Raw genomic sequence first — 713,460 nt, forward strand, 5'->3', positions numbered from 1 at the left:
CATGCTTGGCCTCTGCACCTATGGCGACCCGGAGCAATTCTTCTCCTATCGCCGCACCACCCACGCCAGTGAGCCGGACTACGGCCGCCAGATCTCCGCCATCATGCTTCAGGGGCCTCGTGTATGACTTTGCATTTTTCAAACGCCGAATACGCCGCCCGGCTGGACCGCCTGACCAACAGGATGCGCGAACAGAAGCTGGATGCCATGCTGCTGTTTGCCCAGGAAAGTATGTATTGGCTCACCGGCTATGACACGTTCGGCTATTGCTTCTTTCAGACGCTGGTGGTGAAGGCCGATGGCTCTATGACGCTTCTGACCCGTTCGGCGGATCTGCGTCAGGCGCGCCAGACCTCGACCATCGACAATATCCTGATCTGGGTTGACCGTACCAATGCCGATCCGACCAGCGACCTGAAGGATCTGCTCAACGATCTCGACCTGCTCGGCTGCCGGCTGGGCATCGAATATGACACCCATGGCATGACCGGACGGGTCGCTCGGCTGCTCGACAATCAATTGCTGAGCTTTGGTGAATTGATCGACGCCTCGATGCTGGTCAGCGAATTGCGGCTGATCAAGAGCGCGGAAGAGATTGCCTATGTCGAAAAGGCTGCCAGTCTGGCCGATGACGCGCTGGATGCGGCCCTGCCGCTGATTTCAGCCGGGGGCGACGAGGCCGCCATTCTCGCTGCCATGCAGGGTGCTGTTTTTGCTGGCGGCGGCGATTATCCGGCCAATGAATTCATCATCGGCTCCGGTCAGGATGCACTGCTGTGCCGCTACAAGGCAGGCCGCCGCACGTTGTCGGCCAATGACCAGCTGACGCTGGAATGGGCTGGCGCTTCTGCCCATTACCATGTCGCCATGATGCGCACCGTGTTGGTCGGCGAACCCTCGCCCCGCCACCGTGAACTTTACGCCGCCTGCCGCGAGGCGATCCAGGAAATCGAAACCGTGCTGCGGCCCGGCCATACCTTCGGCGATGTATTCGAGACCCATGCCAGGGTACTGGACGAGCGCGGACTGACCCGCCACCGGCTGAACGCCTGCGGCTATTCGCTGGGCGCCCGCTTCTCCCCGTCCTGGATGGAGCACCAGATGTTCCACATCGGCAATCCGCAGCAAATCCTGCCTGATATGTCGCTGTTCATCCACATGATCATCATGGATTCTGAACGCGAAACCGCGATGACGCTCGGCCATACCTATCTGACCACCGAAGGGGCGCCACGCGCGCTGTCGCGTCATCCGCTGGACCTGATCGTCAAGGCGTGAGCATCTTCGATGCCCTGACATCAAAGATGCAATTCTGTCGATAAAAGGCGACATGTAGGTCGCGTTTGAAGCAAAATTTAACGTTTTAGGAAGATAATCGCGGGATTCTCATACGAACGCAGCCGTTAAGGAGGCAGCCAATGAGACGTCCCGCTTCCAGCATCGGCTCCGCGCTCGTTCTGGCCCTTGGTGGTCTGGCCAGCGCTGGCTTGGCCAGTGCCGGTCTGGCCGGTTGCAGCGTCTCCGACACGCTGACACCCCCCCTCGATGTCGGCACCAGCGGCTCGATCAGCAAGCCGCTGACCGGTGAAGACATGCAGACGGCCATGCGCCAGAATGAGGAGGTTCCCCGCCGCCCACATCGCCAGATGCGTGAGCAAGCGCCGGAACAGGCCTACTCCCCCTATCCGCAACAGCAGGCCCAGCCACAAAATTCGCTTGAAGCCCAGGCGCAAGCTCTCCAAAACGGCTATAATCCGGTTGCCTCCGAGCCTCTGGACGGCCAGCCCCGCCGTCAGCAAAGCTGGCAGCAGCCAGAACGGCAGCAGAGCCAGATGCACGCGCAGGCCGAGGCTGGACCAGCGGTCAACCAATCAGAGCCTGAGGAACAGGCCGCTCTCGCTCCGCAAACCGATGATGAGGCAGCGGCTCCTGCCTCGCCCACCCCTTCGCAGCAAGCCTCGCTTGCTCCGGCTGGCGATGCCGGACCAGACTCGATCCGCTTCCTGCCGATCATCGGCGCGCCGGTTGAGGCCGTGACCCCGCTTTCACGCCAGTTGGGGGCCGAGGCCCGCGCCAAAGGCCTGATGATGCGCAGCTCCAGCGGCGAACAGGCCCGCCATATCCTCAAAGGCTATTTCTCCGCCTATGGCGAGGGCGGCAAGATCACCGTCGTCTATGTCTGGGACGTTCTCGACGCCAGCGGCAACCGCCTGCACCGCATCCAGGGCCAGCAGACTGTGCCGGGCAAAGCCCAAGACCCCTGGGCCGCCGTCCCCGCCTCCGTCATGCAGATCATCGCCAACAAGACCCTTGAGGAATATGTTGACTGGCGTGCGAAAAATACGGGGTGACGATGAAGACAGTCGCGGACGTTCTATGAAGAGTCAGGCTATACAGCGCCGTGCGCCATATATGGCACACAAAGAGTCGCTGTAACACTTTATATCTACTGCATAATTTTCTCTGCAATTCGATGCCGATTTACGGAATGATGCATTAACCTCAAATATCAGTTTCGAGTCGCAATCGCGGCTGCGGCCCCACCTAAAGCGACAGCTCCAAGCCGGTTGGCAAGCCTTGTGGCACGAGGCGTTCGTAAGAGAAGCCGCGCCTTGTGGGCGAAGAAGGTCCAAGTCAGATCAATTGCAGCCAGTGTAACCAGTGTGACGATGGCAAGGATCGCCCATTCCCGAACTCCTGTCGCCGAAAGGTCAATCAAGGATGGAAGAAGGGCAAGGTAGAACACCATAATCTTTGGATTGCCCAAGGTAAGGGCCATACCCGCACCGAACATTGACCACTGCGAGCTTCTCCGAGGAAGATTGTCAGCATCGCCACCCATCGGCATGCGCCACATCTTGAAAGCCAGCCAGCAGAGATAGGCAACTCCTAGCCATTTCAAGACATGAAAGCCAAACTGGAAGGTCTGTGCCAACGCTGTCAGGCCAGCCATTGCCATGGTGAGCCAGATCACCTCTCCGATCCACATGGCAGCGACAAAAGGAATAACATCGCGCCAACCGCTGGTGAGCACACGCGAGACCAGCGCGGCAATACTCGGACCAGGAGTGCCCGCATTAAGGAGCAGCGCCCCTGCGAAGATGGCAATCGATAATAAATCCATAGGAACCCTCAGCTAAACGAGCGACTTTGGAACAAATATAGCAAGAATCAGCTCGAATGTTGGTTGTCAAAACTATCTACCCAAGCGGAGAAAGCAGACCATTTCCAAATACAATCAGCCATAAAGGCATATCCGGCTCTATCCGGGTGAGTACCATCTCCCGCTGCAGCACCTTGGGTCCATTGAGGCGCATGTCGTAAGGTGTCGAGCATCGGTATGAAAGGAATATTGTATTGCTCTGCAATGGATTGCAAAGCAGGCTCAAGTTCCTCAATTCTATGATCTGCTGTCGGGTCGTCTAGAATGGGTGGCGGTCCGATCAGAATTGTCGGAGCCAACGCAGCAGATCGCGCAAGGATAGCATGTGTGTTCTTGACCGTTTCGGCGTAAGAGACGCGGCGTATTCCGCTTCCATCGTCAGCACAGTCGTTCGTACCAAAACAAAAGGCGAGACGATGCTGATAGCCCTGCGGGAGGCGCACCAGAGCCTCCATTTCCCAACGATTTGAAATATCAGCGCTGGTGTCGCGCCGGATACCGAGATCATAGGCAGTAAGATTCGGCCGTTCTTTGAGTAGTCTAGCGACGATACGCCCGCGCCACCCCAACCCTTCTTCGTCGCCTACGTCATGCGTGAAGCTGTCACCGAAAAAACAAATCCGCAATATTATCCCCAAATGCCAAGGTGATGTTACTGTCGATTAATCGTGAAAGCTCTGATTAAATCGATAATTGTTTTTCTGGATTTTGCAACCTCACAGAATAGGGAATTTTGTGGCAGCCGCAACGTCCCGCTTCTGGCACTTATTCACCGCACCAATCAAATCCGCTCTTTTGCGCCCCGAATCCAGGCCCATGCGGAACGCTGCGTGCGGGAAAATCACTTCGTTTACGAATTTCCGTGAGAACTGTCGCAAACCACTTGCATTCAGGGGCAAGGGCGCTAAAAAGCCCGCATTGCAGCGCCGCGCATGAAACAAGTGTGCTGGGGTCGGTTGTAACAGTTTTAATCCGAGGCGGGATGCCCAGACGGGGTCGCGTAGCGGGATGCAAACAGGCGGGCACAAATGAAGGTCTTCGCAGGTAATTCGAACCGGCAACTTGCTGAAGCGGTCTGTAAATATCTCAATGTTCCCCTTGGAAAAGCCAGTGTTCGGCGCTTTGCGGACCAGGAAATCTTCGTGGAAATTCAGGAAAACGTGCGTGGCGAGGATATCTTCATCGTCCAGTCGACGTCGTTTCCGACCAATGACCACCTGATGGAACTGCTGATCATGATCGACGCCTTCCGCCGTTCTTCGGCGCGGCGGATCACAGCCGTCATTCCCTATTTCGGCTATGCCCGCCAGGACCGTCGCGCCTCTGGCCGCACACCGATCTCGGCGAAGCTGGTTGCCAACCTGATCACCGAGGCGGGCGCCGACCGTGTTCTGACGCTTGATCTGCATGCCGGCCAGATCCAGGGCTTTTTCGATATCCCGACCGACAACCTTTTTGCAGCACCCGTCCTTGCCCGTGACGTCAAGGAACATTACGACCTTGCCAATCTGATGGTCGTTTCACCTGACGTCGGCGGCGTGGTGCGTGCGCGTGCGCTTGCCAAGCGTCTGGACTGTCTTCTGGCCATCGTCGACAAGCGTCGCGATCGTCCAGGCGAGTCCGAAGTGATGAACATCATCGGCGATGTCGAAGGCAAGGATTGTATTCTGATCGACGATATCGTCGATAGCGGCGGCACGCTCTGCAACGCGGCTGAAGCGATGCTGAACATGGGCGCAGCCAGCGTTACCGCCTATATTACCCATGGGGTGCTATCGGGAGGCGCCGTTACCCGCGTCACCTCCTCCAAACTGCGCGAATTGGTGATCACAGATTCCATCCAGCCGACCGTCGCGGTTCAATCGGCCCATAATATCCGGGTGTTGAGCACCGCCACCCTGCTTGGCGAAGCCATCAACCGCACCAGCGCCGAAGCCTCGGTTTCCAGCCTGTTCGATTAATCGTCGCGGCACGCTTGCGCAAATCCCTGAACCGAAATCGGTTTCAGGGATTACCTGGCAAATTTAACGTGTTACAGCGCCGTTTGCTGCCGTTTGTCTTTTCGGGGAGACGGACCGCGCTTTTCGCATTCCGATGCAAAACGGAAATACCCTATTCGTCGCACATGCTTTTCCGGCTGGCATGACGTCAGCACCGATCCTGTGTAAAAATTTCCACCAAAAATCTATTGAGCATTTCCAAGAAAGGTGGACACCGGTTTTACCAACCGGAAATGCTTAAAAACAAAGAGCGAGAGCGTTGCTGCGATCCACGAAGAGCAGAAACAATCCGGTCAAAACAGAACGGTTGCAGGCCGCTATTCCATTGATGAATGGTTGAGCTTCGGATACCCTTCTATTTGCATTGAAAAACTGGCCCGGAAACCATGACCTGCACGCAAGCTCAAGACGACATTCCAGCGCAGCCAACGAAACACCAGGCCATGCCTTTCACATCCAGCGCCATGCTATCCCATCCGCGGATTCATCCGATCATCCGCGTGCAGGCGGAGGCCTTCTTGAAACGGTTTGAGGAGCATCCTCAGATCGCCAGGGTTTTTGCCAGTCACCAGCGCTGGCTTCTCGGACAGATTGCCTTGATGCAATATTTCGAGGCGGGCCAGATCCTGCCTGCCCGCTATTTCGACTTTGTCGAAGCCACTGGCGTGGCCAGCCGCAATACGGCGGACTCATTTCTGAAAGAAATGGAAACCTATGGCATCGCCCGCGAAACAACCACCACCGACCGGCGCAGCAGACCGCTGGTGCCGAGCGAGGCCAGTCTCGGCAGTGCGGCGGGCTGGATGGAAATCCATCTGCGAAGCCTGGATGGGTTTGACGATGGCGCACGGCTGCAAAACTTTGAGGCCAACGGACGGGACATGAGCAAGCTGCATCCGCTTGTCGCCTCCGCCTTCATGCAGACCCCCGAGCTGCGCGAGCAGCCGAAGATTTTCGATCCCTTTGTCTGGTTGAACAACGGCAATATCATTATCGATTGGCTGATCGCCAAGAGCCAGGATAGCGAGGCCGATGCTGAGCAGATTTTGATCGGCACCGTATCGATCCAGACCATGGCAGAGACATTCCACCTGTCGCGCTCGCATCTCACCCGCAAGTTGCTCGATGCTGCAAACGCTGGGACAATCGGCTGGAAAGGACGGCGCGGACGCTCGGAACTCTGGGTTTCCAACCTCTTCCGACGAGAATATGCAAGGGCGCAAACCGTCAAGCTCGAAATCATCGACGCCGCCTGCGCCAAATGCGGCTTGCTATAGAGCAAGATATCAACGCCTCGGCACAATTGTTAGCGGGCTTAACTGTTAGCGGACAATCGTTACCGGACAGGCAAGGCACAGACCTCACCGCCGAACAGTTTCGAGCGGGTCAAAAAGCGCTTTTCGCGGCCATTATCCAGCGAAAACATGCCCCCTCGCCCCGGCACGACATCGATAATCAACTGGGTATGTTTCCAGACTTCATACTGGCTCTGATGGATATAGAAGGGCACGCCATCGATCTCGCCCAGCTTCACATCGGTATCCCCGACGATATAATCATCCACGGGGTAACACATCGGCGATGACCCATCACAACAGCCCCCGGACTGATGAAACAGGATCTGCGGATGATCCCGGCGGATCTCGCCGATCAAATCGATGGCCGCCTGTGTCGCGACGACCCTTGGTTCACCATCCAAAATCGTGTCCATCACTGCCTCGTTTCAAAATGAAAGAAGTCCGTCTTGGCTTCGCCCCCCCTCATCCGGCTGCCGCCACCTTCTCCCCGCTGGGGAGAAGAATGCAAGAGCAGCAAGCCCTTGCGAATTCCCAAAAACCACGAACTCGACGGCTAAACCCGTCGAGATTCGCGGCTGGAGGTGGCGAAAATGGTTATGTTCGAGAACCGGAGCGGAGCGTACTATAGTACGTGAGCACCGGAAGCGCAGAACATGACCATTTGCAGCCCCTCCAGACGTGAATATCGGCGGGTTTAGAAGAAGCCGAGAGCTTTGGGGCTGTAACTCACCAGCATGTTCTTGGTCTGCTGATAATGATCGAGCATCATCTTGTGGGTCTCGCGGCCAATGCCCGATTGCTTGTAACCACCGAAGGCCGCGTGGGCGGGATAGGCGTGATAGCAATTGGTCCAGACGCGCCCGGCCTGGATATTGCGACCGAAGCGGTAGCATGTATTGGCATCGCGGCTCCAGACGCCCGCACCCAGGCCATAGAGGGTGTCATTGGCGATTTCCAGTGCCTCGGCCTCGTCCTTGAAAGTGGTGACAGAGACGACCGGGCCGAAGATTTCCTCCTGGAACACCCGCATCTTATTATGACCCTTGAACACGGTCGGCTTGACGTAATAGCCGCCCGCGAGATCGCCGGTCAGGGTATTGCGATGGCCGCCGGTCAGGATTTCGGCGCCTTCCTGGCGACCAATATCCATATAGGACAGGATTTTTTCAAGCTGCTCGCTGGAGGCCTGCGCCCCGATCATCGTGCCCATGTCCAGCGGATCGCCTTGAACGATGGCCTCGACGCGCTTGATGGCCTTTTCCATGAAGCGGTCATAGATCTTTTCATGGACGATTGCCCGGCTGGGGCAGGTGCAAACTTCACCCTGGTTGAGGGCAAACATCGCAAAGCCTTCCAGGGCCTTGTCGAGATAATCGTCATCTTCGCGCAGCACATCCTCAAAGAAGATATTCGGCGATTTTCCACCCAGTTCCAGCGTCACCGGAATGAGATTCTGGCTGGCATATTGCATGATCAACCGGCCCGTCGAGGTCTCGCCGGTAAAGGCGATCTTGGCGATGCGCGGGCTGGAGGCCAGGGGCTTGCCAGCTTCCAGGCCAAAGCCGTTGACGATATTGAGCACGCCGGGCGGCAGGATGTCGCCGATCAACTCGGCCCAGACGAGAATCGATGCCGGTGTCTGTTCGGCGGGCTTCAACACCACGCAATTGCCGGCAGCAAGAGCGGGTGCCAGCTTCCAGGCGGCCATCAGGATCGGAAAATTCCAGGGAATGATCTGGCCGACGACTCCAAGCGGCTCGTGGAAATGATAGGCAACCGTATCGTGGTCAATCTCACCAATCGAGCCTTCCTGAGCGCGCACGCAGGCGGCAAAATAGCGGAAATGATCGACGGCCAGCGGAATATCGGCAGCCATGGTTTCACGCAGCGGCTTGCCATTGTCCCAGGTTTCGGCCCGGGCCAGAAGCTCCAGATTGCTTTCCATCCGGTCGGCAATGCGGTTGAGCATATTGGCGCGCTCGGCAACCGGGGTCTTGCCCCATTTGTCCTTGGCGGCATGGGCGGCGTCCAGCGCCAGATTGATGTCGCGCTCGTCGGAGCGGGCGATATCGCACAGCTTGCCACCGGTGACCGGAGTGGTGTTTTCAAAATACCGACCGCCCACCGGCTCACGCCAGTCGCCACCGATGAAATTGCCGTATTTCAGCTTGAACGGGGTGCTTGCCGTGGTTTGAACCTGAATGTTCATCTCTCATCCTCCCTGATGAAGGTTCCTGTGGTGATGTTTGTCTTTAGGGAAAACCGGTCCTCCACTTTTCCCCGACAAACTCCAGAACCGTAGGTGGAAGATGCACCCCGCTAAGGCCGGATACCAGCCACGCTTCGCAATGCCGCAGCGCACAGTGTCGCATCGCTGCGACACTGTTGCGTGCATTAGTGAATATTAAAACGCTTCATCTTGCGATGCAGGGTCGCCCGGCTGATGCCCAGCAATTGCGCTGCCTGGGAGACATTGCCTTTGGTACGAGACAGGACCCGGCGCAGCGCCGCCCGTTCGGCTTCATGCAGATCGTCCCCCTCTTCCCCGCGCTTTTCCTTCAGGGCATCGGCGGCAGGCAGACCGGCGGCGATCGCCTGATCGTCGATCTGCAATGCCAGCCGCGCCGCCCGCGTTGCGCCCAGCACCAGATCGTCACCGTCCACGGCCAGCAGCGCCGTGGGATTGGCAACCGTGGGGATCATGACGATGCGCGCGCCCGCAAACGCCATGCGAAACAGGTTGACCTCGACGCGGAGTGCGGCATCGCGCACCGCCTGGGCGAGAATGGTCATCGACAGATCCGTCACATCATGGCGGCAGGTGGAAATGTCGAGCGCGGCGGCAATCTGGCCACGATGGTCGCGGATCGGCGCCGTGGTGCAGCTCAGTGCGATATTGGCCGAGAGAAAATGCTGGTCGCGGTGGATGATGACCGGGCGCTCATCGGCCAGCGCCGTGCCGATACCATTGGTGCCGACGCTGGCCTCGCTCCATTCCGTCTGCTGCCAAAGGCCAAGCCTGTGAAAATCCCGGTCGTCGCCAGCCGCGCTGCGCCGCTCAAGCACCACGCCATGACTATCGGCCAGCACCAGGCAGCAGCCAGAACGCCCGACCGTCGAAAACAGCCGGTCCAACTCCTCGGCGCTGGCGGCGATCAGGTGGTCCATGCGTTGGCGCGCTTCACGGAAAGCCACCGCATCCAGGGTGCGCGGCATGGCCGCCTGTTCAGGGTCTAGCCCATGGACATCAAGGCAACGCCGCCAGGACGCGGCAATCGGCGAACTGGCCGCCTTAGACCCCTGTAACGCCGTCGAATAGACCGTATCGGCATGTTTATAACCGACGCTCATATGCTCCTCCCAAAGCAAATTCACATCTCTCTGGACTATCATGAACCTTTGCGGGCAGGATGGCAATCGACAGGAATGACGCAAGTTGCAGCCAAAACAGGTGGGACGGCTGCATCCCATGCTCGAAAAAAGCCCGGGATCGCTTGCATCCTTGGCACTTTCATACTATAGCGCCCCCGTCCGCGCAGACACCCTTGGAGGCAATGCGGATGAAATTGTGACGGCTGCTATATGTTTCCTTCAATCCTGAACGGTTGGAGTGAAATGATGCGGCAGATTTAAAAACCGGCACCGTTTCCAGTTTCAATCCGGAATTTCAAAGACAAAACCGGCTGAAACTCTCCAGTAACATCGAAAGGAAATGCCATGAGCCACGCATCTTACGAGCTCAAGGCCGAAACGCGCGAACGGGTTGGTAAGGGGTCCTCCCGTGAACTTCGCCGCAACGGTCTCATTCCCGCTGTCATCTATGGTGACAAGCAGGCTCCCATTGCCATCACCCTGAACACCAATGAAGTCACCAAGCGTATTCACGCTGGCGGTTTCATGACCACGGTGGCGACCATTGAAGTCAACGGCGAAAAGATCCGCGTCCTGCCCAAGGACTACCAGCTGGATCCGGTCCGCGACTTCACCATGCATATCGACTTCCTGCGCGTTTCCGCAAACAGCCAGGTCACGGTTGCCGTGCCTGTGCGTTTCGTCAATGAAGAGAAGTCCGCCATCAAGACCGGCGCTGTCCTCAACATCGTGCGCCACGACGTCGAGTTGCAGGTTCCGGCCAACAACATTCCAGAAGCCATCACCTTCGATCTGGAAGGCCTGAAGATCGGCGACAGCGTGCATATCTCTGCCGTCAAGCTGCCTTCTGGTGTGACCCCTGTCATCACCGACCGCGACTTCACCATCGCAACTCTCGTTGCTCCGGATGTTGACGCTGCCGACGAAGAAGCCACCGAAGAATAATCGACCTACTCGTTTAGAGTGATCGATAAACCCGCCCTTTACCGGGCGGGTTTTTTTGTGCCTTCAGATATCCGGTTCATGATAAAACTTTACGGCAAAAGCTTCGACACTGGCACGGCCAATCGAACCGTGTTCTTTTCGTCCATAGCGGGTAACTTTGCACAAAAGTCGCAAATAACTTTGCGTAAAGTTGCAAATCTCCTTTATGACTTCAGTCATCGTTAACGTATCGCATGGAATCCTGCCCCCAAATAAGAGAAGAACCAGGGGCCGTGGGGTTGTATTGTTTCATCCCTATTCATTTTCCAGCACCGCTCAGCAAATACGATGGAAAAATGTTTAATATTACATCTATTGGTTGCCATTTGAGTTTGCACACCGTCGGATGCGATCGATGACCCGGTCGGTGGAGCAGCGCTTCCTTGCATTGGTGGCCGGAACGGTGTTCGTTTGCGTGGTGCCACTGTTTCTGCTGTTTCTCTGGCTGTCGTCGCAGCGGGCCGAAACCGACCAGCAAAACAGCGCTGCCGTGCTGCTGGCTGCCAATGCCCAGGCACTCGCCAAGCCACTTTGGGATTTCGATGCCGAAAGCGTTCGCCAGATCAGCGCTGCTCTGGTCTCCAGCGGCGAGATCGCGCGGGTTACGGTTTCTGATCTGACCGGCAATATCCGCATCGACATGCCGCAAACACTGGCGCCGGCAAAAACACTTGCCTCCCTGTCCCAAACCATCGTCTACCAGCATCAGGATGGACCGAAAACCGTCGGCACCATTACGCTTTCCTTTCAAAAGCACGGCCTGTTTGCCAGCATTCGCCGCACTGAAGGCGTGTTCATTGCCATCTTCATCCTCTCAATGATTGTGGTCATCCTGGCGGCTATCGTCGGAAACCGGATAATGGTCATGAGACCGCTGATACAACTGACCGCCGCCATCGAAGCCACGCGTAGGCTTGGTTCCCGCCGTTCGGTCGATTGGCATTCCAATGATGAGATGGGACGGCTGGCGCAGAGCTTTAACGCCATGCAATCCAAGCTCCAGCAGGAAGAAATCGACCTGAAACAGGCGCACCGGTTGGCAACCGACATCTACCATGCCACGCCGGCCATGCTGTTTTCCGTCGATGCCGATGACCGCATTACCGGCATCAGCGACTACTGGACATCGGTGACGGGCTATCACCGCGAAGACATCATCGGCCTCAGTTTTGAAAGCCTGATCACAATCGGGGCCCGTCAAGCCTACCGGGAAGTCAAACGGGATAGCGAAATCGGCCTGCAACAGCAATATACTACCAAATTCATCTGCGCCGACGGACGGATCATGGATGTCCTGGTTGTCGAATCCGGCAATGCCACACCGATGGCGCAGTCCAACCTTTCGCTGAGCGTCATGACTGACATCACCGCCCTTAAGCAATCGGAGGCACGCAATCGGCGCCAGGCAATGACCGATCATCTGACCGGACTTCTCAACCGCCAGGGTTTCGAGAACGAACTGGATGTGCAGATCGAGGCAACCGACCGCCAGGGCGGTTCACTTGCCTGCCTGTTCGTCGATCTCGACCGGTTCAAATGGATCAATGACAATCTCGGCCATCATGCCGGCGACACGACCCTGAAAATTCTGGTGGACATGATCGTCCACCTCCTGCCGGAAAACTCGGTGGCCGCCCGCATCGGCGGCGACGAATTCGCCATCCTGCTGCGTGCCGACGATTGCGAGGCCGCTGCCCGCGCCATGGCCAACGATATTTGCGGGATTTTCGAAACCCCCTTCATCGTCAAGGGCACCGCCACAAGACTGAGCGCCAGCATCGGCATCGCGCTTTATCCGCAGCACGCCGAGACAGCGACGGAACTGCTGCAAAAGGCCGACATGGCCATGTATAATCGCAAGCGCGACGGAAAGAACGGCTTCCAGATCTTCGACGACAGCATCGGCAACACCACCCGCCGCCGCGCCGAGATCGAGCAGATGATCGAGCAGGCGTTGAGCAATGACTGGCTCGATGCCTTCTTGCAGCCGATCATTGACCTGCAAAGCGGCAAGACGGTCGGCTACGAGGCCCTGATGCGCCTGCGCCATCCCGTCCATGGCATCATGACACCGACCGAAATCATCAGTCTGGCCGAGGAAACCGGCACCATTCACGATATCGGCAAGCAGGTTTTCGATAAGGCTCTGGATCACTTTACCCGGCTTTCCGCTCTCAGTGGCGACACCACCTCCTACCTGGCGCTGAATGTCTCGCCAACGCAGATCGATGCCAGCCTGCTGGTCTGGCTTGCCAGCGCCGTGCATCTTTTCAACATCGACCCATCGCGGATCATCATCGAGATCACGGAAGCGACGTTGCTCCACGACAGCCCGCATATCCAGACAGTCCTCCAAAAAATCGGTGATTTTGGCTGCCGCATTGCGCTGGACGATTTCGGTACCGGATATTCCTCGCTCAGCTATCTCAGCCGCTTCCCGGTCAATATCATCAAGATCGACCAATCCTTCATCCGCTCCATGACCGGCGACACCCCGGATCTGCGCGAGCGCAGCCGCATGTTGATCGAAGGCATTGCTGCTATCTCACATAAGATGAAATGCACCGTGGTGGCCGAGGGTATCGAGACCAAGGAACAATGGCGAGCACTACAGGCGATCGGTGTGGATTACGGCCAAGGCTATCTGTTCGATCGGCCCTTGTCCTTCGAAGACCTGCAAGCCCGTTTCGGGGCCAATGGCACGACGCCGCCAAAAGCCACGGCCATTGCCAGGATTGGACAGCGGACAACGGGGTAGGACGAGACAGCCCAAGCTGCCATTTCAGCAGGACAAGCACAACCAGTCACAATCTAAAGGAGGCCGAAGATGGGCTGTCGAAGAAGTGCATTCCGCCTTGCCGCCCTGTCCTCCCTGGTGTTTATGACCACCACAGCCATGGCGCAGAACAGTATCGTCTTCACCACGGAAGATTACCCTCCTTACAATTTCAGGGAAAACGACGTGGACAAGGGCGTCGGCTACGAGCAAGTCGTCATGATCATGAAGGATCTGTCGATCCCCTATACAATCGAGATGATGCCCTGGGCCCGCGCCATCGCGATGGCCGAAACCGAGCAGATGACCTGCGTGTTTACCGCAGCCCATATCCCCGAGCGCGATAGCCGCTTCAAGTGGGTCGAGCCGCTGGCCATCGATCGCAATATCATCATGAGCCGCAAGGACTCCGGCATTCGGGTGCGCAATGTCGAAGAGGCCCGTAAGTATATTGTCGGCACCCAGCGCGACGACTACACTCAGGCCCTTCTGGAACGGCATGGTTTTCCCAGAATCGACCTCGCCTCCAACCTCGATCTGACCATTAAGAAACTGGAAAGCGACCGGATCGATCTCATGCCGGTCTCGGAGAAATTCTATCACAAGCTGGTGGCCGAAGGTCATCCTCTGGAACAACAATTCGTACTGACCGAGCAGAAATTCGCCATTGCCTGCAACAAGTCCCTGCCCGATTCCCTGATCGGGCAAATGCAACAAGCGCTTGATCGACTGATTGCCGACGGCACGCAAGCCAGGCTTTCGCGAGAATATGGTCTGTTACAGCCTCAGTAGCCATCGCAATCGGGGTTGACATGTCGGTCATTTCGCTGTCGTGAAGACCAACCGAAATACGTTCGTGGAAAATGCGATGATCGTTCTTGCAGGGCTTGGCAATCCCGGCTCCCAATATGCCGGCAACCGCCACAATATCGGCTTCATGGCGCTCGACGCCATCCACCGCCGTCACGGCTTTTCGCCCTGGTCGAAGAAATTCAAGGCCGAGATTGCCGATGGCACGCTGGCAGGCGAAAAAGTCCTGCTGATCAAGCCGCAGACCTTCATGAACCTGTCGGGCGAATCGGTCGGCGAAGCGCTGCGCTTCTACAAGCTTGGCCCCGAACAGCTGGTGGCGATCTACGATGAGCTGGATCTTCTTCCCGGCAAGGCTCGCATCAAGCTGGGCGGCGGCCATGGTGGTCATAATGGCATCAAGTCGCTGGATGCCCATTGCGGCCTGAACTACCGCCGCCTGCGGCTTGGCATCGGCCATCCCGGCGATAAATCCCGGGTCCAGGCGCATGTGCTGGGCGATTTCGGCAAGCTCGACGCCGAATGGCTCGACCCGCTGCTGGAAACGCTGGCCGAAAACGCCGACATGCTGGTGCGCGGTGAAGACAGCCAGTTGATGAACAAACTGGCGCTCTCCACCGGAGCCAAGCCGGAAGAAGAAAAGCCCAAGCCCGCCAAACCGGCTAAATCCCACATTCATCAGGCCCGCAATGGGGTCCAACCGAAAAAGCTGCCGGAAACCGGGCCGATGGCTGAGATGTTGAAGAAGATGTTTGGGCCGAAGAAGGATTAGGAAATGTCTGTTCAGGAGCAGGTAGAGTGGGGCATTTTCGACACTCTTACCGTCGATTGTCAATTTTTTGAAAAAGACATTGGGTCAGGCTACAAGCTTTATTCGAGAAGTAAAATTAAAATCAGAAAAATATTAATATATTTTTTCTGCTATAGCGCACTGTATTACGTCGCGGGAATTTTGCTCAACGGCGAGCAAAACGATTTCGATTTTGTCAGCTTTATTTTTATAAATCTTGGATTCATCGTTCTTCTCTTATCCATCGTAAGGATGGTAGGTCATCGAAGAGTGAAAGCCTATTTTCGCGCAATGCCCTCTGCCAACCGTCCCGCCAAATTGGGCTGGGACGCGGACGGATTCTACATCGCCACTGCAACGAGTCGGATTTTCTATCCCTGGAGCGATTTCCAGTCTTGGGCCGAAGACAAAACGGTCCTCGCGCTACTGTTTGCGGCGCCAATGATAATCCCGTTGCCGAAACGCGCCCTGACAGACCAGCAACTGGCAGAACTCAAGGCTCATATTCAGGCATCAACCTTGCCGAGAGCCAAACTGTTTCCAATTTGAGATCGAGGGGTATCCGATGTCCAATGCGATTACCGTCCGCCCCGCAACGTTCAATGATCTGGAGGCATTGCTAGCACTTTACAAAGACTTGAGCAGCAACAACAATTTTGACGCCGCTGAACGAGTGCATGACACCTATGCAGCTATTCTCTCCCACCCTGGCCTGACCGTTTTCATGGCTCTCGACCGTGAAAGACCCGTAGCAACGGCAAGTTTGCTGATAACCCCCAACCTGACGCGCGGTTGCCGGCCTTATGCACTGATCGAGAATGTCGTAAGTGCCGAGAGCCATCGAGGCAAGGGCTATGGCCGAGCGGTCGTTCTCCATGCCATCGACGCCGCCTGGAATGCTGACTGCTATAAGGTCATGCTGCTGACAGGCAGCACACGTCCCGAAATCCACCGCTTCTACGAAGCCTGCGGCTTTCTCCAGAACAAGACCGGCTATCAGTTCCGCCGTACGTGATGCCTATTCTTCCGGCTCAATGGTAAACAGCAGCGGAAACCCTGCTTCCTTGGCGAGATCATTGGCCTCAGTGGATTTGGTCTCGGCGATGTCGCGGGTGCAGACCACCACCACCGCCGAGCCAAAACGGTGAGCGGTCATCATCACGCGGTTGCCGGTTTCCTCGCTCATCCGGAACACGGCTTTCAGCACGATGGTCACGAATTCGCGCGGAGTGTAATCATCATTGGTCAGGATGACCTTGTAGAGCCTGGGCTGCTCCAGCTTTGGCCTGGTTTTCACCTTTGGCTGCCCGACAATGACTTTTTGAGGCATTGGCAACTCCCATCGGCACACGCTCGCGTTACCATAATGCGAACTGCTTCCGGCTTCAAGCAATTGGCGCCAAGAAGCGGCAAAGCCTTGACCGGGCCGTTCCATTCCCCCATAGGCAAGGCAACAAAACCTTTACTGAGCACGGAAAACACCCATGGGCTTCAAATGCGGTATCGTGGGACTGCCGAATGTCGGCAAGTCCACCCTTTTCAACGCGCTGACCAGGACGGCGGCAGCCCAGGCGGCCAACTATCCTTTCTGCACCATCGAGCCGAATACCGGCGAAGTGGCCGTGCCCGATCCGCGCATGCAGACGCTGGCAACCGTTGCCGGCTCCAAGGAAATCATCCCGACCCGGATTTCCTTCGTGGATATTGCCGGTCTGGTGCGTGGCGCTTCCAAGGGTGAAGGCCTCGGCAACAAGTTCCTCGCCAATATCCGCGAAGTCGATGCCGTCGTGCATGTACTGCGCTGTTTCGAAGATGACGACATCACCCATGTCGAAGGCCGGATCGATCCGGTGGGCGATGCCGAAACCATCGAAACCGAGCTGATGCTGGCCGATCTGGAAAGCCTGGAGCGCCGCACCGAGCAGACCCGCAAGCGCGCCGCCTCCAAGGACAAGGAATCGATGACGCTGCTGCCTGTCATGGATGGCGCGCTGAAGCTGTTGCAGGAAGGCAAGCCTGCCCGCCTGCTGTTGGCAAGCCTTGATGCCGAGGAACGCGAGGTGCTGAAAAGCCTGAACCTGCTGACCTCCCATCCGGTCCTCTATGTCTGCAATGTCGCCGAAGCCGATGCGGTGGGTGGCAATGCCCATACCAAAGCCGTCGAGGAAATGGCCAAGGCACAAGGGGCGGAAACCGTGATCATTTCGGCGGCCATCGAAGCCGAAGTGGCGCAATTGCCGGACGAGGAAGCTGCCGAATTTCTGTCGGCGCTCGGGCTGGAAGAAGCAGGTCTCGACCGGCTGATCCGCGCTGGCTACCACCTGCTCGACCTGATCACCTATTTCACCGTTGGCCCCAAGGAAACCCGCGCCTGGACCATTCCGCGCGGCACCAAGGCGCCCGCCGCAGCAGGCGTGATCCATACCGATTTCGAACGCGGCTTCATCCGCGCCTTCACCATCGCCTATGACGATTACATCACCTACAAGGGCGAAGTTGGCGCCAAGGAAGCTGGCAAGGGCCGCGACGAAGGTAAGGAATATGTCGTGAATGACGGCGACGTCATCCACTTCCGCTTCAACACCTGATCCATATTTGCGACGGTCGAACTGTCAATCATAAGCGGGATGCTCTTCCAAAAGCATCCCGCTTTTATTTTGCCCTTTAAAACGGTGGCCAACTGGGCAATATCAACCTGTTGGAGCGGTGTGGGTTACCGCCTCCTGAAACGAGGGGAGTAAGCATGCGTTCGATGTCTGTGCCTGTGTTGTTTCTATCCGCTGTCCTGGTGCATGGGCAGGCAAACGCCGCCGATGTTACCCCGAAGGGCGCCAAGGACCTCAAGCAGCAGCTCCTGTCCGCCCTGCCGGACGGCATGGTCAAGGATGCGAGCGCCATGACGGTGCGGGCGCGCAAGAACGCCTATGAGGTCCGGGTCAATACCATTGCGCTCTTCGGACTGGAGGCGATCAAATTCACCAAAGCCGTGGGCATCAGCCCGGTCGTTTCCCTCATTCGTCCGCTGGACGGTGGCCTGTGGCAAATCGACCAGGCAGGCGGGGTCGATGTCAAAGGGCAGACTAAAGAGAAAGGCCCCAAGACCGACTTTCTCTTTTCGGTCGATTCCTACAGCATGACGGGGATCTACGATCCGAGCATCACCTATCTCCAGTCCGGCACCTACAAGGCCGAGGACATGCGGCTGCGATTGCAGACGGGTGACAGCTCGACGGACATACGCCTGGACGCCATCAATTCCACGGTCCAGGGGATGAAGGAAGGTGATAATACGATCACGGTTGCCAGCAGCGGCACCTTCACCAATCTCGTTGAAGACATAAGGGCTTCGAAAGCGGACCCTGCCGGTTTCCGCGCCGGTTCAGGCGAAAGCTCCGTGAAAATCGAGGGCGTTGCCTATCAGCCGCTTCAGAAAATGATCGCGATCCTGGTCAGGAATTGGGACAAGCCGCCGATGGATGAGGCTGAAAAGCGCATATTGATCCAGCTGTTCCGCTCGAATTTCCCGCTTTTCAAGACCATGTCCCAGACCGTTGTCTATCGCGACATGCAGGTCGAGACCCCGCAAGGGCCGTTCACCGCCAAGCGTTTCGGTATAGAGACCATGATCGACGGTATCAGCAATGGCGCCAGATTCGGCTTCGGCCTGGATCTCGTCGAGCCTCAGATGGTGGCAGGTGTTGTGCCGGCGGCCTATACGCCCCTCATTCCGCAGACCGCGACGATCAAGGTGAAGGTGCCCACCGTCAACGCGGCAGATGGCATCAATTACCTGATGGACAATGTCGATTACGATCCCGCCCAGCCGCTGACACCGCCGCAAAAGAGCGAAATCAGCCGCCGCTTCTTTCCTGAGGGCATCGCCACCATTGCCTATGACGGTACCCGTCTGACATCTTCGCTCTATGACGTCACGGTTACCGGCAAAACTACGTTTGCCCTGACCGGCAACGACAAACCGCTGGTCGACGTAACAGTAACAGCACGCGATTTCGACAAGACCATTGCCTATCTCCAGACCAATGCCAAGCAAACGCCAGAGCTTGGTCAGACAGCATTTTTCCTGCTGATGGCGAAAGGCTTTGCCAAGACACAGGATGATGGCCAACTGATTTGGCACGTGGAAACGGATCGCACCGGCCAGATCAAGGTCAACGGCAATGCTTTCAGTATTCCGGGTGCCGCTCCAGACCCCGCTCCAGGCACGCCTCCGGCACCGTAATTGAAATTCTTGTATCTGCGCTATCAGGGCTCGGATACGCCCAGAGAGGATATTATGCAGACAGACAAATTATATTTTGAAGATTTTCCGGTTGGTACACGCCTGCCGCTTGGCCCCGTTACGGTGGATTTAAACGACATTATAGAGTTTGCCACAGAGTTCGATCCGCAGCCGATGCATCTCGATGCGGCAGCCGGTGAGGCCAGCATTCTCGGCGGCTTGGCGGCCTCCGGCTGGCATACCTGCGGGCTTTTAATGCGGATGATGATCGACAGCTATATCCTGCGCTCCTATTCCGAAGGCGCGCCGGGCATCGACTTCGTGCAGTGGAAAACGCCTGTCCTGGCGGGTGATACCCTGAGTGGCTTTTCCCTGGTTGAAGAGGCCCGGCCATTGCGCTCGCGCCCGGGAATCGGTGTCATCACCAGCCGCCATGAACTGGTCAACCAGAAGGGCGAAACCGTCATCGTCGCCCGCAATGCGGCCATGATGCGCCAGCGCCAACCGGCAGGAGATGCGGCATGAGAATGGTTGACCTGTTCCCCTTCGAGCAAAAAGTCGTGCTCGGCACCCGCCATTTCAACGCGGAAGACATTATCCGCTTTGCTACAAAATTCGATCCGCAACCCTTCCATGTCGATGCGGAAGCGGCGAAGTCCTACGTCTTCGGCGGTCTCTGCGCTTCCGGTTGGCACACCTGTTCAGTGTGGATGCGCACCTTTCTCGACTTCATGGGCGAAGCCAACGCCAAAGCCCTTGCCGAAGGCGTGACACCGCCGCGACTTGGCCCCTCGCCCGGCTTTACCGACCTGAAATGGCTGAAACCGGTCTATGCCGGGGACGACATTACCTATAGCCTGACGGCACAAAACAGCCGTGCGCTCAGGTCGCGTCCCGGCTGGCACCTCCACGCCAGCGTTGCCGAGGGTATGAACCAGCAGGGCGAGCCGGTGCTGCGTTTCGTCAGCACCGTGCTCGAACAGGAGAATGACAATGAACGTTCATGACTTTTCAGCCAAGGATATTACCGGTCGGGAGCGCAAGCTTGCCGAATTTGCCGGAAAACTGCTCCTGATCGTCAACACCGCCAGCAAATGCGGCTTCACACCGCAATATGAAGGCCTGGAGACCCTGCAAAAGCGTTTTCAGGACGATCTCGTCATCATCGGCTTTCCCTGCAACCAGTTCGGCGGCCAGGAACCGGGATCGGAAGCCGAAATTGCCAGTTTCTGCGACCTAAATTTCAAGGTCAGCTTCCCGATGTTTGCCAAGATTGATGTCAAAGGCAACGAGGCCCACCCGCTTTACAAATACCTGACCCACGAAGTGCGCGGCATTCTCGGCACCGAAGCGATCAAATGGAATTTCACCAAATTCCTTGTTGGGCGCGACGGCACACCGATTGCCCGCTATGCGCCGATCACCAAACCGGAAGAAATTGCCGATGATATTGCCAAGGCGGTAAAGGGTTAAGGGCGATGGGCCGGATGCAGGACTTTCAGTCATTCCGGCCCAGAGACCCACGGCTTCGCGCCGTTTGCGCCCAAAGTAAACACAGATTTTCTCGACACACCCACGACGAGTTCGGCATCGGGCTGATCGTCAATGGCGGGCAGATATCAGCCTCTGGCCGGGGCCAGGTCACGGCTGAGCCCGGCAACATCATCACCGTCAATCCTGGAGAGGTGCATGATGGCGCGCCACTCGATGACCACGGCCGACATTGGTTGATGCTCTATATGGAGCCGGAGTTTCTCAACGACATGCAGACGGATCTAGGCGAGACCGGACAGGTTGAATTCGAAAGACCGGTCTTCGACAATCCGGATTGGGCGAACCGGTTCTACCGTGCCTTTCAAGCCATGCGCGAAGGCAAAGGGTCAGCGGCAGCCCTGGCCCAAGACGAGACCCTGATTGACCTGCTGGCGCCACTGATCTCTTGGCGAAGCAATGCAGTGCGGCCGAAGAACGATCCGCCCATGGAGCGGGTCAGGCAGATGATCTGTGACGACCCGGCGGCAAATCCATCCCTCCAGGACTTGGCCACTGTCGCAAATGCCAGCCGATTCCAAACGCTGCGGGCTTTCCAGGCCATGACCGGGCTGACGCCCCATGCCTATATTCTGCAGCAGCGCGCCAACCAGGCCCGCCGCCTGATTCTATCGGGTAAGAGCAGCCTTGCCGACATCGCCGCTACCTGCGGCTATGCCGACCAAAGCCATATGACGCGAGAATTCAAACGCCGATATGGCCTCACACCTGCGGCTTTTCGGGCCTGAGAGGAACCTGCAATTCCATTCAAGACCGGACGGGCAAGTGGTGACCAAATGGCGCAAGGATCAACACAGCGCGGTCACTCATCATGCCTCTCGATTTTTACCTGACATCCCTCATCATCGTTGCAACACCCGGAACCGGAGCGCTTTACACTCTGACTGTCGCACTGTCCGGCGGATGGCGAGCCGCAACCATTGCCGCCTTCGGCTGCACGCTGGGCATTCTGCCCCATATGGCAGCAGCCAGTTTTGGCCTGGCAGCGATACTGGCCGCAAATGAAACCCTCTTCCAAGCAGTCAAAATCGCCGGTGTCGTCTATTTGCTCTATATGGCAGCCAGCCTCTGGCGCGGCGGCGAAATCGAGATGAGCCAGGAGCAACCCCAGCCGTACAATGCCTTGCGAATCATCGGCAAAGCCGTGCTGATCAACCTGCTGAACCCGAAACTCTCGCTGTTTTTCCTGGCCTTCCTGCCGCAATTCGTTGATGGCAAGGCCCCGCAGGCCATCAGGCAATTCGTCCTCTGCTCGGGCCTGTTCATGGCGATGACATTCATCGTCTTCGCCCTCTATGGCTGGATGGCAAGCGGATTGCGCAAGCATATCCTCTCAAAGCCAAGAACGGTCAAAACGCTCTACAAAGGATTTTCCGCCGCATTCCTGTTGATGAGCGTCAGACTGGCGCTGGCCGAGCGCTGACGCGAAGCAAATAAACAACGCTGGCTATTCGGCAGCGGCCAGCCTTTCACGGCAAACCATCTCTACAGCCGTCTGCAATCGTGTGACCGCATCGAACAGCCAGTCAAGCTCTTCAGAGGTCACCTTGTATTGGGTGGAATAGCGAGCCTCGACATAAGCGCGATGCAGCCGGTCAAAACAACGACGTGCCAAACGGTTTTTCGGCGGCCAGACGTCTCGAAGACGGGCGTCATAGCTCTCAGCCAGGGGCCTGAGCTTCCGAAGGCTATGAAGCGGTGGGCTATAGAGAGTGAAAACCAGCAGGACGCAGTGATAAAAGCGTTCCGTGGCCTGATGGAGGTTGAAAGCCGCCTGTTTGAGCTGCATGTCCTTGCTGGCATAGCCCGCCAGTGTCACATTATAGACAGCGCTCGGAAACCAGTCATCAAAATAGGCTTGCGCCCGCGCTTGTCTCTCTTCGGCAGTGATCGGCTTCGGTTCAGCAAAGCCATGGCCCGGCACCTCGTAAAGAGGAATGCCATCGCTGATAACATCGACGAAAAACGGCAGTCCCTGGGCCAGCTTGTCGTTCACGTCATGAAGCGAATGGACGATGAAATTTACCGGGGTTTTCAGGCGCTTGGTGACCTGCTCTTCGCGGATGATGCGGTCATGGGCCGTGCGCCAGAATTCATCCTCGTCGGCAAAGGTCTCCGTGTTGACCACGACCAGTATATCGTAATCCGAGTAGTAGCCGCTGGCATGGTCCTCGACCCAGTTGCCACGCGCGTAAGAGCCGAACAGGAGGACCTTGAGAATCTGGCCGCCCTTGTTCTTGGCCGAAAGCCTGCCCTTTTGCGCCTCGTCGAATTCCTCGAAGAGAATTTTCAGAACACGATCCAGCTCCCGCCTTTTGCGCAGCGGCAAATGAGCTAGAAGATCGTGATCCATCGCGGCATCCGTCGTTTCGGTTCAATAAAGATCAATGCCCGGAAAATTCCACCAGCGTGCGCACTTCAACACCTAGAGCTTCCAGCTTCTTGCGGCCGCCGAGATCCGGCAGGTCGATGACGAAGCAGGCGGAGACGACGTCGGCGCCGATCTGACGCAGTAGCTGCACTGCGCCGACGGCGGTGCCGCCAGTGGCGATCAGGTCATCGACCAGAATGACCTTTTCACCGGGCTGCACGGCATCGACATGCATTTCCATCTCGTCCACGCCATATTCCAGGCTATAGGCGATCCGCACCGTCGTGTGCGGCAGCTTGCCCTTCTTGCGGATCGGCACGAAACCGGCAGACAGCTGATGCGCCACCGCCCCGCCCAGAATGAAGCCGCGTGCTTCCATGCCAGCGATCTTGTCGATCTTCAACCCGGCATAGGGTTGCACTAGTTCATCGACGGCGCGGCGAAAAGCGCGTGGATTGCCGAGCAGCGTGGTGATATCGCGAAACACGATGCCGGGCTTGGGATAATCCGGAATGGAGCGGATAGCGGCGGAAAGTTCCTGGGAAATCTGTGTCATGGTCTGCCCGGCTGACGGAATTTCTAGTTGCGCCGGACCCTACTGCATAAAATCTTAAATCGGAATCAATTTAAGGCTCTGTCCAGAGGGAATATGTCCTGCCATCCCACAGCCATCGCCGCGGCGTGTCTTATGGTATTTGGGTGAAACGAAAGACGAAAAAGGCGGCCCGAAAGCCGCCTTTTCGAAATTGCGTCACCCCAAGGGTCAATCAATGCCCCTTGTTGGCATAGACCGATTTTTTGGTCAGGTAGACCAGGCCGGAGAAAATCAGCAAGAAAACCATGACCATGAAGCCAGTGCGCTTGCGTTCTTCCAGATGCGGCTCGGCAGCCCACATCAGGAAGGCCGAGACGTCCTTGGCATATTGATCGACGGTCTGCGGCGCGCCATCGTCATAAGTCACCTGCCCCTCGCTGAGCGGCGGAGCCATGGCAAGGGCCGAGGCGGCAGAGAAATACGGGTTATAATGGGTGCCTTCGGCCACCGTCACGCCAGCCGGCGGGTCCTGATAGCCGGTCAGCAGCGCGTGGATATAATCCGGCCCGCCCTCCTGATATTGCGTGAAGATATCAAAGATGAAGGTCGGGAAACCACGCTCGATGCCGCGTGCCTTGGCCAGCAGCGACATGTCCGGTGGTGCGGCGCCATTATTGGCGGCAGCGGCGGCTTCATGGTTGGGGAAGGGCGACGGGAAATGATCCGAAGGCACGGCCTTGCGGGTATACATTTCGCCGGATGCGTTCGGCCCGTCCTGCACTTCGTATTCGGCGGCAAAGGTCTTCACCTGCGCTTCCGAATAGCCAAGGCCTTCCAGCGTACGGAAGGAAACCAGGTTCATGGAATGGCAGGCGGAACAGACTTCCTTGTAGATCTTCAGTCCGCGCTGCAATTGCCCCTTGTCATATTTGCCGAAAGGCCCGGAAAAACTCCATTCCACCGGGGCTGGCTTATGAATGGGGTAATGGGGCGTTTCGCCTTCCGCATGTTCCTGCGCAAGCGCTGCGGAAAAGCCGAGACCGGTGGCGAATGCCAGCGACAGGAGGCTTGTGGCAAGCTTCTTCATTGAGTTTATCCTCTCCCTGCCTGTCTCAGACATGCGCTTCGGTTTTGCCGGCTTTGGCCAGAACAGCCTCGGTAATGGAGTTCGGCACGCGCCTTGGCGTTTCCAGCAGACCGAGCAGCGGCATGATCACCAGGAAAAAGCCGAAGTAATACAGCGTCCCGAACTGCGCCATGGTGGTGAATGTATCCGTCGGCTGACGTGAACCGAGCCAACCCAGCAGAATGCAATCGGCGACAAAGATCCAGAAGAACAGCTTGTACCAGGGACGGTACACGGCGGAACGCACCTTGGACGTATCCAGCCAGGGCAGGAAGAACAAGACGATGATCGCCCCGAACATCACCAACACGCCGCCCAGCTTGGAATCGATGAACAGCACGTTGAAGGTGATGGCACGCAGCATGGCGTAGAACGGCAGGAAGTACCATTCAGGCACGATATGTGCCGGGGTCTTTAGCGGATCGGCCATGATGTAATTGTCGGGATGGCCGAGGAAGTTCGGCATGTAGAAGATGAACCAGGCATAGGCGATCAGGAAGATCGACACGCCGAAGGCGTCCTTCAGCGTCGCATAGGGCGTAAACGGCACCGTGTCGGTCTTTGACTTCACCTCAACCCCGGTCGGATTGGTCTGCCCGGTGACATGCAGTGCCCAGATATGCAGGATAACCACGCCTGCGATCATGAAGGGCAGCAGGTAATGCAGCGAGAAGAACCGATTCAGCGTTGGCTGATCGACGGCGAAGCCACCAAGCAGGAAGGTCTGGATCCACTCGCCCACATAAGGAAAGGCCGAGAAGAAGCCGGTGATAACAGTCGCACCCCAGAAGGACATCTGGCCCCAGGGCAGAACGTAGCCCATGAAGGCGGTTGCCATCATCAGCAGGAAGATCACCACACCGAGAATCCAGAGGATTTCGCGGGGCGCCTTGTAGGACCCATAGTAAAGACCGCGGGCGATATGCAGGTAGACGGCGATGAAGAAGAAGGACGCGCCATTGGCATGCATATAGCGCAGCAGCCAACCATGGTTGACGTCGCGCATGATCTTTTCGACGGAGTTGAAAGCAACAGTGGTATCAGCGGTATAATGCATGGCCAGCACGACGCCGGTCAGGATCTGCACGATCAGCATCACGGCCAGCATGGCACCGAATGTATAGGCGTAGTTCAGATTGCGCGGTACGGGAAAAGCAATGAAACTATCATAGACCAAGCGCGGCAAGGGTAGCCGCTGATCGATCCACCGTGTCAGCCCGCTCGAAGGCTGGTAACTGGAATGCCCACTCATCAATCTCTCCCCCTCAGCCGATCTTGATCACGGTATTGGATACGAACCCATAATTTGGAATATGCAGGTTTTCCGGCGCCGGGCCTTTGCGGATACGGCCGGCCGTATCGTAGACAGAGCCATGACAGGGACAGAACCACCCGCCATATTCCCCGGCCTGACCAAGCGGTACGCAGCCGAGATGGGTGCAGGAGCCGATCATCACGATCCAGTTTTCCTTGCCCTGCCCCGCCGAGCGGGCAAGATCGGTCGCCTGGGCGTCGTCGCCGGCATTGGCGTTGCGCGCCACCGGGTCCTTCAGCTGGGCAATCGGCACGCCCTTGGCCTCTTCCACTTCCTTGTCGGTGCGGTTGCGGATGAAGACCGGCTTGCCGCGCCATTTGACCGTCAGCGACATGCCCGGCTGAAGAGCCGAGACATCTACCTCGATAGAGGCCAGAGCCAGGGTCGAGGCATCGGGCCGCATCTGGTCGATAAAGGGCCAGGCCACAGCCGCAACGCCAACTGCGCCCGCCATGCCGGTGGCGAGATAAAGGAAGTCGCGGCGCGTCGGCTCGCCCGCGCCCATGCCTCCGCCCGCAGTTTCAGTCTGTGTATTGTGTTCGCTCACGGTCAAACCATCCTCTTCGCATCGCCTGCGACAAACCGTTGGAGCGCCATGGGTCACTCTCACCCGCAAAGGACGCTCGATCACTTTTCATCCGCCGCAATACCCGTTCAACGAGCAGGTCCTACGGCAGCGGTCCCCCTGACGGCATCCATGACGCCACAAAATCGCCATAGATTCTCCGCCTCCAAGTCAATTTCTATGCGCGCTGGTGAAATCTGTCCAGTGTTCAACCGCATCAGAGGCAACATGTCGCGGAAAACTTTAGGAAAACCAGGGATAAAAATTCCCCTGCAATTGCAGGGATTTGCGCTTTATCAAGAGCCAGGACACGAGAAGAGCCCGGTTTTTCACGCTTTTGACTGCAAACCTGATTTGAAAAAAGTCAAGACTTGTGCAATGCGCAAGTGACTGTTGCGCTGCAAAATTTTCGTGATCCGCATGTGTAATCGTTGTGAGTTGACCTCGGGATTTTGGCAGTCTCGTTATGAAGCCCAAAGGTGCAGGCTTGATTGCAGGATATTGTCTTTTCGGAAATCAGGTTCCGTGCCATCTGACAGGCCGTATGCATGGCGATTGAAGCATGGGACGACAACCGGAACCGGCTTGAAGATAAAATCATGCAACAAATAGAAAGTGTTATAGAAGCGCAGTCGACACCCTATAGGCTGCATAACACTGCAATCCCGCAAAAGGCAAGAAGATGAAATCGATGCTGCTGCACATCATGGCAACCCTGCTCGTGCTTGCCCTTGGCGTCTTTGCCCTGCGTTACACGACCAGTTTCTGGGGTGCGGGGGTGATCTATAGCCTTCAGCTGCACGCCGGGCTGGCCATGTTGCTCATGGCGCTGTTCTGCCTGGCGCTGCGCCCCGGCCTGTTCACCATGACCCTTCTGGCCGCCACACTGTTCATCGCCGGTCATGCCGTCTGGATGATCTGGGCCACCCTGCCGCAAACACCCCGGATTGATCTGGCGCGCATGCAGCCGTTCAGGGTCCTGTCCTTCAACGTGCTGGGCGACAACCTGGAAAACGGCGGTGCGATCACCGATTACATTCTCGAATCGGGGGCGGATGTCGCCTATGTGATGGAGGCGGCCCCCGTTTCCCTGCATCTCGACCGGCTGGTGAAGACCTACCCTTATCGGATCGGCTGCGGCGAGCACACGCCGACCTGCGACCTGATGATCCTCTCGAAATATCCGCTTGATATGATCTATGTCGGCAATCTCAGCGATCTCAGGCGCGACCGGTTCGCCATGGCGAAAATCCACGTCGGCGGCACCGCCTTGCATCTGGCAGCCGCCCATTTGAGCAAGCCCTATTTCGACGGCTACCACATGGAGGAACTGGGAGAGCTGGGCGACGTCTTGAGCGGCATCGATGGCCCTCTCCTGCTGGCCGGTGATTTCAATGCCTCGACGCTGGCACCCGACATGCAGAAACTGCTGAAAGTCACCGGCATGACCACGACCGGGTTGGAGCCCGCCACATGGCCAATCATCGGCGGCGCCTTCGGCGTGCCAATCGACCATATTTTCATCCGCAGCCCGCTGATGGCGGCGAAGCTGTCACGCATTCCCTCGAATTTCGGCTCCAACCATTATGGACTGATCACCGATCTGCTGCTGCCGAAGGGGTGATGAAGCTCACGTCCGTCCGCATCCAGATTATCGAAAGGACGACAGCCACAGAAGACATTGCACCCGCACTCTTCCGCATTTATCTTGCACGTCCATAATTTTGCACCCAATGCCCAAAGTCAGACATTTTCAATCCTAATTATCGACATAGAGAATTGGCCGCCGACAAAAAAGGCCTTATCCAAATGGCGCAAATATTTTTCTTTGTAATATTCACTTTGATTGGTGTGTTTGCCACTAGTTGGCAAGCTGAAGCAGAAGACAATCAAGTTTGGCAACCTTCGGGCGGCATTCAGCAAATTCCAATCTGGCCCCATGAAGCGCCAGACATGGAGACTATTTCACTCCCACCAGAGAGTTTGAAACCGGGAAAGCAGACGATCCTTAACGTAACCCATCCAACAATGACTATTTACCCGCCTAAAGGTAAGAACAGCGGCACTGCAATCGTGGTGTTTCCCGGCGGCGGGTTCCGTGTTCTGGCAATGGACCTGGAGGGTACCGAGATCTGCGATTGGATAACAGGCAACGGCATAACCTGTATTCTTCTCAAATATCGAGTGCCAGGAAGTGACGATTATTGGGACCCCGACTGCCATTGCCGGGTTATCCCAAAAATACGCCGAGCCCTTCAAGACGCACAGCGCACGGTTCGCCTCGTCAGAGCGCGCTCGCAGACATTGAATATCGATCCACACAAAGTTGGCGTGATTGGATTTTCATCCGGCGGGTTTTTGGTCGCTGAAATAAGCAATATTTCGAAGCCCAATTACGTGCCCGTGGATGAAGCAGACAAGTTGAGCAGCCACCCGGACTTTGCTATCGCTGCATATCCGGGGCATATGTGTTACGATTCCGGCCAACCTAGGCATTTAAATTTCGCGATCACGAAAGCGGCGCCGCCGACATTTCTCGTTCAAGCAAGCGACGACGACGTCGATAACCCCTGCAATAGCAAGGTTTATGCGGATGGCCTCAAGAAAGCTGGCGTGCCCACCGAACTCCATATTTTTGATAGGGGAGGTCATGCGTTTGCGCTGCGAAAGCCTGATTTACCGGTAGGACAATGGCCTAATCTCGCAATCGTCTGGCTAAAGAAAGTGGGCATGTTGTGATAAGGGAATTGCCACTGGAAGAAGGTCCAGGGGGCGTTAGATAGCGGGTTCGTAATACAAAAATTACCTCGAATGAATCAGGCTGGTCCATGTATGAGATAACGAAAACGAAGGGGTCTTTCACGAAAATGAGGACGCTTCGCTGGAGGCTGGCGATTACCTTTTTAAAGATCGTTTTCCGAAAGGAAGAAAGACTAATCTATTCTCTCAAGGCGCTTGGAATGAGTGATCTCTTCTGCGTGCGGGCTCTCGAATTCGCTTATCATCTGGACAATCACTCAGCGAGCATGCTGATCGGCAAGTTCATTGCTAATCCATTTACTGAACCTAAAATCTGAGCCGTCCTTCCGGGTCGGAGTTCATTATTCCGCTCGCATGCAACGCTTATGATCATTATTCCGCCGCCCGATCCGCCTCCTCACCGCCAATAAATCCCCCCGATTGGCGCGCCCAAAGCTCGGCGTAGAGCCCGCCCCGCTCCACCAGTTCGTCATGGCTGCCCTCTTCGATGATCCGACCCTGGTCGATCACCACGAGGCGGTCGAGGCTGGCGATGGTGGAGAGGCGGTGGGCGATGGCGAGCACGGTTTTGCCGGTCATCAGCTGTTCCAGATTGGACTGGATGGCGGCTTCCACTTCCGAATCGAGCGCCGAGGTCGCCTCGTCCAGCACCAGGATCGGCGCATCCTTCAGCATCACCCGGGCGATGGCGATCCGCTGGCGCTGGCCGCCGGAAAGTTTCACGCCGCGTTCGCCGACATGGACGTCAAAGCCGGTGCGGCCGCGCTGATCGACCAGTTTTTCGATAAAGCCCAGCGCCTCGGCCTGATCGGCGGCGGCGCGCAGTTGCTCTTCGCTCGCCTCATCGCGGCCAAACAGGATGTTGTCACGGATCGAGCGGTGCAGCAGGGCTGTATCCTGGGTCACCATGCCGATCTTGCCCCGCAGGCTTTCCTGCGTCACCGCGCGCAGATCCTGACCATCGATCCGGATCGCGCCGCCCTCGACATCGTAGAACCGCAGCAGAAGGTTGACCAGCGTGGTCTTGCCAGCCCCGGAGCGCCCGACAATGCCGACTTTCTCGCCGGGCTTGATGGTCAGCGACAGATGATCGATGGCCCCCTTCTGCTTGCCATAATGGAAAGACACATCCTCAAAGCGGATTTCCGGACCGGTGACAGCGAGCACTTTGGCATCGGGCCGGTCCTTCAGGCCGATGGGCTGGGAAATCATCTCGGCGGCGTTCTGGATCGTGCCGATATTGCGCATCATACCGTTCAACTGGGTCATCATCCGGTTTAGCAGCATGCTGAGGCGCAGAACGAGGCCAAGGGTAAACGCCATGCCACCCGCCGTCATCGCCCCTGAAAACCACCGGTCGATGCAGACGGCGGCAATCATCAGGATCATACCGCCCGACAGCAGTGCCAGCGAGGCGCGCACCCCGGTGATCAGCCGGGTAAAGGGTGCCTGTGCCGCCTGGAACCGCTCGAACCCGGCGCGGATGTAATGATCGTTCTGCCGTTCGCGGGCAAACAATTTCAGGGTCTGGATATTCGCATAGCTATCCACCAGCCTGCCGGTCAGCGCCGAACCTGCTTCGGCTGTGTCACGGGCATGGCGGCGGATGCGCGGTACGAAATAGCGGGCCAGCACAGCGAAAACCAGCACCCATACGGCGATGATCGCCGCCAGCACCCAGTCCAGTTGCGCCAAAAGCGCCATGGTGGAAATCGTATAGATCACCATGAACCAGGCGACTTGCAACAGCGACGTCAGGAGATCGCCCGTTGCCTGCCCGCCCGCCCAGACCTTGGTGGCAATCCGCCCGGCAAAATCATTATGGAAGAAGTTCAGCGATTGGCGCGCGACATGCACATGGCTTTGCCAGCGCACCAGATTGAGGAAATTCAGCACCACGACCTGTTCTTCGACCAGCGCGCTCAGCGTGATCACCGCAAATCGCACGAAGACGACAACGGCGGCAATGCCCAGCAGTTCAAGCCCATGCGCACCGAGCAGCCCCTGCCAGCCTGCCGCTTTGGGGACGGTATCGATCAGATCCACCAGCCGCCCGACAAACCAGAACATGCTGGCTTCCATGACCGCCACCGCGCCACCAAATATCGCCATGGCAAAAAATGCCCACTTGGCTTGGCGCACGTAAAACCACACGAAAGCCGTGGTGCCGCGCGGTGGGCAAAGATCCGCACGCTCGGTAAAGGGATCGACCCAGCGTTCGAATAGACGGATGACGGCGGCAATCAGCATGGAGCGGGACCTCGATAGAGCCGAACGGGACGAGTCGGTTCTCTCGCAAACTAGGGCTATTGCGGACCGGGACAAAGGTGCTGATGTCGATTGGCCGGTTATATTTGCGTGATCAGGATGGTAACACCCTGGTTGCCGTGACACCTGTACGTCGAGCCGAAATCGCCCTGAAGGGAACCCCAATATGAAGTTGATTGTTGAGATTGGGACGATAAAAGATGTTGAGCCGTGGGCGCAGCTTCGTACCGCGCTCTGGCCGCATCACACACTTGAAGATCATCGCGCTGAATTGGTCCGAACGTTTCTCTCGGAAAATGGAAAAGCCATCGCGTTTATCGCCCGAAACACCGCGAATGAAGCGGTCGGCTTTGCTGAGGCCAGCTTGCGACATGATTATGTGAATGGATGCAGCAGTTCGCCCGTTCTATTCCTCGAAGGAATTTATGTCTGGCCCGCTGACAGGCGACAAGGGATTGCAGGATTGCTTTGCAATGCCGTTGCCGAATGGGGAAAGTCGCTTGGATGTGTTGAATTTGGCTCTGACGCGCCGCTAGACAATTCAGCCAGCCATGCGCTCCATACCGCTTTGGGCTTTGAGGAGACACAGCGCGTCGTCGTCTTCCGAAAGCCGTTATAGGCCCGTATAGCTTTTCAACCAGGATCTGCCGCCAGATCCATGCCATCACCTTCATTCAAGACAGTCAGCCGTATCAGATGCTCGACACAAGGCCGAGCATGACGCCGGAAATGAGAGCGGCTGCCAGCAAACAAAGACGGCGGATCACTCCGCCGCCGTTTCCTGCACCTCGTTGGCCTCGTCGGCCAAAAACCCGCCAGACTGGCGGTTCCATAGATCGGCATAGACGCCGCTCTGGCTGGCGAGCTGGTGATGGGTGCCGGTCTCGATGATCCGGCCCTTGTCCAGCACCACGAGACGGTCCATTTCGGTCAAGGTCGAGAGGCGATGGGCGATGGCGATCACCGTCTTGCCCTCCATCAAGGCAAACAAGCTCTCCTGAATGGCGGCCTCTACCTCAGAGTCAAGCGCAGAGGTCGCCTCGTCCAGCACCAGGATTGGCGCATTTTTCAGGAAGACCCGGGCGATGGCAATCCGCTGGCGCTGACCGCCTGACAGTTTCACGCCCCGCTCACCCACCTGCGCATCCAGACCAACCCGGCCTTGCATATCGACGAGGTTCTCGATGAAGTCCCAGGCATTGGCGCGTTTTGCCGCCTCGACCACTTCGGCATCGCTGGCATCCGGGCGGCCATAGGCGATGTTGTCGCGGATCGAGCGGTGCAGCAGCGAGGTATCCTGCGTGACGACGCCGATCTGGCCGCGCAGGCTATCCTGGGTCACCGACCCGATATCCTGCCCGTCGATGGTGACGTGGCCCTTTTCGACATCGTAGAACCGCAGCAGCAGGTTCATCAGCGTCGTCTTGCCAGCGCCGGAGCGGCCAACCAGCCCGACCTTTTCGCCAGCCTTTATGATCAGCGAGAAATCGTCGATCACGCCGCGCGACTTGCCATAATGGAAGCGAACTTTGTCATAGACGATTTCGCCCTTCGGCACGGTCAGTGGCTTTGCATCGGGCTTGTCGGTAATGTCATGGGGCTTGGTCATCATGTCCATGCCGTCATAGACGGTGCCGATATTTTCAAACAGCGCCGAGACTTCCCACATCACCCATTGCGACATGCTGTTGACCCGCATGGCAAGCCCGATGGCAATGGCGATAGCGCCGACCTGGATGGAGGCCGTCAGCCACAGCCAAACGGAGAGCGTGCCGATCATGAAGATGACCGTGCAATTGTTGAGATAGACCAGAACCTGGAACAGCGTCACCTTGCGCATCTGCGCATGCACGGATTGCAGGAATTCGTCCATCGCACCCTTGGCATAGTCCTCCTCCCGCCTGGTATGGGAGAACAGCTTGACCGTGGCGATATTGGTATAGCTGTCAACGATCCGCCCGGTCATGGTCGAGCGGGTATCGGCCTGGAGTGCGGCAATCTTGCGCAGCCTGGGCACGTAATAGGTGACGATCGAGATATAGATGCCCAGCCAGACCAGCATCGGCACCAGCAGACGCAGGTCGGCGGAGGCAATCACCACCAGCATCGAGATGAAATAGGTGATGACATAGACAAAGACATCCAGCACCTTGACCACGGTTTCGCGCACCGCCAGCGAGGTCTGCATGACCTTGGTCGAGACCCGGCCAGAAAACTCATTGGCGAAAAACGTCATGGAATGGTTAAGCAGAAAGCGATGCATCTGCCAGCGGGCGATCATCGGGAAATTGCCCAGCAGCGTCTGATGCACGATCAGTGAATTGATCGTGGCAATGCCCGGCAGAAACACCAGGACCAAGGCCCCCATGCCCACCAGCCGCCAGCCCTCGGTTTGCAGGAACGTATCGCGGTTGGCATGGGAGAGCCAGGTGACGATATCGCCGAGAAACTGGAAGAGCATCACCTCGCCCACCGCAATCAGCATCACCAGCACGGCCATCAGCGCCAGCCAGCCGGCAGCGGGCCTGGTATAATGCCAGATGAAGCGGAACAGGCCCTTGGGCGGCAGGCTGGGTTGCTCGACCGGATAGGGATTGAGTTGGCGTTCGAACCAGGTAAACATCTTCAGTCTCCATCAGCTTGCCGGACCGATATAGCGCGTATCGCGGCAAAGCAACCGGGATATGGCAAGCTCAATCGGTAAACGGCGGCCAACCGCGAAAGGGCCAGCCGATTGGCGGCATGACCGCCTGACTGCAAAGGTTCAGGCGAAATCAGCCATGGGATTGAGAAAGACATCGCCTCTTGCAAAGATTGCAGATCAGGCAAGAGCGCAGTTCAGGCGATGGCGTTTCGACAGGTTAAGGAAAAGTCGAGAGGGCTCAGCGCTGACGGAGAATTCGTGCAGCGGGGTGGCGCATCCAGTGGATATCGGTCATGCGTGCCTCCCTGTCTCGAGTAAAGATGCACTTTCAATAAAGACGCAGCGGGAAATTGAAAAGTCGCAATCGGAACGGCACCCTGTTTTGCGGTCGCACTGTTGCCCATCGACAACAGACAGGCCGCAGCGAAGCCGATATTCAAACGCCATGACCAATAACATCACCGGCGTCTCCCCCTCCACGCTCCGCATCGCCCTTTACCAGCCGGATATTCCCGGCAATACCGGCACGATCCTGCGGCTCGCCGCCTGCCTGGGCCTGGGTGTCGATATTATCGAGCCTGCCGGTTTCGACCTGTCGGACCGCAATCTGAAGCGGGCGGGAATGGACTATCTTGCCGCCGTCACCCTCACCCGGCATGTCAACTGGGTGCAATTTGAGGACTGGCGCAAGGAGAGCGGGCGGCGGCTGGTTCTGGCCTCCACCAAGGCGGCCATGCCCTATACCGATCTCGCCTTCCAGGCCGACGATATCCTGCTGTTTGGCCGCGAAAGCGCCGGTGTGCCTGACCATGTCCATGACGGCGCCGATGCCCGCATCCTGATCCCGATGGTCGAGAGCCAGCGTTCCATCAATGTCGCCATGTCGGCAGCGATGATTGCCGGTGAGGCGCTGCGCCAGACGCGGCGCTGACCCCAAGAATTTCCTGATTTTCCAAACGTTTTCATCAGGATAAGCGCCAGAGCGCTTCTGCATGGACATTTGGCTTTGCGCAAAGCCAACCGGTTCAGCCTGTGCTATCCTTGAAGCTGGATTTGCAATCATGAGCCAATACAGCTTTTCCGTTAGTGCAAAAAAAATAAAGTAACAGTTGCTAATCGAATTGCGCGCCCATAAGTTGCAACGCAACAAACCACATGGGAGAAGACCAATGTTCGAGACGGCGTTCACCTTTGGCTTGACCCAATTTGCCCGGTCGCTATCGCTGCCGGAAAGGCTGCAAAGGCGGCCCTTGCGCAATGCCGCGCTGGAGCCCTGGCGTTTGCGCAACAGCAGCCTCGACGCGCTCTATTACGACATCCGGGCGCTGACCTCGGACGAGGCCTTCTATATCAGCGACGCATTGGCCGCCGAAGGGCTGATCATGATCGTGCCGCCCACCGGCCAGGGCATGTTGACGCTATGCGAAACGGTGGATGAATATCTGCTGCGCGGTGGCCGCGAGGTCCTGGCCATGGCGGTGGCGGGCATTGGTGGCTCGGCTGCCGGGGCCGCCGCCTTTGCCCGCAATATCGCCGACGCCATCGAGGCACCGGTCTGCGCTGTGGTGTCCGGCTATGGACTTGGCGATGTCGTTGCAGAGGCCCTGGGCGGCGCTTTCTTCTTTGGCCCGCTGGGCTTTCTGCGCCGCAATTTCGAGATGATCGACGATCTGGTCGGACGCCCACAATTCGGTGCCTACCAGCGCCGCCCGAAACCATCGCAACCGCCGCGTCGCACCAGTCTCGATGCCGATACGGTCCAGGCGCTGCTGTGCCACCCGGACCTGCGTTTCAATCTCGTCACCGGCCATTCCAAGGGCAATCAAATTGTCGCTGAAGCGCTGAACGCCATTGAAAAAGAAGCACCCGAGCGGCTTACCATCCTGGCAGAACGATTGCAGATTATCACATTTAGCACCCGCGTCGCGCTGCCCGCGCCATTTTCGCCGCCCTTGGCGATCATCGGTGAACTTGACTGGTACGGCGAATTGAATGCCACCGCGCCGGTGACCAATATTGTTCGCGTCGCACGCGCCGGCCATTCGACCAACGTATCCCTGCCGGGTGCACTGAAGATCACCGATCTTTTGGCGCAGGCGCTTTCCGCGTCACCTGCCAGCGCCTCAGACACGGCTAGAACAGACGAACCGGTGGAAAATGCAATTCCGTCGCTTCTGGCTCTGGTCGTTCCACCTGCGGCGACGCAAGCCAGCGAAACGCCCGCCCAAGCCAGTGCCATGAACGACAATGACAGAAACGATGATGAGAGAGTTATCGTTGAGGAGCCAGTTTCATTGGAACCGGAGCCGGAAATATCTGCCGAACCCGTCGACGCGGTGGCTGCCGACAACACGCACGATGTCATCCCGCAGCAGCCTGCCGATGCGCCGCTCTCCGAGCCGGTCACGCACGAAGACAAGGCCGAAACTGCACAGATACTGGCTCCTGACGAACCGGCGCCCGAAGCGTCTGCCCAAACGATTTCCGAGCCTGTCGCTGTTGCCGATACGCCCTCACCCGTTCAGCAAAGCCCCGTTAAGCAAAGCCCCGTTAATCAAGGCTTCGGCCAACCAGGCAATACCCGCAAGCGCAACAGATCACGCAAGCGGTAAGGCGTGTTTGACGGCGCGACGCCGCCATCACTTGGCACAGCGGTTACATAAACAGCTGTGCCAGGCTCTTCTGCTGGCTGTTGGCAATGCTGAGGCTGGCCGTTTGCAACTGGGATTGGACGCTCTGTGCGGAAAGCTTGGTGGCTTCCTCTTCCATATCGGCATCGGTCAAGCGGCCAATGCTGATCGTGGCGGTATCCTGCAGATCCTTCATCAAATCGGAACTGTTGGAAATCCGATTCTGGGTTGCGCCCACAGCGGCGCTGGCATCGGTCATGCTAGAAAGGATGGATTGGGTGGCGCCGATCATCGCATCGATCTGCGCATTCGACGTATCATCCGAAATGGCGATTTCCGCAGCCGTCGGCGCGGCTGGTGTCTGTGAACCGACATTCATCAGATAATATTCACTGGCGCTGCCATCGGAGCCAATGGTCAGGGTCGAGCGCGTCAAAATGCCGTCGCTCGCATCGTTTTTGCTGGTCAGCACGCTTTGCGCCGTGTCGAAATTGGTGACATTGACCGCCAGATTGCCACTGCCGTCGGTGCCGACCGAGGACACCATCGACGTCACTTTCGGTGACTGGTTGCTATCGAGCGCCAGCCAGTTCTGGCCGTTGAAGCTGGAGGACTGCGTCACGGTCGAAAGCTGGTCCTTGAGTTGGCTGATCTCGTCATTGATCGCACCCTTGTTGGCACCAGCCGCCTTGGAGGCTATCAGCTTGGCCTGGATGTCGGAAACAAGCCCCGTTGCCTGCTCCAGCCCAAGGGCTGCGGTGTCGGAGACGGCAGCCGACAGCGCCGTGGCGTCCTCGGCGCTCGACAGCGACAGGCTGTCGGATTTCATCGTCGTGGCAATCGACCAATAGGCGGCGTTATCAGAGGCGTCATCGACCTTTTTGCCCGTTGCAACCTTGGTCTGGGTCGCTTCAAGCGCCTTCGAAGACCCGCTCAGAAGAGACAGGGCCGATGCAGACGTGGAATTGATCGATACGGAATCCATGCTGCCCCCTTCAACGTGGGCTTTAAAGCGCGTGAATGGCGCTTTGAAGAAAAATACCCCACAATGTAAGGGATTTATAATCTACGAGATATTTCCATCGCCTTTCAGCAAAGGCTGCAATTTTAACGATTAAGAAATATTCAACGCCAAGCTGCTGAGAAGGACGCCGGATCAGGCCAAGCCTCAATCCGCAGACGACAGGCGCCGCATGGTAAACTCGATGGCATCGCCCTCCAATTGCCGCCAGCTTTCCACTTCGGTCCAGTAGGCGGCCTTGGGAAAGGCATCGAACCATTCGCGCGCCTTGGCGCGGGCCTCTTCCCGGTTGAGGCGAAAGGTTTCCCGAATGAAGGGCGAAGTATCCCGTATCCCCTGGCCCCGGTCTGTTGTTTGTCGATCACGGTGGCGGGCAATCTGCCGTTTCAGGCCGTCGAGCGGCGGAAGAGGACGTTTTGCTGTCATGGTGACAATCCTTTCGAGACCCGGCCTTTCGAGACCCGGCCTTTCTAGACCCGGCCTTTCGAGACCCGATGATAAGCCATGCGCGATGGTTTTTCCAGTATCAGGAGGTTTGGCGGCGATGGCACAACCGAGCTGGATCTGATAGTCACCGTGCTTCGATCAACGCGCCGGGATCTGATGAAAGCGGCGACAGGGAGAGCATATGCAACGGCCCATTCTGCCCAAAGGCCTGCCTGAGGATATCGAGGCGAAAAAAGCCACCGCCCGCGCCTGGTTCGAAAGCCTTCGTGACCAGATCTGCCGGTCCTTCGAGGCGCTGGAAGACGAATTGACCGGTCCCTTGAGCGAGCGCGAACCTGGACGCTTTGTCCCAAAGGACTGGCAGCGTGAGGAAGGTTTAGGCGGCGGCGGACGCATGTCTATGATGAATGGCCGGGTGTTTGAGAAGGTCGGCGTTCATACCTCCACAGTGCATGGCGAATTCTCGCCGGAATTTCGCAAGCAGATGCCGGGTGCCGAGGAAGATCCAAGATTCTGGGCCTCGGGCATTTCGCTGATCGCCCATCCCTGCAATCCGCATGTCCCGGCGGTGCATATGAACACCCGCATGGTGGTCACCACCAGCCAGTGGTTCGGTGGCGGGGCAGACCTGACCCCGGTTCTGGATCGCCGCCGTACCCAGGAGGATGCCGACACGGTGGCCTTTCATGCCGCGCTCGAATCCGCCTGTTCGGCCCATCCTGACATTGCCGATTATCCGCATTACAAAGCCTGGTGCGAGGAATATTTCTTTCTGCCGCACCGCCAGGAACCGCGTGGCATCGGCGGAATTTTCTTCGACTGGCTGCATGCTGGGGAAAAATTCGATCTCTGGGCTGCCAATTTCGCCTTCGTGCAGGATGTCGGCCGCAAGTTTGCCTCCGTCTACCCGGATCTGGTTCGTCGCAACTTCAACACGCCATGGACAGATGAAGATCGGGAAGAGCAGTTGGTGCGCCGGGGCCGCTACGTGGAGTTCAATCTGCTCTATGACCGGGGCACGATCTTTGGTCTGAAGACGGGCGGCAATGTCGAATCGATTTTGTCGTCACTCCCGCCCCTCGTCCGCTGGCCTTGAGGCGGAAATCTGCTTCAGAATGGGTCTGATCGCAGCAGAAACCCCATAATTATAGGGGCTTTCGCTGCGATGACGTTCAATTCATATTTTCTTGATTAACAAAAACTGCATTACAGGCCCATTAATCGAAAATTAACATTGGCATGTCGCGTTCCCGTGCTATCCTTCCGCCTATGGAATGAGGAGGAGGATTGCAATGGCTACGCACAGCATGACTATTCCCACGGACATGACGAGTTCCGCAGATCGGGTAAGTCGTGATCGACTGATCGACACAGCGGAACTGATTGATCGCATGGCGCATGACCTGAAAGCGTCCAGCGATGCCAATCTGCCGCATTGCTACTTTGTCGAACAGGCAAAATTGCGGCTTGCCGGCCTGCATGGCCGCGAACATCGCACCAACGACGCCCATAAGATGGTCAGCAAAAACACGGTCAACGGCTCAAGTTCAGTGTTTTACGCCTGGGCCATGCCGGAATAAATAGTCTGGCGAAACAATAGTTTATGAAGGGTCGGAAATGTCACTTCATAACAATTGGAAGAGAGCGACAAGCCGCCAGGTGAAGCGTTTAGCAAGCTCCATGCGAAAATTCTTGAATACAGGAAGCACTGACCTTTGAGGGGTCGTTGCCAACGACACCTCACCGCAGCAATGCTTCGGGAGGAAAGAACCATGAAACAATTCGAATGTGGAAGTCTCGTACCCGGTTGCGAATGGCATACGCGCGCCAATGAAGAAGCCGAGGTGGTGCATCGCGCGGTCGAGCATATGCGGATGGTGCATGGAGAAAGCGTGATCCGCGAACATATGGTGCAGAATGTCCGTGCGCGCATTACCGATGCAGGCGATGGTGACACCGCAGATAACAAACACAGTGCCACCCACAAGCAAAGTGATCAGGCTGCCTGATTGCAATCAACCCGATGGCGTGACCGCCTCTTTAAGCCGGGAGAGAAGCTTTTCCCGGCTGAAGGTAAAATTCGCCTGAACCCAGCTGTCTTCCAGCGTCGTCAGCACCCGGCCAATCTCCGGTCCCGGCGCAAGACCGGCGGCAATGGCGTCACTGCCTGTCACAGGAAAGACGGGCTTTTCGAAAGCCTGCGCCCGTTGCAGCAAGCGAAACCAGCGAGCTGATGCTGCCATGCTGGCCGTATCGCCCTCCGCCTTCGCACGGGCTGCTGCCAAAGACAGTTTCAACTGCGCGACAATGCCCGGCTTGTCTTGCCGATAGAGCAAGCGGTCGAGGGCGAGGTCGGCCATGTCGTCCTTGATCTTCGGCGCGGTGGCAAAGCGCTGCAAAAACTCCGCCTCGGCCCGCGAAAGTTTCAGCCGCTCGGCCAGTCCCTTCATCCGCTCAGGGTTATCAGGCACCATTGCCGCCAGCCGCAAGAGGGGCTCAGGCTGCCAGTTCAGGGCGGTTTGCGTGGCGATCAGGCCTGGAATGGCATCAATCCCCCATTTTTCCGTTTCCGGCAGGATCGCCGTCAACACGCCGGATTGGCGCATCCACAACAGCGCCCGGCCCGGGTCTTGTGCCGAGAGTAGCTTTTTTGTCTCCGACCAGACTCGCTCGGCAGACAGCCGGTGCAATTCGTCACGCGCCGCCGCACAGGCCCGCAGGCCATCGGCATCCGGGCGTCCGCGTCCATACCAGGCAAAAAACCGGAAGAAGCGCAGCACCCGCAGATAATCCTCGGCAATCCGCAGGCGGGCATCGCCAATGAACCGCAGCGTGCCGGTTTGAAGATCCGCCAGCCCGCCGACCGGATCGATCACCTCGCCGGACGCCGTGGCATAGAGCGCATTGATGGTGAAATCCCTTCGCTCGGCATCCACCTGCCAGTCGGTGCCGAACGCGACCTCGGCATGGCGGCCATCGGTTTCCATGTCGCGACGCAGCGTCGTCACTTCAAACGGCTTGCCGCCGATCACCAGCGTCACTGTGCCATGCTCAATGCCTGTTGGCACTGCCTTGATGGCTGCCGCCTCGGCCCGAGCCGTCACTTCGGAGGGAACAAGCGTGGTGGCGAGATCGATATCGCCAACCGGTTCACCCAGCAGGCTATTGCGCACCGCGCCGCCCACCACTCGCACCTCGCCGCCATCGGCGTTCAACAGGGCAAAGACCTTGGCCAGCGCCGCATCCTGAAACCAGGGCCGATCCGCAACCGTCGTCATGCATAAAGCCTTTCATAAAGCGTGCGCAGAATGCCTGCGGTAATGCCCCAGATCTGGCGTTCGCCATAGGGCATCACATAAAAATGCCTGGTCGTTCCATTAAAGACTTTGCTGTCGCGGCGGTGATTGTCCGGGTTCATCAGGAAGGATAGCGGCACTTCGAACACATCGGCCACTTCATCCGGGTTGATGGTCAGTTGAAATCCCGGCTGCACCACCGCCAGCACCGGCGTGATGCGAAAGCCGGTGCCTGCAAGATAATGCGGCAGCCGTCCGACGGTTTCGACAAAGCGCGGATCAAGGCCGATTTCCTCTTCCGCCTCGCGCAGCGCCGCCGCTTCCGGGCTTGCATCGGCATCATCGATACCGCCGCCGGGAAAGGCGATCTGGCCGGAATGCTTGCGCAGCGTTGTGGTGCGCTGGGTCAGGATGATCCGCGTATCATTGCCGTCATCCACCACCGGCACCAGCACGGCGGCATCCTTTAGCCGCAGGCCTTCCAGCTTCAGCAATATCTCGGCATTCAACACATGATCGCCATGGTCGCGCCAAGCGGTTTCCAGTGGCGCACCGCTTTGGCTCTGCGCCCGGCTGCGAAATTCATCGGCGGTGAAGCTTGGCAGGACAAGATCGTTGCGGTCGGTTTCCGTCATGATGCCAATCCATTCAGCTCAGCGGCAGGCATCACGGCAAATGTCTCGCCGCCAGAGCGGATCGCAAACATTGCCTGTCCGTCGATATCCACTACCTCACCCAGCGCCATCAGCTCATAGGTCACGGCACGCGATACCAACGCCTCCAGCCGTCCGCGCACGGCAAGATAGGGTTTCAATTGCTGGTGTTCGCCCTCGATCACAAACCGCAATGGATGCCCAGGCCCAGCCTCGACCAGATCGCCGACATTGGTGCGAAAGGTCAACACAGCTTCGCCATCCCTTGCACTAACCGTCATTTCCACGGCGACGAAATGGGCGTCTGCGACCTTGATTCCTAGTTTTTCCAAAGGCGTGACCAGATAGGTCCGCCCATCCTCGTCCTTGCGCAGCACGGTTGAAAACAACCGCACCAAGGGCGCGCGGCCAATCGGCGTGCCGAGATAGAACCAGCTGCCATCGGCCAGGATTTCCATGTCGATATCGCCGCAAAATGCCGGGTTCCAGCGCTCGACCGGTGGAAGACCGGGCTTGCCCCCTGCCGTCTGGTCGGCCGCACGGGCAATCATTGCAGCCAATCCAGCCGCATCGCCCGCCTCATTGTTTTTATCGCCTGCCATGTTTGCGTCCCGGTTTTAACCTTATTAGATATCGAAGTGAGACATGGGACACGAGATAGTCATTTGAAACCCGCTTGTCAGCCGCCTCACGGGGAATAAGTTAGATAAACTGTGCCGATACACGTAATGATCGATTCTTCTGGCAATCGGCACAGGCCTGCCTTACCTACCAATGACGATATGAGCCAACGGAGACCGCCATGGGCATGATCAACACCACGGACACCGCGCTCGATGAAAAAGCCATCGTCGCCCAGGCCGAACAGGCTCTTGCCGACATTGCCAGCGTGCGCGCTGAGGTCTCAAAGGTTATTTTCGGGCAGGAAAAGGTGGTGGAAAACACCCTGCTCGCCATTCTCTCCGGTGGCCATGCGCTGCTGGTCGGCGTGCCGGGCCTGGCCAAGACCAAGCTGGTGACGACGCTCGGCACCGTGCTGGGGCTGGACGCCAACCGCATCCAGTTCACCCCCGACCTGATGCCGTCAGACATTCTCGGCACCGAGGTGATGGACCAGGACGAGCATGGCCGCCGCTCTTTCCGCTTCGTCAAGGGTCCGGTGTTTGCACAATTGCTGATGGCCGACGAAATCAACCGGGCCAGCCCCCGCACCCAATCCGCCCTGCTACAATCCATGCAGGAATACCACATTACCATTGCCGGTCAGCGCTATGACCTGCCCGCCCCTTTCCATGTGCTGGCCACCCAGAACCCACTGGAACAGGAAGGCACCTATCCGCTGCCGGAAGCCCAGCTTGACCGCTTCCTGTTGCAGGTCGATGTCGGCTATCCGGATCTGGCGGCGGAACGGCAGATCCTGCTCGACACAACCGGTGTCAGTGACAGCCATGCCAGTGCCGTGCTGGACGCGCCGCGCCTGCTCGACATTCAGCGGCTGATCCGCCAGATGCCGGTGCCCGACAGTGTGGTCGATGCCATCCTGTCGCTGGTGCGCGCCGCCCGGCCCGGCCAAGGTCATGGGGAAACCGACAAGCATGTCGCCTGGGGCCCCGGTCCGCGCGCCGGACAGGCCTTGATGCTCTGCGCCCGCGCCCGCGCGCTCTACGAAGGCCGTCTTGCCCCATCGATCGATGATGTGCATGCGCTGGCCGAACCGGTGCTTCAGCACCGCATGGCCTTGACCTTTGCGGCCCGCGCCGAAGGCATGGCGGTGCGTGACGTGATTGCGGGCCTCATCAAGCACAACCCAATCAAGCACAGCAAAGCGTGAGGGAGCGGTAGCGTTTTGGCAGGATTTGCACCAGAAGCGATGAGAGGGGCCGTTGACGGACGGATCGTCGAGAAAACCCCGACCGGGGATGTTCTGGCCCGCGCCCGCCAACGCGCTGCCCTCATTCCCGACTGCATGGTGGAAGCCAAGCGCATCGCCAATACGGTGATTTCCGGCTGGCATGGCCGCAGAAAACGCGGCATTGGCGAAAATTTCTGGCAGTTCCGTCCCTATGCGGAGGGCGAAAGCCTGGCCGGAATCGATTGGCGTCGCTCGGCACGCGACGATCATCTCTACATCCGCGACCGCGAATGGGAAGCGGCCCACACGATCTGGCTCTGGGCCGATCTGTCGCCCTCGATGATGTATAAATCCCGCTTCGGCAGTGTTTCCAAGGAAAGCCGGGCGCTGGTGCTGATGCTGGCGCTGGCCGAAGTGCTGGCGCGCTCCGGCGAGCGCATCGGCTGCCCCGGTGTCATGGAGCCGATGTCCGCCCGCAATGCTTCCGAGCGGCTGGCGGCAGCGCTGATCCATGCGCCGGACCTGAGCGGCCTGCCCAATCAGGGCCTTCCCGATACCGCCATGATCCGCAATGCCAGCGATATCGTGCTGATCGGTGATTTTCTCGACGATCCCGATGCGATTATGGCGGGCATTGCACCGCTGGCCCGGCGCGGGTTGCGCGGCCATGTCATCGAGGTTGCCGATCCGGCGGAAGAACTGTTTCCCTATGCGGGCCGCACCGAATTCACCGACCCGGAAACCGGGGAAAAGCTGGTATCGGGCCGCGCCGAAAGCATCAGGGAAGACTATCGCCGCGCCTATTTCCTGCGCCGTGAAGCCTTGAGCGAGGAATTGCGTCGGCTGGGCTGGAGCTTCACCCCGCATCTCACCGACCGACTGGCCTCCGAAGCGCTGGTCAAGGTGCATATGCATCTGTCGGGCGCGCCGCAGCTTTCGCATCGTGGAGGCGCTTAATGGGTGGCCTTCCGCTTGCCTTTGCCAGTCCTGCCCTGCTCGGCGCACTCGTCGTGCTGCCAGCCATCTGGTTCCTGCTGAAACTGACGCCGCCGCGCCCGCAGATGGAGATCTTTCCACCGCTGCGCATTCTGGCTCGTGTATTGAAGCGGGAGGAAACCCCGGCCCGAAGCCCCTGGTGGCTGACGCTGCTGCGCATGGCGATGGCAACCCTGGTCATTCTGGCCTTGGCTGAACCGGTGCTCAACCCGCGCGGCACATCGGTTGCCGGTGGCGGTCCGCTGGTTCTGGTCATCGATAACAGCTGGGCCAGCGTCACCGATTGGGAGCGCCGCGTCGAGACGGCAAACGGCCTGATCGATGAGGCCGAAAGCAGCAATCTACCGATTTCCCTGGTGCTGACCGCCGACCTGACCCAGGATGCCGTCCCCGTCAATGCCGCCACCGCCCGCGAAAAACTAAGCGCCGCACGGCCAAGGCCTTTGACGCCGGACCGCAACCGCGCCCTCACCGCGCTAACGGCAGCGTTGAAAGAAACCAAGCCCGGCACGCTGGCCTTCCTGAGCGATGGACTCGCGGCCAGCGAAAGCGAACAGATCACCAGCCAGTTCTCTGCCCTTGCCCCTGCCGAATTGCGCGTAATCACCGATGACGGCAAGGCGAGTATCGCCCTGACCGGTGCCACCAATGGCGTCGATCAGCTTGTCGCCAAAGTCACCCGTCTGTCGCCCACCGATCCCCAGCAGGTCATCGTCGATGCGCAGGACCAGCAGGGCCGGCCGATTGCGTCAGGCACAGCCAGTTTTGCCGCCGGGCAAAGCGTCGCCACGGCGGAGATTGCCGCACCTTTTGAGTTGCGTAATGATTTTGCCCGGTTGAGCCTTGCCGGTTATGGCACAGCCGGTGCCGTCCAGCTGCTGGATGACGGCTTTCGCCGCCGCAAGGTGGCGCTGCTGGCCGGTGACGCCAATGACGAATTCCAGCCGCTGCTATCGCCGCTCTATTACATTCAGCGGGCGCTGCAACCCTATGCTGATCTGATCAAATCCAGTGACAAGGATCTGGCCAGGGCCATTCCCGAACTGTTGCAGCAGAACCCCTCGGCCCTGATCATGGCCGATATTGGCCGCCTGCCGCCGGATGTGCAGCAACAGCTGCAACGCTGGCTGCAACGCGGCGGCACGCTGATCCGCTTTGCCGGGCCAAGGCTTGCCGCTGCCCCTGCCGATGATCCGCTGGTGCCGGTAACACTGCGCCAGGGCGAACGCCAATTGGGCGGTGCGCTCTCGTGGTCGGAGCCGCAACCGCTGGCCCCCTTCCCGTCCACCAGCCCGTTTGCCGGGCTTGCGCCACCCGATGGCGTGCTGGTCAAGCGACAGGTTCTGGCTGAACCGACCCCTGATCTTGCCAGCCGCACCTGGGCAAGCCTTGCCGATGGCACGCCACTGGTCACCGCCAGGGATAGCGGTGCCGGGCGCATCGTGCTGTTTCATGTCAGCGCCGAGGCCAGCTGGTCCAACCTGCCAATCTCAGGCGATTTCGTGGAAATGCTGCGCCGGGTCGTGCAGCTAGCCCATGCTAGCGGGGCAAATACCGGTAGTAATGCCAGTGCCGCAGCCGCCAGCCTGCCGCCCTACCGGCTGCTGACCGAGCATGGCGGACTGACGGCAGAGGCCAGCAATGCCAAACCGCTGGAGCTGGGGGCGAAGCGTCCACCTGCCGCCACATTCGATAATCCACCCGGCCTGTACGGCTCCGAAGATGGATTTTCCGCCCTCAACCTTCTGCCAGCAGGTGCCGAGCTGAAACCGATAAACCTTGATGGCATGACGGTTCCGGTGGTGCGCGAGCCGCTGGCCGGGGCAAGTGCCACACCGCTGAAGCCGCCGCTGCTGGGTATCGCATTGGTGCTGTTCATTATCGATAGTCTGGTCGTGCTTCTGATGGGCGGCGCCTTTGCCCGGATGCCGAAAGCCCGGATCGCCAAAAGCGCGGGTGCTCTCGTGGTCCTGGCCACGGCATTGGCCCTGCTGCCTGCGGACCGCAGCTTTGCCAATGACACCAAGCCGGGAGACGACATCCTGCTGCAACGGCTGGATACCACCCATCTGGCCTATGTGAAAACCGGGGAGCAGGACGTCGATAGCATTTCGGAGCGGGGCTTAAGCGGGCTCACCGAATTTCTCACCTATCGCACCACGCTGGAGCCGGGCGCGCCGGTCGGGCTGGACATTACCAAGGACGAGCTATCGCTTTACCCGATCATCTTCTGGCCGATTTCGGCCAGCGCCCCGATGCCAAGCGCCGAGGCGATCAGCCGGATCGACGCCTATATGCGCTCCGGCGGCACCGTGCTGTTCGACACCCGCGACCAATTGGGCAGCATGGGTGGGCAAGGAGATGCCGGGACCAGCGCCAATGGTGAGCGCCTGCGCGAGATTCTTGCCAATATTGATATTCCGCCGCTGGAGCCAGTGCCGAAGGACCATGTGATCAACCGGTCCTTCTATCTGCTGCACACCTATCCGGGCCGCTATACGGGCAGTCCGCTGTGGGTCGAGGCCAGGCAGGAGGCGCGCGCCAGCCAGAACGGCCTGACCTCGGGCGGTGACGGCGTGTCGCCGATCATCATCACCGGCAATGATTTTCTCTCCGCCTGGGCTATCGACGCCAATGGCGTGCCCATGCTGCCGACCGTACCGCCGGATGAAAATCAGCGGGAAATCTCTTACCGCGTCGGGGTCAATATCATGATGTATATGCTGACCGGCAATTACAAAGCCGATCAGGTCCATGTTCCGGCCCTGCTGGAAAGGCTGGGTCAATAAGATGAGCCTGTCCTTCTCCCCCTTCCTGCCTCTCTGGGCGCTGGCCGCGCTGGCCTTACTGGCGCTGGCCGTCGCGGCTATCGGCTTTCGCCGTGGCATACGCGGCGCAACGATCCGGCTGGTCGCCTTTGCCGCATTGATCGCTGCGCTTGCCAATCCGCAGCTTCTGTCTGAGAACCGCGACAAGCTCTCGACCGTCGTGCCTGTGATCGTCGACCGCAGCCAGAGCCAGACCGATATCGCCAGCCGCAAGGCGATGACCGATCAGGCTTTGCAGGGCGTCAAGGACAAGCTGGCCCGCTTCCCCGGCATCGAACCCCGCATTGTTGAGGCCTCGACGCCGGAAAACGCCGACACGCCATCGACCCGGCTGTTCGAAGCCTTGTCCTCGGCTATATCCGACGTGCCTCCAGCGCGGGTTGGTGCGGCGATCTTCATCACCGATGGGCAGGTGCATGATGTGCCGTCCAACCTGAAGACGCTCGGCATGGATGCACCGGTCCACACGCTGTTGACCGGCAAGGCCAATGAATTCGACCGGCGGATCGAAGTGGTGCGCGCGCCCCGCTTCGGCATTGTCGGCCAGAACCAGGACATGTCGCTGCGGGTGATCGATGAAGGGGTGAAGGGCCGCCAGCCCGCCACCGTAACCGTGCGGATCAACGGCCAGGATGGCGGTTCGTTTGCCGCCATTCCGGGGGCGGAAACGCCCTATTCATTTGCTGTGCCGCGCGCCGGTAGCAATGTGCTGGAATTTTCCGTTTCCGGCCTGCCCGGCGAAGTGACGGAAACCAATAACAAGACCGTGCATCTGATTGACGGCATCCGCCAGAACCTGCGGGTGCTGCTGGTGTCAGGCGAACCGCATGCTGGCGAGCGCGCCTGGCGCAACCTGCTGAAATCCGATGCCTCCGTGGATCTCGTGCATTTCACCATTCTGCGGCCCCCGGAAAAGCAGGATGGCACGCCGATCAATGAGTTGTCACTGATCGCCTTTCCGACCCGCGAGCTGTTTGTTGAAAAGATCAGTGATTTCGACCTGATCATCTTCGACCGATACCAGCATCGCGGTGTGCTGCCGATCCTCTATTATGATTATATCGCCGAATATGTCCGCAAGGGCGGCGCGCTGCTGATTGCGGCTGGCCCCGAACATGCCGGTCAAGATTCGATCGCCATGACCCCGCTGGCCACGGTTCTGCCAGCAGCCCCGACCGGCAATATGCAGGAGGGCGGGTTTTATCCGCGCCTTTCGGAGATTGGCAAGAAACACCCCGTGACCCGCGATCTCGATGGCGCCAGCACCGAGCCGCCGCATTGGGGCCGCTGGTTCCGCAGTGTCGAAGTCGATCCGCCGCAAGGCGAAACGGTCATGACCGCCAATGACAAGCCGTTGCTGGTGCTGAACCGCGCCGGACAAGGCCGCGTCGCCATGCTGTTGTCCGATCAGGGCTGGCTCTGGGCGCGCGGCTTTGAAGGCGGCGGCCCGCATGTGGCGCTTTACCGCCGCATCGCCCATTGGCTGATGAAGGAACCGGAACTGGAAGAAGAAGCGCTGACGGCGCGCGCCAGTGGCCGGATGCTGACCATTACCCGCCAGACCATCGGCAATGACCCCGGCCCCGCCACCATCACCAGCCCCTCGGGCAAGGTGCAGGACGTGACCTTGGCCCAGACCGAACCGGGCCGCTTCACGGCGGAGCAGCGAATGGCGGAAACCGGTCTGTTCACCATCACCAATGGCGAATTTTCCACCCTCGTCCATATCGGCGCTGTCGATGCGCCGGAATTCAAGGCGATGATCTCCACCCCTGACATTATGAAACCGGTATCAGACGCTACCCACGGCCTGATCCGGCGGCTGGACAACGGGGCCAGCGGTGTCACGGTTCCCGACATCCTGCCCGTCAGCGGCCCGGTCCGCAGCAGCGACGGCGAACGCATGGCGATCCGCATGACCAGCGAAACCCTGCTGAAAGGCGTGGACACCCTGCCCCTGTTTGCCGGTTTCGGCGGCCTTGCCCTGCTGCTGTTTGCGGTTTCGGCCATGTGGTGGCGCGAGGGACGGTGATGGAGGAGTTCGTGCTTAAGGTTCTGGATGACGTGCCGCCTCACTCGAAAGCCCTGATCTCAGGCTGGCTGACGGCTCATAACGACATGATGTTTGGCAGGACTGGCGGGCATAAGAGCTTGTTTATTCCTATCCAAAGCCAAGAGGGCCAGATCGAGGGTGGATTGATCGGAGGCTCCGCCAGAGGCTGGCTGGATATCGATATCCTCTTCATCCCGGAGCCTCTGCGCGGTAGGGGACTTGCTGGAAAGCTGCTGGCATTGGCCGAAGATGAGGCTAAAAAACGTGGCTGCAAAGGCGCTCATATCCAAACCGCCAATCCCATTGCGACAAAGACCTACCAAAAATGCGGCTACGAAATTTTCGGGACAATCGATCATTTCATCGATGATTTTGCGCTGATGATGTTGGTGAAGCGGTGGTGATTGCAGCTCTGTGGTGACACGAGGGATGGTGATGGACGAGTTGGTTCTTGAGATTTTTGATGACGTGCCGGAAGACGCCGTTGAAACCATTGAAACGGCAATCCTCGATTTTAACAGACAGCATCTCAGTCTAAGACGAAAAGTTTTCATCCCACTTAAAGACGAGTATGGAATCGTTGATGGCGGTTTGATCGGATACACAGGTAGAGCCTGGCTTTATACTGAATTGTTGTTTGTCCCCGAATATCGTCGCGGTCAGGGGCTTGCCGGTCAGTTGCTTTTGCTGGCCGAAGACGAAGGCAGAAGGCGAGGATGCAAAGCTTCTATAGTGGATACCATGAATCCAACTGCCCGGCGGCTCTATGAAAAACTGGGGTATGAAACATTTGGCAGTCTGGCAGACCCGGCAGAGAGGTACAGCGTCACCTGGATGAGAAAACAGCTGTAAGCCGCGATATTCGCTTGTCCCCCCCGTCCAAGGAACTCCCCATGTCCCCCTATCACTTCACACTTGGAGCAGCGCAGATCTTCGCCCTTCAGGATGGCGTTCTGACCGCCGATGTCGGCAAGCTTTATCGCCGCAATGGCGAGCCTGTCGCAGAGGGGTTTGCAGATGCCGCGACCTCGCTGTCCGTCAACTGCTTCCTCATCAAAACCCCTGAACGGACTGTGCTGATCGACACTGGTTCCGGCCAGCTCTTCGGGCCGGATCACGGCAAGCTTTCTGCCGGGCTGGCAGCACTCGGCCTCAACCCCGCCGATATCGACGACATCATTCTCACCCATATTCATGCCGATCACACCGGCGGGCTGGTGCGCGATGGTGCGCCGATTTTCCCCAACGCCATTGTCCACGCCGGACGCACGGAAACAGGTTTCTGGCTATCGCCGGGGGCTGCCGATGCGCCTGATGCGACGGAGCGGGTCAAGGGCCAGATCGGTCGGGCGCATCTTTGCCTCGACCCGTATGAGGCCGAAGGAAGTTTGACGATTTTTGACGATAACGGGCCGATCCTTCCCGGCTTCAGCGCTATGCTTCGAGCCGGTCATACGCCCGGCCATCTGGCGGTCCGGTTTGAGAGCGAGGGGACGGCCATGCTGTTCGTCGGCGATATCGTCCATGGCGAGAACGTGCAGTTCCGCGATCCCGCCATCACCATCGATTTCGATTATGATCAGACCAATGCCGCCAAGGCACGGGCGCAGGTTTTCGAACAGGCGGCAAACGAAGGCTACCTGATTGCCGCCGCGCACCTGCCTTTTCCGGGTGTCGGTTCTATCAGGAAAGAGGGCGCGGCCTATCGGTTTGAAACGCTACAGCAGAAATACGAGACGCCATGAAATCGATTAGAATCCATGACGTGATGAAGAATGGCGTGCTGGCCTTTGATCTGCGCGATCTTCTGCGTCTTTTGGCACCTCGATCGCTGCAAGCAGTCTGGCGGGTTTCAACAGTCAAATCCGGTTTGCCTGAGCTTGAGTGGTTTGACGCCACCGGGGACGGCGGCGAAAAACTGGAATTGCTGGCAAACCGGGACGCCGTGATTACAGGCCAGGAGTTGCTAGCCCTTGCCAAACAAACGACACAGGTCATCTGGGGAGAGTTCACCGGGTATTTTCCAAACGCAACCGATGACAACTGGCTGATGATCCGCGCCATAGACAGCAGCTATTATGAAATCACCACAGCCGATGAAGCCGTGTTGAAAAAACTGAAGGACTCGTTCCAGCATATCGGCCCGGCCGACATTCCTTTCGCACCAAATCCAGCAGATCTTATCCGCTAAGCTTGGCAACAGAGACTGAGCTACTTCAACCGTTAGCGACCAACAGCACCGGTTCGTAATCCGCGTCATCGGCCGCGACGTCGGTGCTCCCGGCCTCATCCTTTCGCCAGCCAATCACACCCTTCAGCCGGGCATGCACATCCTCAACCAGTGGCACGACCAGCACCCGACCGGGATCGACCGGACCGGGGAAGGACAGGGCATTGTAAGCGATTTTTTCAAAGCCGAGCGGCATGTAATAGGGAGGATCGCCGATCAGGATCACCGCTTCGGAACCGTTCCGCCGTGCGGCTTCAATGGCGATGCGCACCAGTTCCCGGCCAATGCCCAGGCATTTATGGGAGGGGCGCACGGCAAGCGGGCCAAGCATATGGCCTTTGACTGTTCCCGCCAGCACCGGTGTCATGCGCACCGAGGCAATGGTTTCGCCCTGATCGGCGCAGACGAAGGACAGCGAGCGATCATGCGGACCTTGTTCCCGGATACGGGCAGCGGCTCGTGTGAACCGGCCAGGGCCGAAAGCTTCCGCGTTGATGAGTTCGATAATGGCGTCGTGAGACGCATCCTCGGTGAGGTAGACGAGATCGTGCTTTTGCATGAAGACCGGAACCGTATAGCGAATTGCGCAGGAGTGTTCACACCATCACAGGGATGGTCGAGAGCATCAGCGTCGTCGCAGGTTCCGGCAGAAGGTCATGGGATCACTGTCCAATTTCGATGGCAATTTGCATAACAACAAATTTTCCGACCGTCTATAGCATCGTGCAGAAAAACGGTTTCCACGTTTCGGTACGATGCTTTATCCCAAAACACACTGTTCATCAGCCAAATCATCGCAATTCCTCGCCAGCATCGCATATAAGAACAACGGAAATTTGAAACAGCGATGGAAGGAAGAGCCGATGGGCATGCTGGTTGATGGCGTCTGGAGCGACATCTGGTACGATACGAAAGCCACCAAAGGGCATTTCCAGCGCTCGGCCAGCCGGTTTCGCAATTGGTTGACCGCCGATGGCGCACCGGGGCCAAGCGGTGATGGCGGTTTCAAGGCTGAGGCCGGGCGCTACCATCTCTATGTGTCGCTGGCCTGCCCCTGGGCGCATCGCACACTGATTTTCCGCACGCTCAAAAAGCTGGAAGAGTTGATTTCGGTTTCCGTCGTCCATCCGCTGATGCTGGAAAACGGCTGGACGTTTCAGCAGGACGGCGCGGCAACCGGCGACCATCTGTTCGGGGCGGATTATCTCTGGCAGGTCTATCTCAAGGCCGATCCGCATTATAGCGGCCGGGTCACGGTGCCTGTCCTCTGGGACAAGCATTTGAATACCGTGGTCTCCAACGAATCCGCCGAGATCATCCGCATGTTCAACTCCGCCTTCAATGCGCTGACAGGGGATATCAAGGATTTCTATCCCGAGCCGCTGCGTGGCGAGATCGATGCGCTGAACGACCGCATCTACGACACCGTCAATAACGGCGTCTACAAGGCCGGTTTCGCCACCACGCAAGACGCGTATGAAGACGCGATTGCCCCACTGTTCGAAACGCTGGATATGCTGGAGGAAAGACTTTCCTCCAGCCAGTTCCTGGTCGGTGATACGCTGACCGAGGCGGACTGGCGGCTGTTTACCACGCTGGTGCGGTTCGATGCGGTTTATGTCGGCCATTTCAAATGCAACATCCGCCGCATTGCCGATTATCCGGCGCTATCGGCCTATCTGTCAGCGCTCTACCACTGGCCGGGCGTGGCGGAGACCGTCAATATCGACCATATCAAACGCCATTACTACGGCAGCCACAAGACCATCAACCCGACGGGAATCATACCGGTCGGCCCGGACCTTCCCTTTCTTCACCAGAAATCGGCGTAAGGCCCATCCGTAACAAGCTCCGCTAGGCGACGCCGGGTGGCGGGGGTGATTCCTTCAGGGAGAGCGTCGAGAGGGAAAAAGCCCGATTCGGCGATTTCCCGGTCCGGCAGGCGCGGCGCGGTCTGGCGCACCAGGGTACGGTAAAACAACACATGATCGCGGCGGCTGGCGGTGCGGTTCAGGTAGGATTGCAACAGAACGGGCGGCGCGGTCATCAGCAGATTGCCCTCTTCCCGCAATTCCTTTTCCAGCGCTTGACTCGCGGTTTCGCCGCGCTCCACCCCGCCGCCGGGCATGTACCAGCCGGGGAGATAGGTGTGCCGCACCAGGAAAATCCGGCCCTGATCATCAAAACAGGCGGCCCGCACCCCAAGCGTCATGCCGCGTGAGATGGCAAAATAAACGTGCAATAGCCGCACCACACATTTTTTCACGGAACTCAACCCGCTGTCATCCGGTTGAGACCCTGATGGATACAGTGTCATCGCGCTTGCCCCGCTGTCCGGAAAGTATAGATAAGGTTCATGTTCAAACTCGCCCATATATCCGATATCCATCTGGGACCTATGCCACATCTCACCTTTCGAGAATTGGCATCGAAGCGCATCACAGGTTATGTCAACTGGCACCGCAACCGGGCAAAACATATGGTCTCCGGCACGCTGGAGGCGTTGGTGGCCGATATTCACGCCAAAGCCCCCGACCATCTGACGGTTACCGGCGATCTCGTCAATCTGGCATCCGGGCTGGAAATCAACAAGGCCGCCGAGTGGCTGCGCATGGTCGGCCCACCGGCCACGACATCGGTCGTGCCGGGCAATCACGATGCCTATGTGCCCGGCGCCCATGAAAAAGCAATGCATGCCTGGTATGATTATGTGCGCGGCGACACGGACCCGGACATCTGGCGCAAAGATTTCAAGCTCTGGCCGACGTTTCGTCGCCGGGGACCGGTCGGGCTGATCGGTTGTTCCACCTCCATTGCCACCCCGCCCTTTTCCGCCAGCGGCTATTTCAGCTCGCGCCAGGCCCGTGAAACCGCCCAATTGCTGCGTCAGGCTGGCGAAGAGGGCCTGTTCCGGGTGGTGCTGATCCACCATCCCCCTGTTCGGGGTGCCGCCTCACAGCACAAGCGGATGATCGGCATCCGCCGCTTTGCCGCAGCGATCTCGCTGGGCGGGGCCGAACTGGTGCTGCACGGCCATACCCATCTCAACACCCTGAACTGGCTGCACAATCGCCATGGCCGCGTACCGGTGGTGGGTATTGCCTCGGCCAGCCAGGGGCCGGGCAGCAAAAAGCCGCAGGCTGCCTATAATCTGTTTTCGATTTCCGGTGCGCCTGGGGCCTGGGTGCTGGACTGGGAGCGCTATGCTTTGACGGGTGATACCAGCGAGGTCTCCCTGACCCATAACCAGAGATTGTCGGGTTGACCCGCCGAGCTCTGCAATCCCAGTTGCCGAACCGAGGCGTTGAAAAATCGATATACAGGATCAACTTCCTGTTCACTGCGTCCACGCTTGCCTTTTTCCGGCATTGTTTTAAGCCTTGATAAGCACTATTTGCATAGGAAGTGGTAAGCGTGCCGTCCGCAGCCTATCGGTCATTATGATGGCCCAGGACACGGTCGGTTCGGGTGAGCAAAACGCAAATGAGGAATTGCCGAATGAACGAAGAAGACGACGACAAGAGCAAGGAACTGCCGCTCGGCAAGGAAACGGAAGCGAATCTTTTCAAGTCGCGTTCGATCTTCATCTATGGCGGAATCACCCAGGAACTGGCGCAGAAGGTCTGCACACAGCTGGTGGCTCTGGCTGCCGCCAGCGACGACGACATCCGCGTCTACGTCAATTCTCCAGGCGGCCATGTCGAATCGGGCGATTCGATCCATGACATGATCAAGTTCATCAAGCCGAAGGTCTGGATCATCGGCACCGGATGGGTCGCCTCCGCTGGCGCGCTGATCTATGTTTCGGTGCCGAAGGAGCAGCGCCTTTGCCTGCCCAATACCCGCTTCCTGCTGCACCAACCCTCGGGCGGCACACGCGGCATGGCCTCGGATATCGAAATCCAGGCCCGCGAAATCATCAAGATGAACGAGCGACTGATCAAGATCTTCTCCAAGGCCACCGGCCAGACGGAAGAAAAGATCGCCAAGGACATCGACCGCGATTACTGGCTCTCGGCTGAACAAGCCAAGGATTACGGCCTGGTTTCGAAGATCGTTGAAAGCCAGTCGGAAATCTGAGTTTACAACCATGAAGATATAACCCCGCCGGAGCAATCCGGCAGGGTTTTGTTTTGTGTGCCTGCCATCGCAAATGTATTTCGATACGTACCCGTTTGCCTCATCTCAGCCTTGCGTGTTTCATTAAAACCTGATGTTCCAGCCGGATCGATACTGTGGCCGGGACCATCCGCATGCTGAAAGAATTCTCGCCGCAAAGCCTGTTTATGGGGCTTCTGGTGGCCTTTGTCGGCTTTGCCAGTTCCTTCGCCGTTATCCTGCAAGGGCTGAAAGGAGTTGGCGCCAGCGATCTGCAAGCGGCCTCCGGCCTGATGGCGCTGTCGGTTGCCATGGGCATTTGCGGTCTTATCGTGTGTCTCAAGACGCGGATGCCGATTTCCATTGCCTGGTCGACGCCGGGTGCTGCCTTGCTGGTGACAGCCGGTGTGCCGCAAGGCGGTTTTTCAGCAGCGGTCGGCGCGTTTCTGGTCTGCGCCGCGCTGATCGTCATTGCCGGGCTGTTCAAGCCGCTTGGCCGGGCCATTGGCACCATCCCCGCCCCGCTTGCCAATGCCATGCTATCAGGGGTGATTGTCGGCCTTTGTTTTGCGCCGTTCAAGGCCATCGAAGAAAGCCCGCTGCTTGGCTTGCCGATCCTGCTGGCCTGGGCGATTGTCGGCACCATCAATCGGCTCTTTGCCGTTCCCGCCGCTCTTGCCGCCTTCGTTCTGGTCCTGGTATTCGCCGTTCCCCTGCCCGACGGCGCATTTGCAGCACTGGGTGCCTCCTTCGTGCCGCCGGTCGCATTCGTGATGCCGACGTTCACATTCGCGTCGATGGTTTCCATCTCATTGCCACTGTTCATCGTCACCATGGCCTCGCAGAACATTCCAGGCATCGCCGTGCTGAAAGTGCATGATTACCATCCAAGGCCGGGTCCGCTTTTCACCATTACCGGCCTGTTCACCGCCCTTGCCGCGCCGTTTGGCGCCCATGCCATTAATCTCGCCGCCGTCACTGCCGCCATGGCGGCGGGCCATGATGCCCATGCCGATCCGCAGCGGCGCTACTGGGCGGCGATGATTGGCAGCGTCGGCTATCTGGTGCTTGGGCTTTTGGCCGGTGTGGTCACCTCCTTCGTAGGCCTGGCACCCGCCATCCTGATCGAATCGGTGGCGGGTCTGGCGCTGATCGGCGCCTTTTCCGGCTCACTCGTCGCGGCCTTCCGCGAACCGACAACCCGCGAGGCCGCCGCCGTCACTTTCCTGGTCACCGCATCGGGCATTTCGCTTCTCGGCATTTCCGCCGCCTTCTGGGGATTGATAGGCGGTCTGGCTATGCTGGGGCTGACGCGGTTCGCTGTCCGGCTGCGGCGCTGACCGTCATCCGCAGCCTTGATGAAAATTGCCCTTGCCAGCCCGGAAACCGCTGATTATAGATTGAAGCATGAAGACATTGGGCCATTCCATGACAAAGACTGCACAGCGAGGCAATTTTAGCCGCGCCGCAGCTTTGCGCGCCCTATCCTCGCTTCTTCTTCTCGACCTTATCCGCGGTTGCCGGGTCCATTGAGGAGCGCCCGGCGGCCGGGTTAGCCGTCGCAGGCGATTGCTCCTCACCACTCCACAATTTTGACTATTGACCCCTGAAGGGGCCGAATTTTGCATTCGCATGCGGCACTCGAACCGCTATAAGCCGGGCATATTCGGGATGAGAAGAGAGCGAACATGTTGAAGACCAATTCCATCAAAAAGGGCATGCCCGACGCGGCAAAGAAATACCAGGCCTATCCGCAGATCGACATTTCCGACCGCACCTGGCCAAGCAAGACCATCACACAGGCGCCGATCTGGTGTTCGGTTGATCTGCGCGACGGCAACCAGTCGCTGGTCAATCCAATGGGCCACGACCGCAAGGCAAGAATGTTCCAACTGCTGCTGGAAATGGGCTTCAAGGAAATCGAGATCGGCTTTCCCTCGGCCTCGCAGACCGATTTCGACTTTGCCCGCTGGTGCGTCGAGCAAGGTAATGTGCCCGATGACGTCTCCCTGCAAGTGCTGGTGCAGTGCCGCCCGGAACTGATCACCCGCACCTTCGAGGCCTTGGAAGGCGCCCATAAGCCAATCATCCACTTCTACAATTCGACTTCGGAATTGCAGCGCCGCGTGGTGTTTGCCAAGGACGTGCCCGGCATCAAGCAGATCGCCGTCGATGCGGCGAAAATGATCATCGACATGGCCACCAAGGCTGGCGGCGGCTACCGGTTTGAATATTCGCCGGAAAGCTTTACCGGCACCGAGTTGGACGTGGCGCTGGAGATCTGCAACGCTGTGATTGCCGAGATCAAGCCGACGCCCGACAACAAGCTGATCCTCAACCTGCCCTCAACCGTGGAAATGGCGACGCCGAACATCTATGCCGACCAGATCGAATGGATGTGCCGCAATATCGACAACCGCGAAAACGTCATCATCTCGCTGCATCCGCACAACGACCGCGGCACCGGCATCGCAGCCACCGAACTGGCCCTGATGGCAGGCGCCGACCGGGTGGAAGGCACGCTGTTTGGCAATGGCGAGCGCACCGGCAATGTCGACGTGGTGACGCTGGCGCTGAACATGTACACCCAGGGCATCGATCCCGAGCTGGACTGCTCGCAGATCGAGCGCATCAAGGATGTCTATGAATATGCCAATGAAATGACCATTCCGGAGCGCCATCCCTATGTTGGCGAACTGGTCTATACCGCCTTTTCCGGCTCGCATCAGGATGCGATCAACAAGGGGATGAAGGCAGTGAAAAAGGCCAATTCCCCGGTCTGGGAAGTGCCCTATCTGCCGATCGACCCGCAGGATGTCGGTCGTTCCTATGAAGCGATCATCCGTATCAATTCCCAATCAGGCAAGGGCGGCATCGCCTATATCCTGCAAGAGGATTACGGCATCAACCTGCCGCGCAACCTGCAAGTCGAGTTCCGCGAGGAGATCCAGCGCATTACCGATGAAGAAGGCGTGGAACTGCCCTCCAAGCGGATCTATGACAGCTTCATCAGCCGCTATATCGACCAGCCCGAAGCCCGGCTGAAATTCGTCGATCACCACACCTATCCCGACACGGCCACAAAGGGCGTGCGGATCGTCGCCGCCGAAATCACCGATGGCGGCGAAGTGAAGCGGATCGAAGGCAAGGGTAACGGCCCGATTGACGGTTTCGTCAACGCGCTCTCCACCTATCTGGGCATCGAGATTTCAGTGCGCGATTATTCCGAACACTCCCTGCAACACGGCTCCAACGCCGCAGCCATCGCCTATGTGGAAATGGACCATCCCGCTGGCCGCCTGTTCGGTGCCGGTATCAACCAGAACATTGTGACGGCCTCGCTGGAAGCCATCGTTTCGGCCGCTAATCGGGTGCTGGAAATGCGGGCGAAGTAACGAAACTCCGCTGTCTGCAAAAACCGAATGACAATTGCAAAACCACTGGCAAAACCATGCTGGTGGTTTTGTATTTTTCGGGGCGGTTGACGACGACCCCAAGCAAGATGTACATATATACGTACAGATTATTGGGGCAGCCACCATGACCAACGTCCGCTTCACAGAATTCCGGCAGAATTTCGCGCACCACTTCGACAAGGTGCTGGAATCGCGCGCACCTTTGCTGGTCACACGCCAGGGCAAGGAAGCGGTGGTCGTGATTGCCGAGGGTGAATACGAGAGCATGCAAGAGACGTTGCATCTGCTGTCAAACCCGGCCAACGCCGAGCGACTGCGAGACAGTATCGAGCAGTTGCGGGGAGGAAACATCCTCGATCGCGACCCAACCGAGCCTGCCGATGGCCAGGACAACTGAGCCATGAAGCTGGGCTGGACGGAAAACGCCTGGGACGATTACGAGTTCTGGCTCCGGACAGACCTGAAAATGGTCACCAAGATCAATGAACTGATCCGCAATGCCAAACGAACGCCCTTTACAGGTCTCGGTAAGCCCGAACCCCTGAAAGGCGACCTCACCGGCTTTTGGTCACGGCGCATCGCTGGTGACCATCGGTTGGTCTACTCCGTCTCCGGCTCTGGCCAGGAGCAGCGGCTGGATATTGTTCAATGCCGCTTCCATTATCGGAAATGATCACCGCGCAATCCGCGTCGACAGAATGATTGACGACAGCGTCCGCTCCACCCCCGACAGCTCGCCGATCCGGTCGATCAGCCGGTCGAGATCCTGGATCGATGGCGCCGCCAGCATCGCGATCAGGTCATAAGGACCATTGACGGAATGCAGGGCGGTGACCTGCGGGATGGCTGCAAGCTCCGCCGTCACCAGCGACAGCGCCTTCGGGGCCATGGTTATCATCACATGGGCGCGGATCAGCCCGCTTTGATAGGCATCAGACAGCCTCAGGCCGTAACCGGCGATCACCCCTTCCCGCTCCAGCCGTTCCAGCCGCGCCTGCACCGTGGTGCGCGACAGGCCGAGGCGTCTCGCCAGCGTGGCCACCGGCATGCGGGCATTTTCACCCAGCAGCGCCAGCAATTCGCGGTCCTTGTCGGAGACCTGCATTCTGTCCAATCCTTTCGGTAAATCGTCCATTATCGTAAGCGAAAACGCTCAATTTGCCACTGTGAATCGACAGGGATCAGCTCCACACTGAAGGCTCGTCAAAAGCATCAAGGGGAACGGTCATGAAAAAAATTTCCATCATTGGCGCAGGCAAGATTGGCGGGGCAATTGCCCATCTTCTGGCCGAAACCGGCGATTACCGGGTGACGGTTGCCGACCGCAGCGCCGAGCAATTGGCGAAACTCGACAAGCATCCCGGCATCGCCACTGCTTTGGTTGATATTGCCGATAAGGCCGCAATCGATGCCCATCTTCACGGTCAGTTCGCAGTGCTCTCTGCCGCACCGTTTCACCTGACCGGGGCCATTGCCGAAAGTGCGGCGCGCAGCGGCTGCCATTACCTCGACCTGACCGAAGACGTGGCGACCACGAAAAAAGTCGAGGCGCTGGCGGAGGGTGCGCGCACCGCCTTCATCCCGCAATGCGGCCTTGCCCCCGGCTTCATTTCCATCGTAGCCCATGATCTGGCGCAGCGCTTCGAGACGCTGGACAGCGTGCGGATGCGGGTCGGTGCGCTGCCGCAATATCCTTCCAATGCGCTGAACTATAACCTCACCTGGAGCACGGACGGGTTGATCAACGAATATATCGAGCCTTGCGAAGCCATTGTCGAGGGACGGCTGATCAGCGTGCCCGCCATGGAGGAGCGCGAGGAATTTTCGCTCGACGGCGTCACCTACGAGGCCTTCAACACGTCAGGCGGCCTCGGCACGCTGGCGAAAACCCTGGAAGGCCGGGTACGGACGATGAATTACCGCACCATCCGCTATCCCGGCCATCAGGCAATCATCAAGGCGCTGCTCAACGACTTCAACCTGAAGAATCGCCGCGACGTGCTGAAGGACCTGTTTGAAAACGCCCTGCCCGCCACCATGCAGGATGTGGTTGTAATTTTCGTGACCGTCTGCGGCTGGCGCGAAGGGCGCTACATGCAAGAAACATATGCCAACAAGGTTTATGCCGGGACCGTGGCGGACAAGAAAATGAGCGCCATCCAGATCACCACCGCCGCTGGCATCTGCGCCGTGCTGGACCTGCTGGCTGAGGGTGCATTGCCGCAATCCGGCTTCGTGCGCCAGGAGGAAATCAGCCTCGACGCCTTTCTCGCCAATCGCTTCGGCCAGCTCTATCAATCGGCAGCCGGACCGATCACCCAAAAGCGCCCCGAATACGCAGCGGCATAAGCGAAGACACGACCTCGCCTCACCCGGACAATCGTTTCAGGGTGAGGCGCATGGCGTGGGCGGTCGCCTTATGCTACGGCAGGTTTTCCGTTTCCAAGCTGCAAAAACCGCTCCATGCTCCTCGACATTTTCCCAGCCTCGGCAGCCCTGCCCGTTCGCACTTGCGGCACCTGCACGCTCTGTTGCCGTCTGCCGGATATCGACGCCTTAGCAAAACCGGCCAATACCTGGTGCCTCCACTGCACAGCCGAGAAAGGCTGCGCGATCTACCCCGACAGACCGCAGCTCTGCCGAGACTTTCTCTGTCTTTGGATGACAAGCGACAGTCTTAGCCCGGAATGGGAACCGGCCACGGCAAAGATGATGGTCTACACTCAAGGCCCGCAAATCACGGTCCTGGTCGACCCGGCCTTTCCGCAGGTGTGGCGTCACGAACCCTATGCCAGCGCGTTGCACCGCTGGGCAGCCGAAGCGGAAACAGCCGGCGGCTATGTCATCGTTTTTATCGGGGAAGACGTCGTCAAGATCAACACTGGCAAGGTGCTGGCCGGTTAGGCTTTGCGCAATTCTGCATCGCCCTTTCCATCCACTGATCAACATTCGCAACCGAAAACACAAACATACCCGGCAATACAACCAAAACCTTGACCTTTTGTAAGACTAGTCTAATTTCGCCATAGGGATGGCGCGTTTGAAATAGTTTTGGCGGGCCATCGATATTGCATTTGATATTTTAAGACGCAATCCCGGGGGCCTTACGATGTTCGACGATATATTGACTGCCGATTTCATTCAGGCCAGCCGCGTTTTAAAGGTCTCCTCTCCGCTGGGTGAGGATCAATTGCTGCCGGAGCGGATGAAGGTGGATGAGGGCGTCAATCGTCTGTTCGAAATCACCCTGCATGTCCGCGCCAAGCGTGAAGCAGTCAAACCGGAAGAGCTTATTGGCAAGCTGGTCGATATTTCCCTGGAAATCCGCCAGGGCGAACTGGGCGAGGATGGCCTGCGCCGCCCATTCAATGGCTTGGTGACCGATCTTGAGGAAGGCCCGCCGGTCACACGTGGGTTACGCTCCTACACGCTCACCATCCGTCCGCAGATGTGGCTACTGTCCCGCCGCTCCGATTGCCGGATCTGGCTGGATATGACATCGATCCAGGTGCTGGAAACGCTGTTTTCCGAACATGGCCTGCCACAGCCGGATATCGGCTTTCTACAGAACAAGCCACCGGCACAAGGCTATTCTGTCCAATGGCAGGAAAATGACCTCGACTACCTGCTTCGTCGACTGGAAGAAGATGGAATCTTCTATTGGTTTCAACATGATAAGGGCATCCATCGCCTGAGAGTAACAGACCACCAGATTGCGTGGTCAAAGGCCTCGGCCAGCGCGGAAGACGATGACACCGTACGCATCGCCCAAGGCTCTTCCGACCGCAACCACATCACCGAATGGATGCGGCGCTTCAGCTATGTTCCCGGCCAACGGGTCGATGCCGACTGGAATTTTGAAACGCCGAACTTCATTCCACGCTCACAGACTCCTTCTCTCGTGGAGTTGCCGGGCAATGCCAAGCGCGAGCTTTACAACTACCCCGCCCGCGCCGCAGATTACACCGAAATGGAGCGCGTCGGCAAATTGCGCGCTCAGGCGACACAGGCGGATCACGAGCGGATCAAAGGCCAGTCGACCGTGCGTGTGCTGGAACCGGGACGACGCTTCAACCCCTATGAAGAACCGCACCCGGAACACAAATACGAAGAGCATGTGATAACCCGCATCACCCATTGGGTGGTGGATCGCTCCTATGAGACCACGGAAAATCAGCCGGAATATATCAACGAATTCGAGGCCATCCCGTCACGCATCCCCTTAACCCCGCATCGTACCACCAAACGCCCGCGCATCGAAGGCGCGCAGGTGGCCATTGTCGCAGGCCCCTCGGGGGAAGAAATTCATCCTGACAAATACGGCCGGATCAAAGCCTGGTTCCCCTGGGACAGACGCGCCAAAAAGGACGGCTCCGACACCTGCTGGATCCGCGTCTCCCAAAGCTGGGCCGGCGGCCTCTGGGGCTCCCAGGTCATCCCCCGCATCGGCATGGAAGTAATGGTCGCCTATATCGACGGCGACCCGGACAGACCGCTGGTGACAGGCGTCGTGCCGAATACGAACAACCCGGTGCCTTATGATTTGCCGGCGAATAAGACCAAGAGCGTCTTTCGGACCAATACGCATAAGGGGAAATCAGCGCAGAAGTTTAATGAGCTGACGTTTGAGGATGAGGCTGGGTTGGAGGAGATATTTGTGCACGCCCAAAAGGATATGACGGTCAAAGTGCTGAACCATGCGACGGAACGTGTTGATGTCAACAAGATTACATCCGTGGGTGGCGCCCATCTTACAGAAGTTCAGTCTAGCCAGATGACTCATGTCGGCCAGAACGTGACGCTTAACGTCGGAACAGGAGTTGGCGGCGGTGTGGTACGTGGCGCGCTTGCCGCCAGTACATTCGGCATTCGTGATGCCGGCTATTTCCTTGCAAAGACAATGTCTTCCATGAGTGGCTTCGGGAATTACACGATTAACGCTTCAGGTGCGATGTCCATAAATGCGCTGGGTGCAGCAACTCTTACGGTCGGAGCCGCAAATATTGTCTCGGTTGGTGGTATACACACTTTGAATGTAGGTGGTGCGATTTATGAAAGTGCCGCTGGCGCTTCAAGCGAAGTGGTCGGGTCAGCCAAGATAATCGATGCCCATGAGGAGATACTGTTTCGCTGCGGAAAGTCGGAAGTCCGTCTGCAGCCAGACGGCACTATCACACTGAAGGGTACCAATCTCATTATCGAAAAGGAAGACAAGATCAAAATGACGGCCTCCAGAATCGACATAAACTGAGGTGCGCGCGTTGAAAATTTCTACGAAACTCAAGATCACGGGATCAATTTTGCTGGCCGTTGCAGCGCTTTATGCTGTTGACCAGAACCAGGCAAAGGAGCCGGAATTGTCGACACGCTTGATCATAACAGTAAACCAGCCAATGTTGGAAACAGGCGGTGCAGTGATTGTCGCCGGACGCTCGATGCCTGAAAATCAGTGGCGTCTCCTCAAGGCAGATGCTGATGGCAGAACGTCACAGGAGAAGGTTTTTCACGCCAGCATTAGCTCACCAGGATCGATCATCGAACTTTTCTACCCTGACACCGGGACATATACGTTCAAATTCGAAGCAGATCCAAAACACCAGGAACGCTCTCTAGTCACCAAGCTTTTGACCATCGGAAGTGGTCAGTCAACTGACCCCGAAACAAAGGAACAGATTTCCTGGGACTCCACCAGCGATATACATGTTGTGGGTGATCAATATGATGAAGGCTGGGCGCGCATATTCCACTCCAGTTTCGGTATTGCTCTAGCAGATGGATCTGCTAGCGATGTGACCGTTGAACGCTTCTCGGCCGGAAGAGTCATCTCCTTGTCAGCTCATGCAATCAATAAATTTGTGAGGGACACCAATTGAGCTATTTCATTTTATATACACGCTCGTTCCATCCTGACCGCAATTTCGGCTTAGGGGGGCTTGGTTTCCATGGTGATGCACGAGGCTTTTCATCTAGTAAGAAAGCTACATCTAGAATTTCTCATCAGGTAAGAATCGACCTTAAATCAGCACAATTTATGGATGCCATCGCGCGCTCAGATCGCTCTTCAAATGCAGTAATCCCAAAGGTATTGGAAGGTCGACCAGAACGTGCAGCGTCAATGATGACCCGCGACGAAATGGCCGATCGTGGTGTGCATATTCCCGAAACTCGCCTTGAGCAAATGGGGGACAAGTTGCCAGAAATGGCTAATGACTACTCCCAGCCTCGAAAAAAACCACGAAGCAATGTGAGTGGACAGATCACGCCATATCGGGAAGACGGCGATCAGAGCGTCAACGGACGACTTTCTTACGCGGGGAAAAATTTTGCATTCTACGGGGCGGACACAGATTTTGGCCATTGGGCCTTGGGGGGCGATATTTCGGATGGCGGCTCGGATACGAACGGCGGCAGCGTTAAGGTATGGGAGCGATGGGGAGGAGCCGTACCTGATCTCGACGTAACACATGAGTTCAGCCTGCGGATAAACAGGACAGCAAAGACTATTCACATATCATCAGCAATCTCCGGTGATGGATTTCCGAACTGTGAAAGCTTTCTAATCGACTCTGCCGACAATGTTCTTTTGCTTGGAACGCATATTCGGATCGGCACCGCAGCAACTCAATTGCCGGGCGGACGCGCCCTGCCAATGACTCGAACTCTGTTATCTGTGGATTGGATACCTGGCGATCTTTTCGGCGAAAACGTAAAAGTCGAAATCGCCAACGATTACACTGGCAACGGATCGCCACAAGAGATTGCTAGATCAGGAACGATGACACGATCCCAGTGGAACGCAGCTCACACAGAGCGAGACGCGAGCGGAGACTGGATCAGAAGCCTTGAGGATCATATTCCATTGCCACGCCAGAGCCTCAGAGGGTTAGGCGAGCAAATTCGTAGTGCATTCTGATATTGGGATCGGAGAAACTCACTCCCACAAACCATAAGAAGATGGCATCACTCGTGTCACTTTAATCCTTTTCCGCCTGGTTTTACTGGCAGGCGGTAGGCAGAGGGTTTAATCCACAAAAATTTCCTGATGCGAGTTAAATAATTCAATTCAACAAAATACTAAACCACTCATAACTCATACGTACCAAAGTAAATTATCGCATAATACATTGATATTAAAAAATAAATAAAATTTAAATTTGGAAAATTGCAATGTGATTGACTGACGCTACAGTTATAGAACAGGAGGACGTTCAAATGCCCGCCATCACCCGCCTCGGCGATATCGGCTCCGGCCATCCCTGCCATTTCCCGCCGACACCCTCCATCGAGGCCAGCGGTAATGTGTTCATCAACGGCCGCGGGGCCGTCCGGGTTGGAGATGCTTATGGGGCGCATGCCTGTTCGTCCTGCCCGGAGCCAAGCCATGGCCGGGCTTTGGCCGCAGGGTCGCCAACGGTCTTCATCAATGGTCAGCCCGCCGGGCGGATTGGCGATGCGATCGATTGCGGCGGGGCGGCAGCGGAAGGATCAGGCGACGTGTTTTTGGATGATGGCGCTTGAGCCGCTTCATAAGCATTCGTTTCTTTAAAGGCCCTCAACAAGCATTGTTTTACCGTCCGTAATATCCGGTTTTATTGCCTACGGTCACCGGCCTGTCACACCTCATTATTATAGGGCTGAGCATCTTCCATGATTGTTCGGTTCTAAAGTCGATGGCGAAATTCCAGTCCTATGTGATCTGCACCTCGCCACGCAGCGGCAGCACTTTGTTGTGCAATATGCTGGCAGCAACCGGAGTGGCGGGTAAGCCGAAATCCTATTTTCATCACGGACCGATTACCGATTGGCTGTCCTATCTCAATCTGGACATCAACCCCTCTTTACCGGAGAGCAATCTTCTGGCGGCGATCTTTGAAGCTGCGGTCGAGACGGGCCGCGATGGCACGGATCTCTTTGGCCTGCGGCTGCAACGGCACAGTTTCGATCTGTTTGTCGAGAAGCTTGCTGTTCTGTACCCAATGCTGGCCAGCGACCGGCAGCGGATTGAGGCTGCGTTTGGCCCCACGCTGTTCATTCACCTGACACGCCTCGATAAGGTGCAACAGGCCGTCTCCTATGTGAAAGCCCAACAAACTGGATTATGGCATCGCGCACCTGATGGTACGGAGCTGGAACGGTTGTCTGCGCCACGCGATCCAATTTACGACGCCGCCGAAATCCGCGCCCGCTATGACGAGTTCAACCGATATGATCGCGCCTGGCAAAGCTGGTTCGAAATGCAAGGCATCCAACCCTTGCCAATCACCTATGAAGCGCTTTGCGCCGACCCCATTGGCAGCCTGAAGGATGTGCTGGGGCAACTGGGATTGGATGGCGAGGCTGCAAGCAGCGTCGTGCCCGGCACCGCCAAGCTGGCAGACGGGATCAACCAAAGCTGGGAGACACGGTTTCGCACGGAGCATTTGCACAGTGATCACCTATGATTGGGGGCTGAAAATCACTCTTGCGCGGCGTGGCGGACCGGGTTATGAATTCCGCCATGAAGATCGTTTTGTCCATGAATGCTTGGTGGTGGGTTCGCTAACGCGGCCTTGACCAGTCATGTCTAAAGACGATTGACCCAAAGCCGCCCGGATTTCCTGAGGCGGCTTTTTTGTGTTCATGGCCCCTCACTGACGGGCTTTACGATGAGGAAGAAGCGCCATGGCAACCATTATTCGCGATGACAATAGCGATGTCTACCAGACCCGGGGCGGGATTACGGTAACGCGCCAGCGTCGTGCCACACCCTATGCCGATGCAGTCTCCAGCTATGTCGAAAAGCTGGATGAGCGGCGCGGCGCGGTGTTTTCCTCCAACTATGAATATCCGGGCCGCTATACCCGCTGGGATACGGCCATTGTCGATCCGCCGCTGGGTATATCCAGCTTTGGCCGCGCCGTGTGGATCGAGGCTTATAATGGCCGGGGCGAAGTGCTGCTGTCGCTGATCGCCGAAAAGCTGAAGACCGTGCCGGAACTGGTGCTGGGCGCGCTGACCGCACAGCGGCTGGACTTGACAGTGAAGACCCCCGACCGGGTATTTACCGAGGAGGAGCGCTCCAAAGCGCCGACGGTGTTTACTGTGCTGCGCGCCATTACCGATCTGTTCTATTCGTCTGCCGATAGCAGCATCGGCCTGTTCGGGGCTTTCGGCTATGATCTTGCCTTTCAGTTCGACGCCATCGATCTGAAACTGAAGCGGCCGGACGATCAGCGCGACATGGTTCTGTTCCTGCCCGATGAAATTCTGGTGGTTGACCACTATTCCGCCAAGGCCTGGATCGACCGCTATGATTTCGAAAAGGACGGCGTGACCACGGCGGGCAAGGCCGAGACCATTGCGCCGGAGCCTTTCCGCCATACCGATACCATTCCGCCACGTGGCGATCACCGGCCCGGCGAGTTTGCTGAACTGGTGGTGAAGGCCAAGGAAAGCTTCCGCAAGGGTGACCTGTTCGAAGTGGTTCCCGGCCAGAAATTCATGGAGCGTTGCGACAGCAAGCCCTCGGATATTTCCAAGCGGTTGAAAGAGATCAACCCGTCGCCCTATTCCTTCTTCATCAATCTCGGCAATCAGGAATATCTGGTCGGCGCTTCGCCGGAAATGTTTGTGCGGGTTAACGGACGGCGCATTGAGACCTGCCCGATTTCTGGCACGATCAAACGCGGCGACGATCCGATTGCCGATAGCGAGCAGATCCTCAAGCTGTTGAATTCCAAGAAGGACGAATCCGAACTGACCATGTGTTCGGATGTCGACCGCAACGACAAAAGCCGGGTCTGCGAGCCAGGCTCCGTCAAGGTGATCGGCCGCCGCCAGATCGAAATGTATTCTCGGTTGATCCACACGGTGGACCATATTGAGGGCCGGTTGCGCGACGATATGGATGCTTTCGACGGCTTCCTCTCCCATGCCTGGGCGGTGACCGTCACCGGCGCACCAAAACTCTGGGCGATGCGTTTTGTCGAAGCCCATGAGAAGAGCGCACGCGCCTGGTATGGCGGCGCGGTCGGCATGGTCGGCTTCAATGGCGACATGAATACCGGGCTGACGCTGCGCACCGTGCGCATCAAGGATGGCATTGCCGAAGTGCGGGCCGGTGCGACGCTGCTGAATGACAGCGATCCGCATGAGGAAGAGGCTGAAACAGAATTGAAGGCATCGGCGATGATTGCTGCAATCCGTGACGCCAAGACCGGCCATAACGCCAAGGCCCAGCGCGGCGTGGCGGCTGTCGGGCACGGCGTGAAAATCCTGTTGGTCGATCATGAGGACTCATTCGTCCACACGCTGGCCAATTACTTCCGCCAGACTGGCGCCACCGTCAGCACGGTGCGTAGCCCGGTGCCGGAAGAGGTGTTTGACCGCCTGAACCCCGATCTCGTCGTTTTGTCGCCTGGACCGGGTTCTCCATCGGATTTCGATTGCACGGCGACGATCAAGAAAGCGCGTGACCGCAACCTGCCGATCTTCGGCGTCTGCCTTGGTCTCCAGGCGCTGACGGAGGCCTATGGCGGCGTGCTGCGGCAGCTGGATGTGCCGATGCATGGCAAGCCATCGCGCATCCGCGTGCTGGAGCCCGGCATCGTGTTTTCCGGGCTGAACAAGGAAGTCACTGTCGGGCGCTACCACTCGATCCATGCCGATCCGGCCAGCTTGCCGAAGGATTTCATCATCACCGCCGAAAGCGAGGATGGGACGATCATGGGTATCGAGCACGCCAAGGAGCCGGTTGCCGCCGTGCAGTTCCACCCGGAATCAATCATGACACTCGGCAACGATGCCGGGATGCGGATGATCGAGAATGTGGTGGAAAAGCTGGCCAAGCGGGCGAAGGTGAAGGCGGCGTGAGTGGTATCATCATTCAGCCGATAGAGGCGAGCAATGTCGAGAGCTTTCATCAGGCTCTCGACTCGGTCGCACGCGAGCGCCGCTATCTGAGCATGCTGGAAGCGCCGCCATTGGACCGTCTGCGAGATTTCGTCACTGGCCTTAAGCAAAGCGACGGTTCGTCGATGTCATCCATATGGCGATCCTACGAGGTTGATGCCTTTTTATCAGAGGCGAGCTCTGGAGATCTTATGAAGCTGGCTTGGGTCGCTGTTATTGCAGTAGTTCATTTGCAGGGCATGACTTTGCCGGTCTCTGCCGACGATCTCTATAGCGCGTCGCCGGACGTGATCTGCAAACGGGAAATGATTTACCTAGACGTCTGGAAGGCACAGTCCGTCATCGTCAATGTGGATTATGACCAAGCCGGGCAAGGGCGCCTGCATGTTAATAATCGATCTTGGCTGAAAATTACCTCAGATCAGCAGCGGGCAATTGCAATTGCTGCTTTTTGCCCGGTCGCGGTTCGTTTCGGCAAAGGAGAACTGATTGTGTCGAGTAATGACGAGACAGTCTGGGGCTCGGTCGTCAATGGGGTCTGGCATAGCCGTCTGGCGCCCTGACGATAGGTTATAAGGTGACTATTTTATTTAGAGATTGCTACTATTTGTTAACGCCGCTTTGGATTATCCATCCTTCGGGTTTGACAGATTAGCAGATATCAAGGATATGAGACCCATCATAAACCGTCCAGCCTTTGCAGGCTTGGGCGGTTTTGCCGTCTTAAGGGCATGAATTTTGCAACTGGTTCGCAAATGCAGGAGTGGGCGTGATGTCCGAGCATAATCCTATCGTCAAGCGTCTGGCCTTCTGGGGCATTCCGCTATCTTTCGGCGTGCTGGGCCTGAAGCTCCTGGCCTGGTGGGTCACGGGGTCGGTGGCGCTGCTGTCGGATGGGTTGGAATCCACCGTCAATGTGGTGGCGGCTTTCATCGCCTATTTCGTGATCGGCTATGCCCAAAAGCCTGCCGACCATGACCACCCCTATGGGCATCACAAGGCGGAATATATTTCAGCAGTTATAGAGGGCGTGCTGATCGTCATTGCCGCGCTGCTGATCATGAAGGAGGCGGTGGCCGCCTTGGAAGCGCCAACCATGCTGGATGCTCCGGCGCTTGGTCTCGCCATCAACTTTGCCGCCGGTGTCGTCAATGCGGTCTGGGCGACAATCCTGATCCGGGTCGGCAAGGCCAACCGCTCCCCTGCCCTGACGGCGGATGGGCAGCATATCATGTCGGATGTGGTGACATCGGTGGGCGTGCTGATCGGCCTTGTTCTGGTGGTGATCACCGGTTATGCCATTCTCGATCCGCTGCTGGCCATTCTGGTCGCCTGCAACATCATCTATCAGGGTTGGAAAGTGATCAGCCACTCCGTCGATGGCTTGATGGACAAGGCGGTCGAACCAGCGGAAGAAGATGCGATCAAGAAGGCGATTGCCGATCACGCCAGCGGCTCGCTCGGGGTGCATTACCTGCGCACCCGCCGGGCTGGGGCCGCGACCTTTGTTGGCTTCGATCTCGTCGTGCCAGCCGTGATGCCGGTGGGCGAGGCCCATGAGATTTGCGACAGGCTGGAAGCGGCGGTGCAATCCGTGCAGCCGGGCGCGCGGGTGACGATCCATGTGGAACCGGAAAGCGAAGAGGCCCATGGCGTCCGTGTTAAAGTTATTGAAGGAGAACATGCATGAGCAAGACCGATGTTTCCGGCCTGTCGCAACTGGGTCGCCAGGTGGATGCGCCGACCAGCCCTGAGGCGGCGGTGCTGGAACGGGTTCCCAATACCAATGCCGGAACCGATTATGTCGTGCGCTTCACCGCGCCGGAATTCACCTCGCTCTGCCCGATGACCGGCCAGCCGGATTTCGCCCATATCGTCATCGACTATATTCCCGGCGATTTCCTGGTGGAATCCAAGTCGCTGAAACTGTTCATGACCTCGTTCCGCAACCACGGCTCCTTCCACGAGGATTGCTCGATCTACATCGCCAAGCGGCTGGTGGAGTTGCTCGATCCGAAATGGCTACGGATCGGTGCCTATTGGTATCCACGCGGCGGCATTCCCATTGATGTATTCTGGCAGACCAGCGAGGTGCCTAAGGGTGTTTGGTTGCCGGATCAGGGCGTGCCGACCTATCGCGGGCGGGGGTGAGTGGAATGGGATGGACTTTGCCTTTGGGCATGGTCCATTGCCCTTGTTTTGGCTGCGCAGCCAGTTTAGCGACATAGGTGCTTTGCCCAAAAAATTCTTGTCGTGTCTACGGTGATTTTTTTCGATATCCCTTGTGGGATCTGACACCAGAGTGAGAGGTCTATGCCAAGGAGAAAGCAGTTCAAGGCGATTGGACACGACATTCTTCGGACCTTCGCCAGCCGATATAATGACCTCAATGGTTACTGGGCCTTGGGCCAATATGTCGCCTTCCTCCATGGTCTCGGCAAGCACCACATCGAATTTGATCTGGAGCGCGGGACAGTCGTTCCTGACAATGCCGATTTCACTTTGTCCGCTCTCTATTATCGGACGGCGATCCATCGCATGATGGCGGCGAATACTATGCCCCGGACGTGGTTGGCTGGCGCGACCATCCGGGTTTCTATCAGTGGTTCAACCACAGCTTCGTGTGAAATTGAAATCGTCTCGGATCTCGGTAAAACCTACCGCAGCAACTATAGCGTAACGGCGCGGCCTCACGATCCGGATAGGGAACATCGACGGATAGATACTTTCGGACCTTCGAACCAACTGGGGCGTTAGCATTCATCGGAAAAAATTGACCTCGCTTCTTCCTTTCGGTCCAATGTGCAGTTCAGTTTGTTTTTAAGCCGCGCGTAATGGCGCGCGGCGTCTGATGACCGCTTGGGTCACGCATTCATGCTGTCATCGCCACCGAAATCACTGTCGTCAAAACTGCTATTGTCATAGCTGTCATTGTCAGTGTCCAGGCTGGCCTGCTGGAAGCCGCTGTCATCATTTTGGGCGGGCGTATCGTCGCGGCCATTCTCGGTGATGTTATAGGTATTGTTGTTGATGATGGTTTCCTCGACCGGTGCCGCGGCCACGCCGCCAAGACCGCCCATGCCGCCAACGCCCAGCATATTGCCGAAACCGCCGCCGTGGCTAGAGAAGATGTCACGCACCGCATCAGCCACCAGCACGCCACCGGCAACGCCTGCCGCCGTGGTCAGGGCACCACGCAGAAAGCCGCCGCCGGCTGGAGCTGCTGCTGGTTGTTGCCCCGGTTGCTGCCATTGGCCGCCTGAAGGCACGCCTCCCCAAGGGCCGGATTGTGGCGGGGCGCTGCGGCTGTAATCGTCATAGCCACGGTTCTGCGCTGGTGCCGCACCCCAGGGCCCTGCGTTGCGGGATGGCGCCGGCGCCGGGCTGCCGCCTCCAAAAATCGAGCTGATACCACCGAGAAAGCCGCCGCCTTGTTGCGGAGCGGGCGGTTGGGCCTGAGCGCGGGACAGTTCATCCTGCAAATGGGCGATCTGGTCTTCAAGATCGCGGATCTTGGCGGTAGCTGCCTCAAGGCCTTTTTCCTGAATAATCACGGCCTGGGCCAGATAATAGGTGGCATAGGGCTGGGTGCGCAATTCGCCTTCGATCAGGCTTTCGGCCTCGCGGTCGCGCGGCGTTGAAGACGCCTGGCGCACGCGGTCAAACAATTGGGTCAGTAACTGGCGCTCTTCCGGTGACATGGATCTCATCTCCGATGACATGACTGACCATGATCTAGGGTGGCAATCATGGCTGTTCCAAGCCCTTGTGAATTACAAATATGTAACCTGTTCTGTTCCACGACGAAAAACGGCGGGATTTCTCCCGCCGTTACTGGTTTGATCTTGAATGAGCTATCAGCCGAGCATCAGGGCCGCACCGCCAAGCGCCGTGGCCACACCGAGCAACCGGGTGATGCGCGGGCCGAAGCGGTTGAGGCCGACGCCAAGGCCAATACCGACCGCATGCAGCGCAGCGGTAGCGATCAGGAAGCCGAGGCCGAATTCCAACGCACCGGCGCCAGCCAGTTCGGTGCCATGCGCATAGCCATGGAACAGCGCGAAAAGAGCGACAACAGCGGAAGCACCAACAGCAGGCAGGCGCACGGCAGTCGCCACCAGCAGGCCGAGACCCATGACAGACGCCAGGATAGCCGGCTCAACGAAAGGAAGATGCACACCTGCCAGCGCCAGAAGAAAGCCGATGGCCATGGTGCCGACGAAAGCGGCGGGTACGGCATACAGCGCCTTGCCACCCTGCTGCGACGCCCAGAGACCGACTGCAACCATCGCCATGATATGGTCAGGTCCGGTCAGCGGATGGGAAATACCGGCAAGCACCGAGCCGTGTTCGGCGGGATTGAGATGGGCGAAGGCCGGAGCGGCGGCGCTTGCGAAAATGGCAGCGGTGAATGAAAAACGTTTGAACATCAACAGTCCCTCTTTTTGGTCAACCTGGCGTCCGGGATTCGGTCCCGCCGGTTTCCTCTTTATGTCAGCGGCGACTGTAACGTAAGCAATTTTCAATTGTCCATGCGCAATTTGCCGGGGATGCGGCTTCGTGACAGGTCTTGCCTTGCACTCCCATGCCGCTGCGCCACATATAAACGAATGAACGTTGCCCGGAGAAATTCAGATGTTTGCCTTTGACAATAGCTACGCCCGTCTGCCGGAGCCGTTTCACGCTGCCGTTCTTCCACAACCGGTGGCGCAGCCAAAGCTGATCCGGTTCAACCATGCGCTTGCGCAAGAACTGGGCCTGCAGATCGAAGGCCAGAGCGATGCGGCGCTGGCGGAAATCTTTTCCGGCAATCGCATTGTTCAGGGCGCCAGCCCGCTGGCCATGGCCTATGCCGGGCATCAATTCGGCAATTTCGTACCGCAACTGGGCGATGGCCGCGCCATTCTGCTCGGCGAGGTGCTGGACCGCCATGGACGACGGCGCGATGTCCAGCTGAAAGGCGCAGGCCCCACCCCCTTTTCCCGCAATGGCGACGGGCGCGCGGCGCTAGGTCCTGTGATCCGCGAATATATCGTCTCGGAAGCCATGCATGCGCTCGGCCTTCCAACCACACGGGCGCTGGCCGCCGTTGCGACCGGCCAGCCGGTCAGACGCGAAGTGGCGCTGCCCGGGGCTGTGCTGACGCGGGTTGCCGCCAGCCATATTCGGGTCGGTACCTTCCAGTTCTTTGCCGCCCGCCAGGATAATGACAGCCTGAAGGCATTGGCCGATCACGTCATCGACCGGCATTATCCCATCCTCAAAGACGCCGACAATCGCTATCTGGCACTGCTGAACGCCATTGCCGACCGGCAGGCGGCGCTGATTGCCCGCTGGCTATCGATCGGCTTCATCCATGGGGTGATGAATACCGACAATGTCGCGGTATCAGGCGAAACCATCGATTTTGGCCCCTGCGCCTTTCTGGATGAGTATAATCCGAAAAAGGTGTTTTCCTCCATCGACCAGCGTGGCCGCTATGCCTATGCCAATCAGCCCGGCATTGGCCAATGGAACATGGCGCGGCTGGCCGAATGCCTGCTGCCGCTGTTTGAAGGAGGCGAAGACAAGGCCGTGGACGATGCCAATGCGGCACTGGCCCGCTTCGGCGAAGTGTTCCAGACCTATTGGCTCGCCGCCTTCCGCGCTAAGCTGGGCGTGACTGGCACTGATGAAGCAGATCTGGCGCTGATCAACGATTTTCTTGGCCTGATGGAGACCCATGAGGCCGATTTCACCCTGACCTTCCGCCAGCTCGGCAGGATCGCGGGGGGCGGTGTGGCACAGGATCTCATGCCCGAAACCGATGCGCTGATCGCCTGGCTGATCCGCTGGCGCGCAAGGCTTGGCACGGAGCGCCCGGCAGAGATGATTGAAGCCGAGATGCAAACCATCAACCCTGCCCTCATCCCCCGCAACCACCGCATCGAAGAGGCAATCTCGGCTGCAGTCTATGACGATTATTCGTTCTTTGAACGGCTGACGCAGGCACTGGAACGGCCATTTGAAGAAACGGAAGCCACTGCGGATCTCAGAGTGCCGCCGAAAGTGGAAGAGCGAGTAGCACGAACCTTTTGCGGGACGTGACACTCTCTCGCTGCACCCAACCCTTTATGCGAGGCAGGCTATCGTCCAGTAGCAATTAGCCATATGCAGCATTGGACTCAAGACACTGAAACCAATTCCAGGCTCAAACGTTCCCTCCAGCGACAAACCTTGGGGGAACGACGTAATGAGATGCAAAACGCTGCTGCTGGCCTTAAGCCTGATATGCCTGAGCGGCGCATCTCTCCCTCCCAAAGACGCCCTCCCCGAGCAGGGGCCCATTCCCGATAGCAAACCGAAAACCGCAACCGATACGCCAGATGCATCCTCCGGCGTTAAAGGCCCCAACACAAAAGCTGATGTCGACAAGCCCGGCGATACATCGGCCTCGGTTCCGGCACCGGACACTGTTCCCGTGCCGACGCCCTCGCCCGCCGCGCCAACCCCAGCTCCTGCCCCTACCCCGGCCTCACCTGCCCCAGCCCCATCAGCAGAGCCGGCTCCGGCCCCAGCTCCAGCTCCGCCTCCACCGCCGCCAATCATGACGGAAGACCCGCAGGCCTATAATCAATGCCTTACGGATCTGAAGGCGGCAGGCGCGCAATTTACCGAACGGCCCCGGATTGATGACGGCGATGGCTGTGGCATCGACAAGCCGCTGGAGGTGACGGAAATCCTTCCTGGCGTCAGCCTGAAGCCCAAGGCGACGCTGCGCTGTGCGGCGGCACTGGAACTGTCGGAATGGATGCGCACTCTGGTTATTCCCGCCGCCGATCAGGCGCTGCCCGACAAGGGGCGGCTGACAGCTGTAGACCAGGCCTCCTCCTATATCTGCCGTAACCGCAATAGCCGCAGCGATGGCAAGATGTCCGAACATGCCAAGGGCAATGCGCTGGATATCGCCGGTTTCGAGTTTGAAAAGGGCGACGTTCCGATGAAGATCGTTCCGGACAGCGAACCAACCCTGCCCGGCGCTTTCCAGCGCACCATCAATTCCTCGGCCTGCCTGTATTTCACCACAGTTCTGGCGCCCGGAGCGGATGAGACCCACAAGGACCATATGCATCTTGACCTGATCAAACGCCGCAACGATTACCGCGTCTGTCAGGAGCCGAATTGACTGAAACCGGATCTCTCAGAACTTCTGAGAGATGGCGATCTTGAAATAACGCCCGGCTTCGGAATAAAGCGCATTGGCATTGGAGACGTCCTTCACCTCAAGCGCGTCGTAATATTGCTTGTCGAACAGATTGTAGACACCGGCCTGAAGGCGCAGGCCCTTGGTCTGTTCCGGCTCCCACCATCCCGTCAGATTGACGACGCCGTATCCGGCTGGCTTGGTGGAGGCGCTGGAGTCATCGGAGACGGCAGCGGCGGCCACCAGGCTGACATCCGCGCCCCAGGTCTGCCGTTCATAGCCGACACCGACAATGGCTTTCAGCGGCGCTACCGTGCTCAACAGCTCGTCGGTATCCAGATCCACGCCACGTGCATAGAACATTGAGCCATGCAGGTTGATGCCGTTGGTGAAGGTCTTGTGGCCCTCAATCTCGACGCCGCTGATGCGGACATTGGCGCGGTTGATATATTCATAGGTCCCAAGCACATAGCCCGTCGTGCGGATAACGTCCGAGGTGTCGATGAAATTCTTGTAGCGGGTGGTAAAGGCGCTGATCCGCCCGCCGAAATCCTCGTTGCCAAGATTGGCACCGACATCGAAGCCCCAGCTGGTTTCCGGCTTAAGGTCGGGATTGCCGATTGAGCGGTAGAACGGCGAATTGTCGTAATCCACATAGAGTTGGTAGGCGTTAGGCGACTTGAAGGCCGTGGAGAACTGGGCGTAAAGCTCGGCATCCGGCGTCACCTGCCAGGCGGCGCGCAGTTTGGGCGAGAGGTGGGCGCCATCCTGCCCCTCAGGCATGGTTCCCTTATAGCTGTCGGTCTCCTGCGGGTCTTCCTTGTACCAATCGAGGCGCAGGCCGGGCGTCAGTGAAACCGGGCTGTTGCCGAGCGAAATCTTGTCCTCGACAAAGGCGCCGAGCTTGTAGGAATTGATATCAGGCGAATAGGACTGGTTGGTGTGGTAATAGGCGCAGCCTGAAACGTAGGTGACTGAGCAGGTATCCTGACCAGCGAGATAATAGCTGCTCTGACTGAAGCGAATATCAGCGCCGAAGGTCAGCTTGTGGTTCAGCGCACCCGTGCTGAAATCGGAATTGGCATAGCCGTTGAAACCGTAATCGCGCTGTTCGCTTTCCATGAACCGCTCGTAAATGCCGATTGGAGCCGTCAGGCGGTAGCTGGTTGTGCCTTCCAGGCGGGTGGCGCGCTGCCAATAGAGGGTGGCGAAGGCGCTGTCGATCCAGCTATCAGCAGAGGTGCTGTTATAGACATAATCGAGCGAAACCCGGTCGCGGCCCTTGTCCTGGATATAATCGTAATCGCCAGCGCGATAGGTCGTGCCGTAACTGGTATTGGACTTGTAATCCTTCTTGGAATTATAGTCGTAATGCTCTGCCGTCAGACCGATCGTATGACCGCCTTCCAGCTCCTGGCGGATCTTGAACAGGAAATTGCGGTCGTTATAGCTCATCGGATCGGCTTCCGTCCGGGTTCCGCGCGTGCCGCCGACGTCACCGGTCGTCTCGGTCTCATGGCCGTATTTGTAGGAAGACTGGAACAGTACCGAGGTATTGCCGAATTTCTTGGCAATGGCCCCGGAGGCGGTGAGCGAGCGGTCCGAGCCGTCATAGCCGAGCTTGGCGATGCCGCCAAAGCTCTTGCCGTCGCCAATCAGGTCTTCCGGCTCATAGGTATGCAGGAGCAACGCACCGCCGAGCGCGCCGGAACCGGCCCGGCTGGAATCGGCGCTGTGCAGCACATCCACAGATGATAGCGAGTTGAAATCATAGGTATCGGCCCCGCCGCCATAGCTATAAACGCTGTCGAAGAAATAAGGCACCGGAATGCCGTCGATGGTGGTCAGTACCCGATCAGCCTCCAGGCCGCGAATGTTGACGCTCTTGGAATTCTTCACATAGGTCACGCTCGGCTCGACCGTATTGCCGAGGTCGTCGACATCATCGATCTGCTTCTTCTGCAATTGCTCAGCCGAGGTATGGGTCGCCACCGGCGTGTCTTCCACGGAACCCTTTACAACCTTCTGGCCCTTGACGGTGATGGTCGAAAGCTCGGTCTGGCTGTTGGAGCCACCGTTTTCCGCCGTTTTTGCCGCTTCCTGCGCGATGACAGGCACGGTCGCATAGAAGGAGCAAAGTGCCGTGCAGGCAAGCAGAACAGGTCGAATTCCCCGAAAAGACATGGTGCAAACTTTCAAAACGGCGCACGAAACCCTTCGACTGCAGGGCAGTGCAGCCGGTTTCGCACGCAATTGGTCGTCCCCGAAACAAAGACGCGTCAGACTTGCGCGCCTTAATTCGGACACTTAGTAAACATGATTTTTTATGTCAAGATTAAAAACATGATTAAATAAATCATGTTATATTTTGCACTTTAGTGATGTAAAACGACGAAACACTATTCTTTAAAACAGGCCTTCGACCAGTCCCTCGTCATCGAGCCGGATGGTTTCGGCGGCCGGCTTTCTCGGCAGGCCGGGCATGGTCATGATATCGCCGGTAATGGCCACCACGAAACCGGCGCCGGCCGATAGCCGCACGTCGCGCACATGCACGTCATGGCCATCGGGAGCACCGAGCAGCGACGGGTCGGTGGAGAAGGAATATTGGGTCTTGGCGATGCAGACCGGCAGGTTGCCATAGCCCATGGCCTCGAACTGAGCGAGTTGGTCGATGACAGCGCGGTCCGCAGTGACACTCCCTGCGCGGTAAATCCGCTTGGCGACCGTCTCTATCTTGGCAAACAGCGGCATGTCGTCTGGGTAAAGAGGCTGGAAATCGGCAACGCCGCTATCGGCCATGGCCGACACTTTCCTCGCCAGTTCCTCAATGCCCGCACCCCCTTCGGCCCAATGGCGGCAGAGTACGGCTTCGACGCCGATACTGGCAGCATAATCCTGAAGGGCGGCGATCTCCGCCGGCGTGTCGGACAGGAAATGGTTGATGGCGACGATAACAGGCACGCCAAAGCCCCGGACATTTTCCACATGCCGCCCAAGGTTGACAGCACCACGGACCAGAGCGCCTACATCCTCGCGGCCAAGCTCCGTTTTGGCGACACCACCATTCATCTTCAGCGCCCGCACCGTGGCGACGATGACGGCCGCTGCCGGGCGAAGACCGGCCTTGCGGCATTTGATATCGAAGAATTTTTCAGCCCCCAGATCGGCGCCAAAGCCCGCTTCCGTCACCACATAATCGGCAAGCTTCAGGGCGGCCCTCGTCGCCACCACCGAATTGCAGCCATGGGCGATATTGGCAAACGGCCCGCCATGCACCAGCGCCGGATTGTTTTCCAGCGTCTGCACCAGATTGGGCTGCATCGCCTCTTTCAACAGCACCGTCATGGCTTGATGGGCATGGATGTCGCGGGCATGCACGGGCGTCTTGTCACGGCGGTAGCCGATGACGATCTGGCCCAACCGCGTTTCCAGATCGGCCAGATCGCGAGCCAGACAGAGAATGGCCATCACTTCGGAAGCAACCGTGATATCGAAGCCGGTTTCGCGCGGAAAGCCGTTGCGCACGCCGCCCAGGGCGCCAACCATCTCCCGTAGCGCCCGGTCGTTCATATCGACAACACGGCGCCAGGCGATGCGGCGAGTATCGAGATCCTGCTCATTGCCCCAATAGATATGGTTATCGATCATCGCCGCCAGCAGGTTATGCGCGGAGGTGATGGCATGGAAATCGCCGGTGAAATGCAGGTTGATGTCTTCCATCGGCACGACTTGAGCCCGACCGCCGCCAGCAGCGCCCCCCTTGACCCCGAAACAGGGACCAAGCGACGGCTCGCGCACGCAGACCATGGCCTTGGCACCGATACGGTTCAGCCCGTCCACCAGACCGACCGTGGTCGTGGTCTTGCCCTCGCCAGCCGGTGTCGGATTGATTGCCGTCACCAGGATGAGCTTGCCATCCTTGCGATCCGCCAGCGAGCGTAGGAAAGAAGCGCTGATCTTAGCCTTGTCATGGCCATAGGGCTGCAAATCACCGGGGCTGATTCCCAGACGCTCGCCAATCTGCGTGATCGCAAGCTTCGATGCTGCACGTGCAATTTCAATATCCGACATCAGCCTCTTAACCCTGTCTCTACACCGTTTCCGGCACATATCTTTCAGGCAGCTCGTGCTACAGCGCCGTGCGTTTTATAAGACGCACGGCGCTGTAGCATTTTAAATCTGCTGCACGTTTACCCTTTATATCAAGTCTTCAAGATGCTCACGCATCCCTGCCGCGAAAGCGTTGAAAATATCGCAAAAGCATCCGGCGCTTGAGATATTTGCAAAGGCAATACGATTGTCCAACTTCCATGGCGCATCGTATTACCGCATAATTCAGCGCGCCCGGTAGAGCGTGACGCAAAATTTCTCGTGCGTGCGGAAACCCTTGAAAAATCCATGAAACGGCCCATCCCGACGAACCCATCGGCAGAGGTAAAAGAACAGCCTAAATCATCACAAAAGCCCTGCGTGACGCATCCCATTGCGAGGTAGGATTTTACGAATAAGAAGTTATGCGGGCATTAAGCGCAGCAAGCTCAACAGAAGGCGCTTATTTTCGCAGGACACGTTATTACCTTGACTTTTAGGGGGACTGGAGCTCATTTAACTCTCGCCACAATACATTTCCGACCGAAGCGGCACAGCGGAAGAATGCAACCGAAAGCAATAATATCTACTGCCAACTCAACTAAAACGAAATATATATATTTTTTCCCTAATGAGTTCACAGAGTTTTGAAAGACATTTTTCGAAATTAATCGATAAGAACTTTCGAAAGCTCTAGGATTTAATATATAAAACCTCCTTGATATAAACCTACTCGCCACACACGCCGCCCCTACCTCAAATTCAGTCGCCCATCATGTTGATTGCCGAGCGCCAAACACTGCTCAGTACAGAAATAACCGCAATGGAAAGCCGTGAGCATTGCACGGAGGTCCTGCGTAACGTTGCTCAGGCGTTTGGACTGTCGCATGGCAGTATCATGCTCGCCCCTTGTGCGACCGATGTGCATCTCATGCCGCTGGTCATGGAAACCACCTTGCCGATTGAATTCGGCCATGAATTCGACCGCCATCAATTCGTAAAATTCTGTCCGGTGGTCAAGAAATTCGCCGGCTCGATCCTGCCGCGAACCTGGGACATGAAATTCAGGGAACCTGATGACATGGCCGAGGAATGGCCAACTGCCATGCGCGACCTGATGCTGCGGTTCAAACTGATCGTCGGCGTTGTCTTCATTTTTCCCTCCCTTGATTCCCGGCTGTATTTCATGCGGTTCGATGGGGACCGGTCGCCTCTCTCCCAATGCGAAGTCAATGAACTGGGCATGCTGGCAATGGCAGTTTTCGACACCTATGACCGCCTCCGCCGCACGGAATTGATGAATGTCGATGTTCTCTCAGTGCGCGAGTTGGAAGTGCTTCGCTGGACGGCGCAGGGCAAAACTTCGGTCGAAATTGGCCAGATCCTCAGCCTCTCTGACCACACCATAAACGCGTATATGACAACAGCTATGAAGAAGCTGGATTGCGTCAACCGGACGCAATTGGTAGCAAAGGCCATTAGGCTGAAGCTCATTCATTAATTCATTTGCTTCAGCCAAGCCAAAAGGGAGGCTTTTCACTTGGCTTGGCGCTCGAACAAACCGCGGCCTTGTCCGCTTCAAGATTTTCATTCAATTGGATTGCAGGACTGTGATGTCGTCAATCTCACCCAGGCCATGAATATCTGTGGCTTCTGGCGACTGGATATAGATCAGGGCCATTTATATGGCACGCCGCATGTGTCGAAGCTCTACGAGCTAGACCATTCTGAAGGTCCATTGAATGTAAAGGATCTTTGCGACCGTATGCACCCGCAGGACGTAGACCAGGTGATGGACAGCTATTATCGCGCCGCCACCAGTCGTGGTGTTTTCCACAGTATTCACCGGATCATCACCACAAGCGGTACTTTGAAATATATTCGTACCGTCGGTCTCTATCATCCCGTGGAAGGAGGATCAGGCGAATATCGCGGCATGCTGCATGAGTTGTTTCAACTGGAGCCCACAGCAAGCTTCATCGAATTATAAGACATGGCCCGGCGGTCTGTCCGCCGGGCCATTAACCGTCAGCGTTGCAGAACGGCTCGCAATTCCACCATATTGGCGCGTACGCGCAACGTGTAGAAGCCCATGGTTGAGAGATGGTTCGGCATGAACAGCCCGTCCTCGCTGCCGTTGGAAACAATCATCGGTTGAACCTTGAGTGCGGCCTCGAACTGCTTTTCCAGCTCCGCCCAGATCGCCGTCAGGTTACGCTCGCGCACCACATCGATGAAATCGGCCTTTGCCGCCTGAAACAGGGCGTATTGTCCATAGAGCTGGCCATAGGCGAACCAGAAACGGTCGTCGGCCCGCGTGTCGAACCAACCACCATTATGCTCTTCCGAGCGGCGGCGCAGAATGTCGGAGGTATTGCCGAGGTCGCTGGCCAATCCATCGAGCAGTTTGACAAGATTGTCAGCCCGGGCATCGAACACCGCCTTGCAGGTTTCCAGATCGGAATTGAACCCACGCCAACTGGTGATTGCGGCGCGATAATAGCTTGGCGTCGGTGTCTTGAACCCGAACGGATTGGAGCCGAAATACCAGGTGCCTTCGTTGAACTGGATATTGCCGCGCGCATCCTGCAAATCGGTATTGATGCCGGACGTGCCCCTCACCCGGCCAAGATCGTCGGCCAGCACGATACCGACCCGGCGCGCCACCTGGTTGATACCGCGCTGGAACGATGCCTTGTTGTCGAAGAACGGTGTATCGTCCCAGCTCATCCCGAACAGGCCGAGCTTGTAGAGCAGCGTCGAGGACACCCAGACATTCTGATTGACATTGGAATCCGTCAGGTCGGCAACCGTGGTGACGATAGCGGAATTCTGGCAGGTGCCGGGCTTGTCGGCGATCTGCTGCCCGGCGGCAACCTTGCGGTCGCCAAAACCATAGGCCTTGGCAAAGGCCGGATCAAAGCCATACCAGACCTGGGTGCGCCACAAAAACTGCCCATAGGCCGCAATCAGCACCAGGACGATCAGGGCGACAGAGCCACGGAAAATATAGGCCCGCTTGCCCGCTTCGCTATGGCGGGCGCGGAAGGGCCAGGCCACCGCCGTGTAGAGAAGATTACCGCTGCGCCGAAGCGCTCCCCAGAGCCCTCGGAAAAACCCCGTTAGCGCATTCAGCATCTGCCCTGTCTCCCGTCCTATGGTCATGGCAACGGCGGACGCGTAGCGTCCGGTCACTGCTCAACAGATATGTCTGCCCATCAACAATAACAACGATAAACCGCGTTTTTAACGACACAAGCTTTTCAGGTGGCGATATTTTTGAAAAACAACCTGTTGGACTTGTCGACTGTCAAATCTCGGCGCCAACGTCAACCCGAGCGTCACCCATTGAACAGTTCATCCCAATGCAGGCGGCAGAAGGACACATATTTCTCGTTGCCGCCGACCTCGATCTGCGCACCCTCGCGCATCACCTGGCCGCTGGCATCGAAGCGAGCATTCATCGTCGCCTTGCGGCCGCAATGGCAGATCGTGCGGATTTCGCGCAATTCATCGGCAATGCCCAACAGCAGCCGGGAGGCGGGAAACAGCTGACCCTGAAAATCCGTGCGCAACCCATAGGCCATGACCGGAATGTGCAGGCGGTCGGCAATCCGCGCCAATTGCCAGACATGGCCCTCACTCAAGAAATTGGCCTCGTCGACAAAAACGCATGCAATCGGCTCCCTTGCATGCATGGCCTCGACCACGGCAAACAAATCGGTTTCCGGCTCGAAGGTTTCGGCCGGGCTGGACAGCCCAATGCGGGAAGCGACGCGGCCACGCCCGGCCCGATCATCCAGTGCGGCGACAAAAATCACCGTGCGCATGCCGCGCTCCTGATAATTGTAAGAGGCCTGCAACAGCATGGTGGATTTACCGGCATTCATGGCGGCATAATTGAAATAGAGCTTGGCCATTGGCACCGTTTCCCTGGGCTTTCGTGTCTCGCGCCGCCATGCAGCACAAAAACAGGGCGGTTTTAACCCGAAAAATCAAAATTCCCCCGGTTTCTGCGCAGAGGAAAGGCAAAATCCTTGCCCGAAATGCACAGTCCCAAAAAAAATTCAAGGCTGGAGACTGCGGTTCGGCGCAGTTCTCGCCACGGGCCTTACCCCTGGATTTGCGGCGATGCAGCACATTTTTAAGGTGTGATGACAAAATGTCGCAAATGGCCCCTATAGACCGGCGCGAACACGCAGGCTTGCCTCGGCTGTTTATGTATTGATAATGCCGGGAACTAAAAAAGGGAGCATAATAATGCCGATTGCCAAGACACTGAAATTTGCACCGACGAAATACGCACTGGCCCTGGCCGGATGCGTCGCAGCATTCAGCTCCGCTGCCTATGCGGCTGAACCTGCCAGTTGCGGCACCGTTCGCATCTCGGATGTAGGCTGGACGGATCTGGCCTCCACCAATGCCTCCTTCGTCACCGTTCTGGAGGCATTGGGTTACAAGGCCGACGTCAAGACGCTCGGCGTGCCCGTGACCTATTCCTCGATGAAGAACAAGGATATCGACGTCTTCCTCGGCAACTGGATGCCAGCTCAGAAGGAAGCCATCCAGCAATATCTCGACGACAAGTCGATCGACAGCGTCGCCGTCAATCTTGAAGGCGCGAAATACACGCTGGCCACCAATGCTGCCGGCGCCAAGCTCGGCATCAAGAGCTTCAAGGATGTCGCTGCTCACAAGGCCGAGCTTGATGGCAAGATCTACGGGATCGAGCCGGGCAATGAAGGCAATGGCATGATCGTGTCGCTGATCGACGGCGACAAGTTCGGCCTCAAGGGCTTTAACGTCGTCGAAAGCTCCGAACAGGGCATGTTGAGCCAGGTGACCCGCGCCGACAAGGAAAACAAGCCGGTGATCTTCCTGGCCTGGGCGCCGCATCCGATGAACACCGCCCACCAGATCACCTATCTCGCCGATGGCGATGACACGGTGTTCGGCCCCAATTACGGTGGCGCGACGGTTTATACGGTGGCGCGCGGCGGCTATGCCAAGGAATGTCCAAATGTTGGCAAGCTGTTGACCAACATGAAGTTTTCGCTCGACATGGAAAATGCCATCATGGGCAAGATCCTCGATGATGGCGAAGATGCCGACAAGGCTGCCAAGACCTGGCTGAAGGCCAACCCGACCGTGATCGAGCCGTGGCTGGCTGGCGTCACCACCAAGGACGGCAAGGACGGGCTGGCGGCTGTCAAGACCAAGCTTGGTCTCTAATCACCACTGGCAGTCTATCCAATAATCGCCGCTGGCCGTCTGCAAATGGCAATTTCTGCACTTGAATGATGCAATCGCATTTCCAAACGAAAAACTGCTTCGCACTTTTCCTGGAATGCTTGTACTCACGTACCTTAAGTACGCTCCGTTCCGGTTCTCGAAATCACCATTTTCGCCTGGCCAGCAGCAATTTTTGAACAGACTGTGAAAGATAGCGTCAGGGGCGAAACATTGCGCCCTGGCATCGCTATTCGTTATTCTCTTTTTTTACGCATTTCCTGCAAATGCTCGAAAGGATGCGTTTCAGTGGATTGGCTGACTGATTTCAAAATTCCCATCGGCCCCACCGCCAAAGTCGTTGTCGACTGGCTGACGGCCAATGGAGCCTGGTTTTTCGACTGGCTCTCCCACCTCATTTCAAGCAGTATCGATGGCGTTCTGTTCGTGCTGCAATATCCCCACCCGCTGGTGACGGCACTTGCCATCAGCATTATCGCCTGGCTGCTACGCCGCTCCCTTCTCGTGGCGATCTTCACCTTTCTCGGCCTGGCGCTGATCATCAACCAGGGCTATTTCAAGGAAACCACCGAGACGCTGGCGCTGGTTCTGGCCTCCACCGCCGTCTGTATGGTGATCGGCGTGCCGCTCGGCATCCTGGCCGCGCGCCGGACATGGATCTACGCGCTGATGCGCCCGGTCCTCGACCTGATGCAGACCATCCCGACCTTCGTCTATCTCATCCCGGCACTGATCCTGTTCGGGCTCGGCATGGTGCCCGGTCTGATCGCCACGGTTATCTTTGCCGTCCCCTCGCCCATCCGCCTCACCCGGCTTGGCATCGTCTCCACCCCTTCCTCCCTGGTGGAAGCGGCGGTTGCCTTCGGTGCCACACCGACCCAGGTGCTGCGTAAGGTGGAACTGCCCTATGCGCTGCCACAGATCATGGCGGGCCTGACCCAGACCATCATGCTGTCGCTGTCCATGGTGGTGATTGCCGCTCTGGTCGGCGCTGCCGGTCTCGGCGTTCCGGTGGTACGGGCGCTGAATACTGTCAATATCGCCAGAGGTTTCGAAGCGGGGCTCTGTATCGTCATCCTGGCAATCATTCTGGATCGGATGTTCCGCATTCCGTCGGCGGGAGATGACCAATGAGCGATGCAGTCATCTTCGGAAATGTCGATATCGTCTTCGGCGATCGGCCCCAAAAGGCGCTTGCCTTGGTCGATCAAGGCCGGACACGCGACGAGATCAACAAGGAAACCGGCCTGATCCTCGGCGTGGCCAATGCTTCGCTGACCTTGAAGGAAGGCGAAATCCTGGTGCTGATGGGCCTGTCCGGCTCTGGGAAATCGACGCTGCTGCGGGCCGTCAACGGGTTGGCGCCTGTGGTGCGCGGCTCGGTGTCGGTCAAGTCGCGCAATGGCTTTGTTGATCCCTACCAGGCCAGCCGCAAGGCGTTGCGCGACCTGCGCATGCACAGCGTCTCGATGGTGTTCCAGCAATTCGGCCTCCTACCCTGGCGCAGCGTTGCCGACAATATCGGCTTCGGGCTGGAATTGGCGGGCGTTGGCGAAAAGGAACGCCGGAAAATCGTTGCCGAGCAATTGGAACTGGTCAACCTGACGCAATGGGCCGACCGCAAGGTGGATGAATTATCCGGCGGCATGCAGCAGAGGGTTGGCCTGGCCCGCGCCTTTGCCACCGGAGCGCCGATTCTGTTGATGGACGAACCGTTCTCCGCGCTCGATCCGCTGATCCGCACACGCTTGCAGGACGAACTGCTGGAATTCCAGCATCGACTGAAAAAGACCATCCTGTTTGTCAGCCACGATCTGGATGAGGCCTTCCGGATTGGCAACCGCATCGCCATCATGGAAAGTGGTAGGATCATCCAATGCGGCACGCCGCAGCAGATCGTCCAGAATCCGGCGGATCAATATGTCGCCGATTTCGTGCGCAACATGAACCCGATCAGCATGCTGACCGCGAGAGATGTCATGACCGCCGGCACCAGTCATACGCCGGGTCTCGGCGTCACCGCCACCGCCGCGCCGGAAACACCACTGATCGATATTCTCGACGCCATGGCCCGCCAGCCAGGGCTCGTCGGCGTGGTCGAGAATGGCACAGTGATCGGCGCGATCGGCGCGCAGGATGTGGTCTCGGCCCTGACCCGGCACCGCCAGACCTGACGTAGAAGGCTGAAAACACAACGTTGTGCGTAGAAGGCGCAGAACGACACCATGAGCCAAGGGCCGCCACTTGCGGCATCATGCGTTTTATCAAACTCGTGATGCCCTGAGCTGCGGCCCTTGACGCTTTCGCGTGAAGGACCACTGGGATATGGTCAAAGCTCCGTCCTGCCCCATAGCCAGCCCTCACCCAGCCGTAATCATGAGACCGCCCGATGATCGACCGTCCCTCTCCCATCCGTCCAACTGACGACGAGGCGCGGCGCCAGGCGCGAACCCTGTTGCGCAGCGCCACCCATGTCCCCTTGGGCGTTCTCGATCCGCAATCCGGCGGGCCTTTCGTCAGCCGCGTTCTGATGGGCACCATGCCGGATGGAACGCTGACTGTTCTGGTCTCGCGCCTCTCGGCTCATACCCGGGCGATGCTGGCCGATCCGCGCGTATCGCTGCTGGCCGGCGAACCCGGCAAGGGTGATCCTCTCGCTTATCCGCGCCTCAGCGTGCAGTGCCTGGCGAGCGCGGTGGACCCCGATAGCGACATCCATCAGGCAATGCGCCGCCGCTTTCTGGCCCGTCATCCCAAGGCCAGGCTCTATATCGATTTTCCGGATTTTTTGTTTTTTCAGCTCATGCCGCAGCGCGCCGCATTGAACGGCGGGTTCGGAAAAGCCTTCCTGCTGGATGGAGAGGATTTGTTGATTCGAACAGAGCTTACGTTCGCCGACGGTAAAACCGAGGCCCAAACCATACAAGATTTAGGGTATAGACTTCTGCAAATCATAAAAAATCCCCCCTATCATACGGGGCAAAAGTCGAAGGGAAAAGTCACAATCTGCGGGTTGGATGCGTCGGGAATCGACTTTTTTTGGGGTAAAACGCTGTTTAGATGCGAATTTGAGCGTGAAATTGTGTCTTTGGACACACACCCTTCACTCCAAACTAATTAAGATGAAACGATACCTTAAATTTAGGCATATACAATCCTCCTCATATTGCTAGACTCAGGGTGTAGGGTTTCTTGTGGGATGCAACAACCAGGGCCTGCCATGTGTGCAGGCCAATCGCTTCAAAGGAAGAATGAGAGATGAAAGCCAATGACTTGTCTGATCACTCGAATGCGGCTGCCGGCCTGCTCACGGCCATGGCCAATCCTAAGCGACTGATGATTCTCTGCAGCCTGGTTCAAGGTGAGGTGCCGGTCGGCGTCCTGGCCTCGCAGGTTGGCTTGAGCCAGTCAGCGCTGTCCCAGCACCTTTCCAAGCTTCGCGCCCAGAAGCTGGTCAAGACCCGCCGCGATGCCCAGACCATCTATTATTCCAGCACGTCGGATGCCGTCATGAAAGTGCTCGGCACGCTCGAGGATATATTCTGCCATCAGGAAAGCAGCAGAAACGCTGCCTGAATGATAACGCTGACATAACAGCTTGATCTGAAATAAAGGCGGCTTGGTGTTAAAACACACCGGCCGCCTAGATCACTACCGCCTGAATTGCGGGAAGCGGGACAGCAGCCAGCGCGAACCTGCATTAATGGCTATTCCTGACAGCAAGCTGAACAGGCAATGCGCTTGATAAAATTTCAGATTTCTAAAATCCGTTGGCGGCCTATATTGTGGCGCTCATCCGATGACGCAAGCAAGCCTGCCCGGCCAGCAGATGACAGACCCCGAACCACCAATGCAGTTCGGAGCCCGCTCTCTTCATAAAAGCGTCTATTCCCACTCCTGTAACCTTCAAATCCCTTGGGATTTAAAGAGTTACGCAACAGTGGCCGCCGGTCGATCGATGCTGTCGAACTGCCCTTCGATCCTGCATCTGATCATGCTGGCATATACCCATGACGAGCTTGCGCCGACCTTGCCCGCTGAACGTGCAACCCTTGATGCATCCGTATATTGCGTTTTCTCAAATGGAGAAAAACGCTGCGCCGTCATCGCGTTTCAACTCCATTCTCTCCTTATGCCCATTCTGGTTTGAGGAGAACATTGTGCATCAGGAGAAACACTGGTTTCGCTGATTATTCCGGATAGCCGCACTCTGGCCGCTTGACGGCACAAGGCCGGCTGCTACTTTGACCGCGCGGTAAATTTATGCGGAGCGGCCAGCCTACAAGGACGGCTGATTTGCCAGTTACAGCGCCATATGTCCATGACACTGCGGCATGATCTTCAATGTGTGAAGACGCGAGCCCGCAGCCGATTGAACGACCGGATATGGCCCCGAAACCACTGACAGGGCCCGAGGAAGGGCCATGGAGAGTATCATGTCCAATCGCACCAATATTCCTAACGACCTGCGCGCCTTCTGGATGCCGTTTACCGCCAACCGCCAATACAAGCAGGAGCCGCGCCTGTTCGTCGGCGCCAAGGACATGTATTACACCACCCATGATGGCCGTCAGGTTCTGGATGGCACGGCGGGCCTGTGGTGCGTCAATGCCGGCCATTGCCGCCCGCTGATCACCGAGGCGATCCGCCAGCAGGCGGGCGAACTGGATTACGCCCCCGCCTTCCAGCTTGGCCATCCCAAGGCCTTTGAGCTGGCCAACCGCCTGGTGGATATCGCCCCTGCCGGCATGGAGCATGTGCTTTACACCAATTCCGGCTCTGAATCGGTCGAGACCGCGCTGAAGGTGGCGCTGGCCTATCACCGCGTCAAAGGCAATGGCTCGCGCTTCCGCCTGATCGGCCGCGAGCGCGGCTATCACGGCGTCAATTTCGGCGGCATTTCGGTCGGCGGCATCGTCTCCAACCGTAAGATGTTTGGCACACTTTTGACCGGCGTCGACCACATGCCCCACACCCATCTGCCGGAAAAGAACGCCTTCACCAAGGGCCAGCCGGAGCATGGCGGCGATCTCGCAGCCGAGCTGGAGCGCATCGTTACCCTGCATGACGCTTCCACGGTCGCTGCCGTCATCGTCGAGCCGGTCGCAGGCTCCACCGGGGTGCTGATCCCGCCGAAGGGCTATCTGCAAAAGCTGCGCGACATCTGCACCAAGCACGGCATTCTGCTGATTTTCGATGAAGTCATCACCGGCTATGGCCGTCTCGGCGCGCCTTTTGCCGCCCAGTATTTCGATGTGACGCCTGACATCATCGTCACCGCCAAGGGCCTGACCAACGGCGTCATCCCGATGGGCGCGGTGTTCGTGACATCAGAAATCCACGATGCCTTCATGTCCGGCCCGGAACACATGATCGAGTTCTTCCACGGCTATACCTATTCCGGCAACCCGATTGCCTCAGCCGCCGCCCTCGGCACGCTCGATACCTACCGGGACGAAGGCCTGCTGACCCGCGCCAGCGAGCTTGCCCCCTATTGGGAAGAGCAGTTGCACAGCCTGGCCGATTGCCCCAATGTCATCGATATCAGAAATATCGGCCTGATCGGCGCCGTGGAGCTGAAACCCATCGACGGCGAACCCACCAAACGCGCCTTCAACGCCTTCCTGAAGGCCTATGAAGACGGATTGCTGATCCGCACCACCGGCGACATCATCGCGCTGTCACCCCCGCTGATCATTTCCAAGGCCGAAATCGACCAGCTGTTTGACAAGCTACGCAAGGTGCTGATGAGCAATATCTGACCATTGATCGTCGTAACACCAAAGCCGCTTCATTGGGCCGCATAACGCGGCCCTTTTTCATGGCCGATTTTTTGATTATGCAGTAGAAACCAGCCGGGGGAAACAGCAACCCAAGATATGCCGCCACAGAACAAGCCATCGCAGAATGGTGCGGCGAAACCCAAGGAGATAACCATGAAACTTCATCTTTTGGCCAGCGCTGCGCTAGCCGCGCTTCTCGCCGCTGCCCCCGCAGCCCATGCCGATATTACCATTGGTCTGATGGCGCCGCTGACCGGGCCGTTGGCGGCCATTGGTGCGCAGATCAAGAACGGCACGGAAACAGCGATTGCCGATATCAATGCCAAGGGTGGCATCAAGGGCGAAAAGCTGGTGCTGAAGACCGCCGACGATGCGGGCGAGCCGAAGCAAGGCGTGTCCGCCGCAAACCAGCTGGTCGGTGAAGGTGTGCGTTTCGTGGTTGGCCCGGTGACGTCAGGCGTCGCCGTTCCGGCCTCCGACGTGCTGGCGGAAAACGGCGCGCTGATGGTCACTCCGACCGCCACGGCCCCAAGCCTGACCAAGCGCGGCTTGCCGACTGTGCTGCGCACCTGCGGTCGTGATGATCAGCAGGCCGATGTGGCGGCCAAATATGTGCTGGCCCATTTCAAGGACAAGAAGATCGCCATCCTCAATGACAAGGGTCAGTATGGCAAGGGTCTGGCGGATGCCTTCAAGGCCGCGCTGAACGCCGATGGTGTCAAGGAAGTGTTCAACGATTCGCTGACCGCAGGCGAAAAAGATTTCAGCGCGCTCGTCACCCGGTTGAAGTCGGCCAATGTCGAAGTGCTGTATTTTGGCGGCTATCATCCCGAAGCAGGCCTACTGGTGCGCCAGATGCAGGATGCCGGGCTGAAAGCCGTGGTGGTGGCGGGCGATGGCCTGTCCAACAGCGAATATACCACTGTCGGCGGTGACGCCGCCAATGGCACGCTGTTCACCAATGCCGCCGACGCGCTGAAAAACCCGGATTCCAAGGTTGCAGCCGATTCGTTGACCGCCAAGGGCATTCCGGCGGAAGCCTTCACGCTCAACGCCTACGCCGCCGTGCAGGTCATTGCCGCTGGCATCGAAAAGGTCGGCAGCGCCGAGGATGCCGAAGCTATCGCCACCGCGATCAAGTCCGGCGAACCGATCCCGACCGCCATCGGCAAGCTGACCTATGGCGAAACCGGCGACCTCACCTCGCAGAGCTTCTCCATGTACAAATGGGAAGGCGGCAAGACCGTCGCCGCTGAGTAATTCAGCCATGACATGAGACGCGGGTGTTATCATCCGCGTCTCATGCCGTTTATGTGCCATGAAGAGCGGGTAAATTTCTCTCCATATTTTCGTTACATGGAGCATCGTATAGAAAGCCGGAAAGAACGCCACGCCCACTTAAGAGAGACACGCCCATGCCCACACTGACTGAGATCGGCAATGACCAGCTTACCGTGCAGATCTCCTCGCTTGGCGCGGAGATGCAGTCCCTTCGCACGCAAGACGGCAAGGCCCTGCTATGGCATGGCGATGCGGCCTATTGGGGCGGGCGTTCGCCCATTCTGTTTCCGATTGTCGGCAAGGCCAAAGACGATACGTTGCTGATCGATGGCAAGCCCTATTCCATGGCTCAGCACGGCATTGCCCGACGCCGCGAGTTTACGCTGCTGGAAGCCGGAGCCGATGTCTGTCGCCACGAACTGACCGCCAATGACGAGACCAAAGCGGCCTATCCCTTCGATTTTTCGCTGGTGCTGGAACACCGGCTGCATGGTGCGGGTCTGACGGTGTCCGCCACGGTTACCAATCGCGGTGATACCCCCATGCCCTATGGCCTCGGCTTCCATCCGGCTTTTCTCTGGCCCTTGCCGGGGGCAGAGGGCAAGCCACACACGATCACGCTGGACAATGGTGCCGAGCCAGCCCTGTTGCGGTTGGGTGGCGGCTTGCTGGCCGAAGAAGCCCGCCCCTCACCCTTCCATGGCGGACGGCTGGTGCTGGACAAGAGCCAGTTCGAGGAAGACGCGATGATCTTTCCCGAAGGTACCGGAACGGGGCTAACCTATCACGCCGAAGATGCGGCCAGCCTGCATTTCCGCTTTGAAAATCTGCCCAATCTGGCACTCTGGCAAAAACCCGGCGCACCCTTCATCTGCATTGAGCCCTGGCACGGCATGGCCGCTCGCCATGGCAAGAGCAGCGAATTGATGGAACGCCCCTATACCGTCACACTCGCCCCCGGCGACAGCACCCGCCACGGCTTTACCGTGACCGTCGAAGCGTGAGGCCGGATACAGAGCGGGAGATCGGCTCTGCGGGACAGATCCTGATCCTGAACGGGGCGCCGCGTTGCGGTAAATCCAGCATCGCAAAGGTGGTGCTGGACAGCTTTCCGGGCCTTTGGGTCAATCTTGGCGTTGATGCACAGATGGCCACGATCAGCGAAAGGCACAGGCCCGGCATCGGCTTGCGGCCCGGCGGCGAGCACCCGGAAAAAGAAGCGGTCGTGCAGCAGCTCTACGGCGCCCTGCATGAAACGATTGCCGCCCATAGCCGGCTGGGGATCAATGTGGTTGTCGATGCGGGCTACCACGAGGCCTATTCGCGGCCACTCCATATTCTCGATGATTGCGCCAGACGGCTGGCTGGTCTGCCGGTGCTGTTCATCGGTGTCCGTTGCTCGCTTTCCACCATCATGGCCCGCCGGGCCGCCTCTCCAACCAATGGCGCGATCGCCTATCTTCAGGGCTCAACAAACGATCCGGTTCCGGAACCTGTACAGCGCTGGCAAATGGCTGTGCATGAACACGGCCCCTATGATCTGGACATCGATACAACCGACAAGACACCGGAAGAGTGTGCTAGAGAGATTCTGACATTGCTGGCTAAGGATCGACCAAGCCCCAGCTTTTTCGAGCGGCGTTTGACGCTCATCCAGACCTGAGACCGAAGGAGCCACATCCATGAGCCCATTGGAACGCCGCATCGACCAGGGCGTCGGCCGAGAAACCGCTGATATCGTGCTGAAAGGCGGCCGTTTTTTTGATCTCGTCACCGGTGATCTGGTGGAAAGCGATATCGCCATCTGCGGCGATACTATTGTCGGCACCTGCGGAGCCTATCAGGGCCGCGAGGAAATCGACATATCCGGCAAGATCGTCGTGCCGGGTTTTATCGATACCCATCTGCATATCGAAAGCTCGCTGGTCACGCCGCATGAGTTCGACCGCTGCGTGCTGCCTTACGGGGTGACGACTGTCATCTGCGATCCCCATGAAATCGCCAATGTACTGGGAACCGAAGGCATCGAATTCTTCCTGGAATCGGCGCTGGAAACCATCATGGATATCCGCGTGCAGCTTTCCTCCTGCGTGCCCGCGACCCATCTGGAAACCTCGGGCGCGGACCTGCCCATCGAGCGGCTTTTGCCATTCCGCGACCACCCGAAGGTGATTGGCCTTGCCGAATTCATGAATTTCCCCGGGGTCATCCACAAGGACCCGATCTGCATGGCCAAGCTGGAAGCCTTTCAGGGTGGCCATATCGATGGTCATGCGCCGCTGCTGCGCGGTAACGATCTGAACGGCTATCTCTCGGCGGGCATCCGCACGGAACATGAATGCACCACGGCGGAAGAAGCCCTGGAGAAAATCCGCAAAGGCATGCATATTCTGGTGCGCGAAGGCTCGGTTTCCAAGGATTTGCACGCCCTGATGCCAATCATAACCGAGAGGCTGTCGCCCTTTCTGGCGCTCTGCACCGATGACCGAAACCCGCTGGATATCGCTGAACAAGGCCATCTGGATTATATGATCCGCACGGCCATCGCCCATGGCGTGGAGCCGCTGGCCATCTACCGCGCCGCCTCCATCTCAGCGGCTCGCGCCTTTGGTCTGCGGGATCGCGGCCTTGTCGCCCCCGGCTGGCGGGCCGATCTGGTGGTGGTGGACAGTCTGGAAAACCGCAAGGCCGAGACGGTGTTTGCGGCCGGTCGCCGTGTCACCGACTCTTTGTTTGCCACCCGCAAGCCGGTGGCCCCGGTTGGCCTCGACAGCGTCAAGGCCCGGATCGTCAAGTCAGCCGATTTTGCCGTGCCGGTCAGTGACGGCGAAGTGCCTGTCATGGGCGTGTTGCCGGGCAAGATCATCACCGAATATCGCCGCTACCGCCTGCCCGCTTCCGGCAACCAGACCAGCGTCGATCTCGACCGCGACATCATCAAGGTCGCTGTCATCGAGCGTCACGGCAAGAACGGCAACCACGCCAATGGCTTCGTGCAGGGCTTCGGGCTGAAAAAGGGTGCCATCGCCTCCACCGTCGGTCATGACAGCCACAATATCTGCGTGGTCGGCGTCTCCGAAGACGACATGACTATGGCCGCCAACCGCCTCTCCGACATCAAGGGCGGCTTCGTGGTGGTGGAAGACGGCAAGGTGACAGGCGAAATCCCCCTGCCCGTCGCGGGCCTGATGAGCCTTGAGCCGTTCGAGAGCGTGCGCGACACGCTGCATGAGCTGCGCCAGGCAGCTTACGCGCTTGGCACCACCTTGCAGGAGCCGTTTTTGCAGGTCGCCTTCCTGCCGCTGCCGGTCATCCCGCATTTGAAGATTTCCGACAAGGGCATGGTGGATGTCGATAAGTTTATGCTGATTGGGTGAGGCTGAAGAAAGATGTGAGACATAACGCCTGTCCTGTTACGCCACGGCCCATACAAATTCTTTTTCTATTCCAACGAAGGCAATCCCCGAGAGCCAATCCACGTCCATGTGCGCAGCGCCCACGGGGAAGCCAAAATCTGGCTGGAACCCACCATCGGACTGTCCGAGAGCTTCGGGTTCAACAGCCGGGAATTATCTGCTATTATCAAGATTGTCATAGACAACCGTGCGGCATTTACGAGGGCTTGGCGTGAATATTTCGGCAACTGATGTCCGCTTCGATGACGACAGCATATGGGTTTCGCTCAGCGATGGCCGGGTGCTGGGCATTCCACTTGCCTGGTTTCCGCGCCTGCTTACGGCCTCGGTGGAGCAACGAAATCAGTTCGAATTGAGCATATCCGGCATTCATTGGGACGATCTGGACGAGGATATTTCCATTGCTGGCCTGATCGAAGGCCGAGGCGACCAGACAAGAAGCCCGGTTGCCGCCGAATAACCTCCGCTTCATCGCGCTCCTCACACCCGCGCGCAAAAACCGTCAAGCGCATCAAGCGTAATCACGCCCTTTTCATAGGTGCTGCGGGAATCTGGCAAAGCGATGATATCCTTCACCGTCATATGCTCCGGCAGGCGAACCTCCTGCGGTCCGCGCCGCATGTTGAAGACAAACAGCAGTCTGTCGCTGTTCTCCCCGCGCAGGAAGGCCAGCACATCCTCGTTGATGTCAAGGAAGGACATGGACCCATCGCGCAGGGCCGGATGGGCTTTGCGCAAGGCCAGCATGTTGCGGTAGTGGTTGAGCACCGAGCTCTTGTCCTTGTCCTGGGCGTCCACCGACAGAGCCTGCTGCTCCGGCTGAACCGGCAGCCATGGTTTGCCGCTGGTAAAACCGGCCTGCGCCTTGGCTTTTTCCCAGACCATCGGTGTGCGGCATCCGTCGCGGCCCTTGAAGGCGGGCCAGAAGCGAATGCCATAGGGATCGCGGAGGTCTTCAAAGGCAAGATCGGCCTCCGGCAGGCCGAGTTCTTCGCCCTGATAAAGGCAGATTGAGCCGCGTAGGCTGGCGAGAATGCTGATGGCAAGCTTGGCCACCTGCGGCATTTCTTCCGGCCCCTGGGCAAAGCGCGAGACATGGCGCACCACGTCATGGTTGGAAAAGGCCCAGCACACCCATCCATCTTTCACCATCGACTGGAAGGAGGTGACACAATCGCGAATATGCGACGGGGTAAAATGTGGCCCCAGCAGATCGAATGTGTAGCACATATGCAGCTTGTCGCCGCCGCTGGTATAGGCGGCCACGGTTTTCAACGACCGTGCGCCATCGCCAACCTCGCCCACCGTGGTGCGGTCTTGATATTCATCCAGCAGCGCCCGCAATTTTTGCAGGAAGCCGATATTTTCCGGCTGGGTCTTGTCGTGCAGATGTTCCTGCATGCCATAGGGATTAACATCCGGCGCATCGAGCCCGGCATCGCCGCTGTCTGGCGCATGGGGCGGGTTGTTGCGCAATTCCTTGTCATGAAAATAATAGTTCACGGTATCCAGCCGGAACCCATCCACGCCGCGCTCCAGCCAAAACCGGGTGGCATCCAGCACTGCCTGCTGCACCTGCGGATTGTGGAAATTCAGATCCGGCTGGGAGCCCAGAAAATTATGCATGTAATATTGCTTGCGCACCCCATCCCATTCCCAGGCCGGGCCGCCGAACACCGATAGCCAATTGCTCGGTGCGGTGCCATCCGGCTTGGCATTGGCCCAGACATACCAGTCAGCCTTGGGATTGTTGCGGCTGGCGCGGCTCTCAATGAACCAGGGGTGCTGGTCGGATGTATGGGAAATTACCTGGTCGATAATCACTTTCAGGCCGAGATCATGCGCCTTGGTCATCATCGCGTCGAAATCGGCAAGTGTGCCGAACATCGGATCGACATCGCAATAGTCCGAGACGTCATAGCCCATGTCAGCCATGGGCGAAGTGAAGAACGGCGACAGCCAGATGGCATCGACGCCAAGCGAGGCTATATAGGGCAAGCGCTGGGTTATGCCCTTGATGTCGCCGATGCCATCACCTGTGGTATCCTGAAACGAGCGTGGATAGACCTGATAAATAACCGCGCCGCGCCACCAGTCGCTCACTGCTTTCCCTGCGGTTTTGCTGGCACGATCAGTCTTGGTCGGCATATGGCCCATCCTCTGCTCAAAAAATTCGGCACTTCAAGACTATAGGGCTCAATGCCGCGATGACCAGTGGCGATGGTCAAGTCCGGCGATCAATCCACCTTCATTCCTTTGTTACAATGCTGGCCCATAAGCCTGACGACAGTGGCGGGGGCTTCTGCGTGATTCCCCGGCGAAACGGCACCCGATAGCAGGCTGCCGTTTCGCCGGGGGAGCATTTCAAGCGGGATGACGCCGCCTATGCGTTGAGCACCGCATCGGATCGAGGAGCACGCGCGATGAGATTGACAATCGTGACCGATGCCTGGCATCCGCAGGTGAATGGCGTGGTGCGCTCCATTGAAAATACCAATGCCGAACTGACCAGGATGGGCGTTACCGTCACCATGGTCACGCCTGCGGACTATCGCAGCCTGCCCATGCCGACCTACCCGGAAATCCGCCTGTCGCTGGCCAGCCCGTGGCGGATTGCCGCCGCCATCAAGCAAAGCCGCCCGGACCTGATCCATATCGCCACCGAAGGGCCACTGGGTCTGTTGGCGCGGCGCTGGTGCCTGAGCCAGGGCCTAGCCTTTTCCACCAGCTATCACACCCGTTTTCCCGAATATGTCGCGGCCCGCCTGCCATTGCCGCTTTCGCTGCTCTATGCCTATGTGCGCTGGTTTCACCGCGCTGGCGGCGCCTGCATGGTGGCGACCGAAAGCCTGAAACGAGAGCTGGAAGACCGCAAGATCGGCAATCTGCGGCTTTGGAGCCGAGGCATCGATACCGAACTGTTCCACCCGCAGCCGCTTGAGGCAAATCCCTTCGACCTGCCCCGCCCGATCTTCATGACGGTTGGCCGGGTCGCGGTGGAAAAAAACCTGCCAGCCTTTCTCGATCTCGACCTGCCGGGTTCGAAAGTGGTGGTGGGCGATGGCCCTGCCCGCGCCGAATTGGCGGAACGCTATCCGGACGTGCTGTTTACCGGCGTCAAATTCGGCGCCGAGCTGGCAAGCGCCTATGCGCAGGCCGATGTTTTCGTGTTTCCTTCGAAAACCGACACGTTTGGCAATACGATTTTGGAAGCGCTGGCCTGCGGCGTACCCGTGGCCGGCTTTCCCGTCACCGGACCGATCGACATCATCTCTGATCCCAAAGCTGGCGCGCTCAATGACGACCTGAAAGCCGCCTGCCTTGAAGCACTGAACTGCTCTCGCAGCCAAGCCAGAGCCTTGGCGGAAACCTATTCCTGGGCCTCCGCCACCCGCCAGTTTCTCGACAATGTCATCGAGGCCAAAACGCAGGGCCGCTGGCGGATGCTGATGCGGCGGAAAAAACCGATCAACCAAGCTTTGGAAAGTTGATCCGTCCGGGAAAATTGAATCAGCGCCTTTTCCGCTTATTCTCAAACGGGTTTTCCGACGCCTTCAAATGAATGCGGATCGGTACGCCGGGCATGTTGAAATCGGCGCGCAAGCCGTTGGTCAGGTAGCGGATATAGCTTTCCGGCACAGAATCAGGCCTGGTGCAGGAAATCATGAAGGCGGGCGGGCGGGCCTTGACCTGCGTCATGTATTTCAGCTTCAACCGGCGACCGGACACCGCCGGTGGCGGATGCTGGGTCTGCACACTGTCCAGCCAGCGATTAAGCTTGGCGGTCGAGATCCGCTTGTTCCACACCATGTCGGTGTCGATGATCGACTGCATCAGCTTTTCAAGGCCGTAGCCGGTCTGGCCTGCCATCGGCACGGCGCGAATGCCGCGCGCCTGTGGCAGGAGCCGTTCGGTCTTTTCACGCAGTTCGGCCAGAACCGCCTGCGGATCTTCCACCAGATCCCATTTGTTGAAGGCGAGAACCGCGGCACGGCCTTCGCGCAGCACCAGATCGACGATCTGGATATCCTGCTTTTCAAACGGAATGGTGGCGTCAAACACGATGACAACGGTTTCGGCAAAGCGGATGGCACGCAATGTATCGGCCACCGACAGCTTTTCCAGCTTCTCGATCACCCGCGCCTTGCGGCGCATGCCCGCCGTGTCGAACATCTTGATGGTGCGGCCACGCCAGTCCCATTCGACCGAAATCGAATCGCGGGTAATGCCGGCCTCCGGGCCGGTCAGCAACCGGTCCTCACCGAGAAAGCGATTGATCAGCGTTGATTTTCCGGCATTCGGGCGTCCGACAATGGCAACGCGCAGCGGCTTGGTATCGTCATAGGCCAGATCTTCCTCTTCATCCTCACCCTCGACGGTGGGCCTGAGGACGATATCGGTCTCGGCCACGTCGTCATCGTCTTCGGGAAAGGCACGTTCCACGCCGATAGCCTCGACAATCGCATCGCGCAGGTCAATCATCCCCTGGCCGTGTTCGGCGGAAATCGGCACCGGTTCGCCAAGGCCAAGCGTGAAGGCGTCGTAGAAGCCTCCATCCGAGCCACGGGCTTCGGACTTGTTGGCCACCAGCACCACCGGCTTGCCGCGCTTGCGCAGCATATCGGCCAGCGCCTTGTCCACATGGGTCAGGCCCATTTTCGCATCGACCACGAACAGCGACAGATCGGCCTCGTCGATGGCGATTTCGGTCTGGGCGCGCATCCGGCCTTCCAGCGTGTCGGCGCCCGCCTCTTCCAGACCGGCGGTATCGACGATGTGGAAGCGCAGGTCCACCAGCTTGGCCTCACCGGGCCGCCGGTCGCGGGTCACGCCCGGCGTGTCATCGACAAGCGCCAGTTTCTTGCCGACCAGACGGTTGAACAAGGTGGATTTGCCGACATTGGGACGTCCGACGATGGCGACGGTAAAGCTCATGATAATTTGGTATCCGGTTATATCCAGCCCGTCTTCAAGCGGACTTTAAAACAGTAGCGCATCGGAGCGAAACCTGTGAAGCGGTTTTCGATCCGATGCGTGAGAGCATATTGGGCGACGGCGCAACAACTGTGCGCCAACAACCCGTTGAAAGTATCAGGACGCCTTGCCAGCGGCAGCGATATTGTCCAGCATGATCTGGGCGCGATTGGCCACGTTGCGCGGTGCTTCGCTATCCTCGGTAATCTGCTGGAACCATTCGCGGGCGCGTTCCATCTGGCCAGCCTTATAGGCGGCAAGACCGAGCGCCTCACGGGCGGAATGGCGCAGGCCCTGGCCGGGAACCGCCAGCGCTTCGACCTCAGTGGACACCTGTTCATAGGTGCCGTTGTCGATCAGCAGCCAGGCGGCGCGGATATGGGCGACATCGCGGATCACTTGCGGAACGCTGTTATCCTTGCCGATGGCGGTAAAGGCATCAATCGCCGCTTTGGCATCGCCCTTCTCCGCCATGAGGGAGGCCGCCCGAAGCTTCGCCAGCACCGGATAGGCGCCGAAGCCGTCTTTTTCCAGGGCTTGCAGATCGCTCAGTGCCTGATCATTCTTGCCATCTGTCGCCAGCTTGGTCGCCGCTAGGAAACGGTCGCCGGACTTGGAGGAACGGTCATCCGTATAATAATCATAAAGCCGGTATCCGGCAGTGCCCACCACGATCAGCACGGCAATGCCAATGAACACTGGCCCCAGACGCCGCCAGAAACGGCGCATCTGTTCGGAGCGAAGCTCGTCATTGACTTCGCGGATAAAGCTGTCGTTCTGATTTGCCATCACATTGTCCGGATATCTGAGCCTGTCGAATACATAACAAGATGCAGGGCCTTCTACCCGATTTTTGCGCCGATGTAAGGGGGAGAAGGGCAAAACACCCATCTCCCCATCAAAAAGCGCGATTACATCGGCAATGGCGAGACGCCGATCAGCACTTCATGCAGCTTGAGAAGGATAGCGACATAGGCGACCAGACCGATGACCACGGCATAGACATCGTATTTGGCCGACACGAACGGCCCGCGCACCAGCAGACCCGCCCGCTCGCGGCGCTTCAAGGAAATCCGCAGAATGACACCCCAAGCCAGCAACCAGCCGAACAGCAGGATCGAGCGCAGGTCGCCGTTGGACAGAAGATGCGCCAGCGCCCAGATCTTCACCGAGAGAACCATGGGATGCTTGGTTTTTGCAGCGATATGGCCAGCCGGGAGAAGGCTGGCCACCAGACAGATCATCGCGATGACCATCAGGGTCAGCGTCAGATGGGTCATGCCAGCGGGTGGAAACCAGACATTGACGATTGGCGCGATACTGTAGCCATAGGCAATAATGGCAATGCCCAGCAGAGACAGGACTGAAAACAGCGACTTCCAGCCGTTCAGGCTGAGGCGGGCCACCATGGAATCGCGAAAGCCCGGCGCAATCGTCCGGGTGAGATGCACCAATGTGAAAAACAACAGACCGAGAATAAGGACAGACATAAAAATCCCCCGCGAATGAAAGACCATAGAGATAGCCGGTCGGCCTGCTCTTGACCAGCCTGCATAATTTGGGGGGAACGACCGTAAACGCCAGACGATTGGGCGAACGATCCAGCCATGACCATCAAAGCTTCGCCGCATTTGCCCGGCAAGCAGCGCAATCGTTCTAGGTTTTTTCGCGTCGTATCGTCCGAAATCCTGTTTCCACTTTTCGGTCCGATACTCTGTTCACAACAAGGTTGTTCGCTTGGCACCGTTTCGCCCGCTTTTCTCCTCATCGCTTCGAACCATCCTGGCCGCGCTCTGCATGCCGGGCATCGCCATTGCCCAGAACGCGGATGAAGTGCCGCAAAAGCCGAAGCAATTGCTGCTGATTTCCTTCGATGGTGCCGCCGATAACCGGCTGTGGGACCGCAGCGGTGAGATCGCCAGCCGGGCCAATGCCCACTTCACCTATTTTCTGTCCTGCACGACGCTGATTGCCCGAGGGCCAGCCTCGAAAGCCTATCAAGCACCAGGCCAAAAGCCCGGCAAGTCCAATGTCGGCTTTGCCCCTGACGAGGCCGATGCCGCGGCAAGGCTTCAGCACATCTGGGCCGCGCATCTCGCCGGGCATGACATTTCCAGCCATGCCTGCGGCCATTTCGACGGCAAGGACTGGAGCAAGGCGGACTGGGTAAGCGAATTTTCGACCTTCAAAACCGTCTTGGCCGGGGCCTGGACTGAGAACGGCGTCGGCGACAAGGAACCGGAGGGCTGGCAGGAGTTCGTCAAGACCGGCATCAAGGGCTTTCGCGCCCCCTACCTCTCGACCAGCAAGGGCATGGCGGAGGCCGAAAAACAGGCTGGTTTTCTCTATGACGCCAGCCTCGTCACCAAAGGTCCACAAGCGCCCGAGCAGGACGGCACTCTCACCCGCTTTGGCCTGCCGCTGATCCCGGAAGGACCGGACAATCGCCCGATCATCGGCATGGATTATAATATGTTCGTGCGCCATTCGGCGGGCTTCGATAACCCGTCGAAAAGCGCCGAATACGAGGAGCGCACCTATCAAGCCTTCAAAACCGCCTTCGAGGCGCAATATAGTGGCGACCGCAAACCTGTACAGTTCGGCTTCCACTTCGTGTTGATGAACGGCGGGGCCTATTGGCGGGCGATGGAGCGGCTGGTGACAGATGTCTGCCACAGAGACGATGTCGCCTGCGTCAGCTATTCGCAAGCGGTGGCGATATTGGAAAAACAGAACGGCCGGAAAAATCCGGCCGGGTCTTCGTTTTAGGTGCCGAGTCTTCGTTTTAGGTGAAAGCCACCCTTGATCAGTAGGGCTTATCAGCCGCAATCTCGCCGTCGGTTTCTTCCCGCGCCAGATAGCGCTGGTCGATGTCAGGCAAAGGCTGATCATCGATAGCCGCCTCGAAGGCTTTCAGGCGTTTGTGTATGGAGAGCAGCTCGATAATCGTGGTCCAATAGCTGACGAGATATTGGAAGGAGTTGCTCACTTCGCCAAAGGCAGTCGATATTTGCTGCCATATGCCAAGGGTGATTTTCCCGGCAACAAAAGTAGGAACTAGAATGAAATTTAGGAACATGACGTCAGCTTGGCCAAAAGAAAAACGTGCTACATTGAAGTATAGATAATGCCAATACATCCTGTAGTAATTGCGACGCACATTTGAATATAGTTCTTTGACGGTAACTGGCTGTGCTCTATCAGAGTGATCTTCCCCGTAAACCAGTTCTTTACGATAGGCAGCCTCCACACGCTGGTTGCGAAAATTCAGCCCCGGCAATTTGATCCCTGCAAAGGCGAGAAGTGCTGTACCGAACAAAGACCAAGCAATAGCCAGCCAGAAAAGAGCATGCGGGATTGCTCCGATAATAGGCAAGCCTTCTACATATTTTGACATGCTAAATAGAAGCGGGAGAAACACGACCAGCGTCATGATCGAGTTTATAAATGTTACGCCAAGCCCTTCGAGGATATTAGCAAAGCGCATTGTGTCCTCCTGGACACGTTGAGATGCACCTTCGATATAACGAAGCTTATTCCACTTCGACATGTAGAAGTCATTCATCGCGGTTCGCCAACGGAAAACATAATGATTTGTGAAAAAAGCAGTGACGACGTTAAGCGTCACGCTAACTGCGCCGATTTCGAAAAACCGCATCTGCAGGCTGTAGAATTGCCCAGCCGTTATTCCAGGCTGCTTTGCAAGCGCATTTTGAAGCAGATCGAAAAAAGGCCCTCGCCAGTTATTGACAGCAACAGATGTCTGAACGGAAAAGTATGTTATGAAAATTATGAAGGCCGAACCCCATATCGACCAGTTTGACCATGGATGATTTCGCTCAATCAGCTTCCAGACGGAACCAAATATAAAAACAAAAATAGTAAAATATAGGTAGAACCACACATTGTCAGGCGTAAAAAAGAAAGCCAAACCAATAGGCGGCTTTTCGCCTTCAGCCAGCGGTGGCATTCCAAGAGCAGCCCCAGCTTGCGGCCCAATGGAATACCAAACCGCTATACAGACCAGGGTCCAAAGCGCAGCGCTAATAAAAAACAATTTCGGCTTGGGGAAGAATGAGTGAAACACGGGGTCTCGCTTTCCTGAAGATATGGTCGTGGCCGTCTTTAGCGCGGCAAACTATGCCAGAAGCCGCAGTGCAGCAATGGTGGGAAGACCACCTTAACGATTTGTAATCGCTGCAAAGGTCTTCAGACCGTCTTTCTCCACAGGCTTGCGGCCAGAATGAGGCTGACCAGCAATACAGCGCCTGCAACAAGGCTTGGCAGCGCGAAGCTGCCGCTGATAGCGGCAAGCCAGCCGGCGACCAGCGGCCCGATCGTCTGCCCGACGCCGAAGGCCGCCGTCATGATCGACAGCGCCTTGCGGGGACTGGCTGGCGCAAGGGTTCTGGCCAGCCGCAGGCCATAGGCGGTGATCGTCATGAAGGTTAAGCCGAGAAGAGCCGCTCCCACCAGCGGGGCAGCCATGCCCGGCAATCCAACCGAGGCAAAAACCCCAATGGCTGCCAGAAGCAGGGCAAGGCTGTAGGCGCCCGCCAGTCCAAGTATGTCCAGCACCGGACGCCAGATGAAAAGCGAGCCAGCCGCCATGATGCCTGCAAGAAACCACGCCAGAAATTCCGCCACCGGCCCGGCATTGGCCATGCGGGCCATGGTGACGATGAAGGTGGCCGTCACCACATAGCCGAAGCCGAACAGGCCATAGGAGGCAAACAACAAAAGAAATGGCCTGCCCCAGGAAAGCGGCGGCTCCTGTTCGGCCCTCACCTCGGTTTTGCGCACCCGTGGCAACAGCAGGCTGACGACAAGGAAGACAACAAAGGTCAGCCCCGCCCCGGCCAACCAGTCCAGCCGCCACCCTGCGGATACGGATGCGCCAAACAGGTGTGGCAATGCATAGACCATCAGGGACGACGCGGCGATCCCCAGGCCTACCCCGCCAAAATGGGTGGATTGCGCATATTCACCAGCATGGATGCTTGCATGAGCGCTGACATGGGCAAGCACGATGGAACTGGTGAAGATCATCGCGAAGGCACTGGCCGCGCCTGACAGAAAGCGAATGAGCATGAACATTCCCACATGCTCCGTCAGCGCCATGGCGGCCAGAAGCAAGCTGGTTGCCAAAAGCGAAGACAACGCAATCAACCTTTCGCGCCCCGCCGCCCAACCCTGACCGGCAAGCACGGCCCCTAAGAGATAGCCGAGGAAATTCGCCGCCGCGATCAGGCCCGCATCGCCGGGCAGAAGATGAAGATCGGTCATCATCCCCGGCAGAATGGGGGTGAAGGAAAACCGGCCAAAACCCATGGCCGCAGCCAAGGCCAGCGCACCGGCAAGAGCGGTGAATGGGAGATTGGCATGTCTAGGGGGCGAGATCGTCATGGGCTGCTTATCGCACCGCCGATTTGGCCCAACAAGCCAAAAATACTGATTGAGCCATCGAAGGAAACAGGGGCTGCCGATTTCTCCGCTATCCCAAAAAAACACCCGATGGCGTTTCAAGCTGACAGTTTATTGGCGCTGAAGCTTGCCGAAACCGCAAAAATCGCTAGTGGAGGAAGAAAATTCCAAGGAGTGCATTATGAGCGACCTCAGCCTGCAACAGGCCATCGACAATATCTACACCTCGATCAACAATGATAACGAAGAAATCGATGTGCATATCGCCGCCCTCAAGGCCGCCATGGCCCGCGAAGGCGCCAAGGAAGCGGTGTTCGAGACCACAAAGCTCGCGCAGCCGAACCGTCAGGGCCGCAAGATCATGCAGGCCTATTTCAAGAAAAAAGGCGTCGCAGTCAGCTTTGCCGGCTGATAGAAATATTGCATCTCCATCCCATACTGAAATTCGAATATATTAAGCCATTGATGGATATCATATATTCGAGTTTCTTTCATGGAACCGAACGAAATAATTCAAAGCATTACAAATTAATAATACCGCCAAACTTCAATACAAAAAGCTTAAAATGAATTCCATTAACCAAATACAAGGCGTCATCATCGAAAAAATAAGCAAAATTTGATTTTTTACTAAAAAATGATAATTTTCAAATGTTCATTTTGGATATTTATCATTATGTATAATTTTCATACGAATACTCAGCAGTGGCTTGATATATCACTTTTGTTTTCATCTTTTTTTACTTTAACAGGAAGCATCTTGACTTTGGTCACCAAAGTCGACGCCTACAAGGTTCGTTGGAAAAGCCAGTACGAATGGGCGCAAATTCTTGTCACAATCGCCTCTACCACTCTGATATGCCTAGGGTTTTCCGAACCTGGCCCCGTTGTTGTCATCGCTTCGGGTACGATGGTCCTCGCCCTTGCCGTGCAGCGTAGCCTTCCCTGGCTCAGTGCTGCGGGGGTGGCCTATGTCGTGGTAGCGCCCATCGGAAGCCTCGCCGGCGGGCTATGGATGATATTCTGGCTCAGGCAACAGTCCTATCCGGAATGGCTATGGATCGGCGCCTCAGTGGCCATGGTGCTTTCGTTCCTGCGCATGATATTGGTTGTGGCCATGCGTGTCGGCACCTTTGCGCTCCTGACCCGCAAGGTCTGGACACGGCCGATCGCCCCCTTGCCGCCTCGTAACGGCCCCGAGGAGGTCCGTGTGTCTCTTCACGTCCCCACCCATTGCGAACCTCCTGATCTCGTTATCAATACCCTCGACCACCTCGCGAGGCTGCACTACGAGAATTATGAGGTTATCATTTGCGATAACAATACCCTGGATGAGCAGCTCTGGCGTCCGGTGGAAGCCCATTGCCGCAGGCTGAATGCCGCCAGCGGCAAGGAACAGTTCCGCTTCCTCCATGTGGAAGGGCTTCAAGGCGCCAAGGCAGGCGCATTGAACCTATGCCTCGACCATACGGATCCGGGCGCCGAACTGGTCGCTGTCGTCGACGCCGACTATCTGGCCGAACCGGACTTCCTTTCTCGTCTGGTTGGCTTCTTTGTCGATCCCCGCTTCGCCTTCGTACAAACCTCGCACGATTATCGCAGCGACGATGCCAGCCTGTTCAAGCGCGCCTGTTACTGGGAATATGTGGCGCCGAATCGCTTGGAATATGCCGGTGCCAGCGAGATGCGGGCTTCCTTCACGGTCGGCACCATGTGCATTTTCCGACGCTCGGCAATCGAGGCGGTCGGGCGCTGGGCGGAATGGTGCCAGACGGAGGATTCCGAAATTGCCATTCGTTTGCGCGCCGCCGGTTATGACGGCGTTTTCCTGCCCTATACATTCGGACGCGGCCTGATTCCCGACAATTATGCCGACTGGAAACGCCAGCGCTTCCGCTGGACATCCGGCCCCATGCAACAGTTTCGTCGTCATTGGCGGCTGTTTCTTCCTTCACGTTTCGGTGGATCGCCGCATTTAAGCCGATGGGGTAAATTGTTCGAAGTGTTCCGCAGCGTTGTGCCTTTGACCATTCCGATGACCATTGCTGGCAATGTCGCCTTTGCCATTTTGCTGCCCATCATGGTCATGCTGGACATCACCCCGCAGCTTTCGGTGCCGCCGGTTGCCGTGCTGGGCCTGTCCGTCGTGATGGCCGCAAGCGTCGTGCGGACCGTTGCCGAATACCGCGTCTGCGGGTGTTGCCGGTTGCGGGATGTGTTAAGCGCAGAATTTGCGGCGCTGGCGCTCAGCCACGTCTGCGGCATGGCCGCAATCACCGCTGCCCTGGGTGGAAAAATCGTCTGGCTGAGAACGCCGAAATTCAACAGCCGGTCGTCCCTTCGCAATGCGCTTGCCAGTGTGCGGGTGGAACTGTCCATTGCCCTTGCACTGGTCGTCATCGCGATCACCATCGCTTTCGCTTTCGAGACCGTCAACCTGCATGGCAAGCTGGTGGCGCTTGGGGCCTTGGTGTATCCGCTGCTCTCATTTGTCGCAGCAGTGGCCATGGCCCTGCTGGCCCTGGCGCGAAGGCCGGACACCGGCACTCAGGCTTTCATCGATAAAAGGGCGATCTCCGATCAAAGGGGTAACACGGGCACGCCCCCCTCCCCTTAAAGTTTGTCAGAAAAAAGCGAAATCGGATTTTCCCGAAAAGACAAACGAAGACAAGAGAGACTACAGCACTCTTTAAGCGCGATACAGGGCTCACGGAGCTGTAACGCGCACGCCCCAAAAGGCTGAAACACCTGATGTGCTGGCGACATCAGGTGTTTGGCTTCAAAAGCAAACCTCATCGCGATGCAGCGAGACGTGAGGTGTTCACTCCACCATTGTCAAAATCAGCGGCCCATTGCGAGTTGCCACCACCGTATGTTCGAATTGCACGGTCGGCGCTTTCGGGTCGCTGTAGAGCGTCCAGGGGTCATCGCCATCCTCGGCCCATTGACCGCCCAGCGACAGGAACGGCTCGATGGTGAAGACCTGGCCTTCCTGCATGATTCTTGTTTCGTCCGGGTCGGCCCAGGTGGAAAGCTCGCGCGGTTCCTCATGCAGCTCGCGGCCAATGCCGTGGCTGGCGAGGTTGGCAATCAGCGTATAGCGGTTCTTGGCGGCAAAAGCGCCGATGGCATTGCCGATACTGGCAAAAGGCGCGCCGGTCTTGACCTGGGTGACACCTAAAAACAGCGCCCGCTTGCCGTCACGCAGCAGTTTTTCGATCTTCGGCTTGCCCGGCGGCACGATGAAGGATGAGCCGGTATCGCCGAAAAACCCGTTTTTGACACCGGAAACGTCGATATTGACCAGATCGCCCCGGGCAATCACCCGGTCACCCGGAATGCCGTGGGCCACTTCCTCGTTGACGCTGATGCAGGTGGCACCGGGAAACTGATAGCAGAATTCCGGTGCCGATTGCGCGTCATTGTCTTCCAGTATCTTGCGGCCGATCAGGTCCAGCTCGCGGGTGGTTATCCCCGGCTCCAGCGCCGCACCCATGGTTTTCACCGCCAGCGCACAGAGAATGCCGATCTCCTTCAGGTGCTGGAGTTCCTCGTCGCTGGAGATGATCATTGTTGGACTTTCATGAGCGTTTGCGGATTTTGCCGCTGCTTACGCCCCCGCCCCGACCTGCGTCAAGTCAGCAGCAAGAGCCTTGCGCACCAATGGCGCAACCTTGGTGCCGTAAAGCTCGATGCCGCGCATGATATCCTTGTGCGGCATCGGGCCGATGGCCATTTGCAGCAGGAAACGGTCGTTTTTAAACAGGGCGTGATGGGCGACGATCTTTTCGGCCACCGCTTCAGGATCACCCACGAACAGCGCCCCATGCGGGCCGCGCATCGCGTCATACTGGGCACGATTGCCCGGCCCCCAGCCGCGCTCGCGGCCAATCCGGTCCATCACTTCGGCCTGCGGTGCGTAGAAAATGTCAGCCGCCGATTGGGTCGTGTCGTGGATGAAACCGTGCACATTGATCGAAGTTTTCAAGGCGGATGGATCGACCCCGGCCTTCGCCCCGCTCTGCCGGTAAAGATCGACCAGCGGTGCAAACCGGCGCGGTTCGCCGCCGATGATGGCAATGGCCAGCGGCAGGCCGAGATAGCCGGCCCGGGCCACCGATTGCGGCGTGCCACCCACGGCGATCCACAGCGGCAGCGGGTCCTGCAAGGGGCGCGGATAGACGCCACGACCTTGGATCGGCTTACGGGTCTCGCCTTCCCAGGTGACGATCTCGTTGTCGCGGATCTCCATCAGCAATTGCAGCTTTTCGGCAAACAAAAGATCATAATCATCAAGATCATAGCCGAACAACGGAAAGCTTTCGATGAAGGAGCCGCGCCCAGCCATCATCTCCACACGCCCGTTCGACAGCAGATCGACGGTGGCAAATTGCTGGAACACCCGCACCGGATCATCGGAACTGAGCACCGATACCGCGCTGGTTAGGCGAATATTTTTGGTCTGCACCGCCGCCGCCGCCAGAATGGTGGCGGGCGAAGACGCCATGTAGTCGGGACGGTGATGTTCGCCAAGACCGAAGACATCCAGCCCCACCTCGTCCGCCAGCCGGATTTCCTCCAGCAGATCATCCACCCGACGCTTGGCCTCCAGCCCCTTGTTGGGTGCCGTGGGGTCCACATCCGCGAAGGTGTAAAGGCCAAGTTCCATGGGTCGCATCCTCAGTTGTTCGCTACAGCGCCGTGCGCCCTATATGGCGCACAAAGGTTCGCTGTAGCTCCTTATATCTGCTGCATAATTTTCTTTTTAAACCGATTCCGGTTTAAAAAATTATGCAGTAGGCAGGTAAGTGCAAATGAGCCGCTTGGCAAACCCTGGGATGAGAACGCAGCGTTCAATGAATGGGAGTTTGAAGCAAGATCAAGCCTCGGAGCAGGCCAAAGCTTCAATAATTATTTATAAATATCAATGGTTTTCCATAGGCTTTTGATTCATTGCGGAATAAACCTGAATCATTTTCTCAACCCGCCGACAGTGTCCGTCTGACTGCATCCCGCCAGCCTCTGAGCTTTTCCGTGCGGGTCTCGGCATCCATGACCGGCTCAAACCGATGGTCGCGCGCCCAGGCGCGAGCAAACGCATCCATGCCGGGCCAAAGACCGACACGGCTGGCCGCGAGGAAGGCAGCACCAAGTGCTGTCGTCTCAATAACAGATGGGCGATCTACCGGCGCGTCCAGCAGATCGGCCAGCCGCTGCATCGTCCAGTCGGAGGCTGCCATGCCGCCATCGACGCGCAGCACCATGTCGTCCTCGCCGTTCTGCCAGTCCTTGTGCATGGCATCCAGCAAGTCGCGGGTCTGGTAGCAGACGGCTTCCAGCGCGGCGCGGGCCAGTTCTGCCGGTCCGGTATTGCGGGTCAGGCCGAACAGCGCGCCACGTGCATCCGGGTCCCACCAGGGCGCGCCAAGACCTGTGAAGGCTGGCACCAGATAGACCGGCTGGCCGGGATCGGCTTCAGCCGCCAGCCGCCCGGTTTCCGCCGCATCGCCAATCACCTTCAATCCATCACGCAGCCATTGCACGGCGGCACCGGCAATGAAGATCGAGCCTTCCAGCGCATAGGTGGTCTTGCCGTCCATCCGGTAGGCGATGGTGGTCAGCAACCGGCTTTTCGAAACCACCCGGTCCGCGCCGGTATTGAGCAGCGCGAAACAGCCGGTGCCATAGGTGGATTTGACCATGCCCGGAGCAAAGCAGGCCTGTCCGATGGTGGCCGCCTGCTGGTCGCCCGCCACACCAAGGATCGGCACCGCCGCGCCGAACACGGCCTTGTCGGTCACACCGAAATCGGCGGCGCAATCCTTCACCTCTGGCAGCATGGCGGCGGGGATGTTCAATAGCGCCAACAATTCCTCGTCCCAGCCATGCTCGGCAATGTTGAAGATCAGCGTGCGCGAGGCATTGGTGGCATCGGTGACGAAGCTTTTGCCGCCTGTCAGCCGCCAGATCAAATAGGTATCGACGGTGCCGAAGCACAGGCCGCCTTGCTCTGCCCTGGCACGGGCGCCCTCGACATGGTCGAGCAGCCAGGACAGTTTGGTGCCGGAGAAATACGGGTCCAGCAGCAGGCCGGTCTTGGTGGTAAACGTTGCCTCCAGCCCATCGCGCTTCAGCGTTTCGCAAAACGCCGATGTGCGGCGATCCTGCCAGACGATGGCGTTGTGGATCGGCTTGCCGGTATCCTTGTCCCAGACCACGACGGTTTCGCGCTGGTTGGTAATACCGATGGCGGCGAGATCACCTGCCGTGATCCGGGCGCGGGCCAGCGCATCGTGGATGGAGCTGACGACACTGTCCCAGATCGCTTCCGGGTCATGCTCCACCCAACCCGATTGCGGGAAGATCTGCGGAAATTCCTTTTGGCCGGTCCCAACGATGCGCATCGCCCCATCAAACACGATGGCACGGCTCGACGTCGTTCCCTGGTCAATCGCCAGCACAAAACCGCCCATGATACTCCTCCCAGAGTTTTCGCTTTCTTTCGCTTATATCAAGATACGAAAGTTTTATGCCAAGTCAAAACCGAAAATGAAAAACAAACGAAGGCGCAAGGACTGTGTTTCCTCATCCCCATCTGTTGTTGGGTTTCATCGCTATGTGATGACACAGGGCAATTGCATAGAACAGGGGTTTGGGCATAGGTTTAACCTTGCTGCGGCGCAACCGACCGCTTCGCTATACGGCCAAACCAGAAAAATCATCGCACAGGGAGTTACGCCATGACCAGGACTGTCGTTATTACCGGTTCCACCAGCGGCATCGGGCTTGGCATTGCCCGCGCCTTTGCGGCAGAAGGCGCCAATGTGCTGATCAACGGTTTCGGCCCGCTCGGTGAAATCGAGTCGATCCGCAAGGAGTTGGAAGCGGGCGGCGGCAAGGCGCTTTACCATCCCGCCGATATGACCAAGCCCAAGGAAATCGCCGAACTGGTGGAAACCGCCATCGCCGAATTCGGTGGTATCGATGTTCTCGTCAACAATGCGGGCATTCAGCACGTCGCCCCCGTCGAGGAGTTTCCCATTGAAAAATGGGACCAGATCATCGCCATCAACATGTCCAGCGCCTTCCACACCATGCGCGCCGCCATTCCGGCAATGAAGGCGCAAAAATACGGGCGGATCATCAATATCGCCTCGGCCCATGGCCTGGTCGCCTCGCCGTTCAAATCCGCCTATGTCACCGCCAAACACGGCATTCTCGGCATGACCAAGTCGGTGGCGCTGGAAGTGGCGCAAAGCGGCATTACGGTCAACGCCATCTGCCCCGGCTATGTGCTGACGCCACTGGTGGAAAAGCAGATCCCCGACACAGCCAAGGCGCGCGGCATTGCCGAGAGCGAGGTCAAGGATGTGATGCTGCATCTCCAGGCCACCAAGGAATTCGTCACCGTCGAGGACATTGCCGCCATGACACTGTATCTTGCCAGCGATGCGGCAAAACAAGTCACCGGCACCAGCCTGTCCATCGACGGCGGCTGGACGGCGCAGTAAACTTTCCACCGCATCGCTCAAAGGGCCATCATGACCAACCGCATCCGCTTTCTGCTCAACGACCAGCCCGTGACGCTTGATAGCGCCGACCCGACCGGCACCCTGCTGGACTATCTGCGTCTGGCAAAGCGGCTGACCGGGAGCAAGGAAGGCTGTGCGGAAGGCGATTGCGGGGCCTGTACGGTATTGGTCGGGCGGCTGGTGAAGGGCGTGCTGCGCTATGAGGCGGTCAATGCCTGCATCCGCTTCATCGGCTCGCTCAACGCCAGCCATGTGGTCACGGTCGAGCATCTGGCCGCCAAGGATGGCACTTTGCATCCGGTGCAGCAGGCCATGGTGGATTGCCATGGCTCGCAATGCGGTTTCTGCACCCCCGGCTTCGTCATGTCGCTCTACGGCCTGTGGCTAGAAAGCGAAGCGCCTAGCCGGGCCGAAATCGAGCGGGCCTTGCAAGGCAATCTCTGTCGTTGCACCGGCTATGAGCCCATCGTCAAAGCCGCCGAACAGATGGGCCAGACAAAGCCGTCGGCGCTGTTCGATCCGCTGGCACGGGAACGGGAGCAGATCATCGCCACGCTGGAGGCCATGACCAGCACCGATACCATCGCCCTGCAAGGCGATGATGGCCGCAGCCTGATCGTCCCCAACAGCGTCGAGGCGCTGGCCAATGTGCTGGCGGCCCACCCCAAGGCGACGATTGTTGCAGGCGCAACCGATGTCGGTCTGTGGGTAACGAAGCAGATGCGGACGTTAAGCCCCGTGGTGTTCATCAACCATCTGGAAGCGTTGCAGGCCATCACCATCGATGACACCGGCATAACCCTTGGTGCCGGGGTCAACTACAGCGCCGCCTTCGACTGTCTTCGGGCAGAAATCCCCGCCTTTGGCCGGTTGATCGAGCGGATCGGCGGCCAGCAGGTGCGCAATATGGGCACGATTGGCGGCAATATCGCCAATGGTTCGCCGATTGGCGATACGCCTCCGGCGCTGATCGCGCTTGGCGCGACGGTGACGCTGCGCTCGGCTTCGGGAACGCGAACCTTGCTGCTGGAAGATTTCTTCATTGAGTATGGCCGCCAAGATCGGCAGTCGGGCGAATTTGTCGAGCGTATTTTTCTGCCCCGCCCCAAGGCCGAAAGCGACTTTGCAATCTACAAGATCTCCAAGCGCCGCGATGAGGATATCTCGGCGCTTTGCGGGGCCTTTTATCTGGAGAAGGATGCCCAAGCCCGCGTCACCACCCTGCGCATCGCCTTTGGCGGCATGGCTGGAACGCCGAAACGGGCGCGGGCGGTGGAAGTGGCTCTGATGGGGAAAGTCTGGAACCAAGAGAGTATCGATGCCGCACGCGCCGCTTTCGATGCCGACTATCAGCCGCTCTCTGACTGGCGGGCCAGCGCCGATTACCGGCAATTGACGGCGAAAAATCTGCTGACACGGTTCTTTCTGGAAACATCTGGCGAGAGACAAGAACTGGAACGCTTTGCGATGGAGAGCGTTTGATGGAGCATAGTGAACGACAAATGAGCTCTGCATGCGGGTTTACCCCCCTCTGTCCTGCCGGACATCTCCCCCTCAAGGGGGGAGATCAGCAAGACAGTATGACTGCGCAAGAACTGCAATGCTATTCTCAGCCTTTGACGATATTTTTGGAAGCGACCAAAGCGGTACCATCCCTGATCTCCCCCCTTGAGGGGGAGATGCCTGGCAAGGCAGAGGGGGGTAAACCGCACAGAAAAACGTTTGTTTTTGGTATCTCAGCGGTGGGGAATGGTTCAGGTAGAGGTCCTTCAACAGAGATTTCAAACAGAGCAATCAGGAACCAACCCCATGGATAAGGCCCTTTTCACCACCGCCGCCACAATCCAGGGTCCGATGCATCAATCGCTGCGCCATGATTCAGCGCATAAACATGTGGCCGGAAGTGCTGAATATATCGACGATATTCCAGAACCCGCCGGGCTGTTGCACGGCGCGCTCGGCATGGCGGATCGCGCCCATGCCGACATTCTCTCCATCGATTTGTCCGATGTTCAGGCCTATCCCGGCGTCGTCGCGGTGCTGATGGCCAGCGACATTCCCGGCACCAACGACGTCTCCTCCGGTGGGCGGCATGATGAACCGTTGATCGCCACCGACCGGGTCGAGTTTCACGGCCAGACCGTTTTTGCTGTGATTGCCGAGACCCGCGACGCGGCCCGCAAGGCGGCAAGGCTTGCCAAAATCGAATACCGCGACCTGCCCTTCTGGACCGATATCGATGCCGCACTGGAAAACGGCGCGCCGCTTGTCACCCCGGGCATGGTGCTGAAGCGCGGCACGCCGGAAAGCGAGCTGGACAAGGCCGAGCACCGGATGCAAGGTTCGATGCGGATCGGCGGACAGGAGCATTTCTATCTGGAAAGCCATATCGCGCTGGCCATTCCCGGCGAAGACGATGATGTCACCGTCTGGTCATCGACCCAGCATCCATCGGAAATCCAGCATATCGTCGGCCATGTGCTGGATATTTCCTCGCATGCGATCACCGTCAATGTGCGGCGCATGGGCGGCGGCTTCGGTGGCAAGGAAACCCAGGGCAATCAATTTGCGGCGCTCGCGGCCTTGGCCGCCAAGAAGCTCAACCGGGCTGTGAAGTTTCGCCCCGACCGCGACGAAGACATGAGCGTTACCGGCAAACGCCATGATTTTAAAATGGATTTCGACGTTGCCTTCGATGGCGATGGCCGTATCCACGCCATAGAGGCAAACTTCGCCGCCCGCTGCGGCTATTCCTCTGATCTTTCCGGCCCCGTCACCGACCGGGCGCTGTTTCACGCCGATAGCAGCTATTTCTACCCGCATGTGAAACTGACCTCGCAACCGCTGAAAACCCACACGGTCTCCAACACCGCCTATCGCGGCTTCGGCGGGCCGCAGGGCATGCTGGGGGCAGAACGGGTGATCGAAGAAATCGCCTACGCCCTGGGCAAAGACCCGCTTGATATCCGCAAGGCCAATTTCTACGGCGAAACCGGCTCTGGCCGCGACCTGACGCCCTATCACCAGCAGGTCACCGACAATATCATTGCCCGCGTGGTAGAGGAGCTGGAAGCCTCCTGCGATTATCAGGCACGGCGCGCGGCGATCCTCGACTTCAACAAGGTGAGCCCGGTGATCAAAAAAGGCATTGCGCTCACCCCGGTCAAGTTCGGCATTTCCTTCACCATGACCGCCTTCAATCAGGCGGGGGCGCTGGTGCATGTCTATCAGGACGGCTCCATCCATCTCAACCATGGCGGCACCGAAATGGGCCAGGGCCTTTATACCAAGGTGGCCCAGGTGATTGCCGATGGCTTCAAGGTCGATATCGACAAGGTAAAAATCACCGCCACCACGACGGGCAAGGTGCCGAATACCTCTGCCACCGCCGCCTCCTCCGGTTCGGACCTGAACGGCATGGCCGCTTATGATGCCGTGCGCCAGATCAAGGAACGACTGGTGGCGTTTGCCGCGGAAAAATGGGGCGTGTCGCAAGCCGAAGTGGTGTTCCTGCCCAACCGTGTCAGGATCGGCGGTGAAGAGATTGCTTTCCCCGAGTTCATCCGCCAGGCCTATTTTGCCCGCGTCCAGCTCTCGGCTGCCGGTTTTTACAAGACACCGAAAATCCACTGGAACCGCGAGACCGGGCGCGGCACGCCGTTCTATTATTATGCCTATGGCGCGTCCTGCACCGAGGTCTCAATCGATACGCTGACCGGCGAATATCTTATCGACCGTACAGATATTCTCCACGATGTCGGCAAATCGCTCAATCCGGCCATCGATATCGGCCAGATCGAAGGCGGGTTCGTGCAGGGCATGGGCTGGCTGACGACGGAGGAATTGTGGTGGGACGGCAAGGGACGGCTGCGCACCCACGCGCCCTCTACCTACAAGATCCCGCTGGCCTCCGACCGACCGAAAATCTTCAACGTCAAGCTCGCGGACTGGGCGGAAAATACCGAACGCACCATTGGCCGTTCCAAGGCGGTTGGCGAGCCGCCCTTCATGCTGGCCAATTCGGTGCTGGAAGCGATTTCCATGGCGGTGGCCAGCGTCGCCGATTACCAGTTCTGCCCGCGCCTCGATACGCCCGCCACGCCGGAGCGGGTATTGATGGCTGTGGAGCGGTTGAAAGAGGCACAGCGCGCGTGACCGATCTTTCCGGCGCAGTGCTTGCCGCCTTCCTCTCGCGCCATGCTGACTGTGTGGCGGTGACTGTCACTGAAGCCAAAGGCTCAACGCCCCGCGAGGCCGGTGCGCTGATGGTGGTGGCACGCCATCAGGTGCTTGGCACTATCGGCGGCGGGCAGCTGGAATATCTGGCGATTGAAAAAGCCCGCGCCATGCTGGATGCCAGCGAAGATCAGGCGGAGATGGCCGTGCCGCTTGGCCCGGCGATTGGCCAATGCTGCGGCGGCTGGGTGAAACTGACGCTCTCTCTCCTGACACCGCAGCGGCGGCAAGAGCTGCTGACCTTGGCGCAACAGGCGTGGCAGGCATTCCCCCAGGTCTTCATTTTTGGCGCTGGCCATGTTGGGCTGGCGCTGGCCGCTGCCCTGGCACCACTGCCGTTTCGCACCCGGTTGATCGATGCGCGCGACGCGATTGATGGCGCGGTGCCAACCGGCATTCCGCTCGACCGCACGGCGATGCCGGAAAGCCATGTGGCGCAAATTGCCCCCGGCGGCGGCGTTGTCATCGTCACCCATGACCATGCGCTGGATTTCCTGATTGCCCGCGAAGCCTTGGCCCGCGATGATCTCGCCTATATCGGCATGATCGGCTCTGTCACCAAACGCGCCAGTTTCGCCCATTGGCTGGAACGCGAGGGCGACAGTCCGGCAAGACTCGACCGCCTGACCCTGCCGATCGGGGCAAGCCCCATCAGGGACAAGCGCCCGCCTGTCATCGCCGCGCTGGTCGCCGCCGAATTGGTCAACCGCCTGCTATAAACCAGCCTCACGCAGGGCTGCTCTGCCATTCAGGTGCGATCATGGCAATGAAAGAACGGACACGATGAGCGCCCTGGAAAAGCTACAGGCCCAGCGCCAGAAACTGGAACCGTTGCTGGCCATGGCGCGCCAGTATAAGCCAGCCGATCTGGCCAAGCTGCCAACAGACGACCGCCGCAAGGCCGAAGATCTGCAACAGATGGCCTGCACAGCGGCGCGCAATCTGGCCGAAATTTCAATCCATCTTGATGACCATGCCGGGGCAACAGAGCTTTTGCAGGCGGCCCTATTGATCCGCGTTGAGCCTTCCACGCATAGCCGGCTTGCCGATCTGGCCCAGATCGACGGGCGCTGGCCGGACGCAATCACCCATTATCAGGCCGCGATAGCAGCGGGCGGCCCGAATGCCGCGCTCTACAGCGCCCTTGCCCATTGCTTCAAACAGGCTGGCCGCCATCTGGAAGCCAATGAGACCTACGATCTTCTCCTCAACCACGACCCCAACCATTTGGTCGCGCTGAATGACAAGAGTTTCCGCAGTCTGATCGCTGGCAATTTCACGCAGGGCCTGGCGCTGGCGGAGCGTGCCGTGAGCGCCCATCCCGGCGATCTTACCGCGCATTTCTATCTGGGCCAGGCGTTGCAGGGCGTCGGGCGGATGGATGAGGCAAAGGCGGCTTATCGCAAGGTGCTGGACCGCGATCCCACCCATGTCGATAGCTATCTGCTGCTGGGCATGTTGAGCCGCGCCCGACCGGACGATCCAGATATCGCCGCCATGCAGGCCCTGCATGCAACGCTGGCAGAGGAGCCTGCTCGGCGACTGAAACTCGGCTTTGCGCTTTACAAAGCGCTGAACGATGTCAGCCGATATGACGACGCCTTCACCTATCTCGAAGACGCCAACCGTGAACGGCGGCGCCAATTCACCTCCTATACGATCGATCAGGATCTTGATCTGATGCAGGCATTGGAAGCCCGGTTCACCGCCGCTTTCATCCGCTCAACGCAGAACAGCATGGCCAAGGCGGGATATGTCCAGCCGGAACGGCCGATCTTCGTGGTTGGCCTGCCGCGCTCCGGCACCAGCCTGACCGAGCAGATCCTTGCCAGCCACGCGGATGTCTATGGCGCCGGTGAGTTGGAAACGCTGAGCTATGCGATTACCGACGCTTTCTTTGAGGCAGACCGCCAGACATTGCGCGACCCCGACAGCCTGACGCCCAAAGCCCTGGACGAAGCCGCCCAGCGCTATATCGATCCGGTCCGCGAAAAAGCTGGAGGTGCCCGTGTCGTCGATAAGATGCCAGTCAATTTCCTCTGGGTCGGCTTTATCAAGCTGATGTTTCCTGACGCCAGGATCGTCATCATGAAGCGCGATTCACTGGCCAGCGGCTTTGCGCTTTATTCCAGCTATTTTCCCAGCGACGGCATGCAATATAGCTACGACCAGGCCGAAACCGCCCGCTATATCGCCGCCCAGCGCCAGCTCTGCGCCCATTGGCAAGCGCTGTTTCCTGATGATGTGCTGGAGCTTGGCTATGAGCAGTTGACGCTCGACCAGGAAGGTGAAACCCGCCGCCTGCTTGCCTTCTGTGACCTGCCCTGGGACGCAAACTGCCTCGACTTCCACAAGGCCGACAGGGCGGTGATGACGCTGAGCAGCGCCCAGGTCCGCCAGGGGCTCTACAGCGGCGTCGATAAAAAGACCGCCCATTACCGTCATCGGCTAGGGCCGATGATTGCGGGGTTGACGCTGGCAGGATTGCTCAACGAAGAACGCCTTGCAGCACATGCCTGAGCCTGCTGGCGGGCGACCAGACGGCATCGGCGACCTGTTCAGGCAGCCTATCATCAAGACCGACATCCTGCCTCAGATCCTCTGGTAGATCCTGACATCGATAACGGTTTTTCCGGCCAGAAAGGCCGATAATCACCTTGCTAAAAAGCCTCGCAACAAGGCACGACAATGCGTTCGCAGAGGGCATAATGCTCCGCACTCCCCAAAATCTATTGATGTGTAAGACCGGGTCGGCAGAGGCGTGAATTCACCACCGGTGCCCGTTTTGATATGAGGATATTGGCGGCAATTGCCTCAACAATCCAATCGGATTACTATGCTCATCCATAAAGAGAGCTTATCCGATGAAATTGTCGAAACAGTTCCCCGTCAATGCCCTGCGGGTGTTCGAGGCCGTCGCCCGCCACAATGGTTTTACCCGTGCCGCTGAAGAGCTTGGCATGACCCAGACGGCGGTGAGCTACCAGATCAAGCTGCTGGAGGACAATCTCGGCACGCTGCTATTCCTACGAACGTCAAGACAGATCAGCCTGACCGAGGCCGGAGAACGGCTGCTGCCGAAGACGCGGGAAGGCTTCGAGTTGCTGCGCGAGGCCGTGGCGCTGGCACGGCATGAGGCGAGCGAGGTTCTGGAAATTCACTCCACACCGACCTTCGCCTCCCACTGGCTGGCGCGCCATCTCGGCAGTTTCCAACTCCAGCATCCTGGTATTGCCGTGCGCCTGCTGCGAAACGATGGGAAGCCGCGGAATTTTGTCCGCGAGAGCGGTGATGTCGGCATTCACATCGGCAAGGAGGCGGTACCCGGATTGATCTGCCATCCGATATTAAAGCTCAGCTACGCCCCCATGCTCAGTCCGGCACTGGCCGCCAGCATTGGCGGTGTGCGTAAACCGGCAGATCTCCTCAAACTGCCTCGAATGAGCAGTGACATGACCTGGTGGGCAGACTGGTTTCGTGCCGCAGGCGTTGTTTCTCCCCTCCCGAGGTCAACAGGCCTGGACGCTCAGGGCGCACTCGACCTTCAGGCTGGTGCGGCAATTGCTGGCCACGCCATGGCCTTTCTCAGCCCCTTTTATGTCAGCGACGATCTGACGGCGGGCCGTCTGATCCAGCCCTTCGACCTGCTGCTGGGTGATGACGAGATCTATTGGCTGGTTTACCCGCCATCGCGCCGGACCATGCCGAAGGTCAAGGCCTTTCACCAATGGCTGATTGCAAGCCTGCCACCACTAGAACTGAACGGCGTCCATACGTCTTGATCCTCGCCCGATCTGCCTAAAACATACGCATGCACATATTTTTGCGCATCTGCGAAAATGTGCCCTTCCCTTGGCCGCCAGTATTTTGCAATGTCACTGGTCGGGAGAGTCAAAGAGGTCAACCATGTATGAATTCGCCATCGCCTGGGAATGGCTGGCTTTTGCGGTCCGCTGGCTGCATGTCGTCACCGCCATCGCCTGGATCGGCTCTTCCTTCTATTTCATCGCGCTGGATCTGGGTCTCGTCAAACGCCCCGGCATGCCGGAGGGCGTCTATGGCGAGGAATGGCAGGTGCATGGCGGCGGGTTTTACCACGTGCAGAAATATCTGGTGGCGCCCGCCTCGATGCCGCAGCATCTGACCTGGTTCAAATGGGAAAGCTATGCCACTTGGCTCTCCGGTTTTGCCATGCTCTGCGTGGTCTATTATGGCGGGGCCGATCTGTTTCTAATCGACCGCAGCGTGCTCGACCTCAGCCAACCGCAGGCCATCGGCCTGTCGATGGCTTCGCTTGCCATTGGCTGGATCTGTTATGACCTGTTGTGCAAATCCCCGATCGGCAAGAATACCTGGGGTCTGATGATCCTGCTCTATATCTTGCTGGTCGCAATGGCCTGGGGCTATACACAGGTGTTTACCGGACGTGCCGCCTTCCTGCATCTGGGCGCGTTTACCGCGACGATCATGACCGCAAATGTGTTCTTCATCATCATGCCAAACCAGCGCGTCGTGGTGGCCGATCTGATTGCCGGGCGTAAACCCGATCCGAAATACGGCATGATCGCCAAGCAACGCTCGCTGCACAACAACTACCTGACGCTGCCAGTCGTGTTTTTCATGCTGTCCAACCATTATCCGCTGGCCTTCGCCACCGCCTATAATTGGATTATCGCAGCTCTCGTCTTCCTGATGGGCGTTACCATTCGCCACTGGTTCAACACCACCCATGCCCGCAAAGGCCGCCCGATCTGGACCTGGATGCTGACCACGGTGATCTTCATTATCATCATGTGGCTTTCCACCGTGCAGAAACCAGGTTCAGGCGAGCATGCCGCACTGTCGCCCATGCAACAGCAGTTCATGGCGGACGCGCATTTTGGCACGGCCCGCGATATTATCCAGGCGCGCTGTTCCATGTGCCATGCGGCGGAACCGGTCTGGGACGGGCTGACATTTGCGCCCAAGAACGTCAAATTCGAAACCGATGCCGAGATTGCGGCGCATGCCCGGGAGATCTATATCCAGGCCGGACGAAGCCACGCCATGCCGCCCGGCAATGTTTCGGAGGTCACGCCTCAGGAACGCGCCCTGCTGGTCGCCTGGTATGAAAGTGCTGTGAAAGGCAAAAGCCCGTAATGACAAAGACCCTGATCCGTGGACGCCTGCTCTCCTTCCGCAGCCAGCCCCGCGACATCACCGATACCGACAGCTATCTTTTTGAAAGCGATGGCGCCGTTCTGGTGGAAAACGGCCTGATCCTCGCCTCCGGCGCCTATGACAGTGTCAAGGCAGAGGCCGACGCCCAGACCGTGGAAATTGACCACCGCCCCCATCTGATTCTGCCCGGTTTTATCGACTGCCATGTGCATTTTCCGCAGATGCAGGTGATCGGCTCCTACGCCGCCAACCTGCTGGAATGGCTGAACACCTATACCTTCCCAGAGGAATGCCGCTTCGTTGAAACTGCGCATGCAGCGCGGATCGCCACGCATTTCTTCGACGAGTTCCTGCGCCAAGGCACGACGACGGCGGTTGCCTATTGCTCGGTGCATAAAACCTCGGCGGATGCCTTCTTTGCCGAAAGCGCCCGTCGCGGCACACGGATGATCGCCGGCAAGGTGATGATGGACCGCAATGCGCCGCAGGGCCTGCTGGACACGCCACAGAGCGGCTATGACGAGACCAAGGAATTGATTGAAAGCTGGCACGGTCGCGGGCGCAACCTCGTCGCCATCACCCCGCGCTTTGCCATCACCTCGACACCGCAGCAGATGGAGCGCACTCAGGCGCTGGCCCATGAATTCCCGGATCTGCATATCCAAACGCATCTCTCTGAGAACCGCGAGGAAATCGAGTTCACCGCCAGCCTTTACCCTGAGTCAACTGACTATACGGATATCTATGCCCGCTACGGCCTGCTCGGGCGTAAAACCCTGTTCGGTCACGCCATCCATCTCTCGGACCGTGAGGCGGACGCTCTCGCAGAGTCAGGCTCGGTCGCTGTGCATTGCCCAACGTCAAACCTCTTCCTCGGCTCCGGCCTCTTCCCGCTGAAAGCCATCCAGCGGCGGAACAAGCCGGTGCGCGTTGCCCTTGCCACCGACATCGGCGGCGGCACCAGCTATTCCATGCTGCGCACTCTGGACGAGGCCTACAAGATCCAGCAATTGCTGGGCGAACGGCTGAACCCGCTCGACAGTTTCTACCATATGACGCTGGGTAATGCTGAGGCCCTGTCACTCTCCGACAAGATCGGCACGCTCGCGTCAGGCACCGAGGCCGATCTGGTGGTGCTCAACGCCCATGCCACCCCGGCCATGGCGCTGAAAATGGAAGCTGTGACCTCGCTGACCGAAGAACTGTTCCTGATGCAGACGCTGGGCGACGACCGGGTGGTGATGGAAACCTATGTGGCGGGCGTGGCGTCGAAACCGCGGATTTAACAATCCGTTGATTTTTTCGCCTCTGAAAGCTGACTGAAAGCTAGCGCTGCTACAAACGCTCCACCATCCCGTGGAGGAGACGCGCCGGGGAGCGCGCCACGGGACTGACCCAGAGGAGGATAATATCCATGCGTTCCACACGCCAATTTTTCCGCGCCCTTTCGCTGTGTGCTGTTGCTGCCGCCAGCCTGACGGCCAGCACCGCGCTGTCGCAAGCCGCCGAAAAGATCACCATCATGGTCGGTGGTTTTGAAAAGCAGATCTATCTGCCCGCCAAGCTGACCGAGAGCCTCGGCTATTTCAAGGAAGAAGGTCTTGATGTCGAGCTGCTGAACGAAGCGGCTGGCGTCGATGCGGAAAACCAGCTTCTGGCCGGCGCTGTGCACGGCGTGGTCGGTTTCTACGACCATTGCGTCGATCTGCAAGCCAAGGGCAAATTCGTCGAATCCGTCGTACAATTCAGCCAGGCACCAGGCGAAGTCCAGCTGGTTTCGACCAAGAACCCCGAAATCAAGAGCTTTGCCGATTTCAAAGGCAAGACGCTGGGTGTGACCGGGCTTGGCTCTTCCACCAATTTCCTCACCCTCTACATGGCCTCCAAGGCAGGCTTGAAGCCGGGCGAGATCGTTACCATTCCGGTCGGCGCGGGCGGCACGTTCATTGCCGCCATGCAGCAGGCCAGCATCCAGGGCGGCATGACAACGGAGCCGACGATTTCGCGCATGGTCAAGACCGGCGAAGCCTCGATTCTCGTGGATCTGCGCACCGTGGACAAGACCCGCGAAGCGCTGGGTGGCACCTATCCGGCCGCCTCGCTCTACATGGAAACCGCCTGGGTCAAGGAACATAAGGAAGACGTGCAGAAGCTTGCCAACGCCTTCGTCAAGACGCTGAAATTCATCAACACCCATTCGGCTGCCGAAATTGCCGATAAGATGCCGAAGGATTTCTACGTTGGCGACAAGGAGGGCTATATCAAGGCTCTCGACGCTGGCAAAGGCATGTTCACCCCCGATGGCGTGATGCCGGAAGATGGCCCGCCGACGGTTCTGGCCGTGCTCTCTGAATTTTCCAAGAACGTCAAGGGCAAGAAGATCGACCTGTCCAAGACCTATACGACCGAATTCGTCAAGAACGCCAAGTTCTGATTTTCAGGGCCGCCAGTCACTTGGCCGGGCGGCCCTCCCCCTCCTTTAACGACCACACTCTGCGGGCCTGACGCTCGCCGGAAGGATGTCCCATGGCCAAAGATCAGAGCCGGACCCCGGCTATCGAACTCATTAATGTGACGCGCCGTTTCGTCTCCCCCACCGGCAAGACGCTGACCGCGCTGAAAGATTTCAACATGGCGGTGGAGCGCGGCGAATTCGTTGCCGTCGTCGGCCCGACCGGCTGCGGCAAATCCACCACGCTCAACCTTGTCACCGGCCTTGCCAAGCCCAGCGCTGGCGAAGTGCGGCTGATGGGCGGCCCGGTCAACGGTATCGACCCGCGCGTCGGCTTCGCCTTCCAGAAGGATGCGCTGTTTCCCTGGAAGAATGTCATCGACAATGTCATGGCTGGCCCGCTGTTTCGTGGCAAATCCAAAACCGAAGCAGAAAAGCTGGCGAAAGACTGGCTGGCCCGCGTCGGCCTTGGCAAGTTCCTGCATCACTATCCCCACCAGCTTTCGGGCGGCATGAGGAAGCGCGTGGCCTTGGCCCAGACCTTCATCAACGAGCCGGAAATCCTGCTGATGGACGAGCCGTTCTCGGCGCTGGACGTCCAGACCCGCACCGTGATGCATGAGGAATTGCTGAAGCTGTGGGCCGAGCGCAAGGCCTCGGTGATTTTCGTCACCCACGATCTGGAAGAAGCCGTGGCGCTGGCTGACAAGGTCTATGTGCTGACCGCCGGTCCGGCCACGGTCAAATCCGTCTACCCCATCGCGCTGCCGCGCCCGCGCGTTGTCTCCGAGATCCGTTACGAGCCGGAATTCGTCGAATATTGCAAGACGATCTGGGAAGACATGCGCCAGGAAGTGGAAACCAGCTACCGCCGCGCCAGCGAAGCCGCCTGAGGAGGATAGAATTATGGCAGACATTAGTATGCAAAGCCCGGCAACTACCTTTCGCGTTGGCACGTCCGACAAGGAAATCGAGGCAGCCGCACTGAAATCCGTCAAACGCCGCAAGCAGATCGTGCTGTTCTGGCAGCTCGCCATTCTGGTTGGCGTGCTGACGCTGTGGCAGGTGGCTTCCGATCAGACCTGGATTGACCCGTTCTTCTATGCCAGCCCCTATGCGGTGGTGGAGCGGATCTATGACTGGGCCGTCAATGGCACCACGGAAGGGTCGCTCTGGTACAATCTCGGTATCACCATGGAAGAGGCGCTGATCGGCTTCTTCTCCGGCTCGATTGCCGGTGTGGTGGTCGGCATCGGCCTTGGCCGTAACAAGCTGCTGTCCGATATTTTCTCCGTCTATATCAAGGCGATCAACTCCATTCCCCGCGTGGTTCTGGCGCCAATCTTCATCATGATCATGGGCCTCGGCCTTGCCTCCAAGGTAGCGCTGGCCTTTATCATGGTGTTCTTCGTGGTGTTCGCCAACGCCTTCCAGGGCGTGCGCGAAGCCGACCAGGACATGATCGCCAATGCCCGCATTCTCGGTGCCAATGACTGGCAGGTGACAAAAGCGGTAATTGTACCCTCGGCGATGAGCTGGATCTTCGCCAGCCTGCACGTCTCCTTCGGCTTTGCGATCATCGGCGCCATCGTCGGCGAATTCGTCGGTGCCCGCTACGGCATCGGCCAGCTGATCTCGATTGCCAAAGGCACCTTCGACGCCGCCGGCATGTTCGCCGCCATCGTCCTCGTCATGATCATCACACTCGCCGCCGAATATGTGATGACCCTGATCGAAAACCGCCTCGCCAAATGGCGCCCACAGCAGAGCCTCGACACGCATTGAGGTGCGCTGACGGAAGCAAATGCTCCTCCCGGCAAGCCGCTCGCAACTGATGTTGCGGGCGGGTTTTGGTCATGTGACTGCGAAACGAGTTGCGCGTTCTGTCTCAATTTTTCGATTTCAAAAATGCAGAAGAGCTTCCTACAAACCGAATATGACATGGTTTGAAACAGCCTACACAGTTCAATCGTACAAATAACGGTGAAGTTTACCGATATGTTTGAAGACGTCGTCGATCAAAGCTTCCGCTTTTTGCGGAATCTCGGACGGCTCGATATGAGAGCGCAACGAAAACGTGACATCGAGCGGCCGCCAGATCGCCCAGTTTCGCCTCAAAACAAAAGTCCCTTTAATATTGCCGAACAATATTGGCAGATCTTCTATATCTTTATCAAATGGGCCAAGCCGGTAGCCTCTTATCGAAAGCGAAGCGTCGGGCTGATAAATGCTAAAGGCTGCTAATTTCACATCAGACAAATCGCGGACATCTGCTAAATCGTAACGGTAACCATGGTCTGATGCCCCGAAATACGAACGTTTATTTGGATGCTGTGACAATCCCCAGCTCATAAAAAGCGGCTCGATCCGATCATAAAATTGCTGATCGACCGCCTTCATCTTACTGAGTTTCTTGACGCTTCGCTGCTTCATGCGGGGTCAGCCATACAGGTAGCGATGAAGTTTGCCGATATGTTTGAAGACATCATCAATCAAGGCCTCCGCTTTTTGCGGAATATCGGACGGCTCGATATGAGAGCGCAACGAAAACGTAACATCGAGCGGCCGCAAAATCGACCAATTCCTTCTTAAAGCAAACAAACCTTTGATATTACCGTGCAAAATAGGCAATTCATCAATATTTTCCTCAAATTCTCCAAGCCGGAAACCCCGGATCCACAGAGAAGCGTTCGGCTGTATAATACCGAAACCTGCGAGTTTGACATCAGAAAGATCTCGCAGATCTGCAAAATCATAGAAAAAACCATGATCGCTCGGCCCGAAACAGGCGCCGGGATTTGGATGTCGCGACAATCCCCAGCTCATAAAAAGCGGCTCGATGCGATCATGAAATTGCTGCTTGACCGCTTTCATCTTGCTTATTTTTTTGACATTCCGCTGCTTCATACTGGGTCAGCCATAAAGGTAGCGATGAAGTTTGCCGACGTTTTTCAGGACGTCGTCGATCAAGGCTTCCGCCCTCTGCGGAATATCGGATGGCTCGATATGAGAGCGCAAGGAAAACGTGACATCGAGCGGTCGCAAAATCGACCAACGTCTTGTTAAAGTAAAAATGCCTTCAATGGTATCATATAAAACAGGAACCTCATCAATACTCGCCTTAAATTCGCCAAGCCAGAAACCCCGGATCCACAGAGAAGCGTCAGGTTGTATGATACCGAAACCTGCGAGTTTGACATCGGAAAGATCCCGCAAATCCGCGAAATCGTAGAAAAATCCATGATCGGTCGGTCCGAAACGAGCGTCAGAATTTGGATGTCGCGACAATCCCCAGCTTGTAAAAAGCGGCTCGATCCGAGCGTGAAATTGCTGATCGACCGCTTTCATCTTACTGATTTTTTTGACATTCCGCTGCTTCATGCGGGGTCAGCCATATAAGTAACGATGAAGTTTGTCGATATTTTTACAAACGTCATCGATCAACGCCTCCGCCTTGCGCGGGATATCCTCTTGCTTGATGTTAAAACCCAATTCAAACTTGATATTCCATGGTCGCCAAATCGACCAGTCTCTCGTCAAAATAAAAATTCCTTTAATGTTGTCGAACAGTATTGGTAGTTCTTCTATATTTTCGTTGAATCGACCAAGTCGGTACCCCCTGATCCACAAGGAACCGTAGGGATGATGGATAGCAAAGCTTGCTAATTTCACATCAGACAAATCGCGAACATCCGCGAAATCGTAACGGTAACCAAAATCTTCTTTGCCGAAATATGAACGTTTATTTGGATGTCGCGACAATCCTCAGTTCATAAAAAGCGGCTCGATTTGCGCGTGAAATTGCTGATCGACCGCCTTCATCTTACTGAGTTTCTTGACGCTTCGCTGCTTCATGCGGGGTCAGCCATACAGGTAGCGATGAAGTTTGCCGATGTTTTTCAGGACGTCGTCGATCAAGGCCTCCGCTTTTTGCGGAATATCCTCTTGCTTTATGTTGGAGCCTAACTCAAATTTGACATAACATGGGCGCCAAATGGACCAATTTCTCGTTAATCTGTAAACATCCTTGGTATAACCATATATGGTGGGTAACTCCCTTAAATTTTTCTCGAAGACACCAAGTCGTAACCCTGGAATCCACAACGAAGCGTTCGGCTGAATAATGCAGAAGCTCACCAACTTCACATCGGTAAAATCGCGTAGATCTGCAAAATCATAAAAAAATCCCTGATCGGTCGGCCCAAAAGACGCGCTAGGATTAGGATGCTGCGATAGTCCCCAGTTCATGAAAAGGGGCTCGATGCGATCATGAAATTGCTGCTTGACCGCTTTCATATTACTGATCTTTTTCCCGGTCTTTTGCTTCATGACTAATCTTGATATTTTTGGCTATCATCGACTTGTGAATGTTCGCCGGCAGCAGCGGCCCCCGCCGCAGTTCCACTTGCAAAACCGGAAACGGAATCCGGCGTCATCCGATTGACCTCAAATTCTGCGCCATTTGCAAGTGCATCTCGCTGATTTTTAGTAAGGCCGGCGGCTTTACCAAATTTCGACTCCACAAGTCTGCTATTTCCGGTAAATATATTTTGGAATTCGTGATCTATTATCGCCCGTCTGTCGAGGCCTGTCGCTGTTTTACCGCCAGAAAGGACAGGCCGATTACCGAGATCAACATTCCCCTTAAATAATTCCTTAAATGTTGTCAGCCCCTCTCCAAGTTTACCCTTTTGTGCAGCCGACAATCCCTGCAAGGAACCACTCACTTTGGAGCCAACGGCTCCTCCAACGACCCCGAATACCGCACCTGACATCGCATCACCAGCGACGCCCGCAACGGTAGGGGCCTGTCCGTTGAATGCCTTTTTGGCCACCCCGGCAGCGACATTGCCCGTCACCCCGGACGCTCCGTAGACGCCGGCACCAAGCCCCGATGCCAGTCCGGCAGTGGCACCAGCAACCGCGCCACCGATTGCGGCTCCTGCATAAACGTTTGCACCACTTATACCAAGTCTCGAAGATGCTGACGCATCCTCGACTTGAAGAATTGAAAATATCTCAAATGCGTCAGAGGCTTGAGATATTTTCAAACGGAATACGAAGAGTCATTTTCAATGAATCTTCGTATTGAGCGACCATTATAAGTATCCATAGCCGCCTGAACGGCCACTCCGATAGCCGCACCCACCACAGCGCCTGCGACGGCAAAATGACCGTTGGCATCGCTATTGTTGATGGGCTCGTTCAAAGCATAGGCGTAACGGTTGGTGTTAACACCCGCCAGCGTCGGATCCATGGGGTCAGGCGATATGAACCGCGCATTCGCCCCGGAACTGTATGACAAAGTCAGAGATCCGGAAATGAGAAAACTAAATAAAACACGACTATAATTTGCACGCAACGAAAGGGCCATAAGCCACCACCCCCCAAATTTTCAATTATAAATTGCATCCCCAGACTTAACAATATCTGATCTTTTTGGGATGTCCAAACCGAAGTTGAGATTGTGAACGCTTAAAAAACGACCCGTGGCAAATAATTATTAAAAACTATATAGTGCACGCCGTCGTGATGTTGGAAGCAACGTCCTTCACACCGCCCTCGGCAGCCGCACCACCACCTTCAACCCTCCCTCCGCAGCACTCCCCAACGTCACCTTGCCGCCTGCGCCTTCCACCACTTCGCGGACGATGGCGAGGCCGAGGCCGCTGCCTTCGGGTTGTGTGCCGATGATGCGATAGAAGCGTTCGAAGACCTGTTCGTGTTCTGCGGGCGCGATGCCGGGGCCGCTGTCTTCGACGGTGAGTTGTACGGTGTCGGCAAGCGTCTCCACTGTTACCGTCACCACGCCGGGGGACGGCGTGTAGCGCAGGGCGTTATCAACCAGGTTGACGGTCATTTCGCGCAGCATGGTGGCGTCGCCGGTGACGGGGGCCGCCCCTTCCGCCTCCAGGCCGAGATCGATGCCGCGCCGCAATGCGTCTTCGGCCTGGGCTTCCAGCACTTGGCGGGCGATATCGGCCATATCGACGTGGTCGGCGCGGGGCGCGCGGCTGCCCGGTTCGGCGCGGGTTAGGGTCAGCAATTGTTCGGCAAGCCGGGTCACTTGCCGGGTGCTTCGGATCAGCGCGTGCAGTGCCTCTTCGCGCCGGGCGGAGTCGGTTTCACGGGCGGCAAAGCTGGCTTGCGTCGAAATCAGCGTCAGTGGTGTACGCAATTGATGGGCGGCATTGGCGACGAAGCGTTTTTGCGCCGCCATCTGGCGCTGCACGCGGTTCATGTAGTCATTCAGCGCCCGCACCAGCGGACGAAGCTCGGTATGGACGATCGCCTCATCAAAAGGCTCCAACTGGTCACGGCGGCGGGCGCGCACCGCATCCCGCAGCCGCAAGACGGGGGCAAGACCGCGCTGGAGCCCCAGCACCGTCACCACCCCAGCGACCAGAACCAGCAGAACCTGCCCGTTAAAATTCGAAAACCACAGATGGGTGCGCATCGCCTGCTGGCTATAGCGCGTCACCGCCACCGTCACCGTGACGCCCGCGCCATCAGTCCCTGCACCAGAATCAAAGCCGACCACCGGATGGTTCAGCATCAAGGCACGGACATTGAGATTACGAAACACCATGTCTTCGCCCTGGTGTTCATGGGCCGGGGTTTGCAGGTCGGCATAGCCGGACAGCAGATTGCCCCAGGCGGTCGTGACCCGGTAATAGACCCGGTCGCCAAAGCCGGTATCGAAGATTTCCAGCGCTGCCGGTGGAATATCCACCTCGACATTGCCGCCCTGATCGACCCGCACCGCCTCGGCAATCATCCGTGCTGAGCCGAGCAGCATATTATCCGTCACCAGATTGGCAGTGCTGCGGGCCATGACCAGCCCGAAATAGAGATTGAAGCCGATCACGCCGACCAGCGTCACCATCACCCAGGCCAGAAGCTGTGCCCGCAGACTGTGGCGCAGCCGCAGCAAGGGCCGGACACGACCAAAATTCATGCCGCGCCCGCCCATATCACGCTCCCCATCTCACGCGGCCCGCAGCATATAGCCGAGGCCACGCAGGGTGGCGATCTGCACCGTCCCGCCTTCCAGCTTTTTGCGCACCCGATGCACGTAAATCTCAATGGCGCTCGGATCGGTCTCGGCATCGAAGCCAAATACGCTTTGCGACAGCGCCGCCTTGGTGACGGTGCTGCCCGCCTTTAGTATCAGATATTCCAGCACCGAATGTTCGCGTGGCGTTAGCGATAAAACCTCACCCTTGAGGGAAAACTGCCGGGTTGCGCTGTTCAACACCAGATCAGCCACGGCAATTTCCGGGCTGGCAAGATCATGCCCGCGCCGGATCAATGCCCGCAGCCGGGCTTCCAGCTCGGCCATTTCGAAAGGCTTGGCGAGATAGTCGTCGGCACCGGAATCCAGCCCCGCCACCCGTCCGTCCAGCGAGGCATTGGCAGTCAGGATAATCACCGGAACCTTACGGCCACTGCGGCGAATGCGCTTCAGCAGGGTCATTCCATCGATCTTCGGCAGGGACAGATCGAGGATCACGGCGGCATAATCGGCGAGGTTCAAAAAATCCTCGGCCTCCTCGCCATCATGGGCGGCATCCACGGTGTAATGCGCCTGGGTCAGGGCCTTGGCCAGCCAATCGGCCAATTCATGATTGTCTTCAACGATCAGCAATCGCATGATGGTTCATTCATCCTCTTCCCGGAGCCATCATACAGCGCCGCTGATCAAAAAGGTCGCGGAAAGAGTTTTGCAACAGATTATTTTTGGCATTGATCGTCAGGCGAGCCAGCCGCTTTCCAGCCCGCTTGCCCAATCGTCCCGACCCCTGTCCGCCGCCAGCCGGGCCATTTCGAGATGACGGTAAGGCACCTGCCGGAACGTCACCGTCCAGCCTGTTTCACCCTTTTCCAGAATGGCGTAGGAAGCGAGCGGCGTTCCGGCTTCCACCCGGTGATAAAACGGCACGTCATCATCATAGGCCGGGCAGCCGACGCTGCCGGGATTGACGATCAGCCGCCCATCGGTAAGCCGCACCGCACGCGGCAGATGCGAATGGGCGCAGAGGATCAGCTCCTGCCCGACGCCCTCGGCCAGTGCTTCAATTTCGGCGCGGGCTTTAAGATGCACCAGGCCTTCGGGGCTGACGCTTTCCAGCCAGTAGAGATCGTCAATGTCAGGCGTGGCATGGCAGAGAAACACCTCCTCGCGCCAAACCGTGGTGACCGGCAGGCGTTGCAGCCATTGCAAATGCCGGGGCGAGAGCTGGTCATAGGCTTGCGCATCGGAAGAATGCATCGCCGCCCTGTCCTGCTCGATCAGATAGCGGTCGTGATTGCCCCTGACGGTGACGAGATCCAGCAACAGCAGCAGGTCGCCGGTGCGCCCCGCCTCCAGCGGCCCGGAAAAACAATCACCGAGATTGACGACATGGTCATAGCCAATGCCCTGAGCGGCAATATCGGCCAGCACCGCTTCCAGAGCCAGACAATTGCCGTGAATATCGGCGATAGCGGCAAACCGCATCTCTCAGCTCCCCCGATAGGTTGAGTAGCCGTAGGGCGAAAGCAGTAGCGGCACATGGTAATGGGCCTGCGGATCGGCAATGCCGAAGCGAATGGGAATGACATCCAGAAACGGCGGATCGGTCAGTTCCGCCCCCTGGGTAAGCAGATAGTCACCGGCATGAAACAGCAATTCATATTGGCCGATGCGAAAGTCCTCGCCAGCCAGGATCGGCCCGCCATCCACCCGGCCATCGGCATTGGTGAACACGGTCTTGATCAGCTCCGCCTCCTCGCCGTTCATCCGCATCAGCTGAATGCGCAGGCCAGACGCCGGGCGGCCCAAGGCGGTATCAAGAACATGGGTGGTCAGGCCGGTCATGGGCGTGGCTCCAGAATCAGGTAGGGCTGGTCGAAGAAGAACTCTTCCAGATTGTTTCCCGGCCCGTCGCGATCCGCAACCAGAAAATCGCTGACCTCACCGATTGCCATCAAAGGATGGTGCCAGACATTGCGGTGGTAGTTCACGCCCTGCTGCGGCTCGGCCAGAAACACCTGCGGCACGCCCGGACGGCCACCCTCGTCCAGCGAAACCGCCAGCAGGAACGGGCGGCCCGACAGCGGCGTAAAGCTTTGGCTGCCAAGCGGATGCCGTTCCATCATGCCAATTTCATAGGGAAAGTGGCGCGGCTGACCGCGAAAGATATTGAGGACCACGCGCGCGCCATCACCCACCACATCGGGGCTGGCCAAAGCATGAAACCGCTCGGTCGTTCCGCCATTGATCAGCCGCATCCGGGCGGGGTCGGCCTCGATGACATCGCCGAATGGAGCGAAGGCTTCAGGCGTTAACGGGCGGATGGAAAGGGGAAGGAATGGCTGGGTCATGACAAGATCCGCAAACGAGGTGGGCCAGCGGTATCGTCGTGATTGGCATTAGAGCCACGGACATATGCCGCTAATCTCGATAGCAGTAACCCATTGGAGCAGATCAGCAAACCTGATTTCGATATTTTACCCGCCCCACGGTAGCGTGGGGCGGGATAATTCAATTGTCGGTGCTAGAACCTGACGGATTAGGCAAACCTCGTCACACGCTCAATCTTGGCCTCGGCCTGGGGCCGGCGCAGGACCAGAAATTCACGTAGCAGCTCGGCCTGAACGACGGCGCTGATATGGGACGCCGGTTCGATATTGAGCATGTCGTGGTGGTTGCAGGTCATATCGCGCAGGTAAACCCTGCCCTCCACATGCGGCAACCAGGTTTCAGCATCGTAGTTGAGGATGGTGTTCAGGGCCTCACTGCCAGCACTTGGTTCGGCGCGGAAGAAATGCACATCGGCATCGATCTTGCCCGGTGTAAAGCGCTGGGCAATTTCCAGATTGTGAAGGATGGTCGCTTTGGCGCGTTCGACGAATTCCGGATCGAACTGGTGAACCTGCTCCAGCAGGACATGGTTGTCCGTATCGAACATTTTCAGCACGAAATCGCCAAGCTCGGCCAGCGATGGCTTGTCGCCCGCCGCCTTTTCGTCAAAGCCAAGGAACCCGAGGGCTGCCCGCGCCAGCGTCGCATCGTCCTGCAATTGAGCGGCAGGCTTGAAATGGTAGCTGTCCATCATGCCCAGGAACGCGATAGCCTGGCCTTCTGCCTGCAATTGCCGGGTCATTTCATGGGCAATCAGCCCGCCCAGCGACCAGCCCAGCAGATGGTATGGCCCGTGCGGCTGGATCTTGCGAATCCTCTGCACATAGAGCGCGGCCATATCCTCGATAGAGCGAGGCAAAGCGGCAAGGTCATGCAACCCGTCCGATTGCAGGGCATAGACCGGCACATCGTCGCTCAAATGCTGCGCGAGCGAGAAGAAGCTCCAGCCCAGGCCCAGCACCGGATGGATGCAGAACAGCGGCGGGCGCTCACCCTTGGCGCGGATGGCCAGCACCGGCTCGATCAGCGGCGAGCCTGCGCTTGCCTCATCCAGATGCACCGCCAAGGCGGCGATGGTTGGCGTTTCGAACACGGCACCGAGCGGGATTTCGCCCTTCAACCGGCTGCGAACGGCGGAAATCATTCCAGCGGCAGCCAGCGAATCGCCGCCGAGCACGAAGAAACTGTCGTGAATGCCGATCTGCTCCAGACCGAGGATCTCGCACCACAAGGCGGCAAGCCGCTTTTCGGCATCGGTCCCCGGCAGGGCAATGCCTTCCGTCACCGTCCATTGTGGCAATGGCAGCGCATGGCGGTCGGTCTTGCCATTCGAGTTCAACGGAATAGCTTCCAGCACCACATAGGCCGCCGGGATCATATGGACGGGAATAACTTTGCCCAACCGCTCCGAAAGATCTGCGGCATCCAGCGTGGCACCCTCGCCTACCGCACCCTCTCTGGGGACAACATAAGCAACCAGTCGCTTTTCGCGGCCCGGATCATCGCGCAGAATAACCACGGCTTCACGCACCTGTGGCAGGGCAGCAAGCGCTGCCTCGATTTCGCCCGGCTCCACCCGGAAGCCGCGGATCTTGATCTGGTGGTCGTTGCGGCCGAGATAGTCCAGCACGCCATCGCGCCGCCAGCGCACCAGGTCACCTGTCCGGTAGATCCGCTCGCCTTCGCCTGCGAAAGGATCAGCCATGAATTTTTCTGCCGTCAGGTCCGGGCGGTTCAGGTAGCCCTTCGCCACGCCCGCACCACCGATATACAGTTCACCGATAAAGCCGGGCGGCACTGGCTGAAGATGCCGGTCGAGGACATAAACGCGGGTATTCCAGATTGGCCTGCCAATTGGCGCGCTGTCGAGATCGCTGCCCAAAAGCGGCATGTTGGTGGACCAGATCGTGGTTTCGGTCGGTCCGTAAACATTGAGAACGGGATGACCGAGCCGTGCCATCTTATGGGCGAGATCGGCAGGAAGCGCCTCGCCACCCACCAGGCTGCGCAAACCCTTCAGGCCCTCATGATGATCGGCCAGCAACGCACGCCACAAAGACGGCGTCGCCTGCATAATGGTAATGCCCGCACTGCGGATCAACCCATGCAGCACTGCCGGGTCGCGCACTTCCGAGCGCAACGCGATCACCGTGCGTGCACCTGCCAGCAGCGGCAGATAAAGCTCAAGGGCTGCAATATCGAAGGAAATCGTCGTGACGGCCAGCAAGCGGTCTTCGCTGTCCAGTTTCAGCAGGTCCTGCATCGACAGGAGGAAGTTCATCAGGCCGCGATGCGGAATTTCCACACCCTTGGGCCGACCGGTCGAACCGGACGTAAAGATGATATAGGCCGTGTCGGTCAGCGACGGCCCCTTCGGCAGGTCACGTCCCTGTCGCTCGAGGGGTTTATCGAGGAAGATCAGGTTGTCGGTGGCATCCGGCAGGTTGCCAGCCACTTCCTCTGTGGTGATGACGCAAGCTGGCTGCGCATCCTCCAGAATCATCGCCACCCGCGAGGCTGGATCAGCCGGATCGAGCGGCAGATAGGCCGCGCCGCTTTTCAGCACCGCCAGCAACGCCACAACCATGTTTTCAGACCGCGGCACAGCCACAGCCACCAGGGCACCGGCTACCGCGCCCTTTTCCATCAGATAGCCAGCCAGATGATCGGAGGCTGCATCCAGTTCGCCATAGGTCATCTGGCGTCCGCCAAAGGATAGCGCGACCGCATCCGGCGTGCGGGCTGCCTGCGCCCGGAACAGTTCCGGCCAAGTCTGATCCGGCAATTTATGGGCCGTATCATTCCAATCTGTCAGGATTTCCTGACGCTCCCACGTTGACAGCAGGCTGACGTCGCGCAGCGGCTTTTCCGGCGCGGCCAGAATCTCTCTCAGCATACGGGTAAACCGTGCCTCGTGATCGGCCAGTTCCTCCAGCGTATAGAGCGCCGGATTGGCATCGAAATCGATGCGCAGGTCGCCATTGTCGCCGCGGTCATAGGCAAAGATGGTGAAATCCGTCATCGTGCCGTTTGACATATTATGCACGGTGGTCGGATGGCCATCAAAGCGCAGATCGTAATCGAAAGGCTCGATATTGACGCCCAGCCAGGCAATCTGCGCATCCTGCCGGACCATGCCGAGATCGCGGCGAATATCCTCATAGCGGTAACGCTGGTAGCGCAGCGCCCGGCTCATCTGCTGGGAAACCTGACCGGTCAATTCGCGCCAGGACAGATCCGGCGTCATTGAAAACCGCAGCGGAACCGCATTGGCGGTCATGCCGGGAATGCGGCGCATCGTCTGGCTGATACGGGCCGTAACCATGGTCACCATGGTCAGCTCTTCGCAATTGGTCGCCTTGGCGTAATAGGCCGCGACCAGAGCAATCAACGCCTGCGGCACGCTGGCGCCAAAGCCTCGGCTGATTTCTGCAAGCCCCTTGACCGTCTGCCGGTCGATGACCGTCGTGTGGCGCAGCAGGCCACCGGAAGGTTCGCCTTTCTTCTTCATCAGGGTCACCGGCTCCGGCAGGCCCTTCATCTGTTCGGACCAATAGGCCTTGTCGCGCTGGAAATGTACCGAATCGCGGTAGGTACGCTCAAGCTCCAGCAATTCCTGCGGAGAGCCGCAATCATAGGGTTCCGGCTGGTTGCCCTGGGCCAGTGCCGAGTAAATATCGACCAGCCGCCGGGCCAGCAGGCCACCGGAGAACCCATCCATGATGATATGATGTGCCCAATGATACCAGACCCATTCCGTCGCTGCGAGCTTCAGAAGCGAAGACCCCCAGAGATTGTCATTGGCAAGATCGAGAGGCTTGCACATATGCTTTTGCATCCACTCCGTCGCACTTGCGCCAGGATTTTCAGCAGTACTGAAATCGATGACGTCAAAGACGCCGCAATAGGCCGCCATGACAACCTGATGCGGCTGTCCTTCGATTTCCTTGATGCGTGACCGTGTGACAGCAAAATCATCTGACAAGCGGCGCAACGCCTGGCAAAACAGACCTGGATGGACAGGCCCATGAATTTCGATGGATTCAGCAAGAACAAAACTCAGATCGGCTGGAGCTACCTTTTGTTTGACCCACAAGCCTGCCTGCGCAAGAGAAACCGGAAAAACCTGTTCATGTCTGCCTACAAAAGACATTGAAAAACCTCACTGAAATATCGGCCAAAACCAGAAAACAATCTAAAAGCAAGCGCAATCAAACGATTGTGCGGCTAGGAAACGCAAAAACTGCCACTCAAAATAAAGCACATCAGCATGTCATGAATTCAACTGCTCAATACAAATTAGAAGTACTTAAATAGAAAACAAAAAACCTATTTGTCGCAAAATGATACAATCACGAATAAAACGAACACAGATTTTGCTATAAATTTCACAAACTATATACAAATCAGGCACACAAGCCTGAAAACGTGAGACAATGAAACCAGCACACGGCACGTTTGTAAAGTGTCAGACTTGCAATAACCCGTAAAAATCAACGAAACAGAACGAGGATGGACTTTGCGCTTAATGCCGAATTAATCGCCCAAAAGTAGAAAATTCAACAAATGCACGTTTAAATTTCTATTTCTGTCCAATTAAGTATACAGATCAAAGATGAAACAATTTTGACACCCTTACGGATCGATATAGTGCACCAAAAAGAGATAAATAATAAAAAATATACATAAAAAAACATAGAGACGATTTAAATGAGTGATTATATAACTCTTTTGACATAAGATAATTTTTATACGCAAAAACCCCTCATATTAAATAGTAAAACAATTGCCTTCGCCAATTTTCATAAAACGGGTGCATCTGTTATTATCATATATCAAATTACGATATTTTAAAATAAAAGCCACGCAGAAAATTCGATCGATATGTCAACAACATAGACAGAATTGATATTATCAACGCACCAACAGAGGCCAAAGACTTAAGAACTGTAGGATTAACTCGAGATTCCAAGACAAAACAATAATGTAAAGTGGATATAGATTGACTTAAATCTGTTCTGGATTGGAGAATGACGCAGTCTTCATTTTAAAATCGCCCGACCGGATTCACTTCAGCGTTGAATACTGATTACAGCACGTAACGGCGCTTTGACCGAATGATCGAGGGTCACAGAAGACCACAGCCGATATTCACCTATACGAAGGCTCGAAGATGCGCACGCATCCTCTCTCTTAGAAAACTTCAAATACATCAACGGCTTGAAATGGTCATACCGTCTTCAGGACAAGGATGCATCTGCATCTGCAATGTCCTGGTACAAGACATCAAGAGCGCTTGCGCCCAGACCCGAGGGTAAGATCCGATGGATCGAGCCAAATTGGATCAGGGCGCAAGCGGAGAGGATCAGGCAGCTTCGGACTTCGCAGCCGGAACTTCTGCAATCGTCTTCAAGACCTGGGAAGCGATCTGGTAAGGGCAGCCCTGCGAATTGGGGCGACGATCTTCCAGGTAGCCACGATAGCCATTGTTGACGAAAGAATGCGGAACGCGGATCGATGCACCACGGTCAGCAACGCCGTAGGAGAACTTGTTCCACGGAGCGGTTTCGTGCTTGCCGGTCAGACGCAGGTGGTTGTCGGGACCGTAAACGTCGATATGCTCTTTCCAGTTCTTGGCGAAAGCCGCCATGAGCGCTTCGAAATAGTCCTTGCCGCCAACTTCGCGCATGAACTTGGTCGAGAAGTTGCAGTGCATGCCGGAACCGTTCCAGTCGGTATCGCCGAGCGGCTTGCAATGGAACTCGACATCGACGCCGTATTTTTCGCACAGACGCAGCAACAGGTAGCGAGCCAGCCAGATTTCGTCGGCGGCCTTCTTGGAGCCCTTGCCGAAAACCTGGAATTCCCACTGGCCCTTGGCCACTTCAGCATTGATGCCTTCGTGGTTGATGCCAGCAGCCAGGCAGAGATCCAGATGCTCTTCAACGATTTCACGCGCGATATCGCCGACATTCTTGAAGCCGACGCCGGTGTAATAAGGACCCTGCGGCGCAGGATAGCCATTTTCCGGGAAGCCGAGCGGACGGCCGTCCTGATAAAGGAAATATTCCTGTTCGAAGCCGAACCATGTGCCTTCGTCTTCCAGAATGGTGGCGCGGCTGTTGGTGCTATGCGGGGTGACGCCATCGGGCATCATCACTTCGCACATCACCAATGCACCATTGGTGCGGGCCGGATCTGGGTAAACAGCAACAGGCTTCAGCACGCAATCCGAGCTATGGCCTTCGGCCTGCTGGGTGGAGCTACCGTCGAAGCCCCAGAGGGGGAGCTGTTCGAGGGTCGGAAATTCAGCGAATTCCTTGATCTGCGTCTTGCCACGCAGGTTCGGGACCGGCGTATAGCCGTCCAACCAGATATACTCGAGCTTGTACTTGGTCATTGTCGATCTCTCATAAGTCCAGCGCCTCGCATCGGGCGCACCCTGGGGGTGATTCTCCGGCGGTCCGGGAGTCGATTAAGAACAAGCAGGAACCATGCCAAACCCGCAAAATTCACTCTGCGACCGACAGAAAAAACACCAGGCATATTCAAAACACCTTAAAAGCCACGGGTTTTTAACAGTTTTGCGTCAGATTGACGGACATGCCACCGCCTTCTCAATGCGCATTTGCAAAATAAAAGGCAGCAATGCCCGGTGGATAGCAGCGATGACGTGAAAAAGCAGCTTGAAATGATTTATTTTTGGGCAAATTGCACTTTCTATGTGCATTTTAGCTGAAAAAATGCTATGAGATTCATCCGGGCGGAGGAGCTCGAGGAACAACGAAGGGCAGTAGCGATGACAACGGGCCTTGGTCGGGAATCGGCAAAAATCTACGAATTCCCAGTACATAATACGCAAAGACTGCGTGAAATGCGTGAGCGCAATCTCCACAAGCAGGTGATCCTCGAAAGCGGAGCCGCAAGCTGGTATCACGAGGCAGCGATCCGCGAGGCTGAAGACGCGCGTAAGCAGTGACGTTTGGCAAGAACGCAATCAGCGGGATCATGCTGCATGACCCCGCTTCGACTGCGCGCTAGAGCATGTCAGGTTCAGAGTGAACCAGACAGACTCTAGCCTTTCTTGTTTTCGTTTGTCTTTCGGGAAAACCGGGTTCCACTTTTCCCTCTTTAAACGCGCGACCCGATCATTCCTGGCTGGTACTCATTCCTGCTCGGCACTTTCGGCTGGCAGCATTGCTTCGAGCCGAAGGCGGGCGATTTTTTCGACTTGAAGGCAGGCGGTTGAGAACTCGGTCTCGACGCTATTGTCGATCCGGGCCTCAAATGCGGCCAGAATGTCGTCTTTCGTCAGGCCCTTTACGGCGATGATGAACGGAAAGCCGAATTTTTCCATATAAGCACTATTGAGCGCTGTAAAACGCTGGTGTTCAGCCTCCGACAGGCGATCGAGCCCGGCGCCCGCCTGTTCGCTGCGGCTTTCCTCTGTCAACTCACCGGCAATAGCCAGTTTTCCCGCCAGATCCGGATGCGCCCGCAGCACATCGAGCCGCTCGGCTTGGGTTGCTGTGCGAAACATCGCGCTCATTCCATCATGAACGCCAAGGGCGGTCAGGGGCTCATCGATAAAACCGGCATCGAAAGCGCGCTCGGCAATAAACGGTGAATGTTCGAATATCCCGCCGAATTGCTCAATGAAATCCTGTCGCTGCATCGGCTCACCCCTGTTTTGATCTGCAATCGATAGCCAATATGCAACGGGTTGGAAAGAGCCGGATTTTCGCAAGGCCGCGCCGAATATTCACGGTAGATGTTGAACGCACCCGCCAGAGACCTATCTAAGAGGCGGGCTGCCGTTCCCAACGGCTTTTCATTGCCCTTCCCAATTACAAAAACTGTTCTCTACACATTCCTCCCCATGACAAAAAAGGAGCGCCGCATGCCAATCGCAAGAGGTTATGCCGCAACCGACGCCAGCAAGCCGCTGGAACCCTTCACTTTTGAACGTCGCGAACCCAATGACGACGACGTGGTGATTTCCATTAAATATTGTGGTGTCTGCCATTCCGACATCCACCAGGCCCGTAACGAATGGGGCAATTCCGCATTCCCCATGGTGCCCGGCCACGAAATTGCCGGTGTCGTCACCGCCGTTGGCGCAAACGTGTCGAAATTCAAGGTCGGCGATCATGTCGGCGTTGGCTGTTTCGTCGATTCCTGCGTTCATTGCCAGGAACGCGATGAGGATATCGAGCAATATCTGCCCGGCCTCGTTCAGACCTATAACGGCGTCGACCGCGACGGTAAGACCGCCACCCAGGGCGGCTATTCCGACACGATCGTCGTCAAGGAAGGCTATGTCCTGTCGATCCCGGACAATCTGCCACTCGACAAGGCGGCCCCGCTGCTTTGCGCCGGTATTACGCTGTATTCGCCGCTCGCTCATTGGAAAGCTGGCCCGGGCAAGAAAGTGGCCATCGTCGGCATGGGCGGTCTCGGCCATATGGGCGTCAAGATCGGCGCGGCCATGGGCGCGGAAATCACCGTGCTCAGCCAGACCCTGTCGAAGAAAGAGGATGGCCTGCGCCTTGGTGCCAGCCATTATTATGCGACCAGCGACGCCAAGACCTTCGAAACGCTGGCCGGGTCCTTCGACCTGATCATCTGCACCGTTAGTGCCGATATCGATTGGAACGCCTATCTCAACCTGCTGAAGGTGGATGGCACCATGGTTCTGCTTGGCGTGCCGGAAAAGCCGGTTCCGGTCCATGCCTTCTCGCTGATCCCTGCCCGCCGTAATCTGGCCGGCTCCATGATCGGGTCGATCAAGGAAACCCAGGACATGCTGGATTTCTGCGGCAAGCACAATATCACCTCGGATATCGAGCTGATCGACATCAAGGATATCAATACGGCCTATGAGCGGGTGTTGAAAAGCGACGTGCGTTACCGTTTCGTCATTGATATGGCGACGCTGGCCGCCTAAAATTTCAATAGAAAAATCCCCCGGTAAAGACCGGGGGATGCACAAATCTCACATCAAATGAAATATCAGATCAACGAGCCGGCTTCAGTTGCAGGCGCGAGATCCCGGCTGCAACGTTCAAGCCCGTTCCAGCCTCGGCGCTGAGCGGCTGCAAGCCAAAATTCTTGTTGCTGCCGCCAACCAGCGCGTTGGCGCCAAGGCCGATGCCCACCGAGGCTCTTGCCGATGCGCCGACATAGGTGCCAGCCAGCGCGCCCTGGCGCGTCGTCGTCGGATTGATGTTATAAACGATCCAGCGGATGTAGCTCTTGCCGGTAATTCCGACATCCAGGCCCAGCTTGCCGATAGAGCCGCTATAGCGCTCAACCTTGCCCGAACGCTGCTGGAAATCGCAGGTCACCGTTCTGCTGGAACCAATCAGCATGCCGATGCCGCCTGCAACCTCACAGGACAATGTTCCCAACCGCTCCTTAGGCTGCGTCGCCGTCATCTGGGAGGCAGGGTGGCGCGTGCTATTGTGATGGGTGTTCGCTGCATTGGCGATCGATGCCGACCCCATCGCCGCTACCGCGACCAGAGCAAAAACTGTTCTCATCGAACATTCCTTTCCGCTGTTGCAGACCGTTTCCGGTCCCCGTCCGCGAGGCATTCATACGCCTCGAATTAATGGTTTTGACCGCCAGCCCCCATTCAGGACTGGCGGTATATCTTAGATACTGTTTCGAGGTCGAGGCAGAACGCAGGGCATTTCCAGCGCCTCAGAGACCTTCACGAAAACGGTATTGGGTTACTTGAAAGCGTCTTTCACCTTGCCGACGGTGGACTGGACCTTGCCAGCAGCCTTATCCATCTTGCCTTCGGCTTCCAGATTCTTGTTACCGGTCACTTTGCCAGCAACTTCCTTGACGCTACCCTTGGCTTGATTAGCGGCACCTTCAATGCGATTCTTGTCCATAGTTTTCGTCCTTCTCTTAATTAAGGAAGACCGTCCTTGGTGTTCCAGCAGAGAAACGTGCAGCCGGAAAAATTGTTCACCAGTCATTAAAAGAAATTGTCACTCCCCAGCTCGCTACAGCAGGGTAAAACATTGCAGGCGCCACCAATGAGTGCAATCAAATCTCTCCATATGAAAGATGAATTCAAAACTAGCCACAAGGAAAGCGGCACTCGCTTACAGAATATATCTTGAGTTTATAAAGAAGGATTGTGGGACGAATCCAAAAATTTGAAGCGATGATTGCGGCCAGACGTAGAATATTCCATCATTTTTTAAGATGATGGCATTTAAGGCAAAAATTATGCTGTCAATGCAATATATTGCATCATGATTCCTGCGTTCTATAAACCACACGGTGCGGTGAGCGCAGGACGTCACACCCGGCAGAATTTGCTTGTGCTCCTATTAAATCTTCTTTTTCAGAGCATTTCCCAAGGGTAAATCTCAAATTTCGATCATTTCATATATTCCTGAAATTTTGACATATTTTTTTAATTATTACCTATTATTACAGTTTTTATCTATGACAAGAGAAAACTACACCATGAATGTCATGTATATCGCATCGAAAAATCCCGCCCAACATCTGGTTATCGCGGGGGGAATTGTGATATTTTTGGCATTGACGATCTGGTCCGAGGTTGCAAACTGGACGGCTCAGGTGTCGCGGATGAATTCTTATCTCGCGCAAACCGCAAGAGCGATTGCCCAGCATACAGACGATGTCATTGAGGTGGCCAAGCAACCTTTGGCTGGGCTGGTCTTAGAGGTGGAAGAAAACAACAATAGAAGCGTTTTGCAGAGCCTTGACCTGGTTCGCAGGATGCGTGAGCTTATCAAGACGTCCCCCTATTTGCGTAGTTTGGCCTATATCGGCCCAGACGGTCGGTTGATTGAGTCGACCTCCGATCCGTTTTCATCGGGTCTCGATCTTTCAAAACGGGCTTATTTCAACATCCATGAAGTCTCTGATGAGCGAAAGCCGCTTGTCGATGGTCCCTATCAAAGCCCGTTAACCAAAGATTGGTTCATCAGCCTGTCCCAGCGAGTGAATGATAATCGGGGACAATTTGCGGGCGTCATGGTGGCAACCATTGATGTCGAAAGCTTCATCCGGTTTTTCCGCAGCTTCAACATGTTGGACAACAGTGCCTTCGCGATGATGGATGGCACCGGCCGGGTTCTGGTGCGTGCGCCACTGGATGCGACAGCGATGGGCACCAGCGTCGCCAATTCGGCTTTGTACCGAAACGCTATTTCGACAAACAACATCGGAAACTTTCAATATACATCTCGCTTTGACGGCATATTGAGAACATCTGGATATTATAGAAGCAGCAATACGCAGATCACCGTGCTTGTCGCTGTCTCCAAAAAAGCGATCCTGTGGTATTGGATAGACATCAGCAAACCCCGATGGATCTGTTTCCTCGTCGCATTGATGGTTGCCTGCGCCTTGGGCATCCGCCTGAGACGGCAATGGGCCGTGAAGCGCCGCGACGAGATGATTATTGCTGCACGGGAAGCGGAATTTCGCCTGATTGCCAATGCCTCATCCGACTTGATCGAAAAGCTGGATGACAACGGTATCCGCGAATATGTTTCGGCAGCCGCCAAATCTGTTCTCGGCGTGGAGGCCGACACGATCGTCGGACGCAGCGTGTTGGACGAACACGACGCCGAGGCCCGGCAATACTGGTCTGAGGCTCTGGTCAACATTGCCGCCGGCTCTTCAATCGAACGACTTGTTTTCCGCCGGACGAAAAAAAACGGCGAGACCGCCTGGCTGGAAACCGTGGTAACGCGGGTACGCAGCTTCGATGTCAGCAGCGGCATGGTTGCCGTGACCAGGGACGTTACAAGTCAAAGGCTTTTGCAGGAAGAGCTGGATCGGCTTGCCAACACGGATGAATTGACACAGCTTTCCAACAAACGTCACTTCAACAGGCAGCTGAAAAGCCTTTCCGCAGAGGCAAGGACAGTGGGCAATCCCCTTTCACTGCTTGTCGTTGATGTCGATAAATTCAAGCTGTTCAACGATACCTATGGTCATCTGCCGGGCGATAATTGCCTGCGGAAAATTTCGACCGAAATCGCCGCTGCAATTCGCCCGGGAACAGATCTTGCCGCGCGCTACGGTGGAGAGGAAATCGTCATCCTGCTGCCAGGAAAAACTGCAAGCCAGGCACACCAAGTGGGCGAGGAGATCCGCCAACGGATCGCCGCCCTGGGGATAATCCACCAGAAAAACCTGCCCTGGGGGCATGTGACCGTCAGCATCGGCGTTGCCGAGCAATCGCCTGAGCATGATGAAACAGGTGAAGCACTGTTTGTGAAAGCCGATAAATGCCTCTACACGGCCAAAAACGCCGGTCGCAATAAAGTTGTCTCTTTAGATGAGAGTTTGTCAGCCGCGGCGGCCTGAGCCGTCGCGACTACTTTTCAATATCTCGGGCCTCTGATGCATCTGAGGTATTCACATCGAGGATGCGTGAGCATCTTCCATGGCTGTTTCTGTTATTGTCCCTGCTACCATTCAGGTTTGTGATGGGCGTGCCAGTGCTTGGCAATATCAAGGCGGGTCGGCGCCCAGACCTTGTCATGGGACAGCACGTAGTCCAGAAAGCGCTTCAGCGCGGCGGCCCGGCCCGGGCGGCCAACCAGCCGGCAATGCAGGCCGACGGACATCATTTTTGGCGCCCCCTCCAGTCCTTCCTGATAGAGCGTGTCGAAGGCATCCTTCAGATAGGTGAAAAACTGGTCACCGGAGTTGAAGCCCTGCGGCGTGGCAAACCGCATGTCGTTGGTTTCCAGCGTATAGGGAATGATCAGAAACGGTTTACCGTTCAAATCCGGCACCCAGAACGGCAGATCGTCCGAATAATTGTCGGAGGAATAGAGAAAGCCGCCCTCCTCCATCACCAGCCGCAGTGTGTTGTCGGAAGGCTTGCCCTGATACATGCCATAGGGGCGCTCCCCCGCCACCTCGCTATGCAGACGAACGGCTTCCAGAATATGCTGACGCTCGACCTCCTCGGGGAAATCCTTATATTCCAGCCAGCGATAGCCATGGCTGGCGATTTCCCAGCCCGCCTCTTTCATCGCCGCCACGGCGTCGGGATTGCGGGCCATGGCAAGCGTAACGCCATACACTGTCACCGGTATATTGAGGGCCGTGAACATCCGGTGCAGACGCCAGAAGCCAGCACGAGACCCGTATTCATAGATGGATTCCATGTTCAGGTTACGCTGGCCGGGCCAGGCAGCGGCACCGACGATTTCCGACAGCAGATTTTCGGAGGCCGGGTCACCGTCAAGAATGCAACTCTCACCACCCTCCTCATAATTGATGACAAACTGCACCGCGACACGCGCCTCTCCCGGCCAGTGGGGATCGGGGGTACGGCGACCATAACCGATGAGATCGCGGGGATAGGTTTCACTCTGCATAGCTGTTACCTTCTGGTCTAGTGACGAGAAACGGTAAGCAACCCTGCCCTTTTTGTCGAGAGGGCATACAGTATCGTGAGATCAGGCGATCTTGCGTGCCGAGATCCGCCCCATCGGATGCAGCGAATGCACCACCAACGGCGCTCCGGGCTCACGCTCGATAAACAGCGCCAGATTGGCAAACACGACAGGATTTTGCAGCAGGGGTGCGAAATATTGTGTCGCCGCCTGATGAATGCGATCGCGGTGGCTGAGCGGCAAAGGGCCGGTCAGGGGCATGTAGAAACGATATTCGTCCAGCACATGCGGATCGCCCCAGCGATAAAGATTGGCAAATTGCGGCGCGCTGAGCCGTTCGGGCGCCATGCGCTCGATTTCGGCATCGCTGAGTGGCGCGCGGAACCGGTCGAAATTCTGCACCACAAGGGAAGCCACCCGGTCCAGCTGGTTGGACGGATAGGTTAAAGTCAGGCCGCAAAAATCACCGAGCTTCGCCACTTCCAGCCCCGGCAATGCGAAAGGTTCGACGATACCGGCAAAATGCATCAGCTCACGCAGCAACTGGGCTTCACTGACCTCTGGATGCAGCGCAAATGGCGCTTTCAGGCAGCCATGGAACCCATTTCGACGCGGCAAGGCCGTATGGAAGGCAATCTCGTGCAGGCCAAGCCCTGCCAGCCCCGGATGTTCGACCGGTTCATCGGAATAGACATTGCGTCCCAGCCAGCTGGCGGCTGCAAGCGACAGCGGATCGCGCGCAGAGGGTGTATAGCAAATCGAATATCGCATGCGGGTGGCCTCCGGCAGCGACGGACGTCCGCAAAGACGCGCCAGGAGCGCTGCAAATCTTCTTCAGTTCTGCATTACGGCATGCTGGACCAAACTGATCCTGTCGCACACACCCTTGGCCCCAATGGATTTGTGGATTTATGCAACACATTCAAATCGATACAACGCCGTGCCTGCATTCTGCCAAACGCATGGCGCTGTCATGCAAAACAATCGAATCGACCATGACCGATAGCTCGCATGAGCAGTCAGATAGGGGATTTGCATGACACTATGACGAAAGTGACCGAGCATCAGGTTCACTTTTTACGCGAGATCACAGGAGGGTGATGAGAAGCGACCTCGCACGACGCAAGGCTCGACGCTTGAAATATTTTTAAAGAGAATATTAAGGCCGGTTTATCAACCGACCGGGTTTTCCAACGGCGGTTCCACGGTTTTATCAGGGACACGGGAGGCGATCTGCAGATGATGGGCAAGCGTAAAACCATCCGGCATATCAAGCTCCGCACCGAAAATCGGCCGTAACGCCTGCTGCGCCAGGCTATGCGCCAGCCCGAAGCTGATCTTGAAGCCGCCGGTCAGCGCAATCAGCCTGGGATGATCGGGATGCGGTCCAACCATGGGATCGCGGTCTATCGACTTGGGCCGCAGCCCGGCCCAGCGCTCCACCACCGGGGCGTCGCCCAGCATCGGCACCAGCCGACGAGCCTTGGCAATCAGGGTTTCCAGCAGGTCATCAGTGGTCAAGGGCGCATCCCAGCGGTTTTCGCTGGTGCTGCCAATCGCCACATGCCCACCCTCATGTGGCACGGCATAAATGCCGTCCAGATAGACCAGCGGCAGCGCAGGATCGACATCGGCCTTTAGCAATGCCGCCTGCCCCTTGACCGCCATGCCGAGCGGCAGCACACCGGTCGGGCTGAAACCATCCAGCAGTGGAAAACTCCCCACACCGGCTGAAACGATCACATGGCCGAAGGCAATCCGGCTTGCATCCGCCAATTCCGCCCATTGCCGTACCGGATCGATCGCCTTGACGGCCGAGCCCTCGATGATCCGGCAGCGCGGCGATGCGACAAGGGCCGCCTTCAGCGCCGCCGTCAAACCGCGCGGCGACACCCGCGCCGCCAGCGTGTCATGCACCAGACCGGCTTGCGTGACAGCACTATCCGGCCAGCCATCACCAGCCGGGGAGTTGTCGATAACCTTCCAGGCAAATTGCCGCTCTGCGGTTTTCCAGGCGGTTTCGGCGTCTTTTTCATGCCGCTTGGCAATCACCCGCAGATGCGGCTTGGGCAAGGGCATGAGCCGCCCGGACCGGCGATAGCCCACACCAATCCCGGTCTCTGCCTCAAGCTGTGCCGCTTCCGTTTCCAGGGCCAGCAGCGCATCGAGCTGGAACTGCTTCTTGCGATCCCATTTGTCCGGCATATAGGGCATCAACGCGCCCAGCAGCCCGCCACTGGCACCACCCGCCACCCGACCGCCATCGACCAGAACCACATCCAGCCCGGCCAGAACTGCAAAACGCGCCGCCCACAGGCCCATGATCCCGCCGCCGACCACAAGCAGATCTGCCGCGAGGCTATGGGTCGCGCCTTTTAAGGACAAGTGTTGACCGGAGACTGAAGCCGTCCTATCGCCTGTCTTCATGACCCACTCCACTTCCAATCCCGATCTGATGCCTGACGCCGAAACGGCACACACCCAGCCTCTCAGCTGGCAGGACGGCGATATGCCCTATTCCACCGCCTTTGGCGACCATTTTTACTGCCAGACCGATGGCCGCCTGGAATGCGGCCATGTTTTCCTCGAAGGCAATGGCTTACCGCAGCGCTGGATCGGCTCATCTTCTTTCCGCATTGGCGAGCTGGGTTTCGGCACCGGGCTGAACGCCATGGAAACCTGGCGCCAGTGGCAGGTGACGCGCATGCCGAGCGGACATCTGACCTTCATATCCTTTGAGCTTTATCCGATGGCGCGCCCCGATATCGACCGCGCCCTGTCACGCTGGCCGCAAATCGATGCAGAGCGGCAACGCTTGCTGGCGCTGTGGCCGGATGAGCCCCAAGGTCAGGTCCAGCTCGACCTCGACGCCCAGACCCGGTTGATCGTGGTTTGCGGCGACGCGCTGGCCTCGCTGCAAGCCTGGAGCGCCCCCTTCGACGCCTGGTATCTCGATGGCTTTGCTCCGTCCCGCAACAGCGCCATGTGGTCGCTGGATCTGATGACCCGGCTCTATCAGCTGACATCATCCGGTGGCCGCTTCGCCACCTATGCCGCTGCCGGTTTCGTACGCCGCAACCTGATCGCGGCGGGCTTTACCGTGGAGCGACGCCCGGGCTTTGCCGGCAAACGGGAAATGCTATGCGGGTCGAAGACCGAGCCGTCATGATTTCAGATACGCTGTCATCGACCGGATCGGTCCCACGGTCACAATGCCGTCTGCCTCGCACCGAGGTCCTCTGCCAGGGCCTGTGGCTGCGTCACCGCTGCGGCACCCCCTAACCAATAGGCAATGCAGTCCTGGAGACGGTCGGGACTGACAGGCTTGAGCACGAGATCATCAAGACCTGCTTTATGGCAGGCCGCCTTGTCATAGGTGGAAAGATCTCCCGCAAGACCGATCAGCACGGTCGGCGCGGTCTGTGGCTGCTGGCTTTCCTCGGCACGGATCTGCCTGACCATATCAAGCACCCGCGCCCGATCATCAACGAGATCGATCAGCATCATGACCGGCTGCCATTGGCGCCAGAGGCTAAGCGCCTCGCTTTCCCCTTCCACGCAGGCATGACCAACCCCCAGTGCCTGCAAGGCTTGATGGAAAAAATGACGCTCCGCTTCACCAGCATCCAGCACCAGCAAATCGATCTGCTCTTGCTGCATCACACCTGACGGCGTCAAGTCCGATTGCTCTTCATCCGAGATCAGGAGCGTCTCAGCCTCCGGTTCCGCCCTGAACCCTGAGACAGCGCCGCGCCGCGTGCCGCGCAACACGTCGATGACAACATTGCGCAGCAGGTTTTCACCCACCGGCTTGGTAAGCTGCGCTTGAATATTCAGCCCATCGGCCATTCTGTCGAGATTGAAGGGGGCATCCGCCGCCAGCAGGATGATCGACAGCGGATCGAACCGTCGGTCACTGCGGATCTTGCGCACCAGATCCAACCCGCCGCCGCTGCGCCGGCAGCAATCGACCACCACAACCTCAATCGGGCTTTTCTGGCTCTCGGCCTGTTCCAGCACGGCCAGCGCCAGCGCCGGATCGTTAACCGCGACGCCATCGAAGCCCCAACGGCAAAGCTGGTCATTAAGAATGCCGCAGCTGATATCATTGCTTTCGAAACCCAGGACCCGGGCACCGCGCAGATGAAAACCGGCGAGACTCGGCAGTTTTTCAGCCGCCATTGCAAAGGGCAGGTTGACAGTCACGGTGGCACCTCTACCGAGTGCGCTTTCCACCCCGATCGTCCCGCCGAACAGATCGACAAGCCCACCGGCAATCGAAAACCCGAGCCCCGCTCCATCCCGATGATGCAAAGCCCCGTCATTCATCTGGGAAAACTTGGTAAAGGCCAGCTGGCATTGCTCCGGCGTCATGCCATGGCCGGTATCCTCGATCCGCAGAACCAGCCATGCACGTCCGCCGGTACTCGCCTCCGTAATGGGGTCTCCACGACTGGGGTCTCTGGGGCTCTGAACCGTGACGTCCACATCCGGCTCTTCCTGGCGCAAACCGAGATCGACAAGCACATGGCCCCTGTCGGTGGCCCGGATTGCTTCCCCCAACAGATTGGTGAGAATCTGGCGAAACCGACCCGCATCGCCCGCCAGCATGTGGGTCAGCCTGCCCTGACCTCGTACCAGGATGTCCACATCCTTTTCCGCGGCACGCCCGGCCATCAAGGTCACCACATCCTCCACCGCCGCCAGTGGATCGAAAGGGGCCGACCGCAAGGACAGGCTCCCGTCATCGATCTTCGAGAAATCGATGATGTCATTGATAATGGTCAGCAATGAGCGCCCGGATTTGACGATCACATCGACAAAGGTCTTTTGCCGCGCATCGAGATTGGACGACAGCAGCAATTCCGTCATGCCCAGCACGCCGCTCATCGGCGTGCGGATTTCATGGCTCATATTGGCCAAAAACCGCGATTTGGCCTTATCCGCCGCCTCGGCCTGGGCCGCAAGCGTGGTCAGTTCCGCCTCACGCTGCTTGGCCTCGCTGGCATCGCTGATCACGAACAGCCAGCGGTCCTCGGCGCTGACAATCGCCTCGATACTGCGCCAGGCACCATCGCGCCGTTGCACCACGACACTGGCGGAAGTGTCAACGGACATCCTTGATCGCATCCGGTCGAGAAACCCTTTTGGGTTGTCGCCGAAATCGCCCCGTTCGGCGCAGTAATCGAAAAGCTGGCGCCAATCCGCCCCCCTGCGCACCAGATGCGGCGAAACGTTCAATATTTCCGCCAATTTATCGTTGCGGTAAAGGATACGGTCCGTCTGGATGACACACAGCCCCTGGGCCATGTGTTGGGTCGCCTCTTCCAGCAGCTTGCCGACATCCTGCAGCCGGGCACGGGCCTCGTCTATCTCGCGCTCGCGCAACCGCTGCTCGGTATAGTCAGAGAAAGTCAGCATGATCTGGCCATCGTCCAGCGGCGATGCCGTCACCACGATATGCCGGCGATCCGAAAGCGTCACCTCGGTTTGCCGCGCCGCCGTCAATGTCCGCAGTTCAAGACTATAGGCGGCGATCCGGCTTTCCGGGTCAATGCTATCAGAGGCGGGACTATCATGGTCGATACTATCAGGGGCGGGGCTATCAGGGGTGGGGCTGGCGTCATCGCCGGTCTTGAGTGGCCAGCCATTGGCATGGGCGTGGCGCAGATAATCCGCGAAACTTGTGCCGGTCATGGCCCTGTCCTCAGGCCAGTTCACCATATTACGAGCCATGAGGTTGGAAAAACTCAAGGTCTGATCCGCATCGAGGATGATTACCCCGACAGGCATGGTGCGCAGGATCGCCTCGATATCGTCATAGAGCTTTTCGGCATGGGCCTTGGCTTCGCGCAATTGTCGTTCGCCAATTTTCAGCAGCGAAACATCCGCCAAGGTCCCGACGATATAAGGCGCGCCATCGTTCGCCTCGATCCGCTTCAGGCTGGTCAGCAAGGGCACGGTGTCGCCGTTGGGCATGATGATCAGCTGTTCGCGCTCCGTCGCGCATCCGGTTTCCAGGATTTCGATATTCTCGTGGCGCAGTGCATCGCCTTCGGCAGGAAACATCTCGTCTTCGCGCAAGCCATAAAAACGGGTCCGGTCGCCCCCCAGCATTTGTTCATAAGCGGCATTGGCAAACACCAGCCGCCGGTCGCCATCGCGCAGAAAAACCGGCTCCGGCACATTTTCCAACGCTGCACGGTAAAGAGTGCTTTCGCGCTCATAGGTCTGCGCCTCCGTGACATCGGTATAAAGCAGCAGAAACTGGCCGTTTTCCAGCCGGTTGCCCCGGGCCGAAATCACCCTTCCGTTTGGCATGGCGATCTGGCATGGCTCAGGTTCGTCAATCGACGCGGCAAGGAATCGCCCGGATATATCCTCACCACTCCCATCGCCGCCCGCACGTCCGATACCCTCGAGAACCGCCTGAAAATTCATACCGATCTTCAGCTCGATTGTTGTCTCACCGAACATCCTGGAAAAACTGGTGTTGAAATAGACAATAGCGAGCTGCGAATCGAGAAGCAGCACGCCAAGCGGAATGAGATCGAGAAGCATGGCATAATCGGCTGGCAGGCAGGCACTAGGCGCCCCATTATCAATGCCAGCGCTCCTACCTTGAGAAGCGACATCCCTGGAGATTTCAGCCATGGCAGAAGGCATCTGGGGGCCGGATGGCTGCGGCTCTTTCTTCCAGCCCCGGCTCTTGACCCGGCCGGGCCGCTCACGAAACACCCCGAACACATAGGGCATTTCATCTTCGGTGATGAAGCGCTCGATCTGCACCCGGCAATGCTGGCGACCGCTGTGATCGAAACACAGGGCCAGATGTTCTTCCGCAAACACCAGCGCCCGGCGCTCGACATCTTCCCAGGCCAGATCTTCAGGGCGGTCCGTCAGCTCCCCTGCCCGCTGTCCGAGAAGGTCTTCGAGATCCACTCCGAAAAATGCGGCAAAGGCAGGATTGACGGCAACGAACCGAAGCTCGCTATCCTTGATGAAAGCGGGCACATCAAGCCTGGCGATTTTCTCGCACGCTATGGTGAGCAATCCGCCTTCTATCGGCAATGGAATCCCCTTTATTGCCCGAGCCGTATGCATGACGGATGAACCTCTCCGTGCCCTTGTCCGTTGTTGAAATAACCCTATCACCAGGCAAAACACAAAACAAAGCGCCTAACCGAAAAATATCCTGTCAATCTCCTGTTTCACAAAGCTTTTTGCCAGCAGGCGGAGCAACCCGCACAAGACAGATCCGAGCGCCCTCTCTTTGTGGCAGAGAGGCGGCGCGCAAACCGGAAGCTTGAGAAAATTATTTTTAATTTCAATTATTTATGCCATTTACCCTTGTGGCACTTATCGTTTTAAATGACGATAATTTAATCTTGGCTCCACAATTCCATCATCAATCTGCCCGTTTTCAGGATCATCTTCATAGCATTCTCTTCGGAGAAAAAGTTCTGAAAGGATCAAGCCATGTCCGTATTTCGCATGAGTATGTCTGCGGGCCTTGTTGCCACTCTGATAGGCGCCTCGCTGATAGCAACGGCCCCTGCCGCCGAGGCACACGACCCCTTCTGGGGTGGCGTCGCAGCCGGTGCCGTTGGTGGCATCGTCGGCAGCGCCATCGTCAACGGAATGGATGGGGGACCGCGTTATTACCGGTCTTACGACCCACCACCACCGCCCCCACCGGTTTATCGGACCTATTATCGTCCGGTCTATGCGGCTCCCTGCCACTTCGAGCGGCGCTATGATGAATGGGGTGACAGCTACCGCGTTCAGGTCTGCCCTCGGTAAGTGATCAGCCGCCAATCACCCAAACGCGGTGGTTCGTATAAATATTCAAGCGCCCGCCCTGTCCATGACGGGCGGGCGCTTGACATTTGGCCGCAAAACGCGCAAAAGCGGCGCAAGCTTTCAGCCTTCCGGCCGCCGCGTGAGCGCGCCACTGCATTCCGGCTTTGCCTATTTTGGCACTGTCATGCAAAAAAGGTATGGGTGCTTCATATATGACCGCATCAGCGGTCAAACGCACCGAAAGTCGTTTCCAACTTACAAGTTCCCAATTCACGCGGGGTTCTTGACGCCAAAGACCGCTATAATCGCAATGAGGCGATCGTGGCTCAGTGTCTTGGCGCCCCGAAAGGTTTATGAATTGACCAGTTTTAACGAACTTGGCCTCTCGCCGACTGTTGTCGCCACGCTGACCCAGCTTGGCTTCGAGACCCCTACCCCTATCCAGGCGCAGGGCATTCCGGTGGTGATGGCCGGTCGCGACCTGATTGGCCTTGCCCAGACCGGCACCGGCAAGACCGCTGCCTTTGGTCTGCCAATCATCGAGTTGCTGATGAAGGACGAACGCCGTCCCGACAATCGCACCACCCGCACGCTGATTCTTGCCCCGACCCGCGAACTCGTCAACCAGATCGGCGACAATCTGCGGTCCTTCATTCGCAAGACCCCGATCAAGATCAACCAGGTGGTTGGTGGCGCATCGATCAACAAGCAGCAGCTTCAACTGGAACGCGGCACCGACATTCTGGTCGCCACGCCGGGCCGGTTGCTGGACCTGATTTCCCGGAATGCAATTTCGCTGCGCGCCGTCACCCATCTGGTGCTGGACGAAGCCGACCAGATGCTCGACCTGGGCTTTATCCACGACCTGCGCAAGATTGCCAAGATGGTTCCGGCCAAGCGCCAGACCCTGCTGTTTTCGGCCACCATGCCGAAGGCAATTGCCGATCTGGCTGGTAGCTTCCTCAACAATCCGGTCACCGTCGAAGTGTCGCCTCCGGGCAAGGCAGCCGACAAGGTCGAACAGTATGTTCACTTCGTCAACGGCCAGAACCACAAGACCGAGCTGCTGAAGAAGACCCTTGCCGATCATCCCGATGGCCGCTCCATCGTTTTCCTGCGCACCAAGCATGGCGCTGAAAAGCTGATGAAACATCTGGAAATCACCGGCTTCTCGGTTGCATCCATTCACGGCAACAAGAGCCAGGGCCAGCGCGAGCGCGCCTTGAAGGGTTTCCGCGATGGGTCTATCCGCACGCTGATCGCCACCGACGTTGCCGCCCGCGGTATCGACATCCCGGCTGTCAGCCATGTGTTCAACTATGACCTGCCGGAAGTGCCGGACGCCTATGTCCACCGCATCGGCCGTACTGCCCGCGCTGGCCGCGACGGCATTGCCATCGCCTTCTGCGGTCCAGACGAAGCCCGCCTGCTGCGCGACATCGAGCGGCTGATGGGTATTGAAATTTCCGTTGCCAGCGGTGAAGCCCCGGCTGACCGTGGCCGCCCTGCCCGTCCGACCCGCCGCGCTGGTGGCGGTGGTGCAGGCGCCGGTGCAGGCAACCGCAACCATGGTAACCCCGCCCGCAAGGATGGTCGTCCGCAAGGCCGTGGCCCGCGCGAAGAAGGCGATGGTGGCGAACAGCGTTCGGCCCGTCCGGCCAACCGCAACAAGCCTGCCAATGGCCGCCCGGCCCGCCGCCCCGACCGTCCGCGTCAGGACGGCCCGGCCCGCGCCGGTGCAGGCGGCCAGCGCCGCGAGCGTTAAGCGTCAGCTATGAATTTGCGAAAGGCCGGTTTTTCCGGCCTTTTCTTTGGCCAGAAGAGATGAAAAACGGCTGAAAATGGCAAAAGGGCCGTGTGTTTCATCAAACACACGGCCCTTTGTTATGTTATCATGATTGCTTGCCCGTCAGCTTTCAATGGTGACGGAGTAGCTCACTGCTGCGTGGTGCCGACGATATTCTCGGTGATTTTCGTCATGCAATATTCGGCCACAGCGGCAATGGTCCAGGCCGGGGTAGCGGCACCGGTGGAGCCGGGAATCAGAGAACCATCAACCACATAGAGGCCTGGTACCGCCTTCTTGACGTCTGGTACCTCCTTCTTAACGTCTGGTACCTCCGTCCCGTCCTCAGCTGCCAAGACCTGGCCGAATTCGTTGCAGGCCTTGCCCAGCACGCAGCCGCCGAGCGGATGGGCCGTGATGCCATAAGCCACTACGAACTCCTCCTGTACGCTGTTGGCGGTCCAGCTTTCCAAGCTTCGTGCGTGATGCAACCGGGTTGATTGCAGCGCTGGCAGCGGGCCGCGATAGGTCAGCGGTCCATTGCGCCGAATCAGGCTCTCGCCCTCCTTGCTGGCATTGACTTCTCCCCATGTGGTCAGCACCGTGGTGAGCGCATTGACCGAATCCAGCACACCGACATTGACGTCGCCAAGCTTTTTAAGCTTAGGCTGCTCTACCGGAGTATTGGGATAATGCAGGCTGTAGACTTTGCGGCCCGAAGACTTCTCCGAAGCCGGATCTACGAGGAATTCGCCCGGCGCCGGCTGGTAGCAGACCGACATATTATAGGTGTTCTGCAGATTGTCGGCTTCGTCAAACCAGGCCGGATAGAGCATGAGGCGAATAAAAGACGCCGATTTGTTGGCCTTCATGTAGTCGATCGACTGATTGAAGGCCGCCTCCAACTCGTCATCCGGAAGGGTGATGCCATTCAAGGTGTCGTCATTAACGAAATAGAAGGAGGCATCGGTCGAGCCGGGACCGCCATCCGAAGGCCGCGTCTTGATGCTCAAGTCCTGGGTGCCGGTGACATCGCCATTCTGGCCCCAGAACTTGCCAACATATTTGCTCAACGCTGGCAGGCCTTTGGTGTCAGGTGCCTCCGGATTGGGATTGTTGGAATATTCCAGCAGCATCGATGCCGTATGCATGGAGCCAGCCGAGAAGATCACGTTCTTCGCCCGGTAGACCAATGGCGCCGTATTGGCGACGTCGGTCGGCGCGATCCGCTCGACCGTGACGACATAGATAGGGCTGCTACCGAAGGAACTCGGGTCCTGATAGACATTGGTGACCTTGCTCAGGCAACGAATGTCAAGCAGGCCGGTGTCGTTGGCCTTTTTCAGGTAGTTCTGGTCCAGCGCCTTCTTGACGCCGAGCAATTCCTGGCCTTCCGACGGCGTCTTCGAGATCGAATAGCTGTTCATCCCATACCACATTTCGCCGATGATGGCGGAGGGCAGCATTTTGACTTCCACTTCCTTGCACACCACGCTCCAGTCGAGCGCCAGCTTTGTATATTCCAGTTGAACCGACTTAATCGGCGTTTCGACTTCACCGAACCTGACAGCATCTTCGATTTTCTTGACCTGCTTCCTGAAGCTGCGAGTGGAAAGATAGGGCGGGCTTCTCTTGAGCGCATAGGTAAAGACCGGTTTCTCTCTAACGGGCACCGTCTCCGTCACCATGTTGTCCTTGTCATCGATGGTTTTAGGCTCCATCATTTTCTCGACGGTGTCGTAATGCTGCGCCAGTTCGCCATAGGACAGCAGTACACTCTCGTAGGAATCCAACTCCTCAGGATCGCGGAAGGCCAGGGTGAAAGCCAGCTGAGACGGCTTCTGGAAGAAGGTATTGTAGACATGCGAGGTGCCGCCGAGCGCCGCGCCGACGATGGTGGTCATGGTTGGTGTCGGGGCGGGAGCGTCCGGCACCGGCACCTTCGGCGGTGGCGGATAGGCAACGATCGTTTCCACCAGGCCGGGATAGACCGGAATTGGACGTTGCGCATAAGTGGTCATCGTATTGAAGTTGCCGGTTGCATCACCCAAATTCTCAGGCTGGCCATAGGTAGCCGGTGGGGATTGCGGCGTGCCGAACGGCTCAAGATTCATCATCCAGCCAGCGCGGCCATCCGGCTGGCGATAGTTGCTAAACGGCGGCGCGGTGGTGGGCTGGCCTGTCAGATTGCCCCACCAGTCCTTGCCGCGCTCCAAAAGCAGCACGGGCTTGCCGGCACCCTTGGGACGATCAACCTTCTGGAAGGCTTCGCACAGCCTGAGGGCGGCGACGCTGCCGCCGAAGCCGGAGCCGATGATGATCGTATCATAGACAGTCTGGCCGACGCTTTCGGGATTGACGATTTTCTCGGCTGGTGCCGAAATGTTTTTCGAAGACACGATAAAGACCCCCTAGAAAATATTGGGTTCGGAAGGAATATGAGGTTCAAAGAGAGCCTGTCCGGTCCGGATTGCACCGGGCAGGCCTGTTAATTCTCTTGGTTTTGCTTGTCTTTTTGGGAAAACTGGCTTCCCCTCCGTTTAACAGGAAGGGAAAATCGAACTCACATGACAATGTGCTGGTGGTTGGTATTCATCTCGACGACTTCACGGCGAAGCGAGGGAATGACATCCTGATTGCTGGAGACAATCTCCGCCATGATTTCAGAAATGCGGATGCAGTCAGCCTCAACATAGCCAAGACGGGTGATTTCCGCCGTGCCGACCCGCATAAAGCCATCCACATGAATGTTATGCTGCTTCAGCTTATCGCGATATCCCTGACCCATCTGCCGGTCGAGCTTGGGCAGAACCTGGTGGCAATAGGATAATTCCGAGAACCTCTTGGTGGACTGGCCCCGCATCTCATAGCCCTTGGCTTGCAGCGTGTTGGCGAAAGCGCGCGAATTCTTCACCACCTGCTCGGCATAACGCTCCCACGGCACTTCATCGATGACGATGCCCAGCGAGGCAATGCGCGCCAGATGTGGATTGCAAATCATCGTCGGCCCGTTCAATGGCGTGAAATTGGAGACGATGTCGATGCGATCGTTCAATTCTTTGCTGTTGGTGACGATAATGCCGCCCTGCGGACCGGGGAATGTCTTGTGGGTCGAACCGAACAGAATATCCGCGCCCTCGTTGAGCGGGTCCTGATACTGCTTGCCAACAATCAGACCAAGGCTGTGCGAGCCATCATAGGCGACGATGCCGCCATAGCTATGCACCAGATCCGCCACTTCGCGCACCGGCATGGGGACGGTAAAGATCGACGCGCCAAGAATGACCAGTTTCGGCTTTTCCCGTTCCAGCAGCTCAAGAGTAGCTTCCAGATCAAGCTGCCACTCTTCATCATCGAACGGAAGCGGCAAGGAAACGCGGTCAAACACTTCGTAATTGAAGGGATAGCCACCACCTGGAAAGAAGGGAGGCACACGTCCGACCTTATCGCCCGGCGAGGTCAGCGCGAACACAACCGCCATCAGGCTCGCACTACCGGAAATCGGGGAAATATTCACATAGTCTGCGTTGAAAAGCTTTTTGGCCTTCTGCTCGGTAATCGCGACGATTTCCTGGGAAATATCGGTACCGGCATAAAATGGCGCCGCATAGCGGGACGCAAGGTCGGAACTCAGCGCGGCCAAAGCGGCCGGAGACATACGGTTTTCACTGACGATCAGGTTAATAGCACCCGTTCTCACATCATTATGCTTGCTAATAAGTTTTACAATTTCATTCATAACTCGCCTCGTTAATCCTGGGAGGTTTAAGGACTGCGCGCGAGAATTAGCAGTCAGTAAATTTTAAAACTACCCTAAATTGTAACTGTAATTTTTGATTGTTTTTTTCAACCCAAAAAAAGTCATTCGGGGCCGTAAGGACAGAGACGCCAGTATTTTGCCGACCGCACGCGGAGCCAGCTTCATGATCTCCAAGAGCTAGCCTTGGTGATACATAAGCAATAACAATATGTTATGTGATTTCTTAGAAGAAGCTGCAACAGCAGGCGGCAAGGCAGCGCGAGGCTCCGCACCGCAATCGACCCGTTTTCGCAATCGGCTTCAGATCCAACCGCGCCCATACCGAGCAGCCCTTGATGAGCGATGGTCCCAGGCTTTTAGCGGCATTTTCAATATGTCATACGGCGCATGAAACCTGGAGAACGGCACCCATCGCTTAATCGATCTATTCGCCAAAAGCTGATGCTTTTTAACGATCACGCCCCAACGATCTGGATTTGCGGATCGTTGCATGATTGGCCTCGGCCCAATTTTTCATCAGATGAAACGGTACCAACAAGGAACGCCCAAGCGGTGTGAGGTCATATTCCACCCGCTGCGGGACAACCGGATAGACCCGGCGTTCGACAAGGCCATCCAGCTCCAATCGCCGGAGCGTCTGCGACAGCATCCGCTGCGAAATATCGGGGATGCATCGCTTCAGCTCTGAAAACCGCAGCGTTCCCCCTTCGAGGTGCAGAGCGATCAGCATGCTCCAGCGGTCGGAGACGCGGTGAAGCACATCGCGTATGGGGCAATTTTCCAGGTTGTTTTCCAGAGTTTCCATCACGTTAAACGATTACCTGGTTACCTCAGGGTTACCAGGTAATTTCTCGCTCCCTTTCTTGCGCCGCTTACCGCCGCGCAATAGCTTGGCGCGACTGGTAACTAGAAGAGAGCAGGTTCAATAATGGATGTAAAGACAAACTCCCGCACAGCGGAACACCCAATCGAAGATTTCTTCGTGGATCGCTGGTCTCCCCGCACCTTCACCGAAGAGACAATTTCCGAACAGGATCTCCTGGGCGTGCTGGAGGCGGCGCGCTGGGCACCCTCCGGCCTGAACGCCCAGCCCTGGCGCTTTATTTACAGCTTTCGCGGAGAACCGCAATTTGATGGGGTCATCGCGGCGCTCTGGGAAGGAAACCGGGTCTGGGCGCAACATGCGGCAGCGCTGATCGTCATCACCACAAAGACAACTATCATTCCACCAGGCAGCGATGCGGAGGTACCCAATCCCGGCCACACCTTCGACGCGGGAACAGCCTGGGGGTATCTGGCTCTCCAGGCCCATCTGAAGGGCTGGTCCACCCATGCCATGGGCGGCATCGACCCGGTAAAAACCGCGGAAGCGGTCAATATGCCCGAGGGATATGCCATGCAGGTGGTCATCGCGATCGGACGACGCGCAAGTGCCGACCAGCTTCCCGAGGCGCTGCGCGGACGCGAGACACCAAGCCCGCGCCGCCCTGTCGACGCCTCCGCCTTCCACGGCACATTTCCCCGTTGAACTGAACAGAGGCAAGAATTATGAGCGACCATAAAAAGGCGATTGTCAGAAAACTCATTGAAGAGGTTCAGGTCGGCGGCAATTACGCCGTCTTCGATGCCTTGATGCATCCAAAATTCATCGACCACACACCCACACCCGGCTTTTCACCCGATCGCGACAGCGTGCGGGCATTCTACCGTGCGTTCCACGCCTCCTTCTCAGAGCCGGTCTGCGAGATCGATTTCCAGACCGCCGAAGGCGACCTCGTCACCACCCGCAAGGTCTATTCCGTTACCCATTCCGGCCCCTTTAACGGTATCCCGCCAACCGGGCGGCGCATAACATTCGACGTTATCGATGTGCTGAAGGTCGAAGGCGAGTTCATTACCGCGCATTGGGGCATTCTGAACCTCATGAAGATCGTCGCGCAGATAAGCTGGTAATCACGCAGCATTTGACAAAGCGCCATACGGGTTTCCACCCTCTCGCCGCCTAGAAAATAGAGTTCAAGCGCAAAACCGATTCGAGAAATGACAAAGCCGTTGTGTGTCAGTTCGACTTTGTCCAATTCATCGGCAATCTCAGGCGTAAGATGTTTTTTGCCCATAATATCAGTGTTTCGACGGCTAAGGTTACAGCGCTGCCGAGGCCCCGTATCCGAATAGGCCATGCTTCGGGAACTTCAATTGCCACGCTATAGCGCCAACGAGAGCAACGAGAAAGAGGCTGCCGGAAGCCTGATTGCGTCACTCATCAAATCGGCGAACCCATTTTTGCGTCTCTTCCAAAGAGTCCAGTGGTCGCGGCGCATCGATAAGAGGTCGTTGATGTTCATCAAAGCGAATAGGCTTAAGAACTCTGGAGACGTTTCGGTAGGCTTCTGGGATCTGACCCTTATTCAAATCACCGAGTTCAGGCCTTTCCCCAGCTTGAACAACGATCCCTCCAGCATATGGATATAAAGCACAAAGATCGCCTACGTCTTTTTCGATCTTAGTCCTGCCGCCAAGTTCGGTTACAAAATCATCATCTATAAATGTGAGCCAATTGACCGTCCTGATTGCTCGCCTGCGCAAACGGTTCATCCGAGCATACCAACGCGATTGCTCGGGCAGGTCCAGTCCTGGAAAGCGCTTCGCTATCGGGAAGGCAAGAAGTCGGTCAGAAAGACCTTGACGTCCTTCATTGAAGAAAATTGACAGGCCAGCGGTGCCATAAGCAGGCTTTAGCTTCTCGCACCACCCTAAAATAAGCGATCGAAAACTCTCATAGCCGACCTGTTCTGGCCAACTTGCAGGAAGGTAAATTCCAATTCGGGAGAACTCGCGCGCCTCTGTATTTCCAATGGCCTCCGCGTAATAAATAGTCGGATTATCAAGATCACCACCTTCTGGATAACCAAACAGAGAAGCTTCAAAACAATCATCTTCCTCGACATTATCGGGCCTTTCTGCCCGCTCCATAATATATCGATTATAATCAATTTCGGTGAGTGGATGAAGGCGGCGGGCACCATCAGGTATATAATGCGTCACCTTGTCAGCGAATATCGATTTATACTCTAAGATGACATCAGCCATCGCCCGCCGTGTCTCAAGGCTCGTCGCCTTTTGCAGCGCAAAATCGATATAAAAGCCGAAGCGCAACATTGGAACACCGCGCTCGGATGCTAAACCAATCTCATCAAGGAAGCTCCAGTCTTTCGCACTATTTGTTAGTTCGTGATTATAGATCATCAAGAATCCTCTAATTCGCTGCAGCCGTGACGAGGGCAGTTCCGCCAAGTAGTGCGGTCACAATTGCTCCCCCGTAATAAATGGCGCCGCCAGTTACCACACCTGCAGCCACCCCTACACCGGCGGCTTTCCAAGGGTTTTCTTTAGCCCATTGCACCGGATCATCCGTCAGAGATGCTGGACTTTTTTCGGATACTTGCGAAGTCTCGGTGACCGGAGCGGGTGCGCTTCCACCACCAGAACAATCACAGTCATCTTTGAAATTAACGTCCTCTCGCGTCATGTCATGCTGTTCAGTGATTTCATCGATGTAGTCGCTTTGGCGACCTCGCATGCGATCTCTAGGTCCTTTGTATTCGGTACCGGCCATGTTATCCAGATCGATAAAGTCGATAGGACGCTTGCCGCCGCCGCGCATAATCGTACCATCTGCACGTCGTCGCATAGACCATTCGCCGTTGTTCAGATCCCATGCAACTTCCGGCTCTATGTTGCGGTTATTTTGCTTTGCCCAATCGCGTATTTTCTCTGCAACACATCGACCATTCATGGTACCTGCGGCTAGACATTCACAAGCTGCTTTACAAATCTGATCAAGAAACTCTCGGTTCTTTTCATCACGCACGGGCCCTGTAAAATACCCACCGGCCGAGATCGTATTGCCCTTGTTGAGCAACATACGATCCGTCAACCGCGTGACATTACGCCCCTCCATAAAAACGTTCGGCGACCAGGAGAGCCATGTTGCCCGGTCCAGGTGCACGCCGGATTTGACGCCGCCGCCGCTGCCGGGTTCATCGCCGAAGGAGCGATAGAATTCAGAGCCCTTGATGCCATTCATGGCACCACCGTGAGAGAATACCGTGGTCGTGCCTTTGGCGAGATCACGGGCATAGGCGGTGTTGGTGTAAGGCACGGGTTTATCCGGGCTTCTGCACACGTCCGGAAGAGTTGAGCGAACCCAGCCATCGGAATGCTTATGGCAGAGTGTCAAACCGTTAATCGAGACAGTTTCCTGCATGGCTCAGTTCTCCCTTCCATAGCGCTCAAGCGCGATGACACAGCGCGGGCCTTCAAAATGCGAAGTCGATAGGATCGAAAGGCTGGGCCGTCGTTCGTGGTCATCGCCTGCGAAAACATCGTGGTCGATCGTGTCCGCAGGCGAGCACAAAGCAAATGCTGTCATCACCAAGCCGTTGGCGGCGCCGCAGTCACCGGTATTCGAGAGAGGTGTTTCAAAGTCCGAGAGCAACTTGTCAGGAATCAGCGCACCCGACAGCGCAAACCCAAGGTCTTCCGAGCGCCAGCGTTCGCCATTCAGATCGACCAGAAACCGATCCGGCTGAAAGGCTTCAAAGGCCTGACGTAGCGGCTTTGCGAGACCCCGACCAATAATACCTTGTGGCGCCGAGAGATTTTCGGTCTCAAAGCCATTGAAGGCCGATCTTACCGTGCCAATAGGAGAGGCATCCGGGAATGCCGCGTTTGAACCGATCATCACAATAACCGCCGCCTCACCGGGGACAAGACCATGCGGCGTACCACGCTTGTAAATACGATCGTTTATCGCGAGTATGTCGAGGAGTTCTGCATCCATATAGCTATCAAGCGCAGCAATGGCCATGGCGGGAACCTCTCCCTCCGCGACCTGCCGCAATCCCTTGACCAGTTCATAGGCCGCCAACGTGTCGCCATCAGCAAGCAGAACCACGTCCGTGAACAGAGTGGGCCAAGTCTCGCCGATCCAGGACATCAAGCTTTGTCCGATTTTATGACTGGCTAGCCAGCGCGGCACAACAATCCGTATCGCAACAGGGCCGGATGTAATGGTGAGCGTTGCACTCATATCGTCCACGGCGCCTGCGAAAAGCCGTTGCAGCCTCAGTTCGAAATTCCGGACGTCTTCAAAAGGCATCACACAGGAAAGCGTGACGGATGCGCCATCCGCACCCACGGGGCCTTTTTCAGACTTCACAAAATTATGCTCATTTTCAGCATAGGCATTGGACGCATCCGCAAGACTTTTGCCCAACGGACAACAAAGCCCAACGCCGTAAACCTGGGCAACAGCGTTCATCGCTCCACCCCAGCCATCTGCTTGATATGAACGCGGCAATGCGAAACCGACATGTCGCCAGTCGGACAAGGCACGCTGGTGTTCCACACCATTTCCAGTGTTTTGTCGGAACCATTCAAAAGCACGGAAATCAATTTTGGTCTTGTTTCAACTTTCTGACCTCTGATCCAGGTACCACAATCCATAATGACTTGAGGCAGACGAAAGCCGTAGTCGCCTTCTTCGTGCATGCCAAAGATGCGGCCTGGCTCGCCACCCCTAAGATCGAATACCTGATCAGCCGGCGCCACTTGATAAAATTGCTCAGAGAAGTCGGATGGCAGCAAGGGCGCTTCATATTTGCGCCAGTCATCGTCATAGGTTCCGGCATGAGATGCCCGTGGTTGCCATGAGGGCTGGATGGCACCAAAGCCGATCGGCGCAGGCAAGGGCCGTGCATCAACGAAGGCTTCCGGGTTCTCGATCAACGGCAAGAAAACTTCAGTCCCGTTCGGAATGTTTGGCCATTTCGATGTCCAACCCATCCCTATCGGATTGTCCTTATTGGGGTCTGCATCGAGGTTGAGAAAGTCCGCACCGCCGAGGCTATGCCTCCAACTCAAAGGACAAGATTTGAACGCTTCATACCCTTCCAGGTCCAGTTTTCCAGCCTTCTGGCGCAACTGTCTTTTGCCGAAAACCATTGCACGTTTGCCACGTCCAGCCAGATCGAATCCGACTTCGACCTTATTAACCTCGTAGCCCGCACGGGAACGCACTTCACCGGTCAAAAGCACGTCAGTCTTTGGCCTGAAAGGGCAGAAATCCCCGTCTGCCTGCAACTCCAGTCCCTCGCTGTCAGCATAATCCGGTTTAATCCGGATTTCACCTTGATCTTCCATCAAGGTGTTCAACTGGCTCGGAAGAATATGAAACCGCGCACGGACTGCGACAGTCCAATACTCCAGACCAGCCCGATCCCGTGCGAAATAGCCGAGCACAGCAAAAGGCGTCTTGTTTTCAACCTGCCACATGAACAGATCGTCAATTTAGATCGATAACGGCCGCGTCGAGAGCAATAGACCGCTCTGCCTGCTGGGTAATCGAAACCCCTTTGACACTGATGCGGCCATCCTTGCGCAGCGTAAGCGAGGATTTTCCATTGGTAATTGTCAGCGCACCGGTCACCTCGTCGATCTCCATCATATCAGCCAATGCCATCAATTTTGACCAGCGATCATCACCAGTCGATATGTCGGGCAGCAAAAACGCAGCCTTGTCCTGAATTGCATTCATGAAAGCACTCCTCGGATATTGGGTTTAAAATGGCTTGCACGTAGCAACAAAACATCATCCGCCAGCAACACTATCTGCATGCCCCAAGAACAAGCTTACAAATCGCACCGCCAAGGAGACTGTTAAAGATTACGAAGCAAGTGACACGTCACTAAAGAAAACAAACGCCATCCCCTCCCATTGATTTAATGTACTCGCTTTAAAATTGACTGCATGACGAGGTCATAGCCCGTTACCCCCCCCAACCGGACGAAGAAGGGCCCTGTCTCATCAACTCCAGGAGCGTAATGGGTGACCATAAGAACGGAGTATCGAACGCCTGCTGATGCAAACAGGCTCAGGCGGACCTGTGCCTGTCCACCACCATCTGCAAGCTTGTCAACGACATAGGCATAGGAGCGCCCCATATCGCCACTGCCAAGGCCTGACAAATCTCCTTTGGTCGCCAGGACGGGATTAGCAAAAAGCTTCGCATTCTGCTCCAGCCAGTTGTGCATCATTCCATCCGCGACAGAGTCAATTGCGTCAGCGCTTGGAGGTGCGGCGCCAGCCGATGCGGCAACCATGATCGCAGAGACGGGATTATCAGCATCCCCTTGTTGCAGATGGAGCGTTCCAGGTAGATCACCGCTAAAATCATTATCAACCACAGAAAATACGGAGGGATAGTCCAAAGTGAGTGAACCCTTCGCACCCAAGGATATCTTCAGATGCTTAATCTGATTGGCGTCAAATCCTTCCTTGACCCCGTCTTCAATTTGCAACGAATCTTTCAGCATACGAGCCTGTTCTTCAAACTCGGAGCTGTGCTCGGCGTCGCCTTGCATGAAAAAACATAGAACTTTGTGCTGTCGCACCTGGCATATGGAACGAGCAAGTTTGGCAACCTTGCGTTCATCTTGTGTTCTGCCTTCGGCGTCGGCGAATGTGAGTGAGATGTGATTTGCCTCGGTAATTCCGAAACCGTTTTCCATCAATAACTGCTCACTTATAGAAGGCGCTTCCGCCGCAAAGCCCGGCTTAAACACAGCCACAGTCACTTCGAACTTATCTCTATTATCGGGCACAAATACCTTCGCTAATTCCCCGCGACCTGGCGCTTCGATCGCTTCCGCCTTGGCGAGTAGAGTTGTCAGCGAATGACCCTTGGCAAAAAAAGAAGCCTTGACGTCATTTCCCAAATTTGAAGATAAACGTTTGTAGCCAAGATCCTTCGCCGCCTGCTCGGTCAATGTCTGCCTCCTCCCTGTTTCTCGTTTTGAAGATGCCGCTTGTCCGACACCCGCATAAGCATAAAGCGATACTGCAGCCACTCCTATAATAATGCATCGCGTGATAATTGGTGCACTCGTCTGTACCATACAAGCGTAGCCTTGCCTTTATCTGCTTTATTCGATCCATTAATTTTGTGTTTTCTGCCGAAAAGTATTGTAAAGGTATTATCTAAATTTCTGGCAGCGATCACGTGATCACAGCGCCACAATCTTTTCACGAAGAGCCATTCAAATGAAGATTCTCTTCAAATAATCGCTGCATCACCAACCGACCATTAATGACCGCTTTGCCCAAGTCATCAACGTTAGCATTTTTTCTGAAGCCAGCTTCCCAAACCCGTTTTGGCATAAGCTGAAACTGAAAAATGATACCGTCACCCAGAGGCTTGATGGCAAAATCACTGACTAATTCCCAGCTGTACCCTTCAGAACTATACTGATACAAGGATACGTTACGGTGCCAACCTCCTTCCTGATTATCTAGTAACCGTTCATCTAACTTCTTTAAATCTTTAACGTCTAAGAATTCCTTTATTATATCCAGACGAAAATGATCGTAATCTGACGTATTGACTGCATTAAACTTTAGATATTCAGCCCAAAATATAGTTAATGCATTATCTGAATCGTTGGCCTCGATCACCCGCCCACAAACACCTTGAGCGTTACCTTGCTTGTAGGAAAGCGTGAAGCTTGGATCATTCTTGACTTCTCGAACTTGGTAAACCTCCACACTTTTACGAGGGCAAATTTCGACCTTTTCTAGTTCAAATCCACGCTCGCGAAACCACAAAAATCTTGTGTTTCCCACAAAAAAGAAACTAGTAAGCCAATAAAAAAATGCCATTAAAAAAAATAAAAAAATAAATTTATTGATTTTATTAAATAAAAAATTACTCATTTGTATTTATCGTAAAAATTATCTAAATTTTTATTATACCAATAAGAAATGAAATCAGTTATTTCTTTCATTTCAGGCTTAATTTCGAAATTTTCCCCGTTTTTTAATTTTACTGATTCATTGCTTTTAAAAATTTTTGGCACAATTGAGTATATAAATAACGTTCCTTCGTTTATATCCAGTAAAGTCGAATTAAATTCGGATACTCTATCGTAATCAGCTCCTTTCAGGCCAATCTCAAATTCATAACTAAAGAAAAAGTTAGATCTTTTTTCATCTAGAAATTTTATATATCTATCCTTGGATTCTGTGTACTCGTTAATTATAAATTCTGCGAAACGTTTACGCTCTGTGACTTTTAGTTTATCCTTTACCAAAAAAACACCAAAATTAGCCAAACCAAAACCATCAGTGGATACGGCTGAAAACGTCCACTGGCAGGCGAATTTATCTTCTTTTTTTACCGGGGAAGCTTCAACATCCTCTTTAGGAACAAATATGTTTACTTGAGCGCACAGTTGTCTCATTTCCAAATTATCGGAAAAGCTTGTTTTTTCATTTTCCGCCATAGTGTTATGCCCTGTGAAAAATATTGAAAGAGATAAGCCGAGTTTTAAAAGTAAATTTCTATTCATTTTACTCTCGCTTAAATTTTTCAACTTGAAGCTCCCCTCCAACTTTTGTTCCGGCACCCAGTTGCGCTCCCACGCTTCCTTTTACATGAAAGCCTGATTTTCCAACCTTAGCCTCCCCTTCTGCCGTGTAGCCAACTCCTACGCTTGCACTTGCCTCCCCTCCAAGGCAAACACCCCAATCATAATCGTCCTGCTCGACAGCCTTGCAAAGCTCTTCAGGAAAAGCCCAGTTCATATTGTTGCTATCGCACGCCCTCTTGATAGGCCTAGCGGGAATAAAGCAACCTTTGACACTCCCTGTCCCCTCGAGAAGGGTCATGTTAGCGGCGAGCTTTCCGCTGGTTGCCGCCTCGCCTTGTTTGAAGTCGATGGTTGCCTTTCCTTCAACTTTTCCCGATATTTCCGCCGCTTTGACACGTATTCCTGCCTCCCGAGGCGCTATGCCGTTCTGCCCACCCTTCCACTTGTTATCCCAATCAAGAAGCCCTGCTTTTCTCCCAACTGATAATTTCGCTCCATACACATCACTGTCTTCAGTTTTAAACCGACCGGCAGTGAATTCCGCTTCAGACTGAGCACCGAATACATTTAGCTCGTATTGATGGATGCCCTCTTCATCTTTTTCTGATTTAACTGCGTATTTTTTATTAAACTCATCTGGTTTGTATTTTATTCCTTGCTCTACCGTTTTATCCTTCTTTAAAGGATCGGAGCCAGGAGCAGCATTCGTTTTAACTTCGTTCTCTTTCTTCGAAAACAAACTCCATTCAGACTCTTTTTTTTCTTCTTTTTTATTGTCTGAAGGCGCTGCTAACGTTTCATTTGCATCTCTTTTACTCGCATACTCGACGAGTTTTTTTAAGTCTTCCCTAGAATTCAGATCGTTATCTGAAAATAATTTGGGCTTCTCCTGAAAAAAGGAACTGTATCTGTCCGTAGATTTTTGATAACCAACATGGCAGCCTGCGGGACAGTTTTCGCCGTGAAGCACAGGCTTCCATGGCGAACTGTCATCTTTCGTTCGACCGCCATCCGAAGACGCCTCACCGGCACCCAAAACATCTTTGTGATGCACATGTTTAAATTCATCTTCTTGCTTCGTGGTTCTGTGCTCGGCATCTGGCAAGGCACCAATCGGGTCGGGCTTTGGGTAAGGCGACGGAGAAAGTGGGACGGGCTTTAAAAGCGTGTCCGACATAGCTTTTCGAAAAGCCACAGGATAATAAGATTCCGGTCTATCAAAAAAGCTTCTCAAGCGATCTGACATGATTTGGCGGCCTATTAGTTCTGATGAATTTCCAGCGCTTTTAGATAGATTTTTCCGTCTTTTACATGGATCGACGCATCTTTTCCGACCTGCAGAAGAAATTCCTCGCCAACATATATACGACGGCTTTTGCCGATATCTTCCTGGTAGTCACCACGAACTATGAGACTTTTCTTCCTGCCAACCGTGGTCTGTTGAACATTCCCCACAATGGTTGACTTAACCACCCCAACAACCTCGGAAGAGCCGCCATTTACAATTTCAGATTTATTTTTCTCAACGAATAGCTGGAAGTTCCCCTTTCCAGGATTAAGCGGATCGGGAATATGGAATTTCTCTAGAAGACCTCCAACGCTTTTAAATAAATTCCCCGTCCGGGATAAGAGGAACTCAGAAAGCTTGTTCCGCCCAACTGCAATCGACATGTTTCCGGCGATTACCTCTTCATGATCTCCGGCAACCTGTATGGTTTTGTCGCGACCAATGAATTCGTGTTGATCGTTTTCTATTCTTTTGGATCTGTCGTTAAGAACGTGAACATTCATATCCTTTTGGGCATGAAGATATATTTCCTCGCGTTCCTTCTCATCTTCGAAGCTCAATTCATTGAAACCTTTACCCTGGTGAGTATTCGTACGGAACACGCTCTTTGTCTTATTCGCAGGTAAGGTATAAGGCACAGCATTCTTCGGGTTCGGCACCACGCCAGTCACCAAAGGCCGATCTGGATCGCCGTCGATAAAGGCAACCATCACCTCCATGCCGATCCGTGGGATGATCTGCCCTCCCCACTGGCCGCCCGCCCAGTTCTGGGCAACCCGCACCCAGCACGTATCACTGCCATCCTTCTTTGCCTTGCGATCCCAGGGATACCAGACCTTGATGCGGCCATACTGGTCGGTGTGGATCTCTTCACCCGATGGTCCGGCGACGATCGCCACCTGCGCTCCCTCAATGCGGGGGCGTTTCGTGTCGCGATGCGGGGTTAGCGGCACGCGTGACGGGATAGCCTCGAACTCATTGCGATATTCTGGTTCGTTCTCCGTCGTTTCATAGGAGCGATCAACGACCCAATGGGTAATCCGGGTCATCACATGCTCTTCGTATTTGTGTTCCGGATGCGGCTCCTCATAGGGCGTGAACCATCGTCCGGCTTCCAGAAAACGCACATTGGATTTGCCCGTCACCCGCTCATGATCGGCTTCTGTTGCTTGCATGCGAAAGGTCTCCGCCTGTTCGGCTTCCTTCCCATCGCTGATGCGGGCCGGATATTCGTAAAGCTCACGCTGCTTGGCGCCGGGCATCTGGATCAGTGACGGCGTGACATTCAGCGGTACAGTGCTGGGCGTCTCGAAATTCCAGTCCGCACCGGCACGCTGGCCGGGGACATAGGAGAATTGCCGCATCCATTCGTTGATATGATTGCGATCAGATGAGCCCTGGGCTAATCTGACTTTATCTTCTCCCTCTGCCGCAGCCGATGGCTTGCTCCAGGCCACCTTGCTGTCGCTGACCTTCAGCCGGTGAACGCCTTTCTCATGTTCAAACCAGTAGAACAACCCGTCCTGCTCGAAGCGGCGCAGCAGGTAATCGAGGTCCGTTTCATTCCATTGGACAGAAAACTCTCGCGATGGCGGTGTCTTGTGCAGAGGGGCATAGGCGGCACTGGGAAGACCGTGTTCAGAGAGCAATGTTTCCATCACCTGGATGGCCGTCATATTCTGCCAGATCCGGCAATCGGAGCGGCGCGACAGCAGCCATAGTTGCGGACGGATGGTCAGGGTATAGGAGCGCAGCCCACGCGTCACCGGCGGTCCCTCGGACAGATTGGTCACCAGTCCATTGAACGGCCGGCGCACGCCGTCACCGTCCAGTTCGCCCTGGCGGATTTCGAGCGATACATCGACCAACTTTCCGATTAACTCATCGGGCTTGACCGCCTCACGCTTGGCGCGCACCGACAAGGTGATCTCGAACAGACGATTGACGCCTTCGTCAACCATCATCCGTTCAGGCAGCAACTGGTCTTCACCCAAGGGTGACGAGACCTTCAGCACACGGCTTGCTTGAATGAAATCGGTCGGCGACAGAATGTCGTCCATGGAATGCCCCCATATAACGTCATCAAAAATCGTCAAAACAGCTCGGTGGCGCGAGCCCACTGTTTCAATCACGCCATCGATGACGAGAATAGGCCAGCCTCCCAAAAGGTCAAGGTCTCGCTTGTGATTTTGATGCACTGTCAATTGAACCCTGGAACGGATAATCCCCCCGCAATTAACGGGCTTCAAAAATAGAAATTTCTCGGCAATATGATCGAGGAGATTTGATGAAGACGAGCAGATCGCTGATATCCTCATAGGGTTGACGCGAGCAAAGAAGAACTGGGGTTTTGGTTTGTGCTTCCTTTCCCTGCGTAACGTCCAGGGCATCGCTGGAACCATAAACAGGGGTTTACCGCATCTACCGCGAGCTGGAATTGAATCTCTGGATCAATCCATGCAAGCGTCTGAAGCGAGATAAGCGCGGCACATCGTATCAAGCGGGAGCTGACCGAAGAAAGAGTGCCCTTCATGCAGGATGCATGCCCGCATTGCTGGATGAGCCTGCCTGTTCCGGATGGCCGCATTTTTATCGGCTTGGATGGCGGCCACATCCGAGACCGCGACAATCGCAAAAAGAAGTTCGAACTAATCGTGGGTCGTTCGATACCTGAAGACCGTGATCCGCGGCATATCCGCTTCGTCGAGGGTCATGCTCGAAAGCCGCAACGACCCATCCTCGACCATCTAAAAAAGCAAGGTGTTCAGGCAAATCAGGATATCAGGCTATTGCCATTGTGCCGTCAAAGCATCTGGTTGTCGTGCAGACTGTCGATCCGGCTCAAAACGCGAAGGGTGTCCGGACGAGCCATTTCGTCAAGCTGTTGCAACAGCTCGCCACCGCTGCGCCGTGACGCGTTGTGATGAGGCGGGCGGGAGCGGAAAATCAGGTAAGCAGGTGGGGCTTTGCTGCATCCGCCTTTCTGCACATCGCCCTTTGCGTCCTCGCATACCTCCTGCCGGTTCCACTACAATTACTGTCCCCGAAAGAGGAAAGCATTGAGGTGGAGATTGTGAATTTTCTGCCGCCAAATTCGGAAGAGAAGCACGAACCCGCCCGCCCGCCGCCTCTTGCAGTGCAGGAGGATGCTGTTCCGGTAGGCAAATCCGAGCAACAGGCAACGCCGACAGTTCTTCAAGAGATCCAGGCACAGGATGACACCTCGGCAATGGTGAAGCCCTCGCGCATGTTGTCGGAGAAGGTTCTTGACGATCCCCGTAGCCGAAAGGCGAGAAAGGAACTGGCAACACTCGCACCCGCCGATCAGGTCGAGCAGCTCTGCGGCCTCGAAGCCATGGCCCAGGTCGGGGCATGGAGTAAGGAGCTTCGGCCTGATCGCGTGGTAGCTTATGCTATGGCAGACCCGAAGATGGTAGGGAGCGCCTTTTCAGCAGATGGCGCAGCGCTTCACAGCAAGAAGGACTGGTACACGCTTAAATTCAAGTGCGAGCTGACCCCGGACCACAAGAAGGTCGCCGCGTTTGAGTTTCTGGTGGGTGACCCCATTCCCAAAAATGAATGGGGCGAGCACAGCTTGCCTGATGAGAGTGGATCGCTCGATTGATCGTTACCCCCTTGTTCGGAAGCACGAGGCCAAGCATGGGAATGGCTTTTGAGCGCCTTACCGGCTGAAATGGCCGCATACCGGCTGTCCAAGGTTTGGTCCCAGAGCAATACGTCTCACCCAGGTCTGATCAAAACCCTTCGCCGTCATCCCCCTTGCGCGCAGGTATCAGTGCCACTCTACAGCAGCACTAAAACCCGGAGCGCTGCCGCAATTTCCCTCTCAGCGGGGAAAATCAAAGCGGGCTACGGAGGACACTTCCGAGCAGCAAAAGGCTTTCGATATATCGAGGGGATAGATCTTCGGTAGCCGAGTGGCGATTATGTTTTCATGTCCAGAAGCTAATGCCAATCTGTCCGAAAGGTCGCGCGGCGCCACAGTAAGGGCAAGGAAAGACTGATAAATCAATTATATCAATAAGTTCGATGGCGCACCCGACAGGATTCGAACCTGTGACCTTTGGAATCGGAATCCAACACTCTATCCAGCTGAGCTACGGGTGCGTTCAGATGAGCACTTGTGGTGCGAAGCGGTACATAGCCTAGTCTGACGGTCGCATCAATGGTGAATTTGTGTTCGATCCACAGAAGCCACCTCACGAGAAGGCATCTCTAAATTAAGAGATTGTGGATATAGAAGTTTTACTTCTATATTGTTTCAGGGGGAAATCATTCAATTGAAGAATTATCTTGTACCCGTATGTTAAGAAGGGTAAAGATAATTTGTCATTAAGAGTCGGAACATGCCTGATTGTGGGATCGGGCATTGGTCACGGGAGGTTTGTAGTCTAGGGGCATGAGCAATCAACATTTTATTGGTGAGGGCACTGGCGTTCGACAAGGGGTTGTCGATTATTCAGGGCTAGCCTATTCACTCGGCTTTCGTGTCAGGCGCGCACAACTGGCTATTTTGCAGGACTTTCAGGATGTTCTCGGTGGTCATGATATCCGGCCAGCTGATTTTTCCGTTCTGTCGATCATTGCCGGTAATTCCGGAATGAAGCAAAGCGACGTTGCCTCGACGCTGGCAATCCAGCGGGCCAATTTCGTGGCAATCGTCGATGGATTGGAAGACAAGGGCCTTATCGAGCGCCGTCGCTCGGATACGGATCGCCGCGTCTATTTTCTTCACCTGACGCCCAAGGGTTCGGCATTTCTCGAAGAGCTTTTGCCGAAGTGGCGCGAGCATGAGGAAAAATTCATCGGTCGGCTTGGCGGATCGGAAAAACGCGATCAACTGATTGAATTGCTGAAGTCGATTTCCGAATAATAATCAATCATACTCAGGCCCGGAGTCATATCCGGACCTGAGTTATCGCATTGAAATCCGGCAAGAAATTACCGCTATCGCCTGCCCTGCCCGACAAACAAGAGCTTTTTCGTGACACCCTGATTTCTAAGATCTTGTCTTCAAAGCCTGATCTATCAATTGATTGGCAATGGTCATCCGGGTATGAGCCGCATCCGCAAATAACGGATGAACCAGGTCGGGGTGATTGAGTTGCGCAAACGCTCTCCGCTTCGCTTTCAAGCTTGAAGCCTCGTCATTATCAGCAATACCCAGATCCTCCGCGACCTCCTCCGGCGCAAGACGCGCGAGGTAAGCAGGCATTTCAGGGGGAGCCACCTCTTCCTTGGCCAATTCTGCCTCGGAAACAGCGTCCTCATCCGGCATCAGCTCGAGATATTGCTCTTGTGCCCACACCGCAGCGGCTTGTGGCACATGGCTGTTTTCCTGAACGAATCCGGTATTCAATCCGGAGACGCGGTAGTGATTGGCCTCACCCTCCAGTTCGGCCTTTTCCGCCTCTTCATTGGAAAGCCGCTCGACGACGGATTGAAAGATCGATTGTCCAAACAACATCGCGCCTGTCCTGATTTGCCAAGAACTCTACAGCACAACGGACAAAACCGGAATTGGTTTCCGACCAATCCCGGTTTGTAGAGTGAATAGGGTTTCCCGACCACACAGGTGCCGCGCAAAACCGCGATATAGATCGCTATCCTGCTTTCACCCCTGGCTCTGCGACTGGCTTTGAACGGTCTCCGCGACGCTGACAGTTACGGACATGTCCTCCCCCGCCAAACCGATGCGCATGCCGGAAACCGGTGCTGCGTCGGCGTAGGACAGGCCAGAGGCAAGCCGCACATAGCGGGCATCCGGGCAGACATTATTAGCGGCATCGAAGCCGACCCAGCCGAGCGATGGCAGGTGGATTTCGGCCCAGGCATGGGTTGCCGTCTGCTGTTCGACACCATCCATCATCAGATAGCCGGAAATATAGCGGGCGGGCAGGTTCATCAGCCGTGCTGCGGAAATCATCACATGGGCGTGGTCCTGGCAAACGCCCGTCCCCGCCTCCAATGCCTGCTCGGCGGTGGTTTCCGTCGTGGTCGCACCAGTCTCATAGCGAACCTGGCTATTCACGCGCGCCATCAGGTCGTGCATCCTGGCCAGTTCATTATCACCTGCAAGGCTTTTCACCAGATCGCGCACCAGCTTTCCGGCCTTAGTGCGCGGCGTATCGCGCAGATAGAGCCAAAGCGGCACATAGCCGGTATGTGCGCCGAACACGCCGGCACGATCCTCGGTCGTGACCTCGCCCGAGGCAACGATGCGCACGGACTTGGCATCCCCTTCAAAGGACACCAGATGGGTGTGATTGCCGAACTGGTCATTGAAGCCGGCCTCGACATTGGCACCATCCACCACGATCGTCCAGGATACGACGTGCAATCCGGGATTTTCGATCGGGGTCAACCTGAGCCGCTGGAGCGAGAACTGCACCGGCTCGTCATAGCTATATTCCGTCACATGATTGATTTTCAGACGCATAAACTTAGCCCCGCTCAACTGTAGAATCGGTAGCCCTCGTTAATCTCATGCCCCAGCCGGTTGTTTTGGGAAATGAAACTATCGAGAAACTCGTGCAGGCCCTGATCCATGATCCGGGTGATATTACTGGAGCGCAGCGACGCACGAATGCTGTCGGCTGTTTCATGGGCAGGCAGCCGCTCGCCATATTCCTTGCCGATATAGCCGAGATTGCTGACGATCTTCTCGTAGCAATAGGCCAGAGACCGCGGCATCTGACCGTTGATGATCAAGAAATCGGCAATATTGGCGGCGAGATAATCGCCATCATAGACCCAGCGATAAGACCGGTGCGCCGAAACCGAGCGCAGGATCGACTCCCACTGGATATTGTCCAGCGACGAACCAACCTGGTTCACCGAGGGCAGCAGCACATAATATTTCACATCGAGAATGCGGCTGGTATTATCGGCCCGCTCGATGAATGTGCCGATCCGCGCAAAATTATAGATCTCGTTGCGCAGCATCGAGCCGTGGAATGCGCCGCGGATCAGGCCTGCCCGCCGCTTCACCGTATCGATGGTTTCCGGCAGGTCGGCGGATTTCAGCCTGCGCGACAGAAGCTGCTTCAGCTCAATCCAGCATTCGTTGGTGGCTTCCCAGGTTTCACGGGTCAGCGCGGTGCGCACCATGCGGGCATTGTTGCGGGCGCTATCGATGCAGGACATCACGCTGGAGGGATTGGCCGTATCACGCAGCAGAAAATCGATGGCGTCGGCCGCCGTTACTTTCGGATGGGCTTCCAGAAAAATATCCAGCACGTCGGCGCTTTGCAGCACGCCGGTCCAGTCGTCGTCGGTGGCACCGGAACGGGTCAGCGAAACCCGCAGGCCCGCATCCACCAGACGCGCAATGTTTTCAGCCCTCTCGATATAGCGGAACATCCAGTAGAGGCCGTTTGCAGTTCTTCCCAGCATGACCATCAATCCTCCAGTACCCATGTATCCTTGGTGCCGCCGCCCTGGCTGGAATTGACCACCAGCGAGCCCTGCTTCAGGGCTACGCGGGTCAAGCCGCCAGGAATAATCTGCACCTTGTCGGAGACAAGCACATAAGGACGAAGATCGACATGCCGGGGAGCAATGCCCTTGTTGACCAGGATCGGCACGGTCGAGAGCGACAGGGTCGGCTGGGCAATGTAGTTGCTGGGGCGGGTCTTCAGCTTTTCGGCAAACAGCGCCCGCTCCTTCTTGCTGGCCGTCGGCCCGACCAGCATGCCGTAGCCACCGGAACCATGCACTTCCTTGACTACCAGTTCTTCCAGATGCTCCAGCACATAGGCGAGGCTATCGGCCTCTGAACAGCGCCAGGTCGGCACGTTTTCCAGGATCGCCTTGCGGCCGGTATAGAACTCAACGATTTCAGGCATGTAGGAATAGATCGCCTTGTCGTCGGAAATGCCGGTGCCGGGCGCATTGGCAATGGTGATATTGCCGGCGCGGTAGACATCCATAATGCCAGGCACGCCCAGCGCCGAATCCGGGCGGAAGGTCAGCGGATCGAGGAAATCGTCATCGACGCGACGGTAAAGCACATCGATCGCCTCATAGCCGCGGGTGGTGCGCATTTTCACCTTGCCGTCGATTACGCGCAGGTCAGAGCCTTCCACCAGTTCGACGCCCATCATGTCGGCCAGGAACGAATGTTCGTAATAGGCGGAATTGTAGATGCCCGGCGTCAGCACGGCCACGCGCGGCTTACCCTTGCAGCCGGGGGGCGCCAGCGAAGCCAGCGACTGGCGCAGAAGATAGGGATAGTCCTCGACCCGTTGCACCTTGTTCAGCTGGAACAGTTCGGGAAACATTTGCATCATGGTTTCGCGGTTTTCCAGCATATAGCTGACACCGGACGGCGTGCGGGCGTTGTCCTCCAGCACGTAAAACTCGCCCTCGCCGGTGCGCACGATGTCGGTGCCGACGATATGGGTATAGACACCGCCGGGTGGACGGAAGCCGATCATTTCCGGCAGGAAGGCGACATTGTTCTCGATCAGCTCGCGGGGGATGCGGCCAGCCTTGATGATCTCCTGCTTATGGTAGATGTCGTCCAGAAAGGCATTGAGCGCCAACACGCGCTGCTCGATACCCTGGGCAAGCTTTCGCCATTCCTGGCCGGAAATGATCCGGGGAATGAGATCGAAGGGGATCAGTTTTTCCGAGGAATCCTCGTGACCATAAACGGCGAATGTAATGCCGGTCTTTCTGAAGATGGTTTCCGCATCGCGCGATTTTGCGATCAGATGCTTGGGGTCCTGGCTCGAATACCAGTCGAAATATTTCTGGTACGGTCCGCGCGGGCTGCCGTCCGCCGTAATCATTTCATCAAATGCCAATGGCGCTATCCCCGTTTGTTTTAGCCATATGAATACAGTGCCTTTTACAATGCAAGAAGCGTGCTCAATTTGAATGAATTATTTCGATCCGCCAAAATCCAGCGAAAACAGCCAAAAATCTGGGCATTCGCCAGCCCCGTCACCAGCTTCAGGCATGGAGGACACCAGGAACGCACAAAAGAAATGCATCTGCATTATTCAGTTGCATTTATCTTTGGTTACAATTTCGCATGCCATGAAATATAAATATTTTCTAAATTAGGGCTTTATTCGTTATTTTCATCTACTTATTCGGGAATGGGTAAGTGGCACTCGGCTCACGCGAAACCGGAGCCGTGGATAAAGGGAGTGTTGAAATGGGCATGGACGGATTTATGGGGTCGAAGTCGACCAGCAAACTATTGGCACTGGATGCACTCAAAGCCAACATCATGGTTGCGGATGCCGGTCTGAATATAACCTACATGAATCCGGCGGTGGTTGACCTTTTGAAGGAAGCGGAAACCGACCTGAAAAAGGAACTGCCACGTTTCAGCGTTTCAACGCTGATCGGCAGCAATATCGACGTGTTTCACAAGAACCCCGCCCATCAGCGCGGCATGCTGGCGGCGCTGAAGGAGCGCCATGCTGCCACAATCCGGGTTGGCGCGCGCATTTTCGACCTGCTGGTCACGCCGCTGAAGAAGGGCGGGAAGGTCTATGGCTTTGTGGTGGAATGGGCCGATGCCAAGGAACGGCTGCTGAATATGGACTATGCCGCCCAGATCGCCGCCATCAGCCGGTCTCAGGCAATCATCGAATTCACGGTGAGTGGTGATATCCTCAACGCCAACGAGAATTTCCTAAAGACCATGGGCTACAGGATGGACGAGATCCGCGGCAAGAACCATAGCATGTTCGTCGACAAGGGCTATGCCGCCTCTTCGGAATATCGTGAATTCTGGAAGGCGCTTTCAGAAGGGAAATTTCAGGCGGCAGAATTCAAGCGCGTTAGCAAGGATGGCCGCACGCTGACTATCGCAGCATCTTACAATCCCATTCTGGACCTGGATGGCAAAGTCGTGAAAGTCGTAAAATTTGCGACCGACGCCACCGCACGGGTACAGACGGTTTCCTCTCTGGGCGACAGCTTGAAGCGCCTGTGTTCCGGTGATTTCGCCTTCCAGCTCGACGAACCCTTTGCCCCGGATTTCGAGTTTTTGCGCCACGATCTCAACCGGTCCGTCTCCCAGCTTGGCGACACGTTCAAGCAGATCGCCGCAAGCACCCGGGTGATCAGCGAAGGCACGCGCGAAATCAGCCAGGGCGTCAACGATCTGTCGCGGCGCACCGAGACCCAGGCCTCCAATCTGGAAGAAACTGCCGCCGCCCTGGACGAGGTGACGGCCAATGTCAATTCGTCTGCCCAGCGCGCCCAGGATGCGCGCAAGGTAGCCGCCACCGCCAAGGCCAATGCCGAAGCCTCTGCAAACGTCGTCGCCCAGGCCGTGGATGCCATGAGCCGGATTGAGGACAGCTCATCGAAGATTTCCAACATCATCGGCGTGATCGACGAAATCGCCTTCCAGACCAATCTTCTCGCCCTCAATGCGGGCGTCGAGGCGGCAAGAGCAGGCGAAGCGGGGCGCGGTTTTGCCGTTGTCGCCCAGGAAGTGCGTGAACTTGCGCAGCGCTCGGCCAAAGCCGCCAAGGAAATCAAGGACCTGATCCAGAATTCCACCACGGAAGTGGAAAGCGGCGTCAAGCTGGTCAGCGATACCGGTGCCGCCCTGACTGATATCAGCACGCTGATCGTCGAGGTCAACGACCATATCGTTGCAATTTCCACGGCGGCTCGCGAGCAGTCGACCGGGCTTGGCGAAGTCAACAGCGCCGTCAACAGCATGGATCAGACCACCCAGCAGAATGCCGCCATGGTGGAGGAAAGCAGCGCCGCGGCATCGACGCTGGCTAGCGAGAGCAACAAGTTGGTGGAGATGATCGGCCAGTTCAAGCTTTCTCATGGCTCTGCCGGACACACAGACCGCAAAACCGACATGGCCCGCGTGGCTTGACGACCTGCGCCTTACCGACCTCTTCCAAATGTCTGTCTGGAAGAGGTCGGACATGCTTCTAAACGTTGCCCTGCGTGACTTTGCTGAAATCGAAATTCAGCGTTCAACAAAATTTGTCTTGGCGCAATAAGCGTATCGCGCCACCATGAATTTGAAGAGAGAGAGATCTTTATTGGTAGCTCTGCGACATTTTATCTGCTGCATAATCTTCGTTTTAATCGATTTCGATTTGAGGATGAATGCGATAGCCTGATGTCAGAAATATTCGAATCACGACATGCCCTTGAGGGCGGAACCGGGACATCGAGCATTAGAAATCATCGCATGGTTGAAAGCGGCAGGGGTAGGAATTGCATGAAGGAATTCGGCACCGGATCGGAAGACGCGCCAACAAGCCAAGCAGCAATGACGCGGCGTATGCTTCTGTCAGGCATGGCAGCCACACTGACCGCACCGTCTTTCGCGCAGGCCTTCGACATTCCAACCGAGCCACGCCTGCTGCACCATGACTATATGAAAATGCGCGAGCGCTTTCGCACCCGGCTGCTGCAAAAAGGCCCCGCCCCCGACAAATATGAGCCCTTGACCGCACCTGCGGGCGCCAACCGGATTTTCTACCGCTCCGGGCGTGGCGGTGAACTGACCCTGGCCGCCTGGGTGTCCACCTATAAACGTGAGCGCAAGCTGAAGCCCGCCGTGCTGTTCCTGCATGGCGGCAATGCCATGGGAGCTGGCCAGTGGGAGCCGCTGAAAGCCTATGCGGACGCTGGCTATGTGGTGATGATGCCCTCCATGCGTGGTGAAAACGGCCAGATGGGCATTTTCTCCGGTTTCTACGATGAAGTGGATGATGTGCTGGCGGCAGCCGACCGGCTCTCCCACCTGCCCGGCGTCGACCGCGAGCGGGTGTTTCTGGCCGGTCACAGCATCGGTGGCACGCTGGCCATGCTGGCCGCGATGAGCACCCACCGCTTCCGCGCCGCCGTGCCAATTTCCGGCAATCCCAACGCCTTCCGGTTTTTCAAGCGCTACCCCGAGGATATTCGCTTCGACGACAGCCGCCCGCATGAATTCGAGGTGCGCAGCGCGGTCTGCTACGCCCATAGCTTCAAATGTCCGATAAAGCTGCTGCATGCCGAAACCGAAACCAGTTTCGAAGACAACGCCGCCCTGCTGCTAAAGCGCGCCCGGGCCGCCAACGCGATCATCTCCTCGCAAGAGGTGGAAGGCAATCACACCAGTGAAATCCCCCATGCGGTGGACGCCAGCATGCAGTTTTTCCATCAAGTCGCGGCATAATCGCTTGAACTTTAGGGAGAGGGACTGACGTCCACTCTCCCTTGACGTCTCAAAGAAACGAACACGCCGAATTTCTCTGCCACACAATACCATGGCAGTTTCGGCCTCGCTTTGAATATTCTCTAAATATTGCGTCAGATCAATCTGCAATAACGATCGCAGAATGGCCGCAGTGTGCCTAAAGGCACAGACACGGCCGACCGAAAAAGTAAGATTCACGATAGCGCCGCGCATTCTATGGACCGCGCAAAACACGCTATAACACTTTAAATATTCTGCACCAATTCTCCGTAATAGATTCCGTTACATGCGGAGACAAACCATCCAAAGGAGAACTTTAATGCCCGTTCTTGAAAATTATCCAGTCTATCAGCAAGCCGAGGCGACATCGTGCTGGGCCTGTGCAGGGCGCTCAATTTCCAACTATCTCGTTGCTCCTGGCGCTCCATTTGCTTCTGACCAAGCCTTTGCAACAGCATGGTTTCAAGTAACGTACGACCCTGTAAACGCTGAGATCTCAACTATGCAGTCTGCAAGTGCGGCTCTCATAGACCTGGGGGTCCCCAATAACACCGATGGAGCACCGCTTCCCACTATTGAGGAGATCGTAGAGCAAATAGAGCGGCAACGCCCAATGTTGACAATTATTGGCGACGACAATCCTGATGGCGAACCCAACATTGAATATCAAGACGGGCATTGGATGGTTATCGTGGGCGCAGACCAAGCCGCCAGCACAATCACTGTGTTCGATCCTGCCACCGGCACCCTCGCAACTGTTGCATACAATGCTTCACGATATCTCGGGTACCAAACGGGTAATTTTTGGCAAAACACATCCTACATCGGCGAGGAATGAGACGCTGTTCGAGATAGCGGTCTTTATCCTTTCCGTTCAATAGCTTTACGCGCGCGACAACAGACCTGGGAACACGATCAATTGACGATCCACCGCTTCTCATGAACATTGCAAGAGAATCGGATTACCAATCCCTGCGCCCCATCGCCACATCCTGCCCTCGCCCGTTGCCTCCCGCCGCCAAACCCGGCAAAAGGAAACAGGACAGTTGAGGGCAGGACGTGAGCGACGAAAAAACCATCACGCTTTATGAAGCGATTGGCGGCGATGCGACGGTGAAGGCGTTGGTGGCGCGGTTTTACCAGTTGATGGACACGCTGCCGGAGGCGGCACGCTGCCGGGCCATTCATCCGGCTGATCTCACCGAAAGCGAAGAGAAGTTTTACGATTACCTCACCGGCTATCTCGGCGGGCCGCCTGTCTATATGCAAAAACGTGGTCATCCCATGCTGCGGCGTCGGCACTTTGTCGCGGAAATCGGACCGTTGGAGCGGGATGAGTGGTTATTGTGTTTTCGCCGCGCCATGGACGAGACCATTGCCCATGAGAAGCTGCGCGAGATCATCTGGGCGCCCATCGAAAAGCTTGCCCATCACATGCAGAACAAGGAATAGCGGCATGAGCCTACGCGCATTGAGACCTCTCCTGCTAATCTTGTCCGGCCTGTTCGGTGCCTGCGGCGTCGGGCTGGCGGCAGCGGCGGCGCATGTGACGGGGGCTGGCAATCTGCTCGGCCCCGCCTCCTCGATTGCGCTCACCCATGCCCCCGCCTTGCTGGGGCTTTATCTGGCCGGTGACAGGATCCGTACCGCCACGCTCTCCGGCCTGGTGATCGGCCTTGGCGTGCTGCTGTTTGCCGGTGATCTCGCGGTCAAGCAATGGACTGGCCAAAGCCTGTTTCCCATGGCCGCCCCAACGGGCGGTATTGCGATGATGGTGGGTTGGACGCTGCTGGCGCTCGGCGCGTTTTTACCGCGCGCCTGATCAGCTGTTGCGGCGCGCCGCGTTGCGGTGCCATTGCGGCGGCGGAAAATCGATGACCTCGGCTGACACCGCGTCGCGCCGCAACCCTTGAGCCAAATGCTGGGTGCGCGAAACGGGTCGTTCATGCAGGCCCGGCAGCCGGATGATCTCTGCCATCGCGGCCTGTCGCTCCCGGCCATCCTGCTGCCGCTCGTAGAGAGCGCCGATCAGTCCCTCCCCCGCCTGGTCGCCAAGCTTGTGCAGCTCAATCATCAGGCTTCCGTCACTGCCGTCATGCATGAAATATGTCCCTCAATTGCTGTCAGAGCGGTCGTTCAACGTCTGAAGCGCCCGTTCCAGGCTGGATTTCGAGCCATTACGCAGCGGAATGAAGGTCTTGCCGAATTTCTTGCAGCCGCTCTTCACCCGCAGACACGCATCATGGCTGATACAGTCGATCGGGCAGAACACGCAGTCCACCGAGGGCAAAACGGTGTCGATGCGCGAAACGGCTTCCCTCAATCCACCATCATGGTGGATCAGTTCAGCGCCGAAATTCGTGGCGATCTGGCGCAGATGCGCAACCTGGCAATCGCGCCCGCCGACATAGAGGAAGCTCTTGATATCTGCCTGGCCGCCTTTGTCATCAACCGGGGCAGCCGTTACAGCCCGCTTATCCGTCTGCTTCTTCTTTTTCGGCGCATTGTGTTTTGCCATGGACCGTCTCCTGTGTATGGCGGCGGCGTCTTGCCATCCTCGTGTGTGTTGCAACCACACTACAAAACATGAGTAAAAGAGTAAAGTATATAGTGGAGAATTTTCATCATGTTTTATCGTTGAGCATGAAGGTCGATACACAGCATCAGAACTCCAGTAAAATCTTTCAATATCAGTGCGTTAAACAATTTGCGGCATTGCGGCATATTCCAATTTTTACCGTTTGATAAATTTTTTATCCTGCGTTACGATTTTCCCAATCGCTTCGAACAAAAAAGAGGGAACTGCGATGCGAAAACTGGAACCGGGCCTGAAGGCCGGGCGGCTTGACGCTGCCGATTATGTGAAAAACTTCTCCGATCTGCATCCGCGCCTGGGCGACCATGAAGCGTTGGTTGCCTCTGACCGCTGCTATTTCTGTTATGACGCGCCCTGCATGACGGCCTGTCCGACTTCAATCGACATTCCGCTGTTCATCCGCCAGATTTCGACCGGCAATCCGACCGGATCGGCCAAGACGATTTTTGACCAGAATATTCTTGGCGGCATGTGCGCCCGCGTCTGTCCCACCGAACAGCTCTGCGAAGAGGCCTGTGTACGCAACACGGCGGAAGAACGCCCGGTGGAAATCGGTCGTTTGCAGCGTTATGCGACAGATCTGGCCATTGAACATGGCCACCAGTTCTACACAGCCGCGGCCTCGACCGGAAAGACCATTGCCGTGGTGGGCGCCGGTCCGGCCGGTCTTGCCTGCGCGCATCGGCTGGCCATGCATGGCCATTCCGTCACCATCTATGACACCCGCCCCAAGGCGGGCGGCCTAAACGAATACGGCATTGCCGCCTACAAGACCACCGATGACTATGCCCAGGCGGAAGTGGATTACATTCTGTCGATCGGCAATATCGATGTGCTGCATGGCCAGATGCTGGGCCGCGACTTCACCCTTGCCGAGTTGAAGGCCAAGTTCGATGCGGTGTTTCTCGGCACCGGCCTTGGCAATGTCAACATGCTGACCATTCCCGGTGCCGACACCAATGGTGTGATGGATGCGGTGGAGTTCATTGCCCATCTGCGCCAGGCAGACGCCAAGAGCGATGTGCCTGTAGGACGCGATGTCGTCGTCATCGGCGGCGGCATGACCGCCATCGATGCGGGTGTGCAGGCCAAGCTGCTGGGTGCGGAAAACGTCACCATCTGCTACCGCCGTGGCAAGGAACATATGAACGCCTCGGATTACGAGCAGGATCTTGCCGCCTCCAAGGGCGTGCAGATCCGCCATTGGCTCCAGCCGAAAGAGGTGGCGCATCACGGCGGCCATGTCGCTTCGATCAGTTTTGAATATACCCATCTGGAAAACGGGTTGATGAAGGGCACCGGCCATACCACCGAAATCAAGGCCGATCAGATCCTCGTCGCCATCGGCCAGAAGCTCGACCCGGAAGGCCAGGACAGCCTTACCATGCAAGGCGGCAAGATCGCTGTGGATGCAGAGGGGCGCACATCGCTTCCCGGCGTCTGGGCGGGCGGTGACTGCGCCTTCGGCGGCCAGGACCTGACGGTCTCTGCCGTTGCCATGGGCCGCGACGCGGCTGAAAGCATCAACCTGACGCTTGCTGCGGACGCCTCCGGCGTCAGCGCCGTCGCCTGAGCCGGAGGGATTGAACCATGGCTGATATCAGAAATAATTTCGTTGGCATCAAATCGCCCAACCCCTTCTGGCTGGCCTCTGCGCCGCCGACCGACAAGGCCTATAATGTCGAGCGCGCCTTCAAGGCGGGCTGGGGCGGCGTGGTGTGGAAAACCCTCGGCTCGGAAGGCCCGCCGGTCGTCAATGTCAATGGTCCGCGCTACGGGGCCATCTGGGGGGCGGACCGCCGCCTGCTGGGTCTCAACAATATCGAACTGATCACCGACCGGCCCTTGCAGGTCAATCTTCAAGAAATGAAGATGGTCAAGATGAACTGGCCGGATCGCGCCCTGATCGCTTCGATCATGGTGCCCTGCGAGGAGGAAGAGTGGAAGGCCATCCTGCCGCTGGTGGAAGAAACCGGGGCAGACGGCATCGAGCTGAATTTCGGCTGTCCGCATGGCATGTCGGAACGCGGCATGGGGGCTGCCGTCGGCCAGGTGCCGGAATATATCGAAATGGTGGTGCGCTGGTGCAAGCAATATAGCCGCATGCCTGTGATCACCAAGCTGACACCGAACATTACCGATATCCGCAAACCCGCCCGCGCTGCCAAGGCTGGCGGCACCGATGCGGTCTCGCTGATCAACACCATCAATTCCATCGTCTCGGTCGATCTCGACAGCTTTGCCCCCAATCCCAGCGTTGGCGGTAAGGGCAGCCATGGCGGCTATTGCGGCCCGGCGGTCAAGCCGATTGCGCTGAACATGGTGGCGGAAATCGCCCGCGATCCGGAAACCTATGGCCTGCCGATCTCAGGCATTGGCGGCATCACCACCTGGCGCGATGCGGCAGAGTTTTTGGCGCTCGGCGCTGGCAATGTGCAGGTCTGCACCGCCGCCATGACCTATGGCTTCAAGATCGTTGAGGAAATGATCACGGGCCTGTCCGACTGGATGGATGCCAAGGGCCATCGGAGCCTGGACGACATCTGCGGTCGCGCCGTGCCTAATGTCACCGACTGGCAATATCTAAACCTCAACTATATCGCCAAGGCGCAGATCGATCAGGATGCCTGCATCAAATGTGGCCGCTGTCACATCGCCTGCGAGGACACGTCCCATCAGGCGATTACCAACATTGTCGATGGTGCCCGCAAGTTCGAGGTGATGGAAGACGAATGCGTTGGCTGCAATCTCTGCGTCAATGTCTGTCCGGTCGAAAACTGCATCACCATGGTCGGGCTGGAGCCCGGCACGCTGGACCAGCGCACCGGCAAGCCGGTCGATCCGAACTACGCCAACTGGACGACCCATCCCAACAATCCGATGGCGGTGCAGGCAGCGGAATAAGTCCAGCCGTCATCGCGGTGACGCCGGACTTCCCTTTTATCAATATATCAAAGCCTTAAATTGGCAGCGAGTGAGAGTCGGTCGGGTTCAGATTGAACCAGCCAGACTGTCACTCGCTTTTTTCGTTTGTCTTTTCGGGTTTCCACGCATTTTAGAACGAAAATGATCAGGAGTGGCCTGAATTGCATTGTATTTTTAAATATTAGAAATATACAAATAAAACAAGGCCGGTGAAACTTGGTGGGAAAATTCAGGAATTCTCAATTCTTTCATGAACTGATGCCGTCGTTATGTCATCGCTTGTCTGACGACAATATCCAAACAGCGCATTGCACCCCTATCGTGGAGCGCGCTTCATCCAGATAACGTGACAAACCACACGTCAACTATAACGCATGAAATCCTGCTTTTATCTATTGATGGTTGAAGAATTTCACTCAAAAAATCCAGAACATTTGAGATAACACTCAATAAAATCATTAATTTAAATTTTTGATGTTTTTCTTTCATCTAAGACATACCGCTAGAGTCGATTGAAGAATGAAGAAATTTTTGTAATGCAATATTTTTTACACCAAGAAGGGAATTTCGGAGAATTACTTTGCAATGAAATGACCGAACCTGCATAAGTATCTCTGCATAAGAAGAGAGATCTATCCAGATCATCCAAAATGGGCGAAGCGATTGGGTTCAATCTTCGAAATGAATACTGCATCCTACGCGCTACCGAGCGCGACAGCATCTGACGGAGAATTTGGATCGATGCTCGGAAAAATCTAAGGCGAAAACAACAGGATCGAAAGTCCGGCAGGTGACATAGGAGCCTGGCAGACTCTAAAGAGCAGGACCGAAACATCGATATATCTGCACGTTGAAGAGTTTGATGATGATCATTTCTGCCTGGGCCGGTAACATTGCGGGAAGTGTCAGGAAGCTCGCCAGCTTCTACTGGCCCGCTCTGATTGTTTGCGCTGCGGTTTTCATCACTATTTTTGCAATCGAAAGCCAGAATCGCAAAGCTTACCTGGAAGACAGGAAGGCCGCGATTTCCGACAAACTCAGCCCCGTGCGCGCCCGGCTGGAAGGCAATATCAAAGCCGACATCAAGATGCTCCAGGGTCTGCTTGCCGTGCTTGAAACCGAACCGGAGATGAGCCAGGCCCGGTTTTCCGCCATTGGCCGGCGATTTTTCTCCAGGCCTGTCCGGCTACGCTCAATCAGTCTTTCCTTCGACATGCGGACAAGGCTGACCTATCCGTTCATTCTCAACCAGCTTGGGCATGACTTCACCGCCAACCCGCAAGAGCAAAAAGCCGCCTTGCAGGCCGAGCACAGCAATATATATGTCATCACAGAACCGATGAACCTGCCGACAACAGGCAATAGTCTCGTTATCTTTTACCCCATCGCGTCGTCGAGCCTGAACGAACCGGCCAGCCCGTTACAGGACTTGCCCGACCAGCCAATGTCGCAGGACAAGCCGCTCACCCGTGGTCTGCTGCGCGGCACCGTCGATGTGGAGCGACTGTTTCGTGAAAGCGGCCTCTATGACCTCGATCTGAATGTCGCGCTTTACGCAGGCTCCGATACGCAAAACGCGGCAAAAACCGCCTTTTTCGGCGATCCCGCACTGATCGACGCCAGCGCGGTGCGCATGGAGGTCAGCATTGGCGTCCAGACCTGGGTGCTGGCGGCAGCGCCCAAGGGCGGGTGGCAACAACCCGCCAACGAAATCTGGTTCCGTCAATTGGTAATGTTCATCCTGGCGCTGGCAATCATCACGCCTTTCCTGTGGGTCGCGCATCTGCTGATGGAACGGCAGGCCAATATTGCCGAGCTCAACGATCAGGAACGCGAACTGCGCACCCTGTCACAACGATTGCAAATCGCGCTCGACGCCTCGCAAATCGGCGTGTGGGAAATGGATATCGGCAGCCTGGCCCTGACCTGGGACAATCGCATGCGCCAGCTCTACGATTGCGACCCCTCCCGTCCGATTGAAACCCGCGAGGACTGGAGCAACTGTCTTCATCCGGAGGACCGGGAAAGCGCCACTCACGCTCTGGCCTCGGCCATCCGCACCGGCTCCACTTACTCGACCGAGTTCCGTATTCTGGATCGCAGCGGCCAGATACGCCATATCCGCTCCTTCGGCTCGATCTATCGCGATGCCGATTTTCGCAAGAAGATCGTCGGCGTGAACTGGAACATCACTGCGGATGTCAAACTGCATGAAGCCCTGCACGATGCCAAAACCGCGCTTGAGGCCCAGAACCACGAACTGGAAAACGCCCGGCAGATCATGGAACATACGTCCCTGCACGATCCCCTGACCGGACTTGCAAACCGACGCTTCCTCGACCGGCATCTAGCCGACATCGAAGACCTCAGGGGTAGCGGCAAATCTGTCGCTTTGCTGCATATCGATCTCGACAGGTTCAAGGAGATCAACGACACGCTGGGCCACGCGGCGGGTGACGCCATGCTGCGCCATGCCGCCAGCCAGATCAATGCCCATATTTCCCCCGGCGATTTTGCCGCGCGCATCGGCGGCGACGAATTCGTGGTGGTCAAGCACAACGAGAGCAGCCAGGCCGCAGCCCGCAGCCTTGGCGAAACCCTGATCGATGCCATCAACCAGCCAATCCATTGGGAGGGCCAGGAATGCCGTGTCAGCGCCAGCATCGGCATCGCCCAATCCTGCAACAGCCACCCGCATCTGGAACAGGCCTTGATCAATGCCGATATCGCGCTTTATGAGGCAAAACGGCGCGGCAAAAACCGGCTGGAATTCTTTTCCGACACGTTGAAGGAAGCGACCCTTTCCACCAAGCGCACCGCCGACGCCATTCTGCGCTCACTGGCCGATCACGATTTTATCCCCTATTTCCAGCCGCAATTTAACGCGCACACCATGCAGATCACCGGTGTCGAGGCGCTGGCGCGCTGGCAACATCCGCAGCTTGGCCTGTTGCCGCCCATCGCCTTCCTCTCAGTGGCCGAAAGCCTGAACGTCGTGGCGGCCATCGACAACAGCATTCTGGAACAATCGCTTGCCGAGGCCCGGCGCTGGCAGGAGCATGGGCTGGACACGCCGCATGTCTCCGTCAATATCTCCGCCCAGAGACTGTTCGACGACGGACTTGTCGCCCATCTGCGCGATACGCCGCTTCCCGCTGGCGGCCTTGCCTTTGAGCTGCTGGAATCGATCTCCTTCGACGACAAGGCCGAGGCGGCGGCCACTGCCATCAGCCAAATCAAGATCCTCGGCATCGATATCGAGATCGATGATTTCGGCACCGGCTATTCCTCGATCCTCAGCCTTTTGAAGCTCTCGCCCCGACGGTTGAAAATCGACAGGCAATTGACCCAGCCGATCATCGAGAGCAAGCAACAGCGACGGCTGATCGGCTCCATCGTCGAAATTGGTCGCTCGCTTGGCATTGAAATCATCGCCGAAGGTGTGGAGACCAAGCAACATGCCGAAATTCTGCGGGATCTCGGCTGTCATACCTTGCAGGGCTACGGCCTGGCCCGCCCCATGAACGGCGACGACCTGTTCGCGCTTTTGAAGCGCCGATCTCTCGACCGCAAACAGGATGCCATCGCGCTCTGATGCTTTTTGAAATGCCTTATTTTTGAACGAAAAAGGGGTCGCCTCGCTTTGCCCTGCATCGTATAGAGAGCCTTGGCGCGACATGCGCGGCCGCCGTTTTGCCTATCATTTCACAAAGACCCAATCCGTGACAGCATCGCCGATTTCCCCCTTGCCTGAAAAAGACAATATAAGAGACAGGCATAACAGCCATGCCCGTGGCCGCGAGAAACTGAAGGCCCATCTGGCCGTTCTGCTGTTTGCCGTGTTGCTCGCCACCTCCTTTTCATTTGGTGGCATGGCGACCCACATGATCGATCCGATTGCGGTCCAGGCTCTGCGCTATATCGTTACCATCATCATCACCGCTTTCCTGTGCTTCCGCATCAAGCGCTATCCGGTGGAGGCGCCGCGTCGCCCGGTCCGCTTCGTGATTATCGGTGCGCTGATGGCTACCTATATGATCAGCATGTTCATTGCCCTGCAATTTACCGCCCCTGTGGCGACCGGGGCGATTTTCACGATGATGCCGCTGATGAGCGCAGGCTTCGCCTGGCTATTGATGCGCCAGAAAACCCGAGGCCGGGTGATGGTCAGCCTAGTGATTGCCGCCATCGGGGCGATCTGGGTGATCTTTCGCGGCGATGTGCAGGCGCTGATCCATTTCGACATCGGCAAGGGCGAGTTGATCTATCTCGTCGGCGTGACCGCGCATGCGATTTACGTGCCGCTGCTGCGCAAATTCAACGAGAACGAACCGGCGCTGATCTTCCTGCTGTGGTCGGCGGTGGGGACGCTCGCCTTCATTCTGGTGCCGGGCCTGCCCCGGCTGATCGCCCTCGATTATGCCTCGATCTCCTGGCTTGGCTGGGGTCTGGTGCTCTATCTGGCTATCGTGACGACGCTGATTACCTTCCTTCTGCTGCAATATGCCTCACAGCGCCTGCCCGCCCCCAAGGTGCTGGCCTATAGCTACCTAACGCCAAGCTTCATCATTCTGCTGGAAGGCGCCATGGGCCATGGCTGGGCGCCGGTGGCCGTATTTGCCGGGGCGCTGATCACAGCCGCCGGACTTCTCGCCATGGCCCTGCTGCCGGATTGATCCGGCCTTGCGTTCACATTCCCGGCTGTAAACCGCGCAGAAAAAGCCCTTCCAGAAACCGCGCGGCATTCTCGAACCGCTCGTCTTCCGCCGTCCCCGCGCCCAGCACGGCACGCACCTGCACGTCGAAATCAGCGTAATGCTGGGTGGTGGACCAGATTGAAAAAATCAGGTGATAGGGGTCGCAGGCGACAAGCTTGCCCGCCATGATCCAGCTGCGAATGACCCCGGCCTTCTCATCGACCAGATCTTTCAACGGCCCTTTCAGCACATCCTCGATAATGGGCGCGCCCTGGAGCACTTCATTGGCAAACAGCCGGCTTTCGCGCGGAAAATCGCGGGCCATTTCCAGTTTGCGGCGGATATAGCTGCGGATTTCCTCCTGCGGATCGCCCTCGGCATCGAAAGCGCGCAACGGCTCCAGCCACGTCTCCAGCAGCCGGTCCATTAAAAGCCGGTGCATCGCCTCCTTGGTGCGGAAATAATAGAGCAGATTGGGTTTCGACATGCCCGCCACCTCGGCGATCTGGTCGATGGTCGAGCCGCGAAAGCCGCGCATGGAAAACACGTCCAGCGCCGCTTGCAAGATGACCTCCTCCTTTTCTTCCTGAATCCGCGTCCGCCTCTGCGTCCTTGATGCCCTGGCAATCGCCATGCTCTCTCCCTGTCTTCCCCATGCCTGCCTGCGCCTTGCTGCTTCCAACCCTGCCCCGGAAGCAACCAGACGCGCCTCAAAAAAATAGGCGAAAGCTTTGACCGAATTTTTCGCGTTTTTCGGCTTGAGTGCTACGCCGGAAGTTGTAATGTTTACCAATCGGTCAAATATCAATCACTGCCCTCAGAAAGGCAATGGTTGAGACCGAAACAAAGGCTCAAAAATAACAAGAGCTAACAATGATGGGAACAGCGGTTTTCGATGGGCATCGAAATCCCTGCACAAATTAGGATTGATAAGATGACGGCTCACCCCGGTGCGAACCTGCGCGTAAATGCTGACCGGCTGTGGGACAGCCTGATGGACATGGCCAAGATTGGCCCCGGCATTGCTGGCGGCAACAACCGCCAGACATTGACCGACGAAGATGCGGAAGGCCGCGCCTTGTTCCAGACATGGTGCGAAGCAGCGGGCATGACCATGGGCGTGGACCAGATGGGTACGATGTTTGCCACCCGCCCCGGCACCGACCCGGATGCCCTGCCCGTTTATGTTGGTTCCCACCTCGACACCCAACCCACCGGCGGCAAATATGATGGCGTGTTGGGCGTGCTGGCAGCGCTGGAAGTGGTGCGCTCAATGAACGATCTTGGCGTCAAGACCAAGCACCCTGTCGTGGTCACCAACTGGGCCAATGAAGAAGGTGCGCGCTTTGCCCCGGCCATGCTGGCGTCTGGCGTGTTTGCTGGCATGCATACGCTGGATTACGCCTATTCGCGCAAAGACCCTGATGGCAAGACCTATGGCGATGAGCTGAAACGCATTGGCTGGCTGGGCGAGGAAGAAGTGGGTGCGCGCAAGATGCACGCCTATTTCGAATACCACATCGAGCAAGGGCCTATACTGGAGGCCGAGAACAAGCAAATCGGCGTTGTCACCCACTGTCAGGGACTGTGGTGGCTGGAATTTACGCTGACAGGCCGCGAGGCGCACACCGGCTCCACTCCTATGAACTTACGCGTCAACGCTGGCCTTGCCATGAGCCGGATCATTGAGATGGTGCAGAATGTGGCGATGAGCGAACAGCCGGGTGCTGTTGGCGGCGTTGGCCAAGTGTTCTTCTCGCCCAACTCGCGCAATGTGCTGCCGGGCAAGGTGGTGTTCACGGTCGATATTCGCACGCCGAGCCAGGAGAAGCTGGACCGGATGCGGGCGAAGATTGAAGCCGAAGCCGCAACAATCTGTGAAGCACTCGGCGTTGGCTGCTCAGTCGAAGCCGTTGGCCATTTCGACCCCGTCACCTTTGACCCCACACTGGTGGGCCGCGTGCGCGATGCCGCCGAGCGGTTGGGCTATAGCCATATGAACATCATTTCCGGTGCTGGCCACGATGCCTGCTGGGCGGCGCGTGTTGCGCCATCGACGATGATTATGTGTCCTTGCGTGGGTGGGCTTTCGCACAACGAGGCGGAAGAGATTTCCAAGGAGTGGGCATCGGCAGGCTGTGATGTGTTGTTGCATGCGGTGTTGGAGACGGCGGAGGTTGTGGGGTGATGGACAGCAGGATCGTTTTGATCTGCCGCCTACCCCCCTCTGCCCTGCCGGGCATCTCCCCCTCAAGGGGGGAGATCGATTCTGGGTTTGCCCCTTACACCTCTTTTTTGTCGCGCATCGGAGATCCCGACGCTTGAAGAAAAACAAGGCGTTTCCTCTATCCAATCTCCCCCCTTGAGGGGGAGATGGCTGGCAAGCCAGAGGGGGGTAAGCGGCAAATTGAAACGCTTGAATGGCAACCAAAACAAACACGGGTGAACACACATGAGCACAGTCATCAAAGGCGGCACCGTCGTCACCGCCGATCTCACCTACAAGGCCGATGTCAAAATCGAAGGTGGGATCATCACCGAAATCGGCCCCGATCTTTCCGCCGATACCGTGCTGGATGCCTCCGGCTGTTACATCATGCCGGGTGGCATTGATCCGCATGTGCATCTGGAAATGCCGTTTATGGGCACCTATTCCGCCGATGATTTTGAAAGCGGCACCCGTGCTGGTCTGGCTGGCGGCACCACTATGGTGGTGGATTTCTGTCTGCCCGATCCCGGCCAATCGCTGCTCGAAGCGCTGACCCGCTGGGACAATAAATCCACCCGCGCCAATTGCGATTATTCCTTCCACATGGCCATCACCTCATGGGATGAGCGCATTTTCAACGAAATGCAGACCATTGTGCAGGACAAGGGCATCAACACGTTCAAACACTTCATGGCCTATAAGGGGGCTTTGATGGTGAATGATGATGAGATGTTCGCCTCCTTCTCGCGCTGCGCCGAGCTGGGCGCGCTGCCGCTGGTGCATGCTGAAAATGGCGATGTCGTCGCCGCCATGTCGGCCAAGCTGTTGGCTGAGGGCAATGACGGGCCGGAAGCCCATGCCTATTCCCGCCCGGCTGAAGTCGAGGGTGAAGCCACCAACCGCGCCATCATGCTGGCCGATATGGCAGGTGTGCCGCTCTATGTGGTGCATACCTCTTGCGAGCAGGCACACGAGGCCATCCGCCGCGCCCGGCAAAAGGGCATGCGGGTCTATGGCGAGCCGCTGATTCAGCATCTGACGCTGGATGAGAGCGAATATTTCGACAAGGATTGGGACCACGCCGCCCGCCGGGTGATGTCGCCGCCGTTCCGCAACAAGCAGCATCAGGATAGCCTCTGGGCTGGCCTGCAATCCGGCTCGCTGTCGTGCGTTGCCACCGACCATTGCGCTTTTACCACCGAGCAGAAGCGGTTTGGCGTCGGCAATTTCACCAAAATCCCCAACGGCACCGGCGGCCTGGAAGATCGCCTGCCGATGCTGTGGACCTATGGCGTGGCCACGGGCCGTCTGACCATGAACGAATTCGTGGCCGTCACCTCCACCAACATCGCCAAAATCCTCAATATCTATCCGAAAAAGGGCGCGATCCTTGTGGGGGCCGATGCCGATATTGTGGTGTGGGACCCAAAACGCTCCAAGACCATCTCGGCCAGCAACCAGCAATCGGCCATTGATTACAATGTGTTCGAGGGCAAAACCGTCACCGGCCTGCCGCGCTTCACGCTGACCCGTGGTGTTGTGGCAATTGAGGAAAGCACCGTGAAAACCCAGGAAGGCCACGGCAAGTTTGTGAAGCGTGAGCCTTATCCGGCGGTGAGCAAGGCGCTGTCTACGTGGAAAGAGCTCGTCTCGCCGCGCAAGGTGGAGCGCACGGGCATTCCGGCGAGCGGGGTATGAGGGTGAACGCGCTCAGGATGGTGAGGGCTTATCTGGGCGCTGTGCTCGCAGGAGTGATCGCGCTCAACCTCACCCTCCTGCTCTTCCTGATCGCGAGAGACCTGGTGACGGCCATCGGCCACATGTCATTGGAAATCCTAAAGTATACATTGATACAGAACGGCATTACAGTCGCCTTTTCATTTGGATATTCTATGCCTATTACGGCCTTAATCGCGGCACCTTTTACGTTGCTATGCATAGTTCTTCTAGGGAAAACATGGGGATCAAGCCATAAGAACGCGATAATGCTAGGTATGTGCTGTCCAATTGTATCGACAACACTTTGCGCCCTCATCATGGGCATGCTGTCGATGGGCTCGAACGGTCCCGAGACAAACCCGTTCATGATCTATCTTTTAACCGCTCTTGCGCTCGGCGCCGCAGCCATCCCAAGCGGTGCCGTCGCCGGATCAGTTTTCTGGCGCCTGGGGTTGAGGCCGAAGGCTTCTTCAATCCAACCCGTTCTTCAAAATCAATGATGAGACATGGACGACCATCATGACAGAATCCCCCTACTCCGTCGTCTCAGCCAAAGACCTCTGTCTCACCTTCCAGACCAATGATGGACCAGTACATGCGCTGTCCAACGTGGATCTGGAGGTAAAAAAGGGTGATTTTGTTTCCTTCATCGGCCCATCCGGCTGCGGCAAGACCACGTTTTTGCGCGTCATTGCCGATCTGGAAAAGCACACATCCGGCACCATCACCGTCAACGGTATGACGCCTGACAATGCCCGCAAGGAACGCTCCTACGGCTATGTGTTTCAGGCGGCAGCGCTTTATCCGTGGCGCACCATTGAGCAAAACATTGCCCTGCCGCTGGAGATCATGGCCTATAGCCCGGATGAGAAGAAAAAGCGGATTGAGCAGACGCTGGAACTGGTCAATCTCGCAGGCTTTGGCAAGAAATTCCCCTGGCAGCTCTCCGGCGGCATGCAGCAGCGCGCTTCGATTGCCCGTGCGCTGGCCTTTGACGCCGACCTGTTGTTGATGGATGAACCATTTGGCGCGCTGGATGAAATTGTCCGCGATCATTTGAACGAGCAATTGCTGAAACTCTGGGATCGCACCAACAAAACCATCTGTTTTGTCACCCACTCGATTCCAGAGGCCGTTTATCTCTCCACTAAAATTGTGGTGATGAGCCCCCGGCCCGGTCGCGTCACCGATGTGATCTCCTCCACCCTGCCACGGGAGAGGCCGCTGGATATCAGAGAAAGCCCGGAGTTTCTGGCCATTGCCCATCGGGTGCGCGAAGGTTTGCGGGCGGGGCATAGTTATGAGGAATAGGCTGCTCCCCATTCTAACCGTCATCCTCGCCATCCTGATCATCTGGCACGTCTTCGTGGTCATCCTCAACGCGCCTTTTGTGCGTGATCAGGCTGCGCGGGCAGGAGAAGAGATCACCACCGCGCAAGTGATCGAGCAGACCTTCAATCAGGAACGCCCGGTCCTCCCCGCCCCACACCAGATTATTGCCGAGCTGTGGGACACCACCATCGCCAAACCAATTACCTCCAAGCGCAGCCTTGTGTATCACGCATGGATCACCCTATCGGCAACGCTTATGGGTTTTGGCATAGGCACAGCGCTCGGCATTCTGCTGGCCATTGCCATTGTCCATAACCGCGCCGTCGATAAATCGCTGATGCCGTGGGTGATTGCCAGCCAGACTATTCCGATAATTGCCGTAGCCCCGATGATTATTGTGGTGCTGAACGCTGTTGGCATTTCAGGCCTAATGCCGAAGGCGCTGATTTCCACCTATCTCTCCTTCTTTCCGGTGGTGGTGGGCATGGTCAAAGGCCTGCGCAGTCCCGATGCCATTCTGATTGATCTGATGCGCACCTATTACGCCAGTAACACCCAGACATTCTGGAAACTGCGCATGCCCGCCGCCATGCCCTATCTGTTTACTTCGCTGAAAGTGGCCATTGCGATTTCATTGGTGGGTGCGATTGTGGGGGAATTGCCGACGGGGGCGGTCGCGGGTCTCGGTGCGCGGCTGTTGTCCGGCTCTTACTATGGCCAAACAGTGCAAATTTGGGCAGCACTTTTCATGGCGGCGGGTTTGGCGGCGCTGTTGGTAGCCATCGTCGGGCTTGCCCACACCGCGGTGTTAAAACGCATGGGAGAGCGGGCATGAGTGGGTATCTGCTGTTTGCGCTGATCTTCTGGCTGGCCGCCTGGGGTGTGAATGAATGGCTGGTGCGCCAACACTTTGCCGCCCTGCCCGCCCAACGCGCTGCCAATATCACTGTTCCGCTGCTGTTTGGCATTACCTTGCTTGTTGTTTGGGAATGCGTGGTGCGCGGCTTTGACATCCCCTCCATTCTGCTGCCCGCCCCCAGCATGATCTGGACCCGGTTGATCCATTCCCTGCCCATCCTCTGGGCCGATTTTCAGCAGACTTTTTTGAAGTCGGTGCTATCAGGCTATATAGCGGGCTGCGGCCTTGGCTTTATCGTCGCCGTGTTGATTGATCGCTCACCGTTTTTGAAACAAGGCCTGTTGCCGATTGGCAATTTCGTCTCCGCCCTGCCCGTAGTGGGCGTAGCTCCGATTATGGTGATGTGGTTTGGGTTTGATTGGCCATCCAAAGTCGCGGTCGTTGTCATCATGACCTTCTTCCCCATGCTGGTAAACACCGTGCAGGGCCTGTCTGCGGCAAGTGCCATGGAGCGCGATTTGATGCGCACCTATGCCGCCAGTTGGTGGCAAACGCTGATCAAGCTCCGGCTTCCCGCCGCATGGCCGTTTATCTTCAATGCCTTGAAAATCAATTCCACGCTGGCGCTGATTGGCGCGATTGTGGCGGAGTTTTTCGGAACCCCCATCGTCGGCATGGGCTTTCGCATTTCCACCGAGGTTGGCCGCAGCAATGTGGATATGGTCTGGGCCGAAATCGCGGTGGCGGCGCTGGCGGGTTCTGTTTTCTATGGTTTGGTGGCGGTGGCCGAAAAAGCTGTCACCTTCTGGCATCCGTCTGTCCGTGGTGGGCAGTCTCGATAACACAAGAGAGGGAACGATAATGAAAAGCAAAATTGCTTCACTATTGATGGCTGGCACCGTGTCATTGCTGGCCGTGCAGGCCCATGCCGCCGATAAGCTGACCCTGCAATTGAAATGGGTGACGCAGGCGCAGTTTGCCGGCTATTACGTGGCCAAAGACAAGGGCTATTACAAGGAAGAAGGCCTTGATGTGGACATCAAGCCCGGCGGCCCAGACATTGCGCCCGCGCAAGTGCTGGCCGGTGGCGGTGCCGATGTGATTGTCGATTGGCTGCCATCCGCCTTGGCCACCCGCGAAAAAGGCGTGCCTCTGGTCAATATCGCCCAGCCGTTCAAACATTCGGGCATGATGCTGACCTGTCTGAAGGAAAGCGGCGTCAAGACGCCTGCCGATTTCAAGGGCAAGACGCTGGGCGTGTGGTTCTTCGGCAATGAATATCCGTTCCTGTCATGGATGGCGCATCTGGGCATCAAAGCCGATGGCAGTGCTGATGGCGTGAAGGTGCTGAAACAGGGTTTTAACGTTGATCCGCTGTTGCAAAAGCAGGCTGCCTGCATTTCCACCATGACCTATAATGAATATTGGCAGGTGATTGATGCGGGCATCAAGCCAGATCAGCTGATCACCTTTCCTTACGAAAAAGAAGGCGTCGCCACGCTGGAAGACGGCCTCTACGTGCTGGAACCCAAGCTGAAAGACCCAGCCTTCAAGGAAAAGATGGTCAAGTTCGTCCGCGCCTCGATGAAGGGCTGGAAATGGGCTGAAAAGAACCCGGACGAGGCAGCTGGTATCGTGCTGGACAACGACGCGTCCGGTGCCCAGACCGAAAAGCATCAGAAGCGGATGATGAGTGAAGTTGCCAAGCTGACGGAAGGTTCAAAGGGCGCGTTGGATGAGGCCGATTACAAGCGCACCGTGGCCACCCTGCTCGGCGGCGGTTCCGATCCTGTCATATCCAAGGAACCCGTGGGTGCTTATACCCATGAAATCACCGATGCCGCGCTGAAATAGTCAGATCAAACTTTCAATTTTATCGTGTATTCGCCGCCAGGGTTCTCATCCCGTTCCCTGGCGGCGGGGTTCCCAGAGGCTGACTGAGCGGCCCCGCTGAGCTTGTTCTAACCCTCTTATTTCATGGGATTTTCATATTGGCACAGGCCCGACTACCGCGTGCGGGCAAAACCGGGTTTACCACACAAGCCGATCCGCAATCAGGTCGAAGCCGCGCGCTTTCCTTTAACTATTATTGCAATGCAACCTCTTCGCTGCACCGGCTCTATCTGCGGCGGGATTGCGCTGCAACCGGCCCTGTCGTAACGTAACCCTATTAAAAACCCGGGTTTTCCGTTGATCGGCAAACCTGACATTGTATTTAAAGCCATTTCGATAATATTAGCGTATTGTGGGTTTTCCATAGATCCCCAGGGATTTGAATAGACATGTTTGAAATCGTATCGTCCCTGGTCACAGCGCGCCCCGGGAAAAAGGCTCGCGCCCACCCCGCCTTCGTCCGCAAGGCCGCGATCCGGCGTGATAAATCAGGCATTCGGAGGAGACCAGGGGTGACAGACAGTCGGGTTGGAACTTTGCGCGTCAGGCCAGTCATGCTCGTTCTGGCGCTGCTGCTATCGGTTAGCCAGGGCGGTTTTATACCTGCCGCGAACGCGCAATCTCCCGCACCCGCAGTCAGCACCGATGCCCAACTCCCGGCCATCGTCGTTGCCAAAGCCAGCACCCAGAGCCTGACCGACAAGGTGATCGGCACCGGAAGCATCAAGGCGGTAGAGGAAATTTACGTCCAGCCTGAAGTGGATGGAATAGCCATTCGCAATCTCCTGGCCGATGTCGGCGACAAGGTGAAGGCGGGTCAGGTCCTGGCAACGCTGGATGGCGACAGCCTGATCCTGCAAAAGGCGCAGTATGCCGCCAACCAGGCCAAGGCCGAGGCCTCTCTTGCCCAGTACAAGATCCAGTTGATCGATGCTCAGGCCAGTGCCGCAGAATCGGAGCGGCAATTGGCGCGAGGCCAGTCACTGGTCTCGGGCGGCACGATTTCTACCGCTCAGGTCCAGCAATATGAGACCTCCGCCATCAATGCCCGCAACAAGGTGGACAGCGCCCGCCAGTCCATCGCCATTGCCGAGGCCGAGTTGAAAGTGGTGATCAGCCAGGTCGCCGATCTCAATCTGAAACTGGCCCGTACCGATATCAAGGCGCCGTTCGGCGGGTTGATCACTGCGCGCAATGCTCGCATCGGCGCCATAGCTGCCGGTTCCGGCCAGCCGCTGTTCACCATTATCCGCGACAGCAAGATCGAGCTGGTGGCCGAAGTGTCCGAAAGCGATATGCAAAAAATGCGGGTCGGCCAACCGGCCGAAATCGCCATTGCCGGACAGGCCACACCGATCAGTGGCCATGTGCGGCTGATCTCTCCCGCCGTCAGCCCCACGACGAGGCTCGGTGAGGTGCATGTTCTGCTTGATGATAGCGATGCGGCCCGTCAGGGCATGTATGCCAGCGCCTTGATCACCATCACCTCCGCCTCGGGCATTGCCCTGCCTTTGTCTGCAATCGACAGCGGCAAGGCCGGGAGCTTTACCCGCGTCGTTGATAATGGCGTGGTCCGGCAGGTGAAAATCGAGACCGGCATTATCGAAAACGGCTTTATCCTGGTGACATCAGGCGTCAAGCCGGGCGATCTGGTGGTGCTGAAAGCTGGGGCTTTCGTGCGCGATGGCGACAAGGTCAGGCCGGTGCTTGAAACCGTGAGCCAGACCGGCGCAATATCCAACTGACGAGGCAAGACGATGAATTTCTCCGCCTGGTCAATCCGCAATCCGATAGCACCCCTGTTGGGCTTCTTCCTGCTGATGGTGCTGGGCATCCAGTCCTTCAACAGCCTGCCCATTACCCGCTTTCCGAATATCGATGTGGCTGTCGTGTCGATCAGCGTCACCCAGAGTGGGGCCTCGCCGTCGGAACTGGAAATGCAGGTAACCAAGGAAATCGAGGATGCCGTTGCCTCGATCAACGGCGTCGACGAGATTTCTTCCAAGGTCAATGACGGCGTGTCGGTCACTTCGGTGGTGTTCCGCATCGAAATTCCCACCCAGCAGGCGGTTCAGGATGTCAAGGACGCGGTGGATCGGATCAGGAATGATCTGCCCGCCGGCGTCGATGAGCCGATCGTCAACAAAGTCGATGTCGAAGGCCAGGCAATCCAGACCTTTGCCGTCTCCGCCCCGAACATGACGCTCGAAGAATTGTCGTGGTTCGTCGATGATACAATCAAACGCGCCCTCCAGGGCCAGAAAGGCATTGGCCGCATCGACCGGATTGGCGGTGCCGACCGAGAGATCCGTATCGAACTGGACCCGGATCGGCTGAACGCGCTGGGAATTACCGCCGCCGACGTCAACAAGCAATTGCGGGGCACCAATGTCGATATCGGCTCGGGTCGGGGTCAGGTGGCTGGTGCCGAACAGGCGATCCGCGTGCTGGGCGATACCCGTAACGTCCCGGCGCTCGCCAACACCACCATTGCCATTTCCTCGGACCGTTTCGTCAAGCTTGCCGATCTTGGCCGGATCATCGACACCTATACGGAGCCGAAAAGTTTTGCCCTGCTCGACAATCAACCGGTGGTGTCCTTCTCGATCTTCCGCTCCAAGGGCGCCTCCGACGTCGCCGTCGCCGAACTGGTGGCCAAGAGCCTCGATGAGGTGCGGGCCAAAAATCCTGATGTTGGCATCAACCTGATCAGCGATTTCGTCTACTTCACCTATGGCAATTACACCGCCGCCATCGATACCCTGCTGGAAGGGGCGATCCTGGCGGTCATCGTGGTGTTCCTGTTTCTGAAAAACTGGCGGGCAACGCTTATTTCGGCCATTGCCCTACCGCTTTCCGCCATACCGACCTTCTGGATTCTCGAGATGATGGGCTTTTCGCTCAATCTCGTCAGCTTCCTCGCCCTGACACTGGCCACCGGCATTCTGGTGGACGACGCCATCGTCGAAATCGAAAACATCGCCCGTCATATCAAGATGGGCAAGACCCCCTATCGGGCTGCCATCGAGGCTGCCGATGAAATCGGTCTTGCGGTGATCGCCACCACCTTCACAATCGTGGCGGTGTTTGTGCCTGTATCCTTCATGGGCGGCATTCCCGGTCAGTATTTCATCCAGTTCGGCCTGACTGTTGCCTTTTCCGTGCTGTTTTCGCTGCTGGTGGCCCGGTTGATCACCCCGATGATGGCCGCCTATCTGATGCGGCCGGAAGACGGCCATGATGAGGATGAAGGACAGGAAGGCCGCTTCATGCGGCTCTACACAAGGCTTGTCAGTGCCACCACCCGCACCTGGCAGCGCCGCTATCTGACGCTGGCGGCTGCCCTTGTCTTCCTCGCGGCCTCCATTGGCCTGCTGATGCAGGTTCCAACCAGCTTCATGCCTCCAGAAGATGCCGGGCGCATTACGCTTTCGGTGGAATTGCCGCCCAATGCCACACTGAATGAGACCGAAAGCCGCGTCCGGCAGATCACCGAGACCTTGAAGCCGCTTGCCGGCGTGCAATCGGTCTTTGTCCAGGGCGGCACCTCGCCCAGTGGCGATCTGGAATTGCGGCGGGCGTCGGTAACCCTGCAATTGTTCCGCATCGAGCATTCGCTGGTCAAAACCGTGGTCAACAAACTGATCGGTGGCCTGCCGCTGATCGGCCCGTACCTACCGAAAATGACCGTTGATGGACGCACGATCCCGCAATGGCAGATCGAAAAACTGGTCTTTGCCAAGCTGCGTGACATTCCCGATATTCGCGTCCAGAAGATGAACGATCGCGGTGCCCGCGACATGGCCTTCTACTTCCTCTCCAAGAACGAAGAGGATCTGACCGAAGCAGTCAGCATACTGGAAGCAAAACTGCGTACCGTACCAGTGCTGGCCAATGTCAGCGCCGATGGCTCACTGCCGCGCCCGGAATTACAGATCCGTCCGAAAACCGATGAAATGGCCAGATTGGGCATTACCGCCCAGCAGGTTTCCGAAACCCTTCGGGTTGCGACCATCGGCGATATCGACGCGCAATTGCCGAAAATCTCGCTGGACGGTCGGTTGATCCCGATCCGGGTCCAGGCGGCCCTTGGCCAGCGTCGCGACCTTGGCGCCATAAGGGCGTTGAAAATCAAGTCTGCTGCCGGTTCCATGGTGCCGCTCTCTACCGTGGTCGATATCGACTACACCCAAGGCATCAGCTCGATCAAACGCAATCACCGCGACCGTGTGGTCTCGATCGGGGCCGACTTGCCGCAAGGCGTGGCGCTCGATACGGCGACGGCGGCCTTCAAGCAGGCCGTTGCCGCCGCCAAGATTCCCGCCAGCGTCTATCTGAAGGAAACCGGCGACACCAAGGTTCAGAAGGAAATGCTGGCGAGCTTCGTCAATGCAATGATCCTTGGTCTGTTGCTGGTGCTGATCGTGCTGATCCTGTTGTTCAAGGACATCATCCAGCCCTTCACCATCCTTCTATCCCTGCCGCTTGCCGTCGGCGGCGTGGCCGTGGCGTTGATCATCACCCATAACGCGCTGTCGATGCCTGTGCTGATCGGTATCCTGATGCTGATGGGGATCGTCACCAAGAACGCCATCCTGCTGATCGATTTTGCCATCGAAATGCGCCGCCACGGCATGGAACGTGTCGAAGCGATGGTCGAGGCGGGCCGCAAACGTGCAAGACCAATCATCATGACCTCCATTGCCATGTCGGCGGGCATGCTGCCTTCGGCGCTCGGGGTTGGCGAAGGCGGCTCTTTCCGCTCGCCCATGGCCATCGCCGTGATCGGCGGTATCATCGTCTCGACGGTAATGAGCCTTGTCGTCGTCCCCTCCTTCTTCCTTGTCATGGACGATCTGTCGCGCCTGCTGAGCGCAATCTTCGGCAGGCTGGTTGGCGCCAAGGAACAGGAACGAGAGCCGCTCGATACCGCCACCCTCACCAATTTACACGACCAGACCTCGGCCCAGATCTCCACGCTCGAAGCCCGCATGGATGACCTGGAAGCCGGTGCTGCCCATCCACCAAGACGCCTCTCAGCGGGACCGTTCGGACGGGATTGAGACGAAAATCCATTGAAAATGACTCGTCGTATTCCTTTTGAAAATATCTCAAGCATTTGAGATATTTTCTATGTCTTCAAGTCGAGGATGCGTGAGCATGTCAGAGACTTGGTATTAATCTGTTGAATGGAGCTGCAATCACGCAAACCTGTGATTGTATTCGGCTATTGATCGAAATCAAACCATCGGCGCGATTTTCCCATTAGATTACCCCCATCGACCAGTGGCGGGGGCCGATGGTGGGAAAAAGGGCGCCGTCTTGCACCAGTGGGAACAGCAATGATGTTCCGGCGCAAGGCAGAGCCGTTGCGACCACCCATTCCCCTTATGAACCATACCGCTATCAGGCGGGCGCTGCTGCGGAAGGGCTGAAGGAAAAGGACGGTCTGGCCGTGAACAAGGTTTTGAATTTGAACAGTCGCGATCGCAATATTCTGGTAAAATCACCCCTGATGGCCACGCTCGGCCCGGGCTCTTTAAACCGGATGCTGGAGCTGGCGACAGTGTTGAGCTTCGAGGCGCGCGATATTCTATTTCGCGAGGGCGACCCTGCCGATTATTTCTATTGCGTGCTGACCGGCTATGTCCGCCTTTATCGCCTGAACAAGGACGGTCGCGAAGCCGACATCCGCATCAGCGGCGGTGGCGATACCTTTGCCGAAAGCCTGTTGGCCATGGGCGATACCTATCACTATAACGCCCAGGCGGCGGAGCATGTGACCGTGGCGCGATTTGACCTTGCCAAAGTACGCCAGCTTGCAGAGCAGGAAAACGACATCGCCCGTTCGGTGATCCGCTGCCTGTCCAATTACCTGCGCAGCACCATGGATTGCATCGCCAATGACCGGCTGCAAACCGCTCCGCAACGCGTGGCACAATATCTGATCGACAATTGCCCCAATGGTGGCGGTGCTGTGTCAATCCGCCTGCCCTTCCAGAAAAGCCTGCTGGCCGGAAAGCTGGGCCTTGCGCCGGAAGCCCTGTCACGCGCCTTTTCCACCCTGCGGCACAGCGGCGTCACCGTGCGCGGCCGGATGGTTCAGATCAACGATGTCAACACACTCCGACAGATTTGACAGGCATCGCATCAGTCAAAGGCCAAAAGATCTGTTCCTGTCGCCTATGCTATATAATACCAAGGCTCGAAGATCGAAAATGGTGAAAGGGACAAGTGAGAAACGGGGTACTTAACCGCTTCATCCCTTTCGCTTTTCCCGCCTTCCTCAAAAATCATACCGTGATGAAACGCCAGCCCTTGTCTGCTTTTTCCACCCGCACGAAACCGGAGACATGGCCGCCTGTGGCAGTCCAGCCCTTTTCGCTTGCATGGGTGAAGATGGTCCGGCGGCTGTTGGCGCCCTGTCGTGCATCCGCATCGTAGATGAAGCAGAAATCGGGATCATCAAGTTGAAGCTTGGGCGCGTGTACCAGATCGCCCCAAAGCACGAGCTTTTCTGCCCCCTCGCCAATCAGATAGCCGGAATGACCAGGCGTGTGGCCGGGCATGGAAACCATCTCTATGCCAGGAAGTACCGGTCCTTCCAGGACAGGTCGCACCCGATCGCCGTAGATTTCCAGCAGGCGGGCAGCAATGTCGAATCCACCGCGCCGATAGATGGGGATGGTCTCCTTCAGCTCGGCTTTCGTAAAGAAAGCCAGATCCGCTTCCGGGACAACGATTTCCGCGTCGGCAAAATATTGTCCGGCGTCGCCAAAAAGACCCAGTGCATGGTCACCATGCAAATGGGTGAGGAGAACCCGACGCACATCAGCAGGGCTTATTCCAGCCCGCTCCAGCGCTGCCCTGCCGAGCCCCAATTCAGGTCCCCAATAGGGTCCTGTTCCTGCATCGACCAGGGTAATTCCGTCAGCGCCCGACAGCACGAAGAAATTGACGTCCATATCAATGGTGGGTGCCGGCCACGCCGCAACCGCCGCATTTCGCACCACTTCGCTGCTGGCGTGATCCAGATGTTCAATCGGCGCCCTAAACACACCATCGACCATGATCGTCACATCATAGTGCCCAAAACGACGTATATCCGTCATGTCAAAGGCCTCCATGGCTCTCAAGGAAGCGGACGATGTCACCAACACCCTCACCACGTTTCATATCCGTGAAGACGACAGGCTTGCTCTCGCGCATGCGCGCCGCATCGCGATCCATCACATCGAGATCCACCTCGACATAGGGCGCCAGGTCTTTCTTGTTGATGACAAGTAGATCCGAGCGGGTAATGCCCGGCCCGCCCTTGCGGGGAATTTCCTCGCCCTGACAGACCGAGATCACGTAGATCGTCACATCGGCCAGATCGGGCGAAAAGGTCGCAGCCAGATTGTCGCCACCGGATTCGATGAAAATCACGTCGAGATCGGGTATGCGCTCATTCAGTCCGGCAATCGCCTGGAGATTGATCGACGCGTCCTCCCGGATCGCCGTATGCGGACAGCCGCCGGTCTCCACCCCCACCACCCGGTCGGAAGACAGCGCTTGCATGCGGATCAAAGCGTCGGCATCCTCGCGGGTGTAGATATCATTGGTGACAACGGCCACCGAATAGCGGTCACGCATCGCCTTGCACAGCTTTTCCGTCAGCGCCGTCTTGCCTGAGCCGACCGGGCCACCAATTCCAACCCGCAACGGACCATTTGCCGATTTCATGCTTTTCCCCTTGTTATTATCCAAGCTTCTTAAGCTGGCGATATCACGACCGGAACAGTCGCACAGATTGACTTTCATGGCGCGCCGAAACGATGTCCGCGGCAATCGTGGCGCTTCCAAGATCGTCCAACTCCGACTGGACGGCCAGGGCAGCCAGTCTTGCCACAGGCGCTTCGAGCCGCGACAGAATGGCGAGGCCTCCAGTCTGGCCGATCAGGCTGAGGCGAATGCCAGCCGAGACCTGCTGCGACAGGGCCGCATGCAAATAGGCGGCAAGCACAGCTTCGCAGCCTATCCCCTGATTGGCACCCACCGCCCCAACCGCCACCGGATAGGCAACTGGGCCGGACGGCTGGGCCGAAAACGGGTCCGCCCAGGAGCGGGCCGCATCGCGAAACGCCGCGCCGAGCGCCGTGGTTTCCTGATAGCGCTCCCGAGAGCCCGCCAGCGCCAGCGCCAGATCCGACACCTCGGTTAGGGACCGCGGCACATTCCAAACCCGCCATGCCTCAGCCAGAAGCACCGCATCGTTCCAAACTGCGCCGTGATCCAGCAGTGATCTCAGCCAGGCCAGCAACGCCTCCTGCCGCCCGGGGGCGGTGCCATCACCATTGATCAACCCATCCTCAACCGCCTTTTCCAACCCGCCGGAATAGGCAAAACCGCCCACGGGAAAGGCCGGCGAGAGCCATGTCATCAGCCGGATCAGGCCGAGCGTGTCGAGAGCAATGGTCATGGTCGATCAGGAATGGGCGTGATGGGCATGCGACCCATGGCTGTGATAAGCGCCACGCACCGGCTGAAACGGCTCCACCACCTCGCTGACCGTCGCGCCCAGACCCTCCAGCATTGCGCGGATCACCGGATCACGACCGATCAGGATGCGATCCGGCTCGATCTGGGCAGGCAGATGGCGGTTGCCAAGATGCCAAGCCAGTTCCAGCAGATGCTGCCCATCACGCGGTTCAATCGCGTAGAGCCGCTCATCGGCGGCCTTCACCGCGATCTGGTCGCCGTTTTCGAGCACCAGGCGGTCGCCATCGGCAAACAGCACCGCTTCCTTCAGGTCGAGCATCACCATCTCGCCATCGGCGAGATGCAGCAGCTTGCGGCGCAAATGGCGCATGTCATGGGCCAGAACAACTGTCGACACCGCTGGATCAAGGGCATCTGAGGCCGGAAGATAAGAGATCACGCGCAGCATCGGCACTCCATGGCAGTGCGGATATCCAGTAGCTCCGCAACGCAGATATCAATTTACGAAACCGGATTTGGTCAACAGCCTTTTAGCGAGGCTACATCCTTGGCAAGTGCCAAGTTTGCGCAAAATAAACGCCGGGCGCAACAGGCAAATGGGCTTGCACCGCTTGTTATCGCAAATATCAAAGCAATGATCGGGTCGTTCAGGAGACCGCCTGGACAGCCTGTTTCAAGGGCTGCGGGCCATGGGTCATTTCATGCACGATACAGTTGCGGCCATTGGCCTTGGCGCGGTAAAGCGCGCGGTCGGCTGCGGCATAGACCACTTCCGGCCGCCTTTCCGGCGAAATTTCCGCAACCCCGATCGAGATCGAGGTCGAGATCAACCGACCATCGAAATGCAGCCGAAGATCGGAAATGCTGCGGCGGATCATGTCGATCCGCTCAAACCGCTGCTGGATCGTGTCGCCATGGATAATCAGACCGAATTCCTCGCCGCCGAGCCTGGCCGTGACATGCGGATCATTGGCGAAATGGCACAAAATCTCTGCCACGGCCCGAATGACGAAATCGCCGGCGCTGTGGCCGTAGGCATCATTGATCGACTTGAACCAATCGAGATCGGCAATGGCCAGCGAAGCGTTCCCGTCCGTCTGGTCCAGCGCTTCCGAAAAGGCACGCCGGTTCAGCAGCCCGGACAGACCGTCAATCCGGCTCAGATGTTCGTATTTCGCCTTAGCGATGGCGAGGCTGCGGATTTCTCGTGCCACGAAAACCCCTGTGATCGTCGCTCCGAAACTGCCCAACAACCAGCTCATCGCCACGCTGAGCTTGACCGCGTCGATAATCGGCATCGGCATCAGACCCAGCGCCCAACAGAACGGCAGGGCGACGATTTGAAAGCCCAGCGCAAGCGAAACGGACGAAAACATCAGATGCATGACGAAGCTGAAAACATTTCCCCGTTGCGAGAGATCTTCAAATCCTCGGCGCAGCGAAAGCCAGTTCAATATTCGAATCAATTGCCGCCCCCCTTCTCTGCTTTTCTCTGGGATAGGCCTGTTTTGTGTGTCGTTTCCTAAATCAATACCTAGAATTTTAACGATTGATTGTATGGGCCATCGCATCATTTCAATACACGAGCAGCCAAAACAGATCATCCGGGCAAAGGCAGGGGCGCGACTGCATAAAGCGGTACAGCGAAGCGTGTTGCACCATGCCGGGTGGGCGGCGCTGCAATGGAAATACCAGCAGCCTGCCCATCCAAGAGACGAAAAAACCCGGCACGCAGCCGGGTTATTCTGGTCTCGCAGAGGGGTTTACCCACGCGTAAGGAGGCTCTTTGAAAATGAGCCTTCGTTACGCCGCCTGCTTTTCCTTCAGTTTTTCCAGGATATTCTGCGGCGAAGACACACCGTAAGGGTCGCTATCGCAATTGTCGGAATAGCCCTCTTCTTCGAACCACTGCTCCACCACGCCATCGTTGATGATAGCCGCATAACGCCAGGAACGCATGCCGAAGCCGAGATTGTCCTTGGACACCAGCATGCCCATCTTGCGGGTGAACTCGCCGGAGCCATCGGGAATGAGCTTGACATTGGCCAGGCCCTGCTGCTTGCCCCAGGCATTCATCACGAAGGCATCATTGACTGAAATGCAGTAAATGTCGTCAATGCCGGCAGCCTGAAACTCGCTATAAAGCTTTTCGAAATCCGGCAGTTGGAAGGTCGAGCAGGTGGGGGTGAAGGCGCCCGGAAGCGAAAAGAGCACGACCTTCTTGCCCTTGAAGTAATCCTCCGAGGTCATGTCTTGCCAACGGAAGGGGTTTGGGCCACCGACCGCTTCATCGCGAACGCGGGTACGAAACGTGACGCTGGGCACTTTTCTGCCAATAAGCATCGCTGATCTCCTTTGATAGACATGATGAAAAGCGGCCTTTTACCAGGCCACCGGGATCAGCCTTTCGATTACCGCATAACCATGTGCGGCGCAGCATAAAACAGCGTGCTGGACGCCACAGCATGCCTGACATGCGCATAGTGCATGGCGGACCCATTCGGCATTGCATAACGATGGCCCGTTTCGCTTTTAACGCGGCAAAACCTCAAATCCGGCACACTGGCCTATTGCGCGCTCTGCTTAAAAGGCAAACGGCGATGCATTGGCGTGTCGCAGCCCCGACAGCAACATATGCAACCGATAACAACTTTAACAAAGCTTCATAATAGCACATTATTGCCCTATTTTAAGATCTATACCTTTAATGGTCGATACAGAGTGCGATTATCACATAAAAAAACAGACAAAACAGAACTTGAAGCATTGCAAAAAACTTTGCTGCGTATTTTAATCCAGAAATATTCGACCTTAACGATTTGTTAAGAATTTGCAAAAAATTCGGCATCGAAACAGGCTTTCGAATGCCAATCGCCGACAGAAGATCTTTTTTGGTACTGGGTAGGGTTGGAGACGGAAACGATGTTGAATGCGAAAAAGCAGCCTATGACCCGGCACGTCTTGCCAGTCGCAGAAGACACCAATGGTCCGGTGAGCAGAGCTAGTGACCGGGACCCCTCCATCAGAAATACCCGTTTGTCGGTGCTGGCACCGACCCGTTACCCCTGGCGCTTCAATTCACCGCGCCACAGCCGGCACATGATCGAAAATCGCAATTTCGTGCCGATGAACTATCTATCGCCGAAGCTGGAAGGCATTACGGTGCTGTCGCCATTTCCGCCGCGCCGGTTCGACCTCATTCATGCGTTCAACCGGATACCGATGAGCGCGACGCCCTTCATGATCTCTTTTGAATCCCATATGCCGCGCGGCTTTGGCATTGAGACATCCGCCCTTTATGCCTTCATGACCCGGCGTCTGATTTCCGACCGCTGTCTGGGCATTGGCGCGATTTCCGAACATGCGCGCCGGATCTTTCAAAAAACCCATAGGAACAACCCTGCCTATGAGACCCTGAACCGCAAACTGTTTGTGCGCTATCCAAATATGGAAATCGAAGAGCGGCCAGATACGTTCAACGAGGAAAACCAGGGGCCGATCCGCGTCGTCTTCGTCGGAAATCACTTTGCTCGCAAGGGCGGCTGCGTTGGCGTGCGCATGGCCGAACTCGCCATGGAGCGCGGCATTCCGCTGGAAGTCGATATCGTCTCCACCGTGGAAGTCGGACCGATGTCCTGGACGGACCCGTTAGTGCCCGGCTACTTCGATCGTTACCGCAAATTGTTGAGCCTGCCGAATGTTCGCCATGTCCAGAACATTCCCAACAGCGAAGTGCTGAAAATCCTGCGAAACGCACATTTCTCGCTGCTGACCACATTTTGCGACACATTCGGCTTCAGCGTGATTGAATCTGAGGCCAATTACGTGCCGGTGATCGCCACGAAACAGGGCGCCTTGCCGGAATTCATCAAGCACCGGCAAAACGGCATCCTGCTCGACATGGAAACCACTGACATTGGCGAGTGGAAACATATTGCCGACGACCGCAGCACGCCGGAATTTGCCGAGATCCATGCCCGCGAGATCGAGCGACTGGCCGAGGAAAGTCTGACCGAAGTCGTCGCCGCCATGGCCGACCAGAATGCCTATAAAGCCATGCGCCAGGCCGCCTATCGCACCGCAAAGACGATGTTTTCGGCAAAGGATGCCAATGAATTCTGGGACGATTTTTACGTCGAGGCCCTGAATGAGTACCGGGCCGGACGCAACTCCTCAGGGCTGATGCAAAAGCCGTTTTCGGGGTGATGGCAACTTTAAGTGGCGATGCTGCCTGCCTTTGAAAGAGGGCGGCAGGAATGGACATTAAAAGCATCGCCGGCTCTTAAAATCCCAATAGATTTAAGGAAAGTGGATAGGGCCTTTCAGCCCACCACATCCATTTTTCCGCCTTCGATAACGATGTGCCGTCCTTCATTCTCCATAAAACGCCAGTCTTCTGCCTGCGAACCATCCGGGAAAATTTGCAGGCGATAGCCACCTGACAATTGAAGATCAGCTCCACAATATCTGTCGCATGTTACGGACTGGACGATGAGATGATCCGTGGCGTTTACAAAGGATTTTGTGGCTTCGTCGTAACCTTGCAGCAAGGCCGCAATCCGGACGAATTGCAACGTACCGAATTGAGGTTCCTCCACGTTTACAGGAGCACCCTCCTCAGGCTCCATGAAACGATCCGAGGACCCCGTCAAAATCCCATTCTCCGTGACAATCCGCCAGGAACATTGAATATGGAGCGCGTGCGATCCCACCGTTCCCGTTCTTCCCCCTGTTGAATGATGGGGGCGAATGGAGCCGAAATGGAAAACTTTCATATCTGCTGCGTTGCGGGCAATGCTGAGAGGCAGACCGACAAGAACTTGCAGACTTTCCTGCAAGAAGGCTTGATTGTCACGTTCAGACATCATCACCAGTGGCAATAGTACCCCTCAAAACAAGAAATACCGCTGCGCCATCGGCAGAACGGTGGCCGGTTCGCAGGTGAGCAATTCGCCATCAGCACGCACTTCATAGGTTTCCGGATCGACCTCGATATGCGGTGTCAGGCTGTTGTGGATCATCGATGCCTTGGAAATACCGCCTCGGGTATTTTTTACCGCCAGCAATTGCTTGGAAACGCCGAGCCGCGCCGCCAGCCCCACATCCAGCGAAGCCTGAGACACGAAGGTGACCGAGGAATTGGTGCGGGCCTTGCCATAGGCGCCGAACATGTGACGGTAATGCACCGGCTGCGGGGTTGGGATCGAGGCGTTGGGATCGCCCATCGGGGCGGCAGCAATCGACCCGCCAAGCAGGACCATATCCGGTTTGACGCCGAAAAACGCCGGGTTCCAGATCACCAGATCGGCGCGCTTGCCCACTTCCACCGAGCCGATTTCATGGGAGAGACCATGGGCAATCGCCGGGTTGATGGTGTATTTGGCGATGTAGCGCTTGACGCGCATATTGTCGTTCTCGCCGGTTTCCGATGGCAACCGTCCGCGCTGCCGCTTCATCTTGTCCGCCGTCTGCCAGGTGCGGATCGCCACTTCGCCGACCCGGCCCATGGCCTGGCTGTCGGAGGAAATGATCGAAAACGCGCCGATATCGTGGAGAATATCTTCCGCCGCGATGGTTTCCTTACGGATACGGCTTTCGGCAAAGGCAATATCTTCCGGGATCGACGGGCTGAGATGGTGGCAGACCATCAGCATGTCCAAATGCTCGGCCAGGGTATTGATTGTATAGGGCCGCGTCGGATTGGTAGAAGATGGGATCACATTCGGCTGGCCGCAGATCTTGATGATATCTGGCGCATGGCCGCCACCTGCCCCTTCGGTATGGAAGGCATGAATGGTACGCCCCTTGATGGCGCTGATAGAATCCTCGACGAAGCCGCTTTCGTTCAGCGTATCGGTATGGATCATCACCTGCACGTCGTAGTCGTCGGCCACTGACAGGCAGCAATCGACGGCACCGGGCGTCGTACCCCAGTCTTCGTGCAGTTTCAGGGCGCATGCGCCGCCCAGCACCATTTCTTCCAACGCACCCGGCAGCGAGGCATTGCCCTTGCCCGCAAAAGCCAGGTTCATCGGAAAGGCATCCGCCGCCTCGATCATCCGGGCAATATGCCAGGGGCCGGGCGTGCAGGTCGTGGCAAGCGTGCCATGCGCCGGTCCGGTGCCGCCGCCCAACATGCAGGTCAGCCCGCTCATCAGCGCTTCCTCGATCTGCTGCGGGCAGATGAAATGGATATGGCTGTCCATGCCGCCCGCCGTGACGATCTTGCCTTCACCGGCAATCGCCTCCGTGCCGGGGCCGACAATGATATTGACGCCGGGCTGGGTATCGGGATTGCCCGCCTTGCCGATTGCAACGATACGTCCGTCCTTCAAGCCAATATCGGCCTTGACGATGCCCCAGTGATCGACGATCAGCGCATTGGTGATGACGGTATCGACTGCACCGTCGACGCGCGTCGCCTGGCTTTGCCCCATGCCATCACGGATCACCTTGCCGCCGCCGAATTTCACTTCGTCGCCATAATGGGTGAAATCCTTTTCCACCTCAATGAACAGCTCGGTATCGGCCAACCGCACTTTATCCCCGGTCGTGGGGCCGAACATGCTGGCATAGGCGGCGCGGGACATTTTGAAAGGCATGGTCAGGCTCCTTGGGACAGGACAGATTGGGGTGAAGGCCCAAGGCGCGTCAGCCGCCCGGCCTCGATATGTGCGTCGATCACTTGCCGTTCCGCTGCGAAAGGATGGCCATCCCAGCCCTTGTGCGAAAAGCCAGCGACAAAAATCCGATCTCCGGCAAAAGCCGGATCGTGAAGAACATGGCTCATCACCACCAGGCCGCTGCTCGGCGTGACATAGAGACCGGGATCGTAGGGGTCCAATGCCGCCACTGCGGCCTCATGGGCCAAGGCAGACAGAACGACGTGATCCTTGCCATTGCTGCGGGCAAATTCGGCAAAATTGTCGGTTTGATCCTCAAACAGATCGTCAAGTTCGGGGAAATTCACCAGAATATCCGGCTTCATCGCCTCGAACTTGGCGGGATCGCGGACCGACCAGATCGCGCCGCTGGTATCAACCGGCGGGCTGTTGCGCCAGGCGCAATCGGCCAGCATGGCCTTGGCGGGTCGTCCGGTATTGCACACCGCCATCACATCGGTGCGGTGTCCGGCCAGACCGAAATTGCGTGCGCCATTGAAGCGAATGACCATATCGGCAGCATCAATGGCGTCCGCAACTTCCTGAGGAACCTCACCATTGCCAATGATCATGATCTTGCGATCCATGCCTGTCCAATCCGGTTATTGGGGTTCAGCCAAGGATTTCAGCTCCTTGGTCCGCGTCTTCGTCATCTCCGCCTTGCAGGCGGCAACCTCCATGGGCTCCATCGTGCCACCTCGGACATAAAATCCCTGGGCCTCACATTGACCGTCACGGTAATCGATCCAGGCACGCTGGGCTTTCAGCAAGGCCTTTTCAGCACCCTTTAGATCATCGTCCAGCGTGGCGTCCTGCTCAACGAAGGCCTTGCGGGTGATTTTCCATTGGGCATTCATGGCCTTGTCCGCCGCGTCGAAATCCCGCACCGCGCAGGCGGTCATATCGCTCTGGGCTTTCGGGTCCTTGCAATCAAGCGCTTGCGCCAGAACACCATGGCCAGACGACATCACCCCAAACCCTGCCAGCATGATCAGCCGCGAAACAGGCGTCATAGCGGCCCCATGACCTTCTGACGAAAGCCATAAACCTCGCGTTTACCGGCCAGCGGGATCAACGTCACTTCCCGGGTCTGGCCCGGTTCGAAACGCACCGCAGTCCCCGCCGGAATGTCCAGCCGCATGCCGCGCACCTTGTCGCGGTCGAAGGATAGGCCCGCATTGGTCTCGAAGAAATGATAATGACTGCCCACCTGAACCGGGCGGTCGCCGGTATTGGACACTTCAATCGTCACGGTCGGCTGACCGGCATTCAGCTCGATCTCGCCGCTTGCGGCAATGATTTCACCCGGTTTCATCACTGTCTCTCCCGTCATACGGTTTCCGGCAGGCCGGAAGACCACATTGTCCATGCATGAAATAATACATCCGGAACGACCGGATGGATCACCGATCAGGCGGCGTGTGAGGGCTTGCAGCCTTCCGCCTTCAGAACCCGCGTCGTGGATGGCGGATTGTTGACGAGCTTGTTTGCCGGGCGGATCGGTCTGCGCACCAGTTCGCCGCCGCAATTGGGGCAGATGCCGGCCAGCACGCTCTCAGCACAGGCGGCGCAATAGGTGCATTCGAAGCTACAGATCAGCGCCTCACGGCTTTCAGGCGGCAGGTCGCGGTCGCAGCATTCACAATTGGGGCGAAGCTCCAGCATGGCGTTAGCGGATCGGTTCGTGGACGGTCACCAGCTTGGTGCCATCGGGAAAGGTCGCTTCGACCTGCACGTCATGGATCATTTCGGCAATGCCCTCCATCACCTGGTCGCGGGTGATCACATGGGCACCCGCCTCCATCAGCTCGGACACGGCACGGCCATCGCGAGCGCCTTCAACGACGAAATCGGAAATCAGCGCAATCGCCTCGGGATAGTTCAGCTTGACGCCGCGCTCCAGCCTGCGCCGGGCGACCATGGCCGCCATGGAAATCAGAAGCTTGTCTTTTTCTCTTGGACTGAGATTCATGGGTGCTCCGAAAATGATGCCGGTTACAAGGTCCAGACTTTCGGCACAGACGCGCCGTCGCGCAAGGCCGAAATCACCGGAACCAATAATTTTCTGAGGGAAAATCCATCGCTGCTGATAAAACGGGCAACCAGCTTGTCATTCCACAGGCTTATGCCGATATCGCCCAGATCAGACGGGCGGTCCGTCAACCGGCGAAGAGCTGCCATGTGCGCCTCCGCATGGCGTCCCGTATACAGCAATGTGGCAAAGGCAACCCTGCCGCCCAGCACCGCTTTTTCGGCGGTGAGATCGGCAATATCGCCTGATAGCGCCAGGTCTTCGGCATGAATGAGCCGCCCTGAGCGGCGGATGCGCCAGCGGTCGCGCACCAGGCCCTGACGCATCGCTTCGCCCATCGCCTTGCGGCCCAGCAGAATGGCCTCGACACTGAGAAACTCCGATGTCTCATGCAGATCCACTTCCAGCCTGCGGGTCAGGGAGGCCTGATCGAACAGGATGGATTCCTGCGGCAGCCAATGGACCGCAGCCCCCTCGCCGACCGTGATGCGGCTGCTGATCGACGCCGTATCGGCGGCAGCCTTGTAGATTTTCTCACAGGCCTGAGTGGTCAGCGTCAGATGAGTGCCATCACCGGCGCAAAACGTCCAATCGAGCTGGTCGCCGCCGGTCAGCCCGCCGGAGGAATTGATCAGCACCGCCTCCATCCGGCCATCGAAACTTTCGGGAATACGGATCTTGGCGCAGCCCTCCTGGAAGAAGGTTTCCAACCGGCTGCGGCCTTGAAACAGCTTGGTGTCCAGCCGACCCCGGCCCTTCGCCCTTTGCGGCTTGATGATCGTGGCGGTCTGTATGGTCATGCCTTCAACGCTTCGATTTCGAGAAGAAATCCCACATCATATCAGTGGCATTCAGGTCAAAGGAAACCTTGCCAATCACCTTCTGGACCTTCAGCGAAGCGGTACTGCCCGGCCATGTATGGCCCGCCCCCGCCAAACGGTAGGAGGCGATGCGCACGCCGTCCGCACATTGGGCATAATCGGTGGTCTCGACCCGGCCCTCGGTTTTGACGGTGGGAGATTTGCACCCATCCAGCTCCGCCCAGCGATGCAGCGCGGCATCCGCGCCGTAGCCCCAATAGGGTAGACCCTGCCCGGCAATCGGGTTGATCTTGTCGTCCAGCCCGGCAAAGGCGATCAGCGACATCGGTTTTGCCGGTTTGCAGGTCGCAGCGTCAGGCACGAAACCATCGCCCTCACGCTTCGGCGTTCCGGCCCGCAGGCCGACCACCAGACCAGCCGCGGCAAAATCGGTGTTTCCATCGCAAAGATATTGCGACACCATCCGCCCGCCGCCGGAATAGCCGGTGGCATAGAAAGACGCCGGATCGACGCAGAAATTGTCTTCGACCGCCTTGATCACATCGCGGATATAGGCCTCTTCATCGGCCTCGCCTTTGGCGACGCCCGGCACGTTCCAGGCGAAATAGCCCGCTCGCTTGGTGGGCATAGACCCTTGCGGCGCGACAGCGATAAAGCCTTCGCGCTCGGACACCCGCTCCCATTCGCTACGGTCCAACTGCTCATTTGCATTGCTATCGGACCCGTGAAAATCAAACACGACCGGCACCTTGTCCTGGCCGCTATAGCTGGAAGGAATGAAATAGGAAAACACCCGCTCATGCCCGCCAGAGGTCAGCGTCATATCATAGCGGCCCACATCCCTGGGCTGACCGCAACCGGCTGCCGATGCGGAGCCGGGCGAGAGCGTCAGAAGGGAAACGACTGCCGCAATCGCCACACCGGACAGAGCGCCAACTCTTCGCAGAACAGGCTTTTCGCATTGATTTTCAATATTTTGCATATAATCCTCCGCAGCGGGGCCACGGTAGCAAAAGACCGATACGATGCAAAACGAAAAAATATGCCATGACCTCGATGCGGAGACGAGTGTCTGTCAGGTTCAGATTGAACCTGACAGACAGAACCTAAGACATCTGTCTGGATCAGAGCACTACAACGCGTCCGCCGACATCGGGCTTTCCACCGCCTGCGGCTTGACCTTGGCCTTCATCGTCACCGAGCAGGCAGGGTTTGCAGAGGCCGTTGCGCCAGCAGCCGGTTTTGCGTCATCGGCACAGGCGTTTTTGGTGATATTGTCGGCGATCAGGCGGCCATCGCCGCTGTCGAAGAAGGCCCACATCCGCTTGGCCGCATAAATATCTTCCTGGCTCTTGCTATCAGCTACCTTTGCCTTGGAGTTGGCGGCAGCCAGCGAGAAACCAACAGTCTGTGCGGGCCAATCATGGGTCTGGTCGGCAATCGTGTAGGAGAGAATGCGGGCACCGCCCTTACAGCGCTCGAATTCCGCCGAGGAAATTTTCGTCCCCTTGACGATCTTGCGCTCGCCCTGGCAGCCATCCAGCTCAGCCCAGCGATTGAGTGCCGCTTCGCCGCCGTATTGCCAATAGGGCCTGCCGCCGCCCACGTAGGGATTGGTATTGTCCTTCAGCCCCCAGAACGCGATGATCGACACCGGACGGCCCGGACGGCAGCTTTGCGGATCGGGCAACCATTTGCCCTGATCGGGGCCAACGCCCTGGCGCGGTGTGCCTGCCCGCAGGCTCATGACGAAACCGGCAGCCGAGAAATCGGTATTGCCGTTGCAGATATATTGCGACAGCATCCGCCCGCCACCCGAATAGCCGGACGCGTAGATCCGGTCAGGATCGACGCAGAACTTGGCCTTGACCAGCGCCACGGTGTCGCTGAGATAAGCGGCATCATCCGGCCCTTTGGCTTCGGTTGCTGTAGAAACAGATGCATTTTGCGAAACAGCCGTACTGGACGCGGTCGAGCTTGTCAGGCTTGCGTTGGTTACGGTCCCATTCGAAATTGTGGCATTTGGCGAAACTGTGGCATTCGGTACAGTCACACCAGGTACGGGGGTTACGCCCGGTACGTTCCAGGCATGGGTACCTTCCGCCTTGCCATTCAGCCCGCCCTGCGGAGCAATAACGATGAAGCCGTTTTCCCGCGCCACGTCGGACCATTGGCTACGACCCAGCTGATCGCGGGGAAAGCTGTTGGAACCGTGCAGGTCGAACACCACAGGCACCTTGGCCTTGCCGGTATAGCCTTGGGGGATGTAGGCCACCGCCGTGCGCTCAACGCCACCAGAGGTGAATGTCAGGTCCTGCAAACCGGCCCGGACGGTCACGCCGCAGCCGCCCGCCGCGTAAGCAAGGCCACCCGGCACCATCATGGAAACGCCGAGTGTGAACAGGCACAACAAAGTCTGAGCAGATGTGCGCGCGAAAAAACCCGGCCGCCGCAGGCCAGTCAGTTCATCGAATGTCATGAGGTCGCCTTGTTATTAGCACTCGGCGGAAAATACCACATGTTCCGCAGGCTTCAACTGAAACCTGATCGCAAATGATCAAGGCTGACATGCGTCAAACACAAAGCGTGAATATACTATGAATATACCCGATAATTTCATAGTAAAAACAAAAGACTACGATCCAAACCCGGACCCATTATCCCATGCCTGAATGCGACATTAGACCGTAAGATGGCGGCGGGCTTCGACCGTATCCAGCGTTTCTGCCCCCCCTTCATGGACAATTTCACCGCGATCCATGATGTAGACATGGTCGGCCAGCTCCCGGCAGAAGTCGAGATATTGCTCGACCAGCAGGATCGCCATGCCGGTTGAATCCCTGAGATAGCGGATCGCCCGACCGATATCCTTGATGATCGATGGCTGGATGCCCTCGGTCGGCTCGTCCAGCACCAGGATTTTCGGGCGGGTCACCATGGCCCGGCCTATCGCCAATTGCTGCTGCTGGCCACCGGACAGGTCACCACCACGCCGCGACAGCATGGTTTGCAAAATCGGAAACAGCGCGAAAATATCGTCTGGGATCGTCCGGTCCTTGCGCTTCAGCGGCGCAAATCCGGTTTCCAGATTTTCCTTGACCGACAGAAGCGGAAAGATCTCACGCCCCTGCGGCACATAGCCGACACCGTGCCGCGCCCGGTTGAACGGCGCCATGCCGTTCAGCACCGTACCTTCAAAGGCAATCGTGCCGCCCGATACCGGATGCTGACCGGTCACGGCGCGCAAAAGCGAGCTTTTGCCCACCCCGTTTCGACCCAGCACACAGGTGATCTTGCCCATCGGTGCAGTAATGTTCACGCCGCGCAGCGCCTGGGCGGCACCATAGTGAAGATTGAGATTTTCAACAGTCAGCATCGATGCACCTTCTAAAAAATTGGGAGCAAGCCGTTCACCCCCCTCTGTCACTTCGTGACATCTCCCCCTCAAGGGGGGAGATAGGAGGAACCCGTCCGCTCCATCGTTGATCTCCCCCCTTGAGGGGGAGATGCCTGGCAAGGCAGAGGGGGGTACTGCGCATTCCAAGGGTACCGTTCTCACCGCCCCAGATAATTCTCGATCACCCGCGGATCGTTCGAGACGAAATCGATCGAGCCTTCGGCCAGCACCGAGCCTTCGGCCAGGCATGTCACCTTGACGCCGAGGTCACGGATAAAGCCCATGTCGTGTTCCACCACCACGACCGAGCGGGTCTTGGAAATTTCGCGCAGCAGGATGGCGGTTTCCGCCGTTTCGGCATCGGTCATGCCCGCCACCGGTTCATCAACCAGCAGCAGTTTCGGCTCCTGCGCCAGCAGCATACCAATTTCCAGCCATTGCTTCTGGCCGTGGGACAGATTGGCGGCGAGGTCATTTTTGCGGGCGGTGAGCCGGACGGTTTCGAGAATGGTGTTGATCCGCTCGCGGTCCTTGGGTGTCAGCCGGTAGAACAGCGTTGAAAACACGCCGCGCGGCTTGTTCAGCGCCAGTTCCAGATTGTCCCAGACCGTATGGCTTTCAAATACCGTCGGCTTCTGGAATTTGCGGCCAATGCCGAGCTGGGCGATTTCGGCCTCGTCGCGCTTGGTGAGATCCACCTTGCCGCCGTCGAAAAACACCTCGCCGCTGTCAGGCCGTGTCTTGCCGGTGATGATATCCATCATCGTCGTCTTGCCCGCGCCATTCGGGCCGATAATGGCGCGCAGCTCGCCCGGCTCGACCACGAAGGACAGGGAGTTCAAGGCCCGGAACCCGTCGAAGGAGACACTGACCCCGTTGAGATAGAGAAGCGAATTGGTGGTTTTATCAGCCATGGTCTCACTCCGCCGCCTGAGGTTTGCGGTTCAATGCCTCGGCCTCCGTCACAGCCTTGTCCTGCCTGCGCCGCAGAAGGCTTTGGGTGACTGTGCCGACAATGCCCTTGGGCAGAAACAGCGTGACAGCCACGAACAGCCCGCCCAGCGCAAACAGCCAGGCATTGGGAAACAGGCCGGTAAACACCGTCTTGCCGCCATTGACCAGCACCGCGCCAATGATCGGGCCGATCAGCGTGGCGCGCCCGCCAACAGCGGTCCAGATCACCACCTCGATGGAATTGGCCGGTGAAAACTCGCCCGGATTGATGATGCCGACCTGCGGCACATAGAGCGCACCCGCCACGCCCGCCATCATCGCCGAGACGACAAAGGCAAACAGCTTCATGTTTTCCACCCGGTAGCCGAGAAAGCGGGTGCGGCTTTCCGCATCGCGGATGCCAACCAACACCTTGCCGTATTTGGAGCGCACGATGGCAGACACCAGCAGCAGCGAGCCCGCCAGAAACAGCGCCGAGAGCGAAAACAGCGCCGCACGGGTGCCATCGGCCTGGATGTTGAAGCCGAGAATATCCTTGAAGTCAGTGAGGCCGTTATTGCCGCCAAAGCCCATGTCATTGCGGAAGAAGGCCAGCAGCAGCGCATAGGTCATCGCCTGGGTGATGATCGACAGATAGACGCCGTTGACACGCGAGCGAAACGCAAACCAGCCGAATACGAAGGCGAGCAAGCCGGGCGCCACCAGCACCATCAGCGCGGCAAACCAGAACATGTCGAAGCCGTGCCAGAACCAGGGCAGTTCCTTCCAGTTCAGAAACACCATGAAGTCGGGCAGGATAGGATCGCCATAGGTGCCGCGCGGGCCGATCTGGCGCATCAGATACATGCCCATCGCATAGCCGCCGAGCGCGAAAAACGCCCCATGGCCAAGCGAAAGAATGCCGCAAAAGCCCCAGACCAGATCGAGCGCCAAGGCCAGCATGGCATAGGTCAGGTATTTACCAAACAGCGCCACCAGATAGGTCGGTATATGCAGCGCGCTGTCGGGCGCGGTGGCAAGGCTGAGGATCGGCACCAGAATGGCGAGCGCGATGAGAATGGCGATGGCGACGAGGATCTTGGCGTCCAGCGAGCGCAGAAGAAATGCCGTGATCATGCTTCCACCGCCCTTCCCTTGAGTGCGAAGAGACCGCGGGGCCGCTTCTGGATGAACAGGATGATGAGAACCAGAACCAGGATCTTGCCCAGCACCGCACCGGCATAGGGCTCAAGGAACTTGTTGACGATCCCGAGCGAAAACGCCCCGACCAGCGTACCCCAGAGATTACCGACCCCGCCGAACACCACGACCATGAAACTGTCGATAATATAGGTCTGGCCGAGATTGGGCGAAACATTGTCGATCTGGGACAGCGCCACGCCCGCCATTCCGGCAATGCCTGAGCCCAAGGCAAATGTGAAGGCATCGACCCAGGGTGTGCGAATGCCCATCGAAGACGCCATGCGGCGGTTTTGGGTGACGGCGCGCATCTGCAAGCCAAAGGCGGAGCGCTTCAACAGCATCAGCAGCGCGAAGAATACCGACAGCGAAAACACCAGAATCCACAGCCGGTTCCAGGTGATGGTCAAGCCGCCAAGCCCGAACGAACCGGACATCCACGACGGATTGGCGACTTCCTGATTGGTCGGGCCAAACAGCGTGCGCACCAACTGCTGCAACATCAGCGAAATGCCCCAGGTGGCCAGCAGCGTTTCCAGCGGACGACCATAGAGAAAGCGGATGACGCAGCGCTCGATCACCAGGCCGAAGATGCCGGTGACGGCGAAGGCGACCGGCAGGGCAATGGCCAGCGACCAGTCAAACAGCTCAGGCGCGTTCGCTCTTATCGCCTGCTGGACGATGAAGGTGGAATAGGCGCCGAGCATGACCATTTCGCCATGCGCCATATTGATGATGCCCATGACGCCAAAGGTGATGGCCAGACCAATGGCCGCCAGCAGCAGCACCGAGCCGAGCGAGATGCCATAGGTGATGTTCTGCGCGGTATTCCACAGCGCCACATCGCTCTGGATCTTGGAAATCGCCGCATCGATATCGCCCTTCAGGGCCGGATCGACTGTCGGCGCGGCATTGCCGAGAATGGAAATCGCATCCTGGCCGCCCACCGCGCGAATAAGCGCAATGGCGGCACGTTTTTCCTCAAGCGAATGGTTGGAGGTGATGACCGAAACGGCGCGGGCCTGAGCCAGCAGCGTTTTCACCGCGCCATCCTGCTCCTTGGCAAGGGCAGTGTCGAGCAATTCGAGATTGTCTTCCGAGGGCGCCTTCAACAGCGCATCGGCAGCGGCAAGCCGCACCGTGCGGTCAGGGCTGAGCAAGGTCAGCCCGCCTTGCGCAGCCCGGATGGCGCGACGCAAACCATTGTTGATCTTGATCTTCACCAGCCCGCCCTTGGCTTCCTTGCCAACTTCGGCACCGCTCAAGGGATCGACCAACGTCAGCTGGCTACCGGCGGGCTTGGCGATGAACACATTGCCATCGGCCTTGCGTAGATAGAGATCACCACCGCTGAGGGCTTCCAGGGCCGGAACCACTTTGAGATCACCCGTGCGTCCGAGATCGCCGACGATCTTTTCGGCATCGGTGAAATTGGCCGTACCCAGCGCCTTGATCAGGCTAGCGGGGTCTTCCTCAGCGCGTGCCGAAAGGGTCAAGGCCACCATCAGCAACAGCCCGGCAGCCAGCACATGCGACAGATGGTTCAAACAGGATCGTATCATACCGGCCCCTCTTGCGATTGCTCCCGACAAGGGAGAAAAAGCTGCGGATGCTTTATGCACCCGCAGCAAGTTTCAGGCTGGGAAGTTTTACGAGCCCTTGCCGCCGCACTTGCCGGACTTGACGTTGAAATTGCCGCAGTTCATCGGCAGGCGCCAATCGGCGATCAGGTCCTTGCTGTCGGGGAGGAAATCCGACCATTCATCGCCCACCACTTCCGGTGTCTGGGAGACGATGTCGAACTGGCCATTTTCCTGGACTTCGCCAATCAATACCGGCTTGGTGATGTAATGGCTCGGCATCATCGTGGCATAGCCGCCGGTGAGGTTCGGTACGGAAACGCCGACCAGCGCGTCGATGACCTTGTCGGGTTCGGCAGAGCCTGCCTTTTCGACGGCCTTCACCCACATGTTGAAGCCGATATAGGCGGCTTCCATCGGGTCGTTGGTCACACGCTTGTCGTTCTTGGTAAAGGCATGCCAGGTCTTGATGAATTCGGCATTGATGGGCGTATCGACGGATTCGAAGTAGTTCCAGGCGGCGAGATGGCCAACCAGCGGCTTGGTGTCGATACCGGCCAGTTCTTCTTCGCCAACCGAGAAGGCCATGACCGGAATGTCTTCCGCCTTGACGCCCTGGTTGCCAAGCTCCTTGTAGAACGGCACGTTGGCATCGCCATTGACGGTCGAGATAACAGCGGCTTTCTTGCCGGCCGAGCCGAATTTCTTGATGGCGGCGACTTCGGTCTGCCAGTCGGAGAAGCCGAAGGGCGTGTAGTTGACCATGATGTCTTCCTTCTTCACGCCCTTGGACAGAAGATAGGCTTCGAGAATCTTGTTGGTCGTGCGCGGATAGACATAGTCGGTGCCCTCAAGCACCCAGCGCTGCACGCCTTCGTTTTCCATCAGGTAATCGACGGCGGGAATGGCCTGCTGGTTGGGCGCAGCACCGGTATAGAATACGTTGCGCTCGCTTTCTTCACCCTCGAACTGCACGGGGTAGAACAGCACCGAATCCAGCTCCTTGAACACGGGCAGAACCGACTTGCGCGACACCGAGGTCCAGCAACCGAACACCGCCGAAACCTTGTCCTTGGAAATCAGCTCGCGGGCCTTTTCAGCAAACAGCGGCCAGTTGGAGGCCGGATCGACCACGACGGGCTCCAGCTTCTTGCCGAGAACACCGCCCTTCTTGTTCTGCTCGTCGATGAGCATCAACATGGCGTCCTTCAGCGTCGTTTCCGAAATCGCCATCGTGCCGGAGAGAGAATGCAGAATGCCGACCTTGATCGTGTCTTCGGCGGCAAACGCACCGTGGAAGGCGGTGGTGGACAGCATGGCACCGACAAGTGCGCTCGCCAGTTTGGACTTGAAGTTCATTTCAGGTTCCCCTCTTTTTGAATTCTGGAGTGAGGGGACTATCGGCTGCTGCGCTGCAAAATCGTATACGTCAATTGACGTAGGTCGCCGGGCAAGGCAGCGCTGTCCCCACAAAAACAGGGGATTGGCCGTCTAAAACTGCCGCCATCGGTTTATTATACTTGATTTTCATAGCATCTGAACCGTATTACCTAACAAGGATCTCATGGAGAGCATCCTCATAAACCGCTCATATAAGCAGATGCATGGTGGAGCGGCGATAATCTATTTCGAAAGTCATTCATGCCTTTTTCACCCCGGCGACGGCTTCTGAAGGAAGCGACCGCCGATGCTCACGCCGAGCTCGATGCGGTCATTGGCGATTTTTCCTCTCCTGCCGCCTACCGCGCCTATTTGCTCGGAATGGCTCGTTTCCGGCTGCCGTTGGAAGAGATGATTGTCCAACAGGCCCCCGAGGCACCCTTTGTCAGCTGGCCAGGCACCTGGAAGCCTGTCATGATCGGCAACGGGCTGCGCGCCGACCTGCAGACGCTTGAGTTGGAGGACGAGCGCTGGCAGGCGACGGTTCCCCAGCCGGAAGAGGCTGAAGACTGGCTTGGCCTGTTCTATGTGCTGGAAGGCTCGGCGCTTGGCGCAAAGCTTCTGGCGAAACGGGCCTCCCTGCTTGGGTACGGCCCCACCCATGGCGGGGCGCATCTTTTTGCCCAGGCCGGGAACTTTTCGAGCTGGCCCACGTTCTTACATCTTATGGAGGAGCTGCGGGATCTCGATGAAGGGAAGCTCGTGGCCTTTGCCAATGCAACCTTCGCTTATGCCTACGCTGCCTTCGAAAGCCCCATGCATGCCTCCGCAGACCGTTGATCTCACCAATTGCGACCGCGAACCTATCCATATTCCCGGCAGCATCCAGCCGCATGGCTGCCTGCTGGCCTGCGACGCGGAAATGGCCAAGGTTCTGCGCCATTCTGCCAATGTAGGTGACATGTTGGGGCTGGAGGGGCCGCTGAACGGCCTGGATGTCCACACGCTTCTGGGCGATGCTGCCACCCACGACCTGCGCAACGCGCTGGCGACGGCGCCTTCGGCCTCCCGGCCGGCGCTCATTCCCAATTTGCGTCTTCGCCCCACTCATGGCCTTGGAAAAGAACAGCTTTTCGACGTCAGCGTGCATCGCCAGCGCGCCACGGTCATCATCGAGTTCGAACCGGCCCATGACGGGCGCGATCCCTTGCAATTGGCCAGAGAAATGATCGGCCGGATCAAGGATGTCGACGACATGGACAAGCTGATCCGCACCTCCGCAAGGCTGGTGCGGGCGGTGCTCGGCTATGACAGGGTAATGATCTACCGCTTTGACAATGACGGCTCCGGCAAGGTGGTGAGCGAGGCCAAGTCGATGGAGCTGGAAAGCTTCCTTGGCCAGTATTTCCCTGCATCCGACATTCCCCAGCAGGCCCGCAAGCTCTATGTGCAAAATTCCATCCGGGTGATTTCCGGTGCAAGCGGCCACAAGGTGGCGATCGAGCCGGAACTGGATGCATCCGGTGAGCCGCTCGACCTGTCCTTTGCGCATTTGCGCAGTGTTTCGCCCATTCATCTGGAATATCTGCGCAATATGGGCGTCGGCGCGTCCATGTCGATCTCGATCCTGTTGAATGGCGAGCTTTGGGGCCTGATCGCCTGTCACCATTACCGCGAAAAGACCCTGTCGATGGCGCAACGGGTCGCCGCTGAATTGTTCGGCGAGTTTTTCTCCCTGACATTGCTTGCCCTTAAACAGAAACATAAGCTTGACCTGGCCACGGGCACACGCCAATCGCTGGACCGCTTCCTGCACCTTGCTTCCCACCACGAAAATCTTGAGGCGCTGTTTGGCGAATGCCTGCCGGAATTCAGCAGCCTCGTGCCCTGCGATGGCGCTGGCCTTTGGATGAACGGGACCTGGACGGCACTTGGCACCTGTCCGCCGCCTACCGAAATCGAACCGCTGATACGCTTCGTCAGCAGCGTTGCAGACGGACAGACCTGGGCCAGCCATGCCTTGTCCCAATTTCTGCCCAGAGCTGAAAGTTATTATAAGACAGTCTCCGGCGTCATGGTCGTGCCGCTCTCGGAAATACCCCGTGATTACCTGGTGTTTTTCCGCAAGGAACGGTTGCAAACGCTCAATTGGGCGGGCAATCCCGATAAATCCTATGAGATCGGACCGCTGGGCGACCGGCTGACGCCACGCAAGAGCTTCGCCATCTGGAAGGAAGCCGTCACAAAGCAATCGGACCATTGGAGCGAAAACGACAGGGAAATTGCGGAAGCCATTCGCGCCGTCACCGTCAAGGTAGTGCTCCGGCACAATGAGTTGATGCAGGAAGAGCGCAACAAGGCCGACATCCGTCAGCGCGTGCTGAATGAAGAATTGAACCACCGGGTCAAGAATATCCTGGCGGTGATCAAGTCGCTGATCGGTGTTCCCACCCGGCCAGAACACCAGTTGAGGGATTATGTCACCTCGCTGAAGGGCCGTGTCCACGCCCTGTCCCATGCCCATGACCAGGTGATCCGCGGCAGCGGCAGCGGCAATCTGAGCGAGTTGCTACAGGCCGAGCTTGGTCCTTACCGCACCGAGGGCACCACACTCTCGCTTGGTGGCCCGATGGTCGTGCTCGATAGCCGCGCCTATGCGGTCACGGCCCTGGTTATCCACGAGCTTGCCACCAATGCGGCGAAATACGGAGCACTTTCGCGCGTCGGTGGCACGCTTGACTTGACTTGGCGCTGGACGGGAGAGGGAGATTGTGAAATTCTCTGGACGGAAAGTGGCGGGCCAACGGTGACCGCGCCGACACGCCGGGGCTTTGGCTCCGCCTTGATAGACCGTAGCATTCCCTATGATCTCGGTGGTAAGAGCACCGTGAATTATAATCCACACGGCCTGAATGCGTATCTTTTGCTTCCTGCCCGTTTCCTGTCCGGTTTCGGACACGAGCCGGAAACCACACATGCCCCGCCCTCCGAGACAGAGACCCGATCCATGGCCAATATCGACAAAACCCTGCCGATCCTGCTGGTTGAAGACCAGATGCTGATTGCGATGGATGCCGAAATGATGCTGGGTGATGCCGGTTTCACCACGGTCATGACAGCAGGCTCCGTGCCGGAAGCCCTGGCGCAAATCAAGGTCACAGCCCCTGCCGTGGCCGTGCTCGACATCAACCTTGGCAATCATACCTCGGTGCCGGTGGCCCAGGAGCTGCACCAGCGGGGCATTCCCTTTCTGTTTGCCACCGGCTATGCCGAGCGGTCGATCATTCCGGAAGCCTTCGGCGACGTCACCATCATCAACAAACCCTATGACGGCGAGGCGCTGGCCGATGCGGTGATGAGCCTGTTGCGCCAACCGGATGCCACCACGGGCTAAATATAGAAAGAAACGATGGCCTGTCTGGTTTAACAACAACCCGACAGGCTTTCGCTGATACACCGAAATATAGTGCGCGTCGAAACGACGCTTGTCAGCCAGCCGTGCTGTTGCGCAGCTTTTCCGCTTCGGCGTAGAACTTCTTTTCCCACTCATTGTGGTTGTCGAGCCCCTCGCGGATGAAGGGCGTGAAGATCGCCATGTTCATCAGCGCCCAATTGACCAGACGGGCCGGGAATTTCAGCGGCTTGGCGAAATCGACGAACAGCACGACGCGGGTCTTGTCGGTATGGTTCCAGGCTTCGTGCTCATAGGCATCGTCGAAGATCAACACTTTGCCCTCTTCCCAGTGGCAGATCTGGTCCTTGACGCGGATGGCGATCTGGTCGCGCGGCTCCGGCACGATCATTCCCAGATGCAGGCGCAGCACGCCGTTATAGGGACCGCGATGGGCGGGCAGATGCTTGCCGGGTTCGAAAATCGAAAACATCACCGTGGTCAGGCCGGGAATGGCCTGCATGGCCTTCCAGGTTTCCGGGCAGGCCTTGATATTGGCCTCGGACTTCACACCGAAACCGAGGAGAAAGAAGGTCTTCCACCGATTGTCCGTGGAAATCGTCTTCACATCGGTGGAAATGTCCTGAAAACTCGGCAGCTCGCTCTGGCGCAGCAGGATCTGGTCCAGCTCGGCGCGAATGGCCGGATAGGCCTTTTCCACCTCTGCCACCCAGGGGAAAGTGGCATTGTCATAAACCGGCGGATTGCCAAGCTTGGCATATTTGTAATTCAGCTTTTCCGCCCAGGCGACGATGCCCATGAAAAACCGGGTAATGCGGCTTGGCCGGTCCATCGGCTGAATGCCTGATGTGCCGAAGGCTTGTTCATGGTCCGCACCGGTCGAAGTCTGAGAGGCTGGCATATCCATCGGTATCACTTTCTGATGCAAAAATTCCGTGCCGCGATGCCGATCACACCGGCGCAGGCGTTGAAAAATCCAAACGCCCGAAAAATGGAAAAATAGAGGCAAACCGGATTTCGTCCAGCCGCCACAACCCTGTCACCCCGCATCTTGTGAAATCACTGTCACAATTCCAGTTTCCAGCGCAATGGAAAAACAGCAGGAAGCGGCGCGAACATCGCCAAGCACCCTTGCAAAACCCCCGGCTTGCCGTGACAGTATCCATCCATCCTGTTTCCCATCAGAAAGCGCCAGAAGACCGGCATGGCCGCACGCCAACGCATCATTCCCGTCCGACGCCAATATAATCGCTGGGTGGCAGACCAGACGCTGGAAGATTATGCGCTGCGCTTCACCGCCAAAAGTGCGCGCCGGTTTTCCTCCAGCCGGATTTCCCAAACCGCCATCGGCGCGATCTCCTTTCTGGCATTGGAGGCGATTGGCGGCACGATCACGCTGTCCTATGGCACCACCAATGCGTTTTTCGCCATTCTGGTCGCTGCCGTCCTGATGCTGCTGGTTGGTCTGCCGATCAGCCGTTATGCGATCCGCGAAGGCGTGGATATCGATCTTCTGACCCGTGGCGCTGGCTTCGGCTATATCGGCTCGACGCTGACCTCGCTGATCTATGCCAGCTTCACCTTCATGCTGTTTGCCATCGAAGCCTCGATCATGACCGGGGCCTTGGCGCTGGCCTTCGGCATTCCCCCCTCGATCGGCTATATTATTTCGGCTGTTGTCGTCATTCCGCTGGTCACCTACGGCATTCAGCTGATTTCGAAATTCCAGCTTCTGACCCAGCCGATCTGGATCGTGCTGAATATCGCGCCCTTCGTGTTCATCGCCTTTCAGGACTGGGAGAAATTCGACCTCTGGCGGGCCTTTGCCGGCATTCACCAGTCCAATGCCGGAACGCAAAATATCGCGCCGTTTCGCCTCGCCGATTTTGGCGCCGCCTCCGCCGTCATCCTGGCGTTGATGCCACAGATTGGCGAGCAGGTGGATTTTCTGCGCTTCCTGCCGCCGGAGGGCGGGCGCAAATTGCACCACCGTTTCATGGTGTTTCTGGCCGGTGCAGGCTGGGTAGTGCTGGGCGTGCCAAAGCTGCTGGCCGGTTCCTTCCTCGCCGTGCTGACGCTCTCGACCGGTGTCAGCCTGAGCGAGGCCGCCGATCCCGCCCATATGTATCTGGCCGCCTTCGGCTATATCCTGCCCAATGAGACGCTGGCCATGCTGCTGATGGTCGCCTTCGTGGTGGTGTCGCAGTTGAAGATCAACGTGATGAACGCCTATGCAGGCTCGCTCGCCTGGTCGAATTTCTTCTCCCGCCTCACCCATAGCCATCCTGGCCGGGTGGTCTGGCTGGTGTTCAATGTCGGCATCGCTCTGCTGTTGATGGAGCTTGGCATCTACCGGCTGCTGGAAGCAACGCTCGGGATCTTCTCGATCATCGCCATGGCCTGGCTTTGCACCATTTCCGCCGATCTGTTCATCAACAAACGGTTGGGCCTTGCACCACCGGGCATCGAGTTCAAGCGCGCCCATCTCTATGACATCAACCCGGTCGGCTGCGGCACGCTGCTGATTTCGGCAGGTCTGGCGCTCACCGCCCATTTCGGCCTGTTCGGGCCGTTGATGGCCTCGCTCTCCACCTTCGTGACGCTGATCGCCTTCCTGATTTCGCCGCTGATCGCCTGGGGCACCAAGGGCAAATTCTATCTGGCCCGCAAGCCGCGCCATGCCTGGAAAAACCTTGGCCATATCACCTGTTCGATCTGCGAACATCCGTTCGAGCCTGAAGACATGGCCTGGTGCCCTGCCTATGCCGCGCCGATCTGTTCGCTGTGCTGCTCGCTGGACAGCCGCTGCCATGACATGTGCAAGCCGAAGGCCCGGCTGAACACGCAGGTCGGCACCGTCGCCCGCACTGTGCTGCCCAGCACGGTGATCGAGAAGCTGACGACCCGGCTTGGTCGCTATGCGATGACCAGTGTCGGGGCGATTTCGCTGGTGGGGGCGATTTTGGCGCTGATTGCCCATCAGGTCTCCGCCGCCTCGCCAGAAACCGAAGTGGTGGTCAATGCGACGATCCTGATCGTGTTCTTCGTGTTTTCGGTGATAGCTGGCATCGCCACCTGGTTCTACGTGCTGGCCCATGACAGCCGATTGGTGGCAGAAGAGGAATCCTATCGCCAGAACAGCCTGCTGTTGAAGGAAATCGCCGCCCACCGCAAAACCGACGCCGCGCTTCAGACCGCCAAGGAAACGGCGGAAGCCGCCAACCGCGCCAAGAGCCGCTACGTGGTTGGCCTCAGCCACGAATTGCGCACCCCGCTCAACGCCGTGATGGGCTATGCGCAATTGCTGGAGCAGGATGAGACCATTCCCGCCCCACGCCAATCCGCCATCCGGGTGATCCGCCGGTCCGCCGACCATCTTTCCGGGCTGATCGACGGGCTGCTGGATATTTCCAAGATCGAGGCGGGACGCTTACAAGTGTTTTCGGCCGAGCTGAACATCCACGATTTCCTCGACCAGATCCTCGACATGCTGCGCCCGCAGGCCGAGGCCAAGGGCCTGACCTTTACCCACACCCGCGCCAAGAACCTGCCGCAATATGTACGCGCCGACGAGAAACGGCTGCGCCAGATCCTCGTCAATCTTCTGTCCAACGCCATCAAATTCACCGATGCGGGCACGGTCAGCTTCGACATCGCCTATCGCAGCCAGGTCGCCAGCTTCACGGTGACCGATACCGGGCGCGGCATTGCGCAGAAAGACCTGAGCCGGATCTACGAACCCTTCCAGCGCGGCGAGGCCGACAATATCCGCCCGATGCCGGGGCTGGGGCTGGGGCTGACCATCACCAAGCTGCTCACCAATACGCTGGGCGGCGAAATTGCCGTGGAGAGCGAGAAGGATAAAGGCACGACCTTCCGGGTGCGGCTGATGCTGTCTTCCGTTGACCGGCCCAGCACGGCACCCAAGGCGGAACGCAAGATCCTCTCCTACGATGGCCCACGCCGCACCATCGTCGTGGTCGACGACAATGAGGATCACCGCGAACTGATGCGCGAGGCGCTGGCGCCCCTGGATTTCATCGTGCTGACCGCCACGGGTGGACCGGATTGTCTGGCGCTGATCGAAGGTGTCAAACCCGATCTTTTCCTGGTCGATATTTCCATGCCGGGCATGAACGGCTGGCAATTGGTCGAGCGGCTGCGCGATGCTGGCCAGAGCGCCCCGATCCTGATGCTGTCGGCCAATATCGGCGACGGCGCGGTGCGCGAGCCCGGCTCCGGCGGCCATAACGACGCCATCCCCAAGCCCGTCGACGTGAAAATGTTGCGCGACAAGCTGGCCCGCCACCTGAAACTGCGCTGGCTCTATGCCGAAGACATGCCCCCGCCCGCCCCCGCCTTGCCCGCAGGCACGCCGCGCGATCCCGGCCTTGCCCATCGCGAGGACCTGCGCAAGCTGGCCGAAATCGGCTATATCAGGGGCTTGGAAAACAAATTGCAGGAATTGGCCAAGACACCGGATATGCTGCCCTTCACCGACGAATTGCGCCCCTTCGTCCAGGCCTTCGACATGGCCGGGCTGATCGCCTGTCTTGATCGCTATCAGGAGGGCAAGGCATGAGCGTGCAGAGGCCATCGCCCAACCGCCAATCCATTGCCGGTCTTGCGCCGAGACATCCCCCAGCCGATCTCCCCACCCGAGGGGGAGATGGCCGGCAGGCCAGAGGGGGGCGACTTGGTGTAAAGGCTTGTTTTACGCAACGCCTCACTCCGTGGTCTGGCTTCGCCCCCCTCATCCGGCTGCCGCCACCTTCTCCCCGCTGGGGAGAAGAGACATGCCGTCCCGCCTGCTTTCCTTTTCTCCGCCCCTTGGACATCACAGACCATGGCTGAAACGACCTCCCCCCGCGATATCATCCTCCTCGTCGATGACAGTCCCGAAGCACTGGGCTTTTTGACCGACGCGCTGGAACAGTCAGGCTTTTCCGTGCTGATCGCCACGTCCGGCCAAGGGGCGCTGGGCATTGTCGAGCGGATCAGCCCCGACCTGATCCTGCTGGATGCTGTGATGCCCGGCATGGACGGGTTCGAGACCTGTCGACAGATCAAGGCCAATCCGGCGGTGGCGCAGGTGCCTGTCATCTTCATGACCGGCCTTAGCGAAACCGAACATGTGGTGCATGCCTTGGAAGTCGGCGGTGTCGATTACCTGACCAAGCCGATCAATATCGATGAGCTACGCGCCCGCATCCGCGTACATCTCGCTAATGCCCGGTCCGCCCAAAGCGCCCGTGTCGCGCTGGACGCCGCAGGCCGCCACCTGCTGGCCTTGCGCGCTGATGGCAGCCTGCTGTGGTCCACGCCGCAGGCCAGCCGCCTGATCACCACCGCCACCGGCCGCGAGGACGGGCTGGACACTGTGATCAAGGCGATTGGCGAATGGATGCAGGCCCGCGCAGCCTCAACACCTGCCGCAAACCCCTCGGCCCCATCCCGCGACGCCGCCCTGACCTTGCCGCTCGAAAACCACCCTGCCCTGCAAATCGCCTATCTCGGCGCCATGGCCGCCGACGAATACCTGTTCCGCCTCAGCGCTGGCGGCCAGCAACGCGAAGACGAACGCCTGCGCCAGGCCTTTGGCCTCACCCAGCGCGAATCCGAAGTCCTGCTGTGGATCGCCCGCGGCAAACCCAACCGCGACATCGGCGAAATCCTCGGCCTCGCCGCCCGCACGGTGAACAAGCATCTGGAACAGATCTATGTGAAGCTTGGCGTGGAAAATCGGGCATCTGCGGCGGTGAAGGCGGCGGCGGTGTTGAGGGTGGAGTGAGGGACGTATGCGTGGAAGCAACAAGCCTTCAGCCGAATACCAAGGCTCAAAGATACTCACGCATCCTCGCCTTGAAGAGATTATAAATATCTCAAATGCTTGTACCGCTTGAGGTAATTTTAAAATGAACAAGAAGAGCCATTTTCAATGAATCCCCCATACAAATCATTGGATCAAAATTTGGAAGCAGTTTTTCCATCCAAAGAAAATAACAAAATCACACTTATATCAAACAACTGCACGACACCATAGACAAAAATAATTGTATTCATATTATTTATTAGAATAATTCAACAACCTCTCACCAAAAGTGGAATCATTATTTGTTTTCACTGAATCCGATATATTATTGAAATAATTTCGACTTGGCTGCTCAATATATTTATTTATAAGAAATGCCATATATATAATCAGAATGAATACGGCAACAACTATAACATTTGAAATAATTGGCAATGAAGGAACCATAATTTTGATTCCATACCCGTGCCATTGATCCGGAAAATGTTCACTCCATCTGAAAAAGAGGCCCTTTTGAGCAAGTATTTGCAAACCTAGTGACACTGAGCTTAAGAAAAATGCATGGGATATATAGATAGTGTAGGAAATATTCCCTAGCAGCTCAAAGGGCTTGGCTTTCAGAAGTAAAGACATCCAACTCTTTTCGAACGAAAAGACGGCAACGACGACCGCGAATATAAAAGGCGCAATATAGGAAAGCGGTGACGCGCCGACCTGATAAATGAAAACAGCGCATGCAATCACCGCAAGAGGCTCCAGAATGGAAAACAACACCTTCCCACTCTCCACCCCAAGCTCTACGCGGCTACGAATTCCAGCCGTTATTGCATAGGTAAACACACCAACGAAAAACCCGAAAAGGCAACGGTAAATGGCGTAATCGAATATAGTATCCATATATCGTGCAGAATAATTAATAAGAATTAATGCACTTGAAATTAGAATAAACAAAGATATAAATGTAACAACGTATTTTTTGTTTCTAAAAGCAAAAATAATAAGCGAAAATAAAATATATACATAGAATTCAGAGCTAATGCTCCACGATGGCGAGTTCCATGTCGGGGTATCGTTAAAGCCCAAAGATTGAAGCAAAAATAGATTTGTTAGAATTGCATAGAACGAGGTTTCTCCCGTAAAAATCCGATCAAAAGATGCAATTCCATATCCATTTGCGAGATATCTGAATATTTCCAAGGCAATCATCAGCACGAGAAACATAAAATGTAGTGGATAAACCCGACCGAACCGTCTCACGATAAACGCAAAAACATCACCTGAATTCCGAATAGATGACAAATAGGCGTGAGATAAAACAAACCCACTCAGAACAAAGAAAAAATCAACAAAAAGAAAACTATGCTCAATAAATTTCAGACCATGGAAAACACCCGCATAGATTTTTCCCATGATTTCGATGTGGAAAAAAACCACCATCAATGCAGAAATTCCACGCAAAGAATCAAGCGCAACAAATCTCATCTTACAAATCCCACCACAAAGGAAAGTATATATAGAGAAATATCGATTTATTCGGAAAAAAATGATATAAGTGAAATTAATTTCACGTCATCAAAGCATCTCATGCATTAACATGCAATGCCTTTTTCCACTCATTTTCAGAACAAGTCACAAAACAGTGCCAATGATAAATCTATAGGCAAATTTGTGAGAAAAAGACCAGCTCAGATTGATGTTCCCTCTGGAGATGGGTTGAGAAAGGGTCACCGCACACAAACAATCGCTCCAGTGGATCAATTGTACAGACGAACGCCCCGATATCATGACTCGAAGGTGTGGACCGCATTCGCGCCTTGACGGCATTACAAATATCTCAAATGCTTGAACCGCTTGAGAAATTTTCAAAAGTAATAGGATGAGCTAGCTTCAATGTCTCTTCGTATTATTCTTGCGCATCCGGATTGGTGCTATGGGCGTTTCGCTGGCTGGCGAGAAACTCTCGCCCGCGCCGAAGGGCAACCCCCGGATCGGATCCACGGTGATATTCCTCAAGGATGATCTGGGTAATCTGTTGGCGCACCTCGCTTCTGCCCAGGTCTGCCCCGTCGGCCACGGAACTCTCTTGCGGATTGAGCAACCGGCGGGCGTCCTCCAGCCGATGTTGAAGATTGGTGGCGGCGTCGAGCAGCATATGGTCCATTTCGTCGCCCGGCTCCGGCATATCCTCCGGTCTCAGTTGGAAGTGCTGCGGTGGCGAAAGATGGTCCCCGGAGGGGACTGGACCGTCTTCCCCCGTCTTCTGCCTGTAGCGCAGCACCAGCGCCAGCACGGTCGCCACGAAAACCGGTGGCACGACGATAACAAGAGCTTTCACCCAATCGGATGTCGATTGCCACGTATAGAAAAGATCAGCCCAGACATTGTAATCCGCCATTGTCCATTCCTCCCACGCTTGAAAACGAGCGATCACCAGAGAACTGTCTCTGGTGATCGGGGAGTTCGTAAGCCGGTAAAAAAACGACCGCCTCGACCTTTAAGCCGAAGCTCTGGACATACGCCGAGGCCTCCCCGACCATAGAGAATGGTAGAGAGCGAACCGTATAGACACAGTTCACCACCTCAGCCACAAACCTATGGCTGAGGGGTGTCATTTTAACGATCGACACTGACCGTTTTTAACCGGGGTTACGACGCCCCAAGACCGGCTCGTTACAACCGATCTCACCCTTGTCTTAGCGCATAACGAGTAGGGAGGAAAAGAGGGGATTGGTGCGATTTTGAACGGGGGAAAATTGTCGGCGTTGTGCGTGGCGTGTACCCCCCTCTGTCCTGCCGGACATCTCCCCCTCAAGGGTGGAGATCGACAAGAGGCAAGCTTCTTGCTTCACATTACTTTTCAGAGGTCGGGGAAGACGCAACTTTATCTGCTGAAACGGGCGATTTCGCCTATCCGATCTCCCCCCTTGAGGGGGAGATGGCTGGCAAGCCAGAGGGGGACACCCCTGCACCAAGGCCAACGTTCCCCAGAACCACAGACTTCTTGGTCAAACGATTGAACTGACCGTGCGAAATAATCAGCACCAAGCATGTTCCCTGTTGTTCGACGCTGGATATGCGAGCAAGCAACACCAACCAGATATCGCCACGCTCCCTTACATCAACTCTTCACCGACAGGCTCACTATGAAGCCATTCCCGACCTTCTTCAGAGACTTCCGCAGACTCATCGCATTTGGACAGCAATTCCTCCAGCGTGTACCGAGGCCGCTCCTGCGGCTCGATCACCAGACAACCATTGTCGAACGTCATAACGACCGTTGCCCCATCAACGAGATCCGGTCATCAACGCAAGTAGATAAAACCTCAGCTTGAAATATAATGATTTCGGTGGCAAGCAGTTAAATATAAGGTATTTTCAAAAGAGCGAATTGGGATTATGTTATGCGCCATAATATATTTTTGCTGATTATATCTTCTGCGTTCGCATTTTTTGCTCAGCATACAGCAAGTGCGCGCTTTATATCTCCAGATAGCTGGGACCCCAATATTTCGGGTGTTGGAACGAACAGGTATTCGTATGCAAGCAATAATCCGGTAAACAAAAGTGACCGCAACGGCCATGCGGATGGCGGTGAGATTCAAATCGATTCTTTCGATCGCCATGAAATAGAAAGAAATGAAACAGCTTCAAGAGAAGCTCAGGACTTAGGCCGCACCTACAGTGTTGAAAGCCAAGCCTCTCTAATGCCAGGCAATGAGGACGAAGAAGGCAGGCAGCGAAACAGAGAATATGTGTCAAAGACTTTTGACGGAATGACACCGACGCTTCAAGAGCGATCGGCCTTAATCAATCATGAGCCAGGACGGTTTTGGGAGTTGCGAAGCCTCCAAAATGATCCAATCGCTGTACATGGTTTAAATTCTCTAAACCCTAAAAATACTATAATGGATTATATTACTGGGGGACATGCAATCAACAATCGCGTCGAGGGAATGTCTTTAAAGTATAATTGGCAGAGCGCAAATATCAGTGCGATCAGAGAACGACTGATGCAAGAGCATTTAAGAGCAGTAGACGCAGATAAAATTGGAAAATTTGGTTTATTAAATCCCGGACAAGTTTACGATTATCACGCAAAAGTCTTCGGGGAATTTGGATTGCCCGCTGGAACATTTGGTGGATCGCCTGCTTTTGGATTTCGCGTTGAATCCTATGTTACAAGCGGCATTTGGTGTTCCTCATGCGACACTCATTAAAAATCATATCGCTGTTTTGTCTGCAATTAATAGCTGTAGGAGCATCAAAAACAGAAAATACAATGGAATATTCTTTCGAATCAAACGACGAAATTACATATAAAACAATAACAATTGGAAATATAGAATTTAAAATACCTGCGTCTTTTGTCATTTCCCAACCCAATGACGCATGGTATTATAAAATACTAGGCCTTGACACGGACAAAAGCGCATCTCTAACCATTCCAGCCAATACAATAATTAAGAAAATTCATAATTATGAAAAAAATACGGAACTATTATCAAGCGATCTATATTTAAGAATAAACCCGTTATCCGATTTTGAATTTTGGGCTTACTCCAAAAATCCTGAAATCATGACATATATTGCAAACCCTCGATACCATGCCACCAAAAGCGAACAAGGATATATTTTAAAAAAACCGCACAGCGACGAATGGTATCTATTTTCTGTTGAACCTGCGGCTATCCAAGACAAAACTGATGTTTTTTCATTCTGGCTTGGCACATGCGCAGACGTTACAACAACTCAGACACAAAGTGGCCACATAACTAGATGCGACAGCTATGCAGCATACGATAAATTAATTATCAATTTCACTGTCTACGGCGAGAATATTTCATTAATACCAGAAATACGCGAATATATAAAAAATCAATTATCTGAATGGAAATTAAAAAAATAATCCAGCAATTAATACCAAGTCTCTGACATGCTGACGCATCCTCGACTTGAAGAAAATGAAAATATCTCAAATGCGTCAGAGGCTTGAGATATTTTCAAGGGGAATACGAAGAGTCATTTTCAATGAATCTTCGTATAAGATCGCCAAAGCACCTAAATTGGGCAATCCGATTTGCGCTGACGACTGGGAAGCCTCACGGCATAACACCCATGCGCGCCTGATCGATGAAATCCGGTAAGGCCTTCCATCACAATTTGATCGACAGCCGCTAGTCCTACCAGCACCATCACAACAAAGCAGCCGCAGAGCTTCCACTCTGCGGCTGAAAAATCTCATATCTGCTTCAGGCAAGCCACACCGGCCAGCCCTCACCCCATCAAGCCGCCAAGGCTTGAGCATCCCGTGGAATTTCCACATCGATCTCCAGGATCGACACGTGCTCATCACGGTCCACCTTGATGCGAACCTTGTCGGCATCGACCTGGACGTGTTTGGAGATGACGGCCAGGATTTCCTCGCGCAGGATGGCGACGAGGTCGGAGCCTTGGGCGGCGCGTTCGTGGGCGAGCAGGACTTGCAGCCGTTCGCGCGCCATCGGCGCCGAGGTTGGCCTGCGGAACAGGTTGAAGATGCTCATGCGGCCCTCCGTGCGAAAATCTTGCCGAACAGGCCACGCTTTTCCTCGGGCATGGAAACCGGAATTTCCTCACCGGCCAGACGGCGGGCAGCTTCGAAATAGGCCTGGGCAGGAAGGCTCTTGGCATCAGCCAGCGTCACCGGCGCGCCGATATTGGAGGCTTTCAGCACGTCCATGCTTTCCGGGATGATGCCAAGCAGCGGGATGGAGAGGATTTCCAGGACGTCCTCGACCTTCAGCATATCGCCGCGCTGGGCGCGGACGGCATCGTAGCGGGTCAGCAGCAGGTGCTTTTCCATCCGCTCGCCGCGCTCGGCCTTCAGGGTCTTTGAATCCAGCAGGCCAATGATCCGGTCCGAATCGCGCACCGAGGACACTTCGGGGTTGGTGACGACCACGGCGACATCGGCGTGGCGCATGGCCAGCGTCGCACCGCGTTCAATCCCGGCCGGGCTATCGCAGATTACCCAGTCGAAATGCTTTTTCAGCTCGGTAATTACCCATTCCACGCCTTCGGGCGTCAGATTGTCCTTGTCGCGGGTCTGCGAAGCAGGCAGCAGGTACAGCGTATCGACCCGCTTGTCGCGGATCAGCGCCTGCGGCAGCTTGGCATCGCCCTGGATGACATTGACGAGATCGTAGACCACCCGGCGCTCGGCGCCCATGACCAGATCGAGATTGCGCAGACCGACATCAAAATCGATGACGACAACCTTGTCGCCGCGCTGGGCAAGTGCCGCACCAAGGGCAGCCGTGGAGGTCGTCTTGCCGACGCCGCCCTTGCCTGATGTCACAACGATGACCTTCCCCATTTCATTCTCCTGTCTTTCGCCGCATGCGGCACAAGCTTCGGGTCGCGCTGGACCAAATTTCCAGCGTATTAAACGTCAACTTTAACCAGCGGAGTCGGCGTCAAGCTGACGTCCGCACGGCACAAACCAGCATCAGGCCATTTTTTCAGCCTTGATGACATCGTCTTCCAGCCAGAGCTGGACCGGTTTGCCCAGTAATTCCGGCGGCATGTCCTCGGCCATCTTGTAGATCCCGTCGATGGCGAGCAGCTCGGCCTCCATCTTGCGGCAGAAAATCCGCGCCGATGCATTGCCGACCGACCCCGCCATCGCCCGGCCCCGCAAGGCGCCGTAGATATGGATCGACCCACCGGCAATGATTTCAGCGCCTGAGGCAACCGAGCCGATCACCGTCACATCGCCTTCGGTGAAAATCACCGACTGGCCAGAGCGCACCGGTTCACGCAGCAGCAGGGATTGCACCACGGAGCGCGCCTGCGGCGCGGTGATCATGGCCTGGGGTGTTTCAGTCTCCCCAATCTCATCAGCCTTGCCGGAGGCTTTGGTGGCTTTACCAGTCTTTTTCTTGTCTTCGGCTGGTGATGATTCAGGGTCAACCTTTGGCACGTCCACATCGGACACCGGACGGCCACCCTTCAGGATCGGCGGCATGCCGCGTTCCACCATCGAGGGACGCGCGCCTTCCAGACCCATGATGCTGACATTGCGGCTGGAAAGCTCGGCGATCAACGCCTTCAACTCATCCCGGCTGATCGCCAGTTCCGCCACATCGAGAACCACCGGGCGGCCAAGGAAAAATCCGGCTGAGCGCGAGGCCAGATCGTCCAGCCTTTCCAGCCAGTTATCGACCGGCAGGTCCGGTGAAAGCACCACCGCCAGAAACGAACGGCCTTTGATGCGGATTGAGCGGGGTTCTGTTAGCACTTCGGTCATCTTTATGAACAAATCGTTGAGATGGTTTACGGCTGATTTGGTTAACAAAAGGTTAACGCGGCCCTTCAATCCGTTAAGACAAACGATATTGATGATGCTAATTGGTTATAATATTCAAATCGTTAGAAAATTAATTTTGCGGTTGCACGCAAGCGTCACACAAGTGTGCGACGCAAAAAGCCCGGCGCAAGGCCGGGCTTTCGTTTCCGCTGGTAAAGTCAGCAGAAATTAGTTTTCGAAGTAGGAATACTTGCCGTCAGGGCCCTTCTTCCAGGTGTACATCACGTAGTCGGGACGGGTGATGTCGCCCTTGGCGTCAAAGCCGATCGAGCCGATAACGGTCGTGAACGGACCCTTGGCCTTCATGGTTTCAGCAACCTTTTCCGCATCGGTGGAACCGGCAGCTTTGGCAGCCTCTGCAATGATCTGCAGGGCAGCGTAGGAATACAGCGTATAGGCTTCGGGCTCGAAGCCAGCATCGCGGAACTTCTTGACCGCGTCCTTGGCGTTCGGGTTGTTACGCGGATCCGGCGGGAAGGTCATCAGCGTGCCATTGACGGCATCGCCAGCAATCGAGGCCAGTTCGTTGGACGTGATACCGTCGCCCGACATCAGGGTCGCCTTGACGCCCTGGTCAGCCATCTGACGCAGGATCAGGCCAGCTTCCGTGTGCAGACCGCCGAAGTAAACCACGCCAACGCCGGCTTCCTTCATCTTGGCGATCAGGGCCGAATAGTCCTTTTCACCGGGAGTGATGCCTTCGTAGATGACTTCCTTGACGCCCAGACCATTCATGGCCTTCTTGGTTTCGTCAGCAAGACCCTGACCGTAAGGGGTCTTGTCATGAATGACGGCAACCTTCACGCCCTTGAACTTTTCAGCAATGTATTTGCCGGCAACCGCGCCCTGCTGGTCATCACGACCGCAGGTGCGGAACGTGTTCCACATGCCGCGCTCGGTGAATTTCGGATTGGTCGAGGCTGGCGTGATCTGCAAAATGCCATTTTCGGCATACACGTCCGAAGCCGGGATCGATACGCCCGAGTTGAAGTGGCCGATCACATATTTGACGCCATCGGCCACGAATTTGTTGGCGACGGAAACGCCCTGCTTGGCATCCGACACGTCGTCGCCGAGCACGATCTTGATCTTTTCGCCATTGATGCCGCCAGCTGCGTTGATATCGGCAGCGGCCTGTTCGGCACCCTTCTGGAGCTGTGCGCCGAAAGCAGCGTTCGGGCCTGTCAGGGGACCGCCGACACCGACGATGATGTCAGCCCAGGCGGTGCCGCTGAAGGCAACCATGGCTGTCAGCGCCACGGCTGAAAGAAGCGACTTCTTCATTCTGATACTCCCAGTTTTTAGGGCGGGCTTATTTCGATCCCCCGCGCAACACCCACCTAGATTGCGCCGGAAAACTCTTCCACTCTTTATTATTGCAATTTCCCCGGCCATCAGAGGCGAGAAAGACGGTGCTGTCAATCTTTCTTCTTCCAGGAAAGTGGGGAAGTTTTTTCATAGAGCCAGTAATAGTTACCGGCCATCTGGCGGGTGCGTCGCTGGCGGAAACCGACCATCGAAAACACCAGCAGAACGACAAAATCCATCGCGTAAAGACCGAGATCCAGCATCGGCCCTTCAAACAAGGCATGGTGGAGAAACCGCATGACCAGCGCCAGCAGCAGCGTGTAGATCACCACCCGGCCATAGCCTTCCCAGTTTTCGGCAACGGCCTTGCCGGTGCGCCATGCGGTCCAGAAACCGAGCAGCACCACGAGAAAACGCAGCACCATCCGCACCTGGTCATCCGTATCGAAAAACAAACCCTGCATGTCTTTTCCCCTCCGGGGTCTTTTTATCCGCAGTTTATCGGCATGGCACGGCGACTAATGCCGTCCGCCTTCGAGATAGGCGGCACGTACCTGAGGGTCGGCCAGCAATTCCCGGCCGGAGCCGCTCATCGTCACCAACCCGTTGACCATGACATAGGCGCGGTCGGACAGTTTCAGCGCGGCAAACGCATTCTGTTCGACCAGGAACACGGTCAGCCCTTCTTCCTGGTTGAGTTTCTTGATCGCCTCGAAAATCCCCTTGACGATCAAGGGCGCCAGCCCCAGCGATGGTTCGTCCAGCAGCAGCAGCTTGGGCCGCGCCATCAGCGCCCGGCCGATGGACAACATCTGCTGCTCACCGCCGGAAAGCGTGCCGCCGCGTTGGGCGTGACGCTCTTTCAGGCGCGGAAACAGGGTGAAGATCTTCTCGACGTCCTCCTGGAAATATTTGAGATTGTCGAGACCAGCACCCATTTGCAGGTTTTCCATCACCGTCATGCGCGGAAAAATCCGCCGCCCTTCCGGTGATTGTGCGATGCGCTGGCGAGCGATCAGGTGGGTGGGCATTTTGGTAATGTCCACACCGTCGAAAATCACCCGGCCGGCGCGCGCCTGCGGGCTGCCGCAAATCGTCATCATCAGCGTCGATTTGCCAGCGCCATTGGCGCCGATCAGGCTGACGATCTCGCCTTTTTTAACCTCGACGCTGACACCGCCAAGCGCGCGGATATTGCCGTAATAGGTCTCGACGGCCTCAACCTTCAAAAGAGCTTCAGCAGTCATCACAATTTGCCTCCGGCCACGGCTTCCACATCGGAAATCGCGTCGTCCAGTTCTTCATCCTCGACACCAAGATAGGCCGCAATGACTCTCGGGTCGTTCTTCACGTGGTCAGGCGTGCCATCGGAAATCTTCTGGCCATATTCCAGCACCACAACGTGGTCGGAGATTTCCATGACCACCGACATATCGTGCTCGATCAGCATGATCGATGTGCCGGTTTCGTCCCTGATGCCATTGAGCAGAGTGTTGAGCGCCAGCGATTCCCGTGGGTTGAGGCCGGCAGCAGGCTCATCCAGGCACAGCAATTCCGGTTCCGTACACATTGCGCGAGCGATTTCGAGACGCCGCTGTGCGCCGTAGGGCAGATCGCCAGCCGGATCGTCGGCCCGCTCGATCAGGTCGGCGCGCTCCAGCCAGAACCTCGCCTTGTCGATCGACAGTGCCGCTGCCTTCTTGTAGGCGGGCAGGCCGAGCAGACCGAGCACCGTATAGCCGGAGGCCTTCATCAGCGCATTGTGCTGGGCAACCAGCAGGTTTTCCAGCACGGTCAGGCCGGAGAACAGCCGGATATTCTGGAAGGTACGCGCCACCTTGGCTTTCTTGGTAATCTCGAAATCCGTCAGGCGTTCCAAAAGGAATTCCTTGCCAGCCTTCTGGCGCAGGGTGACCATCCCCATTGTCGGCTTGTAGAAGCCGGTAATGCAGTTGAACACCGTGGTCTTGCCCGCTCCGTTCGGGCCGATCAGCGCGGTAATTTCACCGCGCCGGGCTTCAAAAGAGAAGTCGTTGATGGCCATCAAGCCGCCGAATTTCATCGACAGGTGCTCGACCGTCAAGATTGGGTCATTGCTCATGGTTTGCGTCCCGGATGTCATCAGCCGTGACCCTCCTTGGTAAAGCTGCCGGAGACAGCCTTGCGTTCCTTCAGGAAGGCCGTCGGCTCTCTGCTGCCGACAAAGCCGCGCGGCTTGAACAGCATGACCACAATCATGGCAAGACCGAATAGCAGCATGCGATACAGTTCAGGAGTAAAATCAGGTCCGAACACGTGCTTCAGGAATTCCATCTCGCGCAGCAGTTCCGTGCCACCGACCATGACGATGGCGGCGACCGCGATACCGGTCAAAGACCCCATGCCACCCAGAACCACGATGGCGAGAATAACCGCCGATTCCAGGAAGACGAAGCTTTCCGGCGACACGAAACCCTGGCGGGCGGCAAAGAACGACCCGGCAAAACCGCCGAACATCGCGCCGATGGCAAAGGCCGTCAGTTTGGTCTTCACCGTGTCGATGCCAAGCGAGCGGCAGGCGATCTCGTCTTCGCGCAGCGCTTCCCAGGCCCGGCCAATCGGCATGCGCCGCAGCCGGATGGTCACATAGGCGGTGAGCATGCACAGCCCCAGCGCCAGATAGAACAGGAAGATCTTGTAATAGGCCGAGGACATCGGCAGGCCGAAGGTCTTGGCAAAACCATGCGCCGAGGCATCGAAGGGAATGCCAAACAGTGTCGCCTTGGGAATGCCCGATACGCCGAACGTGCCCTGGGTGACATCCGTCCAGTTGATCAGCACCAACCGGATGATTTCCCCGAAGGCCAGCGTGACGATGGCGAGGTAGTCTCCCCGCAGGCGCAGCACCGGAAAACCGAGCATGATGCCCCAGAAGGCGGCCAGAATGCCCGATATCGGCAGCAGCAGCCAGAAAGACAGGCCGAAATGCTGCGACAGCAACGCGTAGGAATAGGCACCGACCGCATAGAAGGCGACATAGCCGAGATCCAGCAACCCGGCCAGACCGACGACGATGTTCAATCCCCAGGCGAGCATGACGTAGATCAGGATCTGGATGCCGAAATTATCGACATATTTCAGCGAACCCTGTGTACCGACCAGAAAGAGAATGACCGGCGGATAGAGGATCAGCGCCACAAGCGCAATCTTCAGGAAATGCGTCTTGAAGAACGATGGCCGGGCATCCGTGGTAGCGGCGGGCTTTGCAGCCGCCCGCGCCTTGCGCGCTGCCGACCAGGGCCGCAAGACAGCGACCACGGCAAACCGGCCGATGGCGGCAATCGCCACGAAAATCGACAGAAGACCCCAGCGCGTATACCAGACCAGGGCATTGTTGATGTCCTGGTCGGTCTTGATGCCGATGAACAGCACGAACAGGCCGAGCGCCAGCAAGCCTGCGAACACGGCTTCTTTCAATGCCCGCGCCATCAGGCCGGGCTGCGCCTTGACGGCAGAAATGTCGACATTTGCCATGATCTCAGACCTTCTCGACTTCGGGACGGCCCAGGATGCCGGTCGGTTTGAAAATCAGCACGAAAGCCAGGATGCCGAAGGTGGCGACATCCTTGTAGGCGATGGTGAAATAAGCCGACCACAGGGATTCGATCAGGCCGATCAGCAGGCCGCCAAGGACTGCGCCCGGCAACGAACCGATGCCGCCCAAAACCGCCGCGGTGAAGGCCTTGACGCCGGGAATGAAGCCATCGGTAAAGGAGGCAACCCCGTAATACATCAGATACATGGTACCAGCCACCGCAGCCAGCGCCGCGCCCATCACGAAGGTGACGGAAATGGTCCGGTCGACATCAACGCCCAAAAGGGCCGCCATCTTACGGTCCTGCTCGGTGGCACGCTGAGCACGGCCAAGCGGCGTCTTGTTGACGATATACCAGAAGGCAGCCAGCAGCACCGCCGTTACCGCGACGATGATCATCTGCTTCAGCGACACCGTGATGGCGCCGAAATGATAGACATCATTGACCAATGCCGGAATTGGCTTGTTGCGAGGGCCTTGCGCGACCTGAATAAAATTGGACAGCGCGATCGACATGCCGATCGCCGTGATCAGCGGCGCCAGCCGGAAGGACCCGCGCAAGGGTCGATAGGCGACCCGCTCAATGGTCCAGTTCCACAAGCCGGTCATCAACATCGATACAACCAACATGATCAGCAGCGCCAAAGCCACTGGAATGCCTGCAAAAAATGTCGTGAGAAGCAAAAAGACAATCAAGGCGGCAAAACCGCCGAGCATGAAAATATCGCCATGGGCGAAGTTGATCATGCCGACAATCCCGTAGACCATCGTATAGCCGATCGCCACCAGGCCATAGATCGAGCCAAGCGTCAGCCCGTTGATAAGCTGCTGGATGAAATAATCCATACATTATCCCCCGGATGCCGATCAAACGCAGCATCCATATGTTGTCCCATTCGGGTTCTTCGTGTTGGAGGGATTTGATATCGGTTTCGACAAAAATGTGAAGCCTAAAAGCTTTGCAGCGCGTATTTTTCTGTCAATTGCTCAACATATTGGCAGTTTTTGCACAAATTCGGCATTAAACCTGAAATTGCGCTCAAAAAGCGCGCAGATGACTCCGGACCAACTTACCGAATGAAAAAAACCCGGATGGTTTCGTGGTTTTTTACGATGGCATCAGCAACCGCAACGCCAGATCGACGCGCATGCGGATTTCGCTGTCCAGATCTTCTTCCTGCTTGCCGAACATCAGAACCTTTGTCTGCAACGGCCCCAGAACCGCCCCGACAAATATGTCGGCAATATCGCGGCGATCAACGGCCTCGGATGGGCTGACCGCGACGTGGAAATCCAGCTCCTGCGCCAGAAAGGCTCGAAAATTCTCGACACAATCCTCGTAAAACTGCCGGGTCAGGCCGGGATGCTTGCCCGCTTCGGCAATGATCAGCCGGGTCACCAGAATCTGGCGGGGCGACAAGACGAACCGAGCCAGGGCCTCCAGCGCCAATCGCACTCTCTCACGCGGGTCAGCCGTTTGCCCGCGCTGACCGCCGATTTCGATCTGCAATTGATCATGAGACTGGATCAACGCGGTAAACAAGCAGCGCTTATCGGGAAAGAACCGGTAGACGGTCTTTTTCGCCATGCCAGCCAGACGCGCCACCTCCTCCATGGTCGCATCGCCAAAGCCCATAGTGTCAAACACCACTTCGGCAGCCTTGAGAATACGCTCACGCCGTTCCTCATCCGGCATGACCGGCAGACGCATGACCACTCGCTGCTGTTCGGACATCGGCCTTCTCACACTTTCGACTTGACAAACGGAAACGAAAGCGTTTCCTGATCGTCGGGAGGAAACGACAACGTTTCCATGCTTACCGCATAATTTATCCGACCGAAATGGTAAAAGATCAATTCTGCGGCATTCAAACATCTAGACGACTGCGCAAACAACGAACCAAAGGCGAGCTGCTGCATGATTTTCTGAACCGCATCCGGTTCAGGGTAGAAATCATGCAGCAGCGCACATGCGTCAAGGGAAACGCAGAGTGCTTCATGTGCAGCGCGGTAAAGATGTATGGCTGGCATGGTCAGATTCAGGAATATGAAAATGGACCGAAAAACCCTTGTTCTAGCCATCTCCATCGGCATGATCTGTGCCATCGGGCCGCTTGCAACGGATATGTATCTGGGCGCCATGCCACTGATGGCTACGAGCTTATCGACCACAGCCGCGACGATCCAGCTGTCCGTCATGACATTTTTTTCCGGTTTCACCATCGGGCAAATGTTCTACGGGCCGATTTCCGACAGGACCGGCCGCAAGCCGATAATTTATGTGGCATTGGCTATCTTCTGCCTGTCCTCCCTTGGCTGTCTAACCGCATCGACCGGCGAGCAATTGCTGGTATGGCGCTTCATACAGGGCGTGGGCGGCTCGATCGGCATGGTCATCGGAACAGCCATCATCCGCGACACGCATACCGGCTCGGCAGCCACAAAGCTGATGTCCATGGTGATGCTGGTCATCGGCGTCGCCCCGATCCTCGCACCGTTTGCCGGCAGTCTCATTCTGAAAATAGCCAATTGGCAGATGATTTTCGTATTGCTCGGCTGCTATGCGGCGCTGTGCTTGCTGGTCGTCGCGATCTGGCTTCCCGAAACCCGGTTGCCAGCCGACCGCGCTTCCAGCAAACCCAGCCGTGCCCTCATCACCTATGGCGGATTGTTGATCAGCCGCAATTTCATCCCCTATGCCGGCACCATGGCGCTCGTCCAGGGCGGGTTCTTCGCCTATATCGCCGGGTCGTCTTTCATGCTGATGACGGTCTACGGGCTTTCGGCCATCAGTTACTCGATTATCTTCAGCACCAACGCAATCGGCCTTGGCATCGGCACGCAGATCTGCAACCGGTTTGCCACACGGTTCGGTGTAAAGGCCGCAGTACGCGGCTCCGTGCTGCTCTATACGGTCATCGCCCTGGTACTGGTCGCCACCCAGCTGACCGGCACCGATAGCCTGACGATCACCTGCATCCTGATGTTCATTCTCGTCATGTCGATTGGCGGCATCATGCCGGGTTGCAACGTGCTGGCAATGGAAGCCCATGGCACCATTGCCGGGACTGCCGCCGCCCTGGCGGGAGGCCTTTCCTTTGGCGCAGGCGCCCTGTCCAGCTTTGTCCTCGGCTTGCTGGAAAACGGCACCGCCCTGCCTCTGGTCAGCGTCATGGCCGGTTGCGGTATCCTGGCCGTACTTGTCACCCAGGTATTTTTCGAGGACAGGCAAGAGACAACAGTTCCCGAAAAAGCCTGACGAGGATCGGGAATTCTGCGCGAATACCGGTGCGGTAACCCCTTAGATCTGCGCCATAATTCTCGATTTGAATCGATTCCGCTTTCAGGAATTATGCGGTCAAACGATAGGGCAAGCATTACCGCTTGCCCTTGACAGCTCTGCTTTATTCAATCCTATTGAAAGTTAAAGAGCTGCGCGCAGCCATAGCGATGCTGCGCGCCTTTTGCGGTATCGATCACAGGGTTCTGTGGAAAGAAATACGAGGCGTTTATTGAAAATGACCTTTCGTATTTAGCTTTTGAATACCTCAAGATACGGATAAATTTGAGATATTTGACATTGGTCAAAGCAGGGATACGGTCCACATCTTCCATGCCTTCCTATAAAATGGCAAAAAAAAGGCGTTTTCATTCGTCGATTCAATCTTTATAAAACAAACATATGCAGGCAGACGGCAGACACGGGATGGCCATCGTTTCGAGGGGAAACGTCGAAAGATGATAGCAGCGCATGACACGAGGACACATGATACGAGGACGATCATAACGTCACAGCAAAACATCGTCGTCCAGCAATTGCAGGTCCGCCGTGAGGCACGCGCCGTTATCAAACGCCAGCACCCCCGGGTGATCTGGCTCACCGGCTTGTCTGGCTCGGGAAAATCCACTGTCGCCAACGCGTTGGAAAGCGAACTGCACGGCCAAGGATACCACACCTACATTCTCGACGGCGACAATGTCCGCCACGGACTGAACCGCGATCTGGGCTTTTCTGATACCGACCGGGTGGAAAATATCCGCCGGGTGGCAGAAGTCGCCAAGCTGATGGCGGATGCAGGCCTGATCGTGATCGTCTCCTTCATCTCCCCCTTTCAGGCCGACCGCGACATGGCCCGCGACCTGATGGCAGACGGCGAATTCATTGAAGTTTTCATCGATACCCCCTTGCAGGAATGCATGCGGCGCGATCCAAAGGGCCTTTATCGCCGGGCGTTGATGGGAGAGATCAAGCAGTTTACCGGGGTCAGTTCCAGTTACGAGGCACCGCAAAATCCGGATATTCATTTGAAGACCACACAGGCCAATCCAACAGAAATGGCCAACCAGGTCATTCATTATCTCAAGGAAATCGCGCCAGCCTGATAGAAGATCTGGACAAATAGAGTAGAAAAATTGAACACGTATCGTGTAGCCTGCGTTTTTTGAGGAACATGACGTGATTGATTTGTTTGAAAAGGCGGCAATAGCCGCAGGCCGCGATATTATGGACGTGTTCCACAATGGCCCGACGGTGCGCACCAAGCGCGACGCCTCACCGGTGACCGAGGCCGATGAGCGGGCGGAAGCGATCATTCTTTCCGCCCTGGCGGCACAGTTTCCCGCTATTCCCGTGGTGGCCGAGGAAGCCGTCGCCGCCGGCAATATTCCCCAGACCAGAGGCCAGCCCTTCATTCTGGTCGATCCACTTGACGGCACCAAGGAATTCATTCGCAAAAGCTCCGACTTCACGGTCAATATCGCGCTGATCGAGGCGGGTATTCCCGTCATGGGCATCGTCTATGCTCCGGCGCGTGGCCAAGCCTATATTGGCGACCGCAACGGCGCCCTCAAGATCGAGATCGATGCCAATTTCCACCCGGTTTCGCGCCAGTCCATCAAGGTGCGCACTCCCACAGACGGGATGATCGCAGTGGCCAGCCGCGCACATAGCGGCCCGGAAACTGAAGAATTCCTGGTAAACCACGCCATAACCGATACCCGTTCCGTCGGTTCATCGCTGAAATTCTGCCTGGTGGCGGAAGGGGCGGCCGATGTCTATCCACGGTTCGGCCGAACGATGGAATGGGATACCGCCGCAGGCGACGCCGTGCTGCGGGCCGCGGGTGGCATGACAGTCGGACCAGACGGTGCGCCGCTGCTCTACGGCAAACGCGATCAGCTCCATGATAGCGATTTCGCCAATCCCTCCTTCATCGCCTGGGGTGACAGACAGGCCTGAGCCTTCTGCCTTCCAGCGTGAACATGAAACCGGGAATTGCCTGAAAAATCAAATCTCTCCTGCCGGTCTTATCCACGGTCAAACGCCAGCGCTGATAATGGCGCGAGCGCTGGAGCCTGGCCTGCCGATTTCCTCGGCTCGGCCACGCTCCGGATTTTGACAGGATGCGATCTCCGGGAAGGTCTTGCGTGCCAACCGGATGTCGCTCCACATCGATGGAGATGACCATGGCAGACAATAGCCCACGCCTCGATTTGCCTTATATCCTGCCCTCCCAAGCCCAGAAACATGTCACTCATAACGAGGCGCTGCTGGTTCTGGATGCGGTAACGCAGCTTGTGATTGAAGGCACTTTTACCACGCCTCCCGCCTCCCCTGCCGCCGGCTCCTGTTACTGGGTTGCCGCCACCGCGACGGATGCCTGGACTGGCAAGGAAGCGCATATCGCCGCCTGGCAGGATGACAGCTGGGCTTTCCTGACGCCCGCCGCTGGCTGGCGCGCTTATGTCCGTGCGACGGGCCGATTGCAGACCTATGACGGCACGGCCTGGCAGGATCTCGCCCTGCCCGACACGGCCTCCTTTTCCCGGCTCGGGATCAATGCCACAGCCGATGACACCAACCGGCTGGCCGTGTCGAGCGATGCCGTGCTTCTCAATCACGCCGGTGGCGACAACAGGCTTAAACTCAACAAGGCGGGCGAGAGCAATACGGCAACGCTTCTCTATCAGTCCAACTGGCAAGGCCGCGCCGAAATAGGGCTGGCCGGCTCGGACCAGTTCAGCATCAAAGTCTGCAATGACAGTGGCAGTTGCACCACCGCCCTGCTGATTAGCGGCGACGGCACCGTCACCCAGCCGGCAAGACCCGCCGCTCGGGCAAAACTGACAAGCCCGTCCCTTGTGGTTTCCAGCGGCATGGTTACCGGATTTAACGGACTGGTCATCAGTCAGGGCAATATGCTGCTTGCCACCGCCACGGCAAGCGGCAATGGGCAAAGCCTGAAAGTGCCAGTCGCTGGCCTGTACATGATCTCTCTTACCCTCGCCACCGCCGCTACCGACACCTATACTGCAACCGTGGTGGACAGCGCTCAGACGAGCCTTTTAAAGATGACCATCGGCACGACGGAAACCGCTGCCGAAACCCATAGGACGGCCCTGATCACGCTGGACGCCGGAACGGAAATCAGCCTGTTGCATAATGGCACGGCTACATTTGCCTCCACCGATGCGGGCATTAAATTTTCGATATTTCTAATATAAAGGACACTATCGTCGTCAAACCGGCGTAGCAAAATGGCAACAATGTTCCGATTTGAGAAAATAGACCCAAGAAGAAACATTTACTTCAGAAGGTTAACCATTCGTTAAGTTTGTTCATGACGAGCGCCCTATTTGGGACTACATAAGCCACAAGAACTTTAGTCGGGAACAAATGGCGGTGCCAAAGCGGAGGAAACACACTCTGCCTGCAACCGCACGCAACCAAGAATCTGGAACAGTTGACACCGGCAAAACCGGATCGGCTGTTCCAGGAGGGACGAGGCTGGAATGGGTGTACCGCATGCACAGCAAGGCCTTCAGGCACGTCGCATCAACCGACGACGGACGCGGTTTTCAAGAAATCGGGTTCATCTGATTGCTAAACGAAGCCTCGACATCCTGATCTCGATCAGCGCATTGACGATCTTGCTGCCGTTTCTGCTGTCGGTCGCCGCGCTGATCAAGCTCACCTCCCCCGGCCCGGTGCTGTTTCGGCAGATGCGCTGGGGCCGCGACCAGCAAAAAATCCGCATCTACAAATTCCGCACCATGTATGCTGCGGAATGTGACGATAGCGGCGTGCGGCAAACTACCGAAAACGATCCCCGTATTACTGCCGTCGGCGCAGTCCTGCGGCGAACCAATATCGACGAACTTCCACAATTACTGAATGTGTTGAAGGGTGACATGTCGCTGGTCGGACCGCGCTGCCACGCGATTGGCATGTTGGCCGCCGGCATGCCCTACGAGGATCTGGTTACCGATTATCATCACCGGCATCAGGTCAAGCCCGGTCTGACCGGCCTTGCCCAGATGCGAGGCCTGCGCGGACCGACCGGCTCCGCCGCCAAAGCCCGCGCCCGGATCGCCGCCGACTTGTTTTATGTGGATAATTTTTCGTTCTGGCTCGATATCAAGATCATCCTCGGCACCATCCACTCCGAACTGACCTGCGGCAAAGGCTTTTAAAGAGAAGGATCTCACCTGATCTGGCCGGAATTATCCGGTAAAAACTCTTCCAGCGGTGAGAGTGAATGCAAATTCTTTCCACATTCGACAAATTTGTCTCGAAAAAACGCAAGGTCGCGACGCGCCGCCCAGCGGCCAAGTCCGTTAAAGCGCTCTCTTGGTGCCATTGATTCGCACTGCGCTGAGCCAAAAGCCAAAATCTGTCAAGTCAGAACCTCCGAGTGATCACGAATTATTAAATTCAAACCCTGGGATGTCACCGGGATCAAACTTCACGCAAATTTTCTTGAGTAAAAACCAATTAGGATAGACAGCTTAACGGCAATAAATTTTGTGATAGACGATATATATACATAAAATTGTTGATTTCGAACTTGCGAGTGGCCCGTCAGAGGCTCGTCTTCATCTGAAAACGCCGTTTCTACGTGACATCAGCAGCCTTGGCCAAGTCCCTAAAATTCTTATCAAATTGTTACCCGGTGCTTAGGTAATTTTTAAAGGTGCGGCGTTAGATTTCTGGTCTGTGGTCTTGAGTTTGTATTAGAGAGTCCAATGACCGAAACGATACGCCCGCGAGTTAAATATGTTATCGGCCCTGACGGCAGTCCGTTGACAATTGCCGACCTGCCGCCAGCAAATACCCGTCGCTGGGTCATCCGCCGCAAGGCAGAGGTTGTGGCTGCCGTGCGCGGTGGCCTGTTGAGCCTTGAAGAAGCGTGTGAACGCTACACGCTGACCGTGGAGGAATTCCTGTCATGGCAGGCCTCCATCAATGACCATGGCTTGCAGGGCTTGAGAACGACCCGAATCCAGCAATACCGTCATTAACGCCAGACGGGGATTGGGGCTTGGCCTGAAGACGAAGGCTCGAAGAGGTCGACCACACCTCGCCTCGCCAGATGCCGCCTTGCCAGATCCAGCCTTGCCAGATCCAGCCTTGCCAGATCCAGCCTTGCCAGATCCAGCCTTGCCAGATCCAGCCTTGAAGGAATTGCAAATATCTCAGATGCCTCAGGGTATTTGAGATATTTGCAAAAGCACGACGACCAGCCACGTTCAATATCGCCTTGAATAAGGCCCCAGCGGGGCTACGGCGTTCCTGGGCAAAGTGGCTCTGCCCTCGGAGGGGTTACGCCTCAGTGACACAGCCAGGCAACCGACCAGCACTACGTCCGGCCGATTTTCGTGCGAGATTTGATTTTTTGATTTCCACTCAGCCGAATGTGCCCCGGGCAACTCCCTAGAGCTTTTCCAGCCTCCGGTTAACCCAGACGCCTTCCCTGTCACCCCAGGACGTTGGGATGTGAATGGTTTCCAAGGGAAGCTGCTGTCCCCTCACCTATCACAGATGTCGGCTTCATAGGGGATCGGTCCGGACATTGCACCGAACCGTGGACAGTGTAGGGAACTCGGCTTCAGAGCCGCTGATTATCGCAGTGAGCGGGATACGGTTTTGCACAATGCCGCCGTGGGCACCCTTGATCCGGCAAATAGCTGATAAAATAAATATCATATAGTCGTGGATGAAATGGCCGTTCCATTCCATATGAACGGCCAGGCAATGAAACCATCATCCAGCAGGTCCCATTCCCTGCCTGCCTTTGTCATCTACGATCAGGATCTTCGCCGTTAAGCGCGAACCCGCTGCTGATTGTCGCGCTCTTCCAACGCGGCGGCCTTGGCATGTTCGGCCTCGGCCAGTTCCAATGACAGTTCCGCGGCATCTTGTTGAACCTTCAGCTCGCGAATCGAATCCTGCAGGTTGTCGGCACGCTGGCGGGCGGCCTTTGCAAAAGTCGGATAGGCGAAATGCGAAGCATCAGTGATGCCCGCCTTTTTTTCTTCCAGAGAAATCTGATTCTCCAATTCCTTGGCCATACGTTCAAATTCAGACATCATTAACTGCAATTGTTGCAGCTGCCGACGCTTCTCGGTAACCTGAAATGCCTTCAGGCGAACTAGGCTGTCACGCGACTTCATACGCAATACTCCCGTGATGCGAGACATCCCGCCGTCACTCTGTTTTGACATCGCCCGCTGACATTTAAACGAATCACCGCGAAAAAATCTCACGGCGTTAACAAAAAACTACCTTTGGTAACCTTTCGTTTACGGGCATCGTTAATGATAAGGGAGATCTTTTAAAGGTCGGTAAATGCCCGGGTCCAAAATGCAGGACAATGACAATGATGAGTCAATTGAATCGCTTAAGGGGTTTTCTTCCCTTTTCGATTCATCTGTGGCGATGAGAAAATAACATATGAATCAGGAGGCTAGGCATTATGCTTAATAAATTCGTTACACCTTGCCAGAGTGAATCAGAATTTGTTAACCATTTGGTGGCAGCCTTCAAATCAGGCAACGACTGGATCCGTATCGCGTAGTGGGCCATTCAGACCTTTCGGCGGCGGTAAAGGGGATAATTATGCGGGTTCTACTCATCGAAGACGACAGCGCCACAGCGCAGAGCATCGAACTGATGCTCAAGTCCGAAAGTTTTAACGTCTACACCACCGATCTCGGTGAGGAAGGCGTCGACCTCGGGAAACTATACGACTACGACATCATCCTGCTGGACCTCAATCTTCCCGACATGTCGGGTTACGAGGTCTTGAGAACGCTTCGCCTGTCCAAGGTCAAGACACCGATCCTCATCCTGTCCGGCATGGCCGGCATTGAGGACAAGGTTCGTGGTCTCGGCTTCGGCGCTGACGATTACATGACAAAGCCGTTCCACAAGGACGAGCTTGTTGCCCGCATCCATGCGATCGTTCGTCGTTCCAAGGGCCATGCCCAGTCGATCATCATCACCGGCGAACTGATCGTCAATCTCGACGCCAAGACCGTCGAAGTTGGTGGCCAGCGCGTTCACCTGACCGGCAAGGAATACCAGATGCTGGAGCTGCTTTCGCTCCGCAAGGGTACCACGCTGACAAAGGAAATGTTCCTTAACCATCTCTATGGTGGCATGGACGAGCCGGAATTGAAAATCATCGACGTGTTCATCTGCAAGCTTCGCAAGAAGCTGGCCAATGCCGCCGGTGGTGCAAACTATATCGAAACCGTCTGGGGCCGTGGCTATGTGCTGCGCGAACCTGACAGTGCCGAATATATGGAAACGGCCTGACACCGGTTTGTCGTTACAACGGGGCGTTATTCGTAACGCCTCGCCGTAAATCCCCACCAGTGCCACTCCCGCGCGAGATCGTATGATCTCAGAAAAGTCCCTGCATTGCCGGGACTTTTTTGCGTTGGAGAAAATGGATTGCTGAGACCCGCGACAATCGAGACAGTCCCATGCTGTTAGAGCATCGGGCCGAAAATTAACAACCGGTTTGCGGATAAATCCGCCATGTCTGGAGTGATTCGGGATCAGGCGGCTTCGCGGTCGCTGAACACTTCGGTCAGTGTTTTCCGGTCGAAGGGCTTCAGCAGGAAGTCGCTGGCTCCGGCCCGCTTGCCTTGCATCATGTGTTTCAGGTCGGCTTCGATGACGCAATAGAAAATCCGCACCGTTTTACCCTCCGGCATGGCCCGGATATTGGTGATCAGCCCAAGCGCGCCGTCCAGGCCCGAATCAACGATGATCACATGCGGTAATTGTGCTTCGCAAGCCAGCATCGCCTCACGCGCCGTGGATGCTTCCGTCACTCCAAAACCCAGTTCGGACAGAATTTTACGGCCAACCTTTCGAACGATATCTGACGAGTCAGCAATGATCAGGTTCTTCATGCCGATCCCCTTTCGATGCCCTGGACCTTGCTTAAACATCAAAAAGATTAAGCAATTTTCCAAAACAGCAAGCGGCGCGCCCCGTGCACCGCGTCTTCATCCATTGCCGCCGCAGCCCGCGGTCTGACTTTGCCCATATTCCAAATCCTCAATGGATTTGAGATATCTACGTTGCATCAAAGGTAAATCCAGAAGACTAAGGAAACATTACCTGCATCGGATGGAAACGGAAAACGGCACCTGAAGCCTAAGACAACAGGCGCCGTCGAGCATCTTTATGCCTGATCAGCCAGCAGCAACTGATTCGGCAGTGAAGATAATTTCGCCTTCGCCGATGCTGTATTTCAGCTCCATCGATGATTCGTCGGCCAGCAGCACGGTGTAATAGGGCTGGATCGAATGGGCATCGACAGCTTCTTCCATCTGGCCATTGCAGATTTCGGCGAATTTCGGCGGCACCCGCAGCATGCGGCCCTTGGCGACGATGGTAAATTTCGCGTCATATTCCGGATTTTCCAGCGTCACGTCCAGTGAGCCGCCGCGCGGAATGGCGCCGTAGGCCACCAGCATCAGGTTCATCAGCAATTTGACGCGGTTCTTAGCGATAATGGCGCGCGGACCGTTCCAGGTGATTTCGGTTTTCTTTTCGGCGGCAGCGAAATCCTTGACGGCTTTCTCGGCCTCGCCAGTATCGATCGACGCACCGACCGAGCCGGAGGCCCCAAATGCAAGCCGGGCGAATTTCAGACGAACCGAAGCATTCAGCGCGCTGGTGCGAATCAGGTCCATTGCATCGGCATCCGCCCCGCCTTCATCCAGCAGTTCCAGCCCGTTATTGATGGCGCCTACAGGCGAAATGACATCATGGCAGACGCGGCTGCACAGCAGGGCTGCCAGATCGGGTCCGGCCAGCGTTAGGTTCACGTTCTTGAGCATCGAATTCTCCTCGACGGCAAAGTCTGTTATCGGCTGAGAGGCATGGCTGCCCCATCAAGCCGCATGATGTCGACGCCATAATGACACCATATTTGGTAAACCCATTGTTAATACGAAGTCATCAAGATGGAAGTCCGGTCTCATCAGAGCCGATTCTATTCATATCCGAGGAGGAAGCGATGCGCTTTTCCATCATTCGGGACCTTTTCAGGACCTGGATTGTAACGGCTGGCGTGGTTGCGGCAAGTGTTGTTTCGCAGCCCGCGACTGCAATGGCGCAAGGCGATCAATATACCATGCAGGAAGTGGTCGATGCGGGCCACTCCTTCTTCGGCTCGACCAGCGGCGCGCTGGCCAAGGTGATCGAGAAGGCCTTCGGGCAATATGGCCTGCCCAATGGCTACATTCTCGGCCAGGAAGGCTCCGGTGCATTTATCGCTGGCCTCACCTACGGCGAAGGCACGCTCTATACCAAGAATGCCGGCCAGCATCCGGTATTCTGGCAGGGGCCGTCGCTCGGAATCGATTACGGTGGCAATGGCAGCCGCACGATGATGCTGGTTTATAACCTGCCCGCCGTCGGCAGTCTCTACAGCCGCTATGGCGGCGTGAGCGGCTCGGCCTATGTGGTGGCTGGCGTCGGCATGACGGCACTGAAGAACAATAATATGGTTCTGGTGCCGATCCGCACTGGCGTCGGCGCAAGGCTTGGCGTCAATGTCGGCTATCTGAAGCTGACGCAATCCTCCACCTGGAACCCCTTCTGATCGGCACCGGCTTGGTTGATGTCAAGTCGGTCCATCACTCACACCTGCTGTTGTCGAACATCAACAGGCTAGGATGGAATGGCATAGGGTTTTGGTTTACAGAATGTGCATCTGGACCGTCATCTGACACTTTGGGAACCGCTCTAACGGATATGGCACCGCCGTGATCGAATACGCCCTGCTCTTTGCATTGGGATTTGCCGCCGCAGCCCTTCTGGCGGCGTTGATCAGCCCTGCCATCCATGGCCGCATCGTTGCCTATACCGAACGGCGTCTGCGGGCCACTGCCCCCCTCGGCCCAGAAGAAGTCCGCGCCCAGAAGGACATGGTCCGCGCCGTTTATGCCGCCGAAAATGCGAAACAGTCCTATGACCTTCGGCGCGAGCGGGAGTATTTCGTCGCCGTCAAGGCCGCCGCCGATCAAGCCCAGGCGGAAGCGATCCGCGCACTCGGCGCAGAAGATGCCCTGAAGGAGCAGATCCACGCCATGAGCAATGAGGCCGGCACGCTCCGCGTCGCGTTGCGCCAGAGCCAGGCGCAGACGGAGCAGGTGAAAGCCGCCTTGCTGCGCAATGAGGCCATGGTTGCCAGCCGCGACCTCGACATCGAGACGCTGACCGCCAAGCTGGCCCGCCTGGAGGCGGACCTGGCCGCCCGCAATCGAGAAACCGCAACCCACAAGCACCAGACAGAAGACCTGCAACTGCGCCTCCAGGATTTGCGCACTGAACGCGAGACATTGCGCGACGAGGCCAAGGCCGCCGCCAGCCGCGCCCAGAAAGCGGAACAGCGTCTCCTCCAGGAGGAAGACAAAGTGCTGCGGCTGGAAGAGCGGCTGGAACGCTTGCAAAAGATCGACACCCCTGTGCAACAGGTCGCCAAATGAACGAAAGCCCACCGGACATGCAGCACCCCACGCCCGAGGCAATCGAAACGCTTGCAGACGACTTGCGCCAGCGCAGCGAAGCGCTCAGTTCCCGGCTGCTTGCTGGCAATGGTGTCGAGGAAGACGCGGCTCTGCGTACGCAAATCGCCGAAATCGCCGCTGGGATGATCGTGTTCACCGCCCGCAAGGAAGGCGAACCATCGCCGATCCCGGCCCTGCTGGCAAAACCTGCCCCCAGCGCCGATGCGCCGCAACCGCTGCTGGACCGGATCAGGGCACTGGCACCGGATCTTCTGAACGATTGAGCCCACCGCCTCGGAGGGCAGGACGGCGCAGCCGGATGAGCGGCCCCCTACCCCAATTTTCCCAGCGCCCGCGCCGCGCTGTGCAGGGCGATGCCGCTGGCGGTGCCGAGGTTGAGGCTGTCGAGTTGCGGTGATTGGGCGATCCGCACGGTCATGAACCGGGCAAGCACGTCAGCGGGCAGGCCCTCGCCTTCGGTGCCCACCACCAGCGCCAGCCTTTGCCGATCGCCAAGCCCGGAGGCGATATCACCGATTTCAGTGGTTCCTGATGGTGTCAGCGCCGCCACCAGAAAGCCAGCCGCATCCAGCGCCGACAACAGCGCAAGGGCGCTGTGTTGGCGCGCATAGGGCATGGTCAGCACCGAGCCGACCGAGACCCGCAGCGCCTTGCGATAGAGCGGGTCGCAACTGGTCTCATCCAGCAGCACCGCATCGGCACAGAAGCCGGTGGCATTGCGAAACATGGAACCGACATTGTCATGGTTGGAAATGCCGCAGCCGACCAGAACCAGGGCGTTTTGCGGCAAGCCAGCAATCAGCTGCGTGGCATCGGGCGCGGTCAGCCAGCTGCCCAGCGCCAGCACGCCGCGATGTAGGTGAAAGCCAGCGATTGCATCCAGCACGGCAGCGCTTGCTACATAAACCGGCAGGTCATCCGGCCACTGGTCGAGAAGCGGCTGTAGACCCGCCACCCGGTTTTCCAACAGCAGCAGCGCTTCGGCGCGAATACCACGCCCGGCCAGATGCGCCGCCAGCAACATGCGCAGCACCACGGTACCCTCGGCAATGAACCGGCCCTCGCGCCCCGTCAGGTCGCGCTCACGGATATTGCTAAAGGCAGCGATCCGCGGGTCCTGCGGATCGGAAATGGTAACGAACTGGACCATGCTTTTTACGGCCTATTGCGTGATCGCGACGTCCGCGATCATCCGGCCCACCGACAGGTCAAACACATAGGCCTTGGACTGGCCTTCGGCTGTGGTGCCGTAAAACAGGATCTGCGTGCCTGACAGCGCTGTGGAGGTCACTTTGAAACCGGCGGGCAGACGGGCGGCCAGCGCCAAGGGCTGGTCGGAGGGGATGGTGAGGCCACCGGCCTGCGTCTTTTCCGGCGTAGGCGCGTGTTTGACCTTGTAGACAACGGCGGCCAACACCGCCATAAGGCTGACAAACATGATGGCCGCCGAGACGAGTTGCAAACGCACCATCTTGCGGCGAACTTTTTCGAGCACCGGATCGAGCGGCTTGTCTTTCTGTTCGTCGGTCTCGACTTGGCTCATGAAACTTAAACCTTTCCCTGATGGAGCTGCTCTGCCGCCCATTGGGCCTCGGCCAAAATGGCCGAAAGACAGGATGCGCTATGACAGACCCCTTTAAACAAGCAGGTGAGCCAAGGAAAGAGCTGATTGCCAGTGAGGACGCCGAAGGCCGTCTGGATGCCTGGCTGGCAGCAAGCCTTGGCGGCGACCTGTCGCGCAACCGGGTAAAGGCCCTGATCGAGCAAGGCGCGGTCTTCATCAACGGCGCCGCCGTCACCGAGCCGAAGCGCAAGATCAAGCCCGGCGACCAGGTGGTGATCGCCATGCCGGAGCCGGAAGACCCCGAACCCAAGGGCGAAGACATTCCGCTGACCGTGCTCTACGAGGACAAGGACTTGATCGTGCTGTCAAAGCCCGCCGGTCTGGTGGTGCATCCCGGTGCTGGCAACTGGACCGGAACGCTGGTCAATGCGCTGATCCACCATTGCGGCGACAGCCTCTCCGGCATTGGCGGGGTGAAGCGTCCCGGCATCGTCCACCGGTTGGACAAGGAAACCTCCGGCGTCATGGTCGTTGCCAAGAACGACATTGCCCACCGGCATCTGGCCGACCAGTTTGCCGACCATGGCCGCAGCGGCCCGCTGGAGCGGGCCTATCAAGCGCTCGTCTGGGGCCGCCCGCGGGGGCTGCGCGGCACGATTGACGCCGCCCTTGGCCGGGCCGGCGACCGCACCAAGCGTACCGTGAAGCGCGAGGATACCGATGATGCCCGCGAAGCCATCACCCATTATGAGGTGATGGAGCGTTATGGCGAAAAGCCGGATGCAACCTGCCTCGCCTCGCTGGTGGAATGCCGGCTGGAAACCGGCCGCACCCACCAGATCCGGGTGCATATGGCCCATATCGGCCATCCGCTGATTGGCGATCCAGAGTATGGCGCGGCCTTCAAGACCAAGGCCAACCTGCTGCCGGAGGCGGCAAAGGCCATCGTCAATAATTTCCACCGTCAGGCGCTCCATGCCTATCTCTTGGCGTTCGAACACCCGACCACTGGCGAAGTCATACATTTCGAAGCGCCTATCCCCGACGACATGGAAACAATTATCGAGGCGCTGCGCGATATCGCATGAACCCTTTGCCCCGTTAAACGTTAGCGCAGGTCCGACATGGCTGCGCATCCGTTGCGCGCCGGACAGGCAAACGGGGCAAGGGACGATTATGGATACCAAGCAAGCAGTCGGAACATCGCGCGATCTGCACGATGGCAAGTCTTTCTGGGCTGCGACACCGAATATTGTGGTTGAGAGCCGCGACGCCCCGGCCCGCACCGATTACGATGTCATCATCATCGGCGCCGGGGTTAGCGGCGCCTTGATGGCACAGGCGCTGGCGGCGGATGGCCGCCATATTCTGGTGGTTGATCGTCGCGCGCCGGTCAAGGGCAGCACGCTGGCCAGCACCGCGATGATCCAGCATGAAATCGACATTCCGCTGTCCCAATTGTCCAGAGATATCGGAGCCAAGAAGGCCATGCGCGCCTGGCGGCGCTCGGCAGCCTCCGTCGATAGCCTGGGAGAGCGCATCGCCAGCCTTGGTCTTTCCTGCCAGTTCCAGCAGCGCACCAGCCTTTTCCTGGCAGGCGACGAAATGGGGCACCGCGCTTTGGCCGCTGAAGCGGAACTGCGCCGTGAAGCGCAGTTGGACGCCGAGTATCTGACCGGAGCGCAGGTGAAGGAGCGGTTTGGCATCGATCGCACGGGAGCGATCCTCTCTCCCTGCTCCGCCAGCGCCAATCCGGCCCAGATGACGGCTGGCCTGCTGAAGGCCGCCCAGCAAGGCGGCGTTGAAATTGTCTCACCGCTGGCGATTACCGCCATCCGGGAAACCCGCGACGGGGTGATGGTGGCAACAGCAGATGGCACATTGCTCTGTGCCGCAGACCTTATCGCCTGCACGGGCTATGAATATCTGAAGATGATGGAAAGCCCCCTGCATCAGGTGATTTCCACCTGGGCCATCACCTCCGAGCCAAACGCCGAAAGGCCGGACTGGCTGGATGACCACTTGGTCTGGGAGGCCTCCGAACCCTATCTCTATTTCCGCTCCACACCCGATGGCCGGATTATCGCCGGAGGCGAGGATGAAGACGATCCGCTCGCCCATCAGGACGCAGCCAAGGCGCGGCGCAAATTCGAGACAATCCGGCAAAAGCTGAAGGCTCTGGCCGGAATTGAGATGGACCACATCGCCTATGGTTGGTCGGCGCCGTTCGGCACGACACGGGATGGGCTGCCGATCATCGACCGTGTTCCCGGCACCGACCATGTGCATGTTGTGATGGGATTTGGCGGCAATGGCATCACCTTTTCGACCATCGCGTCGGAGATTGTTTCGGCCCGGATTGCCGGACGCAAGGATGCCGATGAAGATTTGTTCCGATTCCGCTCGTAAATCAATCGTGACCGGCGTGGTGCGCTTGAATCCCGGCCATGCCACACTTATGTGACATAGGATTTCGTGCGGGATGAGGAAATCCGCATGATAGAGCTTGCCCGTTTGGCATTGGGAAGCTCATGGATAAAGGGGGTGCTTTATGGCCCGCAATAGCTTGCCTTCGATTACCGCCGGTGAAGGCGGACTGAACCGATACCTGGATGAGATCCGCAAGTTCCCTATGCTGGAACCCCAGGTGGAATATATGCTTGCCAAGCGCTATGCAGAGCATGGCGACCGCGATGCCGCTCACCGGCTCGTCACCAGCCATCTGCGCCTCGTGGCGAAGATTGCCATGGGTTATCGCGGCTATGGCCTGCCGATTGGCGAAGTCGTCTCCGAGGGCAATGTCGGCCTGATGCAGGCCGTGAAGAAATTCGATCCCGAACGCGGCTTCCGGCTTGCCACCTATGCGATGTGGTGGATCAAGGCCTCGATTCAGGAATATATCCTGCGCTCCTGGTCGCTGGTAAAGATGGGCACGACCGCCAATCAAAAGCGGCTGTTCTTCAACCTGCGCCGCCTGAAGGGCAAGATCCAGGCCATCGAGGAAGGCGACCTGAAGCCGGATCAGGTCACGGAAATCGCCACCAAGCTGAAGGTCAGCGAGGAGGAAGTGATTTCCATGAACCGCCGCCTGTCGGGCGATGCCTCGCTGAACGCGCCGATCCGCGCCAGCGAAGGTGAATCCGGCCAGTGGCAGGATTGGCTGGTGGACGATCATGACAGCCAGGAAGACACGCTGATCGAGCAGGATGAGCTGGAAACCCGGCGCAACATGCTGTCGCGCGCCATGGGCGTGCTGAACGACCGCGAACGCCGGATCTTCGCTGCACGCCGTCTGGCCGAGGAGCCGGTGACCCTGGAAGAACTCTCCTCCGAGTTCGACATCAGCCGCGAACGTGTACGCCAGATCGAAGTACGCGCCTTTGAAAAGGTTCAGGATGCTGTCCAGAAGGACGCACTGGAACAGGCCAAGGCGTTGCGGGTGGTCGAGTCCTGACGTTCAGCCAGGACAATCGCAATGTTTTACAAGCCTCGCAATAATTCTGCGCGGCTTCATCCATTCCGCCTCTCGGGAGAAGTGTGCCGTGACAGAGCAACAGTCCATTCTGGAACCGGTTGCAAAGCAGCTCGACGCCTATAATGCCAAGAATATCGAGGCCTTTATGGAACAGTGGGCGCCGGATTGCCGGATCTATGACTTCCCCGATACTTTGTTGGCGGACGGCACCGCAGAGATCCGCAGCCGCCACATCGAGCGCTTTCGTGAGCCGGACCTGCATGGCAGGCTGATTGCCCGCCACATCACTGGCAATATGGTCACTGATATTGAATGCGTCACCCGCAACTTCCCGGAGGGCAAGGGTGAGATCGACGTGCTCTGCCTTTACGAGATTGAGCGCGGAAAGATCGCCAGGGCCTGGTTCAAAATGGGTGACCGACGCCTGCTGAGTTGAACAAGACCGATAAACAGATCAACGCCGGTTCACATTATACCAAGACTCGAAGATGCTGGCGCTACTCGCCCTGAAGGAGGGTCGATACATCAATCCCATGAGACATTCGAAAAGGCAATAACAAGAGTTACTTCATTTATGTCGCGTCATTGCAAGATATTCAGCAGTCATTGACATTCAGCCACTTTAATTTCTCAAAATTGCAATTATTAGCATCATTATTATTTTAAGCTACCTAGAGAAGAAACACTAATGACCGTATTGGATATCGAGCATTTTCTCGCACGACAGAAAACACCATTTTATATTTACTCCCGAAACAAGATAGACCAAAATATAGATAAATTTAAATCCATAATATATAAAATTAAATTTTGCCAGCATGGCGAATTATAATCCAATTTTTCTAAATATTATAATAACAAATGGATTTGGAATATTTGCAAACTCACAGAAACATATAAATATTGTAAAATCTTCTTTTTTTCAGAGAGAAATATTATTTTCGCAAGCACTGGAATTTCAGAATCCCTAATGACTCGCCTGATTAAATCAGGAATTCATATAAATATTGACTCTATAGAACAACTTGGTTTGCTCATAAGGCTCGGCGGCAAGACGGCAGGATTCGATGGCGCGCCTCATCGGTGAAAACGGAATGTTTGTCACCTGGGGTGGGTCTGCTGGCCCGAAATCGGATGATATGGCCAAAACAATCCACGAAACATTGGCTAAAGCTTTCCCTCATACCGTCGCTTGGATCTGCCATCCGCAAGCCTATGGGACCTCATGGCTGACGTTTGCAGGCTCATTTAGTCCGATAGAGCCGTTGAAACTCACATCTTCAGCAATCGACGCCTATATCGACCGGAATGTGTCGGGGGATCTCAAGCTATACGACGGCATTACCCATATGCATATGTTCAACCTACCGAAAGACGTTCGGCGCAAGCTATAGCCAACATTTTACAAATTAAAATCGCCGAGATATAAACTCATGAATAACTACAACAATAAAAATTTATCAATCGATGAAAATTTTGATGCTGTAAAAATTTTATACGACGATGCTATGGCTCAAAATATAAAAATACATGACATTATATACCCTGTAGTCTTTAGAGCTACAGAATATATTGTTCAGTTCAGCGACAACAGCAAAACGGAACTCAAGAAACTTGGGGACGCATTAGATCTTCCCCCTGGTTCCAGAGTGCTTGATATAGGAAGCGGTCGTGGCAGGGTTGCGGCCTATATGGCTGAACAGTTTACTTGGAACGTCACAGGTGTTGAGATTTCAACCGTTCCAATGGCTGACGCTCGAGACTACGCAGCAACCCTCGAATCTTCTTTAAGAAACCGATTGGCGTTCGTGCAAGCCAATATTTACGAATATAGCGAGGCTCCAGTCTTCGACGGCGTTTATGGGACCGGTGCATTCTGCCATTTCAACGCCACACGGTTGTTTTCCCATCTTGCCACCCTGCTGCGACCGGGGGCCCGTATTGGGGTCATGGAGCGCGTTCGACTTGGGCCAATTCCCGCAGATGACTGGGATCGTTTGACAAGGGAGTGGCAGTGCCCGACGGTCTACACAACCGATGAATATGCCGACGCCCTAAGCCAAGCAGGCTTTGAGAACATACAAACTATTGATTTAAAGCAAACATTTCGCATATGGCAAGAAAAGTCTGTGACCGTCCGCGACGCCATGGCCGACCGAATTACCAGCCTGTCCTCTCGAGACTACCATGAAGCCGCCATTGCCCATGCCGGATATGAAGCGGATGTAACCCGCAAAGGCCTGCTGGGCTACGTGTGCGTGACAGCCACACGTCGTCACGACGTCAGATAGAAGGCTGCGACCATGGAAGGCTGGGTTCAGCAATATCAATCGAAGGACGAGAGCCACGCACACCGCATAAAACGATCGTGGCAAGTGGAAAGACCGCAATCCAGGGCTGGGAAATTGTTGATTTCCATCAATACGGCCTTTCGCTGCTGCTGGATGGATGCATTTAGTCAACCCAGAAAGACGAGGCATTCTACCATGACGCTCTTCATCTGCCTGCCCAGATGGCCTGCATAACAGCACAGACTGTTTTGTTGATAGGGGGAGCCAATGGAGGGTCGCTGCCAAGAGTGTTGCGCTTGCCACATCTGTTAAATGTGACATTGCTGGATATCGACCACGAGCTTCATCAGATCTCACAACGGTTTTTAGGGCATATGCACGGCGAAAGCCTCGCCGACCCGCGCGTCAGAATGGTCTTTGGACCGCCCCATGAGCAATTAAAAGATCTTCTGAAAGAAGGCAGACGTTTCGATATAATTGTCGCTGATACCCCAGATGCGACAGACGACAGCTATTCATCACATCTTTTTTCCAGTGAATACCTAGGGATGCTTTCAGACTTACTCACAGATGATGGTATTTTCGTTACCCAGGCCGGGCAAGCGCATCCGATGAATTGTCGCTTTACCGCAAGGGTCGTCACCACACTTGACAACATCTTCCCCGAAACCGTGCTCTACACCCAGCACGTGCAAAGTTTTGGTGTTCCCTGGTGCTTTGCACTGGCAGGACGCGCCGCAAAAGAAATCGCACTGGCCGATCCGGCTTGGATCGACGCCCGACTAAACCGTCTGAAGGGTTCTGGCGCCGAAACCTACGACGGCACAACCCACCGCCACATGTTTTCACTCCCCAAGCTGCTCAGAACATCTATAGAGCTCGAAAAGCGTTACCTTACTCCAATTACTTTATCACAGATGGAACACGTTCTGGTTACTGAAAACCACTATTCCAAAGAGACATAACATGACAATTACTAAGGCACTAACAATTGGAACATTCGCCAACTTCATCTGGGGTCTAGCATTTATTATACCGTATCTCACAAAGGAAATAGACCCGATCATTATAACAGCAGGACGTTATGTCAGTTACGGGTTTCTATCTCTTCTTCTTGTTCCATTTTTGACAAAAGGACATTTGCAACGCCTCACATTCCACGACTGGAAAGTCGTGTTGGTTTTGTCGTTTACTGGCAATATCGGATATTACGGCCTGCTGGTTGCGGCTATTCACCTTGCAGGGGTTCAGATTGCCGCATTGATTATCGGGACACTGCCCGTCACGATTGCCATTATTGGCAATATTGTCGAGAAGGAATTCGAATTCCGTCGGCTTTTACCGGCTATCCTGATCATATTGGCGGGTCTTTGCATCCTCAACGGTAGCAAGGTCATGTCTACCACGGATCCGATGAATTTAACAAACCTTGCCGGTGGAATTTTTCTGGCGGGATGCGCGCTGGTTTTATGGACCATGTATGGAGTCACAAACGCTCGTTACATGAAGAAAAATCCCCAGATCAGTGCAAATCTTTGGTCAATTGCAATCGGCCTTGCAACGGGATTTCAGGCGCTTGTCATTCTGATTGTTCTTATGGCTACTCATGATCTCGTCATGATCGTGGATTTCTCACCCTTGTATAATCAGCACGTTTTTCTGAAGTTCCTGGCTGGAAGTCTCGTGCTTGGCACAATCGTTTCATGGTACGCTACCGTGCTTTGGAACAATGCGTCCCGTGCGCTTCCTGTTGCCGTGGCAGGGCAACTGGTGGTTTTTGAAACCTTGTCGAGCCTGCTATATGCTTATGTTATCGACAAACGACTTCCGGATATAATGGAGTTATCCAGTGGCTTCCTGATCATCATCGGCGTTGTCATCGGCATTCGCGCTACGATCGCACCTAAACCGGACCTGAAGAGCACAGAACCACAACCATCAAACTGATATCGCCAACAGCGAGAGCACCAGCGCCGGGATCATCACGACAGCACCGATTTTCAAAAATTCCAGCGCGCCCATATGCAGGCCTTCGCGCCTGAGCGCTGACAGCCAAAGAATGGTGGCAAGCGAACCGGTCACAGACAGATTGGGGCCAAGATCGACCCCGATCAACATAGCACCGGAAACAGTGCTACCCACATGGGCGCCTTGCACCGTGGCTCCAGCCACCAGACCGGCTGGAAGATTGTTGACGAGGTTGGAGAGGAAGCCGACCAGCAGGCCTGCCCCCATGGCCGCTACCTTGACATCGGCTGCGGCTGCCTCGGACAAATAACGGGCCAGCAGCACCGTCAGCCCTGTCTTGTCCAGCGCCTCGACCAGCACGAACAGGCCCGCCACCAGCGGCAACACGCTCCAGGACATGCCCTTCAACGTCTCAACGGGTCCCTGCCCGCTCAGGGCCAGCACCAGCACAGTGGTGAGCACCCCGGCAATAAAGGTCGGCAAGCCAAGGTCAAGGCCAAGGGCCGACGCCGCCATCAGCACGGCGGCGGTCAGGATCAGTCCCCAGCCGGCCAGCTTGGCGCTGTGGGAGAGATGCGGCGTCTCAACCTGCCGATCCATCACCTCGGCGTGGATGGCGCGTCTCTGGCTCCAATAGAGCATGGCGAAGGTCACAACGATGGCCACCAGCGATGGCAGTGCAAATGTGGCAAGCCAGGTGGAGAGCGGCGGCATTTCCCCACCGCCGAAAATCACCAGATTGGCCGGATTGGAAATCGGCAGCACGAAGCTTGCCGCATTGGCGATGAAGGCGCAGATCAGCAGATAGGGCATCGGGTTCTTGAGCTTGGCCGCCTTGGTTGCCGCATAGACCGCAGGCGTCAGCACTACCGCTGTTGCATCGTTGGAGAGAAAAGCGGTGACCAATACACCGACGCCATAGAGCAGCACGAACAGCCTGAGCGGCGACCCCTTGGCCCTTTGCGTTGCCAGTGCCGCCAGCCAATCGAACAGACCTTCGCGCCGGGCCAGTTCCGACAACAGCATCATGCCGATCAGGAACAGATAGACATCATAGCCCTTGGCAACGCCTGCCCAGGCATCGTTGATGCCGATCACCCCCAAGCCAATCGCGCCCAGGCCCAGGAGCACGATGGCGCCAAGCACAGCCCAGATCGCCTCCGGCCAGCCAAAGGGCCGGCTGATAACGCCCAGAACGGAGAGGGCGCAAACAGCCCAGGTCAGGTAAGTCGCGGTCATGAAACATCCGAAAAAGACGCGGCCGGAACGAGGGCCAAGGAAAGGACTGGCAGGCAGACGCCGAGAACCGGCGTCAGATCAGATCTCCCATTTAGTCCAGGATACGCAAAGAGCAAGCGGCATGGAACAATTTTGCATTTGGCAAATTAATGAGGCGCCTGCCCATGCCTATTTGACGCTAAACTGCTGATTTTTCAACCTTTCCGAAAGCGCTCCCGTGATCGCACAGTCCAAGATTGTCTCCGCGAGCCGCCGCTCGCTCATTGCCCTTGCTTTCCTCAACTTCTTCCTTGCCGATGCCCGTGACGGGCTCGGCCCCTTCCTTGATGGCTTCCTGGCAACCCATGGATGGTCGCCGATGACACTGGGTATCATCGCCACGATGGGCGGTGTGATCGGCATGGTGGTCACGCCACTGTTTGGCGCGGTTGTCGATGCAAGCCCCTATAAACGGAGCCTGATCATCCTGCCAGTCACACTCGTCACAGCTGCCGCACTTTGGACGCTGGCAAGCCCCGACTATCTGGCGGTGTTCGGCGGACAATCGGCAACGGCCCTGGTGGGCGCGGTGATCGGCCCTGCCCTGATGGGGATGACGCTGGGACTGGTCGGCGAAAGAGCCTTTTCCAACCAGGTCTCCCGCAATGAAGTCTGGAACCATACCGGCAATGTGTTTTCACTGGCGTGTATTTTCGTCCTCACCAGCTATTTCGGCCAGAACGGCGTTGTCTGGCTGATGATCGCCTCTGCCCTTGCCACCATTGCAGCAGTCCTGACGATCCGGCCCCAGGAAATCGACCAGGACGTTGCCCGCGGGCTGAGTCATAAGGACAGATCGGCTGAGGATGCGGGCCACGCGGCAGCCCAGCCCTCGGGCTATTCCATGCTGGTGCATAGTCGCGGGTTGATCGTGCTCGCCCTGATCCTGATGATCTTTCACTTTGGAAACGCGCCGATCAGCCGGTTGATCGCTCAGAATTTCTCTATCCAGCTCGACAGTCCTTTCAAGACCACCGCCATCACCACAGGCGTCTCGCAACTGGCGATGATCGTCGTCGCCTGCGCTGCGCCGTGGATGATTGCAAGGTTTGGTCTGCGGTCGGTGTTTTTTATCGCTTTGATGGCGCTGCCGATCCGGGGCATGATCGCTGGTAGTTTTTCCAGCTTTGCCGCCATCTACCCGGTACAGATCCTCGACGGCATCGGGGCTGGCCTGATCGGCATCGCTACACCAATTGCCGCCGAACGTATTCTGTCCGGCTCCGGCCGCTTTAACGTTGGTCTCGCCGCCGTTATGACCGTCCAGGGCATCGGCGCCTCATCCAGCAATGTCGTCGCCGGCTGGCTAACACAGGAAGGCGGCTATTCGCTCGCCTATTTCGTCCATGGCGGCATTGCTGCCCTGGCGCTGCTGCTGTTCATCGTCAACCATAAGCAGGTGGCGCCGGAACTGCCGGAGCATAGGCGGTAAAGCATCGGACCGAAAGTTAAGAACCGGTTTTCGGATGAATCCGATGCGTAAACAAAAACTTAGAGCATCGTTCCGATGCTCTACTGCATAATTCTTTAAACCGGAATCGGTTTAAAGAATTATGCAGTAGATATAAAGAGCTACAGCGAACCTTTGTGCGCCATATATGGCGCACGGCGCTGTAGGGCGTCTGGACCACTTGAAGTTCATAAAACAAAATAGGGCATGTCAGTGTTTGCACGAAACGCTGACATGCCCTGGTTAAATCTCAGATCAGAAGCGGCTCGGCGCAAGGTCGAGTGCAGGGTGTTGCGACAGGGATCACCCGCCGCTGCGATTGTTTCCGAGTGCTGCCCATTCCTTGATGACACTGTCGAAGATCGGCTTGCCAGCGGCGCCCTTGTCGAGGGTAATCAGCGCACGGCGACCGTTGCGATAGGTAACGGGAATGTCGATCCAGTCACGGCTGCGCAACAGATCGACATTGCGGGCCACCACTTCGGCAAAATCGTTGAAGGCAATCATGAACGTGTCATCGGTGATCTTGGCAGGCACCGCCACGATCGGATCGCCGCGATCCTGCTCGCTTGCCTTCATGGCAACGCGCTGAACGCTGTCTATGCCGCCGCCTTCGAAATTCTGCGGCACCGAAAAGACGATTTCCATCAGGTGGCTGGCGGGAAGCGAACTGTCGGTATTGCGCTTGAAGGTAATCAGCGCTGTCAGCCCCCGCTCAGGGATCGTCAGCTTGCCCTGTATTTCCGGTTCCGGCTTGCCGCTGTCGCCAGTCTCATGCCGGGCTTCCCAGACAATATAGCCCTGCACGGTGGTCGGCGTCGTTTGGCCGAGACGCTCTTCGTAGAGATAGGCCTTCTGGCCATTTTCCGGCACGGTAAACGGCGCACCCTGCACAGGCGTGGTGGTGGCTGGCGCACTGGCCGCACCACCGGACACTGGCGCTGCCGGATTGGCCCCGCCATTCTGCTGGGCCACCGAACGGCCCTCGCCGCTATTGGCGGCAGCGTTCGAGGCGCCCTCATCCACTTCCGTACCGTCAGGCATCAGCTTCTGGGTGAATTTCTGCCCCGCGGCCCCGGCATCGCCGGTTGACGCTGGAACGGTCGCCGGTTTTCCGGCATCCGCGCTGCCCGTCTGCGAAGACGGTGCGGACGCTGGCGAAGAGCCCTTTGAAGCAAACAATCCTGTCACGGTCTGCTTCAAACCGGCAATGGCGCCCGGCAGATTGTCACGATGGGCATAGGCGTAGTAGCCACCGCCGCCGATCAAAAGGATCAGCACGCCTGTGATGATGTAAGGCGCGGTCCGGCGGGATTTCTTGGTGCGCAGTCCAGCCTTCCTGTTGGCCTTTGCCAGCACGGCTGCCATCTCTTCCGAGGAATTGCTTCGGTCCGGCGCGGCGGTGCGCGGTTGCTTTTTAGCTGCCGCCGGTGGCACAGGCTGTGCCGCGACGAAATCATCGAACCAGGCAGGATCTTCGCCTGCCTTGCTCGCGGAAGCTCCGTTGCGAACGGCCCTTTCATCGTTTCCGGATGCCTGATCGGCAGGCGTGCCGAAGCTGGTATTCTGATGCTTGTCGCTCCAGTCCAGAAGATCCTTCGGATCTTCATGACCAGCTTGCGAGAAGGAGCCACCCTGCGCCGCAGGCTGCTTGTTGTCGCGCACGAAAGCATCGAAAGCGCCCAGCGCCTCGCCTTCATCGAACACCGGCTGGCGTGCCGGTGGAATAGCGGGGTAGACTGGGGGCTTTTCTGCCTCTTCCTGACGCGACTGCGGCTGGGCTTCAAAGGAATGGACAGGTGCAAGCGGAGCTGGCGTCGGCTCCAAATGGCTTTCCAGCCATTCATCCATCGAATGCTTCTGTGGCGCCGAAGGCTTTACGGCTGGCGCTGGGGCCGCAGGCGCAGAAGACACTGCTGGCTGGGCAGGCTCTTCAGTCTCCCAAATAGCGGGCGGAATGGCAGCAGGCGGAATGCGCGCCGGTTCTGGCTTATAAGGCTCCGGCTCCGGTTCATACACTGGCTCTGGCGCTGGTTCCGGCTCATAGACAGGTGCTGGGGCAGGCTCAGGAACATAAGCCGGCTCATGAACAGGTTCAGGCTGGTGCACATATTCGGGCTCATGCGCCGGTTCGCCAACAGGCTCCGGTTCATGGTAAACGTGTTCCGGCTCAGGTTCATAGGCCGGCGCTGGGGCCGGTTCATAAACCGGCTCCGGCTCATAGGCCTCCTCTTCCACGGCAGGAAGAGCCTCGGCATAATCTGCCTCGACCTCGGCAATCGCGGCGTCAAGCTTGTCCAGCTGGCGGCGCAGCATGTCTTCCGACGGCTTGGGTGTCATATTGTCCAGCTGCCGCATCACTGCGCCGCGAGCCTTCTCATACACCTTTACGCGCATTTCCGGGGTATTGTTCGACAGGCCATCAACGGCGCGCCGAATAACTGCTACGAAATCTGCCATCCGTACTTTCTCGTGATCACCGGCCCAGGCCGACAAGACAAATTAATTCAACTCTAACCTTAATCCTCAAATGGATCGGTCACAAGTATGGTGTCGTCGCGTTCCGGGCTGGTGGACAACAGCGCGACCGGTGCACCGATCAGCTCTTCCACCTGGCGGACATATTTGATCGCCTGGGCGGGAAGATCGGCCCATTTGCGCGCGCCGACGGTGGATTCCTTCCAGCCTTCCAGCGTCACATAAATCGGCTCGACCCGTGCCTGAGCGGCCTGGGCAGCCGGCAAATGGTCGATTTCCACACCGTCCAGCTTGTAGCCGACACAGATCTTCAGCTCGTCCAAGCCATCGAGAACATCAAGCTTGGTCAGGGCGATGCCGGTAATGCCATTGGTGGCCACCGACTGGCGCACCAGCGCCGCATCAAACCAGCCACAACGGCGTTTACGGCCGGTGACCGTGCCGAATTCGTGACCTTTTTCCCCAAGAAACTGGCCGATCTCGTCGGTCAGCTCGGTCGGGAACGGGCCCTCACCAACGCGGGTCGTATAGGCCTTGGTAATGCCAAGGATATAACCGAGCGAGCCTGGCCCCATGCCGGAGCCTGCCGCGGCCTGGCCGGCGACCGTGTTGGACGAGGTGACGAAGGGATAGGTGCCGTGGTCGATATCGAGCAGCGAGCCTTGCGCGCCTTCAAACAGGATTCGGGCGCCACGACGACGCTCCTTGTCCAGCATCAACCAGACGGTTTCGCGGAAGGGCAGAACCTTGTCGGCCACCGACAGCAGCTCTTCCATGATTGTCGAATGTTCGACCTCCGGCGCACCAAAACCACGGCGAAGCGCGTTGTGATGGGGCAGGATGCGGGCAACCTTCTCGGCCAGACCTTCAGGATCGGCCAGATCCATCACCCGGATGGCACGACGGCCGACCTTGTCTTCATAAGCCGGGCCGATGCCGCGCCGCGTGGTGCCGATCTTGGTGCCGCTATTGGTGGCGGCGTCTTCACGCATGCCGTCCAGTTCGCGGTGCAGCGACAGGATCAGCGTCGCATTGTCGGCAATGCGCAGATTATCAGGGGTTACGGTGACGCCCTGGGCGGCCAGCTTGGCGATTTCGGCGATCAGCGCATGCGGATCGACCACGACGCCATTGCCGATCACCGCCATCTTGCCGGGACGCACGACGCCCGAAGGCAGCAACGATAATTTATAGGAAATGCCGTCGATGACCAGCGTATGACCGGCATTATGACCGCCCTGGAAGCGCACGACCACGTCAGCGCGCTCGGACAGCCAGTCCACGATCTTGCCTTTGCCTTCGTCACCCCATTGGGAGCCAACCACCACGACATTCGTCATTTCAAAATCCTGTCTTTACGCCTCAAGCGTAACCTCGCCTCGCGACAGCGCTGGCGGTTGATAAAGCCGTAAGCCGTCACACGTTCTGTCTGCTGCGCGCCGCCATTTTCCCCTGAAGCAGATTGTCCTGAACAGGTTTCCAGTCAAGGCAGCGCGTTTTCGCGCCTGCGCGTCCCCAAACCCGCGCATCTATACTGTGTTGTTTTGCGGAAAGCGACACGTTTATGCGCGTTAATCCGGCTTTTTGCATGGCAAGGAAAGAGATAACACCAGACATAATTCCTGAAATCGATTCCGATTTCAGAAATTATGCATTACAGCACCGCTCGCCAGTTCATGGCGCGCGAAAGGCGCTGTAACGCTTTTTAGCTGCTGCATAATTTTATCCCGAAATCGATTCCGATTTCGGGAATTATGCAGTAGGCACATTTGCATCGCAAACGAAGACGCGCATAGGTTGAACGATCAGATGCAAATCAAAGCCTACGCCTATCTGGTGCTGACAACCTTGTTCTGGGGTGGCAATGCCGTGGCGGGCAAGCTGGCCGTTGGCCATATCAGCCCGATGATGCTGAATCTTGGTCGCTGGTCGCTGGCCTTGACGCTGCTGCTGGCCGTTTCCTCCCGCCAGATCAAGGCGGATTGGCCGGTGGTGCGCCGTCATATCCCTCTGCTGCTGGCGCTCGGTGCAATCGGCTATACCGGCTTTAACGGTTTTCTCTATTCAGCGCTGAAATACACGTCTGCCGTGAATGGTGCCATCGAACAGGGTGGCATTCCCGTGCTGATCTTCCTTTTGAATTTCCTGCTGTTTCGAATCGCCGCCTCCGCCATCCAGATTGCAGGCTTCGTGATCAGCTTTATCGGCGTGGCGCTGACGGCAGGCCATGGCGACCTGATGGCGCTTTTGTCGCTGCGGCTGAATTTCGGCGACACGCTGATGCTGCTGGCGGTGCTGTGCTATGCGATCTTCACCGTGGCGCTGCGCTGGAAGCCGGAACTGCATTGGAAGACGCTGATGGCAGCCCTCGCCTTCGGCGCTGCGCTGGCCTCCCTGCCGCTCGTCGCCTGGGAAGCCAACAATGGCAGCCTGATTGCACCCGATGCCACCGGCTGGGCGCTGATTCTGTTTTGCGGCCTGCTACCATCGCTGGTGTCGCAGACACTCTATATATCAGGGGTCAACATGATCGGCGCCAACCGGGCCGGTCTGTTCATCAACCTTGTACCGGTGTTCGGCACCATCCTGTCGGTCGCCGTGGTCGGTGAAAAGCTGGAAGGTTTCCACATGCTGGCGCTCAGCCTGGTGATCGGCGGCATCGCGCTGGCCGAATGGGGCAAACCGCAAACCACTGCTCGCTGATAACAGGCTCTAGATCAGGCTGGTATGCCCATCGGCGATCCGCAAGACAGCCAGATGTCCTGATGCATAGGCGCCGGTATCAATGCCGATCCTGTTCTTGCCGAAGGTGACCGTATCGGTCGGGGTGTGTCCATGCACGACCGTATAAGGCAGTTCCGGGCCACGACCGAGAAAGGGTTCGCGGATCCACATCAGGTCTTCATCGGCCTGGGTGTCCAGCGCAACGCCCGGCTTCAAGCCTGCATGCACGAACAGAAATTGCCCGACCTTGAGCATGACCGGCAGGGATTTCAGCCAGGCATAATGGCTTTCAGGGATGGCGCGGGCCAGCTCCGTGGAAAGCCCCTTGAAACTACCGGCCTGGTGCAAGGCGTGGTCGATGTCGATGCCATAGGAATAAAGCGTGGCCGCCGCGCCAAAATCCAGCCAGCGCCGTCCCGCCGAGGGATCGTCGAGAAAATGACAAAACACATCGTCATGATTGCCGCAAAGCGATATCCGCTCGAAACCTGGCGCCAGCGGCGCCATCAGGTGATCGATCACCCGGCGCGAGGACGGCCCGCGATCGACATAGTCACCCAGCATGACAATCAGCTTGGGACCATCGATACTGCCGGCATCGTGCAGGATACGGCATTCCGCCTCCAGCAACTCAGCATAGCAACCATGCACATCCCCCACCGCATAAATCGCGGAAAACGCCTTGGGATCGATATCCACACGACTACGCATGCCAGCCACACCGGTTTCCGATCCGACGTCGAGAAATTTACGCAACAACTTTATCATAATGGTTCCAGCTTCCCGCAACCGTTTTACGCCTGTCGCAATCGCTTCTCAACCACGCGCAGGGCCAATCGTGATAATTACCAACCATTAAGGTTAACAGCGTTTCGAATCGCACGCTTTTCAGCATCGCGGCGCGCGCAAATCGATGCTTTTCCGCGACATGAACAGAGCTTATCCCTAGGACTATGAGAGAAAAGTGGGGCCCGGCTTTCGTAAAAAGACCAGCGATTACAAAAAGATCGAAAGTTCCATCCGATCCAATATCAACTTTGATCGATTTTAGCCAATCAATAGGGAAGCATCATGACCAAGCCATTTTACTGGAATGAACTGAACACCTATGATTTCGCCAGCCTGTCACCTGACAGCACCATCGCTGTTTTGCCGATTGCCTCCACCGAACAGCATGGGCCACATCTGCCCATTGCAACCGATGTGGCGATTGCCGACGGAATGTTGACAGAGCTAAAGCGCCAGCGCCCGGACGACCTGGACTTTCTGGTTCTCCCCACCCAGGAAATCGGCAAGGCCAATGAACATGTCTATGGCCCCGGCACGCTCTCGCTCAGTGCGGATCTGCTGATTGCGGCCTGGACCGCGATCGGCGCCAAGGTGGCGGAAGCGGGCCTGCGCAAGCTGGTCATCGTCAATTCCCATGGCGGCAATGTCGACATCATGAGCATTGTCGGGCGCGAATTGCGCGTCCGTCACAAGATGGCGGTGGTGTCCACCCAATGGAGCCGGTTCGGCAATCCCGAGGGCATGATTTCCGATCATGAAAACCGCTATGGCATTCATGGCGGCGAAGTGGAAACCTCGCTGATGCTGCATTTCCGCCCCGAACTGGTGCGGATGAACAAGGCCGAAAACTTCGTCTCCAAAGCGGAATGGATGAAGGAGCGCTCGGATTTTCTACAGCCCTTGCCGCCCCATTCGTTGGCCTGGATTGCCCATGATCTCAATCCAGCCGGTGTGGTCGGCGATGCCTCGAAAGGCACGGCGCAAAAGGGTGAGGCTATCTGCCGTCACCAGGTATACGGCTTCATCCAGCTCTTGCGTGACGTCAGGGACTATCCGCTGTCAGCGCTTTATTCCCCGGAATAACCACGGTCCGGGGCAAGATACCCCCTGCCCTGCAATTCCTCCACCAGGGCCTGGATTTCCTGAACCAGATATTCAACGAACAGACTGGTCGCCGCATCCAGCGGCGCCCGCGCCCGGGCAAACAGTTTCATCGGCTGGTGACGGCAATGCGGTTCGGCCAGCGGGCGAAAGACCAGTTCGCCCTTGCGGCATTCGACAATCACATCCAGCGGGTTGAGTAGGGTCAGCGCCGTGCCGCATTTAACCAATTGCTTCAACAGTTCGGAGGCATTGGTTTCCAAGAGGGGCTCGACCGGCAGCGGCAGGTTGGCAAGCGCCAGGTTGATGACATTGCGCAGGCTGGTGCCAGGCTCAGCCAGCACCAGTTTTTCCTGCACCACATCGACCAGATCGACCGGACCTTTTTCCCGCGCCAGCGGATGACCGGGCGGTAAAACCGCGCCGACAGGGATATCAAAATTGGCGATGGTCCGAATGCCTGGCGTTGCCGGGATGTTGAAGCCCAGCCCGATATCCACTTCACCTGTCAGTACCGGATTGAGGGTGGTGGAGCCGCTGTCATTGCGCAAATGCACCTTGATGCGCGGATGCGCGTCCAGAAACCGGGCAATGATTTCCGGCAGGGGACCGGCGGCCAACCCCACCGTGGCGACCAGCGATACCTTTCCCACCTGCGGCACTTTCAGGCTGCGGATACGGGCTTCCAGACGTTCATAGCCCTTCAGAACTTCGCGGATATGCTCCACACACAGCTCCCCCGCCGCCGTCAGCCGCAAGCCCCGCGGCAGACGCTCGAACAGGGGAACGCCCAGCTCGTCTTCCAGTGCCAGAATCTGCCGGTTGACAGCGGAAGATGCAACGTTAAGTCTAGCGGCGGCTTTACGAATTGAACCGCAACGGGCAATCTCGTCTATATAAAGCAGCTTACGGGAGTGAAGCATGGCGTAACACACCAGTCCATTTTTTAGGCAGATTGAACGATTCACATACAGAGCGAGCAAGCGATGCCATTAAGGCATCGAAGCGGACGAAATTTGATGCTTTTCAAGCCGCAAGGCAACCGCTCAAATGCATAAAACGCGGCGGGCCATTTCAGTGGAGCCATTTTGAGCGGAGCCATTTCAGCGGCATGGGACATCGGGCGGCAGCACGCGATCCGAGGGATCAGGGGAAAACACACATGACGAAAACCATACTGCACAAGACAATTGTCAACACTTTGGCCGCAACCGCACTGGCCCTTGGCCTTGGCAGCCCAGCCATGGCGCTGGACGAGGTCAGCTACGGCACCAACTGGCTGGCCCAGGCCGAGCATGGTGGATTTTACCAGGCCGTGGCCGATGGCACCTATGAAAAATACGGTTTGAAGGTGAAGATCGTCCAGGGTGGCCCGAATGCGGCCAACCAGGCATTGCTGATCGCCGGCAAGGTCGATTTCTACATGGGCAGCCCGCTTCAACAATTGGATGCCGTCAAGCAGGGCATTCCGTTGATCGACGTCGCGGCCATGTTCCAGAAGGACCCGCAGGTGCTGATTGCCCATCCTGACCAGGGGATCGAGAAATTTGGCGATCTCGCCAAGCTCGACACGATCTTCATGGGCAAGGAAGGCTACACCACCTATTTCGAGTGGATGAAGAAGAACTATCCGGGCTTCAAGGACGAGCAATACAAGCCCTATACGTTCAACCCGGCACCTTTCCTCGCCAACAAGAAATCCGCCCAGCAAGGCTATATCACGTCTGAGCCTTACGAGATCGAAAAGCAGGGCGGCTTCAAGCCGAAACTGTTCCTGCTGGCCGACAATGGCTACACGCCCTATGCGACGATGATTACCACCACCCAGACCATGGTCGATAAGAAGCCTGATGTGGTGCAGCGCTTTATCGATGCCTCCTCCGAGGGCTGGTACAAATATCTCTACGGTGACAACAAAGCGGCCAATGAACTGATCAAAAAGGATAATCCTGAGATCACCGATAGCCAGATCGCCTTTTCCATCGAGAAAATGAAGGAATATGGCATCGTCGATTCCGGCCCGACCCTGGAAAAGGGCATCGGCTGCATGACCGATGAGCATTACAAGAAATTCTTCGATACCATGGTTCAGATCGGCGTTGTCGATGCCAAGCTGGATTACAACAAGGCCTACACAACCAAGTTCGTCTGCAAGGGCGTTGGCCTTAACCTGAAAAAGTAAAGCTGAAGAAGCAAAGACAGGGCGGCGCACCGGATAGAGGCGCCGCCACAGCGTGTGGATAAGGAGGACAGATCCTTCGTCCTTATCCGTGTTTGTCAGGCTCAAATCGAGCCAGACAGACACTCTGTTCTCTTGTTTGCGTTTGTCTTTTCGGGAAACCGGGTCCACTTTTCCCCAAGAGAAGCTCTTTTCCCTGAGACAAAATATAGGCCCTTAACGACAGGCCCCGGAATGACCCCGACTGAACCACTGCAAAAGCCTCGCACTGAAAACCGCCAGCGCGCCCTTGTCATGCTAACAGGCGTGTCCAAAGTGTTTTCCAGCGGCACGGTGGCGCTGTCCAACATGTCACTCACCGTCGAGGCGGGTGAATTCGTCAGCCTGCTGGGCCCTTCCGGCTGCGGCAAATCGACGGCGCTCCGGATTATTGCCGGTCTCGGCGGCATCTCCAGCGGCACGGTCGACTGGCCCAGTTCCCGCATCAATGCCAAGGGCCTGCCGGAAGGTGATATCAGCTTCGTCTTCCAGGAGCCGACCCTGCTGCCCTGGCAGACGGTGTTCGGCAATGTCTATCTGCCACTGCGTCTGCAAGGGATTTCCAAGGCAACTGCAACCTCGACCGTTCTCGAAACCCTTGACACGGTGGGACTGAAGGATTTCGCGGATGCCTATCCGCGCCAGCTTTCCGGTGGCATGAAAATGCGAGTGTCGATTGCCCGCGCCCTGGTGACCAAGCCGAAACTGCTGCTGATGGACGAGCCGTTTGCCGCCCTTGATGAGATCACCCGGCAAAAGCTGAATGACGACGTGCTGCGACTGTGGCGCGAGACCGGTATTACCGTGATCTTCGTTACCCATTCGGTGTTCGAGGCCGCTTATCTTTCCAATCGCATCGTGGTGATGAAGGCACGGCCCGGCCGGGTGCATGCCGATTTCGCTATTTCCACCAGCCTGGAACGCGACGCCCATTACCGAACCTCGGAAGAATACCGGCAGGTCTGCGAAAAGGCCTCGAATGTCCTGTTGGAAGCCATCGGCTTTCCTCTTGACGGCGGCCCATCCAAGGCGGGATTGGAGCATCACGGATGACCCCGGAGATTGAAACACCAGCCGAAGCTGAAAGCCTGGCCATGCCAAAACAAGGCGTGTTTGCCCGCCATGGAGAAACCACTCTTCGGGTACTGATTCCGCTTGCCGTCGTGGCCATACTGATCCTGATCTGGCATGTCAGCGTCATTCTGTCCGAAGTACCCCAATATATCCTGCCCGGACCCTTGGTGGTCGCCAAGGCGCTCTATACAGATTGGGGCATTCTGGGACCGGCGCTCTGGGTGACGACGAAGATCACTCTGATGGCACTGGCTCTGGCACTGGTCGGTGGTGTCGGCATTGCGGTGTTTCTCGTCCAGTCGAAATGGATTGAAACGGCTTTCTACCCAATTGCGGTCATCCTTCAGGTCACGCCTGTCGTCGCCATCTCGCCGCTGATCCTGATCTATGCACCGTCAACCCAGGTGGCGCTGTTGATCTGCGCCTTTCTGGTCGCCTTTTTCCCGATCCTCTCCAACATGGTGCAGGGGTTGAAAAGCGTTGATCATAATCTCCTCAACCTGTTCGATCTCTACGGCGCCTCGCGGCTGCAAACCCTGCTTTATCTGAAGCTGCCAGCCTCGCTGCCCTATTTCATGACCGGTCTGAAGATCGGTGGCGGATTGGCGTTGATTGCCGCCGTGGTGGCGGAGTTTGCGGCGGGTTCGGCGGGCGCCGGTTCCGGGCTTGCCTTCCGGTTGTTGGAATCGCAATTCCGGCTGAACATTCCCCGGCTGTTTGCCGCCCTGTTCCTGCTATCGTGCCTCGGCGTGGTGATCTTCGCGATCACCTCCTTCATCTCATGGCTGGCGCTGCATCGCTGGCATGAAAGCAGCATCAAGCGAGAAAACTGATGACCAGATTGTTTGCCGATCTTCCCAAAGCCGGGCGGTTTGCCCTGACGCGCGCCACCTTACCCGTCGAAGCGGTGGATGACGTTCCCGCTGGACCGGTGCGCGAGGGGCTGGTCAGCGCCGATCTGATTATTAACGATGGCAAGGTTGAAGCCATTGTTAAGGTCGGCACCGCATCTCAGTACAAGACCGGGGCAGACCTGCCGATCATTGATTTGCGCGATGCCATGGTCTGGCCGACCTTTACCGACATGCATACCCATCTCGACAAGGGCCATATCTGGCCGCGAAAGCCCAATCCAACAGGCGATTTCATCGGCGCGCTCGATGCCGTAAAGCAGGACCGCGAGGCAAATTGGTCGGCAGACGATGTGCGGGCGCGGATGGAATTTTCGCTGCGCTGCGCCTATGCCCACGGCACCAGCCTGATCCGTACCCATCTTGACAGCAGCGCCCCCCAGCACCGGATTTCCTTCGAGGTGTTTTCGCAGATACGCAAGGAGTGGGCGGGCCGGATCGACCTTCAGGCCGTCGCCCTTTTCCCTTTTGAGGACATGACCGACACGGCCTTCTTCAATGATCTGCTGGAGGTGCTTGTCGCACACAAGGGCATTCTCGGCGGCGTCACGCAAGTATTGCCGGATCTGGACCACCGGCTGGACCGGCTGTTTCGCGCCGCGAGTGATCACGGCCTCGACATCGACCTGCATGTCGATGAGACGCAGGATGCTTCCGTGCTGACCTTGAAATCGATTGCCGAAGCCAAGCTGCGCAATGGTTTTCAAGGTTCGGTGGTGGTTGGCCATTGCTGTTCACTGACCCAGCAGAGTGACGATATCGCCAAGGCCACCATCGACAAGGTGGCGGAAGCCGGGCTTGCCGTCGTGTCGCTGCCGATGTGCAACATGTATTTGCAGGACCGGCATGCTGGTCGCACACCCCGCCAACGCGGCGTCACCCTGTTTCATGAACTGGCGGCGGCAGGTGTTCAGACGGCAGTTTCCTCCGACAATACCCGCGATCCGTTCTACGCCTATGGCGATCTCGATTGTGTGGAAGTGCTGCGCGAAGCGGTCAGGATCATCCATCTCGATCACCCGCTGGACAGCACCGCCCGGATCGTCACCCGCAGCCCCGCCGATATTCTTGGACGCCCCGACCATGGCCGCATCAAGGTCGGCGCCAAGGCGGATCTGGTGATGTTTTCGGCGAGAAACTGGAGCGAGCTTTTATCGCGTCCGCAGGCTGACCGCATCGTGCTGCGTTCCGGCAAGGCTATCGACGCGCAGCTTCCTGACTACCGCGACCTTGACCATGTGATGGAAGATTGAACCATGCCCGATTACGCAAAAATCAAAGCTGAACTGGCCGGGATCGCCGTCGAGGACAATCCGGCGCTGGTCAAGCAGAAGTCCAGGGATTTCTACTGGTACTCGCCAATCCTGAAGGCCGAGCTGGACCACGTCACGGCGGACCTCGTGGTTTCCCCGGTCAGCGAAGAAGAGGTGATCCGCACGCTGAAAGTCGCCTATGCCCATGGCGTGCCGGTGACGCCACGCGGCGCGGGTACTGGCAATTATGGTCAGGCCATGCCGCTGTCCGGCGGCATCGTGCTGAACCTGATCAACATGAACAAGGTGAAAGAGATTCACCCAGGCCGAGTGATCTGCGAGCCGGGCATCGTTATCGCCGAACTGGATCGCCAGACACGCGCCCATTCCGGCCAGGAATTGCGCTTCCACCCCTCAACCGCCCAGACTGCTTCCATCGGCGGCTTCGTCGCCGGAGGTTCGGGCGGGGTCGGATCGATCACCTGGGGTGGCCTGCGCGATCTCGGTAATATCCTGTCGCTGCGGGTGGTCACCATGGAGGCGGAACCGCGGGTACTGGAACTCTCCGCCTGGGACCTGCAAAAGGTCAGCCACGCCTATGGCACCAATGGCATCATCACCGAAGTGGAAATGCCGCTGGCCCCTGCCTATGACTGGGTAGATGTCATCGTCGGCTATGACGACTACATGGACGCGGTGCGCTTTGCCGATGCGCTCAGCCACCGCAACGGTATTCTGTTGAAGGAAGTGGCGCCCATCGCGGCTCCCGTGCCTTATGAGTATTTCACCCGTCACAAGCCCTGGCTGAAGGATGGCCAGTCCGTGGTGGTGCTGATGGTCGCGCCACATTCCATGGGGCCGTTTCTTGCCTATGCCGAGAAAATGAAGGCCGATCTGCGATTCCGTTCCGACACTGTCGAAAGCATGAAGGGTATTCCCCATGCCTATGAACTGGCCTGGAACCATACGACGCTGCGGGCGCTGAAGGTCGATCCTTCGATCACCTATCTGCAAGTGCAATATCCAGGGCCGGATCATGTCGAAAAGGTCGGGAAGATGACCGAAATTTTTGGTGATGAGGTGATCGGCCACCTGGAATTCATGCGCTTTGATGGCGCCATCCAATGCTCCGGCCTGCCGCTGGTGCGATATACCACCAAGGAACGGCTGGAAGAGATCATCCGCATCCACGAGGACAACGGCTGCCCGATCTTCAACCCGCATCGCTACACGCTGGAAGAAGGCGGCATGAAGCAGACCGATACGGTGCAGCTGGCCTTCAAACAGGAAACCGACCCCAAGGGCCTGCTCAATCCCGGCAAGATGATCGCCTGGGAAAATCCCGATTTCGACTTTTCCGCCGGGCGCAACTATCTGTTTCCCGGATTACAATCGATGGGAGACGATTGAAATCCTTGCACTTTCAACCGGAGATGATTTAGAACGCAAAGGCTTGACGGCATGAGGCCGTCTTCACAGTCCGAAGGTACTCCTGGCGGGGCTTGTCCCTGATCATGCATGAACATGACCTTTCCTCCAGCCAGCAGGCGGAAGAAGGCATCGGGACAAACGACGCGGATGTTTTTGACAGAACCCTCCGGGGAACCGGCGGGTGCAAACCAGGGACTTTTGCATGCGCGTGCTCGTTCTTCACTCTCATCCCTTGGCTGAAAGCTTCAACCGGGCGCTCTACTACAAGACCTGCCAAAGCCTGGAGCAAGCCGGCCATGAGGTTGATGGCTGCAATTTGTATGATGAGGGTTTCGACCCGGTTCTTTCGGCTGAGGAGCGGCGGATCTATCATGATTATCCAGACAATATCCAGCCGGTGAAATCCTATGTCGAGCGGTTGAAGGCAGCAGAAGGCCTTGTTATCGTCACCCCCGTGTGGAATTTCAGCTTTCCCGCCATGCTGAGCGGCTATTTTGACCGTGTCTGGCTGCCGGGGGTCACGTTCGAACTGATCGATGGAAAACTGACGCCAACGCTGCGCCATATCCGCAAACTGGCGGGGGTTCTAACCTATGGCGCAACCCCGTTGCGGGCTTTTCTTGCGGGTAACCCACCAAAGAAATCCGTGAAGCGTGTGCTGCGCGCCCAGATCAAGCTCGGCGCGCCGGTAAAATTTCTTGCCCATTACGATATGAACAATTGCACGCAACAAAGCCGCGCCACCTTTCTGGATAAGGTGGGGGGCGTGATGGAGCGGTTTTAATTTATTAAATTACACCCAAAAATAGTAATACCTCAAAACAAAATCAATTTGAATCACCACTTTTGGTTTTGTATTTACGTGATGCACCAAATGAGGTGTATCACTGGAGGAAATATTTTTATGTCTGATCAACGTATTATTGCAGGTACGGTCAAATCCACAGGTGAAATCATTTCTGGCGAAGGTTTCAGCGTATCCCGCGTTTCCAAAGGACATTACCAGGTTTCATTCCGCCCCGCTTTCAGCAAGATCGGCGGTGCTTCGGTAACGCAGATTTTTCCGAGCGATGGCAGTACGAGGGACAACGCCGTCATCATCAGCCTCGATGTCAACGGCGTTTATCTCAAGACGGGCGGTGACAGCGGTGATGCGAGTGATCGTAACTTCACCTTCGTTGCCGTTGGTAACGGTAGCCAGACGGCAACCGTCTGATATTACCGCGCCGTGCGCTTTATAAAACGCACAAATGACGCTGTAACACTTTAAATCTGCTGCATAATTTTCCCGTTAAATAGATTCCGATTTAAGGAATCATGCAGCAAGCCGAAGAGAAAGGGAGGTATCCGCCTCCCTTTTTGATAGGATTTACTGGAAAAATAAAAACAACCTTTAAGGGCTACTTTGCCGCCTTCAGCGAGGAGATGATCTCCTGCAATTCGGCACCGTGCTTTTCCTGTTTGCCCTTCGTTCCCCAATAGGTAATGACCAGCAGCTTTCCGGGACGGGGTGAGAGCAGCGACAGACCAACATTGACGGCGCCGTCTTCATCGACGCCGGTCCAGTCGAAATTGGTCATGTCCATGCCATTGATGACTTCGTCCGACTGCTTCTGGGTCGAGCCGTCGATCTTGACGCCGTTGTCTTGAAGGAAAGCGATGGCGTCATCGATCACCTTATCCGTGGTCTTGGCGTTGGCAACGTCGATGGCGATATAGATCGCGCCGTCTTCGGAGGTCGCATCGATGCCACTTTCGGTTTCCTTCGGCTCCCAGTCGGCGGGAATAGTGATACGCGCGACCGGATTATCGCTTGGAAACAGCAGCGTATCGGCAAAAGACAGGCTTGGCAGAAAGAAGGTCAGCGCGGCAACGGCGAATAGTCTCTTCACGGATGGTCCCCCTAGAGCATTTCCAGCAAAAGTGCACAGCGGTTTTGCGTCCGGAAATGCGTTAAAACAAAGAGTTAGAGTATCGATCCAACCCGAGGCGTCAGCCGAGTTTGGAAAAATCGATGCGTAAACAAAAACCGAGTGCACGAAAGCATGAACGAAGTGAATGCGTCAGTGCACTTGGATCGATCAGGTGTCGATTGCCGAACTTAGAGATTTCCATCCGTCTGTCGCTGGGAATTGCTGACCAGAGCTGTACTATTTCAGGGTATGTTGTACGTCATGCCAATATAGGCCCTGGACGTTCCGGGCAAAAAAAAGCCCCACTGGCGCAAGGCCGGCGGGGCAAGATGACTGGAGAGTCAAAAAAGGTCGTTACTGAATGATATCAATGACCGTATAGGACTGCGGATCGACGATAACACGCTCGTTGTTGACGATCGCGTAGGCGTAGGTCGGATCTTCCGGGATCGGGGTGATCACAATCTGACGCGGCAAGTGCTGGCCAACCACGATTTCCTGATCGGTCACGTAAGGCTGCGCTGGCATTGGCTGCTGGCGAACATAGGTCACAACACGCGGTGGCGGCGGATCAATGGCCGTTCCGGCAACTGCGCCGACGACGCCGCCAACGGCTGCCCCGACGGGACCACCAACAACAGCACCGGTAACCGCACCACCTGCTGCACCGGTCACAGTGGCATTCTGCGCCATGGCGGAGGTTGCAACAGAGCCGGCAAGAGCGGCAGCGACAATAAGAGCAATCTTGGTTTTCATCAGGATATTCCTTCTTTCCGATTATCTGGGGGCATAACGGAGAAGGAAACTATTTGTTCCGAATATTTTAAATAACATCCGTTGAACACGTCATTCATCTATCGTTCATATTGCATAAATGTTTCAATATGAGATTAGACGGTAGAAACGCTTAGTTTTTGGAATGTAAAGAAATGTTCAGATCTTTTATTTTCGACCTGTAAACATCAAAATATTCCGGCTCGATAAAATCAAGCCGAAAAAAACATCAGACTATTTTAGCCGCCGTCACTTCTACTTCAACCAGAAATTCCGGTCGGGTAAATCCGGTGACGATAAGAAGCGTTGAAACCGGTTTTGGTTCCAACGTATAACGATCACGCACCTGCATATAGGATGCAAAATCCTCTCGGCGGGTGACAAAACCAGAGATGCGGATCACATCCGCATAACTCATGCCCGCCTCGGCCAGAATAGTGCCGATCGCCTCGAAGCACAAAACCGCCTGGCTTTCGAGGTCATCGGGAATACTATCATCGACACCGATCCCGAGCTGGCCGGAGGTGACCAGCAGGCTGGCACCCGGAGGCACCAGCAGGCCGTGGTTGTAATTGCCGAAGGGTCTGCGCACCGATGGCGGGTTGAAGGTCGTCTTCATGCGTCCCAGCCAACGATGCCTTTGATCTCGAGGAAATCGTGGATGGCCCAATCGGCATATTCGCGGCCATTGCCCGACTGTTTGTAGCCGCCGAATGGTGCGAACGTGTCCCAATCCGGGTAGTTGAGATAGACCGACCCGGCCCGCATTTTCTTTGCCACGTCGCGGGCATGCTCAATATCGGTCGATTGCACATAGGCCGCCAGCCCATAGACCGTGTCATTGGCGATCTCGACCGCCTCGCCCTCGTCTTTGTAGGGCAAAATCGACAGGACCGGGCCGAAGATTTCTTCGCGGGCGATGGTCATGTCGTTGGAGACGTTGCCGAAGATGGTCGGGCGAATGTAATAGCCGCGGTTCAGCCCTTCCGGGCGCCCTGGCCCGCCTGTCACCAGCGTCGCACCGTCCTTGATACCCGCCTCGATCAACCCCTGGATCTTGTCATACTGGATCTGGCTGACAACAGGGCCAAGCTTGGTGTCTTCGCTGCGCGGATCGCCGGTCACGAAATTTTCGGCCTCGGACTTCGCATAGGTCAGCGCCTCGTCATGACGGTCGGCGGGTACCAGCATCCGTGTCGGCGCATCGCAGGACTGGCCGGAATTGCCGAAACATCCCTGCACGCCCTTGCGCACTGCCGTTTCGAAATCGGCATTGGGCAGGATGATATTGGCGGATTTGCCACCCAGTTCCTGGGCGACGCGCTTCACCGTTTCCGCTGCCGTCTTGGCAACATTAATCCCGGCCCGGGTCGAGCCGGTAAAGGACACCATATCGACATCGGGGTGACCAGCCATCACTTGGCCGACATCCGGGCCATTGCCGCTGACCATATTGTAGACGCCCTTCGGCGTACCGGCGGCCTCCATCACTTCGGAGAAGATAATGCCGCTGATCGGGGCGATCTCCGACGGCTTCAGCACCACCGTGCAGCCAGCGGCGATGGCGGGCGCGACCTTGCAGACGATCTGGTTCAGCGGCCAGTTCCACGGCGTGATCAGCGCGCAGACGCCAATCGGCTCCTTGACCACCATGGTGCCGCCGCGCTGTTCGGAAAACTTGAACGTCTCCAGCCCGGCAATCGTCGCTTCCATATGGGCGCGTCCGGCCCAGGCCTGGCTTTCCAGGGCAAAGCTGAGCGGCGCGCCCATTTCCTGGCTGACAGCCTGCGCGATATCTTCGTACCGGCGGTTATATTCGTCAAGAATGCGGTTCAAGAGCGCCAGCCGCTCCGCGACCGACCATTGCGAAAAACTAGCAAAGGCGCGTTTCGCCGCTGCCACCGCCTTGTCGACATCAGCCTTTGAGCCGACGGAAATCTGGGTATAGGCCTCTTCCGTCGAGGGATCGATCACGTCGAGCACGGCGGGGTGAACCGGATCGACCCAGGCGCCATCGATGAAGAATTTCAGATGATTGCTCATGAACTGCCTCCGGTGGTTTGTTTGACCGGAGACTACTGCAAAACTCCTCGAATCGGAATGATTTAAGGGTAGAATTATGCAGTGAATTTAACAATAAACGATGTCGATCTAGCCCGTCAGAGGGATAGAGTCGGAAACTACATCAGTGGCGGTGAGGCGTTCAGTATTTACGGCTGATCCCGTGGTACATGCCTTTGTTCTCGCCGCCGTCTGTGGTGCGATACGAACGCATCGAGATGGTCGAAGGTAAAACTATCTTCTTCTTGAATGGTTGCTCTCAGCTTGTCCACGCTTGCACCACATCGCACCTCACTGGCGATATGGAGGGCTCTGATTGCGCGCTTTTTGAATCGACCTTTCCAAGTATGAGCGGAGAGGTTGGCAGTGTCTGCTGACAACCGCCGGGAAAAATCATCGAATTGCTCGTCAGTTGCCTTGATAGCCCAGTCGATCACTTTTAACCGCACGCGAACATCGAAGTCCTGGATGCCTTTCACCAAGCCTTGAGCAGCCGTTTCATCGTACCATCCACTATCTAGGAGATAGCCAACGAACGCCCTCCGACATTCAGGCATTACATCGTCGGCAAGTTTGAGGACGGCGATCTTTAACATATCGCTGGGAGGCGACACCTCAAACAAGAAGTACGCCGCTCTAAGCCGATCATTGGCGTCTTTTGATTCGATAAAATCAACGAGAACCGATAGATCGTCACCATTCTCCCATCTTCGAAAAACAGTCCAAAAAGCCTTGTAGACGAGATCCCGATCATTTTCGACCGCCGCCAATTGCAGCAAGTCTCTCGTAGAATAGCTGGATAAGTCGTTTCGCATTATGCGGCGGATATAGAAATCCGCGAGTCTGGGCATTTAGTATGCCTGTTAGTATTAGATAATCGCCCGACATCTACAACGTCACAGGCGTTATACAGCCACCAAGGAAGCGGCTCCATCACCAACACCCATCTCCTTGGCTTTATCAGACTAACTTGCATGTCTTGATGAGCGAAGCAATGGCTTCGACGTCATTCTGTGGTGACAAATAACGCCGTCCCGCAAGCCGATTCACGCCTGTTCCTGTCCAGGATCGGCTGGAAGCTGCCAGTCGATGGGGACCTCTCCATGCGCCTCCAGATAGGCATTGGCTTTGGAAAACGGCTTTGAGCCAAAAAAGCCGTTATGGGCCGAGAGCGGCGATGGATGTACGGATTTCAGCACCAGATGCCGGGCCGGATCGACGAAAGCCGCCTTTTTCTGCGCATAAGCACCCCAGAGGATGAAGACCACGTGCTCACGTTGCTCGGCCACGGCATGGATGACCCGGTCGGTGAACTTTTCCCAACCCTTGCCCTGGTGCGACCCAGCCCTGCCCTCTTCCACCGTCAACACGCTGTTGAGCAGCAGTACGCCCTGGCTCGCCCAATGTTCCAGAAAGCCATGGCGCACCGGGGCAATGCCGAGATCGGCCTGCAATTCCTTGTAGATATTGACCAGCGACGGCGGAATGCGCACGCCGGGCTGGACAGAAAAGCATAGGCCATGCGCCTGCCCCGCGCCATGATAGGGGTCCTGCCCCAGGATCACCACCCGCACCTTGTCGATGGGGGTCAGATCCAGCGCCCGGAAATACTCTGGCCCTCTGGGGAAAATCGGCTTGCCCTGCTGCTTTTCCTCGACCAGAAACTGCTTGAGGGTCTGCATATAGGGCTTTTCGAATTCCTCGCCGACCATGGCCTTCCAGCTGTCTTCCAGGCGAAGCGTCGATTGCGCCATCAGTCTCTCCTCACTGTCAGGGGTGTCAATAACCGCCAGTCGCCTCTGGTCCTGCCTCGCCTTTGACGCTGCTCAAATGGTTGGCGGCAGCGGCAACCAGCAGGCCGACATCGCTTTGGGTGGCGATGAAGCGCGCCCCGTTGCTGCGGGCAAGATCGATCATCACAGGATCGGTTGACATGATCCCGGCAGGCTTGCCCAGCGCCTTGGCCCGACGCAGAATATCCTCCACCGCCGTGTAAACCTCCGGCACATCGGCGCGGCCCGGAAAACCGAGATCACCGGCCAGATCCGCAGGCCCAATCAGAAAAGCATCGACGCCGTCAGTGGCAAGGATCGCCTCCAGATTGGCCATCGCCAACCGGCTTTCGATCTGCACGATCAGACAAATCTGGTCATTGGCACTTGCCACATAATCGCCGATCCGGCCGAAGTCGGAGGCCCGACCAAGCCCGGCCCCCATGCCGCGAATGCCAAAGGGCGGGTAGCGGCAGGCTTTTGCAGCAGCCAAGGCCTGCTCCGGCGTATCGACCATCGGGATCAGCAGCGTCTGCGCGCCAATATCCAGCGCCTGCTTGATCAGCCAGGCTTCGCCCACGGGCAGACGCACCACCTGATGGGCGGATTGACGGGCGGAGGCGGCAAGCTGGGCGGCAAGCAGCGGAATGTCATTTGGCCCATGCTCGCCATCGATCAGCACCCAGTCATAACCGGCACCGGCACAAAGCTCGGCCCCATGCGCAGAGGCCAGCGCCACCCACAGTCCGTAAAGAACAGCGTCCTGCCGCAGGGCTTGCTTGAAACCATTGACGGGTGCGGGCATCGGCCAATCTCCATTCGCTGTCGTCAGACTTTCATAGCCCTCATTGCAGATGCGGTTCAAGGCCGATCCTGCCGGTATCGGACTGAAACAATTGACAGCCCATCCCCTTTGCCTCTACCTCATCCACCAAGGGAAGAGGTTTTTCGATGGCACGCAAAGTAGGTTCAAACGCCAGGCTGGACGACGCCGCCCGCGCCGGCTGGCTCTATTATGTGGCCGGTCGCACGCAGGACGAGATCGCCGCGGCGATGAATATTTCCCGCCAGAGCGCCCAGCGGCTGGTGTCACTGGCGGTTGCCGAAAAGCTGGTCAAGGTCCGCCTCGACCATCCGATTGCTGTCTGTCTGGAACTGGCCGATGCGGTGAAACAGGCCTATGGCCTGAAGCAGGTCGAGGTCGTGCCGACCGATCCCGGCTCGGACGCCACCGCCACAGGCATTGCCGAGGCAGGCGCTGCCGAACTGGAGCGTTGGCTGAAACGGCCGGACCCGCTGACCATCGCCATGGGTACAGGCCGAACGCTGCGCGCCATGATCGATCAATTGCCGCAGATGGACTGTCCGCAGCACAAGATCGTCTCATTGACCGGCAATATCAGCCCGGATGGATCGGCGGCCTATTTCAACGTGATCTTTTCCATGGCCGATGCGGTGAAAGCCCGGCATTTTCCGATGCCACTACCGGTCATCGTTTCCAGCGCAGAGGAGCGCGACCTTTTGCACCGCCAGCCGCTGGTTGCTCCGACCATCGTGCTTGGCAGCCAATCCGATGTCACCTTCGTCGGCATCGGTGAGATGACGCTGAGCGCGCCCTTGCTTCAGGACGGGTTCCTGAAGGAAGCCGAAATGCGCAATCTTCTGGCCGCTGGTGCCACCGGTGAAATCTGCGGCTGGATTTTCGACGCCAAGGGCAAGCTGTTGGACGACCCGGTCAATAGCCGTGTCGCCAGTATGGCGATCCCGTCACGCCAAACCTCTGTTGTCATCGGCATGGCGCGGGGCAAACGCAAGCACGCCGCCATCCGCGCCGCTGCCCGGGGCGGCCATGTCAACGCGCTGATTATCGATGAAGATGCGGCACGCTTTCTGCTCGGACTGTGACCTCTGGAGACGGTGAAACGGGGTTTCGATAGCGCGCTGATACCAGCAGCAAGGACGCAAGGGCGATCTGCCCGACGACCGGCAAGCAGGCATACTGAAGGACGCTGATTGCGCCGCCCGGCACTCCACCCATGACCAGCCAGACCAAGCCCGTATTGCTCACGACCCAAAGGATCAAAAGCCGCAACCGCATCTGGTGCCAGCCAGCCGGAATAGCAGCCCTGCTGTCATTGACCAATCCCTTGGTGCCCCAACTGACATCGTGGAAATTGGCAAGCGCATAACTCAGCAGATAGAAGCTGGCGACGGGAGCGGACGGAATATAGATCACGAACACTCTCAGCAGATCCGACATCCCGCGGGACGAATGGTGCAAGACCGCCATGCCAAGGATAAGGGCAACCGTCAGGATCACGCCCTGAATGACAGGACCAACCTCAACAAGGCAGATGGCGAACCCCAGGACCGTGCAGGCCAGAAGAATGCCCAGGCCAAGGCCATGCAAGCAGCCATGCAGCCTACGGCTGAAAGATTCCCCCTCCTCCCTCGCCTTCATGCTGACCAGACAATAAAGCCAGAACAGCAACGCACCCGTCGCCATTCCCCATGCCAAACCATTGTCCGCAACGCCATTTCTGGCCTCGCCTTGCCAAAGCCCTGACGTCAGGGAGACAAGCAGGGCGAGTGACGCCGGGATGAACCATTGTTCCAGCAATTGCAGCAGGGTCCAGGCCAGCGCCAGCGCCATCGAACACCAGCGCGCAGGCGTCAGGCGACCATGCCACAGCAGAGCGGCAAGGCTGCCGACGGCTGTCAGGCGCGCCACAAGCGTACTGTTTGTCCAGCGGCGGCGCTGGCGCAGCAATTCGCCAACCGTCGCGCAGCCATCGGTGACAAGATTGGCATCGTGATGATAGCGGATGGTGCAGGCAGGGTGGCTTTTGACGATTTCCGCGCCGATTATCCGATCCTCGGCGAGAAACAGATTGGCCTCCATCAGGCTCTTCGGCCTGGAGAGCCCGCGAAAATAGGCAGCCAGAGGATCGCCGTTTTCACCGCGTCTCAAGGCCGACATTCTGAACAGGCTGGCCTGCCCCGGCACGACTTCGAGATAGCCCAAACCGTTGCCAATCGGCCAATCGGATAGTTTCTGCCAGAGAAAATCCGCCTGTTGCCAGCTTTGCAGCCAATCGGTCAAGGCCGCGTCTTGCATGACGATATTGGTGGCAAGGGCTGCACAGTCCGGCTCGCGTTGCATCTGCGCCAGCAATGCCGGCAGGCAATCGTCAGCAGGCCGGGACCCGGCATCGATCTGCAAGACAAAATCTGGCCGCAGGCGTTCTGCAAGGTCTCGAAAGAAGAAGGCATGGCTGTCCAGCTTGCCCCTGTTGCGGTCCTTCACCGCCAGATGGACGCAGAGAGGGTTTCCGCTGCCCCCCGTCAGCCGATCCACCGGAATATGCCGGGTCTGAACGCGAACCCGCACCTCATCCTCTCCCTGCCGACCGATGCTCGCAGCCTCAGGATCAAAGCCCCAATCGAGATCGAAGCCAAGCCGGTTGAACAGCGCTTCGGTCTCGGGGTGAACGCGGTCGCGGCCATCCAGCACGATGGCCACTTCCAGCCGTTGTATAGGGCCGTTTCGGCTGAGCAGCACAGCCTGATTGGCGGCAAGGCAAGCCAATGTCCCCGCCACCGCCTCGGCAGGCTCGTTGAAAAGTGTGAGGCAGGCAAGAATTTCCGTACCCTCGGACGAGGCCTGATCGAAGGGTTGATCATCAAACCCAAAAGTTCTGAGAGAGCCATCCTGCAGCAAGACAGGCGCACGCAAAGCGGCAGCCTGTCCGGCTGCACCGTCAGGTGCAACTGGAGAGAACAATGTCACAGCAATATCCTTAAATTATTCGGATCAGTCTTTGGAGGCTGTCAGGGTCATACTGAGCCCGACAGCCTCTAGAACAAGGCCAAGGGCGCAAAGCCCTGCGCGGCAATCGGATTGGTTGGGAATCGCCAGAAATTGCCGATCACCGACGCATAGACACTGCGAAAATCGGTGGTGAAAACCGGATTGCCTTCCGCGTCGAGCTTTTCCAGATCACAGCGGCTGCCATAAAGCCCAGGCTTGATCCCGCCCCCCATCATGATAACGGGACTGCAAGAGCCATGGTCTGTCCCGCCAGAGGCATTTTCAGCCGGTCGGCGGCCAAATTCCGAATGGGCGATAACAAGCGTATCGTTCCAGACACCGATCTCCTTCAATCCGCGCCGCAGACCCATCAGCGTGCTCTGAACCTTCGCCAGCAGGCGCTCGTGCTCGCCCCGTAGATTGGAATGCTGATCGAAGCCGCCGATGCTGATCTTGAACAGTGGCGACTTCACATCCTGTTCAACCATCCAGAGCAAAAGAGCTGTCTGGGCATCAATCGGGTCCATGTAATAATCCCGCGTAAACCGTGCCTCGAACCGGTTATCACCCTTCAATCTGGCGGCAACACGCCCGATAACCTCCTGCTGGTCGGCCATAAGGCGGGTCAGATAGGCGAGCGCAGCATGATCGTCCGTCTTGTCGGTTCCTGCCATCGCGCTCGGAGACCCGCCGCGCAATGCATCCTTGTTATCGACCGTCAGGATGCGCATGCCATCGCCCTCAAGCAGGTCCTGATTGCCTGAAAACACCACACCATCTGCATCGAAGGGTCCCGCATCCTTTCGGTTCGCCTGCAAGACCTGGCTGACCCAACCGCCACTGGAAATGCCTTTTCTGGACCCGCCCGCCCAAATTTCCGCCGATTGAAAATGCGAGAGATTGTTATCGGGATAGCCGACATCCTGGATGATGGCGATTTCGCCATTGTGATAAAGATCCGCCATCTGTCGCCAGGCCGCATTGAAGCCCAGCTCCGTATTGAGTGGCAGGATCTCATCCCCTTTCAGGCCGATGGTTGGGCGCAAATGCCGGTAGACCGGGTCTTTGAAAGGCACCAGTGTATTCAGGGCATCGTTGCCACCGAAAAGTTCGAGTAAAATCACCCGGCGGGCAGAACCAGCAGCCCCCGGTCCGGCAGCCGCCAAAGCCTGCCTGGCCCACAAGGGCGCCCACTGGGGGCCCCACACCGGCATTGAGCCCACAGCAAGACACCGACCCATCCATGCTGCAAATTCACGGCGCGACAACCCATGCCTGTTAAACATAGCCATTCATTCCCCCGAATTATAATGGTGAAAAAATTACTTAAGGTTGTATTGCGGATCTGTCGTCATCGACCTGAGAAGATCGATCAGCGCCGCACCTCGTTCAGCAGTGCCGGTATTACCGGCAGGCTGCATCGTCATGGCAATCGGTTGAGCGACAGGCTGGGCAACGGAGGGAACGAGTGCTGGCTTTTCCGCCCGGGCAGACAAGACAGGCCGCCCCAGAAGCCATTGCCCGGCAAGGTTCTCACGGCTGACAGAACCCTCGCCAACACGCGCCATCATCATATCGAATGCCTGCTCAAGAGGCGGCTGGGCATCCTGAACTTCCTCTCGTTGCAGCCGCGCCGTAGTATATTCAATGTGACTGTTATGATCGGCCCGCAGATCATCGATCGTCGCCTGCTGCGTATCGAAAGGCGCTATATCGAACACCAGACCGACATTGCAGTAGAACATGCCGCGCGGCGCACCCGCACAGGGCGCATCCGACGGGCTCCAGCGGCTGAGCTGCGGCGGATAGCGACGCCCCGCAACCTCGACCCAATTGACGAACAGGCGGCTGTCGGGATCGTTGGAAATATGGGTTATCTCGACACTGCGGATATCCGCGGGCAGGTTTTTTGCCGGGATGATTGCGGTTTCCCACATCGGTTTCAAACCGCCATTATCGCCCTGGCTGCGCTGCTTTTGCAGGTCCAGTCCAATGGTTTGCCTGACGGTGGCAACCTCAGCCCCATTGACACGCACGGTAAACACGGTCGGCACCATGATAAATTCCGAGCTGAAACGGACGGCGAGATCGCCTGGCTTGGGGGTGCGGTCGGCAACCCGCAGCGCATCCCAAAGCCTGGAGACCACAAGCCGCCGAAGCACCAAGGTCTTCATGTTCAGCCAGGACGTCCCCTCGCGCCAACCGGCAACGGACGGCGCCATAAACGGTGTCTGCCCAAGCTTGTCGAGATAGGTCACCAAAACCATCGCATCCGGCGGCGTCAGACCGAAGCTGCGGCAGAACCCAACAACGAGATCAATCGGCGACTTGACCAGATCTCCCCTGTTGGCAGGGCTCCAGAACTCAGGGCTGAGCAACAAGGCGCGCAAGAAAGGACGCAGCTCGTAATCATGATCGCGCAAGACACCCGCAAGCCGATTGGTGGCCTCAGGGTTCGGGCGAATGGAGACGAAGGCCGCATAAAATTTACCGGCAATAAACTCGGCTGTTTGCGGTTGCGCCAGAAGAATATCAGTCAGGCGATCAATCTGATCCTGACTGCCCGCCGCAATAGGCTGGCCCAGAACGATCTTTTCCCCGGTGTCCGCCTGATCGACAGCGAAGCGATAGCGCCAGCCACCTTCGAAATCCACGCCATGCCCCGCCAGGACCCGGGAAACTTCACGCACATCACGCTGGTCATAGTGTCCAATGCCAAGCGTGAACAATTCCATCAGCTCGCGCGCCAGGTTTTCATTGGGATGGCTGCTGGTATTCCAGACATTGTCCAGGCTGGTCAGCATCATCGGATCGCGCAGGACATCCCGCAGCAAGACCCGAAAACTACCGCCACCTTCCCGGCGAAACAGCGCGATTTGATCGAAGAGCGGCGCACTAACCCGGCCAGGATCAAAGCGTGATACGAAGTGACCGTGCCAGAACAACGCCAGTCTTTCAGCAAAAGGCGTAGGAGTGGTGATCATATGATTGATCCACACCGCCTGCATCTGATCGCGTTCCGCCACATGCTGCAGGATCATGTCGCGGTTTTCCCAGCCACTCGCCCAGTAATCCGGCCTTGGCCGGGAAACAAACGGCGGCGGCTCCGGAAACTCCGGATGATCAAGACTGTCGAGGAAATGATCGACAGCCTCTTCGCGCGTCAGTTCAACCAAGGCGGCAACTTCAGCAGGACTGGCACCAAAGGCAACCCGCTGCAAAAGATGACGCGCCTCGCCAACATCCATGGCATGCGACGATACAGACAAAAAGACAAGAAAAGCCATCGGCAAAACAAGCCGATTGAAGAAATACCCCACGAAAATCATGCTCATCGCCCCCCAGCGAAAACAACACAATTCGAAAGGGTAATATAATATTATCAAGAGTCAATTTATTTATCAAAAAATAATAATAACAATCGATTGTATATTAACTATTATTGAATTTTGAAAATTATTAAAAAATATTTATTAATATGTTCTATAAAAATACTATGCTAAATTAGATAATTTAAATAAATTTAATTTAATGGAATTTGACCTGTTAAGATGGCTTCACGCTCCGGCCCACGGTATTTTTTGATCGCGACTGTTTATCAACCGGCTGTTACCGACACCAACAGCCAGATGACGCAAATCAATCTCAAGTGGCTGATAAATTTAAAATATTCAAAATCCCTTTAGTTTCCGCCCCCTCAACGGCATTGATCGGTTTACTGCGCGTGGATTCGCAGCTGACTTCGGCAGTGCAGCAACGAATTGCGATTGACATTTCGTGGCATAATGTGAGTATTTGCCCATGAGTAAAGCGAATGCTCATTAGATCGCGAGTAAGATCAAGGTCTATCGGTTGTTTTACCAGTGGCCCGTCGGCAGACCCTCAAGGGGCCTCCGGGTTCCACTTGGTCTTCTGGGAGGAAGAAATGACATTGAAAACCATATTGCTGGGCGCGTGCTCGGTCTTCGCCATGGCTGGCGTGGCCTCTGCTGAAACGCTCACCATCGCCACCGTCAACAACGGCGACATGATCCGTATGCAAAAGCTGACGGATGATTTTACAAGCAAGAACCCCGGCATTGATGTGAAGTGGGTCACGCTCGAAGAAAACGTGCTGCGCCAGAAGGTCACCACCGATGTCGCCACCAAGGGCGGCCAGTATGACGTGATGACGATAGGCATTTACGAAGCCCCCATCTGGGGCAAGCAAGGTTGGCTGGCACCGCTGGACAAGCTGAGTGCCGACAAGGCTTACGATGCCGCCGATCTTCTGCCGCCGGTGCGCTCTGGCCTGACCGTCGATGGCAAGCTTTATGCCGCACCGTTCTATGCCGAAAGCTCGATGGTGATGTATCGCAAGGATCTGTTTGAAAAAGCAGGCCTGAAAATGCCGGAAGCCCCCACCTGGGACTTCATCAAGGAAGCCGCCGACAAGATCACCGATAAATCCAAGGAAGTCTACGGCATCTGCCTGCGCGGCAAGGCTGGCTGGGGTGAAAATATCGCTTTCCTCTCCGCCATGTCCAACTCCTTTGGTGCCCGCTGGTTTGATGAGCAGTGGAAGCCACAGTTTGATCAGCCCGAATGGAAAAAGACCCTTCAGTTCTACGTGGACCTGATGAAGAAGAACGGCCCTCCGGGTGCGTCTTCCAATGGCTTTAATGAAAACCTCGCTTTGTTCCAGACCGGCAAATGCGGCATGTGGATTGATGCCACGGTCGCGGCTTCCTTCGTGACCAACCCGAAGGAATCCAAGGTTGCCGATCAGGTCGGCTTTGCTTTGGCTCCTGATAATGGTCTTGGCAAGCGCGGCAACTGGCTGTGGTCGTGGAACCTTGCCATTCCGGCTGGCTCCAAGAAGGTGGAAGCCGCTGAAAAGTTCATCGCCTGGGCAACCAGCAAGGACTATTTGAAGCTGGTGGCGGAGAAGGATGGCTGGGCCAACGTTCCTCCGGGCACACGCACCTCGCTCTATGCCAATGCTGATTACCAAAAGGCAGCACCTTTTGCCAAAATGACGCTAGACAGCATCAACGCAGCAGACCCCAAGCATCCCACCGTCAAGCCCGTGCCTTATGAGGGCGTGCAATATGTGGCTATCCCAGAGTTTCAGGGCATCGGCACCGCCGTTGGCCAGCAATTCTCGGCGGCTCTTGCCGGTCAGACCACGGTGGATCAGGCGTTGAAGACGGCGCAGACCTTGACCGAGCGTGAGATGAAGAAGGCGGGTTATCCGAAGAAGTAAGGGTTGAGTGCGGGGGTTTACCCCCCTCTGCCCTGCCGGGCATCTCCCCCTCAAGGGGGGGAGATCGACTCAGAGTTTACGTCTCGCTCCTGATTTTCTCGTCAACAGGTCGATAACACAAGCGGTGCTGGAGAAACTGGCAGATGCGTCTATCCGATCTCCGCCCTTGAGGGGGAGATGTCCGGCAGGACAGAGGGGGGTAGGCCACACACTCCAACACGAACATTTCAATGTCCAACACCCCCAAGAGGCGCGGCAGACATGGCGACGACCCATACCCATTCCTCGGCCCGATGGATGATGGCCCCTTCGGTTATCCTGCTGTTTGCATGGATGATTGTGCCGCTGGCCATGACCATCTATTTTTCAACTCTGAACTATAATCTGCTGATGCCCGGCGTGCATGACTTCGTCGGCCTACTGAATTACGAATATTTCCTCACCGATCCGGCGTTTTTTGCAGCCCTCACCAACACTCTGATATTGGTGGGTGGCGTGCTGGCCATTTCCATCATTGGCGGCATTGCGCTGGCACTGCTGCTGGATCAGCCGATGTTTGGCCAAGGCATTGTCCGCATTCTGGTGATTTCACCGTTTTTCATCATGCCAACCGTGGCCGCCCTTGTGTGGAAAAACATGCTGATGAACCCGGTGAACGGCTTGTTTGCCTTTGCCTTCCGCGCCGTTGGGCTGGAGCCGCTGGATTGGCTGGCAACCATTCCGCTGCTCTCCATCATCATCATTGTCGCATGGCAATGGCTGCCGTTTGCCACCCTGATCCTGCTCACCGCCCTGCAATCGCTGGACGAGGAGCAGAAGGAAGCCGCCGAAATGGATGGCGCAGGGCCGATCTCGAAATTCATCTATATCACCCTGCCGCACATGGCCCGCGCCATCACCGTGGTGGTGTTGATTGAGACGATCTTCCTGCTCTCGGTCTTTGCTGAAATTCTCGTGACCACCAATGGCGGACCCGGCACGGACAGCACCAACCTGACCTACCTGATCTACAATCAGGCCCTGCTGCAATTTGACATTGGCGGCGCATCCGCAGGCGGCATTGTGGCTGTGGTACTGGCCAATATCGTTGCCCTTTTCCTGATCCGCCTCATCGGCAAGAACCTGGAGAGCTGATCAATGGCACGCGCAATATCCACCAAGCGTAAGCTGACCTTTACCCTCATGGCATGGGCGATTGGCCTGTTGCTGTTCTTCCCGATTCTGTGGACCTTCCTCACCAGTTTCAAAAGCGAGGGCGATGCCATCGCCTCGCCTCCGGTGTTTTTGTTCTTCCACTGGACCACGGAAAACTATGTCGAGGTGCAGGGACGCTCAGACTATTTTGCCCACTTCATGAACTCGGTGATCATCTCCTTTGGCTCCACGCTTCTGGGCCTAGTCATTGCCATTCCGTCGGCTTGGGCCATGGCGTTTTCGCCCACCAAGCGCACCAAGGATGTGCTGATGTGGATGCTCTCCACCAAAATGATGCCGCCCGTCGGCGCGCTGATACCGATCTATCTGTTGTTTCGTGATGGTGGATTGCTCGATAGCCGCATTGGTCTGGTCGGCGTGCTGACCATGATCAACCTGCCGATCATCATCTGGATGCTCTACACCTATTTCAAGGAAATTCCCGGCGAAATTCTCGAAGCCGCTCGCATGGATGGCGCATCCCTGATCAAGGAAATCATCTATGTGCTGACGCCGATGGCCGTGCCGGGCATTGCCTCGACCATGCTGCTCAACATCATTCTGTCGTGGAACGAGGCGTTTTGGACCCTCAACCTCACCACATCAGTGGCAGCACCGCTGACCACTTTCATCGCCTCCTATTCCAGCCCCGAAGGCCTGTTTTACGCCAAGCTCTCGGCTGCCTCCACCATGGCGATTGCTCCAATCGTTGTGCTCGGATGGTTCAGCCAGAAACAGCTGGTGCGCGGACTGACTTTTGGCGCGGTCAAGTAAAAGGAATTTTTCCATGGGCAGTATTCAGCTTAAAAACGTCTCGAAAGCCTTTGCCGAGCACAAGGTCATTCCCGGCATTGATCTGGAGATCAACAATGGCGAATTTGTTGTGTTTGTTGGTCCCTCCGGCTGCGGCAAATCCACCCTGCTGCGGCTGATTGCCGGACTGGAGGATACATCCGGCGGCAAGATTTTCATTGATGGCACCGACGCCACAGACCGCAAACCGTCTGAGCGTGGCCTTGCCATGGTGTTTCAATCCTATGCGCTTTATCCGCATATGAGCGTGCGCTCCAACATTGGCTTTCCGCTGAAAATGGCGGGCATTGATAAGGGCGAGATTGACAAGAAAGTCACGGATGCGGCCCGCATCCTCAACCTCACCGACTATCTCGACCGCAAACCGCGCCAGCTTTCTGGCGGCCAGCGTCAGCGTGTGGCGATTGGCCGGGCAATTGTGCGCTCGCCCTCGTGCTTTTTGTTTGATGAGCCGCTGTCCAATCTGGATGCGGCCCTGCGCGTCAACATGCGGCTTGAGATCACCGAGTTGCACCAGAAGCTGGGAGCCACCTCGATCTACGTGACCCACGATCAGGTGGAAGCTATGACCATGGCAGATAAGATTGTGGTGCTGAACAAGGGCAATATCGAACAGGTCGGCTCGCCGATGGATCTCTACCACCGACCCGCAAATCTGTTTGTCGCAGGCTTTATTGGCTCTCCGAAAATGAACCTGATTTCCGGCGAGACCGCTGCCAAATATGGAGCCACAACCATCGGCGTGCGCCCGGAACATGTCACACTTTCCACCACCGATGGCGCGTGGAAAGGCAAGGTGACGATTGCCGAACATCTTGGCTCCGACACCCATTTGCATGTCGATGTTGAAGGTCTTGGCCACCTCACCGCCCGCGCGGATGGCGATTTCACTGCCCGCCATGGCGACACGGTGTTCATCACCCCGGATGAGAGCCGCCTGCATCGTTTCAATGAGCAGGGCCTAAATGAGAAGGAGGCGTCAGCATGACTGGCAGGTTAGACGGAAAATCCGCGCTGATTACCGGCTCGGCCCGTGGCATTGGCCGCGCCTTTGCAGAAGCCTATGTGCGTGAAGGTGCCACGGTTGCCATTGCCGACATTAATATGGAACGAGCATTGGAAACCGCCAAAGCCATTGGCGAAAACGCCTATGCCGTGCATCTGGATGTGACCAATCAGGCCTCCATTGATGCCGCCATCAAGGCTGTGGAAGAGAAAACTGGCGGCCTCGACATTCTCATCAACAACGCCGCCCTGTTTGATCTTGCACCCATCGTGGACATCACCCGCGAGAGCTATGATCGGCTGTTTTCCATCAACGTGGCTGGCTCACTCTTCACACTGCAAGCAGCAGCAAAATCCATGATTGCCCATGGCAAGGGTGGCAAAATTATCAATATGGCGAGCCAGGCCGGACGGCGCGGTGAAGCGCTCGTGGCGGTCTATTGTGCAACCAAGGCGGCGATTATTTCGCTCACCCAATCGGCAGGGTTAGACCTGATCAAGCATGGCATCAATGTCAACGCCATTGCCCCCGGCGTGGTCGATGGCGAGCATTGGGATGGTGTCGATGCGCTGTTTGCCAAACACGAGAACCGCGCGCCCGGCGAGAAGAAAAAGCTGGTGGGTGAGGCTGTTCCGTTTGGCCGCATGGGCACGGCGCAGGATCTCACAGGCATGGCGATTTTTCTGGCGTCAAGTGAGGCCGATTATGTGGTGGCCCAGACGTATAACGTGGATGGCGGTAATTGGATGAGCTGAGATGAGTGATGGTGCGAGTGACATAATGTGTCGTGCGTGGGATTCACCCCCCTCTGCCCTGCCGGGCATCTCCCCCTCAAGGGGGGAGATCCACTTGGAGCACGCCCGTCACCCTCATTACAATGCCGCATCGGCTCTAAGCTACAAAATCAAAAATAGGGCTCGGCATGTCCACACATCGATCTCCCCCCTTGAGGGGGAGATGTCCGGCAGGACAGAGGGGGGTACCCCGGCCTAGCCCCCACCCATTTCCCAAAATTCATTCAGGACCTAACCCAATGACCATAAAACTCTCCCTTTCCACCCTGCCCGACGCCGCCGCCAAGGCTGCCATTCCAACCTACGCCCGCGAGGCCCTCACATCAGGCATTGTCCATTTCGGCGTTGGCAATTTCCACCGCGCCCATCAAGCCGTCTACCTGCATGAGCTATTCAACCTCGGCAAAGACCTCGATTTTGCTATCGTTGGCGCAGGCGTGCTTCCCTCCGACGCCACGATGAAAGACAAGCTGGCGGGGCAAGATTACCTGACCACGGTGGTGGAACAGGATGTGGCCAAGAGTGCCGCCACCGTCACCGGGCCGATGGTGGATATGATCGCGGCACCGGATTTTGATGGCATCATTGCCAAGCTTGCAGACCCCGCCATTCGCATTGTCTCCATGACCATCACCGAAGGCGGCTATTTCATCGATCCCGCCACCGGGCATTTTGACCCCAAACACCCGGCCATTATGGCCGATGCACAAAACCCCGATCAGCCCAAAACCGTGTTTGGCCTGATCATCGCAGGCCTCAAGGCCCGCCGCGCCGCCAATATCCCACCCTTCACCGTGATGTGTTGCGACAACATCCCCGGCAATGGCGAGGTGACGGAAGCCACCATCATCGGCCTTGCCAAACTTTCCGATCCCGATTTTGCCGAGTGGATTCACCATCACGTTGCCTTCCCCAATTCCATGGTGGACCGCATCACCCCCGCCACCGGCCCACGCGAAATCGACATCACCCGCGACACCTATGGCATTGATGATGCATGGCCCGTGTTTTGCGAGGAGTTCAAGCAATGGGTGCTTGAGGACAAATTCCCCCTCGGTCGCCCTGCCTTTGAAGAGGTTGGCGTGACCTTCGTGGAAGATGTCGCACCCTATGAGTTGATGAAACTTCGCATTCTCAATGGCGGCCATGCGGCCATTGCCTACCCTGCCGCGCTCATGGACATTCACTTCGTCCACGAAGCCATGGAAAACCCGCTAATCCGCGCCTTCCTTGCCAAGCTGACCCATGATGAAATCATCCCCGTGGTCCCGCCCGTGCCCAACACCAGCTTGCAGGATTACGCAACACTGATCGAGAGCCGCTTCTCCAACCCGAAAATCGGCGATACGATTCCGCGCTTGGCGCAGGATGGCTCCAACCGTCAGCCGAAATTCATTCTGCCCACAACGGCGGATCGTCTCGCCAAGGGGCTGGATGTCACCGGACTGGCCTTGGTGTCTGCCCTGTGGTGTCATTATTTTGAGGGCACATCCGATAGCGGCAAGCCGATTGTGTTCAACGACGCCAGCGCCGAGCGGCTGCAAAAAACCGCCATTGCTTCCCGGCAAGATCCGCTGCTATTCCTTGCACTGGACGATATTTTTGGCATTGTTGGGCAAAATGAAGTGTTTAAACAGCGGTTTGCAAAAGCACTCTCAAGCCTTCGCACCCATGGCACAGCACAGACCCTGCAAAGCTACATCGATGGCACTCTTGCAGCGGCATAAGGAATGAGATGATGCACGACCCGGCCACCAAGCTGGTGATTTTCGATTGCGACGGCGTGCTTGTCGATAGCGAGCCGATCTCGGTCGAGGTCATGGTGGCCGAGTTTGAAAAGGCAGGCGTGGCGATTGATGCGGATTATGTCTATCGCCACTTCCTTGGCCGCAGCATGGCAACGGTGGTGGAAACGGCCCGCGAGGAGTTTTCGTTTGCCATCGGTGACAGTTTTCTAACCAGCCTTCGCACCCATCTCTATGAACGCTTCCGTCAGGATTTAAAGCCAATTTCCGGCCTGCACACCGCCCTCGATGACCTCAGCAAAGCAGGCATCGACTGGTGCGTGGCCTCCTCCAGCCAGCCGGATCGCATTGCGCTATCGCTCAGTGTCACCGGGCTGATCGAGCGCTTTCAGCCACATATTTTCAGCGCCACCATGGTCAAGAACGGCAAGCCCGCACCCGACCTGTTTCTCTATGCCGCCGAGAAAATGGGGGTCGATCCACACCATTGCGTGGTGGTGGAAGATAGCCCCGCCGGTCTCACTGCTGCCCGTGCCGCTGGCATGCGCGCCCTTGCCTTTACCGGAGGCGGCCATGCAACAGGCGAAAGCTATCACGACAGTATTGACGCCCTGAAGCCAGACGCCAAATTTGACGTCATGGCCAATCTGGTTCAGTTTGTTTTATAAGCATTAGGGCGGAAACAAATTCATCATGCGAGATCATCTGATTGCGGTGGATGTCGGCACCGGCAGCGCGCGCGCCGGTGTTGTGACACGCACCGGTCGCTTGCTGGCCCGGCGCGAACACCCGATCCTGCTTTCACGCCCAAGCGATGAGCGTGGCGAACACAATTCTCAGGACATCTGGGAGGCCTGCTGTATCGCGGTCAAGGCAGCCCTTGCCGAGGCTGGTATCGGTCCCGCAGCCATTGCCGGCATCGGTTTCGACGCCACCTGCTCGCTGGTGCTGCGCGACGGCAGCGGCCAGCCGCTTTGCCTGAATGGGGAAGACGGTTTCGACACCATTTCCTGGCTGGATCACCGCGCCACGGCTGAAGCGGAAGAATGCGGAGATCTCGACCATCCGGTGCTGCACCACAATGGCCGGGTGATATCGCCGGAAGCGGAAATCCCCAAGCTGATGTGGCTGAAGCGTCATCGCCCGGATCTCTGGCAAAGGCTCGGCTCCGCCTTCGATCTCGCTGATTTCCTGACCTGGAAGGCGACGGGCAGCACAGCGCGTTCGCTCTGCACCCTGACATCGAAATGGACGTTTTTCGGCCACAGCAAACCTGGCTGGCAGCAGGATTTTCTGGATCGCGTCGGGCTGGATGATCTGGTGGCCCGCGCAGGTTTACCGCAAGAGGCGGTCGCAGTCGGCAAAAGCGTCGGCACGCTCAGCACCGAGGCCGCAGAGGCGCTGGGGCTTATGGCCGGCATTCCCGTTGCCGCTGGTATGGTTGATGCCTATGCAGGCGCGCTCGGCGTGCTGGGATCGACGGATCTCTCCGACCCCAATATCGACCATGTCGCGATGATCGGCGGCACGTCCAGCTGCCTGATTGCGCTCAGGCCCCAGCCCCTTTACGGCTTCAGCCTCTGGGGGCCTTATTTCGGGGCGATCTTTCCCGATCTCTGGCTGATGGAGGCCGGACAATCGGCAACCGGCGCGCTTCTCAACCATATTGTGCGCAGCCATGCGGAAGGCGGCGAGCCGAGCATCGACAATCATCGCCGCATCATTGACCGGATCGCTGTATTGCGCACTGAGGAAGGCGTGTCTTTCGGAGAGAAAATCAACGTCCTGCCGGATTTTCACGGCAACCGTTCGCCCTTTGCCGATCCCAACCTGACAGGAACAATCTCCGGCCTGACGCTGGATGCATCGTTTGACGGCCTCTGCCGCCTCTATTGGCGCGCCTGCGTCGGCATTGTGCTTGGCCTGCGCCAGATCGTCGAGACGCTCGGCAAGGACGGTATAGGCCCGCTGCGCCTGCATTTGACCGGTGGTCACGTCAAAAACCCGCTTCTGGTCGAGCTTTACGCCGATGCAACCGGCTGCGAACTGGTGGTGGCCGACGACACCGATGCAGTGCTGATTGGCACCGCCATCAATGCTGCGGCAGCAAGCGGGCTTTATGCCGACCTGGCCCAGGCCGGCGCCTCCATGGGCACCAAAGGGCGGGCGGTCCGCTCCAATCGCGCGATGAAGCACTGTTATGACCGGGATTATCGCCGTTTTCTGGTGATGCAACGGCATAGAGCAGAGCTGGACAGCCTATAGGCTGGCATCGCACCTATGCTGCCGCCCATTGCGATTGACCGTTGCCATGCACCATACCCTGCCGGTGAAGCTGGAACCGCGAAATCATCTGTTTCAAGTTGGTGCTTTCCCGGGCAAGGCCCACACCGGCGGCTGTCATCTCCTCAACCATGGCCGCATTTTGCTGGGTAGTCTGATCCACGGTATTGATCGATGCATTGATATGCGAAAGACCGCCGGACTGTTCCTGAGCTGCCGAGGCAATCGCGTCCATGTGATTGGCAAAAGCCTGCACCAGTCCACCAATGTCTTTCAGCCCGTCACCCGTTTCACCAACAAGCCGAACGCCATCCTTGACCGCTGCGGCAGAGTTGTGAATGAGCGCGTTGATCTCCTTGGCAGCTTTGGCCGAACGCTGCGCCAGTTCCCGCACTTCCTGCGCAACGACCGCAAAGCCCTTGCCCGCTTCGCCCGCACGCGCCGCCTCGACACCGGCATTCAACGCCAGTAGATTGGTCTGAAACGCAATCTCATCGATCACCACGATAATATTGCCGATCTGGTCGGAGGATTGCTCGATCCGTTGCATGGCGGAAATAGCCTGGTTGACGACAGCTCCTGACTTTTCCGCTCTCAGGCTGGCGTTGCGGGCAATCTCGCGTGCCTCACCGGTGCGTTTCGACGTCGAGGTTACATTGCTGGTGATTTCATCCAGCGCCGCCGCCGTCTCCTCCAGGGAGGCCGCCTGCCGCTCGGTGCGACGGGCGAGATCGGCGGACGCGGCAGAAACCTCCTGGGCACCGTTATCCACGGCAGCGACGGAATGATCGACCTGCAACAAGGTTTCACGCAAGGTCGTGATCGAGACGTTGAAATCGTTCCGCAGTTTTTCAAAGCGCGACGCCAATGGCCGTTCTATTTCACAGGTCATATTGCCGGAGGCAAGGCTTTGCAGCGCCTCCGCCAAGGCGCCGGTCGCCTGAAGCACCAGGCGCTCAGCCTCTTCCTCAGCCTGTCGCTGCATCTCGGCTCGCTCACGCTCGGTCCGCTGGCGGGCCTGCTCGGCCTCGACTTCCAGTTCCCCATTGCGAATGGCAGCCTGGCGGAAGACATCGACAGCCCGCTGCATGTCGCCGATCTCGTCCTTGCGAACCGAGATGGTCGCCTGACCGATCTCGCCTTCGGCAAGCCGGCCCATGCTATCCGTCAGTCCCTTCAAAGGACGCACGACCGTGCCTGCCATGTAAAGGCAAAGGCCGATGACGATCGCCTCGCCGACTATACAGGATAGGGCATCCATGATCAGCGTTGCGCGGGCATGATCCGCCTTTTGGGATGCAAGCGTTGCAATCGTGTTCAGGGCCTCGCCTTGTACATCTTTCATGACATTGATGCGGGCCGTCGCCGCCGCAAACCATGCCTTGGCGTCAAGACCAGACAGGTCGGCGGAAGCGCCGCCGGACAAAAGACGAGCACGCAACGCCAGGACATCCTGAGAGACCGCGGCAAGCTTTTCAGCCGCGGCCTTTGTCTCTTGTGGCTGCAGAAGCGCCAGGAATGCTCTGAGGTAAGCGTCCTGCGCGCCCGCCATGACCACGAAATTCATGAAACGGACCGAGTCCATCTTCCCGGCCGCCACGAAGCCATTGCCCATGCCGCGTTCCTGACCAGCCGATTCCTTGGCCCGCATCAGGAGATCAATCCCGGTCACGCGCCGCAGCAGATCGGCATCCACCCCGTTGAAAGGCAGATCGCGGGCAAGATCGATAACCTCAGCGATTGTAGAGGTATAAAACCCGAACGCATCGGCGCCGGACATCGACAATCCATCAACCTCCTGCCGCGTCGCGCCAATACCCGACAGCTTGAGCTGGATCGTGGAAAACCGCTTTGAAAGATCCTCGCTGCCGCGTTGTGTCCCGTTCGAAAGCGAAGACAAAACGGCGATAGCAGCGTCCGTCGTCGAGCGGGCCTTTTGCAGCTCGGGACCATTCGAGACGCCTTTCGAACCGATAAAGCCCGCCGTCAAACCGCGCTCGACCTGCAAGACATGCGCAGCATCGCCCAAAGCCGCCAGTTCGCTCGTCTGCTCGACCACGTGCCGCATTTGCCGATCGGCCGTCCACATCTTCTTTACGTCCTGAACGACCAGAAAGGTCACTGCCAGCAACGGCAAAGCAAGTGCCATCAAGATTCGCTTATTGATTGAAACGTTTACAAGCCAGGACATGGAGGTTTCCCTGAGAAACATGCAGATTGGACCACAGCTTATGCGGGAAGACATTAAAACATGCTAAATTGCCTATAAATTTACAGGAAATACTTCTATAAGTAGAGTAAAATTTTAAAATCTACTATTTGATGCAATTGGTAAAACACGCATTCTGAAGCCAAGCCGCCCCGGCCTTGCATGTCCCTGCAATCCTTTCTATATCAACAGGTGAAACACCGAGGCCGAAAAGAGCCTGCATCCGCCTTGGGACGATCAAAATTGCGCTCGCCTGCAGGCCTGAAGAGATTTAACTTCGTGAACACGCTGGATTTTGACAAGAGACCGGAAGACACCCGCGTTGTCGTCGCCATGTCAGGCGGCGTCGACAGTTCTGTCGTGGCCGGAGTGTTGAAACGCGAAGGCTATGACGTGTTGGGCATTACGCTCCAGCTTTACGATCATGGTGCCGCCGTGCATCGGGCCGGGTCCTGTTGCGCCGGTCAGGACATCGACGATGCGCGCCGGGTCTGCGAGACGCTGGGCATTCCCCACTATGTGCTGGATTACGAACAGCGCTTTCGCGACACCGTGATCAATCCGTTCATGGACAGCTATATCGCCGGTGAAACGCCGATCCCCTGCGTGGCCTGCAACCAGACGGTCAAATTCGCCGATCTTCTGGCCACCGCCCGCGAGCTTGGGGCCGACGCGCTGGCCACCGGCCACTATATCCGTTCACGCGCCACGCCCCTTCCGAACGATCCGGGCCACCGCGCCCTGTTTCGCCCGATTGATAGCGAACGCGACCAGAGTTACTTCCTGTTTGCCACCACCCAGGAACAGATCGATTATCTGCGCTTTCCGCTGGGCGGCCTCTCCAAGGCCGAGACCCGCAAACTGGCCGAGGACATGGGCCTCGTCGTCGCGCAAAAGGCCGACAGCCAGGATATCTGTTTCGTGCCGCAGGGCAAATATGCCGATATCATCAACAAGCTGAAGCCGAACGCGGCTTTGAGCGGCGATATCGTCCATCTCGATGGCCGGGTTCTGGGCCAGCATGAAGGCATCCTGCATTACACAATCGGCCAGCGCAAAGGCTTGGGCGTTGCCACTGGCGAGCCGCTTTACGTGGTCTATCTGGATGCCCGGTCGCGCCGGGTCATCGTCGGTCCGCGTGAAGCGCTGGAAACCCGCCGCGTCTATTTGCGCGACATCAACTGGCTGGGCGACCGCGCCATCGAGGATGAGGCAAGCGGCGGTTTTGCCTGTTTTGCCAAGGTGCGCTCCACCCGCCCCCCTGCCCCGGCTACCCTGCATGCCGATGAAACCGGCATCTATGTCGATCTCGACATGGGGGAAGCTGGCGTTGCGCCGGGCCAGGCCTGCGTGCTCTATTCGGGCGAAGGTGCCGACGCCCGCGTCTATGGCGGCGGCTTTATCGAACGCTCAGAACGCCAGGCTGAAGCAGAGGCCTTCCTCAAAGCACTTCTGGCGAGTGCACAAGCTGCCTAACTGCTTGTTGTGCCAAAGCAAAATCCACTTATTACCAGAGGACTGCCCCCGGCGGTCCTTTTTTGCATTTTGCCTGCTTGACTTTGCAACGACGCTCGCCTTATAAGCCGCCCATCGCTTCGGACAGCTTTCTCGACAAGCAAAAGTCCTTGAGGTGCGGCGGGATAGCTCAGGTGGTTAGAGCGTGGGATTCATAACCCCAAGGTCGGCGGTTCAAGTCCGCCTCCCGCTACCATTCTTCAAAAAACCAGACCTTTAAATATCAGTCATAGCTGGTTTTACTTTGCCGACTGTGGCGCGGCGCGACCTTCTGGACAAATCCGCAACAGCTTCTGGACAGGAAAACTTAAATTTGTCAGGGCGGCCATGTCGCCGCCCGGTTTGTTTATAGCATCCAGGGTCATCCACGAATGATCCATCCGGCGAAATCAGCGAAGCGGAATATTTCAAGAGCTTCCCCTCCAAGTTCGTGCGGTTCGATGGGGCGCTGAATGCCAGCCAGCCGCATTTCCTTTTCGGCAACCTCCGCGAACGAAACACCAGCCTGAAGCTTGCCGTTCCAGATCATCCGCATCATCACCGTTGCCTCGTAGCCCGTCGCGGCCACGCATCTGTCGAAGATGACAATAGCCCCGCCCGGCTTTAAGCGCGACCGCAAACGCCGCACGAAATCTGATCGCTCGGCCACCGGCATGAACATCAGCGTTAGAAACATCACCGCCACGTCGAACCGCTCGAACTCGTAGGAACTGGCGTCAGCAATCACCAGCTCCCCGGGAGCTTGGTAGGTTTTGGCCATGTCCTCACAATTGTCGATACCGATCAATCGCACCTCACGGCTCTCTATCGTATCGCCAAGAGATCGGCCGACATTGCCGGTCGAGCAGCCAATGTCGTAGATCAGGCCACGGTGCGGGATGTAGTGTTTGGCGATGAGCGCCACCGCATCGGCCGCCACATCGTACCAGGGCAAATGCTGGCGCACATGGGCATCAAACTCTCGCTCAAATCCGTCGAAGGTCCAATCTTTCATAGCGACACCCCCAATCGCTGCGAGAAGATCGAAAGCGCCTTATCCGCAAAGCCCATGCGCCCCTCCGGATAAGGTAAGTCGAACTCGAACTGTAGCGCCTGACGCAATCGGTCGAGATCGAGCGGCCTGGGAACTCGGCAGGTCGCCGTGACATTGTTGATATGCAAACCAATAGAGACCTCTTCGAACAGATCTTCGAAGAGGTCACGGAATTCCGATGGCTGGAAATACCGTTGCACCTTGGGATTGGCGTTAAGCTCGGACACTGACATTCCCGGCTCATCGAGCAGAACGAAACGGGCCGAACGAGCCGCCGTTTTCCCAAGGCCAATACCTTGGGAGGTCTCCACCCAGTTCGGATCGTGCCGCGATCTTGCGGCTGCAAATAGCGTCGTTTCGGGTCCACACAAGGCTGCGCAGATTGTCAGAATATGGCGGCGATCAGCGTCGAAAGGGACGCTGTTGAGAACGCTGGAAAGCAGGATTGACGTGAACTGGTGCCCGTCCTGCACGGCGCGAAGGAAGCCGGAGGCCGAGTAACGGCCCCGCTTGCGCGACGGAACGCCTCCGGTTGACCGGAACGGTTCGAAGGTCGTCACGCCAATGCCGATCTTCCGCAACATGCGCGCCTCGTCACCATGTCCACAACCGAAGTCGAGAACCCGCGCCCCGAAGGTTGCCTTGAGACGATCCGCGTTAGAGCCGATGGAGAAATCCTTACAGCGGCTTTTGCCTCCCTCACTGATGGGAAACAGATATCCGCTGCCTAACGACTTTCGCCGCTGGCGGGCGCGTCGAAAGGCATTGGTCCGCAAGACATCCTTGAAACCGTCATTCAACCGGAAATCCATACTCAGTCCGTTCATGACGGCGCGGATCGCCTCGCCCTTTTTGCGAGAGACGATCACTGCGGCAATCTCTTTTTCCTCGCGCTCGGATGCATATTGAAGCCGTCCGACACCATTCAGAACTATGCCGTCCTCATCAATGATGATCGGCATTCGAATGCCATGTTCGCTGAGTTGACGGGCGGCGTTACAGGCATAGCGATTGAAATAATCGATGTTGGTCGCAAGGAGCGGTGCCACCGTGACCGATTGTGCATTGAGACATGGATAAGGGTCATCGGCATCCGGTAAGCCCTCCAGGATATCCCGCAAAGCCTCTGCATCCATCTGGTCATGGCGAATGTCCTTCAGGGTGAAATCGTTGGTGGCACGATTGAAGGTCAAGTTTAGGCCTGCGGTATCGCGAATATCTTTCGCAACGACATGAACAGGAACAGACCAGCCCAGCCGCGCCGCAGCGTCGGAACGCTGATGACCGGAAAGCAAAAGCCCGTCCTGGCGAGCATAGAGAGGGAACAGGAAACCGAATTTGCGCAGAGACAGAGTTACGAGGTCAAAACGGTCCTCGTCACGCTTTCGGGGATTGATCGGATCGTGGCGGAACCTCTGCGGTGGATAGAGATCGATCACAGGCCCAACCTCCGGCACAGTTCTTCGGCGATTGCGGCCCTGGAAAACCCGACCTGTGCGGTGAGCTTGGCCTCCCACGCTTCAAAGGTTGCGCGTGATACCGGGATTACATGCGGCCCCACGCGCACGGTCGCATCGGGCTGCTTGGTCTTTTCGGGGAAGTCAGCCGGATAATCGGCCTTCTGCTTTTTCATAGTCTGCCGTTTCGTTTGGCCGCTCTTGGCGATCCGGTGCGGGCTCGGCTGGCCTCAAGTGATTGATGGTGCCGCAACGGCGGCACTTGATTTCGATGTCTCCGGCGAATGCCCGCCCTGCCTTGAACAAAAGGGCGGTGCATGTGCCGCAACGGATATTTTTCATTTTCTAACGCTCAAGATTCCGATTATGACCGCGCTCTGCCTTCGGGCAGAACGGGTGGACAGTTGAGCGTGATTTTCTGTCGGACGGGCCGGTCGCCAAACTAGACCCGTCTTCCGGGGCTTTTGCCCCGGCACCCGGCAGCTATGCGAGATCAGAACTGTGCATAGAGATCGATCACGGCCTGAGGGCATTCCGGCCAGCTCGCGTCGGCCAGATAGTTGGCCTCCATATCTTCGGCCAACTCCGCGAACCGACCACGCATGGCCGTCACCCATTCGATGGACTGGCTGGCGGCGGCAACGATGGCCTTTTCTTCTGCGGTTCGATTGGCTTCCGTTTTGGCGCTGATGGCGGCGGTCATCGACGTGACATTCATTTGCGCCTCGGATGAGCCAACCGCATAGATGCGGCGACGGCATTCGGCTTTGACGGCCTCGCGGTGTGCAAGGGCCTGCGCGTCCTTGATAACGGTTTGCGGGACGCCTGCATCGGCCAGAGCTGCGGTGTCAAATCCGGCATAAGTCTGGCCGTTGTAATCAATGGTCAGCGACTGCGCGGGAGCGGCTGGAACAAGTGTAGAGAGATCAGTGGTCATTTAAACCTCACAGTGCTGTCAGATTGGAGCGATAGTTGGCGATGAGGTGGGGATTGGCGTTTGCCGCGACACCCGAAAGGATATGGCCCCTGGCGCTATCAGCGATAGCAACGTTTGAGCACCAAACTTCAAGCGGCGCGGCCCACCACGGCTGGAACAGAACCGCGCTTGTCGTGGCCTTTTCCGCCGACAACGTGCCATAAGCCATGATGAAGGCCATGCCGTAATGCACGCCGAACACGTTGGTGTTGGTCACCGTGCTAGGCGTGTCGGGAATGATCAACGAAACATAATCGAGCCGCAGACCGACGCGGGATTGGAGTTCTACGCCTGCCGGATAGCTGTTGCCGTAGATGTTTGGTGAATTGCTCGCGGTCGGCGAAAAGCTCACGGTCCGCAATACCCTTTTTTGGTCGTTAACGCCGTCCATGCCCCGAATGGTGATGGCGCTGGAAAAGGTCGTATGTTTTTTGCGGATCGTGACATCGCCCAAAAGGCTGATCGTAACCGATGGAACGTGAGGGGTCGCCTCAAAGGCACGATCAATCGTCAAAAACGCTGCGGACGGAGACAAGCCGGTGTTGGCATCATTGCCTTTCACGGGATCGACCCACACTTCGCGATAAAGACTGCCAGCGCCATTGATGGCACTCTGAACAGCGTTGTTGATGGCTGCTTCCTTGGCTTCGAAGGTGGCCAACAGCGTATTCGTGCGGGCGACCAATTGTGCAATGTCTTCCGTCAGGCTCATATCTTAGTCCTCTGTTGATGGGCGTTAGCGCATACGGGCTTCAAGTGATGCGATTTGCTGCCGCAACTCGGCAATCTCTGCGGCTTGCGCCCGATGACGGCTGAAGTTGTCGGTTATGGCCGTGGCGATCCGGGCGAATTCGACGCCGAAGAACAGTGACAGGTCCACACTCCCGGCCTGGACGGTGACGGCACCTTTTGGCAGGGCTTCCAGGGTCAGATCGAAAGCGGTGACGATGGGTACGCCGTCCGTCTTGTAGGCCAGCGGCGTGGCCGGATCGGACCAGACGGCGAGAAGTGTGCCATCGGACAGGATCATGCCGCACTCTTTAATCCAGAAGCTCGGCCCGGCATCGAGCAGGCCGGTCATGTGGACGGTGAAATCACCCACCCAGCTACCGCCTGCAATCGGGATGCGGACCTTTTCGGATTTGAGCGCCGTTTCGTCGCCGGTCGGCGAATAGGCGCTATCGCCAAAGGCGAGATGCGAGACCCTGGCCGACAGGCCGTCGCGGCTGGCGTTAAAGACGGCCCGCATACCAGCGCGGGTTAGGACAGGAATAAGGGCTTTCATGTGCGCGCATCCATGCTGGCGGAAATGAATTGAACGCTGGAACAGCCGACGAAAGCGGCAAGTGCAGCAAGCGGGTGTTGCGAGGTCGCGTTGGCTGAAGGGCGCAACACATGGGCGGCGGCAGCGGTGCTAACCGCGCCGATCCGCGCCTCCGGCATGGCCGTGACCGCCTGCGCGGAAGGCTTGAGAATGGTGGCGGTCTGCACAACACCAACCAGCCCAGCCGAAGCGGCGAAACCGACACCGAGTTTGAAGTTGATCTCCTGCGACCAGCGCTGCACGGCGCGGATCACCCGCAGAACCGCATATTGCGTTTCCGATGTCAGCAAGGCTTCTTGGCCGTCGAACAGGTGGTTGTTGATGTAAGCGACGACCTCATGGGTGTCGTGTTGGCCGGGTGGCTGGTTTTGCCACCATTGAACCCAATCCACGGTGACACCCAAGGCCCCAAGCGCCCGGCGAACACCGGCCACCGTGCCGGTCATGGCGTGGATATCCGGGGCGCGGGCCAGCAATTGCCGGACATGGGTCTCTAACAGGCCGGGCGTCATAAAGTCGCTCATGCCAAGTTCAATGGTCATGATCGGCAGCAGTTTTGCGTCAACTGTCAGCGGGTCTTGGATGAGTAAGGCCGAGGTCTGGAAATTGCCAAGGATGGCCGAAAGCGTGGCGGCAAAGGCGCGGGAACGCTCGTCATTGACGCCGGGTGTGACCAGATCGGCGGGGATTAACTCAGCCATCGGCGCGTACCTGTATGGAGATCGTCAGCGAGGCCAGCGTTGCGAACTGGTGATCAGCGAGATCGGTAAAGGCAAAACCTGATGCCTCCACGTCCGTCACACCGGAGACCGCCTTGACGGCAGAGATAATCACCGAGGGCGCGACCTGGCTGCCGAGTTGCTGCGTGTATGGCGCAAACGCCGCCACGGCTGCGGACCGGCACGCTGCCTCCAGGCCGGTAACAGCCGAGGCGCTGCGGACGGTCAGCAGCGCGTCGAAATCCACCGGCTCCGGCGAAAGAACCGTCACCTCATCGCCCATGGGCCGCAATGTCTCCGGGTCCAGATAGGCCAGCACCGCCGCCTTCAGCTCGGCACTCGGCAGGCCGGTGCGCATCAGCGGATAGATGTTGATTTTGCCCGGCTCCGGGCGCACCACGGCCACGTCGATGATATCGGGATCGACAGCCAGGGCATGTTCGCGGTAGCCATTTTTCGGGCCGGTCTTTGCAACGGTGAAAAGGGCATTGACCACCCGCAGCCGAAACCGCTCGGCGTCCTCGATGTCGGAGCCGCCAGAAACCACCGTGATATTGGCGGCGCTGGTGACATAGGCCACAGGGTCGAGAATGTCTTTGACCGTGCCGACAGCCAGACCGTTCCAGGCAGCCCCGGTGGCCTCAGCGGTAGCGGCCACATCACCGGTCAGTGCGCCAGCCGGAATGATCAGATCGGCGTCTGTGGCAAAGGTCACGGCATTGCCGGAGGCGACCCGCGTACCTTTCGCAATGGCCGTCTCGACATCGCGGACCGCCGAAAGCGTAAAGCGCAATGTTGTACTGGCAGGCTGCGCCAGAAGCCGGAAGGTAGAGACGGACGCGCCGCGATTTTCCAGATGCACACCCTCGGCAAAGACGGCGGTGTTTTGCAGCGTGGCGGTTTGGGCGGCCTCGGCCAGCAGCGAATGGGCGTAGGCCTGCAACTCAATAAGATACATTTCCGTCTGCGCCGGGTAGAGCGTGCGCCCGGTGACCTTCTCGAACTGGGCCTTGTAGGTCGCCTTCAGCACTGACGGGTCACGCTCGAAAAAGTCAGGCGCACCATTGGCGCGGAGATCTTCAATCGTCCGCTTGACGGGATCAGCCATAGGTGACCTCCGTCATCAGCAACTCGTCCATCACGCTTTCAATCGGACGCCATGAGACCTGCGTCTTGAAATGCGAAAAGGCGGTCATCGTCACCGTGACCTTCTGAACCACAATACGCGGCTCCCAGATCGTCAGCGCATCGGTGATCTCGCGGGTCAGGATCGGAATGCCGACATCCGGGTGCTTGTCGATGGCGGAAAGCACATCGCAGCCCTTTTCAGGCTCCGTTGGAACCGACCCCTTGGGCGTCATGATGATATTGGCAATCGACTGGTGAAGGTCGTCCAGCGCCAGAACCACCGCGCCGAAGACATCGACGCTCACGCCCGTTTCCGGGTTGATGCGGCCCACTTGCAGGGACCAATGGCGGTGGGTGATGGTGTCCTTGTCGATCATGCCGACAAGGTAGCGGGGGCCAGAAACGAAAATGACCGGACGTGAGGTCCGGTCAGATAGCTTTGTTTATCAAGTTTTACAGTGCGCGGCCACGTTTGGCAATCAGGGCATGACCAGCACTTTCGAAAACCGAAAGACGAATTCCGGCGACTTCATAGAGCCGTCAAGGGTGATGCTTGATTCCCAGTAACAATCGACGGCGCTGGAGTTTGTCAGGAGGCGACCGGAGAATCTGATGCGGTCGCCTTCCTTGAGGGCAGCGAGTTGCTTGAACAAAGCGGTATCGGGATCGATCATGGTTTTTGCTGACATGTCCGAAAAGGCGTTATTCATGGTCGAGACATAGGCGTCTTCACCGATCTTGATCTTGACGACACCCAGCCCATCGGAATTCGTGGTCAGTTGTTCCAGGGTGCCGGACCAGTCCTCGACCGCTGGTGACTTTTGCGCGGCGCACAAAGCCTTTGCACGGGTGCGGCGGACACCACCTTTTGCAAGGTCATTGTTAGCTGTTTGCATATCTGTCCGGGCCTGATCAATCGCGGAGATGAAGGCGACCTGGGCAGGCGGCGGCGCGTAAAAATTGGCTTCTGCGGTCAAACGAGCATCGGCTGCGATTTCTGCCGATTTCTTCTCCGCAAGACGTTTCGCCGCTTCGGCCTTGTCAGCATCTGCCTTGGCCTGACGTTCCGCCGCCTGCGCCTCGATCTTTGCCTTAGCATCAGCCTCGATCTGGGCGCGGCGGGCCTCGAATTCGGCGGGATCGGTGATCCCGGCCTTATTTGCCAGTTGCATATCTTGAGCAGTTTTAAAGCCAGCCTCTTTCGCCGAATATTCAAGAGAGGTATCGGTTACGAGGGCAAGACCCAGAGAGGCGGCGATAGAGATGAGAAGTCCGCGCCGCCGCCGGTTTTTCCGAAAAATCATTAGGAATAGACCGAACAAGGCGCCTGCGAATGCTACAAGGCCGACGATTAAATACATGGTTTGCATAACGTGCATAGTTTCCATAAATACCCCCATTGGTTAAGTTGCTTAAACCTAAAGCTGCACAACCTGTCAATTGGGGCAATTGGTGGACTAGACCGGTGGGCCAGGAGAGCCAGGCGGCGCGGAAACGTGACCGTGGTCAGACCCGATGTTCTTTCCGTTATGCGTCAAGCTCCCACTCTCAAGCACGATATTCGCGGCCTTAATCGTCACATCGCCCGCCGCCTCGACCGTCACCGCACCGGATGATTTGACGGTCATATTGCCGCTGGCCGTGTCGATCACGATGGAACCACCCGAAAAGGTAATCGCCATCACATCATTGCTGTTTGCGGGCGGCGCATCCTTGGAATTGTAACGGGAGCCGATCAGGCAGCCAGCCTCGCCCTTGGCATCCATGGCGCACCAAGCCTCGTCACCCTGGCCCGGCATCTGGAAGGCGGAAACGCCGGTGGCGGATTTGGCCACAACGTCGATCCATTGCGTCACCACCTCGTCCTCGTCTTTAAATTGGACCTTGACGCGCATGGTTTTAGGGTCTCGGTCTACGACAACGCCGCGCCGTACGGTCGGATTTTGCCGGTACTCATCACTTGCGCGCATCGACCAGCTCCGCATCCGTTGTGTAGCCGCTGCGCGACATGCTGTGGGTGGATCGGTCGATCAGGTAGCGGCCCGAATATTTGCCGAAGTCGGCCATATCGACCACCACGCCCGCCAGCGCCCGCACATCGCCCACCAGCGAGATCGAGCCGGAGCGGCGTTTGCGGTTTTTGAAATGCATCCTGGATCTAGCCATGGCCTTGGCATGGCCAGGATTTTCGACCCGCTCCCCGGTAATATTGAGCGTGTCGCCTGTCTTGACGTTGCTGTCTTCCTCTTCCTCGTCGATCAGTTCCTTGTCCCGGTCATGCATGTGCTTCACCTTGGCCTTGGAATATGTCTCGGCGGTTTGCTCCTTCAGCCGGTAGCGCGTCAGGGTCGTGCCGATCTGCGTGAGGCTGATCGTCAGCGCCGCCGCCCGGCCATCCACGGATTTGATGGAGGTGAAGATCGCCCGCTTTCCCCGTACGGTAAAATAATGGCCGGTATCTTCCGCCAGCCGCGTTAGAAACTCCAGGTCTCGTTCGCGGCGTTGTGTGACCCGTTCAAAGTTCATGCTTTCGATCTCGCCTTCAAGTGTCAGGCCATTTTCCTGAGCGACTTTGGAAACGATGGCGCGCAAGGTCTGCTTTTCAAAGGCGCGGGTTTTGGCGGTGCGCAATGGCTTGGAGATCGGCGCGGCCAGCCCGCGAATGGTCATCTTGTCGCCGCCCCGGTCGCCTTCGGCCTCCGGCTCGTCCATCTCGAAATCACCGCAGGGCAACATGCCGCCCAGGCCGTCAAAGATGGTCAAGGTCATCTTGTCGCCGGGCTCCGGCTTCCATGATCCTTTCCAGCGTCCGTCCTTGTCCTGAACGGCCACATCGATCTCGTCCACCTTGCCGTGGTGATTGTCGGTATAGGTGATCGATGTAGTTTCCGGGTCCAGTTCGGACGATATGTCCACGCCCTGGTAGATCAATGAGAAGTATGGCCGCGACACCATCAGCTTGCTCCATAGGTTGGGTTGGCCGTTTTCCACGGTGGCAGCACATCGGCATTGGTTGCGGTCTCGGCGATGACCGGGATCTTCAGTTTCACGCCTTGGGGCAGGATCGCGGGCGGCACGGTGAGCGTGTCGAGATAAAGGTGGCGATTGGCTTCGATCAGCACGGTTTGCTTATACTGGTCGCCATAATAGCTATAAGCCAGCATGTCCCACCGGTCGCCCGCGACGGTGGTGTATTCGAAATAATCGCCGGTCAGCTCGGTCATTTCTTCACCTCAGGGTTTGAGGAAGCGGACCCGGAAAGGGCTGGCGCACGAGACTTGGCGATAGACGTGATCAGGCTGAACAGGCCACCTGTAACCGGGTCTTCCAAAAGGCCAATCGTTGCCTCGATCCGCACGGGCGAGCCGCTGCGATTGGTCTTGATGATCCGGCCAGAAAGGCTTTCTACAACCCAACGCTTGCCGTCAAACGATCCATTGCCCAGCACAAGCGGCATCGGGGTTTTTAACGCGAAGGCGGCTTCAAGCTTCGCCAGCTCGTCGGCTGGATCGCAGAACTCCTCCGAGAAAAAGAAGGAAAAGTTGCGCGTGTCCAGTTCCTCGCCGATCTCCTGAAGCACCGGCTTGCCCCGTGTCGGGGCATGTTGGGCAAAAGTGTTGGCGAAGGAAAACTCTTGGGCAAGCGGAGCCGTGACCGGATCGATACCGAGCGGGATAGAGCCGAGGAGATAGATCATACATTCCTCCGGGCGCGACGGCGCTGTTCTTCCTCTATGAGGTCTGCGAACTGGCGGGCACTGTCGCGCATCATCTTGTCAAACTCGGCTTTCATGTCGCTGCCCTGGCCAGCCTGCGCGGGCATGGTCAGCGTTGGGCTAAAATGCAGGGTGACCGGTGCAGCGGCACTGGCTGACTGTGGTGCGGCTTGCAACGACATGCGGGCAATCTGCGACCGCGCCACCTCGCTCTGGCTTTGGCTGGATACCGGGCTGGCGGCACTGGCCGAGGCGACCGTTGCGGGCGTGACACTGGGCGCTGCCATAGCAGGCGCGGTTATCGCCGCCGCTCCCATTGTGGCAAACGCTGCCGTCCGCATAGCCTTCACCATCGGCTCGGCGCGGATAGAACCGGCAATTGTCTCGCCAAACTTCAACCGGTGGATATCGGACAGCGGGCCGATCTTGGCGGGAGACGATGGCAGATGATCGCGCATCGTTTGCGCCACCTTGGCAATCTCAGCCACGGCGACGGCAGAGCGGGCGCGAATGCCTGCCGCCATCGTATCCATCAGGGATGCGCCCTGATTGTAGAATGAGACGCCAGCCAGGAAGGCTTCCGTCTGCCGTATCGCGGTGGTGACGGCGGGCAGAATAGCCTTTGCGGCGGCGTCAACAGCCTGAAGCTTTTCCATGGCGGCGCTGGTGTCGATAGTCGCGACAGCCTGCATGTCTGCTTTCAACGCGGCAGTTGCCGCCGCCGTGGCCTGAATGGTGGCCGGATCGGTGACGGCGACCTTGGCTTCCTGATCGCCGAAAGAGAAGGCAGACTTGACCTTGCTCCACGCGCCACCAAGGCGCGATGAAACCGCCTCTATTGCCACCATGGCCTTATCGCCAAAGGCTCCGATCCATCCCGCAACATCTGGCAGCGACGGCAGTTCTAGCATGGGAATGTCAGGCCAGCTGAAGCTTGGCAAATCTGGCCACTTGAACGTTGGCAGGTAATGGGTCCAGTCGAGGCCGACGATGTACTGGCCCCAATCCAGCGCTCCGGTAATAATGCCAGCCCAGGAAAAGCCGGGAATGAAATCCAGCCAGCGCAGGGGCGAAATCCAGCTCAACCAATCAAGCCCGGTTAAAACATCCGCCCAGGTGAGCGAGGTAAGATAGCGTGTCCAATCGAGACTGACGATATAACGGCCCCAATCAAGCGCCCCGGAAATGATGCCAGCCCAGGAGAAACCGGGGATGAAATCCAGCCAGCGCAGCGGGAAAATCCAGCTCAACCAATCCAGCGCGGCGATAACCTCGTCCCAGCTCAGATGCGGGAGTGCATCCCATGCGTTCGAAACCACCGAAGCGAGAGACGACCATGCCGAGGACAAAGCCGCGACGGGATCAAAGCCTAGCCACGTCTTGATCGCGGTCCAAGCGGCGCTGGCACCCGTTGAAATCGAAGACCAGAGGTCCACGAAAAATGCCTTGATCGGCTCCCAATAGACGTAGATTGCCACGGCGGCGGCCACGATGGCGGCAACAATCAAGATGATGGGATTGGACATCAGCGCTATGCCCATAGCCTTAAGCGCGATAGCGAGTTTCGACACGCCCGCCGCTATCCCGAGCAATGTCCCCGTGATGCTCATCCCCGCTAACGCGCTCGTCAGCATCGAGAGCCCGATGGCGATTTGAACAAGACCGGCAGCAGTCGAGATCAAGGCCGGGGCAAAGACCAACGCACCGAGAATGGCGGCAAGGTTTTCCCAGCCTCCCACATAGTCGGAAGCGGCGGTAAGATGGCCACGCAATTTCTCGAAAACCTCATAGGCCCGATTGGCAAAGGCCCAAGCGGTTTCAAGAACTGATACGATATTTTCGGAAATCCTCTTTGCCCAAGCATCAAAGGAGCCGTCCGCCTTCATCTGGTTGATCGTGTCGAGGAGAAACTTCAGTTTGCCTTTCATCCAGTCGAACAGTCCGGCATTCATAATGGCCAGTTGAAACTGGCTCCACAGATCAGCCAGATTAGACACCATCCCGGACCATGTGCCGGAAAGCTTTTCCATCGCGCCGCCGAATTTCTCAGCCCAGATCTGCATGAGCTTAGCTTGAATGGCGACGCGGTCAGACGCCTTAACGGACGCTTTAACCGTTTTTCCGGCAGCGTTGGTGTATTCGTAAGTGATCTTGTTGCCGGTCTTGGAGGCGACGATCCCGAATTCCTTCAGGCGTTCGTTTTCGCCGGTCACCGCGTCGGCAACCGCCTCCACCGCTTGTTTGAGCGGCGTTCCCATGGCGGCAGATGTATCGCCCAAGGTCTTCAAAAGGCCCTTCGTCGGATCAAGGCCACGGGTGCGCAGTTGCACGAATGCCTCGTTGACCTCAGACAGTTCGTAGGGCGTCTTTGCCGCGAATTCCGCCACCCAGGCCATCGCGGTTTTTGCTTTGGCGCTAGAGCCTTCCGTGGTTTCCAAGATCGTCTGGAATTTTTCAAACTGTGCGGCGACATCGACCATGGATGTCGCCGCGACTGCCGCAATGCCGAAAGACGTAACAGCAGCAGCCGCACCAATGCTGCCAGCGAGAGCAATACCCCGGAAGGCTTTTTGCCCACCAGATGCAAGTTGGCTGAAGCCGCCTTTTGCAAGCTGGATCGTTTGGCGATGAAGCGCCTGGACGGCACGGTTCGCCACCTTTGCCCCATTCGATACCGCTCCGAAAGCCGATTGCGCTCCCGACCTGACAGCGGAAAACGCACCGCGTGCCGTATTCCCCATAGTGCGAAATGCTGACGAGGCCTTGCCTGTCGCCGTTGCCTGCTTTTCCGTGGCTTTGGTGGCCGATTCGGCAGCAGTTGCGGATTTCTTGGAATTAGTGGCGCTGGCGGCAGCGGTTGCCTTTTCCGCCGCCATGATCTTGGCCATGACCTTGGTGGCGCGGTCCACGCCCTCGAAAATCATGGCAAAGCGCATAAAAAAACCTCCGGTCAGTTGCCTGCCAGAGGTCGCATTTTCTTCGGGATAAATTGACCGGACATATGGTCCGGTCAGCTTTTAGAGGCATCACGAATGGCGTCTGCCTTCGCCTCTTCCAGCTTGATGGCCTCGTCATACCACCAGCCGAATTCTGATTCCGTCATGCCATTCAGATCGTCATGCGTCCAGCCCTTTTCAATCATGAAGAGGTGCTGGACGGGCAACGACAATATCAGGCCGCTTTCTCCTTTCCCTCATCTTCGTCCTCGCCGAAGACCTCGTTGATCAGCGCCAGCGTGTCACCGGCTGGAACCAGTTCGGCGAGATCCGTGACAGTCAGCTTTTCGCCGTCGAACAGCACCGCCTCACAGATGAAAGCCGCCTGTGCTTTCGAGGTGTCACCCTTGGCGATCCGCTGCGCCCGCATCCACAGGCCGTGATTGATGAAATTGGGGACGCTTGCGGTCACGTCGCATTCCTTCAATGGGAAATCGTAAGAGCCGGATTTCGCGGCTTTGTTGGCCAAAAGCTTGGCGCGGACGCCCTTGAACTCGGTGGTGGTGTCTTTGTCGGTCATGGGATTATTCCTCGGTGTGCGTTAGGAAATTTGAGGCTGAAGGTGGAAAAGGCTGGCCGCTACTTGGGCCAGACGTCCTCGCCGTTGACGCGGTAGATATTGTTCCAGGCGTCGAATTCGATGATCGGCGTTTCGCCGCCATAGACCGACTGCTTGAAGCTGGTGATGGAAATGTCATGCTCCTGGGCAAGGTTCTCGCCCAGCTTGGCGGTGCGTCCACCGGTCTTCATCATCTGAAACCCGATATGGGTGATCAGGGTGTGCGACTGATCGGAGTTGAGGCCGTCCGCGTCGAAAATATCGACATACGAATGAATTTGTATCTTGTGCGTCTTGGTCGGGTTCATGATCGACCTCGACACTTCCTCGTCCAGCCATTCGAAGCTGATCTTGCCTTCAATGGCCTCCACCGGGCGGCCCGGCAGTTTGAGGACGCCGATCTGCCCCAGCGTTTTGTGCTCGATTTCGGTATGGGCGATTTCACCCATATCCAGTTCGGCGACCCGACCGCAAACATCGACCTCGTTGATGTAGCAATCGGCCTGGGTAATCTGTCCGGTTTTACGGGTCATGTGTTATGCTCCTGGTCAGGCCGCCAAGGACAAGGCGTCGGCGATGAACTTGGTATCGACGTAACTATCGACAGTGATCCGCTCCATCACAGAAATCGGATGGCACTCGAATTTGTAGAAGAACCGCCCATCGGCGATCTGGGCTGCCGTGTTCTTCGCGGTATCGAAGCGGAAGCTTGCACCGTAGAAAACGCCATCGCCGATCTTGGAGCGCAGATAGGAGTTGACGCCTTCCTCGACCGCTTCGATGTTGGGGACGGTGCCAATCTTGTCCGCGTAGTTCATGAGGTAGAAAATGATCGACTCATGGCTCATGTCCAGAATGCGGCGGGCATGGATGAAGTTCTCGACATGCGACGATGATGGAAAGGCGGCGGACCGATTGCCGAATGTCCTGAAGCCCGTTGCAAAGGACCGCATCGCAGTGACGATGCCCGCCTCGTTGAGGAAGTTCGTGTCGTTCTGATAATCCGACGGGTAGAAGTTGATGGGCGTTTCCAGATCAACCACGCCCTTGATCTCCCGGTTCGATGGGCTGTGGTGCCAGCCTTCGTCGAGATCCGTCGCGATGATAACGCCCGCCAGCCGCGACGACAGCGGGTCCAGTCGGGTTTCCGCCGCCCCGGTCGTGTCCTCAATCACCACATGCGGATAGGTCAAAACGGTCCGGGCGCTGGACGTGTTGGCAGTGCCGCTGGTTCCTCGCGCTTCGACTGCCTGTTGCTTGGTCAGGCCAAGCGGTAGGTCGGCTATTGCCAGCGCATTGAGGCGGGAGGCCACAACGTCCATTTCGGCGCGGACGACTGCGGAGGGCGAATAGCCAGGCGCAATGATGATTTTCGGGAAATAGCCGAGGCTGTTGTAGCATTCGTATGCGCCGGAAAAGCCCCTGGCGACACCAGCAGCAGAAATACCGCCATTGATCTCCTGAACCGTCACCGCTGCCGGATCGGGCGTCGTGCCTGATTTGTGCGTGTCCGGATCGAAGACATTGTTGACGATGATCGTGCCGCCGTCGCCCTGGTCGAAGATGGCGTCGAGAGCTGCGGGAATGGTATAACCCGCGACATGTTCGCCGAAGGCCGCTGCGGCCTCGGTGCGGGTGCGGATAACAACCCGCTTGTTGATGTATTCGGCGCGCTTTGCCGCCGTGTCATGAATGAGGTGGATTGGGGCCGTACCGTTGACATAGGTGACGGCAGACTTGACGTCGCGGACGACAGATACGCCGTCCTTATGCTCTACGACCTCTGGGCCGTGGTGAAACGTTGCGGCCATGATCAGGCTCCTTCCGAACCGGCATCGGCAACGGCAGGCGCGGCTTCGGCCTTAACGGTCTCGGCCACCAGTAGCTTTCGCTCGATGAGATTGGTGACGATGGGGTGATCTTCCGGCAGGTCGCGGTAGGACGTGCCAGGAAACAGCATCCGGCTCTCGCCCTCGATGTCGAGCGGCGTGACCGGGCCGGAGTAGAGATAGGACTGTCTTGCGGGTGTCTTTGCCATATCCTCGGCTTTCTTCAGGGGGTGGAAATGCCCGGACGCATCAGCGGCGCGGGGGTCTGGTAGTTTCGGGCGACGGCGGGGATCGGCAGCGAGACTCGGATTTCCCAGCGCCAGACGCCGTCTTTTTCCTCGACCAATTCGTCGTGGATAAGCATGGCAGGACCGGCCCCGGCAAAGGCCCGGCCTTGGATGGCAAGGCGAATATCCTCAAGGTGGGCATAAGCACCGCCTTCGCCGCGAAGTGAGCGGACCAGCAGCACCAGGGAAAACTCCATGGCGCGGGCTTGGGTGGTGTTGGCTGGCCCCTTGGCGGGCGCAAACCGTGATCCGGCATAGTGGATGAGCAAAGCGGCGGGCAGTCCACTGAAATCGTAGAGCGCCGGATCGTTCGGGAAGGCCTCGACCTTGCATTGGCCGGAAACGCTAACCTTCAGTTCGCCAAGCAGTGCATCCTCAACCTGCTCAATGACGGTCGCTGGACGGGCCGTAGCCAATGCATCTGTCATGGCCGCCACCCGTAAAGCATCGAGCGAACCGGCGACGGCGGCACAATGGCCTGCGAACTGACGGACCCAGCTTCGCCATTGGTGGGCAGGCCCGCAATCGGCAATTCAAATTTGCCGGTCGCCACGGCCTTGATATTGGCCATGGCGGCGTCGTGCCGATCTCTAACGGTGTCCGCGACTTGGCCTTGGCCGCCCGACTTATCCCGCAGGCGGTAGCGCGCTACATCGGCAATCAGTCCCTTGATGACGGGGGCCGTTACCTCGGGGGTCAGCGTCTCGATAACGGGATAGCGGGCGCGGGCATAACCGACAAAAATATCCTCGGCCCAGATGATGGCGGCTTCAATCTTGGTTATGTCCAGGCTGCGGCCAGCCGGGTCATTGAGGTTCCCGATGCCCGCGATCTGCGAGACTTCGGCAAGGCCGAAAGCGGCGGTAAAGTCATCAACCGTTAGAAATCGCGTCCGCGTCATGGTGAGTGAGATCCAGTTTCGAATAAAATGAGCGGAGCGGCTGGGGCCACCCGCCCCGCTCAAAAGGTCCGGCTTGGGAGATTTAGGCGCGGACCTTATTTCGTGGCCTTGGCAGGCTTGGCGGCGGGCTTGTTCTCCGCGCCTTCGGTGGCGGCATCGGCGGCGGGCGAAGCCTGCGCAGGAGTAAGCAGCTTTTCCAGTTCGGCCACACGGGCGTCTGCCTTGCCCAAACGGGTAATCGCATCCGCCAGATCGGCGGTGAGGTTCTCGGTTTCCTGATCCAGTTCCGCAATCCGGCTTTGGGCGGTGGCAAGTTGACCTTCCAGTTCAGCGGCACGGGTGCGGGCGCTGCTCGCACGGCTTGCCTCATCCACCAGATCGGCAGCAAGGTCTGTGGCGTCACGGTCCAGCTCGGCGATCCGCTCCGCCACGGCGGCATCCACCGCCGCCTGGAAATCCGTTGCAAGCGGTGTGTCCTGCACCGCCTCGGCCAGGGATTTTGCCAATTCCGGATTGATAACGCCGGAGGCGGCAAGCTGGAGGGCAAGTGTGGTGCTAACGGCGACGGTGGCCCCGGCAGGCTTACGTTGCCCGTTGATCTTGGCGGGGCCGGTCAAGGTCACTGATATTAGATCGCTCATTTCGACCCCGCGCCCTGAAAGAGGAAACCGCCTTCGGCTCCGGTCAGAATAGGACGGCGCTCAACCGTGGTCGGATAGACCCACGACTTGATAGGCCGCTCATAATAGGGCTGTTCGACCTGCGGATAACCGGTCAGCTCATAGGTATAAGCAAAGGACGGCACCTGAAAATTGTCGCCCGCTTCCGGCACATAAGCCAGGATCGCATCATCGCCCCAGACGTCATTGGCGAGAGCCGCATCGTCGGCGGTCTCCGGCAGATAGACCGCCGCGCCGATCACCACTTTCTTGACGTCGAAATAGGCGGCCAGCATGTCGGTGGAAATGCTGTCTTTCGAGGTATATTTAAACTGCTCCTTAATCTTGGGATGGCCCTTGAGGGCATTTCCAGCATTGGGACCAAGCGTGAGTGTGTTGGGATAGCGACCAATCGAGCGGCGGATCATCTCCTTGGCTTCATCGAGGTCGGACTTAGGATCACTCTCCGGATCGACCCAGCGATCCTTGCCGGTCAGCGCCACCTTATGGTTGGCGTCATAGTTGGCCGGGTCGCGGGCAATCCGCCCGCTATCGATCTCAAGATTGAGGTCAAGAACATCCAGCACCATATTGACCGCACCCGCGCCGAGATCGATGCCCGGCACTGTCTCGGCTTCCTGTTGGTGTTCGGTCGGCACGATGCCTTCAAGTGAGTCCTGGACCAGCGAGGCCGGGTCCGCCGCATAGCCATATTGCACCCGCTTGGTAGCGGAGCCAGGCGCACGGCGGGTATTCAGCTTGCGAAATGCCTCCTTGCCAAACTTGATGACCAGCATCGACCGGTTGGGGATCGAAACACGCGGAAACAGCGCGCTGGCGATGAAGGTGGAGTTTCGGTAGCCACGGGCATGGGTGGAGAGGATCGGATTGACGACAGCAGCCGTCCGCTGGTTGAGAGCGCGAGTGGTCATGTGCGGTGGTCCTTAACGGATGAGGATGGTGACGAATTCGCCATCGGCGGCGGCGGTCAGCGCCACGGCGAACGGATTGGCGGCATTGGCGGGCGCGGCTTTGACACCACCGGCAGCGGCAGAGATCAGCTTTGCCCCTTTGGTGATGACGCCACGGGCGCGGACCCGGCCTGTGCCGATCAGCATGGCAGCGACATCAAGGCCGATCTCGGTGGCAGGATGATGGGCCATGCCCTTGACCGGCGCGTCGTCGGTCGTCACCTTGCCGTCATCGAAACCGATCAGGTCGTAAGCGTCGAAAAGCGTGGTGGCGGTTACTGTGTCCGAAAGGACCGGCTGAAAAAACTGCATAGCCTCGCCCTCCCTCAACCAACTGCCCGCACGGCGTCCATGTAGGACGTGCCGGGGTGTTGACGCTGATAGGCCATCGCCTTGTTGTGCCGCTCAAGACCGGCCTGATCGACCGGCTTACCGTCAGCCGCAAATGAGGCGGCGCTCTCGTCAACGCCGGTTTCCGGCATATCCATCGCGCCAAAAGATACGATTTTGGGCTGCGCGGCGAGAAGATCCCGCAACGCCTGGGCGACCGGCACGGCGGCTTCGCCAGCCGCAAAGGACACGGTCGTTTCACCGGGAACGGCGTTCAAGACGGCAACGAGCTTGTCTTTCAAGGCAGGCAACAGCTTGCAATCGGTAACGAGACCCTCCGCAAACGAGACGTTTTCTGCATGGGCGATTTTCGCCTCACTCTCTTTCAGCCGCGCCTCACGGGCAGCAAAATCGGCTTCGCGGGCGGCGAAGTCGGCGTTGGTCTGGACCACAACAGGCTCCTTTTTCTCTGGTGGTTGGGGTGCAAGCGGCGCGGCAAAGGCCGGGCGGCTGGCGGGGGGCTGGATTTCGGTTTCAGACAGCCAATCGATCTGGAAACCGGGCAGAGCCTTGTCGGCGTCTTCCATGCCGAATTTCTCGATCACGAATTCACGGATGCTGCGAAACAGGCTGGCAGCCTCTTCAAAGCCGCGCTCGCCAAAATCGGCGCTGACGGTGACGCTGCCTTCAGGGGCGGAAAACTGGACATTCTTCAGGCCAGAGACCGCCGGAGCCGCGCCGCCGAGAAAACCGATATGGCGCGGATACCATGTGCCTGGAACAGGATTGGCCGAGGCTTCAGGCCGGAAGAATGAAAGGCTGACTTTCTTATAGCGCCCGGCTTTTACGGCTTCCGAGAATGCCGGATCGATCTCACCCACCGTCGCATAAAGCCGTTGGCTGCTTGCGTCATAGTCAAAGCTCTGCGCCCAGCCGTAAGCAGGGGCGTCCGTGGCCGGATGACCGACGACGACAGGAACAGGGGCGGTATCAGGATCGTAAGCATCAGCCGCCGCCTTCAGGTCAGCGGCACTATAGGTGATCGACGCGCCTTCCATCGGTGTAAACGTGCCAGGGCGGAAAACTTCGATGCGGGCGGTGGTGCTGGCCGGGGTGTGCGTGGCGGGTGTGGCAGATGCGGTGGTCATATCGGCTCCAGAAATCATCTGAAGCCACCATGCCGCCCTGCCCAAAACAAAAAGACCGGACGTCAGGTCCGGTCAGTTCAATGCGTCTCGCAGGGCCAACATGAGACAGTTGTCGAGGAGTTTCAAGCCCGCATTGCAATTGTGGTGCAAGGATGCGGGCTGGATGGTGCCATAGCCGGTTTCTAACGGGGGTCTAACGGGGGGAGCGAGGAACGCAGATCATTCTCTACGTTTCGGTTGAAAAAGCCTACCAGTGAAGAAAATATGGGACGAACAACACCGACTGGTTGCATGCAGCATTGCTTTATCGCTGAGGACACCTAAAGAATGACATAGTTTAGGTATGATTCGAATTTATGCGCGGGCAGCGAATGGAAATCGCATTTAATAGCCGGGAGCTGCGTGCGCTAGTCGAGTCAGCCAAGGCAATGAGAAAAAAGTTCGGAATTGACGCGGCAAATTCACTTATGACGCTTTTTTCTGATCTTAGAGCTGCGGACAGCATTTACGATATCATAGATCTTGATATGACGCTCCCGCTTGATGGTGCCCGTTCTTTTAAAATTGAGCTTGGAGCAAGCGTTTGCGTGCTAGCAGAGGCTAACAACGGCAAGCTATTAGGCAAAGATGGCTTGGTTGCTTGGGACCGTGTTTACATGATTAAAATTATGGAAATCCAATATGACGGCTAATCTCAGCGCATTTTCTCCAGATTGGACAACTCCACCCGGCAGCACAATCAAGCGGATCATGTCAAAACGGGGACTATCCGTTGATGAGTTGGCTATGGAAATTGAATTCTCTGAGGCTAAGACGCAGGGCCTCATTGATGGTGAAGTATATATCGATGAGGAGCTTGCAAAGCGCTTAAGCTCTGCGCTTGGGGCAAGCCATAATTTTTGGATAAACAGAGAGCGCCAGTATCGTGATGACCTGATGCGATTAAATCCAAATATGCAAAATTTTCAATCATTGGATGCATTTTGGGCGAAAGCCTTCCCATGGAGGGATATGTGCAAACTCGGTTGGTTACCTTCCACAACCACCAAACAAAATTTCATTGAGACTCTTCAAAAGTTCTTCGACGTAAGGACACCCGAAGATTGGGTGAGCCGTTATAAGCCTACGGAGACGCTTGCCGCATTCAGAACATCACCTTCATTTGAATCAAGTCCACCTGCTGTCACGGCTTGGTTGCGATGGGCTGAGATAAAAGCCTCAGAGGTTGAGTGTAATCCTTGGAATCGCGATGCTCTTATCGCTAGCATAGCTGATATGCGTAAGCTGACGCGGCGAAATCACCCGTCAAAATTCATACCTGATCTACGTCGGTTGTGCGCCAGTGCAGGGGTTGCCTTGGTTATTGCACCGGCTCCGGACGGTTGCCGCGCAAGTGGTGCAACCCGTTTTTTAAGCCCGGAAAAAGCCCTTATTGTTTTGAGCCTACGATTTAGGTCTGATGACCATTTTTGGTTTACTTTTTTCCATGAAGTTGGTCATCTAGTGCTTCATAGCAAAGATGATTTATTCCTAGAGGATAACAGCGACGTAAATTCCGTAGAAGAAATTGAAGCAAACGAGTTTTCCGCGAATACTTTGGTCCCGTCTGAATTACGCGACGAGATGCTATCTCTAAAACCTAGATCAGATGCAATTTCTCGCTTCTCAATACACGCGGGCATATCGAGCGGTATCGTTGTGGGGCAATTGCAGCATGTTGGAAGATTGGGACGAAACCAGATGAACCGCCTAAAAAGGCGGTATCAGTGGGACGATTTCAACCTCTAAAGTACTCGTACTGTGTCGGGCTTTTTTGCCAATTACATAAAGAGTCCTCAAGCGCTTGCATGCCGACATTAAGTTTCGAATCAATCTCGATTAGACGCCGATCTAATTCCTTAGCTGAAATGTCTGCGTCGACGTTGCCGCCAAAAAGCAACCTAGCGCCCCGTTGTGGTCCTGTTGCGTTGTGCCACAAATAAGCCGAGCCCGGCTCTATTGGCGCTAGACCAAGTTTACCAAGCATCGTTAAAAAATCAAATCGTCCTAACCTGCCAAAGCGCTTGACGGCACTCATCGAACGATACATGTAGTCAAATACTTCATGAGGATTTTGACCCACCAGTGTATGGATTTGGCGGATCATATCCTTGTGATTTCCATAAGGTTTAATCCAATCTACGTACGATTTAAAAACAGCAGCCGTGCCTGCATTTGAATCTGCACTAATACTTTCATACTTGCGATGATTGCTAAACCGTTCTTTCGTGAACTCGTGCTGATTTGCATTTAGCCAGACTTGGAAATCAGTTGTATTTGAGCTGATAGATAACCAGTCCCATCGTCCAGCACCTCCTAGCTGTCCGTAAATTTTCCCTGCTAGCCGCCAACCATAAGTGGCGTGCTTTCCAAAATGAACAGCCAGGAACACCAACCAAAATGCTTCATCAAGATTGCCGCTGCGGCTATGAAGAACCGCCGCTTTGAGCGGGTCAAAAAGAGCTGAGTTTGGATCCATTCTATTTGAGGAATGCTTAGCATCTCGGATATGGAATATGTATTCAATGCGCCGTCTGCTGTCATAAAGCTGCATCGCTAAACACTTGGTGTGTTCAACCGTCTCTAAACCCGGCAAAATCAAGCCAGTATTAATTAATTCGTTAAACGTCTGAACGTATTTTTCAACGAAACCAATTTCATTTTTCTTCATCAATCCCGCCTTTAAATTCCAGTAAATCCAGGCAAAACAAGCTGAGTCCCCATTGCCTCCTGCAATTCTATCTCACGTCCCCGAATAGAAGCGTCATATACGGGTGAAGACATTTCCCTTTTCTGCATAATTATTCCACGCAAGTCGCGCTGATCGGACATCTTTTTAATTAACAACAAACGAGCCAAATCTATCCAATAAGGCTCTACCCCTTCTGACGAAGGAATTTCATGGCCTCCTTCGCGTATCAGGCGTTCCGCCTCTAACAACCAATCCATCGCTTTACTTGGATCGCCCTTTGGCATTGGCGGCATATCAAGTTTTTCTGGCCAGCCCGCCGCTATATATCTTTTGGCCGCGTCTTCATCCTTGTCATAAAGATGCAAGCTACCCACCGCATGGTTGTATGTGCCAAGCTCGTGGTTTGTGTGTCTAGCAACAAACTCTTGGAGCATGGTAAAGGCAAAAATATCATGAGGTAAGCCTCTGTAAGCATCGTTCGATCGCATTGAAACCAAAACGTGAAGCTTTTTCCCGCGTGCTAAAAATTGAATCGTACATGTGCAGGGAACGTCGTTGTTTCCCATGTCTTCTTTGTCAAATATCTGAATAACGGCTTGGCGTGTATCGTGCCTATCAGGGTTATTGATTAGCGTTATGATATTTTTTAGCTGTCCTTGATCTTTTCCAAAAATTCTAGGTCCATAGGCTCCTTCCGCCGAGATAGCCTCGGCAGACAGTTTGCAAAATTTCCTGTAACTCTTGATGTAATACTCAATTACATCCAAGCGATCCGACCCCGAAAAATACCATAAGGTTTCTCCCAAGCAGCTAAAAAGCGTTGCTCTCTGCTCGGTTCTGCTAAAGCGCGAACGTGGATTTTTCAGTTTTAGTAATACGCCTACCGCCTCTCTGTTGGGGCCTTTTGTAGGGCTGACTCTATTGTTGCTTTTTAGTAGAGCTCGATAAACAGAGCCAAGCAGGTCGTCTAATGTATCTCGTACAAAGTACATGCTAGCCCGCTTGCCCCCGCCGAATCGTCCAATCAACAGAGCTTAAACACAATCCTCAAAAATACTAAAGGTGGAAGTAGTTTACGGCGCAACCATTCAGACAAAATGCTGACTTACTCCACCGCTAACCAGTGTTCCGCAATAGTCACGACCTCATCCTCATCTGCAACAGAAAGCCCGAGATAAGGCCGCGCCGTGAGGGTCACTTTCTTGCCCAGACCAGCGTCACCACCAAACTGGTGGATGGCGGCGTAAATCAAGCTTGAGCCGATCCGCACATCGGTATCGCTGGCTAGCATGTTGATGGAGTTCATTAGATCGCCAGAGGCGCGCAGGATGGTGGTGGTGGCGTTGCCGTGTTTTTTCGAGCGCAGGTTGAGGGTGCTCTGGGATAGGGTTTTCCAGCGGTTGCCATCCGGCGCGCTTTCATTCTCGAAATTGTCCTTGACCGAATTCAGCAGATGTTCGCCGACATTTTTGTAAAAGCCTGCCGGACGCTGCATCTTGCCTATCAGTTCGGTCAGTTTTTCGCGCATGTCGGCGTCGTCAATGGTCGCCTTGTAGCTGATACCGGTCATCTCGACTTTTCCTCGTAGCGGTCATATATTGGTTTTGTCAGCGGACGAGACCGGCGATGGTCACGCCAGTTCGTTGACGCAGAGGCCGGATCGCTCCCGGTCTTTTATTTTTCCGGGCGCTTGTAGATCAGCTTGCCGACGCGCCGCTTTTCCAAAGCCGAGAAATCAGGCTCCCCGCGCTTATCGGTGAAGTCGAAGCTGGTGATGGCCTCCCAGCCTCGTTCGCCAATCTCGAATACGACCTGGATGGCGGTTTTCGGATCGACACGGATGTAACGGCGATCCACCACAAGATCTCCGCTCTCGACTTTGTGCGCCACACCCATCCAGATCTCGTCAGGGTCAATCAACGCTTCGGCCATCATCGACATAACGCGGTGGCGATTGCGTTTCAGCGCCTTGAAAGCACCTTCGCGGTTTCGAAATAGCAGATCGGAAACAGGGATACGATTGCCCGCCGCGTCTTCAAACAGCACGGCTTTGCCAATGTCAGCGCCGAACGGTTCAAGGAAGGCCCGTACATAGTCCTCTGGAGCAAGCCCATCTTCAAGCGTCTTGGCCTTGAATGGCTTTGCCGCCTTTAGCAGCTCGTCCAGCGGTTCGGGGGCGTCGATCTCCACCGCCATGCGCGGATTGTCCAGGACTTCGTGGCCTTGCTCCATCAGATTCGACGGCGTCAAGCCGCGCTCCCAAAGGTCACCGGGCTGATAGTCCCAGCCATAACCGACGCCTTGCGGTTGTTCGATCAGCTGGCCGGTCAGCGGGTCCTTCATCGGTTCCGTTAGAATTTCGGGAGATGGATCGGGGCCGTCTTTGCCCATACGCTTCAGGTCTCGCAGGGAACGCGAGCGCACACCGCAGGAACAATGCCAGTCGTTCGGTGGGAAATGGGTCTGCCAGAACGGATCATCATGCGGATAGCATTTGCCGTGCCACGCCAGATGTTGGGTGCGCGGAATTTTCGGCTTGCGGGTTTCACCGTGGCGATATTCCCAATATGGGCGCAGCTTCAGCACATCCGGGTCGCGCATCTGCTTGAGCCGCCCCGCCATGTGGCTGGTGCGCAGGTTGGTTTCAAAGATCACCCGGCTGCGCCAGCCGCGTTCACCCTTATAAGCCCAGCCGTATTTGGCAACGATCCGGTCAAAGTCCTTTTGGAAATCAGCGAAGGTGGTGCCGCTTTGCATGGCGCTGGCAATGGCGGTCTGAAAATCCGACAGCATGGCGAGATCGGTGGCACCAGCAATAACAAAGGCGCGATCGTGGGTGCCGCGCAAAGCATCGCTCCACGCCTTGGTCGGCTTGCCCCGTTTTTGGGTAAAGAAGTCAATCTGCTCCTTGAACGGCTGGTTGAATACGTCAGCGTCGGCAAAACGGGCGTCATCGTCCTCGCCGTCAGTAAACGCGGCCTCGCGTCCATGAAGGGCTGCCAGCTCCAAGCCATCGCCCAGCAGTTTGCCAAGTGCATCAGGGGTCCACTTTGCACCAAGGGTGAGAATAGCGCGGGCGGCGTCTGGATAATCAGGCGCGGCCTCAATGGCGGTGCGGATGGTGTTGAGGCGGCGGGTGGAGAGGCTGGCGGCTAAGTCTTCGAGCTGATCCGTCAGATCAGTGACCGGATCGGCGTCATCGGCAAAGCTTGCCGTCAGCTGTCGTTTTTTTTTGAGCCGAGCGGCCCGAACAGGCTGGAGAATGCAGGAGCGTTATCGGGCATTTGTTGTGTTGGCCGCTTGCCTTCTATGAACGCAAACCGTGCTTCCACCAGCCGATCAATCGTCTGATCGGAGAGACTATGGGTTAGGTCAAACGAGGTGATGAATTCGCGTGCTGTGTCGTCATCATCAATATTGGCGGCGGTGGCAATGATCTCGACCAGGGCGGCATGTTCGGAGCTTGCGGCCTCAGCCCTGGCCTTGCGCGTTTCGGCCTTGGCCTTCTCGTTAGATGGGCGCACCCGCCAGACACGCGGGACGGCAGCGCCGGGGAAGTTGTACTCGACCAGCCAGCGGATAAGCTGCTCGTTCAATGTGTCCGACAGGTGATCGGCGTCACTGTCCACCAGCAGGTCGAGCATTCCTGCGTGGGTTTCGGCGGCGGCACGGGAGCCGCTAGAGCCGATATCGGTGGTCAGGGTTTCGCCGAGAATACAGATGGATATCTGCTTGTCCCAATATTCGAGCCATTCCTGATAGCTAACGGAGCCGGACCGCGCCGCCTCCAGAAACTTCACATCCGTCCCAACCGGCACCGTGACGGCAGAGCTGGTGCGGATATTGGCAAGATTATGCAGTAGCTTTTGCTGCTCGTCGCTCAACATGCCGTAGGGCGTTTGGGCGATAACGGTCGGCCCCGCGAACTTGTCGAGAAAATGTAGCCAGAAGGCTATGCCTTCGCGTTTAAACAGCACAGCCCAAAACAACTGATAGCCCAGGCCGAGACCATACGGATTGTTGCCGACAACGCCGTGGCGGTGGACGATGAATTTCCGCTCCGGCAGCTCTATCCCGTCATTCATGTTCGTCCAGGTGCGCAGCCGTGGCCGACCGTCCTGGCCGAACGCAAAACGGCGCTGGTCATGGCTGACGATGCGCTGCGGCTTGATCCGGTTGCCGTCTCTCGCCCAAATGCTCTCCGAAACCGCAAACCCCTTCAGGATCGCGCCGCCAGACAAATCTTCACAGACGCCGTCGAAGGGCATGTCCTTCAGCGTGGTGCGTACGAAATCCGCCGCCGCGACATCAAGAGGCTTGTCGGATGCCTGGACCACCTCCCATTCGCGGGCCACCAGATGCTTGTTGCGCTTGGCAAGGCAGGCAGAGGCGTGGGTGTCGCGCTTGATTTCGTCATATATTTTGAGACCCTTGCCGCCACCGCGCTGGAGGAGCGTGTCGTCAGCATGTTGCAGAGCGCCGGTGTAGAACGGGATGGTAATGTCGTTCTTGACATCGGCAATCAGCGTTCCGGCCTCGCTTGGCAGGTTTTTCCGGGTCTCTGCGGGCGTGGTGTCGGCAAAGCTGGCGCGGGTTTTGCGGTTCTTGCGGCTCACAGTCGGTAGTCTCCATAATTGTCAGAGCCAGCAGCGGCAGCAGTCATCACGCCAGCGCTGCCACCTCCGGCCTGCTGACCACCGGCATAAAGCAGCGTGTTTTGCCAAAGCATGTCGAGCGCGTCCGGCCCGTCATCGTGGTCGGCGTTGGGCCATTGTTGCAGCTGGTCAATCAGCGTCTGTTGGGTCTGGTTGAGGCGGATCAGACCCGCCGCAATCGGCGGCTGAAGCCGCTCGATGCGCAGATCCTTGTCGGCATGTGGCGTGATCGGCACGGCAGAAATCCCGACGCCCTGCTTTGCCGCTTCCACCATCAACGTTGTGCGCAAAAACTCTTGAAACTGTACCGCCTCGACAAACCACAGCAGGCAACGATACTCGCGCTGAAGGGCGATAATGTCGGCAATGATCACATCCGGCAGGCGGCGGCGGATCGAGGCTTCCACCACGTCCATCTTACCGGTCAGGCGATCAAAGCCGCCGATCAGGATAGCGGACGGATCGCGGCCATGACCCTTTTTGCCGAGTGACGGATCAAGCGCGCCGAAGAAAATCAGGTCGCTGCGCTTGAGCGCCCAGAAGGTCAGATCCTTAAACGGGCTGCCCTCGCTGATCGGCTTATTCTGGTATTCCGTCTGGAAACTGTCGTGATCGCTAGCGCGCTCCAACATCAGCCAGACAAGCGGCTGCATCGACGGCCAGTTGACCACGGCCCCGGCGTCCATATCCGCCTTATTGCCATCATAGAATGCGCGGGCGGCGTCCTCACCCTCATTGTGATAACGCTCTTCGAAGTGGTCCCAAAGGTCCATCCGATCAGGAAAGCGAATGATCGCCTGGAATTCGGCCACCCGCCAAACCGGCGACTTTGCCGCCCGCACCAGCACGGCGTCATAATGCAAGACGGTGCCAACCCAGACCACATCCATCGAGCCGTCCGGTGGGCCTACCTTCAGGGCGGCGCGTTTGATCCATGTTTCCAGCTTCTTGCGCTGTTCTGGCGAGCGCACCGCCTCATCGTTCTCCAAGTCATCGAAAAACATCAGGTCGGGGCGATAGGGACCATGACGACGGCCACGCAGCTTTTGCAGCGCGCCAAGCCCCTCAACCCGGATATTGTTGGCGGTGACGATTTCGCCCTCGCGCCAGACGCGGCCCTGGCCGGTCGCCTCCGGAAAGTCATGGGCAAGGCGCGGATTGGTGGTCAGCTCGGCCTTGATCGCCTCGATCAGCAAAGCCGCCTGAGCATACACGTCGCAGACTTCGAGAATGTAACGCTTGTATCCCAGACAGAGGCAATAGAGCGCAAAGCCAAGCGACATATGGGTGGATTTGGACGAGCCACGCGGGGCGATGAACAAGTCTCTAACGCCCTTGGAAGACGTTAGAATTTGCGGCACACGCGCAAAAATCTCTTCATGGAAGCGGCTGTGATCACCCTTCACATAGTGCGGAAGATAGGTTTCCAGAAAGAAGCGAAACCCGGTCTCCGGGTGCTTTGCCTTCGCCAGTCGTTCCGCCTTGGCCTTGGGATCGGCGGCAAAGGCGGTGACGGACAGGTCCACCCAGCGGGCCAGTTCGTCGGCCATCCGGGCAAGGTTCTCCCGGAAATCCTTTGCGCTAACTGTAGGGCTAAGTTTTGGGCGCTTCATGGAGCAAAGGCCGTGGCAATCCGGTCGCCGAATGGAATGAGGATTTCCTGCACGACGGAGATATGTTGCGGAAACTGTTCCTGCACAAAGGCAATCAGATGCTGGACAACGTCTTGCGCGACGCCAAGCTGGCTGATCTTCGGAGCCAGCTTGCCAGCCGAGGCTGTCACCTTGACCATGGCGTCGCCCAACGCGACCATGTGCTTGATCTTCTGGTCAAGGGTCAGTTGTTCGGTCTTGACCTCTTCCAGCAGAGCTTGCGCCATCAGCACGAAATCCTCGACCACGGATGAAACTACCGTGTCGATACCTTCGCCCGCGATCACCGACGCTGACCGGGCCATGTCCCAATCATCACCGGCTTCTTTGGCGGCTTTCTTCCAACGTCCAAAGGTGGCGGCGCTGATATTGAGCGTCATGGAAATGGTGGCCGCTGACATGCGCCGATAGACATAATCGGCGCGGGCCTTGCGGCGGGTGTCCTGGTCATTGGCCATTTTTGCCACCACCCTTTCCAAGACCGAGCAAGTCTTTGATCAATTGCGGTGGATTGCTGGACGCCTGCTTGAGCCACAGGATCAGATTACGCCCGGTAATGCCGTAAGCCGCAGCGACCGCAAAGCCCCATGAGCCGGGGTTGTCCGCGACACCCGCCAGATCAAGCGTCAGCTCGGTAGCAATGGTGGCCACAAACACGCCTGCGATAATCGAGCCGATGGCCGTAAACAGGTCATGGGAGCGCCAGTCCAGCGCAACGGACAGCACAGCCGCCACGCCCGACGAGGCAAGCGTGGCGACCTTGAGGCCAAAAATGGTTTCGGGGCCGGTCATGGGTTTCCTTGTTGTTGGATGTTACCGCCGTGCAAATCAGCGCGGCGGGCCGGTCTGGGCTGATCAGGTTTTGGGGATGGATGACCAATGCGCAGCAATCGGCAAGGCGAGGCTGGCGGTGGGCCATTTAGACAGGATGATGTCCTCAAGCGCCTTGTCGTTGACGCCAAGCGTTTCCAGCGTTTGCGGGTTTTTCTCGCGCACATAAAACATGGCGTCGGCCACGACAGCCGCCGCCGTACCTGCAACGGCAGGCAGACCCGCCTTGGTCAGAGCAAAGCGCAAGCCGTTCTCGGCGGCAAAATGCAGGCCGTCCCGCAGCTTGGCTTCGACTTCCAAGCGTTTCGCCGAGTCGGATATACCAATCAGCCGCACAAGCCGGGTGATCAACCAAGTGCCGGCCACGCCCAGCACGGTCGCCACAAGCTCAAGGACGGACGGCGTGAGCGCAGACATAAAGCCGGTCGCTAACGACGGGGCATCGTCGGCAGCGAAAGCCGCGATGGCGAGGCAGAACAGGAAGGCGGCGGCGGTCATCAAGAGATTGCAGACGCGCTGATAGGGCGGACGAAGGGTCATGATCGGCTCCATGTTTGGACTGAAGGGAAGGAGGTATGAGCGGTGCAATCAGGCCGCTTCCGAGACGGATTGCGGCCAGAACGACCCCAGCGCCGACACGGTTTTCTTTCCGGCAAGACCATCCGCCGTTAAACCGGTCGCCTTCTGGAAAGCCCGAAGCGCGCCCTCGGTGCCCGCACCGAAATCGCCATCAATGGTCAGATGATAATGACCGGCCTGCGCCAAGGCCCGTTGCAATTGTTCGACGGCTTCACCGGTCATGCCCCGGCGCAGCACTGCAAAGACCTGATTGCCGGACAGCCGGTCGGCAGCAAGAGCGGCCAGCGCCGTCTTGGCCTTGGCAAGATAGGCGGCACGGTCGGCAAGACCATTGCGACCGCCATTGACGATCTTGGTGACTTTAACCAGATCGTCCGCATCGGCGGCGCGGGTGTTGATGTTGTTGCGCGACCAGAAGAATGCCGCCGCCCAACCGGCCCATGGCCATGTCGCCACCAGTTCCGGCTTGGCCTCGAAATCGGGGCATGTGGGGTCAGTCTTACGCATCCATATCGTAAAGGCGCGGCAGTTGGCGCGGCCCGTGAGCTGGATCGGTCCACGGCCTTTGTAACGGACGCCATCTCCGGGGCGGACATTGCCCAGATCCGCACGGCCCTCATACGCAGCCCCGGAGGCATATTCCTCAAGCGTGCAAAAGCCGTCGCTCTCGTGGGCGACCTGTGCCAAAAAATGCGCAATCCGTAGAGGCGTGGTGCATTCAATCAGCGTGAGCAATTCCGGCAGCATTTCGCCGAATGCGGCGATAATCGCCCGCTGCGCAGCCGCCTTTTTCGAAGGGGGCGTTGGTGCGATAGCTTTCAGGATGGACGCATCAATGCGGGAAACAAGTGTGGGGGACATTCGGCCTCGCGGTGCAATTTGCAGATGCGAGGACTTTGACGCGACTGCGCGTCAGATATGACCGGACCTTAAGTCCGGTCAGGCAAACAGGTCGAATTGATCAGGATTGCCGGGCTTGTTGGCCATCCGGCGCACATGGCGCTGGCTGACGCCGAGGATGCGGGCAATCTCGCCGCGCTCTTTGCCGCTCCGCTCCAGGGCGAGCACATCAAGACGGATTGACCGCCGTGAGCGAGTATGAGGAACATAAATCATTCCACCACTCATGAATTCACATAGCGCATAACCTGCGTCTTTGCCAAGCGCCGCGATAACCGGATGACCGTCGTGCGGGCGCTTTGGAAATTTGATCTCTTGCCCGCCAAAGCTGCCGATCAATTTGAGAGCCACGTCAAGACCCAGAGTTTCCGCGACATCACGTAGCGAGTGCGGCAGATCACTAACGCTTACAGATAAGGTCATGACGCAGCCTTTTCTTTGCCGCGCTCTTCCATCGCCTTCAAGGCATCAATGATCTTGCTTGCTTTTTCGTAGTCCAGCGTATCGGGATCGACGGCCACCTTGTCATTGCCGGGATAAAGGATACCCCGGCAAAATTCACGAAGCGCCGCACGGGAGCCGTTAGAAACCACGCCCAGGCGATGGCAAGAGTTCCAGAGCGCATGGATAAGCCGGATATAGCGTTTGTCGGAAACCGGCAGCTTTTGTCTGGCCGATGGGGTGACTTTAAAGCCCTTCTTTTTGAGTTCATCGACCACAGCCAACTTCTGCCGGTCAGTCATTTTCCGCAATGATTCGGTGCCTGTCACCCGGACAAGCAAAGCACGGTAGGTCACATCGTCGAGGCCGAGTTGGGTTTTGGCGATGTTGATGATGGCGTTGGTGTTCATGCAGCACCGGTCAGCATGTCGGCCACATCATAATCCAATTCATTTGGGTGGCAGTTCGAAACGTGCCGATCACCCTCAAAATGGACCTGGACATAATGCAGGTTACTTCCACCTTCGGGCCTGACAATTCCAAACCGCCCGGTCACGGTGTGCTGAACATATTGGCCGATTGGCACATCAATACCGTAGTAGTTGCGGATGTAATCGTAGGTCATGCTGCATCTGCCTTCTCTTCAGAGGGGATGGTGATGAAGAATTTCGGGGTGAAAATATGGGCGTACACGAATTGCACGGTCATGCCGTCTGCCTGCGCCGCCCGCCAAAATGCATCGCGGTTGTCAGGGTTCTGGAACACCGAGGCGATGGCTTCTGCCTCGGTTGCCCGGTAACTGTGACCGAGCAAGACGCCACCCGCCGTGCAAAGCGCGTAGCCTTGGCTGTAGGAGGACATGACGCGCTCATCCATCCGGCTCACCCCTTCGACGCCGAGGTTTCAAGCTCAAGGGGTTCAATTAGGAAGTCTTCGCCATCGGAGGAAATCGTTACCCCGGAAATTACCCGTGCCTTGTCGGGATCGGCCAACATGGCGTCCTTGTTCAGCTCTTCCTTGGTGCGGATGAAGATGCTGAAGCCGAGCTTTTTGCAGGCCTCAATAACGGCATCGACGCCGCGGACGGAAACCTTGGGTGGGCGGGCACGCCAATTGATCCGGCCTGTGCCGAAATCATGATATTTGACCTTACCGTCATTGGTGAGGGTCAGACGATTGGCTTCGCACCATGTCTGCACGCCCTTTTCGTGTTCAATCAGTTCCGCCGACAGATCAGCGGTATCGCGCTCGAATTTCTCGCCAGCGCGGCGGATGACTTCATCAGAAAGGGCTTTCTGAGCGGCAATTTCCCGGCGCAATGAACCGATGCGACCAACGGCCCATACAGCATCTTCCCGAGACTGTGGAACACGAAGAATGGCTTTGGCTTTGCTTTTCGTGGTGGATTTCATGAGCATTTCCTTTTCTGTCAGATGGTGGAAACTTGGAGGGATGGCGATGCGGGTGAAGCTGCACTGCTGTTCTCGGGGTTCTGTTTGCAGTTGCGGCAAGCAGCCCAATGCTTGAGTTTGCCGGGATCACTGGTGGACATGGGGGCTGCGCAAAATTCGCCGCAGGCCTCTGGTGTGATTGCTTTGCGCAAATGGGGGCACCAGACACGACGGGCATAAAGCGCCATGACGGGACCTGCGATCTTGGCTTGCACCTTGTCGGTTCGGGCGCTGTATTTGCCAGCACATAGCAGCGAGATCGCGGTGCGTGACACGCCAAGTTCTCTGGCAATGTCGGCCTTGGTGCGGTCCGGTTTCGCGGCCTCAATCCGCAACACCTCCATCCATGCAGGATCGGCCAATCCCATCAGCTTCATTTGCTGCATGGCACGTCCTCACGAAGATTGTAGTCGTGGAGCATTTTGGTTTTCGGGCGGTACACAGGCGCTTTTGCCCCGGTATCCTTCACAAGCCGAAATCGCTTATGGCCGCTGGACGTTAGCTTGGTGCCGCGCTGGCGAATGGGTAATTCGACCACGTAACCGGCACTTTTCAGGCGGCGCACATACCACCGGGCATTGTTGTCTGCGTCTTTGTCTTCTGCCGTGGCCGCAACCATCACAATGTCACCGATGGTGAAGTTGCCACCCATGCGAATGGCGGTCCAAACCCGTTGGCGGAATGTGCCGAATACGGGTTTGCGAACACTCGCCGTGTCAGGCCGGATCGGGCCACCTTTCAGGATCTCGCCACGGGCGGCGGCATCCACGCCCGCAGGCGTCAATTGATAGCAGCCCTTTTCAATGCGCTCGACATAGCCGCGCATTATGAGCCTGAAAGCTCCGTCCGAAATCTGCCCCCGGTCCAGCGACAGAGTGGCGTCCAGTTCGTCAATGGTTTTGCATGAACCGTCAGCAAGGCAATGCAGGAGGGTTGTCGGCAATGTGCCGTTTTCAAGCCGCGCCGTCATCACAGCACCTCCGGCACCATGATGGACTGGCCGTTGTGGCGGTCCTTTATGATCGCCATGCCTGCCATGTCGGCCATGCTAACACCTTGATCGCCGGGCTCCATGCGCAAGCCGAACCGTTCGATATTAGCGATGGCTTCCAGCACTTCTCGGTTGTAGCCTTGAGAGACCTTAAATACGAAACCAGCCAGATCGTCGGCAACCTTGACCTCGCAACGCTGGTCGATCAGCGTTTTAACATCGGTAAGGGTTGCCTTTTCGAACCGGACTTTCTGGCTGACACGCGAGGACACCTGCGGAAAGCGGGTCAGGTGATCGTTGACCTTGCCCATGCCGACAAGAATGATCGGCAATTCGATAATGTCGGAAATGTCGCGGACTGTTTCGAGGATAGTTTCCTTCTTGCTGATATGGTCGGCCTCGTCGATGACAAGCGCAAAGTTGCGTCGGGCCATGGCAGCGGCATTGTTGCGCATTGCCAGCTCTTCAATGACCTTCTGGAACTTCTTCTGGAATGAGTGCGGTGGATTGGCGCGAAGCTCTTCCAGCAACTCGTTCATGAACCATGCTGCGGTCCATTCTTTCTTGGCCCGCAGATAAATGGCACCATTATGTGCGACCCAATGCTTGAGCGTGGTGGTTTTGCCCAAGCCGGGCAGGCCATCGACAACAGCAAGGCAGGCCTCCTGCGCACCGCGCTGCTCAAGGGCGGCAAGGGCAGATTGAAACCGTTTCACGTTGCTGGTCTCGACAAAAACATTCTTCATGCGTATTTTCCTTGGTGTTGACGACTGTCAGGCAGCGGCGCGGATGAGGTTTCGAAGCGCGTCCAGGTCGATGCCTGACAGTCGGAGAAGTTCAATTGAGCCGGGGCGTTGAAGCGCCGATCTCAAGACGCGAACGTGGGTACTGGTGACTTGATCGGGATGGTCGAGCGCCCATGCGGCAAGCTCTTCATCCGTTGCAAAGCCCCGCTTGCGAGGTTGGTCACTCGCTACCGGCGGGCTTTGAGAAATTTCCTGACCATTGCTGACAACCAGCGTCGGGCCTGCGGATACAGGCTCTGGTGTCACGTCGATCATCTGAATTGGCTGTTGTGCCGTGGCCTCCAGATAGCGGGCTGGCGACAATTCGGCATCGACCTCGGCAAGGTGGTCGGTAAGACGACGGGCGCGGGATGCAGCCCGCTTCTCGATTGCCGCCCGCTCCATGGTCAGCGGGATGTAACGCTCTTCGTTTCCGGCAAAGACGGCAACGCAGATCAAGCGGCCCATCAGCTCTTCGCCATCGCGGCGCTCGATCTCCCGCACCCAAACCTTGCTGGCATCGTGGATATCGTAACCGACCAGCACGTCATCGCCGTGGAACTCTTCCAATGCCATGTGGAAGTAAGTGTTAGTCAGCCATTCGATCATGGCGCGACGGGTGCGGCGCTTCACGTAAGGCCTGAAAAGGTCGTTCTTTTCATGCTCCAGAACCGGCACGATCTCAAAGCCCGTGGAGACATGATATTCCCACATCTGGTTCGGGGACATCTTGCCCGGCAATGACGAATGCGGCTTGGCATTGTAGGAAGCCACGGCATTGACGCAGGCCGTTAGGAAATCCTGCCAAGTGGGCAAGCGGCTGGATGCGCCGAATTGCTTGATGTCTTTACGGGTGGTTTTGAAAGACTTTTGCCGGGCCTGCCTGTCCATATCCGCGCCGATATAGGTCTCGAATTCCTTCGATAGCGGGTTCCAGACCGAACCATTGAAGCGTTCGATAATGCCTCTGGCTTGCGAGTTTTGTGGCAGCGAGTGAAGCTTGGTGATGCCCAAACGTTCGGTGACACCCGTTAGCTCGTTGTCGAGAACGTCATTTTTAAAGCCCGGTCCACGATCCACGTAAAAGATCGCCGGAATGCCGTTCTGTTCGCAGGCATAGCGGAGCGCATCGACGACGCCGATGGTGTTTTCCGCAAGACCAAAGGAGAATCCAACACATTTCCGGGTCGCAACGTCCACGATGCTGGTGATTTCTGGACGGAATGGCTGACCGTGGATCGGATGGGCAATCTCGGCGTCAAATGTCTTGCCGTCAGCTGTGTAAACGCAACCGGGCAACAGATCAGCGGTGGAGCGCATCGTGAAAGCCATTCGGCTCTTCAGCGTCAAAGATCCCTCGCGGCCACGATGCTTTTCGACATTGCCAAGCCGCGCCATCAACCGGCGAACCTGATCGTAGTTCGGTGGCATGATATGCGATGGCAGCGCCTTACAATAATTTTCTAACGCATCGGTTAGGCAGGGCTTGGTCGGCTGGGCATAAAACCGCAGGAACTGCCAGAACCATGACGGCACTTCCTGCTTTTCCTTAGTGGGCAAAGGGGCAAGAGCGCCAAGGCCGACCGTATCGCGCAGCTTGAACCACTCGTACAAGGTGGCACGGCTGACCACCGCCTTTCCCGAAGTCCGATCATTGGCGGTAATCAGAATGGTTTCCGAAACATCAAGCGCGGCTGGATCGGCGAGAAAAGAATAAATGGCTTGGCGTAGGGACAGACCGGAAATGATCTGATGCATTTCGATTGCCGACAAAATCGCCGAACGGGCATTCATAACATCGCGCTGACGGGCCGATAGGGTGGCTGTGGAGAGTTTTTCTCTGGCGGTCACCTCTTTGGACTTCGTTGCCTGTTGGCTAGCTGTCACCAGTTCACGGACGCGTTCGCCGTGCAAAGCAGCCTGTAATGCTTCGGGTAGAAGCGAGATATGAAATTCAAATCCACCGCCGCCTTCGCGGCCTGCACGCTTGCGGCAAAGATCGTCTGAGAGGCTTTTCCAATCATGACGATCAATATGGTCCTGCACGCCCCGCTTTGTATGCGGCAGCGCCCGAAGCTTTAGGCGTACACCAGCGTCGGCTATTTCTTTAGCTGTTAGGAAGGTCATTTGAGCAACCCTCCTACGCGGCCCCGCAGCGCGGCGCGTTGCCGTTCCAGCTCGGCAAGGCGCTCCTCTGTCTGCCAAAGGCGGATTACCTCCGCATACCTCGAGGGTACCGCAACGAAACCGGCGAAATCGGAGACAAAATTGAGCAACTCATGACAGCCGGTCACGTCGACAAGAGCTATGAAGCGCTCAAGAGTGATCTTTTGATCGCGGCGCGCTGGCGAAGCGTAGCAATCGAGCATGTTTTCGGTCACTTTTTGAGAGAGATAGTCAGACATCTCCGCCGCGATCTCAGCGCGGGTTTTTCCGCTGAGAGTCATGGCCTCAGACAGGACGCGAGAAATCTTCACGTCAAGCGTACCGCCTTTGGACACCTCAGGAGCAAAGACTGGCGCGACTTCCGGTGGCGTGTAATCGCGAAAAAGGTCCAGCGTGTGCGGATCGCTGCGCTTCGTCATGATCAAATGCAGCCCTGACGTCGAGAAGCGCGGGCATAAATGGCTTTGTGCGCCAGCAGCGCAAACTTGGTATGCCGGTTTAGATGGCTCTTTCGATCATCGACGATTTGCTCGTTGATCGGACTGACCGATTCCTGTCTGGAAATCGCGAATGCCAGGGCGGCGGCCCAATCTGCGTCGAGGCTTCGGGCTAGATTGGCAGGAATGTCAATTTCAGAAAGGCACAGGAGGGAGACCGAAGGAATGCTGGAAGCCTCCGGAGCGTTTGCTGCCGTCGCCCACGCTGACGCGGGAGCTGTGGCTATATCGGTTGGACTGGATATTTCTCCAGCCGCATTCTTCATTGCTGACACGCAGGCCGTCATGCCGCCACCCGCTTGTCAACAGCAGCATTAGATTTCTGACTTTCTAACGGCCCATGTTTCTTGCTATCGTACACACGGGTTTTGGTTTTGGGATATCGGTTCGGCCAAAGGGTTTCGACCTTCTGCCCAATGAAGTCAGCGACGATCTGTTCGTTGATGGCGTTGGGACGCTTCCAGACGTGACGGAAGCTGGCGGGGTTGCGACCGTTGCGGAGTGCGAGTTGTTCGAGCGTCATGCCACGCTCTTGGATCTCGCAAAGTATCCGCTTCGGGGTCCAATTGATGGCACCCATAGCTATTACTCCTAGCAAGAGCGGACGCAGCAACGTCCGCTTTTTGTTGGTAGTTTGGTAACATTCGCGGCCTGCCGAAGCGGGCTGCTAAAACTATGGGTAGACCACAATTGCGTAATCATCAATACGCAATTGTGGTTCTAGGTGTGGATATTTGGCGAAAAGCGAGAGCGAGCCGAAAACGGATCTTGGCGCTAGGATTCGGGACGTTCGAAGGAAATTGGGAGACCCTGATCGGTCGGAGTTTGCTGATAGCCTTGGCATCAGCAAGAACACGCTTGCCTATTACGAGCGCGGCGAAAGAACACCTGACGCTTCTACGCTCGCCGTCTACCACGAAAGATTCGGGGTAAATCTCAATTGGCTTACGACAGGCAAGGGCGAGACGTTTACGTTATCGAGCGAAGACTTGAGCGAAAACGACGCTCAACTCTTACGCGACTTCCGCCAGCTGCCTGAAAATCGGCAGCTGGACATAATGGAAATCACACAAATGCATCTCAAGCGGATACAGCGTGGATAAGGAGCGGCATTCTGCGGCTCTCGTTTTCAAAGACATCTATCTGGATGTTTGGGCCGTAAATCTGCTTGACCGATGCCTCTAACTCATCGAGCGCTTTGGACATCCTAGATCGTACTTTAACATCCACTGATCCAACAGCCAAAAGCCCTAAAAATTCACGTCTGTTCATTTCTTGCCCCACACTAAACGCCTATAAAATACAACCACATGCGCTTGTGCAGGCCTATAAATCGCCTTCGGCCTTTGAAGTCAAAAGCTTTTATTTTTCAAACTGATATGCGTATATTCGAACTTAAAATTAGGGCGGAAAATTACCCCCGAATACCGATGGTAAATGGTTGATTTTCACCTACCAAACTTTAAGTTTTTGAGCAGAAAAAAATTACCACTATTACATTAGCTTAATATAAATTACCCCTTGGATTTGCGGGGTAAAAATGGTCAAGCGCAAGCAGCTCTCATCACTGATATCATCGCTCGGCAATGACGAGCTGCAAATCGCCGATCTTATGGTTGGCTGTTATGAGTGTAAGCTGTTTGGCGTCTGCGAGACGCCGTCTTCATTCTTTGCAGCGCCAGATATAATGGCCGGATATCTCGCCCCCCCGCCGCCATCTGGGCAATCGCGCTTAAAATCCGCCCTGTCGTCGCCAAAGCCTCGATCTCGTCTGGAGACATAAGCATGGTTGGCGGATCACTTCGCAAGGCTTCCGGCGTAACGTCGAACACCCGAGCCACGGCATCAAGTGTTGACTGACGGGTAGGCCGTCCTCGCTCCAAGGCTGATATTGTCTGTACGGTTTTCCCGGTCGCCAACGCGAGATCGGCTTGCGTCATCTCAGCCGCCTTACGCCAAGCCCGCACTTTATATCTAAGAATGCCCATTCCGCCGCCCGTCGCGCTACCCATACAGGGATAAGCTATGTGTCGGTACGGCGGCTGAAACCACTGCCGTAGGGTTGCTGTGGTAACCGTTAGACAATCCTCAGGTGGTCAATTTCGTGTTTTTGGCGCTTCCCACCTTTCCTGCTGCATGGGCACGGCGTCCACCCGAAAATTCTCATGATTTTCAAAGGGGTGGCTAAGGTGGGAAGTTTAGGACCGAGGTAGGAAGAGATTTCCCACCTTGGAAATCCCCAGCGCGCCGGGGCATCCCCAAAAGACTGATCCTAAACGCTCCATTTTACGAGATCACGCCATACGCAATCGCGATTTTCCTTTTATCTTCAAAATGTTGTTCTCGTCAGCATGATTGACAGAACAATGCGTGAAGAATGCGCAAATCTGTCCAGAAGATTGCGCGATAATTTGACCTTTAAGCCTGTCCATGTGCATTTCACCGCCCGGACCGTTGGGGCATGCAGCATAAGTTTATCGTTATTTTACGGTAGGTTGGACGGGAGCGCGTTTGGCTGGTTCATGTCCAGAAGGTAATACCCCCCTACACCGACCTTTTTCCATTCCGGCATCTACTTCACTTAGAGTCTGTCTAGTTCAGATTGAACCAGACAGACTCTAGATTTTTTGTTTTCGTTTCTCTTCTCGGGAAAACCAGTGACCATTTTCCCCTGAAAAACTTTAAAAGCTCCATCTTTTAAAGGCATTTTTAAAAGAATAAAACCTTCGTGGATTTGTCAAATTTAAAGTTGACTCCCTTTGTATAGTTCATATTGTCCGCCTGTGACGGAGACGGGATATCTCCTCACGCCGACAGCATGAAGGAAGGCGGAGTATGACGAAAATGACGAAGGGGGCCGGTGGACGCGCGCAGCCTGCGAACCGGACGATGTCCAGACATGGACAATTGCTGCTAGCCAATATTGCTGGACTGGCGTTGATTGCCGCCGCCTCGCAAGCCTGGTCGCAAGAGAAAGATACGGAGCTCTCGACCATTACCGTTCAGGGCAAAGCCTCGGCCACCGGCCCGGATGCCAATATCGTCGCCAAGGAGACGACTGTCGGCAGCAAGACCGATACACCGATCATCGACATTCCCCTGGCTGTCTCCGTTGTCACCATGAAGGAAATGGAAACGCGCGGCGTCAGCGACATGCAGGCCGCCGTCGCCTATACGTCCGGTGTGGTTGTTGATGAATTCGGCTCCGACGATCGCTACGACTATTACCGTATTCGCGGCTTCGACACGACGACACTCGGCATCTATCGCGATGGCCTGAGTGCGCGCATTCCCGCCTGGTTTACCGCAGCCCGCACCGAGCCCTACGGCCTGGAACGGGTGGAAGTGCTGAAAGGCTCGACTTCCACCTTGTTCGGCCTCAACGGTCCGGGCGGGATGATCAATGCCGTCACCAAGCATCCGACCGACACATTCCATGCCGAGGTTTATACCACCTTCGGCGACAACCATATCGAAACAGGCACGGATTTTGGTGGGCCGCTCGACAAGGAAGGTGTCTTTACCTACCGCGTCACCGCCAAATGGCAGAATGCCGACCTGGGCTCGGATTATTCCAACGATGACCGCATCTACGTCGCACCGGCTCTGACCATCAGCCCGGACGAGAGCACCTCGCTGACCTTCCTCACCGACTACAACAAGCGCAACACCACACCGGCCCTGGGCTTCCCTGCTGGTCTTGACGTCGACACGACCCGGTTCTACGGCGAGCCGGACTTCAACAAATTCGACACCATCCAGAAGGATGTCGGCTACGAGTTTCGCCACGAGATCACCGAGGGTCTGACTTTCCGGCAGAATGCCCGTTACTCGCATGTGGACCTGGACTATGAGACAGTCTATGGCGCCAGCACGGATTCGAGCGCCAATCGGACGGCCTATGCCGTGGACGGCGTGGCGGATCGCTTCGCCATCGACAACCAGCTGGAATATGACACCAGCACGGATCGCCTCGACAGCAAGACTTTGCTGGGTGTCGACTATTCCTATGACAGCACCCATGAAGTTATTGGCTATGGCTCGGCCCCAGGCATCGACATGAACGATCCGGTGTTCTGCGGTCGCTCCTGTGTGTCTCTCGATCCCTATCTCGATTGGAAGGTCAAGCAGAAGGCGCTCGGTATCTACGCGCAGGAACAGTTGACGCTGGATGACCGCTGGATCCTGACGCTCGGCGGGCGCTATGACTATGTCAATACTACCGCGGATTACCTAAGCCCCGGCACAAATAGCGACTACTTTTCCAAAGCGGGCTCATCAGATAATAATACCTCAGAAGCCTTCACCAAACGGATTGGCTTGAGCTACAAGATCACGCCGGAACTTGCTGCCTATGCCAATTACTCCACGTCCTTCCAGCCGCTCGTGACACCAACCGCCAATGGCTATTCCGTTAGCGGCTCACTGAAGCCGCAGGAAGGCGAACAGTATGAAATCGGCTTGAAATACAAGCCCGACAGTTTCGACGCCCTGTTTACGGTCGCCCTGTTCGACATAACCCAAACCAATGTTCCCTCCAACGTCACCCCCATACTACAGCGCCAGATCGGCAAGGTCGGGGTGCGCGGCGTGGAAGTGGAGGGCAAGGTGGCGCTCAACGACCGCTGGAACATGACGCTTGCCTATTCCTACTGGGATGCCGAGATCAAGGAAGACGGTACCGGCGGCAATGCAGGCAACCGGCCTGAGCGTGTTCCGAGGAACACCGCCTCGGCCTGGGTCGATTATACCATTCCCGGCGATGGCTGGCGCGGCGACCTGACGCTGGGTGGCGGTGTCCGGTATGTCGGCTCCAGCTACGGCGATTCGGCCAATACCGTGAAGGTCGATGCCTATACGGTGGTCGATGCGATGGCGAGCTACAAGGTGACCGAAAACGTCACCTTCGCCATCAATGCCAAGAACCTGTTCGACAAGAAATACGTCACCACCACCTATTACGGCAGCTCCTACTACGGCGACCGCCGTACAGTGCTGGGGACGCTTAAATATACCTGGTAACGGGTACGCGGTCATCAGAATGCAAATCAACGGAACCGGGGGCTTCGAAAGAAGTCGCCGGTTTTTTGCGCCTGCCGCAAGGCTGATTAGCCATTGGACCGAAAACTAAGGTTCGATTTGAAATTACAGCGCCGTGCGCCATATATGGCGCACGGCGCTGTAATTGGCTTCGCCCCCCTCATCCCCCTGCCGGGGACTTCTCCCCGCAGGGGAGAAAAGGCCAACACGACAGCACTGAGCCTCATCCTAAGGCTGCTGGCAAAGGGGTTTATCGGCTTTTGCCGCGCATATAATACCAAGGCCCGAAGATGCTGACGCATCCTCACCTGATAACATTTTCGAATATCTCAAATGCATCAAAGGCTTGAGATATTCGAAACAGGCATACCAACGGTCATTTTCAATGACTCTTGATATAAGGCACAAGAGGATGCCGCAGGTCTCTTCTCCCCATCGGGGAGAAGGTCCCGGCAGGGGGATGAGGGGGTACGCGGCATATAAAAACGTTTGAGTCGTGTACTGTGAATGCGTATTTTCACCTCGATACTCTATTGCTCGTTCTGCGGCAAACCGTCAGCGATATCGTAATAGTCACCCTTGTCGGCAACGAAGATATGCATTTTGAGCCGCGTCTGCGTGGGTCCACCGAATGCACCCATGGCAACGGCAATCCAATCTCGGTGAAGTGGATCGAAGAACAGCGACCTTCCGCAGACTGAGCAGAAGCCGCGCCTTACCTTTCGGAGGACCGATACCAGCTGATAGTCTCGCTGCCATCGATCTCGATTTTGTTCTTTAAAACATCGATCGACGCAAAATAATTACCAGAATGCTTGCGGCATTTGGAACAATAGTCAGCATCAGGGGGGCAAGCATCGGGCGGCGGTAAATCAACGTTCACCTGAAAGCGAACAGCGCCGCAAGGATATGATCCCTTGTGCATGTGTCTCTCCGTTCCCCGTCATCATCGCAATGAGAAAGTAATGCCTTGAAACGCGAGAGCAGGAAAGTCCTTCATGCCCTCCGGCGCATCAGCAGGATCAGCACCGGCGCGCCGATCAGCGCGGAGACCAGGCCAGCGGCGATTTCGTAAGGGTGAACCAATGTCCGGCCAATCCAGTCGGCCATCATCATCAGCACGCCACCGATCAGCACCGCGCCGTTCAGTTGCGGTCCGGCACGCAGCAATCCGGCCTCGCGGGCCAGATGCGGCGCCATCAGGCCGACGAAACTCAAGGGGCCAACCGTCAGGGTAGCCGCGCCGCTCAAGGCACCTGCCAACAGCAGCAGCAACAGCCGGGCCGATGCGAGCGGCACGCCGAGTGCGCCCGCAGCGGAGGGGCCCAGCGGCAGCAGATCTAGCCAGCGGCGCAGCAGGGCGACAATCACCACCAGAGCCACGGCGATGATCGTCACCGTGATGGCACTCGTCATCGTGACATTATAGGTCGAGCCGCTCATCCAGCGCATCAGGAAGGTGGCGCGGGGATCGCCGCTCGCCGCCAGCACACCGACCACGGCATCGACCATGGCGCTGAGCGCAATACCTGCCAGCAGCACCCGCTCCGGCGCAAAACCAGCCCGAGCGGCAAACAGGAAAATCACCGCCAGCACGGTCAGCGAGCCCGCCGCGGCAAAACCGAGTTGCATGCCAAGACTTGGCGCCGCCAGAAAGAATACCGCTACCGTGACCCCGAAGGTTGCTCCGGCGCTGATGCCCAGCACTTCCGGGCTGGCCATTTCATTGCCGGTCAGCCGTTGCAGGATCAGCCCGGCCACTGCCAGCATGGCGCCAGAGGCAAAGGCAGCCAGCACGCGAGGAAAGCGCACAGGCAGAATTTCGCCGTAGAGCGAGGGGGACAGAAAAGCCCAATCGCCGACGGTACTGCGCCCGAACAGCAGCGCCATGGCAATCAGCATCACACCACCGATCAGCACGACGATCAGGACCGTCCGCGTCGAGGCGAAGTGCCGAGGCTTCGGCACCCGCTCGACCATGATCCGATGCCGGGTTTTCAACAGTGGCAGCAGCACCAGCAGCAGCGGCGAACCGAACAAGGCGGTGACGGCCCCGGTCGGCAGCATATCGCTGAATTGATCGGCAAGCAGCAGCAATGCACTATCGGCAAAGAACAGCAAGGCCGCGCCGATCAATGTGGACCAGACCAAAAGGGCGCCGGAGCGCCGCGCGCCGGTCAGCCGGGCAAGCGTTGGCGCAACGAGACCGATAAAGCCGATGACCCCGACCGCGCTGGTGACGAAGGCCGCCAGCAGCACGGCAAGCGCGATAGCCGCCGCCCTCAGATGACCAGTCTTGACGCCGAGCGCCGTTGCTCCCGCCTCGCCCAGTTCCACCAGCGCCAGCGGCCGCAGCAGCAGCGCGGCGGCGACGGCCACCAGCCCGACCTTGGGCAGAAGCGCGAGCGGCAAGGCCCAGCTTTGCTGGGCCAGCGATCCCGCCCCCCAGATGAACAGGGAGACCAGATAGCGCTCATTGAGCAGCACCAGCACGCTCGACAACGCCCCGCACCACAGGCTGACCACCAGCCCGGACATAACCAGCGAAAACGGTGAAAATCCGCGCCTCAGCCCCATCAGCAGCACGAGGCCCGCAGCAATAGCGCTTCCGGCCAGCGCCACCATGTCACGGCCAAACCCCAGCAGGCCCGGCGACAGCAACAGCGCCAGGACGATGGCGAGATTCGCCCCGGCTGAAACCCCAAGCGTGGTTGGCGAGGCCAGCGGATTGCGCAGCACCTGCTGGAACAGCGCGCCCGACAAGGATAGTGCGCCCCCGCAAATCAACGCCATCGCCATGCGCGGCAGGGTGGCGTTGTAAAGCACGGCATAATCGATGTCGTAACCCGCACTTTCAGGACGCGCCAGTACCGGCGCAATGCCGTGCCAGGCCATCAGGCCGCCAAGACCGGCGAGCAGCAGGGTGACGAGGAGCGGACCTAGATAGGACGGTCTGGAAGAGAACGGAATATTCATGCTTGACTGTCCAGGTAATCGGTTAGCAGGCGAGCGAAGCGCATGGCTTCGACCACCATCCCGAACATCAGGGTCGAGGGCAGGACGGCGAAGCGCTCCGGCTTTGCCATCGGCAAGGCCTGCCAGAGCGGGCTTTTCGCCAAGGTCGGCATGACATCGGCGGGAACAGGCTCGAAAGCGATCAGCCGGGCGCGCGGATCGGTGATTGTCGCCAGGGTCTCGATGCCGATCAGCTCGAAACCCCAGTAATTGCCGGGCTTTGTCCAGGCATTTGTGAGGCCGAGCCGCTGGAGAACATCGTGATAAAGACCAGGCGCCGTATAGACCCGCACATGGCGGGCATCCATGAAATTGACCAGCGCCACCGGCGGTGCATTCAGCCGGGCAAGGCGGGCGCGGCAGGCATCGAAAAACGCATCGGCCTCGGCGAGAAAGGCCTCGGCCCTCGCCTCCAGCCGCATCACCTTGCCGAGATCCCGCGTCGCACTGTAAGAGGCCGTCAGGATATCGGTGGTGTCAGGCGCATAGACGCTGGCGCGAAACAGCGGTGCCAAGGCTTCCAGCCGCGGGTTCAGCGGGTCGTTAAAGGCTGTAGACAGGATCAGGTCGGGCTTCAGGGCGATCAGCAATTCGAAATTGACCTCCCAGGACGAGCCGAGATCGATCACGCCGTCAGGCATGCGCGGTTCTTCCACCCATTTGTCCCAATCGGCCAGAGATGCGACCGCCAGTGGCTTGCCCCCGAAAGCCAGCAGCGTCGAGGCAAGGCCGTAATCCAGGCAGACAACCCGGGCAGGCGTAGCACTCTCAGCCCGGGCAGCAGACGCCATGAACAGGCTCACACCTCCGGCCAAAAGATGGCGGCGGCTGAGCGGCAGGAAAGGATCAGCAGACATAGGCGAGCGGGATCTCCAAACCTGGATGGCGGGTGACGTCCATATCAACGCCGTAAATGGCGTTCAGCGTCTCGCGGGTCATCAGGGCCGTGGGTGAGCCCTCGGCAATCAACTGCCCGGCCTTCAGCGCATAGAGCCGGTCGCAGAAACGGCTGGCCATGTTGATGTCATGCAGGACGATGATGACGCTCAGCCCCTTTTCCTGCGACAAGCGGCGCACCAGCGCCAGCACCTCCATCTGATGGGCGATGTCGAGCGCCGAGGTCGGCTCATCCAGCAGCAGGCATTCGCTATCCTGCGCCACCAGCATGGCGATCCAGGCCCGCTGACGCTCACCGCCCGACAGCGTATCCACCATGCGGTCCGCCATGGGCAGGACATGGGTGAGATCCAGCGCCTCTTCCACCTTGGCCTTATCAACCTCGGTAAACCGGCCAAGCGCGCCATGCCAGGGATAGCGTCCGCAGGCCACCAGTTCGCGCACCGTCATGCCATGGGCCGCCGTGACGTCCTGCGGCAGATAGGCAACCTTGCGGGCAAAATCGCGCGCGCCAAGCGCACCGGCATCCGCCCCGGCAAAATGGATCGTCCCGGATGTCAGGCTTTGCTGGCGGGCGAGAAGCTTGAGCAATGTGGATTTGCCCGAGCCGTTATGGCCGACCAGGCCGGAAATCTCACCCTTGCGAAAACCGATTGACACATCCCGCAACAAGGCCCGGCCATCGACGGTGAAACCAAGCGCCTGCGTTTCGAAAATCATCCCTGCCTTATCAGCAGCCTGGATGTTACGATGTTCGCTCGCCATCAAAGATCCTCTAATACAAGGTGCCACCAAGCTTGAACTGGATGGATAAAACATGATAATAAAAATCAACTATACACAGTCTTGCCGGTTCGCAAGTGTGTTTTCAACACAGTTTTGCCCATCGCCCGCACGTCACTTGTCCCGGATTGGCCAATGTCCTACCTGCCCCGCATGATCAGCAAGATCGACGGACTATCCGTCTCCTCCGGCCTGCACCGGCGTTACTGGAACGGCATGGTCGCCGATCTCTGGTCGGTGGATTGTCAAAGTGATGCGGGCGGCCAGTATGTCAGCAACGATCCGCGCCTGTTCATTCTATTGGACGCCGCAGGCGAGGATGGGGCCGATCTCAGCATGGCTGAAGGCGGTGGCAAGCAGATTTCCGGAGCGATTGCCAGGGCGGCCCATTTCATTCCAGCCGGGCTGGAAATGTCAACCGCGATCACCGGCGTCAAAAGCCTGCGGCATCTGGATCTGCATTTCGATGCCGACATCTTGCTGCGCCGGTTGGGCGAGGATGCCGGGCTGGCGGCTTTGCACCAGCCACGCTACCTCCTTGATGATCCCCGGCTGCTGGCCCTGGCCGAACTGATCGCCGCCGATGTCGCCAATCCGCAGCCCCTGCACGACCTCTATGGCGATGGGCTGGTCAGCGCTCTGCTGATCGACGTGCTGAACATTCGCCCAACCCCTGCGCGCCAACTGCCCCACCGGAAGCGCAGCAAGCTGGCCGCCTGGCAGCTCCGCCGGGTTTGCGATTTCATCGAGGCCCATTGCCTGCGCACCATCAGGCTCGAGGAATTGGCCGGACTGGCGGGCCTGTCACCCACCTATTTCAGCCACGCTTTCAAAGCCTCTACCGGCCTGTCGCCGCATCAATGGCAGATGAAGGCGCGGATCGAAACGGTCAAGCAACGGCTGCGCGACCCCGCCGTGCCGCTGACAGTGATCGCGGCTGAAACCGGCTTTGCCGATGCCGCCCACTTTGCCCGCAGCTTTCGCCGCGCCGTCGGCCTATCCCCGTCCGAGTGGCGACGGGTCCGGCTCAATTGAGTTGGCTGGGGAGTTCACCCTGCCCGGTTCGGCAATCGCTGTGCAATACCCGTTAAAATTCTGTGCGGCGGGACACGGTTTGCCCAAATCCGTTCAAGCCTTCCATGCTTCAGACAAGCACGACAGAAATACATGAATTAATCAGTCATCATTTGAAATTCATGCCCGGCGGGGCATTGGCAATGGGGTGATGACATGGGGACGGCATTGGTTCAGGCACGGAAAACAGATGGGCAAGATCGCTCAAACCGGCATCGCGCCGCCTTGCTGGCAGGGATTGCCCTACAGACGCTATGCCTGCCGGGCCTTGTCCATGCGCAGGACGCCACCACGCAATTGTCGACCATCACCGTCGAAGGCAAGAGCGAAACCGCAACTGGCCCGGTTGATGGCTATGTCGCCAAGCGCACCTCGACGGGCTCCAAATCCGATACGCCGATCACGCAAGTGCCGCAATCGGTCTCGGTGATCGGCACCGCCGAAATGGCCGATCGCGGCGTGACCAACAAGGTCGATGAAGCGCTGCGCTATACATCTGGCGTCTATACCCAGCCATTCGGCGCCGATGGCGACACCAACTGGATGTATATCCGTGGCTTCGAGGCCACCCAGACAGGCAGCTTCCTCGACGGGTTGAACCTGTGGAGCTACGGTTTCGGCGGGTTTCTGGTGGACCCTGTCGTGCTGGAGCGGGTGGAAGTGCTGAAAGGCCCGGCCTCGGTTCTCTATGGCGGCTCCAATCCGGGCGGCATCGTCAACATGGTCGGCAAGCGTCCGACGGGCGAAAAATTTCTCACCACCGAAGTTGGTATCAACAATTATGGCAATGCCTTCCTGACCTTCGACACCGGCGATACGGTCAAGGACAGCGATGTCAGCTACCGGGTCACCGGCAAGATCGCCGGTGGCGACAAGGCTGCCGATTACGCCCATGATTTCCGCGGCGTGGTCATGCCGCAAATTACCTGGGCTCCCGATGACGGCACCAAGCTGAATGTCTATGCCTATTATTCCTATCTCGACCAGACCTCCGGCACCAATGGCTTCCTGCCCTATGTCGGCACGGTGGAGAAAGCCTCCTTCGGGCGGATCGACAGAGATGCCTATTACGGCGAGCCGGGGAGCGACTACAGCTATTCGCGCCAGACCATGGTGGGTACGGATTTCAGCCACGAACTGGAAAACGGCTGGACGTTTTCGCAAACCGCCCGTTATTCCTACCTCAACAAGGCCGAGAACACGCCCTATACCTATGGCTATTACGACCCGGCCACCGGCAGCAATTATCTCTCGGAACCGACAAGCAGCGATGCCTACCTGACACGGCTCGGCTTCAGCCACCATACCGAGGTAAATTCCTTTGCCATCGACAATCACCTGAACGGCGAGGTCGAGACCGGCGCGCTGAAGCATGACGTAACATTGGGTGTGGATTACAAATTCTACCAGCTCGACCAGGTACAGGCCAGCACCACCGATACGCCGATCAGCGCCACCGATCCGGTCTATGGCACCACCCAGCCCGCCAATTCGGTCTATCTCAACCAGATCCTGCGCCAGAACCAGATCGGCGGCTATGTGCAGGATCAGATCCATTTCGGTGGCGGCTTTATCGCCACGCTGAACGGCCGTTACGACTATGTCTATACGACGTCCAACGACCGCACCGCCAGCAATGCCGACTATGACAGCAGTGAGAGTGCGGCAAGCGGTCGGGCGGGCCTCGCCTATCAATTCGACAATGGGTTGACGCCCTATGTCAGCGTCGCCAGCTTCTTCAACCCGCAGATCGGCGTTACCCAGGGCGATCCGCTGAAGGCGGAAAAAGGCGAGCAGTATGAAGCCGGTATCAAATACGAGCCGAGCTTCTTTCCGGGCATGATCACCGCCTCGGTCTTCCAGATTGACAAGAAGAACTGGACCGTGACCGATCCGCTCACCTTTCTCTCCACCCAGATCGGCGAGGTGCGCTCGCGCGGATTCGAACTGGAAGGCAAGGTGGAGCTGAATGCCGATTGGAAGGCGCTGGCCTCCTTCACCTATCAGGATCTGGAAATCCTCGAACATGCCGATACATCGCTGATCGGCAATTCACCCTATCTCGTTCCGAAAATGCTGGCCTCGGCCTGGCTGGATTACGCGATACCCACCACCGTTCTGGCCGGAAAACTCGAGGGCTTCAGCCTGGGCGGTGGCATTCGCTACCAGGGCGAAAGCTGGGCCGATTACGCCAATACCAAAAAAGTGCCTGACGCGGTGCTGTTCGATGCCGCCATCCGCTACAAGAAAGACGACTGGGGTGCAGCGCTCTCCGTCACCAACCTGTTCGACAAGCAATATGTCTCCGGTTGCCAGGGCACGCTGACCTGCGGCTACGGCGAAGGCCGCACCGTAACGTTGAAGATTTCAAAGAGCTGGTAAGGTCAGACATCATGCCAGCGCGTTCGGCAGGCGAAACGTGCTGGCATGGGCGATCATATGCGCGTCTTCGTGCTGACATCCGTCTGCCATGAACACAATCGAATTTCGCTCTATCGGCGAAATTTGGGTCGATTGACTTCTCTCATTGATTGCACAACCAAACCTGAATTATCACTGCTCTCGCAACAGAAAACGTTGCTTTTCAGGGAGGAAATAATGGCAATCACTGTGTTTAACGCATCGAATTTCAAGATCCAGGCTTCTATCAATCATTGGGGGAGTGAAGGCTCAACAAACCCTTATGAAATCTCGCCCGGCAAGACCGATAGCTGGGGACGTTCCGACAAGCGCGGCTTCGTTCTTTTCATCGAGTCAAATGGAAAAACCGGATCATATCTGGTCTGGGCAACCAGCAATGTTGTTGTCGAGAATAACGAAGTGCGTGTGGACGGCATATCACACAAGTTTCCCGGACCACAGCAGCCTTTGGCCGTGGCAGGTGCCGACATTTCGGAAGAACCCGAGAACATGCACTGATCAAGATCAGGCTGCCGCAAGACAACGTTGCGTCTTGCGGCATTTTCGAAGCACTTAATCCAGATTTGTGCCGGGGAGACGGCAATGGCTAAACATTGCCGACCCTCTTATCTCAACAGATCAAGATTGCGGCTGGTGACCGAGCGGATCGCCAGCGTCCGCATCAGATCTGCCAATTGCTCCGGCTTCGCCTTGGCGTCGCAATAGCGAAGCGTCACCCGCACCGGCAGTTCCAGTTCGGATTTATCGGACAGGCTGACCGCAGTCTTGAAGGCGCGCGGGTCTTTCACCGCCTGCCAGGCATAGACGCAGGCGCCGCCGCTCTTGCCGAGCGTGCCGGTGGCAACCCCGAATTGCCCATAGCCGTTCTGATGAATGGCGGTGTCGGTCACCATTTTGACACCGGGAAACAGTTTCTTGATCGACCCGGGCGCTTCATCATTCATCGCCGTCTGGCGAAAACGGTCGCTATCGGCAAGCCCGATTTCGATTGCCAGACTGTTTTCACCAAGCTTGCCGGCGGTGGGGTACAACAGGGTCTGGAAAGCCGAGGCCGGTTCGATGCGATGACGATTGCCCGTGATCGGCGCCGTCAGGCCGGAGAGCTTCAGCATCGCCACTTCGGGCGCGCCCTTTTCCACAGCCTGTGTCTTTGCCACCAGCGGCTTATTCTTGGAAATCGACCCTGTTGAGTTGGGATCGATACCAGCCACGCAGGAAGACGCCGCCAAGGCGATGCCAAACATCGACAAGAGCGTTCCGACACGTCGTAAGTTTGGATTTGCGGCAGGGACGCTACCCTTGCCGGGACATTGGTCATCTGTGGTTTTCATAGCCGTTTACCTCGTCAAACCCATCCTACCGTATCATTTCTTAAATCAGGATTGATTTAGGGCGAAATAATCCGATCAGTCGTTTTGTGCCGCGTCCTCGCATCGTCTGCAAGACGGGCAGCGTGGTTGTTGCCGCAAGCTTTAGTGATCGAAGTATTAACGAAATATTAAGACGAGGAGGCCGACTGTCTCATGCTGCAACAACAAAGGTTGCAGGCCAAAACCCATGACTACCCCCGGTAAATGAAATGAAAACTTTTCGTTAAATTTTAGCGAATACAATGAGGGGTGATAGAAGAGGTATTATTGTAATGCGTAGAATCCTCATCATCGCCCTCTTGCTGGCTTTGGCAAGCTGCGCCCGGCCGCCCAGCCAGATCCGCAACGCCTGCGCGATCTTCGAGCAGAAGGATGGTGCCTTTGAAAACTGGAAACGCGCCGCCCGCTCGGTGGAGCGCGAATACGGCGTTCCGGTACCAATTCTGCTGGCCACCATCTATACCGAATCCAGCTTCCGCGCCCGCGCCCGGCCACCCAGGCGCTACATTCTCGGCTTCATTCCATGGAAGCGGATCTCGACTGCCTATGGCTATTCGCAGGCATTGGACGGCACCTGGGACCGCTATCAGCGTGAAACGGGTCGTTACCTTGCCCGGCGCACCAATTTCGGCGACGCCGTCCGCTTCATCGGCTGGTACCACTACCAGAGCCACCTGCGCAACGGCATCCCCTTCAGCAGTCCCTATAACATCTATCTGGCCTACCATTCCGGCCAGGACGGCTACCGTCGAGGCGCTTACCGCGCCCGGCCCGAGGCCTTGGCCGGTGCCAAACGCTTTGCTGCTATAACAGCCGTTTATGAGCAGCAGCTGCGCCGCTGCCCGTGAGGCTTGGCGTTATACCCGCAAGTGTTCTAGAGAATACGTTCGGGATCGCACTGCGTGTAAAATGGGGGACGGCCAGACGGTTTTATGTGCCGCTTACCCCCCTCTACCCTGCCGGGCATTTCCCCCTCATGGGGGAGATCGGACAGGCGTAGCCATCCGCTTCAACGGACAACATTGCGATTTCCGATATCTTCAAAGCGTGAATGTGACATGACATGCCCATCCCGTCGCCGATCTCCCCCGAGGTGGATCAGGAAGAGGTGGCGCAAACAAACAATTGATTCCATGGAAAGATTGTACTGACGAACGCCCTGTGCCGTGCGCGCGCATACGGGTCCGCTTCAGCCTTTTATATCATCTGCTTAATTCCCAGGAGAATTGATCAGAGAGCAGGACAGTCAAATACCGTGCATGAAAAAGCCCCCGATCTTGCGACCGGAGGCTATTCATCATTCTTGGTTATTGCCGCTTGCTCGTTCGTCTCAAGCCGACTGGATTGCCGAGATGCTCCAGCCCGAACCGGGACGGCGCACGAAGGTCCAGACTTCCACCGACTGCTGCGGATGATCAGGGTCGCCATCCACCACAGCGCCAGTGGCGCGATCGCGCATCACATCGATCGCTTCATAGCGCATGGCAACCGTGGCATAATCGATAGTGCCTTCGCGCCAGGCTTCTGCCAGATCGCCTTGCAGGAGGTGGACATCGCGCACCTCGTTCTTGACACCCTTGGTCGCATGTTCACCAAGCTCTTCGGCAAGATAGGACATGGCTTCCGGCGTGGTGATCCGGCGCAGGGCCGAATAGTCTTCTTCCGCATAGGCCTTCTGCATGTCTTTCAGCAGGCTCTCGAAAATCTCCAGATCCTTGGGGCCGATGCCGACATCATCGCTACCAGCCTTTGAAACGGCCGGGCGCGTGGCACCGAGTGCAGCGCCAGATCCCATTTTCGGAATGGAGAAGCCACCGAAACCGCCAAGCGATCCCCCGGACGAACCTTGAGGAGCATTCCCCGGCTGCGACATATCATTGCGCGAAGCCGGACCGGCATAGGAGGATGCCGTGCGATTGCGGTTGAAGAACCGCATGGCCAGCATAATCAAGCCGCCAATCAGCAGCAGTTGGAACAACATGCCGAACATGCCAGCCGCACCGCCGAAGCCGCCGCCGAGCAACATGCCGAACAGACCGCCCATCAAAAGGCCGCCCATCAAACCACCGGCCATGCCGCCGAACAGGCCACGCGAAGCGGGCTGCTGCATGCCGGGCGTCGTCGCGCCGTTATTCGGCGTCATGCTCCGCTGAATGGGGGCTGCCGTCGTTGGGGCCGTGCTGGTGGCGGGCGGGGCGCTAAAGGTGCGCTCGCCACGGCTGCCAAAACTGCTGGAGCTTCCGGCCCGGCGGGCCTCCGCGAAATCGACTGCTGACAGGGTTACTGCCACTCCGATTGCCACGATGCCGATGATCCTGCCTGCTCTTCCCATGACGTCCTCTCTCCAAACCTGCCCTTTCGGGCTGTTGCGCCCAAATGAGCCTTCCTTGCCCATATGGCGATGGACTTGCTTGATGTTAAGGGCCGGATCGCAAAAAACGGGCTAACCCTATGATTGCATCAGCACCAGCCGGATGGAGGCCGCAACCGCGCCCACCACCGCCACGCCAACAATCCAGAAAATCGCAAACCACAGGATCTTCTGTTTCAGGGATTTCGGTTCTGTCCCAATGTCTTGCGCCATCAATGATACCCTTCTTCCGGATCGATCTTGCCTCTGAAAACCCAATAGGCATAGGTCGTATAGATCAGAATGATCGGCACAAGAATAGCCGCCCCGACCAACAGGAATTTCAGGCTGGTATCGGGCGCCGCCGCTTCCCAGATCGTCACCGAGGTGGGGACGATATAGGGATAGAAACTGATGCCGATGCCAACATAGCCAAGCACGAACAGCGCAAGCGACGCGACGAAGGGCAGCCAGTCCTTACCGTCGCGCAGCCCCTTGAACACCAGATAGAGGCAACCGAGCACCAGAATTGGCACGATGACGGAAAACACCGCCGTCGGAAAGGTGAACCAGCGGTCAAGATAATGCGGCTTCAACCACGGTGTCCACAGGCTGAACACGCCCATGGCCCCCACCGTCAGCACGGCGGCGGCAAGCGCATAGCGTTGTGCCTGGGCGCGCAGTGGCCCAACCGTCTTGAACACCAGCCAGGTGGCGCCCAGCAGCGTATAGCCGAACACCAGGGCGACGCCTGTTGCAATCGAAAACGGTGTCAGCCAGTCCCACCAGCCACCAGCATAGGCGCGGTCAACGACCGGAATGCCCTGCACCAAAGCGCCCAGCGCCACACCTTGCGAAAAGCCAGCCACCAGCGAACCACCTGTAAAGCCGATATCCCAAACGCCTTTCCAGCGCCGTGTACGCCAGCGGTATTCAAAGGCCACGCCGCGAAAGATCAGGCCGAGCAGCATGAGAATGATCGGCATGTAAAGCGCGGGCAGGATGGTGGCATAGGCCAGCGGAAACACCGCCATCAACCCGCCGCCACCCAGCACCAGCCAGGTCTCGTTGCCATCCCAGACAGGCGCCACCGAATTCATCATCTGGTCGCGGTCATGCTCGCTCTTGAAGAACGGAAACAACAGACCGACACCCAGATCGAAACCGTCGAGAATGACATAGGCCAGCACCGCAAAGGCGATGATCGCGGCCCAGAGGAACGCATAATCAAAGGGCATGGGAGCCTCCTTTGCCTTGGGTGTGGTGGGCTGGCCCCGGCGTGATCCCGGCGCTGCGCAGCGGTGCATCGCCGATTTCCGGCGTCGGATCGCGCGGCAGCCGCGCCATCAGCCGAAGAATGTAGAAGGTTCCGGCCCCGAACACGAAGAAATAGACGATGATGAAGGCGATCAGCGATGCCGCAACCGCAGGGGCTGCAATTGGGGAATGGGACTGCGCCGTCAGCAAATGACCGTAGATCGTATAGGGCTGACGACCCACCTCGGTGGTGATCCAGCCGCTCAGCACCGCGATAAAACCGGCAGGTCCCATGGCAAAAGCGGCACGGTGCAGCCAATCACTGCTGTAGAGCGTGCGGCGATAGCGCGCCCAGAGGCTCCATAGACCCAGCCCCAGCATGGCAAAGCCCAGGCCAACCATGACGCGGAACGACCAGAAAATCACCGCGACCGGCGGTTCCAGCTCATCCGGCACCGTATCCAGTCCGGCCATTGGCGCATTGAGGTCGTGCTTGAGGATCAGGCTGGAGAGTTTGGGGACCTCAATGGCATAATCCACCCGCTTTTCGGCGGGATTTGGAATGCCGAACAGAATGAGCGGCGCACCATCGGGATGGCTGTCGTAATGACCTTCCATCGCCATGATCTTCACCGGCTGATGTTCCAGCGTGTTCAGCCCATGGGCATCACCGGCCAGGATCTGGATCGGCGCAACCACGGCGACCATGCCCATCGCCATCGAAAACATCTTGCCAGCGCGGCGCGGCGCGGTCTTGCGCAGCAGATGCCAGGCACCCACCGCCCCCACCACCAGCGCCGTGGTGAGATAGGCAGCCAGCACCATATGCACGAGGCGATAAGGGAAGGATGGATTGAAGATCACCGCCCACCAGTCGAGCGGGATGAACTGGCCTTTATCGTTCATGCCGAAACCAGCAGGCGTTTGCATCCAGGAATTCACAGCGAGAATCCAGGTGGCCGAAATCAGCGTGCCGAAGGCAACCATGCAGGTGGCGAAGAAATGCAGCTTTGGCCCGACCCGGTGCAAGCCGAACAGCATCACACCCAGGAAACCCGCTTCCAGGAAGAAAGCCGTCAACACCTCATAGCCCATCAACGGCCCAATCACCGGTCCGGCCTTGTCAGAGAACACCGACCAGTTGGTGCCGAACTGATAGGACATCACGATGCCCGACACCACGCCCATCCCGAAGGCGACGGCAAAGATCGTCTTCCAGAAATTGAACAGCTCAAAATAGACCTGTTTTTTGGTCCAGAGATACAAGCCATTCAGCACCGCCAGATAGCTGGCCAGCCCGATGGAAAAGGCTGGAAAGATAATGTGGAAGGAAACCGTGAAGGCAAATTGCATACGCGCGAGAAGAACGGCATCGAATTGATCGAACATGACCCCACCTCTTTCCGTCCACAGGCCAAACGGCATTAGGACATCGATAAAAGACTAGGTAGACCGATTGACCACTTTATCAATGCGGCAACACGTCATGCGACAGTTTGACATTCATCAGTTTAAACACAAGCCGGAATGTCCGCTCTCAACCCACCGGCCGAGAGAGGACGACAACCGCTATAAGAAGTTATATTGAATAATACTCGAACTCAGATATTCATCAATAAAATCAATGTAGACGATATTTGGCTTACTCCAGCCAAGGCTAACGATTTGTTTTGAAAGAACGGCAGGCAGATGGCCATTAGCCTCAGCAGCCAGGGATTTAACTGAGACCAATCCACCAGAGGTCAGCGTCCAAGACAACAAAAACAGAAAATTCTGCCCGAGTCCCCCATGAGCACTCCATTTGGCAAGCTGATCCTGTTGCATAGTTTGGTAGTCACTGGTGTTGGCGTAATTATCATAGACCGTCAGATTGGCACCACTGACAGCCGAATTGCCGTCTTCGTAACGGAAACGACCGGTGGCCGGATCGATAAAATCGCCATAGTCAAAAACGGCAATGATTTTGCCACGGACCGCCGCAAGGGTTATATTGACAATATTAATTGTCGCCGCACCATTGCTATATAAAATATCCTGATAGGAATTCAGCAAATCGTTGATACGTTTGCGGGTATCGGCCGGATTATGACCATCATAATCGCGAATATGCGAAAACTTCAAAATAGCAAATTCCGTCGGATGGGCATTTAGAAAGCTCTTAGCTTCATCCAAAACAGATTTCAGTGACTGACCATTGCAGCCCAACGCACCGGACCTGTGATAGGTTACAAGCTCACTGTGATCATAATCGACACGGATATCAAAATAGCGCGAACCGCTGGCAAGCTGCCCACCGACAGAAAGTTCCTGAGTCTTGGTCGGGCCTTCCGCACCGACAAACGGATTGCAATGCGACAACTGGGACATGCCCGCGTCATGGCTTCCCGGCATCACGATCTGTTTCAAGGGGGTGTCCGCAGCAACATACGCCAGCCAATCCTGTGTAGGGATCAGAACGCCGGGCGTAACATCGACACCGCTGACGGAATTGCCACCGCGCAGGAACGTGAATGGAGAATGGATATCGGCAATGCCACTTCCCGAAACATTTACCTGATTATTACCGATAGAGGCCGCTGTTTTACCGCCAAACCACCAGTTGTTCGATGCGCCGCTATGTCCCTGGGCAAGAGCAATGTCGTTAAAGACAAAGCTCTGCTGACGATCCCCAAGCGATCCACTGGTGAGCGTCAGTGTCAACTGGCCCAAAAATGCAAAATTCAGATCGCCTGCCGCATGACCGAACGTCGTTGAGTTGGCTGGAATACGAGAATTAAACCACTTGGCAACGGTTTCCGACCCTTTGCGGCCAACATTGAACGTGAATTTACCATCAGCGCCACACGTCACCAGTAAACCGTTCTGAATATGCTTATCCGGATCCTGGCCATCCGTTATCGAAAACTCATTAATCAGATAGGAACCGCTGATAAGCCGATAGCCTCCGGCAAGCGAAAAGAAGACGTCGTTGTCATGATATTGCATGATAGATCCTTAAGATTGAAAATAAGAAACACTCAAAAACCTCTGATAGTCATCGGAATCTAAAATCTATATTGATTTAAAAGACAACATAAATGTAATCTTAAATTGTAAAAAATGCAAAAACCGGCGAGGATGCCCCTCGCCGGTTTCACTTTTGGAATGTGAAGAAGCTTATTCGACTGCAAACGTCAGAAGCCGAGCCTGCTTGATTGCCGCATTGGCCGTCAGCTGATCGAGAACAGCCTGTTCGACCGGGCCATCGACATACAGCAGCGCAATCGCGTCGCCGGATTCTTTTTCGCGGCCCAGCTGGAAGTTGGCGATATTAACGCCAGCATTGCCGAGCGTGGTGCCCATGAAGCCAATCATGCCGGGAACGTCGGTGTTCGAAATGTAGATCATGTGCGGACCAACATCGGCGTCGAGGTTGATGCCTTTGATCTGGATGAAGCGTGGCTTGCCATCCGAGAACACTGTTCCTGCAATCGAGCGGGTCTGGCGCTCAGTCGTCACCGTCAGCTTGATATAGCCATCGTAAACGCCGGTCTTGTCGCGTTTGACTTCAGACAGGACAATGCCCTTTTCCTTGATCATGATCGGTGCGGACACCATGTTGACATCCGAAACCTGCGCCCGGATCAGCCCGGCCAGCAGCGCAGACGTCAGCGCCTTGGTGTTCATGGTGGCCGTCTGGCCATCATAGAGGATTTCGATTTCCTTGATGGCACCATCGGTGACCTGGCCGACGAAAGCGCCGAGAACATCAGCCAACCGAATGAACGGCTTCAAAAGCGGAGCTTCTTCGGCAGTAATCGAAGGCATGTTGATGGCGTTGGAAACGGCGCCGTTGACCAGATAGTCCGACATCTGCTCGGCCACCTGAAGGGCAACATTTTCCTGCGCTTCCGTGGTGGATGCGCCCAGATGCGGGGTGCAGACGACGTTTGGCAGGCCAAACAGTGGGCTTTCCTTGGCAGGCTCGACTTCGAACACGTCGAAACCGGCACCGGCAACATGGCCAGACTTGATGGCTTCGGCCAAAGCGGCCTCATCCACCAGACCACCACGGGCGCAGTTGATGATGCGAACGCCGGGCTTGGTCTTGGCAAGATTTTCCTTGCCGAGAATGCCGCGAGTCTTATCGGTCATTGGCACGTGCAGGGTGATGAAGTCGGCCTGGGCCAGCAGCTCGTCCAGCTCAACCTTTTTCACGCCCATTTCCTGGGCGCGTTCTGCCGACAGGAAGGGGTCGTAAGCGATGACATGCATGCCTAGGCCGATGGCCTTCTTGCAGACGATACCGCCAATGTTGCCAGCGCCGATCACACCCAGCACCTTGCCGGTGATTTCAACACCCATGAACTTCGACTTTTCCCACTTGCCAGCCTGCGTGGAGGCATCAGCAGCAGGCAGCTGGCGGGCAACGGCGAACATCAGCGCAATGGCGTGTTCAGCCGTGGTGATGGAATTGCCGAAAGGCGTGTTCATCACAATGATACCACGGCGCGAGGCAGCCGGAATATCAACGTTATCGACGCCGATACCGGCGCGGCCGATAACCTTGAGATTAGTGGCAGCAGCAATCAGCTTTTCCGTGGCCTTGGTGGCCGAACGGATGGCCAGACCATCGTAATTGCCGATGATTTCGGCCAATTTGTCTTTATCCTTGCCGAGCTGCGGCTGGAAATCCACTTCAACGCCGCGATCGCGGAAAATCTGGACGGCGGTTTCTGACAATTCATCAGAGACGAGAACGCGAGGTGCCATGACGAGGCCTCCTAAAAGAGTTCGTTTTTAACGAGCATGAATGGGAAGTAGGCCTCGCATCATTGCGAGGCCGATAAGACTTAAGCAGCAGCCTTGGCAAGGGTTGCCTTCTGGGTCTGGTAAGCCCAGGTCAACCACGGCATCAAAGCCTGCATGTCGGCGGTCTCAATGGTTGCACCGGCCCAGATGCGAAGGCCAGCAGGCGCATCGCGGTAAGCACCGATGTCATAGGCGACGCCCTGCTTTTCCAAAAGCGTTGCAATGCCCTTGGCAAACGCGGCCTGCTCTTCAGCGGGCAGCGCCAAAACCTCAGGATCAGCAATGGTCAGGCATACCGAAGTGTTGGAGCGGGTCTCGTCAACCTGCGCAAGGTTGGCGATCCAGTCATTCGCAGCCACGAAATCGAAGATCACCTTGGCATTCGCATCAGCACGGGCAATCAGCGCGTCCAGACCACCGATCGACTTCGCCCAGTTCAGCGCATCCAGATAATCTTCAACGCAGAGCATCGATGGGGTGTTGATGGTTTCGCCCTTGAAGATGCCTTCAATCAGCTTGCCGCCAGAGGTCAGGCGGAAAATCTTTGGCAGTGGCCAAGCCGGTGCGTAAGTCTGAAGACGCTCAACAGCGCGGGGGCTGAGGATCAACATGCCGTGACCGCCCTCGCCGCCCAGAACCTTCTGCCAGGAGAAGGTGACAACGTCGAGCTTGGAGAAATCCATGGCTTGAGCAAACGCAGCAGAGGTCGCATCGCAGATGGTCAGGCCCTTGCGGTCAGCCGGGATGAAATCAGCATTGGGAACGCGAACGCCAGAGGTGGTGCCGTTCCATGTGAAGACCACATCGCGGTCGAAATCGACATCTGCGAGGTTTGGCAACAGGCCGTAATCGGCATTGAACTTGCGAACGTCAGCAAGCTTGAGCTGCTTGACCACATCGGTCACCCAGCCAGCGCCAAAGCTTTCCCAGGACAGCATGTCCACGCCGCGCTCACCCAGCAAGGACCAGAGCGCCATTTCAACAGCGCCGGTGTCGGATGCGGGAACGATACCAATGCGGTAATCGGAGGGAACATTGAGAATTTCACGGGTAAGGTCAATGGCCAGCTTCAGCTTGTCTTTGCCAACCTTGGCGCGGTGCGAACGACCGAGCGGGGCATCGCTGAGTGCATCGAGTGCCCAACCGGGGCGCTTCGAGCATGGGCCAGACGAAAAATTAGCATTTTCCGTACGTACGGCGGGTGCAGTAATATCAACCATAGCAAACTACCCTTCCAGGTATATGGCCTCTCGTTGGGGAGAGGTGTCCCGCCGTCGTTCCTAATCGAGTTCACGATTTTCGTCAAGCAACTTTTATCGGCCCGACAGCGACAATCCGCCGCCCCAAATCCTCCACAAAGCGGGCCCGTCGAAAGGCTGGGTTTCTGCCCGAAAGACGCGCAACAGCCGGTGATCACGCCCGGATTGCGTGAACTTTATTGACCGAGATCAATAGCCGCCAGCCGGACCCATGCAACATCAGCCTATACGCAATATGAAACTATTGAGGTTGGCTATGACAATGGAAACACTGTATTCCACACCCGGCAAATCGGCGAAAACCCGGCTGTTCCTGCCGGTCATGGAAAAATTCTATCAGGGATTTGCCGAACCCCTGGCCTTCACCGCTTTCCGGGTCGCCATCGGCGCCATGCTTGTCATTGAGGGCTATCCGAAAATCATGGCGCCCATGGCACAAATCGGTTTCGTGCAGAATCTCGGATTCTATCCCGGCTGGCTCTGGTCACCGATGTTGGCTGCCATGCAGTTTTTCGGCGGCTTCCTGATCATGATCGGGCTTTTCACACGGCCAGTCGCGCTCGCCAATGGCATCATGCTGGCCATCACCCTGTGGTTTCACATCAAGTTCCCCTACGGGCATGCATTCTTGACGCAAGAGGGCATTGATGCCCTTAAAAGCGGCGCCACGTTGTTCACCCCAGAGGCCGTCAAGCGGCTTGCCGATGGCGGCACCACCTTCCTGGAACAGGTGCAGACCAAAGCCGAACTTGCCTCGCTGTTCTGGACCGGCGGCGCGCTGTTTTATGCAGCCTTTGGTGGCGGGGCGCTGTCGGTGGACAGGGCATTGGTCAAGCGCGAATTCTGAGCAATGACATCGGAGGGTGCGAGCGCGCCCTCCTCGACCGGCCGAGCTCCGAGAATCTGCCGCTGGCCCTTCGCCGTGAAGGGCTGGGCCAATTGGCCGACAAAGCCCTTGGCCACCGTGCCGCTGATGCCGATATTGGTGCTGGGTCCGTGTTCGGGATTGTAATAGGTCCCGAATATCTGATCGAAGAGCACCAGGTTCTCGCCGTAATTGGTATTGCCTTCACGCAAAATCTTCGAATGGTGCCAGCGATGCAGGCGCGGCGTGCTGAACACATAGTCGAGAATGCCGGTACGCACTGCGACATTGCAATGAGTGAGGATGCCGATGAACGCGGTGGCCGCACCGACCCAGAGAAAGACGGCGACGGGCGCCCCGAGCAGGTAGAGCGGCAATTGGCTGAGTGCCACCTTGAACAGTGAATCCATCACATGGAAACGCCCGGTATTGACCACCCAAAGCCTGGCAACGCTGTGGTGAAGCGCATGGAACCGCCAGAAGAACAGTCGTTCATGGGCAATCCTGTGCGCCCAGTAAAGACCGAATTCAGCAACAATAAGCCCCAGAACGACCTGCAAAACCATCGGCAGACCCGTCGGCCAAAGGTGGAATTCCAACGCCGTCAGCGGTTGCAGCACGTGGGCGGCGGCCATCGGGAAAATCACCGTCAGGCCCGATAGAAATTCGACCAGGCCCTTGGTCAACAGTGTATGGGCGACATCGTTGACGGTCTCGCCATCGCCTTCCAGCCAGGTCGGCTCATACGGCAGGAACCGCTCGCTGAGCGCCAGAAGACCGAAAGCACAGAGATAGACGGCAACGAAGCCAAGCAGCGGATGAGAACTGGAAAAAGCGAAATAGGAGCCCGTCAGCCCGAACACAAACACGCCCGGCCATACCAGGAAGGAAGCGAGTATTTTCATTTTGACCGTTCAAAAAGATTGACAGTGGTGATGTAAATCCGGGCAGAAAAGCCCATTGACGGACGAGATCCTTCGCCAAGCAGCCGTTCCTGTGCCGTTAGCTTTATGGGACCTTGTTGGAAATGCAAGGGGGCAGAAGGTTATGGATGACAACAAAAATCCGTGCGTCCTTTCGAACGCACGGCGGCTTTTCAAAATCGAACCGGTCTTCTCCAGACCAGCAGGCATGCGCAGCCGTTAAGCCCGGTCACTTATAGACGAGAGGGGGCGGCTCATAGGCAACCGGCGTCGGGCAGCCGCCGAACTGGTAGCGAGCGCCGACATGCAGATCGTGGCTGTAGAAACCCTTGTCACTGCCAGGACCGCCATTGGCCTTGTAGCCGAACATGCTACCACCCGTCGTCTGGCGGAAGCGATAGCCGATATCGGCCTTCCAGTCGCAGGTGAGATCGATGGAGGTGCCAACCATCAGCTGATAGGCAAAGCGCCAGCTACCCCGGCCCCCATGCTCTTCGCTGCCATCGCAACCACTGCCGTCATCGGCGCAGGAGGTGTTTTTCAGCTTGTCCCATTTGACGTAGGACCCGCCGATACCCGCGCCGACATAGGGCGTGAACGAGGCGTAGGTGCCGAGATCCACATAGGCATTGGCCATCAGCGTATAGGCCTGCAAGGAGGACAGGTCACGCGAGGTACAGGCGCTTGACACACCGCAGGACCCACGGGTCGAGCCGGTGAAATCCGACTTGCCGAGATAGTCGAAGGTCACATCGGTGCGCAGATGACTATTGATCTGGTATCCGACACCGGCGCCCAGCGTGTAGCTGTTATCAAGATCATGCCGGTCGAAATTGGCCTGATTGGCGTTGGAACCCTGGTAGAATTTGGCGCCGCGCAGCTGGTTGAAGGAATAGCCTATATCGCCACGCAGATACCAGCCGGACGTATCGGCAACCCGCACTTCGGGAGCGTCCTGCAGCGGCGGTTCCGGCTGATAGACGTCGGCGGCGCTTACCGGACCGGCCAGAATGCCGGCGGCAAACAATGCCAATAGATGTCTTTTCATGAGAAAGGCCCCAAAATCAAAGGATAACGGGGCCACGCCCCAGGTTTCAACCTTGGATAATGAAGGGCAAAGGTTAAGACCTCATTAAGCCTGTTGCTTAACCATGCCGGGATCGCATTTCGCCGTTTTTCAGCCCGTCACGCCGCCTCGCAGGCCTGACGCTGCAAATCGGCAAACAGCCGAACCGATGTCAACCGTGCCTCGATATCGTGGATTGGCATGGAGACAATCACTTCATCTGCCCCGGTATTTTTCAGGAAGCGGGACAGCTTTTCTGCCGCTGTCGCCGGGCCGCCAACCACGGCATGTTGCAGCGTATGCTCCACGCCGAAGCGTTCCATCTCACTCCACAGCCCTTCCATGGTCTCGACCGGGCGAGGAAACTGGCTGCGCACATTGCGCCGCAGGTTGATGAATTGCTGCTGGGCGGAGGTAAACAGACGCCGCGCCTCCTGATCCGTTTCAGCGACCGCGCCCATCACGCCGACGATCATATAGGGCTTGTCGAGGGTCTCGGATGGCTGGAACCGATCACGGTAGATCGAAATCGCCTCAAACAGTTGATCGGGAGCGAAATGCGACGCAAAGGCATAAGGCAGACCCAGCGCCGCCGCCAGATGGGCACTATAAAGACTGGAGCCAAGCAACCACACCGCCACATCGCTATTCACACCGGGAACCGCCATCAGGCTGCCATCGCCAACCGGCGGTCCCAGCAGCAATTGCAGCTCCTGAATATCCTGGGGGAAGTTATCCACGCCCGCTTCCATATTGCGGCGCAAGGCGCGGGCTGTGCGCATATCGGTGCCGGGCGCCCGTCCGAGACCCAGATCGACCCGGCCCGGAAACAGCGCCGAAAGCGTGCCAAATTGCTCGGCAATCACCATCGGCGAATGATTGGGCAGCATGATGCCGCCGGAGCCGATGCGAATCCGTTTGGTTGCCGCCCCGACATGGGCAATGACAATTGAGGTCGCCGCGCTGGCAATGCCCGGCATGCCGTGATGTTCGGCCAGCCAGAACCGCGTGTAACCATGCTCTTCAGCCGCAACGGCCATGCGCCGCGAGGCCGAAAGCGCATCCGACACGCTCTGCCCTTCTGCGATAGGCGAAAGGTCCAAAATGGAAATTGGCACGGTTTTTCCAGAAGTCATAAAGCGCGCTCCAGATGAGAGGATATGACTTTATTTATGTAGTCCTAATGCCAATACCAGAGGCCTTCACAGGAAAGGTTCGATCACATCTTTGCGGAACAGGCTTTGGGAAGGTGAGCACGCCGACGCCCAATCCACAGCGAATGTTTTTGTTTTGTTCACTTTTTGCTGGCACATCTGGCGCCAAAAGGATTAGGATTTTTCCATGACAAGCGCGATTCGCATTATCGGTATCGATCCTGGCCTGCGCCGCACCGGCTGGGGCGTTATCGAGACATTGGGCAATTCGCTGCGCTTTATCGCATCCGGTACAGTCATGTCCGATGGCGATATGGATCTGGCTTCCAGACTGTGCCAGCTGCATGATGGACTGGCCGATGTGGTGCATCTTCACCAGCCGGATGAAGCAGCGGTGGAACAGACTTTCGTCAATAAGGACGCGGTCGCCACACTGAAGCTTGGCCAGGCGCGTGGAATTGCCATGCTGGTGCCTGCCCGTGCCGGATTGCCGGTGGCGGAATATGCCCCGAATGCAGTGAAAAAAGCGGTGATCGGCGTCGGCCATGGCGATAAGCAGCAGATCCATATGATGCTGAAGATCCTGATGCCGAAGGCCGAATTCAAGGGCAATGATGCAGCCGATGCCTTGGCCATCGCCATCTGTCACGCGCATAATCGCGGTGGTGAACGGATGCGCCGGGCGCTGGCGGGATAATCACTCTTTTCATTGGATATGGCATATGATTGGCAAGCTCAAAGGCACCATTGACGAGATCGGCGACGACCATGTGCTGGTCGATGTGCACGGCGTCTGTTACGTCGCTCATTGTTCGTCACGCACCCTGGCGCGGCTGGGCTCGCCCGGCGAAGCCATCGTGCTGTTCATTGAGACCTATGTGCGCGAGGACCAGCTGAAATTGTTCGGCTTCATGAGCGCGCTGGAGCGGGAATGGTTTAATCTCCTGCAAAGCGTGCAGGGCGTCGGTGCCAAGGTGGCGCTGGCGATTTTGGCCACCCTCACCCCCTCGGAACTGGCCAATGCCATTGCCCTTCAGGACAAACCCGCCATTGCCAGAGCCCCTGGTGTCGGCCCTAAAGTGGCGCTGCGCCTCGTTACCGAATTGAAAAATAAGGCTCCGGCCTTCACTGGGGATGCCGGAAGTGCCATCGGCCTCAAGCAGGAACTGGGCGAAGGCGTTGCCTCCGCCCCGGTTTCCGATGCGGTGTCAGCCCTGACCAATCTTGGCTATTCCCGCGACCAGGCCGCCAATGCCATCGCCGCCGCCTTGAAAAATGGCGGTGAAGGTGCAGACAGTGCCAAGCTGATCCGGCTGGGCTTGAAGGAGCTATCGCGGTGATTTCCTTGCTTTTGGCGGAATTCCTTACTATTGTCAAAAAGTAAGGAAATTTAGACCGGGAGGGTCAGCATGAACGTCTTCTACGCAACCATGACCTCCAAGGGTCAAACCACGGTCCCAGCCGAAATCAGGGAGCTGTTGAAGCTGAAGCCCGGCGACCGGATTCGCTACGTGGTGAAAAACGGTGAGGTCACGCTGAAAGCCAAGAACAAGCGGTTGATCGATCTGGCTGGTATCCTGCATCGTCCAGGCATGCCCACCCTGACGATTGAAGAGATGGATGAGGCGATCGGTGACGCCATCGTGGACCACGTGATGGGCCGAGAATGATCGGCATCGACACCAATATTCTGCTGCGTCTCACCATGCAGGACGATGACATTCAAACCAAACAGGCGCTTGCACTGGCCGACAGCCTGACCCAGGACCAACCCGGCTTCGTCAATAGCGCGGTTTTGCTGGAATTCATCTGGACGGCACGTCGGCAGGTCAAGATGTCAAAAGAAGAATTGAAGATCATCCTATCCGGATTTCTCGATTCTGAAAATCTCGTGCTTGAAGACGAAAATGTCATAGAACTGACATTGGATGAAATGGATCGCAGCAGCGAGGAATTTGCCGATATTTTCATTGCTCTCAAGAACAGGGAGCTTGGGTGCCGGACGACCATGACATTCGACCGGAAAGCCGCACGAACCGTCCCCCATATGGAACTCCTCGCATGAGCGCTCAAAACCCTGTTCTCACCCCGGAAAAGCGCGGCGAAGACGTTGATTCGGCGCTCAGGCCGCAGACGCTGGACGACTTCACCGGCCAGGCGGAGGCCCGTGCCAATCTGAAGATCTTCATCGAAGCCGCCAAGAACCGGGGCGAAGCGCTGGATCATGTGCTGTTCGTCGGCCCGCCCGGCCTCGGCAAGACGACGCTGGCGCAGATCATGGCCAAGGAACTCGGTGTCAATTTCCGTTCGACGTCAGGCCCTGTGATCGCCAAGGCGGGGGATCTCGCCGCCCTCCTCACCAATCTGGAAGAGCGCGACGTGCTGTTTATCGATGAAATCCATCGCCTCAGCCCGGCGGTGGAGGAAATCCTCTATCCGGCCATGGAGGATTTCCAGCTTGACCTGATCATCGGCGAAGGCCCGGCGGCCCGCTCGGTGAAAATCGACCTTTCCAAATTCACCCTGGTCGCCGCCACCACCCGGCTTGGCCTGTTGACCACCCCCTTGCGCGACCGGTTCGGCATTCCGGTGCGGCTGTCCTTCTATACGGTCGAGGAGCTTGAACTGATCGTGCGGCGCGGCGCGCGTCTGATGGGGCTTGGCATGACCGATGACGGAGCGCGCGAAATTGCCCGGCGCGCGCGCGGCACGCCGCGCATTGCCGGGCGGTTGCTGCGCCGGGTTCGCGATTTTGCCGAAGTTGCCCGTGCCCCCGCCGTCACCCGCGAGATCGCCGATGAGGCGCTCACGCGGTTGTTAGTGGATAATATGGGCCTCGATCAGCTCGACACCCGTTATTTGACCATGATTGCCGTCAATTTTGGCGGGGGTCCAGTCGGCATCGAAACCATTGCCGCGGGCCTGTCCGAACCACGCGACGCCATCGAGGATATTATCGAGCCCTATATGATCCAGCAGGGTTTCATCCAGCGCACGCCACGTGGCCGCGTTCTGACAGCGATTGCCTGGAAACATCTGGGCCTGATGCCGCCGAAAGACATGGAGGCCGCGCAGTTCCGCCTGACCCTTGAGGATGACGATTGATAACCAGACGGACGTTTTTCAAGCTGCTGGCAGGCACCGCCGCCGGCATTCTGTCGCTTGGCGGCTATGCCGGGGCGGTGGAGCCGTTGCTGCGGCTGGAAACCACGCGCTATAAACTCTCCCCGCCCGGCTGGCCGAAGGGCCAAAGCCTGCGGATTGTCGCGCTCGCCGATTTCCATGCCTGTGAGCCCTGGATGCCGGCTGAGCGGATCGCCAGGATCTGCGAACATGCCAATACACTGGGCGGCGATGTCATCCTGCTGCTGGGCGATTACATGTCCGGCATGAAACTGGTGACCGGCGTGGTGCCGCCGGAACAATGGTCCAAGGCGCTCTCCGTGCTGAAAGCACCCTATGGCGTGCATGCCGTCTGCGGAAATCATGATTGGTGGCAAGATAGCGAGGCGCAGTTGCAACGCTTGCCAGAAACCATGGCCCATCGGGCGCTGCGGTCCGTCGGAATCAATGCCATGTCCAACAGCGCGGTGCGGCTGGGGTCAGGCGATCAGCCTTTCTGGGTGGCCGGGCTGGAAGACCAATGGGCCTATCTCACCGGCAATCACCGGATGCGCGGTCTCGACGATCTACCCGGCACGCTGGCCAAAGTGACGGACAATGCCCCGGTCATCCTGCTGGCCCATGAACCGGATATTTTTCCAAGCGTGCCGGATCGGGTCTCGCTGACGCTTTCGGGCCATACCCATGGCGGGCAGGTCAATCTGTTCGGCTGGACGCCGGTCGTGCCGTCGCGCTTCGGCTCGCGCTATGTCTATGGCCATCGCGAGGAAAATGGCCGCAATATCATCGTCTCGGGCGGGCTTGGCTGTTCTGTCGCACCGATCCGGTTCGGCTCACCGCCGGAAATATTGGTGATCGATCTTGGCTAAACAACCGGACAACCGCATCCGCATCAAACAGCAGAGCCGCATCTTCCAGATGCGCATTGCGGGCTTGGCTTTTCGCAATGGCCATGTGCTGGTGCATCGCGCCGTGCATGAAAAATTCTGGACCTTTCCCGGAGGACGCGCCGAAATCGGCGAGACCTCGCAGGAAACATTGAAGAGGGAAATGGCCGAGGAACTCGGTGTCGAGGCCAGGATCGACAGGCTGTTGTGGAGCGTCGAAAACTTCTTCCACTACGAAGGCCGCGACTGGCACGAACTGGGCTATTATTATCTGATGCACCTGCCAGACACCGTGCCCTTCCACGAGAAGGACATCATTCACCGCATCCAGGATGGAAAGAACGCGCTGGAATTCAAATGGGCACGCGCCACCAAAGAGGCGTTGACCGCACTGGATATTCCACCCTATTTCATTGCCGACGAGATTGAAAACCTGCCCCGAACCTCACGCCATCTGGCGTGGAACGATAGCAATCTGGACGACAAATGACCGTTGAACGCCACATGATCCGGCTGGATAAAAAGCCGCAATTGTTTACCTTCCGGGTGGCGGGCGTGATCCTGCAAAACGATCATCTGCTGGTGCAAAGAAGCGTCAATGAAAGCTATTGGGCCTTGCCGGGAGGCCGGGCCGAAATTGGTGAAAGCAGCGAGCAGACGATTATCCGCGAAATGCAGGAGGAAATCGACCGCACTGTGCGCGTCGAGCGCCTGCTGTTCACGACTGAGCTTTTCTTTTCTTTTGATGATTACCGCGCCCACGAACTAGGGTTTTACTATCTCCTGGGCATGGATGTGCCCCTGCCCTTCCATCTCGATGATATTGTCCATCGCGTGATGGATGGTCCCACCGAGGTGCTCTTTCGCTGGGTGCCAGCAACGGCAGCGGGTTTTGCAGCTTTTGATATCCGGCCAGCCTTTCTGGGCAATTATATGGGGCAGTTGCCAGAGCGTGCAGAACACTTGATTGTGGATGAGGACAGCAATGACCATTGATCCCTGCCGTATCTTTCGCAAGATGGCCCGCAACAATACCTTGGCCAATGCGAGATTGCTGGGTGCCTGCGCGCAGCTTCAACCGGGTGAGTTTGAAGCGCCGCGCACCAGCTTCTTCCCCTCCATTAAGGCAACCCTCAATCACATTTTGACCGTCGATTGGTTCTATGTGGATGCCTTGGAAGGTGGCACGCTTGGTCCGGCGGCCTTTGACAATGAAGAGCCTTTTGAAACGGTCGACGCCTTGCACAAGGCCCAATCCGCTGTTGATCAGCGTCTTCTAAGTCTATGCGATGCCCTCACCGCTGACGCGCTTGCCAAAGACGTCACAGTACATCGCGAGACGAGGCTGCAAATTGAACGGTGTGACGATCTTCTCTTCCATCTGTTCCACCATCAAACCCATCATCGCGGTCAGGTCCATGCCATGCTGGCTGGAACCAGTGTCAAGCCGCCCCAGCTCGACGAGTTCATAACGGCAACGGATTTCCGCGACCGAGCCGATGATATGCGAAAGCTGGGTTGGACCGAAGCCGATCTCGGTCATTGAAAAGGCAAACTATGACCCATGAATTTTCCATTTCCGGCCAGCTGATCGAAGGCGGCCATCGTCTCGTCCAGAGGGTCTATTATGAGGACACGGATTTTTCCGGTCTGGTCTATCACGCCCGCTATCTGCATTTCCTTGAGCGCGGACGCACCGATTATCTGCGCTGCCTGGGCTGCGAACAGAGCGAGTTGATCAATGCCGACGAGGAAGGGCTGGTTTTCGTTGTGCATCGCATGGAGCTGGATTTCAAAAGCCCGGCGCGAATGGATGATATCCTTGTTATCGAGACCGTCACCGAAAAGGCCGGAGGCGCCAAGATGGTGCTGCGGCAAACCATCAACAGTGGTGACCGCAGGTTGATTGAAGCAAAAGTGGTGATTGCCGTCGTTAACAAATTTGGACGCCCGCGCCGTCTCCCCGAGACGATTGCCGAGAAGTTCCTCGGCTTCACCCCTGGCTGACAGTCCGGTCAAGAATTGCTACTGGCCTGGCGAAAATGGTGATTTCGAGAGCCGAAGCGGTTTTCGTTCTAAAATGTTGACGCATCAGGCAAGCACAGAAATTGCCATTTGCAGGCGGCCAGCGGCGATTATTGGACAGGCTATGATAACCTATCGTTAACAATAATGATGTCTTACTAACCTTGCGGTGCTTTGTGCGCCGCACGCCTTCCTTTGACCAAATTTAGCGGCAAAAAGGCAAGCTGGGTGCTTTGGGGATGGCGGATCGCGTTGATGAAACGCCACCGCGCCTATCGGCACATCAGTCATACAAGTGCATGATCGATCACACTGCCTGGTAGTGCAGATATGATTGCATAGAAAAACGAATTTGTTACAGCGTTGTTTGCGCAAGCCCGCGTGATGCGCAAACAACGCTGTAAATCCGCCCGGTCTCTTTACGTCCGGGCGTCTGGATTTTGGGAACGGTAGCGATGGAACAAGTAGGATTGGCAGCCGCAAGCCACGACGTGAGCCTTTGGGCCCTGTTCATGCAGGCAGGCTGGGTCGTGAAAATCGTGATGATCGGGCTTCTGGGCGCCTCCGTCTGGACCTGGGCAATCGTCATCGACAAATATGTCAGCTTCGCCAAGGCGCGCCGCCAGTTCGACCAGTTCGAACAGGTGTTCTGGTCCGGGCAGTCGCTGGAAGAACTGTATCGCACGCTGGCCGAGCGCAACAATACCGGGCTTGCGGCTATTTTCGTCTCCGCCATGCGGGAGTGGAAGAAGAGCTTTGAGCGCGGCGCGCGTTCGCCCATCGGCTTGCAGATGCGTATCGACCGTTCGATGGATGTCACCATGGCGCGCGAGGCCGAACATTTCGAAGCCCGTCTTGGCTCGCTGGCCACCATCGGTTCGGCTGGTCCCTTCATCGGCCTGTTCGGCACGGTTATCGGTATCATGACTTCGTTCCAGGCGATTGCCGGTTCGAAATCCACCAATCTGGCAGTGGTCGCCCCCGGTATCGCCGAGGCGCTGCTGGCAACGGCCATCGGTCTGGTCGCCGCTATTCCAGCGGTCATCGCCTACAATAAATTTTCCGGCGAAGCGGGCAAGCTGTCCTCGCGCATGGAAGGCTTTGCCGACGAGTTTTCCGCCATACTGTCGCGACAGATCGATGAGAAGCTCCAGCCTCGCCAAGCGGCGGAATAAGGCTCCAGTCTAGAACGACTGGGCAAGGTCGGCGAAAGGAATTGATCAGATGGGCATGTCGGTAGGAGCAAATGGAGGTGGCGGTGGCCGTCGCGGCAGCAGGCGCCGGGGCGGCAAGCGCGGTCCCGTCAGCGAAATCAACGTCACGCCGCTCGTCGACGTCATGCTGGTGCTGTTGATCATCTTCATGGTGGCGGCACCAATGATGACGGTTGGCGTGCCGATTGACCTGCCGGAAACCCAGGCCAGCGCCATGAATTCCGATACGCAGCCAATCACCATTTCGGTCAATCCGGCTGGCGAAATCTATTTGCAGGAAAGCCCGATCCCGCTTGAGGAAATCGTTCCCAAGCTTCAAGCTATTGCCACCACGGGTTACAACGAACGCATTTATGTGCGCGGCGACACGGCTGCTGCCTATGGCACGGTCATGAAGGTCATGGCGCGCATTTCTTCGGCTGGCTACAAGAATATCGGCCTTGTGACCCTGCAAGAACAGGACAAGTGATCTTTCGAAATGAAAGGCAGTCTCGTCACATCTGCGATTTTGCACGCAACGCTGCTGGCCATGGCGCTGGTGACGATCAGCGCGCCTGCGCCCATGCAAGTCGCCGATGTCGAGGCCCTGCCCGTCGATATCGTGCCGATCTCCGAACTGACCCAGATCCAGCAGGGTGATAAAAAAGCGCCGAAGCGTGAAAAATCGGCACCCACCCCGACCAAGAAGCCGAGCACCGTTCAGAACGCGGAAAACATGGGCGACAACGAAGTCGACATGAAGACCCCGCCGACACCGTCGAAAAAGCCGTCGCAGCAGGAAACCGCAGCAGCTCCTGAAAAGGTCGACAAGGTCCTGCCGACGCAGGACAACGAAACTAATGACGTCAAGGAAATTGCCAAGGAAGAAACGGCGGTAGCCCCGTCCAAGGAAGCCGTGCCCCTGCCGAAGGACGTGCCGACCCCGACGCCCGAGCCAAAGCCTGAACCGCCGAAGCCAGAGCCGCCAAAGCCGGAGGCCAAGCCCGAGCCGAAGCCGGAAGCCAAGCCGCAGGAAGTCGCAAAAGCCGAAGACATTCCGCTGCCGACCAGCGTTCCCCTGCCCGCGTCCAAGCCAAAGCCGGAGCCGCCAAAGCCTGCGGAGACCAAGACGCCTGAGCCGAAGCCGACGGAAGCCAAGCCAAAGACCGAGGCCGCCAAGGCGCCTGATGTAAAGAAGGCTGACAAGAACCAGCAGGCGGCCAAGGCGAAATCGTCCAAGGAAAGCGATTTCAACGCCGATGAGATCGCCGCTCTGCTCAACAAAACCGATGCAGCCGGTGGCGGCGCCAAGCGCTCCACCGAACAGGCGGCGCTGGGCGGCAAGAAGACCACGGGCGGCTCGACACTCAGCCAGAGTGAAATGGACGCCCTGCGCGGCGCAATCCAGAACAACTGGTCAGTGCTGTCAGGCATGGGCGATGCCCAGGGCATGGTGATTCGCGCCCATTTCAAACTGGACGAGAGCGGCAATCTGATCGGCGAGCCGGAAGTGACGGCGACCGGTGGATCGCCCAGCGCCCAACAGGTGATGATCTCAAGTGCGCGTCGCGCCATTCTGAAATCCGTGCCGTTCAAGAACCTGCCCGTTGAAAAATACGATGCCTGGTCAGAGGTTGTCGTCAACTTCGATCCAAGCGAATTCATGTAAAAGCGAATTCATGCCCACACGAATTCATGTAGAAGCTGAAAGGCTTGCCCTTATGAAGACATTCTCACTCCTGCGTATCCTGATCGTCCTCGTCGGCATGGCGGGCGCCTTTGCCACGCCGGCCATGGCGCTGGTCGAGATCAACATCAATAAGGGCAATGTCGAGCCGATGCCGATCGCCATTCCCGACTTCCTGTCGGCCAATGGCATCGGCGCGAAGATCTCGGCGGTTGTCGAGGCCGATCTCAAGCGCTCCGGCCTGTTTGCCCCGGTCAATCACGGCGCCTTCATCGACAAGCAGATCAATCCCGATCAGGCCCCCAACATGCAGAACTGGACGGTGCTGAACGCCCAGGCGCTGGTGGTTGGCCGCATCACCCAGGAAGGCGATGGCCGGTTGCGCGCCGAATTCCGCCTGTGGGATACCTATGCAGGCCAGCAGATGAGCGGCCAGCAGTTCTATACCCAGCCTGAAAACTGGCGGCGCGTCGCCCATATCATCGCCGATGCGATCTATGAGCGCATCACCGGTGAAAAGGGCTATTTCGATACCCGCATCGTCTTCGTGGCCGAAAGCGGCACCAAGACCGACCGCAAGCGCCAGCTGGCCATCATGGACCAGGATGGCGAAAACGTCCGCATGCTGACCAACACCGCCAATCTGGTGCTGACACCGCGCTTTTCGCCGAACCGCCAGGAAGTGACCTATATGTCCTTCGAGGGCAACCAGCCACGCGTTTACCTGCTGCAACTGGAAACCGGACAGCGCGAAGTGGTCGGCAATTTCCCCGGGATGACCTTCTCGCCGCGCTTCTCGCCGGATGGTCAGCGGGTGATCATGAGCCTGCAACAGGACGCCAACAGTAACATCTATACGATGGACCTGCGCTCGCGCACCACCACGCGGCTGACCAGCACGGCGGCCATCGATACCTCGCCGTCCTATGCGCCGGACGGACGCCGGATCGTGTTTGAGAGCGACCGTGGCGGACGCCAGCAGCTTTACGTGATGAATTCCGACGGCTCCGGCCAGACCCGCATTTCCTTTGGCGAAGGCTCCTACTCCACCCCGGTCTGGTCGCCCCGCGGAGACTTGATCGCCTTTACCAAGCAATCGGGCGGAAAATTCTCGATCGGCGTGATGAAGCCGGATGGTTCAGGCGAACGGCTTCTGACCACCGGCTTCCATAATGAAGGCCCGACCTGGGCGCCGAACGGTCGCGTGCTGATGTTCTTCCGCCAGGCGGCGGGCTCCGGCGGGCCGCAGCTCTATTCCATCGATCTGACAGGCTATAACGAGCAATTGGTCAAAACACCGAGCTTTGCATCCGACCCAGCCTGGTCGCCGCTTCTCGAATAGCATGGTCATCGCCTTCCGGCTCCTCCCGGAAGGCGATTGCATTTGATGACCGGTCGTGAATTAAGTAAAGATTAACCATGACCGTTTGCTTCTGATTAACCAGGATTGATTAGAGTTCGGCAACCACGATTGACACAAGTGTCAATCGGCACTGCTCACACGGACCGCCCAACCGGCTGCCCACCATCACTGCACAATGACTGCCCCACACTACTTGCAAGGAGATCGGCCATGAGCCGCACTGTAACCCCGGTAATGAGCCGCATGCAAAAGCTTGCCAGCAACCCCGCAATCGTCGCTCTCGCGCTGACGCTGGCGCTGGCTGGCTGCGCTTCCAAGAAGAACATGCCCAACAGCGCGTCCGAGCTTGGCCTTGGCGGCGCAGGTGCTGCAACACCCGGCTCCACCCAGGACTTCACCGTCAATGTCGGCGACCGGATCTTCTTCGATACCGACTCAACCTCGATCCGCGCCGACGCCCAGCAGACGCTGGACCGCCAGGCTCAATGGTTGCAGCGTTATTCGCAGTATCCGATCACAGTCGAAGGCCATGCCGACGAACGCGGCACCCGCGAATACAACCTGGCTCTCGGCGCGCGTCGTGCCGCCTCCACCAAGGCTTATCTCGTGTCGCGCGGCATTCCGGCCAACCGCATCAAGACCATCTCCTACGGCAAGGAACGTCCTGTCGCCACCTGCGACGATATTTCCTGCTGGTCGCAGAACCGCCGTGCCGTTACGGTTCTCGGCGGCGCTGGAATGTAATTCACGAAATCGTGCCTGCATTCATGACAGAAACAGGGCGGTCTTCGGGCCGCCCTTTTGTTTTCTTCACACTTTGGCCGAACTCGGTTGCTTTTTGCAAAGAACAGAGAAAAGCTTTATTGGCAGACATCGCAGGCTTAGGGTCGATATTCGACAGCAAAGCCTGACGGGCACACATCAATCGGGCGATAACACGGAAAACAGGAACCACATCGATGAAGAGACTTGTCGTGGCCGGGATGGTGGGAATGACTGCAATTCTCGCCCCCCCAATCCTCGGAGTCCAAGCGGGCAGCAGTGCCTTGGCCTTTTCGCTTTTCGAACGCCAGCACACGCCGCCAGCGCCAGTCAGCGACATGCCAGTGCAGCAGGTCCAGCAGCAGGGCAGTGACATCGTTCAAGTCCAGCAATTGCAGGACCAGATCCGTCAGTTGAACGGCCGGATCGAGGACATGAGCTACCAGCTGCTGCAAATGCAGGAAACCATCCGCAAGGCGCAGGAAGACAATGAATTCCGATTCCAGGAGCTGGAAAAAAAAAGAAGTGACGCAGGCTCCCCCGGCCAGGCCAGCCCGTCGGTAGCGGCGCGCCAGCCAACTGGAGGCGGTGACGGCGTCGGCCAGATCATCGGCGAAACCGCTGGCAGCCAGGCAACAAACCCGGCTGGCGGCGGTCGCTCCGCGGCCCCCGGTGAAATGACGCTTGGCTCAATCGAAATGGACAACAGCGGCAATCCGGTCGGGGCCAGCGTCAATGGTTCGGCAGGTTCCAACGCCAGCGCCCTGCCGGGTACAGCACCTGCCAGCCAGAGCGGAACCAAAACCGCATCGCTCGGCGGCGAGCAGGATCTCTACCAGATTGCCTATAGCCATGTGCTATCGGGTGACTACAAGGCGGCGGAAGGCGAATTCCGCGATTTCATCAGCCGCTACCCGAAAAGCGGCAAGGCCGCCGACGCCAATTTCTGGCTGGGCGAAGCGCAATATTCTCAGGCCCGCTACAAGGATTCGGCTGAGACCTTCCTCAAAGCCTATCAAGGCTACGGAAAATCACCCAAGGCCCCGGAAATGCTGCTGAAACTCGGCATGTCGCTGGCTGCCCTTGACAACAAGGACACCGCCTGCGCCACCTTGCGCGAGGTGAACAAGCGCTATCCCGACGCCTCCAAGGCCGTCCAGAACAAGGCCGCCAGCGAGCAGAAGCGCCTGGCTTGCTGATGCCGCCCGACACCGGTTTGGACACACAGCTTCCGGGCCACGACCGACTGGGCGATTTCATGACGGACACTCTATCCGCGGTCCCTCCTGACGCCGCCATTGCCGCTTTCCTCGACAGAATAAACCACCCCTTGCGCCTTCTGGTGGCGATTTCCGGCGGCAGCGATTCGACCGGCCTGCTACTTGCGCTGCATGAACAGCTGCACGCCATGCCAGCAAAACCCGTCACCCTTCACGCCGCCACCATCGATCACGGTCTTCGCGATGGCTCCGCCGCAGAAGCCGAAACGGTTGCAGCGCTTTGCGCAAGGCTCGGCATTCCCCATGAGATCCGCCGTTGGGCAGGCGACAAGCCGAAATCAGGGATTTCCGCCGCCGCCCGGGCCGCCCGCTACCAGCTGCTGGCCGGCATCGCCAAGGAGATCGACGCTGCCGCCATCCTGACCGGCCATACCGCCGACGATCAGATCGAGACCATCGCCATGCGCGCGGAACGCAGCCGAAACCCTGAGGCGACCGGCCTTGCGGGCATGGCAGAATCCGTCCTGTTTGAAAATTATATCTGGATCACCCGACCGCTTCTGCGCTCGCGCCGCCAGGCAATCCGTGCATTCTTGCAGTCTCGTCAACTTGGCTGGATCGATGATCCCAGCAATGACAACATCGCCTATGAGCGCGCCCGGATCCGAGCCCACCTCGCAACGGCTCCGCAGATCGGCATGCCACACAACGAGCGCCTGTCTCTGTCGCAACAGGCCGCCACGCTGGTCTCCACCCATGCCACCATGCCTCTGCCGGGGCTCGTTGATATCGACAACGCCCTGTTCGAGGCGCCCCGAGCAATCCTTTGCCATGCCTTGCAGGCGCTGATTGCAACTGTAGGAGGCCAACCGCATGGACCTGGGCAGGACGCGCTTGTGCGGCTTATCGCCCTTTGCCAACAGCCGCCTGGTGCCAGACTGACACTCGGTCGGTGTCTTGCGCATCGTCATCGCCACGGCATCTATCTGGTACGTGAAGGGCGCAATCTGCCGCATGGTCGTGTGAAAGCAGATGAGACCGTGCTGTGGGACGGCCGCTGGAAAATCAGCAATATCGGCCGGATGGAAAGCCCGGTGCAGCCGGGTGGAACCGAAACAGATCAGAAGTCCGTCCCCCTGCCCATCTCGTCCGTGCCCATCTCGTCCGTGCCCGTTTCACTGGCGGCGCTGGCCCGCCAATCTCTCCCCGGAATCGGTCCAAACCTGCGAGCCATACCTATTATTGCGCCCTACCAGGGGTTTCTCCCGGGGTTCGACTGGCCGCTCGCCGTGGCTTTGGCGGGTCTTTTCGACGCACCAGGCTTTTTATCACCCTGTTTTTAAATCTTATTGACGGAAAACGAAGTCGGGGCCGCGCTTTGCCTTGGCAAGGCGCTTCAGGAAACCTATGTTACTGTCCGACGATACGGCGTTTTCATGCGCCGAACATTTTTTCTGGGGAGTTCGATGAACCCAAATTTTAGAAATCTCGCGCTGTGGGCGATCATAGCTTTGCTATTGGTCGCGCTGTTCAGCATGTTCCAGACGTCTCCGTCGCAAACAAGTTCCCGCGAGATTCCCTATTCGCAATTCTTGCGTGAAGTTGATTCGGGCCGCGTTCGCGACGTTACCGTCACCGGCAACCGCATCATTGGCAGCTATGGCGAAAACGGCGCCGCCTTCCAGACCTATGCCCCGGTCGTGGATGACAATCTGCTTGAAAAACTGCAAACCAAGAATGTGATGATCGTTGCTCGTCCCGAGTCCGACGGGTCTTCCGGCTTCCTCAGCTATCTCGGCACGCTGCTGCCCATGCTGCTCATTCTTGGCGTCTGGCTGTTTTTCATGCGTCAGATGCAAGGTGGTTCGCGCGGCGCGATGGGCTTTGGCAAGTCCAAGGCCAAGCTTTTGACCGAAGCGCATGGCCGCGTCACCTTTGAAGACGTGGCTGGTGTGGACGAAGCCAAGCAGGATCTCGAGGAAATCGTAGAATTCCTGCGCGATCCGCAAAAATTCCAGCGTCTGGGCGGCAAAATTCCGCGCGGCGTGCTGCTGGTCGGTCCTCCCGGTACCGGTAAAACCCTGTTGGCCCGTTCGGTCGCAGGCGAGGCCAATGTGCCGTTCTTCACCATTTCCGGTTCGGACTTCGTTGAAATGTTCGTCGGCGTCGGCGCAAGCCGCGTGCGTGACATGTTCGAACAGGCCAAGAAGAATGCACCCTGCATCATCTTCATCGATGAAATCGACGCTGTCGGTCGCCATCGTGGTGCGGGTCTCGGCGGTGGTAATGACGAGCGCGAACAGACGCTGAACCAGCTTCTGGTCGAAATGGACGGCTTTGAGGCCAATGAGGGCATTATCCTGATTGCCGCCACCAACCGTCCAGACGTTCTCGATCCCGCCCTGCTGCGTCCAGGCCGTTTTGACCGCCAGGTCGTGGTGCCAAACCCCGACATCATTGGCCGCGAGCGCATTCTCAAGGTGCATGCCCGCAACGTGCCGCTGGCTCCCAATGTCGATCTCAAGGTTCTGGCTCGTGGTACACCCGGCTTTTCCGGTGCGGATCTGATGAACCTTGTTAACGAAGCCGCTCTGATGGCGGCCCGCCGCAACAAGCGCGTCGTCACCATGGCTGAATTCGAAGACGCCAAGGACAAGATCATGATGGGTGCGGAACGCCGCTCCTCCGCCATGACCGAAGCCGAAAAGAAGCTGACCGCCTATCACGAAGCCGGTCATGCCATCACGGCGCTGAACGTGCCGGTCGCCGACCCGCTGCATAAGGCAACCATCATTCCGCGTGGCCGCGCCCTTGGCATGGTCATGCAATTGCCGGAAGGCGACCGCTACTCCATGAGCTACAAGTGGATGGTGTCGCGTCTGGTGATCATGATGGGTGGCCGTGTTGCCGAAGAAATCACCTTCGGCAAGGAAAACATCACCTCCGGCGCGTCGTCAGACATCGAGCAGGCCACCAAGCTTGCCCGCGCCATGGTGACCCAATGGGGCTTTTCCGATATCCTCGGTCAGGTTGCCTATGGTGAAAACCAGCAGGAAGTGTTCCTCGGCCATTCCGTCTCGCAGAGCAAGAATGTCTCGGAATCAACCGCGCAGAAGATCGACACCGAAGTGCGTCGCCTGATCGACGAGGCCTATACCGAGGCTCGCCGGATCATCACCGAGAAGCACGACGCCTTCGTTATTCTGGCCGAAGGCCTGCTGGAATATGAAACCCTGTCGGGTGAGGAAATCAAGGCGCTGATCCGCGGCGAAAAGCCAACCCGCGACAGTGGCGAAGATGGTCCGACCCGCAGCTCTGCGGTTCCCTCCACCGGCAAAAAGGACGCCCCCAAGCCCGATGGTAACGGTGGCGAACCGGAAGCCGGACTGGAACCCCAGGCGCATTGATCCGCCAAGTCTCGTAAAAAGACCTTGATATTGGTCACAGAACGAAAAGCCGCCCTTTGAACGGGCGGTTTTTTTATGTGGTAACGGGTTATAATCAATGTTGACGGTAATTTAAGTGAATGCGCCGTTAAAACATGCGATGAGCGATGAAAGAACGGCGGACGGCCTGCGCACATAGGTATTGCCGGTCAATGCGATGCGTAAAAACAAAGAAAAGAGCATTTCGCGAGCTAAAGACGGCGAAAAAGCTTTGGACCTCAGGAGACATCATGACACGACGTTATTTCGGAACCGATGGTATTCGCGGACAGTCGAATGTCTTTCCCATGACGCCGGATCTCGCCATGAAGGTCGGAATTGCCGTCGGTACTATCCTCCGACGCGGCCAGCATCGTCACCGCGTGGTGATTGGCAAGGATACCCGCCTCTCCGGTTATATGCTGGAAACGGCACTGGTGGCCGGTTTTACCGCCGCGGGCCTGGACGTGTTTCTGCTCGGCCCGATCCCGACGCCGGCTGTGGCCATGCTGACCCGCTCGCTGCGCGCCGATATCGGTGTCATGGTCTCCGCCTCGCATAATCCCTTTGCCGATAACGGCATCAAATTGTTCGGCCCCGATGGTTACAAGCTGTCCGATGAGCTGGAAGCTGAAATCGAAGCCCTGCTGAACCAGGAAGCACCCCTCCCCTTGGCCAGAGCAGAGGATATCGGTCGGGCCAAGCGCGTCGATGGCGACATCTATCGCTATATCGAATTCGTCAAACGCACATTGCCGCGCGATGTCACGTTGAGCGGGCTTCGGATTGCCATCGATTGCGCCAATGGCGCCGCCTATAAGGTCGCGCCCACGGCCCTTTGGGAATTGGGTGCTGAAGTGGTGACCATCGGCAACGAACCGAATGGCCTCAATATCAATCTGGAATGCGGCTCCACCCATACGGCTGCGTTGCAAAAGAAAGTCCATGAGGTGCGCGCCGATATCGGCATCGCGCTCGATGGCGATGCAGACCGGGTGATCATCATCGATGAAACCGGGGCAATCGTCGATGGCGATCAGTTGATGGCGGTGATTGCCGAAAGCTGGGCCAATGACCAGACCCTGAAAGGCGGCGGCATTGTCGCCACAGTGATGTCCAATCTCGGTCTGGAGCGCTTTCTGGGTGGCAAGGGCCTGACGCTGGCCCGCACCAAGGTCGGCGACCGCCATGTGGTCGAGCATATGCGCCAAAACCATTATAATATTGGTGGCGAACAGTCGGGCCATATCGTGCTGTCGGATTTCGGCACGACCGGCGACGGCCTGGTTGCCGCCCTGCAAATCCTGGCGGCGGTGAAGCGCACCGGCAAAACGGTCAGCCAGATTTGCCACCGTTTCGATCCCGTGCCGCAATTGCTGCGCAATGTCCGCATTTCCGGCGGCAAGCCGTTGGAAGACAGTTTCGTGCGTCAGGCCATTGCCGATGCCGAAAGCGAACTGGCCCGCAACGGCCGTCTTGTCATCCGCCCGTCCGGCACCGAACCGCTGATCCGTGTCATGGCCGAAGGCGACGACCGCAGCCAGATCGAGCGCATCGTCAACGACCTGATCGGCGTGATCGCCAATAGCCGCGAAGCGGCGTAAAACCTCATCATTGCAACGGAAAAAGCCCGGCTAATCCATAGCCGGGCTTTTTGCATTGCGTTCATTGCTCCGCTTTCAGCGGCGCAGCACGAATAGCATCAGGCCGAAAGCCTTGCCATCACCTCTTCCGAGACCTCGAAATTCGAATAGACGTTCTGCACATCGTCATCGTCTTCCAGCGTCTCGATCAACTTCATCAGCGACTGCGCCTTGTCCTCATCGACAGGCACGGTGTTTTGCGGCTTCCAGACGGCCTTAACGGATTCGGCCTCGCCAAGCGTCGCTTCCAGCGCCTTGGAGACGTCGTTCATATCCTCGAAGCCGCAGATGATCGTGTGACCGTCTTCGTCGCTGAGGACATCTTCCGCACCGGCTTCGATGGCAGCTTCCATCACCGCATCGGCATCGCCGACACTGGCCTTGTAGACGATTTCGCCAACCTTATCGAAGGAGAAGGAAACCGAACCGGTTTCGCCCAGCGCCCCACCGGCCTTGGAAAAGGTCGAGCGGACATTGGAGGCTGTGCGGTTGCGGTTATCGGTCAGGGCTTCGACAATGACGGCGACGCCGCCGGGGCCGTAGCCTTCGTAGCGCACTTCGTCATAATTCTCGCCATCGGCACCCGACGCCTTCTTGATGGCGCGCTCGATATTGTCTTTCGGCATCGACTGCGCCTTGGCATTCTGGATGGCCAGGCGCAGGCGGGCATTCATGGTCGGATCGGGCAAGCCAGCCTTGGCCGCCACCGTGATTTCACGGGCAAGCTTGGAGAACATTTTCGATCGCACGGAATCCTGCTTGCCCTTGCGATGCATGATGTTTTTAAACTGTGAATGGCCGGCCATGGCACCCCTGCGACATCTGATTTGTGGCATCCTGCGGCATCAGTCGTGATCCGTCAGGCGCGCTTTAACGCTCTCTCTTTGCTGCATGATTTCGAACCGGATTGAGCTCGCTTGCTCATGCAGCCGCGAATTGGCGCCCTTATAAGGCCCTGTGGCTTGCCATTCAAGGGGGGCGTAGGTGCGAAGAGCCCTTCTGCCCTGGAACAATAAGGCTTTCCTTCCGTTGCCCTGCTGAAGAACACCAGCAAGAAGAGAGGAAAGCCAATGGTCAATCTCACGGAAGCCCGCGAAGAGCCCGCCCGCCAGCTTTGGGAGGAAATCGAAGCCATTCATGCCGGCATGCTGGGCCTGGAAGGCTCCACCCTGCATATGCAGCCGATGGCGCCTTACGGGGATCCGAAAACCAATACAGTGTGGTTTTTCACCCGGACCGATTCAGATTTTGTCCAGAATATCCGCCCCGGCAGCCGGGCGCATTTCTGCGTGGTCGGCAAAAACCACGATTACCACGCCAGCCTATCCGGTGTTATCGATGTGCGCCGCGATCCGGGCAAGATCGATGAATATTGGAGCTCGGTGGTCGAGGCCTGGTATCACAACGGCAAGAAAGACCCTGATCTCACGATGCTCGCCCTGCATATCGACGATGCCGAAGTCTGGGCTTCGACCGGCAATCCGCTGAAATTCGGCTGGGAAATCGCCAAGGCCAACATTGACGGCGAAAAACTACCGGATGTGGGACAGCACCACCATCTGACCTTCGCCTAACGGATATTATTTGCCCTTCAAAAGCCGCTGAGCACCAGGATCAGCGGCTTTTTCGGCAAGCTGCGCATAGACACTGTCACGGCATTGGTCTCGGCAATCCTGACATCAAAACCTGGGCCGAACATTCCAACAAAGTCATTCATAACAGGCCCGCGCCGGTGCATGGGCAGGATCAGCGCCGAGCGCAGCCGTTTGACCATTCGGCTCATGCTGTCGCTGCCCAGCGTCAAACCGCCATCGACCGGCACCATCACCACATCCAACCGGCCAATGGCGGCAAATTGTTTGTCCGTCAATTCATGATGCAGATGGCCGAGATGGCCAATGCACAGCCCGGCGACCTCGAAAATGAAGATGGAATTGCCATTCGGTTCGAAATCTCCGCCCCAGCTGCGGATATCGGTGGCCACGTTGCGGATATAGGCATCGCCGACGACAAGGTTATGGGCAGCAGGCTCCCCCGGCTGCGCATCATTCCAGCCATGCAGAACCTGGGCGATGCCGGGGTTGGGCGTCAGCGTATAATGACTGGAATGGGCCTTGTTCATCGTCACCACATCCGGTGTCCGCGCGGAGCGTAGGTAACCGCTGTAGTCGGTGTCGATTGTCAGGCCCTGCGGCGTTTCAATCTCGAAGGTGGAATGGCCGAGAAAGGTGATGGTGACGTTTTCCGCCAGGGCCGCAAGGCGCAGCGGCCCCTTATCCGTGCCAGCGCTGGCATATTCGACGGAAGAAAACCGAGCCCCGGGAAGCTGGTTGGCCACCAATTGGCATTGACTGACAGGAGGGCGGGCGTCAGAGTTCTTGTCCTCCGCCAGGGCAAGGCCCGGAAGAAGGCTGAGAATACCGAAAATCACCAGCATTCGCGTCATCATGCCCGCCTCAGCTCCTGCCAGCGTTGCATCATGCTTGCAAAGGTAACCGAAGAATGCGCTGCGTCAAAGCACTGGATGGAATTTCCGCAAATATCTGACTGTTTCGAGAGGTGTTATGAGGCCGTCACTTCTGCACAGAGGCGCGCAATTTGTGGCGGAGGCCCGCCAGCCAATGGGCCATGCCGGTCAGGCTCAGGAAGGCGGGCGCGTTGTCGGTTGGCGCGACAGCTTCCATGGAGACGCCGACGGATGAAATATGGCCGGTTTCGCCGATGTCTCGGACAATCAGGATGATATGACCGAGACGGACCCGGTCGGCATATTCGGCCTTGCCGCCGAGCCGCGCTTCCATCAGTTCGCCAACGGTTTTTTGCCGGTCTGCCTCGTTCAAAAGCCCGGGTCCGTAGGCCGCATCCAGTTCGGCGGCGGGACGCGAGGGTGAAATGGTGAAAGTACCGAAGAACTCGCTATCGTCATCATCCACTGGCGCTTTACTGGCAAACAACCGGTCGAGCAGCCGCGGATAGCCGGGCGCGATGAACAGATAGACCTGATCGTTTTCCCGCAGTCGGCCCGCATATTGGTAGCGCATGGATTTACCGTCGCGGATCACTAGTGATGGCATGGCCCAGCGCGGAATGCGCGCGCCACTGAGCACCGGACTACCCGCCACGACGCGGTAGGACAGCAGTTCGTGATGGGCGGCGCCCGGCAGATCCAGTTCCACCTTGTCGATAGCGCCGATGCGCGGCGGGATGATCAGGCCAAGCCGCTTGGCCATCGGCTTGATGGTCCAGCCCTGAAGCAGCAGTGAAATCATCACCACGATGAAGGCGGTGTTGAAATAGACCTCACCACCCTTGAGATCGCCGAGGATCGGCAGAATGCCGAGCAGGATGGACACCGCGCCGCGCAAGCCGACCCAGGAAATGAACCGCTTTTCCTGATGGGTATAATCGAAGGGAATGAGACACAGCCAGACCGCTGCGGGCCGGGCGATAAACACCAGAAACAGGCCCAGAACCACCGCCGGAAACAGGATCTTGATGAAATGCGACGGCGTGGCCAGAAGGCCGAGCACCAGGAACATGATGATCTGCGCCAGCCAGGTCATGCCCTCCTGAAAGCGGGCAATGGAAGCGCTGCCGGGGATCTTGCGGTTACCGGCATAGATGCCCGCGACATAGACGGCCAGAAAGCCGCTACCGCCGATGGCGCCGGTATAGGAAAAGATCACCATCGACATGGCCAGCACGATGATCGGCAACAGGCCGCGATCAATCGGGATCTTCTTGACGATCATCGCCATCATCGCCCCGCCGATCAGCCCGAGCGCCAGGCCCATGCCCATCTGCTCGACGAACATCCGCAGCAGGCTCCAGTCGAGACCGGTGTGATCCTTGCCGGTGGACACCATCTGCACCAGCGCCAGGGTGAGAAAAATCGCCATCGGATCATTGGTGCCGGATTCCACTTCCAGCGAGGAGCGCACCTTGTCGCGGATATTGATGCCGCCAATCCGCAACAGGAAGAACACCGCCGCCGCATCGGTGGAGGCGACGATGGAGCCAAGCAGCATTCCCTCCAGCAACGACAGTTTCAACAGCCAGGTGGCCAGCAGACCAAACAGGCCTGCCGTCAACAAAACCCCGACCGTCGCCAGCATGATCGACGGCGCTGCCGCTTGGCGGAAGGATTGCAACGAGGTTGTATAGCCGGAATCAAACAGGATAACGGCCAGCGCCAGCGAGCCGATGGTATAAGCAACGGAATGATTGTCGAAATGAATGCCGAGACCATCGACCCCGGCCATCAACCCGATGACCAGAAACAGCAGCAGCAGCGGCGCGCCAAAGCGAAAGGCGATCAGGCTGGAAAAAGCCGCAAACAGGATCAGCGCCGTCAGAACCAGCGTGACGATGTAGAAATGTTCCAACCTTTCGCCCCTTTCTTGCGCACGGCGCACCCTGCCATCCCAGCACACCACCAATTCCGGCGCCCAAGACCGCATGATCCGACACTGTGGCATGAAGAAAGACGGCAGAATCGCCTTGAATTCCCTCAGGAATACTATGGCTCAGACTGGGGCGAAATTACAAAACGAATTATGGCGAGAAGGGGGAAAATGGGGGTAGTTAGGCGCAGTGCTTGGCTCGTAAGCCCCGCAGTTCGCGCACGAACCTCCAGCTTATGGAACGACACGAACAAAGCTTCCCGTAAATTGGACGTCGAGATTGACCAGAAGGCATCCAAAGGAGTGGCTACTCGAGCTCTCCGCTGTTGATTTCAGCGATTAAATCATCCGTCAAGTTAAGCAGGGCATTGGCCACAGCCACATGTCCCTTCGCAACGGCTTGTGCCGCAGTTGCGGCCAAGAGCGTTTCTTGGTCCCAATCCTCTTTCAGGTGAAGATAGACAATCTCGACTAATTGACTGATCGCATGATGATAATCTTCGGCATAAACTTTCGGAATTTCTGGTGCTAGGCCTGTCTTGCGGGCGATTTCTATAGCTGTTGGCAATTGGAAAAAAGATGAATTGATTGGCCCTTTCGCTTGGCCGGCGATGCGGATAATGTGAGGGACCGCTACATAGGAGGCGGTGTACACATCGCCCTGATGGCACAGACGTGACCACAGGCTGAACCACAGCTCCGTTTTGTCCGTCATTGTTTCTGTTGAGGAATCCAGCGCCTGAAGCAGTTGTGGTAGGTCAGTGGCGTCGCCATAAGCGTGCCGAAGTTCTTTCCAGCGGGGATCGTTGAGCGGCAACATTTTCCATTTACCTTTCGCAGCCAACAGCACGGAACGTCTTCGCACTGGGCCGCGCCGCCATTCTGCATTCATACCGCTTCAGGCAAGTTGTTGTCACCATAATCTGCCGCCGATTATGACGGTTTAACCACGTCACCACTGCAATTATTCCATCAGACCGAATAAAGCGGCCAGTGTCGACCTTTGAGAGACAACTACATGCGGAAAGAACCGATTACCATCTCGCTAAAACAGAGCCTGTGTTCGACGGCAGTCGAATTCCTATATTTCGGACAGCCGCTTCTCGATGTCGCCAATCGATTAGGGCCGCCGAAGAGCTGGATTGCAAACACCAGTTACCAGCCAGTTCCACTGTACTGGTTCTATCCGGGCGGTTTGGAATTATGCTTTGAACCCGAACAGCCGTACCCATTGGCCTGGTTTAAACTATCAGACGTTGGCCGCCATAAGGGAAGGAGTACTCGCTTCAGTCATGATGTCCACATGCGCAACGACTTTCCGATGGCGGACATGTCGGTGTCAGGCTTTCTGAGAAGCGGCTTATGGGACCTGGATATAGTGAATGTCGGCATCTGTGCGCAGCCGAATTTTCCGACCCTCGATATCTGTATTGGATGCCTTCGGATACCGTTCTTGATGAACGCGGAGAATGAGATGGCGCTGAAAAATCAGCTAAAAGATGCGCCCCTCAGCAGCAGGTTTAAGTTACTCGATTCAAACTGTGACTTCTTCGGAGCTTACTTTTCTCCTGAAGATGCTGCCATTAGTCGCTCCCCTAAAGAGGGATGGACCACGATCAGCGGCAAAGAATACCTTCGAGAGCTTGAACAAGCCAGTTAACCCCTCAATCCCCCAGACCACCATCCCAGCACACCACCCGTTCCGGCGCCCAAGACCGCATGATCCGACATTGTGGCATGAAGAAAGACTGCACAATCGCGCTTAATTCCCTCAGCACCCCTATTGCTCAGACTGGGGCGAAATTACAAAACGAATTATGGCGATACCGGGGAAAATGGCGAGCGGGGTGGTGGACGACACAAGCGTTTTTGCTTGCGCATACCCCCCTCTGTCCTGCCGGACATCTCCCCCTCAAGGAGGGAGATCGGACAGATGTAACCGCCCGTTTCAACGGATAAAGTTGCGATTTCCGATATCTTCGAAGGGTAAATGCGGCGTGGCAAGCCAACTCCTTGCCGATCTCCCTCCTTGAGGGGGAGATGCCTGGCAAGGCAGAGGGGGGTAAGCCACGCATAGAAATCTTTGCGGTTTGTATTGTGCGGGCGGAATGGCAGTGGACGAGATTTTAGCGCGGAGTCCTTGAGCAGGATTTGCCCTGGTGGGGCGAGGATTGGTGGGCTAGTGCGACCAGTATGGTCAGAGGAGCGGCTACTACGCCCTCACTCCAGATATGCTTCCTCGTCGCGCTACTGTGAATCGCTTGCCATGTGCTCACCTCAGTCCCCTGCCACCTTTTTCAAAAGTGGCAAAATCTCGCCAATCTTAAATGGATAGTCCTTCCGCTCAAGCTCTTCCTTTCGATACGGGTTGCGCACGTCGGCTAGAGCCCAGCCGAAAAATTCTTCCTTCTGGCTATCGTCCAGCGTTTTCAGGAATTGATCTTCGTCTGAGACGGCCAGAACATACTCCAAGTCCTCGATGCTGGTGAAAATCACTTCCCGCTTGTCCTCGGGCAGCATATCCGGCTCATCGGCACAAAGCTTCTCGGCCTCTGCCCGCAATGCCTTTAGCGGTGTCTGGTCGAGCTGCCACCAGTTTTCCATGGTCAGGATGACGCCCTTGGCGTTCGGGTCTATCTGCTCCTGTATGTAAATACCTCGCCGCGCTCGGGAGAAGAACTTCCAGAGCTGCGACATGCCCTTGGCGATCTGGTTGTATGCGTTCGGCGCTTCCGCATAAGGGTCGTCGCCGAACTGCGCGTCGAATGTCAGCTTCGTAGCCTTGCACTCGAACACCACCTTGACCACCCCACCATCTTTCAGCAGCAGGTCGGGCGTCCGGTAGGTTTTGGCTTTGCTGACCACAAATTCATGTTCCCGCAACGTCTCGAACCTCGGGCAACGGGCATCCAAAAGCTTCTTGCCGAACTCCTCGAACCGGCTGTTTGCCTCCTCGATGAGGGACTTCGGCCCCTCTTGCAGGTCATAATAGAGGCCGGATGTCATCCGGAAGATGATGAGCTGCGGTAAAGGCGCAATCATTTGTTTCTGGTGTTTTGCCGTCGTGACAATCGGATACTGCCGCAACGAACTAGGTAGATAAGCGATCTTGGCCTTCTCCGGTGATGCTACATTGGTGATGCGCCTGAGCGTTTCGGCCCGCATATCCTGCATTTCCAGCGAAATGATGCCGAGCGTCTTTTCAAACACATCGTTCCGCAAAGGCAGGTCATTAGGAATGATCGGGAGCTTGTGCCACGCGGCGCGTATCGCGAGGGCATGCAGCAAAATGCAGCCCAGCGCAAAGTCATTGATGGTCAGGCTGTATCTCTGCTCGAAGTACTCGGCGCACTTACCCTGCCCATAGACGAAATAGTACCGGTAGAGCCGGGCGGGTTCAAACATGATGCGCTGCCACATGAACTGCTTGTGGGCGAGGCGAGGCACCTCGAACAGGATATTGCTGGGATTCAGCAGCACCCGCTCCTCGGCCAGCTCTGCATTCTTGAGCTGGTTGATAATGCTAGCGGCGGTGTCATAATTTCGGTAGTCCGGCTCCCGTAGAAAGTTGACCTTTTGCTTGGGGGTGGACATCATAAGCAGTAAAGCGTTTTCGATCTCCCACTTGGGTACGAAATGCCGGTCAACAAGCTTCGCACCGGCCGCTTCCTTCGGGTAGCGCAGGTATCGTGTCAAGTCGGGCGCGTTATCGCTTTGCAGGGCGTTAACTGACCACATAAGCTGCATGGTCAGCGCATCGTCCAGGTGCGATAGAGTCGTGAGGAGGGTTTCTCGCGCCTTCACGCGCTTCCTCTTCGCCATGTCGAGCTTCAGTCTACTCACCATACCCTGCCTGTATTGAAACCAGTGCGATAGTATACCAGAGGTAGTTTCCAAAATTCGAGGGCTGCGCCGTCGTTATCCCGTGAAGAATAGCAAGTTCATACTATTAGCCAATGCTCAAACGGGAAGAGGTTGTGAGGTGCTCAAATGGCTTCGCCGTGGAACCGACGAAGCCATCGGCTTATGGATTGGATTGGCCCTGCTGGAATATTCCGGTGAAGATGCCAGCCAGACACACAAAGCCCATCGCGACAGGCGGGAACACCATGCTAGTTCTTTCTGTTCGTTGATATCTACTCGTCCCGAAGAGACAAGTGATAGAGCGACGACTATCACGCCTCTCTCGTCCAAAAGCCGCTAGTCTGCTATCGGCCCCAAAGCCGTCTCTGTCCAGCGCCCCGCCTTTTTTCTAATCAGTCACAAACGTGTCACCAACTCGCTCAATCCCCCTCCTCCCTCAAAAACCGCCGCACCCTGGCCAGCGCATCAGCCGGATCGGATTTGCGGTGGTATTCTTCCAGGATGATTTGCTCGATCTTTTGGCGGGTTTCCAGGTTGCTGCGCGCCGGGTCGTCCGGGGGCATCAGCCTGCGGCGGGCTTCTTCCAGGCGGTGTTGAAGGTCGGTGGTGGCTTCGAGGATGGTGCTGTCGATGCTGGCTGGTGGGTCATCCGGCTGGGGTTCCAGCAGGTCGAAGGCGACCGGGCGTGGCGGGTCTCGCCGCAGCGCCAGCCGGTAGCGTAGCAGCAGGGCCAGCGCGCCCATTGCGAAAACCGGTGGCATGACGATGGCTATCGCCTTCACCCAATCGGCCATGGATTGCCATGTATCGAAAATATCGGCCCAGACATTATAATCGGCCATCGTCCATTCCTCCCGCACTTGTGAGCCAAGCGATCACCGGAGGATTTTGCCCTCTGGTGATCGGGGAGTTCGAAAGCCGCAAACAGACGACTGCCTTGGCCTTTAAGCCGAAGCTCTGGACATGCACCAAGGCCTCCCCGACCATAGAAGGATGGAGAGTGGACCGTATAGACATAGTCCACCGCCTCAGCCACAAACCTATGGCTGAGGGGTGTCATTTAACGACCGACACCGGCCGCTGTTTGAGGAGTTTCGATACTCCAGGACCAGCGCGTTACAACTGGTCCCGCAACTGGTTTAGCGTATAACGGGTGGAGAGGGGAAGCGGATTTTTGGACTCGTATTTCAGGTCCAAATCGAGTCACAGTCAAAACCATTTTAGCTCTGCGTGCTTGGCTCCCCTCACCCCGCCTACGCTATGCTCGGCGGACTGACCGGGGCAGAGCCACCGGTCTCTGCCCGTCCTTCGGACCCCCGCTGGGGCGAGGAGAGAAGCCGACGCTGCGGCTCTTTCCCTCTTCTCCCCCATTCCCTATGTAAAGTGGGGGGAGAAGGTGCCGGCAGGCGGATGAGGGGGTGCGAAGCGGGAGGCTGTTTAGCTTATCGTAAGTGCGTTTATCGCACGGATCACGTCAGCGCCGAGCGTCTGGGTGTTTTTCAGGCCGCCTTTAGAATTCAGCAGATCCACGCCCACCTCTTTTGCAATCGATCTCAACAGGTCTTTAACGACAATTTTTTGAGGGAGACCATCGCGATGAACGCGAATTGCACCGCTTTCATATCTGAGAATTTCTATGTCATTATGAAACGCGCGGTCTGTCACCTCCAACGCCTCGACGGGTCTCTGCTCACGCTGCCGACGAGAAATTGGGTAAACGAGCCTATTTCCGTTAAGTGATGCCAGACTTTCCAACTCCGCTGCCGGACAATCAAGTACTTCTTCGACTGAAACACCTCTTTCATCATCGACATTGATTCGGAAAACCATCACCCTATCAACGTGATGAAAAGTGCTTTTACTGAAATCGACATGACTAGAAGTCGTGGCTGTCTTTACTGATATCCGTTCATTAGAAGCCGATATCACATCATATCCATGCTGGTTGACAGCCAGAGCCATCTGCCCCCGCGTGATCATCGCTGCATAGAGTTCACCAATACGGGCAGTGAGATGCCTGAGTTCACCGGGACTGACGCCCCAGTTGACCTCTTTCTCAAACCACGCCAGAGCTTCAGCAAGGGATTGGATGATTTGAACTTGCGTCAAAGTTGGTCTGTTGGATGTGGTCGTCACCGTCATGCATCCTCATGCGACTTTGGATTATTGGAATACTAGTGAATTATTTTCTTCACCTTCAAACACTCTGAATACAATCAAAACGAGAAAAAATACTGCTTATCATAACAAAAAAGCGGACCGGTTTCCCGATCCGCTTCTATCAAATCATCCAGGCAGCGAAGCTGCTTAGATCAGCTTGCCCATGGCGACGGCGGTGTCGGCCATGCGGTTGGAGAAGCCCCATTCATTGTCGTACCAGGACAGGATGCGCACCAGCTTGCCGCCGTCCATAACCTTGGTCTGGTCGCCGGAGAAGGTCGAGGAATGGCTGTCGTGGTTGAAGTCGATGGAAACCAGCGGCTCTTCGGTATAGCCGAGAATGCCCTTCAACTCGCCTTCCGACGCTGCCTTGATGGCGGCGTTGATTTCTTCCTTGGTGACCGTGCGACCGGGGATGAACTTCAGGTCAACAACCGAGACGTTCGGGGTGGGCACGCGGATGGCCGAACCGTCCAGCTTGCCCTTCAGTTCCGGCAGAACCAGGCCAACGGCCTTGGCGGCACCGGTCGAGGTCGGGATCATCGACAGCGCAGCAGCGCGGGCGCGGTGCAGGTCCTTGTGCATCGTATCCAGCGTCGGCTGGTCGCCGGTGTAGGAATGGATGGTGGTCATGTAGCCGCTTTCGATACCGACGAGCTTTTGCAGCACGTAGGCAACCGGTGCCAGGCAATTGGTGGTGCAGGACGCGTTGGAAACGACCAGGTCGTCCTTGGTCAGCGTGTTGTGGTTGACGCCGAAAACGATGGTCTTGTCGGCACCGTCAGCAGGCGCCGAGACCAGCACGCGCTTGGAGCCATTGGCCAGGTGCAGCGATGCCTTTTCCTTGGCGGTGAAAATGCCGGTGCATTCCAGCGCGATATCGACATTGCTCCAGGGCAGATCCTTGGGATCGCGAACCGCGGTCACCTTGATCGGCGCGCGACCGTCGATGATGATGCTGTCGCCTTCGACCTTGACGGTCGAGGGGAAACGGCCATGGACGCTGTCATAGCGCAGTAGATGCGCATTGGTTTCGACCGGGCCAAGATCGTTGATGGCCACGACCTCAATGTCGGTCCGACCGGATTCGATGATACCGCGCAGCACATTGCGGCCGATACGGCCAAAGCCGTTAATGGCAACTTTCACAGTCATTGCATAACTCCCGCTTGTCGGATGGCTCCGGGCTGCTGGGTCGCCCCCGGAGCGGTGATGGTCTGGAACGGCGCGACGATAGCCAAGTGGTTCTCGCCTTGGGCAGCCCCAGGCATTGGGTAAAGGCACTCATGTGTTAAAGGCGTTCAGACAAGCCCGAAGAGAAGCGGGCCCGCCAGACCCGCTTTTAATGCCTCTTCAGGAAAGCTTGGCTTCAGCCGCTTCGACAATTGCTTCGACGGTGATGCCGAAATGCTTGTACAATTCCTTGTAGGGGCCGGAAGCACCGAAGGACTTCATGCCGATAAAGGTGCCGTGCGAGCCGATGATCTCATCCCAGCCCTGACGGATCGCCGCTTCAACGCCGATCTTGACCGGAGCCGTGCCGATCACCGCGTTGCGGTATTCCTCTGGCTGTTCAAAGAACAGTTCGAAGCACGGCACGGAAACGACGCGAGCGGCAATGCCCTTGGCGGCCAGAGCCTCACGCGCCTGGATCGCCAGCTCGACTTCCGAACCGGTGGCAAAGATCGACACCTTGGCATCGTCAGCGCCGAGCAGCTCATAGCCGCCCTTGGCCGACAGGTTTTCCGCCGAATATTCGGTGCGGGCCGCAATCAGGTTCTGACGGGTCAGCGCAATACCGGACGGACGATCCGTGTGGGTCAAGGCAATCTGCCAGCATTCCGCCACTTCGGTGGCATCGGCCGGGCGGAACATCATCAGGTTGGGGATGGCGCGCAGGGCTGCCATCTGCTCGACCGGCTGGTGGGTCGGGCCATCTTCGCCAAGACCGATGGAATCATGGGTCAGAACGTGAATGACGCGAATACCCATCAAGGAGGCCAGACGGATCGACGGACGGCAATAATCCGAGAAGATCAGGAAGCCGCCGGAATACGGAATGAGACCGCCATGCAGGGCGATGCCGTTCATCGCCGCCGCCATGCCATGCTCGCGAATGCCCCAATGCACGTAACGGCCCGAGAAATCGGTCGGGGTGATCGACGCGGTCTGGCTGGTCTTGGTATTGTTGGAGCCGGTCAGGTCGGCGGAACCGCCAAGCGTCTCGATCACCACGCCATTGATCACCTCCAGCGCATCCTCGGAGGATTTGCGGGTGGCAAGGGTCGGCTTGCTCTCGGCCAGCTTCTTCTTATAGGCGTCGATGGCAGCATCGAAGCCTTCAGGCAGCTTACCAGCGAAGCGGCGGGTGAACTCGGCCTTGTGATCGGAGCCTTCCAGAACCTTTTCCCATTCGGCACGTGTGGAGGCACCACGCGCACCGGCTTCGCGCCAGGCGTCCAGCACATCGGCAGGCACGTGGAAAGGCTCATCGGCCCAGCCCAGCGCCTTGCGGGTGGCGGCGATTTCGTCGGCACCCAGCGGCGAACCATGCACCTTATGGGTGCCGGCCTTGTTGGGAGAACCGAAGCCGATCACCGTCTTGCAGGCGATCATCGTTGGCTTTTCGGACAGCTGGGCGGCGGAAAGTGCTGCCGAAATCGCTTCCGGATCGTGACCGTCAACCGCCATCGTGTTCCAGCCCGAAGCGCGGAACCGGCCATGCTGGTCGGTGCTGTCGGCCAGCGAAATAGCGCCGTCGATGGAAATGCCGTTATCGTCCCAGAGCACGATCAGCTTGTTGAGCTTCAGATGGCCAGCCAGCGAAATCGCTTCCTGGCTGATGCCTTCCATCAGGCAGCCATCGCCGACGATGGCATAGGTGTGGTGATGCATCAGCTCGCTGCCGAATTCGGAAGCCAGCTTCTTTTCAGCAATCGCCATGCCGACGGCATTGGCAACGCCCTGGCCGAGCGGGCCAGTCGTCGTCTCGATGCCCGAGAGATGGCCATATTCCGGGTGACCCGCGGTTTTCGAGCCGAGCTGACGGAAATTTCTGATGTCGTCGATGGAAATGTCTTCGTAGCCGGTCAGATAAAGGACCGAATAGAGCAGCATCGATCCATGACCAGCCGACAGCACGAAACGGTCGCGATTGGCCCATTTGGGCGCCTTGGGATCGAAATTCAAAAAGCGGGTAAACAGCACCGTCGCGACATCGGCCATGCCCATTGGCATGCCAGGATGGCCGGAATTGGCCTTTTCGACCGCATCCATGGACAAAAATCGGATCGCATTGGCCATCCGGTTGTGCTTTTCGGGAGAAATCATGACTGTTCCGCCTGTTCCGGGTCTCGATGGACGAACGCCGTTCGGGCGAACGTCAGAAAGTGGGTGATCCTTAACATCTAGGACGGGCAAGTCAATAAATTGAGGCCGGGTGATTGCGTGGAAGGCATTATTTCAGTTTTTGCCTTAATATTGATCATTGTCTCGTATTGATGCGCGCCATGGACGATGGCCGGTCTACTCGTCCACAAGCATGACACAGTGAAAAGCCGGGGTTTGTTGACGCCAGCTACAGGCAATGACTAATGTCGCATGAGAAGGATGGGGGCCAAAGGGTCGATTCGGCTTGCCTTTTGGAGTTTGTCAGGGAAAAATGAGGCCGGTTTTCCAAAATGACAAAGACGACCGAGATCATCTGGGACGACCAAGAAAATCTGGAGGCTTTCCGGCTCGAACAGAGCCTGAAAACTTCATCAGCCGGGGCAGAGAGACATGGCGACGGATAAAGCGGAAGCCGCGCTCGGCGCATTGAGACAGGCCATTTCCGGCCTGGAAAATGCCATTGACATGCGACTGGAACTGCAACGCGCCAATGGCGAGGTGGAGCAGGAGGTGAAGCGCGTCCATATCGACCGCGCCCGTCTTGCCCAGGAACTTGACCAATCGCAATTCCGGGCCAACCGTCTGGAAGAGGTCAATCGCGAAGTCTCGCGCCGCCTGGTCACCGCAATGGAAACCATCAGGGCCGTACTGGACCGTTAGGCCAGCCTCGCCTCACTCAGGGATCATTCGACAGACATGGCACAAGTCACGGTCACCATCGATGGAAAAGCCTATCGCATGGCCTGCGAGGAAGGACAGGAAAACCACCTGACCGATCTGGCCAGCCAGTTCGACCGTTATGTCAGCCACCTCAAAAGCCAGTTCGGTGAAATCGGCGACCTGCGCGTTACCGTGATGGCGGGCATCATGGTCATGGATGAATTGTCCGAGCTGAAACGCCGGATTGCCTCCGCCGAAGCCACCTCAGCCGGCGCTATCGGCCGTGAGGATGACATCCTCGCTGCCATCACGGAATTGACCGAGCGCCTCAACGGCCTGACCCGCAAACTGACCGAAAAGCCGCAGGCTGCGGCCAGCCCAACTGAAAACCAGCACCACTGAAATAAACATGGCTGCAACCGTCAGCACCACTGGCGCAAGGACCGGAATGCGCCTATATCTGTCATGCGGTCTGCGCCTCTCGACAGGAACACACAATCCCTGGGGCCATACCCGATCTTGAGGGAGCTGTCCCTGTTCGGACCCGTGGGTTCAGACATACGGCGCCCACCTACTTTGTAGGCTCCCAGGATCGCAAAAATCCATCGGTTGCGTGGACCGCACTCATTGATTGTCTTGATGGCCCTTATAGATTGTTTTGATGGGTCTGGTATTTCTCTTGTTGATTTGACGTCGCGATGCATATTTGCACCCGTGTCATCAAGAGAACATCCATAAAGAACAAACCAGTGTATCAAACTCCCCATTTCCGCCAGACTGATCATGATGCGCTTTTCAGCTTCATAGAATCGAACCCGCTTGGCCTGCTGATTACTGCTGGCAGCGGCGGGCTGATCGCCAATCCTCTGCCGTTTTTCCTGCGCCGGGCTGGCAATGCGCAAGGACAAGACTGTCTGATCGCCCATATGGCGCGGGCAAACCCGCAATGGCAGGAGATCGAGGCAGGCGCCGACGTTCTGGTCAGCTTCATGGGGGCCGATCATTACGTGTCACCCAACTGGTATCCGAGCAAGCAGGAGAGCGGCAAAGTCGTGCCGACCTGGAATTACCAGACCGTGCAGGTCCGGGGCTCTATGCGAACCCACCATGATCCGGCCTGGTTGCTGAGCCAGGTGCGACTGCTCACCGACCAGCAGGAAGCATCAGAATTGCACCCCTGGGCCGTCGATGATGCACCGGAAAAATTCGTGGCCGCCCAGATGCGGGGCATCGTTGGCGTGGAACTGGAGATTGCCAGCCTGGAGGGTAAGCTCAAGGCCAGCCAGAACCGAACCGACATCGACCGGCAAGGCGTGCTGGATGGACTTGGCGGGCAACAAACGCCCCAGGCCGACGCCATGGCCGCGCTGATGCGTCGCGCCAAGAGCTAAGTCTAAAGGGAAAGAAATATCGCGGCAGCTTCCATCCTGTCGAAACGATGGAAGCTGCCGCTACTGCTTAAAATTCTTCCCAATTATTACCACCGGAGGCGCTTGAGGCCGCGGTGGCTGAAGAACCGCCGGTGAAGGCGCTGGCCAGCTTGCCCATCATCGAGCGCGCCGGAGAACCGACCGGGCGGGAGGTGGGCTGGGCAGGCTTGATGCGCGATGCGGCCAAAGGCTTGGCGGCAGGTGCCCGTGGTGCAGGTGCTGGCTGTTGGCTTGGCGCCCAGGATGCGGCCTCGCCCGGAACCTTGAACTCGGCAATCAGGCTGACCAATGTGGTGGCGCTTTCAGCGAGCTTGTGGGTGACGGCGGTGGTTTCTTCCACCATGGCGGCGTTTTTCTGGGTGAACTGGTCCATATGGTTGACGGAAGTGTTGATCTCCTGCAAGCCGGTGCTCTGCTCACGCGAAGACGTAGCAATCTCGGCAATCAGACCATTGATCATCGATACCTGTTGGGAAATCGCGCCAAGCGCATCGCCGGTTTCGCGCACCAGCCTGACGCCACCAGCCACTTCCGTGCCGGATTTGCTGATCAACGTCTTGATATCCTTGGCGGCATTGGCGGAGCGCTGGGCCAACTCGCGCACTTCCTGTGCGACAACGGCAAAGCCCTTGCCCGCTTCGCCAGCCCTTGCGGCCTCGACACCGGCATTCAATGCCAGAAGATTGGTCTGGAAAGCGATTTCATCGATCACATTGATGATCTTGGAAATTTCGCTCGAGGCCTGTTCGATCCGGCCCATGGCCGAAACTGCATCGGCCACCACCTGGGAAGAGCCTTCGGTACTGACCTGGGCATCGGCAGCAAGGGCCGCGGCCTGTTGGGCACGGTCGGCGGCGCTGCGCACCGTGCCGGTGACCTGTTCAAGCGCTGCCGAGGTCTCTTCCAGCGAGGCTGCCTGCTGCTCGGTGCGGCTGGCAAGCGCGCCTGCGGCGCTGCGCATTTCATTGCCGCTGGCCTCAACCGACATGGCCTCATTGCGCAAACGCGCGAAGGCCAGGCTGAGATTGTTGACCGAATTGTTGAAATCGACCCGGAGCGGTTCAAGTTCAGGGATAAACGACTGGTCAATCCGCGTCGTCAGGTCGCCGGTGCTCAGGCGGTTCATGGCAACCGCCAGCATATCGGCACAGTTTCGGATATTGGCGGCATCCGCATCCTTTTCAGCCTCACGCTCGGCCCGTTCCAGGTCGTTGCGCGCCCGCGTTTCGTTGGCGTCCTGTTCCAGTTGCAGCTTCTTGAGCGCATCTTCGCGGAAAACTTCCAGCGCCCGGGCCAGAGCGCCAATCTCGTTGCGCAAGCTCTGATGCGGAACTTCAACATCGGTCCGACCATCGGCAAGACTGGATGCCGCCGCTGTCAGCTCCGGAATCGGGCGCATGGTCTTACGGGTGATGAACACCATCAGCAGGAGAGAGACCAGCAAAGCGATACCCGCCGTAATCGCCACGGCCTGCGCCATCTGATCGCTGATACCGGCAATTTCAGCAACACGCACACCGGCATAGAGAATGCCGATGACCGAGCCGGAGGAACTGATGATGGGCTTGTAGATCGTATAGTAATCCGTGCCGAGAATGGCGGCCTGACCACGATACGTCTCACCCTTGATGAGGGCCGAATAGACTGCACCCGTTGGATCGAGTGGCGTGCCGACGGCGCGCTGGCCATCCGGCTTGATGATATTGGTTGTGCGGCGAATGTAACCCTTGGTCGCTTCGTCCAGGGTAAACAATGTCGCCGTCTGGCCTGTCATCCGGCCAATGGAATCGATCGTGTCATGATTGGCAAATTGCGCTGGCAGCGTCTGCGCCGAGATGCGTTCAACATTGCCATCCCTGCCCCAGCTGACCTTGACGCCAGGCACATCGCGCTCCAGCAACGTGGCCGCGACCCGCAGGCTGCTGTTCTGGCTGTCAATGGCCTGCTGCGTCACACGCTCATGAACCTGACGCGAAATCGTCCAGGCAACAGCGCCCAGAGATACAACCAATATCAGGGTCGTCACAACAGTGATCGTCCCGACCAGCCCGAAACGGGATAGAAATTTCATTGCCAAACCCTCAAATATTTGTCGTCCCTTGAGCCCAAAATATTTGATGAGTGTTAAGGCAAGATTGTCACAGACCTTTCTCCATCCCGTCACCCGGAAGACCGTTGCGTTCCACCCAGGGAGAAATGGCCGCAATGTGGGACACTTGCAGCGCCCATCGATTAGTAAAAAAGTGCAATTATATGATTATACAACTAAATAAATCTCATTCTAAATTAGTTTTTACTGAATTAAAAAATGTTCCATCGTGACCTGCTCTTGCAAAACAAAGAGCGGTTATGGTTAAACAACTGCTAACAAAGAGAGAACACATGCCCTCGGACAGTACAAAAAACCATTTGCGCCAACAAAGCCTTGCCCGCAGGGATGCAATTCCTGCGCATATTCGCGCCGATCATTCGACAGCAATTGCCCATCACGGCGCCGGCGCCATCGAGATTGCCCCAGGTATCATGATTTCCGGCTTCCTGCCGATCCGCTCTGAAGTAGACGCGCAACCGTTGATGGAGATGTTGGGCCAGCGCGGTGCCAATCTCTGCCTGCCCGTGGTTCTTGATCGCCAGACGATCTGCTTCCGGCAATGGCGCACGGACGACCCGCTGATCGATACCGGTTTTGGCACGCGCGGTCCTGGCCCCCAGGCAGAGGCGGTCGATCCACAAGTCCTGCTGATTCCGCTGGCCGCTTTCGACCAGCATGGCAACCGGATCGGCTATGGAGCAGGCCATTACGACCGGGCGATTGCTCGTTTGCATCAGAAAGGCCTTAATCCGCTTCTGATCGGCATTGCATTTGACTGTCAGGAAGTGGCAGATGTGCCTTTCGAACCCCATGACGTCGCTTTGCATGCCATTTTGACGGAAAGTGGATACAAGAACTTCAAGACCTGACTGGATTTAAGGAATGCGGCTGCTTTTTCTGGGCGACATGGTTGGCAAGACAGGCCGCACGGCGGTTTGGGAAAAGCTGCCCGGCCTGGTCTCCGACCTGAAACTGGATTTCGTAATCGTTAATGGCGAAAATGCCGCTGGCGGCTTCGGGATTACCGAGGATATTTTCCTCGAAACCATCAATGCTGGCGCCGATGTCGTCACCACCGGCAACCACGTCTGGGACCAGAAGGAAGCGATCACCTTTTCAGGCCGCCACGACCAGTTCCTGCGCCCGGCCAATTATCCGGCAGGAACGCCCGGCAAAGGGTCCGGTCTCTATTATGCCCGCAATGGCGCGCGCGTGCTGGTCGCCAATATCATGGGCCGGGTGTTCATGCATCCCGAGTTGGACGATCCGTTCAAATCGGCGGAAACCATTCTTGCCGCCTGCCCCCTGAAGGAACAGGCCGACGCCATCATCTTCGACTTCCATGCCGAGGCCACCAGCGAAAAACAATGTTTCGGCCATTTCGTTGATGGCCGCGCCAGTTTCGTGGTCGGCACCCATACCCATGTGCCGACCGCCGACCACCAGATTCTCAATGGCGGCACCGCCTATATGTCGGATGCCGGCATGTGCGGCGATTATGATTCGTCGCTCGGCATGGAAAAGGAAGAGCCGCTGAACCGCTTCATTTCAAAAATGCCCAAGGGCCGGTTTGAAGCAGCCCACGGCCCGGCGACGATCTGCGGCGTCGGCGTCGAGATTTCCGACAGTACAGGCCTTGCCGAAAAGATCGCGCCTTTGCGCATCGGCCCGCGACTCACTGAGACCATACCCGCTTTCTGGGCCTGAAGCCGTCGGCTTCATATCCTGATTGCGCCGGGCAACAGCCCGATCAATCTTGCCTCTTGCCGAGACCGGTGTAAGGTCCCGCGCAACACCGTAACGACAGTCAACACGGGAAACTCACCATGCCTGCTTTCAAGACACTTGACGATCTCACCGATATCGCCGGCAAGCGCGTACTGTTGCGCGTCGACCTGAACGTGCCCGTCTCCGGCGGCAAGGTGACGGATGCAACCCGCATCGAGCGCGTCGCCCCGACTATCAAGGAACTGTCGGCCAAGGGCGCCAAGGTTATCCTGCTGGCCCATTTCGGTCGTCCCAAGGGCGAGCCGGTTGCCGATATGTCGCTGTCCCAGATCATTTCCGCCGTCGAGGAAGTGCTGGATCAGGCGGTCGCGTTTGGCGAAGACTGCGTTGGCGAACCGGCCGAAAGGGCCGTTGCCGCCCTGAACAACGGCGATATCCTGCTTCTGGAAAATACCCGCTTCCACAAGGGCGAGGAAAAGAACGACGCCGACTTTACCGCGGAACTCGCCAAGAACGGCGACATCTACGTCAATGACGCCTTTTCCGCTGCCCACCGCGCCCATGCCTCCACGGAAGGGCTTGCCCATATTCTGCCCGCCTATGCAGGGCGTACCATGCAGGCCGAACTGGAAGCGCTGGAAAAGGGCCTCGGCAAGCCGACCCATCCGGTGGTTGCCATTGTCGGCGGCGCCAAGGTTTCCTCCAAGATCGACCTGCTGATGAACCTGGTCAAGAAGGTCGATGCGCTTGTTATCGGCGGCGGCATGGCCAATACATTCATCGCTGCCCAAGGAATCTCTGTCGGCAAATCGCTGTGCGAACACGACCTGGCAGAAACCGCCAAGCAAATCATGATCGAGGCCGAAACCGCTGGCTGCACCATCGTGCTGCCGATCGACGGCGTCGTCGCCCGCGAGTTCAAGGCCAATGCCGCCAATGAAACCGTCAATGTCTCGGCCATTCCCGCTGACGCGATGATGCTCGATGTCGGCCCGCAATCGGTGGCGGTCATCAATGACTGGATCACCAAAGCGGCAACGCTGGTCTGGAACGGCCCGCTCGGCGCCTTTGAAATCCCCCCCTTCGACACCGCCACCGTCTCTGCCGCAAAACATGCCGCAGAGCGCAGCAAGGCTGGCAAGCTGGTCTCGGTAGCTGGTGGCGGCGACACGGTCTCGGCGCTCAACCATGCCGGTGTTGCCGACGACTTTTCCTATGTTTCGACCGCAGGCGGCGCTTTCCTGGAATGGATGGAAGGCAAGGAACTGCCCGGCGTTGCCGTATTGACCCACCCGGCTTAACAACCGACGAAAAAAGTGAGGTGCGGCATGGAACAAATGCCGCACCTGAATTTCTTTTAAAAAACATTGAATTTTAAAACGATTGAAACGATTTCAATCGTTTCAATGACTTAAGGCCCCATTTTCCTCCTGAACAACATCTGTTACGCGATAACCAGTGGTAACGTTTTTGGGAGCATTAGGACATGAGTGAGAGACTTGAAGACATCGCCGTCAAGATGATGGCCGATGGCAAGGGCCTTCTGGCAGCGGACGAGTCCACGTCCACCATCAAGAAGCGTTTCGACACGATTGGCCTCGAATCCACCGAAACCAGCCGCCGCGACTACCGCGAAATGCTGTTTCGCTCCGACGAGGCAATGAAAAAATACATTTCCGGCGTCATTCTCTATGAAGAGACGCTGTACCAGAAGGCTGCCGACGGCACGCCTTTCGTTGACATCATCAAGGCCGCCGGCTCCATCCCAGGTATCAAGGTCGATACCGGCGCCAAGCCAATGGCCGGTTTCCCGGGCGAAACCCTGACGGAAGGCCTGGACGGCCTGCGTGAGCGTCTCGCCAATTACTACAAGGCCGGTGCCCGCTTTGCCAAGTGGCGCGGCGTTATCGCCATTGCCGATGGCCTACCGACCTGGGGTTCGATCAAAGCCAATAGCCAGGCGCTCGCCTATTATGCCGCCCTGTGCCAGGAAGCCGGCATCGTGCCGATCGTTGAGCCGGAAGTGCTGATGGATGGCGCACCGGGTACCCACGACATTGCCAAATGTGCCGAAGTGACGGAATGGGTGCTACGCACCGTGTTCCAGGATCTCTACGACGCCCGCGTCAATCTCGAAGGCATGATCCTGAAGCCCAACATGATCATCGACGGCAAGAATGCCCGCAAGGCCTCTGTCGAAGAAGTTGCAGCTGCGACCGTCAAGGTGCTGAAGGCAACGGTTCCTTCCTCCGTTCCCGGCATCGCCTTCCTGTCCGGCGGCCAGAGCACAGAGGAAGCAACCGCGCATCTCTCCGCGATGAATGCCGGTTACGACATGCCCTGGACCCTGACCTATTCCTATGGCCGCGCCCTTCAGGATAGCGCCATTAAGACTTGGGGTGGCCGCAGCGAAAATGTTGCCGCCGGTCAGCGTGCCTTCACCCACCGCGCCCGCATGAACAGCTTGGCCGCGACTGGCACCTGGAAACAGGACCTGGAAAAGGCCGCTTGAGGTCACGCATCGAACAGATTTGATCCTGCACATTGAAGCCCCACCACAACCGGTGGGGCTTTTTTCTTGTCACCCTGACAGGATTTCATCTTCATTTCGGCAAAGCCGCTGCTATCAAGATCACGGTTGTTCATTACGTATCACCGGCAGCAAGGCCAACCATGATCTCCATTCCTTTCATCACGCTCGACGTCTTTACCGTTGAGCGGTTTCGCGGCAATCCTCTGGCGGTCATTCTCGATGGGCGCGGGCTGTCGGATGCGACGATGCAGGCCATTGCCGCCGAGTTCGGCTATTCTGAAACCACCTTCGTCCTGCCTCCGACAGACGCGGCCAATACCGCGCAGGTGCGAATCTTCACGCCTGTCATGGAAATACCTTTTGCCGGTCATCCCAATGTTGGCACCGCCATCGCCCTTGCGGGCCAATCGACCTTGTTCGGCCAGTCCCTTGGCGACGATCTGCGCTTTGAGGAAAAAGCCGGTCTCGTCACCGTTCAACTGAGCCGCGATGACAATGGTCTGGTGAATGCCCGCATCCGTGCGCCCCAGCCTCTTTTTGTCAGCGGCCCGGTGGCAACGGCCGATCTGGCCGCCGCCATGTGCTTGGCTGAGAGTGACATTCAAACCGCAAACCATGCTCCGGCCTTTATCTCGGTAGGGTTGAAATTCATCGCAGCGGAGTTGACCGATCTCGTCGCCCTTGGCCGCAGCAAGCCTGATCTTGCCGCTCTCGGCCGTCTGGTCGAAATCCATGCCGACCAGGAAACGGATGGCGCAACCTTCCTCTATTGCCGGATGTCGGAAAACCATATCCGCGCCCGGATGTTTTCACCTTTCGACAATGTCGCGGAAGATCCGGCGACCGGCAGCGCCTCGGCGGCACTTGCCGCCTATCTGGCACAGCGGGCACCGGAAGCCGATCTTGACCAGACGCTGGTGATCGAACAGGGTGTTGAAATGGGTCGCCGCAGCCTGATAACAGTCACCGTCCAGAAAGCGGACGGCAACGTCATCCGAACCGAGATTTCAGGCCACGCTGTGACCGTCATGCAGGGCACGCTCAGCATTGATCGTTGATCCACGCCATACAGAAACGGAAAACCAGCAATGCAATCAGCTCTGCGGGACGCATGGAAGCATCTGATCCCGGACGTGGCGCCGATCAGTTCTTCAGAACAGGCCCGCTCCGCCCTTGGCGCGGCGCTGGGCATTCTGGTCACCGGCTTCATCAGTGCCTTTTTGTTGGGATATTTTTGGCCGGAGCAAGCTACAAGCCTGCCGGTGCTGATCGCGCCGATGGGAGCCTCCGCCGTGCTGCTGTTTGCAGTCCCCACCAGTCCGCTTGCCCAACCCTGGTCAATCCTTGGGGGCAATCTTTGCGCCGCATTGATTGGTGTGACCGTAGCACAATGGGTGCCGGATCTGCTGCTTGCCAGCGCGCTCGCCATCGGCGGTGCGATTGCCGCGATGATTGCGTTGCGCTGCCTGCATCCGCCAAGCGGCGCCATCGCGCTGACTGCCGTGCTCGGCGGTCCGGGCATTCATGCGCTCGGCTATGGCTTCGTGCTCTGGCCGGTGGCTGGCAATTCCCTGCTGCTTCTGGCCAGCGCGCTGCTCTATAACCGGCTTGCGGGCCGCCGTTATCCGCATCGCGCCAAGCCTGCTTTGCCGCAAACGCCCGGCATTGCTGATACCGCAGGCTTCCAGCGCCGCGATCTCGATGACGTCCTGAAGGATTACGATGCCTTTCTCGACATCGACCGCGACGACCTAGAGGATATCCTGCGCCGCACGGAGCTGCGCGCCTATCGCCGTCGCAGCAGCCATACGACCTGCGGCGCGGTGATGATTGCGGGCATTGCCGCCCTCTCCCCCGATACCACGCTGAGCGAGGCGCTGCACCGCCTGCGCCAAAGCCGCGTCAAGGCTTTGCCGGTGACCGCCGAAGACGCCACCATTCTCGGCATCGTCACGCAGACCGACCTGATGGACAAGGCAAGCTGGTCACGGGGCAAGCCGGTGATCGGTCTTGGCCGACGGCTGGCGCTGGCCTTGCAAGGCGCCTCTGCGCCAAACGGCACGGTCAAGGACATCATGACCACACCGGTGCGCACCGTCACGCCCGACGCACCGCTGTCCGAAGCAATCGTCACCTTTGCCGAAGCGGCCCTACATCATTTGCCTGTCATCAACGCCCAGGCAAAGCTGATCGGCATGATCGCCCAAACAGATGTATTGATGGCCATGGTGCAGGCCTCAAACCAGAAAGCGAAATAGGAAAAATCATTGAGAATGACCTTTCATATCAGGCCAACAGCAAATTAAGGCCATAAAAAATCGTTTCCATTCGCCTACGGGCGGTCCTGCTTTGGAGGAGAGGCGATGCTTTTTGTGATGGCAATCATGTTGGCTGCGGCACAAACGCCTGATTTCCCTGCCCCACCAACCACCTGCGCGCAAGCCAAGGCGACCGATACCGCGCCAGCAGATCAACTCGAACTGCTGGACCAATTTAGAGCTCATCTTGCCAAGGCAGATCTGGAACGATTGGATCAGGCGCTTCCACGCAGCAGCAATGGTGGGATTGCCAAATGCGATGCTGTCGAGGGCAGTCGCGCATCATGCGAGGTGACGGCCTATATGCCCGCAATTGAAAACACTGGACTTATGGCACAATTTCTCGACTTCATCTGCCCCAAGAAATTCTGAATGCAGTCATCCACCATAGTGGGTACACGGCGGTGTAGGCAGCGCAAAAATCTGCAGCGGTTTTGCGATAAACCACAGACCTCAAGCAAGAAAACAAATGCTGAAAGCTTGCACCATACCTTAGAGCATCGGACCGAAAATAGGAATCGGAACGATGCTCTAAGTTTTTGTTTACGCATCGGATTTATCCGAAAACCGGTTCCCACTTTTCGGTCCGATGCTCTAAGGCCGCACCAGCAGTGTTACAGTCCATATAATAAAGGCCAGCACTGCAAGCTTCCAGAAGTCGCTGCGCTTTCGAAGGAATGGCAAGCCGAGCGGCCGGATCAGTTGCACGGCCATCGCCAGGATCAGAAAGGCGGATATTGCCTTGTTCATGTCTTTGGTCGCTACCTCTACGAAGCCAACGCATTTTAGCAGGAATAAAGCGCTTGTCCTCGGTCATACTGATATCACCGGGCAAAGGGAAGCAGGCTTTGCTTGGCCATCATCTGGTGGTTTGCGCCATACCCATAATACCAAGTCTCGAAGATGCTCACGCATCCTCGTCTTGAAGGCATTGCAAATATCTCAAACGCAGCAGAGGCTTGAGATATTTGCAAAGGGAATACCAAGAGTCATTTTCAATGACCCTTGGTATAGCTCGAAAATCACCTGCTGTAACGTCGCAGTAACGACAGTTTGCCATAATTCATAAATCGACCCCATTCCGGGGAATAATGGCCCCACGCATTCCGCGACCTGCCACGCTTGGCCTTCGCCTCGACCCGTTCCGAAGTGATTTTGCATGACCCGAAACCTGCTTCCTGTTCTCTCCCTCTTGCTTGGCACGCTTTTTCTGTTCCTTGGCAATGGCCTGCACGGGCTGCTTCTGCCGGTGCGTGGGTCCTTTGAAGGCTATTCCAACGAAGTGCTCGGCCTGCTCGGTACGTCCTGGGCGGCGGGCTTTGTGCTTGGCTGTTTCATTGCGCCCAAGCTGGTGATGCGGGTTGGCCATGTCCGGGCCTTTTCCTGCTTCATCGCCATTATCGCCATCATTTCGCTGATCACCGGCCTGGTCGTCGAGCAATATTCATGGGTTGCCCTGCGAACGCTGACCGGCTTTTGCACCGCCGGCACCTCGATGATCATCGAAAGCTGGCTGAACGAGAGGGCCAGCAACGAGAGCCGTGGCTCGATCTTTTCCTTCTACATTTCCGTCACCCTGTTCGGGGTGGTCGGCGGCCAGATGATGGTGGCTTTCGGCAATATTCACACGCCGACGCTGTTCATGATCTGCGGCATTCTCTATTGCCTGGCCATGCTGCCCACCACCATGTCCAACGCCGCCTCGCCGCAGCCGTTGAAATCCGTCAAGCTGGATCTGCCGAAACTCTATCGAAATTCGCCCGTGTCCTTTGTCGGTATTCTGCTGATCGGCATTGCCAACGGCGCTTACGGCACCCTGGTGGCGGTGTTCGGCGCCCGCGTCGGCCTGCCGGATGTGATGATTGCCAGCATGTTGAGCATTACGATCTTTGCCGGTGCGGCCGCCCAGTTTCCGGCTGGCCGCCTGTCAGACCATACGGACCGGCGCTATGTTCTGGCCGGTATTGCCTCGGTCGCCCTGGTGGCCGCCCTTCTGCTTCTGGTGGTACGGCCACAGGCCGCCTTTATCCTGATCCCGCTTGTGGCGCTCTATGGGGCGGCGGCCAATTCGCTCTATCCGATTGCTGTGGCCCATGCCAATGACTTTGCCGACAGCGGCGATTTCGTCAAAGTGTCCGGCGGCCTGCTGCTGCTGTTTGGCATCGGTACGATTATCGGCCCGACCATCGGCGGCCCTGTCATGACATGGTTCGGTCCCTATGCATTGTTTGGGGTCACCGCCACCGCCCATGCTCTGCTGGTTGCCTATGCGATTTTCCGCAGCCGGTTGCGCCCCACCCTCACCTCCGAGGAAAAAGAGAATTTTTCCACAGGCCATGGCCCGGTCTCGACCATGATGGCCACCCCGCAATCGGCAACACTTGACCCAAGAGCTGAACGCATGGACATCAGTGGTGAAGAGCCAGCAAACAAGGAGGCATGAGCCATGATGGAAGACCCAGACCGCCCGCGCAAACCACCGGAACACGAGATCGGCTGCGACCTTTCTCTCCTGTCGGCAAGCGAACTGGAGATGCGAATCACTTTGCTAAAACAGGAAATCGCCCGTCTCGAGACGGAAAAATCCAGCAAGATGGCTGGAAAAGCGGCAGCTGAATCGCTGTTTCGCCCTTTAAAGTAGCAGGGCATGGTTCAAAATATTACAGCTGCGCAATATGGTAAAGTTCGCCCATTGAACCCCCATATGTCACGGCTAGCAACGCCGCTTTGATCTATCCCGATGCAGTATTAACACAATATTAAGCATTTTATGCGAATGTATAACCTGTCCGGTTCTTCTGGATTCAGACGGTTTCACCAAATGGCGATTTGGTCTGATTTTTCTCCCTGTTTTACCTTGAGAGCCGCTTTTGCGGCTCTTTTTTTATGCCTTTCGACTTTACCTAAAACTGTGGGAATTAACCCTTTCTTAAGAAACGACTTGCGCATTTGGGGTATTGGTAGCATCGTTCGCCCATGAAATTGGCGCTGGACTTCGTTAACCGCCGCGCTACGTCAATAAGTGATGCGTAAGACAGGGAAAATGTCGATGTCGGAACTTGGATTGAATACGGTCAGCTTTGCCGGGCGCGCGGCTTCGTCGTCGCAGTTCAAGGCGACCTATGCAGAAGGCATGGGGCTGGTCGAAGAAACCGCCGCATATCTTGACGGCCCCGGCCGTTCTGCTGCGAAGGTTCTGCCCCGCATGGCCTCCGTGCTCTATGCAGCTGAATCCATGCGCCTGACCACGCGCCTGATGCAGATGGCTTCCTGGCTCCTGTTGCAGCGCGCCGTCAATAATGGCGAAATGTCACGCGACCAGGTGATTTCCGAAAAGAGCAAGGTCCGTCTGGATGGCTTCAATGTCGACCGCAACGCGCCAGGCTGGAATGATCTGCCGGAATCCTTCCGCGACCTGATCGAACGCTCGCTGCGCCTGCAGAACCGGATTGCCCTGCTGGACCGCGAAATCTATCGCCCGAATGACACATCCATCGTGCCGGACAATGAGAACAGCGTCCAGGCCCAGTTGAACCTGCTGCGCACGGCCTTCAACGCCAACTGAGCATCTTTGCTTAGACACCATGCAGACGGATGAGTTCTGCGTGGTAATCTCGGATTTTTAAAACCCGGCCTGCCCTGCAGAGCCGGGTTTTTCGTGTTGGTACGCAGGATTGAGGATGCATAATCAGAAAAGGCATTAACGCGCCGTACAAACCAAAAAAGCCCGGTCGAGGGACCGGGCTTTTTTGGAAGACATGCAAACGATGACTTAGAGGCCGAGGCCGCCGAAACGCTTGTTGAACTTGGAGAGACGACCGCCGCGGTCCATGAGCTGCTGGTTGCCGCCGGTCCAGGCCGGATGCGACTTGGAGTCGATGTCGAGGTTCATGACCTGACCTTCGGTGCCCCAGGTCGAAAATGTTTCGTACTCGGTGCCATCGGTCATGACGACCTTGATCTTGTGGTATTCGGGATGAATGTTAGCCTTCATGACGGTCTTCCTGATGTGCCGGGGGGTCTATTTGCCGCAATTGCGTCAGCCGACCCAATTCAATACATGAAGCCGGAGACTGGTAATGTCGCGGGCTTCCCAATTTGATGGGCTGCCTATACATGAAGGTCGCAAGGATAACAAGGCCCCCAGCGCATAAGCTGGGATGGCAGGGGCGGAGTAGGGATCAGTGTCGGAAAACCAAGAACGCCAGGCAAAATCGAGCCGTAGTCTGAAGCCTCTCGCCAGGCTCAACCCTTACCTGATGCGGTATCGCGGCATGGCATTGGCCGCCCTGGTGTTTCTGGCTCTCGCCGCCGTCACCACGCTGGCGCTGCCGCTGGCCGTGCGCCGGATGATCGACCACGGCATGGCCTCTGCCGATGCCGGTTTCATCAACAAGTATTTTGCCATGCTGATCGTTCTGGCGCTGATCATGGCCGCGTCCAGCGCGCTGCGCTATTATTATGTCATCACCATTGGCGAGCGGATCGTCTCGGATATCCGCCGCGAAGTGTTCGATCATGTCAGCCGCCTGTCACCTGCGTTTTTCGACGTCAACCAATCGGGCGAAATCGTCTCGCGGCTGACAGCCGACGCCACCCAGATCAAATCCGCCGTCGGCGCCAGCGCTTCGGTGGCATTGCGCAATATCATCATGTGTTTCGGCGCCATGGGCATGATGATCTATACCAGCCCGAAACTGTCGGTGATGGTGCTTGCTGCCATTCCCGTCATCGTCTTTCCGCTGATTGCCTTTGGCCGCTCGGTGCGCCGCCGCTCCCGCCTTGCCCAGGACAGGCTGGCAGAGGCCGCAGCCTTTGCTGGCGAAAGCATCGGGGCTGCCCGCACGGTCCAGGCCTTCAACGGCGAGGCCGCTGCCAGCGCCCGTTACGGCGCCGCCGTCGAACAGGCTTTCCAGGCCGCCCGCATCGCCACACGCTCGCGCGCCATCCTGACCGGCGTCGCCATCACGCTGGTATTCGGCAGCATTGTCGGCGTGCTCTGGTATGGCGCCCAAAGCGTGTTGGGCGGTACGATGTCGGCGGGAACCCTGGGCCAATTCCTGCTCTATTCCGTCATTGCCGCCTCATCGCTTGGCCAATTGTCCGAGGTCTGGGGCGAATTGATGCAGGCCGGCGGGGCCGCCGAACGGCTGACGGAGCTGCTGGCCGAGGTCTCTGCCGTGCAATCGCCAGACCATCCAAAACCCTTGCCCACCCCTGCGCGCGGCGAAGTGTGGTTTGAGAATGTCGAGTTTTCCTATCCCAGCCGCCCGGGGCGCTCCGCCGTCAAAGGCCTGAGCTTTGCCGTCGATGCCGGGGAAACCGTGGCGATCGTCGGTCCCTCCGGCGCAGGCAAAAGCACGATCTTCTCGCTGATCCTGCGCTTCTACGATCCGACAAGCGGGCGCATCTGTCTTGATGGCAGTGATCTGCGCGACGTGTCAACGGAGGCATTGCGCGGCAGCATTGCCATCGTACCCCAGGATGTGACGATCTTTTCCGGCACGATCCACGATAATATTGCCTTCAGCTGCCCCGATGCCAGCCGCGAGGCGGTAATCGTTGCTGCCCGCGCCGCCCAGGCCACCGAATTCATCGACCGGCTAGACCATGGCTTTGACACGCAGGTCGGTGAGCGTGGCATCACGCTGTCAGGCGGCCAGCGCCAGCGTATCGCCATTGCCCGCGCCATCCTGAAGGATGCGCCGGTCCTGCTGCTGGACGAGGCGACCTCGGCGCTGGATGCCGAAAGCGAGACGCTGGTGCAGAAGGCACTGGACGAGCTGATGAAATCGCGCACCACCATCGTCATTGCCCACAGGCTGGCCACCGTGCTGAAAGCCGACCGGATTCTGGTCATCGATGACGGCAAGGTGGTGGAACAGGGTACCCACCAAAGCCTGATCCAGCAGGGCGGCATCTATGCCCGGCTGGCCCGGCTGCAATTCCAGAGCGGAGCGCAGGATTTCCTGGCAGAAGCGAAGTAACCCATCAGGACGGGCTGGCCGCGAGAACATTGCGGCCCGCCACCCTTCCGGAAAACAGGCAGCCGCCGAGAAATGTGCCTTCCAGCGCGTTATAGCCGTGCATGCCGCCACCGCCGAAGCCTGAGACCTCGCCTGCCGCATAAAGGCCAGGCACCGGCTCGCCGGACATTTCCAGCACCCTGCCCTCAAGGTCGGTCTGCAAACCGCCCAATGTCTTGCGGGTCAAGATATGCAGGCGCACGGCGATTAACGGGCCCTTGGCCGGATCGAGCAGCCGATGCGGTGCAGCAGTCCGCATCAATTTATCGCCAAGATAGCGCCGGGCGCCTCTGATGGCGGTGATCTGCGCATCCTTGCTGAAAGTGTTGGCGATCTCCCGGTCCCGCGCCTCGATCTGGCGGCGGAGATGGGCAGGGTCCAACCGGCTCTCTCCGCTGATCGCGTTCATCTTCGCCACCAGTTCCTCCAGATCCGTGCTGACGGCAAAATCCTCACCCCGCTCCATGAAGGCCAGGACCGGACCGGTCGGGCGCTTGCCGAGCCGCTTCAGCAGGAGGCGGATATTGCGGCCGGTCAGATCCGGGTTTTGCTCCGAGCCTGACAGTGCGAATTCCTTCTTGATGATCGCCTCGGTCAGGATGAACCAGCTATAATCACTGCCCCGCTCACGCAGGATTTTCAGCGTGGCAAGCGTATCAAACCCCGGCATGGCGGGCGATGGCAGCCGATTGCCATCGGCATCGCACCAGAAGGAGGATGGGCCCGGCAGAATACGAATGCCATGATCCGGCCAGATCGGGTCGTGGTTCTTCACACCCTCGGTATAATGCCACATGCGGTCGCGGTTGATGACACTGCCGCCCGCCTGCTCGGTAATGGCGATCATACGCCCATCAACATGGGCAGGCACGCCGCAAACCATGGTGGCAGGTGGCTGACCCAGCCGGTCGACCGGCCAGTTCTGCCGCACCAGTTGATGGTTACCACCAATGCCACCGGACGCAACAATGACCGCCTGCGCGGAATAGGTGAAATTGCCGAAAGGCTGACGGCTGCTCTTTTCGCCCCGTAAAACCGCATCATTGGCCAGCACTGTGCCGGAGACGCCCGTCACCCGCCCGTCCCGGCGCTCCAGCGCATCGACCTGATGGCGAAAGCGGAAGGTGATGCGCCCGGCCTCGGCCAGCGTCTTTGCCAATTTGAGGAACGGTTCCAGCACGCCCGGCCCTGTCCCCCAGGTAACATGGAAGCGCGGCACCGAATTTCCATGGCCATCGGCAAGCTGCCCTCCCCGCTCCGCCCAGCCAACAACCGGGAACCAGCGCATGCCCATCTGATGCAGCCATGCCCGTTTCTCACCCGCGGCAAAGTGCAGATAGGCCTGCGCCCAACGTCGAGGCCAATGATCCTCCGGCCGGTCAAAGCCTGCCGAGCCAAACCAGTCCTGCTCGGCCAGCGCCAGGCTGTCACGCACCCGCATCAAGCGTTGCTCGGGACTGTCGATGAAAAACAAACCGCCCAGCGACCAGAAAGCCTGCCCGCCCAGGTTCTGCTCCCCCTCCTGATCGACGATGCAGACCGTCAAGCCCCGCCCCGCCGCCTCGGTTGCCGCAACCAACCCCGCCAGCCCAGCGCCAACCACGATCACGTCGAACTCGTCCATCACGCCCTCCCAAGCACATTTCGCTGCCATTCTCTCCCTGGCAGAAAAACTTACTTTTACGCGAACGTCAAAATAGAGCAAGCGTAAGACAGGTTGTACTCTTCAAAAGCTCTTGTTTGGCGAGGGGTTTAAAAGCTCCGCTCAGGCGTACAATTCGTATAACTTTGTCGCTCTTTTATTGGACATGGGAGCAGAAAATATCGGCAGGCGGACGAAGGGCAAAGCCAAGAGCCACACCCATTCATCTGCCTGTCTCACCGCTCCGTCAGTTTCAGCTCGATCCGCCGGTTCTGGGCGCGGGCTTCAGGCGTGTCGCCCGGGGCAATCGGTTGGAATTCGCCGAAACCGGCAGCAGCCAGACGGTCGGCGGGGACGCCCTTGGAGATCAGGAACTTGACCACCGAGACGGCGCGGGCAGCCGACAGCGCCCAATTGTCGGGATAGCGGCCATTGCCTGAAAGCTGGACATTGTCCGTATGGCCGTCGACGCGCAGCACCCAGTTGATATCAGGGGGAATTTCCTTGGCAAGGTCGATGAGCGCATTGGCGAGCTTGACCATTTCCTCCTGGCCTTGCGGGTTCATGTCGGCCCCGCCGGAGGGAAACAGCACTTCTGACTGGAACACGAAACGGTCGCCGACGATGCGAATATTCTGACGGTCCGACAGAATTTCGCGCAGACGTCCGAAAAAGTCGGAGCGATAGCGATTGAGTTCCTGCACCTTCTGGGCCAGGGCCACATTCAGCCGCCGTCCGAGATCAGCGATTTTCGCTTGCGAATTCTGGTCCTTGGCCTCCGAGGCCTGCAAGGCCTGTTCGACCGCAGCAATTTGGGCGCGAAGTGCGGCGATCTGCTGGTTCAACAGATCGATCTGGCTCATGGCACGGGCGCTGACCTGCTGCTGCTCATCGAGCTTGCCGCTCAACTCGCCAATCTTCGCCTGGGCCTGGGCCGAATTTCCGGCGCCGGTGTCGAGCAGCGATTGCAAGCGGCTGCGTTCCTTCTCGGACGTATCCAGCGAGGATTGCAGGTTGGCCAGCGCGTCTTCCAGATCCTGCTTGCCGCCTTTTTCCAGCGCCAGCATTTGCGTCAGTTCGGCAATCTGGTTGTTCAGCCGGTTCAACACCTCGTCCTTGCCGGAAATTTCCCGGCTGAGCACGAATTGCGCCACCACGAAAACGGTGAGCAGGAACATTATGGCGATTAGCAGGGTCGATAAGGCATCGACAAAGCCCGGCCAATAATCGGCGCCGCGATCCCGCTTGCGGTTGCGCCCCAGGGCCATGGTCTACTTGCTCCCGAGCTTGTCGTTCAGCCGGTCCAGCGCCTTGCGCATGGCGCGGGTGTCTTCCTGCTGGGCTTCGATCCAGTCGCGCAGCATCTGTTGCTCATTGCGCATGTTCTTGACCAGGCCCTGAATACCGTCTGACAAACCGCTCAGCGCTGCCGCAGAACGATCGGAGCCGGAGGCAGGCTGCTGGGCGATCTTTTTCATCTGCTCCAGCAACCGCTCGATGTCGTGACCGGAAACGCCTGACGGTACAGGTTGATCGGAACCGGTATCGGTGACGGAAGACAGCCAGTTTTCCAGCTCCGTATAGAACCGGTTCTGGGCACGGCCAGCCTGCAAATCGAGAAAACCGAGGATCAGCGAGCCGGACAGACCAAGCAGCGACGAGGAAAACGCCGTACCCATGCCGGCAAGCGGCGCGGAAAGCCCGTTTTTCAGGGTTTGCAGCACATCACTGCCCTGCCCGCCCGAGCCGGCATCCAATGTCTGGATGACATTGCTGATCGAGCTGATCGTGCCGATCAGGCCCCAGAATGTGCCGAGCAGGCCGAGAAACACCAGAAGGCCGATCAGATAGCGCGATGTATCGCGCGCTTCGTCCAGCCTTGTGGCAATCGAATCGAGAATGGAGCGCAACAGCGTTGTCGACAGCCCCGTCGAGCGGCGATTGCCCAGCAGGGAGCGCATCGGCGCCAGCAATTTCGGCTCACGTCCCGACTTATCGGCAGTGCCGGATCGCTGGAAATGATTGAACCAGCGCACTTCCGAAATCAGCCCGACCACATGGGCGAAAATCAGGATGATGCCGACGGCCAATACCCCGAGAATGAGACCATTCAGGCCCGGATTGGTGTAAAATGCCTGTTCGGCCTGCCGAAACAGGATGGCCGCAATGAACCCGATGAGGATCAGAAAGATCAGCATCGTCAGAATAATGGGTGCCGGGCTTGAGAGTTTCGAGCCGTAACGGGCCGGTTCAGCGTCCGGGGCGTCCACATCCACATCCGTCATTGGCAGCACGTCTCCATTACAGGCAAGCGGTCGATCCCTTACGCAAACCAAGGGTCAAGCCTCTGAAAGGCTCGGCCCAGGCAACGTGAAGTGGACGGAGGCTAGTTCAAATTCATGTCGAATTGAAGCGAAAACCGACGCTTTTAGGAAAGCGCCGAAAAAGCGACGCCTCCTCCGAGCTGATCAAGCCTTTGGCAAGGGCCGCTTGACCACTTCCAGCAGCGCCTTCTGGATATATTCATTGCCCGCGACAATGTCGCCCCGGTCAAGACTATCGGTTCCGCCTGCCATATCGCTGACGAAGCCGCCCGCTTCGCGGATCAGCAACAGGCCAGCGGCGATATCCCAGGCATGCAGGCCCGTTTCCCAGAAACCGTCGAACCGGCCGCAGGCGACATAGGCAAGATCCAGAGCGGCTGCCCCCATGCGGCGCACGCCAGCCACTTCGCCCATCACATGGCGCAGTTCCAACAGCGCCTTGCCGTGATTGCCCTTACCCAGATGCGGCATGCCGCAACCAATCACGCAATCCGACAGCGCCTTGCGGGCGCCAACGCGAATGCGGCGATCGTTAAGAAAGGCACCGCCACCCTTTTCGGTGGTGTAAAGCTCGTCGGTAGCAGGGTTGAAGATCACGCCCGCGACGATTTCGCCATTGCGCTCCAGGGCGATGGAGACGGCAAATTGCGGAATGCCGTGCAGGAAGTTGGTGGTGCCATCCAGCGGATCGACGATCCAGCGGTGCGCGCCATCGGTCCCCTTGATCTCTTCGCCCTCCTCCCCGAGGAAACCATAGGTGGGGCGGGCCTTCAGCAGGTCTTCGCGCACCAGTTTTTCAGCCTTCATATCGGCCTGGGACACGAAATCGCCGGGGCCTTTGACCGAAACCTGCAAGTTCTGCACTTCGCCAAAATCGCGCGACAGGGATTTCCCGGCCTTGACGGCGGCCTGGACCATGACATTGAGAAGGGCTGAGCGAGCCATAGCGGTTTCCTTAGACTGAATGATGCAGCAGGCCGTCATACGCCATCACCCGGATGGAGGTCGGGCGCGGCCCTTTTAGCGGCGTGCAAAGATTGAGCGGTTCAAGACCACAAAATCTGGCGCAATTCAAGTCCCTGCGCGATTCAGGGGGCGGCTGGCGGCTGATCCGGCACATCAGTGCCGTCGCCCGGATTTTCATCCTTGTCTGCATCATTTTTGGGGACGCCATTTTGCATCTGCCCCCCGATTGGCGGCACGGAGACACCCGGAAGCCCGGTCGGATCGATGGGCGGTGGCGTCACCGGCTTTGCAGCCTTGCTGATGATGTCGCTAACCTCGTCCCTCGCCCCATTTTTGCCGGGCGTGGAGCCTTGCGCCTTCGATACCGGGCGGCCCAATCTGTGCTGGCCGGTCCGGTATTTGTTGGCCGCTTCGATTGCCTGTTTCTGCTGGCTGTCCGGCAGGCCGAGATAGAAATCCTCAAGCGCCGGATCGGCAAGGCCCGCCCGACGCGACAGCACATACCATTTCGCCGCCTCGACCGGATCGGGCCTCGTGCCGAGCGCCGCCACATAGACATGCGCCAACCGGTTCTGGGCCGCGACATTGCCGCGATTGGCAGCAATCCTCAACCATTTGAAGCCCTGTTCCAGATCCTGCGGCCCGGCAATGCCGTTGATCAACCAGATGCCAATATCAAGCTCGGCGGTATCGAAACCGGCACGCGCCGCCCGCACCAGCCATTCGCGCGCCAGTTGGCGCTTTTCCGCCGGAACGTCTGGCAGGTTGCGATAAATCTGTGCAACGGCATATTGCGCATCGGCGATGCCTTGTTCCGCCGATTGCTCGTAGAAAGGCAGCGCCAGCAGCAATCCCTTCTTGCCGGGATTTTCCGAGACCAGCAATTGCGCCCAGTTGAACTGGGCCGACGCATTGCCCGCTTCCGCTGCCCGGCGCATATAGTCATCGGCCAGCTTGCGATCCGGCGAGACATAGCGCCCTTCGATCAACATCAGCGCATATTTAAACATTGCAGCGGGATCACCACCCTTTGCAGCCTTGGCATACCAGAAGGCCGCTCCCTTCATGTCGCGCTTGACCGCCAGACCACGGGTCATCAGCTCGGCAAGCAATGTCTGCGCGGCGGGGTCGCCCTTTTCGGCGAGCGGCAGGGCGTAATCGAAGGCCGTGGCAAACAGCCCGCGCTGGAACGCACCATAGGCAAGATCGACCTTGCCGGTATAGGGCTTTTCCGGCGGAAGATCCGGTAGCGGAATGCCCATGCGCTCCATCAGCGTAATGCCGCCAGCCGGTCCCGCATCCTTAATACCCGGCCGCTGTACCTTGCCAGCGTCCTCACCCGAGACCGGACCGGAAAGCCCGCTCGGCCTGACAAAACCATTTGTCTCGTCAGAGCCAGAGGTCTTTTCGGGAGCCGTTTTAACGTCAGGAACGACCGGCGCCTCGATTTCGCTCCCCGGCTTTGGGCCTCGCTTTTGCTCCCCAGTCTTTTCCGATGGCGTCTCAGGGGCGGTCTGATTGCCCGCCTCACCTGATTTGCCTTCACCCGTCTTCACGTCAGGCTCAGCCGCCGGGGGCGAGGATGCAGCAGGCGGAACCTGCGCATAAGCACCGATGTCCATGACCGTCGGACATGCCAGCGCCAAAACCAGGCTGGCACAGACGGACCGTCCAGACAGCAACCGGAATTTGGCCAAACGGGTTAGGGCAAGACGGGGCAAGGCAAGGATCATTGAGGCGTTCAATCCTCAAACCGTGGCGCTTTTTCGTCAAGCAAAGCATTTACCTGAGCAACCACGGTGGCGGCTGCCTCTGGATCGTCAAATACCGCCCTGGAGAGGGCCGCAAATTCGGCGCCGGTTTCAGCGACGGCAAGGGCCGATTGCGGATCTGCGCCGCCCATGACGATGCAGGGGATTTCCACCATCGACGACCACCATTCACCCAAGGCCAGGTTTTTCGAATGCGCTTCCGGCTTGATATCGCCGTCCAGCTTGCCGAAAAACATGTAGTCGGGGTCGGCATCGCCAGCCTCCAGCGCATGGTGCCGGTCGCGGGCAGCACCGGAGCCGACAATCATCTTCGGGGTGAATTTTTCCACCGCCTCGGCCAGCGCCTCGACATCGCCGCTGATATGCAGGCCATCGGCCTTGGCGCGACCGGCAACCCGGCTATTGTCGGCGATAATGGCAGCGGCACCCGCCGCCTGCACCAATGGCACGACCGCTTCGGCCTGGGCCTGGAACGTGTCGTCATCGAAATCATATTGCGGGATGATCACCGAGGCGACATCGCCACCCTTCAAGGCATTGCCGACAGTCGTGGCAAGCATCTGCACATCGGCAATCTGCGGCGTGATAAGAACGAGCCGGCAGCGGCGTTGGAACTTGGGCGACTTTGACGACTTGGACATGGCGATTTCCGTCTTCTTCATGGCAAGAGCAAGGGAGGCGATCCGGGCCAAAGCGCCCTGCACCCTTTATATAGGGCATATAAGGTGCTGTAGCACGTCATGCCTGCGGCATGATTTTCTCTTTAAACCGATTGTGATTTAAAGAATGATGCTGAAGCCTCTGTTGCTCTCGTTTTTGTTGGCACTCTCTCTGCGGCGAAAGGATCTCGCCATGTTTGCAGGAAGTCGATAGACCGGACTGACGAAAGGATCAACACCAACTGTCAGAGACAGCCGCCGCCTTCTGGGGAAGATACCCATCCCTAAGGATACCAGCACCCCCAATACACCATCGCGGAAATTCAAACATTCATGCTGCCAGATCTCTCATTCCTGCTTGCCGCTATTCCCGCCGTCGTGCTGGTCGGCCTGTCCAAGGGCGGCCTGGGCGGCGCTTTCAGTCTGCTCGGCGTGCCGATCCTGGCGCTCGTCGTGCCGCCGATGACGGCTGCGGCGATTTTCCTGCCGATCCTGCTGGTCATGGATCTGGTCGCGCTGCACGCCTGGCGCCACCATGGCGACTGGCGCACGTTTTTCCTGCTTCTGCCCGGCGCCATCGCCGGGATCGCCTTTGGCTGGGCGACATCGGCGCTGATCCCCGCCGATGCCATGCGGCTCGTGCTGGGTGCCATTACGGTGGTGTTTGCCGGGCGCTATTTCCAGCGACGATTGCGCGGCGAAGGCCATGATGCAAGACCGGCAAAGCCGCAGCGCGCTGTGGCCGCCACGGGTTGGGGCACGCTGGCCGGTTATGGCAGCTTTGTCGCGCATGCTGGCGGCCCACCGTTTGAAATCTATGCCCTGCCGTTAAAGCTCGATCCAAAGACCTATACCGGCACCAGCGTGCGATTTTTTGCCTGTCTCAATGCCATCAAGGTCATTCCTTATATGGCGCTTGGCCAGCTGGATCTCAGCAATTTCACCTTGTCTCTCAGCCTGCTGCCGGTGGCGCTGCTGTCCACCATGGCCGGAGCCATGGTGGTGCGGCGCATGAAGGCGCAGACCTTCTATCCGCTGATCTATGCCATGACGCTGATCGCCGGATTGAAACTGTTTTGGGACGGTTTGTTTTTCCTGTAATAGGGTGAGCCTTTGAAGATGGGACATCCTATTGCTTTTGCAAGCATCTCGAGACTTGGGATTAGACATTTGCGACAGAAGGCGATTGCAAAATTGACGACAATCAAAATCCCGATAAAATTGCATTTTCGCATCGCACAATTGCGCTTGCCGGATGGCAGGATGTATCATAGCTTGCGCATATGACGACAATCGATCCATTCTCGGCTATTGCCGATCCCAACCGACGCCATTTGCTGGAAGAGTTGCGCCGCGCACCCCGCACGGTGAACGATCTGGCCAAGGGCCTGCCGATCAGCCGGCCGGCCGTCTCACAACATTTGAAGGCGCTGCTGGATTGCAACCTGGTGACAGTCGCCACCCAGGGCACCAAGCGGATCTATTCGGTCAACAATTCCGGCTTCAACCGGCTGAACCTGTGGCTGGACCAGTTCTGGAACTGACGGTGGGACTATTTCTCGCACAGACCGGCATGGCAATATCGTCATGGCAGGCGCGAATATTTCGTTGCAGACAGCGCCTCTGAGCATTCCACATCCGTTTTAGCACCGCGCGTTTTATAAGCCGTACGGTGCGATTCCAGTCCCCAAAACAGCGCAGGGAAAAGGCCCCGAAGGCAATCGGCGCTTCGGAGCCTGGATTCGGTCAAGAGCGGCAATGTTTGGCGCTCCTGGATCATGGAAAGAGTATCAAGACAGCGGCGGTAACGCTGGATCACCGTGCGTTTTGTAAAACGCACAAGTAAATGAGACAAATAATCCGCCACTTGGCGATGCAAAAGGCCTGTTGTTGGCTGTATGAAATCCTTAAATCGGGCCCGATTTAAGGGGGTATCATCCAGTCTTTAATGTCGTGTCGACTTCAGGCGCTCCATTTCATCCTTGAGGCGCAATTTGAGGCGCTTGAGTTCCAGAATTTCCTTGTCGTCGGTCGAGGGAGAGGAAAGGGCGGCATGTAATTTCTCCTCCAAAACTCCATGCTTCTTGGCAAGCGATTCAATATGAGCCTGAATGGTCATTTGATTCTATCCTTCCTTTTCAACCTCCAGCATCCATCGCTGGAGCTTCTTGGTTTGCGACAGCAGTGTGACACGATCGTTGGCCGATGTCTAAGGCGAAAACCTGAATTTATGAGGGCAATTTCATGTTGGCACAGGTGATACTTCCCATATCGGGTCGCCTCCATGCGTTAGGCCTCTCTAAACGCAAGGAAAATTGATCGGTTAAAAGACGCAGCCAATGCCGATGAAATTATGCGAAAGGGCTAACTTCCCGTTACCGACGTTTGGTGATAGGAGCTTGCGCCATTCCACCATGCATCAGAAATAGATGCAGCCAGCGACAAGATGGGGACAGACGGATGCCGGATCAGGACGACGCGGATACAAGGCTTCAACTCGCACGCCTTCGTCAGGAACACGAGGATTATGATGCTGCGATCAACGCCATGGTTCAGGTTGGTTGTGACGCCTTGCGGGTCCAGCGGATGAAGAAGAAAAAGCTTGCCATCAAGGACAGGCTGACCAAACTGGAAGACCAACTCATTCCCGATATCATTGCCTGAGAAAAGGGTGCCGCCGATGCAGGATGAAAGACCGCCCGTCGCCATCATCATGGGAAGCCAGTCCGACTGGGAAACCATGAAAAACGCTGCCGACACTCTGGACGCGCTTGGCGTCAGCTACGAGGCGCGAATCGTCTCGGCCCATCGCACCCCCGACCGCATGGTCGCCTTTTCCAAGGGCGCTCGCGACGAAGGCTTCCAGGTGATTATCGCCGGAGCTGGCGGGGCTGCCCACCTGCCCGGCATGGTCGCCTCGATGACAGCGCTTCCGGTTTTCGGCGTGCCGGTCCAATCAAAAACCATGTCCGGTCTCGACAGTCTCTATTCCATCGTGCAGATGCCGGCTGGTATTCCAGTCGGAACGCTCGCCATCGGCCGGGCTGGCGCCGTCAATGCCGCCCTGCTCGCAGCCAGAGTTCTGGCCTTGCAGGATACCGATCTCGCCGACCGGCTGGATGACTGGACAGACAACCAGACTGCCGCCGTTGCCGACTATCCCACCGATGAAGCTCCCTGAGGCTTATAAACTGTACGGATCACACGCGTGAAGACCATTGGAATTATCGGCGGTGGCCAGCTTGGCCGCATGCTTGCCATGGCCGCAGCAAGGCTGGGGTTGAAGACCATCGTGCTGGAACCGCAGGCCGACTGTCCGGCCGCCCAGGTTGCCAACCGGCAGATCACCGCCGATTACGCCGACGAGGCAGCCCTTGCCGAACTGGCCGCCAGTTGCGACGTGGTCACCTATGAATTTGAAAACGTGCCAGTCACTGCTGCCGAAGCTCTGGCGCGCAGCGTGCCGGTCTATCCCCCAGCCAAGGCACTCGCCGTCTCCCAGGACCGGGTGAGCGAAAAGCGCTTCCTCAACGGCAAAGGAATTGCCACCGCCCCGTTCCGCACCGTCGACAGCCAGGCGGACCTGGAGCAGGCATTGGCCGAATTCGGTGGCGAAGGCGTGCTGAAAACCCGGCGCTTCGGCTATGACGGCAAGGGCCAGCGGGTCTATCGCAAGGGGGACGAGGCCAGCGGCGGCTATCAGGCGCTTGGCGCCGTGCCGCTGATTCTCGAAGGCTTCGTGCCGTTTGCGCGGGAAATCTCGATCATCGCCGCCCGTTCGACATCAGGCGAAATCGCCTGCTACGATCCGGCTGAAAATATTCACCGCGACGGCATTCTGCACACCTCCACCGTGCCTGCGTCGATTTCGCCGCAGACCGCTGCTGCGGCCAAAAGTGCGGCGGAAAAGCTGCTGAGCGGCCTCGACTATGTCGGCGTGGTGGGTCTCGAACTGTTCCTGATGGCCGATGGCAGCCTGATCGCCAATGAAATGGCCCCGCGGGTCCACAATTCCGGTCACTGGACGGAAGCGGCCTGCGTGATCTCGCAATTCGAACAGCATATCCGCGCCGTCGCCGGCTTGCCGCTGGGCAATCCGGCCCGACACGGCGATTGCGTCATGACCAACCTGATCGGCGACGACATTGAGGCTGTTCCAGATTGGCTGGCGAAACCCGGTGTCCTCGTCCATCTCTATGGCAAGGCCGAAGCGCGGCCCGGCCGCAAAATGGGACATGTCACCGAGGTCAGGAACCGGGAATAACCTGCCATCAACGGGCAAAATGCCCGGTTTTCCGGTTGACATGCCGGGTTAAGCCGGGGTATGTGCCACCAACCCTGAAACAGCGCGCCCTGCGGTGCGTTTTTCGTCGATATACATCCCGGTGGAACCATATGGTTCCCTGGCAACCATGCGGATCTAAAAATGAAGATCAAGAATTCGCTGAAAGCGCTTAAGGCACGTCACCGCGACAACCGTCTGGTTCGCCGCAAGGGCCGCGTTTACATCATCAACAAGCAGAACCCGCGTTTCAAGGCCCGTCAGGGCTGATCGAAACCTCTCCTGCGGGAGAGCGGCATCACCTCGCTGTGATGCCTGGACTTCGGTCAATCGCAGAATTCGGTTTGAAACAGAGCGCATGCACGGTAGATTACCTGCATGCGCTCTGTTCGTTTGTTCACTCACCTGATTCTCACGGCCTGTATTCTGGTTGCCAGCGCCCTCGCCGGGCCCGCCGGCAAGACGTTTGCGCAGGACATCACTTTTGCGCAGGACGGGCCAGACGCGGCACCCAGCCAGCCTATGCCGCCTGCCCTGCCCTTCACGCCGGACCTTCTACCTGAGCCGAACCATCCTGAGACGGGTGAGCCGAGAGCGGACAAGGATGGCCAGCCGCCATTATCTCCACAGCAAGACCCATCTCCGCAGCAGGGCGAGGTTGAACGCCTGGAAGACCGCAGCGACACAGCAGCGCTGTCTGGCAAGCCTGCGGACGAATTGCTGACCCAGTTGAAACGCGAACGCCAGCCAGAAGTAGCCAAGGCGATCGCCGCTGCCGTGATGGCGGATTGGTCGAATTCCGGTAGCCCAACCGTCAATCTGCTGATGCAATGGGCCGACAAGGCCATCAAGGACAAGAAGAACGCCGCAGCGCTGGACTTCCTCGATCAGGCGATCGTGTTGGAGCCCGATTATGCCAATGGCTGGGGTCACCGTGCCAGCCTGCATTATAGCCAGGGCAATTACCGCAAGGCGATTTCCGACCTTAATCACGTCTTGGCCATCGAGCCGCGCCATTTCGGCGCGCTGGAAATGCTCGCCAATATTCTGGCCGAGACCGGTAGCGATCAAAAGGCGCTGGAAGCCTGGCAGCGCTACCTCGCCATCTACCCCGCCGACCGCGCCGCCCAGAAGACCGTGACCGAGCTTTCCGAGAAACTGGCAGGCGCCCGGACGTAATCATGACCCATTGCGGATGCTTAATCCCAATTTTGCGGCAATTGACCGGTGGCTTCGAGAAATCTGAAGACTATCTTACCTTTTACGTTCCCCGCGCCCGGTGCCTTGTTATGCGGATGAGAGAGGCCGTCGCTGATTAAATTTTCTGCGTCATTTTATCGGATCGCTAATCCGCTTTACGCAATGACGCAGCAGGAACCCATATGTCATGCCTGCAATTCTGATCCTTGCCATCATTATTACACCTTTGGTTGTATCCTGGGTGTTTTCCACATTCAAAATAAGACAGATCACGGAAGATAATCCGAATATTGGCACGCTCGTCCCGATAAGAGACACCCACCTCAACCTTCTGCATATTCCGGCCTCTGAACACGCGGATCTGCCACCGCTGCTGTTCATTCATGGCGCCAGTGGCAATCTGCGCGATCAGGCCGAGGCCTTTCGCCCGGCACTTGAGGGCCGCGCGGATCTGATCTTCGTGGATCGACCGGGCCATGGATATTCGCCGCGTGGCGGACCCGAAAACGACACGCCCGATGGCCAGGCCAACACCATTGCCGAGGCCATGGACGCCCTTGGCCTATCGCGGGCCATTATCGTCGGCCATTCCTTTGGCGGTGCCATTGCAGCAAGCTTTGCTGTTCTCCATCCAGAAAAGACAGCGGGTTTGCTTTTCCTGGCCCCTGCCACCCATCCATGGCCCGGCGGTGTTGACTGGCATTATCATCTGACGGCAACACCAATCATCGGCGCCCTCTTTGCCCGCACTCTTGCGCCCCTGGCTGGACTTGCCAAAATGGATGGAGCGATCCAGGCAGTCTTTGCTCCCAATCGACGCCCGGATGCTTATATCGCCCGAACCGCCCCTACCTTGGTTCTGCGGCCCAGCACCTTTCGTCACAATGCCATCGACGTTTGCGGCCTGCACACCTATGTCACCCGCATGGCACCTCGATACAGCGAAATACGGGCGCCTACCGTGATCGTCACCGGCGACAGTGATGCCATCGTTCTTGCCGATATTCACTCCACCGGTCTTGCCCGCGACATTGCAGGTGCCGATCTTGTCTGGGTACGACATCTGGGCCACAAACCGGACTATTGCGCCACAGACCTGGCCGTTGCCGCCATTGAAAAAATAGCTGGCCAAAACCGCAATCTTCCATCTTTGGCCCGGAAAATCGGTGACGCTCTTGAAATGTCAACAAACTGATAAAATAGACAGCTACTTAAGAGCTCGATAACCACCGACACTGGCTATCTACAACCAAGGGGATTGTGTTCTTGACATCACAATCGAATTGGCGCAAAACTATAGGCATAGTAACAAAGCAATTTAGAACTGCAATATTATCAAAGACGAATTTATAGTCTATTTATATTTCCGAGTCATTAAATAATTTATAAGTAATAAAGTCGCCTCTCCCAAGGCGGCTTTATTATTTTGCGATATTGATATTACAAGACGAAATTTCAAAATTACTAATATTAGGAAACCCTACATTATTTCACGAATCGAATGAAATTTCACAATGGAATGGTGCAGTAGGCTCAAACCATGACGGCATCAGCCCTGGATTTTAGAAAGCTCAGAACGCGTCATCTGCTGCTGTTCCCATCGGACTTTACCCAGACCGAATCGCAGGTCTCAGCCCGCCAAATCGGCCCTCTGGCAGCACCACGTGACGAAAAACGCCGCCCGTCATCCCTGACAAGCGGCGCTAGAATTTCTCGGATATATGGACGGTCAGAAAGGCCACTGAAGGTGACCTCTCACATTCTCTTTTCAAATACCTCTACGGCATAGGGCCTTCAAGGCGAGAATGCATCAGCATCTGCGCCTTGCAGGCCTTAGCAATGTCAAACGCCGGACAGGCCATCCGGACCGATATAGGCGATGCGCAGCATATTGGTGGCACCTGGCGTTCCCAATGGCACACCAGCGGAAATGATCACCCGGTCGCCCGGCTTGCCAAACTCTTCCGACACCACGATGCGGCAGGCCCTGTTGACCATGTCATCCAGATCGGTTGGCTCCTCCGAAACGACACAATGCAGGCCCCAGACCAGCGACAGGCGGCGGGCCGTCTGAACCACCGGCGACAGCGCCAGGATCGGCACTTCAGGACGCTCACGCGAAGCCCGAAGCCCGGTATTGCCTGACGACGTGTAACAGACGATGGCCGTCAGCTTCAGCGTCTCGGCAATCTGGCGGGCGGCCAGCGAAATCGCGTCGGCACCGGTTGCTTCCGGCTGCGGGCGCTGGGCATAGATAATGCCGGGATAGTGTGGCTCGCGCTCGATGGTGCGGGCAATCGACGCCATGGTCGAGACCGCTTCGACCGGATACTGGCCGGAAGCGGATTCAGCCGACAGCATGATGGCATCGGCGCCTTCGAACACGGCTGTCGCCACGTCGGAAACTTCGGCACGGGTCGGAACCGGAGCCGTGATCATCGATTCCAGCATCTGGGTGGCCACGACCACCGGCTTGCCTTCACGGCGGCAGGCGCGAATCAATTGCTTCTGGATGCCGGGAACGGCCTCCAGCGGCATTTCCACGCCGAGATCGCCGCGCGCCACCATCAGGGCGTCGGACAGTTCGATAATCTCGTCGATCCGTTCCAGCGCTTGCGGCTTTTCGATTTTGGACATCAGCCCGACCCGACCGCGGGCGATCTTGCGTACTTCAGCCAGATCCTCGGGACGCTGGATGAAGGACAGCGCGACCCAGTCAACGTCATTGGTGGCCAGAACCGCATCCAGATCGGCGCGGTCCTTGTCGGTCAGCACGCCGGTGGCAAGGATCGTATCGGGCAGGCTGACGCCCTTGCGGTCGGAAATCTTGGTGCCGGACACCACGCTACAGACAATGGTCTTGCCGTCGCATTTTTCGGCACGCAGATGCAGCTTGCCATCATCGATCAGCAGGCGATGGCCAACCTTGACGGCCTCCAGGATTTCCGGATGCGGCAGATAGACCCGGTTTTCATCGCCAGGAGCCTCGTTGCTGTCGAGGGTGAATGTCTGGCCGGGCTTCAATTCCACCGAGGTATTGGCAAATTTGCCGACCCGCAGCTTGGGGCCTTGCAAATCGGCGAGAATGCCGATCGGGCGCCCGCAAGCAGCTTCGACATTGCGGATGCGCTGGATCAGCGTGCGCATCACATCGTGGCTGGCATGGCTCATGTTAATACGGAAAAGATCGGCGCCAGCCTCATGCAGCTTGCGGATCATGGCTTCATCTTGCGAAGCCGGTCCAAGCGTTGCTAGAATTTTGACTTTGCGGTTACGCTTCATTGCTTCTGGCCTTCCTGCGTGCCGGGCGTGTCGGACAACTGAACCATCCAGCTCCCCTGGCGGCCCGTGTCATATTCCTTGAAACCCATTTGCTGGTAACCGCGCTTGAAACAATCTCCGACACCAACGATCTTGAACTCGTTTTCCGCCACGCACATGTTGACATTGCCGGTCCAGCGGCCACCACGGGCGGCATCCTCTGCATAGAGATAATAGTAGCGCGATTTCAGCTCGCCTTCGATCAGCGTCGCGCAGGTCGAAGCGGGTACCTGCCACCAGCCTTCGCTGATCCAGCCTTCCGCCGCCCGGTAGCCAATGGCCACGCCGACAAGATTGGCCGAACCATTGCAAACGCGAAAATCCGCCTGCGCGGGTGCGGCATAAGCAATCGGTGAAAATACAATGGTCAAAAACAGGCCGAGACGTGCAAGACGCCCGGAACCTGTAACGGAAGAGAGTGTGTTGGAATGAGGCACGGCTTCCGACGGAACTCCATTTTTCTGTGTTGCCTTCTTGCGACTATGGACCAAGAAAGTCAACGCAGCTCTAATCGATTGTAATCCCCACGCGAATGATGAGGGGTGAGTTTGACTGAATGGTGACGCGGCCCGTCCCTTTGCGGATCAGATGCTTCTTTCCCACAGGCTTGAACCGCACTCGTTATCACACGAACGATCATAAGGCGTTAAGCGGCATGAAGTATCCCTTTTAAATCAGCCTGCTGCATAATTCCTTAAATCCAACCCGATTTAAGGAATTATGCAGCAAATTTGAAGTGCGGCGGCATTTTTTATGCGTTTGACCAAACCCATAAATCTCCAGGCTTGAAAAACCGGTGATAATCCTGTTTCTGCGCGGCAGCCGGTCCAAATTCGACCCAAAGGATCCTTAGAATAAGAGGAAATCTCCTAGAATAATCGGTGAAGGATGCTTCACACGCATCCCCCATAATAGACAATCCCATCACATAAATGTGTCAGCCATGAATGACTTCAAACCCTATGAGACGATAGCAGGCGACAACAGCCTGGGCCTCGTGCTGCTTGCCGACCACGCCATGAACCGGCTGCCTGCCGCCTATGGCACGCTTGGCCTGCCAGATAGCGCTTATCTGCGCCATATCGCCTATGATATTGGCGTGGAAAGCCTGACCCGGCAATTGGCGGCGCGGCTCGGCGTGCCGGCGGCGATGTCCTGTTTTTCCCGGCTGCTGATCGACCCAAACCGGGGCGAGGACGACCCGACGCTGGTCATGAAAATTTCCGATGGCGCGATCATTCCGGGCAACCACCCGATCACCACGGAAGAATGGCAGCATCGGGTGGAAAATTTCCATCGGCCTTACCACCGCGCTGTTGAACAGTTGCTGGCCGATGTTGCCTCGGCGAGTGGCAAGGCACCGCTGGTGCTCTCGCTGCATTCCTATACGCCCGCCTGGAAGGGCGTGGCCCGCCCCTGGCATGCCGCCGTGCTCTGGGATAGCGATGAGCGCGCCGTGCGACCGCTGATCGACGCCCTCAGCCTGCCAGGCGACATTCTCGTCGGTGACAATGAACCCTATGACGGCGCCTTGAAGGGCGATACACTCTACCGTCATTGCATGGTGTCAGGCATGCCCCATGCGCTGCTTGAAGTGCGCCAGGACCGGATTGGCGACGAAGCCGGCATCACCGCCTGGGCAGACCGGCTGGAGCCGATTTTCGCCGCATTGAACCGCGAGCCTGCCCTGCACGAATGGCGGCAATTTCCATCCCGCACCGGGCCCTACCCGGCCCTGGATAAATGATCGGACAAAAGATGAGCGAACTGACCACGGAACAGCAAACCGAACTGGAAGCAGCGGCCTTTCGGCGTCTTCTGGCGCATTTGCGTGAACGCAGCGATGTGCAGAATATAGACCTGATGAATCTGGCCGGGTTCTGCCGCAATTGCCTCGCCAATTGGTATCAGGACGCAGCCGACTCCAAGGGGGTCGAGATGACCCGCGACGAGGCGCGCCATCATGTCTATGCAATGCCCTATGAACAATGGAAATTGCGGCATCAGAAACAGGCGAGCGAGGCCCAAAAGGCGGATTTCGAAGCCTCACGCCCGCAGGACTAGCTTCGGGAATGGCACCGGGCACGGATAATTTTGCCGCCCCCTCCCTGAGACTTCATGGGGATATGAAGATATTATCCAATCTGGACAAGGTTTTACCCGATATTCCGCTGACCCATCCGCCAAGGGCCGGGCTTTGCGCCATGCAAAAGAACTTGACGTGGCGCGGAGTTCACGGCACGTCACCCCCACTCAAATGACCATCCCCAGCAAGGAGATCCCCATGTCTGATGCTCATGGCGTCGCCCGTGACCAACTTCGCGCTTTTGTCGAGCGCATCGAACGCCTTGAAGAAGAAAAGAAGACCATCGCCGACGATATCAAGGACGTCTATGGCGAAGCCAAGGGCATGGGCTTCGACACCAAGATCTTGAAAAAGGTCATCGCGCTGCGCAAGAAAGATGAGCAGGAACGCATGGAGGAAGACCTGATCCTCGACACCTATCTTCATGCGCTGGGCATGATCGAAAACCCGCCGGAAGGCTAAAACACCGGATCGAAAGTTAAGAACCGGCCTTCGGAAACCTCCGATCCGCAAACAAAACTGAGAGCATCGTGCTGATTCCTGTTTCTACACGATGCTCTATCCACTCAAGCCAATTCCAACTCTTGCAATCTGGTCATGTCTTGATTGTCGGGCGTGAAAAAGGCCTGCCGATCCTGCTTTGTTGATCGCATCACTTCTCGCATGAAGCCCGATAGCGCCTGGTTTTTGCGGGTATGAAGCGCCTTCATGGCAATTTCGACATCTGAAAGCGGATCGAGACGCTTACCGGCAACCTCGATCAGACTTTGCAGGCCACCCATGGCAACCTGACTTTCGGCAAGGGCTGTCACGCCAAGACCCGCGGCGACGGCAGCGCGCAAATGGCTGTAGCTTTGCCCTTCATAAGCAATCCTGAAAGGGACACCTGCCGATTCCAGCCGTTGAATGACATGGTGACGATAGACGCATCCCTCACGAAACGGCACGAGAGGCAGGGGCTCACGCTGGCGCAAGCGAAAGCCCGGTCCCGCCGCCCATAGCAATAACTCACGACTTAACGTCTTGTGAGCGTTGCTCACCTCCCCCTGCTGCGTCCTGATCAATGTCTTGACAATGGCAACATCGAGTTCGCGTTGCTCAAGCCGCTTCTCAAGCCTTGTGGAAAAATCGGAAATCACCGTCACGTTGCAGTCAGGATGCAGCGCCTTGAAGCGACCAATCAATTCCAGCAGCCAGTTCATGTCAATGTCATCCATGACACCGACCCTGATCGTTCCCTTCAGACCCGGACGCTCCAGACACATCCAGGCATCCTCAAGAACTGCCAGAATTTTAATGGCAAAAGGAAGCAGCTTTTCACCCGCTTCTGTTGGTCCTTCGAAATGCCCACGGCATCGATGAAACAGCTTTTCACCTAGAATATCTTCCGCAGCGCGAATTTGACGGGTAACGGCGGTCTGCGTCCGTGACTGATCTTTCGCCGCATTGGTGAAACTGCCGTGCTCACAAACCGAGACAAATGCCCTGATCTGGTCAAGCGTCAATAACCGCAGACTTTGCTTCATAATGCCTCGCGCGCATTTTCTACCACGATAATTCATTTTGAATCCGATGCAACACATAATAGAACTTCAGGGCAGCGCAGAATAACGCAAAGCATTGAAATAAAATATCATTTTTGCTTCCATCAAGAGGAAAGACCAGAGTATGGTGATGACGTTTCCATCTCACCATACGTCCAGATTGTCCGGTTTTTCCATTGATAGCGGACCGGATGATCCCGCTAGGACCAGGCACGGTGCTCCAAGTGCGTTTGCTCTGTCACACAGCCATCGGGCCGTGTTTTCCCATCGCCCTTTTCAGATCGAGCAAATTTCATGTTACAGGTCGTTATTCCCGTTTTTCTTGTCATTCTGGTTGGTTATGGTTTTGGAAGGAAGCATCAGTTTGCTGCTGAAGCCGAAAAGCTGATCAATGAATATGTTCTGTATATTGCCCTGCCAGCCTTGCTCTTTCTGGCGGTGGCGCGGGCCAACCCGGCGGATCTCGCGCAGTGGCCGTTCATGGCGGCCACTTTGACCGGAATTGCTGCGGCCTACCTTGCCGGTCTGTTTCTGGCCAGAGTGAAAGGGGTTTCGGCACCGCAATCCTCTATCGTCGGCATGGCCGCTTGTTATGGGACAACGTGATATATGGGCATTCCCATCCTGATTGCCGCCTTCGGTCCCAACGCCGCTGTTCCTGCCGCCATTGCAACAATATTGCATAACATTCCAGCGATCATGGCCGTGATCATCACCCATGATCTCACCGGCCAAAAACAGTCCAGCCCCTTGGCCAGCGCCGGACGCGCCTTGGCGACGACCTTGAAAAATCCGCTGACGATGGCCGTTTTAGCCGGAGCGCTTTTTTGCCTGCTGAGAATTCCACTGCCGACCATGCTCACCTCTTTCGCAGGCTTTCTGGCGGCGGCAGCCGGACCAACAGCGCTTTTTGCCCTTGGTCTCGGCCTTGCCAGAATTCCTTTTTCAGCAGCACGGCTCTCCGCCATGGCTGGTTGGATTGCACCGGTCGTCCTGATAAAGATCGTGATACAGCCGCTGGTAACGCTCGGTATGATCGCGATCGCCTTCAAGGCGGATATCGATATCTGGTATGCGACGGCTGTTGTGATGGCAGCACAGCCCATTGGCGCTGGAGCCTATGTTTTTGGCAGGAAATACGGCTATTTCAGTGAAGAAACATCCCTGGCGATTATCGTGTCGCTGCTGATAACGGTCTTGACCCTGACGCTCGTTTTACAGTTCTTTGCCGCATCCATGCCAGGTTAAAAACCAGCACCCATGTTTACAGCGCCGTGCGCCATATATGGCGCACGGCGCTATAACTCTCTATATCTGCTACATAATTTTCTCTTTAAACCGATTCCGGTTTAAAGAATTATGCAGTAGGTCCGATGCCATAGAGCCCTCGTTACCCTCTTTGAGGGCCTGAACATCATCTCCCTCTTGCAAAACCTACGACGGGAAATGCGGGAACCATCCAAGCCCTACCTGCAGATATGAAAAAACCCGCGGTTACGCGGGTTTTTTATGACCAGATATGTAGCCCTGCCCGAAGACGAAGGCTCGGTATACTTACCGAACCGCGCCGAAGCGGCCTGGATCGATGGCCTGGGCCCCGGGAGTAAAGCCGGTCTGCGATGCCTCGACCGGTGCCGTGATGGCCTGGGTCACGACACGACCGCCACGGCCGGCTTTATTGGGGACGGAATTTTCCGAGGGCTCGATCCGGTTCTTGTTCATCGCCCATTGCGAAATCATCGTGCGTGTCAACTCAGTCCCGCCGGTCAGGCCACGGCTGGCCGCATCCGCTTCACTCGGTCCAGGGCGTCCGCCCTTGACGGGAAGCGAAGCTTCACCGGCACGGCTTGCCGATTTGGGCTGGTCAAAAACATCGCCAAACTGACCCGCACTCGGCTTGGCGCGGGAGGGTTGCGCAAGCGAGGCCACCTGTTGCTGCTGTGCCTTAGCTTGAGCTGGCGGCTGGGTCACGCCCTGAGCCGGAAGTGGTCCCTGCGTGAGAACGGCGACGGCTTTCGGCTGCACTGCCGGGGCCGCTACAGGCTGAGGTCTCTCGACGGGAGCCGCAGGCCGAACTTCGGCAACGGTGGGAGCAACAGAAGGCGTTGGCCGGTCACGCGGGATCACCACGGTCTTCAGCGGCGCGCCATCCTGGCTCTGTTGCAGCGCCTCGGCGGCTGCCGGAGAAAGCATGGCTTCTTCGACCGTGGACGGCTCGTCGCTCATCTGTGGACGCTGTTGCGGCAGAGTTGCCGCCATGGCATCGGCAAGCGCCGGACGGCCAGCTGGCACCGGAATATGCTGGGCAATAGGGTTACTATCATCAGGCGATCCAAGCGACGCGGTCATCACAGGCTCGGCGTCACCCTTCATACCACGTGGCCCGAGCAGGGTCGGCACGGGGACCTTGTAGGCGGCCAGATCTTCATAGCCGTTTTGCTGCGCGGAAGCGTCACCCGACGGATTGCCCGCGACTTTCTGCAGAGCATCCTCGGCAGCATTGCGCCCGCCAGGAGAATAAAGCGCCACAGCCAGACTATCGTCACCCTGGCGCAGGGAGGGACGCGATTGCGGAACGGGAGCCGCGATATCAGGCGCTGCGGAGGCCACAGCCACAGGCATCGGACTGGTCGGCGTTGGATTGGTCAGCTCGGCAGGCCTTGGCGTAGCGGCAGGAGCCGATGCCCGCACCGGTGCGGCTGGGGCTGAATCTTCGTCGCCCTCGTCCTCATCACCGCTGCCAAACAGCATGGCCATCAGATTTCGCGGCCTGCCGCGCGGCGAAGATTTATTATCCGCCATCAATATTTGTTCAGACCCCAGGCGTTTCTTATATTCCTCCATCGCTACCTGGTAGCCGGGAAGCGGCTTGCCATCGGCGGGAATATGCAGGGTCTTGCCATCAGGGAACATGCGCACCAGTTCGCTGCGCGGAACGCGCGGCCAGGAGCGGACGCCCGCCACATCCATATGCACGAAAGGCGAGCCGGAATTGGGATAATAGCCCACGCCGCCCGCCTGGAATTTCATGCCGATATCGCGCAGGTTTTTCAGCGGCACGCCAGGGATGAAGAAATCCATGGCAGTGCCATTCATGTGCTGGCTTTCCTTGGCAACGCCGGAAGAGCGCGAACGCAACATGGCATTGGTGGCCGGTGAGCGATAACCGGAAACGACATAGATATAACCGCTGGCGCCCGCCTTTTGATAGACCGACCAGACGAGGTCGAACAGGCGCGGGTCCATCTTGGTCGCTTCGTTGCGACGCCAATCGCGCACAATATTATTGAGCTGCTGCAAGCCCTTGGGATCATAGCGGCCATTGCGCTTGAAGGTGATTTCCTGCTTCTCGCCGGTATGGACAAAGAGAATTTTCAGCGAGCGCGTTTCCGCAGCAGCAGAACCGGTCGTAGCATAGAGGGCGGAAAAGGCGATCGTCATCAGGACCAGAGCCGTCAGAAACAGCTTGGATATGTTCGCCCAAATCATGGCCGAGCGGTCAAGCCGCCCTGGCCCTGAGGGCGATACAAATGCACCAGATATCCGCAAAATCCGTCCCCGTCAGAAAAGTCACATCGCTCGCTTATCACATGACTGTGAAATACGGTATCCACATGGCAATTTTGCCACATCGTTCAAATTGATTCATATATGGTGAACCAATTCATAACAACCCATTGACAACCAGTAATCAATCATCCTTACCCGGGGGTTAACAACTATCGAACCGGCAGGCGTTTCTGCGGAACGCACGATATTGTCATCCCGCACTGCCCAACGCGAAATTCGGCGTCCTTATAGCCCAAAATGACAACGCCGCCCACCCTGTCAGGTGCGCGGCGTGTTCAAATCTTCAGCCGGGCGCTGAAACAAACCCGGATATCAGCTTTTTCAGGCGGCGTGCTTCTGCGGATTATCCGGGTCGATCCCATAATCCTTCAGCTTGCGATAGAGAGTCGAGCGACCGATTCCCAGCTTGCGTGCCACCTGGCTCATCTGGCCCCGGTAGAATTTCAGCGCGAAACGAATCAGTTCTTCCTCGATCTCAGCCAATTGCCGGACATTGCCGCTCTCGTCGATGCTGATGATGACATTGTCCAACGCCACCGGACGTGGGTCCTCGGCGCGGGGGGCCGGGAGCCGATCGATAAAGGCCAGTTCCGGCCGGTCTGCGCCGCGCGGCGCCACCTGTTCCGGCTGGCTTTCAGCCGTGCCCGGTACGCCAGACCAGAATTTGTCCTGCGCCAAACCGCCTGGGATCTGCGCCAGGATCTGCGGGAAATCGCTTTCCGTCAGATCCGTGCCTTCGGCAAGAATCACCGCCCGGTAGATGGCATTTTCCAGCTGGCGGATATTGCCGGGCCAATCGAAGGCCGTCAGCAGTGCAAGCGCACCGGCACCCAGCGACAGGGTACGGGTCAAACGCTGTTCCGCCGAAAACCGCTCGGTAAAGGCGCGCGCCAGGAAGGGAATGTCCTCCTTGCGGCGGCGCAGAGCCGGAATGGTGATGGGGAAGACGTTGAGGCGGTAATAAAGGTCCTCGCGGAACCGGCCAGCCTTGACCTCTTCAATCAGATCCTTGTTGGTGGCCGAGATCAGCCGCACATTGACCTTCTGGGTCTGGCGGGCGCCGATAACCTCGATTTCACCTTCTTGCACAGCCCGAAGCAGCTTGACCTGGGTATCGAGCGGCAATTCGCCGATCTCGTCGAGGAACAGCGTGCCGCCGTCGGCCTCGGCGAACTTGCCAATATGGCGCTCGGTCGCACCGGGGAAAGATCCCTTTTCATGGCCGAACAGAATGCTTTCCACCATATTGGCGGGAATGGCAGCGCAATTGACCGTGACAAACGGCCGCGAGGCGCGGTCGCTGCCCGACTGGATGGCCCGGGCGACCATTTCCTTGCCAACGCCCGATTCGCCTTCCAGCACGACAGGGATATTCGACTGGGCCGCACGGCGCGACAGATCGATGACCCGGGTCATGGCCGGGCTTGCCGAAATAATATCGGAAAAATGCACTGCCCCGGTGCGCGAACGGCGTGCAGGCCGCGTCTTGGCATCGCGCTGATCGACGCGCAGCGCATTGCCGATCGCCGATGCGATCCGCTCCGGCGAGACCGGCTTGACGACGAAATCGAAGGCGCCAGCCCGCATGGCCTGCACCACGGTATCGATGCCGCCCTGACCGGTCTGGACGATGACAGGCACTTCCGCCTCCTGACCACCAATGGCGACCAGGAAATCGAGGCCGGATACGCCCGGCATCATCAAATCCAGCAGGATGACGGAAATCTCCGCCTTGTGCTGACGGAAATAGGCAAGGCCTGCCTCTCCGTCCTCGGCCAGATGGGCAACATGCCCCTGGCTTTCGACAGCGGCCTTCAACAACCGGCGTTGAACCGGATCGTCATCGACAACGAGAATATGAGCGGTCAATTTTAGCTCCCCGAGTCCTTATGGCGTCTGGCGCCGGTTGAAACAATGGACCATGTCCGTAAGCGGCAGAATCAAAAACGCGATCCTGTTCCAAATTCGGCCTTTCCGAATTCGGCCTTTCCGAACCCGGCCACAAACCCTGAAAATGCTGCGCATTTCAGGTTCCCTCCGCAAGCAAAGGCTGTAACCGTCGTCCTTGTCCCGCAAAATGCCATGGAGTTTTGAAAAACAGGTTCCAACATTTGCTAGGATTTTATCTATAGCCCGCCAAACTGTCCGCTTCGATACAATGCCTTAAAAAAAAGACTGCAAAAAGCCATGGAATCCCGGCCTTCGACACAGTCCAATTCCTCCGTGCCGCGATTTTGTCAAATATCGGCACAGACGTCTTTTACCTAAAATGCCAGATCGACGGGTAGAATGGCAAGCGCTGAAATGCACAGACATCTGCCATATGCTGTTGTCGGGTGCCTTTGCCATGCTATGACTGGGGATATCTCATGCCAAACGCATCGGACCGGCGCCTGTTCCATTTTGGTGACGGCACGGCCCGAAAGACCTCAAGGGTGCCATCATGCCTTTCAGCCCCGTTAACCAAACCCGCCTTCCGGCAGCCGAATCCGCAAGCGTATCAGCGCTAAGCCAAGGCCTCGGCACGCTGCCCGAATGGCAGCTCACCGATCTTTATCCAGCCCCCTCGTCGGATCTGTTCAAGGCCGACCTCGCCAAGGCCAGTGAGATGAGCCTGGCCTTCGAGACCAAATGGAAGGGACGGCTGGAAGATGCCGCCACCAAGGATGCAGATCAGGGATTGGGTGCTGCGCTGAAGGAATTCGAAGACCTCGAAGACCTGCTCGGCAAGATCGGCTCCTATGCCGGACTTTATTATTATAGCGAGATGACCAAGCCGGAAAACGGCAAGTTCTTCGGCGACGTGCAGGCCAGGCTGACGGAGCTTGCAGCCCACCTCCTGTTTTTCACGCTGGAGCTGAACCGGCTGGACGATGCAGTGATTGATGCCGCCATTGCCCGTGACCCGGCCACCGCCCATTACAAGCCCTGGCTGATTGATCTCAGGCAAGACAAGCCCTACCAGCTGGATGACAAGCTCGAGCAATTGTTCCTGGAAAAATCCCAGACCGGTTCGGCAGCCTTCAATCGGCTGTTCGACGAGACCCTGGCAAGCCTGCGCTTTGAGATCGACGGCGAACAGCTGACGCTGGAGCCGGTTCTGACCATGTTGCAGGAGGCCGATCCAGCGGTGCGTGAAAAGGCGGCCATGGCGCTGTCCAAGACCTTCAAGGACAATATCCGGATTTTCGTGCTGGTCACCAATACGCTCGCCAAGGACAAGGAAATTTCCGATCGTTGGCGCGGCTTTGCCGACATTGCCGATAGCCGCCATCTGTCCAACCGGGTCGAACGTCCGGTGGTCGATGCGCTGGCGGCTGCCGTGCGCGATGCCTATCCGCGCCTGTCGCACCGCTATTACAAGATGAAAGCCAATTGGCTGGGTATGGAGCAGATGAATTTCTGGGACCGCAACGCCCCCCTGCCCGACAGCATCGACCGGATCATTCCCTGGGACGAAGCCCGCCAGACCGTGCTGTCGGCCTATGGCGGCTTTGCGCCTGAAATGGCGCAGATTGCCGGTCGCTTCTTTGATGGCGGCTGGATCGATGCGCCCGCCCGCCCCGGCAAGGCGCCGGGCGCCTTTGCCCATCCGACCGTGCCGTCTGCCCATCCCTATGTCCTGGTCAACTATCTCGGCAAGCCGCGCGACGTGATGACGCTGGCCCATGAGCTGGGCCACGGCGTGCATCAGGTTCTCGCAGGCGAACAGGGTGCGCTGATGTGCCAGACGCCGCTGACGCTGGCCGAGACCGCCTCGGTATTCGGCGAAATGCTGACCTTCCGGGCGCTTCTGGAAAAGGCCACGGATGCGCGTGAGCGCAAGGCCATGCTGGCCCAGAAGGTCGAGGACATGATCAACACGGTCGTCCGCCAGATTGCTTTCTACGAATTCGAGCGCAAGCTGCACACCGCCCGCAAGGAGGGCGAGCTGACGGCGGAAAAGATTGGCGAACTGTGGCTATCGGTGCAGGAAGAGAGCCTTGGACCGGCCATCAAGGTGTCCGAGGGTTATGAGACCTGGTGGGCCTATATTCCCCATTTCATCCATTCGCCCTTCTATGTCTATGCCTATGCCTTTGGCGATTGCCTGGTCAATTCGCTCTATGCGGTCTACCAGAATGCCGAACAGGGCTTCCAGCAGAAATATTTCGACCTCTTGAAGGCGGGCGGCAGCAAGCATCATTCCGAGCTTCTCGCGCCGTTCGGTCTGGATGCCACCGATCCGTCCTTCTGGGCCAAGGGCCTGTCGATGATCGAAGGGCTGATCGACGAGCTGGAAGCGCTTGACGCCAAAGCCTGAACGGACAGATCGAGCCACGATGGCGAAATCCGAACCGTTTCAACCGTCGATCCTGTTTCGGAATGACAAAAGCGGTGAAACGCTGGTGTTTACCGATCCCGTGGACATCGTCGTCGCTCGGCGGGGCGACGACGTTCTGCCAGCGCTTGCCCAGCTGGAACGCGCCCGCAAGGCGGGCTACTGGCTGGCGGGAGCGCTGGCCTATGAAGCGGGCTTTGTGTTCGAAGACAAGCTGAGGCCGCTGATCCCTGATGGGCGGGACGTACCGCTCCTCCAGTTTGGCATTTTCAACGCGGCAGCCGACGCAGCTCATCCCCTGGGAAACCCACCTCACCCCGAAAGCAACACTCACCTGCTGGGAAGCCCGGTTGCAGCCTGGGATTTCGAAACCTATCGGCAGAAGTTTGAGACCCTGCATCGGCATCTCAGGCAGGGCGATTGCTACCAGGCCAATCTGACCATGCCCATCGAGGCGGCCTATCGGGGCAACCCTCGCGACGTCTTCTGGTCGCTGATCGCCCGTCAGCCGGTCTCATACGGTGCGCTGGTGGACCTCGGCGGTCCGGCCATCGTCTCGCGCTCGCCGGAACTGTTCTTCAAGGTGGATGGCGAAGGGTTTATCGAGACCCATCCGATGAAGGGCACGGCGGCTCGCGGTTCTGATGATGCCGAGGACGAGGCGATCAAGGCGGCAATGCTGACGGACGAAAAGACCCAGGCCGAAAACCGGATGATCGTCGATCTGCTGCGCAACGACATCTCCCGGATCATCGAACCTGACAGCCTGACCGTGCCAAAACTGTTCGACATCGAGACCTATCCGACGCTGCACCAGCTGGTCAGCCATGTGCGCGGCAGGCTTTTGCCTGGAATGGGCCTTGGCGATATTCTCGAAGCGCTTTTTCCCTGTGGCTCGATTACCGGCGCACCGAAGCTGGCCGCCATGCAGATCCTGCACCGGCTAGAGCAAGGACCGCGCGATATTTATTGCGGCGCCATCGGTTTTTGCGATCCGGCAGGCCCGATGCGGTTTTCCGTTGCCATCCGAACCCTGACTTTATTTGATCAACCGGTCGTTTCGGACCATTTCCATGAACAACAGGGGCTTTTCAAAAGCCGCCGGGCGGTTTTCAATGTCGGTGGCGGGATTGTTTTTGATTCGAAGCCTGAACAGGAATATCAGGAATGTCTGCTCAAGGCGCGCTTTGCGGTAGGTGATCAATGGATTTCACGCTGATTGAAACGCTCCGCTGGGAGCCAGGCCAGGGCTTCATCAGGCTCGACCAGCATTTGCGGCGCCTCTCGCGCTCCGCCGATGCGCTGGGCTTTCGCCAGCCGATCAAGCCCGAGGCGGCATTAAAAGAAGTGGTGAGTGGCGATAGCCCACTTCGGGTGCGGCTTGCCATGAATTTTCGCGGCAAGCTGGAAGCAGCGGCAGTTCCCTTCGATCCCATCGGCGAAAACACCATCTGGCGTCTTCGTATTGCGCAAAAGACCCGGCTGAATTCAGAGGACACTCTCTATCGCCACAAGACCTCGCGGCGTGATCCCTATGAGGCTGCCCGCGCCGAGTTTTCCACCGAAGAAGCAGACGAGGTTCTGCTACTGAACGAGCGTGGCGAAATCTGTGAGGGAACGTTCACCAGTGTCTTCGTGCAGGGGCTGGATGGCATGCTGATCACCCCGCCGCTGACCAGCGGGCTCATTCCCGGCATCCTGCGCGCCGAACTGATCCGGGACCGCAAGGCCCGCGCCGATCTGCTGAAACCGGAAAGCCTGAATGGACGAGCGATCTTCGTCGGCAACAGCCTGCGTGGCCTGATCCGCGCCGAGCTGGTAGAAGAACAGCACAAGGCTGTCGCTTAATCCTCATAAACTAAAAAAACAACAGCAACAACATGATCGACCGCCTCATCGAATGGATGATCCTGGTGGTTTTTACGATTTTAATTTTATAATCTAAAATTGAATTGTAAATTTTACTTTGAAAATAAATTCATAATTATTGCAAATAGCATAAGTGAAATTTCTTAAATTGTCATATTAAGAGAATTGATAGATAAAAATACGTATTGATTATTTTAAATAGGTAAATCAATATGAAAAACAATATTTATTACCATAAAATAGGAAATTTAATATGCATTCTATTAGCTTCAATATTTATTATTGGAGTTAGCGCCAACAGTTCTTTTGCTCACATAAAATGGTTTCAATCCTTTAATATTCAAGAGCAACCTATATCACCTGGCCAATTCATGGCGACACCAACATGGTTGCTTGGCCTAGTCCTGAGCCTGCCTGCGCTTTGGGCCTGTGTAGCGCTTGACGCGGCAGGAAAAAACTCTCGGCTTGGCTGGGTTCTGTCCTTGATACGGCAACCCTTTGGCTTCAAGGCCGACGACCTGATCCGTCTCACCGTTGCGTTTTGGCTGTCCTGGCTCTGGATGCTGCCGGAGCCGATCTGGTTGACGCCCGAGCTTAAGGCCGCAGATCCCAGCATACAGTGGATACAACTCGGATTGGCTGCACTTTGCCTCTCGCGCAGGGGAGCTGGTCTGACCGGGCTTGGCTTGATTGGCCTATGGGTTGGCGCGGCGCGGCAATATGGGACCTACCACCTGCTGGATTACCCTCTCTTTCTGGGATTTGCCATCTGCCTGATCTGCATCAGCCTTGACAGGCTTCGGGTTCGGGCTCTGGCCAGCTTCACCGCCCACCGGATCGGGCTTCTCGGCGCAGCAATGTCCTGGACGCTGATGTGGGCTTCTATGGAAAAATGGGCTTTCGCGGATTGGTCGCTGACGCTGCTGTGTGCGCGGCCCTATTTGACGATGGGATTGACGCCAGACGTCTTTCTCAGCCTCTCCGGCTGGTTTGAATTTGGCGCCGCCGCCATGCTGCTGTTGGGCGGCCCCGTTGCCAGCCGGCTATCGGCCTTCGCACTGCTGATGATCTTTGGCTCCGCCGTGCTGGAATTCGGCCGGGTGGATCTGGTTGGACATTTTCCAATCATCGCGGTTCTGGCCATCACCATCTGGAAAGGCAATGGCCAGGTCGGCGCCACCGTCAATCTCAACCATAAACCTGCCCTGAACCGAGCGTTGCTTCTGCCTCTTATCTATCTCGCCGCGCTGTTCGTCACCGGCATCGCTTATATCGGCGGCTGGAATTTCGCCTATGGCGATGGCACCACGCGAGGCTTTTACAGTGATTACGATCTGGCCAGCTTGCTGCTCCTCTGGCTGGTAGCAGCGCTGATCCTCACCATCACCTTTATCTTTGCCGTCGTGCTGGGCCGGCGAGACCGCAAGCGCGCGGCGTCATCGACCTGATCGAATAGCTTCGGGCAAGTCACCATTGCCCGGAGGCAATCTCTCGAAACGCCGTCTTTATTCTGTCGCTGAATTATGCTCTAGGAAGAGAAAGAACCCGGCCATAGCAAGGCCGCGTTCGTCAATCGTGCGCCTATGGCAAACGGCCTTCCAAGGAGAGACTATATGACCACCCAGACCTATCCGGTTTACGGCGAGATCACCGGCCCGATCGTGATGATCGGCTTCGGCTCGATCGGCCGTGGCACGCTGCCGCTGATCGAACGCCATTTCAAGTTCGACAAGAGCCGGATGGTGGTCATCGACCCGCGCAATGACGAAGCTGAATTGCTGGCCAAGCATGGCATCAAGCATATCCAGGCGCATGTCACTAAGGAAAACTACAAGGACCTGCTGAAGCCGCTGCTGACCGAAGGCGAAGGCCAGGGCTTCTGCGTCAACCTGTCGGTCGATACCGGCTCGCTCGACCTGATGAAGCTGTGCCGCAAGCTGGATGTGCTCTATATCGATACCGTTGTCGAGCCTTGGCTGGGCTTCTATTTCGACAAGAACATGAAGAACTCTGAGCGCACTAACTACGCGCTGCGCGAAACCGTTCGCCAGGAAAAGAAAAAGAACCCAGGCGGCACCACCGCCGTTTCCACCTGCGGCGCCAATCCGGGCATGGTCTCCTGGTTCGTCAAGCAGGCGCTGGTCAATATCGCCAACGAGATCGGCCTGAAATTCGAAGAGCCCTCGGTCGATGACCGCGAAGGCTGGGCCAAGCTGATGAAGAAGGTCGGCGTCAAGGGCATTCACATTGCCGAGCGCGACACCCAGCTCGCCAAGACACCGAAGCCGCTCAACGTGTTCTGGAACACATGGTCGGTCGAAGGCTTTATTTCCGAAGGCTTGCAGCCAGCCGAACTTGGCTGGGGTACCCATGAAAACTGGATGCCGAAAAACGCCAAGAAGCACAAGAAGGGCTGCCAGGCGGCGATCTATCTGGAGCAGCCGGGCGCCAATACCCGCGTGCGCACCTGGTGCCCGACGCCCGGCCCGCAATACGGCTTCCTCGTCACCCACAACGAGTCGATCTCGATTGCCGATTACTTCACCGTCGAGAAGGATGGCGAAGTCGCCTATCGCCCGACCTGCCACTACGCCTATCATCCGGCCAATGACGCAGTTCTGTCGCTGCATGAAATGTTCGGCAATGGCGGCACCGCCCAGCCGGTTCTGCATGTTCTCGACGAAAACGAGCTGGTTGACGGCATCGATGAGTTGGGCGTGCTGCTCTATGGCCACGAAAAGAACGCCTACTGGTATGGTTCGCGCCTGTCGCTGGAAGAAACCCGCCGCATCGCCCCTTACCAGAATGCCACTGGCTTGCAGGTAACCTCCGCAGTGCTGGCTGGCATGGTCTGGGCCATCGAGAACCCGAAGGCTGGGATCGTTGAGGCCGACGAAGTCGATTACAAGCGCTGCCTGGAAGTGCAGTCGCCCTATCTCGGCCCGGTCGAAGGCCATTACACCGACTGGACCCCGCTCGACGGTCGTCCCGGCCTGTTCCCGGAAGACCTCGACACCAAGGACGCCTGGCAGTTCAAGAATATCCTGGTGCGCTAAACGCAGCAGAACGGCGGATGGCAATATCCATCTGCCGATTTGAAACACCAGACTGAAGTAATGGTGCCGCGCATCGAAAGACCGCGCGGCCCCAAGCCGACATCAAGACTGCCATGGCACGCCTTTCATGCTCCTGTGGAACATCAATACCAGGATTGTGTTCAAGTGGCCGGGAAGAGGTTGAAAGCCTTGCTTTCGTTCGATCTTCGCGGCATGGTCGCCAGTATGGAACCTGATCGGCCCTCGCGGTATTTCAGGATATCGGTTGTTACCAACCGGGAATATGAAGCGTAAAGGACCTCTCTGGCCGAGGCGGCCGAAAGAGGCCAGAGACATAGGCGGCCATAATGTCCTGCCGGATGGAGACTGTCATGAAGGTCAAAAGCATCGCAATTCTGCTCGTCGCGGCCTTTGCCGTGTCATCCTGCGTGGGCACGCCGCCGCCGCGCCAGGTCGCGTATAATACGCCGCAGCCGCAGGGCGTCGATGGCGCCTGGGTCGATCCGAACGGCATCGTTTCCACCTTCCAGGGCGGCACCTTTGCCACCCGCTCCAGCGATACCAATGCGCTTCTGGCCTCCGGCACCTATACCAATAGCTCGCCGACGCTGGTGGAGATCAACATGACCTCATTGGTGCGCAAGACCCAGTCGCGGGTCAATTGCGCGCTGGTTTCGCCAGAACAGCTGAACTGCACCACGGATGCCGGCTCGAATTTCTCGCTACGCCGCAAAATCTGACGCTTCAACGCATCCACGCTTGGCAAAGCCGGTCCATGGGGCCGGCTTTTTGCTGTTCTGGCGTATTTTCGCTTGCGATAAACCAAGCACGATGGAAACATGCAACCTTCCGCAAAAGCCCGATAAGAACGTCATAAAAGAGGGGTAACCAGAGCGGGTGTTCCATGAAATCAGGAGTTACGGATGTTAAAAAGATTTAAATTTGGCCTATTGAGCGCCTCGGTGCTCATCCTGTCGTCGGGGGCGGCCTTTGCCGATTTCGAACTGAACATCCTGCATATCAACGATTTCCATTCCCGGATCGAATCGATCAACAAATATGATTCGACCTGCTCGGCAGATGAGGAAAGCAAGAACCAGTGCTTCGGTGGCGCCGCTCGCCTGAAGACCGCGTTCGACCAGACCCGCGCGGCGCTGGCCGGCAAGAATGTCCTGTCGCTGAATGCCGGCGACAATTTCCAGGGATCGCTGTTTTACACCACATACAAGGGCACCGCTGAACTGGATGTAATGAACATCCTGAAGTTCGACGCCATGACGCTTGGCAATCACGAATTCGACGATGGGGAGACGGCCATCGGTCCCTTCCTCGACAAGGTGCAGTTTCCGGTCGTCGTCGCCAATCTGGAAGTCAATGCCGAATCGAAGTTGAAGGACAAGTTCAAGCCCTCCACAATCCTGGAGATCGGCGGCCAGAAGATTGGCATTGTCGGCGCCGTTACCCCTGAGACCGTCGAACTCGCCTCGCCGGGACCGAATGTGAAATTCACCGATGATGTTGCTGCCATCACCACAGAAGTGAAGAAACTCAAGGCCGAAGGCGTCAACAAGATCATCGCCCTCACCCATGTCGGCTATCACCGTGACATGGAAATCGCCAAGATCCCTGACGTCGACGTCGTGGTCGGTGGCCATTCCCACACGCTGCTGTCAAACACCGATCCGAAGGCCGAAGGCCCCTATCCGACGCTGGTCGACAATCCCGGCGGCTACAAGGTGCCGGTTGTGACAGCTGCTTCCTACAGCAAATATCTCGGCGATCTGACGGTGGTGTTCGACGATAACGGCGTGGTGAAAAGCGCCAAGGGCGATCCGATCCTGATCGATTCGAAATTCAAGCCTGATGAAGCGATGACCGCCAAGGTCAAGGAACTGGCCGGTCCGATCCAGGAATTGCGCCAGAAGGAAATCGGTGAAAGCGCCGGACCTATCGACGGTGCCTCCACCTCCTGCCGCGCCAAGGAATGCCCCATGGGCAATCTGGTGGCCGAGGCCATGCTGGACCATACCCGCAGCCAGGGCATCAGCATTGCCATCCAGAACGGCGGCGGCCTGCGCGCCTCGATCGGCGGCGGCAAGGTCACTATGGGTTCCGTCATCACGGTCCTGCCCTTCCAGAACACGCTTGCGACCTTCCAGCTCAAGGGCTCCGACGTGATTGCGGCGCTTGAAAACGGCGTGAGCCAGGTGGACGACGGCGCGGGCCGGTTCTCACAGGTTGCCGGTCTGAAATACAGCTTCGACCGTTCCAAGCCGGTCGGCAGCCGGATCGTTGACGTGCAGGTCAAGGACGGCGACGGCTTCGTACCGCTCGATACCAGCAAGCTCTACGGTGTCGTCACCAATAATTACATGCGCACCGGCGGCGACGGCTACAAGATCTTTGCGACAGCCGGGCAGAATGCCTATGATTATGGCCCGGATCTCGCCGATGTGACAGCTGACTTCCTGGCCAAGAATTCGCCCTACAAGCCATTTACCGATGGCCGCGTCAGCGAAGTCACGCCAGCTGGCTATGTCGCACCTGCTGCCCAGCCGAAGACGGCGACGGCGGCCCAAGCCACGGCACCGGCTCCTGCCCCAACAGCGCCTGCCGCACCTGCTCCGGCAACCCCTGCCCCCGCCGCTCCGGCTCCCGTAACTCCAGCCGTTTCCGCACCGCCTGCCGCCGCTCAGCCGACCCAATATACCGTGGTTAAGGGCGACAGCCTGTGGAAAATCGCTGAAACCACCTATGGCAATGGCGAGGACTGGAAGAAGATTGCCGGTGCCAACAAGCTGCGCCATCCCGACCATATCGAGATCGGTGAGGTTCTGACCGTTCCGGCAAAATAACTTTCAGTTGCGGGAGACCCAAACCTCCCGCATGCGACAAAAGGTCCGGCCCGGAGCGATCCGGGCCATTTTTCATTCTGGACAGTGATCTCATCTCGGTCCAAAAGCGTAACAGCAGCATCGAATTCTTGACCAGGGAAGTCCAAATATGAGCGCGATCGTCAACCATCTTCCTGCCGAACATCCAAAGGTCAATTTCGGCAAGGTCGGCGTGCTGCTCGTCAATCTCGGGACGCCCGACGGGACCGATTACACCTCGATGCGCCGCTACCTGAAGGAATTCCTCAGCGACAAGCGGGTTATCGAATGGTCACGACTGTTCTGGTATCCCATCCTCTATGGCATTGTTCTGAACACCCGTCCGGGCAAGGTCGGCAAGGCCTATGCCGAAATCTGGAACAAGGATCTGAACGAGAGCTATCTGCGGACTTACACCCGCAACCAAGCCGAGAAAATGGCGGTCTCGTTTGCCGATCTGCCAAATGTCGTGGTGGATTGGGCGATGCGCTACGGCCAACCGTCTATCAAATCCCGCATCGACGCGCTGCAAAAGGCCGGCTGCGAAAAGATCCTGCTGTTTCCGCTCTATCCACAATATGCCGCCGCCACCACGGCCACGGTCAATGACGAAGCCTTCAAGGCATTGCTCAAGATGCGCTGGCAACCGGCACTGCGCACCGTGCCGCAATATAGCGACGATCCTGTCTATATTGATGCACTGGCCAATTCCATCGAATCCCATCTCGCCAGCCTCGACTGGGAACCGGAACTGGTGCTGACCTCGTTCCACGGCATTCCGAAGTCCTATTTCATGAAGGGCGATCCCTATCATTGCCAGTGCTACAAGACCGCGCGGCTGCTGCGCGACCGGCTGGGCTGGCCGAAGGAAAAGCTGATGGTGACCTTCCAGTCCCGCTTCGGGCCTGAGGAATGGCTACAGCCCTATACCGACAAGACCGTGGAAAAACTGGCCAAGGATGGCGTCAAGCGTATTGCCGTGATCAATCCCGGCTTCGTCTCCGATTGTCTGGAAACGCTGGAGGAAATTGCCGGAGAAGCGGGCGAAATCTTCCACCACGCCGGCGGTGAGAAATTCACCCATATCCCCTGCCTGAACGACAGCCCGGACGGCATGCGCGTACTGGAAAATGTTGTGCGCCGGGAGTTGCAGGGCTGGGTTTGAGACGAAGAGTCATTTTCAATGACTCCTCGTAGAAGTCCTTAAACCAAAATCACGCGGTTTGCAGGTCCGCGGGTCGGATCAATCGGGCGCCAAGCTCGATTCCCGGCTTTTCAATGAAAAGGTAACTGACCAGCGACAGAAGATAAGTCGCGACAAGCGTGAAGATCACAACACAGGCCTGTAGAACCGAGTTCGAAACGCCCAATCCGGTCAGAACGGCGATCGACACATAAAGCGGGATCATGTGAACAAGATAGACCGAATAGGAAATCTGCCCGAGATGGACCGGCATTGCCGACCCCAGAAGCCGCGCCGGCAGGTGCATCAGGTGGTGGACGGGGGCCGCTGCCGAGAGCAGGACACCGGCCCAAAGCATAAGAGGCAGCAATTGTGAAAGCCCTTCGCGGGCAATCGCAATACCGGCAAAGCCCAGAATTGCCAACAGCCATCCCCGCCATTCCTGCCTGCGATCGAAGGCCATATAGCTGCAGATGCCGATGGCAAAGCGGGAAGCCTTATAGCCGACGAACCCGCCGGGAAGCAGATCCGTCGCCAGGATCAGGGAAAGGAAAACCGCAGCTCCCAGCGGCCAGCGCTGCTTTTTGGCCAACACCCACAGGAAAAACGGCGCCAGGAGATAAAACTGCCACTCCATGGAAATGCTCCAGGCCTGGCCGACGATCGTATAAGGGGCGCTATCGAGCACGCGATCCGGCACCAGGCCCTGCAACAACGGAACATGGACGATAAGCTGCTGACCGAGCGATTCCAGGCCCTGTTGAGCCAGGTAAAGCCGGTTGGCATTGGTCGGCGTCGCGAAGGGAATGTCCTGCCAGGCGGAAACCTGCACCGGCAGCAACATTGTCGAAAGGGCCAGAACCACCAGATATAATGGAAACAGCCGGAAGCCACGGCGGGCAATATAAAGTCCCAGCGGCTCAGCATTGCGGTCGATCAGACGGGCGATCACGAAGCCGGACAGGATGATAAACACATCCACTGCCAAGACATTGCGGTCGACAATTGGCAGGCCCCAGCCGAATGTCAAGGAAACATGCCCGAGCACCACCCACCATGCCATGATACCTCGCAGACCTTCAAGTGAAGTTATCCTATGGCTTTGACTGGGCTGCATTTTCATATTCTCAAGACATGTTTCGGGAAAACCAGTTCCCGTTCCCCTTCAGCACCCTGCGTTTTAGCCACCGTGGGATACTGACTCCGCTTAAAATTTCTATTGCATACTTCAAATATACAAATTGCTTTTAAAATGCCGTTCTTGATGAGTCCATATTGAAATGAGCTTCCCCGCCCTTGCCTGTCGCACTGTTCATTCACGGCGATCTTGATTGTAAAATCAAGCTTCCACAATCTAAAGATTGTGTAATCCACAGGTACAAATCAAAGCAATAATTAATTGTTCCACCCTACATTCAACCTATCGAGAGAGATTGCCGCGGCCCAGCGGAGGAGGAATCTATGCGTATTAATGGTAAAATATATCTACTTGTTTTCATTCTCGGCTTTGCCGCGTCCCTGATTGGGGCGATCGGGATCTTCGTGGCATTGCGATATGACAGCAAGACCGCACAGGTCCTCAACCTATCTGAGCGCGCCTTCCAGGGTGAGCGGCTCAACCGCCTGATCACTTCAGTCGTGATGGAATCACGGGGTATCTACGCGGCGAAATCGAAGGAAGATGCCGACAAGTTCGGCAAGGGGCTGACAAAAAGCCTCGATGACATGGATGCCACGCTTCAAACCTGGCGGAAAATGATACCGGAAACCCAGCTGCAGGCCTTCCAAGCCATGGTTGCCAAGGCGGCGGAATTCCGGACATTCCGCACGGAAACAGTCCGTCTGGGCACAGAAGTCAGTCCGCAGGCCGCCAATGAGCAGGGCAATAACGAGGCCAACCGCGCCAACCGCAAAGCCTTCCAGACGGAGGTGGATGCCGTCGTCAGCGCCGACAAGAAAGAACTCCAGGAGGTCACGGCATCGGTCGCCAGCTTCCAGACAGCCATGATGATCCTGATCGTCTCGGTGACGACAGTTTCCATCCTGATCGGCGTCGGCCTCGGGATCTATATCGGCGTCAAGCAGTTGAGCCGCCCGATCGTCCAGCTCACCGCGGCCATCAAGCGTGTCGCCAATGGTGATTTTGAAACCGACGTGCCGGGCGCCACCCGTAAGGATGAAATCGGCGACATGGCCTTGGCGGTGGAAACCTTCAAGCGCAATGGCCAGGAGGTCGCCCGCATGAATGCCCAGGAAACCGCCCTTCGCGCAAAAAGCGATGACCTGCAATCCAGCATGTCCGTTGTCGTCGCAGCAGCCGCCGATGGCGATTTCAGCAAGCGGATCGACAAACATTACGACGACCCAAATCTTGACCGTTTCGCTAACAATATCAATGAGCTGATCGCAAGCGTCGAGCGCGGAGTGACGGAAACCCGTCGGGTGATCGCCAATCTCGCCAGCGGCGATCTGAGCCAGGAAATGCAAGGCCAGTTCAGAGGCGCGTTCGGCGAATTGCAGGCCAATGTCAACACCACCTTTGAGCGCCTGCGCGACACGATTTCCAGTATCCGCCACAAGACGGACACGATCAGCGGCAGCACCGGCCAATTGAGCAATGCCACCAACGAGTTGTCGATGCGCACCGAAAAGCAGGCAGCCGCTCTGGAAGAAACTTCAGCGGCACTTGATGAGATCACAGTCGTGGTGCGCAGTTCGTCGGACCGTGCCCAGGAAGCCAGCCGGATTGTGACGGAAGCCACGGAAAATGCCGCCCAGTCCGCCGTCGTGGTGAGCGAAGCCGTGGACGCCATGGGCCGGATCGAAAATGCTTCCAAGGAAATTTCCACCATCATCAACGTCATCGACGAGATTTCCTTCCAGACCAATCTTCTGGCCCTGAATGCCGGTGTGGAAGCCGCGCGTGCGGGTGAAGCCGGCAAGGGGTTTGCCGTGGTGGCCCAGGAAGTGCGCGAACTGGCGCAACGCTCCGCCAATGCCGCCAAGGACATCAAGGCGCTGATTACCAAATCCGGTCAGGAGGTCGAAGGCGGGGTCAAGCTGGTGCAAAAAACCGGCGAAGCGCTGGCAAAGATCGAAAGCCGGGTGCTGACCATCAATGAGCATATCCATTCCATCGCCAATGCGGCCAAGGAACAGGCAACCGGCCTGCATGAGATCAATGCCGCCATCAACCAGATGGATCAGGTGACCCAGCAGAATGCCGCCATGGTCGAGGAAACCTCGGCGTCTACCCATTCGCTCTCCGACGAGGCGCAGAGCCTGGTCGGGCTGCTCAGCCACTTCAAGATTTCCGGGCAACAAGGCCGCTCGATGCCTGAAACCACGATGTCCGAGCCTCGGCGCAGGGCACCGCAGCCGGTCTCCGCAAATCTGACCGCCCGCAGCCCGGCTCCGTCACCGGCCCGCGAACGGGTCAAGGCCGTTGCCAAGGCCTTTGGCGGGGGCGCAGCTGCCGCTCAATCCCGGGATAACTGGGAGGAGTTTTGATACACTAATCCTCCTCAGATGAGGGCTTTCTCATCAGGACACACAATGCCAACGGTCATTCTTTGAATGATCGTTGGCATTGGTACGCAAAGTGGACACCGGTTTTCGGTCCGATGCTCTCCCGTCACACACCGCGCTTGTTGCCCCAGAGCAGCACATGCAGTTGCGGCAACACACAAGCCGAAAACCAGCGGTCTTCGACCACCCGGTCCACCAGCCAATGCATCCGGGTCATGATGCCATCCATGTCGATGACCGCGTCATCGTCTTCCGGCGGCGGGGGCGTGTGGTTGCCGGGTTGGAGATAGACCGGCAGATGCGGATGCCGGGCGCTGGCGTCGCGGGCATAGGCATAGTCGGCCTCATCGAAGACGATGAACTTCAACACGGTGAGCGGGCTTTTCTGCTGCCCCCGCGCTGCGGCTTTCTCCAGACAGAGCGAAAGCGCATCCCAATCCGTTTCCATGCCGCTCGAAGGTGGTTTGGGCGATAGCACCAGCACATCCAGATCGGCAAACCAGTCGCGGGCAATCGACCCCTGGGTTTCCAGGGCGAAGCGGTAGCCTCGCTCATGACCGTGGGCAATCAGCCCGCCCAGCGGCTGGATCGCCGGATTGCCGCCCGACAGCGACACCATCAATGGTACGCCCCCGGACAGGCTTTCCACCTCGGACCAGATCGCCTCGACGCTCATTGGCAGCCATTCGTGGCGAAAGCGGCTTTCCACCGCATGCAGGCTATCGCACCAGGAACAGCGATAATCGCAGCCGCCCATGCGCACGAACACGGTCGGCTGGCCGATCAACACCCCCTCACCCTGAATGGTCGGTCCGAAGATTTCGCTAACCCTAAGCCCCGCATCGCCCAAAATCTGAGACTGCGTCACGGACGATACTCCGCCCAGGTTTTCTGGGTTTCGCTGACCCGGACCGCAGAGGTCTCGGCAAATCGCTGCTTGCACCAGTCGTAGAAATGCTTGGCCAGACATTCCGCCGTGGTCTTGTCGTGACCCAGGACGTCATTGAGATGGCGATGATCGAAGGCCTCATCGATATAGGTCTTCAGCACCTTCAGCTCATGATAATCGCGCAGGAAGCCATGGTCGTTCAGGTCCTCCCCCGAAAGCTCGACCTCGACAATGTAATTATGCCCATGCAGCCGGGCGCATTGGTGATCGGCGGGAAGGCCTTTCAGCTGGTGCGAGGCGGAAAAATGAAACTCCTTGGTGATCCGGTACATGGTTTCAAACCTCCCTGGCCTGAAAGCTAGAGGTGGCGCTGACCCAGAAATCCGGATCTTCATAGGCAGTTGGATCGGTAACACCGGCCAGATGAAAGGCTTCGCGCCGTTCCACGCAGGTGCCGCACCGGCCGCAGTGGCGCGCACCGCCCTTGTAGCAGGACCATGTCTGGTCAAACGGCGTGCCGTATTTCGCCCCTTCGGTGACGATATCGGCCTTGGAAACCGTGACGAACGGCGCCATCAGCTTGACATCGGCATAGCCTTCCAGCGCATGGGCCTGCATGGTCTGGAATGCATCGATGAAACCGGGTCGGCAATCGGGGTAGATGAAATGGTCGCCGCCATGCACGGCAACGGCCACCGCATCCGCCTTGCGGGCCGCAGCCACGCCGAAGGCAATTGCCAGCATGATGGCATTGCGGTTCGGCACGACAGTGATCTTCATCGTCTCTTCGGCATAATGGCCGTCGGGAACCTCGAGATCATCCGTCAGTGCCGAGCCAGTCAGGCTGGCGCCAATCGCGGTAATGTCGATGATCTGGTGCGGCACGCCCAGCCGTTTGGCCGCGAGCGCTGCAAAATCCAGCTCTTTTTTATGACGCTGGCCGTAATCGAAGGAGATCAGGCCGATCAGCTGATGCTCCGCCGCCATTTTATCGGCAAGCGAAACGGAATCGAGTCCGCCTGAGCAGACGACGAGTATTTTCATGGTTCTAGTCCTTGTTTTTTCCGGGTAGGCTGCGACCGGTGGTGAAAACCGTGGCCCTGATAGCGCAGAAGTGAGGCTTTGCAAACCCGCCCGAACGGGTAATTGCCCCGAGAACGACCCTAGATTGGCCATGCCACTGGTAACGGGGTGGGGCCAAGCTTACATAAGGTTCAACAAAATAGCGGTGGTGAGAAAATATGTCCGGCTTCGATATTCTGGTTATTGCCCTGGTGGGCTTCGTCATCCTGGTGCTGATTGCCGGGATCAAGACCGTGCCGCAGGGCTTTCGCTATACGGTGGAACGCTTCGGGCGCTATACTCGCACGCTGGAACCGGGCCTCAACATCATCACACCCTTCATCGAGACCATCGGTGCCAGGATGAATGTGATGGAACAGGTGCTTGACGTTCCGACCCAGGAAGTCATCACCAAGGACAATGCCAGCGTTTCCGCCGATGCCGTGGCCTTTTATCAGGTGTTGAATGCTGCCGAAGCCGCCTATCAGGTCGCCAATCTGGAAAACGCCATTCTCAACCTGACCATGACCAATATCCGCTCGGTCATGGGCTCGATGGACCTCGACGAACTGCTCTCCAACCGCGAGGTCATCAATGACCGCCTGCTGCGGGTGGTGGATGAAGCCGTGCGCCCTTGGGGCATCAAGGTTACCCGCGTCGAGATCAAGGACATCCAGCCGCCCAAGGATCTGGTCGATGCCATGGGCCGCCAGATGAAGGCCGAGCGTGAAAAGCGCGCCCAGGTGTTGGAAGCCGAAGGCTTCCGCAATGCCCAGATTCTGCGGGCCGAAGGCGCCAAGCAGTCCGCCATCCTCCAGGCCGAAGGCCAGCGCGAAGCTGCCTATCGCGAGGCCGAGGCCCGCGAGCGTCTGGCCGAAGCGGAAGCCAAGGCGACAGCCCTGGTGTCGGCGGCAATTGCCGCCGGTGACGTCCAGGCCATCAACTACTTCGTCGCGCAGAAATATACCGAAGCGATGACCGCTATCGGCACCGCCTCCAACTCGAAAATCGTGCTGATGCCGATGGAAGCCTCATCGCTGATCGGTTCGCTGAGCGGCATTGGCGCCATCGCCCGTGAAGTGTTTGGCGGCGATGCCCCACAGGCGAGTTCCAACCCGGCTCGTGCCTCTGGCACCTCCACCAGAAGCGTTCCGAAAACCACCGCAGTCAGCACCACGCCCGTGATCAATCCCTTCGCCAAGTCGGAGGAATAAACCGCCATGTTCGCCACGCTGGTCGATCAATGGGGACCGTGGAGCTGGCTGGTGCTGGGACTGGCACTGCTGGCCGTCGAACTGGTCATGCCCGGCATGTTCATGATCTGGATCGGGCTGGGCGCCATTGCCACCGGCCTTCTCTCGCTGGCCTTCTGGGGCGATGCCTTCTGGCCCTGGCAGGTTCAAGCGCTGGTGTTCTGCGCTTTTTCAATTGCCGCCATCCTGATCGGGCGTAAATATCTACGCTCCGACGCCAGAAGCAGCGACGAGCCGCTGCTCAACCAGCGCACAGCAAGTCTTGTCGGACGAACCGCCACACTCCAGGAACCGATCCGCGAGGGTCGTGGCCGCATCAGGTTGGATGATACGTTCTGGACTGTGTCAGGACCGGATCTGGAGGCCGGAACCCAGGTCAAGATCATCGCCGCCCATGGCGGCGATTTGACGGTGGATGCGGCATAGGAACGAGGAGGATAGCGAGCGCCGATACGGCGCCGAATTTGTTATAGGGACTTCACAATTTTATCCCAATTGGATCGTTCAGTTGGTCACTATTCACAGGACAGAACGCACGGTAACTGCACGTGGGTGTCGGGAGTGACTTGACGAAACGTGTCTTGCAGTTTGCTGCCGTGTGCTTCAGCGCTGTCGGCTTGACCAACTGTGTATCCATAGACGCAAAATCGCTCCTACCCATGGCCGTCGGAGACAGCGTTGGGAGCCAGTACGGAAACTATGAGATGCAGAAAAGCGAGGAAACCCGCGGGCCGTCCGGAGAAAAATGCGTTGTATTCGCCTGGGACAGGCCGGTCTCGCCAACCATGGCGCTACGCATCAAATCCGCCAGTTGCGACTGTGTCCACCATCCGGGACATGTGGAATGCGTGGAACTGTCTCGAACACTCATTCCGTTGTCTCAAAGCGAGCTAACACGGCACAATAACGGCAATGCCGCCATCACCCTGTAACGTTAAAGAGAACGGCAAACCGCTCTTTCAGGCCACGCCAATCCGCAGCAGGTCATGGAAGTGGATAATACCGCCAGGCACACCGTCTTCATCGGTCACAAACAGCGCCGAAATGTTGTGCTGATTGAGGATTGCCATAGCAGTCGTAGCGAGTGTTTCGGTGTGTACCGTCTTTGGATGACGGGTCATCACCTCTTCCACCATCCGCTCACCGAGATTCCGGTTGAGGTTACGGGCAATATCACCATCGGTGATGATGCCGACCAGGCGGTTGGCGCTGTCGGTCACGCCGACGCAGCCAAAACGCTTCTGCGACAGCATGATGATCGCTTCCGGCACAGAGGTACCCTCCGGCACCAGCGGCACGTCCTCACCGATATGCATCATGTCACCGACATGGGTCAGCATCGCGCCTAGCTTGCCGCCCGGATGGAAGGTCTTGAAATCGTTCGGCCCGAAGCCACGCGCTTCCAGCAGCGCCAGCGCCAGTGCATCGCCCAGCGCCATCTGCATCATGGTGGAGGTGGTAGGCGCCAAGCCATGCGGGCAGGCTTCCTGTACCTTGGGCATCAAAAGCACGATGTCGGCTTCACGCGCCAAAGTGGATTGCTCACCAGCGGTAATGGCGATCAGCGGAATGGAGAACCGGCGGGTAAAGGACAGAATGCCGTTCAGCTCGGTGCTTTCGCCGCCCCAGGACAGGGCAATCACCACGTCGTCACGGGCAATCATGCCGAGGTCGCCGTGATTGGCTTCCGCCGGATGGATGAAGAAAGCCGGTGTGCCTGTCGAGGCAAAGGTCGCCGCGATCTTGCCGCCGATATGGCCGCTCTTGCCGACCCCAGAGACGATCACGCGGCCCGAACTTTTGCCGATAACATCGATTGCGTTGCAAAACGGCCCGGCAAGATATCCTGCCAAAGCCTCTTCCAGGGCCGCCAGCCCGCTTTGTTCGGTAGCGACAACACGCAATGCAGCCTTGATGGCGCTTGCTTCCACGAGTTTTACAGCCAGCTTGTTCATGGCAATGTCCATAGCGCTAATGAACTTAACTGTCCATTCACCCTTGCCTACAGTCTGTAAGAAATGACGACTGGCCGGTGTTTCTGGCAAGCTGACCTGTGCAAATCGTTGATCGCAACGAATAATTAACCATGGGAATTTACCTTTCGGTAATGGCATCACCGCCGAAAGACAGATTTCAACAGGCCGCAATGACGGACAGCCAGACCCATTCCCCTGATCGGCAGCACAGCGCGGGTTTTTGCCCGATGGTGTCCGCTGGCCTGCTGGCAGCCTGCCTGGTCGCGGCTGGGGCGGGTCCTGCCCTCTCCCAGCAGCTGACGTCGGGATCGACTGAGCAAAGCGCGGGCCTTGCGACCCTGCGCGGCTCCACAGCCAGCACCGACGACGCGGCAACAGGCACCGCTACGTCATCGACCACGGCAAAAACCAGGGCTGACGACCGCGAAGACACGCTGGATACCGACAGTTTCCGCCGCATCACCAATGACGCACTGGACGCCAACCGGATCAACCTCAGGGAATCGCCAGTCGATGAACGGCGTCAACTGCGCAAGACCGAGGATGACGGCACCGGCATCCATGTCGGCACGATGATTCTCAGGCCGGAATTGTCGCAAGGCATCAGCACCGAGCGCAAATCAACCGGCAGCGACAAGCAGAATACCACCTATTGGGACAACGGACTGAAAGGCACGCTGACCTCCGACTGGTCACGCCATCAACTGGTCATTACCGGCGACGGGCAATGGCGTCAGCGCATTGCCGGCGACCGCGACAGCGATCCTTCCGGTCGCGTCGATGCAGCATTGAGGCTGGATTTTGCCGATGACATGGCTGCCCGGCTGACGGCGGGCTATGGCTTCAGCCGCGAAAGCACCACCGACCCCAATGCCGTGCGCAATGCCTCGGTGCAATCCGGCGTCAACCAGTTCAGCGCCGGTGCTGTGCTGGAACGGCAGGTTGGTCCCCTGAAAGGCTCGCTCGGACTGGATTTCGAACGCTGGGTCTATACCGATGCCAAGCTTGCCGACGGCAGCATGCTGTCCAATTCCGACCGTAACCGCAATGCCGTCACACTGTCTTCGCGGCTGGGCTATGAAATCTCACCGGCACTAACGCCCTTTATCGAAGTCTCCACCGGCAAGACCCGTTATGACCAGAGCCAGGACAGCGCAGGCTATCGCCGCTCCGGCAATATTTATGGAGCCAAGGCCGGGATCAGCTCGGACATGGGCGAAAAACTCAGTGGCGAAATCGCCCTTGGCTATAAGCAGGCCAGTTTCGATGATACGCGGCTGGACGATCTGGGCGCGATGACTGTTGATGGCAATGTCGCGTGGTCACCGTTGCGCGGCACCAATGTCGATCTGGGTCTTGCCACCTCCATCGAACCATCCACCACCGCGGGCGTCAGCGGCGATGTCGCCTATGCACTGACGGCCGCCGTGACCCATGAATTGCGCGACAACCTGATTGCCAAGCTTTCGGGCGGCACCACCTGGCGCAATTATCGCGGCGGCAACCAGAGCACCGGCATGTATTACACGGCGGGCGGCGGGCTGGTTTACAAGGTCAACCGTTGGCTGGATCTCACTGCCGATCTGACCTGGGAAAAATCCACCAGTGACAGCAGTTCCGACGAAAAGACGCTGACGGCAGGCGTTGGCCTGAAACTGAGGCGGTAAACGAGAAAACGCCGCGCGTTGGACGCACGGCGTTTTAAGTTTCAGTCCGTTCGAAAAACCGCTTACTTCAAAGCGGCCAGCAACGCCTTCATCGGCTCTTCTACCAAGCCACGAAGCTCGGGACGCGACAGAGCGAAGGCGACATTGGCAAGGATAAACCCGTCCTTGGCGCCCGTATCGAAGGTTTCGCCCTTGAAGTGATAGCCGGCGAATTGCTGGATCTTGGCCAGTTTCAACATGCCATCGGTCAACTGGATCTCGTTGCCAGCGCCGCGTTCCTGGGTTTCCAGAATCGAGAAGATTTCCGGTTGCAGGATATAGCGGCCATTGATGAAGAAGTTCGAGGGCGCCGTACCCTTGGCTGGCTTTTCCACCATTTCGGTGATCTTGAAGCCGCCATCCAGCGTCTCACCGACACCGACGATGCCATATTTATGCGCCTGGTCGGGTGCGCATTCCTCGACAGCGAGGATATTGCCGCCAGCCTTGTTGTAGAGATCGACCATGCCCTTCATACAGGCCGTCTCGCCGCGCATGATCATGTCGGGCAGCAGGACAGCGAAAGGCTCGTCGCCAACGATTTCGCGGGCGCTCCAGACGGCATGGCCGAGGCCCAGAGGCTCCTGCTGGCGGGTGAAGCTGGTGGCACCTGCCTTGGGCAGGATTTCAGACAGCAGCGTCAATTCTGCGTTCTTGTTGCGGGACTTCAGTGTCTGTTCAAGCTCGTACTGAATATCGAAATAATCTTCTATCACGCCTTTGCCGCGTCCGGTGACGAACACGAAATGCTCAATCCCGGCTTCAACGGCCTCATCCACCACATATTGGATGACCGGTTTATCGACAACGGTCAGCATTTCCTTCGGCACGGCCTTGGTGGCGGGCAGGAAACGAGTCCCAAGACCGGCAACCGGAAACACGGCTTTACGAATTTTTTTCAGTTGTCCCACGCATCCCTCCTAGAGGATTTTTCACATATGCACGCAATCGCACAAACGCCGATTACTAAAGAATTGCAACGAAATTACAATTCCGTTTGCGATTTTGGTAAATTGGTAAAGAATTTGTTGAGACTATGGTCATAGACTGAGCCAGACCGGTCAGGTCCGTGCAATTCCTGACCGGTATTGCCGCACTGCCACAACCAGATGGCATTGACCAGCATAGACAGATGAGCCAACAGCCAGCTGAACGGACGACGATGCCAATGACCAGAGAACGCGCCTCGCGCCATCTTCGCGCGCTTGCCTTTTCCCTCATGGCGAGCCTTGCGCCGCTTCATGCCCATGCCGATGTCGGCTTCCAGAAATGGATCCGGGATTTCTATCCCACGGCTGCCGCCTCAGGCATCAGCGCGCAAACCTATAACCGCGCCTTTGCCGGGATCAAGGACCCGGACCCCGAAGTGCTGCGCAAGGCCGCCTATCAGCCGGAATTCAAGTCTGACATCTGGGATTACCTCGATAGCCGCGTCAATCCTTATACCGTGAAGATCGGTCGGGAAATGCTGGCCAAGCATGGCCGCACGCTGGCCTCGCTGGAAAAATATTTCGGTGTCGACCGCCATATCCTGCTCGCGATCTGGTCGATGGAAAGCAATTACGGCGCGGTTCTCGCCAAGGACGACCGGCTGCATTACGTGCCGCAGGCGCTGGCCACCCTTGGCTATGCCGATCCCAAGCGCGGCGGCTTTGCCCGCAAACAGCTGATCGCCGCCTTGAAAATCCTGCAAAACGGCGATGTAAGCCCGAAGGAAATGACCGGCTCCTGGGCGGGCGCCATGGGCCACACACAATTCATCCCCACCAGCTACCTGCTGTATGCGGTCGATGCGGATGGCAATGGCCATAAGGATATCTGGAATTCCATTCCCGATGCGCTGGCGACCTCGGCCAATCTTCTGGCCAAGAACGGCTGGGACAGCGGACGGACCTGGGGCTATGAAGCCGTAGTGCCTGCGGGAGCTGGCAAATATGCCGGCAAGACGCTGACGCTGGGCCAGTGGCAGAAGCTGGGCTTCACCCGCCCTGGCGGCAAGGCTTTCCGCAATCCGGGCGAACGGGCGCAGTTGAAGCTGCTGGCCGGTGCCAATGGTCCGGGCTTCCTGATGACATCCAACTTTTTCACCATCAAGAAATACAATGCAGCCGATACCTATGCGCTGGCCGTCGGTCTTCTTGCCGACGAAATCGCCGGCTATGGTGGAATGCAACAGAAATGGCCACGTCCTGACGGTACGCTGGACATCAAGGAAAAATTCGAGTTGCAGACCCGGATGAAGGCCCTGGGCTATTATAATGGCGAAGTGGACGGCAATTTCGGCTCCGGCTCGAAAGCGGCGATTTCCGCCATCCAGCAACGGTTGGGCATGCAGGGCGATGGCGAACCTTCAAAGCCGCTGCTGGAAATGCTCAGACGGCATTGACGGGGAGCGATCGGCCGTTGACGGGCCGCGACGGGATGACTGCTTATGCCTGGTGAAGACATAGACCGGATCGTGCGGCGACATGTGACCTTTGCGCTTGCCATCGCCGTGGCTGCGACAAGCGTCGTTGGCCCGGCCCTGGCACAGGATTATCCTCGCCGCCGCACGCTGCTCGACATGCTGTTCGGTAGCCGCTCGGACGACAGCCGCTATGAACGGCAATATCCCGCCGCGCCGCGTCCGGCAGGGCCGCGCAGCCGCAAGAAACCTGCCGCCACCGCTCCCGCCACACCGGCACGACCGCGTCCCGTCCCGGTTTCGGCCCCGCCACAGGCCGCGGCTCCCGCCAAGATCGACAATGCCCAGAAAATCCTTGTTGTCGGCGATTTCTTTGCCAGCGCCATCGGCGATGGCTTGCAGCAGGCCTTTGCCGATGCGCCCGGCACTATTATCGAAACCCGCAGCAACGGCTCTTCCGGCCTGGTGCGGGATGATTATTTCGACTGGCGGCGGCAATTGCCGAAAATGCTGGAGGAGACGAAACCGGCTTTGGTGATCGTCGAGCTTGGCGCCAATGACCGCCAGCAGATGACACCCGGCGGCGGCGACCAGCGCTTTCCTTCCGAGGCCTGGTTTGCCGAATATCAAAAGCGGATCGACGCCATTGCCAAGCTGGTGACCGCAAAGAAGATCCCACTGATTTGGGTTGGCCTGCCACCGGTTAAATCGCCGGGCATGTCGGCGGACCTGATCAAGTTCAACGCACTCTACCGCAAGGCAGCGGAAGCGGCAGGCGGCGAATTCATCGACATCTGGGACGGCTTCGTCGATGCGGACGGCGGCTTCGTGCTGACCGGCTCTGATATCAACGGCCAACAGGCCCGGTTGCGCGGCCCCGATGGTATCAGCATGACCGATGCCGGCAAGCGCAAGATGGCTTTTTATCTGGAAAAATCCGCCCGCAAATTCCTGGGCGACATGGCAAGCCCCGGCCTTGTGCGGCTCGATGCGACCAGCTTACCCGACCTGACCGGGCCAGAAGAGCTTGACGGCCCCGACCGTATTGCCCCCATGAAAATTTCCGATCCGGCGCTGGATGGCGCAGATCACCTGTTGGGCGGCGCTGAAAAGCCCGCGCCGCAAACGCCCCCCTCGCCCCGTGACCTGCTGGTCTCGACCGGCATCATGCCGGAACCGCCGAAAGGCCGGGTGGACGATTACCGGCTGGTGTCTCCGTCCAATATAAATTTGGTTGTGCCGAAGCAATAATATGAGCGTCCGTCATGTTCAGAGAGAACCTGACAGACGCTCATGCAAACCCTTAGTCCTCTGCGAAAACCAAAGGCGGTTTCACAGGGGCTGACGTAAGATGTATCCGGCTATCCAAAATGGTACCGGCCAAAGACCGTCTCATGCGCCCACCGGTTCTTTTCCAGGAAGACGGAACCTCCGTCTTCCTGGAAAGCTTCTCGTCAAAAATCCTGCCAATCCTTCTCTTTTACCGCAGCCGATCCATGAAAAGCGCCCCGAAGCTTCTCCGTCAATTTCCGGGCAGGCGACGGTGCCGGACGAGACGCGGAAACGTCATTCGTCTGCTCGAACGCGACAACCTTGCCATGATCTTCCAGCTTGAAGCGCGACAGCAGCTCGCTCAAAGTTGCAGCCTCTTTGGCCAGGCTGTGGCTTGCTGCCGTTGTCTGTTCGACCATGGCAGCATTCTGCTGCGTTCCCTGGTCCATGGTATTGACTGCCGTATTGATTTCCTGAAGCCCGACCGATTGCTCGCGTGCGGCCTCGACAATCGCGGTAACATGCCGGTTGATCTCCTGAACCTCACCGACAATGGTTTCGAGCGAAGAGCCGGTCTCAGCCACCAGCTGCACCCCGGCCTGCACCTGCTGGCCTGAAGAGACAATCAGACCCTTGATGTCCTTTGCTGCATTGGCGGAGCGCTGCGCAAGTTCGCGCACCTCTTGTGCCACCACGGCAAAACCCTTGCCAGCTTCACCGGCGCGGGCGGCCTCAACACCGGCATTGAGCGCCAGAAGATTGGTCTGAAAGGCAATTTCATCGATCACCCCGATGATATTGCTGATTTCGCTGGATGACTTTTCAATCTCCTGCATGGCGGCAACCGCCTTGCGCACGACCTCACCAGAGCGTTCGGCACCATCGCGTGTCTTGGTAACCAGCGAACCAGCTTCCTCGGCGCGACGGGTCGAATCCGACACGGTGGTGGTAATCTGCTCCAATGCCGCTGCTGTTTCTTCAACTGAAGCCGCCTGCTGTTCGGTACGGTGCGAAAGATCGTTGGCGGCAGAGCGAATTTCATTAGCGCCAGCGTCGATGCCACGCGCATTCTGCCTGACAGTTACCAACGCCTGTTGCAACGTCTCGACCGACGTGTTGAAATTCAACCGCAACCCGTCGAGCTCGGCGACGAATGGCACCGCAATCCGATAGCTGAGATCGCCATCGGCCAGACGCGTCAGACCCTGCGCCAAAGCCTCTACGGCAAATTTGGTGTCAGCGGCATCCTTGGCCCGTTGCGCGTCACGCTCGGCCCGCTCCTTTTCCGACAAGCCACGGTTAGTCTCGGCCTCGGCCTCGAGGCGCTGTCGGTCCAGCGCATTGTCTCTGAACACTGCTACTGCGGCGGCCATTTGGCCAAGTTCATCGCCGCGTCCTGCGCCATCGACTTCAGCCCTTGTTTCGCCCTTGGCGAGGGAGGTCATTCTTAGCCGCAACCGTTCGATCGGCCGGGTAATGCCATAGGAGATGATCCACAAAGCAACAAAAATCGCGAGAGTGAAAGCTATAAACAGAACGCTAAATGTGCCGATAATGGTATGTTTCGTCTGAGCCGTGATATCGGCGCTGTCTTTCGAAAGTACCTTCATAGCATTTGCAAGCCATGCTCGCAGGTCGACAACCGTATCGTTGATCAGTTTGTCGGCTTTCACCAACTCAGCGCGTGCTTCTGCGGTTTTGCCCTTCTTGTCCAGTTCGACGACATTGGATGTAATGTCCCTGATGGCCACATATCGTGCGCGAAACTCTTCAAGCTTGTAAGTCTTAGACGGACTGAGGGCGATTGCTTCGTCGATCATGGCGATCATTCGCTCACTGCTCTCGTCATAGTCTTTTTTCGCCCTGATCATTTCCGGGCTTGCGTCGTCGTAGTCCAATATCTGGTAAGCATCATAGCCAGCCGACATCAAGCGTTGACTGGACCGCGTCGCCGCCAGAAGTGAGCCCGCCTCCTGATCGATGAAGTGCGAATATTTTTGATCAATTATATTCAACGAATGCGATAGGAATATCGAGGCACCGATGCCCAATACACAGATTGAAACGATGACAGACAAAATCTTCGTTCTTATTGTCAGATTGTCGAGAAATGACATGTGGGCTCTCTTTTCGGCAGGGATCCAAGCATTCGGACAAACTGCTAGAGGGAAAGCGTCTCGTCATGAGCGCCACAATAGGTTGCATCCACGATTTAAAATACAGTAATTTACCAAAAGTAAAAATGAAAAGCAGAATCCAAAATCGCGACAAATACCTGCGCTTTTCTATTGAAATCGCAGTGATATTTTTGAAATTCTTCTCAAAGAAGATATAGATATTTCGGAATAAAATAAAACTCTTAAGTTGTATTTTCTCGCCCATTTATCGACTGACAAACTTCCGAGACAACCGGAAATTTTCCGAGAAAAGGAGGCTTACGCCCCCTTTTCTCGAAATCCTAACGGGTCGATTTCAGCGCGGCAGAACCGTGGTGCCCATCAGCGCTTCATCGATGGCGCGGGCTGCCTGGCGGCCTTCGCGGATCGCCCAGACCACCAGCGACTGGCCACGGCGCACGTCGCCAGCTGCCCAGAATTTATCGACGGAGGTGCGGTAGTCCTTGTCATTAGCGATGACATTGGTCGAGCCGCGCCGGTCGGTATTGAGGTCCAGCTTGCCATCCAATTCCTTGACGACGCTGTCGGTGAAAGGGCCGGAAAAGCCGATGGCGATGAAGGCGAGATCGGCCTTGATGATGAATTCAGAACCGGCAATCGGCTGGCGACGATCATCCACCTGGCAGCATTTGACACCGGTCAGCATGCCGTCTTCGCCAACGAATCCGAGCGTTCCCACCTGGAACTCGCGCACAGCGCCTTCGGCCTGGCTGGAGGAGGTGCGCATCTTGGTGGCCCAGAACGGCCAGACGGCCAGCTTGTCTTCGGTCTGCGGCGGGCGCGGACGGATGTCGAGCTGGGTAACCTTCACAGCGCCCTGGCGGAAAGCCGTGCCGACGCAGTCAGACGCCGTATCGCCGCCGCCGACCACCACGACATGCTTGCCACCGGCAATGATCGGCTCGGAGGGCCAGCCAACGCTGTCGATGTTTTCACGGCCCACCCGGCGGTTCTGCTGAACCAGATAGGGCATGGCATCATAGACGCCGTGCAGGTCGACGCCGGGGATACCGGCTTCACGCGGGGTTTCCGAGCCGCCGCAATAGAGCACGGCATCGTAATCGGCCAACAGCTTTTCCACGGTTACATCGACACCGACATTGACGCCGCAATGGAAGGTGACGCCTTCACCCTTCATCTGCTCGACGCGGCGGTCGATGAAGTTCTTCTCCATCTTGAAATCGGGAATGCCATAGCGCAGCAGACCGCCCGGCTTGGTTTCGCGCTCATAGACATGCACGTCATGCCCGGCGCGGCCAAGCTGTTGGGCGGCTGCCATGCCTGATGGTCCAGACCCAATGACCGCGACTTTCTTGCCGGTATGCACCGTGGCCGGTTGCGGCACGATGAAGCCCAGCTCATAGGCCTTGTCGGCGATTGCCTGCTCAACGGTCTTGATCGAAACCGGCGCATCCTCCAGGTTCAGCGTGCAGGCTTCCTCGCAGGGCGCCGGGCAAACGCGCCCGGTGAATTCAGGGAAGTTGTTGGTGGAATGCAGGTTGCGGATCGCCTCTTCCCACTTGCCGTTATAGACCAGATCGTTCCAGTCGGGGATCTGGTTATGCACCGGACAGCCGGTCGGGCCGTGGCAATAGGGAATGCCGCAATCCATGCAGCGCGCCGCCTGCTTCTGTACTTCCGGTTCCGACATCGGAATGGTGAATTCGCGGAAATGCCGGATGCGGTCGGAGGCCGGCTGATACTTCGCCACCTGCCGGTCGATTTCCATGAAACCTGTAACCTTGCCCATATTCTCGTCCTGCTAACCTGAAACCAAGATCTGCACGGCCATGCCATGCGTGACCGCGATCCCGGCATCCGGGATCGCGCGGTGGCGAATTATTCGGCGGCAACGCCCATGCGCATCCGTTCCATTTCCTCCAGCGCCCGGCGATATTCGACCGGCATGACCTTGCGGAATTTCGGACGGTAATCAGCCCAGTTGTCGAGGATCTGCTTGGCGCGGTTCGAGCCGGTATAATGCAGATGGTTGGAGATCAGCTGATAGAGCCGCTCCTCGTCATGGCGGGTCATGTCTTCCGACACGTCCACCAGACCCTTGTGCATCAAATCGCCGCCATGGTGATGCAGCTTTTCCAGCATGTCATCTTCTTCCGGCACCGGCTCCAGTTCCACCATCGCCATGTTGCAGCGCTTGGCGAAATCGCCCTGTTCATCGAGGACATAGGCGACGCCGCCCGACATGCCGGCTGCAAAGTTGCGGCCGGTTTCGCCCAGCACCACAACCACGCCGCCCGTCATGTATTCGCAGCCGTGATCGCCCACGCCTTCGACAACCGCGATGGCGCCGGAATTGCGCACTGCGAACCGTTCGCCTGCCACGCCGCGGAAATAGCATTCCCCGGCAATGGCGCCGTAGAGCACGGTGTTGCCGACGATGATCGAGTGTTCCGCAACGATCCGCGCATTTTCCGGCGGACGCACGATGATCCGGCCACCGGACAGACCCTTGCCGACATAGTCATTGCCGTCACCGACCAGATCGAAAGTAATGCCGCGCGACAGAAACGCCCCGAAGGACTGGCCCGCCGTGCCGTTCAACGTCACATGGATCGTGTCGTCCTTCAAACCCTTGTGGCCCCAGCGCTTGGCAAGCTCACCCGACAGCATGGCACCGGCTGAGCGGTCGACATTCTTGATATCGACCTCGAACACCACAGGCTGTTTGGATTCCAGCGCGGGCATCGACTTTTCGATCAGCTTGCGGTCCAGCACATCTTCGATCGGATGATGCTGGCGCGCCGTCCAGTAGGTGGCTTCCTTGGGCGCATCGACCTTGTGGAAGATCCGCGAGAAATCGAGACCCTCGGCCTTCCAATGGGCCAGCATGTCGTTCTTTTCCAGAAGTTCCGAGGCGCCTATAATGTCATCTAGCTTGGCAAAGCCCAGCGAGGCGAGAATTTCGCGTACTTCTTCCGCGACAAAGAAGAAGTAGTTGATGACATGCTCCGGCGTACCCTTAAAGCGCTTGCGCAGAACCGGGTCCTGGGTGGCGACGCCAACCGGGCAGGTGTTGAGATGGCACTTGCGCATCATGATGCAGCCAGCCGCAATCAGCGGTGCGGTGGCAAAGCCGAATTCGTCGGCACCGAGCAATGCTCCGATGATGACGTCGCGGCCGGTCTTCAGACCACCATCGACCTGAAGGGCGATGCGCGAGCGCAAGCCGTTCAGCACCAGCGTCTGCTGGGTTTCGGCCAGGCCGATTTCCCACGGCGAACCCGCGTGCTTCAGCGAGGTCAGAGGCGATGCGCCCGTGCCGCCATCAAAGCCGGACACGGTGATATGATCGGCGCGGGCCTTGGCAACACCGGCGGCCACCGTGCCGACACCGACTTCCGACACCAGCTTGACCGAGACATCGGCAGCCGGGTTGACGTTCTTCAGGTCGTAGATCAGCTGTGCCAGATCTTCGATGGAGTAAATGTCGTGATGCGGCGGCGGCGAAATCAGACCGACGCCCGGCGTGGAATGCCGGGTCTTGGCAACCGTCGCGTCCACCTTGTGGCCGGGCAATTGTCCGCCCTCGCCGGGCTTTGCACCCTGCGCCACCTTGATTTGCAGCATATCGGCATTGACAAGATATTCAGTGGTCACACCGAACCGGCCAGAGGCGATCTGCTTGATAGCAGAGCGTTCCGGGTTGGGCGAACCGTTGAACAGGGGCAGGTAGCGGTCGCTCTCTTCGCCGCCCTCACCCGTGTTGGACTTGCCGCCGATGCGGTTCATGGCGATGGCCAGCGTCGTATGCGCTTCACGGCTGATGGAGCCGAACGACATGGCGCCGGTGGAGAAACGCTTGACGATATCAGCCGCTGGTTCGACCTCATCGACCGAAATCGGCTGGCGTCCCTGATCGGCGGCCTTCTTGATCTTGAACAGACCGCGAATGGTGTTCATCCGCAGGGCGCTCTCATTGACCATTTCCGCGAATTCGCGGTAGCGCTCCTGGGAATTGCCACGCACGGCATGTTGCAGCGAAGCAATCGAATCCGGGCTCCAGGCATGGTTTTCACCACGCAGACGGTAGGCATATTCGCCGCCGATATCCAGCGAGGTCGCCAGGATCGGGTCCTTGCCGAAGGCGGAATGATGGCGCGCCACTGTTTCCTGGGCAATCTCGGCAAGGCCGATGCCCTCGATGTTGGAGGCTGTGCCGAAGAAATACTGATCGATCAGCTGGGAATTCAACCCGATGGCATCGAAAATCTGCGCGCCGCAATAGGACTGGTAGGTGGAAATGCCCATCTTGGACATCACCTTGAGAATGCCCTTACCGACCGCCTTGATATAGCGATAGACCACTTCGCTGGCATCGACTTCCTTGGGGAATTCGCCATGCTTGTGCATATCCAGCAGCGTGTCGAAGGCCAGATAGGGGTTGATGGCTTCCGCACCATAGCCCGCCAGACAGCAGAAATGATGCACTTCACGCGGCTCACCCGTTTCCACAACCAGTCCAACCGAGGTGCGCAGGCCCTTGCGGATCAGGTGATGATGCACGGCAGCCGTTGCCAGCAGCGCCGGAATGGCGATACGATCAGGGCCGATCTGCCGGTCCGACAGCACGATGATGTTATAACCGCCACGCACCGCCGCTTCGGCGCGCTCGCAGAGCCGGTCGAGCATTTCGGGCATGCCTTCGGCACCACGATCCACATCATAGGTGAAGTCGAGGGTCTTGGTGTCAAACCGGTCCTCGGTATGGCCAATCGAGCGGATTTTTTCCAGATCGCCATTGGTCAGGATCGGCTGGCGCACTTCCAGCCGCTTGGCGCGGGCCGCCCCCTCATGGTCGAGAATGTTCGGGCGCGGACCGATGAAGGACACCAGGCTCATCACCAGCTCTTCGCGGATCGGATCGATCGGCGGGTTGGTGACCTGGGCGAAGTTCTGCTTGAAATAGGTGTAAAGCAGCTTCGACTTCAACGACATGGCCGAAATCGGCGTGTCGGTTCCCATCGAGCCAATGGCTTCCTGGCCGGTGGTCGCCATTGGCGACATCAGGATGCGGGTGTCTTCGAGCGTGTAGCCGAAGGCCTGCTGGCGGTCGAGCAGCGACACGTCGCGGCGCAGCGCCCGTGGCTCAACCGGCTTCAGGTCCTCAAGGATCAGCTGGGTACGATCCAGCCATTCCCGGTAGGGAAGGCTTCCGGCCAGATCCGACTTAACTTCCTCATCGGAAACGATCCGGCCCTTTTCCATGTCGATCAGCAGCATCTTGCCCGGCTGCAAACGCCACTTCTTGACGATCTTCTCTTCCGGCACCGGCAGCGTACCGGCTTCCGACGCCATGATGATCCGGTCGTCATCGGTCACCAGATAGCGAGCCGGACGCAGACCGTTGCGGTCCAGCGTTGCGCCGATCTGGCGGCCATCGGTGAAGGCCACGGCGGCAGGGCCGTCCCATGGCTCCATCAGCGCGGCGTGGTATTCGTAGAACGCCTTGCGCTCCTTGCTCATCAGCTGGTTACCAGCCCAGGCTTCCGGGATCAGCATCATCACTGCATGGGCCATGGAATAGCCGCCACGGATCAGGAATTCGAGCGCATTGTCAAAACAGGCGGTATCCGACTGGCCCTCATAGGAGATCGGCCAGAGCTTGGAAATATCATCGCCGAACAGTGGCGAGGAGACCGACGCCTGGCGCGCCGCCATCCAGTTGACATTGCCGCGCAGCGTGTTGATTTCGCCGTTATGGGCGACCATCCGGTAAGGATGCGCCAGCTTCCACGATGGGAAGGTGTTGGTGGAAAAACGCTGATGCACTAGGGCCACAGCCGATTCGAAGCGCGGATCGGCGAGATCCTTATAATAAGCAGCCACCTGATAGGCGAGGAACATGCCCTTGTAGACGATGGTCGAAGACGACAGCGACACCGGATAGAAACCGGTTTCCTGGCCGCCGAATTCGTCATAGATCCGGTTGGAAATCACCTTGCGCAGCAGGAACAACCGGCGCTCGAAAGCGTCCTGGCTGGCGGCATCGCGGCCCGCCCCGATGAACACCTGGATATGGCGCGGCTCGGTGGCGGCAATTTCCGGGGCCTTGGACAGCGAGGAATTGTCGACCGGCACGTCGCGGTAGCCAAGCAGGTGCTGGCCTTCGGCCAGACAGATATCGGTGATCACCTTCTTGAAATGGGCAATCTGCTCTTCGTCGGCGGGGAAGAAGAAATGACCGACGGCATATTCGCCAGCCTTGGGCAGAATGACGCCCTGGGCGGCCATTTCCTCACGGAAGAACCGGTCCGGGATCTGCACCAGAATACCAGCGCCGTCGCCCATCAGCGGGTCAGCGCCGACCGCGCCGCGATGGGTGAGGTTTTCAAGGATGAACAGGCCGTCGCGGACGATCTGGTGCGACTTCTCACCCTTCATATGGGCGATGAAGCCGACGCCGCAGGCATCATGCTCGTTGCGCGGATCGTAGAGGCCCTGCTTTTGCGGAAGACCATAACGCTTTACCGTAGCGGCACCGGCGTTCGCCTGCGTCGCATCGGCCGCCACGATTGCTTCGGATGGCATCATCTGCGTCATCGTTTTCCCTCCAGTTGAACCGTCCGGTCGAAACTATCCGATCCGGCACACAGCTATTTGACAAAATCGAATACCGACGGGGGCTTATCGCTGCCCAAACCAGGGGCTGGATTTTAAAGGCGCCCCGCTTGCCGTATGCAAAACAGGTCACAAACCTGACCTTTCTGCACAGCTTCTCTCGACCGCTGCAAAAGCAGATATCCCGGTGAGTATAGCGCAAGAGAGCCAGGACGAAAGGCCTAGAAAACCAAAACCTGCCACTCGATTTCCGAAAATATGTCAGTTTCATTGACCTATTTCTGCAAACTATATGGCAGAAACAAATCAGCTTCGCAAGCCATCGGCTCAAAAAGCCGGGTGGTGCCGCGACAGAATCTGTCTTTTTTAGCGATCTGCCGCATGATTCTTTCGTCCGTTGAGGTGTTTGCGCAGGAAACCAATCTGGAGCGGTGAATACAAAGACAAATGTGCTGGTGATAATCGGTCCGACCTGTGACGGCCTATGGGACCGGATTGAACACGGCGGCAAAATCGTTAGGGTCTCCATCACGCCCATAGACGAGCGTCACAGCCAATCAGGAAGCCATCATGTTCTTTGCATCCGATAATTGGGCCGGAGCCCATCCCGCCATTGCCGAAAGCCTGATGAAGGAAGCGGCGGGCTATGCCAGCGCCTATGGCACCAGCGATCTCGACCGGCGCGTCGAAGCGCATTTCAACGAGATTTTCGAGCGCGACGTCTCGGTGTTCTTCGTTGGCACCGGCACGGCGGCCAATTCGCTGGCATTGGCCAGTGTGGCGCGGGCCGGTGGCGTCACCTTCTGCCATTTCGACGCGCATGTGAACGCCGACGAAGGCGGCGCACCGGAATATCTCAGCCATGCCAGCAGGCTCTATCCGGTTGAGGGCGGCGGCGGCAAGATGAGTGCGGCAGCCCTTCACACCGCCGTTTCACGCTTTGACACGCCTTCCGTCCATCAGGGTCGGCCCATGGCGGTGACGATCACCCAGGCCACAGAGGCCGGCACCATCTATACACTGGACGAGATCTCCGCGATCAGCACCATTGCCCGCGCCAAATCCCTGCCTCTGCACATGGACGGCGCCCGTTTTGCCAATGCGCTTGTGGCACTCGATGCCACGCCCGCCGAAATGACCTGGAAGCGCGGCGTCGATATTCTCTCCTTCGGCGGCACCAAGAATGGCTGCTGGTGCGTGGAGGCCATCGTGTTCTTCAACCCTGACATGGCCGAGGAAATGCCCTATATCCGCAAGCGTTCAGCGCAGTTGTTTTCCAAGACCCGCTTCGTGTCCGCCCAGCTGGAAGCCTATTTCAAGGATGATCTGTGGTTGGATCTGGCCCGCCACGCCAATGCCATGGCCGACCGGATGCGTGCTGGCCTCAGCAAAAACAACAAGGCCCGCCTGGCCTGGAAGACCGAGAGCAATGAGGTCTTCGCGGTGATTGGAAAGGATGCCGCCAAGCAGGCAGAGGCGCGCGGCGCCAAATTCTACGAATGGCTGACGCCCCGTGATGAGCCCGGATTAGTCGGCCAGGACAATGTTTTGATCCGGCTGGTCACCAGCTTTGCCACGACAGAGCAAGACGTCGACCAGTTTCTAGAGATTCTCTGACAGTCTATCCAAGAATCGCCGCTGGCCGTCTGCAAATGGCAATTTCTGCGCTTGCCTACTTCATTCGCATTTCCAAACGGAAAACCGCTTCGCACTTTTCCTGGAATGCTTGTACTCACGTACATTAAGTACGCTCCGTTCCGGTTCTCGAAATCACCATTTTCGCCAGGCCAGCAGCAATTCTTGAACAGACTGCAACCATTTGGGAAATGACGTCTTTCACGAACACCCCAAACGCAAAAGGGCGGCACCAAGCCGCCCTTCTTCATGTCTTCCAGACCCTGATCAGACGACGCGGGACTCGATGGCCTTGGGCGCTTCGACCGGCTCGCTGGCAATCGCGATGCGGCGTGGCTTCATGGCTTCGGGAATATTGCGCAGCAGATCGATATGCAGCAGGCCGTTCTTCAGCGAGGCATTGGTTACCTCGACATGGTCGGCAAGCTGGAAACGACGCTCGAAGCCGCGCTTGGCAATGCCGCGATACAGAAACTCGGTCTGTTCGGCCTGATCGTCCTGGGCCTTTTCACCCTTGACCGCCAGCACATGCGCATGGGCCTCGATGCTGAGTTCGGTTTCATCGAAACCGGCAACGGCCATGGTGATCCGGTAGGTATTGTCGCCCGTCCGCTCGATATTGTAGGGCGGATAGCTCTGGGCCTGATCCGGCTGACCCAGGCTGTCCAACATGGTGAACAGGCGGTCGAAGCCGACAGTGGAGCGATAAAGCGGGGAAAAATCAACGTGACGCATGGAGTCCTCCTGAGAAGCGACGGTTGCGATAATGACAAGACAGATACCCCTGATATGGCGGTGTCTGCCGGATGATGCAGGCCCTTCCGGCGCCTGCAATAAACAGATGGGAAAGGCGATTTGCGAGTTCAAGACCCTTCGCCATGCACGCAACATCACAGCCGATTTTTTTGTGGCTGAATTTTTGATGAATGGCGGGTTTGGCATCGGTTCACCTTGGCCGCACTAGCGTCGCCCGATCAGGAGTGATCCTGGTGGCTGAAGAATATCGTCCCTGCGTCTTCAGTGCCTGCTGCCGCCCATTTGTCTTGAAGCCCAATCGTCTTCAAGCAATGGGCGGCTTTTTTCCCAAGACCCGATTTCGGTCCGCGCAAATATGCGGTATGAACACCCGACGATTGTGCTTGGAAAGGCAAAGCCATGGATAGCGTGCTTCATGCCGTGGACGGCAATCCCATTCCCGACAATCATCACGCCGGTTTCTTCACCAGCTACGACGGCCTTCGCCTGCGCTATGCGATCTTCAAGAGTGATATCAGCCCGGCCAAAGGAACAGTGGTGCTGGTGCATGGCCGCAGCGAATCCATCGAGAAATATTTCGAAACCATCCGCGATCTGACCGCAGCGGGCCTTTGGGTTGCCACTTTCGATCTGCGCGGCCAGGGCCTGTCTGACTGGACACTCCAGCAGAATTCCTTGAAATCCAGAGGGGATAAGGAAAAACGCTGGGGCCATGTGCGGCGCTTTTCCGATTATGAGCAGGATCTGGAGCAGTTCCTGGAACAGGTCGTGCTGCCGGATTGCCGCCTGCCATTCTCGATGATCGCCCATTCCACCGGTGGATTGATCGCCCTTGCCGCAGCGCCACGGCTGTCCGGGCGCATTTCGCGACTGGTCCTGTCGGCGCCCTTTGTCGGTCTGCATGGCGAAGCCCTGTCGGCGGCAAAAGTGTTTGCGCTGGCGCGGCTGGCATCAACGCTCGGGCTCGGCAACCGGCCCTTGTCATCAGCCAGCAAGCCGCACACCTTCGCCACCAATGTTCTGACCTCAGATGCCGCCCGCTTCGACCGCAATATGGCGATTTTTGCCGCCGTGCCGGAACTGTCGATCAATGCGCCGTCGGCCCGCTGGTTGCATGAATGTGCAAAAGCCATCCGGCGGGTCAACGATCCCGCTCACCTGACGGGGATCACCATCCCCACCCTGTTGCTTGCCCCGATGCTGGACGGCGTCGTGCCCTTTAGCGCCCAGGAACATCTGGCCCGGCATTTCCGCGCCGCGCAATTGCTGTCCATCCCTGGCGCCCGTCATGAAGTGTTGCAGGAACAGGACCGCTACCGCGAACAGGCGCTGGCCGCCATCCATGCCTTCATTCCCGGCAGCGACCCGATGCAGATCGAAGGCCACGCAGAACTCGTCGGTCTTTGACACGTCCCCTCCCCTTGGGCGTCCCCCAAACCGCCCTCGATAACACCGCATGGCTTCCCGGGCCTTCTTCCGGCATTCCTTAAGACATTTTTATCGCTGGCGGCCGATCCGAATTGACAGAATTCAGAACGTCAATAATGTACATATTCGTATTGTTTAGCGAAGATGCGTGCTGACCTTCAGCGCCCAATTTGCTTTTTTGGGAGGAGAAAGACGATGAATGCGCCTAAGAAATGGATCCAGAACGAAATCCAATCTCTGGATCCTGAGAAGGACTATGTGCGGATCTGGCGGCTGTCGAGCAGCTACGGTCTCAACGACTTCATGCAGAATTTCATCTACGCACTGACCTTTCCGAACTTTGTCGTCACGGAATGGGGCGCGCAGGTGGTGTGGCGCGAGGATGGCGGCAAGGTGGTGGATCGCTCCACCAGCCGTGTCGAGCAGACAGGTAGCGCCAATGCCCTGTGGTGGTTCTATGGGCCGCATGACGAGCGGACCAAAAAATCCGTCGAGGGCATCAACAACCTGCATGCCTATTGGGCAAAGCAATATCCTGGTGCGTTTTCCTATAATGAAGACTATATCTACACTTGCGCATTCACGGCCATAACCATGCATCGCCTGCGGTTGCGCATGGGTCTGCCAGGGTTTTCGGAAAAGGAACAGATCGCTGCGCATCGGTTCTGGCTGGAAATGTCCAAGCTGTTCGTTGCCGAGAACAATCAGCCGCTGCATGGCTATCCCGAGGATTTCGAGGGGCTGATCGCCTATTGCGAGGCGGTAGAAAAGACGGAAAGGCCTAAGCCCGAGCGCGGCAACCTGATCACGACAGCGATTCACGAACAATTCGTCTTCCGCTTTTTCCCCAAGGAAATGCACTGGCTCGGACACCAGCTGCTCCGCTCCCTGTCGCTGCCCACGACCCTTGAGACCATGCAGATCGAACCTGCCTATCCCATGGCGCAGGAGGTTCTACCCAAATTGATGGGTCTGATTTTCTGGTATCTGGAAACCCAAATGGACGATCCGACAGAAAGCTATATCGAATCACGCGACAAGCTGAACAAGGATGAAAAGGCAGACATCAAAGCCGGCATCCGGGCCCTCGATAAGGCGTTTCCAGAGCATTACGTTTCGCTCTACAAGGACGATCCGAAATTTGCCGGATGTCCGTTCCATGCCAGCCTAAAGATGTCCGAGCAGCAGGGCGACGTTCCCAACGAAATCCAAGCCATCGAAAGCAAAGTCGCAGTGCTTGGCTAAACACAACGACACAATAGAATGCTACCGGTGGCCATGGAAATTCATGGACACCGGTAGCGATCAATCGATCAAAATCGCCCGCGCCTGCTCGTAGACAGCGGCAGAGCTGGCGGCGATGATCTTGCCTCCCGCTTCCGGCCGTCCGCCCTCCCATGTGGTGATAATACCGCCCGCCTGTTCGATGATCGGGATCAGCGCTCCCACATCATAAGGCTTCAGCCCCGTTTCGATCACCAGATCGACAAAACCTGCCGCCAGCAGCGCATAGGCATAGCAATCCACGCCGTAGCGGGTCAGCCGTACCTTGGCCCGCACCGCATCGAAACGCGGGCGCTCGTCTTCCAGAAAAATATCCGGTGAGGTGGTGTAAAGCACCGCATCCGAGAGGCCGGTGCAGGCTCGCGTTGCGATCTGCCGTTGGCCATCCGGCCCGCTGTACCAGGCTTTCTCCCCATCGGCAAAATAACGCTCGCCGGTAAAAGGCTGGTCCATCATGCCCATCACCGCGTGGCCGCTTTGCTGAAAGCCGATCAGCGTTCCCCAGGTTGGCAGACCGGAAATGAACGCCCGCGTTCCATCAATCGGATCGATCACCCAGACGCAATCGCGGCCAAGGCCGATATTGTCATGTTCCTCGCCTAAAATGCCGTGATCAGGAAACTCGGCCTCGATCAACCGACGGATCGCGGTCTCCGCCGCCTTATCGCCTTCGGTGACGGGATCATAACCGCCCGCATCCTTGTTGACGACATCAAGCATTGAGCGAAAGCGGGGCAGTGTCTCGGTCTTGGCGGCCTCGGCGAGGCTGTCGAAAAACGTCTTGTCGGGGCGCATGCGGCTTCCTCGGTCGGTGAACGTGCAGGTTTCTTACGGCATAAAACGCCGGATCGGAATTCGCTCCAGCATAAATTTATCAGGACGTCGGCAGATCACCGAATTGCACGCCATTCGAGCATTTCCGTGATGCAAATGCCTAAATAATAGTCATGATTAAAAAAATGTCAAAATCGACTTGACATTTGTGCAATGCAAAATATTATACGTCTTACAGTCTTTCGACTGTAAATACCCTCCTTGGGTGTTTCCTCCCTAGACTTGCCGCGCCTCGAGCGCGGTTTTTTTTGCCCTATCGCGCCACGCATCGCAGGGTCCAGAACCGGCTTCAACTTTTCAGCCGGCTTCCACTTTTCAGAACAATGCTCTATTCGGCAGCGAGCGCGCCATCTCCAAGGCCGGGCGTGGCAATGCCTTTGGAAAGCTCCGCCATCTGGCCAATGAACCGCGACAGCGTGGCTGCAAGCAAGGCGAAGTCCGGACGTTTTTCCAACGTGGCCTCGTCAACATACAGCGCCCGGTTGATTTCGATCTGCAGAGCATGCAGGCCTCTGGCGGGACGCCCGTAATGTTCGGTGATGAAGCCACCGGCATAGGGTTTGTTGCGCACCGCCGTAAATCCGAAATCGCTGAGCACCTGCATGGCCGCATGGGTCAGTTCAGCCGAAGCACTGGTGCCATATCGGTCGCCAATGATGAAATCCGGACGAATGGCGCTACCGCTCAACCGGATATTGCCCGGCATCGAATGGCAATCGATCAGAATCGCCGCCCCGAAATGGGCATGGGTGCGGGCAATCAACCGGCGCAGGCAGGCGTGATAGGGCTTGTAGATCGTTTCGATCCGGGCAATCCCCTCCTCCACGCTCAACCGCTCCCGGTAGATTTCCATATTTTCGGCCACAATCCGCGCAATCGTGCCGAGACCTCCGGCAACACGCACCGAATGGGCATTGACGTAAGGCGGCAGGGCGCCGGAAAACATCTTCGGATCGAGCTCGTAGGGCTCACGATTGACATCGATATAGGCGCGTGGAAATTTCGCGTAGAGCAAGGGCGCGCCATGGTCGGGTGCCGCCGCAAACAGCTCATCGACGAAGTGATCTTCGGAACGGCGGATGGAAAGCCTGTCCAGGCGCGAACGAGCGAGAAACTCCTGTGGATAATCTCTGCCGCTATGAGGGGAATTGTAAACAAAGGGAATGCTATGCTGTTCGGGTTCGCGCACGTCAAACAGCTCGAAATCGTCGCGTTCCGGCTGCATCTCACCCCTTCTTTACCAAATCAGCAATTCATAATGAAACATATGTTGCCAGTTGCCCACCGCGAAGTCCATACTGCATTAATCTTGAAGCCGGATACGGCATGATAAGAGAATCATGCAGCACTTATGCAGCAGTTATAATGTGCTACAGCGACCTGTCTGCGCCGCCAAAGACGCCGACAGGTCGCTGTAGTGGCGAAAAATCACACCCGGCTTTCCCGTCTTCACCTGCTGTTTACACGGGCTGGAATATCTGGGAAAGCTTAACACCATGATCCCAGTTGAGTAACGGTCCAGCAATGACTCAGAAAATACTTCTTGCCGAAGATGACAACGACATGCGCCGCTTCCTGGTGAAAGCCCTGGAAAAGGCCGGATACAAAGTATCCTCCTATGACAATGGCGCCAGCGCCTATGACAGGCTTCGGGAAGAACCCTTCTCGCTGCTCCTGACCGACATCGTCATGCCGGAAATGGACGGCATCGAGCTGGCCCGCCGCGCCACCGAACTCGACCCGGACCTGAAGGTGATGTTCATCACCGGCTTTGCCGCCGTAGCGCTGAACGCCGATTCCAAGGCTCCCAAGGATGCCAAGGTCCTGTCCAAGCCCTTCCACCTGCGCGACCTGGTAGACGAGGTCAACAAGCTGCTGACCGCCGCCTGAGACCGCCTGGTTCCAAGACCTAAGCCACCCAGATTGGACTCCTCCAATCGGCAGCGATTTGCGACCATCATGCGTCGCATCGCAAGCGGCTCGGTAAATGATGCATGCGCCAAGCCCTGGCGCATGGAAGATCACGACAGTGAAGCGCTTACGCATAAACCCGAAAAAGCTAGCGGATACAACCGCTTGCCGAATTCTTGATCCAAACCGCGCAATAGCTATTGACGGAACCGGCGGTTTCATGGTTTACCCCCGCCATCGGATGGGCGTGTAGCTCAGCGGGAGAGCACTACGTTGACATCGTAGGGGTCACAGGTTCAATCCCTGTCACGCCCACCATCCGATTTTCCTCCCTTTTATAGCGTTGACAAGCCTGGTTCATATCAAGACCCTAGGCCGGTTCATCGTCGCCTAATGCCTCGCTCGCCATCGCCGCGCTGGTCTGTAAGAGCCGTTCCCGGGCATTTTTTTGCCCTTTCCCTATTTTCTATACCGCATTGCACCCTAGATGGGTTTGGATGCAGACTATTTTTGAAACATTGCAACATGCCATCGCATGGATGCCGGATTGGGCTGTTTCGCTTTGTGTCCTGCTTCTTGCTTTTCTGGCGGGCATGTTAATTCAGCGCTTTGGCTTCCGCATCCTGACACGGCTGACGGAAAACCGGGATCTCTTCTGGCGCTCACTGGTGCAGCGCACCCGACGACCCTTGCGGCTCGCCATCCTGACCTGGACGCTCTCCATCGGTGTCACTGTCGCACCTTTGAGCGATGCGGCAGCCAACATCATGCGCCATGCTCTGCTGCTGTGCTTCGTCATCGTTGTCGGATGGATGACCCGCACCGCCCTGCATATCTGGGTCACCGTTTATCTTCGCCGCTTCAAGCTTGATGCCGAAGACAATCTGCTGGCCCGCAAACACGTTACCCAATCCCGAATCATGGAAAGGGTGGCCGCCACCGGCATCGTCGCCCTTACGGCGGCAGCTGTTCTGATGTCTTTTCCGGCGGTGCGCCAATATGGTGTCAGCCTACTGGCCTCGGCGGGTGTCGCGGGTATTGTTCTTGGTCTAGCCTTGCAGCCGATGCTGAAAAATCTGTTTGCCGGGCTGCAATTGGCCATCACCCAGCCAATCCGCATCGATGACGCGCTGATTGTCGAGGGGGAGTTCGGCCATGTCGAGGAAATAACCGCCACCTATGTGGTGGTGAAGCTCTGGGATTGGCGAAGACTGGTCCTGCCGCTCAATTATTTCATCGAAAAACCTTTCCAGAACTGGACCCGCGAAGGGGCGGCATTGATCGGCACGGTCATGCTCTACATGGACTATTCCGTTCCGGTCTCCACCTTGCGCCGAAAAACCGAGGATATCGTCAGGTCAGCGCCGTTGTGGGATGGAAATGTCTTCAACCTCGCCGTCACCGACCTGAAGGATCAGGTGATGGAAATCCGCATTCTTATGTCCGCCGCCAGCGCCGGAAAGGCTTTCGACCTGCGCTGCTATGTGCGCGAAAAACTGATGGACTTCATCCAGAAGGACTATCCCGATGCCTTGCCGCGCCTGCGCATTCACCAGGAAAAGCCAGAGATGTTGAAGGATGGGTCGTTTCCACCAATGCAGCCCGGCGCCACCGCTCGGCCTCAGAAAATCGACGCCTGACATCTGGGCGACCGATAGCCAACGGGAATGAGCGTTGTCCGCGGTAACGGGCCTTTCAAGCCGATTTTTCACTCCCGGCCTGATCGAGATCGCAATCCCCGTCCAATTTAAGGAATTCTGCAATCGCCGCCATTGAAGCGCTTGGATGTTTTGCAGAAAAATGCAACAACCCCTTCACGCCAGACCCGCTATGAGGCCGGAGCGCTTTCATGCCTTTCGCCACCAGATCCTTCCGGATCGCGGCCGCGCGCTTTCTGCAGAAAGGACCGAGAATGACCGATAAAATCGTCCCCGTCATCATGGCAGGCGGCAAAGGCACAAGGTTGTGGCCACTGTCACGGGCCACCGCCGCCAAGCAGTTCCTGAAAGTGGTGGGCGAGGAAACGCTTTTTCAGTCCACATTGCAGCGCGTCAGCGACACCAGTGTCTATGAAGCACCTTTGGTGGTGACCAATGAGGAGTTTCGCTTCCTGGTCGCTGAACAGGCGCGAGAACAGGGCGTGGCGCTGTCGGGCATTCTGCTGGAGCCGGTGGCGCGCAACACAGCCGCCGCCATTGCCGTCGCCGCCCGCGTCGTCGCGGACCGGTTCGGGCCTGATGCAGCCCTGCTCGTGCTGGCGTCCGACCACGCCATCACCGTCGATGCCGTCTATCTCGCCTCAATCACCGCTGCGGCCACCGCCGCACGACGCGGCAAGCTCGTCACTTTCGGCATTAACCCGACGGAGCCTGCCACCGGCTATGGCTATATCGAACTGGGTGCCGATCTCGGTAACGGCGCCCATGCCGTCAGCCGTTTCGTGGAAAAACCGGATGCGCAAAAGGCGCAAGCTCTGATCGATGCCGGAAATTACTACTGGAACTCCGGCATGTTCCTGTTTTGCGCGACAGATATCATCGACGAACTGGAACGCTACGCGCCAGAGGTGATGGCAGCCGCGACAGAGGCCGTTGCCAAGGCCACCAAGGATATCGATTTCATCCGGCTCAATACCGAGGCCTTTACCGCAGCACCGTCGATTTCCCTCGATTATGCGGTGATGGAAAAAACCGCCAATGCTGCCGTCGTCCCCTCCGCCATCCAATGGTCGGATCTCGGCAGCTGGGACGCGGTGTGGAAGATCGGCGAAGCCGATGCCGATGGCAATGTCGTCAAGGGCAATGCCACCGTCCACAACACCCGCAATTCACTGGTGATCTCCCGCAACAGCCATCTGGCCGTACAGGGCATGGACGGCGTGGCGGTGATTGCCAGCGAGGACGCCGTGTTTGTCGGCAGGCTCGACCAGGCCCAGGAAGTCGGCAATCTGGTCAAGCTTCTGGCCGGCAACAAGAAGACGGCGAACCTCACCGAGACCCACCCGACATCACTGCGGCCCTGGGGCGGCTATACCTCGATCCTCAATGGCGACCGGTTCCAGGTGAAGCGGTTGTTCGTCCATCCCGAAAAGAAATTGTCGCTGCAAAAGCACTTCCATCGGTCCGAACACTGGATCTGCGTGCGCGGCACCGCCGAAGTGACGATCAACGAAAAGGTGACGATGCTTTACGAAAACCAGTCGATCTATATTCCCCAGGGCGCGGTGCATCGGCTCGGCAATCCCGGCAAGATAATGCTGGAAATGATCGAAATCCAGACCGGCTCCTATCTGGGTGAGGACGATATCGTCCGGCTGGTCGATGAGTTCGGGCGGACCTGAGGGGTTTAACGAGGTTAGACACGCTAGGCCGCTCGCCCTACCGTCGAACATTCCTCTGCTGAAGACAAATCCTCGGGACAAGCCCGAGGATGAGGCTCTGGAGTCATCTTTAAGCAAAGATGCCAACAACCGTGGCTCGGGCGACGGTTTGCGGCCTCTCAAAACACTGCCTACCAAATTCCCAAGAAGCTGACTTGCTTTATTTCTGTGCATTGCACAAGATCAGGCACAATCAGAATGGCATTAGGTCCGGACCACGGACGAGGGGTTTCATGGCGATCAAGGCAAGCATTTATCATCTCACCCATTATAAATATGACACGCCGATCCGCCTGGGGCCGCAGATCATTCGCCTGAAACCGGCGGCCCATTCCAGAACCAAGGTTCTGAGCCACTCCCTCAAGGTCACCCCCGAAAACCACTTCGTCAATCTCCAGCAGGACCCCTACGGCAATTATCTGGCCCGTTTCGTGTTTCCCGATCCGGTCACCGAGTTTAAGATCGAGGTCGATCTCACCGCCGATATGAGCATCTACAATCCCTTCGATTTCTTCACGGAGGAAGAGGCCGTCACCTGGCCCTTCGAATACCCGGAGGATATCCGCGAGGATCTGGCGATCTACAAGAAACCAGAGCCGGACAGCCCCGCCCTCGACGCCTATCTCAAGACCCTGGACATGACGCCGGGCCAAGGCACGGTCGATATGATCGTCGGGCTCAATGCCCGCCTGCAAAGCGAAATCGGCTATGTGATCCGCCTGGAGCCGGGCGTACAGACACCGGATGAAACGCTGACCTCGGCGCGCGGCTCCTGCCGCGATACCAGCTGGCTGCTGGTGCAGATTCTGCGGCATCTGGGCTTTGCCGCCCGCTTCGTCTCCGGCTACCTGATCCAGCTGAAACCGGATCTGGAAGCGCTGGATGGCCCATCCGGCACCAAGGTGGATTTCACCGACCTGCATGCCTGGGCGGAAGCCTATATTCCCGGCGCTGGCTGGATCGGCCTGGACCCGACCTCCGGCCTGATGACCGGCGAAAGCCATATTCCGCTGGCCGCCACGCCGCATTACAAAAACGCCGCCCCGATTTCCGGCGGCTATTTCGGGCAAGCCAAGACCGATTTCGATTTCGATTTCGACATGAAGGTGACACGGGTTGCCGAGCATCCGCGCATCACCAAGCCATTTTCCGATGAAAGCTGGGAAGCGCTGAACGCGCTTGGCCTGAAGGTCGATGGCGACCTGAAGGCCCATGACGTGCGCCTGACCATGGGCGGCGAGCCGACCTTCGTGTCGATCGACGATTTCCAATCGGCGGAATGGAATACCGATGCGGTTGGCCCGACCAAGCGGGCACTGGCCGATCAGTTGATCCGCAAGCTGCGCACCCGCTTTGCGCCCGGCGGCTTCCTGCATTACGGCCAGGGCAAATGGTATCCGGGGGAAAGCCTGCCGCGCTGGACCTTCTCGCTCTACTGGCGCAAGGACGGCAAGCCGATCTGGCATAATCCTGATCTGATTGCCACCGAAGAGGCCGATACCAATGTGGGCCATGAGCAGGCCGAAGCGCTGATGGCCAGCATTGCCACCGAGCTGGAGATCGAGCCTGACATGATCCTGCCGGCCTATGAAGATCCCGCAGCCTGGATCATCAAGGAAGGTAGCCTGCCGGAAAATGTCGATCCATCCAATTCCAAGCTGGAAAGCCCGGAAGAACGCGCCCGCATCGCCAAGGTGTTTGAGCGCGGTTTGACGATCCCGACCGGCTATATCCTGCCGGTCCAGGCCTGGAACGCCAAGGCCAGCGGGAGGCGCTGGATCAGCGAGAAATGGCGCACCCGGCGCGGCAAGATCTTCCTCATTCCAGGCGACAGTCCCGTCGGCTTTCGCATGCCGCTCGGCACCCTGCCCTATGTGCCGCCCTCGCAATATCCCTATATCCACACGGCTGACCCGTCCATTCCGCGCACGCCCCTGCCGGATTTCGGACCGGATACCCGCGAAGGCCGGGCGCTGTCGGAAGCATCGCGCAAGACCAGCGACAGCCAGCAGGACCGCAACGAACAGAATATTGCCGGATCGGCTGGGGATATCACCGGCGCGGTGCGCACCGCCATGAGCGTCGAGCCACGCGATGGCCGGCTCTGCGTGTTCATGCCGCCGGTGGAGCGGATCGAGGACTATCTGGAACTGGTTGCCGCCGCCGAGACCGCAGCGCGCAATCTCGGCCTGCCGATCCACATCGAAGGCTATGCGCCACCACAGGACGAGCGCATCAATGTCATCCGCGTCGCGCCCGATCCTGGGGTTATCGAGGTGAATATCCACCCCGCCGATAGCTGGCAGGATTGCGTGGCCACCACCGATATCATCTATGAAGAGGCCCGCCAGACCCGGCTTGGCGCCGACAAGTTCATGATCGATGGCCGCCATACCGGCACCGGCGGTGGCAACCATGTGGTGGTCGGCGGCGCCAATCCCGGCGACAGCCCCTTTCTGCGCCGCCCGGATCTGCTGAAAAGCCTGGTCCTGCATTGGCAGCGCCATCCGGCTTTGTCCTATATGTTCTCGGGCATGTTCATTGGCCCGACCAGCCAGGCGCCGCGCTTTGACGAGGCCCGCCATGATACGCTCTATGAGCTGGAAATCGCCCTGGCCCAGATCCCCATGCCTGACAGTGGCGCGGCCCCGCCTTTGCCCTGGCTAGTCGACCGGCTGTTTCGCAACCTGCTGACCGATGTCACCGGCAACACCCATCGCTCGGAAATCTGCATCGACAAGCTGTTTTCGCCTGACGGTCCAACGGGGCGGCTGGGTCTGGTTGAATTCCGTGGCTTTGAAATGCCGCCGAATGCCCGCATGTCGCTGGCCCAGCAATTGCTGGTGCGGGCGCTGATCGCGCGGTTCTGGAAAAACCCTGTTGGCGGAAATTTCGTGCGCTGGGGTACGGCATTGCATGACCGCTTCATGCTGCCGCATTATCTCTGGCAGGATTTCCTCGAAGTTCTGGCCGACCTGCGCGAACACGGCTTCGATTTCAAGCCGGAATGGTTTGCGGCACAGCTCGAATTCCGCTTCCCCTTCGTCGGACAAGTGGAATACCAAGACAGCAAACTGGAGCTGCGTCAGGCGCTGGAGCCCTGGCATGTGATGGGCGAGGAAGGTGCCATCGGCGGCACGGTGCGCTATGTCGATAGTTCGGTCGAGCGTTTGCAGGTCAAGCTGGAGACCGCCAATCCCGACCGGTACACCGTTGCCTGCAATGGCCGCCGCCTGCCCCTGAAGAAAAGTGGCACCAATGGCGTTGCCGTTGCCGGGGTCCGCTACAAGGCCTGGCAACCGGCATCGGGCCTGCATCCGGTCCTGCCTGTAAACACACCGCTAACATTCGACGTTTATGATATATGGACAGGGCGGTCGATTGGCGGTTGTGTGTATCATGTCGCGCATCCCGGTGGTCGTAGTTATGATACTTTCCCTGTGAATGGCAATGAAGCGGAGGCCCGGCGACTTGCGCGGTTCGAACCCTGGGGCCATACAGCCGGTTCTTATTCGCTGTGGCCGGAAACCGTCTCGCCGGAATTTCCGCACACATTGGATTTGCGGCGACCACAGGGGATTTAAGCATGTCGCGTAAAAGTGTGTAGCGGTTTTACGGAGACGACATGCTTCGGCAAGAAAGCATGTCGCGTAAAAGTGTGAAACGGTTTTACGAAGACGACATGCTTGAGCAAGAAAGCATGTCCCGTAAGAATGCCTAGCAGTTTTACGGAGACGACATGCGTCAACAAGAAGCTATGTCGTTCCGGTAAATATGTGAAACCGTTTTGCGAGAATGACATGCTTCGGCAGGAATAGAGATGACCAAGCGTACGGCCATTGAGATGGACAGGCTGGAGAAGGACCCCGGAGCGGCATTTGCCGATGGCTACCGGGCCTTGCCCGGTGCTGCCGATGAAATGCTGGACCGGGATGGCAACATCCGTCCGGTCTGGCAGAATTTCGTCGCCGCCATCAACGGCATGGATGAAGAGCAATTACACGAGCGCTTTGCCCGTGCCGACCGCTATCTGCGCGATGCCGGGGTCTTCTACCGCGCCTATGGGTCTGCCGGTCCCACCGAGCGGGCCTGGCCGTTCTCCCATATTCCGGTGCTGATCGCCGATGCCGAATGGCAGGTTCTGGCGCGCGGGCTGGTGCAGCGGGCCGAATTGCTGGAACAGGTTGTCGCCGATATCTACAGCGATAACAGGCTGGTGCAGGAAGGCTTCATTCCGCCCGCACTGATTGCCGCCAATGGTGAATTTCTGCGGCCGCTGGTCGGGGTAAAGCCTGCGGGCGGCCATTACCTGCATTTCTGTTCCTTCGAGATCGGCCGCGGGCCAGATGGCGCCTGGTGGGTGCTGGCCGACCGCACGCAGGCCCCCTCCGGCGCCGGATTTGCGCTGGAAAACCGGGTAGCCACGGCGCGGGCATTTTCCGATATCTATGCCGAAACCCATGTCCACCGGCTTGCCTCGTTCTTCGGGGCATTTCGTGATGCGCTTCAAGGCCACAAGCAAAGCCCTGATGACCGGATCGCCGTGCTGTCCCCCGGCCCGGCCAATGAAACCTATTTCGAACATGCCTATATTGCCCGCTATCTCGGCATCATGCTGCTGGAGGGCGAGGATCTGACTGTGGTCAACGGCAAGGTGATGGTGCGCACCGTGGCCGGGCTGAAACCGATCGGGGTGCTGTGGCGCCGTCTGGATGCGGCCTTTGCCGATCCGCTGGAACTGAACCAGCTCAGCCATATCGGCACGCCGGGCGTGGTCCAGGCACTGCGCAATCAGGCAGTTACCTTCGTCAATGCGCTCGGTTCCGGCATTCTCGAAACCCGGGCCTTGATGGCTTTTCTGCCGACCATCTGTCGCCATATGCTTGGCGAGGACCTGTTGCTGCCCTCGATTGCCACCTGGTGGTGCGGGCAAAAACAGGAACGCGACCATGTGGCCCGCAATATCGAGAAAATGGTGATCGGCCCGGCCTATTCGCGCCAGCCGTTTTTCGATGACAACAGGCAATCGGTCCTGGGCGCAACCCTGCGGGAAACCGCCCAACAATCGATTGCCAGCTGGCTGGAAACCGACGGTGCCAAGCTGGTCGGCCAGGAAGCCGTGACGCTGTCGACCACTCCCGCCATGGTCGATGGCAGGCTACAGCCGAGACCGATGAGCCTGCGGGTATTTGCGGCCCGCACCAGGGACGGCTGGCAGATCATGCCGGGCGGGTTCGGGCGGATCGGCAGCGGCAGCGATGTGGCGGCGATGGCCATGCAGGCTGGCGGGTCTGCCGCCGATGTGTGGATCGTTTCCGAAAAGCCGGTCGAGCGGATCACGCTGCTGCCAGCCGAAGAACAATTTACCCGCAACATGCCGGGCAGCCTGCCCAGCCGCGCCGCCGACAACCTGTTCTGGCTTGGCCGCTATATCGAACGGGCCGAAGGCGCGCTTAGAATTCTGCGCGCCTGGAATGCCCGCTTTGCCGAAACAGCCGATCCCAAACAGCCGCTTCTGGCCTTTGTCAGCGAATATTTGGAAGCGCTGGACATCAATACCGACCAGGGCGTGCCGGAAAGCCTGCTCGGCAATATCAACAGCGCCGTCTATTCGGCCAGCAATATCCGCGACCGGTTCTCGCCGGATGGCTGGCTGGCGCTGAATGATCTCGCCAAGACCGCACGCCGCTTCCATGAAAAGATCAAGCCGGGCGACGACGCCTCGCATGCCATGACCATCCTGCTGCGCAAGCTGGCGGGTTTTGCCGGTCTGGTGCATGAAAACATGTATCGCTTCACCGGCTGGCGCTTCCTCGCCATCGGCCGCTATCTGGAGCGGGGCATGCACATGACCCGGTTGCTCGGCCATATGGCGGGGCAGGACGCACCAGACGGCGCGCTCGACATGCTGCTGGAGATCGGTGACAATGTCATGACCCATCGGCGGCGCTATAATGTCAACACCGCCCACCTGACCGTGACCGATCTTCTGGCGCTCGACCCGCTCAACCCGCGCTCCATCCTGTTCCAGCTCAACGAGATCCACAACGAAGTGGAGCAATTGCCCAATGCCAAGGTCAACGGCCAGATGTCGCGCTTCCTGCGGGAAACCGTGCGGCTGCATTCGAGCGTGGCGGTGATGACGCCGGAAATGATGACGCCTGAGATCTACAATCATCTGGAAAAAGAACTGGAATTGCTGTCTGATCTTCTGGCGCAAACCTATCTCGGATGAGCAGAGACCTATCGATGCTATACGATCTGACACTGCACATGGGCTATGATTACGACGTGGCGGCGGCTGGCGGACGCCACATCCTGCGCATCATGCCGATCTCGCTGCCGGAGCGGCAAAGGCTGATTGCCGGTTCGATTTCCATCGAGCCGCAGCCGGATGAGCGTACCGGCTTTGCCGATTTTTTCGCGCATCCCACCACGACTTTCGCCTATCGCTCTTCCCATGACAAACTGGATATTCGCCTTCAGGCCCGTATCCAGGTGGATAGCCAGCCATTCACCGCGGATTTTTCGCCACTGCCCGAACGGCTTGCCGTCGAGCTTTTCGAATATTGGTCGCTGGAGCCAGCCTCCCCGCATCATTTCACCGGATCGAGCCCACGGCTGCCTGAAAACCCCGATATTGCCGCCTACGCCCGCTCCGTCGTGAAGCCCGGCATGACGGTGCGCCAGATTGCCGAACAGCTTTGCGCCCGCATCCACAAGGATTTCAAATACGACCCCAAGGCCACCACTGTCGATACCACCCCGAAACAGGCCTTCGCGCTGAAAAAGGGGGTCTGCCAGGATTTTTCCCATATCATGATCGTGGCATTGCGCAGCCTCGGCATTCCCTCGGGCTATGTCAGCGGCTTCCTGCGCACCATTCCGCCACCGGGCAAGGAACGGCTGGCCGGCGCCGACGCCATGCATGCCTGGGTCAGGGTCTGGTGCGGCAAGACCGTCGGCTGGGTCGAGCTTGACCCGACCAATAATATCGCCGCCGGCACCGACCATGTCGTCGTCGCCTATGGCCGAGACTATTCCGATGTCGCCCCTGTCATCGGCATGCTGAAAGGCTATGGCAGCCACACGACCGTCCAGGCGGTGGACCTCATTCCGATTGGCTGACGAGGCGAGTATAACCGCCGTTTCGACCGCACTATTTCAGGAATAGGTTGCATTTGAGCAACCCCATTAAGCCAGTTGCAAGCAGTGTGTCCTATCAATCCATCAGCAGCGATGCGGATCGTCAAGCCACGGTCCTGTTGCAGGAAACACGACCGGTGCTTTCGTTTCGTTGAAGAGATGACAAGTGCCGGATCAACGTCACGGATGGACATGATGGTCATTTCGGCGCTTAGCCCTCGTTTGCGTGCCTGTCGTTTGCTCGCCTCGAAAGCACGGCGATCCGCCGCTTTGGCAATTCCCCTGCTGCGCCATACCGGCGGCAATTTCGGCATGATGACGGCGGTTCTCCTGCCGGTTTCCATCGGCGTGGCAGGTCTCGCGATGGATGCAACGGAGACGGTGCAATCGAGAAGCGCCCTGCAAAACTCGGTGGATGCAGCAGCCCTTGCTGCCGCCTCGGCAATGAGCAACGGCATGAGCGAGGCCGACGCCATTGCCCTTGCCAAGAGCTTCCTTTCCTCGCAGCTGGCCAATACCATGGCCAGAGACGAGAACACCAGTTCGGTGGACCAGATCACACAGCCGGAACCGGATATTTCCGTCAAGACCACCCAGGTCAACAGCTCATCGACCTCCTATGACGTAGAACTGACAGGTAGCTATACCATCACCATGAATGCGCTTTCGAGGGTTCTGGGATGGGAGACCGTGACGCTGAAAGCCTATGGCAAGGCTCAGGCCGCGACCACGGCCTCCGAGAGCCCGCTTTCGATGTATCTGGTGCTCGACCGATCAGGTTCGATGAACGACGAAACGACGACGACCTACACGGGGACCTGCACCACAACCACCACGTCTGGCTCTGGCCGCAACAAGAAAACCACGACGACGAGCTATAGCTGCACGAAAAAATACACGAAGATCGAGTCGCTGAAGCTGGCCGTCGCGGATCTGGCCTCACAGCTCAGCAAGGCCGATCCAAACAGTGAATATGTGCGCACCGGCGCCGATTCCTACAATGCCAGTGCCGATACTGCCCAGGCGATGAGTTGGGGAACCGCCAATGTGGTCACCTATGTCAATGCGTTGAGCGCTACCGGCGGCACCGATGCCAGGGGCGCACTGAGTGCGGCCTATAGCGCGCTGCAAACATCCAACAAGACAGAGATTAACGCTCATAATGTCTCGAGTGTCAGCAAGATTGGCCGTTACATCGTCTTCATGACGGACGGGGAAATGACCGGCAATAGCAGCAGCTGGAACTCCAGCATCGACACCGCCGTGCGCAGCCAATGCACAACCATCAAGGCCGATGGCATCCAGATCTATACGGTTGCCTTCATGGCGCCGACCAATGGCAAGTCGCTGCTCAGTGCCTGCGCCAGCGATGCCTCGCACTATTATGAGGCCACCGATGCGGCAAGCCTTGTCGCCGCCTTCGGGGAAATCGGCAAGAAAGCGACCTCCACCTCGACCCGCCTGATGAATTGATTTTGGCAGGTCAAAACCAAGCCAGGCCAAGATGTCTGGAACTTTCCGCCTCTGGCCAGCCTTTAGCCTCCTTGAAACGCAAGGAGAGAACCATGGAAGATACACCGTCGGTGAAACTGGCAAAGCGCTATCTGGAACTGGGCGGCACCCGGAAACTGAAGATGGATGACAACATTACCGATACCCGCAAATGGGAAGGCGAACCGGCGGAAGCCGCCAAATTCTGGGCGGAACATATCGAGGTGCTGGAAGCGGGCGAGCGCAAACAGGTCGAGGACTTTCTGCCGTCCATGGCCGACAAGTAGCAGGGAAAATAGCTTGCGGGCTGGCCGCATCCTTGCGGCCCATCCCAATATCTCGCGATAATTGCAGGCCCTCTAAGCTTTGGTGGTGGCGCAGAGGGCGAAGTATCGGCACAAAGTGCGGACGCACCAATAATCCCAAGAATAATCCGGGGCTTAACTGAGCCATAAAAACACGAAGCGACGACTGCTCTTCAAAAAATACGTTGTTGCAACTATTCGCCAAGGATGCATACACTGTATGTGCCGGTGGTTGGCAAACCGCATGACCATCGGTCTCGCGCCCTGCCCTTTCCTCCTCACCATGTGGCGAAGTCATGAATGAAACTCATCCAAAGGCCGACCTCCCTCTTCCAAAGCCCCGCGTCTCCAATCCGGAAACGCTTGCCGCCGAAATCATCGAGCGGCTGACCTATGGTATCGGCAAGGACGCGAAGGTTGCCAAGCCTCATGACTGGCTGACCGCCACCATTCTGGTGGTGCGCGACCGCATCATCGACAAGTGGATGGAATCCACCCGCCAGACCTATGCCACCAATGCCAAGCGGGTCTATTATCTGTCGCTGGAGTTTCTGATTGGCCGGTTGATGCGCGATGCGATGACCAATCTCGGCCTGGTCGAGGAAATCAAGGCGGCGCTGGAATCGCTCGGCGTCGATCTTGGCGTCATTGCGGGCCTGGAGCCCGATGCGGCCTTGGGCAATGGCGGGCTTGGCCGTCTGGCCGCCTGTTTCATGGAAAGCATGGCGACGGTGAATATCCCGGCCTATGGCTACGGTATCCGCTACGTCCACGGCCTGTTTCGCCAGCAGATGGCCGATGGCTGGCAGGTGGAACTACCGGAGACGTGGCTGGCCCACGGCAACCCCTGGGAATTCGAGCGGCGCGAAAGCTCCTATGAAGTCGGCTTTGGCGGCGGCGTCGAGACCGCCTCCAACGGCACCAGCGGCGAGGAGATCCGCCATGTCTGGAAGCCGAGCGAGCGGGTGATTGCCACCGCCTATGACACGCCCATCGTCGGCTGGCGCGGCGAACGCATCAATACATTGCGTCTGTGGTCGGCCCAGCCGATTGACCCGATCCTGCTCGACGCCTTCAATGCTGGCGACCATATTGGTGCGTTGCGCGAAAGCAATCGGGCCGAAAGCCTGACCCGGGTGCTGTATCCCGCTGATGCCACTGCGGCTGGCCAGGAACTGCGGTTGCGGCAGGAATATTTCTTCTGCTCGGCCTCGCTTCAGGACATCGTTCGGCGTCATCTCCAGCACGGCAATGCGCTGATCGACCTGCCGAAAAAGGTGGCGATCCAGCTGAACGACACCCATCCTGCCGTCTCTGTCGCTGAACTGATGCGGCAATTGACCGATGTCCATGGCATGGATTTCGATACCGCCTGGGACGTGACCCGCGAAACCTTCTCCTATACCAACCACACGCTTTTGCCCGAAGCGCTGGAAAGCTGGCCGGTGCCGCTGTTCGAGCGGCTGTTGCCGCGCCACATGCAGCTGGTCTACGCGATCAATGCCAAATGCCTGGTGGAAGCGCGCAAGCAGAAGAATTTCACCGACGTGGAAATCACCAGCCTGTCGCTGATCGATGAAAGCGGCGACCGCCGGGTGCGGATGGGCAATCTGGCCTTCATGGGCTCCCATTCGATCAACGGCGTCTCGGCCCTGCATACCGAGCTGATGAAGGAAACGGTGTTCGCCACCCTGCACAAGCTCTACCCGGACCGGATCAACAACAAGACCAATGGCATCACACCGCGCCGCTGGCTGATGCAGTGCAATCCCGGCCTGACCTCGCTGATCCGCGAAGCGATCGGCGACGACTTCCTTGACGACGCCGAAAAGCTGACCGCGCTGGATGCCTTTGCCAAGGACAGCGCCTTCCAGCAGAAATTTGCCGCCGTCAAGCGGGCCAACAAGGAGCAGCTGGCCAATCTGGTCGCCAGCCGCATGGGCATCCGGCTCGATCCCTCGGCGATGTTCGACATCCAGATCAAGCGCATCCACGAATACAAGCGCCAGCTCTTGAACATCATCGAGACCGTGGCGCTCTACGACCAGATCCGCTCGCATCCGGAACGAGACTGGGCGCCCCGCGTCAAGCTGTTCGCTGGCAAGGCCGCACCGAGCTATCACAATGCCAAGCTGATCATCAAACTGGCCAATGACGTGGCACGGGTCATCAACAACGACCCCTCGGTGCGCGGCCTGCTTAAAGTGGTGTTCATTCCCAATTACAATGTGTCGCTGGCCGAGGTCATGGTGCCGGCTGCCGATCTCTCCGAACAAATTTCGACTGCGGGCATGGAAGCATCCGGAACCGGGAACATGAAGTTCGCGTTAAACGGTGCGCTGACCATCGGCACCCTTGATGGGGCCAATGTGGAAATGCGCGATCACGTCGGAGAAGACAATATCTTTATCTTTGGAATGACTGCGGAAGAGGTCGGCAAGGTGCGTGCCGAAGGGCACACCCCGCGCCCGATCATCGAACGGTCGCGCGAACTGTCACAGGCGCTGGCCGCCATTGCGTCCGGCGTGTTCTCGCCTGACGATCGGGACCGGTTCTCCAGCCTGGTGGATGGGCTCTATAACCATGATTGGTTCATGGTGGCTGCCGATTTCGATGCCTATGCCACAGCCCAACGTCAGGTGGACGCGGTCTGGACCGACCAGCCCCTCTGGCAATCCAAAGCCATTCTGAATACGGCCCGCATGGGTTGGTTCTCCTCCGACCGGACGATCAGACAGTATACGGCCGACATCTGGAGAGCCTGATGAAGAAAACAACCAGGCAGACGCAGGCATCAGCCGAGAGCGGAAATCCGCCCTCCGCTGACCGCCTTTCTTCTGCCGAGATCGAAGCCATCGTCGCGGGCCTGCACACCGATCCGTTTTCGGTGCTCGGCGTTCACGCCGGTGCGGATTGTTTTATTGCCCGCTGTTTCGTGCCGGGTGCCGACAGCATTACCGCGCTCACACTTGACGGCAGCCTTGCCGGAGAGCTTGCCTGTCTTGACCCAGCTGGCTTTTTCGCCGGTCCGGTGGCGATCAAGACCCAGCAGCCGCTGCGCTACCGCGCCTGCCGGGGCGATGTGGAATGGTCGCTGACCGATCCCTATAGTTTCGGGCCTGTTCTCGGGCCGATGGACGATTACTTTTTGCGCGAAGGGTCGCATCTGCGGCTGTTCGACAAGATGGGCGCTCATCCGATCAAGCATCAGGGCGTCGATGGCTTTCATTTTGCCGTTTGGGCGCCGAATGCAAGACGGGTCTCGGTGGTCGGCGATTTCAATGAATGGGATGGCCGCCGCCATGTGATGCGATTGCGCCGCGATACCGGCATCTGGGAGATTTTCGCCCCCGATGTCCGGCCCGGTTCGGCCTATAAATACGAGATCATTGGCGTCAATGGCGAGCTTTTGCCGCTGAAGGCAGATCCTTTCGCCCGCCGCAGCGAGTTCCGCCCACAAACCGCTTCCGTCACCGCAGCCGAGCTTTCCCAGGATTGGGAGGATGCGGCGCATCTGGCCCATTGGGGCAGCATCGACAAGCGCCGTCAGCCGATCTCGGTCTACGAGGTTCATGCCGGTTCCTGGCAGAAGCGGCCTGACGGCACCTTTCTCAGCTGGGACGAGCTGGCGGAACGGCTGATCCCCTATTGCACCGAAATGGGCTTTACCCATATCGAATTCCTGCCCATCACCGAACATCCCTATGACCCGTCCTGGGGCTACCAGACGACGGGGCTTTATGCGCCAAGTGCGCGCTTCGGCGAGCCGGAGGGCTTTGCCCGCTTCGTCAACGGCTGTCACAAGGTTGGCCTCAGCGTCATTCTCGACTGGGTTCCGGCCCATTTCCCGACCGATGCTCACGGGTTGCGTTTTTTCGACGGCACTGCTCTTTACGAGCATGAAGACCCGCGCAAGGGCTTCCACCCCGACTGGAACACCGCGATCTACAATTACGGGCGGATCGAGGTTCTGTCCTATCTGGTCAACAATGCGCTCTACTGGGCGGAAAAATTCCACCTGGATGGCGTGCGGGTCGATGCGGTCGCCTCGATGCTCTATCTCGACTATTCCCGCAAGGAAGGCGAGTGGATCCCCAATGAATATGGCGGGCGGGAAAACCTGGAGGCGGTGCGCTTTCTGCAAAAGATGAACGAGCATCTCTACGGCGCCCATCCACAGGTGATGACCATTGCCGAGGAAAGCACCTCCTGGCCGAAAGTGTCCCAGCCGGTCCACGAAGGCGGTCTCGGCTTCGGCTTCAAGTGGAACATGGGCTTCATGCATGACACTTTAAGCTATTTTGCCCGCGACCCCGTGCATCGCAAGCACCACCATCATGAAATCACCTTCGGGCTGATCTATGCCTATAGCGAAAATTTCATGCTGCCGATTTCCCACGATGAAGTGGTGCATGGCAAAGGCTCGATGATTGCCAAAATGCCCGGCGACGACTGGCAGAAATTTGCCAATCTTCGCGCCTATTACGGCTTCATGTGGGGCTATCCCGGCAAGAAACTGCTGTTCATGGGCCAGGAATTTGCCCAGTGGAGCGAATGGAGCGAGGAACGGTCGCTGGACTGGAACCTGCTGCAATATCCGCTGCATGAGGGCATGCGCCGCCTGGTGCGTGATCTGAACTTTACCTATCGCAACAAGCCAGCGCTGCATGCCCGCGACTGCGAGGGCGAAGGCTTCGAATGGCTGATCAGCGAGGATGCTGATCAATCGGTGTTTGCCTGGCTGCGCAAGGCCCCCGGTGAAAAGCCGGTGGCTATTATCGCCAATCTGACGCCGGTCTATTACCAGCGTTACGACGTGCCGCTGCCGGTAGGCGGGCGGTGGCGGGAAATTCTCAATACCGATGCCGAGATCTATGGCGGCAGCGGCAAGGGCAATGGCGGCCGATTGGAGGCCGTACTGGATGCAGCAACCACCTCCGACAAGGCGCCATGGGCGCACGCAACGCTGTCACTGCCGCCGCTGGCAGTGATTATGCTGGAGTTGGAACAGTAAGCATCGGACCGAAAAGTGGGAACCGGTTTTCGGATAAATCCGATGCGTAAACAAAAACTGAGAGCATCGTGCAGATTCCGGTTTTCTGTACGATGCTCTCGGACGAACACGTATTTGAGACATGCGGGAGGAGATTGCATGACGCCGACAAAGAGAATTCAGCCGCTGGCCCGTGATGCCATGGCCTATGTGCTGGCCGGCGGACGCGGCAGCCGCCTTAAGGAACTGACCGACCGGCGGGCAAAACCCGCCGTCTATTTCGGCGGCAAGGCTCGGATCATTGATTTCGCCCTGTCGAATGCGCTGAACTCAGGCATTCGCCGCATTGGCGTCGCCACCCAGTACAAGGCCCATTCGCTGATCCGCCACATGCAGCGTGGCTGGGATTTCCTGCGGCCCGAGCGCAATGAAAGTTTCGACATCCTGCCAGCCAGCCAGCGCGTTTCCGAAACGCAATGGTATGAGGGCACGGCGGATGCCGTTTTCCAGAATATCGACATTATCGAGCCTTATGGCCCGGAATATATGGTGATCCTGGCGGGCGACCACGTCTATAAGATGGACTATGAATTCATGCTCCAGCAACATGTCGACAGTGGTGCCGATGTCACCATTGGCTGCATGGAAGTGCCACGCATGGAAGCCTCGGCGTTCGGTGTCATGCATGTCGACGACAAGGACCAGATCATTGCCTTCGTCGAAAAGCCCGCCGATCCACCGGGCATTCCCGGCAACGAAACCATGGCGCTCGCCTCGATGGGCATCTACGTGTTCCACACCAAATTCCTGATGGATTGCCTGCGCCGCGACGCCGCCGACCCCAATTCCAGCCGGGATTTCGGCAAGGACATCATTCCCTATATCGTCGAACACGGCAAAGCCGTGGCGCATCGCTTTGCCTCCTCCTGCGTGCGCTCGGATTTCGAAAAGACCCCGTATTGGCGCGATGTCGGCACCATCGATGCCTATTGGCAGGCCAATGTCGACCTGACCGACATCCTGCCGGAACTGGATATCTACGATAAATCCTGGCCGATCTGGACCTATGCCGAAATCAATCCGCCGGCAAAATTCGTCCATGACGATGAAGGCCGTCGCGGTTCGGCGATTTCCTCTCTGGTCTCGGGCGATTGCATCATATCCGGCTCGACGCTCTATCGCAGCCTGCTGTTTACCGGTGTTCGCGCCAATTCCTATTCAAGGCTGGAAGGCGCCGTCATTCTGCCCAAGGTCACTATTGGCCGTCATGCCCGCTTGACCAATGTGGTGATCGATCATGGCGTCACCATTCCCGAAGGCCTGATTGTCGGTGAAGACCCGGAAATTGACGCCAAGCGCTTCCGCCGCAGTGAAAACGGCATTTGCCTGATCACCCAGGCTATGCTGGACAAGCTGGAGCAATCAGGCACATGAACATCCTGTCCGTTGCATCGGAAGTCTATCCGCTGATCAAGACCGGCGGTCTCGCCGATGTGGCGGGCGCCCTGCCCCTGGCGCTCGAACCCTTGGGCATAAAAACCAGAACCCTGCTGCCTGGCTATCCGGCAGTTCTCGCCAAGCTTGTTAACACGGATGTGCTCCTGCATATGCCTGACCTTCTGGGCGAGACGGCAACCGTACTTTCGGCCCGGCATGAGGGCCTGGACCTGCTGATCCTCGATGCGCCAGCGCTGTTTAACCGTCCAGGCGGCCCCTATGTGGATAGCAATGGCCGCGACTATGGCGACAACTGGAAACGGTTTGCGGCGCTGTCGCTGGCAGGCGCCCGTATTGCCCAAGGCGCACTCGATGATTGGCGACCGGATCTCGTGCATGTGCACGATTGGCAGGCCGCCCTGGTGCCGGTTTATATGCGCTACGATGAGAAGCCGGAAATTCCAAGCCTCATCACCATTCACAACATCGCCTTTCAGGGGCAATTTTCAGCTGACATCCTTCCGGCTCTCGGTCTGCCAGAGCATGCATTGTGGGAAGCGCTCGAATATTACGGCACGCTGGCTTTTCTGAAAGGCGGCATTGCCACGGCCCACGCCATCAGCACGGTCAGCCCGTCTTATGCCGAGGAAATTCTCGATCCGCATTTCGGCATGGGCATGGAAGGGCTGATCGCCAGCCGTGCCAATGACCTGTTCGGCATCGTCAACGGCATCGATACCGCCGTCTGGAACCCCGATGATGACGGACTGTTAGCCTCGTCTTACAGCACTGCTACCCTGCGCAAGCGGGTCGCCAATCGCGAAGCACTCACCCGGCATTTCGGCCTTGATGACGATGCGGCACCGATTTTCTGTGTAATTTCCCGTCTCACCTGGCAAAAAGGCATGGATGTGCTGGCCGAGGTCGCCGACGATCTGGTCGCAGCCGGCGGCAAGCTGGTCATTCTCGGCTCCGGTGATCCGGCCCTGGAAGAGGCTTTGCAGGCGGCCGCCCACCGTCATCCGGGTCGGATCGGCATGGTGATGGGTTATAACGAACCGCTGTCGCATCTGATGCAGGCGGGTGCCGATGCCATCCTCATTCCGTCAAGATTCGAACCTTGCGGCTTGACCCAGCTTTACGGCCTGCGCTACGGCTGTGTTCCGGTGGTGAGCCGCACCGGTGGTTTGAATGACACGGTCATCGACGCCAATGCGGCGGCACTTGCGGCAAAGGCTGCCACCGGCATACAGTTCGCCCCGGTCACGGTGGCAGGGTTGCGACAGGCGGTACGCCGGGCGATCCGCCTCTTCGACGACAAGAAACTATGGTATCAGATCCAGAAGCAGGGCATGAAAGCAGACGTATCCTGGACAGCAAGCGCCCAGCGCTACGTCGATGTTTATAACCGCCTCCTCGGAAAAGGCTGAAACACGCATGATTATTACGGTTCCAACCAAACCCTATTCGGACCAGAAACCCGGCACGTCGGGTCTGCGCAAGAAGGTGCCCCAATTCCAGCAGGAGCATTACGCCGAAAACTTCATCCAGTCGATTTTCGATTCGCTTGAAGATTTCAAAGGCAAGACGCTGGTGATCGGTGGCGATGGCCGGTTTTACAACCGTGAAGTCATCCAGAAAGCCATCAAGATGGCAGCGGCCAACGGCTTTGGCCGGGTGCTGGTCGGCCAGGGTGGTATCCTGTCGACACCGGCGGCCTCCCACATCATCCGCAAATACAAGGCCTTTGGCGGCATCGTGCTGTCAGCCAGCCACAATCCCGGCGGCCCGACCGAAGATTTCGGCATCAAATACAATATCGGCAATGGTGGGCCAGCGCCCGAAAAGATCACCGACGCGATCTACACCAATACCAAGACCATCACCGCCTATAAGACGGTTGAGGCAGCCGACATCAATCTCGACCGGATCGGCTCGTTCGATCTCGGCGAAATGACTGTCGAGGTCCTCGACCCGGTTGCCGATTATGCCGCGCTGATGGAGACATTGTTCGATTTTGCCGGTATACGCAATCTGTTCAGCCTCGGCTTCCGCATGGTGTTCGACGCGATGAGCGCGGTCACCGGTCCCTATGCCAAGGAAATTCTCGAAAATCGCCTCGGCGCTCCTGATGGCACCGTGCGCAATTTCGTTCCGCTGCCGGATTTTGGCGGCCATCATCCCGACCCGAACCTCGTTCATGCCAAGGAGCTTTATGACGAGATGATGGGGCCGGATGCGCCTGATTTCGGCGCAGCCTCCGACGGCGACGGCGACCGCAACCTGATCATCGGCAAGGGCATTTTCGTCACGCCCTCAGACAGTCTGGCGATTCTGGCCGCCAATGCCAATCTGGCGCCCGGCTATTCCGGCGGCATTGCCGGTATTGCCCGCTCCATGCCGACCAGTGCCGCAGCCGACCGCGTGGCCGAACGGCTGAAGATCGGCATGTACGAGACCCCGACCGGCTGGAAATTCTTCGGCAATCTGCTCGACGCCGGCAAGGTGACGATCTGCGGCGAGGAAAGTGCTGGAACCGGCTCCAGCCATGTGCGCGAAAAAGACGGGCTCTGGGCCGTGCTGCTCTGGCTGAACGTGCTGGCCAGCCGCGGCGAAAGCGTTCAGGACATCGTGCGCCAGCATTGGGCCTCCTATGGCCGCAATTTCTACTCCCGCCATGATTATGAGGAAGTGGATTCGGATGCGGCAAACGGGTTGATGGATGCATTGCGCGCCAAGCTCCCCACCCTGCCCGGCACCATGATCGGCGAACTGAAGGTCGAAAAGGCCGATGACTTCGCCTATCACGATCCGGTCGACCATTCCGAAAGCAAGAAACAGGGCATCAGGGTGATGTTCGAGGGTGGCTCACGGGTGGTCTTCCGCCTATCCGGCACCGGCACGTCGGGCGCAACTTTGCGCGTCTATATCGAGCGCTATGAGCCAAACTCCTCCAATCACGGCATCGAAACCCAGGAGGCACTCGCGGACCTGATTATTGCTGCCGAGGAACTGGCCGGTATCAAGGCCCGCACCGGCCGCGATGCCCCGACCGTGATCACCTGATCGCGGATGGCCCTATGACAGGTGCTGGCGCTCGTCTGACAGTAACAGGCGCGGAATTCGCGGTCTATTCCCGTGATGCCGAGCGTCTGGAACTGTGCCTGTTCGATGAGACCGGAAACATCGAGCTTCGCCGCCTGCCGATGCAGCGCGGCGAAGACGATCTGCACCGGCTGACCGTCGAGGGACTGGTCGCCGGAGCACGATACGGCTACCGCGCCCATGGGCCTTATGATCCCGACCAAGGCCTGTGGTTTGATCCAGCCAAGCTGTTGGTCGATCCCTACGCGCTGGAAATCGACCGTCCCTTTCGTCACGATCCGCGCCTCACCCTCTTTGGCGAGGATACCGCCGATCTGGCGCCCAGGGCCATACTGACCGCGCCCGGACATGCTGTGCTGGAGCCGCCTCGCCTGCCAGATGGCGGCTTTATCTATGAATTGCCAGTGCGTGGCTTCACCATGCTGCATCCTGACGTGCCGGAAAACCTGCGCGGCACGGTCGCGGCCCTTGCCCATCCGTCCGTCATTGCCCATCTACAAGCCATTGGCGTCGATGCGGTGGAGCTTCTGCCGATCACCGCCTGGATCGATGAACGGCACCTGCCGCCACTCGGCCTTTCCAACAGTTGGGGCTATAACCCGATTGCCCTGATGGCGCTCGACCCGCGGCTTTGCCCCGGTGGGGTGATGGAATTGCGCCGCACGGTAGAATGCCTGCATGAGAATGGCATCGGCGTCATCCTCGACCTGGTCTTCAACCATTCCGGCGAAAGCGACCGGTTCGGCGCGACGCTGTCGATGCGCGGCCTTGACAACAGGAGCTATTACCGGCACCTGCCAGACCAGCCGGGCGTGCTGGTCAACGATACCGGCTGCGGCAATACGATTGCCTGCGACAGACCGGTGGTGCGCCAGTTGATCCTCGACACTTTGCGCCATTTCGTCCTGGCGGCGGGCATCGACGGATTTCGTTTCGATCTCGCCCCGGTGCTAGGCCGGACCGCGACAGGCTTTGAGGCGCAAGGCGAAACGCTGACCGCCATGCTCCAGGACCCGATTTTGAAGGACCGGGTGATGATTGCCGAGCCTTGGGATATCGGTCCCGGCGGCTATCAGCTCGGCAATTTCCCATCACCGTTTCTGGAATGGAACGACCGCGCCCGCGACACCATGCGCCGCTTCTGGCGCGGCGATGACGGGCTAACCGGCGAGATGGCGACGGTGCTGGCGGGCTCATCGGATATGTTCTCGCGCAACGGCAACACCCACACCCGCAGCGTTAATTTAATCGCCGCCCATGATGGTTTCACGCTGCACGATCTGGTGTCCTATGCCCATAAGCACAATGAGGCGAATGGCGAGGATAACAGAGACGGCCATAGTGACAATCACAGCTGGAACAATGGCACGGAGGGAGAGACCAACGACACTGATATCCTTGCCGCGCGCAAGCGTGATTGTATCGCTCTGCTCTCCACGCTGTTTGCCTCGAAAGGCTGGGTGATGCTGACGGCTGGCGACGAAGGCGGTCGCAGTCAGCGCGGTAACAACAATGCCTATTGCCAGGACAATGCCATCACCTGGCTGGATTGGGCAGTGCTCGATGCCGATCTCGTCGCCCATACCGGACGGTTGGCCGCCCTGCGCAGGCGATTTCCGGCCCTCACTGATCCGACTTTTTTCACCGGCAATGGCGATGTCAGCTGGATCGATGCATCCGGCCTGCCGATGAGTGTCGAGACCTGGCAAAATCCACAGGCCCGCTTTCTGGGACTGCTGGTGGCCACACCGGACCGAAGCACAGGACACGACACGCGGCTGGCAATCCTGATCAACCGAGGTGAAGCCTGTGCCATCAATCTACCCGCCTCAACGGACGGGGGATGGCGGGAGGTTTTTTCGGATGCAGCTGTTTCAGAACTGGTAATGGAACCACACCATGTGACGTTTCTGGTCGAGGGTTGAAACCGCCAACAGCAGGTGTGCCTTGACCACCAATGCCGGGCCTCAGGGTTTCCACGGGAACCGGACGTAGAAACGACATGATAAGCGCCTACATTCATTGAATGATTTTTATAGAAACCGTCTTTAAACCTTTCCCCAGCATACCTGAATTAACGAATTTCTCATTCTTTTCGCTCGATTCTGAGCATTCAGGACATGGTTTCAAACAATTATCGAGTGCATGATTTTCAGCCGCTACAAATGGCGATAGGGTTCTTTTTGATCTGAACACCCACCAGAGCCCCAACCCAACGAGAGTAGAGTATGCAGCGTCAAATTTCTCTCGCAGACGTCCCCGCCATGGTCGGGGAGGAACTGGGCATATCCAAATGGATCACCGTCGATCAAACCATGATCAATGCCTTCGCCACCGCCACCGGCGATCACCAGTTCATCCATACCGATCCTGAACGCGCCAAGGCGGAAACCCCCTATGGCGGCACCATTGCTCATGGGTTTCTGACGATCTCACTGCTATCGGCGATGAATTACGATTGCCTGCCAGTGATCCGCGAGCAGACCATGGGGATCAATTACGGCTTTGAGAAAATCCGGCTGATGGCACCGGTCCGCTCGGGAAAGCGGGTGCGCGGCCGTTTCGTGTTGGCTGGCGCCCGGTTTCGCGGCGCCGGCATGCTGATGACCACCTATGATGTCAGTGTCGAGATCGAGGAGGAGCGCAAACCGGCACTCACCGCCATCTGGCAGACCATCATCCAGTTCGACCCCGAGGACAGGCCAGAAGGGGTTTGAAATGACGATCGATAGTCTGCGCCACGCCCTCACTGATCAGGCCCGATCCTGCGATATCCTCGGGTCTCCCTTCACCGCAAGGCTGTGCCGCCTCGCCGCCGAGCGGCTGACGCCCGCAAGCGCCATTGGTGCGCGGCTGATCGATTGGCCCGGCGACATCACGTCTGCGGGTGATTCCGTGCCGCTGCGGCTGGCGGGTACGCTGCATGCCCTGGTGTCGAGCAGGCAAAGTCCTGATCTGGCCGCTGTCTATCCGCCTCATGACCCCACCGACGATGCACTCTGGGCCGCAGTAGAGGCTGCCTTCCGCGAGCATCAAGCCTTCATGCAGGAGCGGCTGAATTCTGCGCCGCAGACCAACGAGGTTCGCCGTTCCGCAGCCCTTCTGCCGGGCTTCCTCACCATTGCCTCGCTTTTCGGCCTGCCGTTGCGGTTGTCGGAGGTCGGCGCCAGCGCCGGGCTGAACCTGCAATGGGACCGCTATGCCTATCGGCTGGGCGAAGCGAGCTGGGGCGATGGTTCGCCGGTGCTGCTCGCACCCGACTGGCAAGGCCCAAAGCCACCATCCGCCACGATCACCGTTGCGGAACGGGCCGGTTGCGATCTCAACCCTCTCGATCCCGCCAAGGCTGAGGATTGCAAACGGCTGTTTTCCTATATCTGGGCCGATCAGGCCGACCGGCTTGAGCGCACCCAAGCCGCCCTGACACTGGCACGAAGCAATAATCTTTCCGTGGACCGCATGGATGCGATCGACTGGCTGACGCAAAGGCTGGCTCCGTCCCATCCGGGTCAGATGCACGTCGTCTACCATTCCATCGCCTGGCAATATCTTCCCGACATGCTGAAAACCCAAGGCGAAGCGCTGATTGCGCAAGCCGGGCAACGGGCAACAGCGCAGGCCCCGCTTGCCCGCCTGCAAATGGAGGCCGATGGTCAGCGCGATGGCGCCAGCCTCACTCTGCAAATCTGGCCGGGCGGTGAGCGCCAGGAGATCGGCCGCGCCGATTTCCATGGCCGCTGGGTCAGATGGCAGGGCTGGAAGGCCTGAACCGTCACGCTGCTTTCTTTCGACACGCCACCCGCTGCCTTATTTGAACACCGGCGGCTGGCTGAGATCCATGGCAGGCTTTGCGGCAGGGGCGCTTGCTCCGCCCAGGCCAGGGGGCGTGCCAAAATTCAGGCTGGACCCATCGCCAAGCGAAGGCAGGCTCATGCCACCGCCACCTGCCCCAAAGCCCGGCACTTCGATCTTCACCTTGTCGAGATCGATATCCTTGGCCTTCTCCACCCACATGGTCACCGATTGCGGCCAGAAAATCACCACGCCGACAATAACCAGTTGCATGCAGATCCACGGGATAGAGCCAAGGTAGATCTCGCGGGTCTTGACGCTCTTCGGCGCCACGCTGCGCAGGTAGAACAGTGCAAAGCCAAAAGGCGGATGCATGAAACTGGTCTGCATATTCACGCAGATCAGCACCCCGAACCAGATCAGGTCGATACCCAGATGCTGCGCCACCGGTGCCAACATCGGGATGACGATGAAGGCGATTTCGAAAAAATCGAGGAAAAAGGCGAGGAAGAAAATGAAGAAATTGACGAAGATCAAGAAGCCTAGCTGCCCACCCGGCAGGCCGGACAGCAGATGCTCGATCCAACGGGAACCGTCCATGCCCTGAAACACCAGGCTGAAACAGGTGGAGCCGATCAGGATCATCACCACCATCGAAGTGATGGTCATGGTCGATTCCATCGCCTGACGCACCAGCACCCTGGTCAACCGCCGATGCACCGCCGCCAGCACCAGCGCACCGACGACACCCAGCGCCCCCGCTTCCGTCGGCGTAGCAAGGCCAAGGAAAATCGTACCCAGCACCAGGAAAATCAGCACGATGGACGGCAGCATGCCGGCCAGAACCTTGCCGATCAGCCGGCCATCCAGCTCGCCGCGCACTTCCTTCGGCAACGGTGGCACCAGCGAAGGCCGGAAAATCGAAATCGCCAGGATGAACAGCATGTAGATGGCGATCTGCATGCCAGCCGGGCCGATGGCGCCCATATACATGTCGCCCACCGACTTACCCAACTGGTCGGACAGAATGACCAGCACCAGCGAGGGCGGAATAAGCTGGGCCATCGTCCCCGAAGCTGCGATGACGCCTGTGGCAATCCGCTGATTATAGCCATAGCGTAACATGACCGGCAGTGAGATCATGCCCATGGTGATAACCGAGGCCGCCACCGTGCCGGTAATCGCGCCCAGAATGGCGCCAACGAAAATCACCGCATAGGCAATGCCCCCCGGCACCGCGCCAAACAGCTTGCCCGTTCCTTCCAGAAGATCTTCCGCCAGCCCGCACCGTTCCAGAATGGAGCCCATCATGGTGAAGAAGGGAATGGCCAGCAGCAGATCGTTGGAGACAATACCGAAGAACCGCAACGGCAGGGCCTGGAGAAACATTTCGCTGAAATGGCCGGTGGCGATACCGATCATGCCGAAGAACATGCCGACCGCGCCAAGCGAAAACGCCACCGGGAAACCGAACAGCATGAACAACACCATGCCCAGAAACATCGCGGGTGGAATAATTCCGAAATCAAACATAACACGTCCCCCTCAGGCATGTCCTTCCGCTCTGCTGTCGTCCCCGGACGCCGGAAGGCATCAACGGGACGGGCAGGCAGATATTATTGCAGCGGCTTTTCGTAGCTGACGTCGATATCGATGCGGCCGGTCAGCGCGGCAATGCGCTTGATCAGTTCCGACAGGCCCTGCAAGGTCAAAAGCCCGAAACCCGCCACCAGGATCAGCTTGACCGGCCAGCGGATCAGGCCACCGGCATTGGCCGACATTTCACCCTGCTGATAGGACAGCCAGAAAAATGGCCAGCACAGCCAGGTCAGGAAAATGCAAACCGGTAAAAGAAACAGCACGAGGCCGATCAGGTCGATCCACAGCCGCTTGCGCTCCGACACCGATCCATAAATCAGATCGACCCGGACATGGCCGTTCTTGCGCAAGGTATGTGATGCCCCCAGCACAACAACATAGGCAAACAGATACCACTGTATTTCCAGCCAGCCGTTTGAACTGATATTGAACAGATACCGAATAATCGCGTTACCGGCGCTGATCAGGCAGCACAGCATAACCAGATATTCCGCCACCCGGCCAACGCCTGCGCTTAGCGCATCGATAGCCCGCCCCCATGCCAGCAAAACAGTCATATAAGCCTCCCAACTCCCTTATTTGCTTAGAACAAGGGGCGGGCATGCGCAACAGCGCGGCGACATGCCATGCGGGGATTAGCAAGACTTTGGCCTGGAAAGCCTGTCAAGCTCGCCTAAAGTTCTACGGCATTATCCGTTTCATCACACGAATGATGCTGTAGCATTTTAAATTTGCGGGATAATTTTCTCTTTAAAGCCAGTTTCGGTTTTAAGAATTATGCGGTAGCCTGTGGGCAATACACGCTTTTGGGGAGTAAGAGCATGAGCGAAGACCATTCCGGCCCGGTCGAAACGGGCGCCTCGATGGATTATCCGGCCCACGAACGCACCTATGACGGTTTTATAGCTGCTTCGAAATATGGCACCGTCATTCTTGTGGCGCTGATGATCGCCATGGCCGCTGGATTTTTCACCACAGCCGGATTCCTGGGTGGCATTCTGGTGTTCCTGATCCTTAGCGTCATCGGCGTCTTCATGATGCGGTAAACCGCGATTGCCAATGTCAAGAACTGACCAATCTCCAGAACTGAAAAGGCCGGCAATGCCGGCCTTTTGTATGGAACGGAGTAGAAGCTGCTTCAGCTTGTCGAGCCGCGTGTCCGGGCAAGACCGTCGCGGGCGGGCGTATATTTTCCATCCAGGCTCAAGGCATGCGCATAGGACTTGGCCGCCTTGACCTTGTCACCGCGCCGCTCATAGACCAGCGCCTGATTGGCCCAGGATTCGGCCAGCTTCGGATTCATGTCGATAGCATGGTTGAAATCGGCAAAGGCGTTTTCGTCGTCGTTCAGCGCCAGATAGCTCACACCACGGCCATTATAAGGCTCAGGCGCATTCGGTGACAGCGAGAGCGCCTTGGAAAAATCGTCAATCGCCTTGTCGTGCTGGCCGCGCAGCTGGAAGATCAGGCCGCGATTGTGATAGGCGCGGCCATCGGTGGTATCCAGCTCGATTGCCTTGGAGAAATCCTGAAACGCCTCATCCACCCGGCCCGCCTGGCGGTAGATATTGCCACGGCCGATATAGGCGACATCATAGCTGCTATTGATCTTCAGGGCAGCAGTATAATCATTGGCGGCTTCCACCGGCTTGCCCATGTTGCGATAGACAAGGGCGCGGTTGGCATAGGCCTGGTAGAAATTCGGGTTGAGTTGCAGCGCGGTGTTGAAATCCGCCAGCGCCTTCTGGAATTCACCGGCCCGGCCATAGGCAGAGCCCCGCACATTATAACCGCCTGGATCGCGTGGATTGGCGGCAATGACCGACGACAGCGAGGAAATATTTTCCTTGGAACCCTGATCGCGCTCGATGCTGATCATGTCGCTTGACTGGTTGGTGGATTGGCATCCGGTAAGCGTCAGCATGGCGGTGAGGCCAAGAACCAGCATATGGCAACCTTTGCCGCGCATGTTAGCCCCCAGGCGACTGGCTGTTGGGCCGGTGTTGAAAACCTTATCAACCATTGGCGTCATGCTTTCCGTTCCACCTGTTCAAAACGTCGGACTATGCCGAAACTGGAGAGGAAACGCCGCAGCGTTCCTAAAGTTCTATCCAATCAACAAAACTTTATCCCGAAGATTGGCTTACATCCGAATGCAGCCCGTTTCCACCGCGCAAATGCAAAAACCACATCATTCCAAGAATTTGAAGCCTTTTGCACCCTCTGATCCAAAAAGGGGAAACCGGTTATCGAACTAGGTCGATGCGATAACAAACAAGGCGGAGCGCCGCTCCCAGTGTCCCGCAAGACGGATATAGACCAGCCAAAACGGCAATGTGCAGACAGTCAATCCGCCCGTTATAGAAAAACCAACACGAAAAAGCGGCCGCGAACTGATCGCCGCCGCTCAATCGGATCATGTCGCGCTTTGAAAAAGCGCGGGAAACGTCAATCAGCGGCTGCCAAATGCCGGACGCGCCGGAGCGGCAATCAGGCCTTCGCGCTGCATCTTCTTGCGGGCCAGCTTGCGAACACGGCGAACGGCTTCAGCCTTTTCGCGCGCGCGCTTTTGCGACGGCTTTTCATAATAGTCACGCATTTTCATTTCACGGAAGATGCCTTCGCGCTGCATCTTCTTCTTCAAGGCGCGAAGCGCCTGATCAACGTTGTTATCGCGGACAAGTACCTGCACGTCGAATCCCGTTCCTTTGGTTTGGTGGTCGTTTTCCGCCGGGACACGAATTCTGCCGAACCATGCCTTTCACGGACCAAAAAAGAGTGTTCCGCTGGCCCGCAGGACCAGCGATTAGGGAGCGCCAATAACAGATCGGACTTTCGAAGTCCAGACGGCAAGTGCCGCTGCCCAAAAAAATCCGCAGCCAAGCGGCACCGTCTTGCAAAACGTCACCCCTATGCACTTCTCCATACGCTGCTGCAAGATATTGGCCATGTGTCGAAAGACGGATAGAAGCGTGTCGCAAAGAAAGGGACATCGCGCATATCGATCTGTCACAGCTTTTTAGACCTGCGCTGACGCGCTGGATTGAAAGCAGGTCGGAATTTCTTCCCGTTTCTGACATAAGTCAGGATCTACACCCTGCGATCCGTCGTAGAGCAAGCAGCTAGACCTCGCCTACCAGACCTCGCCTGAAGGAGATGACGCGAATGCGCAAATATTCGGTTTTTGCCGTAGCCCGCGAGGCGCTTCGCGCCCACACTGGTTGGAGCGCGCAATGGACATCACCAGAGCCACACAAATCCTATGACGTGATTATTATTGGCGGCGGTGGCCATGGTCTGGGGGCTGCCTACTATCTGACCAAGGAACATGGCATCACCAATATTGCCGTCATCGAAAAAGGCTGGATTGGCGGCGGCAATACCGGGCGCAACACCACCATTATTCGCTCCAATTATCTCTATGAAGAGAGCATGGACATTTACGAGCATTCTCTCAAACTCTGGGAGGGCTTGAGCCAGGAGCTGAATTACAATGTGATGTATTCGGCCCGTGGCGTGATGATGCTATCGCACAATGTGCATGACAAGCAGAGTTTCAAGCGCCACGTTCATGCCAACACGCTGTATGGCATTGATAATGAGTGGCTGACGCCAGAACAGGCCAAGGCCTTCTGTCCACCGCTGGATATTGCCAAAACCGCCCGCTACCCCATCAATGGTGCCGCCCTGCAACGGCGCGGCGGCACGGCCCGCCATGATGCCGTGGCTTGGGGCTATGCTCGTGCTGCGTCTGATCGCGGTGTGCATATCATTCAAAATTGCGAGGTCACGGGCATTCGCCGTGGTGCGAACGGTGAAGTCACCGGGGTTGAGACTTCCAAAGGTTTTATTGGCGCGAAGAAAATCGGCGTTTCAGCCTCGGGCCATAATTCCATGGTGATGGGCATGGCCGATGTGCGCTTGCCCATTCATTCCACGCCGTTGCAGGCGCTTGTATCAGAACCGCTCAAGCCGATTTTCCCTTGCGTGGTGATGTCCAACACCGTGCATGCCTATATCTCGCAATCGGATAAGGGTGAGCTGGTGATTGGGGCTGGTACCGATCAGTATAATTCCTATTCCCAGACAGGCGGCCTGCAAATCATCACCCACACGCTGGATGCGATTTGCGAACTGTTCCCCATCTTCCGCCGCGTCAAGATGATGCGCCAATGGGGCGGTATTACCGATAACACAGCCGACCGCTCGCCGATCCAGAGTGTGACGCCGGTGCCTAACCTGTTTGTCAATTGCGGTTGGGGCACGGGCGGCTTCAAGGCCACGCCGGGGTCTGCCAATCTGTTTGCCCATCTGATTGCCAAGGGCGAGCCCCATGCACTGGCCAAGGGCCTGACGCTGGATCGGTTCCGCACCGGGCGGTTGATTGATGAAGCGGCTGCGGCTGCGGTTGCGCACTAAAGTGAGATCCGAAAAGTGGGAACCGGTTTTCGGACAAATCGAACGAACAAAAATTGAGCGGGATTGAGAAAAATGCTGTTGATCAAATGTCCCTATTGTCAGGAAGAGCGGTCCGAGCTGGAGTTTCACGGCGCAGGCGAGGCGCATATTGTGCGACCAACCAATATTGCCGAGATTTCCGATGAAGAGTTCGAGGCCTTCTTCTTTATGCGGGATAACCCCAAGGGAATCATCTTTGAGCGCTGGCGGCACCTGCATGGCTGCGGGCGCTTTTTTAATGCGGTGCGCGATACCGTCAGCGACAAATTTCTGCTGACCTATAAAGCAGGCGAAGCCAAGCCGGATGATGCAGCCGTGCAAGCCCTCATCGACAACAAGGGAGCTGCGCAATGAGCGGTGCCAATCGTATTCCCGGCAAGGGCCGTCTGACGCCCGCCAGAACCGCCCGTTTCACCGTCGATGGCCGTATTCTCACCGCCCTTGAGGGCGATAGCGTGGCCTCGGCCTTGCTGGCCAACGGCATTCATCTGGTCGGTCGCTCGTTCAAATATCACCGCCCACGCGGCATTCTTACCGCTGGACCAGAAGAGCCAAACGCGCTGCTCGACATTTCCCGCGACAGTGCGCGGCGTCAGCCTAACGTGCGCGCTCCCGTGCAGGAAGTGTTTGATGGCATGCGGGTGCAGACGCAAAACCGCTGGCCATCGCTGTCGATGGATATTGGCGCGGTCAACGACCTGCTCTCGCCGTTCTTTGCCGCCGGGTTTTACTACAAGACCTTCATGTGGCCGAAGAGCTTTTGGCACAAAATTTATGAGCCGATCATTCGCCGTGCCGCAGGCCTTGGCGTGGCCCCAACCGAAGACGACACCGACCATTACGCCAACCGCTACGCCCATTGCGATGTGATGGTGGTGGGCGGTGGCGTGGCGGGCCTGACAGCAGCGCTTGCGGCGGCAGAAACTGGCCCTTCCGTCATCATCTGCGATGAGCAGCCGGAAATGGGTGGTGCCTTCCATTATGATACGGGTGCCGTGATTGATGGCCAAAATGGCTACGACTGGGCGCAAGCCACCGTGGCAAAGCTAAAGGCGATGGACAATGTGACGGTGCTGACCCGCACCACGGCATTCGGTTATTACAACCACAATTTCCTCGGTCTTGCCGAGCGCATCACCGACCATATCGCCAAGCCCGCCAAAGGCTTGCCCCGCGAACGGCTGTGGCAGGTGCGGGCGAAAAAGGTGGTGTTGGCCACCGGCGCGATTGAGCGCCATATGGTATTTGCCAACAACGACCGCCCCGGCATTATGCTGGCCTCTGCTGCGCGCACCTATCTCAACCATTTTGGCGTGGCTGTGGGCGCGAAAGTGGCGGTCTACACCGCCCATGATTCGGCCTATGAAACCGCAATTGACCTGAAAAAAGCGGGTGTGCAGGTGGTGGCCATCATCGACTGCCGCCGCAATCCGGGGGCAAGCGTCTTGGCTGACGCCAAGGCGGCAGGCATTGAGGTTTTGACCGAACATTGCGTTCTCGATACCGCTGGACGTTTGCGGGTAAAATCCATCACTATCGCTGGCCGGGGCGGTTTTGACCGGCGAAAGCTGGCCGTCGATGCATTGCTAATGAGCGGTGGCTGGACGCCTTCGGTGCATCTGTTCTCACAATCGCGCGGCAAACTGCGATTCGAGGCCGCCACTCAGCGCTTCCTACCAGATATTTACGTGCAAGATAGTATCTGCGTCGGGGCCTGCAACGGCACGGATGATCTGAGCGAACTGCTGGCAGAAGCCTATGCCAGCGGTACAAGGCTGGCAAAAGAAGCCGGAGCGGAAGGCGAGAGCGGAAGCCAGCCAAGCGGTGCCAACGCGTTTGCTTGGACCGGCGGCATGATTGGCGCTGCCGAAGGCGCTGGCCCGGACGATGCCGTGAAAGCCTTTATCGACTTCCAGCACGATGTCTGCGCCAAGGATATTCGCTTGGCCGTGCGCGAGGGCATGCATTCCATCGAACATATCAAGCGCTTTACCACCAATGGCATGGCGTCTGATCAGGGCAAGCTGTCCAACATGCACGGGCTGGCGATTGCAGCCGAAATGTTGGGCAAAGAGATCCCGCAAGTGGGCCTTACCACCTTCCGCGCGCCCTATACGCCTGTGACATTCGGCACGCTGATCAACCATTCGCGCGGCGAATTGTTTGACCCAACGCGTAAGACGCCGATGCATGATCTGGAAACCGCCCTTGGTGCCGATTTTGAAGATGTCGGCAATTGGAAGCGCGCCTGGTACTACCCCAAACCCGGCGAGGATATGCACGCCGCTGTCAACCGCGAGTGCAAAACCGTGCGCGAGGTTGCGGGCGTGTTCAATGCCTCCACGCTTGGCAAGATCGAGGTGGTTGGCCCGGATGCGGCCAAATTCCTCAACCTGATCTATACCAACCCGTGGGATAGCCTCAAACCCGGCAAATGCCGCTACGGCATCATGACCCGCGACGACGGCTTTATCTATGACGACGGCGTGGTCGGACGGTTGGCCGAAGACCGCTTCCACGTTACCACCACCACTGGTGGTGCAGCCCGCGTGCTGAACCATATGGAAGACTATCTGCAAACGGAATTCCCGGAGCTAAAGGTTTGGCTCACGTCCGCGTCTGAGCAATGGGCGGTGATTGCCGTGCAGGGACCAAAGGCCCGCGATATCATCGCACCTTTTGTCGAGGGCATTGATATTTCCAACGAGGCCTTCCCGCATATGAGCGTGGCGGAAGGCAGATTCTGCGGCGTGCCAACCCGGCTGTTCCGCGTATCATTCACGGGCGAAGTGGGCTTTGAAATCAACGTGCCCGCCGATTACGGCGCGTCGGTATTTGAGGCTGTTTGGAAGCGGGCGGAAAGCTTAGGCGCATGCCTCTATGGCACAGAAACCATGCACGTCCTGCGCGCCGAAAAGGGCTATATCATCGTTGGCCAGGACACCGATGGCACGCTGACGCCCGATGATGCCAACTACGGCTGGGCCGTGTCGAAGAAAAAACCCGATTTCGTTGGTATTCGCGGCCTAAAACGCCCGGATCTGGTGAAGGAAGGCCGCAAGCAACTGGTCGGCCTCAAGACCAAAGACCCGAACGAAGTGCTGGAAGAAGGCGCACAGATTGTCGCCAACCCCAACCAGCCCAAGCCAATGACCATGCTGGGCCATGTCACCTCATCCTATTGGTCGGAAAATCTTGGCCAATCGATTGCCATTGCCATGGTGGCCGGTGGCCGGGCGCGGATGGGCGAAACGCTCTATGTGCCGATGCCTGACAAAACAATCGCCGTAGAAGTGACCGACATGGTCTTTTACGACAAGGAAGGAAGCCGCATCCATGGTTGAGCCAATCACCTCCAGCGCGATGTCTGCCACCCGCAAATCGGTTCTTGACGGTGCCTATGGCGGCTCCGCCCATGTGACGCTGACGCCAGCCGCCCCGGCCTCACGCCTCTCGCTGCGGGCCGGAGCGGATGCTGTCCCCGGTCTTTCCTCAGCCCTTGGCCTGACCCTGCCCACGGCGCCGAAAACCTCTGCCCATGCCGGTCCGCGCCTTGCCTTCTGGCTCGGCCCGGACGAATGGCTTGTCATCGACGAAGACGGCGCCGACCTCACCGCCGCCTGCGCCGCCTCCGGCACCATTCACTCCGCCACCGATGTCTCCCACCGCAACACCGCCATCCTGGTCTCCGGCCCCGGCTCCGTTCAAACCCTCAACACCGCCTGCCCGCTCGACCTGTCGCTGAAAACCTTCCCCCTTGGCGCGGTCACCCGCACCGTATTCGGCAAGATCGAAATCGTGCTCTACCGGATGAGCGAGGACGCCTTTCGGGTGGAATGCTGGCGGTCCTTTGCCGAATATGCCTTCGGCATGTTGCAGGAAGGGGCTGCGGACGCGGCGTGAACAGGCTCAGGGAATCAGCTTTTCCCCACGCAATTGCGCAAACAGGCTAAAAAACGCCTCGTCGGTGGGCTGGTAGCGGTCAAAGCCCATTGTCCGGCTCTTGCTCATATCGGTCACCACTTCAATCGGCCGCCCAAGATCGGCGTCGGTATGCCAAGGTGAGGCCAGGCGCGACAGGTCTTTTTCGATCAGGCCGTTGCGCTCGGCAAGCTCCCGCCAGATGGCGGCGTCCTCTGCCATCTGCTGCTCCAGCGGCAGGATTGTGCCGTCGAACGGCGCTGGCTCCAGTCCAAACCAATTGGCAATCCGGCCCCACATCCAACTCCAGCGGAAGATATCGCCATTGACCACATTGAAGGCCTGGTTGCGGCATTGTGGTGTCGTTGCGGCCCAGAGCAATTGCTCGGCCAGAACACCAGCATCGGTCATATCCGTCAGGCCGTTCCATTGAACGGAAGAGCCGGGAAAACGGAAGGGCCGCCCGGTTTCGCGGCAGAGCGTCGCATAGACGGCCAGCGTCGTTCCCATGTTCATGGCATTGCCAACTGCCTTGCCGATCACCGTATGCGGGCGATGCACACTCCAGGAAAATCCGTCGCGCCCGGCTGCGGTAAACACTTCATCTTCCTGCGCGTAGTAAAAATTCTCGACATCAAGCCTGCCCTGATCCTCCCGGAACGGTGTCTGCGGCAGAGTGCCTTTGCCATAGGCCTCGAAGGGGCCGAGATAATGTTTGAGCCCCGTGACCAAGGCGACATGGGTAACCGACCCGGCTGGACGCAGTGCATCCAGCACATTGCGCACCATCGCCGCATTGACCCGGATGTTTTCCGCCTCACTTGACTGGCGCGCCCATGTCGAGATGAACACCACGTCGGGCTTCACGTCGGAAAGAGCCCGCGCCGTCGCCTCACGATCCTGAAGATCGGCCGCCACGGGCTGCATGCCGTCTTTGGCAACCGGCGAGCGGGCCAGTCCATGCACGGCCCATCCCTTCGCCAACAGGAGATCCACCGTCGCGCTGCCAACGATGCCGCTTGCGCCGACAACCAATGCTGATCCAACCATCTTCATGCTCCTTCTATCTGAAGGCAGACATGTAGGCGCCTCTTGCCTTTAAAAAAGACGGCACCATTTACGGGCCTAGACACCAGAAGGTAACCACCATGCAACCAGGAACGCCAGAAACCGAGTGGCGGGAAGATTGCGCGCCGCGCCGCGTACTCGAACTGTTTTCCACCAAATGGACCAGCATGGTGCTGCATACCCTGCATGTGCGCCATGGGGGCGAGGCGCGCACCGGCGTACTGCTGCGCAGCCTGCCCGGTATTTCCAAGAAAATGCTGACCCAGACCCTGCGCGATATGGAAGCTAGCGGCCTGATCTCCCGCCACGTCCAGGCCACCATTCCACCCGCCGTCGAATACCGACTGACCCCGCTCGGCAACCGGTTCATCGAGCCGGTGGAACTGCTCTACGCCTGGGGCCGGGAGAATGCCGACGCGCTGGATGCGCTTGGGGCAAGACCGGGGTCAAGGCGGGAGGGGTAGTGCAGTGGCGTAGACGCCGTCCTCGGGGTTCCATAAGCGTTCAATCTAACCTTGCAGACCGTAACGAAGGCCTCGGGTCCCGCCTCGCCTTCTGGCTTGGCCCGGATGAATTGCTTGTCATCGACGAAGATGACACCGACCTGATGGCCGCCTGCTGCGCCGCATCAGCGATCACCCACCGCAACACTGCCAGTCTCGTCTCCGACCCGGGCGCCGCACGCGCCCTCAACCTCGCCTGCCCGCTCGATTCTTCGCTCAAAATCTTTTGCCATCGGCGCCGTTACCCACACCGTGTTCGGCAAGATTGAGATCTATCGAATGAGCGAAGAGGCTTTTCGCGTGGAATGCTGGCGGTCGTTTGCAGATTACGCGTTTGGGATGTTAGCGGACGGGGGGATATACGGTGAGGCGTAGTCTAATTCTTTTTAATCAGTAACACGTACGGACCTTAGGATCATACCGTCTTTAAAAAGATATGACCATTTGCAGTTTCGATCACCTTCTCCGCACTCGCAGCGACTTTTTTTTGATCTGGTGATCGAAAAGACTTTCGGAAATAGGCAGCACGATCCAGAACAAGTTCGTCTGTATCAAAATCTCGATGTAGAACAGCTCTTTCCGCTTCTATCGTATCCACTGCTGCATTTATCAGCGCCGCCACCAGAGGATCATTGCGACCTAATTCACCAAATTCAGGAAATCGCATTACCACTCTGTTTCCTGAATTTGGGCTAAAACTGCCATTCGTTACAGATAATGAAGCCGATTTATCTTCATCAACGATACCATTCCAAAAAACGCAACGAAATCCAAGCTCGACAATTGGCTGCTTATCATAGTCGCGCCGATTAACGCCATTAAGAACTAGTTCCTTGATAGAATCGATGTTATGTATGTCGATATATGGATTTAAATTTGCCTTTCTTCGAGAAGAAGCAACAAGCTTCCAACGAAATACGCAAGGATTTATATCATGAAGTTTATTCAAAAAATAAAACAAATCTGAACTGCAATCATTAATATCTCTATTTCTAATTGAATTATACGCTCCAAGAAAATATTTCATTATTTAAGAACCGTATTAGAGGTTGAATTCGGAACTTCAGAAGATTTATTCGATTCAACCTCGACAGAAATCCCTTTTATACCTTCTTCTTTGAATAATTTTTCCGTTGCTCGCGCACTTTCCTCATCGCTAAACGACCATTTTATTTTTTTACCTCCAGCAGCTTCAATCTGCCTTTCTGCCTGGTCTATAAGAGCTCTCTGACCACCAAACCATCCATTAAACCGTCCGTCTTTGCCAACAAACTGACTATATCTATCTTTTGCCTCTAGGAGAGTTTGATTAGCACGATCATATCCATCAAATTTAACGCCGTTCACAACAAAACTTTGATTGGCCGACCTTCCTGTTACAGCAGTTTGGTGAGCTGCTGCAGAAGGGCTCATCCACTCTTTTGTCGTGACCCATTTGCCGAGCTGGTTTTCTATTCGCTCTAATCGAGCCGCTCTTACTGTCGCACTAATTGATCGAGCTTCATAAGCTGTCGCATTCAATCCACGACCGACAGGTCCGAATTCCGGATTTCCTGCGCCGTTTAAACCTTCAGCAAGAAACTCTCCCGCTTGAAGGGTGGCCTCCAGCATATTAAGCAGCGCCTCAGGACCATCCGCCGCCTGTGAACCATTTCCTGCTGCCGCCCCCATATGCCCATTGGGGTCGCTTTTATTTATCGGATCATTTCCAGCATAGGCATACCGATTTGTCCCAACCCCAGCAACAGTAGGGTCCCAACCATCAGGGGAGATATAGCGCGCATTCGCAGGGATAGCGCTAGCAAGCCAAAGAAATGCGACAACTATAATTTTTATATTTACAACAGAAGTAAACATCTTGCTTTTTATCATAAAATGACCCTCCCGCAGATTGTTACGAGATACACAGCTCACAAAAAAGTCAATGGAATTTTATGGAAAAATGGCAACTTGAATAACAGAATGTCTTGAATTTCAGACCGAGCAATCATGACTTTCGTGGACACCTCGTATTACGTTTTCTACAGACGTCCAAAATCGAGTGACAGCATCCTTTTGCAAGCATGCTTGCGCTCAGGCTCCAAAGCATCGCAAGGTAATTAAAAATTGTGGCGTACTCATCTCATGAACGGCAACCTGCAGCGAAGTGGTTCCCGCTTATGAAAATGCCGTAATTCAGACGATCGCGGTTCACATTCTCGACAAAAATCCCCCTTCCCCTCCCCACCCGTTATACGCTAAACCATTACCGGGACCAGTTGTAACGGGCTGGTCCTGGAGTGTCGAAGCTCCGCAATAGACGGCCAGTGTCGGTCGTGAAAAGACACCCCTCAGCCATAGGTTTGTGGCTGAGGCGGTGGACCGTGCCTATATGGTCCCCCACACCTTCTTGGCGTCGGGGAGGCCTTGGCGTATGTCCAGAGCTTCGGCTTAAAGGCCAAGGCAGTCGTTCTATTGCGGCTTTCGACCTCCCCGATCACCAGAGGGCAAAAATCCTCCGGTGATCGCTTGTTTCACAAGCGCGGGAGGAATGGCATGGCCGATTACAATCTCTGGGCCGATCTTTTTCATACCTGGCAATCCATGACCGATTGGGTGAAGGTCGTGGCCATTCTCACCCCACCGGGCTTTGCCTTGGGCGCGCTGGCGCTGCTGCTGCGCTACCGGCTGGCGCGGCAGCGGGATTTCCGCCGCACGGTTCCCGCCGAGCTGCTGGAGCCACGACAGGCGGAACCGCCTGACGCGATCGACACCACGATCCTCGACGCCGCCACCGATCTGCAAACCCGGCTGGAGGAGGCCCGCCAAAGGCTGCTGCCGCCGGGCCGGTCTATGTTGGAGAGGGCGGAAATCCGCGACAAGATCGAACAGATCATTCGTGAGGAATACCAAGGCGGCACCGATCCGGTGGAGGCGCTTGCCCGGGTGCGGCGGTTTTTGAGTGAGCAGCGAAGGTCACGGGATCATCGTTCCGAAGCGGAGGATTGAGGACTTGGGAATTTGCCAGATTCAGATTGAATCAGAGTATCAACACAAACATTTTCATCTGCGGTCACCCCCCTCTGCCCTGCCGGGCATCTCCCCCTCAAGGAGGGAGATCGGATAGACGCAGCCGCTCGTTTCAACGGATAAATTTGCAATTTCAGGCGCTCGCAACCGATGATGTTCAGCAACATGGCGGCTCTTTGTCGATCTCCCCCCTTGAGGGGGAGATGCCTGGCAAGGCAGAGGGGGGTAAACCCCACGGAAAGGCGCTAACGTTCACACGATAAGCAAGCGCAACAACCCTACAGCTTGCCCCCGCGCTGCTGGATCATCATGAACGTATCATAGGTATATTCCGCCAGTTGCATCCACAGATAGGCTTCCTTCTTGAAGGCGACCTGGTCTTCGTAGACTTTCTTGAAATCTGGATTCTTGGCGGAGATTTCGGCATAAACTTCCAGAGAGGCCTTGAAGCAGGCGTCGAGGATGTCCTGGCTGAAAGGTTTCAGCGTCGTGCCTTCCGAAACGATCTGCTTGATCGCCACCGGGTTCTTCAGGTCATATTTCGCCATCATATTGGTGTTGGCGAAGGCGCAGGCGTCCTGAAGCACGGTCTGGTAGGATTTCGGTAGTTCGTTCCATTTGGCGAGGTTGACGAAGGCGTGGATGGCCGGGCCACCCTCCCAGAAGGCGGGGTAGTAGTAATATTTGGCCACCTTGTAGAAGCCGAGCTTGTGGTCGTCATAGGGGCCGATCCATTCGGCGGCGTCGATCGTGCCTTTTTCCAGCGCTGGGTAGATGTCGCCGCCAGCAATCTGCTGTGGCACACCGCCCAGCTTTTCGATGACCTTGCCCGCCAGACCGGCAATGCGCATTTTGACGCCCTTGAGGTCATCGACGGTGTTGATTTCGCGGCGGAACCAGCCGCCCATCTGCGCGCCGGTATTGCCAGCCACCATGCCGTAGAGATTGTGCTTGGCGTAGAATTCGTTGAGCAGCGTATTGCCATTGCCCTGATAGAACCAGGCATTGGTGAGCCGCGCATTCAGCCCGAAGGGAATGGCGGTGCCAATCGCAAAGGTCGGGTCCTTGCCGACATAGTAATAGGAGCAGGTGTGGCACATTTCCACCGTGCCAGCGCCAACCGCATCGGCGGCCTGCAAGCCCGGCACCACTTCGCCTGCCGCAAACACCTGGATGGTGAAATTGCCATCGGTTGCCGCCGCCACGCGGGCCGCGATATCCTCAGCGCCGCCATAAATCGTGTCCAGCGATTTGGGGAAGGACGAGGTCAGGCGCCAATTGATTTTCGGTGCCTGCTGGGCAATGGCGGGTGCCGCCAAGGCAATAGCGCCGAGCGAGCCCGCTCCTGCGACCCCGGCCTTCTTCAAAAATCCACGACGATCCATAGAGTCCTCCCGATTGAATGCTGATTCCCCTTACCATTCCCCTCCAGGAAGGCAATTCGAAGGTAATCATGTTGGCAAGGCGGTGGCAAGCGGGCAGCCTTATCAGTTTAGGCTAAAGTTGAAGACAGATGAGGCCAATCGTTGACTTGGGCAGCAAACGGCGCAAAACAGATGCTCAGAACCGCTATTCTGGAGCCATCGATGTCCAAGCCGCTTGTCGCCATACCCGCCGATTTCCGTGCCATTGAAGGGTCCAATTGGCATTGCGTGCTGGACCAATATGTCAAGGCGACGCTGACCGTGGCCGGGGCCATGCCGGTTATTATTCCCGCTCTGGAAACCGGCGCGGATATCGAGGCGGTACTTGACCGGGTAGATGGCGTGGTGATTTCCGGCTCGCCCAGCAATGTCCATCCCTCGCTCTATGGCCGCGACGCCAGGGATAGCGACGGCCCGTTCGATCACGCCCGTGACGCGACCTCGCTGCCGCTGATCCGCCGCGCCATCGAGCGTGGAATTCCGCTGCTGGCCATCTGCCGGGGTATCCAGGAGTTGAACGTGGCGCTGGGCGGCACGCTGGCCTCCGAAATTCAGGACCAGCCCGGCACCTGGGATCATCGCAAGCCGCCGACCGATGACCGCGACCTCGCCTATTCCATCCGCCAGCCGGTGGAGGTGCGCGAAGGCTCCTGCATCGCCCGCTATCTCGGCACAGCAGGGACGATCCAGATCAATTCCCTGCACCGCCAGGCGATTTCCGATCTCGCCCCTCGGCTCCAGGCCGAAGCGCTGGCCGATGACGGCACAATCGAGGCCGTCTCTGTTATCGATGCCAAGGGTTTTGCCGTCGGCGTGCAGTGGCACCCGGAATATTGGGCGGAAACGGATGCCCCGTCCCGCGCGCTGTTTGAAGCATTCGGGGCGGCGGCAAGGGAGTATGCGGCAGTGAAATCCCTCGCCGCCTGAGGTTACTTTTTGACGGGTGTTTCCGGCACCGGTGTCTTGACCGTACCGTTTTCAAACCAGCCGATCAGGTTATCCGCCACCAGATCGGCCATGGCATTGCGGGTCGGCACCGAGGCGGAGGCGACATGCGGCAGCAGCGACACATTGGGCAGATCGAGGAATTCCGCCGGTACTTTCGGCTCCTCGTAGAACACATCCATTCCGGCGGCGGCAATCGTGCCGTCCTTCAAGGCTGTGATCAGCGCCGGTTCATCGACGCTCCAGCCGCGCCCGACGCTGATGAACACGCCGTTCGGCCCCAGCGCCTTCAGCACGTCTGCATTAATCGCCTTATGGGTTTCCGGCGTTTTCGGCACGATGCAGATCAGCGTATCGACGGCCTGGGCCAGATCCGTCAGCGACGCATGGTAATCATAGGACACACCGGGCTTGGGGCTGCGGGTGTGATAGCTGATCTTGACCTTGAACGGCTGTAACCGGCTGGCGATTTCACCGCCGATCCGCCCCAATCCGTAAAGCCCGACATGGCGGCCCCGCAGCGACAGCGGCGACAGCGGGAACGGTCCCTCATTCTGCCAGCGCCCGGCCCGCAGATAGCTTTCCGCCTGATGAAATTGCCTGATTGTGTTGAGCAGCAGCGCAATCGTCGTATCGGCCACTTCATCATCCAGCACGTCAGGCGTGTTGGTAACGATAACATTTTTGGACGCAGCTTTTGCCACATCCACCCCGTCGTACCCGACGCCGAAATTGGCGATGATTTCCAGCTTCGGCAGGCTGTCGATCAAAGCGCCCGGCACGGCACCGGCAATGGCAATGCCGCGCACGCGAGCGGCATCTGCATCGCTTAACGCAACCGGCTGGCCGGGCGGGGTCTGCACCAGTTCAAAACCAGGCTGCAAACGCTCCAGCACGCGCGGATGAATTTTTCCGGGAATGAGAATAACGGGCTTATCGGTCATGGGATCAAAATCTCTATCAGTCTCGATGTTTAATAGGGCCGGTTGATTGGCGGATACGCATTTCAGGCTTAATCAGGTGGATACCATCCGGCTCATGGCTGCCCGCCAGCTTATCCAGAAGCGCGCGCGCTGCAAGCCTGCCGACTTCCGCCTGTCCGTTTGACACCGTGGTCAATGCCGGTGTCGCGATCGATGCTTCCTCCAGGTCGTCGTAACCGGTTACGGATATATCGCGGCCCGGTACCAACCCGGCACGCGAGACACCATTCATCAACCCGATAGCGACCAAATCGTTCCAGCACACCGCCGCCGTCGGCTTTTGCGGCAGCGACAGGAAGTTCACCGCCGCCTCGAAACCGCCCTGCTTGGTGCGCGGTCCGGGAATGCGCAGATTGGGATCAACCGCAATGCCCGCTTTGCGCAAGGCGTTGACATAGCCCTGGTAACGGTCACGCCCGGTCGAGGTCTGGTCGGTGCCGCCAACCATGGCGATAACGCGGTGGCCAAGGCCGATCAGGTGGTTGGTGGCCAGCGAAATGCCATAGGTGTCATCGCCGCGATAGGTCGGCAGCGCCAACCCGTCCATGGAGCGGGCAATCAGAATGGCGGGCATGCCGTTGTCTTCGGCCAGCATGATATCTTCCGGCGGCGAACCGATGGCAGGCGACATGATCACGCCATCGCCGCCCAGTTGCAGCAGCGTTTCGATGAAGGTCCGCTGTTTTTCTACCGAATCGTAGTGGTTGGACAGAATGAACGTCTGGCGGCTGCGGTCCAGCTCGCTTTCAATGGCTTTCAGAATTTCGCCGTAAAACGGGTTCATGATGTCATGAACGACAACACCGATAATGCCGGAGCGCGAGGTGCGCAGGCTGGCGGCGCGACGGTTATAGATATAGCCAAGCAGCCGGGCCTGGTCCTTGATTTTTTCGCGGGTATCTGCCGCCACCAGCGGACTGTCTCGCAAGGCGAGCGATACCGTGGCGGTGGACAGGCCGAGACTTTCGGCAATGGTCGATAGCTTGATCTTTTGCGCCACGGCTCCCCCCTTGGTCGTTCGTATATGCAATCGTCCGGGCTTGATCGTGACCCGGCTTCAAATGCATTTAAACAGTTTAATTAAAACGTTGAACTCCCCGTGGCAAGAGCCAACGCCGCGACGACAGCAGTCAGTCGGTGAAATGCTCTTCGATGAGGTCAGGCCGCGTCACATCCGCAGGTGCAAGCAGATTGGCATCGATGGCGGCAAGCAGTTTCATCAGCACTTTTACGTCCTTGCCGCTCAGGCCACGGGTCGCCTGGCGCTCCACCGTCGCATTGGCATCGGCGATTTTTTCCACCGTGGCACGACCGGTTGGCGTCAGGAAAACCTTTGTCTGGCGGCCATCGGCATCCGAGCCGCGCCGTTCGACAAAGCCCTGCACCTCCATGCGCCCGATGGTGCGGGTCATGGTCGGCGCCTTGACGCCCAGACGCTGCGCCAGAAGGCCGGGCGTCAACCCTTCCTCCTCAGCCAGCAGCAGCACCACGCCCTCCTGCCCGGAATAGAGCCCGCTGCCGGTCAAAAGCCGGGTCTGCACCGTGCGAAAACTGCGTGACGCTTGGGTGATGGCCATGCCAAGTTCACCACTCAAGCCAAGTTTCGCCTGTTTCCCCTCGTCTTTGGACTTGCCGGATTTCTTCTTTTTCTCGGACTTGTCTTTTTTAGCCATGCTACCCCCGCGGTCGAAAGAAAGTGCTGTTGTCACAGGCGCTCATGTCACGCATATGATGCATAGACAAAAACAGGCCAGTAAACCAGATGCCCCATCCAGAACCGCATTTCGAGCGCAACGATCCCACGCTTTCGCCCGCCGACAGGGCAGGTTGGATTGCCGTCCTGCCGCTCGGCGCCCATGAACAGCATGGCCCGCATCTGCCCTTCGAAACCGACACGATCATCGCGCAGGGGGTTGTGGAACGGCTGATCCTAGCATTGCCCGCGACCCTGCCCGTCACCTTCCTGCCCGTCGAGCCGGTCGGCTATTCCGTTGAACACATGGATGTGGCCGGTACGCGCACGCTTACCTTTAACGAGGCCGTGGAGCGTTGGCTCGGCATCGCCGAAAGGCTGAGCCGCCAGGGCATCCGCAAGCTGATGATGCTCAACGCCCATGGCGGCAATTCGCCCTTGATGACCGTGGTCGCCACTGAGGCGCGGGTCCGGTTCAATATGCTGGCTGTCGCCACCAGCTGGACGCGCTTCGGCCAGCCGGAAGGCCTGATCCGCCCGCAAGACAAGGCCATCGACATTCATGGCGGCGATATCGAAACCTCGGTCATGCTGGCATTGCGTCCAGACTTGGTGGCGATGGACAAGGCTCAGAATTTCACGTCCCGGCAAAGCGAGTTTGCTGCCCACTTCACCCATTTGCGCGCCTATGGCCCGCATGCTTTCGGCTGGAAAATGTCGGATCTCAATCCGCTGGGCGTGGCCGGAAATGCCAGTGTGGCCACCGCCGAGAAAGGCGAAAACCTGCTTTCCCATGCCGTTCACGGACTTGTGGAGCTGCTGTCGGATATCCATGACTTTGATATCGAGAAAGCCTTTGAACTGCCACCCCACTCGTCCTATATGGGGTAATATAGTTACAGGGCGGTGTCATGCCGTTGTCCAACCATCGAGGTTCCCATGAGTGAAACAGCCGTAAAACCCACACCCGTTACCGTGCTGACCGGCTATCTCGGCGCGGGCAAGACCACGCTTCTCAACCGGATTCTGTCGGAAAACCACGGCAAGAAATACGCTGTCATCGTCAATGAATTCGGCGAAATCGGCATCGACAATGATTTGATCGTCGAATCGGATGAAGAAATCTATGAGATGAACAATGGCTGCGTCTGCTGCACGGTGCGCGGCGATCTGATCCGGGTCGTTGAAGGCCTGATGCGCCGTCCCGACCGTTTCGACGGTATCATTGTCGAAACCACCGGCCTTGCCGATCCGGTGCCTGTCGCCCAGACCTTCTTCATGGATGACGATGTACGCGCCAAGACGGAACTGGATGCCGTCATTGCCCTGGTTGATGCCAAGCACCTGCCGCTGCGCCTCAAAGACAGCCGCGAAGCCGAAGACCAGATCGCCTTTGCCGATGTCGTTGTTATCAACAAGGCGGATCTCGTCACCCATGAGGAATTGCACCGGATCGAAGATATCGTTCGCGCCATCAATCCCTCGGCCCGGATCTACACCACCACCCGCTCTGGCGTGGACCTGTCGAAAGTGCTGAACCAGGGCGCCTTCAACCTGGAACGGGCGCTGGAAAATGATCCGCACTTCCTCAGCCATGAAGACGACGACCATGTCTGCGGCCCCGATTGCGACCATGACCATGGGCACGATCATCATCATCACGACCACGGGCATGACCACCATCACCACGATCATGGCCATGGTCATCACCACCATGACCATGGCCCCTCGCCTATTCATGATGTGACCGTCACCTCGATATCGCTACGCGGTGGCGAAATGAACCCGGATCGCTTCTTCCCCTGGATCCAGAAGGTCACCCAGACCGATGGTCCGAACATTCTGCGCCTGAAGGGTATCATCGCTTTCAAGGGCGATGCCGAGCGCTATGTGGTGCAGGGCGTTCACATGATTATCGAGGGCGACCACCAGCGGCCATGGAAAGACGGCGAAAAGCATGAAAGCCGCCTGGTATTCATTGGCCGGGAACTGGACCGCGAAAAGCTGGAAAACAGCTTCAAGGCCTGCGAGGCTGCGGCATGAAGCTTATCCCTTCCCTGCTGCCAAACCCTGACAACCATACCGGAAAGACTGCCTGATGCCGACTGTTGCCCCGCTCGATCTGGAAGGCCACGTACTGACCGCGGCCTTCCTTGGAGACATTCCGGTTTTCGTCACGGCGGCCGGCGCCGTTCACCGTCTGGATGGCGGCGAGCAGGTCACCGAAATCGGGTCGGGCCTGCTGACCGCCATCAAGGACGACCATAACCAGACGCTTTTGACCGGCGGCGAGGATGGCAAGGTGCTGCGCATCGCCCATGATGGCACGGTCACGGAACTGGCTAATGCGCCGCGCAAGTGGATTTCCGTTGTCGCAGCCGGACCGCAAGGCGCAGTCGCCTATGGTTATGGCAAATCCGCCTTCGTGCGCTTGGCAAGCGGCGCTGTGCACACCTATGAGGAGGAGCGCTCCGTCGAGGGTCTGGCCTTTGCCCCCAAGGGCTTGCGCATCGCCATTTCCCGCTACAATGGCGTGACGTTGCGCTTTGCGGCAGCCGAGGGCAAGCCGGTCGATCTGGAATGGAAAGGCGCCCATACTGGCGTCAGTTTTTCGCCCGACAACCGTTTCGTCGTCACCACCATGCAGGAAAACGCCTTGCATGGCTGGAAGCTGGATGGTGCCGGCAGCGATACGCGCCATATGCGCATGACCGGCTATCCTGCCAAGGTGAAGTCGATCTCCTGGTCGGCCAAGGGCAAATGGCTCGCCTCTTCCGGCGCGCCCGCTGCCATCGTCTGGCCCTTTGCCTCCAAGGACGGCCCGATGGGCAAGGCCCCGCAGGAGCTGGGCACACGCGCCAATATCATGGTCACCCAGGTCGCCTTCCACCCCGCAGAAGAGGTGCTGGCCATCGGCTATATCGACGGCATGGTGCTGGCGGTGCGCCTGGCCGATGGCAAGGAGGCGCTGCTGCGCCGTCCAGGCAAGGGCGCCATTACCAGCCTAGGCTGGAGCGCCAGCGGCAAGTTGCTGGCCTTCGGGTCTGACGCTGGAGATTGCGGCGTCATAGACATCAGCGGCTGACGCCAAATCAAAAATAAAACCACTCAAAAACCAGGGCTAAAGCTCTGGTTTTTTGCTGTTTAACTTAATTAAATTCGGATTTTAACGATAATATAACTAAGCATAAACTAAAAAAAATATCTCTAACAAAATGCCATTGAAAGTTAGAGGTTATGTTCAATTTCAGTCCATATCCTGAAAAATCAGGTCCAAGATTAAAAGTACCGGCGTATATCCTGCCATAACAAATCCTGCGGACGACGAAAATGAAACTCAGCATATCCTCCACCGTGATCATTTCCGGCGTCATCCTTGCCGTCGGCGTCGTCATCACACTCGCGACAGCCATGCAGACACTCCAGCGGCTGAAGGTCAACGGACCAATCTATCAGCAGATTGTCGACAGCAAGGACCTGATCGCCGATATCCTGCCGCCGCCGCTCTATCTGGTCGAGGCTTATTCCCTGATCAATGAGGCAGCGCTTCAGCCGGATATGGCCGCTACCAATATCGACCACCTGAAACGGCTGAAAAGCCAGTATCAGGAACGCCGGGGCTATTGGAAAGGCACAACCCTTCCCGATGCTCTGCGCAGCAAGTTGCAGCAGGATGTTCTGGTGAAGGGCGATGCCTTTTGGGCGCAAATGGATCAAGCCGTTATCCCGGCCCTGAGCGGTGCCGATCCGGCCGTTTTGAAAGCCGCGCTCAATGAGTTGAAGGAACGGTTTCACACCCATGAGGCCGCCGTCAATCAGTTGGTCGATATGGGCAATACCTATGGTAAGCTGCGGGAAACCGAAGCCGCCACGGAGACCGCATCGCGCGAAACCGTCAGCTATGCACTCGGAAGCGCACTGATCCTGCTTAGCCTCGCCTCGATTGTCATCGTTCAACGCCGCGCCCTATCGCCACTGCGCCATATGACCACGGCGATGACCGCCATGGCCCTTGGCGATCTCGATACCCCTCCTCCCTACGGCACCCGCACCGATGAAATCGGCGAAATCGCCCATGCCCTGTCAATTTTTCGCGATGCCGGTCTGGAAAAGCGCCGCCTGGAGCAGGAAGCCGATGCCAGCCGCGCCAGCACGGAAGAGCAGCGCAGGCAGCGTGAGACTGAGCGCGCCGCCGAGGCGCAAGCCCTGCGCCGCGTGGTCGAAGAGCTTGGCGATGGTCTGCATCGGTTGGCCGAATGCAACATGCGAACCACGCTCGACACGCCATTCGATGCCCATTTCGACGTTCTTCGCCGTGATTTCAACGACTCCATCCTCACGCTTCAGACCACTCTGAAGCAGGTTCTCGACGAGACCGGTTATCTGCAAACCAATAGCCGCGAGATGCGCGGCGCCGCCGACAGCCTGGCCAAGCGCACCGAACAACAGGCCGCCGCATTGGAAGAAACCGCAGCAGCGCTCGAAGAGGTCGCCTCGACAGTGAAGGCCTCGACCACACGGACCCGCGAAACCCGGATGCTTGTGAAAGATGCGCGTGACTGCACCAAGTCCTCCAATGACGTGGTCAACAATGCCATTACCGCCATGCAGCGAATTGAAAGTGTATCCGGTGAGATCGGCACAATCATCGGCGTAATCGACGAGATTGCCTTCCAGACCAATCTCCTGGCGCTGAACGCCGGTGTGGAAGCCGCGCGCGCCGGGGAAGCCGGCAAGGGTTTTGCCGTGGTTGCCCAGGAAGTGCGTGAACTTGCCCAGCGCTCGGCGGGCGCTGCCAAGCAGATCAAATCGCTGGTGGATCGTTCCAGCACGGAAGTGGCAAGCGGCGTGAAGCTGGTGGGAACCGCTGGCGATGCCCTGACCCAGATCGGCGGCTTTGTCACCAAAATCGACGATAACATCGATGCCATCGCCAAGGCGGCGGAAGAACAGGCTATCGGCCTTCAGCAGATCAGCAGTTCGGTCAACAGTCTCGACCAGATGACCCAGCAGAATGCCGCCATGGTCGAAGAAACCAATGCCATCAGTCAGACGCTGGCCGACGGCGCCATCTCTCTCGTAACCCTCGTCAACCGCTTCCAACTGCCGGCCATGCCCGTGGCCCGGGCGGCGTGAGGGCAAAAAACCGCCTTGTTGAGTGAGCGCAGCCAAATGAGAGATCGAAACGGAAAATGGCGGCCATGAGAGCCGCCATTTTCCAGTCTCTTCGCCTGCCGTTCAGAAGCGGTAGGTAACACCAGCGCCGATCAGCCATGGATCGAGCTTGGCAGTGCCCTTGACCTTGGAGCCACCAACGGTCGCTTCAAAATCCGGGCGCAGATAGTATTTCTTGACGTCGAAGTTAACGCCCCACTTGTCGTTGATCATGTAGTCGAAACCGACCTGCACGGCGGCACCGAACGTATTCTTGACATCGAGCTTGGATGCAGAGCCGGACGACGACTGATTGTAGAACATCGTATAGTTGACGCCCGCGCCAATATAGGGCTGGAACTTGCCGAAATCGGTAAAGTGATATTGCAGCGTCACCGTTGGCGGCAGGATCCAGACCTTGCCGAGCTTGCCCAGGCTACCGATCGAGCCCCCGGCATTGACGTTGGCCGACGTCGTGCCGAGAATGAGTTCGGCAGCGATATTGCGATTGAAGAAATAACTGAAGTCGACTTCCGGCGTGACGCTGTTGCTGTAGGACAGATCGGAGCCGCCAATGCCATCCACCGAGCCGCCATCATTCGGCACCACCGCCAGCGCACGGGCGCGGACCTGCCAGGGGCTGTAGGGCGTCAGCAGCGATTCGGCCTGCGGAGCGCTTGCCGCCGGTGTCAGATCCGCCGCAGAGGCCATCGGCGTCGCCAAGGACAGCGATGCGAAAGCAAGGGGCGCAAGCGCTATCAAGCCAAGGGTGCGGTTCGTTGACATGTCGTCTCTCCTTTATCGATTGATCAGCAGGTCCCCCTGCCGCATTGCAACCTGTTATCGGTGACCGGACACCCACGTCCTTGAGACAAATCAAGAAAAGACAACCTTACGAAAGACCGCCGGTATTCAAGGATTGAGTGTGGCTTCCATGCATCATGTTTTTGATTCCTATCAATTTTCCCTAGTGCAAGAGATGCTCCGACCAGACCCAAAAAGGTCGCTCACAGGCTCGCGCGCAACCGAAATTAGGAAGGGTTATTTCTCATCGACGCGTCCTATCACCCACTTGTGAGTGCCTGGACGGCAATTGGAGCGAGCCACGTCATTTTCCGTCACGGAACTGTTAAAAACGCTTCCTATCGTCTTGCCATTCCGCCGATGTCAGCTTCCCCACCGCGGATCCTCGTAAAGGATATGGTCATGCCACTTCACCCTCGGCAGCTAAACATGTGTGCCGGTTCAATTCTCGTGTCTGCCTCTCTCTGTCTCATCCCCACTGCCTCGGCGGCGGCTGAGGTCAATACGGCAACGCCGATCAAGCATCTGGTGGTGATCTTCCAGGAAAACGTCGCCTTCGACCATTATTTCGCGACCTATCCAAAAGCTGCCAATGTCGAGGGTGAGCCTGCCTTTACCGCCGCGCCGCAGACGCCTGCCGATATCGATACGCTGGCCCATGCCGGGTTGCTGGAGGACAATCCGAACAAGACCAATCCGGGCAATGGCCCTGACGCCACCGCCCCGTTCCGTCTCGATCGCACCCAGGCTGCCACCAATTCGCAGAATCATGGCTATACCGCCGAACAGGCCGCCTATGACAATTTCGCCATGGACCTGTTTCCCGCCAATACCGGGCGCGGCACCAAGGGCGCAGCCGGTGCCTTTGGCACCAAAGGCCAGGTCATGGGCTATTATGACGGTAATACCGTTACGGCGCTGTGGAACTACGCTCAGAATTTTGCCCTGAACGACCGGTCTTTCTCCACCAATTTCGGCCCCTCGACCCCAGGCGCCATCAACCTCGTCTCCGGCCAGACCAATGGCATGACCCTGCCACCGGGTTACACGCTGGAAAAGGACGGCACCTACGCCAAGGGCGAAGTCGTGCCTGATGGCAATGGCGGCTGGACGATGATTTCAGACCTCGACCCCACCGGCGACGTCTGCTCGAAAGGCCAGACGGCCCTGATGACCGGACGCAATATCGGCGACCTCCTGAACGACAAAGGTCTGACCTGGGGCTTTTTCGAGGGCGGCTTCGACCTGACGGTCAACAATCCGAATGGCACGACCGGTTGCAAGCGCACGACGACATCGGCAATCACCAAGGTCGATGAAGTCGATTACATTCCCCACCACCAACCCTTCCAATACTATCCTTCAACCGTCAATCCCCAGCATATCCGCCCGAGTTCGGTTGCCGCCATCGGCACCAGCCAGGACGGCGGCGCCAACCACCAGTATGACATCAATGATTTCTACGCCGTGCTGAGCAACGGTACTCTGCCCGCCGTCAGTTTCCTGAAGGCCCCGGCCTTTCAGGATGGCCATGCAGGCTATTCCGATCCGCTCGATGAGCAGGAATTCGTAACCAATGTCGTCAACAAGCTCCAGCAATCGCCGGAGTGGAAGGACACCGCCGTGGTGCTGCTTTATGACGATTCCGACGGCTGGTACGACCACGCCCATAACGTCGTCAATCCCTCCAGCATTCCCGTCAAAGGCTATGATGTGCTGAACGGCGCGGCCTGCGGCACCGGAACGCCCTTGCCCGGCGTCAACGGCCAGCCCGTCCAGGGCCGTTGCGGCTATGGCACCCGGCAGCCATTGCTGGTGATCTCGCCCTATGCCAAGCAAAACTATGTCGACCACACCCTGACCGACCAGACCTCCGTCATGCGGTTTATCGAGGATAACTGGATGGCTGGGCAAAGACTGGGCGGCGGCTCCTTCGATGCCATCGCTGGTTCCCTGAATGGCATGTTCGATTGGTCTCATGCCCGCAGCGATACGCTGATCCTTGATCCGAAGACTGGCCTGAGAGGCTAAGCGGAAAAGCTAGAGTCTGTCAGGTTCAGATTGAACCAGACAGACTCTAGCTACTCTTGTTTTCATTTGTCTTTTCGGGAAAACCGGGTTCCACTTTTCCCTGACAAACTCTAAGAGCGGCAGTTCATGGCAGTGTTTGACGAAAAATCCCGCCTGCCGCTGCTGGCGCTGGCCCTGTTGAGCCTGAGCTTTGCAGGCTTAGGCAGGGCGGCCCAGACATTGGCGGAAAACCCGAAACAGGCCCAAACCGGCGCACCCGACCAGCTCAGTGCCGTCGCACAATTGGGCAAGGCGCTGTTTTTCGACCAAAGCCTGTCGGGCAGCGGCAAGATGTCCTGTGCCACGTGCCATGACCCGGCCCATCATTACGCACCGGCCAATATGCAGGCGGTACAGATGGGCGGACCCGATCTCAACCTTCCGGGCATCCGCCCCGTGCCGAGCCTTGCCTACAAGATCGCCACGCCTGCCTTCTCGGTTGGAGCTGAAAATGCTGCCGAGGAGGCTCAGGAAGCCTCGCCGATGGCTGAAGCCTCCGGCACGGCGCTTGCCGCGCAAACCACGGTGATCGCCGGGCCGGTCGCTGGCCAACCTCTCGTCAAAGCCGTGGCTGCCGCCGACAATGCCGTTCCCCAGGGTGGCATGTTCTGGGATGGACGCGCCGACAGTTTGGAAGACCAGGCGCTGGGGCCGCTTTTATCGCCGTTTGAAATGGCCAATAGCGATGCGCAGGCACTCTATGACAAAATCAAAGCCGGGTATGGCGCCCAGCTCACGGCCCTGTTCGGAAAGCAGGTCGCCGAGGACCAATCCATGGCCTTGTCGGAGATTGGTTTTGCCCTCGCCCGCTATCAGGTGGAAGACCCGTCCTTCCATTCTTATTCCAGCAAATACGATGCCTATCTGCGCGGACAGGCGCAGCTTACTCCGGCTGAGCAGCGTGGGCTCGCCTTGTTCGACGATCCGAAAAAGGGCAATTGCGCCTCCTGCCACCTGGACAAGAGGGGCGGCGATGGACAGATGCCGGCATTTACCGATTACGAATTCGAGGCGCTCGGAGTGCCGCGCAATTCTGATATTCCCGTCAATGCCGACAGGCTCTATTTCGATCTCGGCATTTGCGGGCCGATGCGCCATGACGAATTTTCCGCCCAGCCGCAAAATTGCGGGTTGTTCAAGACCCCGACCCTGCGCAATGTCGCCGAGCGCGGCGTGTATTTCCACAATGGCGTTTATCGCACGCTGGAGGAGGCCACGCGCTTTTATGTGGCCCGGGACACCGATCCGGCCAGCATCTATCCGAAAAAATCGGATGGCAGCATCGACAAGTTCAACGACATGCCAGAAGCCTATCGCGGCAATATCGATGTGATCGATGCGCCCATGGACAGCAAGCCCGGCCAACCGCCCGCATTGAACGAGACGGAAATTAGCGATGTCGTGGCTTTTCTGAAAACACTGACGGATGGATGGGGTGCGCAGCAACACTAGGCCGCCGCTCTATATTGCTGCGCACCATCCTCGGTCTTACAGTCTATCCAATAATCGCCGCTGGCCGGCTGCAAATGGCAATTTCTGCGCTTCCGGTACTCACGTACTTTACGTACGCTCCGTTCCGGTTCTCGAAATCACCATTTTCGCCAGGCCAGCAGCAATTCTTGAACAGACTGGGACCGAGGACGTATTCAAAGACTGCTTATGCCGCCTTGCGACGGGCAGGTGCGGTCAGCTTGCGGCCAGAAGCTGAGATCATGCCGACAGCGCCGTCCAGCCAGCCGTGGATCAGTTCCAGCGCCAGGAAACGGTCGCGGGCAAAGGGGCCCGGCATGACAAGATGCATGGTTTTCGCGGCAAAAAAGCCGAAGCGCTCGTAGTAAGCGGCATCGCCGACCAGCAGCACAGCGCCATGACCACGGGTCTTGGCTTCCATCAGGGCAGCGCGCATCAGTTGCGAGCCAACGCCCTTGCCTTCATGCGCGGCATCGACGGCCAGCGGCCCGAGAAGCAGCGCATCGATAACCTGGCCTTCGGCATTGACGCCAGCCTCAATATTCCACAGGCGCACAGTGCCGATCACATGGCCCTTGCGGTCACGCGCCACCAGCGCCAGCCCTTCGGCAGGCAAACGGCCACGGCGGATCTTTTCAGACGACTTCGTGCGGCGGTCCGGCCCCATGGCACGGTCCAGCAATGCCTCGCGCGCCACGACATCGGCGGGGGTTTCCGCATCGATCTTGAAAGCGGGCTGCGCAAAAAAAGCGCGCACGGTGTTGATAACAGCGGTCATGGCGACCTCCTGTGCAAAGAGCGTAAATGGTGAGAGAGCAATCCTGCCGGGCTATTCTGCCCGGCGGGATAGAGCATTTCCAGCAAAAGCGTGGCGCGGTTTTGCGCCCGGAAATGCGAAAATACTCTTGTTCAGATCACATAGGCTTTCAGCGGTTCGAAACCGTTGAAGGCCACCGCCGAATAGGTGGTGGTATAGGCGCCGGTGCCTTCGATCAACACGTCGTCGCCGATGGTCAGCGACAGCGGCAGCGGATACATGTTCTTCTCGTACATGACATCAGCGCTGTCGCAGGTCGGGCCAGCCAACACGCAAGGCTCCATTTCGTCGCCGTCATGGGCCGTGCGGATCGGGTAACGGATCGCTTCGTCCATGGTTTCCGCCAGGCCGCCGAACTTGCCAATATCAAGGAACACCCAGCGATGGGCGTCATTGTCGGACTTCTTCGAGATCAGCACCACTTCTGCCTTGATCACACCGGCATTGCCCACCATGCCGCGACCCGGCTCAATGATGGTCTGCGGAATGTTGTTGCCGAAGTGCTTCTTCAGCGAGGCGTTGATGGCCTGGCCATAGGCTTCGGCAGACGGAATGTCGCGCAGGTACTTGGTCGGAAAACCACCGCCCATGTTGACCATTTGCAGGTAGATGCCCTGCTTGGCCAGCTGTGCGAAAACCCGCTTGGCATCGCCCAGCGCTGCATCCCAGGCATCGACCTTGGTCATCTGCGATCCGACATGGAAGGACACGCCGAAGCTTTCCAGACCATGCTGGTGGGCATAGACCAGAACGTCGACGGCCATCTGCGGCACGCAGCCGAACTTGCGCGACAAAGGCCATTCGGCACCGTCACCATCGGTCAGGACGCGGCAGAACACCCGGGCGCCGGGGGCGGCACGGGCGATCTTTTCGACTTCCTCATGGCTATCGACGGCAAACAGGTTGATGCCGAGCGCATGCGCCTTGGCAATATCCCGTTCCTTCTTGATGGTGTTGCCAAACGAAATCCGCTGGGCGGTCGCACCGGCAGCCAGCGCCATTTCGATTTCAGCCACGGAGGCGCAATCGAAGTTGGAGCCGAGCGATGCGAGCAGCGACAGGATTGCCGGCTCCGGGTTTGCCTTGACGGCATAATAGATGGCGCTGTCTGGCAGGGCGTGGCGGAATGCGCCATAATTATCGCGCACGACATCAAGGTCCACGACGAGGCAAGGGCCTTCAGGACGCTGGGTGTTGATGAAGTCGAGGATGCGGGCGGTGGTCATGGCGATCCCTTCCATAGTAAAAAGGTTACCGGAACCCAAAAAGTTCCGGATGGACAAAGTGCGCCGAGACCTCGCTCGAAACCAGTCGGTGGAGACACTGGTACCGTACGAACGCTCTAACGCGGGCGATGGATCAACGCCCTCTTGCCTGAGAGCATCAATCCGCTTTGTCTGCCATGGATTGGTTGGGGAACCCGACCGCACTTCCGGCAATGATGGTGTGCCTCTTCAGTGACCCCGGCTGATGGAAAGCCGGCAGAGACTAGAAAGGCCCGCACCGTCGTTGCTTCAAGGTGTCCTCGCATTTCCCGGTTGGCCGGGATAACGACTGGAGGGGTTAATTCCAGGTACCTTACCGATTTCCTCACCACATCGAGGATCGGCGGACACCCACAGGCACGTGCGACTTTGGGCAACACCGAAATAAGAAAACTTGCCGTCATAATCAAGCGGTTTTTGCAAGCCCGCTTCATTTTTTTATATGTTTTATTATTGAACGAAGTGAGACTATTGTTCACCACCTATCCAAACAACCCGAAGAGGCCCTCTTGGACACCCTGACCCGCATCCGCGCCTTCATCGATGTCGTTGAAGCGGAAGGCTTTTCTGCCGCCGCCCGCAAGACCGGGCGCTCCAAGGCGCTGCTGTCAAAATATGTCCGCGAGCTGGAGGACGAGTTGGGGGCGCTGCTTCTCAATCGCACCACACGGCAGTTCTCCATGACCGAGGCCGGTCACACCTATTATCGCAGCGCCGCCGACATCCTGAAAGAGATCGACAATCTGGCCGATCTGGTGCGCGAGAACAATGTCGGCATCAGCGGCAAGATTCGCATCACCGTGCCACGCAGCTTCACAGACGCCGAAGTTGGTCAGTCGCTGATCGATTTTGCCCTGCAACATCCCGATCTTTCCATCGAGATCGTTGCCGAGGACCGATTCGTTGACCTGATCGAGGAAGGCTTCGACTTGGCGATCCGTGTCACCAAGCTGGAGGATTCGGGGATGATTGCCCGCAAGCTGGCAGATTTCAGAAGCTACGCCTGCGCCAGCCCGGTTTTTCTGGAGAAACATGGCCCCCTCACCCATCCGCAGGATCTGTCCAGGGTGCCGGTACTGATCGATACCAATACGCGGGGGCACAACAGCCTGCGCCTGCGCCAGCCGGATGGCGAGGCCTTTACCGTCAACATTTCCGGGCCGCTGGAGGTCAACAGTCCCCAGACCACGCTGCGCGGCGCACTTTCCGGGCTCGGCATCGCCCTGCTGCCGGATTTTGTCGCCCGCAGGCATATCGAAAGCGGCGCATTGATTTCGATATTCGAGGATTACATGCCCTCCGGCAGCGGGATCTATGCGGTCTACCCGCATCGCCGCTACCTGCCCGCCAAGGTGCGCGCCCTGGTGGACTTCATGCACAATTGGTTCAAACGCAATGGCACATGCCAGCCCAAGCAAGCGCCGCCGCCTTCGGAGTGAAGACCGGCAGGTGCCAGTTTCATCAAGCACCGCCCTCTTCACTTTTCCGAGGCAAAAGTCGGCGGCCCTATTTCCGTCCTATTGCTTGGCCACCACAGACCATGAATATAGATGTCATGCGTCCATGCGGCGCTGGCAGCGCAGCGCCTCCTCTCTGTTTCATCATGGCTCGCTGTCGCACTCAATATAGGCAGCGGTTAGGGCGCAGATGAACATAGCAAGACCTCTTCTTCTCGCCGGTTTTCTTGTCGCAGGGTTTCTGGGCCTTTCAGCGCCCTCGGCCTTTGCCCATCCGCATGTGTTCGTCCAGGCCCGACTGGAAGTGGTGGCGGGCGCGGACAATACCATCAAGGAATTGCGCAATACCTGGCGCTTCGACGAGGTGTTTTCCTCCAGCGTCATGCTGGATTTCGACAAGAACGGCGACCTGAAGCTCGACCATAGCGAGTTGCAGGATATCGCCAACACGATCAGAAGCTCGCTTGGCGACTATGGCTATTTCACCTTTATCAGTGCCAGCGGCGCGACCGTCAACGTCGCCAAGCCGCAGGTGTTCAACGCCGATTATAAAGACAATCAATTGCTGGTGTTCTTTATCGTCAAGCCGGACAAGCCCATTCCGATCAAGGGCAATCTCAGCTTCGGCGTCCATGATCCGACCCTTTATACCGCCATCGACTTCAAGCAGGACGGCGACATCGTCGAGACCGGCGACGCGCTGAAGAAATGCAAGCGCACCGTGGTCCGGCCCAATCCCGATGACGTGATCAAGCAAAACCAGGCCAGCCTGACCGAAGCCTTCTTCAACGATCCGACCGGCACCGACATGGGCAAGCTGTTTGCAACGAGGCTGGATCTGGCATGCTGACGCATCGACGGGTTTCAAGGACCGCTCTGCTTGTTGCTGTCGCTCTTGCCGTGGCATTGCCTGCGACATTCTCCGCCACATTGGCCCATGCAGGCTCGCCGCTCGGCATCGGCACCGCCGAACCGTCCTTTCAGATGGACGGGCCGTTGGCCGGGGTGATGCTATGGATCAACACCCATCAACAGGCCTTCTACCGGGCGCTGACCGAGGCGCTGCGCGGCATGCGTGACGATCCCCACCAGCTCTGGGTCTTGATCGGCCTGTCCTTTGCTTACGGCGTGTTTCATGCCGCCGGCCCCGGCCACGGCAAGGCGGTGATCTCGTCCTATATGGTCGCCAATGAGCTGGAGCTGAAGCGCGGCATTGCCATTTCCATCGCCTCTTCGATTTTGCAGGCCATCGTCGCCATCGTCACGGTGGGCGTGATGTTTCTCGTCCTGCGCGGCAGCGGCATTACCCTCACACGGGCAACCGACGCCATGGAAGCCGCCAGTTTCGCGCTGGTCGTCGCCTTCGGGGTCTGGTTGCTGGTCCGCAAGCTGAGCGAGATTTTCCGGCATCGCCAGCCTATGCCGGTCCTTGCCTTTTCCGGCGGGAGTACGGGAGAGATGCCATCGGGCGGCGTAACCGCTGGCCTGTTCGATGCGCCGCAGCCAGTTGGTACAAAATCCGCATCGTCTTCAGCCACCGGCCTGCGCTTCCAGGCCGATGCAGCCGATAGCGACCGATATTTACCGCGTGAGGGCGAAATCTGCGTGGATTGCGGCCGCAGCCATCTGCCGTCGCCAGCCATGGTCGGCGCCGAGCATTTCAGCATCAAGGAAGCCTGGTCGGCCATTGTCGCCGTTGGCCTTCGCCCCTGTTCTGGCGCGCTGCTGGTCATGACCTTCGCCATGCTGAACCAACTTTATTTAGGCGGTATTCTATCGGTCTTCGCCATGGCGGCGGGAACCGCGATCACCGTCTCGGCGCTCGCCATCGCTGCCGTCGGTGCCAAGGGTCTGGCGGTGCGGCTGGCGGGCAATGGCTCCCATACCGCCTACCGCGTCGGCATGGCCATCGAGATCGGCGGCGCGTTGTTCATCATCCTGGTCGGCAGCCTGCTACTGGCCGCCTCCTTGCAAGGCTATCACCTGTCATCCGGGTGACGCCGCTGATAGCGCGCCCGGAGCCAGAAGATCAGGAAAAACGACAGCAGCACCAGAGAGCCGACCGCAGCGGCCAGAAGCGGCGAAAACTGCCCGATCCACAGGACCAGATTGGGCAGGAACACCATGGCCAATCCGAAGCCAAGAATGATCAGGCCAGCGGCAATCGCCGAATTCTTATCGCGCGGGCTCATGTCGCAGACCTCAGAGCGGCGCGAATATCCTCAAGCCGCTGTTTCTGATGGCCGTCAGCACCGAAATTGTCAGGATCAAGCCAAGCCTCGAACCCGGCTTTGACGAGAGGCCAATCGGCATCGATGATCGAGAACCAAGCGGTATCGCGGTTGTTTCCCTTGGAAATCATGTGCTGGCGAAACACGCCCTCGAAGGTGAAGCCATAGCGGCGCGCCGTGATCTTGCTCGGCTCGTTGTCATTATGGCATTTCCACTCGTAGCGCCGATAGCGCAGATCCTCGAACACATGTCTGGCCAGCAGATAATGCGCCTCGCTCGATAGGGCAGAACGTTTCATCGCCGGGCCATGCGCAACCGAGCCGACTTCAATCACGCCGTTTTTAGGATCGGGTCGCATCAGGCTGGCCATGCCGACAATGGACCCATCGGCTTTCGAGCGGAAGATATGGGTGATCAGGCTGCCACTGGCATTGGCGCCCTCCAGCCAGTCGCCGAAAACCTCGATACCGGAAAAATCGTCATTGGGAAAATAGCGCAGCGCCTGATTGACGGCATCGCCACCGCCAAGCCCGGCCCACAGATCCGACAGATGCTGTTCACGGACAAAGGGCTCGACCAGTACATAATGGCCTTCAAGCCGCACTGGCGCTGGTGCCGCAACGCGATAGGTCTTCAGATCCTGCATGATGCCCCCTGTTCGTATCACAGGTCAGGATTATGCCAGCCGTAACGGGAAGGCAACGGCGATTTCCGCCATTGCTTTTGTTGGGCGTCAGTCTCAGCCAGCCGGTGTCTCGACCTTGGCCGCCGCAACCGTCGCCTCGATATGGTCGATCAATCCATCGGCAAGACCGAGGCGTCCGGCCAGCAGGTCGAGATAGCCACGCTCGGCCCTCGTATCGGGATCGATGGTCAAGCGCGAGGCCGTATAGAGTTCGACCTTCTGTTCCTCGGTGCGGGCAGCAGCCACCAGCGCATCGAGATCGGTCGGATTGTCCAGTTCTGCACGAATAAAAGCCTCCGCCTCATCGCCGAGTTCCTCGACATGCAGTTTTTCCATGATATTGGCGCGCTCGCCTGCGTCGATATGGCCATCGGCCTTCGCCGCTGCAATCATCGCCTTGATCAGGGTGAGCGCGAAATCATTGCTGAGCGAGGTTGCCGGATCAAAGCCGGAATTTTCCGGTGGAGCCGGCAGTTCCGGCAGGGCACGCAGCTCTTCCGGGGCCTTGCCGGACTGGTAATTGCGATAGGCGCGGTAGCCGAGACCAGCCACCAGCGCCAGGCCGCCGACTTTCAGCGCGCCTCCGGCCAGCGACCGTCCGGTCTTGGTGCCGAGCAGCACGGACACCAGCGCGCCGGTCTTCCAGGGATTGGACTTGGCATAGCCTGCGGCGTCATCACCCCTCTTGCGAACAGAGCCGCCGATGCCCGGGATCTGCGATCCCAGAAACTGCGTGAGGAGCTTTTTGGCGTCGATCATTCTCTTCTCCCTAATATTTCAGCTAGAAGAGAGATAGGAACGCCCGCGCCCTTTCCCAAGACGCAGACGTCAAATTACGACATTTATGCCGCCGTTCCCAGCTTATAGACGGCTCGAAGATGCTGACGCATCCTCGCCTGATAAGAGTTTCGAATATCTCAAATGCATCAAGGGCATGAGATATTCAAAAGTGGTATACGAAGAGTCATTTTCAATGACTCTTCGTATTAGCCCTTCAGCGCGCAAGCCTCAACGGCCAGCTTGGTAATGCCTGCCCAATCGCCCGCAGCGACCAGCTCTTTCGGTGCCACCCAGGAGCCGCCAACGCAGACCACGTTGGGCAACGACAGATAATCACGGGCATTCTTCAGGGAAATGCCGCCTGTCGGGCAAAACAGCGTGCCCGCCAGCGGCGAAGACAGCGATTTGAGATAGGCCGCTCCACCTGCCTGTTCGGCCGGGAAGAATTTCAACACTTCATAGCCCTTTTCGCGCAGGGTCATCACTTCGCTGGCCGTAGCCGCCCCCGGCAGCAGCGGCACATCGGACCCGGCAGCAGCCGCCAGCAATTCCGGCGTCGTGCCGGGGCTGACGATGAACTGCGACCCGGCTTTCAGCGCGGCTTCGAAATGGGCGGGGTTGAGAATGGTCCCGGCACCGGCCACGGCGCCCTCGACCTCGGCGGCCACCCGGGAAATCGCTTCCAGCGCAGCTGGCGTGCGCATGGTGATTTCGATGGCTTTCAGCCCACCCGCCACCAGCGCCCGCGCCAGCGGCACGGCGGTTTCGACATCGTCGATGATCAGCACGGGAACAACTGGCTGAAGCTTGAGCACCGCCAACAATCTGTCCGTCTTCGCAGTCATGAACATACCTTTCAAACGATTAGATGTTCCTGATTAGCGCGTGAAAACCGCCCTGTCGAGGCAAATGCGCGCAGTAGGAACTGAAGGGTCGATGGAACTATTGTCAAACCGCTGTCATACTATAGAGTGAAATCGATTTTAACGTGACGGAAAGCAGACATGGCAAAGGAAATCGAAAGAAAATTCCTGGTCCGCTCAGACACCTGGCGTCAGCATGTCAGCAAATCCAGCAGTTTTCAGCAGGGTTATATTCTATCGGGAGCAGATCGTTCCGTGCGGATTCGTATACGCGACCGGGCCGATGCGCTTTTGACCATCAAGATCGGTCATGTTGGTCTCAGCCGCGATGAATTCGAATATGAAATCCCGCTCGCCGACGGGCTGGAAATGATCGACAAAGCACAGGGCAACGTCATCGAAAAAACCCGCTATAACGTTGAATATGGCGGCTATCTCTGGGAAGTCGATGTGTTCGCTGGCGCCCATGCCGGGCTCGTGGTGGCCGAGGTCGAACTGGAAAACGACTGTGAAGACCCACCGCTGCCGCCTTGGGTCGGGCGGGAAGTAACCGGCGACGGACGCTATTCCAACCAATGGCTGGCGACCTCCACGCCATCGACGGAAAGGCGCAATGGCCTATCGCTTAAGGCCTGACCTGAAGACAGGCATCGCCATTGCCGAGATGCTGGGGCAACTTTTGCAAGCTGCCGCAAACGACCTTGACGTCGGCTCCGAAACATCTGCCGAGAACCGGGATCGGGCCGTCCATCTTGCGCGCCGCAAATTGAAACGCGCCAGAGCTCTCTACCGACTGGTCGCACCGGCAATTCCCGACCTGCGTCGCCGGGAAAACCGTCGGTTGGGCGATATCGCCCGCAGCCTTTCCCCGCTTCGCGATGCGGCCGCGCTGCTTGAAAGCGTCGAAGCGCTTCAGGAGGCGGCCCTGAGCGATGAAGAAGCCCATGCCCTGCAACAGGCGTGGACAGTCCTGTCCGATCGCCATGAACGGCTGGCGGCCAATCTTGAGGCAGGCCAGAGCGCATTGATGCGCGATGCGGCAGACGGCTGCCGAGAGGCGGCGGATGTCGCCATGGAAATTGCGTTCAACGACCGTCCCGTCAAACTCGCCCGGATGTTTGCCAAGGCCTGGACCAAGACCTTAAAGCGTGCCGAAGCAGCCATCGCCGCCTGCCACGATGCCAGCGAGGCGGAAAGCTACCATGCGCTGCGCAAGGCCACCCAGACCTATTGGATGCATCTGTCCTTGCTGCGTGATCTCTGGCCGAGCGCCATCGAGATGAAACGCGGTGCCGCCAAACAATTGGCCGATCTGCTGGGCCATGAAAACGACCTTTCGGTGCTGACCTCGGTGCTGGATGAAGACTCAAGTCTGTTTGCTGGCGGCGAAACATTGTCCCATCTGCTCGCCATCATCATCCGCCAGCAGCAGGCCCTGCGCCGACAAGCGCTTGAGGCGGCGGATGCATTGTTTGCCGACGGTCCTGACCTGGAACCAGCCGTCATCGAGGCGCTGTGGCTACGAGCCGCAGCGCAATAGGCGACAGTTGATGACCCGGTCCGAGCGTCTTCTTTCCCTGCTGCAAATTCTGCGGCGCTATCGCCGCCCGGTGACCGGACAGGTATTGGCCGAAGAACTGGGCGTCTCCATCCGCACGCTCTACCGCGACATTGCCACGCTCCAGAGCCAGGGCGCCGGTATCGAGGGCGAGGCCGGACTTGGCTATGTGCTGCGTCCGGGCTACATGCTACCGCCGCTGATGTTCAGCCCACAGGAAATCGAAGCGCTGGTGCTTGGCTCCCGCTTTGTTGCACAACGAACCGACCAGCACTTGGGCCTCGCCGCCCGCGACGCGCTTGCAAAAATCATCGCCGTGCTGCCCGACGAACTGCGCCGCAGTCTTGAGGATAATAGTCTGCTGGTCGGGCCAAGCGATAGAGCAGCGGGGCAGCTTCCAGCCGATCTCAGCCCGTTTCGGCAGGCGATCCGCGCTGAACATGTGCTGCATATCGTCTACCGGGATGAAAAAGGGGCGACGAGCAGCCGCGATATCTGGCCCTTCGCCCTGACATTCTTTGAAGGCGCACGGATCTTGCTGGCCTGGTGTACGCTGCGGGAAGATTTCAGACATTTTCGCTGCGACCGCATTGGGGAGTGCAAGACACTCGCTCTGCGCTACCCGATGCGTCGGGCCAGCCTGCTGAAACGATGGCGCGAGCATAACAGCATTCCAGATCGGATTTTTTAGAGCGTCAGACAAAAGAGCAGAGCCGTCAACACTCCTGCCATTTTTTGGCAGCAGGCTGGGTTACAAACCGAGCGTCAACCTGAAGGAGACGCTCCCATGACAACCACCTCAATCCCGAAAATGACCATTCTTTACGTCGATACACCCGAGACAAGCGCCCATTTCTATCAGCAGGTCTTCGGTGTTGCGCCCGTCGAAATATCAGCGACATTTGCCATGTTCGCGCTGCCGGGCGGATTCATTCTCGGCCTCTGGTCCCGCCACACCGTTGAGCCTGCGGCAAGCATTACAGGCGGCGGCTGCGAACTGGCGATCCGGGCCGATACGGCTGCGGATGTCGATGATCTCCACACGCAATGGCAAGCGCTTGGCGTCCCCATGCTGCAAGCACCGACCGATATGGAGTTCGGGCGGACTTTCCTCGCCACCGATCCAGACGGCCATCGGATTCGCGTCTTCAACCCACCGGCATGACTTGACGAAACTCAAAGCGCGGCGCACCTGCTGAAATTCGTTGATTCCCGGCGGCATTGGCAGTATTTCGCAGGCCATGACAGACGATCTTCAAAATCCTCGCCATGAAGAGGGCGGCGCATTCTGTGTGGCCGCGCTCTATCATTTTGCGTCCTTCGCGCGGTTCGAAAGCTTTCGTGAACCGCTCGATACTCTTTGCAAGGCGCAGGGCGTCAAGGGTACTTTGCTTTTGGCCCATGAAGGCATCAATGGCACGATTGCCGGTACGGATGCGGGCATTGCCACGGTGCTGGCCTATTTGCGCGCCCAGCCGGAATTTGCCAGCCTTGAGCACAAGGAAAGCCGGGCGTCGAAAATGCCTTTCGTGCGCATGAAGGTGAAGCTGAAAAAAGAGATCGTCACCATGGGGGTAGAGGATATCGACCCCAACAAGATCGTCGGCACCTATGTCGATCCCAAGGACTGGAACGCGCTGATTTCCGATCCCGATACCATCCTGATTGACACCCGCAACGATTACGAAACCGCCATCGGCATTTTCCGGGGCGCGGTCGATCCCAATACCAAGACTTTCCGCGAATTTCCCGATTGGGTGAAGAACAATCCCGGCCTGCACAACAAGCCGAAAATCGCCATGTATTGCACCGGCGGCATTCGCTGCGAAAAGGCCACGGCCTTCATGAAGCAACAGGGTTTCGAAGAGGTCTACCACCTGAAGGGCGGCATCCTGAAATATCTGGAACACGTGCCGGAAGAAGAAAGCCTGTGGGACGGTGCCTGCTTCGTGTTCGACGAGCGCGTTTCCGTGACCCACGGATTGAAGGAGGGCGACCACCAGTTGTGCCACGCCTGCCGCAATCCGATCACGCCGGAAGAACTGTCTTCGCCCTATTACGAGGCCGGCGTGTCGTGCAGCCATTGCTATGAGACCCGCACAGAAGCCGACCGGGATCGCTACCGTCAGCGCCAGAAGCAGATTGCGCTGGCCAAGCAACGCGGCGAACGGCATATCGGCGGCTGATCCGGGATCTGTGAGGCGGCGTTTGCTGTCATACGTCCAGTCACAAGGACTGTCACGACAAGAGCGCAAGATCCGGTTGATCGAACCGTTCAAACGCTGGGCGGGCAAGAAGATAGCCTTGAACATAGGGTACGCCCATATCCTTCAGCACATCCAGCTCTTCTTGGGTTTCCACCCCTTCGCATAATGGAAGAATGCCGAACTCCGTCAACATCGCCAGCGTATGGCGCAACACGATCCGCTTGGCCCGATCCTGATCGATGCCGCGCACCAGTTCCATGTCCAGCTTGACGATATCGGGCTGAAATTTCGCCAGAAGCGTCAGCCCGGCATGGCCAGCCCCGAAGTCATCAATCGCCGTCTTGAAGCCAATGCTGCGATAGGTTTTCAGAATGTTGAGCAGATGATCGGTATCGATCCGCTCGTTTTCGGTAAATTCAAACAGAATCCGGTCCAGAGGAAAACCGACCCGTTCAGCCGTATTCAGCGTCAGACGAATACAGACGCGCGGCTCATAAACGGCATTGGGCATGAAATTGATGGATAGCTTTGCCGTCGAGGTCTCCGGTAGCAATGCCGCCGCCAGTTCAATGGCCTTAACCCGGCAGCTCTGATCAAAAGCATAGCGATTGTCCGTGTTGATACCAGCCATAACCGTGGCCGCACCGGCGCCGTCCGCGCCACGCACCAGCGCTTCATAACCAAACACAGCACCATCGCGCATATCCACGATAGGCTGAAATGCCATGGAGAAGGGAACACTGAAAGCTGCGCCGTCTCGGCAACCCGCGCATGACGTCATCCAAATCTCCCGTTTAAAATTCGACCCAGTTCTATCCTGAAATTTTAAAAAATTCACTTCAGCTAAAAAACTCGGAAAATACGGCAGGGATGAGGGCGCGGCTATACCAATCGCTATTTCTGATGCTGTTTCTTGATCGTATCGATTTCGTACATCAACGCCCGGAAGGCGATGATCGCCTCGTTATCAGCAAGTTTTTCATCCAGGACCAGCGGTTCCAGCTGTTTGATCACCACGCGAAGAGCGTCCTCAATGCGGCCAAGCTGCTTGCCGTAGCTGGCCACATTCATCAAAATATCCTTCTCCGCCTCGGGATTGGTCGAGGGGCCGACATCGATATTGAACGTGACCAAACTGGCCTGCCCGACCTGGGTCGGACTATAGACCCAGGTCCATGGATTGATCGCCTGCGTGACATTGCCTGAAAGCGGCAGTTGTACCCGTCCCATACATATTCCCCCGATCAAGATCACAACCTGAAAGGGAATAATGATTTATTGCAGCGCAATAAGCAAGACTATGATCACGCAATAACGCGGGAGCCAGCATAGCCTCATTTGGCGATGTGGTTCCCCTTCGGGAATTCCGCAGCCAGCGCGCTATACCATTTGCCGCTGTTTTTCAGCGTGCGAACCTGCGTGTCATAATTGACATGCACGAGGCCGAACCGCATGCGGTAGCCTTCCGCCCATTCATAATTGTCCATCAGGCTCCAGGCGAAATAACCCTTCATGGGGATGCCCTCGGCAATCAGGTCGGCCACCACGCCCAGATGTTCAGCGTAATAATCCAGCCGTGGCTGGTCATCCACCACGCCCTCGGCCACCTCCATATTATAGCAGGCACCGTTTTCGGTGATGTAGCAGACCGGCAGCGTGTAACGGTCGTAAAGCCCTTCCACCAGCGACTTCAGCGCCGGGGCATAGACTTCCCAGCCGATATCGGTCTTGACCGTCGAGACTGGCGGCGCATCCACCGTGGCGGGAAACTCGGCACCCTCAGCCGGATTGTCAGCAACCCGCATCGGCGTGTAGTAATTCAGGCCCCACCAGTCGAGTTTCTGGGAGATGACCTCCAAGTCGCCGTCCTCTATGACAGGCATGCGATTGCCAAGGGAGGCTATGAATTCTGCCGGATATTCGCCCTTGAAGACCGGATCGAAGAAAGCGCCATTGTGAAACTGATGAGCGCGTTCAGCGGCGGCCAGATCAGCCGCACTCTGCGAGCCGGGGATAACCGAATGGGCGTTCAGCACCAGACCCGCAGGCACCTGCGGCGCGACCTGCCGGATGGCATCAATGCCAAGCCCATGGGCGAGATTGGTATAGTGCAAGGCATGCAGCGCCGCATCCATACTCCGCTCGCCCGGCGCATGCACACCGTAGAGATGACTAAGCCAGACCGAACACCACGGCTCATTGAAGGTCGCCACGGCATCCAGCCGATCACCTAGCCGTGCCATCACCAGCTTGGCATAGCGCTGGAAGGCATAGGCCGTGGAGCGCGCCGTCCAGCCGCCATCGCCCATCAGCGCCAATGGCAGATCCCAATGATAAAGCGTCGCATAGGCCTTGATGCCGCGATCCTTCAACCCATCGACCAGCTTGTCGTAAAAATCCAGCCCCGTCTCATTCACGCGGCCCGTGCCATCAGGAATAATGCGCGGCCAGGCAATGGAAAAGCGATAGGCGGAAACGCCCATCTCCTGGATCAGGTCGAGATCCTGTTCCCAGCGATTGTAATGATCGCAGGCCATATCGCCATTATGCCGCTCGAACACCCGCCCCGGCATATTGGCAAACGCATCCCAGATGCAGGGCTTTCGCCCATCCGCCTTGGTGGCACCTTCAATCTGGTAGGCGGCGGTGGCCACGCCAAACAGGAAATCACCGGGGAAGCGGGCAGCAAGGGTTTTTGCGTCGGTCATCGGGAACCTTTCGACACTTAAACTTGAATAAACAGGACGTATTCAGGTCTTAACGCAGTTGCGGCAGGAACGCCACGGACGAAAAACAACACATCGCACCTACTCATTATGTTGTATTTCCAAAGAAGAAATGCTACCTGAAGATGCATTAATCTGGGGGATACATTTATGAAAACAGCTTTTATCCATTTTCTCTGCGCGGCGACAATCAGCATGGCGCTACCCGCCACAGCCAACAGCGCCACTCTCGTCTACACCGAGAATCAAACCACGATAAGCTATAGCGTTAACTGGACATCAGGCATGACCGTTGAACAAGCCATGCAAACGGCTGGTCCCGACTATGTCACTGGATGGTCGCATCAATATAGCGGCAACTCCCTGCTGATGGTTCTCGCCACAGGTACGTTTCCGGCCACGCCGTCAACCACCGATGGGAAGCTGGGCACACCCTACTGGTTGCTCTGCGTCGATAGTAAACCTGCCAGCACGGGCATGACCCAGCAAACGATCCCGAGTTCAACCTCCGAAGTGAAATGGATTTGGACGTCCCAATACAAATGCAAGTAAGCTGACCGGCTTTAGCCGTACTTCTACTGAAAAAATACCAAGGGCCGCTTCCACGGCCCTAGGCATTCGACTTCAAACTCGCACCCAAGCCCCATTCTGCTTCGACGATTCGATACACGCCGTCACAAAAGCCACGCCCTTCACCCCATCATCGACAGTCGGATAAACGACCGCCGGATCAACCGCCGCACCCGTTCGCGCGGCAAGAATAGCCTGGGCGGCTTCGGAATAGATGGTGGCGAAGGCTTCAAGATAGCCTTCCGGATGGCCGCCGGGAATGCGGGTGACGCGGGCGGCTGCCCCACCGGCCCCGGCACCGCCGCGGGTGATCAGTTGCTTTGGTTCGCCGAGCTTGGTGAACCACAGGTAGTTCGGATCGGCTTGCGTCCATTCGATCCCGGCCTTGGTGCCGTAGATGCGCACTTTCAACCCGTTTTCATTGCCGGTTGCCACCTGGCTGCACCATAACAACCCCTTGGCGCCGCCTTGGAAGCGCAGCATCACATGGGCGTTGTCATCCAGCCTGCGGCCTTCAACGAAGGTGTGCACGTCGGCGGCGAGTTCCTCCAGTTCCAATCCGGAAATGAAGCTGCCGAGGTTATAGGCATGGGTGCCGATATCGCCGGTGGAGCCGCCGACACCCGATTGGGCCGGGTCGGTGCGCCATACGGCCTGCTTGGCGCCTGTCTGCTCCACCGGTTCCGCCAGCCAATCCTGCGGATATTCCATCTGTACCAGCCGGATCTCGCCCAGCTCGCCGTTTTGCACCAGTTCCCGCGCATGGCGCACCATGGGATAGCCGGTATAATTGTGGGTGAGGATAAACAGGGCTTTAGCCTTGTCGGCAACCTCTTTCAGTTTTTTGGCATCCTCCAGATTGGAGGTTAGCGGCTTGTCGCAGATCACATGGATGCCGCGCTCCAGAAAGGCTTTTGCCGCCGGGTAATGCATGTGATTGGGCGTGACGATAGACACCGCCTCGATCCCATCCGGGCGCGCCGCTTCGCTCGAAGCCATTTCTTCAAAAGAGCCATAGCAGCGGGTGGGATCGAGCCCCAGATCGCGGCCAGAGGCCAGGGACTTTTCCGGCGTCGAGGACAAAGCCCCCGCCACCAGATCGTAATGGTCGTCGAGCCTTGCCGCCATACGGTGGACCGCGCCAATAAACGCGCCCTGCCCGCCGCCCACCATGCCGAGGCGGATTTTGGGGGCGCGTTGCTGCGATTTGCTTGCTTCGATGGTCATTGGAATTTCCTCCTCAAGATTCGTAGAACGCGGGGTACCCCCCTCTGTCACTCCCGTGACATCTCCCCCTCAAGGGGGGAGATTGGCCGCAAACCTTGCTATTTTAATCATCAAGTCGCCGACATCTCACCACTCGATCTCCCCCCTTGAGGGGGAGATGCCCGGCAGGGCAGAGGGGGGTATCGCCGCAAGCGGAAACGATATTTACAGCCCCAACATCCGCCGATTGGCCGCATCATCGGTGCCGCTGGCGGCGAAATCGTCAAAGGCATGTTCCGTGACCCGGATAATATGCGCCTTGACGAATTCCGCCCCTTCGCGGGCGCCGTCTTCGGGGTGTTTTAGGGCGCATTCCCACTCGACCACGGCCCAGCCTTCGAAATCATTGGCAGCCATTTTCGAGAAGATCGCCCCGAAATCCACCTGTCCGTCGCCCGGTGAGCGGAAGCGCCCGGCGCGGTTGACCCAGGATTGGTAGCCACCGTAAACGCCCTGACGGCCATTCGGATTGAACTCGGCATCCTTGACGTGGAACATCTTGATGCGGTCTTTGTAGATGTCGATATGGTCGAGATAATCGAGGCATTGCAGCACATAATGCGAGGGATCATAGAGCATGTTAGCGCGTGAATGGTTTTTCACCCGCTCCAGAAACATCTCGAATGTCACGCCGTCATGCAGGTCTTCGCCGGGATGGATTTCGTAGCACACATCGACACCCTGCTCGTCGGCATAGTCGAGAATGGGCAGCCAGCGCTTCGCCAGCTCGTCAAACGCGGTTTCCACCAGACCTGCGGGACGCTGCGGCCATGGGTAAATAAACGGCCAGGCCAGCGCGCCCGAAAACGTGGCATGCGCCTTGATGCCCAGATGGCTCGAGGCCTTCAGCGCGTATTTGACCTGTTGCACAGCCCATTCCTGCCGGGCTTTCGGGTTGCCACGCACTTCGGGGGCAGCGAAACCGTCAAACGCTTCGTCATAGGCCGGATGCACCGCCACCAGCTGTCCCTGCAAATGGGTGGAAAGCTCGGTGATCTCGACGCCATTGGCGCGGGCGATACCGGCCAATTCGTCACAATAATCCTTGGACTCGGCGGCCTTTTTCAGGTCGATCAACTGGCTGGCCCAGGTCGGAACCTGCACGCCAAGATAGCCTTTATCGGCAGCCCATTTGGTAATGCTATCCCAGGAATTAAAAGGCGCGGCATCACCGGCAAACTGGCCCAAAAACAAGGCAGGGCCTTTAATCGTCTTCATAAACATCTCCTCCAAAATGATACTGAAACGTTGCAGTTTATCTATCAAAAAAAACTGCCAGGGAAAACCTCCATTTCCCTGGCAGTGCATCAAAGCGATCAAACGTAGCGATTGACGACGTTTTCCAACAATTCCTGCTGACCGGACACCGGCTGCGGATTGATGTTTTCGCCTTCAACCCGGGCAGCAATGCTCTCCAGCGTGCCACTGGCCAGCATGGCCTTGGCGCCGTCGCTGTTCCAGCCTGCGTAGCGGTTGGCGAGGGGCGCCGACAGCGCTTTGTCTTCCACCATTTTCGCAGCAGCCTTCAGGCCGCGAGCGCAGCAATCCATACCGCCGATATGGCCGATCAGCAGATCCGCCGGATCGATGGACTGGCGGCGCAGCTTGCTATCGAAATTGGTGCCGCCAGAGGTAAAGCCGCCCGCCTGCAGAACCTGATAATAGGCCAGCGCCATTTCCGGCACATTGTTGGGGAATTGGTCGGTATCCCAACCGGATTGATAGTCGTTACGGTTCATGTCGATGGAGCCGAAAATGCCCAGCGCGTTGGCCAGTGCCAATTCATGCTCGAAGGTGTGACCAGCCAGGATGGCATGGCCCTGCTCGATATTGACCTTCACTTCCTTCTCCAGACCGTAAGTCTTGAGGAAGCCGTAGACGGTGGCCACATCATAGTCATACTGATGCTTGGAAGGCTCCTGCGGTTTCGGCTCGATCAAGATGGCGCCCTTGAAGCCGATCTTGTGCTTGTATTCCACCACCATGTTGAGGAAACGGCCCATATGGTCGAGTTCCTGCTTCAGGTCGGTGTTGAGCAGGGTTTCATAGCCTTCGCGGCCACCCCACAGCACGTAGTTTTCGCCACCCAGTTTCTGCGTGGCATCCAGGCAGGTTTTCACCGTGGCTGCGGCAAAGGCAAAGACGTCAGGGTCCGGGTTGGTAGCTGCACCCGACATGTAGCGGCGATGCGAGAACATGTTGGCCGTACCCCACAGCAGCTTGACGCCGGTATCGGCCTGCTTCTGGGCAAAATAATCGACAATCTCATTGAGATTTTTGGTGTTTTCGGCAAAGGACGCGCCTTCGGGACGCGCATCCGCATCGTGGAAGCAGTAGTAAGGCGTGCCGAGCAACTGGAAGAATTCAAAGGCCACATCGGCCTTCAGCTTGGCAGCATCCATCGAATCCTTGAACCATGGACGTTCAAACGTATTGCCGCCGAACGGGTCGGTGCCCGGCCAGACAAATGTGTGCCAATAGGCCACGGCAAAGCGCAGATGGTCTTCCATCCGCTTGCCCATTACCACTTCATCGGGGTTATAATGGCGGAAGGCCAGCGGGTTAGTGCTGTCAGGGCCTTCATATTTGATCTTAGTGATGTCGCCAAAAAAGCCTGTGCTCATGGGTTTTCCTCCTGATGTTAAACGTTTTCTGTGGTTTTCATTGAGCCAGCGTGGTGGGACCCAATTGCTTGATGGCCGGATAGAGCGCGCGGTAGCGCTGATAGGCGTCCTCGTAACCGTCGCGCAAAGCCGTCACCGGCTCGATGGTTGCTTCCGTCGGTGGTGCAGAGCAAACGGCAAGCGGATCGGCCCCGGTTGCGGCAATCAACCCCAGACGGGCCGCACCAAAGGCAGCCCCAAAATCACCATCGGCTGGAATATCGACGGGAATGCCAAGCGTTGTGGCAATCGATGCCAGCCAGTAGCGCGAGCGCGAACCACCACCGATCGCCGTGACCCGCGACAGTGACGTTCCCGCCGATTTCAGCGCTTCAAGACTGTCCCTGATGGCGAAGGACACGCCTTCCAGCACGGCCTGGGTCAGAACAGCGCGGCTGGATTCGTGGCCGAGACCAATGAACGCGCCCCGGATTTCAGCATCGTTATGGGGCGTGCGCTCGCCCGAGAGATAAGGCAGGAAGGTCACGCCGGTTGGGGCCTTCAGCTCCTCGCCAAGCTCATGCGTCAGGTCTCCGGCAGGCTTGCCGCTGACACCGGAATACCAATTCAGGGCGTCCGTGGCCGACAGGATCACGCCCATCTGGTGCCAGGTATTGGGAAGCGCGTGGCAAAAGGCATGCACGGCGCTTTCCGGCTTTGGCAGATAGGAGGCATTGGCAGCAAACAACACACCGGACGTGCCAAGCGACACGAAGGCATGCCCTTCCGCCACCGTGCCCATGCCGCAAGCAGACGCCGCATTGTCCCCCGCCCCGCCTGCAATGATGACACCGGCAGCCATGCCCCAATCCGCCGCCAACTCGGCGCGCAACCGGCCCGCCTCGGCAGTGCCTTCGACCAGGCCGGGCATGTGTTGTTCGCCGAGATCGGTGGCGGCGAGAAGCTCGCCCGACCAGGCGCGCTTGCCGGTATCGAGCCAGGAGGTGCCAGCCGAATCCGACATTTCCGATAGATATTCGCCCGTCAGCCAGAGCCGCAGATAATCCTTGGGCAGCAAAACCTTGGCAACCTTGGCGAAAATATCCGGCTCATTCTCCTTCACCCAGGCCAGTTTCGGCGCCGTGAAGCCAGGAAAGACAATATTGCCGGTCAGCGCGCGAAAACGCGGATCGGCATCCAGCGCTGCGGCTTGTTTGAAGGAGCGGGTGTCGTTCCACAGAATGCAGGGCCGCAAGACATCACCTTGGGCATCGATCAGCGTTGCGCCATGCATATGGCCGGAAAGGCCGATGCCTTTGACGGCGGCAAGCTCGCGAGAAAACTGTGCTCTCAGCCCGGCAATGGCCTCCTGCGTCGCCCTGATCCAATCCGCCGGCACCTGTTCCGACCAGCCGGAATGCGGGCGAGAGACGGTCAGCGCGCCATTGGCCGAGCCAATCACCGTCTGGTCCGCGTCGATCAACATCGCCTTGACGCCGGACGTGCCGAGATCCAATCCAAGATACATGAGAAGCCTCCCTATTCTGCCTGTTATCGCTGTTCTTGCTCTGGCAGATTGTCTTTGAGAAATATGTCGAGACGAATGCGTTCCTGCGCCGCCAACACAGCCGCACCATCGGCCTTGGCCTTCAACACCCGGATGGCGCTGCGCACTTCATGTCCGGCGTCCTGGTTCAGCACCGCATCGATCAGTCCAGACATCAGCGCCGCTCTCGTCACCGGCGTCAATTCATGGGCGACCACCAGGGGGCGACGGTCGGCATCCAGCCGCTCCAGTGCCGCGATCAGGCCGCGATTGCCTGCACCCAGGCTGTAGAGGCCTGTTATATAAGGCGATTGCGAAAACAGATCCTGCAGCAGGGTTTCGACACGATGCGGATCGTCACGGCCTTCCAGCACCGGTAGCAAGGTCAATTGCGGAAATTCAGCCGCCATCACAGCGCGAAATCCCTCGAACCGGTCGCGGTGGTCGCGCACCAGCATCGACCCGGCGACAATTGCAATCGTCCCTTGCCGTCCGCCGGTAAACCGGCCAAGCAGGCTGGCTGCCGTGCGCCCGGCGGCACGGTTGTCTATGCCGACAAAATGGTCGCGCTCGGCACCGCTGAGATCGGAGACCAGTGTCACCACCGGTATGCCAGCACCACGCAACCGCGCTACAGCCGCAGCCACGTCCGGCGCATCCACCGCCACCACGGCCACGCCAGCGGGTTGGCGTGCCGCAGCATCGTCCAGGGCCGCGATCAAAGATGCCGCATCGAAAGCCGCAACATCGATAATATCGATGCGGGTTCGCTCCATGCCAGCCCGGCTGGCGGCATCGAGCACTTGCAGGCGCAGACCGTGCATAAAGGAATTGTCATTGGCAGGCAGGATGAAAATGAAAGGATAAATCCGGCCTTTGGCCAGATTGGCCGCTGCCAGATCCCGAACATAGCCAAGCACGCCGACGGCGCTTTCCACGCGGGCGCGGGTCGCAGCACTGACGCCAGTGCGATTGTTCAAAACCCGGTCCACCGTCGCCAAGCTGACGCCCGCCTGTGCCGCAATGTCATGAACCGTCGGTTTCATCACCACATCTCTCTGTCAGGATCTGACCTTTATCCCATGACCCAGCATCCGTAAATGATTTTTTGATGTACGTACATCAGACTTGAACAAAAAAAGGCCGCCAGGTGAGTGGCGGCCAAGTTTCTGCGGTGGATCGCGGGAATTAATGGCTAGGTAAAAACCTCTACCTAACCAGAATGACGGGGGGTCTTTTACCCGACGAAGCCTTGACCTGCCTTCTCTAGCGGAAAGTCAAATCAATTAGTGCGCCGCATCGGCGGGCACGGCACCTTCAGGTTTTTTTATCATCGTTGAAAGTGCCGTTAGCGCAATAAACAAGATTGTGATCCCTAAAAATACATCCATAAATGCCATGATCCAGGCTTGCTGGTTGACCATGCCGGACAGTTTTTTCAAGGCTGCATTATCACCATCAAGACCATGAAACGCGTAATTGGACGAAAGCGTTTCGAGCCAGTTCATCGCCGCTGGCTTGCTCCAGGTCACATGTTCGACCATGCGTGCATAATGCTCGTCCGTGCGCCGGGTCAACAGTGTGTTGATGATCGCCAGCCCGACGGCACCACCGAGATTTCGTGTCAGATTGTAGAGGCCGGACGCATTTTTGATCCGCTCGGGAGGAAGAGTGCCAAGGGCAATATTGTTGATCGGAACCATGCACGTCATCAATGCGCAGCCACGCAAGATTTGCGGCACCAGCAAATCGTAAAAATCCCAATCGGCGGTCATGCCCGTAACCATGTAGGTGCCAAGCGCAAAGCTGGTAAAGCCGCAGGCCATCATCAGCCGCGGGTCCATTTTCGTGGACAATATGCCAGCAAGCGGCGCGGTCAGAAACATCGCAAGACCCGAAACAAACATTGTTTCGCCGATCATCAGACTGTCATAGCCGCGTATCCGTGAAAGATAGAGCGGATAGAGATAGGTCAAGCCATAGAGGCCCATGCCCATGACGAAGGAGAACAGTGATCCGAAGGCAAAATTTCGATTGGAAAAAGCCCTGAGATCGACCACGGGCTGCTCGCAGGTGAAGGCACGGTAGAAGAACACCACCCCACCCAAGGTCATCAGCAGAGCGCCCCAAACGATGCGCTCGTCGTTAAACCAGTCCTTGTTATTGCCCTCTTCCAGAACATATTCCATCGCCCCCAGAAAAAGCGCCATGGAAAACAGGCCCCACCAGTCGAACTTCGCCAGCAAGGATCTGTCGGGCTTGTCGAAGTCCACGAATGTCCAGACCACGAGGGTGACGATAATACCGGGGAACACATTGATCAGAAACAGCCAGTGCCAGGACATGGCATGGCTGATATAGCCGCCAACCGTCGGGCCGATGGTTGGCGCAAGCGTTGCGACCAGGCCGATGATCGGCGAGACGATGCTGCGTTTGGAGGGCGGAAAAATTGTAAACGCCGCAGCAAAAACCGAGGGAATCATGCCGCCGCCGATAAAGCCCTGGATGGCGCGGTAGATGATCATCTGCTCGATATTGGTGGCGGTCGCCGCCATGGCGCTGGCAATGGTGAAACCAGCCGCCGCACAGGAAAACAGCACCCGTGTCGACACGATCCGTGCCAGCATGCCAGACAAGGGGATCATGATCACTTCCGCGATCAGATAGGACGTCTGCACCCACGACACTTCTTCAGAACCGGCCCCAAGACCAGCCTGGATTTCGGAAAGCGATGCCGAGACGATCTGGATGTCGAGGATGGCCATGAACATGCCGAACACCATCGCCAGAAAGCCGATGACATCGCGCCGGCTCAGCGTGTGCGGAACCTCGCCCGGTCCGGCCGTGCTTGCATTTTCCGTCATGATCCTGCCTCGAAATCCGTGCCTTGCGGTGCTTTTTACTTAGCGGCTTGTTACTTCGCGTCAGGTGCCTTGGGCGCGGTGCGGGTGTCGACATCAACCACAACACTTAAGCCTGCCCGCAGATAACCCTTGTCGAGCACGTCCTGCGGAATGGAGATCCGTACCGGAACCCGCTGGATGACCTTGGTGAAATTGCCCGTGGCATTTTCTGCCGGCAGCATCGAGAAGATCGAACCGGAACCTGCGGCAATCGACACCACTGTCCCTTCAACGGCATGCTCGTCATAGGCATCCACATGCACCCGCACCTTGGAACCCGGCACGATACCGGACAGCTGCGTTTCCTTGAAATTGGCATCGATATAGAGCCTGCCAACCGGCACCAGTGAGGCAAGCCGCTTGCTGCTCGACACGAGATCGCCGACCTGAACGGCCAGATTACCGATCACACCGTCATAAGGTGCACGCAGCACGGTGAAATCCAGATCGCGCTGGGCCTTTGCAACGACCGTTTCTTCCGTCAGCACGCCAGCCTGCGCCTCGGCCTTCTGGGCCTTGAGGACGGCAATGCTTGACACCGAGGAGGCAACGGCTGCAACCGCAGCATCCACATTGGCCTGGGCGACAGCGAGCGTCGATGTTGCGGTGTCCAGCTCGGACTGAGACATCACCGACTGGGCCCGCAAATCCGTGACACGCTTGAAGGACAATTGCGCCGTACGCAACGTCGCCTCGGCGGATGCCTGCTGGGCCTTGGATTGCTGAAGAGCCGCTTCGCCGCCCTGCACCTGCGCCTCGATGCGCTCCACCGTCAGCTTCTGCGTGGCGAGCTGGCTCTTGGCCTGATCGAGCGCAATGTGATAATCGCCGCCATCGAGAGTGGCGATCACGTCGCCCTTCTTGACATGATCGTTGTCGGTCACCGAGACCGACTGGACATAGCCGGTCACCTTCGGGGTGATCACCGCGATATCACCGCCAATATAGGCGTCGTCGGTGGAGATCATGAACCGGCCCTCGGTCCAGTAATTGTAGCCGTAATAGCCCGCACCCGCCAGAACGGCCAGCGCGATGATCGGCAGCACGGGGCTGCGGCGCTTCTTCGGAGGGGCCTGTCCTGCGGCAGGCGCTACCGTCGCGGCGGGCGACGCGGCTTCAGCCCGCGCCTTGGCATCACGTGCCGTCGCGTCGCCTGTCACCGGATCGGAACCGACCTCGCCGGTCACGGCTTCATCCAAGGCGGAACGCTCCTGATCGACCGATTGATCCTGTGTATCGACGGCGCGGATCGCGCCCTTTCTGGGAGAAACAGACATAACGTCACCATACAACAAAGGCGGAAACAATCGAACGGAACCGTTCGGTTCGATTTGACATAGGCCAATTCATACCGCATATCAAGAGAACAAATGAGTGCCCGCCATCTAAAGTTAATTTTTGTGTTGCAAATGCCCCATACGAGCGAAGACACCCGAGCATGACAGTCGTCGACGATGAAAAACCCGCCCAGGCCGCGTCAGGACGTTTCGCCGCAGGTGAAGATCCGGCAAAGCGCGACCAGATCCTGGATGGTGCCAAACGCGCCTTCATGAAGCATGGCTTCGATGCGGCCAGCATGAACGATGTCACCCGGGAAGCCGGCGTGTCCAAGGGGACGATCTATGTCTATTTCCAGAGCAAGGAAGATCTGTTTGCCGCGCTGATCAACACTCAGAAGCAGAAATTTGCCGCCGCTCTGCGCGATATTCTGGCGGACGAGATCGACCTGCACGCTGCTCTGCGCCGTTACGCCAGGGCTTTTACCGATTACATCCTCACCAGCGAGATGATTCCGGCCATGCGCATGTTGCTGGCCGTGCAAGACCGCATGCCTCACCTGTGTAAGAGCTTCATGCAATCTGGACCGGAAAACGTCCGCACGGTTCTGGAGGATTATCTGGAGGTCCAGGTCAAGGCCGGGCGTCTCGACATAGCCGATACCGAGCTTGCCGCCCGCCAGTTCATCGAACTGGCCACCGGCTCCTATTTCAAGAAGCGGCTGTTCGGTGAAATCGAAGTGCCGCCGCCGCAGGCGGAAATCGACTACATCATCGACAACGCCCTGCATATTTTCATGCTCGCCTATGATCGCAAGGCCAAAAGCGGCCTTGAGGCGCAAGCGGCCAACTGAGTAATCACCACCACAAGGTTGATGGTCATCTCACTTGACTTGCCGCCCTTGCTGATGCCGCATCGGCTCCCTATTTGTGTCGCAATGCGCTTTTTGCACGGGGGATATCGATTTTATGCAGGACTTTACCTATTTGCTCAGCGATCCGGCGGCCTGGATCGCTCTTGTGACGCTGATCGTCATGGAAGTGGTGCTGGGAATAGACAATCTGGTCTTCATTTCCATTCTCACCAACAAGCTGCCGGAGGGGCAAAGAGATAAGGCCCGCAAGATCGGTATTGGTCTAGCGCTCGTCATGCGCCTCGGCCTGCTCGGCACCGTCGCCTGGATCGTTCAGCTGACCACGCCGGTCTTCACCCTGTTCGGCCACGGCTTCTCCTGGAAGGACATGATCCTGATTGCTGGTGGCCTGTTCCTGGTCTGGAAAGCCACCAAGGAAATCCATCACAGCGTCGATCCGGTCGACAAGGAAGGCGATTTCATCGGCACCGCCACGACGACCATGGGGGCTGCAATCGGCCAGATCCTGCTGCTTGACCTGGTGTTTTCGGTTGACAGCATCATCACCGCCGTTGGCATGACCGAGCATGTGGTTATTATGGTGATTGCCGTGATCTTCGCCGTCACCGTCATGCTGCTGGCGGCCAACCCGCTGGGCCGCTTCATCGAGAAAAACCCGACCGTGGTCATGCTGGCCCTGGGCTTCCTGATGATGATTGGTATGACGCTGATTGCCGATGGCATGGGCTTCCATGTGCCGAAGGGCTATCTCTACGCCGCCATGGCCTTCTCCGCCCTTGTCGAAGGCCTCAATATGATGGCACGGCGCAAGAAGCAGGCGACGAAAGCCGAGGATGCGGCGCGCAAGAAGCTGCATTGACATTGATTGAGAGAGCAAGGGGCTTCCCTTGCTCTCTTAACTCTTGCTCTCTTAACTCTTGCACGGCGGCATTCCGCCTCCCACATCCTCACCGTTCTGATCTGTCATTCTGGTCCTGCCCTGGGAGCTGCCTGTGATCCTTGATGCCGCCATGCTGTCGCTGCGCAATCTGTTTGCGCCGGAAACCCGTTCGGTGTTCTGGAAAGTGCTGGGCTTGACGCTGGCCGCCCTGGCCGGGCTGTGGCTGGCGCTGCGTGAGCTGTTTATCTTCTATCTCTGGCCCTGGTTTGCCGGGTTTTTCCCAGCAACGCCGGATTGGGCCGGCTGGCTGGTGCTGATCCTCGGCATTGTCGCCAGTATTGGCCTGGCATTGGTGCTGGCGCTGCTGTTGGCGCCGGTTACAGCCATCATTGCTGGCCTGTTTCTCGATGATGTCGCCGAAGTCGTGGAAAAGCGGGATTATCCAACCGATACGCCCGGCACAGCCATGCCGCTTGGCGATGCCATCGTCCAATCGCTGCAATTTTTCGGCATCGTCATCCTCGGCAATCTCATCGCCTTCATGCTGCTCTTCGTGCCGGGCATCAACCTGATCGCGTTTTTCCTGGTCAACGGCTACTTGCTGGGCCGGGAGTTTTTCGAATTCGCCGCCATGCGGCTGCGCCCGACCATTGAGGCGCGGCAATTTCGCGCCAAGCATTCCGGCACGATCTTCCTGGCCGGACTGGTGATTGCTGCATTTCTGGCAATCCCGATCCTCAACCTGCTGACGCCGCTGTTTGCCGCAGGGCTGATGGTGCATCTGCACAAGATGCTGTCGGTCAAAGACCCGCAGTTTTCAAAGGATCTGCGGCGGTAGCTCCACCAGCGGTGCTGGCACGTCGCAGGTCTTTTCCGGCGATTTGCACAGATCGGCAATCACGCAGCGTTCGCATTCAGGCTTGCGGGCCTTGCAACAGTAGCGCCCATGCAGGATCAGCCAGTGATGGGCATGGAAAAGATAGTGCGTGGGGATGATCCGCATCAGGATCTCCTCGATCTCATCGGGCGTCTTGCCGGGCGCCAGCCGGATGCGGTTGCCGATCCGCAGGATATGCGTGTCGACAGCCATGGTCGGAATGCCGAAGGCCATGGACATTACCACATTGGCGGTCTTGCGGCCAACGCCGGGCAGCGTCACCAGTTCCTCGCGGGTTTTCGGCACCTCGCTGCCGAAATCGTCGATCAGCTTTTGGCTGAGCGCGATGACATTCTTCGCCTTGTTGCGAAAAAGCCCGATGGTCTTGATATAGTCGCGCACCTTCTCTTCGCCCAGCGCCACCATTTTTTCCGGCGTATCGGCCACGGCAAACAGGGCGCGGGTCGCCTTGTTGACGCCCGCATCGGTCGCCTGCGCCGAAAGGGCTACGGCGACGACAAGGGTAAACGGGTTGACATGCTCCAGCTCGCCCTTCGGCTCCGGGCGCTGCACGGAAAACCGCCGGAAGATTTCCTCCAGCTCGGCCTTGGAATAGGCGCTGCGGACCGCGACTTTTCGTCCCGCTGGCTTGGGCTGCGCTGCGGAAGAAATTGACTTTTTCAAAGTTTGCGTGCTGGATTTCATGGTTCTGTCATAGTCAGGTTGGGCATGATCAGGTTTGGAAAGAAGGATGGCGTCCATGGGCGAGGTTGCCGATCAACCGATTTTCGCTGCCGAACTGGTACCCTATCGGTCGCTGGGCCGAAAGGGGTTTCGCATCATGCTGATGCTGTCCGGCCTCGTCTGTGTCGGCTATGGCGGGTTTTTCCTGACGACGGGCGCCTGGCCAATCGGGTTTTTCTTCGGCCTGGATTTTCTGCTGCTCTACGGTGCCTTCCGGCTGAATTACCGGGCGGCCAAAGCCCGCGAGGAAGTGACCGTATCGCGCACCACTGTGTCGATCCGCAAATTTACCCCCTCGGGGCGGATGACTGAATTTCGCTGGAACCCGTTCTGGGCGCGGTTTTTCGTCCGCCGCCACGAGGAGTTCGGGATCATCTCGATGTCGGTACAGGGGCAAGGCCGGGCCACCGATGTCGGCTCCTTCCTCAATCCCGATGATCGCGAAAGCTTTGCCAAGGCTTTTCGCGGCGCCTTGGCAACGGTGACGCAGCGGATCTGATTTCCGTCACCACATGGCAAGAAACGGGTGGCACGGCACGGCCTGTCATGGTCAAACCCTTTGAGCCAAAGGAAAAGTGCCATGACCACATTTGCCCGCAGTTTTGAAACAGGCGCCAGCGACATCACCCCCGAAGGGAGCGATTACCAGACCGTGCGCCGGGTGATCGAAATGCTGACGCTGGACTATCGGGAGCAACCGGCGCTGGAAACCATCGCCGAGCGGCTTGGCCAATCCCCCACCCAATTGCAGAAAACCTTCACCCGCTGGGCTGGCCTGTCGCCCAAAGCGTTCTTGCAAGCGGTGACGCTGGATCATGCCAAACGGCTGCTGGGCCATGAAGGCCTGCCTTTGCTGGAAACCGCGCTGGAGCTTGGCCTGTCCGGGCCGGGCCGGTTGCATGACCTGTTCGTCAGCCATGAAGCGATGTCGCCGGGCGAATGGAAAGCCAAAGGAGCGGGCCTGACCATCCGCCACAGCTTCCACTCTTCACCGTTCGGCCAGGCGCTGGTGATGGTGACGGATCGCGGCTTGGCAGGCCTCGGCTTTTGCGATCCGGGCGAAGAAGCCGCCTGCTACGCAGACATGGCCGGGCGCTGGCCGCTGGCAAATTTTGTCGAGGACCCAGTGGCCATCGAACCCTATGTGACCAGGATCTTCGACCCCGCCTGCTGGCAGGCGGAACAGCCGCTCCGCGTCGTGCTGATCGGCTCGGATTTCCAGGTCCGGGTCTGGCAAAGCCTACTGCAAATCCCGCTTGGCCGCGCCGTCACCTATTCCGACATCGCCCAGAAAATCGGCCAACCCACCGCCAGCCGCGCCGTGGGGGCAGCAGTGGGACGGAACCCGATTTCCTTCGTGGTGCCGTGTCATAGGGCGCTGGGGAAGAGCGGCGCGTTGACGGGGTATCACTGGGGCTTGACGCGGAAACGGGCGATGCTGGGGTGGGAGGCTGGGCAGGTGGAGTCTTGATGTTCGCGGTTGTCCTATCGCGAACTGTGGTTGCTTCAATACACCGTCCAATATACAACTTGTCCAGCGTCAATAATTCAAAGGTAGCCACGTTGGGCGAACAGTATGATCTGGCAATAATGGAAGCCATTCTAAGCGCGTTAAAAGAGATGGAACGGAATGACGAAATTATATTATTCGGACCAACGCAAAGAAACGCTGCGGTGAAAATTGCCATTTCATTGAAATCGGTAATTCCCCAACCCAGTCTCACGCCCGAAGAGTTTTATGGCGTCAGAGCATTAATTCTTCATGCACTCGAAAGTAAGTCCTTTTTTGACTGGGAGATGCCTACCCTTACAGGGCTTACAGAAGAGAAATTCCGGGAGGTTGCACGAAAACTTCCTCACTAATGATCGCTGCCGACTCTAACGCACCATCGCTTTGTTACTGGTGGCAATTGGCTGGGTACGACTTCTCGCAACGAGTCTGAGATATTTGCATGCTTGCCAATGACAATTAAGGTGATGAGCATATCCCGATCCGCGCTCAAATTTATTCTAAATTAGTAAATATTAATATTACTGGAATTGGCTCATAAGGGATATGTCAAGCGGAAGCCGTTGGGTTCAGTGGCTACCGACGTTATCATCGTTTATAAATCCCCAGCCATCAGCGTGACCATGAAAGCTTCGTGCGAGCTTGCCTAAGTCACTTTCATGCACGGTGATCTCGTTGAGATTGGGCTTTAACCGTAGACTGACAATCACGTCATACTCGCCGCTGTCTATGAGATCAAACTCGGCTACCAGCCCTCGCGCCACAACGGCATCAACAAAGGATTGTGCGGCGGCTTTGTTGTTGAAGACATGAGCAAAGTCTATGATCCTCTCTTTAGAGAGATCGACCCCATTTGCTTTCATATCGGCCAACACCCAAGCATTTTCTTCCAAACGAGCGTGATAGTCTTCGGCCATTGCAGTCCTCTCCTCTATAGTTTTGTTTCCAACAGCGGAAAATAAGCTGGGCATTCGGCAGTATCCGCCATCTTCGTGCTTAAATCTGCGTGGCAGCAGTGGTAATCCACTAACGCCACGGTTCCCTCTACATAATATTCTTCCGTCAAGCAGCTGAAATCACAGAGATCAGATTTGAACTCAGACCCAACGGACACCATAGGCCCGTTGCAGTCATAGTGTACAGAAGCTAACGACATAAAACCATACGCGAAGATGCTTTCGAAAGGTCGGCGAATCAGTGATTAGGTACGAACCCATGGAATTCGATCTCGGGGCGGGAGCGACAGCGGCGGACCTTGCTCGTCTTGAGATGACTTACCACCCTGACTCAGGTGCGAAGGAACTGAGCGCATATTTTCTGTGAGCGGGCAGGACAAGCATCTGAGAGTGTTCTTTCCGCACGTAGACATGTTCCGGGTCATCGATGAGATGCACCGGGCGCTGGAAGAGCAAGGGATGGAAATAGTGGGGCATCTCTCCAACCACTTTGCTTACAAAGTCCAGGGAAGTCACTTCTGGGCAGCGCAACGCGAGGTCTTCGAAGTATTGCTCCCGGAATCTACCCACTACCTTTTTGTCACGGGAGGTGACTGCGTTGACGTGATTACAAGAGAAGAACCTCGCTTCTGCTGGGTCAATTCCAACACCGAATAGGTTGGCTTGACTTGACCTAGTTAGCCGCTTCCGGCCCAAAACGGACAAGGAGCTAAGCTCTTACGAACGACGAAATGATGCTCTCACTATTTCGACAATATCGGTGTGAGAGTTCAACAAAACTTGCTCAAACCACATGCTTCTACCTGGCCATAACTCCAGCCGCTGAGTTCCCTTCTTCGCTGAAGCGACCGTCGACGAGTAGAATTTCTTTAGTCCGGTTGAAGGAGAAATGTGCGCGTCACCACACACAAAGAAGCTTTGATAGGAAACCGTGACACGAAACACCGTGTCGCACAAAACAGACAGCGGGCGCGTCAATATCTTGAGGTGACCAGAACCGGCAAACTGATCGACTATGAAAATCCGTGAACCGTCGGAGTATTCGTGCGGTTTAAAGCTGAAGTTATCGGTCGCAAAAGAAGAATGTTTGATGAAAATCTGCCGAAATTGAAGGTTCAATTGTTTGAGAAAGTCACTGTCTGGCTTTAGTGAGACAGCCAGATCGCCATTTTGAGCAATGATGCACTCTGATAGTTTTGTTTCAATGAAGCGGCCCATTCGGTCGCTAGAAAGAACAAACTCAGTATCAGCCATGATGCGCTGTCCTTGATGGGCTTGGTGCGGGTTTGTAGACTAATGTAGCTCTGACATGTCCGCAAGTGGCGCAAAGCAACCATCCTCCCCTCACCCCTCCAACCCCAACAACTCCCTAGCCGCCGCCTCGTCCGTGATCAGCGTGTTGCACCCAATGCGGCGTATGGTGGCGCGGATGGCGATGGCGCGGTGGGCGCCGCCCGACGCGATGACGATGTGTTTGGCTTTTTTCAGCGTGTCGAGATCAACCGACATCACCCGCTCGTTGATCGGGTGGGAGACCGAGCGGCCCTCGGCATCGAGAAAGTTGAACATGGTGTCGCAGACGCAGCCAGCCTCGATCAGTTCGTTCAGCGTGGCGCGGCTGATGAAGCCTTCCGACAGCGAGGTGGATTGCGGGCGGATGTCGCCGCAGGAGACCACGGCGAGGTCGAGGTTTTCGGCGAGATCATAGAGGGTTTTCAACCCGCAATCCTCGATCAGCGCCCGTTTGGTGGCGACGCTATCGACCAGCAGCGGAGCGAGGAACATATAGCATTCCGCCCCGAGCTGGCTGGCCAGCCGCCATGTATAGTCGATGGGATTGGTCTGGTGAACGGCGACAATGCCGCCCAGCAGCGAGACGACCTTGCAGTTTTCCCGGCGCGGCGGGCGAAAACCGGCAAGCGACGCCGTCATGGTGCGGCCCCAGCCGACGCCGATGGTTGCATTGTCTGTGACCACTTCGGTCAGGAACTGGCCAAGCGCCAGGCCGACGGCGCGGGCGATGCCTTCGGCGTCCTGCCCGGCAGAGGATGGCACGACCACCGCCTCATCCAGGCCGAAGCTTTTCTCCAGCTTCACAGCCAGTTCGACGCAATCATCGATGCCTTCGGCAATCCAGATCTGCACTTCGGAGCGTTTCAACGCCTCATCCAGCAGCCGGATCACCGTTGACCGGCTGATGCCGAGCCGTTCGGCCACATCCTTCTGGGTCAGGCCCTGGTTATAATAGAGCCAGGCAGCGCGAAGCCGCAGAGATGCCGCTTCCGAATAGCTGCTCTGGGTCTCCCGGCGAAGCTTGACCACGATGCAAATTGCCCCCTGTTTTCCGTCTCCTGACTATCGCAAGCCATGCAACATTTGTCAAATCCAACGGACAAATGTCTTGACTTAATGCCCCTCCATAACGATATTCAGATCAAAGGACAGAGGATATGGTCCCAGGTCGCAAAGACGTGTTGGAACGCAAATGCCCGTCCAGTGTTCATTTAATATGTGACATGAAGGAATTGCCTGATGACTTCGAAACTCGAACAGCTTCGCGCCATGACCACGGTTGTCGCCGATACCGGTGACATTGAGGCCGTAACCCGCCTGAAGCCAGTGGATTGCACCACCAACCCGACCATCGTGCTGAAGGCCTTGGGCACCGACATGTTTGCCGATGCCTTTGAAGAGGCGATCAAATGGGGCAAGGCCAAGGGCGGCGCTTCTGATGCCGTGACCGAGGCTATCGCCGATCGGCTGGCAATTTCGGTTGGTGCAGCGCTCGCCAAGATCGTGCCGGGCCGGGTCTCGACCGAAGTGGATGCTGATCTGTCCTTCGATACGCAGGCCTCGCTCAACAAGGCCCGCGCCATCATTGCCCAGTACAAGGAGCGCGGCATCGAGAAGGATCGCATCCTGATCAAGCTCGCCTCCACCTGGGAAGGCATTCGCGCCGCCGAAGTGCTGCAAAAGGAAGGCATCGACTGCAACCTGACCCTGCTATTTTCCCGCGCCCAGGCGATTGCCTGCGCTGAAGCCAAGGTCTTCCTGATTTCGCCTTTCGTCGGTCGCATTCTCGACTGGTACAAGAAATCGACCGGCGAGAACTACACCTCTGAAACCGATCCGGGTGTGGTGTCGGTGCGCCAGATCTATAATTTCTACAAGGTCAATGGCATCGAAACCATCGTGATGGGCGCGTCGTTCCGCAATGCGGGCGAGATTGAAGCGCTGGCCGGTTGCGACCGCTTGACAATCAGCCCGGCGCTGCTGGATGAGCTGGATGCAGCAACCGGCGACCTGCCCCGCGTGCTGTCGCCTGAAAAGACCACGCCCGATCCTCTGGTATCGATGGATGAAAAGGCGTTCCGCTGGGCCTTGAACGAAGATCCGATGGCGACCGAAAAGCTGTCCGAAGGCATCCGTTCGTTCGCCAAGGATCTCGCCACCCTGCGCGGCATGATTGCAAAGAAACTCGAAGCCTGATTTCGATGATCTGTTGAGTTAAAAAGGGCGCGGCAAAGGCTGCGCCCTTTTCTCATTACCGCGAAATCTCACTCGCCGCGGTTGCCGCCTGCCTCGTTGCTATTGCCGCCTGCCCCGCTGCTATTGCCGAACGGGTTGGCATAGCCGCTGCCATTGTTCTGCCAGCCGGAGCCGCCCTGCCCGCCCTGGCCTTTGCCTCCTTGGCCTTTACCCACAGGCAGTTCAATCACCGGATCGACCGGCACACCGCCAATCATCCCCGGCGGTTCACCGCCGGTTTTGACGACATAGCGTCCATCCACCCAGCGGCTGATGCGCGGACGGTCTACCGTGGCAATCCGGCACCAATAACCGCCCCGGCTTTCCATACAATTCTGCATATCAACAGGCGTGCCTTCGGTCAGCGCATGAATGATGCGGAAATTCGGCCCTGCGCCCGACAGAACCGGCAATTGCTGACCGGGCTTGAGGCCGGTGACATGCCAGAGATAGGGATCGGGAAAATCCATTCCGCCTGGTGCGCCATTCCCCTGGCCATTGACAGAAGGTGCCGGGATCACCGTCTGGCTGAGCGCAGGCATGGCGGCAAATACCAGGAAAAACGCCAGCACGCTGCGCCCCGTCATCTGGCGAAAAGGCCTGCGGCTGAGACTGGCTGCTGTAGGCATGGCATTCTCCTGTTGCTGGAAAAGGCCTGCGGGCCTTTCTGTGGGCGGCGGTGCGCTACATTTTTATGGTCACATTGTCTTACCCGACGATCCGTTAAATTCAGGTGGACATTCGGCCCATATGGAGTGACGACCCTGCCCGTCACGATGTTTATGATTGATTCCGACCATAAATAAGCTTGAGGCGTTGTTTTCGTTGCCCGATGATGACAAAGTACGGTCTTCGCGGAACTCGCGTTCTTCCCTTGCTTTCATGGCCTCGGCTCTCTTCGATGGCCCTTTTCTCCGTTTGTTGACATGATGAAATCGACTTCGCTTGGCTATGTCTTTGCCTTTGCCGCCTATACGGTGTTTTCCATGCAGGATGGCATTTCCAAGCATCTGGGCGATAGCTATTCGCCGGTCGTGGTCGCCACCGTGCGCTATTGGGCCTTTGCGATCTTCGCGCTCATTCTGGCCGCCCGCAGCCGCAATGGTCTGGTCGCTGCCGTAAAAACCAAACGGCCTGTCCTGCAAATCCTGCGGGGCTTGTTGCTGGGCGCGCAGATCCTGGTGTCGATTGCTGCCTTTCACTATGTCGGGCTTGCCCAATCGCAGGCGATCTTTGCCGCCGGGCCGATTTTCGTGGCGCTGCTGTCGGTGCCGCTGCTGGGCGAACAGGTGGGCTGGCGGCGCTGGACGGCGATCCTGGTCGGCATGCTCGGCGTGGTGCTGATCCTTTCGCCGGGCTCGGGCAGTTTCAGCCTGATGGTGGCGCTACCACTGTTCTGTGCGCTATCAGGGGCTTTTTACGGCATTCTGACGCGGCTGGTCAGCCGCGACGATCCGCCCGTCACCAGCTTTTTCTATATGTGCATGGTCGGCTTTGTCGGGGCCAATTGCATGGCACCATTTTTCCTGGCCCCAATTGCCAGACAGGATTGGTTCTGGATGCTGGCGCTGTGCTGCACTGGCATTGCCGGGCATCTGTCGCTGATCAAGGCCTATGAGCATTTGAATGCCGTGGTGTTGCAACCGATTGCCTATTACCAGCTGGTCTTGGGCTCGATCATCGCGGTGACGGTGTTTGGCGAAAGCCTGACCCGTAATATGGTGCTGGGCTCGGTTATCGTGGTGGGGGCAGGCCTGTTCACCGTCTGGCGCGAACAGGTGGTGGCACGGCGAAAAGCCCTTGAGGTTCAATCTATTGCAGAACCTGCTTCTTAACTAAACTTCTTACGAGAACTGTTTACGCTCTTATTAACCGTGGTTGAGAATATCCATCGACACAGAAGAAACGAATATGCTCAATTAAGCCTTCAGCAACAAGAAACTCCTAAAACTACTGCATAAATCCTTAAGTCGGCATCGGCTTGAGGTGAAAATTATGCAGCACATTTAAAGAGCTACAGCGAAGCTGAGTGCATCATATCTGGTGCACGGCGCTGTAGCGGGAGTTTTGCGTTTTTGGAGTGGGCCATGGGATATCGTGTGTCGTGAAGCTATTGCCAGGCAAAATCCATTTGTCGCGCAAGCTCCTGCTGATCGTCGGCGGCGTTGCTGTCCTGTGCGGTGCAACGGGTTCGGCTGCCGTCTATATCGGCCGTGATGCGCTGCTCGGGCCATCCTATAGCGAGGTCAACGGCCTGACCTGCATGGAACTGCAATCGGCCACCATCAAGCGCAAGGACCGGCTGTGGGTGCGTAAATATGTCACCACGGACGCAACCGATGGCGTAACCCGCATCAAGACCGCGCTCCGCATCGCCAAATCCGTTGCTGAGACAGAAAAACCAGATCTCGTCCAGGTCGTCGTGCTCGATCAGAAGGGGCCGAAGGACCGGTCCGACATTCGCGGTCGCGCCATTGGCGCCGATGTGATCTATATCGCCAATCCTGCCCACATGGCCGAAACCGCGCAGATGCAGAGCCTGACGGCACGTTATGTCGACAAACCGGCCAATGGCAATGGCGATTTCTACGGCGAGCGGGTGGAAATGCCTCAGGCCGATGCCAGCGCTATGATGGCCAAGCTGACGGACGCGGCTCCTTGCGAAAAGCCCGTACTCGCCACGCCCGAAGGCGAAGGTAAGAAAGAAGGCGGCCACGCCAAAGAAGATGGGCACGCCAAGGAAAAACCCAAGGAAGGGCAGAGCTCGCATGGCGAGGCAGCGCATGGTGAAGCGGCACATGGCGAAGCGGCTCCAGCCGAGGCGCATGGCAGCGAAGCGCCAGCAGAGGAAAAGCCCGGCTTGATCGCCTCGCTTAAAGGCATGATTTTCGGCGCTGAAGAGAAACCGGCAGCACCGGCACATGACGCCGCCCCATCTGCCGATGCAGCCTCTCTTGCCCATGCCCCAGAGGGCAACCATGCAACCTCCGACAATGCGGCCCCTCATCAAGCGTCCACCGACGCGGTGGCCGCTCATCAGGCTGCCCCTGACAAGGCAGCCACTCAACGGCAAGGGGTTGATCAGGTAATTGGCGAAAAGACAGAAGAACCTGCTCCCGCCACAGCATCCCCCGCAGCTGCATCTGCTCCGGCGGCGGCGTCGCCAGTGGCCGCAGCAGATCCGACGCCACAGGCCGTGGAGAGCCAGGTCGAAAATAAGGGGTGGCTGAGTTCGATCAAAGCCATGGTCACAGGCACAGACCAGCCGCCAGCGGCAACCGCATCACAAGCCGAAGTGCAGAATGATGCAAAACCGCTGGTGACCGAGTCAAGCACTACACCCTCGGTTCTGCCGCGCGGTATTTCACTGCGATAGAGGCGCCAGAATTGCCCAGAAATAGCATCGTGCAGAAAACACAATCGGCACGATGCTATAGAACTTTTCAGCCCCGCTGGTTGACTGGCGCTATCAATCGACCTTGGCGCGCCGCGCCGGGAAGAGAATGATGTCACGGATCGACGGCGCATTGGTCAGCAGCATGATCAACCGATCGACGCCGATGCCAAGCCCGCCTGCCGGGGGCATGCCCTGGTCGATGGCGTCGAGGAATTCATCGTCGAGCTGCTTGTCCTTTTCGCCACGGGCATGGGCCTGTTCGAGCTGTTCAACCATGCGTTTGCGCTGTTCTTCCGGGTCGTTCAGCTCGGAAAAGGCATTGCCGATTTCCCAGGCGTTGCAATAGGTCTCAAACCGTTCCACCAGACGCGGCTCGCCCGGCACTTCCTTGGCAAAAGGCGAGATGTCCTTGGGGAAATGCGTCACATGGCTTGGCTGGATCAGCGTGCCCTCGACCTTTTCTTCAAAGATGAAGGACAGACATTCGCCCCAGGTCCAATCCTTTTCGACCGCAAACCCGGCAGCCTTGGCCGCCGCGCGGGCTTCCTCATCGGTCTTGATGGCCAGGAAATCGATGCCCGTGACGTCCTTGACGGCATCCGGCATCGGCACCCGCTTGAACGGACCCTTGAAGGAAATTTCCTTATCGCCAAAGGCAAATTCGGTTGAGCCGTGAATGCGCATGGCAAGGTCGGCAAACAGGCGCTCGACCAGATCCATCACGTCTTCGTAGTCGGCATAGGCCCAGTAGCATTCCATCATGGTGAATTCAGGATTATGCCGGGTGGACACGCCTTCATTGCGGAAGTTGCGGTTGATTTCGAAAATCTTGTCGGCAAGGCCAGACACCAGCGTGCGCTTCAGAAACAGTTCCGGCGCAATGCGCAGATACATATCCTGCTTCAGCGTGTTGTGATGGGTCTTGAACGGATCAGCGGACGCACCGCCATAGACGGATTGCAGCATGGGGGTTTCCACCTCCATGAAGCCATCGTTTTCCATGAAACGACGAATGCCGGAAACGATCTTGGAGCGCTGCTGGAAGCGAAGCTTGGATTCGTCATTGGTCAAAATGTCGAGATGGCGCTTGCGATAGCGGACTTCGATGTCCGTCACGCCGTGATATTTCTCCGGCATCGGCAGCAGCGTCTTGGTCAGCATGGTGATGGTTTCAGCGTTAATGGTCAGCTCACCACGCTTGGTGCGGCGAACCTGGCCGGTAACGCCAACAATATCGCCCAGATCGATCATCGGCAGCATGGCGCGGGCCGCTTCCGGTGTCATGTCCTTATGGCTGAAAATCTGGATTTTGCCCGATGCATCGCGCAGGTCCATGAACATGCCAGAATTGCGCGAGGAATAAATGCGCCCGGCAACCGTGACCGTATCGCCCGATTCCGTGTCTGGCTCCAGCTCCGCATATTTTTCGGCCAGTTCAGCCGTGGTGGCGGTGCGGTGGAAATGGGCCGGATAGACATCGCCGATCTGCTGGCGCAGCAGCGCCAATTTCTGGCGGCGCACCTCGGTGGCGTCTGAGGAAAGGGCGGTTTCGGTGTTTTGTTCGGTCATCGTATGTTCGCCTTACGTGGCTGTTTTCAATTGTCGCCGTTCGTTAAACGCAGGATCTCATCTTCAGCATCGTTCAGTGCGTCCCTCCAAAACCGGAGGTCCTCTTCAGTCGCCAGCTCCGGCAAAGCGTTCGCTGCATAAGCATTCAGTGTTGCTTCTGCAGCTCGTTTGCGCGCGACGGCGACGTCCATCAAGAGCTTCAAAACAAGTGCGTTTTCATCATCGGGCATTTAACTCAACTTCTGCTCTAGTTTCCGCTGCCAGCCATGGAGGTCAACACCTGAATGGCCACCTTGAGGCGCTGGCGCACCACGGAACGGCCCAGCAGTGCCATGCTGTCAAACAGCGGCAGCGACCGCTGGCTGCCGGAAACGGCAACGAACAGCGGTGGGGTCACGACCCGCAGCTTCTTGCCCAACCGGTCGGCAATGGCCCGCAGCTCTTCCTCGATAGTCGCCACGTTCCACTCCAGGATCTTTTCAAGATCGGCCTGAACGGTGGTGACGATCTCAAGCGTTTCCGCCGGGCTGGTCTTCAATCCGCCGAAGGAAGCAGGCGTCAACCCGACATCATTGGCCAGCAGGAAGCCTGCCAGCGGCGGCAATTCGCCAAGCTTGGTGATCCGGCTCTGGGCGAGCTTCAGGCCTTCCGTCAGCCGGTCATTTTCGCTGGCCCAGGTCAGAACGCGGCCCAGGAATTCGTCCGGCGTCAGCTTTTCGCGCAGCCAGCGACCGTTCAGCCAATCGAGCTTCTGGATATCGAAGATCGCGCCCGCCTTGGAGAGATTGTCGGGGTCGAACTTGGCAATCAGCTCTTCCATAGTCAACAGCTCTTCGCCTTCGGCGATCTGCATGAAGAACAGGCCGAGGAAATTCATCAGTGCTTCCGGCAGATAGCCAAGCGCCGAATAATAGGAAATCGAGGTCGGGTTCTTGCGCTTCGACAACTTGGATTTGTCGGCATTGCGCATCAGGCTGAGATGCATGAACACCGGCGGCTCAAGACCGAGATATTTGTAGATCAGGATATGCTTCGGCACCGAGGCCAGCCATTCCTCGCCGCGCGCCACATGGGTGATCTTCATCAGGTGGTCATCAACCACATTGGCCATGTGATAGGTCGGCATGCCATCGGCCTTCAACAGAACCTGCATGTCAACGCTTTCCCACGGGATCGACACGTCGCCATAAACGCCGTCATGGAAATCGCAGGAGCCTTCGGTCGGGATTTTCAGGCGCACGACATGGGGCTCGCCTGCGGCAACACGGGCATCGACTTCTTCCGCCTTCAAATGCAGGCAGAGACCATCATAGCCGGGCGGCTTGCCCGCAGCGCGCTGCGCTTCGCGCATCTGGTCCAGCCGGGCAGGCGTGCAGAAACAGCGGAAGGCATTGCCCTCAGTCACCATCTTGTCCACGAAAGGACGGTAGGTGTCCTTGCGCTCGGACTGGCGGTAGGGACCGTAGGGACCGCCGACGTCAGGGCCTTCGGCCCAGGTCAGGCCGGTCCATTTCAGCGCGTCCAGCACCTTCTGCTCGAATTCAGCCGTCGAGCGGGTCGCATCGGTATCTTCGATGCGCAGAATGAATTCGCCGCCGTGTTTCTTGGCGAACAGATAGTTGAACAGCGCGATATAGGCTGTGCCGACATGCGGTTCACCGGTGGGAGAAGGAGCGATACGGACGCGGACGCCGGAAGTGGTCATGATTTTGCTCGTGGTCATGGAGGCGAGGATCGGACAGAGCCAAGCCATCGCATTTTGATGATCTGGACGCGGTGAAAGCCACGCTCAAGGCAGGCTTCCAGCGATAATCCTTTGGCTGGCCTTAGGCCATATCTAAGGCCAAGCGTCAAGGAAAACCCAAGCATCGGCGGGAACACATGGGTCGGTGACAGGGGATCTTGAAAAAGGATCATGAAAAAATCAAAAAATATCAGATGAGGACGGAACCATTTCTGCCACCGCCCGTTAGGAGTGCAGGAAAGCGGTTGTGAATCCCGCGAACCTAAAACCCCCGTCCCCCGCTTGAAAGCCTGCGTTCCGCCAACGCAGGCTTTCGGCATTTCAGGCCCACTCAACGTTGATCATTTCAACGGCCAGACGACGATCAGCGCGGGGATGGCGACCAGAATGATCAACAGCGACAGCGGCAGGCCAAGGCGTGGATAATCGCTGAACTTATAGCCGCCCGGCCCCATCACCAACGTGTTGCATTGATGACCAATCGGGGTGAGGAAATCACAACCGGCGCCGATTGCTACCGCCATCAGGAAGGCGTCAGGCCGGAAGCCGAGATTATGGGCGAAGCTGGCGGCAATCGGCGCCATGACCAGCACGGTGGCGGCATTGTTGAGAAATGGCGTTACCGCCATGGCGGTCACCAGGATCAGCGCCAGCGCACCGTAAGGCGGCAGCCCATGGGCAACATGGCCAAGCCATCCCGCAATCACATCCGTTCCGCCGGTGCTGCGCAATGTATCGCTAACCGGGATCAACGCCGCCAGCATGACGAGGATCGGACCATCGACGGCTTGATAAAAATCGTTGAGCGGAATGACCCGAAACACCACCATCGCCACAGCCGCGGCAAAGAAGGCAACCGGCACCGGCGCAAGGCCAAGCGCCGTCGATCCCATCGCAGCAATCAGGATCAGCACCGGGATAAGCGCGCTGCGGCTGGTGCCGAGCAGGATTTCGCGCTCAGCCAGCGGCAGGCAATCCAGCGTCTGCAACACGGCCGGCAGGGCGGTGCGTCGGCCCTGAAGCACGACGACATCGCCAGCGCGCAAGGCCACATGCGCCAGCCGCTCCTTCAGCCGCTTGCCGCGACGGCTGACGGCCAGCAGATTGATGCCATAGGTATTGAACAACGACACATCGCGGGCCGTCAGGCCTTCCAGCGGCGAACCCGGCCCGACCACCGCCTCGATGGCGGTGATTTCACCGCCTGAACCGATTTCCCGGCCCGACAGTTTTAGCCCGGATTGGCTGACCAGCCGGTCAAGCGCATCGGACGGTCCCTCGAGCAGCAATGTGTCCTGCTCTTTCAACACCATGTCTGGGAAAGGCGAAATACGGCTGTGGCCGCGCAGGATGGCAGTGGCGATCACCTCGCCGGCGGTGGGTTTCAACAGATCGCGCAGCGGCTTGCCTGACAGCGCCGAGCCTCCGGGCAGGGTCGCCTCGGTGGAGAAATTGGAATTGCCGAGTGCTTCCTGCAAGGTCGGGTTCTGGTTCTGGCGCTTGGGCACCAGCCAATAGAACAACATCAGGAAAATCACCCCGGCAACGGCCAGGATCGCGCCGACAGGGGTGAAATCGAACATGGTGAACGGCGTGCCGGTCAGTTCACCCCGCAGCCTGGATACGACAATATTGGGCGAGGTGCCGATCTGGGTCATCAGCCCGCCCAACAACGCACCAAACGCCATCGGCATCAGGAAGGCGGAGACCGGCGTCCCTGACTTCTTCGAGAACTGGAACGCGACCGGCATCATGATAGCCAATGCGCCGATATTCTTGATGAAGGCCGACAGCACCGTCACCGTCAGCACCAGAAGCAACATCTGGGCGCGGGTCGATGTCAAGTTGGGGAAGAAGCGTTTGATGGCGGCATCGACCAGACCGGACCGCGCCACCCCGGCGCTGACCACCAGGGCACTGCCGACGATGATGACGATATCGTCACTGAACCCGGAAAACGCCTTGTCGGCTGGCACAAGACCAAGAGCGATCGCGGCCAGAAGGGTTAGCCCCGCCACCACATCATAGCGGATACGGTCCCACATGAAAGCCACCATCATCAGGCCGATGACGGCGAAAGCCAAAATCTGTTGAGTCGTCATGAATGTCCGGATCGGTCAGAGTTGGGCTCAAAAGGCTTGAAGTGCCGGTTTGTTCCTTACGGTTACGCCATCGCTCCGGCACCATGCACTCTTTAAGAGTAGCATGCACACGAAACGACGGCATCAACGCGACTGTGACAGTTCATAATTCGGGCATGATGATCAAGTCTACAGCCTTTAGCTTACCTTGACCTTCAGGCCACCTTGGCCAACAGCTTTTCTTCGAGCCGTGCCAAAATATCCTTGCAGACAGCATCTTCCTTTTCGACGCCGTGCATGAGGATTTCACGGGCCGCCTCGACATCCGATGGATCGGCGTAATAGGCGTGGAACTCTCCCAGCACTGCATAGGCCGCCATTTCGCCAGCCTCGACAGCCAGTTCCAGCATGTCTCGCGCGCCGTCGAGATCGACGATGCCACCAATGCCCTTCATGCGGAACCGCCCCAGATTGACCATGGCAAGGGCATGACCGTTTTCAGCTGCCATTTCGAACCAGATCCGCGCCTGGTTGAGATCGCCCTCACCTTCGCCTGCACCGGTCGCGGCAACCACCGCCATCTGGAACTGGGCCGCGACATCGCCTTTCAACGCCGCCTTTTCCAGCCACATCAGCGCTTCCACCGAACTGGCCTTGACGTCGATGCCATGGCGATAGCGTCGCTCCAGGTCACGGCAGGCGCGCCTGTCGCCCATGCGGCCAAGCGCCGTCAGCCAGCGCACACCCCGGGCGCGGTCCCGCTCGGGATAGGCTTCGTGGAGATAATATTTCGCCAGCTCCTCGACAGAGGAGCGGTAGCCCTTGGCGGCAGCGGCGCTGAGCAGGCGCAGTGCCTTCTCCTCATCAGGTGCGGTGCCAAGACCGTTCAGATATTGCATGGCAAGGTAATGGCGCGCCGTACTATTGCCGGCCGCCGCCGCGTATTTGAAATATGGCAGGGCGCGGGCATAATCCACCTCGCCCAAATGCCCACCGGCCAGCAGCGTTCCCATGCCCAGATGCGCCCGCACACTGCCAGCCGTCACCGCTGGCTCGTAGCAGATCAGCGCCGTATGCGGATCGGCCTCGCCGCCAATGCCGGACGCCAGAAGATAACCGGCCAGCGCCGAACCATCGACATTGCCGTGCTCATGGGCGCGAAGCGCATAGTCACGGGCCAGTTCCGGCTCGCAAACCAGTTGCATGACATCGCCATAGAGCCGCACAGCCGCCGGAGACGTCGGCATGTCCTGGCGCGGTGAAATCAGATAGAGCCGGGCCGTCAGGGCCATGGCACCGACATGCCCCGCATCGGCGGCATAGCGCGCCAACCGGCGGGCCTCTGCCAGATCGGAAATCACCCCGCGTCCTGATTCATAAAGCCGCGCCAGTTCATAGGATGCCCCGACATGGCCACCCTTGGCCGCCTTGCGCAGGGCACTCGCGGCCAGCGGCATCCGGCCCGCGCCGAGCTTCTTCATGCCATGGCGATAAGCCTGCCGGATTGCCGCGCCTCGGACAAAAAAGGGCACAAAAGACAGCAATTGCTTCATGGTTCGCGCATTCCCTCGCTCACGACCGGCACAACCCGGTCAAACAGATAGGCCGCCACAGTCTGGTCGCCAACAACCACGTCCGTCACCAGTGTCATCCCGGCAATCAGATTGAAATCGGCCGGATTGCTTTTCAGATGCGGGTCGTCGATGGTGATCTTGGCGATATAGAATGTCCGCTCGGATGCGCCTTGCGTCGCCGCACCGTCGCCGCGTGAGACTTTCAGACTATCGGGGCTGACAGCCCGGACCGTGCCGCGCAAGCCGCCAAAGCGGGCGAAAGGCCAGGCATCGAGCTTGATATCGACCGGCTGGCCAACCTTGATAAAGCCCTGGTCCTGGGTGGAAATTTCCGTTTCTACTTCAAGCCGGGCTGCCTTGGGCACCAGCACGAACATTTTCTGTGCCGTCTGCGCCACCGAACCGATGGAAATTTCGCCGATCTGAAGCACGGTTGCGTCTTCCGGCGCCTTCAGTTCGATCAGGTCGGAACGCTTGTCGGCCTTGTTCAGCTCCTCGATGGCTGCATTCAACGCCACCTGCTGCTTGACCAGTTGGCCCATGGCGTCGGAGCGCCATTGCTGGGCCTGATCTTCCATCTGCGACTGCACCGACTGAATGTCATGGGCGCCGCTTTCCAGCTTGCCCTCGACTTCGCGGATTGTGCCGGTGACTTCCAGCACCCAGTCCTTGGCCTTCAGGCCATCGGCCCGGGAGGCATATTTCTTATCGACCAGCGCGCTTTTCATCGCCTCGCTTTCCTCGCTCAGCGACAGGCGCTGGCGATTGACAGCAAGTTCCTGCTGCAACTGCGCCTGCGTGGTCTCCAGCGAAGAGATCTTGGCCTTGAAGGTCGACATCGAGGCTTCATATTGCGACCGGCGGGCTTCAAAGAACCGGCGCTGCAATTTCCCAAAACTATCGCCGTCGCGCGGCTGGTAATCACGCCCATCGATTTCCGCCTTCAACCGCTCGACTTCGGCTGAAAGGCTGGCCATCTGCCGGCTGGCCGTGGTCTGGTCGGCACGCGAAAAGGTCGGGTCGAGCGTGGCCAGCAATTGCCCCGCCTTCACCTCCTGGCCTTCGCGCACCAGGATTTCCCGAACGATCGAGGTTTCCAGCGGCTGCACCACGGTATTGGGCGCCTCGGACGCCACGCGACCGCGCGCAGTCACCACCCGTTCGACCGGCATGAACACTGACAGCAGGACCGCGCTGGTGATCAGGGCCGCCACCGTGGCAATCGTCATCCGCGCCGATTTGGGAGGGGTCCGATGCAGGATGCTGGCGCTTTCGGACAGGAATTCCGCTGTCGTACGGACCGCGTAACGATGCTCGTCAGGCGACAGCGTCAAGGTTTTCGTCATGATCTTTTCCCGTCGTCAGGTGGCGGTTCTGCTGGTTCCAAAGGTGGCGGTAGTCGCCGGAGCGGCGCAGCAGGTCGTGATGGGTGCCGCTGTCCTTCAGCTGGCCGCGATCCAGAACCAGGATCTGGTCGCAATCGACAAGCGAGGACAGGCGGTGCGAAATCATCAGCACGGTGCGGCCTTCGGCAATGCGCTTCAGGTTGCGCAGGATGATCGCTTCGCTTTCCGGATCGAGCGCGCTGGTGGCCTCATCGAAGATCAGGATCGGCGGGTTGACGATCAGCGCCCGGGCAATTGCCAGCCGCTGCTTCTGACCGCCGGAGAGATTGCTGGCATGTTCTTCCAGCATCGTGTCATAGCCGCGCGGCAGACGTTCGATGAATTCATCGGCCCCGGCCAGTTGCGCCGCCTCGATCATTTCCTCAGGCGAGGCATCCGGCTTGGCGATCAGGATATTGTCACGGATCGTGCCGCGAAACAGGAAGCTTTCCTGAAGCACGACGCCGACATTGGTGCGCAAGTGATAGAGATCGACTTCCTTCAACTCGACGCCATCGAGACGGATCAGCCCGGAATAGCTCTGATGCAGGCCCTGCAACAGCCGCGTCACCGTGGTCTTGCCCGAGCCGCTACGGCCCATCAGCCCGACGATATTGCCCGGTTTGACATGAAAATTGATGGCGTTGAGCGCCGGCAACGAGGTGCCCGCATAGGCAAAGCGCACATCCTCGAAGCTGATCCGGCCGGAAAATTCCGGGCGCACCCCGTGTTCACGGCGCGGTTCGGGTTCGGCATTGATAACAGATGCGACCTGGCGCAGCGCACCGCGGGCCTCTTCCATCTGCTGCATCATGCCGGCCATCTGCACCAGCGGCTGGGTGGCGCGCATCGCAATCATGGTGAAGGCCACCAACGTGCCGGTCATGACCGTATGCTCGTTGACGATGACAAGATAGGCGCCGATCAACAGTGAGCCAGCGTAGATCAGCTTTTCCAGAGGCGCCAGCAAGGTTTGCGGCTGGTTGGCCAGAAACAGCAGATTGGTCTGGTTATTGACCGCTTCGGCGACCCTCTGGTCCCATTCGCGCCGCTTGCGGCCTTCGAGCGCCAGCGATTTCACAGTGCGGATGCCGTTGATCATCTCGATCAGCATGGCGGTGCGGCGATGTTCACTGCCCATCACCTGCGCATAGGCACGGCGGATCGGCTTCATATAGATGAACAGCACCAGGCTCATCACCGCGCCAAGCCCCAGAACCCAGAAGGTCAGGCCGGGGCTGAGCAGGAACATGACAGGAATGAGCACGAACAGTGACAGCATATCCAGCACCGAGCCGAACAATTGACCGGTGACGAAAGCCCTCAGCCGACGAGCTTCTCCCAACCGGTGGACGATACCGCCGGTGGCATTCTGCTCGAAGAATTCGATTGGAAGGCGCGACAGCCGGTCGAAGATCATCAGGTTCAGCCGCACATCGATTTTGGCGGTGACGATGGCGGTCACAGTCCGGCGCATATAGCCGAGCAGCATATCGAACAGCAGCACGACCAGAATGGCGGCGGCCATCAGCGTCAGCGTCGACAAGCGGTGATGCACCATGACCTTGTCGATCACCACCATATAAAATAACGAGGGCACCAGCGCCAGAACGCCAAGCGAAATGGCCGAAATGAACACGTCGCGCACCATGCGGCGGTCCTGCATCACCTGGGCCAGCAGCCAGTGAAAGCCAAACTCCTCGCGCGCGCTTGCCTCGGAAATTTCCCGCTTCATCAGCAGGACGTGGCCGCTCCAGTTTTCCGTCAGCCGCAATTCATCGACCACAAACCGCGTGGCTTTCGAATCGGCAGGATCGCGAAATACCATACGCGGCGTCTGCGGATCATCGACGAAGTTTTCAAAGACAAGAAGCGATCCGTCATTGAGCTGAATGACGGCGGCGACAGCGCCTTCCATCTGGCTCAACAGCTTCCAGTTCATGCGGATCGGCTTGGCCTTTACCCCATGATCGCGGATGATTTCGGCCAGTTGCGGTAGAGAAAAGCATTCCTCATCACCGTAATCGCGGCATAATTGCTCGACCGAGAGGGATAAGCCCAATTTTTGCGTGGCAAGAGCCAATGCAGCAAGAGCGGATCTGGACTGCCCCTCATCCGCCAGATCTCTGTCTTCAGCATTCATCGACACACCTCATCATCCATCGCCGAAAGCACACATGGCGAGTTTTTCGTGAGGATCCGCCCAGCCCCACAAGCCGGGAACGGACCCATTCAACCCGACCGTAGAAGCCGAAGCTTTCGCCATGCTGGATTTTCGTGAATTCGTGTCGCAAACAGAAACAGTTCCTTTACCGTCGTTGATAACGCGACCCACACCGTTCCAGCGGCTTAAAAAGCAGGTTAAGCTTTTGCAACCGGGGCGAATCGCCCTGAAAACCACCAGGCTTGGAGATATGCTGCCGTGACCCAGACGCCCAGACGGCCCGTGATCATCCATTGGGGCATATCCAGCTTTTTCGGCTGGGGCATTTATGGCCTTAACCTGGCGCTCAACTGGTCCAACGATCCGGTTCTGGAGCCGGTGACCTCCTTTCCGCTGCAATCGGACCAGATCGTCGTCGATCCGTTGCGGCAACGCGCACTTGGCGGGTTTTTCCGGGCTAGCGCTGACCTTTCGACCCGCATCGCCGCCCAAAGCGAAAAGTCCCTGACGGTCAATACTCCGCTTCTCGCCGGGCTCGGCAATGATTTCACCATGTCGCCCGGCCCCAAAGGCGTGGCGCTTTCCGGCAGTCCGACGCTGGGCGTGGTGTTCTTCGAACTACCGCAACTGTCGGAGGCCACGAAAGCCAGAGCAAAAGCATTGCCGCTGGTGATTGCCGGATCGAACTGGAACGAAGAGATCATGCGCGCCCATGGCCTCACCAATGTCACCACCGTCATCCAGGGCATCGACCAGACGCTGTTTCACCCCGGCCCGCGCCAAGGCGTTCTGGCCGACCGTTTCCTGGTGTTTTCAGGCGGCAAGCTGGAATTGCGCAAGGGGCAGGATCTGGTCGTTGCCGCGTTTGCCCGGTTTGCCAAACGCCATCCCGAAGCCCTGCTGGTTTCCGCCTGGCATAGTCCCTGGCCGCAATTTGCCCTGACGCTCAACCGGTCCGGCAAGGCAACCGCCATTACCACCAATGACAAGGGCGCCATTGACCAATCCGCCTGGATTGCCGCCAACGATATCGCTGCCCATCAGTTCCTCGATCTCGGCTCTGTGCCCAATGCGCTGATGGCGCCAATCCTGCGCGAGATGGACGTGGCAGTGTTTCCCAACCGTTCCGAAGGCGGCACCAATCTGGTGGCGATGGAATGCATGGCCTGCGGCGTGCCCACCATTCTGTCGGCCAATACCGGTCATCTCGACCTGATCGACGGCGGCAATTGCTATGCGCTGGAACATCAGACCCCTGTTGCTGGCGAAGGCGCTGGCGTCGGCTCCGTGGCCGGGTGGGGAGAAAGCAGCGTCGATGAAATCGAAGACACCCTGGAGCGGGTCTGGCGCGACCGCAACGAGGCCCGCCGCCGTGGCGAGCGCGGCGCGGCCAAGCTTGCTGGCTATACCTGGTCGCGCACAGCGGACGCGATGAAAAAGATCATCAGGACTTATTTGTAATCGCTTCGGCAAGCGACACCGCCTGGGCAATCGGGGCGGTGAAATCCCCCGCCTCGCTTTGGCGGCAAAGCTGGATGGACGGATACCAGGGCGACGTTCTGCCCTCAGTACCCCAGCGCCAATCCGGCACTTTCTTCAAAAGGCCGATGGTCGGCACGCCAAGGCTACCGGCCAGATGCAGCGGCGCGGTGCAGACCGAAACGAAGGCTGAAAGCTGGGTGAGGATGGCGGCTGTGTCGAGAAAGGCATCCGCTCCGGCATCGAAATCCGGGCCTGGATGTTCCAGCGTGAAGGACAGGCCCGCCACTTTATAGCCCGACGGCGTATCGGCAGGTTCCAACGCTGCCTCATCAAGCTTTTGCAGGGCGATCAGCCGTGTACCACCAAGGTTCGCAAAGGGCGATAGCTGTTCGGGACCGGCAAGGCTGCGGCCTTTTTCCGCTGGAGACAGGGGATTGCCGCGCCAGACAAAGCCCAGGGTTTTTTCGCCTTGTTTCAAATCCAGCCGTTCGCGCCATAGCGAAACCCGCTCCGCCCGTGGCTGCAAATGGGCGCGAGCCTTCGGCACGCTGCCCGGCGTCAGTTTCAGCCGATGCGGCAGGCCAAGCAGCGGCACCTGAAAATCGACGCTTCCTGCTGGCGGGTTCTCTGCCTGTACCCGGTCAGCGCCCGGCACATCCGCCAGAAGCCCGACCAGCTTGTTTGGCACTTGCAGGATCACCTCGCCGCCAAGCGATTTGACCAGGGGTAACAGTTTGACGAACTGGATCGTATCGCCAAGGCCCTGTTCCGCATGGACCAGCAGCCGTTTGCCTTGAAAAGGCCGCCCGTTCCAATCGGCAATTTCAGTGTGACGTGCTTCTCCCGGAAAGCCCTCGGCCTGCCAGCGCCATTCATACTCGGCAAAACCAGTGGTATAATCGGAGAGCCGCAGCAGGTTGATGCCGAGATTGTAATGGGCCTCGGCGGATGTCGGATAGATTTCCAGGGCCTTGGATAGCAGCGCCATCGCCGCCTCCGCCTCGCCCAGTTCGGCAAGCGCATTGCCGAGATTGTGGAGCGCTATGCGGTTTTGCGGATCGAGCACCAGAGTTTGACGATAAGCGATAATCGCCGCCGGATAATCGTCGAGATCGGCATGGGTTACGCCGATATTGGCGTAACAGGCGGCATTGTCAGGCGCCAATTGCGCGGCGCGTTGATAGGCTTCCAGCGCATCCGGCTTGCGCCCGGCCTCACCCAGCGCATTGCCGAGATTGTACCAGATATCGCTTTCCTCAGGCGCAAGTCTGAGCGCCCTGGCATAAAGCGACAGCGATTGCGCCAGATCGCCACGCGAGCGTTCCGCCGAGGCCAGCAATCTGAGCGCATCAACCTGGTCGGGCTCTTCCTCCAGAATGGCACGGTAATGGGCAATGGCCTCGTCCAGCATCCCGGCCTTGTGCAGCTGAAAGGCCTGGATCAGCCTTTCGCCCGACGCAGTTTGGTTCGTCATGGCTTACGCTCCACCAGCCGCTTGAGATCTTCTGCCACCGCCTCGGCCACACTTGTCCAATCGCCCGGCTGCGGTTGGCGAAACAGTTTCAGACCCGGATACCAGGGGCTATCGTCACGGCCGGTCATCCAGCGCCAGTCCGCGCTGTATTTCAGCAGCGCAAAGCTTGGCACGCCCAGCGACGCCGCCAGATGCAGCGTGGAGGTGCAGGAGGAAATCACCAGATCAAGCGCAGCAATCGCTGTTGCCGTCTCGCCGAAATCGCCAAGCTCCGCCCCCGGCACCTGCATGACCTTGGCAAAGTCCAGACCTGCCATCTGTTCCAGCCCGTCCTTGAATTGCAGGCTGATGAAATGCGCGCCCTCGACAGCAAACAGCGGCTCCAGCATTTTCAAGGGCGGCGAACGCCCCTTGTCGGCGCGGGCAACCGGATTGCCCTGCCAGATCAACCCAACCCGCAAAGCCTCACGATGCGCAAACCGCGCTTCCCAATCCGCCACCCGGCGGGGATCGGGCCGGAAATTGGCTGGGCCGGCTAGCGTTTCCAGCGTGGTTGCAAAAATCAGCGGTAGGCTCATGATCGGTGCCTCGACATCGGCATCGTCAATGGCATCAACGCCCTGGCGGCGCAGGGTGATGTTGCGTCTCTCCACCACCAGCGTTGAAAACAGGCTGATCAGCGGCTCACGCAATTCCAGAATGACATGACCGACCTTGAGAGCGGCCTGCCGCACGAAACGGGCAAACTGGATCTGGTCACCTAACCCCTGTTCACCGTGAATCAGCAGCACTTTGTCGGGCAGCGCCTCGCCGGTCCAGCGCGGCATAGGCAGCGTGCGTGCCACCATTTCGGCGCCTTGCCAGCGGGCCTCGTAATCGCGAAAGCCTTGCGGCAGATTGCCCGCCATCAGATGCGCATGCGCCCGGTCGATCAGGGTTTCGACATCGCCGGGCAACAGATCCAGCGCCCGGTCCAGACTGGCGATCGCCTCCTCAACCCGGCCCATTTCGCGCAATGCATTGCCAAGCCCGCGATGGGCCTTGGACAGATCCGGGCGCAGTTGGATCGAGGCTCGGTAAGCCTCCAACGCTTGCCCATAGCGGTCCGTATCGCGCAAAAGATTGCCCAGCGTCATATAGGCTTCGGCGCTGGGGCTGGTCTCCAGGCTTTGGCGCAGGCATGCTTCGGCCTCATCCTGCTTGCCGACATGGCGAAGGGCGATGGCATAATTGGTGTGGAAGATCGGTGTTGAAAGCCCCAGTGCCGCCGCTGCCCGCAGCAGGACATAGCCGCGATGGTAATGCAGGCGCTCAACCGCCAACCCGCCCAGCATATGCAGCGCATCGGCCCGTGTTTCGTCCTCATGCAGCAGCGCCGCATAGGTCACCTCGGCGGCAGGGACATTTCCGGCCATATGGGTGCGGATGGCGGCGGCCAGCCGTTGTTGCGGACCCGGCTGGGCCGGAACGGCAACCACCGGCTCGGCGGCCTCATACAGTTGCGCCCTGTCCCCCTCGACCAGCCTGCCAAGTGCCTCGGCCACGCGGGAGACGACACCGGCAAAGGGTTCCGCCTCGACTTCATCGGCCACGCGGCGAAACACCCGGCTTGCCGGATACCAGGGGCTATCGCTGCGACCGCGCAGCCAGCGCCATTCGGCATGAGATTTGAGGATCACCCAGGTCGGGCGGCCAAGCGCGCCAGCCAGATGCGCCACCGCCGTATCGGAGGTGATGACGAGATCGAGATTCATGATCATCGCTGCCGTATCGACAAAGGCATCGGCACCGCTGTCGAAATCCTCCGGCGGGCGCTCGACGGCAAAATCCACTGTATCCAACTGTTCTTCGCCTGCCCCTTTTTGCAAGGCGATCAAGCGCACACCGTCAATGGAAGCAAACGGCGCCAACACCTGCAAGGGAAAGCTGCGGCCCTTATCGACCTGCGGATCGGGATTGCCCTGCCAAACGAGGCCGACACGGAAGCCAGGCTTTGCCGCAAGAAAGCTTGCCCAGCGCCGCACCCGAAGCGGATCGGCAAACAGATAGGCGGGAAAGGCCGGGATCGTCTCGACGACCGTGTTGCAGAGCAGCGGCAGGCTCATCATGAACACGTGGTAATCGAGCGGTGGGACGGGATCGCTTTCGCAGACGACGCCATCAACATCAGGCACGGTTTGCAGCAGCGCGGCAATCTTGCGGCGGCAGCCAATCATCACCTTGGCCGCTCCTCTCGCCTTCAGGAGCGCGACGTAGCGGACGAACTGGAACGCATCGCCAAAGCCCTGTTCCGCCAGGACCAGAATGGACTTGCCCGCCAGATCCTCCCCCTGCCAAACCGGCAGCCGGACACGGGTGCGGTCTATGCCGAGGATTTCCACCAGGAAGCGGCGCTCGTAAAGCGGCAGGCCACGGGCATAATCGCCCTCGTTCAGCAAACACATGCCCAGCGCCATTTCCGCATCGGCATAGCCGGGACGGGCCTCGATCGCCTTGCCAAAGGCCAGTATCGCCTCGTCCTCGCGGCCGGTATCCATCAGGCTGATGCCAAGATTGCTCCAGGATTCGGCATGGCCGGGCTTGGCAAGTGCGCCCTGTCTCTGGATCCAGCAGGCTAGATCGGGATAGCCGTGATTGCGCTCCGCCACCCCCAGATTGCTCCAGGCGTCGGCATTGCCGGGGTCAAGCGTCAAAGCCTTTTCCCAGGCGCGGGCGGCTGCCTGCGGCTGCTTGGCTTTTAGCAGAACAGCACCCAGCTGCACGTGATGCGAGGCCAGTTCCGGCTCGATCCGGCAGGCGCGTCGCAGAGCTTCCTCCGCCACGTTGAACCGGCCAAGCGCCAGCGCCGCCGCCGCATAAACCGACAGGGCGTGGCCTGAGCGCGGCTGGGCTTTCAGCACCTCGCCCGCGCGGCGCAAGGCGGTTTCGGCATCACCCACCGACGTTTCGCGCCGGGCCAGCGCCAAAAGGCACGCTGCGTGACCGGTATCGTAGAGCAGCCCGTGGCGCAGCGCCCGCATCCCATCGGTCACAAGCCCCGCAGCATCGAGCGCAATGGCGAAATTGCTCCAGTGATCGCCAAGCGAGGGGCGGATCGCCACCGCGCGGGCGCAAAAGGGAATGGCCTGCCGCCCTGCCACCGATGAGCGTTCACCGGCCTCCAGGCACGCCATGCCAAGCAGGTTGAGCACCCGCTCTCTTTGAAAATCCTGTGTCAGCACATGACGGTAAAGCTGCACGGCCCGGCCATAATCGCGGCCCTGATGCCGCTTGATCGCCTCGTTCAATCCGTCAGCGGCCTCATCCGGCGCATCATCCGTGGCGCGTCCGGCAAACAGCAGCACTTTCAGCTCATGCGCCACGTCCTGAAGCACTGGCTGCCATTGCCCCGCCTCCATCTGGCGAAACAGCCGCATGGTCGGATACCAATCGGTCAGAATACCGTCCATGCCCCAGCGCCAGTCCGGGGCTTTCTTCAGCAGCAGCCAGACCGGCCTGCCTAATGCGCCCGCAAGATGGGCAAGGGCCGTATCTGAGGTGATGACCAGATCCAGCGACGCCATCAAGGCTGCGGTATCGACAAAGGCATCGGGACCGTCATCCAGCCCCGGAACGGGGTGCAGCAGCAATCCCTCCGGTGCTTGCTGATCGGCTCCCACCCCCTTTTGCAGGGAGATGATGTCAATTTCATCTGAGAATTCAGCAAGCGGCTGGAAGAGTTCCAGGGGCAGTGAGCGGCCCGGCTCACCATAGGCCTTTGGATTGCCCTGCCAGGACAGACCGATGCGAAAACGTGTCTTCTCCTGCTCTTGCTCCTGCCTTGGAGAAAACTCGCCAAGCCAGTCGCGCCAGCGCTCGAAAAGCTGTTTTTCCAGTGTGAGGTAGGGAACGCGCTGGCCTGTCGCCTCTGGCACAAGGTTGATAAGGCCCGGCAGCGACAATAGCGGCACCCAGGCGGCGTAAGCGGGCAGATCCGCACCATCAGGCAAGAGCGTGATGGACGGGGTAGCGAAAAATTCGGAAAGGCTTAGCAGACGGTAGAGTTGCGGTTGGCAGACGAAAACCACATGCCCAACCCGCTCAGCAATGCGCGGTAAAAACCGGATAAACTGGATTGTATCGCCCAATCCCTGCTCATAAAACACCAGCAGCGTCTGGTCTTGCAGCGCTTCGCCCTGCCAGCGCGGCCCCTGCATCAGCAAGGGCGAGGCGGAACTTCCGGTGGCCTGATCGCGCAACTCGTAATCGGTCCAGGCCTCGCTCCACTGGCCTTCCAGCAATTGCAGGCAGGCGCGGTTAAAGCGGTGAACGGGGGCATCGCCGCTGCCGATCAATTGCTTCAGGATCCGGTCCGCACCCTTCAAATTTCCCAGAATGCGCAGGCTTGCCGCCAGGTTATTGGCGGCGCGCCGATGCGAGGGATCAAGCGTCAGCGCCTTTGTATAGCTGTCACAGGCCTCGGGTTCGCGTTGCAATCCATGCAACAGCACGCCGAGATTATAGAAAGCCTCGGCATCCGGCTTCAGCTCCAGCGCCCGGAGCAGATGGGTTTCGGCTCCCGCACTGTCGCCAAGCTCCAGCAGGATGACGCCCATTTGAGCCAGCAGCGACGGTTCATCACCGTCAATCGCCAGACCCTGTTGAGCCGCATTAAGGGCTTCATCCCATCGTTTTGCCGATGTCAGGGCCAGAACCAGATTGGACCAGGCGCCAACGGCTTTACCGTCAAGCGTCACGGCGCGCGCACCCATATCGATGGCGCGCTGATGCTCACCCACTGCAATCAGCGGAAGAATCATGTTTTGCAGCAGGCCGGGTTGGTCTGGCGCAAGTTGCAAAGCATGTTCGAAAGCGGGAACGGCCTCAGGCGAGCGGCCGGAAAGATGAAGGGCGAGCGCATAGTAATGAGCGGTCTCGGCATGTTCAGGATGGGCCTCGAAAAGAGCCGTCAAGCCCTGCAAGGCCTCAGCCACGCGCCCCTGCGCCAACAGCGAACGGCACTGCGAAACCTCATGCGTCGTCATAACGCGCTCTTCTTTCATCCATTGGCCTGATCCAAGACCAGGAACACCGAACCTTCATGGTCCTGTTTACCCAAAATCGGCGCGTCGGCCATTTCATATCAAGGCGAAAACATGCTCATGCATCCTCGCCTAAAGGTCAAAGAGTCCCAAACATGAATCAAAGACCAATGCCAACATCAATCAGGCCGCAGCATAAGGCTTGTAGGACTTTTCCTCGATGATGTCAGAGCCCAGCTCGACATTGATCTGCCGCTTCAACTCGGCACGCCGGTCATTGGTGACATAGACCGAACGGGCGAGAGACACGAAACGCGGACCGAAATCGCCGTCGCGCTCGCAATCGCGGATATCGTCCTCGATCTCCCAGAGCGCCGTATTGACGGACAGAAGATCACGGCTGATGGCGACGACACCCTGATGATCGGCCACCGGCTTCAGCCGTTCATTGAGCAGGGACAACTCGCGCTCGACATTGGTGCGCTTGGCCTCATCCGTGATCCGCTCTGACTTGATCTGGAGAATGGTGATCTTGTCGATCAACTCACCCCAGGACACCGGAACTTCAATCATTGCAGGTCTCCGATTCGTGGAAATGCCACGATACAACACCGAAGCGAACACTGGGAACCGGTTTTCGATGCCGTGCAATGCTCGTACACAGACAGTTGCCCGGCCCAGGTCAAGAAACCCAGGGCCGGGAGCACTGCTTTATCAGCTCCAGCGGAAGTCGCTGCCCGACATGTTGTCGGCGGTCTTGCCGGACAAGGTCATCTGCATATCTACCGTCCCGTCACCATTGGTATCGACAAACAGAGTTGCCGTATCATTGACGAAATAGGCTTCCGAATTGCCGCTGGCCGAAAGGCTAGTTGATGTCCCAAGGTAGGAGAAGGTGCCGGTCAGCCCGCTGATCACCAGCTTGTCCTCACCATTGACGAAGTCGGTGATCTTGTCCGGGTTCGACGTGGTCGACTTGTCCGCGGAGGTGAAGGTGAAGAGGTCGGATCCGGCCCCGCCCGTCACTGTATCGGAGCCGCTGCTCATATAGATCGTGTCATTGCCAGACCCCAAGTCCACCGTCGTATTGGTGCTGCCCGACAGCACGATCAAATCGGCCCCCGTACTACCGGTGATATACTCGATATTGGCCGTGGTCAGCGTCGAGGCGGAACCGAGCGTCAACGTGTCAGATCCCGTGCTCAGATCAATCGTCACGCCGGTATACTGGCCGGAAATGGTGATCGTATCGTCATAGGCAGAACCGACCAGGGTTTCGACACTGGAAACAGTCGCGGTCGCGGCTTTCTCAAAGTTCAGGTAATCCGCGCCTGTACCCAAGAAATACTGGCCGTTGGAGATTTCCGTGTCCCTGATATAGACCACATCGGTATTGCTGCCGCCGGTGACGGATTCGACATTATAGAGGCTGATCATATTGGAATAATTGCCGAGCGTGACCACGTCGTTACCGTCGGCCAGGTTGAGTTCGATGCCCGACACCTGAGCACCCAATGTCACCTTATCGTCGCCGGAACCACCCGTGACCGTTTCAACGCCGACGATTGTCACCGTGCTCGAAGAAGAAGCCAGCTTGACTTCGTCCTTGTCCCCACCCAGTGAAATATAGCCGCTATAGGTCGTGCTGTTGATGGCGATATAGTCAGCCATGGACTGACCGATGATGGTTTCTGCATTCGCCACCGTCACCGTATTGGTTGTGTCGGCCAGCGTGAGCTTGTCGGAACCATCGCCCAGATCGATAAATCCACCGGTCCATTGCGTGGCCAGCGTGATGATGTCGGCATTGGAGCCACCATTGACCGTCTCAACGTTGGAAACCGTTGCCGTCAGGCCCGCGCTCCAGCTCAGGGTATCCTGGCCATCGCCCAGATTTAGAGTTGCCCCGCCGATCGAACCGCTGACAGTCAGCACATCGTCGCCGGTTGACCCGACCACCGTTTCGACATTGGCGATCGTGACGGTTCCGGATTCGCCGAACGTCAGCAGGTCATTGCCGCTGCCCAGATCCAGCGTGCCGCCGGTATAGACGCCAGACAAGGTGATGTCGTCGATCATCGAGCCGCCAGTCACCGTTTCGATATTTTCCACCGTCACCGTATTGTTGGCGGAAGACAGGATCAGGCGGTCACTGCCAGCATTGAGATTGATGAAGCCACCCGTAATCTGTTCGCCAAGGGTGATGACGTCGCTGCCGACATCGCCGAGGATGGATTCTGCGCCGGTGACGGTGACAGTGCCGCCCAGTTCCGACATTTGCAGAACATCGTTGCCGGCCCCAAGCTTGATCGTGGTTGCCGTTATCGCGTCGGAAAACTCGACCGTATCGTCTCCCTCACCACCGGTCACCGTTTCGACACCCGACAGGGTCACCGTGTTGCCGGATGCCGAGAAGATCACGCCATCCTGACCTGCGCCCAGGTTGATATAGCCCGATGCACCTTCGGCAAGCGTGATAAGATCGGCGGCAGCACCACCCGTCACTGTTTCAACGCCTGAAACGGTCGCCGTGCCGCCGACATCACCGATGATGAACTGGTCATTGCCGGCACCAAGCGAAATCGTGCCACCGGTCATATAGGCTGAAAGTGTAATGATGTCGTCGACAGCCGACCCGACAATCGTTTCGATGCTGGAGACCGTCAGCGTACCGCCTTCACCCGCCAGCGTCAGACTGTCAAGACCATTGCCGAGATTGAGGGTCATGCCGGTCGTACTGGAGGCCAGCGTGAACACGTCGCTGTTAGTGCCGCCAGAGATGCTTTCCACATTGGCAAGTATGGCCGTATTGGCATAATTGCCAAAGATGACGGTGTCATTGCCATCGCCGAGGTCGATATTGACGCCAGTGACCGTCGCATTGAACCGGATGACTTCATCGCCGGTCCCGCCGATGATCGTCTCCACATTGGCAGCCGTCAACGATCCGCCATTATCCTGGAATTTCAAGGTATCGATGCCATCGCCCAGATCGATCATGGTCGCGCCGCCGACCGTGCCGATGACGACCGTATCCGAACCGGAACCGCCGGTGATGGTTTCGACATTGGAAATCGTGATGAGGTTCTTCATGGCGGTCGCGTCGGCGTCATCGACATCGGCCATGATGATGGTATCGATGCCGTCGGCAAGATCGATACTGCCCTTGAACCCACTGGCAAGGATGATTTTCTGGGTTCCGGCTCCGCCTACCAGCGTTTCGACATTCTGCACGGTCACAGTCGCACTGCCACCGACCGTCAACGTATCGTCACCAGCACCAAGATCGATCGTGCCAATGGTCACGGTTCCTGAAACCGTCACGACGTCGTCCGCCGCACCGCCGATAATCGTTTCGATATTGACCGCGGTCAGGGTGCCGCCCTCGTCACTCAGCGTCAGCTTGTCGAGGCCCTTACCGAGGTCGATCGTACCGGCAGAAATGTCGGTACCGAGCGTGATGACGTCGCTGGACGTGCCAGCATTGATGGTCTCGACGTTCAAAATCATCGCGGTATTGTTGAAATTGCCGAAGGTGACGCTGTCATTGCCCGCACCCAGGTCGAGATAGACGTCCTGCGCGGCGCGATCAAACTTAACGACGTCGATGCCGTCATCGCCGATGATGCTCTCGATATTGCGAGCGGTGATCGTGCCACCTTTCATGATGGTCACCGTATCGTTGCCGGTACCCAGATCGATCAGCGAGCCGGTAATGGCGCTGGTGATATACACTTGATCGGTCTCGGTGCCGCCGACGATGGTTTCAATCCCGGCAATGGAAACGGTATTATCAAAATCACCCATCGTGAGCTTGTCAGAGCCGGAGCCGAGCGAGATCAGATTGCCGGTCAACAGGGTCTTGTAAAGGATCTGCTCGCTGGCGGAACTGCCCAGAATTGTCTCGACGTTTGAAATGGTCAAGGTTCGTCCAGAACCGGTAAGCGTCAATGTATCATCGCCGCCCTTAAGGTCGATTTCACCACCCGTCGAGGCGACCGAGAAACTGATCGTGTCTTCACCATCGCCGCCGATCAGGGTTTCGACACCGGAAATATTGATCGTGTTGGAACCATCGGCCAGGGTCAGCTTGTCCATGCCGGTGCTGAGATTGATCGTGCCCTTGGTCAGCTCGGTGGTCAGCGTGATGATGTCGCTGGAACTGTCGCCGGTAATGGTTTCGACATTAGCGAAAGTGACAGTGTTATTGTACTTGGCCAGTGTTACTCGGTCGCCATCGTCGTCCAGATCGATCAGGCCGCCGGTTACCTGCGTTTTGAAAATAATATAGTCTTTGGTTTCACTGCCGATGATATTCTCGACATTTTTCAAGGTGGCCGTGCCGCCGTCTTCATTGAAGACCAGGGTATCTTCACCATCTCCGAGATTGATCAGACCACCGGACTTGGCCTCCTGCATATAGATAAAATCGCTGCTAGCGCCACCATAAATCGTCTCGACACCATAGACACTGACGGAATTAACGTAATCTCCCAGAACAAGCGTATCATTGCCGCCATTCAAGGAAACATATCCGCCGGTAAACGCACTCCCGATCGTGACGTGATCGCTTCCGCTCGATCCGACGATGCTTTCGGCACCTGAGATTGTCAGCTTATTGGTATAATTGCTGAGAACGACAGTATCATCGCCTTCACCGGCATCAATATTGAAATTGGAAGCCTTGCTGTTCAGCTGAATGCGGTCGTCGCCGCTGCCAGCCACGATTGTTTCGGTATTGGAGACATAGACCGTGCCGCCGCCATCGCCCAGGCTGACAGAGTCGTTGCCGGAACCGAGATCCACGCGGCGCGTCTGATCGCCACTTTTATTCTCCATAATCACGATATCGGACTTGGTACTGCCGGTAACCGTCTCAACATCGATCAGGGTGAGCGAATTATCGAATTTGCCGAGGATCACCCGGTCCGAACCGGTTCCGAGATCGATATAGGTTCCGAGCGCCTGGGCGCTCATCGTCAAATAGTCATTGCCCTGGCCAGCGACGATCGTTTCCACATTGAGGATGGTTGCGGTGACGCCAAGGTCTGAAAAGGTCAGGCTGTCGATGCCCGCGCCCAGATCGATGTAACCTGAGGTAGCCTTGGTATCGTAGAAAATCGAATCCGCACCGGTACCGCCCAAAACGGATTCGACATTGGACAATGTCACATCATTGTCGAAATTGCCAAGGATCAGCTTGTCGCTGCCACCGCCAAGATCAAGGTAAGCGCCCGAAACCTGATCAGTCAGGAGAATAATGTCCGTTGCACTCGTTCCAGTCAAACCATCAAGACTGCTTACAGTCGTTGTCTTATTAGACGTTGCCACGGCAAATCCCCATTGTGGTAATTGCCGACGCAGGTCAGCAACAAAGCGTTTAGTCGACATACGCTCGACCGGCGATCATGGGGAAAGATAGGAAGCGAAGCTGTCGCGAAACTTGCCATATGGTCGATTAGCAACCCAAAAGCCGTAAAGGAATGGCGAGACACGCCCTGGTAAACGTCACCGCCATTCCGGCAGCGCAGGGCTCAGTCCCAGGCAATTCGGTTTAGCCAAAGGATATGCTGAACAGCAACAAGGCCGCCTTGCCGAGCGCCACAATCACGCCCGCGACAACCACAATCGACAGAAGAAACACTACACTGCCCGCCAGAGCGTAAAGCCCGTCCTTCTCCAGAAGTGCGAAGGCAAACAGCGACAGGGCAATGGCTGGCAGGATATTGCCGAGCGGAATGGGCAATGCGAGAATGATGGCCAGAATGAAGGCCATGATCCCGAGAAGGTTTTCCGCCGGTCCCTTTACCAGCAGGCCAAAGCGCGGCTTCAGCAGCCTCTCGCCCCGGGCAAGCCAGGGCACGATCCTGGCGACGATGGCGGAAAAATCGGCCCGCGCCAGCGAGCGTTTGGTGATCCAGCCCGGCAGCCAGGGCCGCCAGCCCAGCATCAACTGTGCCGCCAGAAAGACCAGAGGCGCGCCTGTTATGGCGGATGTGCCAGGCGGGGTCGGCACGATATTGGGAAGCGCGAAGATCAGGATCAATGCGCCGAAAGCCCGATCGCCGAGCGCTGCAAACAGATCGCCGATTGAGACCCGCGCCCGCGTTTCATCCTCGGCAATCCGAAAAAGGATCTGCGAAAGCGGCAGGGCCTCCGTCTGCTCCGCTTCACCGCCTACTCTCTGATCCATTACCGCTCCTCAAAGGTCGATACGGAACCCGAAAAGCGCTCCGCAGCGAACGGCATATGGAAACTCCCGGACGCCAGCGCAAGGGCAAGACGATGGCGTAAGGACGAGCGGTGCTTACGCCGTTTCCTGTACCAGATGCCCCGCCGAGACTTCCCGGTAATGGCGCGCTGGCGGTTCATAGCCCAGGGGCCGGACAGGGCTCTTGATTTCATCGGTCGACATTTGCCGGGTGATATTGCGACGCGCCGGATCGGGCACCGGCACCGCGGCGATCAGCTTTTTGGTATACGGATGCTGCGGATTATCGAACACCGCCTGGCGCGGTCCGATCTCGACGATTTCACCCAGATACATTACCGCCACCCGGTGGCTGACGCGCTCCACCACCGCCATGTCGTGGGAAATGAACAGATAGGCGAGATTGAAGCTTTCCTGCAAATCGAGCAGGAGATTGCAGACCTGGGCCTTGATCGAGACATCAAGCGCCGACACCGCCTCGTCGGCAACGATGACTTTCGGGTCGAGCATCAGCGAGCGGGCAATGGCGACGCGCTGGCGCTGGCCGCCGGAAAACTCATGCGGATAGCGGCGCATCATATCGGCGCTGAGGCCCACACGCTGCAACAGATCGGCAGCCTTTTCGCGCGCCTGTGCCTTGGTGCCGAGATTATGCTCCAGAAACGGTTCCATCACAGCGGTGCCCACCGACATGCGCGGATCAAGGCTCGCAAAGGGGTCCTGAAACACCATCTGGATGCTGCGGCGCATCTTGCGCAGGGTGCTGCTGTCGAGCGACATGACATTATAACCGTCAAGCGCGATCGTGCCGCTGCTCGGCTCGATCAGCCGGGTGATCGAGCGGCCCGTCGTCGATTTGCCGCAACCGGATTCACCGACCAGCGACAGGGTCTCGCCGGGCCTGAGATCGAAGCTGACATTTTCCACCGCATGCACAGCGCCGGACTTGCGCCCCAGCAGGCCGGAGCGGATAGCAAAGCGGGTCGTCAGGTTTTTCACTTCGAGGATCGGGCGCGGCACCATGTCGAGCGCGCCGACTTCCGCCTCCTCGACCAGGGTGTCACCGGTTTTGATGTCGATCACGGGAAACCGCATCGGCAAGGCATGACCGTGCATCGAACCAAGCTTGGGAACTGCCGACAGCAGGGCCCGCGTATAGGGATGCTGGCCACGGTTGAAAATATCGTCCGTCGTGCCGCCTTCGACCATCTCCCCCCGGAACATCACGATGGTGCGGTCGGACACCTCTGCCACAACTCCCATGTCATGGGTGATGAACAGCACCGACATGCCCTCTTCTTCCTGCAGGACCTTGATCAGATCGAGGATCTGGCCCTGGATGGTGACATCCAGCGCCGTGGTCGGTTCGTCGGCAATCAGCAATTTCGGCTTGGTGGCCAGTGCCATGGCAATCATCACGCGCTGGCGCATGCCGCCGGAAAACTGGTGAGGGAATTCATCAAACCGGCTTTTGGCATTGGGAATGCGGACCTTTTCCAACAGCCGGATCACTTCGGATTTCGCCTCTGCCCTAGAAATATCGCGGTGACACAGGATGGCCTCGGCGATCTGCTTGCCGATCGGGAAGATCGGGTTGAGGCTGGTCATCGGCTCCTGGAAGATCATCGCAATATCATTGCCGCGCACCCGGCGCATCTCTTCCGGCGCCAGCGTCAGCAATTCACGACCGTTCAGCTTGATGCTGCCCTCGATCCGGCTGAAATTCTTCGGCAGCAATTGCATGATCGACAAGGATGTCACACTCTTGCCCGAGCCGGATTCGCCGACAATGGCGACGGTCTCGCGCGGCGCGACATCGAAGCTCATATTGCGCACCACGGAAGACCACTGGTCGCCGATCCGAAACGAAGTGGTCAGATTGCGCACGGACAGAACCGGCTGGACAAGCTCGTTCTGCGTGGTGAGATCTTCAGCCATAGATGTGCTTTCCCCTGTTTTGGCCCCGATTTCACGACCGAGGCACTTTATAATTGATCCACCGCGACAAACACGGGAGACAGCCTGTCAGGCTGCCAAACCGGTTTCGGCCAATTCCACCCAATAGCTGATGCCATAGGGAATGGCCTCGTCATTGAAGTCATAGGCCGGATGGTGAAGATTGGCGGTGTCGCCGACCCCTAGGAAAATGAAGGCGCCCGGACGGCTTTCCAGCATGTAGGAAAAATCCTCGGCGCCCATTTTCGGCGCCATGTCGGTCTTCACCCGGTTTTCGCCGGAGATCCTGGCGGCAACCGAGGCGGCAAACTCCGTCTCTTGCGCGTGGTTGAAAGTGACCGGATAGCCCCGGTGATAATGCACTTCGGCGATAGCGCCATGCGCCATGGCCGTAGCACTTGCCACTTCCTGCACGCGCTTTTCGGCAAAATCACGGATCTGCGGCAGCAGGGTGCGCACAGTTCCGGTCAGGGTCACATCCATCGGAATGACATTATAGGCATCACCGCCATGGGTGGTGGTGACGCTGATAACCAGCGATTCCAGCGGATCGACGCCGCGCGACACGATCGATTGCAAGGCAATGATCACATGCGCCGAAACCAGGACCGGATCGACCGACATATGCGGCTGGGCGGCGTGGCTTCCCTTGCCCTTGATGACGATCTCGAACGTATCGGACGCCGCCATCAGCGACCCCTTGCGAATGGCGAAATCGCCAAGCGGCACGCCCGGCGCATTGTGCATGCCGAACACCTGGGAAATGCCGAACCTGTCCATCATCCCGTCCTGCACCATGGCAAGACCGCCGCCGCCGCCTTCTTCCGCCGGCTGGAAGATCACCGCAACCGAGCCTGCGAAATTACGGGTTTCGGCCAGATGCTTCGCCGCGCCCAGCAACATGGCGGTGTGGCCGTCATGGCCGCAGGCATGCATCTTGCCCGGCACCGTCGAGGCCCATGGCGCACCGGTGATTTCGGTGATCGGCAAGGCATCCATGTCGGCACGCATGCCAATGGTGGTGCCCTCGCCGCGATTGCCCTTGATGATGCCGACGACACCCGTTCTGCCAATGCCTGTTTCCACCACGTCGCAACCGAATTCCTTCAGCTTCTGCGTGACGAAAGCGGCTGTCTGATGCACATCGAACAACAGTTCCGGTGTCTGATGCAAATGGCGCCGCCAGCCTGCGACCTCTTCCTGCAAGGCGCTGGCACGGTTCAAAATGGGCATGAATGACCTCTTTTTGCTGTTCCCATCCGGTTTTCGATGGCATACTGTTCATCAACTTTAGCGTTTTGCAAGTCGCAAATGCAATGAATGAACAAAAAATAGCCTGAAATGGCCACGGCCCAAAACTTAATCAGATCGCCGCTCTCAAGCCACGTTCGGATGCCAAACCGCCCCGTCATCTTGTCTGTTATTTTAGTAGATTAAACCTCTGCGTTCTTGACTCTGGGCGCCGTGCTGCGAAGCAATGCGATCATCTCAACCAAAGCAGGACACGGCAACCATGACATACAACAGGCCCTTAAGGGCACTATCGGCAGCCGCCATTTTCATAGCGACGGGAGCCGCAGCCACGGGAGCCCTTGTCAGCACCCCTGCTCTAGCCGCACGCGGCACGGACGGCGATGTGAAGATCCTGTTCTGGCAGGCCGTTTCCAATCTCAATCCCTATCTGTCGGGCGGCAGCAAGGAAGTCTACGCTGCCTCGATGGTGATCGAGCCGCTGGCGGGCTTTGACGAGCAGGGCAATCTGTTCACCCGACTTGCCGCCGAGATCCCCACCGTCGACAATGGCGGCATCGCCAAGGACATGACCTCCATCACCTGGAAATTGAAACCGGGCCTGACCTGGTCGGACGGCGGCACCGTCAGCGCCGATGACGTGGTGTTCACCTGGAAATACTGCATGGCGCCCGGCGGCGGCTGCGCCCAGGCCGCGAAATTCGACGGGGTGAAATCGGTGGAGGCCATCGACCCTTTGACCGTGAAGGTGACCTTCGATGCCCCCAAACCCTTTCCCTATAGCGCCTTCGTCGGCCAGCTCTCGCCGATCATTCAGCAGTCCCAGTTCAAGGATTGCCTGGGCGAAAAAGCACCGCAATGTACAGAGGCCAATTTCAAGCCGCATGGCACTGGACCCTTCGTCGTCCGGGATTTCAAAGCCAATGACGTCGTGCTGTTTGACGCCAATCCGCGCTACCGCGATCCGGCCAAGCCGGCTTTTGCGAGCATCACCCTGAAAGGTGGCGGCGATGCGATGTCTGCGGCCCGTGCCGTGCTGGAAACCGGCGAATATGATTTTGCCTGGAATACGGTGGTGGAGCCGGAAGTAACGGAATCCATGCTGAAAGCCGGCAAGGGCACCATGACCTCAGCCTTTAGCTCCACGGTCGAGCGCATCCAACTCAACCCCTACGCCGTCGATGCGGCCCTCGGCGCCAAGCGCTCCACCAAGGAGGCCGGCCCCCATCCAGCCCTGTCAGACCCTAGGGTGCGCCGCGCGCTGGCGCTCGCCATCGACCGCGACGTGATCGTTGAAGCAGGCTATGGCGCTGCCGGCCAGCCGACCTGCAACATCATTCCCGCCCCGGATATTTTCGCCTCCAAGGCCAAGACCTGGTGCGGACGCCAAGATCTTGAAGGGGCCAACAGGCTATTGGACGAAGCTGGCTGGAAAAAAGGCCCCGACGGCATCCGTGCAAAAGACGGTCGCAAGCTGTCCTTCCTGTTCCTGACCACCACCAATTCGGTGCGCCAGGGCACACAGGTTCTGGTTAAGGACATGTGGTCGCAGATCGGCGTCGAAACCGAATTGCGCAATGTCTCCGCTTCGGTGTTCTTCGGCGGCGACCCGGCCAGCCCGGATACCTACCAGAAGCTATATGCCGACGTGCAAATGTATGCCAGCGGCTTTGAAAGCACCGATCCTGAGAAGTTCATGGGCGGTTTCACCTGCGAAAAGATCCCCACTCCCGCCAACAACTGGCAGGGGGAAAACATCGCCCGCTACTGCGATCCGGCCTATGACAAGCTGGTAGGAGAGCTGCGCAGGACCTCCGGCACCGAAAAGCGCGCAGAACTGGTCCGCACATTGAATGACATGATCGTCAATGACGGCCTGGTCATTCCGCTGGTCAATCGCGGCGAACCCTCAGCCATCTCGAACACGCTGAAGGGTGCAAAGCTCAATCCGTGGGATTCACAGTTGTGGAATGTTGCGGATTGGACCCGTAGCAAGTAAGATCCATTATAAGAACCGCATATTGATACGCGACATGCTGGCGCCAGTGACGCCAGCATGTCTGAAGCGCCTTGCCGCTGACTAGTACTTTGACCCGCACCCTATCCACAGTTGATGCATGGTCTCGCATTTTCCATCTTGAATGAAAAATGAGCTTGTGATTTTATAGCCCAAAATTTGGGCAAACCAATAATCAGGACAGGCAATCCGACCAGGCCCAGAGGGGATCACAGGGCCATATTCTTTTTAAATTCAGTGCCATCAAGGCAATGGGGAAAATTGGCAGCGTCCTTGCTTGCGCTGCCAGAAGAAAACTCTCGACAACGAGATTAACAAGGGAACAGCAAACCATGCGTAATATCCGGTTGATTCTGGCGGCATCCGTCGCGTCATTGATGATGACGGGCGCGCCAGCCATGGCCCAGCGCGGCAGTGACGGCGACCTGAAACTGCTTTTCTGGCAGGCCGTGTCCACCATGAATGTCTATCTGTCCGGTGGCACCAAGGAGCAATACGCATCCTCGATCGTCATCGAGCCGCTGGCCGGCTTCGATGAAAAGGGGGAACTGGTTCCCAAGCTGGTCGACACCATCCCGACCGTGGAAAACGGCGGCGTCTCCAAGGATCTGACCAGCATCACCTGGAAATTGTCGAACGGCATCAAATGGTCGGATGGCACGCCGGTTACCGCCGATGACGTGATTTTCACCTGGCAATATTGCACGGCAGACGGCGGCGGTTGCGCCCAGAAGCAGAAATATGATGGTGTGAAAAGCGTCGAAGCGCTCGATCCGCAGACCATCAAGGTGACGTTCGCCTCACCAAAGCCCTATCCCTATTCGGCTTTTGTCGGCTCGCAGGCACCGATCATCCAGAAGGCTCAGTTCAAGGATTGCCTTGGCGCCAAGGCGCCGGAATGCACGGCGGCCAACTTTGCCCCTATTGGCACCGGCCCCTTCAAGGTCAAGGAATTCAAGCCGAACGACGTGATCACCTTCACGGCCAATGAAAACTACCGCGATCCGGCCAAGCCCGCCTTTGCAACCGCCACGCTGAAGGGCGGCGGCGATGCGCTGTCAGCGGCCCGCGCCGTGATGGAAACCGGCGAATACGACTATGCCTGGAACATGCAGGTCGAGCCTGAAGTGCTGGCAACCATGGAAGCCGCTGGCAAGGGCAAGATCATCACCGCCTTCGGCAGCCAGGTCGAGCGTATCAACCTCAATTTCACCAATCCCGATCCGGCGCTGGGCGACAAGCGCTCCACCAAAGAAGGTGGACCACATCCCGCCTTGTCCGACCCGGCCGTGCGCAAGGCGTTGTCGATGGCCATCGACCGCGACGTGATCGTTGAGGCTGGCTATGGCCTGGCTGGCAAGCCGACCTGCAACATCGTTCCCGGCCCTGATATCTATGTCTCCACCACCAATGACTGGTGCCTGAAGCAGGATATCGACGGCGCCAACAAGCTGCTGGACGATGCCGGCTGGAAAAAGGGTTCCGACGGCATCCGCGCCAAGAATGGCGTGAAGCTGAACTTCCTCTACCTGACCTCGACCAACTCCGTCCGCCAAGGCACCCAGGCGCTGGTCAAGGATATGTGGTCGCAGATCGGCGTTGGCGCTGAACTGCGCAACGTCTCGGCCTCGGTGTTCTTCGGCGGCGATCCATCCAGCCCGGACACCTACCAGAAATTCTACGCCGACGTTGAAATGTACACCAACAATTTCGACGGCACCGACCCGGAATCCTATATGGCCGAATGGATGTGCGACAAGATCCCAAGCCCGGCAAACGGCTGGCAGGGACAGAACATGCCGCGCTATTGCGATCCTGCCTATGACGCACTCGTCACCAAGCTTTCCCAGACCGCCAAGATCGAAGAGCGCGTCGAGATCGTCAAGAAGCTCAACGACATGCTGACGCAAGCAGGCGCGCATCTGCCGCTCGTCTATCGCGGTCAACCTTCGGCTTTTGCTGCAAGTCTGAAGGGCATGAAGATGACCGGCTGGGACAGCGAGTTGTGGAACATCGCCGACTGGTCGCGCACCAAGTAACAGCGCCTTGCCGGGCCCGCATAACGCGGGTCCGGTGAGCTGGCGGTTGTCGGCTCCCCTTGGGGGCCGAGGCCCGGTTCCAGCTTCATCTCTCCTCCCTGGCGCGCCCGGAGATATAAAATAATGTTTACCTATACGATCCGGCGATTGCTGTTTGCCATCCCGACCCTGCTGATCATCAGCTTCATCATTTTCGCGCTGCTGGCGATGGCCCCCAACAATCCGCTCGGTGATTTGCCGCTGACGATCCCGCCGGAAGTGCGCGAACAAATGCGCGCCGCCCTTGGCCTCGACCAGCCGATGATCGTCCGCTTCTTCCTGTGGCTGAAGCAGTTCTTCATCAATGAGCCGCTGAATATTTTCGAGCAGATCACCGGCCTGACCGTCGGCTCCGGCCAGCGCCTGCGGGTCCTGTCCTGGACCACCCGCAGCCCCGTCGTCGACCTGATCGTCCAGCGCATGCCGCAGACGCTCTGGGTTGTCGGTCTGTCCTATGTGTTCGGCGTGCTGCTGGCCATTCCGCTTGGCGTCATCTCCGCCTACAAGCAATATTCGATCTTCGATCAGATCGGCACCTTCGTTTCCATGGTCGGCTATTCCGTGCCGACCTTCTTTACCGGCGTGCTGCTGATCGTGATCTTCTCCTCGACCCTGCACTGGTTTCCCTCAGTCTACGATACCAATCTGCAAGTGGTTGATTGGACAAGCTTCGTCGCCCAGGTCAAGCAGATGGTGCTGCCGGTCATGGTGCTGACGCTCTACAATACCTCGCAGATCAGCCGGTTCGTGCGCGCTTCCATGCTGGATAATCTGCATCAGGACTATGTCCGCACCGCGCGTGCCAAGGGCGTCAAGGAAAAGACCGTGTTGCTGGTGCATGTGCTGCGCAACAGCCTGATCCCGGTTGTTACCGTGATTGCGCTCGGCGTGCCGACGATCTTTTCCGGTGCGATCATCACCGAGCAGATTTTCCGGGTCAACGGTCTTGGTCAATTGCTGATCACCGCCATCCAGAGCGGCGACCTGCCGCTGGTGCAGACGCTGACCTTCATCTTCGCCGTGCTGATCGTACTCTTCAATCTTATTGCCGACGTGTTGTACGGCATTCTCGATCCGAGGATCCGCTATGACTGATGCGCCCCTCACCACCCAGGCCAAAGGCGACCGCTCCCAATCCTTCAGCGCCCAGCTCTGGGGCCAGTTCCGCCGCCATACAGGCGGGGTCATCGGCCTTGCCGTCTTCGTGCTGATCGTTCTGGCCGTCTATGTCGGACCTTTGATCCACCGTGTCGATCCCAACAAGCTGAATATCCGCGACAAGAACCAGGGACCGTCCTGGATGCATCCGTTCGGCACCGACAATCTTGGTCATGATCTGTTCGCCCAGGTTTTGGCTGGCGGGCAGATCTCACTGGCGGTCGGCATGGTGGCCATGTTGATTTCGCTGTTCGTCGGCACTTTGGTCGGGGTCCTCTCAGGCTATTTCAAGCGGATCGACGGGCCATTGATGCGCATCACCGATCTGTTCCTGGCACTGCCGATCCTGCCGCTGCTCTTGGTCATCACCATGCTGTTTCGTGATGTGCTGCGCGCCGCCTTCGGCCCGGAGGCCGGGATTTTCATCCTGATCGTCTTCGTCATCGGCATTACCAGCTGGATGCACACCGCCCGCATCGTGCGCGGCGATGTGCTGACGGTCAAAAACCAGGAATTCGTGCTGGCAGCCAAGGCGAGCGGCATGCGGGAATACCGGGTGATCCTCAAGCATATTGTTCCCAATGTGCTCAGCTCGGTCATGGTCTCGGCAACGCTCGGCATCGCATCGGCGATCATCACGGAATCGGCCCTGAGCTTCCTTGGCCTCGGCTTCCCCTCCGACTTTCCGACCTGGGGCCGCCTGCTCTATGACGGTGTGAACTTCCTGCAAATCACCCCTGCCCGCGCCATCTGGCCGGGTCTGGCGATTTCACTGACCGTGCTCAGCGTCAACTATATCGGCGATGGTATCCGCGATGCACTCGATCCGCGTTCTATGAAGCGCTGATCTTTTATCCGCTCAAGGACGTTCATTCACTGCTGCGCGGCGATGAACGTCCGGAACCGGCTGAGACTGAACAGGAAAAACACCAGCCCGATGCCAAGCGTCGCCGCAAACTGCGGCCAGACCACCTCGAAGCCCGCGCCGCGATAGAGAATGGCCTGCGAAAAGGCGACGAAATGGGTCGAGGGTGAGACCTGCATGGCGTTTTGCAGCCATTGCGGCTGGCTTTCCAGCGGGGTGAACCCGCCTGACAGGATATTCATCGGCAAAGCGGTGAGAATGAACAGCAGCGCCAATTGCGGCATGCTGCGCGCCAGCGTGCCTAAAAACAGCCCGAACGAGGTGACGAAGAACAGGTAGAGCGCCACGCCAGCCATATACAGCGTCAGCGAACCGGTGATGTGCATGCCGAGCACCTTGACCAACACGGTGATGATGGCAAACAGCGTCATGACCAGAATGACCAGACCATTGGCCGCAAGCTTGCTGACCATGATTTCGACAGGCCTGACCGGCATGACCAGCAAGTGTTCCAGCGTCCCGTGTTCCCGTTCGCGCACCAAAGCGGCGCCTGCCAGCAGGATGGCCAGCATGGTAATATTGTTGATCAGCGCCATCGTGCCGGAAAACCAATCCGAATTCAGCGATTGATTGAAGGCAAGCCGCGTTTCCACCGTCACCGCCTGAGTGCTTGAGACGCCAACGCGCTGGGCATAAAGCCCGACCTGTTGGCTGACGATCTGCTGGATCGTGCTGGAGCCTATTCCTGCCTGCATCAACGCGGTCGCGTCGATCAGCAACTGCACAGAGGGGCTACGCCCCGAGAGAACATCGGCCTCGAACCGTTCGGGAATATCCAGCACAAAGGTGTAGCGCGCCTGATCCATGGCGCGGTCGATATCCTGGGGTGCGATTGCCACCGGTTTTTGAAAGCGCGGCGGCATCAATCCATCGAGAATGGAAGACGACAATTGCGACATGTCCCGGTCCACCACGGCCAGCGTCGCATTGCGCAGATCGTGGGAAAGTCCAGTCGCCTGGGTATAGATCGCCAGGCTGAAGGCATAGATGACCATGGCCATCAGCACCTTGTCGCGCAAAAGCCCGATCAACTCCTTGCGAAACAGGGCAAATACCGTGCGAAGATCCATATCCCTTACCTTTCCTGCTTACGCAGCAGCGACCAGCCAAGCCCGATGGCACCAATCCAGAACAGCGCCAGCGGCCAGACAAAGCCCATCAACTCGGCAAAGCCCAACCCCTTGGTGAAGGCCCCGACGCTGGCGCGCATGAAATAAGTGGTGGGAAACACCAGGCCGATGGCGTGGCCCATGCCGTGCAGCGACGACACTGGCTGCAACAGGCCGGAAAACTGTGTGCCGGGCATCATCGTGCCGATGGCAGTGACGAACAGGGCTGCCACCTGGGTCGAGGTGAAGGTGGAACTTAAGATGCCGATGGAGGTTGTCGCCAGCACATAGACGAAAGCGGCGACCGATAGACCGGCAAGAGAGCCTTTCAACGGCACGCCGAACAGCCAGACGGCCAGCAGGAACATGACCAGGAAGTTGATGAAGCCAATGGCCACATAGGGCAATTGCTTGCCCAGTAGAAATTCCAGCTTGGTGACCGGCGTCACGTAGAGATTGCTGATCGATCCCATTTCCTTTTCCGAGACAACGCCGAGCGCCGTCAGGATCGAGGGAATGAACACCAGCAGCAAGGCGATCACCGCTGGCACCATGGCATTCAGGCTTAGAAAAGCCTGGTTGTAGCGGTAACGCATTTCCACGCCAGCCACCGACTGGATCGTTCCGCCCGATTGACGGACAATCTCCTGCAAGAACCGCTGGTGAGCGCCCGAGACATAGCCGAGCGCCGTCTCAGCCCGGAAGGGCATGGCACCATCCAGCATGGCCAGCACATTTGGCCGCTTGCCAGCCCGCAGGTCGGCGCCGAATTTCTCGGGTATATCAAGTGCCAACATGATGTCATTGGCCTTCAACCGCGACAACATCCCGGCTTCATCGGAGATGGACGGTTGCAAGGTGAAGGCGGAGGACGCCGCATAGGCATCAATATAGGCCCGGCTTTCGGCACTCTGGTCGCGGTCGAGGACAGCAAACCGCAGGTGATCGACATCCAGCGTCAGGCCGTAGCCGAAAATCAGCATCAGCAGCGCCGTACCAGCCAGGGCGAAACCCAGCCGGATCTTGTCGCGCATCAGTTCCATCGCCTCGCGCCGGGCATAGGCCATCAGCCGGGCAGGCGAAAACCCCTTGCGCACCAAGGCTCCGGCAGTGTTCTCCGCCACCGTCGCGGCACCGGCCTGCGGCTGGGTTGCTGCGTCAGTCAGGCTTTCCTGCCGCCCTCCCGCCTTCATGAAGGCGATGAAGGCATCGTCCAGGCTGGCGCTGCCGGTCTGCTCTTTCAGCTCTTGCGGGGTGCCGCAGGCAATCACCTTACCAGCATGCATGAAGGCGATGCGGTCGCAGCGCTCGGCTTCCGCCATGAAATGGGTGGACACGAAAATCGTCACGCCGTTTTGCCGTGATTGTTCCACCAGATCGTTCCAGAATCCGTCACGCGCCAGCGGATCGACGCCGGATGTCGGCTCGTCGAGGATCAGGATATCCGGTTGATGGATCAGCGCCACGGCCAGTTGCAGGCGCTGGCGCACCCCAAGCAGCAGATCGCTCGACAGGAACTGCAAATAGGGCTGAAGGCCGAACTCTTGCGCCAAGGCCTCGATCCGCGTCTTGGCTGCCTCCCCGGTCAGGTCGAAAATCGCCGCATGCAGGTTGAGATTCTGCTGCACCGTCAATTCGCCATAGAGGGAAAAGCCCTGCGACATATAACCAACACGGCGGCGGGCATCGCCAGCACCCTTTTTGGCATCGACCGGCTGGCCGAACAGCTGCGCCTCGCCGCTACTGGCTGGCAAAAGCCCGGTCAGCATTTTCATGGTGGTGGACTTTCCGCAGCCATTCGAACCGAGGAAGCCGAAAATTTCGCCCTTGGGAATGCGGAAGCTGACATGATCGACAGCGGTAAAAGCCCCGAATGACCGGGTCAACTCCTTGGCCTCAAGGGCAACCTCGCCCCGGTCCACGAAGGCAAGCCTGGGCGGCGGATCGCCATAGCCTTGTTTTGCCGCATCCGGCAAAAGCGCAATGAAGGCCTGTTCCAGGGTCTTCTGCCCGGTTTGTTGCAGCAGCGCCTCGCAGGTGCCATCCGCCAGAATACGGCCCTCATGGAGCAGAACCACGCGCTGGAACCGGCTCGCCTCCTCCATATCGGACGTGGCGGTGATAATCGACAGGCCGGGCCGCGAGGCCTGGATACTTTCCACCAGATCCCAGAATTGCCGTCGTGACAAGGGATCGACACCGGTTGTCGGCTCATCGAGCAGCAGGAGATCGGGATCGTGCACCAGGGCGCAGCACAGACCGAGCTTCTGCTTCATGCCACCCGACAGCTTGCCCATCAACCGGTCACCGAACGGATCGAGCCCGGTCGCCTTGAGCAGCCGGTCGATACGCCCGGCTCGTTCCGTCGCGTCCTGCCCGAACAGCCGACCAAAGAAATCGATGTTCTCGCAGACGGTCAGGTTGGGATAAAGATTGCGGCCCAGGCCCTGTGGCATATAGGCAATGCGCGGCTGCACGTCGGTACGCGCACCGGCGCTTGCCATATCCGCTCCAAGTGCCGTGATCCGGCCTTGTTGGATTTTTTTTGCGCCCGCCAGCAGCGCCAGAAGCGTGGATTTTCCCACCCCGTCCGGCCCGACCAGGGCCACCCGCGATCCGGCCGCGATGGCAAGGTCGATGGCGCTCAAGGCCTGGCGCTTGCCGTAGAAATGGGACAAGCCTGCCAGTTCGACAGCGTTTTCCATGGCTGCCCCGCTTACGGCTTATTGGCTGAAGGTTGGGTATTCGAAGCCGAGGGGTCGAGAGGCGCTGTCGTCAGATCGGATTGCAGACGGTCCGGCCAGACCGCGGCCGCATCGGTCTTCACATAGCCGAGACCGGTGATCCCGGTTTTGACCAGCGGCAGATATTGCTTCACCAATTCCTTGGGCGCACTGATCTTGACGCGGAACATCAACCTGTCGCGCTCGCTGCGGATTTCAACCTGTTTCGGCGTATATTGCGCCTGCGGCGAGACGAAGGACACCGTTCCGGGAATGGCCCGGTCCGGCAGAATATCAAGCAGGATACGGCCCTCGGCCCCGATTGCGGTTTTCGCAGCGTCGGCAGACGGAAGATAGATCGTCATATAGACATCCGACAGATCGAGCACCGTCAGCACCTTACCGCCCGCCGCCAGCACCTCGCCCGGCTCCGCCAGCCGGTAAAGCACCCGCCCGTCCTTCGGTGCCGTCAGCGTCGCATCGGCGATGGTCTGGGCAATGCGATCAGCCTCCGCCTTGGCATTGTCGATGGTCGCCTGCACGCTGTTCAACGTGCTCTCCGCCGCCGAGACAGCCGCCTTGGAACTGTCGCGGCTCAACCTCTGGCTATCGACCGCCTGATCGGAGACAAACCCCTTGCCAAGCAGGACCAGCTTGCGCTCCAGATCCTTGTCGGCGAGATCAAACTGGCTCTGCGCCTGGGACAGTTTGAAGGCCGAAGCATCGCGGCTCTGTTCGGCTTCGGCGATCTTGGCCTTTGCGGCACGCAGCTGGCTTTGCAATTCCACCGTATCCATGCGCGCCAGCACCTGACCTTTGGTGACCAGATCGCCCTCGCCGACTTCGACGGACACCAGCCGCCCGGCACTTTTGCTGGCAATATCGACCTCGGTCGCCTCGATCCGGCCATTGCCCGTGACGATGCCTGACGGCAGCGTATCGGCTCGTCCGAATTTCAAATAGGCATAGGTGCCGCCGGATGCGGCAAGCAGAACGATAACGAAGGCTAGGGCGAATTTCTGGGGCTTCTGCATGGACAGCTCAAATCTCGAAAAAGGGGCCGACAGCGCGGGAATCCAACGGTCGATCAAACCGTAAGACACTAAATTCACTGTATAAACTTGTTACGAGCGCTTTCAGGGTATAACGCTTTATGCGTCAAACTTACTGGCCTTTGCCGGTGCGTCCTTGATTGAAATCAAGTCGTCCGCAACACAGTCCAAAGGAGCATCCCGCATGAAGCCCGGCCCTCTCAATCTACTGACGGATGTTGCCGGTCTTTCGGTCGGTCATGCCACCGATCTGGCGCTCGGCTCCGGGGTGACTGTCATCGTCTTCGATCAACCGGCCACCGCATCCGGATCGGTGCTGGGCGGTGCGCCCGGTGGGCGTGAAACGGGTTTGCTCGATCCGTCGCTGTCGCTGGTCACCCAGGTCAATGCGCTGGTCCTATCGGGCGGTTCCGCCTTTGGGCTGGATGCTGCAGGCGGCGTGCAGGCGGGCCTGCGCCAGATTGGCCAAGGGTTTCCGGTCGGTGATATGAACGTCCCCATCGTGCCGCAGGCGATCCTGATGGATCTGCTGAATGGCGGCAACAAGAACTGGGGCCTCCACTCCCCCTATCGCGATATGGGCTATGAGGCTTTCGTGGCCCGCAAACCGGGCAGTTTCCCGTTAGGAACAATCGGGGCTGGAACAGGTGCCACCACTGCCACCGTCAAGGGCGGGCTCGGTTCGGCCAGCGCCGTCTCCGCCAGCGGTCATACCGTGGCGGCCATCGTCGCCGTCAATGCGCTCGGCACGGCGACTATTGGCCGCTCGCGGCATTTCTGGGCCGCTCCTTTCGAGCAAGACGGTGAATTCGGCGGCCTCGGCATGCCCTCCTCCTTCGGCCCTGATGATAGCGCCCTTCGTCTCAAGGGCCGCGACCCGATCGCCACCACCATTGGCGCCATTGTCACCGATGCTGATCTGACCAAGGCGGAATGCCACCGCCTGTCGATCATGGCTCATGACGGGCTGGCGCGGGCGCTGCTGCCTGCTCATCTGCCTGCCGATGGCGATACGGTGTTTGCCGCCGCCACCGGCGCAAAACCGCTGCCGGATCTTGCGACCTTCATGGACCTCTGCCATCTCGCCACCCTCACCATGGCCCGCGCCATCGCCCGTGGCGTTTATGAAGCGCAAGCCCTGCCTTACGACGGTTCACAACCGGCTTGGCGTGATCTTCATGTCTGATTTCCCATCGCTGACATAGAACGGTCATCACAGAGATTTACACCGCGCCTGTTGCGGCACGGCTCGAATCGTCTGAACCATGCTATGTGAGAGAAAAAGCGGAGAGATCGGGATGGACATGAGCGGCAAGACACCTTTGAAACGTCTGGTCCTGACCAATGCCGCCATCGTCCTTGCCGGCCGCATACAGACCGGCACGGTCGAAATTGAAAATGGCCAGATCATCGCCATCGGCCCGATAACCCATGCCAGTGATGCCATCGACCTTGGTGGCGATATGCTGATCCCGGGCCTTGTCGATATCCATACCGACCATTTCGAAAAGCATGTCTTTCCCCGCCACCACGTTCGCTGGAACTATACGACGGCGGCCCTTGCCCATGACGCGCAAATCATCGGCGCCGGCATTACCACCGTGTTCGACAGCCTCTGCGTCGGTGCGGCGGAAGACGGCAGCGAGCGGGCGGAAATTCTCGGACCAATGATCGAGGCGCTGGAAAAGGCGCAAAGCGCTGGCATGCTCAGGGCTGAGCATTTCGTGCATCTGCGCTGCGAAGTGATCGATGAACAAACGCCTGCGCTGATGGAGGCCAATATTGGCCATGCTCTGGTGCGCGTCGTCTCTGTCATGGAGCACCTGCCCGGCATCCGCCAGACGCGGGATCTCGACACCTATCTGGCCAAGGTCGCGAAATTGCGCGGCGAAGCGCTTGCCGTGACCACGGCTCGGGTTGCGGATCTGATCGCCACCAAACAGGCCATCGGCAACCGGATCCGCCCGCAGGTGGTGGATATTGCCAAGCGCCATAACAAGCCGCTGCTCAGCCATGACGATACCGATATCGAGCATGTCGATCTGGCGGCGGACGAGGGCGTATCAATCTCGGAATTTCCCTGCACGATGGAGGCTGCCCGCGAAGCCCGCAAGCGGGGCATGCAGATCGTCGGCGGCGCACCGAATATCGTGCGCGGCGGCTCACAATCCGGCAATATCGCGGTGCGCGATCTGCTGCTCGAAGGCCTTTGCGATATTCTGGCCTCCGATTATGTACCCCGCGCCTTGCTGGACGCGCCCTTCGCCATCGCCGCCGATCCTGATCTCGCCTACGACCTGCCCGCCGCCATCCGCATGGTCACCAAGACCCCGGCAGAAGCCGCTGGCCTCAACGACCGCGGCGAGATCGCACCGGGCAAACGCGCCGACCTCTTGCAGATTGGCCAGCACGGCGGCCATCCGTTCATCAAGCAGATCTGGCGTGGCGGGGTGCGGGTTGGGTGATGGAAAATCACATTCGTCTTGCGGAACAACAAGATGCAGATGCCATTGCTTCGGTCTTTACCCGCTCTCGATCGCTGTTGGGTTTTTTGCCGAAATTGCACACTGCCGAGGAAGATCGGCATTTCATTGAAACCGTCGTTCTTGCTGAAAATTCTGTGCGGGTTGCGATTGAAAACCACAGGATATGCGGCTTTATCGCAGTCAAGGACGGTTGGATCGACCATCTCTACATTGACCCGGACCATCTCGGTAAAGGCATGGGATCACGCTTACTCACCAATACAATGGCGGATGCAACCCATCTGAAGCTCTGGACATTTCAGCAAAACCAGCATGCACGACGCTTTTATGAGTATCACGGCTTCACCCCTGACCTGATGACGGACGGTGATGAGAATGAAGAAAAACAGCCGGACGTGCTCTATGTCTGGTCCCGGACAACATCTTAACGGTCAGCTTTTGCGCCGAAACCCCTCACTCGCCACCATCAATTGCCGTGTATAATCCACCTGCACATCGCGTCTACGTAGCGCCTCGACATCCATGACTTCCACAACCTGCCCGGTGCGCATCACCGCCAGCCGGTCGCACATATGGCTGATAATAGCCAGATCGTGGCTGACCATCAGAAAGGTCAGGCCGCGATCCTTGCGGGCCTGTTCGAGGAGATTGAGGATTTCCGCCTGGATTGAGGCGTCGAGCGCCGAGGTTGGCTCATCCAGCAGCAGGATTTTCGGCTCAACGATCAAGGCGCGGGCAATAGCGATGCGCTGGCGCTGGCCACCGGACAGCTGGTGCGAAAACCGGAAGCGGAAGCCGGAGCCAAGACCAACCTCATCCAGAGCGCGGGCAATGCGGCTATCGACATCGGAAAATCCATGCACGGCCAAAGGCTCCAGTAGCAGCCGGTCCACCGTCTGGCGCGGATGCAGCGAGCCGTAAGGGTCCTGGAACACCATTTGTACGGTGCGATAAAAGGTCTTGTCGCGCTGCCTGCTATCATAGCTCTTGCCATCAACAGTCAGCTTGCCACTCTCAAAGGTATTCAGCCCGGCGATTGCCCGCAGCAGGGTCGATTTTCCCGAGCCGGATTCCCCGACCAGGCCAAAGCTCTCGCCTTGTTCAACGGCAATGCTGACCCCGTCCAACGCCAGAAACTCATCAAAGCGCACCGACATGTCCTGAACGATCAGTGAATCAGTCATTGCGCCCACTCCACCTGACGCTGCAACACCGGCAGCGGATGCTGGTTGCCTTCCAGGCGCGGCAGGCAATTCAGCAGGCCCTGGGTATAGGGATGTTTCGCCTCGGACAGGTTGGCCGCATTCAGTTCCTCGACAACACGGCCCGCATACATCACCAGCACCCGGTCGCAGAAGGACGAGACCAGCCGCAAATCATGGCTGACGAAAATCAGCCCCATGCCGCGCTCACGCACCAGCATGTCGAGAATATCGAGCACTTCCAGCTGCACCGTCACATCCAGCGCCGAGGTCGGTTCATCGGCAATCAGCAGTTCCGGCCCGCAGACCAGCATCATGGCGATCATTACCCGCTGGCCCATGCCGCCGGAAACCTCATGCGGGTAAAGCTTGAACACCCGTTCGGGATCGCGGATCTGCACCGCTTCCAGCATGGCCAGCGCCCTGTGCCTGGCTTGCTTTCCGGTCATCCGTTCATGGGTCAACAAGGTCTCGACGATCTGTTTGCCAATCCGCATAACCGGGTTCAGCGAATACTTGGGGTCCTGAAGGATCATCGCCATCCGCTTGCCGCGCAGCGCCCGGCGCTTCGCAGCCGAAATCGCCAGCAGATCCGTATCGCCGAAATGGAGCCTGTCGGCGGTGATCCGCGCATGGGCGGGGGTCAGACCCATGATCGCCCGTCCGGTTTGGGATTTGCCGGAGCCGGATTCGCCAACGATCCCCAACCGCTCTTTGCCAAGCGTGAAAGACACGCCGCGCACCGCTTCCACCAGACCCGTGCGGGTCGGAAAACTGACCTTGAGATTGTCCACCGTCAGCAGCGCGCTCATTGTCCGGCCTCCTTCGGGTCGAGCGCATCGCGCAGGCCGTCACCCAGCAGGTTGAAGCCGAGACTGACGATCAGGATGGCAAAGCCCGGCATGGCGGCAACCCACCATTGATCGAGAATGAAGCGGCGGCCATCGGCAATCATCGCCCCCCATTCCGGCAGGGGCGGCTGGGCGCCAAGGCCCAGGAAACCGAGACCGGCTGCCGTCAGGATAATACCCGCCATATCCAAGGTGACGCGGACGATCAGCGAAGACAGACAGAGTGGCATGATATGGCGCAGCACGATGCGAAAGGGCGAAGCGCCCATCAGCTTGACGGCAGAGATATAATCGGAGTTGCGAACCGTCAGCGTTTCGGCCCGGGCAATCCGCGCATAAGGCGGCCAGGAGGTGACGGCGATGGCCAGAATGGCGTTTTCGATGCCGGGACCAAGCGCTGCGACCAGCGCCAGAGCCAGAACGAGCTTCGGAAAGGCCAGGAAAATATCGGTCAGCCGCATCAGCACCGCATCGACCCAGCCGCCCGCATAACCGGCCACCGTGCCGACTAGCAGACCGATGGGCGCGGCAATGATGGCCACCAGCACCACCACCATCAATGTCAGCCGCGACCCGTAGATCAGCCGCGAATAGATATCGCGGCCCTGGTCGTCGCTGCCGAGCCAGAAACCGCCGGTGCCGGGTGCCATCAACCTTGCATTGGCAAGATCGCCCTGCACCGGATTATGAGTGGCCAGCAGATCGGCAAAAGCTGCAATCAAAATCAACGCGATAATGATGCCAAGCCCCAGCAGCGCCAGCCGATTGGCCGAAAACTGCCGCCAGATCACATAGGCGCGGCCAAGCCTTGCCTGCCGGCGCGATTGGGGACGGTCCGACAGCAGCCAGTCCTTCAAGGGCGTTTTAGGGACGGACATATTTTGGGAGGGCGTCGTCATCATCGGCTGCGCGTCCTCGGGTCAAGGGTTTTATAGAGGAGATCCGACAGGATGTTGATTGCGATGAACACCGAACCGATAATGATGGTTCCGCCCAGCACCGCATTCATATCGGCATTTTGCAGCGAATTGGTAATGTAGAGGCCGATGCCCGGCCAGGAGAAGATCGTCTCAGTCAGCACCGAGCCTTCCAGCAAGCCTGCATAAGACAGGGCAATCACCGTCAGCAGCGGCACAGCGGCATTGCGCAAGGCGTGGAACCAGATAATCCGGCTTTCGGACAGGCCCTTGGCACGAGCCGCGACGATATATTCCTGCGACAACTCGTTGAGCATGAAAGAACGGGTCATGCGGCTGATATAGGCGAGTGAGAAATAGCCGAGCAGTGCGCCGGGAAGGATAATATGGCGAAACAGATCCCAAAGGATGTCCCATTGGCCCGCCATGGCGGCATCCAACAGGTAAAAGCCGGTGACGGGTATCAGGTCATATTCAAAGACCACGTCCAGCCGTCCCGGATAGGCCACCCATTGCAGCTTGGCATAGAAAAACAGCAGCGCCAAAAGGCCGAGCCAAAAGATTGGCACGGAATAGCCGATCAAACCGATGACCCGGACAATCTGGTCGGCAAGGCTGCCGCGCTTGACAGCGGCCAGAACGCCTAAGGGAAGGCCAATCACGGCGCCGATGATGGTGCCGACCGTGGCAAGTTCAACAGTTGCCGGAAAAAACCGGGCGATATCGGTCATGACAGGATTGGTCGTCAGAACCGACGTGCCGAAATCGCCCGAGAGCACTTGTTTTATATAGACGAAGAACTGGTAATAAAGCGGTTGATCCAACCCCATTGCCCGGCGCGTCTGTTCGACGACCGCCTGCGGCGCACGGTCCCCCAGAACAGCAAGAACTGGATCGATCGGGATCACCCGACCGATGAAGAACGTCACCGCCAGAAGGCCGAGATAGGTCGTGGCAACAGTCACGAAAAATCCCGCAACTGCCTTCAAACGCTTAAACTGCCGGTCGCGCCTGCGACCGGCTGATGCTTGTGTTGTGGTGAGAGCCAAGAGCCCTGCTCCTGATCAATCCTTGGAAATCATGTTCTTGAGGTTGCTGTCGAAGGTCGGGCCAAGCTTATAATTCTGAACATTGGCTCTATAGCCAGCAATTTCCGTTTTTTGATAGATGATCACAAACGGACCGTCGGCCAGAACCTTGCGCTGCAAGTCTTCATACATCGCCTTGCGCTTAGGCGTGTCACGCTCCAGCAGGGCTTCGCTGGTTTCCTTGGTCAATTCAGGCACATCCCAGGCATTGCGCCAGGCGAGTGTCTTGGATTTCGGCGTCTCGGAATTATCAGGATTGCTGGTAAAGGTTTCGGCATTGGAATGCGGGTCCCAATAATCGGCACCCCAATCCCCGATATAGATGTCATGGTTGCGAGCGCGGTACTTGGTCAGCGTCTGCTTACCGTCTCCCTGGATGAGCTCCAGCGTGATGCCCGCCTGGGCGAAGGTTTGCTGCATGGATTGGGCGATGCTGGTCATCGGCTCGATGGAGCGCACATCCATGGTGACTTTGAAGCCATCCTTAAGACCTGCCTTTTCCAACAGTTCCTTGGCCTTCGCAACATTCAGCTTATAGGGTTGGTCATCAATCGAGCCAAGAATGCCCTTGGGCAGGAAGGATTCATGCACAGTGCCGACGCCCTTGATGAGGGTTGCACCGATGGCATCGTAATCGACAAGATATTTGATGGCCTGGCGGACTTCCGGCTTGGAGAGATACTGGTTTTTCTGGTTGAGACCGAGATAGTAGACGGTACCCTTCTGGGCAGAGTCAGTCTTGATATTTTTCGAATTGGCAATCGCGGTAAAGTCCGTGGGCGAAAGGTTACGCGCCACATCGACGTCACCGGATTCCAGCGCCAGACGTTGACCGGAGCTTTCCTTAAGGAAGCGATAGATGACCCGCTTCAGCTTGGCCTTTTCGCCGTAATAATTGTCATTACGCTCCAGCACGACCAATTCATTGGCACGCCATTCGCGCAGTTTGAAAGGACCGGAGCCGGCGTAATTGGTCTTCAACCAGCCATTGCCGAAATCGGAGTCATAGGGATAATCCTTGGAAACGGTCACGGCTGCCGCGTGGCTCTGCACCAGTTTCTTGTCGACGATGGCGCCGACGGTCGCGGTCAGGCAGTTCAGCACGAAGCTGGTCGCATAAGGCTTATCCACCTTGAACTGGAAGGTCGAGGCATCGACTGCCTTGGCATTTTCCGCGACATTGTCCCCACTCAGGCCGAATTGCTGGAGGATGAAGGCCGGGTTCTTGTTGAGCTTGACAGCCCGTTCAAAAGAATAGGCCACGTCTTCCGCAGTGATCGGGTTGCCGGAGGCGAACTTGATGCCGGACTTGATCTTGAATGTATAGGTCAGGCCGTCTTCAGACGCGCTCCAGCTTTCCGCAATGCCGGGCGCTACGGTTGAAGTATCGGCAATATTCAGCTTGACCAGCGTGTCATAGGTATTGCCGGTGACTTCTGCGGCGGAGATTTCGAAAGCCTCGCCCGGGTCCATCGTGATGATGTCGTCAAACGCCCAGGCCTCGACCAGCGTATCTTTCGGCGTGGCAGCAAAAGCGCGCGGCACGCCTGCAACGCCCAATGCCAGAACAGCACTGGCCGTCGTCATCAGCCTGCGGCGCGTCAATGTCATGGTCATGGTCATGGTCATGGTCCCGTCCCCTTTTTTAAAGTCAATGATCGCCGACTAACGCCGGATTTATTCGCCCCAGGCCGTCCCCAGCACCCGCAGCCAGTTTTCACGGGCAATCTTAGCGATATCTGCATCACCGTATCCAGCCGATTGCAACGCTTCAAGCAACCTCTGGTTCCCACTGGCATCGCCGATTGCACCGGGCACCGTACAACCATCGAAATCGGAGCCAAGGCCGACGCAATCAATGCCCATGCGTTCCACCATGTAATCGATATGGCGCACCATATCTGACAGCGGGGTCTCGGCAAAATCGCGGGCGTCGGCGCGCAGCATGGTCACCGCGTAGTTGAGACCGGCAATGCCCTTGCGCTCGCGGATCGCGTCCATCTGCCGGTCGGTCAGGTTGCGGGCCACCGGTGTCAACGCGTGCGCATTGGAATGGCTGGCGATCAATGGCTTGTCCGAGGTTTTCGCCACGTCCCAGAAGCCCTTTTCGGTGATATGGGCAAGGTCAAGGGCAATGCCCAGCCGGTCGCAGGCTTTCACAAGCTCAAAACCGAGTGTCGTCAGGCCCGGCCCGGTATCCGGCGACATTGGAAAGGCGAAGGGAACACCATGGCCAAAAATATTCGGGCGGCTCCAGACCGGGCCGAGCGTGCGCAGGCCCGCCCGGTGAAACACTTCAAGGGCTGCCAGATCGGCATCGATGGCCTCGCAGCCTTCCATATGCAGTACGGCGGCAAACACACCGTCGGCCATGGCAGCGCGAATATCCGCCGTTGAGCGGCATAGCCGCCAGCCGCCAGCCCGCTCGAGCCGCAGCGCAATGGCAGCCATCTGCAAGGCGATGTCGAGTGAGGATGCACGCGCCAGGGGCTTATCAACAGGCGTATTGTAATGGCCCTTGTCATCCGGCTCGGTCAGCACGAACTCACCGTCGGAGGGAATATAAATCGCGCAGAGACCGCCACCAAGCCCGCCACGGCGCGCGCGTGGCGCATCGATATGACCTTCCCGTGTGCCATCGATGAATTGCCGCACCGGATCGACGCCCGCTGCATGAGCCCTCCATAAACGCAGGAGGACATCATTATGCCCGTCGAAAACCAATTGCATGGACACTCACCTTTTGACGCATTGCGACTGGCCAGTCCTTTTTGACAGAAGCCGCAAGCCCATGACAAAAAAGGGAAATATCGCCAATCTCCTATTTTAGGCGCAGAGTAGAATCAAAAGCTGCAAGGGTTCAAGCGAAAATAATTTGCTTCGCAACACAAAGAAGCGAGCATTTTTGCGACATCGGTGTTCGCAAGCGCCTTTTCATAATCTCCACCTATCGACGGATATTTTCAATCTCCACCAGGGCGCCCCGCTTACAAATCACCTGAGCGGAAACGGCAGCCCCCTGCGCCAAGGCCTCAGCCATCGCCACACCCGAAAGGCGGGCCGATAGGAAACCGGCATTGAAACTGTCGCCAGCCGCTGTCGTATCCACGAGATCGGCGACCGGCACGGGATCGAATGTCACCGGCCCTTGCGTGGCGTCAAAGGCATGAACACGGCCAGCGCCATTCTTGACCACCACGGTTGACGCACCGGCATTTCGGTATCGGATAATCGTCGCCTCTGGTGTGCCATCGTTGAAATTCGGCCCATCCTCGTCAAAGGACGGCAGGACGATATCGGCAACCTTGGCCGCCTGCGAAACCGCATCGCACATGCTGTCACGGTCCGGCCAAAGCCGGGCGCGCATATTGGGATCGAAAGCAATCAGGCTGCCGGCATCACGGGCCTGCGCCAAAACCTCCAGCAATTGCTGGCGGCCCGCCGGGGACAGGATGGCGAGGGTAATGCCGGAAAACAGGATGAGATCGCGACCCCGTACGGCCTCTAAAAGAAACTGCCGATCGTCTGCCAGACGCTTGGCGGCGGATTGGCCGCGCCAATAGCTGAAACTGCGCTCGCCATTGGCAAGCTCGATCATATAAAGCCCGACCGTCGCATCCTCCAGATGGCGCAAATGCCCCGTGCCAATTCCCGCCGCCTGCATGAAGGCAAGCATGGCCTGTGAAATACCATCGACGCCGATGGCCGAGCAATAATCCACCACGTCGTCTGCGCCCAGAAGGCGACGCAGATACCAGGCGGTGTTGAATGTATCGCCAGCGAAATTGCGATGATAGGCACCGTCTTCGCGGGGCGCCATTTCCACCATGCATTCGCCGATGGTCAAAATCCGTCTGTTGCTCATCTTATCCTGCCATCCTCATTCGGTCGCGAAATACTGGCCATGGCTTTCCCGGATACGGCTGATGATCGACAGGATGCGCGACAGATGAACACGCATGTTGGCCGCAGCCCGGTCGCCATCACGTGCCTTCAACGCGGCCATGATCTCGATATGGTCGTCAATGGCGCTTTGCGCGCCGAAAGCCAGGCTGAGATAGCGGATTCGGTCCATATGCGCCTTGCTGTCACGGATCAGGGCCCAGGCGAATTCGTGGCCTGACATCTTGCAGATCTGCCGGTGAAATTCGTCGTCCAGCTCGTGAAACAGCATCTTGTCACCAGCGTCCATGGCCTTGATCTGCCGCTGTACCAGTTCGTCGAGCGCCTCGATCTGCTCCTCGCTCAACCGATCGGCGGCGGCCCGCACGGTTTCCATTTCCAGTGCCGTGCGGATGAAGCGGGCCTGCAAAACCCCGCGTTCGGAAATATGCGTCACCACCGTTGCCCGTTGCGGGCGGATCATCAGGAAACCCTGCTGGGACAGGCGATAGAAGGCATCGCGTACCGGTTGGCGAGACACGCCCATCTGCTTGGCAACATCCACTTCCGACAATTTTGCCCCCGGCGGCAGCTCCAGTTCAACCACCTGCCGGTATAAAAGCTCGAAGACCTGCTCGGTGACCGAAGGTTGCCGCTGAACGTCCAGCGTGCGCACATTGACCGTATCAATCATCCCACCCTCCGATTACCACCGCCATTGCCACTCCATTACGTCTTCGCCCAACGACGAACCCGGACCAACCACGTCCCGGGGATCATCCCAGGACCGCATTGACACAATTTGCATACTAACATATTAGATTGGCAGCGGAATGCAATTGCGTTTCGCCACCACCGTCACCACCCAGGCCATCGATCAAAAGACGAAGGCCAATGCAAGGGGCGGCAGTTGTTTTAGGCCATAATACGCCGGACCGAAATCGGCTTGCGATATTATGCAGTGTTAGAATTACGAGGCGCACGCGGAGACCACGGCATTGCTTCATCCAGACAGGCTTTTTCCCCTTGATCCCACAGCACGCACGCTGACGCGCACGCTTTATGACACGGTCCGCGACCTGCCCATCGTCAGTCCGCATGGTCATACCGACCCCCGCTGGTTTGCGGAAAATGAAGCTTTTCCCGATCCGGCCCAGCTTTTCGTGGTGCCGGACCATTATGTGTTTCGCATGCTTTATTCCCAAGGTATCGACCTCACGACGCTTGGCGTGCCCCGTGTCGATGGTGGCATGACGGAAACCGATGGCCGCAAGATCTGGCGGCTGTTTGCCGAAAACTTCCACCTGTTTCGCGCCACGCCCAGCCGCATGTGGCTGGACCATGCCTTCGAAGACGTATTCGGACTGACCACAAGGCTTTCAGCCAAAACGGCGGACGAGACCTATGACCATATCGCCGATTGCCTGACCAAACCGGAATTTCGCCCCCGCGCCCTGTTCGAGCGCTTCAATATCGAAGTGATCGCCACCACGGAAAGCCCGCTGGACGAGTTGAAATGGCATGAGGCGATCCGCGCCTCCGGCTGGAATGGCCGTGTCGTCACCGCCTATCGGCCAGACCCGGTAATCGATCCGCAGTTTGAGGGCTTTGCCACCAATATCGAGCGGTTCGGGCAATTGGCTGATGTCGATGCCACCAACTGGAGCGGTTATCTGGAGGCGCATCGCAACCGCCGCGCCTTCTTCAAATCCTATGGCGCCACCAGTTCCGACCACGGGCACCCCTCGGCCCGCACCGAGGACCTGCCCCAGGATCAGGCCAAGGCGCTATTCGATAAGGCGCTGACCGGGCGGATCACCCCCGATGAGGCCGATGCCTTCCGTGGCCATATGCTGACGGAAATGGCCAGGATGAGTCTGGAAGACGGGCTGGTGCTGCAAATCCATCCCGGTTCCTACCGCAACCATTCCGCCGGCATCATGGCAAAACATGGCCGCGACAAGGGCTTCGATATCCCGACCCGCACCGATTACGTCCGAGCGCTGAAGCCATTGCTCGATTCGGTCGGCATGGAAAAGGATCTGACGGTCATTCTCTTCACGCTGGACGAAACCAGCTATTCGCGCGAACTGGCGCCGTTGGCAGGTGCCTATCCGGCCCTGAAGCTCGGCCCCGCCTGGTGGTTCTTCGATAGCCCTGATGGCATGCGCCGCTTCCGCGAGGCCACCACAGAGACCGCCGGTTTCTACAATACCGTCGGCTTCAACGACGATACCCGCGCCTTCTGCTCCATCCCGGCCCGCCATGATGTGGCCCGGCGGGTGGATTGCGCCTATCTGGCCGAACTGGTGCTGACGGGCCGTCTGGAGGAGGACGAAGCCCACGAGCTGGCTGGCGATCTCGCCTACGGACTGGCGAAGAAAGCCTACCGGCTCTGATGGGGTTATAGTAGCGAGGGGAGGATCAGTGAGCGATGGAAACGCAGTTCGTTAGACCGTTCCCGCCCGTGGATGCGGGCCATGGTGTTACCCGCCAGGTCCTGGCCGACAGCCCTGAGCTTATGGTGGTCAAGTTCAGTTTCAGCGATGGCGCGCAGGGTGCGCGCCATAACCATCCCCATCTGCAATCCACCTTTGTCCAATCCGGCCGGTTCGAATTTTTCATCGGCGACGAGACGTTCACGGTCGGTCCGGGGGACAGTTTCGTTATTCCCTCCCTTGCCTTTCACGGCTGCCGAGCCATCGTATCAGGCGTGCTGATCGACACATTCACGCCCCGGCGTGACGATTTTCTTTGATATTTAAGGAGTTAAACCCATGCTGACCGTTGAAACCCGCCACGCCATCGACCCGCAGACCGCCAAAGGCTTCGACACCACAGCCCTGCGCCAGAATTTCCATGTCGGCGGCATTTTTGCAGATGGCGAAATCAGGCTGATCTATACTCATTACGACCGGATGATCGTCGGTGGCGCCGTACCCGGCGGCGCTTCGCTGGTGCTGGACCATGTGAAGGAATGCGGCACTGCCTCCATTCTCGACCGGCGCGAACTTGTCGTCGTCAACATCGGCGGCACCGGCACGGTCGAGGCGGATGCCACCTATGAAATGGGCAAGGGCGACATGCTCTATCTCGGCATGGGCGCGGGCAAGATCAGTTTTTCAGGCGCTGGCCGGTTCTACATTCTCTCGGCTCCGGCCCATCACACCTATCCGTCACGCCTCATCAAGATTGAGGAAGCCGCCAATGTGACGCTCGGCTCCCAGGCAACCTCCAATGAGCGCACCATCTACCAGTTCGTGCATCCTGATGTGATGAAGGCCTGCCAGCTGGTGGTCGGCATGACCAAGCTTGCCCCCGGCTCCGTCTGGAACACCATGCCTGCCCATGTCCATGACCGGCGCATGGAAGCCTATCTCTATTTCGACCTCCCGGAAGGCCAGCGCGCCTTCCATATGATGGGCGAGCCGGACGAGACCCGGCATCTGGTGTTGAAAAACGAGGAAGGTGCGATCTCGCCGCCCTGGTCGATCCATTCGGGCGCAGGCACCGCCAACTATACCTTCATCTGGGCAATGGCCGGTGACAATGTCGATTACAAGGATGTCGAAGTGGTGTCGATGGAGACGCTGAAGTGAGCGATGTGTTCTCTCTTTCGGGCAAGACGGCGCTGGTGACAGGCGCCAATACCGGCATCGGCCAGGCCATTGCCCTGTCGCTGGCCGGGGCTGGCGCCAGCGTGATTTGCGCGGGCCGTTCGCCGGTGACGGAAACTGTCGAGCAGATTACCAATGCCGGTGGCAAGGCGTCCGGCCTCACCCTCGACCTGTCAGACCCGATGGCCGGGCGCGGCATTTTCGAAGATCTCGGCCCGGTCGATATTCTCGTCAACAATGCCGGTATCATCCGCCGCGCCGATGCGGTGGATTTCACCGAGGCCGATTGGGACGCGGTGATGGATGTCAACCTGAAGGCGGTATTCTTCCTTTGCCAGGCTTTCGCCAAGGCCTTGTTTGCCCGCGAAGCGGGCGGCAAGATCGTCAATATTGCCTCGATGCTGTCCTTCCAGGGCGGTATCCGGGTGCCATCCTATACGGCGTCGAAAAGCGGTGTCGCGGGGCTGACCAAGCTGCTCGCCAATGAATGGGCGGCCAAGGGCATCAATGTCAACGCCATTGCCCCCGGCTATATCGAAACCAACAATACCGAGGCGCTGCGCAATGACGCAGCCCGCAACAAGGCCATTCTGGAGCGCATTCCGGCGGGTCGCTGGGGCGAGGCCGAAGACATTGGCGGCGCTGCGGTTTTTCTTTCCTCAAGGGCTGCCAAATATATCCATGGCGCCATTCTCAATGTCGATGGAGGCTGGCTTGCCCGCTGATATGTCCGCCAATCCGCAACGGCTGCGCCGCCCCGATAGCACCAGACCGCAGACGGGCATCGTCCATCTCGGGCTCGGCGCCTTCTACCGCGCCCATGGGGCGATCTATATCGAACAGGCCATGGAGAAATCCGGTGGGGACTGGGGCATTATCGGCGTCAGCCTGATGCGGCCAGACCAGCGCGATGCGCTCGCCCCCCAGGATTTCGCCTATACCGCCGTCGAGCTTGGGCCGGATGGCGAAACGCCGCATGTGATCGGCGTGATCAACGATGTGCTGGTGGCACGGGAAAACCCGAGCGCCGTGATCGACGCGATGAGCGATCCGGCTGTCAAAATCGTCAGCCTGACGGTAACGGAAAAAGGCTATTGCCACGAACCCTCCACCGGCAGGCTGAACCGTAACCATCCCGACATCCAGCATGATCTGGCCCATCCCGAAGCCCCCCTCTCCGCCCTCGGCTTTCTGGTGCGGGCGCTGGAAAAACGTCATGCGGCGGGCCTGCGTCCCTTCACGGTGCTGTGCTGCGACAACCTGCCGGAAAACGGCAAGGTGGTGCGCGGCGTCGTCCTGGAACTGGCCGGGCTGATCTCATCAGACCTGCAAAGCTGGATTGCCAGTGAAGGCGCTTTTCCCTCGACCATGGTGGACCGGATCGTGCCTGCCACCAAGCCGGAGGATATCGACCGGCTGGCGCAAATCACCGGCGTGCTGGATCTCTCCCCCGTCATGCATGAGCCTTTCCGGCAATGGGTGGTGGAAGACCGTTTCGTCGATGGCGCACGGCCAAATCTCGGAGCCGTCGGGGTCGAGCTGGTCGAGGATGTGACGCCGTTTGAGCATATGAAGCTGCGCTGCCTGAACGGCACCCATTCGTCGCTTGCCTATCTCGGCTATCTCGCCGGTCATGAAACCATTGCCCAGACGGTGGCCGATCCGGTTTTTGCCCGGTTCTGCAAAATGCTGTGGGACACGGAAATCACCCCCGGCCTGAAAGCTCCACCGGGCGTGAGCCTTGGCGATTATACAGCTGCGCTGTTTGACCGTTACGCCAATCCCGCCATCCGCCACCGCACCTGGCAGATTGCCATGGACGGATCGCAGAAGCTGCCGCAGCGGATTCTCGGCACCGTGACTGAGAACCTCGCCGCCAATCGGCCGATCAAGGGACTGGCTTTGGCCGTTGCCGCCTGGATGCGCTATGTTGGTAGCGTGGATGAAAAGGGCGACGCCATCGACGTGCGCGACCCGCTGGCCGGACGATTGAAAAGCTTGAGCGATGGTGCTGCCGAGCCTGCCGACAAAGTGGCGGCGCTGTTGGCCGTGCGCGAGATTTTCCCTGCACCGCTCGCCGATAACCCGACCTTCCGCAATGCGCTGACCACGGCCTATCAAAGCCTTGTTACCAAGGGCGCGCGACAGACGATAGAGGATTTAAACCGATGAAAGAGAGCTGGCGCTGGTACGGCCCGTTCGACCGCATTACCCTGGCCGAGGTCGCCCAGACCGGCGCCTCCGGCATCGTCAACGCGCTGCACGAAATACCCTATGGCGAAGTCTGGGGCAGCGATGCCATTGCGGCCCGCCGCGACGAGATCGCCCATAGCGGGCTTGGCCTGACCTGGAATGTGGTGGAAAGCCTGCCGATCCATGAGGATATCAAGCGCGGCGAAGGCGATCTTGAACGGCTGTTTTCCAATTACCGCCAGTCGATGAAGAACCTCGCCGATGCCGGTATCTATACGATCTGCTATAATTTCATGCCATTGCTCGACTGGACCCGCACCCAGCTGGATGCGCCGGTGGCGCGCGGCGGTACCGCCCTGCGGTTTTCCGAGCCGCATATGGCCGCCTTCGAAATCCATATGCTGGAGCGCGAGGGTGCTGAAAACGACTATTCGCCAGAGGTGCGCGAGGCCGCCAAGGCATGGTTCGACGCCTCCAGCGAAGGCTTGCGGCAGAACCTGTTAAACAGCATTATGTCCGGCCTGCCCGGTGCCTTCGACCGCTATGATATCCGTGGGTTGCGCGAGGCGCTAAAGCGCTATCACGGCATCAGCCGCAATGAGATCCGCGCCAACTATGCCCGCTTCCTGGCCGAAGTCATCCCGACGGCAGAAGAGCTTGGCATGCGGTTTTGCGTACATCCCGACGATCCGCCGCGTGATATTCTCGGCCTGCCGCGCATCGTCTCCTGCGAAGACGACATTGCCTGGATCATGGAACAGCAACCGGCTCTTGCCAACGGCTTGACGCTGTGCGCTGGCTCGCTGGGGGCCAATCCGAAAAACGATGTTCCGGCCATTGCCGCACGCTTTGCCGAGCGCATCCATTTTGCCCATCTTCGCAATGTGGCCAAGGAGAAGGACGGTTCCTTCCAGGAGGCCGCGCATCTGGATGGCGATACCGACATGGTGACGCTGATTGCCGTGCTGATTGCTGAAGAACGCCGCCGCAAGGCAGACGGTCGCGCCGATTTCGACATTCCCTTCCGGCCTGACCACGGCCACGAATTGCTTGACGATGTCAGTCGTGGCACCCATCCCGGCTATCCGCTGGTCGGGCGGCTGCGTGGGCTGGCAGAACTGCGCGGGGTCATTCGCGCCCTCTCTCACGGACATGTGCATTATGGCTGAAGCCCCAGGGACAGTGCTGCTGCACCCGGATGACACCGTCGCCATCCTGACCAATCCCGCCCCGGCAGGCGCGCAGCCGCTTGGGTTTGGCCTGGCCCTTGATCATCCGGTAGCACGTGGCCACAAGATTGCCCGGCAGGATATGGATGCGGGTGGCAATATCATCAAGTTCGGACAGGTGATTGGCTATGCCAGCCGCCCGATCCGGGCCGGTGAGCATGTGCATACCGACAACTGTTCCTTCGGCGCTCACGACCAGCAGTATGATGTGGGGGCCGATTACCAGAAGGCGCTGGCCGCCATTCCCGTTGTGAAACCTGAGACATTCATGGGCTATCGCCGGGCGAATGGACAGGCGGGAACGCGCAATTTCATCGCTATCTGTGCCACGGTCAACTGTTCCGCCACAGTCATCCGGCGGGCTGCCGATGACATCAACCGCTCCGGTATTTTGGCCGACTACCCCAATATCGACGGGGTCGCCGCCTTTGCCCATGGCACCGGCTGCGGCATGGATGCGGGCGGCGAAGGGGCGGATATTCTGCAACGGGTGCTCTGGGGTTACGCCACCCATCCCAATGTCGGCGCTGCGGTTTTTGTCGGTCTGGGTTGCGAAGTCATGCAGCTCGCCCGGATGAAAATGCTCTATGGTGGCAATGACGAAAACCGGTTCTTTGGCCTGACCATTCAGGACAGTGGCGGCACTGCCGCGACCATCGCGCATCTAGTCGAACACATCAAATCCATCCTGCCCGTGGTCAATGCCATCAAGCGCCAGCCGATCCCGGCCTCGGAACTGAAACTGGCACTGCAATGCGGCGGCTCGGACGGGTTTTCCGGCATCACCGCCAATCCGGCACTTGGCATCGCCTCCGATCTGCTGGTCGGCATGGGTGGCACGGTTGTTCTGTCCGAAACGCCCGAGATCTATGGCGCAGAACAATTGCTGCTGCGCCGTGCAGCCTCCCGCGAGATCGGCGAGAAGCTGATCGCCCGCATTCGCTGGTGGGAAGACTATACAAAAATGAACCGTGGCTCGATGGACAACAACCCCAGTCCCGGCAACAAACTGGGCGGGCTGACCACCATTCTCGAAAAATCGCTGGGGGCCTCAGCCAAGGCAGGCAGCACGCCGCTGACCGACGTGCTGAACTACGCAGAACGGATCGAAACCCCCGGCTTCGTCTTCATGGACACCCCCGGCTACGACCCGGTCTCTGCCACCGGCCAAATTGCTGGTGGTGCGCAAATCCTGGTCTTCACCACCGGCCGAGGCTCCGCATTTGGCTCCAAACCCACCCCTACCATCAAACTTGCCACCAACAGCAAACTGTTTGAGGACATGCCCGACGACATGGACCTCAACTGCGGCGACATCATCAGCGCCGGGATTTCGGTGGAGCAGAAAGGGCGGGAGATTCTGGATCTCGTGCTCGCTTCAGCTTCGGGGCAGAAAACGAAATCGGAGATTTTGGGCCTGGGGGATAATGAGTTTGTGCCTTGGCAGGTTGGGGCGGTGATGTGAGATTAAACCTCTGATAAATATAATTGAACCATGCGAACAAGTTCATTCCTGACCTCTATCGTTTGCAAGGTTCCGCGACGTGCTGCGTTATGGATGACGCCGTCAATCGCATCTGACAGGATGATACCCATGGTCTCATTGCGCTTCGTGTTCTGAGGTGAGCAATATTTGGCAACAGCAGCACAATAATATCCAAGATATTCCTTCTCGAAATTGCTGTTCGGGTCTCTGAATATTTCTGAACTTGGAGCTTCATCGAGTAAAACCCTGTGCAGACGCGGATGAACGCTATGGATGCCAATGACGCCATCCACCAGATCCTTCACAAAATCCGACTGAGGCTGGTTGCTCTCCACCACATTTTTCAACACCGTACGGCAATCTTCGAGGTGTCGATTGCGTATGGCGTCGATCAAAGAATGTTTATCAGGGAAATACTGATAATAAGACCCAACGCTTACGCCTGCGACTTCGGCAACCTTGTTGGTGGTAAAACCTGCCCAACCCTCCTCACTCAAAATGCGAGCAGCAGCTTCAATGATCGCGTCCACTGTCGCCTTGGACCGCAGCTGTCTCGGCAATTTGCGCATCGTTGACGTCGATTTTTCGATGCGAGTAGCCAAATGCATCTCTCCAGACAAGAATGCGAATAAATTACTCGTATTTGCAAGAAAGGCAACGGAGGCATTCGATGCACGCTCTATTCAACAGTTTTTTCAACTATCAAGCATGGGCCAATAGCGCATTTTTCGACGCACTTGAAACTCTGGACCGTACACAACATGAAACTGAACATCATCAGGCAATACGCCTGATGAATCATACTCATGTCGTCGCAGAGATATTCGCAGCGCATCTCCTCGGGCGGTCCCATAGTTACACCTCAGACAATACAGCTGACACACCGGAACTGACGGAGTTACGCAGCGCTGTCGCGACATCTGATCAATGGTATCTCGACTATGTACGGAGCATCACACCAGAGCATCGTTGCGAGAAAATCGCGTTTTCCTTCACCGATGGCGACATGGGTTATATGACACGTGAGGAAATGCTTGCACATGTTGTGATGCATGGCGGCTACCATCGAGGTGAGATCGGTCGCATTCTAGCACAGACTTCCGCCCAACTGCCGTGGGATACGTTTGCTGTCTTTCTGCATCAAACTCAACCGAACCGTCGGCGACAGGACAAACTGGAGTTTGCACCTAGCCCATTTTAAGGTGCTAAGAACTAAAGGTGCTAAGAACTAAAGGAAATACCTTAGTTCTCATTAGTCTTTCTTAGTTTTCTACGCGCCTTCCAGACAAGACAACCGAAGAATTCACAACAAAAAGCCGGGCGTCGCCACCCGGCTTTCCATCTCGCAAACCTACCCGATCTTACTTAATCATCGGCAGCAATTCAGTGATCGACTTCTTCGCATCGCCATAGAACATCCGCGTATTTTCCTTATAAAACAGCGGGTTCTCGATGCCGGAATAGCCGGTGCCTTGACCGCGTTTGGAGACGAACACCTGCTTGGCCTTCCACACCTGCAACACAGGCATGCCAGCAATCGGGCTGTTGGGGTCTTCTTCGGCTGCCGGGTTGACGATGTCGTTGGAGCCGATGACGATGACGACGTCGGTGCTCGGAAAATCGTCGTTGATTTCGTCCATTTCCATGACGATGTCATAGGGCACCTTGGCTTCGGCCAGGAGCACGTTCATATGGCCAGGCAAACGGCCAGCAACGGGATGGATGGCAAAGCGAACGTTTTTGCCAGCATCGCGCAGTTTGCGGGTGAGTTCGGACACCGCCTGCTGGGCCTGCGCCACCGCCATGCCGTAGCCGGGGACGATGATCACGCTTTCGGCCTCGTTCAGCGCATTGGCCACACCTTCCGCATCAATAGCGATCTGTTCGCCCTCGATTTCCATGGCCGGACCGGTGGTGGTGCCGAAACCACCGAGAATGACCGAGATGAAGGACCGGTTCATCGCTTTGCACATGATATAAGACAGGATAGCACCGGAAGAGCCGACCAAGGCGCCGGTAACGATCAGCAGGTCATTGCCGAGCGTGAAGCCGATGGCCGCTGCCGCCCAGCCGGAATAGCTGTTGAGCATCGAGACCACCACCGGCATATCGGCACCGCCAATACCCATGATCATGTGATAGCCGATGAAGAAAGCCAGAAGCGTCATCAGCACCAGCGCCCAGGCGCCAGCGCCGTAGAAATAGGCAATCAACAGCAGGAAGGACAAGGCGGCAGCACCGGCATTCAGCATATGCCCGCCGGGCAATTGCTTGGCCTTGCCATCGATCTTGCCTGCCAGCTTGCCGAAGGCAATGACCGAGCCTGTGAAGGTGACCGCACCGATAAAGACGCCGAGAAACACCTCGACCTTCATGATCGACAGTTCCACCGGCAATTTATGGGCGAGAATAGCGGCAAAGCCGGTGAGTGCGGCCCGCGCCGTCTCGTCCAGCCGGGCAACATGGGCTTCTTCCAGATGGGTGTTATAGCCGATAAACACCGCGGCCAGGCCGACAAAGCTATGCAATGCCGCCACAAGCTGTGGCATTTCCGTCATCTGCACGCGGTTTGCCACGTAATAGCCAAGCACAGACCCACCAGCGATCATCAGCACAATGATGAACCAATGGCCGATGCCGGGGCCGAAAATGGTGGCGATGACCGCGAGGCCCATGCCGACAATACCGTACCACACGGCCCGTTTGGCGCTTTCCTGACCCGAAAGGCCACCCAGCGAGAGGATAAACAATACAGCGGCTGCAATATAGGCCGCAGAAACAATACCAATAGCCATAATAACGTCTTCCCCCTCAGGACTTCTGGAACATGGCGAGCATACGCCGTGTCACAAGGAAGCCGCCGACGATATTGATCGTCGCAATCAGCACGGATAGTGCAGCCAGCGTCACCACCAGCCAATTGCCGGAGCCGATCTGCAGCAATGCGCCCAGAATGACGATGCCGGAAATCGCATTGGTCAGGGCCATCAGCGGCGTATGCAGCGAATGGCTGACACCCCAGATCACCTGGAAACCAATGAAGCAGGCCAGAACGAACACAATGAAATGGCTCATGAAGCTGACAGGGGCAAACGCACCCACCAACAGCATCACCGCCGTGCCAATGGCCAGCAGCTTGACCTGATTGGCGGTCTGCGCCTTGAACTCGGCAGCTTCCTTGGCCCGCTTTTCATCGTGGGTCAGTTCCTTGACCTTTTCCTTCGGCTTGGCGGCGGCAATCGCCTGCACCTTGGGCGGCGGTGGCGGATAGGTGATCGCCCCTTCAAACGTCACGGTCGCGCCCCTGATAACGTCGTCTTCCATATTGTGGACGAGCTTGCCATCCTTGGCCGGCGTCAGATCCGTCATCATATGGCGGATATTGGTGGAATAAAGCGTCGAGGATTGCGCCGCCATCCGGCTCGGAAAATCCGTATAACCAATGACAATAACGCCATTGTCGGACACCACCCGCTGGTCGGCCACCGTCAGATCGCAATTACCGCCCCGCTCGGCGGCGAGGTCGATAATGACAGAGCCGGGCTTCATGGAAGCCACCATATCGGCCAGCCACAGCTTTGGCGCATCCCGGCCCGGGATCAGGGCCGTAGTGATGACGATGTCGATATCGGGGGCCAGTTCGCGGAATTTCGCCAATTGCTTTTCGCGGAATTCCGGCGAAGACGGCGCGGCATACCCACCGGTGGCGGCCCCATCCTGGCTGGCTTCGAATTCGAGATAGACGAACTGCGCGCCCATGCTCTCGATCTGCTCGGCCACTTCAGGGCGAACGTCGAACGCATAGACAATCGCGCCCAGTGACGTCGCCGTACCGATGGCGGCAAGACCGGCGACACCGGCACCGATGATCAGCACCTTGGCTGGCGGAACCTTGCCCGCTGCCGTCACCTGCCCGGTGAAGAACCGGCCAAAATTATTGCCCGCCTCGATCACGGCGCGATAACCGGCAATATTGGCCATGGAGGACAAGGCATCCATTTTCTGGGCGCGCGAGATGCGCGGCACCATGTCCATGGCGATCACATTCGCGCCCTTGGCCTTGGCCTCTTCCAGAAGCGCGGCATTCTGCGCGGGATAAAAGAAGGAGATCAGGGTTTTTCCGGGCTGCAACTGGGCAATTTCAGTCGATTCCGGTGGACGAACCTTGGCAATCACATCCGCTTGCGCATAGAGCGCTTGCGCAGTGTCGGCGACCGTAACGCCCGCTTTGCGGTAGGCATCGTCGGAAAAACCAGCAGCCTTGCCGGCGCCTGTTTCGATCAGGCATGCATAGCCAAGTTTCTGCAATTGTTGTGCGCTGTCGGGTGTCATCGCAACGCGCGCTTCGCCAGCATATAATTCTTTTGGTGAGCCTATTGTCAAACTCATAGAAACCTCCTGACCCTCGATACGGGGGAACCGCACCAGCTTATCGCCTCCGCGCGCCCCCGTCCCCGTGACATGATGACCTCATGCCTGCGGCATTTAAGGGAGGTCGCGATTGCAAAACAAGCCTTTGTTAACGCTTTCGGTACGTTCGACTATCGATAAACACGGCTTTGCCGACAAACCGGCAAAACCACCAGTGCCTGACCGCCCTGTGTACAAACGCCACCTCTTGAAATGGTAACAGCTGTTCCAAAACGATCCTGCCACAGACCAACAGAGACCAGAAAAGAACAGATCTCAGCGCGTTGTGAATTCCTGAAGGACCAGATCCTGAAGACGGGCGGCCAGCGTCGACATATGCCGGTTTTTCATGCTGATCATGTGGTACGGCAGGACGATAATCGGCCGCCGGATCTTCAGGCAGCACAGCCCGGCCCCCGTCGTCTGCCGACAGAGCAGGTCGGACACTTCCCGGGACAGCGGCGTGATCGCATTGGATGCGGCAATCATCGCAATCATCACCAGCAGCGAGGTGGTGTTGACAACATCGACCGGCAGCGTTGTTCCCGCGTCGATGAAGGCGTTTTCAACGGCCTGGCGCACCGGCGCGCCCGGCCCCTGCATCACCCAGGGAAAATGCAGCAGGTCAGTCATCCCGAGATCCGTCGAATTGGCCAGGGGATGGCTCTGGTGGACGATCAGATCCACTTCTTCGGTGCGGGCGTGACGAATATGAAATTGGCGTGCATCGACACCAACCGGGATCCGCCCCAGCACAAAATCGAACTGTCCCGAAACGAGATTAGAGATCAGCGTACCGCTCGGGGCCACATCCACATAAATATCGGCAGTGCGGGCTTCTGCCTTCAGCGTGCTGATGGCAGGCACGATATAGCCGAGCGCCCCACCCGTTACCGCACCGACACTGACCGTGCCGGATGCGCCGCGCTTGATTGCGTCCACCTCGCGCATCGCCTCGCGCATTTCCTGAAGCAGGATTTCAGAGCGCCGCACCAGGGCCGCCCCCACTTCTGTCGCCTCCATACCCTTGGGCGTGCGCAGGAATACCGCCGCGCCGACGATCCGCTCGATCTCGGCCAGCATACGCGACGCCGCAGGCTGGGTCATCGAGACCTGGCCTGCCGCCAGGCTCAATTGTCCAAGCTCGCCAATCGCCTTGATGAGCGTGAAATGCTTCGGCTGGAGCCGGTTTGCCAGTGTATTATTCATAAAGCGTATATCAGGATTGATATGGGGAATGTCAAATAAATCATTTGAATGACATACCCGGACAGATAAGAGTCCCGCATGGATCGTGTAGTGCTTATAAAGCCTATCGGATTCTTTGCGGCGAACAGAAGGAGCTGGGGCCGCTTCTGCATGACGCACCAGGCCGGGAACGGTTTGTGGGCCAGATCATGCAGCGGATTTATATGGAAACCAAGGGAGGTTCCTCGTGAAGACACTCGTAAAACTTTTTGCGTCCATCGCTTTGGGCGCAGCTGTCATGTCGTCGTCTGTTTTTGCAGCCGACAAGGGCACTGTTGGCATTGCAATGCCGACCAAGTCTTCGGCCCGCTGGATCGATGACGGCAACAACATCGTCAAGCAGCTCAAGGAAGCCGGCTACACCACCGACCTTCAGTATGCCGACGACGATATCCCGAACCAGCTCTCCCAGATCGAGAACATGGTCACCAAGGGCGCCAAGGTTCTGGTCGTCGCCGCCATCGACGGCACGACACTGTCCGACGTGCTGAAGCAGGCCCATGACGCCGGCATCAAGGTCATTGCCTATGACCGCCTGATCCGCGACAGCGCCAATGTCGATTACTACGCAACCTTCGACAACTTCCAGGTCGGCGTTTTGCAGGCTGGCACGCTGGTTGACGGCCTCGGCCTCAAGGACGGCAAAGGCCCGTTCAACATCGAACTGTTCGGCGGTTCGCCTGACGACAACAACGCCTTCTTTTTCTACAATGGCGCAATGTCGGTTCTCCAGCCTTACATCGACAGCGGCAAGCTGGTCGTGAAGTCCGGCCAGACCGGCATGGACAAGGTCGGTACGCTGCGTTGGGATGGTGCTGTTGCCCAGGCCCGTATGGATAACCTGCTGTCGGCCTATTACACCGACGCCAAGGTCAATGCCGTCCTGTCTCCTTATGACGGCATCTCCATCGGCATCATTTCCTCGCTGAAGGGCGTTGGCTACGGTTCCAAGGACCAGCCGCTGCCGTTCATCTCCGGTCAGGATGCTGAAGTCCCTTCGGTCAAGTCGATCATTGCCGGTGAGCAGTATTCGACGATCTTCAAGGACACCCGCGATCTCGCCAAGGTGACCGTTTCCATGGTCAACGCACTGATGGAAGGCAAGACGCCTGAAGTCAACGACACCAAGACCTACGACAACGGCGTCAAGGTGGTTCCGGCTTACCTGCTGAAGCCCGTTGCCGTTACCAAGGCCAACTACGAAAAGGTCCTGGTTGAAGGCGGCTACTACAAGGCCGACCAACTGAAGTAACAAAAAGCGGCCGGAACTTTTCAAGCAAAAGTTCCGGCTTCCTTTTTATTGTCGCCTGCCTGCGCATTTCCACTATGGAATTGGCCTATTGTGGATTTGGGCGGCCGTGGCTCTGGAACGATATTATGGACAATACCATCCTCGAAATGCGGAACATCACCAAGACGTTCCCGGGCGTGAAAGCGCTTGAGAATGTGAACCTCAAGGTTCGCCGTGGTGAAATCCATGCATTGGTGGGAGAGAACGGGGCCGGAAAATCCACCCTGATGAAAGTTCTCTCCGGCGTTTACCCCGCTGGGACCTATGACGGCGACATCGTCTATGATGGCGAAGTGCGCAATTTCAAGGTGATCAAGAACAGCGAAGAAATCGGCATCATCATCATCCACCAGGAACTGGCTTTGGTTCCGCAGCTGTCGATTGCCGAAAACATCTTCCTTGGCAATGAAATTGCCAGCAATGGCGTCATCAGCTGGGAGGAAACCTTCAGCCGCACCAAGAAGCTCCTCGCCAAGGTTGGCTTGAAGGAGCAACCATCGACGCTGGTGACGGATATCGGCGTCGGCAAGCAGCAGCTGGCGGAAATTGCCAAGGCTTTGTCAAAAAGCGTCAAGCTTTTGATCCTCGATGAGCCGACCGCCTCGCTCAACGAAACCGACAGCGATGCGCTTCTCAATCTGCTGATCGAGTTCCGCGAACAGGGCATCACCTCGATTATCATCACCCATAAGCTGAACGAAGTGCGCAAGGTGGCCGACCAGATCACCGTGCTGCGCGACGGCATGACGGTCAAGACTTTGAACTGTCATGAGGAAGAAGTCAGCGAAGACGTCATCATCCGCAACATGGTCGGCCGCGATCTCGAAGACCGCTACCCGCCCCGTGACGTGCCGATCGGCGAAACCGTTCTTGAGGTCAAGAACTGGAACGCTTTCCACCATCAGCACCGGGAACGTCAGGTTCTTCACGACATCAATGTGTCGGTGAAACGCGGCGAAGTCGTCGGTATTGCCGGGCTGATGGGTGCCGGTCGCACCGAATTCGCCATGAGCGTGTTTGGCAAGTCCTATGGCCACAAGATCAGCGGCGATGTTCTGATCGACGGCAAGCCGGTCGATGTTTCGACCGTGCGCAAGGCCATCGACGCTGGCCTCGCCTATGTCACCGAGGACCGCAAGCATCTGGGCCTGGTTCTGGCCGAAACCATCCTGCACAACACCACGCTTGCCAATCTGCCCGGCGTGTCCAAGGCCACCGTCATCAACGATATCAGGGAAATCAAGGTTGCCACTGATTATCGTTCGAAGCTGCGCATCCGTTCGCACGGGATCTACCAGGAAACCGTCAATTTGTCGGGCGGCAACCAGCAGAAGGTGGTTTTGTCGAAATGGCTGTTTTCCAACCCGGAAGTGCTCATTCTCGATGAGCCGACGCGTGGTATCGACGTTGGCGCGAAATACGAAATCTACAGCATCATCAACCAGCTTGCAGCCGACGGAAAAGGCGTTCTGATGATTTCATCGGAAATGCCCGAACTGCTTGGCACCTGCGATCGCATCTACGTCATGAATGAAGGACGCATGGTGGCCGAGCTCTCGAAAGAAGAGGCAAGCCAGGAAAGCATCATGCGCGCTATCATGCGCTCAGGGGAGAAGAAATAATGAGTTCCGTCAACCCTTCCACGGAAGAACAGAACGTGGTGTCGGTCGCCTCCTATATTCGCGCCAATATCCGCGAATACGGCATGTTGATCGCGCTCGTCGCCATCATGGTGTTTTTCCAGTTCTACACGGGCGGCATTCTCTTCAAGCCGGTCAACCTGACCAATCTGGTTTTGCAGAACTCCTTCATCATCATCATGGCGCTTGGCATGTTGCTGGTGATCGTCGCCGGGCATATCGATCTGTCGGTCGGCTCCATCGTCGGCTTTATCGGCGCCATCGCCGCCATCCTGACCGTGCAATGGGGCCTTGGCTTCCTGCCAACGGTTTTGATCTGTTTGGTGATTGGCGGCGTGATCGGTGCGGCGCAAGGCTATTGGGTCGCCTATCACCGCATTCCGTCCTTCATCGTCACGCTGGCTGGCATGCTGGTGTTTCGTGGCCTGACGCTATTTGTGCTCGGTGGCCGTAACATCGGTCCTTTCCCCAAGGAATTCCAGCTGATCAGCACCGGCTTCCTGCCGGATCTGTTCGACATGGGTGACCTGCATTCGACCTCGATCATCATCACCGTCATTGGTGCCGTCGCGCTGTTCGTGCTTGCCTGGCGTCGCCGGCAAGTCAATGTCGCCCATGGCATCGATGTCGAACCGTTCGGCTTCTTCGTCGCACAGAACCTGATCGTTTCGGGCGCTGTGCTGTTGCTCGGCTACCTGCTTTCAACCTATCGCGGCATGCCGAACGTGCTGGTCGTCATGCTCGTGCTGATCATGCTCTATTCCTTCGTCACCCGCCGCACCACCATCGGTCGCCGGATCTATGCCATGGGCGGCAATGAAAAGGCCACCAAGCTGTCGGGTATCAATACCGAGCGGCTGAGCTTCCTGACTTTCGTCAACATGGGCGTTCTCGCGGGCCTCGCCGGCATGATCGTCGCGGCGCGCCTCAATTCCGCAACGCCGAAAGCGGGTAGCGGCTTCGAGCTTGACGTCATCGCGGCCTGCTTTATCGGCGGCGCATCGGCCTCGGGCGGCGTCGGCAAGATTACCGGCGCGGTCATCGGCGCCTTCATCATGGGCGTGATGAACAACGGCATGTCGATCATCGGTCTCGGCATCGACTTCCAGCAGATGGTCAAGGGCCTGGTGCTGCTCGCCGCCGTGTTCTTCGACGTCTATAACAAGAATAAAGCAGCCTGACACTTTTGGGCCGGAAGCACTCAACCGTTTCCGGCCCAAACCCCATGACGTGCAGCAATCCCGGGAATAATGTGAAGCGGCGTTCCTGCCGATTGCATGAGAGTAAAACCAGAGACCGTTTCAACGCCTCCGTTGCCATATGAAACGCTCCATGAAATGTTCCAAGGACACTGAACAATGTATCTTTCACAGTTGAAGGCTGGCGGAGTGATCTGCCGGCAGGGTGAAACCGCGCGCCTCGTGCCAGGATTTTCCTCCACCTATGATCTCGCCAAGGCGGCAATTGCAGCCAAGGTGTCCATCGCCGACCTCATTGCCAAACAAGGCGCTGGCGACACCGTCGATCTCACCGCCCTTGCCGCCAGTGGCAAGCTGGATTGCCCGGTGCGTCATCCCGATGCCGCCCATATGTTCCTGACCGGCACCGGCCTGACCCATACCGGTTCGGCATCGGCCCGTGACAGCATGCATGCCGACACCGCAGGCATGAGCGATTCGATGAAAATGTTCCGCATGGGCCTTGAAGGCGGCAAGCCCAAGGCTGGTGAGTGGGGCGTTCAGCCGGAATGGTTCTACAAAGGCACCGGCGTCAATGCCATCGCTCCCGGCGACGGCCTGGAATCGCCCTCCTTTGCGCTTGATGGCGGCGAAGAACCCGAAATCGCGGGCTTTTATGTTATCGATAACGATGGCACACCGGTTCGTCTCGGCTTTTCGCTGGCCAACGAATTTTCCGACCATGTGACCGAAAAGATCAACTATCTCTATCTTGCCCATTCCAAACTGCGCCCGGCCTCTTTCGGCCCGGAACTGCTGGTCGGCGACCTTCCGGCCAACGTTACCGGCGCATCGAAGATCTTGCGGGATGGTAAGACGGTCTGGGAAAAGCCGTTCCTGTCGGGTGAGGACAACATGTCCCACACCATCGCCAATCTGGAATATCACCATTTCAAATACGGGTTGTTCTGCCAGCCGGGCGACCTGCATGTGCATATGTTCGGCACAGCGACGCTGTCCTTTGCCGATGGCTTCAAGACTGTTCCCGGCGACGTGTTCGAAGTCAGCGCCAGCCAGTTCGGCCTGCCGCTGCAAAACCCGCTGGTGGTGGCGGCGGAAACGCCCTTTGCCGTCAAGACGCTTTGATGCCGCAATCGGCGGCATCACTACGGCCTGAATAGAAGAGAATGGCGGCGTTCAGCCGCTCAAAGTGAACGAAACACGGGATAGAAACGCCATGAGTGGTTTTACACCAAAAGCTTGGCCTCGCAAACTGAGGTCGCAGGAATGGTACGGCGGCAACTCACGCGATACGATCTACCATCGCGGCTGGATGAAGAACCAGGGGTATCCGCATGACCTGTTCGATGGCCGCCCGGTCATCGGCATTCTCAACACCTGGTCGGACCTCACCCCTTGCAACGGCCATCTGCGCGAGCTGGCTGAAAAGGTGAAGGCCGGCATCTGGGAAGCCGGTGGTTTTCCGGTCGAGGTTCCGGTGTTCTCGGCGTCTGAAAACACCTTTCGCCCGACCGCGATGATGTATCGCAATCTCGCGGCACTCGCCGTCGAGGAAGCCATGCGCGGCCAGCCGATCGATGGCGCCGTGCTGCTGGTCGGCTGTGACAAGACCACGCCGTCGCTGGTGATGGCCGCCGCCTCCACCGACATTCCCTCCATCGTCGTCACGGGCGGGCCGATGCTGAACGGTTATTTCCGGGGTGAGCGCGTCGGCTCCGGCACGCATCTGTGGAAATTCTCGGAAGCCGTCAAGGCAGGCGAGATGACCCAGGAAGAATTCATGGAGGCCGAAGCCTCGATGTCACGCTCCAGCGGCACCTGCAACACCATGGGCACAGCCTCGACCATGGCCTCGATGGTGGAATCGCTCGGCATGGCCTTGTCCGGCAATGCCGCCATTCCAGCTGTCGATAGCCGCCGCCGGGTGATGGCGCAGCTTTCGGGCCGCCGGATCGTGCAAATGGTCAAGGACGACCTGAAACCATCCGACATCATGACCAAGGAAGCCTTTGAAAACGCCATCCGCATCAATGGCGCCATCGGCGGCTCGACCAATGCGGTCGTGCATCTTCTGGCCATGGCTGGCCGCTGTGGGATCGATCTGACACTGGATGACTGGGACCGCTGTGGCCGCGATATCCCGACCATCGTCAACCTGATGCCATCGGGCGAGTATCTGATGGAAGAGTTCTTCTATGCCGGTGGTCTGCCGGTGGTGATCAAGATGTTGGCCGAAGCCGGCAAGCTGCACAAGGACGCGCTGACCGTTTCCGGCGAGACGCTGTGGGACGAAGTCAAGGATGTCCGCAACTGGAACGAAGACGTCATCCGTCCGTTCGACAAGGCGCTGACCCAGCAGGGCGGCATCGCCGTGCTGCGTGGCAATCTCGCCCCGAAGGGCTGCGTGCTGAAGCCATCGGCTGCTTCCGCGCATCTGATGAAGCATCGCGGTCGCGCCGTGGTGTTCGAAGACATCGACGATTACAAGGCCAAGATCAATGACGAGGCCCTCGACATTGACGAAACCTGCGTGATGGTGATGAAGAACTGTGGCCCGCGCGGCTATCCGGGCATGGCCGAGGTTGGCAATATGGGCCTGCCGCCCAAGGTGCTGCGCAAGGGCATTACCGACATGGTGCGCATTTCCGATGCCCGCATGTCCGGCACCGCCTACGGCACCGTGCTGCTGCACACCTCGCCGGAAGCCGCCCGTGGTGGCCCGCTCGCCATCGTCAAGAACGGCGATTTCATCGAAATCGATGTCGAGGCACGCCGGGTGCATCTGGATATTTCCGACGAGGAAATGCAGCGCCGCCTGGCCGATTGGCGCCCGAATGTCGAGCCGCCAGCCAGCGGCTATGCGCGGCTGTTCCACGATCACGTGGAAGGAGCCGATACCGGCGCCGACTTCGACTTCCTCAAGGGCTGCCGCGGCGCTGCCGTCGGCAAGGACGCGCATTGATCCATCCAATCTCCCATCAAGCGCGCCCACCGGCGCGCTTGACACCATTCAATGACGAGACAGGGAACAGGTCATGACCTCTTCTGAAAACACCGGAACCAGGGTTGCCCTGGCACTGGCCGGCGTCGGCAAGATTGCCCGCGACCAGCATATTCCGTCCTGCGAAAACGGCAGTGACTTCGTGATCGCCGCCGCCATCAGCCGCAATGGCAAGATCGACAGCGCCGAGAATTTCGAAAATTTCGACGTGTTTCTGGAGACCCGCCAGGATATCCGCGCCATCGCGCTCTGCACCCCGCCTGACGTACGCTTCGCCATGGCCAAGAAGGCGATTGCCAGCGGCCTCGACGTGCTGATGGAAAAGCCGCCTGCCGCAACAATCGGCGAAGCCCAGGCGCTGGCCGAATTGGCGCGTGACGCGGGCGTCACCCTGTTTGCCACCTGGCATTCCCGCTTTGCCAATGGCGTTGAGCCCGCCCGCCAATGGCTCTTGGACAAAACCATCACCCGCATTGAGATCACCTGGAAGGAAGATGTCCGCCGCTGGCATCCCGGCCAGGCCTGGATCTGGGAGGCCGGTGGTTTCGGCGTGTTCGATCCGGGTATCAATGCCCTGTCGATCCTGACCGCAATCATTCCCGGCCAGACCATCGTTGAAAAGGCAGCCTTGTCCTTCCCCGCCAATCGCCAGCAGCCGATTGCCGCCAGCCTGACGATGCGCAGCGCAGAGGGTGCGCCGATCAAGGCCGAATTCGACTGGCGCCAGGAAGGCCCGCAGACCTGGGATATCGTCGTCGAGACGGATCAAGGCATGCTGAGGCTCGCAAAAGGCGGCGCGGAACTCTATATAAATGAGACACTGACCGTTGAAGGCCCCGACCGGGAATATTCCCGGATCTACACACGCTTTGCCGAACTGGTGCGCAGCCGCGAAAGCGACGTCGATTTACAGCCCTTGCGGCTGGTTGCCGATGCGTTCCTGACGGCGGAGCGTCATCAAGTGGAAGCCTTCATCGAGTAAGACGCATTTTATGGGACGGAACCGGCATTTGTCGATCCCGCCCCGCAAGCCGAATGCACAAGCCAAATGCACAAGCCAAACGGATGCGCCAAACGACTGACGCAATTGCATCCAGGGCAAATAGCAGTGCGCCCGGTTAATCGCCGATCCGCCTGCCGAACGAGATTTTTGAAAGGACTGCTCCATGACGCTGAACCTCACCGGAAAACACCTGATTGCCGGAGAATGGGTTGAAGGCACCGCAACCTTCACCTCCAGCCCCGCTTCGGGCGAGAGCCACACATTCTTCCTCGGCTCCGCTGCCCTGGTCGACCGCGCCATGAAAGCCGCCGAACAGGCCTTCGCCAGCTATGGCTATTCTTCTCGTGAAGAACGCGCCAAGTTTCTGGAAGCCATCGCCGAGGAAATCGATGCACGCGGCGATGAAATTACCAAGATCGGCTCCCAGGAAACCGGCCTGCCGGAAGCACGCCTGGTCGGCGAGCGTGGCCGCACCACCGGCCAGCTGCGGCTGTTTGCCGAGCATATCCGCAAGGGTGATTATCTCGACCGTCGTTATGATGCCGCCCTGCCGGAGCGTCAGCCCCTGCCCCGCCCCGACATTCGCCTGATGCAGCGGCCCATCGGCCCGGTCGGCGTGTTCGGCGCGTCGAATTTCCCGCTGGCCTTCTCCACTGCTGGCGGCGATACCGCCTCGGCGCTGGCCGCCGGTTGCCCTGTTGTCGTCAAGGGTCATGAAGCCCATCCCGGCACGGCGGAAATCGTCGCCCAGGCGATCCACGCCGCCATCAAGAGCACGGGTGTTCATCCCGGCACCTTCTCGCTGGTCCAGGGCGGCAACCGCGAAACCGGCGAAGCCATCTGCCTGCATCCATTGACCCGCGCTGTCGGCTTTACCGGCTCGCTGCGCGGTGGCCGTGCGCTGTTTGATCTCTGCGTGCGCCGTGACGAGCCCATTCCGTTCTTCGGCGAACTGGGATCGGTCAATCCGATGTTCCTGCTGCCTGCCGCCGTCTCCGCCCGTGGCGAGGCGATTGCCAAGGGTTGGGCGGGTTCGCTCACCATGGGCGCTGGCCAGTTCTGCACCAATCCCGGCATTGCCATCATCAAGGCAGGCCCTGAAGCCGACGCCTTCCTGGAAACCGCCAAGACGGCGCTGGCCGCCGCCAATGCCCAGACCATGCTGACCGATGGCATTGCCAATGCCTACCGCGAAGGTGCCAAGCGCATCGAGGAAACCTCGGGCGTCCAGTCCGTGCTGACCTCCACCTGCGACCTGCGCAATGCCAAGCCCTATCTGTTTGCCACAACAGGCGAAAACTGGCTGGCAAACCATGTGCTGAGCGAAGAAGTCTTCGGTCCGCTCGGCGTGTTCGTCACCGTCAAGGACGAAGATGAAATGGTCGGCATTGCCGAAAGCCTGGTTGGACAGCTGACCACCACGCTGCAAATGGACGATGCCGACGCGCAGATCGCCCGCAAGCTGCTGCCAATCCTGGAGCGTAAGTCCGGTCGTGTGCTGGCCAACGGCTTCCCGACCGGCGTCGAGGTTTGCGATGCCATGGTGCATGGCGGGCCTTATCCGGCCACCACCAATTTCGGCGCAACCTCTGTCGGCACGATGGCAATCCGCCGCTTCCTGCGTCCGGTCAGCTATCAGAACATTCCGGTCGCCCTGCTGCCGGAAGATCTGCAATAAGCGCGGTTGAGCGGCATGGCTGACAAAACCGAAACGGGTGCAGAGACCGGCAAGCCCTTCGTTGGGCTTGCCGATTGGGGCACCAGCAATTTCCGCCTCTGGCTGGTGGATGGCGCGGGCAATGTGCTCGGCGAACGCCAGTCTGCCGATGGCATGTCGGCCTGCGCGGCGGACAACCGGTTTGCCGCCGTGTTGGAAGAACATCTGGAGGCGCTGTCAGCGCCTCTGGACCTGCCGGTGGTGATCGCTGGCATGGCAGGCGCGCGCGCCGGTTGGCTGGAAGCGCCCTATGTCGAAACACCTGCCTCGCTGTCCGGTCTTCATCACCATACCGTCAGCCCGAAAGCATCGCGCCCGGTCTATATTCTGCCGGGCCTTTGCCAGAAAGAGACCGGTCCTTTCGATGTGATGCGCGGCGAGGAAACCCAGCTTGCCGGTGTCGTGACGGGCGGCATTGCTTCGGGCGTGATCTGCATGCCCGGCACCCATTGCAAATGGGTGGATCTGGAAAACGGCGAGGTGCAGAGATTTCGCACGGTCATGACCGGCGAACTCTTCGATCTGCTCGCCAAACAGTCGATCCTGCGTCTGTCGATCCAGCAAGCCCCGGCGGAAACCGATCAGACGGTGTTTGCCGATGCGGTTACCGAAGCCCTCAGCGACAATTTCACCCTGACCACCAGCCTGTTTTCAATCCGTGCTGCCGGTCTGCTCTCCTCGCCTGGAGCCAACGAGGCCGCCAGCCGGCTCTCCGGCCTGCTAATCGGCGCCGAAATCAACGGCATGCGCGAGTGGGTCCGTTCCGGCAAGACCGTACATATCGTCGGTTCAAAAGCGCTCTCGGCGCTCTATGCCAAGGCGATCACCCTGGCGGACGGCAAGGCCAGCATTCTTGACGGCAGCGCCCTGGTGCGCGACGGTCTGTTTGCCGCCGCCAAGGCCATTCTTAAAAATTGACGTTAGGACAGATCATGACCACCACCCATACCCCATGGCCGCAGTTGAAGCGCGAACTGGTCGCCATCCTGCGCGGCATCGGCCCTGATGACATCGAAAGTGTTGTCGATGTGCTTTTGGAAGAAGGCTTCGAGGCCATCGAAGTGCCGCTGAATTCACCTGATCCGTTCATCTCGATTGAAAAGGCCCGCAAGCGTGCACCTGATGGCGTGCTGATCGGCGCAGGCACCGTGCTGGATGCCGGTGCGGTCGAGCAATTGCACAGTGTTGGCGGCAACCTTCTGGTAACGCCCAATACCGATCCAGCGGTGATCGGACAGGCCGCCCGGCTGGGCATGGTGTCGATGCCCGGCGCCTTTACCCCGACGGAAGCGCTGGCCGCCATCAAGGCCGGAGCCTCGGCGATCAAGTTCTTCCCTGCCAGCGTGCTGGGACCAAGCGGCATCAACGCCGTCAAGGCCATTCTGCCCGCCAATTTCCCAATTGGCGCCGTGGGCGGCGTCGGCGAAAACAATTTCGGCGACTACCTGAATGCGGGCGTCCGCGCCTTCGGCATCGGCACCAGCCTCTACAAGCCCGGTGACAAGGCCGATGTGGTCAAGCAACGCGCCGCAACGCTGGTCGCGGCCTATGATGCCGCCGTTTCTGCCCATAAGTCATAGTGCTACATCCACTGCCTGCCAGCCGTCATGTAACATGCGCCGGCAGGCAGGAAGACTGAACTGCCCAAACCAACATTTTTCGATATAAAATCCAAGCCAGAGCAGAGCTGAAGACTCCAAACCCCACCGAATCCTGTATCATGAACAGGATCTGGCTTGAGGGGATGGACATGCGGCTGATATTGCTGGGCTTGGGCTGGTTTTTCGTCGGGCTCGGTATTGTCGGTATTTTCGTGCCGGTGCTGCCGACCACGCCGTTCATTATCCTTGCCGCCGCCCTGTTTGCCCGCTCCTCGCCGCGCTTTGAGCAATGGTTGCTTGACCATCCCCGTTTTGGCCAGCCGCTAATGGACTGGCGACGCCAGGGCGCAATCTCACGGCGCGCCAAAGTGGCCGCTGTTCTGGCGATGGGTCTGAGTTTTGTCGTGATGTGGTTCTTCTCGTCGGCACCGCTTTACGTGCGCGTTGGTACCGGGATTATTCTTCTCTGCTCGGCGGCTTTCGTCGTCAGCCGGCCAGAGCCGAAACAATAACTTCTATTCCGGCACCGCCGGCAGCACGCAGTCGGTCTTGTTCAAGTGTCGCTCGCGGAAGAAGATGAACAGGCCGGAGCCAATAATCAGGGCTGCGCCGATTACCATGCCGGTGCGCGGCACGTCGCCAAAGAACAGCCAGCCGAACAGCACAGCCCACAGCAACAGCGTATATTGCAAGGGTGCCACCGCTGCGGCATCGGATATTTTCAGCGCCCGGTTGACCAGCATATGCGCCGCCATGGCGACGATGCCGAGCAGGCCCAGCATGACGATATCGGTGGCGGAGCCGATCTCGACCCAGTCGAAGGGCGCAAAAAACAGTCCGCCGACCAACGCCGCCGTCACCTGGAAAAGCACCAGAAGCTTATCCGGCGTAGCGCGCAGCGAACGACCTGACAGCATCATGAAAGCAAAGGCCGCGCTGCCGATAATGGAAATCAGCGCCGGTGCGGAAAACATCGCCCGCGACGGTTCCAGCGTGATGATCACGCCGATAAAACCGACCACGATGGCGGTGATGCGCCGCCAGCCAAGCTTTTCACCCAGCAGAAAGGGCGCGCAGGCCGCCACATAGATCGGCGCGGCCAGCCAATAGGTCATCACATCGGCCAGCGGCAGATAGCTGACCGCATAATAGAAGCCGATGATTTCCACCGTTGAGCACGTCACCCGCGCCAGCTGCATCCAGGGCCGTTCAACACTGAGGATCGGCGCAAACCCACCGCGCACCAGAAACGGCAAAAGCAGGAGCAAAGCCGCCAGACTGCGCAGCACCACGACCTGACCCAGCCCGTAATGGGCGACAAGCGCCTTGGCCATGGCATCGTTCAGCGCAAACATCAGCATCCCCGCCAGCATGATGGCCGGACCGGTGGCACGAGATGTCTGAAAATTGGCGAGGAGGGAACGGATCACGACTGTAGGCCTTGATTAGGGAAGGAGCGAATTGGCGCGTCCCTATCATGCGCGAAGCGAACCGCCCATATAGATCCGCTGAAATAACTACATTTGACAATTGATAAAGTCATCCGATGACTTTATCAATTGTCAAATGAGACCGTTGCTGAAAACCAATCTGGCCGATGGGGCCGCCGAACGTATTCGAACCGCCCTTGGCCGTGGGACGTGGCGGATCGGCGAAAAATTGCCGAATGAGCAAAGCCTGTCTGAGACGCTGCATGTCAGCCGCGGCACGATCCGCGAAGCCGTGCGGGTGCTGGTGGCGCAGGGCCTGCTGGAAACCCGCCAGGGCTCCGGCACCTATGTCGTGAAGGATCGCATCACCCCGGAACCACTGGATCTCGCCCATCGCACCAGCCTGCGCGACCGGCTGGAGGCCCGGCTGGCACTGGATGTCGAGGGCGCCCGGCTGGCCGCCATTAGGGCGAGACCCGCCACCATCAGGCAATTACACGCCCTGCTGGACCAGCGCGGCCATTCCGGTGCCGATCCTGACCGTAACGCTTTTATCGCTCGCGATCTGGCCTTTCACCGGGCGGTGATCGCCGCATCGGAAAATGCCGCCATGCTGGAGCTTTACGAGTTTTTCACCCGCTCGATTACCCAGACCATCGAGGCAACCACCGGCGGCCTTTTGCCGGAACCGGACCTTGACACCCACCGCGCCATTGTCGATGCCATTGCCAGCGGCGATCCCGGCCAAGCAGACAGTGCGGTGCGCGCCTTCATGCAGCCGATGCTTGTTTTTCTTGATGATATTGCCGCCGATGAAAGCCTTCGCCGATGACGAATGCCCATTCCAAGCTTGATCTTGGCGACGAATTGCTGATTGATGCGCAGGCCGAAGACGCCCCTCTCCCGCCTCAAGCCTCGGGCCGGTCGCCTCTGTCGCGCATCGTGCTGGGCGTCAGTCTGGTGTTGATTGCCTTCAACCTGCGCCCGCTGTTTTCCAGCGCCTCGACACTGCTGCCGGAAATACGCGACCAACTGGGCCTCTCCGTACTGGGTGCCAGCCTGCTGACCACCCTGCCGGTGGTTTGTCTTGGGGTCTTCTCGCCCCTGGCACCCAAACTTGGTGACCGCTACGGCGCGGAAAAAACCCTGTTGGCCGTCATGGCCTTTCTGGCCATCGGCACCGCCCTGCGCGGCTTTTCCAGCCTTCCCGCCCTGTTTTTCGGCACAGCGCTTGCCGGTGCCTGCATCGCGGTTGGAAATGTGCTGCTGCCGGGTCTGGTGAAACGCGATTTTCCTGATCGGGCCGCGTTGATGACCGGGTTTTACACCATGGCGCTCTGTGGTGGCGCGGCGGCTGCCGCCGGGCTGACCCTGCCGATCGAGGCAGCCAGTGGCGGCTCGCTGGCCATCGGCCTTGCCGCCTGGGCGCTTCCGGCTGCCGTGGTGTTCCTGCTGTTTCTGCCACAGGCCTTTTCCAGCCATGCAGCAAGGCCTGGGTTCAAGGCTGAGGTGAAGGGCCTGTGGCGTGACCGGCTGGCCTGGAACGTGACGCTTTACACCGGATTGCAATCGGCACTGGCCTATTGTGTCTTCGGTTGGCTGGTGCCGATCCTGCGCGAACGCGGGCTGGATGGGGTGACGGCAGGGGCGGTCGTCTCGGTCTCGGTCATGGTGCAGGCGGCGGCCTGCATTGTTGCGCCGCAGCTTGCCGTTCGGGGCAAGAACCAAAGCCTTGTCAACGCCACTGTAGCCATTCTCGCTGTCATCGCGCTGATCGGCCTGTTGTTTGCACCGCTTTCCACCCTGTGGATCTGGGCCGTGCTGCAAGGCATCGGCCAAGGCGGCCTGATCGCACTTGCGATGACCGCCATCGTACTGCGCTCTGGCAGCCCGCAGATTGCCGCCCATCTCTCCGGCATGGCGCAATGCGTTGGCTATTGCCTGGCCGCCATTGGCCCGCTGCTGGTCGGGCTTATCCGTGGCGCCACGGGCAGTTTCGCCTGGGCCGCCCTGCTGTTTGTCGCGCTCGGGCTTGGCGCAGCCTGGAATGGCTGGCGGGCAGGCCGCGATCTGCGGGTCGATGTGGTGATCGACGAAAAACCTCATTGACACCAAATGGTTAAATCGGAAGAGTAAAAGAACCCGCCATGGAAAATGGCGGGTCGCATTCCATGCGCGACACCCTCAAGCCTTGGACAGATGTAGGGCCGTCGCAATGATGTCAAAGCGAGAATGTTTGAGCATTTCCGAGCCTTGGGATAAGGGAATGCATGAGAAGTGGGCGGCTCGTCGCGACGCGCCGGTTGATTGACGTAAAGAGGGGCAATTGTCATGGGTCTGCAACGGATTTTAGCCGGGACGGCGCTCGCCCTCCTGAGCTTCATGCTGCCAGCCTCCCTACAAACAGCGATGGCTGCCGAAGCCAACCGCAGCATCGCCCTGACCCAGGATGGCGATTACAGCGGCTTTGATCTGCGCACAGCGCAAAACGTCACTCTTGACCAATGCCAGGCAAGCTGTATCGACGACAAATCCTGCCGCGCTTTCACCTATAATATCAAGGCCCGCTGGTGCTTTCTGAAATCGGATTTCAACCAGGTCAGCCCTTTCGCAGGCGCCGTTGCCGGTAAGATTGTCACCAGTGCCACCGAGCCGGATATCGGCGCGCCTGCAAAGCTCGGCTTCATCTCCGATGGTCTGCGCACACAAGCCAACGCGTTCAAGGCGCGGCTGGCACAGACGGCGGAACAGCCCGAACTCGGTCTCAATGGGCTGATTGGCCGCGCCCATGCCAGCCTGTCGGCGGGCAAGGGCACGGACGCCCTGGCCGGGTTTCTGGCCGCCGCCCAGCTTTCCCCAGAGGATGCCAGCCTGTGGATCAGCGCCGCCCGTGCCGCCAACACCATCAAGGATGATCGCGCTTCTGCCAATCAGGGGCTTTATGCTGCCATTCTCGGCTATGACCTGACCCGCAGCACCAAGGAGCGAGCCGATGCGCTGGCTGTGCTGGCCAAGGCCCTGGAGAAAAACGAGAATTTCCGCGCGGCACTGAACGCCTACAAGGCCAGCCTCGAGCTTGTCGCCGATAAGTCTGTTCGCGCCGCCTATCTGGCGTTGAAAGCCACCAAGGGTTTTCGCATCACCGGCAATAGCGTCGATGCCGAAGGCGCCAGCCCTCGCGCCTGCGTGCAGTTTTCCGATCCGTTGATCAATCGCGGCACCGATTACACCTCCTTCGTCACCGTCAATGGCAAGCCGCCAAAGGTGCTGGAAGCCAAGGACAGCCAGCTTTGCATCGAAGGGCTGGATTATGGCCAGCGCTATACGATTGGACTGCGGGAAGGCCTGCCCTCCTCCGTCGATGAACCGCTGGCGGCAAAGACCGATATCGACGTCTATATCCGCGACCGCAGCTCGACCGTGCGCTTTACCGGCGACCATTTCGTACTGCCATCTGCGGCAAGGCGCGGCATTCCGCTGGTCTCTGTCAACACCGACAAGGCAAATCTGAAGCTCTATCGGATTGGCGAACGGGCGATTGCGCCGCTGATGAGCAATTCGCAATTTCTCTCGCAGCTCAGCGGTTACGGTGCCGACCGGATCGAAAAGGACAATGGCGAACTGGTCTGGCAAGGCTCGATCGACATTGAAAGCAGCCTGAACCGTGAAGTCACCACCAGTTTTCCGGTGGACGAGGCTCTGCCGGAACGCAAGCCCGGCATCTATGTGCTGACGGCGTCCCCCAATGCTGGCAAGAGTGATGAATGGGAAGACCGCGCCACGCAATGGTTCCTGGTGTCCGATATCGGCCTTTCCACCTTTGCCGGTACTGACGGGTTAAATGTGTTTGCCCGCTCGCTGAATTCCGCCAAGCCAATCGCCGGTGTCGAGCTGAAACTGCTGGCCCGCAACAATGAAATCCTCGGCACTGCCACCACCGATGATCAGGGCCGGGCCACCTTTTCGGCTGGCCTGATGCGCTCCGGTGCGGCGCTAGCACCTGCCGTTCTGACCGGCGAGCAGCCAGGCAAGGATTTCGTGTTCCTCGACATGACCAAGGCTGGTTTCGACCTGTCGGACCGGGGCGTCACCGGGCGCACCGCGCCGGGCGCCATCGATATTTTCGCCTGGACGGAACGCGGAATCTACCGCCCCGGCGACATGGTGCATGTTGCAGCCCTTGCCCGCGACATCGGCGCGGAAGCCATCGACGGCCTGCCGCTGACCTTCATTTTCACTCGGCCCGACGGCGTGGAATATCGCCGCATGGTCAGCACTGGTGCCGGTCTTGGCGGCCATGTTGTGGATCTGGCGCTGGATACCTCGGTGATGCGCGGCACCTGGACGCTGGGCATCCATGTCGATCCGAAAAAACCGGCCATTGCCGAAAAAACCTTTCTGGTCGATGATTTCCTGCCCGACCGGATCGAGTTCGACCTAAAACCGGCAGAAAATGTGCTGAAACCGGGTATGCCGCTCGCGGTTGGTGTCGATGGCCGCTATCTCTACGGCGCACCGGCTGCTGGCCTTTCGCTGGAAGGCGACATGGTCATCAAGCCGACCCGCAGCCGCGATGACTTGCCCGGCTTCGTCTTCGGCCTTGCCGATGAAGAGGCCGGAGACAATAGCAGCCTGACGCTGGATGCCCTCCAGCCATTGGATGACAAGGGCCATGGCAGCGTCGATCTTCAGGTCGATGACCTGCCCGCCACCACGCAACTGTTGCAGGCGCAACTATCCGTGCGCCTGAAGGAAGGCGGCGGCCGGGCGGTGGAGCGGCAATTGACCCTGCCAGTCGAGACCGGCCAACCGGCTATCGGCATCAAGCCAGAGTTCTCCGGTGAGCTTTCCGAAAACAGCACCGGACATTTCCAGCTCATCGCGCTCGACGCCGAGGGAAAGCCGCAGGCGCTTCCTGGTGCAAAGTGGAAATTGCTGAAATTGGAGCGCGATTACCAATGGTATCGCGATGGCAGCGCCTGGCGCTTTGAGCCGATCACCAGCACCAAGCTGGCAGCCAGCGGCACGGTCGATATCGGCGCGGAGAAAACCGATCTGCCGATGCCGGTCGGCTGGGGCCGCTACCGGTTGGAAGTCGATGCGCCCACACCGAATGGCGCTGCCTCCAGCATCGAATTCAATGCCGGCTGGTTCGTTGAGGCGGGATCGACCGAAACCCCGGATGCCCTGGAAATCGGCCTCGACAAGCCGGTCTACAAGATCGGTGAAACGGCAAAGCTGAAAATCTCGTCGCGCTATGCCGGTGAGGTTCTGGTGACCATCGGCTCGGAAACCCTTGTCGCGACGGAAACCGCCAGCATCGCTGCCACCGGCGGCGAAATCGATATTCCCGTCACCGACAATTTTGGCGCGGGTACCTATATCACCGCAACCCTCTATCGTCCGGGCGAAAGCCAGGAGACCCGCATGCCGATGCGCGCCATAGGCGTCACCTGGCTCAGCGTCGATCCGGCCAACCGCAAGCTGGCCATCAAGCTCACCCCGCCACAGCAGATCGAGCCGCGCCGCAAGCTGACCGTGCCGATCAGCGTCACCGGTGGCGGCAATGATGCCTATGTCACGGTGGCGGCGGTGGATGTCGGCATTCTCAACCTCACCCGCTTTGAGACGCCGGACCCGGATGGCTGGTATTTTGGCCAGCGCCGTTTGGGCATTGAAATGCGTGATCTCTACGGTCAGCTGATCGACGGATCGCTTGGCGCCATGGGCAAGCTGCGCACCGGCGGCGATGGCGGCATGATGGCCTTGCAGGCCAGTCCGCCCAAGGAAAAACTGGTGGCGCTGTTTTCCGGCCCCGTTCACCTCGACCATACCGGCAAGGCGCAGGTCGAGTTTGACATTCCGCAATTCAACGGCACCGTGCGCCTGATGGCCGTCGCCTGGAACCGCACCGGTATCGGCCATGCGCAAACCGATGTGATCGTTCGCGATCCCGTGGTCATCACCGCCTCGCTGCCGCGCTTCCTCGCCCCCGGCGATCAGGCCCGCCTCCAGCTCGATCTGGCCGCCACCGATGCGCCGGATGGAGATTACCTGTTGTCGCTGAAGGGCAATCCCTCCGTGGAAATCGACCCTGCCAAAGCGCAGATTCCAGTCACGCTAAAGGCAGGGGCGCGGACCAGCCTGTCGATCGGGTTGAAGGGACTTGTGCCCGGCGATGGCACTGTTTCCGTGGCGCTAACCTCTGTTGGAACGGCTTCTGCTGGTGGCGACAATGGTTCAGCAACGCCTGCCACAGGCGCAAATACCGGGGAGGCAAAGAACACTGGGCTGTCACTCACCCGGTCGCTGGATCTGCCGGTGCGCCCAGCCGCACTGCCGGTGACGACGCGGCGCGAATTGCCGCTGGCAGCGGGCAAGAGCCTGACGGTGGACGGCGATCTTCTGGCCGATAGCGTGTTGCAAGGCGCGTCGCTGAGCATCTCGGTGTCACGCGGCGCCAATTTCGACATTGCCGCCCTGCTGACCAGCCTTGACCGCTACCCCTATGGCTGCGCCGAACAGACCACCAGCCGGGCGCTGCCGCTGCTCTATCTCAACGATCTCGCCAATGTGGCCGGTCTGCCCAATGATGCCGATATCAACCGGCGCATTCAGGACGCTATCTACCGGGTGCTGTCCTATCAGGCAGCACAGGGCAGTTTCGGCCTTTGGGCGCCCGGTTCGGAAGACCTGTGGCTGGACGCCTATGTCACTGACTTCCTGACCCGCGCCCGCGAAAAGGGCTTTGATGTGCCCGATGCCGCCCTGGTGCAGGCTTTGGACAATCTGGCCAACAAACTGTCCTATGACACCGATGTCGAAGCGCAGGGCAATGAAATAGCCTATGCACTCTATGTGCTGGCCCGCAATCGCCGCGCCGCGATCAGCGATCTGCGCTATTATGCCGATACGATGCTGGACCGGTTCCCGACGCCACTGTCCAAAGCGCATCTGGCTGCGGCCCTGTCGCTCTATGGCGACCCGGTTAAGGCCGAGGCAATATTCCGCACCGCAAGCGCCCAGTCACAGCAAGGCTCGATCACGCCGGTCAGTCTCGCCCGGTCGGATTACGGCTCGCAACTGCGCGATGGCGCCGCCATCCTGGCGCTGGCCGCCGAGGCCCGACCCGTACCGCCGATCATCCCGGCCCTCAGCAGGTCGGTGATCGAGGACTGGAAGAGCAAGTCCTATACCAGCACCCAGGAGGAAAGCTGGATGCTGCTGGCCGCCCGGGCGCTGGACAAAAGCGACGATGGCCTTGCCGTGACCGTCAATGGCAGCCTGAAAACCGGCGGCTACCGGGCGAGACTCGAGGGCGAGGACCTGATGCATCAGCCGGTGACGCTGGACAATACCAACGCTGATCCGCTGACGGCAACAGTCACCACCGTGGCCGTGCCGAAATATCCGCTGCCGGCGGCCAGCGAAGGCTTCACCATCGAGCGCAGCTATTACACGCTGTCGGGTGAGAAGGTGAATATCAGCGAGGCGGCGCAGAACCAGCGTTATGTCGTGGTATTAAAGGTTGCCCAGACTGCTATGGGAGAACCGAGCCTGCCAACGCAATTGCTGGTGACAGACCTCCTGCCAGCTGGCCTGGAAATCGACAATCCGGCCCTGGTCGGCAGTGCTGATCTCGCCAATTTCGACTGGCTGGGCGAGACCAAAGCCGCCCATCTGGAATTCCGCGACGACCGCTTTGTCGCTGCCCTCGACAGCGCCAGCCAGGACAGTGGCGACATGGTTCTCGCCTATGTGGTGCGCGCCGTGACACCGGGCGTGTTCGACCAACCCGCCGCCAGCGTCGAGGACATGTATCGCCCGCAGCGCTATGCCCGCTCGGCAACGGGACGCATGGAGGTCAAAGCAGAACAGTGATCCGGCGCGGCAAGACATTCGGTTTGGTGCTGCTGACCGGCCTGCTTGTGGGCGGGGCGGTCTGGCATGGGCTGAACCGGCTGGATGCGGCCTTCCCGCCGCCACTTGATGCGATCAGCCCCAATTCAGCAGAACTTCTGGATGCCGATGGGCAATTGCTGCGGGCCTTTACCACGCAAGAGGGTCGCTGGCGGCTGAAAACCGTAGCCGCCGATGTCGATCCTTTGCTGATACGCATGCTGGTCGCCTATGAGGACCGACGTTTCTATCATCATTCCGGCGTCGATGGGTTGGCGCTTGGCCGGGCGGCCCTTCAGCTCATCCGCCATGGCCGGATCGTGTCAGGTGCCTCAACGCTCTCCATGCAGGTGGCACGGCTGATCGAACCTCGAAAATCACGTTCCTTTCTGGCCAAGACCCAGCAAGCGCTGCGCGCCATCCAGATCGAGCATCGGCTGGACAAGGCCGCCATTCTCGATCTTTACCTGACCCATGCCCCCTATGGCGGCAATCTCGAAGGGGTTCGGGCCGCCTCACTTGCTTATTTTGGCAAGGAGCCGAAACATCTGACGCCTGCGCAAGCAGCACTGCTTGTCGCCCTGCCACAATTGCCGGAACGGCGGCGACCCGACCGCTTTGCCGATAACGCCCTTGCCGCCCGCGACCGAGTGCTGGCGCGCATGGAAAAAGCCGGCATTGTTTCTGCGCAGGACCGGCAATTGGCAAGCGCCGTGCCGATCCCAAAGACAAGGCTGGAATTGCCGATGCTCGCCGCCCATGTCGGTGATGCCGAGCGGCGCAAGCGGCCAGAAAGCCTGACCTATCCGACCACACTCAAAAAAGACGTGCAGGCAACGCTGGAAACCGTGGCGAGACAAGCGGCCCAAAGACTTCCGCCAAAAGTATCGGTGGCAATTCTGGCTGCCGACATCCGCACCGGCGAGATTCTCGCCCGGGTCGGTTCCGCCGCCTACCTCGATGCCAGCCGCTCCGGCTGGATCGACATGACGCGCATCAAGCGGTCGCCGGGCTCGACGCTGAAACCGTTGATCTACGGCCTGGCTTTCGAACAGGGATTGATTGCCCAGGATACGGTGATCGAGGATCGCCCCGCCGATTTCGCGGGCTATAGGCCGAAAAATTTCGACATGCATTATCAGGGCGACGTCACCATCCGCGATGCCCTGCAACTGTCGCTCAACGTGCCTGCGGTCCGCTTGCTGGAAGCGGTCGGCCCCTCGCAATTGCTATCCCGGCTGAAAAGATCAGACATCAGGATCGACCTGCCCAAGGCGGAAACCCCGGGACTTGCCATTGCGCTGGGCGGTGCCGGTACGACGTTGAAGGATCTCGTCACGCTTTATGCCGCCCTTGCCCGGCAAGGCAGCGCCATCCGGCTGCGCGACTGCGCCATGCTCGGTAGCGCCCATGCCGAGCCCGGACGCCTGCTGGAACCGGCTGCGGCCTGGAACGTCACCGATATCCTGTCCGGTGTCGCCCCGCCGCTTGGCGCACTGACCGGACGGATCGCTTATAAGACCGGCACCAGCTACGGCTACCGCGATGGTTGGTCGATCGGTTATGATGGCCGCACGGTCATCGGGGTGTGGATCGGCAGGGCGGATAACAGTGCCATTCCCGGTCTGACCGGCTATGGCACCGCGGCCCCTGTTTTGTTTGAGGCTTTTGCCCGGTCCAAATTGCCGCGAGCCCCCCTGCCCCCGCCGCCGGATGGCGCCTTGCGGATCGCCAAGAGCGATCTGACACCCGGCCTCAGGCGTTTTTCGCGCGATGCCAGCGGCCTGATCGCCCTCAATGCCCGCGAAAAACCGCCGATGATCGTCTATCCACCGGAAGGCGCCCATGTGGAACTTGGCCGGACCGCCGACGGCGCGCAGCTGCCGCTGGTGTTGAAACTTCAAGCAGGCCGCGCGCCGTTCCGCTGGCTGGCCAATGGACAGGCCCTGCCGGATCTTGCCCGTACCCGCACCACCCGCTGGACGCCCGATGGCAATGGGTACTCGACACTCACGGTGATCGATGCGAGCGGCCGCAGTGCCAGCGTCGGCATTTTCCTTCAATAACATTGACTTAAACTTATATACAATAAACTTATATACCCTCTATAAAAAGGGGGAAATGCCAAATTTAAGTCGATCTTAACAAACGCCCCCTAATGTCGTTGATTGACGATGATGTCGCTTGACCGCCAGCGCCTGCACAATGACTGTGAGAGGTCTGACACGCTTCTGGACAGCGATGGCAGAGACTTGCCGCTCAAGACATGCCGTCCTTATCCGGAAATCGCTTTGCATTTGCTGCCTCAATCGCTCAGCCAAACGCGCCTAAGACGCGTATCCGGCCAGGCGACATGGCTTTGGAGAAGCTGGTACCCATGTTCATAGATCGCTTGTTGTCGCGTTTCCGCATTCAGACCAAGGTGTTGATTTTCATCCTTCCCTTCGTCGTCACCATCGGCGCGGTCGGCTTTACCGGTCTCTATGCCTCCGGCCTGCTTCAAGGCCGGATGGAGATTTCAAACAGCGTGTTGCAATCTTTGAGCGGGTTTCGCGATGTGTCTATCGCGATGACGGACTTTCTCGACAAGACCACAGAGCAAAGCCGCAATGCGGTTACCGAGAAACTGAAAGAACAGCAGCGGGTGCTCAAGCGCACGCTGGATCAACTCGATACCAATGCCGATGGCCGAAGCGAGCTTGAAAAAGCTTCGACTGCCGTCGATGGCGTCGTCAGCCACATGGGCACGCTCTGGTCGCTGCATGAAACGGAAGCCAACCTGATCAAGGATATGAACCAGGGCACGGCCAATATTGTCGCCGCCCAGAATGACCTCTCCGAGGCCATGAAGAAAGTGACCTTGTCGATCCAGGCTGACGAGACCGCCGCCAAGCAGATGTTGCGCGACGCCGACAAGATAGCGCTGACCAGCGGTTTTCTGACAGATATCAATCGCAAATTCGGCAGCCTGCCGACACCGGAAGAGAAATTCGACTACGTCGCGGCCAATCTCGCCGAAATGAAGACCCGCCAGCCACCCCTGGCCGCTGCCCTGCCGGAAAAGAACAAATCTGCCGCCCGCACCATCGAGACCATCATCAAGGATCTCGGCGACATGGTAACAGCAGGCGACAAATCGCCGGAAGTGGCGGAAGCCATGGCGACCAAACTGCGGAATTTTACCCAGCTTTCCGCCTATCTCGGCCTTGCCGCGCAGCAGAAGATGAAGGATGCCACAGCCCGCTTCGGCGAAATGGACGTGCCTCTGGAAAAGGCGCAGCTGCTTTTGACCGATGGGCGCAGCCTGATCGATGCCGCCTACAGGTTCCAGATCACCACCGCCAGCTTCATGCTGGCGCCGACCGAGCAGAATCTCACCAGCCTGCGCAAGGAATTTGCCGGGTTAAAAACAGCGCTCGCGGCACTCAAGGGCACATCCGGCTCCTTTGGGCTCTATGCGCCGCTTGAAGCCAAGCTGACACCCGCCATCGCCCTGATGGAAAAGGCCAGCACCGAACTGGTCAAGATCAGCCAGGACCGTCAGACCAATTTCCAGACCGCCAGCACCGATCTCGACCGAATCTGGCAACAGCTGACATCTTTTGCCGAAATGCAAAAGGTCAGCGCCGGAGAGGAACGCCGTGACGCCAATTCGATTTCCATTGGTGCCATGACCCTCGGCCTGCTGATTTCGCTTTTTGCCGGTATCGGCCTCGTTCTCACCTTCAAAGGCCCGATTGGCCAGATCACCGCCGCCATGCGCCGCCTGGCCGAGGGCAAGCTGGACACCGGCATCAGCGGGGAAGCCCGGGTCGATGAAATCGGCGAAATGGCCCGCGCGCTCGGCGTGTTCAAGCAGAATGCACTGTCGAAGATCGAGATCGAGCAGCGCAGCGAGGCTGAGCGTAATGAAGCCGAGGAAGAGCGCCGCCGCAACGATGCGGAAAAACAGGCCATCGACCGGCAGATCGAATTTGCCGTCAATGCACTGGCTGGTGGATTGGGGCGGCTGGCCAGCGGTGATATCTCCGTCACCATCGATACGCCTTTTACCGGCCGCCTCGAACAATTGCGCGTCGATTTCAACACCTCGCTGCAAAACCTTCAGGACACGATGCGCCAGATCCGCGCCAATACCTATATGATCCAGCGCAATGCGGGTGAAATGACCGCTGCCGCCGACGACCTGGCCAAACGCACCGAACAACAGGCCGCATCGCTGGAACAGACCGCCGCCGCCGTCGACGAAATCACCGTGACGGTGAAATCCTCGACCGAACAGGCCCAGGCCGCCAACACCATCGTTGCCGAGACCAAAACCGCAGCCGATACCTCCTCCAAGGTCGTCGCCAGCGCCATCGATGCCATGGGCCGGATCGAGAATGCCTCCGGCCAGATTGTCCAGATCATCGATGTTATCGACGAGATCGCCTTCCAGACCAACCTTCTGGCCTTGAACGCCGGTGTCGAAGCCGCCCGTGCCGGAGAAGCGGGTAAGGGCTTTGCCGTGGTTGCCCAGGAAGTGCGCGAACTGGCGCAACGCTCGGCCAATGCCGCCAAGGATATCAAGGCGCTGATCAACACGTCGAGCACGGAAGTCGCCGCCGGTGCAAAGCTGGTACAGCGCACCGGTGAGGTTCTTTCGGAAATTTCGACGAAAATCGTCAGCGTTTCACAGCGCGTCGAAGCGATTGCGCTGGCCAGCCGCGATCAGTCGACAGCCTTGGGCGAAGTCAATTCCGCCGTCAACGGCATGGACCAGATGACCCAGCGCAATGCCGCCATGGTCGAGGAAACCAATGCCGCCACCCGCCAATTGGCTGACGAAGCCGATACGCTGATGGGTCTGGTCGATCAGTTCAAGCTCGGTGCCGACCCAAGAGACCGGGCGCAGACCAGAGCCGCCTGAACAAAATCAAGGCTTTCAACAGATCGAGCCGGTGGGGAAGTCCGCCGGTTCACGCATTTTAAACCCCTGTTTCGGGCTTTTACGACAGCGCCGTGCGCCCTGTTTGGCGCACAAAGGTTCGCTGTAGCTCTTTATATCTACTGCATAATTCCTCTAATCGATTCCGATTTGAGGAATTATGCAGTAGAACTCGCTTGACTTGAACGGGTAGCTGCACCTTAAACACAGCGGCTTCGTCCATCTGGAAAGTGAGTTCTCCCGTGCGCTACTTCATCACCGGCACCGCTGGCTTTATCGGTTTTCATCTGGCCCGTCGTCTGCTTCAGGATGGCCATACCGTCACCGGCTATGACGGCATGACCGCCTATTATAATCTGAAACTGAAAGAAGCCCGCAACGCTGCTCTTGCTCAGTTTCCAAGCTTTACCGGCGTCATTGGCATGCTGGAGGATCGCGCAGCGCTTGAGCGGGCCGTGGATCAGGCCAAGCCCGACGTCATCATCCACCTCGCCGCCCAGGCAGGCGTGCGCTACAGTCTTGAGAACCCGAAAGCCTATCTGGATTCCAACCTGATCGGCTCCTGGAACATTGTCGAAATCGCCAGGCAATTGCAGATCGGGCATTTGATGTTGGCCTCGACCTCATCGATTTACGGTGCCAATCCGCAGGTTCCTTTCCGTGAGACCGACCGCGCCGACGAACCGATGACCTTCTATGCTGCCAGCAAGAAGGGCATGGAATTGATGGCCCACAGCTATGCCCATCTCTACAAAGTGCCGACCACGGCCTTCCGTTTCTTCACCGTCTATGGCCCCTGGGGTCGCCCGGATATGGCACTTTTCAAGTTTATGAAGGCCATGCTGGCTGATGAAGCCATCGAGATCTATGGCGAAGGCAAGATGAGCCGCGATTTCACCTATATCGACGACCTGATCGACAGTGTCATCGCCCTTTCAACCATTGCCCCTGGCGAAGAAAACCGGGTACGTACCCCGGAAAATCTGGATACGCTCTCCCATAACGCGCCGTTCCGCGTCATCAATATCGGCGGTGGCCAGCCAATCGCACTGATGGATTTCATCGAGACCATCGAGACCATCATGGGCCGCCCGACCAAGCGTAAAATGCTGCCGATGCAACAGGGCGACGTGCCACGCACCTTCGCCAGCCCTGATCTGCTGGTGGCGCTCACCGGCCAGAAACCGACAACCACGCTGGACGTCGGCGTCAAGGCGACCATGGACTGGTATTTGGAACATTATCGCCAGCTTGGGCTGTGATGGGCGGAGCAATCATGCTCCGCTTGAAGAGCCAGTAAATACCTCACATCCATCAGAGATGTGAGGCATAGCACCCCTCACCCCGCCTGCCTCTGCTCCACCAAATCCGTAACCAGCCGCGCCGTTTCCGCAGCACCGTTCAGCGAAACAGACAGTTTTTTAGGAAACTTCAATTTCAGCGCCTTGGTGATGGCCTTTGCCATGGCATCGCCATTCAATCCGTCCTCGCCGATAACCACGGCCAGGCCCAGCGCTTGAAGTTTTTCGGCCCGCACCGTCTGCTCGGTTTCGCCGCCTGTCGCAAATGGCACCAGCAGCGCCGGACATCTGGCCCGCAACACATCGCAGACCGTATTATATCCCGCTTGCGAAACGGAGAGCTTGGCCTTGGGCAAAAGGGCCGGAAAATCGGGACGAAAGCGATAGAGTGCGACAGTGCCGGGTGCGCGCAGGGTAAAGCGCTCGTAATCGGCCTCAGGCAAGTTGGGTCCGGTAATCAAGCACCAGCTCAGCTGTTCACCGAGATCACCGCCGAGAATGTCGCGGGCATCCAGCGCCGCTTCGATCAAGGCGGCACCGACCGCCCCTCCCCCCGCCGAGATGACGATATCGAAGACCTCTTCTGCCGGTTCCGGCTCAGGGGCTGCAACCAGGCCGGTATAATGCAGCTTGTCATGAATGGTTTTTGCCAGCGGAAACGTCTCTTGCAGCTCGACGAATTGCGGATCGCCATGCACGAGAACGCCATCGAAATGGTCCTGCACCAGCTTGACGGTTTCCTTGTCGCGGCCGGGCTTGCGATTTTCCTGCAAAATATCGCGCACTGAACTCAGCAGCAATGGCTTGGGATGCGTGGCCTTGATCGCGTCCAGCAGCGGCAAAAGCTCGAAGCGCACCTGCCGGCGACCAAACGGAAAAGCCTCGATGATCACAACATCCGGGCGAACCGCCTCGAAGGCCGCCAACAGCAATGCGGCACGGCTTGTCTCGAAACTGGCATCAACCGGCTTGCCTTCACTATCGACCAGACCGGAAAAGCCTGTGGCTGAGAGAACGGCAGGCAATTGCACATGCTCGATACCCGGTCCCGGAAAGCCCTTGACCGACGTTCCGCCCGTCACCAGCGTTACCGACAATCCGGCCTCCACCATAGCCTCGGCCAATCGGCTGGCTCGGGCCAGATGGCCGATACCGAGCAAATGCTGCACATAAAAGAAAACCCGTTTCGGGCGAAGAGTCATGTACGTTTGCTCCTGGGGACATTTCTGCTTTTCACAGAATGGCGAGACGCAAGGGATGCATCACGCGACGTCAAAGGCATATTTCCTGAAACCAGACCCTATGCAAGTGCTTATTGACGGCCAGAAAACAAGTCCGTCAGGTCGCGGATGCTGTTGCGGTAATCGAAATCCCGCCGCACTTTGCCCTCGGCGGCGGCCCCGAGACGGGCGCGCAAGGCCGGATCGCGCATGGCCTTCTCCAGCGCCAAAGCCAGCGCCTGCGCATCATCAGGCTCCACCAGCAGTCCGTTTTCGCCTGTTATAAACAGTTCGGATATGCCCGAGACCGTGGTGCTGACCGGCATCAACCCCTGACTTGCGGCCTCCACCAGCACATTCGGCAGGCCGTCGCGGTCGCCATCGGCAGTGATCCGGCAGGCGAGCGTAAAAAGATCGCTGTCGCGGTAATGGGTCAGCACATCGCGCTGGTCCATCGCGCCTTTCCAGGTGATGCGACCGGCAATGCCAAGCTGATCCGCCAAGGCCTGCAACCGGACCAGTTCGTCACCGCCGCCGATATGGGTAAAGTGCCAGTTGAGATCGGCTGGAAGTGCGGCGAGCGCCCGCAACAGCACATCATAGCCCTTCTTTTTCACCGCGCGGCCAACCGATAGCAACCGCAGCGGATCACCGGAACCGTCGCGCGCCGGACGCACACCCTCGAAATGCGGAAACCGATCAAGGTCGAGCCCGTGATAGCTCAAATGGACGCTGCCGTGTCCATCGGCCAAAGCGCTCAACCGGTCGAAACCGACTTTCGTGCAGGTCACCACCCAGGCGGCATGGGCCAGCTTGTCGGCCAGATCCCAGCTTGCCGATGTCCAGATATCCTTGGCATGGGCCGAAACGCTGAACCCCCTGCTGCCAAGCAGGCTGGCATAAAAGGCGACCGAGGCGGGCGTGTGGATGAAATGCGCATGCAGCCAATCCGCCTTGCCCGGCCATTCGGCCACCAGCACCATGGCCTGACCCAGACGGCGAAACCGGTTGCGGGAGAAATCGCGCCGCAGATCCTTGAAAAACTGCGTGAGAACCGGACGAAAGCCGGGCAGAAGCCGCACGGCCCATAGGGCTTTGAGCACGCGTCCCGGCTCTTCATGCAGATATTCCGGCAGATAATGCACCGGTGCCTGGATCTCATCATGGACCGGATGCCTCTTCTTGTCGGTCGGGCGGCGCATGGCCACCAGTTCCAGCGCAAAGCCGGCCTGCTCCAGGCCCAGCAATTCCTGGGCGATAAAGGTTTCCGACAGGCGCGGATAGCCTTTCAGTAAAACGACGATCTTTCTTGGTTGCGGCACGATCTTACCCTTGCACCACCGAGAGACGTCCGGCACCGCGCTCCTCCAGACAGTCGGCAACGATGCGGGAAATGGTCGGCAAGCCTTCCAGATGCATGCCCGGCGCACTGACCGAGGGCGGATCGCGTTTCAACACGGCCTTGATCGCCTGGGCAAACGCCATGCTATCGCTGGATTGGTCAGGCAGGACCATGCTGACCAGGCCCAGTTCGCAAGCGCGGGTGGCGCGGATCAACTGTTCCTCGCGCGGCTCGGTGCGCGGCACGATCAGGGCGGGCTTATCGAAGGACAGGATTTCACAATAGGTATTATAGCCGCCCATGGCCACCACCGCCTTGGCACCAGCGATCAGGTCTTCCATGCGGTTGTCGAATTCGATCATCGTCAGCTTTGGATGGCGCGATCCCGCCTCCATGAATTTCTGCCGCAAGTCGGCAGGCATATAAGGTCCCAGCACCACCAGGGCCTGCTGGTCCAGCGTCGGATCGGCCTGATAGGCGGCAATGACATCGCGCACCAGATCGCCACCATCGCCACCACCACCGGTCGTCACCAGCAGATAATCTTCCTGGGGCGAGTGATCGGACCGGGTTCCCGTCAGGGCATTGCGTTGCAGGAAACCGACGAAACGCATTTTCGAACGCAGGGCCGGAGGCGCGTCGATGCCGGTCAGCGGATCGTAGAAATCCGGCGGCCCATAGACCCAGACATCGTCATAGAGCCGGGCGATCTTCGTCAGCACGTCATTGCGCTTCCATTCCGCTTCCAGAAGATGCGGCGCATCCATCACATCGCGCAGACCAAGCACCAGTTTCGTGCCACGGGTCTTCAGATAGGTCAGCGTGTCCTCCACCTCGCCGCGCAGGCCAAGCGGTTCCTTGTCGATGATGAACATGTCCGGCTCGAAACTTTCCGCCGTGTGGCGGATGATCGACTGGCGCATTTTCAACGTTTCATGCAGGTCGATATGGCGGTCCATCGAGGTATATTCGCCATTGCGCAGCTTGATGACGCTGGGAATTTTGACGAAATCCACCCGGGCACGATAATCGAAGGCACCGGCAATCGTCGCGCCTGAAATAATCAGCACTTGCAGACCGCGATAATCCTCCACCAGCGAATGGGCAATGGTGCGGCAGCGGCGCAAATGGCCAAGACCGAACGTGTCATGGCTGTACATGAGGATGCGGGCTTGCCCCAGACGTCTCGACATGTGGTCAGTCTCTCCAAGAAATGTCACTGCATGGATCAGTCAATCCGGACGGACTGAGCAACAGCCATGGGCATGGGTAAAGGTCGCCGTTCCCGTATACAGCGATCACTTATATGGATCTGCCGCATCCCTAAGACCATCCCCTAGAAAATTGAAGGCAAGAATGATCACGATGACGGGAACAACCGGGAACAGCAGCCAAGGATAAAGTGCGATCACATTGACCGAGCGGGCCTCTGTCAGCAACACACCCCAGCTGGTAATTGGTGGACGAAGGCCAAGCCCTAGAAAACTCAGGGTTGTTTCGCCGAGGATCATGCCGGGAATTGTCAGCGTCGCGCTGGCAATCAGATGTGACATGAAGCCGGGAATAAGATGACGACCGATGATGCGGGCGCTGCCCGATCCCATCATCTGGGCGGCCAGCACGTAATCTTCTTCGCGCAGCGCCAGCAGCTTGGAGCGCACCGCCCGCGCCAGCCCCGTCCAGTCCAACAGGCCGAGAATGAAGGTGATGCCGAGATAGACCAGCAGAGGGCTCCAGTCCGGCGGCATGATCGCCGCCAGCGCCAGCCACAGCGGAATGCTGGGAATGGAATGCAGCACTTCGGTAATGCGCTGCACGACCATGTCGAACCAGCCGCCCCAATAGCCAGCCAGCCCGCCGATGACGATGCCAAGCACGAAACTGGTCATCACGCCCAGAAGACCGATGGTCAGCGAAATCCGGGCGCCGTAGAGAATACGCGACAGCACGTCACGCCCCAACCGGTCGGTGCCGAGCAGGAAGAAATTTCCACCTTCCGCCGGGCAGACCAGATGCAGATCGCTGTCCACCAGACCCCAGAAACGATAGCTGTCGCCCCGGCAGAAAAACCGCAGCTTCTGCACTTGTTGCGGATCTTCGGTATAAACCCGTTTCAATGTGTCCATATCCAGCGACATCGTCCGGCCATAGACGAAAGGCCCGACAAAACCGTTTTCATCGAACAGATGCACGGCTTGCGGTGGCGCATAGATCCGGTCGACATTGCGGCTATGGACGTTGTAGGGCGCTAAAAACTCGATGACGACAATCATCAGATAGGCCGTCAACAACAGAATGCCGGAATAATAGGCCAGTTTGTGCCGCTTGAACCGCCACCAGGTCAGGCGGAATTGCGAGGCCTGATCAACCGGAGAACGCCGGGATGTTGCCTCATCCTCAATCGCATAAGGGTCAAACGGAGCTGGCGACACGTAATGCGCCAAGGCGCCAGAGGCAGAGCCGGAGGATGGCATTCGCGGATCGCTCATTTGCTGCGCCCTCCCTGCAAACGGATACGCGGATCAAGCAGCGCCAGCGCAATATCCGAAATCAGCACGCCGATCACCGTCAGCACCGCCAGGAACATCAGGAACGACCCGGCCAGATACATGTCCTGATCCTGAAGCGCCCGGATCAGCATCGGGCCGGTGGTTTCCAGAGACAGCACGACGGCGGTAATTTCAGCCCCGGAAATAATCGTCGGCAGGATCGAGCCGATATCGGAAATGAAGAAATTCAACGACATGCGCAGCGGATATTTGATCAACACTCGAAACGGATGCAGCCCCTTGGCGCGCGCCGTCATCACATATTGCTTGTGCAGCTCATCCAGCAGATTGGCCCTGACACGGCGCACCATGCCAGCGGTGCCCGCCGTGCCAATGATGATCACCGGTATCCATAGATGTTCGAGGATAGACTTGAACTTGTCCCAGCTCATCGCCTGGCCCAGAAAGCGCTGGTCCATCAGATGGCCGATGGAGATGCCGAACCAGATATTGGCGAAATACATCATGACAAGTGCCAGGATGAAGTTTGGCACGGCGATGCCGATCAGGCCCAGCAGGGTCAACCCGTAATCGCCCCAGCTATATTGATGAGTGGCCGAATAAATGCCGATTGGAAAGGCCAGCAGCCAGGTGACCGCGATGGTGACGGTCGAGACCAGGATGGTCAGCCAGACCCGGTCTCCCACCACATCGGCTACCGGCATGCGATATTCGAAGGAATAGCCGAAATCGCCCTGCACGAAGCCAGTGACCCAGTTGAAATAGCGGATCGGCGCGGGCTGGTCGAAACCGTAGCGGGCCTTCAAATCCTCGATTTCCTGCAAATCGGCCTTTTCGCCGATAGCCCGCATTTCCTCGACATAGCTTTCGAAGTAATCGCCGGGCGGCAATTCGATAATGGTGAACACCAGCATGGAAATCATGATCAGCGTCGGGATCATCACGGCAATGCGCCAGAGAATATAGCGGATCATGTCGCATCCTCATCATACCAGAATGTATCCGGCATATAGACGCCGAGTTGGGAGGTCGGGACGAAGCCGAACAGGCCTTTTTCCGGCAGGTTCCTGAGCTTTCGCGATTTCACCACCGGCTGCAAGGCAGAATTGACGATGCCGATGGTAAAGACCTGATCGGTGTAGAGCCGCAGCATGTCATGCCAGATCGCCGTGCGCTCCTCCAGCAGATCGGACTGCCGCCAGGCCCGAAACAGGTCGAGCAACGCCCGCGCCTCGGGAATTTCCGGCGCCCGGCCATCGCCACCGCCCGACAGCGTATGCAGGCCCCAGAGCGGCCATTGCAGCTGGTCGTCGCTGGTCGGCGCCAATTCACGCGGGGACATGTCGGCGGTCGGAACGCCATTGTCCAATCCCTGCCAGACGGCCATCACCGTTTCGCCATTGGTGATGCGGCGGCGAAACAGTTCGCGATGCGAGATATGCACGAACAGGCGGAAGCCGATCTTGCGGAAGTGATCGGTAATCAACTCCAGCACGTCGGAATCAAAGGAGCTTTCCCCGGTGCTCTCGACAATCAGCACCGCCTCACGCCCGTCCGGCAACAGACGAAGGCCATGCCGGTCAGGGCGCTCAAGGCCAGCCTCGTCCAACAGCGCATTGGCCTGATCGGGATCGAAGCCTGCCCAGGCATCGCGGTATTCGGGCTTGAACAGCGGACTTTCGGGCAGGATCGCATTCGCCGAAGCCTGGGCCAGACCGAAAAACACCGCCTTGTTGATTTCTTCGCGGTTGATGGCCAGGGACAGCGCCCGGCGCACCCGGACATCGAGCAGCACCTGACGCCAGACCAGATCCTTGCAATTCAGGTTGGGCATCAGCGCGATGCGCGCCCCTTGGGTGCGCTTCCACAGATCGACCTTGATCGGATAGCGTTTCTCGGCGTTTTTCAGGAAGGTATAATCGGCAAAATCCAGATTGGTGAATTGCAGATCGCTTTCGCCCGTGCCGGTCTTGGCTGATATCAGGTCGCCAGAACCAACGCCCATCACCACTTTGTCGATATAGGGTAGCTGCAAGCCGTTCTCGTCCACCCGGTGGTAGAAGGGATTACGCTCGAAGATGAACTGGCCCGATGGCGGCGCAGTCCGGGGAAGCCAGGCATCCAGCGTCGGCAGGTCAGGATTTTCCGGGCGCACGATGCGCGACATTTTCTGATGCAGCGCCACCCAATCCTGCACGCCGTTTCTTTTCGCCAGTTCCTCCAGCTTTTCCTTGGTCTGGTATTTATGGTGGAACTGCTTGAGATAGGCGCCGGGCATCATCAGACGCGTTGCGGTCGGGGCGGCAAGCTCGGCCAGGAAATCCGGATTAGGATCCTCCCAGGTATAACGAACGGTCAGCGCGTCCAGCACCTCAAAGACCGGTTCCTTGTCATTGACCCGGAAGACCGTGGGAATTCCGCCCTTGTGAAGCTTCTTGTCATGGAACATGTCTTCCCAGACATAGCGGAAATCCTCTGCCGTAAACGGCGACCCGTCCGACCAGCGATGGCCGTCGCGCAGGTGGAAGGTAAAGATCCGCTCCTCGACCACCTCGAACCGTTCCAGCAGATCCGGCTGGAAATTGAAGGCGAGGTCATAGCCGATCAGCCGACAGTAACAATTGATCGGCATATATCTGATATCGCGCTGGCCGCCGATCAACATGCGGATCGTGCCGCCATAGTGCCCCGGAGCCCGCTCAGGCCCTTCAAGGGACACGACGCGCGGTACTTTCGGCAAGCGCTCAGCCATTGGCGGCAGTTGGCCAGCCTCGACCTTGGCTTTCAAAAGTTCCGGTTCACCTAGATGAGACGCCGCCAGAAGCGGACGCGGCAGAAAAGCGGCGGACATCAGCGCAAGCGCCCGACGGCGGGTAAGGTGATGGCTGCTCACGAGCGCAACTCCCTTGCATCCACCTCACGGCGGGCCAAAACCAGATGGCCACCACCCAGATCGGCATGGGCAAGCGTTGCCGGATCACCTTCATCGTGAAAATGCCTGGCCCACCTCTTCTTTGCGGCCAGCGACGGCTCACCGATCAGGTTGAAATCCATCGGATGATCCAGGTTGGGCAGCGGCACCGCCGCCAGCAATTTCTTGGTATAGGGATGGACCGGATCGCGCATGATCACCTCGCAAGGGGCAATCTCGACAATACGGCCCGCATACATCACCGCCACCCGGTCGGCCATGTAATTCACCACGGCCAGATTGTGGGAGATGAACAGATAGGTGAGGCCAAGCTCACTCTTCAAATCCTTCATCAGGTTGAGGATTTGTGCCTGCACCGAGACATCCAGTGCCGAAACCGGCTCATCGCAGATGACAAGATCCGGCCCGAGCGCCAGTGACCGGGCAATGCCGATCCGCTGCCGCTGACCGCCGGAAAAACTATGCGGATAGCGGCCCAGCGCCGTCTCAGGCAGGCCAATCGCATGGATCAGCCGGTTGACCAGATCCAGCCGAGCGGCCCGGTTGCCACGATCATGAATTTCCAAGGGTTCGCTGATGATGCCGCGCACGGTCATGCGCGGAGACAGGGAAGAGACAGGGTCCTGGAACACCATCTGAATGCGAGTGCGCAGGTCTTGCAGCTTTGATCCTTCAGCCTTCAGCATATCCAGCGGACCATCGGTGCCATGATAGACAGCCGTGCCGTGATCAGCCGTGACGCCGCGCATCAAAATCTTGCTGAGCGTGGTCTTGCCGCACCCGCTTTCGCCCACCAGCCCCAAGGTTTCACCGCGAAAAATATCGAAGGAGACATCGTTGACGGCCAAAGTTGGCGAAGACGGGCGCGAGAAAAATCCGTTTGACCCCTTGGACTGGAAGGATTTGAAAATATTGCGCACCGAAAGCAACACGCCGTCGCCGCCGGACGGCACGCGACATTTGTCCATCAACCGGCCGGTATCGACGTGGATTTCGCGAAGTGGTTTCAGGCGCTCATTGCGGTCCATGTCGAAATGCGGCACCGCCTGCATCAGGCCCTTGGTATAGGCATGTTGCGGCGCGCTGAAAATTGCTTCGACCGGACCGGATTCCATTACCTCGCCGCGGTAGATCACCACGACTTCATCGGCAAGACTGGCGACGACACCGAGATCATGGGTGATCAACAGGATCGCCATGCCAAGCTTTTCCTGCAATTCTTTCAGGAGCTTGAGGATCTGTGCCTGGATGGTCACGTCAAGCGCCGTGGTCGGTTCATCGGCAATCAACAGCGCCGGATTGCAGATCAGCGCCATGGCGATCATCGCCCGCTGGCGCATGCCGCCGGACAGTTCGAACGGGTACATGGTCGCCACACGGGCCGGGTCGTTGAACCCGACCAGCCCCAGCATTTCCTCCAGCCGTTCCTGGCGTTCGCGCGGCGAGAACGTGGTGTGGACCCGCAACACTTCCTCGATCTGGTTGCCGACGGTATGGACCGGCGAAAACGAGGTCATCGGCTCCTGGAAGATCATGCCAATCCGGTTGCCGCGAATCTGGCGGATCTGGCGACCATCATAGGGCAAAGACAGCAGATCGACCTGGGCTGCCTTTTGCGGATCATTAAAAACAACCCGGCCATTGATCTGCGCCAAGTTGGATTCGATCCCCATGATCGAGCGTCCAAGCACGGATTTACCCGACCCGGATTCACCGACCAGCGCCGTAACCTTGCCGGGCTGCAGCGTCATGCTGAAAGACTTGACCGCCTGGATGCTTGCGCCCAACAGGGGAAAAGACACACTGATATTATCCACATAAAGCAGATCTGCGCATTCTGCCATGCGTCACTTTTCCCAACCCGTCTTATGACTTTGTAGCCACCGTATCTTAGCAAATCATTGATGTCTATCGCTGACACACATGCTTCAATCGCGACCCGGACATGGCTTTACGGCTTGCACATGTCAGTTTTTTATCGGTAGGTCAGAAGACTGATAAAATGGACCTGTCATCGTGAGCCAAGACTTACCCCCGAGACTGAAAAGTCGCGCCATAATTGCCCAAAGCCTGGAGCTTGCCAAAAAGCGCGAGCTAGAGGCGGCAAAGACTATGCTGGATGCCCTGGCTGGCGACCGTGATTTGCTGGCGCAGGCCGGGCTTGGGCCGGACACCGCGCTTGGTATGCCGCGCAAGCTGCATTCGGCCTATCTGAAGCTTGCCAAGATTGCCGGAGACCGGCTGCGGGTCACCGGGCTGCAATATACACTAGCGCCACCACCGGACCTGCTTTTACCTTTTTCGCGTTTCAGCCGCGATGAGCGGCGGGATATGGCAGCGCTGAACCGCGAGGCAGTACCAAGAGTGCTGCACCAGATCTGGCTCGGAACACTGGCTCTGCCGCCTGCCTGCCAGGCCTGGGCCGCCCACTGCGCCCGCCATGGCTTTGCCTATCGGCTGTGGCGCGAGGCCGACCTTGAAGCACAGGGGTTTGACCAGCATCCAAGCTTTAAGGCCATGCTGGCACGCGGCGACTATCCCGGCGCTGTCGATGTGGCGCGCTATCTGATCCTTCAGCACTTCGGCGGGATTTACCTTGATTGCGACTGGTATCCGGCCCGTGACCATATCAGCTTTGCCGATTGTCTGTCTCTGGTCGGGCTTGCCGCCCTTGCCGAAGACACGCCGCGCCAGACCGGCCTCGGCAGCCTGCTGATGACCAATTCCTTCATCGCCAGCCCGCCCGGCCATCCGGTCTTTGCGCGGATTATCGAGGCCATGCCGCAGGCCATGGCGCTGCTGCCGGATGCCCCCGCCTGGTGGTCGACCGGGCCGCTGCTGATGACCGTGGTGTTTCGAGGCACCAGCTTTACCGTTCCCGATGCGAGCCTCATTGCCGCCAATCTGCAACGCGGCGCGCCGTTTGCCGAGGTGGAGGCGGCACGGGATACAGCCCTGACCACCGATGGCGGCCTGCTGATCGGCTGGAAATCCTGGTAGGTGCTTATGCCTGCCGCTGAAGCAATGTCCGCGCACTTTCCCAGCGGCAGGCTGGATGGGTGGCAGTCAGAGCGAACAGCCGCGTCAGGAAATCCCAGACCGCTTGGTCATGAACCAGATGATGGGTGAGGATGCCGATGGCCTGTAAAGGTTCAGCTTCGGGCTCCAGATAGGCAGCCAGTTCCGCAAACAGGATATCGGCATCCCGCCCACCGCGCGTCCCGTGCCAATCCATCACATCCACATGGGTGTTGAGAAGGGTTAGAGTATCTATGCGCTTCTCCCGGCCAAACACCGACAGCGCCGTAAAACCGAGGCCGGGCAGCGCTGGCAGCAAAGCCTTGTCGATCCGGTTCCAGGGCGGCACCAGCATCGGCAGCAGCTGTTCGCCGTAAAGTCCGCGCAGCTTGGCCAATCCCTGGCGCAGCTCGTCCAGGACGATTGCCGCCGGACGATGCGCCCCTAGTTCCTGGTTTTTTTCACCTGGACCAGCATGGCTCTGGTGGTTCCAACCATGCACGGCGATGGTGGCAAGGGTTTCTGCCTGCAGCAATCCGGCCAGCGCTGCACTGGTCGGCTCGGGAATGACCGCCAGCGTCAGCGGTATCTGGAAGCGGCGGGCAAGTGCCAGCAAAGTCTCCAGCGGCTCGCTGGGCTCGACCGCATCGTCATCGCGCAGCCAGAGTTTGACCGTCTTTCCCTGGGCGGCGAGATCATCGAGGCGCTGCCTCAAGAGAATTTCAGACATTATGACTTTCGCCTTCCGATTCCAGTTTAGCACTATCGCCCAGACACTGTTCCAGCAGGGCGGAAAGCCGGGCGCTGGCCGCCTCAATCGAGCGATCCTGCTCGACCATCTGGCGGGCCGCTTGCGCCATTGTCTGGCGCTTTGACGCATCGGTCAGCAGGGTCGCTATAGCTTTAGCATAGGCAGGCGCATCGCCGGGCGGCGTTAAAAATCCGGTGATATCAGGCGAAACCACTTCCGGCACGCCTGCCACGGCCTCGGCCACAACCGGCAGTCCTGCCGCCTGCGCCTCCAGATAGGCAAGGCCATAGGCCTCGCCATGGCCCGGCCAGACATAGACCGATGCGGTCGATAAGATCTCGGCGACGACTTGCGGCGGTTGCTCGCCCAAGAATTCGACCCTATCAGGCGGAAAGCCGGAAAACAGCGCCCGAACCTCGGCCCCGCAGGGTCCATCCCCAACCACTTTTAGCCGCCAGGCAAGATCGGGCAGCAGCTCCAGCGCTTTGGCCAGCGCGCCATAGCTGCTCATCTTATCGCCGGGGCGCATCATCGCCACGGTTGCCAACACATGCTGCTCTGACTGCTGCGGGCGGGCAAGAAAGGCCTGCGCATCGATAAATGGCGTCAGCCGAGCCAGCCGGGCTTGTGGCACAGCTGCCTGCAAGCCCTGCATATCCCGCGCTGTCAGGCAGAGATTGACAGCGGCACTCCTGATCGTCTCCAGCAACCTGTCCTGAAAACCAGCCCAGACGCCCAGATTGCGCCGCTGCGAATAGGAGGCCTCCGCCGTGACATAGGGGATGGCGAACCGTCGGCAAAGCGGCGGCCCGATCAGGTCCGGCGCCTTGTAATACGGGTGATAGCAAAACCACAGATCCGGCTTGCCCTGGCGCTGATAAAGCCCGGCCAGCCGCTCGATCTCTTCCTCCGCCGCCTGGGCCAGATCCGGCAGAACCGTCTCCGGCGTCGCATGGAAACTGCGCAGATCAGACGCCACGGTGACATCATGGCCCGCCAGCCGCAAGGCCCGCAGCAGGAGGCGCGCCATCAGCCGGTCGCCGGATGGGACCGGGTGGTCGGGGGATTTCAGCGGCGCGTAAAAGCCGATTTTCATGGGCAGCCTCATCGTCATGCAGGGACATGTGCGCAGTCCGCAGGCTGTTGCAAGAGGCAGAGGCAGATTTCTCGTCACCAATCACAGCCGATCAACATTGCCCGACAAGATCATCGCGCACCCTTGACATCCCATCATGCGGACCGCAACTGAAGCCGGTATTGAAATCGCCTGCGGAGCTTTATCCCACCATGTCCCATCATCCCGTTGCCGCCGAATTGCTGTCCGCCATCCAGTCCCGCCGCGCCAAGGCAGCGGTGATCGGCCTCGGCTATGTCGGCCTGCCGTTGGGTATCAGCATTGCCAAGGCCGGATTCACGGTGATGGGCTTTGATATCGACGCCGCCAAGATCGACGCCATCGAAGCCGGGACAAGCTATATCGAGGCCGTGCCAGAACATATTCTGCGCGAAGAATGCGCGGCGGGCCGCTTTTCTGCCACCTCGGACTTTCTGGCGCTTGCCGATTATGACGTGATCGCCATCTGCGTGCCGACGCCACTGACCAAGAACCGTGACCCTGACCTGTCCTATGTGGAAAACACCTGCCGCCAGATTGCCAAGTCGCTCAGGCCCGGACAACTGATCGTGCTGGAATCCACCACCTATCCCGGCACCACGCAGGAAGTAGTGAAGCCGATCCTCGAACATTCGGAACTGCGGGCCGGAGAGCATTTCTTCCTCGGTTTTTCCCCGGAACGGGAAGATCCCGGCAATCGCGAATTTGAAACCTCGACCATTCCGAAGATCATCGCCGGTGATGGTCCCGACGCATCGGCCTTGATGGCGGCCTTTTATGGTGCGGTGGTCAAAACCGTGGTGCCCGTCTCCTCGACGGCGACAGCGGAAGCCGTCAAGCTGACCGAAAACATCTTCCGCGCCGTCAATATCGCCTTGGTCAATGAATTGAAGCTGGTCTATGACGCCATGGGCATCGATGTCTGGGAGGTGATCGACGCCGCCAAGACCAAGCCCTTCGGCTATATGCCGTTTTATCCCGGCCCAGGCCTTGGCGGCCACTGCATTCCCATCGATCCGTTTTACCTGACCTGGAAATCGCGCCAATACGACCAGCCGACCCGGTTCATCGAGCTGGCGGGCGAGATCAACACGTCCATGCCGCATCACGTCGTCTCCAGGCTGGCCGAAGCGCTGGACCGCAAGGCGGGCAAAGCGCTGAGCCGGTCGCGCGTGCTGATCCTGGGTCTGGCCTACAAGAAAAACGTTCCAGATATCAGGGAAAGCCCGTCACTACGGCTGATGGAGCTTATTCTGGAACGCGGCGCCGAGGTCGCCTATTTCGACCCATTCCTGCCCGAAATTCCGAAAACCCGCGAATATAGCCATTTGAAAGGCCGTCGCAGCATCACCTGGAACGAGGAAAGCCTCGCCGCCTTCGATGCGGTGCTGATCGCCACAGACCATGACACTGTCGATTACCAGCAATTGGCCGACTGGTGTCCGCTGATCATCGATACCCGCAACGCCCTTGCCCGCCGCAGCATTGCCGATCAGGCCGCAGGCCACACGATTGTGAAAGCGTGATCCCATGAGCCGTCTCGATAGTTTCATCAACCGTATGAGCGCTCAGCGCGATCTCTTGAACCATATCCGCGACGCCTATCCCCTGCCCGACGGGCCGGTGCTGGAAATCGGCCTTGGCAATGGCCGGACCTTCAGTCATTTGCGGGAGAATTTCACCGGTCGCCGCATCGTCGCCTTCGACCGGCAATTGGGCGCGCATAGCAGCTCGATTCCGCAGGAGGGCGACCTGATCCTGGGGGAAATCGACCAGACCGGTCAGGCCTTCATTGGCTGCGGTGCGGCCTTCGTCCATGCCGATATCGGCACCGGCTATCCCGAGCGGGATGCGGTCACACTCACCTGGCTGCCGGATATGGTGGCGGGGATGTTGCGGCCTGAGGGCTATGCGCTCAGTGGCTTGCCGCTCGAACACGAAGCACTCGAGCCGTTACCGGTCCTCGACCATATCGAGAAAGACCGCTACTTCTTCTATCGCCGACTGCCGTGATTTTTTGCAGAAGCACCGGACTTTCGAGTGCATTTGCCTAAAATCCGCCCGAAATTCCGGCGTTAATAGGAGTAATGAGGGATGGTTTACATCCTAATCGACAAGAGAGAGTTGCCGCAAACGAACAGTGTCGAGTTCGGTTGTCATTGCCCGAAGACGCTCTGCTAGCGCACGGCTGAACTCCATGCTCATGCGTGGGCTGTCAGCCATGACCTTGCCGAGACAATCTTTGGCGATGCGAAGAGTTTCGACTTCTGTCGCAGCGCGTGCGGTCATTCGTCTTGGACCATGGCACAGAAGTGACATTTCGCCGATGATGGATTTGCTGTCTGCTTCACCGATCCTGACTTGGCCTGTGGGCATGTCTGAAAGCAAATCAACCTTGCCAGACAGGATAACATACGCAGCATCACCGCCATCGCCCTGGCGAAACAAAATGTCTCCGGGCTTATAAGTAGCCCTTTGCGAGGCGAAGGCCAGGAGCTTCAGTTTGCACGGATCGACGTGCTTGAAGTATGGAATATTCCGCAATAGCTGCACTTCGTCTCGCAGTAACATGCTTGCCACCAACTTCCCGGTTTTCGGTGGCCTGACCCCTCATGCCACCAATGCCTTGAAAATATCATTTTCATTGCCCAGAGCCTCGAACGTGCCGTCCGCGACCAATGAACCGCTGTCGAGTATCAGAACACGATCAAAGTTTTTTGACAATGATGTGTTCGACAAAACCCAAAGGATAGAGGGATCATTGTCCTGCTCGCGCAGAAATGCAAGCACATCCTTAACAATATCCTCCTGAACACGCGCGTCGAGGCCCGGCAGGGCTTTGTTGAAGATATAATAGTCGCAACGCCGCACCAGCGCGCGGGCAAGGTTGAGCTTGTGGCGCTGAACGATGGTCAGCCTGCGGCCGCCGCTGCCAATGTCGAATTCCAGTCCAAGCGCCAGAAACCGTTCCGTCAGGCCTTTCTTAGTACTCAGTTTCGCCGCCAGCTCGCGGAATTTCGGCTGGGCTTCGGGATTGCGGTTGACGAGCTTGCCGAAAATCACGTTCTCGCGCAACGTCGCCGCCGCCATGTAGCGATGCGGATCGTAGCGCTCGATACTGTGGCGCAGGTCCGGAGACAGGTTATCGTGGAACAGGTCACGGGCGCCGACGATCTTGTCCATCACCTCTTGCGTCAAAACACCCATACGATAGCGCGGCTCGACATAATTGAAGCTGAGCCGGATCATTGCCCGCTGCTCTTCCTCGTTTGGCACCGGCTTGGTCCGGCCTTGAAGGCGTTGCAGGATCTGTTGGTAAAACACCACGTCGTCAGCGGTCAGGACATCGAGCTGCTGGAAGAACGGGTGATCGGCCGGCAGGCCACCGAAGATTTCCACCAGGTTTTCCGCAATCAGGAAACCCATCTCATAAAACAGGCTGAGCAGACCGGCGCGCTCCAGCACATCATAGAAATAATCGCTCTGATGGGCATAGACAGGTCCATTGACAATCGGACGCAGCGTTCCAAACAGCAGGTTTTCTCCCAGTGTCGCCTCGGCATTATAGGCAGTGGGGTCGAAGTGAACCACGAGATTGGCAAGACCCTGCCTCTGCAATTCATCACGCAGCGCCAGACGCAACTCCACCACTTTTTCCGTCAGGTCCGGATAATCAAGCGGATCGACGATGGAATGCAGTGCAAGCTCCATCACGTCGCTGGTCAGTTTCACGGTATCCAGCGCCGTCAAAATTGATTTTTTCAGGTCGCTGGCTTCACCGTGCAGCACGGACGTCGCCCGCCGGTCGATCCAGTCGGCATTGGGATCGAGATCGGAGTTTTCAGACAATTGCGCCTCCTTGATCTCCCAACGACGTTTCATCGCCTCGCGCCCGGTATAGTTCACCGAATTGGTCGGCGCATGTTTCAGGCCGTAAATCAGGTTGTCCTTGAGGCTGCCATGAAAGAAATAACCATCGGCAGATACATAGGAAATTGCCCGACCCGTCACCGATTCCGGCAATTCCAGCAGGTCGGCATCGCCAAGCACGATCTTGCCCGCCACCGGCCAGTTCAACCGGCCAATGGCTTCGGCCATCACTTCCGCCCCCACACCGCGATTGTCGATTGCGGCAATCGTCTCACCCGGGCCGATTTTCAAGGTGAGATTTTCCACCACCTTCGCGCCGCCGCTATCCTGCAAGGTCACATTCTGCAAAGCGAGCGGGCCAGAGCGGGCAGCCATCCCCACAGGCGCCAGCGCCTGTAGCACGGGATCGATCATCTGCGGCGGTTCGAATTGCTCCAGAACCTGTTCATATTTCACCTGCACGTCCTGGCGGGACTGATCCCAGTCGATCAGCTCCTTCAACGGACCGGGAAGATCCTTGTAGGCATTGATGACAGCCACCAGCTGGCCCACGTCCAGGCTGCCCTTCAGCGCGAAATAGCCACCGATGGAGTAGAACAGAAACGGCGTCAGCTGAGACAGGAAATTATTGAAAAATTTGACGAAAAACTTCCAGCGATAGAGATCGTAACGGATCTTGAAGATATCGCCGAGCCGCTTCGAAATATCGGCGCGTTCATAATTCGACGTATCATAGGCGTGGATCGTGCCAACGCCATCAACGATTTCCCCGACCTTGCCCGCCAATTGCCGGGCCTGAAGCTGCCGCTGACGGCCAAGGATGAGCAAGCGGCGGCGCATTTTGGGAATAATGCCGACCTGAAGCGCCACCATTGCGCCTGCAATCGTGCCAAGCCAGAAACTTTGCAGGAAAATGAAGAACAGCGCGGCCAGTGCCTGGCCGCCCAGCATGGTTGGCTGCACAAAGGCATCCCCCGTAAAGCCGCCAAACGGCTCCACCTCATCGCGCACCATGGTCGAGACTTCGGAGGAATGGATCTGCTTGACATAGCTTGGCGGGAACCGCAGCACCCGGTCCACCAGCTCATAGCGGATCCGCCGCAGCAACCGCTCTCCAAGCCTGCCCTTATAGGTATTGATATAGAATTTAAACAACCCGTTGATGATCACCAACAGCAGGAAGACGCCGCTCAGCGCCATGAGGCTCGACATGCGGTCAAGGGAAATGCCGCGAGAATGCAATGACCAATCGGTCAAAGGCACGGTCCAGTCGAAGGCAAACAGCGGCTGTCGCGAATCCGGCGCTTCGAACCCGCTTCCCTGGATCGGCCCATTGATGATGCGCTTGGGCAGGTCGAAGGCCAGAAAATACGGCACCATCGACAGGATAACAATCGTCAGAACCCAGATCTGCTGCTTGCGCGTATGCCGCCATATATAAAGGAGTAGGCTTTTTTCCATCAGCTGGTTATCACGCGGACCACTGTTCGTGCCGAACAACGCCCTTGCGTCGTCCATTCAAGAAGATTGTTTATAAGGACAAGCCAGGCTGCCGGAAAGCCATCCTGCCCAGCAGGATAGCAAAAAAACCAAACCGCTGCACCAAAGTGATCGCAGGTGAATAGCAAAAAGGCAATCCTTATCCGGCTTACCACCATACCAAGGCCTGAAGAGCTGAACACATCCTCGCCTTGCACGCAAAGAGCGCGGGAAAAGCCGTCCTGGCCGGTGTTTCATCTGGAGCCTGCGACGTTATGCCGATAGATAATCCTGACGGACATCGCTTACCGGATCGGACGCCATGAAAATCCTCCACACCGCCGACCTGCATCTGGGCCGCCAGCTGAACGGATTATCGCTGGACGAGGATCAAGCCGTCATTCTCGACCAGATCGTCGATGCCCTCACCACGACCCGTGCCGATATCCTGATCATTGCCGGCGACATTTTCGACCGGGCAGCACCTCCGGCAACAGCGGTGCGCCAGTTCAACGCCTTTCTGTCGCGGGTAGCAATGGAAACCACCGCCGCCGTGGCGATCATTGCCGGCAATCATGATTCCGGCGACCGGATCGGCGCCATGGCAATCATGACCGACAGGCAGCGCGCGCTCATTCAGGGCCCGGTTGCAAGAGAAATGGCCCCCCTTGTCCTGCATGACGCCCACGGACCGGTGGCCTTTTCCGCCCTACCCTTCGCCTATGAATTTGCCGCCCGCGAATGTTTTGCCGACCCGGCCATCGCCACACCGCAGGACGTGTTGGCCGCCCAGATGGCCGACGCGCGCCGCAGCCTGCCGGAGGGTGCGCGCTGGGTGGTGATCGCCCATGCCTTCGTCGCTGGAGGAACAAGCGGCGACACAGAACGTCCACTGGCCCGCGTCGGCGGTATTGAGACCGTGTCACCGGAAATTTTCGAAGGCGCTCATTATGTGGCGCTCGGTCATCTGCACAAGCCACAAAGTGTCTCGGCCCCTCACATTCGCTATTCCGGCTCCCCGCTGGCATTCAGCTTCGGCGAGGCCAGCGAACAGAAATCCATGACCCTGATCGATCTCGACGCCGATGGTAAGGCACGAATCGAAACCATTGATTTCAGACCTCCACGGGCCGTGCGCCTGTTGCGCGGGCTATTGGCTGAACTGCTTCTGGCCCAGCCGTCGCAGGACTTCATCAAGGCGGTGCTCACCGATCCTACCCCACTGATCGATCCGATGAAGCGGTTGCGGGCGGTCTTCCCCAATGCCTGCCAGCTAACCTATGCCCGTGACGAGAGGGCACCGGAGCTGAAATTTGCCGTCAGCATGGCTGCACCGGCTGATCCGCTGGAGGTGATCGCCGATTTCATCGCCCAGGTGCGCGATGAACCGATCTCCGAGCCAGAACGCGCACTGGTCACGGCCATGCTGGACGATCTGGACGCCGAGGAGAATGCCGCATGAGACCTGTCCGCCTGGTAATGCAGGCCTTTGGCCCCTATGCCGGACGCCAATCCATCGATTTTCGCGAAGCGGTCGCCGCAGGCCTGTTCGGTATCTACGGCCAGACGGGATCAGGGAAATCGACGATTTTCAGCGCCATGACCTTTGCCCTGTTCGGTGAAGCGGCGAGAGCCGAGCAGGATACCATCTCGCTACGCTCCGACCATGCTTCGCCTGATCTCGCCACCGAGGTGGAGTTCGTATTCGATCTCGGCGCGCGCCGTTACGTGATCCGCCGTCGCCCTGAACAGATGCGGCCAAAACAACGCGGCGGCGGCGAAACCCGTGATACCCACGAGGCCTGGCTGTTCGACGCCACCGGTCTTGGCGAAAGCGAAATTACCGCCGCCCAGCCCGGCAAGGTGCTGGCCGAGAAAAAGATCGGTCTGGTCCGTGAAAAAATCACCGATCTGCTGGGTTACGGTCCCGAACAGTTCAAGCAGATCGTGCTTCTGCCGCAGGGCCGGTTTGAGGCCTTTCTTTCCGCCAAAACTCAGGAGCGGCAGGATATTCTGAGCGCCCTTTTCGATGTGTCGCTCTATCGCCGGCTGGCGGCAAAACTGAAGAGCGACGCCGAAAGCGCCGAACGGCTGGTGCGCGAGGAGCGCGCCGTCTGCCTTCGCCGCCTCGGTGCCGACGGGTTCGACAGCATGCAGGCATTGGTGGACGGGATTGCCGAGGCGGCATCGTCGCTCAGCGACCATCAGCAGGCAGAGCAGCACAGCCGGATAGAGGCAGACACCGCCCGCGCTGCGCTGCAAGCAGCGAGAGAAACCGATCGCCTGTTCAAGGATGCGGACGCCGCTCGCCAAGCACGGCAGAAAACCATCAATCAGGCCGCAGACATGGCCGCGCTGCAAGCGCAGGTCACAGCCGCCGAACGCGCCCGAACACTGGCCGATGCCGAGAACCGAGTGATCGAGGCACAACGCGATTGCAAGGATGCACAGGCAGCGCTGTCTCTGGCAATGCAGATCCAGGCCTCGACGCAGGCAACCGCGCAACAGGCGCAAGCGGCCTACCAGCAGCAATTACAGAGCAAAAGCGAACTCGAGGCGCTGCGCCGGACAATCGATCAGCTGGAACGCGACCGGAATGTGCTGGAAAAAGCCACCGGCCTCACCGCATCGGTCGAAGCAGCCAAACAGCGTGTGCAGGAGGAACAAGCGGCGTTTCAAACCGCAAAGGCCGGTCTCGATGCGTTGACCAACGAACAGCAGGTCCGGGAACTGGCCTTGAAACAGGCGCGCCTTGCTCATGACCGCAGGCAGTCATTGACCGCAAACCTTACGGCGTTGCAGGCGCAGGTGAAGCAAGCCGAGATCGTGGAACGGGCCGAAAAAGATCTGCAACAGGCGCGCCAACGGTTAAACCATAGCGCAAGCATCCATGCCGAACGGCAGGCTCAAGCTATCAGCGCCGCGGCACTGTTCGATCAGGCCGAACGCCGGCTGGCCTCAGCACAAGCGCTCCATCTGGCAGCAAAACTGGCGCCTGGCCTCGCCTGCCCTGTTTGTGGCGCGACCGACCATCCGGCCCCTGCGATGGGAGACAGCGCCGAGGCCGGGCTGGACAAGGCCTTTCGTGAAGCCAAACAAGCCCTGGAAAAGGCTCGACTGGAAGAGCAGCACAGCGCCAGCGCTCACGCCTCTGCGCAAGCCACGGTCGATGAGCGCCAAGGCAGGCTGGCGGATCTGGAGCGGCCGGAACGTCCTATCCAGGACCTGCGCCAGGACATGGAAGGTATGGAGCACGCCCTTCGCGGACTTGGCCCGGCCATCGATATCGTCGCTGCCGAGACCGCGCTCGAAAACCTTGGAAAAACCATCACCGATGCGCTAGCCCGCCTGGAGCAGCACCGGGACCGGCTGGCCGCACTGACGACAGAGACCAGCAATGGTGAAGCCCGACTTGCCGAAATGCTCTCCGGCATCGCGATGCATCTGCGAGATAAAGCAGCCCTGGAACGCCAGATTCAGCAATCGCAGGCCTTGATGACAAGCCGGGAAACGGCGCTGAAGCGCAGCGAAGAGGCCGCCACGGCGACGCGCGAGGCCGCGTTAAGCGCACAAAAAGACAGCGAGGCCGCCCAAAATATCCTGGACGAACGGCAGGCCCGCCACGAAAAGGAAAATCTTGGCTTCGAGGCCCAACTGCGCGACGCTGGCCTGACGCGGGAGGATCTGCAACGCCTGAAAGCCGCCATCACGACACTTCAGCGTGACAAAACGGCGATAGAAGACCACAAACGCCAATTGCAGCGCGACAATGAAAAGCTCTTGGAATTGGAGACCGCTCTCGCGGGTAAACATCCGCCGGACCTTCTCGCCCATCAAGAGGCGCTTTCGCTGGCTGAAGCCGCTTTCGATACAGCCGTTACACTACGTGCGGCAACGGCAGCCCGGCTCGATCACTTGCAGAAATTGCGCCAAGAGCTTGCCGGCATTGCCCAAAGGCTTGACGAAGCCGAGGCAACATCCGGCCCCCTGCGGGAGTTGGCTGGCCTGTTCGACGCCCAGAACCGGCAAAAGCTGAAACTGGAAACCTTCGCCATCGGCGCAATGTTCGAACAGGTCTTGCAGGCCGCCAACCTGCGGCTGGGGCCGATGACCAATGGTCGCTACAGGCTGGAACGCGACATTGAATCCGGCGGACGAGGCAAGCGCGGTTTGGGCATTCTCGCCTTCGATGTCCATACCGGCAAGGCGAGACCCACAGCAACCCTTTCCGGTGGCGAAACCTTCATCGCCGCCCTGGCGCTTGCCCTGGGCTTGGCCGACGTGGTCGAAAGCGCCAGCGGCAAGGTGCGTTTGGACACGATTTTCCTCGATGAAGGCTTTGGCAGCCTTGATACGGAAAACGGCTCAGGCACACTTGATCTGGTCTTGCAGGCTTTGAATAGTCTGGCCAGCCAGAACCGCACTGTTGGGCTGATATCTCATGTTCCGCTTGTTCAGGAAGCAATCCCGAATGGGTTTTACGTCAGGAAGGATAGCGATGGCAGCCATGTGGAAGCTCGAGGAATGATGTAAAAGCTAATCACGTCTCATTTGCTTTATACGATGAGTCATTGAAAATGACTCATCGTATTCTTTTTGCACATGTCTCAAACACCTGACGCATTTGAGACATTGACAGGCTACTTAACGAGAGGACGCAGGAGCATTTGCGATCTTGGTATTAAGTGGGTTGATGAAAGCGACCATCTTCTGCGTCCGGGCCACCCATGGAAAGATCGAGAGCAAAGCCCTTCGCGCGGGCTTGCTGCGCTGCAACGGATCGGTTTGCCATCGGCTTGCGGACCGGCTGGGCCGATGGCGCTGCCTTGCGAACTGGTGCAACAGACCCCCGCGATTTGCGTGCCTGGGAATCGCCTTGATCTCCGGTCTGGAAGAACGTGAGCGAAGACTGCAATTCCTCTGCCTGAGACGCAAGCTCTTCAGAGGTAGCCGACATTTCCTCCGATGCGCTGGCGTTGTGCTGCGTGACCTTGTCCAATTGCTGAATGGCCTCGTTTATCTGAGACGCTCCCAGATCTTGCTCACGGCAGGAAGCCGAAATTTCCGAGACGAGTTCGGCGGTTTTGCGAATATCGGGAACGAGCCGGTGTAGCATTTCACCAGCTGCGGTCGCTGCCTTGACAGTCTCACCGGACAGACCGCTAATCTCTCCTGCCGCCGCCTGCGAACGTTCGGCAAGTTTGCGCACTTCTGATGCAACAACAGCAAAACCTTTGCCATGCTCGCCTGCGCGCGCCGCTTCAACCGCAGCATTCAACGCCAGAAGATCCGTCTGACGAGCAATTTCCTGAACGATGGAAATCTTTTCGGCAATCGTTCGCATGGCATTGACGGCTTTATCAACCGCCTCGCCGGATAACTCGGCATCTTTCGCAGACTGGCGGGCAATCTTCTCTGTCTGGGAGGCGTTATCGGCGTTTTGTTTGATATTAGCGGCCATTTGCTCCATGGACGCCGAGGCCTCTTCAGCCGCAGAGGCTTGCTCTGTCGCACCCTGCGAAAGCTGCTCGGAGGTGGACGAGAGCGCCTGGCTGCCGCTGGTCACCTGATCAGCCGCAGTGGCGACGCCGGTTGCAAAGCTGGTCAGGTTATCGACCAATGAATTGATCGCGTCTTTCATTTTCTGATGGTCGCCTTCACAAGCGATTTCGACATGTTCTGTCAGATCGCCAATGCTGACGAGATTAAGCACTCTATTGCCCTCACCAATCGGCAACAGAATGGCATCCAGCATGCCATTTATGCCGGAAACCATCTTGGCAAAATCTCCAACAAAGCGAGTAGGGACGCCTCGTTCGCTCAAATTCCCTGCGGTGGACGCGATGGTCAAACGCTGGATTTCGGTAACGATGTCTCGGAAATTGCTCCTCAGCGTTTCTATCGTTTCGTTGATGAACGCCTTCTTTCCTGGAAATTGTTCGAGCGCCGCATCAAAATTGCCTTCGCCGAATTCTTTGATGCAAGCCATTGCCTTTTTCTTCACAACGATATGGCCATTGACCATGTCGTTGACGCCCTTTGCCATCACCGCAAAGTCGCCTTGAAACCGCTCGACAGGCACGAAGACGTCGATATCACCCTTATCGTGCTCAGCGGACATCCGGTTCATCTCGGCGATAAAGCCCTTGAGATTGCCACGCAAAGTTTCCACCGTGTCATTGATGAATGCTTTCTTGCCCGGGAACCGCTCAAGCGTAGCTTCAAAATTCCCTACGCTGAATTCCTGAACGCAGGCAATTGCTTTCTTTTTAACCGATATATGCCCAGCGACCATGTCGTTGATGCCTTTTGCCATGACGGAAAGGTCACCCTTAAAGGCATCGACCGGAAGGACCGCATCAATATCGCCCTTGTCATGGTCCATTGCCATACGAGTGGTGGCATCGCGAAGGTCGGAGACTGGACGCATAGCCGCGTCGAGCAATCTGTTGACCGCGTCCAGCAGCATCTTTGCTTCGCCGGTCGCAATGTCCACCTGCGCGCGACGCGATGTATCGCCATCAGCCATACTGCGCGTCAGATTTTCGATCTCTGTAATTGCTAGCTGTGCTCGGGACGTTTTTTTGAACTGTGTGTATAAGGACATGGTGAGCCATCCAACGCGTTACAATAAGTCTATCAATCTGGATCGAAGGTGAGTGTCATTCGCCAGGCATGACCCGGGCGAATTCGTCAGGCTCCTCAAAAGTCGACAATTCGATTATTGTGAAGAACAATAAAGGATTCGTGAATAGAAGCGGTCGCTTATGAAACGACATCTAATACCTTGGGCTGAATCATGCCTTCAGACGTTGTAAATTGAGCAAATTTGACAGATTTTGGGCGGTAGAGGTGCTCGGATTTCTCAAAAAACTGGCACATTCAAAGTTTGAATTTTCGGCATTAATTTTTGTATTTTATTCTTGTTTCAGCGTAGGTTGGCGGATTCGGCCTCTTTTGGATTGTTTGGGAATTTGAGAAGTTTGTGAGTGTGATTATTAAATTTGCGTGGGGGCTTTGTTAGGTCAAGATACCCTTGGCTTTGTGCAATTGGCCAATATGAAGCCAATAAACGCAAAAAGCCCCGTGATGGGGTTTTGTTGGGATCTCGGGGATTTTTGGTTGCGGGGGCAGGATTTGAACCTGCGGCCTTCAGGTTATGAGCCTGACGAGCTACCGGGCTGCTCCACCCCGCGTTATATATAAGTGTAATTATCAACGTAAGAAGGGTCGCTTTATGCGACCCTTTTTTGTTGTCGGCAGGGCCGAAGATAGTGAGAGAAGAGTGTTTTGATTTTGGATTTTTTAACAACATTGCCATTAGCAGACCTGGCAGCGACCTACTCTCCCGCGTCTTAAGACGAAGTACCATTGGCGCAGGGGCGTTTCACGGCCGTGTTCGGAATGGGAACGGGTGCGGCCGCCCCGCCATGACCACCAGGTCAGCTAAGGGCAATGTTGATGCTTCGCATCAACATTGTTCCCTTTTCTTTGGCAAACCCATCTTCTTCGCTTGCGCTCAGAAGGGTGCCAAAGCGTTAATACGGAACCGTATTGATGCTTTGCATATGTGAGAAGCTGGCGGGCGTTGCCCGTTTTTTTTGTGAACACGTCATTCGTCGACGTTTTGCTTGGCACCTTCGGACGAAGTCCGCAAGCGCAAAGCGCGTCGCCGATCGTTCGGCGCCCTCGCGGAGCATAGGCTCGTATACGAGCCGCTCATGCGTGAGCGCTAAACATATGGCTCATCGACGAAGTCGATGAGCATGGTCAATGAGAACGATTAAGCCAATCGAGCTATTAGTAACGGTAAGCTTCGCAGGTTACCCTGCTTCCACACCCGTCCTATCAACGTGGTCGTCTTCCACGGCTCTGATAGGGAATACTCGTTTTCAGGTTGGTTTCCCGCTTAGATGCCTTCAGCGGTTATCCATTCCATATATAGCTACCCTGCTATGCCGTTGGCACGACAACAGGTCCACCAGAGATATGTCCATCCCGGTCCTCTCGTACTAGGGACAGATCCTGTCAATATTCCTACACCCACGGCAGATAGGGACCGAACTGTCTCACGACGTTCTGAACCCAGCTCACGTACCGCTTTAATTGGCGAACAGCCAAACCCTTGGGACCTGCTCCAGCCCCAGGATGCGATGAGCCGACATCGAGGTGCCAAACAACCCCGTCGATATGGACTCTTGGGGGTCATCAGCCTGTTATCCCCGGCGTACCTTTTATCCGTTGAGCGATGGCCCTTCCACGCGGGACCACCGGATCACTATGACCGACTTTCGTCTCTGCTCGACTTGTCAGTCTCGCAGTCAGGCGGGCTTATGCCATTGCACTCGACGACCGATTTCCGACCGGTCTGAGCCCACCATCGCGCGCCTCCGTTACTCTTTCGGAGGCGACCGCCCCAGTCAAACTACCCACCATACACTGTCCCGGATCCGGATAACGGACCGCGGTTAGACATCCATGACGATAAGGGTGGTATTTCAAGGATGGCTCCACTCGAACTGGCGTCCAAGCTTCAAAGCCTACCACCTATCCTACACATGCCGACACGAATGCCAGTGTAAAGCTATAGTAAAGGTGCACGGGGTCTTTCCGTCTGACCGCAGGAACCCCGCATCTTCACGGGGAATTCAATTTCACTGAGTCTATGTTGGAGACAGCGGGGAAGTCGTTACGCCATTCGTGCAGGTCGGAACTTACCCGACAAGGAATTTCGCTACCTTAGGACCGTTATAGTTACGGCCGCCGTTTACTGGGGCTTCGATTCAAAGCTTGCACCTCTCCTCTTAACCTTCCAGCACCGGGCAGGCGTCAGACCCTATACGTCGTCTTGCGACTTCGCAGAGCCCTGTGTTTTTGATAAACAGTCGCTACCCCCTGGTCTGTGCCACCCCTCTCCACTTGCGTAAAAAGGGGTCACGCTTCTTCCGAAGTTACGCGTGCAATTTGCCGAGTTCCTTCAACATAGTTCTCTCAAGCGCCTTGGTATACTCTACCTGACCACCTGTGTCGGTTTCGGGTACGGTCTATACGGTGGAGCTATTTCCTGGAACCACTCCACTGCACAATCAATCCAATAAGACTGTACAATTTGTGTGATCCGTCACTACCACCAGGCCCACGAATATTAACGTGGTTCCCATCGACTACGCATTTCTGCCTCGCCTTAGGGGCCGGCTAACCCTGCTCAGATTAACTTTAAGCAGGAACCCTTGGTCTTTCGGCGAGGGGGTCTCTCACCCCCTTTATCGTTACTCATGTCAACATTCGCACTTCCGATACCTCCAGGATGTCTCACGACTGTCCCTTCACAGGCTTACGGAACGCTCCGCTACCACGTGCATTACTGCACATCCTCAGCTTCGGTGCATGGCTTTAGCCCCGTTACATTTTCGGCGCAAAGACCCTTATTTAGACCAGTGAGCTGTTACGCTTTCTTTAAATGATGGCTGCTTCTAAGCCAACATCCTGGTTGTTTTGGGATCCTCACATCCTTTCCCACTTAGCCATGACTTGGGGACCTTAGCTGGAGGTCAGGGTTGTTGCCCTCTTCACGACGGACGTTAGCACCCGCCGTGTGTCTGCCGATTAGTACTCTCAGGTATTCGGAGTTTGGTTAGGATCAGTAAGACGGTGAGTCCCCATAGCCCATCCAGTGCTCTACCCCCTGAGGTATTCGATCGACGCACTACCTAAATAGTTTTCGCGGAGAACCAGCTATTTCCGAGTTTGATTGGCCTTTCACCCCTAACCACAAGTCATCCCAATCTATTGCAACAGATGCGGGTTCGGTCCTCCAGTTGGTGTTACCCAACCTTCAACCTGCTCATGGCTAGATCACTCGGTTTCGGGTCTAATGCAACTAACTCAATCGCGCTATTAACACTCGCTTTCGCTGCGCCTACACCTACCGGCTTAAGCTTGCTAGTTACACTAAGTCGTTGACCCATTATACAAAAGGTACGCAGTCAGGCTTTCGCCCTCCTACTGTTTGTAGGCATCCGGTTTCAGGTTCTATTTCACTCCCCTTGTCGGGGTGCTTTTCACCTTTCCCTCACGGTACTTGTTCGCTATCGGTCATGCACGAGTACTTAGGCTTGGAGAGTGGTCTCCCCATGTTCGAACAGGATTTCACGTGTCCCGCCCTACTCTAGGACAATGAGTGTTCTACGCGTACGGGGCTGTCACCCACTATGGCCAAGCTTTCCAACTTGTTCCGCTTTATTCCTCATTGCCACTGGCCTGGTCCGCGTTCGCTCGCCACTACTTGCGGAGTCTCGGTTGATGTCCTTTCCTTCGGGTACTTAGATGTTTCAGTTCCCCGAGTTCGCTTCTTACCCCTATGTATTCAGGATAAGATACCTTATTAACAATGCTTAGAAACCCAAGCCGTCATCACTGACAGTTTGGATTTTCTAAGCATTTAAGGTGGGTTTCCCCATTCGGAAATCCATGGATCAAAGCTTATTCGCAGCTCCCCACGGCTTATCGCAGCGTATCACGTCCTTCATCGCCTGTGCATGCCAAGGCATCCACCAAATGCCCTTACGACACTTAATCGTTCTCATTGCCAATGCTCATCATCTCGCTGTCGCCTCCAAAGGAAACGAGCAACAGGCCGGGTTACCTTTTACAACCCAACCAAACCAATGATGCCATCGACGTGTTCGATAGATCTGCTTTATTGGAGCTACGCCGAGCAGCTCACTTGCAGTCTATCTTAAGACCAGCTTCTCGAGATCAAATCCGGTACCGCGCGGTCAGGCAACGGTAATCCGATCATTCATCAGACATCGTCAAAGACGATGAACAACGAACGACCCAGAGTGACAAGCTTCCTTCCTACCTCCAATCCTTCACCAAATTCCGGTCGGCTAGACCATTATAAGGATCACTAGGAAAGGTTTCGGACATCGCAAGGTTTCCCTCACAACACCTGGAAGCCTCCAGATCAATCTTCTCTTCACAATGTACCAGAACAGACAACACTCATTCGAGCGCTGTAAACTTTATTTTTTCTTCAAAAGATATCGTGATCACAAACACTCAAGTCACTCACCAAACAGGTCCAAAGGAC

General features: G+C 57.7%; 631 protein-coding genes, 4 tRNA genes, 2 rRNA genes, 1 other RNA gene and 5 pseudogenes (1 of these 643 cut by a window edge). 328 read left to right on the top strand and 315 right to left on the bottom strand.

Going from position 1 to position 713,460, the window contains the following annotated elements:
• The 3 genes from pgeF to G6L01_RS10780 all read left to right on the top strand — a co-directional run.
• On the top strand, nt 1-127 hold the 3' portion of the coding sequence (pgeF, locus tag G6L01_RS10770; RefSeq protein WP_070164212.1) for a peptidoglycan editing factor PgeF. It extends 704 nt beyond the left edge of the window; 127 of the gene's 831 nt are visible here — the last part of the coding sequence; its start codon lies beyond the left edge, outside the window; its stop codon occupies nt 125-127.
• Nucleotides 124-1,278 (top strand): M24 family metallopeptidase, encoded by a 1,155-nt coding sequence (locus tag G6L01_RS10775; RefSeq protein WP_070164211.1) that lies wholly within the window; start codon nt 124-126, stop codon nt 1,276-1,278. The genes pgeF and G6L01_RS10775 overlap by 4 nt, the downstream gene beginning before the upstream one ends.
• Nucleotides 1,279-1,418: 140 nt before the next feature.
• On the top strand, nt 1,419-2,351 hold the full coding sequence (locus tag G6L01_RS10780) for a hypothetical protein (RefSeq protein ID WP_174089240.1): 933 nt from the start codon (nt 1,419-1,421) through the stop codon (nt 2,349-2,351).
• A 158-nt stretch (nt 2,352-2,509) separates the two neighbouring features.
• Here the strand turns inward: G6L01_RS10780 and G6L01_RS10785 are convergent, their stop codons facing one another.
• Nucleotides 2,510-3,124, bottom strand: coding sequence for a LysE family translocator (locus tag G6L01_RS10785; protein ID WP_070164210.1), 615 nt, complete (start codon nt 3,122-3,124; stop codon nt 2,510-2,512).
• A 47-nt stretch (nt 3,125-3,171) separates the two neighbouring features.
• On the bottom strand, nt 3,172-3,789 hold the full coding sequence (locus tag G6L01_RS10790; RefSeq protein WP_070164209.1) for a GDSL-type esterase/lipase family protein: 618 nt from the start codon (nt 3,787-3,789) through the stop codon (nt 3,172-3,174).
• A 402-nt stretch (nt 3,790-4,191) separates the two neighbouring features.
• On the opposite strand from G6L01_RS10790, the gene G6L01_RS10795 reads away from it, so the two are divergent.
• Complete coding sequence (locus G6L01_RS10795; protein ID WP_015916696.1) at nt 4,192-5,124, top strand: ribose-phosphate pyrophosphokinase; 933 nt, start codon at nt 4,192-4,194, stop codon at nt 5,122-5,124.
• A 482-nt stretch (nt 5,125-5,606) separates the two neighbouring features.
• On the top strand, nt 5,607-6,440 hold the full coding sequence (locus G6L01_RS10800; RefSeq protein WP_070164263.1) for a hypothetical protein: 834 nt from the start codon (nt 5,607-5,609) through the stop codon (nt 6,438-6,440).
• Nucleotides 6,441-6,499: 59 nt separating this feature from the next.
• Here G6L01_RS10800 and G6L01_RS10805 read toward each other — a convergent pair whose 3' ends face one another.
• The 3 genes from G6L01_RS10805 to G6L01_RS10815 form a co-directional block, all read right to left on the bottom strand.
• A complete protein-coding gene (locus tag G6L01_RS10805; RefSeq protein WP_139190096.1) occupies nt 6,500-6,865 on the bottom strand; it encodes a DUF779 domain-containing protein in 366 nt (121 codons plus the stop codon).
• 290 nt (nt 6,866-7,155) lie between these two features.
• Entirely contained in the window at nt 7,156-8,670 is a 1,515-nt protein-coding gene (gene adh / locus G6L01_RS10810) for an aldehyde dehydrogenase (RefSeq protein ID WP_070164207.1), read from the bottom strand.
• A 185-nt stretch (nt 8,671-8,855) separates the two neighbouring features.
• A complete protein-coding gene (locus G6L01_RS10815; RefSeq protein ID WP_070164206.1) occupies nt 8,856-9,812 on the bottom strand; it encodes a helix-turn-helix domain-containing protein in 957 nt (318 codons plus the stop codon).
• A 366-nt stretch (nt 9,813-10,178) separates the two neighbouring features.
• Between G6L01_RS10815 and G6L01_RS10820 the strand changes: the two genes are divergently transcribed.
• The 6 genes from G6L01_RS10820 (at nt 10,179) to G6L01_RS10845 (ending at nt 16,208) form a co-directional block, all read left to right on the top strand.
• Nucleotides 10,179-10,778 carry a 50S ribosomal protein L25/general stress protein Ctc gene (locus G6L01_RS10820; RefSeq protein WP_156612785.1) on the top strand — a complete coding sequence of 200 codons (600 nt, stop codon included), beginning with the start codon at nt 10,179-10,181 and terminating at the stop codon, nt 10,776-10,778.
• 394 nt (nt 10,779-11,172) lie between these two features.
• Nucleotides 11,173-13,575, top strand: coding sequence for a putative bifunctional diguanylate cyclase/phosphodiesterase (locus tag G6L01_RS10825; RefSeq protein WP_070164195.1), 2,403 nt, complete (start codon nt 11,173-11,175; stop codon nt 13,573-13,575).
• A gap of 69 nt (nt 13,576-13,644) precedes the next feature.
• On the top strand, nt 13,645-14,385 hold the full coding sequence (locus G6L01_RS10830; RefSeq protein WP_070164194.1) for a transporter substrate-binding domain-containing protein: 741 nt from the start codon (nt 13,645-13,647) through the stop codon (nt 14,383-14,385).
• Nucleotides 14,386-14,461: 76 nt separating this feature from the next.
• A complete protein-coding gene (gene pth / locus G6L01_RS10835) occupies nt 14,462-15,175 on the top strand; it encodes an aminoacyl-tRNA hydrolase (RefSeq protein ID WP_070164193.1) in 714 nt (237 codons plus the stop codon).
• A gap of 3 nt (nt 15,176-15,178) precedes the next feature.
• On the top strand, nt 15,179-15,742 hold the full coding sequence (locus G6L01_RS10840) for a YcxB family protein (RefSeq protein ID WP_070164192.1): 564 nt from the start codon (nt 15,179-15,181) through the stop codon (nt 15,740-15,742).
• 16 nt (nt 15,743-15,758) lie between these two features.
• Nucleotides 15,759-16,208 (top strand): GNAT family N-acetyltransferase, encoded by a 450-nt coding sequence (locus tag G6L01_RS10845; RefSeq protein ID WP_070164191.1) that lies wholly within the window; start codon nt 15,759-15,761, stop codon nt 16,206-16,208.
• A 3-nt stretch (nt 16,209-16,211) separates the two neighbouring features.
• Here G6L01_RS10845 and clpS read toward each other — a convergent pair whose 3' ends face one another.
• Nucleotides 16,212-16,523, bottom strand: a complete 312-nt coding sequence (gene clpS / locus G6L01_RS10850) for an ATP-dependent Clp protease adapter ClpS (protein ID WP_015916707.1) — start codon at nt 16,521-16,523, stop codon at nt 16,212-16,214.
• Between the two features lie 154 nt (nt 16,524-16,677).
• Here clpS and ychF point away from each other — a divergent pair, with 154 nt between their 5' ends.
• The 7 genes from ychF (at nt 16,678) to G6L01_RS10885 (ending at nt 22,407) form a co-directional block, all read left to right on the top strand.
• On the top strand, nt 16,678-17,781 hold the full coding sequence (gene ychF / locus G6L01_RS10855) for a redox-regulated ATPase YchF (protein ID WP_070164190.1): 1,104 nt from the start codon (nt 16,678-16,680) through the stop codon (nt 17,779-17,781).
• A 155-nt stretch (nt 17,782-17,936) separates the two neighbouring features.
• The gene (locus G6L01_RS10860) at nt 17,937-19,433 is read left to right on the top strand and encodes a hypothetical protein (RefSeq protein ID WP_070164189.1); all 1,497 of its coding nucleotides are present in this window, start codon (nt 17,937-17,939) and stop codon (nt 19,431-19,433) included.
• 54 nt (nt 19,434-19,487) lie between these two features.
• Complete coding sequence (locus tag G6L01_RS10865; protein WP_070164204.1) at nt 19,488-19,958, top strand: MaoC family dehydratase; 471 nt, start codon at nt 19,488-19,490, stop codon at nt 19,956-19,958.
• A complete protein-coding gene (locus G6L01_RS10870) occupies nt 19,955-20,440 on the top strand; it encodes a MaoC family dehydratase (protein ID WP_070164188.1) in 486 nt (161 codons plus the stop codon). The genes G6L01_RS10865 and G6L01_RS10870 overlap by 4 nt, the downstream gene beginning before the upstream one ends.
• Nucleotides 20,427-20,906: a glutathione peroxidase gene (locus G6L01_RS10875; RefSeq protein ID WP_015916712.1), complete on the top strand. Its 480-nt coding sequence runs from the start codon at nt 20,427-20,429 to the stop codon at nt 20,904-20,906. The genes G6L01_RS10870 and G6L01_RS10875 overlap by 14 nt, the downstream gene beginning before the upstream one ends.
• A 14-nt stretch (nt 20,907-20,920) precedes the next feature.
• Nucleotides 20,921-21,712, top strand: a complete 792-nt coding sequence (locus G6L01_RS10880; RefSeq protein ID WP_081343998.1) for a helix-turn-helix transcriptional regulator — start codon at nt 20,921-20,923, stop codon at nt 21,710-21,712.
• An 83-nt stretch (nt 21,713-21,795) separates the two neighbouring features.
• Nucleotides 21,796-22,407, top strand: a complete 612-nt coding sequence (locus tag G6L01_RS10885; RefSeq protein WP_070164186.1) for a LysE family translocator — start codon at nt 21,796-21,798, stop codon at nt 22,405-22,407.
• 24 nt (nt 22,408-22,431) lie between these two features.
• Here G6L01_RS10885 and G6L01_RS10890 read toward each other — a convergent pair whose 3' ends face one another.
• The 5 genes from G6L01_RS10890 to petA form a co-directional block, all read right to left on the bottom strand.
• On the bottom strand, nt 22,432-23,337 hold the full coding sequence (locus tag G6L01_RS10890) for a HEPN domain-containing protein (RefSeq protein WP_070164185.1): 906 nt from the start codon (nt 23,335-23,337) through the stop codon (nt 22,432-22,434).
• A gap of 31 nt (nt 23,338-23,368) precedes the next feature.
• The gene (locus G6L01_RS10895; RefSeq protein WP_041696913.1) at nt 23,369-23,911 is read right to left on the bottom strand and encodes an adenine phosphoribosyltransferase; all 543 of its coding nucleotides are present in this window, start codon (nt 23,909-23,911) and stop codon (nt 23,369-23,371) included.
• A 211-nt stretch (nt 23,912-24,122) separates the two neighbouring features.
• A complete protein-coding gene (locus G6L01_RS10900) occupies nt 24,123-24,977 on the bottom strand; it encodes a cytochrome c1 (RefSeq protein WP_070164184.1) in 855 nt (284 codons plus the stop codon).
• A 25-nt stretch (nt 24,978-25,002) separates the two neighbouring features.
• Nucleotides 25,003-26,268: a cytochrome b gene (locus G6L01_RS10905; RefSeq protein ID WP_070164183.1), complete on the bottom strand. Its 1,266-nt coding sequence runs from the start codon at nt 26,266-26,268 to the stop codon at nt 25,003-25,005.
• Nucleotides 26,269-26,281: 13 nt separating this feature from the next.
• On the bottom strand, nt 26,282-26,878 hold the full coding sequence (gene petA, locus G6L01_RS10910) for a ubiquinol-cytochrome c reductase iron-sulfur subunit (protein WP_070164203.1): 597 nt from the start codon (nt 26,876-26,878) through the stop codon (nt 26,282-26,284).
• A gap of 150 nt (nt 26,879-27,028) precedes the next feature.
• Here petA and G6L01_RS10915 point away from each other — a divergent pair, with 150 nt between their 5' ends.
• The 3 genes from G6L01_RS10915 to G6L01_RS10925 all read left to right on the top strand — a co-directional run bounded on the left by G6L01_RS10915 (nt 27,029) and on the right by G6L01_RS10925 (nt 29,635).
• Nucleotides 27,029-27,286: a hypothetical protein gene (locus tag G6L01_RS10915; RefSeq protein ID WP_139190226.1), complete on the top strand. Its 258-nt coding sequence runs from the start codon at nt 27,029-27,031 to the stop codon at nt 27,284-27,286.
• Between the two features lie 292 nt (nt 27,287-27,578).
• Complete coding sequence (locus G6L01_RS10920; RefSeq protein ID WP_070164182.1) at nt 27,579-28,520, top strand: endonuclease/exonuclease/phosphatase family protein; 942 nt, start codon at nt 27,579-27,581, stop codon at nt 28,518-28,520.
• A gap of 155 nt (nt 28,521-28,675) precedes the next feature.
• Entirely contained in the window at nt 28,676-29,635 is a 960-nt protein-coding gene (locus G6L01_RS10925; protein WP_197432329.1) for an alpha/beta hydrolase, read from the top strand.
• A gap of 393 nt (nt 29,636-30,028) precedes the next feature.
• Here G6L01_RS10925 and G6L01_RS10930 read toward each other — a convergent pair whose 3' ends face one another.
• Nucleotides 30,029-31,906, bottom strand: a complete 1,878-nt coding sequence (locus tag G6L01_RS10930) for an ABC transporter ATP-binding protein (protein WP_071207117.1) — start codon at nt 31,904-31,906, stop codon at nt 30,029-30,031.
• 184 nt (nt 31,907-32,090) lie between these two features.
• On the opposite strand from G6L01_RS10930, the gene aac(6') reads away from it, so the two are divergent.
• Nucleotides 32,091-32,543: an aminoglycoside 6'-N-acetyltransferase gene (gene aac(6'), locus G6L01_RS10935; RefSeq protein WP_070164179.1), complete on the top strand. Its 453-nt coding sequence runs from the start codon at nt 32,091-32,093 to the stop codon at nt 32,541-32,543.
• Nucleotides 32,544-32,687: 144 nt separating this feature from the next.
• On the opposite strand, the gene G6L01_RS10940 is transcribed toward aac(6'), so the two are convergent.
• Nucleotides 32,688-34,547, bottom strand: coding sequence for an ABC transporter ATP-binding protein (locus G6L01_RS10940; RefSeq protein ID WP_070164178.1), 1,860 nt, complete (start codon nt 34,545-34,547; stop codon nt 32,688-32,690).
• Nucleotides 34,548-35,013: 466 nt separating this feature from the next.
• Here G6L01_RS10940 and G6L01_RS10945 point away from each other — a divergent pair, with 466 nt between their 5' ends.
• Complete coding sequence (locus tag G6L01_RS10945) at nt 35,014-35,499, top strand: tRNA (cytidine(34)-2'-O)-methyltransferase (RefSeq protein ID WP_070164177.1); 486 nt, start codon at nt 35,014-35,016, stop codon at nt 35,497-35,499.
• Nucleotides 35,500-35,737: 238 nt separating this feature from the next.
• The gene (locus G6L01_RS10950; protein WP_174089241.1) at nt 35,738-37,180 is read left to right on the top strand and encodes a cell envelope biogenesis protein OmpA; all 1,443 of its coding nucleotides are present in this window, start codon (nt 35,738-35,740) and stop codon (nt 37,178-37,180) included.
• A gap of 43 nt (nt 37,181-37,223) precedes the next feature.
• Here G6L01_RS10950 and G6L01_RS10955 read toward each other — a convergent pair whose 3' ends face one another.
• On the bottom strand, nt 37,224-38,183 hold the full coding sequence (locus tag G6L01_RS10955; RefSeq protein WP_070164175.1) for a flagellin N-terminal helical domain-containing protein: 960 nt from the start codon (nt 38,181-38,183) through the stop codon (nt 37,224-37,226).
• Nucleotides 38,184-38,366: 183 nt separating this feature from the next.
• On the bottom strand, nt 38,367-38,645 hold the full coding sequence (locus G6L01_RS10960) for a hypothetical protein (RefSeq protein WP_070164174.1): 279 nt from the start codon (nt 38,643-38,645) through the stop codon (nt 38,367-38,369).
• Nucleotides 38,646-38,847: 202 nt separating this feature from the next.
• Here G6L01_RS10960 and hemF point away from each other — a divergent pair, with 202 nt between their 5' ends.
• From hemF to G6L01_RS10975, 3 genes and pseudogenes are all read left to right on the top strand, one after another.
• On the top strand, nt 38,848-39,762 hold the full coding sequence (gene hemF, locus G6L01_RS10965; RefSeq protein WP_060719866.1) for an oxygen-dependent coproporphyrinogen oxidase: 915 nt from the start codon (nt 38,848-38,850) through the stop codon (nt 39,760-39,762).
• A 196-nt stretch (nt 39,763-39,958) separates the two neighbouring features.
• On the top strand, nt 39,959-40,246 hold the full coding sequence (locus G6L01_RS10970; protein ID WP_081343995.1) for a hypothetical protein: 288 nt from the start codon (nt 39,959-39,961) through the stop codon (nt 40,244-40,246).
• A gap of 192 nt (nt 40,247-40,438) precedes the next feature.
• Nucleotides 40,439-40,606: pseudogene (locus G6L01_RS10975) on the top strand (DUF1059 domain-containing protein); the annotation flags it as partial.
• Between the two features lie 75 nt (nt 40,607-40,681).
• On the opposite strand, the gene G6L01_RS10980 reads toward G6L01_RS10975, so the two are convergent.
• From G6L01_RS10980 to G6L01_RS10990, 3 genes are read right to left on the bottom strand one after another with little or no spacing between them, the layout of a single operon-like run.
• On the bottom strand, nt 40,682-41,944 hold the full coding sequence (locus G6L01_RS10980) for a CCA tRNA nucleotidyltransferase (protein WP_070164173.1): 1,263 nt from the start codon (nt 41,942-41,944) through the stop codon (nt 40,682-40,684).
• The gene (locus G6L01_RS10985) at nt 41,941-42,597 is read right to left on the bottom strand and encodes a CoA pyrophosphatase (RefSeq protein ID WP_070164172.1); all 657 of its coding nucleotides are present in this window, start codon (nt 42,595-42,597) and stop codon (nt 41,941-41,943) included. Before G6L01_RS10985 ends, G6L01_RS10980 begins: the two co-directional genes overlap by 4 nt.
• Nucleotides 42,594-43,217, bottom strand: coding sequence for a DUF1285 domain-containing protein (locus tag G6L01_RS10990; RefSeq protein WP_070164171.1), 624 nt, complete (start codon nt 43,215-43,217; stop codon nt 42,594-42,596). Before G6L01_RS10990 ends, G6L01_RS10985 begins: the two co-directional genes overlap by 4 nt.
• 200 nt (nt 43,218-43,417) lie before the next feature.
• Here G6L01_RS10990 and G6L01_RS10995 point away from each other — a divergent pair, with 200 nt between their 5' ends.
• Genes G6L01_RS10995 through G6L01_RS11030 form a run of 8 tightly spaced genes read left to right on the top strand, consistent with a single transcriptional unit; the run spans nt 43,418 to nt 52,535 of the window.
• Nucleotides 43,418-44,446, top strand: coding sequence for an AAA family ATPase (locus tag G6L01_RS10995; protein WP_070164170.1), 1,029 nt, complete (start codon nt 43,418-43,420; stop codon nt 44,444-44,446).
• Nucleotides 44,447-44,485: 39 nt separating this feature from the next.
• Nucleotides 44,486-45,424: a DUF58 domain-containing protein gene (locus G6L01_RS11000; RefSeq protein ID WP_070164169.1), complete on the top strand. Its 939-nt coding sequence runs from the start codon at nt 44,486-44,488 to the stop codon at nt 45,422-45,424.
• Nucleotides 45,424-48,252, top strand: coding sequence for a DUF4159 domain-containing protein (locus G6L01_RS11005; protein ID WP_070164168.1), 2,829 nt, complete (start codon nt 45,424-45,426; stop codon nt 48,250-48,252). Before G6L01_RS11000 ends, G6L01_RS11005 begins: the two co-directional genes overlap by 1 nt.
• A 1-nt stretch (nt 48,253) precedes the next feature.
• Nucleotides 48,254-50,323 carry a hypothetical protein gene (locus G6L01_RS11010; RefSeq protein WP_071207119.1) on the top strand — a complete coding sequence of 690 codons (2,070 nt, stop codon included), beginning with the start codon at nt 48,254-48,256 and terminating at the stop codon, nt 50,321-50,323.
• Nucleotides 50,324-50,334: 11 nt separating this feature from the next.
• Nucleotides 50,335-50,748, top strand: coding sequence for a GNAT family N-acetyltransferase (locus G6L01_RS11015; RefSeq protein ID WP_174089242.1), 414 nt, complete (start codon nt 50,335-50,337; stop codon nt 50,746-50,748).
• Nucleotides 50,749-50,779: 31 nt separating this feature from the next.
• Entirely contained in the window at nt 50,780-51,196 is a 417-nt protein-coding gene (locus G6L01_RS11020) for a GNAT family N-acetyltransferase (RefSeq protein ID WP_070164200.1), read from the top strand.
• A gap of 41 nt (nt 51,197-51,237) precedes the next feature.
• A complete protein-coding gene (locus G6L01_RS11025) occupies nt 51,238-52,089 on the top strand; it encodes an MBL fold metallo-hydrolase (RefSeq protein WP_070164165.1) in 852 nt (283 codons plus the stop codon).
• Between the two features lie 35 nt (nt 52,090-52,124).
• Entirely contained in the window at nt 52,125-52,535 is a 411-nt protein-coding gene (locus tag G6L01_RS11030; protein ID WP_139190225.1) for a hypothetical protein, read from the top strand.
• Between the two features lie 25 nt (nt 52,536-52,560).
• Here G6L01_RS11030 and G6L01_RS11035 read toward each other — a convergent pair whose 3' ends face one another.
• Nucleotides 52,561-53,133 carry a GNAT family N-acetyltransferase gene (locus tag G6L01_RS11035; protein WP_070164163.1) on the bottom strand — a complete coding sequence of 191 codons (573 nt, stop codon included), beginning with the start codon at nt 53,131-53,133 and terminating at the stop codon, nt 52,561-52,563.
• Between the two features lie 304 nt (nt 53,134-53,437).
• Here G6L01_RS11035 and G6L01_RS11040 point away from each other — a divergent pair, with 304 nt between their 5' ends.
• On the top strand, nt 53,438-54,406 hold the full coding sequence (locus G6L01_RS11040; protein WP_070164162.1) for a glutathione S-transferase family protein: 969 nt from the start codon (nt 53,438-53,440) through the stop codon (nt 54,404-54,406).
• Here G6L01_RS11040 and G6L01_RS11045 read toward each other — a convergent pair.
• Nucleotides 54,388-54,891 (bottom strand): NUDIX domain-containing protein, encoded by a 504-nt coding sequence (locus G6L01_RS11045; protein WP_081343993.1) that lies wholly within the window; start codon nt 54,889-54,891, stop codon nt 54,388-54,390. The genes G6L01_RS11040 and G6L01_RS11045 overlap by 19 nt on opposite strands.
• Nucleotides 54,892-54,930: 39 nt before the next feature.
• Here G6L01_RS11045 and G6L01_RS11050 point away from each other — a divergent pair, with 39 nt between their 5' ends.
• The 6 genes from G6L01_RS11050 to G6L01_RS11075 all read left to right on the top strand — a co-directional run bounded on the left by G6L01_RS11050 (nt 54,931) and on the right by G6L01_RS11075 (nt 60,761).
• Nucleotides 54,931-55,839 carry a metallophosphoesterase family protein gene (locus G6L01_RS11050; RefSeq protein ID WP_070164161.1) on the top strand — a complete coding sequence of 303 codons (909 nt, stop codon included), beginning with the start codon at nt 54,931-54,933 and terminating at the stop codon, nt 55,837-55,839.
• Between the two features lie 233 nt (nt 55,840-56,072).
• On the top strand, nt 56,073-56,654 hold the full coding sequence (locus G6L01_RS11055) for an ATP-dependent Clp protease proteolytic subunit (RefSeq protein ID WP_070164160.1): 582 nt from the start codon (nt 56,073-56,075) through the stop codon (nt 56,652-56,654).
• Nucleotides 56,655-56,827: 173 nt separating this feature from the next.
• Entirely contained in the window at nt 56,828-58,012 is a 1,185-nt protein-coding gene (locus G6L01_RS11060) for a benzoate/H(+) symporter BenE family transporter (protein ID WP_070164198.1), read from the top strand.
• Nucleotides 58,013-58,360: 348 nt separating this feature from the next.
• On the top strand, nt 58,361-60,067 hold the full coding sequence (leuA, locus tag G6L01_RS11065) for a 2-isopropylmalate synthase (protein WP_070164159.1): 1,707 nt from the start codon (nt 58,361-58,363) through the stop codon (nt 60,065-60,067).
• Nucleotides 60,068-60,212: 145 nt separating this feature from the next.
• Complete coding sequence (locus tag G6L01_RS11070) at nt 60,213-60,485, top strand: type II toxin-antitoxin system Phd/YefM family antitoxin (protein ID WP_070164197.1); 273 nt, start codon at nt 60,213-60,215, stop codon at nt 60,483-60,485.
• A gap of 3 nt (nt 60,486-60,488) precedes the next feature.
• A complete protein-coding gene (locus G6L01_RS11075; protein WP_070164158.1) occupies nt 60,489-60,761 on the top strand; it encodes a Txe/YoeB family addiction module toxin in 273 nt (90 codons plus the stop codon).
• Here G6L01_RS11075 and G6L01_RS11080 read toward each other — a convergent pair whose 3' ends face one another.
• A complete protein-coding gene (locus G6L01_RS11080) occupies nt 60,762-61,193 on the bottom strand; it encodes an Lrp/AsnC family transcriptional regulator (RefSeq protein WP_070164157.1) in 432 nt (143 codons plus the stop codon).
• Nucleotides 61,194-61,315: 122 nt separating this feature from the next.
• Here G6L01_RS11080 and G6L01_RS11085 point away from each other — a divergent pair, with 122 nt between their 5' ends.
• The 12 genes from G6L01_RS11085 to G6L01_RS11140 all read left to right on the top strand — a co-directional run bounded on the left by G6L01_RS11085 (nt 61,316) and on the right by G6L01_RS11140 (nt 73,735).
• Complete coding sequence (locus G6L01_RS11085) at nt 61,316-62,437, top strand: saccharopine dehydrogenase family protein (RefSeq protein ID WP_070164156.1); 1,122 nt, start codon at nt 61,316-61,318, stop codon at nt 62,435-62,437.
• Nucleotides 62,438-62,551: 114 nt separating this feature from the next.
• On the top strand, nt 62,552-62,992 hold the full coding sequence (locus tag G6L01_RS11090) for a YkgJ family cysteine cluster protein (protein ID WP_070164155.1): 441 nt from the start codon (nt 62,552-62,554) through the stop codon (nt 62,990-62,992).
• A gap of 205 nt (nt 62,993-63,197) precedes the next feature.
• Nucleotides 63,198-65,339, top strand: coding sequence for a type VI secretion system Vgr family protein (locus G6L01_RS11095; protein WP_070164154.1), 2,142 nt, complete (start codon nt 63,198-63,200; stop codon nt 65,337-65,339).
• Nucleotides 65,340-65,349: 10 nt separating this feature from the next.
• Nucleotides 65,350-65,961: a hypothetical protein gene (locus G6L01_RS11100; RefSeq protein ID WP_234889595.1), complete on the top strand. Its 612-nt coding sequence runs from the start codon at nt 65,350-65,352 to the stop codon at nt 65,959-65,961.
• Nucleotides 65,958-67,001: a hypothetical protein gene (locus G6L01_RS11105; protein ID WP_139190224.1), complete on the top strand. Its 1,044-nt coding sequence runs from the start codon at nt 65,958-65,960 to the stop codon at nt 66,999-67,001. The genes G6L01_RS11100 and G6L01_RS11105 overlap by 4 nt, the downstream gene beginning before the upstream one ends.
• A 299-nt stretch (nt 67,002-67,300) precedes the next feature.
• Complete coding sequence (locus G6L01_RS11110; protein ID WP_070164152.1) at nt 67,301-67,606, top strand: PAAR domain-containing protein; 306 nt, start codon at nt 67,301-67,303, stop codon at nt 67,604-67,606.
• 152 nt (nt 67,607-67,758) lie between these two features.
• A complete protein-coding gene (locus G6L01_RS11115) occupies nt 67,759-68,529 on the top strand; it encodes a Stf0 family sulfotransferase (protein WP_071207121.1) in 771 nt (256 codons plus the stop codon).
• Between the two features lie 220 nt (nt 68,530-68,749).
• Nucleotides 68,750-70,939, top strand: coding sequence for an anthranilate synthase (locus G6L01_RS11120; RefSeq protein ID WP_070164150.1), 2,190 nt, complete (start codon nt 68,750-68,752; stop codon nt 70,937-70,939).
• On the top strand, nt 70,936-71,541 hold the full coding sequence (locus tag G6L01_RS11125; protein WP_174089243.1) for a hypothetical protein: 606 nt from the start codon (nt 70,936-70,938) through the stop codon (nt 71,539-71,541). The genes G6L01_RS11120 and G6L01_RS11125 overlap by 4 nt, the downstream gene beginning before the upstream one ends.
• Before the next feature lie 209 nt (nt 71,542-71,750).
• Nucleotides 71,751-72,668 carry a cation diffusion facilitator family transporter gene (locus G6L01_RS11130; protein WP_070164147.1) on the top strand — a complete coding sequence of 306 codons (918 nt, stop codon included), beginning with the start codon at nt 71,751-71,753 and terminating at the stop codon, nt 72,666-72,668.
• Nucleotides 72,665-73,129 (top strand): preQ(1) synthase, encoded by a 465-nt coding sequence (gene queF, locus G6L01_RS11135; protein WP_070164146.1) that lies wholly within the window; start codon nt 72,665-72,667, stop codon nt 73,127-73,129. The genes G6L01_RS11130 and queF overlap by 4 nt, the downstream gene beginning before the upstream one ends.
• 162 nt (nt 73,130-73,291) lie before the next feature.
• Nucleotides 73,292-73,735: a hypothetical protein gene (locus G6L01_RS11140; RefSeq protein WP_070164145.1), complete on the top strand. Its 444-nt coding sequence runs from the start codon at nt 73,292-73,294 to the stop codon at nt 73,733-73,735.
• 107 nt (nt 73,736-73,842) lie between these two features.
• Here the strand turns inward: G6L01_RS11140 and G6L01_RS11145 are convergent, their stop codons facing one another.
• Both G6L01_RS11145 and G6L01_RS11150 read right to left on the bottom strand, forming a co-directional pair.
• Nucleotides 73,843-74,679, bottom strand: a complete 837-nt coding sequence (locus G6L01_RS11145) for a DUF2076 domain-containing protein (RefSeq protein ID WP_070164144.1) — start codon at nt 74,677-74,679, stop codon at nt 73,843-73,845.
• 156 nt (nt 74,680-74,835) lie between these two features.
• Nucleotides 74,836-75,408 carry a HupE/UreJ family protein gene (locus G6L01_RS11150; protein ID WP_070164143.1) on the bottom strand — a complete coding sequence of 191 codons (573 nt, stop codon included), beginning with the start codon at nt 75,406-75,408 and terminating at the stop codon, nt 74,836-74,838.
• Nucleotides 75,409-75,613: 205 nt separating this feature from the next.
• Here G6L01_RS11150 and G6L01_RS11155 point away from each other — a divergent pair, with 205 nt between their 5' ends.
• Complete coding sequence (locus tag G6L01_RS11155) at nt 75,614-77,065, top strand: protein adenylyltransferase SelO (protein ID WP_174089244.1); 1,452 nt, start codon at nt 75,614-75,616, stop codon at nt 77,063-77,065.
• A 145-nt stretch (nt 77,066-77,210) separates the two neighbouring features.
• Complete coding sequence (locus G6L01_RS11160) at nt 77,211-78,143, top strand: extensin family protein (RefSeq protein WP_071206196.1); 933 nt, start codon at nt 77,211-77,213, stop codon at nt 78,141-78,143.
• Between the two features lie 15 nt (nt 78,144-78,158).
• Here G6L01_RS11160 and G6L01_RS11165 read toward each other — a convergent pair whose 3' ends face one another.
• Both G6L01_RS11165 and G6L01_RS11170 read right to left on the bottom strand, forming a co-directional pair.
• Nucleotides 78,159-80,345, bottom strand: coding sequence for a TonB-dependent hemoglobin/transferrin/lactoferrin family receptor (locus G6L01_RS11165; protein WP_070166460.1), 2,187 nt, complete (start codon nt 80,343-80,345; stop codon nt 78,159-78,161).
• A gap of 222 nt (nt 80,346-80,567) precedes the next feature.
• Complete coding sequence (locus G6L01_RS11170; protein WP_070166461.1) at nt 80,568-82,235, bottom strand: formate--tetrahydrofolate ligase; 1,668 nt, start codon at nt 82,233-82,235, stop codon at nt 80,568-80,570.
• A gap of 841 nt (nt 82,236-83,076) precedes the next feature.
• Here G6L01_RS11170 and G6L01_RS11175 point away from each other — a divergent pair.
• Both G6L01_RS11175 and G6L01_RS11180 read left to right on the top strand, forming a co-directional pair.
• On the top strand, nt 83,077-83,754 hold the full coding sequence (locus G6L01_RS11175) for a helix-turn-helix transcriptional regulator (RefSeq protein ID WP_174089245.1): 678 nt from the start codon (nt 83,077-83,079) through the stop codon (nt 83,752-83,754).
• A gap of 39 nt (nt 83,755-83,793) precedes the next feature.
• Nucleotides 83,794-84,243, top strand: a complete 450-nt coding sequence (locus G6L01_RS11180) for a PAS domain-containing protein (protein ID WP_139190223.1) — start codon at nt 83,794-83,796, stop codon at nt 84,241-84,243.
• Between the two features lie 38 nt (nt 84,244-84,281).
• Here G6L01_RS11180 and G6L01_RS11185 read toward each other — a convergent pair whose 3' ends face one another.
• The gene (locus G6L01_RS11185; RefSeq protein ID WP_070166464.1) at nt 84,282-85,391 is read right to left on the bottom strand and encodes a DUF2333 family protein; all 1,110 of its coding nucleotides are present in this window, start codon (nt 85,389-85,391) and stop codon (nt 84,282-84,284) included.
• A 203-nt stretch (nt 85,392-85,594) separates the two neighbouring features.
• Nucleotides 85,595-86,173 (bottom strand): thymidine kinase, encoded by a 579-nt coding sequence (locus G6L01_RS11190; RefSeq protein ID WP_070166465.1) that lies wholly within the window; start codon nt 86,171-86,173, stop codon nt 85,595-85,597.
• On the opposite strand from G6L01_RS11190, the gene G6L01_RS11195 reads away from it, so the two are divergent.
• The 14 genes from G6L01_RS11195 (at nt 86,166) to G6L01_RS11260 (ending at nt 98,443) form a co-directional block, all read left to right on the top strand.
• Complete coding sequence (locus tag G6L01_RS11195; RefSeq protein WP_139190222.1) at nt 86,166-86,408, top strand: hypothetical protein; 243 nt, start codon at nt 86,166-86,168, stop codon at nt 86,406-86,408. The two genes, G6L01_RS11190 and G6L01_RS11195, sit on opposite strands and share 8 nt — an antisense overlap.
• 105 nt (nt 86,409-86,513) lie before the next feature.
• Nucleotides 86,514-87,485, top strand: a complete 972-nt coding sequence (choX, locus tag G6L01_RS11200; RefSeq protein WP_081344158.1) for a choline ABC transporter substrate-binding protein — start codon at nt 86,514-86,516, stop codon at nt 87,483-87,485.
• Nucleotides 87,486-87,791: 306 nt separating this feature from the next.
• Nucleotides 87,792-88,637, top strand: coding sequence for a choline ABC transporter permease subunit (choW, locus tag G6L01_RS11205; RefSeq protein ID WP_060719909.1), 846 nt, complete (start codon nt 87,792-87,794; stop codon nt 88,635-88,637).
• Nucleotides 88,634-89,677, top strand: coding sequence for a choline ABC transporter ATP-binding protein (choV, locus tag G6L01_RS11210; protein ID WP_070166466.1), 1,044 nt, complete (start codon nt 88,634-88,636; stop codon nt 89,675-89,677). The genes choW and choV overlap by 4 nt, the downstream gene beginning before the upstream one ends.
• A gap of 215 nt (nt 89,678-89,892) precedes the next feature.
• Nucleotides 89,893-90,624, top strand: a complete 732-nt coding sequence (locus tag G6L01_RS11215; RefSeq protein ID WP_070166467.1) for a HugZ family pyridoxamine 5'-phosphate oxidase — start codon at nt 89,893-89,895, stop codon at nt 90,622-90,624.
• 137 nt (nt 90,625-90,761) lie between these two features.
• Nucleotides 90,762-91,079: an ArsR/SmtB family transcription factor gene (locus G6L01_RS11220; protein ID WP_015916773.1), complete on the top strand. Its 318-nt coding sequence runs from the start codon at nt 90,762-90,764 to the stop codon at nt 91,077-91,079.
• A 223-nt stretch (nt 91,080-91,302) separates the two neighbouring features.
• The gene (locus G6L01_RS11225) at nt 91,303-91,653 is read left to right on the top strand and encodes a hypothetical protein (protein ID WP_139190221.1); all 351 of its coding nucleotides are present in this window, start codon (nt 91,303-91,305) and stop codon (nt 91,651-91,653) included.
• Nucleotides 91,654-91,939: 286 nt separating this feature from the next.
• Nucleotides 91,940-93,265, top strand: a complete 1,326-nt coding sequence (gene aptA, locus G6L01_RS11230; protein ID WP_070166469.1) for an omega-aminotransferase AptA — start codon at nt 91,940-91,942, stop codon at nt 93,263-93,265.
• A gap of 174 nt (nt 93,266-93,439) precedes the next feature.
• Nucleotides 93,440-94,546, top strand: a complete 1,107-nt coding sequence (locus G6L01_RS11235; RefSeq protein WP_070166953.1) for a branched-chain amino acid ABC transporter substrate-binding protein — start codon at nt 93,440-93,442, stop codon at nt 94,544-94,546.
• A 155-nt stretch (nt 94,547-94,701) separates the two neighbouring features.
• Nucleotides 94,702-95,571 (top strand): aldose 1-epimerase family protein, encoded by an 870-nt coding sequence (locus tag G6L01_RS11240; RefSeq protein ID WP_070166470.1) that lies wholly within the window; start codon nt 94,702-94,704, stop codon nt 95,569-95,571.
• Entirely contained in the window at nt 95,568-96,230 is a 663-nt protein-coding gene (locus G6L01_RS11245) for a chloramphenicol phosphotransferase CPT family protein (protein WP_081344159.1), read from the top strand. The genes G6L01_RS11240 and G6L01_RS11245 overlap by 4 nt, the downstream gene beginning before the upstream one ends.
• A 19-nt stretch (nt 96,231-96,249) precedes the next feature.
• The gene (ade, locus tag G6L01_RS11250) at nt 96,250-97,944 is read left to right on the top strand and encodes an adenine deaminase (protein WP_070166471.1); all 1,695 of its coding nucleotides are present in this window, start codon (nt 96,250-96,252) and stop codon (nt 97,942-97,944) included.
• 108 nt (nt 97,945-98,052) lie between these two features.
• Nucleotides 98,053-98,214 carry a DUF4160 domain-containing protein gene (locus G6L01_RS11255; RefSeq protein WP_427832957.1) on the top strand — a complete coding sequence of 54 codons (162 nt, stop codon included), beginning with the start codon at nt 98,053-98,055 and terminating at the stop codon, nt 98,212-98,214.
• Nucleotides 98,195-98,443: a DUF2442 domain-containing protein gene (locus G6L01_RS11260; protein WP_070166472.1), complete on the top strand. Its 249-nt coding sequence runs from the start codon at nt 98,195-98,197 to the stop codon at nt 98,441-98,443. Before G6L01_RS11255 ends, G6L01_RS11260 begins: the two co-directional genes overlap by 20 nt.
• Before the next feature lie 20 nt (nt 98,444-98,463).
• Here the strand turns inward: G6L01_RS11260 and bglA are convergent, their stop codons facing one another.
• Entirely contained in the window at nt 98,464-100,131 is a 1,668-nt protein-coding gene (gene bglA, locus G6L01_RS11265) for a beta-galactosidase BglA (RefSeq protein WP_070166955.1), read from the bottom strand.
• A 275-nt stretch (nt 100,132-100,406) separates the two neighbouring features.
• On the opposite strand from bglA, the gene G6L01_RS11270 reads away from it, so the two are divergent.
• Nucleotides 100,407-101,474 (top strand): glycosyltransferase family 4 protein, encoded by a 1,068-nt coding sequence (locus G6L01_RS11270; protein ID WP_139190220.1) that lies wholly within the window; start codon nt 100,407-100,409, stop codon nt 101,472-101,474.
• A 19-nt stretch (nt 101,475-101,493) separates the two neighbouring features.
• Here G6L01_RS11270 and der read toward each other — a convergent pair whose 3' ends face one another.
• The 3 genes from der to G6L01_RS11285 form a co-directional block, all read right to left on the bottom strand.
• The gene (gene der, locus G6L01_RS11275; protein WP_071207235.1) at nt 101,494-102,918 is read right to left on the bottom strand and encodes a ribosome biogenesis GTPase Der; all 1,425 of its coding nucleotides are present in this window, start codon (nt 102,916-102,918) and stop codon (nt 101,494-101,496) included.
• 156 nt (nt 102,919-103,074) lie between these two features.
• The gene (locus G6L01_RS11280) at nt 103,075-103,746 is read right to left on the bottom strand and encodes a tetratricopeptide repeat protein (protein WP_070166475.1); all 672 of its coding nucleotides are present in this window, start codon (nt 103,744-103,746) and stop codon (nt 103,075-103,077) included.
• Between the two features lie 122 nt (nt 103,747-103,868).
• A complete protein-coding gene (locus G6L01_RS11285; protein WP_070166956.1) occupies nt 103,869-104,447 on the bottom strand; it encodes an NnrU family protein in 579 nt (192 codons plus the stop codon).
• A 307-nt stretch (nt 104,448-104,754) separates the two neighbouring features.
• On the opposite strand from G6L01_RS11285, the gene G6L01_RS11290 reads away from it, so the two are divergent.
• Entirely contained in the window at nt 104,755-105,726 is a 972-nt protein-coding gene (locus G6L01_RS11290) for a polysaccharide deacetylase family protein (RefSeq protein ID WP_070166957.1), read from the top strand.
• A 37-nt stretch (nt 105,727-105,763) separates the two neighbouring features.
• On the opposite strand, the gene sbmA is transcribed toward G6L01_RS11290, so the two are convergent.
• Complete coding sequence (gene sbmA, locus G6L01_RS11295; RefSeq protein ID WP_070166476.1) at nt 105,764-107,044, bottom strand: peptide antibiotic transporter SbmA; 1,281 nt, start codon at nt 107,042-107,044, stop codon at nt 105,764-105,766.
• A 122-nt stretch (nt 107,045-107,166) separates the two neighbouring features.
• Nucleotides 107,167-108,363, bottom strand: coding sequence for a YbfB/YjiJ family MFS transporter (locus G6L01_RS11300; RefSeq protein WP_070166477.1), 1,197 nt, complete (start codon nt 108,361-108,363; stop codon nt 107,167-107,169).
• Between the two features lie 199 nt (nt 108,364-108,562).
• On the opposite strand from G6L01_RS11300, the gene G6L01_RS11305 reads away from it, so the two are divergent.
• Nucleotides 108,563-108,793, top strand: coding sequence for a hypothetical protein (locus G6L01_RS11305; RefSeq protein WP_070166958.1), 231 nt, complete (start codon nt 108,563-108,565; stop codon nt 108,791-108,793).
• 348 nt (nt 108,794-109,141) lie between these two features.
• On the top strand, nt 109,142-110,998 hold the full coding sequence (locus G6L01_RS11310) for a glycosyltransferase family 2 protein (RefSeq protein ID WP_174089247.1): 1,857 nt from the start codon (nt 109,142-109,144) through the stop codon (nt 110,996-110,998).
• Between the two features lie 204 nt (nt 110,999-111,202).
• On the opposite strand, the gene map is transcribed toward G6L01_RS11310, so the two are convergent.
• The 3 genes from map to glpK all read right to left on the bottom strand — a co-directional run bounded on the left by map (nt 111,203) and on the right by glpK (nt 114,854).
• Nucleotides 111,203-111,952, bottom strand: a complete 750-nt coding sequence (gene map / locus G6L01_RS11315; protein ID WP_070166479.1) for a type I methionyl aminopeptidase — start codon at nt 111,950-111,952, stop codon at nt 111,203-111,205.
• A 39-nt stretch (nt 111,953-111,991) separates the two neighbouring features.
• Nucleotides 111,992-113,050, bottom strand: coding sequence for an LLM class flavin-dependent oxidoreductase (locus G6L01_RS11320; protein ID WP_070166480.1), 1,059 nt, complete (start codon nt 113,048-113,050; stop codon nt 111,992-111,994).
• Between the two features lie 310 nt (nt 113,051-113,360).
• Nucleotides 113,361-114,854, bottom strand: coding sequence for a glycerol kinase GlpK (gene glpK / locus G6L01_RS11325; RefSeq protein ID WP_070166481.1), 1,494 nt, complete (start codon nt 114,852-114,854; stop codon nt 113,361-113,363).
• A gap of 267 nt (nt 114,855-115,121) precedes the next feature.
• Between glpK and G6L01_RS11330 the strand changes: the two genes are divergently transcribed.
• The 11 genes from G6L01_RS11330 (at nt 115,122) to G6L01_RS11380 (ending at nt 129,546) form a co-directional block, all read left to right on the top strand.
• Nucleotides 115,122-115,892 (top strand): 3-hydroxybutyrate dehydrogenase, encoded by a 771-nt coding sequence (locus tag G6L01_RS11330; protein WP_070166482.1) that lies wholly within the window; start codon nt 115,122-115,124, stop codon nt 115,890-115,892.
• A 30-nt stretch (nt 115,893-115,922) separates the two neighbouring features.
• The gene (gene xdhA / locus G6L01_RS11335; protein ID WP_070166483.1) at nt 115,923-117,395 is read left to right on the top strand and encodes a xanthine dehydrogenase small subunit; all 1,473 of its coding nucleotides are present in this window, start codon (nt 115,923-115,925) and stop codon (nt 117,393-117,395) included.
• Nucleotides 117,396-117,722: 327 nt separating this feature from the next.
• On the top strand, nt 117,723-120,068 hold the full coding sequence (gene xdhB / locus G6L01_RS11340) for a xanthine dehydrogenase molybdopterin binding subunit (RefSeq protein WP_174089248.1): 2,346 nt from the start codon (nt 117,723-117,725) through the stop codon (nt 120,066-120,068).
• Entirely contained in the window at nt 120,065-120,868 is an 804-nt protein-coding gene (gene xdhC / locus G6L01_RS11345) for a xanthine dehydrogenase accessory protein XdhC (protein WP_081344162.1), read from the top strand. The genes xdhB and xdhC overlap by 4 nt, the downstream gene beginning before the upstream one ends.
• 64 nt (nt 120,869-120,932) lie before the next feature.
• Complete coding sequence (locus tag G6L01_RS11350; RefSeq protein WP_070166485.1) at nt 120,933-122,669, top strand: tetratricopeptide repeat-containing sulfotransferase family protein; 1,737 nt, start codon at nt 120,933-120,935, stop codon at nt 122,667-122,669.
• Nucleotides 122,670-123,013: 344 nt separating this feature from the next.
• Nucleotides 123,014-123,931: a LysR substrate-binding domain-containing protein gene (locus G6L01_RS11355; RefSeq protein ID WP_070166486.1), complete on the top strand. Its 918-nt coding sequence runs from the start codon at nt 123,014-123,016 to the stop codon at nt 123,929-123,931.
• A gap of 124 nt (nt 123,932-124,055) precedes the next feature.
• The gene (puuD, locus tag G6L01_RS11360) at nt 124,056-125,288 is read left to right on the top strand and encodes a urate hydroxylase PuuD (protein WP_070166487.1); all 1,233 of its coding nucleotides are present in this window, start codon (nt 124,056-124,058) and stop codon (nt 125,286-125,288) included.
• Entirely contained in the window at nt 125,288-126,595 is a 1,308-nt protein-coding gene (gene guaD / locus G6L01_RS11365; RefSeq protein ID WP_070166488.1) for a guanine deaminase, read from the top strand. The genes puuD and guaD overlap by 1 nt, the downstream gene beginning before the upstream one ends.
• 128 nt (nt 126,596-126,723) lie before the next feature.
• Nucleotides 126,724-127,743: an ABC transporter substrate-binding protein gene (locus G6L01_RS11370; RefSeq protein WP_070166489.1), complete on the top strand. Its 1,020-nt coding sequence runs from the start codon at nt 126,724-126,726 to the stop codon at nt 127,741-127,743.
• Between the two features lie 92 nt (nt 127,744-127,835).
• A complete protein-coding gene (locus G6L01_RS11375; protein WP_015916803.1) occupies nt 127,836-128,654 on the top strand; it encodes an ABC transporter ATP-binding protein in 819 nt (272 codons plus the stop codon).
• Nucleotides 128,655-128,667: 13 nt separating this feature from the next.
• A complete protein-coding gene (locus G6L01_RS11380; protein WP_070166490.1) occupies nt 128,668-129,546 on the top strand; it encodes an ABC transporter permease in 879 nt (292 codons plus the stop codon).
• Between the two features lie 180 nt (nt 129,547-129,726).
• Here G6L01_RS11380 and G6L01_RS11385 read toward each other — a convergent pair whose 3' ends face one another.
• The 14 genes from G6L01_RS11385 to G6L01_RS11450 all read right to left on the bottom strand — a co-directional run bounded on the left by G6L01_RS11385 (nt 129,727) and on the right by G6L01_RS11450 (nt 143,567).
• Nucleotides 129,727-130,161 carry a hypothetical protein gene (locus G6L01_RS11385; RefSeq protein ID WP_143116623.1) on the bottom strand — a complete coding sequence of 145 codons (435 nt, stop codon included), beginning with the start codon at nt 130,159-130,161 and terminating at the stop codon, nt 129,727-129,729.
• Between the two features lie 39 nt (nt 130,162-130,200).
• Nucleotides 130,201-130,668: a hypothetical protein gene (locus G6L01_RS11390; RefSeq protein WP_070166492.1), complete on the bottom strand. Its 468-nt coding sequence runs from the start codon at nt 130,666-130,668 to the stop codon at nt 130,201-130,203.
• Nucleotides 130,669-130,674: 6 nt separating this feature from the next.
• Nucleotides 130,675-131,142, bottom strand: a complete 468-nt coding sequence (locus G6L01_RS11395) for a hypothetical protein (protein WP_070166493.1) — start codon at nt 131,140-131,142, stop codon at nt 130,675-130,677.
• 6 nt (nt 131,143-131,148) lie between these two features.
• Entirely contained in the window at nt 131,149-131,523 is a 375-nt protein-coding gene (locus G6L01_RS11400) for a hypothetical protein (protein ID WP_070166494.1), read from the bottom strand.
• A gap of 99 nt (nt 131,524-131,622) precedes the next feature.
• Nucleotides 131,623-132,090: a hypothetical protein gene (locus tag G6L01_RS11405; RefSeq protein ID WP_070166495.1), complete on the bottom strand. Its 468-nt coding sequence runs from the start codon at nt 132,088-132,090 to the stop codon at nt 131,623-131,625.
• Nucleotides 132,091-132,092: 2 nt separating this feature from the next.
• A complete protein-coding gene (locus tag G6L01_RS11410; protein ID WP_139190219.1) occupies nt 132,093-132,620 on the bottom strand; it encodes a hypothetical protein in 528 nt (175 codons plus the stop codon).
• 188 nt (nt 132,621-132,808) lie between these two features.
• Nucleotides 132,809-133,135 (bottom strand): RHS repeat-associated core domain-containing protein, encoded by a 327-nt coding sequence (locus tag G6L01_RS11415; protein WP_174089249.1) that lies wholly within the window; start codon nt 133,133-133,135, stop codon nt 132,809-132,811.
• Between the two features lie 177 nt (nt 133,136-133,312).
• Complete coding sequence (locus G6L01_RS11420) at nt 133,313-134,734, bottom strand: sensor histidine kinase (protein WP_070166498.1); 1,422 nt, start codon at nt 134,732-134,734, stop codon at nt 133,313-133,315.
• A 15-nt stretch (nt 134,735-134,749) separates the two neighbouring features.
• On the bottom strand, nt 134,750-135,415 hold the full coding sequence (locus G6L01_RS11425; RefSeq protein ID WP_070166499.1) for a response regulator: 666 nt from the start codon (nt 135,413-135,415) through the stop codon (nt 134,750-134,752).
• A gap of 99 nt (nt 135,416-135,514) precedes the next feature.
• Nucleotides 135,515-136,261 (bottom strand): metallophosphoesterase family protein, encoded by a 747-nt coding sequence (locus G6L01_RS11430; protein ID WP_070166500.1) that lies wholly within the window; start codon nt 136,259-136,261, stop codon nt 135,515-135,517.
• 3 nt (nt 136,262-136,264) lie between these two features.
• Nucleotides 136,265-136,621 (bottom strand): hydroxyisourate hydrolase, encoded by a 357-nt coding sequence (uraH, locus tag G6L01_RS11435; protein ID WP_070166501.1) that lies wholly within the window; start codon nt 136,619-136,621, stop codon nt 136,265-136,267.
• Nucleotides 136,618-137,127: an ureidoglycolate lyase gene (locus G6L01_RS11440; RefSeq protein WP_070166502.1), complete on the bottom strand. Its 510-nt coding sequence runs from the start codon at nt 137,125-137,127 to the stop codon at nt 136,618-136,620. The genes uraH and G6L01_RS11440 overlap by 4 nt, the downstream gene beginning before the upstream one ends.
• A gap of 188 nt (nt 137,128-137,315) precedes the next feature.
• The gene (locus G6L01_RS11445) at nt 137,316-141,320 is read right to left on the bottom strand and encodes a non-ribosomal peptide synthetase (protein ID WP_070166503.1); all 4,005 of its coding nucleotides are present in this window, start codon (nt 141,318-141,320) and stop codon (nt 137,316-137,318) included.
• 1,212 nt (nt 141,321-142,532) lie between these two features.
• Nucleotides 142,533-143,567, bottom strand: coding sequence for a glutamine synthetase beta-grasp domain-containing protein (locus G6L01_RS11450; RefSeq protein ID WP_070166504.1), 1,035 nt, complete (start codon nt 143,565-143,567; stop codon nt 142,533-142,535).
• Nucleotides 143,568-143,966: 399 nt separating this feature from the next.
• On the opposite strand from G6L01_RS11450, the gene G6L01_RS11455 reads away from it, so the two are divergent.
• Nucleotides 143,967-144,146 (top strand): DUF2735 domain-containing protein, encoded by a 180-nt coding sequence (locus G6L01_RS11455; RefSeq protein WP_070166960.1) that lies wholly within the window; start codon nt 143,967-143,969, stop codon nt 144,144-144,146.
• A gap of 186 nt (nt 144,147-144,332) precedes the next feature.
• Here the strand turns inward: G6L01_RS11455 and uraD are convergent, their stop codons facing one another.
• Nucleotides 144,333-144,842 carry a 2-oxo-4-hydroxy-4-carboxy-5-ureidoimidazoline decarboxylase gene (gene uraD / locus G6L01_RS11460; protein WP_070166505.1) on the bottom strand — a complete coding sequence of 170 codons (510 nt, stop codon included), beginning with the start codon at nt 144,840-144,842 and terminating at the stop codon, nt 144,333-144,335.
• 225 nt (nt 144,843-145,067) lie between these two features.
• Here uraD and G6L01_RS11465 point away from each other — a divergent pair, with 225 nt between their 5' ends.
• Nucleotides 145,068-146,114 carry an NAD(P)-dependent alcohol dehydrogenase gene (locus tag G6L01_RS11465; RefSeq protein WP_070166961.1) on the top strand — a complete coding sequence of 349 codons (1,047 nt, stop codon included), beginning with the start codon at nt 145,068-145,070 and terminating at the stop codon, nt 146,112-146,114.
• 70 nt (nt 146,115-146,184) lie between these two features.
• Here G6L01_RS11465 and G6L01_RS11470 read toward each other — a convergent pair whose 3' ends face one another.
• Together G6L01_RS11470 and G6L01_RS11475 are read right to left on the bottom strand one after the other, a co-directional pair.
• Nucleotides 146,185-146,709: a DUF992 domain-containing protein gene (locus tag G6L01_RS11470; protein ID WP_070166506.1), complete on the bottom strand. Its 525-nt coding sequence runs from the start codon at nt 146,707-146,709 to the stop codon at nt 146,185-146,187.
• A 192-nt stretch (nt 146,710-146,901) separates the two neighbouring features.
• Nucleotides 146,902-147,069, bottom strand: a complete 168-nt coding sequence (locus G6L01_RS11475; protein WP_070166507.1) for a CsbD family protein — start codon at nt 147,067-147,069, stop codon at nt 146,902-146,904.
• Nucleotides 147,070-147,781: 712 nt separating this feature from the next.
• On the opposite strand from G6L01_RS11475, the gene G6L01_RS11480 reads away from it, so the two are divergent.
• Nucleotides 147,782-149,536: a sensor domain-containing diguanylate cyclase gene (locus tag G6L01_RS11480; protein ID WP_174089250.1), complete on the top strand. Its 1,755-nt coding sequence runs from the start codon at nt 147,782-147,784 to the stop codon at nt 149,534-149,536.
• A 104-nt stretch (nt 149,537-149,640) separates the two neighbouring features.
• Here the strand turns inward: G6L01_RS11480 and puuE are convergent, their stop codons facing one another.
• The 3 genes from puuE to G6L01_RS11495 form a co-directional block, all read right to left on the bottom strand.
• Nucleotides 149,641-150,561 carry an allantoinase PuuE gene (gene puuE, locus G6L01_RS11485; protein ID WP_070166509.1) on the bottom strand — a complete coding sequence of 307 codons (921 nt, stop codon included), beginning with the start codon at nt 150,559-150,561 and terminating at the stop codon, nt 149,641-149,643.
• Nucleotides 150,562-150,642: 81 nt separating this feature from the next.
• Nucleotides 150,643-151,350: a DUF1045 domain-containing protein gene (locus G6L01_RS11490; RefSeq protein WP_070166510.1), complete on the bottom strand. Its 708-nt coding sequence runs from the start codon at nt 151,348-151,350 to the stop codon at nt 150,643-150,645.
• 402 nt (nt 151,351-151,752) lie between these two features.
• Complete coding sequence (locus G6L01_RS11495; protein WP_174089251.1) at nt 151,753-153,006, bottom strand: NAD(P)/FAD-dependent oxidoreductase; 1,254 nt, start codon at nt 153,004-153,006, stop codon at nt 151,753-151,755.
• Between G6L01_RS11495 and mnmC2 the strand changes: the two genes are divergently transcribed.
• Nucleotides 153,005-153,748, top strand: a complete 744-nt coding sequence (mnmC2, locus tag G6L01_RS11500; RefSeq protein WP_070166511.1) for a tRNA (5-methylaminomethyl-2-thiouridine)(34)-methyltransferase MnmC2 — start codon at nt 153,005-153,007, stop codon at nt 153,746-153,748. The two genes, G6L01_RS11495 and mnmC2, sit on opposite strands and share 2 nt — an antisense overlap.
• 38 nt (nt 153,749-153,786) lie before the next feature.
• Here mnmC2 and G6L01_RS11505 read toward each other — a convergent pair whose 3' ends face one another.
• The gene (locus tag G6L01_RS11505; RefSeq protein WP_174089252.1) at nt 153,787-157,650 is read right to left on the bottom strand and encodes a PAS-domain containing protein; all 3,864 of its coding nucleotides are present in this window, start codon (nt 157,648-157,650) and stop codon (nt 153,787-153,789) included.
• Nucleotides 157,651-158,058: 408 nt separating this feature from the next.
• On the opposite strand from G6L01_RS11505, the gene G6L01_RS11510 reads away from it, so the two are divergent.
• Nucleotides 158,059-158,382 (top strand): hypothetical protein, encoded by a 324-nt coding sequence (locus G6L01_RS11510; RefSeq protein WP_070166513.1) that lies wholly within the window; start codon nt 158,059-158,061, stop codon nt 158,380-158,382.
• A 310-nt stretch (nt 158,383-158,692) separates the two neighbouring features.
• Nucleotides 158,693-160,147, top strand: a complete 1,455-nt coding sequence (locus G6L01_RS11515) for a DEAD/DEAH box helicase (RefSeq protein WP_015916829.1) — start codon at nt 158,693-158,695, stop codon at nt 160,145-160,147.
• Nucleotides 160,148-160,317: 170 nt separating this feature from the next.
• Here the strand turns inward: G6L01_RS11515 and G6L01_RS11520 are convergent, their stop codons facing one another.
• From G6L01_RS11520 to G6L01_RS11530, 3 genes are all read right to left on the bottom strand, one after another.
• Nucleotides 160,318-162,567 carry a hypothetical protein gene (locus G6L01_RS11520; protein ID WP_070166514.1) on the bottom strand — a complete coding sequence of 750 codons (2,250 nt, stop codon included), beginning with the start codon at nt 162,565-162,567 and terminating at the stop codon, nt 160,318-160,320.
• Nucleotides 162,568-162,731: 164 nt separating this feature from the next.
• Nucleotides 162,732-163,907, bottom strand: coding sequence for an aminotransferase class V-fold PLP-dependent enzyme (locus tag G6L01_RS11525; RefSeq protein WP_081344165.1), 1,176 nt, complete (start codon nt 163,905-163,907; stop codon nt 162,732-162,734).
• Between the two features lie 469 nt (nt 163,908-164,376).
• Complete coding sequence (locus G6L01_RS11530; protein ID WP_041696949.1) at nt 164,377-164,733, bottom strand: winged helix-turn-helix transcriptional regulator; 357 nt, start codon at nt 164,731-164,733, stop codon at nt 164,377-164,379.
• Between the two features lie 123 nt (nt 164,734-164,856).
• Here G6L01_RS11530 and G6L01_RS11535 point away from each other — a divergent pair, with 123 nt between their 5' ends.
• Entirely contained in the window at nt 164,857-165,456 is a 600-nt protein-coding gene (locus G6L01_RS11535; RefSeq protein ID WP_070166516.1) for a nitroreductase family protein, read from the top strand.
• 20 nt (nt 165,457-165,476) lie between these two features.
• Nucleotides 165,477-165,881, top strand: coding sequence for an ester cyclase (locus G6L01_RS11540; protein ID WP_070166517.1), 405 nt, complete (start codon nt 165,477-165,479; stop codon nt 165,879-165,881).
• Nucleotides 165,882-166,184: 303 nt separating this feature from the next.
• Here the strand turns inward: G6L01_RS11540 and G6L01_RS11545 are convergent, their stop codons facing one another.
• The 10 genes from G6L01_RS11545 to tssI all read right to left on the bottom strand — a co-directional run bounded on the left by G6L01_RS11545 (nt 166,185) and on the right by tssI (nt 176,705).
• Nucleotides 166,185-167,174, bottom strand: coding sequence for a type VI immunity family protein (locus tag G6L01_RS11545; RefSeq protein ID WP_070166518.1), 990 nt, complete (start codon nt 167,172-167,174; stop codon nt 166,185-166,187).
• Between the two features lie 10 nt (nt 167,175-167,184).
• Nucleotides 167,185-168,195, bottom strand: a complete 1,011-nt coding sequence (locus G6L01_RS11550; RefSeq protein WP_070166519.1) for a DUF4150 domain-containing protein — start codon at nt 168,193-168,195, stop codon at nt 167,185-167,187.
• A gap of 3 nt (nt 168,196-168,198) precedes the next feature.
• Complete coding sequence (locus G6L01_RS11555) at nt 168,199-169,251, bottom strand: hypothetical protein (RefSeq protein WP_070166520.1); 1,053 nt, start codon at nt 169,249-169,251, stop codon at nt 168,199-168,201.
• Nucleotides 169,248-170,264 carry a DUF2169 family type VI secretion system accessory protein gene (locus G6L01_RS11560; RefSeq protein WP_070166521.1) on the bottom strand — a complete coding sequence of 339 codons (1,017 nt, stop codon included), beginning with the start codon at nt 170,262-170,264 and terminating at the stop codon, nt 169,248-169,250. Before G6L01_RS11560 ends, G6L01_RS11555 begins: the two co-directional genes overlap by 4 nt.
• A gap of 10 nt (nt 170,265-170,274) precedes the next feature.
• Nucleotides 170,275-170,526 (bottom strand): hypothetical protein, encoded by a 252-nt coding sequence (locus G6L01_RS11565; protein ID WP_070166522.1) that lies wholly within the window; start codon nt 170,524-170,526, stop codon nt 170,275-170,277.
• 185 nt (nt 170,527-170,711) lie between these two features.
• Nucleotides 170,712-171,758, bottom strand: coding sequence for a hypothetical protein (locus G6L01_RS11570; protein WP_070166523.1), 1,047 nt, complete (start codon nt 171,756-171,758; stop codon nt 170,712-170,714).
• Nucleotides 171,759-172,014: 256 nt separating this feature from the next.
• Complete coding sequence (locus tag G6L01_RS11575; RefSeq protein ID WP_070166524.1) at nt 172,015-172,701, bottom strand: hypothetical protein; 687 nt, start codon at nt 172,699-172,701, stop codon at nt 172,015-172,017.
• Nucleotides 172,698-173,360, bottom strand: a complete 663-nt coding sequence (locus tag G6L01_RS11580; RefSeq protein ID WP_139190217.1) for a hypothetical protein — start codon at nt 173,358-173,360, stop codon at nt 172,698-172,700. The genes G6L01_RS11575 and G6L01_RS11580 overlap by 4 nt, the downstream gene beginning before the upstream one ends.
• Entirely contained in the window at nt 173,338-174,603 is a 1,266-nt protein-coding gene (locus G6L01_RS11585) for a hypothetical protein (RefSeq protein WP_139190216.1), read from the bottom strand. The genes G6L01_RS11580 and G6L01_RS11585 overlap by 23 nt, the downstream gene beginning before the upstream one ends.
• Nucleotides 174,604-174,617: 14 nt before the next feature.
• Nucleotides 174,618-176,705 (bottom strand): type VI secretion system tip protein TssI/VgrG, encoded by a 2,088-nt coding sequence (tssI, locus tag G6L01_RS11590; protein ID WP_070166963.1) that lies wholly within the window; start codon nt 176,703-176,705, stop codon nt 174,618-174,620.
• A gap of 226 nt (nt 176,706-176,931) precedes the next feature.
• Here tssI and G6L01_RS11595 point away from each other — a divergent pair.
• The 3 genes and pseudogenes from G6L01_RS11595 to G6L01_RS11605 form a co-directional block, all read left to right on the top strand.
• Nucleotides 176,932-177,127, top strand: a pseudogene (locus tag G6L01_RS11595) (IS3 family transposase); the annotation flags it as partial.
• A pseudogene (locus G6L01_RS11600) lies at nt 177,123-177,437 on the top strand (ISKra4 family transposase); the annotation flags it as partial. The pseudogenes G6L01_RS11595 and G6L01_RS11600, both read left to right, overlap by 5 nt.
• Before the next feature lie 272 nt (nt 177,438-177,709).
• Nucleotides 177,710-178,270: a DUF930 domain-containing protein gene (locus tag G6L01_RS11605; protein ID WP_337692734.1), complete on the top strand. Its 561-nt coding sequence runs from the start codon at nt 177,710-177,712 to the stop codon at nt 178,268-178,270.
• Nucleotides 178,271-178,696: 426 nt separating this feature from the next.
• Here G6L01_RS11605 and G6L01_RS11610 read toward each other — a convergent pair.
• Nucleotides 178,697-178,773, bottom strand: a tRNA-Arg gene (locus tag G6L01_RS11610).
• Nucleotides 178,774-179,065: 292 nt separating this feature from the next.
• Here G6L01_RS11610 and G6L01_RS11615 point away from each other — a divergent pair.
• Entirely contained in the window at nt 179,066-179,539 is a 474-nt protein-coding gene (locus G6L01_RS11615; RefSeq protein WP_070166528.1) for a MarR family winged helix-turn-helix transcriptional regulator, read from the top strand.
• Between the two features lie 126 nt (nt 179,540-179,665).
• Here G6L01_RS11615 and G6L01_RS11620 read toward each other — a convergent pair whose 3' ends face one another.
• The 4 genes from G6L01_RS11620 to G6L01_RS11635 form a co-directional block, all read right to left on the bottom strand.
• Nucleotides 179,666-180,133 (bottom strand): hypothetical protein, encoded by a 468-nt coding sequence (locus tag G6L01_RS11620; protein WP_070166529.1) that lies wholly within the window; start codon nt 180,131-180,133, stop codon nt 179,666-179,668.
• Nucleotides 180,134-180,280: 147 nt separating this feature from the next.
• Nucleotides 180,281-181,105: a transglutaminase family protein gene (locus tag G6L01_RS11625; protein WP_070166530.1), complete on the bottom strand. Its 825-nt coding sequence runs from the start codon at nt 181,103-181,105 to the stop codon at nt 180,281-180,283.
• Nucleotides 181,106-181,119: 14 nt separating this feature from the next.
• The gene (locus G6L01_RS11630) at nt 181,120-182,061 is read right to left on the bottom strand and encodes an alpha-E domain-containing protein (protein ID WP_070166965.1); all 942 of its coding nucleotides are present in this window, start codon (nt 182,059-182,061) and stop codon (nt 181,120-181,122) included.
• A 5-nt stretch (nt 182,062-182,066) separates the two neighbouring features.
• Entirely contained in the window at nt 182,067-183,476 is a 1,410-nt protein-coding gene (locus G6L01_RS11635; RefSeq protein ID WP_060718098.1) for a circularly permuted type 2 ATP-grasp protein, read from the bottom strand.
• A 305-nt stretch (nt 183,477-183,781) separates the two neighbouring features.
• Here G6L01_RS11635 and G6L01_RS11640 point away from each other — a divergent pair, with 305 nt between their 5' ends.
• The 5 genes from G6L01_RS11640 to G6L01_RS11660 all read left to right on the top strand — a co-directional run bounded on the left by G6L01_RS11640 (nt 183,782) and on the right by G6L01_RS11660 (nt 188,672).
• Nucleotides 183,782-185,530 carry a methyl-accepting chemotaxis protein gene (locus G6L01_RS11640; protein ID WP_337692735.1) on the top strand — a complete coding sequence of 583 codons (1,749 nt, stop codon included), beginning with the start codon at nt 183,782-183,784 and terminating at the stop codon, nt 185,528-185,530.
• Between the two features lie 354 nt (nt 185,531-185,884).
• Nucleotides 185,885-186,829 (top strand): alpha/beta hydrolase family protein, encoded by a 945-nt coding sequence (locus G6L01_RS11645; protein WP_234891916.1) that lies wholly within the window; start codon nt 185,885-185,887, stop codon nt 186,827-186,829.
• A 340-nt stretch (nt 186,830-187,169) separates the two neighbouring features.
• A complete protein-coding gene (locus G6L01_RS11650; protein WP_174089254.1) occupies nt 187,170-187,688 on the top strand; it encodes a papain-like cysteine protease family protein in 519 nt (172 codons plus the stop codon).
• 221 nt (nt 187,689-187,909) lie between these two features.
• A complete protein-coding gene (locus G6L01_RS11655) occupies nt 187,910-188,302 on the top strand; it encodes a globin domain-containing protein (protein ID WP_070166534.1) in 393 nt (130 codons plus the stop codon).
• 4 nt (nt 188,303-188,306) lie between these two features.
• Nucleotides 188,307-188,672: a DUF423 domain-containing protein gene (locus G6L01_RS11660; protein WP_070166535.1), complete on the top strand. Its 366-nt coding sequence runs from the start codon at nt 188,307-188,309 to the stop codon at nt 188,670-188,672.
• Here G6L01_RS11660 and G6L01_RS11665 read toward each other — a convergent pair whose 3' ends face one another.
• Together G6L01_RS11665 and G6L01_RS11670 are read right to left on the bottom strand one after the other, a co-directional pair.
• Nucleotides 188,673-188,951, bottom strand: a complete 279-nt coding sequence (locus tag G6L01_RS11665; protein ID WP_070166536.1) for a hypothetical protein — start codon at nt 188,949-188,951, stop codon at nt 188,673-188,675. It abuts the gene before it with no gap.
• Between the two features lie 12 nt (nt 188,952-188,963).
• Nucleotides 188,964-189,368: a DUF2325 domain-containing protein gene (locus G6L01_RS11670; RefSeq protein WP_015916881.1), complete on the bottom strand. Its 405-nt coding sequence runs from the start codon at nt 189,366-189,368 to the stop codon at nt 188,964-188,966.
• 289 nt (nt 189,369-189,657) lie between these two features.
• On the opposite strand from G6L01_RS11670, the gene G6L01_RS11675 reads away from it, so the two are divergent.
• The 4 genes from G6L01_RS11675 to G6L01_RS11690 all read left to right on the top strand — a co-directional run bounded on the left by G6L01_RS11675 (nt 189,658) and on the right by G6L01_RS11690 (nt 197,047).
• A complete protein-coding gene (locus tag G6L01_RS11675) occupies nt 189,658-191,019 on the top strand; it encodes an NAD(P)-dependent oxidoreductase (protein ID WP_070166537.1) in 1,362 nt (453 codons plus the stop codon).
• Between the two features lie 17 nt (nt 191,020-191,036).
• A complete protein-coding gene (preA, locus tag G6L01_RS11680) occupies nt 191,037-192,350 on the top strand; it encodes an NAD-dependent dihydropyrimidine dehydrogenase subunit PreA (protein ID WP_070166538.1) in 1,314 nt (437 codons plus the stop codon).
• 883 nt (nt 192,351-193,233) lie between these two features.
• Entirely contained in the window at nt 193,234-195,966 is a 2,733-nt protein-coding gene (locus G6L01_RS11685) for a bifunctional diguanylate cyclase/phosphodiesterase (RefSeq protein ID WP_156584160.1), read from the top strand.
• Between the two features lie 82 nt (nt 195,967-196,048).
• Nucleotides 196,049-197,047, top strand: coding sequence for a DMT family transporter (locus G6L01_RS11690; RefSeq protein ID WP_156584161.1), 999 nt, complete (start codon nt 196,049-196,051; stop codon nt 197,045-197,047).
• 13 nt (nt 197,048-197,060) lie between these two features.
• Here the strand turns inward: G6L01_RS11690 and G6L01_RS11695 are convergent, their stop codons facing one another.
• A complete protein-coding gene (locus G6L01_RS11695) occupies nt 197,061-197,702 on the bottom strand; it encodes a TetR family transcriptional regulator C-terminal domain-containing protein (RefSeq protein WP_070166539.1) in 642 nt (213 codons plus the stop codon).
• Between the two features lie 300 nt (nt 197,703-198,002).
• Between G6L01_RS11695 and G6L01_RS11700 the strand changes: the two genes are divergently transcribed.
• From G6L01_RS11700 to G6L01_RS11745, 10 genes are all read left to right on the top strand, one after another.
• Nucleotides 198,003-199,256, top strand: coding sequence for a Zn-dependent hydrolase (locus tag G6L01_RS11700; RefSeq protein ID WP_070166969.1), 1,254 nt, complete (start codon nt 198,003-198,005; stop codon nt 199,254-199,256).
• A gap of 264 nt (nt 199,257-199,520) precedes the next feature.
• The gene (gene hydA / locus G6L01_RS11705) at nt 199,521-200,975 is read left to right on the top strand and encodes a dihydropyrimidinase (RefSeq protein ID WP_070166540.1); all 1,455 of its coding nucleotides are present in this window, start codon (nt 199,521-199,523) and stop codon (nt 200,973-200,975) included.
• A 2-nt stretch (nt 200,976-200,977) separates the two neighbouring features.
• Nucleotides 200,978-201,496: a hypothetical protein gene (locus tag G6L01_RS11710; protein ID WP_139190214.1), complete on the top strand. Its 519-nt coding sequence runs from the start codon at nt 200,978-200,980 to the stop codon at nt 201,494-201,496.
• 19 nt (nt 201,497-201,515) lie between these two features.
• The gene (locus G6L01_RS11715; protein ID WP_070166542.1) at nt 201,516-202,307 is read left to right on the top strand and encodes an ABC transporter ATP-binding protein; all 792 of its coding nucleotides are present in this window, start codon (nt 201,516-201,518) and stop codon (nt 202,305-202,307) included.
• Nucleotides 202,297-203,163, top strand: a complete 867-nt coding sequence (locus G6L01_RS11720) for an ABC transporter permease (protein ID WP_070166543.1) — start codon at nt 202,297-202,299, stop codon at nt 203,161-203,163. The genes G6L01_RS11715 and G6L01_RS11720 overlap by 11 nt, the downstream gene beginning before the upstream one ends.
• Entirely contained in the window at nt 203,160-204,029 is an 870-nt protein-coding gene (locus G6L01_RS11725; RefSeq protein WP_070166544.1) for an ABC transporter permease, read from the top strand. The genes G6L01_RS11720 and G6L01_RS11725 overlap by 4 nt, the downstream gene beginning before the upstream one ends.
• 19 nt (nt 204,030-204,048) lie before the next feature.
• Nucleotides 204,049-205,041 carry an ABC transporter substrate-binding protein gene (locus G6L01_RS11730; protein WP_070166545.1) on the top strand — a complete coding sequence of 331 codons (993 nt, stop codon included), beginning with the start codon at nt 204,049-204,051 and terminating at the stop codon, nt 205,039-205,041.
• A gap of 593 nt (nt 205,042-205,634) precedes the next feature.
• Nucleotides 205,635-206,825 (top strand): efflux RND transporter periplasmic adaptor subunit, encoded by a 1,191-nt coding sequence (locus G6L01_RS11735; RefSeq protein WP_070166546.1) that lies wholly within the window; start codon nt 205,635-205,637, stop codon nt 206,823-206,825.
• A 12-nt stretch (nt 206,826-206,837) separates the two neighbouring features.
• The gene (locus G6L01_RS11740; protein WP_070166547.1) at nt 206,838-210,143 is read left to right on the top strand and encodes an efflux RND transporter permease subunit; all 3,306 of its coding nucleotides are present in this window, start codon (nt 206,838-206,840) and stop codon (nt 210,141-210,143) included.
• 386 nt (nt 210,144-210,529) lie between these two features.
• Entirely contained in the window at nt 210,530-211,219 is a 690-nt protein-coding gene (locus G6L01_RS11745) for a Crp/Fnr family transcriptional regulator (protein WP_070166970.1), read from the top strand.
• A gap of 154 nt (nt 211,220-211,373) precedes the next feature.
• On the opposite strand, the gene aidB is transcribed toward G6L01_RS11745, so the two are convergent.
• From aidB to G6L01_RS11775, 6 genes are all read right to left on the bottom strand, one after another.
• On the bottom strand, nt 211,374-212,192 hold the full coding sequence (gene aidB / locus G6L01_RS11750) for an AidB family quorum-quenching N-acyl homoserine lactonase (RefSeq protein ID WP_070166971.1): 819 nt from the start codon (nt 212,190-212,192) through the stop codon (nt 211,374-211,376).
• A gap of 1 nt (nt 212,193) precedes the next feature.
• Nucleotides 212,194-212,805, bottom strand: coding sequence for an urease accessory protein UreG (ureG, locus tag G6L01_RS11755; protein ID WP_070166548.1), 612 nt, complete (start codon nt 212,803-212,805; stop codon nt 212,194-212,196).
• 43 nt (nt 212,806-212,848) lie between these two features.
• Nucleotides 212,849-213,541: an urease accessory protein UreF gene (locus G6L01_RS11760; protein ID WP_070166549.1), complete on the bottom strand. Its 693-nt coding sequence runs from the start codon at nt 213,539-213,541 to the stop codon at nt 212,849-212,851.
• A 6-nt stretch (nt 213,542-213,547) separates the two neighbouring features.
• Nucleotides 213,548-214,009 carry an urease accessory protein UreE gene (gene ureE, locus G6L01_RS11765; protein ID WP_070166550.1) on the bottom strand — a complete coding sequence of 154 codons (462 nt, stop codon included), beginning with the start codon at nt 214,007-214,009 and terminating at the stop codon, nt 213,548-213,550.
• Between the two features lie 199 nt (nt 214,010-214,208).
• Nucleotides 214,209-215,027 carry a GGDEF domain-containing protein gene (locus tag G6L01_RS11770; protein WP_174089255.1) on the bottom strand — a complete coding sequence of 273 codons (819 nt, stop codon included), beginning with the start codon at nt 215,025-215,027 and terminating at the stop codon, nt 214,209-214,211.
• Nucleotides 215,028-215,364: 337 nt separating this feature from the next.
• Nucleotides 215,365-215,904 (bottom strand): peroxiredoxin, encoded by a 540-nt coding sequence (locus G6L01_RS11775; protein WP_070166552.1) that lies wholly within the window; start codon nt 215,902-215,904, stop codon nt 215,365-215,367.
• Between the two features lie 579 nt (nt 215,905-216,483).
• Here G6L01_RS11775 and G6L01_RS11780 point away from each other — a divergent pair.
• On the top strand, nt 216,484-217,767 hold the full coding sequence (locus tag G6L01_RS11780) for a glycosyltransferase family 4 protein (RefSeq protein WP_070166553.1): 1,284 nt from the start codon (nt 216,484-216,486) through the stop codon (nt 217,765-217,767).
• Between the two features lie 116 nt (nt 217,768-217,883).
• Here the strand turns inward: G6L01_RS11780 and G6L01_RS11785 are convergent, their stop codons facing one another.
• The 15 genes from G6L01_RS11785 to urtA form a co-directional block, all read right to left on the bottom strand.
• Entirely contained in the window at nt 217,884-218,432 is a 549-nt protein-coding gene (locus tag G6L01_RS11785) for a hypothetical protein (protein WP_337692737.1), read from the bottom strand.
• Nucleotides 218,433-218,450: 18 nt separating this feature from the next.
• Entirely contained in the window at nt 218,451-220,163 is a 1,713-nt protein-coding gene (gene ureC / locus G6L01_RS11790; RefSeq protein WP_070166554.1) for an urease subunit alpha, read from the bottom strand.
• 2 nt (nt 220,164-220,165) lie between these two features.
• Complete coding sequence (locus G6L01_RS11795) at nt 220,166-220,810, bottom strand: Urease operon accessory protein (protein WP_070166555.1); 645 nt, start codon at nt 220,808-220,810, stop codon at nt 220,166-220,168.
• Between the two features lie 15 nt (nt 220,811-220,825).
• Entirely contained in the window at nt 220,826-221,236 is a 411-nt protein-coding gene (locus tag G6L01_RS11800) for a lysozyme inhibitor LprI family protein (protein WP_070166556.1), read from the bottom strand.
• On the bottom strand, nt 221,233-221,538 hold the full coding sequence (locus tag G6L01_RS11805) for an urease subunit beta (RefSeq protein ID WP_015916908.1): 306 nt from the start codon (nt 221,536-221,538) through the stop codon (nt 221,233-221,235). Before G6L01_RS11805 ends, G6L01_RS11800 begins: the two co-directional genes overlap by 4 nt.
• A gap of 95 nt (nt 221,539-221,633) precedes the next feature.
• Entirely contained in the window at nt 221,634-221,888 is a 255-nt protein-coding gene (locus tag G6L01_RS11810) for a DUF1272 domain-containing protein (RefSeq protein WP_070166557.1), read from the bottom strand.
• Nucleotides 221,889-221,892: 4 nt separating this feature from the next.
• A complete protein-coding gene (locus tag G6L01_RS11815) occupies nt 221,893-222,195 on the bottom strand; it encodes an urease subunit gamma (protein WP_070149744.1) in 303 nt (100 codons plus the stop codon).
• A gap of 23 nt (nt 222,196-222,218) precedes the next feature.
• A complete protein-coding gene (locus tag G6L01_RS11820) occupies nt 222,219-223,055 on the bottom strand; it encodes an urease accessory protein UreD (protein ID WP_070166558.1) in 837 nt (278 codons plus the stop codon).
• A 4-nt stretch (nt 223,056-223,059) separates the two neighbouring features.
• Nucleotides 223,060-224,058 carry a CE1 family esterase gene (locus G6L01_RS11825; protein WP_070166559.1) on the bottom strand — a complete coding sequence of 333 codons (999 nt, stop codon included), beginning with the start codon at nt 224,056-224,058 and terminating at the stop codon, nt 223,060-223,062.
• A 150-nt stretch (nt 224,059-224,208) separates the two neighbouring features.
• Nucleotides 224,209-225,555 carry a CE1 family esterase gene (locus G6L01_RS11830; RefSeq protein ID WP_070166560.1) on the bottom strand — a complete coding sequence of 449 codons (1,347 nt, stop codon included), beginning with the start codon at nt 225,553-225,555 and terminating at the stop codon, nt 224,209-224,211.
• Between the two features lie 201 nt (nt 225,556-225,756).
• Entirely contained in the window at nt 225,757-226,452 is a 696-nt protein-coding gene (gene urtE / locus G6L01_RS11835) for an urea ABC transporter ATP-binding subunit UrtE (RefSeq protein ID WP_015916914.1), read from the bottom strand.
• Between the two features lie 179 nt (nt 226,453-226,631).
• Nucleotides 226,632-227,387, bottom strand: a complete 756-nt coding sequence (urtD, locus tag G6L01_RS11840) for an urea ABC transporter ATP-binding protein UrtD (RefSeq protein ID WP_070166561.1) — start codon at nt 227,385-227,387, stop codon at nt 226,632-226,634.
• A 4-nt stretch (nt 227,388-227,391) separates the two neighbouring features.
• Nucleotides 227,392-228,543, bottom strand: coding sequence for an urea ABC transporter permease subunit UrtC (gene urtC, locus G6L01_RS11845; protein WP_070166562.1), 1,152 nt, complete (start codon nt 228,541-228,543; stop codon nt 227,392-227,394).
• Complete coding sequence (gene urtB / locus G6L01_RS11850) at nt 228,540-230,111, bottom strand: urea ABC transporter permease subunit UrtB (protein ID WP_174089272.1); 1,572 nt, start codon at nt 230,109-230,111, stop codon at nt 228,540-228,542. The genes urtC and urtB overlap by 4 nt, the downstream gene beginning before the upstream one ends.
• A 144-nt stretch (nt 230,112-230,255) precedes the next feature.
• Nucleotides 230,256-231,545, bottom strand: coding sequence for an urea ABC transporter substrate-binding protein (gene urtA, locus G6L01_RS11855; RefSeq protein WP_060718135.1), 1,290 nt, complete (start codon nt 231,543-231,545; stop codon nt 230,256-230,258).
• A 282-nt stretch (nt 231,546-231,827) separates the two neighbouring features.
• Between urtA and G6L01_RS11860 the strand changes: the two genes are divergently transcribed.
• The gene (locus G6L01_RS11860) at nt 231,828-232,406 is read left to right on the top strand and encodes a biliverdin-producing heme oxygenase (RefSeq protein ID WP_070166564.1); all 579 of its coding nucleotides are present in this window, start codon (nt 231,828-231,830) and stop codon (nt 232,404-232,406) included.
• Nucleotides 232,387-234,960, top strand: coding sequence for an HWE histidine kinase domain-containing protein (locus tag G6L01_RS11865; RefSeq protein WP_070166565.1), 2,574 nt, complete (start codon nt 232,387-232,389; stop codon nt 234,958-234,960). The genes G6L01_RS11860 and G6L01_RS11865 overlap by 20 nt, the downstream gene beginning before the upstream one ends.
• Nucleotides 234,961-235,054: 94 nt before the next feature.
• Here G6L01_RS11865 and olsC read toward each other — a convergent pair whose 3' ends face one another.
• Nucleotides 235,055-235,885, bottom strand: a complete 831-nt coding sequence (olsC, locus tag G6L01_RS11870) for an ornithine lipid ester-linked acyl 2-hydroxylase OlsC (protein ID WP_081344168.1) — start codon at nt 235,883-235,885, stop codon at nt 235,055-235,057.
• 297 nt (nt 235,886-236,182) lie between these two features.
• Between olsC and G6L01_RS11875 the strand changes: the two genes are divergently transcribed.
• Complete coding sequence (locus G6L01_RS11875; protein ID WP_070166566.1) at nt 236,183-239,560, top strand: hybrid sensor histidine kinase/response regulator; 3,378 nt, start codon at nt 236,183-236,185, stop codon at nt 239,558-239,560.
• A 264-nt stretch (nt 239,561-239,824) separates the two neighbouring features.
• Nucleotides 239,825-240,769 carry a response regulator transcription factor gene (locus G6L01_RS11880; RefSeq protein ID WP_070166567.1) on the top strand — a complete coding sequence of 315 codons (945 nt, stop codon included), beginning with the start codon at nt 239,825-239,827 and terminating at the stop codon, nt 240,767-240,769.
• Nucleotides 240,770-241,042: 273 nt separating this feature from the next.
• Here G6L01_RS11880 and G6L01_RS11885 read toward each other — a convergent pair whose 3' ends face one another.
• The 4 genes from G6L01_RS11885 to G6L01_RS11900 all read right to left on the bottom strand — a co-directional run bounded on the left by G6L01_RS11885 (nt 241,043) and on the right by G6L01_RS11900 (nt 244,059).
• Nucleotides 241,043-242,272 (bottom strand): acyltransferase family protein, encoded by a 1,230-nt coding sequence (locus G6L01_RS11885; RefSeq protein WP_081344169.1) that lies wholly within the window; start codon nt 242,270-242,272, stop codon nt 241,043-241,045.
• A gap of 421 nt (nt 242,273-242,693) precedes the next feature.
• Nucleotides 242,694-243,185, bottom strand: a complete 492-nt coding sequence (locus G6L01_RS11890) for a hypothetical protein (RefSeq protein WP_070166570.1) — start codon at nt 243,183-243,185, stop codon at nt 242,694-242,696.
• Between the two features lie 512 nt (nt 243,186-243,697).
• On the bottom strand, nt 243,698-243,880 hold the full coding sequence (locus G6L01_RS11895; RefSeq protein WP_427832959.1) for a hypothetical protein: 183 nt from the start codon (nt 243,878-243,880) through the stop codon (nt 243,698-243,700).
• A 23-nt stretch (nt 243,881-243,903) separates the two neighbouring features.
• Nucleotides 243,904-244,059 carry an AbrB/MazE/SpoVT family DNA-binding domain-containing protein gene (locus G6L01_RS11900; protein ID WP_174089256.1) on the bottom strand — a complete coding sequence of 52 codons (156 nt, stop codon included), beginning with the start codon at nt 244,057-244,059 and terminating at the stop codon, nt 243,904-243,906.
• Nucleotides 244,060-244,191: 132 nt separating this feature from the next.
• On the opposite strand from G6L01_RS11900, the gene G6L01_RS11905 reads away from it, so the two are divergent.
• Both G6L01_RS11905 and G6L01_RS11910 read left to right on the top strand, forming a co-directional pair.
• The gene (locus tag G6L01_RS11905) at nt 244,192-245,007 is read left to right on the top strand and encodes an RHS repeat-associated core domain-containing protein (RefSeq protein WP_174089257.1); all 816 of its coding nucleotides are present in this window, start codon (nt 244,192-244,194) and stop codon (nt 245,005-245,007) included.
• A 62-nt stretch (nt 245,008-245,069) separates the two neighbouring features.
• Nucleotides 245,070-245,696, top strand: coding sequence for a hypothetical protein (locus G6L01_RS11910; RefSeq protein ID WP_139190213.1), 627 nt, complete (start codon nt 245,070-245,072; stop codon nt 245,694-245,696).
• 376 nt (nt 245,697-246,072) lie between these two features.
• Here the strand turns inward: G6L01_RS11910 and minE are convergent, their stop codons facing one another.
• From minE to G6L01_RS11965, 11 genes are all read right to left on the bottom strand, one after another.
• Nucleotides 246,073-246,333 (bottom strand): cell division topological specificity factor MinE, encoded by a 261-nt coding sequence (minE, locus tag G6L01_RS11915; protein ID WP_015916929.1) that lies wholly within the window; start codon nt 246,331-246,333, stop codon nt 246,073-246,075.
• The gene (minD, locus tag G6L01_RS11920) at nt 246,330-247,145 is read right to left on the bottom strand and encodes a septum site-determining protein MinD (RefSeq protein ID WP_015916930.1); all 816 of its coding nucleotides are present in this window, start codon (nt 247,143-247,145) and stop codon (nt 246,330-246,332) included. Before minD ends, minE begins: the two co-directional genes overlap by 4 nt.
• A gap of 132 nt (nt 247,146-247,277) precedes the next feature.
• Nucleotides 247,278-248,078, bottom strand: a complete 801-nt coding sequence (gene minC / locus G6L01_RS11925) for a septum site-determining protein MinC (RefSeq protein WP_070166571.1) — start codon at nt 248,076-248,078, stop codon at nt 247,278-247,280.
• Between the two features lie 228 nt (nt 248,079-248,306).
• On the bottom strand, nt 248,307-249,422 hold the full coding sequence (locus G6L01_RS11930) for a branched-chain amino acid ABC transporter substrate-binding protein (protein WP_070166572.1): 1,116 nt from the start codon (nt 249,420-249,422) through the stop codon (nt 248,307-248,309).
• Nucleotides 249,423-249,556: 134 nt separating this feature from the next.
• Nucleotides 249,557-249,910, bottom strand: coding sequence for a DUF6867 family protein (locus G6L01_RS11935; RefSeq protein WP_070166573.1), 354 nt, complete (start codon nt 249,908-249,910; stop codon nt 249,557-249,559).
• A gap of 54 nt (nt 249,911-249,964) precedes the next feature.
• A complete protein-coding gene (locus G6L01_RS11940) occupies nt 249,965-250,693 on the bottom strand; it encodes an ABC transporter ATP-binding protein (RefSeq protein ID WP_070166574.1) in 729 nt (242 codons plus the stop codon).
• On the bottom strand, nt 250,693-251,568 hold the full coding sequence (locus tag G6L01_RS11945; protein WP_070166575.1) for an ABC transporter ATP-binding protein: 876 nt from the start codon (nt 251,566-251,568) through the stop codon (nt 250,693-250,695). The genes G6L01_RS11940 and G6L01_RS11945 overlap by 1 nt, the downstream gene beginning before the upstream one ends.
• Nucleotides 251,568-252,959 (bottom strand): high-affinity branched-chain amino acid ABC transporter permease LivM, encoded by a 1,392-nt coding sequence (gene livM / locus G6L01_RS11950; protein ID WP_070166576.1) that lies wholly within the window; start codon nt 252,957-252,959, stop codon nt 251,568-251,570. The genes G6L01_RS11945 and livM overlap by 1 nt, the downstream gene beginning before the upstream one ends.
• A gap of 4 nt (nt 252,960-252,963) precedes the next feature.
• Nucleotides 252,964-253,866, bottom strand: coding sequence for a branched-chain amino acid ABC transporter permease (locus G6L01_RS11955; protein ID WP_015916937.1), 903 nt, complete (start codon nt 253,864-253,866; stop codon nt 252,964-252,966).
• Between the two features lie 262 nt (nt 253,867-254,128).
• Nucleotides 254,129-254,755, bottom strand: a complete 627-nt coding sequence (locus tag G6L01_RS11960) for a TetR/AcrR family transcriptional regulator (RefSeq protein WP_070166577.1) — start codon at nt 254,753-254,755, stop codon at nt 254,129-254,131.
• 8 nt (nt 254,756-254,763) lie between these two features.
• Nucleotides 254,764-255,219, bottom strand: coding sequence for a hypothetical protein (locus G6L01_RS11965; protein WP_234891925.1), 456 nt, complete (start codon nt 255,217-255,219; stop codon nt 254,764-254,766).
• Here G6L01_RS11965 and G6L01_RS11970 point away from each other — a divergent pair.
• The 6 genes and pseudogenes from G6L01_RS11970 (at nt 255,113) to sciP (ending at nt 261,321) form a co-directional block, all read left to right on the top strand.
• Nucleotides 255,113-256,279 (top strand): multidrug effflux MFS transporter, encoded by a 1,167-nt coding sequence (locus tag G6L01_RS11970; RefSeq protein WP_234891922.1) that lies wholly within the window; start codon nt 255,113-255,115, stop codon nt 256,277-256,279. The two genes, G6L01_RS11965 and G6L01_RS11970, sit on opposite strands and share 107 nt — an antisense overlap.
• A gap of 536 nt (nt 256,280-256,815) precedes the next feature.
• Nucleotides 256,816-257,403 (top strand): annotated as a pseudogene (gene cysC / locus G6L01_RS11975) (adenylyl-sulfate kinase); the annotation flags it as partial.
• A 73-nt stretch (nt 257,404-257,476) separates the two neighbouring features.
• Nucleotides 257,477-258,259 (top strand): 3'(2'),5'-bisphosphate nucleotidase CysQ, encoded by a 783-nt coding sequence (gene cysQ, locus G6L01_RS11980; protein WP_070166582.1) that lies wholly within the window; start codon nt 257,477-257,479, stop codon nt 258,257-258,259.
• A gap of 227 nt (nt 258,260-258,486) precedes the next feature.
• Nucleotides 258,487-259,524: a DUF2793 domain-containing protein gene (locus G6L01_RS11985; RefSeq protein ID WP_071207321.1), complete on the top strand. Its 1,038-nt coding sequence runs from the start codon at nt 258,487-258,489 to the stop codon at nt 259,522-259,524.
• A 288-nt stretch (nt 259,525-259,812) separates the two neighbouring features.
• The gene (locus tag G6L01_RS11990) at nt 259,813-260,493 is read left to right on the top strand and encodes a sugar transferase (RefSeq protein ID WP_070166583.1); all 681 of its coding nucleotides are present in this window, start codon (nt 259,813-259,815) and stop codon (nt 260,491-260,493) included.
• A 552-nt stretch (nt 260,494-261,045) separates the two neighbouring features.
• On the top strand, nt 261,046-261,321 hold the full coding sequence (gene sciP, locus G6L01_RS11995; protein WP_015916944.1) for a CtrA inhibitor SciP: 276 nt from the start codon (nt 261,046-261,048) through the stop codon (nt 261,319-261,321).
• Between the two features lie 801 nt (nt 261,322-262,122).
• Here sciP and G6L01_RS12000 read toward each other — a convergent pair.
• Nucleotides 262,123-262,473, bottom strand: coding sequence for a flagellar export protein FliJ (locus G6L01_RS12000; protein ID WP_070166584.1), 351 nt, complete (start codon nt 262,471-262,473; stop codon nt 262,123-262,125).
• A gap of 445 nt (nt 262,474-262,918) precedes the next feature.
• On the opposite strand from G6L01_RS12000, the gene ctrA reads away from it, so the two are divergent.
• The gene (ctrA, locus tag G6L01_RS12005; protein ID WP_015916946.1) at nt 262,919-263,620 is read left to right on the top strand and encodes a response regulator transcription factor CtrA; all 702 of its coding nucleotides are present in this window, start codon (nt 262,919-262,921) and stop codon (nt 263,618-263,620) included.
• A 245-nt stretch (nt 263,621-263,865) separates the two neighbouring features.
• On the opposite strand, the gene G6L01_RS12010 is transcribed toward ctrA, so the two are convergent.
• On the bottom strand, nt 263,866-264,225 hold the full coding sequence (locus G6L01_RS12010; RefSeq protein ID WP_070166975.1) for a response regulator: 360 nt from the start codon (nt 264,223-264,225) through the stop codon (nt 263,866-263,868).
• Between the two features lie 285 nt (nt 264,226-264,510).
• Nucleotides 264,511-265,161, bottom strand: coding sequence for a histidine phosphotransferase ChpT (chpT, locus tag G6L01_RS12015; protein ID WP_070166585.1), 651 nt, complete (start codon nt 265,159-265,161; stop codon nt 264,511-264,513).
• 179 nt (nt 265,162-265,340) lie between these two features.
• Between chpT and G6L01_RS12020 the strand changes: the two genes are divergently transcribed.
• The 3 genes from G6L01_RS12020 to G6L01_RS12030 all read left to right on the top strand — a co-directional run bounded on the left by G6L01_RS12020 (nt 265,341) and on the right by G6L01_RS12030 (nt 267,119).
• On the top strand, nt 265,341-265,928 hold the full coding sequence (locus tag G6L01_RS12020; RefSeq protein WP_060718157.1) for a DUF1134 domain-containing protein: 588 nt from the start codon (nt 265,341-265,343) through the stop codon (nt 265,926-265,928).
• Nucleotides 265,929-266,091: 163 nt separating this feature from the next.
• A complete protein-coding gene (locus G6L01_RS12025; RefSeq protein WP_070166586.1) occupies nt 266,092-266,814 on the top strand; it encodes a hypothetical protein in 723 nt (240 codons plus the stop codon).
• Complete coding sequence (locus tag G6L01_RS12030; protein WP_070166587.1) at nt 266,811-267,119, top strand: hypothetical protein; 309 nt, start codon at nt 266,811-266,813, stop codon at nt 267,117-267,119. The genes G6L01_RS12025 and G6L01_RS12030 overlap by 4 nt, the downstream gene beginning before the upstream one ends.
• Before the next feature lie 47 nt (nt 267,120-267,166).
• Here the strand turns inward: G6L01_RS12030 and G6L01_RS12035 are convergent, their stop codons facing one another.
• Both G6L01_RS12035 and G6L01_RS12040 read right to left on the bottom strand, forming a co-directional pair.
• Complete coding sequence (locus G6L01_RS12035; protein ID WP_070166588.1) at nt 267,167-268,006, bottom strand: TrmH family RNA methyltransferase; 840 nt, start codon at nt 268,004-268,006, stop codon at nt 267,167-267,169.
• A 12-nt stretch (nt 268,007-268,018) separates the two neighbouring features.
• Nucleotides 268,019-268,399, bottom strand: a complete 381-nt coding sequence (locus G6L01_RS12040; RefSeq protein WP_015916953.1) for a hypothetical protein — start codon at nt 268,397-268,399, stop codon at nt 268,019-268,021.
• A gap of 80 nt (nt 268,400-268,479) precedes the next feature.
• On the opposite strand from G6L01_RS12040, the gene G6L01_RS12045 reads away from it, so the two are divergent.
• The 8 genes from G6L01_RS12045 (at nt 268,480) to G6L01_RS12080 (ending at nt 276,133) form a co-directional block, all read left to right on the top strand.
• The gene (locus tag G6L01_RS12045) at nt 268,480-269,508 is read left to right on the top strand and encodes an RluA family pseudouridine synthase (RefSeq protein WP_070166976.1); all 1,029 of its coding nucleotides are present in this window, start codon (nt 268,480-268,482) and stop codon (nt 269,506-269,508) included.
• A gap of 88 nt (nt 269,509-269,596) precedes the next feature.
• The gene (locus G6L01_RS12050) at nt 269,597-270,829 is read left to right on the top strand and encodes an NAD(P)/FAD-dependent oxidoreductase (protein ID WP_070166589.1); all 1,233 of its coding nucleotides are present in this window, start codon (nt 269,597-269,599) and stop codon (nt 270,827-270,829) included.
• A gap of 142 nt (nt 270,830-270,971) precedes the next feature.
• Entirely contained in the window at nt 270,972-271,874 is a 903-nt protein-coding gene (gene rpoH / locus G6L01_RS12055) for an RNA polymerase sigma factor RpoH (protein ID WP_015916956.1), read from the top strand.
• Nucleotides 271,875-271,962: 88 nt separating this feature from the next.
• A complete protein-coding gene (locus G6L01_RS12060; protein ID WP_070166590.1) occupies nt 271,963-272,331 on the top strand; it encodes a nuclear transport factor 2 family protein in 369 nt (122 codons plus the stop codon).
• A 631-nt stretch (nt 272,332-272,962) separates the two neighbouring features.
• Entirely contained in the window at nt 272,963-273,289 is a 327-nt protein-coding gene (locus tag G6L01_RS12065; protein WP_139190363.1) for a class I SAM-dependent methyltransferase, read from the top strand.
• Between the two features lie 39 nt (nt 273,290-273,328).
• Complete coding sequence (locus G6L01_RS12070; RefSeq protein ID WP_070166592.1) at nt 273,329-274,186, top strand: class I SAM-dependent methyltransferase; 858 nt, start codon at nt 273,329-273,331, stop codon at nt 274,184-274,186.
• Between the two features lie 221 nt (nt 274,187-274,407).
• Nucleotides 274,408-275,151 carry a spermidine synthase gene (locus G6L01_RS12075; protein WP_174089258.1) on the top strand — a complete coding sequence of 248 codons (744 nt, stop codon included), beginning with the start codon at nt 274,408-274,410 and terminating at the stop codon, nt 275,149-275,151.
• Nucleotide 275,152: 1 nt separating this feature from the next.
• Nucleotides 275,153-276,133 (top strand): DMT family transporter, encoded by a 981-nt coding sequence (locus tag G6L01_RS12080; protein ID WP_070166594.1) that lies wholly within the window; start codon nt 275,153-275,155, stop codon nt 276,131-276,133.
• Here G6L01_RS12080 and G6L01_RS12085 read toward each other — a convergent pair.
• Nucleotides 276,125-277,393 carry an arsenic transporter gene (locus G6L01_RS12085; protein WP_070166595.1) on the bottom strand — a complete coding sequence of 423 codons (1,269 nt, stop codon included), beginning with the start codon at nt 277,391-277,393 and terminating at the stop codon, nt 276,125-276,127. The genes G6L01_RS12080 and G6L01_RS12085 overlap by 9 nt on opposite strands.
• A 217-nt stretch (nt 277,394-277,610) precedes the next feature.
• Here G6L01_RS12085 and G6L01_RS12090 point away from each other — a divergent pair, with 217 nt between their 5' ends.
• Nucleotides 277,611-278,864 carry an MFS transporter gene (locus tag G6L01_RS12090; protein ID WP_337692705.1) on the top strand — a complete coding sequence of 418 codons (1,254 nt, stop codon included), beginning with the start codon at nt 277,611-277,613 and terminating at the stop codon, nt 278,862-278,864.
• A 321-nt stretch (nt 278,865-279,185) separates the two neighbouring features.
• Here G6L01_RS12090 and G6L01_RS12095 read toward each other — a convergent pair whose 3' ends face one another.
• Together G6L01_RS12095 and G6L01_RS12100 are read right to left on the bottom strand one after the other, a co-directional pair.
• Complete coding sequence (locus G6L01_RS12095) at nt 279,186-281,342, bottom strand: hypothetical protein (protein WP_070166596.1); 2,157 nt, start codon at nt 281,340-281,342, stop codon at nt 279,186-279,188.
• Between the two features lie 59 nt (nt 281,343-281,401).
• Nucleotides 281,402-282,700 (bottom strand): adenylosuccinate synthase, encoded by a 1,299-nt coding sequence (locus G6L01_RS12100; RefSeq protein WP_060718166.1) that lies wholly within the window; start codon nt 282,698-282,700, stop codon nt 281,402-281,404.
• A 469-nt stretch (nt 282,701-283,169) separates the two neighbouring features.
• Here G6L01_RS12100 and G6L01_RS12105 point away from each other — a divergent pair, with 469 nt between their 5' ends.
• Nucleotides 283,170-284,063 (top strand): DMT family transporter, encoded by an 894-nt coding sequence (locus tag G6L01_RS12105; RefSeq protein ID WP_070166597.1) that lies wholly within the window; start codon nt 283,170-283,172, stop codon nt 284,061-284,063.
• Between the two features lie 9 nt (nt 284,064-284,072).
• Here the strand turns inward: G6L01_RS12105 and G6L01_RS12110 are convergent, their stop codons facing one another.
• A complete protein-coding gene (locus G6L01_RS12110) occupies nt 284,073-284,852 on the bottom strand; it encodes a metallophosphoesterase family protein (RefSeq protein ID WP_070166598.1) in 780 nt (259 codons plus the stop codon).
• Nucleotides 284,853-285,155: 303 nt separating this feature from the next.
• Between G6L01_RS12110 and G6L01_RS12115 the strand changes: the two genes are divergently transcribed.
• Complete coding sequence (locus tag G6L01_RS12115; protein WP_070166599.1) at nt 285,156-285,956, top strand: creatininase family protein; 801 nt, start codon at nt 285,156-285,158, stop codon at nt 285,954-285,956.
• Here G6L01_RS12115 and G6L01_RS12120 read toward each other — a convergent pair.
• The gene (locus G6L01_RS12120) at nt 285,941-286,897 is read right to left on the bottom strand and encodes a LysR family transcriptional regulator (protein ID WP_070166600.1); all 957 of its coding nucleotides are present in this window, start codon (nt 286,895-286,897) and stop codon (nt 285,941-285,943) included. The genes G6L01_RS12115 and G6L01_RS12120 overlap by 16 nt on opposite strands.
• Before the next feature lie 239 nt (nt 286,898-287,136).
• Here G6L01_RS12120 and G6L01_RS12125 point away from each other — a divergent pair, with 239 nt between their 5' ends.
• From G6L01_RS12125 to G6L01_RS12155, 7 genes are all read left to right on the top strand, one after another.
• Complete coding sequence (locus tag G6L01_RS12125) at nt 287,137-288,156, top strand: ABC transporter substrate-binding protein (RefSeq protein ID WP_139190362.1); 1,020 nt, start codon at nt 287,137-287,139, stop codon at nt 288,154-288,156.
• 231 nt (nt 288,157-288,387) lie between these two features.
• Entirely contained in the window at nt 288,388-289,245 is an 858-nt protein-coding gene (locus tag G6L01_RS12130) for an ABC transporter ATP-binding protein (protein ID WP_070166602.1), read from the top strand.
• A 41-nt stretch (nt 289,246-289,286) separates the two neighbouring features.
• Nucleotides 289,287-290,099, top strand: coding sequence for an ABC transporter permease (locus tag G6L01_RS12135; RefSeq protein ID WP_070166978.1), 813 nt, complete (start codon nt 289,287-289,289; stop codon nt 290,097-290,099).
• On the top strand, nt 290,099-291,430 hold the full coding sequence (locus tag G6L01_RS12140) for a cytosine deaminase (protein WP_070166603.1): 1,332 nt from the start codon (nt 290,099-290,101) through the stop codon (nt 291,428-291,430). The genes G6L01_RS12135 and G6L01_RS12140 overlap by 1 nt, the downstream gene beginning before the upstream one ends.
• A 3-nt stretch (nt 291,431-291,433) precedes the next feature.
• The gene (locus G6L01_RS12145; protein WP_070166604.1) at nt 291,434-292,840 is read left to right on the top strand and encodes an FAD-binding oxidoreductase; all 1,407 of its coding nucleotides are present in this window, start codon (nt 291,434-291,436) and stop codon (nt 292,838-292,840) included.
• 223 nt (nt 292,841-293,063) lie between these two features.
• Entirely contained in the window at nt 293,064-293,645 is a 582-nt protein-coding gene (locus G6L01_RS12150; protein WP_070166605.1) for an NAD(P)H-dependent oxidoreductase, read from the top strand.
• A 120-nt stretch (nt 293,646-293,765) separates the two neighbouring features.
• Nucleotides 293,766-294,077: a hypothetical protein gene (locus tag G6L01_RS12155; protein ID WP_197432331.1), complete on the top strand. Its 312-nt coding sequence runs from the start codon at nt 293,766-293,768 to the stop codon at nt 294,075-294,077.
• 184 nt (nt 294,078-294,261) lie between these two features.
• Here G6L01_RS12155 and G6L01_RS12160 read toward each other — a convergent pair whose 3' ends face one another.
• The 7 genes from G6L01_RS12160 to G6L01_RS12190 form a co-directional block, all read right to left on the bottom strand.
• Nucleotides 294,262-294,753: a histidine kinase gene (locus tag G6L01_RS12160; RefSeq protein ID WP_070166606.1), complete on the bottom strand. Its 492-nt coding sequence runs from the start codon at nt 294,751-294,753 to the stop codon at nt 294,262-294,264.
• Between the two features lie 375 nt (nt 294,754-295,128).
• A complete protein-coding gene (locus G6L01_RS12165; protein WP_070166607.1) occupies nt 295,129-295,530 on the bottom strand; it encodes a DUF1236 domain-containing protein in 402 nt (133 codons plus the stop codon).
• A gap of 247 nt (nt 295,531-295,777) precedes the next feature.
• Complete coding sequence (locus G6L01_RS12170) at nt 295,778-296,167, bottom strand: RidA family protein (protein ID WP_070166608.1); 390 nt, start codon at nt 296,165-296,167, stop codon at nt 295,778-295,780.
• Complete coding sequence (locus G6L01_RS12175) at nt 296,164-297,591, bottom strand: aldehyde dehydrogenase family protein (RefSeq protein ID WP_174089259.1); 1,428 nt, start codon at nt 297,589-297,591, stop codon at nt 296,164-296,166. The genes G6L01_RS12170 and G6L01_RS12175 overlap by 4 nt, the downstream gene beginning before the upstream one ends.
• A 167-nt stretch (nt 297,592-297,758) precedes the next feature.
• Nucleotides 297,759-298,460 (bottom strand): hypothetical protein, encoded by a 702-nt coding sequence (locus G6L01_RS12180; RefSeq protein WP_070166610.1) that lies wholly within the window; start codon nt 298,458-298,460, stop codon nt 297,759-297,761.
• Between the two features lie 195 nt (nt 298,461-298,655).
• The gene (gene ung, locus G6L01_RS12185; RefSeq protein WP_070166611.1) at nt 298,656-299,363 is read right to left on the bottom strand and encodes a uracil-DNA glycosylase; all 708 of its coding nucleotides are present in this window, start codon (nt 299,361-299,363) and stop codon (nt 298,656-298,658) included.
• A 25-nt stretch (nt 299,364-299,388) separates the two neighbouring features.
• On the bottom strand, nt 299,389-300,186 hold the full coding sequence (locus tag G6L01_RS12190; protein ID WP_070166980.1) for an HpcH/HpaI aldolase family protein: 798 nt from the start codon (nt 300,184-300,186) through the stop codon (nt 299,389-299,391).
• A 146-nt stretch (nt 300,187-300,332) separates the two neighbouring features.
• On the opposite strand from G6L01_RS12190, the gene G6L01_RS12195 reads away from it, so the two are divergent.
• Nucleotides 300,333-301,286 (top strand): sugar-binding transcriptional regulator, encoded by a 954-nt coding sequence (locus G6L01_RS12195; protein ID WP_070166612.1) that lies wholly within the window; start codon nt 300,333-300,335, stop codon nt 301,284-301,286.
• Here G6L01_RS12195 and G6L01_RS12200 read toward each other — a convergent pair.
• From G6L01_RS12200 to G6L01_RS12210, 3 genes are all read right to left on the bottom strand, one after another.
• The gene (locus tag G6L01_RS12200; protein ID WP_070166613.1) at nt 301,246-303,171 is read right to left on the bottom strand and encodes a glycosyltransferase family 2 protein; all 1,926 of its coding nucleotides are present in this window, start codon (nt 303,169-303,171) and stop codon (nt 301,246-301,248) included. The genes G6L01_RS12195 and G6L01_RS12200 overlap by 41 nt on opposite strands.
• 68 nt (nt 303,172-303,239) lie before the next feature.
• The gene (locus G6L01_RS12205; RefSeq protein WP_070166614.1) at nt 303,240-304,484 is read right to left on the bottom strand and encodes a DUF1501 domain-containing protein; all 1,245 of its coding nucleotides are present in this window, start codon (nt 304,482-304,484) and stop codon (nt 303,240-303,242) included.
• 30 nt (nt 304,485-304,514) lie between these two features.
• Complete coding sequence (locus G6L01_RS12210) at nt 304,515-306,527, bottom strand: DUF1800 domain-containing protein (RefSeq protein WP_234892371.1); 2,013 nt, start codon at nt 306,525-306,527, stop codon at nt 304,515-304,517.
• Between the two features lie 590 nt (nt 306,528-307,117).
• Here G6L01_RS12210 and G6L01_RS12215 point away from each other — a divergent pair.
• The 8 genes from G6L01_RS12215 to G6L01_RS12250 all read left to right on the top strand — a co-directional run bounded on the left by G6L01_RS12215 (nt 307,118) and on the right by G6L01_RS12250 (nt 316,254).
• Entirely contained in the window at nt 307,118-308,437 is a 1,320-nt protein-coding gene (locus tag G6L01_RS12215; protein WP_070166616.1) for an ABC transporter substrate-binding protein, read from the top strand.
• Between the two features lie 261 nt (nt 308,438-308,698).
• Nucleotides 308,699-309,571 (top strand): carbohydrate ABC transporter permease, encoded by an 873-nt coding sequence (locus G6L01_RS12220; RefSeq protein WP_070166617.1) that lies wholly within the window; start codon nt 308,699-308,701, stop codon nt 309,569-309,571.
• Nucleotides 309,572-309,574: 3 nt separating this feature from the next.
• A complete protein-coding gene (locus tag G6L01_RS12225; RefSeq protein WP_070166618.1) occupies nt 309,575-310,405 on the top strand; it encodes a carbohydrate ABC transporter permease in 831 nt (276 codons plus the stop codon).
• 13 nt (nt 310,406-310,418) lie between these two features.
• Nucleotides 310,419-311,432: an ABC transporter ATP-binding protein gene (locus G6L01_RS12230; RefSeq protein WP_070166619.1), complete on the top strand. Its 1,014-nt coding sequence runs from the start codon at nt 310,419-310,421 to the stop codon at nt 311,430-311,432.
• Nucleotides 311,429-312,205, top strand: coding sequence for an L-iditol 2-dehydrogenase (locus G6L01_RS12235; protein WP_070166620.1), 777 nt, complete (start codon nt 311,429-311,431; stop codon nt 312,203-312,205). The genes G6L01_RS12230 and G6L01_RS12235 overlap by 4 nt, the downstream gene beginning before the upstream one ends.
• Before the next feature lie 278 nt (nt 312,206-312,483).
• Nucleotides 312,484-313,971 (top strand): mannitol dehydrogenase family protein, encoded by a 1,488-nt coding sequence (locus G6L01_RS12240; protein WP_070166621.1) that lies wholly within the window; start codon nt 312,484-312,486, stop codon nt 313,969-313,971.
• 11 nt (nt 313,972-313,982) lie between these two features.
• Nucleotides 313,983-314,657, top strand: a complete 675-nt coding sequence (locus G6L01_RS12245) for an HAD family hydrolase (protein ID WP_070166981.1) — start codon at nt 313,983-313,985, stop codon at nt 314,655-314,657.
• 25 nt (nt 314,658-314,682) lie between these two features.
• The gene (locus tag G6L01_RS12250; RefSeq protein WP_070166622.1) at nt 314,683-316,254 is read left to right on the top strand and encodes an FGGY-family carbohydrate kinase; all 1,572 of its coding nucleotides are present in this window, start codon (nt 314,683-314,685) and stop codon (nt 316,252-316,254) included.
• A 13-nt stretch (nt 316,255-316,267) separates the two neighbouring features.
• On the opposite strand, the gene G6L01_RS12255 is transcribed toward G6L01_RS12250, so the two are convergent.
• The gene (locus G6L01_RS12255; RefSeq protein WP_174089260.1) at nt 316,268-318,421 is read right to left on the bottom strand and encodes a methyl-accepting chemotaxis protein; all 2,154 of its coding nucleotides are present in this window, start codon (nt 318,419-318,421) and stop codon (nt 316,268-316,270) included.
• 339 nt (nt 318,422-318,760) lie between these two features.
• Here G6L01_RS12255 and mnmA point away from each other — a divergent pair, with 339 nt between their 5' ends.
• Together mnmA and G6L01_RS12265 are read left to right on the top strand one after the other, a co-directional pair.
• Nucleotides 318,761-319,957 (top strand): tRNA 2-thiouridine(34) synthase MnmA, encoded by a 1,197-nt coding sequence (gene mnmA, locus G6L01_RS12260; RefSeq protein ID WP_070166624.1) that lies wholly within the window; start codon nt 318,761-318,763, stop codon nt 319,955-319,957.
• Nucleotides 319,958-320,115: 158 nt separating this feature from the next.
• Nucleotides 320,116-320,192, top strand: a tRNA-Met gene (locus G6L01_RS12265).
• 165 nt (nt 320,193-320,357) lie between these two features.
• Here G6L01_RS12265 and G6L01_RS12270 read toward each other — a convergent pair.
• The 4 genes from G6L01_RS12270 to G6L01_RS28115 are packed head-to-tail and all read right to left on the bottom strand — an operon-like array spanning nt 320,358 to nt 322,792.
• A complete protein-coding gene (locus G6L01_RS12270) occupies nt 320,358-320,990 on the bottom strand; it encodes a methyltransferase domain-containing protein (RefSeq protein ID WP_070166625.1) in 633 nt (210 codons plus the stop codon).
• On the bottom strand, nt 320,987-322,468 hold the full coding sequence (locus G6L01_RS12275; protein WP_174089261.1) for a methyltransferase domain-containing protein: 1,482 nt from the start codon (nt 322,466-322,468) through the stop codon (nt 320,987-320,989). Before G6L01_RS12275 ends, G6L01_RS12270 begins: the two co-directional genes overlap by 4 nt.
• On the bottom strand, nt 322,465-322,662 hold the full coding sequence (locus tag G6L01_RS12280) for a hypothetical protein (RefSeq protein ID WP_070166627.1): 198 nt from the start codon (nt 322,660-322,662) through the stop codon (nt 322,465-322,467). Before G6L01_RS12280 ends, G6L01_RS12275 begins: the two co-directional genes overlap by 4 nt.
• Nucleotides 322,631-322,792: a Com family DNA-binding transcriptional regulator gene (locus G6L01_RS28115; protein ID WP_420359820.1), complete on the bottom strand. Its 162-nt coding sequence runs from the start codon at nt 322,790-322,792 to the stop codon at nt 322,631-322,633. The genes G6L01_RS12280 and G6L01_RS28115 overlap by 32 nt, the downstream gene beginning before the upstream one ends.
• Here G6L01_RS28115 and G6L01_RS12285 point away from each other — a divergent pair.
• The gene (locus G6L01_RS12285; RefSeq protein ID WP_234892372.1) at nt 322,721-322,894 is read left to right on the top strand and encodes a hypothetical protein; all 174 of its coding nucleotides are present in this window, start codon (nt 322,721-322,723) and stop codon (nt 322,892-322,894) included. The genes G6L01_RS28115 and G6L01_RS12285 overlap by 72 nt on opposite strands.
• Nucleotides 322,895-322,979: 85 nt before the next feature.
• On the opposite strand, the gene G6L01_RS12290 is transcribed toward G6L01_RS12285, so the two are convergent.
• From G6L01_RS12290 to G6L01_RS12400, 23 genes are all read right to left on the bottom strand, one after another.
• The gene (locus tag G6L01_RS12290) at nt 322,980-323,423 is read right to left on the bottom strand and encodes a hypothetical protein (protein ID WP_070166628.1); all 444 of its coding nucleotides are present in this window, start codon (nt 323,421-323,423) and stop codon (nt 322,980-322,982) included.
• A gap of 7 nt (nt 323,424-323,430) precedes the next feature.
• A complete protein-coding gene (locus G6L01_RS12295; RefSeq protein ID WP_070166629.1) occupies nt 323,431-324,174 on the bottom strand; it encodes a hypothetical protein in 744 nt (247 codons plus the stop codon).
• Between the two features lie 24 nt (nt 324,175-324,198).
• A complete protein-coding gene (locus G6L01_RS12300) occupies nt 324,199-324,747 on the bottom strand; it encodes a phage tail-collar fiber domain-containing protein (protein ID WP_081344177.1) in 549 nt (182 codons plus the stop codon).
• The gene (locus tag G6L01_RS12305; protein ID WP_070166631.1) at nt 324,744-325,487 is read right to left on the bottom strand and encodes a phage tail protein I; all 744 of its coding nucleotides are present in this window, start codon (nt 325,485-325,487) and stop codon (nt 324,744-324,746) included. Before G6L01_RS12305 ends, G6L01_RS12300 begins: the two co-directional genes overlap by 4 nt.
• Nucleotides 325,480-326,613, bottom strand: coding sequence for a baseplate J/gp47 family protein (locus G6L01_RS12310; protein WP_156584163.1), 1,134 nt, complete (start codon nt 326,611-326,613; stop codon nt 325,480-325,482). The genes G6L01_RS12305 and G6L01_RS12310 overlap by 8 nt, the downstream gene beginning before the upstream one ends.
• Nucleotides 326,606-327,010: a GPW/gp25 family protein gene (locus tag G6L01_RS12315; RefSeq protein WP_070166633.1), complete on the bottom strand. Its 405-nt coding sequence runs from the start codon at nt 327,008-327,010 to the stop codon at nt 326,606-326,608. Before G6L01_RS12315 ends, G6L01_RS12310 begins: the two co-directional genes overlap by 8 nt.
• A 102-nt stretch (nt 327,011-327,112) precedes the next feature.
• Nucleotides 327,113-328,033, bottom strand: coding sequence for a hypothetical protein (locus G6L01_RS12320; RefSeq protein ID WP_139190359.1), 921 nt, complete (start codon nt 328,031-328,033; stop codon nt 327,113-327,115).
• A 57-nt stretch (nt 328,034-328,090) separates the two neighbouring features.
• Nucleotides 328,091-328,603 (bottom strand): phage baseplate assembly protein V, encoded by a 513-nt coding sequence (locus tag G6L01_RS12325; protein WP_139190358.1) that lies wholly within the window; start codon nt 328,601-328,603, stop codon nt 328,091-328,093.
• Nucleotides 328,590-329,588, bottom strand: coding sequence for a phage late control D family protein (locus tag G6L01_RS12330; RefSeq protein ID WP_081344179.1), 999 nt, complete (start codon nt 329,586-329,588; stop codon nt 328,590-328,592). Before G6L01_RS12330 ends, G6L01_RS12325 begins: the two co-directional genes overlap by 14 nt.
• Nucleotides 329,588-329,857 (bottom strand): tail protein X, encoded by a 270-nt coding sequence (locus G6L01_RS12335; protein ID WP_070166637.1) that lies wholly within the window; start codon nt 329,855-329,857, stop codon nt 329,588-329,590. The genes G6L01_RS12330 and G6L01_RS12335 overlap by 1 nt, the downstream gene beginning before the upstream one ends.
• A complete protein-coding gene (locus tag G6L01_RS12340; RefSeq protein ID WP_070166638.1) occupies nt 329,854-330,330 on the bottom strand; it encodes a phage tail protein in 477 nt (158 codons plus the stop codon). Before G6L01_RS12340 ends, G6L01_RS12335 begins: the two co-directional genes overlap by 4 nt.
• Nucleotides 330,327-333,284 (bottom strand): tape measure protein, encoded by a 2,958-nt coding sequence (locus G6L01_RS12345; RefSeq protein WP_071207271.1) that lies wholly within the window; start codon nt 333,282-333,284, stop codon nt 330,327-330,329. Before G6L01_RS12345 ends, G6L01_RS12340 begins: the two co-directional genes overlap by 4 nt.
• Nucleotides 333,285-333,358: 74 nt before the next feature.
• The gene (locus G6L01_RS12350) at nt 333,359-333,490 is read right to left on the bottom strand and encodes a hypothetical protein (protein WP_267970280.1); all 132 of its coding nucleotides are present in this window, start codon (nt 333,488-333,490) and stop codon (nt 333,359-333,361) included.
• A 29-nt stretch (nt 333,491-333,519) separates the two neighbouring features.
• On the bottom strand, nt 333,520-333,864 hold the full coding sequence (locus tag G6L01_RS12355) for a hypothetical protein (RefSeq protein WP_070166640.1): 345 nt from the start codon (nt 333,862-333,864) through the stop codon (nt 333,520-333,522).
• A 59-nt stretch (nt 333,865-333,923) separates the two neighbouring features.
• Nucleotides 333,924-334,436, bottom strand: a complete 513-nt coding sequence (locus G6L01_RS12360; RefSeq protein ID WP_070166641.1) for a phage major tail tube protein — start codon at nt 334,434-334,436, stop codon at nt 333,924-333,926.
• Between the two features lie 15 nt (nt 334,437-334,451).
• Nucleotides 334,452-335,714, bottom strand: a complete 1,263-nt coding sequence (locus G6L01_RS12365; RefSeq protein WP_070166642.1) for a phage tail sheath family protein — start codon at nt 335,712-335,714, stop codon at nt 334,452-334,454.
• A 2-nt stretch (nt 335,715-335,716) separates the two neighbouring features.
• Entirely contained in the window at nt 335,717-335,941 is a 225-nt protein-coding gene (locus tag G6L01_RS12370) for a hypothetical protein (protein ID WP_070166643.1), read from the bottom strand.
• Nucleotides 335,942-335,955: 14 nt separating this feature from the next.
• Nucleotides 335,956-336,447, bottom strand: coding sequence for a Gp37 family protein (locus G6L01_RS12375; protein ID WP_070166644.1), 492 nt, complete (start codon nt 336,445-336,447; stop codon nt 335,956-335,958).
• Complete coding sequence (locus G6L01_RS12380) at nt 336,444-336,920, bottom strand: phage protein Gp36 family protein (RefSeq protein ID WP_070166645.1); 477 nt, start codon at nt 336,918-336,920, stop codon at nt 336,444-336,446. Before G6L01_RS12380 ends, G6L01_RS12375 begins: the two co-directional genes overlap by 4 nt.
• A gap of 95 nt (nt 336,921-337,015) precedes the next feature.
• Nucleotides 337,016-337,561 (bottom strand): hypothetical protein, encoded by a 546-nt coding sequence (locus G6L01_RS12385; RefSeq protein WP_070166646.1) that lies wholly within the window; start codon nt 337,559-337,561, stop codon nt 337,016-337,018.
• A complete protein-coding gene (locus G6L01_RS12390) occupies nt 337,558-338,511 on the bottom strand; it encodes a major capsid protein (RefSeq protein ID WP_070166647.1) in 954 nt (317 codons plus the stop codon). Before G6L01_RS12390 ends, G6L01_RS12385 begins: the two co-directional genes overlap by 4 nt.
• 12 nt (nt 338,512-338,523) lie before the next feature.
• Complete coding sequence (locus G6L01_RS12395) at nt 338,524-338,862, bottom strand: capsid cement protein (protein ID WP_070166648.1); 339 nt, start codon at nt 338,860-338,862, stop codon at nt 338,524-338,526.
• Nucleotides 338,863-338,876: 14 nt separating this feature from the next.
• The gene (locus G6L01_RS12400) at nt 338,877-340,028 is read right to left on the bottom strand and encodes a hypothetical protein (protein WP_174089262.1); all 1,152 of its coding nucleotides are present in this window, start codon (nt 340,026-340,028) and stop codon (nt 338,877-338,879) included.
• A gap of 371 nt (nt 340,029-340,399) precedes the next feature.
• Between G6L01_RS12400 and G6L01_RS12405 the strand changes: the two genes are divergently transcribed.
• Nucleotides 340,400-340,720: a hypothetical protein gene (locus G6L01_RS12405; RefSeq protein ID WP_139190356.1), complete on the top strand. Its 321-nt coding sequence runs from the start codon at nt 340,400-340,402 to the stop codon at nt 340,718-340,720.
• Nucleotides 340,710-341,816, top strand: coding sequence for an ImmA/IrrE family metallo-endopeptidase (locus tag G6L01_RS12410; RefSeq protein WP_070166651.1), 1,107 nt, complete (start codon nt 340,710-340,712; stop codon nt 341,814-341,816). The genes G6L01_RS12405 and G6L01_RS12410 overlap by 11 nt, the downstream gene beginning before the upstream one ends.
• On the opposite strand, the gene G6L01_RS12415 is transcribed toward G6L01_RS12410, so the two are convergent.
• From G6L01_RS12415 to G6L01_RS12520, 22 genes are all read right to left on the bottom strand, one after another.
• The gene (locus tag G6L01_RS12415; RefSeq protein ID WP_070166652.1) at nt 341,806-342,738 is read right to left on the bottom strand and encodes an alpha-glutamyl/putrescinyl thymine pyrophosphorylase clade 3 protein; all 933 of its coding nucleotides are present in this window, start codon (nt 342,736-342,738) and stop codon (nt 341,806-341,808) included. The two genes, G6L01_RS12410 and G6L01_RS12415, sit on opposite strands and share 11 nt — an antisense overlap.
• An 11-nt stretch (nt 342,739-342,749) precedes the next feature.
• Complete coding sequence (locus G6L01_RS12420) at nt 342,750-343,751, bottom strand: thymidylate synthase (RefSeq protein WP_070166653.1); 1,002 nt, start codon at nt 343,749-343,751, stop codon at nt 342,750-342,752.
• A 113-nt stretch (nt 343,752-343,864) separates the two neighbouring features.
• Nucleotides 343,865-344,329 (bottom strand): phage virion morphogenesis protein, encoded by a 465-nt coding sequence (locus G6L01_RS12425; RefSeq protein WP_070166654.1) that lies wholly within the window; start codon nt 344,327-344,329, stop codon nt 343,865-343,867.
• A 104-nt stretch (nt 344,330-344,433) separates the two neighbouring features.
• Nucleotides 344,434-345,768 (bottom strand): PBECR2 nuclease fold domain-containing protein, encoded by a 1,335-nt coding sequence (locus G6L01_RS12430; protein ID WP_234892027.1) that lies wholly within the window; start codon nt 345,766-345,768, stop codon nt 344,434-344,436.
• A gap of 206 nt (nt 345,769-345,974) precedes the next feature.
• Nucleotides 345,975-347,375 (bottom strand): phage portal protein family protein, encoded by a 1,401-nt coding sequence (locus G6L01_RS12435; RefSeq protein ID WP_070166656.1) that lies wholly within the window; start codon nt 347,373-347,375, stop codon nt 345,975-345,977.
• Nucleotides 347,372-348,964: a phage terminase large subunit gene (gene terL / locus G6L01_RS12440; RefSeq protein ID WP_234892026.1), complete on the bottom strand. Its 1,593-nt coding sequence runs from the start codon at nt 348,962-348,964 to the stop codon at nt 347,372-347,374. Before terL ends, G6L01_RS12435 begins: the two co-directional genes overlap by 4 nt.
• Nucleotides 348,965-349,023: 59 nt before the next feature.
• Entirely contained in the window at nt 349,024-349,524 is a 501-nt protein-coding gene (locus G6L01_RS12445) for a DUF1804 family protein (RefSeq protein ID WP_070166658.1), read from the bottom strand.
• A complete protein-coding gene (locus G6L01_RS12450; protein WP_070166659.1) occupies nt 349,514-349,858 on the bottom strand; it encodes a hypothetical protein in 345 nt (114 codons plus the stop codon). The genes G6L01_RS12445 and G6L01_RS12450 overlap by 11 nt, the downstream gene beginning before the upstream one ends.
• 63 nt (nt 349,859-349,921) lie before the next feature.
• On the bottom strand, nt 349,922-350,437 hold the full coding sequence (locus tag G6L01_RS12455; protein WP_139190355.1) for a hypothetical protein: 516 nt from the start codon (nt 350,435-350,437) through the stop codon (nt 349,922-349,924).
• A gap of 48 nt (nt 350,438-350,485) precedes the next feature.
• Entirely contained in the window at nt 350,486-351,337 is an 852-nt protein-coding gene (locus G6L01_RS12460; protein WP_070166661.1) for a peptidoglycan-binding protein, read from the bottom strand.
• A gap of 78 nt (nt 351,338-351,415) precedes the next feature.
• Nucleotides 351,416-351,799: a helix-turn-helix domain-containing protein gene (locus tag G6L01_RS12465; protein WP_070166662.1), complete on the bottom strand. Its 384-nt coding sequence runs from the start codon at nt 351,797-351,799 to the stop codon at nt 351,416-351,418.
• A complete protein-coding gene (locus G6L01_RS12470; RefSeq protein ID WP_070166663.1) occupies nt 351,796-352,227 on the bottom strand; it encodes a regulatory protein GemA in 432 nt (143 codons plus the stop codon). Before G6L01_RS12470 ends, G6L01_RS12465 begins: the two co-directional genes overlap by 4 nt.
• A complete protein-coding gene (locus G6L01_RS12475) occupies nt 352,224-352,442 on the bottom strand; it encodes a hypothetical protein (RefSeq protein WP_070166664.1) in 219 nt (72 codons plus the stop codon). Before G6L01_RS12475 ends, G6L01_RS12470 begins: the two co-directional genes overlap by 4 nt.
• Complete coding sequence (locus tag G6L01_RS12480; RefSeq protein ID WP_070166665.1) at nt 352,439-352,693, bottom strand: hypothetical protein; 255 nt, start codon at nt 352,691-352,693, stop codon at nt 352,439-352,441. Before G6L01_RS12480 ends, G6L01_RS12475 begins: the two co-directional genes overlap by 4 nt.
• Before the next feature lie 5 nt (nt 352,694-352,698).
• Nucleotides 352,699-353,229 carry a host-nuclease inhibitor Gam family protein gene (locus tag G6L01_RS12485; RefSeq protein ID WP_070166666.1) on the bottom strand — a complete coding sequence of 177 codons (531 nt, stop codon included), beginning with the start codon at nt 353,227-353,229 and terminating at the stop codon, nt 352,699-352,701.
• A 17-nt stretch (nt 353,230-353,246) separates the two neighbouring features.
• A complete protein-coding gene (locus G6L01_RS12490; RefSeq protein WP_234892025.1) occupies nt 353,247-353,654 on the bottom strand; it encodes a MarR family transcriptional regulator in 408 nt (135 codons plus the stop codon).
• Entirely contained in the window at nt 353,642-354,238 is a 597-nt protein-coding gene (locus tag G6L01_RS12495; protein WP_081344180.1) for a hypothetical protein, read from the bottom strand. The genes G6L01_RS12490 and G6L01_RS12495 overlap by 13 nt, the downstream gene beginning before the upstream one ends.
• The gene (locus G6L01_RS12500; RefSeq protein ID WP_070166667.1) at nt 354,238-355,005 is read right to left on the bottom strand and encodes an AAA family ATPase; all 768 of its coding nucleotides are present in this window, start codon (nt 355,003-355,005) and stop codon (nt 354,238-354,240) included. The genes G6L01_RS12495 and G6L01_RS12500 overlap by 1 nt, the downstream gene beginning before the upstream one ends.
• A gap of 27 nt (nt 355,006-355,032) precedes the next feature.
• The gene (locus tag G6L01_RS12505) at nt 355,033-357,171 is read right to left on the bottom strand and encodes a Mu transposase C-terminal domain-containing protein (RefSeq protein WP_070166668.1); all 2,139 of its coding nucleotides are present in this window, start codon (nt 357,169-357,171) and stop codon (nt 355,033-355,035) included.
• The gene (locus tag G6L01_RS12510) at nt 357,168-357,629 is read right to left on the bottom strand and encodes a hypothetical protein (RefSeq protein ID WP_070166669.1); all 462 of its coding nucleotides are present in this window, start codon (nt 357,627-357,629) and stop codon (nt 357,168-357,170) included. Before G6L01_RS12510 ends, G6L01_RS12505 begins: the two co-directional genes overlap by 4 nt.
• Before the next feature lie 2 nt (nt 357,630-357,631).
• Entirely contained in the window at nt 357,632-357,994 is a 363-nt protein-coding gene (locus G6L01_RS12515) for a hypothetical protein (RefSeq protein ID WP_070166670.1), read from the bottom strand.
• A complete protein-coding gene (locus tag G6L01_RS12520) occupies nt 357,991-358,287 on the bottom strand; it encodes a helix-turn-helix domain-containing protein (RefSeq protein WP_070166671.1) in 297 nt (98 codons plus the stop codon). Before G6L01_RS12520 ends, G6L01_RS12515 begins: the two co-directional genes overlap by 4 nt.
• Before the next feature lie 154 nt (nt 358,288-358,441).
• Between G6L01_RS12520 and G6L01_RS12525 the strand changes: the two genes are divergently transcribed.
• Nucleotides 358,442-358,810 carry a helix-turn-helix domain-containing protein gene (locus G6L01_RS12525; protein WP_070166672.1) on the top strand — a complete coding sequence of 123 codons (369 nt, stop codon included), beginning with the start codon at nt 358,442-358,444 and terminating at the stop codon, nt 358,808-358,810.
• Nucleotides 358,811-359,317: 507 nt separating this feature from the next.
• On the opposite strand, the gene G6L01_RS12530 is transcribed toward G6L01_RS12525, so the two are convergent.
• Nucleotides 359,318-359,647 (bottom strand): helix-turn-helix transcriptional regulator, encoded by a 330-nt coding sequence (locus tag G6L01_RS12530; protein ID WP_174089263.1) that lies wholly within the window; start codon nt 359,645-359,647, stop codon nt 359,318-359,320.
• A 904-nt stretch (nt 359,648-360,551) separates the two neighbouring features.
• Here G6L01_RS12530 and G6L01_RS12535 point away from each other — a divergent pair.
• Nucleotides 360,552-362,729 (top strand): TonB-dependent siderophore receptor, encoded by a 2,178-nt coding sequence (locus tag G6L01_RS12535; RefSeq protein ID WP_420359819.1) that lies wholly within the window; start codon nt 360,552-360,554, stop codon nt 362,727-362,729.
• A gap of 1,014 nt (nt 362,730-363,743) precedes the next feature.
• Here the strand turns inward: G6L01_RS12535 and fhuB are convergent.
• Genes fhuB through G6L01_RS12550 form a run of 3 tightly spaced genes read right to left on the bottom strand, consistent with a single transcriptional unit; the run spans nt 363,744 to nt 367,424 of the window.
• Nucleotides 363,744-365,723 carry a Fe(3+)-hydroxamate ABC transporter permease FhuB gene (fhuB, locus tag G6L01_RS12540; RefSeq protein ID WP_070166675.1) on the bottom strand — a complete coding sequence of 660 codons (1,980 nt, stop codon included), beginning with the start codon at nt 365,721-365,723 and terminating at the stop codon, nt 363,744-363,746.
• Nucleotides 365,720-366,601 carry an ABC transporter substrate-binding protein gene (locus G6L01_RS12545; protein WP_070166984.1) on the bottom strand — a complete coding sequence of 294 codons (882 nt, stop codon included), beginning with the start codon at nt 366,599-366,601 and terminating at the stop codon, nt 365,720-365,722. Before G6L01_RS12545 ends, fhuB begins: the two co-directional genes overlap by 4 nt.
• Before the next feature lie 7 nt (nt 366,602-366,608).
• Complete coding sequence (locus G6L01_RS12550; RefSeq protein ID WP_070166676.1) at nt 366,609-367,424, bottom strand: ATP-binding cassette domain-containing protein; 816 nt, start codon at nt 367,422-367,424, stop codon at nt 366,609-366,611.
• Nucleotides 367,425-367,577: 153 nt separating this feature from the next.
• Here G6L01_RS12550 and G6L01_RS12555 point away from each other — a divergent pair, with 153 nt between their 5' ends.
• From G6L01_RS12555 to G6L01_RS12565, 3 genes are all read left to right on the top strand, one after another.
• A complete protein-coding gene (locus G6L01_RS12555; RefSeq protein WP_070166677.1) occupies nt 367,578-368,477 on the top strand; it encodes a helix-turn-helix transcriptional regulator in 900 nt (299 codons plus the stop codon).
• 195 nt (nt 368,478-368,672) lie between these two features.
• Nucleotides 368,673-370,898 carry a TonB-dependent siderophore receptor gene (locus tag G6L01_RS12560; protein WP_234892023.1) on the top strand — a complete coding sequence of 742 codons (2,226 nt, stop codon included), beginning with the start codon at nt 368,673-368,675 and terminating at the stop codon, nt 370,896-370,898.
• 45 nt (nt 370,899-370,943) lie between these two features.
• Entirely contained in the window at nt 370,944-371,435 is a 492-nt protein-coding gene (locus G6L01_RS12565; protein ID WP_070166678.1) for a hypothetical protein, read from the top strand.
• A 107-nt stretch (nt 371,436-371,542) separates the two neighbouring features.
• Here the strand turns inward: G6L01_RS12565 and bcsN are convergent, their stop codons facing one another.
• Nucleotides 371,543-372,268, bottom strand: coding sequence for a cellulose biosynthesis protein BcsN (gene bcsN, locus G6L01_RS12570; protein ID WP_139190354.1), 726 nt, complete (start codon nt 372,266-372,268; stop codon nt 371,543-371,545).
• A gap of 311 nt (nt 372,269-372,579) precedes the next feature.
• Between bcsN and G6L01_RS12575 the strand changes: the two genes are divergently transcribed.
• Nucleotides 372,580-373,155 carry a transglycosylase SLT domain-containing protein gene (locus G6L01_RS12575; protein ID WP_070149850.1) on the top strand — a complete coding sequence of 192 codons (576 nt, stop codon included), beginning with the start codon at nt 372,580-372,582 and terminating at the stop codon, nt 373,153-373,155.
• A 482-nt stretch (nt 373,156-373,637) separates the two neighbouring features.
• On the opposite strand, the gene G6L01_RS12580 is transcribed toward G6L01_RS12575, so the two are convergent.
• The 7 genes from G6L01_RS12580 to G6L01_RS12610 all read right to left on the bottom strand — a co-directional run bounded on the left by G6L01_RS12580 (nt 373,638) and on the right by G6L01_RS12610 (nt 381,925).
• On the bottom strand, nt 373,638-374,639 hold the full coding sequence (locus tag G6L01_RS12580; protein WP_070166680.1) for a Tim44 domain-containing protein: 1,002 nt from the start codon (nt 374,637-374,639) through the stop codon (nt 373,638-373,640).
• Between the two features lie 117 nt (nt 374,640-374,756).
• Nucleotides 374,757-374,891, bottom strand: a complete 135-nt coding sequence (locus tag G6L01_RS12585) for a DUF2474 domain-containing protein (RefSeq protein WP_139190353.1) — start codon at nt 374,889-374,891, stop codon at nt 374,757-374,759.
• Nucleotides 374,891-375,895: a cytochrome d ubiquinol oxidase subunit II gene (cydB, locus tag G6L01_RS12590; protein WP_070166681.1), complete on the bottom strand. Its 1,005-nt coding sequence runs from the start codon at nt 375,893-375,895 to the stop codon at nt 374,891-374,893. Before cydB ends, G6L01_RS12585 begins: the two co-directional genes overlap by 1 nt.
• A complete protein-coding gene (locus G6L01_RS12595; protein ID WP_070166682.1) occupies nt 375,885-377,303 on the bottom strand; it encodes a cytochrome ubiquinol oxidase subunit I in 1,419 nt (472 codons plus the stop codon). The genes cydB and G6L01_RS12595 overlap by 11 nt, the downstream gene beginning before the upstream one ends.
• A gap of 180 nt (nt 377,304-377,483) precedes the next feature.
• Nucleotides 377,484-378,899 (bottom strand): PI-PLC domain-containing protein, encoded by a 1,416-nt coding sequence (locus G6L01_RS12600; RefSeq protein ID WP_070166683.1) that lies wholly within the window; start codon nt 378,897-378,899, stop codon nt 377,484-377,486.
• 171 nt (nt 378,900-379,070) lie between these two features.
• A complete protein-coding gene (gene serA, locus G6L01_RS12605) occupies nt 379,071-380,666 on the bottom strand; it encodes a phosphoglycerate dehydrogenase (protein WP_071206553.1) in 1,596 nt (531 codons plus the stop codon).
• Between the two features lie 80 nt (nt 380,667-380,746).
• Nucleotides 380,747-381,925, bottom strand: a complete 1,179-nt coding sequence (locus tag G6L01_RS12610) for a phosphoserine transaminase (RefSeq protein WP_070166685.1) — start codon at nt 381,923-381,925, stop codon at nt 380,747-380,749.
• Nucleotides 381,926-382,220: 295 nt separating this feature from the next.
• Here G6L01_RS12610 and G6L01_RS12615 point away from each other — a divergent pair, with 295 nt between their 5' ends.
• The gene (locus tag G6L01_RS12615) at nt 382,221-382,811 is read left to right on the top strand and encodes a DoxX family protein (protein ID WP_070166686.1); all 591 of its coding nucleotides are present in this window, start codon (nt 382,221-382,223) and stop codon (nt 382,809-382,811) included.
• Here the strand turns inward: G6L01_RS12615 and olsE are convergent.
• From olsE to G6L01_RS12630, 3 genes are all read right to left on the bottom strand, one after another.
• Entirely contained in the window at nt 382,748-383,734 is a 987-nt protein-coding gene (gene olsE, locus G6L01_RS12620) for an ornithine lipid hydroxylase OlsE (RefSeq protein WP_070166687.1), read from the bottom strand. The genes G6L01_RS12615 and olsE overlap by 64 nt on opposite strands.
• A gap of 247 nt (nt 383,735-383,981) precedes the next feature.
• Nucleotides 383,982-384,800 carry an outer membrane protein gene (locus G6L01_RS12625; RefSeq protein WP_070166986.1) on the bottom strand — a complete coding sequence of 273 codons (819 nt, stop codon included), beginning with the start codon at nt 384,798-384,800 and terminating at the stop codon, nt 383,982-383,984.
• 137 nt (nt 384,801-384,937) lie between these two features.
• Nucleotides 384,938-385,954, bottom strand: coding sequence for an LLM class flavin-dependent oxidoreductase (locus G6L01_RS12630; RefSeq protein WP_070166688.1), 1,017 nt, complete (start codon nt 385,952-385,954; stop codon nt 384,938-384,940).
• A 205-nt stretch (nt 385,955-386,159) separates the two neighbouring features.
• Between G6L01_RS12630 and ruvC the strand changes: the two genes are divergently transcribed.
• The 19 genes from ruvC (at nt 386,160) to glmM (ending at nt 403,261) form a co-directional block, all read left to right on the top strand.
• Nucleotides 386,160-386,669, top strand: coding sequence for a crossover junction endodeoxyribonuclease RuvC (gene ruvC, locus G6L01_RS12635; protein WP_070166689.1), 510 nt, complete (start codon nt 386,160-386,162; stop codon nt 386,667-386,669).
• Nucleotides 386,670-386,694: 25 nt separating this feature from the next.
• Nucleotides 386,695-387,312 (top strand): Holliday junction branch migration protein RuvA, encoded by a 618-nt coding sequence (ruvA, locus tag G6L01_RS12640; protein WP_015917010.1) that lies wholly within the window; start codon nt 386,695-386,697, stop codon nt 387,310-387,312.
• Nucleotides 387,313-387,381: 69 nt separating this feature from the next.
• On the top strand, nt 387,382-387,642 hold the full coding sequence (locus tag G6L01_RS12645) for an AbrB/MazE/SpoVT family DNA-binding domain-containing protein (RefSeq protein WP_060718209.1): 261 nt from the start codon (nt 387,382-387,384) through the stop codon (nt 387,640-387,642).
• A complete protein-coding gene (locus G6L01_RS12650; protein ID WP_070166690.1) occupies nt 387,639-388,037 on the top strand; it encodes a type II toxin-antitoxin system VapC family toxin in 399 nt (132 codons plus the stop codon). The genes G6L01_RS12645 and G6L01_RS12650 overlap by 4 nt, the downstream gene beginning before the upstream one ends.
• The gene (gene ruvB, locus G6L01_RS12655) at nt 388,034-389,077 is read left to right on the top strand and encodes a Holliday junction branch migration DNA helicase RuvB (protein ID WP_015917012.1); all 1,044 of its coding nucleotides are present in this window, start codon (nt 388,034-388,036) and stop codon (nt 389,075-389,077) included. The genes G6L01_RS12650 and ruvB overlap by 4 nt, the downstream gene beginning before the upstream one ends.
• Complete coding sequence (locus tag G6L01_RS12660; protein WP_070166691.1) at nt 389,074-389,964, top strand: metallophosphoesterase; 891 nt, start codon at nt 389,074-389,076, stop codon at nt 389,962-389,964. Before ruvB ends, G6L01_RS12660 begins: the two co-directional genes overlap by 4 nt.
• 49 nt (nt 389,965-390,013) lie before the next feature.
• The gene (locus tag G6L01_RS12665) at nt 390,014-390,472 is read left to right on the top strand and encodes an NUDIX hydrolase (RefSeq protein WP_234892030.1); all 459 of its coding nucleotides are present in this window, start codon (nt 390,014-390,016) and stop codon (nt 390,470-390,472) included.
• Complete coding sequence (locus tag G6L01_RS12670) at nt 390,469-390,978, top strand: NUDIX hydrolase (protein WP_070166693.1); 510 nt, start codon at nt 390,469-390,471, stop codon at nt 390,976-390,978. The genes G6L01_RS12665 and G6L01_RS12670 overlap by 4 nt, the downstream gene beginning before the upstream one ends.
• Entirely contained in the window at nt 390,968-391,528 is a 561-nt protein-coding gene (locus tag G6L01_RS12675; protein ID WP_070166694.1) for a DinB family protein, read from the top strand. The genes G6L01_RS12670 and G6L01_RS12675 overlap by 11 nt, the downstream gene beginning before the upstream one ends.
• 11 nt (nt 391,529-391,539) lie before the next feature.
• Entirely contained in the window at nt 391,540-391,989 is a 450-nt protein-coding gene (ybgC, locus tag G6L01_RS12680) for a tol-pal system-associated acyl-CoA thioesterase (RefSeq protein ID WP_070166695.1), read from the top strand.
• A 473-nt stretch (nt 391,990-392,462) separates the two neighbouring features.
• Nucleotides 392,463-393,182 (top strand): protein TolQ, encoded by a 720-nt coding sequence (gene tolQ / locus G6L01_RS12685; protein WP_015917018.1) that lies wholly within the window; start codon nt 392,463-392,465, stop codon nt 393,180-393,182.
• A gap of 49 nt (nt 393,183-393,231) precedes the next feature.
• Nucleotides 393,232-393,690: a protein TolR gene (tolR, locus tag G6L01_RS12690; protein ID WP_015917019.1), complete on the top strand. Its 459-nt coding sequence runs from the start codon at nt 393,232-393,234 to the stop codon at nt 393,688-393,690.
• Nucleotides 393,691-393,699: 9 nt separating this feature from the next.
• The gene (locus G6L01_RS12695) at nt 393,700-394,869 is read left to right on the top strand and encodes a cell envelope integrity TolA family protein (RefSeq protein WP_071206551.1); all 1,170 of its coding nucleotides are present in this window, start codon (nt 393,700-393,702) and stop codon (nt 394,867-394,869) included.
• A 52-nt stretch (nt 394,870-394,921) separates the two neighbouring features.
• Complete coding sequence (tolB, locus tag G6L01_RS12700; RefSeq protein ID WP_015917021.1) at nt 394,922-396,229, top strand: Tol-Pal system beta propeller repeat protein TolB; 1,308 nt, start codon at nt 394,922-394,924, stop codon at nt 396,227-396,229.
• A 231-nt stretch (nt 396,230-396,460) separates the two neighbouring features.
• Nucleotides 396,461-396,994, top strand: a complete 534-nt coding sequence (gene pal / locus G6L01_RS12705) for a peptidoglycan-associated lipoprotein Pal (protein WP_070166697.1) — start codon at nt 396,461-396,463, stop codon at nt 396,992-396,994.
• Nucleotides 396,995-397,209: 215 nt separating this feature from the next.
• Complete coding sequence (gene ybgF, locus G6L01_RS12710) at nt 397,210-398,211, top strand: tol-pal system protein YbgF (protein WP_071206549.1); 1,002 nt, start codon at nt 397,210-397,212, stop codon at nt 398,209-398,211.
• Between the two features lie 59 nt (nt 398,212-398,270).
• The gene (gene tilS / locus G6L01_RS12715; RefSeq protein ID WP_070166987.1) at nt 398,271-399,575 is read left to right on the top strand and encodes a tRNA lysidine(34) synthetase TilS; all 1,305 of its coding nucleotides are present in this window, start codon (nt 398,271-398,273) and stop codon (nt 399,573-399,575) included.
• A gap of 123 nt (nt 399,576-399,698) precedes the next feature.
• Complete coding sequence (gene ftsH / locus G6L01_RS12720; RefSeq protein WP_070166988.1) at nt 399,699-401,639, top strand: ATP-dependent zinc metalloprotease FtsH; 1,941 nt, start codon at nt 399,699-399,701, stop codon at nt 401,637-401,639.
• A 269-nt stretch (nt 401,640-401,908) separates the two neighbouring features.
• Complete coding sequence (gene glmM, locus G6L01_RS12725; protein ID WP_070166699.1) at nt 401,909-403,261, top strand: phosphoglucosamine mutase; 1,353 nt, start codon at nt 401,909-401,911, stop codon at nt 403,259-403,261.
• Nucleotides 403,262-403,359: 98 nt separating this feature from the next.
• On the opposite strand, the gene G6L01_RS12730 is transcribed toward glmM, so the two are convergent.
• Nucleotides 403,360-404,106: a YebC/PmpR family DNA-binding transcriptional regulator gene (locus tag G6L01_RS12730; protein WP_070166700.1), complete on the bottom strand. Its 747-nt coding sequence runs from the start codon at nt 404,104-404,106 to the stop codon at nt 403,360-403,362.
• Between the two features lie 264 nt (nt 404,107-404,370).
• Here G6L01_RS12730 and G6L01_RS12735 point away from each other — a divergent pair, with 264 nt between their 5' ends.
• Nucleotides 404,371-404,874, top strand: a complete 504-nt coding sequence (locus G6L01_RS12735) for a pyridoxamine 5'-phosphate oxidase family protein (protein WP_070166701.1) — start codon at nt 404,371-404,373, stop codon at nt 404,872-404,874.
• 17 nt (nt 404,875-404,891) lie between these two features.
• On the opposite strand, the gene G6L01_RS12740 is transcribed toward G6L01_RS12735, so the two are convergent.
• The 3 genes from G6L01_RS12740 to G6L01_RS12750 form a co-directional block, all read right to left on the bottom strand.
• Complete coding sequence (locus G6L01_RS12740) at nt 404,892-405,749, bottom strand: MBL fold metallo-hydrolase (RefSeq protein ID WP_070166702.1); 858 nt, start codon at nt 405,747-405,749, stop codon at nt 404,892-404,894.
• A 124-nt stretch (nt 405,750-405,873) separates the two neighbouring features.
• Nucleotides 405,874-407,685 carry a potassium/proton antiporter gene (locus G6L01_RS12745; RefSeq protein WP_070166989.1) on the bottom strand — a complete coding sequence of 604 codons (1,812 nt, stop codon included), beginning with the start codon at nt 407,683-407,685 and terminating at the stop codon, nt 405,874-405,876.
• Between the two features lie 325 nt (nt 407,686-408,010).
• A complete protein-coding gene (locus tag G6L01_RS12750; protein WP_337692706.1) occupies nt 408,011-408,553 on the bottom strand; it encodes a hypothetical protein in 543 nt (180 codons plus the stop codon).
• 168 nt (nt 408,554-408,721) lie between these two features.
• Here G6L01_RS12750 and G6L01_RS12755 point away from each other — a divergent pair, with 168 nt between their 5' ends.
• Nucleotides 408,722-409,363, top strand: coding sequence for a hypothetical protein (locus G6L01_RS12755; protein ID WP_070166703.1), 642 nt, complete (start codon nt 408,722-408,724; stop codon nt 409,361-409,363).
• Between the two features lie 617 nt (nt 409,364-409,980).
• Here the strand turns inward: G6L01_RS12755 and G6L01_RS12760 are convergent.
• The 5 genes from G6L01_RS12760 to tkt all read right to left on the bottom strand — a co-directional run bounded on the left by G6L01_RS12760 (nt 409,981) and on the right by tkt (nt 417,057).
• The gene (locus G6L01_RS12760) at nt 409,981-411,525 is read right to left on the bottom strand and encodes a hypothetical protein (protein WP_139190351.1); all 1,545 of its coding nucleotides are present in this window, start codon (nt 411,523-411,525) and stop codon (nt 409,981-409,983) included.
• A 461-nt stretch (nt 411,526-411,986) separates the two neighbouring features.
• On the bottom strand, nt 411,987-412,409 hold the full coding sequence (locus tag G6L01_RS12765; RefSeq protein WP_070166705.1) for a hypothetical protein: 423 nt from the start codon (nt 412,407-412,409) through the stop codon (nt 411,987-411,989).
• 595 nt (nt 412,410-413,004) lie between these two features.
• Nucleotides 413,005-413,709 carry a DUF6998 domain-containing protein gene (locus G6L01_RS12770; protein WP_070166706.1) on the bottom strand — a complete coding sequence of 235 codons (705 nt, stop codon included), beginning with the start codon at nt 413,707-413,709 and terminating at the stop codon, nt 413,005-413,007.
• A gap of 165 nt (nt 413,710-413,874) precedes the next feature.
• Nucleotides 413,875-414,882 (bottom strand): type I glyceraldehyde-3-phosphate dehydrogenase, encoded by a 1,008-nt coding sequence (gene gap / locus G6L01_RS12775; RefSeq protein WP_015917033.1) that lies wholly within the window; start codon nt 414,880-414,882, stop codon nt 413,875-413,877.
• 198 nt (nt 414,883-415,080) lie between these two features.
• On the bottom strand, nt 415,081-417,057 hold the full coding sequence (tkt, locus tag G6L01_RS12780) for a transketolase (protein ID WP_070166707.1): 1,977 nt from the start codon (nt 417,055-417,057) through the stop codon (nt 415,081-415,083).
• A 450-nt stretch (nt 417,058-417,507) separates the two neighbouring features.
• Between tkt and G6L01_RS12785 the strand changes: the two genes are divergently transcribed.
• From G6L01_RS12785 to G6L01_RS12800, 4 genes are all read left to right on the top strand, one after another.
• A complete protein-coding gene (locus G6L01_RS12785; protein ID WP_060718229.1) occupies nt 417,508-417,777 on the top strand; it encodes a DUF4164 domain-containing protein in 270 nt (89 codons plus the stop codon).
• A 36-nt stretch (nt 417,778-417,813) separates the two neighbouring features.
• The gene (locus G6L01_RS12790; RefSeq protein WP_070166708.1) at nt 417,814-418,179 is read left to right on the top strand and encodes a cell division protein ZapA; all 366 of its coding nucleotides are present in this window, start codon (nt 417,814-417,816) and stop codon (nt 418,177-418,179) included.
• Nucleotides 418,180-418,243: 64 nt separating this feature from the next.
• Nucleotides 418,244-418,401, top strand: a non-coding RNA gene (gene ssrS / locus G6L01_RS12795) — 6S RNA.
• A 125-nt stretch (nt 418,402-418,526) separates the two neighbouring features.
• Nucleotides 418,527-419,168, top strand: a complete 642-nt coding sequence (locus G6L01_RS12800) for an FMN-binding negative transcriptional regulator (RefSeq protein ID WP_070166709.1) — start codon at nt 418,527-418,529, stop codon at nt 419,166-419,168.
• Nucleotides 419,169-419,235: 67 nt separating this feature from the next.
• On the opposite strand, the gene G6L01_RS12805 is transcribed toward G6L01_RS12800, so the two are convergent.
• A complete protein-coding gene (locus G6L01_RS12805; protein ID WP_070166710.1) occupies nt 419,236-421,278 on the bottom strand; it encodes a methyl-accepting chemotaxis protein in 2,043 nt (680 codons plus the stop codon).
• A gap of 311 nt (nt 421,279-421,589) precedes the next feature.
• Here G6L01_RS12805 and G6L01_RS12810 point away from each other — a divergent pair, with 311 nt between their 5' ends.
• The 4 genes from G6L01_RS12810 to G6L01_RS12825 all read left to right on the top strand — a co-directional run bounded on the left by G6L01_RS12810 (nt 421,590) and on the right by G6L01_RS12825 (nt 425,539).
• A complete protein-coding gene (locus G6L01_RS12810; RefSeq protein ID WP_070166712.1) occupies nt 421,590-422,168 on the top strand; it encodes a 5-formyltetrahydrofolate cyclo-ligase in 579 nt (192 codons plus the stop codon).
• Between the two features lie 13 nt (nt 422,169-422,181).
• Entirely contained in the window at nt 422,182-423,006 is an 825-nt protein-coding gene (locus G6L01_RS12815; protein WP_015917040.1) for a TIGR00282 family metallophosphoesterase, read from the top strand.
• A 119-nt stretch (nt 423,007-423,125) separates the two neighbouring features.
• Nucleotides 423,126-424,328 carry a phosphoglycerate kinase gene (locus G6L01_RS12820; RefSeq protein WP_070166713.1) on the top strand — a complete coding sequence of 401 codons (1,203 nt, stop codon included), beginning with the start codon at nt 423,126-423,128 and terminating at the stop codon, nt 424,326-424,328.
• Between the two features lie 185 nt (nt 424,329-424,513).
• Nucleotides 424,514-425,539 carry a class I fructose-bisphosphate aldolase gene (locus tag G6L01_RS12825; RefSeq protein ID WP_070166716.1) on the top strand — a complete coding sequence of 342 codons (1,026 nt, stop codon included), beginning with the start codon at nt 424,514-424,516 and terminating at the stop codon, nt 425,537-425,539.
• 2 nt (nt 425,540-425,541) lie between these two features.
• Here G6L01_RS12825 and G6L01_RS12830 read toward each other — a convergent pair whose 3' ends face one another.
• The gene (locus G6L01_RS12830; protein WP_272950995.1) at nt 425,542-425,673 is read right to left on the bottom strand and encodes a hypothetical protein; all 132 of its coding nucleotides are present in this window, start codon (nt 425,671-425,673) and stop codon (nt 425,542-425,544) included.
• A gap of 27 nt (nt 425,674-425,700) precedes the next feature.
• On the opposite strand from G6L01_RS12830, the gene G6L01_RS12835 reads away from it, so the two are divergent.
• The 3 genes from G6L01_RS12835 to G6L01_RS12845 all read left to right on the top strand — a co-directional run bounded on the left by G6L01_RS12835 (nt 425,701) and on the right by G6L01_RS12845 (nt 428,250).
• Nucleotides 425,701-426,618: a PhzF family phenazine biosynthesis protein gene (locus tag G6L01_RS12835; RefSeq protein ID WP_070166717.1), complete on the top strand. Its 918-nt coding sequence runs from the start codon at nt 425,701-425,703 to the stop codon at nt 426,616-426,618.
• Nucleotides 426,619-426,648: 30 nt separating this feature from the next.
• Nucleotides 426,649-427,818 carry an HPP family protein gene (locus G6L01_RS12840; protein WP_139190350.1) on the top strand — a complete coding sequence of 390 codons (1,170 nt, stop codon included), beginning with the start codon at nt 426,649-426,651 and terminating at the stop codon, nt 427,816-427,818.
• A 105-nt stretch (nt 427,819-427,923) separates the two neighbouring features.
• Nucleotides 427,924-428,250 carry a hypothetical protein gene (locus G6L01_RS12845; RefSeq protein ID WP_070166719.1) on the top strand — a complete coding sequence of 109 codons (327 nt, stop codon included), beginning with the start codon at nt 427,924-427,926 and terminating at the stop codon, nt 428,248-428,250.
• Nucleotides 428,251-428,434: 184 nt separating this feature from the next.
• Here the strand turns inward: G6L01_RS12845 and G6L01_RS12850 are convergent, their stop codons facing one another.
• A complete protein-coding gene (locus G6L01_RS12850) occupies nt 428,435-428,695 on the bottom strand; it encodes a hypothetical protein (RefSeq protein WP_174089264.1) in 261 nt (86 codons plus the stop codon).
• Between the two features lie 342 nt (nt 428,696-429,037).
• On the opposite strand from G6L01_RS12850, the gene G6L01_RS12855 reads away from it, so the two are divergent.
• From G6L01_RS12855 to rcdA, 3 genes are all read left to right on the top strand, one after another.
• Nucleotides 429,038-430,321, top strand: coding sequence for an MFS transporter (locus G6L01_RS12855; RefSeq protein ID WP_070166722.1), 1,284 nt, complete (start codon nt 429,038-429,040; stop codon nt 430,319-430,321).
• 3 nt (nt 430,322-430,324) lie between these two features.
• Nucleotides 430,325-430,519: a DUF1192 domain-containing protein gene (locus tag G6L01_RS12860; protein WP_070166724.1), complete on the top strand. Its 195-nt coding sequence runs from the start codon at nt 430,325-430,327 to the stop codon at nt 430,517-430,519.
• A 408-nt stretch (nt 430,520-430,927) separates the two neighbouring features.
• Nucleotides 430,928-431,443, top strand: a complete 516-nt coding sequence (gene rcdA, locus G6L01_RS12865; RefSeq protein WP_015917048.1) for a protease adaptor protein RcdA — start codon at nt 430,928-430,930, stop codon at nt 431,441-431,443.
• 207 nt (nt 431,444-431,650) lie between these two features.
• Here the strand turns inward: rcdA and rpmE are convergent, their stop codons facing one another.
• Nucleotides 431,651-431,872, bottom strand: coding sequence for a 50S ribosomal protein L31 (rpmE, locus tag G6L01_RS12870; RefSeq protein ID WP_015917049.1), 222 nt, complete (start codon nt 431,870-431,872; stop codon nt 431,651-431,653).
• A gap of 190 nt (nt 431,873-432,062) precedes the next feature.
• Here rpmE and G6L01_RS12875 point away from each other — a divergent pair, with 190 nt between their 5' ends.
• The gene (locus tag G6L01_RS12875) at nt 432,063-433,865 is read left to right on the top strand and encodes an ABC transporter transmembrane domain-containing protein (RefSeq protein WP_070166726.1); all 1,803 of its coding nucleotides are present in this window, start codon (nt 432,063-432,065) and stop codon (nt 433,863-433,865) included.
• A gap of 4 nt (nt 433,866-433,869) precedes the next feature.
• Here G6L01_RS12875 and G6L01_RS12880 read toward each other — a convergent pair whose 3' ends face one another.
• From G6L01_RS12880 to G6L01_RS12905, 6 genes and pseudogenes are all read right to left on the bottom strand, one after another.
• Complete coding sequence (locus tag G6L01_RS12880) at nt 433,870-435,528, bottom strand: FAD-binding dehydrogenase (protein ID WP_070166728.1); 1,659 nt, start codon at nt 435,526-435,528, stop codon at nt 433,870-433,872.
• A 254-nt stretch (nt 435,529-435,782) separates the two neighbouring features.
• Entirely contained in the window at nt 435,783-436,814 is a 1,032-nt protein-coding gene (locus G6L01_RS12885; protein WP_070166729.1) for a peptidoglycan -binding protein, read from the bottom strand.
• 3 nt (nt 436,815-436,817) lie between these two features.
• Nucleotides 436,818-437,831 carry a flagellar motor protein MotA gene (locus G6L01_RS12890; RefSeq protein WP_070166731.1) on the bottom strand — a complete coding sequence of 338 codons (1,014 nt, stop codon included), beginning with the start codon at nt 437,829-437,831 and terminating at the stop codon, nt 436,818-436,820.
• 183 nt (nt 437,832-438,014) lie between these two features.
• The gene (locus G6L01_RS12895) at nt 438,015-438,815 is read right to left on the bottom strand and encodes an inositol monophosphatase family protein (protein WP_071206546.1); all 801 of its coding nucleotides are present in this window, start codon (nt 438,813-438,815) and stop codon (nt 438,015-438,017) included.
• A gap of 413 nt (nt 438,816-439,228) precedes the next feature.
• Nucleotides 439,229-440,284 (bottom strand): annotated as a pseudogene (locus tag G6L01_RS12900) (tetratricopeptide repeat protein); the annotation flags it as partial.
• 293 nt (nt 440,285-440,577) lie between these two features.
• Complete coding sequence (locus G6L01_RS12905; RefSeq protein WP_174089265.1) at nt 440,578-441,270, bottom strand: thiamine phosphate synthase; 693 nt, start codon at nt 441,268-441,270, stop codon at nt 440,578-440,580.
• A gap of 330 nt (nt 441,271-441,600) precedes the next feature.
• Here G6L01_RS12905 and G6L01_RS12910 point away from each other — a divergent pair, with 330 nt between their 5' ends.
• Nucleotides 441,601-442,368, top strand: coding sequence for a sulfite exporter TauE/SafE family protein (locus tag G6L01_RS12910; protein WP_070166735.1), 768 nt, complete (start codon nt 441,601-441,603; stop codon nt 442,366-442,368).
• A 182-nt stretch (nt 442,369-442,550) separates the two neighbouring features.
• Nucleotides 442,551-442,811 carry an ArsR/SmtB family transcription factor gene (locus G6L01_RS12915; protein ID WP_060718245.1) on the top strand — a complete coding sequence of 87 codons (261 nt, stop codon included), beginning with the start codon at nt 442,551-442,553 and terminating at the stop codon, nt 442,809-442,811.
• Nucleotides 442,812-443,212: 401 nt separating this feature from the next.
• Here the strand turns inward: G6L01_RS12915 and G6L01_RS12920 are convergent, their stop codons facing one another.
• Nucleotides 443,213-443,386 (bottom strand): YdcH family protein, encoded by a 174-nt coding sequence (locus tag G6L01_RS12920; protein WP_015917059.1) that lies wholly within the window; start codon nt 443,384-443,386, stop codon nt 443,213-443,215.
• A gap of 341 nt (nt 443,387-443,727) precedes the next feature.
• Between G6L01_RS12920 and G6L01_RS12925 the strand changes: the two genes are divergently transcribed.
• The 6 genes from G6L01_RS12925 (at nt 443,728) to G6L01_RS12950 (ending at nt 447,944) form a co-directional block, all read left to right on the top strand.
• On the top strand, nt 443,728-443,931 hold the full coding sequence (locus G6L01_RS12925; RefSeq protein WP_070166740.1) for a YdcH family protein: 204 nt from the start codon (nt 443,728-443,730) through the stop codon (nt 443,929-443,931).
• A 16-nt stretch (nt 443,932-443,947) separates the two neighbouring features.
• Nucleotides 443,948-444,448 (top strand): 5-(carboxyamino)imidazole ribonucleotide mutase, encoded by a 501-nt coding sequence (gene purE / locus G6L01_RS12930; RefSeq protein WP_070166742.1) that lies wholly within the window; start codon nt 443,948-443,950, stop codon nt 444,446-444,448.
• A gap of 27 nt (nt 444,449-444,475) precedes the next feature.
• Nucleotides 444,476-445,531: a 5-(carboxyamino)imidazole ribonucleotide synthase gene (locus G6L01_RS12935; protein ID WP_081344185.1), complete on the top strand. Its 1,056-nt coding sequence runs from the start codon at nt 444,476-444,478 to the stop codon at nt 445,529-445,531.
• Nucleotides 445,532-445,693: 162 nt separating this feature from the next.
• Nucleotides 445,694-445,819 carry a type B 50S ribosomal protein L36 gene (gene ykgO, locus G6L01_RS12940; protein WP_003497670.1) on the top strand — a complete coding sequence of 42 codons (126 nt, stop codon included), beginning with the start codon at nt 445,694-445,696 and terminating at the stop codon, nt 445,817-445,819.
• Nucleotides 445,820-445,927: 108 nt separating this feature from the next.
• Nucleotides 445,928-446,728 (top strand): tetratricopeptide repeat protein, encoded by an 801-nt coding sequence (locus G6L01_RS12945; protein WP_234892006.1) that lies wholly within the window; start codon nt 445,928-445,930, stop codon nt 446,726-446,728.
• 208 nt (nt 446,729-446,936) lie between these two features.
• The gene (locus G6L01_RS12950) at nt 446,937-447,944 is read left to right on the top strand and encodes an alpha/beta fold hydrolase (protein WP_070166744.1); all 1,008 of its coding nucleotides are present in this window, start codon (nt 446,937-446,939) and stop codon (nt 447,942-447,944) included.
• 647 nt (nt 447,945-448,591) lie between these two features.
• Here G6L01_RS12950 and pyk read toward each other — a convergent pair.
• Nucleotides 448,592-450,031, bottom strand: a complete 1,440-nt coding sequence (gene pyk / locus G6L01_RS12955; protein WP_070166746.1) for a pyruvate kinase — start codon at nt 450,029-450,031, stop codon at nt 448,592-448,594.
• On the bottom strand, nt 450,028-450,507 hold the full coding sequence (locus G6L01_RS12960; protein ID WP_041697052.1) for a DUF1036 domain-containing protein: 480 nt from the start codon (nt 450,505-450,507) through the stop codon (nt 450,028-450,030). The genes pyk and G6L01_RS12960 overlap by 4 nt, the downstream gene beginning before the upstream one ends.
• Nucleotides 450,508-451,013: 506 nt before the next feature.
• Between G6L01_RS12960 and G6L01_RS12965 the strand changes: the two genes are divergently transcribed.
• The 3 genes from G6L01_RS12965 to G6L01_RS12975 all read left to right on the top strand — a co-directional run bounded on the left by G6L01_RS12965 (nt 451,014) and on the right by G6L01_RS12975 (nt 452,618).
• Entirely contained in the window at nt 451,014-451,817 is an 804-nt protein-coding gene (locus G6L01_RS12965) for an N-formylglutamate amidohydrolase (protein ID WP_156584166.1), read from the top strand.
• Between the two features lie 11 nt (nt 451,818-451,828).
• On the top strand, nt 451,829-452,134 hold the full coding sequence (locus tag G6L01_RS12970) for a DUF1244 domain-containing protein (protein ID WP_070166994.1): 306 nt from the start codon (nt 451,829-451,831) through the stop codon (nt 452,132-452,134).
• Between the two features lie 220 nt (nt 452,135-452,354).
• Nucleotides 452,355-452,618, top strand: a complete 264-nt coding sequence (locus G6L01_RS12975; protein WP_015917069.1) for a DUF2312 domain-containing protein — start codon at nt 452,355-452,357, stop codon at nt 452,616-452,618.
• Nucleotides 452,619-452,722: 104 nt separating this feature from the next.
• On the opposite strand, the gene G6L01_RS12980 is transcribed toward G6L01_RS12975, so the two are convergent.
• On the bottom strand, nt 452,723-453,682 hold the full coding sequence (locus G6L01_RS12980; RefSeq protein WP_070166750.1) for a LysR substrate-binding domain-containing protein: 960 nt from the start codon (nt 453,680-453,682) through the stop codon (nt 452,723-452,725).
• A gap of 312 nt (nt 453,683-453,994) precedes the next feature.
• Between G6L01_RS12980 and G6L01_RS12985 the strand changes: the two genes are divergently transcribed.
• Nucleotides 453,995-454,306 (top strand): AEC family transporter, encoded by a 312-nt coding sequence (locus tag G6L01_RS12985; protein WP_197432349.1) that lies wholly within the window; start codon nt 453,995-453,997, stop codon nt 454,304-454,306.
• Between the two features lie 3 nt (nt 454,307-454,309).
• Nucleotides 454,310-454,948: an AEC family transporter gene (locus tag G6L01_RS12990; protein ID WP_197432348.1), complete on the top strand. Its 639-nt coding sequence runs from the start codon at nt 454,310-454,312 to the stop codon at nt 454,946-454,948.
• Between the two features lie 306 nt (nt 454,949-455,254).
• Here the strand turns inward: G6L01_RS12990 and G6L01_RS12995 are convergent, their stop codons facing one another.
• Together G6L01_RS12995 and G6L01_RS13000 are read right to left on the bottom strand one after the other, a co-directional pair.
• Nucleotides 455,255-457,189, bottom strand: a complete 1,935-nt coding sequence (locus tag G6L01_RS12995) for a peptidoglycan L,D-endopeptidase MepK (protein ID WP_081356538.1) — start codon at nt 457,187-457,189, stop codon at nt 455,255-455,257.
• A 402-nt stretch (nt 457,190-457,591) separates the two neighbouring features.
• The gene (locus G6L01_RS13000) at nt 457,592-459,139 is read right to left on the bottom strand and encodes a sigma-54-dependent transcriptional regulator (protein WP_070166752.1); all 1,548 of its coding nucleotides are present in this window, start codon (nt 459,137-459,139) and stop codon (nt 457,592-457,594) included.
• 574 nt (nt 459,140-459,713) lie between these two features.
• On the opposite strand from G6L01_RS13000, the gene G6L01_RS13005 reads away from it, so the two are divergent.
• The 8 genes from G6L01_RS13005 to hemH all read left to right on the top strand — a co-directional run bounded on the left by G6L01_RS13005 (nt 459,714) and on the right by hemH (nt 470,554).
• The gene (locus G6L01_RS13005) at nt 459,714-461,573 is read left to right on the top strand and encodes a M3 family oligoendopeptidase (RefSeq protein ID WP_070166755.1); all 1,860 of its coding nucleotides are present in this window, start codon (nt 459,714-459,716) and stop codon (nt 461,571-461,573) included.
• Between the two features lie 19 nt (nt 461,574-461,592).
• Complete coding sequence (locus G6L01_RS13010; protein WP_070166757.1) at nt 461,593-462,810, top strand: aminodeoxychorismate synthase component I; 1,218 nt, start codon at nt 461,593-461,595, stop codon at nt 462,808-462,810.
• A complete protein-coding gene (locus G6L01_RS13015) occupies nt 462,795-463,439 on the top strand; it encodes an aminotransferase class IV family protein (protein WP_070166758.1) in 645 nt (214 codons plus the stop codon). Before G6L01_RS13010 ends, G6L01_RS13015 begins: the two co-directional genes overlap by 16 nt.
• A 392-nt stretch (nt 463,440-463,831) precedes the next feature.
• The gene (locus tag G6L01_RS13020) at nt 463,832-464,908 is read left to right on the top strand and encodes a hypothetical protein (protein WP_070166760.1); all 1,077 of its coding nucleotides are present in this window, start codon (nt 463,832-463,834) and stop codon (nt 464,906-464,908) included.
• A 165-nt stretch (nt 464,909-465,073) separates the two neighbouring features.
• Nucleotides 465,074-466,516 carry a homospermidine synthase gene (locus G6L01_RS13025; RefSeq protein ID WP_070166762.1) on the top strand — a complete coding sequence of 481 codons (1,443 nt, stop codon included), beginning with the start codon at nt 465,074-465,076 and terminating at the stop codon, nt 466,514-466,516.
• Nucleotides 466,517-466,887: 371 nt separating this feature from the next.
• On the top strand, nt 466,888-467,256 hold the full coding sequence (gene omp10, locus G6L01_RS13030; protein ID WP_070166767.1) for an outer membrane lipoprotein Omp10: 369 nt from the start codon (nt 466,888-466,890) through the stop codon (nt 467,254-467,256).
• A gap of 183 nt (nt 467,257-467,439) precedes the next feature.
• Entirely contained in the window at nt 467,440-469,371 is a 1,932-nt protein-coding gene (locus G6L01_RS13035; RefSeq protein ID WP_070166768.1) for a 5'-nucleotidase C-terminal domain-containing protein, read from the top strand.
• A 148-nt stretch (nt 469,372-469,519) separates the two neighbouring features.
• Nucleotides 469,520-470,554 (top strand): ferrochelatase, encoded by a 1,035-nt coding sequence (gene hemH, locus G6L01_RS13040; RefSeq protein ID WP_070166770.1) that lies wholly within the window; start codon nt 469,520-469,522, stop codon nt 470,552-470,554.
• A 49-nt stretch (nt 470,555-470,603) separates the two neighbouring features.
• Here the strand turns inward: hemH and G6L01_RS13045 are convergent, their stop codons facing one another.
• Entirely contained in the window at nt 470,604-471,635 is a 1,032-nt protein-coding gene (locus G6L01_RS13045; protein ID WP_070166772.1) for an acyltransferase family protein, read from the bottom strand.
• Nucleotides 471,636-472,033: 398 nt separating this feature from the next.
• Here G6L01_RS13045 and G6L01_RS13050 point away from each other — a divergent pair, with 398 nt between their 5' ends.
• Entirely contained in the window at nt 472,034-474,082 is a 2,049-nt protein-coding gene (locus G6L01_RS13050; RefSeq protein ID WP_070166774.1) for a methyl-accepting chemotaxis protein, read from the top strand.
• A 124-nt stretch (nt 474,083-474,206) separates the two neighbouring features.
• Here the strand turns inward: G6L01_RS13050 and queE are convergent, their stop codons facing one another.
• From queE to queC, 3 genes are read right to left on the bottom strand one after another with little or no spacing between them, the layout of a single operon-like run.
• Nucleotides 474,207-475,046 (bottom strand): 7-carboxy-7-deazaguanine synthase QueE, encoded by an 840-nt coding sequence (queE, locus tag G6L01_RS13055; RefSeq protein ID WP_420359818.1) that lies wholly within the window; start codon nt 475,044-475,046, stop codon nt 474,207-474,209.
• Nucleotides 474,965-475,321: a 6-carboxytetrahydropterin synthase QueD gene (gene queD / locus G6L01_RS13060; RefSeq protein ID WP_070166776.1), complete on the bottom strand. Its 357-nt coding sequence runs from the start codon at nt 475,319-475,321 to the stop codon at nt 474,965-474,967. The genes queE and queD overlap by 82 nt, the downstream gene beginning before the upstream one ends.
• Before the next feature lie 4 nt (nt 475,322-475,325).
• The gene (gene queC, locus G6L01_RS13065) at nt 475,326-476,033 is read right to left on the bottom strand and encodes a 7-cyano-7-deazaguanine synthase QueC (RefSeq protein WP_070166778.1); all 708 of its coding nucleotides are present in this window, start codon (nt 476,031-476,033) and stop codon (nt 475,326-475,328) included.
• Nucleotides 476,034-476,230: 197 nt separating this feature from the next.
• Here queC and G6L01_RS13070 point away from each other — a divergent pair, with 197 nt between their 5' ends.
• Nucleotides 476,231-477,265: an SPFH domain-containing protein gene (locus G6L01_RS13070; protein ID WP_070166780.1), complete on the top strand. Its 1,035-nt coding sequence runs from the start codon at nt 476,231-476,233 to the stop codon at nt 477,263-477,265.
• A 6-nt stretch (nt 477,266-477,271) separates the two neighbouring features.
• Entirely contained in the window at nt 477,272-477,730 is a 459-nt protein-coding gene (locus tag G6L01_RS13075; RefSeq protein WP_070166782.1) for an NfeD family protein, read from the top strand.
• A gap of 533 nt (nt 477,731-478,263) precedes the next feature.
• Here the strand turns inward: G6L01_RS13075 and G6L01_RS13080 are convergent.
• A complete protein-coding gene (locus tag G6L01_RS13080; RefSeq protein WP_070166997.1) occupies nt 478,264-479,259 on the bottom strand; it encodes a KpsF/GutQ family sugar-phosphate isomerase in 996 nt (331 codons plus the stop codon).
• 191 nt (nt 479,260-479,450) lie between these two features.
• On the opposite strand from G6L01_RS13080, the gene G6L01_RS13085 reads away from it, so the two are divergent.
• A complete protein-coding gene (locus G6L01_RS13085) occupies nt 479,451-480,947 on the top strand; it encodes an outer membrane beta-barrel protein (RefSeq protein ID WP_070166785.1) in 1,497 nt (498 codons plus the stop codon).
• A gap of 62 nt (nt 480,948-481,009) precedes the next feature.
• Here the strand turns inward: G6L01_RS13085 and galU are convergent, their stop codons facing one another.
• Nucleotides 481,010-481,897: a UTP--glucose-1-phosphate uridylyltransferase GalU gene (galU, locus tag G6L01_RS13090; RefSeq protein ID WP_070166787.1), complete on the bottom strand. Its 888-nt coding sequence runs from the start codon at nt 481,895-481,897 to the stop codon at nt 481,010-481,012.
• A 257-nt stretch (nt 481,898-482,154) separates the two neighbouring features.
• Here galU and G6L01_RS13095 point away from each other — a divergent pair, with 257 nt between their 5' ends.
• A complete protein-coding gene (locus G6L01_RS13095; RefSeq protein ID WP_070166791.1) occupies nt 482,155-483,372 on the top strand; it encodes a lytic murein transglycosylase in 1,218 nt (405 codons plus the stop codon).
• A gap of 45 nt (nt 483,373-483,417) precedes the next feature.
• Nucleotides 483,418-484,641, top strand: a complete 1,224-nt coding sequence (locus G6L01_RS13100; protein WP_070166793.1) for an SGNH/GDSL hydrolase family protein — start codon at nt 483,418-483,420, stop codon at nt 484,639-484,641.
• Nucleotides 484,642-484,844: 203 nt separating this feature from the next.
• Here G6L01_RS13100 and G6L01_RS13105 read toward each other — a convergent pair whose 3' ends face one another.
• From G6L01_RS13105 to gltB, 3 genes are all read right to left on the bottom strand, one after another.
• Nucleotides 484,845-486,779 (bottom strand): methyl-accepting chemotaxis protein, encoded by a 1,935-nt coding sequence (locus G6L01_RS13105; RefSeq protein ID WP_070166795.1) that lies wholly within the window; start codon nt 486,777-486,779, stop codon nt 484,845-484,847.
• Nucleotides 486,780-487,134: 355 nt separating this feature from the next.
• Nucleotides 487,135-488,589, bottom strand: a complete 1,455-nt coding sequence (locus G6L01_RS13110) for a glutamate synthase subunit beta (protein WP_070166799.1) — start codon at nt 488,587-488,589, stop codon at nt 487,135-487,137.
• Between the two features lie 89 nt (nt 488,590-488,678).
• Nucleotides 488,679-493,400 carry a glutamate synthase large subunit gene (gene gltB / locus G6L01_RS13115; protein ID WP_141747306.1) on the bottom strand — a complete coding sequence of 1,574 codons (4,722 nt, stop codon included), beginning with the start codon at nt 493,398-493,400 and terminating at the stop codon, nt 488,679-488,681.
• A 588-nt stretch (nt 493,401-493,988) separates the two neighbouring features.
• Between gltB and G6L01_RS13120 the strand changes: the two genes are divergently transcribed.
• Complete coding sequence (locus tag G6L01_RS13120) at nt 493,989-495,035, top strand: threonine aldolase family protein (RefSeq protein ID WP_070166801.1); 1,047 nt, start codon at nt 493,989-493,991, stop codon at nt 495,033-495,035.
• A 285-nt stretch (nt 495,036-495,320) separates the two neighbouring features.
• Here the strand turns inward: G6L01_RS13120 and G6L01_RS13125 are convergent, their stop codons facing one another.
• The gene (locus G6L01_RS13125; RefSeq protein WP_070166803.1) at nt 495,321-495,788 is read right to left on the bottom strand and encodes an Hsp20 family protein; all 468 of its coding nucleotides are present in this window, start codon (nt 495,786-495,788) and stop codon (nt 495,321-495,323) included.
• A 420-nt stretch (nt 495,789-496,208) separates the two neighbouring features.
• On the opposite strand from G6L01_RS13125, the gene G6L01_RS13130 reads away from it, so the two are divergent.
• On the top strand, nt 496,209-497,216 hold the full coding sequence (locus G6L01_RS13130; RefSeq protein WP_070166808.1) for an alpha/beta fold hydrolase: 1,008 nt from the start codon (nt 496,209-496,211) through the stop codon (nt 497,214-497,216).
• A gap of 216 nt (nt 497,217-497,432) precedes the next feature.
• Entirely contained in the window at nt 497,433-498,482 is a 1,050-nt protein-coding gene (locus G6L01_RS13135; RefSeq protein ID WP_070166810.1) for a hypothetical protein, read from the top strand.
• Between the two features lie 60 nt (nt 498,483-498,542).
• On the opposite strand, the gene hisN is transcribed toward G6L01_RS13135, so the two are convergent.
• Together hisN and G6L01_RS13145 are read right to left on the bottom strand one after the other, a co-directional pair.
• Entirely contained in the window at nt 498,543-499,316 is a 774-nt protein-coding gene (gene hisN / locus G6L01_RS13140; RefSeq protein ID WP_070166812.1) for a histidinol-phosphatase, read from the bottom strand.
• Between the two features lie 367 nt (nt 499,317-499,683).
• Nucleotides 499,684-500,580, bottom strand: a complete 897-nt coding sequence (locus G6L01_RS13145; protein ID WP_070166814.1) for an N-formylglutamate amidohydrolase — start codon at nt 500,578-500,580, stop codon at nt 499,684-499,686.
• 299 nt (nt 500,581-500,879) lie between these two features.
• On the opposite strand from G6L01_RS13145, the gene cpdR1 reads away from it, so the two are divergent.
• From cpdR1 to G6L01_RS13230, 17 genes are all read left to right on the top strand, one after another.
• Nucleotides 500,880-501,245 carry a response regulator CpdR1 gene (gene cpdR1 / locus G6L01_RS13150; RefSeq protein WP_015917105.1) on the top strand — a complete coding sequence of 122 codons (366 nt, stop codon included), beginning with the start codon at nt 500,880-500,882 and terminating at the stop codon, nt 501,243-501,245.
• A gap of 264 nt (nt 501,246-501,509) precedes the next feature.
• Nucleotides 501,510-501,584, top strand: a tRNA-Val gene (locus G6L01_RS13155).
• 179 nt (nt 501,585-501,763) lie between these two features.
• The gene (locus G6L01_RS13160) at nt 501,764-502,906 is read left to right on the top strand and encodes a mechanosensitive ion channel family protein (protein ID WP_070166816.1); all 1,143 of its coding nucleotides are present in this window, start codon (nt 501,764-501,766) and stop codon (nt 502,904-502,906) included.
• Nucleotides 502,907-503,178: 272 nt separating this feature from the next.
• Nucleotides 503,179-504,606 (top strand): mannose-1-phosphate guanylyltransferase/mannose-6-phosphate isomerase, encoded by a 1,428-nt coding sequence (locus tag G6L01_RS13165; protein WP_070166999.1) that lies wholly within the window; start codon nt 503,179-503,181, stop codon nt 504,604-504,606.
• A 272-nt stretch (nt 504,607-504,878) separates the two neighbouring features.
• A complete protein-coding gene (locus G6L01_RS13170) occupies nt 504,879-508,229 on the top strand; it encodes a transglutaminase family protein (protein ID WP_070166818.1) in 3,351 nt (1,116 codons plus the stop codon).
• Between the two features lie 260 nt (nt 508,230-508,489).
• On the top strand, nt 508,490-510,880 hold the full coding sequence (locus G6L01_RS13175) for a circularly permuted type 2 ATP-grasp protein (RefSeq protein ID WP_139190370.1): 2,391 nt from the start codon (nt 508,490-508,492) through the stop codon (nt 510,878-510,880).
• A 14-nt stretch (nt 510,881-510,894) separates the two neighbouring features.
• Nucleotides 510,895-511,773, top strand: coding sequence for a transglutaminase family protein (locus tag G6L01_RS13180; protein WP_070166821.1), 879 nt, complete (start codon nt 510,895-510,897; stop codon nt 511,771-511,773).
• A 210-nt stretch (nt 511,774-511,983) separates the two neighbouring features.
• Nucleotides 511,984-513,264, top strand: coding sequence for a pilus assembly protein (locus tag G6L01_RS13185; protein ID WP_174109508.1), 1,281 nt, complete (start codon nt 511,984-511,986; stop codon nt 513,262-513,264).
• A 92-nt stretch (nt 513,265-513,356) separates the two neighbouring features.
• A complete protein-coding gene (locus G6L01_RS13190) occupies nt 513,357-513,569 on the top strand; it encodes a hypothetical protein (protein WP_070166823.1) in 213 nt (70 codons plus the stop codon).
• Between the two features lie 314 nt (nt 513,570-513,883).
• A complete protein-coding gene (locus G6L01_RS13195; protein ID WP_070166826.1) occupies nt 513,884-516,352 on the top strand; it encodes a glycogen/starch/alpha-glucan phosphorylase in 2,469 nt (822 codons plus the stop codon).
• Entirely contained in the window at nt 516,352-518,601 is a 2,250-nt protein-coding gene (gene glgB, locus G6L01_RS13200; protein ID WP_070166828.1) for a 1,4-alpha-glucan branching protein GlgB, read from the top strand. The genes G6L01_RS13195 and glgB overlap by 1 nt, the downstream gene beginning before the upstream one ends.
• Nucleotides 518,602-518,739: 138 nt before the next feature.
• Nucleotides 518,740-520,014, top strand: a complete 1,275-nt coding sequence (gene glgC, locus G6L01_RS13205; RefSeq protein ID WP_070166829.1) for a glucose-1-phosphate adenylyltransferase — start codon at nt 518,740-518,742, stop codon at nt 520,012-520,014.
• Nucleotides 520,011-521,447 (top strand): glycogen synthase GlgA, encoded by a 1,437-nt coding sequence (gene glgA / locus G6L01_RS13210; RefSeq protein ID WP_070166833.1) that lies wholly within the window; start codon nt 520,011-520,013, stop codon nt 521,445-521,447. The genes glgC and glgA overlap by 4 nt, the downstream gene beginning before the upstream one ends.
• 7 nt (nt 521,448-521,454) lie before the next feature.
• Complete coding sequence (locus G6L01_RS13215) at nt 521,455-523,083, top strand: alpha-D-glucose phosphate-specific phosphoglucomutase (protein ID WP_070166835.1); 1,629 nt, start codon at nt 521,455-521,457, stop codon at nt 523,081-523,083.
• Nucleotides 523,084-523,097: 14 nt separating this feature from the next.
• Nucleotides 523,098-525,047: a glycogen debranching protein GlgX gene (gene glgX, locus G6L01_RS13220; RefSeq protein WP_070166837.1), complete on the top strand. Its 1,950-nt coding sequence runs from the start codon at nt 523,098-523,100 to the stop codon at nt 525,045-525,047.
• A gap of 303 nt (nt 525,048-525,350) precedes the next feature.
• Nucleotides 525,351-525,839 (top strand): MaoC family dehydratase, encoded by a 489-nt coding sequence (locus tag G6L01_RS13225; RefSeq protein WP_070166839.1) that lies wholly within the window; start codon nt 525,351-525,353, stop codon nt 525,837-525,839.
• Nucleotide 525,840: 1 nt separating this feature from the next.
• Nucleotides 525,841-526,890: a DUF2332 domain-containing protein gene (locus G6L01_RS13230; protein ID WP_070166841.1), complete on the top strand. Its 1,050-nt coding sequence runs from the start codon at nt 525,841-525,843 to the stop codon at nt 526,888-526,890.
• A gap of 39 nt (nt 526,891-526,929) precedes the next feature.
• Here the strand turns inward: G6L01_RS13230 and G6L01_RS13235 are convergent, their stop codons facing one another.
• The gene (locus G6L01_RS13235) at nt 526,930-528,447 is read right to left on the bottom strand and encodes a TRAP transporter large permease (RefSeq protein WP_070166843.1); all 1,518 of its coding nucleotides are present in this window, start codon (nt 528,445-528,447) and stop codon (nt 526,930-526,932) included.
• 83 nt (nt 528,448-528,530) lie between these two features.
• A complete protein-coding gene (locus tag G6L01_RS13240; protein WP_070166846.1) occupies nt 528,531-529,070 on the bottom strand; it encodes a TRAP transporter small permease subunit in 540 nt (179 codons plus the stop codon).
• 264 nt (nt 529,071-529,334) lie between these two features.
• Here G6L01_RS13240 and G6L01_RS13245 point away from each other — a divergent pair, with 264 nt between their 5' ends.
• A complete protein-coding gene (locus G6L01_RS13245) occupies nt 529,335-529,559 on the top strand; it encodes an aa3-type cytochrome c oxidase subunit IV (RefSeq protein ID WP_070166847.1) in 225 nt (74 codons plus the stop codon).
• Nucleotides 529,560-529,651: 92 nt separating this feature from the next.
• Here G6L01_RS13245 and G6L01_RS13250 read toward each other — a convergent pair whose 3' ends face one another.
• Entirely contained in the window at nt 529,652-530,482 is an 831-nt protein-coding gene (locus G6L01_RS13250) for a tetratricopeptide repeat protein (protein ID WP_070167001.1), read from the bottom strand.
• Here G6L01_RS13250 and G6L01_RS13255 point away from each other — a divergent pair.
• A complete protein-coding gene (locus G6L01_RS13255; protein ID WP_139190347.1) occupies nt 530,462-530,740 on the top strand; it encodes a hypothetical protein in 279 nt (92 codons plus the stop codon). The two genes, G6L01_RS13250 and G6L01_RS13255, sit on opposite strands and share 21 nt — an antisense overlap.
• A gap of 225 nt (nt 530,741-530,965) precedes the next feature.
• Here the strand turns inward: G6L01_RS13255 and rpsU are convergent, their stop codons facing one another.
• A complete protein-coding gene (gene rpsU / locus G6L01_RS13260; protein ID WP_060718292.1) occupies nt 530,966-531,205 on the bottom strand; it encodes a 30S ribosomal protein S21 in 240 nt (79 codons plus the stop codon).
• Between the two features lie 473 nt (nt 531,206-531,678).
• Here rpsU and G6L01_RS13265 point away from each other — a divergent pair, with 473 nt between their 5' ends.
• The 4 genes from G6L01_RS13265 (at nt 531,679) to G6L01_RS13280 (ending at nt 536,874) form a co-directional block, all read left to right on the top strand.
• Nucleotides 531,679-532,932, top strand: coding sequence for a sarcosine oxidase subunit beta family protein (locus G6L01_RS13265; RefSeq protein WP_070166848.1), 1,254 nt, complete (start codon nt 531,679-531,681; stop codon nt 532,930-532,932).
• 72 nt (nt 532,933-533,004) lie between these two features.
• Nucleotides 533,005-533,325, top strand: coding sequence for a sarcosine oxidase subunit delta (locus tag G6L01_RS13270; protein WP_070166849.1), 321 nt, complete (start codon nt 533,005-533,007; stop codon nt 533,323-533,325).
• Nucleotides 533,322-536,315 (top strand): sarcosine oxidase subunit alpha, encoded by a 2,994-nt coding sequence (locus G6L01_RS13275; protein WP_070166850.1) that lies wholly within the window; start codon nt 533,322-533,324, stop codon nt 536,313-536,315. Before G6L01_RS13270 ends, G6L01_RS13275 begins: the two co-directional genes overlap by 4 nt.
• A complete protein-coding gene (locus G6L01_RS13280; protein ID WP_070166851.1) occupies nt 536,308-536,874 on the top strand; it encodes a sarcosine oxidase subunit gamma in 567 nt (188 codons plus the stop codon). Before G6L01_RS13275 ends, G6L01_RS13280 begins: the two co-directional genes overlap by 8 nt.
• A gap of 6 nt (nt 536,875-536,880) precedes the next feature.
• Here G6L01_RS13280 and G6L01_RS13285 read toward each other — a convergent pair whose 3' ends face one another.
• Entirely contained in the window at nt 536,881-537,942 is a 1,062-nt protein-coding gene (locus G6L01_RS13285; RefSeq protein ID WP_070167002.1) for an SDR family oxidoreductase, read from the bottom strand.
• 98 nt (nt 537,943-538,040) lie between these two features.
• Here G6L01_RS13285 and G6L01_RS13290 point away from each other — a divergent pair, with 98 nt between their 5' ends.
• Nucleotides 538,041-538,424 carry a winged helix-turn-helix transcriptional regulator gene (locus tag G6L01_RS13290; RefSeq protein ID WP_156584167.1) on the top strand — a complete coding sequence of 128 codons (384 nt, stop codon included), beginning with the start codon at nt 538,041-538,043 and terminating at the stop codon, nt 538,422-538,424.
• Between the two features lie 454 nt (nt 538,425-538,878).
• Here G6L01_RS13290 and G6L01_RS13295 read toward each other — a convergent pair whose 3' ends face one another.
• Nucleotides 538,879-539,490, bottom strand: coding sequence for an Imm52 family immunity protein (locus tag G6L01_RS13295; RefSeq protein WP_139190346.1), 612 nt, complete (start codon nt 539,488-539,490; stop codon nt 538,879-538,881).
• Entirely contained in the window at nt 539,490-540,335 is an 846-nt protein-coding gene (locus G6L01_RS13300) for a Tox-REase-5 domain-containing protein (protein WP_070166854.1), read from the bottom strand. The genes G6L01_RS13295 and G6L01_RS13300 overlap by 1 nt, the downstream gene beginning before the upstream one ends.
• A gap of 663 nt (nt 540,336-540,998) precedes the next feature.
• On the opposite strand from G6L01_RS13300, the gene G6L01_RS13305 reads away from it, so the two are divergent.
• Nucleotides 540,999-541,451 (top strand): hypothetical protein, encoded by a 453-nt coding sequence (locus G6L01_RS13305; RefSeq protein WP_071206536.1) that lies wholly within the window; start codon nt 540,999-541,001, stop codon nt 541,449-541,451.
• Nucleotides 541,452-541,750: 299 nt separating this feature from the next.
• Here G6L01_RS13305 and G6L01_RS13310 read toward each other — a convergent pair whose 3' ends face one another.
• The gene (locus tag G6L01_RS13310; protein ID WP_070166856.1) at nt 541,751-542,857 is read right to left on the bottom strand and encodes a TRAP transporter substrate-binding protein; all 1,107 of its coding nucleotides are present in this window, start codon (nt 542,855-542,857) and stop codon (nt 541,751-541,753) included.
• A gap of 201 nt (nt 542,858-543,058) precedes the next feature.
• Between G6L01_RS13310 and G6L01_RS13315 the strand changes: the two genes are divergently transcribed.
• On the top strand, nt 543,059-543,823 hold the full coding sequence (locus tag G6L01_RS13315) for a gamma-glutamyl-gamma-aminobutyrate hydrolase family protein (protein WP_071206572.1): 765 nt from the start codon (nt 543,059-543,061) through the stop codon (nt 543,821-543,823).
• A 2-nt stretch (nt 543,824-543,825) separates the two neighbouring features.
• On the opposite strand, the gene G6L01_RS13320 is transcribed toward G6L01_RS13315, so the two are convergent.
• From G6L01_RS13320 to G6L01_RS13330, 3 genes are all read right to left on the bottom strand, one after another.
• Nucleotides 543,826-544,785 carry a 2-hydroxyacid dehydrogenase gene (locus tag G6L01_RS13320; RefSeq protein WP_070166857.1) on the bottom strand — a complete coding sequence of 320 codons (960 nt, stop codon included), beginning with the start codon at nt 544,783-544,785 and terminating at the stop codon, nt 543,826-543,828.
• A 16-nt stretch (nt 544,786-544,801) separates the two neighbouring features.
• Nucleotides 544,802-545,824 carry a LacI family DNA-binding transcriptional regulator gene (locus tag G6L01_RS13325; protein ID WP_070153515.1) on the bottom strand — a complete coding sequence of 341 codons (1,023 nt, stop codon included), beginning with the start codon at nt 545,822-545,824 and terminating at the stop codon, nt 544,802-544,804.
• Between the two features lie 130 nt (nt 545,825-545,954).
• Complete coding sequence (locus tag G6L01_RS13330; RefSeq protein ID WP_070166858.1) at nt 545,955-546,497, bottom strand: MarR family winged helix-turn-helix transcriptional regulator; 543 nt, start codon at nt 546,495-546,497, stop codon at nt 545,955-545,957.
• Between the two features lie 89 nt (nt 546,498-546,586).
• Here G6L01_RS13330 and G6L01_RS13335 point away from each other — a divergent pair, with 89 nt between their 5' ends.
• The 4 genes from G6L01_RS13335 to G6L01_RS13350 all read left to right on the top strand — a co-directional run bounded on the left by G6L01_RS13335 (nt 546,587) and on the right by G6L01_RS13350 (nt 551,653).
• Nucleotides 546,587-547,408: a creatininase family protein gene (locus tag G6L01_RS13335; RefSeq protein ID WP_070166859.1), complete on the top strand. Its 822-nt coding sequence runs from the start codon at nt 546,587-546,589 to the stop codon at nt 547,406-547,408.
• A gap of 48 nt (nt 547,409-547,456) precedes the next feature.
• Nucleotides 547,457-548,560 carry a CobW family GTP-binding protein gene (locus tag G6L01_RS13340; RefSeq protein ID WP_070166860.1) on the top strand — a complete coding sequence of 368 codons (1,104 nt, stop codon included), beginning with the start codon at nt 547,457-547,459 and terminating at the stop codon, nt 548,558-548,560.
• 55 nt (nt 548,561-548,615) lie between these two features.
• Nucleotides 548,616-549,602: a WD40 repeat domain-containing protein gene (locus G6L01_RS13345; protein ID WP_070166861.1), complete on the top strand. Its 987-nt coding sequence runs from the start codon at nt 548,616-548,618 to the stop codon at nt 549,600-549,602.
• Between the two features lie 245 nt (nt 549,603-549,847).
• Nucleotides 549,848-551,653: a methyl-accepting chemotaxis protein gene (locus G6L01_RS13350; protein WP_070166862.1), complete on the top strand. Its 1,806-nt coding sequence runs from the start codon at nt 549,848-549,850 to the stop codon at nt 551,651-551,653.
• 102 nt (nt 551,654-551,755) lie between these two features.
• On the opposite strand, the gene G6L01_RS13355 is transcribed toward G6L01_RS13350, so the two are convergent.
• Nucleotides 551,756-552,457: an OmpW/AlkL family protein gene (locus G6L01_RS13355; protein WP_070166863.1), complete on the bottom strand. Its 702-nt coding sequence runs from the start codon at nt 552,455-552,457 to the stop codon at nt 551,756-551,758.
• Between the two features lie 420 nt (nt 552,458-552,877).
• Here G6L01_RS13355 and G6L01_RS13360 point away from each other — a divergent pair, with 420 nt between their 5' ends.
• Together G6L01_RS13360 and G6L01_RS13365 are read left to right on the top strand one after the other, a co-directional pair.
• Nucleotides 552,878-554,506, top strand: coding sequence for a phospholipase C (locus G6L01_RS13360; RefSeq protein ID WP_174089266.1), 1,629 nt, complete (start codon nt 552,878-552,880; stop codon nt 554,504-554,506).
• A 126-nt stretch (nt 554,507-554,632) separates the two neighbouring features.
• Nucleotides 554,633-555,997, top strand: a complete 1,365-nt coding sequence (locus G6L01_RS13365) for a cytochrome-c peroxidase (RefSeq protein WP_070166865.1) — start codon at nt 554,633-554,635, stop codon at nt 555,995-555,997.
• 205 nt (nt 555,998-556,202) lie between these two features.
• Here the strand turns inward: G6L01_RS13365 and G6L01_RS13370 are convergent, their stop codons facing one another.
• Both G6L01_RS13370 and odc2 read right to left on the bottom strand, forming a co-directional pair.
• A complete protein-coding gene (locus tag G6L01_RS13370) occupies nt 556,203-556,793 on the bottom strand; it encodes a GNAT family N-acetyltransferase (RefSeq protein WP_070166866.1) in 591 nt (196 codons plus the stop codon).
• A gap of 131 nt (nt 556,794-556,924) precedes the next feature.
• A complete protein-coding gene (odc2, locus tag G6L01_RS13375; RefSeq protein WP_070167004.1) occupies nt 556,925-558,058 on the bottom strand; it encodes an ornithine/lysine decarboxylase in 1,134 nt (377 codons plus the stop codon).
• Between the two features lie 548 nt (nt 558,059-558,606).
• Here odc2 and G6L01_RS13380 point away from each other — a divergent pair.
• The 3 genes from G6L01_RS13380 (at nt 558,607) to G6L01_RS13390 (ending at nt 561,552) form a co-directional block, all read left to right on the top strand.
• Complete coding sequence (locus G6L01_RS13380; protein WP_070166867.1) at nt 558,607-559,536, top strand: LysR family transcriptional regulator; 930 nt, start codon at nt 558,607-558,609, stop codon at nt 559,534-559,536.
• A 208-nt stretch (nt 559,537-559,744) separates the two neighbouring features.
• A complete protein-coding gene (locus tag G6L01_RS13385) occupies nt 559,745-560,404 on the top strand; it encodes a DUF1007 family protein (protein WP_070166868.1) in 660 nt (219 codons plus the stop codon).
• A complete protein-coding gene (locus G6L01_RS13390) occupies nt 560,398-561,552 on the top strand; it encodes a nickel/cobalt transporter (RefSeq protein WP_071206532.1) in 1,155 nt (384 codons plus the stop codon). Before G6L01_RS13385 ends, G6L01_RS13390 begins: the two co-directional genes overlap by 7 nt.
• Here the strand turns inward: G6L01_RS13390 and G6L01_RS13395 are convergent.
• The 4 genes from G6L01_RS13395 to G6L01_RS13410 all read right to left on the bottom strand — a co-directional run bounded on the left by G6L01_RS13395 (nt 561,534) and on the right by G6L01_RS13410 (nt 564,096).
• Nucleotides 561,534-561,746 carry a hypothetical protein gene (locus G6L01_RS13395; protein ID WP_015917156.1) on the bottom strand — a complete coding sequence of 71 codons (213 nt, stop codon included), beginning with the start codon at nt 561,744-561,746 and terminating at the stop codon, nt 561,534-561,536. The genes G6L01_RS13390 and G6L01_RS13395 overlap by 19 nt on opposite strands.
• Complete coding sequence (locus tag G6L01_RS13400; RefSeq protein WP_070166870.1) at nt 561,743-562,432, bottom strand: GNAT family N-acetyltransferase; 690 nt, start codon at nt 562,430-562,432, stop codon at nt 561,743-561,745. The genes G6L01_RS13395 and G6L01_RS13400 overlap by 4 nt, the downstream gene beginning before the upstream one ends.
• Before the next feature lie 93 nt (nt 562,433-562,525).
• Nucleotides 562,526-563,230 (bottom strand): tellurite resistance TerB family protein, encoded by a 705-nt coding sequence (locus G6L01_RS13405; RefSeq protein ID WP_070166871.1) that lies wholly within the window; start codon nt 563,228-563,230, stop codon nt 562,526-562,528.
• A gap of 227 nt (nt 563,231-563,457) precedes the next feature.
• Nucleotides 563,458-564,096: a 2-dehydro-3-deoxy-phosphogluconate aldolase gene (locus G6L01_RS13410; RefSeq protein ID WP_015917159.1), complete on the bottom strand. Its 639-nt coding sequence runs from the start codon at nt 564,094-564,096 to the stop codon at nt 563,458-563,460.
• 159 nt (nt 564,097-564,255) lie between these two features.
• On the opposite strand from G6L01_RS13410, the gene G6L01_RS13415 reads away from it, so the two are divergent.
• The 5 genes from G6L01_RS13415 (at nt 564,256) to trhO (ending at nt 567,858) form a co-directional block, all read left to right on the top strand.
• Nucleotides 564,256-564,750 (top strand): CYTH domain-containing protein, encoded by a 495-nt coding sequence (locus G6L01_RS13415; RefSeq protein ID WP_070167005.1) that lies wholly within the window; start codon nt 564,256-564,258, stop codon nt 564,748-564,750.
• Complete coding sequence (locus tag G6L01_RS13420; protein ID WP_070166872.1) at nt 564,728-565,654, top strand: CHAD domain-containing protein; 927 nt, start codon at nt 564,728-564,730, stop codon at nt 565,652-565,654. The genes G6L01_RS13415 and G6L01_RS13420 overlap by 23 nt, the downstream gene beginning before the upstream one ends.
• A gap of 10 nt (nt 565,655-565,664) precedes the next feature.
• Nucleotides 565,665-566,363, top strand: a complete 699-nt coding sequence (locus tag G6L01_RS13425; protein WP_070166873.1) for a helix-turn-helix transcriptional regulator — start codon at nt 565,665-565,667, stop codon at nt 566,361-566,363.
• 96 nt (nt 566,364-566,459) lie between these two features.
• Entirely contained in the window at nt 566,460-566,837 is a 378-nt protein-coding gene (locus tag G6L01_RS13430; RefSeq protein ID WP_071206530.1) for a VOC family protein, read from the top strand.
• Nucleotides 566,838-566,913: 76 nt separating this feature from the next.
• Complete coding sequence (trhO, locus tag G6L01_RS13435; RefSeq protein ID WP_070167006.1) at nt 566,914-567,858, top strand: oxygen-dependent tRNA uridine(34) hydroxylase TrhO; 945 nt, start codon at nt 566,914-566,916, stop codon at nt 567,856-567,858.
• Between the two features lie 52 nt (nt 567,859-567,910).
• On the opposite strand, the gene G6L01_RS13440 is transcribed toward trhO, so the two are convergent.
• The 3 genes from G6L01_RS13440 to G6L01_RS13450 all read right to left on the bottom strand — a co-directional run bounded on the left by G6L01_RS13440 (nt 567,911) and on the right by G6L01_RS13450 (nt 570,587).
• Nucleotides 567,911-568,660, bottom strand: coding sequence for an EAL domain-containing protein (locus G6L01_RS13440; RefSeq protein WP_174089267.1), 750 nt, complete (start codon nt 568,658-568,660; stop codon nt 567,911-567,913).
• A gap of 113 nt (nt 568,661-568,773) precedes the next feature.
• Entirely contained in the window at nt 568,774-569,109 is a 336-nt protein-coding gene (locus G6L01_RS13445; protein WP_070166876.1) for a hypothetical protein, read from the bottom strand.
• A gap of 104 nt (nt 569,110-569,213) precedes the next feature.
• Nucleotides 569,214-570,587: a GH1 family beta-glucosidase gene (locus G6L01_RS13450; RefSeq protein ID WP_070166877.1), complete on the bottom strand. Its 1,374-nt coding sequence runs from the start codon at nt 570,585-570,587 to the stop codon at nt 569,214-569,216.
• Between the two features lie 168 nt (nt 570,588-570,755).
• Between G6L01_RS13450 and G6L01_RS13455 the strand changes: the two genes are divergently transcribed.
• Nucleotides 570,756-571,157: a hypothetical protein gene (locus G6L01_RS13455; protein ID WP_070166878.1), complete on the top strand. Its 402-nt coding sequence runs from the start codon at nt 570,756-570,758 to the stop codon at nt 571,155-571,157.
• Between the two features lie 72 nt (nt 571,158-571,229).
• Here G6L01_RS13455 and G6L01_RS13460 read toward each other — a convergent pair whose 3' ends face one another.
• The 7 genes from G6L01_RS13460 to G6L01_RS13490 form a co-directional block, all read right to left on the bottom strand.
• Entirely contained in the window at nt 571,230-572,402 is a 1,173-nt protein-coding gene (locus tag G6L01_RS13460; protein ID WP_070166879.1) for a Gfo/Idh/MocA family protein, read from the bottom strand.
• Between the two features lie 204 nt (nt 572,403-572,606).
• A complete protein-coding gene (locus G6L01_RS13465; protein WP_070167007.1) occupies nt 572,607-573,659 on the bottom strand; it encodes a sugar phosphate isomerase/epimerase family protein in 1,053 nt (350 codons plus the stop codon).
• A gap of 98 nt (nt 573,660-573,757) precedes the next feature.
• Nucleotides 573,758-575,065, bottom strand: a complete 1,308-nt coding sequence (gene xylA / locus G6L01_RS13470) for a xylose isomerase (protein WP_070166880.1) — start codon at nt 575,063-575,065, stop codon at nt 573,758-573,760.
• 37 nt (nt 575,066-575,102) lie between these two features.
• Entirely contained in the window at nt 575,103-576,572 is a 1,470-nt protein-coding gene (gene xylB, locus G6L01_RS13475) for a xylulokinase (RefSeq protein WP_071206522.1), read from the bottom strand.
• A gap of 23 nt (nt 576,573-576,595) precedes the next feature.
• On the bottom strand, nt 576,596-577,636 hold the full coding sequence (locus G6L01_RS13480) for a LacI family DNA-binding transcriptional regulator (RefSeq protein ID WP_070166882.1): 1,041 nt from the start codon (nt 577,634-577,636) through the stop codon (nt 576,596-576,598).
• 240 nt (nt 577,637-577,876) lie between these two features.
• Complete coding sequence (locus tag G6L01_RS13485) at nt 577,877-579,454, bottom strand: DHA2 family efflux MFS transporter permease subunit (protein ID WP_070166883.1); 1,578 nt, start codon at nt 579,452-579,454, stop codon at nt 577,877-577,879.
• Between the two features lie 50 nt (nt 579,455-579,504).
• Nucleotides 579,505-580,770, bottom strand: a complete 1,266-nt coding sequence (locus G6L01_RS13490; RefSeq protein WP_234892005.1) for an HlyD family secretion protein — start codon at nt 580,768-580,770, stop codon at nt 579,505-579,507.
• A gap of 161 nt (nt 580,771-580,931) precedes the next feature.
• Between G6L01_RS13490 and G6L01_RS13495 the strand changes: the two genes are divergently transcribed.
• The 3 genes from G6L01_RS13495 (at nt 580,932) to G6L01_RS13505 (ending at nt 583,363) form a co-directional block, all read left to right on the top strand.
• Nucleotides 580,932-581,624: a TetR/AcrR family transcriptional regulator gene (locus G6L01_RS13495; RefSeq protein ID WP_070166884.1), complete on the top strand. Its 693-nt coding sequence runs from the start codon at nt 580,932-580,934 to the stop codon at nt 581,622-581,624.
• Nucleotides 581,625-581,739: 115 nt separating this feature from the next.
• On the top strand, nt 581,740-582,504 hold the full coding sequence (locus tag G6L01_RS13500; RefSeq protein ID WP_070166885.1) for a TerC family protein: 765 nt from the start codon (nt 581,740-581,742) through the stop codon (nt 582,502-582,504).
• A 133-nt stretch (nt 582,505-582,637) separates the two neighbouring features.
• Nucleotides 582,638-583,363 (top strand): sulfate transporter family protein, encoded by a 726-nt coding sequence (locus tag G6L01_RS13505; RefSeq protein ID WP_070166886.1) that lies wholly within the window; start codon nt 582,638-582,640, stop codon nt 583,361-583,363.
• On the opposite strand, the gene nth is transcribed toward G6L01_RS13505, so the two are convergent.
• A complete protein-coding gene (nth, locus tag G6L01_RS13510) occupies nt 583,343-584,107 on the bottom strand; it encodes an endonuclease III (protein ID WP_070167009.1) in 765 nt (254 codons plus the stop codon). The genes G6L01_RS13505 and nth overlap by 21 nt on opposite strands.
• A gap of 55 nt (nt 584,108-584,162) precedes the next feature.
• Between nth and G6L01_RS13515 the strand changes: the two genes are divergently transcribed.
• The 3 genes from G6L01_RS13515 to G6L01_RS13525 all read left to right on the top strand — a co-directional run bounded on the left by G6L01_RS13515 (nt 584,163) and on the right by G6L01_RS13525 (nt 586,009).
• The gene (locus tag G6L01_RS13515; protein ID WP_070166887.1) at nt 584,163-584,645 is read left to right on the top strand and encodes a DUF2244 domain-containing protein; all 483 of its coding nucleotides are present in this window, start codon (nt 584,163-584,165) and stop codon (nt 584,643-584,645) included.
• Nucleotides 584,646-584,726: 81 nt separating this feature from the next.
• A complete protein-coding gene (locus G6L01_RS13520; RefSeq protein WP_070166888.1) occupies nt 584,727-585,617 on the top strand; it encodes a methylated-DNA--[protein]-cysteine S-methyltransferase in 891 nt (296 codons plus the stop codon).
• Nucleotides 585,617-586,009, top strand: coding sequence for a hypothetical protein (locus G6L01_RS13525; protein ID WP_060718338.1), 393 nt, complete (start codon nt 585,617-585,619; stop codon nt 586,007-586,009). The genes G6L01_RS13520 and G6L01_RS13525 overlap by 1 nt, the downstream gene beginning before the upstream one ends.
• A 216-nt stretch (nt 586,010-586,225) precedes the next feature.
• On the opposite strand, the gene G6L01_RS13530 is transcribed toward G6L01_RS13525, so the two are convergent.
• Complete coding sequence (locus G6L01_RS13530) at nt 586,226-586,573, bottom strand: ribonuclease E inhibitor RraB (protein ID WP_070166889.1); 348 nt, start codon at nt 586,571-586,573, stop codon at nt 586,226-586,228.
• Between the two features lie 450 nt (nt 586,574-587,023).
• Between G6L01_RS13530 and G6L01_RS13535 the strand changes: the two genes are divergently transcribed.
• Nucleotides 587,024-587,269, top strand: coding sequence for a hypothetical protein (locus tag G6L01_RS13535; RefSeq protein WP_139190344.1), 246 nt, complete (start codon nt 587,024-587,026; stop codon nt 587,267-587,269).
• Nucleotides 587,270-587,329: 60 nt separating this feature from the next.
• On the opposite strand, the gene G6L01_RS13540 is transcribed toward G6L01_RS13535, so the two are convergent.
• Nucleotides 587,330-587,866, bottom strand: coding sequence for a hypothetical protein (locus tag G6L01_RS13540; protein ID WP_070166891.1), 537 nt, complete (start codon nt 587,864-587,866; stop codon nt 587,330-587,332).
• A 90-nt stretch (nt 587,867-587,956) separates the two neighbouring features.
• A complete protein-coding gene (locus G6L01_RS13545; RefSeq protein WP_070166892.1) occupies nt 587,957-588,934 on the bottom strand; it encodes a sugar-binding transcriptional regulator in 978 nt (325 codons plus the stop codon).
• Between the two features lie 210 nt (nt 588,935-589,144).
• Between G6L01_RS13545 and tal the strand changes: the two genes are divergently transcribed.
• Nucleotides 589,145-590,101 carry a transaldolase gene (gene tal, locus G6L01_RS13550; protein ID WP_070166893.1) on the top strand — a complete coding sequence of 319 codons (957 nt, stop codon included), beginning with the start codon at nt 589,145-589,147 and terminating at the stop codon, nt 590,099-590,101.
• 68 nt (nt 590,102-590,169) lie between these two features.
• On the opposite strand, the gene G6L01_RS13555 is transcribed toward tal, so the two are convergent.
• Nucleotides 590,170-590,769 (bottom strand): SH3 domain-containing protein, encoded by a 600-nt coding sequence (locus tag G6L01_RS13555; protein WP_174089268.1) that lies wholly within the window; start codon nt 590,767-590,769, stop codon nt 590,170-590,172.
• Nucleotides 590,770-591,069: 300 nt separating this feature from the next.
• On the opposite strand from G6L01_RS13555, the gene G6L01_RS13560 reads away from it, so the two are divergent.
• Together G6L01_RS13560 and G6L01_RS13565 are read left to right on the top strand one after the other, a co-directional pair.
• Nucleotides 591,070-591,975, top strand: a complete 906-nt coding sequence (locus G6L01_RS13560) for a DMT family transporter (RefSeq protein ID WP_070167010.1) — start codon at nt 591,070-591,072, stop codon at nt 591,973-591,975.
• A 296-nt stretch (nt 591,976-592,271) separates the two neighbouring features.
• On the top strand, nt 592,272-593,516 hold the full coding sequence (locus G6L01_RS13565; protein WP_070166895.1) for a hypothetical protein: 1,245 nt from the start codon (nt 592,272-592,274) through the stop codon (nt 593,514-593,516).
• Nucleotides 593,517-593,609: 93 nt separating this feature from the next.
• Here the strand turns inward: G6L01_RS13565 and lysS are convergent, their stop codons facing one another.
• The 7 genes from lysS to G6L01_RS13600 form a co-directional block, all read right to left on the bottom strand.
• Complete coding sequence (lysS, locus tag G6L01_RS13570; RefSeq protein WP_070166896.1) at nt 593,610-595,106, bottom strand: lysine--tRNA ligase; 1,497 nt, start codon at nt 595,104-595,106, stop codon at nt 593,610-593,612.
• A 26-nt stretch (nt 595,107-595,132) separates the two neighbouring features.
• A complete protein-coding gene (locus G6L01_RS13575) occupies nt 595,133-595,336 on the bottom strand; it encodes a hypothetical protein (RefSeq protein WP_070166897.1) in 204 nt (67 codons plus the stop codon).
• Nucleotides 595,337-595,353: 17 nt separating this feature from the next.
• Nucleotides 595,354-596,811 carry a glutamate--tRNA ligase gene (gene gltX, locus G6L01_RS13580; RefSeq protein WP_070167011.1) on the bottom strand — a complete coding sequence of 486 codons (1,458 nt, stop codon included), beginning with the start codon at nt 596,809-596,811 and terminating at the stop codon, nt 595,354-595,356.
• Between the two features lie 380 nt (nt 596,812-597,191).
• Complete coding sequence (locus G6L01_RS13585; protein ID WP_071206517.1) at nt 597,192-598,952, bottom strand: SLC13 family permease; 1,761 nt, start codon at nt 598,950-598,952, stop codon at nt 597,192-597,194.
• Between the two features lie 194 nt (nt 598,953-599,146).
• Complete coding sequence (locus G6L01_RS13590) at nt 599,147-600,484, bottom strand: tetratricopeptide repeat protein (RefSeq protein WP_070166899.1); 1,338 nt, start codon at nt 600,482-600,484, stop codon at nt 599,147-599,149.
• Complete coding sequence (locus G6L01_RS13595; RefSeq protein WP_070166900.1) at nt 600,481-601,851, bottom strand: HlyD family type I secretion periplasmic adaptor subunit; 1,371 nt, start codon at nt 601,849-601,851, stop codon at nt 600,481-600,483. The genes G6L01_RS13590 and G6L01_RS13595 overlap by 4 nt, the downstream gene beginning before the upstream one ends.
• Entirely contained in the window at nt 601,823-604,033 is a 2,211-nt protein-coding gene (locus tag G6L01_RS13600) for a peptidase domain-containing ABC transporter (RefSeq protein WP_070166901.1), read from the bottom strand. The genes G6L01_RS13595 and G6L01_RS13600 overlap by 29 nt, the downstream gene beginning before the upstream one ends.
• 279 nt (nt 604,034-604,312) lie before the next feature.
• Between G6L01_RS13600 and G6L01_RS13605 the strand changes: the two genes are divergently transcribed.
• Nucleotides 604,313-605,515 carry a glycosyltransferase family 4 protein gene (locus G6L01_RS13605; RefSeq protein WP_081344192.1) on the top strand — a complete coding sequence of 401 codons (1,203 nt, stop codon included), beginning with the start codon at nt 604,313-604,315 and terminating at the stop codon, nt 605,513-605,515.
• Here G6L01_RS13605 and G6L01_RS13610 read toward each other — a convergent pair.
• The 7 genes from G6L01_RS13610 to G6L01_RS13640 all read right to left on the bottom strand — a co-directional run bounded on the left by G6L01_RS13610 (nt 605,499) and on the right by G6L01_RS13640 (nt 621,431).
• Entirely contained in the window at nt 605,499-607,010 is a 1,512-nt protein-coding gene (locus tag G6L01_RS13610; RefSeq protein ID WP_071206515.1) for a tetratricopeptide repeat protein, read from the bottom strand. The two genes, G6L01_RS13605 and G6L01_RS13610, sit on opposite strands and share 17 nt — an antisense overlap.
• Nucleotides 607,007-612,034 carry a tetratricopeptide repeat protein gene (locus G6L01_RS13615; protein WP_174089269.1) on the bottom strand — a complete coding sequence of 1,676 codons (5,028 nt, stop codon included), beginning with the start codon at nt 612,032-612,034 and terminating at the stop codon, nt 607,007-607,009. Before G6L01_RS13615 ends, G6L01_RS13610 begins: the two co-directional genes overlap by 4 nt.
• Nucleotides 612,035-612,214: 180 nt before the next feature.
• Nucleotides 612,215-612,604 carry a DUF6165 family protein gene (locus G6L01_RS13620; RefSeq protein ID WP_070166904.1) on the bottom strand — a complete coding sequence of 130 codons (390 nt, stop codon included), beginning with the start codon at nt 612,602-612,604 and terminating at the stop codon, nt 612,215-612,217.
• 141 nt (nt 612,605-612,745) lie between these two features.
• The gene (locus G6L01_RS13625; RefSeq protein WP_139190343.1) at nt 612,746-617,362 is read right to left on the bottom strand and encodes a beta strand repeat-containing protein; all 4,617 of its coding nucleotides are present in this window, start codon (nt 617,360-617,362) and stop codon (nt 612,746-612,748) included.
• Nucleotides 617,363-617,585: 223 nt separating this feature from the next.
• On the bottom strand, nt 617,586-618,224 hold the full coding sequence (locus tag G6L01_RS13630; RefSeq protein WP_071206511.1) for an exopolysaccharide biosynthesis protein: 639 nt from the start codon (nt 618,222-618,224) through the stop codon (nt 617,586-617,588).
• A gap of 114 nt (nt 618,225-618,338) precedes the next feature.
• Complete coding sequence (locus G6L01_RS13635; protein WP_070166907.1) at nt 618,339-620,180, bottom strand: ABC transporter ATP-binding protein; 1,842 nt, start codon at nt 620,178-620,180, stop codon at nt 618,339-618,341.
• A gap of 87 nt (nt 620,181-620,267) precedes the next feature.
• Complete coding sequence (locus G6L01_RS13640; RefSeq protein WP_070166908.1) at nt 620,268-621,431, bottom strand: M20 aminoacylase family protein; 1,164 nt, start codon at nt 621,429-621,431, stop codon at nt 620,268-620,270.
• A 280-nt stretch (nt 621,432-621,711) separates the two neighbouring features.
• Here G6L01_RS13640 and G6L01_RS13645 point away from each other — a divergent pair, with 280 nt between their 5' ends.
• The 4 genes from G6L01_RS13645 (at nt 621,712) to G6L01_RS13660 (ending at nt 627,549) form a co-directional block, all read left to right on the top strand.
• Complete coding sequence (locus G6L01_RS13645) at nt 621,712-623,448, top strand: peptide ABC transporter substrate-binding protein (RefSeq protein ID WP_070166909.1); 1,737 nt, start codon at nt 621,712-621,714, stop codon at nt 623,446-623,448.
• A gap of 350 nt (nt 623,449-623,798) precedes the next feature.
• Nucleotides 623,799-625,505 carry a peptide ABC transporter substrate-binding protein gene (locus tag G6L01_RS13650; protein WP_070166910.1) on the top strand — a complete coding sequence of 569 codons (1,707 nt, stop codon included), beginning with the start codon at nt 623,799-623,801 and terminating at the stop codon, nt 625,503-625,505.
• Between the two features lie 123 nt (nt 625,506-625,628).
• Entirely contained in the window at nt 625,629-626,639 is a 1,011-nt protein-coding gene (locus G6L01_RS13655) for an ABC transporter permease (RefSeq protein ID WP_015917205.1), read from the top strand.
• Entirely contained in the window at nt 626,632-627,549 is a 918-nt protein-coding gene (locus G6L01_RS13660; protein WP_071206509.1) for an ABC transporter permease, read from the top strand. Before G6L01_RS13655 ends, G6L01_RS13660 begins: the two co-directional genes overlap by 8 nt.
• Before the next feature lie 26 nt (nt 627,550-627,575).
• Here G6L01_RS13660 and G6L01_RS13665 read toward each other — a convergent pair whose 3' ends face one another.
• Genes G6L01_RS13665 through G6L01_RS13675 form a run of 3 tightly spaced genes read right to left on the bottom strand, consistent with a single transcriptional unit; the run spans nt 627,576 to nt 632,493 of the window.
• A complete protein-coding gene (locus G6L01_RS13665) occupies nt 627,576-628,697 on the bottom strand; it encodes an ABC transporter permease (protein WP_070166913.1) in 1,122 nt (373 codons plus the stop codon).
• Nucleotides 628,698-628,702: 5 nt separating this feature from the next.
• Nucleotides 628,703-631,441: a ribosome-associated ATPase/putative transporter RbbA gene (gene rbbA, locus G6L01_RS13670; RefSeq protein ID WP_070166914.1), complete on the bottom strand. Its 2,739-nt coding sequence runs from the start codon at nt 631,439-631,441 to the stop codon at nt 628,703-628,705.
• Nucleotides 631,442-631,452: 11 nt separating this feature from the next.
• Nucleotides 631,453-632,493 (bottom strand): HlyD family secretion protein, encoded by a 1,041-nt coding sequence (locus G6L01_RS13675; RefSeq protein ID WP_071206569.1) that lies wholly within the window; start codon nt 632,491-632,493, stop codon nt 631,453-631,455.
• 202 nt (nt 632,494-632,695) lie between these two features.
• On the opposite strand from G6L01_RS13675, the gene G6L01_RS13680 reads away from it, so the two are divergent.
• From G6L01_RS13680 to G6L01_RS13690, 3 genes are all read left to right on the top strand, one after another.
• Complete coding sequence (locus tag G6L01_RS13680) at nt 632,696-633,697, top strand: P1 family peptidase (protein WP_070166915.1); 1,002 nt, start codon at nt 632,696-632,698, stop codon at nt 633,695-633,697.
• 118 nt (nt 633,698-633,815) lie between these two features.
• A complete protein-coding gene (locus tag G6L01_RS13685; RefSeq protein ID WP_070167014.1) occupies nt 633,816-634,976 on the top strand; it encodes an alpha-D-ribose 1-methylphosphonate 5-triphosphate diphosphatase in 1,161 nt (386 codons plus the stop codon).
• Nucleotides 634,976-635,425, top strand: a complete 450-nt coding sequence (locus G6L01_RS13690; protein WP_070166916.1) for a GNAT family N-acetyltransferase — start codon at nt 634,976-634,978, stop codon at nt 635,423-635,425. The genes G6L01_RS13685 and G6L01_RS13690 overlap by 1 nt, the downstream gene beginning before the upstream one ends.
• Before the next feature lie 3 nt (nt 635,426-635,428).
• Here the strand turns inward: G6L01_RS13690 and G6L01_RS13695 are convergent, their stop codons facing one another.
• The 8 genes from G6L01_RS13695 to G6L01_RS13730 all read right to left on the bottom strand — a co-directional run bounded on the left by G6L01_RS13695 (nt 635,429) and on the right by G6L01_RS13730 (nt 643,631).
• Complete coding sequence (locus G6L01_RS13695) at nt 635,429-636,181, bottom strand: ABC transporter ATP-binding protein (RefSeq protein ID WP_070166917.1); 753 nt, start codon at nt 636,179-636,181, stop codon at nt 635,429-635,431.
• Complete coding sequence (locus G6L01_RS13700) at nt 636,178-637,011, bottom strand: ABC transporter ATP-binding protein (RefSeq protein ID WP_070166918.1); 834 nt, start codon at nt 637,009-637,011, stop codon at nt 636,178-636,180. Before G6L01_RS13700 ends, G6L01_RS13695 begins: the two co-directional genes overlap by 4 nt.
• Entirely contained in the window at nt 637,008-637,928 is a 921-nt protein-coding gene (locus tag G6L01_RS13705) for an ABC transporter permease (RefSeq protein ID WP_070167015.1), read from the bottom strand. The genes G6L01_RS13700 and G6L01_RS13705 overlap by 4 nt, the downstream gene beginning before the upstream one ends.
• Nucleotides 637,929-637,948: 20 nt before the next feature.
• Nucleotides 637,949-639,016: an ABC transporter permease gene (locus G6L01_RS13710; RefSeq protein WP_070166919.1), complete on the bottom strand. Its 1,068-nt coding sequence runs from the start codon at nt 639,014-639,016 to the stop codon at nt 637,949-637,951.
• Nucleotides 639,017-639,031: 15 nt separating this feature from the next.
• A complete protein-coding gene (locus G6L01_RS13715; protein ID WP_070167016.1) occupies nt 639,032-640,672 on the bottom strand; it encodes an ABC transporter substrate-binding protein in 1,641 nt (546 codons plus the stop codon).
• A 60-nt stretch (nt 640,673-640,732) separates the two neighbouring features.
• A complete protein-coding gene (locus G6L01_RS13720; RefSeq protein ID WP_070166920.1) occupies nt 640,733-641,785 on the bottom strand; it encodes a dipeptidase in 1,053 nt (350 codons plus the stop codon).
• Nucleotides 641,786-642,002: 217 nt separating this feature from the next.
• Entirely contained in the window at nt 642,003-642,920 is a 918-nt protein-coding gene (locus G6L01_RS13725; RefSeq protein ID WP_070166921.1) for a sugar kinase, read from the bottom strand.
• Nucleotides 642,921-642,935: 15 nt separating this feature from the next.
• Nucleotides 642,936-643,631 (bottom strand): GntR family transcriptional regulator, encoded by a 696-nt coding sequence (locus tag G6L01_RS13730; protein WP_070153349.1) that lies wholly within the window; start codon nt 643,629-643,631, stop codon nt 642,936-642,938.
• A 304-nt stretch (nt 643,632-643,935) separates the two neighbouring features.
• Between G6L01_RS13730 and uxaC the strand changes: the two genes are divergently transcribed.
• The 7 genes from uxaC to G6L01_RS13765 are packed head-to-tail and all read left to right on the top strand — an operon-like array spanning nt 643,936 to nt 651,441.
• Complete coding sequence (gene uxaC, locus G6L01_RS13735; RefSeq protein ID WP_071207279.1) at nt 643,936-645,336, top strand: glucuronate isomerase; 1,401 nt, start codon at nt 643,936-643,938, stop codon at nt 645,334-645,336.
• Between the two features lie 35 nt (nt 645,337-645,371).
• Complete coding sequence (locus G6L01_RS13740; RefSeq protein WP_070166923.1) at nt 645,372-645,695, top strand: cupin domain-containing protein; 324 nt, start codon at nt 645,372-645,374, stop codon at nt 645,693-645,695.
• A gap of 19 nt (nt 645,696-645,714) precedes the next feature.
• Nucleotides 645,715-646,536, top strand: coding sequence for a 5-dehydro-4-deoxy-D-glucuronate isomerase (gene kduI, locus G6L01_RS13745; protein WP_070153340.1), 822 nt, complete (start codon nt 645,715-645,717; stop codon nt 646,534-646,536).
• Nucleotides 646,533-647,279 carry a 2-dehydro-3-deoxy-D-gluconate 5-dehydrogenase KduD gene (gene kduD / locus G6L01_RS13750; protein ID WP_070166924.1) on the top strand — a complete coding sequence of 249 codons (747 nt, stop codon included), beginning with the start codon at nt 646,533-646,535 and terminating at the stop codon, nt 647,277-647,279. The genes kduI and kduD overlap by 4 nt, the downstream gene beginning before the upstream one ends.
• On the top strand, nt 647,257-648,726 hold the full coding sequence (locus G6L01_RS13755) for a mannitol dehydrogenase family protein (RefSeq protein ID WP_139190367.1): 1,470 nt from the start codon (nt 647,257-647,259) through the stop codon (nt 648,724-648,726). Before kduD ends, G6L01_RS13755 begins: the two co-directional genes overlap by 23 nt.
• A complete protein-coding gene (uxuA, locus tag G6L01_RS13760) occupies nt 648,723-649,916 on the top strand; it encodes a mannonate dehydratase (protein ID WP_070166925.1) in 1,194 nt (397 codons plus the stop codon). Before G6L01_RS13755 ends, uxuA begins: the two co-directional genes overlap by 4 nt.
• A complete protein-coding gene (locus G6L01_RS13765) occupies nt 649,909-651,441 on the top strand; it encodes a UxaA family hydrolase (protein ID WP_070167017.1) in 1,533 nt (510 codons plus the stop codon). Before uxuA ends, G6L01_RS13765 begins: the two co-directional genes overlap by 8 nt.
• Before the next feature lie 2 nt (nt 651,442-651,443).
• Here G6L01_RS13765 and G6L01_RS13770 read toward each other — a convergent pair whose 3' ends face one another.
• Nucleotides 651,444-652,070: a TetR/AcrR family transcriptional regulator gene (locus tag G6L01_RS13770; protein ID WP_234892045.1), complete on the bottom strand. Its 627-nt coding sequence runs from the start codon at nt 652,068-652,070 to the stop codon at nt 651,444-651,446.
• 62 nt (nt 652,071-652,132) lie between these two features.
• Between G6L01_RS13770 and G6L01_RS13775 the strand changes: the two genes are divergently transcribed.
• Nucleotides 652,133-652,663 carry a DinB family protein gene (locus G6L01_RS13775; protein ID WP_070166926.1) on the top strand — a complete coding sequence of 177 codons (531 nt, stop codon included), beginning with the start codon at nt 652,133-652,135 and terminating at the stop codon, nt 652,661-652,663.
• A 160-nt stretch (nt 652,664-652,823) separates the two neighbouring features.
• Here the strand turns inward: G6L01_RS13775 and G6L01_RS13780 are convergent, their stop codons facing one another.
• The 3 genes from G6L01_RS13780 to G6L01_RS13790 all read right to left on the bottom strand — a co-directional run bounded on the left by G6L01_RS13780 (nt 652,824) and on the right by G6L01_RS13790 (nt 657,081).
• A complete protein-coding gene (locus G6L01_RS13780; RefSeq protein ID WP_070166927.1) occupies nt 652,824-654,257 on the bottom strand; it encodes an NAD(P)(+) transhydrogenase (Re/Si-specific) subunit beta in 1,434 nt (477 codons plus the stop codon).
• A 16-nt stretch (nt 654,258-654,273) separates the two neighbouring features.
• Nucleotides 654,274-655,845 (bottom strand): Re/Si-specific NAD(P)(+) transhydrogenase subunit alpha, encoded by a 1,572-nt coding sequence (locus tag G6L01_RS13785; RefSeq protein ID WP_070167020.1) that lies wholly within the window; start codon nt 655,843-655,845, stop codon nt 654,274-654,276.
• A gap of 303 nt (nt 655,846-656,148) precedes the next feature.
• Nucleotides 656,149-657,081 carry a LysR family transcriptional regulator gene (locus tag G6L01_RS13790; protein ID WP_060718384.1) on the bottom strand — a complete coding sequence of 311 codons (933 nt, stop codon included), beginning with the start codon at nt 657,079-657,081 and terminating at the stop codon, nt 656,149-656,151.
• A gap of 277 nt (nt 657,082-657,358) precedes the next feature.
• On the opposite strand from G6L01_RS13790, the gene chvE reads away from it, so the two are divergent.
• The 10 genes from chvE (at nt 657,359) to G6L01_RS13840 (ending at nt 669,084) form a co-directional block, all read left to right on the top strand.
• Nucleotides 657,359-658,372, top strand: a complete 1,014-nt coding sequence (gene chvE, locus G6L01_RS13795) for a multiple monosaccharide ABC transporter substrate-binding protein (RefSeq protein ID WP_156542295.1) — start codon at nt 657,359-657,361, stop codon at nt 658,370-658,372.
• A gap of 125 nt (nt 658,373-658,497) precedes the next feature.
• Nucleotides 658,498-660,033 (top strand): multiple monosaccharide ABC transporter ATP-binding protein, encoded by a 1,536-nt coding sequence (mmsA, locus tag G6L01_RS13800; RefSeq protein WP_070166928.1) that lies wholly within the window; start codon nt 658,498-658,500, stop codon nt 660,031-660,033.
• A complete protein-coding gene (gene mmsB / locus G6L01_RS13805) occupies nt 660,033-661,232 on the top strand; it encodes a multiple monosaccharide ABC transporter permease (RefSeq protein WP_070166929.1) in 1,200 nt (399 codons plus the stop codon). The genes mmsA and mmsB overlap by 1 nt, the downstream gene beginning before the upstream one ends.
• Before the next feature lie 177 nt (nt 661,233-661,409).
• Nucleotides 661,410-662,375, top strand: a complete 966-nt coding sequence (gene araD1, locus G6L01_RS13810; RefSeq protein ID WP_070166930.1) for an AraD1 family protein — start codon at nt 661,410-661,412, stop codon at nt 662,373-662,375.
• A 91-nt stretch (nt 662,376-662,466) separates the two neighbouring features.
• Nucleotides 662,467-664,212, top strand: coding sequence for an L-arabinonate dehydratase (gene araD, locus G6L01_RS13815; protein WP_070166931.1), 1,746 nt, complete (start codon nt 662,467-662,469; stop codon nt 664,210-664,212).
• Nucleotides 664,213-664,285: 73 nt separating this feature from the next.
• Entirely contained in the window at nt 664,286-665,233 is a 948-nt protein-coding gene (locus G6L01_RS13820; protein WP_071207281.1) for a Gfo/Idh/MocA family protein, read from the top strand.
• 184 nt (nt 665,234-665,417) lie between these two features.
• The gene (locus G6L01_RS13825; RefSeq protein ID WP_070166933.1) at nt 665,418-666,932 is read left to right on the top strand and encodes an aldehyde dehydrogenase (NADP(+)); all 1,515 of its coding nucleotides are present in this window, start codon (nt 665,418-665,420) and stop codon (nt 666,930-666,932) included.
• Between the two features lie 15 nt (nt 666,933-666,947).
• A complete protein-coding gene (locus G6L01_RS13830) occupies nt 666,948-667,889 on the top strand; it encodes a 2-dehydro-3-deoxygalactonokinase (RefSeq protein ID WP_070166934.1) in 942 nt (313 codons plus the stop codon).
• 14 nt (nt 667,890-667,903) lie between these two features.
• A complete protein-coding gene (locus G6L01_RS13835; RefSeq protein WP_070166935.1) occupies nt 667,904-668,551 on the top strand; it encodes a 2-dehydro-3-deoxy-6-phosphogalactonate aldolase in 648 nt (215 codons plus the stop codon).
• Nucleotides 668,552-668,721: 170 nt separating this feature from the next.
• Entirely contained in the window at nt 668,722-669,084 is a 363-nt protein-coding gene (locus G6L01_RS13840) for a YbaN family protein (protein ID WP_070167022.1), read from the top strand.
• A gap of 3 nt (nt 669,085-669,087) precedes the next feature.
• On the opposite strand, the gene G6L01_RS13845 is transcribed toward G6L01_RS13840, so the two are convergent.
• On the bottom strand, nt 669,088-669,945 hold the full coding sequence (locus tag G6L01_RS13845; RefSeq protein ID WP_070167021.1) for a DMT family transporter: 858 nt from the start codon (nt 669,943-669,945) through the stop codon (nt 669,088-669,090).
• 193 nt (nt 669,946-670,138) lie between these two features.
• Between G6L01_RS13845 and G6L01_RS13850 the strand changes: the two genes are divergently transcribed.
• The 6 genes from G6L01_RS13850 to G6L01_RS13875 all read left to right on the top strand — a co-directional run bounded on the left by G6L01_RS13850 (nt 670,139) and on the right by G6L01_RS13875 (nt 684,090).
• Nucleotides 670,139-670,834: a FadR/GntR family transcriptional regulator gene (locus tag G6L01_RS13850; RefSeq protein ID WP_070166936.1), complete on the top strand. Its 696-nt coding sequence runs from the start codon at nt 670,139-670,141 to the stop codon at nt 670,832-670,834.
• On the top strand, nt 670,831-672,111 hold the full coding sequence (locus G6L01_RS13855) for a CynX/NimT family MFS transporter (RefSeq protein ID WP_070166937.1): 1,281 nt from the start codon (nt 670,831-670,833) through the stop codon (nt 672,109-672,111). Before G6L01_RS13850 ends, G6L01_RS13855 begins: the two co-directional genes overlap by 4 nt.
• Before the next feature lie 222 nt (nt 672,112-672,333).
• Nucleotides 672,334-677,883, top strand: coding sequence for an MG2 domain-containing protein (locus G6L01_RS13860; RefSeq protein ID WP_071207283.1), 5,550 nt, complete (start codon nt 672,334-672,336; stop codon nt 677,881-677,883).
• Entirely contained in the window at nt 677,883-679,967 is a 2,085-nt protein-coding gene (gene pbpC / locus G6L01_RS13865; RefSeq protein ID WP_070167023.1) for a penicillin-binding protein 1C, read from the top strand. The genes G6L01_RS13860 and pbpC overlap by 1 nt, the downstream gene beginning before the upstream one ends.
• A 311-nt stretch (nt 679,968-680,278) precedes the next feature.
• A complete protein-coding gene (locus tag G6L01_RS13870; RefSeq protein ID WP_070166939.1) occupies nt 680,279-682,810 on the top strand; it encodes a methyl-accepting chemotaxis protein in 2,532 nt (843 codons plus the stop codon).
• Between the two features lie 260 nt (nt 682,811-683,070).
• Entirely contained in the window at nt 683,071-684,090 is a 1,020-nt protein-coding gene (locus tag G6L01_RS13875) for an NAD-dependent epimerase/dehydratase family protein (protein ID WP_070166940.1), read from the top strand.
• A gap of 77 nt (nt 684,091-684,167) precedes the next feature.
• Here G6L01_RS13875 and G6L01_RS13880 read toward each other — a convergent pair whose 3' ends face one another.
• The 7 genes from G6L01_RS13880 to G6L01_RS13910 form a co-directional block, all read right to left on the bottom strand.
• Nucleotides 684,168-685,331: a glycosyltransferase family protein gene (locus tag G6L01_RS13880; RefSeq protein WP_070166941.1), complete on the bottom strand. Its 1,164-nt coding sequence runs from the start codon at nt 685,329-685,331 to the stop codon at nt 684,168-684,170.
• Nucleotides 685,332-685,441: 110 nt separating this feature from the next.
• Complete coding sequence (locus G6L01_RS13885) at nt 685,442-686,671, bottom strand: glycosyltransferase (RefSeq protein ID WP_070166942.1); 1,230 nt, start codon at nt 686,669-686,671, stop codon at nt 685,442-685,444.
• A 4-nt stretch (nt 686,672-686,675) separates the two neighbouring features.
• The gene (locus tag G6L01_RS13890; RefSeq protein ID WP_070166943.1) at nt 686,676-687,884 is read right to left on the bottom strand and encodes a glycosyltransferase family protein; all 1,209 of its coding nucleotides are present in this window, start codon (nt 687,882-687,884) and stop codon (nt 686,676-686,678) included.
• Nucleotides 687,885-687,989: 105 nt separating this feature from the next.
• Nucleotides 687,990-689,165 carry an ABC transporter permease gene (locus G6L01_RS13895; RefSeq protein ID WP_070167024.1) on the bottom strand — a complete coding sequence of 392 codons (1,176 nt, stop codon included), beginning with the start codon at nt 689,163-689,165 and terminating at the stop codon, nt 687,990-687,992.
• Nucleotides 689,166-689,176: 11 nt separating this feature from the next.
• A complete protein-coding gene (locus tag G6L01_RS13900; RefSeq protein WP_015917251.1) occupies nt 689,177-690,175 on the bottom strand; it encodes an ABC transporter permease in 999 nt (332 codons plus the stop codon).
• Nucleotides 690,172-692,052, bottom strand: coding sequence for an ABC transporter substrate-binding protein (locus G6L01_RS13905; protein WP_070167025.1), 1,881 nt, complete (start codon nt 692,050-692,052; stop codon nt 690,172-690,174). The genes G6L01_RS13900 and G6L01_RS13905 overlap by 4 nt, the downstream gene beginning before the upstream one ends.
• Before the next feature lie 38 nt (nt 692,053-692,090).
• Nucleotides 692,091-693,977 (bottom strand): ABC transporter ATP-binding protein, encoded by a 1,887-nt coding sequence (locus G6L01_RS13910; RefSeq protein ID WP_070166944.1) that lies wholly within the window; start codon nt 693,975-693,977, stop codon nt 692,091-692,093.
• Between the two features lie 172 nt (nt 693,978-694,149).
• Here G6L01_RS13910 and G6L01_RS13915 point away from each other — a divergent pair, with 172 nt between their 5' ends.
• Nucleotides 694,150-695,133: a glycosyltransferase family 32 protein gene (locus tag G6L01_RS13915; protein ID WP_337692707.1), complete on the top strand. Its 984-nt coding sequence runs from the start codon at nt 694,150-694,152 to the stop codon at nt 695,131-695,133.
• 4 nt (nt 695,134-695,137) lie between these two features.
• On the opposite strand, the gene G6L01_RS13920 is transcribed toward G6L01_RS13915, so the two are convergent.
• Nucleotides 695,138-695,881, bottom strand: a complete 744-nt coding sequence (locus tag G6L01_RS13920; protein ID WP_071207285.1) for a polysaccharide deacetylase family protein — start codon at nt 695,879-695,881, stop codon at nt 695,138-695,140.
• Nucleotides 695,874-696,998 (bottom strand): glycosyltransferase family 4 protein, encoded by a 1,125-nt coding sequence (locus tag G6L01_RS13925; RefSeq protein ID WP_174089270.1) that lies wholly within the window; start codon nt 696,996-696,998, stop codon nt 695,874-695,876. The genes G6L01_RS13920 and G6L01_RS13925 overlap by 8 nt, the downstream gene beginning before the upstream one ends.
• 191 nt (nt 696,999-697,189) lie before the next feature.
• On the opposite strand from G6L01_RS13925, the gene G6L01_RS13930 reads away from it, so the two are divergent.
• Nucleotides 697,190-698,542, top strand: a complete 1,353-nt coding sequence (locus tag G6L01_RS13930; protein WP_070167027.1) for a nucleotide sugar dehydrogenase — start codon at nt 697,190-697,192, stop codon at nt 698,540-698,542.
• A gap of 4 nt (nt 698,543-698,546) precedes the next feature.
• Entirely contained in the window at nt 698,547-699,029 is a 483-nt protein-coding gene (locus G6L01_RS13935; protein ID WP_070166947.1) for a class I SAM-dependent methyltransferase, read from the top strand.
• Nucleotides 699,030-699,122: 93 nt separating this feature from the next.
• Here G6L01_RS13935 and G6L01_RS13940 read toward each other — a convergent pair whose 3' ends face one another.
• Together G6L01_RS13940 and G6L01_RS13945 are read right to left on the bottom strand one after the other, a co-directional pair.
• A complete protein-coding gene (locus G6L01_RS13940) occupies nt 699,123-699,587 on the bottom strand; it encodes a cyclic nucleotide-binding domain-containing protein (RefSeq protein ID WP_070166948.1) in 465 nt (154 codons plus the stop codon).
• 39 nt (nt 699,588-699,626) lie between these two features.
• Complete coding sequence (locus G6L01_RS13945) at nt 699,627-702,347, bottom strand: ABC transporter transmembrane domain-containing protein (protein WP_070166949.1); 2,721 nt, start codon at nt 702,345-702,347, stop codon at nt 699,627-699,629.
• A gap of 340 nt (nt 702,348-702,687) precedes the next feature.
• Here G6L01_RS13945 and G6L01_RS13950 point away from each other — a divergent pair, with 340 nt between their 5' ends.
• Both G6L01_RS13950 and G6L01_RS13955 read left to right on the top strand, forming a co-directional pair.
• Nucleotides 702,688-703,827 (top strand): exonuclease SbcCD subunit D, encoded by a 1,140-nt coding sequence (locus tag G6L01_RS13950; RefSeq protein WP_070166950.1) that lies wholly within the window; start codon nt 702,688-702,690, stop codon nt 703,825-703,827.
• Complete coding sequence (locus G6L01_RS13955; RefSeq protein WP_081344194.1) at nt 703,824-706,898, top strand: AAA family ATPase; 3,075 nt, start codon at nt 703,824-703,826, stop codon at nt 706,896-706,898. Before G6L01_RS13950 ends, G6L01_RS13955 begins: the two co-directional genes overlap by 4 nt.
• Before the next feature lie 148 nt (nt 706,899-707,046).
• On the opposite strand, the gene G6L01_RS13960 is transcribed toward G6L01_RS13955, so the two are convergent.
• From G6L01_RS13960 to G6L01_RS13975, 4 genes are all read right to left on the bottom strand, one after another.
• Entirely contained in the window at nt 707,047-708,894 is a 1,848-nt protein-coding gene (locus G6L01_RS13960; RefSeq protein ID WP_139190339.1) for a methyl-accepting chemotaxis protein, read from the bottom strand.
• A gap of 590 nt (nt 708,895-709,484) precedes the next feature.
• Nucleotides 709,485-709,561: transfer RNA gene (locus G6L01_RS13965), tRNA-Met, on the bottom strand.
• Between the two features lie 131 nt (nt 709,562-709,692).
• Nucleotides 709,693-709,807 (bottom strand): 5S ribosomal RNA (gene rrf / locus G6L01_RS13970).
• A 337-nt stretch (nt 709,808-710,144) separates the two neighbouring features.
• Nucleotides 710,145-712,943, bottom strand: a 23S ribosomal RNA gene (locus tag G6L01_RS13975).
• Nucleotides 712,944-713,460: the final 517 nt, after the last annotated feature.

The organism is Agrobacterium vitis, from assembly GCF_013337045.2.
Taxonomy (GTDB): Bacteria; Pseudomonadota; Alphaproteobacteria; order Rhizobiales; family Rhizobiaceae; genus Allorhizobium; species Allorhizobium vitis_B.

Excerpts from the sequence above, each read along its gene's own strand:
- G6L01_RS12155 (WP_197432331.1), top strand. The coding sequence starts at position 293,766 with ATGTCTGATCAACGTATTATTGCAGGTACGGTCAAATCCACAGGTGAA.
- G6L01_RS12735 (WP_070166701.1), top strand. The coding sequence starts at position 404,371 with ATGGTCAATCTCACGGAAGCCCGCGAAGAGCCCGCCCGCCAGCTTTGG.
- G6L01_RS12030 (WP_070166587.1), top strand. The coding sequence starts at position 266,811 with ATGAACGAAAGCCCACCGGACATGCAGCACCCCACGCCCGAGGCAATC.
- G6L01_RS13385 (WP_070166868.1), top strand. The coding sequence starts at position 559,745 with ATGAACATAGCAAGACCTCTTCTTCTCGCCGGTTTTCTTGTCGCAGGG.
- G6L01_RS13370 (WP_070166866.1), bottom strand. The coding sequence starts at position 556,793 with ATGACCGCTGTTATCAACACCGTGCGCGCTTTTTTTGCGCAGCCCGCT.
- G6L01_RS13715 (WP_070167016.1), bottom strand. The coding sequence starts at position 640,672 with ATGACCATGACATTGACGCGCCGCAGGCTGATGACGACGGCCAGTGCT.
- G6L01_RS12820 (WP_070166713.1), top strand. The coding sequence starts at position 423,126 with ATGCCTGCTTTCAAGACACTTGACGATCTCACCGATATCGCCGGCAAG.
- ftsH (WP_070166988.1), top strand. The coding sequence starts at position 399,699 with ATGAACCCAAATTTTAGAAATCTCGCGCTGTGGGCGATCATAGCTTTG.
- G6L01_RS11185 (WP_070166464.1), bottom strand. The coding sequence starts at position 85,391 with ATGCTGAATGCGCTAACGGGGTTTTTCCGAGGGCTCTGGGGAGCGCTT.
- G6L01_RS11395 (WP_070166493.1), bottom strand. The coding sequence starts at position 131,142 with ATGAAGCAGCGGAATGTCAAAAAAATCAGTAAGATGAAAGCGGTCGAT.
- G6L01_RS11960 (WP_070166577.1), bottom strand. The coding sequence starts at position 254,755 with ATGTCCGAACAGCAGCGAGTGGTCATGCGTCTGCCGGTCATGCCGGAT.
- G6L01_RS11385 (WP_143116623.1), bottom strand. The coding sequence starts at position 130,161 with ATGAAGGCGGTCGATCAGCAATTTTATGATCGGATCGAGCCGCTTTTT.
- ureE (WP_070166550.1), bottom strand. The coding sequence starts at position 214,009 with ATGCTGCGCGTGATCTCTTATCTTCCGGCCTCAGATGCCCTTGATCCA.
- G6L01_RS12385 (WP_070166646.1), bottom strand. The coding sequence starts at position 337,561 with ATGAGCGATCTAATATCAGTGACCTTGACCGGCCCCGCCAAGATCAAC.
- G6L01_RS13585 (WP_071206517.1), bottom strand. The coding sequence starts at position 598,952 with ATGACGACTCAACAGATTTTGGCTTTCGCCGTCATCGGCCTGATGATG.
- G6L01_RS13635 (WP_070166907.1), bottom strand. The coding sequence starts at position 620,180 with ATGGCTGAAGATCTCACCACGCAGAACGAGCTTGTCCAGCCGGTTCTG.
- G6L01_RS12240 (WP_070166621.1), top strand. The coding sequence starts at position 312,484 with ATGACCATAAAACTCTCCCTTTCCACCCTGCCCGACGCCGCCGCCAAG.
- ruvA (WP_015917010.1), top strand. The coding sequence starts at position 386,695 with ATGATTGGCAAGCTCAAAGGCACCATTGACGAGATCGGCGACGACCAT.
- G6L01_RS13010 (WP_070166757.1), top strand. The coding sequence starts at position 461,593 with ATGGCGAAATCCGAACCGTTTCAACCGTCGATCCTGTTTCGGAATGAC.
- G6L01_RS11165 (WP_070166460.1), bottom strand. The coding sequence starts at position 80,345 with ATGTCTTTTCGGGGAATTCGACCTGTTCTGCTTGCCTGCACGGCACTT.
- G6L01_RS12925 (WP_070166740.1), top strand. The coding sequence starts at position 443,728 with ATGCCGGATCAGGACGACGCGGATACAAGGCTTCAACTCGCACGCCTT.
- G6L01_RS12975 (WP_015917069.1), top strand. The coding sequence starts at position 452,355 with ATGTCTGATGCTCATGGCGTCGCCCGTGACCAACTTCGCGCTTTTGTC.
- G6L01_RS12010 (WP_070166975.1), bottom strand. The coding sequence starts at position 264,225 with ATGAAGAACCTGATCATTGCTGACTCGTCAGATATCGTTCGAAAGGTT.
- G6L01_RS12115 (WP_070166599.1), top strand. The coding sequence starts at position 285,156 with ATGACCAAGCCATTTTACTGGAATGAACTGAACACCTATGATTTCGCC.
- G6L01_RS12515 (WP_070166670.1), bottom strand. The coding sequence starts at position 357,994 with ATGACGGCCTGCGTGTCAGCAATGAAGAATGCGGCTGGAGAAATATCC.
- G6L01_RS12490 (WP_234892025.1), bottom strand. The coding sequence starts at position 353,654 with ATGCAGCAAATGAAGCTGATGGGATTGGCCGATCCTGCATGGATGGAG.
- hisN (WP_070166812.1), bottom strand. The coding sequence starts at position 499,316 with ATGCGCCCCGACAAGACGTTTTTCGACAGCCTCGCCGAGGCCGCCAAG.
- G6L01_RS12035 (WP_070166588.1), bottom strand. The coding sequence starts at position 268,006 with ATGGTCCAGTTCGTTACCATTTCCGATCCGCAGGACCCGCGGATCGCT.
- araD (WP_070166931.1), top strand. The coding sequence starts at position 662,467 with ATGAGTGGTTTTACACCAAAAGCTTGGCCTCGCAAACTGAGGTCGCAG.
- G6L01_RS11330 (WP_070166482.1), top strand. The coding sequence starts at position 115,122 with ATGACCAGGACTGTCGTTATTACCGGTTCCACCAGCGGCATCGGGCTT.
- G6L01_RS12380 (WP_070166645.1), bottom strand. The coding sequence starts at position 336,920 with ATGACGCGGACGCGATTTCTAACGGTTGATGACTTTACCGCCGCTTTC.
- purE (WP_070166742.1), top strand. The coding sequence starts at position 443,948 with ATGCAGGATGAAAGACCGCCCGTCGCCATCATCATGGGAAGCCAGTCC.
- G6L01_RS12575 (WP_070149850.1), top strand. The coding sequence starts at position 372,580 with ATGCGTAGAATCCTCATCATCGCCCTCTTGCTGGCTTTGGCAAGCTGC.
- olsC (WP_081344168.1), bottom strand. The coding sequence starts at position 235,885 with ATGGATATGCCAGCCTCTCAGACTTCGACCGGTGCGGACCATGAACAA.
- G6L01_RS11550 (WP_070166519.1), bottom strand. The coding sequence starts at position 168,195 with ATGCAGGAAACTGTCTCGATTAACGGTTTGACACTCTGCCATAAGCAT.
- G6L01_RS13935 (WP_070166947.1), top strand. The coding sequence starts at position 698,547 with ATGAGCCGTCTCGATAGTTTCATCAACCGTATGAGCGCTCAGCGCGAT.
- G6L01_RS13930 (WP_070167027.1), top strand. The coding sequence starts at position 697,190 with ATGTCCCATCATCCCGTTGCCGCCGAATTGCTGTCCGCCATCCAGTCC.
- tolR (WP_015917019.1), top strand. The coding sequence starts at position 393,232 with ATGGGCATGTCGGTAGGAGCAAATGGAGGTGGCGGTGGCCGTCGCGGC.
- pyk (WP_070166746.1), bottom strand. The coding sequence starts at position 450,031 with ATGAAGCGTAACCGCAAAGTCAAAATTCTAGCAACGCTTGGACCGGCT.
- G6L01_RS13895 (WP_070167024.1), bottom strand. The coding sequence starts at position 689,165 with ATGCCATCCTCCGGCTCTGCCTCTGGCGCCTTGGCGCATTACGTGTCG.
- G6L01_RS13790 (WP_060718384.1), bottom strand. The coding sequence starts at position 657,081 with ATGAATAATACACTGGCAAACCGGCTCCAGCCGAAGCATTTCACGCTC.
- G6L01_RS13460 (WP_070166879.1), bottom strand. The coding sequence starts at position 572,402 with ATGACCATCGAAGCAAGCAAATCGCAGCAACGCGCCCCCAAAATCCGC.
- G6L01_RS12860 (WP_070166724.1), top strand. The coding sequence starts at position 430,325 with ATGATGGAAGACCCAGACCGCCCGCGCAAACCACCGGAACACGAGATC.
- G6L01_RS11695 (WP_070166539.1), bottom strand. The coding sequence starts at position 197,702 with ATGGCGATTGCCAGGGCATCAAGGACGCAGAGGCGGACGCGGATTCAG.
- G6L01_RS12415 (WP_070166652.1), bottom strand. The coding sequence starts at position 342,738 with ATGAAGAAAAATGAAATTGGTTTCGTTGAAAAATACGTTCAGACGTTT.
- G6L01_RS12770 (WP_070166706.1), bottom strand. The coding sequence starts at position 413,709 with ATGACGGTGACGACCACATCCAACAGACCAACTTTGACGCAAGTTCAA.
- G6L01_RS13080 (WP_070166997.1), bottom strand. The coding sequence starts at position 479,259 with ATGAACAAGCTGGCTGTAAAACTCGTGGAAGCAAGCGCCATCAAGGCT.
- G6L01_RS13265 (WP_070166848.1), top strand. The coding sequence starts at position 531,679 with ATGCGCAAATATTCGGTTTTTGCCGTAGCCCGCGAGGCGCTTCGCGCC.
- G6L01_RS12555 (WP_070166677.1), top strand. The coding sequence starts at position 367,578 with ATGTCCTACCTGCCCCGCATGATCAGCAAGATCGACGGACTATCCGTC.
- rpmE (WP_015917049.1), bottom strand. The coding sequence starts at position 431,872 with ATGAAGGCTAACATTCATCCCGAATACCACAAGATCAAGGTCGTCATG.
- G6L01_RS13160 (WP_070166816.1), top strand. The coding sequence starts at position 501,764 with ATGCAGACTATTTTTGAAACATTGCAACATGCCATCGCATGGATGCCG.
- G6L01_RS10780 (WP_174089240.1), top strand. The coding sequence starts at position 1,419 with ATGAGACGTCCCGCTTCCAGCATCGGCTCCGCGCTCGTTCTGGCCCTT.
- glmM (WP_070166699.1), top strand. The coding sequence starts at position 401,909 with ATGACACGACGTTATTTCGGAACCGATGGTATTCGCGGACAGTCGAAT.
- G6L01_RS12905 (WP_174089265.1), bottom strand. The coding sequence starts at position 441,270 with ATGAAGAAGACGGAAATCGCCATGTCCAAGTCGTCAAAGTCGCCCAAG.
- G6L01_RS11285 (WP_070166956.1), bottom strand. The coding sequence starts at position 104,447 with ATGTCTGTCCTTATTCTCGGTCTGTTGTTTTTCACATTGGTGCATCTC.
- araD1 (WP_070166930.1), top strand. The coding sequence starts at position 661,410 with ATGTATCTTTCACAGTTGAAGGCTGGCGGAGTGATCTGCCGGCAGGGT.
- G6L01_RS13530 (WP_070166889.1), bottom strand. The coding sequence starts at position 586,573 with ATGGCCGAAGACTATCACGCTCGTTTGGAAGAAAATGCTTGGGTGTTG.
- queC (WP_070166778.1), bottom strand. The coding sequence starts at position 476,033 with ATGAAAATACTCGTCGTCTGCTCAGGCGGACTCGATTCCGTTTCGCTT.
- G6L01_RS13725 (WP_070166921.1), bottom strand. The coding sequence starts at position 642,920 with ATGAGCAACAGACGGATTTTGACCATCGGCGAATGCATGGTGGAAATG.
- G6L01_RS12235 (WP_070166620.1), top strand. The coding sequence starts at position 311,429 with ATGACTGGCAGGTTAGACGGAAAATCCGCGCTGATTACCGGCTCGGCC.
- G6L01_RS13855 (WP_070166937.1), top strand. The coding sequence starts at position 670,831 with ATGACGAATGCCCATTCCAAGCTTGATCTTGGCGACGAATTGCTGATT.
- G6L01_RS13145 (WP_070166814.1), bottom strand. The coding sequence starts at position 500,580 with ATGCAGCCGGAACGCGACGATTTCGAGCTGTTTGACGTGCGCGAACCC.
- kduI (WP_070153340.1), top strand. The coding sequence starts at position 645,715 with ATGCTGACCGTTGAAACCCGCCACGCCATCGACCCGCAGACCGCCAAA.
- G6L01_RS13240 (WP_070166846.1), bottom strand. The coding sequence starts at position 529,070 with ATGACTGTTTTGCTGGCATGGGGGCGGGCTATCGATGCGCTAAGCGCA.
- G6L01_RS11060 (WP_070164198.1), top strand. The coding sequence starts at position 56,828 with ATGCTGAAAGAATTCTCGCCGCAAAGCCTGTTTATGGGGCTTCTGGTG.
- G6L01_RS10830 (WP_070164194.1), top strand. The coding sequence starts at position 13,645 with ATGGGCTGTCGAAGAAGTGCATTCCGCCTTGCCGCCCTGTCCTCCCTG.
- G6L01_RS13125 (WP_070166803.1), bottom strand. The coding sequence starts at position 495,788 with ATGCGTCACGTTGATTTTTCCCCGCTTTATCGCTCCACTGTCGGCTTC.
- tilS (WP_070166987.1), top strand. The coding sequence starts at position 398,271 with ATGACGGACACTCTATCCGCGGTCCCTCCTGACGCCGCCATTGCCGCT.
- G6L01_RS11470 (WP_070166506.1), bottom strand. The coding sequence starts at position 146,709 with ATGAGAACAGTTTTTGCTCTGGTCGCGGTAGCGGCGATGGGGTCGGCA.
- G6L01_RS11510 (WP_070166513.1), top strand. The coding sequence starts at position 158,059 with ATGTCCGTATTTCGCATGAGTATGTCTGCGGGCCTTGTTGCCACTCTG.
- G6L01_RS10985 (WP_070164172.1), bottom strand. The coding sequence starts at position 42,597 with ATGACGGAAACCGACCGCAACGATCTTGTCCTGCCAAGCTTCACCGCC.
- G6L01_RS11985 (WP_071207321.1), top strand. The coding sequence starts at position 258,487 with ATGGCAGACAATAGCCCACGCCTCGATTTGCCTTATATCCTGCCCTCC.
- G6L01_RS11675 (WP_070166537.1), top strand. The coding sequence starts at position 189,658 with ATGCGAAAACTGGAACCGGGCCTGAAGGCCGGGCGGCTTGACGCTGCC.
- G6L01_RS11970 (WP_234891922.1), top strand. The coding sequence starts at position 255,113 with ATGATCTGTGCCATCGGGCCGCTTGCAACGGATATGTATCTGGGCGCC.
- G6L01_RS12495 (WP_081344180.1), bottom strand. The coding sequence starts at position 354,238 with ATGACGGCGCGGCTTGAAAACGGCACATTGCCGACAACCCTCCTGCAT.
- G6L01_RS10860 (WP_070164189.1), top strand. The coding sequence starts at position 17,937 with ATGCGTTCGATGTCTGTGCCTGTGTTGTTTCTATCCGCTGTCCTGGTG.
- G6L01_RS10995 (WP_070164170.1), top strand. The coding sequence starts at position 43,418 with ATGGGCATGATCAACACCACGGACACCGCGCTCGATGAAAAAGCCATC.
- G6L01_RS12695 (WP_071206551.1), top strand. The coding sequence starts at position 393,700 with ATGAAAGGCAGTCTCGTCACATCTGCGATTTTGCACGCAACGCTGCTG.
- omp10 (WP_070166767.1), top strand. The coding sequence starts at position 466,888 with ATGAAGGTCAAAAGCATCGCAATTCTGCTCGTCGCGGCCTTTGCCGTG.
- G6L01_RS12085 (WP_070166595.1), bottom strand. The coding sequence starts at position 277,393 with ATGACCGCGACTTACCTGACCTGGGCTGTTTGCGCCCTCTCCGTTCTG.
- G6L01_RS10930 (WP_071207117.1), bottom strand. The coding sequence starts at position 31,906 with ATGCTGATTGCCGCCGTCATCCGTCTATTCGAACGCTGGGTCGATCCC.
- G6L01_RS12295 (WP_070166629.1), bottom strand. The coding sequence starts at position 324,174 with ATGAGCCTGACGGAAGACATTGCACAATTGGTCGCCCGCACGAATACG.
- G6L01_RS11795 (WP_070166555.1), bottom strand. The coding sequence starts at position 220,810 with ATGGATCGCAAGATCATGATCATTGGCAATGGTGAGGTTCCTCAGGAA.
- G6L01_RS13610 (WP_071206515.1), bottom strand. The coding sequence starts at position 607,010 with ATGACGAACCAAACTGCGTCGGGCGAAAGGCTGATCCAGGCCTTTCAG.
- G6L01_RS11805 (WP_015916908.1), bottom strand. The coding sequence starts at position 221,538 with ATGAAACCGGGTGAAATCATTGCCGCAAGCGGCGAGATCGAGCTGAAT.
- G6L01_RS12300 (WP_081344177.1), bottom strand. The coding sequence starts at position 324,747 with ATGAAAGCCCTTATTCCTGTCCTAACCCGCGCTGGTATGCGGGCCGTC.
- G6L01_RS11575 (WP_070166524.1), bottom strand. The coding sequence starts at position 172,701 with ATGAGTAATTTTTTATTTAATAAAATCAATAAATTTATTTTTTTATTT.
- G6L01_RS11910 (WP_139190213.1), top strand. The coding sequence starts at position 245,070 with ATGGAATATTCTTTCGAATCAAACGACGAAATTACATATAAAACAATA.
- tolQ (WP_015917018.1), top strand. The coding sequence starts at position 392,463 with ATGGAACAAGTAGGATTGGCAGCCGCAAGCCACGACGTGAGCCTTTGG.
- tssI (WP_070166963.1), bottom strand. The coding sequence starts at position 176,705 with ATGGACGACATTCTGTCGCCGACCGATTTCATTCAAGCAAGCCGTGTG.
- G6L01_RS13840 (WP_070167022.1), top strand. The coding sequence starts at position 668,722 with ATGCGGCTGATATTGCTGGGCTTGGGCTGGTTTTTCGTCGGGCTCGGT.
- G6L01_RS12760 (WP_139190351.1), bottom strand. The coding sequence starts at position 411,525 with ATGGCGAAGAGGAAGCGCGTGAAGGCGCGAGAAACCCTCCTCACGACT.
- G6L01_RS13870 (WP_070166939.1), top strand. The coding sequence starts at position 680,279 with ATGTTCATAGATCGCTTGTTGTCGCGTTTCCGCATTCAGACCAAGGTG.
- G6L01_RS12315 (WP_070166633.1), bottom strand. The coding sequence starts at position 327,010 with ATGATCGACAAGGACACCATCACCCACCGCCATTGGTCCCTGCAAGTG.
- tolB (WP_015917021.1), top strand. The coding sequence starts at position 394,922 with ATGAAGACATTCTCACTCCTGCGTATCCTGATCGTCCTCGTCGGCATG.
- G6L01_RS11515 (WP_015916829.1), top strand. The coding sequence starts at position 158,693 with ATGAGGCGATCGTGGCTCAGTGTCTTGGCGCCCCGAAAGGTTTATGAA.
- G6L01_RS13730 (WP_070153349.1), bottom strand. The coding sequence starts at position 643,631 with ATGATTGATACGGTCAATGTGCGCACGCTGGACGTTCAGCGGCAACCT.
- gltX (WP_070167011.1), bottom strand. The coding sequence starts at position 596,811 with ATGACCACTTCCGGCGTCCGCGTCCGTATCGCTCCTTCTCCCACCGGT.
- G6L01_RS13045 (WP_070166772.1), bottom strand. The coding sequence starts at position 471,635 with ATGGCATGGTGGGTGGTGCTCGGGCATGTTTCCTTGACATTCGGCTGG.
- G6L01_RS13955 (WP_081344194.1), top strand. The coding sequence starts at position 703,824 with ATGAGACCTGTCCGCCTGGTAATGCAGGCCTTTGGCCCCTATGCCGGA.
- G6L01_RS11045 (WP_081343993.1), bottom strand. The coding sequence starts at position 54,891 with ATGACACTGTATCCATCAGGGTCTCAACCGGATGACAGCGGGTTGAGT.
- G6L01_RS12375 (WP_070166644.1), bottom strand. The coding sequence starts at position 336,447 with ATGACAGATGCATTGGCTACGGCCCGTCCAGCGACCGTCATTGAGCAG.
- G6L01_RS12195 (WP_070166612.1), top strand. The coding sequence starts at position 300,333 with ATGGCACGCAAAGTAGGTTCAAACGCCAGGCTGGACGACGCCGCCCGC.
- G6L01_RS11040 (WP_070164162.1), top strand. The coding sequence starts at position 53,438 with ATGGGCATGCTGGTTGATGGCGTCTGGAGCGACATCTGGTACGATACG.
- G6L01_RS12225 (WP_070166618.1), top strand. The coding sequence starts at position 309,575 with ATGGCACGCGCAATATCCACCAAGCGTAAGCTGACCTTTACCCTCATG.
- G6L01_RS12270 (WP_070166625.1), bottom strand. The coding sequence starts at position 320,990 with ATGAAAGATTGGACCTTCGACGGATTTGAGCGAGAGTTTGATGCCCAT.
- G6L01_RS13825 (WP_070166933.1), top strand. The coding sequence starts at position 665,418 with ATGACGCTGAACCTCACCGGAAAACACCTGATTGCCGGAGAATGGGTT.
- G6L01_RS12920 (WP_015917059.1), bottom strand. The coding sequence starts at position 443,386 with ATGACCATTCAGGCTCATATTGAATCGCTTGCCAAGAAGCATGGAGTT.
- G6L01_RS13020 (WP_070166760.1), top strand. The coding sequence starts at position 463,832 with ATGGCGACACCAACATGGTTGCTTGGCCTAGTCCTGAGCCTGCCTGCG.
- G6L01_RS12135 (WP_070166978.1), top strand. The coding sequence starts at position 289,287 with ATGCCAAAACAAGGCGTGTTTGCCCGCCATGGAGAAACCACTCTTCGG.
- G6L01_RS13050 (WP_070166774.1), top strand. The coding sequence starts at position 472,034 with ATGCGTATTAATGGTAAAATATATCTACTTGTTTTCATTCTCGGCTTT.
- G6L01_RS11780 (WP_070166553.1), top strand. The coding sequence starts at position 216,484 with ATGTTGAATGCGAAAAAGCAGCCTATGACCCGGCACGTCTTGCCAGTC.
- G6L01_RS12175 (WP_174089259.1), bottom strand. The coding sequence starts at position 297,591 with ATGAGCAATCATCTGAAATTCTTCATCGATGGCGCCTGGGTCGATCCG.
- G6L01_RS11740 (WP_070166547.1), top strand. The coding sequence starts at position 206,838 with ATGAATTTCTCCGCCTGGTCAATCCGCAATCCGATAGCACCCCTGTTG.
- G6L01_RS13495 (WP_070166884.1), top strand. The coding sequence starts at position 580,932 with ATGACAGTCGTCGACGATGAAAAACCCGCCCAGGCCGCGTCAGGACGT.
- G6L01_RS11320 (WP_070166480.1), bottom strand. The coding sequence starts at position 113,050 with ATGGAACTTGGCCTTTACACCTTCGCGGATGTGGACCCCACGGCACCC.
- G6L01_RS12395 (WP_070166648.1), bottom strand. The coding sequence starts at position 338,862 with ATGCAGTTTTTTCAGCCGGTCCTTTCGGACACAGTAACCGCCACCACG.
- G6L01_RS13225 (WP_070166839.1), top strand. The coding sequence starts at position 525,351 with ATGCAGCGTCAAATTTCTCTCGCAGACGTCCCCGCCATGGTCGGGGAG.
- G6L01_RS13910 (WP_070166944.1), bottom strand. The coding sequence starts at position 693,977 with ATGGCAGAATGCGCAGATCTGCTTTATGTGGATAATATCAGTGTGTCT.
- G6L01_RS10840 (WP_070164192.1), top strand. The coding sequence starts at position 15,179 with ATGTCTGTTCAGGAGCAGGTAGAGTGGGGCATTTTCGACACTCTTACC.
- G6L01_RS12065 (WP_139190363.1), top strand. The coding sequence starts at position 272,963 with ATGGCGCGCCTCATCGGTGAAAACGGAATGTTTGTCACCTGGGGTGGG.
- G6L01_RS13015 (WP_070166758.1), top strand. The coding sequence starts at position 462,795 with ATGGATTTCACGCTGATTGAAACGCTCCGCTGGGAGCCAGGCCAGGGC.
- ung (WP_070166611.1), bottom strand. The coding sequence starts at position 299,363 with ATGGCGCAATCGACGCTTCGCCTGGAAGACAGCTGGAAGGCCATGGTC.
- G6L01_RS11935 (WP_070166573.1), bottom strand. The coding sequence starts at position 249,910 with ATGCAGGGTTTGTTTTTCGATACGGATGACCAGGTGCGGATGGTGCTG.
- G6L01_RS11160 (WP_071206196.1), top strand. The coding sequence starts at position 77,211 with ATGAGATGCAAAACGCTGCTGCTGGCCTTAAGCCTGATATGCCTGAGC.
- minD (WP_015916930.1), bottom strand. The coding sequence starts at position 247,145 with ATGGGGAAGGTCATCGTTGTGACATCAGGCAAGGGCGGCGTCGGCAAG.
- odc2 (WP_070167004.1), bottom strand. The coding sequence starts at position 558,058 with ATGACCACCGCCCGCATCCTCGACTTCATCAACACCCAGCGTCCTGAA.
- G6L01_RS11560 (WP_070166521.1), bottom strand. The coding sequence starts at position 170,264 with ATGTGGCAGGTTGAAAACAAGACGCCTTTTGCTGTGCTCGGCTATTTC.
- G6L01_RS12885 (WP_070166729.1), bottom strand. The coding sequence starts at position 436,814 with ATGGCCCTGGGGCGCAACCGCAAGCGGGATCGCGGCGCCGATTATTGG.
- urtB (WP_174089272.1), bottom strand. The coding sequence starts at position 230,111 with ATGGTGGCCTTGACCCTTTCGGCACGCGCTGAGGAAGACCCCGCTAGC.
- G6L01_RS13740 (WP_070166923.1), top strand. The coding sequence starts at position 645,372 with ATGGAAACGCAGTTCGTTAGACCGTTCCCGCCCGTGGATGCGGGCCAT.
- G6L01_RS12950 (WP_070166744.1), top strand. The coding sequence starts at position 446,937 with ATGCCTGCAATTCTGATCCTTGCCATCATTATTACACCTTTGGTTGTA.
- xylB (WP_071206522.1), bottom strand. The coding sequence starts at position 576,572 with ATGTATCTTGGATTGGATCTCGGCACGTCCGGCGTCAAGGCGATGTTG.
- G6L01_RS12345 (WP_071207271.1), bottom strand. The coding sequence starts at position 333,284 with ATGCGCTTTGCCATGATTTTCGAGGGCGTGGACCGCGCCACCAAGGTC.
- G6L01_RS12165 (WP_070166607.1), bottom strand. The coding sequence starts at position 295,530 with ATGAAAACCAAGATTGCTCTTATTGTCGCTGCCGCTCTTGCCGGCTCT.
- G6L01_RS11130 (WP_070164147.1), top strand. The coding sequence starts at position 71,751 with ATGTCCGAGCATAATCCTATCGTCAAGCGTCTGGCCTTCTGGGGCATT.
- G6L01_RS12045 (WP_070166976.1), top strand. The coding sequence starts at position 268,480 with ATGACAGACCCCTTTAAACAAGCAGGTGAGCCAAGGAAAGAGCTGATT.
- G6L01_RS11815 (WP_070149744.1), bottom strand. The coding sequence starts at position 222,195 with ATGAATCTCAGTCCAAGAGAAAAAGACAAGCTTCTGATTTCCATGGCG.
- G6L01_RS12320 (WP_139190359.1), bottom strand. The coding sequence starts at position 328,033 with ATGGGGGTATTTATGGAAACTATGCACGTTATGCAAACCATGTATTTA.
- ctrA (WP_015916946.1), top strand. The coding sequence starts at position 262,919 with ATGCGGGTTCTACTCATCGAAGACGACAGCGCCACAGCGCAGAGCATC.
- G6L01_RS12785 (WP_060718229.1), top strand. The coding sequence starts at position 417,508 with ATGGCGACGGATAAAGCGGAAGCCGCGCTCGGCGCATTGAGACAGGCC.
- G6L01_RS11630 (WP_070166965.1), bottom strand. The coding sequence starts at position 182,061 with ATGCTGGGAAGAACTGCAAACGGCCTCTACTGGATGTTCCGCTATATC.
- G6L01_RS13770 (WP_234892045.1), bottom strand. The coding sequence starts at position 652,070 with ATGCATTTGGCTACTCGCATCGAAAAATCGACGTCAACGATGCGCAAA.
- G6L01_RS12460 (WP_070166661.1), bottom strand. The coding sequence starts at position 351,337 with ATGTCCCCCACACTTGTTTCCCGCATTGATGCGTCCATCCTGAAAGCT.
- G6L01_RS12840 (WP_139190350.1), top strand. The coding sequence starts at position 426,649 with ATGCAATCAGCTCTGCGGGACGCATGGAAGCATCTGATCCCGGACGTG.
- G6L01_RS11955 (WP_015916937.1), bottom strand. The coding sequence starts at position 253,866 with ATGGATTATTTCATCCAGCAGCTTATCAACGGGCTGACGCTTGGCTCG.
- G6L01_RS12520 (WP_070166671.1), bottom strand. The coding sequence starts at position 358,287 with ATGGGTGCCATCAATTGGACCCCGAAGCGGATACTTTGCGAGATCCAA.
- uraH (WP_070166501.1), bottom strand. The coding sequence starts at position 136,621 with ATGACCGGCCTGACCACCCATGTTCTTGATACCGCCTTGGGCCGCCCG.
- olsE (WP_070166687.1), bottom strand. The coding sequence starts at position 383,734 with ATGAAAATACTCGCTTCCTTCCTGGTATGGCCGGGCGTGTTTGTGTTC.
- choX (WP_081344158.1), top strand. The coding sequence starts at position 86,514 with ATGCCGATTGCCAAGACACTGAAATTTGCACCGACGAAATACGCACTG.
- G6L01_RS10870 (WP_070164188.1), top strand. The coding sequence starts at position 19,955 with ATGAGAATGGTTGACCTGTTCCCCTTCGAGCAAAAAGTCGTGCTCGGC.
- G6L01_RS12080 (WP_070166594.1), top strand. The coding sequence starts at position 275,153 with ATGACAATTACTAAGGCACTAACAATTGGAACATTCGCCAACTTCATC.
- minC (WP_070166571.1), bottom strand. The coding sequence starts at position 248,078 with ATGACCGAAGTGCTAACAGAACCCCGCTCAATCCGCATCAAAGGCCGT.
- G6L01_RS11050 (WP_070164161.1), top strand. The coding sequence starts at position 54,931 with ATGTTCAAACTCGCCCATATATCCGATATCCATCTGGGACCTATGCCA.
- G6L01_RS11760 (WP_070166549.1), bottom strand. The coding sequence starts at position 213,541 with ATGACCATTGCTCTCGACACGCTCGGCCTGATCCGGCTGATGACATGG.
- puuD (WP_070166487.1), top strand. The coding sequence starts at position 124,056 with ATGTATGAATTCGCCATCGCCTGGGAATGGCTGGCTTTTGCGGTCCGC.
- ureC (WP_070166554.1), bottom strand. The coding sequence starts at position 220,163 with ATGCCTTTCAAAATGTCCCGCGCCGCCTATGCCAGCATGTTCGGCCCC.
- G6L01_RS13420 (WP_070166872.1), top strand. The coding sequence starts at position 564,728 with ATGGCCTATCGCTTAAGGCCTGACCTGAAGACAGGCATCGCCATTGCC.
- G6L01_RS12835 (WP_070166717.1), top strand. The coding sequence starts at position 425,701 with ATGATCTCCATTCCTTTCATCACGCTCGACGTCTTTACCGTTGAGCGG.
- G6L01_RS12485 (WP_070166666.1), bottom strand. The coding sequence starts at position 353,229 with ATGAAATCCACCACGAAAAGCAAAGCCAAAGCCATTCTTCGTGTTCCA.
- G6L01_RS12580 (WP_070166680.1), bottom strand. The coding sequence starts at position 374,639 with ATGGGAAGAGCAGGCAGGATCATCGGCATCGTGGCAATCGGAGTGGCA.
- G6L01_RS13945 (WP_070166949.1), bottom strand. The coding sequence starts at position 702,347 with ATGGAAAAAAGCCTACTCCTTTATATATGGCGGCATACGCGCAAGCAG.
- G6L01_RS12365 (WP_070166642.1), bottom strand. The coding sequence starts at position 335,714 with ATGGCCGCAACGTTTCACCACGGCCCAGAGGTCGTAGAGCATAAGGAC.
- G6L01_RS13880 (WP_070166941.1), bottom strand. The coding sequence starts at position 685,331 with ATGACTCTTCGCCCGAAACGGGTTTTCTTTTATGTGCAGCATTTGCTC.
- G6L01_RS12330 (WP_081344179.1), bottom strand. The coding sequence starts at position 329,588 with ATGGTGTCGCGGCCATACTTCTCATTGATCTACCAGGGCGTGGACATA.
- G6L01_RS12470 (WP_070166663.1), bottom strand. The coding sequence starts at position 352,227 with ATGAACACCAACGCCATCATCAACATCGCCAAAACCCAACTCGGCCTC.
- G6L01_RS13215 (WP_070166835.1), top strand. The coding sequence starts at position 521,455 with ATGATTATTACGGTTCCAACCAAACCCTATTCGGACCAGAAACCCGGC.
- G6L01_RS12910 (WP_070166735.1), top strand. The coding sequence starts at position 441,601 with ATGCTGCCAGATCTCTCATTCCTGCTTGCCGCTATTCCCGCCGTCGTG.
- queD (WP_070166776.1), bottom strand. The coding sequence starts at position 475,321 with ATGTACCGGATCACCAAGGAGTTTCATTTTTCCGCCTCGCACCAGCTG.
- G6L01_RS12535 (WP_420359819.1), top strand. The coding sequence starts at position 360,552 with ATGACGAAGGGGGCCGGTGGACGCGCGCAGCCTGCGAACCGGACGATG.
- urtE (WP_015916914.1), bottom strand. The coding sequence starts at position 226,452 with ATGCTGACTGTTGAAAATCTCAATCTTCACTATGGTGCCGCCCAGGCG.
- G6L01_RS11455 (WP_070166960.1), top strand. The coding sequence starts at position 143,967 with ATGACAACGGGCCTTGGTCGGGAATCGGCAAAAATCTACGAATTCCCA.
- G6L01_RS12980 (WP_070166750.1), bottom strand. The coding sequence starts at position 453,682 with ATGAAGCAAAGTCTGCGGTTATTGACGCTTGACCAGATCAGGGCATTT.
- G6L01_RS11425 (WP_070166499.1), bottom strand. The coding sequence starts at position 135,415 with ATGCGATTGCTGATCGTTGAAGACAATCATGAATTGGCCGATTGGCTG.
- G6L01_RS10815 (WP_070164206.1), bottom strand. The coding sequence starts at position 9,812 with ATGAGCGTCGGTTATAAACATGCCGATACGGTCTATTCGACGGCGTTA.
- G6L01_RS13780 (WP_070166927.1), bottom strand. The coding sequence starts at position 654,257 with ATGGCTATTGGTATTGTTTCTGCGGCCTATATTGCAGCCGCTGTATTG.
- G6L01_RS12400 (WP_174089262.1), bottom strand. The coding sequence starts at position 340,028 with ATGACCACCGCATCTGCCACACCCGCCACGCACACCCCGGCCAGCACC.
- G6L01_RS13300 (WP_070166854.1), bottom strand. The coding sequence starts at position 540,335 with ATGATAAAAAGCAAGATGTTTACTTCTGTTGTAAATATAAAAATTATA.
- G6L01_RS13085 (WP_070166785.1), top strand. The coding sequence starts at position 479,451 with ATGACGGACAGCCAGACCCATTCCCCTGATCGGCAGCACAGCGCGGGT.
- G6L01_RS13820 (WP_071207281.1), top strand. The coding sequence starts at position 664,286 with ATGACCTCTTCTGAAAACACCGGAACCAGGGTTGCCCTGGCACTGGCC.
- G6L01_RS13190 (WP_070166823.1), top strand. The coding sequence starts at position 513,357 with ATGGAAGATACACCGTCGGTGAAACTGGCAAAGCGCTATCTGGAACTG.
- G6L01_RS11905 (WP_174089257.1), top strand. The coding sequence starts at position 244,192 with ATGCGCCATAATATATTTTTGCTGATTATATCTTCTGCGTTCGCATTT.
- G6L01_RS12425 (WP_070166654.1), bottom strand. The coding sequence starts at position 344,329 with ATGACCGGTATCAGCTACAAGGCGACCATTGACGACGCCGACATGCGC.
- glgB (WP_070166828.1), top strand. The coding sequence starts at position 516,352 with ATGAAGAAAACAACCAGGCAGACGCAGGCATCAGCCGAGAGCGGAAAT.
- G6L01_RS11150 (WP_070164143.1), bottom strand. The coding sequence starts at position 75,408 with ATGTTCAAACGTTTTTCATTCACCGCTGCCATTTTCGCAAGCGCCGCC.
- G6L01_RS13515 (WP_070166887.1), top strand. The coding sequence starts at position 584,163 with ATGGGCGAGGTTGCCGATCAACCGATTTTCGCTGCCGAACTGGTACCC.
- hydA (WP_070166540.1), top strand. The coding sequence starts at position 199,521 with ATGAGCACAGTCATCAAAGGCGGCACCGTCGTCACCGCCGATCTCACC.
- G6L01_RS13560 (WP_070167010.1), top strand. The coding sequence starts at position 591,070 with ATGAAATCGACTTCGCTTGGCTATGTCTTTGCCTTTGCCGCCTATACG.
- G6L01_RS11155 (WP_174089244.1), top strand. The coding sequence starts at position 75,614 with ATGTTTGCCTTTGACAATAGCTACGCCCGTCTGCCGGAGCCGTTTCAC.
- G6L01_RS13105 (WP_070166795.1), bottom strand. The coding sequence starts at position 486,779 with ATGTCATTTCTCGACAATCTGACAATAAGAACGAAGATTTTGTCTGTC.
- G6L01_RS13270 (WP_070166849.1), top strand. The coding sequence starts at position 533,005 with ATGCTGTTGATCAAATGTCCCTATTGTCAGGAAGAGCGGTCCGAGCTG.
- G6L01_RS11420 (WP_070166498.1), bottom strand. The coding sequence starts at position 134,734 with ATGGGCGGGCGCGGCATGAATTTTGGTCGTGTCCGGCCCTTGCTGCGG.
- G6L01_RS11000 (WP_070164169.1), top strand. The coding sequence starts at position 44,486 with ATGAGAGGGGCCGTTGACGGACGGATCGTCGAGAAAACCCCGACCGGG.
- G6L01_RS11875 (WP_070166566.1), top strand. The coding sequence starts at position 236,183 with ATGGCCGCACGCCAACGCATCATTCCCGTCCGACGCCAATATAATCGC.
- G6L01_RS11305 (WP_070166958.1), top strand. The coding sequence starts at position 108,563 with ATGAGCGACCTCAGCCTGCAACAGGCCATCGACAATATCTACACCTCG.
- G6L01_RS13500 (WP_070166885.1), top strand. The coding sequence starts at position 581,740 with ATGCAGGACTTTACCTATTTGCTCAGCGATCCGGCGGCCTGGATCGCT.
- G6L01_RS11730 (WP_070166545.1), top strand. The coding sequence starts at position 204,049 with ATGAAAAGCAAAATTGCTTCACTATTGATGGCTGGCACCGTGTCATTG.
- G6L01_RS11810 (WP_070166557.1), bottom strand. The coding sequence starts at position 221,888 with ATGCTGGAGCTTCGCCCCAATTGTGAATGCTGCGACCGCGACCTGCCG.
- G6L01_RS12370 (WP_070166643.1), bottom strand. The coding sequence starts at position 335,941 with ATGGCAAAGACACCCGCAAGACAGTCCTATCTCTACTCCGGCCCGGTC.
- G6L01_RS12730 (WP_070166700.1), bottom strand. The coding sequence starts at position 404,106 with ATGGCCGGCCATTCACAGTTTAAAAACATCATGCATCGCAAGGGCAAG.
- G6L01_RS11115 (WP_071207121.1), top strand. The coding sequence starts at position 67,759 with ATGGCGAAATTCCAGTCCTATGTGATCTGCACCTCGCCACGCAGCGGC.
- G6L01_RS13445 (WP_070166876.1), bottom strand. The coding sequence starts at position 569,109 with ATGGGACGGGTACAACTGCCGCTTTCAGGCAATGTCACGCAGGCGATC.
- G6L01_RS10900 (WP_070164184.1), bottom strand. The coding sequence starts at position 24,977 with ATGAAGAAGCTTGCCACAAGCCTCCTGTCGCTGGCATTCGCCACCGGT.
- G6L01_RS10775 (WP_070164211.1), top strand. The coding sequence starts at position 124 with ATGACTTTGCATTTTTCAAACGCCGAATACGCCGCCCGGCTGGACCGC.
- ybgC (WP_070166695.1), top strand. The coding sequence starts at position 391,540 with ATGACCCATGAATTTTCCATTTCCGGCCAGCTGATCGAAGGCGGCCAT.
- G6L01_RS11475 (WP_070166507.1), bottom strand. The coding sequence starts at position 147,069 with ATGGACAAGAATCGCATTGAAGGTGCCGCTAATCAAGCCAAGGGTAGC.
- G6L01_RS11800 (WP_070166556.1), bottom strand. The coding sequence starts at position 221,236 with ATGACGCCTGTTTCGCGGCTGATCATGCTGGCAGGGTTTGGGGTGATG.
- chvE (WP_156542295.1), top strand. The coding sequence starts at position 657,359 with ATGTCGTCGTCTGTTTTTGCAGCCGACAAGGGCACTGTTGGCATTGCA.
- G6L01_RS11005 (WP_070164168.1), top strand. The coding sequence starts at position 45,424 with ATGGGTGGCCTTCCGCTTGCCTTTGCCAGTCCTGCCCTGCTCGGCGCA.
- G6L01_RS12070 (WP_070166592.1), top strand. The coding sequence starts at position 273,329 with ATGAATAACTACAACAATAAAAATTTATCAATCGATGAAAATTTTGAT.
- G6L01_RS11890 (WP_070166570.1), bottom strand. The coding sequence starts at position 243,185 with ATGGCGGATTACAATGTCTGGGCTGATCTTTTCTATACGTGGCAATCG.
- G6L01_RS12945 (WP_234892006.1), top strand. The coding sequence starts at position 445,928 with ATGCGCTCTGTTCGTTTGTTCACTCACCTGATTCTCACGGCCTGTATT.
- G6L01_RS13620 (WP_070166904.1), bottom strand. The coding sequence starts at position 612,604 with ATGATTGAAGTTCCGGTGTCCTGGGGTGAGTTGATCGACAAGATCACC.
- G6L01_RS13180 (WP_070166821.1), top strand. The coding sequence starts at position 510,895 with ATGCTATACGATCTGACACTGCACATGGGCTATGATTACGACGTGGCG.
- G6L01_RS11080 (WP_070164157.1), bottom strand. The coding sequence starts at position 61,193 with ATGCAGGTCTCCGACAAGGACCGCGAATTGCTGGCGCTGCTGGGTGAA.
- G6L01_RS13390 (WP_071206532.1), top strand. The coding sequence starts at position 560,398 with ATGCTGACGCATCGACGGGTTTCAAGGACCGCTCTGCTTGTTGCTGTC.
- G6L01_RS13490 (WP_234892005.1), bottom strand. The coding sequence starts at position 580,770 with ATGTCTGTTTCTCCCAGAAAGGGCGCGATCCGCGCCGTCGATACACAG.
- G6L01_RS13340 (WP_070166860.1), top strand. The coding sequence starts at position 547,457 with ATGAGTGAAACAGCCGTAAAACCCACACCCGTTACCGTGCTGACCGGC.
- G6L01_RS12880 (WP_070166728.1), bottom strand. The coding sequence starts at position 435,528 with ATGGACGAGTTCGACGTGATCGTGGTTGGCGCTGGGCTGGCGGGGTTG.
- G6L01_RS13450 (WP_070166877.1), bottom strand. The coding sequence starts at position 570,587 with ATGACCGACGCAAAAACCCTTGCTGCCCGCTTCCCCGGTGATTTCCTG.
- G6L01_RS10885 (WP_070164186.1), top strand. The coding sequence starts at position 21,796 with ATGCCTCTCGATTTTTACCTGACATCCCTCATCATCGTTGCAACACCC.
- G6L01_RS13960 (WP_139190339.1), bottom strand. The coding sequence starts at position 708,894 with ATGGCTGATGGCGATACATCGCGTCGCGCGCAGGTGGACATTGCGACC.
- G6L01_RS10950 (WP_174089241.1), top strand. The coding sequence starts at position 35,738 with ATGTTCGAGACGGCGTTCACCTTTGGCTTGACCCAATTTGCCCGGTCG.
- G6L01_RS13630 (WP_071206511.1), bottom strand. The coding sequence starts at position 618,224 with ATGGATCAGAGAGTAGGCGGTGAAGCGGAGCAGACGGAGGCCCTGCCG.
- G6L01_RS13775 (WP_070166926.1), top strand. The coding sequence starts at position 652,133 with ATGCACGCTCTATTCAACAGTTTTTTCAACTATCAAGCATGGGCCAAT.
- G6L01_RS12100 (WP_060718166.1), bottom strand. The coding sequence starts at position 282,700 with ATGACGAATGTCGTGGTGGTTGGCTCCCAATGGGGTGACGAAGGCAAA.
- G6L01_RS12020 (WP_060718157.1), top strand. The coding sequence starts at position 265,341 with ATGCGCTTTTCCATCATTCGGGACCTTTTCAGGACCTGGATTGTAACG.
- G6L01_RS13405 (WP_070166871.1), bottom strand. The coding sequence starts at position 563,230 with ATGATCGACGCCAAAAAGCTCCTCACGCAGTTTCTGGGATCGCAGATC.
- G6L01_RS12530 (WP_174089263.1), bottom strand. The coding sequence starts at position 359,647 with ATGACGCAAGCCGATCTCGCGTTGGCGACCGGGAAAACCGTACAGACA.
- G6L01_RS12600 (WP_070166683.1), bottom strand. The coding sequence starts at position 378,899 with ATGCAATATCATGACAACGACGTCTTCTTTTCGCTTGCCGGAGGCTAT.
- G6L01_RS13035 (WP_070166768.1), top strand. The coding sequence starts at position 467,440 with ATGTTAAAAAGATTTAAATTTGGCCTATTGAGCGCCTCGGTGCTCATC.
- G6L01_RS12480 (WP_070166665.1), bottom strand. The coding sequence starts at position 352,693 with ATGGATGAGCGCGTCATGTCCTCCTACAGCCAAGGCTACGCGCTTTGC.
- G6L01_RS12755 (WP_070166703.1), top strand. The coding sequence starts at position 408,722 with ATGCGGAAAGAACCGATTACCATCTCGCTAAAACAGAGCCTGTGTTCG.
- G6L01_RS12560 (WP_234892023.1), top strand. The coding sequence starts at position 368,673 with ATGGGGACGGCATTGGTTCAGGCACGGAAAACAGATGGGCAAGATCGC.
- G6L01_RS13595 (WP_070166900.1), bottom strand. The coding sequence starts at position 601,851 with ATGACGAAAACCTTGACGCTGTCGCCTGACGAGCATCGTTACGCGGTC.
- glpK (WP_070166481.1), bottom strand. The coding sequence starts at position 114,854 with ATGGGCGGTTTTGTGCTGGCGATTGACCAGGGAACGACGTCGAGCCGT.
- G6L01_RS11490 (WP_070166510.1), bottom strand. The coding sequence starts at position 151,350 with ATGCGATATTCGATTTGCTATACACCCTCTGCGCGCGATCCGCTGTCG.
- G6L01_RS10990 (WP_070164171.1), bottom strand. The coding sequence starts at position 43,217 with ATGGCAGGCGATAAAAACAATGAGGCGGGCGATGCGGCTGGATTGGCT.
- G6L01_RS12625 (WP_070166986.1), bottom strand. The coding sequence starts at position 384,800 with ATGAAAAGACATCTATTGGCATTGTTTGCCGCCGGCATTCTGGCCGGT.
- G6L01_RS13900 (WP_015917251.1), bottom strand. The coding sequence starts at position 690,175 with ATGATCCGCTATATTCTCTGGCGCATTGCCGTGATGATCCCGACGCTG.
- G6L01_RS11220 (WP_015916773.1), top strand. The coding sequence starts at position 90,762 with ATGAAAGCCAATGACTTGTCTGATCACTCGAATGCGGCTGCCGGCCTG.
- G6L01_RS12355 (WP_070166640.1), bottom strand. The coding sequence starts at position 333,864 with ATGACCGACAAAGACACCACCACCGAGTTCAAGGGCGTCCGCGCCAAG.
- G6L01_RS13170 (WP_070166818.1), top strand. The coding sequence starts at position 504,879 with ATGGCGATCAAGGCAAGCATTTATCATCTCACCCATTATAAATATGAC.
- der (WP_071207235.1), bottom strand. The coding sequence starts at position 102,918 with ATGAGCTTTACCGTCGCCATCGTCGGACGTCCCAATGTCGGCAAATCC.
- G6L01_RS12825 (WP_070166716.1), top strand. The coding sequence starts at position 424,514 with ATGAGTGAGAGACTTGAAGACATCGCCGTCAAGATGATGGCCGATGGC.
- G6L01_RS12805 (WP_070166710.1), bottom strand. The coding sequence starts at position 421,278 with ATGAAATTTCTATCCCGTTTCGGGCTGGTCGGGACGATCACTGTTGTG.
- G6L01_RS11075 (WP_070164158.1), top strand. The coding sequence starts at position 60,489 with ATGAAGCTGGGCTGGACGGAAAACGCCTGGGACGATTACGAGTTCTGG.
- G6L01_RS12420 (WP_070166653.1), bottom strand. The coding sequence starts at position 343,751 with ATGTACTTTGTACGAGATACATTAGACGACCTGCTTGGCTCTGTTTAT.
- G6L01_RS12995 (WP_081356538.1), bottom strand. The coding sequence starts at position 457,189 with ATGATTTGGGCGAACATATCCAAGCTGTTTCTGACGGCTCTGGTCCTG.
- G6L01_RS12340 (WP_070166638.1), bottom strand. The coding sequence starts at position 330,330 with ATGATCTATCTCCTCGGCTCTATCCCGCTCGGTATCGATCCGGTCACG.
- G6L01_RS13335 (WP_070166859.1), top strand. The coding sequence starts at position 546,587 with ATGCCCCATCCAGAACCGCATTTCGAGCGCAACGATCCCACGCTTTCG.
- G6L01_RS12610 (WP_070166685.1), bottom strand. The coding sequence starts at position 381,925 with ATGGTTGATATTACTGCACCCGCCGTACGTACGGAAAATGCTAATTTT.
- xdhB (WP_174089248.1), top strand. The coding sequence starts at position 117,723 with ATGGATAAGGCCCTTTTCACCACCGCCGCCACAATCCAGGGTCCGATG.
- G6L01_RS11720 (WP_070166543.1), top strand. The coding sequence starts at position 202,297 with ATGAGGAATAGGCTGCTCCCCATTCTAACCGTCATCCTCGCCATCCTG.
- G6L01_RS11530 (WP_041696949.1), bottom strand. The coding sequence starts at position 164,733 with ATGGAAACTCTGGAAAACAACCTGGAAAATTGCCCCATACGCGATGTG.
- G6L01_RS10960 (WP_070164174.1), bottom strand. The coding sequence starts at position 38,645 with ATGACAGCAAAACGTCCTCTTCCGCCGCTCGACGGCCTGAAACGGCAG.
- G6L01_RS13355 (WP_070166863.1), bottom strand. The coding sequence starts at position 552,457 with ATGTCAACGAACCGCACCCTTGGCTTGATAGCGCTTGCGCCCCTTGCT.
- G6L01_RS12810 (WP_070166712.1), top strand. The coding sequence starts at position 421,590 with ATGCCCTCGGACAGTACAAAAAACCATTTGCGCCAACAAAGCCTTGCC.
- G6L01_RS13005 (WP_070166755.1), top strand. The coding sequence starts at position 459,714 with ATGCCTTTCAGCCCCGTTAACCAAACCCGCCTTCCGGCAGCCGAATCC.
- G6L01_RS11240 (WP_070166470.1), top strand. The coding sequence starts at position 94,702 with ATGCCCACACTGACTGAGATCGGCAATGACCAGCTTACCGTGCAGATC.
- G6L01_RS12595 (WP_070166682.1), bottom strand. The coding sequence starts at position 377,303 with ATGTTCGATCAATTCGATGCCGTTCTTCTCGCGCGTATGCAATTTGCC.
- G6L01_RS11940 (WP_070166574.1), bottom strand. The coding sequence starts at position 250,693 with ATGACTGCTGAAGCTCTTTTGAAGGTTGAGGCCGTCGAGACCTATTAC.
- G6L01_RS11145 (WP_070164144.1), bottom strand. The coding sequence starts at position 74,679 with ATGTCACCGGAAGAGCGCCAGTTACTGACCCAATTGTTTGACCGCGTG.
- G6L01_RS12990 (WP_197432348.1), top strand. The coding sequence starts at position 454,310 with ATGGGCATTCCCATCCTGATTGCCGCCTTCGGTCCCAACGCCGCTGTT.
- G6L01_RS12125 (WP_139190362.1), top strand. The coding sequence starts at position 287,137 with ATGACGAAAACCATACTGCACAAGACAATTGTCAACACTTTGGCCGCA.
- G6L01_RS11735 (WP_070166546.1), top strand. The coding sequence starts at position 205,635 with ATGCTCGTTCTGGCGCTGCTGCTATCGGTTAGCCAGGGCGGTTTTATA.
- G6L01_RS13440 (WP_174089267.1), bottom strand. The coding sequence starts at position 568,660 with ATGACGTCATGCGCGGGTTGCCGAGACGGCGCAGCTTTCAGTGTTCCC.
- cpdR1 (WP_015917105.1), top strand. The coding sequence starts at position 500,880 with ATGACTCAGAAAATACTTCTTGCCGAAGATGACAACGACATGCGCCGC.
- G6L01_RS10895 (WP_041696913.1), bottom strand. The coding sequence starts at position 23,911 with ATGACACAGATTTCCCAGGAACTTTCCGCCGCTATCCGCTCCATTCCG.
- G6L01_RS11775 (WP_070166552.1), bottom strand. The coding sequence starts at position 215,904 with ATGCTTATTGGCAGAAAAGTGCCCAGCGTCACGTTTCGTACCCGCGTT.
- G6L01_RS11545 (WP_070166518.1), bottom strand. The coding sequence starts at position 167,174 with ATGATCTATAATCACGAACTAACAAATAGTGCGAAAGACTGGAGCTTC.
- G6L01_RS12915 (WP_060718245.1), top strand. The coding sequence starts at position 442,551 with ATGACGACAATCGATCCATTCTCGGCTATTGCCGATCCCAACCGACGC.
- G6L01_RS11700 (WP_070166969.1), top strand. The coding sequence starts at position 198,003 with ATGACGGCTCACCCCGGTGCGAACCTGCGCGTAAATGCTGACCGGCTG.
- G6L01_RS11440 (WP_070166502.1), bottom strand. The coding sequence starts at position 137,127 with ATGACCCAGCCATTCCTTCCCCTTTCCATCCGCCCGTTAACGCCTGAA.
- G6L01_RS13555 (WP_174089268.1), bottom strand. The coding sequence starts at position 590,769 with ATGCCTACAGCAGCCAGTCTCAGCCGCAGGCCTTTTCGCCAGATGACG.
- G6L01_RS10920 (WP_070164182.1), top strand. The coding sequence starts at position 27,579 with ATGAAATCGATGCTGCTGCACATCATGGCAACCCTGCTCGTGCTTGCC.
- G6L01_RS11035 (WP_070164163.1), bottom strand. The coding sequence starts at position 53,133 with ATGCAAAAGCACGATCTCGTCTACCTCACCGAGGATGCGTCTCACGAC.
- choV (WP_070166466.1), top strand. The coding sequence starts at position 88,634 with ATGAGCGATGCAGTCATCTTCGGAAATGTCGATATCGTCTTCGGCGAT.
- G6L01_RS13250 (WP_070167001.1), bottom strand. The coding sequence starts at position 530,482 with ATGCGCGGCAAAGGTTGCCATATGCTGGTTCTTGGCCTCACCGCCATG.
- G6L01_RS12740 (WP_070166702.1), bottom strand. The coding sequence starts at position 405,749 with ATGATGACGCGAATGCTGGTGATTTTCGGTATTCTCAGCCTTCTTCCG.
- G6L01_RS11055 (WP_070164160.1), top strand. The coding sequence starts at position 56,073 with ATGAACGAAGAAGACGACGACAAGAGCAAGGAACTGCCGCTCGGCAAG.
- G6L01_RS13430 (WP_071206530.1), top strand. The coding sequence starts at position 566,460 with ATGACAACCACCTCAATCCCGAAAATGACCATTCTTTACGTCGATACA.
- G6L01_RS12110 (WP_070166598.1), bottom strand. The coding sequence starts at position 284,852 with ATGATAAAGTTGTTGCGTAAATTTCTCGACGTCGGATCGGAAACCGGT.
- G6L01_RS12290 (WP_070166628.1), bottom strand. The coding sequence starts at position 323,423 with ATGACCACTGATCTCTCTACACTTGTTCCAGCCGCTCCCGCGCAGTCG.
- G6L01_RS11900 (WP_174089256.1), bottom strand. The coding sequence starts at position 244,059 with ATGACGTTCGACAATGGTTGTCTGGTGATCGAGCCGCAGGAGCGGCCT.
- G6L01_RS13345 (WP_070166861.1), top strand. The coding sequence starts at position 548,616 with ATGCCGACTGTTGCCCCGCTCGATCTGGAAGGCCACGTACTGACCGCG.
- G6L01_RS13195 (WP_070166826.1), top strand. The coding sequence starts at position 513,884 with ATGAATGAAACTCATCCAAAGGCCGACCTCCCTCTTCCAAAGCCCCGC.
- G6L01_RS12120 (WP_070166600.1), bottom strand. The coding sequence starts at position 286,897 with ATGCTTCACTCCCGTAAGCTGCTTTATATAGACGAGATTGCCCGTTGC.
- G6L01_RS12170 (WP_070166608.1), bottom strand. The coding sequence starts at position 296,167 with ATGAAGACGACCTTCAACCCGCCATCGGTGCGCAGACCCTTCGGCAAT.
- G6L01_RS12505 (WP_070166668.1), bottom strand. The coding sequence starts at position 357,171 with ATGACCTTCCTAACAGCTAAAGAAATAGCCGACGCTGGTGTACGCCTA.
- G6L01_RS12390 (WP_070166647.1), bottom strand. The coding sequence starts at position 338,511 with ATGACCACTCGCGCTCTCAACCAGCGGACGGCTGCTGTCGTCAATCCG.
- G6L01_RS12455 (WP_139190355.1), bottom strand. The coding sequence starts at position 350,437 with ATGACCCTTCGTCCGCCCTATCAGCGCGTCTGCAATCTCTTGATGACC.
- G6L01_RS11625 (WP_070166530.1), bottom strand. The coding sequence starts at position 181,105 with ATGCGTCTGAAAATCAATCATGTGACGGAATATAGCTATGACGAGCCG.
- G6L01_RS13185 (WP_174109508.1), top strand. The coding sequence starts at position 511,984 with ATGATGGTCATTTCGGCGCTTAGCCCTCGTTTGCGTGCCTGTCGTTTG.
- clpS (WP_015916707.1), bottom strand. The coding sequence starts at position 16,523 with ATGCCTCAAAAAGTCATTGTCGGGCAGCCAAAGGTGAAAACCAGGCCA.
- G6L01_RS11215 (WP_070166467.1), top strand. The coding sequence starts at position 89,893 with ATGATCGACCGTCCCTCTCCCATCCGTCCAACTGACGACGAGGCGCGG.
- G6L01_RS13590 (WP_070166899.1), bottom strand. The coding sequence starts at position 600,484 with ATGAAGCAATTGCTGTCTTTTGTGCCCTTTTTTGTCCGAGGCGCGGCA.
- G6L01_RS13890 (WP_070166943.1), bottom strand. The coding sequence starts at position 687,884 with ATGTCGAGACGTCTGGGGCAAGCCCGCATCCTCATGTACAGCCATGAC.
- G6L01_RS12190 (WP_070166980.1), bottom strand. The coding sequence starts at position 300,186 with ATGCCCGCACCCGTCAATGGTTTCAAGCAAGCCCTGCGGCAGGACGCT.
- hemH (WP_070166770.1), top strand. The coding sequence starts at position 469,520 with ATGAGCGCGATCGTCAACCATCTTCCTGCCGAACATCCAAAGGTCAAT.
- G6L01_RS13525 (WP_060718338.1), top strand. The coding sequence starts at position 585,617 with ATGTTCGCGGTTGTCCTATCGCGAACTGTGGTTGCTTCAATACACCGT.
- ychF (WP_070164190.1), top strand. The coding sequence starts at position 16,678 with ATGGGCTTCAAATGCGGTATCGTGGGACTGCCGAATGTCGGCAAGTCC.
- G6L01_RS13400 (WP_070166870.1), bottom strand. The coding sequence starts at position 562,432 with ATGCAGGATCTGAAGACCTATCGCGTTGCGGCACCAGCGCCAGTGCGG.
- pth (WP_070164193.1), top strand. The coding sequence starts at position 14,462 with ATGATCGTTCTTGCAGGGCTTGGCAATCCCGGCTCCCAATATGCCGGC.
- G6L01_RS13455 (WP_070166878.1), top strand. The coding sequence starts at position 570,756 with ATGAAAACAGCTTTTATCCATTTTCTCTGCGCGGCGACAATCAGCATG.
- G6L01_RS13025 (WP_070166762.1), top strand. The coding sequence starts at position 465,074 with ATGACCACCCAGACCTATCCGGTTTACGGCGAGATCACCGGCCCGATC.
- G6L01_RS12150 (WP_070166605.1), top strand. The coding sequence starts at position 293,064 with ATGCGCGTGCTCGTTCTTCACTCTCATCCCTTGGCTGAAAGCTTCAAC.
- G6L01_RS12670 (WP_070166693.1), top strand. The coding sequence starts at position 390,469 with ATGACCGTTGAACGCCACATGATCCGGCTGGATAAAAAGCCGCAATTG.
- G6L01_RS13350 (WP_070166862.1), top strand. The coding sequence starts at position 549,848 with ATGAAACTCAGCATATCCTCCACCGTGATCATTTCCGGCGTCATCCTT.
- G6L01_RS13765 (WP_070167017.1), top strand. The coding sequence starts at position 649,909 with ATGGCTGAAGCCCCAGGGACAGTGCTGCTGCACCCGGATGACACCGTC.
- G6L01_RS11020 (WP_070164200.1), top strand. The coding sequence starts at position 50,780 with ATGGACGAGTTGGTTCTTGAGATTTTTGATGACGTGCCGGAAGACGCC.
- G6L01_RS13720 (WP_070166920.1), bottom strand. The coding sequence starts at position 641,785 with ATGCAATTGGTTTTCGACGGGCATAATGATGTCCTCCTGCGTTTATGG.
- G6L01_RS13095 (WP_070166791.1), top strand. The coding sequence starts at position 482,155 with ATGACCAGAGAACGCGCCTCGCGCCATCTTCGCGCGCTTGCCTTTTCC.
- G6L01_RS12325 (WP_139190358.1), bottom strand. The coding sequence starts at position 328,603 with ATGCGCGCAAGTGATGAGTACCGGCAAAATCCGACCGTACGGCGCGGC.
- G6L01_RS10915 (WP_139190226.1), top strand. The coding sequence starts at position 27,029 with ATGACGCCACAAAATCGCCATAGATTCTCCGCCTCCAAGTCAATTTCT.
- G6L01_RS13410 (WP_015917159.1), bottom strand. The coding sequence starts at position 564,096 with ATGACTGCGAAGACGGACAGATTGTTGGCGGTGCTCAAGCTTCAGCCA.
- cydB (WP_070166681.1), bottom strand. The coding sequence starts at position 375,895 with ATGCCCTTTGATTATGCGTTCCTCTGGGCCGCGATCATCGCCTTTGCG.
- G6L01_RS11025 (WP_070164165.1), top strand. The coding sequence starts at position 51,238 with ATGTCCCCCTATCACTTCACACTTGGAGCAGCGCAGATCTTCGCCCTT.
- G6L01_RS13700 (WP_070166918.1), bottom strand. The coding sequence starts at position 637,011 with ATGAGCGCGCTGCTGACGGTGGACAATCTCAAGGTCAGTTTTCCGACC.
- G6L01_RS11225 (WP_139190221.1), top strand. The coding sequence starts at position 91,303 with ATGACGCAAGCAAGCCTGCCCGGCCAGCAGATGACAGACCCCGAACCA.
- G6L01_RS11585 (WP_139190216.1), bottom strand. The coding sequence starts at position 174,603 with ATGTCAGATCGCTTGAGAAGCTTTTTTGATAGACCGGAATCTTATTAT.
- G6L01_RS11085 (WP_070164156.1), top strand. The coding sequence starts at position 61,316 with ATGAAAAAAATTTCCATCATTGGCGCAGGCAAGATTGGCGGGGCAATT.
- G6L01_RS12475 (WP_070166664.1), bottom strand. The coding sequence starts at position 352,442 with ATGACCTACGATTACATCCGCAACTACTACGGTATTGATGTGCCAATC.
- G6L01_RS11880 (WP_070166567.1), top strand. The coding sequence starts at position 239,825 with ATGGCTGAAACGACCTCCCCCCGCGATATCATCCTCCTCGTCGATGAC.
- uraD (WP_070166505.1), bottom strand. The coding sequence starts at position 144,842 with ATGCAGCGACAGGATTTCATTGAGCAATTCGGCGGGATATTCGAACAT.
- G6L01_RS12970 (WP_070166994.1), top strand. The coding sequence starts at position 451,829 with ATGAGCGAACTGACCACGGAACAGCAAACCGAACTGGAAGCAGCGGCC.
- G6L01_RS11270 (WP_139190220.1), top strand. The coding sequence starts at position 100,407 with ATGAGATTGACAATCGTGACCGATGCCTGGCATCCGCAGGTGAATGGC.
- G6L01_RS11990 (WP_070166583.1), top strand. The coding sequence starts at position 259,813 with ATGGGTGTACCGCATGCACAGCAAGGCCTTCAGGCACGTCGCATCAAC.
- G6L01_RS11480 (WP_174089250.1), top strand. The coding sequence starts at position 147,782 with ATGAATTCTTATCTCGCGCAAACCGCAAGAGCGATTGCCCAGCATACA.
- G6L01_RS11885 (WP_081344169.1), bottom strand. The coding sequence starts at position 242,272 with ATGAGATTTGTTGCGCTTGATTCTTTGCGTGGAATTTCTGCATTGATG.
- G6L01_RS13650 (WP_070166910.1), top strand. The coding sequence starts at position 623,799 with ATGCGTAATATCCGGTTGATTCTGGCGGCATCCGTCGCGTCATTGATG.
- G6L01_RS12220 (WP_070166617.1), top strand. The coding sequence starts at position 308,699 with ATGGCGACGACCCATACCCATTCCTCGGCCCGATGGATGATGGCCCCT.
- G6L01_RS12245 (WP_070166981.1), top strand. The coding sequence starts at position 313,983 with ATGCACGACCCGGCCACCAAGCTGGTGATTTTCGATTGCGACGGCGTG.
- G6L01_RS12130 (WP_070166602.1), top strand. The coding sequence starts at position 288,388 with ATGACCCCGACTGAACCACTGCAAAAGCCTCGCACTGAAAACCGCCAG.
- ade (WP_070166471.1), top strand. The coding sequence starts at position 96,250 with ATGAGCCCATTGGAACGCCGCATCGACCAGGGCGTCGGCCGAGAAACC.
- G6L01_RS13685 (WP_070167014.1), top strand. The coding sequence starts at position 633,816 with ATGAGCGGCAAGACACCTTTGAAACGTCTGGTCCTGACCAATGCCGCC.
- G6L01_RS13075 (WP_070166782.1), top strand. The coding sequence starts at position 477,272 with ATGTTCGCCACGCTGGTCGATCAATGGGGACCGTGGAGCTGGCTGGTG.
- G6L01_RS10945 (WP_070164177.1), top strand. The coding sequence starts at position 35,014 with ATGACCAATAACATCACCGGCGTCTCCCCCTCCACGCTCCGCATCGCC.
- G6L01_RS11375 (WP_015916803.1), top strand. The coding sequence starts at position 127,836 with ATGGCCAAAGATCAGAGCCGGACCCCGGCTATCGAACTCATTAATGTG.
- G6L01_RS13640 (WP_070166908.1), bottom strand. The coding sequence starts at position 621,431 with ATGCCCATTTTGAACCGTGCCAGCGCCTTGCAGGAAGAGGTCGCAGGC.
- G6L01_RS13275 (WP_070166850.1), top strand. The coding sequence starts at position 533,322 with ATGAGCGGTGCCAATCGTATTCCCGGCAAGGGCCGTCTGACGCCCGCC.
- G6L01_RS11175 (WP_174089245.1), top strand. The coding sequence starts at position 83,077 with ATGGAAAGCCGTGAGCATTGCACGGAGGTCCTGCGTAACGTTGCTCAG.
- pal (WP_070166697.1), top strand. The coding sequence starts at position 396,461 with ATGAGCCGCACTGTAACCCCGGTAATGAGCCGCATGCAAAAGCTTGCC.
- G6L01_RS12790 (WP_070166708.1), top strand. The coding sequence starts at position 417,814 with ATGGCACAAGTCACGGTCACCATCGATGGAAAAGCCTATCGCATGGCC.
- G6L01_RS13230 (WP_070166841.1), top strand. The coding sequence starts at position 525,841 with ATGACGATCGATAGTCTGCGCCACGCCCTCACTGATCAGGCCCGATCC.
- G6L01_RS10865 (WP_070164204.1), top strand. The coding sequence starts at position 19,488 with ATGCAGACAGACAAATTATATTTTGAAGATTTTCCGGTTGGTACACGC.
- G6L01_RS11715 (WP_070166542.1), top strand. The coding sequence starts at position 201,516 with ATGACAGAATCCCCCTACTCCGTCGTCTCAGCCAAAGACCTCTGTCTC.
- serA (WP_071206553.1), bottom strand. The coding sequence starts at position 380,666 with ATGGCACCTCGCGTTCTCGTCTCTGATGAATTGTCAGAAACCGCCGTC.
- G6L01_RS10970 (WP_081343995.1), top strand. The coding sequence starts at position 39,959 with ATGGCTACGCACAGCATGACTATTCCCACGGACATGACGAGTTCCGCA.
- G6L01_RS11355 (WP_070166486.1), top strand. The coding sequence starts at position 123,014 with ATGAAATTGTCGAAACAGTTCCCCGTCAATGCCCTGCGGGTGTTCGAG.
- G6L01_RS12630 (WP_070166688.1), bottom strand. The coding sequence starts at position 385,954 with ATGACTTCTGGAAAAACCGTGCCAATTTCCATTTTGGACCTTTCGCCT.
- G6L01_RS13425 (WP_070166873.1), top strand. The coding sequence starts at position 565,665 with ATGACCCGGTCCGAGCGTCTTCTTTCCCTGCTGCAAATTCTGCGGCGC.
- G6L01_RS12855 (WP_070166722.1), top strand. The coding sequence starts at position 429,038 with ATGACCCGAAACCTGCTTCCTGTTCTCTCCCTCTTGCTTGGCACGCTT.
- xylA (WP_070166880.1), bottom strand. The coding sequence starts at position 575,065 with ATGAGCACAGGCTTTTTTGGCGACATCACTAAGATCAAATATGAAGGC.
- G6L01_RS12360 (WP_070166641.1), bottom strand. The coding sequence starts at position 334,436 with ATGACCCGTAAAACCGGACAGATTACCCAGGCCGATTGCTACATCAAC.
- G6L01_RS11965 (WP_234891925.1), bottom strand. The coding sequence starts at position 255,219 with ATGACGGACAGCTGGATCGTCGCGGCTGTGGTCGATAAGCTCGTAGCC.
- G6L01_RS12765 (WP_070166705.1), bottom strand. The coding sequence starts at position 412,409 with ATGGCCGATTATAATGTCTGGGCCGATATTTTCGATACATGGCAATCC.
- map (WP_070166479.1), bottom strand. The coding sequence starts at position 111,952 with ATGATCATCTCCAGCGACGAGGAACTCCAGCACCTGAAGGAGATCGGC.
- G6L01_RS11010 (WP_071207119.1), top strand. The coding sequence starts at position 48,254 with ATGAGCCTGTCCTTCTCCCCCTTCCTGCCTCTCTGGGCGCTGGCCGCG.
- urtC (WP_070166562.1), bottom strand. The coding sequence starts at position 228,543 with ATGATCACGGCATTTCTTCTGCGCTCGCTGGACGCCAAGATCCTCGTC.
- G6L01_RS11670 (WP_015916881.1), bottom strand. The coding sequence starts at position 189,368 with ATGGCAAAACACAATGCGCCGAAAAAGAAGAAGCAGACGGATAAGCGG.
- chpT (WP_070166585.1), bottom strand. The coding sequence starts at position 265,161 with ATGCTCAAGAACGTGAACCTAACGCTGGCCGGACCCGATCTGGCAGCC.
- G6L01_RS10980 (WP_070164173.1), bottom strand. The coding sequence starts at position 41,944 with ATGACGACGGTTGCGGATCGGCCCTGGTTTCAGGATGCGGCGCTGGCC.
- G6L01_RS11865 (WP_070166565.1), top strand. The coding sequence starts at position 232,387 with ATGCCTCCGCAGACCGTTGATCTCACCAATTGCGACCGCGAACCTATC.
- G6L01_RS10800 (WP_070164263.1), top strand. The coding sequence starts at position 5,607 with ATGCCTTTCACATCCAGCGCCATGCTATCCCATCCGCGGATTCATCCG.
- G6L01_RS13540 (WP_070166891.1), bottom strand. The coding sequence starts at position 587,866 with ATGGCTGATACTGAGTTTGTTCTTTCTAGCGACCGAATGGGCCGCTTC.
- G6L01_RS11860 (WP_070166564.1), top strand. The coding sequence starts at position 231,828 with ATGCCTTTTTCACCCCGGCGACGGCTTCTGAAGGAAGCGACCGCCGAT.
- ybgF (WP_071206549.1), top strand. The coding sequence starts at position 397,210 with ATGAAGAGACTTGTCGTGGCCGGGATGGTGGGAATGACTGCAATTCTC.
- G6L01_RS11725 (WP_070166544.1), top strand. The coding sequence starts at position 203,160 with ATGAGTGGGTATCTGCTGTTTGCGCTGATCTTCTGGCTGGCCGCCTGG.
- hemF (WP_060719866.1), top strand. The coding sequence starts at position 38,848 with ATGCAACGGCCCATTCTGCCCAAAGGCCTGCCTGAGGATATCGAGGCG.
- G6L01_RS11450 (WP_070166504.1), bottom strand. The coding sequence starts at position 143,567 with ATGACCAAGTACAAGCTCGAGTATATCTGGTTGGACGGCTATACGCCG.
- G6L01_RS10940 (WP_070164178.1), bottom strand. The coding sequence starts at position 34,547 with ATGTTTACCTGGTTCGAACGCCAACTCAATCCCTATCCGGTCGAGCAA.
- G6L01_RS10785 (WP_070164210.1), bottom strand. The coding sequence starts at position 3,124 with ATGGATTTATTATCGATTGCCATCTTCGCAGGGGCGCTGCTCCTTAAT.
- G6L01_RS10825 (WP_070164195.1), top strand. The coding sequence starts at position 11,173 with ATGACCCGGTCGGTGGAGCAGCGCTTCCTTGCATTGGTGGCCGGAACG.
- G6L01_RS11555 (WP_070166520.1), bottom strand. The coding sequence starts at position 169,251 with ATGAACGCTGTTGCCCAGGTTTACGGCGTTGGGCTTTGTTGTCCGTTG.
- G6L01_RS11095 (WP_070164154.1), top strand. The coding sequence starts at position 63,198 with ATGTTCGACGATATATTGACTGCCGATTTCATTCAGGCCAGCCGCGTT.
- guaD (WP_070166488.1), top strand. The coding sequence starts at position 125,288 with ATGACAAAGACCCTGATCCGTGGACGCCTGCTCTCCTTCCGCAGCCAG.
- G6L01_RS12665 (WP_234892030.1), top strand. The coding sequence starts at position 390,014 with ATGCGCATTGCGGGCTTGGCTTTTCGCAATGGCCATGTGCTGGTGCAT.
- rbbA (WP_070166914.1), bottom strand. The coding sequence starts at position 631,441 with ATGGAAAACGCTGTCGAACTGGCAGGCTTGTCCCATTTCTACGGCAAG.
- G6L01_RS12650 (WP_070166690.1), top strand. The coding sequence starts at position 387,639 with ATGATCGGCATCGACACCAATATTCTGCTGCGTCTCACCATGCAGGAC.
- G6L01_RS12965 (WP_156584166.1), top strand. The coding sequence starts at position 451,014 with ATGAATGACTTCAAACCCTATGAGACGATAGCAGGCGACAACAGCCTG.
- G6L01_RS12140 (WP_070166603.1), top strand. The coding sequence starts at position 290,099 with ATGACCAGATTGTTTGCCGATCTTCCCAAAGCCGGGCGGTTTGCCCTG.
- trhO (WP_070167006.1), top strand. The coding sequence starts at position 566,914 with ATGACAGACGATCTTCAAAATCCTCGCCATGAAGAGGGCGGCGCATTC.
- G6L01_RS12815 (WP_015917040.1), top strand. The coding sequence starts at position 422,182 with ATGCGGCTGCTTTTTCTGGGCGACATGGTTGGCAAGACAGGCCGCACG.
- G6L01_RS12105 (WP_070166597.1), top strand. The coding sequence starts at position 283,170 with ATGCAAATCAAAGCCTACGCCTATCTGGTGCTGACAACCTTGTTCTGG.
- G6L01_RS13860 (WP_071207283.1), top strand. The coding sequence starts at position 672,334 with ATGGGTCTGCAACGGATTTTAGCCGGGACGGCGCTCGCCCTCCTGAGC.
- G6L01_RS11825 (WP_070166559.1), bottom strand. The coding sequence starts at position 224,058 with ATGCAAAATATTGAAAATCAATGCGAAAAGCCTGTTCTGCGAAGAGTT.
- G6L01_RS13940 (WP_070166948.1), bottom strand. The coding sequence starts at position 699,587 with ATGTTACTGCGAGACGAAGTGCAGCTATTGCGGAATATTCCATACTTC.
- G6L01_RS11495 (WP_174089251.1), bottom strand. The coding sequence starts at position 153,006 with ATGAAGACAGGCGATAGGACGGCTTCAGTCTCCGGTCAACACTTGTCC.
- G6L01_RS13130 (WP_070166808.1), top strand. The coding sequence starts at position 496,209 with ATGGATAGCGTGCTTCATGCCGTGGACGGCAATCCCATTCCCGACAAT.
- G6L01_RS13310 (WP_070166856.1), bottom strand. The coding sequence starts at position 542,857 with ATGGATCGTCGTGGATTTTTGAAGAAGGCCGGGGTCGCAGGAGCGGGC.
- G6L01_RS10955 (WP_070164175.1), bottom strand. The coding sequence starts at position 38,183 with ATGGATTCCGTATCGATCAATTCCACGTCTGCATCGGCCCTGTCTCTT.
- nth (WP_070167009.1), bottom strand. The coding sequence starts at position 584,107 with ATGAAATCCAGCACGCAAACTTTGAAAAAGTCAATTTCTTCCGCAGCG.
- G6L01_RS11830 (WP_070166560.1), bottom strand. The coding sequence starts at position 225,555 with ATGACATTCGATGAACTGACTGGCCTGCGGCGGCCGGGTTTTTTCGCG.
- G6L01_RS11280 (WP_070166475.1), bottom strand. The coding sequence starts at position 103,746 with ATGGCAAATCAGAACGACAGCTTTATCCGCGAAGTCAATGACGAGCTT.
- G6L01_RS13690 (WP_070166916.1), top strand. The coding sequence starts at position 634,976 with ATGGAAAATCACATTCGTCTTGCGGAACAACAAGATGCAGATGCCATT.
- G6L01_RS11350 (WP_070166485.1), top strand. The coding sequence starts at position 120,933 with ATGAGCGCCCTGGAAAAGCTACAGGCCCAGCGCCAGAAACTGGAACCG.
- mnmC2 (WP_070166511.1), top strand. The coding sequence starts at position 153,005 with ATGACCCACTCCACTTCCAATCCCGATCTGATGCCTGACGCCGAAACG.
- G6L01_RS13660 (WP_071206509.1), top strand. The coding sequence starts at position 626,632 with ATGACTGATGCGCCCCTCACCACCCAGGCCAAAGGCGACCGCTCCCAA.
- tal (WP_070166893.1), top strand. The coding sequence starts at position 589,145 with ATGACTTCGAAACTCGAACAGCTTCGCGCCATGACCACGGTTGTCGCC.
- G6L01_RS12510 (WP_070166669.1), bottom strand. The coding sequence starts at position 357,629 with ATGACGAAGCGCAGCGATCCGCACACGCTGGACCTTTTTCGCGATTAC.
- G6L01_RS13315 (WP_071206572.1), top strand. The coding sequence starts at position 543,059 with ATGTCCAAGCCGCTTGTCGCCATACCCGCCGATTTCCGTGCCATTGAA.
- tkt (WP_070166707.1), bottom strand. The coding sequence starts at position 417,057 with ATGATTTCTCCCGAAAAGCACAACCGGATGGCCAATGCGATCCGATTT.
- G6L01_RS11465 (WP_070166961.1), top strand. The coding sequence starts at position 145,068 with ATGCCAATCGCAAGAGGTTATGCCGCAACCGACGCCAGCAAGCCGCTG.
- G6L01_RS12895 (WP_071206546.1), bottom strand. The coding sequence starts at position 438,815 with ATGGCTCGCTCAGCCCTTCTCAATGTCATGGTCCAGGCCGCCGTCAAG.
- ureG (WP_070166548.1), bottom strand. The coding sequence starts at position 212,805 with ATGAAATCGGCAAATGGTCCGTTGCGGGTTGGAATTGGTGGCCCGGTC.
- G6L01_RS11290 (WP_070166957.1), top strand. The coding sequence starts at position 104,755 with ATGCCGGGCATCGCCATTGCCCAGAACGCGGATGAAGTGCCGCAAAAG.
- G6L01_RS13485 (WP_070166883.1), bottom strand. The coding sequence starts at position 579,454 with ATGACGGAAAATGCAAGCACGGCCGGACCGGGCGAGGTTCCGCACACG.
- glgC (WP_070166829.1), top strand. The coding sequence starts at position 518,740 with ATGACGCCGACAAAGAGAATTCAGCCGCTGGCCCGTGATGCCATGGCC.
- G6L01_RS10845 (WP_070164191.1), top strand. The coding sequence starts at position 15,759 with ATGTCCAATGCGATTACCGTCCGCCCCGCAACGTTCAATGATCTGGAG.
- G6L01_RS11930 (WP_070166572.1), bottom strand. The coding sequence starts at position 249,422 with ATGAAGAAGTCGCTTCTTTCAGCCGTGGCGCTGACAGCCATGGTTGCC.
- G6L01_RS12675 (WP_070166694.1), top strand. The coding sequence starts at position 390,968 with ATGACCATTGATCCCTGCCGTATCTTTCGCAAGATGGCCCGCAACAAT.
- G6L01_RS13320 (WP_070166857.1), bottom strand. The coding sequence starts at position 544,785 with ATGACCGATAAGCCCGTTATTCTCATTCCCGGAAAAATTCATCCGCGC.
- G6L01_RS11140 (WP_070164145.1), top strand. The coding sequence starts at position 73,292 with ATGCCAAGGAGAAAGCAGTTCAAGGCGATTGGACACGACATTCTTCGG.
- G6L01_RS12305 (WP_070166631.1), bottom strand. The coding sequence starts at position 325,487 with ATGGCTGAGTTAATCCCCGCCGATCTGGTCACACCCGGCGTCAATGAC.
- G6L01_RS13165 (WP_070166999.1), top strand. The coding sequence starts at position 503,179 with ATGACCGATAAAATCGTCCCCGTCATCATGGCAGGCGGCAAAGGCACA.
- bcsN (WP_139190354.1), bottom strand. The coding sequence starts at position 372,268 with ATGAAAACCACAGATGACCAATGTCCCGGCAAGGGTAGCGTCCCTGCC.
- G6L01_RS13615 (WP_174089269.1), bottom strand. The coding sequence starts at position 612,034 with ATGACGACGCATGAGGTTTCGCAGTGCCGTTCGCTGTTGGCGCAGGGG.
- G6L01_RS13305 (WP_071206536.1), top strand. The coding sequence starts at position 540,999 with ATGGCCGATTACAATCTCTGGGCCGATCTTTTTCATACCTGGCAATCC.
- G6L01_RS12210 (WP_234892371.1), bottom strand. The coding sequence starts at position 306,527 with ATGAGCATGATTTTCGTGGGGTATTTCTTCAATCGGCTTGTTTTGCCG.
- G6L01_RS10890 (WP_070164185.1), bottom strand. The coding sequence starts at position 23,337 with ATGGATCACGATCTTCTAGCTCATTTGCCGCTGCGCAAAAGGCGGGAG.
- G6L01_RS11390 (WP_070166492.1), bottom strand. The coding sequence starts at position 130,668 with ATGAAGCAGCGGAATGTCAAAAAAATAAGCAAGATGAAAGCGGTCAAG.
- lysS (WP_070166896.1), bottom strand. The coding sequence starts at position 595,106 with ATGACCGAACAAAACACCGAAACCGCCCTTTCCTCAGACGCCACCGAG.
- G6L01_RS11405 (WP_070166495.1), bottom strand. The coding sequence starts at position 132,090 with ATGAAGCAAAAGACCGGGAAAAAGATCAGTAATATGAAAGCGGTCAAG.
- G6L01_RS11690 (WP_156584161.1), top strand. The coding sequence starts at position 196,049 with ATGCGCGGCCGCCGTTTTGCCTATCATTTCACAAAGACCCAATCCGTG.
- G6L01_RS12255 (WP_174089260.1), bottom strand. The coding sequence starts at position 318,421 with ATGGCACTTGCTTTGCCGTTGCTGGCAGTGACCTTTCTGGTCGTTCAG.
- G6L01_RS11615 (WP_070166528.1), top strand. The coding sequence starts at position 179,066 with ATGAGCAATCAACATTTTATTGGTGAGGGCACTGGCGTTCGACAAGGG.
- G6L01_RS11170 (WP_070166461.1), bottom strand. The coding sequence starts at position 82,235 with ATGTCGGATATTGAAATTGCACGTGCAGCATCGAAGCTTGCGATCACG.
- G6L01_RS11070 (WP_070164197.1), top strand. The coding sequence starts at position 60,213 with ATGACCAACGTCCGCTTCACAGAATTCCGGCAGAATTTCGCGCACCAC.
- G6L01_RS13395 (WP_015917156.1), bottom strand. The coding sequence starts at position 561,746 with ATGAGCCCGCGCGATAAGAATTCGGCGATTGCCGCTGGCCTGATCATT.
- G6L01_RS11415 (WP_174089249.1), bottom strand. The coding sequence starts at position 133,135 with ATGGCCCTTTCGTTGCGTGCAAATTATAGTCGTGTTTTATTTAGTTTT.
- G6L01_RS13070 (WP_070166780.1), top strand. The coding sequence starts at position 476,231 with ATGTCCGGCTTCGATATTCTGGTTATTGCCCTGGTGGGCTTCGTCATC.
- G6L01_RS13415 (WP_070167005.1), top strand. The coding sequence starts at position 564,256 with ATGGCAAAGGAAATCGAAAGAAAATTCCTGGTCCGCTCAGACACCTGG.
- G6L01_RS11540 (WP_070166517.1), top strand. The coding sequence starts at position 165,477 with ATGAGCGACCATAAAAAGGCGATTGTCAGAAAACTCATTGAAGAGGTT.
- G6L01_RS13600 (WP_070166901.1), bottom strand. The coding sequence starts at position 604,033 with ATGAATGCTGAAGACAGAGATCTGGCGGATGAGGGGCAGTCCAGATCC.
- xdhA (WP_070166483.1), top strand. The coding sequence starts at position 115,923 with ATGACCAACCGCATCCGCTTTCTGCTCAACGACCAGCCCGTGACGCTT.
- G6L01_RS13705 (WP_070167015.1), bottom strand. The coding sequence starts at position 637,928 with ATGTCCGTCCCTAAAACGCCCTTGAAGGACTGGCTGCTGTCGGACCGT.
- G6L01_RS12405 (WP_139190356.1), top strand. The coding sequence starts at position 340,400 with ATGGAAATCGCATTTAATAGCCGGGAGCTGCGTGCGCTAGTCGAGTCA.
- G6L01_RS12410 (WP_070166651.1), top strand. The coding sequence starts at position 340,710 with ATGACGGCTAATCTCAGCGCATTTTCTCCAGATTGGACAACTCCACCC.
- G6L01_RS13365 (WP_070166865.1), top strand. The coding sequence starts at position 554,633 with ATGGCAGTGTTTGACGAAAAATCCCGCCTGCCGCTGCTGGCGCTGGCC.
- rpoH (WP_015916956.1), top strand. The coding sequence starts at position 270,972 with ATGGCCCGCAATAGCTTGCCTTCGATTACCGCCGGTGAAGGCGGACTG.
- G6L01_RS12465 (WP_070166662.1), bottom strand. The coding sequence starts at position 351,799 with ATGACCTTATCTGTAAGCGTTAGTGATCTGCCGCACTCGCTACGTGAT.
- leuA (WP_070164159.1), top strand. The coding sequence starts at position 58,361 with ATGTTGAAGACCAATTCCATCAAAAAGGGCATGCCCGACGCGGCAAAG.
- G6L01_RS12095 (WP_070166596.1), bottom strand. The coding sequence starts at position 281,342 with ATGGCAGATTTCGTAGCAGTTATTCGGCGCGCCGTTGATGGCCTGTCG.
- uxuA (WP_070166925.1), top strand. The coding sequence starts at position 648,723 with ATGAAAGAGAGCTGGCGCTGGTACGGCCCGTTCGACCGCATTACCCTG.
- G6L01_RS12075 (WP_174089258.1), top strand. The coding sequence starts at position 274,408 with ATGGCCTGCATAACAGCACAGACTGTTTTGTTGATAGGGGGAGCCAAT.
- G6L01_RS13920 (WP_071207285.1), bottom strand. The coding sequence starts at position 695,881 with ATGTCTGAAATTCTCTTGAGGCAGCGCCTCGATGATCTCGCCGCCCAG.
- G6L01_RS12585 (WP_139190353.1), bottom strand. The coding sequence starts at position 374,891 with ATGGCGCAAGACATTGGGACAGAACCGAAATCCCTGAAACAGAAGATC.
- G6L01_RS11650 (WP_174089254.1), top strand. The coding sequence starts at position 187,170 with ATGCCCGTTCTTGAAAATTATCCAGTCTATCAGCAAGCCGAGGCGACA.
- rcdA (WP_015917048.1), top strand. The coding sequence starts at position 430,928 with ATGTCGGAACTTGGATTGAATACGGTCAGCTTTGCCGGGCGCGCGGCT.
- G6L01_RS13905 (WP_070167025.1), bottom strand. The coding sequence starts at position 692,052 with ATGTCCGCCGCTTTTCTGCCGCGTCCGCTTCTGGCGGCGTCTCATCTA.
- G6L01_RS13255 (WP_139190347.1), top strand. The coding sequence starts at position 530,462 with ATGGCAACCTTTGCCGCGCATGTTAGCCCCCAGGCGACTGGCTGTTGG.
- G6L01_RS12830 (WP_272950995.1), bottom strand. The coding sequence starts at position 425,673 with ATGAACAACCGTGATCTTGATAGCAGCGGCTTTGCCGAAATGAAGATG.
- G6L01_RS10880 (WP_081343998.1), top strand. The coding sequence starts at position 20,921 with ATGCAGGACTTTCAGTCATTCCGGCCCAGAGACCCACGGCTTCGCGCC.
- G6L01_RS13680 (WP_070166915.1), top strand. The coding sequence starts at position 632,696 with ATGAAGCCCGGCCCTCTCAATCTACTGACGGATGTTGCCGGTCTTTCG.
- G6L01_RS12850 (WP_174089264.1), bottom strand. The coding sequence starts at position 428,695 with ATGACCGAGGACAAGCGCTTTATTCCTGCTAAAATGCGTTGGCTTCGT.
- G6L01_RS11380 (WP_070166490.1), top strand. The coding sequence starts at position 128,668 with ATGGCAGACATTAGTATGCAAAGCCCGGCAACTACCTTTCGCGTTGGC.
- G6L01_RS11370 (WP_070166489.1), top strand. The coding sequence starts at position 126,724 with ATGCGTTCCACACGCCAATTTTTCCGCGCCCTTTCGCTGTGTGCTGTT.
- G6L01_RS12310 (WP_156584163.1), bottom strand. The coding sequence starts at position 326,613 with ATGGCTGATCCCGTCAAGCGGACGATTGAAGATCTCCGCGCCAATGGT.
- G6L01_RS11430 (WP_070166500.1), bottom strand. The coding sequence starts at position 136,261 with ATGCGGTTTGCCGCTATCGCCGATATTCACGGCAATTGTCTGGCTCTG.
- G6L01_RS12890 (WP_070166731.1), bottom strand. The coding sequence starts at position 437,831 with ATGACGGATGTGGATGTGGACGCCCCGGACGCTGAACCGGCCCGTTAC.
- G6L01_RS12050 (WP_070166589.1), top strand. The coding sequence starts at position 269,597 with ATGGATACCAAGCAAGCAGTCGGAACATCGCGCGATCTGCACGATGGC.
- G6L01_RS12350 (WP_267970280.1), bottom strand. The coding sequence starts at position 333,490 with ATGATTGAAAAGGGCTGGACGCATGACGATCTGAATGGCATGACGGAA.
- G6L01_RS13120 (WP_070166801.1), top strand. The coding sequence starts at position 493,989 with ATGTTCTTTGCATCCGATAATTGGGCCGGAGCCCATCCCGCCATTGCC.
- G6L01_RS12645 (WP_060718209.1), top strand. The coding sequence starts at position 387,382 with ATGAACGTCTTCTACGCAACCATGACCTCCAAGGGTCAAACCACGGTC.
- G6L01_RS11945 (WP_070166575.1), bottom strand. The coding sequence starts at position 251,568 with ATGACATCCGGGACGCAAACCATGAGCAATGACCCAATCTTGACGGTC.
- G6L01_RS13100 (WP_070166793.1), top strand. The coding sequence starts at position 483,418 with ATGCCTGGTGAAGACATAGACCGGATCGTGCGGCGACATGTGACCTTT.
- G6L01_RS12205 (WP_070166614.1), bottom strand. The coding sequence starts at position 304,484 with ATGGCTATGTTTAACAGGCATGGGTTGTCGCGCCGTGAATTTGCAGCA.
- G6L01_RS13655 (WP_015917205.1), top strand. The coding sequence starts at position 625,629 with ATGTTTACCTATACGATCCGGCGATTGCTGTTTGCCATCCCGACCCTG.
- preA (WP_070166538.1), top strand. The coding sequence starts at position 191,037 with ATGGCTGATATCAGAAATAATTTCGTTGGCATCAAATCGCCCAACCCC.
- G6L01_RS11645 (WP_234891916.1), top strand. The coding sequence starts at position 185,885 with ATGAAGGAATTCGGCACCGGATCGGAAGACGCGCCAACAAGCCAAGCA.
- G6L01_RS11665 (WP_070166536.1), bottom strand. The coding sequence starts at position 188,951 with ATGCATGACGGCAGTGACGGAAGCCTGATGATTGAGCTGCACAAGCTT.
- G6L01_RS13135 (WP_070166810.1), top strand. The coding sequence starts at position 497,433 with ATGAATGCGCCTAAGAAATGGATCCAGAACGAAATCCAATCTCTGGAT.
- glgA (WP_070166833.1), top strand. The coding sequence starts at position 520,011 with ATGAACATCCTGTCCGTTGCATCGGAAGTCTATCCGCTGATCAAGACC.
- G6L01_RS13465 (WP_070167007.1), bottom strand. The coding sequence starts at position 573,659 with ATGAAGACGATTAAAGGCCCTGCCTTGTTTTTGGGCCAGTTTGCCGGT.
- G6L01_RS13575 (WP_070166897.1), bottom strand. The coding sequence starts at position 595,336 with ATGCCCGATGATGAAAACGCACTTGTTTTGAAGCTCTTGATGGACGTC.
- G6L01_RS12335 (WP_070166637.1), bottom strand. The coding sequence starts at position 329,857 with ATGACCGAGCTGACCGGCGATTATTTCGAATACACCACCGTCGCGGGC.
- fhuB (WP_070166675.1), bottom strand. The coding sequence starts at position 365,723 with ATGAATATTCCGTTCTCTTCCAGACCGTCCTATCTAGGTCCGCTCCTC.
- G6L01_RS13290 (WP_156584167.1), top strand. The coding sequence starts at position 538,041 with ATGCAACCAGGAACGCCAGAAACCGAGTGGCGGGAAGATTGCGCGCCG.
- mmsB (WP_070166929.1), top strand. The coding sequence starts at position 660,033 with ATGAGTTCCGTCAACCCTTCCACGGAAGAACAGAACGTGGTGTCGGTC.
- G6L01_RS13645 (WP_070166909.1), top strand. The coding sequence starts at position 621,712 with ATGACATACAACAGGCCCTTAAGGGCACTATCGGCAGCCGCCATTTTC.
- G6L01_RS12040 (WP_015916953.1), bottom strand. The coding sequence starts at position 268,399 with ATGAGCCAAGTCGAGACCGACGAACAGAAAGACAAGCCGCTCGATCCG.
- G6L01_RS12550 (WP_070166676.1), bottom strand. The coding sequence starts at position 367,424 with ATGGCGAGCGAACATCGTAACATCCAGGCTGCTGATAAGGCAGGGATG.
- G6L01_RS11565 (WP_070166522.1), bottom strand. The coding sequence starts at position 170,526 with ATGAATGCAATTCAGGACAAGGCTGCGTTTTTGCTGCCCGACATATCG.
- G6L01_RS13845 (WP_070167021.1), bottom strand. The coding sequence starts at position 669,945 with ATGCTGGCGGGGATGCTGATGTTTGCGCTGAACGATGCCATGGCCAAG.
- G6L01_RS13285 (WP_070167002.1), bottom strand. The coding sequence starts at position 537,942 with ATGGTTGGATCAGCATTGGTTGTCGGCGCAAGCGGCATCGTTGGCAGC.
- G6L01_RS12845 (WP_070166719.1), top strand. The coding sequence starts at position 427,924 with ATGCTTTTTGTGATGGCAATCATGTTGGCTGCGGCACAAACGCCTGAT.
- G6L01_RS13695 (WP_070166917.1), bottom strand. The coding sequence starts at position 636,181 with ATGACTGATTCACTGATCGTTCAGGACATGTCGGTGCGCTTTGATGAG.
- G6L01_RS13360 (WP_174089266.1), top strand. The coding sequence starts at position 552,878 with ATGCCACTTCACCCTCGGCAGCTAAACATGTGTGCCGGTTCAATTCTC.
- G6L01_RS12500 (WP_070166667.1), bottom strand. The coding sequence starts at position 355,005 with ATGAAGAATGTTTTTGTCGAGACCAGCAACGTGAAACGGTTTCAATCT.
- G6L01_RS11660 (WP_070166535.1), top strand. The coding sequence starts at position 188,307 with ATGAGCCTACGCGCATTGAGACCTCTCCTGCTAATCTTGTCCGGCCTG.
- G6L01_RS12445 (WP_070166658.1), bottom strand. The coding sequence starts at position 349,524 with ATGGCCAATGACCAGGACACCCGCCGCAAGGCCCGCGCCGATTATGTC.
- G6L01_RS11820 (WP_070166558.1), bottom strand. The coding sequence starts at position 223,055 with ATGACCATACAGACCGCCACGATCATCAAGCCGCAAAGGGCGAAGGGC.
- G6L01_RS12250 (WP_070166622.1), top strand. The coding sequence starts at position 314,683 with ATGCGAGATCATCTGATTGCGGTGGATGTCGGCACCGGCAGCGCGCGC.
- G6L01_RS13925 (WP_174089270.1), bottom strand. The coding sequence starts at position 696,998 with ATGAAAATCGGCTTTTACGCGCCGCTGAAATCCCCCGACCACCCGGTC.
- urtD (WP_070166561.1), bottom strand. The coding sequence starts at position 227,387 with ATGGCTGATAAAACCACCAATTCGCTTCTCTATCTCAACGGGGTCAGT.
- G6L01_RS13835 (WP_070166935.1), top strand. The coding sequence starts at position 667,904 with ATGACCACCACCCATACCCCATGGCCGCAGTTGAAGCGCGAACTGGTC.
- G6L01_RS10820 (WP_156612785.1), top strand. The coding sequence starts at position 10,179 with ATGAGCCACGCATCTTACGAGCTCAAGGCCGAAACGCGCGAACGGGTT.
- G6L01_RS11445 (WP_070166503.1), bottom strand. The coding sequence starts at position 141,320 with ATGTCTTTTGTAGGCAGACATGAACAGGTTTTTCCGGTTTCTCTTGCG.
- G6L01_RS13110 (WP_070166799.1), bottom strand. The coding sequence starts at position 488,589 with ATGGGCAAGGTTACAGGTTTCATGGAAATCGACCGGCAGGTGGCGAAG.
- G6L01_RS13480 (WP_070166882.1), bottom strand. The coding sequence starts at position 577,636 with ATGAAACCGACGGTTCATGACATTGCGGCACAGGCGGGCGTCAGCTTG.
- ruvB (WP_015917012.1), top strand. The coding sequence starts at position 388,034 with ATGAGCGCTCAAAACCCTGTTCTCACCCCGGAAAAGCGCGGCGAAGAC.
- G6L01_RS11110 (WP_070164152.1), top strand. The coding sequence starts at position 67,301 with ATGCCCGCCATCACCCGCCTCGGCGATATCGGCTCCGGCCATCCCTGC.
- ruvC (WP_070166689.1), top strand. The coding sequence starts at position 386,160 with ATGACAAGCGCGATTCGCATTATCGGTATCGATCCTGGCCTGCGCCGC.
- G6L01_RS12215 (WP_070166616.1), top strand. The coding sequence starts at position 307,118 with ATGACATTGAAAACCATATTGCTGGGCGCGTGCTCGGTCTTCGCCATG.
- G6L01_RS13755 (WP_139190367.1), top strand. The coding sequence starts at position 647,257 with ATGGAGGCTGGCTTGCCCGCTGATATGTCCGCCAATCCGCAACGGCTG.
- G6L01_RS13245 (WP_070166847.1), top strand. The coding sequence starts at position 529,335 with ATGAGCGAAGACCATTCCGGCCCGGTCGAAACGGGCGCCTCGATGGAT.
- G6L01_RS10875 (WP_015916712.1), top strand. The coding sequence starts at position 20,427 with ATGAACGTTCATGACTTTTCAGCCAAGGATATTACCGGTCGGGAGCGC.
- aptA (WP_070166469.1), top strand. The coding sequence starts at position 91,940 with ATGTCCAATCGCACCAATATTCCTAACGACCTGCGCGCCTTCTGGATG.
- gap (WP_015917033.1), bottom strand. The coding sequence starts at position 414,882 with ATGACTGTGAAAGTTGCCATTAACGGCTTTGGCCGTATCGGCCGCAAT.
- G6L01_RS10795 (WP_015916696.1), top strand. The coding sequence starts at position 4,192 with ATGAAGGTCTTCGCAGGTAATTCGAACCGGCAACTTGCTGAAGCGGTC.
- G6L01_RS10905 (WP_070164183.1), bottom strand. The coding sequence starts at position 26,268 with ATGAGTGGGCATTCCAGTTACCAGCCTTCGAGCGGGCTGACACGGTGG.
- G6L01_RS13175 (WP_139190370.1), top strand. The coding sequence starts at position 508,490 with ATGGACAGGCTGGAGAAGGACCCCGGAGCGGCATTTGCCGATGGCTAC.
- G6L01_RS12145 (WP_070166604.1), top strand. The coding sequence starts at position 291,434 with ATGCCCGATTACGCAAAAATCAAAGCTGAACTGGCCGGGATCGCCGTC.
- G6L01_RS13520 (WP_070166888.1), top strand. The coding sequence starts at position 584,727 with ATGACCACATTTGCCCGCAGTTTTGAAACAGGCGCCAGCGACATCACC.
- G6L01_RS13950 (WP_070166950.1), top strand. The coding sequence starts at position 702,688 with ATGAAAATCCTCCACACCGCCGACCTGCATCTGGGCCGCCAGCTGAAC.
- G6L01_RS11535 (WP_070166516.1), top strand. The coding sequence starts at position 164,857 with ATGGATGTAAAGACAAACTCCCGCACAGCGGAACACCCAATCGAAGAT.
- puuE (WP_070166509.1), bottom strand. The coding sequence starts at position 150,561 with ATGCAGAGTGAAACCTATCCCCGCGATCTCATCGGTTATGGTCGCCGT.
- G6L01_RS11300 (WP_070166477.1), bottom strand. The coding sequence starts at position 108,363 with ATGACGATCTCGCCCCCTAGACATGCCAATCTCCCATTCACCGCTCTT.
- G6L01_RS11235 (WP_070166953.1), top strand. The coding sequence starts at position 93,440 with ATGAAACTTCATCTTTTGGCCAGCGCTGCGCTAGCCGCGCTTCTCGCC.
- G6L01_RS12230 (WP_070166619.1), top strand. The coding sequence starts at position 310,419 with ATGGGCAGTATTCAGCTTAAAAACGTCTCGAAAGCCTTTGCCGAGCAC.
- minE (WP_015916929.1), bottom strand. The coding sequence starts at position 246,333 with ATGAGCATCTTCAACCTGTTCCGCAGGCCAACCTCGGCGCCGATGGCG.
- G6L01_RS12280 (WP_070166627.1), bottom strand. The coding sequence starts at position 322,662 with ATGAAAAAGCAGAAGGCCGATTATCCGGCTGACTTCCCCGAAAAGACC.
- queF (WP_070164146.1), top strand. The coding sequence starts at position 72,665 with ATGAGCAAGACCGATGTTTCCGGCCTGTCGCAACTGGGTCGCCAGGTG.
- G6L01_RS13295 (WP_139190346.1), bottom strand. The coding sequence starts at position 539,490 with ATGAAATATTTTCTTGGAGCGTATAATTCAATTAGAAATAGAGATATT.
- G6L01_RS12985 (WP_197432349.1), top strand. The coding sequence starts at position 453,995 with ATGTTACAGGTCGTTATTCCCGTTTTTCTTGTCATTCTGGTTGGTTAT.
- ykgO (WP_003497670.1), top strand. The coding sequence starts at position 445,694 with ATGAAGATCAAGAATTCGCTGAAAGCGCTTAAGGCACGTCACCGCGAC.
- terL (WP_234892026.1), bottom strand. The coding sequence starts at position 348,964 with ATGGCCGACGAACTGGCCCGCTGGGTGGACCTGTCCGTCACCGCCTTT.
- G6L01_RS11090 (WP_070164155.1), top strand. The coding sequence starts at position 62,552 with ATGCTCCTCGACATTTTCCCAGCCTCGGCAGCCCTGCCCGTTCGCACT.
- adh (WP_070164207.1), bottom strand. The coding sequence starts at position 8,670 with ATGAACATTCAGGTTCAAACCACGGCAAGCACCCCGTTCAAGCTGAAA.
- G6L01_RS12450 (WP_070166659.1), bottom strand. The coding sequence starts at position 349,858 with ATGACCGGCCCCGAAACCATTTTTGGCCTCAAGGTCGCCACGCTTGCC.
- G6L01_RS11120 (WP_070164150.1), top strand. The coding sequence starts at position 68,750 with ATGGCAACCATTATTCGCGATGACAATAGCGATGTCTACCAGACCCGG.
- G6L01_RS13675 (WP_071206569.1), bottom strand. The coding sequence starts at position 632,493 with ATGCAGAAGCCCCAGAAATTCGCCCTAGCCTTCGTTATCGTTCTGCTT.
- G6L01_RS13850 (WP_070166936.1), top strand. The coding sequence starts at position 670,139 with ATGAGACCGTTGCTGAAAACCAATCTGGCCGATGGGGCCGCCGAACGT.
- G6L01_RS11620 (WP_070166529.1), bottom strand. The coding sequence starts at position 180,133 with ATGTTGTTTGGACAATCGATCTTTCAATCCGTCGTCGAGCGGCTTTCC.
- G6L01_RS13330 (WP_070166858.1), bottom strand. The coding sequence starts at position 546,497 with ATGGCTAAAAAAGACAAGTCCGAGAAAAAGAAGAAATCCGGCAAGTCC.
- bglA (WP_070166955.1), bottom strand. The coding sequence starts at position 100,131 with ATGCCGACCAAGACTGATCGTGCCAGCAAAACCGCAGGGAAAGCAGTG.
- G6L01_RS13665 (WP_070166913.1), bottom strand. The coding sequence starts at position 628,697 with ATGGATCTTCGCACGGTATTTGCCCTGTTTCGCAAGGAGTTGATCGGG.
- glgX (WP_070166837.1), top strand. The coding sequence starts at position 523,098 with ATGACAGGTGCTGGCGCTCGTCTGACAGTAACAGGCGCGGAATTCGCG.
- G6L01_RS12615 (WP_070166686.1), top strand. The coding sequence starts at position 382,221 with ATGACAATGGAAACACTGTATTCCACACCCGGCAAATCGGCGAAAACC.
- aidB (WP_070166971.1), bottom strand. The coding sequence starts at position 212,192 with ATGACGGATATACGTCGTTTTGGGCACTATGATGTGACGATCATGGTC.
- mmsA (WP_070166928.1), top strand. The coding sequence starts at position 658,498 with ATGGACAATACCATCCTCGAAATGCGGAACATCACCAAGACGTTCCCG.
- G6L01_RS12000 (WP_070166584.1), bottom strand. The coding sequence starts at position 262,473 with ATGAAGTCGCGTGACAGCCTAGTTCGCCTGAAGGCATTTCAGGTTACC.
- G6L01_RS12565 (WP_070166678.1), top strand. The coding sequence starts at position 370,944 with ATGGGCGATCATATGCGCGTCTTCGTGCTGACATCCGTCTGCCATGAA.
- livM (WP_070166576.1), bottom strand. The coding sequence starts at position 252,959 with ATGGCAAATGTCGACATTTCTGCCGTCAAGGCGCAGCCCGGCCTGATG.
- G6L01_RS11190 (WP_070166465.1), bottom strand. The coding sequence starts at position 86,173 with ATGGCCAAGCTCTATTTCAATTATGCCGCCATGAATGCCGGTAAATCC.
- G6L01_RS13535 (WP_139190344.1), top strand. The coding sequence starts at position 587,024 with ATGTTCCGGGTCATCGATGAGATGCACCGGGCGCTGGAAGAGCAAGGG.
- sciP (WP_015916944.1), top strand. The coding sequence starts at position 261,046 with ATGACCGAAACGATACGCCCGCGAGTTAAATATGTTATCGGCCCTGAC.
- G6L01_RS12180 (WP_070166610.1), bottom strand. The coding sequence starts at position 298,460 with ATGCCCAGACTCGCGGATTTCTATATCCGCCGCATAATGCGAAACGAC.
- G6L01_RS13830 (WP_070166934.1), top strand. The coding sequence starts at position 666,948 with ATGGCTGACAAAACCGAAACGGGTGCAGAGACCGGCAAGCCCTTCGTT.
- G6L01_RS13280 (WP_070166851.1), top strand. The coding sequence starts at position 536,308 with ATGGTTGAGCCAATCACCTCCAGCGCGATGTCTGCCACCCGCAAATCG.
- G6L01_RS11525 (WP_081344165.1), bottom strand. The coding sequence starts at position 163,907 with ATGAATGAAATTGTAAAACTTATTAGCAAGCATAATGATGTGAGAACG.
- G6L01_RS13235 (WP_070166843.1), bottom strand. The coding sequence starts at position 528,447 with ATGTTTGATTTCGGAATTATTCCACCCGCGATGTTTCTGGGCATGGTG.
- urtA (WP_060718135.1), bottom strand. The coding sequence starts at position 231,545 with ATGAACTTCAAGTCCAAACTGGCGAGCGCACTTGTCGGTGCCATGCTG.
- gltB (WP_141747306.1), bottom strand. The coding sequence starts at position 493,400 with ATGACGCAGATGATGCCATCCGAAGCAATCGTGGCGGCCGATGCGACG.
- G6L01_RS11685 (WP_156584160.1), top strand. The coding sequence starts at position 193,234 with ATGATGATCATTTCTGCCTGGGCCGGTAACATTGCGGGAAGTGTCAGG.